General features: G+C 60.0%; 792 protein-coding genes, 6 tRNA genes and 33 pseudogenes (1 of these 831 cut by a window edge). 427 read left to right on the plus strand and 404 right to left on the minus strand.

The features are described from left to right. Together AB3G88_RS14040 and AB3G88_RS14045 are read left to right on the plus strand one after the other, a co-directional pair. On the plus strand, positions 1–279 hold the 3' portion of the coding sequence (locus AB3G88_RS14040; RefSeq protein ID WP_480450244.1) for a GNAT family N-acetyltransferase. The gene continues 258 nt to the left of window position 1, outside the view; only the last 279 of its 537 coding nucleotides appear in the window; its start codon lies off the left edge, out of view; it ends in the stop codon at positions 277–279. After that, on the plus strand, positions 280–540 hold the full coding sequence (locus AB3G88_RS14045) for a hypothetical protein (RefSeq protein ID WP_480450246.1): 261 nt from the start codon (positions 280–282) through the stop codon (positions 538–540). A gap of 378 nt (positions 541–918) precedes the next feature. On the opposite strand, the gene AB3G88_RS14050 is transcribed toward AB3G88_RS14045, so the two are convergent. Both AB3G88_RS14050 and AB3G88_RS14055 read right to left on the minus strand, forming a co-directional pair. Beyond that, positions 919–2,682 (minus strand): NACHT domain-containing protein, encoded by a 1,764-nt coding sequence (locus AB3G88_RS14050; RefSeq protein ID WP_480450248.1) that lies wholly within the window; start codon positions 2,680–2,682, stop codon positions 919–921. Between the two features lie 144 nt (positions 2,683–2,826). Further along, a pseudogene (locus AB3G88_RS14055) lies at positions 2,827–3,037 on the minus strand (DUF4113 domain-containing protein); the annotation flags it as partial. Between the two features lie 18 nt (positions 3,038–3,055). On the opposite strand from AB3G88_RS14055, the pseudogene AB3G88_RS14060 reads away from it, so the two are divergent. Continuing rightward, positions 3,056–3,609 (plus strand): annotated as a pseudogene (locus AB3G88_RS14060) (SOS response-associated peptidase family protein); the annotation flags it as partial. A gap of 5 nt (positions 3,610–3,614) precedes the next feature. On the opposite strand, the pseudogene AB3G88_RS14065 reads toward AB3G88_RS14060, so the two are convergent. Continuing rightward, positions 3,615–3,974 (minus strand): annotated as a pseudogene (locus tag AB3G88_RS14065) (DNA adenine methylase); the annotation flags it as partial. On the opposite strand from AB3G88_RS14065, the pseudogene AB3G88_RS14070 reads away from it, so the two are divergent. The 3 genes and pseudogenes from AB3G88_RS14070 to AB3G88_RS14080 form a co-directional block, all read left to right on the plus strand. Then, positions 3,964–4,107 (plus strand): annotated as a pseudogene (locus AB3G88_RS14070) (DUF4224 domain-containing protein); the annotation flags it as partial. The pseudogenes AB3G88_RS14065 and AB3G88_RS14070 sit on opposite strands and share 11 nt — an antisense overlap. Before the next feature lie 3 nt (positions 4,108–4,110). Further along, a pseudogene (locus tag AB3G88_RS14075) lies at positions 4,111–5,174 on the plus strand (tyrosine-type recombinase/integrase). A 360-nt stretch (positions 5,175–5,534) separates the two neighbouring features. Further along, the gene (locus AB3G88_RS14080) at positions 5,535–6,971 is read left to right on the plus strand and encodes an ATP-dependent nuclease (protein WP_480450250.1); all 1,437 of its coding nucleotides are present in this window, start codon (positions 5,535–5,537) and stop codon (positions 6,969–6,971) included. Positions 6,972–7,150: 179 nt separating this feature from the next. Here the strand turns inward: AB3G88_RS14080 and AB3G88_RS14085 are convergent. After that, a tRNA-Cys gene (locus AB3G88_RS14085) sits at positions 7,151–7,224 on the minus strand. A gap of 212 nt (positions 7,225–7,436) precedes the next feature. Then, positions 7,437–9,725 carry a bifunctional acylase PvdQ gene (gene pvdQ, locus AB3G88_RS14090; RefSeq protein WP_480450252.1) on the minus strand — a complete coding sequence of 763 codons (2,289 nt, stop codon included), beginning with the start codon at positions 9,723–9,725 and terminating at the stop codon, positions 7,437–7,439. Positions 9,726–9,962: 237 nt separating this feature from the next. On the opposite strand from pvdQ, the gene AB3G88_RS14095 reads away from it, so the two are divergent. Beyond that, positions 9,963–10,343 (plus strand): fe2+ zn2+ uptake regulation protein, encoded by a 381-nt coding sequence (locus AB3G88_RS14095; protein WP_099585281.1) that lies wholly within the window; start codon positions 9,963–9,965, stop codon positions 10,341–10,343. A gap of 30 nt (positions 10,344–10,373) precedes the next feature. Here the strand turns inward: AB3G88_RS14095 and AB3G88_RS14100 are convergent, their stop codons facing one another. Further along, positions 10,374–10,562: a hypothetical protein gene (locus AB3G88_RS14100; RefSeq protein WP_099585282.1), complete on the minus strand. Its 189-nt coding sequence runs from the start codon at positions 10,560–10,562 to the stop codon at positions 10,374–10,376. Positions 10,563–10,861: 299 nt separating this feature from the next. On the opposite strand from AB3G88_RS14100, the gene AB3G88_RS14105 reads away from it, so the two are divergent. Next, on the plus strand, positions 10,862–14,344 hold the full coding sequence (locus AB3G88_RS14105; protein WP_480450255.1) for a membrane-targeted effector domain-containing toxin: 3,483 nt from the start codon (positions 10,862–10,864) through the stop codon (positions 14,342–14,344). Here the strand turns inward: AB3G88_RS14105 and AB3G88_RS14110 are convergent. Next, on the minus strand, positions 14,341–15,282 hold the full coding sequence (locus AB3G88_RS14110; protein ID WP_158876224.1) for a LysR family transcriptional regulator: 942 nt from the start codon (positions 15,280–15,282) through the stop codon (positions 14,341–14,343). The genes AB3G88_RS14105 and AB3G88_RS14110 overlap by 4 nt on opposite strands. A gap of 117 nt (positions 15,283–15,399) precedes the next feature. On the opposite strand from AB3G88_RS14110, the gene AB3G88_RS14115 reads away from it, so the two are divergent. The 19 genes from AB3G88_RS14115 to AB3G88_RS14205 all read left to right on the plus strand — a co-directional run bounded on the left by AB3G88_RS14115 (position 15,400) and on the right by AB3G88_RS14205 (position 39,994). After that, on the plus strand, positions 15,400–16,395 hold the full coding sequence (locus tag AB3G88_RS14115; RefSeq protein WP_480450257.1) for an aldo/keto reductase: 996 nt from the start codon (positions 15,400–15,402) through the stop codon (positions 16,393–16,395). Between the two features lie 134 nt (positions 16,396–16,529). After that, complete coding sequence (locus AB3G88_RS14120; RefSeq protein ID WP_480450259.1) at positions 16,530–18,524, plus strand: methyl-accepting chemotaxis protein; 1,995 nt, start codon at positions 16,530–16,532, stop codon at positions 18,522–18,524. Positions 18,525–18,613: 89 nt separating this feature from the next. Then, positions 18,614–19,072: an SRPBCC family protein gene (locus tag AB3G88_RS14125; RefSeq protein WP_480450261.1), complete on the plus strand. Its 459-nt coding sequence runs from the start codon at positions 18,614–18,616 to the stop codon at positions 19,070–19,072. Positions 19,073–19,153: 81 nt separating this feature from the next. Beyond that, the gene (locus AB3G88_RS14130) at positions 19,154–19,600 is read left to right on the plus strand and encodes a DUF411 domain-containing protein (RefSeq protein WP_112195496.1); all 447 of its coding nucleotides are present in this window, start codon (positions 19,154–19,156) and stop codon (positions 19,598–19,600) included. 3 nt (positions 19,601–19,603) lie between these two features. Continuing rightward, positions 19,604–20,047 carry a YqaA family protein gene (locus tag AB3G88_RS14135; RefSeq protein ID WP_480450264.1) on the plus strand — a complete coding sequence of 148 codons (444 nt, stop codon included), beginning with the start codon at positions 19,604–19,606 and terminating at the stop codon, positions 20,045–20,047. A gap of 44 nt (positions 20,048–20,091) precedes the next feature. After that, positions 20,092–21,093, plus strand: a complete 1,002-nt coding sequence (locus AB3G88_RS14140) for an alpha/beta fold hydrolase (protein ID WP_480450266.1) — start codon at positions 20,092–20,094, stop codon at positions 21,091–21,093. Positions 21,094–21,119: 26 nt separating this feature from the next. Beyond that, positions 21,120–22,073 (plus strand): D-2-hydroxyacid dehydrogenase family protein, encoded by a 954-nt coding sequence (locus AB3G88_RS14145; RefSeq protein WP_480450268.1) that lies wholly within the window; start codon positions 21,120–21,122, stop codon positions 22,071–22,073. 462 nt (positions 22,074–22,535) lie between these two features. Continuing rightward, positions 22,536–24,092: a glycogen synthase GlgA gene (glgA, locus tag AB3G88_RS14150; protein WP_099585292.1), complete on the plus strand. Its 1,557-nt coding sequence runs from the start codon at positions 22,536–22,538 to the stop codon at positions 24,090–24,092. Positions 24,093–24,111: 19 nt separating this feature from the next. After that, complete coding sequence (treZ, locus tag AB3G88_RS14155; protein ID WP_480450271.1) at positions 24,112–25,857, plus strand: malto-oligosyltrehalose trehalohydrolase; 1,746 nt, start codon at positions 24,112–24,114, stop codon at positions 25,855–25,857. Then, the gene (gene malQ, locus AB3G88_RS14160) at positions 25,854–27,938 is read left to right on the plus strand and encodes a 4-alpha-glucanotransferase (protein ID WP_480450273.1); all 2,085 of its coding nucleotides are present in this window, start codon (positions 25,854–25,856) and stop codon (positions 27,936–27,938) included. The genes treZ and malQ overlap by 4 nt, the downstream gene beginning before the upstream one ends. Further along, positions 27,935–30,685: a malto-oligosyltrehalose synthase gene (locus AB3G88_RS14165; RefSeq protein ID WP_480450275.1), complete on the plus strand. Its 2,751-nt coding sequence runs from the start codon at positions 27,935–27,937 to the stop codon at positions 30,683–30,685. The genes malQ and AB3G88_RS14165 overlap by 4 nt, the downstream gene beginning before the upstream one ends. 24 nt (positions 30,686–30,709) lie before the next feature. After that, a complete protein-coding gene (locus tag AB3G88_RS14170; protein ID WP_250925180.1) occupies positions 30,710–30,979 on the plus strand; it encodes a DUF2934 domain-containing protein in 270 nt (89 codons plus the stop codon). 119 nt (positions 30,980–31,098) lie between these two features. Continuing rightward, entirely contained in the window at positions 31,099–33,258 is a 2,160-nt protein-coding gene (gene glgX, locus AB3G88_RS14175; RefSeq protein ID WP_480450277.1) for a glycogen debranching protein GlgX, read from the plus strand. Position 33,259: 1 nt separating this feature from the next. After that, positions 33,260–34,258 carry an acyl-CoA dehydrogenase family protein gene (locus tag AB3G88_RS14180; RefSeq protein ID WP_480450280.1) on the plus strand — a complete coding sequence of 333 codons (999 nt, stop codon included), beginning with the start codon at positions 33,260–33,262 and terminating at the stop codon, positions 34,256–34,258. Beyond that, positions 34,255–35,013, plus strand: a complete 759-nt coding sequence (locus AB3G88_RS14185) for a PIG-L deacetylase family protein (RefSeq protein WP_099585299.1) — start codon at positions 34,255–34,257, stop codon at positions 35,011–35,013. Before AB3G88_RS14180 ends, AB3G88_RS14185 begins: the two co-directional genes overlap by 4 nt. Then, on the plus strand, positions 35,010–35,609 hold the full coding sequence (locus AB3G88_RS14190; RefSeq protein ID WP_250925178.1) for an SAM-dependent methyltransferase: 600 nt from the start codon (positions 35,010–35,012) through the stop codon (positions 35,607–35,609). Before AB3G88_RS14185 ends, AB3G88_RS14190 begins: the two co-directional genes overlap by 4 nt. Continuing rightward, positions 35,606–36,265: a glycosyltransferase family 2 protein gene (locus AB3G88_RS14195; RefSeq protein ID WP_191959029.1), complete on the plus strand. Its 660-nt coding sequence runs from the start codon at positions 35,606–35,608 to the stop codon at positions 36,263–36,265. Before AB3G88_RS14190 ends, AB3G88_RS14195 begins: the two co-directional genes overlap by 4 nt. A 176-nt stretch (positions 36,266–36,441) precedes the next feature. Then, on the plus strand, positions 36,442–37,203 hold the full coding sequence (locus AB3G88_RS14200) for a PIG-L deacetylase family protein (protein WP_099585302.1): 762 nt from the start codon (positions 36,442–36,444) through the stop codon (positions 37,201–37,203). A gap of 250 nt (positions 37,204–37,453) precedes the next feature. Further along, a complete protein-coding gene (locus AB3G88_RS14205; RefSeq protein ID WP_480450284.1) occupies positions 37,454–39,994 on the plus strand; it encodes an autotransporter family protein in 2,541 nt (846 codons plus the stop codon). On the opposite strand, the gene AB3G88_RS14210 is transcribed toward AB3G88_RS14205, so the two are convergent. Both AB3G88_RS14210 and AB3G88_RS14215 read right to left on the minus strand, forming a co-directional pair. Next, a complete protein-coding gene (locus AB3G88_RS14210; protein WP_099585304.1) occupies positions 39,951–41,354 on the minus strand; it encodes an amino acid permease in 1,404 nt (467 codons plus the stop codon). The two genes, AB3G88_RS14205 and AB3G88_RS14210, sit on opposite strands and share 44 nt — an antisense overlap. A gap of 61 nt (positions 41,355–41,415) precedes the next feature. After that, complete coding sequence (locus tag AB3G88_RS14215; RefSeq protein WP_480450286.1) at positions 41,416–42,450, minus strand: histone deacetylase family protein; 1,035 nt, start codon at positions 42,448–42,450, stop codon at positions 41,416–41,418. A 121-nt stretch (positions 42,451–42,571) separates the two neighbouring features. Between AB3G88_RS14215 and AB3G88_RS14220 the strand changes: the two genes are divergently transcribed. The 4 genes from AB3G88_RS14220 to AB3G88_RS14235 all read left to right on the plus strand — a co-directional run bounded on the left by AB3G88_RS14220 (position 42,572) and on the right by AB3G88_RS14235 (position 49,920). Next, entirely contained in the window at positions 42,572–43,063 is a 492-nt protein-coding gene (locus AB3G88_RS14220) for an Lrp/AsnC family transcriptional regulator (protein ID WP_099585306.1), read from the plus strand. 187 nt (positions 43,064–43,250) lie between these two features. After that, positions 43,251–45,410: a TonB-dependent siderophore receptor gene (locus AB3G88_RS14225; protein ID WP_480450289.1), complete on the plus strand. Its 2,160-nt coding sequence runs from the start codon at positions 43,251–43,253 to the stop codon at positions 45,408–45,410. 994 nt (positions 45,411–46,404) lie between these two features. Then, on the plus strand, positions 46,405–47,097 hold the full coding sequence (locus AB3G88_RS14230) for a methyl-accepting chemotaxis protein (protein WP_256592843.1): 693 nt from the start codon (positions 46,405–46,407) through the stop codon (positions 47,095–47,097). A 459-nt stretch (positions 47,098–47,556) separates the two neighbouring features. Then, entirely contained in the window at positions 47,557–49,920 is a 2,364-nt protein-coding gene (locus AB3G88_RS14235) for an AAA family ATPase (RefSeq protein ID WP_480450291.1), read from the plus strand. A 300-nt stretch (positions 49,921–50,220) separates the two neighbouring features. Here AB3G88_RS14235 and AB3G88_RS14240 read toward each other — a convergent pair whose 3' ends face one another. The 6 genes from AB3G88_RS14240 to AB3G88_RS14265 form a co-directional block, all read right to left on the minus strand. Further along, positions 50,221–51,396, minus strand: coding sequence for a hypothetical protein (locus tag AB3G88_RS14240; RefSeq protein ID WP_480450293.1), 1,176 nt, complete (start codon positions 51,394–51,396; stop codon positions 50,221–50,223). Positions 51,397–52,335: 939 nt separating this feature from the next. Next, positions 52,336–53,766 (minus strand): IS1182 family transposase, encoded by a 1,431-nt coding sequence (locus AB3G88_RS14245; RefSeq protein ID WP_078827614.1) that lies wholly within the window; start codon positions 53,764–53,766, stop codon positions 52,336–52,338. 497 nt (positions 53,767–54,263) lie between these two features. Next, a complete protein-coding gene (locus tag AB3G88_RS14250; protein ID WP_158876244.1) occupies positions 54,264–54,938 on the minus strand; it encodes a hypothetical protein in 675 nt (224 codons plus the stop codon). A 564-nt stretch (positions 54,939–55,502) separates the two neighbouring features. After that, positions 55,503–55,802 carry a hypothetical protein gene (locus tag AB3G88_RS14255; RefSeq protein WP_099585310.1) on the minus strand — a complete coding sequence of 100 codons (300 nt, stop codon included), beginning with the start codon at positions 55,800–55,802 and terminating at the stop codon, positions 55,503–55,505. Between the two features lie 91 nt (positions 55,803–55,893). Then, the gene (locus tag AB3G88_RS14260; RefSeq protein ID WP_480450296.1) at positions 55,894–56,838 is read right to left on the minus strand and encodes a DMT family transporter; all 945 of its coding nucleotides are present in this window, start codon (positions 56,836–56,838) and stop codon (positions 55,894–55,896) included. Positions 56,839–56,917: 79 nt separating this feature from the next. Next, positions 56,918–57,652, minus strand: coding sequence for a helix-turn-helix domain-containing protein (locus AB3G88_RS14265; RefSeq protein ID WP_250925173.1), 735 nt, complete (start codon positions 57,650–57,652; stop codon positions 56,918–56,920). Positions 57,653–58,043: 391 nt separating this feature from the next. On the opposite strand from AB3G88_RS14265, the gene AB3G88_RS14270 reads away from it, so the two are divergent. Continuing rightward, positions 58,044–58,979, plus strand: a complete 936-nt coding sequence (locus tag AB3G88_RS14270) for an EamA family transporter (protein WP_099585313.1) — start codon at positions 58,044–58,046, stop codon at positions 58,977–58,979. Between the two features lie 123 nt (positions 58,980–59,102). After that, on the plus strand, positions 59,103–60,446 hold the full coding sequence (locus AB3G88_RS14275) for an MFS transporter (protein WP_099585314.1): 1,344 nt from the start codon (positions 59,103–59,105) through the stop codon (positions 60,444–60,446). A 65-nt stretch (positions 60,447–60,511) separates the two neighbouring features. On the opposite strand, the gene AB3G88_RS14280 is transcribed toward AB3G88_RS14275, so the two are convergent. The 3 genes and pseudogenes from AB3G88_RS14280 to AB3G88_RS14290 form a co-directional block, all read right to left on the minus strand. Continuing rightward, positions 60,512–61,255 (minus strand): class I SAM-dependent DNA methyltransferase, encoded by a 744-nt coding sequence (locus AB3G88_RS14280; RefSeq protein ID WP_191959021.1) that lies wholly within the window; start codon positions 61,253–61,255, stop codon positions 60,512–60,514. A gap of 465 nt (positions 61,256–61,720) precedes the next feature. After that, positions 61,721–62,440 (minus strand): glutamine amidotransferase-related protein, encoded by a 720-nt coding sequence (locus AB3G88_RS14285; RefSeq protein WP_480450300.1) that lies wholly within the window; start codon positions 62,438–62,440, stop codon positions 61,721–61,723. 165 nt (positions 62,441–62,605) lie between these two features. Then, a pseudogene (locus AB3G88_RS14290) lies at positions 62,606–62,704 on the minus strand (AraC family transcriptional regulator); the annotation flags it as partial. 114 nt (positions 62,705–62,818) lie between these two features. Here AB3G88_RS14290 and AB3G88_RS14295 point away from each other — a divergent pair. Next, positions 62,819–64,195, plus strand: coding sequence for a pyridoxal-phosphate dependent enzyme (locus AB3G88_RS14295; RefSeq protein ID WP_480450302.1), 1,377 nt, complete (start codon positions 62,819–62,821; stop codon positions 64,193–64,195). After that, positions 64,192–65,358 carry a cystathionine gamma-synthase gene (locus tag AB3G88_RS14300; protein ID WP_191946172.1) on the plus strand — a complete coding sequence of 389 codons (1,167 nt, stop codon included), beginning with the start codon at positions 64,192–64,194 and terminating at the stop codon, positions 65,356–65,358. Before AB3G88_RS14295 ends, AB3G88_RS14300 begins: the two co-directional genes overlap by 4 nt. A gap of 405 nt (positions 65,359–65,763) precedes the next feature. Here AB3G88_RS14300 and AB3G88_RS14305 read toward each other — a convergent pair whose 3' ends face one another. Beyond that, positions 65,764–67,962, minus strand: coding sequence for an OsmC domain/YcaO domain-containing protein (locus AB3G88_RS14305; protein ID WP_250925170.1), 2,199 nt, complete (start codon positions 67,960–67,962; stop codon positions 65,764–65,766). Positions 67,963–68,125: 163 nt separating this feature from the next. On the opposite strand from AB3G88_RS14305, the pseudogene AB3G88_RS14310 reads away from it, so the two are divergent. Together AB3G88_RS14310 and AB3G88_RS14315 are read left to right on the plus strand one after the other, a co-directional pair. After that, positions 68,126–68,398: pseudogene (locus tag AB3G88_RS14310) on the plus strand (PAS domain-containing protein); the annotation flags it as partial. 177 nt (positions 68,399–68,575) lie between these two features. Further along, positions 68,576–69,691, plus strand: a complete 1,116-nt coding sequence (locus AB3G88_RS14315) for a methyl-accepting chemotaxis protein (RefSeq protein ID WP_371926526.1) — start codon at positions 68,576–68,578, stop codon at positions 69,689–69,691. 84 nt (positions 69,692–69,775) lie between these two features. Here AB3G88_RS14315 and AB3G88_RS14320 read toward each other — a convergent pair whose 3' ends face one another. Beyond that, positions 69,776–71,176, minus strand: coding sequence for an XAC2610-related protein (locus AB3G88_RS14320; protein ID WP_480450305.1), 1,401 nt, complete (start codon positions 71,174–71,176; stop codon positions 69,776–69,778). Between the two features lie 119 nt (positions 71,177–71,295). On the opposite strand from AB3G88_RS14320, the gene AB3G88_RS14325 reads away from it, so the two are divergent. After that, a complete protein-coding gene (locus tag AB3G88_RS14325) occupies positions 71,296–71,856 on the plus strand; it encodes a cysteine hydrolase family protein (RefSeq protein ID WP_480450307.1) in 561 nt (186 codons plus the stop codon). Here AB3G88_RS14325 and AB3G88_RS14330 read toward each other — a convergent pair. From AB3G88_RS14330 to nirB, 4 genes and pseudogenes are all read right to left on the minus strand, one after another. Beyond that, on the minus strand, positions 71,853–72,302 hold the full coding sequence (locus AB3G88_RS14330; protein WP_480450309.1) for an NUDIX hydrolase: 450 nt from the start codon (positions 72,300–72,302) through the stop codon (positions 71,853–71,855). The genes AB3G88_RS14325 and AB3G88_RS14330 overlap by 4 nt on opposite strands. Further along, positions 72,295–72,666: pseudogene (locus AB3G88_RS14335) on the minus strand (HIT family protein); the annotation flags it as partial. The gene AB3G88_RS14330 and the pseudogene AB3G88_RS14335, both read right to left, overlap by 8 nt. A gap of 269 nt (positions 72,667–72,935) precedes the next feature. Next, on the minus strand, positions 72,936–73,277 hold the full coding sequence (gene nirD / locus AB3G88_RS14340) for a nitrite reductase small subunit NirD (RefSeq protein ID WP_480450311.1): 342 nt from the start codon (positions 73,275–73,277) through the stop codon (positions 72,936–72,938). Next, positions 73,277–75,820 (minus strand): nitrite reductase large subunit NirB, encoded by a 2,544-nt coding sequence (nirB, locus tag AB3G88_RS14345; protein WP_112195548.1) that lies wholly within the window; start codon positions 75,818–75,820, stop codon positions 73,277–73,279. The genes nirD and nirB overlap by 1 nt, the downstream gene beginning before the upstream one ends. A 587-nt stretch (positions 75,821–76,407) precedes the next feature. Here nirB and AB3G88_RS14350 point away from each other — a divergent pair. From AB3G88_RS14350 to AB3G88_RS14360, 3 genes and pseudogenes are all read left to right on the plus strand, one after another. Next, complete coding sequence (locus AB3G88_RS14350; protein ID WP_480450314.1) at positions 76,408–80,391, plus strand: bifunctional nitrate reductase/sulfite reductase flavoprotein subunit alpha; 3,984 nt, start codon at positions 76,408–76,410, stop codon at positions 80,389–80,391. 230 nt (positions 80,392–80,621) lie between these two features. Continuing rightward, positions 80,622–81,626: pseudogene (locus tag AB3G88_RS14355) on the plus strand (cache domain-containing protein); the annotation flags it as partial. An 87-nt stretch (positions 81,627–81,713) separates the two neighbouring features. After that, a complete protein-coding gene (locus AB3G88_RS14360; RefSeq protein WP_371926551.1) occupies positions 81,714–82,481 on the plus strand; it encodes a methyl-accepting chemotaxis protein in 768 nt (255 codons plus the stop codon). 86 nt (positions 82,482–82,567) lie between these two features. Here AB3G88_RS14360 and AB3G88_RS14365 read toward each other — a convergent pair whose 3' ends face one another. Both AB3G88_RS14365 and AB3G88_RS14370 read right to left on the minus strand, forming a co-directional pair. Next, on the minus strand, positions 82,568–83,362 hold the full coding sequence (locus AB3G88_RS14365; RefSeq protein ID WP_480450316.1) for a nucleotidyltransferase domain-containing protein: 795 nt from the start codon (positions 83,360–83,362) through the stop codon (positions 82,568–82,570). Beyond that, positions 83,359–84,384 (minus strand): apurinic/apyrimidinic endonuclease family protein, encoded by a 1,026-nt coding sequence (locus AB3G88_RS14370; RefSeq protein WP_099585330.1) that lies wholly within the window; start codon positions 84,382–84,384, stop codon positions 83,359–83,361. Before AB3G88_RS14370 ends, AB3G88_RS14365 begins: the two co-directional genes overlap by 4 nt. A gap of 221 nt (positions 84,385–84,605) precedes the next feature. On the opposite strand from AB3G88_RS14370, the gene AB3G88_RS14375 reads away from it, so the two are divergent. Together AB3G88_RS14375 and AB3G88_RS14380 are read left to right on the plus strand one after the other, a co-directional pair. Beyond that, a complete protein-coding gene (locus tag AB3G88_RS14375) occupies positions 84,606–85,019 on the plus strand; it encodes a DUF2231 domain-containing protein (protein WP_160385003.1) in 414 nt (137 codons plus the stop codon). Beyond that, positions 85,016–86,308: a PQQ-dependent sugar dehydrogenase gene (locus AB3G88_RS14380; RefSeq protein ID WP_099585332.1), complete on the plus strand. Its 1,293-nt coding sequence runs from the start codon at positions 85,016–85,018 to the stop codon at positions 86,306–86,308. Before AB3G88_RS14375 ends, AB3G88_RS14380 begins: the two co-directional genes overlap by 4 nt. A 51-nt stretch (positions 86,309–86,359) precedes the next feature. Here the strand turns inward: AB3G88_RS14380 and AB3G88_RS14385 are convergent, their stop codons facing one another. Beyond that, entirely contained in the window at positions 86,360–87,763 is a 1,404-nt protein-coding gene (locus AB3G88_RS14385) for an MFS transporter (protein WP_480450319.1), read from the minus strand. Between the two features lie 143 nt (positions 87,764–87,906). Further along, a pseudogene (locus tag AB3G88_RS14390) lies at positions 87,907–88,176 on the minus strand (GNAT family N-acetyltransferase); the annotation flags it as partial. A 413-nt stretch (positions 88,177–88,589) separates the two neighbouring features. On the opposite strand from AB3G88_RS14390, the gene proP reads away from it, so the two are divergent. Further along, positions 88,590–90,092, plus strand: coding sequence for a glycine betaine/L-proline transporter ProP (gene proP / locus AB3G88_RS14395; RefSeq protein WP_099585334.1), 1,503 nt, complete (start codon positions 88,590–88,592; stop codon positions 90,090–90,092). A 51-nt stretch (positions 90,093–90,143) separates the two neighbouring features. Beyond that, positions 90,144–90,650, plus strand: coding sequence for a GAF domain-containing protein (locus AB3G88_RS14400; protein WP_099585335.1), 507 nt, complete (start codon positions 90,144–90,146; stop codon positions 90,648–90,650). On the opposite strand, the gene AB3G88_RS14405 is transcribed toward AB3G88_RS14400, so the two are convergent. Then, complete coding sequence (locus AB3G88_RS14405; RefSeq protein WP_099585336.1) at positions 90,625–91,539, minus strand: AraC family transcriptional regulator; 915 nt, start codon at positions 91,537–91,539, stop codon at positions 90,625–90,627. The two genes, AB3G88_RS14400 and AB3G88_RS14405, sit on opposite strands and share 26 nt — an antisense overlap. A gap of 166 nt (positions 91,540–91,705) precedes the next feature. Between AB3G88_RS14405 and AB3G88_RS14410 the strand changes: the two genes are divergently transcribed. From AB3G88_RS14410 to AB3G88_RS14420, 3 genes are all read left to right on the plus strand, one after another. After that, positions 91,706–92,728, plus strand: coding sequence for an alpha/beta hydrolase (locus tag AB3G88_RS14410; protein ID WP_480450322.1), 1,023 nt, complete (start codon positions 91,706–91,708; stop codon positions 92,726–92,728). 44 nt (positions 92,729–92,772) lie between these two features. After that, on the plus strand, positions 92,773–93,912 hold the full coding sequence (locus AB3G88_RS14415; RefSeq protein WP_158877788.1) for an MFS transporter: 1,140 nt from the start codon (positions 92,773–92,775) through the stop codon (positions 93,910–93,912). Between the two features lie 74 nt (positions 93,913–93,986). Then, positions 93,987–96,545 carry a bifunctional diguanylate cyclase/phosphodiesterase gene (locus AB3G88_RS14420; protein ID WP_480450324.1) on the plus strand — a complete coding sequence of 853 codons (2,559 nt, stop codon included), beginning with the start codon at positions 93,987–93,989 and terminating at the stop codon, positions 96,543–96,545. Here AB3G88_RS14420 and AB3G88_RS14425 read toward each other — a convergent pair. Further along, a complete protein-coding gene (locus AB3G88_RS14425) occupies positions 96,520–97,359 on the minus strand; it encodes an AraC family transcriptional regulator (protein ID WP_480450326.1) in 840 nt (279 codons plus the stop codon). The genes AB3G88_RS14420 and AB3G88_RS14425 overlap by 26 nt on opposite strands. 96 nt (positions 97,360–97,455) lie before the next feature. On the opposite strand from AB3G88_RS14425, the gene AB3G88_RS14430 reads away from it, so the two are divergent. After that, positions 97,456–98,667: an MFS transporter gene (locus AB3G88_RS14430; RefSeq protein WP_099585340.1), complete on the plus strand. Its 1,212-nt coding sequence runs from the start codon at positions 97,456–97,458 to the stop codon at positions 98,665–98,667. A 108-nt stretch (positions 98,668–98,775) separates the two neighbouring features. Beyond that, positions 98,776–99,936 carry a GGDEF domain-containing protein gene (locus AB3G88_RS14435; protein ID WP_112195566.1) on the plus strand — a complete coding sequence of 387 codons (1,161 nt, stop codon included), beginning with the start codon at positions 98,776–98,778 and terminating at the stop codon, positions 99,934–99,936. Positions 99,937–99,938: 2 nt separating this feature from the next. Here the strand turns inward: AB3G88_RS14435 and iolG are convergent, their stop codons facing one another. Both iolG and AB3G88_RS14445 read right to left on the minus strand, forming a co-directional pair. Continuing rightward, the gene (gene iolG / locus AB3G88_RS14440) at positions 99,939–100,943 is read right to left on the minus strand and encodes an inositol 2-dehydrogenase (RefSeq protein ID WP_099585342.1); all 1,005 of its coding nucleotides are present in this window, start codon (positions 100,941–100,943) and stop codon (positions 99,939–99,941) included. Positions 100,944–100,978: 35 nt separating this feature from the next. After that, positions 100,979–102,004, minus strand: coding sequence for a LacI family DNA-binding transcriptional regulator (locus AB3G88_RS14445; protein WP_099585343.1), 1,026 nt, complete (start codon positions 102,002–102,004; stop codon positions 100,979–100,981). A 123-nt stretch (positions 102,005–102,127) separates the two neighbouring features. On the opposite strand from AB3G88_RS14445, the gene AB3G88_RS14450 reads away from it, so the two are divergent. The 3 genes from AB3G88_RS14450 to AB3G88_RS14460 are packed head-to-tail and all read left to right on the plus strand — an operon-like array spanning position 102,128 to position 105,058. Further along, positions 102,128–102,973 carry an SDR family oxidoreductase gene (locus tag AB3G88_RS14450; RefSeq protein WP_480450329.1) on the plus strand — a complete coding sequence of 282 codons (846 nt, stop codon included), beginning with the start codon at positions 102,128–102,130 and terminating at the stop codon, positions 102,971–102,973. Then, a complete protein-coding gene (locus tag AB3G88_RS14455) occupies positions 102,973–104,097 on the plus strand; it encodes a phytanoyl-CoA dioxygenase family protein (RefSeq protein WP_480450331.1) in 1,125 nt (374 codons plus the stop codon). Before AB3G88_RS14450 ends, AB3G88_RS14455 begins: the two co-directional genes overlap by 1 nt. A 37-nt stretch (positions 104,098–104,134) precedes the next feature. After that, positions 104,135–105,058: a sugar ABC transporter substrate-binding protein gene (locus tag AB3G88_RS14460; RefSeq protein WP_150761276.1), complete on the plus strand. Its 924-nt coding sequence runs from the start codon at positions 104,135–104,137 to the stop codon at positions 105,056–105,058. Positions 105,059–105,181: 123 nt separating this feature from the next. On the opposite strand, the gene AB3G88_RS14465 is transcribed toward AB3G88_RS14460, so the two are convergent. Further along, on the minus strand, positions 105,182–105,487 hold the full coding sequence (locus AB3G88_RS14465; RefSeq protein WP_480450334.1) for a DUF2834 domain-containing protein: 306 nt from the start codon (positions 105,485–105,487) through the stop codon (positions 105,182–105,184). An 85-nt stretch (positions 105,488–105,572) separates the two neighbouring features. Between AB3G88_RS14465 and AB3G88_RS14470 the strand changes: the two are divergent. Then, positions 105,573–105,725 (plus strand): annotated as a pseudogene (locus AB3G88_RS14470) (helix-turn-helix domain-containing protein); the annotation flags it as partial. 56 nt (positions 105,726–105,781) lie between these two features. Next, positions 105,782–107,488: an amidase gene (locus tag AB3G88_RS14475; protein ID WP_480450336.1), complete on the plus strand. Its 1,707-nt coding sequence runs from the start codon at positions 105,782–105,784 to the stop codon at positions 107,486–107,488. A gap of 163 nt (positions 107,489–107,651) precedes the next feature. Here the strand turns inward: AB3G88_RS14475 and AB3G88_RS14480 are convergent, their stop codons facing one another. Continuing rightward, positions 107,652–107,870 carry a DUF6434 domain-containing protein gene (locus AB3G88_RS14480; RefSeq protein WP_112195578.1) on the minus strand — a complete coding sequence of 73 codons (219 nt, stop codon included), beginning with the start codon at positions 107,868–107,870 and terminating at the stop codon, positions 107,652–107,654. Positions 107,871–108,117: 247 nt separating this feature from the next. On the opposite strand from AB3G88_RS14480, the gene AB3G88_RS14485 reads away from it, so the two are divergent. Next, entirely contained in the window at positions 108,118–108,543 is a 426-nt protein-coding gene (locus AB3G88_RS14485; RefSeq protein WP_099585350.1) for a nuclear transport factor 2 family protein, read from the plus strand. Positions 108,544–108,557: 14 nt separating this feature from the next. Here AB3G88_RS14485 and AB3G88_RS14490 read toward each other — a convergent pair whose 3' ends face one another. After that, entirely contained in the window at positions 108,558–109,883 is a 1,326-nt protein-coding gene (locus AB3G88_RS14490) for an aminotransferase-like domain-containing protein (RefSeq protein ID WP_480450339.1), read from the minus strand. 90 nt (positions 109,884–109,973) lie between these two features. Between AB3G88_RS14490 and AB3G88_RS14495 the strand changes: the two genes are divergently transcribed. Continuing rightward, positions 109,974–110,864 (plus strand): DMT family transporter, encoded by an 891-nt coding sequence (locus tag AB3G88_RS14495; protein WP_480450341.1) that lies wholly within the window; start codon positions 109,974–109,976, stop codon positions 110,862–110,864. Here AB3G88_RS14495 and AB3G88_RS14500 read toward each other — a convergent pair. Beyond that, positions 110,861–111,412, minus strand: a complete 552-nt coding sequence (locus tag AB3G88_RS14500) for a YceI family protein (protein WP_480450343.1) — start codon at positions 111,410–111,412, stop codon at positions 110,861–110,863. The two genes, AB3G88_RS14495 and AB3G88_RS14500, sit on opposite strands and share 4 nt — an antisense overlap. Before the next feature lie 129 nt (positions 111,413–111,541). Here AB3G88_RS14500 and yghX point away from each other — a divergent pair, with 129 nt between their 5' ends. Next, complete coding sequence (gene yghX, locus AB3G88_RS14505; protein ID WP_099585354.1) at positions 111,542–112,429, plus strand: YghX family hydrolase; 888 nt, start codon at positions 111,542–111,544, stop codon at positions 112,427–112,429. 143 nt (positions 112,430–112,572) lie between these two features. Here yghX and AB3G88_RS14510 read toward each other — a convergent pair whose 3' ends face one another. Beyond that, positions 112,573–113,757, minus strand: coding sequence for a DUF2252 family protein (locus tag AB3G88_RS14510; protein WP_112195585.1), 1,185 nt, complete (start codon positions 113,755–113,757; stop codon positions 112,573–112,575). 226 nt (positions 113,758–113,983) lie between these two features. Between AB3G88_RS14510 and ampC the strand changes: the two genes are divergently transcribed. Continuing rightward, the gene (ampC, locus tag AB3G88_RS14515; RefSeq protein WP_480454441.1) at positions 113,984–115,114 is read left to right on the plus strand and encodes a class C beta-lactamase; all 1,131 of its coding nucleotides are present in this window, start codon (positions 113,984–113,986) and stop codon (positions 115,112–115,114) included. A 33-nt stretch (positions 115,115–115,147) separates the two neighbouring features. On the opposite strand, the gene AB3G88_RS14520 is transcribed toward ampC, so the two are convergent. Beyond that, positions 115,148–116,425, minus strand: coding sequence for an ATP-binding protein (locus AB3G88_RS14520; protein ID WP_099585357.1), 1,278 nt, complete (start codon positions 116,423–116,425; stop codon positions 115,148–115,150). Further along, positions 116,426–117,133, minus strand: coding sequence for a winged helix-turn-helix domain-containing protein (locus AB3G88_RS14525; RefSeq protein ID WP_112195589.1), 708 nt, complete (start codon positions 117,131–117,133; stop codon positions 116,426–116,428). 157 nt (positions 117,134–117,290) lie between these two features. Here AB3G88_RS14525 and AB3G88_RS14530 point away from each other — a divergent pair, with 157 nt between their 5' ends. After that, a complete protein-coding gene (locus AB3G88_RS14530; protein WP_480450347.1) occupies positions 117,291–118,490 on the plus strand; it encodes an MFS transporter in 1,200 nt (399 codons plus the stop codon). On the opposite strand, the gene AB3G88_RS14535 is transcribed toward AB3G88_RS14530, so the two are convergent. Beyond that, positions 118,446–119,048, minus strand: a complete 603-nt coding sequence (locus AB3G88_RS14535) for a MiaE family protein (RefSeq protein WP_480450349.1) — start codon at positions 119,046–119,048, stop codon at positions 118,446–118,448. The two genes, AB3G88_RS14530 and AB3G88_RS14535, sit on opposite strands and share 45 nt — an antisense overlap. Positions 119,049–119,198: 150 nt before the next feature. On the opposite strand from AB3G88_RS14535, the gene AB3G88_RS14540 reads away from it, so the two are divergent. Beyond that, positions 119,199–120,068 carry a universal stress protein UspL gene (locus AB3G88_RS14540; RefSeq protein WP_480450351.1) on the plus strand — a complete coding sequence of 290 codons (870 nt, stop codon included), beginning with the start codon at positions 119,199–119,201 and terminating at the stop codon, positions 120,066–120,068. 33 nt (positions 120,069–120,101) lie between these two features. Here AB3G88_RS14540 and AB3G88_RS14545 read toward each other — a convergent pair whose 3' ends face one another. After that, positions 120,102–120,572: a DUF1289 domain-containing protein gene (locus tag AB3G88_RS14545; protein WP_099585363.1), complete on the minus strand. Its 471-nt coding sequence runs from the start codon at positions 120,570–120,572 to the stop codon at positions 120,102–120,104. Between the two features lie 396 nt (positions 120,573–120,968). Here AB3G88_RS14545 and acnB point away from each other — a divergent pair, with 396 nt between their 5' ends. Beyond that, positions 120,969–123,578, plus strand: a complete 2,610-nt coding sequence (gene acnB / locus AB3G88_RS14550; RefSeq protein ID WP_099585364.1) for a bifunctional aconitate hydratase 2/2-methylisocitrate dehydratase — start codon at positions 120,969–120,971, stop codon at positions 123,576–123,578. A 215-nt stretch (positions 123,579–123,793) separates the two neighbouring features. On the opposite strand, the gene AB3G88_RS14555 is transcribed toward acnB, so the two are convergent. Continuing rightward, positions 123,794–125,071: a serine/threonine transporter gene (locus AB3G88_RS14555; protein ID WP_158877735.1), complete on the minus strand. Its 1,278-nt coding sequence runs from the start codon at positions 125,069–125,071 to the stop codon at positions 123,794–123,796. Positions 125,072–125,294: 223 nt separating this feature from the next. On the opposite strand from AB3G88_RS14555, the gene AB3G88_RS14560 reads away from it, so the two are divergent. From AB3G88_RS14560 to AB3G88_RS14570, 3 genes are all read left to right on the plus strand, one after another. Then, on the plus strand, positions 125,295–126,248 hold the full coding sequence (locus tag AB3G88_RS14560; protein WP_099585366.1) for a 2-hydroxyacid dehydrogenase: 954 nt from the start codon (positions 125,295–125,297) through the stop codon (positions 126,246–126,248). 129 nt (positions 126,249–126,377) lie between these two features. Beyond that, positions 126,378–127,445: a phosphotransferase family protein gene (locus tag AB3G88_RS14565; RefSeq protein WP_480450354.1), complete on the plus strand. Its 1,068-nt coding sequence runs from the start codon at positions 126,378–126,380 to the stop codon at positions 127,443–127,445. A gap of 24 nt (positions 127,446–127,469) precedes the next feature. After that, on the plus strand, positions 127,470–128,237 hold the full coding sequence (locus AB3G88_RS14570) for an SDR family oxidoreductase (RefSeq protein ID WP_099585368.1): 768 nt from the start codon (positions 127,470–127,472) through the stop codon (positions 128,235–128,237). A gap of 52 nt (positions 128,238–128,289) precedes the next feature. Here the strand turns inward: AB3G88_RS14570 and AB3G88_RS14575 are convergent, their stop codons facing one another. Then, the gene (locus AB3G88_RS14575) at positions 128,290–130,134 is read right to left on the minus strand and encodes a hypothetical protein (protein WP_480450356.1); all 1,845 of its coding nucleotides are present in this window, start codon (positions 130,132–130,134) and stop codon (positions 128,290–128,292) included. Positions 130,135–130,201: 67 nt separating this feature from the next. Then, complete coding sequence (locus AB3G88_RS14580; protein ID WP_480450358.1) at positions 130,202–133,558, minus strand: hypothetical protein; 3,357 nt, start codon at positions 133,556–133,558, stop codon at positions 130,202–130,204. Between the two features lie 239 nt (positions 133,559–133,797). Here AB3G88_RS14580 and pdxR point away from each other — a divergent pair, with 239 nt between their 5' ends. Beyond that, positions 133,798–135,231: a MocR-like pyridoxine biosynthesis transcription factor PdxR gene (gene pdxR, locus AB3G88_RS14585; RefSeq protein WP_480450360.1), complete on the plus strand. Its 1,434-nt coding sequence runs from the start codon at positions 133,798–133,800 to the stop codon at positions 135,229–135,231. Positions 135,232–135,312: 81 nt separating this feature from the next. On the opposite strand, the gene AB3G88_RS14590 is transcribed toward pdxR, so the two are convergent. Then, positions 135,313–135,942 (minus strand): DNA-3-methyladenine glycosylase I, encoded by a 630-nt coding sequence (locus tag AB3G88_RS14590; RefSeq protein ID WP_480450362.1) that lies wholly within the window; start codon positions 135,940–135,942, stop codon positions 135,313–135,315. Positions 135,943–136,159: 217 nt separating this feature from the next. Here AB3G88_RS14590 and AB3G88_RS14595 point away from each other — a divergent pair, with 217 nt between their 5' ends. The 3 genes from AB3G88_RS14595 (at position 136,160) to AB3G88_RS14605 (ending at position 138,998) form a co-directional block, all read left to right on the plus strand. Beyond that, positions 136,160–137,485 carry a C4-dicarboxylate transporter DctA gene (locus AB3G88_RS14595; RefSeq protein ID WP_174244871.1) on the plus strand — a complete coding sequence of 442 codons (1,326 nt, stop codon included), beginning with the start codon at positions 136,160–136,162 and terminating at the stop codon, positions 137,483–137,485. Between the two features lie 108 nt (positions 137,486–137,593). Beyond that, positions 137,594–138,295: a FadR/GntR family transcriptional regulator gene (locus AB3G88_RS14600; RefSeq protein ID WP_099585375.1), complete on the plus strand. Its 702-nt coding sequence runs from the start codon at positions 137,594–137,596 to the stop codon at positions 138,293–138,295. 16 nt (positions 138,296–138,311) lie between these two features. After that, entirely contained in the window at positions 138,312–138,998 is a 687-nt protein-coding gene (locus AB3G88_RS14605; protein ID WP_099585376.1) for a GntR family transcriptional regulator, read from the plus strand. Positions 138,999–139,196: 198 nt separating this feature from the next. Here the strand turns inward: AB3G88_RS14605 and AB3G88_RS14610 are convergent, their stop codons facing one another. Then, complete coding sequence (locus tag AB3G88_RS14610; protein WP_191958985.1) at positions 139,197–144,065, minus strand: NAD-glutamate dehydrogenase; 4,869 nt, start codon at positions 144,063–144,065, stop codon at positions 139,197–139,199. A gap of 492 nt (positions 144,066–144,557) precedes the next feature. Between AB3G88_RS14610 and AB3G88_RS14615 the strand changes: the two genes are divergently transcribed. The 11 genes from AB3G88_RS14615 (at position 144,558) to AB3G88_RS14665 (ending at position 159,684) form a co-directional block, all read left to right on the plus strand. Continuing rightward, a complete protein-coding gene (locus AB3G88_RS14615; RefSeq protein ID WP_480450365.1) occupies positions 144,558–144,911 on the plus strand; it encodes a hypothetical protein in 354 nt (117 codons plus the stop codon). Positions 144,912–145,048: 137 nt separating this feature from the next. Continuing rightward, entirely contained in the window at positions 145,049–146,911 is a 1,863-nt protein-coding gene (locus tag AB3G88_RS14620) for a S8 family serine peptidase (protein WP_480450367.1), read from the plus strand. A gap of 249 nt (positions 146,912–147,160) precedes the next feature. After that, positions 147,161–148,120: an AAA family ATPase gene (locus AB3G88_RS14625; RefSeq protein WP_017739127.1), complete on the plus strand. Its 960-nt coding sequence runs from the start codon at positions 147,161–147,163 to the stop codon at positions 148,118–148,120. A 5-nt stretch (positions 148,121–148,125) separates the two neighbouring features. After that, positions 148,126–149,058 (plus strand): DUF58 domain-containing protein, encoded by a 933-nt coding sequence (locus tag AB3G88_RS14630; protein ID WP_099585379.1) that lies wholly within the window; start codon positions 148,126–148,128, stop codon positions 149,056–149,058. Further along, a complete protein-coding gene (locus AB3G88_RS14635) occupies positions 149,055–149,549 on the plus strand; it encodes a DUF4381 domain-containing protein (protein ID WP_099585380.1) in 495 nt (164 codons plus the stop codon). Before AB3G88_RS14630 ends, AB3G88_RS14635 begins: the two co-directional genes overlap by 4 nt. Next, a complete protein-coding gene (locus tag AB3G88_RS14640) occupies positions 149,542–150,630 on the plus strand; it encodes a vWA domain-containing protein (RefSeq protein WP_480450369.1) in 1,089 nt (362 codons plus the stop codon). The genes AB3G88_RS14635 and AB3G88_RS14640 overlap by 8 nt, the downstream gene beginning before the upstream one ends. Next, positions 150,627–152,366, plus strand: a complete 1,740-nt coding sequence (locus AB3G88_RS14645; protein ID WP_400526544.1) for a tetratricopeptide repeat protein — start codon at positions 150,627–150,629, stop codon at positions 152,364–152,366. The genes AB3G88_RS14640 and AB3G88_RS14645 overlap by 4 nt, the downstream gene beginning before the upstream one ends. Then, positions 152,363–154,003 (plus strand): BatD family protein, encoded by a 1,641-nt coding sequence (locus AB3G88_RS14650; protein ID WP_480450372.1) that lies wholly within the window; start codon positions 152,363–152,365, stop codon positions 154,001–154,003. Before AB3G88_RS14645 ends, AB3G88_RS14650 begins: the two co-directional genes overlap by 4 nt. Before the next feature lie 214 nt (positions 154,004–154,217). Beyond that, positions 154,218–155,459, plus strand: coding sequence for an exonuclease SbcCD subunit D C-terminal domain-containing protein (locus tag AB3G88_RS14655; RefSeq protein ID WP_480450374.1), 1,242 nt, complete (start codon positions 154,218–154,220; stop codon positions 155,457–155,459). Further along, complete coding sequence (locus AB3G88_RS14660; RefSeq protein ID WP_480450376.1) at positions 155,456–159,094, plus strand: AAA family ATPase; 3,639 nt, start codon at positions 155,456–155,458, stop codon at positions 159,092–159,094. The genes AB3G88_RS14655 and AB3G88_RS14660 overlap by 4 nt, the downstream gene beginning before the upstream one ends. Continuing rightward, on the plus strand, positions 159,091–159,684 hold the full coding sequence (locus tag AB3G88_RS14665) for a glutathione S-transferase (protein ID WP_480450378.1): 594 nt from the start codon (positions 159,091–159,093) through the stop codon (positions 159,682–159,684). Before AB3G88_RS14660 ends, AB3G88_RS14665 begins: the two co-directional genes overlap by 4 nt. Before the next feature lie 19 nt (positions 159,685–159,703). On the opposite strand, the gene AB3G88_RS14670 is transcribed toward AB3G88_RS14665, so the two are convergent. The 3 genes from AB3G88_RS14670 to AB3G88_RS14680 all read right to left on the minus strand — a co-directional run bounded on the left by AB3G88_RS14670 (position 159,704) and on the right by AB3G88_RS14680 (position 161,492). After that, entirely contained in the window at positions 159,704–159,883 is a 180-nt protein-coding gene (locus AB3G88_RS14670; RefSeq protein ID WP_099583244.1) for a hypothetical protein, read from the minus strand. Positions 159,884–160,039: 156 nt separating this feature from the next. Continuing rightward, positions 160,040–161,215, minus strand: a complete 1,176-nt coding sequence (locus AB3G88_RS14675) for a lactonase family protein (protein ID WP_480450380.1) — start codon at positions 161,213–161,215, stop codon at positions 160,040–160,042. Beyond that, positions 161,202–161,492 (minus strand): DUF5629 family protein, encoded by a 291-nt coding sequence (locus tag AB3G88_RS14680; protein ID WP_112196963.1) that lies wholly within the window; start codon positions 161,490–161,492, stop codon positions 161,202–161,204. Before AB3G88_RS14680 ends, AB3G88_RS14675 begins: the two co-directional genes overlap by 14 nt. 178 nt (positions 161,493–161,670) lie before the next feature. Here AB3G88_RS14680 and AB3G88_RS14685 point away from each other — a divergent pair, with 178 nt between their 5' ends. Together AB3G88_RS14685 and AB3G88_RS14690 are read left to right on the plus strand one after the other, a co-directional pair. Next, complete coding sequence (locus tag AB3G88_RS14685) at positions 161,671–166,344, plus strand: coiled-coil domain-containing protein (protein ID WP_480450383.1); 4,674 nt, start codon at positions 161,671–161,673, stop codon at positions 166,342–166,344. A 190-nt stretch (positions 166,345–166,534) separates the two neighbouring features. Beyond that, on the plus strand, positions 166,535–171,448 hold the full coding sequence (locus tag AB3G88_RS14690) for a coiled-coil domain-containing protein (RefSeq protein ID WP_480450385.1): 4,914 nt from the start codon (positions 166,535–166,537) through the stop codon (positions 171,446–171,448). Positions 171,449–171,500: 52 nt separating this feature from the next. Here the strand turns inward: AB3G88_RS14690 and AB3G88_RS14695 are convergent, their stop codons facing one another. From AB3G88_RS14695 to AB3G88_RS14705, 3 genes are all read right to left on the minus strand, one after another. Then, positions 171,501–173,876 (minus strand): efflux RND transporter permease subunit, encoded by a 2,376-nt coding sequence (locus tag AB3G88_RS14695; protein ID WP_112195637.1) that lies wholly within the window; start codon positions 173,874–173,876, stop codon positions 171,501–171,503. 15 nt (positions 173,877–173,891) lie between these two features. Further along, positions 173,892–174,932 carry a WD40/YVTN/BNR-like repeat-containing protein gene (locus AB3G88_RS14700; protein WP_480454444.1) on the minus strand — a complete coding sequence of 347 codons (1,041 nt, stop codon included), beginning with the start codon at positions 174,930–174,932 and terminating at the stop codon, positions 173,892–173,894. Between the two features lie 273 nt (positions 174,933–175,205). Further along, the gene (locus AB3G88_RS14705) at positions 175,206–175,448 is read right to left on the minus strand and encodes a DUF6124 family protein (protein ID WP_250925130.1); all 243 of its coding nucleotides are present in this window, start codon (positions 175,446–175,448) and stop codon (positions 175,206–175,208) included. A gap of 403 nt (positions 175,449–175,851) precedes the next feature. On the opposite strand from AB3G88_RS14705, the gene AB3G88_RS14710 reads away from it, so the two are divergent. The 3 genes from AB3G88_RS14710 to AB3G88_RS14720 all read left to right on the plus strand — a co-directional run bounded on the left by AB3G88_RS14710 (position 175,852) and on the right by AB3G88_RS14720 (position 179,216). Next, positions 175,852–177,297: an S-type pyocin domain-containing protein gene (locus AB3G88_RS14710; RefSeq protein ID WP_480450388.1), complete on the plus strand. Its 1,446-nt coding sequence runs from the start codon at positions 175,852–175,854 to the stop codon at positions 177,295–177,297. Next, positions 177,297–177,776 (plus strand): DUF6392 family protein, encoded by a 480-nt coding sequence (locus AB3G88_RS14715; protein WP_480450390.1) that lies wholly within the window; start codon positions 177,297–177,299, stop codon positions 177,774–177,776. The genes AB3G88_RS14710 and AB3G88_RS14715 overlap by 1 nt, the downstream gene beginning before the upstream one ends. Positions 177,777–178,100: 324 nt before the next feature. Continuing rightward, positions 178,101–179,216, plus strand: a complete 1,116-nt coding sequence (locus tag AB3G88_RS14720; protein WP_400526528.1) for a Gfo/Idh/MocA family protein — start codon at positions 178,101–178,103, stop codon at positions 179,214–179,216. A 111-nt stretch (positions 179,217–179,327) separates the two neighbouring features. Here the strand turns inward: AB3G88_RS14720 and AB3G88_RS14725 are convergent, their stop codons facing one another. The 10 genes from AB3G88_RS14725 to AB3G88_RS14770 form a co-directional block, all read right to left on the minus strand. Further along, entirely contained in the window at positions 179,328–181,031 is a 1,704-nt protein-coding gene (locus tag AB3G88_RS14725; RefSeq protein ID WP_400526526.1) for an AMP-binding protein, read from the minus strand. Positions 181,032–181,062: 31 nt separating this feature from the next. Then, on the minus strand, positions 181,063–182,361 hold the full coding sequence (locus AB3G88_RS14730) for an acetyl-CoA C-acetyltransferase (RefSeq protein ID WP_112195643.1): 1,299 nt from the start codon (positions 182,359–182,361) through the stop codon (positions 181,063–181,065). Beyond that, positions 182,358–183,248, minus strand: a complete 891-nt coding sequence (locus AB3G88_RS14735; RefSeq protein ID WP_480450393.1) for a MaoC/PaaZ C-terminal domain-containing protein — start codon at positions 183,246–183,248, stop codon at positions 182,358–182,360. The genes AB3G88_RS14730 and AB3G88_RS14735 overlap by 4 nt, the downstream gene beginning before the upstream one ends. A 3-nt stretch (positions 183,249–183,251) precedes the next feature. Beyond that, entirely contained in the window at positions 183,252–184,595 is a 1,344-nt protein-coding gene (locus tag AB3G88_RS14740) for a 3-oxoacyl-ACP reductase (protein WP_480450395.1), read from the minus strand. A 70-nt stretch (positions 184,596–184,665) separates the two neighbouring features. Then, positions 184,666–187,191 (minus strand): acyl-CoA dehydrogenase, encoded by a 2,526-nt coding sequence (locus AB3G88_RS14745; protein ID WP_250925124.1) that lies wholly within the window; start codon positions 187,189–187,191, stop codon positions 184,666–184,668. A 247-nt stretch (positions 187,192–187,438) separates the two neighbouring features. Then, the gene (locus AB3G88_RS14750) at positions 187,439–188,896 is read right to left on the minus strand and encodes an outer membrane protein transport protein (protein WP_099583229.1); all 1,458 of its coding nucleotides are present in this window, start codon (positions 188,894–188,896) and stop codon (positions 187,439–187,441) included. Between the two features lie 133 nt (positions 188,897–189,029). Next, complete coding sequence (gene praB, locus AB3G88_RS14755) at positions 189,030–189,524, minus strand: alkane oxidation protein activator PraB (protein WP_122308546.1); 495 nt, start codon at positions 189,522–189,524, stop codon at positions 189,030–189,032. A gap of 122 nt (positions 189,525–189,646) precedes the next feature. Next, complete coding sequence (gene praA / locus AB3G88_RS14760) at positions 189,647–190,141, minus strand: alkane oxidation protein activator PraA (protein WP_480450398.1); 495 nt, start codon at positions 190,139–190,141, stop codon at positions 189,647–189,649. Between the two features lie 113 nt (positions 190,142–190,254). Further along, positions 190,255–191,535 carry an alkane 1-monooxygenase gene (locus AB3G88_RS14765; RefSeq protein ID WP_480450400.1) on the minus strand — a complete coding sequence of 427 codons (1,281 nt, stop codon included), beginning with the start codon at positions 191,533–191,535 and terminating at the stop codon, positions 190,255–190,257. 294 nt (positions 191,536–191,829) lie between these two features. Next, positions 191,830–192,819 carry an alpha/beta fold hydrolase gene (locus AB3G88_RS14770; RefSeq protein ID WP_177411548.1) on the minus strand — a complete coding sequence of 330 codons (990 nt, stop codon included), beginning with the start codon at positions 192,817–192,819 and terminating at the stop codon, positions 191,830–191,832. A 276-nt stretch (positions 192,820–193,095) separates the two neighbouring features. Between AB3G88_RS14770 and AB3G88_RS14775 the strand changes: the two genes are divergently transcribed. The 3 genes from AB3G88_RS14775 to AB3G88_RS14785 are packed head-to-tail and all read left to right on the plus strand — an operon-like array spanning position 193,096 to position 196,370. Next, complete coding sequence (locus tag AB3G88_RS14775) at positions 193,096–194,634, plus strand: flavin-containing monooxygenase (protein WP_112195653.1); 1,539 nt, start codon at positions 193,096–193,098, stop codon at positions 194,632–194,634. Beyond that, positions 194,631–195,521, plus strand: coding sequence for an SDR family NAD(P)-dependent oxidoreductase (locus AB3G88_RS14780; RefSeq protein ID WP_480450403.1), 891 nt, complete (start codon positions 194,631–194,633; stop codon positions 195,519–195,521). Before AB3G88_RS14775 ends, AB3G88_RS14780 begins: the two co-directional genes overlap by 4 nt. 15 nt (positions 195,522–195,536) lie before the next feature. Then, on the plus strand, positions 195,537–196,370 hold the full coding sequence (locus tag AB3G88_RS14785) for a metal-dependent hydrolase (protein WP_112195657.1): 834 nt from the start codon (positions 195,537–195,539) through the stop codon (positions 196,368–196,370). On the opposite strand, the gene AB3G88_RS14790 is transcribed toward AB3G88_RS14785, so the two are convergent. Continuing rightward, a complete protein-coding gene (locus AB3G88_RS14790; protein WP_099583221.1) occupies positions 196,367–198,442 on the minus strand; it encodes a PTS sugar transporter subunit IIC/EAL domain-containing protein in 2,076 nt (691 codons plus the stop codon). The two genes, AB3G88_RS14785 and AB3G88_RS14790, sit on opposite strands and share 4 nt — an antisense overlap. Before the next feature lie 267 nt (positions 198,443–198,709). On the opposite strand from AB3G88_RS14790, the gene AB3G88_RS14795 reads away from it, so the two are divergent. Continuing rightward, complete coding sequence (locus AB3G88_RS14795; protein WP_099583254.1) at positions 198,710–199,039, plus strand: DUF6388 family protein; 330 nt, start codon at positions 198,710–198,712, stop codon at positions 199,037–199,039. Positions 199,040–199,047: 8 nt separating this feature from the next. Here AB3G88_RS14795 and AB3G88_RS14800 read toward each other — a convergent pair whose 3' ends face one another. Genes AB3G88_RS14800 through tssA form a run of 16 tightly spaced genes read right to left on the minus strand, consistent with a single transcriptional unit; the run spans position 199,048 to position 218,773 of the window. After that, on the minus strand, positions 199,048–199,890 hold the full coding sequence (locus AB3G88_RS14800; RefSeq protein ID WP_099583220.1) for a serine/threonine-protein kinase: 843 nt from the start codon (positions 199,888–199,890) through the stop codon (positions 199,048–199,050). After that, the gene (locus AB3G88_RS14805; RefSeq protein ID WP_112196964.1) at positions 199,887–200,600 is read right to left on the minus strand and encodes a PP2C family protein-serine/threonine phosphatase; all 714 of its coding nucleotides are present in this window, start codon (positions 200,598–200,600) and stop codon (positions 199,887–199,889) included. The genes AB3G88_RS14800 and AB3G88_RS14805 overlap by 4 nt, the downstream gene beginning before the upstream one ends. Positions 200,601–200,605: 5 nt before the next feature. Continuing rightward, positions 200,606–203,971, minus strand: coding sequence for a type VI secretion system membrane subunit TssM (tssM, locus tag AB3G88_RS14810; protein WP_480450406.1), 3,366 nt, complete (start codon positions 203,969–203,971; stop codon positions 200,606–200,608). Positions 203,972–203,986: 15 nt separating this feature from the next. Continuing rightward, positions 203,987–204,850 carry a type IVB secretion system protein IcmH/DotU gene (gene icmH, locus AB3G88_RS14815; RefSeq protein ID WP_480450408.1) on the minus strand — a complete coding sequence of 288 codons (864 nt, stop codon included), beginning with the start codon at positions 204,848–204,850 and terminating at the stop codon, positions 203,987–203,989. Between the two features lie 5 nt (positions 204,851–204,855). After that, the gene (gene tssK / locus AB3G88_RS14820) at positions 204,856–206,184 is read right to left on the minus strand and encodes a type VI secretion system baseplate subunit TssK (protein WP_480450410.1); all 1,329 of its coding nucleotides are present in this window, start codon (positions 206,182–206,184) and stop codon (positions 204,856–204,858) included. A gap of 1 nt (position 206,185) precedes the next feature. After that, on the minus strand, positions 206,186–206,656 hold the full coding sequence (gene tssJ / locus AB3G88_RS14825) for a type VI secretion system lipoprotein TssJ (RefSeq protein ID WP_099583217.1): 471 nt from the start codon (positions 206,654–206,656) through the stop codon (positions 206,186–206,188). A 5-nt stretch (positions 206,657–206,661) separates the two neighbouring features. Next, entirely contained in the window at positions 206,662–207,846 is a 1,185-nt protein-coding gene (tagH, locus tag AB3G88_RS14830) for a type VI secretion system-associated FHA domain protein TagH (protein ID WP_480450412.1), read from the minus strand. Positions 207,847–207,862: 16 nt separating this feature from the next. Continuing rightward, positions 207,863–207,994, minus strand: coding sequence for a type VI secretion protein (locus tag AB3G88_RS14835; protein WP_099583216.1), 132 nt, complete (start codon positions 207,992–207,994; stop codon positions 207,863–207,865). 59 nt (positions 207,995–208,053) lie between these two features. Continuing rightward, positions 208,054–209,580 carry a sigma-54 interaction domain-containing protein gene (locus tag AB3G88_RS14840; protein ID WP_480450415.1) on the minus strand — a complete coding sequence of 509 codons (1,527 nt, stop codon included), beginning with the start codon at positions 209,578–209,580 and terminating at the stop codon, positions 208,054–208,056. Then, positions 209,577–212,015 carry an AAA family ATPase gene (locus AB3G88_RS14845; RefSeq protein WP_480450417.1) on the minus strand — a complete coding sequence of 813 codons (2,439 nt, stop codon included), beginning with the start codon at positions 212,013–212,015 and terminating at the stop codon, positions 209,577–209,579. The genes AB3G88_RS14840 and AB3G88_RS14845 overlap by 4 nt, the downstream gene beginning before the upstream one ends. Positions 212,016–212,027: 12 nt before the next feature. Next, complete coding sequence (gene tssG, locus AB3G88_RS14850; protein ID WP_112195667.1) at positions 212,028–213,035, minus strand: type VI secretion system baseplate subunit TssG; 1,008 nt, start codon at positions 213,033–213,035, stop codon at positions 212,028–212,030. Next, complete coding sequence (gene tssF, locus AB3G88_RS14855; protein WP_480450419.1) at positions 212,999–214,786, minus strand: type VI secretion system baseplate subunit TssF; 1,788 nt, start codon at positions 214,784–214,786, stop codon at positions 212,999–213,001. Before tssF ends, tssG begins: the two co-directional genes overlap by 37 nt. Then, positions 214,776–215,177, minus strand: coding sequence for a type VI secretion system baseplate subunit TssE (gene tssE, locus AB3G88_RS14860; RefSeq protein WP_158877675.1), 402 nt, complete (start codon positions 215,175–215,177; stop codon positions 214,776–214,778). Before tssE ends, tssF begins: the two co-directional genes overlap by 11 nt. A gap of 14 nt (positions 215,178–215,191) precedes the next feature. Continuing rightward, a complete protein-coding gene (tssC, locus tag AB3G88_RS14865; RefSeq protein WP_099583210.1) occupies positions 215,192–216,667 on the minus strand; it encodes a type VI secretion system contractile sheath large subunit in 1,476 nt (491 codons plus the stop codon). A 28-nt stretch (positions 216,668–216,695) separates the two neighbouring features. Continuing rightward, positions 216,696–217,193 (minus strand): type VI secretion system contractile sheath small subunit, encoded by a 498-nt coding sequence (gene tssB, locus AB3G88_RS14870; protein ID WP_112195675.1) that lies wholly within the window; start codon positions 217,191–217,193, stop codon positions 216,696–216,698. 32 nt (positions 217,194–217,225) lie between these two features. Continuing rightward, a complete protein-coding gene (tssA, locus tag AB3G88_RS14875; protein WP_480450422.1) occupies positions 217,226–218,773 on the minus strand; it encodes a type VI secretion system protein TssA in 1,548 nt (515 codons plus the stop codon). A 474-nt stretch (positions 218,774–219,247) separates the two neighbouring features. On the opposite strand from tssA, the gene AB3G88_RS14880 reads away from it, so the two are divergent. Beyond that, a complete protein-coding gene (locus AB3G88_RS14880) occupies positions 219,248–219,763 on the plus strand; it encodes an Hcp family type VI secretion system effector (protein WP_099583207.1) in 516 nt (171 codons plus the stop codon). A 53-nt stretch (positions 219,764–219,816) separates the two neighbouring features. Here AB3G88_RS14880 and AB3G88_RS14885 read toward each other — a convergent pair whose 3' ends face one another. After that, entirely contained in the window at positions 219,817–220,638 is an 822-nt protein-coding gene (locus tag AB3G88_RS14885; RefSeq protein WP_480450424.1) for an aldo/keto reductase, read from the minus strand. A 106-nt stretch (positions 220,639–220,744) separates the two neighbouring features. On the opposite strand from AB3G88_RS14885, the gene AB3G88_RS14890 reads away from it, so the two are divergent. The 12 genes from AB3G88_RS14890 to AB3G88_RS14945 all read left to right on the plus strand — a co-directional run bounded on the left by AB3G88_RS14890 (position 220,745) and on the right by AB3G88_RS14945 (position 236,068). Further along, entirely contained in the window at positions 220,745–221,239 is a 495-nt protein-coding gene (locus AB3G88_RS14890) for a DUF1543 domain-containing protein (protein ID WP_099583205.1), read from the plus strand. Positions 221,240–221,328: 89 nt separating this feature from the next. After that, positions 221,329–221,610 carry a peptidylprolyl isomerase gene (locus tag AB3G88_RS14895; RefSeq protein WP_005788801.1) on the plus strand — a complete coding sequence of 94 codons (282 nt, stop codon included), beginning with the start codon at positions 221,329–221,331 and terminating at the stop codon, positions 221,608–221,610. Positions 221,611–221,740: 130 nt separating this feature from the next. Beyond that, positions 221,741–223,600, plus strand: coding sequence for an extracellular solute-binding protein (locus AB3G88_RS14900; protein ID WP_480450426.1), 1,860 nt, complete (start codon positions 221,741–221,743; stop codon positions 223,598–223,600). Then, a complete protein-coding gene (locus AB3G88_RS14905; RefSeq protein ID WP_480450428.1) occupies positions 223,600–224,661 on the plus strand; it encodes a microcin C ABC transporter permease YejB in 1,062 nt (353 codons plus the stop codon). Before AB3G88_RS14900 ends, AB3G88_RS14905 begins: the two co-directional genes overlap by 1 nt. Then, positions 224,661–225,683 (plus strand): ABC transporter permease, encoded by a 1,023-nt coding sequence (locus AB3G88_RS14910; protein ID WP_160385023.1) that lies wholly within the window; start codon positions 224,661–224,663, stop codon positions 225,681–225,683. Before AB3G88_RS14905 ends, AB3G88_RS14910 begins: the two co-directional genes overlap by 1 nt. An 11-nt stretch (positions 225,684–225,694) precedes the next feature. Continuing rightward, a complete protein-coding gene (locus AB3G88_RS14915; RefSeq protein ID WP_112195685.1) occupies positions 225,695–227,269 on the plus strand; it encodes an ABC transporter ATP-binding protein in 1,575 nt (524 codons plus the stop codon). Further along, complete coding sequence (locus AB3G88_RS14920) at positions 227,266–228,657, plus strand: sigma-54 interaction domain-containing protein (protein ID WP_099583200.1); 1,392 nt, start codon at positions 227,266–227,268, stop codon at positions 228,655–228,657. Before AB3G88_RS14915 ends, AB3G88_RS14920 begins: the two co-directional genes overlap by 4 nt. 294 nt (positions 228,658–228,951) lie before the next feature. Next, positions 228,952–230,343 carry a GntP family permease gene (locus AB3G88_RS14925; protein ID WP_099583199.1) on the plus strand — a complete coding sequence of 464 codons (1,392 nt, stop codon included), beginning with the start codon at positions 228,952–228,954 and terminating at the stop codon, positions 230,341–230,343. Positions 230,344–230,350: 7 nt separating this feature from the next. Further along, positions 230,351–231,124, plus strand: a complete 774-nt coding sequence (locus AB3G88_RS14930) for a 3-hydroxybutyrate dehydrogenase (RefSeq protein WP_480450431.1) — start codon at positions 230,351–230,353, stop codon at positions 231,122–231,124. Positions 231,125–231,160: 36 nt separating this feature from the next. Further along, positions 231,161–233,113, plus strand: a complete 1,953-nt coding sequence (locus AB3G88_RS14935) for an acetoacetate--CoA ligase (RefSeq protein WP_480450433.1) — start codon at positions 231,161–231,163, stop codon at positions 233,111–233,113. A 140-nt stretch (positions 233,114–233,253) separates the two neighbouring features. Further along, positions 233,254–235,749: a PAS domain-containing hybrid sensor histidine kinase/response regulator gene (locus tag AB3G88_RS14940; RefSeq protein WP_099583196.1), complete on the plus strand. Its 2,496-nt coding sequence runs from the start codon at positions 233,254–233,256 to the stop codon at positions 235,747–235,749. Between the two features lie 43 nt (positions 235,750–235,792). Then, positions 235,793–236,068: a peptidylprolyl isomerase gene (locus tag AB3G88_RS14945; protein ID WP_003174397.1), complete on the plus strand. Its 276-nt coding sequence runs from the start codon at positions 235,793–235,795 to the stop codon at positions 236,066–236,068. A gap of 77 nt (positions 236,069–236,145) precedes the next feature. On the opposite strand, the gene AB3G88_RS14950 is transcribed toward AB3G88_RS14945, so the two are convergent. From AB3G88_RS14950 to AB3G88_RS14985, 8 genes and pseudogenes are all read right to left on the minus strand, one after another. After that, a complete protein-coding gene (locus AB3G88_RS14950) occupies positions 236,146–237,054 on the minus strand; it encodes a sugar kinase (RefSeq protein ID WP_158877663.1) in 909 nt (302 codons plus the stop codon). Positions 237,055–237,101: 47 nt separating this feature from the next. Beyond that, positions 237,102–238,310: an amino acid deaminase gene (locus AB3G88_RS14955; RefSeq protein ID WP_480450436.1), complete on the minus strand. Its 1,209-nt coding sequence runs from the start codon at positions 238,308–238,310 to the stop codon at positions 237,102–237,104. A gap of 8 nt (positions 238,311–238,318) precedes the next feature. After that, positions 238,319–239,083, minus strand: a complete 765-nt coding sequence (locus AB3G88_RS14960; protein WP_032886547.1) for an IclR family transcriptional regulator — start codon at positions 239,081–239,083, stop codon at positions 238,319–238,321. A 168-nt stretch (positions 239,084–239,251) separates the two neighbouring features. Then, positions 239,252–239,641, minus strand: a complete 390-nt coding sequence (locus AB3G88_RS14965; protein ID WP_065952451.1) for a RidA family protein — start codon at positions 239,639–239,641, stop codon at positions 239,252–239,254. A gap of 14 nt (positions 239,642–239,655) precedes the next feature. After that, positions 239,656–240,437: pseudogene (locus tag AB3G88_RS14970) on the minus strand (amino acid ABC transporter ATP-binding protein). Then, positions 240,434–241,096 (minus strand): amino acid ABC transporter permease, encoded by a 663-nt coding sequence (locus tag AB3G88_RS14975; RefSeq protein ID WP_400526476.1) that lies wholly within the window; start codon positions 241,094–241,096, stop codon positions 240,434–240,436. Before AB3G88_RS14975 ends, AB3G88_RS14970 begins: the two are co-directional and overlap by 4 nt. A gap of 11 nt (positions 241,097–241,107) precedes the next feature. Further along, on the minus strand, positions 241,108–241,770 hold the full coding sequence (locus tag AB3G88_RS14980; protein WP_250925104.1) for an amino acid ABC transporter permease: 663 nt from the start codon (positions 241,768–241,770) through the stop codon (positions 241,108–241,110). Between the two features lie 52 nt (positions 241,771–241,822). Further along, positions 241,823–242,671 (minus strand): transporter substrate-binding protein, encoded by an 849-nt coding sequence (locus AB3G88_RS14985; protein ID WP_099583189.1) that lies wholly within the window; start codon positions 242,669–242,671, stop codon positions 241,823–241,825. Positions 242,672–242,992: 321 nt separating this feature from the next. Between AB3G88_RS14985 and AB3G88_RS14990 the strand changes: the two genes are divergently transcribed. Both AB3G88_RS14990 and AB3G88_RS14995 read left to right on the plus strand, forming a co-directional pair. Continuing rightward, entirely contained in the window at positions 242,993–243,241 is a 249-nt protein-coding gene (locus tag AB3G88_RS14990; protein WP_480450440.1) for a hypothetical protein, read from the plus strand. 85 nt (positions 243,242–243,326) lie between these two features. Continuing rightward, entirely contained in the window at positions 243,327–243,683 is a 357-nt protein-coding gene (locus tag AB3G88_RS14995) for a thioredoxin family protein (protein WP_158877657.1), read from the plus strand. Here the strand turns inward: AB3G88_RS14995 and AB3G88_RS15000 are convergent. Both AB3G88_RS15000 and sohB read right to left on the minus strand, forming a co-directional pair. Next, positions 243,650–245,212 carry a TerC family protein gene (locus tag AB3G88_RS15000; protein ID WP_191946247.1) on the minus strand — a complete coding sequence of 521 codons (1,563 nt, stop codon included), beginning with the start codon at positions 245,210–245,212 and terminating at the stop codon, positions 243,650–243,652. The two genes, AB3G88_RS14995 and AB3G88_RS15000, sit on opposite strands and share 34 nt — an antisense overlap. A gap of 374 nt (positions 245,213–245,586) precedes the next feature. Continuing rightward, a complete protein-coding gene (sohB, locus tag AB3G88_RS15005; RefSeq protein ID WP_480450443.1) occupies positions 245,587–246,612 on the minus strand; it encodes a protease SohB in 1,026 nt (341 codons plus the stop codon). 194 nt (positions 246,613–246,806) lie between these two features. Here sohB and AB3G88_RS15010 point away from each other — a divergent pair, with 194 nt between their 5' ends. Further along, a complete protein-coding gene (locus AB3G88_RS15010) occupies positions 246,807–247,517 on the plus strand; it encodes a histidine phosphatase family protein (RefSeq protein WP_480450445.1) in 711 nt (236 codons plus the stop codon). 56 nt (positions 247,518–247,573) lie between these two features. Beyond that, positions 247,574–247,888, plus strand: a complete 315-nt coding sequence (locus tag AB3G88_RS15015) for an SCP2 sterol-binding domain-containing protein (RefSeq protein WP_480450447.1) — start codon at positions 247,574–247,576, stop codon at positions 247,886–247,888. Positions 247,889–248,016: 128 nt separating this feature from the next. Here the strand turns inward: AB3G88_RS15015 and AB3G88_RS15020 are convergent, their stop codons facing one another. Then, the gene (locus AB3G88_RS15020) at positions 248,017–250,644 is read right to left on the minus strand and encodes an MGH1-like glycoside hydrolase domain-containing protein (RefSeq protein WP_480450449.1); all 2,628 of its coding nucleotides are present in this window, start codon (positions 250,642–250,644) and stop codon (positions 248,017–248,019) included. Between the two features lie 199 nt (positions 250,645–250,843). Here AB3G88_RS15020 and hglS point away from each other — a divergent pair, with 199 nt between their 5' ends. Next, a complete protein-coding gene (hglS, locus tag AB3G88_RS15025) occupies positions 250,844–252,220 on the plus strand; it encodes a 2-oxoadipate dioxygenase/decarboxylase HglS (RefSeq protein ID WP_480450451.1) in 1,377 nt (458 codons plus the stop codon). Between the two features lie 50 nt (positions 252,221–252,270). Here the strand turns inward: hglS and AB3G88_RS15030 are convergent, their stop codons facing one another. Then, complete coding sequence (locus AB3G88_RS15030; protein WP_480450453.1) at positions 252,271–252,495, minus strand: DUF465 domain-containing protein; 225 nt, start codon at positions 252,493–252,495, stop codon at positions 252,271–252,273. Between the two features lie 175 nt (positions 252,496–252,670). On the opposite strand from AB3G88_RS15030, the gene tkt reads away from it, so the two are divergent. Beyond that, positions 252,671–254,725 carry a transketolase gene (tkt, locus tag AB3G88_RS15035; protein WP_480450455.1) on the plus strand — a complete coding sequence of 685 codons (2,055 nt, stop codon included), beginning with the start codon at positions 252,671–252,673 and terminating at the stop codon, positions 254,723–254,725. A 166-nt stretch (positions 254,726–254,891) separates the two neighbouring features. Here tkt and AB3G88_RS15040 read toward each other — a convergent pair whose 3' ends face one another. The 9 genes from AB3G88_RS15040 to AB3G88_RS15080 all read right to left on the minus strand — a co-directional run bounded on the left by AB3G88_RS15040 (position 254,892) and on the right by AB3G88_RS15080 (position 268,581). Further along, complete coding sequence (locus tag AB3G88_RS15040) at positions 254,892–255,749, minus strand: IS3 family transposase (protein ID WP_218573960.1); 858 nt, start codon at positions 255,747–255,749, stop codon at positions 254,892–254,894. Then, positions 255,746–256,039: a transposase gene (locus tag AB3G88_RS15045; RefSeq protein WP_064452164.1), complete on the minus strand. Its 294-nt coding sequence runs from the start codon at positions 256,037–256,039 to the stop codon at positions 255,746–255,748. The genes AB3G88_RS15040 and AB3G88_RS15045 overlap by 4 nt, the downstream gene beginning before the upstream one ends. Before the next feature lie 720 nt (positions 256,040–256,759). Beyond that, positions 256,760–259,279 (minus strand): excinuclease ABC subunit UvrA, encoded by a 2,520-nt coding sequence (gene uvrA / locus AB3G88_RS15050; protein ID WP_480450457.1) that lies wholly within the window; start codon positions 259,277–259,279, stop codon positions 256,760–256,762. 8 nt (positions 259,280–259,287) lie between these two features. Continuing rightward, positions 259,288–260,988 (minus strand): ATP-binding protein, encoded by a 1,701-nt coding sequence (locus AB3G88_RS15055; RefSeq protein ID WP_191946255.1) that lies wholly within the window; start codon positions 260,986–260,988, stop codon positions 259,288–259,290. A 90-nt stretch (positions 260,989–261,078) separates the two neighbouring features. Next, a complete protein-coding gene (locus tag AB3G88_RS15060; protein ID WP_480450460.1) occupies positions 261,079–264,150 on the minus strand; it encodes an error-prone DNA polymerase in 3,072 nt (1,023 codons plus the stop codon). Then, positions 264,147–265,559 (minus strand): Y-family DNA polymerase, encoded by a 1,413-nt coding sequence (locus tag AB3G88_RS15065; RefSeq protein WP_099583176.1) that lies wholly within the window; start codon positions 265,557–265,559, stop codon positions 264,147–264,149. Before AB3G88_RS15065 ends, AB3G88_RS15060 begins: the two co-directional genes overlap by 4 nt. 7 nt (positions 265,560–265,566) lie before the next feature. Next, positions 265,567–266,181 (minus strand): translesion DNA synthesis-associated protein ImuA, encoded by a 615-nt coding sequence (imuA, locus tag AB3G88_RS15070; protein ID WP_099583175.1) that lies wholly within the window; start codon positions 266,179–266,181, stop codon positions 265,567–265,569. After that, a complete protein-coding gene (lexA, locus tag AB3G88_RS15075) occupies positions 266,181–266,798 on the minus strand; it encodes a transcriptional repressor LexA (protein ID WP_158878492.1) in 618 nt (205 codons plus the stop codon). Before lexA ends, imuA begins: the two co-directional genes overlap by 1 nt. An 871-nt stretch (positions 266,799–267,669) precedes the next feature. Then, positions 267,670–268,581, minus strand: a complete 912-nt coding sequence (locus AB3G88_RS15080) for a LysR family transcriptional regulator (RefSeq protein ID WP_191946257.1) — start codon at positions 268,579–268,581, stop codon at positions 267,670–267,672. Between the two features lie 204 nt (positions 268,582–268,785). Here AB3G88_RS15080 and AB3G88_RS15085 point away from each other — a divergent pair, with 204 nt between their 5' ends. After that, on the plus strand, positions 268,786–269,184 hold the full coding sequence (locus tag AB3G88_RS15085) for a helix-turn-helix domain-containing protein (protein ID WP_099586840.1): 399 nt from the start codon (positions 268,786–268,788) through the stop codon (positions 269,182–269,184). A gap of 58 nt (positions 269,185–269,242) precedes the next feature. After that, on the plus strand, positions 269,243–272,005 hold the full coding sequence (locus tag AB3G88_RS15090) for an ATP-binding protein (protein ID WP_480450464.1): 2,763 nt from the start codon (positions 269,243–269,245) through the stop codon (positions 272,003–272,005). Here the strand turns inward: AB3G88_RS15090 and AB3G88_RS15095 are convergent. Both AB3G88_RS15095 and AB3G88_RS15100 read right to left on the minus strand, forming a co-directional pair. Then, positions 271,952–273,421: an ATP-binding protein gene (locus AB3G88_RS15095; RefSeq protein ID WP_480450466.1), complete on the minus strand. Its 1,470-nt coding sequence runs from the start codon at positions 273,419–273,421 to the stop codon at positions 271,952–271,954. The genes AB3G88_RS15090 and AB3G88_RS15095 overlap by 54 nt on opposite strands. Before the next feature lie 150 nt (positions 273,422–273,571). Then, complete coding sequence (locus AB3G88_RS15100; protein ID WP_112195733.1) at positions 273,572–274,522, minus strand: GlxA family transcriptional regulator; 951 nt, start codon at positions 274,520–274,522, stop codon at positions 273,572–273,574. Positions 274,523–274,703: 181 nt separating this feature from the next. Between AB3G88_RS15100 and AB3G88_RS15105 the strand changes: the two genes are divergently transcribed. From AB3G88_RS15105 to AB3G88_RS15130, 6 genes are all read left to right on the plus strand, one after another. Next, positions 274,704–275,426, plus strand: a complete 723-nt coding sequence (locus AB3G88_RS15105; RefSeq protein WP_480450469.1) for a pirin family protein — start codon at positions 274,704–274,706, stop codon at positions 275,424–275,426. A gap of 146 nt (positions 275,427–275,572) precedes the next feature. Next, on the plus strand, positions 275,573–275,998 hold the full coding sequence (locus AB3G88_RS15110) for a phage infection protein (RefSeq protein WP_480450471.1): 426 nt from the start codon (positions 275,573–275,575) through the stop codon (positions 275,996–275,998). Positions 275,999–276,307: 309 nt separating this feature from the next. Further along, a complete protein-coding gene (locus AB3G88_RS15115; protein ID WP_480450472.1) occupies positions 276,308–277,024 on the plus strand; it encodes a winged helix-turn-helix domain-containing protein in 717 nt (238 codons plus the stop codon). 4 nt (positions 277,025–277,028) lie between these two features. Further along, the gene (locus AB3G88_RS15120) at positions 277,029–277,721 is read left to right on the plus strand and encodes a YuxH family protein (protein WP_250925797.1); all 693 of its coding nucleotides are present in this window, start codon (positions 277,029–277,031) and stop codon (positions 277,719–277,721) included. A gap of 32 nt (positions 277,722–277,753) precedes the next feature. Then, positions 277,754–278,311, plus strand: coding sequence for a winged helix-turn-helix domain-containing protein (locus tag AB3G88_RS15125; protein ID WP_480450475.1), 558 nt, complete (start codon positions 277,754–277,756; stop codon positions 278,309–278,311). 240 nt (positions 278,312–278,551) lie between these two features. Then, positions 278,552–279,943, plus strand: a complete 1,392-nt coding sequence (locus AB3G88_RS15130; RefSeq protein ID WP_099586849.1) for an undecaprenyl-phosphate glucose phosphotransferase — start codon at positions 278,552–278,554, stop codon at positions 279,941–279,943. Positions 279,944–280,000: 57 nt separating this feature from the next. Here the strand turns inward: AB3G88_RS15130 and AB3G88_RS15135 are convergent, their stop codons facing one another. The 18 genes from AB3G88_RS15135 to AB3G88_RS15220 form a co-directional block, all read right to left on the minus strand. Continuing rightward, positions 280,001–282,076 carry a YjbH domain-containing protein gene (locus AB3G88_RS15135; RefSeq protein WP_480450477.1) on the minus strand — a complete coding sequence of 692 codons (2,076 nt, stop codon included), beginning with the start codon at positions 282,074–282,076 and terminating at the stop codon, positions 280,001–280,003. Next, complete coding sequence (locus AB3G88_RS15140; protein WP_191946266.1) at positions 282,073–282,840, minus strand: capsule biosynthesis GfcC family protein; 768 nt, start codon at positions 282,838–282,840, stop codon at positions 282,073–282,075. The genes AB3G88_RS15135 and AB3G88_RS15140 overlap by 4 nt, the downstream gene beginning before the upstream one ends. Then, the gene (locus tag AB3G88_RS15145) at positions 282,837–283,490 is read right to left on the minus strand and encodes a YjbF family lipoprotein (protein WP_480450480.1); all 654 of its coding nucleotides are present in this window, start codon (positions 283,488–283,490) and stop codon (positions 282,837–282,839) included. The genes AB3G88_RS15140 and AB3G88_RS15145 overlap by 4 nt, the downstream gene beginning before the upstream one ends. A gap of 12 nt (positions 283,491–283,502) precedes the next feature. Continuing rightward, on the minus strand, positions 283,503–284,615 hold the full coding sequence (locus AB3G88_RS15150) for a polysaccharide biosynthesis/export family protein (protein WP_250925801.1): 1,113 nt from the start codon (positions 284,613–284,615) through the stop codon (positions 283,503–283,505). An 87-nt stretch (positions 284,616–284,702) separates the two neighbouring features. Beyond that, positions 284,703–284,942: a hypothetical protein gene (locus AB3G88_RS15155; RefSeq protein WP_224793926.1), complete on the minus strand. Its 240-nt coding sequence runs from the start codon at positions 284,940–284,942 to the stop codon at positions 284,703–284,705. Positions 284,943–285,122: 180 nt separating this feature from the next. Beyond that, on the minus strand, positions 285,123–286,532 hold the full coding sequence (locus tag AB3G88_RS15160; protein WP_480450483.1) for a mannose-1-phosphate guanylyltransferase/mannose-6-phosphate isomerase: 1,410 nt from the start codon (positions 286,530–286,532) through the stop codon (positions 285,123–285,125). Positions 286,533–286,557: 25 nt separating this feature from the next. Continuing rightward, positions 286,558–287,016 (minus strand): GDP-mannose mannosyl hydrolase, encoded by a 459-nt coding sequence (locus AB3G88_RS15165; protein WP_099587033.1) that lies wholly within the window; start codon positions 287,014–287,016, stop codon positions 286,558–286,560. A 5-nt stretch (positions 287,017–287,021) separates the two neighbouring features. After that, positions 287,022–288,230, minus strand: coding sequence for a glycosyltransferase WbuB (locus AB3G88_RS15170; protein ID WP_099586854.1), 1,209 nt, complete (start codon positions 288,228–288,230; stop codon positions 287,022–287,024). Further along, a complete protein-coding gene (gene fcl / locus AB3G88_RS15175; RefSeq protein WP_191946269.1) occupies positions 288,230–289,207 on the minus strand; it encodes a GDP-L-fucose synthase in 978 nt (325 codons plus the stop codon). The genes AB3G88_RS15170 and fcl overlap by 1 nt, the downstream gene beginning before the upstream one ends. 2 nt (positions 289,208–289,209) lie before the next feature. Further along, positions 289,210–290,331, minus strand: a complete 1,122-nt coding sequence (gene gmd, locus AB3G88_RS15180; RefSeq protein WP_099586856.1) for a GDP-mannose 4,6-dehydratase — start codon at positions 290,329–290,331, stop codon at positions 289,210–289,212. Between the two features lie 69 nt (positions 290,332–290,400). Continuing rightward, entirely contained in the window at positions 290,401–291,336 is a 936-nt protein-coding gene (locus AB3G88_RS15185) for a glycosyltransferase family 2 protein (RefSeq protein WP_099586857.1), read from the minus strand. A gap of 1 nt (position 291,337) precedes the next feature. Further along, positions 291,338–292,315, minus strand: coding sequence for a nitroreductase family protein (locus AB3G88_RS15190; protein WP_158235070.1), 978 nt, complete (start codon positions 292,313–292,315; stop codon positions 291,338–291,340). After that, complete coding sequence (locus tag AB3G88_RS15195) at positions 292,312–292,863, minus strand: LbetaH domain-containing protein (protein ID WP_099586859.1); 552 nt, start codon at positions 292,861–292,863, stop codon at positions 292,312–292,314. The genes AB3G88_RS15190 and AB3G88_RS15195 overlap by 4 nt, the downstream gene beginning before the upstream one ends. Next, entirely contained in the window at positions 292,860–294,023 is a 1,164-nt protein-coding gene (locus AB3G88_RS15200) for a polysaccharide pyruvyl transferase family protein (RefSeq protein ID WP_099586860.1), read from the minus strand. Before AB3G88_RS15200 ends, AB3G88_RS15195 begins: the two co-directional genes overlap by 4 nt. Continuing rightward, positions 294,020–295,210, minus strand: a complete 1,191-nt coding sequence (locus AB3G88_RS15205) for an O-antigen ligase family protein (RefSeq protein WP_191946272.1) — start codon at positions 295,208–295,210, stop codon at positions 294,020–294,022. The genes AB3G88_RS15200 and AB3G88_RS15205 overlap by 4 nt, the downstream gene beginning before the upstream one ends. Next, positions 295,207–296,502: a lipopolysaccharide biosynthesis protein gene (locus AB3G88_RS15210; RefSeq protein WP_480450488.1), complete on the minus strand. Its 1,296-nt coding sequence runs from the start codon at positions 296,500–296,502 to the stop codon at positions 295,207–295,209. The genes AB3G88_RS15205 and AB3G88_RS15210 overlap by 4 nt, the downstream gene beginning before the upstream one ends. A 23-nt stretch (positions 296,503–296,525) precedes the next feature. Beyond that, complete coding sequence (locus tag AB3G88_RS15215; RefSeq protein WP_480450490.1) at positions 296,526–298,745, minus strand: polysaccharide biosynthesis tyrosine autokinase; 2,220 nt, start codon at positions 298,743–298,745, stop codon at positions 296,526–296,528. Between the two features lie 42 nt (positions 298,746–298,787). After that, entirely contained in the window at positions 298,788–299,228 is a 441-nt protein-coding gene (locus AB3G88_RS15220; RefSeq protein ID WP_178075424.1) for a low molecular weight protein-tyrosine-phosphatase, read from the minus strand. Positions 299,229–299,459: 231 nt separating this feature from the next. Between AB3G88_RS15220 and AB3G88_RS15225 the strand changes: the two genes are divergently transcribed. Then, positions 299,460–299,768, plus strand: coding sequence for a phosphomannomutase (locus tag AB3G88_RS15225; protein WP_244643475.1), 309 nt, complete (start codon positions 299,460–299,462; stop codon positions 299,766–299,768). Next, positions 299,765–300,097, plus strand: coding sequence for a hypothetical protein (locus AB3G88_RS15230; RefSeq protein WP_099586866.1), 333 nt, complete (start codon positions 299,765–299,767; stop codon positions 300,095–300,097). The genes AB3G88_RS15225 and AB3G88_RS15230 overlap by 4 nt, the downstream gene beginning before the upstream one ends. Here AB3G88_RS15230 and AB3G88_RS15235 read toward each other — a convergent pair. After that, positions 300,049–300,672 carry a hypothetical protein gene (locus AB3G88_RS15235; RefSeq protein ID WP_099586867.1) on the minus strand — a complete coding sequence of 208 codons (624 nt, stop codon included), beginning with the start codon at positions 300,670–300,672 and terminating at the stop codon, positions 300,049–300,051. The genes AB3G88_RS15230 and AB3G88_RS15235 overlap by 49 nt on opposite strands. Before the next feature lie 255 nt (positions 300,673–300,927). Between AB3G88_RS15235 and AB3G88_RS15240 the strand changes: the two genes are divergently transcribed. Further along, a complete protein-coding gene (locus AB3G88_RS15240) occupies positions 300,928–302,010 on the plus strand; it encodes an LLM class flavin-dependent oxidoreductase (RefSeq protein ID WP_099586868.1) in 1,083 nt (360 codons plus the stop codon). 68 nt (positions 302,011–302,078) lie between these two features. Here the strand turns inward: AB3G88_RS15240 and AB3G88_RS15245 are convergent, their stop codons facing one another. Continuing rightward, a complete protein-coding gene (locus tag AB3G88_RS15245; RefSeq protein WP_250925810.1) occupies positions 302,079–302,873 on the minus strand; it encodes a class II aldolase/adducin family protein in 795 nt (264 codons plus the stop codon). Between the two features lie 107 nt (positions 302,874–302,980). Beyond that, positions 302,981–303,886, minus strand: coding sequence for a LysR family transcriptional regulator (locus tag AB3G88_RS15250; protein WP_099586870.1), 906 nt, complete (start codon positions 303,884–303,886; stop codon positions 302,981–302,983). 213 nt (positions 303,887–304,099) lie between these two features. Here AB3G88_RS15250 and AB3G88_RS15255 point away from each other — a divergent pair, with 213 nt between their 5' ends. From AB3G88_RS15255 to AB3G88_RS15280, 6 genes are all read left to right on the plus strand, one after another. After that, the gene (locus AB3G88_RS15255) at positions 304,100–304,711 is read left to right on the plus strand and encodes a cysteine dioxygenase family protein (RefSeq protein WP_099586871.1); all 612 of its coding nucleotides are present in this window, start codon (positions 304,100–304,102) and stop codon (positions 304,709–304,711) included. Continuing rightward, on the plus strand, positions 304,708–306,291 hold the full coding sequence (locus AB3G88_RS15260; RefSeq protein WP_480450495.1) for a rhodanese-related sulfurtransferase: 1,584 nt from the start codon (positions 304,708–304,710) through the stop codon (positions 306,289–306,291). The genes AB3G88_RS15255 and AB3G88_RS15260 overlap by 4 nt, the downstream gene beginning before the upstream one ends. Positions 306,292–306,634: 343 nt before the next feature. Beyond that, positions 306,635–307,609, plus strand: a complete 975-nt coding sequence (locus AB3G88_RS15265; protein WP_480450497.1) for an ABC transporter substrate-binding protein — start codon at positions 306,635–306,637, stop codon at positions 307,607–307,609. Positions 307,610–307,620: 11 nt separating this feature from the next. After that, positions 307,621–308,964: an LLM class flavin-dependent oxidoreductase gene (locus AB3G88_RS15270; RefSeq protein ID WP_480450499.1), complete on the plus strand. Its 1,344-nt coding sequence runs from the start codon at positions 307,621–307,623 to the stop codon at positions 308,962–308,964. Beyond that, the gene (locus tag AB3G88_RS15275) at positions 308,961–310,139 is read left to right on the plus strand and encodes an acyl-CoA dehydrogenase family protein (RefSeq protein WP_480450501.1); all 1,179 of its coding nucleotides are present in this window, start codon (positions 308,961–308,963) and stop codon (positions 310,137–310,139) included. Before AB3G88_RS15270 ends, AB3G88_RS15275 begins: the two co-directional genes overlap by 4 nt. Beyond that, the gene (locus AB3G88_RS15280) at positions 310,136–311,083 is read left to right on the plus strand and encodes a D-isomer specific 2-hydroxyacid dehydrogenase family protein (RefSeq protein ID WP_480450503.1); all 948 of its coding nucleotides are present in this window, start codon (positions 310,136–310,138) and stop codon (positions 311,081–311,083) included. The genes AB3G88_RS15275 and AB3G88_RS15280 overlap by 4 nt, the downstream gene beginning before the upstream one ends. Before the next feature lie 21 nt (positions 311,084–311,104). On the opposite strand, the gene AB3G88_RS15285 is transcribed toward AB3G88_RS15280, so the two are convergent. From AB3G88_RS15285 to AB3G88_RS15305, 5 genes are all read right to left on the minus strand, one after another. Beyond that, positions 311,105–311,872: a TonB family protein gene (locus AB3G88_RS15285; RefSeq protein WP_480450505.1), complete on the minus strand. Its 768-nt coding sequence runs from the start codon at positions 311,870–311,872 to the stop codon at positions 311,105–311,107. After that, complete coding sequence (gene tolR / locus AB3G88_RS15290) at positions 311,869–312,315, minus strand: protein TolR (protein ID WP_112195752.1); 447 nt, start codon at positions 312,313–312,315, stop codon at positions 311,869–311,871. Before tolR ends, AB3G88_RS15285 begins: the two co-directional genes overlap by 4 nt. Positions 312,316–312,329: 14 nt before the next feature. Continuing rightward, the gene (tolQ, locus tag AB3G88_RS15295; protein ID WP_099586881.1) at positions 312,330–313,022 is read right to left on the minus strand and encodes a protein TolQ; all 693 of its coding nucleotides are present in this window, start codon (positions 313,020–313,022) and stop codon (positions 312,330–312,332) included. A 46-nt stretch (positions 313,023–313,068) separates the two neighbouring features. Then, positions 313,069–314,934: a phytase gene (locus AB3G88_RS15300; RefSeq protein WP_480450509.1), complete on the minus strand. Its 1,866-nt coding sequence runs from the start codon at positions 314,932–314,934 to the stop codon at positions 313,069–313,071. A gap of 143 nt (positions 314,935–315,077) precedes the next feature. Next, positions 315,078–317,591, minus strand: a complete 2,514-nt coding sequence (locus tag AB3G88_RS15305; protein WP_480450511.1) for a TonB-dependent receptor — start codon at positions 317,589–317,591, stop codon at positions 315,078–315,080. Positions 317,592–318,007: 416 nt separating this feature from the next. Here AB3G88_RS15305 and AB3G88_RS15310 point away from each other — a divergent pair, with 416 nt between their 5' ends. Both AB3G88_RS15310 and AB3G88_RS15315 read left to right on the plus strand, forming a co-directional pair. Further along, entirely contained in the window at positions 318,008–318,922 is a 915-nt protein-coding gene (locus AB3G88_RS15310) for a GGDEF domain-containing protein (protein ID WP_112195758.1), read from the plus strand. A 1-nt stretch (position 318,923) separates the two neighbouring features. Beyond that, positions 318,924–319,961 (plus strand): AraC family transcriptional regulator, encoded by a 1,038-nt coding sequence (locus AB3G88_RS15315; protein WP_099586885.1) that lies wholly within the window; start codon positions 318,924–318,926, stop codon positions 319,959–319,961. Here AB3G88_RS15315 and AB3G88_RS15320 read toward each other — a convergent pair. From AB3G88_RS15320 to AB3G88_RS15340, 5 genes are all read right to left on the minus strand, one after another. Continuing rightward, on the minus strand, positions 319,948–320,829 hold the full coding sequence (locus AB3G88_RS15320; RefSeq protein WP_480450514.1) for a LysR family transcriptional regulator: 882 nt from the start codon (positions 320,827–320,829) through the stop codon (positions 319,948–319,950). The two genes, AB3G88_RS15315 and AB3G88_RS15320, sit on opposite strands and share 14 nt — an antisense overlap. Before the next feature lie 180 nt (positions 320,830–321,009). Further along, the gene (ycaC, locus tag AB3G88_RS15325) at positions 321,010–321,627 is read right to left on the minus strand and encodes an isochorismate family cysteine hydrolase YcaC (protein WP_095015792.1); all 618 of its coding nucleotides are present in this window, start codon (positions 321,625–321,627) and stop codon (positions 321,010–321,012) included. Positions 321,628–321,648: 21 nt separating this feature from the next. Next, positions 321,649–323,487, minus strand: coding sequence for an amidohydrolase (locus AB3G88_RS15330; protein WP_099586887.1), 1,839 nt, complete (start codon positions 323,485–323,487; stop codon positions 321,649–321,651). Further along, the gene (locus AB3G88_RS15335; protein ID WP_158878004.1) at positions 323,484–324,074 is read right to left on the minus strand and encodes an antibiotic biosynthesis monooxygenase; all 591 of its coding nucleotides are present in this window, start codon (positions 324,072–324,074) and stop codon (positions 323,484–323,486) included. The genes AB3G88_RS15330 and AB3G88_RS15335 overlap by 4 nt, the downstream gene beginning before the upstream one ends. Before the next feature lie 87 nt (positions 324,075–324,161). Continuing rightward, a complete protein-coding gene (locus AB3G88_RS15340; protein ID WP_099586889.1) occupies positions 324,162–324,749 on the minus strand; it encodes an NUDIX domain-containing protein in 588 nt (195 codons plus the stop codon). Between the two features lie 143 nt (positions 324,750–324,892). Between AB3G88_RS15340 and AB3G88_RS15345 the strand changes: the two genes are divergently transcribed. Then, positions 324,893–325,819 carry an alpha/beta hydrolase gene (locus tag AB3G88_RS15345; protein WP_480450518.1) on the plus strand — a complete coding sequence of 309 codons (927 nt, stop codon included), beginning with the start codon at positions 324,893–324,895 and terminating at the stop codon, positions 325,817–325,819. A gap of 376 nt (positions 325,820–326,195) precedes the next feature. After that, positions 326,196–326,981 carry a DeoR/GlpR family DNA-binding transcription regulator gene (locus AB3G88_RS15350; RefSeq protein ID WP_099586891.1) on the plus strand — a complete coding sequence of 262 codons (786 nt, stop codon included), beginning with the start codon at positions 326,196–326,198 and terminating at the stop codon, positions 326,979–326,981. On the opposite strand, the gene AB3G88_RS15355 is transcribed toward AB3G88_RS15350, so the two are convergent. Together AB3G88_RS15355 and AB3G88_RS15360 are read right to left on the minus strand one after the other, a co-directional pair. Further along, complete coding sequence (locus AB3G88_RS15355; protein WP_480450520.1) at positions 326,946–327,683, minus strand: DUF72 domain-containing protein; 738 nt, start codon at positions 327,681–327,683, stop codon at positions 326,946–326,948. The two genes, AB3G88_RS15350 and AB3G88_RS15355, sit on opposite strands and share 36 nt — an antisense overlap. Next, a complete protein-coding gene (locus AB3G88_RS15360) occupies positions 327,680–328,111 on the minus strand; it encodes a DNA methylase (RefSeq protein ID WP_099586892.1) in 432 nt (143 codons plus the stop codon). The genes AB3G88_RS15355 and AB3G88_RS15360 overlap by 4 nt, the downstream gene beginning before the upstream one ends. Before the next feature lie 316 nt (positions 328,112–328,427). On the opposite strand from AB3G88_RS15360, the gene AB3G88_RS15365 reads away from it, so the two are divergent. Then, positions 328,428–328,988: a type 1 glutamine amidotransferase domain-containing protein gene (locus AB3G88_RS15365; protein WP_480450522.1), complete on the plus strand. Its 561-nt coding sequence runs from the start codon at positions 328,428–328,430 to the stop codon at positions 328,986–328,988. Positions 328,989–329,051: 63 nt separating this feature from the next. Here AB3G88_RS15365 and AB3G88_RS15370 read toward each other — a convergent pair whose 3' ends face one another. Beyond that, positions 329,052–329,258 carry a PLD nuclease N-terminal domain-containing protein gene (locus tag AB3G88_RS15370; RefSeq protein WP_099586894.1) on the minus strand — a complete coding sequence of 69 codons (207 nt, stop codon included), beginning with the start codon at positions 329,256–329,258 and terminating at the stop codon, positions 329,052–329,054. A gap of 325 nt (positions 329,259–329,583) precedes the next feature. Here AB3G88_RS15370 and AB3G88_RS15375 point away from each other — a divergent pair, with 325 nt between their 5' ends. Together AB3G88_RS15375 and AB3G88_RS15380 are read left to right on the plus strand one after the other, a co-directional pair. Then, the gene (locus AB3G88_RS15375; protein ID WP_112195767.1) at positions 329,584–330,060 is read left to right on the plus strand and encodes a PA2171 family ribosome-binding persister protein; all 477 of its coding nucleotides are present in this window, start codon (positions 329,584–329,586) and stop codon (positions 330,058–330,060) included. Positions 330,061–330,121: 61 nt separating this feature from the next. After that, on the plus strand, positions 330,122–330,388 hold the full coding sequence (locus AB3G88_RS15380; protein ID WP_158878011.1) for a hypothetical protein: 267 nt from the start codon (positions 330,122–330,124) through the stop codon (positions 330,386–330,388). A 128-nt stretch (positions 330,389–330,516) separates the two neighbouring features. On the opposite strand, the gene AB3G88_RS15385 is transcribed toward AB3G88_RS15380, so the two are convergent. The 3 genes from AB3G88_RS15385 to AB3G88_RS15395 all read right to left on the minus strand — a co-directional run bounded on the left by AB3G88_RS15385 (position 330,517) and on the right by AB3G88_RS15395 (position 333,291). Beyond that, positions 330,517–332,136, minus strand: coding sequence for a methyl-accepting chemotaxis protein (locus tag AB3G88_RS15385; RefSeq protein ID WP_480450525.1), 1,620 nt, complete (start codon positions 332,134–332,136; stop codon positions 330,517–330,519). Between the two features lie 163 nt (positions 332,137–332,299). Then, complete coding sequence (locus AB3G88_RS15390; protein ID WP_191958919.1) at positions 332,300–332,845, minus strand: putative natural product biosynthesis protein; 546 nt, start codon at positions 332,843–332,845, stop codon at positions 332,300–332,302. Positions 332,846–332,907: 62 nt separating this feature from the next. Further along, the gene (locus AB3G88_RS15395) at positions 332,908–333,291 is read right to left on the minus strand and encodes a DUF2946 domain-containing protein (RefSeq protein WP_099586899.1); all 384 of its coding nucleotides are present in this window, start codon (positions 333,289–333,291) and stop codon (positions 332,908–332,910) included. Positions 333,292–333,471: 180 nt separating this feature from the next. On the opposite strand from AB3G88_RS15395, the gene AB3G88_RS15400 reads away from it, so the two are divergent. After that, positions 333,472–334,077: an SCO family protein gene (locus AB3G88_RS15400; RefSeq protein ID WP_032889449.1), complete on the plus strand. Its 606-nt coding sequence runs from the start codon at positions 333,472–333,474 to the stop codon at positions 334,075–334,077. Beyond that, the gene (locus AB3G88_RS15405) at positions 334,077–334,544 is read left to right on the plus strand and encodes a copper chaperone PCu(A)C (RefSeq protein ID WP_112195773.1); all 468 of its coding nucleotides are present in this window, start codon (positions 334,077–334,079) and stop codon (positions 334,542–334,544) included. The genes AB3G88_RS15400 and AB3G88_RS15405 overlap by 1 nt, the downstream gene beginning before the upstream one ends. Before the next feature lie 65 nt (positions 334,545–334,609). Here the strand turns inward: AB3G88_RS15405 and AB3G88_RS15410 are convergent, their stop codons facing one another. Beyond that, complete coding sequence (locus AB3G88_RS15410) at positions 334,610–334,939, minus strand: DHCW motif cupin fold protein (protein WP_480450528.1); 330 nt, start codon at positions 334,937–334,939, stop codon at positions 334,610–334,612. 140 nt (positions 334,940–335,079) lie between these two features. On the opposite strand from AB3G88_RS15410, the gene AB3G88_RS15415 reads away from it, so the two are divergent. Together AB3G88_RS15415 and AB3G88_RS15420 are read left to right on the plus strand one after the other, a co-directional pair. Then, on the plus strand, positions 335,080–335,568 hold the full coding sequence (locus AB3G88_RS15415) for an HIT family protein (RefSeq protein WP_480450530.1): 489 nt from the start codon (positions 335,080–335,082) through the stop codon (positions 335,566–335,568). A gap of 99 nt (positions 335,569–335,667) precedes the next feature. Next, positions 335,668–336,489, plus strand: coding sequence for a DUF8757 domain-containing protein (locus tag AB3G88_RS15420; protein ID WP_480450532.1), 822 nt, complete (start codon positions 335,668–335,670; stop codon positions 336,487–336,489). Here AB3G88_RS15420 and AB3G88_RS15425 read toward each other — a convergent pair. Together AB3G88_RS15425 and AB3G88_RS15430 are read right to left on the minus strand one after the other, a co-directional pair. Then, positions 336,446–336,922, minus strand: a complete 477-nt coding sequence (locus AB3G88_RS15425) for a DUF488 domain-containing protein (RefSeq protein WP_099586904.1) — start codon at positions 336,920–336,922, stop codon at positions 336,446–336,448. The two genes, AB3G88_RS15420 and AB3G88_RS15425, sit on opposite strands and share 44 nt — an antisense overlap. 68 nt (positions 336,923–336,990) lie before the next feature. Next, positions 336,991–337,491: a GNAT family N-acetyltransferase gene (locus AB3G88_RS15430; protein ID WP_480450535.1), complete on the minus strand. Its 501-nt coding sequence runs from the start codon at positions 337,489–337,491 to the stop codon at positions 336,991–336,993. Between the two features lie 188 nt (positions 337,492–337,679). Here AB3G88_RS15430 and AB3G88_RS15435 point away from each other — a divergent pair, with 188 nt between their 5' ends. From AB3G88_RS15435 to AB3G88_RS15445, 3 genes are all read left to right on the plus strand, one after another. After that, complete coding sequence (locus tag AB3G88_RS15435; RefSeq protein WP_480450537.1) at positions 337,680–338,171, plus strand: GNAT family N-acetyltransferase; 492 nt, start codon at positions 337,680–337,682, stop codon at positions 338,169–338,171. A 303-nt stretch (positions 338,172–338,474) separates the two neighbouring features. Further along, entirely contained in the window at positions 338,475–338,888 is a 414-nt protein-coding gene (locus AB3G88_RS15440) for a hypothetical protein (RefSeq protein WP_480450539.1), read from the plus strand. Between the two features lie 18 nt (positions 338,889–338,906). Next, positions 338,907–339,332 carry a GNAT family N-acetyltransferase gene (locus AB3G88_RS15445; protein ID WP_400525995.1) on the plus strand — a complete coding sequence of 142 codons (426 nt, stop codon included), beginning with the start codon at positions 338,907–338,909 and terminating at the stop codon, positions 339,330–339,332. A gap of 46 nt (positions 339,333–339,378) precedes the next feature. Here AB3G88_RS15445 and AB3G88_RS15450 read toward each other — a convergent pair whose 3' ends face one another. Continuing rightward, positions 339,379–340,578 (minus strand): TPM domain-containing protein, encoded by a 1,200-nt coding sequence (locus AB3G88_RS15450; RefSeq protein WP_480450542.1) that lies wholly within the window; start codon positions 340,576–340,578, stop codon positions 339,379–339,381. Positions 340,579–340,706: 128 nt separating this feature from the next. Here AB3G88_RS15450 and AB3G88_RS15455 point away from each other — a divergent pair, with 128 nt between their 5' ends. Both AB3G88_RS15455 and AB3G88_RS15460 read left to right on the plus strand, forming a co-directional pair. Next, the gene (locus tag AB3G88_RS15455; RefSeq protein ID WP_480450544.1) at positions 340,707–341,522 is read left to right on the plus strand and encodes an alpha/beta fold hydrolase; all 816 of its coding nucleotides are present in this window, start codon (positions 340,707–340,709) and stop codon (positions 341,520–341,522) included. Next, the gene (locus AB3G88_RS15460) at positions 341,512–342,654 is read left to right on the plus strand and encodes an ATP-binding protein (protein WP_191946298.1); all 1,143 of its coding nucleotides are present in this window, start codon (positions 341,512–341,514) and stop codon (positions 342,652–342,654) included. Before AB3G88_RS15455 ends, AB3G88_RS15460 begins: the two co-directional genes overlap by 11 nt. 4 nt (positions 342,655–342,658) lie before the next feature. Here AB3G88_RS15460 and dapF read toward each other — a convergent pair whose 3' ends face one another. Next, entirely contained in the window at positions 342,659–343,462 is an 804-nt protein-coding gene (dapF, locus tag AB3G88_RS15465) for a diaminopimelate epimerase (RefSeq protein ID WP_480450547.1), read from the minus strand. 79 nt (positions 343,463–343,541) lie between these two features. On the opposite strand from dapF, the gene AB3G88_RS15470 reads away from it, so the two are divergent. Together AB3G88_RS15470 and AB3G88_RS15475 are read left to right on the plus strand one after the other, a co-directional pair. Then, complete coding sequence (locus tag AB3G88_RS15470; RefSeq protein WP_480450549.1) at positions 343,542–344,081, plus strand: P-loop nucleotide/nucleoside kinase family protein; 540 nt, start codon at positions 343,542–343,544, stop codon at positions 344,079–344,081. Between the two features lie 96 nt (positions 344,082–344,177). Then, complete coding sequence (locus AB3G88_RS15475) at positions 344,178–344,939, plus strand: HNH endonuclease (RefSeq protein WP_400525985.1); 762 nt, start codon at positions 344,178–344,180, stop codon at positions 344,937–344,939. Positions 344,940–345,067: 128 nt separating this feature from the next. On the opposite strand, the gene AB3G88_RS15480 is transcribed toward AB3G88_RS15475, so the two are convergent. Beyond that, entirely contained in the window at positions 345,068–346,669 is a 1,602-nt protein-coding gene (locus tag AB3G88_RS15480; protein ID WP_480450552.1) for a L,D-transpeptidase family protein, read from the minus strand. A 40-nt stretch (positions 346,670–346,709) separates the two neighbouring features. Here AB3G88_RS15480 and AB3G88_RS15485 point away from each other — a divergent pair, with 40 nt between their 5' ends. Further along, positions 346,710–347,420, plus strand: a complete 711-nt coding sequence (locus AB3G88_RS15485; RefSeq protein ID WP_099586918.1) for a murein L,D-transpeptidase catalytic domain family protein — start codon at positions 346,710–346,712, stop codon at positions 347,418–347,420. Between the two features lie 30 nt (positions 347,421–347,450). Beyond that, a complete protein-coding gene (locus AB3G88_RS15490) occupies positions 347,451–348,197 on the plus strand; it encodes a creatininase family protein (RefSeq protein WP_099586919.1) in 747 nt (248 codons plus the stop codon). Positions 348,198–348,273: 76 nt separating this feature from the next. Here the strand turns inward: AB3G88_RS15490 and AB3G88_RS15495 are convergent, their stop codons facing one another. Both AB3G88_RS15495 and AB3G88_RS15500 read right to left on the minus strand, forming a co-directional pair. Further along, positions 348,274–348,606, minus strand: coding sequence for a hypothetical protein (locus tag AB3G88_RS15495; protein WP_099586920.1), 333 nt, complete (start codon positions 348,604–348,606; stop codon positions 348,274–348,276). Between the two features lie 34 nt (positions 348,607–348,640). Next, complete coding sequence (locus tag AB3G88_RS15500; RefSeq protein ID WP_480450555.1) at positions 348,641–349,285, minus strand: ATPase; 645 nt, start codon at positions 349,283–349,285, stop codon at positions 348,641–348,643. Between the two features lie 130 nt (positions 349,286–349,415). Between AB3G88_RS15500 and AB3G88_RS15505 the strand changes: the two genes are divergently transcribed. Continuing rightward, positions 349,416–349,688 (plus strand): hypothetical protein, encoded by a 273-nt coding sequence (locus AB3G88_RS15505; protein ID WP_480450557.1) that lies wholly within the window; start codon positions 349,416–349,418, stop codon positions 349,686–349,688. Here AB3G88_RS15505 and yfcF read toward each other — a convergent pair. Together yfcF and AB3G88_RS15515 are read right to left on the minus strand one after the other, a co-directional pair. Continuing rightward, complete coding sequence (yfcF, locus tag AB3G88_RS15510; RefSeq protein ID WP_480450559.1) at positions 349,663–350,295, minus strand: glutathione transferase; 633 nt, start codon at positions 350,293–350,295, stop codon at positions 349,663–349,665. The two genes, AB3G88_RS15505 and yfcF, sit on opposite strands and share 26 nt — an antisense overlap. 96 nt (positions 350,296–350,391) lie before the next feature. Continuing rightward, positions 350,392–350,928 (minus strand): DUF924 family protein, encoded by a 537-nt coding sequence (locus tag AB3G88_RS15515; protein ID WP_480450561.1) that lies wholly within the window; start codon positions 350,926–350,928, stop codon positions 350,392–350,394. A 133-nt stretch (positions 350,929–351,061) separates the two neighbouring features. On the opposite strand from AB3G88_RS15515, the gene AB3G88_RS15520 reads away from it, so the two are divergent. Continuing rightward, positions 351,062–352,216 (plus strand): acetyltransferase domain-containing protein, encoded by a 1,155-nt coding sequence (locus AB3G88_RS15520; protein ID WP_480450563.1) that lies wholly within the window; start codon positions 351,062–351,064, stop codon positions 352,214–352,216. Between the two features lie 55 nt (positions 352,217–352,271). Here the strand turns inward: AB3G88_RS15520 and metE are convergent, their stop codons facing one another. Further along, positions 352,272–354,560, minus strand: coding sequence for a 5-methyltetrahydropteroyltriglutamate--homocysteine S-methyltransferase (gene metE / locus AB3G88_RS15525; protein WP_480450565.1), 2,289 nt, complete (start codon positions 354,558–354,560; stop codon positions 352,272–352,274). 182 nt (positions 354,561–354,742) lie between these two features. Here metE and AB3G88_RS15530 point away from each other — a divergent pair, with 182 nt between their 5' ends. From AB3G88_RS15530 to AB3G88_RS15550, 5 genes are all read left to right on the plus strand, one after another. Continuing rightward, positions 354,743–356,386, plus strand: a complete 1,644-nt coding sequence (locus tag AB3G88_RS15530) for a sensor domain-containing diguanylate cyclase (RefSeq protein WP_191958907.1) — start codon at positions 354,743–354,745, stop codon at positions 356,384–356,386. A 189-nt stretch (positions 356,387–356,575) separates the two neighbouring features. After that, a complete protein-coding gene (locus AB3G88_RS15535; protein ID WP_480450568.1) occupies positions 356,576–357,673 on the plus strand; it encodes a carboxynorspermidine decarboxylase in 1,098 nt (365 codons plus the stop codon). Between the two features lie 28 nt (positions 357,674–357,701). Beyond that, entirely contained in the window at positions 357,702–358,946 is a 1,245-nt protein-coding gene (locus AB3G88_RS15540) for a saccharopine dehydrogenase family protein (protein WP_480450570.1), read from the plus strand. Between the two features lie 499 nt (positions 358,947–359,445). Beyond that, complete coding sequence (locus AB3G88_RS15545; protein WP_480450572.1) at positions 359,446–359,685, plus strand: DUF6124 family protein; 240 nt, start codon at positions 359,446–359,448, stop codon at positions 359,683–359,685. Positions 359,686–359,973: 288 nt separating this feature from the next. Continuing rightward, a complete protein-coding gene (locus AB3G88_RS15550; protein ID WP_480450574.1) occupies positions 359,974–360,516 on the plus strand; it encodes a hypothetical protein in 543 nt (180 codons plus the stop codon). A gap of 183 nt (positions 360,517–360,699) precedes the next feature. Here AB3G88_RS15550 and AB3G88_RS15555 read toward each other — a convergent pair whose 3' ends face one another. The 6 genes from AB3G88_RS15555 to AB3G88_RS15580 all read right to left on the minus strand — a co-directional run bounded on the left by AB3G88_RS15555 (position 360,700) and on the right by AB3G88_RS15580 (position 363,826). After that, entirely contained in the window at positions 360,700–360,990 is a 291-nt protein-coding gene (locus AB3G88_RS15555) for a hypothetical protein (RefSeq protein ID WP_480450576.1), read from the minus strand. A gap of 145 nt (positions 360,991–361,135) precedes the next feature. Then, entirely contained in the window at positions 361,136–362,044 is a 909-nt protein-coding gene (glsB, locus tag AB3G88_RS15560) for a glutaminase B (protein ID WP_122307923.1), read from the minus strand. Between the two features lie 80 nt (positions 362,045–362,124). Beyond that, complete coding sequence (locus AB3G88_RS15565; RefSeq protein ID WP_099586934.1) at positions 362,125–362,511, minus strand: hypothetical protein; 387 nt, start codon at positions 362,509–362,511, stop codon at positions 362,125–362,127. Then, positions 362,501–362,896 (minus strand): hypothetical protein, encoded by a 396-nt coding sequence (locus AB3G88_RS15570; RefSeq protein ID WP_099586935.1) that lies wholly within the window; start codon positions 362,894–362,896, stop codon positions 362,501–362,503. The genes AB3G88_RS15565 and AB3G88_RS15570 overlap by 11 nt, the downstream gene beginning before the upstream one ends. A gap of 60 nt (positions 362,897–362,956) precedes the next feature. Then, positions 362,957–363,301: a hypothetical protein gene (locus AB3G88_RS15575; protein WP_099586936.1), complete on the minus strand. Its 345-nt coding sequence runs from the start codon at positions 363,299–363,301 to the stop codon at positions 362,957–362,959. Positions 363,302–363,415: 114 nt separating this feature from the next. Further along, complete coding sequence (locus AB3G88_RS15580; protein ID WP_099586937.1) at positions 363,416–363,826, minus strand: hypothetical protein; 411 nt, start codon at positions 363,824–363,826, stop codon at positions 363,416–363,418. A 110-nt stretch (positions 363,827–363,936) separates the two neighbouring features. Here AB3G88_RS15580 and AB3G88_RS15585 point away from each other — a divergent pair, with 110 nt between their 5' ends. Together AB3G88_RS15585 and AB3G88_RS15590 are read left to right on the plus strand one after the other, a co-directional pair. Next, entirely contained in the window at positions 363,937–364,797 is an 861-nt protein-coding gene (locus AB3G88_RS15585; RefSeq protein WP_480450580.1) for an AraC family transcriptional regulator, read from the plus strand. Continuing rightward, positions 364,785–364,910: pseudogene (locus tag AB3G88_RS15590) on the plus strand (ABC transporter substrate-binding protein); the annotation flags it as partial. The gene AB3G88_RS15585 and the pseudogene AB3G88_RS15590, both read left to right, overlap by 13 nt. A gap of 96 nt (positions 364,911–365,006) precedes the next feature. Here the strand turns inward: AB3G88_RS15590 and AB3G88_RS15595 are convergent. From AB3G88_RS15595 to AB3G88_RS15605, 3 genes are read right to left on the minus strand one after another with little or no spacing between them, the layout of a single operon-like run. Further along, the gene (locus tag AB3G88_RS15595; RefSeq protein WP_480450582.1) at positions 365,007–366,482 is read right to left on the minus strand and encodes an FGGY family carbohydrate kinase; all 1,476 of its coding nucleotides are present in this window, start codon (positions 366,480–366,482) and stop codon (positions 365,007–365,009) included. Positions 366,483–366,486: 4 nt separating this feature from the next. Further along, complete coding sequence (locus AB3G88_RS15600; protein WP_480450584.1) at positions 366,487–367,419, minus strand: transketolase family protein; 933 nt, start codon at positions 367,417–367,419, stop codon at positions 366,487–366,489. Then, positions 367,409–368,245, minus strand: a complete 837-nt coding sequence (locus tag AB3G88_RS15605) for a transketolase (RefSeq protein WP_480450586.1) — start codon at positions 368,243–368,245, stop codon at positions 367,409–367,411. The genes AB3G88_RS15600 and AB3G88_RS15605 overlap by 11 nt, the downstream gene beginning before the upstream one ends. 361 nt (positions 368,246–368,606) lie before the next feature. Between AB3G88_RS15605 and AB3G88_RS15610 the strand changes: the two genes are divergently transcribed. The 9 genes from AB3G88_RS15610 to AB3G88_RS15650 all read left to right on the plus strand — a co-directional run bounded on the left by AB3G88_RS15610 (position 368,607) and on the right by AB3G88_RS15650 (position 378,239). Then, a complete protein-coding gene (locus tag AB3G88_RS15610; protein WP_099586942.1) occupies positions 368,607–369,614 on the plus strand; it encodes an ABC transporter permease in 1,008 nt (335 codons plus the stop codon). Positions 369,615–369,664: 50 nt separating this feature from the next. Beyond that, positions 369,665–370,597, plus strand: coding sequence for a sugar ABC transporter substrate-binding protein (locus AB3G88_RS15615; RefSeq protein ID WP_099586943.1), 933 nt, complete (start codon positions 369,665–369,667; stop codon positions 370,595–370,597). 15 nt (positions 370,598–370,612) lie between these two features. Next, positions 370,613–372,121, plus strand: a complete 1,509-nt coding sequence (locus AB3G88_RS15620) for a sugar ABC transporter ATP-binding protein (protein WP_480450589.1) — start codon at positions 370,613–370,615, stop codon at positions 372,119–372,121. Between the two features lie 282 nt (positions 372,122–372,403). After that, on the plus strand, positions 372,404–373,168 hold the full coding sequence (locus tag AB3G88_RS15625; RefSeq protein ID WP_099586945.1) for an SDR family oxidoreductase: 765 nt from the start codon (positions 372,404–372,406) through the stop codon (positions 373,166–373,168). A 9-nt stretch (positions 373,169–373,177) separates the two neighbouring features. Continuing rightward, positions 373,178–373,978 (plus strand): SDR family oxidoreductase, encoded by an 801-nt coding sequence (locus AB3G88_RS15630; RefSeq protein ID WP_099586946.1) that lies wholly within the window; start codon positions 373,178–373,180, stop codon positions 373,976–373,978. Between the two features lie 45 nt (positions 373,979–374,023). Further along, positions 374,024–374,977 (plus strand): sugar-binding transcriptional regulator, encoded by a 954-nt coding sequence (locus tag AB3G88_RS15635; protein ID WP_032889554.1) that lies wholly within the window; start codon positions 374,024–374,026, stop codon positions 374,975–374,977. 23 nt (positions 374,978–375,000) lie between these two features. Next, positions 375,001–375,924, plus strand: coding sequence for a transaldolase (gene tal / locus AB3G88_RS15640; protein WP_480450592.1), 924 nt, complete (start codon positions 375,001–375,003; stop codon positions 375,922–375,924). Next, entirely contained in the window at positions 375,921–376,916 is a 996-nt protein-coding gene (locus AB3G88_RS15645) for a GlxA family transcriptional regulator (RefSeq protein ID WP_099586948.1), read from the plus strand. The genes tal and AB3G88_RS15645 overlap by 4 nt, the downstream gene beginning before the upstream one ends. A gap of 123 nt (positions 376,917–377,039) precedes the next feature. Beyond that, positions 377,040–378,239 (plus strand): NAD(P)/FAD-dependent oxidoreductase, encoded by a 1,200-nt coding sequence (locus AB3G88_RS15650; RefSeq protein ID WP_480450595.1) that lies wholly within the window; start codon positions 377,040–377,042, stop codon positions 378,237–378,239. Positions 378,240–378,355: 116 nt separating this feature from the next. Here the strand turns inward: AB3G88_RS15650 and aqpZ are convergent, their stop codons facing one another. Beyond that, positions 378,356–379,042, minus strand: coding sequence for an aquaporin Z (gene aqpZ, locus AB3G88_RS15655; RefSeq protein ID WP_480450597.1), 687 nt, complete (start codon positions 379,040–379,042; stop codon positions 378,356–378,358). Between the two features lie 475 nt (positions 379,043–379,517). On the opposite strand from aqpZ, the gene AB3G88_RS15660 reads away from it, so the two are divergent. Beyond that, entirely contained in the window at positions 379,518–379,775 is a 258-nt protein-coding gene (locus tag AB3G88_RS15660) for a hypothetical protein (protein WP_480454445.1), read from the plus strand. Between the two features lie 130 nt (positions 379,776–379,905). Here AB3G88_RS15660 and AB3G88_RS15665 read toward each other — a convergent pair whose 3' ends face one another. The 3 genes from AB3G88_RS15665 to AB3G88_RS15675 all read right to left on the minus strand — a co-directional run bounded on the left by AB3G88_RS15665 (position 379,906) and on the right by AB3G88_RS15675 (position 383,686). After that, positions 379,906–381,090 (minus strand): hypothetical protein, encoded by a 1,185-nt coding sequence (locus tag AB3G88_RS15665; RefSeq protein ID WP_480450599.1) that lies wholly within the window; start codon positions 381,088–381,090, stop codon positions 379,906–379,908. Between the two features lie 79 nt (positions 381,091–381,169). Continuing rightward, positions 381,170–382,354 (minus strand): sugar transporter, encoded by a 1,185-nt coding sequence (locus tag AB3G88_RS15670; protein ID WP_099586954.1) that lies wholly within the window; start codon positions 382,352–382,354, stop codon positions 381,170–381,172. A 333-nt stretch (positions 382,355–382,687) separates the two neighbouring features. Then, positions 382,688–383,686 (minus strand): bile acid:sodium symporter family protein, encoded by a 999-nt coding sequence (locus tag AB3G88_RS15675; protein WP_400525949.1) that lies wholly within the window; start codon positions 383,684–383,686, stop codon positions 382,688–382,690. An 85-nt stretch (positions 383,687–383,771) separates the two neighbouring features. Here AB3G88_RS15675 and AB3G88_RS15680 point away from each other — a divergent pair, with 85 nt between their 5' ends. Continuing rightward, positions 383,772–384,560 carry an AraC family transcriptional regulator gene (locus AB3G88_RS15680; protein WP_191958898.1) on the plus strand — a complete coding sequence of 263 codons (789 nt, stop codon included), beginning with the start codon at positions 383,772–383,774 and terminating at the stop codon, positions 384,558–384,560. 124 nt (positions 384,561–384,684) lie between these two features. After that, positions 384,685–385,116, plus strand: a complete 432-nt coding sequence (locus AB3G88_RS15685; protein WP_480450602.1) for a hypothetical protein — start codon at positions 384,685–384,687, stop codon at positions 385,114–385,116. 8 nt (positions 385,117–385,124) lie between these two features. Here the strand turns inward: AB3G88_RS15685 and AB3G88_RS15690 are convergent, their stop codons facing one another. The 10 genes from AB3G88_RS15690 to AB3G88_RS15735 all read right to left on the minus strand — a co-directional run bounded on the left by AB3G88_RS15690 (position 385,125) and on the right by AB3G88_RS15735 (position 396,104). Beyond that, positions 385,125–386,369 carry a zinc-dependent alcohol dehydrogenase gene (locus tag AB3G88_RS15690; RefSeq protein WP_480450604.1) on the minus strand — a complete coding sequence of 415 codons (1,245 nt, stop codon included), beginning with the start codon at positions 386,367–386,369 and terminating at the stop codon, positions 385,125–385,127. 83 nt (positions 386,370–386,452) lie between these two features. Continuing rightward, complete coding sequence (locus AB3G88_RS15695; RefSeq protein ID WP_480454446.1) at positions 386,453–387,571, minus strand: carboxylate-amine ligase; 1,119 nt, start codon at positions 387,569–387,571, stop codon at positions 386,453–386,455. Positions 387,572–387,576: 5 nt separating this feature from the next. After that, positions 387,577–388,524 (minus strand): methyltransferase, encoded by a 948-nt coding sequence (locus tag AB3G88_RS15700; protein ID WP_400525943.1) that lies wholly within the window; start codon positions 388,522–388,524, stop codon positions 387,577–387,579. An 11-nt stretch (positions 388,525–388,535) separates the two neighbouring features. Further along, entirely contained in the window at positions 388,536–389,915 is a 1,380-nt protein-coding gene (locus AB3G88_RS15705) for an iron-containing redox enzyme family protein (protein WP_480450607.1), read from the minus strand. Positions 389,916–390,180: 265 nt separating this feature from the next. Beyond that, positions 390,181–391,923, minus strand: a complete 1,743-nt coding sequence (locus AB3G88_RS15710; protein WP_480450609.1) for an ABC transporter substrate-binding protein — start codon at positions 391,921–391,923, stop codon at positions 390,181–390,183. A 32-nt stretch (positions 391,924–391,955) separates the two neighbouring features. Beyond that, positions 391,956–392,228 carry a DUF2160 domain-containing protein gene (locus tag AB3G88_RS15715; protein WP_014718862.1) on the minus strand — a complete coding sequence of 91 codons (273 nt, stop codon included), beginning with the start codon at positions 392,226–392,228 and terminating at the stop codon, positions 391,956–391,958. Positions 392,229–392,238: 10 nt separating this feature from the next. Further along, positions 392,239–393,039 carry a carbohydrate ABC transporter permease gene (locus tag AB3G88_RS15720; RefSeq protein WP_003232361.1) on the minus strand — a complete coding sequence of 267 codons (801 nt, stop codon included), beginning with the start codon at positions 393,037–393,039 and terminating at the stop codon, positions 392,239–392,241. A gap of 10 nt (positions 393,040–393,049) precedes the next feature. Continuing rightward, on the minus strand, positions 393,050–393,916 hold the full coding sequence (locus AB3G88_RS15725; RefSeq protein ID WP_099586963.1) for a carbohydrate ABC transporter permease: 867 nt from the start codon (positions 393,914–393,916) through the stop codon (positions 393,050–393,052). After that, positions 393,913–395,010: an ABC transporter ATP-binding protein gene (locus tag AB3G88_RS15730; protein ID WP_480450612.1), complete on the minus strand. Its 1,098-nt coding sequence runs from the start codon at positions 395,008–395,010 to the stop codon at positions 393,913–393,915. Before AB3G88_RS15730 ends, AB3G88_RS15725 begins: the two co-directional genes overlap by 4 nt. After that, positions 395,010–396,104, minus strand: a complete 1,095-nt coding sequence (locus tag AB3G88_RS15735; RefSeq protein WP_099587036.1) for an ABC transporter ATP-binding protein — start codon at positions 396,102–396,104, stop codon at positions 395,010–395,012. Before AB3G88_RS15735 ends, AB3G88_RS15730 begins: the two co-directional genes overlap by 1 nt. 237 nt (positions 396,105–396,341) lie before the next feature. Here AB3G88_RS15735 and AB3G88_RS15740 point away from each other — a divergent pair, with 237 nt between their 5' ends. Further along, positions 396,342–398,168, plus strand: coding sequence for a sigma-54-dependent Fis family transcriptional regulator (locus AB3G88_RS15740; protein WP_112195843.1), 1,827 nt, complete (start codon positions 396,342–396,344; stop codon positions 398,166–398,168). Positions 398,169–398,212: 44 nt separating this feature from the next. Here the strand turns inward: AB3G88_RS15740 and AB3G88_RS15745 are convergent, their stop codons facing one another. The 8 genes from AB3G88_RS15745 to AB3G88_RS15780 all read right to left on the minus strand — a co-directional run bounded on the left by AB3G88_RS15745 (position 398,213) and on the right by AB3G88_RS15780 (position 405,754). After that, a complete protein-coding gene (locus AB3G88_RS15745; RefSeq protein ID WP_480450614.1) occupies positions 398,213–399,145 on the minus strand; it encodes a FecR family protein in 933 nt (310 codons plus the stop codon). Further along, a complete protein-coding gene (locus AB3G88_RS15750; RefSeq protein ID WP_112195847.1) occupies positions 399,142–399,684 on the minus strand; it encodes a sigma-70 family RNA polymerase sigma factor in 543 nt (180 codons plus the stop codon). Before AB3G88_RS15750 ends, AB3G88_RS15745 begins: the two co-directional genes overlap by 4 nt. 115 nt (positions 399,685–399,799) lie before the next feature. Further along, on the minus strand, positions 399,800–401,911 hold the full coding sequence (locus AB3G88_RS15755; RefSeq protein WP_480450616.1) for a TonB-dependent receptor family protein: 2,112 nt from the start codon (positions 401,909–401,911) through the stop codon (positions 399,800–399,802). 181 nt (positions 401,912–402,092) lie between these two features. After that, entirely contained in the window at positions 402,093–402,569 is a 477-nt protein-coding gene (locus tag AB3G88_RS15760; protein ID WP_250924956.1) for a GAF domain-containing protein, read from the minus strand. Positions 402,570–402,617: 48 nt separating this feature from the next. Next, positions 402,618–403,931 carry a methyl-accepting chemotaxis protein gene (locus tag AB3G88_RS15765; protein ID WP_099586970.1) on the minus strand — a complete coding sequence of 438 codons (1,314 nt, stop codon included), beginning with the start codon at positions 403,929–403,931 and terminating at the stop codon, positions 402,618–402,620. Between the two features lie 112 nt (positions 403,932–404,043). After that, a complete protein-coding gene (locus AB3G88_RS15770) occupies positions 404,044–404,313 on the minus strand; it encodes a hypothetical protein (RefSeq protein ID WP_112195851.1) in 270 nt (89 codons plus the stop codon). 123 nt (positions 404,314–404,436) lie between these two features. Continuing rightward, positions 404,437–405,186: a hypothetical protein gene (locus tag AB3G88_RS15775; protein ID WP_480450619.1), complete on the minus strand. Its 750-nt coding sequence runs from the start codon at positions 405,184–405,186 to the stop codon at positions 404,437–404,439. Positions 405,187–405,663: 477 nt separating this feature from the next. Further along, positions 405,664–405,754: transfer RNA gene (locus AB3G88_RS15780), tRNA-Ser, on the minus strand. A 152-nt stretch (positions 405,755–405,906) separates the two neighbouring features. Here AB3G88_RS15780 and AB3G88_RS15785 point away from each other — a divergent pair. Further along, positions 405,907–406,578, plus strand: a complete 672-nt coding sequence (locus AB3G88_RS15785; RefSeq protein ID WP_078048997.1) for a Bax inhibitor-1/YccA family protein — start codon at positions 405,907–405,909, stop codon at positions 406,576–406,578. A 62-nt stretch (positions 406,579–406,640) separates the two neighbouring features. Here the strand turns inward: AB3G88_RS15785 and murB are convergent, their stop codons facing one another. The 8 genes from murB to AB3G88_RS15825 are packed head-to-tail and all read right to left on the minus strand — an operon-like array spanning position 406,641 to position 413,471. Then, the gene (gene murB / locus AB3G88_RS15790) at positions 406,641–407,660 is read right to left on the minus strand and encodes a UDP-N-acetylmuramate dehydrogenase (RefSeq protein ID WP_480450622.1); all 1,020 of its coding nucleotides are present in this window, start codon (positions 407,658–407,660) and stop codon (positions 406,641–406,643) included. After that, on the minus strand, positions 407,657–408,121 hold the full coding sequence (locus AB3G88_RS15795) for a low molecular weight protein-tyrosine-phosphatase (RefSeq protein ID WP_099586974.1): 465 nt from the start codon (positions 408,119–408,121) through the stop codon (positions 407,657–407,659). Before AB3G88_RS15795 ends, murB begins: the two co-directional genes overlap by 4 nt. Next, entirely contained in the window at positions 408,121–408,885 is a 765-nt protein-coding gene (gene kdsB, locus AB3G88_RS15800) for a 3-deoxy-manno-octulosonate cytidylyltransferase (RefSeq protein ID WP_480450625.1), read from the minus strand. Before kdsB ends, AB3G88_RS15795 begins: the two co-directional genes overlap by 1 nt. Beyond that, positions 408,882–409,067 carry a Trm112 family protein gene (locus tag AB3G88_RS15805; protein WP_003174668.1) on the minus strand — a complete coding sequence of 62 codons (186 nt, stop codon included), beginning with the start codon at positions 409,065–409,067 and terminating at the stop codon, positions 408,882–408,884. The genes kdsB and AB3G88_RS15805 overlap by 4 nt, the downstream gene beginning before the upstream one ends. A 24-nt stretch (positions 409,068–409,091) precedes the next feature. After that, complete coding sequence (lpxK, locus tag AB3G88_RS15810) at positions 409,092–410,102, minus strand: tetraacyldisaccharide 4'-kinase (RefSeq protein WP_480450628.1); 1,011 nt, start codon at positions 410,100–410,102, stop codon at positions 409,092–409,094. Next, positions 410,102–410,530, minus strand: coding sequence for a flagellar polar localization protein PocB (locus AB3G88_RS15815; protein ID WP_099586977.1), 429 nt, complete (start codon positions 410,528–410,530; stop codon positions 410,102–410,104). Before AB3G88_RS15815 ends, lpxK begins: the two co-directional genes overlap by 1 nt. Further along, positions 410,527–411,162: a flagellar polar localization protein PocA gene (locus AB3G88_RS15820; protein ID WP_099586978.1), complete on the minus strand. Its 636-nt coding sequence runs from the start codon at positions 411,160–411,162 to the stop codon at positions 410,527–410,529. Before AB3G88_RS15820 ends, AB3G88_RS15815 begins: the two co-directional genes overlap by 4 nt. A 44-nt stretch (positions 411,163–411,206) precedes the next feature. Next, complete coding sequence (locus tag AB3G88_RS15825; protein ID WP_480450630.1) at positions 411,207–413,471, minus strand: DNA internalization-related competence protein ComEC/Rec2; 2,265 nt, start codon at positions 413,469–413,471, stop codon at positions 411,207–411,209. 135 nt (positions 413,472–413,606) lie between these two features. Between AB3G88_RS15825 and AB3G88_RS15830 the strand changes: the two genes are divergently transcribed. Next, complete coding sequence (locus AB3G88_RS15830; RefSeq protein WP_112195857.1) at positions 413,607–414,128, plus strand: DUF2062 domain-containing protein; 522 nt, start codon at positions 413,607–413,609, stop codon at positions 414,126–414,128. On the opposite strand, the gene AB3G88_RS15835 is transcribed toward AB3G88_RS15830, so the two are convergent. Then, the gene (locus AB3G88_RS15835; RefSeq protein ID WP_250924738.1) at positions 414,125–415,498 is read right to left on the minus strand and encodes a sensor histidine kinase; all 1,374 of its coding nucleotides are present in this window, start codon (positions 415,496–415,498) and stop codon (positions 414,125–414,127) included. The two genes, AB3G88_RS15830 and AB3G88_RS15835, sit on opposite strands and share 4 nt — an antisense overlap. Next, a complete protein-coding gene (locus AB3G88_RS15840) occupies positions 415,482–416,210 on the minus strand; it encodes a response regulator transcription factor (RefSeq protein WP_099586982.1) in 729 nt (242 codons plus the stop codon). Before AB3G88_RS15840 ends, AB3G88_RS15835 begins: the two co-directional genes overlap by 17 nt. Positions 416,211–416,415: 205 nt before the next feature. Between AB3G88_RS15840 and AB3G88_RS15845 the strand changes: the two genes are divergently transcribed. The 4 genes from AB3G88_RS15845 to AB3G88_RS15860 all read left to right on the plus strand — a co-directional run bounded on the left by AB3G88_RS15845 (position 416,416) and on the right by AB3G88_RS15860 (position 421,121). Continuing rightward, entirely contained in the window at positions 416,416–419,169 is a 2,754-nt protein-coding gene (locus AB3G88_RS15845; RefSeq protein WP_480450633.1) for a response regulator, read from the plus strand. A 49-nt stretch (positions 419,170–419,218) separates the two neighbouring features. Further along, positions 419,219–420,208, plus strand: coding sequence for a 2-hydroxyacid dehydrogenase (locus AB3G88_RS15850; RefSeq protein WP_480450635.1), 990 nt, complete (start codon positions 419,219–419,221; stop codon positions 420,206–420,208). Positions 420,209–420,279: 71 nt separating this feature from the next. Continuing rightward, on the plus strand, positions 420,280–420,720 hold the full coding sequence (locus AB3G88_RS15855; protein ID WP_099586985.1) for a hypothetical protein: 441 nt from the start codon (positions 420,280–420,282) through the stop codon (positions 420,718–420,720). Next, positions 420,717–421,121: an META domain-containing protein gene (locus tag AB3G88_RS15860; protein WP_099586986.1), complete on the plus strand. Its 405-nt coding sequence runs from the start codon at positions 420,717–420,719 to the stop codon at positions 421,119–421,121. Before AB3G88_RS15855 ends, AB3G88_RS15860 begins: the two co-directional genes overlap by 4 nt. Positions 421,122–421,186: 65 nt before the next feature. Here AB3G88_RS15860 and AB3G88_RS15865 read toward each other — a convergent pair whose 3' ends face one another. Then, positions 421,187–421,648, minus strand: a complete 462-nt coding sequence (locus tag AB3G88_RS15865; protein WP_099586987.1) for a TlpA disulfide reductase family protein — start codon at positions 421,646–421,648, stop codon at positions 421,187–421,189. A gap of 115 nt (positions 421,649–421,763) precedes the next feature. Here AB3G88_RS15865 and arsC point away from each other — a divergent pair, with 115 nt between their 5' ends. From arsC to AB3G88_RS15880, 3 genes are read left to right on the plus strand one after another with little or no spacing between them, the layout of a single operon-like run. Next, the gene (gene arsC / locus AB3G88_RS15870; protein WP_099586988.1) at positions 421,764–422,117 is read left to right on the plus strand and encodes an arsenate reductase (glutaredoxin); all 354 of its coding nucleotides are present in this window, start codon (positions 421,764–421,766) and stop codon (positions 422,115–422,117) included. Beyond that, positions 422,114–422,728 carry an NAD(P)H:quinone oxidoreductase gene (gene wrbA / locus AB3G88_RS15875; RefSeq protein WP_112195870.1) on the plus strand — a complete coding sequence of 205 codons (615 nt, stop codon included), beginning with the start codon at positions 422,114–422,116 and terminating at the stop codon, positions 422,726–422,728. The genes arsC and wrbA overlap by 4 nt, the downstream gene beginning before the upstream one ends. Beyond that, on the plus strand, positions 422,712–423,125 hold the full coding sequence (locus AB3G88_RS15880) for a DUF2069 domain-containing protein (RefSeq protein ID WP_099587037.1): 414 nt from the start codon (positions 422,712–422,714) through the stop codon (positions 423,123–423,125). The genes wrbA and AB3G88_RS15880 overlap by 17 nt, the downstream gene beginning before the upstream one ends. A 39-nt stretch (positions 423,126–423,164) precedes the next feature. On the opposite strand, the gene AB3G88_RS15885 is transcribed toward AB3G88_RS15880, so the two are convergent. Both AB3G88_RS15885 and ttcA read right to left on the minus strand, forming a co-directional pair. Beyond that, a complete protein-coding gene (locus AB3G88_RS15885; RefSeq protein ID WP_480450639.1) occupies positions 423,165–423,836 on the minus strand; it encodes a DNA-3-methyladenine glycosylase I in 672 nt (223 codons plus the stop codon). A 68-nt stretch (positions 423,837–423,904) separates the two neighbouring features. Continuing rightward, entirely contained in the window at positions 423,905–424,729 is an 825-nt protein-coding gene (ttcA, locus tag AB3G88_RS15890; RefSeq protein ID WP_099586991.1) for a tRNA 2-thiocytidine(32) synthetase TtcA, read from the minus strand. Between the two features lie 264 nt (positions 424,730–424,993). Between ttcA and AB3G88_RS15895 the strand changes: the two genes are divergently transcribed. Together AB3G88_RS15895 and AB3G88_RS15900 are read left to right on the plus strand one after the other, a co-directional pair. Beyond that, a complete protein-coding gene (locus AB3G88_RS15895) occupies positions 424,994–425,596 on the plus strand; it encodes a Yip1 family protein (protein ID WP_032889661.1) in 603 nt (200 codons plus the stop codon). A gap of 128 nt (positions 425,597–425,724) precedes the next feature. Further along, positions 425,725–426,219 (plus strand): SprT family zinc-dependent metalloprotease, encoded by a 495-nt coding sequence (locus AB3G88_RS15900; protein ID WP_032890037.1) that lies wholly within the window; start codon positions 425,725–425,727, stop codon positions 426,217–426,219. A 40-nt stretch (positions 426,220–426,259) separates the two neighbouring features. Here the strand turns inward: AB3G88_RS15900 and AB3G88_RS15905 are convergent, their stop codons facing one another. Then, positions 426,260–427,423: a CaiB/BaiF CoA transferase family protein gene (locus tag AB3G88_RS15905; RefSeq protein WP_480450641.1), complete on the minus strand. Its 1,164-nt coding sequence runs from the start codon at positions 427,421–427,423 to the stop codon at positions 426,260–426,262. A 159-nt stretch (positions 427,424–427,582) separates the two neighbouring features. Here AB3G88_RS15905 and tusD point away from each other — a divergent pair, with 159 nt between their 5' ends. The 6 genes from tusD (at position 427,583) to AB3G88_RS15935 (ending at position 431,019) form a co-directional block, all read left to right on the plus strand. Further along, the gene (tusD, locus tag AB3G88_RS15910) at positions 427,583–427,975 is read left to right on the plus strand and encodes a sulfurtransferase complex subunit TusD (protein ID WP_158878062.1); all 393 of its coding nucleotides are present in this window, start codon (positions 427,583–427,585) and stop codon (positions 427,973–427,975) included. A gap of 1 nt (position 427,976) precedes the next feature. Next, positions 427,977–428,327: a sulfurtransferase complex subunit TusC gene (gene tusC, locus AB3G88_RS15915; protein WP_099586993.1), complete on the plus strand. Its 351-nt coding sequence runs from the start codon at positions 427,977–427,979 to the stop codon at positions 428,325–428,327. Beyond that, positions 428,327–428,605, plus strand: coding sequence for a sulfurtransferase complex subunit TusB (gene tusB / locus AB3G88_RS15920; RefSeq protein ID WP_112195880.1), 279 nt, complete (start codon positions 428,327–428,329; stop codon positions 428,603–428,605). Before tusC ends, tusB begins: the two co-directional genes overlap by 1 nt. Further along, positions 428,602–428,937 (plus strand): TusE/DsrC/DsvC family sulfur relay protein, encoded by a 336-nt coding sequence (locus tag AB3G88_RS15925; RefSeq protein ID WP_099586995.1) that lies wholly within the window; start codon positions 428,602–428,604, stop codon positions 428,935–428,937. Before tusB ends, AB3G88_RS15925 begins: the two co-directional genes overlap by 4 nt. Continuing rightward, positions 428,934–429,935 carry a glycosyl transferase family protein gene (locus AB3G88_RS15930; protein WP_250924747.1) on the plus strand — a complete coding sequence of 334 codons (1,002 nt, stop codon included), beginning with the start codon at positions 428,934–428,936 and terminating at the stop codon, positions 429,933–429,935. Before AB3G88_RS15925 ends, AB3G88_RS15930 begins: the two co-directional genes overlap by 4 nt. A gap of 88 nt (positions 429,936–430,023) precedes the next feature. Further along, positions 430,024–431,019, plus strand: a complete 996-nt coding sequence (locus AB3G88_RS15935; protein WP_191958880.1) for a glutathione S-transferase family protein — start codon at positions 430,024–430,026, stop codon at positions 431,017–431,019. A gap of 105 nt (positions 431,020–431,124) precedes the next feature. Here AB3G88_RS15935 and cysG read toward each other — a convergent pair whose 3' ends face one another. The 6 genes from cysG to AB3G88_RS15965 are packed head-to-tail and all read right to left on the minus strand — an operon-like array spanning position 431,125 to position 438,623. Next, a complete protein-coding gene (gene cysG, locus AB3G88_RS15940) occupies positions 431,125–432,519 on the minus strand; it encodes a siroheme synthase CysG (protein WP_112195886.1) in 1,395 nt (464 codons plus the stop codon). Then, positions 432,520–433,800: a serine--tRNA ligase gene (gene serS, locus AB3G88_RS15945; RefSeq protein WP_099586999.1), complete on the minus strand. Its 1,281-nt coding sequence runs from the start codon at positions 433,798–433,800 to the stop codon at positions 432,520–432,522. 16 nt (positions 433,801–433,816) lie between these two features. Then, on the minus strand, positions 433,817–434,191 hold the full coding sequence (gene crcB / locus AB3G88_RS15950; RefSeq protein WP_099587000.1) for a fluoride efflux transporter CrcB: 375 nt from the start codon (positions 434,189–434,191) through the stop codon (positions 433,817–433,819). Further along, entirely contained in the window at positions 434,188–435,513 is a 1,326-nt protein-coding gene (locus tag AB3G88_RS15955) for a replication-associated recombination protein A (RefSeq protein ID WP_099587001.1), read from the minus strand. Before AB3G88_RS15955 ends, crcB begins: the two co-directional genes overlap by 4 nt. A 23-nt stretch (positions 435,514–435,536) precedes the next feature. Then, complete coding sequence (lolA, locus tag AB3G88_RS15960) at positions 435,537–436,160, minus strand: outer membrane lipoprotein periplasmic chaperone LolA (RefSeq protein ID WP_112195892.1); 624 nt, start codon at positions 436,158–436,160, stop codon at positions 435,537–435,539. A 54-nt stretch (positions 436,161–436,214) separates the two neighbouring features. Beyond that, entirely contained in the window at positions 436,215–438,623 is a 2,409-nt protein-coding gene (locus tag AB3G88_RS15965; RefSeq protein WP_099587003.1) for a DNA translocase FtsK, read from the minus strand. Between the two features lie 497 nt (positions 438,624–439,120). Here AB3G88_RS15965 and aat point away from each other — a divergent pair, with 497 nt between their 5' ends. The 3 genes from aat (at position 439,121) to infA (ending at position 440,884) form a co-directional block, all read left to right on the plus strand. Then, positions 439,121–439,801, plus strand: a complete 681-nt coding sequence (gene aat, locus AB3G88_RS15970) for a leucyl/phenylalanyl-tRNA--protein transferase (protein WP_158878066.1) — start codon at positions 439,121–439,123, stop codon at positions 439,799–439,801. A 56-nt stretch (positions 439,802–439,857) separates the two neighbouring features. Then, complete coding sequence (locus tag AB3G88_RS15975) at positions 439,858–440,565, plus strand: arginyltransferase (protein ID WP_099587005.1); 708 nt, start codon at positions 439,858–439,860, stop codon at positions 440,563–440,565. A 100-nt stretch (positions 440,566–440,665) separates the two neighbouring features. After that, a complete protein-coding gene (infA, locus tag AB3G88_RS15980) occupies positions 440,666–440,884 on the plus strand; it encodes a translation initiation factor IF-1 (protein ID WP_002553999.1) in 219 nt (72 codons plus the stop codon). Between the two features lie 181 nt (positions 440,885–441,065). Here the strand turns inward: infA and clpA are convergent, their stop codons facing one another. Both clpA and clpS read right to left on the minus strand, forming a co-directional pair. Then, positions 441,066–443,336, minus strand: coding sequence for an ATP-dependent Clp protease ATP-binding subunit ClpA (gene clpA / locus AB3G88_RS15985; protein ID WP_078743290.1), 2,271 nt, complete (start codon positions 443,334–443,336; stop codon positions 441,066–441,068). A gap of 29 nt (positions 443,337–443,365) precedes the next feature. After that, a complete protein-coding gene (gene clpS / locus AB3G88_RS15990) occupies positions 443,366–443,734 on the minus strand; it encodes an ATP-dependent Clp protease adapter ClpS (RefSeq protein WP_010567912.1) in 369 nt (122 codons plus the stop codon). Positions 443,735–443,959: 225 nt separating this feature from the next. Here clpS and cspD point away from each other — a divergent pair, with 225 nt between their 5' ends. Beyond that, positions 443,960–444,223: a cold shock domain-containing protein CspD gene (cspD, locus tag AB3G88_RS15995; RefSeq protein WP_250924750.1), complete on the plus strand. Its 264-nt coding sequence runs from the start codon at positions 443,960–443,962 to the stop codon at positions 444,221–444,223. A gap of 82 nt (positions 444,224–444,305) precedes the next feature. Here the strand turns inward: cspD and icd are convergent, their stop codons facing one another. After that, the gene (gene icd / locus AB3G88_RS16000) at positions 444,306–445,562 is read right to left on the minus strand and encodes an NADP-dependent isocitrate dehydrogenase (RefSeq protein ID WP_099587006.1); all 1,257 of its coding nucleotides are present in this window, start codon (positions 445,560–445,562) and stop codon (positions 444,306–444,308) included. Between the two features lie 494 nt (positions 445,563–446,056). On the opposite strand from icd, the gene AB3G88_RS16005 reads away from it, so the two are divergent. From AB3G88_RS16005 to AB3G88_RS16125, 25 genes are all read left to right on the plus strand, one after another. Continuing rightward, positions 446,057–448,282, plus strand: coding sequence for an NADP-dependent isocitrate dehydrogenase (locus AB3G88_RS16005; protein WP_191946336.1), 2,226 nt, complete (start codon positions 446,057–446,059; stop codon positions 448,280–448,282). Positions 448,283–448,462: 180 nt separating this feature from the next. After that, positions 448,463–448,870, plus strand: a complete 408-nt coding sequence (locus AB3G88_RS16010) for a carbohydrate-binding module family 20 domain-containing protein (RefSeq protein WP_112196969.1) — start codon at positions 448,463–448,465, stop codon at positions 448,868–448,870. Positions 448,871–448,937: 67 nt separating this feature from the next. Further along, positions 448,938–449,384 (plus strand): NUDIX hydrolase, encoded by a 447-nt coding sequence (locus tag AB3G88_RS16015; RefSeq protein ID WP_400530541.1) that lies wholly within the window; start codon positions 448,938–448,940, stop codon positions 449,382–449,384. 59 nt (positions 449,385–449,443) lie between these two features. Continuing rightward, entirely contained in the window at positions 449,444–450,568 is a 1,125-nt protein-coding gene (mnmA, locus tag AB3G88_RS16020) for a tRNA 2-thiouridine(34) synthase MnmA (RefSeq protein ID WP_480450650.1), read from the plus strand. Then, entirely contained in the window at positions 450,565–451,188 is a 624-nt protein-coding gene (hflD, locus tag AB3G88_RS16025; protein ID WP_099587011.1) for a high frequency lysogenization protein HflD, read from the plus strand. The genes mnmA and hflD overlap by 4 nt, the downstream gene beginning before the upstream one ends. 125 nt (positions 451,189–451,313) lie before the next feature. Next, complete coding sequence (gene purB, locus AB3G88_RS16030; RefSeq protein WP_099587012.1) at positions 451,314–452,684, plus strand: adenylosuccinate lyase; 1,371 nt, start codon at positions 451,314–451,316, stop codon at positions 452,682–452,684. Between the two features lie 83 nt (positions 452,685–452,767). Beyond that, positions 452,768–453,934, plus strand: a complete 1,167-nt coding sequence (locus tag AB3G88_RS16035) for a ribosomal protein uL16 3-hydroxylase (RefSeq protein WP_112195900.1) — start codon at positions 452,768–452,770, stop codon at positions 453,932–453,934. Further along, complete coding sequence (locus AB3G88_RS16040; RefSeq protein WP_480450654.1) at positions 453,927–454,349, plus strand: GNAT family N-acetyltransferase; 423 nt, start codon at positions 453,927–453,929, stop codon at positions 454,347–454,349. The genes AB3G88_RS16035 and AB3G88_RS16040 overlap by 8 nt, the downstream gene beginning before the upstream one ends. Positions 454,350–454,582: 233 nt before the next feature. Then, the gene (locus tag AB3G88_RS16045; protein ID WP_480450656.1) at positions 454,583–455,320 is read left to right on the plus strand and encodes a secretin N-terminal domain-containing protein; all 738 of its coding nucleotides are present in this window, start codon (positions 454,583–454,585) and stop codon (positions 455,318–455,320) included. A 486-nt stretch (positions 455,321–455,806) separates the two neighbouring features. Continuing rightward, entirely contained in the window at positions 455,807–457,132 is a 1,326-nt protein-coding gene (gene aceA, locus AB3G88_RS16050) for an isocitrate lyase (protein WP_480450658.1), read from the plus strand. A gap of 577 nt (positions 457,133–457,709) precedes the next feature. Further along, positions 457,710–458,123, plus strand: a complete 414-nt coding sequence (locus tag AB3G88_RS16055; protein ID WP_015372409.1) for an NADH-quinone oxidoreductase subunit A — start codon at positions 457,710–457,712, stop codon at positions 458,121–458,123. 10 nt (positions 458,124–458,133) lie between these two features. Next, on the plus strand, positions 458,134–458,808 hold the full coding sequence (locus tag AB3G88_RS16060; RefSeq protein ID WP_012724951.1) for a NuoB/complex I 20 kDa subunit family protein: 675 nt from the start codon (positions 458,134–458,136) through the stop codon (positions 458,806–458,808). A gap of 71 nt (positions 458,809–458,879) precedes the next feature. Further along, on the plus strand, positions 458,880–460,664 hold the full coding sequence (gene nuoC, locus AB3G88_RS16065; protein ID WP_480450661.1) for an NADH-quinone oxidoreductase subunit C/D: 1,785 nt from the start codon (positions 458,880–458,882) through the stop codon (positions 460,662–460,664). 2 nt (positions 460,665–460,666) lie between these two features. Then, on the plus strand, positions 460,667–461,164 hold the full coding sequence (nuoE, locus tag AB3G88_RS16070) for an NADH-quinone oxidoreductase subunit NuoE (RefSeq protein WP_099587017.1): 498 nt from the start codon (positions 460,667–460,669) through the stop codon (positions 461,162–461,164). Next, positions 461,161–462,516, plus strand: a complete 1,356-nt coding sequence (nuoF, locus tag AB3G88_RS16075) for an NADH-quinone oxidoreductase subunit NuoF (protein WP_003174722.1) — start codon at positions 461,161–461,163, stop codon at positions 462,514–462,516. The genes nuoE and nuoF overlap by 4 nt, the downstream gene beginning before the upstream one ends. Before the next feature lie 135 nt (positions 462,517–462,651). Then, the gene (gene nuoG, locus AB3G88_RS16080) at positions 462,652–465,366 is read left to right on the plus strand and encodes an NADH-quinone oxidoreductase subunit NuoG (RefSeq protein WP_480450662.1); all 2,715 of its coding nucleotides are present in this window, start codon (positions 462,652–462,654) and stop codon (positions 465,364–465,366) included. Further along, on the plus strand, positions 465,363–466,370 hold the full coding sequence (nuoH, locus tag AB3G88_RS16085) for an NADH-quinone oxidoreductase subunit NuoH (protein WP_017137518.1): 1,008 nt from the start codon (positions 465,363–465,365) through the stop codon (positions 466,368–466,370). The genes nuoG and nuoH overlap by 4 nt, the downstream gene beginning before the upstream one ends. An 11-nt stretch (positions 466,371–466,381) precedes the next feature. Further along, positions 466,382–466,930 (plus strand): NADH-quinone oxidoreductase subunit NuoI, encoded by a 549-nt coding sequence (gene nuoI / locus AB3G88_RS16090; RefSeq protein ID WP_003174725.1) that lies wholly within the window; start codon positions 466,382–466,384, stop codon positions 466,928–466,930. A 9-nt stretch (positions 466,931–466,939) separates the two neighbouring features. After that, positions 466,940–467,443, plus strand: coding sequence for an NADH-quinone oxidoreductase subunit J (gene nuoJ, locus AB3G88_RS16095; protein ID WP_003174726.1), 504 nt, complete (start codon positions 466,940–466,942; stop codon positions 467,441–467,443). A gap of 2 nt (positions 467,444–467,445) precedes the next feature. Further along, the gene (gene nuoK, locus AB3G88_RS16100; RefSeq protein ID WP_003174727.1) at positions 467,446–467,754 is read left to right on the plus strand and encodes an NADH-quinone oxidoreductase subunit NuoK; all 309 of its coding nucleotides are present in this window, start codon (positions 467,446–467,448) and stop codon (positions 467,752–467,754) included. Continuing rightward, complete coding sequence (gene nuoL, locus AB3G88_RS16105) at positions 467,751–469,604, plus strand: NADH-quinone oxidoreductase subunit L (RefSeq protein WP_099587020.1); 1,854 nt, start codon at positions 467,751–467,753, stop codon at positions 469,602–469,604. Before nuoK ends, nuoL begins: the two co-directional genes overlap by 4 nt. Positions 469,605–469,668: 64 nt before the next feature. After that, complete coding sequence (gene nuoM / locus AB3G88_RS16110; protein ID WP_003232072.1) at positions 469,669–471,201, plus strand: NADH-quinone oxidoreductase subunit M; 1,533 nt, start codon at positions 469,669–469,671, stop codon at positions 471,199–471,201. 7 nt (positions 471,202–471,208) lie between these two features. Further along, entirely contained in the window at positions 471,209–472,672 is a 1,464-nt protein-coding gene (nuoN, locus tag AB3G88_RS16115) for an NADH-quinone oxidoreductase subunit NuoN (protein ID WP_099587021.1), read from the plus strand. A gap of 238 nt (positions 472,673–472,910) precedes the next feature. Continuing rightward, positions 472,911–473,261, plus strand: coding sequence for a toxin (locus tag AB3G88_RS16120; protein ID WP_112196970.1), 351 nt, complete (start codon positions 472,911–472,913; stop codon positions 473,259–473,261). Then, entirely contained in the window at positions 473,251–473,565 is a 315-nt protein-coding gene (locus AB3G88_RS16125; protein WP_099587022.1) for a helix-turn-helix domain-containing protein, read from the plus strand. Before AB3G88_RS16120 ends, AB3G88_RS16125 begins: the two co-directional genes overlap by 11 nt. Before the next feature lie 63 nt (positions 473,566–473,628). Here the strand turns inward: AB3G88_RS16125 and AB3G88_RS16130 are convergent, their stop codons facing one another. Both AB3G88_RS16130 and AB3G88_RS16135 read right to left on the minus strand, forming a co-directional pair. Then, complete coding sequence (locus AB3G88_RS16130) at positions 473,629–474,381, minus strand: outer membrane beta-barrel protein (protein ID WP_158878075.1); 753 nt, start codon at positions 474,379–474,381, stop codon at positions 473,629–473,631. A 123-nt stretch (positions 474,382–474,504) separates the two neighbouring features. After that, entirely contained in the window at positions 474,505–475,344 is an 840-nt protein-coding gene (locus tag AB3G88_RS16135) for an arylamine N-acetyltransferase family protein (protein WP_480450666.1), read from the minus strand. 120 nt (positions 475,345–475,464) lie between these two features. Between AB3G88_RS16135 and AB3G88_RS16140 the strand changes: the two genes are divergently transcribed. Continuing rightward, positions 475,465–475,701 (plus strand): DUF6555 family protein, encoded by a 237-nt coding sequence (locus tag AB3G88_RS16140; RefSeq protein ID WP_099587025.1) that lies wholly within the window; start codon positions 475,465–475,467, stop codon positions 475,699–475,701. Positions 475,702–475,746: 45 nt separating this feature from the next. Here the strand turns inward: AB3G88_RS16140 and AB3G88_RS16145 are convergent, their stop codons facing one another. Next, positions 475,747–475,947, minus strand: coding sequence for a DUF6021 family protein (locus tag AB3G88_RS16145; RefSeq protein WP_099587026.1), 201 nt, complete (start codon positions 475,945–475,947; stop codon positions 475,747–475,749). A gap of 12 nt (positions 475,948–475,959) precedes the next feature. After that, positions 475,960–476,139 carry a hypothetical protein gene (locus AB3G88_RS16150; RefSeq protein WP_032889724.1) on the minus strand — a complete coding sequence of 60 codons (180 nt, stop codon included), beginning with the start codon at positions 476,137–476,139 and terminating at the stop codon, positions 475,960–475,962. 133 nt (positions 476,140–476,272) lie between these two features. On the opposite strand from AB3G88_RS16150, the gene AB3G88_RS16155 reads away from it, so the two are divergent. After that, the gene (locus AB3G88_RS16155; RefSeq protein WP_480450669.1) at positions 476,273–476,794 is read left to right on the plus strand and encodes a DUF3087 family protein; all 522 of its coding nucleotides are present in this window, start codon (positions 476,273–476,275) and stop codon (positions 476,792–476,794) included. A gap of 1 nt (position 476,795) precedes the next feature. On the opposite strand, the gene AB3G88_RS16160 is transcribed toward AB3G88_RS16155, so the two are convergent. The 3 genes from AB3G88_RS16160 to AB3G88_RS16170 form a co-directional block, all read right to left on the minus strand. Continuing rightward, positions 476,796–477,917 (minus strand): MFS transporter, encoded by a 1,122-nt coding sequence (locus AB3G88_RS16160; protein ID WP_480450671.1) that lies wholly within the window; start codon positions 477,915–477,917, stop codon positions 476,796–476,798. 70 nt (positions 477,918–477,987) lie between these two features. Next, entirely contained in the window at positions 477,988–479,352 is a 1,365-nt protein-coding gene (locus AB3G88_RS16165) for an MFS transporter (RefSeq protein ID WP_480450673.1), read from the minus strand. Positions 479,353–479,417: 65 nt separating this feature from the next. After that, positions 479,418–480,302 carry a Dyp-type peroxidase gene (locus AB3G88_RS16170; protein WP_480450675.1) on the minus strand — a complete coding sequence of 295 codons (885 nt, stop codon included), beginning with the start codon at positions 480,300–480,302 and terminating at the stop codon, positions 479,418–479,420. 138 nt (positions 480,303–480,440) lie between these two features. Here AB3G88_RS16170 and AB3G88_RS16175 point away from each other — a divergent pair, with 138 nt between their 5' ends. Both AB3G88_RS16175 and AB3G88_RS16180 read left to right on the plus strand, forming a co-directional pair. Beyond that, the gene (locus AB3G88_RS16175) at positions 480,441–482,057 is read left to right on the plus strand and encodes an NADP-dependent glyceraldehyde-3-phosphate dehydrogenase (RefSeq protein ID WP_480450677.1); all 1,617 of its coding nucleotides are present in this window, start codon (positions 480,441–480,443) and stop codon (positions 482,055–482,057) included. A gap of 151 nt (positions 482,058–482,208) precedes the next feature. After that, positions 482,209–483,270, plus strand: a complete 1,062-nt coding sequence (locus tag AB3G88_RS16180; protein ID WP_400529471.1) for an FUSC family protein — start codon at positions 482,209–482,211, stop codon at positions 483,268–483,270. Between the two features lie 176 nt (positions 483,271–483,446). Here AB3G88_RS16180 and AB3G88_RS16185 read toward each other — a convergent pair whose 3' ends face one another. Continuing rightward, positions 483,447–484,205 carry a TetR/AcrR family transcriptional regulator gene (locus AB3G88_RS16185; protein WP_099583281.1) on the minus strand — a complete coding sequence of 253 codons (759 nt, stop codon included), beginning with the start codon at positions 484,203–484,205 and terminating at the stop codon, positions 483,447–483,449. Between the two features lie 357 nt (positions 484,206–484,562). Between AB3G88_RS16185 and AB3G88_RS16190 the strand changes: the two genes are divergently transcribed. From AB3G88_RS16190 to AB3G88_RS16205, 4 genes are read left to right on the plus strand one after another with little or no spacing between them, the layout of a single operon-like run. After that, the gene (locus tag AB3G88_RS16190) at positions 484,563–485,270 is read left to right on the plus strand and encodes an ABC transporter ATP-binding protein (protein WP_480450680.1); all 708 of its coding nucleotides are present in this window, start codon (positions 484,563–484,565) and stop codon (positions 485,268–485,270) included. Then, positions 485,267–486,466 (plus strand): ABC transporter permease, encoded by a 1,200-nt coding sequence (locus AB3G88_RS16195; protein ID WP_158876753.1) that lies wholly within the window; start codon positions 485,267–485,269, stop codon positions 486,464–486,466. Before AB3G88_RS16190 ends, AB3G88_RS16195 begins: the two co-directional genes overlap by 4 nt. After that, on the plus strand, positions 486,459–487,922 hold the full coding sequence (locus AB3G88_RS16200; RefSeq protein ID WP_480450682.1) for a TolC family protein: 1,464 nt from the start codon (positions 486,459–486,461) through the stop codon (positions 487,920–487,922). Before AB3G88_RS16195 ends, AB3G88_RS16200 begins: the two co-directional genes overlap by 8 nt. Next, positions 487,912–489,153, plus strand: a complete 1,242-nt coding sequence (locus AB3G88_RS16205; RefSeq protein WP_480450684.1) for an efflux RND transporter periplasmic adaptor subunit — start codon at positions 487,912–487,914, stop codon at positions 489,151–489,153. The genes AB3G88_RS16200 and AB3G88_RS16205 overlap by 11 nt, the downstream gene beginning before the upstream one ends. A 41-nt stretch (positions 489,154–489,194) precedes the next feature. Here the strand turns inward: AB3G88_RS16205 and AB3G88_RS16210 are convergent, their stop codons facing one another. From AB3G88_RS16210 to AB3G88_RS16260, 11 genes are all read right to left on the minus strand, one after another. Beyond that, on the minus strand, positions 489,195–490,589 hold the full coding sequence (locus AB3G88_RS16210) for an FAD/NAD(P)-binding protein (RefSeq protein WP_480450686.1): 1,395 nt from the start codon (positions 490,587–490,589) through the stop codon (positions 489,195–489,197). 12 nt (positions 490,590–490,601) lie between these two features. Continuing rightward, positions 490,602–491,369: an ABC transporter ATP-binding protein gene (locus AB3G88_RS16215; RefSeq protein WP_480450688.1), complete on the minus strand. Its 768-nt coding sequence runs from the start codon at positions 491,367–491,369 to the stop codon at positions 490,602–490,604. A 3-nt stretch (positions 491,370–491,372) separates the two neighbouring features. Then, the gene (locus AB3G88_RS16220; protein ID WP_400529479.1) at positions 491,373–492,713 is read right to left on the minus strand and encodes an ABC transporter substrate-binding protein; all 1,341 of its coding nucleotides are present in this window, start codon (positions 492,711–492,713) and stop codon (positions 491,373–491,375) included. A 19-nt stretch (positions 492,714–492,732) separates the two neighbouring features. Continuing rightward, entirely contained in the window at positions 492,733–493,782 is a 1,050-nt protein-coding gene (locus AB3G88_RS16225; RefSeq protein ID WP_480450690.1) for a branched-chain amino acid ABC transporter permease, read from the minus strand. 4 nt (positions 493,783–493,786) lie between these two features. Next, positions 493,787–494,668 carry a branched-chain amino acid ABC transporter permease gene (locus AB3G88_RS16230; protein WP_158876741.1) on the minus strand — a complete coding sequence of 294 codons (882 nt, stop codon included), beginning with the start codon at positions 494,666–494,668 and terminating at the stop codon, positions 493,787–493,789. After that, positions 494,668–495,438, minus strand: coding sequence for an ABC transporter ATP-binding protein (locus AB3G88_RS16235; protein ID WP_099583271.1), 771 nt, complete (start codon positions 495,436–495,438; stop codon positions 494,668–494,670). Before AB3G88_RS16235 ends, AB3G88_RS16230 begins: the two co-directional genes overlap by 1 nt. Next, positions 495,435–496,283 (minus strand): AMP-binding protein, encoded by an 849-nt coding sequence (locus AB3G88_RS16240; RefSeq protein ID WP_480450693.1) that lies wholly within the window; start codon positions 496,281–496,283, stop codon positions 495,435–495,437. Before AB3G88_RS16240 ends, AB3G88_RS16235 begins: the two co-directional genes overlap by 4 nt. A gap of 112 nt (positions 496,284–496,395) precedes the next feature. Further along, complete coding sequence (locus AB3G88_RS16245) at positions 496,396–497,829, minus strand: LLM class flavin-dependent oxidoreductase (protein ID WP_480450695.1); 1,434 nt, start codon at positions 497,827–497,829, stop codon at positions 496,396–496,398. Next, positions 497,829–498,155, minus strand: a complete 327-nt coding sequence (locus AB3G88_RS16250) for an acyl-CoA dehydrogenase (protein WP_112195946.1) — start codon at positions 498,153–498,155, stop codon at positions 497,829–497,831. Before AB3G88_RS16250 ends, AB3G88_RS16245 begins: the two co-directional genes overlap by 1 nt. 12 nt (positions 498,156–498,167) lie before the next feature. Continuing rightward, positions 498,168–499,364: an SfnB family sulfur acquisition oxidoreductase gene (locus AB3G88_RS16255; protein ID WP_112195948.1), complete on the minus strand. Its 1,197-nt coding sequence runs from the start codon at positions 499,362–499,364 to the stop codon at positions 498,168–498,170. Positions 499,365–499,518: 154 nt separating this feature from the next. Beyond that, positions 499,519–500,082 carry a helix-turn-helix domain-containing protein gene (locus AB3G88_RS16260; protein ID WP_112195950.1) on the minus strand — a complete coding sequence of 188 codons (564 nt, stop codon included), beginning with the start codon at positions 500,080–500,082 and terminating at the stop codon, positions 499,519–499,521. A 93-nt stretch (positions 500,083–500,175) separates the two neighbouring features. Here AB3G88_RS16260 and AB3G88_RS16265 point away from each other — a divergent pair, with 93 nt between their 5' ends. From AB3G88_RS16265 to AB3G88_RS16295, 7 genes are all read left to right on the plus strand, one after another. Then, a complete protein-coding gene (locus AB3G88_RS16265) occupies positions 500,176–501,105 on the plus strand; it encodes a DMT family transporter (protein ID WP_099583265.1) in 930 nt (309 codons plus the stop codon). A gap of 205 nt (positions 501,106–501,310) precedes the next feature. Beyond that, positions 501,311–504,232, plus strand: coding sequence for a monovalent cation/H+ antiporter subunit A (locus AB3G88_RS16270; RefSeq protein ID WP_480450698.1), 2,922 nt, complete (start codon positions 501,311–501,313; stop codon positions 504,230–504,232). Beyond that, positions 504,232–504,576 (plus strand): Na+/H+ antiporter subunit C, encoded by a 345-nt coding sequence (locus AB3G88_RS16275; RefSeq protein WP_003192163.1) that lies wholly within the window; start codon positions 504,232–504,234, stop codon positions 504,574–504,576. Before AB3G88_RS16270 ends, AB3G88_RS16275 begins: the two co-directional genes overlap by 1 nt. Further along, on the plus strand, positions 504,573–506,255 hold the full coding sequence (locus AB3G88_RS16280; RefSeq protein WP_480450700.1) for a monovalent cation/H+ antiporter subunit D: 1,683 nt from the start codon (positions 504,573–504,575) through the stop codon (positions 506,253–506,255). Before AB3G88_RS16275 ends, AB3G88_RS16280 begins: the two co-directional genes overlap by 4 nt. Continuing rightward, complete coding sequence (locus AB3G88_RS16285) at positions 506,252–506,740, plus strand: Na+/H+ antiporter subunit E (protein WP_480450702.1); 489 nt, start codon at positions 506,252–506,254, stop codon at positions 506,738–506,740. The genes AB3G88_RS16280 and AB3G88_RS16285 overlap by 4 nt, the downstream gene beginning before the upstream one ends. Further along, positions 506,737–507,015 (plus strand): K+/H+ antiporter subunit F, encoded by a 279-nt coding sequence (locus tag AB3G88_RS16290; protein ID WP_005789171.1) that lies wholly within the window; start codon positions 506,737–506,739, stop codon positions 507,013–507,015. Before AB3G88_RS16285 ends, AB3G88_RS16290 begins: the two co-directional genes overlap by 4 nt. Continuing rightward, the gene (locus AB3G88_RS16295; RefSeq protein WP_112195958.1) at positions 507,012–507,350 is read left to right on the plus strand and encodes a Na+/H+ antiporter subunit G; all 339 of its coding nucleotides are present in this window, start codon (positions 507,012–507,014) and stop codon (positions 507,348–507,350) included. The genes AB3G88_RS16290 and AB3G88_RS16295 overlap by 4 nt, the downstream gene beginning before the upstream one ends. Positions 507,351–507,415: 65 nt before the next feature. Here the strand turns inward: AB3G88_RS16295 and AB3G88_RS16300 are convergent, their stop codons facing one another. Further along, a complete protein-coding gene (locus AB3G88_RS16300; RefSeq protein ID WP_112195960.1) occupies positions 507,416–507,874 on the minus strand; it encodes an HIT family protein in 459 nt (152 codons plus the stop codon). Positions 507,875–508,114: 240 nt separating this feature from the next. Here AB3G88_RS16300 and AB3G88_RS16305 point away from each other — a divergent pair. After that, a pseudogene (locus AB3G88_RS16305) lies at positions 508,115–508,579 on the plus strand (type IV secretion protein Rhs); the annotation flags it as partial. A gap of 619 nt (positions 508,580–509,198) precedes the next feature. Here AB3G88_RS16305 and cysS read toward each other — a convergent pair. After that, a complete protein-coding gene (gene cysS, locus AB3G88_RS16310; RefSeq protein WP_480450705.1) occupies positions 509,199–510,587 on the minus strand; it encodes a cysteine--tRNA ligase in 1,389 nt (462 codons plus the stop codon). 19 nt (positions 510,588–510,606) lie between these two features. Then, complete coding sequence (locus AB3G88_RS16315; protein ID WP_112195968.1) at positions 510,607–512,307, minus strand: glutamine--tRNA ligase/YqeY domain fusion protein; 1,701 nt, start codon at positions 512,305–512,307, stop codon at positions 510,607–510,609. Between the two features lie 247 nt (positions 512,308–512,554). On the opposite strand from AB3G88_RS16315, the gene AB3G88_RS16320 reads away from it, so the two are divergent. Then, positions 512,555–513,061, plus strand: a complete 507-nt coding sequence (locus AB3G88_RS16320) for a peptidylprolyl isomerase (protein ID WP_112195970.1) — start codon at positions 512,555–512,557, stop codon at positions 513,059–513,061. Beyond that, entirely contained in the window at positions 513,058–513,807 is a 750-nt protein-coding gene (gene lpxH / locus AB3G88_RS16325; protein ID WP_480450708.1) for a UDP-2,3-diacylglucosamine diphosphatase, read from the plus strand. Before AB3G88_RS16320 ends, lpxH begins: the two co-directional genes overlap by 4 nt. A 73-nt stretch (positions 513,808–513,880) precedes the next feature. Here lpxH and AB3G88_RS16330 read toward each other — a convergent pair whose 3' ends face one another. The 7 genes from AB3G88_RS16330 to AB3G88_RS16360 form a co-directional block, all read right to left on the minus strand. Then, on the minus strand, positions 513,881–515,410 hold the full coding sequence (locus AB3G88_RS16330; protein WP_099586693.1) for a DHA2 family efflux MFS transporter permease subunit: 1,530 nt from the start codon (positions 515,408–515,410) through the stop codon (positions 513,881–513,883). Next, on the minus strand, positions 515,410–516,606 hold the full coding sequence (locus tag AB3G88_RS16335; protein WP_099586692.1) for an HlyD family secretion protein: 1,197 nt from the start codon (positions 516,604–516,606) through the stop codon (positions 515,410–515,412). The genes AB3G88_RS16330 and AB3G88_RS16335 overlap by 1 nt, the downstream gene beginning before the upstream one ends. Before the next feature lie 15 nt (positions 516,607–516,621). Next, entirely contained in the window at positions 516,622–518,073 is a 1,452-nt protein-coding gene (locus tag AB3G88_RS16340; protein WP_480450710.1) for an efflux transporter outer membrane subunit, read from the minus strand. Then, the gene (locus AB3G88_RS16345; protein WP_099586690.1) at positions 518,070–518,543 is read right to left on the minus strand and encodes a MarR family winged helix-turn-helix transcriptional regulator; all 474 of its coding nucleotides are present in this window, start codon (positions 518,541–518,543) and stop codon (positions 518,070–518,072) included. The genes AB3G88_RS16340 and AB3G88_RS16345 overlap by 4 nt, the downstream gene beginning before the upstream one ends. Before the next feature lie 178 nt (positions 518,544–518,721). After that, complete coding sequence (locus tag AB3G88_RS16350; protein ID WP_480450713.1) at positions 518,722–522,393, minus strand: translocation/assembly module TamB domain-containing protein; 3,672 nt, start codon at positions 522,391–522,393, stop codon at positions 518,722–518,724. Beyond that, the gene (locus tag AB3G88_RS16355; protein ID WP_112195982.1) at positions 522,393–524,120 is read right to left on the minus strand and encodes an autotransporter assembly complex protein TamA; all 1,728 of its coding nucleotides are present in this window, start codon (positions 524,118–524,120) and stop codon (positions 522,393–522,395) included. The genes AB3G88_RS16350 and AB3G88_RS16355 overlap by 1 nt, the downstream gene beginning before the upstream one ends. 64 nt (positions 524,121–524,184) lie before the next feature. Continuing rightward, complete coding sequence (locus tag AB3G88_RS16360; protein ID WP_099586687.1) at positions 524,185–524,829, minus strand: GNAT family N-acetyltransferase; 645 nt, start codon at positions 524,827–524,829, stop codon at positions 524,185–524,187. Between the two features lie 169 nt (positions 524,830–524,998). Between AB3G88_RS16360 and xthA the strand changes: the two genes are divergently transcribed. Together xthA and AB3G88_RS16370 are read left to right on the plus strand one after the other, a co-directional pair. Then, positions 524,999–525,811, plus strand: a complete 813-nt coding sequence (xthA, locus tag AB3G88_RS16365) for an exodeoxyribonuclease III (protein ID WP_158878919.1) — start codon at positions 524,999–525,001, stop codon at positions 525,809–525,811. A 199-nt stretch (positions 525,812–526,010) separates the two neighbouring features. Then, the gene (locus tag AB3G88_RS16370; protein WP_400528216.1) at positions 526,011–527,345 is read left to right on the plus strand and encodes a substrate-binding domain-containing protein; all 1,335 of its coding nucleotides are present in this window, start codon (positions 526,011–526,013) and stop codon (positions 527,343–527,345) included. 133 nt (positions 527,346–527,478) lie between these two features. On the opposite strand, the gene AB3G88_RS16375 is transcribed toward AB3G88_RS16370, so the two are convergent. Next, entirely contained in the window at positions 527,479–528,708 is a 1,230-nt protein-coding gene (locus tag AB3G88_RS16375) for an acyl-CoA dehydrogenase (RefSeq protein ID WP_191946368.1), read from the minus strand. A gap of 151 nt (positions 528,709–528,859) precedes the next feature. Here AB3G88_RS16375 and AB3G88_RS16380 point away from each other — a divergent pair, with 151 nt between their 5' ends. The 7 genes from AB3G88_RS16380 to AB3G88_RS16410 all read left to right on the plus strand — a co-directional run bounded on the left by AB3G88_RS16380 (position 528,860) and on the right by AB3G88_RS16410 (position 537,412). Beyond that, positions 528,860–529,795, plus strand: a complete 936-nt coding sequence (locus AB3G88_RS16380) for a LysR family transcriptional regulator (RefSeq protein WP_480450716.1) — start codon at positions 528,860–528,862, stop codon at positions 529,793–529,795. A 75-nt stretch (positions 529,796–529,870) separates the two neighbouring features. Next, positions 529,871–530,263 (plus strand): MerR family transcriptional regulator, encoded by a 393-nt coding sequence (locus AB3G88_RS16385; protein ID WP_099586683.1) that lies wholly within the window; start codon positions 529,871–529,873, stop codon positions 530,261–530,263. Between the two features lie 16 nt (positions 530,264–530,279). Beyond that, entirely contained in the window at positions 530,280–531,179 is a 900-nt protein-coding gene (locus AB3G88_RS16390; protein ID WP_480450718.1) for a hydroxymethylglutaryl-CoA lyase, read from the plus strand. Positions 531,180–531,884: 705 nt separating this feature from the next. Next, entirely contained in the window at positions 531,885–533,048 is a 1,164-nt protein-coding gene (locus AB3G88_RS16395) for an isovaleryl-CoA dehydrogenase (protein WP_099586681.1), read from the plus strand. A gap of 12 nt (positions 533,049–533,060) precedes the next feature. Beyond that, positions 533,061–534,668, plus strand: coding sequence for a carboxyl transferase domain-containing protein (locus AB3G88_RS16400; RefSeq protein WP_158876769.1), 1,608 nt, complete (start codon positions 533,061–533,063; stop codon positions 534,666–534,668). A 15-nt stretch (positions 534,669–534,683) separates the two neighbouring features. After that, positions 534,684–535,490: a gamma-carboxygeranoyl-CoA hydratase gene (locus tag AB3G88_RS16405; RefSeq protein WP_480450721.1), complete on the plus strand. Its 807-nt coding sequence runs from the start codon at positions 534,684–534,686 to the stop codon at positions 535,488–535,490. Then, a complete protein-coding gene (locus AB3G88_RS16410; protein WP_480450723.1) occupies positions 535,487–537,412 on the plus strand; it encodes an acetyl/propionyl/methylcrotonyl-CoA carboxylase subunit alpha in 1,926 nt (641 codons plus the stop codon). The genes AB3G88_RS16405 and AB3G88_RS16410 overlap by 4 nt, the downstream gene beginning before the upstream one ends. Here the strand turns inward: AB3G88_RS16410 and AB3G88_RS16415 are convergent. Continuing rightward, on the minus strand, positions 537,409–538,044 hold the full coding sequence (locus tag AB3G88_RS16415; RefSeq protein ID WP_099586677.1) for a LexA family protein: 636 nt from the start codon (positions 538,042–538,044) through the stop codon (positions 537,409–537,411). The two genes, AB3G88_RS16410 and AB3G88_RS16415, sit on opposite strands and share 4 nt — an antisense overlap. 131 nt (positions 538,045–538,175) lie before the next feature. Here AB3G88_RS16415 and AB3G88_RS16420 point away from each other — a divergent pair, with 131 nt between their 5' ends. Next, complete coding sequence (locus AB3G88_RS16420) at positions 538,176–538,526, plus strand: DUF6124 family protein (RefSeq protein WP_480450725.1); 351 nt, start codon at positions 538,176–538,178, stop codon at positions 538,524–538,526. A gap of 466 nt (positions 538,527–538,992) precedes the next feature. Next, positions 538,993–540,144 (plus strand): M14 family metallopeptidase, encoded by a 1,152-nt coding sequence (locus tag AB3G88_RS16425; RefSeq protein WP_480450727.1) that lies wholly within the window; start codon positions 538,993–538,995, stop codon positions 540,142–540,144. Between the two features lie 19 nt (positions 540,145–540,163). Here the strand turns inward: AB3G88_RS16425 and AB3G88_RS16430 are convergent, their stop codons facing one another. After that, positions 540,164–540,703 carry a cytochrome b gene (locus AB3G88_RS16430; protein WP_099586673.1) on the minus strand — a complete coding sequence of 180 codons (540 nt, stop codon included), beginning with the start codon at positions 540,701–540,703 and terminating at the stop codon, positions 540,164–540,166. Next, complete coding sequence (locus AB3G88_RS16435; RefSeq protein ID WP_112195996.1) at positions 540,700–541,782, minus strand: catalase family peroxidase; 1,083 nt, start codon at positions 541,780–541,782, stop codon at positions 540,700–540,702. The genes AB3G88_RS16430 and AB3G88_RS16435 overlap by 4 nt, the downstream gene beginning before the upstream one ends. 170 nt (positions 541,783–541,952) lie before the next feature. Between AB3G88_RS16435 and AB3G88_RS16440 the strand changes: the two genes are divergently transcribed. Next, complete coding sequence (locus AB3G88_RS16440) at positions 541,953–542,459, plus strand: sigma-70 family RNA polymerase sigma factor (RefSeq protein WP_122306567.1); 507 nt, start codon at positions 541,953–541,955, stop codon at positions 542,457–542,459. Beyond that, complete coding sequence (locus AB3G88_RS16445; protein WP_480450730.1) at positions 542,456–543,193, plus strand: anti-sigma factor family protein; 738 nt, start codon at positions 542,456–542,458, stop codon at positions 543,191–543,193. The genes AB3G88_RS16440 and AB3G88_RS16445 overlap by 4 nt, the downstream gene beginning before the upstream one ends. On the opposite strand, the gene AB3G88_RS16450 is transcribed toward AB3G88_RS16445, so the two are convergent. The 7 genes from AB3G88_RS16450 to AB3G88_RS16480 form a co-directional block, all read right to left on the minus strand. Then, a complete protein-coding gene (locus AB3G88_RS16450; RefSeq protein WP_158876827.1) occupies positions 543,190–544,110 on the minus strand; it encodes a Csu type fimbrial protein in 921 nt (306 codons plus the stop codon). The two genes, AB3G88_RS16445 and AB3G88_RS16450, sit on opposite strands and share 4 nt — an antisense overlap. 47 nt (positions 544,111–544,157) lie before the next feature. Then, the gene (locus tag AB3G88_RS16455) at positions 544,158–546,503 is read right to left on the minus strand and encodes a fimbria/pilus outer membrane usher protein (RefSeq protein WP_480454448.1); all 2,346 of its coding nucleotides are present in this window, start codon (positions 546,501–546,503) and stop codon (positions 544,158–544,160) included. A 71-nt stretch (positions 546,504–546,574) separates the two neighbouring features. After that, entirely contained in the window at positions 546,575–547,363 is a 789-nt protein-coding gene (locus AB3G88_RS16460) for a fimbrial biogenesis chaperone (RefSeq protein ID WP_158876781.1), read from the minus strand. Between the two features lie 26 nt (positions 547,364–547,389). Further along, positions 547,390–547,881, minus strand: coding sequence for a Csu type fimbrial protein (locus tag AB3G88_RS16465; RefSeq protein WP_099586664.1), 492 nt, complete (start codon positions 547,879–547,881; stop codon positions 547,390–547,392). Then, complete coding sequence (locus tag AB3G88_RS16470) at positions 547,881–548,423, minus strand: Csu type fimbrial protein (RefSeq protein WP_099586663.1); 543 nt, start codon at positions 548,421–548,423, stop codon at positions 547,881–547,883. Before AB3G88_RS16470 ends, AB3G88_RS16465 begins: the two co-directional genes overlap by 1 nt. Before the next feature lie 18 nt (positions 548,424–548,441). After that, complete coding sequence (locus AB3G88_RS16475) at positions 548,442–548,984, minus strand: Csu type fimbrial protein (RefSeq protein ID WP_099586662.1); 543 nt, start codon at positions 548,982–548,984, stop codon at positions 548,442–548,444. Continuing rightward, complete coding sequence (locus AB3G88_RS16480; RefSeq protein ID WP_480450734.1) at positions 548,978–549,505, minus strand: Csu type fimbrial protein; 528 nt, start codon at positions 549,503–549,505, stop codon at positions 548,978–548,980. Before AB3G88_RS16480 ends, AB3G88_RS16475 begins: the two co-directional genes overlap by 7 nt. 187 nt (positions 549,506–549,692) lie before the next feature. Between AB3G88_RS16480 and zapE the strand changes: the two genes are divergently transcribed. Both zapE and AB3G88_RS16490 read left to right on the plus strand, forming a co-directional pair. After that, positions 549,693–550,787 carry a cell division protein ZapE gene (gene zapE, locus AB3G88_RS16485; RefSeq protein ID WP_480450736.1) on the plus strand — a complete coding sequence of 365 codons (1,095 nt, stop codon included), beginning with the start codon at positions 549,693–549,695 and terminating at the stop codon, positions 550,785–550,787. 39 nt (positions 550,788–550,826) lie between these two features. Continuing rightward, the gene (locus AB3G88_RS16490; protein WP_480450738.1) at positions 550,827–552,128 is read left to right on the plus strand and encodes a protein kinase; all 1,302 of its coding nucleotides are present in this window, start codon (positions 550,827–550,829) and stop codon (positions 552,126–552,128) included. Between the two features lie 54 nt (positions 552,129–552,182). On the opposite strand, the gene AB3G88_RS16495 is transcribed toward AB3G88_RS16490, so the two are convergent. Both AB3G88_RS16495 and AB3G88_RS16500 read right to left on the minus strand, forming a co-directional pair. Continuing rightward, positions 552,183–552,890, minus strand: coding sequence for a YebC/PmpR family DNA-binding transcriptional regulator (locus tag AB3G88_RS16495; protein WP_099586659.1), 708 nt, complete (start codon positions 552,888–552,890; stop codon positions 552,183–552,185). Between the two features lie 99 nt (positions 552,891–552,989). Then, positions 552,990–553,847 (minus strand): LysR substrate-binding domain-containing protein, encoded by an 858-nt coding sequence (locus AB3G88_RS16500; RefSeq protein WP_099586658.1) that lies wholly within the window; start codon positions 553,845–553,847, stop codon positions 552,990–552,992. Between the two features lie 112 nt (positions 553,848–553,959). On the opposite strand from AB3G88_RS16500, the gene AB3G88_RS16505 reads away from it, so the two are divergent. From AB3G88_RS16505 to AB3G88_RS16515, 3 genes are all read left to right on the plus strand, one after another. Further along, a complete protein-coding gene (locus AB3G88_RS16505) occupies positions 553,960–555,087 on the plus strand; it encodes a 2-aminoethylphosphonate--pyruvate transaminase (protein ID WP_112196003.1) in 1,128 nt (375 codons plus the stop codon). Beyond that, positions 555,084–555,911, plus strand: coding sequence for a phosphonoacetaldehyde hydrolase (phnX, locus tag AB3G88_RS16510; protein WP_099586656.1), 828 nt, complete (start codon positions 555,084–555,086; stop codon positions 555,909–555,911). Before AB3G88_RS16505 ends, phnX begins: the two co-directional genes overlap by 4 nt. A 114-nt stretch (positions 555,912–556,025) precedes the next feature. Next, positions 556,026–556,583, plus strand: coding sequence for a cytochrome b (locus tag AB3G88_RS16515; RefSeq protein WP_112196005.1), 558 nt, complete (start codon positions 556,026–556,028; stop codon positions 556,581–556,583). Here AB3G88_RS16515 and AB3G88_RS16520 read toward each other — a convergent pair. Further along, positions 556,573–557,463, minus strand: a complete 891-nt coding sequence (locus AB3G88_RS16520; protein WP_480450742.1) for a 1-aminocyclopropane-1-carboxylate deaminase/D-cysteine desulfhydrase — start codon at positions 557,461–557,463, stop codon at positions 556,573–556,575. The two genes, AB3G88_RS16515 and AB3G88_RS16520, sit on opposite strands and share 11 nt — an antisense overlap. A 57-nt stretch (positions 557,464–557,520) precedes the next feature. After that, the gene (locus tag AB3G88_RS16525) at positions 557,521–559,560 is read right to left on the minus strand and encodes an NADPH-dependent 2,4-dienoyl-CoA reductase (RefSeq protein ID WP_112196007.1); all 2,040 of its coding nucleotides are present in this window, start codon (positions 559,558–559,560) and stop codon (positions 557,521–557,523) included. Positions 559,561–559,772: 212 nt separating this feature from the next. Here AB3G88_RS16525 and AB3G88_RS16530 point away from each other — a divergent pair, with 212 nt between their 5' ends. Together AB3G88_RS16530 and AB3G88_RS16535 are read left to right on the plus strand one after the other, a co-directional pair. Further along, entirely contained in the window at positions 559,773–560,903 is a 1,131-nt protein-coding gene (locus AB3G88_RS16530; RefSeq protein WP_400528177.1) for a carbon-nitrogen hydrolase family protein, read from the plus strand. A 4-nt stretch (positions 560,904–560,907) separates the two neighbouring features. Continuing rightward, positions 560,908–561,942 (plus strand): AraC family transcriptional regulator, encoded by a 1,035-nt coding sequence (locus tag AB3G88_RS16535; RefSeq protein WP_112196009.1) that lies wholly within the window; start codon positions 560,908–560,910, stop codon positions 561,940–561,942. A 300-nt stretch (positions 561,943–562,242) separates the two neighbouring features. Here the strand turns inward: AB3G88_RS16535 and AB3G88_RS16540 are convergent, their stop codons facing one another. Then, the gene (locus AB3G88_RS16540) at positions 562,243–562,719 is read right to left on the minus strand and encodes a MarR family winged helix-turn-helix transcriptional regulator (RefSeq protein ID WP_099586650.1); all 477 of its coding nucleotides are present in this window, start codon (positions 562,717–562,719) and stop codon (positions 562,243–562,245) included. Positions 562,720–562,865: 146 nt separating this feature from the next. Here AB3G88_RS16540 and aceE point away from each other — a divergent pair, with 146 nt between their 5' ends. After that, positions 562,866–565,526, plus strand: coding sequence for a pyruvate dehydrogenase (acetyl-transferring), homodimeric type (gene aceE, locus AB3G88_RS16545; protein ID WP_480450746.1), 2,661 nt, complete (start codon positions 562,866–562,868; stop codon positions 565,524–565,526). A 1-nt stretch (position 565,527) separates the two neighbouring features. Here aceE and AB3G88_RS16550 read toward each other — a convergent pair whose 3' ends face one another. Further along, positions 565,528–566,313: a DUF2242 domain-containing protein gene (locus AB3G88_RS16550; RefSeq protein WP_480450748.1), complete on the minus strand. Its 786-nt coding sequence runs from the start codon at positions 566,311–566,313 to the stop codon at positions 565,528–565,530. A gap of 89 nt (positions 566,314–566,402) precedes the next feature. Next, a complete protein-coding gene (locus AB3G88_RS16555; RefSeq protein WP_480454450.1) occupies positions 566,403–567,302 on the minus strand; it encodes a LysR family transcriptional regulator in 900 nt (299 codons plus the stop codon). Positions 567,303–567,421: 119 nt separating this feature from the next. On the opposite strand from AB3G88_RS16555, the gene AB3G88_RS16560 reads away from it, so the two are divergent. Beyond that, the gene (locus tag AB3G88_RS16560) at positions 567,422–568,588 is read left to right on the plus strand and encodes an MFS transporter (RefSeq protein ID WP_112196013.1); all 1,167 of its coding nucleotides are present in this window, start codon (positions 567,422–567,424) and stop codon (positions 568,586–568,588) included. Between the two features lie 62 nt (positions 568,589–568,650). Here AB3G88_RS16560 and AB3G88_RS16565 read toward each other — a convergent pair whose 3' ends face one another. The 10 genes from AB3G88_RS16565 to AB3G88_RS16610 form a co-directional block, all read right to left on the minus strand. Beyond that, positions 568,651–570,525 carry a SurA N-terminal domain-containing protein gene (locus AB3G88_RS16565; protein WP_480450750.1) on the minus strand — a complete coding sequence of 625 codons (1,875 nt, stop codon included), beginning with the start codon at positions 570,523–570,525 and terminating at the stop codon, positions 568,651–568,653. 230 nt (positions 570,526–570,755) lie between these two features. Further along, entirely contained in the window at positions 570,756–571,028 is a 273-nt protein-coding gene (locus tag AB3G88_RS16570; protein ID WP_099586644.1) for an HU family DNA-binding protein, read from the minus strand. A gap of 149 nt (positions 571,029–571,177) precedes the next feature. Then, complete coding sequence (gene lon, locus AB3G88_RS16575) at positions 571,178–573,574, minus strand: endopeptidase La (RefSeq protein WP_122306535.1); 2,397 nt, start codon at positions 573,572–573,574, stop codon at positions 571,178–571,180. A gap of 174 nt (positions 573,575–573,748) precedes the next feature. Further along, a complete protein-coding gene (clpX, locus tag AB3G88_RS16580) occupies positions 573,749–575,032 on the minus strand; it encodes an ATP-dependent Clp protease ATP-binding subunit ClpX (RefSeq protein WP_003238279.1) in 1,284 nt (427 codons plus the stop codon). Positions 575,033–575,144: 112 nt separating this feature from the next. Next, on the minus strand, positions 575,145–575,780 hold the full coding sequence (clpP, locus tag AB3G88_RS16585) for an ATP-dependent Clp endopeptidase proteolytic subunit ClpP (protein ID WP_083357884.1): 636 nt from the start codon (positions 575,778–575,780) through the stop codon (positions 575,145–575,147). Positions 575,781–575,871: 91 nt separating this feature from the next. After that, the gene (tig, locus tag AB3G88_RS16590; protein WP_099586642.1) at positions 575,872–577,182 is read right to left on the minus strand and encodes a trigger factor; all 1,311 of its coding nucleotides are present in this window, start codon (positions 577,180–577,182) and stop codon (positions 575,872–575,874) included. Between the two features lie 613 nt (positions 577,183–577,795). Beyond that, positions 577,796–577,871 (minus strand) — tRNA-His (locus tag AB3G88_RS16595). Positions 577,872–577,948: 77 nt separating this feature from the next. Then, positions 577,949–578,033, minus strand: a tRNA-Leu gene (locus AB3G88_RS16600). A gap of 57 nt (positions 578,034–578,090) precedes the next feature. Next, positions 578,091–578,166 (minus strand) — tRNA-His (locus tag AB3G88_RS16605). Positions 578,167–578,198: 32 nt separating this feature from the next. Further along, positions 578,199–578,275: transfer RNA gene (locus AB3G88_RS16610), tRNA-Arg, on the minus strand. 275 nt (positions 578,276–578,550) lie between these two features. Here AB3G88_RS16610 and folD point away from each other — a divergent pair. Then, positions 578,551–579,405 carry a bifunctional methylenetetrahydrofolate dehydrogenase/methenyltetrahydrofolate cyclohydrolase FolD gene (gene folD, locus AB3G88_RS16615; protein WP_095184382.1) on the plus strand — a complete coding sequence of 285 codons (855 nt, stop codon included), beginning with the start codon at positions 578,551–578,553 and terminating at the stop codon, positions 579,403–579,405. A 205-nt stretch (positions 579,406–579,610) separates the two neighbouring features. Beyond that, positions 579,611–580,534, plus strand: coding sequence for a D-alanyl-D-alanine endopeptidase (gene pbpG, locus AB3G88_RS16620; protein ID WP_480450754.1), 924 nt, complete (start codon positions 579,611–579,613; stop codon positions 580,532–580,534). Positions 580,535–580,573: 39 nt separating this feature from the next. Here the strand turns inward: pbpG and AB3G88_RS16625 are convergent, their stop codons facing one another. Further along, positions 580,574–581,188 (minus strand): C39 family peptidase, encoded by a 615-nt coding sequence (locus AB3G88_RS16625; protein WP_480450756.1) that lies wholly within the window; start codon positions 581,186–581,188, stop codon positions 580,574–580,576. A gap of 259 nt (positions 581,189–581,447) precedes the next feature. Between AB3G88_RS16625 and AB3G88_RS16630 the strand changes: the two genes are divergently transcribed. Beyond that, entirely contained in the window at positions 581,448–581,600 is a 153-nt protein-coding gene (locus AB3G88_RS16630) for a hypothetical protein (protein WP_178075418.1), read from the plus strand. On the opposite strand, the gene AB3G88_RS16635 is transcribed toward AB3G88_RS16630, so the two are convergent. Then, a complete protein-coding gene (locus tag AB3G88_RS16635) occupies positions 581,597–582,007 on the minus strand; it encodes a PA0061/PA0062 family lipoprotein (RefSeq protein WP_099586639.1) in 411 nt (136 codons plus the stop codon). The genes AB3G88_RS16630 and AB3G88_RS16635 overlap by 4 nt on opposite strands. Positions 582,008–582,202: 195 nt before the next feature. Here AB3G88_RS16635 and AB3G88_RS16640 point away from each other — a divergent pair, with 195 nt between their 5' ends. From AB3G88_RS16640 to AB3G88_RS16655, 4 genes are all read left to right on the plus strand, one after another. After that, positions 582,203–585,424, plus strand: coding sequence for an efflux RND transporter permease subunit (locus tag AB3G88_RS16640; RefSeq protein WP_480450759.1), 3,222 nt, complete (start codon positions 582,203–582,205; stop codon positions 585,422–585,424). Continuing rightward, a complete protein-coding gene (locus AB3G88_RS16645) occupies positions 585,414–586,583 on the plus strand; it encodes an efflux RND transporter periplasmic adaptor subunit (protein ID WP_480450761.1) in 1,170 nt (389 codons plus the stop codon). Before AB3G88_RS16640 ends, AB3G88_RS16645 begins: the two co-directional genes overlap by 11 nt. Further along, positions 586,567–587,979, plus strand: a complete 1,413-nt coding sequence (locus AB3G88_RS16650) for an efflux transporter outer membrane subunit (RefSeq protein WP_480450763.1) — start codon at positions 586,567–586,569, stop codon at positions 587,977–587,979. The genes AB3G88_RS16645 and AB3G88_RS16650 overlap by 17 nt, the downstream gene beginning before the upstream one ends. Positions 587,980–588,205: 226 nt before the next feature. Further along, positions 588,206–588,664: an REP-associated tyrosine transposase gene (locus AB3G88_RS16655; protein WP_250924796.1), complete on the plus strand. Its 459-nt coding sequence runs from the start codon at positions 588,206–588,208 to the stop codon at positions 588,662–588,664. 64 nt (positions 588,665–588,728) lie between these two features. Here AB3G88_RS16655 and AB3G88_RS16660 read toward each other — a convergent pair whose 3' ends face one another. From AB3G88_RS16660 to AB3G88_RS16675, 4 genes are all read right to left on the minus strand, one after another. Then, positions 588,729–589,175 carry a hypothetical protein gene (locus tag AB3G88_RS16660; protein ID WP_099586634.1) on the minus strand — a complete coding sequence of 149 codons (447 nt, stop codon included), beginning with the start codon at positions 589,173–589,175 and terminating at the stop codon, positions 588,729–588,731. Next, complete coding sequence (locus AB3G88_RS16665; RefSeq protein WP_244653864.1) at positions 589,153–589,536, minus strand: polymorphic toxin type 44 domain-containing protein; 384 nt, start codon at positions 589,534–589,536, stop codon at positions 589,153–589,155. Before AB3G88_RS16665 ends, AB3G88_RS16660 begins: the two co-directional genes overlap by 23 nt. Positions 589,537–589,732: 196 nt before the next feature. Then, positions 589,733–591,016: a Zn-dependent hydrolase gene (locus AB3G88_RS16670; protein WP_480450766.1), complete on the minus strand. Its 1,284-nt coding sequence runs from the start codon at positions 591,014–591,016 to the stop codon at positions 589,733–589,735. Between the two features lie 25 nt (positions 591,017–591,041). Next, a complete protein-coding gene (locus tag AB3G88_RS16675) occupies positions 591,042–592,523 on the minus strand; it encodes an NCS1 family nucleobase:cation symporter-1 (protein WP_158876821.1) in 1,482 nt (493 codons plus the stop codon). 590 nt (positions 592,524–593,113) lie between these two features. Between AB3G88_RS16675 and hydA the strand changes: the two genes are divergently transcribed. The 3 genes from hydA to preA all read left to right on the plus strand — a co-directional run bounded on the left by hydA (position 593,114) and on the right by preA (position 597,368). Continuing rightward, positions 593,114–594,553 carry a dihydropyrimidinase gene (gene hydA, locus AB3G88_RS16680; protein WP_480450768.1) on the plus strand — a complete coding sequence of 480 codons (1,440 nt, stop codon included), beginning with the start codon at positions 593,114–593,116 and terminating at the stop codon, positions 594,551–594,553. 173 nt (positions 594,554–594,726) lie between these two features. After that, entirely contained in the window at positions 594,727–596,094 is a 1,368-nt protein-coding gene (locus tag AB3G88_RS16685) for an NAD(P)-dependent oxidoreductase (protein ID WP_480450770.1), read from the plus strand. Further along, complete coding sequence (gene preA / locus AB3G88_RS16690; protein ID WP_099586629.1) at positions 596,094–597,368, plus strand: NAD-dependent dihydropyrimidine dehydrogenase subunit PreA; 1,275 nt, start codon at positions 596,094–596,096, stop codon at positions 597,366–597,368. The genes AB3G88_RS16685 and preA overlap by 1 nt, the downstream gene beginning before the upstream one ends. A 349-nt stretch (positions 597,369–597,717) precedes the next feature. Here the strand turns inward: preA and AB3G88_RS16695 are convergent, their stop codons facing one another. Beyond that, the gene (locus tag AB3G88_RS16695; protein ID WP_099586628.1) at positions 597,718–598,338 is read right to left on the minus strand and encodes a TetR/AcrR family transcriptional regulator; all 621 of its coding nucleotides are present in this window, start codon (positions 598,336–598,338) and stop codon (positions 597,718–597,720) included. A 116-nt stretch (positions 598,339–598,454) separates the two neighbouring features. Between AB3G88_RS16695 and copC the strand changes: the two genes are divergently transcribed. The 9 genes from copC (at position 598,455) to AB3G88_RS16740 (ending at position 606,818) form a co-directional block, all read left to right on the plus strand. Further along, a complete protein-coding gene (gene copC, locus AB3G88_RS16700; protein ID WP_480450773.1) occupies positions 598,455–598,820 on the plus strand; it encodes a copper homeostasis periplasmic binding protein CopC in 366 nt (121 codons plus the stop codon). Between the two features lie 3 nt (positions 598,821–598,823). Beyond that, positions 598,824–599,681 carry a copper homeostasis membrane protein CopD gene (gene copD / locus AB3G88_RS16705; protein ID WP_480450775.1) on the plus strand — a complete coding sequence of 286 codons (858 nt, stop codon included), beginning with the start codon at positions 598,824–598,826 and terminating at the stop codon, positions 599,679–599,681. A gap of 156 nt (positions 599,682–599,837) precedes the next feature. Further along, complete coding sequence (locus tag AB3G88_RS16710) at positions 599,838–601,100, plus strand: OprD family porin (protein WP_099586625.1); 1,263 nt, start codon at positions 599,838–599,840, stop codon at positions 601,098–601,100. Between the two features lie 224 nt (positions 601,101–601,324). Beyond that, positions 601,325–602,143, plus strand: coding sequence for an NAD-dependent epimerase/dehydratase family protein (locus AB3G88_RS16715; protein ID WP_099586624.1), 819 nt, complete (start codon positions 601,325–601,327; stop codon positions 602,141–602,143). A 30-nt stretch (positions 602,144–602,173) separates the two neighbouring features. After that, the gene (locus AB3G88_RS16720) at positions 602,174–603,049 is read left to right on the plus strand and encodes an SMP-30/gluconolactonase/LRE family protein (protein ID WP_480450778.1); all 876 of its coding nucleotides are present in this window, start codon (positions 602,174–602,176) and stop codon (positions 603,047–603,049) included. 55 nt (positions 603,050–603,104) lie between these two features. Continuing rightward, positions 603,105–604,067, plus strand: a complete 963-nt coding sequence (locus tag AB3G88_RS16725; protein ID WP_480450781.1) for a TRAP transporter substrate-binding protein — start codon at positions 603,105–603,107, stop codon at positions 604,065–604,067. A gap of 63 nt (positions 604,068–604,130) precedes the next feature. Beyond that, positions 604,131–604,658, plus strand: coding sequence for a TRAP transporter small permease (locus tag AB3G88_RS16730; protein WP_099586621.1), 528 nt, complete (start codon positions 604,131–604,133; stop codon positions 604,656–604,658). 1 nt (position 604,659) lies between these two features. Then, positions 604,660–605,940 (plus strand): TRAP transporter large permease, encoded by a 1,281-nt coding sequence (locus AB3G88_RS16735; RefSeq protein ID WP_191946399.1) that lies wholly within the window; start codon positions 604,660–604,662, stop codon positions 605,938–605,940. Continuing rightward, the gene (locus tag AB3G88_RS16740; protein ID WP_480450783.1) at positions 605,940–606,818 is read left to right on the plus strand and encodes an aldose 1-epimerase; all 879 of its coding nucleotides are present in this window, start codon (positions 605,940–605,942) and stop codon (positions 606,816–606,818) included. The genes AB3G88_RS16735 and AB3G88_RS16740 overlap by 1 nt, the downstream gene beginning before the upstream one ends. A 42-nt stretch (positions 606,819–606,860) precedes the next feature. On the opposite strand, the gene AB3G88_RS16745 is transcribed toward AB3G88_RS16740, so the two are convergent. The 4 genes from AB3G88_RS16745 to AB3G88_RS16760 form a co-directional block, all read right to left on the minus strand. Beyond that, the gene (locus AB3G88_RS16745; RefSeq protein ID WP_099586618.1) at positions 606,861–608,006 is read right to left on the minus strand and encodes an HlyD family secretion protein; all 1,146 of its coding nucleotides are present in this window, start codon (positions 608,004–608,006) and stop codon (positions 606,861–606,863) included. Beyond that, positions 608,003–609,646, minus strand: a complete 1,644-nt coding sequence (locus tag AB3G88_RS16750) for an MFS transporter (RefSeq protein ID WP_480450785.1) — start codon at positions 609,644–609,646, stop codon at positions 608,003–608,005. Before AB3G88_RS16750 ends, AB3G88_RS16745 begins: the two co-directional genes overlap by 4 nt. A 199-nt stretch (positions 609,647–609,845) precedes the next feature. Beyond that, complete coding sequence (locus AB3G88_RS16755) at positions 609,846–610,652, minus strand: sulfite exporter TauE/SafE family protein (RefSeq protein ID WP_400527230.1); 807 nt, start codon at positions 610,650–610,652, stop codon at positions 609,846–609,848. Further along, positions 610,653–611,897: an NAD(P)/FAD-dependent oxidoreductase gene (locus tag AB3G88_RS16760; RefSeq protein ID WP_400527228.1), complete on the minus strand. Its 1,245-nt coding sequence runs from the start codon at positions 611,895–611,897 to the stop codon at positions 610,653–610,655. A 168-nt stretch (positions 611,898–612,065) separates the two neighbouring features. On the opposite strand from AB3G88_RS16760, the gene AB3G88_RS16765 reads away from it, so the two are divergent. After that, complete coding sequence (locus AB3G88_RS16765) at positions 612,066–612,929, plus strand: MBL fold metallo-hydrolase (protein WP_250924800.1); 864 nt, start codon at positions 612,066–612,068, stop codon at positions 612,927–612,929. Positions 612,930–613,035: 106 nt separating this feature from the next. On the opposite strand, the gene bkdR is transcribed toward AB3G88_RS16765, so the two are convergent. After that, a complete protein-coding gene (gene bkdR, locus AB3G88_RS16770) occupies positions 613,036–613,521 on the minus strand; it encodes a Bkd operon transcriptional regulator BkdR (RefSeq protein WP_159936237.1) in 486 nt (161 codons plus the stop codon). A gap of 194 nt (positions 613,522–613,715) precedes the next feature. Here bkdR and AB3G88_RS16775 point away from each other — a divergent pair, with 194 nt between their 5' ends. The 5 genes from AB3G88_RS16775 (at position 613,716) to AB3G88_RS16795 (ending at position 619,786) form a co-directional block, all read left to right on the plus strand. Further along, complete coding sequence (locus AB3G88_RS16775; protein ID WP_099586611.1) at positions 613,716–614,951, plus strand: 3-methyl-2-oxobutanoate dehydrogenase (2-methylpropanoyl-transferring) subunit alpha; 1,236 nt, start codon at positions 613,716–613,718, stop codon at positions 614,949–614,951. Position 614,952: 1 nt separating this feature from the next. Beyond that, positions 614,953–616,011, plus strand: a complete 1,059-nt coding sequence (locus tag AB3G88_RS16780) for an alpha-ketoacid dehydrogenase subunit beta (RefSeq protein WP_480450789.1) — start codon at positions 614,953–614,955, stop codon at positions 616,009–616,011. After that, the gene (locus AB3G88_RS16785) at positions 616,012–617,265 is read left to right on the plus strand and encodes a dihydrolipoamide acetyltransferase family protein (RefSeq protein ID WP_480450791.1); all 1,254 of its coding nucleotides are present in this window, start codon (positions 616,012–616,014) and stop codon (positions 617,263–617,265) included. 3 nt (positions 617,266–617,268) lie between these two features. Continuing rightward, positions 617,269–618,642: a dihydrolipoyl dehydrogenase gene (gene lpdA, locus AB3G88_RS16790; protein WP_480450793.1), complete on the plus strand. Its 1,374-nt coding sequence runs from the start codon at positions 617,269–617,271 to the stop codon at positions 618,640–618,642. A 124-nt stretch (positions 618,643–618,766) separates the two neighbouring features. After that, positions 618,767–619,786 (plus strand): branched-chain amino acid aminotransferase, encoded by a 1,020-nt coding sequence (locus AB3G88_RS16795; protein WP_099586607.1) that lies wholly within the window; start codon positions 618,767–618,769, stop codon positions 619,784–619,786. Positions 619,787–619,852: 66 nt separating this feature from the next. On the opposite strand, the gene AB3G88_RS16800 is transcribed toward AB3G88_RS16795, so the two are convergent. After that, positions 619,853–620,743 carry a GNAT family acetyltransferase gene (locus AB3G88_RS16800; RefSeq protein WP_480450795.1) on the minus strand — a complete coding sequence of 297 codons (891 nt, stop codon included), beginning with the start codon at positions 620,741–620,743 and terminating at the stop codon, positions 619,853–619,855. A gap of 300 nt (positions 620,744–621,043) precedes the next feature. Between AB3G88_RS16800 and ctlX the strand changes: the two genes are divergently transcribed. From ctlX to AB3G88_RS16835, 7 genes are all read left to right on the plus strand, one after another. Further along, positions 621,044–621,970, plus strand: a complete 927-nt coding sequence (gene ctlX / locus AB3G88_RS16805; protein ID WP_480450797.1) for a citrulline utilization hydrolase CtlX — start codon at positions 621,044–621,046, stop codon at positions 621,968–621,970. Between the two features lie 11 nt (positions 621,971–621,981). Then, positions 621,982–623,028 (plus strand): ornithine cyclodeaminase, encoded by a 1,047-nt coding sequence (locus tag AB3G88_RS16810; protein WP_099586604.1) that lies wholly within the window; start codon positions 621,982–621,984, stop codon positions 623,026–623,028. 258 nt (positions 623,029–623,286) lie between these two features. Beyond that, complete coding sequence (locus AB3G88_RS16815; RefSeq protein ID WP_099586603.1) at positions 623,287–624,066, plus strand: ABC transporter substrate-binding protein; 780 nt, start codon at positions 623,287–623,289, stop codon at positions 624,064–624,066. A 109-nt stretch (positions 624,067–624,175) separates the two neighbouring features. Beyond that, positions 624,176–624,877, plus strand: coding sequence for an ABC transporter permease (locus AB3G88_RS16820; protein WP_112196037.1), 702 nt, complete (start codon positions 624,176–624,178; stop codon positions 624,875–624,877). Further along, positions 624,874–625,587, plus strand: a complete 714-nt coding sequence (locus AB3G88_RS16825; protein ID WP_099586601.1) for an ABC transporter permease — start codon at positions 624,874–624,876, stop codon at positions 625,585–625,587. Before AB3G88_RS16820 ends, AB3G88_RS16825 begins: the two co-directional genes overlap by 4 nt. Before the next feature lie 3 nt (positions 625,588–625,590). Then, positions 625,591–626,421: an ABC transporter ATP-binding protein gene (locus AB3G88_RS16830; protein ID WP_244653863.1), complete on the plus strand. Its 831-nt coding sequence runs from the start codon at positions 625,591–625,593 to the stop codon at positions 626,419–626,421. A 5-nt stretch (positions 626,422–626,426) separates the two neighbouring features. Then, positions 626,427–626,924 (plus strand): Lrp/AsnC family transcriptional regulator, encoded by a 498-nt coding sequence (locus AB3G88_RS16835; protein WP_099586600.1) that lies wholly within the window; start codon positions 626,427–626,429, stop codon positions 626,922–626,924. A gap of 191 nt (positions 626,925–627,115) precedes the next feature. Here AB3G88_RS16835 and AB3G88_RS16840 read toward each other — a convergent pair whose 3' ends face one another. The 4 genes from AB3G88_RS16840 to AB3G88_RS16855 all read right to left on the minus strand — a co-directional run bounded on the left by AB3G88_RS16840 (position 627,116) and on the right by AB3G88_RS16855 (position 631,172). Next, entirely contained in the window at positions 627,116–627,949 is an 834-nt protein-coding gene (locus AB3G88_RS16840; protein ID WP_112196038.1) for a TIGR03915 family putative DNA repair protein, read from the minus strand. Continuing rightward, positions 627,946–629,166 (minus strand): putative DNA modification/repair radical SAM protein, encoded by a 1,221-nt coding sequence (locus AB3G88_RS16845; RefSeq protein ID WP_099586598.1) that lies wholly within the window; start codon positions 629,164–629,166, stop codon positions 627,946–627,948. Before AB3G88_RS16845 ends, AB3G88_RS16840 begins: the two co-directional genes overlap by 4 nt. 66 nt (positions 629,167–629,232) lie before the next feature. Next, positions 629,233–630,570: a lysine N(6)-hydroxylase/L-ornithine N(5)-oxygenase family protein gene (locus AB3G88_RS16850; protein WP_480450801.1), complete on the minus strand. Its 1,338-nt coding sequence runs from the start codon at positions 630,568–630,570 to the stop codon at positions 629,233–629,235. Between the two features lie 119 nt (positions 630,571–630,689). Next, a complete protein-coding gene (locus AB3G88_RS16855; RefSeq protein WP_099586596.1) occupies positions 630,690–631,172 on the minus strand; it encodes a sigma-70 family RNA polymerase sigma factor in 483 nt (160 codons plus the stop codon). 261 nt (positions 631,173–631,433) lie between these two features. On the opposite strand from AB3G88_RS16855, the gene AB3G88_RS16860 reads away from it, so the two are divergent. The 6 genes from AB3G88_RS16860 (at position 631,434) to AB3G88_RS16885 (ending at position 638,971) form a co-directional block, all read left to right on the plus strand. Next, positions 631,434–632,603: an efflux RND transporter periplasmic adaptor subunit gene (locus AB3G88_RS16860; protein WP_099586595.1), complete on the plus strand. Its 1,170-nt coding sequence runs from the start codon at positions 631,434–631,436 to the stop codon at positions 632,601–632,603. 1 nt (position 632,604) lies between these two features. Further along, complete coding sequence (locus tag AB3G88_RS16865; protein ID WP_480450804.1) at positions 632,605–634,575, plus strand: MacB family efflux pump subunit; 1,971 nt, start codon at positions 632,605–632,607, stop codon at positions 634,573–634,575. Beyond that, positions 634,568–635,983 carry an efflux transporter outer membrane subunit gene (locus tag AB3G88_RS16870; protein ID WP_191959689.1) on the plus strand — a complete coding sequence of 472 codons (1,416 nt, stop codon included), beginning with the start codon at positions 634,568–634,570 and terminating at the stop codon, positions 635,981–635,983. The genes AB3G88_RS16865 and AB3G88_RS16870 overlap by 8 nt, the downstream gene beginning before the upstream one ends. Positions 635,984–636,087: 104 nt before the next feature. Further along, entirely contained in the window at positions 636,088–636,834 is a 747-nt protein-coding gene (locus tag AB3G88_RS16875) for an alpha/beta fold hydrolase (RefSeq protein WP_191946413.1), read from the plus strand. Positions 636,835–636,914: 80 nt separating this feature from the next. Then, positions 636,915–637,778, plus strand: coding sequence for a LysR family transcriptional regulator (locus AB3G88_RS16880; RefSeq protein WP_099586592.1), 864 nt, complete (start codon positions 636,915–636,917; stop codon positions 637,776–637,778). Between the two features lie 92 nt (positions 637,779–637,870). Continuing rightward, positions 637,871–638,971 carry an SMP-30/gluconolactonase/LRE family protein gene (locus tag AB3G88_RS16885; RefSeq protein WP_480450807.1) on the plus strand — a complete coding sequence of 367 codons (1,101 nt, stop codon included), beginning with the start codon at positions 637,871–637,873 and terminating at the stop codon, positions 638,969–638,971. A 62-nt stretch (positions 638,972–639,033) separates the two neighbouring features. Here AB3G88_RS16885 and AB3G88_RS16890 read toward each other — a convergent pair whose 3' ends face one another. Genes AB3G88_RS16890 through AB3G88_RS16900 form a run of 3 tightly spaced genes read right to left on the minus strand, consistent with a single transcriptional unit; the run spans position 639,034 to position 643,217 of the window. Continuing rightward, entirely contained in the window at positions 639,034–640,095 is a 1,062-nt protein-coding gene (locus AB3G88_RS16890) for a lipocalin-like domain-containing protein (protein WP_480450809.1), read from the minus strand. Further along, entirely contained in the window at positions 640,085–642,547 is a 2,463-nt protein-coding gene (locus AB3G88_RS16895) for an ABC transporter permease (protein WP_480450811.1), read from the minus strand. The genes AB3G88_RS16890 and AB3G88_RS16895 overlap by 11 nt, the downstream gene beginning before the upstream one ends. 1 nt (position 642,548) lies before the next feature. Continuing rightward, positions 642,549–643,217: an ABC transporter ATP-binding protein gene (locus tag AB3G88_RS16900; RefSeq protein ID WP_099586589.1), complete on the minus strand. Its 669-nt coding sequence runs from the start codon at positions 643,215–643,217 to the stop codon at positions 642,549–642,551. Between the two features lie 269 nt (positions 643,218–643,486). Between AB3G88_RS16900 and pmrG the strand changes: the two genes are divergently transcribed. Then, positions 643,487–644,167 carry a lipopolysaccharide core heptose(II)-phosphate phosphatase PmrG gene (pmrG, locus tag AB3G88_RS16905; protein ID WP_158878906.1) on the plus strand — a complete coding sequence of 227 codons (681 nt, stop codon included), beginning with the start codon at positions 643,487–643,489 and terminating at the stop codon, positions 644,165–644,167. A 172-nt stretch (positions 644,168–644,339) separates the two neighbouring features. Next, positions 644,340–646,022: a lipid IV(A) 4-amino-4-deoxy-L-arabinosyltransferase gene (gene arnT, locus AB3G88_RS16910; protein ID WP_480450814.1), complete on the plus strand. Its 1,683-nt coding sequence runs from the start codon at positions 644,340–644,342 to the stop codon at positions 646,020–646,022. Here arnT and AB3G88_RS16915 read toward each other — a convergent pair. The 3 genes from AB3G88_RS16915 to AB3G88_RS16925 all read right to left on the minus strand — a co-directional run bounded on the left by AB3G88_RS16915 (position 645,994) and on the right by AB3G88_RS16925 (position 654,320). After that, positions 645,994–646,704, minus strand: coding sequence for an AAA family ATPase (locus tag AB3G88_RS16915; protein WP_480450816.1), 711 nt, complete (start codon positions 646,702–646,704; stop codon positions 645,994–645,996). The genes arnT and AB3G88_RS16915 overlap by 29 nt on opposite strands. After that, complete coding sequence (locus AB3G88_RS16920) at positions 646,704–647,447, minus strand: ABC transporter permease (protein WP_480450818.1); 744 nt, start codon at positions 647,445–647,447, stop codon at positions 646,704–646,706. The genes AB3G88_RS16915 and AB3G88_RS16920 overlap by 1 nt, the downstream gene beginning before the upstream one ends. A 609-nt stretch (positions 647,448–648,056) precedes the next feature. Beyond that, on the minus strand, positions 648,057–654,320 hold the full coding sequence (locus AB3G88_RS16925) for a non-ribosomal peptide synthetase (protein ID WP_480450820.1): 6,264 nt from the start codon (positions 654,318–654,320) through the stop codon (positions 648,057–648,059). 488 nt (positions 654,321–654,808) lie between these two features. Between AB3G88_RS16925 and AB3G88_RS16930 the strand changes: the two genes are divergently transcribed. Together AB3G88_RS16930 and AB3G88_RS16935 are read left to right on the plus strand one after the other, a co-directional pair. After that, positions 654,809–655,603, plus strand: a complete 795-nt coding sequence (locus AB3G88_RS16930; protein ID WP_099586583.1) for a helix-turn-helix transcriptional regulator — start codon at positions 654,809–654,811, stop codon at positions 655,601–655,603. Then, positions 655,603–657,021: an efflux transporter outer membrane subunit gene (locus AB3G88_RS16935; RefSeq protein ID WP_480450822.1), complete on the plus strand. Its 1,419-nt coding sequence runs from the start codon at positions 655,603–655,605 to the stop codon at positions 657,019–657,021. The genes AB3G88_RS16930 and AB3G88_RS16935 overlap by 1 nt, the downstream gene beginning before the upstream one ends. Before the next feature lie 243 nt (positions 657,022–657,264). Here AB3G88_RS16935 and AB3G88_RS16940 read toward each other — a convergent pair whose 3' ends face one another. The 6 genes from AB3G88_RS16940 to AB3G88_RS16965 form a co-directional block, all read right to left on the minus strand. Next, the gene (locus tag AB3G88_RS16940) at positions 657,265–658,197 is read right to left on the minus strand and encodes a pyridoxamine 5'-phosphate oxidase family protein (protein ID WP_250924811.1); all 933 of its coding nucleotides are present in this window, start codon (positions 658,195–658,197) and stop codon (positions 657,265–657,267) included. A gap of 79 nt (positions 658,198–658,276) precedes the next feature. Then, a complete protein-coding gene (locus AB3G88_RS16945) occupies positions 658,277–659,161 on the minus strand; it encodes a LysR substrate-binding domain-containing protein (protein WP_480450824.1) in 885 nt (294 codons plus the stop codon). Continuing rightward, positions 659,161–660,072 carry a LysR family transcriptional regulator gene (locus AB3G88_RS16950; protein WP_480450826.1) on the minus strand — a complete coding sequence of 304 codons (912 nt, stop codon included), beginning with the start codon at positions 660,070–660,072 and terminating at the stop codon, positions 659,161–659,163. The genes AB3G88_RS16945 and AB3G88_RS16950 overlap by 1 nt, the downstream gene beginning before the upstream one ends. A gap of 158 nt (positions 660,073–660,230) precedes the next feature. Beyond that, positions 660,231–660,863 carry a glutathione S-transferase family protein gene (locus tag AB3G88_RS16955; RefSeq protein WP_480450828.1) on the minus strand — a complete coding sequence of 211 codons (633 nt, stop codon included), beginning with the start codon at positions 660,861–660,863 and terminating at the stop codon, positions 660,231–660,233. A 105-nt stretch (positions 660,864–660,968) separates the two neighbouring features. Then, on the minus strand, positions 660,969–661,763 hold the full coding sequence (locus AB3G88_RS16960) for an ABC transporter permease (protein ID WP_099586577.1): 795 nt from the start codon (positions 661,761–661,763) through the stop codon (positions 660,969–660,971). Further along, complete coding sequence (locus AB3G88_RS16965; protein WP_480450830.1) at positions 661,760–662,443, minus strand: ABC transporter ATP-binding protein; 684 nt, start codon at positions 662,441–662,443, stop codon at positions 661,760–661,762. The genes AB3G88_RS16960 and AB3G88_RS16965 overlap by 4 nt, the downstream gene beginning before the upstream one ends. 175 nt (positions 662,444–662,618) lie before the next feature. Here AB3G88_RS16965 and AB3G88_RS16970 point away from each other — a divergent pair, with 175 nt between their 5' ends. Continuing rightward, a complete protein-coding gene (locus AB3G88_RS16970) occupies positions 662,619–663,830 on the plus strand; it encodes a DUF1835 domain-containing protein (protein ID WP_480450832.1) in 1,212 nt (403 codons plus the stop codon). 123 nt (positions 663,831–663,953) lie between these two features. Here the strand turns inward: AB3G88_RS16970 and AB3G88_RS16975 are convergent, their stop codons facing one another. Genes AB3G88_RS16975 through gabT form a run of 3 tightly spaced genes read right to left on the minus strand, consistent with a single transcriptional unit; the run spans position 663,954 to position 666,472 of the window. Continuing rightward, entirely contained in the window at positions 663,954–664,442 is a 489-nt protein-coding gene (locus tag AB3G88_RS16975; protein ID WP_010449292.1) for an Lrp/AsnC family transcriptional regulator, read from the minus strand. A gap of 44 nt (positions 664,443–664,486) precedes the next feature. Then, complete coding sequence (locus tag AB3G88_RS16980; protein ID WP_099586574.1) at positions 664,487–665,131, minus strand: HAD family hydrolase; 645 nt, start codon at positions 665,129–665,131, stop codon at positions 664,487–664,489. Between the two features lie 48 nt (positions 665,132–665,179). Next, on the minus strand, positions 665,180–666,472 hold the full coding sequence (gabT, locus tag AB3G88_RS16985) for a 4-aminobutyrate--2-oxoglutarate transaminase (RefSeq protein ID WP_112196055.1): 1,293 nt from the start codon (positions 666,470–666,472) through the stop codon (positions 665,180–665,182). A gap of 194 nt (positions 666,473–666,666) precedes the next feature. On the opposite strand from gabT, the gene AB3G88_RS16990 reads away from it, so the two are divergent. Beyond that, positions 666,667–667,593: a 2-hydroxyacid dehydrogenase gene (locus AB3G88_RS16990; protein WP_112196056.1), complete on the plus strand. Its 927-nt coding sequence runs from the start codon at positions 666,667–666,669 to the stop codon at positions 667,591–667,593. A gap of 192 nt (positions 667,594–667,785) precedes the next feature. On the opposite strand, the gene AB3G88_RS16995 is transcribed toward AB3G88_RS16990, so the two are convergent. The 12 genes from AB3G88_RS16995 to AB3G88_RS17050 form a co-directional block, all read right to left on the minus strand. Next, positions 667,786–668,871: a tartrate dehydrogenase gene (locus AB3G88_RS16995; protein WP_480450835.1), complete on the minus strand. Its 1,086-nt coding sequence runs from the start codon at positions 668,869–668,871 to the stop codon at positions 667,786–667,788. Positions 668,872–668,885: 14 nt separating this feature from the next. Next, on the minus strand, positions 668,886–670,346 hold the full coding sequence (locus tag AB3G88_RS17000) for an NAD-dependent succinate-semialdehyde dehydrogenase (RefSeq protein WP_480450837.1): 1,461 nt from the start codon (positions 670,344–670,346) through the stop codon (positions 668,886–668,888). Between the two features lie 118 nt (positions 670,347–670,464). After that, on the minus strand, positions 670,465–671,622 hold the full coding sequence (gene argE, locus AB3G88_RS17005; protein WP_480450839.1) for an acetylornithine deacetylase: 1,158 nt from the start codon (positions 671,620–671,622) through the stop codon (positions 670,465–670,467). Next, positions 671,619–672,773 (minus strand): NAD(P)/FAD-dependent oxidoreductase, encoded by a 1,155-nt coding sequence (locus AB3G88_RS17010; RefSeq protein WP_112196059.1) that lies wholly within the window; start codon positions 672,771–672,773, stop codon positions 671,619–671,621. Before AB3G88_RS17010 ends, argE begins: the two co-directional genes overlap by 4 nt. Continuing rightward, positions 672,770–674,149, minus strand: coding sequence for an FAD/NAD(P)-dependent oxidoreductase (locus AB3G88_RS17015; protein WP_480450842.1), 1,380 nt, complete (start codon positions 674,147–674,149; stop codon positions 672,770–672,772). Before AB3G88_RS17015 ends, AB3G88_RS17010 begins: the two co-directional genes overlap by 4 nt. After that, positions 674,131–674,439 (minus strand): (2Fe-2S)-binding protein, encoded by a 309-nt coding sequence (locus tag AB3G88_RS17020; protein WP_099586566.1) that lies wholly within the window; start codon positions 674,437–674,439, stop codon positions 674,131–674,133. Before AB3G88_RS17020 ends, AB3G88_RS17015 begins: the two co-directional genes overlap by 19 nt. Beyond that, a complete protein-coding gene (locus tag AB3G88_RS17025) occupies positions 674,436–676,277 on the minus strand; it encodes an ABC transporter ATP-binding protein (protein ID WP_480450844.1) in 1,842 nt (613 codons plus the stop codon). Before AB3G88_RS17025 ends, AB3G88_RS17020 begins: the two co-directional genes overlap by 4 nt. A gap of 1 nt (position 676,278) precedes the next feature. Then, positions 676,279–677,154, minus strand: a complete 876-nt coding sequence (locus AB3G88_RS17030) for an ABC transporter permease (RefSeq protein ID WP_480450846.1) — start codon at positions 677,152–677,154, stop codon at positions 676,279–676,281. Beyond that, positions 677,151–678,107 (minus strand): ABC transporter permease, encoded by a 957-nt coding sequence (locus tag AB3G88_RS17035; protein ID WP_099586563.1) that lies wholly within the window; start codon positions 678,105–678,107, stop codon positions 677,151–677,153. Before AB3G88_RS17035 ends, AB3G88_RS17030 begins: the two co-directional genes overlap by 4 nt. A 13-nt stretch (positions 678,108–678,120) precedes the next feature. Then, the gene (locus tag AB3G88_RS17040) at positions 678,121–679,758 is read right to left on the minus strand and encodes an ABC transporter substrate-binding protein (RefSeq protein ID WP_480450849.1); all 1,638 of its coding nucleotides are present in this window, start codon (positions 679,756–679,758) and stop codon (positions 678,121–678,123) included. Positions 679,759–679,853: 95 nt separating this feature from the next. Next, positions 679,854–681,128 (minus strand): NAD(P)/FAD-dependent oxidoreductase, encoded by a 1,275-nt coding sequence (locus AB3G88_RS17045; protein ID WP_099586561.1) that lies wholly within the window; start codon positions 681,126–681,128, stop codon positions 679,854–679,856. Between the two features lie 19 nt (positions 681,129–681,147). Further along, positions 681,148–681,816 (minus strand): haloacid dehalogenase type II, encoded by a 669-nt coding sequence (locus AB3G88_RS17050; RefSeq protein ID WP_099586560.1) that lies wholly within the window; start codon positions 681,814–681,816, stop codon positions 681,148–681,150. A 1,129-nt stretch (positions 681,817–682,945) separates the two neighbouring features. Here AB3G88_RS17050 and AB3G88_RS17055 point away from each other — a divergent pair. Then, positions 682,946–683,797 (plus strand): GNAT family N-acetyltransferase, encoded by an 852-nt coding sequence (locus AB3G88_RS17055; protein WP_480450852.1) that lies wholly within the window; start codon positions 682,946–682,948, stop codon positions 683,795–683,797. A 22-nt stretch (positions 683,798–683,819) separates the two neighbouring features. Further along, the gene (locus tag AB3G88_RS17060) at positions 683,820–684,533 is read left to right on the plus strand and encodes a cupin domain-containing protein (protein ID WP_480450854.1); all 714 of its coding nucleotides are present in this window, start codon (positions 683,820–683,822) and stop codon (positions 684,531–684,533) included. Between the two features lie 8 nt (positions 684,534–684,541). Here the strand turns inward: AB3G88_RS17060 and AB3G88_RS17065 are convergent. Further along, a pseudogene (locus AB3G88_RS17065) lies at positions 684,542–684,775 on the minus strand (LysR substrate-binding domain-containing protein); the annotation flags it as partial. On the opposite strand from AB3G88_RS17065, the pseudogene AB3G88_RS17070 reads away from it, so the two are divergent. The 4 genes and pseudogenes from AB3G88_RS17070 to AB3G88_RS17085 form a co-directional block, all read left to right on the plus strand. Next, positions 684,716–684,925: pseudogene (locus tag AB3G88_RS17070) on the plus strand (sarcosine oxidase subunit beta); the annotation flags it as partial. The pseudogenes AB3G88_RS17065 and AB3G88_RS17070 sit on opposite strands and share 60 nt — an antisense overlap. A gap of 188 nt (positions 684,926–685,113) precedes the next feature. After that, positions 685,114–686,577 carry an aldehyde dehydrogenase family protein gene (locus tag AB3G88_RS17075; protein ID WP_480450856.1) on the plus strand — a complete coding sequence of 488 codons (1,464 nt, stop codon included), beginning with the start codon at positions 685,114–685,116 and terminating at the stop codon, positions 686,575–686,577. A gap of 157 nt (positions 686,578–686,734) precedes the next feature. Beyond that, positions 686,735–687,649: an Ssp4 family T6SS effector gene (locus AB3G88_RS17080; RefSeq protein ID WP_480450858.1), complete on the plus strand. Its 915-nt coding sequence runs from the start codon at positions 686,735–686,737 to the stop codon at positions 687,647–687,649. After that, a complete protein-coding gene (locus AB3G88_RS17085) occupies positions 687,646–688,218 on the plus strand; it encodes a hypothetical protein (protein ID WP_480450861.1) in 573 nt (190 codons plus the stop codon). Before AB3G88_RS17080 ends, AB3G88_RS17085 begins: the two co-directional genes overlap by 4 nt. Positions 688,219–688,285: 67 nt before the next feature. Here AB3G88_RS17085 and AB3G88_RS17090 read toward each other — a convergent pair whose 3' ends face one another. Further along, on the minus strand, positions 688,286–688,774 hold the full coding sequence (locus AB3G88_RS17090; RefSeq protein WP_480450862.1) for an Hcp family type VI secretion system effector: 489 nt from the start codon (positions 688,772–688,774) through the stop codon (positions 688,286–688,288). A 183-nt stretch (positions 688,775–688,957) separates the two neighbouring features. On the opposite strand from AB3G88_RS17090, the gene AB3G88_RS17095 reads away from it, so the two are divergent. Both AB3G88_RS17095 and AB3G88_RS17100 read left to right on the plus strand, forming a co-directional pair. Then, positions 688,958–689,872: an Ssp4 family T6SS effector gene (locus AB3G88_RS17095; RefSeq protein ID WP_480450865.1), complete on the plus strand. Its 915-nt coding sequence runs from the start codon at positions 688,958–688,960 to the stop codon at positions 689,870–689,872. Next, positions 689,869–690,354, plus strand: a complete 486-nt coding sequence (locus AB3G88_RS17100; protein WP_256592885.1) for a hypothetical protein — start codon at positions 689,869–689,871, stop codon at positions 690,352–690,354. Before AB3G88_RS17095 ends, AB3G88_RS17100 begins: the two co-directional genes overlap by 4 nt. A gap of 128 nt (positions 690,355–690,482) precedes the next feature. Here the strand turns inward: AB3G88_RS17100 and AB3G88_RS17105 are convergent, their stop codons facing one another. Genes AB3G88_RS17105 through AB3G88_RS17130 form a run of 6 tightly spaced genes read right to left on the minus strand, consistent with a single transcriptional unit; the run spans position 690,483 to position 697,599 of the window. Continuing rightward, positions 690,483–690,908: a RidA family protein gene (locus AB3G88_RS17105; protein WP_480450868.1), complete on the minus strand. Its 426-nt coding sequence runs from the start codon at positions 690,906–690,908 to the stop codon at positions 690,483–690,485. Positions 690,909–690,919: 11 nt separating this feature from the next. Beyond that, positions 690,920–692,503, minus strand: coding sequence for a flavin monoamine oxidase family protein (locus AB3G88_RS17110; RefSeq protein WP_191946443.1), 1,584 nt, complete (start codon positions 692,501–692,503; stop codon positions 690,920–690,922). A gap of 12 nt (positions 692,504–692,515) precedes the next feature. Then, complete coding sequence (locus AB3G88_RS17115; RefSeq protein ID WP_099586549.1) at positions 692,516–693,439, minus strand: ABC transporter substrate-binding protein; 924 nt, start codon at positions 693,437–693,439, stop codon at positions 692,516–692,518. Positions 693,440–693,457: 18 nt separating this feature from the next. Next, entirely contained in the window at positions 693,458–694,231 is a 774-nt protein-coding gene (locus AB3G88_RS17120) for an amino acid ABC transporter ATP-binding protein (RefSeq protein WP_480450871.1), read from the minus strand. Next, entirely contained in the window at positions 694,224–695,189 is a 966-nt protein-coding gene (locus tag AB3G88_RS17125) for an amino acid ABC transporter permease (protein ID WP_480450873.1), read from the minus strand. Before AB3G88_RS17125 ends, AB3G88_RS17120 begins: the two co-directional genes overlap by 8 nt. A 16-nt stretch (positions 695,190–695,205) precedes the next feature. Further along, positions 695,206–697,599, minus strand: a complete 2,394-nt coding sequence (locus AB3G88_RS17130) for a TonB-dependent receptor plug domain-containing protein (RefSeq protein WP_480450875.1) — start codon at positions 697,597–697,599, stop codon at positions 695,206–695,208. A 582-nt stretch (positions 697,600–698,181) separates the two neighbouring features. On the opposite strand from AB3G88_RS17130, the gene AB3G88_RS17135 reads away from it, so the two are divergent. Both AB3G88_RS17135 and AB3G88_RS17140 read left to right on the plus strand, forming a co-directional pair. Next, complete coding sequence (locus AB3G88_RS17135; protein WP_099586545.1) at positions 698,182–698,466, plus strand: type II toxin-antitoxin system TacA family antitoxin; 285 nt, start codon at positions 698,182–698,184, stop codon at positions 698,464–698,466. After that, entirely contained in the window at positions 698,424–698,945 is a 522-nt protein-coding gene (locus tag AB3G88_RS17140) for a GNAT family N-acetyltransferase (protein ID WP_480450877.1), read from the plus strand. The genes AB3G88_RS17135 and AB3G88_RS17140 overlap by 43 nt, the downstream gene beginning before the upstream one ends. Before the next feature lie 279 nt (positions 698,946–699,224). Here AB3G88_RS17140 and gspD read toward each other — a convergent pair whose 3' ends face one another. The 12 genes from gspD to AB3G88_RS17200 form a co-directional block, all read right to left on the minus strand. After that, entirely contained in the window at positions 699,225–701,435 is a 2,211-nt protein-coding gene (gspD, locus tag AB3G88_RS17145) for a type II secretion system secretin GspD (protein WP_480450879.1), read from the minus strand. Continuing rightward, a complete protein-coding gene (locus AB3G88_RS17150; RefSeq protein ID WP_099586542.1) occupies positions 701,432–701,956 on the minus strand; it encodes a general secretion pathway protein GspN in 525 nt (174 codons plus the stop codon). Before AB3G88_RS17150 ends, gspD begins: the two co-directional genes overlap by 4 nt. Beyond that, positions 701,953–702,564, minus strand: coding sequence for a type II secretion system protein GspM (gene gspM / locus AB3G88_RS17155; RefSeq protein WP_112196079.1), 612 nt, complete (start codon positions 702,562–702,564; stop codon positions 701,953–701,955). The genes AB3G88_RS17150 and gspM overlap by 4 nt, the downstream gene beginning before the upstream one ends. Then, entirely contained in the window at positions 702,539–703,558 is a 1,020-nt protein-coding gene (locus tag AB3G88_RS17160; protein ID WP_480450882.1) for a PilN domain-containing protein, read from the minus strand. The genes gspM and AB3G88_RS17160 overlap by 26 nt, the downstream gene beginning before the upstream one ends. Continuing rightward, entirely contained in the window at positions 703,555–704,280 is a 726-nt protein-coding gene (locus AB3G88_RS17165; RefSeq protein ID WP_112196081.1) for a general secretion pathway protein GspK, read from the minus strand. Before AB3G88_RS17165 ends, AB3G88_RS17160 begins: the two co-directional genes overlap by 4 nt. Continuing rightward, entirely contained in the window at positions 704,277–704,906 is a 630-nt protein-coding gene (locus AB3G88_RS17170) for a prepilin-type N-terminal cleavage/methylation domain-containing protein (protein WP_480450885.1), read from the minus strand. Before AB3G88_RS17170 ends, AB3G88_RS17165 begins: the two co-directional genes overlap by 4 nt. Continuing rightward, the gene (locus AB3G88_RS17175; protein ID WP_099586538.1) at positions 704,903–705,265 is read right to left on the minus strand and encodes a prepilin-type N-terminal cleavage/methylation domain-containing protein; all 363 of its coding nucleotides are present in this window, start codon (positions 705,263–705,265) and stop codon (positions 704,903–704,905) included. The genes AB3G88_RS17170 and AB3G88_RS17175 overlap by 4 nt, the downstream gene beginning before the upstream one ends. Then, positions 705,262–705,693, minus strand: coding sequence for a type II secretion system protein (locus AB3G88_RS17180; protein ID WP_112196083.1), 432 nt, complete (start codon positions 705,691–705,693; stop codon positions 705,262–705,264). Before AB3G88_RS17180 ends, AB3G88_RS17175 begins: the two co-directional genes overlap by 4 nt. A 3-nt stretch (positions 705,694–705,696) precedes the next feature. Beyond that, positions 705,697–706,113, minus strand: coding sequence for a type II secretion system major pseudopilin GspG (gene gspG, locus AB3G88_RS17185; protein ID WP_095185610.1), 417 nt, complete (start codon positions 706,111–706,113; stop codon positions 705,697–705,699). 20 nt (positions 706,114–706,133) lie between these two features. Then, on the minus strand, positions 706,134–707,336 hold the full coding sequence (gene gspF, locus AB3G88_RS17190; protein ID WP_250924830.1) for a type II secretion system inner membrane protein GspF: 1,203 nt from the start codon (positions 707,334–707,336) through the stop codon (positions 706,134–706,136). Then, positions 707,333–709,063 carry a type II secretion system ATPase GspE gene (gspE, locus tag AB3G88_RS17195; protein ID WP_480450888.1) on the minus strand — a complete coding sequence of 577 codons (1,731 nt, stop codon included), beginning with the start codon at positions 709,061–709,063 and terminating at the stop codon, positions 707,333–707,335. The genes gspF and gspE overlap by 4 nt, the downstream gene beginning before the upstream one ends. A 156-nt stretch (positions 709,064–709,219) precedes the next feature. Continuing rightward, positions 709,220–709,444: a hypothetical protein gene (locus tag AB3G88_RS17200; protein WP_099586534.1), complete on the minus strand. Its 225-nt coding sequence runs from the start codon at positions 709,442–709,444 to the stop codon at positions 709,220–709,222. 487 nt (positions 709,445–709,931) lie between these two features. Here AB3G88_RS17200 and AB3G88_RS17205 point away from each other — a divergent pair, with 487 nt between their 5' ends. Then, positions 709,932–712,682, plus strand: coding sequence for a beta-glucosidase (locus tag AB3G88_RS17205; RefSeq protein WP_480450890.1), 2,751 nt, complete (start codon positions 709,932–709,934; stop codon positions 712,680–712,682). A gap of 66 nt (positions 712,683–712,748) precedes the next feature. Here AB3G88_RS17205 and AB3G88_RS17210 read toward each other — a convergent pair whose 3' ends face one another. After that, entirely contained in the window at positions 712,749–713,363 is a 615-nt protein-coding gene (locus AB3G88_RS17210) for a TetR/AcrR family transcriptional regulator (RefSeq protein WP_099586532.1), read from the minus strand. Between the two features lie 29 nt (positions 713,364–713,392). Further along, positions 713,393–714,415 carry a LacI family DNA-binding transcriptional regulator gene (locus AB3G88_RS17215; protein WP_480450893.1) on the minus strand — a complete coding sequence of 341 codons (1,023 nt, stop codon included), beginning with the start codon at positions 714,413–714,415 and terminating at the stop codon, positions 713,393–713,395. A 208-nt stretch (positions 714,416–714,623) separates the two neighbouring features. On the opposite strand from AB3G88_RS17215, the gene AB3G88_RS17220 reads away from it, so the two are divergent. The 3 genes from AB3G88_RS17220 to AB3G88_RS17230 are packed head-to-tail and all read left to right on the plus strand — an operon-like array spanning position 714,624 to position 719,066. Further along, complete coding sequence (locus AB3G88_RS17220; protein ID WP_480450895.1) at positions 714,624–716,807, plus strand: TonB-dependent receptor; 2,184 nt, start codon at positions 714,624–714,626, stop codon at positions 716,805–716,807. 1 nt (position 716,808) lies between these two features. Continuing rightward, a complete protein-coding gene (locus tag AB3G88_RS17225; protein WP_480450897.1) occupies positions 716,809–718,140 on the plus strand; it encodes an LLM class flavin-dependent oxidoreductase in 1,332 nt (443 codons plus the stop codon). After that, positions 718,137–719,066, plus strand: coding sequence for a sulfonate ABC transporter substrate-binding protein (locus AB3G88_RS17230; RefSeq protein WP_191960324.1), 930 nt, complete (start codon positions 718,137–718,139; stop codon positions 719,064–719,066). The genes AB3G88_RS17225 and AB3G88_RS17230 overlap by 4 nt, the downstream gene beginning before the upstream one ends. Positions 719,067–719,132: 66 nt before the next feature. Here AB3G88_RS17230 and fecE read toward each other — a convergent pair whose 3' ends face one another. The 5 genes from fecE to AB3G88_RS17255 form a co-directional block, all read right to left on the minus strand. Further along, entirely contained in the window at positions 719,133–719,924 is a 792-nt protein-coding gene (fecE, locus tag AB3G88_RS17235; RefSeq protein WP_480450900.1) for a Fe(3+) dicitrate ABC transporter ATP-binding protein FecE, read from the minus strand. 4 nt (positions 719,925–719,928) lie between these two features. Beyond that, positions 719,929–720,897 carry an iron chelate uptake ABC transporter family permease subunit gene (locus AB3G88_RS17240; protein ID WP_480450903.1) on the minus strand — a complete coding sequence of 323 codons (969 nt, stop codon included), beginning with the start codon at positions 720,895–720,897 and terminating at the stop codon, positions 719,929–719,931. After that, positions 720,894–721,883: an iron-dicitrate ABC transporter permease FecC gene (gene fecC, locus AB3G88_RS17245; RefSeq protein ID WP_112196093.1), complete on the minus strand. Its 990-nt coding sequence runs from the start codon at positions 721,881–721,883 to the stop codon at positions 720,894–720,896. Before fecC ends, AB3G88_RS17240 begins: the two co-directional genes overlap by 4 nt. A 2-nt stretch (positions 721,884–721,885) precedes the next feature. Continuing rightward, positions 721,886–722,800, minus strand: a complete 915-nt coding sequence (locus tag AB3G88_RS17250; RefSeq protein WP_099586705.1) for a Fe(3+) dicitrate ABC transporter substrate-binding protein FecB — start codon at positions 722,798–722,800, stop codon at positions 721,886–721,888. Between the two features lie 183 nt (positions 722,801–722,983). Continuing rightward, entirely contained in the window at positions 722,984–725,389 is a 2,406-nt protein-coding gene (locus AB3G88_RS17255; RefSeq protein ID WP_480450906.1) for a TonB-dependent siderophore receptor, read from the minus strand. A 457-nt stretch (positions 725,390–725,846) separates the two neighbouring features. Here AB3G88_RS17255 and AB3G88_RS17260 point away from each other — a divergent pair, with 457 nt between their 5' ends. From AB3G88_RS17260 to AB3G88_RS17295, 8 genes are all read left to right on the plus strand, one after another. After that, the gene (locus AB3G88_RS17260; RefSeq protein WP_480450908.1) at positions 725,847–728,459 is read left to right on the plus strand and encodes a winged helix-turn-helix domain-containing protein; all 2,613 of its coding nucleotides are present in this window, start codon (positions 725,847–725,849) and stop codon (positions 728,457–728,459) included. 175 nt (positions 728,460–728,634) lie between these two features. Then, complete coding sequence (locus tag AB3G88_RS17265; RefSeq protein WP_480450910.1) at positions 728,635–730,719, plus strand: hydantoinase/oxoprolinase family protein; 2,085 nt, start codon at positions 728,635–728,637, stop codon at positions 730,717–730,719. 13 nt (positions 730,720–730,732) lie between these two features. Beyond that, entirely contained in the window at positions 730,733–732,391 is a 1,659-nt protein-coding gene (locus AB3G88_RS17270; RefSeq protein WP_112196096.1) for a hydantoinase B/oxoprolinase family protein, read from the plus strand. A gap of 64 nt (positions 732,392–732,455) precedes the next feature. Next, positions 732,456–733,346: a hypothetical protein gene (locus AB3G88_RS17275; RefSeq protein WP_480450912.1), complete on the plus strand. Its 891-nt coding sequence runs from the start codon at positions 732,456–732,458 to the stop codon at positions 733,344–733,346. Between the two features lie 34 nt (positions 733,347–733,380). Continuing rightward, on the plus strand, positions 733,381–734,205 hold the full coding sequence (locus tag AB3G88_RS17280; RefSeq protein WP_480450914.1) for an aspartate/glutamate racemase family protein: 825 nt from the start codon (positions 733,381–733,383) through the stop codon (positions 734,203–734,205). Positions 734,206–734,260: 55 nt separating this feature from the next. Continuing rightward, positions 734,261–735,601: an MFS transporter gene (locus AB3G88_RS17285; RefSeq protein WP_099586519.1), complete on the plus strand. Its 1,341-nt coding sequence runs from the start codon at positions 734,261–734,263 to the stop codon at positions 735,599–735,601. A gap of 166 nt (positions 735,602–735,767) precedes the next feature. Next, positions 735,768–737,741 carry an avidin/streptavidin family protein gene (locus AB3G88_RS17290; protein ID WP_480450916.1) on the plus strand — a complete coding sequence of 658 codons (1,974 nt, stop codon included), beginning with the start codon at positions 735,768–735,770 and terminating at the stop codon, positions 737,739–737,741. A 188-nt stretch (positions 737,742–737,929) separates the two neighbouring features. Continuing rightward, positions 737,930–738,253, plus strand: a complete 324-nt coding sequence (locus AB3G88_RS17295; protein WP_099586517.1) for a DUF2388 domain-containing protein — start codon at positions 737,930–737,932, stop codon at positions 738,251–738,253. Positions 738,254–738,509: 256 nt separating this feature from the next. Here the strand turns inward: AB3G88_RS17295 and AB3G88_RS17300 are convergent, their stop codons facing one another. Beyond that, positions 738,510–739,142 carry a hypothetical protein gene (locus AB3G88_RS17300; protein ID WP_480450919.1) on the minus strand — a complete coding sequence of 211 codons (633 nt, stop codon included), beginning with the start codon at positions 739,140–739,142 and terminating at the stop codon, positions 738,510–738,512. Between the two features lie 183 nt (positions 739,143–739,325). Here AB3G88_RS17300 and AB3G88_RS17305 point away from each other — a divergent pair, with 183 nt between their 5' ends. After that, the gene (locus AB3G88_RS17305; RefSeq protein ID WP_244653914.1) at positions 739,326–739,556 is read left to right on the plus strand and encodes a hypothetical protein; all 231 of its coding nucleotides are present in this window, start codon (positions 739,326–739,328) and stop codon (positions 739,554–739,556) included. On the opposite strand, the gene AB3G88_RS17310 is transcribed toward AB3G88_RS17305, so the two are convergent. Continuing rightward, on the minus strand, positions 739,549–739,983 hold the full coding sequence (locus AB3G88_RS17310; protein WP_191960329.1) for a hypothetical protein: 435 nt from the start codon (positions 739,981–739,983) through the stop codon (positions 739,549–739,551). The genes AB3G88_RS17305 and AB3G88_RS17310 overlap by 8 nt on opposite strands. Before the next feature lie 73 nt (positions 739,984–740,056). On the opposite strand from AB3G88_RS17310, the gene yejK reads away from it, so the two are divergent. Then, entirely contained in the window at positions 740,057–741,109 is a 1,053-nt protein-coding gene (gene yejK / locus AB3G88_RS17315; RefSeq protein ID WP_191960336.1) for a nucleoid-associated protein YejK, read from the plus strand. A gap of 358 nt (positions 741,110–741,467) precedes the next feature. Here the strand turns inward: yejK and AB3G88_RS17320 are convergent, their stop codons facing one another. Continuing rightward, positions 741,468–742,586, minus strand: coding sequence for a PIN domain-containing protein (locus AB3G88_RS17320; RefSeq protein ID WP_191960330.1), 1,119 nt, complete (start codon positions 742,584–742,586; stop codon positions 741,468–741,470). Positions 742,587–742,685: 99 nt separating this feature from the next. Between AB3G88_RS17320 and AB3G88_RS17325 the strand changes: the two are divergent. From AB3G88_RS17325 to tnpC (AB3G88_RS17350), 6 genes and pseudogenes are all read left to right on the plus strand, one after another. Continuing rightward, positions 742,686–743,636: pseudogene (locus AB3G88_RS17325) on the plus strand (tyrosine-type recombinase/integrase); the annotation flags it as partial. 287 nt (positions 743,637–743,923) lie between these two features. Continuing rightward, complete coding sequence (locus tag AB3G88_RS17330; RefSeq protein ID WP_191960331.1) at positions 743,924–745,348, plus strand: tyrosine-type recombinase/integrase; 1,425 nt, start codon at positions 743,924–743,926, stop codon at positions 745,346–745,348. Positions 745,349–745,680: 332 nt separating this feature from the next. Further along, positions 745,681–746,076: a hypothetical protein gene (locus AB3G88_RS17335; RefSeq protein WP_191960332.1), complete on the plus strand. Its 396-nt coding sequence runs from the start codon at positions 745,681–745,683 to the stop codon at positions 746,074–746,076. A 2,097-nt stretch (positions 746,077–748,173) separates the two neighbouring features. Beyond that, positions 748,174–748,506, plus strand: coding sequence for an IS66-like element accessory protein TnpA (gene tnpA / locus AB3G88_RS17340; RefSeq protein ID WP_152034997.1), 333 nt, complete (start codon positions 748,174–748,176; stop codon positions 748,504–748,506). Next, positions 748,503–748,838: an IS66 family insertion sequence element accessory protein TnpB gene (gene tnpB / locus AB3G88_RS17345; RefSeq protein WP_152034996.1), complete on the plus strand. Its 336-nt coding sequence runs from the start codon at positions 748,503–748,505 to the stop codon at positions 748,836–748,838. Before tnpA ends, tnpB (AB3G88_RS17345) begins: the two co-directional genes overlap by 4 nt. Before the next feature lie 83 nt (positions 748,839–748,921). Next, on the plus strand, positions 748,922–750,448 hold the full coding sequence (tnpC, locus tag AB3G88_RS17350) for an IS66 family transposase (protein WP_191960525.1): 1,527 nt from the start codon (positions 748,922–748,924) through the stop codon (positions 750,446–750,448). A 42-nt stretch (positions 750,449–750,490) separates the two neighbouring features. On the opposite strand, the pseudogene AB3G88_RS17355 reads toward tnpC (AB3G88_RS17350), so the two are convergent. Continuing rightward, a pseudogene (locus AB3G88_RS17355) lies at positions 750,491–751,410 on the minus strand (AraC family transcriptional regulator). 124 nt (positions 751,411–751,534) lie between these two features. Here AB3G88_RS17355 and AB3G88_RS17360 point away from each other — a divergent pair. Further along, positions 751,535–752,497, plus strand: a complete 963-nt coding sequence (locus AB3G88_RS17360) for an SDR family NAD(P)-dependent oxidoreductase (protein ID WP_191960524.1) — start codon at positions 751,535–751,537, stop codon at positions 752,495–752,497. Positions 752,498–753,201: 704 nt separating this feature from the next. Here AB3G88_RS17360 and AB3G88_RS17365 read toward each other — a convergent pair. The 3 genes from AB3G88_RS17365 to AB3G88_RS17375 all read right to left on the minus strand — a co-directional run bounded on the left by AB3G88_RS17365 (position 753,202) and on the right by AB3G88_RS17375 (position 761,447). Then, entirely contained in the window at positions 753,202–753,591 is a 390-nt protein-coding gene (locus AB3G88_RS17365) for a hypothetical protein (RefSeq protein ID WP_191959861.1), read from the minus strand. Between the two features lie 29 nt (positions 753,592–753,620). Next, a complete protein-coding gene (locus tag AB3G88_RS17370; RefSeq protein ID WP_244653877.1) occupies positions 753,621–754,514 on the minus strand; it encodes a hypothetical protein in 894 nt (297 codons plus the stop codon). A 303-nt stretch (positions 754,515–754,817) separates the two neighbouring features. Then, a complete protein-coding gene (locus AB3G88_RS17375; protein ID WP_191959859.1) occupies positions 754,818–761,447 on the minus strand; it encodes an anti-phage protein ProA in 6,630 nt (2,209 codons plus the stop codon). A 531-nt stretch (positions 761,448–761,978) separates the two neighbouring features. Between AB3G88_RS17375 and AB3G88_RS17380 the strand changes: the two genes are divergently transcribed. Further along, the gene (locus AB3G88_RS17380; protein WP_480450926.1) at positions 761,979–763,433 is read left to right on the plus strand and encodes a tyrosine-type recombinase/integrase; all 1,455 of its coding nucleotides are present in this window, start codon (positions 761,979–761,981) and stop codon (positions 763,431–763,433) included. Between the two features lie 1,583 nt (positions 763,434–765,016). Here the strand turns inward: AB3G88_RS17380 and AB3G88_RS17385 are convergent. Continuing rightward, on the minus strand, positions 765,017–765,925 hold the full coding sequence (locus AB3G88_RS17385) for a carbohydrate kinase family protein (protein ID WP_112196114.1): 909 nt from the start codon (positions 765,923–765,925) through the stop codon (positions 765,017–765,019). A gap of 160 nt (positions 765,926–766,085) precedes the next feature. Then, complete coding sequence (locus tag AB3G88_RS17390; RefSeq protein ID WP_112196115.1) at positions 766,086–767,651, minus strand: carbohydrate porin; 1,566 nt, start codon at positions 767,649–767,651, stop codon at positions 766,086–766,088. A 167-nt stretch (positions 767,652–767,818) separates the two neighbouring features. On the opposite strand from AB3G88_RS17390, the gene AB3G88_RS17395 reads away from it, so the two are divergent. The 6 genes from AB3G88_RS17395 to AB3G88_RS17420 all read left to right on the plus strand — a co-directional run bounded on the left by AB3G88_RS17395 (position 767,819) and on the right by AB3G88_RS17420 (position 774,656). Beyond that, positions 767,819–769,093, plus strand: coding sequence for an ABC transporter substrate-binding protein (locus tag AB3G88_RS17395; RefSeq protein WP_112196116.1), 1,275 nt, complete (start codon positions 767,819–767,821; stop codon positions 769,091–769,093). 21 nt (positions 769,094–769,114) lie between these two features. Beyond that, a complete protein-coding gene (locus AB3G88_RS17400; RefSeq protein WP_153475808.1) occupies positions 769,115–770,077 on the plus strand; it encodes a carbohydrate ABC transporter permease in 963 nt (320 codons plus the stop codon). Further along, positions 770,074–770,916: a carbohydrate ABC transporter permease gene (locus AB3G88_RS17405; RefSeq protein ID WP_112196118.1), complete on the plus strand. Its 843-nt coding sequence runs from the start codon at positions 770,074–770,076 to the stop codon at positions 770,914–770,916. The genes AB3G88_RS17400 and AB3G88_RS17405 overlap by 4 nt, the downstream gene beginning before the upstream one ends. Positions 770,917–770,943: 27 nt before the next feature. Further along, entirely contained in the window at positions 770,944–772,089 is a 1,146-nt protein-coding gene (locus AB3G88_RS17410; RefSeq protein WP_112196119.1) for an ABC transporter ATP-binding protein, read from the plus strand. Further along, on the plus strand, positions 772,086–773,588 hold the full coding sequence (locus tag AB3G88_RS17415; protein WP_112196120.1) for a glycoside hydrolase family 32 protein: 1,503 nt from the start codon (positions 772,086–772,088) through the stop codon (positions 773,586–773,588). Before AB3G88_RS17410 ends, AB3G88_RS17415 begins: the two co-directional genes overlap by 4 nt. Before the next feature lie 75 nt (positions 773,589–773,663). Further along, a complete protein-coding gene (locus tag AB3G88_RS17420) occupies positions 773,664–774,656 on the plus strand; it encodes a LacI family DNA-binding transcriptional regulator (protein ID WP_480450931.1) in 993 nt (330 codons plus the stop codon). 284 nt (positions 774,657–774,940) lie between these two features. Here the strand turns inward: AB3G88_RS17420 and AB3G88_RS17425 are convergent. Further along, positions 774,941–776,347, minus strand: a pseudogene (locus AB3G88_RS17425) (aldehyde dehydrogenase family protein). Further along, positions 776,337–776,654 (minus strand): annotated as a pseudogene (locus tag AB3G88_RS17430) (homoserine dehydrogenase); the annotation flags it as partial. The pseudogenes AB3G88_RS17425 and AB3G88_RS17430, both read right to left, overlap by 11 nt. Here AB3G88_RS17430 and AB3G88_RS17435 point away from each other — a divergent pair. After that, positions 776,642–777,001: pseudogene (locus AB3G88_RS17435) on the plus strand (tyrosine-type recombinase/integrase); the annotation flags it as partial. The pseudogenes AB3G88_RS17430 and AB3G88_RS17435 overlap by 13 nt on opposite strands. Before the next feature lie 258 nt (positions 777,002–777,259). Continuing rightward, entirely contained in the window at positions 777,260–777,385 is a 126-nt protein-coding gene (locus tag AB3G88_RS17440) for an aldehyde dehydrogenase family protein (protein ID WP_480454451.1), read from the plus strand. 603 nt (positions 777,386–777,988) lie between these two features. Here the strand turns inward: AB3G88_RS17440 and AB3G88_RS17445 are convergent. Continuing rightward, positions 777,989–778,381, minus strand: a complete 393-nt coding sequence (locus AB3G88_RS17445) for a winged helix-turn-helix transcriptional regulator (protein WP_480450933.1) — start codon at positions 778,379–778,381, stop codon at positions 777,989–777,991. 91 nt (positions 778,382–778,472) lie between these two features. Between AB3G88_RS17445 and AB3G88_RS17450 the strand changes: the two genes are divergently transcribed. Further along, on the plus strand, positions 778,473–779,336 hold the full coding sequence (locus AB3G88_RS17450; RefSeq protein WP_480450935.1) for an SDR family oxidoreductase: 864 nt from the start codon (positions 778,473–778,475) through the stop codon (positions 779,334–779,336). 362 nt (positions 779,337–779,698) lie between these two features. Here the strand turns inward: AB3G88_RS17450 and AB3G88_RS17455 are convergent, their stop codons facing one another. Then, the gene (locus AB3G88_RS17455) at positions 779,699–780,574 is read right to left on the minus strand and encodes a DMT family transporter (protein WP_153475529.1); all 876 of its coding nucleotides are present in this window, start codon (positions 780,572–780,574) and stop codon (positions 779,699–779,701) included. A gap of 216 nt (positions 780,575–780,790) precedes the next feature. On the opposite strand from AB3G88_RS17455, the gene AB3G88_RS17460 reads away from it, so the two are divergent. The 4 genes from AB3G88_RS17460 (at position 780,791) to AB3G88_RS17475 (ending at position 783,738) form a co-directional block, all read left to right on the plus strand. Beyond that, complete coding sequence (locus tag AB3G88_RS17460) at positions 780,791–781,408, plus strand: TetR/AcrR family transcriptional regulator (RefSeq protein WP_112196124.1); 618 nt, start codon at positions 780,791–780,793, stop codon at positions 781,406–781,408. Positions 781,409–781,594: 186 nt separating this feature from the next. After that, positions 781,595–782,902 carry a sulfite dehydrogenase gene (gene soxC, locus AB3G88_RS17465; protein WP_480450938.1) on the plus strand — a complete coding sequence of 436 codons (1,308 nt, stop codon included), beginning with the start codon at positions 781,595–781,597 and terminating at the stop codon, positions 782,900–782,902. After that, a complete protein-coding gene (locus tag AB3G88_RS17470; RefSeq protein ID WP_029291029.1) occupies positions 782,889–783,464 on the plus strand; it encodes a c-type cytochrome in 576 nt (191 codons plus the stop codon). Before soxC ends, AB3G88_RS17470 begins: the two co-directional genes overlap by 14 nt. Before the next feature lie 124 nt (positions 783,465–783,588). Beyond that, the gene (locus AB3G88_RS17475) at positions 783,589–783,738 is read left to right on the plus strand and encodes a DUF6555 family protein (RefSeq protein WP_317617121.1); all 150 of its coding nucleotides are present in this window, start codon (positions 783,589–783,591) and stop codon (positions 783,736–783,738) included. A gap of 330 nt (positions 783,739–784,068) precedes the next feature. On the opposite strand, the pseudogene AB3G88_RS17480 reads toward AB3G88_RS17475, so the two are convergent. Continuing rightward, positions 784,069–784,285: pseudogene (locus AB3G88_RS17480) on the minus strand (aldehyde dehydrogenase (NADP(+))); the annotation flags it as partial. On the opposite strand from AB3G88_RS17480, the pseudogene AB3G88_RS17485 reads away from it, so the two are divergent. Then, a pseudogene (locus tag AB3G88_RS17485) lies at positions 784,272–784,998 on the plus strand (LysR substrate-binding domain-containing protein); the annotation flags it as partial. The pseudogenes AB3G88_RS17480 and AB3G88_RS17485 overlap by 14 nt on opposite strands. Positions 784,999–785,230: 232 nt before the next feature. Here AB3G88_RS17485 and AB3G88_RS17490 read toward each other — a convergent pair. After that, positions 785,231–785,749, minus strand: coding sequence for an SgcJ/EcaC family oxidoreductase (locus AB3G88_RS17490; RefSeq protein ID WP_112196125.1), 519 nt, complete (start codon positions 785,747–785,749; stop codon positions 785,231–785,233). A 169-nt stretch (positions 785,750–785,918) separates the two neighbouring features. On the opposite strand from AB3G88_RS17490, the gene AB3G88_RS17495 reads away from it, so the two are divergent. From AB3G88_RS17495 to AB3G88_RS17535, 9 genes and pseudogenes are all read left to right on the plus strand, one after another. Further along, entirely contained in the window at positions 785,919–787,103 is a 1,185-nt protein-coding gene (locus tag AB3G88_RS17495) for a sensor histidine kinase (protein ID WP_112196126.1), read from the plus strand. Continuing rightward, positions 787,100–787,753 carry a response regulator gene (locus tag AB3G88_RS17500; RefSeq protein WP_112196127.1) on the plus strand — a complete coding sequence of 218 codons (654 nt, stop codon included), beginning with the start codon at positions 787,100–787,102 and terminating at the stop codon, positions 787,751–787,753. The genes AB3G88_RS17495 and AB3G88_RS17500 overlap by 4 nt, the downstream gene beginning before the upstream one ends. Then, positions 787,750–790,077, plus strand: coding sequence for an ATP-binding protein (locus AB3G88_RS17505; protein ID WP_480450941.1), 2,328 nt, complete (start codon positions 787,750–787,752; stop codon positions 790,075–790,077). The genes AB3G88_RS17500 and AB3G88_RS17505 overlap by 4 nt, the downstream gene beginning before the upstream one ends. Then, on the plus strand, positions 790,074–790,529 hold the full coding sequence (locus AB3G88_RS17510) for a response regulator (RefSeq protein WP_112196129.1): 456 nt from the start codon (positions 790,074–790,076) through the stop codon (positions 790,527–790,529). The genes AB3G88_RS17505 and AB3G88_RS17510 overlap by 4 nt, the downstream gene beginning before the upstream one ends. Before the next feature lie 480 nt (positions 790,530–791,009). Further along, positions 791,010–791,150, plus strand: coding sequence for an IclR family transcriptional regulator domain-containing protein (locus AB3G88_RS17515; RefSeq protein ID WP_177411553.1), 141 nt, complete (start codon positions 791,010–791,012; stop codon positions 791,148–791,150). A 156-nt stretch (positions 791,151–791,306) separates the two neighbouring features. Further along, positions 791,307–791,558 (plus strand): annotated as a pseudogene (locus AB3G88_RS17520) (LysR family transcriptional regulator); the annotation flags it as partial. Continuing rightward, complete coding sequence (locus tag AB3G88_RS17525) at positions 791,524–791,907, plus strand: ABC transporter permease subunit (protein ID WP_057400998.1); 384 nt, start codon at positions 791,524–791,526, stop codon at positions 791,905–791,907. The pseudogene AB3G88_RS17520 and the gene AB3G88_RS17525, both read left to right, overlap by 35 nt. A 16-nt stretch (positions 791,908–791,923) precedes the next feature. After that, positions 791,924–792,704 (plus strand): annotated as a pseudogene (locus AB3G88_RS17530) (amino acid ABC transporter ATP-binding protein). A 38-nt stretch (positions 792,705–792,742) separates the two neighbouring features. After that, entirely contained in the window at positions 792,743–793,414 is a 672-nt protein-coding gene (locus tag AB3G88_RS17535) for an RraA family protein (protein ID WP_480450943.1), read from the plus strand. A gap of 204 nt (positions 793,415–793,618) precedes the next feature. Here the strand turns inward: AB3G88_RS17535 and AB3G88_RS17540 are convergent, their stop codons facing one another. The 3 genes from AB3G88_RS17540 to AB3G88_RS17550 form a co-directional block, all read right to left on the minus strand. After that, positions 793,619–795,565 (minus strand): methyl-accepting chemotaxis protein, encoded by a 1,947-nt coding sequence (locus AB3G88_RS17540; protein WP_029291012.1) that lies wholly within the window; start codon positions 795,563–795,565, stop codon positions 793,619–793,621. Between the two features lie 215 nt (positions 795,566–795,780). Beyond that, on the minus strand, positions 795,781–797,016 hold the full coding sequence (locus tag AB3G88_RS17545) for an NAD(P)/FAD-dependent oxidoreductase (RefSeq protein ID WP_191948682.1): 1,236 nt from the start codon (positions 797,014–797,016) through the stop codon (positions 795,781–795,783). A 12-nt stretch (positions 797,017–797,028) separates the two neighbouring features. After that, entirely contained in the window at positions 797,029–797,412 is a 384-nt protein-coding gene (locus AB3G88_RS17550; RefSeq protein WP_197864995.1) for a RidA family protein, read from the minus strand. A 698-nt stretch (positions 797,413–798,110) separates the two neighbouring features. On the opposite strand from AB3G88_RS17550, the gene hisC reads away from it, so the two are divergent. Together hisC and hutC are read left to right on the plus strand one after the other, a co-directional pair. Further along, positions 798,111–799,247: a histidinol-phosphate transaminase gene (gene hisC / locus AB3G88_RS17555; RefSeq protein ID WP_112196134.1), complete on the plus strand. Its 1,137-nt coding sequence runs from the start codon at positions 798,111–798,113 to the stop codon at positions 799,245–799,247. Next, entirely contained in the window at positions 799,247–799,984 is a 738-nt protein-coding gene (gene hutC, locus AB3G88_RS17560) for a histidine utilization transcriptional repressor HutC (RefSeq protein ID WP_068933315.1), read from the plus strand. Before hisC ends, hutC begins: the two co-directional genes overlap by 1 nt. Before the next feature lie 264 nt (positions 799,985–800,248). On the opposite strand, the gene hutH is transcribed toward hutC, so the two are convergent. The 6 genes from hutH to AB3G88_RS17590 all read right to left on the minus strand — a co-directional run bounded on the left by hutH (position 800,249) and on the right by AB3G88_RS17590 (position 806,708). Continuing rightward, positions 800,249–801,781 carry a histidine ammonia-lyase gene (hutH, locus tag AB3G88_RS17565; RefSeq protein ID WP_191948681.1) on the minus strand — a complete coding sequence of 511 codons (1,533 nt, stop codon included), beginning with the start codon at positions 801,779–801,781 and terminating at the stop codon, positions 800,249–800,251. After that, entirely contained in the window at positions 801,778–803,469 is a 1,692-nt protein-coding gene (gene hutU / locus AB3G88_RS17570) for a urocanate hydratase (protein ID WP_112196137.1), read from the minus strand. The genes hutH and hutU overlap by 4 nt, the downstream gene beginning before the upstream one ends. A 184-nt stretch (positions 803,470–803,653) precedes the next feature. Beyond that, complete coding sequence (locus AB3G88_RS17575) at positions 803,654–804,418, minus strand: ABC transporter ATP-binding protein (protein ID WP_029291000.1); 765 nt, start codon at positions 804,416–804,418, stop codon at positions 803,654–803,656. 16 nt (positions 804,419–804,434) lie between these two features. Further along, positions 804,435–805,145, minus strand: coding sequence for an ABC transporter permease (locus AB3G88_RS17580; RefSeq protein ID WP_112196138.1), 711 nt, complete (start codon positions 805,143–805,145; stop codon positions 804,435–804,437). Continuing rightward, positions 805,142–805,870, minus strand: coding sequence for an ABC transporter permease (locus AB3G88_RS17585; RefSeq protein ID WP_112196139.1), 729 nt, complete (start codon positions 805,868–805,870; stop codon positions 805,142–805,144). The genes AB3G88_RS17580 and AB3G88_RS17585 overlap by 4 nt, the downstream gene beginning before the upstream one ends. 55 nt (positions 805,871–805,925) lie before the next feature. Beyond that, on the minus strand, positions 805,926–806,708 hold the full coding sequence (locus AB3G88_RS17590; RefSeq protein WP_112196140.1) for a transporter substrate-binding domain-containing protein: 783 nt from the start codon (positions 806,706–806,708) through the stop codon (positions 805,926–805,928). Positions 806,709–807,069: 361 nt separating this feature from the next. Here AB3G88_RS17590 and AB3G88_RS17595 point away from each other — a divergent pair. Then, positions 807,070–808,061: pseudogene (locus AB3G88_RS17595) on the plus strand ((Fe-S)-binding protein); the annotation flags it as partial. 3 nt (positions 808,062–808,064) lie between these two features. Here the strand turns inward: AB3G88_RS17595 and AB3G88_RS17600 are convergent. The 3 genes from AB3G88_RS17600 to AB3G88_RS17610 all read right to left on the minus strand — a co-directional run bounded on the left by AB3G88_RS17600 (position 808,065) and on the right by AB3G88_RS17610 (position 810,693). Beyond that, entirely contained in the window at positions 808,065–808,352 is a 288-nt protein-coding gene (locus tag AB3G88_RS17600; protein ID WP_137204862.1) for an IclR family transcriptional regulator domain-containing protein, read from the minus strand. A 302-nt stretch (positions 808,353–808,654) separates the two neighbouring features. Further along, a complete protein-coding gene (locus AB3G88_RS17605) occupies positions 808,655–810,034 on the minus strand; it encodes a sensor histidine kinase (RefSeq protein ID WP_137204861.1) in 1,380 nt (459 codons plus the stop codon). Next, complete coding sequence (locus tag AB3G88_RS17610; protein WP_112196143.1) at positions 810,031–810,693, minus strand: response regulator; 663 nt, start codon at positions 810,691–810,693, stop codon at positions 810,031–810,033. The genes AB3G88_RS17605 and AB3G88_RS17610 overlap by 4 nt, the downstream gene beginning before the upstream one ends. A gap of 147 nt (positions 810,694–810,840) precedes the next feature. Between AB3G88_RS17610 and AB3G88_RS17615 the strand changes: the two genes are divergently transcribed. Genes AB3G88_RS17615 through AB3G88_RS17635 form a run of 5 tightly spaced genes read left to right on the plus strand, consistent with a single transcriptional unit; the run spans position 810,841 to position 815,548 of the window. After that, positions 810,841–811,107 carry a PepSY domain-containing protein gene (locus AB3G88_RS17615; protein WP_032885640.1) on the plus strand — a complete coding sequence of 89 codons (267 nt, stop codon included), beginning with the start codon at positions 810,841–810,843 and terminating at the stop codon, positions 811,105–811,107. Beyond that, on the plus strand, positions 811,107–811,652 hold the full coding sequence (locus AB3G88_RS17620) for a cytochrome b/b6 domain-containing protein (RefSeq protein WP_480450950.1): 546 nt from the start codon (positions 811,107–811,109) through the stop codon (positions 811,650–811,652). The genes AB3G88_RS17615 and AB3G88_RS17620 overlap by 1 nt, the downstream gene beginning before the upstream one ends. Before the next feature lie 22 nt (positions 811,653–811,674). Then, positions 811,675–812,943, plus strand: coding sequence for a sialidase family protein (locus AB3G88_RS17625; protein ID WP_191948678.1), 1,269 nt, complete (start codon positions 811,675–811,677; stop codon positions 812,941–812,943). Then, positions 812,943–813,527 (plus strand): hypothetical protein, encoded by a 585-nt coding sequence (locus tag AB3G88_RS17630; RefSeq protein WP_112196145.1) that lies wholly within the window; start codon positions 812,943–812,945, stop codon positions 813,525–813,527. Before AB3G88_RS17625 ends, AB3G88_RS17630 begins: the two co-directional genes overlap by 1 nt. After that, a complete protein-coding gene (locus AB3G88_RS17635; protein ID WP_112196146.1) occupies positions 813,527–815,548 on the plus strand; it encodes an LTA synthase family protein in 2,022 nt (673 codons plus the stop codon). The genes AB3G88_RS17630 and AB3G88_RS17635 overlap by 1 nt, the downstream gene beginning before the upstream one ends. 200 nt (positions 815,549–815,748) lie before the next feature. On the opposite strand, the gene AB3G88_RS17640 is transcribed toward AB3G88_RS17635, so the two are convergent. Both AB3G88_RS17640 and AB3G88_RS17645 read right to left on the minus strand, forming a co-directional pair. After that, entirely contained in the window at positions 815,749–816,972 is a 1,224-nt protein-coding gene (locus AB3G88_RS17640) for a tyrosine-type recombinase/integrase (RefSeq protein WP_137204858.1), read from the minus strand. Between the two features lie 151 nt (positions 816,973–817,123). Continuing rightward, positions 817,124–817,375, minus strand: coding sequence for a helix-turn-helix domain-containing protein (locus AB3G88_RS17645; RefSeq protein WP_112196148.1), 252 nt, complete (start codon positions 817,373–817,375; stop codon positions 817,124–817,126). A 62-nt stretch (positions 817,376–817,437) separates the two neighbouring features. On the opposite strand from AB3G88_RS17645, the pseudogene tnpB (AB3G88_RS17650) reads away from it, so the two are divergent. Together tnpB (AB3G88_RS17650) and tnpC (AB3G88_RS17655) are read left to right on the plus strand one after the other, a co-directional pair. Continuing rightward, positions 817,438–817,773 (plus strand): annotated as a pseudogene (gene tnpB / locus AB3G88_RS17650) (IS66 family insertion sequence element accessory protein TnpB). A gap of 61 nt (positions 817,774–817,834) precedes the next feature. Further along, positions 817,835–819,360: pseudogene (gene tnpC, locus AB3G88_RS17655) on the plus strand (IS66 family transposase). 38 nt (positions 819,361–819,398) lie between these two features. Here tnpC (AB3G88_RS17655) and AB3G88_RS17660 read toward each other — a convergent pair. Beyond that, positions 819,399–820,361 carry an arsenic resistance protein gene (locus tag AB3G88_RS17660; protein WP_480450954.1) on the minus strand — a complete coding sequence of 321 codons (963 nt, stop codon included), beginning with the start codon at positions 820,359–820,361 and terminating at the stop codon, positions 819,399–819,401. 93 nt (positions 820,362–820,454) lie between these two features. Here AB3G88_RS17660 and AB3G88_RS17665 point away from each other — a divergent pair, with 93 nt between their 5' ends. Together AB3G88_RS17665 and AB3G88_RS17670 are read left to right on the plus strand one after the other, a co-directional pair. After that, positions 820,455–820,889 carry a MerR family transcriptional regulator gene (locus AB3G88_RS17665; protein ID WP_112196151.1) on the plus strand — a complete coding sequence of 145 codons (435 nt, stop codon included), beginning with the start codon at positions 820,455–820,457 and terminating at the stop codon, positions 820,887–820,889. 357 nt (positions 820,890–821,246) lie between these two features. Beyond that, positions 821,247–821,846, plus strand: coding sequence for an FMN-dependent NADH-azoreductase (locus AB3G88_RS17670; RefSeq protein WP_112196152.1), 600 nt, complete (start codon positions 821,247–821,249; stop codon positions 821,844–821,846). A gap of 137 nt (positions 821,847–821,983) precedes the next feature. Here AB3G88_RS17670 and AB3G88_RS17675 read toward each other — a convergent pair whose 3' ends face one another. The 5 genes from AB3G88_RS17675 to AB3G88_RS17695 form a co-directional block, all read right to left on the minus strand. Further along, the gene (locus AB3G88_RS17675; RefSeq protein ID WP_232246105.1) at positions 821,984–822,433 is read right to left on the minus strand and encodes a DJ-1/PfpI family protein; all 450 of its coding nucleotides are present in this window, start codon (positions 822,431–822,433) and stop codon (positions 821,984–821,986) included. A 35-nt stretch (positions 822,434–822,468) separates the two neighbouring features. Next, positions 822,469–822,717 (minus strand): type 1 glutamine amidotransferase family protein, encoded by a 249-nt coding sequence (locus AB3G88_RS17680; protein ID WP_228391167.1) that lies wholly within the window; start codon positions 822,715–822,717, stop codon positions 822,469–822,471. Positions 822,718–822,822: 105 nt separating this feature from the next. Further along, the gene (locus AB3G88_RS17685; RefSeq protein WP_480450958.1) at positions 822,823–823,242 is read right to left on the minus strand and encodes a TonB-dependent receptor domain-containing protein; all 420 of its coding nucleotides are present in this window, start codon (positions 823,240–823,242) and stop codon (positions 822,823–822,825) included. A 41-nt stretch (positions 823,243–823,283) separates the two neighbouring features. Continuing rightward, positions 823,284–823,469 (minus strand): TonB-dependent receptor domain-containing protein, encoded by a 186-nt coding sequence (locus AB3G88_RS17690; RefSeq protein ID WP_256595336.1) that lies wholly within the window; start codon positions 823,467–823,469, stop codon positions 823,284–823,286. A gap of 38 nt (positions 823,470–823,507) precedes the next feature. After that, the gene (locus tag AB3G88_RS17695) at positions 823,508–824,749 is read right to left on the minus strand and encodes a TonB-dependent siderophore receptor (protein WP_480450961.1); all 1,242 of its coding nucleotides are present in this window, start codon (positions 824,747–824,749) and stop codon (positions 823,508–823,510) included. A 527-nt stretch (positions 824,750–825,276) separates the two neighbouring features. Between AB3G88_RS17695 and AB3G88_RS17700 the strand changes: the two genes are divergently transcribed. The 3 genes from AB3G88_RS17700 to AB3G88_RS17710 all read left to right on the plus strand — a co-directional run bounded on the left by AB3G88_RS17700 (position 825,277) and on the right by AB3G88_RS17710 (position 829,345). After that, entirely contained in the window at positions 825,277–825,564 is a 288-nt protein-coding gene (locus AB3G88_RS17700; RefSeq protein WP_480450963.1) for a c-type cytochrome, read from the plus strand. A gap of 222 nt (positions 825,565–825,786) precedes the next feature. After that, a complete protein-coding gene (locus AB3G88_RS17705) occupies positions 825,787–827,838 on the plus strand; it encodes a TonB-dependent receptor (RefSeq protein WP_228391168.1) in 2,052 nt (683 codons plus the stop codon). Between the two features lie 544 nt (positions 827,839–828,382). Beyond that, positions 828,383–829,345, plus strand: a complete 963-nt coding sequence (locus tag AB3G88_RS17710) for a GlxA family transcriptional regulator (RefSeq protein WP_112196154.1) — start codon at positions 828,383–828,385, stop codon at positions 829,343–829,345. A 12-nt stretch (positions 829,346–829,357) separates the two neighbouring features. Here the strand turns inward: AB3G88_RS17710 and AB3G88_RS17715 are convergent, their stop codons facing one another. Then, on the minus strand, positions 829,358–830,347 hold the full coding sequence (locus AB3G88_RS17715) for a GlxA family transcriptional regulator (protein ID WP_191948672.1): 990 nt from the start codon (positions 830,345–830,347) through the stop codon (positions 829,358–829,360). A gap of 236 nt (positions 830,348–830,583) precedes the next feature. Between AB3G88_RS17715 and AB3G88_RS17720 the strand changes: the two genes are divergently transcribed. The 4 genes and pseudogenes from AB3G88_RS17720 to AB3G88_RS17735 all read left to right on the plus strand — a co-directional run bounded on the left by AB3G88_RS17720 (position 830,584) and on the right by AB3G88_RS17735 (position 833,277). Continuing rightward, entirely contained in the window at positions 830,584–831,474 is an 891-nt protein-coding gene (locus tag AB3G88_RS17720; protein ID WP_480450966.1) for an MBL fold metallo-hydrolase, read from the plus strand. Positions 831,475–831,575: 101 nt separating this feature from the next. After that, positions 831,576–832,121 carry a cysteine hydrolase family protein gene (locus tag AB3G88_RS17725; protein WP_112196157.1) on the plus strand — a complete coding sequence of 182 codons (546 nt, stop codon included), beginning with the start codon at positions 831,576–831,578 and terminating at the stop codon, positions 832,119–832,121. A 300-nt stretch (positions 832,122–832,421) separates the two neighbouring features. Further along, positions 832,422–832,856: a YeeE/YedE family protein gene (locus AB3G88_RS17730; protein ID WP_191948669.1), complete on the plus strand. Its 435-nt coding sequence runs from the start codon at positions 832,422–832,424 to the stop codon at positions 832,854–832,856. A gap of 2 nt (positions 832,857–832,858) precedes the next feature. Next, a pseudogene (locus tag AB3G88_RS17735) lies at positions 832,859–833,277 on the plus strand (DUF6691 family protein). 163 nt (positions 833,278–833,440) lie between these two features. On the opposite strand, the gene AB3G88_RS17740 reads toward AB3G88_RS17735, so the two are convergent. From AB3G88_RS17740 to AB3G88_RS17775, 8 genes are all read right to left on the minus strand, one after another. Further along, positions 833,441–833,728: a cyd operon YbgE family protein gene (locus AB3G88_RS17740; protein WP_112196159.1), complete on the minus strand. Its 288-nt coding sequence runs from the start codon at positions 833,726–833,728 to the stop codon at positions 833,441–833,443. Then, the gene (cydX, locus tag AB3G88_RS17745) at positions 833,721–833,837 is read right to left on the minus strand and encodes a cytochrome bd-I oxidase subunit CydX (protein WP_112196160.1); all 117 of its coding nucleotides are present in this window, start codon (positions 833,835–833,837) and stop codon (positions 833,721–833,723) included. The genes AB3G88_RS17740 and cydX overlap by 8 nt, the downstream gene beginning before the upstream one ends. A 21-nt stretch (positions 833,838–833,858) precedes the next feature. Continuing rightward, positions 833,859–835,001, minus strand: coding sequence for a cytochrome d ubiquinol oxidase subunit II (cydB, locus tag AB3G88_RS17750; RefSeq protein ID WP_480450970.1), 1,143 nt, complete (start codon positions 834,999–835,001; stop codon positions 833,859–833,861). 10 nt (positions 835,002–835,011) lie between these two features. Then, positions 835,012–836,586: a cytochrome ubiquinol oxidase subunit I gene (locus AB3G88_RS17755; protein ID WP_112196162.1), complete on the minus strand. Its 1,575-nt coding sequence runs from the start codon at positions 836,584–836,586 to the stop codon at positions 835,012–835,014. Then, a complete protein-coding gene (gene cydP / locus AB3G88_RS17760) occupies positions 836,583–836,765 on the minus strand; it encodes a cytochrome oxidase putative small subunit CydP (RefSeq protein ID WP_162633390.1) in 183 nt (60 codons plus the stop codon). The genes AB3G88_RS17755 and cydP overlap by 4 nt, the downstream gene beginning before the upstream one ends. Before the next feature lie 386 nt (positions 836,766–837,151). Then, positions 837,152–837,733: a putative natural product biosynthesis protein gene (locus AB3G88_RS17765; RefSeq protein WP_029290948.1), complete on the minus strand. Its 582-nt coding sequence runs from the start codon at positions 837,731–837,733 to the stop codon at positions 837,152–837,154. A 213-nt stretch (positions 837,734–837,946) separates the two neighbouring features. Next, positions 837,947–838,330, minus strand: a complete 384-nt coding sequence (locus AB3G88_RS17770; protein ID WP_237234973.1) for a DUF2946 family protein — start codon at positions 838,328–838,330, stop codon at positions 837,947–837,949. A 209-nt stretch (positions 838,331–838,539) separates the two neighbouring features. Continuing rightward, positions 838,540–838,923, minus strand: a complete 384-nt coding sequence (locus AB3G88_RS17775) for a DUF2946 domain-containing protein (RefSeq protein WP_480450974.1) — start codon at positions 838,921–838,923, stop codon at positions 838,540–838,542. Between the two features lie 251 nt (positions 838,924–839,174). Between AB3G88_RS17775 and AB3G88_RS17780 the strand changes: the two genes are divergently transcribed. Genes AB3G88_RS17780 through AB3G88_RS17790 form a run of 3 tightly spaced genes read left to right on the plus strand, consistent with a single transcriptional unit; the run spans position 839,175 to position 841,757 of the window. Continuing rightward, positions 839,175–840,647: a di-heme oxidoreductase family protein gene (locus AB3G88_RS17780; RefSeq protein WP_159994904.1), complete on the plus strand. Its 1,473-nt coding sequence runs from the start codon at positions 839,175–839,177 to the stop codon at positions 840,645–840,647. Positions 840,648–840,660: 13 nt separating this feature from the next. Then, on the plus strand, positions 840,661–841,266 hold the full coding sequence (locus AB3G88_RS17785; RefSeq protein WP_159994902.1) for an SCO family protein: 606 nt from the start codon (positions 840,661–840,663) through the stop codon (positions 841,264–841,266). Beyond that, complete coding sequence (locus AB3G88_RS17790; RefSeq protein WP_480450976.1) at positions 841,263–841,757, plus strand: copper chaperone PCu(A)C; 495 nt, start codon at positions 841,263–841,265, stop codon at positions 841,755–841,757. The genes AB3G88_RS17785 and AB3G88_RS17790 overlap by 4 nt, the downstream gene beginning before the upstream one ends. A 214-nt stretch (positions 841,758–841,971) precedes the next feature. Here the strand turns inward: AB3G88_RS17790 and AB3G88_RS17795 are convergent, their stop codons facing one another. The 4 genes and pseudogenes from AB3G88_RS17795 to AB3G88_RS17810 all read right to left on the minus strand — a co-directional run bounded on the left by AB3G88_RS17795 (position 841,972) and on the right by AB3G88_RS17810 (position 845,981). After that, entirely contained in the window at positions 841,972–842,598 is a 627-nt protein-coding gene (locus tag AB3G88_RS17795; RefSeq protein ID WP_401126083.1) for an SCO family protein, read from the minus strand. Positions 842,599–842,761: 163 nt separating this feature from the next. Next, the gene (locus AB3G88_RS17800) at positions 842,762–843,253 is read right to left on the minus strand and encodes a copper chaperone PCu(A)C (RefSeq protein WP_032866294.1); all 492 of its coding nucleotides are present in this window, start codon (positions 843,251–843,253) and stop codon (positions 842,762–842,764) included. A gap of 99 nt (positions 843,254–843,352) precedes the next feature. Beyond that, positions 843,353–845,513: pseudogene (locus AB3G88_RS17805) on the minus strand (TonB-dependent receptor). An 18-nt stretch (positions 845,514–845,531) separates the two neighbouring features. Beyond that, positions 845,532–845,981, minus strand: coding sequence for a DUF2946 family protein (locus AB3G88_RS17810; protein WP_162633392.1), 450 nt, complete (start codon positions 845,979–845,981; stop codon positions 845,532–845,534). 577 nt (positions 845,982–846,558) lie between these two features. Here AB3G88_RS17810 and AB3G88_RS17815 point away from each other — a divergent pair. The 7 genes and pseudogenes from AB3G88_RS17815 (at position 846,559) to AB3G88_RS17845 (ending at position 851,842) form a co-directional block, all read left to right on the plus strand. Then, positions 846,559–846,870 (plus strand): hypothetical protein, encoded by a 312-nt coding sequence (locus tag AB3G88_RS17815; RefSeq protein ID WP_480450979.1) that lies wholly within the window; start codon positions 846,559–846,561, stop codon positions 846,868–846,870. Positions 846,871–846,955: 85 nt separating this feature from the next. Beyond that, positions 846,956–847,630 (plus strand): hypothetical protein, encoded by a 675-nt coding sequence (locus AB3G88_RS17820; RefSeq protein ID WP_162633393.1) that lies wholly within the window; start codon positions 846,956–846,958, stop codon positions 847,628–847,630. Positions 847,631–847,921: 291 nt separating this feature from the next. Further along, positions 847,922–848,354, plus strand: a pseudogene (locus AB3G88_RS17825) (helix-turn-helix domain-containing protein); the annotation flags it as partial. Positions 848,355–848,586: 232 nt separating this feature from the next. Beyond that, positions 848,587–848,729: pseudogene (locus AB3G88_RS17830) on the plus strand (FMN-dependent NADH-azoreductase); the annotation flags it as partial. 43 nt (positions 848,730–848,772) lie between these two features. Next, a complete protein-coding gene (locus tag AB3G88_RS17835; RefSeq protein WP_112196182.1) occupies positions 848,773–849,648 on the plus strand; it encodes a LysR family transcriptional regulator in 876 nt (291 codons plus the stop codon). A 104-nt stretch (positions 849,649–849,752) separates the two neighbouring features. Continuing rightward, the gene (locus AB3G88_RS17840) at positions 849,753–850,919 is read left to right on the plus strand and encodes a pyridoxal phosphate-dependent aminotransferase (protein ID WP_153474626.1); all 1,167 of its coding nucleotides are present in this window, start codon (positions 849,753–849,755) and stop codon (positions 850,917–850,919) included. Then, complete coding sequence (locus AB3G88_RS17845; RefSeq protein ID WP_112196184.1) at positions 850,916–851,842, plus strand: AEC family transporter; 927 nt, start codon at positions 850,916–850,918, stop codon at positions 851,840–851,842. Before AB3G88_RS17840 ends, AB3G88_RS17845 begins: the two co-directional genes overlap by 4 nt. A gap of 464 nt (positions 851,843–852,306) precedes the next feature. Here the strand turns inward: AB3G88_RS17845 and AB3G88_RS17850 are convergent, their stop codons facing one another. Beyond that, positions 852,307–853,692, minus strand: coding sequence for a PepSY-associated TM helix domain-containing protein (locus AB3G88_RS17850; protein ID WP_112196185.1), 1,386 nt, complete (start codon positions 853,690–853,692; stop codon positions 852,307–852,309). A gap of 486 nt (positions 853,693–854,178) precedes the next feature. Between AB3G88_RS17850 and AB3G88_RS17855 the strand changes: the two genes are divergently transcribed. Continuing rightward, positions 854,179–854,466 carry a c-type cytochrome gene (locus tag AB3G88_RS17855; protein WP_112196186.1) on the plus strand — a complete coding sequence of 96 codons (288 nt, stop codon included), beginning with the start codon at positions 854,179–854,181 and terminating at the stop codon, positions 854,464–854,466. A 123-nt stretch (positions 854,467–854,589) separates the two neighbouring features. On the opposite strand, the pseudogene AB3G88_RS17860 reads toward AB3G88_RS17855, so the two are convergent. From AB3G88_RS17860 to mexE, 4 genes and pseudogenes are all read right to left on the minus strand, one after another. Then, positions 854,590–855,795 (minus strand): annotated as a pseudogene (locus tag AB3G88_RS17860) (ISL3 family transposase). Positions 855,796–855,967: 172 nt separating this feature from the next. Beyond that, on the minus strand, positions 855,968–857,389 hold the full coding sequence (locus AB3G88_RS17865; RefSeq protein WP_112196187.1) for an efflux transporter outer membrane subunit: 1,422 nt from the start codon (positions 857,387–857,389) through the stop codon (positions 855,968–855,970). Beyond that, positions 857,386–860,565 (minus strand): efflux RND transporter permease subunit, encoded by a 3,180-nt coding sequence (locus AB3G88_RS17870; protein ID WP_480450982.1) that lies wholly within the window; start codon positions 860,563–860,565, stop codon positions 857,386–857,388. Before AB3G88_RS17870 ends, AB3G88_RS17865 begins: the two co-directional genes overlap by 4 nt. A gap of 15 nt (positions 860,566–860,580) precedes the next feature. Beyond that, on the minus strand, positions 860,581–861,837 hold the full coding sequence (gene mexE / locus AB3G88_RS17875) for a multidrug efflux RND transporter periplasmic adaptor subunit MexE (protein ID WP_112196189.1): 1,257 nt from the start codon (positions 861,835–861,837) through the stop codon (positions 860,581–860,583). 1,678 nt (positions 861,838–863,515) lie between these two features. Between mexE and AB3G88_RS17880 the strand changes: the two genes are divergently transcribed. From AB3G88_RS17880 to AB3G88_RS17930, 11 genes are all read left to right on the plus strand, one after another. Continuing rightward, on the plus strand, positions 863,516–864,265 hold the full coding sequence (locus tag AB3G88_RS17880) for a hypothetical protein (protein WP_159994876.1): 750 nt from the start codon (positions 863,516–863,518) through the stop codon (positions 864,263–864,265). A 112-nt stretch (positions 864,266–864,377) separates the two neighbouring features. Continuing rightward, positions 864,378–864,608 (plus strand): AlpA family transcriptional regulator, encoded by a 231-nt coding sequence (locus AB3G88_RS17885; protein ID WP_029290904.1) that lies wholly within the window; start codon positions 864,378–864,380, stop codon positions 864,606–864,608. Between the two features lie 4 nt (positions 864,609–864,612). After that, complete coding sequence (locus AB3G88_RS17890; protein WP_480454453.1) at positions 864,613–865,455, plus strand: ParA family protein; 843 nt, start codon at positions 864,613–864,615, stop codon at positions 865,453–865,455. Between the two features lie 85 nt (positions 865,456–865,540). After that, the gene (locus AB3G88_RS17895) at positions 865,541–865,750 is read left to right on the plus strand and encodes a hypothetical protein (protein ID WP_480450985.1); all 210 of its coding nucleotides are present in this window, start codon (positions 865,541–865,543) and stop codon (positions 865,748–865,750) included. Between the two features lie 14 nt (positions 865,751–865,764). After that, positions 865,765–867,351, plus strand: coding sequence for a ParB family protein (locus tag AB3G88_RS17900; RefSeq protein WP_480450987.1), 1,587 nt, complete (start codon positions 865,765–865,767; stop codon positions 867,349–867,351). Beyond that, positions 867,348–867,896: a DUF2857 domain-containing protein gene (locus AB3G88_RS17905; RefSeq protein WP_153474633.1), complete on the plus strand. Its 549-nt coding sequence runs from the start codon at positions 867,348–867,350 to the stop codon at positions 867,894–867,896. Before AB3G88_RS17900 ends, AB3G88_RS17905 begins: the two co-directional genes overlap by 4 nt. Further along, positions 867,893–869,080 carry an STY4528 family pathogenicity island replication protein gene (locus AB3G88_RS17910; RefSeq protein ID WP_480450989.1) on the plus strand — a complete coding sequence of 396 codons (1,188 nt, stop codon included), beginning with the start codon at positions 867,893–867,895 and terminating at the stop codon, positions 869,078–869,080. Before AB3G88_RS17905 ends, AB3G88_RS17910 begins: the two co-directional genes overlap by 4 nt. Before the next feature lie 221 nt (positions 869,081–869,301). Next, complete coding sequence (locus tag AB3G88_RS17915; RefSeq protein ID WP_480450991.1) at positions 869,302–870,057, plus strand: PFL_4669 family integrating conjugative element protein; 756 nt, start codon at positions 869,302–869,304, stop codon at positions 870,055–870,057. Continuing rightward, the gene (locus tag AB3G88_RS17920) at positions 870,054–870,572 is read left to right on the plus strand and encodes a DUF3158 family protein (protein WP_480450993.1); all 519 of its coding nucleotides are present in this window, start codon (positions 870,054–870,056) and stop codon (positions 870,570–870,572) included. Before AB3G88_RS17915 ends, AB3G88_RS17920 begins: the two co-directional genes overlap by 4 nt. Beyond that, a complete protein-coding gene (locus AB3G88_RS17925) occupies positions 870,569–871,024 on the plus strand; it encodes a single-stranded DNA-binding protein (protein WP_153474636.1) in 456 nt (151 codons plus the stop codon). The genes AB3G88_RS17920 and AB3G88_RS17925 overlap by 4 nt, the downstream gene beginning before the upstream one ends. A gap of 226 nt (positions 871,025–871,250) precedes the next feature. Beyond that, positions 871,251–873,230, plus strand: a complete 1,980-nt coding sequence (locus AB3G88_RS17930) for a DNA topoisomerase III (protein ID WP_480450995.1) — start codon at positions 871,251–871,253, stop codon at positions 873,228–873,230. 30 nt (positions 873,231–873,260) lie between these two features. Here AB3G88_RS17930 and AB3G88_RS17935 read toward each other — a convergent pair whose 3' ends face one another. Next, positions 873,261–873,518: a hypothetical protein gene (locus AB3G88_RS17935; protein WP_480450997.1), complete on the minus strand. Its 258-nt coding sequence runs from the start codon at positions 873,516–873,518 to the stop codon at positions 873,261–873,263. A gap of 208 nt (positions 873,519–873,726) precedes the next feature. Between AB3G88_RS17935 and AB3G88_RS17940 the strand changes: the two genes are divergently transcribed. From AB3G88_RS17940 to AB3G88_RS18000, 13 genes are all read left to right on the plus strand, one after another. After that, the gene (locus AB3G88_RS17940) at positions 873,727–874,068 is read left to right on the plus strand and encodes a helix-turn-helix domain-containing protein (protein WP_003235829.1); all 342 of its coding nucleotides are present in this window, start codon (positions 873,727–873,729) and stop codon (positions 874,066–874,068) included. A gap of 907 nt (positions 874,069–874,975) precedes the next feature. Further along, positions 874,976–875,557: an STY4534 family ICE replication protein gene (locus AB3G88_RS17945; RefSeq protein ID WP_153474638.1), complete on the plus strand. Its 582-nt coding sequence runs from the start codon at positions 874,976–874,978 to the stop codon at positions 875,555–875,557. Between the two features lie 71 nt (positions 875,558–875,628). Next, on the plus strand, positions 875,629–875,886 hold the full coding sequence (locus AB3G88_RS17950) for a hypothetical protein (protein WP_153474639.1): 258 nt from the start codon (positions 875,629–875,631) through the stop codon (positions 875,884–875,886). 99 nt (positions 875,887–875,985) lie between these two features. Further along, on the plus strand, positions 875,986–876,480 hold the full coding sequence (gene radC / locus AB3G88_RS17955; protein ID WP_153474640.1) for a RadC family protein: 495 nt from the start codon (positions 875,986–875,988) through the stop codon (positions 876,478–876,480). Positions 876,481–876,532: 52 nt separating this feature from the next. Then, complete coding sequence (locus tag AB3G88_RS17960; RefSeq protein WP_153474641.1) at positions 876,533–877,282, plus strand: DUF5983 family protein; 750 nt, start codon at positions 876,533–876,535, stop codon at positions 877,280–877,282. Between the two features lie 93 nt (positions 877,283–877,375). Beyond that, the gene (gene pilL2 / locus AB3G88_RS17965; protein ID WP_153474642.1) at positions 877,376–877,918 is read left to right on the plus strand and encodes a PFGI-1 class ICE element type IV pilus protein PilL2; all 543 of its coding nucleotides are present in this window, start codon (positions 877,376–877,378) and stop codon (positions 877,916–877,918) included. Next, entirely contained in the window at positions 877,915–878,586 is a 672-nt protein-coding gene (locus AB3G88_RS17970; RefSeq protein WP_153474643.1) for a chemotaxis protein, read from the plus strand. Before pilL2 ends, AB3G88_RS17970 begins: the two co-directional genes overlap by 4 nt. A 9-nt stretch (positions 878,587–878,595) precedes the next feature. Further along, positions 878,596–879,315, plus strand: coding sequence for a TIGR03759 family integrating conjugative element protein (locus AB3G88_RS17975; RefSeq protein ID WP_153474644.1), 720 nt, complete (start codon positions 878,596–878,598; stop codon positions 879,313–879,315). Continuing rightward, positions 879,297–879,845: a lysozyme family protein gene (locus AB3G88_RS17980; protein ID WP_153474645.1), complete on the plus strand. Its 549-nt coding sequence runs from the start codon at positions 879,297–879,299 to the stop codon at positions 879,843–879,845. The genes AB3G88_RS17975 and AB3G88_RS17980 overlap by 19 nt, the downstream gene beginning before the upstream one ends. After that, positions 879,842–880,357 (plus strand): integrating conjugative element protein, encoded by a 516-nt coding sequence (locus AB3G88_RS17985; protein ID WP_153474646.1) that lies wholly within the window; start codon positions 879,842–879,844, stop codon positions 880,355–880,357. Before AB3G88_RS17980 ends, AB3G88_RS17985 begins: the two co-directional genes overlap by 4 nt. A 9-nt stretch (positions 880,358–880,366) precedes the next feature. After that, complete coding sequence (gene traD, locus AB3G88_RS17990; RefSeq protein ID WP_480451003.1) at positions 880,367–882,472, plus strand: type IV conjugative transfer system coupling protein TraD; 2,106 nt, start codon at positions 880,367–880,369, stop codon at positions 882,470–882,472. Between the two features lie 89 nt (positions 882,473–882,561). Beyond that, positions 882,562–883,293 (plus strand): TIGR03747 family integrating conjugative element membrane protein, encoded by a 732-nt coding sequence (locus AB3G88_RS17995; protein ID WP_153474648.1) that lies wholly within the window; start codon positions 882,562–882,564, stop codon positions 883,291–883,293. A gap of 138 nt (positions 883,294–883,431) precedes the next feature. Further along, entirely contained in the window at positions 883,432–884,412 is a 981-nt protein-coding gene (locus tag AB3G88_RS18000) for an integrase domain-containing protein (RefSeq protein ID WP_153474649.1), read from the plus strand. Positions 884,413–885,083: 671 nt separating this feature from the next. On the opposite strand, the gene AB3G88_RS18005 is transcribed toward AB3G88_RS18000, so the two are convergent. From AB3G88_RS18005 to AB3G88_RS18020, 4 genes are all read right to left on the minus strand, one after another. Further along, positions 885,084–885,383, minus strand: coding sequence for a hypothetical protein (locus AB3G88_RS18005; protein WP_480451005.1), 300 nt, complete (start codon positions 885,381–885,383; stop codon positions 885,084–885,086). A gap of 111 nt (positions 885,384–885,494) precedes the next feature. Continuing rightward, a complete protein-coding gene (locus tag AB3G88_RS18010; RefSeq protein ID WP_153474651.1) occupies positions 885,495–885,869 on the minus strand; it encodes a hypothetical protein in 375 nt (124 codons plus the stop codon). A gap of 51 nt (positions 885,870–885,920) precedes the next feature. Continuing rightward, entirely contained in the window at positions 885,921–886,121 is a 201-nt protein-coding gene (locus AB3G88_RS18015; RefSeq protein ID WP_153474652.1) for a hypothetical protein, read from the minus strand. Between the two features lie 56 nt (positions 886,122–886,177). After that, positions 886,178–886,852 (minus strand): tyrosine-type recombinase/integrase, encoded by a 675-nt coding sequence (locus AB3G88_RS18020; protein ID WP_480451008.1) that lies wholly within the window; start codon positions 886,850–886,852, stop codon positions 886,178–886,180. Positions 886,853–887,183: 331 nt separating this feature from the next. Between AB3G88_RS18020 and AB3G88_RS18025 the strand changes: the two genes are divergently transcribed. From AB3G88_RS18025 to AB3G88_RS18065, 9 genes are read left to right on the plus strand one after another with little or no spacing between them, the layout of a single operon-like run. Then, complete coding sequence (locus AB3G88_RS18025) at positions 887,184–887,519, plus strand: integrative conjugative element protein, RAQPRD family (RefSeq protein ID WP_153474654.1); 336 nt, start codon at positions 887,184–887,186, stop codon at positions 887,517–887,519. Then, positions 887,516–887,755: a TIGR03758 family integrating conjugative element protein gene (locus AB3G88_RS18030; RefSeq protein ID WP_153474655.1), complete on the plus strand. Its 240-nt coding sequence runs from the start codon at positions 887,516–887,518 to the stop codon at positions 887,753–887,755. The genes AB3G88_RS18025 and AB3G88_RS18030 overlap by 4 nt, the downstream gene beginning before the upstream one ends. A gap of 17 nt (positions 887,756–887,772) precedes the next feature. Further along, positions 887,773–888,144, plus strand: a complete 372-nt coding sequence (locus tag AB3G88_RS18035) for a TIGR03745 family integrating conjugative element membrane protein (RefSeq protein WP_153474656.1) — start codon at positions 887,773–887,775, stop codon at positions 888,142–888,144. Between the two features lie 7 nt (positions 888,145–888,151). Next, positions 888,152–888,565 carry a TIGR03750 family conjugal transfer protein gene (locus AB3G88_RS18040; protein ID WP_153474657.1) on the plus strand — a complete coding sequence of 138 codons (414 nt, stop codon included), beginning with the start codon at positions 888,152–888,154 and terminating at the stop codon, positions 888,563–888,565. Next, positions 888,562–889,203 (plus strand): PFL_4703 family integrating conjugative element protein, encoded by a 642-nt coding sequence (locus AB3G88_RS18045; protein WP_090454310.1) that lies wholly within the window; start codon positions 888,562–888,564, stop codon positions 889,201–889,203. Before AB3G88_RS18040 ends, AB3G88_RS18045 begins: the two co-directional genes overlap by 4 nt. Then, the gene (locus AB3G88_RS18050; RefSeq protein WP_153474658.1) at positions 889,200–890,012 is read left to right on the plus strand and encodes a TIGR03749 family integrating conjugative element protein; all 813 of its coding nucleotides are present in this window, start codon (positions 889,200–889,202) and stop codon (positions 890,010–890,012) included. Before AB3G88_RS18045 ends, AB3G88_RS18050 begins: the two co-directional genes overlap by 4 nt. After that, positions 890,002–891,519 carry a TIGR03752 family integrating conjugative element protein gene (locus AB3G88_RS18055; RefSeq protein ID WP_153474659.1) on the plus strand — a complete coding sequence of 506 codons (1,518 nt, stop codon included), beginning with the start codon at positions 890,002–890,004 and terminating at the stop codon, positions 891,517–891,519. The genes AB3G88_RS18050 and AB3G88_RS18055 overlap by 11 nt, the downstream gene beginning before the upstream one ends. Then, positions 891,482–891,898, plus strand: coding sequence for a TIGR03751 family conjugal transfer lipoprotein (locus AB3G88_RS18060; protein ID WP_153474660.1), 417 nt, complete (start codon positions 891,482–891,484; stop codon positions 891,896–891,898). Before AB3G88_RS18055 ends, AB3G88_RS18060 begins: the two co-directional genes overlap by 38 nt. Beyond that, positions 891,898–894,651, plus strand: a complete 2,754-nt coding sequence (locus AB3G88_RS18065; RefSeq protein WP_323372774.1) for a conjugative transfer ATPase — start codon at positions 891,898–891,900, stop codon at positions 894,649–894,651. The genes AB3G88_RS18060 and AB3G88_RS18065 overlap by 1 nt, the downstream gene beginning before the upstream one ends. A gap of 41 nt (positions 894,652–894,692) precedes the next feature. Here the strand turns inward: AB3G88_RS18065 and AB3G88_RS18070 are convergent, their stop codons facing one another. Beyond that, positions 894,693–894,950, minus strand: coding sequence for a LasR-specific antiactivator QslA (locus AB3G88_RS18070; protein ID WP_153474661.1), 258 nt, complete (start codon positions 894,948–894,950; stop codon positions 894,693–894,695). 169 nt (positions 894,951–895,119) lie between these two features. On the opposite strand from AB3G88_RS18070, the gene AB3G88_RS18075 reads away from it, so the two are divergent. The 5 genes from AB3G88_RS18075 to AB3G88_RS18095 all read left to right on the plus strand — a co-directional run bounded on the left by AB3G88_RS18075 (position 895,120) and on the right by AB3G88_RS18095 (position 899,688). Next, a complete protein-coding gene (locus AB3G88_RS18075) occupies positions 895,120–895,374 on the plus strand; it encodes a helix-turn-helix domain-containing protein (RefSeq protein WP_122426628.1) in 255 nt (84 codons plus the stop codon). A gap of 117 nt (positions 895,375–895,491) precedes the next feature. Continuing rightward, the gene (locus AB3G88_RS18080) at positions 895,492–896,448 is read left to right on the plus strand and encodes a TIGR03756 family integrating conjugative element protein (RefSeq protein ID WP_153474662.1); all 957 of its coding nucleotides are present in this window, start codon (positions 895,492–895,494) and stop codon (positions 896,446–896,448) included. Beyond that, positions 896,445–897,827: an integrating conjugative element protein gene (locus AB3G88_RS18085; protein ID WP_480451014.1), complete on the plus strand. Its 1,383-nt coding sequence runs from the start codon at positions 896,445–896,447 to the stop codon at positions 897,825–897,827. Before AB3G88_RS18080 ends, AB3G88_RS18085 begins: the two co-directional genes overlap by 4 nt. Positions 897,828–897,830: 3 nt before the next feature. After that, entirely contained in the window at positions 897,831–898,139 is a 309-nt protein-coding gene (locus AB3G88_RS18090; protein ID WP_480451016.1) for a hypothetical protein, read from the plus strand. 10 nt (positions 898,140–898,149) lie between these two features. Then, entirely contained in the window at positions 898,150–899,688 is a 1,539-nt protein-coding gene (locus AB3G88_RS18095; protein ID WP_480451018.1) for a conjugal transfer protein TraG N-terminal domain-containing protein, read from the plus strand. Here AB3G88_RS18095 and AB3G88_RS18100 read toward each other — a convergent pair. Then, complete coding sequence (locus AB3G88_RS18100; protein WP_480451019.1) at positions 899,681–900,088, minus strand: DUF3742 family protein; 408 nt, start codon at positions 900,086–900,088, stop codon at positions 899,681–899,683. The genes AB3G88_RS18095 and AB3G88_RS18100 overlap by 8 nt on opposite strands. 457 nt (positions 900,089–900,545) lie before the next feature. Here AB3G88_RS18100 and AB3G88_RS18105 point away from each other — a divergent pair, with 457 nt between their 5' ends. Together AB3G88_RS18105 and AB3G88_RS18110 are read left to right on the plus strand one after the other, a co-directional pair. Further along, positions 900,546–900,875 carry a hypothetical protein gene (locus AB3G88_RS18105; RefSeq protein ID WP_480451021.1) on the plus strand — a complete coding sequence of 110 codons (330 nt, stop codon included), beginning with the start codon at positions 900,546–900,548 and terminating at the stop codon, positions 900,873–900,875. A gap of 130 nt (positions 900,876–901,005) precedes the next feature. Beyond that, positions 901,006–901,965 (plus strand): ArdC family protein, encoded by a 960-nt coding sequence (locus tag AB3G88_RS18110; protein WP_480451023.1) that lies wholly within the window; start codon positions 901,006–901,008, stop codon positions 901,963–901,965. A gap of 137 nt (positions 901,966–902,102) precedes the next feature. On the opposite strand, the gene AB3G88_RS18115 is transcribed toward AB3G88_RS18110, so the two are convergent. Next, positions 902,103–902,297, minus strand: a complete 195-nt coding sequence (locus AB3G88_RS18115; RefSeq protein WP_133076168.1) for a DUF7740 domain-containing protein — start codon at positions 902,295–902,297, stop codon at positions 902,103–902,105. Positions 902,298–902,518: 221 nt separating this feature from the next. Between AB3G88_RS18115 and mobH the strand changes: the two genes are divergently transcribed. Continuing rightward, on the plus strand, positions 902,519–904,243 hold the full coding sequence (gene mobH, locus AB3G88_RS18120) for a MobH family relaxase (RefSeq protein WP_480451025.1): 1,725 nt from the start codon (positions 902,519–902,521) through the stop codon (positions 904,241–904,243). Positions 904,244–904,499: 256 nt separating this feature from the next. Here the strand turns inward: mobH and AB3G88_RS18125 are convergent, their stop codons facing one another. From AB3G88_RS18125 to AB3G88_RS18150, 6 genes are all read right to left on the minus strand, one after another. Then, positions 904,500–905,096 carry a Cap15 family cyclic dinucleotide receptor domain-containing protein gene (locus tag AB3G88_RS18125; protein WP_480451027.1) on the minus strand — a complete coding sequence of 199 codons (597 nt, stop codon included), beginning with the start codon at positions 905,094–905,096 and terminating at the stop codon, positions 904,500–904,502. Continuing rightward, entirely contained in the window at positions 905,097–905,528 is a 432-nt protein-coding gene (locus AB3G88_RS18130) for a hypothetical protein (RefSeq protein ID WP_480451029.1), read from the minus strand. Then, on the minus strand, positions 905,513–906,073 hold the full coding sequence (locus tag AB3G88_RS18135; RefSeq protein WP_480451031.1) for a Mov34/MPN/PAD-1 family protein: 561 nt from the start codon (positions 906,071–906,073) through the stop codon (positions 905,513–905,515). The genes AB3G88_RS18130 and AB3G88_RS18135 overlap by 16 nt, the downstream gene beginning before the upstream one ends. Positions 906,074–906,455: 382 nt before the next feature. Beyond that, complete coding sequence (locus AB3G88_RS18140) at positions 906,456–909,674, minus strand: hypothetical protein (RefSeq protein ID WP_480451033.1); 3,219 nt, start codon at positions 909,672–909,674, stop codon at positions 906,456–906,458. 1,054 nt (positions 909,675–910,728) lie between these two features. After that, complete coding sequence (locus AB3G88_RS18145) at positions 910,729–911,586, minus strand: ImmA/IrrE family metallo-endopeptidase (protein WP_480451035.1); 858 nt, start codon at positions 911,584–911,586, stop codon at positions 910,729–910,731. After that, positions 911,586–911,909 carry a helix-turn-helix domain-containing protein gene (locus tag AB3G88_RS18150; RefSeq protein WP_063341190.1) on the minus strand — a complete coding sequence of 108 codons (324 nt, stop codon included), beginning with the start codon at positions 911,907–911,909 and terminating at the stop codon, positions 911,586–911,588. The genes AB3G88_RS18145 and AB3G88_RS18150 overlap by 1 nt, the downstream gene beginning before the upstream one ends. 195 nt (positions 911,910–912,104) lie before the next feature. Between AB3G88_RS18150 and AB3G88_RS18155 the strand changes: the two genes are divergently transcribed. From AB3G88_RS18155 to AB3G88_RS18170, 4 genes are read left to right on the plus strand one after another with little or no spacing between them, the layout of a single operon-like run. Next, positions 912,105–913,070 carry a CBASS oligonucleotide cyclase gene (locus tag AB3G88_RS18155; protein ID WP_461993427.1) on the plus strand — a complete coding sequence of 322 codons (966 nt, stop codon included), beginning with the start codon at positions 912,105–912,107 and terminating at the stop codon, positions 913,068–913,070. Positions 913,071–913,079: 9 nt separating this feature from the next. After that, positions 913,080–913,595, plus strand: a complete 516-nt coding sequence (locus AB3G88_RS18160; RefSeq protein WP_480451038.1) for an HORMA-1 domain-containing protein — start codon at positions 913,080–913,082, stop codon at positions 913,593–913,595. Continuing rightward, positions 913,595–914,533: an AAA family ATPase gene (locus AB3G88_RS18165; protein WP_480451041.1), complete on the plus strand. Its 939-nt coding sequence runs from the start codon at positions 913,595–913,597 to the stop codon at positions 914,531–914,533. The genes AB3G88_RS18160 and AB3G88_RS18165 overlap by 1 nt, the downstream gene beginning before the upstream one ends. Positions 914,534–914,579: 46 nt before the next feature. After that, positions 914,580–915,320, plus strand: a complete 741-nt coding sequence (locus tag AB3G88_RS18170) for a DUF6602 domain-containing protein (protein ID WP_480451043.1) — start codon at positions 914,580–914,582, stop codon at positions 915,318–915,320. 4 nt (positions 915,321–915,324) lie between these two features. On the opposite strand, the gene AB3G88_RS18175 is transcribed toward AB3G88_RS18170, so the two are convergent. From AB3G88_RS18175 to AB3G88_RS18190, 4 genes are all read right to left on the minus strand, one after another. After that, positions 915,325–916,629: an RES family NAD+ phosphorylase gene (locus AB3G88_RS18175; RefSeq protein ID WP_480451045.1), complete on the minus strand. Its 1,305-nt coding sequence runs from the start codon at positions 916,627–916,629 to the stop codon at positions 915,325–915,327. 34 nt (positions 916,630–916,663) lie between these two features. Then, a complete protein-coding gene (locus tag AB3G88_RS18180) occupies positions 916,664–918,433 on the minus strand; it encodes an alkaline phosphatase D family protein (RefSeq protein ID WP_480451047.1) in 1,770 nt (589 codons plus the stop codon). Between the two features lie 5 nt (positions 918,434–918,438). Continuing rightward, entirely contained in the window at positions 918,439–919,563 is a 1,125-nt protein-coding gene (locus AB3G88_RS18185; protein ID WP_057006133.1) for a DUF4062 domain-containing protein, read from the minus strand. Between the two features lie 118 nt (positions 919,564–919,681). After that, entirely contained in the window at positions 919,682–922,621 is a 2,940-nt protein-coding gene (locus tag AB3G88_RS18190; RefSeq protein WP_153474671.1) for a DEAD/DEAH box helicase, read from the minus strand. Between the last annotated feature and the right edge of the window lie 125 nt (positions 922,622–922,746).

Consider the following 922,746-nt stretch of genomic DNA (forward strand, 5'->3'; position numbering starts at 1 on the left):
GGTGAGTTGGGCGCAGAATTGCAAAAAATCTATTTCCTGAAATCCGCTGCCGGACGTGGCTACGGCAAGCAACTTTTGCAGCTCATTTGCGATCAGGCAGCAAAGCGTGGAGAACTCTTACTGTGGCTGGATGTGCTCAAGAGCAATTCAAATGCCCGACGGTTCTACGAAACATTTGGGTTCCTGCAAATCGGTGAAATTCCATTCAACACGGATCTGGCAGAGGTCGGAATGGTTGTGATGGGCCTCAAGCTGAATCAGCATCAAACGGAGAGGTAGATGGAAGAGTTGATCCAGGGCCTCGACGGGCCCAGAACCGCCCAGCAGGAATTGTTCTATGACCTTGAAGATGCAGCGGCTGTTATTGGGTGGTCAGTGGTGGAGTTGAACGCTCTCGCGGCGAATGGCAGTACGCCCAGCGCCGCAGCCGGTCTGATGAAGATTTGTGCGCTGCTGGCCAATCAACAAGAAAAACTAGCGGTGTATGCGCGTGAAGTTAAGGGGCTGCGCATCAACAGGTCCGAGCCGAGCGGCAACTGAGTCAGCGTGTCGGATCAAACGGCTCCAACTTTTCACCCGCCCATAAAAAATCCCCGTAGACGTTAATCTACGGGGTTTTCAAGAGTGGAGGCCGAGGTCGGAATCGAACCGGCGTAGGTGGATCTGCAATCCACACAAGTATCGTTATTTATCAGTCAGTTACATGCAATACAATTCCGCATCATCAATATTTAAACGGCGCTGAAGCCCTGTTAAATCGGGGTATTCCGTTTCGGTTGCGGAATGGATTTCCTACGCTTTTTAGCCTGTAGTGAGGCTAAGCTCGCGCTGGAAGCGACGTTAATGGAACGATCCCTCCAAAGCTTGAACCTGGTCGAATGCTTTCAGCTTTCATTTCTCGCACGGTTCTGAAATTCACTAGTCAAATATTTCATGTTTTATGCTTTCAGATTCAATTATTCGCCTCGCTTCCCCGACTCGTTCTATCAGTTCCCGCTCCAAGCTCCGAAGTTCTATCCATACATCCGAAATATCAAGGTTTCTCGCCAACGATTCAAAACTTATAGATACCTGCCCAACATGTTGCGCGGGAGTTTGTCGGATGGCTTTTTGCAGGTTTTTTGCACTAGAATTAACAATTGAAATACTTACTACCTCCATAAGCAAGCTAAATAAATTTTGATATAGAGGCAGATCAAAACCATCGTTTTGTGTTGAAAAAGACACAGGAGACGAATTACTCATTAAAACTTCATAGTTAGGAATTCTAGCTGAGACGTACTCAATTAGCGACTCAATACTCTTACCATATAGGAGATGAGTAAGCACCTCCAACTCAGGAACATAATACTTCAAAATAAAATACTTGCTAAATCTATATGAATCTATATAACTTAAAAAAACAAAAACCTCTATCCAATTATGAATACTATAAGGTGCCTTTTCATAAAACTTTTCACAAATTTCGTCCGGCGATTTCTTAACAAATACTGCTGCATGATACTCAAGAATGCTCTTATGCAAAAAGACCAACTCATCAAAACCGTCTTCCAACATCAAGCATGCAACGTTAACTATGTCTTTCCTGAAGCCGTCAACATCGCAAACTACGCCAGGGGCAAACTTACTTGCTCGAAGAAAAACACTCTCAAATTGAGAGTTTGACAAGCTCCGCCTGTGCCCAGCTTGCAAGGTCATAAAGCAGAATGAATCAAATAAATTTCTTATTTTTGATTCCGACAAGCCACTGAAAAGCTGTCTATGAAACCCTACTTTAAATTTATCATGCCTTGTAAATACGGCATTAAAAAGACGCTCGAAAAAGTCCGGAAGGGATGACGGAATTTCACTTTCATTTTCATAAACCAAACATAGCAATGTCAACATTAGAGGTGTTGTTATAACCCCTTTAATGCTTTGGGGCGCTTCACTAATAGCGATATTTAAACTCGCCTTAAACACAACATCTTTCACCAGCTTATTTAAAAAAGGCTCATAATCCTCCTGCAAAAGCGGCACTATTGAAAACATCTCAAACCCTGTCAAATGCGCTATCGCATTATTGGGCCGTGCAGAAACAACCTGGATTAGCTTTTGATATTTTTTCCTAAACTGTTCTATTTGATAGACTGTTGAGGTGACCATATCAGAATGAATCTCATCAAAACCATCAAGCACCAATACAAGCTTCCCACTATTTGCCAGATGTTGGAAAACTCCTAAACCCCCTTTAATACTGCAAGCATCAAGGTAGTCCAATATCAAATCAGTTAGGCTTCTTTCTTTACTAAGCATTCTCAATTCGAGAAAAACCGGGATACATCCAATCTCAACAACGGAATTACAAAGCTTCCGCATTAACATAGATTTTCCCTGACCTACAATACCTTCAACAATAGAATTTTGTTTTAAAAGATCGGACGCAATGACATTCCGACCAGACTCCCTACCAAATAACGTTGGCTCGTAGTAAAACTCATCAAGCAATAATCCCTTATCCTTTGACCAGATAGTTTTTACTGTATTAATATTTATAACCAGATTCGCAATCATGGAAGATGAGCGTGTAACCTCAAGCTTATGCGCACCTTCTTTCACTGCGCCAACTAAATCCCTCGCTATAACAGTTACTATAGGTGTCAGGACCTTCGTGAGCGATGGGATGGTGAATTCAAATACCATTATTAGCCTCCTGCATGAGCATCACTATATTTAATCCAATCTCCACTATACTAAAATTTCATTTTTTTATGCTTTTTATATTTTTTCCTGATTCTATGGTGCGTAGCCCTTTCCAAATGACCCGCCAAATGCTGTACTCAAAAGCTATTTGCATCTGATCGTCCATAGCTGATCAAACCTAGTTGTATAGCTCTGACTCATCATCTCGCGACGCATATCCAGTCAGGTTTCGCTAGCACCCTCGCCGCTTAAAGTGTGCCCTTCCCCCACCGGCTGTTGATCTGGTCCAAAACCGTCTTAACCCGGGTTGCTTCAGCTGGGCTGGCTGGAATATCGCGAATAGATCATCGGTATACAAGTTCTGTACGGGCAGCAGGATGGATTGCACGTCGACGCTGTGCACTGGGGATGGGCAGCGTTTTGGACCAAGGGCAAGCGCCCCGCCGCGATTAACGCCGGTGTAGCGACGGTCACCACAGGGAAGTTCTTTAAGCAACTTTGGCCGAATGGCCGAGCACTAGTGCCTAGTGAGGGGTGGTATGAGTGGGTCAAAGATACTGACGGTCCGAAGAGATAGCAGCCCTACTTCATTCGTCTGAAGAGTCAGAAACCCATATTCTTTGGCGCGCTCGCGCTAGTTCATCGCGACCTGGATCAGCACGACGGCGATGGATTCGTGATCATCACCGCCTCCAGTGATCAGGGCATGGTAGACATCCACGACCGCAAGCCGTTGGTGCTGACACCTGAGCACGCCAGGGAATGGATTGACCCCAACCTTAATCCCCAGCGCGGGCCGAGGAAATAACACAGGACTGTTGCCAGCCTGTGGAGGACTTTGAGTGGTATGCCATTGGCAAAGCAGTGGGAAATGTGAAAAACCAGGGAGCTGATTTACTGCTGCCGGTGCCATCCAAGGATGTTTAATGCTATCAGAACAGTCCACAAAATGCGGCTGGCTCCCAGTTCATAATCACCAGCTCTCCGCTGATCTTAGCCTTGCCTTGCCTTTGGTTTGTGGTGCTGAAGCGAATGTCGACTGTTTCAAAATAGAACCCGTCGAAGGCTCGGCGAATGTCTGGGTGATCGTTAACGCTGACCATTACCTTGCCCTTGCATCGGCGCATGAAGTCGGCCATTCGCTCGTAATTCTCAAAAGGAAAATCCACGCCATAACCTGCCGTCTGCCAGTAAGGCGGATCCATGTAGTGAAAGGTGTGAGCACGGTCGTAACGCTCGGCGCAGTCCAACCAGGGCAGGTTCTCAACGTAGGTGCCCGACAACCATTGGAAGTTTGTTCTGACTGGTGCGCGGCGCCCTATCGTGGGCAAAGTGTATGCCCGTATGAAACTGGCAGGGGTAACACCCTCTGCCGTCAACCCAGCGGCTGAAACTTGGACGCTAGACCTGGCGAACGTGAGCTGATCAATGCGTCGGAAAAATGCAGCCAACTTGGATCTACCGCCACGGATGATCCACCGAAGCCATACGCGCAAGAGCGGAAAAGTCTGGATCGGGTATTATTACAATGGCAGGGACGCCGAGGGCAAACGCAAGGAGATCCCGCTGGGCAGTGATCTTGACGACGCGAAGGTCGAATGGGCACGCCTTGAACGCAAAGCGATACCCTCTCCCGCGCGCTTAATGGACCGACTGTTTGAGGAATATGAATCTAAGGTCATACCCACGCTGACGAAGGGCACCCAGGACGACTATCAGAAAGGCCTGCGGCAGCTTAAAAAGGCTTTCACAGGCGCCCCACTTGCTGCCATGACTCCGCAGGTCATTGCTCAATATCGGAATGCAAGGAAGGCTAAAGTTCGCGCCAACCGAGAGATTGCGCTGCTCTCGACCATGTTCACTTTCGCCCGAGAATGGGTCTGACGGACAAGGCAAACCCGTGCTTCGGTCTGCGAAGAAACAAAGAAACCCCGCGTGACTTCTACGTAGGAGAAATTGTTTGGAACGCAGTCTACGAGCAAGCACCGCAGGAACTGAAGGACGCGATGGACCTGGCCTACCTAACAGGTCAGCGACCAGCCGACGTGCTCAGAGTGGCCGCCACTGATTTGAACGCCGGATTCTTGATGGTGAAACAGGGGAAAACTTCGAAGAAGCTGCGTCTACGCCTTGAAGACGAAGGTGTAGTTTCATCTCTCAGCGCCTTTATCACTGACCTTCAGGAACGCCGCAACATCAGCGGCATCAAAACTTCGACGCTCATTACCAATTCATCGGGCTTGCGGATGAGCCAGCAGATGCTTCGTAACCGATGGGACGAAGCCAGGGAGAATGCCGCAATCAAAGCCGGAGCCGATGGCGACTCCGCTTTGGCCACGCTAATCCGCCAACTCCAGTTCAAAGACATCCGCCCGAAAGCTGCCAGCGAAATCGAGCTGGAGCACGCGAGCCGGTTACTTGGACACTCGACCGAAGAAATGACAAAGAGAGTCTATCGACGTGTTGGTGAAATAGTGAACCCAACTAAATAGGAGACTACAGAACACCAATTAAAAACCCTTTGAGCCGCCCTCTAGCCCCGAACCAACCCTAAACTTTAATAAATGGAGAATAACGGGTACGCTATAGCTAAACTTCAAACCACACACAAACGGCCAGGGCGGCAAAGCATGACAATAAACACAGGATTCCATCTCAGAACGTATAAAAGCTTCGGCTCGACAGGCGCAGGCCTTAACAAAATCAAATCAATAAACGTTATTGTGGGACGCAACAACATAGGAAAGTCAGCATTATTGCACGCCCTGGACTACCTGTGCGCAAACTATGCAAACAAATCAAACATTAATGACTGTATAGAAATCTCGGAAAATCTTGACGAGCGAAGTCTAATGAGCCTGTTCCCCGCCAACACGAGCGGAGGAGTACTAGGAGGCAATTATTGGCACGATCACGGAAAAAAATTCGTAGATGCCACATTAACCTGGAAAGAAATATCAACAAATAAAATGGAGATTGTCAGAGTTAGTGTTCCGGCGTCTGCCGAAGAAATCAAGCAGTTAACATCTACCCATCCAAGCTCAGCACTACGTTTACACACACATATAAGATTGGATGCTGACCGCGATGTAATACCAGAAGCCATTACATCTACAATGCAAATATCGAGCAATGGCACTGGCGCAACAGAAACAATCCACAAATACCTCCAGCACGTTGAATTTGATAGATCCTTTATCCAAGGAAAACTACTGAGCGCACTTAACAAAATATTTTCACCAGATATAGAGTTCAATGAAATAACTACTCGCTATCATTCCGACAATGAAAAGTGGGAAGTATTTCTCGGGGAGAAAAGCAAGGGCCCAATCGCCTTATCAGCTTCTGGAAGCGGGCTTAAAACCGTAATATTAACGCTTCTAAATCTACTGGTTCGTCCTGACTTTGAAAAAAAACCAGTTCAAAAGTATATATTTTCACTGGAAGAACTAGAGAACAACCTTCACCCTGCGCTACAAAGAAACTTATTCATGTACCTGGAGGAATTCGCGATCACCAATGAGTGCCATATATTCCTAACCACACATTCAAATGTTGCCATTGATATATTTGGTGACTCTGAGCATTCGCAAATCTTGCACGTATTGCGTGGCGATGATGGTGTTACAGGTACTATTTATGATGGAGATATGGGTGGGTATGGAGTTCTTGATGATCTTGGCGTGCGGGCCAGTGACCTATTGCAATCTAACGGATTGATATGGGTAGAAGGCCCCTCGGATAGAGTATTTATAAAGAAATGGATCGAATTATGGAGTAATGGCGAACTAAACGAGGGCCGCCACTTTCAATTTGTATTCTACGGCGGAAGTGTCCTAGCAAACATTAATGCCAGCCCCTCTGACACTGAAATAAGAGAAGCAATCAGCGCCTTCAAGATTAACCGTAATTTCGCCTTCGTATGTGATAGTGATCGTAGAGCCCCTAATGGCACGCTGAAGCCAAGAGTGTCTCAGTTGATCAATGAAGTCGCGGGAACTCGTGCAATGGTATGGGTAACTCGGTGTAAAGAAATTGAAAATTACATCCCAAAGGAATCATTTGAGGCGGTCCATGAACGCACTGGGTTACCACAGATCGGGGAATATGATTCCATTCAGGATTATCTCCTCTCAAATGGTATATCTCGCGCAAAAGACTACACCAACAAGCACAGTAAAGCCTTCGCATATGCAGAACACTTAACAAAAGGCAATCTCACTTTTCGTCCCGAACTGGAAAAAGAGATCACAGAATTAGTAGCCAAAATCCGCACCTGGAACCGCTGATTGAGCTTCAGCATTAACCCTTTTGTACGAAGGTCAGTGCTACGGGTAACCCCCACGACGCTGGCCGTAATGAGAAAATAGCTCGGTGTTGCGGAACACATCCCAAAAGTTGCGGAACACTTCTTAAATCGCAGGCAATAAAAAACCCCGTAGATCATTGATCTACGGGGCTTTAAGAGTGGAGGCCGAGGTCGGAATCGAACCGGCGTAGGTGGATTTGCAATCCACTGCATAACCATTTTGCTACTCGGCCTCAAACGATCAATGCCCTGGTTGCTGACATTCACCGCATAAAAACTTGAGTGGGCTATAAAGCCATGCCTCTACTCTAACTCATTGAATACATTGAAGTTTTTAATGCTTCGTTGCTTTCTATGGGCGCCATTATGTACTCATTTGCCAATGCCTGCAACCCCTTGATTTCAAAAATATTTCGCATTGGCATCAAGGAGTTGCGTGCCTGCCCTACTCCTTGATGCGCTGCGTCTGGTACTGCGGGTCGGCCTTGATCTGGGCGTCGGTGAACGGCAGTGGGCGCAGTTTTTTCTCGGAGAAGGCTTGGGTCTGGTCCTTGGCGTATTTCGATGCGGGGTTGCTGGACAGGGAGAACGTCAGTACGCCTTGGGCCTGTGGTCCATGGTCGTCGAAGGTGACGATTTGCAGGTAGCTGCTGCCGCTGACGACTTCACGCTTGCCATCGGCACGGGGCACGGTTTGCATGGCGTTGTAGATCCCCAGTTCCTGGGGGCCGCCGTGGATCGGGGTCTGGCCGCTGACTTGGACATCACCCCATTTGCTACCCGGCTTGAGGCCCAGCTTGGCGACGTCGGCGGTGGAGGCCAGCATGGCTTCGCGCAACGCCTTGGCGACGGGCGCTCGGTCGATGGCCAGGCCACGCGGTGTGGTCAGGGGTTGGGCCGGGTCGAACGCCACGCGCCAGGCATCAGGGATTTGCTCCAGTTGGTCCACCAGGTTGATGAAGTGCACCAGGCCCAGGCCGCTGTCGAGGTTGGCGTGCCGGTCCCAATCGTTGAGGCTGGTGCACAGTGGTTTGAGCACAGCCGCGTCGGTGCCCAGGTGCTTGGCGCAGAACGCCAGCAAATCCGGCATGACTTGGCCGGCCAGGTATACCTCGTTGTCCATCACCATGTTTTGCAGATCGGCAACGCTGATCGGTTGTTTTTCCAGGGAGTGCAGGCGTTGCAGGGCAAATCGGGCGCGCGGGCCCAGGCCGATATTGTCCTGGCTGATCACGGGTGAAAAGCCCGTCAGCGGCGCCTTGGGGTTGACCATCCAGGCTGAGTCGTTGGAGTGCTGCACGTAGTCGGTGCGCTCCAGTTGCGGCAGTTGGTCGGCCGGGAAGATACCGGCCTGGGCTGCGTGCGGGTCGACGTCCCAGGCGCAGGCGCTGTGGGCGCCGTCGAGCATGATCATTTGCAGGCCGGCACGCGGGTCGCTGCATTGGGCGAGCTTGGCCGCGCTGACGTTGGGCACCACCGACAGGTTCATGTACAGGCTCTGGCCCTGGTCATCGGCAGCCAGGGTGTTGACCCACGGAATGCCTTGCAGGGTGTGCACTGACGTTTGCAGCGCTTTAAGGCTGCCGGCGCGGTTCATCGCGTACCACTGTTGCAGGACGCGGTCGTTGCCGAGGTTGGCGTCGCGCAGGCTGAAAGCGTAGTGGCTGTCCCAGTCCAGTTTGCCGGGCCATTGCACGACGGGGCCGAACTGCGAGCTGTACACCGGATGAACCACGGGTTTGAGGCTGCCGTCCGCTTGTTTGACCTGCACCGTCACCGAGGTTTTTTCCAGGGGGATGGATTTGCCATCGAGCATATAGCGCGTCGAATCCTTCGGATCCAGCGTGAGGCGGTACACGGTGAAGTGCTTGGAGGTGTCGACCGTATGGGTCCACGCCACGTGCTGGTTAAAGCCGATATTGACCACCGGCAGGCCCGGCAGCGCGGGGCCCATCACATCCAGTTGGCCTGGAATGGTCAGGTGCATCTCATAGAAGCGCATGCCACCGACCCATGGAAAATGCGGGTTGGCCAGCAACATGCCGCGCCCATTGAACGAACGATCACGGCCCACCGCCACGGCGTTACTGCCGCGATCCAGGGTGAAGCGCTGCTGGTTGGCGGCCGCCAGTTCAAACGCCTTGGCGGTAGGCTGCACGCTGGCCGTGGTTTGAGGCGGCGCTGCGCCCACCAGCGCTTCGGCGAATTGGCCGACACCGCCCTCCACCAGCAGCCTGCGGGTCAACTTCACCAGATCTTCAGCCTCCAGCGGCCTTACCCACGCAGCCTGACACTGGGCAGGGGCGCCCTGCTCTTTCAGATAGCGGTTATAGCCGGCGACGTACCCTTGAATACGGTCTTTTATTTCAGGGGTCTGGGCTTTCCAGAAGGCCGCCACCGTCTCTGGCGTATTCAGCCAGGTAAAGAACACATCGCTGGCCAAATTGTTGCGTTCTTCCAGGGTCGACTGATCGGGGCCGAAAAACTTTGCCCGCTCGCCATTCACCGTGACCACCTCATTGGCCAGCAGGCACAGATTGTCCTGGGCATAGGCGTAACCGATGCCGAAGCCCAGGCCACGCTCATCGCTGGCGAGGATATGCGGCACCCCATAACTGGTACGGCGAATATCTGCCGACGCCTGCATCACCTGCTCGCGCGCCGATGCGGCCAGGCTCAACCCCAGCAGCAACCCTGCGATACCTACCCTGGACAACCCGTTGGAAATAATCACGCAGACTCCACAGTCAAATTGAACACCCTCACCGGGGGCAGTTACCCCACCGTAAGAACGCATAAAACCGGGAGAAATTTAGCCGCGTGGCAGCTTTATCTGAAGGACGTGGGTTGTGACAAAACCGACACTGACGAAATTTCTACATCCAACACTTCATGATTTTGCTCGCTCGTTCGTCTTATTAAATAAGAGCGCCATCATTTTCCTGATCAGGCTCTGATAAGGAGTTTTTGCATGTACAACCCGCAAGTGCCCACGGACGGACATTCATCGGTTGCCGACGTCAATTTTGGCGGCGGCACGCAAGCGTTCGGCAAAACGCCCGAACAGCAAGGCAACCAGCGTATTCGCCATTTGCTCAAGTGTTTCGGTTTGCGCACCAGCCTGATTCGGCTGAAGGTGATCGACGCCCTGCTCACCGCTGCCGACAACCAGCGCACCCTTGGGGTACGCGGCGTGCACAGCCATTTGCTGGAGCTGGGCATCCCGTTGTCGTTTCTCAGCGTGCGCGAAGTGCTCAAGCGCCTGTGCAGCGAAGGCGTGATCACCCTCAATGCCGATAAGAGCTACAGCCTCCATGAAGAGGCTGCCAAGGTGCTCGAAGGGCGGGCCTGAAGTCAGCGCTTCACGCCCCGACCTACATGTTCAGAGCTTGACCTTGCGGCGCATGATGCCGTTGATCACCACCACGATCACCGCGACGGCAATGGCGATGGTCTGGAACGTTTTCTCACTGATGACCCCGGTGTTCTGCAAGTAGGACAGACCAAACATCGTCCCCAGTACAGCCAGGGCAATCAGAAGCGAATATTTCAAACGTTGCTTTTGCGTCATGACGGGTTCCTGAACCTGAAAAATTTAATCCCTGCATGGCCCCGCGTCGGGAATCCACTGAGGTCGGCATGGCCTTATGTTACAGGTGATGAAAAGCTTTGGCTTGTCCGGTATTGAGGTTCAGCTCGCCCCTGCCCTGACAAAAGGAAAAGTAACACCTCATCGTTTCGTTCACTTACATACGTAAGGACCACCCCGGGAACTGCAACGCCTGAAACGCGCACAGACTAATGCGCTCAGGCCACCAGTGATTTGGCTTTCGTAGCGCCGACATTTGCGCGCCATAAAGGTCAATCACGATGAATTTTCTCAGCACTTCACCTCGTATTTTCCCGCAGCCCCTCCCCTTTCTCCTTGAGCTCGCCCCGACACAAAGCTCCTCGTTGCACCTCACAGCGCAAACTGAACAGGTACAACCGGACGGGCGCCAAGCCCTGAAAGACCGGTTGGGCGACAGGCGTAACGTGCACGCCTTGGCCCAGGCGCTGCACACCGCGGTGGAAAAACTCGGGGAAGACGCGACGCCCGAGGCACTGGCCGCTTATTTGCGCAGCACACACCTGCCGCTTGATCCGGATACAGCCGGCGCAAGTGCACACACTGCCAATCTTGAGTCACTCATCCGCGCCACGTGCGCCTACATGCCGAAAACCTGGGAAGAACTCAAAAACACCGCCCTGGCACTGTCCGATCACACCCTGCAACATCCATTGGGCAACTTCGGGGGCGCCCTGTCCTGGGCGCTGCCGTTGAGCGTGGAGCATCAACGCACGGTGTACGACGTCGTTGCATGTAACAGTGCAAACCTGCCCGGCCTGCCGCTGACCAGCGCCCGCGCCGGCGCGCTGGATTACCTGACCGATGCCGTCACACTCTCCCCGACCGCGCTGCAAGACCCCGCCGCCGCACTGGAACAGCTTCTCGACACCCCCCGTGCTGCGGCGCTGGGCGCAGCTATTCAAGCCAGCGTTGGCGGCATCGCCACAGACAGCAGCGTCAATGATTATGTGTTGGCCGCCATCCATCTGGGCCTTGACTCCGAAGCGCTTGAGCAACCCGAGCGGAATAAGGTGGCAGGCTTTGACCTGGCAGCCGAGCGTCACTGGGGCCATTCGCCCGCCGCCGTCGTCGACGCCTTGGCGAACCACCTGAGCAGCAGCGGTCGAACAGCGTCAGCCACCGCCCCCTTGGCAGCCCGATTGCTGTTGACGCGCGTTGCTCCGCAGTTCCTGGTCAAAGACATCCCTGCGACAGTGGTCTACGGCAGTCAGGCGTGGGCCCATTTGTGTCTTGCAGTCGCCGGTATCGAAGCCGACACGCCGGGTAAGTCGGTCCACATGAGCTTCAGCGAAGTCATGCTCGCAGCCGGCCAGACAAGCGAGACGAGCGAGGCAACTAAAAAAGCCGTGCTGATTGACTGGAGTGTGGCCAACCAAGTGCTCCCGCGCGCAGATGAGGCGCTCTATTCCACAGAAGATATTGAGGAAGCTCGCAGTGTCTTCAACACACAACATGAAGCCTTGAAAGAGGCATCCGGTTTGCTCGACGCGCCCCTGCCGAACCGCAAAGAAATGGCGCTCGCATTACTCAAAAAAACCTTTGGGGATAAACCGTGGTTTGAAGAAAAAAACCTCTGCTTCATGCCAAATTTCTTGCTCGTAGGACGAACCGCTACCTACTACTCGTTGGTGGATATCGTCATGCAGGGGCTCAAAATCAATGCTCACGACTGGAGGTTCGTTCCAGCGCGTGACGATATCAACCTGCAAGCTGTCGTCCGCTTCACTAACAGCGCGTCATTCAACGTACCCAGTGAGTTCGATAAAAAGTTCACCGCGGTGACGAGCCAGTACAAAAAAATCAAGCATTACGCCTTGATGAATGCCATCACCCTTCTGCCTTTGGCAGACCGAGATATTCTTAACAAGGCAAAACTGGGTTTCTACAAAGAGAACTCCTACCGAATCTCCGCGCTTCCGTTCGTCAAAGACACCTTGTTCCACACCAGCCCCAAAATATTGATGCAAGCAGATTACAACGGGGAAAAGCATGTTTACGAATTCGACACCACAACGTCGACGATCAAGAAAGTTGCCAGAAGCCGAATAGGCCCTGACCAGCCTGGGCCGAGTGAGGTCACCAAGATCGAAGCGTTCCCCGTCGGCGCAGCATTAAGTGAACTGGAAACAGCACAAACACGCGGCAATGCCAAGGCCAACACCTTTACCAATTCGCGCATCAGACAAATCGCCCAGGCAGTGGTCAACGCCGAGGGCATAGACAGTGACGCCGTTAAGCGTCAAGCCGCGGGCAGAACATCTGCCGAACAAAACCGTGACACGCTGGACGCTGTCGGGGAGTTCTTGCTGGACCTTGTCCCCTTGAGATCCGCCATCGTCAATTTTCGTGCAGGTCACTACAAGGACGCCGCTGGGGACCTCGCGTTCGACATCTTTGGCTTTATTACCGCAGGCATTGCTACGGTGGCAAAAGTGGCAAAAGGTGCAAGCACGGTTGCCTCAACCCTCGCCAAAGTGGCGCGAGGCACCAGAATAATCGGGGTGAATGCCTTAAGCGCCTTTAACCCCTTGAGCGGTGTGGGCGACGTCGCTGTGGGTGCAGGCAAACTGGCCTTGGTTAGCGCGAGCACTGCCGGCGAGGGTATTCACCGACTCAAAGGCATGCTCAGAGGCAGCGACTTGATAGAGGCCAGTCGCGGGTTTGACGACGCGGCAATCGGCGTCTTCACGCAGGGGGGAAGACGCCTGGAAGGCAGTGCAGTGTTGCACGACGGCAAATGGTACGCGGCGGATACCCACTCACGGCAGCCATATGGGCCGCCGCTTGACACGTTCAACCCCAGCGACACCCTCGCACCGACCCATGCCACCCCCCCTAAAAGCACCGACGGCGTTCGGCACAACCCGTTGGATCGAAGCGCTCGCCGCCGCCCCCTCAAACAAGTGCCGCTCCCCGTAGGCAGCTATGTGGAAAGCATGAAAGGGAGGCTGGAGCCGGGGCACTTTCTGCGCGGCAACGGGAAGGATGAAACCTTCAAAAAATTTCTCGGGGAAATGGACCAGACGTATAACGCGTTAAAGCACGGAGGCCTACCACCACGTCCGAGCATTCCAGCGATTCCCAAGCCCGTGCCCGCCAAGGACTTGATCACAGAAGCGCTGAAGGTCTCCGATGGCATCGTGTTTGGAGAATCTCATCGCGAGATGGCCAGCTTCAAAACGCTGTTCGACAACGTTGATACGTTCAAACAACAAGGGGTTAAAAAAGTCTATTTCGAGGGTGTCATCGAGCTACCCGGCAAGGGAGTCGTGGACGATGGTATTGGCAATCTCGGGGCGGCCAGCACGCCGCGTACAGGCCCGACGTTCAAGGAGCTCAAAGCCAAACTGGAGTTGAACGGCATCGAGGTACTGCCCCTGGATCACTACTATCTGACACGGCACAAAGACGCAAGACTTGGCCTCACCCAAGCCGGGTCGGGATCGGCGCGCAGGCTTGAGGAATTCAACTACTATGCCTCTGAAGTGATCCAGGCCAACTCAGGCACGGAAAAGTGGGTCGCCTTGGTCGGCCACTCCCATATGAAGACCTCCGAAGGTGTACCTGGGCTGGCCGAGATGACGGGAAGTATTGGCATCGGTGTGTTCCAGAACAAGCCTCCCCATGTGTCCGTAGGACTCAGGGATACCGTTAACGTCCCCAACCCTCAAAACCCCCTCAGTGGAACCGACCGCCCTGGCGACCTGCATATCTACGCCTAGCCTCCACATGGGTGATTACCGCAGGCCTGGCGCTGCAAGCCGGTGCCGGGCTGCGCACAGAGCTCAACCAACCAATCTACAAACACCCTTACCCGCTGTGACAGCTGACGGTGCGGCGGATACAGGGCAGTCAGCGCCATTTTCGGCACCGGGATACCGGGCAACACATGCACCAGTATGCCTTCGGCCAATTGGCGCATGGCGTGATAATGCGGCGCCTGGATCAAACCGAACCCAGCCTCGCACGCCGCGAAGTAAGCGTCGGAACTGTTGACGGCGACGCGCTTGGCCAGGTTGACCAGACGCAGTTCGGCGCCAAGCTCGAACTCCAGGCCGAAGCGCTTGCCACTGGCGCTGGAGACGTACTCGACCATCTGATGCCGAGCCAGGTCTTCCAGGGTTTCGGGCACCCCCATGCGTTCAAGGTACGCAGGGCTGGCCAGGGTGATTTGATCCATCATTGCCAACGGCCGCGCCACCAGGGATTCGTCCAGTGCCAGCCCGCCACGCAGCACGCAGTCCACACCTTCGCGAATCAGGTCCACCGGACGATCGTTCAGGCCGATTTCCAAGTCGATCTGCGGATACCGGGCGGTAAATGTCGGCAAGGCCGGGATCACCAGGTAGCGGCCGATACCCGCCGGCATATCAATGCTCAAGGTGCCGCGCGGGTTTTGGCGCTGGGTGGAGAACACCGCTTCGGTTTCCTCCAGGTCCGTGAGCAACTGCACACACCGCTGGTAATACGCGGCGCCGTCCAGGGTCGGGCTGACCTGGCGCGTGGTGCGCTGCAACAATTGCACGCCCAGGTGCGCCTCCAGTTGCTTGATCAGCACGGTCACCGAGGCGCGAGGCAGTTGCAGGCTGTCGGCGGCCTTGGCGAAGCCGCCCAGCTCGACGATCCGGGTGAATACGCGCATGGCGTTGAAACGGTCCAAAGGGCACGTCCTGTGTGGATTGTTTAGATATTACGAACAGTGATAGTGGTTTTAGCCTGTTTATCCCGATTTTGTCGAGAGTAACAATGAACGCCTTCATCAACAGGAGCTCAACCCATGCACACTCGTCAACTCGGTAAAAACGGCCCTCGCGTCTCCGCCATCGGCCTCGGCTGCATGGGCATGACTGACTTTTACGCACCCGACAGCGACACCACCGAAGCCACCGCCACCCTGCACCGCGCCCTGGAACTGGGGGTCAACTTCCTCGACACCGCCGACATGTACGGCCCGCACACCAACGAGCAACTGATCGGCAAGGCCATCGCCGGCAAGCGCGACCAGGTGTTCCTGGCCAGCAAATTCGGGATCGTCCGCGATCCGGCGAACCCAGCCCTGCGCGGCGTCAACGGCCGCCCGCAATACATCCGCGATTCGATCAACGGCACCCTGCAACGCCTTGGCGTAGATACTCTGGACCTGTACTACCAGCACCGCATCGACCCGCAGGTCGCCATCGAAGAAACCGTTGGCGCCATGGCTGATCTGGTCAAGGAAGGCAAGGTACGTTATCTGGGCCTGAGCGAAGCCTCGGCCGCTACCTTGGAACGGGCGCACAAGGTTCACCCCATCAGCGCACTGCAAAGTGAATACTCGCTGTGGAGCCGCGACCAGGAGCACAACGGCTGCCTCGCCGCCTGCCAACGCCTGGGCATTGCGTTTGTGCCCTACAGCCCGCTGGGGCGTGGTTTTCTCACCGGCGCGCTGAAACGCCCTGAAGACTTCGCTGCCGATGACTATCGCCGCACCAATCCGCGCTTTCAGGGCGAGAACTTCGCGAAAAATCTGGAACTGGTAAAGCAGGTCCAGAACCTTGCGGCTGAAAAAGGCGTGACCGCCGGCCAACTGGCGCTGGCCTGGGTATTGGCGCAAGGCGAATACATCGTGCCGATCCCCGGAACCAAGCAGCGCAAATACCTGGAAGAGAATGTGGCGGCGGTCTCAATCGCCCTCACCGCGCAGGAGTTGGCGGCGCTGGAGACGATCTTTCCGGCCGATGCAACTGCCGGCCTGCGCTACCCCGCAGAGGTCATGGCGATGCTGGATATCTGACGAGGGGGGCGCCGTCTGGCGGCGCCTCTATTTTCTTGCACGGACGTACCTAAAGCTGCGCATTGTCAGGCCGATAGCCCTACGAAGCTCCAAAAAAGCCGCGTCGATAATAAACGCTTCGTAAGGACGGCCCCATGCCCCCACTGCGCTCTATCCAAGCCCGCTATACCCTGTTTCTGGTGCTGTTCGTCCTGGTGTTGTTCGTGTTGACCGTCGTGGGTATCGGCCAGTTGGTCGCGCCCAAGCTGCGACAGACCGAAGAACAGGTGGTGCTCAATCGCATCAGTGAGGTGGCCGAACAGATTCAGGGCGAACTGAACAAGGTTCAGGCCCAGCAACGCACCATCACCCAAACCATCCCGTTGCTCGACAGCGATGCCATCGACAAGGTGCTGCCGGGGCTGGTCGACCAATATGGCGAGCTGAAAGTATTCGGCGGCGGCATCTGGCCGCTGCCCAACCAGCGCACGCCGGGGCGCAACAAACACAGCACGTTCTGGCACCGCGATGCGTCGGGCAAGCTGGCAGTGAACACCTTCTGGAACAGCGACCCCGCGCCCAACTATTACGATCAGAGCTGGTACAAGGGCGGCCTCGCGTCGCCACGCGGGCAATGCGCCTGGGCCGCGGCCTACAAGGACGACGCCAGCCAGGAGCCGCGCACCAACTGCGCCATGGCGATCCAGCGTGACGGCGCCGCGTATGGCGTGGCCACTATCGACGTGACCCTGGGTTTCTTCAATGACCTGGTCGCCAGCAAGGAAAAAGACATCGGCGGGCAAATGCTGATCGTCGAAGGCGACGGCAAGATCATCAGCAACAGCTCGCGCCTGAGCAGCCCGGTGGTGTTGAAGAACATCAGCGAACTGACCGCGACCTCGGCATTTGCCACCCAGGTCAGCAAAGCCCTGGCTCATCGCGACCAGGCGCTGCAACGCGGCGAGTTCGACAACGGCGGCGTCGCCAGCACGTTCTATATGCGCCCCATCGAAGGCACGCCGTGGTTCCTCGCCACCGCCCTGCCCACTTCGCTGATTACCGCCCAGCGCGACGACGTGCTCGGCAGCCTGGCGCTGGTGCAGATCCCGATGGTGTTGTTGCTGGTGTTGCTGGCCGCGTATGCGATCCGCCAGCTGGTGCAGCGCATGAAGACCCTGAAAGCCAACATCGACGCGCTGTCCGCCGGCGATGCCGACCTCACGCGGCGCATCACCATCCGCGCCGAAGACGAGTTGGGTGCCATCGGTCATTCGGTGAACCGCTTTATCGTCTACCTGCAAAACATGATCGGCGAGGTCACCCAGGCCACCGGCGCGATGTCGTCGGGCCTTGAGCAACTGCAACAGACCTCGGCCCACACCAACCAGATCCTGGTGCGCCACGCCTCGGAAACCGACCAGACCGTCACCGCCATCACCGAGATGAGTTCCACCGCCGACAACGTGGCGCAAAACGCCGCCGAAACCGCCTCGTTCACCCAGCGCGCCAATGAACATGCCGACCGCTCCCGCGTGGTGGTTGGGGAAGCGTCCACCAGCGTCAGCGCCTTGATCGGCGAAGTCGCCAGCGCCACCCACACCGTGGAAAACATGCGCCAGGACGCCGCACGCATCACCGAAACCCTCGGCGTGATCGGCGCCATTGCCGGCCAGACCAACCTGCTGGCTCTCAACGCCGCGATTGAAGCGGCCCGGGCCGGCGAGCAAGGCCGTGGCTTTGCCGTGGTAGCCGACGAAGTCCGCGCCCTGGCCGCGCGCACCCAGGCCAGCACCTCGCAGATCAACGAGATGCTGGCACGCCTGACGGCCGGGGTGAGTTCGTCGGTCGCGGCCATGGAAAACACCCAGGCCAGTTGCCAATCGGCGGCGGATGCCACGGCGCGGGTAAACACCGGGCTGGATGAAATGGCCGGTTCCGTCAGCCATATCAACAACCTCAGCACCCAGATCGCCACGGCCGCCGAGCAGCAAAGCGCGGTGACCGAAGAGATCAACCGCAGCATGGTGCAGATCCGACATATGGTCGAAGAGCTGGTACAAAGTGGCCATGCCACTGAAACCAATACCCAGAGCCTGCTGGACGCCAATGGCCGGGTGATAGCCTTGATGAGCCGCTTTAAAGTGCGCTGATCAATTCTCTGAATGCTCCCGTGCAAAGCGCGGGAGTCGGACTATTCTGACAGCTCCAAGTGTCAGCCCCGCCACACAGGAGGTGTGCCATGCGCGTTGTCGAGCAGTCGGTCCGCTTGGAGCGGATCAGTCAGGAACGCTTTATCCAGGCCCCCATCGATGCCGTCTACGGCTATGTGACCCAACCGGATCGCTGGCACGAATGGCACCCCACCTCCCTCAGTGCCGATACCGGTACCACCGGCTCACTCCCCGCCGGTGCACGCTTTAACGAAATGATCGACCTGCTCGGTGTACGCGTACCCATGAGCTACCGCGTGCAGATCGCCCAGCGTCCAAGCGAGTTCAAGGCCGTGTTCACTTCGCTGGCCGTCGATGGCTCCCTCCACTACTTCCTCCAGCCGTTTCGCGACGGCACGCTGTTCAAGCGCATCCTGACCTATGAGACCGAATTGCAGTTGGCCAGCCTGCATGAGCGCATGATCGAGCTTTCGGCCAAGGCGCTGGACCGGCTCAAGCAGCGGCTGGAAAACCCCGACTCTGTATAACTTTGAAACATTACCACGGCGTCCCCGCGAAAAAAGCGCGGAGAATGCCCGGCTTACTGCCTGGTATCGGACGGAAACCTGATGAAAACCTCATTGCGATTGGCCCTGCTTTCAGCCCTGTTCACCACGACCCTGGCCCAGGCCGCTGACTTGATCCCCATCGATGTACACCGTGACGCCAACTGCGGTTGCTGCAAAAAGTGGATCAGCCATCTGCAAAGCAACGGCTTCAAGGTCAACGACCATGTCGAAGCGGACATGAGCGCGGTCAAGCAACGGCTGGGCGTGGCGCCGCGCCTTGGTTCCTGCCACACCGCCGTGATCGACGGCAAATTTGTCGAGGGCCATGTGCCCGCCGAGCAAGTGCTGGCCTTGCGCAAGCGCGACGACCTGCTGGGCATCGCCGCACCGGGCATGCCGATGGGTTCGCCCGGCATGGAAATGGACGGGCGCGGCGAGGCCTATCAAGTCATCGGCCTGACCCGGGACGGCAAGGATGTGGTGGTGGCTGACTACCCGGCGCACTGATCGGTGCTGATGGGTTACTTCGGGCTGTTCGTCGCAGCCTTTGGTGCGGCGACCCTGCTGCCCTTGCAATCGGAAGCGGTGCTGGTGGGCCTGTTGCTCAGCGGGCATTACAGCCTCGGGTGGCTGCTGGGCATCGCCACCCTGGGCAATGTGCTCGGCTCGCTGGTCAACTGGTGGTTGGGACGCTGGGTCGAACACTTCAAAGGGCGACGCTGGTTTCCGGTCAGCGATCGGCAGCTGGAAAAAGCCCGCCGCCATTACCAGCGCTGGGGGCACTGGACGCTTCTGCTCAGTTGGCTGCCGATCATCGGCGACCCGCTGACGTTGGTGGCCGGGGTGATGCGTGAGCCGCTGTGGCGGTTTGTGCTGCTGGTGACGCTCGCCAAAGGCCTGCGCTATGCAGTGTTGGCCGCCGTGACCTTGCACTGGGTGTTAATCCCCACTTAATCCCTCGCCAAGAGCATCCAGGCAACCTTTGTGGAGCCCCGCCCATGCCTCTATTCCGTGCTTTTTGCGTCGCCGGCCTGCTGACGGCCAGCACCACCGCTGCGCTCGCGGCCACCTACGGCCCCGAGCTGCAAGGCTTCCAGTACCCCTATCCGCTGGAACATTTTCACTTCCAATCCCAAGGCGAATCCCTGCAAATGGGCTATATGGACGTGCCGGCAAAAGGCACTGCCAATGGTCGCGCCGTGGTGTTGATGCACGGCAAAAACTTTTGCGGTGCCACCTGGGAAGGCTCGATCAAGGCCTTGAGCGACGCCGGCTACCGCGTGATCGCCCCGGACCAGATCGGTTTTTGCAGCTCCAGCAAACCCGAGCACTACCAGTACAGCTTCCAGCAGTTGGCCCTCAACACCCATCAACTGCTGGAAAAACTCGGTATTCAAAAGGCCACCCTCCTCGGCCACTCCACCGGCGGCATGCTCGCCACGCGGTACGCGCTGATGTACCCCGAGCAGACCGAGCAACTGGCGCTGGTCAACCCCATCGGCCTGGAAGACTGGAAAGCCCTGGGCGTGCCCGCGCTGAGCGTCGACCAGTGGTATGCCCGTGAACTGAAAGTCAGCGCCGAGGGGATTCGCAAGTATCAGCTCAACACTTACTACGTCGGCCGCTGGAAGCCGGAGTACGAGCGCTGGGTGGACATGTACGCCGGTCTGAGCAACGGCCCTGGGCATACGCGGGTCGCATGGAACTCGGCGTTGATTTACGACATGATCTTCACCCAGCCGGTGTACTACGAGTTCAAGAACCTGCAGATGCCCACCCTGTTGCTGATCGGCACGGCCGACAACACCGCCATCGGCAAGGATGTCGCGCCGCCAGCGGTCAAGGCCACGCTGGGCAACTACGCGGTGCTGGGCAAAAACGTGGCCAAGCTGATCCCCCACGCAACCCTGGTGGAGTTTCCCGGCCTGGGCCACGCGCCGCAGATGGAAGAAGCGGCGAAGTTTCACCAGGCGCTGTTGAAGGGCTTGAACGCCCTTTAATCCAACTTTTTTCGAGGCACGCGTGAATGTCGGTACAGATCGCAGTGATTGATGATTGGCAGCACGTGGCCAGTGGCGTGGTGGATTGGTCGGTACTGGAGTCGGTGGGCCAAGTGCATTTCCTGCACGATTACCCGGCGGATACCGCCGTGATGATCGAGCGCCTGCAAGCCTTCGAAGTGATTTGCGTGATGCGTGAACGCACCACCTTCGACCAGGCGCTGTTACAGGGCTTGCCCAGGCTCAAGTTGCTGGTCACCGGCGGCATGCGCAACGCCGCGATCGACATTCCTGCGGCCAAGGCCCTGGGCATTCAGGTCTGCGGCACCGACAGCTATAAACAGGCCGCGCCGGAATTGACCTGGGCGTTGATCATGGCCTCCACCCGCAACCTGCTGGCCGAGGCCAACTCCTTGCGTGCTGGCGACTGGCAGGTCGGGTTGGGCGGTGACCTGTACGGCAAGACGCTGGGCATTCTCGGGCTGGGCAGCATCGGCCAGAAGGTCGCGCAATTCGCCCAGGTGTTCGGCATGCGCGTGATTGCCTGGAGCGAAAACCTCACGCCGGAACGTGCGGCCGCAGCTGGCGCCACCTGGGTCAGCAAGCAGGCGCTGTTCGAGCAGGCCGACATCCTTACCATCCACCTGGTACTCAGCGACCGCAGCCGTGGGCTGGTGGATGCCCAAGCGCTGGGCTGGATGAAACCCACGGCGCGACTGGTGAACACCGCGCGCGGGCCGATTGTGGATGAGCAGGCGCTGGTCGAGGCGTTAAGCGGTGGCCGCCTGGCCGGGGCGGCACTGGATGTGTACGCCGAGGAGCCATTGCCGCTGGATCATCCGTTTCGCCACTTGCCGAATGTGCTGGCCACGCCCCATGTGGGCTATGTGAGCGCGCAGAATTACCGGCAGTTCTACGAGCAGATGATTGAGGATATCCAGGCGTGGGCCAAAACGGCGCCCATGCGCGTACTCGGCTGACGCACCAACACGGGGCGCCTCACTGCACCATGCATAGGGGCGGCCGCCCCAATGGGGCCGCTTCACAGCCCAGCGCAGGGCAAGCCTGCTCACCACACAGCTGCACCCAATCGGTTAATAACAGTTGAATGTCTGGTTACAAGTATTTTGTCCTACAAAATCTGCCTAGAAACCCTACAGGCTCTGGGATCTGTCCTAGACTCATGACCGATGGGTCCGTTCCAAAACAAAAACCCCGCAAAAAATCGAAACTTTCAGACTCTGCCATTGGTCCAGTTTTAAGGTAAGGCGAGCGCGTTGGCTTCACGGCAAATGCCCGTCCATCCAATCTTTTTTCACAACCCGTGCAACTGGCATACGCCTTGCCAGTTTGTACAGTGCTTGTGCGCCTGGCCGCAGGATGCGGTCAATCGGAGCTAATGGCAGCGGGCCATTAGCCGACCAACAAAATGGGAGTGCATTATGATCAGTGCCGCAGTAGATACTCAGGGAGAGCGTTTCAGTCAGCCCGCAGGGGGGCCTACATCATTGGCCGACCTGCCCAACACTGTGCGGCCAGTCGTGAGTCAAAACCCGAATCGAAAGAAAGTCCTGTTTGTCACCTCCGAGTTTGCCGACCTGGTGAAAACCGGCGGTCTGGGCGACGTGTCCGCTGCCCTGCCCCGCGCCATGGCCCACCTGCATGATGTGCGCGTGTTGATCCCCGGTTACCCGCAGGTGATGGAAAGCGACAACCCGATCCATATCATCGGTGAGCTGGGCGGTCACGCCGCGCTGCCGCCGTGCAAGATCGGGCGCATGGATCTCAAGGACGGCCTGGTCATCTACGTATTGATCTGCCCCGAACTCTACGAGCGTGAAGGCACGCCCTACGGCGCCAACAACGGCCGCGACTGGCCGGACAACCATATCCGCTTCGCCCGCCTGGGCCTTGCCGCCGCCGACATCGCCGCCAACCTCGCACAGATCCACTGGTGCCCGGACCTGGTGCACGCCCACGACTGGCCCGCTGGCCTGGCCCCGGCGTATATGCACTGGCGTGGGTCACGCACGCCGACCCTGTTCACCATCCATAACCTGGCTTACCAGGGTGTGGTCAGCCTCGCCTCCACACCGGAGCTGGGTATCCCGCCCCACGCCCTGCAACAGGAAGGCATGGAGTTCTACGGCAAGATGTCGTTCCTCAAGGCCGGCATGGCGTATTCCAGTCATATCACCACGGTGAGCGCGACCTACGCCCAGGAAATCACCACCCCGGAATTTGGCTGCGGCCTCGACGGTTTTCTCGCCGCCAAGACCCAGCAAGGCCTGCTCAGTGGTATCCCCAACGGTATCGATGAAAGTTGGGAAACCTCCACCGACGAACACCTGACCCACAACTTCAATATCGGCGACTGGGAAGGCAAGGCCATCAACGCCGCCCATGTGCGCGAACTGTTCGGCCTGCACGACTCCACTGGCCCGCTGTTCGCCGTGGTCTCGCGCCTGGTCTATCAAAAAGGCCTGGACCTGACCGAAGCAGTCGCCAGTTTCATTGTCGAGAACGGCGGCCAGATCGCGATCATCGGACGCGGCGAGCCGGAAGAAGAACAGGCCATGCGTGAACTGGCCCTGCGTTTTCCGGGCCAGGTCGGCGTACGCATCGGCTTCAACGAAACCGACGCCCGCCGCATGTTCGCCGGCAGTGATTTCCTGCTGATGCCCTCGCGCTATGAGCCCTGCGGCCTGAGCCAGATGTACGCCCAGCGCTTCGGCTCATTGCCGGTGGCACGCAATACCGGCGGCCTGGCGGACACCATCGAGAACGGCGTCACTGGGTTCCTGTTCAATGAATCCACCGTGGAAAGCTATGAAGAAGCGCTGAGCCGTGCGTTCAAGGTCTTCGCCTTCCCGGGACTGCTCAACGCCATGCGTTGCCGGGCCATGACCCAACCATTCAACTGGTGCCAGGCGGTCGAACCCTACGCAGAACTCTACGAACAACTTGTGGCCAAGGCCCTGGGGAAATCAGTCAAGTAATCAAGGGAGGTCTCTATAGATGCCATTACGGACTCTGGAAACCTGGCCCCACGGCGCAATCATGCTGGACGCGCAACACACGCGTTTTGCCTTGTGGGCGCCAGACGCGTTTTATGTCAGCGTTGAATTGGAAGACGGTAAATCAGTCGCCATGCTGCCGCAGGCAGCGGGCTGGTTCGAAGTAGAAATAAAATGCGCGGCGGGCACGCGATACCGCTACAACATCGACGGGGAAAAGGACGTGCCTGACCCCGCCTCCCGAGCCCAGCTTGCAGATGTGCATGGTTGGAGCCTGGTGGTCGACCCCCTCGCCTACGAATGGCGGCACAGCCAATGGGCCGGTCGCCCGTGGCATGAGGCGGTCATCTACGAACTGCACGTCGGCGCGCTGGGGGGCTACGCCGGCGTCGAAAAGCACCTGCCGCGCCTGGCCGAGCTGGGCGTGACCGCGATTGAATTGATGCCGTTGGCGCAGTTCCCCGGCGAACGCAACTGGGGCTACGATGGCGTTCTCCCCTACGCCCCCCACTCCTCGTACGGCACGCCTGAACAGCTCAAGCACCTGATCGACAGCGCCCACGAACACGGCCTGGCCGTGATCCTCGACGTGGTCTACAACCACTTCGGCCCTGACGGCAACTACTTGGGCCAATACGCCCGAGGCTTCTTTCGCGACGACGTGCACACGCCCTGGGGTGCCGGGATCGATTTCGAGCGCCGCGAGGTGCGCGACTTCTTCCTCGACAACGCCCTGATGTGGCTGATGGAGTACCGCTTCGACGGCCTGCGCCTGGACGCCGTGCACGCCATCGACAATCCCGGTTTCCTGCAACAACTGGCGCAACGGGTGCGCCAACAGGTCGACACCGGCCGCCACGTATGGCTGGTGCTGGAAAACGAATTCAACCAGGCCAGCCTGCTGGAGCATGATTTCGATGCACAGTGGAACGACGACGGCCATAACGCGCTGCATGTGCTGCTCACCGGGGAAACCGACGCCTACTACAGCGACTTCGCCCAGGACACCACCGCCAAACTGGCCCGCTGCCTGAGCGAAGGGTTCATCTACCAAGGTGACACCACCCGCCATGGCCATCGCCGTGGCGAGCCCAGCGCGCACCTTCCACCGAGTGCCTTTGTGCTGTTCTTGCAGAACCATGACCAGATCGGCAACCGCGCCATGGGCGAGCGCCTGCACCAACTCTGCACGCCCCAGGCACTCAGGGCCGCGACCACGTTGCTGTTGATGTCGCCGATGATCCCGCTGATGTTCATGGGCGATGAAGTCAACGCCCAGCAACCCTTTCTGTTTTTCACCGACCACCACGGCGAATTGGCCGAAGCGGTGCGTGAAGGCCGGCGCAGCGAGTTTGCCGACTTCGCCGCGTTCCAGGATCCCGAACGACGCGCACGTATACCCGATCCCAACGCCCTGCCGACCTTCGAGCAATCGGCCCCGGTGTTTGCCGACAGCGAACACGCGCAGCTCTACCGCCAACTGCTGAGCCTGCGCCGTCGCCACCTCGTGCCGCACCTGCCCGGCAGCGTGGCGCTGGGCGCCCAGGTACTGGCAGACGGCGCCGTCACCGCGCGCTGGCGCCTGGGCGACGGCAGCCTGTTGCAGATCGACCTCAACCTCAGTGCCACGCCCGTGAATCACCCGGCGCCGCAGCACGTTATTTTCGCCACGCCCGCTGAGCAAGGCGCGCAACTGCCGCCGTACAGCGCGCGCGTCAGCCTTTCCCCTGTTGGAGAACACCCTTGAGCGAAGCGAACCTGGAAATCCTCGCCAGCCGCGCGGGCCTTGCCGTCGATTGGATCGACGCCAATGGCCGTCCGCAACGCGTGACACCCGATGCCCTGCGCGCCGTGCTCAAAGGTCTGGGCCACCCTGCCGACACCGATGCAGAGATCGACGCCAGCCTGTTGGAACTGGAACAACAGCAGCAAGACAAACACCTGCCGCCGCTGCTGACCATCGACAGCGGCCACGGCCTTGATCTGGCGCGCTACTTCGAACCCGACACGCCGTGCCGCGTCAGCCTGGAAAACGGCGAAACCCTGGAGCTGCGCCTTGATGGCGACGCGGTGCTGCCCGGCGTGATCGCCCTCGGCTATCACCGCGTGTACATCAACGACCAGACCTTCACCCTCGCCGTCGCCCCCACCCACTGCTACAGCGTCGCCGAAGCCGTCGACAGCCAACCCGCCCGCGCCTGGGGCCTGAGTGCCCAGTTGTACTCGCTGCGCCGCCTGGGCGATGGTGGCTTCGGCGACACCCTGGCCCTGGAGCACCTGGCCCGTTCGGCCGCCGAACGCGGTGCGGATGCCCTGGCGATCAGCCCGATGCACGCGATGTTCAGCGCCGATACCGGACGCTACAGCCCGTATTCGCCGTCGAGCCGGTTGTTCCTTAACAGCTTGTATGCCTCGCCCGGCTGCATCCTCGGCGAACGTGAAGTGCGCATCGCCATCGAGGCGCTCGGCCTGGAGGAGGAGCTGCACGCGCTGGAGCAACACGCCCTGATCGACTGGCCCGCCGCCGCCAAGGCCAAGCAACGCCTGCTGCGCGCCTTGTATGAAGACTTCCGCCACGGCCAGCATCCGCAACATGCGGACTTCCTGAGTTTCCGCCAGGCCGGCGGCGAAGCCCTGGAAAACCACTGTCGCTTCGAAGCCGTGCAAGCCGCCCGCGCAGCTGCCGGCGAAGAGCTCGACTGGCGCCACTGGCCGCAAGAGTGGCGCACGCCGCAAAGCCCGGCGCTGGCGCAGTTCGCCGAGGACAACCGTGAAGAGATCGGCTACTTCGCCTTTACCCAATGGCTGATCGCCCGGTGCCTGGAGCGTGCCCAACAAGCCGCCAAGGGCAGTGGCATGGGCATCGGTCTGATCGCCGATCTGGCCGTGGGCGCCGACGGCGGTGGCAGCCAGGCGTGGAGTCGCCAGGACGAGTTGCTGGCCGACCTGACCGTGGGCGCGCCGCCAGACATCCTTAACCGCGCCGGCCAGGGCTGGGGCATTTCCGCGTTCTCCCCCGAAGGCCTCAAGCGCAACGGTTTCCGTGCCTTTATCGAGATGTTGCGCGCCAACTTCGCCCATGCCGGCGGCTTGCGCATCGACCATGTGATGGGCCTGCAGCGCCTGTGGGTGATCCCCATGGACGCATCGCCACGGGAAGGGGCTTACCTGTATTACCCGGTGGACGACCTGTTACGCCTGTTGGCGCTGGAATCGCACCGCCACCAGGCCATCGTCCTCGGTGAAGACCTCGGCACCGTGCCCGAAGGCCTGCGCGAAAAACTCAGCGGCCGCTCCATCCTGGGCATGCGCGTGTTGCTGTTCGAGCAAGGCCATGACGGCCAGTTCAAGCCGATCCTCGACTGGCCGGACAACGCCCTGGCGACCACCAGCACCCACGATTTGCCCACGCTCAACGGCTGGTGGCACAGCCGCGATATCGACTGGAACATCCAGCTCGGCCTGATCGATGCGCCCACCGTGGATCAATGGAGCGAACACCGTCTGCGCGAACGCCAGGCGCTGCGCCAGGCCTTGAGCCAGGACCCGCAGAACTTCGTCGAAGAGATTCGCAACGAAACCGATCACATGATCGACGCCAGCGTGCGCTACCTCGGCCACACCCGTGCGCCGCTGGTGCTGTTGCCATTGGAGGACGCCCTGGGCGTCGAAGAACAAGCCAACCTGCCCGGCACCACCGACACCCATCCCAATTGGCGCCGACGCTTGGCGGGTGAAGCTTCAAGTTTGCTGGACAACGCCGGTGCTGCACGACGCCTCGAATTGCTGGCCATCGCGCGCAACCAGGCCCATGAGCGTGACCGATGAAGACCCTACCCCTGCGCGCTACCCAGCGCCTGCAATTTCATAAAGGCTTTACCCTGGACGACGCGGTGCCTTTGGTGCCGTATTTCGCCCAGCTAGGCATCAGCCATCTGTACGCCTCGCCGCTGCTCAGCGCCCGCGCCGGCTCCATGCACGGCTACGACGTGGTCGACCCGACCCGCGTCAACCCGGAACTCGGCGGCGAGCCGGCCTTGCGCCGCCTGGTGGCGGCGCTGCGTGAACACGACATGGGATTGATCCTGGATATCGTCTCCAACCATATGGCCGTCGGCGGTGCCGATAACCCGTGGTGGCTGGACCTGCTGGAGTGGGGTCGCCTGAGTCCGTACAGCGAATTCTTCGATATTCAGTGGCACTCGCCCGACCCGCTGCTCAAGGGCCAGCTGTTGATGCCGTTTCTGGGAAGCGACTACGGCGAGGCCTTGCAGACCGGCACCCTGACGTTGCATTTCGACGCCGAGCACGGCGCGTTTCATGTCGAGCATTACGAGCATCGTTTCCCGATCTGCCCACGGGATTACGCACTGATCCTGGGCAACGACGCAACGCTCAAACCTATGGCTGACCGTTTCGCCGCCCTCGCCTATCAGGACGACGCCTACGCCGAAGCCGCGTGGCTCAAGCAGGCATTCGCCGAGCGCGCCACCGAAGTCATGCCGGCCATTGAAGAGCGCTTGAGCCAGTTCGACGGGCGCCAACCGGAAGGCTTCAACCGCCTGCATCAGTTGCTGGAGCAACAGGCCTACCGCCTGGCGAGCTGGCGCACGGCGGCGGACGATATCAACTGGCGGCGCTTCTTCGACGTCAATGAGCTGGGCGGCCTGCGCGTCGAACGCACAGCAGTGTTCGAAGCCACCCACGGCAAGATCTTCGAGTTGATCAGCCAAGGCTTGGTGGATGGGTTGCGCATCGACCATATCGACGGTCTGGCCGACCCCCGTGGATATTGCCGCAAGCTGCGTCGCCGGGTGGATGCTCTTGTGCCAGGTCGGCATTTGCCGATCTTTGTCGAGAAAATCCTCGGCGAAGGCGAGACCCTGCGTGAAGACTGGCGCGTGGACGGCACCACCGGCTACGAATTCATGGACCAACTGTCGTTGCTGCAACACCAGCCGGACGGTTTTGCACCGCTGGCCGAACTGTGGACGCGCCATACCGAGCGGCCCTCGGCGTTTATCGAAGAAGCCCGCCTGGCCCGCCAACAAATCCTCAACGGCTCGTTGGGCGGGGATTTTGAAAGCGTCGCCCAAGCGCTGCTGCAAGTGGCCCGCGACGATGTGATGACCCGCGACCTGACCCTGGGCGCGATTCGCCGCGCCTTGCAGGAACTGATCGTGCACTTCCCGGTGTACCGCACCTACATCAGCGTCCTCGGCCGCAGCGCCGCCGACGACGCGGTGTTCCAGCAGGCCATGGACGGTGCACGCACCACCTTGAGCGAGGGCGACTGGCCGGTGCTCGATCACCTCGAAAAATGGCTCGGCGGCCAGCCCTGGCGCCAACGCCCGGTGGGCCGGGAGCGCAAGATCCTCAAGCACGCCTGTGTACGCTTCCAGCAACTGACCTCGCCCGCCGCCGCCAAGGCCGTGGAAGACACCGCGTTCTATCGCTCGGCGGTGCTGCTGTCGCGCAATGATGTGGGTTTCAGCACCGAGCAGTTCAGCGCACCTTTGGCTGAGTTTCATCAGATCAACCAACAGCGTTTGCAGGCCTTCCCGGATAACCTGCTGACCACCGCCACCCACGACCACAAACGCGGCGAAGACACCCGTGCACGGCTCGCAGTGCTCAGCGAGTGCGCCACCTGGTACGTTGAGCAGGTTGAGCAATGGCGCAGCCTGGCCGCGCCATTGCGCACTGATGCCGCCACGCCATCGGCCGGTGACGAGCTGATCCTCTACCAAGTGCTGCTGGGCAGCTGGCCGCTGGACCAGGGGGATGACTTCGACGGCTATCAACAACGCCTGTGGCAGTGGCAACAGAAAGCCCTGCGCGAAGCCAAGTTGAACAGCAGTTGGAGCGCGCCCAACGACGCCTACGAACAAGGCGTCGAAGCGTTTCTGTCGCGCCTGCTGCTCAGTGACGAAGGCCGCCCGCTGCGCACCGCGATTGCGACGGCCGCCCAGGCGATTGCCCCGGCGGGTGCGCTCAATGGGCTGGCGCAATCCTTGCTTCGCATCACGGTGCCGGGTGTGCCGGACCTGTACCAGGGCGCTGAGTTCTGGGACTTCAGCCTGGTGGATCCGGACAACCGTCGCCCGGTGGATTTCAGTGCACGGCAACAGGCCCTGGATACGCCGCCGGACATCGGCGAACTGCTGTTCAACTGGCGGGACGGGCGCATCAAGCAGGCCTTGATTGCCCAGGTGCTGGCCTTGCGCAAGGCTCAACCTGAGCTGTTTCGCAGCGGCACTTACACGCCGCTGGAAGTGGTCGGCCAACACGCCGGGCGGGTGGTCGCATTCTGCCGCGAACACCAGGGCAAACGCCTGCTGGTGGTGGTGCCACGCTGGCCTCATCACCTGCTGGATAACGGTGTGCATCCCCAGATCAATGCGCAGGTTTGGGGCGATACCCGACTGAAATTACCGTTCGCCGCACCAACTCAATACTGGAAGGGACTTTTTCATACAGGCGCAGTCACACCAGACAAGGAGCTGTTGATCAGCGCTGCCCTGGGGGATTTCCCGGTCAATGTCTTTATCAATCCTGATGATCAAGAAAGCTGAAAATTTTCTGTGAGGAGCATTGTGATGAGTACTGAAGACAAACGCATACGCGAGCTGGCGCATCAGATCTGGGAGTCTGAAGGTAAACCCCATGGCGAAGACGCACGCCACTGGGAGATGGCGCGCAAGCTGGCCGAATCTGAAGCGCTGACGCCGAGCAAACCCAAGGCGGGCGCCAAGCCCAAGGCCGCCCCCAAGCCGCCGGCCAAAGCCAAGCCGCCAGCACCCGCTGCCGGCAAGCCGACGCCACCAACGGCGAAAAAACCACCGGCGCCGAAAAAGCCCAAGCCTTAATTCCATCAACCTCCCGTCGACGTGTCGGCGGGAGGTCATTTCATCACACAGATTGTCAGCTGTATGTTCGTCAGCACGGCGACGTTCGGCCCGAAAAAGACCCTGCAGGAGCAACTTCAATGAGCAAACCCGACAAAAGCCAAGCGACGCCGGAACATGAGCCGTCGCGGATTCGTGAAGGTTTGCCCTTCCCACTCGGCGCGACCTGGGATGGCCTGGGTGTCAACTTTGCGCTGTTTTCGGCCAATGCCACCAAGGTCGAACTCTGCCTGTTCGATGATTCGGGCGAAGTGGAACTGGAGCGCATCGAGCTGCCGGAATACACCGACGAAATTTTCCACGGTTACTTGCCCGACGCCCATCCAGGGCTGATTTACGGCTATCGCGTCTACGGCGCATACGACCCGGCCAACGGCCATCGCTTCAACCACAATAAATTGCTGATCGACCCCTATGCCAAACAACTGGTGGGCGAGCTCAAATGGTCCGAAGCGCTGTTTGGCTACACCATCGGCCACCCTGACGACGACCTCAGTTTCGACGAGCGCGACAGCGCGCCGTTCGTGCCCAAGTGCAAGGTCATCGACCCCGCGCACACCTGGGGCAACGACCAACCGGTGCGGGTGCCGTGGGACCGCACGATCATCTATGAAACCCACTTGCGCGGCATCAGCATGCGTCACCCTTCGGTGGGCGAATCCGTGCGCGGCACCTGCGCCGGGCTGATGGAAGACGACGTGCTCAAGCACATTCGCCAGTTGGGGATCTCGTCGGTAGAGCTGCTGCCGGTGCACGCCTTCGTCAACGACCAGCACCTGCTGGAAAAAGGCATGACCAACTATTGGGGCTACAACAGCATCGCGTTCTTCGCCCCCGACCCGCGCTACCTGGCCAGCGGCAAGATCGCCGAGTTCAAGGAGATGGTCGCGCACCTGCACGAGCAGAAGCTGGAAGTGATCCTCGACGTGGTCTACAACCACACCGCCGAAGGCAACGAGCGCGGCCCGACCCTGTCCATGCGCGGCATCGACAACGCCTCGTACTACCGGCTGATGCCTGACGACAAGCGCTTCTATATCAATGATTCCGGCACCGGCAATACCCTGGACCTGAGCCATCCGTGCGTGCTGCAAATGGTCACCGACTCGTTGCGTTATTGGGCCAACGAGATGCACGTCGACGGCTTCCGCTTTGACCTTGCGACGATTCTTGGCCGTTACCGCGACGGTTTCGACGAGCGCCACAGCTTCCTCGTGGCCTGCCGCCAGGACCCGGTACTACGTCAGCTCAAACTGATCGCCGAGCCGTGGGACTGCGGCCCCGGCGGCTATCAGGTGGGCAATTTCCCACCGGGCTGGGTGGAATGGAACGACCGTTTCCGCGACACCGTGCGTGCGTTCTGGAAAGGCGACGACGGCCAGCTCGCGGACTTCGCCGGGCGCATGACAGCCTCCGGTGAGATGTTCAACCATCGTGGCCGTCGCCCCTACAGCTCGGTGAACTTCATCACCGCCCATGACGGCTTCACCTTGCACGACCTGGTGTCGTACAACGACAAGCACAACGAAGACAACGACGAGAACAACCAGGACGGCAGCAACAACAACCTGTCCTGGAACCACGGCGTCGAAGGCCCCACCGACGACCCGGAAATCAACGCGCTGCGCCTGCGCCAGATGCGCAACTTCTTCGCCACCCTGCTGCTGGCCCAAGGCACGCCGATGATCGTGGCCGGTGATGAGTTCGCCCGCACGCAACATGGCAATAACAACGCGTATTGCCAGGACAGCGAGATCGGCTGGGTCAACTGGGACTTGGACGATGACGGCAAATCGCTGCTCAAGTTCGTCAAGCGCCTGATCAAACTACGCCTGGCGTACCCGATCCTGCGGCGTGGGCGCTTCCTGGTGGGCGACTACAACGAAGACATCGGCGTGAAAGACGTGACCTGGCTCGCCCCCGATGGCAATGAAATGACCACCGAACAGTGGGAGGACAGCCATGGCCGCTGCCTGGGCATGTTGATGGATGGCCGCGCCCAGGAAACCGGGATTCGCCGCGCCGGTGCCGATGCGACCTTGTTGCTGGTGGTCAACGCGCACCACGACCTGGTCAATTTCCGCCTGCCGCCGGTGCCCGAGGGTGAGTTCTGGACCTGCATGCTCGACACCAATGACATTGCCGTGCGCGGTCAGGAGCGTTTTGATTTCGAACACGAATACGCCGTGACCGGCCGCTCGCTGTTGTTGTTCGAGTTGCAGCGCGAAGACGAGGTATGACATGGCTTTGCAAGGATTCCTTCAAGGCTACCGGGGCTATGCGGACACGCAGGCCCTGGGCGAGGCCCTGAAGGCGCTTCAGGAGGAAGGCCTGGACCAACTGCCGTTGCCCGGCAGCGGCCAGACGTTGGCACGCTTCAGCCGCCTGGCCCAGGTGGCCGGGCATGACCTGCGCCTGTGCAAGTTATTCGAAGGCCACACCGACGCCTTGGCGATCATCGCCGAGCTGGACAGCCCCCTGCCGCCCCTGGGCAGCACGTGGGGCATGTGGGCCGCCGAACCGCCGAGTGCAAAAGTGCACGTGCGGCGCGACGGCCATCGTCTGATCGTCGACGGTCGCAAAGCCTGGTGTTCCGGCGCGGCGGTGGTCAGCCATGGGTTGCTGACGGCGTGGGACGAGGAGGACCGCCAGCAGTTGGTGGCGGTGCAGATGCGCACGCCGGGGGTCACGGTGACCGATGAAGGCTGGCATGCGGTCGGCATGGCCGCTACGGGCAGTGTCGAAGTGCTGTTCACGGAGGCCGCCGCCATTGCGGTCGGCCATCCGGGTGACTACCTCAGCCGCCCGGGTTTCTGGCAAGGCGGGATAGGGATTGCCGCGTGCTGGTATGGCGCCGCCCAACGCCTGGCAGAAGTGTTGCGTGAACAATGCGCCAAGCGCCCGGAGCCCCATGCCCTCGCCCACTTGGGCGCCGTCGACAGTGCGTTGAACGCGGCCGCCTGCGTACTGCGCGCCAGCGCCGAGCACATCGACCGGGAGCCCAAGGCCGATGCCCACGCGCTGGCCCAGCGGACGCGGTCCTGCATCGAGGACACGGTCACACAAGTGATGCACCACGTGGGCCGTGCGGTCGGTGCCGGGCCTTATTGCAAGGACCCGCACTTTGCACAGCTGATGACGGATTTGCCGGTGTACCTGCGCCAGAGTCACGCCGAACGTGACTTGGCCGGGCTCGGTGAGCTGGTCGCCGGCGAACCTACGGGCAGGTGGCAATTATGAAACCCAACCCGATTGTCGGCCAAGGCACGCCGCTGCATCGCTGGCAGACGTCGCCACGGATGGCCGAGTTACCAGAGATCAGCGTCGAACAACTGGTGCCTGAGGGCCATCGCGCAGTGATCATCGCGCCCCATCCGGATGATGAAGTGTTGGGTTGCGGCGGGTTGCTGCAAGGTCTGGCCGCGCTCAGCCGGCCCATACAGCTGATCTCGGTGACCGACGGCAGCGCCAGCCACCCCGGCTCCCGGCGCTGGCCGGTGGAGCGTCTGAGTGTGGTGCGGCCACAGGAATCGGCGCAGGCCCTGCATCGGCTGGGGTTGCCGTTGCACAGCCTGAAGTGGTTGCGCGCTGGCTTCAGCGACAGCCAGGTGGCAGCGCGGGAAGATGAATTGAGCGCGTTTATCCAGCGCTACCTCAAGCCCACGGATGTGGTGTTCACCACTTGGCGCGAAGACGGCCACTGCGACCACGAAGCCGTCGGCCGTGCCAGTGCCAAGGCAGCCCAGGCAGCGGGCGCCACGCTGTATGAGTTGCCGGTGTGGACCTGGCACTGGGCAACCCCCGAAGACCGCCAAGTGCCGTGGCATCGCGCGCGCAAAATCCCCCTGAGCTGCGAGACCGTGGCCCGCAAGCGTCACGCCATCCATGCCTTTGCCAGCCAATTGGAAGGTGACCCGCAGATCGGCCTGGCCCCCGTGCTGGCTCCCTATGTGCTGGAGCGTCTGCTGCAGCCCTTTGAAGTGGTATTTGTATGAGTGTGGCCACGCCGTATTTCGACCAACTGTTCGCCGAAAACGACGACCCCTGGGCGTTTCGTCAACGCTGGTACGAGCGACGCAAACGTGCGCTGACCCTGGCCGTACTGACGCGGCCGCGCTACGCCGCCATCTTTGAGCCGGGCTGCGCCAATGGCGAATTGAGTTTCGAATTGGCCCCGCGCTGTGATCGCCTGCTGTGCTGTGACACCGCCGCAGCCGCAGTCAGTCTGGCGCGCAGCCGTTTATTGGGGTTCCCCCATGCCGAGGTGCAGCAACGCCGCCTGCCGGAACAATGGCCGACGGAACGGTTCGAGCTGATCGTGCTCAGCGAGCTGTGTTACTACCTCGACGCCGACGATCTGGGCCGCGTGATCGACCACGCGCTCGCCAGCCTGACCGACGACGGTCAACTGCTGGCGTGCCACTGGCGCATGCCAATCGAAGGCTGCCCGCAGACGGCCGAGCAGGTACATGCCCTGCTCCACGAACGACTGGCCATGCCGCGCCTCGCCAGCTACCACGAACAGGATTTTCTCCTCGACCTGTGGTGCCGCGATGGCACCTCGGTCGCTCGCCATGAGGGCTTGCGATGATCGGCGTTCTGATCCCGGTACATAACGAAGAAACCCTGTTGGCCGAGTGCCTGGACGCTGCATTGATCGCGGCCTGCCACCCCGGCCTGCAGGGTGAAGCGGTGCAGATCCTGTTGGTGCTCGACAGCTGCAGCGATGGTAGCGCCGCCATCGCGAGGGCCTACCCGGTGCAGCACCTGGAAGTACGGGCGCGCAATGTGGGGCATGTGCGCGGCGTCGGTGCGCGGCACTTGCTCAATCAGGGCGCCCGCTGGATCTCCTGTACCGACGCCGACAGCCGCGTCGCGCCGGACTGGCTGGTGGCGCAGCTGGCGCTGAACGCCGATGCGGTATGCGGCACGGTGACGGTAGATGCCTGGAGCGAAGACTTCGACCCGGCCGCACAGATCCGCTATCTCCAGGGCTACGAGGCGCGGGACGGGCATCGGCATATCCACGGCGCCAACCTCGGGGTCAGCGCAGGTGCTTACATTCGCGCCGGTGGTTTCGAACCCTTGGCCTGCGATGAAGATGTGCAACTGGTGCGCAGCCTGGAACGCTGCGGTGCCTCGATTGCCTGGAGCCACTCGCCCCAAGTGATCACCAGTGCGCGCCTGGACGCCCGCGCCCAGGGTGGGTTTGGCGATTATTTGAAGAGCCTGGTGCACGCGCCGTGAAAAATTCCACATTGCGAAATGTAAAAGCGGCGAATCCTTGTCTATGCTGAAAACGCCTTGCTGGTCATTCAGGGTTGAATGACCACGCACCACCACGGCGGAGTCTGTGGTGAATAAATAGAGTCGTCCCGTCAACGGGGCACGACCCAGCACCAATCGACAAGGATGTAATTCTCATGAAGCCTGCCTCCCTCAGTGAAGGCCGTCGCGGCCCCGCGCAAATCTGGAACAGCGCACCGCAGCTGGCGCAAATCGCCCCTATCTCGGCAACCTCGTTGGTCCCCGCCGGCGCGCGCGTGGTGGTCATCGCCCCCCATCCCGGCGATGAAGTGCTGGCCTGCGGCGGTATGCTCCAACTGCTCAGCACCCTTGAATACCCGCTGCAACTGATCTCCATCACCGACGGCAGCGCCAGCCACCCCGGCTCGCATGTGTGGCCGGCCAGCCGCTTGAGCGTGGTGCGGCCCCAGGAAAGTGCCGAAGCGCTGCGTCGCCTGGGTATGCCCATGCACAGCCTGAAGTGGATTCGCGGCGGTTTCTGCGACAACGCCCTGGCGGCCCGTGAACCGCAACTGAGCCAATTCATTGCCCGTTACCTGCAAGCCGGGGATGTGGTGTTCACCACCTGGCGCAACGACGGCAACCCCGACCATGACGCGGTCGGTCGCGCCAGTGCCAAGGCGTGCAATCTGGTCGGTGCGCAGCTGTATGAGCTGCCGATCCGGGCCTGGCACTGGCCCGCGCGTGACAGCGCGATCATCCCCTGGCAACGGGCGCGCAAGGTGCGCCTGGATACCTGGAGCGTGGCGCGCAAACTCCACGCGACCCATGCCTATGCGAGCCAGCTAGTGGGTGACCCGCTGATCGGGCTGGCGCCGACGCTGGCGCAGGTGCTGTTGGAACGCATGCGCGAGCCTTACGAGATCGTGTTCGCGTGAGCCGCTCACTCGTCTGTACCTGTTATTTCTCACAGTAGCGCCACCAGAGATGTCCGTCTAAGGTGCAAAAAGCGCTGCACAGGTTCAGGTGCAGTCGAGAAAGCCATGCCAACCCTTTGCATTGGGCGGTGTTTTCAGATTCAGGTAAGCCGTTGTCCCTGTTCCGTATCGCGCGTGACGTTGTCATGGTCTGACCAGCGCCTGGTTTTGCAGGTGCCTGGGAAATATTCCCCTCTATCGAGGACGGATCATGCGTATACGGACATATTCCTGGTTGTATCTGCTCGCATTGGCGGTGTCGCCGCTCGCTTCCTACGGGGCGTGCACCATCAACAATACGGCTGGCGACGACACCTCAGACTGTGACAGCGCCACGGCGCCGGGCTTTACCGACACGGCAGGCAACAACACGCTTAATATCACCGCGACAGGCCGGATCACCGGTAACGTGACCTTTGGTGGCGGCAACGACCTGGTGGACGTGACCGGGCCGAGCGCCGGGATAGATGGCTCACTCAACCAGGGTGACGGCGCGAATATCTTCCGGATCAACATGGGCAGTATCACGGGAAGTGTGACCCAAGGCGCGGGGAGTGACATTGCACAGATTACCGGAGGGCAAGTCGGCGCCGTCTTCCAGGGCGCAGGTGTCGACAGCTACGCCCAGAGCGGCGGGGTCGTCGAGTCCCTGGCTCAGGGAGATGGGCTGGATGATTTTTTCATGAGCGGCGGCACTATCAGCGACGCTTTCGAGGATGGCGACCGCGCCAAGATGAGCGGCGGGACCATCGGCCGGGTCAATATGAGGCTCGATAACAACGTGTTTGATATGTCTGGCGGCAGGATCATCCGCAACCTGGTGACCGGTTTCGGCAATGACACCATCCTGATCTCGGGTACGGCCTTCGTAGGCGGCAATATCAGTGTCAGTGGCGGCAACGATGTCGTGAACATCTCGGGTGGCGAAGTCAACGGGCAGATACTGCTCAGTCTTGGCAACGACCAGTTTGGCTGGTCGGGTGGGAAGCTGCATTCCTTCGTGCAGATGGACGAGGGTGACGATATCGCGTTGCTGCAAAACCTGGACAATCGCCAACTGGCCGCTGCGCAGCTGATAGACGGCGGCCTGGGTGTCGACACGCTGACCCTGGACAACACCAAGGCGGGTGACCCGGGGCTGTTTCCCAACTGGGAAACCATCCAACTGGATAACGCCTCGCAGTTGACCTTGGGCGGAACGCTGAAACTGGGTGACAGCGCGACAGCCACCGGCACCCTGAGCATTGATGGTACCAGCGAACTGCTGGTGAGCACGGGGGTGATCGATTCGTTTACCTCTGGCGAGTTGGTCAACGTCAATAACAGCGGGGTCATCAATATGACCACCGGCAGTTCCACCGCGACCGATACCCTGACGATCAATGGCAACTACAGCGGCAACGGCGGCCAACTCGCGTTGCAAAGTGTGCTGGGCGGCGACGGCTCGCCCAGCGACAAACTGGTGATCAGCCAGGGCACTATCCAGGGCAGTACGAACATCCACGTGACCAACCTCGGCGGCGCCGGTGCAGCGACGCTGCAAGACGGTATCCTGGTGGTACAGGCAGTCAACGGTGCCGCCGGCAGCGGCACCGCCTTTACCCTCGTCGCACCGGTGTCTGCCGGTGCGTTCAATTACTACCTGTTCAAGGGCGACGTCACCGACGACACCGGAGGCAACTACTACCTGCGCTCGACCATCCCGGTAACGCCGACGGACCCGGTGATTATCGCCCCATTGCCGGTGCCCGTGCCCGGTGAGCCACCGCTGCCCACCAACCCCGGAGTGACCCCAATTCCGATCTACCGTCCGGAAGTGCCAATCTACGCCGCATTGTTTCCCGCCGCACAGCAACTGGTGCAAGGCATGCTCGGCACGTTTCATCAGCGTATGGGTGACCAGAGCCAGCAACAGCAAACCGGCGCATTGGCCGCGGGCTGGGGCCGGGTGTATGGCAGCAGCAGTCGCCAGAGTTTCGCCGGCACCGTCAGCCCGACGCTGGACAGCTCGGTGACAGGCTTCCAGGTGGGCACCGATGTGTACGCCAGCCCGCTGGGCAACGGCCAGCAGCGCGCCGGGTTCTTCGTCGGCCACAGCCGCCTCAAGGGCAACGTCAAAGGTTTCAATGGTGGCTGGGAGGACAAGGCCGCGGGCAAGACCACCTTGCGCGGCGATAGCCTGGGAATCTACTGGACGCTGATTGGCGCGAACCAGGCCTACCTGGACCTGGTATTGATGGGTACGCGCTTCAATGGCAACAACGAGTCTGACCGGGGCGTGAAAATGAAAACCCGTGGGCGCAACGTTACGGCCTCAGCCGAAGTCGGCTGGCCGATCCCGATCACGACCAACTGGGTCGCGGAACCCCAGGCTCAGGTGATCGCCAGCAAGACCAAACTCGATAGCCAGCACGACGGGATTTCCGATGTGTCCTACGACGCCGACACCAACCTCACCACGCGCCTGGGGGTCCGCCTGCGGGGCGACTATCAAGTGCGTGGCATGCCGCTGCAGCCTTATGTCAGGGCCAACGTCTGGCACAACAGCGCCGGGCAAAACACCGTGACCTTTGCCGATGTCACCGACATCGACACCGAGCAGAAGTCCACCACCCTGGACGTGAATGTCGGGGCCACGCTGAAGGTGGCCACGGGCATTAGTGTTTACGGCGAGATGGGCTACAACCGCAACCTGGACAGCAACACCTTCAACGGCCGCCAAGGGACGGTTGGCCTGAGAATGGAGTTCTGACCTGGTAGACAATCGCCAGCCAGACAAACCAGGCCGGCATCACGCACAGCGCCAGGCGTGTATCCGGCCGCAACGCCAGCAGGCACAGCACGAATGCCAGAAACCCGAGGCTGAACCACGCCATCGGCACGCCGCCGGGCATTTTGTAGGTGGAGGCGGCATGCAGGTCAGGGCGTTTTTTGCGATAGGCAATATAGGACGCAAGGATGGTCGACCAGGTAAAAATCACCAGGATCGCCGAGACCGTCGACACGATGGTGAAGGCGGTCATCACCTCCGGCACGACAAACAGCAGGACCAGGCCGAGCAACATCAACAGCGTGGTAAAGGCCAGACTCATAAATGGCACGCTGCTGCTCGACAATCGCCGGAAGATACCCGGTGCGTCGCCTAGATCAGACAAGCCGAACAGCATCCGGCTGGCGGAAAACACCCCACTGTTGGCCGAGGACGCCGCCGAGGTCAGCACCACGAAATTGACGATCCCCGCCGCTGCCGGAAACCCCGCCACCAGGAACAACTCAACGAACGGGCTTTTGCTCGGCGACACCTGGTGCCACGACGTCACCGCAATGATGCACGCCAATGCCAGCACGTAAAACAGGATGATCCGCAGCGGAATCGAGTTGATCGCCTTGGGCAAGGTCTTCTCCGGTGCGCGGGTTTCGGCGGCTGCGGTGCCGATCAGCTCGGTACCGGCAAAGGAAAAGATCGCCATCTGGAACCCGGCAAAAAAACCGAACAGGCCATTGGGGAATGCCGCCTGTTTATCCAGCAAGTGACTCAACGACGCGGTAACCCCGGTGGGCGAAACAAACGAACTGGCGATCAGCACCGCGCTCACGCCAATCAGGGTGACCACGGCGATAATCTTGATGATCGCAAACCAGAATTCCACTTCGCCGAACAGCCTGACCGTCAGCACATTCAACGCAAACAGCGTCAACAGCATGCCCACGGCCGGTATCCACGCCGGCACGTCCGGGAACCAGTACTGGAAAAAGCCGCCGACCACCACCGCGTCCCCCACCACCGCCACGCTCCAGCTCAGCCAGTACGACCAGCCGAGAAAGAACGCCGCGCGCGGCCCCAGGTACGCGCCGGCAAAGTCGGCAAAACTCTTGAAGTTGAGGTTGGACAGCAGCAGTTCACCCATGGCGCGCATCACGAAATACACGAACAGCCCGATGATCATGTAGATCAGGATGATCGAGGTGCCGGACAGCGCGATGATCTTGCCGGAGCCCATGAACAGGCCGGTGCCGATCGCTCCGCCCATGGCCATCAGCTGGATATGGCGGTTGCTCAGGGTGCGTTGCAACGCAGGCTTTTCACACAGTCCGGGCGTGGTTGTTTTCATCACAAAACCTCTTGTTATGTTTTTGAGTTTTGGCAGAAGAAAAATGCAGCGATCGTGGTTATCAGGCGGTCTGGCTTTCGAAACCGTGCAACACGTTGACGGCATTGATGCCGATCTCATCGACCATGTAGCCGCCTTCCATCACGAACAGCGTCGGCACGCCCACGCTGGCGATGATCTCGCCCATGCCGAGGAAGTCGTCGCTGTCGAGCAGGAAGTGGCTGATGGGGTCGTCCTTGAACGTGTCGACGCCGAGGGAAATCACCAGCACGTCAGGGGCGAAGTGTTTTAGCCGCTGGCACGCATCGATCAGCGCGGTTTTGTAGCGATCCCAGGTGGTGTTTTTCGGCAGCGGATAATTCAGGTTGAAGCCCTCCCCGGCACCGACGCCGCGCTCGCTGTCAGCGCCGGAAAAGTACGGATAGGACACCGCCGGTTCACCGTGCAGGGAGATGAACAACACGTCCGGGCGGTCGTAGAAAATATTCTGCGTGCCGTTGCCGTGATGGAAATCCACATCCAGTACCGCGACGCGCTTGGCGCCCTGGGTGATGGCCTGTTGCGCGGCAATCGCGGCGTTGTTGAGGTAGCAATAACCGCCCATGTATTCGCGGGCCGCGTGGTGACCGGGTGGGCGGCACAGGGCGAAGGCGCTGTGGTGGCCTTCGTCGATCAGCGCCAGGCCGGTGAGCGCGATGTCTGCGCTGGTCTTGACCGCGTTCCAGGTGGTGGCGGTGATCGGCGAACCGGCGTCCATGGCAAAGAAGCCCAGCTTGCCGTCGATGAAGTCCGGCACCTGCTGGTTAGCCAGGTCACGCACCGGCCACACCAGCGGTAATGCGTCATGGCTGCGGCCGATGGCCGTCCATTCGGCCCAGGCGCTTTCGAGAAACGCCACGTAGCGCTCGCTGTGGGCATTGACGTAACAGGCACGGTCGAAGGTACGCGGCACGATGATATCGCCTAGCCCGACGAACTGGACGCGGTCACGTACGGTGTCGGCGCGGCTCGGTTGCTCGAACGATGGCTTGAGTACACCATCCTTCAATTCGGTGCCGTGGTGCAAACGGTGGGCATCGCTGAAAACAGTCAACATGTGTAGATATCCGCCAGTGAAAGTCAGGCTCTATTTTGTTCTGGCAGTTCGGGACTTTCTTTGCTTTTACTTCTGGCACTGGTAGCTTTATCGGGCGTTTTTACCCCAAGCCCGAGCAGATATGAAAAATAAAACCAAGCAGGTCGTTCTTGATGACACCGATCTCGCCATCCTTGCCTTGCTGCAGGAAGACGCGAGCATTTCCAATGCCCAACTCAGCGAGCGCCTCTCACTGAGCCTTACGCCCTGCTGGCGTCGCCGCAAGCGCCTGGAAGAAGAAGGCGTGATCAAGGACTATCAGGCCAACCTGGATCGCAAGCTGCTCGGCCTGGACATCCTGGCGTTTGTGCATGTGCGCTTTGCCATCCACACCGACCACGCGCCGGACGCCTTTGAAGCGGTGATCAAAGAGCTGCCCGAGGTGCTGTCGTGTCACAAGATCACGGGGGATGCCGATTACCTGTTGCAGGTGTTGGCGCAAGATCTGGACAGCTACAGCGAGTTTGTCGAAAGCGTGTTGAGACGGCAGTTGGGGATTGCGTCGATCCAGTCGAGCCTGGCGCTGCGCGAGGTAAAAGCGACGAGCCGGGTGGCGATTGGGACGCGCGATTGAGCCCGGTACAAAAGCGTTCAACAGCGGCCGGTGATGGCTAATCGCCTGCTGCGTACATGTGAAAAATTCGTTAACTAATTCTTCCCAAAGGCTTTTTCCTACAGAATCAATCTGGCAAACTGATGCGAATAATTATCAACACTTTTATTATTCGCCAGGGACGGCACTCTAGGGGAGAGTCCGTTCCATGTCTGTGCACCCATCCGGCGGTAAAGGTTTTACACCCAGTTTGATTGCGTTGGCGGTCTGCCTGGCTACCTCGCACGCGGCCCTCGCCGCCGAAGCCGCGGCAACCACGCTGGAACTGGGCGCCACCCAAATCTCCGGCGAACAGCAGTTGGGCGAAACCACCGAGGGCACGCAGTCCTACACCACCGGCGCAATGAAAACCGCGACCAAACTGCCGCTCACCTTGCGTGAAACGCCACAAGCCGTCACCGTGATTACGCGCCAGCGCATGGATGACCAAGCGATGACCAGCATCAACGACGTGGTCAACGCCACGCCAGGGCTGTTCCTGAACTACTCCAACGGGCCAGGTCGGCAGTCCTACACCTCACGCGGTTTCGACATCGACAACCTGATGTACGACGGCATTCCGAGCGGCTATAACGGCGCTTCAGTGGGGGCGCAGCCAAACCTGGCGATGTTCGACCGCGTTGAAGTGGTACGCGGCGCCACCGGCCTGGTGACCGGCGCGGGCAACCCATCGGCTGCCATCAACCTGATCCGCAAACGCCCACTGGATGAACAGAAAGTCACCCTCACCGGCGCCGCTGGCAGCTGGGACGACTATCGTGGCGAACTCGACGCCTCCAGCCCACTCAACGACAGCGGCACCTGGCGCGGTCGCGTCGTCACCTCCTACCGCGACGCCAACAGCTTCATCGACAACGCCGAGGAATATCACGGCCTGTTCTATGCCGTCACCGAAGCCGACCTGGGCGAAAACACCACCCTGACCCTCGGTTATTCGAACCAGAAGGACAAGACCAACTATTTCTGGGGCTCCTCGATGATCGGCCAGGACGGCCATCACCTCGACCTGCCCCGCTCCTACAACCCCGGCACCGACTGGGAAAACAAGGACCAGGAGATCAACACGGTCTTCGCCGAACTGCGCCAGAACCTGGCCAACGACTGGAAGCTGCAAGTCAACGCCAACTACGCCGAGCAGAAAGCCTTGTTCTCGGGCTCCTACCAATCGCGTTGGGCGGCGGACAAGTCGTTGGGACGAACCGTCTACCAAGCCGCCTACGACGAGAACCAGGCCGGCGTCGACGCGTTCGTCAGCGGCCCGTTCCAGGCATTCGAGCGCAGCCATGAGCTGGTGGTGGGCGCCAGCCGCCGCATTTACGACATGACCAGCCACGACTACAGCCCGTACGACACCAATTGGCCGATCAACGCCGGCAAACCGGACTTCGTGCACACCTCCGACACCCGCGAAATCACCACCCAGGACGGTGTCTACGTCACCACCCGCCTGAGCCTGGCGGACCCGCTGAAGCTGATCCTCGGCGGGCGCCTGGACTGGTACGACTACGATGCCCACGGCAGCAACAGCGGCGACTACAAAGTCACCCGCAACCTGACGCGCTACGCGGGCTTGATCTACGAGCTGGACGACCATCACTCGGTCTACGTCAGCTACAGCGACATCTTCACGCCGCAGAGCGCCAAGGACATTTCCGGCACGCCGGTCAAGCCAATCGTCGGCAAGAACTACGAGGTCGGCGTCAAGGGCGAATACCTGGGCGGCGCGCTGAATGCGAGCGTCGCACTGTTCCGTGTCGACCAGGAAAACCGTGCCAGCCAAGTGACCGTGCAGAACTGCCCGCAGACGGAGTGCTATGAAGCCTCCGGCGAGATCCGCAGCCAGGGTATCGACTTCGAACTGCAAGGCGCCCTGACCGACAACTGGCAGGTCGGCGGTGGCTACACCTACGCACGGACCCACACCATCAAGGATGAAGCCAGCCCGGAGAAGGTCAACAAGCAGTACGACACCGACACCCCGGAGCATCTGTTCAAACTGACCACCCGCTACAACCTCCAGGGTCCGCTGGAAAAATTCCGCGTGGGCGGCAACATCTCCTGGCAGAGCCGCATGTACAACGACATCAAACTGGCTGACGGCAGCACCTACCGCCTGCAACAAGGCGCCTACGCCGTCACCGACCTGATGGCCGGCTACAGGGTCAACGACCATCTGGACCTGCAGCTCAACGCCAACAACATCTTCGACCGCAGCTACTATTCGTCGATTGCCAACTCCGTGAGTTACGGCGGCGACTCGTACGGCAACCCGCGCAACATGATGCTGACGGCCAAGTACAGCTTCTGACCCTCATCAAGGCTGCCCGCTCGGGCAGCCTTTCCTCTTGTTGCGGCACTTAAAGTCCCCACCACAAATGCCGATAAGCCTTTTGGCACCCCGATCCTGAAAAAAACCTGATACCTGCTTTGCTCTGTACCCGCGCGCCATCGTGGCACGCCGCATGCTTTGTTCCTGGCCAGACCACATGGAGTAAGAGTGAATGCCTGTCCACGCGCGCTTCCTAGAGCACTACCGCAAGGCCGACCGCATCATGCTGGCGCTGATCTGGCTGATGACACTGTTCTCCGTAGGCCTGGCGTTCTGGCACGACACCCTGATCCAGGCAATCGTCGTCGGTGGCGGCACCAGTGTGGTGCTGACCGCGCTCTACCGCGCCATCGGCGGCACCCGGGCAATGCGCTGCGCACTCGGCGCGGGCCTGATGATCATGGCCGCGCTGCACATCAACCAGGCCCAGGGCGTGATCGAATCCCACTTCGGGATTTTCGCCCTGCTGGCGGTGCTGACGTTCTACCGCGACTGGCTGCCGATCCTGGTGGCCGCACTCACCATCGCCGTGCACCACGTAGTCTTCCATGCCTTGCAGCATCAAGGTTTCCCGGTGTTCGTGATGGAACACCATGGCGGCTGGACCATGGTGTTTGTGCACGCCTTCTACGTGGTGATGGAAACCGTCGCCCTGCTCTACCTCGCCGTGCACAGCCACGCCGAAGCCGTCGAGAGCCAGGAAATGCTCGAAAAGATGCTCGCCGTCACCACCCAATTCACCGTCGAAACCGCCCAGGGCGAAGGCAAGGTGCACGTCTCCCTGGCCAAGCGCTTCGACCACTTCCTGCACCAGATCACCGGCCTCATCGACGGGGTCGCCCGCGACTCCCACGGCCTCGGCCAACTCGGCCAGGAACTGGCCCACGCCAGCGGCACCCTGGAAAAAGGCGCGCGCCACCAACTCGCCGAAATTGCGCAAATGACCGACTCCATGGAGCGCATGGAACACGCCATGGGCAACATTACGGTGCACGTCGAGGAAGCCGTAGAACACGCCGGCGTCGCCAGCCAGCAAATCCTGCGCGGCCAGGAAAGCGTCGGCCGCGCCCAACACGAAATCACCCAACTGGCCACGCGCCTCAGCGGCACCCACCAGACCGTCCAAGGCCTGGCCGTGCAGGCCGAACAGATCGGCTCGGTGCTCGAAGTCATCAGCAGCATCGCCAACCAGACCAACCTCCTCGCCCTCAACGCCGCCATCGAAGCCGCCCGCGCCGGCGAACAAGGCCGCGGCTTCGCCGTCGTCGCCGACGAAGTACGCAGCCTGGCGCAACGCACAGCCGTCTCCACCCAGGAAATCAAAACCATCATCGACAGCTTGCAGCAAGGCAGCCGCGAAGCCGTCGAAGCCATGCACGACAGCCGCCAAGGCGTAGAGCGCTGCGTGGAAGACAGCCAGGTCGCGGTGGACATGCTAAGGGCCGTGGGCAATGACATCAGCCAGATCGATGCGCTGAACGGACGAATCGTCACCACCTCGCGGGAACAGAGCTCAGCAAACCTGGAAATTGTCGGGCGGTTGCAGTCGGTGCAGGGCATTGCCCAAAGCACCGCAGACGATGTGGAGATGCTAGCCCGGAGCAGCGAACAACTGCCGCCGATTGCAGTGCGGCTGGATGCGTTGGGGCGGCGGTTTCATCAGTGAGGTAGCGTTTCTGCCTCTGCTGAGCGACAGCTATGGGTCGGTTTTTGCCGGTCGCGATGGGCAGGAATCGGCCAAGAGCAGACGCTGACATGGGTACTTATGTCCCACCCAGTCGTTCAATACTCGCCACCGCCCTGACCACACCTCGGGGCCACAGTCCCCCTTGTCAGTTGTCCATATTCACCTTGCAGGACGCGCCTATCCAGGTGCGACCATGCCTCTCGCTATTATTCTCAGCCGTACCCAAATTAGTGTTGCATCACTAGGCGTTACCGTAGAAGCCCACATAGCCAACGGCTTGTCCCCGTTGACCGTCATGTGTGTAGTGCGCGATTTATTAGCGGTTTAACAAACAAAAAAACACAACATCACTGACACCTTCTAAAACAATGCGTTCTGTGTAAGATTGTGCAGGCTGGCGGCAAAATGCCATCCACAAAAAAGCACAAGGAGTGAGCAGTGTTTACAAAAATTAATAAAATCAAGAATTTCGCTGTATATAAAGACTTTGACTGGGATATTTCAGTACGTGATGACGGAAATAACGTAGGTAAATTCCAGAAACTGAATATAATTTATGGAAGGAACTACTCCGGCAAAACTAGCCTATCCAGAATAGTTCGAAGCCTTGAACTCAAAAAGGCGCACGAAAAATATCAAGGCGCGGAATACACTTTCTCTCACGAAGGTACGGAAACACTTAATCAGAAAACTCTAGAAACCTGCCCGTATAACGTAAGGGTTTATAATAAAGATTTTGTAGATGACAATCTCAAATGGTTATCTAATCCTGATGGAAGTATTAAACCATTCGCTGTACTGGGTGATGAAAATATCACGATAGAGAAAGAAATCGAAGAAAAGGAGAAGAAATTAGGGTCTGAGACAACGATAGGTAGCTTGCGTAACAGGGCCAAATTAGAGCAAGAGCAGTTTGATAAGATATCCAAAAGTTCTACTACGGCACAGTTCACCTTAGATGGGAAGCTCCGTGACAAAGCTAATGGCTCAATTAAAACCAACCCAAATTACCTTTCAGTCACATATACAATAACTAACATAAAGCAAGATATCGCAAGCCTAGAAAAAAAACCTCCGACAAGCCTTTTACCGGATGACCAAGTAGAGCTAATAACTCTACTTGGCGAGCAGGCAAAACCAGAACTAACCTTTAATAGTGCATTTAACAGCAAGAGAAATACATTATATAATGACGCGCGAATACTCCTTGAAAAACAAGTCAAACCTACAGAAATCATTCAAGATCTTATAAATGATGCTTTATTGCAAAACTGGGTTCGCGACGGGATATCGAACCATAAGAATAAAAGATCAAACTGCGCATTTTGCGGTGGAGTTTTACCTGCTGAGTTATGGGGCAAATTAGACGCGCATTTTAGTTTAGAGTCTGACACCCTAAGAGACGATATTAAGTCTCTAATTAGCAGGGTTAAGTCCGAGCGAGCAAACTTACCCAGAGAACTTCCATTAAAACAGTCAGACCTTTATGTAGTGCATCACTCCAAATTTATATTTTTGAACGAGAATTTTTTAAAAGCACTAAAACAATATGATGATGACCTGGGATTGATTGAGGACAAACTAAAGCTTCGACTTAGCGATATTTTTAATAGCTATACAGCTCCACTTCTTCCTCCAGAAAAATTAAGCATAAGCGACATTTATTCTGATATTTACGATCTGATAAAAAATCACAACAATAAAACAGAGACGCTAGATAGAGATAAAACAGCTGCAAGGACGGCCTTACGTCTTGATGAAGTATCAAAATTCATTACTAACATTTCTTACGCTAAAGAATTGAAGGCTATCAGTGAGTTAAACATTGACGCAATTAAAAAGCAGGAAATCGTCAACGCAACGAAAAATGAGATAGTCAACCTCGAAAAGGAAATCCAGTCGCTCAAAAACAAACTTAAGGACGAGCGCAGAGGGGCTGAGCGAGTAAATCACTACCTTGAAAATCACTTTGGGCATACTGGCCTGCGACTTTCTGCATTGGATAATGAAGCGGCAACGGAAATAAATTTTAAAATATTCAGAGGTGCGGAATCTGCGGAAAACCTTAGCGAAGGGGAATGCAGTCTTGTGGCGTTTTGCTATTTCATAGCAAAATTAGAGGAAGTTGAAACACAAGGCAAAGAGTTAATTGTCTGGATTGACGACCCAATCTCTAGCCTTGATAACAACCATATTTTCTTTGTGTACAGCCTAATAGAGCATGTTCTAGCCAGCCCGATAAAAGTCGCCGGACAACAAAACGCACATAAATATAGCCAATTGTTTATATCAACTCACAACCTTGATTTCCTAAAATATTTAAAACGGCTTTCAAAGCCAAAAAATAGCTGCGAATACTTTATACTAGAAAGAAGTAACGACGACAGCAAAATAAAATTAATGCCCAAATACTTAAAAAACTATGTCACTGAATTTAACTACCTATTTAGCCAAGTACATGCCTGTGCCAACTCCACTGCTCATGAAATTGGGCATGACTCTTTCTATAACTTCGGCAACAATCTACGAAAATTCCTTGAAGCATACCTCTTCTATCGCTTCCCAAACAACTTAACAAACGATGAGAAGTTAAAGCTGTTTTTTGGTGGGAACCAGATTGCTACCAGTCTGGCCAATCGGGTTAATAATGAGCTTTCGCACCTTGAAGAAATATTCGACAGGAGCATGAGACCGCTCGATGTGCCTGAAGTCACAAAGCTAGCTAATTTTGTTTTAGACACCATGAACAATAAAGACCCGGAGCAATATAAGGCGCTCCTTGAAAGTATGAATTTAAGTTAAAAACTCTCTTATGCAGCAGGAGGTATCCCTGCTGCATAAGAGGCTAACTGGTAATCCCACCCACCCTAATGCTCGCCAAAAATAAAGATCCGGCTACTAGGGCGAATTTGTATATAAGAGAGATTCCTCTGAGGGCATATTTGGGCGCTCGTGATTGTATGCCTAGGTCCAGTTCGTGCCGAAGCTCTGAGCTTTAGTTTTCGCCCCAAAAACAGTGCGTCCCTTCTGCCGATATTCACAGGCAGCTTTGGGTCCGACTTCAGCCAGTAGCGACAGGCAGAAATCGGCCAGAAGCAGACACTACCAGTCCATATTTGCCGCTTGATCAGCCACGTTGGAAAGATACTCAACCAAGCTTTCCATCTCCGCTAGTGAGGCCATAGCACGGGAGTAGGTCCCATCCGCGCAAAATGTCAAAATTGCTGGCAAGCTGCTGCCTTGAATGTATAACTGTGCCGGAGCTCTTCTTCCTGACCAAAGTAGCAAAATGAATATATCGACCACACCAAACGCCAACTCATAATCGAAACTTAGGTTACTGCCGAGGGAGAATTTTTTACTTCCAATTTTTTCTGGTAACAAAACCGGAACGGCACCCGCGGAAGAATGGAATGAGAAAGCTTCGCCACCTTTTCCAAAAGCGCCATGAGCTATATGGTTTCTGAGCTCCTGCCGTAAAGAAAGCGCACTATCAAATAAAGATTTCTCTTCTATCCCAGCTATATCAAAAACAGCTTTAAACTTTCGCGACCAATCCGCTGCGGCCAAATCCGCCACTTCACGTGCTGTTGTGATACTTCCAGTTAATATCGCTACATGTATAAGCACATGCTCGGTCCAGCTAAAAAATGACTCAATAGCAGAAATTCCTAACCAGTTCGCCTCTTGTTTTAGATTTGAATTCGCCCCTCCAAAGGCCCAAATACCCAATGGCAAATTTTTCTGCTTAATCTTCAAGGCGTGCAGCACGCTCTCAGCAACCGAATCAGAATACTTAGATATGTAGGCCTCCCTCATAAATTCAAATCGGCAAAAAAGCGGAATACTATTATTAATTACGTTCACTTTAGAAAGCTCTATCGCCTGACGAGCAAGATGGTCAAAAAATGGAGTCGCTGCCTTTGTAGCTTTCTGAACGCGATTCGCAATTTCCTCTGCCGCAAGCCCTTCGCTTTCAGGATCATGAGCATAAAGACCAAACCCAAACTTTCCATGCTCAAGCAAAAATGCTTTACCATTAAAATCAATGGGAATGGACCAGTCTATTTTTTCAAAGCGGCCAAGATTTTTAAATCCCAGTAAATCCACTAACAAGAAATAAACCAGATAGTATGGAGGTAACTTTCGTTTCGTAAGCACTTGTTTACGATTGAACAAAAAGTGCTTATCAGCTATCGTATTGCCATCGGCAGGCTTAATTACTCCAAGCGCTCGCTGCGCCGACTGCCGAATCATCTCAATATTTTCAGGCGCCATGTCTAACCCCAACTGCAGTTTTCGAGAAGGGGACAGATTTATCTTTTACATAGAAATAAATCTGTCCACCTTTTTGTTATGGATATCCGGAAAACAAGAGTTTCTATAAGGTCAAATGTACGAACAATATCTTCCTTAGAGAGCAGTACTACGAAAAATCTATAATTCCACGCACGTCAAGACAGGAAAAGCTTCCAGCCAAAAGATTTGAAAGTCTTTCGTTTAACTGCCTTCTCACATCAGCGAAAACTTATTCAAATATGCATAATACTAGATATGGCGTAAAGCAGGTGCTGCTAACTGAATAAAAACACCAGCTAGCAGCCTACACAAACCCCAGTGGCTTTAATTACTCGGTATTATCAGGGGTGCGATAGATTTGAATCCAGTGCCGGCCTGCCTGGCTAGTTGGAGGTGCTTGCTCATTGTCTCGAATAGTACAATAACGACCATAACGCAACGTCACGGTATGGTTATTTGTATTCATAACACACTCTTGGAATGAACCACCGTCCCGCCCAATTCTAGAACCTGGTCCTACATATATAGCCATAATTCCTCCTAAAAAGTTTTTCCTTACCAAGAATGGCCATTTCCCACCCAAAATACATCCTACACATTCTGCGTTTCTTGTATAGGCTCTGGGCGCAAAATCCAAACGCTAGCTAACTTCCACGTGACCCTATGCACATGAATGCTACGCGAACATCTGCATAAAAGCGGGGGCCACGATAGCGAAGAGGGGGACAGATTTATTTTTCTATCACTGTCCGCTTTTGGCCCAGAGTGTGTAAAAACGCTTTGACCTCATCGTTTTGGATCATCGACCTTCGTTGGCTGAGCGATCGCACGGTCAATGCTACGGGTCGCATCGGTCGCGACCTGGAACACGTCAACGCTGTTTTTACAACCTCTGGGATGGGCCAAAATCAGCCTTTTTCAGGCCGTCAGCGCTTTTATCAAACCGTTGGCACCGATGATTTTCATAACCCGTTTCAAGTTGTAGGCGAGCACATTCAAGCTCATCTCCGCGCTCACCCCAGCTAGCTTTCGCGTCAGGAAGTGCGTTGCACCCATCCATTGTTTGAGCGTCCCGAAGGGATGCTCAACCGTCCGTTTTCTGACTCGCATCATCTCTGGTGCTTTGCTCAGCCGACGCTGCATTTCCTCCAATACGGCTTCATGCTCCCAGCGTCGAACTCGTCGCTCCGTGCTTGGTGTGCACTGTGCTTTTAACGCGCAGCCCTGGCATTTCGAACTCCAGTAGCGATGCAACTTCAAGCCTTTTTCAACGTTGGAATAGCGCCAGATCAGCGCCTCTCCGGCCGGGCAAATGTATTGGTTTTTTGCCGCGTCATAGATGAACGCATCGTTATTGAAACGCCCGTCAGCCTTGGCTCCAGAGGTCATCGGCTTGGGCACGTAGGCGGTGATGCCAGCATCGTGACAAGCCAGGATTTGTTCGCTTTTGAAGTAACCTCGGTCAGCCACTACCGACAACGTTTCTGACGCTATGGTCTCGCGGGCCTGCTTGGCCATTGAGCTGAGTTGATCGCGGTCGGAACCGACGTTGGAAACCTCATGTGCAACGATCAAATGGTGCTGCGTATCGACCGCTGTCTGCACGTTGTAGCCGACGATTCCCGTGCCGCGCGTCATCATGGAGCGGGCGTCTGGATCGGTCAGTGAGACCTGTTTATCCGGCGATTCATTGAGCTGGATTTCGATCGCCTGAAGCTCCTTCATTTGAGTTTTGAGCTTGGCGATTTTCTCTTCCAGCCGCATGGCACTGGGCTCTGAAGCTGTGGGTTCTTGCCGATCGGCAGCATCGAGTGCCGCCAGGTAACGGTTGATGCTCGATTCAATTTCTTCCATGCGCCGTTTCAGTTTGGCGCTGGTGAAATTGCGGTCGCGATTGTTGACTGCTTTGAATTTACTGCCGTCGATGGCGACCAGATTTTCTCCAAACAGTCCCAACTGCTGACACAGCACAACGAACTGGCGACAGACGCCTCGGATGGCCTTGCTGTTGTCTTTTCGGAAGCTGGCGATGGTCTTGAAATCCGGCATCAAACGTCCGGTCAACCACATCAGTTCGACGTTGCGTTGAGCTTCTCGCTCCAAACGGCGGCTTGACTGGATGCGGTTGAGATAGCCGTAGATGTAGATCTTCAGCAGGATCGCGGGGTGGTAAGCCGGCCGGCCAGTATCGGCGGGAATGGCACCTTCAAAACCCAGATTGACCAGGTCAAGTTCGTCGACAAAGACGTCGACTACGCGCACCGGATTGGTATCGCTGACGTAGTCGTCGAGGCTCTCGGGAAGTAAGGTGCCTTGGCCTCGATGTTCACCTTGGATAAAGCGCTTCATGGGCGATCCCTGCGATGACATCCTAAGAAATCATAGCAAGGGTTCGCGAAGGCGTTTTTACACACTCTGGGCCGACAGCTGCCGTTCGCGACCAGCGGCTTTTGGCCAAAAGCAGACGTTCATGATCAACCGCTTTCGACCCATAGCGGACAGCCTGGACCGCAATCGGGGGAGCACAGAGTGTGATAGCACGACAGGCCATTTCGCTATTACACACGCTGCTGCCCTGCCTTCGTAAGCAGTGTGTGCAGTTTTTGCCTGACCGATTCGGCAAGCATGCGAAGGGTAGCGTTGAAACTCTTGCTCAGCGGCTTGCGGAGTTTGGGTGAAGCCACGACGCATTGGTTGCGGCATTCGTGCTTCAGTCATCTGACCCAAGCCACGGGCAATCTGGTGATGGTGCGCTCTTTAGCTGGGCATGCCCGCCTATCCCCCCAGCCGTAGGCTTCGATTCAGAGGCTTTTCCTACAGAGCTTTTGGTACCTTTTGCACCCTATTCAACCTTTCAGCGCTGGCAAAGACAGCACGTCATCGTAATTTGGCCAATCTTCTCTGGCACGGTTGAGTACACCTTGCACCAACTCGTCCAACTCAGGCACTGGCTGTTCGGACGGCAATTGATCAAAGGGCGCGGCCCACAGCGGATGATCAATCTTCTGCGGATTGGCTAAACCTTCCCACTGGCGCAGGCGCAGAATATAGAGAATTTCCACCGGCACGCGCTCCAAGTGCCAGTCCTGATTGAAGTCGTAAGAATTCTTCTGGCTTTCTTTGCCTGTTTGCCAAGTGTGGCGGTCACACGCGGCCAACAGACAGGGCATCAGGTCGTCGGGGCTGGGAGTGCGCCACTTGGCCAACAAGGCTTCGTAGATGGGTTCGTCGTAAGCATAAGCAGGCCATTGATGCGAGACATCTCCCACCCAATCGGCAAACACACGCAGCATAAAGGCTTGGGCACGGCGGTGTTGCTCTTCGTACTCAATCACTAATTGATGCCCACGGTTGAGAGCCGCATGGGTGAGATAGCCCTGATGGATGACGGCATCCTTCCAGCCTAGGATAGCCATGGCGACCATCATATTGGTGGCGGTTTGGATGCTGTAGTTTTGGCGGCGTCGTTTGTTGCCTGCCGCTTTGGCAATAATGTCGAACTGGCCCGCCCAGAAGAACAACTGCCAAATTCCTACTTGGTAATAGCGCAGCCAATGGGCCAATTCCAGAAGCCATTGCGGGTTATCTGGTGCGGTTGCCAATACCTTGTGGGCTCGTGTGACGGCCATCCATTCGGAGCTGCTACGCGTAACGTTGTCACTATTCGGCACAGGCATTGATGGCTTCGCAAATGCATCGCCGCGCTCAACATATTCACGGATGCCATTCAACTCGTATTCATCTGAGACGTCTGGCCCCTTAGCTATGCGCCCCAGCACACTTTTGTAAGAAGGCCATTTCGGGTTTACGCCCGCGCGCTCGCACTGAATTATTTCTTGGACCATGGTTCCACCTTAAATTCTGCTATACCTGACCAATTCCAGTCGGATGCCGAGGGGCTGCAATGGGTCGGAAGCGGTCAGTCGCGACAGGCCTCTATCGACCCATTGCAGCCCTTCGCGATCAGCGACACTTGGCCAGAACCAGCTGTTGACTGACTTTACGACCCGCCATCACGAGTCGAACGGTGAGGCTGAATAACGCTATTTCTTTTTTCAACCGGCCGCGTTGCCCGCTTGAAGTAATCAGAGCTCTGGGCCGCTGAATTTTCCTGATGCAATACACTCTAGAAAAATTCTTTGTTCTGGTTTAAGAAGTTTGCGTGGCGTATAGCCGTGCTCATCAGGCTCCCTCAGCCACCTCGTCAAAGCTCGGCTTGCAGACTCCTTGAGAGCTTGACGCTCTGCGTCAGTGAAATTATGTTCCATCTCATGAGACATAGACTCAATTTCTTTTACTACCCAATCTTCGTCAAACCCTAAATCATCGCTTGAAAAATTCAGCGTCCAAAGATAGTTCAAAGCTATGTCCGCGAGATTATTCATAAACGTTCCTTATTATCTATTCAGAGGTATGCGTCCGGCTAAGTCATCTAGGTGCAGTCAGCATTCATGTCGTTCAGCAGCTCTGTAAGAGCTAAACAGCCGGAGAGTGACGGGGAGTACGATGACAATTCAGACACCACATGACACCGGTGACCAGAAGTGCAATCGCCGCAATTTCATATGAGTCGGGCAGCCGATGCTCCCATAGAAAGCCTAAAAACAGCGCCGCTAACGTCTCAATCACGAGCACTTGTCCGCTTAGTGCCAGTGGCAGAAGTCGGCTCGCCTGATTCCAGCACGCATTACCCACAACCGAAGATAAAAACGCTACGCCACCGGCTACCATGACAAAGTGTAGCCATTCGGAGCTGCCATGCGTTCCGACCTGCCAACCCAGGACAGGTACCGCCAAAAGCAGTGATTGAGCGCCAGTCATGACCCCTGTCAGCAGTGCCCAGTCATGGGCGGAAACGCTGGCTACCTGAGCCAGCCGCCGAGCGTTGCTCACTGCGAACCAGCTCCATGTCATTAACGCGCCCGCCGCGCATAGAATACCGGCAATGTTTGTCAGTGTATCGGGCCTGTCGCCGTTGATCAGTGCGTGCCAGCTGATAAGTGTGACCCCGCCCACTGCGCAGCACAGCGAGGGAGTGAGCTTGCGCAAAGAAACGGCGTTGATGTCATGACGCCCTGCCAATGTGACGAACACCGGAATGAGTCCGACGATCAGAGACGTTGTGGCAATGCCAACCAACTGCACACCGGTGCCCACCAGCGTGTAGTAGATGAGGTTCCCAATCAGGCTAAGCCAGAAGAGTGACTTCCAGTCGGCCATAGTGAGATTGGCGCAAACGCGCCTCCAGCGAGGCATAAGCAAGGCCACCGAAATCGCGCCGTAGCAGAGAAATCTCAGAACGGCGAATTGCAGGCCGCTCAGGCCCGGGGTGAGCTGGGGGCCGAGGAAAATCACTCCCCAACACAGGCCCGTGCAAACTCCGTAGACAATGCCCTTTAACAGTGACCGATCAGCAAACATTTCATCCGCGCTCCAAAGCGTAATGGATGAAGTCTGGAGCAACTGATTCAGGGAGTATTGTCGGTAACTGCGGAATTTTTTACCCAGACTGTTTTTGCGTTTTACGATAAACCGCCGGGGTCGTGGCCCTCACGCGCTGCATGGCACGGGTCAGCGATGCCTGATCGCAAAAGCCAGCACGCAAGGCAATCTCGGATATGGTTAATGAGGTTCCACGCAACCATCGTTGAGCTTCTTGCAGGCGTAGATCGGTCAACCAGGCTTGCGGACTCATCTCGAACGATAGCCGGAATCGCTGGTGCAGCTGACTCATGCTCATTCTTGCTACTTGAGCCATAGCCTCATTGCTCCAGTTGGCTCCAGGATCCGCCCGAAGACGAGCGATCAACTGCTCCATGGGGTCTGGAAAGCAAGAGATGTCGGGATTTAGGGACGACAAAAGCAAAGGCCCCAATTGGGAAGCAGCGATGGACAGTTGTGCGTTGCCGATTAGCTCAGCGAACTCTATAAGCCGACGAGTTGCGGGCGAAATGGGCACATATATTTTCTGAGCAAGACGCTCTATCTGGAGCGTTTCCAGGGTCATCGGCGCACAGTCCAAAACTAGAAACCGGCTATCGAGGTTAGTCTGCTGCGAGTGGATCGAGCCAGGTGTCACAAGCGCTGCCAATGACTGATCAATGCAGCCGCCGCGACCGTTTACGTCGATTTCCATTTCGCCACGAATCGGCAGTACCAATTGAGCATACTCGTGGTGGTGGTGAGGGTGAGGGTTTTCCCTCTCATAGCTGCGAACTTCAAGGCTTAGAAACATTACTGCACCTTCCGGCCCATCTGGTTATCCAAGGTTGTCCCATAACGCCAGTTTGCACCCAGGTTAGGTCAGGCTTGCAACTGATTCTAACATTTACGGATCAGACCGTTGATCGGCAGACCCCATTTAAAAAAATGGCGGCGCCCCCAACTTCTGCCTAAAACATCATACAACTACCGCCAAACCTGCCAGAAATTGAATACGCCCGCCCCGCCGCGAAATCACCCAAACATCCTGCGCCCCCCTACAAGCCACATATCCTGAGGCATTCCGTAAATCGTCGCTTGCCCCCTCGCTTGAAACACGCTACAAACCTACAACACGGTTGTACGATGACCATAAAAATAAATCGCCATTCCCGAAGATGGCACCCCTTGTCCGAGCCCTTACCATGACACCCCCTGCCCCCGCCCTTTTCCCCCGCCACGTCGCCGTAATGATCCTGCTCTGCATGGGCTGTGCCTTCGCCGGCAACCACATCGCCGCTCGCGTCGCCTTCGACGATGGCGCCGGTGTGCTCCTGGCCATTTTGCTGCGCTCTGGCGGCACGTTGTTGGTGCTCGGCGCGCTGGTGCTCTGGCAACGCCAGAGTGTGCGCCTGCCTTCGGGAGCATGGCGTTGGCAGTTGCTGTTGGGGCTACTCATTACCGCCCAAAGCCTCTGCCTTTACTCGGCCGTGGCCCGTGTGCCAGTCGCGCTGGCGTTGCTGGTGGCTAACGTTTTCCCGATTTTGCTGGCGCTGCTGACTTGGGCATTAGGCGGTCCACGCCCGACGGCGCGCACCGCGTTGCTGATGGGTTTGATTTTGGTGGGGTTGGTGTTTGTGCTGGACGTGCCGACTCGGCTCTCGGCCGACGCCGACATCGGCCCGCAATGGCTGCTGGGCGTTACCCTCGCCCTCTGCGCCGCCTTCGTGTTCGCTTGCGCGCTGTGGATCACCGATCACAAGTTGTCCCAGGTACGGGGTTCGGTGCGCAGCCTGCTGACGATCTTCATTGTGTTCAGCAGCGTGAACCTTGCTGGCTGGAGTGGCGCGCTTGCCAACGGCCTTAACCCGCCAGCGTCGCCGACCGGCTGGCTGGCGCTGGCGACATTGGTGGTGCTGTATGGCACCGGTTTTATCGTGCTGTTCATGTCGGTGCCGCGCCTGGATATGCCGCGCAATGCACCGGTCATGAACATTGAGCCGCTGGCGACGCTGCTGATGGGCTGGCTCGTGCTCGATCAAATGCTCAGCGCCGGGCAGGTGGCCGGCGGCGTCATTGTGGTGACGGGGATTGTGCTGCTGACGTATCGCAAGTCCGCCCAGCGTTCCGCCAAGGCCTGACGCGGGCCGGTCCCGGCGCGAAGAAGTCGCTGCTGACTACGCGCAGGCCTCTTTTGAACCCCGCCGCCCGCCCATCACCTCGGATAATCAGGCATCCCCCTGCGCACTCCGAGGCCTTCACCCATGACGAGCTCATCCACCGAACAGGTCAGCCCCCAAACCCTGAGAAAAGTCATCATCGCCGCCGGCATCGGTAACTTCGTCGAGTGGTTTGATTTCGCCGTCTACGGTTTCCTCGCCACGACCATCGCCCAACAATTTTTCCCCAGTGGGGACGCCAGCGCGGCGCTGCTCAAGACGTTTGCCGTGTTTGCCGTGGCCTTTGCCTTTCGGCCGTTGGGCGGGATTTTCTTCGGCATGCTGGGCGACCGCATCGGCCGCAAGCGTACCCTGGCGATGACGATTTTGCTGATGGCCGGCGCGACCACCTTGATTGGCCTGTTGCCCACTTATGCCGCCATCGGCGTCGCAGCGCCGATTCTGTTGTCGTTGATCCGCTGCGCCCAGGGTTTCTCTGCCGGGGGCGAATACGCCGGGGCCTGCGCCTATCTGATGGAGCATGCGCCGAGCGACAAACGCGCCTGGTATGGCAGTTTCGTGCCGGTGTCGACGTTCTCCGCGTTCGCCGCCGCCGCGGTGGTGGCGTACGCCCTGGAAGCGTCGTTGTCCGCCGAGGCGATGGGCAGCTGGGGCTGGCGCTTGCCGTTCCTGATCGCCGCGCCACTGGGTTTGGTGGGGCTGTATCTGCGTTGGAAACTGGATGAGACGCCGGCCTTCCAGGCCGTGAAGCAGGAACACGCGGTTGCCCACTCTCCACTCAAGGAAACCTTGCGCAACCACGGTGCGGCGATCTGCTGCCTGGGCGCGTTTGTGTCGCTGACGGCGTTGTCGTTTTATATGTTCACCACCTACTTTGCGACGTACCTGCAAGTGGCAGGCGGACTGAGTCGGGCGGTGGCGTTGCTGGTGTCGCTGATCGCGCTGATTTTCGCCGCGGCTATCTGCCCGCTGGCGGGGCTGTATTCGGACCGGGTCGGGCGTCGGGTCACTGTGATGACGGCCTGCGTGTTGCTGATGGTGGTGGTGTATCCATCGTTCCTGATGGCCAGTTCCGGGTCGTTCGCAGCATCGATTGTGGGGGTGATGCTGCTTGCGGTGGGTGCGGTGTTGTGTGGAGTGGTCACGGCGGCGTTGCTCTCGGAAACCTTTCCGACTCGGACGCGATATACCGCCTCGGCGATCACCTACAACATGGCCTATACAATTTTCGGCGGCACCGCGCCGCTGATGGCGACGTGGTTGATCAGCACCACGGGCAGCAACCTGTCACCGGCGTTTTATCTGATTGCGGTGGCCGTGTTGGCACTGGCAGGCGGGTTGGCGTTACCGGAGACGTCGAGGATCTCGCTGCATGATGTGGGTTCGGAAGAAAAACGCGCGGCGACGGTGCTTTCGCGTCAGGCCTAAAAAACGCTACAGGCTTGCCCGCGACGGCGGCGGGCAAGCCATAACAACAGAGCGCAGGCGCATCCTCAGCGCTTCACACACACAAACAACGCGTTCCCGGTCGTGCCAGCCCAAGGCGTAATCCGCTCATAGTCATGCTCAAAAACCTGCACTTCAAAATGCACCTGCAGCAATTGCTGCAACTCGACGAAACTCAGCGCGACCATAGCGTGCTCGTCCTGCCAAGCCTGCGTCACGCCCGCCGTGGTCTTCTCGATACTCAGGCGCAACGCCTGCTGCTCACCTGCCCCGCTGTAGTGCCAGCCGGAACCGAAAGTGAAGTGGCTGCCTTCCCACTCAACGCTATGGCGCACCAGCAAACGGTTGTCGATGTGCAGCTTGTCCACCGCGTTGAAGCAAAACACGCCGTTTTCAGCGAGCGCAGCGTGCACGCTGGCAAGGCAAGTGCGCAGTTGGGCCAGGCTGGCGTTGTAATGGGTCGAGTAGAGAAAGCAGGTGATCAGATCTTGCGCGTCGTCCACCTGAAAACCCGCCATGTCCTGGCAGCTGAACAGTGCCTCGGGGCAGCGCCGTTGGGCGAGGTCGAGCATCGGCTGGCTGATGTCCAGGCCGGCGCTGCGGTAGCCGAAGTCGAGGAAATGGCGCACGTGAGGGCCGGTACCGCAGGCCAGGTCCAGGTGCCGGCGTCCGCCATTGCCGAACAGTTGGTGCAGGCGGTGCACGCTGTGGCTTTGTGCGCGGTAGTCGATGTCGGCACACATCAGGTCGTAATAGATGGACAGGTCGGTGTACAGCGCATTGGAGGACATAGGTGGCCAGAGCGGTCGGCGGGAATTTCGCGGCGGCATGGTAACTCAGTCCAGCGCGAGAACCGCTACACTCGCACCTCAATCATCCGCCAAGGAGCATAGGTATCCACACAACTTCCGGTGAAGGCGGAATCTATGTCAAACGCGCTGTTGTGGTGAGCGGGCTTGCCCCGCGCTGGGCTGCGAAGCGGCCCCAAAACCGGCCAATGGGTTATGACTGAGAAAACGCGGCGCCTGAATTGGGGCCGCTTCGCAGCCCAGCGCGGGGCAAGCCCACTCACCACAGGGTTCTGTGTCAACCTTTAAGAGTTGTGTAGATACCTATGCCAAGGAGGCAACCATGGGCACGCGTGGGCAAGACCGACAGATCGACAATATCGAGTTCAACGAATTGGCGGTGTGGAGACGTCAACAATAAGCTGACGCTCAACCAAACAGAGGCAGGCCTGTGGCCTGCCTCTCTCTTTATCGTGCGTGGTAATCGGCCATCAACTTGTCCAAAAACAAAAACAGTTTCTGGTTCATTTCATCATATTCATTGGCCCGCAACACGGCGGGTTGCTGAACAAATCGCTGATCAACCAGCGTTCGCAATTGCACTTCAGATGCCTGGATCAACTGCTCCACGACATCTTGTGTGAGTTCCATATGGCATTGGAAGCCATAGACCAAAGGGGTGTATTCGACGATCTGACGCGGACAACCCTCACTTCGCGCGATGATTTTTGCATCCGGCGTGAGCCCTGGCATGTCGTTGTGCCAATGGCCGACGTCCAAGGTATCCCCAAAATGCGCGAACTTCGGATTCGCCAAGCCGTCCTGGCTCAGGTAAATCGGGAACTTGCCAATTTCCTTTTCGGGACTGTGGCTGAACGTCGCGCCCAGGGCTTCACCGATCAATTGCGCCCCCAGGCACACTCCAACCACAGCACGTCGGGCCGAAATGGCTTCATTAATGAGCGCACACTCGGCAACGGCATTGAAATGCGCACACTGCGCCTGCGTCGTTGCCGGATCTTGTGGGCCACCCAACACCACCAACAGGTCGAACGATGCTGCGCTGGCTGGCAGCGCATCCTGCAGGTACACGCGGGAATAAGTGGCTTGATAGCTGCGAGCTTTTACCCAGTCCTCAAATGCACCGGGGGCTTCGTAGGATTCATGCACCAAAAAATGGACTTTCAATTCTTCACCCTCAGATTCAACGAACGTCGCATGACCATCAGAACCAAGCCCTTACGGACCACCGACAAGGACACAAATGAATACCAATGACACTTTGTGTCACTGGCAAGATTCATCTGCATCAGCTCTCATGAATCCTTGCCGCCTTCACATCCAGCGCTACTGCTACGGCACATAAATATCGGTTTGCCATTGATCCTGCGGCGTCTCGGGGTAAATGCTCAGGTAGTCGAAAAACAGTGGCTGGTCGCGAAGCTCCTCGCCACAGGTACAGCGTCGCCCATGCGCCGAAAAAAGACAGCAAGCCGACCGCGCGGTTGCGACTCAACCAATACCGACCTACTGTTTCATGTCTGCCTTGCGTACCCAGGTGACGACATGCCCACACCTTCACGCCCCGCCGTACTCGAACTGATCGGCAACACGCCACTGGTTCGCGTCAGTCGCTTCGATACCGGCCCCTGCACGCTGTTCCTCAAGCTGGAGTCCCAGAACCCCGGCGGTTCCATCAAGGACCGCATTGGCCTGGCCATGATCGACGCCGCCGAACGCGACGGCCGCCTGGGCCCCGGCGGCACCATCATTGAGGCTACGGCCGGCAACACCGGCCTGGGCCTGGCGCTGGTGGGCCGGGCCAAGGGTTACCGCGTGGTACTGGTGGTGCCGGACAAGATGTCCACCGAAAAGGTGCTGCACCTCAAGGCCATGGGCGCCGAGGTGCATATCACCCGCTCCGATGTAGGCAAGGGCCATCCCGATTACTACCAGGACATCGCCGCACGCCTGGCCCAGGACATTCCCGGTTCATTCTTCGCCGACCAATTCAACAACCCGGCCAATCCCCAGGCCCACGAAAGCAGCACCGCGCCGGAGATCTGGGCGCAAACCCAGCACGACGTGGATGCAATCGTGGTCGGCGTCGGCTCGGCAGGCACGCTCACCGGCCTGACCCGTTTCTTCCAGCGCGTGCAACCGGAACTGGAGATGGTACTGGCCGATCCGGTGGGCTCGGTGATGGCCGAATACAGCCGCAGCGGGCAGTTGATCACCCCTGGGTCGTGGGCCGTGGAAGGTATCGGCGAGGACTTCATCCCGTCGATTGCCGACCTGTCCAGCGTGCGCCACGCCTATTCCATCAGTGATGAAGACAGCTTCGAACACGCCCGCCAACTGCTCAAGGCCGAGGGTATTCTCGGCGGTTCTTCCACCGGCACCCTGCTCGCCGCCGCGCTGCGCTATTGCCGTGAACAAACCACGCCCAAGCGCGTGGTCAGCTTTGTGTGCGACACCGGCACACGGTACCTGTCGAAGGTCTACAACGACCAATGGATGACCGACGCAGGCCTGCTGCACTACACCCACTACGGCGACCTGCGCGACCTGATCGCCCGCCGTTTCGAAGACGGCCGCGTGATCAGCGTGAGCCCCGACGACACCTTGCTCACCGCCTTCCAGCGCATGCGCCTGGCCGATGTGTCGCAACTGCCGGTGCTGGTCAACGGCCGTGAACTGGTGGGGGTGATCGACGAGTCCGACATCCTGCTGGGCCTGCACCACGACGCCGCGCACTTCACGATGATCGTCGCCAGCGCCATGACCGACCACCTGCAAACCCTGGCCCCCAGCGCCAGCCTGATCGAACTGCAAGCCGAACTGGATCGCGGCCTGGTCGCCATCATTGCCGACGCAGACGGCTTTTACGGCCTGATCACCCGCGTCGACCTGCTCAACCACCTGCGGAGATCCCTTGCATGAGCCAGCCCGATAAAAGCGCGTTTGCCACCCGTGTGATCCACGCCGGGCAATCCCCCGACCCCACCACCGGCGCACTGATGCCGCCGATCTACGCCAATTCGACCTACCTGCAAGACAGCCCCGGCGTGCACAAAGGCTTCGACTACGGCCGCTCCCACAACCCCACGCGATTCGCCCTGGAGCGTTGCGTGGCGGACCTTGAGGGCGGCAGCCAGGCGTTTGCCTTTGCATCTGGGCTGGCGGCGATTTCCACGGTGCTGGAACTGTTGGACGCGGGCGCGCATATCGTCTCCGGCAATGACCTGTATGGCGGCACCTTTCGGCTGTTCGACAAGGTGCGCCAACGCAGCGCCGGGCACCGTTTCAGCTTTGTGGATTTGAGTGATGTACCGGCGTTTGAAGCGTCGCTGCAAGACGATACGCGCATGGTCTGGGTCGAAACGCCGAGCAACCCGCTGTTGAGCCTCACTGACCTGGCCGCCATCGCACGCATCTGCCGGGCCCGCGGGATCATCTGCGTGGCCGACAACACCTTCGCCAGCCCATGGATCCAGCGCCCGCTGGAGTTGGGCGTTGATGTGGTGGTGCACTCCAGCACCAAATACCTCAATGGCCACTCCGATGTGATCGGCGGCATTGCCGTTGTCGGCGACAACCCCGAACTGGCTGAACGCCTGGGTTTTCTACAGAACTCAGTGGGCGCCATCGCCGGCCCCTTCGACGCCTTCCTGACCCTGCGCGGCGTGAAAACCCTGGCCCTGCGCATGGAGCGTCATTGCAGCAACGCCCTGGACCTGGCCACCTGGCTGGAACAGCAGCCGCAGGTGTCGCGGGTCTACTACCCCGGTCTTGCTTCTCACCCACAGCACGCCTTGGCCCGCCAGCAGATGCGCGGGTTCGGCGGGATGATTTCAGTGGACCTGAACAGCGACCTGGCTGGCGCCACACGCTTTCTGGAAAACGTGCAGATCTTCGCCCTGGCCGAAAGCCTGGGCGGCGTGGAAAGCCTGATCGAACATCCGGCGATCATGACCCATGCCAGCATCCCGGCGGCAACGCGGGCGCAGTTGGGCATTGGTGACGGGCTGGTGCGGCTGTCGGTGGGGGTTGAGGATGTGGAAGATCTGCGGGCGGATTTGGCGCAGGCGTTGGCCCGCATCTAACTGCGCCACCGGGTTTGTTTGGTGAGCGGGCTTCTTGTGGTGAGCAGGGTTCTTATGGCTGGCAGGGTTCCTTGGTGAGTGAGGTTCTGTGGTGAGCGGGCTTCTGTGGTGAGCGGGCTTGCCCCGCGCTGGGTGGCGAAGCCGCCCTAAAACCAGGCGACCGGGCCCTTGCTGATGCTACGCGGTGTTTGTTATTGGGGCTGCTTCGCAGCCCAGCGCGGGGCAAGCCCGCTCACCACAGAAGCCCACTTAGCACAGAAGCCTGCCCACCCTAAGGAGCCCACTTAGCACAGAAGCCTGCCCACCCTAAGGAGCCCACTTAGCACAGAAGCCTGCTCACCCTAAGGAGCCCACTTAGCACAGAAGCCTGCTCACCCCAAGAAGCCAGTGCGCCTGTGCACGCGATCAGTTCGACTTGATGTTCGCCCGTGCGCTGTGCAGCTTCTTGTAGCTCTCGATCAAGCGCAGATGCCGGTCCAGCCCTTCCAGCTTGATGCTGGTCGGCGTCAACCCATGGAACCGCACACTGCCATCGACCGAGCCGATCACTGCGTCCATCCGCTCATTGCCAAACATGCGGCGGAAGTTGGCTTCGTAGTCCGCCAGGTCCAGGTCGTCGTCCAGTTCCATCTCCAGCACCCCGTTCAGCGCCTGGTAGAACAGGCCACGGTCGGCGGTGTTGTCGTTGTACTGCAGGAACATCTCCACGCATTCCTTCGCCTCCTCGTACTGCTGCAAGGCCAGGAAGATCAGCAACTTCAACTCCAGGATGGTCAGTTGGCCCCACACAGTGTTGTCGTCAAACTCAATGCCGATCAGCGTGGTGATGTCGGTGTAGTCGTCCAGTTCGCTTTCGATCAGGCGCTCGACCAGCGCCTGCAATTCTTCTGTGTCCAGGCGATGCAGGTTGAGGATGTCCTCGCGGAAAAACAGCGCCTTGTTGGTGTTGTCCCAGATCAGGTCGTCCACCGGGTAGATTTCCGAGTAGTCCGGCACCAGGATGCGGCATGCGGTGGCGCCGAGGTGCTCGTACACCGCCATGTAGGCTTCTTTGCCCATGCCTTCCAGGATGCCGAACAAAGTCGCAGCCTCTTGGACGTTGGAGTCTTCGCCTTCGCCACTGAAGTCCCACTCGACAAATTCGTAGTCCGACTGTGCGCTGAAGAAGCGCCACGACACCACGCCACTGGAGTCGATGAAGTGCTCGACGAAGTTGTTCGGCTCCGTCACTGCCTGGCCTTCGAAGGTCGGTTGCGGCAAGTCGTTCAAGCCTTCGAAGCTGCGGCCTTGCAGCAGTTCGGTAAGGCTGCGCTCCAGCGCCACTTCCAGGCTCGGGTGGGCGCCGAACGAGGCGAACACACCGCCGGTACGCGGGTTCATCAAGGTCACGCACATCACCGGGAACTCGCCGCCCAAGGACGCATCCTTGACCAGCACCGGGAAGCCCTGGGCTTCCAGGCCTTCAATGCCCGCCACAATGCTCGGGTACTTGGCGAGCACGTCAGCTGGCACGTCCGGCAAAGCAAATTCGCCTTCGATGATTTCACGCTTGACCGCACGTTCGAAAATCTCCGACAGGCACTGCACCTGGGCTTCAGCCAGGGTATTGCCCGCGCTCATCCCGTTGCTGAGGTAGAGGTTTTCGATCAGGTTGGACGGGAAGTACACCACCTCGCCATCGGACTGGCGTACGAACGGCAGCGAAACAATGCCACGCGCTTCGTTGCCGGAGTTGGTGTCGAACAGGTGCGAACCGCGCAACTCGCCTTCGCGGTCGTAGACCTTGCGGCAGTAAGCGTCGAGGATCTCGGTTGGCAACTCGTCATTCGGGCCTGGCTGGAACCAGCGCTCATCCGGGTAATGCACGAACGGCGCGTTGGCCAGCTCCTCTCCCCAGAACTGATCGTTGTAGAAGAAGTTGCAGTTGAGCCGCTCGATGAATTCGCCCAATGCCGACGCCAGCGCGCCCTCCTTGGTCGCGCCCTTGCCGTTGGTGAAACACATCGGCGAATGCGCATCGCGGATATGCAGCGACCAGACGTTGGGCACGATATTGCGCCACGACGCAATCTCGATCTTCATGCCCAAGCCGGCAAGGATGCCGGACATGTTGGCGATGGTCTGCTCCAGCGGCAGGTCCTTGCCCGCGATGTAGGTGCCCTGCTCCGACAGACTGCTGGGCATCAACAAGGCCTGGGCGTCGGCGTCGAGGTTTTCCACCTCTTCGATCACAAACTCGGGCCCGGCCTGTACCACTTTTTTCACGGTGCAACGGTCGATGGAACGCAGGATGCCCTGGCGGTCCTTATCGGAGATATCCGCCGGCAATTCGACCTGGATCTTGAAGATCTGGTTATAGCGGTTTTCCGGGTCGACGATGTTGTTCTGGGACAGGCGAATATTGTCCGTGGGGATATTGCGGGTCTGGCAGTACAGCTTCACGAAGTACGCGGCGCACAGCGCCGACGATGCGAGGAAGTAATCGAATGGCCCCGGTGCCGAACCGTCGCCTTTATAGCGAATCGGTTGGTCGGCAATCACCGTGAAGTCATCGAACTTGGCTTCAAGCCGGAGGTTGTCGAGAAAGTTGACCTTGATTTCCATGGGGGCACACCAGAATAACGGGCTAAACAAAAATGGCCGCCATTATGGGGTTTTTCGTCGATTAATTTCAGGCTTTTGACCAATGGCTGGCGAAATAGCCAATGTGGATTAATCTTCTGCACGTTGGCGCCGATGGACTGTGTGCAACCAGGGAGTAGTCGGAATGCGCAACAACCAGCCCGTAACACAACGCGAGATTTCACTCGCGCCTTCACAAAAACTGATCTCTGCCACCGATACTCAGGGTGGCATCACTTATTGCAACGACGCCTTTGTCGAAATCAGCGGCTTTGAACGCGCCGATCTGATCGGCGCGCCGCAGAACATTGTGCGTCACCCCGATGTGCCGCCGGCGGTCTTTGCACACATGTGGGCTGCGCTCAAGCAAGGCCTGCCGTGGATGGGCATCGTCAAGAACCGCTCGAAAAACGGCGACCATTATTGGGTCAACGCCTACGTCACGCCGATCTTCGAAGGCAGCCGGGTGGTGGGTTTCGAGTCCGTGCGGGTCAAACCCACGGCCGATGAAATCCGCCGCGCCGAGGCGTTGTATCGACGTCTGGGCCAAGGCAAGACGGGTATTTCATCCATGAATGCCTGGGTGCCGGCACTGATGAGCTGCATCCCCTACGCAGCCACCGGTATCGCCGGCAGTCTGGCCGGGCTGTTCCTCAGCGCCCCGGTCGCCATTGCGGTGGCCGTTGCCGTCGCCGTGCCGGTGGGCGTGCTCTGCTCCCGCGTACGCCAAGGCAGCACATTGCGCCTGCTGGCGGGTGTCGAACCCTCGACATCGGATGCCTTGATCGCCCAGATGTACAGCGACGCGAGCGGCCCCCAGGCGCGCTTGGAAACCGCGTTCCTCAGCCAGAACGCCCGCCTGAAAACCTGCCTCACCCGCTTGCAGGACAGTGCCGAACAGCTCAGCGCCCTGGCCGGGCAATCGGATCAGCTGGCCACCGCCAGCTCCAAAGGCCTGGATCGCCAGCGCGTCGAGACCGAACAAGTCTCCGCCGCCGTTAACCAGATGGCGGCGACCACCCAGGAAGTCGCCAGCCATGTGCAGCGCACGGCCGACGCCACCCAACAAGCCAATGTGCTGACCGGCCGTGGCCGTGAAGTGGCGCGTGATACCCGCCTGGCCATTGAGCGGTTGTCTGCCGTGGTGGGCGAAACCGGCACCACCGTGGCGCAATTGGCCAAGGACAGTGACGAAATCGGCAGTGTGGTGGACGTGATCAAAGGCATCGCCGATCAAACCAACCTGCTGGCGCTCAACGCCGCGATTGAAGCTGCCCGCGCTGGCGAGCAGGGCCGTGGCTTTGCCGTGGTAGCCGATGAAGTGCGTCAACTGGCCCAGCGCACCTCCCAATCCACCACCCAGATCCACGCCCTGATCACTCAGTTGCAGGCATCGTCCAACAACGCCGTGCAAAGCATGGAAAACGGTCAACGCCAGGCCCAGGAAGGCGTGGCGTGGGTACTGGAAGCGGACCAGGCATTGGTCGGTATCAGCGAAGCAGTGTCCCACATCACCGACATGACCACCCAGATCGCCGCCGCCACCGAGGAGCAAAGCGCGGTCGCCGAGGAGATCAGCCGCAACATCACCACCATCGCCGAACTGGCCGACCAGACGTCGATGCAAGCCCATCAATCCACAGGTCTGAGCAAGGAGCTGACCAATACGGCGGCCACTCAATATGCGTTGGTAGAACGCTTTAATCGCTGAGTGAAGGCAAGCGGGCACCCTGTCACAAGGTGCCTACGGCCTGCGTAGCAGCTTGCGCTTGCCCGGTGAGGGTGAAGACGCAATCTACGGATTCCCCTGAGGCTGCTTGCGATACATCCCCGTGAAGTAATCCGCAAAGTCCGGCGCCGAGTTGTGGTTGATCACCGCGAAATTCTTCACCAGTTGAATGTGATACGGGCCGGCGCGACGAGTCGCCAAGGGCTCGCGCACGATGATCAGGTTTTCGGTTTCCATCGCCACCGAGTGGTGCGCGCTGACGATCACCTTGTCGGTGCCGGTTTCCTTGAGCGTCAAGGTGAACTCTGCCACTTCCCGGCCCTGGGCATCGCGGTCGGGGAGGATTTTCAGGTCCAGGTCGCCGTCGCGGTCGAGGAAGTCATTGCGCATCTGGTAGTGACCGTCGCGCTGATCGCGGGCGACTTCGTCGAACTTTTCGTACTCGGGCTCACGGTATTCGTCGTGCAACTGGATCGCTAGCTCTCGCTGGTCGCCCTTGGCGCTGCTGACCCAGGTACCGGTGTAATCCGATTTGATGCGCCAAATGCCGGTCTGATGGCCGTCATCGGTGTATTCATGCAGGTAAAGGAAGGACTCGTCAGCATACTCGCCGCGATCCCCCACCAACTTGATCGGCTTCCCGCTGCCGCTTTGGGTGTAGCGCAGCTCGCCAATCATCACCGCGCCCTGTTGCTGGTACCAGATTTCTACCGGGATTTTGCCATCCAGGGTGCCCACCAGCCGCTGTGCATCTTCATTGACCGGCCCTTCCAGCCTGGCGGTTTCCAGCCATTGGCCGTCCTTCCATTCGCCGGTGGTGCGCAGCATGTAGCCGCTGGGCATGCTGGTGTTGGCGTCATCGTCTGTCGCAGGCACTTCTTGCTGGGTATATGAGCTGAGTCGCACCAGTTCGCCGTTGCGCATTTGCCAGCGGCTCGCACGTGTCCAGCAGCAGCCACGGTCGGTCTGCGAATGGATAATGCCGTCCTTGGGGTTGACCGAGAACATGCCGCCGGAGGTTTCGTTGGCCAGCTCGGTCAAGGGGCCGTTCAGCACCCACTGCGTCTTTTGCGGGTCTTGCAGGTACACGTCGTAACTGGACTGGAAATCTTTATCCGCGCCGGTGCCGTTGCGGATCGCCAAGTCCTGGCGGCCGTCCTGATTGAAGTCGGCGAAGTACACCACGCCGTTCTCCCCCATCAAACGCCAGTCGACGGTTTTACCGTTCTGGTCCATCGGCACCTGGGCGTCCGGGGTCTGCAATTGCTGGAGGATTTCGAGGGTGGCTGCGTCGCGGAGGGTGACCAGTGCCCGCGCCAGGTACTGCAAGTCCTGCGGCACCTCGGGGAACAGCACTTCAACCAGGTACTTGCCGCTGGGGTCATTGACCGAGAACGAGCGGGGTTCGGCCATGACCGGAGCCGCCACGGCCATGGAGAGGAGCACAGCGCTGACAAGCGAACGCATGCAAAGCATCCTTGCTGAAATTCGGGGGCGGCAGTGTAGCGGTTGTCCGCGCATAAATCGCTGTTTGGATGTGCCCGTAGGCTGCTATGTTGCGGGCCTCACGCGCGAAGGGAGGTGCCATGGATTCGTTAAGCAACAACGCCGCATTGGTGATCATCGACATGCAGCAAGGCATCAACCAACCCGCGCTCGGGCGACGTAACAATCCGCATGCGGAGTTGCACATGCACCGTCTGCTCAGCGCCTGGCGGCAAGCCGGTAGACCCATCGTGCATGTGCGGCATATCTCCCGCTCACCGGGCTCCGTGTTCTGGCCGGGGCAACCGGGTTGTGAATTCCAGCCCGCACTGCAGCCCCAGGCGCATGAGCATGTGCTGGAGAAAAACGTACCGGATGCGTTCACAAACACCGGCCTGGAACGCTGGCTGCACACGCGAGCGATCAGGCAGTTGGTGATCGTCGGGGTCATCACCAACAACTCCGTCGAGGCCACGGCGCGCTCAGGCGGCAACCTGGGCTTTGATGTCATCGTGGCCGCCGACGCCTGCTACACGTTTGACCAAAGCGACTTGTCGGGGCGCCTGTGGCCAGCGGAGGATGTGCATGCGCTGTCACTGAGCAACCTGGCGATGGATTACGCCAAGGTGGTCGGGAGCGATGAGATACTGGCGTCGGCTTAGAACAATGCCGCGCTCACCAGCATGTCCAACAGAGACTCGGGGAATACCGTTTCTTGCGTCGATCGCAGTTCGTGCGCCGACCACCAATGGTGGTCGGCCATGACCTGTGTTTCCTCCACGGTCCAATCAGCGCTGGAAAGCGCTTCGCTTTGTGCGTGAACCACAAAATACTGTTCGACGGCGAGCACGGTTTCGCCAGTGGGGAGCATCATCGGGACACGGCGCTCGCCCACTAAGCCCGCCACGCTGCTGACCGTTATTCCAGTCTCCTCGCGCAGCTCACGGATGGCCGCGGCCTCAAAGGTTTCCCCCTGCTCAACCCCTCCGCCCGGGGTAGCCCAGTAGTTTTTCCCGGCCAGCGCGCCATCCTTATGCACGAACCTGAACAACAGCACGGTTTGGGAGGGGCTGATCACCAACAGTCGCGATGCCTGTCGTTCACGCATGGGATGTGCTCGCGTCCTGAAGCAAGCGCGCAATGGCCTGGCGCAACTCCCCGTGAAGCTCTTCTGCATAGGGAACCGCGCTCTTCCAGTCATAAAACCACGCGGGCATCCTGCGCTTGTCGTCGGGCTCCGAGGCGTAGCGCGGGAAGATATGGCAATGCAACTCGGGCTCGGAATTGCCGAGGATCTCGTAGTTCATGCGCAAGGCGTCAGTGGCCTGCAGCACGGCATCGCCGAGTCGCGCCATGTCCAGCAGGTAGGCGGCGCGGGCTTCGGTATCCAGGTCGTTCAAGCTCGCCACCACCGGATCAGGCAACAGCAGGCAGTAGCCCGGCAGAAACTGCACATCCCCCATCACAGCATAGCTATCTACACAACTCTCAAAGGCTTATACATAACTCTGTGGTGAGCGGGCTTGTCCCGCGCTGGGCTGCGCAGCAGCCCCAAAACCAGGCAACTTGGTTTTTCTGAAAAAACGCGGTGGCTTTGATGGGGCTGCTTCGCAGCCCAGCGCGGGACAAGCCCGCTCACCACAACAGCCCATTTGCCATAGATTCAGCATCCACTGGAAGTTGTGTAGATACCTATGGCTATCGGGGGCAAGCCCCCTTCCCACATTTAGACCCAGGTGTGTCAGCCCACGCCTACTTCCACCACTCCAGCATTCAACCGCACCGGCCACACCCGCAGGCGCTGATCCGGCGCCTCCAGGCACTGGCCGTCGTGCAAGCGGTAATGCTGCTTATAGATCGGCGCAGCCACCACCAGATCGCCCTTGATACTGCCGACCAAGCCGCGACCAATCACATTCGCTCCCGACTCCGGGTCATGGTTGTCGATGGCGAACAGCGTCTGTTCCTGCGCGCCCGGCAGGTAGAACAGCGCCACTTGCGCGCCGTCCAGCCACACCACCACGCCGGAATGGCACACCAGGTCAGTCTCGTTGCACACGCGTTTCCAGGTGGACTGGCTCATCAGGCAAGCTCCTCGATGACAGGAATCAGGTTGAGTTCAGCGGCCATGATCGGCCGGCGCTGGCCGCGTTCCTGGACAAAGTGGATGTCCGGATCCGGGCGTTTGTCGTTGACGAAGGTGCGGAAGCGCTTGAGTTTTTCCGGGTCTTTAAGGGCGTTGGCCCATTCGCATTCGTAGCGATCGACCACCAGTTGCATTTGCGCTTCCAGCTCGGCGCCCAGGCCCAGGCTGTCGTGCAGGATCACGTCCTTGAGGAAATCCAGGCCGCCTTCCAGGCTTTCGCGCCACACCGAGGTGCGCTGCAGTTTGTCGGCGGTGCGGATGTAGAACATCAGGAAACGGTCGATGTACTGGATCAGCGTGGCGTCATCGAGGTCGGTGGCAAACAGTTCGGCATGGCGCGGACGCATGCCGCCGTTACCGGCAATGTAGAGGTTCCAGCCCTTTTCGGTGGCAATCACGCCCACGTCTTTGCTCTGGGCTTCAGCGCATTCACGGGTGCAGCCGGACACCGCGAACTTGAGCTTGTGCGGCGAACGCAGGCCCTTGTAGCGGTCCTCGATCAGCAGCGCCATTTTCACGCTGTCCTGCACGCCGTAGCGGCACCAGGTGCTGCCCACGCAGGACTTGACCGTGCGCGTGGATTTGCCATACGCGTGCCCGGTCTCGAAGCCGGCCGCGATCAGCTCGGCCCAGATATCCGGCAGCTCATGCAGTTGCGCGCCAAACAGGTCGATGCGCTGGCCGCCGGTGATCTTGGTGTAGAGGTCGTATTTCTTCGCCACCTCGCCAATCACGATCAGCTTGTCGGCGGTAATCTCGCCGCCCGGAATCCGTGGCACCACCGAGTAGGTGCCGTTCTTCTGCATGTTGGCCATGAACGTGTCGTTGGTGTCCTGCAATGGCACCAGCGAGGCATCCATGATCGGCTGGTTCCAGCACGAAGCCAGGATCGAACCCACCGCCGGTTTGCACACGTCGCACCCGGTGTGGCCACGGCCGTGCTTGGCCAGCAGTTCTTCGAAGGTGATCACCCCTTCCACCCGCACCAGGGCATACAGTTCCTGGCGGGTATAGGCGAAGTGTTCGCACAGGCTCTTGTCGACGCTGACACCACGGGCGATCAGTTCGTGTTCAAACACCTGCTTGAGCAAGCCCGCGCAACCGCCGCAACCGGTGCAAGCCTTGGTCTGGGATTTGAGCAGGCCCAGGTCGCTGCAACCGCCGTCGATGGCCGAGCAGATCGCACCTTTGGTGACGTTGTGGCAGGAGCACACGGTGGCCGATTCGGGCAACGCGCCGGGGCCGAGGGTCGGTGCGCCGGCGGAGGACGGCAGGATCAGGCTGGCCGGTTCCGCCGGCAGCGCAATCGCGTTCTGCATGTATTGCAGCAAGGTGTCGTAGTAGCTGTTGTCACCCACCAGCACCGCACCGATCACATGCTTGCCCGATGCGTCCACCACCAGGCGCCGGTAGCTGGCGCTGGCCTCGTCGATAAACTGGTAGCTGCGCGCACCCGGCGTGTGGGCGTGGGCGTCGCCGATGGAGCCGACGTCCACGCCGAGCAGTTTGAGCTTGGTGGACATGTCGGCGCCGACAAACGGCTCGGCAGCCTGCGCGCACAACAGCGCGGCAACCCCACGGGCCATCTGGTAGCCCGGCGCGACCAGGCCGAACAGGCTGCCATTCCACGAGGCACACTCGCCAATCGCGTAGATGTGCGGGTCGCAGCTTTTGCATTCATCGTTGATCACCACGCCGCCGCGCGGGCCGATCTCCAGGCCAGCCTGGCGCGCCAGTGCATCCTGGGCGCGGATACCGGCTGAGAATACGATAAGGTCGGTTTCCAGAAATTCGTCGTTGGCAAAGTTCATGCGATAGCGGTACTGCTCGCCCGCGCTGATCGACTGCGTGGCACGGGACAGGTGCACACCGACGCCCAGCCGTTCGATCTGGGCCTTGAGCGCCAGGCCGCCAAAATCATCCAACTGCACTGGCATCAAGCGCGGCGCGAACTCCACCACATGGGCTTCCAGGCCGAGGCTTTTCAGGGCGTTCGCCGCTTCCAGGCCCAGCAAGCCACCGCCGACCACCACCCCGCGCCGGGCATTGGCTGCCGCAGCACGAATGGCATCAAGGTCTTGCAAGGTGCGATACACCAACCGCGAATCGCCTTCGGCGCCTTCAATCGGTGGCACAAACGGGTAGGAACCGGTCGCCAGGACCAAGCTGTCGTAGCCCACGCAGCCTTGCGCCGTGATCACCTCCCGGCGGGCGCGGTCGATTTCCAGCACCGGCACGCCCAGGTGCAAGGTCACACCCGGCGTCTGGTACAGCGACGCTTCGCAGAGGGCCAATGACTCGGCATCGCGGCCGGTGAAATACTCGGAGAGGTGCACACGGTCATAGGCGCGCATCGGCTCCTCACTGAACACATGCAGGTGGAAGTGCTCCAGCGCACCGCGCTCGATCAGTTGCTCCACGCAATGGTGACCGACCATGCCATTGCCAACGACGATCAGGGTTTTCATCGGTTTGTTCATATCAGCACCTGACAACATTCATCACGGTTTAAAAAGCAAAAAAAAACGCCTGAAACCTTGCGGTTCCAGGCGTCTTTGCCTGTTCTTATGCGGGATCGGTTCGGACGACTTCGCCGGATCCATCGCTTTATGCCCATGACCTTGAAGGGCCTGTCGATCGTCGTTGACCGAGTGGGGTTGAGGGGGAGCTTGCAGGCGGCGTGCCAATTGGCCGCAACCCAGCAGTCGCGGCTACGCCAGCCCTTCAACCCAGCAATACGCCCACGATTGCGCCTCCAACTGGTGCGCCCCGCATCATATAAGTGCGCATACCCGCCTCTGTGGCGAGGGAGCTTGCTCCCGCTGGAGTGCGCAGCGCTCCCAGGATTTTGGGGGCGCTTCGCAGCCCAGCGGGAGCAAGTTCCCTCGCCACAGTGGGTAAGCCACTTGAAATGCAAAGCTGGCGCGTGACTTGCTAGGAACACCTGCATCAAGCAGTCAACGCTGATTGCCCATTCACGACAAAGGCGCCGTGCACCCCCCGTTTCCAAACGGTGGGTTGCAGGGCGCTTTTTTGTTGGCGGGTAAAAAAGTTTCGAGGGTGACGGATGGCAAACCAAAGCGTACGCAGCGTGTGTCCTTATTGTGGCGTCGGCTGCGGCATCGTGATGCAAGTGGAAAACAATAAAGTGGTCAAGGTGATCGGCGACAAGGCCCACCCCACCAACTTCGGTCGCCTGTGCACCAAAGGCACTACGTGCGGCCAAGCCATCGCCGAGTCAGGCCGCATGGAGAATGCCTACTTGCGCGAAGAGCGCGATCACGACCCGGTGCGCATCGCCATGGACACCGCCATCAGCGAAACCGCCGGCCGTCTGCGCCATATCCTCGACCGCGATGGCCCCGATGCGCTGGCGTTCTACGTGTCCGGGCAAATGTCCCTGGAGGCGCAGTACCTCGTCAACAAGTTGGCCAAGGGCTTTGTGCGCACGCCGAACATCGAATCCAACTCGCGCCTGTGCATGGCCAGCGCGGGCAGCGGCTACAAGCTGTCCCTGGGCTCGGATGGGCCTCCGGGGTCCTACGAAGACTTTGACCGCGCCGACCTGTTCTTCGTGATCGGCGCCAACATGGCCGACTGTCACCCGATTCTGTTCCTGCGCATGATGGACCGGGTCAAGGCCGGGGCGAAGCTGATCGTGGTCGACCCCCGACGCAGCGCCACCGCCGACAAGGCCGACCTGTACCTGCCGATCAAGCCCGGCACCGACCTCGCCCTGCTCAATGGCCTGCTGTACCTGCTGGTTAAAAACGGCCACACCGACCCAGCCTTCATCGCCGCATTCACCGAAGGCTGGGAGGCCATGCCTGGCTTTCTTGAGGACTATTCGCCCGACCGCGTCGCCGTCCTCACCGGCCTGGCCGAAGCGGATATCCGCCAAGCCGCCGACTGGATCGGCCGGGCCGCCGAGTGGATGAGTTGCTGGACCATGGGCCTCAACCAAAGCACCCACGGCACCTGGAACACCAACGCCCTGTGCAACCTGCACCTGGCCACCGGCGCGATTTGCCGCCCCGGCAGCGGGCCGTTTTCCCTCACCGGCCAACCCAACGCCATGGGGGGCCGCGAAATGGGCTACATGGGCCCAGGTCTGCCGGGGCAACGCTCGGTGCTGGTCGAAGCCGACCGCGCATTTATCGAAGACCTCTGGCAAATCCCGCCTGACCACCTGCCGCGCCAGGCCGGCAACGGCACCGTGGCGATGTTCGAGCAGATGGCTGCCGGGCAGATCAAGGCGTGTTGGATCATCTGCACCAACCCGGTGGCCAGCGTGCCCAATCGCCAGATCGCCATCGATGGTTTGCGCACCGCCGAACTGGTGATCACCCAGGACGCCTACCTCGACACCGAGACCAACCGCTACGCCGATATCCTGCTGCCCGGCGCGCTGTGGGCCGAGGCTGAAGGGGTGATGATCAACTCCGAACGCAACCTGACCCTGATGCAAAAAGCTGTCGAGGCGCCCGGCGACACGTTGCCCGACTGGCAAATCATCGCTCGGGTTGCCTGTGAAATGGGCTTTGCCGACGCCTTCACCTATGCCAGCGCCGCCGAGGTATTCGAAGAAATCAAACGCGCCTGGAACCCCAAGACCGGCTACGACCTGCGCGGCGCCAGCCACGCACGCCTGCGTGAACAACCGCTGCAATGGCCCTGCGCTTCGGCGGATGGCGCGGACCGCAACCCGATCCGCTACCGCACCGCCGGCACGCTCACATTCGCCACTGACAGCGGCAAAGGCCAGTTCTTCCCGCGCCCCCATATGCCGCCTGCGGAAATGCCCGACGAGCGCTTCCCGTTCGTGCTCAACACCGGCCGCCTGCAGCACCAGTGGCACACCCTGACCAAGACCGGCAAGGTCGCCACCCTGAACAAACTCAACCCCGGCCCGTTCGTGGAAGTCCACCCCGACGATGCCAGGCGCCTGGGCCTCAAGGCCAAGGATCCGGTGGAGGTGCGCTCCCTGCGCGGGCGTGCCGTGCTGCCAGCGCTGATCACTGACCGCGTGCGTCCCGGCAACTGCTTTGCGCCCTTCCACTGGAACGATGTGTTTGGCGAGCACCTGGCGATCAACGCGGTGACCAACGATGCCGTCGACCCGATTTCCCTGCAGCCCGAGTTCAAGTGCTGCGCTGTCGCGCTGGCCCGAGTCGAGCTGATCGACCATCAGTTCCTTGATCAACCCGCTCCCCAAGATCTCCGAGAGGACTTCAGCATGTCGCGCCTCGACGCCTTCGCCGAACTCGCCGGTATCCGTAACGTACCGGCGCCGTTACTGAGCGACAGTGAACGCACCTACCTCGCCGGGTTCCTCAGCGGCCTGCACGCCAGTGCGGCGCGCCAGGACGCTGGCGTACCGGTAATGCCGGCGAGCGCGCCGCTGGCCAAGGATGCCCGCCTATGGCTGGACGGCTTGCTCGGCGGTTTGTTCAGCCGCGCAGACTCTGCGCCAGCAGCCGCCCCGGACGTCACGCTGTTGTGGGCGTCGCAGACCGGCAATGCCGAAGCCCTCGCCGAGCGCTTTGCCAAACGCCTGCGCGAAGCGGGCATCAGCGTAGAACTGAGCGCCATGGCGGACTTCCCCGCAAGCAAACTGGCCAGCATCCAGACCCTGGCCCTGATCAGCAGCACCTTTGGCGACGGCGATCCACCGGACAATGGCGAAGGGTTCTGGCACAGCCTCAGCACCGTCGAGACGCGCCTTGAGTCTCTGCGGTTTGCGGTGCTCGCCTTGGGCGATCCGAATTACGACCAGTTCTGCAAGCACGGCAAAAGGCTTGACCAGCGCCTGCTGGAACTGGGCGCCACTCGCCTGCTGGAACGTGTCGACTGCGACACCGAATTCGAAGAACCCGCCGATGCCTGGCTGACCCGATTCCAGCAAACCCTCAACCCGGCCAAGCCCGTCGCAGCGGCGGCCACCCCGGCCGGCAAAACCAAACTGCACCCGTCACGCCTGCTGCTCAACCGGCACCTGAACCCCCACAGCGCCCACAAGGAAACCCGCCAGTTCGCCCTGGACCTGACGGGCTCCGGCCTGACCTACGAAGCCGGTGATGCCCTCGGCGTGCGGCCGCGCAACTGCCCGGACCTGGTGAGCGAACTGCTTGAGCTGACCCAACTGAGCGCAGGCGCTTCGGTGAACATCGAGACGTTCGGTGACGTGTCGCTGCAACAAGCCCTGACCCAGCACTTCGAAATCGCCCGCCCCGGCAACGAGACCCTGGCCTTTATTGCCGAACGCAGCGCCAATCCAGGCCTGGAGCAACTGCTGCGACCCGAGCACAAGGCCGAACTCAAAGACTGGCTATGGGGCCGACAGCTCACGGATGTGCTGCAGGAATACCCCATCGACTGCTCGGCGGACGAACTGCTCGGTACCCTCAAGCGCCTGCAACCGCGGCTGTATTCGATTGCCTCCAGCGCCAAGGCCCATCCCCAGGAAGTCCACCTCACCGTGGCGGCGGTGCGATACGGCAAACGCAAAGGTGTGTCCTCGACCTTCCTCGCCGACCGTGTCGGCGACGGCGAAGTGCCGGTGTTTGTGCAGCCGTCCAAACACTTCCGCACGCCCAGGGACGGCGACGTGCCAATGATCATGATCGGTCCCGGCACTGGGGTGGCGCCGTTTCGCGCGTTCTTGCAGGAGCGTCGGGCCATGGGGCATCAGGGCCGTAACTGGCTGTTTTTTGGCGAGCAGTACGCCGCCAGCGACTTCTACTACCAGGACGAACTGCAAGGCATGCAGCGCGATGGCCTGCTCACTCACCTGAGCCTGGCGTTTTCCCGTGACCAGGCGCAGAAGATCTACGTGCAGGACCGCATTCGCGAACAGGGCGCCGAGCTGTGGCGCTGGTTGCAGGACGGCGCCAGGCTGTACATCTGCGGCGACGCCAGCCATATGGCCAAGGATGTGGACCAGGCGTTGCGCCAAGTGGCGCACACCCACGGTGGGCTGGGCGTGGAGGACGCCGTGGAGTACTGGCGCCAACTGAGCGAGCAGAAGCGTTACTTGCGTGATGTCTACTGATTGGATACAGAACAATCGTCAATTGTATTGTGTACAAAAAACCCTAAAGATTTGCTGAGTACGGGCCGAAACAGCATTGATAGCAAATCGCCGCACTGTTATTACAGCGTGCGGCGGTTTGACCACCCTCTGCGCTGATGGTCGTCTCGATGAAAATAAAAAATAAGCTTGTCCTGGCATTTGTCTCTGTCGCGTTTATCCCCGTCAGCCTGGTGGCCGTGATCTCTGTCATGAACACGCGAACCCAGGCGGTTGAACAGTTCATTGATGGCAGCACCCGGGAAATCCGCCAGATCGATGGCAATATCCGCCAGTTCTTCGACGGCACGCTGCAGAACGTCGATCAAATGGCTACGGATCCTGTATACACCTCCATCAACACCTTGAAGAATTACCAACCCGCGGATGCGCCCAGCCAACCGATGCCTGCGGCCGCGCAAACCGTGATCGACCGTTTCGCCCGCTTTGGCGCCACCCACCCGGCGGCGGCCATCCTGTCCATCGGCCTGGAAGACGGCACCTACGTCAAATGGCCGGATGACCCGCAACTGGCCAAATACGACCCGCGCACGCGCCCTTGGTACAAAGCGGCGATGGCCAGCCCCGGCAAGACCGTGCGCACCCCGGCTTACTATTACGACAAAGACGACGTGGCCCTGGTGGGCACTGCGCGGGCATTGCTCGACAACGCGGGCAAAGCCAAAGGCGTGTTCGTGGTCAGCGTGTCGCTGAAGAACCTCACCGAGTTGGTCAAGAGCATCAAGCTCGGCGAAAGCGGCTACGTGATGCTGATCGAGGACGGTGTGGTGCTGGTGGACCCGCGTGACGCCGGCCACAGCTTCAAGCCGCTCAAGGATTTGGGCGACGCCTATGCCCACCTTGCCCAAACGCCTCAAGGCTCCACCGAAGTAGAGATCGGCGGTGTGCGCTACATGGCCAACGTGTGGACCTCCCCCGGCCTGGGCTGGCGCTACATCGGGCTGATCGAACACAACGAAGTGATGGCCGAAGCCACACGCATGACCTACCTCACCGCCGCCATCGTCGGCGTGCTGGTGCTGGTCTTCGGCTTGCTCGCGGCAGCGTTTTCCAAGGTGATCGTCAAGCCCATCGGCCAGGTCAGCAGCGGCTTGCAATCCATCGCCGAGGGCGAAGGCGACCTGCGCCACGCGCTGCAGGTGCAGGGCAAGGACGAAACCGCCGAGTTGGCGGGCTGGTTCAACAAGTTTCTGGCGGCCATCCGCCAACTGATCCAGCACATCGGCGCAGCCTCGGCCAATTTGCAGAACGCCTCCAAGGTCAACAGCGAAGTGGCGCACAACATGAACGAAGCCGCCGGGCGTCAGCGTGAGGCGGTGGAGTTGGTGTCCACCGCGTTCAACGAAATGGTCGCCACCGCCAACGAAGTGGCGCGCTCGTGCAGCGGGGCGGCGGAGTCCGCCGAGAACGGCCACCGCCGCGTGGCCGAGGGCAAGCAGCAGATTGAAGTGACCACCGACAACGTCAACCGCCTGGGCCGCCGCCTGACCGAATCGTCCCAGGCCATGGTCGAACTGGAAGCCGGCAGCCGCAGCATCAACCAGATTCTCGGCACCATCCGCGCCATTGCCGAACAGACCAACCTGCTGGCGCTCAACGCCGCCATCGAAGCGGCCCGCGCCGGTGATCAGGGCCGCGGTTTTGCGGTGGTGGCCGATGAAGTGCGCGCACTGGCCAAGCGCACCTCGGACTCCACCGGCGAAATCGAACACCTGCTCGGCACCCTGGAAAACAAGACCCAGGAAGTCACGCAAAAAATGGGCAGTTGCCTGGACCTGTCACGGGCCAGTGTGTCGTCCATCGAGAGCGCGCGGGACAGCTTTGAAGGCATCCAGTTGTCGGTCAACGAGATCCGCGACCAGAACCTGCAAATCTCCGCCGCCGCCGAGGAACAACACAGCGTCGCCGAAGAGATCAACCGGCATATCCAGCAGATCTACGACGAAGCGCGGCTGGTGGAAAGCCTGGCCAACTCGGCGCAGGACGACTCGGGGCGGTTGTCGGAGTTGTCGAGCGAGCTCAATGGGTTGGTGGGGCGCTTCAAGTCCTGACTTTCGGCAAGCGCAGCTGTAGGCGCTGGCGTGTGATGAGCGGGCTTGTCCCGCTCACTACAACGTTATGTGTCAGCTTTCAGGAGCTATGTGGATACCTGTGCTGCGATTGCGGCGGTACGTTGCAAGGCCATCCACGCCATAAAGGTTTGCAACCGGGTGGTGAAGTTATCGCCTTGCGCTTCGGGATTTCGCGCTTCAAACAGAAAGAATGCCACCTGTGTGATCATCGTCGGATAACACCGCACGAACAGCGCGACATGTTCTTCAAGCGTCTGCGGCCACGTCGTCGCCTCTTCCGAGCGCAGCACATGCGTGGCCCGCACCGCCTTGCGCGACGCTTCACGCTGCAAGCGCAGGCGTTGCGGCTCGGCATCGGCCTGCGCGATACGCGTGAGATAGCCCGCCAACACCTGTTCAAAGTCAGCATTCAGCGCCACGGCGATCTCGCGTGACGGACGAAACCGCTCGAACTGCTGCGACAGGTCATTGCCCCACAGGCACCGGCAATGGTGCTTGAGCCAGAAGCCCCAGCTGTGCGTGTTTTCAGGCGCCAGGACCTGCGCACGACTGCCAATATCGAAATCGACCTTGATAACCTCCGGGTGGCGCTGCTCCAGCGCCTGGCGGATCGCCTCCAGGCGTTCCAATAGCGGCGCAGTCGGCGGTTCGCGCAGCACCAGCGTGAGGTCAAGGTCAGAGACCCCGGGCGTGGCGTCTGCCCTGGCGACACTGCCGTACAGATAGATCCCATCGAGCCCCAGATCATCCTGCGACAGCGACGCGCAGACATCCTCAAGCAGTGGTTGAAACTCAGGCTGCACGGGGCTATCGGTGACGCTGAGGATGTAACCGTTGAGGTCGATGTTCGACAGGCTCATGACTGTTTCTTCCAGTGTTCATAAAACGCCAGCGCCGCCACGTTCTTGTCCTTGGCTTCCAGCATGATGTCGAAGCGCTCCAGAAACTGCAGCGCGTAGTCGTTGGTCCAGCGGTTCCACATTTGCGCACTGTGGCCGTACAGGTCGCGCTTGGACACCACCTGCAACAGCGCGTCCATTTCCAGCTTGTGCTCGGCGTCGAAACCCAGCTCCTGCAGGCTTTCCTGGGGTTGGGAGTAATGCATCGTCGGGCGTACGCCGCGCCAGCTGTCGATCACGCGAGCGACACGTTCGCTGTTGGGGTCGATGTACTCGTTTTCGTTGATCCAGCAGTGGTGAATGTCGAGCACCACCGGCGCGAGGTCGGCGACTTGCAGGCAGTGGTCGAGGCCATAAGTCTTTTCATCGTTTTCAAAGGTGATGCAGTTGCGCGCCACCTCGGACAAACGCAACCACACGGCGCGGGTGCCTTCCACGCCGAGGCGCCCGGCGATGTGCACGTTGCACTTGAGGTCCTGGAAGCGCCGGCCGTAGCCCATCATGCGGATCATGTCGGCGTGGTATTCGAATTCGGCGAGGCTGTTTTCCACCACGCCGGGGTTTTCCGAACCCAGCACGCAGTATTGGCCGGGGTGGAACGACAGCCGAATATCCGAGGCGCGCGCCAGCTCGCCGATGGCGGCGAAACCTTCGATCAATTGGCGTTCGATGGCAGGGTCTTTATAAACGTCGGCGACTTTAGGATGGCTGTAGAACGGCAGCAGGTCGCTGCTCAGGCGCAGCATGCGCAAGGTCGGCGGCAGGTCGGCGACATAGGCCAGCAAGCGTAACTGTGCCGCCAGGTTATGGGTGACCACTTCGACCAGCTTGTCGCGGGCGACCTGCGGCGTGACTCCGTCCATCCAGCGCAAGGTGGTGGTGCGCGGGTTGAAGGGGCCTTCGATCAGCTTGAGGGCGCTGGCCGACAATAGGCGTTCAGGATGCTTGTACTGGCAGGCAAAGCCAATGCGAGGGTGTGTCATGGAGGCGCCCGACGAAAGGAAAGGACAGGATGATACGGCGTTAGGCGTGGGCTCAGGCAGCGGGTTCATAATATTTAGACACTGATCACCCTGAACTTTCTGACAAGCGCCGCGCTCACTTCCTATGCGCTGCCGCGCCCAGATGCGTTGGATAGCTACGTTGAAACAACGCGACGTTGAAAAAAAAGCTACGTTGAAACAGACAAGGAGCCGCCATCACCATGACTACCCTCTCCACTTATCGCCGCACGCCAGGTCCGCTGCATGCGACCTTGCTCGCGGGCACCGTGCCGCTGTTTCTCGGCGCCCTGCTCAGTGACATTGCCTACACCCAGACCTACCAGATTCAATGGGCCAACTTCGCCTCCTGGCTGATTGCCGGTGCCTTGGTATTCGGTGGTTTTGCGCTGCTGTTTGCACTGGTCAACCTGCTGCGCGCCGAGCGCAAGGCCGGGCAGCCCACGCTGTATGTCCTGCTGCTGTTGGTCACCTGGGTCCTGGGCTTGGTCAATGCCTTCCAACACGCCAAGGATGCCTACGCCGCCATGCCGACCGGCCTGGTGTTGTCGGCAATCGTGATGCTGCTGACGCTGGCAGCCACGTGGACTGGCCTGCGTTCGGGAGGTGCCAAATGAAAACGTCCAATACATTGACCCTGTTGAGTGCCGCCCTGCTGCTGAGCGCTTGTGGTGGCGAAGGCGATAAAACCCAGGCCCGTGGCCCCGATCCCAAGTTGCCCGAGCAGCAAAGCAGTCTGCTGCCGAGCATGAAGATCGCCGAGCCCGCGCCGTGGGGCGAGCAGAAACCCAAAGTGCCCGAGGGTTACAGCGTGACCGCAATCGCCACTGACCTGGCGATTCCGCGCCAGACCCTGGTGCTGCCCAACGGTGACATCCTCGTCGCCGAAGGCCGTGGCGGCAGTGCGGCCAAGCTCAAGCCCAAGGATGTGATCGCCAGCCTGATCAAGGCCGAGGGCAACACCAAGGTCAAGGGCGGCAACCGCCTGACCCTGCTGCGCGACGCCGACGGTGACGGCACCTACGAGCTGAAAACCGTGTTCGCCGACAACCTCAACGCGCCCTACGGCCTGGCATTTGCCGACGGCAAGCTCTACGTGGCCAACCAGGATGCGCTGGTGCGGTTCGACTACACCGACGGCCAGACCAAGGCCAGTGGCGCGCCGGTCAAAGTCACCGACCTGCCGGCACAGATCAACCACCACTGGACCAAGTCCCTGGCCGTGAGTGCAGACGGGCGCCAGCTCTACGTGGGCATCGGCTCCAACAGCAACGTGACCGAACGGGGCATGGAAGTGGAAATCGACCGCGCCATGGTCTGGCAGATCGACGCCGCCACCGGCGCGCACAAGCCCTATGCCACCGGGCTGCGCAACCCCACGGCGCTGACCATCCAACCGGACTCCGGGCAATTGTGGACAGTAGTCAACGAACGCGACGAACTCGGCCCCGACCTGGTGCCGGATTACCTGACGTCGGTGCGTGAAGGCGCGTTCTACGGCTGGCCCTACAGCTACTGGGGCCAGAACGTCGACCCGCGTGCGCAACCGCAGAACCCGGCCAAAGTCGCGGCCGCGATCAAGCCCGATTACAGCCTGGGCTCCCATGTGGCGGCGCTCGGTGTGGACTTCTCCATCCCGGCCATGGGCGAGAAATTCGCCGATGGGGTGTTCGTCGGCGAGCATGGCAGTTGGAACCGTGAGAATCCGGTGGGCTACAAGGTGATCTTTGTGCCGTTCAGCAATGGCAAACCGGCGGGCGAGCCGATTGATTTCGCCACCGGCTTCCGTGGCGACGACGGCAAGACCCGTGGCCGCCCGGTGGGTGTGACGGTGGACCCCAAGGGTGCACTGATCATTGCCGATGACTTGGCCAATACGGTGTGGCGAGTGACGCGTAACCAATAGCAGCAGATGCGGGGTTTTCTGCTACAGAAAACCCCGTACAGGGAGTTCGCGTTACAGGTCAGTGATTTCCTTGTGACGCGGTACCAAAGCTTTCATCACGCTCCAGGCCACCAGGTAAGCCAGCGCGCAGATGGCGAACATGATCATGTAGCCAGTGTGGATGTCGTTGATCGACTTGTAGTAGTCGAACACCCAACCGCCGATCTTGGTCATCACCACGCCGCCGATCCCACCGGCCATGCCGCCAATGCCGACCACCGAGGCCACGGTTTTCTGCGGGAACATGTCCGACACGGTGGTGAAGATGTTGCACGACCACGCCTGGTGCGCAGACGCACCCACGCCGATCAGCAATACCGGGACCCAGAAGCTGATATAGCCCAGGGGCTGCGCCAGCAGTACCACCAGCGGGAACAGCGCGATCACCAGCATGGCTTTCATGCGGCCGTCGTACGGAGCATCGCCGCGGGCCATGAAGTAGCTGGGGAACCAGCCGCCGCCGATACTGCCGACCATGGTCATGCTGTACAGCACCGCCAGCGGCATGACGATATCGGCGCCTTTCATGCCGTATTGCGCCGACAGGTAAGTCGGTAGCCAGAACAGGAAGAACCACCACACGCCGTCGGTCATGAACTTGCCGAAGGCAAAGGCCCAGGTCTGGCGGTAGGTCAGCAGCTTGAACCACGAAACTTTCTTCTCGGACGTGCCAGCCGGGGCTTTGGTGTGTGGCTGTACGGTCTGGTCACTGCGGATATAGGCCAGTTCTTCGACCGACAGGCGTTTTTGCTGCTCGGGCTTTTCATACACCGCCGCCCACACCGCCACCCACAGGAAGCCGAGCATGCCGATCACCATGAAGGCGGCCTCCCAGCCCCACATACCGGCAATCAGCGGCACGCAGATCGGCGCCAGGATTGCGCCGACATTGGCACCGGAGTTGAAGATACCGGTCGCGAAGGACCGCTCCTTCTTGGGGAAATATTCGGCGGTGGCCTTGATCGCAATCGGGAAATTACCCGCCTCGCCAATCGCCAGCACTGCACGGGAGAGCATGAAGCCGGCAATCGATACCGGAATCACCGCCAACCCAATCGCGCCGCTGACGGCGGCGATGCCCTCACCCATCTGCACCGAGAACGCATGCATGATGGCGCCGGTGGACCAGATGGCAATCGCGACCACATAGGCGGCCTTGGTGCCGATCTTGTCGACAAACCGCCCGGCAAACAGCATGGAAATCGCATACACGAACTGGAACACCGCCGCGATGTTGGCGTAATCCGTGTTGCTCCAGCCAAATTGCGTGGACAACTGCGGTGCCAACAGGCTGAGCACCTGACGGTCGAGGTAGTTGACGGTGGTGGCGAAAAACAACATCGCACAGATGGTCCAGCGATAGTTGCCTACCGCCTGACCCACGCGGTGGGCGCTGATGGGCTCGTTCAGATTCATGGCATCACTTTTTATTTTTGTTAGTCAGGACATATGTAACGTCATATGTCGTCGTACAACTGCGACTTTTATAGCGAGACGCCTGAGCGGTGTCAATCTCAAAGATTAACGTTTGTCTAGGTACCAAGTGGTTACGAGAAGTTTCACGGAGACTCAGTTGTAGGATGACAAATACGCAAGACCAGGCTGGGCGCCTGGCCAGGCACATCGTCAAGAAGGCCGAAGTGCTGCATGCCAACCTTTTCCAACACGCGGATCGAGGCGGCGTGATCGGGTCGCACCAGCCCGAACACTTGGGGCACGTTCAGGTTTTCAAAGGCCAACGCCAGCGCATCGCGGGCAAGTTCGGTGGCATAGCCCTGCCCCCACGCCTCCACGGCAAAACGGTAGCCGAGGTTGATGCGGCGCTCGGTGGCCATTGGGTTGATCCTCTCTCAAGATGCCGCTCTTTTTTGTGGTGAGCGGGCTTGTTGTGGTGAGCGGGCTTGCCCCGCGCTGGGCTGCGCAGCGGCCCCATCAGAACCACCCCCGTTTTTCCAGACAAACCGAGCTGTATGGTTTTGGGGCTGCTTCGCAGCCCAGCGCGGGGCAAGCCCGCTCAGCACAACAAGCCCGCTCACCACAGAAGCCCGCCCATCACAAAAGCCAGCTCACTGTCAGGGAGCTCGTGGAGCTGGAAAATTGCGCTTCCCACAGGTGGTTCTGCACCTGGTTGAGAAAAAATACACCTGCGGGTGAATTATTTCGTGTCCGCTTGTATCTGAACTGACAGAGCGGTGCTATCGCGGTGATAGCACCACCCCTGTTCGGTTTTAGAGTGGTTCGCATGAAATTACGTAAAAAAAGCGTTAAACCCATCGGGTTGAAGGACATCACCATCGTCGACGATGCCAAGGTGCGCAAGGCGATAACCGCCGCCGCCCTGGGCAATGCCATGGAATGGTTCGACTTCGGTGTCTATGGGTTTGTCGCCTATGTGCTCGGTAAAGTGTTCTTTCCGGACGCCTCCCCTAGCGTACAAATGATCGCCGCACTGGGTACGTTCTCCGTGCCATTCCTGATTCGCCCGCTGGGTGGCCTGTTCTTCGGCGCGCTCGGCGATAAGTACGGGCGACAGAAAGTCCTCGCCGCCACCATCGTGATCATGTCCCTGAGCACCTTCGCCATCGGCTTGATTCCCGGCTACGCCTCCATCGGCATCTGGGCGCCGATCCTGTTGCTGCTGTGCAAAATGGCCCAGGGTTTCTCGGTGGGGGGTGAATACACCGGCGCGTCGATTTTCGTCGCCGAATACGCCCCGGACCGCAAGCGCGGTTTCCTCGGCAGCTGGCTGGACTTCGGCTCGATTGCCGGTTTTGTGCTGGGTGCCGGTGTGGTGGTGCTGATCTCCAGCGTGCTCGGCGAAGCCGAATTTGAAGCGTGGGGCTGGCGCCTGCCGTTCTTCCTCGCCCTGCCCCTGGGCATCATCGGCCTGTACCTGCGCCATGCGCTGGAAGAAACCCCAGCGTTCCAGCAGCACATGGACAAGCTCGAACAAGGCGACCGCGAAGGCCTGACCCATGGTCCCAAGGTCTCGTTCAAGGAAGTCGCCACCAAGCATTGGCGCAGCCTGCTGACCTGCATCGGCATCGTCGCGGCGACCAACGTGACGTACTACATGCTGCTCACGTACATGCCGAGCTACCTGTCCCACAACCTGCATTACAAAGAAAACAGCGGCGTGCTGATCATCATCGCGATCATGGTCGGCATGCTGTTTGTGCAGCCGTTCATCGGTTTTGTCAGCGACAAGATCGGCCGCAAGCCCTTCATCATCGCCGGTAGCGTTGGCTTGTTGTTCCTGTCGATCCCGGCATTCATGCTGATCACCAGCGGCAAGATCGGCCTGATCTTCGCCGGTCTCCTGATCCTGGCGGTGATCCTCAACTTCTTCATCGGTGTGATGGCCTCGACGTTGCCGGCGATGTTCCCCACCCACTTGCGCTACAGTGCGTTGGCCAGTGCGTTCAACGTTTCAGTGCTGATCGCCGGTGTGACCCCGACCGCTGTGGCCTGGCTGGTGGAAAGCACCAATGACCTGTTCATGCCCGCCTATTACCTGATGGTGTTTGCCGTGGTCGGCCTGATCACCGGCCTGACCATGAAGGAAACCGCCAACAAGCCCTTGCGTGGCGCGGCACCGGCGGCGTCGGACATGGAAGAAGCCAAGGAGTTGCTGCAGGAACACCACGACAATATCGAGCAGAAGATCGAAGACATCGACGCCGAAATTGCTGCATTGGAAGCCAAGCGCCAGAATCTGGTACAACAGCATCCGCGAATCAATTAAGCCCTGACCGTGCGTGGTGGCCCAGGCCACCACGCCTTTGGAGTGTTCAGCATGCTTCCCAGCGTCACCTCAGCACAATCGTTACTCAGCGCAGACGAACGCGCCGCCATCGCCGAAATAGAAGCCACCACCAGCATCCTGCAATTGGTCACCCGTCTGACCGGCATGCGCTTTGCCGGCATCGCCAAGTTCACCGATCTGGAATGGGTGGTCTGCTCGGTCCACGACCCCATGGCAATGGGGATCCATGTGGACGACGTGCTCGACCTCGAAACCACCCTGTGCAGCGAGTTCTGCATCAACCCCCAGACCTTGTTCATCCCGCAAGTCAGTGCAAACGGCCGCTTCGCCGCCCGCCCGGTGGTCAAGCAGTTCGCCATCGAAAGCTACGCCGGTGCGCCGATCTTCCTGCCCGACGGCCGACTGTTCGGCGCGCTGTGTGCCTTGGATTCACAGGCAATGCTGTTTGACGACCCCAACCTGCCAGAAACCCTGAGCCTGTTTGCGCGGCTGATCGGCTGCATTTTTTTCGCTAACCTGACGCAGAGCGATCGCTGAATCCAGGCTTGCCGCGCAACCCGGCGATATCGCGCTTGGGCGGCACTCCAAACAGCCGGCTGTATTCGCGGCTGAACTGCGACGGGCTTTCATAGCCCACTTTGAACGCCGCGCTGGACACATCCTGATGCTCGTTGAGCATCAACCGGCGCGCCTCGTTCAAGCGCAGCCACTTCTGATACTGCAATGGGCTCATTGCCGTGAGTTGGCGAAAGTGATGATGGAAAGTCGCCGCGCTCATCTGCACCCGCGCCGCCAGGTCTTCAACGCGCAGTGCCGCGTCGTAATTGAGCTTGAGCCAGTCAATCGCCTTGGCGATGCGATACCCCTGCCCGTCCACCGAACAGATCTGGCGCAGTCGATCCGACTGGTCACTCTGCAATAGCCGGTAGTGAATTTCGCGCTGGATCAACGGCGCGAGGACCGGGATCGCTTCGGGCTCATCGAGCAACGCCACCAGCCGCGCAAATGACGCCAGCATGCCCTCGGTGACCACACCGATGCCGACCCCCTTCAGCGCAGAGCGCTCGCGCTTGGGCGGCAACTCACTCTGGGCTATAAGCTCGGCCAATATGCGCAGGTCCAGCTTGAAGGTCAGCCCCAGGCACGGCCGCGCAGGGCTCGCTTGCAGCACTTCGGAATTGGCCGGTATATCCAGCGACGTCACCAGAAAGCGCGACGTGTCATACGGATACCCTTCGCCGCCTACCCATAACTGCTTCTGACCTTGGGCGACCAGCACGATGCTCGGTTCGACCATGCACACCACCGGCGTGCACGGCTGCTCGCGCCGATAAAACCCCAGGCCTGGGATTGGCATGGGGCTGTCCCCAGGTGCGCCGATGCGCGAAGCAATGGCGTGAATCAGCGCGTCCAGATTGTTCTTCATAACCCGCCCTTTTTCGTTGGTTCACGAACTGTACCCCGCACAGCCCATGGCGTCCCCGGCAAACCCACAGACTCAGAGCATCAGGCAAGTAATCCAGCGCAACGCACTACAGAACCTACGGACACACCGGGAAAATGTACGGACCAACCCCTTCAAGGATCCACCCATGAAACGCCTCTTGCTTGCCCTGGGTTTGCTGGTGACGTCGTTAACTGCTCTGGGAGCCGATATGTCCAACGGTGCTGACAACTTCTACACAAGCGACAAGGTGACAGTCGAAAAGGTCACCTTCAACAACCAATACGGCCTGCAGGTTGCCGGCAACCTGTTCGTGCCGAAAAACCTCGCCGCTGGCGCAAAAAACCCTGCAATCATCGTCGGCCACCCCATGGGCGCCGTCAAAGAACAGAGCGCCAACCTGTATGCCGCCAAAATGGCCGAACAGGGCTTCGTCACACTGTCCCTGGACCTGTCGTTCTGGGGCGAAAGCGCCGGTGCACCGCGCAATGCGGTGCTGCCCGACCTCTACGTCGAAGACTTCAGCGCCGCCGTGGACTTCCTCGGCACCCGGCCGATGGTCGACCGTGAGCGCATCGGCGTGATCGGTATCTGCGGCAGCGGCAGCTTTGCCATTGCTGCCGCAAAAATCGACCCACGCCTCAAGGCCATCGCCACCGTCAGTATGTACGACATGGGCGCGGCCAACCGCAACGGGCTCAAGCACGGCGTCACGCTGGAACAGCGCCGGCACATCCTGCTGCAGGCGGCGAACCAGCGCTACGTGGAATTCCAGGGCGGCGAAACCCTCTACACCAGCGGCTCGCCGCTCATGCTGACGGGCGACCCGGTGGGTGACGAGTTCTTCGATTTCTACCGCACCCCACGCGGCCAAGTCACGCCTGCCGGTGCATCGCCACAGACCACCACCATGCCGACGCTGACCAGCAACGTGAAGTTCATGAACTTCTACCCGTTCAACGACATCGAGACGATTTCCCCGCGCCCACTGCTGTTGATTACGGGTGCCAACGCCCACTCCCGCGAGTTCAGCGAGGACGCCTACCAGCGTGCGGCCGAACCGAAAGAACTGCTCATCATCCCCAATGCGGGCCATGTGGATCTGTACGACCGGGTCAACCTGATTCCATTCGCCCAGCTCACCGCCTTCTTCAAGAACAACCTCAAGTGAAGCCCGGTCACTCGACTGCACCGCGCTGGGGCGCGGTGCTCGCCATGTCCCTGGCGGCCTTTACATTGGTCGCCTCGGAGTTTATGCCGGTGAGCCTGCTGACACCGCTGGCGGCTGACCTCGACATCACTCAGGGACAGGCCGGTCAAGGCATCTCTGTGTCGGGGCTGTTTGCCTTGCTCACCAGCCTGGTGATTGCCGCCGTGGCGGCCCGGGTGGATCGCAAGCGCCTGCTGGTGGCACTGACCCTGCTGATGATCGTGTCCGGGACGGTGGTAGCACTTGCGCCGAATTACCTGATCTTCATGCTGGGGCGTGCGCTGATCGGCGTGGCCATTGGCGGGTTTTGGTCCCTGTCGGCTGCCACCGCCATGCGCCTGGTGCCCGAAGCCCAAGTGCCGCGTGCCTTGGCCATGGTCAACGGCGGCAACGCCCTTGCAACGGTGATTGCCGCGCCGCTCGGCAGCTTTCTCGGCGGGATGATCGGCTGGCGTGGCGCGTTTTTCTGCGTGGTGCCGGTAGCAGTGATTGCCGTGGTGTGGCTGCTGATCAGCCTGCCGTCGATCAAAACCCACGGCGACGCAAAGACCACCAATGTGCTGCGCCTGATGAAACACCCGCCGGTGGCCATCGGCATGCTCGCCGTGAGTGTGTTTTTCATGGGCCAGTTCATGTTGTTCACCTACCTGCGACCGTTTCTGGAAACCGTCACCCAAGTCAGCGTATCCCTGTTATCGCTGATGCTGCTGGTACTCGGCCTGGCCGGTCTGGCGGGCACGTTCCTGATCGAACGGTTTTTGAAGCGCAGCCTGTACCCCACGCTGATTGCTATCCCATTGCTGATGGCGTTGATCGCCCTGGCCTTGGTCGCTTTCGGCAGCTCGACCTTGATGACTACGCTGCTGCTGGGACTCTGGGGCCTGGTCGCCACCGCCGCCCCCGTGGGCTGGTGGACCTGGCTGGCAAACACCCTGCCCGACAATGCCGAGGCTGGAGGCGGCTTGATGGTCGCGATCATCCAGTTGGCGATTGCTTCAGGTGCCACAGTGGGAGGCGTGGTGTTTGATATCAGTGGTTATCAGGCGACGTTTGAGTTGAGTGCGACGCTGCTGTGCGTGGCCGCGTTGCTGGCGTGGGCGGCACGCCGGGTCAGTTATCGCGCCGGGCGCTTGAGCACCGCCTGACGCGCTCAACCTTTTTCCAGGGCCGCCGATAAGCTGTCATACCCCTGACATGCAGCGAGGCCCTGCGCGAAATAATGCCCAACTCTCTCGCTCCGATCGTTCGTTCGCTGTCCACCCGTACCAGCCTGTCGCTGACGCGCACGTCACTATTCAACTTCATGGTCCTGTTGGCCGTTGTCTTTGCGGCAGCGGCTTACTCGCTGCTTTACATTGCCCATGAGCTGGACCACACCGAGCAGGCCGAAAGCGCGTTCCATACCCGCAAAGCCATGCAGTCCATGGAAAAAGCCATGCGGGTGACGGTCAAGGATTACGCATTCTGGAGCGATGCCTACAGGCACCTGCATATCGAGGTCGACAAGGAGTGGGCCTACGCCCGTGGCAATATCGGCTCGACACTGTTCCATGATTTCGGCTTTCAAGGCCTGTTTGTGGTCAACGACGCCAACCGCACCGTCTACGCGGTGGTCGAGGGCGAACTGCAAGCCTTTGAAATCAGCGAATGGCTCGACCAGCCCCTGACCCAGCTTCTCGAACAGGCCCGCGCCGGTGCCGACGACGAAACCCCCGTGAGCACGTTCATCAACGTACGCGGCAGCCCGGCGCTGGTGGCCGCCGCCGCGATCACTCCTGGCACCGACCCCACTGTGGTTACGGATGGCCGGCCAGCCTCGGTGCTGATCTTCGTCGACATTCTCGACAGCGCCAAACTGGGCCGGATCGGCAATGACTTTGGCGTGGACAACCTGCACATCGCCAGCCCTGACGACATCGCCAAGGGCGTGTTTCTGCCCCTCGGCGACCACGGCAGCGCCGGCAGCCTGTACTGGCAGCCGGAACAGCCCGGACGGCGCTTGATTGGTGTCGGCCTGCCCTTGCTGGGCCTGGCCGCGTTGCTGGTGTGCCTGATGACGTGGATGATTTTGCGCCGCAGCACCGCCGCTGCCCTGGCCCTGGATGCCAGTCATAGTTCATTGCAAACCAGCCAGAATGCCTTGGCCACCAGCGAAGCGCGCTTTCGCGATGTAGTGGAAGCCAGCTCCGACTGGGTCTGGGAGATCAATGCCGCCTGGCGTTTCACCTACCTGTCGGAGCGTTTCGAAAGCGTGACCGGATTGGCCCGCGACGCATGGATCGGCGCAGCCATGAATGACCTGCTGGGCACCGAAGACGGGCTGTTGTCACAGTGGTTGTGCACGCCCGGCAGGCGCCCGGACCTTAGCGTGCTATGCCTGTATGTGGATGCCAAAGGATTGGAGCGCACCACCCGACTGTCCGCGCGGGAAATGCCGTGCGGCGGGTTTCGCGGCACGGCCACCGACGTGACCGAAGAGGTCGAGGCGCGCAGACGCATCGAGTTCCTGTCCCAGCACGACGCCCTGACCGGGCTGCCCAATCGCACGCGCCTGCAAGCCTTCCTCGACGCCAAGCTCAAGGCACTGCCGACCCTTGAGCAACCCGTGGTGATGCTCAGCCTGGACCTGGACCGCTTCAAGCCGGTCAATGATTTGCTCGGACATGCCGCCGGCGACCGTGTGCTCAACGAAGTGTCGAGCCGCCTGACCGATTGCGTGCGCCACGGCGACCTCGTGGCGCGGGTTGGCGGCGATGAGTTTGTGCTGATCCTCAGCGAGGCCGGCACCCTGAACGAAGTCGAAAACCTGTGCCGCCGCTTGATCGCTTCCATCGAGCGGGCCATCCGCATCGACGAGCAGGAAGTGTTTATCAGCGCCAGCATCGGCATTGCCCTGGCGCCCAATGACGCCAGCGCCGTCACCGAACTGCTGCGCTACGCCGACATCGCGCTGTACGAGGCCAAGTCCGCTGGGCGCAATACCTGGCGCTTTTACTCCGGCGAGATGAATGCGCGGATCATCGAGCGTCGTCGCCTGGAGAGTGATCTGCGCTACGGCATCACGCATGGGGAATTGCGCCTGCACTTCCAGCCGCGTTATCGCATTGCCGATGGCCAGATGGTCGGCGCCGAGGCGCTGGTGCGTTGGCAACACCCGGACCGCGGCCTGATCGCGCCAGACACCTTTATCCCGATTGCCGAAGAGTCAGGTTTGATCCTGTCGCTGAGCGATTGGGTGCTGGAAACCGCGTGCGCCTGTGCCGCGCAGTGGCCGGATGGGTTGTTCGTGTCGGTGAACCTGTCGCCCACCGAGTTCAAGCGCGGCAACCTGATGGAACGCGTGCGCCACGCCTTGCAGGTCTCGGGGATCGACCCGGCGCGGATGGAGCTGGAAATCACCGAAAGCGTCATGCTCGAAGACGCGGGCGGTGCGCTGGACGTGATGCGCGCCCTCAAGCAACTGGGCATCCGCATTGCCATGGACGATTTCGGCACCGGGTATTCGTCGCTGAGCTACCTGCGTGCGTTCCCGTTCGATGGTTTGAAGATCGACCGCAGCTTCCTGACCCGGCTGGAAGACAGCGAAGACGACCAAGCCATCATCCACGCCATCGTCGGACTGGGCCGCGCCCTGGCGCTGACGGTCACCGCCGAAGGCATCGAAACCGCCGAACACCTGGCGATGCTCAAGGCCGTGGCCTGTGACGAGGGCCAGGGTTACTTCCTCAGCCGCCCCCTGGATATCGACGCGTTCAACCGCTTGCTGGGCCCTGCTTGAAGAACAGGCTCGGCGTCTTGCCGAACTGTTTCTTGAACATGCTGGTGAAGGCGCTCGGGCTGTCGTAGCCCAGCTCCAGCGCCACGTCGATGATCTTCTCCCCGATCGCCATGCGTTCCAGGGCCAGAAGCAGCCGCGCCTGCTGACGCCATTGGCCAAAGGTCATGGCGGTTTCCTTGCGGAACAGACGCTGAATGGTCTTCTGATCCAGGCCCAGGCGCTCGCTCCAGTCCGCTACCGTCGAGGCATCGCCCGGATCCTGTTGCAGCGCCAGGCAAATCCGCTGGATCCGCGGGTCGGCCGGTTGCGGCAGGGATAACGGCAACGCGGGCAGGTCAGCCAGTTCGTCGAGGATCAGGTGCATGATCCGCGCATCCCGCGAATCTTCGGCATACGGCGGCTTGAGACTGACCGAGGCTTTGATCAGCTCGCTCAGCAGCGGCGAGATGCTCACCGCCTTGGTTTCGGTGGGCAGATTGGGGAAGCTGTCGGGGCGCACAAACACGCTGCGCATTTTCAGCGGGCCCACACAGCGCAGGGAATGCACGTGCCCGCAGGGCATCCAGAAGCCGCGATTGGGCGGCACGGTCCAATGGTTCTGCGCCGAATGCACTACCATGACCCCTTCGGTCGCGTAGAGCAGTTGATGCTTCTCGTGGCTGTGATCGGGGATCACCCAGTTTTCCGGATAGTCGGTGGCCGAACTGATCACGGCCCACTCGCCTTCGTCGATCTCCTGCAGGAATTTATCCAGTGATTTGATCATTTGGCCCTTTTTGCGACAGTTACCGCCCGAATTTCGTGAGACAGACATTTTTACTGAATCTAGCATAAACCCCGAAACAATTTGAAATGGACCGCCGACCACGTATCGGCGGCCCCTGTTCACCGCCTTGTATGGAATGCCTGCATGTCGACACTCACCGCGTCACCCGCCACTGCCACCCCTGCGCCCCAAGCAAGCCCCCTGGTCATGCGCATCCTCGGCGCCTGTGCGCTGGCGCACTTGATCAATGACCTGATCCAGGCCGTGCTGCCGTCGATCTACCCGATGCTCAAGGCCAACTACGGGCTGACGTTTGCCCAGGTGGGGCTGATCACCCTGACCTTCCAACTGACCGCCTCGCTGCTGCAACCGTGGATCGGCTACCACACTGACCGTCATCCCAAGCCCTGGCTGCTGCCGGCCGGCATGGTGTGCACCTTGATCGGTATTCTGATGCTGGCATTTGTCGGCAGCTTCCCGGCGATCCTGCTGGCGGCAGGGCTGGTGGGCGTGGGCTCGTCGACCTTCCACCCGGAAACCTCCCGCGTGGCGCGCCTGGCCTCCGGCGGGCGCTACGGCCTGGCGCAGTCGACCTTCCAGGTCGGCGGCAACACTGGCAGTGCCTTGGGCCCGTTGCTGGCAGCGGCGATCATCATTCCCTACGGCCAGGGCAATATCGCCTGGTTCGGGCTGTTTGCCGTGTTCGCGATCCTGGTGCTGTACGGCTTGAGCCGCTGGTACCGCAGCCACCTCAACCTGTTCAAGCTCAAGCAAGGCGGCAAAGCCACCCACGGTTTGTCCAAAGGCCGCGTGACGTTTGCCCTGGTGGTGCTGGCAGTGCTGGTGTTCTCCAAGTACTTCTACATGACCAGCCTGACCAGTTACTTCACGTTTTACCTGATTGAAAAATTCCACCTGTCGGTATCGAGTTCCCAGATGTACCTGTTCCTGTTCCTCGGTGCGGTGGCCGTGGGCACCTTCGCGGGTGGACCTATCGGCGACAGGATCGGGCGCAAGAAAGTCATCTGGTTCTCCATCCTCGGCGCCGCGCCGTTCACCCTGGCCCTGCCCTATGTCGACCTGTTCTGGACGGCCGTGCTCAGCGTGGTAATCGGTTTTATCCTGGCCTCGGCGTTCTCGGCCATCGTGGTGTTTGCCCAGGAGTTGGTGCCTGGCAACGTCGGCATGATCGCCGGGATATTTTTCGGCCTGATGTTCGGCTTCAGCGGGATTGGCGCGGCGTTGCTCGGTTTGCTCGCCGATACCCACGGCATCGAGTACGTCTACAAACTGTGCTCGTTCCTGCCGCTGGTGGGCATCCTGACGGTCCTGTTGCCATCGACCAAAGGGATCTGACTGGCCGATCATCGGCTGGCTGTGTGCCATTACCCAGAAAGCTCTGAAAAACCTGCGTGTGCGCTTACAATCCCGGTTTGAACGCACACCAGGCAGACCCGGCAAGACATGACGCTCGACCCTCCTACGATTCTGGCACTCACCGTTGCCCTGGCAGCCGCTGCCGCCCTTTACCTGCTGGTTGAATGGCGCAGCGTGCGCGAGCCCTCGCTGCTGTTGTGGAGCAGCGGTTTCGCCACCATCACCATTGGCTCCACCTTGGCCCTGCTGCGCATCAATGGCTTTTTAGTCATCGGTATCTGGTTCGCCAACGGTCTGCTGGTGACCGCACACTTCCTGTTTCTGCTCGGCGTAGCGCGGTTTACTCAAGTGCGGGTGTCGCGTGCCTGGGTCCTGATGCCCGTGATCTGGTTCGCCATGCTCGCCTTGCCAGCCGACCCGTCCTGGTCCAAGGCCATGCTGGCGGTGCAATCGCTGTTGGTCGCCCTGCCCACCCTGCGCGCCAGTTTCCTGCTGCGGCCCCATGGCCGGTCCCTGAGCGTCGGCGCGGTGCAGCTGCGTTTCGTGCTGCTGCTCCACGGAATCTTTTACGTGGCCAAGGCACTGTCGGTGGTGATCCCCGGCACTTTGATCGACCTCGCCGCCTTCAAGGGCGAAATCATCCAGGTCTCCCTGGTCGAAGGCGCCATGGCAATCATGCTGATTGCCCTGTCCATGACCGGCTCCGAACGCTACCGCCGCGAACAACACATCGCCCGCCTCGCGGCCCGCGACCCACTCACCGCCCTCTACAACCGCCGCGCCCTTGACCTGCGCGCCCCGCGCCTGCTGGCCCAGGTCTCCCCAACCCAACCCGGCGCCCTGCTGCTGATCGACATTGACAACTTCAAAGGCGTCAACGACCTCCACGGGCACACGGCTGGCGACCGCCTGCTGATTGCCCTGAGCGAAATGATCCGTGCCGTCGTGCCCCAAGGCGCATTGGCGGCGCGGCTGGGCGGCGATGAGTTTGTGATCCTGCTGAACCCGGCGTCGACCGAGCAGATCGTCGAACTGGGCAGCAGCCTGCGCGGGCAGTTCCAACAACTGGCCGCGCAGAGCTTCAGCACCCCGCAGCCCGTGACCCTGAGCATCGGCGCCAACCTGTTCGATCAGCCGCCGGAAAGCCTGGCGGCGTTGATCGAGCAAGGTGATTCGACGTTGTATGAGTCCAAGCGGGGTGGGCGGGACAGTATTCGGTTGGTGGATCGGACCGGCGTCAGTACCTAGCGCTAGAGATCGTAACTAACCCCAACACTCCGCCCCGTCCTCACCGACTCCAACGCACACTCCGCCAAATGCAACGCATACAACCCATCCCGCACGCTGGTGGGCAGTTCGCGACCGTCGTTGAGCGCGTCGATGAACTGGGTCAGCTCATTGCGATAGGCATCCGCATACCGCTCCAGGAAAAAGTGCTGCAACGGTTCCAGCGCTTCAGTGTGCTCCGCCCCCCAGTGGCGCAAGGTGCTGGGTCGGTGGTTGTCGGTGAGCAGGACGCCGGTGGCGCCGGAGACTTCGACGCGTTGGTCGTAGCCGTACACCGCCTGACGGCAGCAGTTGATGTGGCATTGCTTGCCGGAGGCCGTGCGCAGCAGGACCATGACGCTGTCGTAGTCGTCGATCTGTTCCAGGGTGGGGTCGACCAGGCGGCTGGCGATGGCGCTGACTTCCACGGGTTCTTCGCCGAGCAGGTGGCGGGCGGTGTCGAAGTCGTGGATGGTCATGTCGCGCAGGATGCCGCCGGAGTGCGCCAGGTAGTCACGCGGGGCCAGGCCGGGGTCGCGGCTGGTGATGATGACTTGGCGCACGGCGCCGATCTGGCCGGCGTCGAGGGCTTGGCGCAGGCGCAGCATGTCGGGGTCGAAGCGACGGTTGAAGCCAAGCATGACATTGCCACCCTGGCGCTCCACGGCCTGGGCGGCACTGCGGGCCTTGGCGATGTCGAGGTCGATGGGTTTTTCGCAGAGTACCGCTTTGCCTTCGGCCACCGCCGCCAGCATCAGGTCGATATGGGTGTCGGTCGGGGTGCCGATCACGACGGCGTCGATGTCTTTGCGGGTGAGCACGGCGGCGCAGTCGTAGGCCGCTTCGCAACCCAGTTGCGTGCTGAGCGCATCGACCCCTTCGCGCCAGGGGTCGGCCACCAGCACCAGCGTGGCGTTGGGGTGGGCGGCGACGTTGGCGGCGTGGATCCTGGCGATGCGCCCGGCACCTAGAACAGCGATACGTAACATGGTTGAACTCCTGATGTTGTTTTTAAAGGGAGTACTCAGTCCGGCAGGTTGAACGGTGTGACGATCTGCACCTGTGACGGCGCAATCGGCCCGGCCTTCCATAGCCGATGGTGTTGCAGGATGTGCAGGAACACATGGCGCGCATCGATCTGCAGGTTGTGGTCGATGATCGCGGCAACTTTTTCTTCGCGCAGCAACTGGCGGTTTTCTTCGTCGAGGTCGTGGCCGATAAACACCTCCAGCGGGCGCTCCAGGGCGGCGAAGGCATCGACGATTGCGCGGTTGCCGCCGCCGACGCTGTACACCGCCTTGAGTTCTGGATGTTGTTTTAGCGCCTGGCTCACGCGGTCGAACGTGCGGTCGTAAACGCCGTAGCCGCCGCTGATGTCCAGCACCCGCAAATGCGCCGCCCGGCCACGCAACCAGGCGCGAAAGCCCATCTCGCGCTCTTCTTCGCCACGGAACAGTTCGCTGCCGATCACCACGGCCACGTCCTGGGGCTGCGCCGGCAGCCAGCGGGACATCAGGTAGGCGGCCGTCTGGCCGGCGGTGCGGTTGTCCATGCCCACGTAGCCGATGCGCTCGCTTTGCGGCAGGTCCGTCACCAAGGTCACCACGGGAATGCCCGCCGCGATCAGTTGCTTGACCGCCTGGTTCACCGCTGGCTCATCGGCGGCCTTGAGCACCACGCCCTGGCTGCCGGTGTCGAGGCAACGCAGCAACTGGTCGTGCATGGCCTGAGGCTCGATTTCTTCGAACAGGTGAAAGCGCGGTGCAATACGAAACGGCGCCAGGCTGCCCAGTTGCGCGACGATCGCCGCCTGCACCGCCGCGCTGAAGCGCTGGGGCGTGTGCATGATTACGTCGACATGGAAGGTGCGCCCCACCGCCAGGCCGTTTTTTTCCTGGGACTCCAACTCATCCAGCGCCTGCTCGATGCGCCGCGAGGTCTGCGCATGCACGCTGCCGCGCTGGTGCAGCACGCGGTCGACCGTGGCTTTGCTCACACCGGCCTGCGTCGCGAGTTGCTTGATGGAGAAATGTTTTGCACGTTCGAGCATGGGTTTCGCCTGAGGTGTTTTTGAGGTCTTATTTGGGCGTTACTGAGGTTTTGCAATGCTAGTCTCCGTTTTGCCCGCCGTCGAGCCGGGCGATGAAAACAACAACAAATCCAGGAGAACTTCATGCCCAACACCGATCTCGCCACCTCGTTCAGCGGCCAGTACTTTGTCGTCACCGGCAGCACCCAAGGCCTGGGCGCGGCGGTGGCCCACACCCTGGCACGACGCGGCGCCGCCGGGCTGATCATCTGTGGCCGTCGTCGTGCCCAGGGTGAAGAGCAAGTGCGGCAACTGGCGCAACTGGATTGCCAGGCAATTTTTGTCGAGGCGGACCTGGAGAAAGTCGAGGATTGCCGGGCGATCATCGACGCGGCACGCACTCACTTCGGCACCTTGCATGGGCTGGTGAACTGCGCGGGGATGTCGGACCGCGGCACCATCCTCGACACCTCGCCGGAGCTGTTCGAGCGGCTGTTTGCGGTGAATGTGCGGGCACCGTTTTTCCTGATGCAGGAAGCGCTCAAACTGATGATCAGCAATGGCGTGGAAGGCGCCGTGGTGAATATCCAGAGCGTCACCGGGCATGGCGGGCAGTCGTTTTTGAGTGCCTACGCGGCGTCCAAGGGGGCCCTGGCGATCCTCACCAAGAACGTGGCGTTCAGCGCCCTGCGCAACCGCATCCGGGTGAACGGTTTGAATATCGGCTGGATGGATACGCCCCACGAGGATGATATCCAGCGCCAGTACCACGGTGCCCAGGACGGTTGGCTGGCCAAGGCCGAAAGTGCGCAACCGTTCGGACGCTTGCTCAAGCCCGGGGAAGTGGCGCAGAGCGTGGCGTTTTTACTGTCCCGCGAGTCCGGCATGATGACCGGTTCGGTGATCGATCTGGAGCAAGGCGTGGTCGGTTGTACCGACGGCTGCAGCCCGCAACCGCATCAGGCCCTGAGCCTGTCGGGAGGTGTGTGATGTCGGCATTCGTCAGCGCCGAAGCGGTGCGCCTGGAAGACTTCCAGCGGCTGTGCTCGCAACAGGCCCATGCCAAGGATTATCCGCTGTGCGCCGAGGTAGTCGGCAATGTGCCGATCTATCGGGCCCACACCCTGCGCAACAGCGACCGCCGCGCGGTAATGGATGAACTGCACCGCCTGTTCCGCGATGGACCGGGGGTGATGGTGGTGCGCCAGGCCTATGAGGACCTGGACGTGGTGGACCGCCATAGCCAGTTGTTCGAGGCGATCTTCGCCACTGAGGCGGCGCAAGGCGTGGCCGCCGATCATTTTGCCAAGGCCGGTAGCAACGGGCGTATCTGGAACTCGCTGCAAAAAGCGGCGTTAGCGTCGCCGCAATCTTTTGTCGAGTATTACGCCAACCCGCTGCTGGGGCTGATTGCCGAAGCGTGGCTGGGGCCGAGTTACCAAGTCACGGCCCAAGTGAATGTGGTGCATCCCGGCGGGCAGGCGCAACAGCCGCACCGGGATTACCACCTGGGCTTCCAGACCAACGACGTGGTGGAGCGCTTTCCTCTGCCGCTGCACGTGCTGTCGCAATACCTGACGTTGCAAGGCGCGGTGGCCCACACCGACATGCCGCTGGAAAGCGGACCAACCCAGTTGCTGCCGTTTTCCCAGCAGTACGCCTTGGGCTATTTGGCGTGGCGTCGCGCAGATTTTATCGACTACTTCCAGCAGCACGCCGTGCAACTGCCCCTGAACAAGGGCGACCTGCTGTTCTTCAACCCGGCGCTGTTCCATGCCGCCGGCACCAACCGCACGACGGACCGCCATCGCATGGCCAACCTGCTGCAAATCTCCTCGGCATTCGGCAAACCGATGGAAGCCCTCGACCGCGACCGCATGATGCTGGCGGTCTATCCGGCATTGCTGGCCAACCCAACGTTGGATGCCCAGGCCGTGATTGCCTGCACGGCCGATGGCTATTCCTTCCCTACCAACCTCGACACCGACCCACCGTTGCAGGGCCTGGCCCCGCAAACCGGGCAACAGTTGATGCAACAAGCGCTCAACGAACGCTGGCCCTATTCGGACTTCGCCGCAGCCGTGGCGCAGATGCGGGCCAAGCGTCAGGCATGAATCGCTTTAACAACAACAAAAACAGCGGAGCACCATCATGAAGAAGCAACTCCTTGCCGCACTGTTTACCCTGGCTGTCAGCCCTTGGGCCCTGGCCGATATACGGATCGGCGTGAGCATCGCCCAGGTCGACGATGTGTTCCTCGCGCAAATGCGTGACTACATGGCGGCCCACGCCAAGGAACTGCCCGGTGTAACCCTTCAGTTCGAAGACGCCCAGGGCGATGTGGTGCGCCAGCTCAACCAGGTGCAGAACTTCACCGCACAAGGCATGGACGCGATCATCGTCAACGCGGTGGACACCGCCGCCACCCAGAAAATGACGGTGAATGCCCAGCAGGCGAAGATCCCGCTGGTGTACGTCAACCGTCGTCCGGAGTTCAAGGATGTTCCGCCGGGCGTGGGGTACGTAGGCTCGGATGAGATCAAGGCCGGCGAAATCCAGATGCGTTATCTGGCGCAGAAAATGGGCGGCAAGGGCAACCTGGCGATCATGCTGGGGCTGCTGTCGAACAACGCCACGCACAACCGGACGCTGGGCGTGAAGAACGTGCTCAAGGACTACCCCGATATCAAGATCGTCGAGGAGCAGAGCGCCGAATGGCAGCGCAGCAAGGCGATTGACCTGATGAACAACTGGATTGTCTCGGGCCGCAAAATCGATGCGGTGGCGGCGAATGCCGATGAAATGGCGATAGGCGCGGCCATGGCGATCAGCCAGGCGGGCATGCAACCGGGCAAGGACATATTGGTCGCCGGCAGCGATGGCGGCGCGGCCGGGCTGGATGCGGTCAAAAAAGGCCAGTTGCTGGTGACGGCGTATCAGGACAACAAGGGGCAAGCGGTGGGTTCGATTGACCTGGCGGTGAAGATGGTGAAAAAACAGCCCTACGAGGCTGAGCTGACCATTCCTTACCAGCAGATCACCAAGGACAACTACCAGGCGTTCCTCAACCCTTGATAGATTTGGGTCAGTAAGGGGCTTTTGTGGTGAGCGGGCTTGCCGCGCGAGGCAAGCTCGCTCACCACAGAAGTCAGAGAAACGCCGCAGAGTGTTCATACCAGCCTGGAATTTTTTGGACGGTCATTGCTCCCTCCTCCCCCGCAGCACGATGTAAAGCAACGGGCCCACCGACACAAACACCGCCGTCAGCAAAAAATACGGCACCACCGACAACACCGAGCGCCCTCGCCCACGCGCATCCCGATACATCCATACGCACGCCAATATCGCCATCAGGTACAGGTCGATCACCACTTGCGCGGTGTCGGGCCGCGAGAGCAATTGCTGCCCAAAAGCCAATAACGATTGCTCGGCAGTCAACAGAGTGAACAGGGTGTAGAGGGAAAACCCGAGCAAAGCGGCCAGGGCAATCGAGGGTCTTGGCATGATGTCTTCCTTGAAGTGATCGAGCCCCACCTTAGCGATAAGGTTTGGCCCTCGCAATGACCTTGGAGGTCATTGCGAGGGCCATGAAAAATCCTTTTTGTCGACCTTCACCGCGTTCGGCATGCCCCAGGACATCACCCTCACCTCGCTGCGCATCGAGCATCTGATTCCCGCTGACGAGGCGACCTGGCGGGTGATGCGCGCCGCCTTCGCGGACTATTCGGCGCTGGTTTTGTGAAATATCTGTACGTAGACTGCGGCCATACCTCAACTTAAGGCGGCGAAGAAAACGTCATGCAAGTTACCGAAGTCTCCATTGCCCAATTGCGCGCTGCGCTTGAATCCGGCCAGACCACTGCCGTTGAACTGGTCCAGGCTTACCTTGCACGGATCGAGGCCTACGACGGCCCGCAGACCGCTACCGCGTTGAACGCCGTGGTGGTGCGCAACCCCGAAGCGCTTAAAGAAGCCGAGGCGTCCGATGCACGCCGGGCCAGGGGCGAAACGTTGGGGCCACTGGATGGCATTCCCTATACCGCCAAGGACAGCTACCTGGTCAAGGGCCTGACGGCGGCCTCGGGCAGCCCGGCCTTTGCCAAACTCGTCGCTCATCGCGATGCGTTCACCATCGAACGCCTGCGCGCCGGTGGCGCTATCTGCCTGGGCAAGACCAATATGCCGCCGATGGCCAATGGCGGCATGCAGCGTGGCGTGTATGGCCGTGCCGAAAGCCCGTATAACGCTGAGTACCTCACCGCGCCGTTCGCCTCCGGTTCGTCCAACGGCGCGGGCACTGCCACCGCCGCCAGTTTCGCGGCATTCGGCCTGGCGGAAGAAACCTGGTCCAGCGGGCGTGGCCCGGCGTCCAACAATGGCCTGTGCGCCTACACCCCGTCCCGTGGGGTGATTTCGGTGCGCGGCAACTGGCCGCTGACGCCAACCATGGATGTGGTGGTGCCCTATGCGCGCACCATGGCCGACCTGCTGGAAGTGCTCGATGTGGTGGTCGCCGAAGACCCCGACACCCGTGGCGACCTGTGGCGCCTGCAACCCTGGGTGCCGATCCCCCGCGTCGCCGAAGTGCGCCCGGCGTCTTACGCTGAACTGGCCGCGACGGCAGAGTCCCTCGCGGGCAAACGCCTGGGCGTACCGCGTATGTACATTAATGCCGACCCCGACGCCGGCACCAGCGAAAAGCCCGGCATCGGCGGCCCGACCGGGCAACGGATCAACACCCGTGACAGCGTGATCGATCTGTGGAAAGACGCCCGCACGGCGCTGGAAGCAGCGGGTGCCGAAGTGATCGAGGTGGATTTCCCGCTGGTGTCCAACTGCGAAGGCGATCGCCCCGGCGCGCCGACGGTGTTCACCCGTGGGCTGGTGTCCAAGGAATTCCTGCACGACGAGTTGTGGGAACTGTCCGCCTGGGCGTTCGATGACTTCCTGCGCGCCAACGACGACCCAACGCTCAACCGCCTGGCGGATGTGGACGGCCCAAAAATCTTCCCACACGACCCCGGCACCCTGCCCAACCGTGAAGACGACCTCGCCGCCGGCATGGACGAATACGTGCGCATGGCCCAGCGCGGCATCACACCCTGGAATGAAATCAGCACCGTGCCCGACGGCCTGCGCGGCCTGGAGCAAACCCGGCGCATCGACCTGGAAGACTGGATGGACAAGCTCGGCCTCGACGCGGTGCTGTTCCCCACCGTCGCCGACGTCGGCCCGGCCGATGCCGATGTGAATGAAGCCAGCGCGGACATCGCCTGGAGCAATGGCATCTGGGTGGCCAACGGCAACCTCGCCATCCGCCACCTGGGCGTACCTACCGTCACCGTGCCGATGGGCGTGATGGCGGACATCGGCATGCCGGTGGGGCTGACGTTTGCCGGGCGCGCCTATGATGACTCGGCGTTGTTGCACCTTGCGGCCGCGTATGAGGCAACGGGCAGCAAGCGCCTGATTCCGCCGCGTACCCCGCCGCTGGCAGACAACTAACGGCTCACCCCGTGGGAGGGGGCTTGCCCCCGATAGCGGAGTGTCAGTCAAAGCTGCTCCAACTGAACCACTGCCATCGGGGGCAAGCCCCCTCCCACATTTTGATCTTCGGCGTGTCAGTTGCTTGGCTTTGTCTTAAAAGGTCGGCAGCACATTGCCGTGCTTATGGATGCTTGTCAGTGTTCCGGCGCTGCCACTCATCCACCACGTCACCCAGGGTCTTGGGGGTCTCGTTGCGAATCCACGCCATGAAGGGTCGGTCGAATTTGAAGCTCGGCCCGCAGTGCTCACACATGAAGCGGCGCACGTTCTGGGTGTTTTTGTAGTGCGCGGTCACGGGAGTGGCGCGGGTGATGGGGTCGCTGTGCCAGTCAAAATCCATTTTTTCGCTCGGGCAGGTGAGGTGTCGGCGTTAGCATAGCGATGCGCCTGTTTCCGAGGAAGCACCAAAACCAGGCAACTCAAAGAACTCAATGTGTTGGGACATCGTATAAGCGCATTCAATCTTAGATGCCCAATAATTTCAGGATATTTCGAAATTTCACTTTCCCTCGTCACAGGAAATATTGCATGGTTGTACGACGACTACAGCTGTCGTCTACATCCCCAACAACAATAAGGAAACATCCATGCAAAACGTCAAACTACTGATCGGTTTTCTTTGCCTGTTCAGCGGCTACGTGGCCGCATCCCCTGCCGACAAAGACGTCGCCCAAGCGGTCGATCACCTGACCCAAGCCATGCTGCATAAAGACATCAAGCAGCTTCAGGCCCTGACCGCCGAGCAACTCACCTACGGCCACTCCAGCGGCAAGATCCAGAACAAACAGGAGTTCATCGCCGATATCGAGACCGGTCGCAGCGGCTTCAAGACCCTGGAAATGCAAAAACAGACCATCACGCTGCAAGGCGACACGGCGCTGGTGCGCAACCACTTTCACGCCCAGGCGGTGAACAGTGGCGTGGAGGTACCCACCGACATCGAAAACTTCCAAGTCTGGCAGAAACAGAAAGGCCACTGGCTATTGATCGGTCGCCAGGCGTTTAAATTCTGAAGGCAAGCGTAGGCTCACCACGCCACTACGCTGCGCACCTTGTGCAACGCCTCGCGCAGCGCCGGCATGTCCACCGAACCCAATGCCAGACGCAACGCATGGGGCACGTGGGCTGAAACGGCAAACGGCTCGGCGGTGGAGACGGAGACGCCCTCGCGCTGCAAGGTCATGGCGACTTGGTCAGCGCGGGCGTCTTCCGCCAAAGGCAGCCACAGAAAATACGATGACGGGTGGCTGGTGTAGGCCAGCCCCCTCAGCACCTGCGCCGCCAAGACTTGCCGAGCCTGGGCATCCTGGCGCTTTTGTGCTTCCAGTTGGGCGACGGTGCCGTCCTCGATCCAGGCCACAGCGATCGCACTCATCACGCCGGGCACGTTCCAGGTGGTGGCCATGATGGTGCGTTCCAGCGCCTTCATCCACGCAGCGGGCGCGGCGACAAACCCCACCCGCAGCCCGGTGGCGACACTCTTCGACAACCCGCCCACATACACCGTGCGTTCCGGCGCCAGGCTGGCCAAGGGCGGCGGTGCGTCCTCGGCCAGAAACGCGTAGGCCGCATCTTCGATGATCATCAGGTTGTGCTGGCGGGCGATGGCTACCAGTTGCTCGCGCTGCTCAATGCCCATCACCCAGCCCAGCGGATTGTGCAGGGTCGGTATGCTGTACACCGCACGCACCGGGCGCTTGCCACACAGGTTGCGCAGAGCTGCCAGGTCCGGGCCGCTGGCGGTGACGGGAATCGGGACGATTTCAAGGTGCAGGGTCTCTGCCAGCACCTTGAACCCCGAATAGGTCAATGCGTCCACCGCGATCACATCCCCTGGCTTGAGCAACGCCATCATCGCCACCGCCAACCCATGCTGGGCACCACTGACCACCAGCACCTGCTCGGCCGCCACCGTCAGCCCTCGGCTCAGCAAGTGACGGGCAATGGTGGCTCGCTCATGCAGGCGACCGGCGTGGGGTTGATAACGCAGCAGCGCTTCAAGGTCGCCGGACAGCGCCAACTGGCGCAGCGCGGTGCGCAGCAAGTCGGCCTGACCGGGCAGCGAGGGGTAATTGAAATTGAGGTCGAGCATGCCCGTCGCGATGGCCATCTGCCCACTGCCCTGCCCTGGCGGTAACGCGATCTCCCGCACGAAGGTGCCGCGCCCGGTTTCCCCACTGACCAGGCCCATGGCTTCCAGCTCGGTGTACACGCGGCTCGCCGTGACCAGCGCCAGGCCGTGGTCGGCGGCCAATTGGCGATGGGTGGGCAAACGCATGCCGGGGGGCATTTTCCCGCTGCGGATGTCTTCGGCAAACCTGTCGACCAGTGACTTGTAGCGGGCGCGGGGCATTGGCGGTGTATCCATGACAATTTTTTGATTGTCTTAATCTTCGATCCTAGGATGGGCGCCACGCAACTTTTCTTTTTCCGGACAGCCCTCATGGAACGTACGTCTCCCCTCAGCGCCCTGGACAGCAGCACTCAGGGTTGGATCAATGGCTTTATCGGCGTGGTGATTTTCAGCGGTTCACTGCCCGCCACGCGCTTGGCGGTCATGGAATTCGATCCGGTGTTTCTGACGATGATCCGCGCCGCCATCGCCGCCGCATTGGGGCTGCTTCTGTTGTGGCAGCTCAAGGCGAAACGCCCCGCACGCGGTCAATGGGTGCCTCTGGTGATCGTCTCACTGGGCGTGGTGATCGGCTTCCCCCTGCTCACCGCGCTGGCCCTGCAATACGTGACCTCTGCGCACTCAATCGTGTTTATCGGCCTGCTGCCCCTGGCCACGGCGGTATTTGGTGTACTGCGCGGCGGCGAGCGACCGCGGCCGGTGTTCTGGGTGTTTTCGGTCCTGGGGAGTGCGTTGGTGATGGGTTATGCCTTGGCCCAAGGCTTGAGCGCGTCACCAGCGGGCGATGTGCTGATGCTGCTGGCGGTGCTGGTATGCGGATTGGGATACGCCGAAGGCGCGAAGCTGTCGCGCAGCCTGGGCGGTTGGCAGGTGATCTGCTGGGCGCTGGTGGTGTCGCTGCCGGTGGTGCTGCCGCTGAGCCTGATCCTTGCCCCGCCGCGTTTCACCGGCATCAGCCTCCCGGCCTGGCTGAGCCTGGGCTATGTGGCGCTGTTCAGCATGCTGATCGGGTTTGTGTTCTGGTATCGCGGCCTGGCTCAGGGCGGGATCGCGGCCGTCGGCCAGTTGCAGTTGCTGCAACCGTTCTTTGGCCTGGCACTGGCGGCGGGCCTGCTGCATGAGCAGGTGAGCCTGGGCATGGTACTGGTGACAGTGGCGGTCATCGGCTGCGTGGCCGGCGCGAAAAAGGTCGCCCGCTAGCGCTGCGGCGCGACCATTTTGAATTTGATATGGATGTCGTTGGACACCACGCTGTTGCCGGCCCATTCACCTTCGCCGATCTTGAAATTGCCGCGATCAAGGATGAATTCGCCGTCGAACACGCCAATGCCATCCAGCTCCTTGAGCAGCACCTGCACATCAACCGGGCGCGTGATGCCCTTGATAGTCAGGTTGCCGCTGATCTGGAAGCGGTTATCCCCCAGCGCCTTGACCCCGGTGGACTCATACACGCCCACCGGGTAGGTCGCGGTATCAAACCAGGACGCGCGTTGCAGGGTGTCATTGGTATCGCCGCTGCCGGCGTCGATGCTGGCGAGCTGGATCTTGAGCAACGCATGCCCCGCCCCCGGCGCCTGCGTATCGAAGGTCAAGGTGCCTTCGAACTCCTTGAACGTGCCATACATCCGCTGCCCCAGTTGCTCGTAGGTAAAACTGATCTGGCTGGCGGTGTGGTTGACGTCCTTGTACTCAACGGCCTGGGCGCTGGCGATAAAACCAAGGGCTACGGCTAACATTCGACGCTTCATTCAATTCTCCGCAAAAAAAATGGACGTACCCCCACAGACGCATGTTCTGCTGGACAGCGTAGCTGCCCGTGGCCGTGAAGGCTGAACCTGGTCTACATTGATTGCCACCGCCAATCGAGGATTGCACCGATGACTCGTCTCACCGCGAAAGACTTTGCCCCCGAACTGCTGGAACTCTACGACGGCTACGCCCACGGCAAGATCAACCGCCGTGAATTTCTCGACCGTGCGGCGTTGTTCACCTTCGCGGGCATGAGCGCTGGCGCACTGCTCGCCGCCCTGAGCCCCAATTACGCCCTGGCCGAGCAAGTGAAATTCACCGACCCGGACATCGTCGCCGACTACATCACCTACCCCTCGCCCAAGGGCAACGGCACGGTACGCGGCTACCTGGTGCGCCCGGCCAAGGCAGCGGGCAAGTTGCCGGCGGTGGTGGTGGTGCACGAAAACCGTGGCCTGAACCCCTATATCGAAGACGTCGCCCGACGCCTGGCCAAAGCCGGCTTTATTGCCCTGGCCCCGGATGGCCTGACCTCCGTTGGCGGCTACCCCGGCAATGATGAAAAAGGCGTCGCACTGCAACAGACCGTCGATCCGACCAAACTGATGAACGACTTCTTCGCCGCCATCGAATGGCTGATGCACCACGACAGCAGCACCGGCAAAGTCGGCATCACCGGCTTCTGCTACGGCGGCGGAGTGACCAACGCGGCAGCGGTGGCCTACCCCGAACTGGGCGCAGCGGTCTCCTTCTACGGCCGCCAACCTGAAGCCAAGGACGTACCGCGCATCAAGGCGCCGATCATGCTGCACTTCGGCGAACTGGATACACGCATCAACGAAGGCTGGCCGCCGTACGAGAAAGCCTTGAAAGCGGCCGGCACAACCTATGAAGCGTTCATCTACAAGGGTGCCAATCACGGCTTCCACAACGACTCGACGCCGCGTTATGACGAAGCAGCGGCGAACCTGGCGTGGGAAAGAACGCTGGGCTGGTTTCGCAAATACCTCGCATGACCGGCGTTGCGGTGCGCCGGCCATGAGCATCTCCACCTAGTTGCCCCGCCGCCGTAGATACCGTCTTGACGCTCACCGGGCAAGCGCAAGGGAGAAATGTGTGCGGTATCTACGGGGTATCTTGTTCACCCTGGCGCCCTGGGTCAGTGCTCCAAAGCATACCGCCGACAATGGTTCAAATACCCCTGTTCATGACTCCCCACCAACTGCACCACACTGGTCCACAACCATGAGGGCGCATCCAATTCCCTCGACCGGTTCTCCTGCAACGTCGCCATCCACCCCTTGCGGGTCGCTCGGTCCATCTGCCGCGCATGAGCAACGCCAACCACCCGCGCCAGATAACCCGCGGCGTGCATAGCGTCAGTCTCGCTCAACTCATCGAGTTCCAACTTCATGTCCTGTGGCAGCAGTTCCCGAATAAAAAACCCGTGATCCAGAAACCGCGCCGCGACCATGCGTCCGCCCAGGCCCGGTGACAGCTGCCGCGCAGCTTCAACCACCCGGCGGCCATTATCCCTGGGCATCTTCGCCCGTGCGGCTCGGGGCGCAGCCGCGCCGACCGCCTCCTTGATGTCGATCAGGCAATATTCCTGATCATCCTTGTCGCCCACGCCGAGCAAGGCCGCGTAACGCAACAGACCCAGGGAGCTGCAGCCCTTGACCCAGTAAGCACAATCCAGGAGTTCGACCTTGGCGTCCTTGGGCCGACCTTTGAGCGAGGTGACCAATTGGTGGATCTCATCCGACGCACAGACGCCTTCCAGCGCGCTTTTTTCAGCCCGCGACAACGCCCAGAAATGCTTGCCCAGCGGGATGGTCGGCCGGGCGCTTTCGATGCGTTCGCGCGCCAGGTGCTTCCAGGTGCGCGCCACCGCGCTGCGCATGCCGGCCTTGACCTGGGACGGGCGTGGCGGTGCTTCGTCGGGTTTATCTTTGAAGGCCTGTTCGTAGCCCAGCATCATTTCTTCAAGCATGCGTGCGGTGGTCACACCAGGAAGGTCCGAGCCTCGCGCGGCGGTCGCCAGGGACAAGGCCAGGCGCACCAGGTCGTGGGCCGGGTTGCCGATCACAGCCTGGTCCAGGTCGCGGATATGCATATCGATGCGGCCTTCGTTGTCGCCGGTGGGGCCCAGGTTTCCGGCATGGCAATCGCCGCAGATCCAGATCGCGGGCCCGTTGGGTAAACGACGCCCCGGCAAACTGTGCAGCCAGTCGTAGAACTGCACGGTACTGCCGCGTACATAGGCGTGGGCCGAGCGCGCCATCTTCAGGTTTCGCAGTTGGGTAAGGTGAGGCATACGAGCGGAGGGGCGCGGTGTTTTCATGGAATAACTCTGTACAGGTGTAGCGGTAGAGCGGCGCGCATCGGCGAATGTTTCATTATGTTTCTAAAATAGTCGTTACGCTGGCCTTTTCCGCTACAGCCAGGCAAGCGACGTCATCGTTTGCCCAGCGCTGGCGAACTGCCTATATTTGGCTCGCCCGCGCAGGGTCTTTTTTTTCGATCACTTTCATGGAAACCCTCTCATGCCCCTCTCTATGCTCTCCGGCATGCGCACTGTCACGGCGATAGCCGCCCTTCTCGCTGCCAGCAACTGCCTGGCCGCCACTGACCTGCAAGCGGTGGTGGACGCCAGTGTCAAGCCGCTGATGCAGCAACAGGCCATTGCCGGCCTTGTCGTCGGCGTGGTTCAGGACGGCAACGTGCAGTATTTCAACTATGGCGTCGCATCCCGGGAGACGCGGCAGCCCGTCAACGAAAACACCCTGTTCGAAATCGGTTCGGTCAGCAAAACCTTCACCGCCACCCTCGCCGGTTATGCAGCAGCCACCGGCAAACTCAAGCTGTCGGCCCCGGCCAGCGACTACCTGCCTGCACTGGGCGGCGGCAAGTTCGACCACATCAGCGTGCTTAATCTGGGCACCTACACCGCCGGTGGCCTGCCCCTGCAATTTCCGCCGGAGGCCGACAACAACCAGCACATGATCAGCTACTTCCAGCAGTGGAAACCCGACTTCGCCCCTGGCACCCAGCGGTTGTATTCCAACCCGAGCCTGGGCCTGTTCGGTTACCTGGCGGCGCAGAGCCTCAAGCAGCCGTTCGACCAGGCGATGGAAAAGACCCTGCTGCCCAAACTCGGGCTCAAGCACACCTTCGTCAAAGTGCCGACAAGCCAGATGGACCTGTACGCCCAAGGCTACGGCAAGGATGGCAAGCCGGTGCGCGTCGGCCCCGGCGCCATGGACAGCGAGGCGTACGGCATCAAGACCAGCGTCTCGGACCTGCTGCGTTATGTGCAAGCCAACATGCGCCCCGCGAAGCTGGAAACCGCCGTGCAACAGGCAATCGCCATCACTCATACCGGCTACTACACCGTCGACGGCATGACCCAGGGCCTGGGCTGGGAAATGTACCCCTACCCCATCACGCTCGATGCGTTGATTGACGGCAACTCCACACCCATGGCCATGGAACCGCACAAGGTCAACTGGCTAACGCCGGCGCAGGCGCCCCATGCCAACACCCTGGTGAACAAGACCGGCTCGACCAACGGGTTTGGTGCCTATGTGGCCTACGTGCCGAGCAAGGGATTGGGGGTGGTGATCCTGGCGAACAAGAACTACCCGAATGCGGAGCGGGTGAAAGTGGCCCATGCGATCTTGAGTACGCTGGATCACTAAAGCCTGGCACAAAAAGAACGGGGGGCGACGACGTTACTCGGCATACGCCCAGGTCATCCGAAACGACGCCCCACCCCATTGCGAATCCACCACGTGCACCTGCCCGCCGTGCCACTGGGATACTCGCTGCACCAGCGCCAGGCCCAGGCCGAAGCCGCCGGTGCGGCGGTCGCGGCTGGCGTCCAGGCGCATAAACGGCTGGAAGATTTTCGCTCGGCCGTCCTCGGGCACACCGGGGCCGTCGTCGCACACCCGCACCTCATAACCGTTGCCGAATTTGATCAGCGACACGTCCACGCGGTGCTCGGCGTAACGGATGGCGTTGCGCAGCAGGTTGATCACCGCCCGCGCCATGAAGCGCGGTTCGATCTGGATCACATCCACCTCACAGGCACGCAGCGACAACTGGATGCCCGCCGCTTCAGCTTCCAGCGCGACGCTGCCGATCACGCTGTCGAGCCAGCTGTGGGCTTCGATGGGCTCGCGGGTGACCTGGGTCGCACCGCGCTCCAGGCTGGCGTAGGTCAGCAGTTCGGAGACCATTTCTTCCAGTTCGCCCAGGTCGGCGTACATATCGGCGATCAACTCGCCGCGTTGACGCGGATCGGCCTGCTGCTTGAGCTGGTCGAGTTCGAACGACAAGCGCGCAATGGGCGTGCGCAGCTCATGGGACACCGCGTTGGTCAGTTCGCGCTGGTTGGCGATCAGGCTCTCGATGCGCTCGGCCATTTGATTGAAGTGCCCGGCCAGTTCGCGCACGGTGGAACGGCGCGGCAGCAGGATGCGCGAGCCGAGGTCGTTGTCGCCAAAACGTTGCGCGGCCAGGCGGATGTGCTCCAGATCACGCCAGTGCGGGCGCACCCAGAAATACAGCACCACCGCAAGGCACAGGCCCAGCAGGCTGTAGGCCCACAGGTACAGCCATTTAGGCTCTTCGGGGAGTTTGATTTCGAGCAGTTGCGGGCTGCTGTCGATACGGGCAATGAACTCCATGAAGTCACCGCGCACCACCAGGCGCCCGTCTGCCAGCAATTGTTGTTCACGGGGGCTCAGGGCCAACTCATCACGATGAACCAGCTTGAGCAGCAAGCCGTAATGGGGCTGCAGCTCGGCCAGCCGCGCCGGGCGAGCATCGGTCGGCAGCAGGCGCAGTTGTTCCACCAGGCCATACGCCGGGCCGCGCATGGCTTCGCGGTTATAGGTTTCGTTGGCTTCGGGCAGCAGCTCATCGAAGGTGTAGTTGACCAGCCAGATCGCCCCCGCCAAACCGAGCGCCAGGATGATGTACAGGCGCATGTACAAGCGCAGCATCTAGACCTCCCACGCGAACGGATTGAACAGATAACCCTTGCCCCAGATGGTCTTGATGCACACCGGTTCGCGGGGATTGTCGTTGAGCTTGCCGCGCAGTTTGCTGATGTACACGTCGACGCTGCGGTTAAGGCCGTCGAATGCAATGCCGCGCATGCGGTTGAGAATGTCATCGCGAGAAAGGATGGTGCCGGCGTTGCTGGCCAGCAACCACAGCAGTTCGAATTCCATGGTGGTGAGGTCGATCTTGTCGTCACCCAGACTGACCATCCGGCAACTGCGGTCGATGGCCAATCGACCGAATGCCAGCGCCCCGCGCACGGTCGGCTCCGGCAGCTGGCGACGTTGCAGCGCGCGCAGGCGCGCCAGCAGCACCGGCGGCTTGATCGGTTTGATCACGTAGTCATCGGCGCCGGATTCCAGGCCGAGGATATGGTCCAGGTCATCCTCCTTGGCAGTGAGGATGACGATGGGGGTGTCGGAAACGCTACGAATTTCGCGGCACACCTGCAGGCCGCTCTGGCCCGGCAGCATCAGGTCGAGTACGACGATTTTCGGCTTGAACGCCAGGAACGCCGCCAGGGCTTCATCGCCTCGGTGCACCACACGGGGCTCGAAGCCATGCTGTGATAGAAAATGCGCGATCAGCCCCGCCAGCTTTTCGTCGTCCTCAATGAGCAGAACCTTACCCTGACCCAGGTTTTCCATACGTTCTCTGTGTGCGCACGCGGATTGAAGAGCGCGCATTATAGGTGGCAAGCTGGGCAACTGAAGCATTCAGCCGGACGCTGCCACGCAAGCTTCATGTTATTAAGAGTTTTTTACAAATAGCCCGCACTCTTTAACGCCATTCACAAGGAGTTGTATGCGCAAGGATTACCTGGCGTTCTTTGTTTCGCTGTTCCTGTCGCGCCTGGCGGACCAGACCCTGCTGTTTATCGTGCCGCTGATCGTATTCCAGACGACCCGAAGCGTGTCGTGGGCAGGCCTGGCATTTTTTATCGAATCGCTGCCTCGCTTCCTGGCCTTCCCGGTGTCCGGCGCCCTGTGCGACAAGTATTCGCCGGTACGCATCCTGCACATCAGCCAGGCCTACCGGGCGTTGGCGTGTGTGCTGGCGGTGGCACTGTACGGGATATTCGACGGTATCTACTGGCTGGTGCTGCTGTCTGCATTGTGCGGCGTGCTGACCACCCAAGGCATCATGGCCCGTGAGGTGCTGATGCCGCATATCTTCAAGCACTACACCTACACCAAGACCTTGTCCTATTCACAAATCGCCGACCAGAGCGGCCTGGTGCTGGGCCCGCTTGTGGCAGCGCTGATGCTCGAAATATGGCCTTGGCATTGGGTGGTGCTGGGTGTCGGCGGGCTGTTTGTACTGGCAGACCTGGCCATGCTGATCTGGCAACGCACTACCACGGTGAGCCTGCAAAGCCATGCACAGCACCGTGACATCTGGTTGCAGCCGCTGCGCATTGCCTTCGGGCATATCCGCAGCCTGGCGGAACTGAAGCGGGTCATTACCCTCGCTGTCGGCGTGAACCTGTTGATTGGCGTGACACTGGCCACATCGGCGGCAATGGTTACGGGCCAATATGCAGCCAGCAAGGATACCTACGCCCTGCTGCAAGCTGCCGGCGCGGTCGCCACCATCGTCATCCTGTTTTACCTGGCACGCTCGTCATTGGCGCTGAAGGTCATGGGCGGGCTGTCGTATTCAACGATTGCCGCAGGGGCGTTGATCATGGCGGTCAGCCCGACCTTGTGGGGCTACACCTTGGGTTTCCTGCTGGTCACCGGTTTCGACAAGATGTTCAACGTGTACCTGCGCAGCACCCGTCAGCGGGTGATTCCGGCGCAGGACTTCGGTAAGACGGTGGGCGTGATCACCTTGCTCAATAACCTGCCGCAACCCTTGGCAGGGCTGATGATTGCCGTACTCGCAGCGCCACTTGGCACGCAAACAGTGATCCTGCTACTGACGGCGATCACCAGCTTGCTCGGCGTGGCCGTGGCGTCAGGCTGGCACGCCACTGTGAAAGCGGAACTCGACGTCAGGTGACTCGATCAATTCCTGCTCGGCCGCCCTGACCCGCTCGATCACCTGGGCAATATCCTTGGCGTCGCCGTACTGATAAGCCAGTTTCAAGTAACCCTGGAAATGCCGCGCCTCGCTTTTCAGCAGGCCGAAGTAGAACTTGCTGAGTTCTTCGTCCAAATGCGGCACCAGCGCTTCGAATCGCTCGCAACTGCGCGCTTCGATAAAAGCGCCGACCACCAGAGTGTCCACCAGCTTAACTGGCTCATGACTGCGCACAACCTTGCGCAAACCCGAGGCATAGCGGCTGGCGTGCAACTGGCGCAGTTCGATCTTGCGCTTTTTCATCAGGCGCATGACCTGCTCGTGGTGCACCAGCTCTTCGCGGGCCAGGCGCGACATCATGTTGATCAGGTCGACATGGCCGTGGTACTTGGCGATCAGGCTCAGGGCGGTGCTCGCAGCTTTGAATTCGCAGTTCTTGTGGTCGATCAGCAGGGTTTCCTGCTCGGCCAATGCGGCCTGGACCCAGGCGTCAGGGGTGCGGCAACCGAGGAATTCGTGGATTTCTGGCAGGTTCATCGGGCTCACGGGCAAAAGGATCACAAAAGGCCGGCGATTATACCGACCACGCCGCAGACCACCAGCCACTGGCCTTGATGTGCATCAACATGACGGCTGCCGGGCAGCAACTATAGTTACCCCACGCCCACTCTTTTGGAGTTCCCCACCATGCAAGCCATCCGCAGCATCCTGGTGGTCATCGAGCCCGAGCATTCGGAGAGCCTGGCCCTCAAGCGCGCCAAGCTGATCGCCGGGGTCACCGGCGCGCACCTGCACCTGCACTTGCTGGTCTGCGACAAGAAACATGAGCATTCGGCGCTGCTGAGTCTGCTCAAGGCGGGCTTGGAGGAGGATGGCTACAGCGTAACCACCGAACAGGCCTGGAATAACAGCCTGCATGAAACCATTATCGACGTGCAGCAGGCCGAGGGCTGCGGCCTGGTGGTCAAGCAACACTTTCCCGACAGCCCGCTGAAAAAGGCGCTGCTGACGCCGGGGGACTGGAAGCTGCTGCGGTACTGCCCGACGCCGGTGCTGCTGGTGAAGACCGCTGCACCGTGGGCCGGCAAGGTGATTCTGGCGGCCATCGATGTGGGAAATAACGATGGTGAGCATCGCTCGTTGCACAACGCGATCATCGACCATGGCTTTGATATCGCCAGCCTGGCCAAGGCGCAACTGCATGTGATCAGCGCCCATCCGTCACCGATGCTGTCGGCAGCCGACCCGACCTTCCAGCTCAAGGAAACCATCGAGGCGCGCTACCGCGAGCAGTGCCGGGCATTTCAGGCCGAGTTCGATGTCGATGACAAACACCTGCATATCGAGGAAGGCCCGGCCGACGTATTGATTCCACATTTTGCCCACACACTGCAGGCGGCCGTGACCATCATCGGCACCGTGGCGCGCACCGGCATTTCCGGTGCACTGATCGGCAATACGGCAGAGGTAGTGCTGGATAAGGTCGAGGGGGATGTACTGGTACTCAAGCCCCAGACGTTGATGGATCATCTGGAAGAACTCGCCACCAAACCCTGAGACGCTGAAGCTCCCACATTTTGATCCGCGTTATCAGTCTGGTAGCGCGTCTCTGAGGAAACCCGGCGCGATGTAGCGCTGGTAATGCGCCTCGGAAAGGATAAAGAATTCACGGTCAATCGCATCGCGCAGGTCCGGCAAGGCCCAATCACGAAACTCCGGCAACAGCACCATGCCGTACGCCTCCAGGTTATTGATGACCCGCGCGCCACGGGCAATCAACTGATAAGCCCAGCAGTACTCGGACTGGTGCGGCACGAAGCGGATCTTGCGCTGTTCCAACTGACCGCGCAGGGTCTTGGGGTCGAAAATCTCCAGTTTGCCGGCCATCACCTGCACCAGCAGTTGCTCAAGACGCAGCCAAACCGCACGTTTTTGCTCTTCGTTGTAGCCATTCCACAGGATCACTTCGTGGTGGAAGCGCTTGCAGCCACGGCACACCAGGTCGCCGTAAACCGTGGAGCACAGGCCGACGCAGGGGGTCTTGATGGTTTGGTTGGGCATGGGCAACAACACACAAATCAGCGAAACAGTGCGCCATGTTAGCCCTTTGTCTAAGGTTGATCACCCAGCAAACTTGCCATGGCAACTTACCTTTAGAAATTTTTTGCCGTAGAATCATCCGGCCTTGTAAGGCGCCAATAATCCGCTGGAAGCTGTTTTCAAAGCGTCACGAGCACAGTCGTTCCTTCAGAACGGTGTTGGCGCGGGTTTGACCCCGGTAGGTCAAAAACCGCGCCAACCCTCATCAGCTCCGTTCTGCAGGCGTAAAACTTTGAAAGCAGCTTCTGTGAGGAATGCCGGCAGCGCTGGCTTTGCGGCCCAAAAAGCCCCCGAGCGCATGCGTGCCGTTCATTTCTGGATGAGCGTCCCGTGGGACCACTGATGAGGGTAATAACTGTGCTTGAAGCCTACCGCAAACATATCGAAGAGCGTGCAGCCCTGGGTATTGTTCCCCAGCCGCTTAACGCCGAACAAACCGCAGGCCTGGTCGAGCTGCTGAAAAATCCTCCGGCTGGCGAAGAAGAATTCCTCGTTGACCTGATCACCAACCGCATTCCACCAGGTGTTGACGAAGCTGCCTACGTCAAGGCCGGTTTCCTGTCTGCCCTGGCCAAGGGCGAAGCCACTTCCCCCCTGATCGACAAGAAACGCGCTGTTGAACTGCTTGGCACCATGCAAGGCGGCTACAACATCGTGACGTTGGTCGAGCTGCTGGACGACGCCACGCTTGCGCCTGTCGCTGCCGCCCAACTCAAGCACACCCTGCTGATGTTCGATGCGTTCCACGACGTGGCCGAAAAAGCCAAGAACGGCAACGAGCACGCCAAAGGCGTGATCCAGTCCTGGGCTGACGGCGAATGGTTCCGCAACCGCCCTACCCTGGCCGACAAGATCAGCCTGCGCGTGTTCAAGGTCACCGGCGAAACCAACACCGACGACCTGTCCCCTGCGCCTGATGCCTGGTCCCGTCCAGATATCCCGCTGCACGCCCTGGCCATGCTGAAAATGGCTCGCGAAGGCATCGTGCCGGACGAGCAAGGCAAGACTGGCCCGATGAAGCAGATCGAAGAGATGCGTGGCCAAGGCTTCCCGATCGCCTACGTCGGTGACGTGGTCGGTACCGGTTCGTCGCGTAAATCGGCGACCAACTCGGTATTGTGGTTCTTCGGCGACGACGTTCCTTACGTGCCGAACAAGCGCGCCGGCGGCTTCTGCTTCGGCAGCAAGATCGCTCCGATCTTCTACAACACCATGGAAGATGCCGGCGCACTGCCGATCGAATTCGACGTTACCAACATGAACATGGGCGACGTGATCGACCTGTACCCCCATGCTGGCAAAGTCTGCAAACACGGCACCGACGAAGTCCTGACCACCTTCGAAATGAAGACCCCGGTATTGTTGGACGAAGTCCGCGCCGGCGGCCGTATCCCGCTGATCATCGGCCGTGGCCTGACCGACAAGGCTCGCGCCGAACTCGGCCTGGGCCCTACCGACCTGTTCAAGCTGCCTGAAGCGCCTGTCGACACCGGCAAGGGTTTCACCCTGGCGCAGAAAATGGTCGGCAAGGCCTGCGGCCTGCCGGAAGGCAAAGGCGTTCGTCCAGGTACGTACTGCGAACCGAAGATGACCACCGTGGGTTCCCAGGACACCACCGGTCCGATGACCCGTGACGAACTGAAAGACCTGGCGTGCCTGGGCTTCTCGACCGACCTGGTGATGCAGTCCTTCTGCCACACCGCGGCCTATCCAAAGCCGATCGACGTGACCACCCACCACACCCTGCCTGACTTCATCATGACCCGTGGCGGTGTATCGCTGCGCCCAGGCGACGGCATCATCCACAGCTGGCTGAACCGCATGCTGCTGCCGGATACCGTCGGTACCGGTGGTGACTCCCACACCCGTTTCCCGATGGGCATCTCGTTCCCGGCCGGTTCCGGTCTGGTCGCCTTCGCCGCAGCCACTGGCGTAATGCCACTGGACATGCCGGAATCGATCCTGGTGCGCTTCAAAGGCAAAATGAAACCTGGCATCACCCTGCGTGACCTGGTTCATGCCATTCCTTACTACGCGATCCAGTCCGGTCTGCTGACCGTCGAGAAGAAAGGCAAGAAAAACGCCTTCTCGGGCCGCATCCTGGAAATCGAAGGCCTGAACGACCTGACGCTGGAACAGGCTTTCGAGCTGTCCGACGCCTCGGCCGAACGTTCGGCTGCCGGTTGCACCATCAAGCTGTCGAAAGAGTCCGTCACCGAGTACCTGAACTCCAACATCACCCTGCTGCGCTGGATGATCGGCGAAGGCTACGGTGATCCACGTACCCTGGAACGTCGTGCCCAAGCGATGGAAGCCTGGGTTGCCAACCCAGAGCTGATGGAAGCCGATGCCGACGCGGAATACGCCGAAATCATCGAGATCGACCTGGCCGAAATCAACGAGCCGATCCTCTGCGCACCGAACGACCCGGACGACGCCCGTCTGTTGTCCAGCGTTGCCGGCGAGAAGATCGACGAAGTGTTCATCGGTTCATGCATGACCAACATCGGTCACTTCCGCGCTGCCGGCAAGTTGCTGGAACAGGTCAAGGGGCAGCTGCCAACCCGTCTGTGGCTGTCGCCGCCGACCAAGATGGACGCTCACCAACTGACCGAAGAAGGCTACTACGGTATCTACGGCAAGGCCGGTGCGCGCATGGAAATGCCGGGCTGCTCGCTGTGCATGGGTAACCAGGCACGTGTAGAACCGAACTCGACCGTTGTGTCGACCTCGACCCGTAACTTCCCGAACCGTCTGGGTGATGGCGCGAACGTCTACCTGGCCTCGGCTGAGCTGGCGGCAGTGGCCTCTACCCTGGGTCGCCTGCCGACCGTCGAAGAGTACATGGGCTACGCGGCGAAACTGGACACCATGGCCAGTGACGTCTACCGCTACCTGAACTTCGACCAGATCGCTGAGTTCCGCAAGATCGCAGCAAGCGCCAACATACCGGTGATTCAAGCCTAAGGTGTTGATGTGAAAAAACGCCGCGTATCGCAAGGTACGCGGCGTTTTTTTATGCCTGGAATACGATCTTCATAACACTGAAAGGCAAATGTGGGAGGGGGCTTGCCCCCGATGGCAGTGGGTCAGCCAACTCATGGGGGGCTGATACACCGCTATCGGGGGCAAGCCCCCTCCCACATTTAGACCTGTGCTGCCCTTGAAAGCAGCGTCAGACCTCAAGCAATAAACGAATACACCAACGCCGTAATCGCCACCAGGCCAACCGCCGTCACGAATACGTTGGACGCCTGCCCACGGTACTTGGCCATGGCCGGCACCTTGCGGATTGCGTACATCGGCATCAGGAACAGGATCGACGCAATGATCGGCCCGCCGAGGGTCTCGATCATGCCGAGGATGCTTGGGTTCAGCGTGGCAACGATCCAGCACACCACCAGCATAAAGGCAGCAGTCATGCGGTCCAGAGTCTTGGCCGCCGGACGACGACCACTCTTGAGCACCAAGCCCTTGAGGCCTTCACTGGCACCGATGTAGTGGCCCAGGAACGACTTGGCAATCGCCACGAATGCGATCAATGGCGCGGCAAACGCGATGGTCGGGTTGTTGAAGTGGTTGGCCAGGTACGACAGGATCGACAGGTTCTGCGCCTTCGCCTCAGCCAGTTGCGCCGGCGACAGGGTCAGCACGCAGCTGAAGACGAAGAACAGCACCATTACCACCATCAACAGGTGCGCGCGGGACAGGATCTGCGAGCTGCGCTCATCGGCGTGGGCGCCGTACTGGCGTTTCTGGTCAACCGCGAAGGCCGAGATGATCGGCGAATGGTTGAAGGAGAACACCATCACCGGAATCGCCAGCCACAGGGTATTGAGCAGCGCAGACGGCGCCGGGACCACACTGGCGGTGCTGAGGATGCCGCCGTTCCAGTGTGGGATCAGGTACACCGCGAGGAACAGCAAGGCGACGATAAACGGGTACACCATCAGGCTCATGGCCTTGACGATCACCTGCTCACCGCAACGCACCACGGCCAGCAGGCCAAGGATCAACACAAACGACAGGATCGCCCGTGGCGGCGGCAGGATGTGCAGTTGGTGTTCCATGAAGCTGCTGACCGTGTTGGTCAGCGCCACGCTGTAGATCAACAGGATCGGAAAGATGGCGAAAAAGTACAGCAAGGTGATCAGTGCACCCGCCTTGATACCGAAATGTTCTTCCACCACGTCAGTGATGTCCGAACCTTCACGCCCGGAGAGTACGAAACGGGTCAGGCCACGGTGGGCAAAGAACGTCATCGGAAACGCCAGCACCGCCAGGATCAGCAGCGGCCAGAAGCCACCCAGGCCGGCGTTGATGGGCAGAAACAAAGTACCGGCGCCGATGGCCGTGCCGAACAGACCGAGCATCCAGGTGGTGTCCTGGCGGCTCCAGCTTGTGAGGGTTGCAGGTGTCGTTGCATAGCGTTCGTCGACGCTATTGGCCTGATCATTCATCCGGTCGGATCTCCGCATTTACACGGCCGGGACGAGTCAGAAAAACCTGACAGGCAGCGCCCCGACCATAGAAGGGGCCGGATTGTCCGGGATTCTTGTGAATAAGCAAAGACTTAGCTGAGGAATGGTAGTCCCGTGCCGCTGCGGCAGTCCTTGCATCAACCCCCTATAAAATGTCGCATACTCTCTCTTCCATACCGCCTCCCCAAGGAAGAGCCGTCCGATGACCACCACTGTCCTGGTCCTGGTTGAAACCATCAACGACTACCTGCCCATTATCGAGAGCAACGACTTTCATGTGATCCTGGCGCCGACGCCCGCCGAGCGCGCCCAGGCCATCAAGGTTCACGGCGGCCAGATCCAGGCCGTGCTGACCCGTGGCCCGCTGGGTTTGTACGCCGAGGAAATCGCTGCCCTGCCGTTGCTGGAAATTATCTGCGTGATCGGCGCCGGCTATGAACATGTGGACCTGCAGGCGGCCAGCAACCGCGGGATCGTGGTCACCAACGGCGCCGGGGTGAACGCCCCGTCGGTGGCGGACCACGCCATGGCGCTGTTGCTGTCCCTGGTGCGCGGCATCCCGCAGACCGATGCCGCCGTGCGACGTGGGGAATGGCCCAAAGTGATGCGCCCTTCCCTCGGCGGCAAGCAGTTGGGCATTCTCGGGCTGGGCGCCGTGGGCCTGGAGATCGCCAGGCGCGCCGCCCTCGGATTTGGCATGGAGGTGAGCTATCACAACCGCCAGCCCCGTGACGATGTGGACTACACCTACTGCGCCACGGCCGTGGAACTGGCGCGCACCTCGGACTTCCTGATCCTGGCCACGCCTGGAGGCCCGAGCACCCGTCACCTGATCGATCGTCTCGCCCTGGATGCTTTGGGGCCCAATGGCTACCTGGTGAATATCGGCCGTGGCAGCGTGATCGTCACCGCCGACCTGATCACTGCCCTTGAACAACGTCGCATTGGTGGTGCCGCGCTGGATGTGTTCGACGACGAACCCAATGTCCCCGACGCTCTCAAGCACCTGAGCAATGCCGTGCTCACCTCCCATGTGGCGGGCCTGTCGCCGGAAGCCGCCCACGACACCGTGCAACGGGTGGCCGACAATCTGGTGGAGTACTTCGCCGGCCGAGCGGTGCTCACCCCCGTAGCCTTGCCCGCGCCCGTAAAATGACCGATCAGGCACGCTGATCGCCCGCCAACACGCTAACCTATTAAGCCGCCCCGACCTTGTCGCTGGGCGGTTGTGCGCATTAGATTAGGAAATAGTCCAAGGCCTTTAGAATAAGCAGAAGGGATAAGCATGGCGCTGAATGACCAATCGACCCAGATTCGCCCAGGCGAAGAACTTGATGCCAGCCTGATCGATCCCTACCTCAAGGCCCATATCCCTGGCCTGAGCGGCACGCCCGCGATCAGCCAATTTCCCGGCGGCGCGTCAAACCTGACTTACCTGCTGGAATACCCCGACCAGGAGTTCGTCCTGCGCCGCCCGCCGTTTGGTCACAAGGCCAAGTCCGCCCACGACATGGGCCGCGAATACCGCATTCTCAACCAGCTCAAAGACGGCTTCCCTTATTGCCCCAAGGCCTACGTGCATTGCACCGATGAATCGGTGATCGGCGCCGAGTTCTACGTGATGGAGCGCGTCAACGGCATCATCCTGCGCTCCGACCTGCCACCCGAACTGGGCCTGGACGCGACCAGGACCGAAGCCCTGTGCAAGAGCTTCATCGACAAGTTCGTCGAGCTGCATCAGGTGGACTACAACGCCTGCGGCCTGGCCGACCTGGGCAAACCTGAAGGTTATGTGGCGCGCCAGATCCGTGGCTGGAGCGACCGCTACGAAAAAGCCCTGACCCCCGACGCGCCAAAATGGGAGGCGGTACGCGCCTGGCTCAATGACAAGATGCCAGCCGACCACGCCACATCCAGCATCGTGCACAACGACTACCGCTTCGATAATGTGATCCTGGACCCGCACAACCCGATGCAGATCATCGGCGTGCTGGACTGGGAACTGACCACCCTCGGCGATCCGTTGATGGACCTGGGCAACACCCTCGCCTATTGGATCGAAGCGGCGGACCCGGCCCCGGTGCAACTGATGCGCCGCCAGCCGAGCAATGCGCCCGGCATGCTGACCCGCCGTGAGTTCGTGGATTACTACGCCGAACGCTCAGGCATCCAGATCGACAATTTCGACTTCTACTACACCTACGGCCTGTTCCGCCTGGCCGGCATCGTGCAGCAGATCTACTACCGCTACTTCCATGGCCAGACCCAGGACAAACGCTTTGCGCAGTTCATTCACATGAACAAGCTGCTGGAGCAGATGAGCCTGAGCGTCATCGCTAAATCAGCCCTCTGATCGCACAAAAAACAAGGAACCCCCATGTCCAAGACTCATCTGTTCGACCTCGACGGCAAGATCGCGTTTGTCTCCGGCGCCAGCCGTGGCATCGGTGAGGCCATCGCCAGGTTGCTGGCCCAGCAAGGTGCGCATGTAATCGTCTCCAGCCGCAAGCTTGAAGGCTGCCAGCACGTGGCCGACGCGATCATCGCAGACGGCGGCAAGGCCACGGCGGTTGCCTGCCACATCGGTGAAATGGAGCAGATCACCCAGGTGTTCGCCGGCATTCGCGAGCAGTTCGGCCGCCTGGATATCCTGGTCAACAATGCCGCCACCAACCCGCAGTTCTGCAACGTGCTGGACACCGACCTGGGCGCATTCCAGAAGACCGTTGACGTGAACATTCGCGGCTACTTCTTCATGTCGGTGGAAGCCGGCAAGCTGATGCGCGAAAACGGCGGCGGCAGCATCATCAACGTGGCTTCGATCAACGGCATCTCGCCGGGTGTATTCCAGGGCATCTACTCGGTGACCAAGGCCGCCGTGATCAACATGACCAAGGTGTTCGCCAAGGAATGCGCCGAGTTCGGCATCCGCTGCAATGCCCTGCTGCCCGGCCTGACCGACACCAAGTTCGCCTCGGCACTGGTGAAGAACGACGCGATCCTGAAAATGGCCCTGGCGCAGATCCCGCTCAAGCGCGTGGCCGACCCAAGCGAGATGGCCGGTGCAGTGCTGTTTTTGGCCAGTGATGCGTCCAGCTATACCACCGGCGTGTCGCTGAATGTGGATGGTGGTTTCCTGTCCTGACGCCAGCAAACAAGGGAGCGAACGTGCTCGCTCCCGATACCAGCCGATACGCTTAGAAATCGACGGGGCTCATGTCTATTTTGAAAATGCACAGCTTGCCTTCGGGAGTAGTGACGCCTAGTAACTTGAATAATTGCCCATTACTCATGGCCTCGAAAACACGTTGTGCTGCAGGCAAATTGGGATCGGATGACTTCAATACGTTGTGCACCCACGTGTTGGTCATTTGCCGTGAGCGTACTGTCGATCCGAGACTGACGCTGCCAAGCTTGCCGGCAGAGTTAGAGCTGACATGCTTGGCTTCCAGAAGATAGATACTTCCAGTCGGCCCTTCAAACACGCAATCGAAGCCATTCTGCCCTTCGCCGTAGGTTCCGCCGCGCAGCAACGTATACCCATCCTCGGTCAATCGGGCCGCATACATCTCTTCATTCAATTTACCCTTGCCCTTGTCGTCGCGGGCATCACGTACTGCTTTCCACTTTTCCAGCAGCGCATTTTCGGACGGCGATCGCTCTCTCTCAGGATAGTACAGTTGCATTTGCCCGACGATGCGCTGCATGTTGAAGTTACCGTTATTTGAGCATTTGATTGTTGCCAAACCTTGAAGCGCGTCAAATTTCGGCATTCCCGGCGGCAGCGCACTGTGAATTGACGCCAGACAGTCATAAGGGTAACCCTGCCGCCATATATAAGCGTCTATCAACGCGCCTTTTTCCGCTACCGGTGCACGGCGGATGTTCGGTTCACAAAACCCTATTATTTGCCGTAAATAACTGCGTACATAACTGTATGCCCGCTGGTCAATACTGCTATTAACCCAATCGAACGCTCCCGTGCGCCCCGGATACCCGCAGATCGCTCGGGATGACTGAATAAGATTCGGTATTTTATCGATGGCGAGTACCGGCACCCACGAGTCGGGGGCGCCGCCCATTTCAATGAAGATATCTGGTACGCCTTGAGTGCCTGCCCCGACCATTTTAGAGCGCAACTGCGCGCTATCGAACAAGACTTTGCAAAACCCGGAATTCATCGATAAATACTGCACGTTATTGATTGTATAAATACCCTCCCCCCCGATCCATCCAACCTTTTTCAGTACACCTGTCTTACCCACTGCAAACAGATCGGGAACTGCAACAGGAACATTGCCTGACAAGTTCCCATAGTTGACATCCATAAAATACAGTTCGGCCCCGATCATGAAGGGTTTTTTTCCCTGAAATACAGGCACGTTCGTAAGCGGGACATTTACCGGCAATGTATAAAGATCAATATTCCAGACTGGGTCAATACGTGCGACGCTCGATAAACTAATAGTGTTCGCTGCAGCGGCCAGCGAGGCCGATGAAGTACTGTGACTCAATGAGGAAGAGGATGAACTGGCGCTTATGCTTGGGGAAGAAGAGGATGAGTCGATTGAAGTACCGGCACGCCAAGTGTTCGGCGCTTGCACCCAGTGAAGTGCCGGGCCGCGTACCTGGCGCGAACTGAGCGGCCGTTCTCGCCATTCGCCGGTGCTGGGATCGAGCTCGACAACAATCGTTGTTATCTCGTTCAGGTTGGGGCCGGTTTTAAGGTTTAAGTAAGTACGCTCTCCAAACTCCCGCAGCCCGGTGACGGGATCAGGTGCCGGTATGGGGTCGCCAGGGGGAACGAACACAGCGCCTGAAGTGGCGTCGGAGGATGACGGCAAATCAATAATGCGCCGATAAGTCGCGCCAGATACGTCAGGAGAGAGATCGCCTTGAACGGGTATGGCGACAGGCGGTCTGGACCCGGCGGCGAAGTCAAAGACAGGCGAAGAAACCCGGGCCTCGGGAGCGGCACCGCTGGGGCGGTTGGTCGCGCGCCCTGGAGCCGACTGTAACGGGGGGGAAGTAAATTGCTTCATAGAATATCCTTAGACTATGTAATGACCGACTGAAAGAGCCGCATTAAATTAACGTGAGCACGTCAACTCAAATTGAAATAACGAGTTGATCGGCCGAAACAGGCCGCATGCCGTCGACCTTCAACTTCCAGTCATCAGCCGCAACATCATAATAAATACCTCCCAGCGTCCCATCGGCCATGTTGATACCCACTATCGGAATGAGAGGTACAAACACAGTGCTTCTTTGTCGGCTCTGACGTAATAACTTGAGCAGCCCGGCAACCGAGCTGCCAAGCGTGGCGGTCACCTGTGAGAGGTAGGCTTTTTTGATATCCAACCTGATGTCATAACGCGCCCCTTCCCTTGAGTGAATTCTTATATTTTCCAGCGGCACATCCGGATCGTCATACACGGGCACCTGTACCGAGACACTGCCGATTTTCAGGTGGCCGGCACTGACAACAATACTGTCGATATCAACGCTCTCGACCAGCCCGGTACAGTAAACATCCCATGTCGACGCATCAGACGTTTTACGCAAAGCGCCTGGGGTTGACAGTTCGATATTTGCCCAAGACGTTAGATAAACCTCATACACCCCACCTCGTCCTGACAACAGATAACTTGACGTGTGTGGTGCCTCACATAATTCCACCCGTTGTGGTCGGGCAGTCAAGTTTATGTTTTTGGCCCGTCGCGGCCTGAAGAATGGATAATGGCCGTACCTCAACACCAGCGAGCGCATACCATCGTCTACCGTATAACCTGGGCTGGCATGATCGCGAATATAAGACTGTGTGGGCGGCAACAGCCGATATGAAACGCCGTTGCGCATAACTACTATAAACTCAGCGCGCAACTTGAATGCCGATGCCTGCAATGCCCCGCCGACACTTGTCCAGGTGGCGACCCGTTGCGCTGCATAGTCGTTAAAGCTAAGGATTCGACCGTCGTCGAATTTAAATGCGATCTGCGCATTTTCATAATACAAATATTCAAAATTACCGCATCGTCGCGACGACACGTCATAGCTCGTATACACCCCGGCGAGTTCACTACTGTCATAGTCCACATACAGGCAGCAGCGGGAGCGTTCATCAATAACACCCGTCTCAACGGTTGTCATGGCATGACCGCGGACGACAAAGTAATTACAACTGCCTGGCGCCAGAGTCACCGACTGACCAGGCCCCAGAATAACGGGGAATACCGTTGGGCCGGAGGGTACGACGACCTCCATGCTCACCTGCGGCGCCCCTGCCGCCTCCAATTCCTCAAGCAGCAACGGCACGATTCGATAGCCGTCCTGCGTCAGAAAGCTGAACAGTTTATTGACCAGACAACGCTTGCCGTCGCGTGCCACGTAGACGTTCTCGATAGTGACGCTGGGGCCTGGCCATTCGCCGTCCTGCCCCTTGGTGGACGTCACCTTCAGATCATTACCCGCTATCCACCAACGCTGAATACGGTTGAATGCCCAGTTAAGCAGAATGAGGCTCTGCTGCTGGCCATCCTCTTCAATAACGACATCCCTCGCACTCTCAGAGATTTCGTAGTAGTCGGCGCCTGGCCCACCGTTCACCCTGGCAGCCACGCCATTGATCAGTAACTGATCATCCCCTGCTTTAGCATCGGCGTTATCTTGGCGCCCCTTCAACACGATACGATTGGCTTCACCGGTACCGGTAACAACGCTGGAGGCACCCGCCAGGGTCGAAACATTTTCGATGCCCCACAACCGCATAATCTGTTCACCGTTGCGCGCATTGTCGGTGACCAGATGCACAGTCCCCGCATCAAGGTTCACATTGAACCCGACAGCATCCGCCCGCCCTGCCACGCCGGCAAAGTTCAAGGTGTCGATGCCTGCGTTACCGACCAGATTCGAGATGGGCACAGGCGTCTCTACGGCAGCAAAGGTGCCCGGCGGCACGTTGAACATGAATTCATCGTTCTGGCTACCGCCAACCAGGTGCTTTTTGCCCTCGTCATAGTGGAAGTGGTTCGGGCCGTCACGCATGCCCGCCACAAAGTCGTTGCCCCCGCCGAGCAACCAGACCACACCTTTTTCAGGCCCCTTGGTGCCCCAGGTTGCATCGGGCAGTTGATCAATGGCCCCCGCTTTACCCGCGTCGATGTAGTCATCCGCATCCTGAATGACCGGCTCACGAACTTTCGTGTAGGGGCTCTCCCCCGCCTCCTCATCCCATTGATACTTCCAATGCTGCACCGTCTGCAGGCGCACCTCGAACTTGCCATTGACAACGGCCTGCACACTGTCTTTCAGCTCGCCGTCAAGCAATGTCCTGGCCTGGGTCTTCAGGCTTGCTGAATAGACGCTGTGCGTGCGACTGATCTTGTAGCGATCAAGTACGCTTTCATCGAGTTCAATACCTGCAAACGAAAACCAGCCGCTGCGCAGACGCTCGTGGGTGCTCAGCTCGATGTAGTCATCTATCTCGTCCACCACTCGACCCGCCGCGTAGGCGCGCGCGCCGATGATCAGCAGCGCCGAGGCGAGCACACCCACCGGTCCGGCTGCACTGAACCCTGCCAACGCAGCCACCCCAAGCCCAATACTCAGCGTTGCGCTGGCGAGACTCAAACCAGCTTCGACGTACAAGTCCTGAGCTTCCTTGCCTTTTGACTTCAGCGCATTTGAAAGAGCGATGCCCGCCTGGGCAAGATCAAAAGGCACGGTCAATATCGAAGCAATCAACCCAGCACCGCGCCGCAACAACAAACCGGCGCGCGATGCGCCAAAACCGCTGTAGGCCGCATGGGCGGCACCCATCATTTTTTTGCCGATACGCTCCAACGCCAGCTCAAGCCCCACGGACAACCCTTCCGCAGTCAACGCACCCGCCTCAAACAATAGCGTAGCGGTGTCGCCCGTTCTGATCGCTTCGCCTATACCTTGTATTGCACTGTAGAAACCGTAGAGCTGAAGGCCGGAACCCAGGGTTTGAACGCTGCCGCTTCTGACTTTGTCGGCCCAGGCCGGCAGAGAGTCTGCGGCATTCATGTCGTTAAGATTGACGTTTTGTACCGACTTCAAAAGTCGCTCCAACTTGGTGACCTGCGTAGCTGAAGCATGCGTGTCACTCAATAAGGCAGGCGCCACTTGCGAACGCAGTGATGCCAGTTCAAACAACGTCGCAGTGGCCTGGTTACCCGTGTCATCGCAACAGGCCGCCAGATACGTCTCAAGATGTGAAGCAGAAAATGTCACTTGGTCAATCAAGCCCTGATCCGCTTCACTGACCGTAAACCGCCGTTCGGAAAGCGGCGCTCCTGCCACACGCGCGCCCATTTTATCCAGGGCCACCCGGCTGGCCGATATTTCGCCAATACTCATCAGTCCCAGTTTTTTATCCAGATCCGTCAAAGCCTTTTGACGTTGCTGTGAGGCCGATGCAGCCTCTTGTTGCAACTCGTCCATAGAATGGAACTCCAGTCATCGACGATAAAAAATCGCCTGATCAATGCGAAGACCGCTTGCGCACTGGATCAATACTGAAGGGTTGCGTCGCGAACCTGAGGTGCATACATAAAGCGCAAACGCGGGGCTGATCACGCATTCGGGGGTTGCTGGCAACGCGACGGTTTACGCAGAGACCGTTTTGAGTGCACGCCCACCTGCGAGTAATCTTGGCGCAGATTCACGCCTTGGGATGAAACATGGAACTGCACATCGTCATCAAGGGCCGCAAGGACTTGGCGGCCCAGTTATATCAGCAACTGCGCGAAGCCATTGCCGCCGGGCGTCTCGCGGCAGGTGCGCAACTGCCACCCAGCCGCCTGCTGGCCGAGCAGTTGGGCGTCTCGCGCAAGACCGTCTCCGACACCTACGCCACGCTGACCTACGAAGGTCTGCTGGTGGGCAGGATCGGCCGAGGCACCTTCGTCAACGCGTGGGCGCCGCCTGCGGATCGCCTGCAAACCGCCACCGACCTGGCCTGTGCCGCCAACCTGGCGAAATGGCAAGCGCTGCCCTCACCCATGCGCCACCCCACCCGCGACAACACCCTGCGCTACGAGTTTCTCGGCGGCGCCACCAGCCGCAACCAGTTCCCCCAGGATGAATGGCGACGCTGCACCCAGGACGCCCTGCGCCGTATCGCGCAGAACAGCGGTTTTTACAGCCAACCCGAAGGCTTGCCGGCACTGCGCAGTGCGATTGCCGGGCATATCGCGTTTTCCCGGGGCGTCAACTGCCGCGACGATGACATTGTCGTCACCAACGGCGCGCAGCAGGCGCTGGACCTGCTGGCCCGGGTGGTGCTGGAACCGGGCGGCATCGTCGCCATGGAAGATCCCGGTTACAGCCCCGCACGCCAGTTGTTCCAAGCGATGGGCGCCAGCGTCGCCAGTGTGCCGGTGGATGACCAAGGCATTCAGGTGGATCAGATCCCCGATGGCACGCGGCTGATCTACGTCACGCCCTCCCACCAGTTCCCCCTGGGCATGCCCATGAGCCTGCCACGTCGGGAAGCCCTCTTGGCCCGCGCTTTCGCGCTGGGCGCAATCATCATCGAAGACGACTACGACAGCGAGTTCCGCTACGAAGGCCGCCCTACCGACTCCCTGCAAAGCATGGACACCCGTGGCGTGGTCACTTACGTCGGCACCTTCTCCAAAACCCTGCTTCCCGAGCTGCGCCTGGGGTATCTGGTGTTGCCGCCGGCGATTTACGGCGCGGTGGTCAAGGCCAAGCAATTGACCGACCAGCACAGTTCCACATTGCCGCAGTGGGCGCTGGCCAAGTTCATCAGCGAGGGCTATTTGCTCAAGCATATCCGCCGCTGCCACACCGTATACGCCGGGCGCCGCGAGCGCATCCTGCAACGCCTGGCCGGGGACTTGTCGCCGTGGTTCGAAGCCGTACCCACCGTGGCGGGGTTTCATATGGCGGCGCTGTGCAAGGTGCCGGTGAATATTGCGTTGCTGATGACCTTGGCGCGTCAGGTCGACGTGGGTGTGTATCCGCTGGACGTGTTCTTTCACGACGCACCGGTGCGACCTGGGTTGATTATTGGATTCGGGGCCATCGAAACCCTGGACATCGACCCGGCCCTGGACAAAGTACGCGACATTCTCCGGCAGATTGGCTAGGGGGTTTTCCGGTGCATTGGTCATTGGTCGGCAAAGCGCTGCGGCGTAGGGTGGACAGGTCTCGAATCACTTCCACATTTATCAGGGGCGTTTGAACTGGCGTCGAAGGTCTTCAATCTGCTGGCGGCACACGCACCCTTCAAGGTGATCATTGACCATCCCCATCGCCTGCATCAGCGCATACATCGTAGTGGGCCCCACGAACGTCCAGCCGCGTTTCTTCAAGGCCTTGGACAGTCGCACCGAAGCCGATGAGGTCGGATTAGCCGCCCAATAAGCCAGGTCCACCACGGCGGGGCGCTCTTCAGGACCGGGCTCGAACGCCCACAACCACCGCGCCAGCGACCCGGTTTCATCCACCAGCTCACACGCCCGGCGCGCATTGTTGATGGTCAACACGATCTTCGCCCGATTACGCACAATGCCCGGGTCCTGCATCAAGCGTTCGATATCGGCCTCGCCATACTGCGCCACCCGACGAAAATCAAAGCCGTCGAACGCCTGCCGGAAGCTGTCGCGCTTGCGCAAAATGGTGATCCACGCCATTCCCGCCTGAAAGCCTTCCAGGCAAATCTTTTCGTACAGCTGGACATCATCCGCCACCGGCACGCCCCACTCGTGGTCGTGGTAACGCGGGTATTCCGGCGCCGAGGTGCGCCAGCTGCAATGGCTGTGGCCCGCTGCGTCAGTGGTCAATCCTGGAGTATCCATGCCTTACCTCATAAACCGAGCGGCGGATGATAGACGAAATTTTTTCCGGCCCGCCAACCGCTCAAGCACCACCCTCAGCGACCAACTGGTCAGACCGGGACTTGTCAATCACCCAATAATGACTTGTGGTTTCGAAAAAACCCGGCGTAGACTGGCCTCGCACTGGACTTACCGGTATGACCACAACAATTAAGCCCTGGAACCACCAGGGCACCGAATAGAGATCCCTCCCATGCTCAGATGGTGCTCGCGTTCGATTTTCCTGCAAGTCGTGATTGGCCTGATGTTAGGCATCATCTGCGGCCTGGCCCTTCCCGAATTCTCTTCGCAACTCAAACCCCTCGGCGACGGCTTTATCAAGCTGATCAAAATGCTGATTGGCCTGATCGTGTTCTGCGTGGTGGTCAGCGGCATTTCCGGCGCCGGCGACTTGAAGAAAGTCGGCCGCATCGGCCTCAAGTCGGTGATCTACTTTGAAATCCTCACCACCATTGCTCTGGTGATCGGCCTGATCATGGCCTTCAGCACCGGTATCGGCCAAGGCGCCAATATCCACCTGGAACAGCTCTCCTCTGCGGGCCTCAATGAACTGGCCGACAAGGGCCAGCACATCAAAGGCACCAGCCAGTTCCTGATGGACTTGATCCCCAACTCGGTGATCGGCGCATTTGCCGACAACAACGTGCTGCAAGTACTGCTGTTCTCGGTGCTGTTCGGCAGCGCGCTGAACCTGGTGGGCGAAGCGGCCTCGGGCATCACTCGGCTGATCAACGAACTGAGCCACGTGATCTTCCGCATCATGGGCATGATCGTGCGCCTGGCGCCGATCGGCGTGTTCGGCGCAATCGCCTTCACCACCAGCACCTACGGCCTGGATTCGCTGCAACACCTGGGCAGTCTGGTTGGCCTGTTCTACCTGACCTGCTTTGCCTTCGTCGCGCTGATCCTCGGCCTGGTGATGCGCCTGTCGGGCCTGCGCATGCTGCCGCTGCTCAAGTACCTGCGCGAGGAACTGCTGATCGTGATGGGGACCGCGTCCTCGGACGCCGTGCTGCCCCAGGTCATGCGCAAACTCGAACACCTCGGAATCGGCAGCTCCACCGTCGGCCTGGTGATTCCAACGGGTTACTCGTTCAACCTCGACGGTTTCTCGATCTACCTGACCCTTGCCATCGTGTTTATCGCCAACGCCACCGGCACACCGCTGTCGATGACCGATTTACTGACCATCCTGCTGGTGTCGTTGATCACCTCCAAAGGCGCCCACGGGATTCCCGGCTCGGCGCTGGTGATTCTGGCGGCAACGCTGACAGCAATCCCGGCGATTCCGGTGGTGGGCCTGGTGCTGGTACTGGCGGTGGACTGGTTCATGGGCATTGGTCGCGCATTGACTAACCTGATCGGCAACTGCGTCGCCACCGTGGCCATTGCCCGCTGGGAAAAAGACATCGATATCCAACGCGCCAACAAGGTGTTGGACGGCCAGCAAGGGTATGCCTTCCAGGCCAAGAAGCCGGTGTTACCGGCGCATCAAGAGTTCTGATCCGCTTTCAAGCACGACACAAATCAATGTGGGAGAGGGCTTGCCCCCTCCCACATTGGTTCATCACAAGATTTACTGCTGTATTAGCAAAATTAAGGAAGTATCGACGTGATCAGCACCTCAACCGTCGTCAATTCAGTCGTAGAGAAACTGCGCGCCGCCTTGGCGCGGGGCCAGTGGCGTCGTGGCGAAATGCTGCCCGGCCAACGTGAACTGGCTGAACAGATGGGCATCAGCCGCCCCAGCCTGCGCGAGGCGGTGATCGTACTGGAAACCCTCGGCCTCGTGCGCTCGATGCCCGGCAAAGGTGTAGTGGTGCTGGAAACCAGCGTCAGCGAGCCCCAATCCAGCGACGCCGTGGCCGACGCCAGCCTCGAAGACATCCTGCAACTGCGCTACACCCTCGAACCCTTCATCGTCGGTCTCGTCGCCCAATCCATCAGCAGCAAGGAAGTCGGCCAGTTGCGCCTGACGCTGATGGACATGCGCGAAGCCCTCGACGCCGGAGACGCCGAAGCGGGGATGAACGCCTACATCGCCTTCCACGAAGAGCTGTTCGCCCTCACCTCCAACCCGATCTTCCAGAACGTGGTGCAACAGACCAGCAACGCCCTCAAGCAAAGCGCCCAGGTGCTGCGCAATTCGCCGGAACACCTGGCCGAGCGCCTGCAGGAAAACGACGCCGTGGTACGCGCCATCCGCAATAAAAACAGCGCCCTGGCCAGCGCCGAAATGCGCAAGCACATCCTCCAGGAAGGCTTGCGCATGGGTATCCGCTTGAACATCCCGGACGACCATCTGGGCAGCTGACTTTTTGGAGACGACCATGACCGCCCACGCCCTGCACCGCGAGCCCTTCCTCCCTGCCCTGCGCCTGGTTGCCGGTAAAAAGCCCTCGGTGGACGACATCTACCCACGGCTGTTCGACGCGATCCTCGAACAACGCATCGCCCCGGCCAGCCGGTTTACCGAAGAAAGCCTGGGTGAAACCTTTGGCGTAAGCCGCAGTGTGATTCGCCGGGTGTTGGCCAAGCTGTCCCATCAGCAAGTGATCATCCTGCGCCCCAACCAGCGCGCCCAAGTGGCGGCACCGGATGCGCAGCAGACCCGGCAGATCCTCGAAGCACGGCGCATGACCGAAATGACCGTGGTGCAACTGGCCTGTGCCCAGGCGACATCCTCGCAAATACGCCAACTGCGCGAGCTGATCGCCCGTGAACGTGAGTGCATAGAACGCGACCAGCGTGGGCCGGCGATTCGCTTGTCGGGGGAGTTTCACCTGCACTTGGCGGCCATTGCGGCGAATGGGCCACTGGCGCAGTTTTTGAACAGCCTGGTGCCGTTGACGTCGTTGGTCATTGCGCAATTTGAAGCGAAAGCCTGCACGTATTGCGCGTGGCAGGAACATGTGGCGATTGTGGATGCGGTGGAACAGCGGGATTCGGCAACAGCAATGACATTGATGACCCAACACCTCGATCACCTGGAAGCCAAGTTGCTGAAACACCACTGACCTCCAGCCAAATCGAGGTGTAAATGTGGGAGGGGGCTTGCCCCCGATAGCGGTGTATCAGTCAACTTATTCATGACTGACACACCGCTATCGGGGGCAAGCCCCCTCCCACATTGGCCCTCTATTGTTTGATAAATCTGGATCCAACAAAAAAGCCCCTGCATCTCACGATGCAGGGGCTTTTGCATTACCGCGTGATCAAGCCGGTTGCAGCACCGACTGACCGCTCAACGCCAAGTCCAGCAACTCACGGTTGGCCACCGCGTACATGGCGTAGTCCGTGCCGACCGCAGCACGAATTTCCACCATCATGGCGACCCAGCGATCGGCCATGTCCTTGTGCTGCTCAAGCCACAGGGCCACACGGGCTTCCATGTCTTGTGGCGCGTCGGCCATTTGCAGGACAGAAATGGTGATCGCCCGTTGCTGCCAGTCCACGTCGTCGCGGAAGGCTTCGCGGGCCTGGGCCTGCCAATTGTTGGCAACCGGCAGATCACTGATCTGCTGCAGGTACCATGGCAAGTCCAGGGCGCTGCCAACGGCAAAGTAGGCCTTGGCCACTTCAGCGGCGTCATGCCCGGTCACGTCAGCGGCTTCGATGATTGGCAGCAAGGTGTACAGGTGAGTCGTACCTGCAACCATGCGCGCCAACAACTCCGGCACACCCGCTTCGGTGTAAGCCTGATAACGGTTCTGCCATCCTTCGCGGGTCGGGCCTTCCAGCAGTTCGTCGAGCTTGAGGCCCAACGCTGCCAGGTGCGGACCGAAGTGCGCGGTATCACGCCCGGCGTCCTGTTCGTTGCGACGGCTGCGCAGGAACCAACGCGTGGCGCGACGGCCCAGGCGCATCAGCTCGTCCATCAACTGCAATTGCACGTCAGCGCTAACCTGGTGGTCCAGGGCTTCGATCTGACGGAACCAGTGCGGGAGGTGGAAAATGTCACGCACGATCACGTAGGCGCCGGCCACGTTCGCCGGGCTCATGCCGGTCGACTCTTTGAGTCGTTGAACGAAAGTGATGCCCATGTGGTTGACCAGGTCGTTGGCGATCTGGGTGCTGACAATCTCACGCTTGAGACGATGGCGACGCATGGCTTCGCCGAACTTGGCCACCAGGCTCGGAGGGAACGCGGTCTCCATGTCACGGGTCAGGTACTCGTCATCCGGCACCTGGGACTTGAGCAACGCTTCCTTGAGGTCGATCTTGCTGTACGAGATCAGTACCGACAGTTCCGGACGGGTCAGGCCCTTGCCGTTGGCGGCGCGCTCGATGAGCTGCTCCTCGGTCGGCAGGTACTCGATGGCGCGGTCCAGCTTGCCACGGCCTTCCAGGTCGCTCATCAGGCGCTTGTACTCGGCTGCTCGCTCATAAGCCTTGCGGGCGGCCAGGGACAGAGCCTGCGTCTGCTTGTAGTTGTTGCCCAACACCAGGCTGCCGACTTCGTCGGTCATGCTCGCCAGCAACTGATTGCGTTGCTTGTCGGTCATGTCACCGGCCTGCACCACTTCGTTGAGCAGGATCTTGATGTTCACTTCGTGGTCGGAGCAGTCCACGCCACCGGCGTTGTCGATGAAGTCGGTGTTGGAACCGCCGCCATTGAGGCCGAATTCCACACGACCCAGTTGGGTCATGCCGAGGTTACCGCCCTCGCCCACCACCTTGCAGCGCAGTTCGTTGCCGTTGACACGCAGCGCGTCGTTGGCCTTGTCGCCCACATCGGCGTGGCTTTCGGTGCTGGCCTTGACGTACGTACCGATACCACCGTTCCACAACAGGTCCACCGGCGCCTTGAGCAAGGCGTTCAGCAGTTCGGTCGGGGTCAGCTTGTCGGCCGAGATGTCGAAGCGTTCTTTCATCTGTGGCGAGATGGCAATGCTCTTCGCGCTGCGCGAGAAGATGCCGCCGCCTTCGGACATGATGCTGGTGTCGTAGTCGGTCCAGGCCGAACGCGGCAGCTCGAACATGCGCTGACGCTCGACGAAGCTGGTCGCCGGGTTCGGGTTTGGATCGATGAAGATGTGCAGGTGGTTGAAGGCGGCGACCAGTTGCAGCTTGTCGGACATCAACAGGCCGTTACCGAACACGTCACCGGCCATATCGCCGACGCCAACCACAGTGATGCTGTCTTCCTGCACATTGATGCCGCGCTCACGGAAGTGACGCTGCACGCCGACCCACGCGCCCTTGGCAGTGATGCCCATTTTCTTGTGGTCGTAACCGGCGGAACCACCGGAAGCGAACGCATCGCCCAGCCAGAAGCCGTAGTCGATGGCAATGCCGTTGGCGATGTCGGAGAAGGTCGCAGTGCCCTTGTCCGCTGCCACCACCAGATACGGGTCATCGTCGTCATGACGTACCACATTCAACGGCGGCACCAGCGCGCCGTCCTTGAGGTTGTCGGTGATGTCCAACAGGCCCGAAATGAAGATGCGGTAGCAGGCGATGCCCTCGGCCGCGATCTCGTCACGGCTGCCGCCCAGTGGCAGGCGACGCGGCAGGAAGCCGCCTTTGGCGCCCACCGGCACGATCACCGAGTTCTTCACCTGCTGGGCTTTTACCAGGCCGAGCACTTCGGTACGGAAGTCTTCTTCACGGTCGGACCAGCGCAGGCCGCCACGCGCAACGTTGCCAAAGCGCAGGTGCACGCCTTCAACCCGTGGCGAGTAGACGAAGATTTCAAACTTCGGCACCGGCTTGGGCAGCTCAGGGATCGCACGCGGGTCGAACTTGAAGCTGAAGTACGACTTGTTCTGGCCGTTGGCGTCGGTCTGGTAGAAGTTGGTACGCAGGGTGGCCTTGATCAGGTCCAGGTAGCGACGCAGGATGCGGTCTTCGTTGAGCACCTGAACATCGTCCAGGGCGCTGAGGATCGCTTGTTCCAGGCGCAGCTGCTTGTCTTCCAGGTCGTCGGCGGTGAGCTTGCGTGCCAGGTAGAAGCGCGTCTTGAACAACCGGGTCAACTCGCGGGCGATGTCGGTGTGGTTGTTCAGGGTGCTGGCGATGTAACCCAGGTCAAAGCCCAGGCGGATCTGCTTCAAGTAACGGGCATAGGCACGCAGCAGCGCGACGTCGCGCCATGGCAGGCCGGCGGTCAGGACCAGGCGGTTGAACGCATCGTTTTCTGCATCGCCGTGGACGATGTGCACGAACGCGTCCTGCAGGGTGTCGTTGAGCTGCTGGATATCCAGGTTCACGCCTTCGGCGGCGATGAACGCGAAGTCATGGATCCAGAACTCACGGCCATTGGCGTGACGCAGGCGGTACGGGAACTCACCCAGTACGCGCAGGCCGAGGTTTTCCAGGATCGGCAGCACGTCGGACAGCGCCAGCGGGGTGTCGGCGTGGTAGAGCTTGCAATGCAGCTCGCGTTGGCCGGAGACCTGGCCCAGCGGCTGATAGAAGCTCATCACCAGCGGGTTGGCTTCGGTCAGGCTGAGCAGGTGCTGCATGTCGACCACGGCCGAATGCGCCGCGAAACGCTCGCGATAGCCGGCCGGGAAGCCTTTCGGGAAGTCTGCCAGCACGTTGGTGCCGTGGGCTTCGCCGAAGCTTTCCACCACCAGGCTGGAGTAGTCGTCCTGCCAGCTGCGGCAGGCCTGCACCACTTCTTTTTCCAGTTGCAGCGGGTCGATGTCGAGGCGGTTCTTTGGATCTACCCGCAGAATCAGCTGCACGCGCGCCAGCACGGATTCGGAGAAGAAAGTCCAGAACTCGCAATCCGAGGCTTTCAGGCGATCCATCAGCACTTGCTGGATCTTCTGGCGCACTTCGGTGGAATAGATGTCACGCGGCACGTAGGCCAGGCAGTAGCAGAAACGACCGTACGGGTCTTTGCGCAGGAAGACGCGGATCTTATTGCGTTCCTGGATCTGCACGATGGACATCACGGTGCTGAAGAGTTCGTCGACCGGGGTCTGGAACAGGTCGTCACGGGGCAGTACTTCAACGACCTGGGCCAGTTCCTTGCCCAGGTGCGCCTTGGCCTGGAAGCCCGAGCGGCGTTCGATCTCGGCCACTTTGCGACGGATGTACGGGATGACGCGCACGCTTTCGCCATACACCGAAGAGGTGTACAGGCCCATGAAGCGGTGTTCCTTGATCACCTTGCCGTCGGCATCGATCTCGCGGATCGACACGTAGTCCGGGTAAGCCGGTCGGTGTACGCGGCTCGGGTGCGCGGCCTTGGCGAACGACAGCACGGTCGGTTCACGCAGGTAGGACACGGCGTAGTCTTCGATGCGCAGGTCGTCGGCGGTGAGGCCGGCGCGCAGCAGCTTGGTCAGACCGAGGAACGAGCTGGCGTCATATTCGATATGCCCGCCATCCGCCTCGTCACGTACCACGAATTCTTCGTAGCCCAGGAAGGTGAAGTGGTTGCCCACCAGCCATTCCAGGAAGTTCTTGATCTCGGCTTTTTCTTCGCCGTCGATGCTGAACTGGCTGGCGTCGATGCCGGCCAGCAGGTCCTGGACCTTGGCTTTCATCGGTTCGAAATCGGCTACGGCCACCCGCACTTCGCCCAGCACCTGCTCAAGCTCTTTGCTCAACACGCTCAGTTCGGCGGCGTTGGCGCAGCGGTCGATTTCCAGGTACATCAGCGATTCTTGCTCGATGCCTTCGCCCTGGGTGCCTTTTGGCAGTATTTCCAGCAACTCGCCTTTGTTCCCACGGCGCACGCTGAGCACGGTCGTTTGCAGGGTGTGGATGCTGTAGCCGCGACGGTTCAGCTCGGTACGCACCGAGTCCACCAGGAACGGCAGGTCATGGTGCAGCACTTCGACCGCGGTGTGGGTCGACTGCCAGCCATGACGTTCGTAATCGGGGTTATAGACCCGCACTTGCGGTTGGGTGTGATCAAAGCGCTCAAGCAGGCGCCAGGCAGACAGGGTGCAACCGGCCAGGTCGGAAAGGCGACGCTGGGTCAGTTCGTCCAGGGAAATGATGCCGAAGAATTGTTCAGCGAACAGCGCCACTTGTGGCAGTGCCTGTTCACTGATGTGCTGCGCCAGTGCCGCTTGCAGTTGATGCTGGAAGTCGGCCTTGCTGGCTGCGGTGAAGAACGCCATCTGTGGTACTCCGCTTGGGCTTGTTATTGATGGAAGCGTCGCGTGTTATCCCCTTGCGGGGAGACCGTCACCTGGATTCGCAGGTCATTACTCAAACACCATAACGAATTCAGAGTGACAGGTGGGTGAAGCTGGACAAGACAGTCAGGTCACATACAACTTCCATAAGATGCACACCTTGCCGGGTGACGGTACGACGGGCAGGTCAGGCGCCTGGAACATGCGCATCCGTTGCGCAGCTTAACGAGTGTAGGAGGACTGCTCTTGCAATGCTGCGACATATTCGGTCATCAGTAAGCAGGGTTCGGGTTGCGACGAGTGCAACCCCACATTCCCACCCGTTAAAAAACGCAACTTTCAAAGCTGCGAGTGCCGAAAATGACTGGTTTTGCCCGTCAGGTCATAACGCATGTGTGACACAGGATGCAGCAGAAAATTCGCCGCAATGGCACAATCGCCCCTTGCAACGCCCTCTCCCAGACAGGATTCCCCATGCTGCAGCTGAAAACCGACGCCCTGGTGGCCACTCCCTGCGACGACGAAGAAGACAACATGGCCATGCTCTGCTGCCACGGCACGACCGGCGAAATGTTCATGTTGACCCGCTATCCGGATGAAGACGAAGTCGAGCTGACCTGGGATTATGAGCCGTCGACCCTGGACGGGCTGAAGGTCACGTTGGGCGACACGACCCTGTTGGTAGAGCTGGCGGCAGGCGATGCCGATGCGCTGGGCGGCAAGGACCAACTACAGATCACCCACGCCACCGCCGCGTCGGAGATGGCCGAGCTGGAACAAACCCTGCAGAACATCCTCAAGGGCACCGGCACCTACATCCGCGCCTGAAACGGCGCCCTGCAACCTCTTGCGCAGTCACGACCGAGGCCGTTGACCGTTTGTCGACACTGTTATTTTTAACAGTATTCAGCCCTCGGTTTTGCGTCTTAGCTGATCGAAATCACGCTGACTGCCAGGGTGTCACGATGAAATCCATCAGCAAGCTTCTCGCCATCGGCCTTGTGGGCGCGGCATGCACAACGTTGTCGGCGGCGCCGGCCAACGTTGACTATTCACACCTAGTCCTGCTGCTCAAGGACGACGGCTCGACGTTGCGCAACTTCCACGGCACCTACGACCCGTCCAGCACCTTCCAGACCCATGTCCCCAACATCAAGCCGCTGGTGCCGCCCTCCAAGGCGCGCACGCTGGAGGGGTTTCAGGCCCTGCAGCGGCATCGACTGGACCGCTATTACATTATCGAAACCGATCATCTGCCAGCGGACCAGGCCCGCGCCCTGGCGGCGCAGCTCAAGCAGGACCCGGCCATTGAAGAGGTTGACTTCGAGCCACTGGCCGAAGGCATGTACGAGGACAAGGCCGAGCCCGTCGAGGACAGCCCGCGCAACGCGATCCCCGACCACACCAGCCGCCAGAACTACCTGTTTGACCAACACGCCATGACGCCCTACAAGATCGGCGGCGTGAATGCCGTGCAGGCCTGGACGGTACCCGGAGGCAAAGGCGAGAACATTCGGGTGGTGTCGTCGGAAATCGACCATTGGTCCTACAACCATTCAGACTTGCCCAAACCTTTTATGGAAGTCGACGACGGCGCCACTACCGGGTTCCACGACACAGCCAGCGTCGGCACAATTGCCTCCGGGGAAAACGCCTTCGGTACCACCGGCATCGCCCCGAAGGTGCAACTTGGGTACGCGCAGTATGGCGACACCCGACTGCTGCGGGCGGCCGAGCAATTAAGCGCAGGCGATGTCGTGCAAATCGGTGTCCATTCCAATTACACGCCTTTTGCAGCAGTAGGCTGCACCAGCAACTGCTATATGCCCGTTGAGTACAACAGGACAATACGCGACATCATCACGTACATGACCGAGGAAAAAGGCCTGCATGTGGTGATCGCCGCAGCGAACGGCAATATCAACCTGGATCACCCCCACTTCGCCGGCTACTTCGACCGCAACACGTTTGACACCGGCAGCACCTATGCCGGTGCCGTCGAGCCCAAGACCGGCATAAGAGCGTATTTCTCCCAATATGGCAGCCGCGTCGACCTGTTCAGTTGGGGCGGTTCAGTCACCACGACCACCTGGAGCGCGGCCAACCCAACCACTGGCTACACCCATACCTACAGTGGCACTTCATCGGCCAACCCAATCATCGCCGGGGTGGTGGCGTCGCTGCAGGGAGTCGCCCGGGCCAATCGACTGGGGGACATCCCGCCCAAGGAACTGCGCCGGATCCTCGTCGAAACCGGCTACCCGCAAGCCAACGGCAACCACACCGAGATCGGCGTGCAGCCCGACCTGGACGCAGCAATCAAGAAGCTTCTGGCCGAAGGCAGCGGTCAGCCGCCCACCGGCCGCCTGGCCCTGCCCGAAGAAGTGAAATCAGGCGCGGCATTCACCGGGCACGTCTACGCAGAGTCACCCACCAACAAACCGCTGACGTACCGCTGGACTGCCACGGGCTTCACTCCGGCGACCGGTGAGGAGCCGACCATTGCATTGGTGGCGCCGAACTTGCCCGTCGACACCCGCATGTCGATATCAGTGCTGGTGTCCGATGGCACCCGCAGCATCACGCTGGTCGAAAACCTCATGGTCAAAGCCAGCGAAACGCCACCGGTCGGCGACTGCGTCGTCGCGTGGGTCGCCACCAAGGCGTATTCCACTATCAGCGAAAAGGTCTCCTACAGCGGTTACAACTACCAGGTCGCACACTGGTCCCAAGGCGCGCGCCCGGACCTGAACTTTGTTGAATTCGGCGCAGCCAAACCCTGGCTCCGCCTGGGCACCTGCAGTGGAGAGCCCACGTTGTCGCGATGATCACCGCTCCATCGAAGGTTGAAGCCGGCAAGGAATGGCACCTCGGCGTGCCTTTCCCCTGAGCACACGGGGGAGCGGATCAGTCCGCTCCCCCGCGCTTTTGTGTGTTCTACACAAAATTCCTGCAGGTTTTCCTGAAAATACCCCGCACGCCGTTAGTCGCCAGCCCCTGCCATGCATTAAAGTAGGCGCCCCAGGCTGTCGTTTGTTACATGACGTACAGGCCCCTCTCTCCAGGAACCGTCATCGATGGAACATCGTGAAGCGCTGCTTGCGCTGCGAACCTTTCTTTCTACGCAGATTCTCGGCCAGGAAAAACTCATCGATCGCCTGCTGATCGCCCTGCTCGCCGACGGCCATATGCTGGTGGAAGGCGCACCGGGACTGGCCAAGACCAAGGCCATCAAAGAGTTGGCCGAAGGGATCGAGGCGCAGTTCCATCGCATCCAGTTCACCCCCGACCTGTTGCCCGCCGACATCACCGGCACCGAGATCTATCGCCCGGAAACCGGCAGCTTCGTGTTCCAGCAAGGGCCGATCTTCCACAACCTGGTGCTGGCGGACGAAATCAACCGTGCCCCGGCCAAGGTCCAGTCGGCGCTGCTTGAGGCCATGGCCGAGCGCCAGGTCAGCGTCGGGCGCAGCACCTACGAGCTGTCGCCGCTGTTTTTGGTGATGGCCACGCAAAACCCCATCGAACAGGAAGGCACCTACCCGCTGCCCGAAGCCCAGCTCGACCGGTTCCTGATGCACGTCAAGATCGGCTTTCCCGATGCGGCCGTCGAGCGCCGTATCCTGCAACAGGCCCGTGGTGAAGCCCTCAACGGCGAAACCAAGCCCGAGCGCCGCGTCAGCCAGCAGGCAATCTTCGCCGCGCGCAAGGAAATCCTCGGCCTGTACATGGCCGATGCGGTGGAGGAATACCTGGTGCAACTGGTCATGGCCACGCGCACCCCGGCCAAGTTCGACCCGGAGATGGCCGAGTGGATCGCCTACGGCGCCAGCCCACGTGGCTCCATCGCCCTCGACCGCTGCGCCCGTGCCCACGCCTGGCTGGCCGGACGCGACTTTGTGAGCCCAGAGGATATTCAGGCCGTGCTGTTCGACGTGCTGCGCCACCGCATCATTCTGTCGTTCGAGGCCGAAGCGGCCGGGATTGACCAGGACCGCGTGGTGCAACGCATTCTTGACGTCGTTGCCGTCGCTTGAAGTCGATGAATGCCAGCGATGGGATCCGCGTCACGCTCAGCGAATTGATTGAGATGCGCCACCGCGTGCGCGAAGTGCAGCTGTTTTCCACGCCGAGCCAGCGCAGCCCGCTGATCGGCCTGCACCACTCCAAGCTGCGCGGGCGCGGCGTCGACTTCGACCAGGTGCGTGTGTACCAGGCCGGAGACGACGTGCGCACCATCGACTGGCGCGTCACCGCACGCACCCAGGAGCCGCACACCAAACTGTTCCACGAAGAGCGCGAACGGCCGATCTTCATCATGGTCGAGCAAAGCTGCCGGCTGTTTTTCGGCTCGGGGCAGATGTTCAAGTCGGTGCTGGCGGCGCAGGCGGCGAGCCTGATCGGCTGGGCGGCCCTGGGGCACAACGATCGCGTCGGCGGGCTGGTGTTCGGCGACAACGAGCACTACGAAATCAAACCCCGGCGCAGCAAGCAAAGCCTGCTGCAACTGCTTAACCGCCTGGTGCGCGTCAACCAGAGCCTGGACACCGAAAGCCGTCCCGAAGCCGACGCCCTGGGCATGGCCCTGCGCCGTGGCCGCGAAGTGCTGCGCCCTGGCAGCCTGGTGATTGTGATTTGCGATGAACGTGCCCTCACCGACGGCGCCGAGCAACAACTGAGCCTGCTGTCACGCCATTGTGATCTGCTGCTGTTGCCGATCTCCGATCCGCTGGACCACGCCCTGCCCGCCGCCGGGCTGCTGCGTTTCGCGCAGCGAGGCGCGCAACTGGAACTCGACACGCTGAACTACGACTTGCGCCAGGCCTACAAGGCCCAGGCCGAAGCACGCATCGCCCGCTGGGAACGTCTCGCGCAAAAACTGCGGGTCCTGCTGATGCCCTTGAGCACCCAGAGCGAAATGGTCGAGCAACTGCGCGAATACCTCAACCCGCAACGCCCGGCCAAAAAACAATGAGCAGCCTCGACCAACTGCAACCGCTGATCGCCCCGCCGAGTATCGGCTTCTGGCCGCCTGCGCCGGGCTGGTGGCTGGTGCTGCTGGTGATCCCGTTGCTGGGGTGGGGGCTTTGGTCCCTGCGCCGCTTCCTGCCTGCGCGCCGCCCGGTCGCACGCGCCGAACAACCCTTGGACCCGTTGCGCATCGCCGCCCTGGCCGAATTGGCGCTGATGCCCAAACCCTACGACGGCGCGCCCGCCGGTGCCTGGTTGCAACAACTCAATGGCTTGCTCAAGCGCCTGTGCCGCAACGACTACCCTTACAGCCAGAGCCACACCCTCAACGGGCGCAAATGGCTGGCATTCCTCGACAACCGCTGCCCGGCTGCCGGCCTCACCCGCTGGATGGTGCTGGTGGAAGGCGCCTACAAACCCGAATGCAAACTCGACGACAAAGCCATCGCCGGCCTGACTCAAGCCGTCGACACCTGGATTCGCAAACATGTTTGAGTTCGCCTGGCCGTGGATCTTCGTCCTGTTGCCGCTGCCCTGGTTGATGCGGCTGATCCTGCCAGCGGCCGACAGCGGCGAACCCGCGCTTAAAGTCAGCTACCTCGGTGACCTCGAAGGCCTGGCCAGGCGCCGCGCCCGCGTCAACTTGCCGGGCTGGCGCCAGCAGGCCCCCTTCGTGGTGCTGTGGCTGCTGCTGCTGACCGCCGCCGCACGCCCGGAATGGCTCGGTGAACCGCTGCCGATTGCCGCCAGCGGCCGCGATCTACTGGTGGCAGTCGACGTGTCCGGCTCCATGGATTTCCCCGATATGCAGTGGCAGGACGAGGACGTGAGTCGCCTGTCCCTGGTCAAAAACCTATTGGGTGATTTCCTTGAACACCGCGAAGGTGACCGCGTAGGCCTGATCCTGTTCGGCAGCCAGGCGTACCTGCAAGCGCCGCTGACCTTCGACCGCCGCACCGTGCGCACCTGGCTGGATGAAGCACGCATCGGCATCGCCGGCAAAAACACTGCCATCGGCGATGCCATCGGCCTGGCCCTAAAACGCCTGCGCCAGCGCCCGGCGCAAAGCCGCGTACTGATCCTGGTCACCGACGGCGCCAACAACGCCGGGCAGATCGACCCGCTGACCGCCGCACGCCTGGCCGCCGAAGAAGGTGTGAAAATCTACCCGATCGGCATCGGCGCCGACCCCGAGCAAACCGGTTCCCTGGGCATCCTCGGCGTCAACCCGAGCCTGGACCTCTATGAACCGGCTCTCAGGGCCATTGCCGAAGCAACCGGCGGGCAATACTTCCGCGCCCGCGATGGCGAAGAGCTGCAAACCATCAAGGCAACCCTCGACCGACTCGAACCCGTCGAGCAACAACCGACCCAGGCCCGCCCGGCTCAGGCGTTGTACAGCGGCCCCCTGGCCCTGGCGCTGATCCTGAGCCTGTTGCTGGTGATCCAGGAACGCTGGCCGAACAACGCCCTGCAACGCTGGTTCAGCAAAGTGTCGAGCAAGGGGATCTTCCTGCAACAAAGTCCTGAGTGGCGCCAACGCCTTAAACGCCTGCGTTTGCGGAGGCGCCGATGATCGACCTCTGGCCGCACTGGTTCCGCCCCTGGTGGCTGTTGCTGTTGCCGCTGCTCGGCTGGTTGCTATGGCAGTTGTGGCACCGGCAAAAACGCGCCGGGCGCTGGCAGATGATCCTGCCGCCGGCCTTTCATGCCGTGCTGCTCAGCGGTGGCAGCGGCCGCGAAAGCAAATCACCGTGGGTGGTGCTCGGTATCGCCTGGCTATTGGCCGTGCTGGCCTTGCTCGGCCCCAGTTGGCAACGGGTCGAACAAACCAGCCAGAAGCCCTCCGACCCGCTGGTGGTGCTGCTTGAGCTGACCCCGGAAATGCTCGCCACCGACAGCCCGCCCAATCGTCTGGAGCAAGCCCGCCGCAAGCTGTATGACTTGTTGCAGGCGCGCACCGATGCGCAAACCGCCATCGTGGTGTATGCCGGCAGCGCCCACACGCTGGTGCCACTGTCGGACGACCTGGGCACCAGCCGCAACCTGCTCGAAGCGCTGCGTCCCTCGATCATGCCCGAGACCGGCCACCGCGCTGACCTGGCGGTGCACAAAGCCCTGGACCTGCTCAAGCACAGCGGCCTCGGCCAAGGACGCCTGCTGCTGATTGGCTCATCGCTGTCCAAGCAGGAGCGCCAGGGCATTCGCCTGTTGCTGCAAAGCAACCAGTCGCCGCCCCTGTCGATCCTCGGCATCGGCAGCCGCGAAGGCACGCCCGTCACCCAGGAAAGCGGTGAATTTCTCAAGGACGAACAAGGCGCGATTCTGGTGCCACGCCTCGACAGCCCCACGCTCAAAGCCTTCGCCAACGAGATGGGCGGGCGTTACCGTGCCGCGCGCCTGGACGATAAAGACCTGCGCCAGCTCGGCGTACTCGACCCGCCGCAAGCCCTGCGTAACGACGGCCAGTTGCTGCACCTCGACACCTGGGCCGACCAGGGTTACTGGCTGCTCTTGCCGCTGTTGCTGCTCGCCGCCTGCGCCGGGCGCCGTGGCTGGTTGTTTTGCCTGCCCTTGCTGCTGATGGCCGCCCCCCAGCCCAGCTACGCCTTCGAACTCCAGGATTTGTGGCTGCGCCCAGACCAGCAAGGCCAATACCTGCTCAAGAAAAAACGCCCCGCCGAAGCCGCCGAACACTTCCAGGATGTGCAATGGCAAGGCGTTGCCTTGTACGAAGCCGGCAACTATGCCGAAGCCATCAAGCGCTTTGCCGAAGGCAATGACGCCTACGCTCACTACAATCGCGGTAATGCCTTGGCCAGATCCGGCGCACTCGAAGCGGCTGTCGACGCCTACGAGCAAGCCCTGGAAGCCCAGCCCGACCTGCAACCAGCCCTGAAAAACAAGGCCCTGGTGGAAGCCCTGATGCAGGAGCAGGCAGCGCCCGAGCCCGAACAGCCGGCAAAAAACGAGGATGACGAAACCACCCAACCCGGCCAAACTGCGCAACCGGGCGCCAGTGGGCAAACTGCCACGGGCGGCGAGCAGTCGTCCCAAGGCCAGGGCGAAGCGGGCAGCGGTGACACCCAGACCGGCGCCACACCCCAAGCCGGCGGCAACGAAGTACCGGGCAGCGAACTGGGCGACGAGCAAACCACTACCCCGCCGCTGCGCCCCGCCGACGCCAGCCTCGACGATGAACACCGCCAAGCCCTGGAACAATGGCTGCGGGAGATCCCGGACAACCCCGGCGAACTGCTGCGACGCAAATTCTGGTACGAACAGCAACAACATCAGGACAAGACTCGATGAGCCGCCGCACCCCCCTTCTGCTTCTGCTGGCGTTGACGGCAGGCCACGCCCAGGCGGCGAACCTGGTGGCCAGTGTCGACCGCAGCCGCCTCAATTCCGGGGAAACGGTGGAGCTGACGGTGGAGTCCAGCGACGTCACCCAGTTCGGCAAACCCGACCTGTCGCCACTGGATGCACAGTTCGAAGTCAGCGGCACCCGCCAGCTCAACCAGCTCACCACCCTGGGCGGCGACAACCACGCCACCACGCGCTGGATCATCACCCTGCTGCCCAAGGAAAACGGCACCGTAGTGATCCCGCCGTTGCAAGTGGGCGAGTACTCGACCCAGCCGATCAGCCTGCAAGTGCTGGAAACCGCCAGCCAGAACAGCAACGCCGAGCTGGCGCCGGTGTTTGTCGAAGCCAGCCTCGATCAATCCAGCGTGTACGTGCAGGCACAGGCCCTGTTGACGGTGCGCGTGTACCACTCGGTGTCGCTGTATGACGACAGCAGCCTCACCCCGTTGCAGATCCCGGATGCTCGCGTGGAGCAATTGGGCGAGTCGCGCACCTATGAAAAGGTCATCAACAGCATCCGCCACGGAGTAATCGAAACCCGCTACGCGATCTACCCGCAACACAGCGGCGCCCTGGAACTGCCAACGCAGACCTTCAGCGCCACGTTGGTGGAATCGCGCCCGCCCCAGGACAATACCCTGCAAGGCACCAAGCCGGGCAAGCTGATCCACGTGAGTTCGGCGCCGTTGGCGTTGCAGGTCAAACCCAAGCCCGAGTTGTATCCCGCCGATACGCCCTGGTTGCCGGCGCGCAGCCTGACCCTGACGGAATCCTGGAATCCAGAGCCTGAACATGTGCAAGTCGGCGACTCCCTGACCCGCAGCCTCACGGTCAAGGCCGAGGGCCTGTCCAGTGCCCAACTGCCGGCCGTCCCCAGCACAGAAATCAATGGCTTGCGCCGCTACCCGGACCAACCGGTACTTGGCAACCAGACCAGCGACCGTGGCCTGGTCGGCAGCCGCGAAGACCGCGAAGCCCTGGTCCCCAATCGGGTCGGCCCGCTGGAACTGCCACCTGTTGAAGTGGTGTGGTGGAACACCCATGAGGATCACCTTGAACGTACCAGCGTGCCCGCCCGCACCCTGCAAGTGGCGGCCAACCCGAGTCTGATGGTGGACACGCCTGCCACGCCAACCATCATCACCGCACCGGACGACAGCCGTCTGTGGCTATGGCAACTGAGCACCCTGGTCCTGGCCTGCACCACCCTGCTGGGCTTCGGCCTGTGGTGGCGTGCGCGCTGGCAACCGGCGGTGCTGCGCGCCGCACAAACCGGCCCGAGCCCGCGCACCCTGCTCGATGACCTCAAACGCGCCACCCAGGCCAACGACCCCCAGGCCACCCGCCAGGCGCTGGATGCCTGGGCGCGGCAGCAGCCGGAAACCCTGGCGGACATGGCGGCGCGCTTCGTGCCGCTGTCGGATGCGCTGGATGGGTTGAACGGTGCGCTGTACAGCGAGAGCGGCCAGTACTGGCTGGGCGAAGACCTGTGGCGCGCGATAAAAGCCATCCCCATGACCGAGCGCGTGCAAGACTCGGCGACGGACACCACCAGCTTGCCGCCGCTGTATCCCAAGTAACCCCCTTGTGGCGAGCGCTGGGCAGCCTGCACACCGCATAACCCTTGTGGGAGGGCGCTTGCCCCCGATGGCGGTGGGTCCGTCAAAAAAGAGCAGGCTGACCCACCGCCATCGGAGGCAAGCCTCCTCCCACATTGGATCGGCGTCGTCTGGAGCAGCGTGTTCGCAATACAGGTAAACTCCCCTCCTTTTCCTCTTCCTCACGGAGTTCGCCTTGCGTCTGTTTCATACCTCCGACTGGCACTTGGGCCAAAACCTGCACGGCCAGGAACGCGACTTCGAACACGCCTGTTTCCTTGAATGGCTGCTGGGCCAACTGAAACTGCACGGCCCCGATTCGCTGCTGATCGCCGGCGATATCTTCGACACGGTCAACCCGCCGCTCAAGGCCCAGGAGCGGCTGTATGACTTCATCATCAGCGCCCATGAACAAAACCCCAACCTGACCATCGTGATGATCGCCGGCAACCACGATTCCGGCTCGCGCATCGAGTTGCCCGCGCCTCTGATGCGCCGCCTGCGCACCCATGCCCTGGGCCGCGTGCTGTGGCTGGATGACGGGCAGTTGGATGCCGAGCGCCTGCTGATCCCGCTGCCGGATGCCAAAGGCAAGATCGCCGCCTGGTGCCTGGCCCTGCCCTTCCTGCGGCCAGCGGAAGTCACCGGCGCCCAGCTGGGTGACGATTACCTGCGTGGAATCGGCCAGGTACATGAATGGCTGATCGCCGCCGCCAACGCCAAACGCAAAAAAGGCCAGGCACTGATTGCCATTAGCCATGCACACATGGCCGGTGGTTCGGTGTCGGAAGACTCCGAGCGCAGCCTGATCATCGGCAATGCCGAGGCACTGCCCGCCAAACTGTTCGACAAAAGTGTCGCCTACGTTGCCCTCGGTCATTTGCACAAGCCGCAAAAGGTCAACGGCGAAGAGCGCATTCGCTACAGCGGCTCACCGATTCCGCTGTCGTTTTCCGAGATCGGCTACAAGCACCAGATTCTCGATGTGACCTTCCAGGGCCAATGCCTGGTGAGTGTCGAACCGCTGCTGATTCCCCGCTCGGTCGACCTGCAACGCCTCGAAGCCGCGCCGCTGGCGGATATCCTCAAGCAGTTGGCAGAGCTGCCCGATATCGACCTGCTCGCCGAAACCCAGCGCCACCCTTGGCTGGAAGTGCGTGTACGCCTCGACGAACCGCAACCGGACCTGCGCCAGCAAATCGAAACCGCCCTGCAAGGCAAGGCCGTGCGCCTGGTGCGCATCGCCGCCGAGTACGCCGGCAAACGCGGCAGCGATGCCACTGACGAAGAGCGCTTGATCGAACTCGACCAACTCACGCCCCAAGAGCTGTTCAGCCGCGCCTGGCAGGACAGCTACGGCAGCGAAGTGGATGAACAGACCTTGAAGGACTTCGCCGTGCTGCTCCAGGAAGTGCAACAGCAGGAGGAACAGCCATGAAGATCCTCGCCATCCGCCTGAAAAACCTCGCCTCCCTGGCCGGCCCGTTCGAAATCGACTTTACCGCCGAGCCCCTGGCCAGTGCGGGTCTGTTCGCCATCACCGGGCCGACCGGCGCCGGTAAAAGCACGTTGCTCGATGCACTGTGCCTGGCGCTGTTTGGCGCCGTGCCGCGCCTGGGCGATACCGGCCAGGCCAAGATGCCCGATGCCGACACCGATATTTCCATCGGCGATCCACGCACCCTGATCCGTCGTGGCACCGGCGGCGGCTATGCCGAGGTGGATTTTGTCGGCGTCAGTGGCCGCCGCTACCGTGCGCGCTGGGAAGCCAATCGCGCCCGCGACAAAGCCAGCGGCAAGCTGCAGAACAGCCGGCAAAGCCTGATGGACCTGGACAGCGACCAACTGCTGGCCAGCCAGAAGACCGAATACAAGACCCAGTTGGAACTGGCCCTGGGTCTGAACTTCGAGCAATTCACCCGCGCCGTACTGCTGGCCCAGAGTGAGTTCAGCGCCTTCCTCAAGGCCAACGACAACGAGCGCAGCGAACTGCTGGAAAAGCTCACCGATACCGCGCTCTATACCCAACTGGGGCGCCGCGCATTCGACAAGGCCAAGGACGCCAAGGACACGCACAAGCAGCTGCAGGATCAGGCCACTGGCGTGGTCCCCCTGGCCGCCGAAGCCCGCGCCGAGCTGGATCAGCAACTGGCCGACGCCCAGCAGCACTTCAAGTCTCAGCAGGCCCAGCTAAAGCAGTTGGAATTGCAGCACACCTGGCTCAAGGAACTGCACGAATGGCAGGAACGCCAACTCAGTGCCACCGAACAGTTGCATCGCGCCCAACGCGACTGGGATAGCCAGGGCCCGCAACGCCAGGACCTGAGCCGGCTGGAACAATTGGCGCCGCAACGCCATCACTTTGCACGACAGGCTGAACTCGGCACGTTGCTGACCCCGCTGGCAGCGCAGATTCAGCAGCACATCGAGCAGCAAAACGCCCTGCACGCCCGTCAGCAACACGCGCAGCTGCAACAAGCGACGGCACAAAGTGCCTTGGCTCAAGCGCTGAGCAACCAAGCAGACGCGGCGCCGCTATTGCGCCAGGCCTTCGAAGCGCAAAGCACCCTCGCCCACTTGACCCGTGACTTGGCCAAGCGCACGGAGGAAAAACAGCAGCAGGAAACCGCCTGCACCGAGGGCCACGCCCTGCTCAAGGGCCTGCAAGACAAACACACCCAGGTTGCCGAGCGCCTGCAACGTTTGTCTGCCGAGCTTGAGCGCAGTGCCAGCCTCGCCCCCCTGAGCGAAGCCTGGAACGCCTACCGCGACCGCCTGCAACAGCTGATGCTGATCGGCAACCGCCTGAACAAAGGCCAGGCCGAACTGCCTCAACTGCAAGAACGCGCCACCACCTCGGCCGACACGTTTGCCCAGCAACGCGAAGCCCTCGACCTGCTCTATCAAGAAGCCGGCGCCGAACCCCACGCCGTGGCCGAACAGGTGCAACTGCTGGCCAGCCTGCTGCAAGACAATCGCAAGCAACAGCGCGCCTTCGAAGACCTGACGCGCCTGTGGGACAGCCAACAGCAGCTGGACCAGCACGCCGCTGCCCTCACGCAAAAGCTCGCCGACGCCGCGCAGCAACGGGACCAACTGAACCAGGCCGGCCTGCACACCAAGGCCGAACTGGCGGTCGCCGAGCAGACGTTGACGGTCACCCGGCAATTGCTGGAACGCCAGCGCCTGGCGCGCAGTGCCAGCGTCGAAGAGCTGCGCGAACAGTTGCAAGATGATCAGCCCTGCCCAGTCTGCGGCAGCCATGAGCACCCCTATCACCAACCCGAAGCGTTGCTGCACAGCCTCGGCCGCCACGATGAAAACGAGGAGGCCACGGCGCAGAAAGCCGTCGACGCGCTCAAGGAAAAACTCACCGAATTGCGCGCTGAAGTGGGCGGCTTGATTGCCCAGCAAAAGGAATTCCTGCAACAGCAAGAGCAGTTGGCAATCCAGCAACAGGGCCTTGCGCCGAGCCTTGAAGCTCACCCGTTGTCCGCCTCGCTGCTCAACCAGGACGCGGCCAAACGCAGCGACTGGTTGACCCAGCAACTAAGCCAACTGACGCAGAGCATTGCCCAGGACGAACAACGCCAGGGCGCCCTGCTCAACCTGCAACAGAACGCCGGGCGCCTGCAGCAGCAACTGCAACTGGCCCAGGAGGCGAGCCAGCAGGCCCGCCAATTGATGCTGGACCAGCAGCGCGAGCTGTCCAACGACCGCGAGCGTCTTGATGAAGAACTCCAGGCCTTCGCCAGCCTGCTGCCGGCCGACACCCTCGAAGGCTTGCGCAACGAACCGGCCGCGACCTTTATGTTGCTCGACCAGCAGGTGAGCCAGCGCCTTGAGCAACTGGGTCATCAGCACGATGAACTGGCCGAGCAACAGGAGCGCCAGCAGGCCATCGAGAAAGAACACACCCACCAGCAGCATCGCCAGCAGCAACTCGATGCGCTGAACCAGCAATTCACCGAGCTGGCGGCCCGGCAACAGGTGGCCCAGGACACACTCCGTACACTGCTGGGCGAGCACGCGAGCGCTGAACAGTGGCAGCAACAACTGGAGCAGGCCGTGGTGCAGTCGCGCCAGAGCGAAACCGACGCCAACCAACAGTTGCAGGTCATCCACAACGAGCTGATCCAACTCGCCGCTGACCTCAAATCCCGCCAGGAACGTCAGCACACCCTGGACGCTGAACGGCAGGAACTCGAAACACGCCTCACACAGTGGCGCGCCCTGCACCCTGAGTTGGATGACACTGGCCTGACCCGGCTTCTGGCGTTCGACGACGCCCAGGTCAGCGCACTGCGCCAACAGCTGCAGGCCAGCGAAAAGGCCGTCGAACAAGTCAAGGTCCTGCTGCAAGAGCGCGAGCAACGCCTCGCCGAACATCAGGCTTCGCACAATGGCAACCTGGATGCCGAGCAATTGGACAGCGCCCTGGTCAGCCTCAATCAACAATTGGCTGAAGGCGAAAAACAGGTGGCTGAACTGCGTGCGCGTCAGTCCGAGGACCAACGCCGCCAGGATGCCAACGATGCGCTGGCCGAGCGCATCACCCAGGCCTATGAAGAGTGGCAACGCTGGGCGCGCTTGAATGCGTTGATCGGCTCGGCCACTGGCGATACGTTTCGCAAGATCGCCCAGGCCTACAACCTTGACCTGCTGGTGCATCACGCCAACGTGCAACTGCGCCAACTGGTGCGCCGCTACCGCCTCAAGCGCGGTGGCAGCATGCTCGGGTTACTGGTGATGGACACGGAAATGGGTGATGAGCTGCGCTCGGTGCATTCCTTGTCCGGCGGCGAGACGTTCCTGGTGTCGCTGGCGCTGGCCTTGGGCCTGGCGTCGATGGCGTCCAGCACGCTGAAGATCGAGTCGCTGTTTATCGACGAAGGCTTCGGCAGCCTCGACCCGGAGTCCCTGCAATTGGCGATGGATGCCCTGGACGGCTTGCAGGCCCAGGGCCGCAAAGTCGCGGTGATTTCCCACGTGCAGGAAATGCATGAGCGCATCCCCGTGCAGATCCAGGTCAAGCGCCAGGGCAATGGCCTGAGCACCCTGGAGGTCAAGTGAGTGAGGCGCTGCTGTATTCGTTTCGCCGGTGCCCGTACGCCATGCGCGCACGCCTGGCCTTGGGGTATTCGGGCGTGCCGGTGCAGATCATCGAGGTGAGCCTGAAAGCCAAGCCGGCAGAGATGCTGGCGCTGTCGCCCAAGGGCACGGTGCCGGTGTTGAGTGTGGACGGTCAGGTCATCGACGAGAGCCTGGCGGTCATGCAGTGGGCGCTGGCGCAGAACGACCCTGACGATTGGTTGCTGCAGGGCGATGCCAGGGTGTTGGAGTTGATTGCCGAGAACGATTCAGCGTTCAAACATCATTTGAATCGATACAAATATGCCGAACGCTACCCCGAGCAGCCAATGGAGCATTATCGGGCCGAGGGCGCCGTATTTTTGCAGAAGCTTGAGGACTTGCTGGCGGAGACCGACTACTTGCTGGCCGACCATTTGAGCCTGGCCGATGTGGCACTGGCGCCGTTTGTGCGCCAGTTTGCCCATGTGGATCGGGAGTGGTTTGCAGGGGCACCGTATCAGCGGCTAGCGGTTTGGCTACAACGTTTTCTGGACTCGCCGCTGTTTCTCACGGTGATGGCAAAAGCTTAAGCCCCGCACACCCTGGCGTTCAGTGCTGAGTCTTGTGATCCAGGGCCGCATAGAAGTTGGCGCTTTGTTGCAGGTATTTCTGGGTGTAGGCGCTGGTGCTCGATTGTTTGCCACTGACGTCCACGCTGGCGGACGCGGGCAAGGCCACGGTGGCGGAAACAGCAGAGGCGGCGATGATCGAGAAGAGATTGAAGTTCATGTCGGTAACCCTTGTGTGCGTTTGGTTGGGTGGCCGGTGAAGGCCTTGGAACCCAACTTACGCCCGAGGGTTGAACCTTAGAAATGCTTTGAAACACTAGCCGCTATCAACACAATTAATAGAAAGGCTCAGGCCCCGCAGTGCGGGGCCTGTGGCTTATTGACGCACCAGGAACTTGAGGTCGCTAGGGGCATCAATCGGTAATTTCTGCACGGTTTTACCCAGCAGGCCGGTCTTGGGGTCACGTTCGACCACCACGATTTCATTGCTCTTCTGGTTGGCGATCAGCAGGAACTTGCCGCTCGGGTCCAGGCTGAACTCACGCGGGTGGTCACCTTCCACGGAGCGGCGCTGGACTTCCTTGAGGTGCGCGGTCGCCGGGTCGATGCTGAACACCAGCAGCTGGTTGGCGGTGCCACGGTTGCTCACATACAGGAATTTGCCATCACCGGAGGCGTGCAGCGCGGCGCCCGCCTTGTCGGAGACCGGTTGCCCGGCAGCGAACTCCACCAATTGTGTCTGCGTGAGCTTACCGTCGTGATAATCGAACACCGCGACCTGCGCGCTCATCTCGGTGGTCAGCCAGGCGTGTTTGCCATCGGCGCTGAACAGCAAGTGACGCGGACCGCTGCCGGGCGGTAATTGCACCGAGGACGGATTGGCCGGGGTCAGTGGCAATTCGTGATTGGCCTTGGGATCGTAGCGGTAGGCAAACAGCTTGTCCGCCCCCAGGTCCTGCACGAACACATACTTGCCATCTGGCGACGACACCACCGAGTGCACATGGTTGGACGCCTGGCGCTCGGGGTTTACCCGACTGGCCGGGTGCCCGCTCAACTGCACCGGTGCCGACAGTTTGCCGGTGGCGTCCACCGGCAGGATCGCCAGGCTGCCGCCCGGATCTTCCAGCACGGAATAGTTGGCGACAAACAGGTAACGTCCGTCCCCGGCGACGCTGGAGTGCGTCGGCTCGTTACCCAGGCTCTGCACCTGGTTGATCAGGGTGAGCTGATGACTCTTCGGATCAATGCTGTAGCTGCTGACCCGACCTACCGCGTCCGTCTGGCCAGGGCCGTTTTCGTTGACCACAAACAGGTGCTTCTGGTCTTTGGAGACCGTCAGCCATGACGGGTTGGCTGCCTTGGCCGCCAGCACCGGCGGGCCCTGGAGCTGGCCGGTACGGCTGTCGAATTGCAGGCGGTAGATACCCTCACTGCTGCCGGCGGTGTAGCTGCCGACCAACAGTTCATAGGTGTCGGCCGGGGCGGCTTGCACCGACATCGCACCGACACTGCCGGCCATCAACAGGGGCCAGAATTTACGCATCATCATCGGCTTCATCCTCGTCGTTATTGTTGCCGGTGAAGCCGCTCATGCAGATCAGGCGGTGCTCGCCCGAATCACCGGTAAGGAGCCAGCTTTGCAAGGTGGTGTCGAAAGTAGCCGCCTGCACCTGAGCCGTGCTGAACTCCCAGCGTTTTTCCGCACGGCCGTCCATGGCGGTGATCAGCAGTTTCTGGGCATCGAGGTGAAACTCAAAGGCATGCAGGCCATCGATTTCAAGCATGGCGCTGGTGGCAAGTTCAGCCAGCAAGGTCTTAGCAGTCATCAGGGTCATTCATCAGCAAGAAAGACACTGATGATAGGCCAATCCTTCACGCCTTTCTTCCTTCGCGTTGCCCGGCCATAGCCGGCTACCGCCTGCGGCCCGCCCACAGACACCATGCTTGGCTGAAATGACCTCGCCTGATCCAGGCGGCGCGCCCTAGAAAAGGACTTTTACGCCCATGCCCTCTCCTGCCCTCCCTGAAGACCTGACGGCCCAGGTGGTGAGCCAGCAATTTGCTGGCCTCGCAGCCCTGGAAACAATCATCCGCCCTCTGCTCCTGGGTGCCATCAATGAACGCTACCCCTCATTGGCGATCGACCTGTCCCTTACCCGACTGGCCATTCCACAGCCCTCCGGTGGCTGGAAACTCCAACCCTTGATAGACGTCGTCTACCAGTACCTGGGCAGCAATGGCCCACTGGACTTCAGTGACGTCAATGACACCGCCTATTACCTGTCCGACGCTCCGCCCAAGCCCCTGAAGCTGCCGGGTACCACTACAGAAAAGCTGGACATGAAGGTCATCGAAGACGTGATCCGGGAATTGCCCGCCACCCTGCCGATTGCCCTGCAGGACGTGTTGATCCGCTTCTGGAATGAGGACGCGGACAACGGTGTCAGCCGCTGGCGCTGGCTCAGCGATATGCTCAGGAGCACCTTGCAGGCCGCCGCTCTCGGCCAGCCGACGCTGGATGAGACAGCCCGCCAAACCCTCGACCAGCTCACCACCACCCCAGACCGCGCCCAACGCATGGCACGCTACGGTGAGCATGCCGTGATGGCCTACGGTATCGAGACCACACTTCATAACAAGGGCCGCAGTGCTCGCCTGCTTCCCGAGCACCTGCTGCTGACCCGCGTCATCAACGGCCAAGCGCCGGTGTTGTTGTGTACACCCAGTGGCCGGGTTGAACACTTTACGTCCCTGGATGACTTCACCACCGCCTGGGAACAGCGCATCAGCGCGCAGTATCAAGCCCAGACAATCACCTGCAATCGCTACGAACCCGAAGGCTCGATCTTCGACCACCAGGCAGCGATCATCCTCAACCAGCAACTGGAAAACCTTGCCGACCTGAACCTGCCACTGGATCAAAGCCCGGCGACACTGCAAGCGTTGTACCGCGAATTCACCGACCCAGGGCGATACTTTATCGATGCCCCGCCAGACCGCCTGCCGCACCTCAGGACCGTGCGGGCGCTCATGCCCGACCCATTGCGCGATGCGCTCCCCGCCGATCGTTCCCGTTACCGGCAATACAGCCTGGCCCTGGCCAGCGCAAAGCAGCGGGCGCAAGGACGCACCTTCCTCAGTGACATTGACGACATCCACACCTACACGGTCCGCGCCCTGCAGCAAGCGTTGCAGCGCGAGGCCGCCAGGGCCGCAGCCCCCGCGCCCCAGGCTGCATTGCACCCCGATGATGTGATGTTGACGTTCGTGGTGGCCGCCGGTTACCCCGGCGGCGCCGGTATCGTCGAACACGTGAACATGAGCCTCACCGAACTGGCCATCAATAACCTGTCCGCCCGTCCCAGCGGCCAACTGTCGATTGCCCATCGCCACGGCACCCCACTGCCGGACTGGTTGACGGCGGAGTACCTCACGGGCAGTGATGGCTTGATCGAACAAGTCGACATCGGCAAACACTACCCCCTGCAGCTTAAACAAGCCCTGCTGAGCGACACACCTGACGCACAGCGACGCGAAGTCCTGTTTACCGATCAACAGCGAGTGCAGTTGCCGTTGCTGGCCTTGGAACTGAGCCTCCAGGGCGCGGCCGGCGTGACGCCCCAAGGCGTCAACATGGTCGACGCGTTGATGCAGCCCGAGAGTGCAGACCAGCACGTCAACAACCATCCCGTGGCGATTCGTCACCTGGCATTCTCGCGTGCCCCAGGCGCCCCAGCGGATACGGTCAGCGCCATGTACCTCATTGAGTACCAGAATCTTGAGAGTGGCCCGCACCTCCTGTATCGACCGCTGTATGCCGAACCGCTGCGCGAGTTCGCCAACCGTGCTGCGCTGTTCGAGGCCATCGCCGAGCCCGGAGCGTTACAAACCAGCGTGCTGACCTGGCTGCCCGACAACGTGCGGCCGATCTACGACCAGGGCGGCTTTCGCCAACCCCATTACGTGCGCTTTGGCCAAGGCGACGAATTCGCGCCACTGCACACGCCGCCGCCGGCGACCCTCGCCGGCAATGGCCTCAACGATGAACTGCAACAATGCCTCGTGACCGGGCAATTGATGCGCTACCTGTTCAGCGACCACGCCCGGGCCCTGGTGGATCAGGCCGAACGCGCGTCGGTGTCCAACAACGAAAGCCGCTGGCAAGTGTTGATGGAAGGCGCAAGCTTGCTGTTCGGCAGCCTGCTGTTGCCGGTACTGCGTGGCCCGGCGATGCTTACCGGATGGTTACTGACCCTGTTCGCCAGCGTTACCCGGGATATCCAGGCCCTCAGCAGCCAGCCCCCCCTCGACCGCGAACAGGGCGCCATCGACTTGTTGCTCAACGTCGCGATGGCGTTGCTGGACTTCCCATCGGTGCAGACACGACCACCACCGTTGGCCCCGGCCATCCGGCAACGGGCTTTGCACGCACCCGTACCTCGCCGTGATGCCTCGCGCTGGCCGCCCCTGCCTTCCCCGCAGCGGCGCCAAGGCACCGTGGCCCTGGCCGGAAAACTGCCGCGCGACAACCGTACGGCCCTGGATTTCAGTTTCGCCCAGGCAAGCCAGCGCCTCACACCAAGCCAGCGTATGCGCCTTGCGGCATTTAAAGTCGCCACGCCACCCACCTTGCCCCAGCCCGTGTTGAACGGCCCACGCAGAGGCTTGTACCTGATCGAAAACCACTGGCACGCCCAGGTTGAGGGGGACCTGTTCCGGGTCGTTCTGGACGACGATGGCAGCGTGGTGATCGTCGACCATGCCGACAGCAAGCGGCGCGGCCCCTACCTGCGTACCAACGCACAGGGTGTCTGGTCCGTCGATACCCGGTTGCGGCTACACGGGGGCATGCCGCCAAAACGGATTGCCGCCGAACGCCAGCGCAAGGCACTGCGTATCAGTGAGTTGCAAGGTGAGTATGAGCAGATGCTGGCAAACCAACAGGAACGGCAACGCACAGTGGACGCGGCCCAGGCCGCGATGGAAAACGCCGAACAGAATGCCCGATTCAGCGAGGTGCAGCGGGCCAACGCGCGCAAGCACTTCGACGACGCCCTCAGAACCCAGACCCGCGATTACCTGAAGATCCTCAACAGCGCCCAGGAACGCAACGATCTGAACATTCCACTGCCGCTCAAGAGCACCCTGGCGCTTTTGGAGAACACCATCAATAACGCCCGCAAACATGTGGTGGTCGCAGAAACAGACAGGCAAGCACTCTACCGCGCCCATCCTTCGTTCACCCGTGATAGCGCCGCCCTGTACCGGGCGGTGCTCAGCGAACCGATGGTTTATCGGCAGTTCCTCCATCAAATGCTGGACATCAATGAACGCAGTATGCGCGGGCTTGAGTCCGAGGATCGTCATCTGGAGCAGTTATTCAATCTCGGCTCCTCCGGTGCCGACGCGTTCAAACGCTTGACTCCGGACCGACCGAACGAGAACAGCGCCCTGGCCATCAAGGATCTGCAAATCCGCTGCCTGAAACTGCTGGTCGTCAAAGACATCCAGCATCCGCTTTTCATTGCGTTTGACACCATTGTCGAGCCGCTGCAACAGCATTTGCGCACCCACAGTGAACTCAACAGGCTGGAACTGTCGGCCAGTGATCGCCTGAGTGTGCTGGAGAGCCTGGTAGAGCATTATGGTCGCGCCCTGGATTCGTTGCAGGGCTTGGGCATCGTTGACGCCGGCGTGCTGGACCCGACCTACAACAGCAAACTGTTCACCTTGCTCGATGAGCTCTACCAGGACGTCACGCGACGCTTGGCCAGCGAAGTCAAACCTCCTGCCCAAACCAGCCGCCGGCCACCCCGGCGCCCTGCCGCGGTCACGGGAAGACCCGCAAAAAAGGTCATTCGGACCCGAAAAAAGGCCACGCTTATCGGCGAGGTAAAACCCGTTGGTAACGTGGAAATCGTCGAGGTGCGAGACGAAGCCAACGACCAACTGCTGGGAATGTACTCGCAGGACGGTGACGACTGGGTCGAGTTCGTCGAAGCAACGCCTGCCCAGCCGCCCGCTGCCCCGCGCGAGTTCGGCCTGGTCAAAGGCAATGCGCGCAAGCTGCTGGCGATGGTTGAAGAGCACCTGCGTCGGGGCGACGACTACACGAAAATCTGCAAGCATCCGCAAGAGGTCGAGGAGATCCTGCAGTACGAAGCGGTCCGCTACGACAAGCTGGCCACCGAGCTGGACCGGCTGATTCAGGCCCAGGCCGAAAGCGCCCGCACCGTCGCGGACCAGACGCTGGTGGCCGACCTGCGTGAAGCCGGACGACGCCTGAGCGCTCGCGGCAAGGCCCTGCGTATTCAATTGAGCCTGGAACTGCCGCCGACTCACGGCAACCTTGAATACCTGATCGGCGAAAAACAGGTCAGCGTGTCCAGGTGGAATGTACGGTTTCAGTTAAAAGGCGAGCGTCGGGACTTCATCCAGGAATACGCGGTGAATGACCAGCAAGGCAAACCGCTGTGGTTCGCGCACTTTCACTACCCGGCCGCCAATACACCCAAGGCCGGCTACACCGCCGCCCACTTGAAAACCGCTGCGCAACGAACGCAGAGCTACTACTCGTTACTGGCCCAGGCTCAGAGCCCGCAGACGGTGGTGGATGTACACCGTGGGCTGATCGGCAAGGCGTTGGCCGAGCGCTGGTTTTTGTCGCTCGAACCCTGAGGCCAGAACATCCCACTAACAGCACGCGCGCATAAGCACTGGCGTGTCTGGTCGTTACTACGCGCGCGGGGTTGATCAGCCTCGCGCGCGTTGCCGTAAAGCCTTCCGATCATATCGGGCTACCACATCGGGCGTGCGGTTGATCTTACTTTACGAAGGCATTCACTTATCCACGTAAAGGAAGATGTCCATGCCTGTCATCCCGCCAAGTCCGGCCGAAAACCTGCTGAAAAAAGTCGTAGCCGCGCAATTTTCCACGCGGCCCTCACTGCGCTCAGTCGTCGCTCAAATGCTGGCCAGCACCCTGGAAGAAAAATATCCGCCGCTGTTATCCATTCCCCTCTCAGGTCTTTGCCTGGCGCTACCCCGCGAAGGTGGCGGCCGAGGCCTGCGTCCGCTACTGGACGTGGCGCTCCAACATCTTGCCGACGGCAGTTTTCCCGATCTGTCGTTTCGCTACGGACTGGACGCTTACGTGAGCGACAAAACCGGTACCCGGCTCACCTTCCAAGCCAATGGCGAGCGCAGCTATGACCGGCATGTCTTTGAAGACGCGATACGCGAGCTGCCCCTGATTCTGTTTGTCGGCGCGCAAGAGGCGCTGGCCACCTACTGGGAGCAGAACAGCGATGCTGGCGGCAGCCGCTGGCAATGGTTGGCAAGTGTGCTGCGAGGCCGGCTGAGCACCTCGGCCGTGCGCCAATCCGCTGATGATGCCCAGCAACTGCAAATACTCAGCACCCTGGCCGACTGTCCCAGCCGAGAAGCCAGGTCCGAACGGTTGTGGCCCGATAACGCGATTCACGCGTACACCCTGGAAACCCAGCTGGTGCGCGGGAACACCACGCTGACACTGCAGGCCAGCGATATCCTGGTGGTCAGTGGCAGCCGCGTGTTCTGGTGTGCCTTGTCAGGCCAGATCCTGTCCTATGCCAGCCTGGATGCTTTCGGTGAAGCCTGGGGTAAGCACATGCAAGCGCAATGGATCGCCGATACGATCACCTGGCGTCAGTACGAACCCGACGGCGATATTTTCGAGGTGCAAGCCGCCCTCATCTTGAATCAACAACTGGACGCGCTGGCTCGCATACACCTGCCCGCCGACAGCACCGTCCATAGGCTGGAGACGCAGTTTGACGCCCTGACTGATCCGGCCGAGCTGTTCAGCCACGCGCCGCGTATGCCCGGCCAAACACTGCTGCCGATCCAGGCCGCCCTTCCTGACTGGCTACGCGACGCCTCGCCTGCCGACCGCTTTGCCTTTCATCAACGCCTGCTCGAACAAGCCAACCTCAAACGCCTGACACACGGCAAAGGCTACCTCGACGGGCTGGACGATATCCGCACCTACGCCACCCGGCACCTGAACCATCAACTGTGCCTGGATCGAAATACCGCCCTGCATGGCGAGCGCACCTGCACGGACATTGCCCACTCGCCTTACACGGCCGACACCCTGCACCTGACCTTCCATGTGCCCGTGGGCACGCTGCAAAGTGGCTATATCGAGAACGTCCCGATGAGCCTGGTCGACCTGGCCCTGAAGAACCTCAGCGGTACACCCGCCGGGCGCATGACAGTGCAGCACACGGCAGGGCTGCCAATCGAACCCTGGCTGACCCCGCAATACCTGCTCCAACTGGTGCAGCGCGTTGATGTCGGCCGCAATTACCCGGCTTACATCCAACAGGGCCTGCTCAGTGATGAAGCAGAGGCGCAACAACGCAAGCGCCTGTTCTGCCAGCAACGCCCCATCGACCTGAAAAGCCTGGCCCTGGAGCACAAGATAAAGGGTGAAGCCGGGCTGACGCCGGGCGGTTTGCGCTATGTCAACGCAGTGCTTGGCACCCACAGTTCGGAGCGTTGGGCGGGTGCAGATGAAATCGTGATGCGCGTGCTGGCGTTTCAGCGCAAGCCCGGCGCCAGGGCGGATACGGTACAGAACATGTTCATCATCGAGCCGCGCAACGGGCAGCCGGGACCGCGTCTGCTGTATCGCCCCGCGTACCGCGAGTCGCTGCTGGAGTTCGTCGACCGGGAGAGCCTGCTGGCGGCCATCATCGAACCTGGCGCGGTCCAGGACAGCGTACTGGCCTGGTTGAAAGATGACGCCCGGTCTATCTACAGCAACGGTGGGTTCAAGGAGCCCCATTACGTGCGTGTCAGCGGGATCGGTTCAGAGTTCGATCCCTTGCCCAGGATTCCACCTCCCGCCACCCTTGCCCTGCCTGGAGATGAAAGCAACGATCGGATTCTGCAAGCGCTCAATGGCAACCAACTGATGGAGTACCTGTTTGAGTGCGAAGCGCGTCAGTTGCTGGACCAGGCCGACCGCGATTCAACCTCCAACGCTGAAAGCCGTTGGGCGTTGATCCTCGAAGGCATGCAACTGGGCTTCAATACGCTGTTGATGCTGGTACGCGGACCGTTGGCGGCCGTGGGCTGGTTCATGCAACTGGCACAAAGCCTCAAGCAAGACGTGCCGGCACTGGAGAGCGACGACCCGACTGCCAGGGAACTTGCCTGGGTCGACCTGCTGCTCAATACCAGCATGGTGTTGATCCACTTCGGCTTGCCCATCCAGGCGGCAAAAAAGCCCGCCGCCGTCGCTGAACCGGCTCCACCGGCCCTTGAACAATGGCCATTGAGCCGCCCATCCACTCAAGCGCCCCCGGCCTCTGCCGTGGTTAAGCGGGGCATCGTCGGCTTGCCCTCCGAGCCCCCCGGTGGTGGCCGCACGCTGTTGGACATTGACCGCTCACTGGCCGGCGACAGTGCTTCGGCGCGCCTGCTGAAAAAACTGTTGGGGTTCAATATTCCCTGGCCTGAACCGGCCCCGGAACCCATCGCGCTCGGCCCTCTACGCGGGCTGTTCAAGTTCGACAAACGCTGGCATGCGTCGGTGGGTGGCCTGCTGTTTCGCGTCAGCATCGTCCCGGGCTTTAACGAGGTGTTCATTATTGACCCCGATAAACCCGACCACCCTGGGATAAAGCTGCGAACCGATGGTTCCGGTCACTGGAGCCTAGACCGCGGGCTGAAACTGACCGGCGGTGGCCCCAAGCGCGTGGCGGCTTTACGTGAAGCCAATCGGCTCCAAAGGGAGCAACTGCTGGGCCGCATTCAAGAGCTCAGTGTGGAGCTCACCCACTCGATGCCCGCGTACAGGGCATTGCTCGATGGGATGAAAAGCGAGCGCAAAACCCTGCTTCAACACATCAGCACGTTGCAACTGGTGTGGAACCTTCTGGATAAAGCCACCGACACGCAAAAACCGGCCCTTGAAGCTCGACACGAGCAAGAGATATCAAGCTATTCAAAGGTACGCACGCGCTATGAAATTGCTCTGGAAAAGGTGGAACAACAGTACGCACTGTTACTACCCAAGCGTATTGAACTGTTCAAGGCGGGACAGGATCTGGAAAAGTACTCAGGCGCTCGTGGCCACGTGCAGGACCGCGCAGCGACCCTGAAAACACTGTGGGAGGAGCAACTGCGCCTGCATATCCATCTGCAAAAATGGGCAGAAACCTTTCTATTCACCGATCGTGGCGAGCCCATGAGCCAAATGAGTCAACGGATGTTGCCTGAGATGCAGAGTGGGCGTCCTTGGACGTACAACGAATACGTGACCCGAGCGATTGAACTGGCAGACGTCATCCAGCGTATGGCCGCTCGCTCCCGCGAAATGGAAACCACCCTTGAGTTATTGGAACAGGACTCTGTGGCAGGGCGTGCGATACGTGAAGAGTTGCTTTCAGAAATTGGCTCACTCCAAAACTTTTTTTCAGAGAACCTGGAGCTCCACGCGCTGGGCCCGCTGTCGTGGGCAGTGGTCAAATTATCAGCAGTTGAGCCGCTGCCACTGGAGGCCCTGTACATCAAACATCTTGCCGATTCGAACCTGAGCCAAGCCTTGCTTTCGCACACAGAACTACGCAGCAGCACCGGCTACCCTCTCGATCAACAACGCATGCTATATGACACGCTCCTCGGTACATACCGCAGCTACGAGCGCGCCATTGAGGCCCTCACGTTTATCAATCCGGAACGCCTCCACCCTGTCGCCGAACGCCTCATGAATGGGCTCAGGCAGGCCCGGAGGCTGGCCGAAAACGAGCTGGAGAGCGTGGCGCGCAGCCAGGAGGCACTGGAGGTCGAAGCGTTGTCGTCAAGCTTGCGCAGGCCGAAAGCGCCGACAAAACGCATCTTCAAAACCCGTAAAAGAAACTACCTGGTCGGTGACCTGAAGCCTGCTGACAGCCAACACCCTCAGGAACGTCTCATCATCACCAACACCTTTACCGGTGAAACCGTGGCCTCGTTCGAGCCCTATGATGCTGACAGCTGGGTAGAAACCGTCCAGGAACCCTTGGCCACACCAGCGCCCGCAGCAAGTGTGCGCCCCCTGGCAACGCTCAAGAGTCAGGGCGAGAAACTGATCCGGCAACGCACAGAGATCGAACGGGTAATCACCGCACAACAACAGAAGCTGGAATCTGCCATCACCCGGCAAGACGTCAACCCCGGGGACTGGGACGAGTTACTCACCGGGCAAGCGAAAAAGCTCACGGACCTCGCCGATGAAGTCGCGCACGCTCACCGCAACCAACCTTCAGCGCAGGACCTGATCGACACCTATCGGGCACACGCCAGGGATATAGAGCGCATGGCGCAGCGGGTGTGCAGTGAGGCCTATAAACGCCAGTGGCCAAGCCTGGAAAGCCTCGAATACCTATGGCGGCAAAAACAAATCGATATCAACCTCACCAGCCGGGCAGATCCGCAGCGGCCCACCCTGGGCGGCGATTTCTTCACCGAATACGCCGTGTATGACAAAGCACAAAGGCCGCCGACGGTGCTCTGGTACGCGCACTTTCACTACGCCACCGCCGATGCACCGCCAGCCCGCTACACCCGGGCCCATCTGAAACTCGCCAGCCAGCGTAAATACACGCAAAAGGACCTGCTCAAAGAGCATGTTCAGGCACGGTTACGCAGCCAACAATCGCCTGGGGCCGAACCTATCGAGAAAATCCTGTATGTGTTGATCATGCCGCCTCAGGATCAACTGTTTTTAGCCATCGCGCCCTCAGCCACCTGATCATCAACGCCCGATAATGCTGACATCGGGCGTCTGTGCGCAGCTGACGGAATCAGTGCGCAAACAACGAATTGCCTTTCTGCCCCGCCAGTTTCTCGGGTTTGATCAGAAAACGCGCCAGTGCTGGCAGCAGCCACAGTGCACCGAACATGTTCCACAAGAGCATGAAGGTCAGCATCAAGCCCATGTCGGCCTGGAACTTGATGGCCGAGAAGATCCAGGTGCACACGCCGATCGCCAGGCACAGGCCCGTGAACAGCACGGCTTTACCGGTGGACTTGAGTGTCTGGTAATAGGCTTCCTGCAACGGCAAACCGGCACGCAGGAAGCTTTCCAGGCGGCTGTAAATGTAGATGCCGTAGTCCACGCCGATCCCCACGCCCAGAGCCACCACCGGCAAGGTCGCGACCTTGACGCCGATGCCCATGAACGCCATCAGCGCGTTGCCCAGCACCGAAGTCAGCACCAGCGGCAGCACGATGCACAGGGTCGCCGCCCACGAGCGGAAGGTGATCATGCACATGGTCGCCACGCACAGGTACACCAGGATCAGGATGGTCAGTTCCGACTCTTTGATCACCTCGTTGGTGGCTGCTTCGATCCCGGCGTTACCGGCGGCGAGGATGAATTCCAGGCCATCCTTGTTGTTGTCCTTGGCGAAGTCCTGCACCGCATGCACGGCGCGGTCGAGGGTTTCGGCCTTGTGGTCGTTGAGGAACACCAGCACCGGCGCCAGCGAGCAATTGTTGTTGTACAGGCCATCGGCGCGGGCGATGGAGTTGTTCAGCACATCGGGGTTGCGCGACAGGGTTTCCCATTTCAGGTTGCCCTCGTTCATGCCCTTGATCATCTGTTTGGACACGGTCACCAGCGAGATCGCCGACTGCACGCCCTCGGTGTTCTGCATCTTCCACATCAACTGGTCGATAGGCGCCATGGCCTCATAGCGCGAGCAGCCTTCGGCCTTGGTCTTGACCATCACCACCAGCACGTCGGAACTGGTGGAGTAGTTGCTGATGATGAAATTGTTGTCCTTGTTGTAGCGCGAGTCCGGGCGCAATTCCGGTGCACCTTGGTCCAGGTCGCCGATCTTGAGGTTCTGGCTGTACCAGAGGCCGCCACCGAAGGCCACCAACGCCAGCAACACCGAGACCGGCGCGACTTTGGCACTGGCGAATTTGGACAGCAGGCGCCAGAACGGATGTTCGCGGTTTGCGTCCTTTTTGCTCTTGGCGATGGCGCGCTTGCTGATGCCGACATAGGAAATCGCCACCGGCAGCAGGATCAGGTTGGTGAACACGATCACCGCCACGCCGATGGATGCGCCGATGGCCAGTTCGCGGATCACGCCGATGTCGATGATCAGCAACGTGATAAAGCCCACGGCGTCAGCGAGAATCGCGATCATCCCCGGCAGGAACAGTTGCCGGAAAGTCCGCCGCGCGGCGGTCAGCGCGTTGTCTGCCTCGCTGGATTGCAGGGCGATACCGTTGATCTTCTGCACGCCATGGGAAATCCCGATGGCAAAGATCAGGAACGGCACCAGCATCGAATACGGGTCCAGTCCGAAGCCGAAGAAGTGCATCAGGCCGAGTTGCCAGACCACTGCCACCAGCGTGGTGCTCAACACCGCAATGGTGCTGCGCAGGCAGTTGGTGAACCACAGCAATAGAACCAGGGTGATGACGAACGCAACGCCGAAGAACAGCACCACCATCACCAGCCCGTCGATCAGGTCGCCGACCTTCTTGGCAAAGCCGACGATGTGGATCTTGACGTTGGGGTTCTGCGCTTCGAACTTGTCGCGGATCTTGTCTTCGAGTTCATGGGAGAACTTGCGGTAATCCAGGGCCAGCAACTTGCCCTGGTCCTGCGGGTCCGGGTAGGACTCCAGCAGCGGGATGTCGACGATGCTCGACTTGAAGTCGTTGGCCACCAGGCGCCCGACCTGGCCGGACTTGAGCACGTTGTTGCGCAGTTGATCGAGGCTTTGCGCCGAGCCGTTGTAGCTTTGCGGGATCACCTCACCGCCGGCAAAGCCTTCTTCGGTGACTTCGGTCCAGCGTACGCTGGGGCTCCACAGCGACTTGAGGCCAGAACGGTCAACGCCGGAGATGTAGAACACCTCGTCGTTGATCTGCCTCAGGGTCTCCATGTACTCCTTCGTGAAGATGTCACCGTCCTTGGCCTCCACCGAGATGCGCACCGTGTTGCCCAGGTTGGCCAGGTCGTTGCGGTGTTCCATCATCTTTTCGATGAAGGGATGCTTGAGGGGGATCATCTTTTCAAAGCTGGTGGACGGGCGAATCAGGGTCGCCTGCCAGAACAGGAACACGCTTACCAACAGGCAGATGACGATCACTGCCGGGCGGTTGTTGAAGATCAGGCGCTCAAGAAAGGTCGCTTTATCGTTGTGATGACTGCTCATTCTGTCCCCGCCTTTTTATTGTTTTACGAGCTCAGCGCCAGTCGGCGTCGATACACGAACGCCACCCTGCCCGGCCAGAATCAAGTTGCCATTGCCTGCCGCCGTGACGGCCGACAACGAAATGCGGTCAGGGCGGTTGAACACGCTGAACGTCTGGCCATCGTCGTGGCTGACCACCACGCTGCCGCCGTTGCCGACCACCACGATTGAACCGTCCTCCAGCAAGGTCGCGCCCGACAAACCGAACTCCAGGGCGCCACGGGTGGCGTTCAACTCAACCTGCTCCCAGGTACTGCCGAAGTCGGTGGAACGGTAGAGATTGCCGCGCAGGCCGTACGCCAAGAGGGTTTTCGGTTGGGCGGTGCTGATCACGCCAAACAGCGAGCCCTCGTAGGGGCCTTCGAGTTTTTCCCAGGTCTGGCCGTCGTCGCTGGAGCGGAACATGCTGCCCTGCTCGCCGACGATAAACAGGCCGGCGTCCTTGATGTGGGCGATGGCGTTGAGGTGGTATTGGTCTTCGTTGTCGAGGCGGACGCTGACGTCGCTCCAGGTCTTGCCGCCGTCAATGGTTTCGATCAGCGCACCGTAGGCGCCAACGGCCAGGCCGTGGCTGGCGTCGTTGAACCACACGTCGAGCAGCGGCGCTTCGCGTTTGAGGTCCTGGTATTGCTGGGTCCAGGTGGCGCCACCGTCGGAACTGGCGAGGATTTGCGCATCATGGCCGACTGCCCAGCCTTGTTTGTCGTCGACGAAAAACACCGCCGTGAGCAATTGCCGGGTGGGGACCTTGCCTTGCGTCCAGGTGCTGCCCTGGTCATCGGAATAGAGGATGTGCCCGCGATCACCGACCGCCACCAGGCGCTTGCCGGCATGGACGACGTCGATCATCAGGCCTTTGGCGGCCTTGGGGGACTCAATCGCAAACGCAGGCGCTGCGGGGGTATCGCCGGCTGCCAGCACCGGTGTCGTCAACGCGACACCGGCCAGCAACGAGAGCGCTGTGGCCAGCAACGCAACCCTGCGTGCGGCGCGTGGGCGGCAAACAACCCAACCCATGACAGGCTCACTCATAGACCTTTCTCCCATTTATTATTGTTAGGTCTTGCCTTCCCGGGCTCTGAAACCTGCAATCTAGAGCGCCTGAAGGAAGCAGGGGCCATCCTATCGGGCTTTGGAATCGTCTGACAATCGGCGCTACGTTATCTTTTGTTAACTGGCGGCTTTTGGCCACGTGGTGAATATAGCTGCATTCGCCGGGGTGATTGTCAGCGGGCAAATTTGATCGTTCCCACCCTCCGCGTTCACTTTGCGTGGGAACGGGCCGTCAGCTCACGGGCTTACCTGTCCTGACACCGTGAGTACTCGATCAGCCAATAACTGTGCCAGTTCGATTAACTGCGCAACGCCGAGCAACTCCTCACGTTTCGAACCTTCCATGTCAAAGGCCAAATCGCAACTCAGTGCATTGGCCGAGGCGAGTGTTTCGCTGAGGTTGACCAGCAGGTCTTCGGTACTGAATCCGTCGGCTACGGTGAACAGACGGATGGGGGGATTGGGGCTTGGTTTAATCATTGTGAAGCTCCTAAAAGTGGAGCCGCCACTGATCGCCGCGACGCGATGGAAGGTGGCAGCTGTGCGCAGGTTCGCGGACCGGTCTAGGAGCAACCCGGCATACCCGAAGGTATCCCGCGCACAGCCGCCATAGCGCCGCACAGTAGACGATAAAAAAACGCTTACTGAAAGGGGAGATGGTGCTTTTGCTCCGTAGTAAACCGGGCCGCGACGCCCGACCGCTGCGTTTGCAGCGGTGTAGGGAGACTAGAGATTGAGTGTCCTAGGGACAACCTCAAAACCTTGTCGGAGGTTTCTGTTTTTACCAATACCTAACCGAACGGTCAGTTGCTTGGTTTTCCATCATTACGCAGCATCTGCCTGGCGCCTTTGCGGCGCCCCCCCCTTTGCACGACTCAACATCATGACGGGCGCGAAGACAACCGTAGGCGGCGAAGTGATCAGCGGCATGGAGCGAACCAGCTTCAACGGCCAAATGATCGCCAGGGAGGGTGACCGGGTTGCTTGCCCGGCATGCGGCACCGAAGGCTTCATTGCACTCGCTGGCCCTCATCTGCACGAAGAGTGGGGCGGCAAACAAGCTGCGCTTGAGGGTGATTTGTGTATATGCAAATGCGATCCGCCACCGGAGCTCATCGCCTGCCAGCGCTTCAAGTCTCAAGTGTTCAAAACACAACCTCAACGTGACACCTTCACTTGGACAGGGCAAAACACACCTAACCCGCCCGCTACCAACTTCTCCGCACCCGGCGCGGCGAATCGTGCCGCTGACGCGTGTGTGTTCGCCAAGTCATGCGTTTCGGTGCCGGTCGGTTCCACGGCTGTGGGAACAAGCCCTGAACACGCTAAAAACTTTGGTACCACGGCCGTCATGGCTTCGACCGGTACAACGGGCACTGTCGGCAGGGTCGCTGGAACACTTGGCAGCGACCTTGGTGCCTGGGCCGTACGCGGGCTTGCCGGAGCCAGTTCAGCACTCAATGTCGTGTTGCTGGCTTTTTGGCCACGGGATATGGGTGATTCAACGCTGTATACCCCGGAGCAGTTGGCGAATTTGCGCTTGGCCAGTACGCGAGTGCGTTTTCAGTTTCGCCAGGATGAGTCAGGTGAACTGCGTGTTTATGGCATACATACCAAGCCTGAGAGTGGCGCTGATCGTGTGCCCGTTGCGCACGCCCGGTGGAATGCGGACAACAGTGCGATGGTGGCGGTGCTCGATGGCATCAGCATCATGTGGACGCCGAACCATGGGCCGGTGGTCAGTGCGCCGAGCCCGTATCCGGGTACACCGGAACGCCTGGATAATTTATTCGTTCATCCGGTTGCAGTGGGGCAAGATTCGGTAATCAGTCACTACCCAGGTCGGGAAGCTGAGGACGTTACCTGGCAGGATACGATTATTTCGTTTCCTGCGGACTCGGGTTTGCCGCCGTTGTATTTGGTATTTGCCAAGCCGGCTGTGAAGCCGTTAGAAGTAGACGTCTATGGTGCATTCAGTGGCAGACCGCGCAACGGATTGCATGTTGACCATATGCCTTCGCAGGCAGCTATCAGACGATATCTAGAGGACGCCTCTATAGTGCTTATGGATTACGAAATCAGTGAACTGCTAATGCAAGTTGCCAGCGTTGCTATTCCTGCCCATATCCATAAAAAATACAGCGAGACGTACGGCGGGCGCAACAATAAAGTTAAGCAATTCTTGGATGCCGACAATCTTCGAGCGGCTGTAGACCGCAATTTTGATGTAATTAGACCTTATATGATTAAGGACGGCTTCACTGAAAGCAGCCTGGAAGAGGCCCGAGTCAAAATGCATAAAATTAATCAAGAACAAGGATGGTATTAATGGATGTCGTGACTATCAACCGCTTGATGGCGGGGCTTGGCTCTACTCATGCCAAACTTTTCGCTGAGGGTGCGATTACGAACACACCTTTAACACCCTCAATAGAAAGTCGTGACAATGAGTATCTGATACAGAAACCAGAGCAGGGTGTTGAGTTATGGTTTCAAACAGAAACTGAAGTGCTCGCAAAAATTCTTTTTTCTCTGATTAGCATGTTTGATGGCGCCGCCCTTTACACCGGCGAGTTACCTTCTCCGCTCACAACTAGTATGAGCCGAATCGGTGTCCGAGCAATGTTTGGGACTCCTTTCGAGTCGAAGGAGCCAATTAAAATTCTACGCTCCCGGGGATACGGTGGCAGCGATACTTATCGTATGGGCAATTTCGGCTACCCAAATATTCTTCTCGGGTTTCAATATCGTAACGACGATAGGGTCTGCAGTATGGGCTTCTCTCTGATCAATACAAGTCATGGCTAAGCCAGCGCCGGAAGAAACGTCGAAAAGAAGAAGCGCAGTTATCAACTAATAAATGAGTGCGTCCCCTTACTCACCGTTTTCAGTTTCGCCAGTGGGCATGCGTTTGAACAGCGGGACGCGGGGCGTCCCTGGCGGCGTTGCCATGCAGAGCGTCACTAGTGTCCGGGGAAAATCGAAGGAGGATTCGCGTCCTCCTTCCTGCACGGGCAGTTACGGGGAACGATCATCGCCAAAAATGAATTATTTTTTCCACGACTTGAGTTTTACGAATTTTTTTTCCATTAATAGCCCTCCTGAAAAACAATAATCCAAAGGACCACGACGATGCGTGAACTCGGAATCGGCTTGATCGGCACAGGCTTCATGGGCCGCGCCCACGCCTTGGCGTTCAACAATGCCCGGGCGGTATTCGAACTGCCAGTCACCCTGAAGCTGGCCGCCCTGGCCGATGCCGACACCGAACGCGCCCAGCGCTGTGCCACCGCCTGGGGATTTGCACAGGCCCATGGCGACTGGCAAGCGCTGATCAACGACCCCAAGGTCGATGTCGTCGCCATCACCACGCCCAACCATTTGCACTACCCCATGGCGATGGCCGCGATGGCTGCCGGCAAAGCGGTGTACTGCGAAAAACCCCTGGCGGTCAGCCTGGAACAGGCCGACGCCATGCGCCGCGCCGCGAGTGCCGCCGGGGTGGTCACGCGGGTGGGCTACAACTACCAGCACAACCCGATGATCACCCTGGCGCGGCAACTGATTGCCAGCGGCGAGTTGGGTGAACTCATCAGTTTCCAGGGCGAGTTCAGCGAAGACTTCATGGCTGATCCAGCATCGCCATGGTCCTGGCGCTGCGAAGTGGAACATGCCGGCGGCGCCCTCGCCGACTTGGGCAGCCACTTGCTGTCGATGGCGCGCTACCTGGTCGGCGATGTGCTCAGCGTGTGCGCCGACACCCAGACCGTCCACGCGCAACGCCCGGCGGTCAAAGGCAGCAACGCACTCAAACCTATCGCCGTGGATGACCAGGTACACGCCCTGCTGCGTTTCGCCAATGGCGCGCGCGGGACGGTGAGCAGCAGTTGGCTCAAGCATGGCTACAAGAACCACTTGAGTTTCGAGATCAGCGGGACCCAAGGCACCTTGGCGTTCGACCAGGAACGTTTGAATGAACTGCGCCTGTGCCGCGTCGGCCAGGACGGCTTCCAGCGTCTGCTGGCCGGCCCGGCCCTGCCCGGTTATGCAGCGTTCAGCCCGGCGGCGGGACACCAGTTGGGGTACAACGAATTGAAGACCCTGGAAGTGCAGGAGTTGGTCATGGCTGTGGCTGGCGAGGGTGCGGATGGCACTGACTTTGAAGCGGCATGGGAGGTTGAGCGGCTGGCGACGGCGATTCGTGTGGCGGCCCTCGAAGAACGCTGGGTAACAGTGAACGCACTCTAAACCACACCACCGAACCCTGTGGGAGCTGGCTTGCCTGCGATGGCGATGTGACTGATACACCGCTATCGCAGGCAAGCCAGCGCCCACACTTGGATCACCTAAATCCTCAACTCAGCGCAGGGCCCTTCGAAGCACTTTGCCCACCGTGGTCTTGGGTAATTCAGTGGTGCGAAACTCCACATACTTGGGCACCTTGTACCCCGTCAGGTACTCCCGGCAGTGGGCGAGAATCTGTTCCTGAGTCAAATCCGGATCTTTGCGCACCACGATGATCTTCACCTTCTCGCCCGTCACCCCATCCTCCACCCCAATCGCCGCGACTTCGCCCACGCCAGGGTGCATCGCGACCACGTCTTCGATTTCATTGGGATAAACGTTGAAACCCGAGACCAGGATCATGTCCTTCTTGCGGTCCACCAGGCGGATATACCCACGCGGGTCCATCACGCCGATGTCGCCGGTGGACAACCAGCCCTGCGCATCCAGCACTTCAGCAGTCGCCTCCGGGCGTTTCCAGTAGCCCTGCATCACCTGCGGGCCGCGCACCTGCAGTTCGCCCTGTTCGCCGATGTCGGCCAGCTCGCCGTCTTCACGCACGAAACGCACCCAGGTCGACGGCAACGGCACGCCGATGCTGCCGGTGAATTCCATTTCGCGCATGCGGGCAATATCGATGGGGCTGATGCTCACCACCGGCGAACATTCGGTCAGGCCATACCCCTCGATGATCGGCAGCCCGGTGACTTCCTTCCAGCGCTTGGCCACTGCGGTATGGGTGGCCATGCCGCCAGCGATCACCATGCGCAGGTCAGAAAAATCCCGCGCGCAGAATTCCTTGTTTTCCAACAAACCGTTAAACAGCGTGTTGACCCCGGCAATGCCGTTGAAGCGTTCCTTGCGCAGGATCATCTGCACCCGCTTCACGTCCCGCGGGTTGGCGATAAGGATGTTGCGCCCGCCCAGGCACATGAACATCAGGCAATTCACCGTCAGGGAAAAGATGTGGTACAGCGGCAGCAACGTGACGTTGGTTTCCTGCTTGTCCTGGTCCAGTTGATCACCGACCCACGCCTTGGCCTGCAACAGGTTGGCGATGATATTGCGGTGGCTGAGCATCACGCCCTTGGCGTCGCCCGTGGTGCCGCCGGTGTATTGCAGGAAGGCCAGGTCATCCAGGACCATGCTCACCGGGAAGTGGTTGAGCGCCCGCCCCTGTTTCAACACTTGATTGAAGCGCACCGCACCCGGCAACGTGAACGCCGGCACCTGCTTTTGCACACGGCGCAGGATGAAGTTCATCGCCGCGCCCTTGAAGGTGCCGAGCAGATCGCCGATAGCCGCGATCACCACACGCTTGACGCTGCTGCCGGCCACCACTTTCTCCAGGGTGTGGGCGAAATTCTCGAAGATCACCACGGTCTCGGCGCCGCTGTCCTTGAGCAGGTGCTTGAGCTCATGGGCGGTGTACAGCGGGTTGACGTTGACCACCACCGCACCGGCCAGGAGGGTGCCCAGCAGGCAGATCGGGTACTGCAAGCAATTGGGCATCATCAGCGCCACACGGTCCCCCGGCTGCACGCCCTGGTCCTGGAGCCAGGCGGCGAATGCAACGCCTTGGACCTTCCAGTCGGCGTACGTCATTTCGGTACCGATGCTGACGTAGGCTACACGCTCACGGAATTTTTCCAGGTGCTCCAGGAAGACTTCCCGCAGCGACGGGTAATCCTCAATGGCGGCATCGATGTCTGCCGGGACGCCGGGCAGGTAGGCGTTCAACCACACCCGTTCGGTGTGTTCCTGGCTGATAGCGTTCATGGCAGTCTCCTTGTTGTTATTTTGGGTAGCGCTACTTTTCCACAATGGCGGTAATGCCCAGCCCGCCCGCCGCACAGATCGAGATCAACCCACGCCCGCCGCCGCGCTCATGGATGGCCTTGGCCAGCGCCGCCAATTGCCGGCCACCAGTGGCAGCAAACGGATGGCCGCAGCCGAGTGAGCCGCCGTTGACGTTCATTTTCGCGCGGTCGATGGGGCCCAACGGCGCGTCCAGCCCCAGCCGTTCCCGGCAATAGTCCGCGTCTTCCCAGGCCTTGAGGGTGCACAGCACCTGGGCAGCGAAGGCTTCGTGGATTTCGAAGAAATCGAAGTCGGCAAAGCTCAAGCCTTCGCGCTTGAGCATGCGCGGCACCGCATAGGCCGGGGCCATCAGCAGGCCTTCGGTGCCATCGACAAAATTCACCGCGGCCGTTTCGCCGGTGCGCAAGTAGGCCAGCACCGGCCAGCCGTTGGCAGCCGCCCATTCCTCGCTGGCCAGCAGCACCACCGAGGCGCCATCGGTCAGGGGCGTGGAATTGCCCGCGGTGAGGGTGCCATTCTGGCGGTCATAGGCGGGGGCCAGACCGGCGAGTTTTTCCAGGCTGGCGTCGGCCCGCAGGTTGTTGTCCCGGGCCAGGCCGCGATGGGGGCTGATCAGGTCGTCGAAGAAACCACGTATGTAGGCCGCGTCCAGGCGCTGGTGGCTGGTGAGGGTCAGTTCATCCTGGGCCAGGCGCTTGATCTGCCAACGCTTGGCCATTTCTTCGCAGTGCTCGCCCATGGACAAACCGGTACGCGGCTCGCCGTTGCGGGGCAGCAGCGGTTTGAAGAACATCGACGGTCGCACTTTCAACAGTGTCTTGAGCTTGTCGCCCAGGCCCTTGGCGCGGTTGGCCGCGAGCAAGGTGTGGCGCAGGGATTCGTTGATGCCGATGGGCGCGTCGGAGGTGGTATCGGCGCCACCGGCAATGCCTACTTCGATCTGGCCCAGGGCGATTTTATTCGCCACCAGCAAGGCCGCTTCCAGGCCGGTGCCACAGGCTTGTTGCACATCGTAGGCCGGCGTGTCTGGAGACAAAGTGGTGGACAGCAGCGATTCACGCGCCAGGTTGAAATCCCGCGAATGCTTGATCACGGCCCCGGCAGCAAACTCGCCCAGGCGCTGGCCGTGCAGGTTGTAACGGTCGATCAGGCCTTGCAGCGCCGCGACCAGCAGATCCTGGTTGCTGTCGTGGGCGTACACCGTGTTGGAACGGGCAAACGGGATGCGGTTGCCGCCGATGATCGCCACACGGCGGGTCGGGGCCGGATTGAAACTGTAGTCACTCATGTAGGGCTCTCATTCCAGACAAATAGCCCGCGCATATGGGGTTTGTCGCCGGCGAAATCACGCACTTCGAACTCACGGCGCGGGCCGCTTGCGGGGTGGTTCCACAGGGCGACCTGGCCGGGCAGGAAAATCGGCAATTTGAAGTCGCAATGGGCTTCGGCCTGAACCAGGCCACCAGGCGGTTGCTGGGCGGCCAGGGCGCGACCCAAGGTCCACATGCCGTGGGCAATGGCGCGGCGAAAGCCGAAGAGCTTCGCGCCGATCACCGAGGTGTGAATCGGGTTGAAGTCCCCCGAGACCTTGGCGAAGCGCCGGCCCAGGTCGGCGGGCAACACCCAGCGTTGGGTGCGCAACAGGCCGTGCTCCTGCAACGGCAACGCGTCGGCCCACGGCTCGCCGACCGGGTCCTTGACGTCGCGGCGCAGGTACAGGCTGTCGCTTTCCCAGGCCAGGGTGCCGGCGCTGTAGGCGCGGGTGGCGATGCTCAGCGCCTGGCCCTTGGGGTGGGCGACCCAACGCTCGGCATACACCTCCAGGCGCAAAGCCTGGCCTTCGTGCAGGCGTTGGTGCTGACGGATGCGATTGGCCAGGTGCACCATGCCGCTGGCCGGGTACGGGAAGCTTGGTCGGGTCAGCAGCATCAGGTGCAAGGGGAACGCCAGCACGTGGGGATAGGACAGCGGCACGCCCTGCTCGCGACGAAAACCGCAGGCGCGGCCATAGGCGGCGATGCCAACGGCGGACAACTCCACCGCCGAACGCACCAGGCGCTCCTTGGGCAGTAGCGGTTCGCCGTCGAGCTTGGGCTTGCGCAGGGCACGCACGCCGTCCAACAGCAGCTGCGTGCGCGAGGGCGGCGGGTGGACAATCTGGGTCAGGTAGTCCATGGCTCAGGCTCCCAGCAGACTTTGGCCGCACACGCGTACGACTTGGCCGTTGACGCCGCCCGAAGCCGGGTGCGCCAGCCAGGCGATGGTTTCGGCCACATCGATGGGCTGCCCGCCCTGGCTCATGGAATTCATGCGCCGCCCTGCTTCGCGAATCATCAACGGGATCTTTGCGGTCATCTGGGTCTCGATAAACCCCGGCGCCACCGCATTCACCGTCACCTGCTGCTTGGCCGCGCGTGGCGCGAGGCCTTGCACCAGGCCGATCACGCCGGCCTTGGAGGTTGCGTAGTTGCTTTGGCCGAGGTTGCCGGCAATGCCGGAAATCGATGACACGCACACGATGCGACCACCGGGGTTAAGGCCCTGGTTGTCCAGCAAGGCGTTGCTCAGGTGCACCGGCGCGTCGAGGTTGACCGCCAGCACGCTGCGCCACGCCGCTTCGGGCATCTTGGCGATGGTCTTGTCACGAGTAATGCCTGCGTTGTGCACCACCACATCGAACGCGCCGTACTGGCTGACGTGGGCCAGCAAAGACGAGGCGGCCTCAGGCGCAGTGATGTCCAACGGCAACGCAGAACCACCGACGCTGGCGGCGGCCTGTTCCAACGACTGCTGAGCCTGGGGCACGTCCACGCACACCACATGGGCGCCCTCACGGGCCAACACCTGGGCGATGGCCAGACCTATGCCACGGGACGCGCCGGTGACCAGGGCACGTCGGCCGGCGAAGGGCTTCTCCCAATTGACGCCAGGATTGCCGTCCACCGGTTTGTCCAGCCGTACCACTTGCCCCGACACATAGGCCGAACGGCGCGACAGGAAGAAACCCAGGCTGCTGTCCAGCGCGTCTTCGGCGCCCGGCGCCACATACAGCAGTTGCACGGTGATCGCCCGGCGCAGCTCCTTGGCCAGCGAACGCACCAGGCCTTCGAGGGCACGCTGGGCGATGGCCTGGGGCAAGTCCTGGCAATGTTCCGGCGCGGTGCCGAGCAACACCACGCGGCCGTGTTGGCCGAGGCGTTTGGCATTGGCGTGGAAAAATTCGTAAAGCTCATCCAGCTGTTTCAGGTCGACCACAGCGCTGGCATCAAACACCGCGCCCTGCACCTTGCCCGTCGAGGGCGCCTTGAGCGTCGCCGGGGTGGCGGCGACGGTATCGGTCCTGCTGAAGAAGCGTTGCACCTGAGCCGTCAGGCGCCCTGCCCCGGCGATAATCACCGGGTTGGCCAAGCCTGGTTGACCGCTGCGATGGCGCTGAAGCGGCAGCGGTTGCGGCAAGCCGACCGCCTGGGCCAGGCGCCGGCCCCAAGGGGAATTGACGAACGATAGGTAGCTGTCACTCATAGATAGATCCACTCACAACACGGACCGCGGTGGGAGGGAGCTTGCCCCGCCCACGCAGACCGCGATTTTTCTAGTTGACCGAGGCGTTTTCGCCTTGGCTGGTGCGACGTTTGGGGGCCGGCTCCAGCGCCTGCTTGCGCTGCTGCAACGCCTCCAGCAAACCGAAGTCCTGAGGGAAGTCATCCACCTGGATACCGTGGTCGGCGTATTCCACATAACGGCCGAGCAAGGCGTCTTCGTCGTCGCTGATCAAGTCCAGCGCCCTGGCCTTGACGCGCCAGGAGGTGAAGGCTGTGGCAGAGATCGGCATCGGTTCGAGTACGCCCTGCTTGATCGCAGGCTTGAGTCGGGCCTCGATCAGCTCCACTTGTGGCAGCAGACGGAAGCCCAACTCGCCGTACGCCAGCTTGTCGATTTCCGGCCGTGGAATGTAGGAATTGGCCAGCAACCGGTCGCGGGTTTCACCCGGTGTCTGCACCACATCGGCCACCTGGGCCAGCAGGCGATCCGAAGGCTTGCGCAGCGGGATGCCGAACGGGAATGTCAGGCCACGCACCACTGCAGCGGCGGCTTTCGAAGGGTAGTTAGCCAGCACTTCAGCGAGGGCTTCATGGGCACGCAACAGCGCGTCCTGGGCCGACCAATGCACCAGCGGCAGGTCTGCCTGGGGTCGGCCATCATCCTCGAAGCGCTTGAGCACGCAGGACAAGATGTACAGCTGCGACAGAATATCCCCCAGACGCCCGGTGATACTTTCCTTGCGCTTGAGGGCGCCCCCCAGCACGCCCATGGAAATGTCCGAGATCAACGCCAACACCACCGACAGACGATTGGCCTGGCGGTAGTAGGTCGCCAGCGCGGGCTCGGTCTTGGCCGGTGCGGAAATCAGTCGCCCGCCAGTCAGCGAATGCACCACCGCACGTACGGTGTTGGCCAGCACGAAACTCACGTGGCCGAACATCGCCGTGTCGAAGTCTTCCAGCGCCTTGCGCCGGTCCGGGTTGCGTGCTGCTTCCATTTCGCGGAACACATAGGGATGGCAACGGATCAGGCCCTGGCCAAAGATGATCAGGCAGCGGGTCATGATGTTCGCGCCTTCCACCGTAATGGCGATGGGGCTTTGCTGATAGGCGCGGGCCAGGAAGTTGTTGGGCCCCATGCAGATGCCCTTGCCGGCGACGATGTCCATGCCGTCATTGACGATGATGCGTGCGCGCTCGGTGACGTGGTATTTGGCGATGGCCGAAATCACCGACGGTTTCTCGCCGGCATCCAGGGAGGCCACCGACACCTTGCGCACCGCATCGCAGGCATACAAATGCCCAGCCATGCGCGCCAGCGGTGCCTGCACCCCTTCGAACTTGCCGATGGGCAGGCCGAACTGCTTGCGCATCGCGGCATACGCCGTGGTACCGCGCACCGCAACCTTGCCCAGGCCGACGTTGGCCGACGGCAACGAAATGGCGCGGCCAGCGGCCAGACATTCCATCAGCATGCGCCAGCCATTGCCGACTTGCTCGCGGCCGCCGATCACCCATTCCAGTGGGATGAATACGTCCTTGCCGGTGGTCGGGCCGTTCTGGAACACGGCGTTAAGCGGCCAGTGACGACGACCGCTGTTCACGCCGGGATGGGACGTCGGGATCAGCGCGCAGGTGATGCCCAGCGAACCTTTCGCGCCCAGCAAGCCGTCCGGATCTTCGGCACGAAACGCCAGGCCCAGCACCGTGGCAATCGGACCGAGAGTGATGTAGCGCTTGTCCCAGGTCACTTTGAAGCCCAGCACTTCCTCGCCCTCATGCACGCCTTTGCAGACGATGCCCAAATCGGGAATGGCCCCGGCATCCGAGCCGGCATACGGGCTGGTGAGCGCAAAACACGGGATGTCTTCGCCACGGGCCAGGCGCGGCAGGTAGTAATTGCGCTGGGCATCGGTGCCGTAATGCAGCAGGAGTTCGGCTGGGCCAAGGGAGTTGGGCACCATCACCGAAATCGCCGCCGCGGAGCAGCGCGTCGACAGCTTCATCACCACTTGCGAATGCGCATAGTGGGAGAAGCCTTTGCCGCCGTACTGCTTGGGAATGATCATGCCGAGGAAACCGGCGTCCTTGGTGTACTGCCAGCCTTCGGGGGACATGTCCTGCCAGACCTGGGTGGTTTCCCAGTCGTTGGCGATGTCACAAAGGGTTTCCACTTCGTTGTCGAGGAAGGCTTGCTCCTCGGCGCTCAGGCTCGCCGGCGCGGCTTGCAGCAGGCGCTGCCAGTCGGGTTTGCCGCTGAACAGCTCGGCGTCCCACCACACGGTGCCGGACTCGATAGCCGCACGCTCGGTGTCGGACATGGCCGGCATGATCGTGCGAAACAGGCCTAGGGCTTTGCTGGTGAGCAGGGTACGGCGCAGGGGTTTGATCGTCATCAACAGCGCAGGTGCTATCACCAGCAGCGCCGCGACGGTAAGGCCGAACGCAGCCACCACATTGAGCAGATAACCCAGTGCCAGCCAGACCAGGCCTACACCCAGCCACAACGCGGCGGCAGCTTGTCGATACGCCAGGGCAATCGCTGCTGCGACACCCACCAATAACCAGATAACCATGGGGATACCTCTACTCGATTCAGGGTACGGCTACGACGCGCCAGCTCGTGAATGGGCTGACACGTAAAGCCACACTACAAACTTGGAAAAGCAAATTCAAATTTTGTTTTGAAATTTTTATTTAATGCTTGGACGAAAAAATAGCGGCTGAACGGGTCAGCCTGATCAATCAACAACTGAGGACGAACGACTGGGTGAAGGCAATAAGATGCGCTTGGTGCCCTCTTCCATCGCCCTTCGTGAAACGTCAGAAAGCGTAGGTCGCCGATAGGCTCACCACATCACCTGACGACTCGGCTTTACCATTGAGGCTTGCGCCCCCAAGGCGATCGACGTTCTGGGTCTTCAGCTTGACCTCCTCTACGAACTGGTGGGAATACGCAGCGTCAAGACTCAGGCCCTTGATAGCTTTCACCTCGTAACCGGCGCCCAACGACAGGAAGGTCCGATCACCGTCTGGAATCCGCGGGTCACGGGTCGAGTTACGGGTAGGTGTCTGGTCCAGGGCTACACCGGCGCGCAACGTCAACTCGTCGGTCACGCGGTAATCACCGCCAATGGAAAGCATCCAGACGTCACGATATTTATAGGGAATAGAGACAATCTCCGAGCCCCGCGACTCAAGCGTCAGGTTTTTAAACGACGACCACTTGGTCTGGACCGCACTCACGCCCATGGTGAACCGGTCATTGAACTGGTGCACCCAGTCCAGGCCGATAGTGGCGGGAATGTCCAGTTGGACGCTGGCATGAGCGCCGTCGGGAAACAGTTCCAGCCCTGGATAGGCGGAGCCAACCAGTGTTCCGCTGCCAGTGAACGGATTCGTGCCCGTCATCAAGTTATTCGAGAATGCGTCTGCACGAATGGTGTATTTGCCCGTCAGCTTGTTCTTGATCTTGGCGTGATAGTTGATGCCTAACGTGTCTTTATCGGTAGGCTTCCACGTCAGGCCGGTAAACCAGCCGGTGGAAATATTGTCGACCTTGACCCGTATCAATGCATCACCGACGCCTGACGGCAAGTCGAGGTTGCCGAGGATCGGATCCTGGGAAACCGCCGCTGCCGCCAACAGATCGATGTTCTGGCTGACGAAACCCTTGGTGTGCTGAACGATCACGCCGCCACCGACAGAGAACTGATCATTCACCTTGAAGGACAGCGACCCGGTCAACCCCACGGTTTCAATCTTGGTATCGACGGCGAAATCGCGAAATTTGGAGTCCTGGTCCCACGTCGAACGCATGCCTTGAGGCACCACTTGACTCAAGCCGAACGCAAACCGATCCCCAAGCGGCATCACCATGAAGCCCGTCGGTAACCAGGCAGTGAACCCCCCTTGGCCGCCATCATTGTTATTCACCGTGGTTGCAGAGAGGTCCGGGAAACCATCAGCCCCAATCGGCGTATTGGAGGTAGGGTTACCCAGGTAATCGTTGGCCTCGCCTTTGTATTTGATTTTGATGCGTGCGTAGTCGACCGTGAATTGCGCCACGTTGTGCTCGACAAACGCCATGGCCGCAGGGTTGTTGAAGGCCGAACTGGGGTCGTTCTTGAACAGCGAACCCCCCGCAAATGCACGCCCCCATCCTGGTGCGCCGAAGGTGGGTGTTGAAAAGCCGCCAGCCTGGACAGGCACGGTCACCATCACCCCGCCTATCAATGCCAGCCCCAGCAAAACCTGCACGTGTTGTTTCTTATTATTCATGCGGCACTCCTTATTATTCTCTCTGCGAGCCGGCATGACCGGTTCGTCTTGCAGCCTGGCAATTCATGAACGGGCGCCCGGTTCAGGCGCCCGTTTTTCAGCGGGTGATCAGCCCTTCGTTCTCAGCCTCGGATCAAGGCACGATGGTCAGCGCAGGGCTCGGAGTAACGCTCAGGCTGACGACGGTGCAGCTGCCACTCAAGGTCTGGTTGGTGGCGGTCAATACGCCACCCGAGTACCCCACGGCAATGGTGGACGGCCCGCAATTGGAGGCTGGATACAGGAAGGTGCTGGCGATGGTGTAACCCACATTCGTGACGTTGCCAGCCGCTGCCGCCGTGGCGGTCAGGGTCCAAGGCAAGCCGGTGATCTTAGGCAGCGCGCACAGGCCGCCACCGGTGATCGACACGCCAGTGATTTTCGCAACGCCAGTGGCATCGACGTTCCCGGTAAAGGTCGCGCCGCAGTTAACCGCCGCCTGGAAGGAGGATGGCGACTTCACCGAGATCGTGCCAGGCGCGGTGAAGCTGGTGCTCACAGGAGAGATGCTGAAAGCGTTCGCCATGGAAGCAGCACCCATGCAAGCAGCCAGGGCAGTCAACGACACGAGAGTTTTAAAGCTTTTCATTGTTTTTCCTCACATGTAATGGCGAGTCATTCGCCAGGGGGTAATGGCCATGAACGAGAGGTCACGGTGAAACTGCAGAACTTCCCTTTCCAGCCAAATCTCAATTCAATTACCGCTGCACGTTATTCAACAACTTTGAAGTTCGGCGGCATCTTGATCAACACCGTCTTGATCTTGCAGTCTTCGCCAATCGGTACATTGGCGGCTTCCAACTTGCCGGTGGCGTTGTCCCAGGTGCCATCCGCCGTAGAAGGCCCGCACTTGCCACCGAGGCCGAAGGCGTGAACATCAACGCTGATATTCGACATGGAACCGCTGCGAGTGTCCTTGGCGATCAATACCCACGGCAAGTTGATGGCTTCGACCCGGCTGCACTTGAGGCCACCGTCGAATTCAACTTTATCGACATTCACCGAAGTACCATCCGCCGCGACCTTGCCGGCCACCTTGATGGTGCAATCGGCGCTGATCAGCGCACCCTTGGAGAAGCTGATCGGGCCTTGGGCCGTGAAGGCACTGCCAGCCGGTTCGATACGGGCGGCCTGGGCCTGGTGGTAGGCGATCAGGCCCAGCGCAGCCAATAGAATATGGGTAGTGAACTTGGCAGGTGTTTGCATGGTGTACGTCCTTCCCTTTAATTATTGTTGTTCGGGTCAAACCACTTCCTCGGGGCGATAACGTCCTGCGCGGCATGTAAGGCCCCGAGTACACAACTTACAGTTACTGCATGTCAGAACGGCGTGGCGCTGTTGCTGTACTTCTCCAGATACTTCAAGCGTTGTGACGGCTGAAGATTGGTCAGGGTGATATCCCCGGCATAATGATTGAGCACCCGATGATCCATGCGCCGGCGCCATAAGTAAGGCACGTACGCCCAGACAATCATGCTCGCGTAACCATAAGGCAGTTGCGGCGACTCATCAAAATGACGCAATGACTGATAACTGCGCGTGGGGTTGGCATGGTGATCGGAATGCCGTTGCAACTGAAACAAAAAGATATTGGTGACAATCCGATTGCTGTTCCAGGAGTGACGCGGCGAACAGCGTTCATATCGACCATTGGGCAACTTCTGGCGTTTAAGGCCGTAGTGTTCGACATAGTTCACCACTTCCAGCAGCGAGAACCCGTAGATGCCCTGGACAATCAGGAACGGAATCACCGCCACTCCCAGCCAGGCAATCATCGCGCCCCACAACACCACGCTGTACATCCAGGCGCTGAGTACGCCGTTCTTCCAGTGCCAGGCCGGCAGGCCGAGTTTGCGCAGGCGCTCGCGCTCCAGGTTCCACGCCGACTGCGCACTGAACCACACCGAGCGCGGCAGAAAGGCCCAGAAGCTCTCGCCCAGGCGCGAGCTGGCCGGATCCTCCGGCGTGGCGACGCGCACGTGATGGCCACGGTTGTGTTCGGTGTAAAAGTGCCCGTAGAAGGTCGGCGCCAACGTGACCTTGGCCAGGAACACTTCCAGGGCGTTGGGCTTGTGCCCCAGTTCATGGGCGGTATTGATGGCGATGCCAGTAGCGGCGCCAGTCGACATGGCCATGCCCAGGTAGGTAAACCCACTCGGTGCGCCGTGCAGTTGCGTGCGGTCGGTGATGTAACTGGCGGCGTGGACCAGCCAGTTGGAGGGGTCGAGGTTGGCGGTGGCGTGCAGCAGGCCACCCTGGATGATCCACTCGATACCGCCGGCGGCCAGCCAGCCGGTAATGATCACCGACGAGATGACGAACAGCACGCCGGTGTAGACGATCCAGCGGTAGTAGCGTTGGGTTTCCAGATGACTGACGGCGGACTCGGGCGGGTTGCTCACGTCTTCGCCGAGCAGGCCGTCGATCAGCGGGATCAGGCCGAAGATCACCAGGACACCGACCCACCACAATTGCTGGACACCGGTAAGAATGGCGAGAGAGCCGGACAACAGCGGCGTGGCCAACGGCATGATGCCCAACCACCAGAGGTGGCGCTTGCCATCGGTCCACACACTTGGCGCTGCCAGAGTCTGGTTCATGGCAGCCTCCTTGGCAGGGAGGTGGAAAACAGGTTCAGGGAGCGCTGAAGGCTCCGGGAAATCAACCATGCGATAAAAGACGTTTTTTTCATTTTTATTCGCTCTTAGGCATTTCAAAAATCATTTCAAAACAATCATTGAAATATTTTTTTAAATAAATAACGCGGAATCGTTAGGTCGTCAACTACTTTTTCGAAGCCTTTTTGACGTGACCGGACAGTCTCTTTTTCCGCTGTTTGGTCAGGTCTCTAGGGCAGGCATTTGCGACATCCAGACCCGCAATCAGGGCCACGATTATTTGTTCGCCAGGGCAAAGGGCGGATGCAGGACCGTGGCCGTTTGCGCCGGACGCGCCCGCTTGGCCACCTGCAACACCGCCTCAACCACCCGCGCCGTGGCGGTGATCGGCAGCATATGGCCGCATCCTTCCACCAGTTGCAGCTTGAGGCCTGGCACTTTGTCGGCAAGGGCCTGGCCGTGCTTGCGAAAGTCCAGCACCTTGTCCCGCGCACCGTAGATCAGGCCGATGGGCAGGGTCAGTTGCGGGTAGCGCTTGAGCATGTCCGGCAGGCAGTCGTTGACCAGCGCAATTTCACTGGAGGCGGCGTAGAAGTTGTCCGGACGCATGCCCAGCAGCCCGCCGCCCTGGGTGGCGAAATCTTCGGGGGCGGTGTCCGGCGCGAACACACCCTTGACTACCGAACGTCGGGTCAACAGGCCCATGGGCACGGTGAGTGTGTGAGCGACCCAGCGTCGCAGCCACGCCGGTCGCACCGCCAGCGACCAGAACACCAGCGGCAAAGTGGGTTGGGGATGGGTCAGCGGCGCCACCAGCACCAGGCCCGAGACTGCAGAGGGATGATCCAGGGCCAGGGCCAAGGAGATCGCCCCGCCCAAGGAATGCCCCAATACCAAAGGTTTATCCAGACCCAGCACATTGATAAACGCTGCGATTTGCCGCGCCTGGGCCGGCAGGTCTGCTGCCGTGCCTTTATGACGGGTGGAATAACCCGACCCCGGACGGTCCAGGGTGATCACCCGAAAATGCTCACGCAACTGGCCGGACAAGGCATAGGTCAGGTTGCGACTGCTGCCCATCAAGCCGTGAATCATCACCAGCGGTGGGCCCTTGCCCTCTTCTACATAATGAAAGCGCTCGCCATCGACCTCCACAAAGCGCCCGTTGATGGGGACAGCGGCTTCGATGCGCCGTGTCATCCAGGCGCTGAAGCCCCATAACACCGCACTTGCGCCCGCCGCAGCGGCAACCCACTCCACAGCCATAGCTCGGTCCTCTGCATCCCTGCTGCTGGCGACCCGACCGGAATTGGTCAAGGCCTCAGCCACCGTCCACACCCTGGACCTGAACCTCATGCATGCCGTGCTCGTCCGTCGGACAAGGGGTGCATACCAAACATGGTCCTAGCGTAGGCGATATTTTCAGGTAGATTATTTAAAATCTTTTTTAAAATAATTAATTCAATTTTCCTTTGCAATGGTGTTTTATCTAAAAGACAAAACAAAAACAGGAGCACATCCGATGCCCATCAAGGACAGCCTATGAATGCCCACAGTGAATCCATCGACATCGCCATCATTGGCTCGGGCTTCGCCGGCCTGTGTATGGCGATCAAACTCAAGGAAGCCGGGTTCACCGACTTCTTTATCGCCGAGCAGGCCGACACCCTCGGCGGCACTTGGCGGGACAACCACTACCCAGGCTGCGCCTGTGACGTGCAGTCCCATGTGTACTCGTTTTCCTTTGCGCCCAACCCGGACTGGACGCGGCAGTTCGCGCCGCAGGCGGAAATCCGCGCCTACCTGGAGCAATGCGCCAAGCGCTTCGAATTGGCGCCTTACCTGCGTTTCAACAACGGCCTTGAGCGCGCAGTGTTCGATGAACAGCAGCAACGCTGGCAATTGAGCTTCAGCAATGGCCGGCACGTGAGTGCACGGGTGCTGGTATCGGGCATGGGCGGCCTGTCGCGCCCGGCGTTACCGCAGATTCCAGGCCTGGACAGCTTCAAGGGCAAGAGCTTTCACTCGCAGCAGTGGGACCACGACTATTCCTTGAAGGGCAAGCGCGTGGCAGTGATCGGCACCGGCGCCAGTGCCATCCAGTTCGTGCCGCAGATCGCGCCGCAGGTGGCCCACCTGGACCTGTTCCAACGCACGCCGCCGTGGATCATGCCCAAGCCTGACCGGACGATATCGCCCTTCGAGCGCTGGTTGTTCAGGCACCTTCCTTTCACCCAGCGCCTGGTGCGCAGCGCCTTTTACTGGGCGCTGGAAGGTCGTGTGGTGGGCTTTGCCCTGCACCCACGGCTGATGAAAATGGTGCAGAAAATCGCCCTGCGCCATCTGCACAAACAAGTCGCCCGTCCTTCCCTGCGCAAGACCCTGACGCCGGACTACACCATCGGCTGCAAGCGCGTGCTGATCTCCAACGATTATTACCCGGCGCTGTCGCGCAGCAATGTCGAGGTGGTCACCGAGCCCGTGCTGCGCGTCGAAGCCGACGGCGTGATCACCGCTGATGGCATCAAGCACCCGGCCGATTGCCTGATCTTCGGCACCGGCTTCCAGGCCACCGATCCCCTGCCTCGGGACTGCATCATCGGGCGCGACGGGCTGGACCTGATGGACACCTGGCACGACGGCGCCCACGCCTACAAGGGCACTACGGTGCCGGGTTATCCCAACCTGTTTTTGATCGTCGGGCCCAACACCGGCCTGGGGCACAACTCGATGATCCTGATGATCGAGGCGCAGGTGACCTACATCCTCGACGCCCTCAGGCAGATGCAGCGCCAGCGCATCGCCACGGTGGACGTCAAGCCGGCGGTGGAACAGGCCTACAACCGTCAACTGCAAGACCAGCTCAAGCGCACCATCTGGAATACCGGCGGTTGCCAGAGCTGGTACCTCGACCCGCGTACCGGCAAGAACACCACCCTGTGGCCCGGCTCGACATGGCGCTTCAAGCAAGTCACACGACAGTTTGCGCTCAAGGACTATGTAGTCGATCGGTTACCGCTCCATACGCCCGCCCATCCGGCAACGGCGCCCCATTCCACCGCAGAAGGCAGCCTGTCATGAAGTCATTCAACGGTCGCGTGGCGGCCATCACCGGCGCGGCATCCGGCATGGGCCGTTCATTGGCCCTGGCGCTGGCACGGGAAGGTTGCCACCTGGCACTGGCGGACAAAAACGCCTCGGGCCTGGAGCAAACCCTGACGCTGATCAAGACCTCCACCCTGTCCCCGATCACGATCACGACCCAGGTGCTGGACGTGTCCGATCGCCAGGCCATGGAACAATGGGCGGCTGGCTGCGTGGCGGAGCACGGCCGGGTCAACCTGGTGTTCAACAATGCCGGAGTGGCGCTCTCCAGCACAGTGGAAGGTGTGGACTATGCCGACCTGGAGTGGATTGTCGGCATCAACTTCTGGGGTGTGATCCACGGCACCAAGGCATTCCTGCCTTACCTGAAGGCCAGCGGCGATGGCCATGTGATCAACACCTCCAGCGTGTTCGGCCTGTTCGCCCAACCGGGGATGAGCGGCTACAACGCCACTAAATTCGCCGTGCGTGGTTTCACCGAAGCGCTGCGCCAGGAGCTGGACCTGCAACGCTGCGGCGTGTCCGCCACCTGCGTGCACCCCGGCGGCATTCGCACCGACATCTGCCGCAGCAGCCGCATCGACGCGAACATGACCGGCTTCCTGATCCACAGCGAGCAGCAAGCCCGCGCCGATTTCGAAAAACTCTTCATCACCGATGCCGACCAGGCCGCCAAAGTCATCCTGCAAGGCGTGCGCAAAAACAAACGCCGCGTGCTGATCGGCCGCGACGCGTACTTCCTCGACCTGCTCGCCCGTTGCCTGCCCGCGGCCTATCAAGCGTTGGTGGTGTTCGCCAGCAAGCGCATGGCGCCCAAGCAACCCCGACCGGTCTTTGAAACCAACGACGAACCCCGTCTCTGAACAGGAGCACGCACTATGTTGCCTATCCGCCGCGACGTCCGTTTTGCCCTGCCCGCCGAGCGCATCACCAACTGGCACGAACAGGGCCCGTTCATCACGCATTTTTTCAATGCCCTGTCGCTGCTGTTTCCCCAGGGCGAGCTGTTTTTCATGGACAGCGTGCGCCACTACCGCCAGCGCGTAGAGGACCCGGCGCTGAAAAAAGAGATCCAGGGGTTTATCGGCCAGGAGGCCATGCACAGCCGCGAACACGTGGCCTACAACGACCTGATGCAAGCGGCAGGGCTGCCGGCGCACACCCTGGACGGTCGCCTCAAATTCATCCTCGACCTGCAGAAAAAACACTTCCCGCCGGCGTTCAATCTGGCGATTACCATAGCTCTTGAGCACTACACAGCGATGCTGGCGGAAATCCTGCTCAGCGACCCGTCACGCTTCGGCGATTCACTCAAGGGTTACCAGCAGATGTGGTACTGGCACGCCCTGGAAGAAACCGAACACAAGGCCGTGGCGTTTGACGTGTGGAATACCGTGATCAAGCCAGGGCCCAAGCGCTATCTGCTGCGCACCGGCGCCATGCTGACCACCACGGTGTTCTTCTGGCTGGTGGTGCTGGATTTCCACGTGCGCCTGTTGATCGCCGACCGCAAGGCCGGTGGGCACCTCAAAGGCTTCTGGCGCATGCTGAAATTTCTGTATGGCCCCAAAGGCGTTTTCCCACGCATGCTGCGGCCGTGGTTGCACTACTTCAAACCCGGCTTTCACCCATGGGACCACGATAACCGCGCGCGCCTGGCGGGTATCGACGAGTTGATCGAGGACATCGAACAGACCCAGCGGGGTTACTAGACCTGCGCCAAGGTTTCACGCTCGCGCACAAAGCCTTCCAACTGATCGCCCGGCAGCGCCTTGCTGAAATACCAGCCCTGGATAATCAACTCGGGGCCGGTGTTCAGGAAGGCCAACTGCTCGGCGGTCTCCACGCCCTCCACTACCACGCCCAGGTTCAGCGCTTCACAGAAACGCAGCATGCCGGTCAGTACCTGGGCGCCTTTGGGGTCGTGCTGGGCCACCACAAAGCTGCGGTCGATCTTGATGAAGTCCACCGGAAACTGGTGCAGGTAACTCAAGGCTGAAAACCCGGTGCCAAAGTCGTCGATATAAACCTTGGCGCCGATGGCCTGCAATTTACGGATGTTCTGGCGCGTGGCCGGGATATCGCTGATCAGCGCATCTTCGGTGATCTCCACCGATACCTGCCCGTGAGCCTGGGCGAGGATTTCCACCAGGCGCTCGCCATAGGCGGCATCGGTCAGGGTGGCGCTGGAGATATTGATGGTCATCGGCAGGGCAAAGCCGACTTTTTGCCACTTCTGGTACTGACGAACCGCCTGGGACGCCACCCACACATCCACGTCCGGCATCAAGCGCGCCTGGGCCAACCATTGCAGGAACTCCCACGGCGAATGCACCGTGCCCTGGGCGTCGCGGGCGCGCATCAGCGCTTCGCATCCGGTACACAGGCCGGTGCGGGTCGAGACCTGTGGCTGGAATTCGAGGTAGAACTCGTAGTCGCTGATCTGCTGGATATGGCTCAGCTCATTGGCCTGGCGCGCAAAGGTCTTGTGGGACACCAGCACCGGGTCCAATTCACGTAGCCGGCCTTTTTCTTCAAGGCCACGGAAGGTCATGTCCAGGGATTTCAGGTAAACCGTGCCCCCTTCGGCGGCCTGACGATGGATTGCACGTACGTAAGGCGCGTACACCAGGGTGCCCAGGGCCAGTAGCGCGACTTGCAGCACCACTGCCGCCAGATCACCGTGGGTACTCAGGTAGGCGTTGAGCAATATCGGAGAGGTGAACGGCACGCTGGCTACCGCCGGGGATACCCACCCCCACCCCACCACGGTCAGCGCTACCATTGCGTTCAACGCGGGCACCACCAGAAATGGAATGAACAAACGTGGATTGAGGATGATCGGCAGGCCAAACAGCAGGACTTCACTGACGTTGAACAGTGAGAGCGGCAGACTCGCCACAGCCAGCAGGCGCATGGACTGGCTCTTGGAAAACAGCAGGATGGCCACCAGCAAACACAACGCGCCGCCCGAGCCGCCGATAAACGCAAAACTGCCCAACAGGCCGCTGTTGAGCACATATTTAATCGGTTCACCGGCGGCCAGCGCGGTGCCGTTGAGCACCACGGCCTGGTCCAGGACGTCGAACAGCGGCTGCATGGCGTACACACCGTGAATCCCGAAAAACCACAACAGCGAGTTCATCAGGGTGACAAACAAACCGCTGCCGTAGGGCGACGCCAAGGCTTCAATCACCTGCGGCCCCTGCAACTGCGCCACATAGGGAATCTGCAGCAATAGGGAGAGCAGCGCGACCAGCGCCAGCGCGGTGATCGCTCCCGGCACGACCATATTGATCGTACCCCGCAGGTTGTGCCCTACCAGGTCTTCATTGATCAGGCGGGTCCAGCGATAGCGGCACAGCCAGGCCATGGCCGGCACATTCAGCAGCGGTGAGGCAATGGCGATAAAGAGAACGAACGTGGCGCAAGCGCGGGGGTATTCACGCAGGATAAAAGTCGCAATCACCACTTGGGCCAGGCACAGGAACGCCACCGGTAGCTGTGGCAGGCGGTATTGGATCGCGAGCATGTAACCGATGGAGGCCGCTACCAGCAGCGGAATCACGGAACTGATCTGATTGTGCAGCCCTGCGAAGAAGGCCACCACCTGCGGATCGAACCCCAGCACCCGCGCACATTCGGACAGGATCAGAAAACTCGCCGACACCAGCAGGCACGGCAGGATCCACAGCAGCCCTTCGCGGATTGCGCGCAACGACTCGGTGCTGGCCAAAGCGGCCAGGCGCTGGGTAAAGAAAAGTTTGAACAGCGTTTGCGCCATGACCCGTCCCTCAGCCCATCGCCGTCTGCCCCTGGAGGGCAGGACCCGAAATACCGGGGCTAACGCTACACGTCCTGGCACCGGGAGCGAAAGCCTTTTGCCATGTCTCGGCGTGAAATTTCAGCACTGTTTTCAATTGTTGGATTTTCCGGCCTGGGCCACGCCCGGAATCTGCTTCAATACCCGTTATCTCTGTGCTCAATTCGCACAAAACTCGCATCGGGCCAGAAAAACGAAGCCTGATCCCAACTGATTTGGAGCATGCCCTTGTCAACACCTGGCGATAATCACCAGCTCGCGCTGGACCGTTTCTTGAACGAGCACCCCGACATAGCCGCAGAACTGAACACGTTGAACCCGCTGGCAGCCCAGGCCAAAGGCGAAACCCAAGCCCAGTACCGCGCCGAACGGCTGCATGAAGCCTTCGAAGCGGAAGCGGAGCGCCAGGGTTTGTTTGCCTGGGAGTTGACGCTCAAACTCACCGCAGACACCCCGCAAGCCTTTGAGGCCCAGCGCCTGGAAGTGCACAAGGAAGTGGCGCAGATGGCCGGCCTGAGCTGGGTCGAATACTGCCAACTGCATGACTTGGCTGGCTGATACGCCCACTAAAGAAACCACGAGCGCCGCCGCCCATTGATGGCTTCGCACAGTTCGTCGACCGAAATCGTTCGCTGCTCAGGGTCCGCCGCCAGCGCAGAACGCAACGCCGGCCAGCAATGCCTGGGCAAGTGTCGGGGCCTGGGCACAGGCTTTTTCAACTGCCCCCCATCGGGACGGCTTCCCTGGGCCAACTCATAGATCACGCAGGCAGCGCCATACAGGTCGGCCCTGGCGGAGAGGTTTCCACCCGCCACCAATTCCGGCGCCGCATAGGCGGGTGTCCAGGCGTTCAAACGGCTGCGGCTCAAGGCCGGCAGCCCCGCAGCCTGCTGCACCTGCGCATGACCCAAACCAAAATCGAACAAGCGCACGCCCTGCTCGCCCACCATGATATTGGCGGGTTTCACATCGCCATGCAGCACGCCCTGCTGGTGGGTATACGCCAGTGCTTCCAGTAGTTGCATCGCGATGGGTTGCAACTCAGGCCACGGCAATCCATCCGGATACGCCTGGAGCCGTCGATCCAACGTCATACCGTGCAGCAATTCCATGGTGAAGAACGCAACCTGACGCAGGCTGTCGACCTCGAAGGCAAAGGTCCTGACCACGTGATCGTGGCGCAGGCTTCGAGTCAGGGCGAACTCGCTGTACAGCAAGACATGACCATCGCAAGATCCGGCAAGCGTATCGCTCAACAGCTTCAATGCCACCCAGGCGCTGGGTTCGCCAAACGCCTCGTGCAGCAGGTCGCGGGCACGGTAGACAACCCCCATGCCGCCGGAGCCCAATACCCGTTCAAGGTGATAACGCCCGGCAAGCAGGTTCGGCGGGCCGAAGGTCGCGCTCATGGCTGGACCACCACGGCGGTCAGGTCATCCCGCGCCGCGCCGCGCAACACTTGGGCAAACAACCGATCCACCGCCTGTCGGGGCGTCCCCAGACTCAGGGCGTTGCCCAATTCGCCATGACTGAGCCCCTGATACAAACCATCGCTGCACAACAAAAATACGTCCCCCGGCTGGGTGCCGAGTTCCAGCACTTCCAGGCTCAAGGGCTGCCGGCCGCCAATGGCACGGGTCAAGGCCCGGGCGTGCGGATGAGCCTGAGCCTGTTCCAGGCTCAGTTGCTGCGTGTCCATCAACTGCTGCAACCGGGAATGGTCCCGCGACAACTGGTACAAGCGTTGACCGCGCCACAGGTAGCAACGGCTATCCCCCACCCAAATACAGGCGGCGCGATTCCCATCGAGCAACAGCGCAACCACGGTGCTGCCCATGATGCCCTCGGCGGTTTGTTGCAACGCCCGTCCCATCTGAGTATCGAGCCATCGCAGGCAACGCCGCACGGCCTCGACACGTTCATCAAGACAGCCCTGGCCGGGTAATGAAGCCAGGCTGTTGATGACCCACTGGCTCGCCCTATCCCCGGCCCGATGGCCACCCATCCCGTCGGCTACCGCCCAGCAACCGTGCTGGGGGCAGTCGAGGAACGCATCCTCATTGCGCGAACGCGCGTTACCCCGCAGCGTTCGTCCGGCGCTGTCCCTCTGGATATGCAGCTGCCTCACAATTGCTCCGGCAGACGGAACGTGCGCCACGTCGCCAACTGAAACGGGCCTGGGTGGCGTTGGCTGGTGAGCAGGAAGTTGGCGCGCAGGCCAGCCAGATCGGCCTTGAGCAGGTGTGCATCCCGGCCGCTTGCAGGCTCGCTTTGCATCAGGTCGAAAAACCGGAATAACGACCAGGGGCCGGTGTTTTTTTCAATGCCCAGCGGCCGCTCCGCGCCCCGCTCCAGCACCAGGCTGCTGCGGCCATTGTCTGCGTCATTTGGCCAATGAAACGCCATCGGCACGATCGGGCCATGACGGTATTCAAGGTGTTGGTCACCAATGCTCAGAATCGCGCGGCTGACGGCCTGATCCAGACTGTAGGGCGCCAGCGTGAAGCGGACCGCCCAGTCCCCCTGTTCTTCAGTAAAAAAACCATGTCGAATCATCTGGGCCTTTGTCAGTTGCTCCAACAGCGAGCGCGACAACGGCAGGCTCCGGCCATCCAGGTTGCGCAGGCGATAGCGGCCACCCTCGGCACCGACAAAGGGCCGCAGGTAGCTGTCGTAAAAGCGCGCCATGCCTCCACGAGGTTTGAAAAACTCCTGGAAATCGCCCAAGGCAACGTCGCTGCCGGCGTGGGCACTGAACGGGTAGCGGCGCTGAATCGCCTTGGCGTAAAACCCGTACACCTCAGTTTGATAGCGTTGATTGACATGCACATAGGCGTCATCAAGCAGCAGTCGCCAGCTCTCATCGGCAATGTCGCCAAACCAGCCCTTGAAAGGTTGCGGCAGGCGCACTGCAGCATCACGCACACGGCCCAGCAGCGGCTGCTGCCCTTCCATGCGTTGCTTGACCAGCTTGAACGCTGCCTGCTCCGGCGCGCCCTCGCGGTTCAGTGCCGCCAATTGCAGCTGCCATTCATCCAGCAGTCGCAACGCCTGCATCAGTTCAGCGCCTGGGTTCTGCTCGGCATCCAGCAACTGATGCAAAGGTTCGAATCGCCGCTGCAAAGCACGTCGCGCAGAATCAGAAGCCGCCGGTACCGACAGCTGGCTGGTCAGCACACTGGATGCCGCCTCTTGAACTGCCTCCCCCATTGCCTGAAGACGATCGCTGGCCGCCGACAAGCGGGTGTTCTCTCGCACCTGCTGCAACAGTTGCACCAGCGGTGATTGCACTGACGCCAATCCGGCAAGCCCATCGGCATGCTGCCGGAGGCTGTCGCTGCGCTGCAGGCTGATCCGCCCCAGGGCCTGGCTCCAGGCATCCGCGTACTCGCTGAAATAGCGTTGTTCCAACTCCAGCATCAACTGGCGCAAATCCATGGCGCTCAGATCGCCGGCCTCCCCAAGCACCCAGTTATCCTGGGCGATTGCGTTGACCAGACGGGGACCGTGTTTTTCAAAATAGTGCACGTACCGTTTGGTGTAGAAACCCGGTATCGGCTGGTCGACAGCGGTGAGGCCCAGCCCTTCTGGTAGACGATGGGGCTCCAGGTTCCTGGCCTGGTCTCGCAGCACCCGATAGACCACATCCGCCAGAGACTCACCTCGTAACGCCTGCCGGGCCTGAGCCACCAGCTCGGTGTTCAGGGGCGCCTGGAAGGGTTGTTCAAGCATCCGCGAGAGGTGTTCGTTCAAGCGGCTCCGCGTCGAAGCCTCCCCGGCATACCGGGTGGACCAGTGACCGGCCATGTGCTGTGCCAACCAAGTGGTATCGCGCCGCTCCCGCAGGTTAAGCATCAGGTAGGCCCGCAGCATGTCCAGCAGCCTCTCGCGATCATCAAGACTGGTCCGCACCTGTTCTTCGAGCAACGAGGTCACCTGCGGTAGAAACTGCTGGTGCAGCGCCTCTTCATAGGCACTGATCAACGGTGCACGGCTCACCTCGCCTTGATACAAGCCGGCCCTCTCCGTCCAGCGAGCCTCTCCCACCGACGGAAATACACGGGTCGCGGCCAACAGACCGTCCAGCAAGGGCAGCAACGTCAGGGTTTGGTCTGCGGCGGACGGACCCGGTGGCGGCGACTTGATCAGTTCCGCCAGCTGCATCAAACGCTGGTGGTTGACCCCATAACTGTGTGCCCACAGGCCTCCTGCCCCGGTGATGACCAGTACGGCGGTCAACGCCAGCAACCCTTGGCGTTGACGGATGCGTCGGCGCTCCGGTGTCTGCAATCCCGCGAGATTGGCCTCGGCAAAAATCACGCGGTTGAACAGGCCCTGGACGAAGTGGGAGCGCCTGTCGTCAGTCTGCGCGCACGTCAGGTAAAACCCGCGCAATCCGTTGATACGCTGAAAGCGGTGCGCGGAGAACGCAGACTCCACAAACAGACACAAACGCTCACCGATCTGCGCAGCCTGCCGAGGAAAATCGAGCATCTGGCCACGACGCCCGGCATCGCGTTCCTGGTGCAAACGCGGGATCAGCTCCGCTGCAAGGCGTTGCAACAGCGCCTCGAACGCTTCGCGCACCTGGGTCATTTCGGTACCGGCGGCGCTGGTAGTCAGCCGCTCCCCCAGCAAGGTGTCGACGCTGTCGCCGTGGGATGCATCGAAGAACTCGGCGAAACCCGGCAATCGGTCTGCCTGGGTCAGCACCAGATAAACCGGCACGTCCACATGCAGCGTCTGCTGAATATCCTGCAAGCGGCTGTGTACGTGGCGCGCATGCAGGTCCAGGTCGCGCTCGTGGCTGCCTAGCAGTGTCTCTACCGCCAGCGTCACCACCACGCCGTTGAGCGGGCGCGCCCGGCACCGCCCTTTGAGCAAGCCCAGGAACGTCGACCAGCCGGCCCCATCGACTGCGCTATCAGGCTGGGCCAGGTAGCGCCCGGCACTTTCGACGAGTACGGCTGCGTCAGCCAGATACCAGTCAAAATACTGAGTTGCGCCCGGCGCCATCGCCCCGTCCCGATCCAGCGGGAACGGTGAGCCGCAGGCCGCCAGCAATTGGGACTTGCCACTGCCCTGTTGGCCGATCAACAGGTACCAGGGTAAATCGTTGCGCCAACGTTCACTGCGCTCATCATAACGGTGGGAGATTTTCAGCGCGTGCAACGCCTCCTTGAAACGGCCACGTACATGCCTGCGCTCATCGTCAATCAACCCCTGGCGTTGATCGCGTGCCTGCTGTTCAGGTTGGTTGATCCGTGCGGTACGACGTGCGCCCACCACGACCATCGCCAATCCCCACAGCAGCAACAGGCCACAGATGCTCAGCAGGCGCGACGTAGCACCTTGCCAGAACCGGTGGTCGTCCAGCGCCAGCAACGGCCCGAAAAACCACACCAGCAGCGCACTGGCCAACACGATAAGCAGGCTCCAGACCCAACTCTTGCGCAGCACTGTGCCCACGCCCTTGAAGAATGCGTTCATTCATTGCTCCCAGCGTTACAAGGACGACCGTGTCTTATCCGGCGCCAAAGGTTGAAAGGATTGCAGCACCGTCATGCGTTCAGTGCCCAGGACCCAGGCAAAACCTGAGTACATCGCCAGCAAACAGACCCATGTGAAGATCACGACCCGGGTAACGGAAATAATGCGCAAGCGTGCACCTGCCGCTGGGACAGTCGCCGTTGGCGCCGTCATCGATGGGCGATCACCACGCACGTGCCTGATCTGTCGGTACAAACCATCGCGCACGGTTTCCAGCTGCGACCCTCCACGTTCCAGGACCCGGTATTTACCTTCAAAACCCAATGACAGGCACAGGTACATCAGCTCCAGCATGGCCAGGTGCTTGACCGGATCACGGGACAGGCGCTCCAGCAGTTGGAAGAATTTCTCCCCGCCGAACGTTTCATTGTGAAAGCGGCTCAGCAGGCTGGTCTTCGACCAGTCACTGCGATTGCCCCAAGCGGTCGTCACCACGGCTTCGTCAATCACGCTGCAGAGCACATAACGCGCCGACATGACCTGACTGTTTTCTGCGCCCTGGTACAAGGCACGTGTTTCAAACGCGGTAATTCCCGAGGACAGCCGGTCGTTGAGGCTCTGCAGGCTTTCCCGTCCGGCGTCGCCTTTGAGCTGAACCACCTGTGACAGCAGTTCCCAGGCGGCGGCCACCAGAGTGTTGGGCCCTATATTGAAGCTTTGTACCCCTTGCTGGCCGGCGGTATAGATCATCCGGTCTTCCAGGTGTTCGAAGCGCGGGGGCGTGGGGAAATCCGTCAACGCCACGTGCGCCGGGGCGCGGCCATCGCGGTCAAGCAGCACGGTTTTTTCGTCCTGCGGGTATTCACTGTCCATAGTCATGGCGTTCAGTTCCTGATGGCCCAGAAGTTGAGTTCAAGTTCGGCAAACTCGCCGCTGGCATGAAAGGCAAAACCACCGGATTGCTCCAACTGCGTGATGTCACGGGCGCCGAGTTCGAGCATGAAATAGGTCTTGCCGGCGTGAAATGGGATCTGTCGCGGCGCTACCGGCAATGGCTTGACCTTGATACCGGCCAAGTGCAGGTTGACCAGCTCGCGGATCCGCTCCACCGGTCCGATCTTGAGGTGCGCAGGCAGGCGGTGGCGCAATTCATCCGAATCACACTGAGCGGTCGCCGCCAGAATGAACGTGGCCGTGCCCAGCAATTTGAGGTCACTCACCGGGCACACCAGCACACCGTACTGACGCTGTTGCAACACCAGCTCAATGGCATGTTGCTCCAGCACCGACGACAGCACCCCGCGCACGCCCGCCATCAGGCCGCGAAAGCTCGCGGCCTGGTCACAATGCCGGTAATACCCTTCCAACTGTGCACGCTTGCTGTCGGTGGCAAACGTGGACAACTCGCCGAGAACTGACAGCAACTCTCGATACAAGGCTTCCGGACGTACCTGCGTCTGACCCAGGTAGTGCCGCAATACCAGCTCCGTGCGATTGATCAATTGCAGCATCAGAAAATCGCCGACTTGAGCGCCCGATGCTCCACCATTGCCCTGGATGCGTTCGGCAATCGCATCCCCTCGGGTCGCGAGCAGGCTGAGTACTTCCTTGATGCATGACGATACGTAACCTGACTGCTGCAGATAGATGAATGTCGGTACAAAATCCGTGTCCAGCCGCACGCCGCCCTCAGGGGTCGAGTCCAGCACCTGGGCAACCTGAAGCTTCACATGGAGCGGGTCACTGGATTGCTCTCCCAAGAGCAATCGCAGGTCCGGCCGTGCGCAGTTGATCCGACAACGGGACTCGACTCCGGCGTTGGAGTCACCGATCTCCGACTCACAACTGACGTAACGTGCCAGCACTTCGCTTTGCTCTTGCCTGCGCACTTCTATCTGATTACCGATGACCAACGGCAACGCCAGGAACACCGGTTGCCCGGCTGTGTTGGCGGGCACCTGCAATACCAGCGGCGCCATCGCTGCGGTCAGCTCGAACAGGCTGCCGTCAGGGAAGACACCACTGGCTTGATTCACGACCACCTTGCCCATGTTGAGGTACTGCACGTCGACCTCCAGACTCAGGAATCCCCAGCCATCGCTGCCGAGCAAGCGGGTACGGTTGAGCTGCTGATGGTAATAGCGGTCGTTGTGCTGCAAATGCTGGGGGCGCAGCAGCATGCCTTCCTGCCAGATGACTTTATGAATTTCCATTTCAATCTTCCCTTCTGCTGGTTCGGATACCCGACTCGTCAAGAATCAGGTCGGCCCGTGTCAGCCGTTGCCGGGTCACGGGAAGCACAAACCGCCACTGCACGTGGGGCAGATTTCGATAGGCAGCCAAAACGCCGATATAACGACTGTGTGGTTCGACACTGAGCTTGAGCGCCAGCTGTTCACCAGGGCGCAGCTCCAGCTCTTCGCCATTGACCCAGTCCTTGGGTAATGACTGCTCGGCGCGACTATAGAGACTGAAGAAATCAGCATTTTCGAACGCCACCGGATGCCGTAGCTCAATCAGGTGCACAACCACTGGCGACGGACGACCGTGCAGGTCCGGGTTGACGGATTCGCTGGCTGCCAACGTCAGATCCAGCTTGGTCAAGGTGGAAATGGGTGAGACGCCGGCGCAACCGGCCAACAGCCCCAGAACGACAAGCATTGATACAAAAGGGATTCGATACATGACCATCATCCTGAGCAAGTCGTAAGCAACGTGGAGACAAGGCGCACCTGTTCTTTGTAGGCGTTGGAAAAATCGTTGCGCAACAGATGTTCGCCCGAGGCGGCCTCATCGTTCAGCCGCCGATGATGAAGTTGGTAAGCCCGCCAATGTGCACCGTCGGTAGAGAACCTGCGCGGCTTACCTTGGCGTTCGAAGCACAGCAGCAGATGGTCGGGTGCAAACGCTGCCAGCGCGCCCCGCATGGCGGCGCGGCAGGCCACAACCAAGGCGAGTTGATGGATTTGGATCTCCCGGCATACCTCGGCAACCGCCAATTCGGCCGAACGCTGGCCTACCTCGGCGCTGCTCAAAAGCGACGCCAAGGTGGCCTGTATATCGGGGCAATCCTTCAGGGGATTGGGGCCTTTGAGCGGCGACGTGGCCCAGTCCAGATTCAATTCACTGTTGAGTTCATCGCGGGTTCGCAGGCTCTGCTGCAAGCCTTCGATAGATTGCCTGCACAGCCCCGCCACTTTGATGGCGATGGCCTCGCGACCCGCCGTGTCGAGCGCACCCATATCCATGCCCAACGCTTCACCGAATTGCGCCCAGAAGATTTCCGTTGCTGGCGCAGCCACCGCAGCGGGTTGAGTACAGGCCTCGCGTGTGCCGGGCTCGGCCCATCTCGGCACGATCATATGATCGCGCTCTACCGCGCCGTGAGAAAACGTGCCGCCCGGCGCCTGCGCCGCAGATCGCCAGGTGTCTGGTTCGTCGGACGACGTGCTGTCCGAGGGTTCGTGCTCCAACACCTGCAACGGGTCCAGCCCGAGGAAGGCATCGTCAGGAATCGGGTCAGTGCTGGCAAACGCTCGCCGGTCCCGCGTCGAGCCCTGCCCCGTCAAGCGTGCGCGAATATCCATCGAGCCGACTTGATAGACATCACCTTCGCTGATCAGGCGAGCCTGGCCCTTCAGCAAACGCTCGGTACTTCCCGACACACCAATCCCGTTGCTACTGATATCGGTGAGAAAGTACTGGCCGCCTCGGTAACTGACCAAACCATGTTGACTGGAGAGCAAACGGCTGGGGTCGGGGATGACCCAGTCACAACCCGAGCCACGGCCGATCACGCCACCGACGCCGTCAAAAACCTTGCCGGCAGGCGGTTCACCGTCCGTGGTATTGCACACCTCTAACACTAACTGCATGGCAGGGTTCCCCAGTTCAATGGCCGCGACGGAGCGCATGGGGATCACCCAGCGGACGGTAGTCGGCATCATCAAAAACGTAATTGGCGTTACAGCCGCCCAGTAAACACAGTGCAAGCGCCAGGGCTTGCCATGGACGAACAGGCATCAGGTATCTCCACGAAAAGTAAGGCCGGCGACGGCGCAAAAAACCCACATATTCTGCATTCAGCACTCTCCTTGGGCGGCGCCACAGGGGATGTTCAGGCGTGCAAGGCGATAGAGCAGCGTGCGACGTGCAACCCCCAGTTCGTGGGCGGTACGGGTTCGATTGCCACGGTTTTTGCGCAGGCAATCGATCAGGAACACCCGTTCAACTCGCTCCAGCCGCTGGCGCAACGTTGCATCCGCCGCCGTAGCCTCAGGCACTGGCGCGAGAGATAGATGTACCGGCAAGATCACGCTGTCGTCACAGAGCAATACCGCGCGCTCCACCAGGCATTTAAGTTCGCGGACATTGCCTGGGAAGGCGTGACTCGACAGTTGGTCCAGGGCTGCGCTGGACCACTCCACCGCAGTACGGCCCAGCGCGGTACAGGCGATTTGCGCGAAATGTCGCGCCAACAGCAACACGTCGCCCTCCCGTTCACGCAAGGCCGGAAGCTCGATAGGGAATTGCGCCAACCGGTAATACAGGTCCTGGCGAAAACTGCCTTCGGCCACCATCGCCGCAAGGTCACGGTGGGTCGCCGCGATAATGCGCACATCGACCTTATGCGCAGCGCTGGCGCCCAACGGACGGATTTCTCCTTCCTGCAAAACCCGCAGCAGCTTGGCCTGCAGCGACAGCGGCATGTCGCCGATTTCATCAAGGAGCAACGTGCCTCCGTCCGCCGTATCGAATAGCCCGGCGTGGTTGCGCTCAGCGCCAGTGAAGGCGCCTTTGCGGTAGCCGAACAACTCACTTTCCAGCAGGCCTTCGGGAAAGGCGGCACAGTTTTGCACCACAAAGGCTTTGTTTTTGCGCGGCCCGGCCCCATGGATGGCCCGCGCCACCACCTCCTTGCCGGTGCCCGTCTCGCCGCGCAGGAGCACGGTATAGGGTGTGTTCAGTACCTTGCCGATCAAGCGGCAGGTTTCATCCATGGCCGCGCTCTTGCCGATCAGCCCATACACCGTACGCGGTATCGGCATGCAAACCTGGGCGCCGCCGGGCGCGGGGCGCATACGCCGCAACAAGGCAAGCTGGCTCAAGGCGAAGCTGCCCAACTGGCCCAACGAAGAGGCATATTCCTGCAAGGACACCGGATGCTGGCTGGCGCACAGCAACACGCCGGCAACGGTTTTGCGCCGACCGAACAACGGTACGCAGCACAACGACCGCCAGGGCATTGCCACTGCCGGCAAAAACCCGCTTTGGTACACGCTACCAGGCAGATCTTCCAGGCTCAGTGGACGGCACTGGCTGAGGACATAGTCCAACAACTGCTCTTTCTGGAAGTCAGGTCCGCAAGCCTGATTACACGGGGATAGTGCTCCAGGCAAATGCTGGGCAATCAGGTCGAGTCGACCCGTCGCCTCATCGCGCCAATACAACTGGCTGAGTTCACATTGACTCAGTTGCGCAGCCGCCGCGACGCACAGGTCCGGCAACGTACTCTCATCACTGTCGATCCCCATCCGGGTGATCCAGGCCAGCAACGCATCGGCATAGGCCAGTGGCTGGGGTAATTGGGCGAATGCACTGTTCATCATCGGCTGAACTCGCATATCGGCTGCCCGTCACCATCCAGACGTGCATGAACCCTCGACAGAGACTCACCGATGGTCATCGCCTCCAGCAGCCGATCGACCATCTGTGGCAACAGGTGGATCTCGATCCATTGGTCGATATACCGCGCCCCGCTGTCGCTATGGGAGCAACGCTCGGCCATATGAGCAAGCAGTTCAGTTGCGTAGCTGAACACCAGCTTGCGCGACTGCAATCTTCGCCCCAACTGGTCGAGCTTGAACCTTGCCAGGTCATGCAATACATCACCCGCGACCGGGTAATAAGGCACGACACGCATCCGGGCGAGCAGTGCTGGCTTGAAATAGTCGCGCAGCACGGGGCGGATTGCGTCTTGCAGCACTTGAGCGTCAGGCCGTTGGCCGCCTGCGCATAAGTCGACGATGCACTCGCTGGCCAGGTTGGAGGTCATCAGGATCAGCGTGTTGCGAAAATCGATTTCCCGTCCTTCACCATCATTGGCCAGCCCCTTGTCGAAGATCTGATAGAACAGATTCAACACCTCCGGGTCGGCCTTTTCGACTTCGTCGAGGAGCACCACCGAATAAGGTCGCTGGCGCACAGCCTCGGTCAACACCCCGCCCTCGCCGTACCCGATATAGCCGGGTGGTGCGCCAATCAGCCGTGACAAGGCGTGCTTTTCCTGAAACTCCGACATATTTAGCGTGGTAACAAAACGCTCGCCGCCATACAGCAGATCCCCCAGAGCCAAGGCGGTTTCGGTCTTGCCCACACCACTCGGGCCCACCAGCAGAAACACGCCGACCGGAGCATCGGCCTTGTTCAGCCCTGCCGCCACCGCGCGCAGGTTGCGATCCAGCGCCTGTACAGCAGGTTCCTGGCCGAGAATGCGTGAACGCAGCGCATCGGCAAAACCGAGGACCGCTGCACTGTGTTCAAGGGACAGCTGTTCAAGCGGTATACCCGTCCAGGCGCTGATGACCTGCGCCACCATCCGCGGGCACACACGCACCGGTTCCGCCTGAGTTCGCTGTTCATGCCAGCGCTGTTCCAACGGCTGACGCTCGCTCTCGATAGCCGCCAGTCGAAGGCTCAATGCGTGCATGGCCTGCTCATCCACGGGGAGCCCGGCGTCCCTGTCTCGACTCAGCGCCTCGCGCTGGCGCGAGCCTTCAGCCTGTTGGGTACTCAGGCGCTCCAATGCCTCGGGCGCTGTTACCTGGCTGATTCGTGCACGTGCGCAGGCGGTATCCAGCACATCCACGGCCTTGTCGGGCAGTTGCCGACCGGCGAGGTAGCGGGCGCTCATCTGCGCGGCTGCGACGACAGCATCGTCACGGATGTACACGCCGTGACTGGTCTCATACGCCGGAACCAGCCCGCGCAGGATCGAGATCGCCTGCTCAACACTGGGCTCGCCAACCAGCACCGGTTGGAAACGTCGGGCCAACGCCGGGTCCTTCTCGAAATACTTCTTGTATTCCGACCACGTGGTGGCCGCGATCGTCCGCAACTCGCCCCGCGCCAGCGCCGGTTTGAGCAGGTTGGCCGCATCGCCGGCACCCGCCTGCGCACCGGCACCCACCAGGGTATGTGCCTCGTCGATAAACAGAATCACCGGCTTCGCAGAGGCGTTGACCTCATCGATCACGCCCTTGAGGCGCCGTTCGAATTCACCTTTGATACTGGCACCTGCTTGCAACAGGCCCATGTCCAGGGTCAGCACCCGCACATCCTTGAGCGGGTCAGGCACCTGTGAGTTGGCAATGCGCAAGGCGAGGCCTTCGACCACGGCGGTCTTGCCCACCCCTGCCTCACCGACAAGGATCGGATTGTTCTTGCGCCGGCGCATAAGGATGTCGATCAACTGGCGAATCTCAGCATCGCGACACAACACCGGATCGATGCGCCCTTCACCTGCCTGGCGCGTCAGGTCATGGGTAAAACGTTCCAGCAATGACTCGCCGCTGGTCACCGGCCTGATCTCGGGTACCTGGCTCAACGCAAAATCGCGGACGCGCTGTGCGTCCAAACGGCTCAACAACGCCTGATAGCCACTGCCCGCATGCTGCAGAGGGTGGCGCAACAGCGCCAGTAACAGGGCGCCATGGTCCACTTCGGTCTGACGCAGTTCCAAATGCGCAACCAGCAACGCCTGTTGCAGCCATTGCACAAGCGCCAGGGCAAACACCGGATTACGCGACGCGCTCGTCTCGCATTTGGGTTGCAGGGCGGCTTCCAGCTCGCCGACTTCAACCCCGGCATCGGCCAATGCCCGCTCCAGAAGCCCACCGCTATGCTCCAGCAGGGCCAGCAGCAAGTCTTCTACCAGTACCTCCCGTCCGCCCCGGGTAACGCAACGCTCGGCCGAGCGTTCCAGGTCTCGACGAACCCCGGGGCTCAGCGTCCGGATAAGTTGTTGCAGGTCTACATTCATCATAATCATCAGTCCCTATTGAGCATTGCTGGCCACAATGACCACACCGTCAGCGCACTCATGTGCCAGCCAACTGGTCCAACCCAGCCGACAGACGTTGTGTTCGCCGAGGTGCAGTGGCCTGATCTCGTCCCTGGCCAACACCAGGCGCAGGTCATATTCCAGTGGGTCTCGTGCGGTCAATCGCACCAACGAGCACAGTTGGGGATACTCCGGACCATTGGGCAAAAACCCATGAAAACGCCGCCAGTCCAGGCCCTTTACATGCACCCTGAACTTGCTGCTGCGGTCGGCGACCCGGCACCCCAATACCTGGTCCAACCCCAGCAAACTGTTGGCACCACCCAGCCGGTTTTGCTGCTCTAGAGCAATGCCAACCGTGCGCTCAACCCACTGCTCGATGTACACGCTGCTGTGCTTGAAGTAGTAACGCAGGACTGTCTCGATCAGGGCCGCCGAATGAGCCCGCAGGCTCAGCAGCCCCAGGTAAGGCAGCAACCGTTTGCAGTCCAACTGCGTCGCATCACGGATGTGCCTGCTCCCCAACCCCACCAGGGCAAACATCTGCTCGGAAAAGGCGTCGCTGGCTCCCGTCTGAAACCGCGCTCGATAGCGGTATTTACGCCAGATCGGCAGCATCAGTCGTTGCAGGCGGTGATGAAAAAGGTCCAGGAAATCTCGCGTAGTCGTACCGCCCACCCCTTCGGCAAATGCCTGCTCGCCATAGAACGCGGGCAATGGAGAGCCCGCACCGCATAACCCCAGCACGTTCAGGCGAAGACGCGCGTGCAACTGATCGCGCTCGACAAAAAACTCCAGCCGATCAATATCGTGACCGGGGAAACCAAGACCTGGGTTGGCCTGAAACTCCAACCGGTCATACAGCGCGTTGTCATCCAGCAACGGATGGGCATCACGCAGACGTTTGATCACCTGCAAAATCGCCTGATACAGCGAATACTCGCGAATGACACGGGACAGTTCGGTCAAAGCAGGGGCTGCTGGCCCATCCTGGGTGGCCATAGGTACACATCTCCTTGTGTGCTGATGACGCGTAGTTCATGGAAGGCATTGAGGCTGGCGTAAAGCGCGAAGAACTCGTTGAGCACCGACGCGAACACAAACACTTCGCCCGGCCCCAGGAAACCGTGTGGATCAACGGTCAGGTCGATCCGCAATCCCCGATAGGGCATTCCACGGTGCAAGCGGTCGACGGCGGTATGGCTGATGGACTGCAACGCACCTAACCTGATCTGGCTGACCTTGCGTGCCTGTCGATCGTGATAACGCGGCAGGTCATAGGTTTCGAGGATCACCTTCAGCGCCTTGATATCGCTCAGTGACAGATAGTTGAGTGACATGTTGCTGATAAGGCGCCAGAGAAAGTCCTGGTCCAGGGGTGGCGCATAACTCGCGGTCGGCACGCTGATATTGCGAAATGACAACCCCTCCGGTGTCTGCTCGCAGGGCTGGTTGATCTCACCGGCCAGCAGTTGCCGAGGCAGGTTGTGATTGGTACAGGTCAGCTCGATCGACAGTGTTTCCTGTGCATGCCCGTGGCCGTTGCCCAGGCCCAGCCAGGTATCGAGTCCCGCGTGCTGTGTCGACTCGCGTTGGCGAATGCTGTAGCTGTTGGGCGCTGCCGATGCGTCCGTATCACCGTCATGCTCGAAGGATTCAAACGGTACGTAAGCCGCATACCCCAAGCCGCCAGGGCGCCAGCCCGTCACCTTGTCTACGGAAAACACGCTGGCGTTAGCGCGCGCATACTCGCCGGGAATCAGCAGGTATTCGTCCTGCTTGCCCTCAAGGCGAATCGGCACCGCATCATGCTGGAACAGGTTGACGATGGGCGTGCAGTACAGCTTCACGTTGTCCAGCGTAGGGCACTGCGTAGCCTGGCTCTGGGTATGTAACCCGAAGCACAGCTTCACTCCGCGGATTTGCTTGAGTACGTCCTGGGGCAACTGCTGCAGCACATCCAGCCCTTGCACATCGACGAACAGGTATTTTTCCGGGAAAGCGAAATATTCCTGCAGGTGACGGTATCCGCGAAAGGTGTTCTGCGGGTAGGGAATCAGCGCCTGCAGCTCGCAGAACCCCACCGGCTTCACCTGATCGGCGCGAACTCGCAGGCACAAAGCCTGGCCATCCGCCCCCTTGATTGCCAGGCCATCGCAGCCGAATGGCTGCAACTCGATCCCGTCAACGTGGCGCAACAGACTCAGGTACAACCCCTGACTGACATAACGGTCTCCCGCCAGATGCAGGCGCACATGATCGAACGACCACTCACTGAAATTGCCCTCGGCACTCATCTCCAGACGCAGGCTCAACAGTGCCCGCTCGCCTTGGGGGCTGTAATCCAGTGCACTCAGTTGCAGTGGCAGGACCCGGGTGGCGTAGCAGGTTCGAAAACGGCAGCGCTCGCCGTTGATCGCCAAGCTTTCCACGGGGGTGTCCCGTGGGACCATCACACCCGGCCCAACCTGCTTCAACGGGTCAAACTGCAAGATGCTGAACGCCGGTGTCGGCCGCATGTAGTTGGGCCACAGCAGGTGCATCAAAGAGTGAGTCAGTTCAGGTAACTCGTCATCCAGCTTCTGGCGCAGGCGACCCGTGAGAAAGGCAAAGCCTTCCAGCAGGCGCTCCACATCGGGGTCCTGACCAGCCTCGCCAAGGAACGGGGCAAGCGCAGGATTACGTTCAGAGAAGCGCCGGCCCAGCTGACGCAACGCACTGAGTTCACTTTGGTAATACTGGTTAAAGGACATCAGGCAACACCTCTACCTGCCCGGCGTCACGCAGGTGCGCGGTGAACGCCACAGGCTGCGTCTCACCGGCTATGCATAACGTGGCGTCGATGGCGAATGCCAAGGCCAGAGGATCATGACCACGCGGCAGTGCCCTCACGCGTACCTGCTTCAAGCGTGGCTCGTAGGCCCGGATAAATCGCTCGATCAACACGCGCGACTGGCTCAACGACTCATGCAGGCTGCGGTGCATATCATTGAGGTCCGGCATGCCGTAATCCGGCAGTGTCTGTACGCTGCCGGCACGGATGCTGAGCATTTTCCCCAAGTGAGCCGCAACGGATGTCACACCGTTTGCCGGGTCAGCCGCAGGCTGTTCAAGCCGCTCGAAAAGGCTTCTGTTGCGGGTCATCCCTTGGCCCCTGCTCATTCTTTATCGAGCTTGCCAACCAGGGACAGCGTGAAGTCAGCCCCCATGTATTTGAAATGCGGTCGCACACTCAGGTTGACGCGGTACCAACCCGGCTCGCCCTCGACGTCACTGACCACGATGCGCGCGGCGCGTAATGGCCGTCGCCCACGCACTTCTGCGCTGGGGTTTTCCTGGTCGGCAACGTATTGGCGAATCCACTTGTTGAGCTCCAGTTCCAGATCGGTACGCTCCTTCCACGAACCCAACTGCTCCCGTTGCAGGACCTTGAGGTAATGGGCCAGACGGTTGACCACCATCATGTAGGGCAGCTGCGTGCCCAGGCGGTAATTCAGTTCGGCTTCCTTGCCCTCGGCGCTGATGCCGAAACTCTTGGGCATCTGCACGGAGCTGGCGGAGAAGAACGCGGCATTGTCGCTGCCCTTGCGCATCGTCAGGGCAATGAAGCCTTCCTGCGCCAGTTCGTATTCACGACGGTCGGACACCAGTACTTCGGTGGGGATCTTGGTTTCGATCTCGCCCATGCTGTGAAAGTGATGCAAGGGCAAGTCTTCCACTGCACCACCGCTTTGCGGGCCGATGATGTTCGGGCACCAGCGGAACCGCGCGAAGCTGTCGGTCAGGCGCGTGGCAAAGGCGTAGGCGGTATTGCCCCATAGGTAGTGCTCGTGACTGTTCACCACGTTTTCCCGATACGCAAACGTCTTGACCGGGCACTCCAGGGGATCGTACGGCGTGCGCAGCAGGAAACGCGGCACGGTCAGCCCGAGATAGCGCGCATCTTCGCTCTGGCGCAAGCTCTGCCATTTGGCAAACTGCGGGCCTTCGAAGTGGTCCTTGAGATCCTTCAGGTCAGGCAGGCCGGTGAAGCTTTCCAAGCCGAAGAAGCCTGGCCCGGCGGACGCGATAAAAGGCGCATGGGCCATGCATGCCACGCTGGAGGCGTATTGCATCAGCTTCACATCGGGGGCGCTGGGAGACAGAAAATAGTTGGCAATGATTGCGCCCACAGGCTGGCCGCCGAACTGACCGTACTCAGCGCTGTAGATATGTTTGTAGAGCCCGGACTGGGTCACCTCAGGCGAGTCTTCGAAGTCATCCAGCAGGTCCTGGCGCGAAACGTTGAGCAGTTCGATCTTGATGTTTTCCCGGAAGTTGGTGCGGTCGACCAACAACTGAAGGCCCTTCCAGGATGACTCCAGGGCCTGGAACTGCGGATGGTGAAGAATTTCATCCATTTGCTGGCTGAGTTTCTCGTCAATTTCAGCAATCATCCGGTCGACCAGGCGCTTCTTGACCGGTTCTGCGCTGTTCTGCGGCTTGATCAGCTCTTCGATAAATGCCGAGACGCCACGTTTGGCAATGGCGTAAGCCTCGTCGTCAGCACTCAGCAACGTTTGAGCAATGATGTGATCGAGAATGCTGGACTCGTCAGCGGTGTGTACAGGCAACGTTTTTTGCTGTGTGGTCATGGTGTCAGTGTCCTTTTACTGAAAATGCTCAGACGGTGTGGTCGCTCAACCCCAGCTCAGCCAGTACCCGCGCGCGGGCCCCGTCATCGGCCAGCGCCTGCTCGATGGCCTTGCGAAAGCTCGGTGTGTTGCCCAGCGGCCCTTTGAGTGCCATCAACGCCTCACGCAGCGCCATGAGCTTGTGCAGCTCGGGGATCTGTTCCACCAGGCTCGCGGGGTTGAAATCCTTCATCGAATTGATGCGTACCTGAATCGCCAACTCTTCGACGTCGGGGTCGGCCTGGAGGCGATTGGGCACATTCAGGGTCAGGCTCAGCGCCTGCTTGGCCAGCACCTCGTCAAGGGTGTTCTTGTCGATGGCGATGGGCTTGCGATCTTCAAGCTTTCGCACGTCCTCACGCTGGGTGAAGTCCCCCAGCACCAACAGTTTCAATGGAAGTTCGACCTCTTCCTGCGCACCACCGATAGCGGGTTTGAAGGTGATATTGATGCGTTCCTTGGGTGCTACCGAACCTTCTTTGGCCACGGTATTTCTCCTTTTATGGATGGCTCGAAAGCCTATTCAAGTACCGCTTCGAGATCGAAGAGGCACAGCCTGCGATGGGTGTCTTCCTTGCGCTCGCGCACGGCGTGGTCTTGGGGCATCAGGTCGCAACAGCGGTACAAAAGTTGGGTCACCTGAAGGGCCAGCTCCGGCTCCCAGCGCTCCAGGCCCGTGCGCTGGAGTTCGAGATCCAGGTGTTCCAGCTGAATCTTCGCCAGCTCATGTTTGCCCGCCTGTATGCACACCCGGGCCTGAGCCAGACGCCAATGAAATCGGGCGCGGTCTCCGCGGGCGGCATGCAAGCCCTGCTTGAGTTCCTGTACCGCAGCCTTGAGCCCATCCTTGCGCAACCGGGGCACCACGTTCTGCAAGGCGAGCTCCCATGGCTCACCGTCAACCACCACGCCGGAGGCCTCCGGGGATTGCAGGTGAGGAGAAACGTGCAGGGCGATCCAGTCGCGGGTCATGGCGTCGGCAAAGGGCGCGCCATCGAAAAAGCGAAACTCCGGCAGATCGGGCAAGCGTTGCAGCAACAGGGCGAAGCTCACTTCCAGCTCGGTCATGGCCAGGCCAGCCTGCTGGGCTTCAAGGCATTGCCAGAGCATGCGCACGCCGTCGAACCAGAACATCGCGCTTGAGAAACTGGCCTCAAGTTCAAGGATCAAGTCGGCATGATGGCCTTGGGCAAAGCGCTCGTGATAACGCTTGAGTTTGTCGGGCGCAGGGCCACGCAGCGCAGTGAGCCGCTCACTGTCGGCGTCCGGATAGCTGACGAGAGCCAGCCATGCCAGTGTCCGGTTCAAGCGCAAGGCACGCAGGTCGGTGGCGCTCTGGCGTAACCACCAGGTACACAATGGACGGGCCTGTTCCTGTAACGCGCGCAGACATTTATGCGCGTCTTTTTCGTTGTTTACCGTCGGTTCGGCTTTAAGCCGTTCAGTCGCAGCCTGTTTGACTTGGGCAATCACACTGCCCAACCCTACGGCAGGCGTTTGGCCTTGCGCGGCGCGAGCCAACAGCTGGTCCCATTGCCGGCGAATCGGCAGCAGCAACGGCGCGTCATCCGTCAGATGCTCAGCCCACAGCTCATCGAGGCGCGCCAACTGCTCAATTAAAGCTCGGAATACAGGTTGCTGGTCCTGAAGCGAGAGGTTTTGCGCCGCCAGTGTTTCTAGGCGCAAGACCAACCAGCCGAACGCAGCGCCACGGGTACGCAGTTTTTTCGGATACACCGCCGACCAGTGATGCTCACACAGCTGGCGCAGCAAACCGAGGCCTGCCAGGAGCCCGGTAAAGGATTCGCGCTGGTGCAACGCCCAGGTCAGCCAGACGGCCACCCGCAGATCCTTGGAGTGCTCGCGCAACAGGTACTCGCTGGTCTCCTGGATCGTCTGCCAATCCGGTTGGCCGGCGCCATGTAAGGACTGCCCCTTTCCCAGTTCGGCTTCCAGCGCTTCGTATTCAGCCGAAAAGCGCATATCGCTGCCCGCAAAACTTGTTGGAGAACAGGGTAACTGGGCAAGTTCACGGTAATAAGCGCAACGCTTTTCTGAATAGTCCATTTGAAACCGTATGCGACTGATCGATACATTATCGACAGACCAAGCGAACTAAGCAGTCGCATCAGAATGCCATCCAAACTTTGTAAACCTGCTACAAAGTTCAAAAACATTAGCCATGCAAAGCCCATTCATCAAGCATCGGAACCAAACTTAAGAAACATCCTACAACCCAATTAAAACAGGGCATGCGCAGGTTTTTGCGCAGTAAAAACAGGATAAACTGCCCAGCCTACTCAAGAGACTCAATATCCAGCGCATTGAGACATGAGCAAACAAATGCGCACTTATGCGCAACTAAATTCTTATAAAACCACTAAAATCTGCCCACAACTCCCAACATCCAGCAAACTGCGATCACAGCCCTTTGTTTTTATTAGCTTGCGCATTTTCCGGCACAGTTCTTGTTATAGGCATTTGACCAGTCGGCGCAGTTGCCGATTGGAATTACTTTTTAATCAGGCAAGGAAACCAGTCATGCCAACACCCGCGTATCTCTCTATCACCGGTGTAAAACAAGGTTTGATCACGGCAGGCACATTTACCCAGGACTCGGTAGGGAATATTTTTCAGGAAGGCCATGAGGACCAGATTCTGGTGCAGGCGTTTTCCCATCAGGTAATCATTCCCCGCGACCCACAGTCGGGTCAGCCAACGGGCCAGCGGGTGCACAAGCCGCTGATGGTCAGCAAGGTGTTCGATAAGTCCTCACCACTGCTGTTCAGCGCATTGACCAGCGGTGAAGAGGTCAAGTGCCGGCTGGAATGGTTTCGCACGTCCTCGGCCGGCACCCAGGAACACTACTTCACCATTGAGCTGGAGGGCGCCACCCTTGTAGACATCCAGTCGCGCATGCCCAACTGCCAAGACCCGGACAATGCCCACTTCACACATCTGGAGGACGTGTACTTCACCTATCGCAAGATCGTGTGGACACACGAAGTGTCCGGCACGTCTGGGTCGGATGACTGGCGCAGCCCGGTAGCCGGTTAACTCGGGCTCGCGCAGAAACGGCCGCCACGGACGGCGCCGTTTCTGCGCGTAGGCTAAACCATCGCCAACGAGTGCTTGCGCTTGGGCGCGCCGAACACACGGTCGATGGCGTCGAGGTCATGCTCGTCGAGCAGCAGGTTGGCGGCGGCTGCGTTCAGTCGCACGTGCTCCGGCGAAACAGCCTTGGGAATAGCGATCACACCCTCTTGGCGCAACACCCAGGCCAGTGCGACCTGGGCCGGTGTGACCTCATGGCGACGGGCGATCTGCTTGAGGGTCGTACTGGACAACAACTCACCGCCCTGCGCTATTGGGCAGTACGCCATCAACGGCAGGTGATGTTGCCGCCACCAGGGTAGGAGATCGAATTCGATGCCGCGCTCTTCGATGTTATAGAGCACCTGGTTGGTTGCGCAGGCAGGGGACGCAAGCTCCTGCAGGTCTGCCACGTCGAAATTGGAGACGCCCCAACGGCCGATCTTGCCGGCTTCGCGCAGACGCTCAAACGCTTCAACGGTTTCTTCAAGCGGGTGTTGGCCACGCCAGTGCAGCAGGTAAAGATCAATGTAGTCCGTACCCAGCCGCTGGAGGCTGGCCTCGCAGGCACGCGGCACACCCTTGTGGCTGGCATTGTGCGGGTACACCTTGCTCACGAGGAACACCTGGTCACGTTTGCCGCGAATGGCTTCGCCGACCACCGCCTCGGCGCCGCCATCGCCATACATTTCAGCAGTGTCGATCAGGGTCATGCCCTCGTCGATTCCCAGTTGCAACGCCGCGACTTCGGCGCGGTGCTGGTGCGGGTTTTCGCCCATGCGCCAGGTGCCCTGGCCGATGACAGGGACGGGAACACCCGCCAGATCAATGGTACGCATGACAACCTCCTGATGAGTTCGCGGATTAACAGTGTGGCATTGGTCGGACAAAAGCGTTCAATCGCAGTATGGTTGGCCTTTGCCAAGTCGCGAGGAAAGACCCGCAATGCTGTTTGTCGTGATGCTCGGGGGCAAGCACCCCAGGGCGAAAATTGAAGTGCACGATGTGGTGTTCGCCGCTGCGGACACGCTGGAGGCCACTTATCCGCAGTTGCGCGACGGTTGGTTTGGCAGCCCCAAGGGCGTGCATATCGACTCGTGGATGGCCGTGGATGGCGTCGACGGCTGGAAGGTCGAACTCAGCCATCTGGCACCCCAGGCGGACGCGCATCACCTGTACTTCATCAACCTGGGCGGTTATGAAGCGAACACCTTTGGCGAAGCCCATCATTACCTGCTGGTGGTCGCCCGCAACAAACAGCAAGCCATGGGCATGGGCAAGCAGCAGATGCGCGGCCATTGGTCCCAGGCCCATACCGATGGTGTGCTGGATATCGACGACTGCCTGCCCATCGACCTGGTGGATGGGCGCTACCTGCACCTCGTCCAGGCGCCGCACCGGGCAATCCTGCAGCGCAACGACTATATCGTGCTGCCCTGAACCCAACCGATCAAATACCGGGAACTTTGCCAGGAAATAACCGCCTGAATCCGGTAGGCTCACCCTTTTTACTCAAGGAGTTACTCCCCATGGCCAAAGCCACCGCCCGTCACATCCTCGTTTCCACTGAAGACAAGTGCAACGAACTCAAGGCCCAAATTGAAGGCGGCGCCGATTTCGCAGAAATCGCCAAAGCCAACTCCAGCTGCCCGTCCAGCCGCCAAGGCGGCGACCTGGGTTCGTTCGGTCCAGGCCAAATGGTTAAAGAATTCGACACCGTGGTATTCAGCGCCCCGGTCAACACCGTGCAAGGCCCGGTGAAAACCCAGTTCGGCTACCACCTGCTGGAAGTCACCAGCCGCCAGGACTGATCCAGTCCGCGCTGATGCAATAAACAACGGCCCGCCTTTTGGTGGGCCGTTGTGCATGTGATGACTGGCGACGCTGATGCCGTTAGCGTACAAATCCCTATTCCTGTTCTTCCGGCGCTCAAGACTGATAATGCGATTGGCCTTTTCGACTCTATTTCGTTCCACCCTCGCCCTGCTGCTGGCCAGCACCGCCGTGATCGCGGCGCCGCAACCGTCGCTGACGGTGTACGGCGAACCGGCCAAGTACCCTGCCGGCTTTACCCATTTCGACTACGCCAACCCCAACGCGCCCAAGGGTGGCAGCCTGCGGCGCTCGGCCATTGAAATCGGACGCTTCGACCACGTGTTGCCGTATATCGACAAAGGCATCGGCGTGTCACAGGTTGACGGCTGGCTCTACGCGCCCCTCGCCCTGCGTTCCCTGGACGAGCCCTATACGGTCTACGGACTGGTCGCCGAAAAGATGGAGCGCGCCGAAGACGGCCTGTCCCTGCGCTTCTACCTCAATCCCAAGGCGCGCTTTGCCGATGGCAAACCCATCACCGCCGAAGACGTACGCTATAGCTTCGATTTATTGATGACCCAGGGCAGCCTGCGCTTTCGCACGCTGTTCGCCGACGTCAAGCACGTCGAAGTGGAAGGCGAGCGTCAGGTACGCTTCGACTTTTCCAGCAATGAAAACCGCACCTTGCCCCTGGATATCGCCACCCTGCCGGTGTTCCCCGAGCATTGGTGGAAGACTCGCGACTTCGCCAACGGCGGTGGCTACGAAGCCCCGCTGGGCAGCGGCCCGTACAAGGTCAGCAAAATCGACTCCGGCAATACCATCACCTTTACCCGCGACCCGAATTGGTGGGGCAAGGATTTGCCCGTCAGCCGTGGCCTGTACAACTTCGATCACTTGAGCCTGGAATACTTCGGCGACACCGAAGTGGCCCGCCAAGTGCTGCGTGGCGGCGCGTATGACTTCAATCGCGAATTTTCCGCGACCGGCTACTCCATCGGCTACAACGGTCCCGCGCTGGATGACGGCCGTCTGCAACGCGCCCACCTGGCCAAGGACATGCCGCAACCGGCCCAAGGCTATGTCTTCAACGTGCAGAAGCCGATCTTCAAGGACCGCCGTGTGCGCAAGGCCCTGGCAATGCTGTGGGATTTCGAATGGGCCAACCGGCAGATGATGCGCAACCTGTACATCCGTCAGCAGAGCTTCTTCTCCAACAGCCCGTTGGCGGCGACCCAACTGCCGACCCAGGAAGAACTGGCGATTCTCGAACCCCTGCGCGGGCAGATCCCTGATGAGGTGTTTACCCAGGTGTTCAAGGCTCCGGTCACCGATGGCAGCGGCATGATCCGCGACAAGCAGCTGCAAGCCCTGGCCCTGCTTGAGGAAGCCGGCTGGAAACCCGCCGGCGACAAGCTGGTAAACGCCGAAGGCGACCCGCTGGAGTTCACCTTCCTCAATGCCCAAGCCGGTCTGGAGCGTCTGTTGCTGCCGTATAAGCGCAACCTGGCGCAGATTGGTATTACCCTGAATATCCGTCGCATCGACTCATCGCAATACGTGAACCGGCTGATGTCGCGCGATTACGACATGATCGTCACCGGGTTCCCCGTCACTACCTCCCCGGGCATGGAGCTGTACAACTACTTTGGTTCCAGCGCCGCTTTCGATTCGGGCGCGAACAACTACATGGTGCTCAAGGACCCTGCAGTCGACGCCTTGATCAAGGGCCTGGTCAAGGCCGACACCCAGGCGCAGATGCTCACCTACGCCCATGCCCTGGACCGAGTGCTGCAATGGAATTACCTGTGGATTCCCAATTACTACCCGCCCGGCACGTCCGCGGCGTGGTGGAACCGTTTCGGTCGCCCGACCATCGAGGCCAAGAACGACGAGGCCCTGGAAACCTGGTGGGAAATCAGCCCCACGCCACTGACCACTGAACAGATGAACGCCGAACTGAAAAAACGCGGAGGAGCGCGCTGATGTTTGCCTATATCGTGCGGCGCCTGCTGCTGATTATCCCGACGCTGGTGATCATCCTGCTGGTGAATTTCGTGATCGTGCAGGCCGCGCCCGGCGGCCCGGTTGAGCAGGCCATCGCCCATTTGCAGGGGATTGGCGGCGGTGGCGTCGGCGGTTCAGCCGGCGAAGGCATCAGCAGCGGCTCGCGGTCCAGCCGGGGTCTGGACCCGAAGCTGATCGAGGACATCAAAAAACAGTACGGCTTCGACAAGTCCGCACCGGAGCGCCTGTGGCTGATGCTCAAGAGCTATGCCCAGCTGGACTTCGGCAATAGCTTCTTTCGCGGCTCGACGGTGATTGACCTGATTCTGGAAAAGATGCCGGTGACGATCTCGCTGGGTCTGTGGGCAACGCTGATCACCTACCTGGTGTCGATCCCCCTGGGGATTCGCAAGGCCGTGCGCCATGGCAGCAGCTTTGATGTGTGGAGCAGCACCGCCATCGTGATCGGCTATGCGATGCCGGCGTTTCTGTTTGCGATGTTCCTCATCGTGGTGTTCGCCGGCGGCACCTCACTGAACTGGTTCCCGGTGCGCGGACTGGTCTCGGAAAACTTCGAAGAACTGAGCACTGTGGGCAAGATTGCCGACTACTTCTGGCACCTGGTGTTGCCGGTGACGTCTTTGGTGATCGGCGGCTTTGCCACCCTGACCATTCTCACCAAAAATTCGTTCCTTAATGAAATCACCCGCCAATACGTGGTGACTGCACGGGCCAAAGGCTTGAGCGAACGACGCGTGCTGTACGGCCATGTGTTCCGCAATGCCATGTTGCTGGTGATCTCGGGGATTCCCCAGGCGTTTATCAGCGTGTTTTTCGCCGGCTCGTTGCTGATCGAGGTGATTTTCTCCCTGGATGGTCTCGGTCGCATGAGCTATGAAGCGGCCGTTTCACGGGATTACCCGGTGGTGTTCGGCTCGCTGTTTATCTTCACCCTGTTCGGCCTGCTGATAAAACTCATCGGTGACCTCTGCTACACCTGGGTGGACCCGCGTATCGACTTCGCCGCGAGGAACGCCTGATGCTTAATCTGTCCCCCGTGGCGCGCCGACGCTTCGAGCGTTTCAAGAAAAACCGCCGTGGCTGGTGGTCGCTGTGGCTGTTTATCGGCCTGTTTATCCTGACCCTCGGCGGTGAGCTGATCGCCAACGACAAGCCCCTGGCGCTCAGCTACAAGAACGAGCTGTATTTCCCGGTGTTCAAGCGTTACACCGAACAGCAGTTCGGCGGCCAGTTGCCGTTCCAGGCCGACTACCGCAGTGACTACGTGCAAAAGCTGATCAAGCAGGACGGCGGCTGGATGCTGTTCCCGCCGATTCCGTTCAGCGATGACACGCCCAACTACGAATTGACCCGCCCTGCCCCCAGCCCGCCGTCGGCGGTGAACTGGCTGGGCACCGACGACCAGTCCCGCGATGTGCTGGCGCGGGTGATCTTCGGTGCGCGGGTGTCGATCCTGTTTGCCTTGGCGCTCACGGCCATCAGCGCGGCCATCGGCATTGCCGCCGGGGCCTTGCAGGGTTACTACGGCGGCTGGGTGGATTTGATCGGCCAGCGCGTGCTTGAGGTGTGGTCCGGTTTGCCGGTGCTGTACCTGCTGATCATCCTGTCGGGCTTTGTCGAACCGAATTTCTGGTGGCTGCTGGGGATCATGGCGCTGTTTTCCTGGCTGGCCCTGGTGGATGTGGTGCGCGCCGAGTTCCTGCGCGGACGTAACCTGGAGTACGTCAAGGCCGCACGGGCGCTGGGCCTGGGCGATGGCAAGATCATCAGCCGGCATATCCTGCCCAATGCGATGACCGCCACTTTGAGCTACCTGCCGTTTATTTTGACCGGGGCGATTTCCACCTTGAGCGCCCTGGACTTCCTCGGCTTCGGCATGCCGGCGGGCAGCGCGTCGCTGGGCGAACTGATCGCCCAGGGCAAGCAGAACCTGCAAGCGCCGTGGCTGGGCCTGACGGCGTTTTTCACCTTGGCGCTGATCCTGTCGCTGCTGGTCTTTATCGGCGAGGCGTTGCGTGACGCCTTCGACCCACGTTCATGAGTAAGCCCCTAATGAACCTGATCGAAATCCGCGACCTCAGCGTCGCCTTCAGCGGCCAGACGGTCGTCAGCAAGCTCTGCCTGGACGTGCGCCCCGGCGAATGCCTGGCGCTGGTGGGCGAGTCGGGCTCGGGCAAGTCGGTCACGGCCCATTCGATCCTGCAGCTGCTCCCCGAGGCCGGCACTGAGACCACAGGCTCCATTCAGTATCGCGGCCAGGAACTGATCGGCGCGTCGGCGGCAACCTTGCAGAAGCTGCGCGGCAACCGCATCGCAATGATCTTCCAGGAGCCGATGACCTCCCTCAACCCGCTGCACAGCATCGAAAAGCAGATCGGCGAAACCCTGCTGCTGCACAAGGGCCTGGGCGGCAAGGCGGCGCAGGCGCGCATCCTCGAACTGCTCGAACTGGTGGGCATCCAGAAACCCGAGGAGCGCCTCAAGGCGTATCCGCACCAACTGTCCGGCGGCCAGCGTCAACGGGTGATGATCGCCATGGCCCTGGCCTGCGAGCCGGAGTTGCTGATTGCCGACGAACCCACCACCGCCCTGGACGTGACCGTACAACGCAAGATCCTGCTGCTGCTCAAGTCCTTGCAACAGCGCCTGGGCATGTCGCTGCTGCTGATCAGCCACGACCTCAACCTGGTGCGCAGCATTGCCCAGCGGGTCTGTGTGATGCGCGCCGGGGAGATTGTCGAGCAGGCTGACTGCGAGACCTTGTTCACCGCGCCGCAACATCCTTACAGCCGCCTGCTGCTGGACGCCGAGCCGTCCGGCGATGTGCTGTGCAGCGATCCACGCGAGACGGTGCTGGAAGTCGACGACCTGAGCGTACAGTTCCCCCTGAGCGGTGGGCTGTTTCGGCGCAAAACCTACCTGCGCGCCGTGGACGGCATCAGCCTCAGCGTACAGCGCGGCAAGACCCTGGGGATCGTCGGCGAGTCCGGCTCGGGCAAATCCACCCTGGGCCAGGCGATCCTGCGCCTGCTGGATTCCAGCGGCAGCATCCGATTCCAGGGTGAAGCCCTCGACCCGCTGAGCCACCAGCAAATGCGTCCATGGCGCAAACAGATGCAGGTGGTGTTCCAGGACCCTTACGGCAGCCTCAGCCCGCGCATGTCGGTGCAGCAGATCATCAGCGAGGGCCTGGAAGTCCATGCACCGTGCAGCCTCGCCGACCGCGACGCGCAGGTGATCCAGGTGCTCAAGGACGTGGGCCTCGACCCCGCCAGCCGCCATCGTTACCCCCATGAGTTTTCCGGTGGCCAGCGCCAACGCATCGCCATCGCCCGCGCCCTGGTGCTCAAGCCGGCCCTGATGCTGCTGGACGAACCCACCTCGGCGCTGGACCGCACGGTGCAGAAGCAAGTGGTGGCGCTGCTGCGCGAACTGCAGGACAAATACGGCCTGACCTACCTGTTTATCAGCCACGACCTGGCCGTGGTGCGCGCCATGGCCCACGACATGATCGTGATCAAGGACGGCAAGGTGGTGGAGCACGGCGCCAGCCATGATGTGTTCGAATCGCCGCAACATCCGTACACCAGGGAGTTGCTGGCGGCGGCGTGCGGACTGTCGACATGAGCACCAGCCTCAAGGACTACCAACAGGTTCGCGGCCTGGCGATCCAGTCGCTGTTCGAGATCATCGAGCAGTCCAGCGAAGGCACGGTGATTGTCGACCGCGACGCCAACATCGTGTGGATGAACGAGCGCTACGCCAAGCGCTTCGGCCTCAAAAGCGCTGACGAAGCCATCGGCCAGCCTTGCGAGCAGGTGATTTCCAACAGCCTGTTGCGTCAGGTGGTGCGCAATGACCAGCCGATCCTGCTGGACATCCAGGACACGCCCAAAGGCCCGCTGGTGGTGATGCGCCTGCCGATCCACAACGACGCCGGCGCGGTGATCGGCGCGATTGGCTTTGCGCTGTTTGATGAGCTGCGCAACCTCTCGCCGCTGATCGAACGCTACCTGAGCATGCAGCAGGAATTGGCCTCCACCCGCTCGCTGCTGCGCTCACGCCAGAGCAAGTACAACTTCGCGCACTTTATCGGCACCAGCGCCGCCAGCCTTGAAGTCAAGCGGCGTGCCCGGCGCAGTGCGAGCGCCGAGTCGCCGGTGTTGCTGCTCGGCGAAACCGGCACCGGCAAGGAGTTGCTGGCCCAGGCCATCCACGGTGCCTCGCCACGGGCGCACAAGGCGTTTGTGAGCATCAACAGTGCGGCGATTCCCCATGACTTGCTGGAGGCCGAATTCTTCGGCACCGCGCCGGGTGCCTTTACCGGTGCCGATCGCAAGGGCCGTCCCGGCAAATTCCAGATTGCCCAGGGCGGCACGCTGTTCCTCGATGAAATCGGCGATATGCCGCTGCCGCTGCAAAGCAAATTGCTGAGGGTGTTGCAGGAAAAGGAATTCGAACCGGTCGGCTCCAATGAGATGCTGCACAGCGATGTGCGGGTGATTGCCGCCACGTCCATGGACCTGGAAGCGGCCATAAAGCGCGGCGAGTTTCGCGCCGATTTGTATTACCGGCTGAATGTGCTGCCGATCCAGGTACCGCCCCTGCGTGATCGGCTGGAGGATATTCCGGCGTTGAGCGAGGCGATCCTTGAAGAGCTGCGCAGCCAGCATGAACTGGACCGCGACGCCTTGGCGCTGCTGGCACAGCACGCGTGGCCGGGGAATATCCGTGAGCTGCGCAATGTGCTGGAACGGGCGGCCTTGTTGAGTGATGACCTGGTGCTGAATGCCGAGGAGATTCGAGCGGCGATTGGCACGTTCAGCCCTGTGGAGCGCGGCGCTGTTGCGGCGGTTGAGGGTGAGACGTTCGCGGCGGCGCGGGAGCGGTTCGATCGGCAGGTAATAGGGGCAGCGCTCAAGGCCTGTGACGGGAATGTGGTCGAGGCGGCAAGGCGCTTGGGGCTGGGCAGGTCGACGCTGTACAAGAAAATGGTCGCCCTGGGCATCGCCTGATCTCAAAAAAGAGACAACATTCTCCCTATCAAGACAATCTCCTGTGGGAGGGGCTTGCCCCCGATGGCATTGGACCAGTTGGCAGATGCAGTGGCTGACACACTGTCATCGGGGGCAAGCCCCCTCCCACATTTGATCTCTACAAGTCTCCATATTGAGAATTGATCCGCAAGCCCTCCTATAGAATCGAAAAATATCCTTAACATTCAATAGCTTGAATGTTTGGCACGCATCTCGCTATAGCCCTTTCCAAAGCACCACCCCACAACAATAACAATCCGATGGAGACACACCATGAGTGTGATCATTGCCCTGGCAGCGCTCGCGTTGCTGATGCTGGCTGCCTACCGTGGCTATAGCGTTATCCTGTTTGCCCCCATAGCCGCCCTCGGCGCTGTCTTGCTCACCGACCCATCCGCCGTCGCCCCTGCGTTTACCGGGGTGTTCATGGAGAAAATGGTCGGTTTTATCAAACTGTATTTCCCGGTGTTCCTGTTGGGTGCGGTGTTCGGCAAGCTGATTGAGCTGTCGGGCTTCTCGCGCTCTATCGTGGCGGCTGCGATCCGTCTGCTCGGCACGCGCCAGGCGATGCTGGTGATCGTGCTGGTCTGCGCCCTGCTCACCTACGGCGGCGTGTCGCTGTTTGTGGTGGTATTTGCGGTGTACCCGTTCGCGGCGGAGATGTTCCGCCAGAGCAATATCCCCAAGCGCCTGATCCCGGCGACCATAGCCCTCGGCGCGTTTTCGTTCACCATGGACGCCCTGCCGGGCACGCCGCAGATCCAGAACATCATCCCCAGCACCTTCTTCAACACCACCGCCTGGGCCGCGCCGTGGCTGGGTTTGATTGGCACCATCTTCGTGTTCTGCGCCGGCATGCTGTACCTGGCGCGCCAACGCAACAAGGCCCAGCGCGCCGGTGAAGGCTACGGCACCGAGTTGCGCAACGAGCCGGAAACCGCCGAGAACCTGACCCTGCCCAACCCGTGGATCGCGCTGTCGCCGCTGATCCTGGTGGGCGTGATGAACCTGCTGTTCACCCACTGGATCCCACAGTGGTACGGCAAGACCCACAGCCTCAGCCTGCCAGGGATGAGCGCACCGGTGACCACTGAAATCGCCAAGCTCACCGCGATCTGGGCGGTGCAGGCGGCGTTGCTGGTCGGGATCATCATGGTGCTGGTGTTTGGCTGGGCGGCAATCAAAAGCAAGCTGGCCGAGGGCAGTAAAAGTGCGGTCAGCGGCGCATTGCTGGCGGCGATGAACACCGCGTCGGAATATGGTTTTGGTGCGGTGATTGCCTCGCTGCCAGGCTTCCTGGTACTGGCGGACTGGCTCAAGGGCATCCCCAACCCGCTGGTCAACGAAGCGATTACCGTGACCCTGCTGGCCGGTATCACCGGTTCCGCGTCGGGCGGTATGAGCATCGCCCTGGCGGCCATGTCCGAAAGCTTCATTTCGGCGGCCCATGCGGCCAATATCCCCCTTGAAGTGCTGCACCGGGTCGCAGCCATGGCCAGCGGCGGGATGGACACCCTGCCCCACAACGGCGCGGTGATCACGCTGCTGGCGGTCACCGGGCTGACCCACCGCGAAGCCTACAAGGACATTTTCGGCATTACGATCATCAAGACCCTCGCGGTGTTCGTGGTGATCGGTACTTTCTACGCCACCGGCATTGTGTGAGGTTTTCATGACGACTTTGAATGGCAAGACCGCCCTGGTCACCGGCTCTACCAGCGGCATCGGCCTGGGGATCGCATTGAGCCTGGCCAAGGCGGGCGCCAACCTGATTCTCAACGGCTTCGGCGACGCCAGTGCGGTGGTCGCCCAGGTCCAGTCATTTGGCGGCAAGGTCGGCCATCACCCGGCGGACGTGAGCGACCCGGCGCAGATCGCCGACATGCTCGCCTACGCCGAACGTGAATTCGGCGGCGTGGACATCCTGGTCAACAACGCCGGTATCCAGCACGTGGCAGCCGTGGAAGACTTCCCGGCTGACCGCTGGGACTCGATCATTGCCATCAACCTGTCCTCGGTGTTCCACAGCACGCGCCTGAGCCTGCCGGGCATGAAGGCCAAGGGCTGGGGACGCATCGTCAATATCGCCTCGGTGCATGGCCAGGTCGGGTCGGTGGGCAAGGCGGCCTATGTGGCAGCCAAGCACGGCGTGATCGGTTTGACCAAAGTGGTGGGCCTGGAGACGGCCACCAGCAACGTGACCTGCAATGCGATTTGCCCAGGTTGGGTGCTGACGCCGTTGGTGCAAAAGCAGATTGATGATCGCGTGGCCAAAGGCGTGGACCCGCAACAGGCGCAGCATGATCTGCTCGCCGAGAAGCAACCCTCGCTGGAATTCGTGACGCCGCCGCAGTTGGGTGAGTTGGTACTGTTCCTGTGCAGCGAAGCGGGCGCGCAGGTGCGTGGTGCCGCCTGGAACATCGATGGCGGCTGGCTGGCCCAATAACCCCAGACACATTTATAAGAACAAGAGACCTTGCTGATGTCCGAGATCCTCTGGCAACCCTCCCCCGAACGCATCCGCCATACGCGGATGGACGGGTTCCGCCGTTTCATTAACGACCGCCACGCCTTGCAACTGGCCGACTACCCCGCGCTGCACCAATGGAGCATCGACCAGCGCCCGGACTTCTGGCAGGCCATCGTCGCCTTCTTCGACGTGCAGTTTCGCAGGCCGCCCAGCACCACGCTGATCGAAAACACCGAGATGCCCAGCGCTCAGTGGTTCCCCGGCGCGACGCTGAACTTTGCCGAGCACTTGCTGCGCCGTCGCGACGCTCATCCAGCGGTCGTCGCCATCAGCGAAGACGGCCAGCGCGAACAACTCACCTATGCCGAACTGGCCGCACACGTCGCCGGCCTGCAAAAAAGCCTGCGCGCTGCCGGTATCCGCCAGGGTGACCGCGTTGCCGCGTGCATGCCCAACACCTGGCAAACCCTGGTGGGCATGCTCGCCACCACCAGCCTGGGCGCGATCTGGTCGTGCTCCTCACCGGACTTCGGCACCCAAGGCGTGATCGATCGCTTTGGGCAGATCGAGCCCAAGGTGCTGATCACCTGCGCCGGTTACCAGTACGCCGGCAAGACCATCGACCAGAGCGCCAAGCTCAATGAAATCCTCGAACGGCTGCCGTCCCTGGAGCAGTTGATTGTGGTGCCGTATGCGCGGCCCGAGGCGCAGGTCGAGGACTACCGCACCCCGGCAAACGTTGCGCTGTGGAATGACTTCTACCAACCCGGCGGCGAGCCCGAATTTGTCGCGGTGCCGTTCGACCATCCGCTGTACATCCTCTATTCCAGCGGCACCACCGGCGTGCCCAAATGCATCATCCACAGCACCGGCGGCGTGTTGCTCACGCACCTCAAGGAACACGGCCTGCATGCCGACCTGTGCCGCGAGGACTGCCTGTTCTACTACACCACCTGCGGCTGGATGATGTGGAACTGGCTGGTCTCGGTGCTGGCCATCGGCGCGACGGCGGTGCTGTACGACGGCTCGCCCTTTCATCCGGGGCCCGAGCGCTTGATCGACCTGATTGATGCCGAAAAAATCAGCGTATTCGGTACCAGCCCCAAGTTCCTCGCCACCCTCGAAAAGGCCGGCCTGCAACCGCGCCTGAGCCATGACCTGGGCAGCCTCAAGGGGTTGATCTCGACCGGTTCGCCGCTGTCGCCCCAGAGCTACGACTACGTTTACCGCGAGATCAAGGGCGAGTTGTGCCTGTCGTCGATGTCCGGCGGCACTGATATCGTGTCCTGCTTTGTGATCGGCAACCCGGTGCTGCCGGTGCGCCGTGGCGAAATGCAGTGCAAGAGCCTGGCGATGGCCATCGAGGTGTGGGACGACCAGGGCCAGCCGTTGATCGGCGAAAAAGGCGAGTTGGTGTGCACCCGGCACTTCCCGGCCATGCCCATCGGTTTGTGGAACGACCCGGACCAGAAGAAGCTGCGCGCGTCGTATTTCAGCCAGTTCCCCGGCGTGTGGGCCCAAGGCGACTACGCCGAGCAACGCCCGAATGGCAGCCTGCTGATCCATGGCCGCTCCGACGCCGTGCTCAACCCCGGCGGCGTGCGCATCGGCACAGCGGAAATTTATCGCCAAGTTGAAAAAATCCCGCAGGTGCTGGAGAGCCTCGCCATCGGCCAACGCTGGCAGGACGACGTGCGCGTGGTGCTGTTTGTGCGCCTTGATGAGGGCGTCGAGTTGGATGAGGCTCTGCAGCAGCAGATCCGCCAGGTGATCCGCGCCAACACTACCCCGCGCCATGTGCCGGCCAAAATCCTGGCTGTTACCGATATCCCTCGCACCATCAGCGGCAAGATCGTTGAATTGGCGGTGCGCAACGTGGTGCATGGCGAGCCGGTAAAGAACACCGACGCCCTGGCCAACCCGCAGGCACTGGAGGAGTTTCGCGACCGCCCGGAACTGGCGTAAAGATGAAAGGTTTCAGCCCTGAGGCACTCATTTGAAGACAAACCCCGAATGCGTGCTATTTTTCGGGAGTAGTCACCCATTCCCGACTCACGGGATAATGGGTGTTGTCATTTTTCAAAGCGTTACGCTCAGGGCTTTATATGAAAGGAACATCCACCGGTAGCGAAGCCGCTGCATTGATTGCGCGGCTGGACTGGGCACGAAGCCCGCTCGGTGAGGCCAATGACTGGCCGCAAAGCCTGCGCACAGCGGTCGATATCGTCGTCCATTCGCCGATGCCGATGCTCCTGCTGTGGGGCAGCCAGCTCACCCAACTCTACAACGACGGCTTCGCGGCGCTGGCCGGCAATAAACACCCCGAGGCCATGGGCCAACCGGCGCACCAGACATGGCCAGAGCTGGAAGGCTTTACCGGCCCGGTCTACGACGCCGTGCTCAGTGGCCAGGTGCGCACTTTCAGCGAGCAGCGCTTCGTCCTGCAACGCAACAATCGCGACACGGAAATCTGGCTGGACCTGACCTACAGCCCGATCCGCGATGAAAGCGCCAATGTGGCCGGTATCCTCGTCACTGCCATCGAAACCAATGAGCGCCGCAAAGCCCAGCACAACACCGAGCAACGCCTGCAGCTTGCACTGGCTGCGACCGACGCCGTAGGCACCTGGGATTGGGACATCGGCGAGGACCACTTTATCGCCGACGCCCACTTCGCCTACCTGCACGGTGTCGACCCCAGCGACGCTGGCCTGCTGCCCATCAGCGAATACCTGCATGGCGTGCATCCGGAAGACCGTGGCACGGTGGCGCGCAGCATCAAGCACTGCATCACCCACGGCACCGAATACGCCGAGGAATACCGCCTGCAACAAGCCGACGGCCAGGTGCGCTGGGTATTTGCCCGAGGCCGGTGTTACAAGGATCACAATGGCCGCCCGGCGCGTTTCCTCGGCGCCGCACTGGACCTGACCGAGCGCAAGCACACCGAGCAGGCCCTGCGCCAAAGCCAGACCGAGTTGCAGCTGATCATCAACGCGATGCCGGTGCTGATCGGCTACGTCGACCACGAGCAGCGCTTTCGCCTGAACAACAGCGCCTACCTTGAGTGGTACGGCATGACGCCCCAGGAGCTGTACGGCAAGACCATCCGCGAAGTGCTCGGCGACGAGGTGTACGCAGGACGCGAAGACAAGATCGCCGCCGCGCTCAAGGGCAAGGCCTGCAGCTTCATGACCATCACGCCCCACCGCGACGGGCGCCCGCGTCATGCACTGATGAAGTACTTGCCGCGTTTCAGCAATGACGGCTCGGTGAACGGTTTCTACATCTTTGTGATCGACGAAACCGAACGCAAACTCACCGAAGAAGCCCTGCGCCACCTCAACGACAACCTCGAAGAGCGCGTGGCCCAGCGCACCCAGGCCCTGGCCGAGGCCAACCAGCGCCTGCAAAACGAGATGTTCGAACGTGAGCGCGCCGAAGATGCGCTGCGCCACGCGCAGAAAATGGAAGCGGTGGGCCAACTGACTGGCGGCATTGCCCATGACTTCAACAACATGCTCACCGGGATCATCGGCAGTCTGGACCTGATGCAGCGTTACATCGCCGCCGGGCGCAGCGAGGAGATCGGGCGCTTTACCGATGCCGCCGTGTCATCGGCCCATCGCGCTGCCGCCCTCACCCACCGCTTGTTGGCGTTTTCGCGACGCCAGTCACTGGACCGCCGCCCCACCGACCCCAACCAATTGGTGGCGTCCCTGGAGGACTTGTTCCAGCGCACCAAGGGCGCGCATATCGCGCTCAAGGTGCAACTGGGCCACGACATCTGGCCGGTCAACACCGACGCCAGCCAACTGGAAAACGCCCTGCTCAACCTGGTGATCAACGCCCGCGACGCCATGCCCGATGGCGGCGAATTGCTGATCGAAACCGCCAACAGCTACCTGGACGGCACCGACATCACCACCCTCGAACCGGTCAAGGCCGGCGACTACGTGATGCTCGGCGTGTGCGACAACGGCACTGGCATGGCGCCGAAAATCCTCGCCAAGGCGTTCGACCCGTTCTTCACCACCAAACCCATCGGCCAGGGCACCGGCCTGGGGTTGTCGATGATCTACGGGTTTGCCCAGCAGTCCGGCGGCCACGTCACGATCCAGAGCGAACCCGGCCAGGGCACCTGTGTGCGCCTGTACCTGCCGCGCCTGCACGGCACTGCGCTGGAAAGCAACCTGCCCACCAGCCTCGGCGAAGCGCCGGTGGCCCTGGCCGGTGAAGCCGTGGTGGTGGTCGAGGACGACCCGGCGGTGCGCATGCTGGTGGTGAATGTGCTGGATGAATTGGGCTATACCGCGCATCAGGCGGCGGATTCACGCACCGCGTTGCCACTGCTGGAATCGGACCTGCGCGTGGACCTGCTGGTGACCGACGTCGGCCTGCCGGGCATGAATGGTCGGCAACTGGCGGAAATCGCGCGCCAGCACCGTCCAGGGTTGCGGGTGCTATTCATGACCGGTTACGCCGAAAAAGCCGCCGAGCGCCAGGGCTTCCTGGAGGACGGCATGGACATGGTGGCCAAGCCGTTTTCCATCGACCTGCTGGCGACTAAAATCCGCAGCATGATCAGCGTGGTCGAATGAGTTCAGGCATAATCGCGCGCCGTCGCACACCTGGTAGAGATCAATGAAAGCCCAAGCCCGTCATATCCTGGTGAAAACCAGCGAAGAAGCCGAACAACTCAAGCAGCGCATCGCCAAGGGCGAAGCCTTTGATGTGCTGGCCAAGAAGTACTCCACTTGCCCATCGGGCAAGCGCGGCGGTGACCTGGGTGAAGTGCGGCCGGGGCAGATGGTCGGGGCGATCGATGCGGTGATTTTCAAGAAACCGGTGAAGGTGGTTCACGGGCCGATCAAGAGCAAGTTTGGGTATCACTTGGTGCAGGTGTTTTATCGGGATTGAGTGGTTGGCTTCAGATCGCTATCGGGGGCTCCTGTGGGAGGGGGCTTGCCCCCGATCCGCCAAAGGCGGCCATCCACTCACTCTCTTGAAATCAGCGCCCCCGGCACCTGAATCACCCGGCTCGCCAACCGATGCCCAGCCAACGCAGCCTCTTCCGGCGCCCCACCCCTGAGCCGGCTGGCCAGGTACGCCGCACTGAACGAATCCCCCGCCGCCGTCGTATCCACCACTTTCTCGACTTTCAACGCCGGCACGACAAAGCGCTCGCCATAGCAGCGGATCAAACACGCATCCGCCCCTCGCTTGAGCACCACTTCCGCAATCGCCGGGTACGCCGCAAACACCTGCTCGCTGTCGGCATAACCAAATAACGCGCGCTCGTCATCTTCGGTGAGCAAGGCGATATCCACCTCGGCCAACACTTTTCGATACGCCGCACGCGCCGCCTCGATACTGGCCCACAAGCGCGGCCGGTAGTTGTTGTCGAACACCACCTTGGCGCCACGGCGGCGGGCTTCGACCAGCGCTTGCAGCAAACGCTCACGCCCGACCTCGCCCAGTACCGCCAGGGTAATGCCGCTGAAATACACCACGTCATAGCTGGGCAAAGCCGCCAGGACCGGCTCGGCTGCCGGCGTGGTGAAACAGTCGCGCACGGCGGCTTCGTTGCGCCAGTAGAGGAATTTACGCTCGCCGTGGGCGTCGGTCTGGATGCAATACAAGCCCGGCAATCGCCCCGGCAGACGCTGGACCAAGCCCAGCCCCAGGCCTTCGTCGGTCCATTGTTGGCACATGGCGTCGCTGAAGCTGTCGTCGCCCAAGGCAGTGACATAGTCCACCGCGCCGATATCGCCCAGCTCGCGGCGCAGGTACACCGCCGTGTTCAGGGTGTCGCCGCCGAAGCTTTGTTGCAGGCTGCCGTCGGCGCGGTGTTGCAGTTCAATCATGCACTCGCCGATCAGGGCGATGCGGGGTTGGGTGGTCATGGCTACTTTCTCGGTGGGGCTGAGGGCCCCGATAGGAACGACGCTGTCTAGAAGCAAGTGTGCAGGGACTCGATCACCTGCAACTGCTCATCCACCAGGCAACCCACCTGCCATTTGTCGAAGGTCAGGCATGGGTGGGACGTACCAAAGGAAATGATGTCGCCAATGCGCAGTTCAACCCCGGGCGCCACGACCATGAAGGCATGCTGGTCCATCACTGCCGTAACCTTGCAGGTGCTCACATCATCGCCTTGCGCCGGTACGATGCCGGCCTTGTAGCGCTTGAGCGGTACCGGCAACCCAGCGTCGTAGGCCACGTCACGCTTACCCAGGGCCATGACTGCAAAACCCGGCTCAGGCAACGACTGCACATGGGCCCAGACTTCCAGCGCCGGACGCAGGCCTTCATTGAGGTCGCTACGACGGTCGAGCACGCAGCACTGCGCCTCTTTGTAGATGCCATGGTCGTGGGCTACATAGCTGCCAGGGCGCAGCACGCTGAGGAAGCGGCCGGCGGCGTTTTGGGTTTCGAAGGACTCGGCGATCAGGTCGTACCAGGCCGACCCCGACGCCGTGACAATAGGCTTGGGCAGGTCGAAGGCCCCGCTGTCTTGCAGGTCCACGGCCAGGCGCACCAGGCTCGCAGCGAAGTCGCGGATGCCACTGATGGCGTGCTCGCCGTGGATAACACCTTCGTAGCCTTCGATACCGGTGAGGGCCAGGGCTGGTTGGGCCTTGATCGCCTTGGCCAGGTCGCGCACTTCCTGCTCGCTGCGGCAACCGCAGCGGCCACCGACCACGCCGTATTCGATCATCACATTCAAGCGCAGGCCACGGGCGGCGAAGAACAGGCCCAGGTCGGCGACGTTGTCCGGGTGGTCGACCATGCAGTGGAAGTCAAAGTCCTTGTCGGCCAGCAGGTCGGCGATCAACGCCATGTTCGGCGCGCCCACCAATTGGTTGGCCATCAACACGCGGCGCACGCCGCCGGCATACGCGGCGCGGGTCTGTACGGCGTTGGCCAGGGTAATGCCCCAGGCGCCTTGGGCGATCTGACGCTGAAACAGCGCCGGCATCATGCTGGTCTTGCCATGGGGCGCGAGTTCGGCGCCGCTCTTTCTGACAAAGTCCTGCATCCAACGGATGTTGTGTTCCAGGGCGTCGCGGTGCAGGACCAGGGCCGGCAAACTGACGTCACGGACCAGGTGGGCACCGACGGCGGCGGCGCCTTTTTCAACGGCGTTGATGGCAGACATGAAAACTCCTATTCGTTGATGCGACGGGCCAGGTGGTTGGCGCTGTCGATCAACACCCGGCGATAGTCGTTGTAGTTTTTTTGCGCATCGGCCCGTGGGGCGACGATGCACAGCGTCGCAATGCTGATGCCCTGCGCGTCCCGCACCGGGGCGGCAAAGCAATGGGTAAAGGTGTCGGCCACACTGTCGAAGGAAAAGAACCCATCAAGGGTGGCCTGGCGGATCTGCGCAAGGAACGTTTCCAGCGGCAGGCGCTGACCGTCCGGCAGGATGAAATCGTCATGGTCGATCAGGTCGACGATCTGCTGGTCGCTCAGGTGCCCCAGCAACAGGCGCCCGGAGGCGGTCCAGGGGATTGGCGCGTTTTCGCCGATGTCCGAAGAAATCCGGAAATGCCGCTCGCCTTCGCGCATCAGCGCTACCGTGTACTTGCGCCCATTGAGCAGGCACATCTGTGCAGTTTCGTGGGTCTGGCTGACGATCTCCTGCAAGGCGTGATCGGCCTCGCGGGTCAGGTCGAAGTGGCGCAGGTGCGCCTGGCCGAGGAAGTACAACTGGCGACCGAGGTAGACGTGACCGTCCTTGCCCACAGTTTCAAGAATGCGCCGTTCCAGCAGGGACGCGACCAATTCGTAGACGGTGGACTTGGGGCTGCCGATACCGCTGGCGATATCATTCGGGCGCAGGGGCTGGCCGACTTCCTTGAGGAAATCGAGGATATCGAATGCACGGTCCAGGCCTTTGGCGCGGCGTTTGATGGTGTCTTCGGTCATGGCGGTGGTAGGTCCCGTCAAAATGCTAGGGTCTGGCAGAGATCCCTGTGGGAGGGGGCTTGCCCCCGATAGCGGTGTGTCAGCAACAGATGTGTTGACTGGCACTCCGCCATCAGGGGCAAGCCCCCTCCCACAGGGGATTTGCTGTGGGTTCAAGAACGGGGCAATTTAGCCCTTTTTCTTGTAGGCCACGCAATCAATCTCGACCTTGCAATCCACCATCATATTGGCCTGCACACAGGCCCGCGCCGGGGCGTGTTCCGCGGTGAAGTATTCGCCGAAGACCTTGTTGAAACTCCAGAAATCCCGCGGGTCTTCCAGCCACACGCCGACCCGCACCACGTCCTTGAGTTCGTAGCCGGCTTCTTCGAGGATCGCCACCACGTTGCGCATGGTCTGCCGGGTCTGCTCGATGATGCCGCCGGTGATGATTTCACCGTCCACCGCCGGCACCTGGCCCGAGACGTAGAGCCAGCCGTCCGCTTCTACGGCGCGTGCAAAAGGACGGGGTTGGCCGCCACCGGCGGTGCTGCCGGCGCCGTAACGAGTAATGCTCATACCTGTGCTCCTGATTAAAAACGAATGTTCTTCAAAAATTCCGCCAGGCGCGGTGACTGCGGGCGCTCGAAAAATCTTTGGCCGAGCCCTGCTCCTCGATCCGCCCCTGGTTCATAAATACGATCTTGTCCGAGACTTCATAGGCAAAGCGCATTTCATGGGTGACCAGCAACATGGTCATGCCCTCTTCCGCCAGGCCCTTGATCACGCTGAGCACTTCGCCCACCAGCTCCGGGTCGAGGGCCGAGGTGACTTCGTCGAACAACATCAGGCTGGGGTTCATCGCAATCGCACGGGCAATCGCCACACGCTGTTGCTGGCCGCCGGACAGCTGGCCGGGGAAGTGATTGCGGCGCTCCAGAAGTCCTACGCGGTCGAGCCATTTTTCCGCGAGTGCAACGGCCTCGTCCTTAGGCATTTTCTTAACTTTCAACAAACCCAGGGTCACGTTCTGCAACGCGCTCAAATGGGGAAACAAGTTGAACTGCTGGAAGGCCATGCCGGTCATCGCCCGGTGCTGGGCGATCACCCGTTCGGGGTGGCGCACACGCTTGCCGCCGACGTCGCTGTAGCCGATGGACTCGCCGTCCAGGGTGATCTGGCCGCCCTGGAACTCTTCCAGCAGGTTGACGCAGCGCAACAGCGTGGTCTTGCCTGAGCCGCTGGAGCCGATCAAGGTCACGACGTTGCCGCGCTGCATGGACAGGTCGACGCCCTTGAGCACTTCCACCTCGCCGTATTGCTTGCGCAGGCCGCGGATGTTCAGCAGTGGCTCGGTTGTTTGAGGTTGGTTCATGGCAACGCCACCCGCTTTTCAATGTAGCGCCCGAATAACTCGATGGCGTAGTTGATGACAAAGAACATAAACCCGGCGAACAGGTAGAACTCCAGGGTCAGGAAGGTGCGTGCGATGACTTGCTGGGTACTGAGCAGCAACTCGGCCACGCCGATCACCGACAGCAAGGTCGAGGCCTTGACGATTTCCGTGGAGGAATTGACCCAGGTCGGCAGGATCTGCCGCAGTGCCTGGGGCAGCAGCACGTAGGCCAGGGACTGATAAAACGTCAGGCCAATCGCCTTGCCTGCTTCCAACTGTCCACGGGGAATGGCTTGCAGGGCACCACGCACGATTTCCGACACATGGGAGCCGCAGAACAAGGTGAGCCCGACGGCACCGGCCTGGAACGCGCTGATCTGCCAACCGAGCGCCGGCAGCATGTAGAAACACGCGAGCACCAACACAAACACTGGCGTGCCGCGGATCAGATCCACATACAGGCGAAACGGCGCCCGCATCCAGAATTTGCCGTAGGTCAGCACCAGCCCGGCGAAAATGCCGATCAGGGTGCCGAAGATAATCGCCAGCGCCGAGCAATAGATACTGGTCTGGAACCCGGCCCACAGGGTGTCCCGGGCGATCCACAATTCATGCAGCCAACTGGGGGATTCGTACATGGAAACCCTCCTTAACGACGGATCGCCAGACGCTGTTCCAGGTAGCGGAGCAGCATGGCAATGAGGTAACAGGCAGCCACGTAGAGCGCGGTCGTGACCATCCAGGTTTCAATCACCCGGTAGCTTTCGACGTTGATCTTGCGGGCGTAATAGGTCAGCTCGGGTACTGCAATCGCAGCGGCCAGCGAGGTGTCCTTGAACAGTGAGATGAAGTTGTTCGAGAGCGCCGGCAGCACGTTGCGCAACATCACCGGCACGGTGATATACGCACGGATACGCCACTCGCCGAGGCCGATGGCAAGCCCGGCTTCACGCAGCCCCTTGGGAATATTCAACAGCCCGGCGCGGAACACTTCGGTCAGGTAGGCACCGGCGTACAACGACAACGTGATGATGAACGAGGGAACCTTGTCCAGCCGGATGCCCAGGCTCGGCAAGGCGAAGTAGATCAACAGGATCAGCACCAGGATTGGCGTGTTGCGGATCACCGTCACGTACACCGAGGCGAAGATGCGCAACGCACGGTGTTTGGACAGCATGGCAAACGCCATCAGCAGGCCGATCACGCAGCCAATGGCGATCGACAGCAATGCCAGTTGCAGGCCCAGGCCGAGCCCCGCCAGCAAGGTGTCGAAGTCGCGCCACACGGCGGCAAAGTTCAACTGATAGTTCATGGTCAACAGTACCTGGTTGGGGCGCCTTGACAGGCACCCCGGTTATTCCGGATCACTTGAATTCAACAGGGAAACCAATTGCCGGCTCAGGCAGGTCCACGCCGAACCACTGCTTGAACGAGGCCTTGTAGGTCGGGAATTCCACACCCGTCATGGCTTCATGCAGGGCGGTGTTGACGAAGTTCAGCCAGTCCTGGTCGCCACGCTTGACCGCGCACGCATAGGTTTGTGGGCTCCAGGCGTAGGCCGGGCTGCGGTAGCGGCCGGGGTTCTGCACCATCAGGTACTTGACCGAGGACTGGTCGGTGGCGGCAGCATCGGCGCGCCCGGAGTTCACGGCCTGGTACATCAGGTCGACACTGTCGTACTGGTCGACCTTGGCCTTGGGCAGCGCCTGGTGCACCAGTTCTTCGGCGTAGACGTTTTGCAGCACGGCCACGGTGACGCCATCACCCGCCGCCTGCAGGTCTTCAATCTCTTTGTACTTGCTGTTGTTCGGCAGCAGCAGGCCCACGCCTTCGCGGTAATACGGCAAGGTGAACGCCACCTGCTGCGCACGGCTGGCGGTGACGGTGATGAACTGGCAGCTCATGTCGACCTTGTCGGTCAGCAGATTGGGAATCCGCGCATCGGAAGACTGCACCACGAACTCGACCTTGGTCGGATCATTGAACAGCCCCTTGGCCACGATGCGGCCAATGTCGATATCAAACCCCTGCAACTTGCCATCCGCTCCCTGGAAGTGCCACGGCGCATTGGTACTGCCTGTACCCACGATCAAATGCCCACGTTTGAGCACGTTATCGAGCTTGCTGTCCGCCGCTTGCACAATGCCTGCGAGGGAAGCCGATGCGGCGAAGAGAAAAACACACGCGTTGAACACGGAAGGTCGGTGATGCATGACAAGCACTCCAGGAGTTGTGTATTCCGCTATACCGGAACTTAGTATGTAACAACGGAATAGACAGCAGAAAGTGTGCCATACGTGTTCGGCGAAAACTACGGACTCGATAAAGTCCTTGTTAATCAGCTACATAAATAGGCGCGTGAGCGGCGGCGTCTGCCCAGCCCCTGAAATCAGATTGCTACTCAAGGACTCACACAGCAGTGACAGCGCCATCGGGGTGCGTCACCGCTCCGTTACCGCGCACACCCGCACCGTGGAAAAACGCCTGAGCTGGGCTAGCCTTTGGCACAGACCCGAAAATAAGGACTGGTTCCAATGAAGCTTCGTCTCCCCCTGGTTTTGCTCGCTCTACTGGCAGCAGGCAGTGCCGCGGCAAGTAACGACCGCCGCGAATGTAAAGAGGAACTGCAAAAGCTCAAGGAGGCCTTCAATACCAACTACAGCAGCCAGAATCACCACGGCTACCGGCAGGCGAAGGCTTCCAGGGACAATGAGGAATACAGAAAATGTGCAAGCCAGGCCCGTAAGGCCCGGGAACGCGCAGAGCGTGCCAACGACGCGTAAGCCACTGCTACCTGTGAAAGTTGACAGTAGACCGGCGCAAACGTCTGCCTTAGCGTAAGCCCAAGGTACTGAAGGGGGTTGCCCGATGAACTATGTCAACGCTGTGATCGAGGACAAGGCGGCGTTTGAGCGCGCGCTGGATACGCCGCTGCCGGTTTTCGTCGTATTTATTTCACATGCTTGCCCGGCTTGCACTGACGCAATGCCGCGCTTCACGCGTATGAGCGAGAGGTATAAGGGCGGGATTAAAATCCTGATCCTTGACTGTACCGAAACCCCTCGCCATCCCGAGGTCGATCGCATTCCCATGCTACTGATCTATCACAATAAAGCTCTGCTCGACACCGTTCCCGGCCTGGGTGAGCAGGCGCTAAAAAAGGCTTTCGAGCAGTACACCAGAAAAGAAGGTTACGGCGCAGGCACCGGCACCAGGCAAACTTGAGTCACACGCCGCTCCTCTACCGCCGCGACCGTCAACCGCCAGCCCTCATACTCCAGGCTGTCACCCACCACCGGCAGACGGTCGAGCAGACTCATCACCAGGCCGGCCAGGGTCTGGTAATCCTCGGTAGCGCTTGCCTTGAAGCCAGTGCGCCGACGAACCTGGGTGAGGTTCAAGGCGCCATTGGCGCGAAAGCCGTCAGCCTCCTCGACAATGTCCGGCCCTTCGATCTCACTGGCATCCGGCAATTCACCGGCGATGGATTCGAGGATGTCGGTCATGCTCAACACCCCCATAAAATCACCGAATTCGTTGATCACGAACGCAATATGGGTCGACTCCTGGCGCATCTGCTCCAGGGCATTGAGGATCGAAAAACTCTCCAGCAGGTTGATTGCCCGACGCGCCAGGTGCTCCAGGTTCGGCTCGTTACCGGCCAGGTATTCCTTGAGCAGTTCCTTCTTGTGCACGAAGCCCAAGGGTTCATCCACCGCGCCATTACGGATCAAAGGCAGGCGTGAGTAGGACGAATGCATCAGCTTCAGGCGAATCGTCTCGGCATCGTCCGCCAGGTCGATAAAGTCGACCTTGGCTCGTGGCGTCATCAGGCTGCGGATCGGCCGCTCGGCCAATTGCAGCACGCCGCTGATCATTACCCGTTCGCGGCGGTCGAACAGCGGGCCTTGGGCGGTATCCGGCTCACCCAGCAAGTCGGCCACCTCTTCGCCCACTTCTTCCACTGCCAGGCTGCGACCGCCGAGCAAGCGCATTACCGCGTGGGCGGTACGCTCACGCACCGGCAACACGCCCTGCGCCGATTTCTTGCGACGAGCACGGGCGATCTGGTTGAACACCTCGATCAGGATCGAAAAACCAATCGCCGCGTACAGGTAACCCTTCGGAATATGGAAGCCCAGGCCTTCGGCGGTCAGGGCAAAACCGATCATCATCAAAAAGCCCAGGCACAGCATGATCACGGTCGGATGGGCGTTGACGAAGCGCGTCAGCGGCTTGCTCGCCACGATCATCAGGCCGATGGAAATGATCACCGCGATCATCATCACCGCCAGCTCATCGACCATGCCCACGGCGGTAATCACCGCATCCAGGGAGAACACCGCGTCGAGCACCACGATCTGCGCCACGATTGGCCAGAACATCGCATAAGCCACATTGCCCGTACGCTGGGCCACGTGCCCTTCAAGGCGCTCATGCAATTCCATGGTGGCCTTGAACAGCAGGAACACACCACCAAACAGCATGATCAAGTCACGGCCGGAGAAGCTCTTGTCGAACACTTCGAACAGCGGCTGCGTGAGGGTTACCAACCACGAAATACTGGCCAGCAGGCCCAGGCGCATCAGCAACGCCAGGGACAAACCGATCAACCGCGCGCGGTCACGCTGCTCCGGCGGCAGTTTGTCTGCCAGGATCGCGATAAACACCAGGTTGTCGATACCCAGCACCAGTTCCAGCACAATCAAGGTCAACAGGCCGAGCCAGGCCGTTGGATCCGCTAACCATTCCATTAATATCAGTCTCTATCTAGGTTTCAGAATGCCGGACACGGCAAGACGCGGTCAGGAGACCGGGACAAGGTTAGCAGTCGGAATACGGGATGTTTCAGCGGGAACGGCAGCAGTAGGTGTCTTGGGGAAAGACGACTGGGGGGCTCCGAGAGGGTGTTCATGCAAATCCTACGATGACAAAAGGACTTGAATCGTACAGCCGAAAGGTAATTTTCCTACAACGCAAAACTATTACAAGATCTGTATTCCCTCAGTCTCCGCTGGACCAATGTGGGCGCGGGCTTGCTTGCGAAAGTGGAGTGCCAGTCGGTCCATGCTTGACTGATACACCGCCTTCGCGAGCAAGCCCGCTCCTACAGGGGATTACCTGCCTCTTACCAGAACCGCTGCTGGGTCAAGCGGCTCCACCACGTCAGCAACACACGGTCCACCGAACCGCTGGCCGCCAGGCCCACGCGCTCTTGCAGGCTTTTGCGCTCGGCATAATGCAGGTGGAACACCTCGGCGGTCGCAGCCTTGGTAGCGAGGTATTCGTCGCTGGTTTGCAGTTCGTCGACCAGTTGTTTGTCCAGAGCTGCAACGCCGAGCCACACTTCCCCGGTGGCCACGTCATCAATCGCCAACTGCGGGCGATAACGCGATACGAAGTTCTTGAACAGTTGATGGGTGATATCCAGGTCTTCCTGGAACTTCTCGCGACCCTTCTCGGTGTTTTCGCCAAACACTGTGAGGGTGCGTTTGTATTCGCCGGCGGTCAGCACTTCAAAGTCGATGTCGTGTTTTTTGAGCAGGCGGTTGACGTTGGGCAACTGCGCCACCACGCCGATGGAGCCCAGGATGGCAAACGGCGCGCTGATGATCTTCTCGCCGATGCACGCCATCATGTAGCCGCCGCTGGCCGCGACCTTGTCGATGCACACGGTCAACGGCACACCCGCCTGGCGGATACGCGCCAATTGCGACGAGGCCAGGCCGTAGCTGTGCACCATGCCGCCGCCGCTTTCCAGGCGCAGCACCACTTCGTCCTTGGGCGTGGCCAGGCTCAGCAGCGCGGTAATTTCATGGCGCAGGCTCTCGGTGGCCGAGGCCTTGATGTCACCGTCAAAGTCCAGCACGAATACCCGTGGCTTGGCCTCGGTTTTTTTCTTGCTGTTCTTCTTTTCGGTTTTGCTTTCGGACTTGCGCAGGGCTTTGAGCTGGTCCTTGTCGAGCAGGCTCGACTCCAGGCGCTCACGCAGGCCTTTGTAGAAATCGTTGAGCTTGCTGACCTGCAGTTGGCCGGCGGATTTGCGACGACCTTTGCTGCGCAGTGCGGCGAAGCTGATCAGTACCACCAGAATAGCGACCACCAGGGTGACAGTCTTCGCCAGGAAGCTGGCATATTCGGCCAAAAAATCCATGTTGCTCCTTACAAGTGCAGTGCGCGCGGCGCGGATTGCCCCAGCATACCGGCGGCACCGCCTCCGGGCCAGTGATCAAACCGCCAGCAAGCACAGCCTCCAATGCGCTTTTAAAACAAGCGTATGTTTTTTCATTGACAGCTCCCTGGCATCCTCATAACCTCGCCAGACTTCAACGTACCGGGAAAACGGACGTGGGCAGCATCTATCTGATTCGACATGGCCAGGCCTCCTTCGGTGCAGACGACTATGACGTCCTGTCGCCCGTCGGCGTGGAGCAGGCGCAAGTGCTCGGTCGCCACCTGGCGGACATGGGCCTGATGTTCGACCGCTGCGTGGCGGGCGACCTGCGCCGCCAGCAGCACACTGCCACGGCTGCCTTCGATCAATACCGTGCCCTTGGCCTGCCGGTTCCGGTCCTGGAAACCGACAGCGCCTTTAACGAATTCGATGCCGACGCAATCATCCGCGCCCTGCTCCCCGACCTGCTCACCACCGAACCCGACGCCCTGGACATCCTGCGCAACGCCGCGCAGAACCGCAGCGAATTCCAGCGCATCTTCGCCCTGATCATCGAGCGCTGGCTGGCCGGCACTTATGACACGCCGGGGCTCGAAAGCTGGTTGGGGTTTGTCGAACGCGTCCAGGGGGGCTTGCAACGCATTCTTGAAGCCGCGGATAACACACAGAAAATCGCCGTATTCACCTCCGGCGGCACCATCACCGCCCTGCTCCACCTGATTACCCGAATGCCTGCCGCCCAGGCGTTCGAACTGAACTGGCAAATTGTTAACACCTCGCTCAACCAGCTGAAATTCCGCGGTCGCGAGGTGGCACTGGCTTCCTTCAACGGGCATACCCACTTGCAACTGTTGAAGGCGCCGCAACTCATCACCTTTCGATGAAGTGCGGCCAACCGTGACCCCAAGGTCACTGGACTCCACCCTAAAGGATCGAAACCATGACTGACGTAGCCAAAGCTGTAGAAGCAATGAAAGCCAAATTCAACCCAGGCGCTGCCGAAGGTCTGGACCTGGTGTTCGGTTTCCGTATCGACGACACCAAGAACTTTTCCCTGATCGTCAAAGACAAGACCTGCGAACTGCAGGAAGGCGAAAACCCAGACGCACAAGTGACCCTGGTCATGGACAGCGAAACCCTGGAAGGCATCGTCGACGGCTCGACTGACGGCATGCAGGCCTTTATGGGCGGCAAGCTGCGCGCCGAAGGCGACATGATGCTGGCCATGAAGCTGAGCGAACTGTTTCCTTCCTGATTCACGGGCAACCTTGAATCACTGTGAGAGGGGGCTTGCTCCCGATAGCGGTTTTCAGTCGATTCTGAGTTGACTGATCCACCGCTATCGGGGGCAAGCCCCCTCCTACATTGGGCCGGCGGTGGTATTCAGTTTTTGGGCTGCAGCAACAACGCCACCAACGCACTCCAGCCGGTCTGGTGTGATGCGCCCAACCCGCGCCCGGTCTCGCCATGGAAATACTCATGGAACAGCACCAGGTCCCGGCTCAGGGGATCCGCTTCCAACTGCGAATACCCCGCCATCGACGGTCGACAGCCATTTTCATCCCGTAGAAACAATCCGGTCAGCCGCTGACTGAGACTGTCAGCCACTTCCTCCAGGGATGACAGATAACCGCTCCCAGACGGGTACTCCACCGAGAAGTTATCCGCGTAGTAGCGATGAAACTCACGCAGCGATTCAATCAGCATGTAGTTGACCGGCATCCACACGGGCCCCCGCCAATTCGAGTTGCCGCCATACAAGCGTGAATCTGATTCGCCAGGCTGGTAGCGGGCACACAGGGTGTCGCCATTCATCTTCAGCGCCAGCGGCTGCTCGGCGAACGCCTTGGACAGGGAGCGCACGCCAAAGGCCGAGAGGAACTCCTTGTCATCAAGCATGCGCCGCAGCAAGTCCTTGGTACGTTCACCGCGCAACAACGCCAGCAGCAGGCGATTGCCCTGCCCCGGCTCATTCCAGCGTGAGACCAACCTGGCCAGATCCGGTCGATGTTTCATAAAACCCAGCAATCGCTCGCGCAACCCCTCCAGCGCTTCATGTTCGCGCTGCTCCAGCACCAACACGGCGAACAACGGCATCAGGCCGACGATGGAGCGCAAGCGCACCGGTTCGCTCTGCCCGTCGGGGCGGTGCAGCACGTCGTAGAAGAACAGGTCCTGCTCATCCCACAGGCCTTCGGCGCTGTCGTCGACCCGGTTGATGGCGCCGGCGATATACAGGAAATGTTCGAAAAACTTCACCGCAATATCCACGTACACGGCATTGCGCTTGGCCAGTTCCAGGCCGATGCGCATCAAGTCCAGCGCATACGCGGCCACCCACGCCGTGCCGTCGGCCTGGTCCAACTGATACCCCGCCGGCAATGCCGCCGAGCGGTCGAACAGCGCAATGTTATCCAGCCCCAGGAAACCGCCCTGGAACAGGTTGCGGCCCTCGGCGTCCTTGCGGTTGACCCACCAGGAAAAATTCAACAGCAGCTTATGGAAAATCCGCTCCAGAAAATCCATATCGCCTACACCGGTCAACGCCTTGTCCTGCAGGTACACCCGCCAACTGGCCCAGGCATGCACCGGCGGATTGGCGTCGTCGAAGCGCCATTCATAGGCTGGCAATTGGCCGTTGGGGTGCATGAAGCGGTCCTTCACCAGCAACAATAGCTGTTGCTTGGCGTATCCCGGATCGATCAGCGCCATCGCCACCGCCTGGAAGCCTTGGTCCCACGAGGCGTACCACGGGTACTCCCAGGTGTCGGGCATGGAGAGGATGTCGAAGTTGGACAGGTGCCGCCAATGGGTATTGCGGATATGCAGGCGCTCAGGCGGCGGCGCGGGTTGCGCCGGGTCGCCGTCGAGCCATTGGTTCACGTCGAAATAATAGAGTTGCTTGGACCACAGCAAACCGGCCAGGGCCTGACGCTGCACGTTGCGCGCATCAGCATCGGCGATGCCGTGTTGCAGGGCCGCGTAGAAGTCATCGGCTTCCTGGCGACGCTGTTCAAACAACTTGCGCGCATTGACCGCAGGCGCATCAACCGGGGCAAAACGCAGGTACAGGGTTTTGCTTTCGTCCCCCGCCAGCTCAAGGATGAAGCGCGCCGCGACCTTGGTGCCGGTGTCCCGGCGAATCGTGGATTGAGTGCCACTCACCACGTAGTCATTGATGCCATCCTTGAACGGCCCCGACGCCACTTGCCCGTCCAGTTTGACGACGTTGCTTTCGTTTTCGCAGAACAACCACTCCACGCCATCCTGGCCCCAGGCAGTCAGATGACGATCCGGCAATTCATGATGACGGGCCAACACTCGCTCGCCGTCGATCGACAACTGCGGCTTGGGCGCATCAAAGGTCCAGCTCCAGTCGTTACGCGCCCACGCCTGAGGCAATACCTGCAAGCGTGTCGGCTGCTCCGAGCGGTTATGCACGGTGACACGCATGAAAATATCGTCAGGCTGCTGCTTGGCGTACTCGACGCTGACATCGCAATAGCGGTTGTCCTCAAACACGCCGGTATCGAGGATTTCATACTCGGCATCATCCAGCCCGCGACGGGCGTTTTCGGTAATCAGGTCGGTGTAGGGAAAGGCGCCATGGGGGTATTTGTAGAGCATGCGCATGTAGGCATGACTCGGTACGCCATCAACGAAAAAGTACAGTTCCTTGACGTCCTCCCCATGGTTGCCCTCGGCGTTATTGAGGCCGAACAGCCGCTCCTTGAGGATCGCGTCGCGCTCGTTCCACAGCGCCAGGCCCAGGCACCAGCGTTGGGCCTTGTCGCTGAAACCGGCCAGGCCGTCCTCGCCCCAACGGTAGGCGCGGCTGCGCGCGTGTTCATGGGGAAAGTAGGTCCAGGCATCGCCGTCGGCACTGTAGTCTTCACGCACCGTGCCCCATTGGCGTTCACTCAGGTACGGGCCCCATTCGCGCCAGCGCTCGGCGTCTTCGGTGGCCAAGCGTTGGCCTTCAATCGTTTGGGTAACGGGCGTGGCCGTCATGGGGTCCTCCAGCGCCTACAAGGTGAGGAGCAGTGTAGAACCCATCGGCGCCCGGATGCACATGAAGACTTGGCAGAGCCTGCCATTCATTCATTTGCAGAATGAAGTCCAGAGGATTCTTCGTTTGCAAGCGCTCATGGAGCCCAACAAAATCCAGTAAAAGGCCATCGCCCTCTTCATCGTCATCAGGAAATTTTCTATGCCCAGTGCCGCACATGTCAGCCCCGACGAGATCCGCAAGGGCTTTTCCAAGGCCATGTCCGATATGTACCGGGACGAAGTCCCCTTGTATGGGGCGCTGATGGAACTGGTGGCCGAGACCAACGGCCGCGTGCTCGACAGCCAGCCAGGCCTGGCGCAACAGCTGCAACGCACCGGCGAAATCCAGCGCCTGGACATGGAGCGCCACGGCGCCATCCGCCTGGGCACGGCGGCCGAACTGGCCACGATCAGCCGCCTGTTTGCGGTGATGGGCATGCAGCCGGTGGGCTACTACGACCTCACGCCAGCCGGCGTGCCGGTGCACTCCACGGCGTTTCGCGCGGTGCACGAACACGCGCTGCAAGCCAGCCCGTTTCGCGTGTTCACTTCACTGCTGCGCCTGGAGCTGATTGAGAACCCCGAGCTACGCGCCTTCGCCGAAAGCGCACTGGCCAAACGTTCGATCTTCACCACCGGCGTCTTGGCGTTGATCGAACAGGCGCAAACACAAGGCGGCCTCAACGCCGCCCAAGCCGACGAATTTATCCGCCAGGCCCTGGAAACCTTCCGCTGGCACCACACCGCTACCGTCACCGCCGCGCAATACCAGCAACTCAGCGACCAGCACCGCCTGATCGCCGACGTGGTGGCTTTCAAGGGCCCGCACATCAACCACCTCACCCCACGCACCCTGGACATCGACCAGGTGCAGGCCGCCATGCCCGGCAAGGGCATCACCCCCAAGGCCGTGATCGAAGGCCCACCGCGCCGCCAGTGCCCGATCCTGCTGCGCCAGACCAGCTTCAAGGCCCTCGACGAAGCCATCGCCTTTACCGACGCCCAAGGCAGTCACAGCGCGCGCTTCGGTGAAATCGAACAACGCGGCGTTGCCCTCACGCCCAAGGGCCGTGCCCTCTACGACCAGTTGCTGAACGCCGCCCGCGACGAGTTGGGCGCGTTCCCCAACGAATCCAACGCCGCTCACTACATGCAATTGATGGAACAGCACTTCCAGGCCTTCCCGGACAACCACGACCAGATGCGCGAACAAGGCCTGGCGTACTTCCGCTACTTCGCCACGCCAAAAGGCCTGGCAGCACGCGGCCACGCCGATCAACCACGCACACTGCAAGCGCTGATCGCCGCCGGTCATGTGGATGTGGAGCCGTTGGTGTATGAGGATTTTCTGCCGGTGAGTGCGGCGGGGATATTTCAATCGAACCTGGGGGATGCCGCGCAGAGCCACTACGCAGCCCAATCAAACCAGGCGCAATTCGAGGAGGCCTTGGGGCGCAGGACTATTGATGAATTGCAGTTGTACGGCGAGACGCAGCAGCGGTCGATGGATGCATGCACCCAGGCATTGCTGGCGTAAACCACGGTGGGAGCGAGCTTGCTCGCTCCCCCACGACGCTCGGTCTGGGCTTAACCCAATCGCTGCACAATCTCGTCTTTGATCAACAGACGTTTCTTCTTCAGCAGCTCCACCTCCCTGTCGTCGGCCTTGCTCGACTCCGCCTCCAGCACATGCTCGTCGGCAGCTGCATATTGCGTGAGCAGCGAGTCCAGACGTTTATCACTCGCCCTGCGTTCGTGAACGACTTCCTTGCTCAAACCCAGATCCTGATACAGGTCGTGTTTCACTGGCATGACGTACCTCCGCAAGTTGATCAATGGCCTACATACCAGACGCTAGCCCATTCCGGCAGGTCTTGTCATGTTTGCGCTCAATACATCCCCGTTCGTCGCGGCAACGGCAATGGGATCAAACCTTCGCCACGCACTGCCCTCCACTGTAGATCGTCACTTGAGGGAGACCGGTTTCATGACTCATGCCGCAACCACTGTCGACACCCTATGCATCAACACCCTGCGCACCCTGGCGATGGACGCCGTGCAGAAGGCCAACTCCGGCCACCCAGGCACGCCCATGGGCCTGGCGCCGGTGGGATACACCCTGTGGAGCCGGTTTTTACGCTATCACCCCGAGCATCCCGACTGGCCCAACCGCGACCGGTTTGTGTTGTCGGTGGGGCATGCGTCGATGCTGTTGTATTCGCTGCTGCACCTGGCCGGTGTGGTGGAGATTGATGCCCATGGCCAGCGCACCGGGCAGCCGGCAATCAGCCTGGACGATATCAAGCAGTTCCGTCAGGCCGACTCCAAGACCCCAGGCCATCCGGAATACCGCATGACCACCGGCGTGGAAACCACCACCGGCCCCCTCGGCCAGGGGTGCGCCAACAGTGTGGGCATGGCCATGGCCGAACGCTGGCTGGCTGAGCGTTTCAACCGCGACGATCAGGTGGTGTTCGACTACAACGTCTACACCCTGTGCGGCGACGGCGACATGATGGAGGGCATCAGCAGCGAAGCGGCGTCGATGGCCGGGCATTTGAAGCTGGATAACCTTTGCTGGATCTACGACAACAACACCATCAGCATTGAAGGCCACACCGAACTGGCGTTCAGCGAAGACGTGATCAAGCGCTTCCAGGCCTATGGCTGGCACACCTTGCACGTCACCGACGCCAATGACTTGCAGGCACTGAGCGCGGCCCTGGAGACCTTCCAGGCGAACACTGGCGCGCCGACCCTGATCGTGGTCGACAGCGTGATCGGCTACGGCTCGCCCCACAAGCACAACACCGCCGCCGCCCATGGCGAGCCGTTGGGTGACGAGGAAATCCGCCTGACCAAGGCCGCGTATGGCTGGCCGCAGGATTCCAGTTTCCTGGTGCCGGATGAGGCGCGCACGCTGTTGCGGGATGCGCTGCACGCCCGCGCCGAACCGTTGTTCCAGCAGTGGAACCAGACCCTGTCGCGTCTCGACCCGCAACTGGCCGATGAACTGCAGCGGATGCGCGCCGGGGAGATGCCCGAGCACTGGCAGGCTGACCTGCCGGGTTTTTCCGCCGATGCCAAGGGCGTCGCCAGCCGGGCGGCGGGCGGCGAAGTGCTGAATGCCTTCGCCCAGCAAATCCCCTGGCTGCTCGGTGGCTCGGCGGACTTGTCACCGTCGACCAAGACCAACCTGACCTTCGACGGCGCCGGGCGTTTCAGCGCCGATGACTACAGCGGGCGCAACCTGCATTTCGGTATTCGCGAACACGCCATGGGCGCCATCGCCAATGGCATGGCATTGTCGTACCTGCGCCCGTACACCTCGACCTTCCTGGTGTTCAGCGACTACATGAAACCGCCGATCCGCCTGGCGGCAATCATGGAACTGCCGGTGGTGTTTGTGTTTACCCACGACTCCATCGGCGTGGGTGAGGATGGGCCGACGCACCAGCCCATCGAACACCTGACGCAGTTGCGGGCCACGCCGGGGTTGCTGACCCTGCGACCGGGCGATGCCAATGAAACCCTGGAGCTATGGAAAGTTGCCCTGGCGCAAACCCACCGGCCAAGCTGTGTGGTGCTGTCGCGCCAGCCGCTGCCGACGCTGGATCGCACGCACTATGCCTCGGCCTGCGGAGCCGCCAAAGGCGCTTATGTGCTGGCGGGGGCGGATGAACCCCAGGTGATCCTGATCGGCACGGGCAGTGAAGTCAGCCTTGCAGTAGCCGCTTATGAGCAACTCAAGAAGGACGGGATTGCCGCGCAGGTGGTCTCGATGCCGAGCTGGGAGTTGTTCGAAGAACAGGACCAGGCCTATCGCGACAGCGTGTTGCCGCCAGCGCTGAAAGCGCGGGTAGTGGTGGAACAGGCCGGGCCTTTGGGGTGGGACCGTTATGTCGGCCAGACCGGCGCCAAGGTGGTGATGAACAGCTTCGGGGCGTCGGCGCCGTTGGCCAAGTTGCAGGAGAAGTTTGGGTTTACGGTTGAGCATGTGGTGAACCAGGCCAAGCAACAAATCGACCTGGCCGGCCACTGATCACCCTGTGGGAGGGGGCTTGCCCCCGATGGCGATGGGTCTGAGTACATATCCGTTGTTTAGGTAACGACCACCTACGGTTCCGCTCTTACAGCGGCTCACTTTTGGAAGAGCCCAAAAGTAAGCATGGACTTGCTCCCTCAAAACGTACGCCATAAAGCGAGCGTTAAGCAGTTTGCTTCAGTTGCTTTGCGTAGTCATTAGGTGAGCTGTATCCCAGCGCCGAGTGCAGCCGTGTCGGGTTGTAAAAACCATGGATGTAGCTCGCGATAGATGCGTGAGCCTGTGCTTTGCTGGGATACACACCGGTAGCTTCTTCCTTCTTGAGTGTGGCAAAAAAGCTCTCTGCTACAGCGTTATCCCAGCAGTTGCCCTTACGGCTCATGCTTTGCACAAACCCCCTGTCCAAGATCATGCTGCGAAAACCGCTGCCCGTGTATTGCCGACCTCTATCAGAGTGAAAAATTACACCCTGATCAACTGGTGTATTCGTCCAGGCGTTCAAAAAAGCCTGCTGCACCAGACCCTCAGGCATCCGTTCCGACAGGCTGTAACCGAGTACCTGGCGTGTTTGGATGCTCAGCACCACGGCCAAATATAGCCACCCCTGACGCGTCGAAATATAGGTGATATCGCCCACCCACGCGGGAGTTGGGCTTGTCACAGAAAAACGTCGTTTCAACACGTTGTCGGAAATTGGCTGGATATACCGATTATCCATCGAGTGTTTGAACCGAGCCTTGATTTTCCCTCGCAACATTTCTTCTCGCATCAACCGGGCCACTCGCTTATGCCCAACTGAAAAAGATCGGTTATGAAGTGCCTTGACCATCCGCGGGCGCCCATAAGTGCCGCGACTGGCATGATGAATCGCACGAATTTCCAGGCGAATTTCAGCGTCTGGATCAGGACGTTCCCGGCGTTTCAAATAGCCGTGAAAGCCCGACACCGAGACTTCCATCACTCGACATAACAACCTGACTGGAAAGCGAGTCCGTTCACGGGCGACGAAGGCGTATCTCAGTTGGACTCTCTGGCAAAGAACGCCGTCGCTTTTTTTAGGATTTCTCGTTCCATTTTAAGCGTGGCATTTTCAGCTCGAAGCCGGGCCAGCTCGCTTTCCAGGTCAGAGACCGGATGCCGGGCAGGAGAACTGAGAGGACGCCCGTTGCGTGCGGCGTCCAGCCAATTACCTAAGGTTTTGACCGAGATATCTAACTGTCGAGCTGCTTCTCCTCGACCAATGCTTTCAGCGAGTGTCACTGCCTGAGCTTTGAAGTCGTCGGTGTAACTGCGGCGGGTTTGCTGTGACATAGGTGCCTCCAAGGTTGCGATTAAAATATCGCTTCTTGGCGTCCGCTGCGAGGGAACAAGTCCAGCAAAAGGCTCTCGCCCCACCACTCGGTGCCTCGCCTAGGCTCGGCATGCCCGAACGCAGGCTTTGGAGCGTGGTTAACGGGGCGACCCGAGATCAAAAGCAAGAACGCGGCGGCCTTAGAGCCGACCGGTATTTCATGCCAGTGACCATTCAAAATGTGGGGGGGGCACTACCTCTTCGACGTAGCGCTGTCGCGCAACAAACTGGGGGGCGCCTACAAAATCTCAGTTTTAGAGGTGATTTTTAACTCTTTAAAATCAGTAAGTTATTTTATTTTTGATAAGAGCTTGCTCCCGTTGGACTGCGCAGCAGTCCCATTCTTGGGGCCGCTTCACGCCCAGCGGGAGCAAGCTCCCTCGCCACAGGTACGGTGTTCGTCCTTAACTGACTGGCATTGGGGCTTGCCCCCGATGGCCATAGCTATCTACACAACTCTCAAAGGCTTATACATAACTCTGTGGTGAGCGGGCTTGTCCCGCGCTGGACTGCGCAGCAGCCCCAAAACCAGGCAACTTGGTTTTTCTGAAAAAACGCGGTGGCTTTGATGGGGCTGCTTCGCAGCCCAGCGCGGGACAAGCCCGCTCACCACAACAGCCCATTTGCCATAGATTCAGCATCCACGGGAAGTTGTGTAGGTACCTATGCCCCGATAGCGGTTAGGTCAACTCGCGGGCGAGGAACGGCGCGGTCCGGCTCTTCTTGCTCTTGGCAACTTTTTGCGGCGTGCCGCTGGCAACGACTTGCCCGCCCAAATCCCCTGCCCCAGGCCCGATATCGATTACCCAGTCACTCTGGGCCACCACGCGCATTTCATGCTCGACCACCACCACGGTGTGCCCTGCATCCACCAAATGATTGAGCTGGCTGAGCAGGCGATCCACATCCCGTGGATGCAGCCCGGTCGTTGGCTCATCCAACACATACAAGGTCGCGCCACGGGCATTGCGTTGCAGCTCGGTGGCCAATTTGATGCGCTGCGCCTCACCACCGGACAGTTCGGTGGCCGGTTGGCCCAGCCTCAGGTAACCCAGTCCGATATCCCGCAGCACCTGCAACGAGCGCAACACCCCTGGCTGCTCGGCAAAGACCTCGACGGCCTGCTCGACGGTCAAACCCAGTACCTGAGCGATGCTCAGGCCTTGCCATTTGATCGCCAAGGTCTCGGGGTTGTAGCGTGCGCCGTGGCAGGTCGGGCACGGTGCGTACACGCTGGGCATAAACAGCAACTCGACGCTGACAAAACCTTCGCCCTCGCAGTTCGGGCAACGGCCTTTGGCAACATTGAAGGAGAACTGACCCGCATCGTACTGGCGCTTCTTGGCTGCCGGCGTGGCGGCGAACAGTTTGCGCACGTTGTCGAACAGCCCGGTGTAGGTCGCGAGATTCGAGCGCGGCGTACGGCCAATGGGTTTCTGATCCACCTGCACCAGGCGGCGGATCTGCTCCAGCCCGGCGCTGATCTGCCCGCCACTGGTGTGCGGCGTGTCATCTTCCAGGCTCGGTTCTTCGTCGTTTTCCACCACGCGCCCGAGGCCACTGCCTACCAATTCCAAGAGCGCCTGGCTGACCAGGCTGGACTTGCCCGATCCGGAAATACCGGTCACCGAGGTGAAGCAACCCAAGGGAAAATCCACGCTCAGGTCGTTGAGGTTATTGCGCGTCACGCCTTCCAATTTCAACCAGCCGTTGGGTTCGCGGCGAGCTGGATCTACCGCGCGCCGCTCGACAAACAAATACTCACGGGTCTGGGACGCCTGCACATCCGCCAACCCCGCAGGCGGCCCGCTGTACAGCACATGCCCGCCATGCTCACCGGCAGCCGGGCCGACGTCGATCAGCCAGTCGGCGCGGCGCATGGTTTCCAGGTCATGTTCCACCACAAACAGTGAATTGCCTGCGGCCTTCAGGCGCTCAAGCGCGCTGAACAACGCCTCGCCATCCGCCGGATGCAAGCCCGCCGAGGGCTCATCCAGCACATAGATCACCCCAAACAACTGCGAGCCCAATTGGGTGGCCAGGCGCAGACGCTGCAACTCCCCGGACGACAAGGTCGGCGTGCTGCGCTCCAGGGACAGATAACCCAAGCCCAGTTCGATCAAGGTGCTGACCCGCTCCAGCAGGTCCTGGGCGATACGCTGGGCGGCCAGGCGTTTCTCCACCGACAGCTTCATCGTGTCCTGCCCCGCCGCCACCGGCCGCAGCAGGTCGGCCAACTGCGCCAACGACAACTGGGATAACTCGCCAATATCCACCCCGGCAAACTTCACTGACAGCGCCGCCTGGGTCAGCCGTTTGCCTTCACACAAAGGGCAGGCGCTGCCCTGCATGAACTGCGACACGCGCTTTTTCATCAGTGCGCTTTGGGTGTGGCTGAAGGTGTGCAGGATGTAGCGCCGTGCGCCACTGAACGTGCCCTGGTAACTGGGCTCCAGCTTGCGTTTAAGCGCCTCGCGGGTTTGCTCCGGGGTGAACCCGGCATACACCGGCACAGTGGGGGTTTCTTCAGTGAAGAGGATCCAGTCGCGCTGTTTTTTCGGCAGGTCGCGCCATGGGATATCCACGTCATAGCCCAGGGTCACCAGGATGTCGCGCAGGTTCTGGCCCTGCCACGCCAGCGGCCAGGACGCCACCGCACGCTGGCGGATGGTCAACGCAGGATCGGGCACCATCAGCGCCTCGGTCACTTCGTAGACACGGCCCAGGCCATGGCATTGCGGGCACGCGCCCTGGGGCAGGTTCGGCGAAAAATCCTCGGCATACAGCATCGCTTGCCCCGCCGGGTAGCTGCCGGCGCGGGAGTAAAGCATGCGGATCAGGCTCGACAAGGTGGTGACGCTGCCCACCGAAGACCGCGCACTCGGCGTGCCGCGCTGCTGTTGCAGGGCCACGGCGGGTGGCAGGCCTTCGATGCTGTCTACGTCGGGCACGCCGACCTGGTCGATCAGGCGCCGCGCATAGGGCGCCACCGACTCAAAGTAGCGCCGCTGGGCCTCGGCATACACCGTGGAAAATGCCAGGGACGACTTGCCCGAACCGGACACGCCGGTAAACACCACCAGGGCATCCCGGGGAATGTCCACGTCGACGTTTTGCAGGTTGTGCTCGCGGGCGCCGCGCACCCTGACAAAGCCTGGGCGCTGGGCAGTGATCGCAGGGATGTTGCGCTGTGAAGTCATGGTCAACCTTATCGTGCGGTGAGCACGCTGCGCACCCGTAGCGTCAGGGCTTCGGGGCTGTAGGGCTTGCTCAGCAGATGAATGTCGGGGCTCAGCAGATGGTTGCTGGAGAGGATGTCGCGGGTGTGGCCGGAGGTGAACAGCACCGGCACTGGAGGGGTTTGTGCGCGGGCCCACGCGGCCAGGTCGGTGCTTTTAACGCGACCGGGCATGACCACGTCGGTAAAAATCAGCTCGGGTTGCAGGCCGGTTTTAAGCTTCAACATGGCCTGGTCGCCATCCTCGGCGGTGATGACCGTATAGCCCGATTGTTCGAGCACATCCACCACGGTCAGGCGCACGCCTTCGTTGTCTTCGACCACCAGGATGGTTTCCTGGCCGCCGACCGATTCGACCGGCTCGACTGACGCCTCAAGGCATTCCTCGCCCAGGCAGCGCGGGAAGTACAACTGCACCACGGTGCCCTGGCCTTCTTCGCTGCGGACGTCGACATGTCCACCGCTTTGGCGCACAAAGCCGAACACCATGCTCAAGCCCAGGCCGGTGCCGTGGCCGTCGCGCTTGGTGGTGAAGAACGGCTCGAACACCTTGGCCTGGATCGCCGGCGGCATGCCCACGCCGGTATCGGTGACCGCCAGGCGCACATATTCGCCGGGGCTGATGCTTTTACCGATGCAATCGCCAGGGTTAAGGATGATGTTTTCGCCACTGATGCGGATCACGCCCTCGCCTTTCATGGCATCGCGGGCATTGATCGCCAGGTTGAGCAGCGCATTTTCCAACTGGTTGCGGTCGACGTTGATGTGCCAGGAATCCTGGGGCAATTGCACATCGATATGAATGGTTTCACCCAGCGCACGCTGCAACAGTTCGCCAAGGCCAGCATAGATGCGTTGCGGGTTGTACACCGCCGGCGACAACGGCTGGCGCCGGGCAAAGGCCAGCAACTGCGCCGACAATTTGGCCCCGCGCTCCACCGCCGCAATGGCCGCGCTGACGCGGCGCTGCACCTGGGCGTTGTCCGGCTCATGGCGGGCCAGCAAGTGCAGGTTGCCGGCGATCACTTGCAGCAGGTTATTGAAGTCGTGGGCCACGCCGCCGGTGAGGCCGCCGATGGCTTCGAGCTTTTGCGATTGGCGCAACTGGTCCTCGGCAGCGGAGCGGGCCTGCACTTCAGCGGCCACCCGTTGTTCGAGGTTATGGGTAAGTTCCTGGCGCACCTGTTCAGACTTCACCAGTTCGGTGGTCTCGACCACAATCGCCAGCACCCCGGCCGGCTGCTGGTTATCGCCGGCGACGGGGCTGTAATACAAATCCAGCCACACCGTTTCCGGCTGGCCATTGCGCAGCAGCACCAGGTCTTTGTTATTGAACGACAGAGTGCCGCCGGCCAGGCAGGTGTCCACCACGTGGCGGTTGAAGTCGGCCACTTCCGGCCAGCCCAGCTCCACTGGCGTGCCCAGCAGGTAAGGGTGCCGGCCACCGGCAAACGCCGAATAGCTGTCGTTGTAGATCATGTAACCGGCCCGCCCCCACAACATCACCATGGGTACCGGCGACGCGAGCATCATCTGCACGGTGCAGGCCAGGCTGGTGGACCACTGGTCAATGGGGCCAAGGTCGGTGGTCGACCAATCGAACGTACGAATACGCTGGGCCATTTCACCGGCCCAACCGTCACAGCCATGGGGGTTGGATAGAAATTGCATGGTTCGGCTCAGTGCAGAAGAGAGGACAGTCGCCATTTTTGGAGCTTACACGGCGCAGATGGTTTCATCTGGTATAAATTTGGGAGCACCTCAGTGAAAATCCCGGCTGCGCACGTGCATGCCGTCCAGCAATGACGTGAGGTCGGTGAGACGCCCGGCAATCAGGTGCCGCACTTCGCCGACCGCTTCCCAGCGCCCGTCCACCTTGAGCAGCCGTGACCCCACCAGCGCCTGGCGCTGACGTTCGGCCAGGTCGCGCCAGACCACCACATTGAGGTTGCCGAACTCGTCCTCCAGGGTCACAAAGGTCACACCGCTGGCGGTACCTGGGCGCTGCCGCCCCGTGACCAACCCCGCGACACTCACATTGCGCCCATGCTCCACCGCCATCAGCTCGCGGGAACTGCGACAACGCCGCTGGCGCAATTCCTCGCGCAACAACGCCAGCGGATGTGGGCCGAGGGTGGTACCGACGGTGGCGTAATCGGCCTGCACGTCTTCGCCGACCGTCGGCGCGGGCAACGCGACCACGGCTTCGTCGGGGCTGGGCAGCCCGGCGAACAGCCCCAACTGTTTGTGCACCCCCGCCACGTCCCAGCGCGCCTGGTGCCGGTTGCCGGCCAGGGCGCGCAAGGCGCCGGCGTCGGCCAGCAAGGCCTGGGCGCGGGCATCCAACCCGGCGCGCTCGTCCAGGTCGGCAATATCGCTGAACTGTTGGCGTTGGCGCGCAGCCTCGATGCGTCGCCCATCCTCCTCACGAAACCCCGCGATCATGCGCAAGCCCATGCGGATCGCCGGTTGCTGGCCGTCGATGGGTTCCAGGCTGCAATCCCAGTCGCTGGCCTGCACATCCACCGGGCGAATCTGCAAGCGATGGCGCCGTGCGTCCTGCAGGATCTGGTCCGGGCTGTAGAACCCCATGGGCCAACTGTTGATCAGCGCACAGGCAAATGCCGCGGGCTCGTGGCATTTGAGCCAGCAACTGGCGTAGGTCAGCAAGGCGAAACTGGCCGCGTGGGACTCGGGAAAGCCATAGCTGCCAAAACCCTTGATCTGCTCGAAAATCTGCGCGGCAAACTCTTCGGTGTAGCCGTTTTTCAGCATGCCGGTGCGCAGGCGCGCCTGATGCGGCTCCAGGCCGCCGTGACGTTTCCACGCGGCCATGGAACGGCGCAGTTGATCGGCCTCGCCAGGACCGTAGTCGGCGGCGACCATGGCGATCTGCATCACTTGCTCCTGGAACAATGGAATGCCCAAGGTGCGCTCCAGCACCGTTTTCAATTCCGGCGATGGATAAGTGGTGGGCTCTTCCTTGTTACGCCGTCGTAGATACGGATGCACCATGCCGCCCTGGATCGGCCCAGGCCGGACGATAGCGACCTCGATCACCAGATCATAAAAAGTCTGCGGCTTGAGCCGGGGCAACATCGACATCTGCGCCCGCGACTCGATCTGGAACACGCCGATGGTGTCGGCCTTGCTGATCATCGCGTAGGTGGCCGGGTCTTCCTTGGGGATCGTTGCCAGCGCCAGGTCGAGGTTGCGATGGCGGCGCAGCAGATCGAAGCAGCGGCGGAGCGCACTGAGCATGCCCAAGGCGAGGATATCCACCTTGAGCAGGCCCACGGCATCCAGATCGTCCTTGTCCCATTGAATGATGGTGCGCTCGGCCATGGCCGCGTTTTCCACCGGCACCAGGGTGTCCAGCGGGTATTCGGAAATCACGAAACCGCCAGGGTGCTGGGACAGGTGCCGGGGAAAGCCGATCAGTTGCCGGGTGAGCGTGAGCACCCGGCGCAGGATCGGGCTGTCCGGGTCGAAGCCGCCTTCACGCAGGCGCTCCAGCGGCGGCGCATCGTCACTCCAGCGCCCGCAGCAGTCGGCCAGCGCGTTGATCTGGTCCGGCGGCAACCCGAGGGCCTTGGCCACATCGCGCACTGCGCCGGCGGCGTGGTAGCTGCTGACCACCGCCGTCAGCGCCGCACGGGTGCGGCCATAGCGCTGGAACACGTACTGCAGCACTTCTTCGCGGCGTTCGTGTTCGAAGTCCACGTCGATATCCGGCGGCTCGTTGCGTTCGCGGGACAGGAAGCGCTCGAACAACATATTCGTCAGGCTCGGGTTGATCTCGGTGATGCCCAAGGCAAAACACACCGCCGAGTTGGCCGCCGAGCCACGGCCCTGGCACAGGATCGAGCGGCTGCGGGCGAAACGCACAATGTCATGCACGGTGAGGAAGTAGCTTTCGTAGCCCAGCTCGCTGATCAGTTCCAGTTCGTTGTTGATCTGCTGCAAGGTCTTGGCGTCGATACCGTGAGGCCAGCGCAGGGCGATGCCTTCTTCGGTAACGGCGCGCAGCCAGGATTTGGCGTCATGCCCTGCGGGCACCAGCTCTCGCGGGTAGTGATAACGCAACTGGCCGAGGTCGAAGGTGCAGCGGCGGGCGATGGCCAGGGTTTCATCAAGCAAGGCTTGGGGGTACAGCGCACTCAGGGCCTCAAGACTGCGCAGATGCCGCTCGCCATTGGGGTGCAGGCGCGTGCCGGCTTCGGCCACCGGGACGTGATGGCGGATGGCGGTCATGGTGTCTTGCAGGGCACGGCGGCCGCGCGCATGCATATGCACATCGCCGCAGGCCACTGCCGGGATATCCAGGCTGGCGGCCAGGCGCAGGCGCTGCTCCAGATAGCGCGCATCGTCCTGGCCGCAATGCAGGTGCACCGCCAGCCACAGGCGCTCGGCGAAGGTGCGGCGCAGCCATTGGATCGAGGCCTGGGTGTCGCTGTCGTCGGCGACCCAGAGCGCCAGCAGGCCATTGAGGGGTTGATCGAAGTCCTCGTGCAGCAGGCGATAGTGGCCTTTTTCGGCACGCCGTCGCGCCAGGGTGATCAAGCGGCATAGTTGCTGGTAGCCGCTGAGGTTTTCCACCAGCAGCACCAGTTTCGGGCCGTTTTCGATGCGCACTTCGCTGCCGATAATCAGCGGTAACTCCACCGCCTTCGCCGCCTGCCAGGCCCGCACGATGCCCGACAAGGTGCATTCATCGGTGATCGCCAACGCGCTGTAGCCCTGGCGTTTGGCCCGCTCGAACAACTCCAGCGCACTGGACGCGCCGCGCTGAAAACTGAAGTTGGACAGGCAATGCAGCTCGGCGTAGCTCATGCAAACCAGCCTTGCAGCCACAAGCCATCGCCCTGCCCCACGCTGCGATAGGCCCAGCCACGCTGGCCGGCGCGGGTCTGGATCAGGTAATAGTCGCGGCGGATATCGGCGCCGTCCCACCAGCCGGACTCGATACGTTCCGGGCCCATCAGGATCTGCACGCCCTGCTCGGCCAGCAAGGTGGGTGCGCTGAGCAGCCAGCCGGGGCGTTGCGCCTTGTTCAAGGTCGGGCATGGGCGACTGTCAGCGGTGGCTTGCCAGGCGCACTCGGGGCGGTGGTCGGCATGAAAACGCAGGCCTTGCACGGCCTCATCCCCCAAGCGTGCGCGCAGGCGTTCGCGCAGTTGCTCCCAGGGCAGGGTCTGTTGCGGGCGGTCGTCAAAAAGGTCCTGGCGCTGCGGCACAAACACCGGCAGGTCCTGGGCCACCAGGCGAAAGCCGCGCACCGGTGCGCTGACTTGCACCTGCTCCAGGCGCCCACGGGCCAGTTCGAACAGCATCGCCGGTTCGCGCTCGGCGCTGAGCAGGCCGACCTTGATCACGCTGTCGGGGATCTGGGCGTGTTCCAGGTGCAGGTCGAAACGCTGCACACCACTGTCGCGTCCGCAGAGGAAGGCGGATAGATCACCGGTCAAGCGTCGCAGCGGGAACAGCAGCGCCTGGTGGGACTGCACGTCGAAATTCAATTCGATGCGCGCATCGAACTGGTCCGGCGGCTGGTAAAACCCCAGGGCCAGCGGGCGTTGCCCCGTCAACGCATCCAGGTGTTTGAGCAGGCCGGCATCAAACCGTCGCGCCAGGGTGTGCCGGGGCAAGGCTTGCACTTGGGCCAGGGTACGCAGGCCCATGCGTGACAAGGCGATAGCGGCCTGAGGTTCAAGGCCGGCGCGGTCGATGGGCAGCGGTGCCAGGGCCTGCATCAACGCCTCATCGTCGATGGCCATGCCATCGTAGATATTGGCCAGCACCCGCGCCGCCGCCGGGTTGGGCGCGGCGACGATGCGGTGACGAAAGCCCAGTTCGGTCAACTCCTTGCGCAAGCGCGCTTCAAACTGCGGCCAGGGCCCGAACAGGCCCAGGCTCGATTCGATCTCGAACAGCAACGCACGCGGGTAATGCACACTGACCTGGGAGCTGAAGCGATAGGCCCAGGCTGCCAGGAACTGCTGCCAGCGTTCGATTTCCACGGGGTCGTATTCGGCGCTGGCAAAGGTCTTGGCCAGGGCATGGGCCGCCGTCAGGGAAAGGCCCGGACGCAGGCCCAAGGCGCGGGCAGCCTCGTTGACGGTTTGCAGCACGCGCCGCTGCGGCGTACCGGCCAGCAGTGCGAGGGGTTGGTCGGGCTCGGGGTGCACACGCTGCACCCCGTCCAGCGCCAATTGCGGGAAGACAATACACACCCAGCGCATGGCAACCTCAATGCCCGGCCAGCGCAATCGGCGCCGGATGGGCCAAGCCGCCACGGCACTTGATCACCCGCACTTGCGCGGGTTTTGCCTCGACCGCCAGACGCAGGGCCGCAGGTGATGCGTTGATCGCCTCACTCAAGGCGCGCCAGGCAAACGCCAGGGTCTGGCCGGTTTCCGCCGCCACCTGCAAGCGCCGCAACGCCCGGTCATCGGCCTTGCGCGGCCAGCACAGCACCGCGCCGCAACTGCCGGAGCGCAGGCACTGCTCCACGGCCCACAGCGCATCGCGCTCCTCGGCCTGGATCACCGAGAGCTGACGCACATCCACGCCGGCGTTCTGCCACGCGTGGGGATACGGCGTGTAGGGCGGCGCCACCAGCACAATCCGCTCCCCCGCTTTTGACAAGCGTGCCAGGGTCGGCAGCACCAGTTGCAGTTCGCCGATGCCCTCCTTGGCCATAAGGATTTCACTCAAGGCCGATTCCGGCCAGCCGCCGCTGGGCAGCACCGCATCCAGCGCAGCCAGCCCGGTGGGATGAACACTGGCCGCAGGCGCGACCGGCCGGCCCTTCCAGACGCGACCGCCATTGAACAGCGCATCCAGGGCAACGACGGCACCCATCAGCCTTGCCTCACCAGGCCGCAGAACACCCCTTCGATGGCCAGGTCCTGGTCAGGGCCCACCACGATGGGTTGATACGCGGGGTTGCGCGGCAGCAGGCGCACGCGGTCGCCACTGCGTTCGAAACGCTTGATGGTGACTTCGCCATCCAGGCGCGCCACCACGATCTGCCCGTTCAACGCCTCGGCACTGCGGCGTACGCCGACCAGGTCGCCGTCGAGGATACCGTCTTCGATCATCGAATCGCCCTGCACGCGCAGCAGGTAATCGGGGGTTTTCGCGAAGGTGCCGGGGTCGAGTTGCAGGCGGCTGTGCACTTCTGCATCGGCGCCGATGGGCAGGCCGGCGGCGACTCGGCCGAGCACGGGCACGTCCAGCCATTCTGGGCGCGCGGGTTGGTTGAGCAGGCGGATACCGCGCGCCTGGTTGGGGTTGACCTCGATGAAGCCGGCTTCGGTCAGGGCCACGACGTGTTTACGCGCGACGCTGCGGGAGGCGAAGCCGAACGCCTCGGCGATCTCGGCGAGGCTGGGGGGCTGGCCTTGTTGCGCGATGCGGTCGCGGATGAAGGTCAGGATGGCGGTGCGGCGGGGGGTCAGGGTTGTCATGGAGTACATTTGTACTCTTGTGGGAAATTTCTTACAAGAGCCGGTAGTCGGGTTGGGTTGGGTTGGGTTGGGGACATATCCGTTATTTGGGTAATGGCTGATATTGGTTCCGCCCTTACGGCGGGTCACTTTGGAAAAGAGCCCCAAAGTAACCAAAGGGCTCTTGCCCCAACACTCGGCACCTCGCCTAGGCTCGGTGTGCCCTCACTCCGGCTTGAATCCGTGGGCCGCCGCGATGGGCCATCCTTGGCCCAGCGCGGCTAACCCGGCGTCCTGCCGGGTTACCCACGGACTCAAGCCTGCGTTCGGCCAGCGTGTTTGACGGGGCGCCTGAGATCAAGATCAAAAGCGCAGATCAAAAGACCGCTGACTTCGTCAGCGAAAAGGATGTAAGAGCCAGATCAAAAGCAGATCCAAAGCAGGCTGAGATCTATCTGATATATGGAGATCGAAATGTGGGAGGGGGCTTGCCCCCGATGAGGGAGTGTCAGCTGGTGCAGCTGTGACTGATCCACAGCTATCGAGGGCAAGCCCTCTCCCACATTTTTAACCCAGTACATCTGACACAACACCGGTCGGCTCTAAGGCCGCCGCGCTCTTGCTTTTGATCGGGAATCGCCCCGTCAACCACGATGGCCGGAATCCGATATTGATTTGGGGGGTAAACCGGCAGGGATGCCGGTTTAGCCGCCCTGCGCCATGGATGGCGCGTGGCGGCGGCCCCCCAAATCAATGTCGGATTACGGGCATGCCGAGCCTAGGCGAGGCACCGAGTGGTGGGGCGAAGGCCTTTTGGTTACTTTTGGGCCTTTCCAAAAGTGACCCGCCGTAAGGGCGGAACCATAGGCAGCCGTTACCTAACCAACGGATATGTACTCAGTCAACCAACCACCCCCGCCATATGCTCCGCAATCCTCATCCTCAACCACCGCTCCGCCGGATCATTGTCATGCACCCCACTCCACACCATCGACAATTCCGCCGCATCAATCGCAAACGGCGGATCCTCCGCCCGTAACGTGGTGCCCTCGGTCAACGCACACGCCGCATAATCCGGCACGGTCGCAATGATCTGCGTCCCCGCCAACAACGCGCGCAACCCGCTGAATTGCGGTACCGCCAGCACCACCCGCCGTGCGCGGCCGATGCGGGCCAGGTCCAGGTCGATGTTGCCGCTCAGGTCCCCGGAGAACGACACCATCGCATGGGGCCGCTCGCAGTAATCATCCAGTGTCAGCGGTGCCACCCCATCATCCCCACGCAATACCTTGCACGGAATATCCCGCAGTTTCTTGCGCTTGGCATTCGCCGGCAGTTCGGTGGTGTAGCTCACTCCCACGGAAATCTCGCCGCTGGCCAGCAACGCAGACATCAGCAGGTAATTGGCACGGCGTACCACCACGATGATGCCGGGGGCTTCTTCGCGGAGCTGGCTGAGCAACGGCGGAAACAGGCCAAATTCGGCGTCGTCGGACAAACCGATGCGGAACACCGCACAGCTGGTGGAAGGGTCGAAATCCTTGGCGCGGCTGACCGCGCCGGAGATGGTGTCCATAGCCGGTTGCAGCTCCTTGAGGATCGCCAGGGCGCGTGGCGTGGGTTCCATGCCTCGTCCGTTGCGCAGCAGCAAGGGGTCGTCGAACAGGTCGCGCAACCGGCCCAACGCCGCACTCACCGCCGGTTGGCCCATGAAGAGTTTTTCGGCGACCCGGGTCAGGTTCTTCTCGAACATCAGCGCCTCGAAAATCACCAGCAGGTTCATGTCGACGCGGCGCAGGTCGTTGCGGTTCATGGCGATATCCAAACGGTTGGCAGGCTGCCAGCTAAGCACGCAAAACACTGGCTTGATTGCATGCCTGTGCTGTCTTTTCCGTGACTGCACCTGACGAAATTAACAACGATTAACTCGTCAGCCAGACGGTCCGGCAACAAGATTGACGCCATCTACACTGCACCCATTCACCGGGAACGCTCCCATCGACTGCGGATATTCGTCATGGCCCGAACCGAGCACTGCGCTCCTCGCTTATCCGCTACCGGCGGCCTATGCCCCCGGCGCGAGCGTATCGCCAAGCAATTGATCCTCGCCAACCTCGGCGAAAGCCTGGCGATTGCCGACCTGGCCCAGGCCTGCGCGTTGTCGCGCAGCCATTTTTCCCGTGCATTCAAGTGCACCACCGGGCTGTCGCCCCAGGAATGGATACGCCTGCAACGCATCCAGCGGGCCAAGGAATTAATCACGCAATCGTCCCTGAGCCTGACCCAGATCAGCCTGGAATGCGGGTTCTGCGACCAGGCGCATTTCTGCCACATGTTCACTCGCAGCGTAGGCGTCAACCCGATGACCTGGCGAAACCACCAACTGCGTCACAAGCCTCAAGAGATCGCTGCCTAGTGGTCTGCACGCACCTGGAATATGCTGGCCGCTTACTTTCTCCAGAGCATGGCCACCCATGAGTGACCCACGCGATCAGGCCGTGCACTTCGGGCCCTACCGTATCAACCCGCGCCAGCGCCTGGTGCTGGAGGCCGGTCGCCCGTTGCGCCTGGGACGGCGGGCCGTGGATATCCTGCTGATCCTGTTGGAGCAGGCCGGCAATGTGGTGAGCAAACAGGAACTGATTGCCCGGGTCTGGCCCAAAAGCGTGGTGGAAGACGGCAACCTGCGGGTGCATATGGCGGCGTTGCGCAAGGCGCTGGGTGATGGCCAGGCCGGGCAGCGCTATATCGTCACGGTGGCCCAGCGAGGCTACAGTTTTGTCGCGCCACTGAGCATCGAGCCAATGAGCCTACCCACCGAAGGCGCGCCCCAACGCCCCTGCCACAACCTGCCGCTGCGCCGCACCCGCATGCTCGGCCGCCAGGCGCTGATCGACACGTTGGTGCAGCATTTGCCCGAGCAACGCTTTATCACCCTGACCGGCGCTGGCGGCATCGGCAAGACCACCGTGGCGTTGCGCGTGGCGGAATTGTTGATCGGGCATTACCGCGACGGTATCCGGCTGCTGGACCTGGCGCCCCTCAGCGCGCCGTCGATGATCCTGCCCAACCTCGCCGCCCTGCTCGACGTGACCCATACCGAGCACGAACCGTTGGCCACCTTCGCGCGCCGCCTGCAAGAGCACCAAGTGCTGCTGGTGATCGACAACTGCGAGCACCTGCTGGACGACATCGCGCTGATCAGCGAAACCCTGCTGCGCCACGCGCCCAAACTGCACATCCTGGCCACCAGCCGCGAAGCCTTGCGCGCCGAAGGCGAGTCGGTGCAACGCCTGCAACCCCTGGCCTGCCCGCCCGCCACTGGCAACCGCGCCCAGGCATTGGGCTATCCGGCCCTGCAATTGCTGATCGAGCGCGCCATGTCCCATCAGGACAGCTTCGCACTCAGCGAAGCCGAACTGCCTCTGGCGATTGATATCTGCCAGCGCCTGGACGGCATTCCCCTGGCGATTGAATTAGTGGCAGCGCAGATCGAGCGCTTCGGCCTGCCGGGGTTGCTGGTGCAGATGGAGGACAATTTTCGCCTGCTCACCCGTGGCCGGCGCAGCGCCCTGCCCCGGCATCAAACCTTGCGCGCGACCCTGGATTGGAGCTTCGACCTGCTCACGGCGTGCGAGCAAATCTGCCTGCGCCGTCTCGCGGTGTTCCGGGGCGGTTTCAGCCTGGCCAGCGCGGCGGCGGTGATTGCCGGGGAGCAGATCGCACCGGCCGAAGTGCTCGGTTCGATCACTCAACTGGTCGCCAAATCCTTGCTCAATGTAGAGCCCGGCGATGAAGAGATGGTCTACCGTCTGCTGGATATCACCCGCACCTACGCCCTGGAAAAACTCAGTGTCGCCAACGAGCTCGACGCCACCCGTGAACGCCACGCCAACCGCTGCCTGGCGTTGATGGACCTGGCGCAGGACGATTGGGAGCTGATCGCGACCCAGTCGTGGATCGACCGCTATGCCCCGCTGCGCGAAGACATCCGGGCCGCCCTCGATTGGGGCCTGGGTGACCAGGGCGTGCACTTGCTGGGCATTCGTCTCACGGTCAGCGCCATGCCGTTGTGGCAGGAGCTGTCGCTGCTGCGCGAGCATGGCCTTTACGTGGGCAAAGCCCTGGCGCGGCTGGCGCAATCGAGTGCGCCGAGCCAGCGCTTGCACATGGCGTTGCAGCTGGCTTTCGGCAGTTTTTCCTATCATGCCCAAGGGGGGACGTCGCAGACGATCGAAGCCTTTGCCTGTGCACGGCGCCTGGCTGAAGCGGACAAAAACCTGACTGGCCAATTGCGTGCGGTGTCAGGGCAAATGGCGGTCAGCCTGTGCGGCGGCAATTACCGCGAGGCCTTGAAGCAAAGCCTGCATTTCGATCAATTGGGGCCACACGCCGCACCGCTGCTGGACCTCAGCGCCCAGCGCCTGAGAGTGCTGGCGCAGCACTTCGCCGGCCACCAGGCACTGGCGCAGCACAATGCCGAGCAGGTGATCCAGCGCATGGCCCAGAGCGGCCATCTCAATCGGTTTACCCATGGTTTTGGCGTGCAGTACGACCAGAGCGTGGCGTCGCTGACCATCCTCGCGCGTATCCTGTGGCTGCGTGGTTTTCCCGAACAGGCATGGCGCACCGCAAGCCAGGCACTGGCGCTGGCGTTGCAGATCAACCACGGCACGTCGATCTGCTACACCCTGGCCCTGGCCGGCGTGGTGATCGCCCAGTACAACGGCGACACCGTTGTGGCCCGCGATCAGCTGGACCTGCTGTTGCAGCAGGCGCAAAAACACTCGGTGCCGTTGTTCCACGCCTGGGCGCAGTGCTACGAGGGCACGATGCAGATTGCCGAAGTGCAGGGGCTGGGGTTGGTCGAGGACATCCTGGTGACCTTCAATGCCATCGCGGTGAATGACACCCTGTTCGAGCGCGCCAGAAGCGGTGCGGCCGGCTGGTGCACCCCGGAGATTCTGCGCGTGCGCGCCCAACACATGGCCGATGCACAGGCAGCCGAAACCTTGCTGCTTGAAGCCCTGGGCCTGGCGCACCAGCAAGGCGCGCTGGCTTGGGAATTGCGGTGCGCGGACAGCCTGGCGCGGCTGTGGCGCACCCAAGGCCGTGTGCAGGCCGCCCGCGACCTGCTGGGTGGCGTCTATGCGCGGTTTACCGAAGGCTTCGCTACCCAGGATCTAATCCGCGTACGCCGCCTGCTCGACGAGTTGCAAGACAAACGGCCGGCCTGAAAACGGCCCCAGGTAATGCCCATAACCCTGTTGCAAACGCGCCACCTGCTGCGGGTCGCGCAGGAGTGCCAAGGCATAACTGCGCACACTGTTGAGCAGGCGATAGCGCGGGTATCCGGGGCCGGGTTCAAGGTTCAGCAGCGAGGTGTCGACCAGCCGCGTCAGCAAGTAAGTCAGGTCGGCATGCTCCAGTTCTGTGCCGGCCACCAGCTCACTCAAGGTGGGCAAGGTCACCGCCATCTTGAACAGGCTCATTTGCAGAAACAGCCAGCGTTCCGGCAGGCAGAGGCGCTGGTAGGTCCAATCCAGCGCGGCGCTCAGGGATTGGTGGCGCTCCACCGCCGTACGACGGCCCCGCGTGAGGACCTGCAAGCCCCGGCACACTTGCATCTGCACACCGCGCACACCTAGGGCATGCACTTGGGCAGCGGCCAGTTCTAGGGCCAGGGGAATACCGTCGAGGCGCCGGCAGATATCCCGCAACGGAGCCAGGTCAGGGTCTCGCAATACAAAGCCCTGTTGACCGGCGCACGCCCGCGCGACGAACAGTTGCACAGCGGGAAACGCCATTGCCTGCTCGACACTGCCCAGTGCCGACGGGGCCGGCACACCCAGTTGGGGCACACTCTGCACCCATTCGCCGGGGGCCTTCAAGACTTCACGACTGCTGACCAGCACGCTGATCTGGGGCGCGTTTTCGTGCAGCACACGCAGCAGATGTCGACAGGCGCCAAGCAGCAGGTCGGCGCCATCGAGTACCAGCAGCAATTGCCGGGAAACCAGTTGGCGGCACAGCTCAGTGGCGCTGCCGCTGGGTTCCAGGTGCAATGCCGTGGCCAGGTGGCGCAGCATCATCAACGGCGACTCGACGGTGGCCAGGTCGACCCACCACACCCCGTCGCGGTAGCGCGGCAATACACGCTCGGCCAGGGCCAGGGCCAAGGTACTTTTGCCCACGCCGGCGCACCCGGTGAGGGTCATCAGGCGCTGTCCGGACAAACGCCGCACCAGCACGCCCAGCAGTTCATCCCGCCCCATCACCGGGCTGAGCCGCGCAGCCAGGTTATGCCGGGGCAGCACCGCCGCAGCCACACCCTGCACGGGCGCGGCAAAGCAATAGCCGCGCTGGGGGTCATTGAGGATGAAGCGTTGCCCGTCGAGGGCACGGCGCAGCGCGGCGATGTGTACCCGCAGATTGTTCTCTTCCACCACGCTGTGCGGCCAGACCCGCTCGATCAGAATGGCCTTGCTGACAAACTGCCCAGGCGCCTCCAGCAGCACCGCGAGGATATCCAGCGCACGCCCGCCCAACGGCACCGGCCAACCCGCCTTGCTCACCAGCCGCTGCTGCCGGTGAAAGGCATAGGCACCGAAGCGCACCGTGCTATCCGCGTCCATCGCCTGAGGGTCGTTCATGTCTGCAATCGCGCTGAAACACCCGGTCTTGGGCGTTCGCGCATCCTTTTCCGTGGGCTCGACGCTATTCTTGCCAGCTACCCATGACAGGACAATGCTGGCACAGGGAGCGATACGGACAATCGGGTGTGCGAGACGGACATCCTGTCGTTAACTGAACTGCTGTCGGTATTGGGTAGGGTTGAGGCCGAGTTTTTCACTGAATAAAAAGCGCATGTGCCGCACGCTGCCGAAGCCTGCGTGAAACGCCACAGTCTTGAGCGGCAGGTCGGTGGTTTCCAGCAATTGCCGGGCACGGTCGATGCGCGCCCCTTGCAGGAAGGCCATGGGCGTCATCTGCACGTCCTTGGCAAACAGCCGGGCAAAGTGGCGCGCACTCATGCCGGCCAACGCGGCCATGGACTCGATGGTGAATGGCTGCTCCAAGTGTGCAAGCACGTGGTTCTGCACGCGGGTGATCGCAGTTTCCTGAGGCGCCACGGCGGCCGTCATCGGGCTGAACTGCGCCTGGCCGCCCTGGCGTTTCATCACCACCAGCAGCACCTTGGCCACCTCCACGGCCACCTGCTTGCCATGGTCCTGGGCAACGATGGACAGCGCCAGGTCGATACCGGCCGTGACCCCGCCCGAGGTAATCAACCGCCCGTCCTGCAGGTAGATGCGGTCGGTCTCGACGATGGCCTTGGGGAACGCTTTGATCAGTCGCTCGGTGTAGTGCCAGTGGGTGGTCACGCGGTGCTCGTCCAGCAACCCGGCGTGGCCCAGCACAAAGGCGCCAGTGCAGATCGAGCCGAAGCGCCGTGCCCGGGGCGCCGCCGCCTTGAGCCAGGGCAGCAGCGCCGGATGGCATTCGTTATAGGCACCGGGGCCGCCGGGCACCAGCAAGAGGTCATAGGCGCCGTTTGCGTGTTCCAGCAACAGGTCGGTCTGCACCACCACGCCATTGGATGCACGCAACGGGCCGGGTTCGGTGCCAATGGTAAGGATCTGATAATGCGCCGCCGCCGGCAGGTAGCGGTTGGCGATGGAAAACACTTCGAGCGGCCCGGCCATGTCGAGCAGGAGGAAGTCCGGGAACAGCGCCATGGCCACGGTTTTCATACAAGAAGGATCCATCGAGGGGAAGAAAGCGGGAGGCATTATGGCATGCCTTTGACTGTCAATCTAAGAGAGACAGTTATTCAGATTTCAGCTTCTTAATGAATATTTCAGTAACCAGTAACCTTCTTCTCAACGCAAGCGCCCTGCATCTCGCAGCCAGCGCCCACTTGAGGACATCACCATGCTGACCCTACGCAAAGCTTCCGAACGCGGCGCCGCCAATCACGGTTGGTTGAAGTCGTTCCACACCTTCTCGTTCGCCAACTACTGGAACCCCAACGAGCAGGGTTTTTCCGACCTGTTGGTGATCAACGATGACCGCGTCGCCGCAGGCAAAGGTTTCGGCCAGCACCCACACCGCGACATGGAAATTTTCTCTTATGTGCTCGAAGGCGCCCTGGAACACAAGGACACCCTGGGCACCGGCTCGGTGATCCGCCCTGGCGACGTGCAACTGATGAGTGCCGGCAGCGGCGTGGCCCACAGCGAGTTCAACCACAGCCAAAGCCGTGGTGTGCACTTCCTGCAAATCTGGATCGTGCCCGCCGTGGCCGGCGCCGAACCGCGCTATCAACAAGAGCACTTCAGCGAGGCACAGAAACGCGGGCGCCTGCAGTTGATCATCTCGCCGGACGGCAGCGACGGTTCGCTGACCGTGCGCCAAGACGCGAGGGTTTACGCAGGTCTGTTCAACGGTACCGAAGCCGCAACCCTCGACCTGCCGCCGGATCGCTACGTGTACATCCACGTGGCCCGGGGCAGCGTGGAGATCAACGGCCAGCGCTTGCAGGAAGGCGACGGTGCCCGAGTGCGTGACGAGCAGCATATTCACGTCAGCCAAGGCCAGGATGCCGAAGTGCTGGTATTCGACTTGCGCCCCCAGGAACTGCCGCAGATGCCTTGACGGGCCTGGCGATGGCCCTTCGAAACGGACCATCGCTGGCATCGATAGTCACCATCAGCGCAATGAAGTTCTCTAAAAAAATGCAACGCGTAACATCAAACCCATACCAGGCAACACCCAAACTTAAACACTCGGAGCACACCCTCATGAAACGCCAAATCTTGCTTAGCCTCGCTTTCTCGGTACTCGCTGCAAACGCATTTGCCCACCCTGTTGTTGCTGAAGGCGGTTCGGATCGCTTGATGGAAAACCGTGTGGCTGAAGGCGGTTCGGACCGTCTGTTGGAACGCCGTGTTGCCGAAGGCGGTTCGGACCGTCTGTTGGAACGCCGTGTTGCCGAAGGCGGTTCGGATCGCCTGATGGAAAACCGTGTGGCTGAAGGTGGTTCGGACCGCCTGATGGAAAACCGTGTGGCTGAAGGTGGTTCGGATCGCCTGATGGAAAACCGTGTGGCCGAAGGCGGTTCGGATCGCCTGATGGAAAACCGTGTGGCCGAAGGCGGTTCGGATCGCCTGATGGAAAACCGTGTGGCCGAAGGCGGTTCGGATCGCCTGATGGAAAACCACGTATAACCCTCTCTGTTCGAGGGGCACCCCAAACCGGCCTGATCAGCCGGTTTTTTTTCGCCTGCACTTTCAACCCCGCCCAGCGAAAAACCGTTGGAGCTAAAATACTTACCGAGCTTTAAGAATATGCACTAGCCTATGTGTAAGTTCGCGTAAAGCCCCTTGCAAAAGTCCCTAACTTCCCCGCCCCGACCTCAAAAATAACGTGACGAATGTTAAAATTTGTCACGCTTGGCCGTAATCAATTCGATTAGTATCTAGATGCTAGCAGCGATTGAACTGACGGCCTTGCATGCCGCAAAAGGGAGTAGGGTAATGCATTTTTCCAATGTCCTCGCTATTGCGCGGACTCCATCGAAGTCGGAGGACTTTCGGGAACTGATAGTTCGCACTGTACCGAATGATTTAAAAGTCGATACACGCAGCTACGGGCAACTAACCGACAATCAGGAAATTCACGCGCACTACCGTGCCATCATTATAGAAATTGATACACCCTCCGCCAGCAATCAAATTCTGGACATCATCAGAAAAACCAGAACCGAAAACCCAGGCTGCACCATATTTGTGGTGGTGACCTTTGCGTCCACCCTCAGCAAAACAAAATACTATCTGGCCGGTGCAGACTACTGCATCAAGGTGGTAGAAACTTCCCCGGAAAAAAAGTTGAGCCTGTTCGATGCATTTCTCAGCGAGAGCGCTCGGCTGAACCAGTGCGGGCTGGTACTCGACCAAGACCGCATGTGTATCTACGGTGACGGGAAAAAACTGGAAATATCCTTTGTCGAAATGAAAGTACTGGAAGCCCTTATTCACAGCCGACTCCTTAGTCACAATGAGATCGCTGGCGTCATGGGGCTTAATACCAAGTATTACGACTCCAGGGCCTTGGAAAAATCCATCAGTCGCCTGCGCGGTAAAATCAAAGCGCACTACGGTGAAAACATTATTCAAAACATTCGCGGCTACGGCTACAAACTCAGCCGCGGCCTTATTTGCGCCAGCCATTTCCAACCCACCAAGGAGAGGTAGCGCCGTGAACAGCGAGAAACGACCAGCGGCAGAAGCGGCGACTGTGCAGTTGGCCAGGCAGGCAATTGTCTCGCGCAGCCATGCATTGTGGGGCAGTGAAGTCAGTGTGCTGTGCCCCGGCAATCGGGAACCACGTGAAGTCGCCTACCGCGCGGCCCTACAGCACATCACCCCACGTCACCCTCCGCTGCAGGCCGCCGGCCACCTATTCCTGCGCCTGGATCAATCGGCCTTGATGAATGAAGACATCTTCACGCAGTTGACTCAGGTCGCCCTGGCCTTGGAAAAACACACGCAATACCTCACGCTCAGTATTGACAACCCACTGGACACATTGCCCGGCCCCGTAGAGCGCCGCGCAATGGTCCGCCAACTGTATAGACTCAAAGACCAACGCAGTATCAAGCTGGCCTACAACAACTACACACTGGATACAAAACATGCCGACCTGCTGATCGACCTGAAACTCTACGACTATATAAAGATGCCGTTTCCGGACGCCGCCCTCCGGCTGAGTTTAAACACGCGCTCCGACCTGTTCGATCGGCTCTACGACCGCATGCTAGAGCTGATAAACGCCACCAAAGCCTGCTTCATTGCCGACCATGTCGAGTTTGCCGACAGCGCAATGATGGCAAAGAACTTGCCGTTCGAATATTTTCAGGGCGGTTATTACTCCCCTGCTGACCGCTTATAAAATCCTGCATCTTCCTGATCTCGGTGGACACTATGAACTCTTTAAATAAATACGCGTTCAGCCCAACGCTTCCGGCCATCGCGCTGCAAGACTTCACACCCAATGCAGAGGCGTTCCGCTATGACTTAAACGCTGTACCCACGCAGACCCTTACCCTGCCTTCGCAACCCTTCAACGCGGCGCGGCCAGAATCAAGAACACTCGCTGCCAAAGCCCCCGACAACGCGCCGCATCAACAGAGTGGCGCCGACCGAACCCAGGTGTACCCCCAGGACTTCTGGCTGCTCACCCAACACGACCGGATACTGGTCAAAGGCGGCCTGCGCATCGCGCTGACCACCATTGAGTCAGCCCTGATCAAAAAGATGCTGCACCATGAAGAGCGCGTGGTCAGCAAAGAAGAGTTGATCCGCAATATCGGGCGCGAGCCGGAACAGTACCGTGGCCTGGAGATGTGCCTCAGCCGCTTGCAGGAAAAGTTCAAGCGGGCCAACGACGGTGAACGTCTGTTTCGCGCGGTCAGAAACCGTGGTTATTGCCTTACACAAAAAATAAAAAAGCCGCTTGAACAGCACCCTTCGCGTCGATAAAAAATAATAACGTCAGACGTTATGCATCACCCTGCCTATTACCACACTCTTCTACCTGCCCTTTTATAACACCCACTTTAATACCCCCACCTGACCTTGTTATAAGTCGTCAGCCAATGCCCTCTGCCGTTTATTACTATCGACCGGTACGTGCTCGCGCGTGCCCGTTAATTTAGTGCGGTGAGTGCGCAACTTGATTAAACCCTGCCACCACCTGTTGTTACCCCCGGGAGCAGAACCATGCTGAATAACACTAGAATGCATCGCAACCTGGCCCCCAAGGGTTTGACGTTTTGGGGCCAGTGGACGCTGGCGTCGGGTCTGGTCGTTACGCTGTTATTTATGTTGGTGTTTTTCAAGACTGGACAACTTGAGTACAACTATCGAGTGTTGGCCGCTTTTACCATACTTGCCTCTCTTCCCGCGTATAGCGTGTGCGATGTCTACAGCAAAAAGGATGCGTATGGCGTAGGCCTGGGAAGACTGTTCATGGGCTGGCTGCTGACCGTGGGCATACTGTTGGTTGTCGGTGTGGCTTGTAACGCCAGTGCGATGTTCCCCCTGGAAACGCTGTTGCTGTGGGCGGCGGTCAGTTATCCGTTATTGGCACTGTGTTATATCCCGTTGCACAGCCTGTCCCGGTATTACCATCGCCAACTTCACGAACGGCATAAGTCATTGATTGTGGGCACAGGCAAACTGGCCGTCGACCTGGCCAGGACCCTCTCTCGGCAAAAGCGCTCGCCGCTGGTGGGGTTGGTTGGCAGCCGCGCCGAGGCGAGCGAGGATGCACAACTGCAGATCCTCGGCGAACTGCCGCTCCTGCCCCAACTGATCCGCCAGCACGGCATTCGCCGGCTCTACATCACCCATTCACTGCAGGAGGCCACCCACATCGAGGCGCTGTACCTCAATCTGCTCGACATCAGCGTGGATGTGATCTGGGTGCCGGACCTCAACAACATGCTGCTGCTCAACCACTGTGTGGCCGAAGTGGATGGGTTGCCGGCGATCTTCCTCAATGAAAGCCCTTTGACCAGCCGCCCCACCGCTGCCCTGAGCAAATCGTTGCTGGACAAGAGCCTGGCCCTGCTGGCGATCATCCTCCTGAGCCCGTTGCTGTTGCTGTTCGCCCTGCTGATCAAGCTCACCTCCCCAGGCCCGGTGATCTTCAAGCAGGACCGCCACGGCTGGAATGGCGAGGTGATCAAGGTCTGGAAATTCCGTTCGATGCGCGTGCATGACGATCACGAGGTGCGCCAGGCCAGCCGCAACGATTCGCGTATCACGCCAGTGGGTCGGTTTATCCGGCGCACCTCCATCGATGAACTGCCGCAGTTGTTCAATGTGCTGCAAGGGCATATGGCACTGGTCGGCCCCCGCCCCCACGCCATCGCGCACAACGACTACTACACGGGGAAAATCCGCGCCTACATGGCCCGCCATCGGATCAAGCCTGGTATCACGGGGCTGGCGCAGGTCAACGGCTGCCGGGGCGAAACCGAAACCCTGGAGAAGATGCAACAACGCGTCGACATCGATCTGCGTTACATCAACACCTGGTCGCTGTGGCTGGACATCAAAATCCTGCTGAAGACGCCGTTTACCTTGCTGTCCAAGGATATTTACTGATAACACGGTTCAACTGTGGAAGGGGCCCAAGCCCCCTCCACATTGTTGATCCACGGCCTATTCGGTGATCTTGTCGATGTTCTTGTAGAGCAGATCACTGTCGCGCCCATCGGTCATCGAATGCAGCGAATAGGCACGATTCAAGCGCGCCCCACCGTCACGGGTCAGCGGCGCCCACACCAGATTGGCGCGACGCAGGGTCGACAGGCTCATCAACTCATCGAACGGAATGGACAGGTACAGGCCTTTGTCGAAACTGCCTTCGCCGTACTGTTCGGTGGATGCGGTGGTGCGGGTGATCCACGCGCCAATGCGCACGCCGTTGTTGAATTCCCGCGACAGGTCCAGGGTCGCGCCCCAGTCCCTGGCCAGGTAACGGCCGACGCTCAAGGCGCCCTGCACGTTGAATGGCAATGCGGTATAGCCGGTGACATGCCCGGTGACGGTCCGGTAATCGCGCAAGCTGAAGTCCTGCTCGAAACCGCGTTGGCGCACGTAATTCAGGTCGGCACCCAACGCCCAGCGTTGGCCCATCGGGCGATACAGGACTTCGCTGCCGACACCGGCATACATCGACTCAAGCAACCCCCCATAGACCATGCCGTACAGGTCCTGGTCCAGTTGCACCGCATGATTGAGCTGGAAGGTCGGCAGGGTCACATCCGACGCAGTCATGTACTGGCGCAGGTCAGTACGCACGCGCGGTAAGCCGCTGGGTGCGTCGTAGGTAAACCCGTCGTAGTTGTTCAGCAGGTTGACGCTGAGCAGGCCGCTCCACCAGGTGTTGCGGGTGAAACGGTACTCGGCGTCGAGGTCGGCGGAAACCTGATAGAGCAAACCGTCCGGCCCACCGACGTTCTGCTTGTAGCCAAGGCCCACGCCATAGGTCAAGGGCGTGGGCGGCTGGGTATAGAGCACCGTCTGTGTGCGGTGACTGGCACGATTGACCTCCACTTGGCGATGCAGGTCCTGCACGTCCGCACGGTGGTTAACCACCTCGCGAAACGTCTCGCGTGGCACGCTGGTCTCTTCAATCGGCAGTGCGTAGCGCTCGCTGACCAGGGTGAACCAATCGATCTGGTCATTCACACTGTTATCCAGGATCCGACTGGCACGGCCCACCGCCTTGGCGCTGTAGAAGTAGCGCTGCTGTTCGCCGTACACCAACAGTTCCGGCCCGCGCTGGGCAATACGTTGCACGGTGTAGCCGGCGTTATCGTGCAGGCGCCTGGAGACCTCGGCCCAGTCCACCTGGTCCATCGGCGTGGTCGGGGCCTGCGCTGGCAGCTTGGGCGCCGGCGGATCGTAGGTTTTCGCCGGCGCTTTGCGGCTGACGAAATTGGTGTGCAGGGTAATGCCGAACATGGCGGTGTTGCCGCGCTCCCAGGCTGCACTCAGATCGACCGAGTCGGCCAGTTTGTAGACCAGGCCCAGGTTGATCGGCGAGTCCTGGCGCAGCGGGTTGTCACGGGGCTCGCTCTGGTAGTCATTGCCGTCATACTCCAGCTTGAGGCTCAACGGCGCCCAGGGTGTCTGGTAGGCGATGCCGCCGAACAGCGCGGGACGCCCACGAAAGTAGCCGTTGGAAAAACTGCCGGAGCCTTCGGCGGCAGGCCGTTCGTTGAAGCGATCATCCAGCACGCCCAGCGGGTTGCCGAAGTCGCCACGACTGCCCAGGTAACCCCAGGCGATGCCGGCACTGAAATCCATATCACCATAGCGTTTGTTGGCCACCAGATACTCGCTGGAAAACAGCCCGGTACCGCCCAGGTCCATGAAGCCCAGCGCCACCTCAGGCAGCCAGTGACTTTCCTGATGCAGGCGCATTTTGGCGTCGACGGCCTTGTCCTTGTAGCTCTGGCCACCGCTGAACGACTCGGCGCCATAGGGCCGATTGGTGATCGCGGTGTAGCGAAAGGTGCCCTCCAGCCAGTCCAGCGGCTGCGCCGAAAAACTGTAGCGGCTGTAGGGTTCGGTGCGGTTGGCGTTGACGCTTAGCTCGCCGGTGGGCGCCATGCGGGCGGTGGGTGTCTGCAGCAGCCCGACACCGCCGAAATCGCTTTGGGTGTAACGAGGATCGCCATGCACGACGCCACACGGCACCAGCAGCACGGCCGCAATACATAATTTCAAGGCGTGACCTCAGCCAGGGGTTGGGTGGCAAGAAACTCAGCCAATTGCTGATTGAGTTCAGGGGTGGGCGGGTCCAGGTCGTCACTGCGGATCGGCACCAGCAGCGTGCTGCCGGGTGCGGGTGGGGCGCCCTCCTCTCGGTTCCAGGGGGCGATGCCCAAGCGCGTGACGTGGCCATCGGGCTGGATCAGCCACAGGTAGTCGGCGTCGGCCTGCGCCGATGGCGGGCAACCGTGGAGGTAATCGCGTGCCGGCTGCATCGGCTGGAACACCAGGCGGCATGCCGTCGCGACGGCGCCGAGCACACGCACGTCATCGGGCCTGGGCGGGTAGATCAGGCGGTCGCCATCGCTGGCCAACGGGTTGGGCGCAAAACCCACCTCCACCGCCACCGGGTCGAGCATCGCCACCTGCCGGCCGGTTACCGGTAACGCCTGCACCTGTTGATAAAGCTGAGCCGCGGCACGTGCCCGCCCTTCGCGCCCGGCGGCCAGTGCGGCCCGATGCAGGGTGTCCAGGTCAAACAACACCCCGGCCTTGAGCCGTGTCTGTTGCTCCAGCAAAGGGTGGCGCAACCAGGCTGCGCCCAGCCAGTAACCCTGGGCATCCGGTTGCGACGCGGTGATCACATCCAGCAAGCGAGCCTCGGGCGTGAACGGGATTGGCCCCGGATTGCGGACCTCGCCACTGACCTTGATCGCCGCCTGGCAGACACTCGCGCAGCAGCACAACAGCATCAGCGCGCTGAGTCGTCGAACAGTCATGGGGCATCCTTGCGGGTAGGTTGCAACTGGGTGATGGTCAGGGTCAGGCTGGGTGTGAGGTGCTGTTCGCTGTGCACGATAAAACCGTCTTCAGGATCGACCCAATAGCGGTTGCGCGCATGAAAATCGGCCGCCTCGATGTCTTCGTCCACCCGCAGCAAGGCATAGGGTTTATCGAGAATATCGAGTGTCTCCATGCCCTTGCGCGTCATGCGGCTGTGGACCGTGACGCCGAGACGATAGCCGTCCACCACGTCGGTCTGCCGCGTACTGCGATAGCCATCCGGTACACGGTGCAGCCCCTGCTGGAACGGCGACCGGCCCTGCCAGCGCGTGCCATCCAGGTCAGCCCCCAGACCCACTGTGCGCACCACCAGCCCGTCGCGCAGCAGCAGCACCTGCTTGCCGGAAGCGACCCAGAATTGCAGGTCGCCACGCTGGCGAATCAGCGCCATCACCCCTTCGCCGGACACCGTGCCGACCTTGATCTGGGGGAACGGCACCGCGTCCACCTGGGCCTGGGTCAGCACCAGCGGCGCCGGCCCGACCACAGCCGCCTTGAAGGTATCGAGGGAGGCATTCATCAATGGATTACAGCCAGCCAACATCCATGCCACGCCCACACAGGAAGCGATTTTCAGACTGTTCACGCAGGTTCCACCCTATCGGCTGCTGGCTTCGCTCAGGTTGTTCTGGGTGGACGCACCAATGCCGATGATTGAAGCGGACGGCACCAGTTGGCTGATAAAACGGTTCCAGCGCGTGATATTCGCGGGGCCGACAAACACCACATCCTGCGGCTGCACGTCAAAACGCGTGGCCAGGGCCATGGCCGCAGGCGATGCGGCTTCCAGCTGGAACACCTGGGCCGGCGCCACATCGATGTGCTGTGCGCCGCGAATCACGTAGATGGCGTCTGCATTGGAGGTGTTCTGGTTGACCCCGCCTACCGAACCCAGCACGTCGGAGAGGTTCATGCTGCGGGTCTTGAAACTCAGCGCACGGGGTTGCATGACTTCGCCCATCACGTAGATGCGCTTGCGGTCGTTGTAGGCCAGGTACAACTGGTCACCGTCCTTGAGGTAAACCTCGCTCAAGCGCGACGCGTCGAGGTTAAGCGTGTCCAGGTCCAGGCTGTAGCGCTTGCCGCCACGGGTAAGCGTGAGGTTCGACAGGTCGGCATTGATCGGATCGATACCGGCCAGGCCCAGGGCTTCGCTGACATTCATGGCGATGGTAGTGATCGGCACCGGGCCGGCCTTGACCACCGCACCGCTGATCACCACTTTCTGGCTGGCAAAACGCAATACGCTGACATCCACCTGAGGGCTGTCAATGTACTGACGCAGCTTGTCGGTGATCTCGCCGCGCAGCGCTTCAATGCTGCGGCCCTTGGCAACCACCTCACCCACATAGGGATAGAACAGGTTGCCCTCTGGGCTGACCAGCCGGCCGTTGGCATCGATCTGCTGTTGCGGGCCGGACGGCGCGGTGAGCTCCGGGTGATCCCACACCGTGATATACAGCGCATCGTTGGCGCCGATCAAATACGGGCCGGGTTTATAACTCAGGAGTTCTGCCGGGATGGAGTAAGGCACTTGAGTGGCGGCGTCCATCGCCAACAACTTCGGGGTAATTGGAATTAACTCCACGCGACTGTTTCCAGCCCCTCCCTCTTCAGTCAGGGCGGCGGTGTCCATATATTGACCCGGTGCAAACATGCAGCCTTGCAACACGGCGGCGGCCACGACAGCCATAGAAAAAATACGCATCATAGTGTTGGAACACTCGCGATAAACGACAAGAAAAAAAGACCACTTGGGCGGGGAATCCAAGCGGTCTTAAAAGCGGAAGGTGTGTAACTAGTTGCTGGTACCCGTAGTGCCAGTGGTGCCGGTGGTACCTGTGGTGGTGCCACCATTGGAGCTGCCGCCGCTGTTTGAAGCGGCCGCAACTCCCGCCACGAGGGCAGCGCCAACCAACAGCGTTTGCCCCACCGTCACGCTCCCGACCACTGCGGTATCCAGCCCCAACGGCGTCTCGGCGGCCATCGCCGAAGTACTCAAGACACTGAGCGCTATAATAGCCAGTGATATTCTCATCTCAGACTCCTTATCATCAGTGAGCAGGCAAACCGATAGTGCCATCCAACTAAACAGCACGCCAGACTGATAACTTTTAACCCGCTTAGTTGAAAATAACGTTTTCCCGACGAAGCCCCCGGCGCTCAATGCATTGAGCCCCGTGAAGTTATTTAAAACGTTATTAATTGTCAGAAAACTTCACACCCTGCCGTACTTGTCTTCAATCCGCACAATATCGTCCTCGCCCAAGTAAGAACCCGACTGCACCTCGATCAGCTCCAACGGGATCACCCCCGGATTTTCCAACGCGTGCACTTGGCCGATGGGGATATAGGTCGACTGGTTTTCCGCCACCAGGTAGGTCTGTTCGCCATTGGTCACCTTGGCCGTGCCACTGACCACGATCCAGTGTTCGGCGCGGTGGTGATGCATCTGCACCGACAGCTTGGCCCCCGGCTTCACGGTGATGCGCTTGACCTGATAACGCGGGCCATTGTCCACCGAGTCGTACATGCCCCACGGCCGATATACTTCGCGGTGGTTGAGATGCTCCTGACGCCCGGCCTGCTTGAGCTGGTCGACAATGGCCTTGACCTGCTGCACCTGGTCCTTGTGCGCCACCAGCACCGCGTCCTTGGTTTCGACGATGATCAGGTCTCGCACGCCCACCGTAGCCACCAGCCGACTGTCGGCGTGTACGTAGGTGTCGCGGGTGTCCAGGGCCAGCCCATCGCCGCGTATCACGTTGCCGCTGGGGTCCTTGTCACTGGCCTCCCACAGCGCCGACCAGGAGCCGATATCACTCCAACCGGCCTTCAGCGGCACCATCACCGCGTCGTCGGTTTTTTCCATCACGGCGTAGTCAATGGAGTCATCCGGGCACGCGGCAAATGTTGCGGCGTGCACGCGGGTAAACGGCTGATCCTGGCTGCCGCCTTCCAGCGCCACGCGGCAGGCTTCGAGAATCGCCGGCTGGAAACGCTCCAGCTCTTGCAGGTAACGGCTGGCGCGGAACATGAACATACCGCTGTTCCAGTAATGCGCACCGCTGGCCACATACGCCGCAGCGGTGGCGGCGTCCGGCTTCTCGACGAAGCGCTTGACCCGGTAACCTCCCTCACCCGCCGCCGCGCCCTGCTCGATGTAGCCGTAGCCGGTGTGTGCGCTGGTGGGGGTGATGCCGAACGTCACCAGCTTGCCGTCCCGGGCGAACGCCAGCGCCACTTCCAGGCTGGCGTGAAAGGCCGGGATGTCGTCGATCAGGTGGTCCGCCGCCAACACCAGCAGGATCGGGTCCTGCTGTTCGGCAAGCGCCTTGCATGCCGCCAACGCAATGGCCGGCGCGGTGTTGCGCCCCACCGGTTCCAACAGGATGCTGGCTTGCTCCATGCCTAGATGACGCAATTGCTCGGCCACCAGGAAACGGTGCTGTTCATTGCAGATCAGCTGCGGCAACGCCACGTTTGCCCCGCTCAGGCGGGTGATGGTCTGCTGCAGCATCGACAGGTGCGCATCGGTCAGGCGCAGGAACTGCTTGGGGTTCAACTGGCGAGAAAGCGGCCACAGGCGCGAACCCGAACCGCCTGCCATGATCACGGGTAATAACATCAGGACATCCTCGGGAAACACAGAGTCAGAAGTAGGCGCGGGTGTGTTCATGCACCCGCGGGCTGATGCGCAGTTCGTCCTGGGACCACCATCGGTACTGCTGGTGTTGCGCCGTCGGCGGCTGCAGGACTTGGCCCTCGGCCAGCTCCAGGCAGTAGCTGAGCACCACATAATGGGTGTCCGGCCCCGATCCGGCGTTGGCAAACACACTGTCATCGTAGAAGTGCTCGAACACCCCCAGCAGCCGCGCTTCGGCACGCTCGAATGTGCACCCCAGTTCATCGCGGGTGATGCGGCGGAATGCACTGTCGAAGTTTTCGTTTTTCTGGATCCGCCCGCCAGGCACAAACCAGTAACCGTAGGCCGGCCGATTGACACGCAAGCCCAGCAAGGCCTCGCCACGGCCGTTTCTCACCACCAGGTCGATGGCCACCAGCGGCGTCGACGCGACGACCGTATGGAAGGTCGGTAAATCAAGCCACATACCCATCAAACCTGTGCCAGAAAACGTTGCAGAATGCGTTCCTTATCGAGGAACTCCTTAGCATAGTTCAACGCCACCTCATTGCGTGCCGGCAATGCCAGCGCCCGTTCAATGCCTGCGTTCAGGGCCGCGACGGACTCGGGTTCGATCAACACGGCAATACCAGGATGTTCCTCGCACAAACGGCCGAGGGTGGTGCCAGGGTCGGCGGTGATGATGGCGTGGCCGCCCACCGCCAGGATGTTGGTCAACTTGGAGGGCAACACCGAGTCCGCCACCCCGCGCTTCTGGACTACCAGATGCGCGTCGGCCGAGGCCAGCAGCGCCGGCAAGTCCTCGTAAGCCTGCAACGGCGCAAACACCACATTGTGCAGGCCGTCGCGCTGCACACGCTCCAACAGGCGCGCCTTGCCGGTGCCCTGGCCGACGATCAGAAACACCAGCTCCGGGCGATGAGCATGGGCCTGGGCGGCGTCGAGGATCAATTCCACGCCTTGCTTCTCGCCAATGTTGCCCGAGTACAGCAACACCCGCGTGCCGGGCGGCACACCGAGGCGCTCCAGCAGCACACGGTTGCGGGGCACTTGGCGAAAGCGCGTGGTTTCCGACCAGTTGGGGAAGAACAACAGCCGCTGGCTGCGTACACCTTTGCCACGGGCCTTGTCGAGCATGCCGCTGGAGATCGTCGAGACCCGGTCAAAGCGGCGCAACAGCCAGCGCTCAAGCGCAAACGCCATCCGCCGCAACAGCGTGCCGCCGCCGATGCCCAGACCGAACATCGCGTCCACTTCATAGTCCTGGATATGCAGCACCGAACGCGCGCCACTGAGCTTGGCCAACAGCAGCGCCTGGGGTGCACAGAACAGCGTGGGCACCACCAGGATCACCAGATCCGGCCGCCAGCGCAGTTGCCCCAGCACCGCGAAAAACGAGCTGGCGGAGAAGCTCATCAGGTGCAGCAAGCGCGTCAATGCCGTGGGCTGGCGCGGCACATACAGCGGGCAGCGAATCACGGTCACACCGGCATCCTGCTCGGTACAGAAGCGCCACGGCGAATAACCCTCGCCCACTGCCCAATGCGGGTAATACGGCGGCGCCGTGACGACCCGCACGTCATGCCCCTGACTCGCCAACCAGCGCGCCTGCTCGCCGCTGTACTTGCCGATGCCCGTCAGCTCCGGGCTGTAATTGATGCCATACAGAAGGATCTTCATCACTGGCCCCGCGGCTGTTCGAGCGCTGCAAGGTAGGCGTTATAGGTATCGCGCAGGCCCTCCTCCAGCGGCACGTAGGCCTCCCAGCCCAGGGCGTTGATACGGCTCACATCGAGCAATTTGCGTGGCGCGCCATCGGGCTTGCTGGCGTCGAAGCGCAAGCGCCCCCTGAAGCCTGTGACCCGCACCAACGCCTGGGCCAGCTCGGCGATGGTGCAATCCATGCCGGTGCCGACGTTCAAATGCGAACACATCGGCTGGGTGTGCTCGCGGTAGCGTGCCTGGCCCAGCTCCATCACATGCACACTGGCCGCCGCCATGTCATCCACGTGCAGGAACTCACGTCGAGGTTGGCCACTGCCCCAGATCAGCACCTCGTCATCCCCGCGCTGCGTCGCCTCGTGGAAGCGCCGCAGCAAGCCCGCGATGACATGGCTGTTGTGCGGGTGGTAGTTATCGCCCGGGCCGTACAGGTTGGTCGGCATTACGCTGCGGTAGTCACGGCCGTGTTGGCGGTTGTAGCTTTCGCACAGTTTGATGCCGGCGATCTTGGCCACGGCGTATGGCTCGTTGGTGGGTTCCAGGGCGCCGTCGAGCAACACCGCTTCGATCATCGGTTGCGGCGCATGCACCGGGTAAATACACGACGAGCCGAGGAACAACAACTTCTCCACGTCATGGCTGTGGGCGGCGTGGATCACGTTGGCCTGGATCATCAGGTTCTGGTAAATGAAGTCCGCCGGGTACGTGGCATTGGCGTGAATCCCGCCGACCTTGGCGGCGGCCAGGTACACCTGATCCATGCGGTGCTTGGCGAAATACGCGTGCACCGCCGCTGAGTCGAGCAGGTCCAACTCATCGCGGCCCGCCGTGAGGATCCGGGTGTACCCCAAGGCCCACAAACGCCGCACGATGGCCGAACCGACCATGCCGCGATGGCCGGCGACAAAGATCCGCGCATCAAGATCACGAGCCATGCTCAGTTCTCCACGGCAATCGGTGCGTCGTGGCCATGCAGGCGCAACAGTGCATGGCGCTGGGCGATCTTCAAGTCCTCGCGCACCATCTCTGCACACATCTCCTGGGCGCTGATTTCCGGCACCCAACCGAGTAAGCGCTTGGCTTTGGCGGGGTCGCCCAACAGCGTCTCGACCTCCGCCGGGCGAAAGTAGCGCGGGTCCACCCGTACAATCACATCCCCTACCAGAATGCCCGGGGCCAGGTCGCCATTGACCTGCTCCACCACTGCCACCTCCTCCACACCTTTGCCGACAAAACTCAAATGCAGGCCCAGTTCCGCCGCCGACCAGCGAATGAAGTCGCGCACCGAATACTGCACACCGGTGGCGATCACAAAGTCCTCGGGCGTGTCCTGCTGCAGCATCATCCACTGCATGCGCACGTAGTCCTTGGCGTGGCCCCAGTCGCGCAGCGCGTCCATGTTGCCCATGTACAGGCATTGCTCCAGGCCCATGGCGATGTTGCTGAGGGCGCGGGTGATCTTGCGGGTCACAAAGGTTTCACCGCGACGCGGCGACTCGTGGTTGAACAGGATGCCGTTGCACGCATACAGCCCATAGGCTTCGCGAAAGTTCACGGTGATCCAGTAGGCGTACAGCTTGGCCACCGCGTAGGGCGAACGCGGGTAGAACGGCGTGGTTTCCTTCTGCGGGGTTTCCTGCACCAGGCCGTACAGCTCGGAGGTGGAGGCCTGGTAGAACCGGGTCTTCTTTTCCAGGCCCAGCAGACGGATGGCTTCGAGGATGCGCAAGGTGCCCAGGGCATCCACGTCGGCGGTGTACTCCGGTGAGTCAAAGCTCACGGCCACATGGGATTGGGCGCCGAGGTTGTAGATTTCGTCGGGCTGGATCTGTTGGATGATACGCGTCAGGTTCGACGAGTCCGCCAGGTCGCCATAGTGCAGCACCAGGTTTTTGTGCAGGGCCTGGGGGTCCTGATACAGGTGATCGATACGCTGGGTATTGAACGACGACGAACGCCGCTTGAGGCCATGCACGGTATAGCCTTTTTCCAGCAGCAGCTCCGCCAGGTACGACCCATCCTGACCGGTAATCCCGGTGATAAGCGCAACTTTGTTCATGTCTGTCTCCCAATTTATAGGCGAGCGAGGGCCGACACCCAGACTTGGGTGTTTGTTGAAAACGCTCGGTTACTTCGGTGTGGGCAGGTTCAAGTTATGGCCGGTCAACTTCGAGAGTTCCCGGACAATGGCTTCCTTATCGTTTAAATGGGCAATCGCGGTTTCCAGCTCCAACACTTTGGCGCCCACCAGAAAGCGGTACCAATAGCCCTGGAGCAGGTGATAGACCAGGCCGCTGCGGCCATCGAGAAACCCCAGCTGGATGATGTAGCGCCACAGGAAATACGCGGTGGAACTCACAGTAAACGGCACCCGGTTGTACAGGCGGTGCTTGACCAACCGCTTGGTCTTGGCCTGCAACGAACTCTGCCCTGCGTGCAGGTCGTCGCGGATCACAAACAAGCCCAGCCGGGCGTTCAGCACTTCAATCGCTTCGCGTGTGGCGTACTGGTTGTGCTTGTGGGTGAAGAAGGTCAGGTCATGCAGATTGTGGTCGGCAAACCCGCCTTCCAGGGTGATGGTGCGGCCTTCGGCCACCGAGATGTGCTCGTCCATCCAGCGGTCTTCGATACGACCCTTCCCGGTGCGCCACAGCCGCAGCATCTTCAGCGGGTAGCGGCCGCCATGGCGCACCCAGCGCCCCATGAAGATATGCTTGCGCTTGAAGTTGATGCCGGTGACATCGTTTGCCAACAAAGGCAGTCGCGTATTGATCGCGGCGGCCAGGTCAGCCTCGATGATTTCATCGGCGTCCAGGCGCATCGTCCAGTTGCCGGTGATCGGTAGGTGGTCCAGCGCCCACTGGAACTGTCTGGCCTGGTTGACGAACGGGTGCTGCACCACCAGCGCGCCGTGGCGCCGGGCGATGTCACAGGTGTCGTCGCTGGAGAACGAATCGACCACCAGCACTTCGTCGCTGAAGGCACGCACCGACTCGATGGCCCGGGCGATGTGCAGGCTTTCGTTGTAGGTAAGGATGATCACACTGACGGTTTCTCGCTTCATCTCAACCACCGTGCAGTTGCAGGACTTCGGTGGTGAGCCGGCGCGGTGAACGCGCGGCCCGGAAATGGCTTTCCAGAGGCAAGCCCACGGCGATCATCATGATCAGCCGCTCGCTGGCCGCTATAGCGCCGATACTGCGGATTTTCCGTTCCACCGAGTTGAGGATCGCCAGGTTCAGCGGGCACGCCCCCAGGCCGTTGGCATGGCAGGCCAGCAACAGCCCCATGGAGAACAACGCGCCGTCGACGTAAAGCTGGTTGCGCTGGCCGGCGCCGCCCCAGGCGGTGACTTCCGAAGTGACCACAAACAGGTTGTCCACCGACTGTGCAAAGCCGCGCGAACCGCCTTGCAACTCAAGCAGCTGCGCGATCACGGCGCGGTCCTGGTACACATGCACCCGCGACGACTGGCGGTTGCATTGCGAAGGCGACGACTGCGCCAGCTCCACCAGCGAGGTGAGCAAGCCACTGTCAATCTTGCCGGCCTTGAACATCCGGCAACTGGAGCGCGATTGCAGGAACGCCTTGGCGTCCAGCCCGCCATTGCCCAGCCATGGCGCGGCGCGCTTGATACCGCCGGTGCCGGCGGTGCCGTCGCGCTTGAGGTGCTCGACATAGGCGTCCAGGTAAAACACAAAATCGTCGCTGATGCCGAGCGTACGATGCAGGTCCAGATAGCCCTGGAACGCGCCGAGGGCCATCTCCAGCGGCAACGCCGAATAAGTGCGGTCATATTCGTTGAGCATGTGGATGATGCCGTTGATCTTGTCCTTGCCGAACAGCGGCTTGGGCTCCTTGAGGGACAGGCCTTTCTCCACGGTGTGGGTTTCGATAAGGATCTTGTAGAACAGCTTCTTGTTGCGACTCTCCAGCGGCGAATAGCCGTTGTGGCGCATAAACGTGAGCATGTCGCGAAAAAACTCGCTGACGAACAACATCAACTTCCATGCCTTGGCCATCATGCGTTTCACCTGTTTCATAGTGCGATGTCTCTCGGTTTGAGGGCGCGGCATGGCGCACCGACGCAAATCATCCAGGCCGGCAGGTCGGCGGTGACCACCGACCGCGCGCCCACCACGCAGCCCTCTTCCAGCACACAGCCGGGATGGATAAACGCTTCGGCAGCGACCCACACGTGGTCCTTGATCACGATCTCCCGGGTCACCAACGGCCGCAGCAGGCTGCGGGTGTCATGGGTGCCGGTGCAGAGGAAACTGCGCTGGCTGATGGTGACCTTGGAACCCAGGGTGATCCGCGCCATGGCGTACACATCCACCCCGTCGGCGATGGCGGTGTAGTCGCCGATCTCCAGGTTCCACGGGGCCCAGATGCTGCAGGTGGGCGCAATCCGGCACCCCTCGCCGATCCTGGCGCCAAAGCAGCGCAGCAGCCCGCGCCGCCAGCCATGCAACATCCAGCGCGGCGTGGGGCGAAACAGCAGTTGATACACGATGCCCCACAACAGGCGTCGGGCCTTGTCACTGTGGGGCAAGGTGTCCACGTACTTGAGTTGGGCGAAGTCGCTCATGACTGGAGCGCCGCCAGCTGTTCCAGCAAGTAGCGTTCGCCCACCTGCTGCAATGCCTGGCGCCGGGCGCTGACGGCGACCCAGTCGATGGGCGCGGCAATCAAGCGTTGCACCTGGCCTGCGTCGTCCGCCGGCAAAAACCGCTGGGACAGTTCAAGCTTCTCCAACAGATTGCGCACCCGCGCGTTGAGCGAGGCCTTGGTGCCCGGCAGGCCCACGGCGATAAACGGCTTCTCGAAAATGATCGCGAACACCGTGGCATGGAACGAGTTGGTCACCACGTAGGCGCTGTCCTTGAGCAGCTTGAGCCAGTCCTGGGGGCCGACCTGCACAGTCTCGCCGATCTGGCGCCAGCGCCGGTGCGCGTTGTACGGCGAGACGATCGGTCCGGCCACATGGCGGGACAACGCCTGGGCCACCTCACGCACGCCCACGCCGGTGCGCAGCGCATAGCAGAACACGTGGCCAGTGCGGGTCTGGCTGGCGGTGGCGAGCAGCGCTGAATAATCGCGGTGCAGCAGCGTCGGATCGGGCACGCAATGGGCGGCCAACCCGGCGACCTGCTGCACGATAGCCACCCCGCTCTCTTCGCGCACACTGATCGCCGACAGCTGCTTGAGCAGGCCTTCGGCTTCGGCGTGGTACTCGGGTTCCAGGTATTCCTTGCCGAAACTGGCGGCGTAGGAAATGCGTCGAGTCGCCTTGTCGCAGTCGAACGCCAGGAAGTACGCAGGGTCCAGGCCGGTCTGGCCCGAGGGGTTCCAGATCTGGTCACTGCCCGCCACCAGCAACTGCTGGCCGGCAACCGCCTGCTTGAGCTGCGCGGCGGTGGCGTAGCGCGGCGCCTGGATATTCAGGAAACGCGCCTTGAACGCCTGGAATTGGCGCGACTGGACATTGGGCCCCAGCACCTGGGTTTTCAACGCCAGGGCCTTGAGGTACAGCGCCTTGAGGTTGGCCTTGAGCTGGCGTGGGCTGAACAGTTGACGCAACTCGCTGCCGTCCTCCACATAGGCCGGGTGGTAGTTGATCAGGCTGACCTGCAAGCCCTGCTGCTGCAGCCAGCGCTGCAACGCATAGGCTTGCAGCACGGCGCCGAAGTTCTCGCTGAAATGGTAGGTCAGTATCCCGGCCTTCACGGGGCGTACAGATGCGTTCATGAACCAGCCTGTCTGAGTGAGGAATGGATTGGGCGCGCGGGCGGGCGAACGGCCTGGCGGGCAGGCGCGGCCGTGTTGAGCAGGCCGATAAGCATCGACCACACCAGCAAATAACTGCCATCGAAGGTGGTGAAGAACTGGTAGCTGGTCTTGAACGAAAAAATCAGCAGAATCGCCACCACCGCCAGCGACACCGGGGTGCGTGGCAGGCCGCTGAACAGCAGGCAGAACAGCGTCACACCGACGACGCCCAGCTTGGCGGTCACCCCCCAGTAGCCGTTCTCGATATCGAACTTGGAATTTTCGAACCAGCGCTCGTCATTGGTCGGCACGCCGGGGGTCAATTGCTTGGCCAGGCCATTGCCAAGGAACACCGTGGCCGGGTTGTCGAGGAACGACTCCTTGGCGTGGGCGATCTCGAACGCGCGGGTGACGTCTTCGCCCTTTTCCTCGAACAAGTACGTGGCAAAGCGCGACACTGCCAAGGGGCTGGCATAGAACGTCAACGTACCCAGGGCACCGATGGCCACCACCAATACCGCCAGGGACTTGACCTTGCGCTGCGTGATTGCCGACAGCAGGATCATCACGGCCATGGCCGCGAGGATGGTCTTGGAGCCGGCCGCCAGCAGTGTGACGGCGATGATCAGCATCAGGCCGATCTTGCGTTGGCAGCAGGCGTAGAAGAACAGCAGCACGGCCGAGCTGGTGGGGAACAACATGATCCGCCCCACTTCGTCGCTGGATTTGGAGGCAGCATTGGTCAGGTCGATGCCCACGCCGTACAGGCTGACCTGCAACAACTGGCCGAGGGCGAAGAAGTAAATGATCCGCTCGATAATCCGTCGATAGCCAGGGCTGTGGGCGCGGGCGATGTTCTCCACATTGGCCTGCACATAGCGGTACCCCGCCAACAGCAGCACAAAATAGAAAAACGGAATGCCCGAGCGCATGAACTGATACAGGGAAATCTTCGCCCCGCTGCTCACCAGCACCTGCAACACGCTGGCGGCAATCACCAGTGCCAGCAACGGCAGCGCCCGGCTGAAACCGCGCAACCCATACACCACGAACGGCAGCAACAGCAGCAACGCCAACGGCTGCGACAGGTTATTGCTCAACGCCAGCGGCAACGCAAAAAACGTCAGCGGCAAGTACAGGGTCAGGCGCGCCTGGGACAGCATCATGGGCCCACCTCCCCGACGCGAATCACCCGCAGGTAAACCAGCACCACCAACTCCGGCATTGCCAGCAACAGAGACGCGCCGAGCAGTGGATCAATGTGTGCCCTGCCCGCCAGCCACAGCAACAACGCGGCCAGGCTGCTCAAGGCGTAGATCACCGAGGTGCGCGTATGGCGGTTGGTGGAAATCAGCATCGCCGCGAGGATGAACCACGCCACGTTGAGAATCGTATGGGCGCCGATCAGCGCCAATGACACGCGGTCCACCTGCACCAGGCCATGGCTCCACAGCGTAATGATCTGCGGCCCGGCCCAGATGCCTGCGCCGTACACCAGCACGCAGAGGCCCAGGACCATTGAACTGGCGCGCTGGGTAAAGCGTCGCGCCTGGTCGAATTGCCCGCGCCCGGCCAGGCGTGATATCTCCGGAGTGAGCGCATTGCTGCAGGTGATGCCCAACTGGATGATCAGCCGCATCAGGGTGCGCGCCATGGTGTAGCCCACCACCACTGCCGGGCCGGCGATCTGGTTGAGCACTTGCAGGCCGCCTTGCAGGGTAATGGCTTGCGCCAGCGGAATAGCTGCACTGCCCACTGCGGGTTTCCAGATACCGCGAAACTCGGCCCACGACGCCGAGCCCAGCCCCAGCAACGGCCAGGGTGAAATACGCCGTACAAACAGGGTCACCAGCAGCAGGAACAGCACCTGGCTGAAAAACATGCCCTGGGCCAATTGCAGCTCCGAGCCGCCGAGCAACAGCACACCGATCGACAACATAATGTCCAGGGTCCTGCGGTTGGCCATGATAAAGACGCCACCGACAGTCCTGTCGATGGTACGGAACCACGCGTCAATCGGCCCTCCGAGCAGCCGCGTGCACAGGTAGCCGGACATGAACACCACCACCAGGCTCGCTTGCTCGGGCGCCAGGGTCTTGAGCCTGAGCAGCGTCACCCAGTCGAGCCACTGGCCAAGGGTCAGGGCGAACACCAGCACCAGCCCCACCACCGCCAGGGTAAATGCCAACGCGGTCTGTACACTGCGCCGCGCACCGGGCACATCGCCCTGGCTGGCGCGCAACGTGGCACTGGTGGCGGACGCCTGGGCGACACCGAAATCGAGCAGGCTGAGCATCGACGGGATACCCGTGAGCACGAGCCAGTCGGCATAACGCCCGGTACCCCAGGCGTGCAGGAAGAACGGCACCAGCACCAGTTGTGCCGCCAGCGTCACCAGTTGGGTGTAGCCATAACTGAGCACGTTTAGGCGAAAGCGGCGCGACAGCGAACGGGGCATTTCAAGCGCCTTGTTCATCGGCATCAGGCCTTGTCGGACTGGTAGGCGTAGCTGTAGTAGCCGTAGTCGCCATAGCCGTAGCTGGCGGAACGACGCTTTTCCACGCCGTTGAAAATAGCGCCCTTGAGCTCGACGCCGTTTTGATAGAAACGGCGCAGGGTCAGCTCGATTTCCTTCGCCGAGTTCACCCCGAACCGCGTCACCAACAGACTGGTCCCGGCCTGGCGCCCGATAATTGCGGCGTCGGTCACCGCCAGCAGCGGCGGCGTGTCGATGATCACCAGGTCGTAGCGCTCGCTGACGTCGGCCAACAGCGCGGCAAAATTGGGGTGCATCAGCAACTCGGACGGGTTCGGCGGGATTTGCCCACGGCCGATGAAGTCGAAACGCTCCACGGCAGTGGGCTGGATCGCATCCTGAAGCTCGCAACGCTTGACCAGCAGGTCGGACAATCCTGCTTCCACCATCTGGCCGAGCACCTTGTGCAAGTAGCCCTTGCGCATATCGGCATCGATCAACAGCACCCGCTGGCCCGACTGCGCCACGATGGCCGCCAGGTTCGCCGAGACAAAGGTCTTGCCCACTTCGGGGCTGGGGCCGGTGATCATCAGGCGGTTGTTCTTCGCTTCAAGCATGGCGAAGTGCAGGCTGGTGCGCAGGCTGCGCATCGCCTCCATCACCAGATCATGGGGATGGTTGACCGCCAGCAACGACGGCGCGTCTGAATGGCGCTTGGCCGCATTGGCTTCCTCTGCCTTTTGCAGCAGGCTGAAGGGAATCGACGCGTACACCGGCAAGCCGAGTTTCTCGATGTCATCCGGGCTTTCGAGCCCCCGGTTGAGCAGGCTGCGCACCAGCACCAGGCCTATGGAAAGCATGCCGCCGAGCAGCATCGCCAGCAGCACCACGATCACTTTGCGCGGTTCCACCGGCTTGCTGATATTGGCATCGGCACTGTCAATCAAGCGCACGTTGCCCACGGTGCCGGCGCGCATCACGTCCAGTTCCTGGGAGCGATTGAGCAACTGCGTGTAGATCTCGGTACCGACCTGCACGTCGCGGGTCAGGCTGAGCAATTCCTGCTGGGTGCTGGGCAGGCCTTCGACCCGCTTGGTCATCTGCGCCTGCTTGGCGTTGAGTTCAGCCAACTTGGCGATCAAGGCTCGATAGGCCGGGTGCTGCGGCGTGAACTTGCGGTCCATCTCGGCCTGTTGCAGCTTGAGTTCGGAGATGCCGGTGTCCAGGGCCACCACTTGGTCGAGCACGGCCTTGGCTTCCAGGCTGATGTCGATGGACTTGCTGCGAGTCTGGAAGCGGTTCAGCGCGTTTTCGGCCTTCTCCAGATCACGGCGTACCTGGGGCAACTGATCGTTGAGGAACGACAGGCTCTGCGCCGCCTCGGCCGAGGTACGGTCGACGTTCTGCTTCACATAGAGGTTGGAAATTTCAGTGAGGGTGCGAATCGCCAGGGCCGGGCGCGTGCTCTCCAGGGACAGGCTGATGATGCCCGACTCCTTGCCGCGTTCGATCACGGTGAGCAAGTCCTGATAGTCGGCCACCGCATCCAGGCGCGGTTTGCGCACAATCTTGAAATGCGCACCGGGGTTGGCCCGCAGTTCCTTGATCAGGACCTCCACGCCGCCGCCGGAAAACGCCTCGCCGACGCGGCCCGATGCGATCTCCCGGTCATCCTCATCAAACAGGCTGTAGCGCTGGGCCTCACCGGCCACCAGCAGCAGAGAAGTGCCGAGCAATGCGGCCGGCAGATTAAGCGTGGTCAGCGCCAGTTGCTCGCCCCCCACCGACCAGCGACTGAAGCCGAACAGCGGCGGCGCAATATCACCCTTGTGTTCCGGCGCATACCGTCGCGCAAGGAAACCGCCGATCAGCGGGAAACGCTGGGGTGTGACGGTGATGTCCAGCGCCAGGGTGTCGACAGTCTTGCCGATGATGGTGCGCGACTTGATCAGTTCGATCTCGGTCACCGCCGGCGATTCCTTGCCCAGCAGGCTGCTGACGTCGGAGAAACCGAGCATGTCGTTCTTCTTTGGCTCCACCTGGATCAACGCATTCGCCTGGTACACCGGCGCCGCCAGAATCGCGTAGGTCGCGCCGATCACCATGCAAGTGCCGGTGATCCCGGCGATCAGCCATTTGTGATCAAGCAGGGTGCCGAGCATGCCGAGTACATCGATCTCGTCACGTTGGGGGCTGTCAGCGGAAGCGTTCTGGGGTGAATACATAAATCGCGTCTTCGTCCTTGCAATCGTTTTAAAGAGGGAGCGTCAGCGCGCCAGGCGCCGGGCCCAGGCCTGCACGGCCTGTTCGATCAATGCATAGGCCTGAACAAAGGCAGGCTTGCCCTGGCGATAGGGGTCGGTGATCTCAAGGTTCTGCTGCCACTTGCCCAGCAGGAACACTTTGCCCCGCGCCTCGGGAGCGAGATTGAGCACCCCGTCGATGTGCCGCTGTTCCATAACCAGGATCAGGTCGGCCTCGCTGACGGCCTCGACGTTGAGTTGCCGCGCCTTGTGCGCTTGGGGAATATGCCCGTGCTCCAGCAGCACTTGCCCGGCGGTAGGCTCCAGCGGATGGTCACGCAACGCAGCCAGGCCGGCCGAACGCACCTGAATTCCGCAGGGGCTCAGCGCGGCGCCCAGCAAGTGTTCTGCCGTCGGGCTGCGGCAGATGTTGCCGATACACACAATCAATATATTTTTGAACAAGGCAACCTCCCACGCACCGCACATTTGTTTATCGGCAAAAGGGACGACCTTATTTAAATAACAAACAACTAACGACCGGCCAATTATGACCACAGGCTGCAACTAGAGACCATCTATCGCGCAGGACAAAAAATAACAACACACGCACTATCGGACTAAAAATAACATTCCAGTACTTTTTCACCCTTGCATAATAAAGTGCGGTTTTAATGCACCAACCAAGGGGCGGCCATGAACACGTCAAAGTTATTGGTAGAGCGTATTGGCCTATTTCCTTCTTCGGGGAATATTCACGTCGAGGTGAATAACTCGACCCGTGTCGTCGAGCGCATGCAGGTGTTGTATGCCAGCCATTCCCTGGCCAGCGATGAGTCGGGCGCGGGCTTGTCGATGGTCTTCGCCGACTGGCGCTTCAAGTTGCAGGTCAGCAATGCGCTATCGGTGTGCCTGTGCGTGGAAAGCCGTGGCGACAGCCAGTTCATGCAGGTCAAGACCGCCGAGCTGCTGGCGAATATCTCCGGCACCGAGGAGCGGTCATGAGCCTGTTGGGCGGGCTGCGCCGTGGATATGCCCTGAGAAAACTGACCGGCATGTTCCAGGGGTTTGTGGAGCCGCCAGCCGGCGCACAGTACCAGCAGAACACCCGGGCGATTGGCCACTGGCTGGACCAGCTGCAAGGCAGCTCTCCCCTGCAAATTACTCACACGCTGTTCAAGCAAATGCAGGGCGCGAAGCGTCGGGGCGATGCACAGTGTTTCAACGCGCAGACCGTATTGCTGGAACTGATGGTAGACAGCAACCTGGCCCTGGACCTGGCGAGCTACTCGGCCTTGGTGTGCGCCGCTCCCAGGCGCCAGGCCGGTTCCTGATGGGCTTGCTCAGCACCTGACAGGCTCACGGCGACGCGGTTGAGCAGCAACTCGGCGTTGTACTTGGGCACCAGCGCGCACGCCAATAAAAACATCAGGCCACCGCCCATAAGCCCTGGGGAAAGCTTGATGTTCGCCGCGTCAATGCGCCAAAGAAACGCAAGGGCGGCTGTTGAACCCAGCATGGCGCCGGCAAGGGCCTCATTCAGAGGATGTATGTAAGGCGCTACACAATAAGCACTAAAGCCCAGACTCAGGGTTAACCCCACTAACGCCGCCGGCCAACGCCATCCAACATTTAATTGGCGCACCCATAAACTCGTGGCCACTGTCACCATCAGGCACGTGTTCATCGCATGGCCACTTATAACGGCAATGTCCAAAGGCTGCGCGGACAATCCCCAGCCTTTAAACAGCAACTTGCTGGCCGCGACTATGGAGTAAGTAACACCCACCGTTATTATCCAGGCCCGCAATGCCCAAGGGGTGGAATACCTCAGCCAGACAGCAATCACCACTGCGGCCGGAATCATGACGGTAATGCCGCCAAATTGCGCCAGTTCTGCCCGCATCATTGCCTAACCCTGGAGGAGCCATTTTCGGCGCCCATCAGACCTCAGCCCCACGCAAAACACAACGTTATCTACCGTCAGCATCAAGCATAAAATGCAATTTACTGATCAAATAACAACCCTATGATTCTGAATTTTAATAATTAGGATAGAACTAAACGGCATTTTACAGCGGCTGTCGCGCCCCCTACCTTGGACGAGCATGACCGACCCCCTGCCCGGCGGAGGTACACACTCCCTACTCGACAAGGACAGACCATGAGCATCGAATTCATCGGCTATATCGGCGGCCACCATGCATCCGAAATCCACCCACGCAGCGGTCCGACACTGCAACCGGACTACGTGGAAACCGTGGCCCGCGCCCACGAAGAGGCCGGTTTCGACCGCGCTCTGGTGGCCTTCCATTCCAACAGCCCGGACAGCACGCTGATCGCCTCCCATGCGGCCAGCGTCACTGAAAAGCTGCAATTCCTGATCGCCCACCGCCCCGGTTTCGCCCAGCCCACCCTCGCAGCGCGCCAGTTCGCCACCCTGGATGTGTTCAACGGCGGGCGCACCGCCGTGCATATCATCACCGGTGGCGACGACCGCGAACTGCGCGCCGATGGCAGCCACATTGGCAAGGACGAACGCTACGCACGCACCGACGAGTACCTGAGCGTGGTGCGCCAGGAATGGACCCGCGAACAGCCCTTCGATTTCGCCGGCACCTACTATCAGGTCGAAGGCGCGCACTCCAGCGTGAAGTCGCCACAGCAGCCGCATATTCCGCTGTACTTTGGGGGTTCTTCCAAGGCCGCGATTGAAGTGGCCGGCAAGCATGCCGACGTGTACGCACTGTGGGGCGAAACCTACGAGCAAGTGCGCGAGACCGTGACCCAGGTTCGGGCCGAAGCGGCCAAGCATGGGCGCACGATTCGCTTCAGCCTGTCGCTGCGACCGATCCTCGCCGAGACCGAAGAACTGGCGTGGGCGCGTGCTGACAGTATCTTGCAGCAAGCCACGGCACTGGCCGAACAGAACGGTTTTGTACGCCGCGAACCGCCGAATGAAGGCTCGCGCCGGTTGCTCGCGGCAGCGGCGCAAGGCTCAAGGTTGGATAAGCGTTTGTGGACAGGCATTGCGGGGTTGCTGGGCGCGCAGGGTAACTCCACGTCGTTGGTGGGCACCGCCGAACAGGTGGCAGAAGCGTTAGTGGATTATTACGACCTGGGTATCACCACGTTCCTGATCCGTGGGTTTGATCCGCTCAATGATGCGATTGAGTACGGCAAGCAATTGATCCCCCTCACCCGCCAACTGATTGCTGAACGCGAACAGGCCAAACAGGTCGCGTAAGCAGGAACACTACAAAACCAATGTGGGAGGAGGCTTGCCCCCTCCCACATTCTTCATTTGGCTCGGGATCAGTTCTTGTAGTCGGTATCCGTACGCTCCAACTGCCGAATCAATGCATTCCAATGCCGCGCCACGCCCGGCCCTTCACCGCTGCTATGCGCCTTGGCCTGCTCTTCCACCTTCGCCACCACCTCCTGTGGCGGCAAGACCAACTCCGCATTCCCCGCCGCCTGCGCCGCAATCTGGATATTGCACGCGCGCTCCAACCCTTGCAGTTGCTGGAAGGCATGTTCGACGCTGATGCCCGCCGTCAACAGCCCATGGTTACGCAGGATCATCACACTCTTGTCGCCCAAATCCGCCACCAGCCGCTCGCGCTCGTCCAGGTCGAGGGCGATGCCTTCGTAGCCGTGGTACGCCACACGCCCGGAAAAGGCGATGGAGTGCTGGGAAATCGGCAACAAGCCGTCCTTCTGCGCCGACACCGCAATACCGTCGCGGGTATGAGTGTGCAGCACCGCTTGCAGATCATGGCGTGCGCCGTGGATGGCGCTGTGGATCACGTAACCGGCGTAGTTGATACCGAGGCCGGTGGGATCGTCGACGATGGTGCCGTCGAGGTCGACCTTGACCAGGTTGGAAGCGTTGATTTCATCGAACAACAGGCCAAAGGCATTGATCAGGAAATGCTCCTCCGGGCCCGGTACACGGGCGGAGAAGTGGGTGTAGATATGGTCAGTCCACTTGTACAAGGCCGCCAGGCGGTAGGCGGCGGCCAGTTTGACACGCACTTCCCACTCTTCTGGCGTGACGCGTTGACGAACGTTGTTGGAAACGCTGGAAATCGAGGTGACGCTGCTCATGGCAAAACTTCCTGGATGGCCTTAAAGACTTCCAGGCAAGCCTAGGGGATGCTCAAAAATAATAAAAAGCACATTTTAATCTAAGCTAATTATTATTTTTTTTCATATCAAGCGGCGTCTCGAATCTTGTGCAACGACGCAGCCACCCACTTGCCAAACGCATCCACCGGCCCCTGCAGGTTGCCCAGGAAGTGCGGATAGATCAGCCACAAATCCATCACCGGCTTGAAGTCCTTGAGCGGCATCACCGCCAGTTGCTCACGGTGCGCACTGCGTTCCAGCAGCGGGCGCGGCACCAGGCCCAAGCCCAACCCATCGGCGACCAATCCCAATTGCAACTCGGTGCCGAACGTCTCCAGGTTGACCCGCAGCGCCAAGCCCTGGTCAGACAAGGTGCGCTGCAGGCCAGCGCGGAACCCGCAGCCGTCCGGATTGAGGATCCAACCATTCTGGTACACATCCGCCAGCTTGCACGGCTTCTTCGGCAACTGCGCCTTGGCGCACACCACCACCAGTTCCATCTTGCCGATGGACTCGCCAACGATGTTGTCCGGGAATATCTTGCCCGCCGGGAACAACGCCGCCGCCGCATCCAGCTCGCCGCGTTCGATCTTGCCAACCAACTGGCTGCCCCAGCCGGTCGCGACCTGGGCGCGCAGCTCGGGGTACTCGCTGCGCAGCAGCTTCAGCGCGTCCAGCAGCACTACATCGCCGATGGTCTGCGGTACGCCCAGGCGCAGTACGCCAGTGGGGGGAGCGTCGGTGGCGACCAGTTCACGCAACGCATCCATCTCGCGCAGGATCAACCGGCATTGTTCATACACGCGGGTGCCGATCAGCGTCGGCTTGAGGGGTTTGGTGTTGCGGTCGAACAGCTCCACCCCCAGCGCCTGCTCGAAGTTCTGCACGCGGCGGGTAATGGCCGGCTGGGTCAGTTGCAACGACTCGGCGGCATGGCTGATGGACTGGCAACGAATCACTTCGACAAAGGCATCGATATCGTCAATTTTCATTTGGGCCGCACATAGAGAACAGTCATTAAGATGTGTGCGAAGCATAGTTGCAGGAACGTTATCTGAATAGCCCAGGCTGTGATCGATAACGTCTAACGCTATTCAGACCGGTTCTAAATTACCTTCAGCTATAAGCTAATCATTAAAAAATAGCATATTAACTATAAACATTATGCTTAGATAAACCCATCAACACCGACTGATGGAATTGTCATGACCCAGGCCCGACACCCCGAGAGACTCAGAGCCTTTATTGGCGCCCTGGCGGAACTGATCGACGGCAATCCCCGTGAAGGTGACCTGCTGCACCGTGGCGGCAAGCTGCTCGCGCAACTGGTCAGCCATGATGACTGGCTCCCCGATGAATTCGCCCAACCCAACCCGGAGCGCTACCAGCAGTTCCTGCTGCATGCCGATTCGCGCCAGCGCTTCAGCATTGTCAGTTTTGTATGGGGACCGGGGCAAACCACGCCGATTCATGACCACCGGGTATGGGGGCTGATCGGCATGTTGCGCGGCGCGGAATTTTCCCAAGGTTTTGAACGCGCCCCCGACGGTAGCCTGGTCGCCGAAGGCAAGCCCATTGAGCTGGTGCCAGGCCAGGTCGAGGCGGTGTCGCCCAAGGTCGGCGATATCCATCAGGTGAGCAACGCCCACAGTGACCAAGTGTCCATCAGCATTCACGTGTACGGCGCCAATATCGGCGCGGTACGCCGCGCGGTGTACCAGCCTGACGGCAGCGAGAAACTGTTTATCTCCGGTTATTCCAACGCCTACCTCCCGAACATCTGGGATTTGTCCAAAGAAAAGAGCCCTGCCCTATGAGCACCGTACCGACCCGCAGTTTCGCGCAGATTCGCCAGGCCCTGTTGGACCATGCAGAAGTCGCCCTGATCGACGTGCGCGAAGAAGCGCCGTTTGCTGAATCCCACCCGTTGTTCGCCGCGAATATCCCGCTGTCCAAACTGGAACTGGAGGTGTTTGCGCGCATCCCACGGCGCGATACCCAGGTCACCGTCTACGACAACGGTGAAGGGCTGGCTGTGCGCGCCGCCGAGCGCCTGGCTGCATTGGGCTACACCCAGGTCAGCCTGCTCGACGGCGGCCTCGACGGTTGGCGCAGCGCCGGCGGCGAGTTGTTTATCGACGTGAACGTGCCGAGCAAGGCCTTTGGCGAGTTGGTAGAGAGTGAGCGGCACACGCCGTCCCTGGCCGCCGAAGAAGTGCAGGCCCTGCTCGACAGCCAGGCCGACGTGGTGGTGCTCGACGCCCGCCGTTTCGACGAATACCAGACCATGAGCATCCCCACCAGCATCAGCGTGCCCGGTGCCGAACTGGTGCTGCGCGCCCGTGAACTGGCGCCGGACCCGGCCACGCGCATCATCGTCAACTGCGCCGGGCGCACCCGCAGCATCATCGGCACCCAGTCGCTGATCAACGCGGGCGTGGCCAACCCGGTGTCGGCGCTGCGCAACGGCACCATCGGCTGGACCCTGGCCGGTCAGAAGCTCGCCCATGACCAGTCGCGCCGCTTTGCGCCGACGTCGGAAGAACACCGCCACATCGCTGCCCAGGACGCCCGCCGCGTCGCCGACAAGGCCCGCGTCGGCCGCGCCACCCTCGGCGACCTGCAACGCTGGCAGCAGGAGCCGAGCCGCACCACCTACCTGTTCGATGTGCGCACCCCGGAAGAATTCGACGCCGGCCACCTGCCCGGCGCCCGCTCCACGCCGGGCGGCCAATTGGTCCAGGAAACCGATCACGTGGCCAGTGTGCGTGGCGCACGGCTGGTGCTGGCCGATGACGACGGCGTGCGCGCCAATATGTCCGCGTCCTGGCTTGCCCAACTGGGCTGGGAGGTGCACGTACTGGACGACCTGCAGACGGCGCACTTCAGCGAAAAAGGCGCCTGGGTCGCCCCGGTGCCCACGCCGCCCCAGGCCGAACTGATCAGCCCCCACACCCTCGCCGACTGGCTGGCCCACGGCGACACCCTGGTGCTGGACTTCACCGCCAGCGCCAACTACGTCAAACACCACATCCCCGGCGCCTGGTGGGCCCTGCGTGCACAACTGCCCGACGCCCTCGCAAAAGTACCGACCGCCGAGCGCTATGTGCTGACCTGCGGCAGCAGCCAACTGGCGCGCCTGGCGGTGGCCGAAGTCGAAGCCATTACCGGCAGGCAAGTGTTCCTGCTGCAAGACGGCACCGCGGGCTGGATCAACGCGCAACTGCCCCTGGAAGAAGGCGAAACCCACCTGGCCTCCCCGCGCATCGACCGCTACCGCCGCCCCTATGAAGGCACCGACAACCCCAAGGAAGCCATGCAGGCGTATCTGGATTGGGAGTTTGGGCTGGTGGACCAACTGGCCCGCGACGGTACGCATGGGTTCTATGTGATCTGATCACTTTTCCAAGTCCAGCACAGGTCTCTGTGGGAGGGGGCTTGCCCCCGATTGCGGCGTGTCAGTCAGTCCATCTGATATTGACACACCGTTATCGGGGGCAAGCCCCCTCCCACATGGACCGTATCTACCTTGAGCAATCTGCGGCGTATTCCGGGAGGCCGAAATCAAATGCAATTAGAGAATAATCAATCAATACATAATCAATTATTTTAATAATTAACATATAACCAAAAAGACTTTCACAGCAGGTTCTTATGGGAATAACGTGAAGTCCTCACCGACCCCTTCTCCAGGCGGAGGTAACCGAACCCTTTCACGATCTGCCTGGAGCCAGCATCCCATGGTCTTTACCAACCCTTTCAAACACCTGCTCCTGAGCACCGCCCTGGCCCTTGGCCTCGCCGCCACCGCCCACGCCGCCGACCTGCAACCACTGCGGGTGGCCAATCAAAAATCGACGATCAAGGCCCTGCTCGAAGCCTCCGGCGAAACCAAAGACGTGCCCTACACCATCCAGTGGTCGGAGTTCCCGTCCGCCTCGCCCCTCGGCGAAGCCCTGAATGCCGGCGCGGTGGATATCGGGGCCTTGGGCGACGCGCCCTATGTGTTCGCGCTGGGTGCCGGGGCGTCGCTCAAAGTGGTCAGCATCATCCACGCCGAAGGGCGCAATACCACCGCACTGCTGGTGCCCAAGGATTCGCCGATCAAGACGGCAGCCGACCTCAAGGGCAAGAAAATCGTCACCGGCCGCGGTTCCATCGGGCATTACCTGGCGATCAAGGCATTGGCGACTGCCGGCCTGACCAGCCAGGATGTGCAGTTCATCTTCCTGCTGCCTGCCGAATCGCGCCTGGTGCTGGACAACGGCACCGCTGACGCCTGGGCGACCTGGGACCCCTACACCACGGTGGTCACCTCCCAAAGCCAGGCGCGAATCATCGCCAGCGGCAACACGCTGCTGAGCAACCACCTGTATCTCGCGGCGACCAGCCAGGCCATCGCCGACAAACGCACACAACTCGACGACTTTGTCGCCCGTGTCGACCGCGCCTACGCCTGGGCCAATACGCACCCCGACGAATACGCCGCCGCCCAGACCAAAATCACCGGCCTGCCACTGGCGGTGCATGTGGCCGTGGCCAAGGAAACCCGCCTGAGCCCGGTGTTGATCGATGACAGCGTGATCAGTGGCCTGCAAGCCACCGCCGACACCTATCAAAAAGAAGGCCTGCTGACCAAACACATCGACGTGTCCCAGGGCTTCGACAAGAGCTTTAACGCCAAGCGTGCCCCCAACAACCAAGCCTCGCGCTGAAGGAGCAGAACATGAGCAAGCCACGTCATTTGAAATTGGGAGCAATGGTCCACGGTGTCGGTCACGGCTGGGGCGAATGGCGCCACCCGCAGGCCCTACCGAATGCCAGTACCGATTTCGGCTTCTACAAGCAGCAGACTGAACTGGCCGAAGCCGCCAGATTCGACTTCGTGTTCATCGCCGACAGCCTGCATATCCACGCCAAATCCAGCCCCCATTACCTCAACCGTTTCGAGCCGCTGACGATCCTTTCAGCCCTCGCGGCCCTGACCACCCATATCGGCCTGGTCGCCACGGTGACCGTCAGCTACACCGAGCCCTACCAAGTGGCGCGTCAGTTTGCGTCCCTGGACCATATCAGCGGCGGTCGCGCCGGCTGGAACGTGGTCACCTCGTGGCTCAGCGGCACCGCCGACAACTTCGGCAAGGCCGAGCATCCGCCGCATGCCGTGCGCTACCGCATCGCCAAGGAACACCTGAACGTGGTCAAGGGCCTGTGGGACTCCTGGGAGGACGATGCCTTTGCCTACAACAAGCAAAGCGGCGAGTTTTTCAGCCCGGACAAGCTGCATGCGCTGAACCACAAGGGCGAGTTTTTCTCGGTCAAGGGGCCGCTCAACATTGCGCGTTCACGCCAGGGCCAGCCGGCGATTTTCCAGGCCGGCACCTCGGAAGACGGGCGTAACTTCGCCGCCGAACATGCCGATGCGATCTTTGTGCATGTGGAAAGCATGGAAGAAGGTCTGGCCTACTCCCAGGACCTCAAGCGCCGGGCCAAAGGCTTTGGCCGCGATGCCGACAGCCTCTCGATCCTGCCGGGCATCCGCCCGATTGTCGGGCGCGATGCCGCCGAAGTGGAAAGCCGCTACCAGCAAGCCGTGGACCTGGTCACCGTGGAAGACGCCATCGTCGCCCTCGGTCGTCCGTTCAACGACCACGATTTCAGTCAATACCCGCTCGACGAGCCCTTCCCGGAACTCGGCGACCTGGGGTCCAACAGCCAGAAAGGCGGCTCCGACCGCATCAAGCAACTGGCCCGCGACGAGGGCTTGACCCTGCGCGAAGTGGCCCTGCGCTTCTCGCGGCCCAAGCGGGATTTTGTCGGCACCCCGGAGCAGGTCGCCGATGCGATCCAGACCTGGTTCGAGACCGGCGCCAGCGATGGCTTCATCGTCAACTCGGTGCTGCCGGATGGCTTGCAGTTCTTCACCGAGCTGGTGGTACCGGTGCTGCAACAGCGCGGGCTGTTCCGCACCGAGTACAGCGGCCACACCCTGCGCGACAACCTGAGCCTGGACGTGCCGGCCAACCGTTACAGCGTCGAGGTGGAAGAACCGCAAGAGGCGCTGGCATGAGCGAATCCCTCAACGGTCGCCTACGCTCCGTGGAAGTCGCCAACTTCGAAGCCCTGCTCGAACGCCTCACCACCGAGCTGGCCAGTACTGCGCCGCAGTACGACGACAGCGGCGCCTTCCCCCACGCCAACTTCCAACGATTGCAGGAACACGGCCTGGTCGCCCTCACCGTGCCCAAGGCCCTGGGCGGCGGCGGTGCCAGCCTGGCCCAGGCGCGCAAGGCGATTAGTGCGATTGCCAAGGGCGAGCCGTCCACTGCGCTGATCCTGGTGATGCAATACCTGCAACACACACGCCTGCAAGACAGCAAAACCTGGCCCCCGCATCTGCGTGTGAAAGTCGCCGAAGACGCGGTGCGCAACGGCGCGCTGATCAACGCCCTGCGCGTCGAGCCCGACCTCGGTACCCCGGCCCGTGGCGGCCTGCCGGCGACCACCGCCGTGCGCACCGCCGAAGGCTGGCGCATCAGCGGGCGCAAGCTCTACTCCACCGGCAGCCACGGCCTGAGCTGGTTCAGCGTGTGGGCGCGCAGTGATGACGCCGACCCGCTGGTGGGCGCGTGGCTGGTGCCCAAGGCCAGCCCCGGCGTGACCATTATCGACACCTGGGATCACCTGGGCATGCGTGCCACCTGCAGCCACGAAGTGGTACTCGACAACGTGCTGGTGCCGCTGGACCACGCCGTCAGTGTCAGCCCCTGGAGCGCACCGCAGCCGGAGCTGGACGCCGACGGATTCCTGTGGATGGCGGTGTTGCTGTCCTCGGTGTACGACGCCGTGGCCCAGGCCGCGCGGGACTGGCTGGTGAATTGGCTGCAAGCGCGCCAGCCCTCCAACCTCGGCGCGGCGTTGTCGACCTTGCCGCGCTTCCAGGAAACCGTCGGGCATATCGACACCCTGCTGTTTGCCAACCGCAGCCTGCTCGACGCCGCCGCCGACGGCAACACCCCGGCGGCCAATGCCGCACAGTTGAAGTACCTGGTCACCAACAACGCCATCCGTGCGGTAGAGCTGGCCATCGAAGCCTCGGGCAACCCCGGCCTGTCACGCAACAGCCCCCTGCAACGGCACTACCGCGACGTGCTGTGCAGCCGCGTCCACACCCCGCAGAACGACGCCGTGCTGCAAGGTGTCGGCAAGGCCGTGTTCGCCCAACGCCAGAAGGAACGCACATGACTCAGGTGATTATCGCCAGCCAACTGGGCGAAGATTTCAATCAAGTGATCCGTGAACGCCTGGCGCCGCTGCACCCCGAGGCCCAGGTGATCGACGTCCCCATCGGCGTCCCCAGCGACCTGCCGCCCCACGCGAACATTCTGCTGCTGCGCCCGATCAATGTGCGCGGCTACACCGCCCCGGACACCCCGCCCCCAGGCTGGCCGTACGCCGCGAAATGGGTGCACCTGGTGTCGTCGGGGATCGATTTCTACCCGCAGTGGCTGTTCAATGGCCCGCCGGTGACGACCTCCCGTGGCAGCGCCGCCGACAACCTCGCCGAGTTCGCCCTGGCGGCGATCTTTGCCGCGTCCAAGCACTTGCCGGACATCTGGGTGAAAGACTCACAGTGGAATTTCACCGCGCTGCGTCCACTCAAGGGCACCACTTTGGGCATCCTCGGCTTTGGTGCGATTGGTGAAGGCCTGGCGCAGAAGGCCCACGCATTGGGGATCAACGTGGTGGCGCTGCGCCAGAGCCCGACGCCGTTCGGGATCGACGGGATTGAAGCGGCAAGGGACATCCACGACCTGTTCGCCCGCGCCGACCACCTGGTGCTGGCGGCGCCGCTGACCGATGCGACGCGCAACATCGTCGACCGCGACGTGTTGGGCAGCGCCAAGCCGGGGCTGCATTTAATCAACATTGCGCGGGGTGGCCTGCTTGATCAGGCGGCGCTGCTGGAAGCACTGGACAACGGGCAGATCGGCCTGGCATCGCTGGACGTGACCGAGCCGGAACCGTTGCCGGATGGTCACCCGTTGTACAGCCATCCAAGGGTGAGGTTGTCGCCGCATACGTCGGCGATTTCGACCAACAGCCGCAATGAAATTGCCGATATGTTTTTGGCGAATCTGGAGCGCTACATTTCGGGTACCGAACTGGCAAATCTCGTTAACGCCTGACGCAGTTTAAAAATGTTGGTGTTATTTGATGCGGTAGTGGAATGTGTTGCGCACCGCCGGTACCGCAACAGCCTTGCCATCAACGATCCTTGGCTGATAGCGGAAGGTGTTCGCCGCCGTCAGTGACGGCCGCATGAACAACGGATGGCAGCCGTCCAGTACCCTGGGATTTTCCACGCGGCCCTGGGTGTTGACGCTGTACTCCAGGGTGCAATCGCCTTCGATGTTCTTGTCCAGGGCGCGCTCGGGGTAGTCCGGTGCTTCCTTGCTCAGGGGCTGGTATTGGCGGCTGTCAAAAGCCGGTGCCGCTGCTGGGGTGGGTGTTGCGACGCGGGCTTTTTCGGCGGCCTGGCGCTCCTGGGCCACGCGTTGCTGTTCCAGCTCGCGGTTGCGTTGCTCGGTCGCCAGGCGTTCCTGTTGTTGCTCGACCTTCTTTTCTTCGACACGTTTACGCGCCAAGGCGGCTTTCTCCAGCTTTTTTGCCTGGATTTGTGGGTCCACCGCAGGCTTGACCGGCGCCGGGACCACTACCGGCTCCGGCGGCGCGGGTGCAACGGCCACCGGTTCTGGCACCGGCGCAAGCGCAGGCGGCAGCATGACCAACTGGGTGTGCATCACCCGAGGCGCCTCCACCAGCGGCTTTTGCGTCGACCAACCCACCATCAACGCCGCCAGCACGCCCGCGTGCAGCGCCACCGCCAGGCTGGCGGCGAAGCTGTTGCGCCACACGCCGGACGTATCCCTGGGTTCCATCGCAAGCTGTGGACTGTGCATGATCATCGCCGTCATTGCGGGGCCTCGGTCACCAACCCCAGGTTGCTCACACCGCCTTTTTGCAACACCGCCATGGCAGCGACCACACTGCCGTAGCCGGCATTGTCGTCGGCGCGGATATACACCTGGGTGTCACTGCGCGCCGCTACCACCTGCATGACCTTGGCGCCCATTTCGTCCAGGCTCACGGCGCTGTCGGTCTGGTGGCGGGTGTCGAGCTCGCCGCCGAGGTTCCAGTAGTAGCCGCCGTCGGCTTTTACCGACAGCGTCAGGATCTGCTGGCGGGTATCGGTGGCCAGCGCCTCGGCGGCGACCTTGGGCAGGTCGATCTTCACGCCCTGGGTCAGCATCGGCGCGGTCACCATGAAGATCACCAGCAGCACCAGCATCACGTCGATGTACGGCACCACGTTCATTTCGGCCTTGGGCCCGTGTTTGCGTTGCGGCCTGACTAACATGGGGATGCTCCTGTTCAGGCCGCTACGGCCAGGTTGATCGGGGCGCCGCGCAGGGTACGGTGCAGGCGCACTTGCAGCTCGTTGCCGAAGGCGTAGTAGCGGGTGAGCAAGGTCTGGCCGCGTGCGGCGAAGCGGTTGTAGGCGATCACCGCCGGGATGGCTGCAAACAGGCCGATGGCCGTGGCGATCAGCGCTTCGGCAATACCCGGCGCCACCGTCGACAGCGTGGCCTGTTGCACCTGGGACAAGCCGATAAAGGAATTCATGATCCCCCACACGGTGCCAAACAAACCGATATACGGGCTGACCGAACCCACGGTCGCGAGAAACTGCAGGCCCTTTTCCAACTCGATTTCCTGCTCGGTGATCGCCACCTGCAAGGCACGCTCAACCCCTTCGAGCACCGCCGGGTCATGGCTGTGCAGGTGCTGGTATTCCTGGACGCCGGCGATAAAGATCGGCGCAATCCCGCCCTCGCCTGCCTGCACGGTTTCGCGGTACAGCGGTTGTAAGTCGGGGGCCGCGCGAAAGCGCTGCACAAAGCCGTTCAACTGGCGCTCCAGGCGGCGCAGGACGCTGCCGCGCTGGATGATCAGGTACCAACTGAGCAGCGACGCCAGCAGTAAAGTGATCATGACCGCCTTGACCAACAGGCTGGCGTCACTGATAAGGCCCCAGATCGTCATATGTTCCATCGTCGCGTGCATGGTGATGTCCTATTCGATTAAAAAGTGATGACCGGGTGATGACGGTTCACGGCAACTTCAGCGCGCGGGTCACGTCGGCCCACGGCACGAATTTGAAGTTCTGGGTTTGCTCGGGCATGCGCTTGCGCCCGTCCTGCACCACCAGCATGCCTTGGCTCCACGGCCCGCCAAGGTTGGTCGCGGTGACTTCAAGGCCATCGGTTTCCGAGGCGCCGTCAATACCGGCGGCGGCATTCAGACCGACACGAAACCCGCCGTGAATGGCGAATGGCGGCTCGGCATCCACCACCAGGTAGCTGTCGTTGCCTTGGCTGGAGATCACCAGGTAGTCGCGTTTATCGCTCTGGTACAGCGCCAGGCCTTCGACATCCGCATGCAGTTGCGGGCCGACCTTGATCACGCTGGTGAGCGTGGCCGGTTGATCAGCGCGGGCGTCCACCGCCCAGACGCCCACGTCCTCCTCACCAATAAACAGGCGCTGGCGCTGATCGTCGGCCACACAGCCTTCGGGTTGGCTGTCGACCTTGAACTGGCGCACCAACTCACCCTGCACGCGGCCGTCCGGGGCGCTGAGAAGGTATTGCAGGAAGGTGCCGTCCTTGCCGTTGGCGATGGCATAGATCTCGCCGCTGGCGGGCTGGTACAGGCAGATGCCGTAGATGTCCTTGAGCGGCGTGGGCACTTCACCGGCCTCGCGCAACTCGCCGCTCTGGCGGTCGATGCTGAACAGGCTGAGGCTGTTGTGATCACGATTGCTGGCGACGGCGAGGTCGACGGTCTGCGCGCCCAGCTTGAAGTTGGGGCGCACATCGACGTTGTTCAGGCGCCCGACTGCCAGTTCCTGCAACAGCTTGCCGTCGAGGTCGTAAGCCAGCAGGCCCTGTTTTTTGTTGGTGCCGAGCACGCGGCTTTTCGACGGTTGCTCGGGGTGAATCCAGATCGCCGGGTCATCCGCCGCATCGCCCTGGCGGCCGACCGGGTCGGTTTGACGCACGGCGGCGACTTGCGGCAGCGCCGGCTCGGCTGCTACCGGTTTGGCCTGCCAGTTGAGTTTGCCCTGGTAGAGCTTGCCGCTGTCGTCGTCGCGTACCAGCAGTTGCTGGCCGTTGACGCTCAATTGCTCCGGTTCTTTCAAACCTGGCAGGCGCAGGCTCGATTGCTCGACCCAACGTTCGCCGGTCTGTTGGAACAGATGCAGCTGTGCGGTTTTCGGGTCCAACGCAACCAGGCCGCCCGGCACCAGTGCGATGGCGCCGGCTTCACGCTTCGGATCGTCGAACACGGCCACCGGCGTGCGTTTCACGTCTGCTTCCGGGTGCGCGGGGTAGGCCCACCAGCCGACATTTTCTTCATTCACCACCAACTGATTGGAAGCGTCATCGACCTGGCAGAACTGCGCCGACGGCGGCAACGGGATCCCGCGCACGCGCTGGGGTTCGGTCAGCAGTGTCGAGCCATTGCCCACCAGCCATTGCTCGCCCTTGCCCTCTTCGCCGACCAGAAACACAAACAGGTTGGCCGCCGAATCGCGGTACAGGCACAGGCCGTTCACCGGGTAATCGCGGGGCGGCAGGTACAGCGGCTTGCCCCAGGTCTTGCTGGCGGGATCGAGGTTGATCAACAGCGCTTGTTGCCGATCATTGTCGAGACTGGCGACCAGGATTTGGGCACCGCCAGCGCGGGTATCGAGGCTGCTGAAGTTGCCTGTGAAGCGGGTCAGTTCAGCGCCTTTGGCGTCGAGCAGTTGCAGACCGTCGCGGGTGCTGGCGGCCAGGCGTTCGGCGCCAGTGGGCAGGAAGGCCACGGCTTCGGCGTTCAAGGACGGCGCCCAGGAGCTCAGGGCCAGATCGGTGGCGAATGCAGTGCCGCTGGTGATCAGGGCGATCAGCAAGTACAGCTTGGAAATTCTCATGAACAAGCAAATCCTTCGAAAACAGTGGAGATCCAATGTGGGAGGGGGCTTGCCCCCGATGAGGGTGTGTCAGTTGATCAATCTTTCACTGATCCACCGCTATCGGGGGCAAGCCCCCTCCCACATTTGGAAAGTGGTTGAATTCAAAAGTGGGTAAAGGTCAGGCCCACTTTGTAGGTCGGGCCGTACTCTTCGTACTGGCCGTTGTAGCTGCGGTGGCCGGTGTAGACGAAGTACGACTCGTCCGTGAGGTTCTGGGCCTCGAAGCTGACTTGCAGGTTCTTGGTCAGCGAGTAACGCGCACTGAAATCGACGAAGGTCTGCGCATCCACATGCAGGTCGTGGGCTTTGTCGTTGATCGAGGCCAACTCATAGAGGTAGGCCGACTTGTAGTTGGCCGACAGGCGCAGGCTGAGTTTGTCGTCTTCCCAGCCGAGCATCAGGTTGCCGACGGTGTCCGACTGATTGGGCAGGCTGATGTTGCGTTTGCGATTCGTGCCGCTGGCGGCGTCGAAGCCTTCGATATCCGCACTGGAACGGCTGAAGGTGCTGTTGGCACCGATCAGCAGACCGTTCCACGGCGCGGGCAGCCAGTCGAATTTCTGCGAATAGGCCAGTTCCAGGCCGTAGAGCTTGGCGCTGTCGCCGTTGGCATAGGTGTGGGCCTCGGAGAAGTTGGCCCAGGCGCCGGTGCCGGCCACGTCGGTGTTGTAGACGAAGTTCTTGATGTCTTTGTAGAACACGAACGCCGACACGGTGCCGGCGCGGCCCATGAAGTGCTCGATGCCCAGGTCCAGGTTGCTCGACTCCAGGGGCTTGAGGTCCGGGTTGCCGAAGGTGGCTTCGTCATCGTCGATCACAAAGCCCGGCGCCAGTTGGCCGAAGGTCGGGCGCACCACGGATTTGGTCCACGCCGCACGCACCTGGGTGTTCTTGTCGATCTGGTAGCGCGCATGTAGGCCCGGCAACCAGTGGTGGTATTGGCGCTTGGTCTCGGTGGCAGTGAACACGCCATCGGTGGCGCCGGTGCCCTTGGCTTCGAACTCGGTGCCCTCGTAGCGCAGCCCGGCGATAAAGCGCCAGTCGTCGATATCGATGGTGTTCATCAGGTAGCCGGCGTTGATGTCTTCACGAATGGTGAAGTCGTTGACCCTGGATTCGGTCTCGTCATAGAAGTCCGCCGCGTTGAGGCTGCCGATCAACTGCTTGATGCTGCTGGCGCTGATGCCGGGGCCGTAGTTACCGAGGCGATAGTCGACGCTGCCCTTCTGGAACTGGGTCAGGTTGAGCTGGTCGGCGGTGTAGCCGAGGGTGTCGAAGTCCTTGTAGACCCAGGCCTCCAGATCGTTGTCCTTGTTACGGCGGCTGACCTTGCCGCCGAATTTGACCTGGGAGGCGTAGCCGCTCAGGTCGTAGTCGCGGGCCAGGTCCAGGCGCAGGTTTTTCTCGGTGTCCTTGGTGTTCTGTTTTTCCCAGTCGACCTTGTCGAGAGTGAAGTTGCTGGGGTCATAGAAGCCGGCACCGATGATCGGGCGTGGCTTGTCCTTGTCGTAGAACCCGCTGTTGGCAAAGTCGCCGCCGTCGAACGTGGCCCCGGCGATATGCGCCGGGCTGTCTTCGCTGGACTGGCTGTAGCCGGCCTGGCCGCTGAGGGTCCATAGGCCAAGCATGCGCTCGCCACCAAACACGTAGGACTGGATTTCCTGGGTTTCCTCCCGGTTCTTGAGCTTGCGCTTGGCTTCGGCATCGCCCAGTTCACCGGCGGCCTGGGGGTCGGCAAATTCGAGGCTGGTGGAGTTGCGGGTCTCGGTGTCCTTGTAGCGGCTGTAGAGGGTGCGCAGGTAGTAGCTACTCAGATCATCGGGCTTGTAGTCGAAGTTCAGGCCACCGCCGGCGCGTTCGCGGCTGATGTCGTAGTCGCGCTGTTCAAACTCGTTGAGTTTGGCGCCGTCGGTGAAGTCCCAGGCGCCGCCGGTTTCGACGTTGTCCGAGCCGAAGTCGCGCTTCTGCCAGCTCAGGGCCGCAGCGACGCCGAAGTTGTCGATGCCGTCGCCGAGGCTGAAGCGATTGCTCGCGGCACCGGAAAATTTGGGGCTGGTCTGGCTCGTATTCTTGTCGTAGCTGGCTTCGGTGCTGCCGGTGTAGAACAGGCCTTTATGGTCGAAGGCCGACAGGCTTTGCACATCGACGGTGCCGCCGAGGGAGTTGGCGTCCATGTCCGGGGTGAGGGTCTTGATCACCGACAGCGATTGCACCAGTTCCGACGGCAATACATCGAGGGCCACGGCGCGGCGTGCGCTTTCCGGGGCGGGCACGAGGGTGCCGTTGATGGTTACGCTGTTGAGGTCCGGGCCAAGGCCACGCACGCTGACAAAACGGCCTTCGCCCTGGTCGCGCTCGACGCTGATACCAGGCAAACGCTGTACCGCTTCGGCGACGTTTTCATCCGGCAACTGGGCCACGCCATCGGCATGCACCACGCTCTTGATGCTGTCAGAGCTGCGCTGCTCTTTGAGCGCCTGATCAATGGCGGCGGCCTGGCCGACCACTTCAACGTGCTCGGTGGTGGTGGCCTCGGCGGCACTCAACCGTTCGCTGGCAATCGCCAGGGCCAAGGCGGTGAGCGTGAAGCTGACGAGCCCGGTGCGCTTGTACATGAAATCCTCCCCAAGAATCCGTTGGCGCCAGGCAAGTGGCCCGGCAACTGGGAGGGCAAGCTAGGGGTGGGGGATGACGGTTCTGTGACAGGGGTTGGCTGCGGGGCCCGTAAACCGGGGGTTTCACCGGGCTCTCGACTTGGAATGAGCTGAAATGACCTGTGGAGTTCAAATGTGGGAGGGGGCTTGCTGTGGTGAGCGGGCTTGCCCCGCGCTGGTCTGCGAAGCAGACCCAGAGGATCCTCAGTGAACCCGTCGGGGGGCAAGCCCCCTCACCACAGCAAGCCCCCTCCCACATTTTTCAATTTGCGGCGCAGGTGAGATGAGCTGATTCGACCCTCCTCCACCGTCACGCAACCGTCACATCCATCTGCTGTGCTGGCGCCCATCGCTTATTTCCCCAAGGACTCGCGGCCATGTTTTCCGTGCTCAAACCCCACCGCTGGAAACTCGCCTTGCTGCTGATCGCCGCCAACCTCGGGCTGATCCTGCACCTGGCCTGTGGCGAATTGAAAAGCGTCAGCGAGTGGGTTTGGCTGGACATCATCGGCGAAGGCGGTTCCGCCCTGCTCGCCCTGGTGTGGCTGGGCCTGGTGCTCAAAAGCCGGCCCGCCGGGCGCGTCACCAATTACCTGGCGTTGGGGCTGTCGTGCATCTTTTTCTCGTGGTGGATCGACAGCCTTGACGAGTTCATCCGCCTGCCCGACAGCATCACCTGGGACCACTGGCTCGAATCCGGGCCGATGCCGGTGGGCATGATCCTGCTGACCATCGGCATCTACCATTGGCACCGCGAACAACTGGCAATCAGCGCGCAGATGGAAAAACGCGAACGGCTGTTCCGCGAACATCGCCTGTTCGACAAGCTCACGCCCCTGGCCGGCGCCGATTACCTCAAGCGCCAACTCGCCGACAGCCTGCAGGACAGCCGCGAACAGCAGCAACCGCTGTCGTTGCTGGCGTTGGACCTGGATCACTTCGCCGCCATCAACCAGGCCTATGGGCATGCCGAGGGCGACGCGGTGCTCCAGGCCCTCAGCCATCTGTTGTTGCTCAACCTGCGTCGTCAGGATTTGCTGTGTCGACTGGCCGGCGACCGCTTTGTGGTGCTGCTGCCCAATACCGGCGAACGCCAGGCCAAGGAACTTGCCCTGGAGTTGCAGCACGCCGTGCGTGGCCTCGCCCACAAGACCCGGCAACAGGGCGAACGCCTGCAATTGTGCGCGACGACGGCGGTGGTGATGGCCCTCGACGAGCCGCCCCAGGACCTGCTCAAGCGCCTGAACCTGGCGCTGGCCAGGGCCAAGCAGCCTCTCGCGAAAAGCGCCTGAGATGGCGGTAAAAACCAACTGGTATGAGGCCGACAGCCGCTTCATCCCAGGACACAACCAACCCGCCACGCTGATCGACCTGGCCCTGTCCCGTGACATCGACAGCCACCGATTGCTGCGCGGCACCGGTCTGTTCCACGAGGATATCCTCGCCGGCACGGCGCGCTTGAGCCCGCAACAATTCCTGGCACTGATCGGTAACAGTCGCAAGCTACTGGATGCCGATGACAGCAGCTTTCTGTTCGGCCAACGCTTGCTGCCCGGCTATTACGGTGCGGCCAGCCATGCCTTGGGCCATGCCCAGAATCTGCATCAGGCGCTGGAGATCCTGATCCAGCAACAGGTGCTGCTCAGCCCCTTGGTCACCCTGCAACTGGAGCTGGATGAGCACCACGCCTACCTGTATTGGCTGGACAGTTGCGGGGCCGGCGAGCAGTGGCGGTTTTTGCTGGAGGCGAGCATGACGTCGCTGGTTGCCATGAGCCAATGGCTCAGCGGCGAGCGCTTGCCGTGGGTGTGCAGTTTCAGCCATGCCGAACCGCGGTATGTCGAACAGTATTGGGTGCACCTGGGCGAAGACACGCGCTTCGAGCGCCCACTGGACATGATGTGCATCCCCCGCGAGCACCTCACACGCGCCTGGCCGGGGGCTTCGGCCACCGCCGGCCAGGTTGCGCGCCGACAGGCCCGGGAACAGATCGAACAACTGGGATTTGCCGGCAGTTTTCTCGATTGCCTCTACGACTACCTGCGCGAGCAGGTGCGTCAGCCGCCGAGCCTGGAACAGGCGGCCCAGGCCTTTGCCATGAGCCCGGCGACGCTCAAGCGCAAGCTGCACAAACACGACACTGGCTTTCAGCAGCAAGTGGACCGGGTGCGCAAGCAGGTGGCGCTGCACCTGTACCAGGTCAAGGGCTACAGCAATGATGAAGTGGCGGCGTACCTGAACTTCAATGATGCGGCGAACTTTCGGCGCTCATTCAAGCGCTGGACCGGCAGTACGCCGAGCCTGATCCGCCAATTGTTCAACAGCCGCTAGCCAGGCGCTCGCGCAGGAACTCCACCAGCGCCTGCACCGGCCGTGAGCTTTGCCGATGCTGGGGATACACCGCCGACAGGGTCAGGGCTTCGGGGGCGAAGTCGTCGAGAATCGTGACCAGGCTACCGTCCTTCAAGGCGGCGCCGACGATAAAAGTCGGCAAGTAGGTGATGCCCAGGCCGGCAATGGCCGTGTCGCGTAACAGTTCACCGTTGTTGACCCGCATGCGGCCGCTGACGTTCAGCGCCTGCACTTTGCCCTTGAAACGCCATTGCACCTGGCGGCCGTGGCCGTAAGGCAGGCAGTCGTGTTGAGCCAGGTCGTCGGGTTGCACGGGAGTGCCGCGCAGGGCCAGGTAGTCGGGGCTGGCGCAATACACCCGCTGGATGCTGGCGATACGGCGGGCGATCAGAGTGGAATCTTCCAGGGTGCCGATCCGCAGCACCAGGTCGTAGCCTTCACCGATCAGGTCCACGGGGCGGTCGCTGAGGTCGACTTCCACCGACACTTGGGGATGGCGTTGCAAGAACAACGGCAACAGGCAACCCAGGTGAGCCATGGCAAATGACAACGGCGCGCTGAGGCGAATGGTGCCCCGCGGCTCGCTGTTCTGGCCGGCGATGCCCTGCTCCACTTGCTCGACTTCACCGAGCAGGCGCAAAGCGGATTCGTAGTAGCTCTGGCCGAGCGGCGTGACATCCAGCCGGCGCGTGGAGCGGTTGAGCAGACGCACGCCGAGGCGATCTTCCAGCTGGATGAGGCGGCGGCTGACGAACTGCTTGGACAGGCCCAGCTGTTCGGCGGCGGCGGTGAAGCTGCCGGATTCCATGACCTGACAGAACAGGCGCATGTCTTCGAAGGGGTTCATTGTCGCTTCTCGGTGGACGATGGGCTGATTTATAACTGGATGGTCGCAACACCACAAATCAAATGTGGGAGGGGGCTTGCCCCCGATAGCAGTGGATCAGTCAAAAATATTCAGACTGACACACCGCAATCGGGGGCAAGCCCCCTCCCACAAGGGATTACCTACAGGCTTGAGAGCAGGTTACTTGGTAGTGAATGCCGAGTAGCTGTTCATCAGGTTGCGATAGTTGGGGATACGCGGCGACAGCAGGTTGGCCAGGCCTTCCATGTCGTTGCGCCAGTCCACTTGCAGCTCGCAGGCCACGGAGAACCAGTTCACCAGCTGCGCACCGGCGGCAGTCATGCGTGCCCAGGCGGCCTGTTGCACGGTTTCGTTGAAGGTGCCGGAAGCATCGGTGACCACGAATACCTCGAAGCCTTCATCAAGGGCGCACAAGGTCGGGAAAGCTACGCACACGTCCGTCACCACACCGGCAATGATGATCTGCTTGCGGCCGGTGGCCTTGACGGCTTTGACGAAGTCTTCGTTGTCCCAGGCGTTGATCTGGCCTGGACGCGGGATGTACGGCGCGTCCGGGAACAGTTCTTTCAACTCAGGCACCAGCGGACCGTTGGGACCGCTTTCAAAGCTGGTGGTGAGGATGGTCGGCAGGTTGAAGAACTTGGCCACGTCGGCCAGGGCCAGCACGTTGTTCTTGAATTCGTTGGGGGAGAAATCCTGGACCAGGGAGATCAGGCCCGTCTGGTGATCGACCAACAGGACAACGGCATCATCTTTGTTCAAGCGTTTGTAAGTCATGGGTTAACTCCTTCGGGGGTTTTAAAAGGCAAAACACGAGCAGCCAAACGCACCCCAGAAACCCTGGAAGTCGCTGACCGGCACACTGGAAAGACGGGCTTTTTCATGGCTGTGGGAATGCACGCCGCAAGGGCCGCTGCATTGGTGAACCTGGGCCTGGAGCGGTGAAGTCGGACGCCAGTGACCCGGCACCTTGACCACCGGCGACCAGTCCGGCAGCACCGGCACACGCGGCGGGGCGAAATCTTCGAAGTCGCCGGCGCCGTACACCACCTTGCCGCCGACTACGGTGAGCACCGACTCGATCCACTTGATGGCTTCTTCATCGACACTGAAAAAATCCGCCGACAGCGCGGCGACGTCCGCCAATTGGCCGACCTTGATCTGGCCTTTCTTGCCCTGCTCGGACGAGAACCAGGCGCTGCCGTGGGTGAACAGTTCCAGGGCAGTGAGACGCGGCAGGCCTTCGGCGTGCAGCTCCAGACCACCGACGGTGCGGCCGCTGACCATCCAGTACAGCGAAGTCCACGGGTTATAGCTGGACACCCGCGTGGCGTCAGTGCCCGCGCCTACCGGCACGCCTTCGGCAAGCATGCGCTTGATCGGTGGCGTGGCTTCGGCGGCCTTGGCGCCGTAGCGCTCGACAAAATACTCACCCTGGAACGCCATGCGGTCCTGGATCGCAATGCCGCCGCCCAGGGCGCGCACACGCTCGATGTTTTTCGGGGTGATGGTTTCGGCGTGGTCGAAGAACCACGGCAGGCCATTGAATGGGATGTCGCGGTTGACCTTTTCGAACACGTCGAGCATGCGCGAGATGGACTCGTCGTAGGTGGCATGCAGGCGGAACGGCCAGCGCTGCTCCACCAAGTGGCGCACCACCGGCTCAAGCTCCTGCTCCATGGTCAGCGGCAGGTCCGGACGCGGCTCCAGGAAGTCTTCGAAATCCGCCGCCGAGAACACCAGCATCTCGCCCGCGCCGTTGTGGCGCAGGTAGTCGTCGCCCTGGTGCAGGGTGACGCTGCCGGTCCAATGCTTGAAGTCGCTGAGTTCTTCCTTGGGCTTTTGGGTGAACAGGTTGTAGGCGATGCGCACCGTCAGCTGTTCATCCTTGGCCAGTTGCTCGATCACCGCGTAGTCATCGGGATAGTTCTGGAAGCCACCGCCAGCGTCGATCGCGCTGGTGAGACCGAGGCGATTGAGTTCACGCATGAACTGGCGCGTGGAGTTGACCTGGTATTCCAACGGCAGTTTCGGGCCTTTGGCCAGGGTCGAATACAGAATCATCGCGTTGGGCCGCGCCACCAGCATGCCGGTGGGGTTGCCGTGGCTGTCGCGTACGATCTCGCCGCCCGGCGGGTTCGGCGTGTCCTTGGTGTAGCCGGCCACGCGCAGGGCGGCGCGGTTAAGCAAGGCGCGGTCGTACAGGTGCAGTACAAACACCGGGGTGTCCGGCGCAGCCTGGTTGAGCTCTTCCAGGGTTGGCATGCGTTTTTCGGCGAACTGGAATTCGTTCCAGCCACCCACCACGCGCACCCATTGCGGCGTCGGCGTGCGGTCGGCCTGGTCCTTGAGCATGCGCAGGGCATCGGCCAGGGACGGCACGCCTTCCCAGCGCAGTTCGAGGTTGTAGTTCAGCCCGCCACGGATCAGGTGCAGGTGCGAGTCGTTAAGGCCGGGAATCACGGTGCGGCCCTTGAGGTCAATGACCTGGGTACCGCTGCCACGCAGGGCCATGGCTTCACCGTCGGTGCCGACGGCGACGAAACGGCCCTGATGGATGGCGACGGCGGTTGCGCGTGGGTTTTCCCGGTCCACAGTGTGGAACTGGCCATTGAACAGAATCAGATCGGCGTTCATAGGGTTTCCTTTACAGAGGCTTCAAGCCAGGGGGCGAACAGGCGGGTGGCCGCCGGCATCAGCAGGTACACCACCAGCAGCACGATGGTCAGCGTGACCAGGAACGTGGCGACCACATAGTTGGAGAGGAACGGGTGCAGGCGCAGGATCGGCCCCCACACGATGGGTACCAGCAGGGTCAGCGGCAGAATCACAAACAGGGTGACCACTGCCTGTTTCCAGCGCGGCGGCTTGGCGGCGCTGTCGGCCAGGGGCGCGAACCAGAATTCGTTGACCGCACCGATCTCGGTCTTGTCGCCGTCGGCCAGCATCGGCGCGGCTTCGGCGATCAGGGCCTTGCGCTCGGGGGAGTCGAGCCAGGTTTCCAGATCATCGGTGGAGCGGTAGCGCAACACGCAGGTGAACAGCGCCAGGTTGTTCTGTTTGCTGCGTACCACGTCGACACCCAAGTGCCCCGGGCGCTCGCCGGCGATGCGCACGATGCGGCGCAACCAGGCTTCGTAATCGGCTTCCTGGCCTTGCTTGATCAGGTGTTTGACGACCAGGGTGACGACTTCGTCGGGCCCCGTCTGTGGTGCTGGGTCCATGGTGTGCCCCTCTGCCTTGAAATGTCAGCGATGAGGGGAGTGTGCCGGGGACAGGGGACGGAAAATTGGATGTACGTGCTGTTTAGGTCACCAGCCTTCTTTCAACATGCGCAACTCCAGGTGCTGCAACAGCATGATGGTCTTGCCGTCGGCTATCTCGCCGCTCTGCACCATTGCCAGGGCCCGTTCGAAGCCCAGTTCCAGCACCTCGATGTCCTCGCCCTCCTCTTCCAGGCCACCGCCGCCACTCACACGATCTCCTGGCTGGTATTCGCCGATGAAAAAATGAATCCGCTCGGTGACCGAGCCAGGGCTCATGAACGCCGCATAGACCTTCTCCACCTGCCCGACGCGATAGCCGGTCTCTTCCTCGGCTTCCAGGCGAATGCGCTCTTCGGGGCTGGCATTGTCCAGCAGCCCCGCCGCCGCTTCGATCAGGTAACCGTGGTAGTCATTGACGAAGGTGGGCATGCGGAATTGGCGAATCAGCAACACGCTACGTTGCACGCGGTTGTACAGCAGGATGGTCGCGCCATTGCCACGGTCGTAGACCTCGCGGGTCTGGGCTTGCCAACTGCCGTCCCGGCGGCGCAGGTCGAAGCTGTATTTTTTCAGCAGGTACCAGTTGTCCGAGAGAGTCTCTTCGGCGGTGATGCGCACGGGGCTGTTGTCCATGGTCGGTCCTTGGCTCAAAGAAGGAAGCCATTGTCAGCGCTGCAACACTTTGCAAGCAATCGTTATGCGCGGCCGTCGAATTAATGCCTGCTTGTGCAGGCCATCTGTTAAAAACGCTGCTTCACCTTTGCACTGGAACCTTCATGCCCTCTCGTTTTATGTCGCGCCTGAGCCTGCGCTGGTTGCCCATGCTGTGCATGGCGCTGTTGATCATTGGCCTGCCGGTGGGCTGCAGCGTGCTGCAACACAAGGAGCGCGAGCTGGTGTTTCGCATCGAGCCGGGTACCGCCAGCTGGTACAGCGGCTTGCCCAAGGCGGTGCAGGAATTCGAACTCAAGCCTGCCAGCTTCAAGTCCGGGCAAAACATTCATGGCTGGTGGTACCCGGCGGACAAGCAGGACGCGCCCGCGATCCTCTACCTGCACGGCGTGCGCTGGAACCTCACCGGGCAGTTGTTTCGCATCGAGCAATTACATGCACTCGGTTATTCAGTGCTGGCCATCGACTATCGCGGCTTTGGCCAAAGCCACGGCGAGCTGCCGTCGGAAACCACGGTGTACGAAGATGCGCGCATCGCCTGGGAGCGCTTCCAGCTGCTGCAACCTGACCCGAGCAAGCGCCTGATCTACGGGCATTCCCTCGGGGGCGCGGTCGCCATCGACCTGGCCGCCGAGCTGGGCAAGCAAACGCCGCTGCCGGTGCGCGGCCTGGTGATCGAGTCCACCTTCACTTCCCTCGCGGACGTCGCCACGGCGGTGGCCAACACGTCATTGCCGGTGCGCTGGTTGCTGTCGCAGAAATTTGATTCCATCGACAAGATCGCCGACATCCATATGCCATTGCTGGTGGTGCATGGCCTGGACGACCGCTACGTGCCGCCGCGCTTCAGCCAGCAACTGTTTGAAGCCGCCCAGGAGCCCAAGCGTTTGTTGTTGGTACCGGGCGCCAGCCATAACAACAGCATGAGCCTGGCCGGTCGCAGCTATCGCCAGGCACTCGACAACCTGATGCAGGCCAGGATGCCACCCCAGGTTGTCACGCACTCCACAGGGCGCGACGGCGACTCATAAAAGCGCTTTTCGGCACTGGGTTGGCGCTTGGCTGTCAAGCGCCAACCCTGCCCATACTGGGCCTCGCTGAAAGTTGATCAAATATTGACCGTGGGCCAAATCGCCATACCCGCTGGGGTCTTGCAAAGTTATCCACAGAGATACCCACGGTTTTCGTGGACAACTCTTTTCGTATTTTTACGATTTATTTGCTCAGGCAATGAGTTCTGGAAAGGTCCCCGGCAGCAAAATCCCACGGTTCACATCGCGTATATCGTTATAGCCACACAGCGCCGTCGACACGTCCAATTCACGGGCAATGAGTCAAGTGCCTTGGTATTGCGTTTATAGGGGCGGGCGATTAATCTCGCAAAAACCCGCAGAAAAGCGCACAAACATGCACGACGCCCATCACCCTATCGACTTGCCTTCCCTGCGCAAGCAGAAAATCCTGTTGCTGCTGGAACGTGACGGCAAAGTCACCGCCTCGGAACTGGTGGAGCACTTTGCCGTGTCCCAGGACACCATCCGCCGCGACCTCGGCGAACTGGCCGCCGCCGGCCTGCTGCAGCGCGTGCACGGCGGCGCCCTGCCCCGGCCCAAAGACACAGGCAAAGATTTTTTCACGCGGGTCGGCGAGACCAATGATGCCAAGCGCCAACTCGCGCAATGGGCGGCTGGCCGAGTGGAAGACGGCCAGATTGTGCTGTTCGACTCCGGCTCGACCACGCTACAGATCGCCCAGTCATTGCCGCGGGCGATCCACCTGACGGTGGTCACGGCGTCGCCGATGATCGCCATCGCCTTGGCCGATCATCCCCATGTAAAAGTGATTCTGGCCGGCGGCCAACTCAACCCGGCCACGCTGTCCACCGGTGGGCACGAGGCCGTGCGCTTGATCCAGAGCATCAAGGCCGACCTGTTGTTCACCGGCGTATGCGCGTTGCATCCACAGGTGGGCATCAGTTCGGTGCATTTTGATGAAGTGGTGGTCAAGCAAGCCTTGCTCGACAGCGCTTCCCAGGTTGTCGCCGTGACCATGGCGGACAAACTCGGTGCGGTGGAGCCGTTCGTAGTGGCGCCCTGCAGTCGGATTCACACGCTGATTACCGAATGGCACGTGCCAAATATGGAGGCGTATGAGCAGTTAGGGCTGGAGGTGTTGCGGGTTGAGGTCGAGTAGGTACAGGGCGTCAGCGACGGCATGACCGCTGGCGGTGTTGTCGAAAATGCACCAGGTTGGAATGCCGTCCGCGACCGACCGGTCAAGGTGTCGCGCGAACTCGCGTAAACGCTGCGGGCCATAGGCACTGTGATAAATGCGCGGTGATCCATGCAGTCGCCAATAGCGCACACCTTGCCAGCCCGCGCAGGTCGGCGTGGCGTCGATCACAGGTGGGTCGACGGCCACTCGCCCAATGTGCAAATCCTGCAACATCGCCTCGGCCGCCAGCCAACTGGCGTGGCGCGGTTCAAGCACCACATTGCCGGCAAAACATCGGCGAACAGCCATGAAAAAGGCGCTGGCACTGGAGGGCTCATAGCTCAATGAGGGAGGCAGTTGCACCAGCAGGCAGCCGAGGCGCTCCCCCAATGGCGCGCATTGTTCGAGAAATTCCTCAAGCGCCGTTTCACACTGGCGCAGGCGCAACTCGTGGGTAATGCGCTTGGGCATCTTCAGCGAAAAACGAAACCCAGGCGGCACGGACTCGCCCCAACGTGCATAGGTTTTCGGCAGGTGCGGGCGATAGAACGAGCTGTTGATCTCCACCGCGTCAAAGCGTGAGGCGTAACGCTGCAGATGCGTGCCCTCATCACTGAACGCCGGCCAGTGCTCACGCGGCAAGCTCCAACCGGCACAACCGAGGTACAACGATGCCGTCAAAACAGCACCGCCGCCGCGTCGCGCATGAAAATCTCGATAGTCTTGGGGCCTACGCCATCGAACTCGGCCAAGCGTTTTTCAAACGCCTGACGGTCGGCGCTGGCGCGGCGGATGTGGGTGATCTTGCCGGCATACTCGGCGTTCAGTTTCGCGCTGAGGTCCAGCAGGCGCTGCGCAGTGGATTCGTCGTAGCGAACGTAATGGGCACGCCCCAGCATTGCCACCAACTCCCGCGACGTACAGTGCTGCAACTTGCGCGCGGTGTCGCGCCCCTGCTCTTCCACAATCTCCCTGTAGGCCTGTGCCGCGATGGGAGCCTGGATGCGCTTGCCCATCAGGAAACTGGCGATAAACCACTTGAACAAGCCGCTGTCGTCGTCAGGCTTGAGTTCGATCCCCAATTCAGAGGCGGTAATGGCGCGTGCCATGATTATTGACCCGGTTTGCGCTCAGCCTTGACGGCTGGGTCTGCGCATGTGCGGACATCTTGCGAACTGAGACGGTCGAGAGTTTTACGAGCGGCCACGGTATCTCTCCAGGCAATGGATGGAGTACGAAAAGTCGCCTCCTTTGTGAAGCAGAGCCCTGGGTGTTTTGATAGTTCAAGGAAATTGCCGCGCAGAAATCGACGCAAAAAAATTTAAACCTTTCGCCCAGGCGCGCCCTCAACAGTCAAGTATCTGCAACGTTGAAAGGGCCAGGAATCCACCGGCCACAACCCTTCTACCCAGGAGACAATCGACCATGAGCGCGCAACTCAACGGCAAGAAAATCCTCATCATCACCTCCAACACCGGCATCGAGCGCGACGAGTTGCTCAAGCCGCTGGATGCGCTGCGCGGTTTTGGCGCGACGGTGACCCATGTATCCAGCAAAGGTGGAACCACCCAGACGTTTGTCGGCGATACCGAAAAGGACATGAGCGTGGAATCCGACGTGCAACTGTCGGATGTCCAGAGCAGTGATTTTGATGCGCTGGTGATCCCTGGCGGCACCGTCAACGCCGACACCCTGCGCCAGGACGCAGCGGCGCTGCGCTTGATCAAGAGCTTCGCCGACGCCGGCAAGACCATTGCGGCCATCTGTCACGGGCCCTGGACGCTGATCGACGCGGGCGTGATCACAGGCAAGACCCTGACCTCCTATAAAAGCGTACGCATCGACCTGGAAAACGCCGGCGCCGCCGGTTGGGTCGACGCCGAGGTCAAGCAATGCAACGCCAATGGCTGGACCTTGATCACCTCCCGGACCCCGGACGATCTGCCGGCGTTCAATGAAGCAATTGCCACGGCGCTGGCCGGCTGATAATCGCCGTCTGAACGTAAACAGGCGCCCCGCGGGGCGCCTGTTTGCTGATCGCTCAAAGCATCAGCTCTTGCGGTGTTCCGGCATCTCGCGCTTGGGTCCGAACATCGCCCACGCAATCAGGCCCAACAACGGCACAAAGATCAGAATGACCAGCCACAACCCCTTGGTCTCCCAGCCACTGGTGCTGCGTAATACGACATTGATCGCCCACAGTTCCAAGAGCAGCAGAATCACCGCCAAACCGATCCAGACATAATGCATTTCCATGATTCACCTCCTGAGGTCTATGGGTTAGGTCAAGCATTCGCGCCAAGGGTTCCATCGGAATTACGCCAGTGTGCTCTCGCCCAGTAATTGCGGCACATGCCGAGTCGCCAGCATCTGTCCGTCGCGCGCGATGGAGGCGGGTTTAATGCAATCCGATTAGCGGCCGACCATGCAAGCTGCACGACAGAGGCTTTTCAAAGTCGATCTCAACCTATTGATTCAAATCACTTTCGACCTATCGTCGAGGATGGTCTGAGTTATGCAATTTCCTACCAGACGAAGCGCGCACTTCGACGCGCCCGAACCCTGTCTGTGAGGTTTCATCATGAATGCCATCGACCTGCTTAAAGCCGACCATGAACGTGTCAAAGCGCTGTTGACCCAACTGAGTGAGTCCACCGAGCGCGGGGTTAAAAAACGTACCGAGCTGTTGGCTAAACTCGAAATGGAAATCAGCCTGCACACCCGGCTTGAGGAAGAGATTCTGTACCCGGCCTTCCGTAAAGCCGGCGGCAAGGAGCAGGACATCATGTACCACGAAGCCAAGGAAGAGCATCGCACCGTCGACTCCCTGGTGCTGCCTGACTTGAAGCAGACGGAGCCGTCCACCACCGAGTTTTCCGGTCGGGTGAAGGTGGTCAAGGAACTGCTGGAACATCACATCGAAGAAGAGGAAACCGAGATGTTTCCTCAGGCGAAAAAACTGCTGGGCAAGGCTCTGCTGGAAGAACTGGGTGCACAAATGCAAGCCATGAAGGCCGCGCACAAGAAGGCGACGGCAGGCAAGCCAATGGCTGCGTAATGCACCGGTCGGCCCGTGGACACGTCCACGGCTGTGTTCGATGAATCAAGAGGATTGAATCATGACGAATAGACAAGGGATCGTGCTTGCACTCTGCCTGGCAGCCCTGTCAGGCCAGCCCGTAACGGCCGCATTCGGCGACAACCCGACACCGGCCGCCACGGCTGTTGCAAACGACGGCGCTGCGGGGTCTGCACTGCCGCCCGGCACTTACCCGAGCAGCCCGGCCGACAGTGGCAAAGCCGTCAAGCAACCGGACAAGACCCCCAAGCCTGATGAGGAAGATAAAGACAAAGGTCGCCAGGAAAAACCACGTACCGGCAGTTGATAGCTCATCAGTAATCGGCAGCGCGGCGAGCGTGCGCTGTTTCAGCCCGCGCCCGTCACGATGACGCCCCTGGATGGTGCGGCTTCTGCCTGGATTTCAGGCAGGGCCGGCACCCTGGCCCTCAGCCTCTAGACCTTGAAGCGTGCGACTGTCTGGTGCAACGCCCCCGCCATCCCCGCGAGATCGTGACCCGCCGTCTCGGTATGCAACGCGCCCTGCAACACCTGCTGAGACAAGGTGCGAATCCCCACCAGATTGCGATCCACCTCACGCGCGACCAATGCCTGTTCTTCGGTGGCACTGGCGATCATCATGTTGCGTTCATTGATCTGCGAGATAGACCGCGTGATTTCTTCCAGCGCCTGCCCCGAGCGCTGCGCCACGCCCAAGGTTGCCTGGACCCGCTCGCTACTGTTGTGCATGGCCGCGACGGCGTGCTCGGTGTCCTGGCGAACGTTGCCGATCATCTGCTCGATCTCTTGGGTCGAGACTTGCGTACGATGGGCCAGCGCGCGCACCTCATCGGCGACCACGGCAAACCCGCGTCCGGCATCACCGGCCCGGGCCGCTTCGATTGCCGCGTTCAACGCCAGCAAGTTGGTCTGGTCGGCGATGCTGCGGATCACCTCCAGCACACTGCTGATGTCCTGCACACGCCCGGCCAGTTGCTGAATACGCTCCGAGGTTTCAACCACGCCCGTGGCCAGGGTGTTGATCGACGCCACGGTTTCCTGCACCTGGGCCTGGCCGCGCTGAGCGGTCTGTTCCGACAGGCGCGAGGCCTCGCTGGTACTCACCGCATTGCGCGCCACTTCGTCCACGGCAGCGGTCATTTGATTCACGGCGGTTGCCGCCTGCTCAATCTCCTGGCCCTGCAGTTGCAGGCTGCTGCTGGTCTGGCTGCTGACCGCGCTCAACTCCTCCGAAGAGCTGGCCACCCCGTCCACCGACGCTGCGATGTGCCGCACCATCTGGTTCAGGTTTTGCTGCATCTGGTGCAGGTTGCGCATCACGCTGCCTTCAGCGCTGTTGCCAACGGGCACCACGATGGTCAGGTCGCCTTGGGCGATATGACTCAGCACTCGTGCGGCCTCATCCGGTTCGCCGCCCAGGGGGCGGATCACGCTGCGGGTCACCATCACTGCGGCGGCCACGACCAACGCCAGGCACAGCAGGAGCAGCCCGATCATGGTGCGTCGGGCGTCGTCGTACAGGGTTTGCGCCGCGTGCTGGCGGTCGGCAAATACGCGGCCCTGCATGGCCATCAAGGCATCCAGGCTCTTGTACACGTTAAGTTCAGCCGGCATGACCTGTTGCTTGAGCTGCGCCAGGCCCTCGTCGCGGGCGCCTTGCCTGATCAGCGCCTGCACCTGGGTAAAGGCGGCCACATAGGCTTCTCGATGGGTTTTCAACGCGGCATATGCCGCTCTGCCTTCAGACGTATCGAGCAGCGGTTCAAGAGTGGCGAACGCCTCGGTGATGCGTTGCCGGGTGCTGCCAATGGCGTCCTGGGCCTGCTGATTATCCTGGTCGATCAGCAGGTCGCGGGTGTTGCGTCCGTTATCCCGCACGCCGGTGGCGATCACCATGATCGGCGCGATTTTCGGCCAATCCTCCTGCACGATCTGTTCGGATTGCTGCTTGAGCGTTGCCAGATCATGCAGGGCGTAAAACACCAAGCCGACCAGGGCCAGCGGCGCAATCGCGAACCCGATGACAATGCGTTGTGCCGTGGTTAATTGCTTCATTCTGAGAGTCCCTGATGAACACCTGCCCACCATGGGCAGCATCTGAAAAATCCTGTGGCGGACGCTGGCCACCCACGGCGCAGCGTCTCACTGCGCTGGCTTGCAAACGTTGGGCCAGCGACGGATTAGATGCCAGCGCGATGAGACCGCGCCTTGATGCCGATCAAGGCACGGGCAACCAAGCGCTGAAGCCTGCTTCGGTGGTCATTGGGCACCAGGCGAAATCCCACGGCGCGGGTGGCAAGGCTGGCTGTACAGCTTCGAAGGGCACCGCGCGCTTGCAATCGAACACCGTCATGGCGTGCCAGGCCACTACCACGCCCTGGGCCTGGCTGGTGTCAGTGTTGACCCAACACGCTGCGGCCGCTGCCATGAACGCTTCGATGGGCTCATCGTCGATTTGCGTGCGATACGGCGAGCCCAGCAGCCAGCGACACACATTCAGGTGGTAGGTCCAATCCTGCGCGGGCTGGTTGCGATAGGCCCAGGTCATGAAGCTGCGGAACAGGTTCAGACCCTCGGGCGGGTCAAGTTTGAGCAGCGCCGGGCAGATATCGAACAGGGTGTGCCAGTAGGGCAACAGACGTGCATCCAGGTGCACGAAACAGCGCGAGTTACTCGGGTATTCAGCCCGCGCCGGTTCCGCGCGCAGGCGACGGGACGCCTTGCTGACCAGGCGACTGGCGCCTGCAGGCAATTGATGGTTCATGAAACGCACTCACAGTCGTGACGATCGAACGCCTCCTGGTCACAGGAAGCCCAAGGCACACGTCAGAATGCGGGGGAAGCGCGGGGGTTGGCCGAGGGCCAGGCATGGCGCGGCGGCGCCTTGTTGCGCCGTTCGTGGGCCGGGCGCGGCGGTTGCCCGAGCCCCAGCAGCCAGGCCAGACCGATCAGGAACACCAGGGCGACGGTCAACGCGGCGCACACTGGGCAGGCAAAGTAGTTCGAGATGTTGCTGGAAGCCGGGCTGTCCAACCCTTTGTCGGAAAGTGGCGCCTGCTTGCCGTCCAACGAACAGAACGCGCCGCCGATCCCGTTGAGCTGTTGGCCCATCATCTGGCCATGGCCCAAACCGCACGCGAACAGGTTCATCAGCACGCAGAAGTACAGGGTCCAGACGATCAGCGAACGGTCGGAGTGGCTCGATTTCATGGCGGCGACTCTAACACCGAAGGCGCAAAGGGATGAAATACCGCGGCCCCTGTGGCAGAACGTCGCAGATTACGTGCCATCGCCAGGGTTGGTAGACTTGGCGCCCTCCTCGTTTACTCCTTTTCAAAGCCTGATGTGTAGATCCAGAGCAATGCAGGCGTTTCACAGGATGCACAGTTGATGAGTACGTTATTCACCCGCCGCAAGGTCCTGACCGGCATGGGCCTGTTGGGTCTGGGCCTGCTGACCGGTTGTGACAACAGCCCCAGGTTGAACTTCAAGTACGGCAAGGACTTGAGCGACAAGATCATGGGCCGCACCTTCAAGCTCAAGAACACCGAGGGCGACACTGTCACCCTCAGTTCCTACCGTGGCCTGATGCCAGTGGTGTTCTTTGGCTTTACCCAATGCCCGGCCGTGTGCCCGACCACCCTCGCCCGTGCCGCCCAGGCCAAGAAGCTGATGGGCCGCGACGGCGAGATCATGCAGGTGATCTTTATCACCCTCGACCCGGAACGCGACACGCCAGAGATTCTCGACAAGTACGTCAAGGCCTTCGACCCGAGCTTCGAAGCGCTGTACGGCACCCCGGAAGAAATCGCCGTGGCCGCCAAGGAATTCGGGATCTTTTATGAAAAGATCCCCGCCGGCGACACCTACACCCTGTCCCACACGGCCACCAGTTTTGTCTTCGACACGCGCGGCAACCTGCGCCTGGGCCTGCAGGCATCCCTTACCGCAAAAGAGTGCGCAGAAGACCTGCTCACCGTCATGGAGGTCTGCTAATGACTGCCGTTCAACACCTCAAGCGCTTCACCTTCGGCCTCGCCCTGCTGGGTTTCGCCGCCCACGCCAGCGCCCAGGTGCAAGTAACCGACGCCTGGGTGCGCGCCTCGGTGCCGGGCCAGCCGTCCAGCGGCGCGTTCATGACCATCACCGCCGACACCGACAGCAAGTTGCTGCGCGTCGCATCGCCGGTGGCCAAGGACGTACAGATCCATGAAATGAGCATGAAAGACGACGTCATGCGCATGGGCCCGGTGGACGCCGTAGCCTTGCCCGCAGGCGTGGCCGTCAAGCTCGATCCGAACGGTTACCACGTGATGCTGATGGGCCTGACCGGGCAGATAAAGGAAGGCGACCAGGTGCCGCTGACCCTGACGGTGCAGGACGCCAAGGGCGAGAAGCGCACCGTTGAGGTCGAGGCCAAGGCCCGTGGGCTGGATGGCATGGACCATAGCAAGATGCATTGATGCACTGAATTTGTGCGATTGTTCCTGTGCCTGTGGCGAGGGAGCTTGCCACAAAGGTCACCCGTTCAATCCACAATAAACAGCTTCGCCCCGACGCTCGTCGATGAGCGATGCGCTTCCATGTCATTGCCCACCTGGTAACTCATCCCGGCCGTCAGCGTGAACTGACGGCCGTCTTCCAACTCCGTATGCAACTCGCCGTCCAAACACAACAGCACGTGCCCGCGCTTGCACCAGTGATCGGCGAGGTAGCCGGGGGTGTATTGCACCATGCGCACGCGGGTGGTGCCGAAATGGCAGGTGCGCCACAGCGCATTGCCGGTAACGCCGGGATAGACGACGGGTTCGAGCGTGGCCCAGTCGGTGGTGCCAAAGGGGACAGCAGTAAGGTGCATGGGAAGCCCGTTCGTGAGTGGTCGTGGTGCGAGGCTATCGGCCAACAGAGGTGGGCGATAGACACAGATCCCATGGTTTTGTGAGATACAGCTGACGGCGCTTGTTATCCTGCCAGCCTTGTCTTCATGGATGCGCGCTGATGCAGATCGACCCTGCTTACCTCCTGCTTGAAACCGAGCACTGGCGGCTCAACCATCACCTGGCTTCCAAACTGCCGGGGTACCTGATGCTGGGCGCCAAAGCGCCTATCCATTCCCTGGCGGACATGTCGCACGCCGCACTGGCCGAACTCGGCGGGCTGCTCGCCATGACCCAGCGAGTCATGGAAGCGCAACTCAAACCCAAGTGGCTGTACATCAGCCGTTATGGGCATATGCCAGGGTTCCCGATGCACTTTCATTTCATCCCGGTGTATGACTGGGTGGAAGAGGCGTTCTGGCGGGACGAGCGGTACCGCGTGCTGCAAGACTTCGCCGCGCCAGGCATTGCGCAGGCGCAGACTGACGGCGCCGAGCTGACGCTGTTTGTGTGGCGCGAATTTGGAGAGAGCCAGAGGCCTCCGGCGGTTCAGGGGGATTCGGTAGAACGGGTTATCAAGCTGTTGCGCACTAAGTTCGCCGCTCGATAACGACACTTGGCTTGATGCATCAATGCGTGGTTACAAGTCTTTCTGGCAGCTCTCCGATGTCTGCATACAGTTCAGAAAAGACCTTTGGATGTGGCCCGTATGAAACGCAAGGTTCGAATCCTGATTCTGTGTAAGACCTACCCTTCTCCCAGTGCCAAATACGCCGAGACTTCCTGTGTTGCCGGTATTGACGAGGCAGGCAATCTGATACGGCTTTACCCCGTCCCGTTCCGTTTGGTCAACGGGGACCAGCAATTCGCAAAGTGGCAATGGATTGATGCCCTGATTGAGAAAAACCCAGGCGATCACAGGCCAGAAAGCCACAAAATTGCGGTAGACAGCATCTGCGCGGGAAACGTATTGCCCTCTGGTGACTGGCTCGAACGGCGCGTATGGCTGGATAAATTGCCGGTCTATGGAAGCTTTGAAGCACTGGAAAGAGCCAGAATTGATAGCAACGTGACGCTTGGTCTGATCAAGCCCCTACGCATCCGCACATTACGCATTCAAAAGTCAGCATCGGAAACATGGACGCCTGAAGAAATCGAAAAACTGGAAGCCATGCAGCGCCAACCCAGCCTGTTTGAAGACCAAGAGCGCGCCAGCATCAAGCGGCTGGAAAAGGTGCCTTTTGACTTTCATTACATCTACGAATGCCTGGTGGACGGCGAAGTTAAGTCCTACACCCATAAAATCGTGGACTGGGAGGCCAGCCAGCTCTATCGAAATGTACGCCGCAAGCACGGCGCGTTCGGATGGGAATACCCGTTCAGGCACAAATTGGAGACCGAACTACCCACGAAGGATTTGATGCTCTTGATGGGAACCCTCCACCGATTCCCAGGGCAATGGCTGATTGTCAGCCTGATTTATCCGCCTAAGCGACAGAAAGAAGACGGTCAACAAATCGCTCTGTTTTGATCGGCAAATGCTGGGTTTGCAGCGAGCTGTGCAGCGCTTGGGCCGATTCCGCGATCAGGCTGCGATGGCAAAAATTGGCGTCTGCTTCATAACAGACCATGCAGATGCGCTGTTCAACCGCGCTGGACACCAGCTCGTTCAGCACGTTGTCCTGTGTGCGGATGTAAGCTCGGAAGCCGCGAGCGTACGCAACCCAATCTCCGTCTTCCTTGTACTGCTTGCGTATGGGTTTCGGGCAGCCCAAAGGCCGACTGTGTTCATAGGCGATGCCTTCAGCAGCGAGGCACTGGGCAAAGGCTTTTTTGGAGAAGCCCTTTTTACGCGAGAGTGGATACTCACGCACATCGAGTACCTTGTCGATACCGGCCTGCTTCAGGCGGGCGATAAACGCATCAATGGTGAGGCCCTCATAGCCTGCGGTATAGAGGTTCATGCGAATTCTCCTGGAGCCTCCCGGCGCGATCAAAACGTAAAAAAGCGCCGGGACTATACCATCGGCAACTATTGCTCAGGCCCCGAGGGTGACGGGCGGAGCGGGCAGATCCGCTTCTTCATCGGGATACACGCCAACTCCAGCCCCGACGGCGAATGGTAGATTGCCTGCTGCTCGCCCTCATACCCGCACGCCCGATAGAAACTCGCTGCATTCAACGTTGCATCCAGCACTACTTCGCCTAACGCCAGTTCCCGCGCCAGCGCCTCAAGATGATCCAGCAATGCCTTGCCGTACCCGCGCCCAGTGAACTGAGGCAGTACAAACAGTGCGCCCACTTCATTGTTGTCGAGGTCGAGCATGCCGGTGGCGACCGGTTTATCGTTTACCCAGCCAAGGTAAAACGGTTTGTCCATTAACCTGTTGTAACCATCGTCGGCACTGCCGCGGGTCCAGAGTGCCATTTGTTCTGCGGTGTAGGCGCCGATGCATTGGCTGCGGATGGCTTCGCGGCGGATGTCAAAAGCGGCGTTGGCGTCTTCGCGGGTGGCGCGTTTTATTTCCAGCATTGGGTCCTTCCTTTATGCGGGCGGGTTACCTCGCGGCCTGGTCGGCGCCTTGGGGCAGCGCGTGGGAGTTTATATTAACGCGATCCGGAGGCTGGATGCTGGGGCACGCCCACTCGCCACAAGAGCCCGTGTCACTCGGGGAGTTTGTATCTATCATGTGGCCCTTCACCCAATACCCAGGAACCCGCATGCCCGCCCTCACCTTCCGCAACGCCCTGCCCGCCGACGCCGCACGTTGCTATGAAATCGAAATCACTGCCTACGAAGGCGACGAAGCCGCGACCCTGGAGAAGATCGCCACCCGCATTGCACAGTACCCGCAAGGCTTTTTGATCCTTGAAGCCGATGACCACGTGGTGGGGTTTATCAACTGTGGCTGCGCCCATGACGTGGTGATGTCGGACGAGGCATTCAAGGAGTTGGTGGGGCATGCGCCCGGGGCGCCGAATGTGGTGATCATGTCCGTCGTGGTCGATCCGGCGCATCAAGGCAACGGCTATTCCACGGTATTGATGAACGAGTTTGTGCGGCGCATGAAGGCGCTGGGCAAGCAGACGATTCACCTGATGTGCAAGGAGCAGCATGTAGCGTTGTACGAGCGCATGGGCTACACCTACGTTCGACCTTCGCCCTCGGATCATGGCGGGATGGCGTGGCATGAAATGGTGATGGCGCTCTAAGACACAACTATATCGAGATATATACCGATAAAAATTTGCACCCGCGCAAAAGGCACGGCCACAGACAGAATCTTTATTCGCACCGTCGCTATTTAAAGAAAAACCGAGATTGCGCACCAACGCCAGGACGGAACCTACAGCCACAGCGCTTATTTTTCGAACGGCGTCCAAAGCGGTTTTAAGCGGTTACACACCTGAAAATAAGCTCTCTTGAACGGCCTGGCAGGGCTCGATAGTCTCTGGAACGACCCGTCAGACCTGAGTCCGAAGGGCCCTTTTTTTTACCGTCAGAGAGGTTCAGTCATGTCTTCAATCAATGGTTTCAGTACATTCTCTTCGATGTTCCAGGCATCGGGTACGGGCAGGATCGATAACGACACGCCTCGGCCCAACCCGCTGGACAAGCCCGACAAAAATGACGTTGAACACTTCACTCCGCGACCGCAAGGCAAGCCACTCGACACTTCGCGTTTCTACTCGCTCTCGCAAATACTGCTAGGCAATATGGCGAGCAGAATCGACAACGATAAGCCCATGCACAACTCGCTGGATAAAACGGCCGGGGATGACGCAGAGATGTTCGATCCCACTACCCAAAGCTGGCAGCCCACCCAGGCAGCCGGGAATGGCCAATACGCCCCTCTCGGCGATCCTTATCGCGAGGCAATAGATTTCGAGATCAAGTCCGATAACATAGGCGGATGGGTGCGAGCCTAAAAACCGCGAGAAGCCATGATGACTACCCCCCTCATTGAAATCAGCGATCTACCCCAGCCCGATGTCGAACGCCTGCTCGGCGCCGGCCTTGCTGCATTCAACAAGGACATCACGGGCTTCAACGACCGGCGGCCTCTGACGGCACTCGTCAGAGACCCACACACCGAGGAAATTCTGGGAGGCATTACCGGCAGAACGTCCTTTGGCATGGCCTTCCTCGACCTGTTCCACTTACCCGACGCGCTACGCAGCACAGGCCTGGGCAGCCAGCTACTGCGAGCCTTCGAAGACGAAGCCCGGCGCCGGGGTTGCCTGAATGCCGTGCTGTACACCATCAGCTTTCAGGCGCCAGGCTTTTACGAGAAAAATGGGTGGGTGCGGTTTGGGGAAATACCCTGCGCGCCGGAAGGCAGCAGCCGCGTATTTCTGACTAAGCAGCTGTAACTTTCACGAATAGAAAGTCCCCCGCCAGTGGCAAGAACATTCGCCCTTACCAGCTCCCCGACGCCCCGCCGCCGCCACTGGACCCACCGCCGCCCGACGAACTACGGCTGGAACTGGAGCTGGAGCTGCTGGAGCTTGAACCTGAACCACCACCCGAACCGCCCCCCGAGACACTTTGCACAAACAGCAGAAACGCTGCGAAAGAAGCCACCGGGATCGCGATGATCCAGCCCTGATAACCGTGCCCCAGCAGCACGCCCGCCGCCACGTAGATCGCCGCCGCCGCCAGCGCCCGCACGAAGAAGAAACGCGGACGGGTTTTCCACGATTCCCTGATGACAAAAAACAACCCCACGTAGAGCCCGAGGATCAACGTCCCGCCGAACGGCCACAGCAGCCAGTGGACAAAGCTGACCGCTACAAACCGGTCCGCCACCACGACCCCGACCACATAAACCAGCACGGCCATCACGCAGTAGAACGCCGTGCGCGCCAGCCACAACGCACCGAAGGTGGCGCCGCCGATCAATATCGTCAGCGGCAATACGAACAGGAACATCGGCCATTCGCGGCCACCGCTGAAAGTCGTCAGCAGTACGGTGACCGCCAGCGCAGCGATCAATGCTCGGCGCCAACCCAGTTGGCGGGAGGCGACCAGCACACCGCCAATCGCACCGAAGATAAACGCCAGCAGCACCGCCATCGCCTGGGGGTTGACGCCAGGCCCTGCCACGGCGGGCAGCTCGCCGCCGTCCACCAGCACGACCAGATCATTCACCCCCTGGCTGATACCCGCCGTGTAATCGCCCTGACGAAACGCAGGCGTGATGTGCTCCTCGATGATGCGGTGGGCCAACAGGTCGGTGACGGTGCCTTCCAGGCCATAGCCCACTTCGATGCGCACCTTGCGATCATCCTTGGCCACCAGCAACAGGATGCCGTCGTCGACGTCCTTGCGCCCCAGTTTCCAGGCGCGGAACAGTTGGTTGGCGTAATCCTCGATGCTTGCCGCGCCAATGGAGGGCACCAGCAACACGGCCACCTGGGCGCCCTTGCGCTGTTCGAGGGCGGCAAGCTGCTCTTTCAGACGAGTGGTGGTGCTGGCGTCGAGGGTGTTGGTGAGGTCGATGACCCGCTGATCAAGGGCGACGCCAATCGGCGAAGTGTCAGCCTGGGCGATGATTGACAGGCTGGCGAGCATCAGTACCAGCAGAACCGAGAGAGAGTGCCGCAACCACCGCATCATGTTTGTTACCTGAAGTTTCTTCCTGAAGGCGCCGACTTTACCTTATCAGCGCTATAACACGTGACCTCACAGCGGTGACTATTTAAACTGCCGCACACATAGCAATACGCCATAACTTTGAGACCCTCATGGACCTACGCCACCGCAACAACCTCACTGTGATGGGCTGCGGGACTTCGACCCTGGTGTTTTCCCATGGGTTCGGCTGCAACCAGGCCATGTGGAACTACCTCGCGCCGCAATTCAAAGAGCGCTTTCGTGTGGTGATGTATGACTTGGTAGGCGCCGGGCTCTCCGACCTGGACGCCTTCGACAAGACCAAATACAACACGCTGGAAGGCTACGCCCACGATCTCAATGAAATCATCGACGCCTACGCCGAAGGGCCGGTGATTCTGGTGGGGCATTCGGTCAGCGCCATGATCGGCACCCTCGCCGATCGCCTGGTGCCGGGACGGATCGCCGCCCATGTGATGATCGGCCCCTCACCGCGCTATATCGATACCGATGGCTACGTCGGCGGTTTCAAGCGCAGTGATATCGACGACCTGCTCGATACCCTCGACAGCAACTACCTCGGCTGGTCCAGCGCCATGGCCCCGGTGATCATGGGAACGCCAGAGCAACCTGCGCTGAGTGAGGAGCTGGCCGAGAGTTTCTGCCGCACCGAGCCGGACATCGCCAAGCAATTTGCGCGGGTGACTTTCACGTCCGACAACCGCCAGGACGTGACTGGCCTGACCACCCCGGTGTTGATCCTGCAATCGAGCGACGACCTGATCGCCCCGGTGGCCGTGGGCGAATACCTGCACAGCGTGTTGCCCAACAGCACCTATTGCCTGGTGGACAACGTCGGCCACTGCCCGCACATGAGCGCGCCGCAAGCCTGCGCCGCGGCCATGGACACGTTCCTCACGCCGTGGGCGGTGGCCCGTGCCCACTGAGCTGTTCGACAGCGCCGCCTGCGCCCTGGCCGTCACCACGCAAGACGGCACGATCCTGCAAGCCAACGCGCGCTTCAGTGATTGGCTGGGGTTCAGCAACGCCGAGCTGTGCGGCCAACGCTTCCAGGACCTGCTGACCATCGGCGGGCGGATCTTCCACCAGACCCACCTGGCGCCGATGCTGCGCATGCACGGCAGCGTCACCGAAGTGAAGCTGGACATGCTGCACCACGACGGCCACAAGGTGACCGTGCTGCTCAACGCCAACAAACGCGAACAGGCCGGCGCGGTAGTGCACGACCTGGCGCTGTTCGGCACCACCGACCGTGACAAGTACGAACGCGAGCTGCTCAACGCACGCAACCTGGCCGAAGCGCTGTTGCAGGAAAAGAGCGCCACCGAACTGGCGCTGCAACGGGCCCAGGCTGAATTGAGCGAGGCCTACGCGATTGCCCAGCGCCGTGCGCTATTTGCCGAGCAGATGGTCGCGATTGTCAGCCATGACCTGAAAAACCCGCTCACGGCGATCCGCATGGCGTCGGACTTTCTCCGCCGTGGCGAGCGCACCGCCAAGGAACGCCAGCTGCTCGGGCATATCGGCCAATCATCCGAACGTGCCCAGCGCATGATCGCCGACCTGTTGGACTTCACCCAGGCCCGGGTCGGCCAAGGCATCACCATCAAGGCGGCGCCACTGGACCTGCATGAGGTGATTCATCGCACGGTGGACGAGCTGCGTGTGGCGTTCCCCAAGGCGACGTTGGAACATATCGCCAAAGGCACTGGCGACGCCTGCCTGGACGCCGACCGCGTGCAGCAGATCATCGGCAACCTGGTGGCCAACAGCGTGGCCTATGGCGACCTGCAACGACCGATCACCATCACCTCGCAATTGGATAACGGCGCATGCGAAGTGGCCGTGCATAACCACGGCGCGGTCATTCCCGAGGCCTTGCTGGCGGTGTTGTTCGAGCCTATGACCCGTGGCACCGACCAGGGCAGCGAAGTGCGCAGCGTGGGTCTGGGCCTGTATATCGTGCGCGAGTTGGCCAAGGTACATGGCGGCGATGTGGCGGTGAGTTCCTGCGCCACGGGCGGTACCACGTTTACGGTGAAGTTTCAGAACCGGTAGCCCTTCAAGACAGATAGACACTGCCCTGCATCACCGGCTCCACGCTGCCGGTCAACACCAGGCCGCCCTCGCCCGTCCAGTACACGGTGACCGTGCCGCCATCGCACTGCACCTGCACCGTGGCATCCAGCAAGCCACGCCGGATGCCATTGACCACCGCCCCGCAACAGCACGAACCAGACCCCAGCGGCACGCCACCGCCACGCTCCCAGATGCGCAGGCGGATATGCCCACGGTCGAGCACCTGCACAAAATGCACATTGGTCCCGGCCGGGAACAGCGGATGAATTTCCAGCGCAGGGCCCACTGCGGCCACTTCAACGGCGTTGATGTCGTCGATAAAAAACGTGCAATGGGGATTGCCCATGCTGCACGCCGCCGGGCTCCCCTCGATCGGCAAGGTGCAGGTGTCCATGGCCTCGGCCAGCGGTACAGAGGCCCAGTCCAGCGACGGCTCGCCCAAGTTCACCGACACCCGCCGCCCCGCCTCGCGCACGCAGGTCAGCAGCCCACGGTCCGTGCGCAGCACCACCGAATCGCTGCCGGTTTCATGCATCAAACGGTCGGCCACGCCGCGGGTGGCGCTGCCGCAGGTTTGCAGCGGCGTGCCGTTGGGGTTCCAGAACTTGATACGCGCCACGGCGTCTTCGCAATCCAGCACCACGGCCAGTTGATTGAAGCCAATGCCGGTGTGGCGATTGCCCAGGCGCCGGGCGACCTGCGCGGTAATCGGGTCATCCAGGCCACGGCGGTCGACGATGATGAAGTCGTCGCCATGGGCGTGCATTTTTACGAACTGCAAGGGCATGGAGTGTCCTGGGGTCGACCTGTGGGGGAACTGGAGGATACCCTGAACCCGCCCTACTGACCTATCGAAGGACCGAACCATGCTTATCGTCTTCAGCGGCTTGCCCGGCACCGGCAAAACCACGATTGCCCGTGAACTGGCAGGCCGGATCGCTGCGGTTTACCTGCGCATCGATGTGATCGAGCAAACCCTTCGCGATGCGGGCGTGGCGCCGGGCGCCAGCGGCTACGGCGTGGCGAATGCCCTGGCGCTGAGTAACTTGCAGTTGGGCCATAGGGTCGTTGCCGACTGCGTGAACCCGGTGCAGGAAAGCCGCGTAGCGTGGCAAGAAACCGCCGCAACGGCAGGCGTGGCTTTGGCCAATATCCAGGTAGTTTGCTCTGATGCGCGGGAACACCAACGCCGGGTCGAAACCCGTGAGGGGGATATTTCAGGACTGACTCCACCCTCTTGGCCGTCGGTGCTGAAACACGACTATGAAGCGTGGAGCAGTAAGCCATTCAGTATCGATACGTCATTAATGTCTGCAACTGCTGCGGTGCTGGCGATCACCGACTTTCTCTCGTCAACCTACTCTTTTCCAGTGGCCCGTGACTCAGTTTGCTTATCCCTCGACTAAATAATGGCGGATAGCCATCAATCAAAAAGTATTTGCCGTATCGTTAATCGACGTCGAGGCAATTCACTTAGATAACGTCCCATACCGAGAACGCCCGTGACAGAGAATGAAATCAAGCTGCTGAGTTATCTGATATCGCATTTCAGAGCAGGAAAAATCAACGCAAACGATCCGCGAACGCACCTTCCCTACTCGCAGGTTCACGCTGAACTGGGTCTACCGCATGACGGACGCACGCTCGGGGACAGCTTGAACGTTCATGCTATGGGGGGATTGGCAAAATGGCTATTTGACAACCGGCTACCGGCGATAACGGGGGTCATCATTAACAAACTCGACTCCCCCGAGCCGGAACGCCGAGGAATGCCATCGCCGCCCTACTTCACGTTTCACGACCGCGAGGACCTCGATTACATCTGGCAACGAGACCAGATCAGGCGCGCATGTGAAATAAACTGGGGGGCCGAACTTGAACGGTGCGGCATAACCCTCGCAGATATCTTCCCACTGCCTGAAGAAATTCCGGATACGGTGATCGAAGGCGCAAGAAAGAGCATCACGGTCAATGCTTATGAGCGCAGCTCAGCAGCGCGTGATGCTTGTATCAAGGCGCACGGCGTAAAGTGCTCGGTGTGCAACTTTGACTTTGAACGCGTTTATGGGGGGCGTGGCAAAAGCTTCATCCACGTGCACCACCTCATACCCCTGAGTGAAATCGGCGGCGAATACGAACTGAACCCCGTAACCGATTTACGCCCGGTATGTCCCAACTGTCACGCCATGCTGCATCGAGGCGGAAATATCAGCATCGACGAATTGAAAAGCGAAATAGACTTTGTAAATGCCTTGCGTCGCTAACCAGCAAAACCCGCACGACAGGTAAATCCACCATGCTCAAAAATATCCCAATGGAGCCGTATGAACATAATTGAAAATGGCCATACCAATACGCTCTGCGAGTGATCGGTACTCCCCGCCAGTGATGCTCACAGCACACTCCCCATCGCCTTCATCAACACCAGGTCCCGTGCATAAATGTCCGGCGCGTACACCAGCCCACCCTGGCGGTCGACCTCGACCGTCCAGTAGCCGAGCAGCACCGGCACCGGCGTGGCCAGCCTGAATTCATGGGTCACGCCGGTGGCCAGCAGTTCATCGGTACGCGCGCGCTCGGCCGGGCTCACCAGCAGGTCGCGCAGCAGCAACGGTTGCTCTACCCGCACGCAACCCGAGCTGAACGCACGCGGGCCTTTGGTGAACAGCGGCTGGCTCGGGGTGTCGTGCAGGTACACCGAATACGGGTTGGGGAAGCGCATTACGATCTTGCCCAGCGGGTTGCGCGGCCCGGCTTCCTGGCGCAGCAGGATATTGCCGGGGCGCGCCCAATCGATCTGCTCGGGCGCCAGCGGATGGCCTTCGGCGTCGAGCACTTGCAGGTTTTGCTGGCGCAGGTATTCGGGGTTGAGGCGGATGGCCGGGAGTTTGTCCTCGCGCATGATGGTCGGCGGGATGGTCCAGGTGGGGTTGAGCGTCAGCCGGGTGATGCGTGACTTGAGCAGCGGCGTCTGGCGCTCGGCGCGGCCTACTTGCAGGCGGGTTTGCCACACGGGAATGCCGCTCTGGTACACGCTCAATTGCGCGGCGGCGACGTTGACCAGCACGCCCTCGGGCTCCAGGTCCTGGGCCAGCCAGCGGAAGCGTTCGAGGTTGATGCGCAGTTGCTCGCGGCGCATGGCCGGGCTGATATTGAGTTCCGCCACGGTGCCAGCGCCGATCACACCGTCCGATTGCAGGGAGTGGCTGACCTGGAAGGCTTTGACCGCCGCGACCAGTTCGGGGCGGTATTGCTTGCTGGCACCCGTGGGTTCGATCGGCAGGTAGCCTCCGCTGTGCAGCCGACGCGCGAGTTCCGGAACACGTGGATCGTCCATGCCAGGACGCAACAGCGGGCCGCTGCCAACCGCATCCCATTGGGGCAACGGCTGCTGGCGCACGGTGGAATAGGCGTTGCGCAGGCTGCGGTACAAATCCGCGCTGGGACGGGCCTGGTCGAACGCTTGCGCCATGTCGTGCAAGCCGGTGGCGGCAAAGGCCAACACCTCGGTGTCGGGGTCGCGGGCAGGTGGCTGGGAATGCCACAGCGGTTCGAAACGCGATTGCTGCAAGCGGCCGAAGTGCAGATCCTGCAGGGCTTGCAGGTAGTGCTGGCTGCTGTCGATATCGCTGCACAGCACGTTCTGCGTGGCGTGTGGCGCGGGCAGACTATAGTGAGTGGGGTCCAGGCCATCGTCGGCGAGCATCAGCAGCTGGGTCTGGAGCGCCTGGCGGCGCGTCTCGTCCGACCATAACGGGGCATCGCCTTGTTGCTGATAAAAGGCTTGCAGGCGCGCCAGGGCGGGCGCGTCGATCTGCGTCGCCAGGCCGGGGCAGACGCTGGGCAGTTGCGCCAGGGCTTGTTGCACCGGGGCCAGGTCCACCGGCGCGGGAGTCGTGACCGGCAACGGCTCCACCGGCAGCGCGTCGGCCGTGGCGACCAATGGTGCAACGAGCAAGCAAATGCTCAAGTAACATGCGTGTTTTTTGAACAATGACTTGGCTCCAATCCACAGTGGGGGAGATGTACTGTAGATGCTGACTTTTATGTACCGCCTGGGGATCGCCGTCAGTCTGGCTGTATTGAGCAATGCTGCGCTCGCCGCCAACGGCAACCCTCCTACCTTGTATAGCAGCCTGGCGCGCTCGGCTCCAGAACTCAACCCCACTGTACTGAAAAGCGCCTTGAGCGCGATGCAATGCGCGGTCAGCAATGGCGAGGAACGCTCCGAGCGCCTGGCCGTGATTGACTATTCCCAACCGTCGACCGCCCGTCGCTTGTGGATTTTCGACCTGCGCAAGAAAACCCTGGTGCTGCGCGACCTGGTGGCCCACGGCGCCAAGTCCGGGGAAAACTTCGCCACCCAGTTTTCCAATACCGAAGGCAGCCATCAATCCAGCCTGGGCCTGTTCCGCACCCAGGAAAGTTACCTGGGCACCCACGGTTATTCACTGCGCATGGACGGCCTGGAGCCGGGGTTCAATGACCAGGCCCGTGATCGCGCCATCGTGATTCACGCCGCCGACTATGTGAGCCCGCTGTGGAGCAAACGCGAAGGCCGTATCGGCCGCAGCCAGGGTTGCCCGGCCGTACGCCCGCAGGTGGCGCGCCAAGTGGTGGACAAGCTCAAGGATGGGCAGTTCATGTTTTCGTGGTACCCGGACCAGCGCTGGTTGAAGTCCTCGACGTACCTCAATTGCAAACCCCAACAGGTGGCGAGTAGTCGTACAATCCGTGGCGGTTAGCCTGTCCCCACAGATAAAAGAGAGCTTCGCATGCTTCTACATCAATCGACCTGGATCGAGATCGGGCAGTTTCTGGAGCGCAGTCGTACGGTGGTGATCCCCATCGGCTCCAACGAGCAACACGGCCCGACCGGCCTGTTGGGCACCGACTGGATGTGCCCGGAAATCATCGCCGTCGAGGCACAAAAGAACGCCGACATCCTGATCGGCCCGACCTTCAATATCGGCATGGCCCAGCATCACCTGGGTTTTCCCGGCACCATTTCGCTGCGCCCTTCCACCTTTATCGCCGCGATTGGCGACTGGGTGCGCTCGCTGGCCGGGCATGGTTTCGACAAGATCCTGTTCCTCAATGGCCATGGCGGCAATATCGCGACCATTGAAGCGGCGTTTTCCGAGTTGTACGCCGAAGCCAGTTTCGCCCGCCGCCCAGCCGGCTTCGCCTTGAAGCTGGTGAACTGGTGGGACCTGGAAGGCGTCAGCGACCTGGCCCACCGCCAATTCCCCGTAGGCCACGGCAGCCATGCCACGCCGTCGGAGATTGCGGTGACGCAATGGGCGTACCCGGGCTCGATCAAGTCAGCAGACTATGCGCCACAGATCGCCAACACCGGCCCGATCCGTGAAGCCCTGGACTTTCGTGCGCGCTTCCCGGATGGACGCATGGGCTCAGACCCGGCGCTGGCGACGGTGGAGAAAGGCGGTGAGTTGGTGGCGTTGGCGGCTCAAGGGTTGGTCAAGACCGTCAACAGCTTCAGCAACGAAGCCAAAGCCTAGGCCGAGTACACATCAACCGGTAGGAAGGGCTGCTTCGCAGCCCAGCGCAAGCCTGCTCACTACAGGTTGCCTGAAGTTATTGGCATTCCTTGGCAGCCAATTCCAGCCGCGACGGCGTTAGTGCCGACGCCAGCGGCTTGCGCTCATACAAGAACACCTTGCCGCCCTCTCCTGCCTTGTAGGCTTCAAGCACATCGTCGGCGGCGATCTTGCTGGTCAACACGGCGCGGGCGTGGCGCGAGTTCTGGGTCACGGTCGAGGTGATCCCGTGTTTTTCCAGCTTGGGCAGGACGCATTGCAGATAGGCTTCGGGGCCTTTGCTGGTTTGCAGGGTCAAGGTCGGCGTGTTGGGGGCGGATACACAGCCGGCCAGCAACAAGGCTGCGACCGGTAAGAGAAAAGAGCGCATTAAGAATCCTGACGGTAAAAAGTAAAAGTTCACGTTAACTGGCGCGCACCAGCGCCTTGAGCGACGCATCAAACTGCTTCAAGGCATCGAGCTGTACATCGCGCTGCTGTTCGATCTGCGCGGCAATTTCCGGCGCGGCCTTGTTGCGGACCCACACCGACGGCACCTGCCTGTGCACCGCGCCTTCAGCCTTGGCGATGTATTGCAGGTCGGCGTCATAGAACCGCGCAATAAAACGCGCCTCGACCTGATCGTTACGCTGGGTCAGCAGTTGGTTATGGGTGTCGAGCATCACCACCACATCGGGGTGAGCCTGCACCAGGGCATCCAGGTTGTCGTAGACGGTGACCGACAAAAAAGTGCCTTGCAGCGAACTCATCAACCAGTCAATGGCCAGTTCCGGGTCGGAACTATTGACGAACGCCTGGCGGATACGCCCGTCGAGGGCATCCTTGGCGCCATTCAAGGCCATGTCGTGGTAGCGTTCGAGGTAGCTGAGGTTGTCGCGGGTGTTGTCGCTCAACAACACACCCGCTGACTGCGCGTGCTGCAGGGAGTTTACGCTACCGACGATGGGTAGCAAATGGCCTGTACGCAGTTCACCGGCAATGGCCGCGTTGTTCGCTGCCACCGTGGCCAGCATCAGAATCATTAAACCCAGCTGAATCATCGTCCTCATCGCGCATTTCCTTGAACAGCGTCTCGATGAAGGGATTTTGCGCTTTCCCGGTAAAAACAGAACTTGCGATGCGTGATGGTGACTATTATCTGAAGCGATAGTGTCACGATAAAACCGATAAGGAGCCGCCATGAAGCCCCACCAGAAAACCTTCGACCGTATCCGTGAAGCCGTCCTGCCGGAGTTTCGCGAGCGGATTGCCGATTACCTGGTCGACTATGAAACCGTGCTGCAGGACATCAACGCCGACGCCGACCAAGCCTGCGCCAGCGCCCAACAATTGCGCGGCTACCTGCGCGGCTTGAACACCACGCGGGTGCTGGGCATGGCGGATTGGGAAGACCTGGACCGGCGCGTGCAACAAATGACGGCCAACGCTACAGCACAGGACGTGACTGATTGACCCATCCCTGCACCGACGGCCGTTGCCACTGGCGCTGGGCATAAGCCACCAGCTCGGCCGGCACGCTGTCACCGTTGAGGATCAGGCGGTTGAGCATGATCGCCAGGTCCACATCGGCAATCGACCAATCACCGAACAGGTGCGTCGGATTACCCGCCAACAACGCCTGCGCCCCAGTGATCAACCGGCTGGCGGCCGCTTTGGCCACGGGTGATAACGGTGGCATCTGCTGTCCGTAGAACACCACCAGCGTGGAGCGCTCCTGACGGATCGGCAGCAAATCACTGCGCAACCACGCCTGCACCTGACGCGCCCTCGCCCGGAGCTTGAAATCTGCCGGGTACACCGCTGTGTCAGGGTAGGCGTCTTCCAGGTACTCGGTGATCGCCGAAGATTCGGACAGCGCAAAGTCTCCTTCTACCAAGGTCGGTACACGCTGGGTCACAGATAAGCGGGCAAAATCGGCGGTCTGGTTTTGCGCCGCATCCAGATCCAGGGTAACCAGATCGAAGGGCAGGCCTTTTTCCCGCAGGGTAACGAACACCGACATCGCGTACGGGCTGGTGAACAGCGAATCAACGTAAAGGCGCAACGGGCTCTGGCTCATGGGCAATCTCCTTGAATGAGCCTTCACGCTACGAGATGTGCGCGGATAAAGACAATGCAGGGTTTTTATGGGGGCATTCCTGGGAGGAATACCGGGTTAGCCGGCAAACCCGCCCTTGTCCAGAAAAACGCGCTCTTCATCGGTGGTGACCCTGGCCAGCACCGCATTACGATGCGGGAAACGCCCGAAGCGCTGAATGATCTCGGCGTGCTCCTTGGCCCAGCGGTAGGTGTTGGCATCCAACTGCTGGTTGAGGGTCAGGGAGCGTTGCTGGTCCTTTGGGTCTTCCGAGTGCTCGAACGGCAAATAACAGAACGCACGCAATGCCGGCTCAACCTGCTGGTCGAGCCCGGCGTCCACCATGCGCTGGGCGTACAGGCGCGCGAGCGGGTCGGTGGCGAACATGTGCGCGCTGCCGCGAAAGGCATTGCGCGGGTATTGGTCCAGGAGGATCATCAGGGCCAATGCGCCTTCGGCTGAGTCCAACCAGTGTTCCAGCTCGCGCCGGGCGGCTTGCAGGTGGGTGGTGAAGAAGGTGTCGCGAAACAGTGCGTCGAAGGCGTCGTCCTTGGCGAACCAGCGTTTGGGGCCGGCGTGTTGCCAGAAGTCGATGACGGATTGTGGGGTGATCATGGCGAGGGGCTCCGATAGCGCTTTCAATGACGGTATCAGAACCGTCAGCCCGATCAGAGAGCAATTGAGGGCAACGGGCACGTTAATGTTATAGGATAACGTCCAATTTCCACCCTGCCCTGCGATCCCGCCCATGACTGATGCTGCTCCCCTACGTCAACGCCTGCTCTCCATCGACGCCCTGCGCGGCCTGGTGATCCTGTTCATGCTGCTCGACCACGTGCGGGAAACCTTCCTGCTGCACCGCCAGGTCGGCGACCCGATGAGCATCGACAGCACTGAACCCGCGCTGTTTATCAGCCGCACCCTCGCCCACCTGTGTGCTCCGGTGTTTGTGTTGCTCACCGGGCTGTCCGCGTTTTTGTACGGCCAGAAATACCAGGGCCGCCGCGATGTGTCGGCGTTCCTGTTCAAGCGCGGGTTGTTCCTGGTGGTGCTGGAGTTCACCCTGGTCAACTTCGCCTGGACCTTTCAACTGCCGCCCAGCGTGATCTACATGCAAGTGATCTGGGCGATCGGCCTCAGCATGATCGCCCTCGCCGCCTTGGTGTGGTTGCCGCGACCGCTGCTGATCGCGCTCGCGCTGGTGATCATCGGCGGGCACAACCTGCTCGATGGCGTGCACTTCACTCCAGGTTCGGCGCTGCAAAACGTGTGGGCCATCCTGCATGAACGCAGCTGGATCGAGGTCTCCGCAGACCTGCGCCTGCGCACCACGTATCCGGTACTGCCGTGGATCGGCGTGATTGCCCTGGGCTACGGCATCGGTCCGTGGTTTGCCAATGCCACCTTGCCTGCGGTGCGCCAGCGCTATCTGTTGCTGGCCGGTATGGGATCGTTGGTAGGGTTTGTAGCGCTGCGTGCAATCAACGGCTATGGCGAGAAGCCTTGGCAGGCCTATGAGAGTGGCGTACAGACGTTGATGAGCTTTTTCAACGTAACCAAGTACCCACCTTCGTTGTTGTTCCTGGCGTTGACGCTGGGGATTGGGCTGTTGCTGCTGTTGGCGTTTGAACGCGCGGGGCGCAAGCGTTGGATCGGGGTATTGGCCGTGTTTGGTGCCGCGCCGATGTTTTTTTACCTGTTGCACCTGTACGTGTTGAAAGTGCTGTATGTGGCGTGTGTGGCGCTGTTCGGGCTTAACCAGGGCAACTACTTCGGGTTCGACAGCATCGGCGCAGTCTGGATGGCGGCGCTGTTGCTACCGCTGGCGCTGTACCTGCCAGTGCGCTGGTTTGCCGCGCTGAAGGCGCGTCGACGGGATCTGGCGTGGCTCAAATACCTCTGAGCTGACTTAGATTCAATTGTGGGAGGGTGCAAGCCCCCCACACTTTTTGACCGTGCTATGCCAATTCAGCTCGAAGCTGGCGAGCCGCAGTCACCATATGAATCAACGCCGCCTCAGTCTCCGGCCAGCCCCGCGTCTTCAACCCGCAATCCGGGTTCACCCACAGCCGCTCGGCCGGAATCCGCTTGGCCGCCTTGCGCAGCAGGTTGGCCATTTCCGACGCCTCCGGCACCCGTGGCGAGTGGATATCGTAGACGCCCGGACCGATGTCATTCGGGTACGCGAAGGCTTCAAACGCGTCCAGCAACTCCATGTCCGAGCGTGACGTTTCGATGGTGATCACATCGGCATCCATCGCCGCGATGGACTCGATTACGTCATTGAATTCGCTGTAGCACATGTGCGTATGGATCTGGGTGTCGTCCCGTACGCCGGAGGCGCACAGGCGGAACACTTCGGTGGCCCAGTCCAGGTAGGGCTGCCACTGCGCCTGGCGCAATGGCAGGCCTTCGCGGAAGGCGGCTTCGTCGATCTGCACGATCTTGATGCCGGCCGCTTCCAGGTCCAGCACTTCATCACGAATGGCCAGGGCCAATTGGCGGGCCTGTACTTCGCGGCTCACGTCTTCGCGGGGGAACGACCACATCAGCATCGTCACCGGGCCGGTCAGCATGCCTTTCATGACCTTGTGGGTCAGGCCTTGGGCATAGCGGATCCACTCCACCGTCATGGCCTTCGGGCGGCTCAGGTCGCCGAAGATCACCGCCGGTTTCACGCAGCGCGAACCATAGCTCTGCACCCAGCCAAAGCGCGTGAACACGTAGCCGTCCAATTGCTCGGCGAAGTATTCGACCATGTCGTTACGCTCGGCTTCGCCATGCACCAGCACATCCAGGCCGAGGTTTTCCTGCACTTCGACGGCGTGCTTGATCTCGCTGTGCATTGCTTCGACGTATTCGGCTTCGCTCAACTTGCCGGCCTTGTACGACTGGCGCGCCAGGCGGATCGAGGCGGTTTGCGGGAACGAACCGATGGTGGTGGTCGGGAACAGCGGCAGGTTGAGGCCTGCACGCTGCTGCGCGATACGCTGGGCAAACAGCGAGCGGCGCTGACTGTCCTTGGCGGTAATGGCGGCAACGCGTGCCTGGACCGCCGGTTTGTGGATACGCGGCGAAGCAGCACGGGCGGCCTGCACGGCGCGGCTGTGCGTCAGGGCCGCGAGCACATTGGGCGCTTCAGGCTGGTTGACTGCCTGGGCCAGCACCGCCACCTCGGCGCACTTCTGCACGGCAAAGGCCAGCCAGCTTTTCAACTCGGCATCAAGCTGGTCTTCACGGCCCAGGTCCACCGGGCTGTGCAGCAATGAGCAGGACGGCGCCACCCACAGGCGATCACCGAGTTTTTCATGGGCATGCTGCAAGGTCGCCAGGGCGTTTTCCAGGTCGCAGCGCCAGACGTTGCGGCCGTTGACCACTCCCAGGGACAGCACCTTATACGCCGGCAGGCGATCGAGGATGGTCGGGTACTGTTCCGGTGCGCGTACCAGGTCGATGTGCAGGCCGTCGACCGGCAGGTTGGCGGCCAGGCCCAGGTTTTCCTCCAAACCGCCAAAGTAAGTGGCGACCAGTTTTTTCAGCGGGTCACGCTGGATCAGGTTGTAGGCGCGTTCAAACGCGTTCTTCCATTCCTGCGGCAGGTCGAGCACCAGGATCGGCTCGTCGATCTGCACCCATTCCACGCCCAGTTCCGCCAGGCGCTGGAAGATCTGGCCATACAACGGCAGCAGGCGGTCCAGCAGGTCGAGTTTGTCGAAGTCACCGCCCTTGGCCTTGCCCAGCCACAGGTAGGTGAGTGGACCGATCACGACAGGCTTGACGTTGTGGCCCAGCTCGCGGGCTTCCTGGACTTCTTCGAACAGTTGGTCCCAGCCCAGGTGGAACTGCTGGTCGGCGCTGAATTCCGGCACCAGGTAGTGGTAGTTCGTATCGAACCACTTGGTCATTTCCTGGGCGTGAGCACCGCCGCAGCAACTGTCGCTGACACCACGCGCCATGCCGAACAGGGTGTGCAGCGTGGCCTTGCCATCCGCCGGGCGAAAGCGCTCGGGAATCACGCCGAACATCAGCGAATGGGTCAGCACCTGGTCGTACCAGGCGAAATCCCCAGCGGGCAGCAAATCGATGCCGGCCTGTTTTTGCAAATCCCAGTGGGTCTTGCGCAAGTCACGGCCAACGGCGCGCAGGCCGGCTTCGTCGAGCTCACCCTTCCAGAACGCTTCCTGCGCTTTTTTCAGTTCACGATCGCGTCCAATGCGCGGAAATCCAAGGGAATGAGCGACTGCCATGACTTACAACTCCAATGTCGTTATGTATGGCAGTCATTGTCGGGATTAGATCATAGTGAGACAAACTCATTATATTTTAGACCATCACAAGTTTTACTCATGTTAAGACCTACCTTTAGCAGACACGGCACCCATTCATTGCGGGTACTATGCTCGCGAACAACACATCCAAATGAGCACCCATGATCAAAGCCAGCCTGCGCACTCACTTGACCCTATGGTTTGCTGCTTTGTCCTTGCTCACGTTACTGAGCGTGGGTTTTTATGTGGGGCACATCGCCACGGGGCAAATGAAGCAGGCCAGCGGCAATGCCTTGTTGAGCACGGCACGATCCACGGCTGCGCTGCTGGCTGTGCAACTGCACGAGCGCCAGCTGGAGGTTTCCCTGCTCAGCAAAGCGCCGCTGTTTCGCAAAGGTGACTTGAACGAGCCGGACATCCTCACGCTGATGGAACTGCGCACCCAGTCTCGCGCCGAATACGCTTGGATGGGCGTCGCCGATGTCGATGGCCGTGTGCGCCAGGCGGTGAATGGCCTGCTGGTGAATCAATCCGTCAGCCAGCGCCCTTGGTTCCAGGCGGGCCTGCACGGCGAGTACACCGGCGATCCCCATGAAGCGGTGCTGCTGGCCAAGTTGCTGCCGGGCGCGGCGAATGGCGAGCCGTTGCGGTTTATCGATTTCGCCGCGCCGATCCGTAACGCCAAAGGCGAGACCATCGGCGTACTCGGAGCCCATGCGCACTGGCGTTGGGTCACGCAAATCGTCGATTCGGCGGTGATGCAGAAGGACGCGATCCCTGACATCGAGGCACTGATTGTCGACTTCGATGGCAAGGTGCTTTATCCCGAAGTGTTGGCCGGTGAGCAGATGCCCAAAGACAGGCTGGTCACGTCTTCCGGCTGGAGCACAGCCAACGGTTTTGTGACCGCTTCGGTCGCCGTGCCAAGCCCCGCCAACGCGAAAATGAACTGGTACATCATGGTGCGCCAGCCCTTGGAGGTGGCCCTGCAACCGGCACGCACGCTGCTCTACAAACTCCTGATACTCGGCGTACTCGCCGCCGTGGCGTTTGTGGTCGCGGCGTATTGCCTGGCCTCCTCCCTCAGCCGGCCTATCGAACGGCTGGCCAAGTCCGCCAAGCAAGTCCAGGAGCATCAGCCCGGCGCGGTGTTTCCCCAGGCGCACTCAGTGCTGGAAATCGCCCAGCTGGGCCGCTCGCTGACCGGCATGACCCAATCCCTGCTGGCCAAGGAGCGCCAGTTGCAGGACGCCAACGCCTCCCTGGAAGCCACCGTCGCCCAACGCACCGCCGACCTCACCCAGGCCAATACCGAGCTGCTCAACCTTGCGACCCACGACGCACTGACCGGCGTCTACAACCGTCGCCGCTTCGACGAAAAACTCGCGGAAAACAGCCTGCTGTTCCAACGCACCGGCCGCACTTTTGCCCTGCTGCTGATCGACGCCGACTACTTCAAACGCATCAATGACACCCACGGCCACGCTGTCGGCGATGACGTGCTGCGCCAACTTGCCCAACTGATCCAAAGCACCACCCGCGTCACCGACTTTGTCGCCCGCTACGGCGGCGAAGAGTTTGCCGTGCTGCTACCAGAGGTCGAAGCACCGGACAGCCCGGATGTGGTGGCCGAGAAGATCCGTGCCGCGATTGCCGGCGCGCAGTTTGAACAGGTGGGGCCTGTCACGGTGAGTATCGGCGTGGGCATTGCCGCACCGTCGGACCGCGACACACGGGCGCTGCTGAATCGGGCGGATCAGCAGTTGTATGAGGCCAAGGCTGGCGGGCGTAATCGGGTGGCGTGAGGCCCGGGAGCTAGCTTTGTGGAGAGCGGGCCTGTTGTGGTGAAAGGCTGATCACAAGGCAGGGTTGTCATCTTGGCAGGGCAGAATAATCGCGGCGCAGCTAAATCCGCTCACTAACCTTTCGATCCTGACCAAGTGCGGGCACAATGCGTGTCCTTTTTTGGCAGGCACCGCCGCAGGCTCTCAAAAATGATCAAAACGCCGTACTACCTCATCGATAAACAGAAGCTTCTGGTCAACATGCAGAAGATTGCTTACGTGCGCGAGCAGTCCGGCGCCAAGGCCCTGCTGGCGCTCAAGTGCTTTGCCACCTGGTCGGTGTTCGACCTGATGCAGGAATACATGGACGGCACCACCTCGTCGTCGCTGTATGAGTTGAAGCTCGGTCGCCAGAAGTTCGAAGGCGAGGCGCACGCCTACAGCGTGGCCTGGGCCGACGATGAAATCGAAGAGATGCTGGATAACTGCGACAAGATCATCTTCAACTCGATCAGCCAGTTGCAGCGCTTTGCCGAGCGTTCCGAGGGCAAGACCCGTGGCCTGCGTGTCAACCCGCAGGTAAGCAGCTCCGACTACCTGCTGGCCGACCCGGCACGCCCATTCAGCCGCCTGGGTGAATGGGACCCGGTGGAAATCGAAGGCGTGATCGAGCAGATCTCCGGCTTCATGTTCCACAACAACTGCGAGAACGGCGATTTCAGCCTGTTCGACAAGATGCTCGGCACCATCGAAGAACGCTTCGGCGCGCTGCTGCACAAGGTCAACTGGGTCAGCCTCGGCGGCGGCATCCATTTCACCGGTGAAGGCTATGCCATCGACGCCTTCTGCCAGCGTCTCAAGGCGTTCTCGCAGAAGTACGACGTGCAGGTCTACCTGGAACCCGGCGAAGCGGCGATCACCAACAGCGCCTCCCTGGAAGTCACCGTGCTCGACACCCTGTACAACGGCAAAAACCTCGCCGTCGTCGACAGCTCCATCGAAGCTCACCTGCTGGACCTGCTGATCTACCGCCTCAACGCCAAGCTGGCGCCAAGCGACGGTGAACATACCTACATGGTGTGCGGCAAATCCTGCCTGGCCGGGGACATCTTCGGCGAGTATCAATTTGATCGTCCGCTGGCCATCGGCGATCGGCTGTCGTTCATCGACACTGCTGGCTACACCATGGTCAAGAAAAATTGGTTCAACGGCCTGAAAATGCCGTCCATCGTAGTGAAACAACTCGACGGTACAGTCGAAGTGGTTCGTGAATTTGGTTACGACGACTACCTGTCCAGCCTTTCGTAAGCTGGCGGATATAGGAGAAAGAAAGCAATTGAAAAAGAACGTTCTTATCATTGGTGCAGGAGGTGTCGCCAAGGTGGTGGCCCACAAGTGCGCGCAGCACAACGACGAACTCGGTCGTATTGCTATCGCGTCGCGCAACATCTCCAAATGCCAGGCCATCATCGATAGCGTCAAGGCCAAGGGTAGCCTCAAGGTTCCCGCCGATATCCAAGCCTTCGCGCTGAACGCCATGGACGTGGAAGCGACCAAGGCCCTGATCCGCGAGACTGAATCGCAGATCGTCATCAACGTCGGTTCGTCGTTCCTGAACATGTCGGTCCTGCGTGCCTGCATCGACACGGGCGTTGCGTACCTCGACACCGCTATCCACGAAGAGCCGGGCAAGGTCTGCGAGACCCCGCCGTGGTACGGCAACTACGAGTGGAACCACCTGCAAGAGTGCAAAGACAAGAACATCACCGCCATTCTTGGCGTGGGCTTCGACCCAGGCGTCGTCAACGCGTATGCCGCGCTGGCGCAGCAACAGCATTTCGACCGCATTGATTCGATCGACATTCTCGACGTCAATGCCGGCAGCCATGGCAAATACTTTGCCACCAACTTCGACCCGGAAATCAACTTCCGCGAGTTCACCGGACAGGTGTGGAGCTGGCAGAACAGCCAGTGGACCAGCAACACCATGTTCGAAGTCAAACGCACCGACGACCTGCCGGTCGTGGGTTCGCAGAACCTCTACCTCACCGGCCACGATGAAGTGCACTCGCTGTCGAAAAACCTCGACGTGCCCAACGTGCGGTTCTGGATGAGCTTTGGCGAACACTACATCAACGTGTTCACCGTACTGAAAAACCTCGGCCTGCTCTCCGAGAAGCCGGTCAAGACTGCCGAAGGCCTGGAAGTGGTGCCGTTGAAAGTGGTCAAGGCCGTACTGCCCGACCCGTCTTCGCTCGCCCCTGGCTACACCGGCAAGACCTGCATCGGCGACCTGGTCAAAGGCACCAAGGACGGCCAGCCGCGTGAGCTGTTCATCTACAACGTGGCCTGCCACGAAGAATCCTTTGCCGAAACCGACAGCCAGGGCATCTCGTACACCGCAGGCGTCCCACCGGTAGCCGCCGCGCTGCTGGTCGCCCGTGGCGAGTGGGATGTGAAACACATGGCCAACGTCGAGGAACTGCCGGCTGAGCCGTTCCTCAAGGCGCTGGACGTGATGGGCTTGCCGACTCGGATCAAGGACGAGAAAGGTGATCGGGCCTGGGATGCGATTGCCTGATAGGCATAGCTGACCGAACAAAAAAATGCGCCCTCAGGGGCGCATTTTTTGTTTGGGGTGGGTAGCGATTCAAAGACCGATGAAGATCCAAATGTGGGAGGGGGCTTGCCCCCGATGAGGCCGTTTCAGTTGATGCATCTTTGGCTGACACACTGCCATCGGGGGCAAGCCCCCTCCCACAGGGATAGCACTTCGCCCCAGACTCTCAGAGTTTTCCCACGACTGTTTCAGGTTGTCGCTCGGAACGCGGCTGACTAACCTCTGCGCCGTCGCTGCCAATTCAGCGACCGGATTTGACCGTCCGTTTCCCAACTGCATCTGTGCCACATCGAATCAGGCGTTTTCTTGACGCCTGCTGTATCGTGTCGCGGCAGCTGTACGCGGGATACCTTCGGGTATGCCGGGCTCCTTGGGACCGGTCGGTCAACCCGCGTATAGCAGCCACCCTAATTCGTTTGACCGCGAACCCTGGCAGCTCCATTCCCCTTGGAGTTCCACCATGATCAAAGACACCCCAAATCCCCCAGAAAAACTCTTCACCGTACGCCCCAACCTGGGCACGGAAACCCTGCTAATCAACGCCTCCCAGGATCTATCCTCAATCACCGACATCGCCACCCACCTCGCCTTTGAAATCGACGGCACCCAACGCAATGTGGCATTGGGAATCTGCCGAATGCTGGAAGGCGTGCAATTGCTGGTAGACAAGGTGCTGGACACGTCTCACCCCGCTGCTTGAGATAAAGATCGTTCCACGCTGCGTGGGAATGAATCACGTGACGCACTGCGTCACCGTTGCGCAGGAGGGACGCAGAGCTTCCCAGGCGGCATTCCCACGCAGAGCGAGGGAGCGATCACATCAAAAATTCGTATTGCCGGTGATTGTTTATATTTCGATTTAATCTTGTCAACTGTCATTTCTGACAGTTACGGGCAGGCTGCTTAATACCTAAAGTCAGAGGGTGTTAACAGTGCCAAAAAACTCATAAGCGTTCTTAAGAGTCACCTTATTTCTTGGAGATGAATCATGCCAAACGTAGAAAACACCAAAGGTTCCACGGAAGATACCGTTAGCGACACCACGGTAGAGGCGATGTTTAAGAAAGTTGGGATTGGCAACAAATGCAAGGTCACTCACGTTTCCGCCGATGACAACATGAAGGAGTTATATACTGAGGGAACATTAAAGCACTACGACATGACTCACAGAACATGCATCGTCACTGGCTCTGACTCCGAACAGGTCATTGACATGAATCTCATTTCAGAGTTTTCTAGCTTGACCCTCGAAGATCTGAACATGAGAAAGAATAATGAACGAATAAAAAGACTCTTCAAACTGATGAATCTTCAAAGCGTAATTCACATTGCACTTTCGAACAATGACGATACCGCCTTGAATTCCGATGATCTAAAAGAGTTCAACATGCTGACTTTAGAAGATTTGAAAAAATTTAATTCAACCAGCCCTTACAAAATAGTTTTTGAACTTAACTCTCCTGAGCTTTTAAAAGCAGACAATAAAGATCGTTTTGAAAGTTATAAACGCCTGGCAGATGGCACAACATAAAGTCCGGCTTGAGTTTAGCCTCACCTAAGGCTTTTCCAGTACCCGACACAGTGTGCCGGGTGCTTTTGCAAGAGTTCAAATTCTTCATCGAGAGCGCAGCGCACAGCGGTCCAGGCAGCGTCTTGAACGTGCTCTTCCCACTCCCGTTCAGTCCGGCGAACATGCGAACTCGAGGCGTCGTGCTCAAGCCTGAATCTGCGCTTGGGCAGACCGACGATCCAAAAGAGACTTTTTGGTTTTCAAACGGGTACCGGCCTTAATAGTTCCGTATGTTTCAACTGGGCGGATGACCAGCGTCTCTGTATTTGAAACTTTCATCAGTTGGCCAGCATGGACCACGAGCACAGACTCACCTTTGGAAATCGCAACTTCATAAGCACCCCTGAATGCCTTGGCAGCAATAGAAGGGATACTCGATTCTTGAGCAAGAATCTGCGCTTCAGTGATTTGCGGTTTAATTTTCTTACGTGACATGCTGGTCTCCGGCTTAGGACAAGGGAGGATCAATGACAATTAGCATAGATCACATCAGGCGTCGATCGCAGGGGCGACTTACCTCAATATGTCCCCATGTCCTCTCAGCCAGCGTTTACAGCGCCCTAGCCCCAGCTGAATCACATCAAAACACCGACCACCCAATCCGCTCACTCAACAATTCCAACGCCTTGATCCCCGCCAGCGAGTTACCCGCCGCGTTCAACTCCGGCGACCACACGCACACCGTAAACTGCCCCGGCACCACCGCAACAATCCCCCCACCTACCCCGCTCTTACCGGGCAACCCCACGCGATAGGCAAAATTGCCCGCCTCGTCATACAGCCCGCTGGTGGCCATGATCGAGTTGACTTGCTTGGTCTGGCGCGCCGTGAGGATCTGCTCGCCGCTGTGGGCGCTGGTGCCTTCGTTGGCGAGGAAGCTGAAGGCCTTGGCCAGGTCCAGGCAGCTCATCTGCAAGGCGCAGTAGTTGAAGTAGCTGTGCAGCACCGCGTCCACGTCGTTATGGAAGTTGCCGAAGGACTTCATCAGGTAGGCCATGGCCGCGTTGCGTGCGCCGTGCTGGGCTTCGGAGTCGGCGACAACTTTGTTGACCAGGATCTGCGGGTTACCCGACAGGCGCCGCACAAAGTCACGCATCGACAGAATCGGCACGGCGAAGCGTGACTGGTTGATGTCGCAGATCACCAATGCGCCGGCGTTGATGAAGGGATTGCGTGGCCGGCCGCGCTCGAACTCCAGTTGTACCAGGGAGTTGAACGGTTGCCCCGAAGGCTCATGGCCCAGGCGCTCCCAGATGCTTTCGCCGCCGTGGTCGATGGCCTGCACCAGGCTGAACACCTTGGAAATGCTCTGCACCGAGAACAGCGTATCGGCATCACCGGCGCGGTAGGCCGAGCCGTCGTTGCCGTATACGGCGATGCCCAGTTGGTTGGCCGGTACATCGGCCAGCGCGGGAATGTAGTCGGCGACTTTGCCGAGGCCGATCAGTGGGCGCACTTCGTCGAGGATCGACTCCAGCAGCGCCTGCATGTCTTGTCCTGTCATCGTGGTTTGAATCAGTGATAAGCGGGGCGCGGAGGATACCTGAAACACGCAGGTCAGGTGAGCTACTACAGAACGTGAAACCCCGCCTCGTCCCGGTAATACATGAGGGACTCGTACTGAAACGACATCAAGAAACAGGCGTCACACCTCGTAGCCAGTTGCTGCGCCAGTTCCCTGACGTCAGCCAATGGATCAGCGCCCTCCGGCGCAGGCCCTTTGATGCGCAGATAACAACGAATGGCCACCGTAAATGCCAGATCATTCGTGTCTTGCGCCCGAATATCAGGATCATCCACTTCATAGCAGCCGCTCAGAAAAAGACCTGAATAAAAATGCGCCTCCACCGACTGTTCATGCTGTTCCAGTTCAGCACCACCCACCGCGTTCACAGCGTCAGCCAGATGTGCCAGGGACATTCGCTTATCAGCCTCAAGATGAATATCAAGCCCCATGGAGCGCAGCCTCCAACTGTGTGTACAGGCGTAACCCCTCAGTCTCGTCAGCGTTTGCATCGAGAAACACCAGATCCTCGCAAAGCCCGGACGGCAACGAAATACCCACCACAAAATCTCGTCCTGCTGCGCCCGCCAAGGATTTTGCAAACAGGACCAATTGGTCAATTTGAGATTGGCTAACGGGAGGCAAAGGAAGGTTGAGCCCGATAAACCAATCATTCAGGTCATCAGGCGCCATGTCGGGTGTACGCTCGTGCTGGTGATTCACAAACACGGCGCAATATTGCGCCCAATCGCTGACAAACGCGCGAAAGGCGTCGACCAATACCGATTCGACTGCTTGGTTGTCAGAACCATCGACGTAACAATAAAGCGTGGGCATGGTGCGCATCCTGGGTCCGCGTGCGGCGATTCTAGCGTGAACGCGTTAATACCTCGATTTTCAAGGCGCGCGGAAGCCCCACACAATCTCTACCACCCGCTCGGCCACCACCAGATAAACCAGGACCAGCAACAGCTGCAAGGCCAGGTGATAACGCAGCTTGGCCAGCCTGCGAATGCCATCGCTGACGTTCAGGAACATCAACACCGTGGACAGGATGATCAACCCCCAGCCCGCCACGTTTGACGCAAACACGCCGATAAAAAGGGCCTGCTGACCGAGAAGCGCGTTGGTGCCCGCCGCAAACAACAGTGCGCAGACCAGCAGGTTTTTCACATTGTCGAAAATCTGCGTACTCAGGTCGTTGTCCAACAGGGCCATATATCTTTTCAACAACGTGCGCATGGATCAGTACCGGGTAGGGATCGCTCGTCAGTCAAAGTAGTTCAATTGACCCTGCACCGCTCGCCGACCGGCGAGAAAGCCTGCCTCCTCGCCACAGATAGGTGTTGCGCGCCTTCAAAAATGCGCCACATCCGACACTCGCTCATCCAGCACATCCCGCGCCAGCGCCCAGGCCTGGTCCTTGGACTCCACCACCAGCAAAGGATAGCCCCAGGCCTTGCCGAACATCAGCGCAAACGGTTTGAGCGCCAGGCGTTTGGCGGCGCTGGGTTCTACCTGGATCATGCCTTTGACGAACGTGTGCAGCGCCTGTCGGTGTTTCTTCATCCAGATCGAGGCTTGCTTGCGCTGTTCATGGGAGTGTTCGTAGTCGTTTTCGTCCACGGCTTTTTCGTGCAGCAGCAGGAAGGATTGCTGCCGTGCCAACAGGTCTTCAAAGACCCGGAAGGCGTCCTCCGGCCCGCCTTGGTTCGGGGCATCGAAGACGATTTTGACTACAGGGAACGTTGTACTGTCGAGTCGCATGGCAAAGCTCCTTAATGAGAGTTGATCTCACTATAAGAAAGCCCGCGCTGGACGGCATTGCACAGAATAGCCAGACTATTTCGCAATTCGGCCAACTTTCGAGACCTGCCATGAAACACCTGCGCCTTGATCTGCACGACCCGCTGCTGGCCAAGGATGCCGATGTGGTTCAGCGCGCCGTGGTGGCCGTGGGCGCCAGCAGCGCGTCGGACACCTGGGAGCACACCCCGCACACCCATCGCAAGGGCCAGTTGATGTACACCCTGCGCGGGGTGATCCACTGTGAAATCGAGGCCGGGATCTGGATCGTGCCGCCGCAATGCGCGCTATGGATTCCCGGTGGCGTGTCGCATTCGGCGCGGGGCAATGGCGAAGCCCAAGTGTATTGCCTGCTGATCGACCCCGATGCCGCAGGCGCCCTGCCCACGCAATGCTGCACGTTGGGCGTGTCGGGTCTGTTGCATGAGTTGATCAGCAAGGCGATCAGCTTCCCACAGCTTTACGAGGTCGACGGCGCCCAGGGACGGTTGATCAACACGCTGTTGGATGAACTCGCCCAAGCCCCACTGGAAGCTCTGCACCTGCCGATGCCCCAGGACTCACGCTTACGCCGCCTGGCCAATAGCCTGCTGGCCGACCCGGCCGACAAAGCCACCCTCGGCCAATGGGCCATGCGTATCGGCATGAGTGAACGCAGCATGACGCGCCTGTTGCTGGAGGAATTGGGCCTGAGTTTCGGCCGCTGGCGTCGGCAGTTGCATGTGATCCTGTCGTTGCAACGTCTGGCCACGGGCGACAGTGTGCAGCGGGTGGCTCTGGACCTGGGTTATGAAAACGCCAGCGGCTTTATCACCATGTTCCGCAAGACCGTAGGCCAGCCGCCGGCTCGCTATCTGGCGGATCGGGCCGCGATGAGCTGGCACGAATTCCCCAGCGGCCTGCCGCTGCTCGAAGCGCCGGACAATGGGTGAAAAACCATCCGCAGGACGCGGCGAAAGTGCTGGGACCGCTGTGGGGTAACCTGGATGTGGCCACGGTTGAAGCGGCAAACGCGCGCCGCAGCTATCAGGTGCAACCGGTGACGGTGGGTGACAGTTACCGATGAGCTGACTGATAAACCGCTATCGGGGGCAAGTCGAATCGTCGCACCGCCCCTCCAACAGTTGATCTCCACGGGTCTTTAGAGAAGGGTGCGGGCCAAGGCCTTTTTCCAGTCTGCGTAACGGGCTGCCATCGCCGGATCATCCTGCGGCTCGAACCGCTCGCGCTGGCGCTCCAACTGCCCCAACGCTTGATCACTCGCCCAAATCCCCAACGCCCTGCCCGCCAGATGCGCTGCGCCCAACGCCGACACTTCCGGCGACAGGCTGCGCACCACCGGGCGTTGCAGCAGGTTGGCCAGGAACTGCATCAGCCAACGGTTGCGCGTCGCGCCGCCGTCCACCCACAGTTCCTTCAAGGGGCTGCCGATGTCCTGCTGCATCGCTTCAAACACATCACGAATCTGATAACCGATGGACTCCAGCGACGCCCGCAGGATATGCGCGCCCGAGGTGGCTTCCGTCAGCCCGCAGATCAATCCACGTGCATCGGCTTTCCAATGCGGTGCGCCCAGACCCGACAGGGCCGGCACGAAGTACACGCCGCCATTGTCAGGCAGTTGCGCCGCTTGTTCGGTCAGGGCATCCAGGGATTCGCCGGCCACCAGCCGCGAGGCCCACTGCACGGCGGCGCCGGTGTGGACGATATTGCCTTCCATGCCGAAGGTCGGCCTGCCGCCGTCATGCCAGGCCAGGGTGGTCGACAGTCCATGGTTGGACGCAATCGGGCCGCTCATGGGCGTCATCAAGGATGAGCCGGTGCCGAGGGTGGCCTTGACCAGCCCCGGTGCAAAACCGCCCTGCCCGTACAGCGCGGCGTGGGAGTCGCCGATCATCGACATCACCGGGATGCCCGCAGGCAAGCCGCCCAACGCGACGGTTTCGGCGAAGAAACCGGCGCTGGGCTGGATCGGTGCCAGCGCCGCCAACGGAATGGCAAACAGGTCCAGCAACTCGGGATCCCAGGCGCAGGTGTGCAGGTTGAACAGCTGCGTGCGCGCCGCGTTGGAATAGTCGGTGGCAAACACCCGGCCGCCACTGAGTTTCCACAGCAGCCAACTGTCGACGGTGCCCAGGCAAATCTCACCCGCTGCGGCGCGGGCGTGGCCGTTGTCCAGATTGTCGAGAATCCAGCGGAATTTGCCCGCCGAAAACATCGGGTCGAGGGCCAAGCCGGTTTTTTCGAGGATGAGCGCCTCATGCCCCTGCTCATGTAATTGGGTACACAACGCCATGGAGCGGCGGCATTGCCAACTGATGCACGGTGACAACGGCTCGCCGGTTTGCCGGTCCCAGGCCACCACGGATTCACGCTGGTTGCTGATCGCCAAGGCCGTGATGGGCCGATCCACCTGGGCCAGGCATTCTTCCATCGCGGCCAGGGTGCTGTGCCAGATAAACAGCGGGTCCTGTTCGGAGAACCCGGCCTGGGGATGGCTGACGCTCAGTGGCCGCGAACCGCGAGCAATCACCTGCCCCAGTTCATTGACCAGCACCGCCTTGGCGTTGCTGGTGCCTTCGTCTATCGCCAGGATCAGCGGAGTGTTGTTAGTCATGGGTTCACCGCAACCGAGTGGCAGCCGCCACAATCCCAGCCGCGTCGATGTTATGCAAGGCGCGGGTCGGTTCACGGGCGCCGGCAGCGGCGTATTCGCCATCGCCGATGCCCAGGCGGATCAGGGCAATGCCCAGCCCGGCTTCGGCCAGCACTTCGGCGACCAGGCTGCCGACGCCACCGTTGATATTGTGTTCTTCCACGCTGATCACCGCGCGGGTGGCGCTCAAGGCGCTGAGCAGTACATCACGCTGCAACGGCCGGATCGATGACAGGTTGATCACCTGCGCCTGGATGCCCTGCTCCGCCAGCAAGGCGGCGGCGTCCACGGCTTCATGCACCACCGAGCCCAACGCGACGATGCTCACATCCGCGCCCTGGCGCAGGATATCCACCTGACCGGGTTGGAAGTGGTAGTCGCCAGCGTGTACGTCCGGCAAGGCTTTACCGTCAAGACGGATATACACCGGGCCGTGGTAACGCAGCGCGTAATCGACAATCTGCCGACACTCGATGGCATCGGCCGGCGCGAAGATCTGCACATTGCCAAAGCCGCGCATCACCGAAATATCGTCGAGGCTGTGGTGGGTGCTGGCCAACGGGCCGTAGCTGGTACCGGCGTTCAGGCCGAACATTTTCACATTGGCCTGGTTGTAGCAGACGTCCACCTTGATCTGCTCATTGGCGCGGGAAATCAAAAACGGTGCCGCGTTGCAGGTGGCCGCAATCTTGCCACCCAGGGCCAACCCCGCCGCGACGCTGACCAAGGACTGCTCGGCAATCCCGACGTTGATCAAGCGCTCCGGGAAGCGCTGCACAAACGGGCCGATCTTGGCCGTGGACGTGGAGTCGCTGACCACTGGCACCACATCCAGCCCGGCGTCGACTGCGTCAATAAAGGCCTGCACCATGACGCTCGCCAAATGTTCACTCGCCATGGTTCAACTCCTCCAGTGCCGCATTGATTTCATCGCCCTTGGGCACGCGGTGGTGCCATTCAGGGCGGGCTTCGATAAAGGACACGCCCTTGCCTTTGATGGTGTGGGCGATCAGCACCTGGGGCGCGCCGGTTTGGGTCTGCATGCGTTCCAGGGTGTCGATCAACTGGCCCACGTCATTGCCATCGCACTCGCTGACGGTGAAGCCGAAGGCGGCCCATTTCACATCCAGCGGGTCGAGCGGCATGATCTCGACGGTCAGGCCGGCCAGTTGCAGTTTGTTCTTGTCGACGATCACAAACAGGTTATCCAGCCCGTACTTGGCGGCGGCCATGGCGGCTTCCCAATTGGAGCCTTCGGCGAGTTCGCCATCGCCGGTCAGGACATAGATGCGCTTTTTACTGCCGGACATCTTCGCCGCCAACGCCAGCCCCACCGCCACCGGCAAGCCGTGGCCGAGGGCGCCGGTGTTGAGTTCGATACCGGGGGTTTTCTGGCGCACCGGATGGCCCGGCAAGTGGGAGTTGAAGTGCTGGTAGGTGGGCAACCATTCGGTGGGGATATAGCCCGCCTGCGCCAGGCAGCAGTACAAACCGCCCACACCATGGCCCTTGCTCTGGATATAGATATCGCGCTCAGGGTCTTCGGTGCGTTCCGGGCCGGTATTGAGGATGCGGAAGTACAGGGTGGCGAGGATGTCGGTTTCCGAAAGGTCCGCCCCAGTGTGGCCGCCGGCCGGTGAGTCGGCGTTGAGGCGGATCACATGACGGCGGATCAGGCGGGCCTGTTCCTTGATCTGGTGGGCGTCGTACTGGAAGGCATTCATGCAGCGGCTCCTGTGGGGCTGACCACGTGAGGTAAAAGCGTCCAAAGCTGTTTTGAATATTTATTCAGCAGTGACAATATATTTCTATTTAGACGCTGATCGTCCGCGCGGTCAAGTGAGCGATCCACGGAAAAATCAAATAAATCGAAGAAACATCCCTCGGACAAACGGGCAAAATCCCACACCGGCGGGTCTATCCCGTGGCTTTGGCCGGGATAAAAGCACCGGATTAGAGGCATATCCGAAAAATTAAGCGCTTGACTTTGATACGGTGTCATTGGAATCTGAATTAACAGTCAGGCACGCATAAATATTCACGGCGCCTGAAAGCACTCCAAAAAAAATAAATCAGGAGAACACTGTGGACGCCAAAGCTATTGTCCAGCACCCGGCCGAACTCAAGCCGCCACCCCGCCCACGCTTGGTGAAACTGCTCCCCAGCAATATCGGCGGCCCGCTGATCGGCCTTGTGCTGCTGGTGCTGGTCTTCTCCTTCAGTTCCGAATTCTTCTTCTCGTTGCGCAATGGCCTGAACATCCTTGATCAGGTCACGGTGCTGGGCATCCTGGCGATTGGCATGACGGCGGTGATCGTCATCGGCGGCATCGACCTGTCGGTAGGCTCGGTACTGGCCTTCTCGATGATGATGCTCGGCTGGCTTTATCAGGATCAGGCCGTGCCGCTGGGCTTTGCGATTCCGATCTCGATCGCCACCGGCATGCTCGCCGGGCTGGTGTCCGGGGGCTTGATTACCTACGCCAAGTTGCCGCCGTTTATCGCCACGCTGACCATGATGTCGGTGGCGCGTGGCCTGGCGAATATCCTCACCGAAGGCCGGCAGATCGTCGGTTACCCGGAGTGGTTCACCAGCCTGGCCACGGTGCGGCATTTCGGTTTTCTCTCGGCCACCGTCGGGTTGTTCCTGGTGATGCTGCTGGTGGCCTGGGTGTTCCTGCGCTTTCGTGCCGGTGGCCGCAACCTCTATGCCATGGGCGGCAGCCCGGAAGTGGCGCGGCTGTCCGGCATCAAGGTACGGGCGATTACCTTGTGGGTGTACGCCATCAGCGGCGCCCTCGCCGGGATCGCCGCCGTGACCCTGGCGGCGCGCCTGGACTCCTCGCAACCCAGTGCCGGCCTGAGCCTGGAACTGGACGCCATCGCCGCCGTGGTGATTGGTGGCGCCAGCCTCAGCGGCGGCGTCGGTAGCATCGGCGGCACCCTGGTGGGTGTGCTGATCATTGGCGTGTTGCGCAATGGCCTCAACCTGCTCGGCGTTTCCCCGTTTATCCAGCAAGTGGTGATCGGCGTGGTCATCGCCCTCGCCGTGACCATCGACACCCTGCGACGCCGTTCCAGCACTGCCCGTTAACCCTGTTCGACAGTTGACACCCTCCAACAATAAAACCAGGAGTCACCGACATGTTCAGCCCCAAGAAACTGCTTATCGCCACTGCTCTGGCGGCCGCGACCCTCACCGCCACCGGCACCACCTGGGCCAAGGACCTGACCATCGGCCTGGCCGTGGCCAACCTTCAGGCCGACTTCTTCAACCAGATCAAGCAATCGGTGGAGGCCGAGGGCAAGGCCAAGGGGATCAAGGTGATCACCGTGGACGCCCAGGGCAACTCCTCCACCCAGGTCAGCCAGATTGAAGACCTGATCACCCGCCAGATCGATGTGCTGATCTACATCCCGGCCGGTGCCACCGCGGCGGGTGTGCCGGTCAAAGCCGCCAAGAACGCCGGCATTCCGGTGATCGCCGTGGACCGCAACGCCCCCGACGCACCCGGCGATACCTTCATCGCCAGCGACAGCGTGGCCGGCGCCAAGACCCTGGCCGAATACGTGGGCAAGATCACCGACGGCAAGGGCCGCATCGCGATCCTGCAGGGCCAGCTCGGCACCACCCCGGAGAATGATCGCGCCAAGGGTTTCGAAGAAGGCCTCAAAGCCTTCCCGGACCTCAAGGTCGTGGCCCAGCAACCGGCCGAATGGGCCCAGGACAAAGGCTTCGCCGTGGCCCAGGACCTGCTCCAGCGTGACCCGAATATCACCGTATTCTTCGGCCGCGCCGATGCCATGGCCCTGGGTGCTGCCCAGGCGGTGAAGGTCGGCAACCTCGATCACAAGGTCGTAGTGGTCGGTTTTGACGGCGACGTGGCCGGGCTCAAGGCGGTCGAAAGCGGCGTGCTCAACGCCACCATGACCCAGCAGACCCAGAAAATGGGGCGCCTGGCCGTGGCCTCGGCAATTGACCTGAAGGCCGGCAAAGCCGTACCCAAGGAACAACTGCTGCCCACCGTGCTGACCACCAAAGAAAACGTCGCGCCGTTCCTGCAACAGCACCCGTAAGCCTTGGAGGTCGTCATGCAAGCAGCCGCTCTGGAGAGCAGCACCGATGCGGTGCTGTGCCTGCGCAATATCAGCAAGGCCTACGGCCCGGTGCAGGTGTTGTCCCAGGTCAATGTGGATATTCGTCCCGGTGAAGTGCTGGCCCTGCTCGGCGAGAACGGTGCCGGCAAGTCGACCTTGTCGTCGATCATCGCGGGCCTCGTGCAACCCGAAGCCGGGGGCAGCATGACCTGGCTCGGCGCGCCGTATGCACCCGCCTCGCCGGGCGCGGCACTGGGCGCGGGTATCGGCCTGATCCACCAGGAAATCCGTCTGCTGCCGCAATTGTCGATCGCCGAGAACATCTTTGTCGGTCGCCTGCCCATGCGTCATGGGCGGGTCGACCGCGATTACATCGAGGCCCAGGCGCAGATCCAATTGGAACGCCTGGGGCTCAACGTGCCAGCGTCACGCAAGGTCGAAGGCCTGAGCGTGGCGGCCCAGCAATTGGTGGAAATCGCCAAGGCGCTGACGTTGAAGGCCAGCCTGCTGATTCTCGATGAACCGACCGCCGCGCTGGGCGCCGAAGAGACCGAGCTGCTGTTCAAGCAGGTCGAACGGCTGAAAGCCGAAGGCGTGTCGTTTATCTATATCAGCCATCGCCTGGAAGAAATCGCGCGTATCGCCGACCGCGTGCTGGTGCTGCGCGACGGTCGCCAGATCGCCCTGCACGCCACCGCGCAAGTGCCGGTGCGCGAGCTGGTGGAACAGATGGTCGGGCGCAGCCTGGAGCGGATTTTCCCCGCCTTGCAGGCGCCGCAGGAGCAGGTGATGTTGCAGGTCAAAGACCTGACCTGCCGCGAATTCGCCCTGCACGGCATCGACTTCAGTGTGCGGGCAGGCGAAGTGTTCGGCATTGCCGGGGTGGTCGGCGCCGGGCGTACAGAACTGGTGCGCACCATTGCCGGTGCGGCCCTGGATATCCACGGCCACATGGTGCTGGACGGCGAAGTCCGGCAGCTGCGCAGCCCGTTTGAAGCGATTCAGGCCGGCGTGGTGCTGGTGCCTGAAGACCGCAAGCAGCAAGGTGTGGTGGTGGAACATCGCATCCAAGACAACCTGGTCTACGGCAACACCGACCTGCTGGACAAACGCGGCTGGGTGCTCCCTGCCCCGCTGCGTGAATTTGCCCGCACCGCGGTGGCGCGGCTCGGCGTGAAAGGCGCACCGCAGTCGCGGATTTCCAGCTTGTCCGGCGGTAACCAGCAGAAAGTGATCATTGCCAAGTGGCTGGCGCGCAATCCCAAGGTGTTCATTCTGGATGAGCCGACACGGGGCATCGACGTGGGTGCGCGGGCGGCGATCTATGAAGTGATTGCGGATCTGGCGGCCAAGGGCATGGCGGTGATTGTGGTGAGTTCCGACCTGGATGAAGTGCTGGGGCTTTCACATCGGGTGATGGTGATGAGCCGAGGCCGGCAGATGGGAATCCTGGAGCGCGGCGAGGCCACACCGGTTTCAGTCATGGAAATGGCCACCGCGTAACTAAAGTCCTACAGAGATTCAAATGTGGGAGGGGCTTGCCCCCGATGGCAGTGGTTCAGTTACAGATGCATCAACTGACACTCCCTCATCGGGGCATAGGTATCTACACAACTCTCAAAGGCTTACACATAGCACTGTGGTGAGCGGGCTTGTCCCGCTCACCACAACAGCCCATTTGCCATAGATTCAGCATCCACTGGAAGTTGTGTAGATACCTATGCTCATCGGGGGCAAGCCCCCTCCCACAGGGGTTCCACTGTGATTTCAAGATTGGAGTAATTCATGCAGCTTTTTAGTCTTCAGGGCCAAGTGGCCTTTGTCACCGGTGCCGGCAGCGGCATCGGCCAAGCGATTGCCGTTGGTCTAGCCGAAGCCGGTGCCGACGTGGCGTGTTTTGACCTGCCCGGCAGCCCCGGCATCGCCAGCACCGTCGAGCGCATCCAGGCCCTGGGCCGTCGCGCCCTGGCCCTGAGCGGCACCGTCACCGAGCGCGCCGCGCTGGATGCAGCGGTCGCGCGAACCGAGCAAGAACTCGGCGAACTCAGCGTGGCCGTCAACTGCGCCGGCATCGCCAACGCCCAGGCCGCCGAGGACCTGGAGCTGCAACGCTGGCAGACCACCCTGGACATCAACCTCACGGGCATCTTCCTCAGCTGCCAGGCCCAGGCCGCCGTGATGTTGCCGCGCGGCAAAGGCGCCATCGTCAATATCGCGTCCATGTCCGGCAGTATCGTCAACCGTGGCCTGCTGCAGGCGCACTACAACACCTCCAAGGCCGGGGTGATTCACCTGAGCAAAAGCCTGGCGATGGAATGGGCCGACAAGGGCCTGCGCGTGAATTGCATCAGCCCCGGCTACACCGCCACGCCGATGAACTCGCGCCCGGAAGTGGCCGACCAGGTGAAGATCTTTGAACAGACCACGCCCATGGGCCGCATGGCCAGCGTGGACGAAATGGTCGGCCCGGCGATCTTTCTGGTCAGCCAGGCCTCGTCTTTCTGCACCGGCGTCGACCTGTTGGTCGATGGCGGTTTTGTGTGCTGGTAGGAGTTGATCATGTCGCAACGATTCAGCGGTAAAACTGTAGTGATCACCGGCGCCTGCCGTGGCATCGGCGCCGGGATTGCCGAGCGTTTCGCCCAGGAAGGCGCCAACCTGGTGCTGGCCTCCAACGACCTGGAGCGCGTGACCTTCACCGCCGAGCAACTGGCCGGGGAATACGGCGTGAACGCCCTCGCCCTCGGCATCGATGTCACCGACGAAAGCGATATCGAAAAGCTCTACCGCGAAGGCCACGCCCGCTTCGGCAGCATTGACGTGTCGGTGCAGAACGCCGGCATCATCACCATCGACCACTACGACAAAATGCCCCGCGCCGACTTCGACAAGGTGCTGCAAGTCAACACCACCGGCGTGTGGCTGGGTTGCCGGGAAGCGGCCAAGTACATGGTCAAGCAAGGCAGCGGTCGGTTGATCAATACCTCGTCCGGCCAGGGTCGCCAGGGTTTTATCTACACGCCGCACTACGCCGCCAGCAAGATGGGCGTGATCGGCATCACCCAGAGCCTTTCGCTGGAGCTGGCGCCGCATAACATCACGGTCAATGCGTTTTGCCCCGGCATCATCGAAAGCGAGATGTGGGACTACAACGACCGCGTGTGGGGCGAGATCCTCAGCACCGACGAAAAGCGCTACGGCAAGGGCGAGTTGATGGCCGAATGGGTCAAGAACATCCCCCTGCGCCGTGCCGGCAAGCCCTCGGATGTAGCGGGCCTGGTCGCCTTCCTGGCCTCGGATGACGCGGCGTACCTGACCGGTCAGGCGATCAATATCGACGGCGGCCTGATCATGTCTTAAGGGTTTGGTATCCTCACCGACATTGTTTCACTCACTGAGGCCTTCATGAGCCAGATCGAAGAACAGCGCCTGATCACCAAGATCGCGAGCCTCTATTACGAAGAAGGGCTCAAGCAGTCCGAAATCTCCACGCAACTGGACCTGTCCCAGTCCTTTATCAGCCGCGCCCTGCGCCGGGCGCTGCAGGAAGGCGTCGTGAAGATCAGCGTGATGCGCCTGCAAGGCCTGCACCTGGAGCTGGAAACCCAACTGCAACGCCGCTACGGCGTGCGCCGGGTGATCGTGGTGGAAGCCACCGAGCCCGGCAATGACGAAAGCATCAAGCAAGCCATCGGCTCGGCCGCCGCCCACTACCTGGAAACCAGCCTGTCGCCCCAGGACCATATCGGTATTTCCTCGTGGAGCAGCACCATCCGCGCCATGGTCGGCCACCTGCACGCGCAGTCGGGCAAGCAAGGCGCCGAGGAAGTGGTGCAACTGCTGGGCGGCGTCGGCAACAAAGGCGCGTTCGAAGCCACGCTGCTGACCCAACGCCTGGCCACCCTGCTCAACTGCCCGGCGTATTTGCTGCCGTCCCAAAGCATCGAACAGTCGGTGCAGAGCAAGCAGCGCATTGTGCAGATGGAAGAGGTCAAGGAAGTGCTGCAACGCTTTGACAGCATCACCCTGGCGATTGTCGGCATCGGCGACCTGGAGCCCTCGCAATTGCTGCGCAACAGCGGCAACTACTACACCGAAGACATGCTGCGCCTGCTGGCCGAGCGCGGCGCGGTGGGTGATATCTGCCTGCGTTACTTCGATGCCCAGGGCAAACCGGTGCTGGAAGAAGATGAAGAATTCGTGGTGTCGGTGGCGCTGCCCAAGCTGCGCAGCATCCACCGCGTGCTCGGCCTGGCCGGCGGGCTGAACAAGGTCCAGGCGATTCGCGGCGCGCTCAAGGGCGGCTACCTGGACATCCTGATCACCGACCTGGATACCGCACAGGCCCTCAACCAATAACCTTTTTTTGGAGACAGCCGCTCATGACGTCCAAGCTCGAACAACTCAAGCAATTCACCACCGTGGTCTGCGACACCGGCGACCTGGAAGCCATCAGCCGCCTGCGCCCGGTGGACGCCACCACCAACCCGTCGCTGCTGCTCAAGGCCGCCGCCATCCCGGAATACGCCGAGTTGCTGCGTAACGCGGTGAGCGTGTCCAAAGGCGATGTCGACCTGGCCTGTGACCGTTTCGCGGTGTCGGTGGGTTGCGGCATTCTCAAGGTGATTCCGGGGCGTATCTCCACCGAAGTCGACGCACGCCTGTCCTTCGACCAAGACGCGCTGTGGGCCAAGGCCAACCAATTGATTGCCCTGTACGACCAGGCCGGTGTCGGCCGCGACCGTGTGCTGATCAAACTGGCGTCCACCTGGGAAGGTATCCGCACCGCCGAGCGCCTGGAAAAAGCCGGCATCCAGACCAACCTCACCCTGCTGTTCTCCTTCGCCCAGGCCCAGGCCTGCGCCGACGCCGGGGTGTTTTTGATCTCGCCGTTCGTGGGCCGCATCTACGACTGGTACCGCAAGAGCACCGGCCTGGACTACACCGGCGCCGAAGACCCGGGCGTGCAGTCAGTGACGCGCATCTACAACTACTACAAAGCCAACGCCATCCCGACGGTGGTGATGGGCGCCAGCTTCCGCACCCTCAGCCAGATCGAACAACTGGCCGGCTGCGACCGCCTGACCATCAGCCCGGACCTGCTGCAAAAGCTCGCCGAAGATAACGCCCCGCTGGAGCGCAAACTGCAACCGGGCGCGGCGGGCGAAGCGCGTCAGCCGTTGAACGAAGCGCAGTTCCGTTGGGCGTCGAATGAAGATGCGATGGCCACCGAGAAGCTGGCGGAAGGCATTCGACAGTTTGCGCGGGATCAGGAGAAGTTGGAGAAGGTGTTGGCGGCGTTATGAGCCCCAACCAGCCGGCAAGCCAACCGCGCACCTTGGTGTTCCTGGCTTACCCGCAAATGGGCCTGCTCGACCTGACTGGCGCCCAGACCGTGTTCTGGGCAGCCACCAAGGCCATGGCCGAACGGGGCTTGCCAGGCTATTTAGTGCATACCGCGAGCCTGGCGGGTGGATTGATACCAACAGCCGAAGGGTTGAGCGTCGATACCGTGCCCTTGGCGACATTTGATCCTGGCACCCTCGACACCTTAATCGTGCCCGGCGCGCCTGCCATTCAAGAGGCGATGGCCGCCAACACTGACCTGGTCGACTGGCTGCGTCACGCCTCCACCCGGGCGCGCCGCACGGCCTCGGTATGCAGCGGCACCTTCCTGCTCGCCCAGGCCGGCTTGCTCCAGGGCCGACGCGCCGCCACGCACTGGGCGATGTGCGACATGCTCAAGCGCGGTTTTCCGGGCATTGAGGTGGACATGGACGCGATCTTTATCCAGCAGGGCAACGTGTGGACGTCGGCGGGTGTAAGCGCCGGCATCGACCTGGCGCTGGCGTTGGTAGAGGCCGATTGCGGACGGCACGTCGCCCTGCAAGTGGCGCGGGAACTGGTGGTGTTTCTCAAGCGGCCCGGTGGTCAGGCACAGTTCAGTCAATTGCTGCAGGCGCAGACCGACGACACGGCCGGTTTCGACGCCCTGCACCTGTGGATCGCTGACAACCTGAGCGACAGCGACCTGACGGTCGAGCGCCTGGCCGAACAAAGCCGCATGAGCCCACGCAACTTCGCTCGGGTCTACAAGCAAAAAACCGGGCGCACACCGGCCAAGGCTATCGAACTGTTTCGCATGGAAGCGGCACGACGCCTGCTGGAAGACTCTCAACGCAACATCGACCAAGTCGCGCGACTGTGTGGTTTTGGCGACGAAGAACGGATGCGCTACACCTTCCATCGCCACCTTTCGATTTCCCCCCGTGACTACCGCGAGCGCTTTTCGCGGTAAACGCCGCATATGGCAGTAATTCAGGGTTAAGTGTCCTACCAGACAAACAGCGGTGCTTTTACAGTGATCCGGTAACGCCTCACGGCGTGAGCAACCATCTCGACTGGGTCTCTGGAGCAACTCATGAAACAGCACATCCTTATCATCGGCGCCGGGTTCGGTGGTGTCTGGAGCGCGTTGGGCGCCGCGCGCCTGCTGGATAAAAATGATCGCCACGACGTGCAAATCAGCGTGCTGGCGCCTCACCCGGAGCTGCGTATTCGTCCACGGTTCTATGAGGCACAGGTGCATACCATGCAGGCGCCCCTGAGCCCCTTGTTTGCGGCGGTTGGCGTGAACTTCATCGAGGGCACGGCCGACAGCATCGATGAAAATGCCAGGCAGGTGACCTATCGCGACCTGACAGGTATCCCCACTACCGTCCAGTATGATCGCCTGGTGCTGGCCGCTGGCAGCCGCTTGAATCGTCCGCCCATGGAAGGCATCGAGCATGTGTTCGATGTGGACCAGATCGAAGACGCCACGCGCCTCGAAGCGCATATCCATACCCTCAAACATCTGCCCGACAGCCCCGCGCGCAATACCGTGGTGGTGGCCGGTGGCGGTTTTACCGGCATAGAGACCGCCACCGAAATGCCGGCGCGCCTGCGTGAAGCACTGGGCGATAACGCCGATATCCGTGTGGTAGTGGTGGACCGTAGCCCGCAGATCGCCGCTTCCATGGGCGATGGCATTCGCCCTTCGATCATCGAAGCCAGCAAAGAATTGGGGCTGGAGTGGGTACTCAATAACTCCGTGGCCTCGGTGGATACCCGTGGCGTGACCCTGGCGGATGGCCAACGGATCGAATCCAGCACGGTGATCTGGACCATAGGCTTTCGCGCCAACCCCATGACCGAACAGGTCAGCGGCACTCGCGACCCGCAGGGCCGGTTGCATGTGGACGGCACGCTGAAGGTCAAAGGCCAGGCCGACATATTCGCCGCCGGTGACGTGGCCTACGCCGCCACCGACGACCTGGGCAACGTCGCCGCGATGTCCTGCCAGCACGCCATCGCCCTCGGCCGCTACGCCGGAAACAACGTCGCCGCCGACCTGATCGGCGTGGCGCCGATGACCTATAGCCAGCCCAAATACGTGACGTGCCTGGACCTCGGCGCCTGGGGCGCGGTGTACACCGAAGGCTGGGACCGCCAAGTGAAGCTCGTGGGCCAGGAAGCCAAGGACCTCAAGCACCAGATCAACAGCGTGTGGATCTACCCACCGGCGGCCGAGCGGGCAGCGGCCCTGGAGGCGGCTGACCCATTGATTCCCGTGGCCTGATTCACGCATCGCCTATACCAGCCGGCTCGCTCCTTGCTGCGCCGGCCCCCCCGAGCGCCCGCCGATGATGATCAGGCGGGCGTTTTTTTGCTTGGCACGTTCATCGAGCACACCGGTCAGTCGCGCTCATCCAAGCCCCGCGCTGCAAACGCTCCCAGCACGCCGCCGACAATCGGCGCGAGCCAGAACAGCCAGAGCTGCGACAGGTAATCCCACCCGGCAAACAACGCCGGCCCGGTACTGCGCGCCGGGTTGACCGAGGTATTGGTCACGGGGATCAGGACCAGGTGAATCAGGGTCAGCGCCAGGCCGATGGCAATCGGTGCAAACCCGGCGACCGCACCCGGTGCAGTCACGCGCATGATGATCAGCACAAAGAAGAAGGTGGCGATCACCTCAGCCAGCAATGCGGCTTTCATGTCGAACAGGCCAGGACTCAGTTCGCCATAGCCGTTGGCGGCGAAACCACCCACTTCGAAAGCGGGCTGCCCGTCAGCGATCACGTACAGCGACGCAGCCGCCGCAATCGCCCCCACCACCTGCGCCACGATATACGGCAGCACATATGCACCGCACACACGGCGCCCGGCCCACAGGCCGATAGTCACCGCCGGGTTGAAGTGCCCGCCGGAGATACCGCCTACTGCGTAGGCCATGGTCAGGACAGTGAGGCCGAATGCCAGGGACACCCCGGCAAAACCAATGCCCAACTCGGGAAATGCTGCCGCCAGAATGGCGCTGCCACAGCCGCCCAACGTCAGCCAGAAAGTACCCAGAAACTCTGCGGTCAAACGCTTTTGCACACGTGACTCCGTTGCTGTTCAAGTGCCGTCACCACAGGGGCGTGGGCGGTCCCAGGCGACGGTAGCAATGGGTATCAAAGGGGGGTGTAAGACTTGTCTGGTTTTGGTTGAGGGCTTCACTAGCGCCCTCGCGGCAGCGGATAAAACATCCAAATTCCTGATCGGTCCTATTTGCCAGTTGCGACCAGACACCCCGCGCGCTAACCTTCTGGCTCGCAGCAAATGCTGCGATTGGACTTGGCGGTCCGAACAGATATAGGCGCAACAGCGCCCCCAACACGATTGCAGGCGCTTTTTTTTGCGTCCGTGATTTCGTGCAATGGTGGGTTGCGCAGGGACTTCTTCGGAAGTGCCGGGTCCTATATCCCCGGTCCGCCAACCTTGCGTAATCCGCCACCCTAATTCTGCTTGGCGGCAGAAGGTGACGGCTCACTTAGATATGGGAGCAAGATCCATGACCGCACTAGATCGGTATATGCCCATCACGGGCCCCGATTGCACCATCCCTACCCTGCTCATCGACACCGAAGCGCCGCTGGATGCCCTGCATGACGCGGCGGTTTATCGCATTCGGGCTGTCACTCAAGTGCTTGAAAATCTAGCCCTGCGTGATGGGATCAGCAGTGATGCTGTTGTACTGCAGGATTTCGCATTGTTGCTGAATATTCCGTTGCGTGACGGCTGCGATTTGCTGGATGTGATTGGGCGTAGATTGCAGGAGACTGCCGGGTAAATGAAAACGGGCGACCCAGCGGTCGCCCTCTATCCTAAATAAAATAGTTACTTGCGACCCGGACGTCCGAGCAGGTTGAGCCAAATGGTCGGCTCATCCATTGATCAAGTAACAGAGCATTCAACGCGACCTATTTTTTTTGTTGGTGAGCTTTGTAGGCAACGTGCCAGGCGGCGTTTAAAAGTGAAAAAAGTTCTCTCACCGAAATCAACTTATCCTCCTGCCCCTCATATTCCGAAAAAATTTTCTCTTGCTCGACCCTGAGTTCTTCTACCACTTTATTAAACAAACTATCGTCTTTCAGCTTTTTGACTTCCTGCTTTGACTGCAACCGCGCATCCAAAATAGCATGCAACTTACGGCCGTAACCGCTACCACATATAACTTCCGACTCCAACACTTCAAGATAATATCGTTCCAACTCAACAAGCCCTGCAATGGACTTCCGAACCGCTAAGTGATCGCCTGATAATCGTGAATCCAAAGAATCCACAACAAATTTTCGCCGCAAAAACGTCTCCTTCAATGCCCCCTGCGCGCTGCCGAACTCCGCATTTCCGGAGTAAAAAAGCAAAGAATTAATGGTCAACGTAATGACTTCAAGACACTCCTGCGGCGAGTAAATATTGACTCCCAGATGTTGCCCATTGGATTGTAGATCACCGTCCATGATTTCTAGCTGATAGGAAATTTTCAGCTCCTGCATCAGGTGCTGCATTTTCGTAATCAACAGATAACCTTGCAGATGCACCACAGGTCTCAAGTGTAGATAATGCAAAAGCTCCAAATAGTTGCTGCGCAACTTTACTAAACCAGATACAGCGCCTTCGTTCTGTTCAAGGTCAACGACATAGCTGCACCTCGTAGGAGAATTCTGCGGAAACACCCATTGATATAAAGCATCTTTATTGGCAAATCGAACTGCATGAGCAAAAGTTGCTTCGAGGCTATGCAAGCGATCAAAAAAAACTTCGCGATGCTTCAAGTACTGTTCGAAAGTCTGCGCTTTGAGCTGCTGTGCGATCACATCATCATGTTTAGCCTGAGCATGCTGTCGTTCACGCTCTTGCTCGCGCTGATACGCTTGATTATTACGCTGTTGAACCAACAAAAACACCAGTGTACCCAACGTAGCAGCAGCTCCCAGCAGTGTGAAAGCCCCCGACAGTATTGAACCAAATGCACCCCAGTCTTCTGTCTTACCCGAGATCGGTCCCAGCTTCACTCCATACGCGACCAATACTCCAACCGTAACCAACAACCCTAATGCCAAGGCGATCGCCGTTAAATAAGAGATCCATCTGTAGTATTTCAACTAAAACTTCCTGCAATTGAACGGCGATAGATAAAACAGATAGTAAAACTTATTAGCGAACTGTGATTTGAATGCGACGCTAGTTGTTCCCCACACCCGTCCCAAACCTGCGAATCGCCAGGCAATACCCCGCCAACGCCACCGCCGCCAGCAACCCGCCCGCCACGCCGATCCAGGCGAAGCCGAAGTGGCTGCCGACCCAACTGCCCATCAGGGCGCCGCCGCCGATGCCGATGTTGTAGATGCCGGAGAACATCGCCATGGCCACATCCGTGGCGTCCGGCGCCAGTACCAGCACTTTGGATTGCATGGCCAGGCCGAAGCCCATGATCGCCATGCCCCAGAAGATGCTCAGGATCACCAGGTACGACTCGGCGCCGCTCAGGGGCAGCATCAGCGTCAGGCACGCGGCGAGGATAAACACTGCGCCGACCACAAACAGGTGCGGGTTGAAGCGGTGCACCAGGCTGAACAGCAACGAGCCGATGATGCCCGCGCCGCCGAAGACCAGCAGGATCAGGGTCACGGCGCCGCCATCCATGCCGGCCACGCCTTCGACGAAGGGTTCGATATAGCTGTAGGCGGTGAATTGCGCAGTCACCGTGAGCGCGGTCAGCACGTACAGCGCCACCAGCGCCGGGCGCTTGAACAGCAGCGGCAGGCTGCGCAGGGAGCCGGAGTTCTGGCTCGGCAGCGGCGGCAAGGTGCGCGCCAGCCAGAACACCAGCCCGGCCGCGAAAACACCGATGACCAGGAAGGTGGTGCGCCAGCCCATGGCTTCGCCGAGCAGGCGACCCAGGGGAATCCCCAACACCATCGCCAATGACGTACCGGTCGCCAGTAACCCCAGGGCCTGCACCTGCTTGCCTTCCGGCGCCAGGCGCACCGCCAGGGACGCGGTGATCGACCAGAACAACGCATGGGACAAGGCAATGCCGACGCGGCTGACCATCAGCAAGCCAAAACTGTTGGCGACGCTGGAGAGGATATGGCTGACGATAAACATGCCGAACAGCACGATCAGCAATTTGCGCCGCTCAACGTTGCGCGTCAGCAGCATCACCGGCAGCGAGGTCAGGGACACGATCCAGGCGTAGATGGTGAGCATCAGGCCGACGCTGGACACGGGCATGTCGAAGCTCGCACCGATGGCGCTGAGCAGGCCGACCGGCACGAATTCGGTGGTATTGAACACAAACGCGGCCAGCGCGAGGGCGATGACCGGTTGCCAGTTGGCTTGGGGGGTTGCGGCTGAAATGCTCATTGAAGGGCGAGGTACTCTGGCGATGATCGAGCGGCCACCCAGGACAAGCGCCGCCGCCCGACATTCTATAGGTTTCTCGGCCGGCTGTTGACGCTCATCCCCCTCAAAATACCTTCAGTTTTGTCACGGTGCGGTCACGGTGACCACATAGCTCCCGGACTGAACGGGCTTACCGGTGCTGTCTACCACCCGATACCGCTGGTCGTAATATCGCCCGCTGCCGCTGTCGGCCACCAGGCTCACGTTGCCCGAGGCGTTGACCGTGGTGACCGGCCGTACGTCGAACTGACTGCCTTGCCGCTTTAAGGAATGACTGATAGACAGGCCCGACCATTAAGGCTCCACCCGTCCCATCAACTCGGGAATGCTCTCCGGCCGGTTTGCGTACCGCTGCGCCAACGCCGCACAGACCATCAATTGAATCTGGTGAAACAGCATCAATGGCAGGATCAGCACGCCCATGTTCGCCCCGGCAAACAGCACCTGGGCCATGGGTACGCCGGTCGCGAGACTCTTCTTCGAGCCGCAGAACAAAATGGTGATGCGGTCCTCCTGACTGAAGCCGAACGCCTTGCCCAGCACGCTGGAAGCCACCAGCACCAAGGCCAGCAGCACACAGCAGGCGACCACCAGACCACCCAGTTCCCACAGCGGGATCTGGTGCCAGATGCCTTCATTGACTGCCTCGCTGAACGCGCCGTAGACCACCAGCAGGATCGAGCCCTGATCGACAAATTTCAGCCAGGCTTTGTTGCGGCCGACCCATTCGCCGATCCAGCGGCGCGCGATTTGCCCTGCGATAAATGGCAGCAGCAACTGCACGCTGATTTTCAGGATTGCGTCGACGGTGGAGCTGCCTTCACCGTGCACATTGAGCAACAACGTCACCAGCAACGGCGTCAGGAAGATACCGAACAGGCTCGACGCCGCCGCGCTGCAAATCGCCGCGGGGATATTGCCTCGCGCCAATGAGGTGAAGGCAATTGCCGATTGCACGGTGGCCGGCAAGGCACAGAGGTAAAGCATGCCCATGTACAGGTCTTTGCCGATCAGCGGCGACAGCACCGGCTTGAGCGCCAGGCCCAATAAGGGGAACAGCACGAAGGTCAGGCTGAACACCAGCAGGTGCAGGCGCCAATGGCCGGCACCGGCGACGATGGCCTGGCGCGATAGCTTGGCGCCGTGCAGGAAGAACAGCAGCGCGATGGCCAGGTTGGTAACCCAGCCGAAAGCCACGGCGGTCTGGCCGCTGGCGGGCAGCAAGGACGCGAGGATCACCGTGGCGATCAGGGTCAGGGTGAAGTTGTCGGGCAGAAAACGGGGGCGTGTCATAAGCAGATCTTCCAGGGGTTGCCAAGAGCGTCACCGCGACTCTAACGTAACGGCCTGTTACCGACTAACGCCAATGAGCCAGTAAATGCCGCCTAAAGGACATGACAAGACCGTGCGCCGCAGTATCCCCGGGCTGTCCAGCCTGCCACGGCCGGTGTATGGGCGAACTGAATCCTTGCCCAACCGCGCATTGACCCGGCGTCACAGTCACCCGTGGGTGCAATTGTCTTACGCGATTTCCGGGGTGCTGGAGATCCAGACCAGCGCCGGCCGTTTTGTCGCGCCGCCGCAACGGGCGGTGTGGATCCCGGCGGGCATGCCGCACCGGGTGTACAGCTCGCCCCACACTGAAATGCGCAGCTTGTATCTGGATTGCAGCGTGACCGCCTGGGCCTCGCAGCTTTGCCATGTGCTGGAGGTGAGCAGCCTGTTGCGCGAATTGATCCGCAGCTTCAGTGAAGTGCCGGTGGAGTATGCCGAGGACGGTCCAGATGGGCGCCTGGCCCAAGTAGTCCTGGACCAACTCGCCGCCGCGCCCCACGTGGACTTGATGCTGCCCCTGCCCCTCGACCCGCGTTTGCGCCAGATCTACCGCAGCCTGAACCTGCGCCCGGAGCAACAGACCACCTTGGGGCATTGGAGCGAAAAACTGGGGGTCAGCGAAAAGACCCTCAGCCGCTTGTTCTTGAAGGACACGGGCCTGACCTTCCGCGCTTGGCGCCAGCGCTTGCGACTGTTGAGCGCCCTGCCCGCCCTGGAGCAAGGCGAGCGGGTGACGGATGTGGCGCTGGGGTGCGGGTATGAGTCGACGTCGGCGTTTATCAATGCGTTTCGGCAGCAGTTTGATGCCACACCGGGTGAGTTCTTTCGGTGAGCCCTCACACCCTGAATACCCCCGACACCCGCCCGCGCTGCGTGGAAATGCTGTTCCACACTTCGCCCGGCTGCTATTGTGCCGCGCTTTGAAAAATGGCCACCGACCTGCGAGGAAATGCACGTTGAACACTGACGAAAAAATGACCGGGGACCTGTTCGAGGTCGATAAGCGCCTGTCACTCAAACCCGTGGTGGACTTCAACACCTACCTGCGCAGCGCCTTTGGCGACGGCCCGTGCACCTGCATCCGCTGCACCGCCAGTGGCGGCGACGAAAGCGGCTATGCGTTCCAGCACACGTTCACCTTCGACGGCAAACCCACCCACCGTCGCTTCGCCTCCACGGCGGGCAGTGATGTGTTGATGGCGTTGAAGAGGGCCTGGTTGTCTTACACCAAGGCCGAGTTGCCGCTGAGCGGCGTGCTGACGCTGGAAACGGTGAAAGAGTTTGTCGAACCGCAGTTGCACAAACGCCTGGCACCGCTGTTTCTGGCCAGCGGGTTGGTCAAGGCGGTGGACGCTGAGCTGCACCTGCAACCACAAGCCGCCGCCTGACAGGCCAGCTAGGCCGGGCGGGCAGCGCCCACGTTGAACCCTGGGGTCAGCGTGTCCAGCGGCTCAGCCACTGGCCGCTCGTCGATCCCCGGCAGCAGGATGACCTTGCGGCAATCCTCTTCGCCCTTGTCGAACAGCTCATAACCTCGCGCCGCCTGCTCCAGTGACAGGCGGTGCGTGACGATCGCCTCGGGGTTCAGGTGCCCCAACTCAATATGCTCCAGTAACTCCGGCAGAAAACGCTGCACGTGGGTCTGGCCCATCTTGAACGTCAGGCCCTTGTCGAACGCGTCGCCAAACATGAACCCGTGGATAAACCCGGCGTACACCCCCGCCACGCTGACCACCCCGCCGCGGCGCACGGCGGCGATGCACTGGCGCAAGGCCTTGCCGCTGCTGCCTTCGATCTTGAGCGTGGTCAGGATGGTTTCGGTGGTGCTGCCCTTGGCCTCGAAGCCGACCGCGTCGACCACCCCATCGACGCCGCGCATGCCGGCGGTCTGGCAGATGATGGTGTCGGCGGGGTCATCGTCCTGCTCGAAGTTGATCGGGATCACGCCATACATTTTCTGCGCGTAGGCCAGGCGGTACGGGTGGTCGTCGACCATGAAAATCTGCGCGGCGCCCAGCATCTGTGCGCACGCGGCGCTGAGCAGACCCACCGGCCCCGCGCCATAAATCGCCACGCTTGAGCCCTGCCCGATCTCGGCGTTGGTCACCGCCTGCCAGGCCGTGGGCAGGATGTCGGAGAGGAACAGCACCTTTTCATCCGCCAGCAAGCCAGGCACTTTGAACGGCCCGGTATTGGCCTTGGGCACTCGCACCAGTTCGGCCTGGCCGCCGGGAATGCCGCCGTAGAGACGACTGTAGCCAAACAGTGCCGCGCCCGGTGGGATCGCCTTTTTATTCAGGATCGCACCGCGCCCATCGTTGGTGGTTTCGCAGGCGGCAAACTGCTGGAGTTGGCAGAAGAAACAATCGCCACATGCGATCACAAACGGGATCACCACCCGGTCGCCACGCTGCACCGCCGTCACCGCCGGGCCGGTCTCTTCAACAATGCCCATGAATTCATGACCGAAAATATCACCGTGTTCGACCGTGGGGATCTTGCCCCGGTACAGGTGCAGGTCCGAGCCACAGATCGCCGTGGCCGTGACCCGCAGAATAATGTCGTCGGCTTGCTCAATGATCGGATCGGGCACCGTGTCCACCTGCACCTTGTGGGCGCCCTGGAAAGTCATCGCTCGCATGCTCTGCGCTCCTGCTCTTGAGGGATTTATTATTAAGGGCCACACAGATGGCGAGTGTTCACTTGGCCTGGGCCAGCACCCGATCAATGGTCAGCGCGGCTCTGGGCCAGCAGGCGGTCGACCACCTGTTGCAGGCACGCAAACGCTTCGGCGCCCGAAGCCTGGGCGGCGGCGTGGCAGTGCAGTTGCTCGACAGCGCTGTTACCGCCGTCCAGCAACCTGTGCAAGGTGTCAAACAGCTGCGGCTCCCCCAGGGCGTCAGCGGTGGCCGCGAAGGTGCGTTCAGCCTGTTGCAACCACTGCTCGGCAGTGCCCGTTGCGCCGTGATCGTCCAGCGCAAAGGTGCCGGCAGCGCCGTAGCGCTTGGCCTGCCATCGGTTTTCCTGGAGCAGCCAGCGGCTTTCGGCGGTGAAGGCCACACCGGGCGATGGCAGGCCACAGGCATGGGTGACCATCACGCGGTAAAACGTGGCTAGGGCTAGGGCGTCGGCCATCCTGGGGCAAGCATCGGTCATGCGCAGTTCCAGGGTCGGGTAGCGCGCCGCCGGGCGAATGCCCCACCAGCCGTTGCCATCGGCCTTAATCGCGCCGATGCGTTGCAGCAGTGCCAGGTACCGCTGATACGCGGCCCAATCGGCAAAGTGTTCCGGCACGCCCATGCGCGGCCATTCATCACAAACGGCCTGGCGGTAGCTCATGAACCCTGTGGGCGCACCGTCCCAGAACGGCGACGAGCAACTGAGCAGCAACAACAATGGCAACCAGGACGAAACCTGATTCATTACCGCAATACGGTCCACATCCGTCGGCACCGCGACATGCACATGCAAGCCGCACAGCACGCTGCGCCGCGCGACGTGCTGGATAGCGTCGAACAATTGCCGGAAATGCGCGCGCTCCGTGGGCGCCTGCTCCCGCCAGTCAGCCAACGGATGGCTGCCAGCACACACCACACCCAGGCCGAACTCGCCGAGAGATCGGGCCAGGTCATGCCGCACCGTCGCCAGGTACTCCGCCGCCTCACGGCTGGTGTGGAACACCGGCGACGCCACCTCGATCTGCCCTTGGAACATTTCATCCGCAAAGCCTGCGCCAATAGCCTTCCGGCAGGCGGCCAAGACCGCCGCCGAAGGCTCGGCCAGCATGCGCCGGGTGTGCAGGTCGGTGATGAAATACTCCTCCTCGATGCCGAAGGTGAGCATCGACGTCAACGCAGGCGCGTAACGGTGAGCGCGACCACGGCAATCCGCTCGACACGCTCGTAGCCCGGCTTGTCCAGCTCTTCGCCAAACACATCGGGGTCAAGCTCGCGGTAGGTCCAGCCATAGGCATGGCTGCCGAGCAATGGTTTGACGGCCGCCAGGAACGGGTCCTCGCCACCAGCAACGATCGCCACGCCGGTGTACAACACCAGGCTACCGCCCAGCGCCAGGCGCCCCATGGATTCGCCGACAATGCGCACCGACAATTGCTCGCCCAGTGCGCCGCCGCCATGCCGATATGCACGCTGGCGGTCGTCATTCATATAGGGCGGGTTGGCGACGATAAGGTCGAACTCGCCTTCGACGCTGCCCAATACATCGCTGTGGTACGCGACCACATTGGCCAGCCCTGCCAACTCGGCATTCACTGCGGTCAGGCGCAACGCGCGCGGGTTGATGTCCACCGCCAACACCTCGGCGTCGTGCCGTGCCCGAGCCACCACCAGTGCGCCCACGCCCGCGCCGCAACCGATGTCCACCGCGCGCGTGATCGGCTCGAAACGCTGTTGCAGATGCGCTTCAATCAGGCGCGCGAAGCGGTAACTGTCGGGCCCGAAAAACACCGCATCCGATTGGGTCGTGGGGTACGCCGAGTGAACGAACAACAGGTCATCCAGGCTCGACCAGCGCACGGCGCTGCGCCACAGCGAATCGTGCTTTTCGATCACGTCGGCCTGCTGCAATTCTTCGCAGAACGCCTCGGGCAACAGCGCGCCGTCAAACGGCATCGACCAACCGAACACGTCGCGCAGGTCCATTGCCAGCGGCGTCGCCAGGCGCTGGAAGACCCGTTCATGGGTCATGGGCGTCGGCGTGATAAAGCGGTAGCCGCTCTCCTTCAAGCCCCGGCCCAGGTTGAGCAGTGCGCGATCAGCGAGTTGTTGTGCAGACATGGGCGAATTCCTTAGCGCAGGCGCGCGCGCAATTGGATAAACCGGCGAGTGGCGTACAACCCGGCGGGCGTGCAATGGCGACGCGCCGACAGCCACGGAATCAGCGCGTTGAGCTGCTGTTCGTCGGGCAGTTTCCACAGCGAGTCCACGAGCGCCTGGGTGTCAGGGTCGGCCGGGCGGTGCTGTTCCTGGGAAAACCGGCTGGAGCGCCCACGCCTCACCGGCGCCACGCGCTGGTCGCTGATCCACTCGCCAGCAATCCAGTCATGTAACACCTGTTTTTCATAGCCGCTGAACACGCCGAACATCGCCGCGCCCGCGCCCTCGATGAGTTGCCAGAAGCGACTCTCGGCCGGGTCCTGGTTGCGCTTGATCCACCCCTTGTCCTGCAACGCCTGGAGGAACGCGCCGACCTGCCCCGGCTGCGCCAGCCACTGGTTGACGGTCTTGCCTTCGAAGCGGCAATAGTCCGAATGCATGTGCTGGCCGAAGGTGCGTTTGCGTTCGAGCATCGCCACCACTTCAGCGTGCAGGTCGAACTGCTCGATAACGGCCGTGGTGCCCGGGCCAAGGTCATTAAGGCGATAACCCTCGGCCACGCGGCGGTAGAAGTCCGCCCTGCCCTCGCCCAGCGGCAGCAGGTTCAACACCGACTGCGCCGCCTTGCACGCGTGGCCGCTGCTGGCGTTGTCGATGGTGACGTGCAGGGTGAAGTAATACGGGTCGATGCCCAGCTCGCTCAGCTCATACGAAGTGATCAACAAGTGCAGCGGCAACTGCTCGTAACCCAGGTTGTAGCCGATGACCTGCGGCAGGAATTCCTCGGCACACAGGCCCAGGGCCAGTTGCAGCGCGCCCTGCAGGTAGTGTTCGTCTTCGACGCCCGCGTCGCTGTCGGCGTCGTGATCACTGAGCAACTTGCGGTAGATCACCACATGGTTCTGCGCGGCTTCGCCGTCCCCCAACTCTTCAAGATAGGTGCTGAGCAGGCCGTCAAAACGCTGGTCTTGCCAGTAATGCAGCAGTCCATACAACCACGCCCCGTCGACCTGTTTGGTCGGCGCCACACGTTGCAATACGTACAGTGCATGGGCTTTGTTCTGGAAGTAACGACGCGGCCGGCCTTGCTGGCGCTGCTCAAGGTAATCGGCGTAGTCCTGAGCGACCGCAGCACAACGCTGCTCAACCCAGGCCAAGAGCTGTTCCGGCTCAGCGGGCAGCTCGTTGGTGGCACCCTGTACCCGGGCCAATTGGGTTTGCAGGAACTCGCGCGCCACGCTCTCGGCGTTCGGCGCTTCGCCATACAGGTGTTGATAAACCCGCTGATACTCTCCGTAGCCCGAGTGATGCATAGAGGCCAGTTGGCCCGACAGCGCCGTTAATAGCGTCATAATGGCAGTTCCCGCAAAGTCCGAGACAACGCCCCTTCAACAAGAGGCCCCGCAAGAGCGCTCAAAATCACGCGCTTCTGAAGGAAAGAGCATCGGGCCTGGCGGAAAATTCAATCGGGATTCGAACATGCCTGATCAGTGGCGCCCGTTCGCCGTACGCCTCATGTGCCGCCATGAACACGCCCTCGGCAGTCCACGCCGCGGATTGCGGAGTAGCAGAAAAACAAAACGGCACCTGAGTGCCGTTCTGCCCAACCCTACATTTTTACTTGCGCGCCGCCTCCCACGACTTGAGCAGGTCGTTGTAGCTAACGGTCTCGCCTTTCGGCTTCTCGTTCGCCAGTTTCGGTTTTGGCGCGCCCGGTTGGTCGAACCAGTATTGCGCGTCACGCTCGGGGTTCATTTTCGGGCCGCACACCGGTTGCACTTTGGAGCGTTCCAGGCGCGTCATGATCGCGTCCTGTTCCTTGGCCAGGTTGTCCAGCGCCTGTTGCGGGGTTTTCTCGCCGCTGGCGGCCGAGGCGATGTTGCTCCACCACAGCTGCGCCAGGCGCGGATAGTCCGGCACGTTGGTACCGGTTGGTGACCACTCGGTGCGCGCCGGGCTGCGGTAGAACTCCACCAGGCCGCCGAGTTTGGGGGCCATGTCGGTCATGGCTTGTGAGTTGATGTCGGACTCACGAATCGGCGTCAAACCGACGATGGTTTTCTTCAGCGAGACGGTTTTGGACGTCACGAACTGAGCGTAGAGCCAGGCCGCGAGTTTCTGCTTCTCGGGCGTGGACTTGAGGAAGGTCCAGGAGCCTACGTCCTGATAGCCCTTCTTCATGCCCTTTTCCCAGTAAGGTCCGACAGGCGACGGCGCCATGCGCCATTTCGGCGTGCCGTCGGCATTCACCACCGGCAGGCCAGGCTTGACCATGTCGGCGGTAAACGCGGTGTACCAGAAGATCTGCTGGGCGATGTTGCCTTGGGAAGGTACTGGGCCGGATTCGGAGAAAGTCATGCCCGCCGCTTCCGGTGGCGCGTAGGCCTTCATCCAGTCCACGTATTTCTGCGTGGCGAACACAGCGGCCGGGGCGTTGGTGTCGCCGCCACGGGTCACGCTGGAGCCCACCGGATGGCAGTCCTCCACGCGAATGCCCCACTCGTCCACCGGCAAGCCGTTGGGCAGGCCTTTGTCGCCGCCACCGGCCATGGAGAACCAGGCATCGGTGAAGCGCCAGCCCAGGGACGGGTCTTTCTTGCCGTAGTCCATGTGCCCATAAATGCGCTTGCCGTCGATTTCCTTGACGTCTTCGCTGAAGAACTTGGCGATGTCTTCATAGGCCGACCAGTTCACCGGTACGCCGAGGTCGTAGCCGTATTTTTCCTTGAACTTGGCTTTCAGTTCCGGACGCTCGAACCAGTCGGCGCGGAACCAATAAAGGTTGGCGAATTGCTGGTCGGGCAGTTGATAGATCTTGCCGTCCGGCGCGGTGGTGAAGGACAGGCCGATAAAGTCCTTGAGGTCGAGGGTCGGCGAGGTGAAGTCCTTGCCTTCGTTGGCCATCAGGTCGGTGATCGATTCGGTCTTGCCATAGCGAAAGTGCGTACCGATCAAGTCGGAATCGTTGACCCAGCCGTCATAGATGTTCTTGTCAGACTGCATCTGGGTTTGCAGCTTCTCCACCACGTCGCCTTCCTGCAGCAGGTCGTGGGTCAGCTTGATGCCGGTGATTTCACTGAAGGCCTTGGCCAGCACCTTGGACTCGTATTCATGGGTGGTGAGGGTTTCCGACACCACGTTGATCTTCATCCCACGGAACGGTTCCGACGCCTTGATAAACCATTTCAACTCTTCGAGCTGCTGGGCTTCGGTGAGGGTGGACGGTTTGAACTCGCTGCCGATCCATTTCTTCGCGGCATCTTCGTACGCATCGGCCCAGGCCGAAGCGCTCAAACCGCTCAGGGCCAGTACGGCGGCCAATGAAATGCTATGTCGCAGCTTATTGTTCTTATTCAACATAGAGACCTCCTGGTTGTTTATTCATAAGGGCACTAGCCCCAACGCATCACACTCAACAGCCATACCAGGGAGAGCGCGGACGCCACCCAGATGCTCCAGTCGGTAACGCCGATCACCAGCAAATGCAGGTAGGCGCTGCCGAGAAGACCGATAAACAAGCGATCACCACGGGTGGTGCTGATCGGTAACAAACCCCGCCGGGGGATGCTCGGCGAGCGCAGTTCCCAGGTGGTCATGCCCGCCAGGATCAGGGCGATGCCGCCGAAGAACAGTGCAGTGGGGGTGGTCCAGGCCATCCATTCCATCATCGACTCCTCAGACCCGGCCCAGGGCAAAGCCCTTGGCCACGTGGTTGCGAACAAACCAGATCACCAGCATGCCCGGCAGGATGGTCAACACCCCCGCCGCTGCCAGCACGCCCCAATCGATGCCAGACGCCGACACCGTGCGCGTCATCACCGCCGCGATGGGCTTGGCGTTGACCGAGGTCAGGGTGCGCGCCAGCAGCAGCTCGACCCAGGAAAACATGAAGCAGAAAAACGCGGTGACACCGATGCCGGAGCCGATCAATGGGATGAAAATTTTCACGAAAAACTTCGGAAACGAGTAGCCATCAATGTAGGCAGTTTCGTCGATCTCCTTGGGCACGCCGGACATGAAGCCCTCTAGGATCCACACCGCCAACGGCACGTTGAACAGGCAGTGGGCCAGGGCTACAGCGATATGCGTGTCGAACAGGCCGATGGACGAATACAGCTGGAAAAACGGCAGCAAAAACACCGCTGGCGGCGCCATGCGGTTGGTCAGCAGCCAGAAGAACAGGTGCTTGTCGCCCAGGAAACGATAGCGCGAGAAAGCATAGGCTGCCGGCAGCGCCACGCTCAGGGAAATCACCGTGTTCAGGCTCACGTAGTACAGCGAGTTGAGATAGCCGGTGTACCAACTCGGGTCGGTGAAGATCACCTTGTAGTTGGCCAGGGTGAAATCCTGAGGAAACAACGTCAGCCCGCCGAGGATTTCGGTGTTGCTCTTGAAGGACATGTTCAGCAGCCAGTAGATCGGCACCAGCAGGAACAGGATGTAGATCAGCAACGGGATTAGCTTGCGTTTGCTCATGTTGGCGACCTCAGCGGTTGGCGTCGGAGTGGGTCATGGCGGTGTAGAACAGCCAGGACACCAACAGGATGATCAGGAAGTACACCAGCGAAAACGCTGCCGCCGGGCCCAGGTCGAATTGGCCTACTGCCATCTGGGTCAAGGTCTGACTGAGGAAAGTGGTGGCGTTACCCGGTCCGCCGCCCGTCAGGACGAAGGGCTCGGTGTAGATCATGAAGCTGTCCATAAACCGCAGCATGACCGCGATCAGCAGCACGCTCTTCATCTTGGGCAGTTGGATATGTCGGAAAACTGCCCAGGCCGATGCACGATCAATCCGAGCGGCCTGGTAGTACACGTCCGGAATCGCCCGCAACCCCGAATAGCACAGCAACGCCACCAGTGAAGTCCAGTGCCACACGTCCATCACCAGCACAGTGACCCAGGCATCCGCCGTGTTGGCCGCGTAGTTGTAGCTGATGCCTACCGCGTTGAGGCTGTACCCCAGCAGGCCGATATCGGCGCGGCCAAAGATCTGCCAGATCGTGCCCACCACGTTCCACGGAATCAGCAACGGAATCGCCAGCACGATCAACACCAGCGACGACCAGCGACCCTTGGTCGGCATGGTCAGGGCGATGGCGATGCCCAGGGGAATTTCGATCAACAGCACGCAGGCTGAATAGATGAACTGGCGCAGCAGCGAGTCGTGCAGGCGCGGGTCGAGCAATACCTGCTTGTACCAGTCGGCGCCGACAAAGTAGCGGCTGGACTGGTCGAAGATGTCCTGCACCGAGTAATTGACCACGGTCATCATCGGGATCACCGCACTGAACGCCACCAGCAGGAACACCGGCAGCACCAGCCACCAGGCCTTGTTGTTCTGCACCTTGTTCATGGCTGCACCTCCAGCAGGTAATCGTCGGCGTAGAGCATCAGCCATTGCGCGGGAAAGCTGATGGACGCCGTGCCTTCAGGCACCGGTTTGTCTTCGGCCAAACGCACTTTCAAGGTGGCGCCATCGAGGTTGAGGGTCATGATCTTGTAGGTGCCAAGGTCTTCCAGATGTGTGACGCCGGCCTGCAGGGCGTCGGGGTTGTACTCGTCCCACACATGGATAAATTCCGGGCGGATACCCACCTGCAACTTCTTGTAGTCGGTGCTCGCAATGCGTTGTTGCAACGCATCGGGCAATGGCAAGTGGGTGCCGGCAAACCGCACCCCGCCCGCCTCGGCCTGCACTTCGATCAGATTCATCCCAGGGCTGCCGATGAAGTAGCCGACAAACGTGTGGCTCGGCCGCTCGAACAGCTCCCGTGGCGTGCCGAACTGCACGATCTGCCCGCCGTACATCACCGCGATTTTGTCGGCGAAGGTAGAAGCCTCCAACTGGTCGTGGGTGACGTAGACCATGGTGATGTTGAACTGCTCGTGGATCTGCTTGAGCTTGCGCCGCAGTTTCCATTTGAGGTGCGGGTCGATCACTGTCAGCGGCTCGTCGAAGAGGATCGCCGAGACGTCGTCGCGCACCAGGCCACGGCCCATGGAGACTTTCTGCTTTTCGTCGGCGGTGAGGTTGCGCGCTTTCTTGCCCAGCAGGGTTTGCAGGTCGAGGACTTCGGCAATTTCCTGCACCTTGCTGTGAATTTTCGCCTCGGCCATGCCCTGATTTCGTAGCGGGAACGCCAGGTTGTCGAACACCGTCATGGTGTCGTACACCACCGGGAACTGGAACACCTGGGCGATGTTGCGTTTTTCTGGCGTGAGGTCGTTGACCACTTTGGTGTCGAACAGCACCTGGCCTTCAGACGGGCTGAGCAAACCGGAGATGATATTGAGCAGGGTCGACTTGCCGCAGCCTGACGGACCAAGCAAGGCGTAGGCACCGCCCTGCTCCCACACGTGGTTCATTTCCCGGATCGCGTAGTCTTCCGGTCCGGTCGGCGTAGGGTTATAGCTGTGCGCCAGGTTCTGCAAATGGATCTCGGCCATCACGCAACCCTCGCGACACGGCGTCCGGGAGCCTGGACCAAACGGCCCTGACCATCGAACACAAACAGTTTATGGGTGGGGATATACACGCGGATCGGCGCGTCAACGTCGTACTCATGCACCCCCGGCAAATGCAGCACCAGCAGGAAGTGTTCGCTGCGCACGTGCAGGAAGGTTTCCGAGCCACTGATTTCGGCGACCTCTACGGTCACCGCCAGCTCAAGGTCGTCATCGTTGCTCGGCACCAGGCTGATATGGCTGGGGCGCACACCGAAGCGAAAATCGCCTTCGCCGATGGGACGCAGGTCAACATTGAGTGGGAAATGTACGAAATTGGCGAAGCTCACTTCATTGCCACTGATACGCCCCGGCATCAGGTTGATCGGTGGCTCGGAAAACAGCTCGGCCGCGAGCACGGTGTGTGGCTGGTGGTAAACCTCGGCAGCCTTGCCACTCTGGATCACCCGGCCTTCGTGAAGGATGGTGGTAGTGCCGCCGAGGGCCAGGGCTTCGTTGGGTTCGGTAGTGGCGTAGATCGCAATGGTGTGGCGGGCCTGGAACAGCTCGCGCATTTCCTGACGCAGCTCTTCGCGCAGTTTGTAGTCCAGGTTCACCAGCGGCTCGTCGAACAGGATCAGTTCGGCATCCTTGACCAGGGCGCGGGCCATGGCCGTGCGCTGCTGCTGGCCACCGGACAGCTCCAGCGGGTGACGCTTCAGGAACTTCTCGATGCGCAGCATCCGAGCGGTTTCCAGCACCTTGCTCTGGATCACCTCGTTGGACACACCGGCCTGACGCAACGGCGAGGCGATGTTCTCGAACACGGTCATGGTCGGATAGTTGATGAACTGCTGATACACCATCGACACGTTGCGCAGGCGCACCGGCTTGTGGGTGACGTCGACGCCATTCATCAGGATGCGACCGCTGTCGGGCTTGTCCAGGCCGGCCATCAGGCGCATCAGGCTGGTCTTGCCGGACAGGGTGCGACCGAGCAGCACGTTGAAGGAACCGGGCTCGAAACGCAGGGTGGCATCGTCGATCCAGGTTTGGCCTTCGACGACGCGGGAGACATGTTCCAGGGTCAATGACATGACACGACCTTTTTTATTATTGGAATGAATCTGGCCAGTCGTCAGAGCGAATTTCGTGCCAAAACCGGCAGGTGCTTGATCCACAAGGAAATGGGACATATGGGATGTTCGGGAGTGAACAATCGGGCTGAACAACTGAACACTTCGAGGGTTGACAATGAACAGTTCTGAACAACACTAATGGGGCCCCCGCGCCTGCGGGGCCCCATAAAAACAATAAAAACAGAAGGTCGCCCGATGGCCGAACCCTTGGCTCACGACACCATCATCCAGGACTCCTGGCGCCGTTGCCGCGCCTTTGGCCTGGACCACCAGAGCACGCCCAGCTTCGATCAACTGCCTGCCGAGGGCATCAGCCAACTGCTGGAAAGCCAGCATTCCCTGGTGCAGACCACCCACCAGGAAGTCCTGCCCTACTACGAGAACATCCTCAGTAATTCCAATTGCCTGATCATGCTGGCCGACAACCAGGGCCAGGTGCTGACCTCGTGGGGTACCCAGCGGTTTATCGAGCCCAAGCTGGCCCGTGGGTTCAGCGCCGGTGCCAGTTGGAAGGAACGCTCCAGCGGTACCAATGCCATCGGCACCGCGCTGGCTTGTGCCCAGGCGGTGCATATCGAACACGATGAACACTTCCTCAAGGCCAACCGTTTCATGACGGGTTCGGCAGCGCCGATCTTCGATGCCCAGCGCGAAATCATCGCGGTGCTGGATGTGTCCAGCGACAGCTACCTGCCGCCCTCTCACACCTTGGGCATGGTCAAGATGATGAGTCAGACCGTGGAGAACCGGCTGATCCTCAACCTGTTTCGCGGCGAGCATTTCCAACTGACCTTCAACACCGGCCTGAGCAACCTGGACAGCCAGTGGGCGGGCCTGCTGATCTTTGATGACAGCGGCCAGGTGCTGTCGGCCAACCGTCGCGCCGACAACCTGCTGGGCATCAGCCTGTCGCGGGTGATGATCGACAGTTTGTTCAAAGTGTCGCTGCTGGAACTGCTCAACCAGCCGGAGGGCTTGCCGTTTTCGTTGCAGGCGGCCGGGCGCAATCGGTTTCAGTGCCTGTTGAAACGCCCCAAGCAGATGCCGGTGCAGGCGCGTGTGTTCAGCGAGCCGGTTATGTCGAAGCCGGCAGCCATTGGCCTCAAGACCCTGCATTTTGGCGATATGCGCGTGGAGAAAGCCGTGCGCCAGGCCGAGCGGTTGCTGGAAAAAGACATCCCGCTGCTGATTCATGGTGAAACCGGCGTGGGCAAAGAGGTGTTCGTCAAAGCCCTGCACCAGGCCAGTTCCCGCAGCCAGAAGGCATTTATCGCGGTGAACTGTGCGGCGATTCCCGCTGAGCTGGTGGAATCGGAGCTGTTCGGTTACGAGAAAGGCGCGTTCACCGGCGCCAATCAGAAAGGCAGCATCGGCCTGATCCGCAAGGCCGACAAGGGCACGCTGTTTCTCGATGAGATCGGCGATATGCCGCTACCGACCCAGGCGCGCCTGCTGCGTGTGTTGCAGGAGCGTTGTGTGCAACCGGTGGGCAGCAGCGAGTTGTTCCCGGTGGATTTGCGCATTATCTCGGCGACCAACCGCGCACTGCGCGAACAGGTGCAGGCCGGGCGTTTTCGTGAGGATTTGTACTACCGCATCGGCGGCCTGACCCTGGAATTGCCGCCCTTGCGCGAGCGGACCGACAAGCAGGCGCTGTTCCAGCAACTGTGGCAACAACACCGCGAGCCCACCCAATGGGCCGGTTTGAGCGCCGAGGTGCTGGCGCTGTTCGAGCAGCACCCGTGGCCGGGGAATTTGCGCCAGGTGAGCAGCGTGTTGCAGGTGGCGCTGGCGATGGCCGAGGAGCAGCCGATAAGGCCGGAGCATCTGCCGGATGATTTTTTTGTGGACTTGAACGTGCCTGCGCCGCTGCCGACCAGTGAGTACCTGGACGACAGCATTGACCTGACCCAGCGCTTGAAGGCGGTAGGCGGCAATATCTCCCACTTGGCACGGGAGTTGGGGGTAAGCCGCAACACTTTGTACAAACGCCTGCGCCAAGGCAATGAATGCCCCCCGTAGAGGCCCACAGATCGCAGGGTGTCAGTACGTCAGCTACGGCAGGCTCAGCGCGGCTTGACCACTACCAGCAAGTCGGTGAAGTACTCCACCTGGATCGGCAGGTTGTCCGCCAGGGTCGACAAGGCCGCCGCCGTGTCGTCCAGCTTGAATACGCCGGACACACGCAGGCCGCGCAGGGCCTGTGGGTCGAAGCGGACCATGCCGTGGCGGTAGCTGGCCAGGGTTTGCAGCACTTCACTCAGGGGCTGGTCGTTGACGGTGAGCAGGCCACGCGTCCAGGCGTCCGGATCGGCATTGCCGACGGTTTGCGCGGGCGTTGCGCGCCCATGGTCGAGGACGGAACGCTGGCCGGCGCTGACCTTGACGCCCTCCTCTGCCTTACCTTTGACCGCCACGCTGGACTCGATCACCGTTACCACTGTCGTGCCGTCCGGCGCACGCTTGACCAGGTATCGGGTACCCAGTGCGGTCGCCGTGCCTTGGTCGGTGCGCACCACGAACGGCCGCTGCGCATCTTTGGCCACGTCTACCCACAGTTCGCCTTGCAGCAGTTCGATCACCCGTTGGTGGCCGTCGAATTTCACGTCCACCGCCGAGTTGCTGTTGAGCTGCAACTGGCTGCCGTCTTCGAGAGCGATCTGGCGACGTTCACCGACGCCAGTACGCTGGTCGGCCATCCACACTGGCAGGTGCTCCAGGCTCAGCCAACCGCACAGCGCGATACCGAGCACACCCAGCACCTGTGCGCTGCGCGCCCGTTGCGGGGTAAATGCGCGATTCAGGGCGCGGCGCGCCGGTTGTGCGGGCACGCTGTCGAGGCTGCCCCATAACGCACGCATGCGCTCGATGGCGACGGCGTGGCGCGGGTCGGCCTTGCACCAGGTGTTGAAGGCCTGACGGTCGGCGTCTGTGACGTCCTCGTCGTGCAGGCGTGTCAGCCAATTCGCTGCTTGCTGGATGATCTGTTCGGAGTTCATGACAGTGGGTCGGCCGCGTGCAGGCTGTGATAGCAGTGCACCAGAGCGCTGGAGATGTAGTTTTTGACGGTGCTGGGGGACACTTCCAGACGCACGGCGATTTCGCTGTAGGTCAGGCCGTCGAGGCGACTCAACAAGAACGCCTCGCGGGCCTTGGGCGGTAAGCCGGCGAGCATTTCAGCAATGCGTTCCAGCGCTTGCAAGGCAACGTGGATCGCCGCCGGGTCGGGCATGCCGGCGTCTTCGCACTGGATGACCAGCGCCTGCATGTAGGCTTTTTCGATACGGCGACGACGGGCACCGTCGATGAGCAAGCGTCCCGCCGTGGTGGCCAGGAAGGCACGGGGTTCCTTGATCGCTTGCGGTTCGGCCAGCATCAATACACGGATGAAGGCGTCGTGGGCCAGGTCGGCGGCGTGCTGGGAGCAACCGAGTTTCCTGCGCAGCCAGCCATGCAACCATCCGTGGTGCTCGCGGTACATCGCCGTAAGGATCTGCTGACGCGCTGAGTTGCCCAGCGCGGCCGGAATGTCATGCATGCGCAAAAAATTCTCAAATGGGAAATGTTACCAATTGCGCAAACAATGCCAGTAAAACGATGTCGGGGCAAGGGGCTCACATCCTGTAAAAGCGCCCTCCCATCGGTGTGTCCTCTTAGCGCCAGCTCCATGAAACGCCGGTGTAGATACCACGCCCATCTGCCGGTGTAGAGCGCGCAACATCCAGGCCTTTGTCGTCGTAACCCGGCGTGACAGTGTTGGCGTAACGGCGGTTGGCGAGGTTGCGCAGATCGACCCAGGCTTGCCAGTCCTGCTTGGGCGCGTCGTAGCCGAACGTTGCGCCAACAATCGTATAGGCCGCGGCGTAGTAGGAGTTGGCGTAGTCCACCGCCACTTTTGATGAGTGCTCGGTGTTAAAGCTGGTGTAGAAACCGGTCGGGTGGCTGTAGCGCAGTTGCGCCTGGTAGTAGTGTTTGGGGATGCCCGGCAAGGTGTTGCCACCGAAACGGTCGTCGTCGCGGTAGTGGAAGTCGCTGAAGGTGTAGGCCTGGCGCAGGTCGAGTTTGCCGTTGCGGCCGCCGTCCCACAATGGGTTGAGCAGGCCCAGTTCCACGCCTTGGTGCACGGTGGGGCTGGCGTTGGATTCGGCGACGATGGCATCGCTGGTTGCGGTCTGGGCCTGGGTTTCCACGGTGAGCAATTCGTGGCGCACTTCGGAGCGGTACAGCGCCAGGTCCCACTGGCCGAGCCAGGCCTCACCGCGACCGCCGACTTCCAGGGTGGTGGCGGTCTGGTTTTTCAGGCTGACGCCTTCACGCGCCATGCCTTTGGCAGGACCGCTCGTAAAATACTTGTTGGAACCCCAGATCATCGACCACGCATGCGGCGGCTCGACGGAGCGACTGAGGTTGCCGTACACCTGCAATTGCGGGTTGAAGTCATAACGCAGGCCGATGCGCGGCGCGTAGTCCCAATCGTGCTGGCTAAGCGGTGCCTGGCCTTCGGGATAGGTGACCTCGGTTTCGCGGCGGGTGTAGATGGCGGCCAGGCCGGTGGTCAGCCACAGGTCCGGCACCAGTTCCAGGTCGTTGCCGATGTGCAGCACGGTGTCGGAGCCCAGGTAGCTGTAATCGCGGGTCTTGGTGCCGGGGACATAAATGGCCGTGTTACCGGCGGGAATGCGCACGTATTCGGCGCCGCCATTATTGGGCATCGCCTGGGTGGTGCGCAGGCCGAGGGTGGTTTTGCTGTCGTGGCCGAACACCGTGTCCTGGCGGATGTAGTTGAGGGTGCCGCTGACGTCGGTGTAGGCGACTTTCAGACGGATAGTGCCCTCGCGCAGGTCCATTGGGTAATCGTGGTACGCCAGGCCCACTTCAAGGCGGGAATTGTCGTCCAGTTGCAGGGTGGTTTTGTTGGCGATCCAGGTGGAGCCAGGTTGCAGGCGCTTGGAGTCGCGCGCAGCGTTGAGGCTGTTGGCGGCGCGTGGGTCGTGGCTTATCTGGCTGCGAGTGAGTTTGCCGGGGGTGTCGTTGGTGGTTTCGCGATAACGGAAATAGAAGCGGGTTTCCAGGTTGGGGTTGAAGCGGTAGCCGAAGTTGGCGGCCACGCCCTTGCCTGTGGCCGCGCTCTGGCGCTGGTAGCCGTCGGATTGCGAGTCGGTGAGGCTGATGTAGTAGTCGGCGTCGCCCAGCACCTGGCCCGAACTGATCTCGCGCTGGGCATAGCCACGGCTGCCCGCCTCATAGCGCACTTGCAGCTTGGGAGCGTCGTAGCCCGTTCGCGTGACGTAGTTGACCGCACCACCGAGGGCCAACGCGCCCTGATCAAAACCGTTGGCGCCGCGCAACACCTCGACCCGGCTTTGCCACAGCGGGTCCTTGAGCTCATAAGGGGTGCCGCCGGGGCCGGTCAGCGGCAGGCCATCGAACATCTCGTAAAGCCCCGACGCATGGGAGCCAGGGCTGCGGTTGAGGCCCGACCCGCGAATCGACAGTTTCACCCCTTCGTTGTTCGCCGCCTTGGCGTACACCCCCGGCTGGTACTTGAACACATCTTCGTTGGTGCTCACCCGCCCCTGCTGCACGCTGCCCATGTCGATGTAATTGGTGGCGCCGGGCACGCTCTTGAGCTGCGCCTGAGCCACTTCGCCCGCACTCGCTTCAGCCGTGGTGACTTCGACCGGTGCCAATTGCAGGTCTTCGGCGTGCACCAGCGAGCTTAAGGTCAAGGCAGCAAACAGGAATGGAGGTTGGCGCAGCAGCATGGGTGGGTCCTTGGAATTCGGGGGCGTGAACGGCAGGGCCATCACGCGAACAGTGATGGGAAGCCAACGATGCCCGGCAAGTCACGCCTTATTAACGGACCAGCCCCTTCCCACAACAGTGTCGGACCGATTTTACTTACAAGGAAATAAACGATCTAACGCTGACTCAGATAGCCCGAAGTCAGGCCCTGCTGTACTGCAATTCCAGAGTGGTGCTGATCAGCCGGGTGAAAATCGTGAGTATCTCGACCATTTGCGGGTTCTCGAGCTTTTTCGGCAACACGTCCAAGGCGCACAAGGTGCCGAAGACGCTGCCGTCGGAGAAGACAATCGGCAGGGAGATGTAGCTTTCGAAGCCATGTTTACTGGGCAAAGGATTTTGCCAGAACACCGGATCCTTGCTGGCGTGTTCGATAATGATGGGCTTGGGATTGGCCCGCAGACCGTTGCACAGCGTGGCTTCAAGCTGTAATTCATGCCCGACCTCCACGCCAAAATGCAGCTCGTCGTACACCGCGCAGGCCACCCAGTGGGTGTCGGTCATCTTCGAGATCGCCGAGAAGCGCATATCCGTCAAGCGCGTGGTCAGGCGCAGGATATTGGACGCTGTTTCTATCTCGGCGATGACCGCCAGTTCTTCAGGGGTTAAAGGTTTGATAGCACTCTCCTGATTCTCAAATCAAAACCAAGCAGCCCTATGCCTGGGCTATTGCAGTTCGTTCGCAAAACGCCCCACTGCGTTCACCACCTGCTTGGCGCCACCCTGAATCTCCGTGATGACGGCGCCAGCCTGGTTGGCCAGTGTCAAGCCTTGCTCAGCCTGCTCGCGACTGCTGAACATCTCGGTAATGGCTTCGTCGGCGAGGCGCTGGTTCTGTTGGACCACGCTGACGATCTCTTCGGTTGCCGTGCTGGTACGGCTGGCCAATTGCCTTACTTCATCCGCTACCACCGCGAATCCACGGCCCTGTTCACCTGCACGAGCAGCCTCAATGGCGGCATTGAGTGCAAGCAGATTGGTTTGCGCGGCGATGCCGCCGATGGTCTGCACAATCGCGCTGATCAGCAGCGACTGTTTGCCCAGCGCCTCAATGCTGCCGGTGGCGGATTGCATTTGCAGAGCAATGTTTTGCATGGTCTGCACGGTGTCTTGCACAACCGCCGCGCCGCGTTCGGCCGTGACGTCGGTTTGTAAAGAAACCTCGTAGGCCACGCCGGCGGCGGCCTTGACCTCGGACTCGCGCAAGACCTGGTCGGTGACCACACTGGCAAACTTGACCACTTTGCACAGCTTGCCCTCGGCGTCGTGCACCGGGTTGTAGGTGGCTTCGAGCCAGACCTCGTTGCCGCGACTGTCCACACGCTTGAAGCGGCTGGCAACAAATTCGCCGCGATTGAGGGTTTGCCAGAACGCAGCGTATCCGCTCGAAGCGGCCTCCTGCGCGGTGCAAAACAGACTGTGCTTTTTGCCGACGATCTGATCGAGCGTATAGCCCATGGCGTCGAGAAACTGGGTATTGGCGGTGACCACCGTCCCATCCAATCTGAACTGAATGACGGCCGTCGAGCGGATCAACGCGTTGATAAACGCTTCGTTTTCCTTGGCTTGCTCAATGGCGCGACTGACCTCGATGCCGTAGCCCTGGATCTGCGACAGCTGGCCGTCGCGCGCGTTGATCGGGCACCAGGTGAGGTTGATCCAGGCCAGGCTGCCGTCACTGCGCAGGAAGCGGTAATCGTCGCTCACCGGCTCGGAGCGGGCGACTGCTGCATTGAAATCACGGAAACAAGGTAAATCCCTGACGTAAGGCGGAACAATTTCACTCAAGAGACGGCCCTGCAATTGCTCGCAGGAGTAGCCCAGGGTCCGGGCAAAATCCTCGTTGACGGCAATGAGCCGCATGTCGGCATCCAGGCATATTGAGAGCATGCCGCGGTCATACTGCGTAACGAGCTGTCGCAATTGGAAAAGCTCGTCGTCCCGGTCCTGCAGATCCTTCTTCAAGCGGCGATTGAACATGGCGGCGTCCCTGAGGTAGTTATCACTGCATCGGCCATGCGGCCTGCGGCTTGAGCATAGGCCGATGAACAGTTAGTTGCTCACTCAGTTGTCTCGCGCAACAGAAATAGATCTAACCGGCAGGCCTATCCAGTGTCTGCATCAAATCGTCCGCCTCGGAGCCCACCGCAAACCTGAAGCCGTGCATCTGGTCGGCCGCCAGTATTGCCCTGAGGGCCTCGACAAACTGCGCCTCGGTGGGTGAATCACGCAGCAATTTGTGCGCCGGTAATAACAACTCGGCAGGAACCCCCTCGACACTTGCGGCGTCGATAACGGCAAAGAGGATAAAGCGCAGGCGTATCTCGCGGTCCGTCGGCCACACCGTTTTTCGCTTACCCAAGGTAGGGCCTCACTTTTTCGGAAAAGTCCGAGGCTATTGCCGACGTCGGGGCGTTTCAAGCATGGGGGCGCAACATAGGCCACTTCCTACATTGAAAAGAGAAAATCCGTACTCGCCATCCGTTCACTGCACCGGCAGGAAATTCATCAGCAACAAACTTTGCGCATAGTTGAGACCGATACGCCGATACCGCTCATCCAGCATCTGAGTCAGCAGGTCAAGCCGCGCCACAATCTTGCCGAACTCCACGGCAAAACTGAGGTTGCTGCCCTCCTCCGAGATCTCATTGGAAAACAGCAGCAACACGCCATTCGCATCCTGACGCTTGCTCAGCAGCCAAGTAGCCTTCTCGATATTGCGGGCGGCATTGCTGACGAACTGCGGGTTGATCGAATCGGTCATGTAGAACTCAATGCGCCCGCCGTGGGCGGTCACCAACATACTGCCGATCGCGTATATAAAGGCGCCCACCCGGTCGCCCTGAAACTCCGGACTCAAGGAGTAACTCAACGCGACCAGGTCGCGACGCTCACCCAGGGCTGGCAGCGGTCGACGCTGCTCGATTGCCTGGCGAATTTCCCGCTCGGCACTCACCGCATCCGGATAACCCGATTGCCGCCACTGGCTGGGGTTACGCAGGTATAGCTTGCTCATCAGCAGATACAGGCTTTGCAGATTGTCGCGCATGCCCAGGGTGGCCATGCGATCGACACTGGTCTGAAAGAACTCATCGGGCTTGCCATTGGTGAACTGCTTGGCAATGTCCTGCCCCTGTTGCTGGGTGCAACCTGTCGCGCCGAATATGAAGATCGCAGCCAACAGCAGCAGCCGGCGTATGCGACGAATGTTTGAAAGAGGAAACGTGCGATCCATCGGCACCCGATCTTGTTCTTCTGCCCTCGCGGGGAATCGGCGGGGCTGGGACAAAGATAGAGCAGAGAAATCAAAAAAAGTGCGACAGGCATCGGCAAATTGTCATGAGACCCGCATGCCAGCGCGTTTCGTGACGAATTCGTTTTAGGGTCTATACTTTCTGGAGCAGTTGCGTGTGTTGTTGGCGAGCCAGGGTGGCATTTCAACCTTCGAGCGGCCTGGCGCGTGTATGCACATCGCCTACGGCACTACCACCGGCAACTGCAAACGAGGTGACGGCGATGAAACATCCAATTCGAGCACAAATGTTTGCCCAAGTGATCTGCCTGCTTTCGGTGGCTCAGCTTTTTTGCTGATTGAGATGAGAAACGGCCTTGAAGATTGGCTGCGGGAGTGGCACGGCGAAGTATTGCCCGTCGGACTGCCAAACCGCAGAAACACAAAAGCCCCGCATTCGCGGGGCTTTCGTTTGAATCTTGGCGGGAAACCAGGGATTCGAACCCTGGGAACGCTATTAACGTTCGCCGGTTTTCAAGACCGGTGCATTCAACCACTCTGCCAATTTCCCTTGTGCATCACAGGATTATAGTAGGCCATCCTGTCTCAGCGGGCGCCATAATACCCGAATGAAACACACTGTCAAACTCTCGCCATCGCTTGTTACAGAGCGTCTGTTATGATCTTTGCGACTGAACGTTTCAAAACCGAAGGAGTGTCGCCATGCGCGAACAGAATTACGCAGTGAATGGTAACGCGCAGGCTGAGCAGCTTGAAGTCAGCCGCGTGTTGCGCAACACCTATGGCCTGCTCGCCCTTACCCTCGCATTCAGCGGCGTGATGGCGTTCGTGGCGCAGCAAATGCGCGTCGGCTATCCGAATATCTTTGTTGTACTGATCGGCTTCTATGGCCTGTTTTTCCTGACCAACAAGCTGCGTGACTCGGCCTGGGGCCTGGTGTCGGCGTTTGCCTTGACCGGTTTCATGGGCTTTATCCTCGGCCCGATCCTCAACCGTTACCTCGGCATGGCCGGTGGTGCGGAAGTGGTCAGCTCGGCGTTTGCCATGACGGCCCTGGTGTTTGGTGGCCTGTCGGCCTACGTGCTGATCACCCGCAAGGACATGAGCTTCCTGGGTGGCTTCATCACCGCAGGTTTCTTTGTGTTGCTGGCGGCAGTGGTTGCAGGCATGTTCTTCCAGATCAGCGGGCTGCAACTGGCGATCAGCGCGGGTTTTGTGCTGTTCTCCTCGGTATGCATCCTGTTCCAGACCAGCGCCATCATTCACGGCGGTGAGCGCAACTACATCATGGCTACCGTCAGCCTGTATGTGTCGATCTACAACCTGTTTGTCAGCCTGTTGCAAATCTTCGGCATCATGAGCCGCGATGACTGATTGTTAGCGGCATAAAAAATGCCCCGCATCGAAAGATGCGGGGCATTGTTGTTTTCAGGGCATCAATACTGGTTGGGTTCCATTTCCAGCTGGACCTTGAAACGCTCGGCGATATCCGTTTGGATACGCTGGGCCAACTTCGCGATGTCGTGCCCTGTGGCACTGCCATAGTTGACCAGCACCAGCGCCTGCAGTTTGTGCACGCCCGCATCCCCTTCACGGAAGCCCTTCCAGCCGGCCTTGTCGATCAGCCAACCGGCGGCAAGCTTCATGTGCCCATCCGCCTGGGGGTAGGCCACCAGGTCCGGATACAGCGCTTGTAGCTCTTCGGCCAAGGCCTTGGTCACCAGCGGGTTCTTGAAGAAGCTGCCGGCATTGCCCAGGACTGCCGGGTCCGGCAGTTTTTCGCTGCGGATGCTGCAAATTGCGCGGCTGACGTCGCTAGGCGTCGCGTCGGTGATGCCCTGCCCGGCCAAGCGCTGTTGCACCGGGCCGTAATCGAGCTTGAGGTGACTGGCGCGGCTCAGGGCAAAGCGGACCCGCAGGATCAACCAGCGACCGGTTTCGTGCTTGAACAGGCTGTCACGGTAGGCAAAGTTGCATTCTTGCAGGCTGAAGTCCCGCAGTTCGCCGGTGCGGCGATCCAGCGCTGTGAGGCCGGCGAATACATCCTTGATCTCCACGCCGTAGGCGCCAATGTTCTGCATCGGGGCAGCGCCGACGGTGCCCGGGATCAGGCTGAGGTTTTCCAGGCCGCAAAAACCCTGTGCCAATGTCCAGAGCACAAACGGGTGCCAGGCCTCGCCCGCTTCGGCTTCGACCACTACGTGCACGCCGTCATCGTGCAGCACGCGAATGCCCTGGCTGGCCATGCGCAGTACCAACGCAGCGATATCCTGGGTTAGCAGCAGATTGCTACCACCGCCAATCACCAGCAACGGCAACGCTTGCGCCGAAGCATAAGCCAGAGCCTCTCGCACATCGGCATCGCTTCGGACTTCGGCATACAGCTGGGCGCGCACGTCGATGCCAAAGCTGTTGAATGGCTTGAGGGAAACCTGCGCCAGCACTTCCAAGGTCATAACCGCCCCTTCAATTCGATCACCAATAAATCACAGGCCCGTTCGATCAGGTCCAGCACCCGCTCGAAGCCTTGCTCGCCTTCGTAATACGGGTCTGGCACGTCGTCCACTTGCGAGTCGTAGCGGCGCAGGAACAAATCCAGTTCGGCCTTACCCTGCCCCGACTGCAGCGCCTTGAGGTTGCGCAGGTTGCTGCCATCCATCGCGAGGATCAGGTCATAACGCGCAAAGTCGGCGCGGGAGACCTGCTGGGCGCGCTGAGCCGACAAATCGTAACCGCGCACCATCGCCGCACGTTGGCTGCGCTGGTCCGGCGGGTTGCCGACGTGCCAGTCGCCAGTGCCGGCAGATGCCACCTCGACCTGCCCGGCCAGCCCGGCCTCGCGCAATTTATGGCGCAGAACACCTTCAGCGGTGGGCGAGCGACAGATATTGCCCAGGCAGACAAACAGAACCTCCATCAGGCCCCCAGCAGGCGACGGACGCGCTCAAGGTCTTCCTGGGTATCGACACCGGCAGGCGGCGCTTCAAGGGCATCGCCCACATGGATACGCACGCCGTGCCACAGGGCCCGCAGTTGCTCCAGGGATTCGGTATTTTCCAGCCAGCACGGCCCCCAACTGACAAAGTCGTGCAGGAAACCGGCGCGGTAGGCATAGATGCCGATATGGCGGCGGTACGGCACGCCCTCTGGCAACACATCGGGATTGCTGGCGAAGGCGTCACGCGCCCAGGGCAAGGTCGAACGGCTGAAGGTCAGTGCCAGGCCATTCACATCGCTGACGACCTTCACCACGTTCGGATTGAACAAAGTGTCGATGTCCTCAATCGGCTCGGCCAGGGTGGCCATCCGCGCCTCACCATGGGCAGCCAGGTTGGCGGCCACCTGGTCGATCACACTCGGCGGGATCAAAGGCTCGTCCCCTTGCACATTGACCACGATGGCGTCAGGCGCCAGGCCAAGCTGCGTGGCCACCTCGGCCAGACGGTCGGTGCCGGAATTATGGTCTTCGCGGGTCAGAACCGCTTCGGCACCGAACCCTTTGCAGGCTTCGATAATGCGCGGGTCGTCGGTGGCCACGACCACCCGATCGGCGCTGCTTTTGCAGGCCTGTTCCCAGACCAGTTGGATCATCGGCTTGTTGCCGATCAGTTGCAGCGGCTTGCCTGGCAGGCGGGTCGATGCGTAACGCGAGGGAATAACGACGGTAAAGGCGGCGGTCATTTATCCAGGCGCTCATCGGTGGTCAGGGTGCGGGCTTCGCTTTCCAGCATCACCGGGATGCCATCACGGATCGGGTACGCCAGGCCGGCGCCTTTGCTGATCAGCTCGGTTTTATCGGCGCTGAGCTTGAGCGGGCCTTTGCAGATCGGGCAAGCGAGGATGTCGAGCAGTTTGGTGTCCATGAGTGTTTCCTGGAAAGAAGCGTTTTAAGGCAAGAGACGGGCGGGCAACAAGCGCATCAGCTGCGTGTCGAACCAGACGACGAACGCCGGCGACGGCACGGCATCCACTGCAAGGTACCACCAGTCGGGCTGGGCAAAGGCGCGGCACTTCACCGCGTCCTTCTCGGTCATGACCAGCGGCAATGACGGTGTAAAATTCAAGACCTCGGCGCTGTAGGGCGCGTGGTCGGCAAACGCATGGGGAGTCGGCTGCCAGTGTAGCGTTTCAAGGGTGTTGAAGAAACGTTGCGGGTTACCGATACCGGCGACCGCGTGCACCGACTGACCTGCTTGAAAGTACTCCACCGACTGGCGCTCGCCGGTATGCAGGTTGACCAGTGCCGTAGGCTGCAGACGGAAGGCAAAGCCGTCGTCGCGATCTGATTCAGCCCCGTTGTAGAGCAGTGCATCAACACTCTGCAGGCGCTCGACCGGCTCACGCAGCGGCCCGGCAGGCAGGCAACGGCGGTTGCCGAGGCCGCGGGCGGCGTCGATCAACACCAGCTCCAGGTCACGGGCCAGGCGATAGTGTTGCAGGCCGTCGTCGGAAAGGATCAGGTCGAGAGTCTCGCTGGCCAACAGTGCCTTTACCGCACGGCTGCGATCAGGGTCGATTACCAAGGGCACGCCGCAGCGCTGCACGATCAGCAAAGGTTCGTCACCCGCCACCGCGGCACTGTGGCTGGCCTCGACGCGCCAGGGCAGTTGAGGAGGCTTGGCGCCGTAACCCCGACTGACCACGCCGACACGCAAGCCACTGCGTCGACAATGTTCGATCAGCCACAGGATCAACGGCGTTTTGCCGGTGCCGCCCACGGTGATGTTCCCGACCACCACCACGGGTACGGGCGACTGATAGATCTCTCCCTCGCCCGCCACAAACCGAGCGCGTTTGCGCTGCACCACACGGCGATACAAAGACTCCAGCGGCCGCAATAACGCGAGCGCCGGATGGCCCTCGTACCAGGCCTTGAGCAGACGATCGGACATGGCCATCAGGGTTGACTCGCCGCCTCGACGGTGCTCATGCGCAGATGGCTGAACCCGAGCTTGCCGGCCGCGTCCATCGCGGTGATCACGGCCTGGTGCTGGGTTTTACCATCGGCACTGATGGACAGCGGCAACTGGGTATCGCCGCCGGATTCTTTCTCCAGGGCGACCATCAGGCTGGCGAGATCGTTTTTCTCCAGCAACTGGTTATTCACCGAAAACACCCCGTCGGCGCTGATGGCGATGTCCAGTTGCTTGACTTGCTGGTCCTCGGCCGGCGACCCACTCACCGCTTCCGGCAAGTCGACACGCAGCTCGGTTTGCCGGGTGAAGGTGGTGGTGACGACAAAGAACAGCAGCAGGATAAACACCACGTCGATCAGCGACGCGAGGTTGATATCGACATTTTCCCGTTGCTTGCGGCGAAATTTCACGCTTTGCCCCCAACCAGGTCCACATCACGATCGCCTTGCACCACTTCCACCAGCTTGATGGCTTCCTGCTCCATACCGACCACCAGCTCATCGATACGCCGCTGCAGGAAACGGTGGAAGAACACCGCAGGAATACCCACCATCAGGCCCGCTGCCGTAGTGATCAACGCCTTGGAAATACCCCCGGCGAGCACGGCCGCATTGGTGGTCATGCCCGAGCCCATGAACGAGCTGAAAATGTCGATCATGCCCAGCACCGTTCCCAGCAAACCGAGCAGCGGCGCCATGGCAGCGATGGTGCCAAGGGCATTGATATAGCGCTCCAGCTCATGGATAACCCGAGCGGCGGCCTCTTCGATGCATTCTTTCATGATCTCGCGGCCATGCTTGGAGTTGGCCAGGCCCGCGGCGAGGATTTCACCCAGGGGCGAGTCAGCGCGCAGTGCCTTGAGTTTTTCCTTGTCCAGCTGTTTGTTCTTGATCCAGCCCCAGACCTGCCCCAGTAGATGCTCGGGGGTAACGCGACTGGCACGCAGGGTCCACAGGCGTTCGGCAACGATGCCGAGTGCGGCGATGGAGCTCATGATAATCGGCAACATCATCCAGCCGCCGGATTTGACCAATTCCCACACAGTGAATGTCCCCTCGAAAAAGTGCGCCACTTTACCATATAGGTTCAGCGGCGGGGTTTGTCGGCAATGCTGCCGACGCCGGACCAGGGTAACCGTTCACGCCAGAAACGCCGTTGACTGCGCGCAACAACGGGTGGCATGAAGGCGCCCAGTTGCAGGCGCACGGCACCCTGTTCCGCGCTGTCGTACACCCGGCTGCCCAACGCCTGGTACCGCGCCATGACCTGCGGATGGGGATGACCGAACGCATTGCCGCGCCCTCGGGAAATCAGCACCGATGTGGGCGCCAGGCGCTTTAGAAACGGCCCGGACGACGAACTGCGGCTGCCGTGGTGAGGGGCTTGCAGCCAATCGGTGCGTACGGCCAGGGGTGAGGCAAGAAATGCCCGCTCGGCGGCCCGATCAATATCCCCGGTGAGCAGCAGCCGCTCGCCGTTGGCCTGGACCTGCAGAACGCAGGACTTCGGGTTGCCCTCTGAAGCGTCAGGCCACTGCCACAGCTCGAATAACACACCATCCCATTCCCACTGCTCACCGCTGACACACGGCTGGGTGCCGAGAACCGTGGGCAACCCCTCGGTTTCACCGCCTACGACCCGCCTGATGGGCAACCCACGGGCAACAGCCGCCGCCCCACCGGCATGATCGGCGTCGGCATGGCTGAGCAACATCAGATCCAGCGACCCGACGCCGAGCTTTTTCAACGCAGGCAGCACCACGCGAGCCCCCAGGTCAACCGCCCCCGAACGCGGGCCGGCATCGTATAGCAACGTGTGATGGCGCGTGCGCAGCACCAGGGACTGCCCCTGCCCCACATCCAACTGCACCACCTCCACCCGGCCATGGGGCACCGGCTCGCGCGGTGGAAAGACTGCCAACAGCAGCATGGGCCAGCCCAGCAGCCGAAACGGCACGCCTTTGGGCAGCAATAGCAGCACCGCGCCCATCAGGCTGACCAGCCAGTACCCCACCGGCACCTCGGCAGGTACCCACGCAGGCACGTGGCCCGCAAGCCACGCCAGGCCCCGGAACAACCCATCCAGCGCCCCACCCGCCAGCCACAGCAAGCCCTCCCCCAGATAAGTCAGCGGCAGCATCAGGGTCCCCAGCAACGCCAGTGGCAACACCACGAGACTGATCCACGGTACGGCCACCAGATTGGCCAGCGGCGCGCTGACGCTGATGGGCAATCCAAGCACCAACAACACGGGAAACAGACCAATGGCAATCAACCATTGAGGGCGCGTCCAGGCCTGCCAGGCACTCCACGGCCCCAAGCGCCCACCGAATGCCAGGATCAATACGGCAACAGCCGCAAAAGACAGCCAAAACCCCGGTTGCAGGCTGGCCAATGGCTCAAGAATCAGTACGCCATTAAGCGCCAGCAGCAATGGCCACCAGAACCCCAAATGACGGAAGCGTAAACGCCACAGCAGTACCAGGCCTACCATCACACAGGCCCGCTGAACCGGCACACCGAACCCCGCCAACAAGCCGTATGCCAGCGCGGCAGCGAACGCCAGGCCACACGCCCACGGCAGCCACGGCCAGGTGCGGGGCCAGAAACCGTAGCGTGCCAATAACGCGACCAACCCGTAGATCAAGCCCGCCAGCAAGCCGATATGCTGGCCGGAAATCACCAGCAGATGCACCGTGCCCGTGTCCTGCAAGACCTGCCAATCCTCGGCTGACAGCCCGGAACCATCTCCCAGTACCAAGGCGGCCAGGCCCGCCTCGCGACCTTGAGCGTCAACGGCGATCAACCGTTGGCGCACCGTGTCGCGCCAGGCATGCCGGGCCGGCGACAGGCGCTCACCGTCCTTCACTGAGCCAGTCGCGCCAATCCGCTGGGCCAGCAGCCAGGCCTCCTGATCAAAACCGTGAAAATTGAGCAGCCCGGAAGGCCGTTTAAGCGTGACAGCCAGGCGCCAACGCTCCCCGCTGCGCACCTCGGGCCCACCGTGCCAGGACACGCGGATACGCTTGGGCAAGCGGGCGTTGCGCGACCGACTGTCGGCCAGTTCAAAACGCACTCCGGTGCCGGTCTGCTGCGGCAGCCCAACGACGCGGCCCTCCAGCCATCGCGTCTGGCCATCGAGCGCCGGTCGCAGACGATCATCCAGCGCCCCCTGCGCGCTGATGCACGCCCAGCTCAAACCCAGCAGGAAAAACGCCAGGGGCGACGTGCGAAATGGCAGCAGCATCAATGCCAGCACCAGCATGGCTATCAGCCAACCAGTCGTCGGCAATGCCGGTAGAAAACGCAGGGCAAGCAACCCCAGCGCGAGTGCGAACATCCCTGTCTTCATGAATCATCCTTTTCAAGTGATCCACTCAGTCTTAGCTGGGTGTCGGGACCGGCCTATGATGTTTTGTCACAAAGTCTGAATTTTCTGTTTATAGAATGCGCGCATACTTGCCCCTCGAACTGACCTGGACCCCTTATGCCACGGCGCTTATTCAAACGGTACATGCCCGACCCCACCAGTATCAGGGAACACAAGTCATTACAGTTTCTTGGCACGCTGCTGCATGACCCGAACCTTTGGCACCTGAATCGGCACTCAGTGGCCCGTGCGATGGCGGTGGGCCTGTTCGCGGCATTTATCCCGATTCCGTTGCAGATGCTGTTGGCTGCAGTGCTGGCAATTACCGTGCGCGGCAATATGCCCATCGCCATCAGCCTGGTTTGGCTGACCAACCCGATTACCATGCCAGTGGTATTTATCTGCACCTACATGACCGGTGCCTGGTTGATGAACGTACCACCGCGCAGCCTGCCCGATGACTTGACCTGGGAATGGATCAGCGGTCAGTTGAGTACGCTGTGGCAACCCTTCTTGCTGGGCTCGGTAGTATTGGGCATGGTGCTCGGCGCATTGGCCTATTGCCTGACCATGGGCTACTGGCGCTGGTGGGTTGCGCATCAATGGAAGAAACGCAAGCAGCGCCGGGCAAACGCCTAACGCGCCAGCAAACGCAGGTGCACACGTAAGCCCTGGCCGGTGTTTTCTGCCCACAGGCTGCCGTCCTGGCGTTGCACGGCATTGCGCGCGATGCTCAGGCCCAGGCCGAAGCCACCATCGCCGGGCCGTGAGCCGTCCAGGCGTGTAAACGGCGCGAAGATCCGCTCCAGATCCCCCTCGTCAATCCCCCCGCCCTGATCCTCCAGCCACAGGTGCCAGTACTCGCCATCGCGCCGCCCGTCCAGGCACACAACTCCATCCACCGGCGAATGACGTATGGCGTTGCGCAGGATATTTTCCAGGGCCTGGGCCAGGGCGTTCAGGTTGCCGCGCACCCAACAGTCAGCCGCCAGCAGGCAAGGCAATCGCGATACGGGCCAATCGCTTTCAAAGCATGCATTCTCCCGCAGCATGTCCCACAGTGCCTGCACCTGAAGATCTTCCTTGGGCAGCGGCGCCCGCTCCGTGTCCAGCCAGGCCAATTGCAGGCTGTCTTCCACCAGGCGCTGCATGGCATCGATCTCTCGGCCTAACCGCTCGCGCAACTGCGCTAGGTCTTGCTCACTGTCACAGGCCACGCGCAAGCGGCTCAACGGTGTACGCAGTTCATGGGACATGTCCCGCAGCAGTTGCTGCTGCAACACCACCGTGCCCTGCAACCGCTCGGACATATGATCAAACGCACGCCCCAACTCGCCCAGTTCATCCTGGCGACTGGTGGCGTCGTGGGACATCCGCGTATTCAACTGATCAGCTCGCCAGGCATTGGCCTGCTCGCGCAGTTGATTGAGGGGCATGATCAACAGCCGATACAGGCCAACGCACAGCAACAAGGTAAACAAACCGGGGATCACCCCGTTGGTCACCACCCGCCAGAACACTTGATAGCGCCCCGGCATAAAACGCTGCGGCAGTTCGATGACCAGCGAACCGGCGCCCGGATCAACCGCAAACGGGATCTTGAGCCACGGCAAGCCCTTGACGTGGCGACTCACCGGCCAATCCAGGCCGCGCAGGAAGGTCAGGCGCTGGCTCTCTGTATCGGTCAGCGGGTAGCTGCTCAACGACTGCAAGTCATTGCCGATCACACCGATCCAGGTACGTTCCTGCTTGCCCATGGCCTGCAGCCATGCATCAACACCCGCATGACCGCCTCGGTTCCAGGCCTGCTCGGCGCTGACCGCATAACCACTCAACGTAACCCTCGCCTCGTCGGACAGGTACGCGTTCTTTTGCTCCATGTAGCGGCCCCAGGACCAACTGAGCCAGATCATCAGCAGGCAGAAGGCAATCAACAGGCAGGCGAGCTTCCAGAATAACGAATGCTTGCCCGGCAGCCGTTTCAGCGCACCGTCAAAGCCCATCGTCATGACCACTCAACACATAGCCCTTGCCCCACACCGTGCGCACTTCGCGCTCGTTGTAGCCGATGGCCTTGAGCTTGCGACGGATCTGGCTGATGTGCATGTCGAGGCTGCGGTCATGGGGCGCATAGCCACGTTGCAATACATGCTGGTAGAGGAACGCTTTGCTGAGGACTTCTTCGGTATTGCGGTGCAGGGTTTCCAGCAGGCGATATTCGCTGCGGGTCAGGCCAGCCGAGTGTTCCAGATGAAACACATCGCACAGCTCGTCGTCGAACCGCAGCGTGCGGGCGTCCCCACGCTCCGGCGCAAGTGTCGCCAGCGGGCGCCGATCCAGGGCCACCCTGCGCAGGATGGCTTCGATCCGCACGCGCAACTCGACCATGCTGAAGGGTTTAGGCAAATAGTCATCGGCCCCCAGGCGAAAACCGCTGACGCGATCGGCCTCGGCGCCCAATGCCGACATCAGGATCACCGGGATCGAATGGCTCTGGCGCAGATGGGTCAGAATCGACAAGCCGTCCAGCCCCGGCAGCAGGATATCCATCAACACCACGTCGAACGCCTGTTCGCGGGCCATCTCCAACCCTTGCTGGCCGTTCTGGCACCACGTGACCTGGAAGCCACAGCGCCCCAGATGCTCGTGGACATAGGCGCCCAGCACGGGGTCATCTTCAATGGTCAGGATACTGGGTAGGCCAACTGCTGCGGGATTCATTAGCGTCTGCAAGTCATTCTCAATCACTGATTATTCAAGATAACCCCGGCGCAGGCAATCGCCACACGACGCCAAACAGGCCGAAGATTGCGCCCTGTCATTAATTTGCAAGATTCCAGGCCGCGCAAATGGCTACACTGCGCAGGTGGCGCGGGCCGGACGCCGGCGCGGAAGATTGATATCAGTGTGGTAGCAGGAGAGTGGCGTGCTTAGAAGAATGGGGATAAAAGGCCGCGTACTGTTGCTGAGCTTATTACCGACCAGCCTGATGGCCTTGTTGTTGGGCGGCTACTTTACCTGGATGCAGCTCTCGGAATTGCAGGCCCAATTGCTGCAACGCGGCGAAATGATCACCGAGCAACTGGCCCCGCTGGTGGCTCCTGCGTTAAGCAGCAAGAACACCGACCTGCTGGAACGCATTGCCACTCAGTCCCTGGAGCAACTGGACGTGCGCACCGTGGCGTTCCTCGCACCGGACCGCACGCCCCTCGCCCACGCCGGCCCGACCATGCTCAACCAGCCGCCGGTCGGCAACAGTTCGCACCTGCTGCAACGCACCGAGAACGACGCCACGCGCTACCTGCTGCCGGTGTTTGGCCGCCATCGCAACCTGGCGGGCGACCTGATCCCCGATGAAGCCGACCGCCTGCTGGGGTGGGTCGAGGTAGAACTGTCCCACAACGGTATGTTGCTGCGCGGCTATCGCAGCCTGTTCGCCAGCCTGCTGTTGATTGCCATCGGCCTGATCTGCACCGCAGCCCTGGCGCTGCGCATCAGCCGTACGATCAACGGACCGATTGGTCTGATCAAGCAAGCCGTGGCCCAACTCAAGGACGGCAACCTGGAAACCCGCTTGCCGCCTTTGGGCAGCCAGGAACTCGATCAGCTCGCCTCAGGCGTCAACCGCATGGCCGAAACCCTGCAAAACGCCCAGGAAGAATTGCAGCACAGCATCGACCAAGCCACCGAAGACGTGCGCCAGAACCTGGAAACCATCGAAATCCAAAACATCGAGCTGGACCTGGCGCGCAAAGAGGCGCTGGAGGCCAGCCGTATCAAGTCCGAGTTCCTGGCCAATATGAGCCATGAAATCCGCACGCCGCTCAACGGCATCCTCGGCTTTACCCACCTGCTGCAAAAAAGCGAGCTCACGCCGCGCCAGTTGGACTACCTGGGCACTATCGAAAAATCCGCCGACAACCTGCTGGGCATCATCAATGAGATCCTCGACTTCTCGAAGATCGAGGCCGGCAAACTGGTACTCGACAGCATCCCGTTCAACCTGCGGGACTTGCTGCAAGACACCCTGACCATCCTCGCTCCCGCCGCCCATGCCAAGCAGTTGGAACTGGTCAGCCTGGTCTACCGCGACACGCCGCTGGCGCTGGTGGGCGACCCGCTGCGGCTCAAGCAGATCCTCACCAACCTGATCAGCAACGCGATCAAGTTCACCCGCGAGGGCACTATCGTGGCCCGAGCGATGATTGAAGAAGAACAGGAAGACAGCGTGCAACTTCGCATCAGCGTGCAGGACACCGGCATTGGCCTGTCCAGCCAGGACGTGCGCGCGCTGTTCCAGGCGTTCAGCCAGGCCGATAACTCGCTGTCACGCCAGCCGGGCGGCACCGGGCTGGGCCTGGTGATTTCCAAGCGCCTGATCGAGCAGATGGGCGGTGAAATCGGAGTAGACAGCACGCCGGGTGAAGGCTCGGAGTTCTGGATCAGCCTGAACCTTCCCAAAACCCGCGGCGACATTGAAGACCTGCCCTGCGCGCCACTGCTGGGCCACCGCGTGGCGGTACTGGAAAACCACGAACTGGCGCGCCAGGCCCTGCAACATCAACTGGAAGACTGCGGCCTGGAAGTCACGCCGTTCAATAGCCTGGAAAGCCTGACCAACGGCATCACCAGCGCCCATCAGACCGAGCAGGCCATTGACTTGGCCGTGCTCGGCGTAACCGCCAACGACATTCCGCCCGAGCGTCTCAACCAGCACCTTTGGGATCTCGAACGCCTGGGCTGCAAAGTGCTGGTGCTGTGCCCTACCACCGAACAGATGCTGTTCAACCAGTCCGTGCCCAACCCCAACAGCCAGTTGCAGGCCAAGCCGGCGTGCACCCGCAAGCTGCGCCGCGCCCTGTCCGACCTGATCAGCCCGCGCCCGTCGCGCAGCGAGCCGGGCGAGCCGCTGTCCAGCCGTGCGCCCCGTGTGCTGTGTGTCGACGACAACCCGGCGAACCTGCTGTTGGTGCAAACCTTGCTGGAAGACATGGGCGCCCAAGTGCGTGCGGTAGAAAGCGGTTATGCCGCAGTCGATGCGGTAAAACAGGACACCTTCGATCTGGTGCTGATGGACGTGCAAATGCCCGGCATGGATGGGCGCCAGAGTACCGAGGCGATACGCCAATGGGAAAGCGAGGGCCATGGCACGCCCTTGCCGGTGGTCGCCCTCACCGCCCACGCCATGGCCAACGAAAAACGCGCCTTGCTGCAAAGCGGCATGGACGATTACCTGACCAAACCCATCAGCGAACGGCAATTGGCCCAGGTGGTGTTGAAATGGACCGGCCTCGCCTTGCGTAACCAAGTGCCGGAGCGCGTCACCGAAGGTCTGGGCCCAGGCGTGCAGCTTCCGGTGCTCGACCATGAGGAAGGCCTGCGCCTGGCTGCGGGTAAAACCGATCTGGCCGCCGACATGCTCGCCATGCTGCTGGCCTCGCTGGAGGCAGACCGCCAGGCCATTCACGTTGCCCGCGATGCCAAGGACAATCTGGCGCTGATCGAGCGCGTCCACCGCCTGCACGGCGCCACCCGCTACTGTGGCGTGCCGCAACTGCGCGCTGCCTGCCAACGTGCCGAAACCCTGCTCAAGCAGGACGACGCCAAGGCCATGACGGCCCTGGACGAACTGGACATGGCCATCGCCCGGCTGGCCAGTGAAGCGCGGGTCAGCGTCTGACCCTATTTCAAGGCGCTGATCAACTGATAAATAGCAGGGAGCATTTTCAATGCGCGTGATTCTTTTCAGCAGCCAGACCTACGACCGCGACAGCTTCCTCGGCGAGCCGCTGCCACCGGGCCTGGCGCTGCAATTCCAGCCTGCCCGGCTCACTCTCGACACCGTGGCCCTGGCCGAACACCACGAGGTGGTCTGCGCCTTTATCAACGACGACCTCAGCGCCCCGGTGCTGGAACACTTGGCCAAAGGCGGTACCCGGCTGATTGCCCTGCGTTCGGCGGGTTACAACCATGTCGACCTCGCCGTCGCCAGGCGCCTGGGCCTGAGCATCGTGCGCGTGCCAGCGTACTCGCCCCATGCGGTCGCGGAGCACGCGGTCGCGCTGATCCTCGCCCTCAACCGCCGCTTGCATCGGGCCTACAACCGCACCCGCGATGGTGACTTCAGCTTGCACGGCCTCACCGGTTTCGACCTGGCGGGCAAGACGGTCGGTGTGGTTGGTACCGGGCAGATCGGCGCGACATTTGCCAGAATCATGGCCGGGTTCGGATGTACGCTGCTCGCCTACGACCCCTTCCCCAATCCGCAGGTCCAGGCCTTGGGCGCGCAGTACGTGAGCCTGCCCGAGTTGCTCGCGCAAGCGCAGATCATCAGCCTGCACTGCCCGCTGACCACCGACAGTAAACACTTGATCAACGCCCGTGCCCTGGCACAGATGCAGCCCGGCGCGATGCTGATCAATACCGGTCGCGGCGGTCTGGTGGATACGCCGGCATTGATCGAAGCGCTCAAGGACGGCCAACTCGGTTATCTGGGGCTGGATGTCTACGAAGAAGAAGCCCAGCTGTTTTTCGAGGACCGTTCGGATATGCCTCTGCAAGACGACGTGCTCGCGCGCCTGCTGACCTTCCCCAACGTGATCATCACCGCGCACCAGGCGTTCCTCACCCGCGAAGCCCTGGCGGCCATTGCCGGCACCACCCTGACCAACATTGCTGCATGGGCTGATGGCCGGGCGCAGAACCTTGTCGAAGGTTGATCAGCGGTCACATACCAGGCTCATGATGAGCAGGCACCCGTGATAGGATGCCGCGCCTATTTGGAGGATCCATGGCCGAACACGATTTCCGCTTCAGCTTGCTGAGCCCGCAACACACCCTGATCGAATGCCGCGCCCTGGTGCCGGGCCGTTACCAGGTCACCGGCAACGGTGGTTCGATCAAGCACGGGGACGTGCTGATCGTCACCCTGCGCGGCAGTAAAACCCTGTCGATGCGCCTGACCGTCGAAGGCGATGCGCGCTACTCCATCCGCCCGGCGGGCCAATGGGTCGCCATGGCCCAAGGGCCTAAATTCGGCGAGCTGGAGATTCACACCTGGAAGGTCAACTGCGACAGCTGCGACACCGTGCTGGAGTTTGAATTCGCGGTGGAAACCAAGCTGAGCAAGGAGCCGCTGCAGCCTGCCGCCAACGCGCGCATCAAGGAACTGGGCTGGGCCAGCGAAGGCGACAAGCACCGCTGCCCGAAATGCCAGAAGGCTGCGCAATGAAAGGCCTGCTTCTGCTCGCCGCCGTCGGCGCGGCACTGAGCGGCTGTGCCGGTGACGCGGTCAAGCTCAAGCAGGATCACAGTTACGTGGTGGAGTGGATTGGTGAGCGGCCGTTGATGGACTACGCACACCTGACCGTCACCCTCGGCGCCGATGGTCGCGCCTACGGCAATGGCGGTTGCAACCACTGGTTTGCGCCATACACCGTCGAGGGCGACAAGCTCAGCTTCGGCAAGCTCGGCAGCACCCGCAAGCTCTGCGCCGAGGCCCTGATGGAGCAGGAACACCGCTTCTTCCAGGCTCTGCAAGGCGTACAGCGCTGGGATATCTCGCCGATCGAGCAGACGCGCTTCTGGCCGGCCGAGGGCAAGCCGATTCGCCTGTGGCCCGAAGAGGGCTGATCCCGACTCTGTGACTAAATGTGGGAGGGGCAAGCCCGATCCCACATTTGTTTGGAGTTGCTGCTTTAACCGCGCAGGGCCTTGAGTTTGGCCAGTACGCCTTCCGCGGTCTGCTCGCCCATCAACTGCTCACGCACCTTGCCCTTGTCATCGATGATGTAAGTCACCGGCAGGGCCTCGCTGCGCGGAATGTCGAAGATCCCGTCCGGATTCTGTGCCAGCACGGTGAACTTGATGCCCAGCTTGTCGCTGGCGGCTTTCAGTTCCTCACCCTGCACGTTATCGAAATTGACCCCGAACACCCCGACGTTCTGTGCTTTGAGCTGCTCGGCCAAGGCATTGAGCTCAGGGATTTCCGTGCGGCACGGGCCACACCATTCTGCCCAGTAGTTGACCACCAGCCATTGCTTGTCGAGGCGCTCGGCCGCGACTTTCTGGCCATACTGGTCAACGCCATAGTCATTGCCGCAGCCGCTGAGCAGCAAGGTTGTAATGATCGCCAATGCACCGATCAGTCGACGTGTCATGGGGTAATCCTTCGCAAAAATGAACGTTGGCTGCGACCTATCGCCTCTTACGGTTTAAGGACGGGGCGCAGCGCGGGTAGAATACCCGCCACCTTACGCAAGATGCGACCCGCACATGACCGATCTGACGCTTTATCACAACCCGCGCTGCTCGAAATCCCGCGGTGCGCTCGAACTGCTTGAAGCCCGCGGCCTTGCCCCAACCGTGGTGCGCTACCTGGAAACCCCGCTGGACGCGGCGCAAATCAAGGCCTTGCTGGCCAAACTGGGCCTCAGCGCCCGTCAGTTGCTGCGCACCGGCGAAGACGAATACAAAAGTCTCAACCTGGCCGACGCCACCCTCAGCGAAACCCAACTGATCGCGGCCATCGCCGAACACCCCAAGCTGATGGAACGCCCGATCCTGGAAACCGCCGACAAAGCCATCATTGGCCGCCCACCAGAAAACGTACTGGAGATTCTGCCGTGACCACACCGTATGTGCTGGTGCTGTATTACAGCCGCAACGGCTCGGTCAGCGAAATGGCCCGGCATATTGCCCGGGGGATCGAGCAAGGCGGTATGGAAGCGCGTTTGCGCACCGTGCCGGCGATCTCCACCGAATGCGAAGCCGTGGCGCCGAGCATTCCGGACGAAGGCGCGTTGTACGCCAGCCTCGATGATTTGAAAAACTGCTCAGGCCTGGCCCTGGGCAGCCCGACGCGCTTCGGCAACATGGCCGCGCCGCTCAAGTATTTTATTGATGGCACCAGCAACCTGTGGCTCACCGGCGCTCTGGTCGGCAAGCCTGCTGGCGTGTTCACCTCCACCGCCAGCCTGCACGGCGGCCAGGAAACCACGCTGATGTCGATGCTGCTGCCGCTGTTGCACCACGGCATGTTGATCACCGGCCTGCCCTACAGCGAACAGGCATTGCTTGACACCCAGGGCGGCGGCACGCCGTATGGCGCCAGCCACCATGCCGGGCCGGACGGCAAGCGCATGCTCGATCAACACGAAATCGCCCTGTGCCGGGCATTGGGCTTGCGCCTGGCTACCACCGCCACGCTGCTGGAGAATGGCCGTGGCCAAAAAGCCTAAAGTCCTGCCGCCCCAGGCGTGGCTGGAGCCGCGTGTAAAGGTGACACGCGCATTGAGCCTGCTGGCATTTTTTGCCCTGGTGGGCTTGCTGTGCGGGTATTACCTGTTCGTCGCCGACCTGCACGGCGCACGCCCGTGGGTGATCCTGCTGATCGAGCTGGCGCCGCTGCTGTTGCTGGCGCCGGGCATGATCAGCGGCAGTGCGCGGGGGCATTCGTGGATGTGCTTTGCGGTGAACCTGTATTTCATCAAGGGCGCGCTGGCGGCGTACGACCCGAACCGCCAGTGGTTCGGGGTGCTGGAGATGCTGACGAGTCTGGCGGTGTTTTGCACGGCGCTGTTGTATGTGCGGTGGCGGCATCAGTTGGATCGGCGGTTGGCAGCCAATCACCCGTAGCTGTCGAGCGCTACGGGGGGTGTTACTTATGGCGGCGGCTCAGTGGTTGACGGTGTAGGCCAGCATCATCGACAACTGGCACATAGGTCGCCCGCTCTCGGCATGCCACTGGTTGAACGCGCCCTGCACCGTCGCCAGATCGCGCAGGCTGGTCGGCGCCTTGTCGACGATTTTCTGCGCATTCAATGCTGCCACCACGTCATCACTCGGCACAAACGTATCCTTACCCACCATCCGCAAGAAGCGCGGCGCCGACAGCCCGCCCAACTGGTGGCCGTGCTTGCTCAGGTACTTCCAGAGCCCGACGATATCGGTGACCGGCCAGTCGGCGACAAACGCGCCGAAGCTGCCTTTTTCTAGCTCGATGTCCAGCATCATCTGCGCGTTGCGCGGCACGCTCTTGAGCTTGCCCAGGTGACGGATGATCCGCGTGTCCTGCATCAGGCGTTCCAGGTGCTCGGCGCCCATCAGCACGACTTTTTCCGGGTCGAAGCCGAAGAACACCTGTTCGAACGCCGGCCATTTGGCGTCCACCACGCTGTGCTTTAAACCGGCGCGAAACACTCGCAGCGCCAGGGTCGACAGATAACGGTCATCACTGATCTTGCGCAATTGCGCCGGTGTCTTGGGCACCGGCAGGTGGGCTTCCAGTTGAGCCGCTGAACCAAAGCGGTTCAGACAATATTCGTGCAGCCACTTGTAATCGCGCATGCCCTCTCCTGGGGATTGAAAATGAAAACGGCGCCCGTAAGCGCCGTCTTTCAGAGCGTTGAGTTGCGTCAGAGGTTCACTACGTTGACGAAGCGCGAGGCGGCCGTCTCGTCGATTTTCAGGCTGGTGAAGTCAAACAGGTTGCGGTCGGCCAATTGTGATGGCTGTACGTTCTGCAAGCTGCGGAAAATACTTTCGGTGCGCCCCGGCGTCTTGCGTTCCCACTCCACCAGCATCTCCTTGACTACCTGGCGCTGCAGGTTTTCCTGGGAGCCGCACAGGTTGCACGGGATGATCGGGAATTGCTTGAAGTCGGAGTAGGCCTGGATGTCCTTCTCGTTGCAATACGCCAGCGGGCGGATGACTACGTTGCGCCCGTCATCGGCGCGCAGCTTGGGCGGCATGGCCTTGAGGGAGCCATTGAAAAACATGTTGAGAAAGAAGGTTTCGACGATGTCGTCGCGGTGGTGCCCCAGGGCCATCTTGGTCGCACCGATTTCATCGGCAAAGGTGTAGAGCGTGCCACGGCGCAGGCGCGAGCACAGCGAGCAGGTGGTCTTGCCTTCCGGAATCAACTCCTTGACCACCGAGTAGGTGTCTTTTTCGACGATGTGGTACTCGACGCCCAGGGCTTTCAGGTAGGCCGGCAGCACGTGCTCCGGGAAGCCTGGTTGTTTCTGGTCCATGTTGACGGCGACGATCTCGAACTTGATTGGCGCGACCTTTTGCAGGTGCAGCAGCACGTCAAGCAGGGTGTAACTGTCTTTGCCGCCGGAGAGACAGACCATGACCTTGTCGCCGTCCTCGATCATGTTGAAATCGGCGACCGCTTCACCGGCCAGGCGACGCAGGCGTTTTTGCAGTTTGTTCTGGTTGACCGTAAGAGTGCCCATGGCGCTTGAATCCGCTGCTGGTGTGACGAAAAGCCGGGTATCTTACCGATGTCGAGTCCCCACATTCAATGTGGGCCAGCATTCCAATCTGCGATTAGGCCCACTGTTTACAGTGCGATTTGCTCTAAAGCCCCTACAGTTATTCAGGTCATCCCTTCCTATACTGCGACGTGAGGTCGCACATCTATATCCAGACCTTTCAGGCCAATTGGCCCGTGGGCGCTCCGATGGGGGGCGATGGCAATAACGACAGGAGTGACTGGCATGATCCATCACGTCGTGGGGCTTTTTACCCATCCCGACCAGGAATGGCGGGAAATCCGTGGCGATAAAGAAGAAAGCATCGGCCACATGTACCTCACTCACACGCTGATTCTCGCGGCGATCCCTGCGATATCAGCGTTTATCGGCACCACCCAGGTGGGCTGGGTCATCGGTAACCGGGCGCCGGTGATGCTGACCCAGGAAAGTGCGTTGTGGATGACCATCATGTCCTATGCCGCCATGCTCGGCGGCGTGGCGGTGATGGGCGCGTTCATTCACTGGATGGCCCGTACGTACGACGCCAACCCCAGCATGGCGCGCTGCGTGGCCTTTGCGACCTACACTGCCACACCCCTGTTTATCGGCGGGCTGGCGGCACTTTACCCACATATGTGGCTGGGCATGGTCGTGGGCACGGCGGCAATCTGCTACACGGTGTACTTGCTGTATGTAGGCCTGCCGACGTTCATGAACATCGACCCGGACGAGGGTTTCCTGTTTTCCAGCTCGGTACTGGCTGTAGGCCTGGTGGTCCTGGTGGCGATCATGGCGTTTACCGTTATCGTCTGGGGCCTGGGTGTTGGCCCGATCTACACCAACTGACCTCACAACCCCTCAGGCAAGGCCACCGCAAGGTGGCTTTGTGCGTTATGCATGACCATTCGGCACCTGACAGATTCGGAAACACCCGGCTTTGCGGCATACTGGGCCTCTCTGGAGATAGGTACAGCATGCCCGAGCAACTCAATACCCGCGTCGAAGATTGTTTCCTGCAAGCCGAATCCTTTTTCAAACGAAGCTTCAAGCGCCCCCAGGTCAGCCTCAAGCTGCGGGGCCAGAAAGCCGGTGTCGCGCATCTGCACGAGAACCTGCTGCGCTTCAACCCACAGTTGTACCGAGAAAACAGTCAACATTTCCTCAAGCAGACCGTGGCCCATGAAGTGGCGCACCTGATCGCCCATCAATTGTTCGGTGAGCGCATCCAGCCCCATGGCGAGGAATGGCAGTTAATCATGCGCGGGGTCTACGAACTGCCGCCAGACCGCTGCCACACCTATGCCGTGCAGCGTCGCCAGGTGACCCGCTATATCTACCGCTGCCCGTGTGCCGATAGCGACTTCCCGTTTTCGTCGCAGCGTCATGGCATGGTGGCTCAGGGACGGCGGTATTTGTGTCGGCGGTGTCGGCAGACCCTGGTGTTTACCGGGGAAACCCGGGTGGAGTGAGGGCCAAATCGGGGGGCCGCCCCCGATAGCGCCGGGTCAGTCACCCAACCACCTTGGCCCGCCGCAGTTCCGCTATTCGCTGAGCGCTGAGGCCCAACTCCGCCAACACCTCATCACTGTGCACCCCCACCGCCACACCAATATGTCTCGGCGCCGGCAACCCCTCGGAAAACTTCAGCGGGCAAGCCAGCTGCGCCTGGGTCGAACCATCGCCCCTCGGCACCTGGCTGACCAACGCCCGCGCCTTCAACTGCGGGTGTTCAACGGCCTCGCTCAGGCTCAACACTGGCTCTACACACGCATCCACACCGGCAAATAACTCGCACAGCTCATCAAAGCTGCGCTTTTCGAATTCGACTTGCAGCGCCCGCTTGAGCGCAGGATCGAGGCCCAGTGCCGCCAGCTCCGGCCGCCCGAACGCCGCGCACAGTTGCTGCATAAACGCCGGCTCCAGGCTGCCCACCGACATCCAGCGCCCATCACGCGAGCGGTAATAGTCATAGAAACTGCCGCCATTGAGCACATGGGTTTCCCTTTCCGGCTGCACGCCGCAGGCCAGGTAACCGGCGCCAGCCATCGCGTTCAGGCTGAATGAGCAGTCGGTCATGCTCACATCCAGATATTGACCGACACCCGTCTGCTGGCGAGCAATGACCGCTGCGAGCAAACCCACCACGGCATGCAACGAGCCGCCGCCCACATCCGCCAACTGCACGCCCAACGTCAGCGGCCCGCTGTCCTGGCGCCCGGTGTAGCTGGCCACGCCCGCCAGCGCCAGGTAGTTGATATCGTGGCCGGCGCGATCCTTATACGGGCCGGTCTGGCCATACCCGGTGATCGACACATAAATCAGCCGGGGGTTGAGCGCTTTCAAGGCCTCATACCCCAGGCCCAGGCGCTCCATCACGCCGGGGCGAAACTGTTCGAGCACGATGTCGTAGTTCTTGACCAGCGCCCTTACGATGTCCAGGGCCTCGGCCTGCTTGAGGTCCAGCGCCAGGCTGCGTTTATTGCGATTGAGGTAGGCGTGGCTCGCCGAGGTGCCTTGGTCATGGGGTGGCAGCACGCGCAGCAGGTCCATGCGCGTGGGCGATTCGATACGCAGCACCTCGGCCCCCATGTCCGCCAGCATCAACGAAGCAAACGGGCCAGGTAGCAAGGTGGAAAAATCCAGCACTTTGAGGGACGCCAAGGGACCTGACATTTGGGGGCTCCACTTTCGCTTCGAATGCCCACAGACTAGGCAGCCTTACGCCTACCGGCAATCGTCAGAACGATCACCGACGGTGACCGTTTTGATCACGGCGGGCTTTTTCGCGGCGGCGGCTTTATCATTGGCCCACGTTTGCCTGCCGAGTGTTCCATGAAGTTCGCGATTGCCCTGTATTCCGCCGCCCACGCGCCCTCCTCGCGCCGCGCCCTGCTGTTCGCACAGGCCGCGCTGGCCGGCGGGCATGAGATTGTGCGGTTGTTTTTTTATCAGGATGGCGTGTACAGCGCGTCCAATAACGTTGTCGCGCCCCAGGATGAGCAAGACATCGCCCGCCAATGGCGTGAGTTTGTCAGCACTCATCAACTGGACGGTGTGGTGTGCATCGCCGCTGCCCTGCGCCGTGGCGTGCTCAACAGCGAAGAAGCCACGCGCTATCAACGCAGCGCGGTCAACCTGGATGCACCGTGGGCGCTGTCAGGCCTTGGGCAATTGCATGATGCGATCCAGGGTGCTGACCGCCTGATCTGTTTTGGAGGGCCGTGAGATGTCCAAATCCCTATTGGTGATCAGCCGCCAGGCGCCGTGGTCCGGGCCGAGCGCGCGGGAAGCGCTGGATATCGTGCTGGCCGGCGGCGCGTTTGATCTGCCCATCGGCTTGCTGTTCATGGATGACGGTGTGTTCCAACTGGCGCCGTGCCAAGCCGCCAAAGCCGTGCAACAGAAAGACCTGAGTGCCAATCTGCAGGCCCTGGGCCTGTTCGGCATTGATGACGTGTTCGCCTGCGACCACAGCCTGTCCGCACGCGGGCTGCCGCCACCCGCCAACGCGCAGTCGCTGGACAGCCAAGCCATTTCCCAACTGATTGACCGTTACGACCAGGTGATTACCCTCTGATGTCGACTCTACATGTGGTGTCTCATTCCCCGTTTACCGACAGCCGCCTCGACAGCTGCCTGCGCATCTGTGGCGCCGGGGACGCAATCCTGCTGTGTGGTGACGGCGCCTACGGCCTGCACACGCCCGCCCTGCAAACCAAAGGCGTGAAGGTGTTTGTGCTGGCCGAAGACATGCAGGCGCGCAATCTGCCACTACCGGACTGGGCTGACAGCATGGACTATCCCGGTTTCGTGCAACTGTCGATCGACTACGACAAGGTCAACACCTGGCTATGAACACCCTGACCGTAGGCGAGCGCCGCCTCGAACTGGACAAGGACGGCTACCTGGTCGATCTGGACGACTGGTCCACCGAAGTCGCCAATGCCCTGGCCGCCGCCGACAACCTGGAGCTTACGCCGGCCCACTGGGAAATCCTCGAACTGTTGCGCGGGTTTTATGCCGAATTCCAGCTGTCCCCGGCCACGCGCCCGCTGATCAAATACACCGCCCTGAAACTTGGCCCGGAGAAGGGCAACAGCCTGCACCTCAACCAACTGTTCAACGGCACTCCCGCCAAACTCGCCGCCAAGCTGGCGGGCCTGCCCAGGCCGACGAATTGCTTATGACCGACTTTGCCCCACTGACCCTGCAAACCCCTGCCGAGCACCCGTTTGCGCCATTCGTGCGCATCCTGGGCAAAGGCAAGCGCGGCGCGCGTAACCTCACCCGCGAAGAAGCCCGTGAAGCCATGGGCATGCTGCTCGACGAAAAAGTCGAAGACACCCAACTGGGCGCCTTCCTGATGCTGCTGCGGCACAAGGAAGAAAGCGCGGAAGAACTTGCTGGCTTCACCGAAGCCGTGCGCGAACGCCTGGATGCCCCGGCACTGAACGTGGATATCGACTGGCCCACCTACGCCGGCAAGAAACGTCACCTGCCGTGGTTTCTGCTGGCAGCCAAATGCCTGGCCCAGAACGGCGTGCGCATCCTGATGCACGGTGGCGGCGCCCATACGGCGGGCCGGTTGTACACCGAACAATTGCTGCAAACCCTGCAAATTCCCCTGTGCCGCAACTGGCAGCAGGTCGGCGCGGCGTTTGACCAGGGCAACCTGGCGTTCATCCCGCTGGGCGACTGGGCACCGCAGCTGCAACGCATGATCGATTTGCGCAACACCCTGGGCCTGCGCTCGCCGATCCATTCCCTGGCGCGGCTGCTCAACCCGTTGAACGCCCGTTGCGGCCTGCAAAGCATTTTCCATCCGGGCTATCAGGGCGTACACCGCGACGCCAGCGGCCTGCTTGGCGATAACGTGATTGTGGTGAAAGGCGACGGCGGCGAGATCGAGATCAACCCCGACACGATCAGCCACCTGTACGGCACTACCGGCGGCGAGAGCTGGGATGAAGAATGGCCCGCCCTCTCCGCCCAGCGCCATGTCAAACCGGCAACGCTGGAGACAGAGCATTTGAAAGCGCTGTGGCGCGGTGATGTGGAGGACAGCTACCCACAACTGGCGCTGATCGCCACCATGGCCCTGGCCTTGCGCGGCCTGGGCCACCCACGGGAGCAGGCGTTCGAATTGGCCCGGCAGTACTGGGCTGCGCGGGATAAATCGATTTAATCGATCATTCACCCGCAGTCTTTGCGCTTTTAGTTCGAACTCATCCCTTTAGACTGGGCTCCAACGCTTATTAGCCAAGGAGCCAGTCATGGGTTTGCTGATCGAAGGACACTGGAAAGACCAGTGGTACGAAAGTAGCGCAGACGGCGCTTTCCAACGCGAACAGGCGCAGCGCCGCCACTGGGTGACGGCCGACGGCCAGCCTGGCCCGAGCGGCGATGGCGGCTTCAGGGCCGAGGCCGGTCGGTATCACCTCTATGTGTCCCTGGCCTGCCCATGGGCTCACCGCACCCTTATCCTGCGCAAGCTCAAAGGCCTCGAAAGCCTCATCGATGTGTCCGTGGTCAGCTGGCTGATGCTGGAAAACGGCTGGACCTTCGATAAGGCCCACGGCTCCACGGGCGACGCGCTGGATAATTTTGAATTCATGCACCAGCGCTACACCGCCGATACGGCCGACTACACCGGCCGCGTCACCGTGCCGGTGTTGTGGGACAAGCAGCTCCAACGCATCGTCAGCAATGAGTCGGCGGAGATCATCCGCATGTTCAACAGCGCGTTCAACGGGTTGACGGGCAACACCCTGGACTTCTATCCCGAGTCACTGCGCACAACCATCGACGCGCTGAACGAACGCATTTACCCGGCCGTGAACAACGGCGTGTATCGCGCAGGCTTTGCCACGTCGCAGCAGGCGTATGCAAGCGCGTTTGATGATGTGTTTGCCGAACTGGATTATTTGGAGCAGCACCTCAGCGACCATCGCTACCTGGCCGGCGAATACCTGACCGAAGCTGACGTGCGGCTGTTTACCACGCTGATTCGTTTTGATGCGGTGTACTACAGCCACTTCAAATGCAATCTGCGGCGGATTGCGGATTATCCGAACCTGTCGAATTGGCTGCGGGAGTTGTATCAGTGGCCGGGGGTGGCCGAGACGGTGGATTTCGAGCACATCAAGGGGCATTACTATGCGAGCCATCGGACGATCAATCCGACGGGGATTGTGCCGAAAGGGCCGTTGCAGAGGTTTGATGCCGAGCATGATCGTCGGCGCTTGAATGGCTCAGGGGTTTTGAGCTGATCCACGAGATGGTTGTGTCTGAGGGACTCATCGGGGGCAAGCCCCCTCCCACATTTGGAATGCATTTTAATGTGGAAGGGGACTTGCCCCCGATGCTTTCAAGGCTCACACCTGAGACTGGGCGCCTTCAAACCACTTGAGCTTCTCGCGCAACACCACCACCTCACCCACGATCACCAATGTCGGCGCATGCACTTCATGCTCCGCCACCATGCGTGGCAAGTCGGCCAGGGTACCGGTGAACACACGCTGGTTCGAGGTGGTGCCCTGCTGGATCAACGCTGCCGGTGTATCAGCGGCGCGACCGTGCTTGATCAGTTGCTCGCAGATGATCGGCAAGCCAATCAGGCCCATGTAGAACACGAGCGTCTGCGACGGCCCCACCAGATCCTGCCAGGGCAGATCCGACGTACCGTTTTTCAGGTGCCCGGTGATAAAGCGCACCGATTGCGCGTAATCGCGATGGGTCAGCGGAATCCCGGCATACGCCGCGCAGCCACTGGCCGCCGTGATGCCCGGCACCACCTGGAACGGGATGCCATGGGCCGCCAATTCCTCGATTTCTTCGCCACCACGCCCAAAGATGAACGGATCGCCACCCTTGAGGCGCAGCACGCGCTTGCCTTGCTTGGCCAGATCCACCAATTGCTGGTTGATCTGGTCCTGCGGCACGGCATGGTCGGCGCGACGCTTACCGACATAGACCCGCTCGGCATCACGACGGCACAGCTCAAGAATCGCCGGGGCGACCAGGCGGTCGTACAGCACCACATCGGCTTGCTGCATCAGACGCAGCGCACGGAAGGTCAACAGGTCAGGATCGCCTGGACCTGCGCCCACCAGGTAAACCTCACCCGGCGCATACGGCGGTGCACCGTTGACCTTTTCAATCAATAAACGCTCAGCCTCATCGCCCTGCCCGGCCAACTGACGGTCGGCAATCGGGCCCTGGAACACTTCTTCCCAGAACGCCCGACGTTGCTGCACATCCGGGTACAAACCTTTGACCTGGGCACGAAAACGCGCCGCCAACCCGGCCAATTGACCATAAGTCGATGGAATCCAGGTTTCCAGCTTGGCGCGGATCAAGCGTGCCAGCACCGGCGCATCGCCGCCGCTGGACACCGCAATCACCAACGGCGAGCGGTCGACAATCGCCGGGAAGATCACGCTGCACAAGGCCGGCGCGTCCACCACGTTGACCGGTACACAGCGACGCTTGGCATCACTGGATACTTGCGCATTGAGTGGCTCGTCGTCCGTCGCGGCGATGATCAGGGTGCAACCATCAAGGTCGGGCTCCTGATAACCACGCACGTTCAGTTCCCCGCCACTGCCCAGCACCAATTCACGCAACTGGTCTTCGATCTGAGGAGCAACCACCCGCAGCACTGCGCCGGCGTCGGCCAGCAGCCGGGACTTGCGCAAGGCAATTTCCCCGCCACCAACGACCAATACACGGCTGCCGCGCAGGTTATGAAACAGCGGCAGAAATTCCATTTAGCCGATGACCTCAACGCCGGCCATGTAAGGCTTGAGCACTTCAGGTACACGGATCGAACCGTCAGCCTGCTGGTAGTTTTCCAACACCGCCACCAGGGTACGGCCTACGGCCAGGCCCGAACCATTGAGGGTGTGCACCAGTTCCGGCTTGCCGGTTTCCGGGTTACGGAAACGCGCCTGCATGCGACGGGCCTGGAAATCACCGCAGTTGGAGCACGACGAAATCTCGCGGTACTTGTCCTGGCTCGGCACCCACACTTCCAGATCGTAGGTCTTCACGGCGCTGAACCCCATGTCGCCCGTGCACAGAGCCAGCACGCGGTACGGCAGCTCCAGCAGTTGCAGCACGCGCTCGGCGTTGGCGGTCAGGCCTTCCAGGGCTTCCATGGAGGTCGACGGCTCGACCACTTGCACCATCTCGACCTTGTCGAACTGGTGCTGGCGGATCATGCCACGGGTGTCACGCCCCGATGCGCCGGCTTCACTGCGAAAGCACGGGCTGTGGGCCACGAACTTGAGTGGCAGTTGCTTGGCGTCGAGGATCTCGCCAGCGACGATATTGGTCAGCGACACTTCGGCGGTCGGGATCAGGTACAGGTCGGCTTCGCCGTCGCGGCTGATCTTGAACAGATCTTCTTCGAACTTCGGCAACTGGCTGGTACCCATCAGCGCCGGACCTTGCACCAGATAAGGGGTGTAGGCCTCTTCGTAGCCGTGCTCGCCGGTGTGCAGGTTGATCATGAACTGCGCCAGGGCACGGTGCATGCGCGCGATCGGTCCGCGCAGCAACGCAAAGCGCGCGCCGGACATCTTGGCGGCGGTTTCGAAATCCAGGCCACCGGTCAATTCGCCCAGGGCAACGTGGTCCTTGATCTCGAAGTCAAAGGCTTTGGGCGTGCCCCAGCGGCGGACTTCGACGTTGCCGTCTTCGTCTTCACCCACTGGCACAGATTCATGCGGAATGTTGGGGATGCCCAGCAGGATCGAATCCAGCTCGGACTGAATGCCCTCCAGCTCGACCTTGCCGTCGGACAGCTCGGTGCCCATGCGCTCGACGTCCGCCATCAGCGGCGCGATGTCTTCGCCGCGCTGCTTGGCCTGACCGATGGATTTGGAACGCGCATTACGCTCAGCCTGCAGTGCTTCGGTGCGGGTCTGGACGGTCTTGCGCTGTTCTTCCAGCGCTTCGATGCGCGCAACATCCAAGGCAAAGCCACGGGATGCCAGGCGGTCCGCTACGTCCTGAAGGTTGCTACGTAACAGTTTGGAATCGAGCATGTCGGTCTCTCGTTTATCAAAGTTTGGTCAAGGACAGGCCAGCCCAGGTCGCGAGCAGCCCGCCGAATACACTGATGGCAGCGTAGCCAATCGCCAGCGGCATTTGCCCGCTTTCCAGCAGGCGTACGGTATCCAATGAAAAGGATGAAAAGGTCGTCAGGCCGCCAAGAAAGCCAACCATCAGCCCGGCGCGCACCTCAATCGGTACTTCGGGACGCACCAGGAACAGGCCATATAAAACGCCGATCAACAGGCAGCCCACGATATTAACGGCCAGCGTCGCGGTATAGAAGTGCTTGGGCCAATTCGCGCTGATCCAATTACCCGTCGCAAAGCGCAGCAGTGTACCCGCGATACCACCCGCCGAGACGGCGACCACCAAGGGAATCATGATTTTCTCCGCTGTCTGGGACTTAAACGATCGAGTGCGGCCAGATGATTGAGCTTCTCGCCGATCTTCAGCTCAAGGCCACGGGGCACCGGCTGGTAGAGCGGCAACGGCTCAAGCTCATCGGGGAAGTAGTCTTCACCGGCGGCATAGGCATCCGGCTCATCGTGGGCATAGCGATATTCGTCGCCGTAGCCGAGCTGTTTCATCAATTTGGTCGGCGCATTGCGCAAGTGCAACGGCACTTCGAGGGAGCCGTATTCGGCCGCGGCACGCAGCGCCGACTTGAAGCCCATGTACACCGCGTTGCTTTTCGGCGCGCAGGCCAGGTAGGTGATGGCCTGGGCCACCGCCAACTCGCCTTCCGGGCTGCCGAGGCGCTCCTGCACGTCCCATGCGGCCAGACACAGGCTCAGGGCGCGGGGATCGGCGTTGCCGATGTCCTCGCTGGCCATGCGTACCACGCGGCGCGCCAGGTACAACGGATCGCAACCGCCGTCGATCATGCGCGCAAACCAGTACAACGCGCCGTCCGGGTTGGAGCCGCGCACGGATTTGTGCAGCGCCGAGATCTGGTCGTAGAAAGCTTCGCCGCCCTTGTCGAAGCGCCGGCGCGTGTCGCCGAGCAGGCTTTGCAGCAGGTCGACGCCAATCTCGCTGCCGTCTTCGGCAAGGTCGGATGCGTTCTCCAGCAGGTTGAGAAAACGCCGACCGTCGCCATCGGCAGCGGTGAGCAGAATCTTGAAGCCTTCTTCGCTGACACTCAGCTGGCGCTTGCCCAGGCCCTTGTCTTCACTCAAGGCGCGGTGCAGCAGCTTTTGCATCGCCGCCTCGTCGAGGCTCTTGAGCACATACACGCGAGCCCGCGACAGCAACGCGTTGTTCAGTTCGAACGAGGGGTTTTCGGTGGTGGCGCCAATAAAGATCAGCGTGCCGTCTTCAACGTAGGGCAGGAAGGCATCCTGCTGCGACTTGTTGAAGCGATGCACTTCGTCGACAAACAGGATGGTGCGCTTGCCATATTGCCCGGCCTGCTGCTTGGCGACGTCCACCGCCTGGCGGATTTCCTTGACCCCGGCCAGCACCGCAGACACCGTTTCGAAGTGTGCATCCGAGACTTTCGCCAGCAGCCGCGCCAGGGTGGTTTTACCCACGCCCGGTGGCCCCCAGAAAATCATCGAGTGCAGTGCGCCCTGCTCCAGGGCTTCGCGCAATGGCTTGCCGCGAGCGAGCAGGTGTTCCTGACCGACGTACTCATCCAGGTTGGTCGAACGCAAGCGTGCGGCCAAGGGTTGGGCAATCGGGTCACTTCGAAACAGGTCCATGGGCAGCGTTTGAAACCTCTGGTTTATTCCTGGATTACGTCGGCACCCTTGGGGATGTCGAACTTGAACTTGGAAGCCGGCACCGGCTGGTTGGCCTTGACCCCGGAGAACAGGATATCGGTGCGCTGGCCGACGCTGTCGATCAGGCGCATGTTGTTGATCACGCCATTGCCGAACGACAGGGACAGCGTGTCAAACAGCGTGTCCTTGGATTTGGGCTTGAGGGTGAATTCGATCACGTTGCTGGTTTGCTTGGAGGTGATATCGAAGCTGTCGTTGATCTTCGACACGTCGCCCGACAGCAACAGCGCCGGCGTCTGGTTCAGGCGTGGGTCGAGCTTCTTGATGGTCGCCTGCTCCAGGTCCGGGTCCCACAGCGTAACTTTCTGGCCGTCCGAGACGATGGTCTGCTCGGCCTTGCCTTCGGTGTGCCAGTAGAACAGCCCTGGGCGCTGCACGGCCATTTCCCCTGCCGTTTCCTGCAAGCGAGTACCGCCGGCATCCAGGGTCAGCTGGGAAAAGCGTGCGGTCAGGGTCTGGGATTTGTCCAACAGGTTCTTCAGGCTGGCGACGGAGGCCGGGTCAGCGTGAGCCGAAACAGCGGTCAGGGCCAGTGCCGGCAACAACAGCATGCGGATAAAGCGCATGGGAGTCCTCATTGAGTAGTCAGGGCGCGCCGCGTGCTGCCACGCGGCACGGAGTCAGTCGCGCATCTGCCCAGGGGCAATGATTTCACGCGAGCCGTTGGTGTTCATTGCGGTGACGACGCCGGCGTTTTCCATGGCTTCGATCATGCGGGCGGCGCGGTTGTAGCCGATCTTCAGCTTGCGCTGTACCGCAGAAATCGAGGCCCGACGGCTTTCCAGCACAAATGCCACGGCTTCGTCGTACAGCGCGTCGGTCTCGGCATCATCGTCGCCACCGCTGCTGCCACCGTCGAAACCGCTGCCAGCTTCTTCAACGCCGGCAAGGATGTCATCGTTGTATTCAGGCGCGCCGCGCAGCTTCCAGGCTTCCACCACGCGGTGCACTTCATCGTCGGACACGAAAGCGCCGTGCACACGGATCGGCAGGCTGGTGCCCGGCGGCATGTAGAGCATGTCACCGTGGCCCAACAGTTGTTCGGCGCCGCCCTGGTCGATGATGGTCCGCGAGTCGATCTTGCTCGACACCTGGAACGCCATGCGCGTCGGGATGTTGGCCTTGATCAGGCCGGTGATCACGTCAACCGACGGCCGCTGGGTAGCAAGGATCAAGTGGATACCGGCCGCTCGCGCTTTCTGGGCGATACGGGCGATCAGCTCTTCAACCTTCTTGCCGACGATCATCATCATGTCGGCAAATTCGTCGACCACCACCACGATGGTCGGCAGCTTGCTCAGCAGCGGTGCTTCGTCGTGGATGCTTTCGCGCTTGTACAGCGGATCGGTCAGCGGCGTGCCGGCGTCCTGGGCTTCCTTGACCTTCGCGTTGAAGCCCGACAGGTTACGCACGCCCATCTTCGCCATTAGCTTGTAGCGGCGCTCCATCTCGGCAACGCTCCAGCGCAGGGCGTTGGCGGCGTCCTTCATGTCGGTGACCACCGGGCACAGCAGGTGCGGAATGCCTTCGTAGATCGACAGTTCGAGCATCTTCGGGTCGATCATGATCAGCTTGGCGTCTTCCGGGCCGGACTTGAACAGGATCGACAGGATCATCGCGTTCACCCCCACCGACTTACCGGAACCGGTGGTACCAGCAACCAGCAGGTGAGGCATTTTCGCCAGGTCAGTGATGACCGGCTTGCCGCCGATGTCATGGCCCAGGGCCAGGGTGACCGGCGATTTGAAGTTGTCGTATTCCGGCGTCGACAGCACTTCGGAGAAACGCACGATCTGGCGGTCTTCGTTGGGAATCTCGATACCCACGGTGGTCTTGCCGGGGATCACCTCCACCACGCGCACGCTGGTCACGGCCAGGGAGCGGGCCAAGTCCTTGGCCAGGTTGGAAATGCGGCTGACTTTTACACCGGCGGCCGGCTGGATTTCGTAACGGGTAATTACCGGGCCAGGGTGGATCGAGTCCACCGAGACTTCGACGCCGAATTCCTTGAGCTTGATTTCCAGCAGGTGGCCGACGGCCGCCAGGGATTCCGGTGAATAGTTGAGTTGTTTCTTTTCGGCCGGGTCGAGAATCGAGATCGGCGGCAAGGTGCCTTCCACGGCGCTGTCGATGAACAACGGCGCCTGTTTCTCTTTCTGCACGCGATGGCTTGGCTCGGGAGCCTTGGGCGGCGCCGGCGCAATCACCGGTGGCACCTGCTTCTCGCGGTCGGACATGTGCTTGCTCAGGGCCTGTTCGCGCTCGATAAGGCGCTCCTTGACCTTGGCCTGTTCGCGGCGGTCCGGTGTGCTCGGGGCCACGACCTCATTGATGCGGGTATCCACCTCGCGCAACTGGGCCACCATGCGCTTGCGATCGACACGGGCGGACCACCAACGGTTGGCGGCGCCTTGGAACAATTCGAGCAGGTCGAGGGTGATCTTGCCCGTCACATCCATCACCTTGAACCACGAGAGGTCGGTGAATACCGTGAGGCCGAACAGGAACAGCGCAATGAACATCAGGGTGCTGCCCTGGATATTCAGGGTCTTGCGTGCCAGGTCGCCAAGGCTTTCGCCCAGCGCCCCGCCCGCGCCCGCCGGCAAACCGGTAGGCGCGTGGAAATGAATATGGGCCAGCGCCGCGCCGGAGAGCACCAGGAACACCAGGCCGATCAGGCGCCAGGAGAACAGCCAGCCGCTCCACTGCCACGGCTCGTGACGCTGGCGGAAGATCTGCCAGGTCTTGATCGCCAGCAGCAACGGGAAGATGTAAGCGAAGTAACCGAGCACCATGAACAGGATATCGGCGCTGTAGGAACCTACCGGACCACCGAAGTTCTGCACGTCGTCGATCTTGCTGTTGTGGCTCCAGCCCGGATCGTCCTTGCCATAGGTGAGCAAGGCCATCATCAGGAACAGGCACAGCGCGCCGATCGCGATCAGCGCACCTTCCTTGAGTCGATAATGCAGGTGCTGGCGCCAAGCCGGCACGACTGCTGCTTTAGGTGTTGCGGCGGATTTCTTCAAAACGGGTCTTTTCCTGCGCCTTTAGCGCGTCCATCTGTTGAATGACTGCCAATACTGCCCAATCCGAGCAGCTGAAAAATAAACGAACGTCGTTGAATCTACGTTTAAGGTCGGGCGATTGCGCAATGAAATGACGATAACGCCACAATGGCCGCATTGTACGGGTTTGTGTGCCTGATGCCACGCCACTTGGCTTTCTTCAGCCAGCATAGCCAATTGTGTGTCACAACATGTGCAATTTGAGCATGCATTGTCTTTGCTGACAAAGGCTTATGAGCTGTTTTTACCAATCCAGGCAAGCTTGGCAATTGGCCTGCATGGGCCGGCCCCGAATACGACCACACCCTCGGCATAGAGTTGCAGAAACACCCGCTCACGCTAATACGCTGCAATGGCGGATTCAAGCTGGCCCGATGGCGCTGCGTCGACAATAATCAGCACTGCCGAGGCGGGTGTCATACCTGCCACTCCCTTCCCCTTCCATAAGCCTGGATGCCATGCTGACCTGGTTGCAACGCGACACCCTGACCTTTCCACCGCTGGCCAAAGCCATGCGCGAACCCAATGGCCTGCTTGCCGCCGGCGGCGATCTATCGGCGGAGCGACTGGTCAAGGCCTACCGCCACGGCTGCTTCCCTTGGTTTTCGGAAGGTCAACCGATCCTTTGGTGGTCGCCAGACCCGCGCACGGTGATATTCCCTGATGAACTCCACGTATCCCGCAGCCTGGGCAAGCTGTTACGCCAGCAGCGCTACACCGTGACATTCGACCAGGACTTCGCCGCCGTCATCCGGGCCTGCGCTGCGCCGCGCGCCTACGCCGATGGCACCTGGATCACCGAAGGCATCCAGAACGCCTACCTGGAGTTGCACAAGCGCGGCCATGCGCACTCGGTAGAGGTATGGGATGCAGGCGTGCTGGTGGGCGGCCTGTATGGCCTGGCGATGGGCCAGCTGTTTTTTGGCGAATCCATGTTCAGCCGCGCCGACAATGCCTCTAAATTTGGCTTCGCTACACTGACGCGACAATTACAGGCCTGGGGCTTTGTGCTGATCGACTGCCAGATGCCCAACGATCACCTGCACAGCCTGGGTGCCCGCGCCATTCCTCGCAGTGAGTTCGCCGGTTTTCTACGCGACCACCTGGACCAACCCAACACCGGGCCGTGGGTTTCTTAGGCGACATCCGCGCACCTGGCTTACACTTATTTCAAAGCTTATCCCGAGGGTTGATCATGACCGAGTTGGCGCGTTTGAAGTTTTATGCCACTCAAGCCCACTCTTGCAGCTATCTGCCAGACGAGCAGGCCACCACACTGTTCCTCGACCCCAGCCAACCGATGGACGTGCATGTGTATGCGGATCTTTCGGAAATGGGCTTTCGGCGTAGCGGCGACCATCTGTACCGACCCCATTGCCAGAACTGCAATGCCTGCGTGCCGGCGCGCCTCCCTGTGGCGCAGTTTCTGCCGGACCGCAACCAAAAGCGCATCCTCAAGCGCAATGTCGACTTGGTGGTGACATCGAGCAAGCCTCGGTTTACCGAAGAATACTTCGACCTTTACCAGCGCTATATCGAGCAACGCCACGCCGATGGCGATATGTTCCCACCAAGCCGCGACCAGTTCTCCACGTTTCTGGTGCGCGACCTGCCTTTTTCACGCTTCTATGAATTTCGTGCGGACGGTCGCCTGCTGGCCGTCGCCGTGACGGATTTGCTGCCTAACGGCCTGTCGGCGGTCTACACCTTCTACGAGCCGACCGAAGAGCGCCGCAGCCTGGGGCGCTTTGCGATCCTCTGGCAAATCGGCGAAGCCCTGCGCCTGGAACTGGAGGCGGTTTACCTCGGATACTGGATCAAGAACTGCAAAAAGATGAGCTACAAGACCCAATATCGGCCCATAGAACTGCTGATTAATCAAAGATGGGTCACGCTTAACTAGAACCCCTTGGCTTAAACACCCTTTTTCGGGCACAATGCACGCCGCTTTTGCCTGGCGCAGTTGCACCGGGCCATTCACTGGATACCGAGGGCTTTACTGCATGTCGAAAGAAGACAGCTTCGAAATGGAAGGCACTGTCGTCGACACCCTGCCCAACACCATGTTTCGTGTGGAGTTGGAAAATGGGCACGTCGTAACCGCGCATATCTCCGGCAAGATGCGCAAGAACTACATTCGTATTCTTACCGGTGACAAAGTGCGCGTCGAGCTGACGCCCTATGACTTGAGCAAAGGGCGCATCACTTACCGCGCTCGCTAAGCAAGTCAATACAAAACGCCCGGTTATGCCGGGCGTTTTTGTGTGCCTGCTATTTGGTGGGCGCCAAAAAAATGTGGGAGGGGGCTTGCCCCCGATAGCAGTGCTTCAGTCGCTACACGAGTGACTGGTACACCGCCATCGGGGGCAAGCCCCCTCCCACATTGGCGCCCGCGGTTATCGATCAGGCCATTTCTGCCGTGGTTTCAAACTCGAAGGTCAGCTCGCCGTCCTTCAGGTCAATATGCACCACGCCACCATGGTCCGAGAGTTCGCCAAACAGGATCTCTTCAGCCAGCGGCCGCTTGATCTTGTCCTGGATCAGACGCGCCATTGGGCGAGCGCCCATTGCTGCGTCGTAGCCACCCTCGGCGATCCAGCTGCGCGCCGCTTCCGTGACATCCAGCTGCACGCGCTTGTCTTCCAACTGCGCCTGCAGCTCGGTGAGGAACTTGTCCACCACACTCTTGATAACCTCATGACTGAGGCGACCAAACTGGATAATGGTGTCCAGGCGGTTGCGGAACTCCGGCGTGAAGCTTTTCTTGATCACTTCCATCGCGTCAGAAGAGTGATCCTGATGCGTGAAGCCGATCGAAGCCCGCGCGGCCGTTTCAGCACCGGCGTTGGTAGTCATGATCACGATCACGTTGCGGAAGTCCGCCTTGCGCCCGTTGTTGTCGGTCAGGGTCCCGTGATCCATCACCTGCAACAGCAGGTTGAAGACTTCCGGGTGGGCCTTCTCGATTTCATCGAGCAGCAATACGCAATGTGGCTGCTTGGTGATTGCTTCGGTCAACAGACCGCCCTGATCGAAGCCAACATAACCTGGAGGCGCGCCGATCAGGCGCGACACGGTGTGACGCTCCATGTACTCGGACATGTCGAACCGCACCAGCTCGATACCCATGGCCTTGGCCAACTGCCGCGCCGCTTCGGTCTTGCCGACACCGGTAGGCCCGGCAAACAGGAACGAGCCGACTGGTTTGTCCGGCGACTTGAGGCCCGCACGCGACAGCTTGATCGCGGTGGACAGCGCGTCGATGGCTGCATCCTGGCCGAACACCGTGAGCTTGAGGTCGCGTTCCAGATTACGCAGCAGCTCCTTGTCGGAGCTGTTGACGTGTTTTGGCGGAATCCGCGCAATCTTCGCCACGATGTCCTCGACCTGAGGCACGTCGATGCGCTTCACACGTTTCTCGACCGGTTGCAGGCGCTGGTAGGCCCCCGCCTCGTCGATCACGTCGATGGCTTTGTCCGGCATGTGCCGATCATTGATGTAGCGCGATGCCAGCTCCGCAGCTGCGCGCAGCGCCTCATCGGTGTACTCGATACCATGGTGCGCTTCAAAACGCCCCTTGAGCCCGCGCAGGATGCTGATGGTGTCTTCAACCGACGGCTCGGAGACGTCGACCTTCTGGAAGCGACGGGCCAGGGCGCGGTCCTTCTCGAAGATGCCACGAAATTCCTGGAAAGTGGTGGAACCGATGCAGCGGATGTCACCCGACGACAGTAACGGCTTGAGCAGGTTGGACGCATCCATCACCCCACCGGAAGCCGCACCCGCACCAATGATGGTGTGGATCTCGTCGATGAACAGGATCGCCTGCGGGCGTTTTTTCAGCTCGCCGAGCAGCGCCTTGAAGCGCTTCTCGAAATCGCCACGGTACTTGGTACCTGCGAGCAACGCGCCCAGATCAAGGGAGTAGACGACACTGTTGGCCAACAGGTCCGGCACCTGGTTGTCCACGATGCGCTTGGCCAGGCCTTCGGCAATCGCGGTCTTGCCCACGCCCGCCTCGCCCACCAGCAGCGGGTTGTTCTTGCGACGACGTGCGAGGATCTGCGCTACACGCTCAACCTCAAGCTCACGCCCCACCAGCGGATCGATCCGCCCCTGGCGCGCCAACTCGTTGAGGTTGCTGGCATAGGCATCCAGCGGGTTGCTTGAAGAAGAAGACTCACCGCCCTCGTCGTCCTGCATGTCCTGCTCACCCTCGGAATGATCGCCGTGCCCAGGCACCTTGGAGATACCGTGGGCGATGTAGTTGACGACATCAATACGGGCAACGCTCTGCTGCTTGAGCAGGAACACTGCCTGGCTTTCCTGTTCGCTGAAGATCGCCACAAGCACATTGGCGCCTGTGACTTCACGCTTACCGGAGCTCTGCACGTGGAAAACAGCACGCTGCAATACCCGCTGGAAGCCCAGGGTTGGCTGGGTTTCGCGGTCCTCGTCATGCACGGGGATCAGTGGCGTGGTGGAGTCGATAAACTCCTGCAGGTCATGCTTGAGTTTGTCGAGGTTGGCGCCGCACGCACGCAAAACGGTGGCGGCAGCTTCGTTATCCAAAAGTGCCAGCAAAAGGTGTTCGACAGTCATGAATTCATGACGCTTCGAACGAGCCTCCTTGAAGGCAAGATTGAGGGTGACTTCGAGCTCGCGGTTTAACATAGCTTCACCTCATACCCAAGTGGTCGGCGTTAACCGTCCTTCTCGATTTCACAGAGTAGCGGATGCTGGCTTTCCCTGGCGTACTGGTTGACCTGCATGGCCTTTGTCTCGGCGATGTCACGGGTAAACACTCCACATACTGCCCGTCCTTCTGTGTGAACGGCCAGCATTACCTTGGTCGCCAACTCGCGGTTCAGGTTAAAAAACACCTCGAGTACTTCGACCACGAAATCCATCGGTGTGTAGTCATCATTGAACAAAACCACCTTGTACATCGGCGGCGCCTGTAAAGCAGGCTTGGCCTCCTGAACAGCAATGCCTGCAGAACCGTCGTCATCGTGTTCGTGATCCGGTCGATCCTGATTGAATGTTAGTCGAATCTGGCTGATTGCATGCATGGAAAGAAAGGTTCGTCAGTGGTTCAAATACAGTGGTGGGGGCGAGCTGTCAGAATTTCAACTCTGACCGACTGGTCGCCTTGACTATCGGCAAATCGGTGTTACAACCAATAGAACCCACAGTGGGTAAAAAAGGTCCGCGCAGTCAACCTTAATTTATTCGGGTTAGGACGGATAAACTGGATGATACTCCAGTGATGGAGTCTGGTGCAGAGGGAAATGGGTATGTCTGGCGTCAAGATCAGTGGCAAGGTCAAGTGGTTCAACAATGCCAAAGGATATGGCTTTGTGAATGAGGAAGGGAAAACCGACGACCTTTTTGCGCATTATTCAGCGGTCACGATGGACGGGTACAAAACGCTGAAGGCGGGCCAACCAGTAACCTTTGAAATCATTCAAGGACCGAAAGGATTGCATGCTATCAATATAACTGTAACACCGGAAAAAACCGCACCAGCGCATGCTCACGAGAAGAAACAACTGGCCTGATATCCGCCAACAAAATGTGCAGCTTGCGATAAAAAACGGCCACCCCAATCACGCTGGGGTGGCCGTTTTTATTCACCTGCTTTTACATATGCGAAATCAACGCATCACCAAAGCCCGACGACGAAACCAGCTTCGCCCCCTCCATCAAACGTTCGAAATCATAGGTCACGGTCTTGGCCGCAATCGCGCCGTTGGTGCCCTTGATGATCAGGTCAGCCGCCTCGGTCCAACCCATATGGCGCAGCATCATTTCTGCCGACAGAATCAACGAGCCAGGGTTGACCTGATCCTTGCCTGCATACTTGGGCGCCGTACCATGGGTCGCCTCGAACATGGCAACGGTGTCAGACAGGTTAGCCCCCGGCGCAATGCCGATACCGCCCACTTCCGCCGCCAGGGCGTCGGACAGGTAGTCACCGTTCAGGTTAAGAGTGGCGATCACGTCGTACTCGGCGGGACGCAGCAGGATCTGTTGCAGCATGGCGTCGGCAATGGCGTCCTTGACCACCACATTCCTGCCGGTCTTCGGGTTCTTGAATTGCATCCAAGGCCCACCGTCGAGCAGCGTCGCACCGAACTCTTCGGCCGCCACTTCGTAGGCCCACTCCTTGAAGGCCCCTTCGGTGAACTTCATGATGTTGCCTTTGTGCACGATGGTCAGCGATTCGCGGTCGTTATCCACTACATACTGCAAGGCCTTGCGTGCCAGGCGCTTGGTGCCTTCCTTGGACACCGGCTTGACGCCGATCCCGCAATCCTGGTCGAAACGGATCTTGGTGACGCCCATTTCCTCCTTGAGGAACTTGATCACCTTGATGGCTTCCGGCGAACCGGCTTTCCACTCGATGCCAGCGTAAATGTCTTCGGAGTTTTCACGGAAGATCGTCATGTCCACGTCGCCAGGCTTCTTGACCGGGCTCGGCACACCTTCGAACCAGCGCACCGGGCGCAGGCAGACATAAAGGTCGAGTTGCTGACGCAGGGCCACGTTCAGCGAACGGATGCCACCCCCGACCGGCGTGGTCAGCGGCCCCTTGATGGACACCACATAATCCTTGACCGCATCCAGGGTTTCCTGGGGCAGCCAGGTGTCCTGGTCGTAGACTTGAGTCGCCTTTTCGCCGGCGTACACCTCCATCCACGAGATCTTGCGCTTGCCGCCGTAGGCCTTTTCAACAGCTGCGTCGACTACCTTGATCATCACCGGGCTGATGTCGACGCCAATACCGTCACCTTCGATGTAAGGGATGATCGGTTGGTCAGGAACATTGAGAGAATGGTCTGCATTGACGGTGATTTTGTCGCCGACTGCCGGAACCTGAATCTTCTTGTATCCCATGCTGAACTCCATCTATGGATTGAACATCTGGCTGCGTTCGAGCCTACTCCAGATAAATGGCGACTGAAACCTCGCGCCATGCTCATTTGCATCGAAAACAGCATAAATTGTCGCCTACAAGCCTGAAAGCAAAGGGAAAAGCGCCAATCTTGAGCACATCGTGCGACTTTAGGCGCACCCCGGTACCTGCGACCTTTAGACCAATGGACGACTCACCTTTTGTATGAAGGCTCGGCGTAAGCATAGCGACCTATGTATAATGCCGCCGCTGACCCAAGAGTCACGACGGCTGACCGCTCTAGAATAGGTGCCTTCAGCTACAAAGCCGGACTATTACAATAGTCCACCCGCTTGACGCTCGACTGATGCAACCCAACATCACCGCGAAGAAACCTCGACATTTCGCTCATGGATGACTTTGAACGAACGCGCTCCACCCGGCGCATCTCGAGTTTCTGCGCACGCTTTCAGCAAAGAAGAGAGTTAATCCGAATATGCCCACCCGCTCGAAGATCATCTACACCTTCACCGACGAAGCCCCTGCCCTCGCCACCTATTCACTGCTGCCTATCGTAGAGGCCTTCACCGCTTCCGCTGATATTGCCGTGGAAACCCGCGACATCTCCCTCGCCGCGCGCATCCTGGCAAGCTTCCCCGAGCAACTGGGCACCAAGGCCGTACCGGACCACCTCGCCGAACTGGGCGACCTGGCCGTGACCCCTGAAGCCAACATCATCAAGCTGCCCAACATCAGCGCCTCGACCCCGCAGCTGCAAGCGGCGATCAAGGAACTGCAGGCCCAGGGCTACGCCCTGCCGGACTACCCGGAAACCGTAACCACCGACGCGGAAAAAGAAACCCGTGCACGTTACGACAAGGTCAAGGGCAGCGCCGTGAACCCGGTACTGCGCGAAGGCAACTCCGACCGCCGCGCACCGCTGTCGGTCAAGAACTATGCACGCAAGCACCCGCACAAAATGGGCGCCTGGGCTGCGGACTCGAAATCGCACATCGCCCACATGAGCAACGGCGACTTCTACGGCAGCGAAAAAGCCGTACAGATCGAAGCCGCTGATGCTGTCAAAATTGAGCTGGTCGGCAAGGACGGCACCACCACCGTCCTGAAAGAAAAGACCACCGCACAGGCTGGCGAGATCCTCGACAGCGCCGTGCTGAGCAAGAACGCATTGCGCACGTTCATCGCCGCCGAAATCGAAGACGCCAAAAAACAAGGCGTACTGCTGTCGGTTCACCTCAAAGCCACCATGATGAAGGTCTCCGACCCGATCATGTTCGGCCAGATCGTTGCCGAGTTCTATAAAGATGCCCTGGCCAAGCACGCCACCGTGCTGGAGCAGATCGGCTTCAACCTGAACAACGGCATCGGCGACCTGTACGCCCGCATCAAGGCCCTGCCGGCTGACCAGCAGGCACAGATCGAAGCTGATATCCAGGCGGTCTATGCCGCTCGCCCTTCCCTGGCGATGGTCAACTCCGACAAAGGCATTACCAACCTGCACGTGCCAAGCGACGTCATCGTCGACGCCTCGATGCCGGCCATGATCCGTGACTCCGGCAAGATGTGGGGCACCGACGGCCAGCTGCACGACACCAAGGCTGTGATCCCGGATCGCTGCTACGCCACCATCTACCAAGCCGTCATCGAAGACTGCAAGGCCAATGGCGCTTTCGATCCGACCACCATGGGCAGCGTGCCAAACGTTGGCCTGATGGCCAAGAAAGCCGAAGAGTACGGCTCCCACGACAAGACCTTCCAGATCAAGGCTGATGGCGTAGTCCGCATCACCGACAGCAAGGGCAACCTGCTGATGGAACAGACCGTCGAAGCCGGCGACATCTTCCGCATGTGCCAGACCAAAGACGCGCCGATCCAGGACTGGGTCAAGCTGGCCGTCAACCGTGCCCGCGCCAGCGACACCCCGGCCATTTTCTGGCTGGACCCCAAGCGTGCGCATGACGGCGTCGTGGTCGAGAAAGTTCAGGCTTACCTGAAAGACCACAACACCGAAGGCCTGGACATCCGCATCATGGCGCCGGTCGACGCGATGAAGTTCACCCTGGAGCGTACCCGCAAGGGCCTGGACACCATCTCGGTAACCGGTAACGTACTGCGCGACTACCTGACCGACCTGTTCCCGATCATGGAACTGGGCACCAGCGCCAAGATGCTGTCGATCGTGCCGCTGATGAACGGCGGTGGCCTGTTCGAAACCGGCGCCGGCGGTTCGGCGCCAAAGCACGTGCAGCAACTGGTTGAAGAGAACTTCCTGCGCTGGGATTCCCTGGGCGAGTTCCTGGCCCTGGCCGCGTCCCTTGAGCATTTGGGTGTCACCTACAACAACCCGAAAGCCCTGGTACTGTCCAAGACCCTGGACCAGGCCACCGGCCAGTTCCTCGACAACAACAAGTCGCCATCGCGCAAAGTCGGCAACATCGACAACCGCGGCAGCCACTTCTACCTGGCGCTGTACTGGGCTCAAGCCCTGGCCGCCCAGACCGAAGACACTGCACTGCAAGCGCAGTTCGGCGAACTGGCAAAAACCCTGGCTGACAACGAAGCAACCATCGTTGCCGAGCTCAACGCAGTACAGGGCAAGCCAGTGGACATCGGCGGCTACTACGCGCCGAACCCAGAACTGACCAGCAAGGCCATGCGCCCAAGCAACACCCTCAATGCGGCGATTGCCAAGCTGAAGTAAGGTTGTAAGGTGACATCACAAACCCCGGCCATGTGCCGGGGTTTGTGTTTTCGAGCCTTCACGCAAGTGGAGCAATTGCGAAAGAATCTAATGAACTGTCAACTCTAACAGGTGACTCTCCCTCCCTCTGAACACCATTATTCTCCCGTGGCTACTGAGCCAAACATGGGAGGACTTCAAATGTTCCGCACCTACTGCCTATTGCCGCTGGGCGCCTTCGTCCTTACGTTGCTACCCTTCGCGAACGCCGGCCAAAACGTTCAGATCACGTATTTCCTCAGCGCGAGCTTTACATGCCTGAACGGCAACACGAAGCCTGGTTATAGCGTCTATGTAGTCGGTTCACACCGGGATATCGGGGAATGGAAAACGGAAAAGGCTGTGTTGCTCGCCACTACGCCCACTGACTATCCGAAATGGACCGGGCAAGTCCGGTTTTCGGGCGTCCAACTCGATGAGAAGGTGGAATGGAAGTGCATCATTCGCAACGAAAATTCCCCGTATGATGTAAAGGAATGGCAGCCCGACCCGAACAGCGAGGTGATACTGAAATTTTCACCACAAGCGCAGGCCAGCGCTTCGTTCTGAGCAACACAGGAATGTCGGGCGTATCATGCAGGCTACCTGAACAACGACCTGCATTCGAGACCCACATATGACCTGGCAACCCCACATCACCGTCGCCACCATCGTCGAAGACAACGGCCGCTTCCTGATGGTCGAAGAACTCAAGGGCGGCCGCGCGGTGCTCAACCAGCCCGCCGGGCACCTCGATCCGGACGAGACCCTGACCGAGGCCGCCGTGCGCGAAACCCTCGAAGAAACCGGCTGGGACGTGGAAGCCACGGGCATCGTCGGCATCTACCTGTACACCGCCCCCAGCAATGGCGTGACCTATCAAAGAGTCTGCTTTATCGCCAAAGCCCTGAAACACCACCCGGACTATCAACTCGACGAAGGCATCCTCCGCGCCCGCTGGCTGACACGAGAGGAGCTGATGGCCGTGTGCGAGGACTGGCGCAGCGAGCTGATCATCCGTTGTATCGATGATTATCTGGCCGGTCAGCGCCACAGCCTGGAATTGATCCGCCCTTCTCTTTAGCCTTGCGGGCCCAGGCCTGCTAGAATCGCGTCCTTTTTCAAGACACCCGTTGAAACCCTATGCGTGATCCAGCCCCTTCTGACACACAAAAGAAGCGCGTCATCGTCGGCATGTCCGGCGGCGTGGATTCTTCCGTTTCCGCCGTTCTGCTCATGGAGCAGGGTTATGAGGTGGAAGGCCTGTTCATGAAGAACTGGGAAGAAGACGATGGAACGGAGTATTGCACCGCCATGGACGACCTGGCGGACGCCCAGGCCGTGTGCGACAAGATCGGTATCAAGCTGCACACCGCCAACTTCGCCGCCGAGTACTGGGACAACGTGTTCGAGCACTTCCTGGCCGAATACAAGGCTGGGCGCACGCCGAACCCGGACATCCTGTGCAACCGCGAAATCAAGTTCAAGGCGTTCCTTGATTACGCCATGATCCTCGGCGCAGACCTCATTGCAACCGGCCACTACGTGCGTCGTCGCGATATCGACGGGCGCACCGAACTGCTCAAGGGCCTGGACCCAAACAAGGACCAGAGCTACTTCCTGCACGCTGTCGGCGGCGAACAGATCGCCAAGACCCTGTTCCCGGTCGGCGAGCTGGAAAAACCCGAAGTGCGCAAGATCGCCGAAAAACACGGCCTGGCAACCGCCAAGAAGAAAGATTCCACCGGGATCTGCTTTATCGGCGAACGCCGTTTCAGCGACTTCCTCAAGCAATACCTGCCGGCACAACCAGGCGAAATCAAAACCACCGAAGGCGAAGTGATCGGTCGCCACCACGGCCTGATGTACCACACCATCGGCCAACGCCAGGGCCTGGGCATCGGTGGTTTGAAAGACGCCGGTGAAGAGCCGTGGTACGTGCTGGTCAAGGACCTGGAAAACAACGTGCTGATCGTCGGCCAGGGCAACGAACACCCGCTGCTGTTCTCTGGCGCGCTGCTGGCTTCTGAGATCTATTGGGTCAACCCGATCGACCTGAGCACGCCGCGCCGCCTGACCGCCAAAGTGCGTTACCGCCAGAGCGACCAACCGTGCACCCTGCAAAAAACCACTACCGGTTACCGTGCGACCTTTGATGACCCGCAACGTGCGGTCACCCCTGGCCAGTCCGTGGTGTTCTATGACGGCGAAGTCTGCCTGGGCGGTGGCGTGATTGAAGTCGCGCAAGCCTGGAGCAAGCCGGCATGAGCCCGACCCAGGAGCAATTGACGGCACTCGGCGGGGTATTTCTCTCCGCCGTGCTGGTGGACAAGATCGCCAAGACCGGCCAGGTCACCGAAGCGGGCCTGACCTGCATGCTCGGCAGCCTGCTGATCCGCGACCCCAAGGACACCCTGGAAGTCTACGGCGGCGACGACCTGGCGCTGCGCGAAGGTTACCGCGCGCTGATCGGCGCCTTGGAGCGCGACCCGAGCACCTTGCAGCGCGAACCGCTGCGCTACGCCCTGTCGATGCTCGGCCTGGAGCGTCAACTGGCCAAGCGCGACGACATGCTGGAAATCATCGGCAAGCGGCTGCCACAGATCCAGTCTCAGGTAGAACACTTCGGCCCAGCCCACGAAAACGTGATCGCCGCCTGCGGCGCTTTGTACCAGGACACCTTGAGCACCTTGCGCCAGCGGATCCAGGTCCATGGCGACATGCGCAACCTGCAGCAACCGAACAACGCCTCGAAAATCCGCGCCCTGCTCCTGGCCGGTATTCGTTCGGCGCGGTTGTGGCGCCAGTTGGGCGGTCATCGCTGGCAGCTGGTGATCAGCCGACGCAAATTGCTCAAAGAGCTTTACCCGTTGATGCGCAACGAATAAGTCGCAGCAACAGGCTATTTTCAAGCCGTTACGCGTAATACGCCGGTCAGTTGGCGACGGACCGGCGGATTTTTTCATGTATGATACGCGCCCCATTTCGTTGCCCGACTGTCCGAGAACACCCCATGCAGCTCTCTTCGCTCACTGCGGTTTCCCCTGTTGACGGCCGCTACGCCGGCAAAACCCAGGCCCTGCGCCCTATTTTCAGCGAATACGGCCTGATCCGTGCTCGTGTACTGGTTGAAGTGCGCTGGCTCCAGCGCCTGGCCGCTCACCCCGCCATCAGCGAAGTGCCGGCGTTTTCCGCCGAGGCCAACGCTGTACTCAACACCCTGGCGGAAAACTTCTCCCTGGAGCACGCCGAGCGTGTGAAAGAGATCGAGCGCACCACCAACCACGACGTAAAAGCCATCGAATACCTGCTCAAAGAGCAGGCGGCGAAGCTGCCGGAACTGGCCCAGGTCAGCGAGTTCATCCACTTTGCCTGCACCAGCGAGGACATCAACAACCTGTCCCACGCTCTGATGCTGCGTGAAGGCCGCGATGACGTGATGCTGCCGCTGATGCGCCAGACTGCCGAAGCCATCCGCGAACTGGCCATCCGTTTCGCCGACGTGCCGATGCTGTCGCGCACCCACGGTCAACCGGCATCGCCGACCACCTTGGGCAAAGAACTGGCCAACGTGGTGTATCGCCTGGAGCGCCAGATCGCTCAAGTCGCCGCCGTACCGCTGCTGGGCAAGATCAACGGCGCCGTGGGCAACTACAACGCCCACCTGTCGGCCTACCCTGAGATCGACTGGGAAGCCAACGCCCGCGCCTTCATCGAAGACGAGCTGGGCCTGGGCTTCAACCCGTACACCACGCAGATCGAACCGCACGACTACATCGCCGAGCTGTTCGACGCGATTGCGCGCTTCAACACCATCCTGATCGACTTCGATCGCGATATCTGGGGCTACATTTCCCTGGGCTACTTCAAGCAGCGCACCATCGCCGGTGAAATCGGTTCGTCGACCATGCCGCACAAGGTCAACCCGATCGACTTCGAAAACTCCGAAGGCAACCTCGGCATCGCCAACGCCCTGTTCCAGCACCTGGCCAGCAAGTTGCCGATCTCCCGCTGGCAGCGCGACCTGACCGACTCCACCGTACTGCGCAACCTCGGCGTGGGCTTTGCTCACAGCGTGATCGCATACGAAGCCAGCCTCAAAGGCATCAGCAAGCTGGAGCTCAACGCGCAGAAAATCGCCGCTGACCTGGACGCCTGCTGGGAAGTCCTGGCCGAGCCAATCCAGACCGTGATGCGTCGTTACAACATCGAAAACCCGTACGAGAAGCTGAAAGAGTTGACCCGCGGCAAGGGCATCACCTCCGACGCACTGCAAACTTTCATCGACGGCCTGGACATGCCAGCCGCCGCCAAGGCCGAGCTGAAACTGCTCACCCCGGCCAACTACATCGGCAACGCTGTAGAGCAAGCCAAGCGCATCTGATCATCGCAAGACCCTTGAGACGCCCGGCCGCGCCGGGCGTTTTTATTCCCGTCTTAAAAGTGCTTTTTTTCAATAGGTTACACATGAATCCTGACATCCCTCTTCAACTTCTGGGCGGCATCACGGCACGGGAATTCCTGCGCGATTACTGGCAGAAAAAACCGCTGCTGATCCGCCAGGCCATCCCTGATTTCGAAAGCCCGATCGACGCCGACGAACTCGCCGGCCTGGCCCTGGAAGAAGAAGTCGAATCGCGCCTAGTGATCGAACACGGCGAGCGTCCATGGGAACTGCGTCGCGGCCCGTTCGCCGAAGACGCCTTCGCCAGCCTGCCTGAGCGCGAGTGGACCCTGCTGGTGCAGGCGGTCGACCAGTTCGTGCCTGAAGTGGCCGAGCTGCTGGAGCAGTTCCGCTTCCTGCCGAGCTGGCGCATCGACGACGTGATGATCAGCTTCGCCGCACCGGGCGGCAGCGTTGGTCCGCACTTCGACAACTACGACGTGTTCCTGCTGCAAGCCCAGGGCAAGCGCAACTGGAAGATCGGCCAGATGTGCAGCTCCGAAAGCCCGCTGCTGCAACACGCCGACCTGCGTATCCTCGCTGAATTCGAAGAAACCGCCGAATGGGTGCTGGAACCGGGCGACATGCTCTACCTGCCGCCTCGCCTGGCGCACTTCGGCATCGCCGAAGATGACTGCATGACTTACTCGGTCGGCTTCCGCGCTCCGAGCGCCGCTGAAGTGCTGACCCACTTCACCGACTTCCTCGCCCAGTACCTGACCGACGAAGAGCGCTACACCGACGCAGACGCCCAGCCGGTCAGCGACCCGCATCAGATCCAGAGCGACGCCCTCGACCGCCTCAAGAGCCTGCTGGCCGAGCACATGAGTGACGAGCGCATGCTGCTGACCTGGTTCGGCCAGTTCATGACCGAACCGCGCTACCCGGAACTGGTTGCCGGCGAAGAGCTGGGTGAAGACGACTTCATCAGCACCCTGCAAGACGGCGCCATCCTGGTACGCAACCCAAGCGCACGCATGGCGTGGTCCGAAGTGGACGATGACGTGCTGCTATTCGCCAGCGGCCAGAGCCGTTACCTGCCCGGCAAACTGCGCGAGCTGCTGAAACTGGTGTGCTCCGCCGATGCGCTGCACAGCGAAAACCTGGGCGAGTGGCTCGCCGACGAAGACGGTCGCGACCTGCTGTGCGAACTGGTCAAGCAGGGCAGCCTGGGATTTGCCGATGAATAAGATTCACGTAAGTGTCGCGGACTGGCGAAAGGATATCGACGAGATTCGGCGCATTCGTGAAGCGGTATTTATCGCTGAACAATCGGTTCCGCCCGAGCTGGAGTGGGACGCGGACGACGCTGATGCGGTGCATTTCCTGGTGTTTGAAGGCGACTTTCCGATTGGCACCGCTCGCCTGCTGCCCAGTGGCGAAATTGGGCGTGTGTCGGTGCTCAAGGATTGGCGCGGGCTGAAGGTCGGCGACAAGCTGATGGAAGCGGTGATTGGCGTGGCCGAGGAACGCGGGCAGACCAAGCAATTCCTGAGCGCCCAGGTGTACGCAGCGCCGTTCTATGAGCGGCTTGGCTTCAAGATCGTCAGTGAGGAATTCCTCGAAGTCGGGATTCCGCATGTCGATATGGTGCGCGGGGGCTGACTCAAGACCGCGTCGCTGCCATCGGGGGCAAGCCCCCTCCCACATTTTGACCGAGTACATCCCCTGGAATGCGGTCAAGTGTGGGAGGGGGCTTGCCCCCGATGACTATCTCAGCAACACCCCAAGATGCCCTGCCATGCCAGGGCATTTTGCCGTCTACGATTCAACTTGCGCCCCGCCAGGCCGACAGACTGGCACTATCCAAGCCTAAACGCCTCGCAGAGATAACGGACATGTCCCTACGCACCCTGCTCACCGCCCTCCTCCTGACCGCCAGCGTCTCAGCCATGGCCGACACCGAAGTCGTCAACCTGAGCAACCGCACCAGCGCCGACCTGCTGCCGGTGGCGCAGAACTTCATCGGCAAGGACGGCACTGTCAGCGCCTACGGCAACCAGCTTATTGTTAACGCCGCCCCCGGCAAGATCGAAGCTCTGCGCGCCCTGCTCGCCCAGCTCGACACGCCTGCCAAACGCCTGCTGATTACTGTGGACACCAACGAAAGCAACCAGCAAAACACCGCTAGCAACCAGACCCGCATCATCAGCTATGGCACCGCCAGCCGTGATGGTGGCATCCAGCAGATCCAGGCCAGCGAAGGCGTGCCCGCTCTGATTCAGGTTGGCCAAAGCGTGCCACTGACTACCACACAACCTGATGCTTATGGCCGCCCGCAAAACCAGACCCAATACCGCAACGTGACCCAGGGCTTCTATGTGACCGCCGCCGTCACCGGCGAGACCGTTCACCTGGCAATCAGTACCAACCGTGACCGCATGAGCCAGGAACGTCCCGATGTAGTGAACGTGCAAAGCACCGACACAACCATCAGTGGCCGGCTGGGTGAGTGGATTCCCCTGGCGGGCATCAACCGCCAGACCCAGGCAGACAATTCCTCTACAACCCGCAGCTACTCTACTCAGGGCCGCGATGACCTGACTTTGCGGGTCAAGGTCGACACCCTGAACTGAAGCACCAAAAACTGACTGATGAGTCGTATAAGACTAAAGATGTAGTGCTCTGAAAAAAGCACTACAAAACATTTGACGATCCAAAAAAGCATGGGCATGATGGCCTCGCTCCCGCTAATCAGGGGCCCTGGCAAGGGCCTTCGGATCGTCGCTCCAAGTTACCCACCTGAGCCGATTCGTGTCTGTACCGCCCACAAGGCGTGTTTGACGAGGTTGCGACTGGAACGAAGTTGTCCCGAGGGACGGAAGCTAACCAGGTAACCCGGCAACACGCTGCAGAATACCCAAGGGCCCACGACGCCCGAAGACTGTTCTCGGCCAGCCTTTACCTGCCCCCCTCTCGATCATCGTTCATCCCGTCGCCTGCCCCGTCAGACCTGACTTGACCGCCTATGCTTCTGGTCAGCGAGCAGCCATACCCCGCAACGATTGCGCGGCTGGCAAATGGATCTTTCCACCTAGACCTATGCGACGAGGTTTTTCCCCATGGCACTGACACGCGAACAGCAAATTGCAGCCCTTGAAAAAGATTGGGCTGAAAACCCACGCTGGAAAGGCGTGACCCGCGCTTATTCCGCTGCTGACGTCGTCCGCCTGCGTGGCTCGGTTCAACCTGAGCACACCTTTGCAAAACTCGGCGCCGAGAAGCTGTGGAACCTGCTCACCCAAGGTGCCAAGCCTTCCTTCCGTCCCGACAAAGATTTCGTCAACTGCATGGGCGCCCTTACTGGCGGCCAGGCAGTCCAACAGGTAAAAGCCGGCATCCAGGCGATCTACCTGTCCGGCTGGCAAGTGGCAGCGGACAACAACTCCGCTGAATCCATGTACCCCGACCAATCGCTGTATCCAGTTGACTCCGTACCGACCGTGGTCAAGCGCATCAACAACTCGTTCCGTCGTGCCGACCAGATCCAGTGGAAAGCCGGCAAAGGTCCGGGCGACGAAGGCTACATCGACTACTTTGCGCCAATCGTGGCTGACGCCGAAGCCGGTTTCGGCGGCGTACTGAACGCTTACGAGCTGATGAAGAGCATGATCGAAGCCGGCGCCGCTGGTGTTCACTTCGAAGACCAACTGGCCTCTGTGAAGAAATGTGGCCACATGGGCGGCAAGGTACTGGTTCCGACCCAGGAAGCCGTACAGAAGCTGACCGCTGCCCGTTTGGCCGCTGACGTTGCCGGCACGCCGACCATCATCCTGGCCCGTACCGACGCCAACGCCGCTGACTTGCTGACCTCGGACTGCGACCCGTACGACCAGCCGTTCGTGACCGGCGAGCGCACCCAGGAAGGCTTCTATAAAGTACGCGCCGGCCTCGACCAAGCCATCGCCCGCGGCCTGGCCTATGCGCCGTATGCCGACCTGATCTGGTGCGAAACCGCCAAGCCGGACCTGGACGAAGCCCGTCGCTTTGCCGAAGCGATCAAAAAGGAATACCCGGACCAACTGCTGTCCTACAACTGCTCGCCTTCCTTCAACTGGAAGAAGAACCTGGACGACGCGACCATCGCCAAGTTCCAGCGCGAACTGTCCGCCATGGGCTACAAGCACCAGTTCATCACCCTGGCTGGCATTCACAACATGTGGCACAGCATGTTCAACCTGGCGCACGACTACGCCCGCAACGACATGACCGCCTACGTGAAACTGCAGGAGCAGGAATTTGCTGACGCCTCCAAGGGCTATACCTTTGTGGCGCACCAGCAGGAAGTCGGCACCGGCTACTTCGACGACATGACCACCGTGATCCAGGGCGGCACCTCGTCCGTGACCGCGCTGACCGGCTCGACCGAAGAAGAGCAGTTCCACTAAGCACCGCGTACACGGCCACGGCGACCCCAAGGAAGACCTAACCGCAGTGCCGCACAGCAATCACGCCCCGACTGGTTCGGGGCTTTTTTTGCCTACGGAAAAACCGTCTGACACGACAAAACTCAAAATGTGGGAGGGGGGGCAATGTGCTCTGCCTGAAGATTTTGCGCAAAACATTGATCCAGAGCGGTATGCAAATCCGCAAAAGCGGTTAAAAGATGCACACCCACAACTAAGCAGCAATCAAGCAAGTAACACCAACTTCCCCCGCCACACGAGAAACATTCGCTTAAACCTCACGCAAACAATATTCATTATCATTTGGCCGATAAAAACTTCGTTACCCAACAAACAAAACTTAATTGTACAAATGCCCGCTAATGCCCGCCCCGCAAGGGCTACAGCCCCACAAAGGTGCACTATGTCCTTATTCCATCGAATAATTTCGCCATAGGAATTTTACTTGCCCGGTGTTTAGCCATAAAATCACCGCGATTGACTGCGCTGCGACATATCGTCACTGCATCATTACTTTTTCGAGCTCAGAGACCTTTGCTCTCTGTTAAGGATTTCCAGCATGACCGAAGCGACAGGACTCATAGCCCACAACTGGGGCTTTGCCATTTTCCTCCTCGGTGTTGTAGGCCTTTGCGCCTTCATGCTCGGCGTCTCCAGCCTCCTCGGGTCAAAAGCCTGGGGCCGCAGCAAAAACGAACCGTTCGAGTCGGGCATGCTACCTACAGGTGGCGCCCGCCTGCGGCTCTCAGCCAAATTCTATCTGGTCGCGATGCTGTTCGTGATCTTCGATATCGAAGCCCTTTTTCTCTTTGCCTGGTCTGTGTCCGTCCGCGAAAGCGGCTGGACCGGATTCGTCGAAGCTCTCGTTTTCATAGCAATTCTGTTGGCAGGCCTTGTCTACCTATTTCGAGTGGGCGCCCTTGATTGGGCTCCGGAAGCTCGTCGTAAGCGGCAAGCGAAGCTGAAACAATGAGGCTTTGGCGATGCAATACAATCTCACCAGGATCGACCCGGATGCTCCTAACGATCAATACCCCATCGGCGAACGGGAAACCGTCTCCGATCCGTTAGAAGACCAAGTCCACAAAAACATCTACATGGGCAAGCTGGAAGACGTGCTGAGTGGCGCGGTCAACTGGGGACGTAAAAATTCCCTGTGGCCGTACAACTTCGGCCTTTCGTGCTGCTACGTGGAAATGACCACCGCCTTCACGGCGCCCCACGACATCGCACGCTTTGGCGCCGAAGTTATCCGGGCATCACCGCGCCAGGCGGATTTCATGGTTATTGCCGGAACCTGCTTCATCAAGATGGCGCCGATCATTCAGCGTCTCTACGAGCAAATGCTCGAACCTAAGTGGGTTATCTCCATGGGTTCGTGCGCCAACTCCGGTGGCATGTACGACATCTACTCCGTGGTTCAGGGGGTGGACAAGTTCCTGCCCGTGGACGTCTACGTGCCTGGCTGCCCGCCTCGCCCTGAAGCATTCCTGCAAGGCTTGATGCTGTTGCAGGAATCGATTGGCAAGGAGCGTCGCCCGCTTTCCTGGGTCGTCGGCGATCAAGGCGTATACCGCGCCGAGATGCCTTCGCAAAAGGAACAGCGCCGCGAACAGCGAATCGCAGTCACCAACCTGCGCAGCCCCGACGAAGTCTGACCCAGCCCGCTTCTTTTATAGAACGAAAACCTGGCCTCATTCTTTACGTTGACCGAAAGCGATAAAAAACCATGACTACAGGCAGTGCTCTGTATATCCCGCCTTATAAGGCAGACGACCAGGATGTGGTCGTCGAACTCAATAACCGTTTTGGCCCTGACGCCTTCACCGCCCAGGCCACACGCACCGGTATGCCGGTGCTGTGGGTGGCGCGCGCCAAGCTCGTCGAAGTCCTGACCTTCCTGCGTAACCTGCCCAAGCCGTACGTCATGCTCTATGACCTGCATGGCGTGGACGAGCGTCTGCGCACCAAGCGTCAAGGGCTGCCGAGCGGTGCCGATTTCACCGTGTTCTACCACCTGATGTCGCTGGAACGTAACAGCGACGTGATGATCAAGGTTGCCCTCTCCGAGAGCGACCTGAGCGTCCCGACCGTGACCGGCATCTGGCCGAACGCCAGCTGGTACGAGCGTGAAGTCTGGGACATGTTCGGTATCGACTTCCCGGGTCACCCGCACCTGACGCGCATCATGATGCCGCCGACCTGGGAAGGTCACCCGCTGCGCAAGGACTTCCCTGCCCGCGCCACCGAATTCGACCCGTTCAGCCTCAACCTCGCCAAGCAACAGCTTGAAGAAGAAGCGGCGCGCTTCCGTCCGGAAGACTGGGGCATGAAGCGCTCCGGCACCAACGAGGACTACATGTTCCTCAACCTGGGCCCGAACCACCCTTCGGCTCACGGTGCCTTCCGTATCATCCTGCAACTGGACGGCGAAGAGATCGTCGACTGTGTACCGGACATCGGCTACCACCACCGTGGTGCCGAGAAGATGGCCGAGCGCCAGTCGTGGCACAGTTTCATCCCGTACACCGACCGTATCGACTACCTCGGCGGCGTGATGAACAACCTGCCGTACGTGCTCTCGGTCGAGAAGCTCGCCGGCATCAAAGTGCCAGACCGCGTCGACACCATCCGCATCATGATGGCCGAGTTCTTCCGGATCACCAGCCACCTGCTGTTCCTGGGTACCTATATCCAGGACGTCGGCGCCATGACCCCGGTGTTCTTCACCTTCACCGACCGTCAGCGCGCCTACAAGGTCATCGAAGCCATCACCGGTTTCCGCCTGCACCCGGCCTGGTACCGCATCGGCGGTGTTGCGCATGACCTGCCGAACGGCTGGGAGCGCCTGGTCAAGGAGTTCATCGACTGGATGCCCAAGCGTCTGGACGAGTACCAGAAAGCCGCGCTCGACAACAGCATCCTCAAGGGCCGTACCATCGGCGTCGCCGCCTACAACACCAAAGAGGCCCTGGAATGGGGCGTCACCGGTGCGGGCCTGCGCTCGACCGGCTGCGATTTCGACCTGCGTAAAGCCCGCCCGTACTCGGGCTACGAGAACTTCGAGTTCGAAGTCCCGCTGGCGGCCAATGGCGATGCCTACGACCGTTGCATCGTGCGCGTCGAAGAAATGCGCCAGAGCCTGAAGATCATCGAGCAGTGCATGCGCAACATGCCGGCCGGCCCGTACAAGGCGGATCACCCGCTGACCACGCCGCCGCCGAAAGAGCGCACGCTGCAACACATCGAAACCCTGATCACGCACTTCCTGCAGGTTTCGTGGGGCCCGGTGATGCAGGCCAACGAATCCTTCCAGATGATCGAAGCGACCAAGGGTATCAACAGTTATTACCTGACGAGCGATGGCGGCACCATGAGCTACCGCACCCGGATTCGTACGCCAAGCTTCCCGCACTTGCAGCAGATCCCTTCGGTGATCAAAGGCGAGATGGTCGCGGACTTGATTGCGTACCTGGGTAGTATCGATTTCGTTATGGCCGACGTGGACCGCTAAGCATGAATAGCACGCTTATCCAGACAGACCGTTTCACCTTGAGTGAAACCGAGCGCTCGGCCATCGAGCACGAGCTGCATCACTACGAAGACCCGCGCGCGGCGTCGATCGAAGCCTTGAAGATCGTCCAGAAGGAACGTGGCTGGGTGCCGGACGGCGCCCTCTACGCCATCGGCGAGATCCTCGGCATCCCCGCCAGCGACGTTGAAGGGGTGGCAACGTTCTACAGCCAGATCTTCCGTCAGCCGGTGGGCCGCCACATCATTCGCGTATGCGACAGCATGGTGTGCTACATCGGCGGCCACGAATCGGTGGTCGACGCGATCCAGGGCAAGCTGGGCATCGGCCTCGGCCAGACCACCGCCGACGGCCGCTTCACGCTGCTGCCGGTGTGCTGCCTGGGCAACTGCGACAAGGCGCCGGCGTTGATGATCGACGACGACACATTCGGTGACGTGCAAGCATCCGGCGTGACCCAATTGCTGGAGGGCTACCCATGACCCTTACATCTTTCGGCCCGGCCAACCTGATCAAGCGTTCGCCCGAGACCCATCCGCTGACCTGGCGCCTGCGTGACGACGCCGAGCCGGTCTGGCTCGACGAGTACCAGGCCAAGAACGGTTACGCCGCCGCGCGCAAAGCCTTCGCCGACATGGCCCAGGACGACATCGTCCAGACCGTGAAAGACGCCGGCCTCAAGGGCCGCGGCGGTGCAGGCTTCCCCACGGGCGTGAAGTGGGGCCTGATGCCCAAGGACGAATCCATCAACATCCGCTACCTGCTGTGCAACGCGGATGAAATGGAGCCGAACACCTGGAAAGACCGCATGCTGATGGAGCAACTACCCCATCTGCTGATCGAAGGCATGCTGATCAGCGCCCGTGCACTCAAGACTTACCGGGGCTATATCTTCCTGCGTGGCGAATACACCACCGCCGCCAAGCACCTCAACCGTGCCGTGGAAGAAGCCAAGGCTGCCGGCCTGTTGGGCAAGAACATCCTCGGTTCCGGTTTTGACTTCGAACTGTTCGTGCACACCGGCGCCGGACGTTATATCTGCGGTGAAGAAACCGCGCTGATCAACTCCCTCGAAGGCCGCCGCGCCAACCCGCGCTCCAAGCCGCCCTTCCCTGCCGCCGTGGGCGTGTGGGGCAAGCCGACCTGCGTGAACAACGTCGAGACTCTGTGCAACGTGCCGGCGATCATCGCCGACGGTGTGGACTGGTACAAATCGTTGGCCCGTGAAGGCAGCGAAGACATGGGCACCAAGCTCATGGGCTTCTCCGGCAAGGTCAAGAACCCTGGCCTGTGGGAGCTGCCGTTCGGCGTGACCGCACGCGAGCTGTTCGAGGACTACGCCGGCGGCATGCGCGACGGCTATACCCTGAAAGCCTGGCAGCCAGGCGGCGCCGGTACCGGTTTCCTGCTCCCTGAGCACCTCGACGCACAGATGTATGCCGGCGGCATCGGCAAGGTCGGCACCCGGATGGGTACTGGCCTGGCGATGGCGGTGGACAACACCGTGAACATGGTCTCGCTGCTGCGCAACATGGAGCAGTTCTTTGCCCGTGAATCCTGCGGCTTCTGCACCCCGTGCCGCGACGGTCTGCCGTGGAGCGTGAAATTGCTGATGGCGTTGGAAAATGGCGAAGGCCGCGAGGGTGACATCGAAACCCTGCTGGGCCTGGTCGGTTTCCTCGGCCCAGGCAAGACCTTCTGTGCTCACGCACCGGGCGCCGTGGAGCCATTGGGCAGCGCAATCAAATACTTCCGCTCGGAGTTCGAAGCCGGCATCGCGCCTACCAGCGCCGCCGTCCCACCTCTGGCGAGGCCGATCGTAGTCGGCGCGTAACGCTTTAAAAGGCGAAGGGTCCGTGCCCTTCGCCTTCTCATGTGCTGACGCCTTGAAGGCTGTGTAGATGCACATGAATAACAAGATTCCATTAGCCACGCCCGCTGACAACGGGCCAACGAAGAACTTTGAACCATGGCCACTATCCACGTAGACGGCAAAGCGCTCGAAGTCGATGGGGCAGACAACCTGTTACAGGCATGTCTCTCACTAGGCCTCGACATCCCGTATTTCTGCTGGCACCCCGCGCTCGGTAGCGTCGGTGCCTGTCGCCAGTGTGCGGTCAAGCAATACACCGACGAGAACGACACCCGTGGTCGCATCGTCATGTCCTGCATGACCCCAGCCACCGACAACACCTGGATCTCCATCGAAGATGAAGAATCCAAGGCGTTCCGCGCCAGTGTCGTCGAATGGCTGATGACCAACCACCCCCACGACTGCCCAGTCTGTGAGGAAGGCGGTCACTGCCACCTGCAAGACATGACGGTGATGACCGGCCACAACGAGCGCCGTTATCGCTTCACCAAGCGTACCCACCAGAACCAGGACCTCGGCCCGTTCATTTCCCACGAAATGAACCGCTGCATCGCCTGCTACCGCTGCGTGCGTTTCTATAAAGACTACGCAGGCGGCACCGACCTGGGCGTCTTCGGCGCCCACGACAACGTGTACTTCGGTCGCGTTGAAGACGGCGTGCTCGAAAGCGAGTTCTCCGGCAACCTCACCGAGGTCTGCCCGACCGGTGTGTTCACCGACAAGACCCACTCCGAGCGCTACAACCGCAAGTGGGACATGCAATTCGCGCCGAGCATCTGCCATGGCTGCTCCAGCGGTTGCAACATTTCCCCGGGCGAACGCTACGGTGAACTGCGTCGCATCGAAAACCGCTTCAACGGTTCGGTCAACCAGTACTTCCTGTGCGACCGTGGCCGTTTCGGCTACGGCTACGTCAACCGCAAGGATCGCCCGCGCCAACCGCTGCTGGCCGATGGCGCCAAGCTGAGCCTGGACGAGGCGCTGGATAAAGCCGCCGACCTGCTGCGCGGCCGCAATATCGTCGGTATCGGTTCGCCCCGCGCCAGCCTCGAAAGCAACTACGCGTTGCGCGAGCTGGTGGGTGCCGAACACTTCTACAGCGGCATCGAAGCCGGTGAGCTGGAACGCATCCGCCTGGTCCTGCAAGTGCTGAACGACAGCCCGCTGCCTGTGCCAAACATGCGTGACATCGAAGACCACGATGCGATCTTCGTGCTCGGTGAAGACCTGACCCAGACCGCCGCCCGCGTGGCCCTGTCCCTGCGTCAGTCGGTCAAGGGCAAGGCTGAAGAGATGGCCGACGCCATGCGCGTACAGCCGTGGCTCGACGCCGCAGTGAAAAACATCGGCCAGCACGCACTGAACCCGCTGTTTATCGCCAGCATCGCTGAAACCAAGCTCGACGACATCGCCGAAGAATGCGTCCACGCAGCGCCCGACGACCTGGCCCGCATCGGCTTCGCCGTCGCCCACGCCCTCGACGCCAGCGCGCCTGCCGTCGAAGGCCTGGACGCTGAAGCCGTTGAACTGGCCCAGCGCATCGCCGACGCCCTGCTCGCCGCCAAGCGCCCGTTGATCATTGCCGGCACCTCGTTGGGTTCCAAAGCGCTGATCGAAGCCGCTGCCAACATCGCCAAGGCCTTGAAGCTGCGCGACAAGAACGGTTCCATCAGCCTGGTGGTGCCGGAAGCCAACAGCCTCGGCCTGGCCATGCTCGGTGGTGAGTCCCTGGACGCCGGCCTGCAAGCCGTGATCGACGGCACTGCCGATGCGATCGTGGTGCTGGAAAACGACCTGTATACCCGCACCGATGCCGCCAAGGTTGACGCTGCGCTGAACGCCGCCAAAGTGCTGATCGTGGCCGACCACCAGAAGACCGCCACCAGCGACCGCGCTCAGTTGGTACTGCCAGCGGCGAGCTTCGCCGAAGGTGACGGCACCCTGGTCAGCCAGGAAGGCCGTGCCCAGCGCTTCTTCCAGGTGTTCGATCCGAAATACATGGACGCCAGCATCCTGGTTCACGAAGGCTGGCGCTGGCTGCATGCCCTGCGCGCGACCCTGCTGAACCAGCCGATCGACTGGACCCAGCTCGACCACGTGACCGCCGCCGTCGCTTCCAGCGCACCGCAGTTGGCACGGATTGTCGACGCTGCGCCGTCCGCCGCGTTCCGCATCAAGGGCATGAAACTCGCTCGTGAACCGCTGCGTTATTCCGGTCGTACCGCCATGCGCGCCGACATCAGCGTGCACGAACCGCGTACGCCGCAAGACAACGACACCGCGTTCGCCTTCTCCATGGAAGGTTACTCGGGTTCGGTCGAGCCCCGTCAACAGGTGCCGTTCGCCTGGTCGCCGGGCTGGAACTCGCCGCAAGCCTGGAACAAGTTCCAGGACGAAGTCGGTGGTCACATCCGCGCTGGCGACCCGGGCACCCGCCTGATCGAAAGCACCGGTGATTCGCTGAATTGGTTCGCTGGCGTACCGCGTCCGTTCAACCCGTCCCAGGGCACCTGGCAGGTTGTGCCGTTCTTCCACCTGTTCGGCAGCGAAGAGAACTCTTCCAAGGCCGCGCCGGTGCAAAGCCGCATCCCGCAAGCCTACGTCTCGGTGGCCAAGTCCGAAGCCGACCGCCTCGGCGTCAACGACGGCGCCCTGCTCAGCGTGACCGTGGCCGGCCAGACCCTGCGTCTGCCGCTGCGCATCAATGAAGAGTTGGGTGCTGGCCTGGTTGCACTGCCTAAAGGCCTCGCCGGCATTCCGCCTGCGATCTTCGGCAAAACCGTTGACGGTCTGCAGGAGGCAGCGCAATGACTTGGTTCACGCCGGAAGTAATTGACGTGATCATTTCGGTGGTCAAGGCCATCGTGATCCTGTTGGCCGTGGTCGTGGCGGGCGCCCTGCTCAGCTTCGTCGAACGTCGCCTGCTGGGCTGGTGGCAGGACCGTTACGGTCCGAACCGCGTTGGCCCATTCGGCATGTTCCAGATTGCCGCCGACATGCTGAAAATGTTCTTCAAGGAAGACTGGACCCCGCCGTTTGCCGACAAGGTGATCTTCACCCTGGCACCGGTCGTGGCCATGAGCGCCTTGCTGATCGCCTTCGCGATCATCCCGATCACCCCGACCTGGGGCGTGGCGGACCTGAACATCGGCTTGCTGTTCTTCTTCGCCATGGCCGGCCTGTCGGTCTACGCGGTACTGTTCGCCGGTTGGTCGAGCAACAACAAGTTCGCCCTGCTGGGCAGCTTGCGTGCTTCGGCGCAAACCGTATCCTATGAAGTGTTCATGGGGTTGGCACTGATGGGCATCGTGGTGCAGGTTGGCTCGTTCAACATGCGCGACATCGTCGAGTACCAGGCGCAGAACCTGTGGTTCATCATTCCGCAGTTCTTCGGCTTCTGCACCTTCTTCATCGCTGGCGTGGCCGTGACTCACCGTCACCCGTTCGACCAGCCGGAAGCGGAACAGGAACTGGCCGACGGTTACCACATTGAATATGCCGGTATGAAATGGGGCATGTTCTTCGTTGGTGAGTACATCGGCATCATCTTGATCTCGGCCCTGCTGGTCACGCTGTTCTTCGGCGGCTGGCACGGTCCGTTTGGCATCCTACCGCAGTTGGCCTTCTTCTGGTTCTTCCTGAAGACCGCGTTCTTCATCATGCTGTTCATCCTGCTGCGCGCCTCGATTCCGCGCCCGCGTTATGACCAGGTGATGGATTTCAGCTGGAGATTCTGCCTGCCGCTGACCCTGATCAATTTGCTGGTGACGGCTGCCGTCGTGTTGTTGAACACGCCCGCCGGCGCGGTTCAGTGAGGATTTGACCCATGTTCAAATATATTGGCGACATCGTTAAGGGTACCGGTACCCAGTTGCGAAGCCTGGTGATGGTGTTCGGTCACGGCTTTCGCAAACGCGACACCCTGCAATACCCCGAAGAAGCGGTGTACCTGCCGCCGCGCTATCGCGGCCGCATCGTACTGACCCGCGACCCCGACGGCGAAGAGCGTTGCGTAGCCTGCAACCTGTGCGCCGTAGCGTGCCCGGTGGGTTGCATCTCCCTGCAGAAAGCTGAAACCGAAGACGGTCGCTGGTACCCGGACTTCTTCCGCATCAACTTCTCGCGCTGCATTTTCTGCGGCCTCTGCGAGGAAGCTTGCCCGACCACCGCGATCCAGCTGACCCCGGATTTCGAGATGGCCGAGTTCAAACGTCAGGACCTGGTGTACGAGAAAGAAGATCTGCTGATCTCTGGTCCCGGTAAAAACCCTGATTACAACTTCTATCGTGTTGCAGGTATGGCCGTTGCCGGGAAGCCGAAAGGCGCCGCACAAAACGAAGCCGAGCCGATCAACGTGAAGAGCTTGCTGCCTTAAGGAAGAAAGATGGAATTCGCTTTCTATTTCGCGTCGGGTATTGCAGTGGTGTCCACGCTTCGCGTGATCACCAACACCAACCCCGTGCACGCCCTGCTCTACCTGATCATTTCGCTGATCGCCGTGGCCATGACCTTCTTCAGCCTCGGCGCACCGTTCGCCGGTGTCCTGGAAGTGATCGCCTACGCCGGCGCCATCATGGTGCTGTTCGTGTTTGTGGTGATGATGCTCAACCTGGGTCCGGCTTCGGTCGCCCAGGAACGTGTCTGGCTCAAGCCCGGCATCTGGCTCGGCCCGGTTGTCCTCGCAGCCCTGCTGCTGGGTGAACTGCTGTATGTGCTGTTCGCGCACCAGAGCGGCCAGGCCATCGGCCACACCACCGTAGACGCGAAAGCCGTGGGCATCAGCCTGTTCGGCCCGTACCTGCTGGTGGTCGAACTGGCTTCGATGCTGCTGCTCGCGGCAGCCATCACCGCCTTCCACTTGGGCCGCAACGAAGCCAAGGAGCAATGACGATGCCTGCTATCCCTTTGGAGCATGGTCTGGCGGTCGCCGGCATCCTGTTCTGCCTTGGCCTGGTCGGCCTGATGGTTCGCCGTAACATTCTGTTCGTGTTGATGAGCCTGGAAATCATGATGAACGCCGCTGCACTGGCATTTATCGTGGCGGGCGCACGTTGGGGCCAGCCGGATGGACAAGTCATGTTCATCCTGGTGATCAGCCTGGCAGCCGCCGAAGCCAGTATTGGCCTGGCGATCCTGCTGCAACTGTATCGTCGCTTCCACACGCTTGATATCGACGCTGCCAGTGAGATGCGCGGATGAACATGATCTTTCTGACTTTCGTATTTCCCCTGATCGGTTTCCTGCTGCTGTCGTTCTCCCGTGGACGCTGGTCGGAAAACCTCTCGGCCTTGATCGGCGTGGGTTCCATTGGCCTGTCGGCCATCGTGACCGCCTACGTGATCTGGCAATTCAACGTCGCGCCACCGGAAGGCGGCCATTACACCCTGGTGCTTTGGCAGTGGATGTCGGTTGAGGGCTTCAAGCCCAACTTCGCCCTCTACGTCGACGGCCTGTCGATCACCATGCTCGGCGTGGTGGTGGGTGTCGGCTTCCTGATCCACCTGTTCGCGTCCTGGTACATGCGCGGTGAAGCGGGCTACTCGCGCTTCTTCTCGTACACCAACCTGTTTATCGCCAGCATGCTGTTCCTGGTGCTCGGCGATAACCTGTTGTTCCTGTACTTCGGCTGGGAAGGCGTGGGCCTGTGCTCGTACCTGCTGATCGGTTTCTACTACAGCAACCGCAACAACGGTAACGCGGCACTCAAGGCATTCATCGTTACCCGGATCGGCGACGTGTTCATGGCCATCGGCCTGTTCATCCTGTTCCAACAGGTGGGCACGCTGAACATCCAGGAACTGCTGGTGCTGGCGCCGCAGAAATTCCAGGTCGGCGACTTCTGGATCACCCTGGCGACCCTGATGCTGCTGGGCGGCGCTGTCGGTAAATCCGCGCAACTGCCACTGCAAACCTGGCTGGCGGATGCGATGGCCGGTCCTACCCCTGTTTCCGCACTGATCCACGCGGCAACCATGGTAACCGCCGGTGTCTACCTGATCGCCCGTACCCATGGCCTGTTCACCCTGGCGCCGGACATCCTGCACCTGGTGGGCGTGGTCGGCGGCGTGACCCTGGTACTGGCCGGCTTTGCCGCACTGGTGCAGACCGACATCAAGCGTATCCTCGCCTACTCGACCATGAGCCAGATCGGCTACATGTTCCTGGCCCTGGGCGTCGGCGCCTGGGACGCGGCGATCTTCCACCTGATGACCCACGCCTTCTTCAAGGCCCTGCTGTTCCTGGCCTCCGGTGCGGTCATCGTGGCCTGCCACCACGAGCAGAACATCTTCAAGATGGGCGGCCTGTGGAAGAAACTGCCGTTGGCCTACGCCAGCTTCATCGTCGGTGGTGCCGCCCTGGCCGCCCTGCCGCTGGTGACCGCCGGTTTCTATTCGAAGGACGAAATCCTCTGGGAAGCCTTTGCCAGCGGTAACCAGAACCTGCTGTACGCAGGCCTGGTGGGTGCGTTCATGACCTCGCTGTACACCTTCCGCCTGATCTTCATCACGTTCCACGGTGAAGCCAAGACCGAAGCGCACGCAGGCCACGGCATCTCCCACTGGTTGCCTCTGTCGGTACTGATCGTGCTGTCGACCTTCATCGGCGCCCTGATCACCCCACCATTGGCCGGTGTACTGCCGGAAAGCGCCGGCCATGCCGGTGGCGCCGCCAAGCACAGCCTGGAAATCGCCTCGGGGGCCATCGCTATCGCGGGTATCCTGCTGGCCGCCCTGTTGTTCCTCGGCAAGCGTCGCTTCGTGACCGCCGTGGCCAACAGCGGCATCGGCCGCTTCCTGTCGGCCTGGTGGTTCGCTGCCTGGGGCTTCGACTGGATCTACGACAAACTGTTCGTCAAGCCTTACCTGGCCATCAGCCATGTACTGCGCAAAGACCCGCTCGACCAGACTATCGGTCTGATCCCGCGCGCCGCCAAGGCCGGTCACACCGCCCTGAGCCGCAGCGAGACCGGCCAACTGCGCTGGTACGCCGCGTCCATGGCGGTCGGTGCCGTGCTGGTGATCGGCGCCATCGTTGTCGTGGCGGTCTGACTATGTCCATGCACATTGCGTACATTGCGAACTTTGCAAACCTGCGAAAGGAAACGAGCCTGTCATGATTCTGCCCTGGCTAATCCTGATCCCCTTTATCGGCGGCCTGCTCTGCTGGATGGGTGAACGCTTCGGCGCCACCCTCCCCCGCTGGATCGCGTTGCTGACCATGTCCCTGGAACTCGCGCTCGGCCTCTGGCTGTGGGCCCACGGTGACTATTCATTTGCTCCGGCACCGGGTGTCGATCCAACTTTCGCGCTTGAATTCAAGCACGTGTGGATCCAGCGCTTCGGCATCAACGTGCACCTGGCCCTCGACGGCCTGTCGCTGTTGATGATCCTGCTGACCGGCCTGCTGGGTATCCTCTCGGTACTCTGCTCCTGGAAAGAGATCCAACGTCACGTGGGCTTCTTCCACCTGAACCTGATGTGGATCCTGGGCGGCGTTGTCGGCGTGTTCCTGGCGCTGGACCTGTTCATGTTCTTCTTCTTCTGGGAAATGATGCTGGTGCCGATGTACTTCCTCATCGCGCTCTGGGGTCACAGTTCTTCGGACGGCAAGAAAACCCGGATCTACGCGGCGACCAAGTTCTTCATCTTCACCCAGGCTTCCGGCCTGATCATGTTGGTGGCGATCCTGGGTCTGGTACTGGTCAACTTCAACAGCACGGGCGTGATTACCTTCAACTACGCCGACCTGTTGAAAACCAAGATGTCCCTGACCACCGAGTACATCCTGATGCTGGGCTTCTTCATCGCGTTCGCGGTGAAGCTGCCGGTGGTGCCGTTCCACTCCTGGCTGCCTGACGCTCACGCCCAGGCGCCGACTGCCGGCTCCGTGGACCTGGCCGGTATCCTGCTGAAAACTGCTGCCTACGGCCTGCTGCGTTTCGCCCTGCCGCTGTTCCCGAATGCCTCGGCCGAATTCGCGCCGATTGCCATGACCCTGGGTCTGATCGGGATCTTCTACGGTGCGTTCCTGGCCTTCGCGCAAACCGACATCAAGCGTCTGATTGCCTTCTCGTCCGTTTCCCACATGGGTTTCGTACTGATCGGCATCTACTCCGGCAGCCAACTGGCGCTGCAAGGCGCGGTGATCCAGATGCTGGCCCACGGTGTTTCGGCCGCTGCACTCTTTATCCTGAGTGGTCAGCTGTACGAGCGCCTGCACACCCGTGACATGCGTGAAATGGGTGGCGTGTGGTCGCGCATTGCGTACCTGCCAGCGATCAGCCTGTTCTTCGCCGCCGCGTCCCTGGGCTTGCCGGGTACCGGTAACTTCATCGGCGAGTTCCTGATCCTGATGGGTGCCTTCGTGCAAACGCCGTGGATCAGTGCGATTGCCACCTCCGGCCTGGTATTCGGTTCGGTCTACTCGCTGATCATGATCCACCGCGCCTACTTCGGCCCGGCCAAGTCCGACACTGTCCTGCAAGGGATGGATGCGCGCGAACTGATCATGGTGCTCGGCCTGGCGGTACTGCTGATCTACATCGGCGTGTACCCGCAACCGTTCCTGGACACTTCTGCCGCAACGATGCATGGCGTGCAGCAGTGGTTCGGCACCGCCTTCTCTCAACTCGCTTCGGCCCGGTAAGAGCGCTATGGAATTCACGATCCAACACTTTATCGCGCTTGCGCCGCTGCTGATTACCAGCCTCACCGTTGTGGCGGTGATGCTGGCAATCGCCTGGCGCCGCAATCATTCGCAAACGTTCCTGCTGTCCTGCGCCGGGTTGAACCTGGCCCTGCTGTCGATCATCCCGGCCCTCAAGGTCGCGCCACTGGCGGTCACGCCATTGATGATGGTCGATGACTTCGCACTGCTGTACATCGCGCTGATCCTGGTCGCGACCCTGGCCTGCGTCACCCTCGCCCACGCCTATCTCGGCGAAGGCGGCACCGGCTACCCTGGCAACCGCGAAGAGCTGTACCTGCTGATCCTGCTGGCCGCGGCCGGCGGTATCGTGCTGGTCAGCGCACAGCACCTGGCGGGCCTGTTCATCGGCCTGGAACTGCTGTCGATCCCGACCTACGGTCTGGTGGCCTATGCCTTCTTCAACAAGCGTTCCCTGGAAGCCGGCATCAAGTACATGGTGCTGTCGGCCGCCGGTTCCGCGTTCCTGTTGTTCGGTATGGCGTTGCTCTACGCCGAAGCCGGCAGCCTGAGCTTCACCGGGATCGGCCACGCCCTGGCCGCCACCAACAGCCCTGCGCCGATTGCCCAATTGGGCCTGGCGATGATGCTGATCGGCCTGGCGTTCAAGCTGTCCCTGGTGCCGTTCCACCTGTGGACCCCGGACGTGTACGAAGGCGCCCCGGCGCCGGTGGCTGCGTTCCTGGCCACGGCGTCCAAGGTCGCTGTGTTTGCGGTGATGGTGCGTCTGTTCCAGATCTCGCCTGCCGCCAACACCGGCGTGCTGAGCAACGTGCTGACCGTGATCGCCATTGCGTCGATCCTGTTCGGTAACCTGCTGGCCCTGACCCAGAACAACCTCAAGCGTCTGCTGGGTTACTCGTCCATCGCCCACTTCGGCTACCTGCTGATCGCCCTGGTGGCGAGCAAAGGCCTGGCCGTGGAAGCCATCGGCGTGTACCTGGTCACCTACGTGATCACCAGCCTCGGCGCATTCGGTGTAATCACCCTGATGTCGTCGCCGTACAAAGGCCGGGACGCGGACGCCCTGTACGAATACCGCGGCCTGTTCTGGCGCCGTCCGTACCTGACCGCCGTACTGACCGTGATGATGCTGTCCCTGGCCGGGATCCCGCTGACTGCGGGCTTTATCGGCAAGTTCTACATCGTCGCCACCGGTGTTGAAGCCCACGAGTGGTGGTTGGTTGCATCCCTGGTCCTGGGTAGCGCCATCGGCGTGTTCTACTACCTGCGCGTGATGGTCACTCTCTACCTGATCGAGCCCAACCTGCGTCGTGTGGATGCCGAGCTGCATTGGGAACAGAAGGCAGGCGGCGTGATGCTGCTGGCCATCGCCCTGCTCGCGTTCTTCCTGGGCGTGTACCCACAACCGCTGCTCACCCTGGTGCAGCACGCGGTACTGGGTGTTTGATCGAATAGCTGATGCAGTAAACAAAACGGCGCCTTCGGGCGCCGTTTTTGCATTCCGGGAAACGCGCTCTTCACCCTCCTCCACTCACAGAAATTTCCTTCCTTATCCAGTTCCTCGTCTGGCATCCCTCCATAAAAAGCAATCGTATGGTGGTCGCGTTTTAGGAAAACTCCCACAACAGGGTCACTTGACCCATAGCGAGTGGGCCACCAAACTATACGCAGGCTACGTACAGAACATGGATGCTCTATTTATCGAACTGCCAGCCTTCGAGCGTCATCGCAAGGACTATCTAAGCGACGAGCTTTTCCACGGTTTTCAACAGGAGTTAATGAAGAATCCACAAGCGGGCGACGTGATTGAAGGGACAGGTGGGCTGCGAAAGGTCCGCTTCGTTGATGAGCGGCGAAACAAAGGCAGGCGCGGTGGCCTGCGGGTCATCTACTACTGGTGGTCGGGAGGTACGCAGTTCTGGTTATTCACGCTGTACGGCAAACACGAACAGGACGACCTGACACCACAACACAAGAAAGCCCTAAAACAGATGCTGGACAGGGAAATCAAAGCGAGAACACATCATGAAACGTGAAATCTTTTCCGAACTGGTCGAAGGCTTCGACGCGCTTGCGGACGAACGCCAGGGCAAAGTCACCCTGCGTACCCACAAGGTCCATCTCAACAAACTGGCGCCGCTGACCGCCGAAGAAGTTATCGCCGTGCGCCAGCAACTGAACCTTTCACGGTCGGTGTTCGCCCTGTACCTGCGCACCAATACCCGTACGCTGGAAAACTGGGAACAAGGGCGGGCCAAGCCCAATGCCCAGGCCACCACCTTGATCCGCCTGGTAGCGCGCTTCCCGGAAACCGTAGCGCAACTGGCGGCCTTGAGCTGATACCGCCCAGGCAAAAAAAACGCCCCGAATCACATCGGGGCGTTTTTTTTCAAACGCACTACCTTAGAACGCAATACCTACCTTGACCCCATACTCATCACGCTTGAGCCGGGTGTTATCGGCCACTTCCGAGTCGGCATCCAGCTTGTACTCGGTGCGCGTGTAATACAGCCCGGCCATCACTGGCAGATCGCCCTTCTGGTTCATCAGCAGGCTGACTTCGGCATACGGGTTGGTGCGGTCCTTGAGGTCCACAGTGTCGCTGCCAAAGCCGTCGACCTTGATCCGGGTGCGGCCATCGAGGGTCCGGCGGGCACCGGCTTCGACGCGCAGGGTCATGTCGTCGAACTGATGGTTGTAACCCAGGGCGGCCTTGGCGAATGGCGATTTGTTGGTGAGCTCCAGGTCGTTGTCGTTGGAGTCCAGCTCGTAACGGGTCCAGCTGTAGCCGCCGCCCACGATCACGTCGACAAAGTTGCGTGCATCCAGCGCGGCACGCCAGCCGAGGTCGAGGTCAGCCTGGCCTTCCTTGAGTTTGTTGTCGCTCTTCTTGCCGTACTTGGCTTCGATACCGGCCTGGTAAATAAAGCCCGATTCGGCCGTGAGCTTGTTGCCGAAGTTGTAGAACAGGCCCGCTTCCGGCATGTGGTCTTTATCACTTTGGCTACCGCCCTCAAGCTTGAAGTCGTTGTAGCTACCCAGGAGCCCGAAGGTGGAAATCGGGTCAGTGGACGGTGCGGCGAACGCCACGGCTGGAGCGGCGACCAGCGCCAGCAGTGAGGAATTTTTGAGGAAGTTTCCGAATAGTTTGGACATCGTTTACATCTCCTTGTCTGGTGGGCAAATTATTCAGGCAGCGCTTTGAGCCCGAATTGGCAGAAAAGGTTCGAAAAAATTTGCCCCCACCTGGAGGTAAAACGGTTCAGCGATGGCTCTAGGTCAAGACTCCTGGCGTGCAGCCGTTACCAAGCCATCAAGGGTTGAATCAAGCTGAGGGTGAACCGGCACGCGAATCCCGAAGGCAGTGCCAAGCACGTCCAGGAGCTCCTCGCTGCTGCGGATCACGCGCTTGGCACTCGGTCGATCCAGGTAGTGAATCGCATAGTGGGCGTTGTTCAAGGTGTGGCGTTCGCCCGCTGCCAGCCGTGCGACTTTCAATTGGCCCAGGAACGGCGAACCCGGATGGGTCGAGACGTACCAGTTGCCGATTTCGTAATCGATGACCGCCTGCACTTGCAGGTCGAACACATACAAGCCACGCCACTCCCCTGCAACCTGGGCCCATAAGGTGTAGCTGCCCTCCTGCTCATTGAGTGTCAGGCGATACGGCTCATGGGCCGTGGCCTGCACGGCTTGCGTGTCCAACAGCAACGGGCTGCTGGGCACCATGCCGCCAAAGCCGACGTCGGTGATGTAGCGCACGCCGTCCAGGGTGACCAGGCTCAGGCGGTGGGTGCGTGCGGTGCGCGCCTGCGGCGGCCCGCCCATGACCACCCGCCCGGTAATGCCGCGCGCGTCAAAGCCCAGTTCCTGCAACAGCGCCAGGAACATCTGGTTCAGTTCATAGCAATACCCGCCGCGCCCATCGAACAGGACTTTGTGCTCGACACTCGGCAAGTCTATCGGCACCGGCAAGTGCAGCAGGGTCGACAGGCTTTCAAACGCGAAGGTGCACACATGGCGCAGTTGCAGATCGTGCAGGGTTTGCAGGGTGGGCGGCGGCGGCGAATCGTAACCCAGGCGTTGCAGGTACAGATGGCTATGGTTCAGGCGGAGCATGGCACAGTCCTTGGGCACACGAAGAGTGCGCCACTATGCCGCGCCGGTGTGCAGGTTGTCATTTTGAATGAACCTTTCTGAACGCTTCAGCCTCCATTTATAACAAGACAGGGAGGCAACATGAGTACCGCAAAAATCTACACCATCCACTACCAACTGCACGGTCAAGCGAAGTCCTTTGTCGTACGCGCCGGGGTGATGAACAACGCCGAAGCCTGGCACTGGGCTGCGGTCGATGCTGACATTGCCCATGTCAGCCGTATCGGCCGCGTTGGCCACGAGCAGGTGAAAAAAACCACCCGGCCCTGGGCTGAAAAGTACGGCATCACTGATGTCAGCTGGACACCACCCAAATAAACGAAGGCCCCGCTCGATGGCGGGGCCTGATTACCGATAACGCTGTTATTTCTTCAAGTCGCCCAACGGATCGTAGGGCGGCTTTTTTTTCGCTTCGTCCTTGTCCTTTTTATCCAGCGGGGCGATGGCCGGACCTACCGGATCGACCTGCGGGTCAGCCACATCCGGCGAGTCTGGATCAAATCCCAGCTCATCCTTGCCGCTGGCGTGTTCGTTGGAGGGGGGCCCATCCGAGTGCTTGTTCATCATGGTCTCCTGTTATAGCGGGCGAGCTTTGTCGTGGAGGTTTTCCAGGTCTTCTTCGACGCGCTCCACATCATCATGATCGTCACGCTCTTTCGGATCATTGGGGCGCAAGGCATCGTTGTCGCGCTCTTCTTCACCGGGTGTGCGGTCAGGGTCGGGTGTACCGGGCGGTGGTTGCTTGTATTCGGGCATGGTCGTTCACCTCAGAGGGACTTCACCGATTTAGAGAAACTGCCACAGATCATGGTTCAACTTGATTGCCCCACCGCTGACCGCTGACCATGAGAAGATGCCCCACCCTTCCCGCCCTGGAGACCTGACCCGGATGTTCGAGCTCAAACCCTGCGACCCCGCTGTCTACCGCCAACAGACCCGCCGCAGCACGCTGATTGTGGCCGTGGTGTTCCTGACCCTGGCCATGGTGCTGTCGAGCCTGGCAGTGATGCTGTTCGGCGAGGCCGGCGGCGATAACTTTCGCTTCAATGTCGGCGGTGTGTTCGCTGGCGTGCTGATCACCGTCGCCCTGGTGCGTGGCCCGTTCTGGACCCAATCCTGGTTGGCTGCGGCGGTGTATGGCTGGCAGCTCAAGCGCAATCTGATGCGCGTGACCAATGTGATGCACAAGGTCACCGAACACGTGCAGGCCAATGATCCGACGGCCATGAAAGTGCTGCGTTTCTACCACCTGGGGCTGACGCAGATGCATGCCCTGGACGCCAACTCCAGCGCCCAGGCGCAACTGGTCGGCGAAATGGATGCACATCAAGCCAAGATGCGGGCGCTGGGAATCGACACCGAACAGACCCGTTTCGACCCGGCGTGGCTGGACGGTTTCAAAAACACTTGAGTCATCTGCCCCGCCAGCAGAACAGCGCACTCACCGCAATCGCCGCCCCGGCCACGCCAAATACCAGCGGCGCCGAGGCCACCGGCAAAAGCAAACCCGCCAGCAGCGGCCCCAGGCCCGCACCGATGTCGCGCCAGACCGCATTCGACGCCAGCGCCGAGACCCGCATCGAACCGGGGTTGCGCTCGGCGACCAAGGTGGTCACCAAGGGCAGTTGCAACGCACGCAGCACCAGCACCGCCGCCGCACCGATAATCACCCAGTAACTGCCGAAAGCGCTCAAGGCCAAGGCACTCAGAAACGAAAACAGCAGCAACATCGAGGTGGCGCCGAACCGCTGCGCCGCACGACCGCCCAGGGGGCTCAGAAGCATCTCCGAGACATAGCGCAGGGCCATCAAGCCGCCAGCAATCAATACCGCGTCACCGCCGAGGATTTTCTGGGTCTGGATCGACAGGCCAAAGATAAACAGCCCATCCAGCGCCACGCCCTCGATAAACGACCACAGTGCCACGCTGTCCGGCCACTTGAAGCGCCGCCCCGGTGTGCTGTGCAAATCATGCCCGGCGCTGGGCAAACCACGCGCCATCCACAGGCCTGCCAGGCAGCAACCGGCGAGTATCACAAAGATCGGACGCGGCCCGGCCCACAGCGTCAGCCACCCACCGAGCGGCAACGCCAGCATTGGCCCCCAGGCGATCAAGGCCCTCGAACGCCCGGCGCGACGTGCGGCGCCCTCCGGCTCAGCGGTGGCCAATACTTGGGTCGACAGGTTCAACGCGGCAAAACACAAGCCCCACACCAACCGCAGTCCGAGCAACGCAGCGAAGCCGGACAGCACCGAGTTGCCCAAGGCACACAGCGTAGCGGCACCGGCGGCGATCATGCAGGTCAGGCGATCACCGTTGCGCGCATAGAAATTCAGCACATACCGGTAGCCGAAAATCCGCACCAGACGGTTGGCCGCCAGCAACACGCCGGCTTGGGCCAGGGTGATGCCGAAGGCCTGGGATTCCATGGGCAGCAACAGGTAGAGCAACACGTCGCTGGGCAGGCACAACGCCAGGGTCAACGCGGCGCGGCGGGAGGTGGTGTCGGCGGTGCGTTGAGCCTGGCTGGACATAAACCTGAAACATCCCGAAATATTCAGCTCGCCAAGGTAGCCTCTGTGAACCGCGTTTTACAACGCCCCGTTACGTCTTTTTCCCATAAGGCAGCAAACGCAAACCACTGGCCACGCTGCCTACCAGCGCAAAGGCACAGCCCAGCCACAACGCCGCGTGCGGACCGCCGGCCTGTGACAGATGGAAACACAACGCCACCAGCGACGCGCCCAGCGTCTGCCCCAGCAAGCGTGAAATCGCCACGATGCCGCTGGCCCCGCCACTGCGCGCCAGCGGTGCACTGGTCATCAAGGCCTTGAGATTAGGCGATTGGAAAAAGCCAAACCCGGCACCGCATAACGCCATGCGCCAACCGATATCGAAGGCCGACGCGCCGCTGCCCAAGGTCGCCAACGCGGCCATCCCCAAGCTCAACATCAACAGGCCGATGCCGCACAGCAGGCCCAGGGACACACGGTCGGCCAGGCGCCCGGCAACCAGCGCCATCACCGCCACCACGGCCGGCCACGGCGTCATCAGGAAACCGGTTTCCACCTGGCTATGGCCGAGTACTGCCTGCAGCAGAAACGGCAGCGACACAAAGGCCAGGCCCTGGGCACTGAAGGCGCAGATCGCGGTGACAGAAGACAAGGCAAACACCGGCCGCCTGAACAGATCCAGGGCCAGCATCGGCGCCGGATGACCGGCCTGGCGACGCAGCAATAACCCGCCGCACAACAGCGCCACGGCAATCAAGCCCAAGGTCAGTGCGGCTTGAGCACCGTGAACCGCCGTGCCCAGGCCCAACACCAACAAAGCGAACAAACCTGCACATAACACGGCCGCCAGTCGGTCGAACGCGTGCCCGGTCATGGGCAGCGTCGGCAATGAACGCACGCCAAGTGCCAGGGCCAACAACCCCAGCGGCACATTGATCAGGTACAGCCAATGCCACGTCGCCACCGACAGGATCGCCGACGCGGCAGTCGGCCCCAAGGTAAACGCCAACCCCACCACCAACGAGTTGTAACCGAGGCCGCGCCCGAGCATTTTCGACGGGTAGATATGCCGCAGCAACGCCGTGTTCACGCTCATGATCGCCGCTGCCCCCAACCCTTGCACCACCCGCGCCGCGGTGAGGGTTTCCAACGAACCGGCCAACCCGCAAAACAGCGACGAGACGATAAACAGCAGCAAGCCGCCCAGGTAAACGCGGCGATGCCCAAGCACGTCGCTCAGCGACGCAAACGGCAGCACCGTCGCAATAATCGCCAGCTGGTAGGCATTGACCACCCAGATCACCGAGGCCGAATCGGTGCCGATCCCCTCGGCCAGGGTAGGCAATGCCGTGTTGACGATGGCCGTGTCCAGGGTCGCCATGCCGATCCCCAGGGAGATCGCGATTACGGCCGGCAGGCGTTTATTGAGGGGCAGGCCATCGGCGGCAGAAGACATGGGCGATCCACGCGGTTAGTAAGGCTTCCAGACTAAGGGCAGCGCTGGTTTATTTCAGCCGTGGATCAGTTGCCTGACGACAATTTCATGTTCGCCAGCGCGCTCAGGTCCAGTCGCCCCCCAATAACCGGCGGGCACCAGTAGTAACCACCGGTCAACGGCGTACTGATGCGGTACAACCCGTCGACAATCCCGTCTTCCAACCCGCTCATGCGGCGCAATTGTGCTTCGAATGCATCGAACGAATGGCCGAACGCGAGGAACATCAACCCGGCCTGGCCGTTCTCGGCCCATGGCATCGAGCGGCGCACCACGAAGGCTTCCGGGGTGAAGCTTTCCTGGGCAGTGCGTTTGGTGTGGGCGGACTCGGGGGCGTCTTCCAGCTCTTCGTTGTCGCCATGGCGGCGGCCGATGATGTGGTCGCGCTCCTGGGCAGGCAAGGCGGCGAAGCCGTCGAGGTCGTGCTGCCATTGCTGGATCGCGGCGAAGCTGGCGCCGCTGTCGGTCAAGGCGGCTTCAACGGCGGCGTCGTCGTGAGGGTTTTCGGTGCCGTCTTCGTAGTCGGTGAGGTCGAAGCCGGTCTTGTAGCGAAAGCCTTCGGTTGATTGCGCCAGGCTAAACGCCGGGGCCAGGGCCTTCTCAAAAGCGCGACTGCGCAACAGCAGTTCACCGCGATCCACGCCGTGCAGCCATACCCACAGTGCCTGCTGGGTGGACGGATTGTGCGCGCCCGGCGCGCTCACGGTTGGAAAGCTGCGCAAGCCGTCAACCGTCGCACCCAGTGCATTTACCAGCGGCTCGCCAAACCCGACCACTGCCGCCGAATCGGTCAACTGCACCAACGCGTCCAGCGCAGCAGGCACGGCTGCCAGCGTATCCACGGCAAAAAACAGATGGCGTGCCTGCAAAGGCACCGGTGCGGCAAGAATGCCCGGCTGGTAGTGACTCATGTGAACTCCTTCAAGAAAGGCGCGCAGTTTACCCGGCGCAAGGCGCGGTGCGTACTGCAAAGCGCACAAGCCTTGCCATAGAGCCCTCTGTTGGGTGACTCTCTAGTCATGTTTTGCAACTATTCCAGGGGTAGCGACATGACCACCAGCAACCTGCTCGCCCAACTTTTCCCCACGTCCGTGGCCGACATTCCCGAGCAATTCCGGCTCGAAGCGCCCATTGAACAGCGTGATTACCTGGTCGATGGCCAGTTGCAGGTATGGAGCGGCCCGCTGGCCCAAGTGCAGAGCCCGGTACAGTTGGGCGAGCGCCGCGTGGTGATCGGCAGCACGCCGCTGCTGGACGCCGAGACCGCCCTCACCGCCCTCGATGCCGCCGTACGCGCCTACGACCGGGGCCAGGGCGAATGGCCAACCATGCGCGTGGCGGACCGTATCCAGCATGTCGAAGCGTTTTTGCGCCGCATGCGTGAACAGCGCGATGCCGTGGTTACGCTGTTGATGTGGGAAATCGGCAAGAACCTCAAGGACTCGCAGAAAGAATTCGACCGTACCTGCGACTACATCACCGACACCATCAATGCCCTCAAGGAGCTGGACCGTCGCAGCAGCCGCTTCGAGCTGGAACAGGACACCCTCGGGCAAATCCGCCGTGTGCCGCTGGGCGTGGCGCTGTGCATGGGCCCCTACAACTACCCGCTCAACGAGACCTTCACCACGCTGATCCCGGCGCTGATCATGGGCAACACCGTGGTGTTCAAGCCGGCCAAGCTCGGCGTGCTGCTGATCCGCCCACTGCTGGAGGCGTTTCGCGACAGCTTCCCGGCCGGGGTGATCAACGTGATCTACGGCAGTGGCCGCGAGACCGTCAGCGCGCTGATGGCCAGTGGCAAGATCGATATCTTTGCGTTCATCGGCACCAACAAAGCCGCCAGCGACCTTAAAAAACTGCACCCCAAGCCGCACCGCTTGCGCGCCGCCCTGGGCCTGGACGCGAAAAACCCCGGCATCGTGCTGCCCGAGGTGGACCTGGACAATGCCGTCAGCGAGGCGCTCACCGGCTCGTTGTCTTTCAACGGCCAGCGCTGCACCGCGTTGAAAATCCTGTTTGTGCATGAGGATGTCGTCGAGCGCTTTATCGAGAAATTCAACGCCAAACTGTCGACCCTCAAACCCGGCATGCCGTGGGAAGACGGCGTGTCGCTGACGCCGCTGCCGGAAGTGGGCAAGGTGGATTACCTCAACGAACTGGTGGCCGATGCGCAACAGCATGGCGCCCAGGTGGTGAATGCCAACGGTGGCACCAGCCGTGGGTCCTTCTTCTACCCGGCGGTGCTGTACCCGGTGAACCCGCAGATGCGCGTGTACCACGAAGAACAGTTCGGCCCGGTGGTGCCAATCGTGCCCTACCGCGACCTGGAGACGGTGATCGAGTACGTGCTCGACTCGGACTTCGGCCAGCAATTGAGTATTTTCGGCACCAACGCCGTGGCCGTCGGGCGCCTGGTGGACACCTTTGCCAACCAGGTTGGCCGGATCAATATCAACGCCCAATGCCAGCGCGGGCCGGACACCTTCCCCTTCAACGGGCGCAAGAACTCGGCCGAAGGCACGTTGTCAGTGCATGACGCCTTGCGCGTGTTCTCGATCCGCACCTTGGTGGCCACCAAGTTCCAGGAGAGCAACAAGGCGCTGGTCAGCGACATTCTGCGCAACCGTGATTCGAGTTTCCTGACCACCGATTACATCTTCTAACATCTGCACGACTCACTGTGTGGGAGGGGGCTTGCTCCCGATAGCGGTGGGCCAGCCAACACATGCGGTACTGATCCACCGCCATCGGGGGCAAGCCCCCTCCCACATTTGGATTGTGTACATCTCCTGAACCGAGGCCCCTTTAATACTGATGAATCTGCCACTCTTCGCTCGGCGCCTGTTGCGCCCGCTGCTCGACCCGTACCGGCGCTATCGCCACGCCAAGCTGATCCACGCCGTGCGTGTGTCCATCGGCCTGCTGGCGACGATCCTGCTGACCACCGGCATCAACCTGCCCCATGGCGAATGGGCCTCGGTGACCATGCTGATCGTGATCGGTGGCTTGCAGCACCACGGCAATATCGGCAAGAAAGCCGTGGAGCGCGCCTACGGCACCTTGATCGGCGCCAGCGTCGGCCTGCTGCTGGTGGTGCAACAGGCCTACTTCGGCCAGCCACTGCTGACCTATTTGTTGATGTCGGTGGTGTGCGGATTCTTCTCATATCACGCCATCGGCAAGGGCGGCTACATCGCGCTGCTGTCGGCGATCACGGTATTTATCGTCGCCGGCCACGGAGACAATCCGCTGTCCGACGGGTTGTGGCGCACCGTGGATATCCTGATCGGCATCGTGCTGGCCCTGGCGTTTTCCTTCGCCCTGCCGCTGTACGCCGTGTACTCGTGGCGCTACAACCTGGCCAGCGCCTTGCGTGATTGTGCGGCGATTTACAGCCGGATCATCAATGGCCAATCGGTCACCGATGATGAACACCTCAAACTGCTTAACCGCCTGAATGCGGCGATGGTGCAACTGCGTTCGCTGATGCCGTCGGTGTCCAAGGAAGTGCGAGTGTCCATGACCGAACTCGACGCAATCCAGCGCCACCTGCGCATGTGCATCAGCACCCTGGAGATTCTCGGCAACACCCGGCCGGATCCGCGTGATGAACACGCGACGGCGCGGATGCAGGTGATGTTGAAAGCCGAGCACCGGCAGATACGGGTGCAGTTGGTGGGAATGGCTCGGGCCTTGAAATCCGGAGTGACGGAGCGGCTGGAGCGGCCGAGCCATGCCGGCCTGAACGAGCCTGCGCTGGATGCGCCGGTCTACAGCGCGCTGAATGGCTACCGGTTGTTGACGCTACAGTTGGCGGCGAATGTTGATGCCATGCGTCAGCGGCTGGCCAAGAGTGCCGGGCGTTGGAAGATCTAAGAAATGGCTATTTGACGCATTTGACGCATTTGTCCACGTCAACACTTTCACACTTTCTCTTACATTTTTTTCACGTTTTATTCACATCCCAGGCCGTACTGTGAAGCCTCATCCGTTACAAATGTTGCATATCAAGCCCGCCGCCCCAGCGGGCTTTTTTTTGCCTGGGATTTGATCTAGCGCGCGACTTTGCCGACAGGTGCAGAGGCTTGCTCGCGAATCGCCCGTTGGGTGTCCAGCACCCTGGCCAACGCGGTTTCTGCCTCGGGGCTTTGCTGCGGGACACGAATCGCTGCCGAGACCAGGGTGATCAGCTTGGCCATCACCTCGGCATCCGTGGCCGGGCGGCCCAGGCTCATGGAGTTCATCAACAGGCGCAGCTCGGTACCGGCCATCACCCCGGAAATCGCCTTGAGGGCAAATTGCAGGCGCACACCCAGTTCGTTGCGCGGCAAATCCGGCAACGCCAGGGCGAAGGCTTCGAAAAAGCGTTGGAACACCGGCTGGTAATGCACCTTGAGGTATTCCTGGATAAACGGTGAGGTGTCGCTGTACACACGGCCCAGGAAACGAATGAACGAACGCCCTTCCCCACTGGCACTGGCCGGGTCGCTGCGCTCCAGGCCCATGGCCGGAGCGAAGAGCACACCGAGCAAGGTGTCGCAATCGAGGGGGCCATCGGCTTCGGCTTCACAACGTGCCAATAGCTCCAGGCGCTGCTCGTTGAGCGGCTCCAGGCGTTGCATCAGCAGGGTCTTCATCAGGGAGTCCTTGTCCCCGAAGTGGTAGTTCACGGCAGCCAGGTTCACCTGGGCACGCTCGGTAATCTGCCGTAACAACACCGCGTCATAACCGTACTTAATAAAGAGCGCCTCTGTCGCATCCAGCAATCGAGTCTTGGTAATGTTTGGAGCGCTGAGTTTCTTCGCGACCATAAAGGGTTCCACGGCGGAAATATTGTTTTAAAAAATAATTTGATTTTTTATACCGGGGCGGCCGTTCGAAAGCAAGTAGTGACACACCGCCATATCATCCAAAGCCTTTGCCAGCGGGCATTTTGCGGCCAGCCTGGGGTATTTGGGCAGCTCCTCACACTGACGGGTTAAATCGTTTCAAAGGGTAAAACCGCTCTACATCCATGGCTGGCGAAGCACTGGGAACACGGTTAGTATTCAAACAATATTTTAAAAACAAGAAATAAAACCAGTCCGTGACGCATACCAGGCAGCTCCCGAACTTGTTACAAGGATTTACAGGGGCATGCCGGCGGCGTCGAGACTGCAGGCGTAGTCATGATGACACAGACCCCCGCGCACCCAGGCTTGATCTCCCTGCAACGCATCGGCAAACGTTATCAGTTGGCCGGGCAAAAGCTGTCCATTCTCAATGACGTGTGCCTGTCCATCGCCCGCGGTGACAGCTGCGGCATCCTCGGCGCCTCCGGTTCCGGCAAGAGCACCCTGCTCAATATCCTTGGCCTGCTGGACCTGCCCAACAGCGGCCAGTACCACTTTGCCGGCCACGATATTTTGAGCGCCACCCCGGACGAACTGGCGGCGATCCGCAACCAGCAGATCGGTTTTGTCTTCCAGAGCTTCAACCTGCTGCCGCGCCTCAGCGCCCTGGACAACGTCGCCCTGCCCCTGAGCTATCGCGGTGTGTCGCGCCATGAATCGGTGGAACAGGCCCAGCGCATGCTCGAACAGGTAGGCCTGGCCGACCGCGCCCACCATCGCCCCGCCGACCTCTCCGGCGGCCAGCGCCAACGCGTGGCCATCGCCCGAGCCTTGGTGGGCAAACCCTCGGTGATCCTGGCCGACGAACCCACCGGCAACCTCGACAGCAGCACCGCCCAGGACATCATGGACCTGCTGCTGGCGCTGAATCGCGAGCAGCAGGTCACGCTGATCATCGTCACCCACGACGCGCAGATCGCCGAACGCCTGGAGCGCAAGATCCTGGTGCGCAACGGCGTGGTGCACGAGGTCGGTCGCCCATGAGCCTGCGGGTCGAACAGAGCCTCAGCCAACTGCTGCATGAAGCCTTCATCAGCCTGCGCACCCTGGGCAAGCGCTCGGTTCTGGCGCTGCTGGGCATTGTTATCGGCAGTTCATCGGTGGTGGCGCTGATCAATATCGGCCACAACGCGGCGGTGGATGCCGCGCTGATTTTCAAGGACATGGGCACTGACACCCTGGTGGTGCAGTTCCCGCCCAAAGGCAGCAGCAATGTGCCGATGCGCGCCCAACTCGACCTGCAAGCAGTGCGAGCGGCTGTGCCGGGCATCGCGCATATCGGCGCACTCAGCCTGTTCAGCGGGCCTATCGTGTTCCATGGCCGCAGCGTCAACGCCAACTTTGTCGGCAGCACGCCGGACATTCCCCAGACGATGCGCCTGCAACTGCAGCAGGGGCGTTTCCTGTCGGGCTTCGATGCCAACGAAACCTATGGCGTGATCGGCAACCAGGTCGCTCAGGCCCTGGGGGCGCCGGGCGACCCGCTGCAACTGGGCGACCGCGTGCGCATCAACGACTACCTGTTCCTGATCGTCGGCATCCTGCACAACCAGCCCAGGGCGATGCTGATGCCAGTGCAGGCCAACGAGTCGTTGTTCATCCCCGCCGAAGGCATGCGCCGCATCTACGCCATGCCGCAGATCGGCAACGTGATCATCCGCGCCGCGCCCGGCCAGGACATGGAGCGCATCGCCAAGGAGGCCGCCAGTGCCTTGCAAACCCAACTTACCGAGCATTCTGTCGACATCCAGGTACCCCAGCAGATGATCGATGGCATGACCCGGCAAAGCCGCACCTTCGCCTACCTGCTGCTGGCGCTCGGTGCGATTTCCCTGGTGGGCGGTGGCGTGGGGGTGATGAACGTGATGCTGATGAACGTCTCGGAGCGGCGCCGCGAGATCGGCATTCGCATGGCCCTGGGCGCTCGCCAGCGGGATATCCGCAACCTGTTCCTGCTCGAAGCCGTGACCCTTACCGCCGTCGGCGCGCTGTGCGGCGCAGTGCTGGGCATGAGCGCCGCCTGGCTCTACGCCTGGCTGTCGGGCTGGGAATTCGCACTGGCGGCTGCCGCCCTGCCCCTCGGCGTGGGCAGCACGTTGCTGGTGGGTTTGTTCTTTGGCATCTATCCGGCGGTCTCGGCCTCGCGCTTGCAACCGGTGGAGGCCCTGCGTGATGAGTAAATGGCTCTGCCTGCTGGCGCTGATCAGCCTGCCCGGCGTGGCGGCCGACGTGGTCATCCGCCCCTCGGCCCCCAGCAGCAGCCGCAGCGTGTCGCTGAACGCCCAGGTCACCACCCTGACCCTGGGCGACGCGGTGTACCTGGGCCTGCGCAAGAACCCGGCAATCCGCAGTGCCTACCTGCAACGCGTCGCGCAGAAGTTCGATCTGCGGGTGGCCGAAGACGTGTTCAACCCCAAGCTCACCCTCAACAGCTATTACCGCGGCACCCGTGGCTCCCAGGACAGTGCACGCAACGCCAACCTCGCACCGTCCAGCAGCCTGCTCGGCGAGTACGGTACGCGCCTGAGCATGGCCTGGACTCAACAGCTGAACAACGCCGACCGCGCCGGCCGCTACCGCAGCGACGGCCTGGACCTGGCGATCATCCAGCCGCTGATGCGCGGCGCCGGCTGGGACGCCACGACCGCGCCGCTGCGCCTGTCGCGGCTGTCGGAACAGGCCAACCGCCTCAACCTCAAGGCCACCGTGGCACAGACCATCAGCCAGATCATCGCCACCTACCGCGAATTACTGCGCGCCCAGGAGCAACTGCTGATCGTGCAGGAAGCCCTCAAGCGCTCCGATACGTTGCTCGAAGTGAACAAGGCCTTGATCAGTGCCGGACGCATGGCCGAGTTCGAGATCGTGCAGACCGAGGCCGACATCGCCACCCAGCAACTGGGCGTGGAAGAAGCGCAAAACCAACTGGACAGCAATCGCCTGGCGCTCCTGCGCCTGCTGGCCCTGGACCTGTCCACGCCGATTCGCGCCACCGAAGCCCTGGAGGCCAAGCCCATGCTGATCGACAAGCGCCAGGCCTTCACCCTGGCGCAAACCCAGCAACCGGAATACCTCGCCGCACTGCTCGGCAGCCAGCAAGCCGACCTCAACCTGGTGATCGCCAAGGACTCCGGGCGCTGGCAGGTGGATCTGGTGGCCGGCGCGAATCAGATCCGCGACAACTACAATAACGACGCCGGCAGCAGCAACAACCGCACGTGGGATAGCTACGCCGGGGTGCAGGTGCAAATCCCCATCGGCGACATCAGCACGCGCCAGGCCGAAGTGCGTGCACGGGTGAACGTGGAGGATCAGGCCATCCGTATCACCGACGCCCGCCAGGAGCTGGAACGCAGCGTCAACGACGTGGTGCGCGACCTCGGCACCCGCTGGCGTCAGTATGAAATCTCCCAACGCGCGGTGGAGCTGTCACGGCGCAAGATCGAGATCGAACGGGAAAAACTCAGCGCCGGGCGCTCCACCAACTTCCAGGTGCTGAGTTTCGAGACCGACCTGCGCAACGCCGAAAACGCGCAGCTCAACGCATTGATCGCTTATTTGAACGCCCAGACACAGCTCGACCTGACCCTGGGCATGACGCTGGAAAGTTGGGAAATCGCCCTCAATGACTACTAATCGAAAACGCCTGCTGGGCGCTGTGGTGATCTTGTTGCTGGTCGGTGCCGGGCTGGCCCTGCGCAGCCCTGCGTCCGATCCCGCCAGCACCGCCGAGCAATGGCTGGCCGTGAAACCCGACCCGCTGGTGCACCAGATCGGCCTGGTGGGCAAGATCGAGCCTGACACCACCCTCACCCTCACCGCGCCGTTCGACGGTAACGTGCAGGCCAACCTGGTGGAGCCAGGCCAACGGGTCGAGGCGGGTCAAGTGCTGCTGCGCATGGACCCGGCCACCCTCGAAGTGCAATTACGCGACGCACTCTCCGCCCAGCTCAAGGCCCGACGCACCGTGCAAGAGATGCAGGACTGGGACAGCAGCCCCGCCGTCAGCCGCGCCCGCCGCAGCCTGCGCACCACCGAGATGACCGCCGGCAACACCCAGCGCAAACTCACCGAAAGCGACAACCTGTTCAAGCGCGGCATCATCCCGCGCAACGAGCTGGACGACCTCAAGCAACAGGCCCAACAGCAACAACTGGACCTCGCCTCCGCCCGCAGCGAACTGCAACAGGCCCTCGACCAGGGCAAGGGTGAATACCGCCAGATCGCCGATATGGAACTGACCAACGCTACGGTGAAATACGAGGCCCTGCGCACGTTGCTCGACGGCCGGGAGGTCAAGGCGCCGTTCTCCGGCATCGTGGTGCCCGCGCCCGGCAACAACACGCCCCAAGGCGGCATCAACACCAACGCCCCAATCCAGGCCGGGAGCAAAGTCAGCCAGGGCCAGGTGCTGTTTGGCCTGGCGAATATCGAACGGCTGAAGATTGTCGCCAAGGTCTCGGAGTTGGACATCAACCAATTGCATCAGGGCCAGGCGGTGGAAGTCATGGGCGACGGGTTTGATGGCGAGCGGCTGACCGGCTCGGTCAGCGTGGTCAGCGGCTTGGCGATGGCCAGTGACAGCCAGGGCAGTGCGCAGTTTCCAGTGACCTTGTCGATCCCCAAGCTGACCCCACAACAGTTGCAGCGGGTGCGTCTGGGCATGAGTGCGCGGTTGACCATCGTCACCTACAACAACGAGCAGGCGATTGTGGTGCCCGCGCAGGCGGTCGTTGGCGGTGAAGTGGAGTATCGGGAGGCGATGGACAAACCGGTGGAGCGAGTCAAGGTCACGACCGGGCAAGCGACGGCGCAAGGGGTTGAGGTGTTCGGCCTGAAGCCCGGTCTTGTGAAGCTCTCACAATAATTGATGGTTCAAATCTGGGAGGGGCAATCCCCTTCCCAGATTTAGATATTGGTCAATTTTTCGGCCAGGGCTTTAGCCTGAAGCGCCACATCCGTTACCGCCGTGCTCTCCCACCACATCCCGCGCAACGGTGGGCCCATGGCAAACAATCGCTGACTGACCTGCCCCTGGGCATCCAGCACGGCGCCGGACTTGTCCGCCGCAATCCCGAGCGCCAACGGCCCAGGCTGGATCAACCCGCGCTTGAGCAACTGTTGCGGCAACGGCCGGGCCACGCGGCGCCAGTCGTATTCGATGCCGCTGGAGTTGATCAACGCAGCACCCGAGACCTGGGTCAGCACCTGTTCGCCACGATGACGCAAACGAATCGTCACGCCCTCGTGCGCAGGTGCCAAGCCCTTGAACGACGCGGCCCTGATCCGCAACCGCCCTTCCTCATGCAACCGCGCCACCAACTGCGCACTCAACGGCGGCGAGCGGTGGTGATGGCTCTCCCACCATGGCCGTACATGCCGCACAAACTGACGTTTCTCGCGCTCGCTGGCCTGGCTCCACAACCGGCCGATATGGGCACGCACGGTGTCCAGCGGCGCTTGCCAATCGATGCCCTGCGCCTGCGCGATCCGACATTGCCGCCGCACCTCATGCAGCAACTGCCGAGGGCTGCGCAGGCCGTGATCAGCGGCCAGGAAATCCTCCCAAACCGGCGGTTGCCGGCGCGCATGGGGTAGCAGGCCGTGGCGTGAAAAAATCTCGATGGGCCCGCGATGCCCGGCCTGTTCCAGGGACACCACCGCATCGACCATGGTCAGGCCGGAGCCGATGATCAGCACCGTCGACAGCGGGTCGAGCTGGGTCATGGCCTGCACATCCCAGGGGTCTACCGCCGCCGCGTTCACGCCGCTGGATTCGGTTTGGGGCGTGCGCGCCGCCGGGAACATACCGGTGGCCAACACGGCAAACGCGCCGCGCAGTTGGCGGCCGTTATCGAGGGTCAACAGGGTTGAACCCGCGTCCACTTGCAGGTCGACCACTTCAGCGCGCACATGCTCCACCGTGGACGCGGACAGCGCCTTGGCCTCGGCCAACCGCTGCTGCGCATACACGCCGAAAATCCCCCGTGGCGGAAACAGTTCGCTGATGGGCACGTGCTGCTGGTCCGACTCCGGCCAGCCGCCAGCGCCGATATAGTCGGTGAGCCATTGCGTCAGGTCATCGGCATTGTCCGGGTCGACACTCATGCGCGCCGCGTTGCCGTTGAGGGTGTGGCCCAGCTCCACAGCACTGTAGGCCTCGCCACGCCCCAGTTCGGCGCGCGGCTCGATTACCAGGATGCGGCGCCGGCCACCTAGACGCAGCAGTTGCACCGCCAGCATCGTCCCACTCAGGCCGCCGCCGATGATCAGTACATCAGCGTTGCGGATGGATTCACTCATGCAGGTTCGCCCTTACTGTTTACCCAGATAAATATCATGCAAGTCGCCCCGCGCCAGCAGTTCGGCGGCGCTGCCGCTCAAGGCCACGCGGCCAGTATCCAGCACGTAGCCGTGGGACGCATAGGTCAGCGCGACATTGATGTTCTGCTCGGCGATCAGGAAGCTCACCTGCTGCTCGCGGTTGAGCTGCGCGATGATCGCGAAAATCTCCTGCACGATCATAGGCGCCAAACCCATGGAGGGCTCGTCGAGCAGTACCAAAGTAGGACGGGTCATCAACGCCCGGCCGATGGCGACCATCTGCTGCTCGCCGCCCGAGGTGAGGCCGGCGCGGGTGTGGCGCTTGGTCTTGAGCCGGGGGAACCAGGCGTAGATGCGCTCCAGGTCGTGCTCCATGTCCTTGCGGCTCAGGCGCCGCACAAAGCCGCCGCTGCGCAGATTGTCCTCCACGGTCAGTTGGCCGAACACATGGAGCCCTTCCAGCACATGCACCATGCCCTGGCGCACGCGCTGGCTGGGGTCGACACCTGCCAGGTCCTGGCCGGCGTACGCGATCACGCCTCGGCTGACCTCGGCGCGCTCGGCCCGCACCAGACCCGAGATGGCCTTGAGGGTGGTGCTCTTGCCGGCACCATTGGCGCCGAGCAAGGCCACAATCGCGCCCTTCGGCACGTTCAGCGAGACCCCGGCCACCGCCAGGATCGCGCCGTCGTAGATCACTTCAATATCATCGACCGTCAGCAGTGACGGGCTGGCGGATTCAGCAGCGGGCTGGCTCATGGCTTATTCGTCCCCGGTGCAGGTGCGTGGCGTCAGGCCTTTTTCCTTGGCGAACGCGGCGGATTTTTCATCGATGAGCGGGCGCAACAGCACACGGTCAGCGGCGATCCAGTCGCTGACCAGCGTCCAGTTGGCGCCGTCCCATTGCTGCACCCGCGCCGAACCGCCGCCTTCGTGGTCGCTGCACGACAGCTTGACGTTCTGCATCAGGCCCAGGTAGCCCATGGCCTTGAGGCGGGCGTCGTCGATATTCAGATGCTCCAGCCCCCAACGGCCTTCTTCACCGTTGAGTGGACGCTTGCCGAACCTGGCCTGGGCGGTGCGGATCGCTTCTACCGCCACGGCGGCGTTCACCAGGCCCGAGTTGTAGTAGACGCTGCCGAAGTTCTTCAGGTCCTTGAGGTCGCTGTTGCCCTTGTCGAGGATCGATTGCTTGAGGCGCTTGTGGATCTCGAAATCGGCACCCGCCGGGTAAGGCGTCAGCGCCAGGTAGCCTTTGGCGGCCGCACCGGCCGGCAAGACGTCTTCGCTGGAACTGGCCCAGATGTCGCCGATGATGTGGTCCACCGGGAAGCCGAAGCGCGCGGCGGTCTTGACCGCCACCGGCGTCGACACGCCCCAGGTGCGCAGGAACACCCAGTCCGGGTTGGCCTGGCGCACCTGGCGCCATTGCGCCGATTGTTCGTTGCCCGGATCGGCCACCGGGATCTGGATATTTTCAAAGCCGTATTTCTCGGCCAATAACTTCAGCGGGCCGAGGGTTTCACGACCGTAGGCCGAGTCGTGGTAGACCGTGGCAATCTTCTTGCCCTTGAGTTTGTCGAAGCCGCCTTCGCGCTGGGCGATGTAGTTCACCAGCGTCGACGCCTCGCTGTAGAAGGTCAGCATCACCGGGAAGTTGTAGGGGAATACCGTGCCGTCAGTGGCTTCGGTGCGACCGTAACCGAGGGTGATCAACGGGATTTTGTCCACCTCGGCCCTTTCGCTGAGCGCATAGGCGGCCGGCGCGCCGTTGGGCTGGTACACCGCGACCGGCGCGCCGTCCAGGCCATTCTTGAAGCGCTCGTAGCACTCGATGCCCTTCTCGGCCGTCCACTCGGTCTCGCATTCCTGCCACACCAGTTTCACGCCATTGATGCCGCCTTCGACCTCGTTGATATAGCGCAGGTAGTCGATCATCCCGGCCCACACTTGCACGCCGCTGGACGCATAGGCGCCCACGCGGTAAGTCGCCAGGGGGAAGAATTGCTGATCGGCCGAGGCCATCGCCTGGGGGGCGGCAGCGGACAACGCCGCCAACGCAAAGGCCGCACTGACCAGGGATCGTTTCAAGGATGCACGCATGGAGATTCTCTTCTATAGGTCAGAAACGTAGCGGCCATTGGCGCAGCCGGTCGCGAAGGTTGTGCAACAGGCGAATCAAGCCCTCGGGTTCCTTGATCAGGAACACGATGATCAATACGCCAAAGATGATTTTCTGCAGGTTCTGCAACTGCCCCGCGTCCACCGAACCGCCGAATAACGCCTGCCCGGCATGGCTGAGAAAGATCGGCAGCAAACTGATGAACGCCGCGCCGACGAAGTTGCCGGCGATGCTGCCCATGCCGCCAATAATGATGATGAACAGGATCTGGAATGAACGGTTGATATCGAAGCTGCTGGCGCTGGCCGTGCCCAGGTAGGCGAACGCCCACAACGCACCGGCAATCCCCAGGTAAAACGAGCTGACCGCAAACGCCAGGCGCTTGTAACGCACCACCGGGATGCCGACCACGGCGGCGGCGGTGTCCATGTCGCGGATCGCCATCCAGTTGCGCCCCACCTGGCTGCGCACCAGGTTCACCGCGGCCCAGGTCAACAGCAGCACCGTGACCAGCGTCAGCCAGTAACGACCGAGCGGCGTGTTGAGGTCATGGCCCAACAGCGCAAGCCTGGGCGCCGAGATGGTCCCGGACGAGCCGTAGTTGTAGAACCAGGAAAACTTGACGAACAGCCACTCCAGGAAAAACTGCGCGGCCAATGTGGTGACCATCAGGTAGAAGCCTTTGATCCGCGAGCTGGGCAACCCGAACACCAGGCCGACCAAGGCGCTGATAATCCCACCGCCGAGCAACGCCACCGGCAACCCCAGCTCCGGCAGGCGCAGCAGGAAGCCGTAGGTCGCAAAGGCGCCGACCGCCATGAACCCCGCAGCACCCACCGAGGTTTGCCCGGTGTAGCCGGTCAGCAGGTTCAAGCCCAACCCGGCCAGCGACAGCACCAGAAACGGGATCAGGATCGCATTGAGCCAATAGTCATTGCCCCACAGCGGCACCCCCACAAAGGCCAACCCCAGCAGACCGAAAAGGCCCCAAGGCACTCGTCGCGGGACCAGCAATAACGGCGCGGTTTGTTGAGCAACAGGGATCGACATGGTTTCAGACTCGCTCAATGGCGCGCTCGCCGAACAGGCCGGCGGGACGGATATACAGGAAGGCCAGGGCCAGGACATAGGCGAACCACGGCGTGATGCCGCCGCCGATCAGCGGGCCGATATACACCTCGGCAAGGTTCTCCGCCGCGCCGACGATCAGCCCGCCGACAATCGCGCCGCCAATCGAGGTAAAGCCGCCGATGATCAACACGGGCAAAGCCTTGAGCACCACCAGCGACAGCGAAAACTGCACCCCCTGGCGTGCGCCCCACAACAAACCGGCCACCAGCCCGACAATGCCAGCCACCGCCCAGACGATCTGCCAGATGCGGTTGAGGTTGATGCCGATGGACAGCGCCGCCGTGGTGTCATCCGCCACGGCGCGCAGGGACACGCCGATGCGGGTTTTGTTGAACAGCAGCGCGAGCACCGTCACCAGCACCACGGCAGCCGCGGCGGCGATCAGGTCGAACTGACTGAGCATCAGCGGGCCAACAAACAGCGGCACGTCGTCGATGCCCAGGTCCAGGGCACGCACTTGCGCGCCCATCAAGCCTTGGGCCAGGCCTTCGATAATGAACGACAGGCCCAAAGTGGCCATGAACAGGGTGATCTGCGAACGGTTCACCAGTGGCCGCAATACCAGGCGCTCGATAAGCAACGCGCCGACGATCATCACGATCACCGTCAGCAGCAGCGCCAGGGCAAACGGCACGCCCTGGTCGTGCAGGCTGACGAAGGTCAACGCGGCAAACAGCAGCATCGCACCCTGGGCAAAGTTGAACACGCCGCTGGCTTTGTAGATCAGCACAAAGCCGATGGCGACCAGGGAATACAGGGTGCCGGCGAGCAGGCCGCCGAGCAGGGTTTCGAAGAAGAAGGTCATCAGTGCACGGCCCCCAGGTAGGCGGCGATCACCTCGGGATTGGCCTGCACCTGTGCCGGCGTGCCGTCGCCGACTTTGCGCCCGTAGTCGAGCACCACCACATGGTCGGACAGGCCCATCACCACGCCCATGTCGTGTTCGATCAACACCACGGTAGTGCCGAGGTCGCGGTTCACGTCAGCGACGAAGCGCGCCATGTCCTGTTTCTCTTCGGCGTTCATGCCAGCCATGGGTTCGTCGAGCAGCAACAGGCTCGGCCCGGCAATCAATGCGCGGCCCAGCTCCACACGCTTTTGCAGGCCGTAGGACAAGTTGCCCACCAGCACATCGCGGTGGGCTTGCAGCTCCAGAAACTCAAGGATGGCTTGGCCACGCAGGCGAAAGGCCTCGGCTTCACGTCGCGCACGGGGCAAGCCGAGGGCCTGCTCGATAACACTGCTGCGCATATGCCGCGACAGGCCGGTGAGGAGGTTGTCGAGCACGCTCATTTTCTTGAACAGCGCGTTGTTCTGGAACGTCCGGCCAATGCCACGGCGTGCGGCCCCCAAGGGGTCGATGCGGTGGAAGTGTTGCGCCTCGAAAACGATCTCGCCCGCGTCAAAGCGATACACGCCATTGAGCACGTTGAGCAACGAACTTTTACCGGCGCCGTTAGGGCCGATCAACGCGCAGATCTCGCCGCGCCGCACCTCGAAAGACAAGGCGTTGATGGCCTTGACCCCTTTGAATGACAGCGAGATATCGCGCACCTGGAGAATAGCGTCACTCATGCGATATCCCGTTTGAATTCGGCCAGCCACACCGGCTCGGCCGTGGATTTGAGGGGCTGCCAGATAAAGGCCAGGCGCTGGAAGCCCAGCAGTTTGCTCACGCGGTTTTTCAGCAGCCGGCGCAGGCCGCTTTGGGGGTGAGCGATGGCCCAGTCGCACAGGCGTCGACGCCAGGTGCCGTGGGGGGCCAGGCGGCTTTCGATCTCGTCGGCCAAGTGCTGTAACCGCTCGGGCGACAGCAGCAGGCCGGTAGGCGCGACTTCGCCGCGATCACGCTGCGCCGAGGCCAGGCTTTCCGGAAATGCCAGGCCGTGGCCGCTGCTCAGCCATTGCTCCAGCAGGACGTCCAGGCCGCCCTGCCAGTGGGTACCCTCCTCGCTCCACAACGCGGTTTCGCCGGTGGGTTGCCACCAGCGCTGCAGGTGTTGCGCCGGGTCCACGGGGCCGAGTAACTGGGCGAAATCCAAGCGCTGGGTGAACGCCCAATCGCACTGGCGACCTTGAACGTAGGCGTGACTGGGATGGATGCGCCACAGGTGTTGTTCCAGTGCCTGCGGCTCAAGGTTATCGGCCAGCGTCAGCACGTGTGCGCCGACGGACTGGGCCGCCAACGCCAGCAGCAACAGGTTCGGCTCAAAGGCGCCGCTGAGCACCAGGCGTGACTGGACGCTGAAACCTTGCTGGCGCAAACCATCGGCCAGCCGCTCGACGTCGCGCAAGGTGTCGATCCAGCGCCAGGCATACCACTGCCCCTGGCGCTTGTGGCGCAGGGCGATGTGCAACGGCGTGAGTTGCGACCAGTGGCGCAGTTGCTCCAGAGAGGCCGTTGGTTCGTGCACGCTCATAGGGGATTGCTCCTATTGGGGGGTGGGCGTGCGGTGGTCCGCTGGCTGGAATAGATCAAGCAATTAAGATCAACATGTGGGAGGGGGCTTGCCCCCGATAGCAGTGTGTCAGTCACGAGTGTTCTAACTGACCCACCGCTATCGGGGGCAAGCCCCCTCCCACATTGGAATTTTGTGCACCAGATAGATCGCGGTAGCTGGCGCCTGGATGGTTGGCGCCCAGTCGCGCGCCGTCGCCAAACAACTTCTCACGCAACGTGCCCTGGGCGTATTCGGTCTTGTACACGCCACGCTTCTGCAACTCCGGAACAAGCCATTCCACGGCGTCGACAAAGGCTTCATGGGTCAGCGCATAGGCCAGGTTGAAGCCGTCCACATCGGTCTCTTCGACCCACTCCTGCAACAGGTCCGCCACGGTCTCCGGGCCGCCGACGAACAGTGGGCCAAAGCCGCCGATACCGACCCAATCGGCCAGCTCGTTGGGCGTCCAGACCTTGTTCGGGTCCGCCGTGGAAAAGGCTTCCACCGCCGATTGAATTGCATTGGTGTGCACGTGCTTGAGCGGTTCGTCCGGTTTGAACTGGCTGAAGTCGATGCCGGTCCAGCCGGAGATCAGCGCCATGGCGCCTTCGTAGCTGACGTAGGATTTGTACTCGTCAAACTTGGCTTTAGCCTTGGCGTCGGTTTCGTCGACGATCACCGTCTGCAAGTTGAAGATAAGGATTTTCTTCGGATCACGCCCAGCCTCGGCGGCACGACGGCGGATGTCGGCCACGGTCTTTTTCAGCAGCACCTTGGACGGCGCAGCGACGAACACACATTCGGCCTGCTCGGCGGCGAACTGCTTGCCACGGCTGGACGCGCCAGCCTGGTACAGCACCGGCGTGCGCTGCGGCGACGGCTCGCACAGGTGAATGCCGGGCACCTGGAAGTGTTTGCCGACGTGGCGGATCTCGTGGATTTTGCTCGGGTCGCTGAAAACCCGTCGTTCGCGGTCACGCAGGACCGCGCCCTCTTCCCAACTGCCTTCCCAGAGTTTGTAGCAAACCTGCAGGTATTCCTCGGCGTAGTCGTAGCGCGCGTCGTGTTCGGTCTGGGCTTTCTGGCCGAGGTTCTTGGCGCCGCTTTCCAGGTACGAGGTGACGATGTTCCAGCCGATGCGGCCCTTGGTCAGGTGGTCGAGCGTCGACAGACGACGGGCGAACGGATACGGATGCTCGAAGGACAACGAAGCGGTCAGACCAAACCCCAGGTGCTCGGTGACCAACGCCATTGGTGCGATCAGCGACAACGGGTCGTTGACCGGCACTTGGGTGGCCTGGCGAATCGCCGCGTCGCCGTTGCCGTTGTACACGTCGTAGATGCCCAGCACGTCGGCGATAAACAGACCGTCGAACTTGCCGCGTTCGAGGATTTTCGCCAGGTCGGTCCAGTATTCCAGGTCCTTGTACTGCCACGAACGGTCACGCGGGTGCGCCCACAGGCCGGGAGATTGGTGGCCGACACAGTTCATGTCGAAGGCGTTCAAACGAATTTCACGGGCCATCACAGCACTCCGTTGAGGTGGTAGTTGCCGACGACTTGGTATTTCCAGCGCAGCGGGTCATCGACGGTCGACGGCAGTGCAGTACGTTGACCGGTCAGTTCGAATTCGGCGTTGCTGGCGGCAATCAGTGCTTCGGCGGCGGCGATCTGCGCCTCGGTGGCGGCGACCGGGCTGGGGTGGGTGTCGGCGCGTTCAAGCAAGGCAGCGGCCACGTCGACGCGGATCTGCAAGTCGCCGAAGCGGCTGATCACATAGGGGTCGTCGCTTTTTTCGACATGGCGGCGAGTGCTGTCCAGCAGTTGGCGTGCGAGATTCAAGGCAGTCATGGGTCAGGTTCCTCAGTTCCAGGCGTGGCGCGCAGGCTTCACGCCGTTGAGCACGAAGTTGCCGATCAGGTGGTATTTCCAGCGGGCCGGGTCGTGCAAGGTGTGGGTGCGTGCGTTGCGCCAGAAGCGGTCGAGGTTGTGCTTGGCGGTGACCGAGCGGGTGCCGGCCAGTTCAAAGAGTTTGCTGCTGGCGAGCAACGCCGTTTCGGCGGACAGCACCTTGGCCTGGGCGACGATCAGCGAGGCGTTGGCGACGGTGTCTTCATTCGGTTCAGCGAGGGCTTGGTCCACGGCAATACCGGCCTTGGCGAGGATCGCTTCGGTGCCGTGCACGCGCCATTCCAGATCGCCAATGGCGGCGATGGTGAACGGGTCCTGCCAGCCGTGATCCTGCTGGCTGTCGATCCACGGTCGCGATTGACGGGCATAGATCTTGGCCTGTTCGAGGGCGCCGAGGGCAATGCCGGTGTCGACCGCCGCCTGGATGATCTGCGAAATCGGGCCGTCGGCCGTGGGCTGGTCGAACGCCAGGTGGGCGGGGATCACCGCGCTCAGGGGCACGGTCACGCCGTCGAGGGTCACGCCGCCGCTGGCGGTGGTGCGTTGGCCGAAGCCGTCCCAGTTGTCGATCACGGTAAGGCCTGGCGCGTCGCGTTCGACGAGACCAATAAACGCCTGGCCTTTTTCGTTATTACCGACGGTGGGCACGATATGGGCGAACAACGCGCCGGTGCAGTAGAACTTCTCGCCGTTGATTTGCGCGGTGTCGCCATGAAAGCGGATCTGGGTGTCGAAGGTGCCGGCGTTTTTGCTCTTGGCCTCGGAAAAGGCATTGCCGAAGCGATAACCCGCCAGCACCTTGCCGAAGTAATGAAGCTTTTGTTCCTCGGTGGCGGTTTGCAGCAGGATGTCCACCACACCCAGGTGGTTCTGCGGGATCTGCCCCAATGACGGGTCGGCGGCGGAGATCAACTTGATCACTTCAGCCACTGTCACATAGGACACACCAGCGCCGCCGTAGGCCTTGGGAACGGTGATGCCCCACAAGCCGCTGGCCGAGAATTCGTCGAGTTCGGCTACCGGTAAGCGGCGGTCGCGGTCACGCACGCTGGCGTCGACCGCAAAACGCTCGGCCAGGCGCGTGGCGACCTCGATGGCCTCCGCGTCCGAGCGGATGATATGGGCAGGTTGTTGAGGGTGGGCTGACATGGGCCGACTCCAGGCTCCGAGGGAATATCGGAGTGATTGCAGGAGTCGTGCCTGAATTTAATCGTCAGTAAAATCAGTAGTTTGCCGCGAAAAGCAGGGGTTGAGCGCGGTTGCAAACCAGCAAAATGTGCATCCACTGTTGCCAGGCAGACAGTTAGATCACCACGTTGCGCACAAAGCGCACGGCCACGTCACCGTCATTGCGATAAACGTGGTGCTGGTGACTGGCGAACATGAAGAACTCGCCGGCGCCGATGGTGTTTTCCTGGTCGCCGATCACCAGCGTCAGGTTGCCCTCGAACACAAACAGTTGCTCGCTCCAGCCTTCCAGGTCGGGGTCCGGGCAATAGCGGTCGCCGGGTTCAAGGCGCCACTCCCACAGCTCAACCTCGCGGCGTGCAGTGGCCTTGGCGAGCAACACCGCTTTGCTCCCGGCAATTTCACCGGCCCAGGCCAGTTCGTTGATGCGGCTGTGATCGCGTACGTCCGGCGCCTGGATCAGGTCGCTGAACGCCACGTCCAACGCTTCGGCCACACGGTCGAGGGTCGACAGGCTGACGTTCTTCTCCCCGGCCTCGATGGCCACCAGCATGCGCCGGCTGACCCCGGACTTTTCCGAGAGCGCGGTCTGGCTCAGGTCGGCGGCGTGGCGCAGGCGACGAACGTTCTGGCTGACGTGCTGCAGGACCGAAGCCCGTTGTGGATTTTCTTTGTGCACTATATTGCTCAATGGGTGGGTGTGCGCAGTATACTGCCCAGCGTGCGGCGCATTGTGCGGTCCGTGCCTTTCCCTGTGCAAGACCGAGCTGCCATGACCACCGCCAAAACCCCTTCGCGTTTCAACCGTTTCAGCAAAGCCGAATGCATCCTGGTGTTTATCACCATGATCTGGGGCGGCACCTTTTTGCTGGTACAGCACGCCATGACGGTGAGCGGCCCGATGTTTTTCGTGGGCCTGCGCTTTGCGGCGGCGGCCATTGTGGTGGGCTTCTTCTCGCTGCGCACCTTGCGCGACCTGACCCTGTTTGAATTGAAGGCCGGGGTGTTTATCGGTGTGGCGATCATGTTTGGCTACGGCTTGCAGACCATCGGCCTGCAAACGATCCTGAGCAGCCAGTCGGCGTTTATCACCGCGCTGTATGTGCCGTTCGTGCCGTTGTTGCAATGGTTGGTCCTGGGCCGTCGTCCTGGGTTGATGCCGAGCATTGGCATCATGCTCGCATTTGCCGGGTTGATGTTGTTGACCGGGCCAGCGGGGGCTTCGTTGAATTTCAGCCCCGGTGAAATCGCTACGTTGATTGGTGCCATTGCGATTGCAGCAGAAATCATCCTGATCAGCGCATTTGCAGGTCAAGTGGATGTACGCCGGGTGACGGTGGTGCAACTGGCCACGGCGTCACTGCTGTCGTTCCTGATGGTGGTGCCGATGGGTGAGGCGCTGCCGGGGTTCTCGTGGTTGCTGCTGTTCAGTGCGGTGGGCCTGGGCTTGACCAGCGCGGTGATCCAGGTCGCGATGAACTGGGCGCAACAGAGCGTTTCACCGACGCGGGCCACGTTGATCTATGCCGGTGAGCCGGTGTGGGCTGGGGTGGTCGGGCGGATTGCCGGCGAGCGCTTCCCGCCGATTGCGATGCTGGGGGCGGCGTTGATTGTGGTGGCGGTGATTGTGAGTGAGATGAAGACCAAGGGGCAGAAGGCGGTTGACTTGGCCGATGCGTTGGAACAAAAGCGTCAGGGATAGCCTCCAGATACTGTGGTGCCTGTAATATTGCCATCGCGGGCAAGCCCGGCTCCCACAGGGGTCGGCATTCCAATTCTGCGAATTTTGAAACAGTGCCAAATAGGAGTTTTCATCCTACCTTGTAGGATCCTGCCACATCTTGCCGTTTGGTGATCAACAAAGCGGCACGTATGATGCATCCCAAACTCCCGCAGATTAGAAGCCTATGTCCCTGATAGTTCTACTGCTTCTGCCATTCATTGGCAGCTGTCTGGCGGCCTTGCTGCCGCACAATGCACGTAACACCGAATCCCTGTTGGCCGGCCTTGTGGCCCTGGTCGGCACTCTTCAAGTCGCCCTGCTCTACCCCCAGATCGCCCACGGTGGCGTGATCCGCGAAGAATTCATGTGGTTGCCCAGCCTCGGCCTGAATTTCGTCTTGCGTATGGATGGGTTTGCCTGGCTGTTCTCGATGCTGGTGCTCGGCATCGGCTCGCTGGTGGCGTTGTATGCGCGCTACTACATGTCGCCAGATGACCCGGTGCCGCGCTTCTTCGCGTTTTTCCTGGCCTTTATGGGCGCCATGCTCGGGCTGGTGATCTCCGGCAACCTGGTCCAGATCGTGTTCTTCTGGGAACTGACCAGCCTGTTCTCGTTCCTGTTGATCGGCTATTGGCACCACCGCGCCGATGCCCGACGCGGCGCCTACATGGCGCTGATGGTCACCGGCGCGGGCGGCTTGTGCCTGCTGGCCGGGGTGATGCTGCTGGGGCATATCGTCGGCAGCTATGACCTGGACCGGGTACTGGCGGCGGGCGATCAGATCCGCGCACATGCGCTGTACCCGGTGATGCTGGCCCTGGTGCTGATCGGCGCACTGAGCAAAAGCGCGCAGTTCCCGTTCCACTTCTGGCTGCCCCACGCCATGGCCGCACCGACGCCGGTATCGGCCTATCTGCATTCGGCGACGATGGTGAAGGCCGGCGTGTTCCTGCTGGCCCGCCTGTGGCCGGCGCTGTCGGGCAGCGAAGAATGGTTCTGGATCGTCGGCGGCGCCGGCGCCCTCACCCTCCTCCTCGGCGCTTACTGCGCCATGTTCCAAAACGATCTCAAGGGCCTGCTGGCCTACTCCACGATCAGTCACCTCGGGCTGATCACCTTGCTGCTGGGGCTCAACAGCCCGCTGGCCGCCGTCGCCGCAGTGTTCCATATCCTCAACCACGCCACCTTCAAGGCCTCGCTGTTCATGGCGGCGGGCATCATCGACCACGAAAGCGGCACCCGCGATATCCGCAAGCTCAGCGGCCTGGTGCGCCTGATCCCGTTCACCGCGACCCTGGCGATGGTGGCCAGTGCCTCCATGGCCGGCGTGCCGTTGCTCAATGGCTTCCTGTCCAAAGAGATGTTCTTCGCCGAAACGGTGTTTATCTCGGCGACAAAATGGGTGGAAATAGCGCTGCCGGTGATCGCGACCATCGCCGGCACTTTCAGCGTGGCCTATGCGCTGCGCTTTACCGTCGATGTGTTCTTCGGCCCGCCCGCCACCGACCTGCCGCACACGCCCCACGAACCGCCACGCTGGATGCGTGCCCCGGTCGAGTTGCTGGTGTTCACCTGCCTGCTGGTGGGGATTTTCCCGGCCCAGGTGGTCGGCTCGATCCTTGCGGCTGCCGCACTGCCGGTGGTCGGCGGTGTGCTGCCCGAGTACAGCCTGACCATCTGGCACGGCTGGAACGCGCCGATGATCATGAGCCTGGTGGCCATGACCGGCGGCGTGCTGCTCTACCTGATGTTGCGCAAACAACTTAAACGCGGGCGCTTCAAGTACCCGCCGCTGGTGGGCTACTTCAATGGCAAGCGCGGCTTCGAGCGCTGCCTGGTGGTGATGATGCGCGGCGTGCGCAAAATCGAAAAACGCATCAGCACCAAGCGCCTGCAAACCCAGTTGTTCCTGTTGGTGATCGTCGCGGTGATCGGCGCCATGATCCCGATGCTCAACAGTGGCCTCAGCTGGGGCGACCGCCCGAAGATCCCCGGCTCCATCGTCTTCGTCACCCTGTGGCTGCTGGCGATTGCCTGTGCCCTCGGCGCCGCCTGGCAAGCCAAGTACCACAGGCTGGCGGCCCTGACCATGGTCAGCGTGTGCGGCATGGTCACTTGCGTGACGTTTGTATGGTTCTCGGCACCGGACCTGGCGCTGACGCAACTGGTGGTCGAGGTCGTGACGACGGTGCTGATCCTGCTTGGCCTGCGCTGGCTGCCACGGCGGATCGAGGAAGTCTCGCCACTGCCAAGCTCGCTGCGCAAGGCGCGCATTCGCCGCCTGCGTGACTTCCTGCTGTCCACCGCAGTGGGTGGCGGCATGGCGCTGCTGTCCTATGCGATGCTGACCCGCCAGACGCCCAACGATATTTCCTCCTTCTACCTGAGCCGCGCCCTGCCCGAAGGCGGCGGCAGCAATGTGGTGAACGTCATGTTGGTGGACTTCCGTGGCTTCGATACCCTTGGCGAAATCACCGTGCTCGGCGCCGTGGCGCTGACGGTGTACGCCCTGCTGCGCCGCTTCCGCCCGTCCAAGGAAAGCATGCAACTGCCTGCCCAACAGCGCCAACTGGCGCCGGACGTGGCCACCGACCTGGTCAACCCGCGCCAGGCCAGCGACACCGCCCTGGGCTTCATGATGGTGCCGGCGGTGCTGGTGCGCCTGCTGCTGCCGATTGCGCTGGTGGTGTCGTTCTACCTGTTCATGCGCGGCCACAACCAACCGGGCGGCGGGTTTGTCGCCGGGCTGGTGATGTCGGTGGCTTTTATCCTGCAATACATGGTCGCCGGTACACAGTGGGTCGAGGCGCAGATGAGCCTGCGGCCGATGCGCTGGATGGGTTTTGGCCTGCTGTCCGCCACGCTCACCGGGCTCGGCGCGCTGTTTGTCGGCTACCCGTTCCTCACCACTCACACCTGGCATTTCAGCCTGCCGCTGCTGGGCGATATCCATGTCGCCAGTGCGTTGTTCTTTGACGTCGGCGTGTACGCCATGGTCGTCGGCTCGACCTTGCTGATGCTCACCGCCCTCGGTCACCAGTCGGTGCGCGCGCACAAACCGAGCAACCAGGCCAAAGCCGTTGCCGCCACAGAAGGAGCCGCCTGATGGAAGAAGTCATCGCAATTGCCATTGGGGTCCTGGCGGCCTCCGGCGTCTGGTTGATCCTGCGGCCACGGACGTTCCAGGTGGTGATGGGCCTGTGCCTGTTGTCGTACGGGGTCAATCTGTTCATTTTCAGCATGGGCAGCCTGTTTATCGGCAAGGAGCCGATCATCAAGGACGGCGTGCCGCAAGACCTGCTCAACTACACCGACCCGCTGCCACAGGCCTTGGTGCTGACGGCCATCGTGATCAGCTTTGCCATGACCGCCTTGTTCCTGGTGGTGCTGCTGGCCTCCCGTGGCCTGACCGGCACGGACCATGTGGACGGCCGGGAGCCCAAGGAATGAATTGGGTCAATCAACTGATCGTCGCGCCGATCCTGCTGCCGCTGCTGACCGCCGGGCTGATGCTGATGCTCGGCGAGAAGCGCCGCCCGCTCAAAGCCAGGATCAACCTGTTCTCCAGCGTGATCGGCCTGGGCGTCGCCGTGTTGCTGCTGTACTGGACGCAAAAAGGCGGCCCCGGTTCGATTGGCGTGTACCTGCCGGGCAATTGGCAGGTGCCATTCGGCATTGTGCTGGTGGTGGACCAACTGTCGGCGCTGATGCTGGTGCTCACCGGGATTATCGGCGTGAGCGCGCTGCTGTTCGCCATGGCCCGCTGGGACCGTGCGGGCACCAGTTTCCATGCGTTGTTCCAGGTGCAGATGATGGGGTTGTACGGCGCGTTCCTGACCGCCGACCTGTTCAACCTGTTCGTGTTCTTCGAGGTGCTGCTGGCGGCGTCCTACGGTTTGATGCTGCACGGTTCCGGCCGTGCGCGGGTGTCGGCGGGGCTGCATTACATCGCAATCAACCTGCTGGCGTCGTCGCTGTTCCTGATTGGCGCGGCGATGATCTACGGGGTGACCGGCACGCTGAACTTCGCTGACCTGGCGCTGAAAATCCCGCTGGTACCGGAGGCCGATCGCGGCCTGCTGCATGCCGGTGCGGCAATCCTGGCGACAGCGTTTTTGGCCAAGGCCGGCATGTGGCCGCTCAACTTCTGGCTGGCGCCCGCCTATTCCTCGGCCAGCGCGCCGGTGGCGGCGATGTTTGCGATCATGACCAAGGTTGGCGTGTACACCGTGCTGCGCCTGTGGACGCTGCTGTTCTCCGGCCAGGCCGGCGCTTCGGCGCTATTTGGTGGCGACTGGCTGGTGTACGGCGGCATGGCGACTATCGTCTGCGCGGCGCTGGCGATGGTGGCGGCGCAACGCCTGGAACGTATGGCCAGCCTGAGTATCCTGGTGTCAGCCGGGATCCTGCTGTCGGCGGTCGGGTTTGCCCAGCCGAGCCTGACCGCAGGCGCGCTGTTTTATCTGGTCAGCTCCACACTGGCCTTGAGTGCGCTGTTCCTGCTGGCCGAATTGATCGAGCGTTCGCGTTCGGCCAATGACCTGCCGCTGGATGAAGAAATCGATGCGTTGCCCAAAGCCATGGAATCCCTGCATCCGCGTCCCGGTGTGAACCTCGATGACGAGCAAAAGGCCGTGGTCGGCCAAGTGATTCCGTGGACCATGGCGTTCCTGGGCTTGAGCTTTGTCGCCTGCGCCCTGCTGATCATCGGCATGCCGCCGCTGTCCGGGTTTATCGGCAAGCTCAGCTTGTTGAGTGCGCTGGTCAATCCACTGGGCCTGGGCAGCGGCCTGGAAGGCCCGATCCGACCTGCAGCGTGGGGCCTGATGGCCTTGCTGATCCTGTCCGGCCTGGCCTCGCTGATCGCGTTCGCCCGCCTGGGTATCCAGCGTTTCTGGACACCGGAAGAACGCCCATCGCCCTTGCTGCGTCGCTATGAGTGCGTGCCGATCTTCTTCCTGCTGGGCCTGAGCATCCTGCTGACCTTCAAGGCCGAGCCGCTGATGCGCTACACCCAGGCCACCGCTGTCAGCCTGAACAACCCGGAAGCCTACGTGATGGCGGTCATGGCCACGCGCCCAGTGCCCAGCCCTGAAGCCAAAGCGGCCGCCCTGGAGGTGCAACCATGAAGCGCCTGTTTCCTGCCCCGTGGTTGTCCCTGGCATTGTGGGTGCTGTGGCTCGTGCTGAACCTGTCCGTCAGCCCTGGTCATCTGCTGCTGGGTGCTGCGCTGGGGGTGCTTGCCCCGCTGCTGATGGCGCCGTTGCGTCCGCTGCCGATCCGCGTCCGCCGCCCCGGTGTGATCATCCGCCTGTTCTTCCTGGTGGGCCGCGATGTGATCGTCTCCAACCTGCAAGTGGCCTGGGGCGTGCTGACGTGCGGCTCGCGCCCACCGCGTTCGCGTTTCATCAAGATCCCCCTCGACCTGCGTGACGCCAACGGCCTTGCCGCCCTGTCGATGATCACCACCGTGGTGCCCGGCACCATCTGGTCGGAACTGGCCCTGGACCGCAGCATCCTGCTGCTGCACGTCTTCGACCTGGATGACGAAGCGGCCTTCATCGAACATTTCAAAAGCGCCTACGAACGGCCATTGATGGAGATCTTCGAATGAGCGCCCTGCTCTCCAATGCGATCCTGTTCAGCCTGTTCCTGTTCTCCCTGGCCATGGTGCTGACCCTGATCCGCCTGTTCAAAGGCCCATCGGCCCAGGACCGGGTCCTGGCGCTGGACTACCTGTACATCCTGGCGATGCTGATGATGCTGGTGCTGGGCATTCGGTATGCCAGTGACACCTACTTTGAAGCGGCGCTGCTGATCGCACTGTTCGGCTTCGTCGGCTCGTTTGCCCTGGCCAAATTCCTGCTGCGTGGGGAGGTGATTGAATGATGCCGTTATGGATGGAAATCGTCGTGGCTGTGCTGCTGGTATTAAGCAGTGTGTTTGCGCTGATTGGCGCCGTTGGGCTGCTGCGCATGAAGGACTTTTTCCAGCGCATGCACCCGCCAGCACTGGCCTCCACATTGGGCGCATGGTGCGTGGCACTGGCGTCGATTATCTACTTTTCGGCACTCAAGTCCGCGCCGGTGTTGCACGGCTGGCTGATCCCGATCTTGTTGGCGATCACCGTGCCGGTGACTACATTGCTGCTGGCGCGTACCGCGCTGTTTCGCAAGCGTATGGCTGGGGATGATGTCCCGGCCGAGGTCAGCAGCCGCCGCTGATTCCTGTAGAAAACATGGTCAAAACTGTGGGAGGGGGCAAGCCCCCTCCCACATTTGGAACTGCACTAGGCGAAAGATCGGATTCGCTCGGCCAGTTCTGCCAGTTCAGCATCATCCGCCCGCACGTGATCGTGGGACGAGATGTAGCCTTCATAAGCCTCAAAAAACTTATCCACTTTCGAGCTCAACGGCTTGAACGCACTGTCCTGCCCAGTCCCATGCATGGGAAACAACTTCGCATGCAGATGATCGACCCCATACCCTTCCAGCATCATCCCCGTACGCGCCACATCGGGAAACGCCCGGTCGATCAGCAAGGCGGTTTTCTTGGTGGCCACGATCAGATCAGCCAGCACCTCATCCGACTGCGCAAAGGCATAACTGCCGTAATGCTGCTTGGGGATGACCACGCTGAAGCCTGGGGTATTGGGGAAAATCGACAGGAACGCCATGTGATGTTCGTCCTCCCACAGGATATGGGCTGGGGAGGTTTTGCGGACAATGCTGCAGAAAATACAATCCATTTGAGTCGCTGCCGTTTTTGTCGTGGGTTTGGTCGTGGCGAACATCTAAAAACAGGATCGGGCGGGAGTCAAATCCTAGTTTTTAGCGGTCTCACGATTTACCGAAACCTCCCACATAAGCGCCGGATAAGCTCTACAGCTTCCCCCTGAAAACCTCTGCAAAGTCCTTCGCCTGATCACACAGTGCGAGGGATTGCAGATGGTTTTTTTCGTTAAGGCCCTGCCTGCCGGGGCTGCCTCTTGATTCCCGTCATTGCCAGCCTTGTCCTGGCCCCCATGGATCCCAACGCGCCGGATAGTGAGCGCGTCTTCGGCGACTTCCGTAATTGCCTGAACACCTTTGATGCCTGGGCCGAAAGCTTCTGGAGCGGTTCGGCGCTGAAGGTCGAGCAGGTCTTCAAGGTGGCAGACGAGGTAGAGCTGGTCGCGCCGGTTTCGTCCAAGGCACCCAGTAAAACGGTCGCCATGTGCAGTGCCCAAGGCTCGCTGACCCTGGTGCATATGTTCGAAAGCACCCGCTTCGTGCCGATCGGCAATACGCCAGTGATGCTCCAAGCCATTGCGGCGGATGGCAGCCCGATGGGCGCGCCGCTGCATCGGACCATCGGCCCCGGCGGCATCCTCGAAATCACCGAGTGTGATCGAAATCAGCCGTACCAAATCACCTTCTACCCCACTGTTTCCCAGGATCACGTCAAGGCGCTGCCATCCTATTTCGGAGCAAGAATTCAGGAGATTAACAAAATGATCTCGTTAGGCTTCATACAAGGCAACATTACCTATGATGAGCTTTCTTTGCTGGAGGATTCTGCGATTGAGGATCAAGTACATAACTTGAAGGAGGATATGCTTCAGGTTGAGTATCCGGACGGTTTCTTACTTGACGTAGGTTGGTTTCCTTCATTCGATGCAAAAGGCCACTTCCAAATAAAGGTCGTCAAAGACTATGACTGGGACTCACCTACTCTAACTCTCACCACGCAATCAATTGATACGCTAGGCAAGCTACTTCTCCGTGCACAATCTCAATTAATACAGCACTAAAAAACACGATGGATAAAAATATCGTTGTCATCGGCGGCGGCGCATGACCCGCATCGACGAACGTATCGTCGATTCATCCGGCAAGGCCCCTCCCACATTTGGATCGCAGAAATTTCCCGAGCAATTAACCACTATCTGAATATTTCCGAAAAACCAGTGCCGTTTGTTGGAGGGCATTTAATTGTTGGTGCACAGGACCGTTGTTCAAAGTCACATGCCTGAGTACAGACAAAAAAACGCCCCGAACCAGTCGGGGCGTTTTTCATTCAGCAATCAACGATCAAATCTGATCAGCCAACCGCCAAGTAGTCCCACCCTTCCCATCTTCCAACACCACACCCATCGCGGTCAGTTGGTCGCGGATACGGTCGGATTCCGCCCAGTCTTTACCTGCACGAGCAGCCAGACGCGCCTGGATCAGCGCCTCCACTTGCGCCGCATCCACACGCCCTTCGGCGCCGGCTTGCAGGAAGTCATCGGCTTCCATCTGCAGCACGCCCAGTAAGCTGGCCAGCTCTTTCAAGCGTGCCGCCAGGCCCGCCGCTGCGTCGAGATCACTCTCGCGCAGGCGGTTGATCTCGCGCACCATTTCGAACAACACAGCGCAGGCTTCGGGGGTGCCGAAGTCGTCGTTCATGACTTCAGTGAAGCGTGCCACGAAGGCTTCGCCACCGGCAGGCGCAACCACTGGCAGGCCTTTCAACGCGTGGTAGAACCGCTCCAGGGCGCCCTTGGCGTCCTTGAGGTTGTCTTCCGAGTAGTTGATGGCGCTGCGGTAGTGGCTGGACACCAGCAGGTAACGCACCACTTCCGGATGGTACTTTTCCAGCACGTCGCGGATGGTGAAGAAGTTGTTCAAGGACTTGGACATCTTCTCGCCATTGATGCGGATCATGCCGCAGTGCATCCAGGCGTTGGCGTAGGTCTTGCCGGTCGCGGCTTCGCTTTGGGCGATTTCGTTTTCGTGGTGCGGGAACTCAAGGTCGCTGCCGCCGCCATGAATGTCGAAGGTGTCGCCCAGGCAGCAGGTGGACATCACCGAGCATTCGATGTGCCAGCCCGGACGCCCGGCGCCCCATGGCGATTCCCAGCTCGGCTCGCCGGGCTTGGTGGCTTTCCACAGCACGAAGTCGAGGGGATCCTGCTTGGCTTCGTCGACTTCGATGCGCGCGCCGATGCGCAGGTCTTCGATCTTCTTACGCGACAGCTTGCCGTAGCCCATGAACTTGGCGACGCGGTAGTACACGTCACCGTTGCCTGGGGCGTAGGCGTAACCCTTGTCGATCAGGGTCTGGATCATCGCGTGCATGCCAGGGATGTGGTCCGTGGCACGTGGCTCCATGTCCGGCTTGAGGATGTTGAGGCGCGCCTCATCCTCGTGCATCGCGGCGATCATGCGCTCGGTCAGCGCGTCGAACGACTCGCCGTTTTCGTTGGCGCGGTTGATGATCTTGTCGTCGATGTCGGTGATATTGCGCACATACGTCAAGTCATAGCCGCTGAAACGCAACCAGCGGGTCACCAGGTCGAAGGCAACCATGCTGCGGCCATGGCCGATGTGGCAGTAGTCGTACACGGTCATGCCGCACACGTACATGCGCACCTTGTTGCCATCGAGCGGCTTGAAGACTTCTTTGGTCTTGCTGAGTGTGTTGTAGATCGTTAGCACGACAGTTCCTTAAACAGAATCACTGGCCCCACGAATCACGCAAGGTCACGGTACGGTTGAATACCGGATGACCTGGTTTCGAGTCCTTGATATCCGCGCAGAAGTAACCTTCGCGCTCGAACTGGAAACGGTCTTCCGGCTGTGCGTCGCCAAGCGATGGCTCGGCACGACAACCAGTGAGTACTTGCAGGGAGTCAGGGTTGATGTTGTCGAGGAAACTCGCGCTGTCTTCGGCCTTCTCAGGGTTGGCCGAGCGGAACAGACGATCGTACAGGCGCACTTCGCACTCGATGCTGGCCGCGGCCGGCACCCAGTGAACCACGCCCTTGACCTTGCGGCCTTCAGGGTTCTTGCCCAGGGTGTCCGGATCGTAGGAGCAGCGCAATTCGACGATGTTGCCGTCGGCGTCCTTGATCGCTTCGTCGGCACGGATCACATAGCTGCCGCGCAGGCGCACTTCGCCATTCGGCTCCAGGCGCTTGTAGCCTTTTGGCGGCTCTTCCATGAAGTCATCGCGGTCGATGTAGATTTCACGGGCGAACGGCAGCTTGCGCACGCCAAGTTCTTCTTTTTGCGGATGACGCGGCAGTTCGAGGTTCTCGACCTGGCCTTCCGGGTAGTTGGTGATCACGACTTTCAACGGACGCAGTACGCACATGGCGCGCGGGGCGTTCGCGTCCAGATCCTGGCGGATGCTGAATTCGAGCATGCCGAAGTCGACCACGCCGTCGGAACGGTTGGTGCCGACCATGTCGCAGAAATTGCGGATCGACGCCGGGGTGTAACCGCGACGGCGGAAGCCCGACAGTGTCGACATGCGCGGGTCATCCCAACCAAACACGTGCTTCTCATCGACCAGTTGTTTGAGCTTGCGCTTGCTGGTGATGGTGTAGTTCAGGTTCAGGCGGCTGAATTCGTACTGACGCGGGTGCGCCGGTACCGGCAGGCTGTCGAGGAACCACTCGTACAGCGGACGATGGCTTTCGAACTCCAGGGTGCAGATGGAGTGGGTGATGCCTTCGATGGCATCCGACTGGCCGTGGGTGAAGTCGTAGTTCGGGTAGATGCACCACTTGTCACCGGTCTGGTGGTGGTGGGCATGGCGGATGCGGTACATGATCGGGTCGCGCAGGTTCATGTTCGGCGAGGCCATGTCGATCTTGGCGCGCAGCACGCGGGCGCCGTCGGCGAACTCACCGGCGCGCATGCGGTTGAACCAGTCGAGGTTCTCTTCCACCGAACGGTCGCGGAACGGGCTGTTCTTGCCCGGCTCGGTCAGGGTGCCACGGTATTCCTTGGCCTGCTCCGGGCTCAGGTCGTCGACGTAGGCCTTGCCGGCCTTGATCAGCTCGACGGCCCAGTCGAACAACTGGTCGAAATACTTGGAGGCGTAGCGCACTTCACCGGACCATTCGAAGCCCAGCCACTTGATGTCGCTTTCGATGGCGTCGATGTATTCCTGGTCTTCCTTGGCCGGGTTGGTGTCGTCGAAACGCAGGTGCGTGACGCCACCGAACTCCTGGGCCAGGCCGAAGTTCACACAGATCGACTTGGCGTGACCGATGTGCAGGTAGCCGTTGGGCTCTGGCGGGAACCGGGTGACGATCTGCGTGTGCTTGCCCGAATCCAGGTCCGCCTGGATGATCGGGCGCAGGAAATTGACCGGGACGGCAGGTCCAGCCTTGGAATTCGAGGTAGGGTCGACAGTGGGCTTGCTCATAGGATCCTTGAACAGACAGGTTCGTGGCCGGTTGGGGCCAGATAAAACAAAGGCCGTATCATAGCTGATGCTGTCAAGCTGCTGACAGAGTGCGCTCAAAAACTGCTGGATTTATTGCACAGGCGGTAAAAAACCACCTCGAAATTCCCGCCGGGCACGCTAAACTGCGCGCCTTGGCCGCAGTTTCGCCAAACCGGTAAGGCGCCCCGGCGCTCAAACCCACGAATTTCCTGAAAGAGTAGTGAACATGACTCAAGTCAAACTGACCACCAACCACGGCGAGATCGTCATCGAGCTGAACGCCGAAAAAGCGCCGATCACCGTCGCCAACTTCATCGAATACGTGAAGGCCGGCCACTACGACAACACCGTTTTCCACCGTGTCATCGGCAACTTCATGGTCCAGGGCGGCGGTTTCGAGCCTGGCATGAAAGAAAAGAAAGACAAGCGCCCAAGCATCCAGAACGAAGCGGACAACGGCCTTTCCAACGACAAGTACACCGTCGCCATGGCCCGTACCATGGAGCCGCATTCGGCCTCCGCGCAGTTCTTCATCAACGTGGCCGACAACGCCTTCCTGAACCACAGCGGCAAGAACGTGCAGGGTTGGGGCTACGCCGTGTTCGGTAAAGTCACCGCAGGCACCGACGTTGTCGACAAGATCAAAGGCGTATCGACCACCTCCAAAGCCGGTCACCAAGACGTTCCAGCCGAAGACGTGATCGTCGAGAAAGCCGAGATCATCGAAGCGTGATATTGCTGATTTCAGACTTGCATCTGGAAGAGGAACGCCCGGACATCACCCGGGCGTTTCTGGATCTGCTCCACGGCCGCGCCCGTGGCGCCCAGGCGTTGTACATTCTGGGGGACTTCTTCGAAGCCTGGATTGGCGACGATGGCATGACCCCCTTCCAGCGTTCCATCTGCGAGGCTCTACGCGAGCTGAGCGACAGCGGCACCCCGATTTTCATCATGCATGGCAACCGTGATTTCCTGATCGGCAAGGCGTTCTGCAGAGCGGCAGGCGCAACCTTGCTCAAGGACCCGAGTGTCGTGCAGTTTTATGGCGAACCCGTGCTGTTGATGCACGGCGACAGCCTCTGTACCCGCGACCTTGGCTATATGAAGCTGCGGCGCATCCTGCGTAACCCGATTGTGCTGTTTATCCTGCGCCACTTGCCCCTGCGTACCCGCCACAAGCTGGCGCGCAAGCTGCGCAGTGAAAGCCGTGCGCAAACACGCATGAAGGCCAACGACATTGTCGATGTCACCCCCGAGGAAGTGCCGCAAGTAATGCAGCAGTTCGGCGTGCGTACCCTGGTCCACGGCCACACCCACCGCCCGGCGATCCACAAGCTGCAGATTGGCGAACAGGCGGCCAAGCGCATTGTGCTGGGGGATTGGGACAAGCAGGGCTGGGCGTTGCAGGTGGATGAGCAAGGGTTTGCGTTGGCGGCGTTTGACTTCGTCAATCCGCAGCTGGCGTTGCCTGGCGCTTAATACCTGACAACACAAATCAACTGTGGGAGGGGCAAGCCCCCTCCCACATTTGGATCTCCGTACATTCTCAGGATCAGTGACCCGAAGCGGCCGGCCCCGCCTTCGCCGTAAACGGCGGCTTCGCCAGCCACACCAGCAACATCAGCGCCATGAACATCCACCCCAGCAACGTGAAGTAATCCACGGTGGACATCATGTACGCCTGGCTGGTGAGAATCTGGTCCAACTGCGCATAGGCCTTGTGCCCTGCCCCACCCAACGCATCCAGCGCATTGCGCGTGGCCGCATCATAGGTGGTCATGTTCTCGCTCATGTACGCATGGTGCTGGTCCGCCCGGCGGATCCAGATCCAGGTGGTCAGCGACGCCGCGAAGCTGCCGCCCAACGTGCGCAAGAAGGTCGCCAGGCCCGCGCCGTCGGCGATCTGGTGCGGTGGCAGGTCGGACATCAAAATGCTCAAGGTCGGCATGAAGAACAGCGCCACACCAATGCCCATGAACAACTGCACCAGGGCGATGTGGGTGAAGTCCACTTCATTGGTGAAGCCGGCGCGCATGAAGCAGCTCAAGCCAATCGCCAGGAACGCCAGGCCCGCCAGCAGGCGCAGGTCGAACTTGTGCGCGTACTTGCCCACGAACGGCGACATCAGCACCGGCAGGATCCCGATCGGCGCCACCGCCAGGCCCGCCCAGGTGGCGGTGTAGCCCATCTGGGTTTGCAGCCATTGCGGCAGGATCAGGTTGATGCCGAAGAAGCCCGCATAACCGAGGATCAACACGATGGTGCCGATGCGAAAGTTGCGGTAGGCAAACAGCCGCAGGTTGACCACCGGGTGCTTGTCGGTCATTTCCCAGATGATGAACACCGCCAGGGCAATCACCGAAATCGCCGCACCGATGATGATGAAGTTGGACTCGAACCAATCCAGGTCATTGCCCTTGTCGAGGATGATCTGCAAGGCGCCGACCCCCACGATCAAGCTCAACAACCCGACGTAATCCATCGGTTGATGACTGGTGACCACAGGGCGTTTCTTCAACTGCGCACGCACCACCATCACCGCAAAGATGCCGATGGGAACGTTGATAAAGAAGATCCACGGCCAGCTGTAGCTGTCGGTGATCCAGCCGCCCAGGATCGGCCCGGCAATCGGTGCGACCACCGTGACCATCGCCAATAACGCCAGGGCCATGCCGCGCCTCGCCGGGGGGTAGACCGCAATCAACAGGGTCTGGGTCATCGGATACAACGGCCCTGCCACCAGGCCTTGCAGCACCCGAAAGCCGATCAGCTCGGGCATCGACGTGGAAATCCCGCACAGGAACGAAGCCAGCACAAACAGGATGGTCGCCCACAGAAACAGCTTCACCTCGCCAAACCGACGGCTCAACCAACCGGTGAGCGGCAAGGCGATGGCGTTGCTCACCGCAAACGAGGTGATCACCCAGGTGCCCTGCTCCGAACTCACGCCCAGGTTGCCGGAAATGGTCGGCAACGCCACGTTGGCGATGGTGGTGTCGAGCACCTGCATAAAGGTCGCCAGCGACAGGCCAATAGTGGCCATCAACAGGCTGGGCGGCGTGAAGGAGGCGTTATTGCTCATCAGCGTTGCACAGCCTTGGGCGCGGCGAGGCTGTTGTCATGGATCAGTTGGGTGATCATGGCATCGGCTTCGGCCAATTGGCGGTCGTACACGTTGGTGGTAAACGAGGCCTTTTGCGGCGGCTGTTGCGCCAGCACCGGGCCGCTCTGGTCGTGCAGGTCCACATTCACCACGGTGCTCAAGCCCACACGCAGTGGGTGCTTGGCCAACTCTTCGGCATTGATATGGATGCGCACCGGAACCCGCTGCACGATCTTGATCCAGTTGCCGGTGGCGTTCTGCGCCGGCAACAGGGCGAACGCGCTGCCGGTGCCGGCGCCAAGGCTGTCGATGGTGCCGCTGTATTTCACGTCGCTGCCGTAGATATCCGACTCGATGTCCACCGGCTGGCCAATGCGCATGTCGCGCAGTTGGGTTTCCTTGAAGTTGGCGTCGATCCACAGTTCGTTCAGCGGGATCACTGCCATTAACGCAGTACCCGGCTGCACACGCTGGCCCAGTTGCACGGAGCGCTTGGCCACATAGCCGGTGACCGGCGCGATCAGGGTGCTGCGCGCATTGGTCAGGTAGGCCTGGCGCAGTTGCGCGGCGGCGGCTTGCACGTCCGGATGGGACGAGATCACCGTGTCATCCACCAAGGCGTTGGTGGTTTTGAGTTGCTGCTCAAGGTTGGTCAGGGCGTTCTTGGCGGCGGTCAGGCTGTCACGGGCGTGGGACAGTTCCTCAAGGGAAATCGCCCCGCCCTGGGCCAGGGTTTTACGCCGGTTGTAGTTGTCCTGGGCGGTCTGCACGTCGGCTTTCTGCGCATTGACCTGGGCTTTCATGCCATCGACGTTGCTGTACAAGCCACGCACCTGGCGCACGGTACGCGCCAGGTTGGCCTGGGCACTTTGCAGGCCGACCGCGGCGTCATTCGGGTCGAAGTTGACCAGCACCTGGCCTTCGTGGACCAGGTCGCCATCGTCGGCGCCGATGCTCACCACAGTGCCGGTGACCAGCGGGGTGATTTCCACCACATTGCCGTTCACATAGGCGTCGTCGGTGCTCTCGTTGAAGCGCCCGTAGAATTCGTGCCAGGCCCATACGCCGATGACGCTGAGGATGACGATCAGCGCAAGGCCGACCAACATGACTTTGCGTTTGCGCGGGTTGCTGTCGTTTGTGTCTGTTGCGGTGTTGCTGTCGGCAGTGGCCATGACAAATACCTCAAATTATTCCGTGCGAGTGGCTGGGGTGGTCGATGCCACGTTGTCGGCGCTGTAGCCGCCGCCCAGGGCCTGCATCAATTGGATCGACAAAGCGATTTGCCCGGCATTCAGGGTCGCCAGCTGACGCTGGGCCTGCAGCAACTGCTGCTCGATGCTGAGCACGTCCAGGTAGTTACCGATCCCGGAGCCGTAACGCTGGACCACGGTGTCGTAGGACTGCTGGGCAATGTCCGTGGCGTGTTGCTGGGCCTGGATCTGCCGGCTGGTTTCGCGCAGTTGCGACAGGGTGTTGCCAATATCGCCCAGGGCTTGCACCAGGGTTTTGTTGTACTGCGCCACGGCCAAGTCGTAGTCGGCATCGCGGGCATCGAGGTCGGCGCGCAGGCGGCCGCCATCGAAGATCGGCAACGAGATCGTGGGGGCGATATTGAAGAAGCGGCTTGGTGAGCCAAACATCGCATCCCCCAGTAATGACTCGGCCCCGGCGCTCGCGCTCAGGTTGAGGTTGGGGTAGAAGCGCGTCTTGCTGGCGACGATGTCCTTGCTCGCGGCCTCGACCCGCCAACGTGCGGCGATCAGGTCCGGGCGCCGGCCCAGCAGTTCGGCAGGCAGCACTGACGGCACGGCGACGGCGGCCGGCTTCAACACCGTGGGGCGCGCCAGTTCATTGCCGCGATCCGGGCCTTTGCCGAGCAATACCGCCAGGGCGATCTTGGCGCTCTGCAGTTGTTTTTCCGCGTCGATCAGTTGCGACTGGGCGCTGGCTTCCAGGCTTTCGGTCTGCTGGTACTGATAGTGGCTGTCGATGCCCGAGTCCAGGCGGCGCTTGCTCAGGTCGAGCATTTGCCGGGTGCGCTTGAGGTCGTCGGTGGCCAGGTCACGCACGATATGCGCCTGGCCCAAATCGCTGTAGGCCTTGGCCACGTCGGCGGCCAGGGTCAGGCGTGCGGCCTGCTGGTCGACTTGCGCGGCGCGGGCCTGGCCCAGCGCGGCTTCCCAGGCGGCGCGCTGGCCGCCCCAGAGGTCGAAGGTGTAATTAAAGCTGGCGCCGATGTTGCGCACGGTGGAATAGGCATCGCCCTGCCCCAGCGGGTCTTGATCCCTGGCCAGGCGCGAACGGGTCACACCGGCGCTGGCGTCCAGGGTCGGCATGCGCGCGGCGTTCGCGGCATAGGCGGCCGCTTCGGCCTGGTGGGCGCGGGCGCTGGCGACTTGCATGTCAGGGCTGTTTTGCAGGGCTTCACGGATCAGGCCGTCGAGCTGTGGGTCGCCGAGGCTTTTCCACCAATCGGCGCGCGGCCAGGCCGCGTTCGACAAGGGCACGCCGCTCAGGGAGCGACCGGTCTGCAGCGTGTTGGCGTCGAGGCGCTGGCCCTGGGTGTCTAGGCCGCTGTAGTTGGCGCAACCGGCCATGCTCATGGCCACGAGCACCAGGCATAAGGCACGTGTATTCATTTATTACCTACCCGCAGGATAGTGATGGGATCACCCGCCGCTATCAGAATTTTCTTGAGGATCTTTTCCAGGGTTTCCAACTCGCCCGGCTCCAGTGCGCCCGCCAGTTGGTTCAGCGCCTGGGCGCCGATGTGCGGCAGCATGTCCGCCAGTCGCTGGCCGTCCTGCGTGAGCATCAACTGCACTTGGCGGCGGTCGAGGTCCGAGCGCTTGCGGCTGAGCAGGTCTTTTTGCTCCAGCCGGTCGAGCATGCGAGTCATCGAGCCGCTGTCCAGCGACAGGTGGCGGCACAGCTCCGCCGGGGTGTCGACGCCGAACTGGGCCATGATGATCAACACCTTGAACTGCGCGGCGGTGATGCCGTGGGGTTCCATATGGGTGTCGATGATGCGGTCCTTGAGGATCGCGGCGCGGCCGAGCAACAGGCCGAGGTGGCAGTTATGGAAGTTGTCCGGGGTGAAGTGAGGCATTGGAAGTCACCTTATTACTGCCTAGGCAGTGAATGTGTGACGAGATGTTACTGCTTAGGCAGCAAATGTCAAATGGAATAATTAGCTTGCTTGGTATTTGTTCAGGAAGGCGGGTAGAAATGCAGTCCAATGTGGGAGTGGGGCAACCCCCCCTCCCACATTTTTTACCGAGTACGGCTCAGAAATCGCGTTTGTAGAAGATATCCAACGAGCTGGCCACACCACTGGCCACTTCCAGGTAGACCTTCTTGCTCAACAGGTATCGCAAGGCAATGGTACTGGCCGGTTCGAACACCCCCACGCCATAACGCAGGCTGAGTTTCTCGGTGATCTTGCCGCTGGCTACCACGGCGGTGTTATTGCCGCTGCCCTGGGTATCGAGGTCGAAGTCCCGGATGCCCAACTTGGTGGCGATGTCCGAGGTCACCCCCGCACTGCCCATCAAACCCAGGCCCAGCGCCGCTTGGGCAAGCATGTTGTTGTCTTCACCGGTGGTACTCAGCGGGCGCCCCAGCACCAGGTAGGACAGCGCCTGTTCCTGGCTCATGGCCGGTTCCGAGAAGATTTGCGTGGTGGGTTGTTCGGCGCTGCCACTGAGACGGATACCGGCCACCACATCGTCGGTCTTGCGGATCGCTTCGATGTCCAGGTACGGCTGGTCCAGCGGGCCGGCGAACAGCAACCGCGCCCGGCGTACATCGAGCCTCTGGCCGTAGGCGCGGTAGCGGCCATCGTTGAGCCACAGCTCGCCACGGGTGTCCATGTTGTCGCCGATATGCACATGGCCCTGCACCTTGGCGGTGAGGCCGAAACCCGAGAAGTTGAGCTGGTCTTCGCCCACTGCCACGTCGATATCCATGGCCATGGCCATCGCCGGTTTGCCCTCCTCGGTCTGGCTGCCGACGATGACGGTGTCGTCCGAGACCTTGACCGTCGACGGCGGCAATTCGCGCACGGTGATGTCACCACGCGGGATCTGCACCTTGCCGGCGATCGCCAGCTTGTCGTCCTTCAGGGTGATCTTCAGGTCCGGCGCCACTTCCAGGGCGGCGTAGGGCTCGACCGTGACCGGCAATTGCGAGCCTTGCAGGCTGAGGTCCACGGCCAGGGCCTGACCCCAGTCTATCTGCCCCTTGAGGCTGCCCTGCCCGGCCTTGCCACTGCGCCAGCCGCCGTTGAGCTGCACGCTTTCACCGGCGATCAGCGCCTGCACATTCAGGCCTTCGAGGCTGATGGGCAGTTCCGGACCGGAGACTTCACCGCCGATCAGGTTCACATTGCCGTTGATCTGCGGTGCCAGCAGGCCACCGGAGATGCGCCCGTTGCCGTTGAGCTTGCCGTTGAGGGTTTCCACCATCGGCACAAACGGCCGCGCCACCGCGAGGTCCAGCCCGGTGAGGCTGAAATTGCCGGTGATCGGCTTGTTCTTCGGCAGCGGGTTGATCTGCGCCTGCAACAGCAATTCACCGAGCTTGCCGCCACGGAAGTTCAGCTGGGTGTCGATGCGCTTGGGATTGAGCGTGGTTTCCAGCTTGAGGGTGTCGTAAGGGAAATCCAGCCACTGGTCCTTGTCCTTGACGCGCAAGGTGCCGCCGCTGGCATCCACCGACACCACGCCTTTGGGGCCGCTGTTGGGCAGGTCGAGTTGCACATCGGCATTGAGCTTGCCCTGCCAGGCGAAGTCCTTGGGCAAAAACGCCGCGAGGCTGTCGAGGGGGAATTGCTTGAGGTGGTAACGCAGCTTGGGCTCGGGCATCAGGCGCTGGTCTTCACCACACAGGCTGGCAGCACCGGAGACCCAACAGTGCGCGGCGAAGGTCAGCCTGCCGTCGGCCAGGTAGTCGATTTTCGCCGGGGCTTGCAGCTTCCAGTCCTGGCCACCCGCCTGGACATCACCGCTGGCCAGACGCCCGCGCCAGTTGCCTTTGTCGAGATTACCGTCCAGGGCCAGGGCCAGCTTGAGCAAGGGACCGGTCAGGTCCATCTGGACTTTTTGCTGCTTGATATCACCTTGGGCACTGGCGGTCAGGCTACCCACCTGGGTGTCGCCGCTTTGAATGCCGCTGCCCTTGAGGTCGATGCTGGCGCGTTGGGCGTTATCGAGGGTGGCCGCGAGGCTGAGGTTTTGCAGGCGGTTGTCGGCAAACGCCAATTGCTGGCCCTTGAGGTCCAGCTTGCCCTGGGGCGCGTTCAGGCTACCGGCCACGTCAAGACGGCCATTGATCTGCCCGCGCAATTGCGGCCACAGCTGGGCCAGGCGCGCCAGCTTGATGTCGATCTGCCCGGCCAGGCGTTGTTGCAGGCTGCCGCTGCCGTTGATGCGATTGTCACCCAGGCGGATATCCAGGTTGGCCAGGGTCCATTGTTCCCCTGCACCTTCGGCCTTGGCCGCCAGCACGGCGGTTTGGCCACGCAGGCGGCCCTTGAGGTCAAGGTCGGCAGTAAGCTTGAGTTGCTCGTTCTTGAACTCGCCCTTGCTGCGCAGCGGCCCGGCCAACGTGCCCGGCAGTTCACCGACCCAGTACGCCGGATTGAGCGCCGACAGGTCCAGCGCGGTATCCCAGGCAATGCCATCGGCAAACTGCAGGTTGAGGTGGCCTTCGGCCTTGCCTTGGCCGGCGGTCAGTTTCAGCTCGGGCAGGAAGACTTGCTTGAGGTCGCCACTGAACGGCGTGACCACGTTGAACTTGCCCGCCGGACCGTCGAGGTCGGCCTTGAGGTTGCCCAGGTAGTTGCCGTCTTTATAGGAAATCTCGCCGTTGAACGTACGCACCGTCACCTGGGGTTCGTCGATCACGGGGTAGAGGCGATGCCAGGGAAAGTCGAGCCAGTCGATCTTGGCATCGGCGCTGAAGCCTTGTTGCCAGTCCAGGTTGGCACTGAGCTTGAGGCTTTGCTTGTCACCGGCATTCAGGTCCAGGCCGGCGATCTGCGCGCCCTTGGCGTCGACCCTGCCTTGCAGCAGCAAGTCCACCGGGCCTTTTTCCGCCGGCAGCACGGCCTTGCCCTGCAGTTGGTAGCCGCTTTTCAGATCACCGTTGGCGGTGAGGTCCAGTTGATTGAGTTGCAGGGTGTCGGGCAAATCGGCGCTAGGCTTGAAGCCGTCAGCGGTGATGTGCAACCGGGCTGGAAGGTTTTCCGCCAGGGGTTGCAACTCGCCCTTGAGCTTGGCCGGCAGGTAGCCGCTGCTATCGGCGTCGAGCTTGAGGGTCTTGAGCAGGTCGCCTTCGACCTTGAGGGCAACGCTCCAGGGCGCGCCGCCGGGCGCATAAGGCAGGCTGAGGTTACCGCTGGCGGTCAACGGCCAGTCACCGGTGGGTTGCAGCAGGCCGGACAGGTCCAGCACCAGGTCGTCGCGTTGCAGGTGCACGGAGTCGATCTGCATGCCTGCGGCGGTCCAGTGCGCCGCCAGTTGCAGGCCTTTGAGTTCTTCGCTGCCGTTGAACACCAGGCTGCCGATGCGAACGTCGCCCAACTGCAGGGCAACCGGCAACGTCAGATCAGGCAGTGCAACCGGGCCGCTGCTGTCTTCGGTGCTGGGTGGAAATTGCAGGCTGATTTGATCCACATCCAACTGGTCAATGCATAAGGTCATGCGCAGCAGGCAGGCGGGGGACCAATCAAACGTGGCTGCCTTGAGTTCCACGCGGCTGCTGTCTTGCTGCCAGAGCAGATGATCGGCGCTCCATTGGCCGCCCAGGCGACCCTGGAAATTCTCCGCGCTCAAACCCGGCACCAGGCCCAAGGCCCAGCGGCTGCCCGCTTGGCTGCCCAGTACCGCCCAGAGTGCCAGCAACAGCACGGCAAGGACTGCCACCACGGCCAGCCCCGCTATTTTCAAACCACGCATCACAGCTCAGGCCCCATGGAAAAGTGCAAACGAACGCCGCCCGGATCTTCCAGGGCATGGGCCAGGTCGAGGCGGATCGGACCGACCGGCGATACCCAGCGGATGCCGACGCCGACGCCGGTTTTCAGGCTCGGCAGTTCCAGGGAGTTGAACGAGTTGCCCTGGTCGATGAAAGTCGCGATCCGCCATTTTTCGGCGATGGAATATTGATACTCGGCGCTCAACGCGACCATGTAGCGGCCACCGATGCGATCACCCTGGTCATTCTCCGGCGACAGGGTCTGGTACTCGTAACCACGCACGCTCTGATCGCCACCGGCAAAGAAGCGCAGCGAAGGCGGCACCGACTTGTAGCCATTGGTGGCACTGCCGCCCACTTGCGCCCGCGCCAGGAAACGGTGGTTGTCCCACAGGGTGGTCAGGCCTTTGACCATGGCCGTGCCGTAGAGCAAGTTGGTGTCGGAGCCCAGGCCTTCTTTGGCGACCTTGGTGTCGAATTGCAGGCGATAGCCGTTGTGGGGGTCGATGCGGTTGTCGCTGCGCAGGTAGGAATAACTGATGCCCGGCATCAGCAGGTTACTGAGACCGGAGTCGTCGCCCAGGCGATATTCTTCGCGCTGGTATTTGAGGGATATCACCCGGGTCCAGCCGCTGGGCAACTTGCTGTGCCATTCCGGGCCGACGGTGAGCAATTTACTCAGGGTGTCGGTGTTGGCCAGTTCTTCATTCTGGTAGCCACCGGCGAAGCGCAGTTTGTCGGTGAGCGGTGGGTCCAGCGGAATGTCGTACCACAGGCCGACGTTCTGGCGCGGGGCCGACAGTTCGGCCTCCCAACCATAACTATGGCCCTGAGGGTTGACCCAGTGACGGGTCCAATTGGCCTTGCCGCGCGGGCCGACGTCGGTGGAGTAGCCCAGGCCCAGGCCCATGGTGCGCGGTTTTCGGGTGTCCAGATTGACGGCCACCGGGATCACGTCATTGGTCGAGGCGGTGGGGCTGGCATCCACGCGCACGCCTTCGAAAAAGCCGCTGGCTTGCAGGTTCTGGTTGAGTTCGGCGATCAGTTCGGAATCGTAGGGGTCACCGCTTTTAAACGGCACCATGCGTTGCAGCAGTTCGTCATCAAACGGCGTGTCGCCGGCAAAGCTGACCTTGCCCATGCTGTAGCGCGGGCCGCTGTCATAGATGAGTTCGATATCGGCGACGCCGGCTTGGGGGTCCACCGCGAGTTTCTGGCTGATAAAGCGCCCACTGAAGAAGCCGTAGCGCGAGGCCTGGTTCTGGATCAGACGCTTGGCGTCTTCGTAGTGGCCGTGATTGAGCACGGCGCCTGAGATGAGGTCGTCGCTGGCTGGCACGCGAAACGACTTGAGGTTCGCCGCCTCGCCGTCGACCCGAATGGTCACGTTGCGCAAATGCACCGGTTCGCCGGGGTCGATGCTGAGGATCAGGCGCGGGTTCTTGCCGCCCTTCACTTCGCTGTCGATCTGTGGCTGATAGAAGCCTAGGGCCTGCGCCGCTTTGCGCGCCTGCTCCTCGGCGCCACGGCTGAACCGCAGCAAGGCCTCTTCGTCACGATCGCCCACCCCGCCGATGTAGCCTTCGATGTTGGCTTTCAACGCGTCGTTTGAGGGTTTGACCCGCACATCCAATTCGCTTTGCGCCAAGGCGCTGCAACTGGTGAGCAGCAGGATCAAACCACGGGTAAATCTTCCTGGAAACTTCATAGGCGCGGATGCTACACGAGCTGGGGAGCATCTTATAACCCGGATAATTCTGAAAAATTCTTGCCTAAGCCGTTGCAGCATGTAACGCCTGAGGATTGGGGTGAAAAAACACATGCTCCAGGATCGGGCCTACAGCGACCTCGCCGATTTCCTCGTAGCCCTGACGTTTATAGAAATCCAGGTAGCGCGAGTTGCCTGTATCCAGCACCACACCGGACGAATGCGGGTCTTCGGCGCACCAGTTGTGCACCGCTTCCAGTAACTGTTCGCCGTAGTGTTTGCCCTGGAATTGCGGGTGAATACCCAACAGCGGCAGCACATGCACCGACTCGCTCGGCAGGCACGCCAGCACCGCGTGATGGTAATCCAGGTAACGCCGCGTACCGCGCACGCCGGTGCTCAGCCACATGCGCAGTTGCCAGGCCCAGCTCTCGGTGATGCCCAGGCGCCGTTGCGGCGGTGCAATCAGGGAGATGCCGATCAGCCGATCATTCACAAACAAACCAATCGCCGGAAGCTTCTGGAAAAAATGCTGCTTGACCAGCTCACGTACAGTGGCGCGCACACGCTGCTCATACCCTGGGCGTTCAGCTTCGAAGATGTAGGCAAACGTCGGCTCATGCCGATAGGCCTGGTACAGCAGGGAGCGGGCTTCGCGCGAATAGCCGCTGTTGAGCAGGCGAATTTCGCCAATGGCAGTGTCAGTCATACAGTCAATCTCCCTGGGCGCCATTCAATAGATGGCGTTCTTATGGGTACGAACCTACGCAGCACCAGTCGTTCCCAGACATTAGCAGTGCATCTGCCCTACCGCCACGCTGGCCCCCGTCCGACTTGTCGGCTAGCATCGCCCTTTTGCCAAGACTGGACTGCCGACCATGAAAATCGTCTCCTTCAATATCAACGGGCTGCGCGCCCGCCCCCATCAGCTGGCGGCGCTGATTGAAAAACACCAACCCGATGTGATCGGCCTGCAGGAAACCAAAGTCCACGACGACCAGTTTCCCCTGGCCGACGTACAGGCTCTTGGCTATCACGTGTATTACCACGGGCAGAAAGGTCACTACGGTGTGGCCCTGCTCTCGCGTCAGCCGGCGTTGAGCCTTCACAAAGGTTTTGCCAGCGACGAGGAAGACGCCCAGCGCCGTTTTATCTGGGGTACCTTCGCCGATGAAAATGGCAACCCGGTGACCATCATGAACGGCTATTTCCCACAGGGCGAAAGCCGCGACCACCCGACCAAGTTCCCCGCCAAGCAACGCTTCTACGAAGACCTGCAACAGCTGCTGGAAAGCCAGTTCAGCAACGACCAGGCGCTGGTGGTGATGGGCGACGTGAATATTTCCCCACAAGATTGCGACATCGGCATCGGCGCCGACAACGCCAAACGCTGGCTGAAAACCGGCAAGTGCAGCTTCCTGCCCGAAGAACGCGAGTGGATGGCCCGCCTGAAAAACTGGGGCCTGGTGGACAGCTTCCGTCACCTCAACCCGGACGTGACCGACCGCTTCAGCTGGTTCGACTACCGCAGCCGTGGCTTTGAAGATGAGCCCAAGCGCGGCCTGCGCATTGACGTGATCATGGCCTCCAACGGCTTGCTGCCACGGGTCAAGGATGCGGGCGTGGACTACGATCTGCGCGGGCTGGAAAAGCCGTCGGACCATGCGCCGATCTGGTTGGAACTGAGCTGATCCTAAGGCGAATAAAAATCCAAATGTGGGAGGGGGCTTGCTCCCGATAGCGGTGTATCAGTGACAGATAAGCTGTCTGGCACACCGCCATCGGGGGCAAGCCCCCTCCCACATTTTGCTCCGCGGCGCGTCAGTCATATTTATGCAACCTGCCTGTCTTAATCTCGCGGCACTCCCTTTGGCTTGAGAAGGTGCCGGCATGACGCTGCGCGTTCTGTTCCTGTTGTGTTGCGTGCTTTCCCTCCCTGCTGTGGCTGCTCCCCTCCCCGTGCCCGACCAAGGGCCTGCCTTGCGCATCCAGGGTTCCAACACCATTGGTGCGGCGCTGGCACCGGCGCTGGCCAAGGGTTTGATGGAATATCAAGGGTTGCAGGGCGTGCACATCGAACCCGGCGAAGGCGCCAACGAACAACGTGTGATCGGCAAGACGCGCCAGGGCAAGACCGTGACCATCGACGTCGCGGCCCACGGCTCCAGCACCGGTTTTGCCGCATTGAAGAAAACCAGCGCCGACCTGGCCGCTTCCTCCCGCCCCATCAAGGACAGCGAACTGGTGGACCTTGAGCCTCTCGGCGACCTGAAAAGCGCCGAAGCCGAACAGGTGATCGCCATCGACGGCCTCGCCATCATCCTCAACCCGCAAAACCCGCTGAACACGTTGAACACCACACAACTGGCGCAGATTTTCAACGGTGAAATCAGCACCTGGGAGGCGCTGGGTGGCATCGGCGGCGCGATTCACATCTACGCCCGCGATGACCAGTCCGGCACCTACGACACGTTCAAGGAATTGGTCCTGCGCCTGCGCGGCAAGCCCCTCGCCTCTTCGGCCCAGCGTTTCGAGTCCAGCGAGCAGTTGTCCGACGCGGTGAGCCAGGATCCCCAAGGCATTGGCTTTATTGGCCTGCCCTACGTGCGTCAGTCCAAGGCGGTGGCAATTGTGGATGGCGACTCGCAACCGATGTTGCCGCTCAACAGCCTGATCGCCACTGAGGACTACCCGCTGTCGCGCCGCTTGTTCTTTTACCTGCCGCCCTCGGGCCATCACCCGTGGGCCAAGGCGTTGGTGGACTTCGCCCAGAGCAGCAAAGGCCAGGCGATTGTGGCCGCCAGCGGGTTTATCGCGCAGCAGGTACAGGCCATGGCCGTGGAACCGCGCCCGACCATGCCCGATGACTATCAAGCCATCGCCCGGGATGCCCAGCGTTTGACGGTCAATTTTCGTTTCGAAGAAGGCAGCGCCAGCCTGGATAACAAGGCGCGCCAGGATGTGCAGCGGGTGGTGGCGTATCTCAAGGGCCACGACAAGCTGGACAAGCAGGTGACACTGGTGGGGTTTGGCGACGCCAAGAATGACCCGCAGCGGGCGGCGCTACTGTCGAAACTGCGGGCGATGGCGGTGCGACGAGAGTTGGTCAGGAACGGCGTGGTGTTGCGCGATATCCGTGGGTTTGGCGCGCAGATGCCGGTGGCGGCGAATACGGCCGATGAGGGGCGGATCAAGAATCGGCGGGTGGAGGTGTGGGTGTACTGAGGGCTGCTGAATCTTCAGGGCCTGATCCGGCCTCATCGGGGGCAAGCCCCCTCCCACATTTGACCGCATTTCTATTGGAGATACGCGGTCACCTGTGGGAGGGGGCTTGCCCCCGATTGCAGGCGACGCGGTATTACTGTCCGCTGCGCATCATTTCCCGAGGCACATACTTGCCGATCTCAAACTTGCCGATCGCCGCGCGGTGTACTTCATCCGGGCCGTCGGCCAGGCGCAGGGTGCGTTGCATGGCATACATGTACGCCAGTGGGAAGTCATTGGACACCCCAGCACCACCATGGATCTGGATCGCGCGGTCGATCACCTTCAACGCCACGTTTGGCGCCACTACCTTGATTTGGGCGATCTCGCTTTTCGCCACTTTGTTGCCCGCAGTGTCCATCATGTACGCCGCTTTCAGGGTCAGCAGGCGCGCCATGTCGATCTCCATGCGTGAGTCGGCGATCTTGTCGATATTGCCGCCCAAACGGGCCAGCGGCTTGCCGAACGCGGTACGACTGACCGCGCGTTTGCACATCAATTCCAGCGCACGCTCGGCCATGCCGATGGAGCGCATGCAGTGGTGGATGCGACCTGGGCCAAGGCGACCCTGGGCGATTTCAAAGCCACGCCCTTCACCCAGCAATACGTTTTCATACGGCACACGTACGTTGTCGAACAGCACTTCGGCATGGCCGTGTGGCGCGTCGTCGTAGCCGAACACCGGCAGCGGACGCACGATTTTCACGCCGGGGGTGTCCACCGGTACCAGGATCATCGAGTGCTGCTGGTGACGCGGCGCGTCGGGGTTGCTCAGGCCCATGAAGATCAGGATCTTGCAGCGCGGGTCGCAGGCGCCGGAGGTCCACCACTTCTTGCCGTTGATCACCCACTCGTCGCCCTGGCGTTCGGCGCGGGCGGCCATGTTGGTGGCGTCCGAGGAGGCGACATCCGGTTCGGTCATGGCGAAGGCCGAGCGGATCTCGCCGCGCAGCAGCGGTTCAAGCCAGCGTTGCTTCTGCTCTTCGTTGGCGTAGCGCACCAGCACTTCCATATTGCCGGTGTCCGGCGCCGAGCAATTGAACGGCTCCGGGCCCAGCAGCGAGCGGCCCATGATTTCGGCGAGCGGCGCGTATTCGAGGTTGGTCAGGCCGGCGCCCAGTTCGGATTCGGGCAGGAACAGGTTCCACAAGCCTTCGGCCTTAGCCTTGGCTTTCAGCTCTTCCATGATGGCGGTGGGCTGCCAGCGGTCACCTTCGCTGACTTGGCGTTCGAACACCGGCTCAGCCGGGTAAACGTAAGCGTCCATAAACGCGGTGACGCGTTCACGCAGTTCCTGAACCTTGGGCGAATAGGCGAAATCCATGAGCAGCTCCCTTCTTTGAGAGGTTGTTTAGGTCATGCAATCGATGCTAGAACAGCGTTGATAATTTACCTAGCCTATTCTCGGCGTGTATTAACATTCATCACCGATATATGATCGGCGTATGAACACCTAACAATAAGAGCGCAACGAAATGAATCTGAGCAAGGTCGACCTCAACCTCTTTATTGTCTTCGACGCGATCTACACCGAAGCCAACCTGACCCGCGCCGGGCAGATCGTGGGCATTACCCAGCCGGCCGTGTCCAACGCCCTGGCCCGACTGCGCGAGACCTTCAACGACCCGCTGTTTGTGCGCACCGCCCAGGGCATGGTACCCACGCCGATGGCCCAGAACATCATTGGCCCGGTGCGTAATGCGCTGTCGTTGCTGCGGGTGTCGGTGCAGGAAAGCCGGATTTTCAACCCGCAGCAGGCCGCCAAGACTTACCGCATCAGCATGACCGACCTCACCGAGGCGGTGATTCTGCCGCTGCTGTTCCAGCGCCTGCGGCGCCTTGCGCCCACCGTCGTCATCGAGAGTTTCTTGTCCAAACGCCGCGAGACCACCAAGGAACTGGCCGCCGGGCGCCTGGACTTTGCCGTGGACGCGCCGCTCAACACCGACCCGCAAGTGCGCCACGTGAAGCTGATGGAAGATCGCTACGTGTGCGCCATGCGCAAGGGCCATCCGATGGCGGGCAAGGACAAGCTGAGCCTCGATGATTACCTGGGGCTGACCCATATCCACATCTCCAGCCGACGCAACGGCCTGGGCCATGTCAACCTGGCCTTGGGCAAGATGGGCCTGCAACGCAAGATCGCGCTGCGCTCCCAGCATTACCTGATGGCCTCCCAAGTGCTGCAACAGACCGACATGGTGATGACCGTGCCCGAGCGCTTCGCCAGGCGCCATGAGTTGCACTGGGTCAACCTGCCAGTCAATGACGTACCGCCGGTGGAAACCCACCTGTATTGGCACGAAAGCACCGATCAGGATCCCGCCAACCGCTGGATGCGTGAGCAGATGATCGAGTTGTGCCAACAGGTGACGGCTCATGAGAAGAAGTTGGATGGCAAGCAAGCTTGAAGGTGGGTGGCGATTTGCTTGACGCTTACGTCAACCTGACAGTAGCTTAGCGCCAAGACTTTATTGAGCGCCGCCATGAGCACCACCTACAGCATCTCCGACCTCGCCCGCGAGCTGGACATCACCACCCGCGCCATTCGGTTCTACGAAGAACAAGGCCTGCTGGCCCCGGAACGCCGGGGCCAGGAGCGCATTTACTCGGCGCGGGACAAGGTCAGCCTCAAGCTGATCCTGCGTGGCAAACGCATCGGTTTTTCCCTGGCCGAATGCCGCGAACTGATCGAACTCTACGACCCCACCAGCGGCAATCACATCCAGCTCAACAGCATGCTGTCCAAAATCGCCGAGCGCCGTGAGCAGCTTGAGCAACAGTTGCTGGATATCGAACAGATGAAACTCGAACTGGACACCGCCGAAGAGCGCTGCACACAGGCCCTGGCAGACACCATGAGCCAGGTTGGCCATTGATCAGGAGTTAACTGTCATGTCTCTCCCTTCACACGTGCGCCTGGTCGAAGTCGGCCCGCGCGACGGTTTGCAGAACGAAGCCCAGCCCATCAGCGTGGCCGACAAGGTGCAGTTGGTCGACGCGCTCGGCGCCGCTGGCTTGAGTTATATCGAGGTCGGCAGTTTTGTTTCGCCCAAGTGGGTGCCGCAGATGGCCGGCTCTGCCGAGGTCTTCGCCCAGATCCAGCGCAAACCCGGTGTGACGTACGGCGCGCTGACCCCCAACCTGCGCGGCTTTGAAGACGCGCTGGCGGCTGGCGTGAAGGAAGTCGCGGTGTTTGCGGCGGCGTCCGAGGCGTTTTCCCAGCGCAACATCAACTGCTCCATCAGTGAAAGCCTGGAGCGGTTTGCCCCAATCATGACGGCGGCCAAGCTGCATGGCGTGAGTGTGCGTGGTTATGTGTCCTGCGTGCTGGGCTGCCCGTACGAAGGCACGGTCGCCCCGGAACAGGTGGCGGCGGTGGCGCGGGAGTTGTACGAGATGGGCTGCTATGAAGTGTCCTTGGGCGACACCATCGGCACCGGCACTGCAGGCGCCACGCGACGGTTGTTCGAGGTGGTGGGTGCCAAGGTGCCAAGGGACAGGTTGGCGGGCCACTTCCACGACACCTACGGCCAGGCAGTTGCGAACCTCTACGCCAGCCTGCTGGAAGGGATCAGCGTGTTCGACAGCTCTATCGCGGGCCTCGGCGGGTGCCCTTACGCCAAGGGCGCCAGCGGTAACGTCGCCACCGAGGATGTGGTGTACCTGCTCGACGGGCTGGGGATCACCACCGGTATCGACCTGGAGGCCTTGATTCGTGCGGGGCTGCAAATCAGCAAAGTAGTAGGTCGCCCAACCGGTTCACGGGTGGCCAAGGCGCGGTTAGCCGGTTGAGTAGCGTAGCCGTGACAATGTGTTACCGCACGCCTACACATCGAGTAACACGGGAACATATTTTGTAGTGTTCACCGCCAGACATTTCCCATGAAAAAATCAAAGCATTGATTTTAAAGGGATTTTTAAAGTTGGCACGGCTCCTGCTATCTCTATGGCATAACAAGAATAAAAAGCGCCAAACCTAATAAAAATAAGACGAAACGACTCTGACATAACAAAAACAACACGGCAGAGACGCAGCTAACAGATTTTTTTGGAGAAGATGTGCTTTGCAGGGTACGGCGTGCCGAAACCCGCAACCGGTTAGAGAAAAATAAAACTACCTCAGGTAGCTACCCACTGGTTGGATCGCGTGCGAAGAAGCAGATCAGCGCTCAAAAAAATACGTTTGCTCTTGACCCTGAATGGGGGTCGCAAAAAAACAGCGGTAAAGGGTAACGGTTGCCAAAAACAACAATAGACCGCCCCTCAATAATAAAAAAAGAGCACGTAACGACAAATTAAAGGGAACCTTCGGGTTCCCTTTGTGCTTTCTGCAGTTTCTTATCTGGCTGACTCACCCCTGTTGTTTTTTTTAGGTTGACGTATACGTAAACGACGATTGACAGCACCTCAACGCGAGCTTACGTTAACGTAAAGGTGAGCGCCCTTCCCTGGCGCGCCATCTACACAACAACAAAGCTCACATTAAGGTGCCTGTCCATGAGTTACCCGTCCCTGAACTTCGCCCTCGGTGAAACCATCGACATGCTGCGCGACCAGGTGCAGTCCTTCGTGGCCAAGGAGATCGCGCCCCGCGCGGCTCAGATCGACAGTGACAACCTGTTCCCCGCCGACCTGTGGCGCAAGTTCGGTGACATGGGCCTGCTGGGCATCACCGTCGCGGAAGAATACGGCGGTGCTGGCCTGGGTTACCTGGCCCACGTGGTGACCATGGAAGAGATCAGCCGTGGCTCGGCATCGGTGGCGTTGTCCTACGGCGCCCACTCCAACCTGTGTGTGAACCAGATCAACCGCAACGGCAATCACGCACAGAAACTCAAGTACCTGCCGCAACTGATCAGCGGCGAACATGTCGGCGCCCTGGCCATGAGCGAACCGAACGCCGGCTCCGATGTAGTCTCGATGAAACTGCGTGCCGACAAACACGGTGACCACTACGTGCTCAACGGCAGCAAGACCTGGATCACCAACGGTCCCGACGCCAGCACCTACGTGATCTATGCCAAGACCGACCTGGAAAAAGGTCCCCACGGCATCACCGCGTTTATCGTCGAGCGGGACTGGAAAGGCTTCAGCCGCAGCAGCAAGTTCGACAAGCTGGGCATGCGCGGCTCTAACACCTGCGAGCTGTTTTTCGATGACGTCGAAGTGCCCGAAGAAAATATCCTCGGCGTGCTCAACGGCGGCGTAAAAGTACTGATGAGCGGCCTCGACTACGAGCGTGTGGTGCTGTCCGGCGGCCCTACCGGGATCATGCAGGCCTGCATGGACCTGATCGTGCCCTACATCCACGACCGCAAACAGTTCGGCCAGAGCATCGGCGAATTCCAGCTGATCCAGGGCAAGGTCGCCGACATGTACACCCAACTCAACGCCAGCCGCGCCTACCTCTACGCGGTGGCCCAGGCCTGCGAGCGTGGCGAGACCACGCGCAAGGATGCCGCCGGGGTGATCCTCTACAGCGCCGAACGCGCCACGCAAATGGCCCTGGACGCGATCCAGATTCTCGGCGGCAATGGCTACATCAATGAATTCCCTGCCGGGCGTCTGCTGCGTGACGCCAAGCTGTACGAAATCGGCGCCGGCACCAGTGAGATTCGACGGATGCTGATCGGTCGCGAACTCTTCAACGAAACCCGCTGAAGGAGCGCGCCCATGGCCACCCTGCATACCCTACTCAACCCCCGCTCGGCGGAATTTGCCGCCAACAGCGCGGCGATGCGCCAACAGGTCGACGCCCTGCACACCCTGCTCGCCCATGTGCAACAAGGTGGCGGCGCCAAGGCACAGGAGCGGCACACCTCACGCGGCAAACTGCTGCCCCGCGAGCGCATCAATCGCCTGCTCGATCCAGGTTCGCCGTTCCTTGAACTCAGCCAATTGGCCGCTCATCAGGTGTATGGCGAAGACGTGCCGGCGGCCGGGGTGATTGCCGGGATCGGCCGCGTGGAAGGTGTCGAATGCATGATCGTCGCCAACGATGCCACGGTGAAAGGCGGTTCCTATTATCCGCTGACGGTAAAAAAACACCTGCGCGCCCAGACCATCGCCGAGCAGAATCGCCTGCCGTGCATCTACCTGGTGGACTCGGGCGGCGCCAACCTGCCGCGTCAGGACGAAGTGTTTCCCGACCGCGAGCACTTCGGGCGGATCTTCTTCAACCAGGCCAACATGAGTGCCCAAGGCATCCCGCAGATCGCCGTGGTGATGGGCTCGTGCACCGCCGGTGGCGCCTACGTACCGGCCATGGCCGATGAGGCGATCATGGTGCGTCAGCAGGCCACCATCTTCCTCGCCGGCCCGCCGCTGGTGAAGGCGGCCACGGGTGAAGTGGTCAGCGCCGAAGACCTGGGCGGTGCCGATGTGCACTGCAAAATCTCCGGCGTGGCCGACCACTACGCCGACAGCGACGAACACGCCCTGGCCCTGGCCCGCCGCAGTGTGGCCAACCTCAATTGGCGCAAGCAGGGCCAGTTGGTGCAGCGCGCACCGGTAGCCCCGTTGTACAGCGCCGATGAGCTGTACGGCGTGATCCCGGCCGATGCCAAGCAGCCGTTCGATGTGCGCGAAGTGATTGCGCGGCTGGTGGACGGTTCGGTGTTCGATGAATTCAAGGCGCTGTTCGGCACCACGCTGGTCTGCGGTTTTGCGCACTTGCACGGCTACCCGATTGCCATTCTGGCGAACAACGGGATTTTGTTCGCCGAAGCCGCGCAAAAAGGCGCGCACTTTATCGAACTGGCTTGCCAGCGCGGGATTCCACTGCTGTTTTTGCAGAACATCACCGGGTTTATGGTTGGCCAGAAATACGAAGCCGGCGGTATCGCCAAGCACGGCGCCAAGCTGGTCACTGCCGTGGCCTGTGCCAAGGTGCCGAAGTTCACCGTGATCATCGGTGGCAGCTTCGGCGCCGGTAACTACGGCATGTGCGGCCGCGCTTATGACCCGCGCTTTTTGTGGATGTGGCCGAATGCGCGCATCGGCGTGATGGGCGCCGAACAGGCTGCGGGCGTGCTGGTGCAGGTCAAGCGCGAGCAGGCCGAGCGTGCGGGCAATGCGTTCAGCGCTGAGGAAGAGGCCGCGATCAAGCAGCCGATCCTCGATCAATACGAAACCCAGGGCCATCCCTACTACTCCAGCGCCCGCCTGTGGGACGACGGGGTCATCGACCCGCAGCAGACCCGCGAGGTACTGGCCCTTGCGCTGTCCGCCTCCTTGAACGCCCCTATCGAGCCGAGCCGCTTCGGCGTGTTCCGCATGTAATTGGAGCTGTACCCCATGAGCGATTTCAATACCCTCGAACTGATCACCGACAGCCGTGGTTTTGCCACGCTGTGGCTCAGTCGTGAAGCCAAGAACAATGCGTTCAACGCCGAAATGATCCGCGAACTGATCATTGCCCTCGACCACGTGCAAAGCGACCCAGCCCTGCGCTTTCTGGTGCTGCGCGGACGCGGCAAGCACTTCAGCGCCGGTGCGGATCTGGCCTGGATGCAGCAGTCGGCCGAGCTGGATTACCACACCAACCTGGACGACGCCCGCGAACTCGCCGAGCTGATGTACAACCTGGCCAAGCTGAAAATCCCGACCCTGGCGGTGGTGCAAGGCGCGGCCTACGGGGGGGCGCTGGGCTTGATCAGTTGCTGCGACATGGCGATAGGCGCCGACGATGCGCAGTTCTGCCTGTCGGAAGTGCGCATTGGCCTGGCACCGGCGGTGATCAGCCCGTTTGTAGTGCAGGCCATTGGCGAACGTGCGGCGCGGCGCTATGCCCTGACGGCCGAGCGCTTTGCTGGCCAACGTGCGCGGGAGATCGGCCTGCTGGCGGAAAGCTACCCTGCCGGTGAACTGGATACCCAGGTGGAGCAGTGGATCGCCAACCTGTTGCAAAACAGCCCGGCGGCGATGCGCGCCAGCAAAGACCTGCTGCGTGAAGTGGGCAACGGCGCCCTCACCCCGGCGCTGCGCCGCTACTGCGAAAATGCCATCGCACGGATTCGCGTCAGCGCCGAGGGCCAGGAAGGGTTGAGGGCGTTCCTGCAAAAAAGATCACCGAACTGGCAATCCCAGGAGCCGCGCCCATGAGCACTCTGACGACGCTGCTGGTGGCCAACCGGGGCGAAATCGCCTGCCGGGTGATGCGCACCGCCAAAGCCATGGGCCTGACCACGGTGGCCGTGCACAGCGCCATCGACCGCGATGCACGGCACAGTCGCGAGGCGGATATCCGCGTCGACCTGGGCGGCAGCAAGGCCACGGAAAGTTACCTGCAAACCGACAAGATCATCGCCGCCGCCCTCGCCAGCGGCGCCCAGGCGATTCATCCGGGTTATGGCTTTTTGTCGGAAAACGCCGGTTTCGCCCGAGCGATCGAAGCCGCCGGCCTGATCTTCCTCGGCCCGCCCGCCTCGGCCATCGACGCCATGGGTAGCAAATCCGCCGCCAAGGCACTGATGGAAACCGCGGGTGTGCCATTGGTGCCGGGTTATCACGGCGAAGCCCAGGACCTGGAGACCTTCCGCGCCGCCTGTGAACGTATTGGCTACCCGGTTCTGCTCAAAGCCACGGCGGGCGGTGGTGGCAAGGGCATGAAGGTGGTTGAGCACGTTGACCAACTCGCCGAAGCCCTGGCGTCGGCCCAGCGTGAAGCGCTGTCGTCGTTTGGCAACGGCCAGATGCTGGTGGAGAAATACCTGCTCAAGCCGCGCCATGTGGAGATCCAGGTATTTGCCGATCAGCAAGGGCATTGCCTGTACCTCAATGAGCGAGATTGCTCGATCCAGCGTCGGCACCAAAAAGTCGTCGAGGAAGCGCCAGCGCCGGGGCTGAGCGCTGAACAGCGCAGGGCCATGGGCGAAGCTGCCGTGCGTGCGGCACAGGCCATTGGCTACGCGGGCGCCGGTACCGTGGAGTTTTTGCTGGATGCGCGCGGCGAGTTCTTCTTTATGGAGATGAACACGCGGCTGCAGGTGGAACACCCGGTAACCGAGGCCATTACCGGCCTGGACCTGGTGGCCTGGCAGATTCGTGTGGCTCAGGGCGAGGCGCTGCCGATCACTCAGGAACAGGTGCCGCTGATCGGCCATGCAATTGAAGTGCGCTTGTATGCCGAAGACCCGGCCAATGATTTTCTGCCTGCCACCGGGCACCTGGCGCTCTACCGCGAATCTGCGTCAGGCCCGGGACGCCGGGTGGACAGCGGCGTCGAGCAAGGGGACCGTGTGTCGCCATTCTATGACCCGATGCTCGGCAAGCTGATTGCCTGGGGCGAGGACCGTGAGCAGGCACGTCTGCGCTTGCTGAGCATGCTTGATGAATTTGCCGTGGGTGGGCTGAAGACTAACCTGGCTTTCCTGCGGCGCATCATTGGCCATCCGGCATTTGCCGCAGCCGAGCTGGATACCGGGTTTATTCCGCGTTATCAGGATCAATTGCTGCCGGTGCCTGGTGAGTTGAGCGACGAATTCTGGCAGGCGGCGGGTGCGGCCTTCATTCAGAGCTTGCCGACGGGTGAAGGGCCTTGGGCTGACAGCCGTGGATTTCGTGCAGGCCTGTCCGCCGAAATTTCGCTGCATTTGCGCTGCAACGAGCAGGATCGCCGGGTGATATTGGGTGAAGAGGCTCCGCAACTGCGTGGAGAACACCTGCTGATCGAACATCAAGGCGTGCGTCGCTCGCACCTGGCAGTACGCCGCGAGGGCAGCGTGTTCTTGCGTTGGGATGGCGAGATGCATGGCGTGAGCCTGTTCGACCCGATTGCCGCTGTCGAGGCGAACCCGTCTCACCAGGGCGGCCTCACGGCGCCGATGAACGGCAGCATCGTGCGGGTGCTGGTAGACGTTGGCCAGGCGGTTGAGGCCGGCACACAACTGGTGGTGCTCGAAGCGATGAAAATGGAACACAGCATCCGCGCCCCCCAGGCGGGAGTGGTCAAGGCGCTGTTCTGCCTGGAAGGCGAAATGGTTGCCGAAGGTTGCGTGCTGGTGGAGCTCGACGCCGCCGATTAGAACTTCGCCGTGGCCTGTACGACCACACCCAGGATGTGGCAATCGTCGGTGAACAGCCGTTTCGGATAGGTCGGGTTGAGCGGCACCAGATAGCGTTCGCCGCTTTCTTCCATCAACTGGCGAAAAGTTGCCTGTGGGCTGTCGGCCCATTGGGCAACCACCAGTTTGCCGGGTTCGGCAGCGATGGCTGGGTCCACCAGGATCAGCATGCCGGCGGCGATGCTCAGGCCACTGAGCGCTGTCATGGCGTCCCCCGTCACAGGGAGCCAGAAGGCGTTGCCGTGGGCGTGGTAGTCGGTCAATTCGAAGCGCACGGCGCCATAAGCGGGGCGCTCTTCGCGAACTTCGCACAGGCCCCTCCACTCGCCGACCGGGTAACGAAAATACGGGTTGTACTGTTTAGCCGGGATCAGTGCGTCGTCGGTTTTTTCACGCACCTCCTGCACCACTTCCAAGTCGCCCAGCCCCAGTTCTTCCAGGACCCGGTTCATATCCGCCAGGCTCGGCACCCGGCGCTTGCTGAGCCAATGGCCCACACCGCCCTGGGACATGCCCAAGCGTTCAGCCAGCTCACTCTGTGTGACCTTGCGGTCTTTCATGTTGGCCTTGACCAACGCGATCCAATTATCCATGGCGCCAGACAATACGGCAGGTATTTTCCAGGGCAATAAACAGTTTGTAGTAATCCATAAAACGACATGAATACGATAAGTACTATCATCAGGCATAAGGTTTTCGCCCCCCACACAGAGTATCGCCCCTTATGACGACGAGCCCGTATCTACTGCCCGAAACACCTGAAAATGATGACGTGTACAACCTGCGCAGCAGCGGTGCAGCCCAGCGTGCGCTGGACTTTTACTTGAAAGAAAATATGTCGGCACCAGCCCCGCAAGAGCGTTTTTTCGACATCAAGCCAGGCATCAGCCACGAAGAAGCCCTGGTGCACGCCTCAGACCTGTTGCGCAGCGCTGCTGCCACCGCCTATGAAGCGGCGAGCAACCACCAGGGCAATCAGCGCGAACTGGCGTTTTCAGTGGTGTATTTGATTGATATGGCGAAGGCGATGGTGGAGCGATCGTTGCAAAGGCCAGAAGCCCGGGCGAACGGATAACAGGCGCGTAAGAAAAATATTTCTATCCCATGGATAAAAACATTTGACTTGCAAATGATAATGATTATTATTGGACCCAGCTGATCGCGAGATCAGTCGATAGACCAAGGGACCTTAGGTCGGACTCTTGGAATATCTCCTCATCAGGCTAATCACGGTTTTTGACCCGGCTCTTTGGCCGGGTCTTTTTTTTGCCAGTTTCCCTGGCATGGCTTCAGGCTAATGAAGACTGTGTGTTGCTTGATGGCGCGCATGGTAGCAAAAGACCATCGCCGAAAGAAAGTCAGTCGGGCGCTCTGGTTCACATCTCTGCGAAATAGCGCTTGAGAATCAATCTCATAGATTCTAACCTGCGGCTGCGTCATGGACGACGCCCCCCTCCTCCCTGCAACAATTTTGCATCCAGGGTTTACCAGACTCCTGTGTAATATAGCTGCCACAACACTCATATTCAGGCAGCCAGACTATGACCGTGGCCTTGACCTCCATCAAGATCAGCACCGACTTCGACAGTGGCAATATCCAGGTGCTCGACGCCAGCGATGCCTATCAGTTACTGCTGGCAATCAAACCCGACACGCAGAGCCATCATTTCCAATGGTTCCACTTCAAGGCCGAAGGCATGCACGTGGGGCATACCCACACTTTTCGCCTGAGCAACGCGGGCCGCTCTTCGTATAAGCATGCATGGAGCGGTTACAACGCTGTAGCGTCCTATGACCACACCAACTGGTTCCGAGTCCCCACGCGCTTTGACGGCGAGATCCTGCACATCAGCCTCGAAACCCGCGAGAAACACGCCTGGATTGCCTACTTCGAACCCTACAGCCGCGCACGCCATGATTGGCTGATCGATCAGGCGCTGAAATACGCAGGCACTCAACTGCTGGCCACCGGTAAAAGCGTCGAAGGCCGCGATATTCAGCTGCTGCGGCGCGGCAAAGGTGGCAAAGACCGTAGCAACGTCTGGATCATCGCCCAGCAGCACCCCGGCGAACACATGGCCGAATGGTTCATGGAAGGCATCATCGAGCGCCTGCAACAGGACGGCGATGCCGAGATGAAAAAACTCCTGGCCGCTGCCGACCTGTACCTGGTGCCGAACATGAACCCCGACGGCGCCTTCCACGGGCACTTGCGCACCAACGCCATGGGCCAGGACCTCAACCGTGCCTGGCAAAGCGCCAGCCAAGACAGAAGCCCGGAAGTGCTGTTTGTGCAGCAACAGATGGAACACTACGGTGTCGACCTGTTCCTCGATATCCACGGCGACGAAGAAATCCCCTACGTGTTCACCGCCGCCTGCGAAGGCAACCCCGGCTATACGCCGCGCATCGAAGCGCTGGAAAATCGCTTCCGCGAGCACTTGAGTGCACTGACCCGCGACTTCCAGACCGTCCACGGCTACACCCGAGACTTGCCGGGCGAAGCCAATATGACCCTGGCCTGTAATGCCGTCGGCGAGAAGTACGACTGCCTGTCCCTGACCCTGGAAATGCCCTTCAAGGACAACGACGACAGCCCCAACCCGAAAACCGGTTGGTCGGGTGAGCGCTCCAGGCAACTGGGCAAGGATGTGCTGAGTACGGTGGCCGATATGGTCACGGCCCTGCGCTGACCATCCTGCCCCGCCGGTATCAGTCCTTGGTGCCGGTCATGCTCTGCAACACGCCGTCCCGTCGAATCAGCCCGTGGAACAACGCCGCCGCCAGGTGCACCAGCACCGTCAAAAACAGCAGGTAGGCCAGGAACCCATGAGCCTTGCGCAGCAGCGCAAACAGCGGCGCATTGGCCCCGACCAGCGCCGGCAGTTGCACCGAACTGCTGAGCATCACCGGGTCGCCCGCCGCCGAGATCATCGCCCAGCCGAGCAGCGGCAACACCAGCATCAATGCGTACAACACCAGATGCGATGCCTTGGCCGCCAGCACTTGCCACAGCGGCAAGTCAGACGGCAATGGCGGCTGACGGGTGGAAAAGCGCACCGCCAGACGCACGATCACCAACGCCAGGATCGCAATCCCCAGCGGCTTGTGCAGGTGGATCAACCACTCATGCCGCTCTGACACCGACGCCGCCAGGCCTGCGCCGATAAACAACATGGCGATGACCAGCAGCGCCATCAACCAGTGCAGCAGGCGTGCCAAGGGCGCAAAAAACCGAGGCTGGGCATTCATGGTTTCGACTCCTGAGGGGCACTGTGCAACGGGCTGACTTCACCGGCACGGCGCAGGTATGAACTGGCATACGCCGCCGAACGGGCGGCCAGCAGTGGGTCATTGGAGGCTTCGATGCCACTGGGCAGAATCAACGGGTCGAAGTTGATGTCGCGGCAGTCACCGTCGGCCTGTGGTTGGCTGCTTTGCAGCACCAGGGTGCCGGCGTTCAACACCTTGTGCTCGCCGGTCCAGGTCTTGCTCGCGTCGTCGAGCGGGTCGCCGGGGTTGGCCAGGGTCATGTTCAACTGCCAACGCAACGGCCCTGACGCCAGGCGCTGCACCAGGTCTTTCTCAAGAAAGTCAGCAGCGGCCGGCGCTGCATCCCCCGCTGCGTCCTGGCTCTGCGGCACCACGCCCCAGCGCACGGCCTGGCGCGTGCCATCGGCGCTCACCAGGTAAAACGCGTTGATGCCGTTGTAGGTTTCGGTGGCATAGCTGGCCGATGGTTTCGCGGTCTTGACCCACGCCAAAAACGCCGCCGTTTCGGGATGAGAGGCAAAAAATGCCGGCATGTTCGCCGGGTTCGGCTTGCCGGTGGCCGGGTCAGGCGCGCCGGCCTTGAGCATCTGGTAGAACGCCTCGGGCGTGCCCACCGGGAACACCGGCATGCTGTTCATGCCGGTGCGCCATTGCTGGCCATTGGCCTGGCTGAATTGCACAGCGAAGCTGCGGATCGGCACACTGCTGTCCGGCGCATAAGGATTGCCACTCGGCAAGGCAAACCGCCCGACCAGCGGCGTCTTGGCCTCGCTGAACACTTGGGCACTGGAGTACGCACGCGCCTCGGGAGTGCTCTCGAAATAACCGGCCACGCATACGCCCTTGGCATGGTTACGGCGAAAACCAGGGTGTACGCCGTTATTGGTCTCCAAGGCATTGACCAAGGTTTTCGGCCGCAGCCGCTGTGGGTCGAGCGTGCCGTTGACGTAGGCAAAGGCCCCGGCAACGACCGCGACCACGGCACCAATGCCGGCGAGGCGCGCAATCAGGCTCGCCGTACTCAGCGCGGGACGAGGCGGTGATGAGTGATCTACCATGAACAGACTCCAGGGCCAGAGGCCTTAGGGGGTTGAAACATAAGGTCGGAGCATTGAGACGAATGCCAACCGGCTCTATTCCCAGGCCGTGGATTTATTTTTCGCCGCCTGGAATAACCCTTACCGCCGGACGTCTCTCTAGTCCCAGCGTAGTGACCAGCCAGATACCCATGCATGAACTCGACGAACCGTTACGTGAACTCATCCCCAGGCTGCGGCGCTTTGCCGTGTCCCTGACCCGTAACGCCAGCAGCGCCGACGACCTGGTGCAGGCCACCCTGGAGCGGGCAATCAACCGTTGGGCCGACAAGCGCATCGAGGGCGACCTGCGCGCGTGGCTGTTCTCGATCCTCTACCGGCAGTTCCTCGACGCCCACCGCCGCACCCGCCGCTATGCACGCATGCTGGAATTTTTTACCGGCCGCGACGATGCACAGCCATCGGTGGAGCGCACGGTGATCGCCCAGTCGACCCTGCAAGCCTTCGATCAGCTCAACACCGAACAGCGCGCCCTGCTGTTATGGGTGTCGGTAGAAGGCTTGAGCTACAAGGAAGTCGCCGACATCCTCGACGTGCCCATAGGCACCGTAATGTCGCGCTTGTCCCGGGCACGCCAAGCCTTGCGCCAACTCAGCGACGGCGAAATTGCCAGCCCTTCCCTGCGGATACTCAAATGATCAGCCTGCCCCCCAGCGAACGCGAACTGCATGCCTACGTCGATCACCAACTCCTGGAGAGCGATCGCCGTGTACTCGACACCTATCTGGCCGCTCACCCCGAGGTCGCGGCCCAGGTACAGGCCTGGCAGCACGACGCGCAATTGCTGCGCGCGTCACTCAGCGGCGCCTTGCAACAGCCGGCCAACCCGGCGCTGGACCCGGCGCTGATCCGCCAGCGCATCAAGCAGCAATCGCGCCGTCACTTCGCCACGGCGGCGGTGTTGCTGATTGCCGTGAGCCTCGGCGGCCTCGGCGGCTGGCACGCCCGCGAAGCCACGCAAACGTCGATGTTGCCGATGGCCGACGCGATGCAAGCGTTCCGTCTGTTTGCCCAGGAAGGCATCATGCCCGCCGACTACAACGGCCAGGACAGTGGCACCATGCAGGCCTGGCTCGACCGCTACTTCAACCAGGCCCATCGCCTGCCGGACTTGAGCCAGTCAGGTTTCAAGCCGGTCAGCGGCCGGTTGCTCACCACCGAGCAAGGCGCCGCCGCCATGGTGCTGTACGAAGACCCGCACGGTCGGCGCATCAGTTTCTACATTCGCCCACCGGGCCCGAACAACGGTTTCCTGCCCCGTGGCCAGCGCTCGGCGGATGGGTTGCAGGCGCAATACTGGTCTGGCGGCGGCTACAACTATGCGGTGGTCAGCCCCACGGATCAGCCGCCGCCGTCCATGCAGCCGTTCTAGAACCCCACGTCCAGCACCACGTTGTCGAGGTAGGTACCGGCGGGTGGCGTGGTCTGGTCGGTGTAGATTTTTGCGTTGTAGTTGAATACCTGGCTGCCGGTGCCCAAGCCATTACCGGGGTTGACCTCGGCCGTGGAGCTGGCCCGCCGCGCCGCGCCGACACTGCCCCAACGCGTGGTGCCCGCGCTTTTGAAAATGTCGTAGGCCAGGTAGTTGCTGCCCGAGATCATGCGGCGCCGCCCGCCCACACTCAGCGGGTTCTGGCCATCGCTCAGGCCCACGGTGTAGGCGCTGCCTTTGGTGCAGGCGATATTGATAGTCTGCCCCGTTACGGCCGTGAACCCACTGACCACCGGGGCGCTGCCAAAGCTGATATTGGGCGCGGTGATCTGGCAGTCGTTGGTGACGGTCATGCTGACTGTCAGGGTCGCGACGGCATTGCCGATATCACGCCCCAGGCAGATCCCGCCAACGCCGATGCCCGAGCAATAGTTCCAGTTCCAGGCAATGTTCAACGTCTCGGTATACAGGCCCGCCGCCACGTTGCTGCCGGTGATGCTGCTCAGGTACAGCGGCACGGTTTTCGCCCCGGGCCCCGCGATCAACCCCAACACCTGGGCAATCCCCCCGGCGCCACCAAAATCGAACTGCGTGCCCCGGGTAATCGGATAGCTGCTGCTGTTGTTGCCGTAGATTGTGTAGCCGATCACGTCACCGGTCGGCCCGACCATGCCGCTCTGGGTCGAGGTGATGGTGGCGTAGAAGTGGTCCGACGGCACCAGCAGCGAAATCAGCGCCGATGTGCAGCGCAACCCGGCGTTGGTGGTCGAACTGGTTTGCGCGGCCGTGCGCACCGTCATCGAACTGATCGAGCCGAAACTGGCCGGCGCGCTGGTGACCACCGAGCACGCCGCCATCGCCGGGCCTGACAGCAGCAGCCCGAGCAGCAGGCATGCCTTGCCCCTCACTGGCACACCAACGGCCCGATCAGCGGCACGCCTTGTTGTTGCTCATCCACATCGAAAGTCGCCTGGCAGGTACGTCCTGGCCCCAGCGTCACCTGCAAGGTGTTATGGGCCGACAGGTTTTCCAGGTACACCAAACCATCCCAGCCCACCACCGCCTGCTGGCCGCTTTGCTCATGCACCACCAGGCTGCCCAGGGGCAATTCCTGGTGCTGGCTGTCCACCAGCGTGACGCTCGCCGCCAGCACGCGGCGCAGCGGGAACTCCAGCAGATAACCCGCGCCACGGCGCACCGAGACCCGTTGTTCCACGTTGGGGCTCTGCACATTGAGCGGCAGGTTCAGTGGGTCGATTTCATACTTGCCCCGGTAATACGCACTGCTCCAGGGCACCAGCAAATGCCCGTTGCGGTCGGTCTCGCCCACCAGTTGGTTCTCGTAACGCACCGGAATCCCGGCAAAGCCCTGCGTACTCACCACCACAAACGCATCATTGATGCGGTTGGCGGCAAAGGTGTCGCCGCCCATCCACACCAACGAACCGCTGGCATCCGCCCACCGTGTCTCGGCATCGCTGCTGCCATACACGCCGGCCTGCAGTTGCACCGACTGCAAGCGCCAGGTCAAGTCAGCCTGTCGATAGCTGGGTGCGTCGCCCTGGGCATAGCCCAGGTTATAGCCGAACCCACCTTGGCTGGGCACGGCGCTGCTGTAGTTGACCCGCTGGCGGCCAGTGCCGTCCTTACCACGCTCGGTGCTCAGCGCAAGGCTGCCGTTGAGGTCGAACGGGATGACCAGTTGCGCCTGCATGGCCCAGTTGCTGTCGCCGATCTCGCGGTTGGCCGACAGGTAGAAGCTGGTGTTGCGCCACAACGGTTTGCTCCAGCTCAGGTTGAGCAGCCGCGTGCGCGAGTCGTCTGCGGCCTGCACGTCGAAATAGCCCAGGCCCAGGCTGCCGAAACGCTCAAGATTAAGGCTCAATGTCACCTGTTCACTGCGCTTGCTCAAACTCGCGTAGGGCGTGTCGACCAGCGTCAGGTCGGCGTAGTCGGCGCGCCGTTCGACCCGTTGATAGGACAGGCTGTAATGGCTGCTGTTGTACTGATAACCCAGGCTCAGTTGCTGGCCGTTGCGGCCTTCGAACTGGCTCTGGCTGAGGGCCGTGTTGAGCACGCCGAAGTGGCCCAGTCGCACGTTGCCACCCAGCCCGCCGAGGGTCAGATCACTGGACGCTTCGGCGTGGCTTTCCAGGGTCAGGTTGTCGGAATAGCCGTAACGCAACGTCGCGCTGGTCACTCCTGGCCCATAGGAGAAATCCCGCACGGTGTAGTCGCGGCGCAACGTCCCGGCCGCCACCGAAAAATCCGTCAAGCCTTGTTGCAGCAACGTGCTGGTGACGTAGAACGGCACCGTGGTCGACACCTGACGACCCAAGGCATCGGTGGTCACCACCACCGCTTCACCCGCACCGTTGATAAACGGGACGTTGGTCAGGGTGTAAGGGCCAGGTTGCAGCAGCGCGCTTTCGGATTTGTAGCCGTTGATGAACAAATCCACCGACGACGGCACCGCCGCCTCACCGGCAAATTGCGGCAAGGGATAAGTGACCAGGTCGGGGCGCACCGCAAAGTCGCGCGAAAACTGCACCCCGCCCAAACGCACCGAGCTGCTCCAGGGCAGCGAACCGCTGATTACATCGCCCGCTTCATAGGTGAGCATCCGTTCATCATCAGAGAAGCGCCAGGTGGTGTCGTAACGCCGGTAACCATTGTTGAGGGTACTGTCGTTGATACCGTCGGCCAGGGTCTGGCGGACCTGCCCGGTGTTGGACAACGTGCCCCGGTTGTCGAACAGCCGCACTTCGTTCCAGGCCGCGAGGTAGCTGCCGCCTTCATCGGTGTCGTTGAAATACAGATCGTAGTTGAGCAAGGCGCCAAAGCTGCTCATGGCCTGGGTGCGCGGATAGGTGTTGCGGTTGCCGATGAACTGCTCCTGCAGCCACGACGGCGGCACGTCGATCAGCAGGCGCTGGCCGTTGCTGTCGTAATCGCTGTGCAGGCCGGGGATTGCGTCCAGCGCCACGCTGCCGCTGAGTTCACCGGGCAGCTTCATGCCCACGTCCTGCAGCGCGCCCGCCGGCACATATAGCTGCCCGGCGCGCTGGTCGACGGCAATGACGCGGCCGGTGTCCATCTGGTTGACCACCAACTCCAGAAACAGCTGTGCATCGGCGACAGCCTCCATACTGCTCGGCGGCGGCGGCAGGTCGCCCGCCACTGCCGCGCCCCACAGCCCGCTGACCACCACCGACAGCCATAGATGACGAGCCCGACCACGACTCACCATGGCGTTGTGTCCTTCAATGGACATCTCCATCCGCTTAACACCCGGAGCTTCCCAGCCCCGCTACACCACCCTCAACGCTTCGGCGCAAGGGTCTCCAACTGCGCTGCACCGTTGACGCGAACCTGCAACGGCTGATCAGCCGACACCGCATCCGGAACCGGCCAGCGCATGGTCGCGCCGGGCAGCACATACCCCAATAAACCCTCCACCAGCGGCCGGGGCTGCCCGCTCTGTTTGAACGACGCATCGGTCAGCCGCGCATGCACGGCGCCCTGGTTTCGCACCTCGATGTAGTTGCGCCCCGCCACCGTGACCTTGTGCCAACTCAGGTCCGGCTTGCCCGCGCCTGCCGGATCGCGCTGACGCGTGGCGTCCTCTTTGCTCCACAGCCCCGCGCCGTAGGCGAACAACGGCACCGAGTAGCGCATCTGGAAGCGAATGGCGGCGGCCGTGTTCTTGCCTTCCGGCGGCGTGGGCACCTGCAACGGCGAGGGGATTTCATCAATGATGATGCGATAGGCCAGCTCCTGGCCCGGCGGTACTTCACGCGTGCGGGTCAGGCGCACCAGTTGCTTCTGCCCCGGCTCGATCCTGGCCACCGGCGGGCTGCCGATCACATCGCGCTGGTTCTGGTACTGCTCGTCGAAGCCGCTCTGGCTCCAGGCAAATACGCGAATCTGCAGGCTCGCGGTTTCCGTGCCGCGGTTCTCCAGCCACAGCGCGCTGGCCTGTTGATCCGCTTCCAGCACCGGGTCGATGGGCCAGATCAGCACCGAGCTGGCGGCCTGCGCCAACCCCGCCGTGCACAACGCCCCCAGGGCCATGCCCGCGGCCCACAGCCGCCGGGAAGGTGAACGCATAAAACCACTCCTTATACCGATAAGCCCTACCACGTCAGTTGCACCTGCAACGTGTCGCTGTACGTCCCCCCAGGCTGATTGCCCGGTAATACCACCCGCCCATAGATCGGCAGGCTGATGGTGTTTGCATCGCTGTACGTCACGCTGACGCTTTGACTGACCCCCAGGCTCTGGCTGAACGCCGCGTCCCGAAACAGCTGGTACGCCACCCGCGCACTGCCGCTGTTGAGCTGCAAGTTGCGCCCGCTGCTGTTATGCAGGCCGCCGTCGACGCTCATGCTCAACGCCACCCCCGGCGTGCATTGCAGGGTCACACCGCCGGTCAGCGCGGCAGTCACGGTGCTGGTGGCCAGAGCCGAGTAACTGCCGTAATTCAGTGCGCCGTAATTGGCGCTGCCGCCAACGATCAAACAGCCCGGCGTAATCGTCGCGCTCACCTGAAAGCTCTGGCTGGTCACCGCCGACAACGGCAGCGGCACCGCCAGCCCACAGGCCAGCAAGGCGCAAAGCCAGCGCATCAGAACGTCAGTTCAACAGCCACGGTGTCCGAGTACGTGCCCGCCGGCAGCCCGGCCTTGCCCACCGCCCGCCCATAGAGGTTCACGGTTTGCGCCACGCCGGTGCTGGTGGCGAGGGTGATCACGCCGTCAATCGCCAGCAGCGCCGAGTGGCCGCTGTCGGTGTAGAAGTCGTACGGCACGAAGTTGCCCGCACCGTCGGCCAGCGCACGGGTGCCCCCGTCAGACGCACCATCATTCGCACCGGCACGCACCTTCACCGCTGGCGTGGTGCCGCTGGAACACAGGATCGACAGCGCGCCCCCGGTGCCGGTGCCGCCGAGCAATTGGGCGTCGGCATTGGTGAAAAGGCTGTTGGTGGTACCGAAGTTCAGGCTACCGAAGTTGAGGCCGGTGGCCGCTCCGGAACCGTTGACCTGGCAACTGGCAATCAGTGTCAGGCTGGAGGTGATCTGGCCGGTCACCGTGGTGGCCGCATTCAGGCTGGAGGCCATCGCCAGACCCAGTGCGCAAACGCCGAGTCGAGATACACGTGCATGCATGATCGTCATCCTTTTGATTTACCAGTCCAATGTCACCGTCAAAGTGTCGGTATAGGTTCCTGCCGGGAGGGCCGTGGTATTGGCCACCACGGCGCCCCACACCGGGATGGTCATTTGCGTGCCGTTGGTGGCTACAAAACTGCGTTGCTGGCCGATGGTGTAAGGGATACGCCCCAGCGGGTCGGCCATCAGTTGATAAGGGATGGTCTGGCGGCCGTTGCTCAGGCGCCGGGTGGTGCCGACGGCATTGGTGCCGCCGTCGATGGTCACGGTGAAACTGGCGACCGTCGGGTTGCACGAGACGGTCAGCGGCGCATTACTGCCGTCCGAAACACCCGCCGCCAAGGGATTGCTCCACGTCGGCCCCTGGCTGCCGAAGTCCAGCATGGCCGTGCCGCCCGTCGGGCTGACCGGGGCGATTTCGTTACCCTTGCTCACTTCGCAACTGGCGGTGATCACCATGCGCGCCTGGATAAACCCGCTGGCCACCGCCGCGCGGGCATCTTCGGCCAGCAGCAACAAGCCACCCATGGCCACCAGGGTCCAGCCCCGGCTCACCATGTGACCGTGACCTTGAGCAGGTCGGTGTAACGACCGACCGCGGGGATGTCTTTTAGCGGTTCGATCCGGCCATACAGCGGCAGGTCGACGGAACCGGAGTCCGGCACACGGCCGCTCAGCGGCACATTCACCGGCAAGGGGATGCGCCGCGCGGCGTCGGCATAAATGCGATAAGGAATGGGTCTGCCGGATGGGATGCCCGTGCTCAGGTAACGCACTTCGCCGGTGCCGCCGTTCAGGCCGCCATCGACGCGCATCTGGTACGGGGTGTCGGGGTTGCATTCCAGGCGCGGCTGGCGCTGGCTGATCAGCGCCGCACTCAAAGGCCCGGCCGGGTCATCCAGACGCGGGCCGCTGCCGAAGTCCAATACGCCCAGTTGCTCGATGCCAGCGCTGCGGGTGATGCCCACCAACTGGCAGCCGCGCTGCACGTCGATGCGCACCATCACTTGCAGTTGCGCTGCGTAAACCGTGCTGCAGAGCATTGCGCCCATCACTGTCAATACTGCTCGTCCCTTCACTGCCCCAAATCCTTATACAGGGGTGACTGCTGTGTAGAAGGGTAGTCACTGAGGAAGAATCTGCCAGTCTGGACAGGATTTCCTGCATTCCATGCCTTTTCGAGATGGCTGGCCGCGCCCTTGTGCATTGGTCAAATCGCGGCGAGCGCCCTAAAGTAAGCGACTTCGACACACAGAGTGACTTCCATTGGCCGTGCTTGCCTTGATCCGTCGTTTGCTCGGTAAACCCACCGATGGCCACGACGACTCGCCCATCCAGACGTTCTTTGACACCAAAGCCCGGCAACAGGGCTACACCCTCAGCGCCGGCCAGGCCCAGGCAATCGCCGCCATGGCCCGCGCAACCCGGCACCTGCTCGCCGGCCAACCCACCCGCAGCCTGTACCTGCACGGTCCGGTAGGTCGCGGCAAAAGCTGGCTGCTGGACGGTTTCTTCCAGGCGCTGCCCATAACCGAGAAGCAGCGCGTGCACTTTCATGAATTCTTCGCCCGGTTGCACCGAGGCATGTTCACCCACCAGCAAGCCGACGATGCGCTGGGCGTGACCCTGGATGAACTGCTCGATGGCTGTCGCGTGCTGTGTTTCGACGAGTTCCATGTGCACGATATCGGCGATGCGATGCTCATCACGCGGCTGTTCAAGGCGCTGTTCCAAAGGGGCGTGCTGGTGCTGGTCACCTCCAACTATGCGCCAGGAGAGCTGTTGCCCAACCCGCTGTACCACGAACGGTTCAAGCCGGTGATCGACTTGATCGCCACGCGCATGGAAGTGCTGGAAGTCAGCTCGCCCCAGGATTTTCGCAGCCTGCCCCAGGCCCATGCCGTGCAGCGTTTTACCACCGGTCGGTACGTGTGGCCGGGCACATCGGCCCAGCGGATTGCGCTCGGCCTGCCTGCCACCGATGGCCCGGCGCAGCACCTTACAGTGGGCAACCGACAACTCATCTGCCGCCAGCATCACGCCCGCACCATCACCTTCACCTTCAGCGACCTCTGTGAACAACTGACCGCCGTGATGGACTACCTGCTGCTGTGCGAGGATTTCGATCACTGGATCATCGACGGCCTGCCGCACCTGGCCGAGTGCCCGATCGCCGTGCAGCAACGGTTTATCAACCTGGTGGACGTGCTCTATGACAAGGACAAGCACCTGATCCTGATCGGCGAACACACGCTGGAGCAGGCGATGAGCGGCCAGGCCATCGACCTGGCGCGCACCGCCAGCCGCCTGAACCAACTGCAACAAGCCAGCCCGCAACCCATCCACGACCCGGTATCATGAGCGCCATTCACGCCCCTTTACCGAGTGACCGCGCCGTTTATGAATACCCTCGCCCAACTCAAGGCCGGCCAGTTGGCCGGCATTACGCGCCTGGACCTGTCCTGCGGGCTCACCGAATTCCCTGAAGAAATCTTCGGGCTGGCCGACTCCCTGGAAGTTCTCAACCTCAGCGGTAACGCCCTGAGCTGCCTACCCGACGACCTCCACCGCCTGCCACACCTACGTGTGCTGTTCTGCTCGGACAACGCCTTTACCGAACTGCCGGAATGCCTGGGCCAATGCGCAAAGTTGAGCATGATCGGCTTCAAGGCCAACCAGATCAGCCACGTGCCTGCCGCCGCTCTGCCGCCGTTGCTGCGCTGGCTGATCCTCACCGACAACCGCATCAGCCAATTGCCTGACGCATTGGGCGAGCGTCCACTGCTGCAAAAACTGATGCTGGCCGGCAACCAGCTCGCGGCCCTGCCGGAAAGCCTGGCCAATTGTCACAACCTCGAATTGCTTCGCATCGCGTCCAACTGCCTGACCCGCCTGCCGCAATGGTTGTTAGCCCTGCCAAGCCTGACCTGGCTGGCCTATGCCGGTAACCCCGTGGAAATGGCCGTGGAGGTGACGGCAGACGTCGCAACACCGGCTATTGCGTGGACAGACCTGGAATTGGGCGAAGTGCTGGGCGAAGGCGCCTCGGGGGTGATCCGCAAGGCCCGGTGGAAAGCACAAGCCAAGCCGGTTGCCGTCAAACTCTACAAAGGCACCATCACCAGCGACGGCTCGCCGCTGCACGAAATGCAGGCCTGCATTGCCGCCGGCCTGCACCCCAACCTGATCAAGATCGAGGGCCGCGTGGTCGACCACCCGGACGACCAGGCCGCCCTGGTGATGGACCTGATCGAGCCCAGCTACCGCAACCTCGCCGCCCTGCCGAGCCTGGCGTCGTGCACTCGCGACATCTACGCACCAACCGCTCGTTTCAGTGCCGATGTGGCCTTGCGCATGGCACGGGGCATCGCCTCGGTGGCGGCACATTTACACCGGCACGGCATCACCCATGGCGACTTGTACGGCCACAATATTCTGTGGAATGACGCAGGGGATTGTCTGCTCGGGGATTTTGGCGCGGCGTCGTTCCATGCCACGGCCGATACCTTGGAGACACGGGCGTTGCAGCGAATTGAAGTGCGGGCGTTCGGGGTGTTGCTGGGGGAGTTGTTGGAGCGGGTTGAGGGTGGGGCAAGCGGTGAACTGTTGGAACTGCAAAGAATATGCTGTCAGCCGGATGTGTTGGCGCGACCGAACTTCGAAGAAATCGAGGCCTTGCTGACAGCCAGCCAGCACCCCTGAACATTGCGGGAGGGCGCTTGCCCCCCTCCCACAGTTGTCCAGCGATAAGTCCAATCAGCCAGCCAGGCCGACGAACATATCCTGCACGTCATCATGGTTGTCCAGGCCTTCCAGGAACGCCTCGACCTCAGCCATCTGCTCATCGCTCAACCCGCTCACCGGGTTTTTCGCGATGTAGCCCAGCTTGGCCGACAGCACGGTGAAACCCTGCTCCGGCAACGCTTTCTGTACCGCGTCCAGGTCGGTGGTTTCGGTGATGAACAGGGTGGTGCCCTCTTCTTCGCCGTCTTCAAAGTCCTGGGCACCGGCTTCAATCGCGGCCATTTCCGGATCGGCGTCCGGGGTATCCGGGGAAGCTTCGATCAGGCCGACATGGTTGAAGTCCCAGGCGACCGAGCCCGAAGCGCCCAGTTGGCCCTTGCGGAACGCCACGCGGATTTCCGCCACGGTGCGGTTGATGTTGTCGGTCACGCACTCGACGATCAACGGCACCTGGTGCGGGGCAAACCCTTCGTAGGTCACGCGGTGGTATTGCACGGTTTCACCGAGCAGACCGGCGCCCTTCTTGATCGCGCGGTCCAGGGTTTCCTTGGGCATCGAGGCCTTCTTGGCCTGCTCCACCACCAGACGCAAGTGAGCGTTGGTCGCGGTGTCGGCGCCGTTGCGGGCGGCGATGGTAATTTCTTTCACCAGCTTGCCGAAGATCTTGCCCTTGGCATTGGATGCCGCTTCTTTATGTTTGACTTTCCACTGTGCGCCCATGACTCACTCTCTGATATCCATAGCGCCGAGACGTCTACTGGCCGGCGCTTTGGGGGCAGAGTTTATAGCGCGAGAACGCATCGTTCCACCAAAAAACCCTCAGGGCGCCAACTCGAAAAACGCCTGAATCAAACGCAACGACCGGCGTCGCTCCATGCAGCCGAGCATGTGCCGATTCAGCAGCCCGTCGCCCTGGATCGGCACCGCGCGCACCCGCGGGTCCTGGCTGACCTCCATCGACGACACCACGCCCACACCCAACTCGGCGGCGACGGCCTCGGTTACCGCCTCGCGGCTGTCCAGTTCCAGCAACACCTTGGGCTGAACCTCGGCAGCCAGGCACGCATCGTCGAAGGTACGACGGGTGATGGAGTTGGGCTCACGCAGCACCATGATCACTTCGTGCAATTGCTTGAGCGCAATGCCCTCGGCCTGCGTCGCCCACGGATGCCCGGCCGGCACCAGCGCGCAAATGCGTGACTCGCTCAAAGGTTGCAAATGCAGGCCATTGCGCGGTTCCACTTCAGTCAGCACCGCCACATCCGCATGCTCGGACAGCAAGGCCGCGAGGGTTTCCTGGGCATTGCCCAGGCGCAGGTTGACCGTGATGCCGGGGTAGCGCGCACGCAGGCTGGCGATCATCGGCATGACCAGGTGCGGACCGTCCGCCGCCACTTCCAGGCGGCCGGTGAGCAGTTGCCGATTGGCCTCCAACAGCGCCTGCGCTTCGTCCACCAGGCCGAAGATCGCCCGAGTGATCGCCGCCAGGCGTGCGCCCTCCTCGGTCAATTCCACCCGCCGTGCCGTACGGCGCAACAGGGGAATCTGGTAGTACTCCTCCAGCGCCTTGATATGCCCGGTCACCGCCGGCTGGCTGATAAACAGCCGCGCCGCAGCTCGGGTAAAGCTGCCTTCGCGGGCTACCGCATCGAATGCGCGCAATTGAAACAGGTTCATGGTTATCGGCCTCACTGATAGCTCGCATAACAACAAACAATTTGATTGATAACAAGCCAAACTGCAATTTAGGCCCCGTAGCTTCACCCCCGATGCCTTGCGAGAACTTGCGATGAACACTGCCGCGCCGATCCTGCTGACCCCTGGCCCCCTCACCACATCCAGCCGCACCCGTCAGGCAATGCTGGTGGACTGGGGTTCATGGGATGACCGTTTCAACCAACTCACCGCCAGCGTCTGCACGCGACTGCTGGCAATCCTCAACGGCGCGGACAGCCATCACTGCGTGCCTTTGCAAGGCAGCGGAACCTTTGCCGTCGAAGCGGCCATCGGCACCCTGGTTCCACGCAACGGCAAGGTACTGGTGCTGATCAACGGCGCCTACGGCAAGCGCCTGGCGAAGATCTGCGAAGTGCTGGGCCGCGATTTCAGCACCTTTGAAACCGCTGAAAATGAACCCACCACTGCCGCCGATGTGGACCGTTTGCTCCAAGCCGACAAGGGCATCACCCACGTCGCCTTGATCCACTGCGAAACCAGCACGGGCATTCTCAATCCGTTACCGGAGATCGCCCAGGTCGTCAAAAACCACGGCAAACGCCTGATCATCGACGCCATGAGCTCCTTCGGCGCATTGCCCATTGATGCTCGCGACGTGCCGTTCGAAGCCTTGATCGCCGCCTCGGGCAAATGCCTGGAAGGCGTGCCCGGCATGGGTTTTGTCTTCGCCGAGAAGCAGGCACTGGCCGCCGCCCAAGGCAACTGCCATTCCCTGGCGATGGACCTGTTCGACCAGCACAGCTACAGGGTCAAGACCGGCCAATGGCGCTTCACCCCGCCGACCCACGTGGTCGCCGCCCTGCACGAGGCGCTGCTGCAGTATCAGGAAGAAGGCGGCCTGCCTGCTCGAAACCAACGCTACACCGACAACTGCCAGGCGCTGCTGGACGGCATGGCCAAGCTCGGTCTGCGCAGCTTCCTGCCGGCCGCCATCCAGGCGCCGATCATCGTCACCTTCCACGCCCCGCAAGACCCGCACTACCAGTTCAAGGACTTCTATGAACGGGTCAAGGCCAAGGGCTTCATCTTGTACCCCGGCAAATTGACCCAGGTGGAGACCTTCCGCGTCGGCTGCATCGGTCACGTCGACGCCGCCGACATGGGCGCCGCCGTCAGTGCAATCGCTGAGGCTTTGCAGGCCATGGGCATCACCCTTACATCCATTGGAGCGCCCGCATGAACTATCAAAACCCCAACACCCTCCAGGCCGTGATCCTCGATTGGGCCGGCACCGTGGTCGACTTCGGCTCCTTCGCGCCAACCCAGATTTTTGTCGAGGCCTTTGCCGAGTTCGACGTGCAAGTCTCTATCGAAGAGGCCCGCGGCCCGATGGGCATGGGCAAGTGGGACCACATCCGCACCCTCTGCGACCAGCCGCAAGTTGCCGAGCGTTACCGCAAGGCGTTCGGCCGTACGCCCACTGACGACGACGTCACCGCCATCTACCAACGCTTCATGCCGTTGCAGATCGAGAAGATCGCCGAACACTCGGCGCTGATTCCTGGCGCCCTCGACACCCTTGCGCAACTGCGCAAGCAAGGCATCAGGATCGGCTCCTGCTCCGGCTATCCCAAGCAGGTAATGGACAAGGTCGTCGCCCTGGCTGCCACCAATGGCTACGTCGCCGACCATGTCGTCGCCACCGACGAAGTGCCCAACGGCCGCCCTTGGCCAGCCCAGGCCCTGGCCAACGTGATTGCACTGGGGATTGACGATGTAGCAGCGTGCGTGAAGGTCGACGACACCGTGCCCGGCATCCTTGAAGGGCGTCGCGCCGGGATGTGGACCGTCGCGCTGACCTGCTCCGGCAACGCCCTGGGCCTGACCCATGAACAGTTCCAAGCCCTGGATGCCACCACCCTGGCCAGCGAACGCACGCGCATCGAAGCGATGTTCGAAGGCTCGCGCCCGCATTACCTGATCGACACCATCACCGACCTGCCGGCAGTGATCGCCGATATCAACCAGCGCCTGGCACGCGGTGAAATGCCGCAAAGCCACTGATAGAGGTCAACACAACGGCATTCGCGTAGGGCAAATCGTTCAAAACAGGCATAGAGTAAAAGGACTCCGTCGCCAAAGAACGGAGGCTTGCCCTGATGAACGAGGAACCCAGCGATGCCGTGGAAAAATTCCGATACGCGCTACAGCACTATGTCGATTGCGCTGCACTGGTTGATGGTGGTGCTGCTGGCGGTGGTCTACGCCTGCATAGAGTTACGCGGCCAGTTCCCCAAAGGCAGCGGCGCCCGCACGCTGATCGTCGAGATGCACTTTATGTTCGGTCTCACGGTGTTTGTGCTGGTGTGGCTGCGCCTGTTTGCGCGCAGCCTGGGGGTAGCGCCGAAGATCCTACCGGCACCGCCGCAATGGCAACGCCTGCTGGCCACCCTGATGCACGCCGCGCTGTACGCCCTGATGATCGGCATGCCGATTGCGGGCTGGCTGATTGTCAGCGCCGAGGGGCATTCGGTGATGTTCTATGGCATGGAATTGCCGCCGCTGATTGGCGAGAACAAGGCCCTGGCCAAAGAGATTGAAAGCTGGCACGTGCTGTTCGGCAAGATCGGCTACTGGCTGATCGGGCTGCATGCCGTGGCGGGGATCTTTCATCATTATGTGATGCGCGATAACACGGCGCTGCGGATGATGCCGGGTAAGCGCGCTAGTCTGTAAACCCTCGCCGGCCTTGCAGGCCGCCGGTGTGCACGAAGATCAGGCGAGTGCCGGGCGCGATGTGGCCGGCCTCGATCTGCTGTTTCAAGGCCAGTAATGCCTTGCCGGTGTAGAGCGGTTCCAGCGGCACGCCGCAGGCTTGTTGCGTGGCCTCGATAAAGTCGAGCAACAACGGGTCGACCTTGGCGAAGCCGCCCCGGCTGGCGTCCAGCAAGTGATAGCCGCCCGCCACCAGGGCACTCACGTTTTGCGCCACACCATGACCATCCGGCACGGCCAGTGCGCCGTACACCGGATGGGCGCCCGCCTCTGCCAGCACCAGACCCGCCAGCGTGGTGCCGGTGCCCGCTGCCAGCCACCACCCGTCGTAATCGGCCCAGCCCAGCTTGCTCAATTGCGCACGGGCCTGCTCAACCAGCACCCCGCAGCCCATTGCGCCGGCCAAACCGCCGCCGCCCTCCGGAACAGGATACAGATGGGGATATTGCTCACGCCAAGGCAACCAGAACCCCGGTTCATTGCGCGCGCGATAACCACCGTAACCGAGCCAATGCAGCTGCATACCGAACGCCTGCAAATCCTGGACGGTAGGCGTGTCTTGCGGATGGCCGCGCAGCAGGCCGACGGTGGCAAAGCCAAAACGCTTGCCCACCGCCGCCAGTGCGTGCAGATGGTTGGAGTAGGCACCGCCGAGGCTGATAACGCCGCTGGCCACGGCCCGTTGCGCCTGGGCCAGGTGTTCGGTGAGCTTGAACCACTTGTTGCCGCTGATCAGCGGGTCGATGCGGTCCAGGCGCAGCACGGCCAACTCGACGCCGTTCAGCCAATCCAGCGCCAAAGGTTCAAGGGGTGCATAGGGAAGCCAATCGAAGGGGCCCATCGGACGGGAACTGTATGAAAAACGGGGCGGTAGTCTAACACCGCCCCGCTCGGGGTTTTACAGCTCGGCGGCGAGGCGCGAGCCCTGGTTGATGGCACGCTTGGCGTCCAGCTCGGCCGCCACGTCAGCACCGCCGATCAGGTGCACGTTCTGGCCGGCAGCGACGAGGCCGTCGTGCAATTCGCGCAACGGGTCCTGGCCGGCGCAGATGACGATGTTGTCCACCGCTAACAGCTTTGGCTCACCTTCGGCGCCGATGCGGATATGCAGACCGTCATCGTCGATCTTCAGGTACTCGACACTGTTGAGCATCTGTACCTGCTTGTTCTTCAAGCCGGTGCGGTGAATCCAACCGGTGGTTTTGCCCAGGCCGTCGCCGACCTTGGAGGCCTTGCGTTGCAGCAGGAATACCTCACGCGCCGGCGCATGGCGCTCGGGTTTGATCCCGGCCACGCCGCCACGGGCTTGCAGTTGAGTGTCGATGCCCCACTCCTTCCAGAACGCTTCGCGATCCAGGCTGGTGGACACGCCCTGGTGGACGAGGAATTCGGATACGTCAAAACCAATACCGCCGGCGCCGATCACCGCGACGCGCTTACCCACTGGCTTGCGTTCGAGGATCACGTCCAGGTAGCTCAGCACCTTGGCATTGTCTACGCCGGGAATCGCCGGGGTACGCGGTGCGATGCCGGTGGCGAGGATGATCTCGTCGTAGCCGCCAGCCGCCAGTTGCGCCACATCCACACGGGTGTTGAGGCACAGCTCAACGTGGGTAGTCTGCAGCTTGCGCTTGAAGTAGCGCAGGGTTTCGAAGAACTCTTCCTTGCCCGGCACACGCTTGGCGATGTTGAACTGGCCGCCGATCTCGCTGGCCGAATCGAACAGCGTCACCTGGTGACCGCGCTCAGCCGCCACCGTGGCCGCAGCCAGACCCGCCGGGCCGGCGCCGACCACCGCAATCTTCTTGATCTGCTTGACCGGCAGGTAATTGAGCTCCGTCTCATAGCACGCGCGGGGGTTGACCAGGCAGGTGGTCAGCTTGCCGCCGAAGGTGTGGTCCAGGCAGGCCTGGTTGCAGCCGATGCAGGTGTTGATTTCATCGGCGCGGCCGGCGGCGGCTTTGTTGACGAACTCCGGGTCGGCAAGGAACGGCCGTGCCATCGAGACCATGTCCGCATCGCCTTCGGCGAGGATCTGCTCGGCGATTTCCGGGGTGTTGATGCGGTTGGTGGTGATCAACGGGATCTGCACCGCACCGCGCAACTTGGCCGTGACTTTGCTGAACGCGCCGCGTGGCACTTTGGTGGCGATGGTCGGGATACGCGCTTCATGCCAGCCGATCCCGGTATTGATAAGGGTCGCACCGGCCTGCTCGATGGCCTTGGCCAACTGCACGATTTCTTCCCAGGTGCTGCCGCCTTCCACCAGGTCGAGCATCGATAAACGGAAGATGATGATGAACTTCGGGCCGACCGCTTCGCGAACACGGCGCACGATTTCCACGGCGAGGCGCATGCGGTTTTCGTAGCTGCCACCCCAACGATCGGTGCGGTGGTTGGTGTGGGCGGCGAGGAACTGGTTAATGAAATAACCTTCGGAGCCCATGATTTCCACGCCGTCGTACTCGGCGACCTGAGCCAGCAGCGAGCAGGTGACAAAATCCTGGATCTGCTTTTCGATGCCCTCTTCGTCCAATTCCTTGGGCTTGAACGGGTTGATCGGCGCCTGGATGGCACTGGGCGCGACCTGCTTGGGGCTGTAGGCATAACGCCCGGCGTGGAGGATCTGCATGCAGATCTTGCCGCCCGCCTCGTGCACCGCGTGGGTGACGATCTTGTGCTTTTGTGCTTCTTCGTCGGTGGTCAGCTTGGCCGCACCAGCGTACACGCCGCCTTCATCATTCGGGCCAATCCCGCCGGTGACCATCAGGCCCACGCCGCCACGGGCGCGCTCGGCAAAATAAGCGGCCATACGTTCGAAACCACCGGGTTTTTCTTCCAGGCCGGTGTGCATCGAGCCCATCAGGGTACGGTTGCGCAGCGTGGTAAAACCCAGGTCCAACGGGGCCAGCAGGTGCGGGTAGGCAGCAGCGGTCATGGTACAGCTCCACAACGGATCATCACGGGACGTGGAAGGCTCGAATGGCCTGCCATCGGTTTATGTCCCACAGACTAAGAGGCCATCCCCTACCGCTCAATGACCGAAACTCACAACTTATTGATCCAAATGCACACCGCCCCTTGGCAAGCCTCTGCAGGGGCCCTACCCTAGTCAGCGAACCCTGCACCCGGTCTGTTGTCTGTTCCCCCATGCGTAAACTTCTAGCTTTTACCGTCACCCTGGCCCTGGTTGCCGCCATCGCCGCCTATCTGGTCTGGACCCAGGAGCGCCCCGTGGCGCATTACCTGTCGGACCTGCGCAGCACCGTCGCCGTCAACGAAGGCCAGCCTGCCGATCGCGGCAACCTGCTGGGCATCCAGCCGGAGCTGTTCCCCGCCGACTACCAGAGCCTGGAACGCCTGCACCTGAAGCTCGCGGCCTACCTGCAAAACGCCCGTGACCAAGGCCTGATCAACGACAAGACCATCGTGGTGTTACCTGAACACATCGGCACCTGGCTGATGCTCACTGGCGAGAAAAACGAGGTGTACCAGGCGCTGCATGTGAAGGACGCGATGCATTGGCTGTCGATCAGCAATCCGCTGCAGTTCCTGCGAGCCTGGATCAGCGCCACCGGCGATGACCGCACCAACGACGCCTACCTGCGCATGAAAGCCCCGGCCATGGCGCGTGACTACCAGGTGCTGTTCGGCGGCCTGGCCAAGGAGTTCGGGGTCACGGTGGTGGCCGGCTCCATCGCCCTGCCCAACCCGAGTGTGAGCCAGGGGCAACTCCAGGTCGGCCATGGTGCGCTGTACAACGCCAGCGTGGTGTTTGCAGCGGATGGCTTGCCCGTCGGCGATCTGCAACGCCAGCTCTACCCGATCTACGACGAGCGCGGCTTTATCGAGCCCGGTGATGAAAATGTCATCAGCGTGGTCGACACCCCGGCCGGGCGCCTCGGCGTGCTGGTGGGCAGTGACAGCTGGTACCCGGACAACTACCGCAAGCTTAACGAACAAGGCGCGCAGCTGATCGCGGTGCCAGCCTTTGTGCTCGGCCGCGACACCTGGGAACGTCCATGGCGTGGTTTTAAAAGTGTCTCCACACCCCAGGAAATCAGTCTCAAGCCCGAGGAACTCAGCGAAGGCGAAGCGTGGCGCCGCCTGACCTTGATCAGCCAGCAACCGATCAGCCAGGCCAGCGCCGGCATAAGCGTGTTCCTGCGCGGGCAGTTCTGGGACCTGGGCACTGCCGGGCAAAGCTTCCTCAGCCACAACGGGCAGATCAGCGCCGACGGCGACGCCCGTGGCGCGCGCTTGCTGAATATCTGGCTGTAACGCGGTGAAGCCGGTGCGCCTGGGGGATCTGTCGGTAGGCTTCGTACATACCCTGGCCGATGCGATCCACAGCCACGGCCTGGATCCGCAGCCGCTATTGCTGCAATACGGCCTCGACCCGGCGCGCCTCGCCGAAGCCGGCGCGCGCTTGTCGATCCCACGTTATATGCGCCTGGGCCATGCGGCCATCCAACTGACCGGCAACCCCGGATTGGGTTTGCGCATGGGTCAACTCAGCCGCATGAGCCAGGCGGGCCTGGCCGGCGTCACCGCCGCCCAGGCGCCCAACGTCCGCGAAGCCGCCCGCACACTCACACGCTTTGAGCCGCTGTATGGCGCCAACTATCGCGGGCAATCGAGTTTTCACGAGGATGCCGAAGGCGCCTGGCTGCGTTTTTATTCCATCAGCCCCTACAACGCCTACAACCGCTTTGTGGTGGACTCGATCATTTCCAGCTGGCTGCATCAGCTCGCCAGCCTGGCTCAACAACCGCTGCAGGCGCAACGCATCGAGATCGAGTTTGACGCCCCCGACTACAGCGAGCAGTACAGCCAATTGGGCGCGAGCCCGGTGCACTTCGGCGCCGAAGCCAACCAGGTGCGCCTGAGTCAATCGACCCTGAGCCTGCGCAACCCCCAGCATTGCCCGAGTACCTGGCAGCTGCTGCTGCAACTGTGTGAAAGGGAATTGGAGCAGTTGACCCGCACCCGCAGCCTGCGCGAGCGCATTACGCGGTTGCTCGGGCCGATGCTCAATGGCGGTCGGGAACCCGACCTGGAAGAAGTGGCGGCACGCTTGAAGCTGCCAACCTGGACACTGCGCCGAAAACTGGCCGAAGAAGGCACTCAGTTCCGGGCGATTCTCAACGATACCCGCCGCGACCTGGCCATGACCTACATTCGCGATACGGAACTGGCGTTCGGCGAGATCGCCTACTTGCTCGGTTTTGCCTCAGCCCAAGCGTTCCAGCGGGCCTTCAGGCGGTGGAACAACCAGACCCCAGGGGAATTTCGCCGCAGTCAGCGGCATTCCGCCTGACGTCGGTCTTACAGCTCTGTTGCGTCGTCTGCAGGTTCCAGCGGGTCCAGCTCAATCGCGTGGTACTCAAGCAGTTCTTCCTGGTAATCGTCCATAGTGGGCTCCTTGTCTTGAATTAAAAGCGGCTGCCAGTAAATGACCTGCACAGCCAGCCTAAAGTGCCGTCATGACGAAAAAATGTCGACGTCATGACGTTCCTGCACTCCAGGATTAAACGTAGCAGCGTTATTCGGATTTAGCACTGAGGTGTTGAGGCGCGATTGCCGTCGGGGGCAAGCCCCCTCCCACACTGGATCTGCATTACGTTTCGGACTTACCTCGGCCACGGGTTTGAACACCCGCCTCCATCGCCATCCCGGCGGCGCGCTCCAATGCATCTGCAAACCCCTGGCGCTGCTCCGGTTCGATCTGCGACAGGAACAATTCGTCCACCGTACTTTCGTAGATCTTCCACATTTTTTTGCGCAACGCTCGGCCGGCATCGGTGATCGACGCAAATGCCGCGCGGCCATCGCCGTCGGAGCGCGAACGCACCACCAGGCCGTCCTTTTCCAGGCGGTCTACCAGGCGCGTGAGGTTATAGCGCTCAATGGCCAGCACATCGGCCAGTTCGTGCATGCGGCGGGTGCCATCGGGGCCGCTTTCCAGGCCCCACAAGGCGTCATACCAGGCATACGGCGGCAGGTCCGCTGCGGCCAGCCGGCGCTCGATTTCACGGATGACCGTCCTGTGGGCCCTGACAAAACGGAACCATACATCAGGCTCTTTCGACGACATGCAACACCATCCGGTGGATTTCAAGAAGGTTGCAATAGTAGCTCATGCCGCGCTAAATTCGCCCATGTAGTTGCAATTGCAACCACTTTTGACGGCGCTCCCACAAGGAGCCCGCCACTTGAAATCCGCCTATCCTGGAGCCTCACATGACCCCGAATAACGCAGTCGGACGCGACGCAGATCCACAGGAAACCCGCGAGTGGCTGGAGTCCATCGAGTCGGTGCTGTCCGCCGAAGGCCGCCCGCGTGCCCATTACCTGATCGATCAGTTGCTGGATTTCGACGTAGCGCGGCATGGCGACTTCTACGGGCGGGTGACCACGCCTTACGTCAATACCATCGCGGTGGATCGCCAGTTGCCCTACCCCGGCAACCTGGCCATCGAACGCCGCACCAATGCGTTTATCCGTTGGAACGCCATGGCCATGGTGCTGCGCGCAGGCAAACACTCCGGGGTAGGTGGGCATATTGCTACTTATGCGTCAGCCGCTGTGCTGTATGACGTCGGTTTCGACCACTTCTTCCGTGGCCGCACCGACAGCTTCGACGGCGACCTGGTGTACATTCAGGGACACTCGTCGCCGGGCATCTACGGCCGCGCCTACCTCGAAGGCCGCATCAGCGAAGCACAGTTGGACAACTTCCGCCGCGAAGCCGGTGGCGAAGGTATTTCGTCCTACCCCCACCCACGCCTGATGCCGGACTTCTGGCAATTTCCCACTGTGTCCATGGGGCTCGGGCCAATCACGGCGGCCTATCAGGCGCGCTTTATGCGCTACCTGGAGTTTCGTGACCTCAAGCAACACCAGGGCCGCAAGGTGTGGGCATTTCTCGGTGATGGCGAAATGGACCAGCCAGAATCCCTGGCCGCTATCTCCCTGGCCGGACGCGAGAAGCTCGACAATCTGATCTTCGTGGTCAACTGCAACCTGCAACGCCTGGATGGCCCGGTACGCGGCAATGCCAAGGTAATCCAGGAGTTCGAAAGCCTGTACCGCGCCGCCGGCTGGAATGTGATCAAAGTGATCTGGGGCGGCGGCTGGGATGCATTGCTGGAAAAGGACACAAGCGGTCTGTTGCGCCAACGCATGATGGAATGCGTGGACGGTGACTATCAGAACTACAAATCCCAGAACGGCGCCTACGTACGCGAACACTTTTTCGGCAAATACCCGGAGTTGCTGGCACTGGTTGCGGACCTGTCCGATGACGATATCTGGAAACTCTCACGGGGCGGCCATGATCCGGACAAGGTCTACAACGCCTATGCCGCCGCCGTGCGTCACAGTGGCCAACCCACGGTGATCCTGGCAAAAACGGTAAAGGGCTTTGGCATGGGCGAAGCCGGCGAAGGCCAGAACATCAACCATCAGTTGAAGAAGATGGGCGCCGATGCCGTCAAAGCCTTCCGCGACCGCTTCGGCCTGGAAGTGCCGGACGAGCAACTTGCTGATATCCCGTACCTCAAGCCCCCAGCCGACAGCGAAGAAGCCCGCTACTTCGCCGCACGGCGTCAGGCCTTGGGTGGGTATGTGCCCGCACGCCACACTGCGGTCGAATCGTTGCAGATCCCCGAACTGAGCGCCTTCGCCACTCAACTCAAGGACACTGGTGAGCGCGCGATTTCCACCACCATGGCCTTCGTGCGCATCCTCGGCACCCTGCTCAAGGACCCGCACCTGGGCAAGCTGATCGTGCCTATCGTGCCGGACGAGTCGCGCACCTTCGGCATGGAAAGCCTGTTCCGTCAGATCGGCATCCACTCCGCCGTCGGCCAGCTCTACACCCCGCAGGACTCCGGCCAGTTGAGCTATTACAAGGAGAGCAAGGACGGACAGATCATGCAGGAAGGTCTGAATGAGTCCGGCGCGATTTCCTCGTGGATTGCGGCCAGCACGTCCTACAGCAACCACGGCTTGATGACCGTGCCGTTCTATATCTTCTATTCGATGTTCGGTTTCCAGCGCGTCGGCGACCTGGCCTGGGCAGCAGGCGATGCACGGGCACGCGGTTTCCTGCTGGGCGCCACCGCCGGACGCACCACGCTGATGGGCGAAGGCTTGCAGCATGACGACGGACATAGCCATATCCTCTCGTCGGTGATTCCGTGCTGCATCTCCTATGACCCGACCTTTGCCTACGAACTGGCGGTAATTATTCGCGAGGGCATGCGGCGCATGTACGTCGAGCAGGAAGACATTTACTACTACATCACCCTGCTCAACGAAAACTACCCGCACCCGGCGATGCCAGAGGGCGTGGAAAGCGGCATTCTCAAGGGCATGTACCTGCTCAGCGCCAGCCCTCAGGCACAGGTACAACTGATGGGCAGTGGTTCGATCCTGCGAGAAGTGATCGCCGCCGCTGAACTGCTGGCCAACGACTTCGGCGTGCACAGCGATGTGTGGAGTGTGACCAGCCTCACCGAGTTGCGCCGTGACGGGCATGCGGCCGAACGCTGGAACCTACTGCACCCGGAAAGTGAGCCGCGCGTAAGTTATGCAGAGCAATGCCTGGCCGGGCAAACGGGGCCAGTGGTGGTGGCGACGGACTACATGAAACTGTTCGCCGATCAGATTCGTCCGTTCGTGCCGGGACGGCGCTTTATCGCGTTGGGCACCGATGGTTTCGGGCAATCGGACACCCGGGAAACACTACGGGAGTTTTTTGAGGTGGACCGGTATTTCGTCGCGCTGGCAGCCTTGAAGGCACTGGCCGATGACAACGTGATCGGTCGCGACAAAGTCAGCGAGGCGATCAAGCGCTACGGGATCAACGTCGACAAGGCCGACCCCGTAGCAGTCTGATCTACTGCGCAGGCGTCGGCAGGGGCGGAATGGCTTCGGTCGGTGCCGGCAGGTCCGGATGGGCCGGTGCTGGCGTTGGCGTCGGTGCCGGCTCTTCCTGCGGCGCAATGGGCGCAGGCTCTGCCGGTGGTGCCACCGGTTCCGACGCAGCAGGCTCTTCCTTTGGCGCCTCGACCTTCTCGACCAGCGGTGCCGCCTTGGGCTCCGGCACACCCAGGTCAGCCTTGGGCTGCTCGGGAATATGCTCGGCCTTCTTCACTTCCTGGGGCAGGAACACGTCCACCAGCGCGAAGTAACGCTCGTAGAACTTCGGCGCGGACACCGTCTCACTGGCCACCTTGACCATCGAGTCATCGGTGGAGCCGATCGGCATCGACACCGATCCCAGTACGCCCACACCCAGGCTCGCGGAGTTGTTGACCTTCTTCAGCGCGTAACGGTCCTGCAGGGCGTTGGCGAACATCGTCGAATGGTTGGTGCCTTTGCCATCATCGGCACACACCACGTTGAAGCTGATCTGCAGATGGGTTTCGCCGGTCTGCTGGAAGCTTTTGTTACCGACGACGACCTTGGGATCGCTGCTGGTGATGATGTAGCCCTGGCTCAGCAAGGCACGCCGGGCCGCTTCGCACGCCGCGGCATCACTGACCGGGTAATCCCTGGAAAACGTGCCGGAGTCGTCGAAACTCTCATGTTCATAAATAGCGGGTTTGGGTGACGAGCAGCCCGCGGCGCCCGCCAACACCAGCGCCAGCCCGAGGCTACGCAAGTGAAATGATGTCGACATCGATAATCCTGAAGAAAACAGTCCGGGCGGTATTGTGCAACAGAACGAGGCCTTGGCGCGCACATTCCTGTCGGTAAAACGTCACAGGGCTACAGCATGGCGACTGTGGGAAAAAGCCCTGCGCACATATGATCTATAAACACGCGCAACTTGGTCGAAGCATGGCGACTTGATGGCCACAACATCCAGAAACTGCCACGGTGCTCCAGATAATCATCCAGCACCCGTTGCAGTCGTCCCTCGCGCACCGCCTGGTTGACCATGTAGTCGGGCAGGCAAGCAATCCCCAGCCCTTCGTGGACCACATGGTTGAGCGACTCAATAGTGGTGCTGGTCAGCGAAGTGCGCAACGTCAGTTCGCCAGCACCGGGCTCCAGGCGCAACGGCCAGGGTTCCAGCTTACCGGTGGCGCAGAACTTGTGACGCAGGCAGGCGTGTCCATTTAAATGCTCGGGTTGTTGCGGCGTGCCGTGCTGCACGAAGTACGCCGGCGTGCCCACCAGCACCAGTTGGTAATGCCCCAGATGACGGGCCATCAAGCGCGAATCTTCCGGCTTGCCGGTACGAATTACCGCATCGAACCCTTCCTCGATCACGTCCACCATGCGGTCGGAAAAATCCACATCCAGCTCGATATCCGGGTACGCACGCATGAAGTCACTGAGCACCGGCATCAGCAGGCCGCGCACTTGTGGCACGCTGATGCGCAACTTGCCCCGAGGCGTCGCACTGGCTTCGGTCAACTCGCGCTCCGCCGCTTCGACTTCGGCCAGAATCCGCCGTGAACGCTCAAGGAACAGCGCGCCCTCTCCCGTCAGGGTAATGCTGCGTGTACTGCGATGAAACAGCCGTACACCCAGACGCTCTTCCATCCGCGCAATGCTTTTGCCCACGGCCGAAGACGACACACCCAATACCCGTCCGGCGACGGTAAAGCTGCGGGTCTCCGCCACCTGCACAAATACCGACAGGCTGCCCAAACTGTCCATCATCCTGCCTCAGCTGATTACGGACATCCACGTCCGATAAGTTCGGAACCTTAGCCTGTTTTTCCATCGGTCACAGCCCCCTACTCTGCTGGCTTGCCCTTTCGCATGGAAACAGCGCTATGAGCTCTAACGCTTCACTGGCTGATGCCGCCGCCACAGCCCGACACGAATCCCTGCCTTTGGGCGGCCTGCTGGCCCTGGCCTCGGCGGGATTCATCACCATCCTCACCGAAGCCATGCCCGCCGGGCTGCTACCGCAGATGGGCGAAGGCCTCGGCGTGTCGCCAGCACTGGTTGGCCAACTGGTCACCCTCTACGCCCTTGGATCGTTATTGGCAGCCATCCCACTCACGCTGCTGACCCGAGGTTGGCGCAGACGTCCGCTGCTGCTGATCGCCATCGGCGGCTTTGCCTTGGTCAACAGCGTAACGGCCTTCTCCAGCCACTATGGGCTGACGCTGGTGGCGCGTTTTTTTGCCGGGGTGTTTGCCGGACTGCTTTGGGCGCTACTGGCGGGTTACGCCAGCAGAATGGTCGCGCCACATTTGCAAGGCCGGGCAATCGCCGTGGCAATGCTCGGCGCACCACTGGCCTTGTCCCTGGGCGTGCCAGCGGGAACCTGGCTCGGTGCGGCCGTTGGCTGGCGACTGAGCTTTGCGATCATGACCGGCCTCACGCTGGTGCTGCTGATATGGGCTCGCTGGCAACTGCCCGACTTCGCGGGTCAACCGACGGGCAAGCGCCTGGGATTACGCCAAGTACTTGCATTGCCCGGCATCCGCCCTGTGTTGTGGGTGACCTTTACCTACGTCTTGGCCCACAACATTCTCTATACCTACATCGCTCCATTGCTGGTGCCCGCCGCACTTGCCACCGACATCGACCGGGTGCTGCTGGTGTTTGGCCTCGCCGCGCTGCTGAGCATCTGGCTGACCGGGGTATTGATTGACCGGTGGCTGCGCACACTGCTGCTGATCAGTTGCGCATTGTTTGGCCTGATCGGCTTGGCGCTGGTGTTTTGGATCGACGTGCCGGTGGCGGTGTACATCGCTGTCGCGTTATGGGGCCTCGCGTTCGGCGGTCTGCCGGCTTTGCTGCAAACAGCGCTGGCCAAATCAGCAGGGGAATCGGCGGATGCCGCGCAGTCGATGCTGGTGACCGTGTGGAACCTGGGAATTGCTGGCGGCGGCCTGATAGGCGGCCTCCTGCTGCAGCGCTGGGGCGTCAGTGCGTTCCCGTGGGCGGTGGTGGGATTGATGCTCCTGGCCGTGGCCAAGCACCGATAAAACAGTGGACATAAAAAAACCCCCGGTCTTTTCAGGCCGGGGGTTTTTTATTCAAACCGCCATCAGAACTTCTTGATGTCAGCCTGGGTTTCCAACTGCTTGCGGTACGCCGCGAAGTCTTGCTGGCCGACACGGGAAGCGAGGTATTGGCGGTATTGCGCCTTTTCTTCGTCCGATGGGGCTGCAGCTTCATTCACACCGTTCAAGCGCACGATCGCCAGGCTACCGTCAGCCAGGGTCACGGTGGTGAAGGTCGGCTTGTCCTTGGCCGCAGGCTTAGGCATGCGGAACAGGGCTTGCAGCACGGCAGGATCGATCGCTTCCGCACTGCGGCTAGCCGCTTCAGTGACTTTCCACGCCTGGCCGTCAACCGGTTGGTTCAGCGGCGTCTTGCCATCACGCAGGCTGGCGATCAGCTCGTCAGCGTGAGTCTTGGCAGCCGCGCTGGCGCGCTCCTTGGCCATCTGGGTGCGGATTGCCGCGGCAACGCTTTCCAGCGGCAGTTGCGCCGGTTTGCGGTGCTCTTTGGCACGCAGCACGATGATGGTTTCCGGGTCCAGCTCAATGGCGGTGCTGTTGGCACCTTCATCCAGCACTTCCGGGCTGAACGCTGCGGTGACCACGGCACGGTTGGCCGCAACACCTTCGCCACCTTCACGGCCAAACGGCGCGGAGGTGTGCACGGTCAGCTTCAGGTCGGAGGCAGGTTGAGCCAGGTCCGACGCTTCGAATGCCGCATCTTCCAATTGCTTGGTCGCTTCGACAAAACGCTGTTCAACCTGCTGTGCCTTGAGCTCGCGGGTCAGCTTGTCTTTCAGGCTGGCGAACGATGGCACTTCAGGCGCCTCAACGCCCAGCAACTTGATCAGATGCAAACCGAAGGTAGTGCGCACTGGCGCCGACACCTGGTCTTGCTTCAATCCGTACAGCGCGGTTTCGAAGTCCGGGTCATAAACGCCAGGGCCGGCAAAGCCGAGGTCACCGCCATTGTTGGCCGAACCTGGGTCCTGGGAGAACTCCTTGGCCAGGGCTTCGAACTTCTCACCCTTGGCCAGGCGCGCCTGGATGTCTTCGATCTTGGCCTTGGCTTGCGCCTCGGTGACCTTGTCATTGACTTCAATCAGGATGTGCGCGGCACGACGCTGTTCAGCGAGGTTGGCGGTTTCCTTCTCGTAGGCAGCCTGCAGCTCATCGTCCTTGACGTTGACCTGGTCGAAGAAGGAAGACTTCTTCAATTCCAGATAGTCGATGACCACCTGGTCCGGGGTCATGAACTCTTTGGCGTGCTGGTCGTAGTAAGCCTTGACCTCGTCGTCGGCGAGTTTCACCGCCGCAGGGTTGGCCTTGATGTTGACGGTGGCGAAATCGCGGGTCTGTTTTTCCAGACGGGCGAATGCGAGCACTTCGGCATCGGTGACGAAACCGCTGCCGGCAATGCCTGCGCGAACCTGGCCGATCAGCATTTCCTGGGTCATCATCTGACGGAACTGCAGACGGCTGTAGCCCAACTGACGGATCACCTGGTCAAAGCGTTCGGCGCTGAACTTGCCGTCGACCTGGAATTCCGGCGTTTGCAGGATCACTTGGTCCAATGCAGCTTCAGAGAAACCGAATTTGGAATCGGCGGCGCCTTGCAGCAGCAGCTTGCGATCGATCAGGCCTTTGAGGGCCGCTTCGCGCAGCAGTTTTTCGTCCAGCAGCGAAGCATCGAAATCCTTGCCCAACTGTTGCATCAGCTGGCGACGTTGCATGTCGACGGCCTGGCTCAGCTCGGTCTGGGTGATTTCTTCACCGTTGACCTTGGCCACGTCCTGCTTGTTATTACCCGAAGCCTGGAAAATGGCCTCGATACCGGTGAACGCCATCAATGCGACGATGATCCCGATAATGGTCTTGGCAATCCAGCCTTGTGAATTGTCCCTGATATTTTGCAGCATGCGTCCCCCAGAAACGGTTGAACTTCAAAAATTGGCAACCGTGGAGCGTGGGTAGAGTCCGGATAGAAGAAAGGCGCATCCGAGGATGCGCCTTCTCGTAACTGGCGGAGCGGACGGGGGGTTGAACCTGCACCCCCGGCGTGGCGACCCAATGGATAGGTGGGTCAGCTGCCGCTCCGCTGCCAGGCCAGACCTGCGTCCGACCCGGGTAGCAAAGGCTTGATCGAAGCTTAGTTGACGGCTTCTTTCAGGGCTTTACCGGCTTTGAAACCTGGTTTCTTGGCAGCAGCGATTTCCAGTGCTTTGCCAGTCTGTGGGTTGCGGCCAGTGCGAGCTGGGCGGTCAGTCACAGAGAAAGTACCGAAGCCTACCAGTACCACGGAGTCGCCGGCCTTCAGAGCGCCAGTGACGGATTCGATTACTGCATCCAGCGCACGGCCAGCAGCAGCTTTCGGGATATCAGCGGATGCAGCGATAGCATCAATCAGTTCCGACTTGTTCACTCTAAGTCCCCTTATATATCTATTGAGTATGATTCTAAGTTTTTTGGTAAACAGCAAAAATCAGTGCTGAATGGCCTACAGACACTTAAGAGCCGCTTTATAACAAGGGCTCTAAAAAGCTGTCAAGGAAGCCACCAAGCTTATTCACATTAATGCGTGCTAATTCTTTCCTTGGAATCAGACTCTCGTTTTTCGTCCTTGGCAACTATCTCCGGGGCCACATCCGGCAAGGGCTCCGGCGCGTATTGCAGCGCAATTTGCAGGACCTCGTCAATCCATTTAACCGGTTTAATCTGAAGATCCTGCTTGATGTTGTCAGGAATTTCCTTCAAGTCGCGAACATTCTCTTCAGGAATGATCACAGTCTTGATACCACCCCGATGTGCGGCAAGCAATTTCTCTTTCAGACCACCGATCGCCAATACTTGACCACGCAGGGTGATTTCCCCAGTCATAGCCACATCGGCACGCACCGGAATGCCGGTCAATGCCGACACCAGCGCCGTGCACATGCCTACGCCAGCGCTAGGGCCGTCTTTAGGCGTCGCCCCTTCCGGCATGTGGATGTGGGTGTCGTGCTTCTCGTGGAAGTCCAGGGGAATCCCCAGGCTCCTGGCGCGGCTGCGCACCACGGTCTGCGCGGCGGTGATGGATTCGACCATCACGTCACCCAGGGAACCGGTCTTGATCAATTGGCCTTTACCCGGAATCACCGCGGCTTCGATGGTCAGCAACTCGCCGCCCACCTGGGTCCACGCCAGGCCAGTCACCTGCCCTACCTGATCCTGCTGCTCGGCCAGGCCGTAGCGGAATTTCTTCACGCCCAGGAAGTGCTCCAGGGAGTCGGCCACGACCTTCACCGAGAAGCGTTTTTCCAGCGCGTGCTCTTTGACCGCCTTGCGGCAAATCTTCGCGATCTGGCGCTCAAGGCCCCGTACACCGGCCTCGCGGGTGTAGTAACGCACGATGTCGCGGATCGCTTCGATGTCAAATTCGATCTCGCCCTTCTTCAGGCCGTTGGCCGAAATCTGCTTGGGCGCGAGGTATTTGACCGCGATATTGATCTTCTCGTCTTCGGTGTAGCCCGGCAGACGAATCACCTCCATCCGGTCCAGCAAGGCCGGTGGAATGTTCATGGAATTGGAGGTGCACAGGAACATTACGTCGGACAAGTCGTAGTCGACTTCCAGGTAATGGTCGTTGAAGTTGTGATTTTGTTCAGGGTCGAGCACTTCCAGCAACGCCGATGCCGGATCGCCACGCATGTCGCTGCCCATTTTGTCGATTTCATCGAGCAGGAACAGCGGGTTGCGCACTCCCACTTTTGTCATCTTTTGAATCAATCTTCCTGGCATCGAACCGATGTAAGTCCGGCGATGACCACGGATTTCCGCCTCATCACGCACACCGCCGAGGGCCATGCGTACGAATTTGCGGTTGGTGGCACTGGCAATCGACTCGGCCAGGGAGGTTTTACCGACCCCCGGAGGACCAACCAGGCACAACACCGGACCACGAATTTTCTTCACACGCTTTTGCACGGCGAGGTATTCGAGGATCCGTTCTTTGACTTCTTCAAGGCCATAGTGATCGGCGTCGAGAATTTCTTCGGCACGGGTCAGGTCCAGACGCACCTTGGTCTGAGCCTTCCACGGCACCTGCACCAGCCAGTCAATGTACGAACGCACCACAGTGGCTTCAGCGGACATCGGCGACATCTGCTTGAGCTTGTTCAGCTCGGCATTGGCCTTGGTCAGGGCGTCTTTCGGCAGGCCGGCGGCATCGATGCGCTTTTTCAGCTCTTCGATTTCGTTGTGGCCATCCTCGCTGTCGCCGAGCTCTTTCTGAATGGCCTTCATCTGCTCATTCAGGTAGTACTCGCGCTGGCTGCGCTCCATTTGCTTCTTCACACGACCACGGATGCGCTTTTCAACCTGCAACAGGTCGATCTCCGCATCCAGCAACGCCAGCACGTGTTCAACACGGGCCGACAGGTCGATGATTTCGAGGATGTCTTGCTTCTGCTCGATCTTCAGCGCCATGTGCGCGGCCATGGTGTCGACCAGGCGGCTTGGCTCATCAATGCTGTTGAGGGAAGACAGGACTTCAGCCGGGACTTTTTTGCCCAACTGCACATACTGCTCGAACTGCGAGAGCAGGCTGCGTACAAAAACCTCGGATTCGCGCTCAGGGGCTTCGACTTCGTCGATCAGCGCCACTTCGGCGCGCAGGTGACCATCCACCTCCATGAAACGCTCTACCGCCCCACGTTGCTCGCCTTCCACCAGCACCTTGACGGTGCCATCAGGCAGTTTCAGCAGTTGCAGAACGGTGGCAATGGTACCGACGCGATACAGGGCGTCTTCGCCTGGATCATCATCAGCAGGATTTCTCTGGGCCAACAGCAGGATCTGCTTGTCGCCCGTCATCGCTGCCTCAAGGGCTTCGATAGACTTCTCGCGCCCCACGAACAGCGGGATAACCATGTGCGGATAGACGACGACATCACGCAACGGCAGGAGAGGCAATTCAATGGTTGTCTTCATGATTTCGCCTCTATGACAGTTCAAAAATAAGCTTGAAACCAAGATGGGGGCTGCATGCAAAAAAAACAAGCTTATTGCCAGCAGTTAAACGCAGTAAACGCGTCAGGATAAAAACTCGCGCAAAAAACAAAGGGGCCCTAGGGGCCCCTTGTTTGTACCTAAACTGCGAAACGCTTACGCGTCTGGCGCAGCCTTGGCAGTCGGCTCACTGTTTTCGTAGATATACAGTGGCTTGGACTTACCTTCTATAACGCTTTCGTCGATCACCACTTTACTCACCTCGGACTGCGAGGGGATTTCATACATGGTGTCGAGCAACACGCCTTCAAGGATAGAACGCAGACCACGTGCACCGGTCTTGCGCTCCAGCGCTCGCTTGGCTACCGACTTGAGTGCGTCAGTACGGAACTCAAGGTCCACACCTTCCATCTCAAACAGCTTGGCATATTGCTTGGTCAGGGCGTTTTTCGGCTCGGTGAGGATCTGAATCAGAGCAGCCTCATCCAACTCGTCCAACGTGGCCAGGACCGGCAAACGGCCAACGAATTCGGGGATCAGACCGAACTTGACCAGATCGTCAGGCTCGACTTCACGCAGGGACTCGCCCACCTTCTTGCCTTCTTCCTTGCTGCGCACTTCTGCACTGAAACCGATACCGCCCCGGGTAGAACGTTGCTGGATAACTTTTTCCAGCCCGGAGAATGCACCGCCACAGATAAACAGGATGTTGCGCGTATCTACCTGAAGGAATTCCTGCTGCGGGTGCTTGCGGCCGCCTTGTGGCGGTACGGAAGCTACCGTGCCTTCGATCAGTTTCAACAGGGCCTGCTGCACGCCTTCACCGGAAACATCCCGAGTGATCGACGGGTTGTCAGACTTGCGCGAGATCTTGTCGATTTCGTCGATGTAGACAATACCCATCTGGGCTTTCTCTACGTCGTAGTCGCACTTCTGCAGCAGTTTCTGAATGATGTTCTCAACGTCCTCACCCACGTAGCCAGCCTCGGTGAGGGTGGTGGCGTCGGCGATGGTGAACGGAACATTCAACAGACGAGCGAGGGTTTCTGCAAGCAGGGTTTTACCCGAGCCTGTAGGACCGATCAGCAAGATGTTGCTCTTGCCGAGTTCGACTTCGTCGCCTTTCTTGTCACGCTGGTTCAGACGTTTGTAGTGGTTGTACACCGCTACGGCCAGAACCTTCTTTGCACGCTCTTGACCAATCACGTATTGATCAAGGATGCCGCTGATTTCTTTAGGCGAAGGCAATTTATGCGCGCTGCTTTCGGCCTGGGCTTCCTGCACCTCCTCACGGATGATGTCATTGCACAGGTCGACGCACTCGTCGCAGATAAAGACCGAGGGGCCGGCAATCAACTTGCGTACTTCATGCTGGCTTTTGCCACAGAAGGAGCAATAGAGCAGCTTGCCGTTGTCCTCGCCGTTGCGGGTGTCAGTCATTCGTTCGATCCAAATCCGATAGGCTTGCAACACAAGATGAAGGCTTATGCGGGCTTTTTCAAGCCCGCCGATGATCGGACACGCCGACCAGCCCTATTTTGAGCGGCTTATATTAAGCGGGGCGCTTTTCGATCACTGCGTCGATCAACCCGTATGCACGTGCGGCTTCGGCGCTCATGAAGTTGTCGCGGTTGGTGTCGCGCTCGATTTCTTCGAGGGTATGCCCGCTGTGCTTGGCCATCAGCGTGTTGAGACGCTCGCGGATGAAGAGGATTTCCTTGGCATGGATTTCGATGTCCGACGCCTGGCCCTGGAAGCCGCCCAGTGGCTGGTGAATCATCACACGCGAGTTCGGCAGGCAGTAACGCTTGCCCTCGGCACCCGCCGTCAGCAGGAACGCACCCATGCTGCAGGCCTGGCCAATGCAGGTCGTCGAGACATTCGGCTTGATGAACTGCATGGTGTCGTAGATCGACATGCCTGCTGTTACCGAACCGCCCGGCGAGTTGATGTAGAGATGGATGTCCTTGTCCGGGTTTTCCGCTTCAAGGAACAGCAGCTGCGCACAGATCAGGTTGGCCATGTAGTCCTCTACCGGGCCCACCAGAAAGATCACTCGCTCCTTGAGCAGGCGCGAGTAGATGTCGTAGGCGCGTTCGCCACGAGCGGACTGCTCGACAACCATCGGGACCAGGCCGCCTGCGGCCTGGATATCAGAGTTCTGCTGAATATAGGAATTACGGAACATGCTCTGCAGTTACTCCCAAATAGTCATGTCTTGAAAACGCATAAGCCAGCGCGAGGCTGGCTTATGGTTGAATTTCCAACGAGTTGGACAATCAGTCGGCTTGTGCTGCTTCCGCCGGCTTGACTGCTTCTTCGTAAGAGACCGCTTTATCGGTCACCTTAGCCTTCTGCAGAACAGTATCCACAACTTGTTCTTCCAGCACAACCGAACGTACTTCGTTCAGTTGCTGGTCGTTCTTGTAGTACCAAGCCACAACCTGCTCAGGCTCCTGGTAGGCCGAAGCCATTTCCTGGATCATTTCGCGAACGCGGTCTTCGTCAGGCTTGAGGTCGAACTGCTTGACCACTTCGGCCACGACCAGACCCAGCACAACGCGACGCTTGGCTTGTTCTTCGAACAGCTCGGCCGGCAGTTGGTCAGGCTTGATGTTGCCACCAAACTGCTGAACCGCTTGAACGCGCAGGCGATCCACTTCGTTGGACAGCAGAGCCTTAGGCACTTCGATCGGGTTGGCGGCCAGCAGACCGTCCATGACCTGGTTCTTGACCTTGGACTTGATCGCCTGACGCAGCTCGCGCTCCATGTTCTTGCGAACTTCGGTGCGGAAACCTTCGAGAGTGGCTTCCTTGATACCGAACTGAGCAAAGAACTCTTCGTTCAGCTCGGGCAGCTTAGGCTCGGAAACGCTGTTGACAGTCACGGTGAACTCGACAGCTTTGCCAGCCAGGTCCAGGTTCTGGTAGTCAGCAGGGAAAGCCAGGCTCAGAACACGCTCTTCGCCGGCTTTGGCGCCAACCAGGCCGTCCTCGAAACCAGGAATCATGCGGTTGGAACCCAGCACCAGCTGAGTGCCCTTGGCGGAGCCGCCAGCGAATACTTCGCCGTCAACCTTGCCAACAAAATCGATGTTCAGTTGGTCTTCGTTCTGGGCGGCACGATCGGCCACTTCGAAACGGGTGTTCTGCTTGCGCAGGATTTCCAGCATGTTGTCCAGGTCGGAATCAGCAACTTCGGCGCTCAGGCGCTCGATTTCGATACCGTCAAAACCGGCCACTTCGAACTCTGGGAACACTTCGAATACGGCAACGTATTCCAGGTCCTTGCCAGCTTCCAGGGACTTAGGCTCGATCGAAGGTGAACCAGCCGGGTTCAGCTTGTGCTCAACAACGGCTTCGTAGAAGGAAGCCTGGATCACGTCACCTACCGCTTCCTGACGCGCATCGGCACCAAAACGGCGCTTGATTTCGCTCATTGGCACTTTGCCCGGACGGAAACCAGCGATTTTGGCCTTTTGGGCAGTCTGCTGCAGACGCTTGTTGACCGCAGTTTCGATACGCTCTGCCGGCACGGTGATGCTCAGGCGGCGCTCAATAGCAGTAGTATTTTCAACAGAAACTTGCATGAATATTCCTCGTTGCACAGACGTTAGCCGGCCGTTTCCGACCCCAGAATCAAGGGCATGCATTCTAGAGGGTCAAACTCAAGAAGTCACCCTACTGGAAACGGGTAAAAAAACAGCAGGCCATTTGTAGGTTCAAGTGCACGCATGCACCTGCGCCCATTAGCAAATACAGCTCATCAAGCCAGGGCTCTGCGCCAGCCCTTCTATATATAGAATATAGAAGGGTGCGCAAACAAACCCTGACCGCCGACCTTGCAAGCAAGACCGACAGGCCGGCCGCAGCATCGCGAAACACAAATACGACGAAGCGCCCTGCCCTGGAAACTCGAAACGCTCAAACAAAAACGGCACAGCCCTTTTTCAGGTACTGCGCCGTTATCGCTATTTAATAGCGGTGCTGACCTCTATATAGCCGAGCATCAGTTCTACACGTTCAAAACCGGCAACGATTCTAACGCCAAGGCATTGAGAATGCTTGTTTTTTTCTTGACACCCGGAATCCGCGAATCCTCACGCGACTCGATGCCCGCAAATGCCCGCAGAAACGAGCCCCTGCTTTTTCGGATGCAAAAAAAAAAAACGCCAGATGATTAATCTGGCGCTTTTTCAAATATGGGGTGGACGAAGGGGATCGAACCCTCGACAACGGGAGTCACAATCCCGTGCTCTACCAACTGAGCTACGCCCACCATATTGCATTAACAAAGAACTCGAACATCTTCTTTGTTGAACCCTACCTCGCCTGACGGCCTGGCAAAGCTTTAATTGGTGCGGATGAAGAGACTCGAACTCTTACGCCTCGCGGCGCTGGAACCTAAATCCAGTGTGTCTACCAATTCCACCACATCCGCGCTTGAAGCTCTTAAAGCAAAGGCGCCAGACGATTAATCTGGCGCCTTTTCAAAATATGGGGTGGACGAAGGGGATCGAACCCTCGACAACGGGAGTCACAATCCCGTGCTCTACCAACTGAGCTACGCCCACCATATAACGCTACTTGTGCCAAAGCTGCCTAATGGCGCACCCGGCAGGACTCGAACCTGCGACCATCCGCTTAGAAGGCGGATGCTCTATCCAGCTGAGCTACGGGCGCCTTATTAATCTGTACTCTTGGAGGATTACAAACTAAGTGCTTCCAGCCTCGCAGTACAACAATTCTGCTCGACCTTCTTAACCAGTGCTAGGCTGTGCCCGACAAGTGCGACGAATAGTATAGAGGGCCTGGAAACCCGTCAAATCTTTTTTGAAAAAAATTCATTTTATTTAAGGGGTTAGGCCAATTTGCAGACCAAGCGCCTTTGCCCTCGCGCCGTGGCGTGCGAGAATGCGCGCACTTTTCCTCCCCCTCTCGATGGTTAATCACGCGTAATGACTGCACAACTTATCGACGGCAAATCAATCGCCGCCAGCCTGCGCCAGCAGATCGCCAAACGAGTCACCGAGCGCAGCCAGCAAGGCCTGCGCACACCGGGCCTCGCGGTGATCCTGGTCGGCAGCGATCCTGCCTCTCAGGTTTATGTCTCGCACAAGCGTAAAGACTGCGAAGAGGTCGGCTTTATATCCAAGGCCTACGACCTGCCTGCCGCCACCACCCAAGAGGCGCTCACCGACCTGATCGATGGCCTCAACGACAACCCGGCGATCGACGGCATCCTCCTGCAACTGCCACTGCCCGAGCACCTGGACGCGTCCAAGTTGCTGGAGCGCATCCGCCCGGACAAAGACGTCGACGGTTTCCACCCTTATAACGTCGGCCGCCTGGCCCAGCGCATCCCGCTGCTGCGCCCGTGCACACCAAAAGGCATCATGACCCTGCTGGAAAGCACCGGTGTCGACCTCTATGGCCTGGACGCCGTGGTCGTGGGCGCCTCCAACATCGTCGGCCGCCCAATGGCCATGGAATTGCTGCTGGCCGGCTGCACCGTGACCGTGACCCACCGCTTCACCAAGGATCTGGCCGGCCACGTCGGTCGCGCTGACCTGGTCGTCGTGGCCGCCGGCAAGCCGGGCCTGGTCAAGGGTGAGTGGATCAAGGAAGGCGCGATTGTTATCGACGTGGGCATCAACCGCCAGGAAGACGGCAAGCTGGTAGGCGACGTGGTGTATGAAACTGCCCTGCCCCGCGCCGGCTGGATCACCCCGGTGCCCGGCGGCGTTGGCCCGATGACCCGTGCCTGCCTGCTGGAAAATACCCTGTACGCCGCAGAAACCCTGCACGGTTAATAACCAGGCGTACTGAAAAAGCCCTGCCTTATCGCAGGGCTTTTTATTGCCCGAAAAAAACCTGTTTTTCTTAGTTTTTAAGCACTTTCGTCTGGTTTTAGAAGAACATTCGACAGTCCATCGTCCATACTCCTAAAATGTAACGGCATTTATCAAAAAAACCGTTACTCAACGGTATTTCCTACTTTTTAGCGAGTTCATCCGCGTGAAAATTCGTCTTTCTATCGTCAGCCTATTTTTCGCTTTCACAGGCACCTTTGCGCACGCCGCCGAATCCACCCAGGCACCGCGCGATCCGTCCAAACTGCAGATCGCGTCCGGCAGCGCCATGCTGGTCGACCTGCAAACCAATAAAGTCATCTATGCCAGCAACCCCGATGTAGTGGTGCCGATTGCGTCGGTAAGCAAGTTGATGACCGGCCTGATCGTGCTTGAAGCCAAGCAGAACATGGACGAGTACATCGACATCAACATCAAGGACACGCCAGAAATGAAAGGCGTGTTCTCCCGCGTGAAAATCGGCAGCGAAATGCCCCGCAAGGAAATGCTGCTGATCGCCCTGATGTCCTCGGAAAACCGCGCCGCCGCCAGCCTGGCCCACCATTATCCGGGCGGCTACCCGGCGTTTATCGCGGCGATGAACGCCAAGGCCAAGGCGCTGGGCATGACCAGTACTCACTATGTTGAGCCCACCGGCCTGTCGATCCACAACGTGTCCACCGCCCGCGACCTCAGCAAGCTGCTGGCTGCCGCACGCCACTACCCGCTGCTCAGCCAGTTGAGCACCACCAAGGAAAAGACCGTTGCGTTCCGCAAGCCCAACTACATCTTGGGTTTCTCCAACACTGACCACCTGATCAACCGCGCCAACTGGGACATCAAGCTGACCAAGACCGGCTTCACCAACCAGGCTGGCCATTGCCTGGTGCTGGTGACCACCATGGGCAATCGCCCGGTGTCGCTGGTGATCCTGGATGCGTTCGGCAAATTCACCCACTTCGCCGATGCCAGCCGTATTCGCAGCTGGGTCGAGACCGGCAAAGGCGGCTCGGTGCCGGACGTGGCGTTGCGCTACAAGGCCGACAAGAATCTGAAGAATCGCCCGAACGCCGCAGAAGTGCGTCGATAACCCGCGCATAAAAAAACGGCGCATCGAGCGCCGTTTTTTTTACTTTCTTTCTGACAACACTTTAAGCGCCTGCGCCGCCGCCCGTTCCTGCCCGGCCTGGGCCGTGGCATTCGCCGCGTCGCGCCAGCGCTGGGTATCCACATTCGCCGGCAACTGGCTCGGACGCTGGGTGAGGATCGCCCAGTGCCCCGCGCTTGCCCACTTCGATTCAAAGTCGCTGAAGCTCATCAACAAGCGCCGGTCCATGCCCGAGCGCAGCAGCACCGTGCTTTTCTGCTGATTGAAGCCCACCACGACCACATAGTGCGCATCCGACCACAGCCCGCCGCCGACGCGCGCCATCACCGGATAACCCGCCGCCACCTGCGCCAGTACGGCCGTCAGCCTGGCATCCAGCGGATACACCATCAGCCCGTACTCACGGGCCAGCACCTGCATGTTGCGCTCCAGGTCCGCTTCGCCGCCCGGTAACCGCAGTGGTTTATCCAGCAAGCCCGGTGTCATGACAATGCCTTGTTGCGACAGCATGCTGGCTAATGCCGTAGGTCCGCTCTGATAAGCCTCGCTGCGAAAGGTCGGCACACCATTGAGTTCGACGCGCTCCGGCAAGCCCGGCAGTTTCGACGGATGCCCGGAACAGGCCGTAAGGCCCATGGCGCAGGCCAGCAACAGGGATGATTTAACGTTCGACCGTAACCGCAATTTTGTACTCTCTTGATCAACTGCCGGTAAGGGTCCTGATCATAGGGCGCCACGCCACGCGGGTATAGCCCAAAACCGGGGTCTGGCGCCTGGGATAGAGCAAACAAGTTGGACGAACACGACCATTGGTCAATAGCAGGCAACCGCCGGGTAGCTAGACTGTCCATTGAGAAGACTGTGTGTGCCCCCTGCGGGGTAAAAGGAGGCCTGAATGAGCCTTGCAACAACGATTGTGATGTTGATCTGCGGTTGGCTGGCGGTAGCCGGCGCCATGTTGTGGGGGGTGTTACGCATTACCCGTCGGCACCATCATCCCCACGTCAAACCGGCCAAGCCGCTGAAGGCTGCGATACACCACGCCTAGCCAGGCATGCAATTGAAGTCCTGAGTCGCCGCGACTTCCTTGCCGTGACCATCCTTCAAGGATGCGCGCACGGTCGTGCCCAGGCTCGACTCTACCAGCGTGTAGTGTTCACCCGCCTTGAAGCCCTGGTACTCGACCCGGCCCTGGCAGTCCCGCTGGTTGTCGTCGCCCGGCTCCTCTTCGTAAAGTGTCACGTCCAGACGATGATCCCCCGGCGTCACTTCGAAATAGCGCCCGTCATCCACGCGCTTGCCGTCCACGCGCTCGGCCAGCAAATCATTCGGCGCCTCCTCCCTCAGACCAATCCAGGCCTCGCTCGGGTCCGCCTTGGGGATCGGGCCGGCGCACGCCGACAACAGCAATACGGCACCTAGAGCAGGGATCAACAACAGTGGTTTAAGTGACATGGCAGGGCTCCAAAAAAGACGATGTGTCCGATGGGTGACAAGCTTGGCCAGCAGCCCTGTGTAGAACAAATGAATCCATATGAAACGATCTTCAGCCCGTACCTAAATGTTCCTTCACCTGGCTGAAAGGTGCGTGTTAGGTGGGTCGGGCAAGACTGCCGGGGTTTGCAATCCTGCTCCCTCGGAGGTTCACGCATGCTCGGGCTGGTAAAGACCGCACTGCACAAGCCCTACACGTTTATCGTGTTGGCCATATTCATCTGCATCATCGGGCCGATGGCGGCCCTGCGTACCCCCACGGACGTGTTCCCCGATATCGGTATCCCTGTGGTCGCCGTGGTCTGGCAGTACAACGGCCTGTCGCCGGACGCCATGGCCGGCCGGGTGATCTACACCTACGAACGCTCCCTGAGCACCACCGTCAACGACATCGAACATATCGAATCGCAATCCCTGCCAGGCATGGGCATCGTGAAAATATTCTTCCAACCCGGCGTCGATATTCGCACCGCCAATGCCCAAGTGACCGCCGTGTCACAAACCGTACTCAAGCAGATGCCGCCGGGTATCACGCCGCCGCTGATCCTCAACTACAGCGCATCCACGGTGCCGATCCTGCAAATGGCCTTTTCCAGCCCGAGCCTGTCGGAAGCCAGGATCCGCGACCTGGTGCAGAACAACATTCGCCTGCCGTTAAGCGCCCTGCCCGGCCTGGCGATGCCCACGCCGATGGGTGGCAAGCAGCGGCAGATTACCCTGGACCTTGACCCGCAGGCGCTGGCGGCCAAAGGCCTGTCGGCGCAGGACGTGGGCGATGCCCTGGCCCTGCAGAACCAGATCATCCCGGTGGGCACCGCCAAGCTCGGCCCCAACGAATACACGATCCTGCTCAACAACAGCCCCAAGGCCATCGATGAACTCAACGACCTGCCGATCAAGACCGTCGACGGCGCGTTGATCACCATCGGCCAGGTCGCCCACGTGCGCGACGGTTCGCCCCCGCAGACCAACATCGTGCGTGTCGACGGCCATCGCGCCGTGCTGATGCCGGCGCTGAAGAACGGCAGCATCTCCACCCTGTCGATCATCGACGGTATCCGTGGAATGCTGCCGCGCATCAATGAGACGCTGCCACCGTCGCTCAAGACGTCCCTGTTGGGCGACGCCTCGGTATTCGTCAAACAATCGGTGGGCAGCGTGGCCCAGGAAGGCATCATCGCCGCACTGCTGACCAGTGCAATGATCCTGCTGTTCCTCGGCAGCTGGCGCTCGACCCTGATCATTGCCGCCTCGATTCCCCTGGCAGTGCTCTCGGCAATCGCGCTGCTGGCTGTCAGCGGGCAAACCCTCAACGTCATGACCCTCGGCGGTCTCGCGCTGGCGGTGGGGATTCTGGTGGATGACGCCACGGTGACCATCGAGAACATCAACTGGCACCTGGAACAAGGCAAGGCGGTGAAGACCGCGATCCTCGACGGCGCCGCGCAAATTGTCGGCCCGGCGTTTGTGTCGCTGCTGTGCATCTGCATCGTGTTCGTGCCGATGTTCATGCTGCAGGGCATCGCCGGTTACCTGTTCCGGCCGATGGCCCTGGCGGTGATTTTTGCCATGGCCAGTTCCTTCGTCCTCTCGCGCACCTTGGTGCCGACGCTGGCGATGTTCCTGCTCAAGCCACACACGCCGGAGCAAGGTGCCGGGCATCATCCGGAAGATGACTTCATCAATCACCATGAGGGCGAGCAGCACACCCAACCACGACATCGCGCGCTGCAAGCAGTGCTGAATTTCCAGCAGGGTTTCGAGCGCCATTTCTCGAATACCCGCGACACTTACCACGGCTTGCTGACGCTCGCACTGGGTCATCGCAAGCGCTTTATCATCGGCTTCCTGGCCTGCGTGCTGGCGTCGTTCCTGCTGCTGCCAAGCTTGGGCCAGGACTTCTTCCCGGCCACCGACGCCGGCGCTCTCGCCCTTCACGTGCGCCTGCCGCTGGGCACGCGCATCGAGGAAAGTGCCGCCGCCTTCGACCGCATAGAAGCGCGGATCCGCGAAGTAATCCCGGCCGCAGAACTGGATACCATCGTCGACAACATCGGCATCCCGCTCAGCGGCATCGACATGGCCTACAGCAGCAGCGGCACCATCGGCCCCCAGGATGGCGACATCCAGGTCAGCCTTAAACAACACCACGCGCCCACCGCCGACTACGTGAAAAAACTGCGTGAAGCGCTGCCGCAAAGCTTCCCCGGCAGCCACTTCGCCTTCCTGCCCGCCGACATCAGCAGCCAGATCCTCAACTTCGGCGCACCCGCCCCGCTGGACGTGAAAATCTCCGGGCGCAACGATGCCGAAAACCGTGCGTATGCCATAGAGCTTGAGCGCCGCCTGCAACATGTGCCGGGCATTGCCGACCTGCGTATCCAGCAATCCACCGGCTACCCGTCGCTGCAAGTGAATGTCGACCGCCTGCGCGCCAACGGCCTGGGCATTACCGAGCGCGACGTGACCAACAGCATGGTCGCGTCGCTGGCCGGCAGCTCGCAAACCGCGCCGACCTTCTGGCTCAACCCGGCCAACGGCGTGTCGTACTCCATCGTCGCCGCCACCCCGCAATATCGCCTCGACAGCCTGCCGTCGCTGGAAGCCTTGCCAGTGACCGGCGCCGACGGCCAATCACAAATCCTTGGCGGCGTGGCTACCATTTCTCGCGTGCAAAGCTCGGCGGTGGTGACCCACTACAACATCGAACCGACCCTGGACCTGTACGCCAACGTGCAAGGCCGCGACCTCGGTGGCGTGGCCCGCGACGTGCAAAAGGTGCTGGATGACACCGCGGCCCTGCGCCCCAAGGGCGCGTCGATCAGCCTGCATGGGCAAATCGACGCGCTGCATGAAGCCTTCAGCGGCCTGAGCTTCGGCCTGCTCGGTGCGGTGGTGCTGATCTATCTGCTGATCGTGGTCAATTTCCAATCCTGGGCCGACCCGTTCGTGATCATCACCGCGTTGCCGGCAGCATTGGCGGGGATTGTGTGGATGCTGTTCCTCAGTGGCACCTCGCTGTCGGTGCCCGCCTTGACCGGCGCGATCCTGTGCATGGGCGTGGCCACCGCCAACTCGATCCTGGTGGTGAGTTTCTGCCGTGAGCGCCTGGCCGAACATGGCGATGCGTTGAAAGCCGCACTGGAGGCCGGCTACACACGCTTTCGCCCGGTGTGCATGACGGCCCTGGCGATGATCATCGGCATGTTGCCCCTGGCGCTGTCCGAGGAGCAAAACGCGCCGCTGGGCCGAGCGGTGATCGGTGGCTTGATCTTCGCCACAGTCGCCACCCTGTTGTTTGTTCCCGTGGTCTTCAGCCTTGTCCACGGGCGTCACCCTACTCGCGAAGTTGCAGGAGAAACCCCACATGTCGCCTGATCACAAACCCTCGCGCAAGCGCCTGATGCTCATGGGTGTCGGCGGCCTGACCCTGGCCGCCCTGTTGGTCGCCAACGGCCTGCATGCCCGCACGCTACACGAGCAATCGGTGACGGCCTGGACCGAGACCGCCGCCATTCCCCAAGTGATGGTATTCCAACCCCAACAGAACGTGGCCGGTGGCACCTTGCGCCTGCCTGCGCACCTGGAGGCGTGGAGCAAAGCGCCGATTCATGCGCGGGTCAGCGGTTACCTCAAGGACTGGAAGGCGGACATCGGCAGCCAAGTCAAAGCCGGACAAATTCTCGGCGAAATCGACAGCCCGGACCTCGATCAACAGCTGGCGCAAACCCACGCACGCCTGGTGCAGGAACAGGCCAACGCACGCCTCGCGGCGACCACCGCGACGCGCTGGCAAAACCTGCTGGCGAGCCACTCCGTGTCGCGCCAGGAAGCCGATGAAAAAACCTCCAACGCCGCGGCCGCCAACGCCAACGCCCAAGCCGCTGCTGCCGACTACGCACGCCTGTCGGCGCTGGAAAGCTACAAGACCATTCGCGCGCCGTTCGCCGGCACCATCACTGCGCGCAACACCGATATCGGCCAGTTGATCAAGGCCGACAGCGACAGTGATCCGGAGTTATTCAACATCGCCGATACGCACCAGTTGCGCCTTTACGTCCCCGTGCCGCAAAACTACGCGGCAGTGATCCACCCCGGCCTGGAAGCCCGGCTCACCGTGCCCGAACACCCTGGCGAGCACTTCAAGGCGCGGCTGATTGGCGACTCCACCGCCATCAATCGCCGCTCCGGCACCCTGCTCGCGCAGTTCGTGGTGGACAACCCCGACGACCAGCTGCTGCCCGGTGATTACGCCGAAGCCACGCTGCCGATTCCGGCCGACACCCATGGCGTCAGTATCCCGGCCAGCGCGCTGATCTTCCGCGCCCAAGGCACCCAAGTCGCGCTACTGGATGGACAGAACCATGTGCACCTGCAAACCATCCACATTGGCCTCGACCTGGGCGAACGCCTGGTGATCGACCAGGGCCTGAAACCTGCCGACCGCGTGGTCGACAATCCGCCAGACGCCCTGCGCGAAGGCGACGCCGTGCAATTGGCCGAAGCGGCTGGAGGTACCCATGCGCCCAAGGCTTAAACCGCTGGCGGCACTGGTGCTAGTGGCGTTGCAAGGCTGCTCGATGGCGCCCACCTACAAAGTGCCGTCAATCGACCTGCCCGCAGGGTATCGCGAGCAGACCCGCGATGGCCCATGGCACAGCGCGCAACCGGCCGATCAACGGGTGCCACAAGGGTGGGCGCTCTACCACGACGCGCAACTGGATAACCTGCAACAGCAACTGCTCACGGCCAACCCGGACCTCGCGGCGGCCTTGGCGCACTTCGATGCAGCCCAGGCCTATGCCAGCCAACTGCACGCCGGACTGTTCCCGCAGATCACCGCCAGTGCGCAGCCGCTGCGCCAACGCCAATCGGACTCGCGACCGCTGCGGGGCACGACGCAGCCTTCGGTGTACAACAGCAACAGCGCTGGGTTTGCCCTGAACTACGACCTGGACCTGTGGGGCAAAATCCGCAATCAGGTCGCGGCGGGCGATGCCCAGGTGCAAGCGTCCGGCGATGATCTGGCCGTGGCGCAGCTGAGCCTGCAACATCAACTGGCGACCCTGTATGTGCAGCTCAATGGGCTGGATGCACAGGACCGGATTCTCAACAACTCGCTGGAGGATTACAGCCAAGCGCTGCAACTGACGCGCAGTCGTTACGCAGGCCAGATCGCATCGGAACTGGACCTGACCCGTGCGCAGAACCAACTGGCCGAGGCCAAGGCGCAGCGGGATGAAGTGCAGGGGCAACGTAACCTTACCGAGCACGCCATCGCAGAACTGGTGGGCGTGCCGGCGAGTGATTTTTCACTGCCGCCCAGCCGGCAGTTGATCGCGCTACCGCAGATTCCATCACAACTGCCGAGCCAGTTGTTGCAACGGCGCCCGGATATTGCAGCGGCAGAGCGTCGAGTATTTGCCGCCAACGCCAACATCGGCGTGGCCAAGGCCGCCTGGTACCCGGACTTCAGTTTGACCGGCTTGATTGGCGGGCAGACTCAAGGCGTTGGCAACCTGCTGTCCGCTGGCAATCGCTATTGGGCGTTGGGGCCGCTGATGAACGTGCCGATCTTCGACGGCGGACGCTTGAGCGCCAATGAACGCCAGGCCAAAGCCGAGTTTGAAGAGGCGTCGGCGCAATACCGCAGCCAGGTGTTGAAGGCCATACGCGAGGTGGAAGACAACCTGGCACAACTGCGGGATTTGCAGCAGGAGGCCCAGGATGAGCAAGCGGTAGCGGATGCGGCGCAGCACACCCAGGCGCTGGCAATGAACAGCTATCAGGCCGGCGCGGTGAGTTACCTGGATGTGGTGACGGCGCAGACAGCGGCGTTGCAGGCGCAGAGGACGTTACAGGCGGTGCAGACGCGGCAGTTGCAGGCAAGTGTGGGGCTTTTGACCGCACTCGGCGGCGGTTGGCAAATGTGACGGAGAGCTGGCCCCGACGGCGGTGGGTCAAATACCGCCTTCGGGGGCAAGCCCCCTCCCACACTGTCCTGCGCCAGACACACATTGTATGAACACCGCAGATCCAATGTGGGAGGGGGCTTGCCCCCGATTGCGGCCTTCCAGACACATCCTGCCAAAAGCCTGCCGACCAATCCCTTGTCCTCCAACCTAGCCTCTTGAAACACCCCAAAAGAGAGGCCAAGGAATGCCTGACCTACCCGCTTCACACCGCCTGCGCATCGGTCGCTTCAGCGAACCAGACCGCATCTACCTCATCACCACCAACACCCACGAACGCATCCCGATATTCAACGACTTCCACCTCGGTCGCCTGGTGGTCTGGCAGTTCCGCCTCGCGCAGTACCAAGGGCTGGCGAAGTCCCTTGCATGGGTGATCATGCCGGACCACTTTCATTGGCTCATCGAACTACGCAAAGGCTCGCTGGCGGATCTGATGCGGCAGGTGAAATCCAAAAGCACGCGGTCCGTCAACGGCGCAAGCGGCCGCAAGGGCCGGCTTTGGCAAGGCAGCTTTCACGACCGAGCACTGCGCAAGGAAGATGATTTGGTGAAGATGGCCCGGTATGTGGTAGCCAATCCATTGCGGGCGGGATTGGTAGAGAAGATTGGCGACTATCCATTGTGGGATGCGATCTGGGTATAGGTTCCAGATCGAGTCGCCCTATCGCTAGCAAGCCCTTTCGGACTGACCGCCAAGATTATCAAGTTTATGGCCGACTATTGAGGAAAACGCTGACTGGAGTGAAGTCACGGCCATCGGCATGTCGATACAAGGTACTGCTGTGGTAGTCAGATACCTCCCCCGTGACCGAGACAATAATCTCGCTGCCCTGAGTGACAACCTTGGCCGATGCGTCACGAGTAATTAGAAACGGAGTCGCCTCTTTGAGCGCGGACAACACTTCACGGTCGCTGGCTAAAGTTCGGTAAACGTAGTATCGATAACTGAACGGAACCGTTGCGCCACCACGGTCATCCTTGACGCCGTAGATCGATGCATCAGCGTTCAGAGGCGCTCTGAGCACCACTTCAGTCAGTTGCGGGCGGCCCGCCGAAAGAAGCCAGCTGCCGCCGATGTAAACCAGGCAAAGCAGCAGCAGGATTGTCGTAACAACTGAATACAGCGATCTTTTAGTAGTTCCTGAACCGGGCATACCTGATTCCTTCCTTGATCCAATATTGGTCGATTGGATCGTCACCGAATGGAGCGTCTGCCCACCATTTACCAAACTCAGGCTTGCCCGAGCCTGCCCTATTCTGGGCAAGGCCCGCGGCTCGCAAAAGCACTTCTTCGCTGAAACCGGCAGCTATCCCAACAGCGCCATAATGAAAGTTCCCAAACGCTTCATATTCTCTGGAAATCTGTTTGTAATCCCAAGGGCCACGATTTCGGACTTGAGTATAAAACCAAGAGTACATAAATGCTGACCCAGCCTTCAGCACATTCTTTTTATGAAAGGCCGTGGCCATATTTTCATTGAGCGATACACCGGGTGGCGGCATTGGATTTGGCATTACATGCTTCCTTTGCAGTAAATTTTCCCGGCGGAAACTAACACTGGAAGAGCAAGCTGTAGAGCACACAACGCAGCAACAGAAACTTCGTACAACAGAGTAGGACGCGCCTTGCACGTGATCACCAGAGCCATTTTTTTCCTACAATCTAGGCTTACTTTGTCGCCCCGCACGCTCCCACATTTTTTCCCGCATTTCAGGCCGCTAGCTTGCCGCTGGCGATTGCAGCAGAAGCGGCCACCATCGCACGCAACAACACCGCACACCCCGCCGCCAAATCATCCGGTGCGGCATTCTCGATTTCGTTATGGCTGATACCCCCCTCGCACGGCACAAAAATCATCCCCGCCGGGCCCAGTTCTGCGACGAAGATCGCGTCGTGCCCTGCCCCGCTGACGATGTCCATGTTAGACAAACCCAGCCCGTTCGCCGCATCGCGCACGGCGTCAACGCAGCCTTTGTCGAAATACAGCGGTGGGAAATCTGCGGTGGGCTCCATTTCAAAGCTCAAGCCATGCTTGGCGCAGGTGTCATCAATCACCTTGCGCACCTCGGCAATCATCGAATCCAACCGCGCCGGTTCCAGGTGACGGAAGTCCAGGGTCATGCGCACTTCGCCAGGAATCACGTTGCGCGATCCCGGGTACGCTTGCAGGCAACCCACGGTCCCGCACGCATGGGGCTGATGCCCCAGCGCCGCCGCATTCACCGCCGCCACCACCGCTGCTGCGCCCACCAGCGCATCCTTGCGCAGGTGCATCGGCGTCGGCCCGGCATGCGCCTCAACGCCGCGCAGTTTCAGGTCAAACCATTTTTGCCCGAGGGCGCCAAGGACCACGCCGATGGTTTTCTTCTCATCCTCCAGAATCGGCCCTTGTTCGATATGCGCCTCGAAATACGCACCGACCTTGTGCCCACTTTCGGGCCGGGTGCCCGCATAGCCAATCGCATTCAGCGCATCACCCACGCTGACGCCCTGTGCATCGACCTTGGCCAGGGTTTCGGCGAGGGTAAATTTCTCGGCAAACACGCCGGAGCCCATCATGCACGGCGGGAAGCGCGAGCCTTCCTCGTTGGTCCACACCACCACTTCCAGCGGTGCTTCGGTTTCCACTTTCAGGTCATTGAGGGTGCGCAGCACTTCCACGCCGGCCAACACGCCAAAGCAACCGTCGAATTTGCCGCCCGTGGGCTGGGTGTCGATATGGCTGCCGGTCATCACCGGCGGCAGGTCGGGATTACGGCCAGGGCGGCGCGCGAAGATATTGCCGATGCCGTCGACGGTCACCGTGCAACCGGCGCCTTCGCACCATTGCACAAACAGATCGCGGGCCTTGCGGTCGAGGTCGGTAAGGGCCAGGCGACACACGCCGCCCTTGGGGGTGGCGCCGAGCTTGGCCAGGTCCATCAGCGACTGCCACAAGCGGTCGCGGTTGATATGCAGGTGGGTCGATTGCAGAACGTCGAGGGCAGCGTTCATGGGGATCTCCTCAGGCTTGTGTTTCTTATGAATTGACAACGACCGGGTTGGCTCCACGCCGGGCATTGAGGCCGTAATACAACACCCCGCCCAACGCCGAACCGGTAAACCAGCCATAGCTGTAGAACCAGCTGAACGCGTCACTGCCCAACGACAGCAAGGTCAGCACCACCGGCACGCCAAAGGCGACAAAGCCGCTCCAGTTCCATGCCGGGTACACGTCGTCGCGGTACAGCCCCGCCAGGTCAAGCTGCTGTTTGCGGGTGATGAAGTAGTCCACCACCATGATCCCGGCGATGGGGCCAAGCAGGCTGGAATAGCCCAGCAACCAGTTGGAATAGACCGTTTCCAGGCTCACATCGGAGACGATCAGCCCAAGCTTTTTCAGGAGTTCATGGGCCATCAGCAGCAGCCCCACGAACCCGGTGAGGATCACCGCCGTGGTGCGGTTGATCAGCTTGGGCGCGATGTTCTGGAAGTCATTGGTCGGCGAGACGATGTTCGCCGCCGTGTTGGTGGACAAGGTCGCGATGATGATCAGCGCCATGGCGATAGCGACCCAGACCGGGCTCTGGATATGCCCGATCAGGGTCACCGGGTCGGACACGCTGACGCCCACCAGTTTCACCGACGCGGCGGTCATGATCACGCCGAGGGCGGCGAACAGGAACATGGTCAGCGGCAGGCCGAAAATCTGCCCGAGGATCTGGTCCTTCTGGCTTTTGGCGTAGCGGCTGAAATCGGGAATGTTCAGCGACAAGGTGGCCCAGAAGCCGACCATCGCGGTAAGGCCCGCCATGAAATAACCGGTGAGGCTCGCCCCTTCCGGGCGCTTGGGCGGGATCGCCATCAGTTCGCTGATCGACACATTCGGCATCGCCCATACCAGCAGGCCAACCCCCACCGCCACCAGCAGCGGTGCGGACAAGGTCTCCAGGCGCTTGATGGACTCGGCGCCGCGCAACACCACCCACAAGTTCAGGCACCAGAAGATCATGAAGCCAATCACTTCACCGGTACCGCCGAGGGACTTCCACCCCTCGAAAATCGAGCCCAGGAACAGGTGAATCGCCAGCCCGCCAAACATCGTCTGGATACCAAACCAACCACAGGCCACCAGCGCTCGAATCAAGCACGGCACGTTGGAGCCGAGGATGCCAAAGGACGAGCGCAACAATACCGGGAACGGAATGCCGTACTTGGTGCCGGGGAAGGCGTTAAGGGTCAGCGGGATCAGCACCACGATATTGGCCAGCAGAATCGCGACCAGCGCCTCGCCCACTGATAATCCAAAGTAAGCAGTCAGCACGCCGCCCAATGTATACGTGGGCACGCAGATCGACATGCCGACCCACAGCGCGGTGATGTGCCACTTGTTCCAAGTGCGTTCGTGCACCTTGGTGGGTGCCATGTCGTGGTTGTAGCGAGGGCTGTCGAGGACGTCGGGGCCGGCGTCGAGTTCGTACAGGCCGTTGCGCTCAATAACTTGCGATCTGTTCTGTTGCATGGCCGCTCCACGGTTTTTTCGAATTATTGTTGCTCACCTGCAGGGTTGATGCAGGTGGCCGGAGTACCTCGTAAACAACATGACATCACGGGCCCGGCCAGCCGTTCCTGCACTCAATAACCGTGCCGAAAACCGCCGCCATACCCTTACCGCTTATATAACTGACTGATGCTAATCAGCTTTCCGATTGAACCTAGGGTAATTGCCACGTGACTCAGGCTGGATAACGTGGAAGTTGCCCGAACTGTCAGGACTCAATCTGGTGCAACACAATTATTTTTATTTCCCTGGCCCGTCAAGGGGCATATCTCAAGCGTCTGATTTGCAATAAGAAATGTTGCTCATATTGAGAACCTGTCAAGTGCGTCAAAATGGTGAGAGCCCGCGACATTTTGGTGATATTGATTTTTTATCCTTATAAATCAATTACATATAAAATGAATAAGCTTATAAAAAATATTCTTGCCCTATCGAAAAACTCGGGCTAGTTTCTATTCCTGTCACCGATGACAAGAATTAACCACCGCTCGGCGACAGCATTACAACACTTAGAACTGGCACAAGCCGGTCAAGCCTTTGAGGAACTCGACATGTCGCTGTTGATCCGTGGCGCCACCGTTATTACCCATGATGAAAGTTACCGCGCCGACGTGTTGTGCGCAGGCGGTCTGATTCGCGCCGTTGGCACGGATCTGGAGATTCCCGCCGGCACCGAGATACTTGATGGCAGCGGCCAATACTTGGTGCCCGGCGGCATCGACCCCCATACCCACATGCAATTGCCCTTCATGGGCACCGTGGCCAGTGAAGACTTCTTCAGTGGCACGGCAGCGGGTCTGGCCGGCGGCACCACGTCCATCATTGATTTTGTGATTCCCAACCCGCAGCAGTCCTTGATGGAAGCGTTTCACCAGTGGCGCGGCTGGGCCGAAAAATCGGCGTCCGACTACGGTTTTCACGTGGCGATCACCTGGTGGAGCGAACAGGTGCGTGAGGAAATGGCCGAGCTGGTCAGCCATCACGGCATCAACAGCTTCAAGCATTTCATGGCGTACAAGAACGCGATCATGGCGGCCGACGATACCTTGGTCGCCAGCTTCGAACGCTGCCTTGAGCTAGGCGCAGTGCCCACCGTGCATGCGGAAAACGGCGAGTTGGTGTATCACCTGCAACGCAAGTTGATGGCCCAGGGCATCACCGGGCCGGAAGCGCACCCACTGTCGCGCCCCTCCCAGGTGGAAGGCGAAGCGGCCAGCCGCGCGATCCGCATCGCCGAGACCATTGGCACGCCACTGTATCTGGTGCACGTCTCCACCCAGGAAGCGCTGGATGAAATCACCTATGCCCGTGGCAAAGGCCAGGCGGTGTACGGCGAAGTGCTGGCCGGCCACCTGTTGCTGGACGACAGTGTCTACCAGCACCCCGACTGGCAAACCGCCGCCGGCTATGTGATGAGCCCGCCGTTCCGCCCACGCGGGCATCAGGAAGCGCTGTGGCATGGCCTGCAATCCGGCAACCTGCACACCACCGCCACCGACCACTGCTGCTTCTGCGCCGAGCAGAAAGCTGCGGGCCGAGACGATTTCAGCAAGATTCCCAATGGCACCGCCGGTATCGAAGACCGCATGGCGCTGCTATGGCACGAAGGCGTCAATACCGGGCGCCTGTCGATGCAGGAATTCGTTGCGCTGACCTCCACCAACACCGCGAAGATCTTCAACCTGTACCCGCGCAAAGGCGCCATCCGTGTGGGTGCCGATGCCGATCTGGTGCTGTGGGATCCCGAGGGTACGCGGACCATTTCCGCCAAGACCCACCACCAGAACGTCGACTTCAACATCTTCGAAGGCAAGACCGTGCGCGGCGTGCCGAGCCATACCATCAGCCAGGGCAAACTGGTCTGGGCCGATGGCGACCTGCGCGCCGAGCGCGGTGCCGGGCGCTATGTGGAACGGCCGGCGTATCCGTCGGTGTTCGAGCAGTTGAGCAAGCGGGCTGAGCATGCCAGGCCGGTTGCTGTGAAGCGCTGAGACCGCTATCGGGGGCAAGTCGAGTCGTCGCACCGCCCCTCCCACATTCGACCGCGTTTATCCTGTTGGAATGAGGTCATTGTGGGAGGGGGCTTGCCCCCGATGAGGCCATTACAGGCAACAAAAAAATGCCCACTTAGAGGCAACCCCAAAAAAACCGTGAGGCCACCACCGTGATCCAGACCCTGACCCACCTCCCCCACCCTCATGAGGATGGCGCAACCCTCGCCAGCCACTTCACCGACCTGGCGCCGCCCCTGAACGCCCGCCAGGCCCAACTGGAAGCCTCGCGCTGCCTGTACTGCTATGACGCGCCCTGCGTGAACGCGTGCCCCAGCGACATCGATATCCCGTCGTTCATCCGCAACATCCACACCGAAAACGTCCAAGGCGCGGCGCAGAAAATCCTCTCGGCCAACATCCTCGGTGGCAGCTGCGCACGGGTCTGCCCGACGGAAATCCTGTGCCAGCAAGCCTGCGTGCGCAACAACAGCGAAGAATGCGCCCCCGTGCTGATCGGCCTGCTGCAACGCTACGCCATCGACAATGCGCACTTCAGCGAACACCCCTTCCAGCGCGCCGCGACGACCGGCAAGCGCATCGCCGTGGTGGGCGCCGGCCCGGCCGGCCTGGCCTGCGCCCATCGCGCCGCTTTGCATGGCCATGACGTGGTGATTTTCGAAGCCCGCGAAAAAGCCGGCGGCCTGAATGAATACGGGATCGCCAAATACAAACTGGTGGATGACTTTGCCCAGAAGGAACTGGATTTCCTCCTGCAGATCGGCGGCATCGAGATCCGCCACGGCCAGCGTCTGGGCGATAACCTCACCTTGAGCGAACTGCACCAGCAATTCGACTCGGTATTCCTCGGCCTGGGTCTCGCCGCCAGCAAACAGTTGGGGCTACCCCACGAAGACGCCCCCGGCCTGCTCGCCGCCACCGACTACATCCGCGAACTGCGCCAGGCCGATGACCTGACCCAACTGCCACTGGCCGACCGCTGCATCGTGCTCGGCGCTGGCAATACTGCGATCGACATGGCCGTGCAAATGGCCCGCCTCGGCGCCCGCGATGTCAACCTCGTCTACCGTCGCGGCCTGGCGGACATGGGCGCCACGCACCATGAACAGGACATCGCCAAAGCCAATCAGGTGCGCCTGTTGACCTGGGCCCAGCCTGAAGAAGTGCTGCTCGATGACGAGGGCCACGTACGCGGTATGCGCTTCCAGCGCACACACATGGAAAACGGCCGCCTGCACCCCACCGGCGAGAGCTTCGAACTGGCTGCCGATGCGATCTTCAAGGCCATCGGGCAAGGGTTTGACGGCGCAGCGTTACACGACCCACTGGCCCAGCAACTGCATCGCGTGGGCGAGCGAATCTTTGTCGACGAACAGCTGCGCACCAGCATTCCCGGCGTGTATGCGGGAGGAGATTGCGTGAGCCTCGGCCAGGACCTCACCGTACAAGCGGTGCAACACGGCAAGCTGGCCGCCGAAGCCATGCACGCCCAACTCATGCTGACTGTGGAGGCCGCGTAATGGCCGATCTCTCGATTGTCTTCGCCGGTATCAAAGCCCCCAACCCGTTCTGGCTGGCCTCCGCGCCGCCCACCGACAAGGCCTACAACGTGGTCCGCGCCTTCGAGGCAGGCTGGGGCGGCGTGGTGTGGAAAACCCTGGGTGAAGACCCGGCGGCGGTCAACGTGTCGTCACGTTACTCGGCGCACTACGGTGCCAACCGTGAAGTGCTGGGCATCAACAATATCGAGCTGATCACCGACCGCTCCCTGGAGATCAACCTGCGGGAAATCACCCAGGTGAAAAAGGACTGGCCCGACCGCGCGTTGATCGTGTCGCTGATGGTGCCGTGTGTCGAAGAGTCCTGGAAAAACATCCTGCCGCTGGTGGAAGCCACTGGCTGTGACGGTATCGAACTGAACTTCGGTTGCCCCCACGGCATGCCCGAGCGCGGCATGGGCGCAGCAGTAGGCCAGGTGCCGGAATATGTGGAACAGGTGACACGCTGGTGCAAGACCTACTGCTCACTGCCGGTGATCGTCAAGCTCACGCCAAACATCACCGACATCCGGGTGGCGGCGCGGGCGGCGTATCGCGGTGGGGCGGATGCGGTGTCGCTGATCAACACCATCAATTCCATCACCAGCGTGGACCTGGAGCGCATGGTCGCCCTGCCCGTCGTCGGTACGCAAAGTACCCACGGCGGCTACTGCGGCTCGGCGGTCAAGCCGATTGCCCTGAACATGGTTGCGGAAATCGCCCGCGACCCGCAGACGCAAGGCCTGCCGATCTGCGGCATTGGCGGCATTGGTAACTGGCGCGACGCGGCAGAATTCGTCGCCCTCGGTTGCGGCGCGGTGCAAGTGTGTACGGCGGCGATGCTGCACGGGTTTCGTATCGTTGAAGAGATGAAGGACGGGCTGTCGCGGTGGATGGACAGCCAGGGCTACACCAGCTTGCAGGACTTTTCCGGGCGGGCTGTGGGCAATACCACGGACTGGAAGTACCTGGACATCAACTACCAGGTGATCGCCAAGATCGACCAGGCCGCGTGTATTGGGTGCGGGCGTTGCCATATTGCCTGTGAGGATACGTCACACCAGGCCATCGCCAGCTTGAAGCAGGCGGATGGTACGCATGCATACGAGGTGATCGATGATGAGTGCGTGGGCTGCAACCTGTGCCAGATCACCTGCCCGGTGGCGGACTGCATTGAGATGGTGCCTATCGACACGGGCAAGCCGTTTTTGAATTGGACCCAGGATCCGAGGAATCCCTACAGGGAGGCTGTGTAGTCCTTTAGATCGCTATGGGGGGGCAAGCCCCCTCCCACACAATTGGCTAAATGCGGTCACATGTGGGAGGGGGCTTGCCCCCGATAGGCATAGGGATCTACACAACTCTCAAAGGCTTATACATAACTCTGTGGTGAGCGGGCTTGTCCCACGCTGGGCTGCGCAGCAGCCCCAAAACCAGGCAACTTGGTTTTTCTGAAAAAACGCGGTGGGTTTGAAGGGGCTGCTTCGCAGCCCAGCGCGGGACAAGCCCGCTCACCACAACAGCCCGTTTGCCATAGATTCAGCATCCACGGAAAGTTGTGTAGATACCTATGCCCCGATAGGGCCATCAGCCTCACCACAAGACTCAAGGCTCCAACCCAATCCCGCGCAAAATCACACCCGTCACGGTCTGGATCGCTTTCTCAAACTGCAGGTCCGACAACGGCTGGTGATCATTCAGAATCTTCACCTGATGGTCAAAGTCGGCATAGTGCTGGGTCGAAGCCCAGATCATGTACAGCAGGCTCGACGGCTCCACCGGCAGGATGCGTTTGTCTTCCACCCATTGACGAATTTTCGCTTCCTTCATCTTGGCCCAGTCGTACAGGCTTTCGTCCAGCGCCTCACCGAGTGTCGGCGCGCCGTGGATGATTTCGTTGGCCCAGACCTTGGAGCCATACGGCCGTGTGCGTGAGCGCTGCATCTTGGCGCGGATGTAGCTGCTGAGCACCACCCGTGGGTCATCGAAGGTTTCGAAGCTCAGGGCATCCTGTTTCCACACGTCCAGCAGGTCGAACAGCACGGCGCTGTACAGCTCGCTTTTGGTGGTGAAGTAGTAATGCAGGTTCGAGCGCGGCAGTTGGGCTTCTTCGGCGATGTCGGCCATGGCGGTGCTGCCGTAGCCTTTCTCGGCGAAGACTTTCTCCGCCGCCAGCAGGATTTTTTCGACGTTGGCCCTACGAATTCCGATCTTGTGATTGCCCATAAGGGCTCCCTGACAAAGACATACGCCAAAGACTACCACCCGCTCTAGATCGGGGCGACAGGCCAAGCCGAAACTTCGTACACTGCCCACTCCTACCCATTGATTGGTATTGAACAATGTTGATCAAGAAAACCCTCACCATCGTCGCCCTGCTCGCATCCCTGCTGGGCGCCTCGGCGGCGTTCGCCCATGCTCACCTCAAAAGCTCCACGCCGGCGGCAGACAGCACGGTGAGAGCCCCCGGCGATCTGCGCCTGACCTTCAGCGAAGGCATCGAGGCGACCTTCACCAAGGTGTCCCTGAGCAAGGACGGCACCGAAATCGCGATCAAAGGCCTGGACACCGAAGGCACCGACAAGAAAGTCCTGGTGGTCACCCCGGCCGCACCACTCGCGGCCGGTAACTACAAAGTGGTGTGGAATGCCGTGTCGGTCGACACCCACAAGAGCAACGGCGAATACAGCTTCAAGGTTGGCCAGTAATCCATGGCGACCCTGCTGGTGCTGTGCCGCTTTGTGCATTTCATCGTCGTGTTGCTGATGTTCGGGGCCTGCGCGTTCAGGCCCTGGCTCCTCGGCGCTGAACCGCAGCCGGTGCTGGACCGGCAATTGCTGCGCATAACCCGTGGGCTGGCATGGACGGCCCTCGCGTCGGGGGCGATCTGGTTACTGTTGATTACTGTCAGCATGGCGGGCTCATGGTCGGCGGCGCTGCAACCGTCGACGGTGCAGTTGGTGCTGGGCAAGACCTTTTTTGGCCAGGTGTGGACCTGGCATCTGATCGTGAACGGCTTACTGATCATCAGCCTGATGACCCCGTGGAGGGCCCCTCGCCTGCCGCTGATCACGCTGTTGCTGATAACCCTGGCACCGGTCGGCCATGGCGCCATGCTCGATGGGCTGAGCGGGCAGTTGTTGATCCTCAACCAGGTGGTCCATCTGATGTGTGTGGGCGCGTGGTTGGGCGGGCTGTTGCTGCTGGTCTTGATCCTCCGGCAATCACAGCGTTTTGAGTTGGCGCCCGTCCTGCGTCGTTTCAGTGGCGTGGGTTACGGCCTGGTCGCGGGCTTGCTGGTGACCGGCCTGATCAATGTGCGCGTCCTGACCGGGCAGTTGTGGCCCACGCCGTTATTCAGTGGTTTTGCCCTGATTCTGTTGATCAAGGTGATGCTGGTGCTGGGGATGTTGGCGCTGGCGTTGCTGAACCGCTTACGCCTTGATAGCTGCGAACAACGGCTGGGCAGCTTGAGGGCCAGCGTGATGCTGGAATGGCTGCTGGGTGTTTGCGCAGTGGCCGCCGTTTCACTCCTGGGCACCTTGCCGCCGATGCTGCTGGCTGGCTGAAACGACATTGACTCTGCCCGCTTTAGGTCGGCACCCTCGTTGTCATCGTATAACTTCCCCTTGACACCTCGGGAAATCCCCGCAAATATCCGCTCCAATGTTGTACGACGACGTATAACAAATAATAAAAACAACAAACAGAAAGGGAGCATCACTGTGAGTCAATTCGCCCGCAATTCGTCTGCGCGTCTCGGTCTTATCGGACTCGGCAGCCTGGCCTTCACCCTCCCACTCACTGTCCAGGCCGAAGGGTTTGTCGACGACGCCAAGGCCACGCTCAACCTGCGCAACGCCTATTTCAACCGTAACTTCACCAACCCGGCGAACGCTCAGGGCAAGGCCGAAGAGTGGACGCAGAGTTTCATTCTCGATGCCAAGTCGGGCTTTACCCAAGGCACCGTGGGCTTCGGTCTTGATGTGTTGGGCCTCTATTCCCAGAAGCTCGACGGCGGTAAAGGCACCGGTGGCACGCAGTTGTTGCCGATCCATGATGACGGTCGCCCTGCGGATAATTTCGGGCGCCTGGGTGTGGCGTTGAAAACCCGGCTGTCGAAGACCGAGTTGAAGGTCGGCGAATGGATGCCAGTGCTGCCGATCCTGCGTTCCGACGATGGGCGCTCCCTGCCCCAGACCTTTCGCGGCGGCCAGGTGACGTCCAACGAGATCGCCGGCCTGACCCTTTACGGCGGCCAGTTCCGTGGCAACAGCCCGCGCAACGACGCGAGCATGGAAGACATGTTCATGAACGGCAAAGCGGCGTTCACCTCCGACCGCTTCAACTTCGGCGGCGGCGAATACAGCTTCAATGACAAGCGCACCCAGGTCGGCCTGTGGTACGCCGAACTGAGCGATATCTACCAGCAACGCTACGTCAACCTCACGCACAGCCAGCCGGTAGGCGACTGGACCCTGGGCGCCAACCTCGGCTTTTTCAGCGGCAAGGAAGACGGCAGCGCCCTGGCCGGCGACCTCGACAACAAGACCACCTTCGCCCTGCTTTCGGCCAAATACGGCGGCAACACCTTCTATGTGGGCCTGCAAAAACTCACCGGCGACAGCGTGTGGATGCGCGTCAACGGCACCAGCGGCGGCACCCTGGCCAACGACAGTTACAACGCCAGCTATGACAACGCCAAGGAGAAATCCTGGCAGGTGCGCCATGACTTCAACTTCGTGGCGCTCGGCGTGCCGGGGCTGACCCTGATGAACCGCTATATCAGCGGCAGCAACGTACACACCGGCGCGATCACCGACGGCAAGGAGTGGGGACGCGAGTCGGAGCTGGCCTACACCGTGCAGAGCGGCGCGCTGAAGAACCTCAACGTGAAGTGGCGCAACTCGACCATGCGTCGGGATTTCAGCACCAACGAGTTTGATGAGAACCGGATCTTTATCAGCTATCCAATCTCGCTGTTGTAGAACTCAGCCTCCCAGCCCCAGGAAATCCCCGGTGGGAGGGGGTTTGCTCCTGATGGCGGTGGGTCACTAACAGATGCACTCACTGGCATGCCCTCATCGAGGGCAAGCCCTCTCCCACATTTTACTCCGCGCTCTGTCCGCAAGAACGTTGACAACCTGGGGACTCCCTAACAATACTTCGGCATAGTCATACGACAACCTACAACAAAAAATCTGGAATCCCCATGACCACGACCACCCACGCTCCTTTCAACCGCCTGCTCCTCACCGGCGCCGCCGGCGGCCTCGGCAAAGTCCTGCGCGAGCGCCTGCGCCCCTACGCACATGTCCTGCGCCTGTCCGATATCGCGGCCATGGCCCCGGCTGCCGATGCTTCGGAAGAAGTCCAGCCCTGCGACCTCGCCGACAAACAAGCCGTGCATCACTTGGTGGAAGGCGTCGACGCCATCCTGCACTTCGGCGGTGTCTCGGTAGAGCGTCCTTTTGAAGAAATCCTCGGTGCCAACATCAGTGGCACCTTTCATATCTACGAAGCCGCCCGTCGCCATGGCGTCAAACGTGTGATCTTTGCCAGCTCCAACCACGTGATCGGCTTCTACAAACAGACCGAAACCATCGACGCCCACTCGCCACGCCGCCCGGACAGCTACTACGGCCTGTCCAAGTCCTACGGCGAAGACATGGCCAGTTTCTACTTCGACCGCTATGGCATCGAGACCGTGAGCATCCGCATCGGCTCGTCGTTCCCGGAGCCGCAGAACCGTCGGATGATGCACACCTGGCTGAGCTTCGACGACCTCACCCAACTGCTCGAACGCGCGCTGTACACGCCGAACGTCGGCCACACCGTGGTCTACGGCATGTCGGATAACCAGGGCACCTGGTGGGACAACCGCCACGCCGCGCACCTGGGGTTTGCGCCCAAGGACACGTCCGAAGTGTTCCGCGCCCAGGTCGAAGCCCAGCCGCCCGTGGCTGCCGATGACCCGGCCAAGGTCTATCAGGGCGGCGCGTTCTGCGCGGCCGGGCCGTTCGGTGACTGAGTTCACATCAACCCAAGGGAATGAGTTGTCATGACTGCTGAATTGATCGTCGACGCCCGCAATGCCGTGGGCGAATGCCCGGTGTGGGTGCCTGAAGAAAACGCGCTGTACTGGGTGGACATTCCCAACGGCGGCCTGCAGCGCTGGAGCGCCAGCAGCGGCCATGTCGCGGCGTGGAAAGCCCCGCAGATGCTCGCCTGTATCGCCCGCACCACGGCGGGCAATTGGGTCGCGGGCATGGAAACCGGCTTTTTCCAACTTACCGCACACAATGACGGCAGCCTCGACACCACGTCTCTGGCCAGTGTCGAACACCCGCGCCCGGACATGCGCCTCAACGACGGCCGCTGTGACCGCCAGGGCCGCTTCTGGGCCGGCAGCATGGTGTTGAACATGGGCCTGAATGCGGCCGAGGGCATCCTCTACCGCTACGCGTCAGGCTCAGCGCCTCATGCTCAATTGGATGGGTTTATCACCCTCAACGGCCTGGCCTTCAGCCCCGACGGCCGCACGATGTACGCCTCGGACTCGCACCCGCTGGTGCAACAGATCTGGGCCTTCGACTACGACATCGACACCGGCACGCCGTCCAATCGCCGCGTGTTTGTGGACATGCACAACCACCTCGGCCGCCCGGACGGCGCAGCGGTGGACGCAGATGGCTGCTACTGGATCTGCGCCAACGACGCCGGCTTGATCCACCGCTTCACCCCGGACGGTCGCCTGGATCGCTCCCTGAGCGTTCCGGTGAAAAAACCCACCATGTGCGCCTTCGGCGGCAGTCGCCTGGACACGTTGTTCGTCACCTCGATCCGTGATGATCAAAGTGAACAGTCGATGGCCGGCGGTGTGTTCGCCCTCAACCCCGGCGTCACCGGTTTGCCGGAGCCCACCTTCACCCTCTAGCTGCATCGCTGTGCCTTGAATACAACAATAAAATAACAAGACAGGAGTGACCCCCATGGACTTCAAACGCACCTTGCTCGCCGCCGCAGTGTTCACCCTCAGCAGCGCCGCCCACGCGCTGGAAATCAAATTCGCCGACATCCACCCCGCCGGCTACCCCACCGTGGTCGCCGAAGAGAACATGGGCAAGGCCCTGACCAAGGAAAGCAACGGCGAACTGACCTTCAAATATTTCCCCGGCGGCGTGCTGGGCTCCGAGAAAGAAGTGGTCGAACAGGCCCAGGTCGGCGCCGTGCAGATGACCCGCGTCAGCCTCGGCATCGTCGGGCCGGTGGTGCCGGACGTGAACGTGTTCAACCTGCCGTTCGTGTTCCGTGACCAGGCGCATATGCGCAAGGTCATCGACGGCGAGATCGGCGATGAGATCCTCGCGAAGATCACCGACTCCGAGTTCGGCCTGGTGGCCCTGGCCTGGATGGACGGCGGCACGCGTAACCTCTACACCAAGAAACCGGTGCGCAAGATCGAAGACCTCAAGGGCATGAAAATCCGCGTGCAGGGCAACCCGTTATTCATCGACGCGTTCAACGCCATGGGCGCCAACGGCATTGCCATGGACACCGGCGAGATCTTCAGCGCCTTGCAGACCGGGGTCATCGACGGCGCGGAGAACAACCCGCCGACCATGCTTGAGCACAACCACTACCAGAACGCCAAGTACTACACCCTCACCGAACACCTGATCCTGCCCGAGCCCATCGTGATGTCGAAAATCACCTGGAACAAACTCACCCCCGCCCAGCAGGACATGGTGAAAAAAGCCGCCAAGGCCGCCCAGGCCGATGAGCGCGTGCTGTGGGACGTCAAGTCCGCCAGCAGTGAGGAAAAACTCAAGAAGGCCGGTGTCGAGTTCATCAGCGTCGATAAAAAACCCTTCTACGACGCCACCGCAGCGGTGCGGGCCAAGTATGGCGCGCCTTACGCCGACCTGATCAAGCGTATCGACGCCGTTCAGTAACGCCCTCCTCCCTGACAAGGCCTGGCGCGGTCGGCATCGACGCGCCCGGTTACGGTGAACGCCATGAAGAATCTGCTGCTGCGCATCAACGACCGCATCTACATGACCTGCATCTGGGTCGCCGGCCTCGCGGTCCTCGGGGTCGCACTGATCATCCCTTGGGGCATCTTCGCCCGCTACATCCTTGGCACCGGCTCAAGCTGGCCGGAGCCCACCGCCATCCTGTTGATGCTGGTGTTCACTTTTATCGGCGCGGCCGCCAGTTACCGTGCCGGTGCGCACATGTCGGTGGCGATGGTCACTGACCGCCTGCCGCCCACCCAACGCCGAATCGTCGGCATTTTTTCGCAACTGCTGATGGCGACCATCTGCCTGTTCATGACCATTTGGGGCACCAAGCTGTGCCTGTCCACCTGGAACCAGTTCATGAGCGCCATCCCCACCCTGCGCGTGGGCATCACCTATATGCCGATCCCCATCGGTGGCGTGCTGACCCTGGTTTTTGTGCTGGAAAAACTCCTGCTCGGTGACCAGAGCAACCGGCGCGTGGTGCGTTTTGACCTGGTTGAAGAAAGCGAAGGGGCTGCCTGATATGGACGCATTGATTCTGCTGGGCAGCTTTATCGCCTTGATCCTGATCGGTATGCCGGTGGCCTACGCCCTGGGCTTGTCGGCGCTGATCGGCGCGTGGTGGATCGACATCCCGTTCCAGGCCCTGATGATTCAGGTGGCCGGCGGCGTGAACAAATTTTCGCTGATGGCCATTCCGTTCTTCGTGCTGGCGGGGGCGATCATGGCCGAGGGCGGCATGTCGCGCCGGCTGGTGGCGTTTGCCGGGGTGCTGGTGGGCTTTGTGCGCGGCGGCCTGTCCTTGGTCAACATCATGGCCTCAACATTTTTCGGCGCGATCTCCGGCTCGTCGGTGGCGGACACCGCCTCGGTGGGCTCGGTGCTGATTCCGGAAATGGAACGCCGTGGCTACCCACGGGAATTTGCCACGGCGGTGACCGTCAGCGGCTCGGTGCAGGCCTTGCTCACCCCGCCCAGCCACAACTCGGTGCTCTACTCCCTGGCGGCAGGCGGCACCGTGTCCATCGCCTCGCTGTTCATGGCCGGCGTGGTGCCGGGGCTGCTGATGAGCGCGTGCCTGATGGTGCTGTGCCTGATTTTCGCGAAGAAACGCAACTACCCCAAAGGCGAAGTCATCCCGTTGAAGCAAGCGCTGAAGATCGCCGGCGAAGCGCTCTGGGGCATGATGGCCATGGTGATCATCCTCGGCGGCATCCTGTCGGGCATCTTCACGGCCACCGAGTCCGCCGCGATTGCGGTGTTGTGGGCATTCTTCGTGACCATGTTCATCTACCGCGACTACAAGTGGAATGAACTGCCCAAGCTGATGCACCGCACGGTGCGCACGATTTCCATCGTGATGATCCTGATCGCCTTCGCCGCCAGCTTCGGCTACATCATGACCCTGATGCAGATCCCGGCGAAAATCACCACGCTGTTCCTGACCCTGTCGGACAACCGCTATGTGATCCTGATGTGCATCAACGCCATGCTGCTGTTGCTCGGCACGGTGATGGACATGGCGCCACTGATCCTGATCCTCACGCCGATCCTGTTGCCGGTGGTGCTCAATATCGGCGTCGACCCTGTGCACTTCGGCATGATCATGCTGGTGAACCTGGGCATCGGCCTGATCACCCCGCCGGTGGGCGCGGTGCTGTTTGTCGGCGCGGCAGTGGGCAAGACCACGATCGAGAAAACCGTGAAGGCGCTGCTGCCGTTTTATGCGGTGCTGTTCCTGGTGCTGATCGCCGTCACTTACATCCCGGCGTTGTCGCTGTGGCTGCCGAGCGTGGTGCTGTAATGATTGAGCTTAAAGATGACCTGACCCACCTCAGCCTTAACCCGGCCGTGGGCGGCAGCCTCGTCAACTGGACCGTGCGCGCCAGCGGGCATCCGCTGTTGCGGCCTAACGACCCGCGCAGCGAGCTGCCTGGAAAGCTGGGGTGTTACCCATTGGTGCCCTGGTCCAACCGCATTGCCAATGGGGGAGTCGAGACCCCCGACGGCTGGCTGGCCCTGACGCCCAACAGCCCGAGCGATCCCTTTCCGATTCACGGCTCGGCCTGGCAGCAGCCGTGGCACGTCGTCAGTCAAACGGCGCAGGAAGTGGTGTTGGAGCTGCGGTGTGAAACGCCGTTCGCCTACCGCGCCGAGCAGCGGATCCGGTTGAGCAACGGCGAACTGAGCATCGCATTGCGCGTGACCCATCTGGCCGAAAAAGCGGCGTGGCATGGGCTTGGGCTGCACCCCTACTTCCCGCGCCGGCCTGGCACACGGTTGCAGGCCTCGGCGGCGCAGGTGTGGTTGAGTGACGGCACAAAGTTGCCGACAGGCTTGGCGGCGGTGCCGCCCGAGTGGGATTTTCGGGTATTGAGCGAGTTGCCTGAAAGCCTCGTGGACAACGGCTTTTGCCAGTGGGACGGGCACTGCCGAATTGAACAGCCAGAGCTGGGCTATACGCTGGAATGCCAGGCCACCGGCGCCGATTACTTCCTGCTGTATTGCCCGCCGGGGTTGGGGTTCTTTTGCATTGAACCGGTGAGTCACCCGGTGAATGCTCATCATCTGCCGGGGCGACCGGGCCTGAAACTGCTGGAACACAATCAGTCGGTCCAACTCAATTTCAACCTGAAATACATTCAAAATGTGGGAGGGGGCTTGCCCCCGATGGCGGCCTGACAGCCCCCTCCCACAGTTTTGATTGGTGTTGTGTCAGTGATGTCAGGGTGGAGAGTTTTTCAGACGCCCAGCCGTATCGATACTCACGACAACCGACAACCCAGGCCGCAGCCGCTCACTCTCGGCCTGATCCGGGTCCACGGTAATCCTCACCGGCACCCGCTGGGCAATCTTCACAAAGTTGCCCGTCGCGTTGTCCGCCTGCAACAGGCTGAACTCCGACCCCGTCGCCGGGGAAATATGCTGCACCGTGCCGTGAAACCTGCGGTGGTTCAGCGCATCCACGGTGAAGGTCACCGGTTGGCCGACCTGCACGTTGTCCATCTGGGTTTCTTTCATATTGGCGATTACCCACAGCTGTTTCGGCACCAGGGCCATCAGTTGCGCGCCGGAGTTGACGTAGGCCCCCAGACGCACGCCAATCTGGCCCAACTGGCCGTCGCGGGGCGCCGTAATGCGTGTGTTGGACAAGTCGATGCGCGCCAGCTCGACCGCCGCATCGGCACTCGCCACCGCCGCCTCCAAAGAACCGCGATTGACGATCACCGTCTGCAAATCCTGGCGCGCGATTTCCAGGCTGGCCTGGGCTTGGGCGACGGCGGCAACCGTCTGTGCATTGGCCGCACGGGTCACGTCCAGCTCGCGCCGGGACACCGAACCGTCGCTGATCAGCTCCTCGTTGCGTCGCAGATCCGCCGTGCTTTTACGCGCCTGGGCCTGGCTATCCACCAGCGCAGCCTGGCGCAACTTGATGGTCGCTTCGGCACTGTTGCGCTGCTGCACCACATTGGCCAGCGCGGCTTTCTGCACCGCCAGTTGCGCCAGGGCCTGGTCCAGGCGCTGTTTGTAGATACGATCATCCAGGCGCACCAACAGGTCGCCAGCCTTGACGTACTGGAAGTCCTGCACCGGCACTTCGAACACATAGCCGCTGAGTTGCGGGCCGATGATCGTCACCTGGCCGCGTACCAGGGCGTTTTCAGTGGTTTCCACCGCGCTGCTGAACGGCGGCAATTGCCAGGCGTAGAGCACGATCAACACGCCGACGATGGCAATCGCGGCAAACCCCAGGGACGACAGGATGCGCACCCGCAGTGGCCGCAGCTCGGTGGGTACGGCGCCGGGCGGCGTGCTGCCTTCCGGGGTGGAGGCGATGGCGGTGGTGGTGGTCGTTGATGGTTCGGTCATGAAGGTGCGCCGCTGGGTTGAACGGGAGGGGCTGCTTGAGTGGTACTCATCAGCCACAGACTGCGGATAAAGATCCAGAGCATGGTCAGGATCGCGATGATCGCGATCAGCATGAAGACATCGTTGTAGGCCATGACATTCGCTTCGCGCGTCGCCGCCGTGGCCAGGCTGCGAATGCCCATGAGGTTGCGCAGTTCCGGGTCGGCGACAATGCCGCCGTAGGCCGAACCACCGCTCTGCACCCGCGCGGCCACACGCGGGTCAAGCATGGTCAGGTGTTCGACAATCATGCTGGAGTGGAACTTCTCGCGCACGATCTGGAACGTGCCCAGCAGCGCCGCGCCAATCAGGCCGCCGAGGTTCTGGCAAATACCGAACATCACCGAAAAACTCACCAGGTTGCGTGGGTTGGTCAGTACGTTCTTGGTGCCCAGCACCATGGTCGGCCCCAGGAAAAACGTGCCGCCAAAGCCCAGCAGGAACTGGCTGACATACAGGTTCTGGGGCCGGGTCAGGTTGCTGGAGAAACTGTCCATCACCGAGCCCACGGCCATCAGCGCCAGGGAAATCACCAGCGGCATCAGCAGGTGCGCCGGGTTGATGGTCAACGCGCTGACCACCAGCCCGCTGATCGCGCCGGCCAGCATCACCACATACAGGGTGTGCATCTGCTGGTAACTCATATTGAGCATCTGCATAAAGCCCACCGCACCGGTGGATTGCTCGGACAGCACCATGCGAATCAGGATCACCGCCAAGGCCAGCCGGATCATGGTGCCGCTGCCCAGCCAGCGGGTCATCAGCATCGGGTTGGCGCGGTTATGCTCGATGGCCAGCCCGGCCATGATCAACACCAGGGAACAGGCCGAGGCGACGCCGATCCACGGCGCTTCCAGCCACCAGTCGATACGCCCCAGCGACAGCACCGCACAGAGCAAGGCCACGCCGGTGGCGAGGATGCCGAAGGTCAGGAAGTCGAGTTTTTCGAAAGTTTTGAAACGGTCGCCGGGCGGCAACTTGAGCAGGAATACACAGCCCAGGCAGATCAGCGCCATGCCCAATTCAAACAGGTACAAGCCGCGCCATTCGGCGATTTGCAGCAAGTCTTCGGAGAACAACCGCGCCAGCGGCAACGCCAACTGCGCCGTACCCAGGCCCAGCACCAAGGCTTTGAGCCGCCACTTGGCCGGGAACGCCTGGATCATGTAGTACAAACCCAACGAACTCAGCGCCGCGCCCACCATCCCGTGGGCTGCGCGTACCGCGATGGCCGAGCTGAGGTCATTGACGAACAAATGGCCAAAGGTCACCAGCGCGTACAACACCAGGAACACTTCGGTGAACACCCGCAGGCCGAACTGCTGGCGGAACTTCACCAGCAGCAGGTTCATGCACACGTTGGTCATCACATAGGCGGCGGGCAGCCAGGCCATTTCCGCCGTGGTCGCACCGAGCGCGCCTTGCAGGTATTGCAGGTTGGCGATGACCAGGGCGTTACCCAGGCCACCGGTGATGGCGACCAGCACACCGACCAGCGCATACAGCCAGCGCTTGTGCGTGGGGTGCCACGGCGTCGACGGCGAACCGGGCAGGCTCGGGCGCTCGTGGGGTTCCCAGGTGTGGGGGGTGTATTTGTCCATTCGATGACCTAGATGAGCCGACGGGTGAAGTCGGTAAAACCATTACTCAGAGTAGTAAACCTGAGTGGGGTTCATCTTGCCATGTTGGGGGGGTGGTTGGGGGCTTCGGTGGTGGTGGTCAAGGATGTAAGAGCCAGATCAAAAGCGGGGTAAACCTATCTGCTATGTGCAGATCTGAATGTGGGATTGCATTTCAAGTTCAGCGTAAAGCGTTGAAAAGCATTCCCGCTGCAACCACCACACACAGGCTGGCAAACCCCACCTGCAAGGTGCGCGCAGGAATCACCGAACACAGGCGCCGGCCGACCAGCATGCCGACGATGCTGGCACCGATAAACACCCAGCCCACCGGCTCGATGCGCACCCCGGCATGCAACGCGCCGGCCACGCCAATCAGCGAGATCAGGCTGATCACCATCAACGACGTGGCGACGATGCCGCGCATCTGCACGTCGGTGAGTTGCTTGAACGCCGGCACGATCAGAAAGCCGCCGCCCACGCCGAGCAAACCGGACACCGCGCCGGTCACGGCACCCAGCACGGCCAGGGTGGCGCTGCATTTGGCGGTCCAGGCCAGGCGCCCGGTCTGTTGATCGAGCATGCAGTTCTTCTGGCCCCAGGACGCGGCGCCATGGTCACTCGGCCCGGCCTCGACCTTTTCACGCTGCAACATGCGCCAGGCCACCAGCACCATCAACGCACTGAACAGCGCCATCAGCACCGGCTCCGTCATCTGGTGCGCGAGAAACACCCCCAAGGGTGAAAACAGCGCGCCGAGCAAGGCGATCAGCAGCGCGGCGCGGTAACGCACCAGGCCGTGGCGCAAACCATCAATCGCACCGACGGCCGCCGCCGCGCCCACCGCAAGCAACGACACCGGCGCGGCCTGAGTCATGGTCAAACCCAAGCCCAGCACCAGCGCCGGCACCCCGAGGATGCCACCACCCGCGCCGGTCAGGCCCATGACCAGGCCCATCAACACACCCAACACACTGGCCAGCAGCATTCAGTCCACCTTGCTCAGACGGGTCAGCCATTCACGGCCCTTGAGCATGCCGTTCCAGTAGAACCACGGCAGCAGCGTGGCCTTGAGGAACCACATCGACCGACGCGCCTTGGTCGGGTCGAGGCCGAAGGTCGGCAGCAACGTGCCGCCGTAGCCGAACTCGGCGAGCACTACCTTGCCCTTCTCCACCGTCAGCGGGCACGAGCCGTAGCCATCGTACTTGAGCGGCATCGGCGCCTGTTTGCGCAGGGCCAGCAGGTTTTCGGCAACCACCACGATCTGCTTGCGCACGGCAGCGGCGGTCTTGGCGTTGGGGGTGCCGCATACATCGCCCAGGCCGAAGATGTGCGGGTAGTGCAGGTGTTGCAGAGTGTTGGGGTGCACTTCACACCAGCCGGCGGCATCGGCCAGCGGGCTTTGGCGGATGAAGTCCGGCGCGACTTGCGGCGGCACGACGTGCAGCAGGTCGAAGGATTTCTCTTCAACCGTCGTATTGCCCTCAGTGTCCTTCACGGCAAACCAGGCCTTGCGCGCCGGGCCATCGACCTTCACCAGATTGGAATTGAACGCCAGGCGGGCGTTGTATTTCTCTACGTATTTCATCAACGGCGGTACAAAAGTTGCCACCCCGAACAACGCCGCGCCGGCCAGGTTGAATTCCACCTCGATGTGCTTGAGATGGCCCTGCCTGAGCCAGTGATCGCACGACAAGTACATGGCCTTCTGCGGCGCGCCGGCGCATTTGATCGGCATGGCCGGCTGGGTGAAGATCGCCTTGCCGCCCTTGAGTTGCTGCACCAACTGCCAGGTATAGGCGGCGTGTTCGTAGCTGTAGTTGGACGTGACACCGTGCTGGCCGAGGGTGTCCTGCAGGCCCTCGATGCTCTCCCAGGCCAGGCGCAGGCCGGGACAGACGACGAGATTCTGCCAACTCACACGCTGGCCGCTGTCGAGCACCAACGTCTGCTCGTCCGGCAGGACTTCGCTGACCGCGGCCTGTATCCAGGTGACGCCATTGGGCAGCACGTCGGCCAGCGGGCGACGGGTCTTCTCCAGGTCATAGGCGCCTCCGCCCACCAGGGTCCAGGCCGGCTGGTAGCAATGGTGGTCGCTGGGTTCGATAAGGGTGATGTTCAGGTCGGGGTCGCGCTTGAGCAGGCTGGCCAGCAGGCCAATGCCTGCCGAGCCGCCGCCGATGACAACGATATCGCCACTGATGGTTGGGCCCCAGTGTTGTTCGGTCATGGTCTGTTGCCTTTTTTTGTCAATGCACACAAGGGTCGTTGCCGTATGGCGTCACGCCCAATGATGGGTCGAAGCTTTGCCTCTGACCGTTTTTTTCCCTTAAGCTCGCAAGCCTATGTGGAAAACATCTTGAATGTAAGCCGCAATCCACCCTCAAGGACCGTCGCCATGTCAGCGTTGATTCAATCCTTTCTGGACGAGGCGTCGTCGACCTACACCTACGTCGTCTATGCAGCGGACGGCGGCCCCTGTGCCATCGTCGACTCGGTGCTCAACTACGACCCGGCCTCCGGGCGCACGGACACACGCCAGGCCGACAAAGTCATCGCCTTCGTCGGCGAACACCGCCTGCAAGTGCAGTGGCTGCTGGAAACCCACGCCCACGCCGACCACCTGTCGGCTGCGCCGTACCTGCGCCGCACGCTGGGCGGCAAGATCGCCATCGGCCAGTCGATCAGCAAGGTGCAGGACGTGTTCAAGAATCTGTTCAACCTGGAACCGGAATTTCGCGTCGACGGCTCGCAGTTCGATCACCTGTTTGCGCCGGATGAGGTTTTCCATATCGGCGGCGTGAAGGCCCAGGCCCTGCACGTGCCCGGTCACACTCCGGCGGATATGGCTTACCTGATCGAGGATCAATTGATCCTGGTAGGCGACACGCTGTTCATGCCCGATGTGGGCACCGCCCGCTGCGACTTCCCCGGCGGCGATGCGCGGCAGTTGTATGCGTCGATGCGCAAATTGCTGGCCTTCCCGCCGCACACCCAGCTGTACGTATGCCATGACTACCCGCCTGAAGGACGCGAGGCCAAATGCCTGACCACCGTGGCCGAGCAGCGCGCGGGAAATATCCATGTGCATGACGGGGTGGATGAGGCGGCGTTTGTGGCAATGCGCACCCAGCGCGATGCCGGGTTGGGCATGCCGACGTTACTGCTGCCGGCGATCCAGGTGAATGTACGGGCGGGGAATATGCCGCCGGCCGAAGCGAACGGTGTGACCTACCTGAAGATCCCACTCAACCAGCTATGAAATACGGTTAAACATGTGGGAGGGGGCTTGCCCCCGATAGCGGTGAATCAGTAACAGAGGAGCCGACTGACACACTGCAATCGGGGGCAAGCCCCCTCCCACATTTTCAACCGAGGCTGATGCCATTGGCGGGCAAGGGCAGCGCGGTTTTGTAGCGCACCTGCTTCAACGCAAAACTCGACCGGATATTCGCCACCCCCGGCACTTTGGTCAAAAAGTCCATCATGAAGCGCTCCAGCGACTGAATCGTCGGCACCAGCACCCGGATCAGATAGTCCGGGTCGCCGGCCATCAGGTAGCACTCCATCACTTCGGGGCGGTCCGAGATCGCGCCTTCGAACTGCTGCAACGCCAGTTCATTCTGCTTTTCCAGGCTGACGTGGATAAACACATTGACGTGCAGCCCCAGCAGGTCGGCGTCGAGCAGCGTGACCTGCTCACGAATCAACCCCAACTCTTCCATCGCTTTGACCCGGTTGAAACACGGCGTGGGCGACAGGTTGACCGAGCGGGCCAGGTCGGCGTTGGTGATGCGGGCATTCTCCTGCAGGGCATTGAGAATGCCGATGTCGGTACGGTCCAGTTTGCGCATGAGACAAAATCACCTGTTTATTATGTTTATGCAGTTTTTTTATCCGCAAATGATCCTGAGCGCAACGAAACACAGATAAATATTCTTCTACGCCCCGCCTATGATTGTTGTAGGACAAGATTTCTTCTACCCGAAGACTGACTGTCAGCTAGCGCGCCCACTACAAGAAATTCACAAGATCGAGCGTAGAAGCCATGACCCAGCAGTATGAACCACTGCGCCTGCACGTCCCTGAACCCTCGGGCCGACCAGGCTGCAAGACCGACTTCACCTACCTGCGCCTGACCGACGCAGGCCTGGTGCGCAAACCCGCCATCGACGTAGAACCCGCCGACACCGCCGACCTGGCCAAGGGCCTGATCCGCGTGCTCGACGACCAGGGCCAGGCCCTGGGGCCATGGGCCGAAGGTGTCAGTGTGGAAATCATGCGCAAAGGCATGCGCGCCATGCTCAAGACGCGCATCTTCGACAACCGCATGGTGGTCGCCCAGCGTCAGAAAAAAATGTCGTTCTACATGCAGAGCCTTGGCGAAGAAGCCATCGGCAGTGCCCAGGCCCTGGCCTTGAACATCGACGACATGTGCTTCCCTACCTACCGCCAGCAAAGCATCCTGATGGCCCGCGAAGTGCCACTGGTGGACCTGATCTGCCAGTTGCTGTCCAACGAGCGCGATCCGCTCAAGGGCCGCCAGTTGCCGATCATGTATTCGGTCAAGGATGCGGGCTTCTTCACCATTTCCGGCAACCTTGCCACCCAGTTCGTACAGGGTGTGGGCTGGGGCATGGCCTCGGCGATCAAGGGCGATACCAAGATCGCGTCCGCCTGGATCGGCGATGGCGCCACCGCTGAATCGGACTTCCATACCGCCCTCACCTTCGCCCACGTGTACCGTGCGCCGGTCATCCTTAACGTCGTAAACAACCAATGGGCCATCTCCACCTTCCAGGCCATTGCCGGCGGTGAAGCCACCACCTTCGCCGGACGCGGCGTAGGCTGCGGCATCGCCTCCCTGCGCGTGGACGGCAACGACTTTATCGCGGTGTACGCCGCCTCGGCCTGGGCCGCCGAACGTGCGCGGCGCAACCTGGGGCCGAGCCTGATCGAGTGGGTCACCTACCGCGCCGGTCCGCACTCCACCTCGGATGATCCGTCCAAATACCGCCCAGCCGACGATTGGAGCCACTTTCCGTTGGGCGATCCGATTGCCCGTCTCAAGCAGCACCTGATCAAGATTGGCCAGTGGTCCGAAGAAGAGCACGCGGCGGTCAGTGCCGAGCTTGAGGCCGAAGTGGTCAAGGCGCAGAAAGAAGCCGAACAGTACGGCACCCTTGCCGGCGGCCAGATTCCGAGCGCCGCGACCATGTTCGAAGACGTCTATAAAGAGATGCCGGAGCACTTGAAGCGCCAGCGTCAAGAGTTGGGGATCTGACATGAACGATCACAACAACAGCATCGAATTGGAAACCGCCATGAGCACGACCACCATGACCATGATCCAGGCCCTGCGCTCGGCCATGGATGTGATGCTTGAGCGTGACGACAACGTGGTGGTGTTCGGCCAGGACGTCGGTTACTTCGGCGGCGTGTTCCGTTGCACCGAAGGGTTGCAGGGTAAGTACGGAAGCTCGCGGGTATTCGACGCGCCGATCTCGGAAAGCGGCATTATCGGCGTGGCCGTGGGCATGGGTGCCTATGGTCTGCGCCCGGTCGCTGAAATCCAGTTTGCCGACTATGTGTACCCCGCCACCGACCAGATCATCTCCGAAGCCGCGCGCCTGCGGTATCGCTCGGCGGGCCAGTTCACCGCCCCCCTGACCATGCGCATGCCCTGCGGGGGTGGCATCTACGGCGGCCAGACCCACAGCCAGAGTATCGAAGCGGTGTTCACGCAAGTTTGCGGCCTGCGCACGGTGATGCCGTCCAACCCCTACGACGCCAAAGGCCTGCTGATTGCCTCCATCGAGAACGATGACCCGGTGATCTTCCTGGAGCCCAAGCGCCTGTACAACGGCCCGTTCGATGGCCATCACGACCGTCCTGTCACGCCGTGGTCGAAGCACCCGCAAGCACAGGTTCCCGACGGTTACTACACCGTGCCGCTGGACGTGGCAGCCATCGTGCGTCCGGGCTCGGCCGTTACCGTGCTGACCTATGGCACCACGGTGTATGTGTCGCAGGTTGCCGCTGAAGAAACCGGCATCGACGCCGAAGTCATCGACCTGCGCAGCCTGTGGCCGCTGGACCTGGAAACCATCGTCAAGTCGTTGAAAAAAACCGGCCGTTGCGTGGTGGTGCACGAAGCCACTCGCACCTGCGGTTTTGGCGCCGAGTTGGTAGCGCTGGTGCAAGAGCATTGCTTCCACCACCTGGAAGCGCCGATTGAACGCGTCACCGGTTGGGACACTCCCTACCCGCACGCGCAGGAATGGGCGTATTTCCCAGGGCCGACCCGAGTGGGCGCGGCGTTGAAACGGGTCATGGAGGTCTGAATGGGCACGCACGTTATCAAGATGCCGGACATTGGCGAAGGCATCGCAGAAGTTGAATTGTCGGTATGGCATGTGAAGGTCGGCGACATGGTCGTCGAAGACCAGGTGCTGGCGGATGTCATGACCGACAAGGCGATGGTGGACATTCCCTCGCCGGTGCACGGCAAAGTGCTTTCCCTCGGCGGCGAGCCGGGTGAAGTCATGGCCGTGGGCAGTATTCTGATCAGCATCGAAGTCGAAGGCGCCGGTAACGCCAAGGACGCGCCGGTCGCGGCTGAGCCGGTGAAGGCTGCGCCTGTGGTCGAAGCCCGGCCCGCGCCGGTGGTTGAGGCCAAACCCGCGACCCAACCCGCAGCGGCGCCGGTGGCCCGCGAAACCCATGAACGCCCGCTGGCCTCCCCTGCCGTGCGCAAGCATGCGTTGGATGCCGGTATCCAGTTGCGTCTGGTGCAAGGTTCCGGGCCCGCTGGCCGGGTCTTGCATGAGGACCTCGACGCTTACCTTCAGCAAGGCGCGACACCGTCCTCGACAGCCGCCAACCCCTACGCCGAACGCACTAGCGAAGAGCAGATCCCGGTGATCGGCATGCGCCGCAAGATCGCCCAGCGCATGCAGGACGCCACCCGCCGCGCCGCGCATTTCAGCTACGTCGAAGAGATCGACGTCACCGCACTGGACGAGTTGCGTGTGCACCTCAATGAGAAACACGGCGCCACACGCGGCAAGCTGACCCTGCTGCCGTTTATCGTGCGGGCCATGGTCGTGGCGTTGCGCGATTTCCCGCAGATCAATGCGCGTTATGACGACGAAGCCCAGATCATCACCCGCCTTGGTGCGGTGCACGTGGGCGTCGCCACCCAAAGCGACGTGGGCTTGATGGTGCCAGTGGTGCGTCACGCCGAAGCCCGCAGCCTGTGGGGCAACGCGGAGGAAATCGCGCGCCTGGCCACGGCCGCACGCAATGGCAAGGCCAGTCGCGATGAGCTGTCGGGTTCGACCATCACCTTGACCAGCCTGGGTGCCCTCGGCGGCATCGTCAGCACGCCGGTGCTGAATTTGCCGGAAGTGGCCATCGTTGGGGTCAACCGCATCGTCGAACGGCCCATGGTGATCAAGGGCCAGATCGTGGTGCGCAAGATGATGAACCTCTCCAGCTCGTTCGATCACCGCGTGGTCGACGGCATGGACGCGGCGCAATTCATCCAGGCCATTCGCGGCCTGCTCGAACAACCCGCCAGCCTGTTCCTGGAGTAAGTCATGACCTTGAATACCACTTTGCTGATCATCGGCGGCGGGCCTGGCGGGTATGTGGCGGCGATTCGCGCCGGCCAGTTGGGCATCCCGACCATCCTGGTGGAAGGCCAGGCGCTGGGCGGCACCTGCCTGAATATCGGCTGCATTCCGTCCAAGGCCTTGATCCACGTGGCCGAGCAGTTCCAGCAAACCGTGCATCACAGCCAGGGCTCGCTCCTGGGCATCGATGTGGACGTACCGACCCTCAACATCCGCAAAAGCGTGGAATGGAAAGACGGCATCGTCGACCGCCTGACCACCGGCGTCGCGACACTGCTGAAAAAACACAAAGTGCAGGTGATCCACGGCTGGGCCAAGGTGGTGGACGGCAAGACCGTCGACGTCGGCGACCAGCGCATCCACTGCGAACACCTGCTGCTGGCCACCGGTTCGACCAGCGTCAACTTGCCGATGCTGCCGATCGGCGGCCCGATCATTTCGTCCACCGAAGCCCTGGCGCCAACCCGTGTGCCCAAGCGCCTGATTGTGGTGGGCGGCGGGTACATCGGCCTGGAGCTGGGGATTGCCTATCGCAAGCTGGGCGCCGAGGTCAGTGTGGTCGAGGCCCAGGATCGCATCCTGCCGGCCTACGACGCCGAACTGACGCAGCCGGTCAGCGAATCCCTCAAGCAACTGGGGGTCAAGCTGTACCTCAAGCACAGCGTCACCGGGTTCGCCGACAACTGCCTGCAGGTGCGTGACCCGAACGGCGATACATTGACCCTGGAGACCGATCAGGTCCTGGTAGCGGTGGGGCGCAAACCCAACACCCAGGGCTGGAACCTTGAAGCGCTGAACCTGGCGATGAACGGCGCGGCGATCCAGATCGACAGCCGTTGCCAGACCAGCATGCGCAATGTGTACGCCATCGGCGACCTGAGCGGCGAGCCGATGCTGGCCCACCGCGCCATGGCCCAGGGCGAAATGGTTGCCGAACTGATCAGCGGTCAACCCCGTGAATTCAACCCGGCAGCGATCCCGGCGGTGTGCTTTACCGACCCGGAACTGGTGGTGGTCGGCAAGACCCCGGACGACGCCAAGGCGGCGGGCCTGGACTGCATCGTGTCGAGTTTCCCGTTTGCGGCCAATGGCCGGGCCATGACCCTGGAGTCGAAAACCGGCTTCGTGCGGGTGGTGGCGCGGCGTGACAATCATCTGATCGTCGGCTGGCAAGCCGTGGGCGTGGGTGTATCGGAACTGTCCACCGCGTTTGGCCTGAGCCTTGAAATGGGTTCACGCCTGGAGGATGTGGCGGGCACCATCCATGCCCATCCGACCTTGGGCGAAGCGGTGCAGGAAGCTGCATTGAGGGCATTGGGCCACGCGCTGCATCTGTAAAACCGTGGCGAGGCCATCGGGGGCAAGTCGAATCGTCGCACCGCCCGCTCCCACACCGGCCAAGAATGAAGTATTGTTGCGCCCATTCAGAAAAAAACCGACTTGACCAAAGATAGAGGGTGTCATGGGTAACGAAAGCATCAATTGGGACAAGCTGGGTTTTGACTACATCAAGACCGACAAACGCTACCTCCAGACCTTCAAGGATGGCGAGTGGCAAGCCGGCACCCTGACCGACGACAACGTGCTGCACATCAGCGAGGGCTCCACCGCCCTGCACTATGGCCAGCAGTGCTTTGAAGGCCTCAAGGCCTACCGCTGCAAGGACGGCTCGATCAACCTGTTCCGCCCGGACCAGAACGCCGCACGCATGCAGCGCAGTTGCGCCCGTCTGCTGATGCCGCATGTGCCGACCGACGTGTTCATCGATGCCTGCAAACAAGTGGTCAAGGCCAACGAGCGGTTCATCCCGCCGTACGGCAGCGGCGGCGCGCTGTACCTGCGCCCGTTCGTGATCGGCACCGGTGACAACATCGGCGTGCGGACCGCGCCGGAGTTCATCTTCTCGGTGTTCTGCATCCCGGTCGGCGCCTACTTCAAGGGCGGCCTGGTGCCACACAACTTCCAGATCTCCACGTTCGACCGCGCCGCCCCACAGGGCACCGGTGCTGCGAAAGTCGGCGGCAACTACGCAGCCAGCCTGATGCCGGGCTCGGAAGCGAAAAAATCCGGCTTCGCTGACGCGATCTACCTGGACCCGATGACCCACTCGAAGATCGAAGAAGTCGGCTCGGCCAACTTTTTCGGGATCACCCACGACAACAAGTTCATCACGCCGAAGTCGCCTTCGGTGCTGCCAGGCATCACCCGCCTGTCGCTGATCGAACTGGCCCAGACCCGCCTGGGCCTGGAAGTGGTTGAAGGCGAAGTGTTCATCGACAAACTGGCCGACTTCAAGGAAGCCGGCGCCTGCGGTACTGCGGCGGTGATCTCGCCGATCGGCGGCATCCAGTACAACGGCAACCTGCATGTGTTCCACAGCGAAACCGAAGTCGGCCCGATCACCCAGAAGCTCTACAAAGAGCTGACCGGCGTGCAGACCGGCGACGTTGAAGCGCCAGCGGGTTGGATCGTCAAGGTCTGACCCAGCAACACCGCAAAAAAGTGTGGGAGGGGCACGCCCCCTCCCACATTTTGATCTCCAGTATTTTCAAGATTGAGGGATATTCCCAGCAATCTTCTTCCCCATGCTGATCCTCGGCTCCACCCCATACCCCAGTGCCTCGTAAAACCCCGCCACCGCCTCGTTGCCACTGGTGATCTGCAGGTTGATCTTCATGCAGCCCAGCACCGTCAACGCCTGCTCCGCATGCCGCACCAGCGACGCGCCCAGGCCATGACGCCGATAGTCCGCGTGCACCGCAACCGAATACAGCCAGCCGCGATGGCCGTCGTAACCGGCAAGGATGGTCCCGATCACCGCTTTTTTATCCGTCGCCACAAAGAACAACCCGTCATTGACGGCCAGCTTTTTATCGATCGCCAGGCTCGGCAGATTATGCGCGGTGTCATAGCCAAACGCCTCCTGCCATAACTCAATCACTTGCGCACGGTGCGCGCGGTCGCGATACGGCCCGATGGGATAGCGTGATGACAGCGTCTTTTCCATCACCAGCGTGCGCTCGTTGCCATGGTAAACGTCGCGCACTGTGTGAAACCCCAGCTTGGTGTAGAACGGCTCGGCGGTCAGCGAAGACGGCACACTCAACACCGTCACCCCGGTTTCACGGGCGCGCAGCTCGATTTCCATCATCAGCAACCGGCCGATGCCCTGCCCCTGCAAGCTCGGGTTGACGAACACTGACCGCACCACATTGGCGTCAAGCGCCGCCGTGGCGACCACGCTCTGATCCTGGATCGCCACCAGCACGATACGGCGCTTGAGCAACGCCAGCACTGCGTCCGGCGTGAAGTTGCTCGCCACACGGGCAATCACATCCGCGGGGTAATCCTGCGCATTGCTGCTGCGCAGGGCCGCCAGGATGACTTGGCTGATGCCTTCGGCATCGGTGGCTTGGGCGAGACGAACGACGGTGGACATGATTCCTCCTGGCTGACGACGCTGGAACAGACACCACAATACCAATGTGGGAGGGGCGGTGCGACGATTCGACTTGCCCCCGAAAGCAATCCTTCAGATATGGATTTTCTGGCTGAGCCACCGCCATCGGGGGCAAGCCCCCTCCCACACTTCAAGCGCATTTCACCCCTACAGCCGGTTCGGCTGCCATACCCCACTTTTCAGCTTTCCCGGCTGAGGCGCTCCTTGGTTTCAGCCGGGATTCCTCTGCCACAGCGCACAAAATAGCCCCACTGCCCAACCCCATGGATTCGTGCACCCATGCAAACCACCAACACCGTCCTGATGATTCGCCCGGCGCGCTTTGCCTTCAACCCGGACACCGCGATCAACAACCGCTTCCAACGCCAGCCCCTGGACCCACTCAGTGCACAGCAGAAAGCGCTGGAAGAGTTCGACGGCTATGTCGATACCCTGCGCCAGCACGGCGTGGAAGTACTGGTGGTGCAGGACACCCCGGCGCCCCATACCCCCGATTCGATCTTTCCCAACAACTGGTGGAGCAGCCATGCCGACGGCAGTCTGGTGCTGTACCCGATGGAAGGCCAGAACCGTCGATTGGAGCGCAACAAGGGCGTGCTGCAAGTACTGGAACAACGTTTTGCGGTCAAGAACACCATCGACCTCAGCCCCCTCGAACAACACAACATCTTCCTTGAAGGCACCGGCAGCATGGTGCTCGACCGCCAGCACCGCATCAGTTACGCCTGCCATTCCGGGCGTACCCACCACGATGCGCTGCGCGAATTCGCCGCGCGCCTCGACTACCAGCTCTGCGTATTCCATGCGGTGGACCGCCACCACGCGCCGATCTACCACAGCAACGTGATGATGAGCGTAGGCCGCGACCTCTCGGTGGTGTGCCTGCAAGCCCTGCCCGACGAAGGCGAACGCCTGACCCTGGAGCGCTCCCTGCACGACACCGGCAAGGACATCCTTGCCCTTGATTTTGACCAGCTGGAAGCCTTCGCCGGCAACATGCTCGAAGTCCACGACCGCGATGGCCAGCCGCTGCTGGTGATGTCCGCCAGTGCCTGGGGCGCGTTGCAACCGGCCCAGCGCCAGCATGTGGAACGCCATACCCGACCGGTGGTGGTGAACATCGACAACATCGAACGCATCGGCGGCGGCAGCGCCCGCTGCATGCTGGCGGAAGTGCACCTGCCTGCCCGCCCCTCATTTCAATAAGGAGTCTTGCCATGACCCGCTATATCGACGTCAACGACCTCAGCTACCTGGTCTCGCAAAAAGGCCTGCAAACCTGCATCACCGAGATGGCCGAATACATCCGCGCCGACTACCTGCGCTGGCAGGATTTCGAAAAATGCGCACGCCTGGCCAACCACTCGCCGGACGGTGTGATCGAGCTGATGCCGGTGTCCGACGCGTCGCTGTACGCCTTCAAATACGTCAACGGCCACCCGAAGAACACCCTGGCGGGGATGCTCACCGTCATGGCGTTCGGAGCGTTGGGCGATGTGGACACCGGCAAGCCGGTGCTGCTGGCAGAAATGACCCTGACCACCGCCATCCGCACTGCCGCCACCTCGGCGCTGGTCGCACGCTACCTGGCGCGCGACAACAGCCGCAGCATGGCGCTGATCGGCAACGGCTCGCAAAGTGAATTCCAGGCCCTGGCCTTTCACGCCATGCTCGGCATCAACGAAATCCGTCTGTTCGATATCGACGCCAAGGCCACTGCCAAGCTGGCAGCCAACCTCAAGGCCTTCCCGGCGATCAAGGTGATTCTGGCCGGTAGCGTGGCCGAAGCGGTCAAAGGTGCGGACATCGTCACCACCGTGACCGCCGACAAGGCCTACGCGACGATCCTCACGGACGAGATGATCGAGCCGGGCATGCACCTCAATGCCGTGGGCGGCGACTGCCCAGGCAAGACCGAACTGGACCGCCGTATCGTCGAGCGCGCCCGGGTGATCGTCGAGTACGAGCCGCAAAGCCGTATCGAAGGTGAGATCCAGCACATGCCGGAAGATTCGCCGGTGACCGAACTCTGGCAGGTGATCAACGGCCAGCAACCGGGCCGCGAGAACGCGCGCCAGATCACGCTGTTCGACTCGGTGGGCTTTGCCATCGAAGACTACTCGGCCCTGCGCTATGTGCTGGACGTGGCCAAGGCGCTGGATGTAGGCAGCGAGTTGGAATTGGTGCCGGACCTCGCCGACCCGAAAGACCTGTTTGCGCGCCTGGCCCAACAGCCACGCGCACAGCACAAAAAGCGCGCCTGAGACCGCTCTGGCCTGCCGCTTTGCGCCTAGGGCAGGCCCTATTTACAGCGTTGAAAAGCCGATTCAGCGGGTCCGACAGCCGATTCCGCTGCATTGCGCTTTTTTACAGCGCAATTTGCGCTTTGCGCACCAGGTAAACGACACAAAAAACGCACCACCATGAAGCATTCTGAGCCCGACCAGAGAGTCACCGAATGAATGCAGCTGCGCCTCTTTTTTACTGCCCTGACATCAATTACAAAATATAGGGACTACACCATGACTCCATTGCGATCACTGTTCGCTGCGTTGCTGTTGCCACTGTGCGCCACCGCCGCCCACGCCCAGGATTGGAAAGAAATCCGCTTCGGCGTGTTCCCCGAATACCCGCCCTTCGAATCCGTGGCCGCTGACGGCAGCCTGCAAGGTTTTGATATCGAATTGGGCAACGCCATCTGCGCCAAGCTCGACGTGAAATGCACGTGGGTGCACAACGAATTCGACGGCATGATCCCGGCCCTGCGCGCACGCAAGTTCGACGCCATCATGTCGTCCATGGCCGTGACCCCGGCCCGTGAGAAAGTCATCGATTTCAGCGACCGCCTGTTCCTCAGCCCCACGTCGGTGATCACCCGTAAAAGCGCCGACTTCGGCGACACGCCCGAATCGTTGAAAGGCAAGCAGGTCGGCGTGTTGCAAGGCTCGTTGCAGGAAGCCTATGCCCGTGCGCACCTGGCCAAGCTCGGGGCACAGGTCAAGGCGTACCAGTCCCAGGAACAGAACTACGCCGACCTGCAAAACGGTCGCCTCGACGCCACCCTGACCGACAAACTCGAAGCCCAGCTCAACTTCCTGTCCAAGCCCGAAGGCGCCGACTTCAAGACCGGCCCGGCCTTCAAGGACCCGACCTTGCCGCTGGACATTGCCATGGGCCTGCGCAAGAACGACCAGGAATTGCGCGCGCTGATCAACAAGGGCATCGCCGCCGTCCAGGCCGATGGCACCTACGCGCAAATCCAGAAAAAATACTTCGGCGATCAAGACATCTACCACGAGTGAGCCAACGCCGAGCCCCCTGTGGTAGAGGACTCATGTGGGAGGGGGCTTGCCCCCTCCCCCACAAGCCGGGCCCGCAGGGGAATATCTGCGCCTTTAGAGATTTCTCCCCATGAACGACCTCCTCAACCTGCAAGGCTACGGCCCCATGCTGGCCCAGGGTGCCTGGATGACGCTCAAACTGGCGTTCCTCGCGCTGGCCCTGAGCCTCACCCTCGGTCTGCTCGCCGCCGGTGCCAAGCTGTCCCGCGCCAACTGGCTGCGGGTGCCGGCCACGCTGTACACCACGCTGATCCGCAGCGTGCCGGACCTGGTGCTGATCCTGCTGATTTTCTACAGCCTGCAACTGTGGCTCAACGACCTGACCGAAAGCTTTGGCTGGGCCTATTTTGAAATCGACCCGTTTACCGCCGGGGTGATTACCCTTGGGTTTATCTACGGCGCGTATTTCACCGAAAACTTCCGTGGCGCGATCCTCAGTGTGCCGGTCGGCCAACTGGAAGCCGCTACTGCCTATGGCCTGAGCCGCTGGCAGCGGTTTCACCTGGTGCTCTTCCCGCAGTTGATGCGCTTCGCCCTGCCGGGCCTGGGCAATAACTGGCTGGTGCTGCTCAAGTCCACGGCGCTGGTGTCGATCATCGGCCTGTCGGACCTGGTCAAGGCCGCGCAAAACGCTGGCAAGACCACCAACGAGCCGCTGTACTTCCTGATCCTCGCCGGCCTGGTCTACCTGGTGATCACCACCCTCTCCAACCGCATCTTCAAGCGCCTCGAACGGCGCTACAACCTCGGCATCAAGGGGATGGCGCGATGATCGAACTGTTCCAGCAATACGGCCTGGCCTACTTGTTCAGTGATGGCGCGGGCTTGTCCGGCGTGGCCATGACGCTTTGGCTGTTCATCATTTCGGTGGTGGTGGGTTTCGTTCTGTCGATTCCCCTGGCTTTGGCTCGGGTCTCGGAGCACTTCTGGCTGCGCTGGCCGGTGGAGGTCTACACCTACCTGTTTCGCGGCACGCCGCTGTATATCCAACTGCTGATTTGCTACACCGGGCTGTACAGCCTGGACGTGGTACAGGACAACGCACTGCTCAATCAGTTTTTCCGCAACGCGCTGAACTGCACCTTGCTGGCCTTCGTGCTGAACACCTGCGCCTACACCGTGGAAATTTTCGCCGGAGCCATCCGCAATATCCCCCACGGCGAGATCGAAGCCGCCCGCGCCTATGGCCTGCACGGCTGGCGCTTGAACCTGTTTGTGGTGGTGCCTGCCGCGTTGCGCCGTGCGTTGCCGGCCTACAGCAATGAAATGATCCTGATGCTGCACGCCACGTCGCTGGCTTTCACCGCCACCGTCGCCGATATCCTCAAAGTGGCCCGCGACGCCAATGCCGAGACGTTCCTGACGTTCCAGGCCTTCGGCATCGCCGCCCTGCTGTACATGTTGCTGTCCTTTGCACTGGTGGGCCTGTTTCGACTGGCCGAACGTCGCTGGATGCGTTTTCTTGTTCCTACCCGAGGCTAACCCATGAATCAGTCCGCGCAGGCCCTGGCCACTTATCCTGTTGACGAACCCACTGCCAACACCGCAACCGCTGCGATCAAGCTGCAAGTTGAAGGCATTCATAAACGCTACGGCGAGCACGAAGTGCTCAAAGGGGTTTCGCTCAACGCCCGCCAAGGCGATGTAATCAGCCTGATTGGCGCCAGTGGTTCCGGCAAAAGTACGATGCTGCGTTGCATCAACTTTCTGGAACAGCCCGACGCAGGGGTGATTACCCTGGACGGCATCAGCATCGAAATGCAGCAAGGCCGCGCCGGCACCCGTGCGCCGCATCAAGCGCAATTGCAAAACCTGCGCACGCGCCTGGCCATGGTGTTCCAGCACTTCAACCTGTGGAGCCACATGACCGTGCTGGAAAACATCACCATGGCGCCCCGCCGGGTGTTGGGCGTCAGTGCGGCTGAAGCAGAAAAGCGCGCACGGATGTACCTGGACAAGGTCGGTCTGCCCGGCCGCGTCGCGGATCAATACCCGGCGTTCCTGTCCGGTGGCCAGCAACAGCGCGTGGCGATTGCGCGGGCGTTGGCGATGGAGCCGGAAATCATTCTGTTCGATGAGCCAACGTCCGCACTCGACCCTGAGCTTGTAGGAGAAGTCCTCAAAGTCATACAGACGTTGGCCGAGGAAGGTCGTACCATGCTGATGGTCACCCACGAGATGGGCTTTGCCCGCCAGGTGTCCAGCCAAGTGCTGTTCCTGCACCAGGGCCGGGTCGAGGAACACGGCGGCGCCGAGATCCTCGATCACCCCAAGAGCGAGCGCTTGCAGCAATTTCTTTCCAATCGTTTGAAGTGAAACCCATGGATACCAAGGCCAACGGACCCCATACCTCCCCCGCGCTGGACCGCATCGATGAAGCAATCATCGAAGTGCTGCGCCATCAGGGGCGCATCACCTACGAAAAGCTCTCGTCACTGGTGCACCTCACCCCCAGACCCTGCCTGGAGCGAGTGCGCAAGCTGGAGCGCCGCGGGGTGATCCGTGGGTATGGGGCGATCATCGATGTGCAGATGGTTTCGCCAGGGCTGTCGTTGCTGGTGCTGGTGGCCTTGTCCAACCAAAGCGGGCGCTCGGCGCAAAAGGCCTTCGAAGCCTGCGTCAAGGCCTGTCCCCAGGTGTTCGAATGCCAATTGATCAGCGGGCCGTTTGACTACAGCCTGCGCATGCGTTGCCGGGACATGGAGCATTACCGGGTGCTGACGGAGACCTGGTTGAACAATGATGAGTTGCACATCGATAAGTTGGTGGCGCACCCGGAGTTGGCGGTGGTTAAAAACACCGCGACCGAACTGACCTGACCCCACTCCCCCAAATACCCGAGGTCCCATGTGGGAGGGGGGCTTCCCCCCGATGGCCATGGGTATCTACACAACTCTTGAAGGCTGATACATAACTCTGTGGTGAGCGGGCGTGTGCCGCTCACCACAACAGCCCATTTGCCATAGACTCAACATCCACTGGAAATTGTGTAGATACCCATTCCCCACTTTCAACCGTGCCTGCTCGAAATCCGTTTTCCCGGCTTAGTGCCAACCAACTTCGCCTGCCCATCCTTCTGTTTGCCCGTACGCGCCTCGCTGATCAACCCCGGTATCAACTTGCCCTCGGGCAAGTTCTTCCAGAACCGACTCGGCAAGTGCCCTTCCATCACCTTGGGGTTCAACCGCGCCGGATTGAAAATGTGGCTGTAGTAGGTCAGCCACATAGCGCTGTGCGGGTCTTCGACATTCTGCGCCAACTGCTGCCATGCCTCGGGGCACTCGCGCTGATGAATCAGCTGTTCACCGTCGTAATACACCCCATCCAGCGGGGTGGCGATCATCCACCGATGTCGCCCCATACGCCCGACAAAGTGCTGGCTGGCCGATTTCAAAATGTCGTGGGCCGGCTCATGCCAGGCCACATATTCCGGCAACTCGGGGCCCGCCTCTGCAGGCAACGCAATGAACCGCACAAACGCATGCAGGTGGTGGGCTTCACGGCTGACCTGCTTGATACGCCGCTGCAATTCGCTGCCCAGCTTGTCCCCCGCCAGCATCGCCGTGCGGTCGCCATGGCTGACGCGCCATAGCACTTCATACAGCAGGCTCCAGCGCTGGTCTCCGTGATAGCAGGCCGCCGACTCCAGCAGCTCGATCAGCGCCTTGGGAATGCGCGCCTGGTAAGGGCCGAGACCTTCAGGGATCGCCTCGTCAGTGGCGAACAGGTCCGCCACTTCGGCCTCGCCCCAGCTCACCTGGCTGGGGTCGACCTGATGGCTGAGCAGCCAGCGGGCTTGCTCGCGCCAGGTGCTGAACAGGTTGTCGCATTCCAGGCTGATCATCCCCACAACCCCATCTGCTGCGGTTGCGGGCGGTCACGCAGTTGTTCGCGCAGCAGCACGCTGGTGCTGTCGGCTTGCTGCGGGTGGTAGTCGCTGGTGATGAAAAACGGCTTGGCCTTGGCCAGCACACAGCGCATGCGCGCCAGGTCTTCGAAGCGGATCTTGCGTTCACGGCGCAGGTCCACCAGGCGTTGCGTGGTGCGCAGGCCGATGCCGGGGATGCGTGCGATCAGGGTCGGTTCGGCGCGATTGAGGTCGAGGGGAAACACCTCGCGATGCTCCAGGGCCCAGGCCAGCTTGGGGTCGATATCCAGCGCCAGATGGCCGGGGCCTTCAAATAATTCATTGGCACTGAAGCCGTAGCTGCGCAGCAGGAAATCCGCCTGGTACAAACGGTGCTCGCGCATCAAGGGCGGCGCGGCGAGGGGCACGCTTTTCGGGCTGTTGGGGATGGGGCTGAACGCCGAGTAATACACACGGCGCAGCTTGAAGTTGCCATACAGCGCCTCGGCGCCGTGAAGGATGGTGCTGTCATCGGTGTCGTCGGCGCCGACGATCATCTGCGTGCTCTGCCCGGCCGGGGCGAAACGCGGGGCGCGGGGTTCGTTGAGCACCGTCTGCTCGCCGGTGTAGATGGTCTGCATGGCCTGCTTGATCGTGACGATCTGTTTTTCCGGCGCCAGGGTGTTCAGGCTGGCCTCGGTGGGCAGTTCGATGTTCACGCTCAGCCGGTCGGCATAGCGCCCGGCCTCGGCGATAAGCGCCGGGTCGGCGTCGGGGATAGTCTTGAGGTGGATATAGCCACGAAAGTCATGCTCTTCACGCAGCAGTTTCGCCACCCGCACCAGTTGCTCCATGGTGTAGTCGGACGAACGGATGATGCCGGAGCTGAGGAACAGCCCGCTGACGCAATTGCGCTTGTAGAAGTCCAGGGTCAGGGTGACCACCTCCTCCGGGCTGAAACGCGCGCGGGGCACGTCGCTGGAGCGGCGATTGACGCAGTATTGGCAGTCGTAGAGACAGAAGTTGGTGAGCAGCACCTTGAGCAGCGACACGCAGCGGCCGTCGGGCGTATAGCTGTGGCAGATGCCCATGCCATCAGTGGAGCCCAGCCCCGCCTTGCCCTCCGAACTGCGCTTGGGCGCGCCACTGCTGGCGCACGAAGCGTCGTACTTGGCGGCGTCGGCGAGGATGCTGAGTTTTTCGATCAACTGCATGGAGGGCTACCGATACTGGTTTTTTGTACAGTATCAGGCGACCCTCCGGGTCACAAGTGCAGCCTGTCAGCTGGCAGCGGCCAGCAGCAGGTCCTTCACCGAACGCCCCTTGCCTCGGCTGCGGTCGTTTTCGTACAACGATGCGGCAATTTCATCGGCACGAATCGGCAGAATCGACAGCAAGGTGTCGCTCAAACCATGGCTGGCCTGGCTGAAGCCCTGGATATAGATACCAGCCTTGCAGCGCTCGTCGGTGACGATGCGGTAGTCGCGGGCCACTTCGAAATCGCCCATATACGCTTCCAGAGGTGCCAGCAGTTCGCGGTGCATCTGGCGCTCGTAGCCGGTTGCCAGCACCACGGCGTCGTAATGATTGACGGTGATGTCACCGGTGGCAGAGTTGCGCAGGGTCAATTCGATACCCATCGGACCGGCCAGCGCTTTTTCCACCACGGTCATGGTGCGGAAGGCGTGACGCGCGATGCCGGAGACTTTCTGGCGGTAGAGAATTCCGTAGATACGCTCGATCAGGTCCAGGTCCACCACCGAGTAATTGGTGTTCTGGTACTCGGCGACAAGACGCTCGCGCTCGGCCCCCACTTGTTGGAACACCAGGTCGGTAAAGGCCGGCGAGAACACCTCGTTGACGAACGGGCTGTCATCGGCGGGCTTGAGCGCCGAACCGCGCAGGATCATGTCGACCTGCACCGACGGGTAGCTGTCATTGAGGTCGATGAAGGCTTCGGCCGCGCTCTGGCCACCGCCGATGATCGCGATGCGCATCGCCTTGCTGTCCACACAGGGCTGTTGAGCCATGCGCGCCAGGTACTGGGAGTGATGGAATACGCGATGGTCGTCCCTGAGCCCCTTGAACGCCTCCGGCACCCGTGGCGTACCACCGGCGCTGACCACGACCGAGCGCGTGGTGCGCACATGCTGCTCGCCGTGGGCGTCGCGGGAAATCACGCGCAGTGCTTCAACCTGCTGCTGATGCAGGATCGGTTCGATCGCGAGCACTTCCTCGCCATAACGGCCCTGGCTCTGGAACTGCGCCGCGACCCAGCGCAGGTAGTCGTTGTACTCCATGCGGCACGGGTAAAAGGTGCCCAGGTTGATGAAGTCGACCAGGCGGTCGTGGGCCTTCAGGTAATTGACGAAGGAGTAAGGGCTGGTGGGGTTGCGCAGGGTCACCAGGTCCTTGAGGAACGAAATCTGCAGTTCGCTCTGGGTTACCAGGGTATTGCCGTGCCAGCGGTAGTCGGCCTGCTTGTCGAGAAACAGCGCGTCCAGTTTGCCCTGGGTTTTCTCTCGTTCCTGCAGGGCGATGGCCAGCGCCAGGTTCGATGGGCCAAAACCGATACCGATAAGGTCGTGAACCGCGGGCGAAGCAATTGCCTGTGTCATTCCAGTGTCCTCTGGATAAGCCCCTTGGCGATGGGGCAGGAATACCTTCAAGACCTGTACAACAGGTCATGTGTTGATAGGAAACGAGGACAGTGAAATAAAATTTAACTGATCAGCGATCAGTGTGCTTCCCACTCGCGCATCCGCACCCGGCAGTGCTTCATGGCGTTGACGATATGTTTTTCCACAAGGGCGCGGGAAATACCGAGGCGCTCGGCAATCTGCAGGTGGGTCATGCCGTCGAGCTTGCGCAGCAGGAAGCTGTCGCGACAGGCTTTCGGCAACTCGGCCAGGGCACGCTCAAGCAGCTCCAGGCGCTGGTCCTGGTCGTGGCTGGCGTGGGGGGAACCGGGGGAAAAGCGTTCTTCGCTGTCGAGTATTTCCAGCGGTTCGTACTGGCGCAGCACATTGCGCCGATGGCCGTCGATCACCAGGTTCAGCGCGGTGCGGTACAAAAACGCGCGGGGCTGGTCGATGGGGACGGCGCTAGATCGTTCCAGTACCCGAACGTAAGCGTCATGCACCACATCTTCGGCCACCTGACGGTTGCCCAGCTTGGCGTTGAGGAAACACACCAGCTCGCGATAGTAGTTTTCCAACATGACTCCCGACCGCCGCAGAAGGGCGATATCCGTTCCTTGAGTACCTGAAAAATGACAACCCACTGCGTAATGGCAGTTTGGGTGCGTGCAATTTATAGTAATTCTCATCTACTTTTAAACAAGTCTTGCGCCATCGGTCGTTTTTTTTACCCGGCAGACGTGTTTCACGGTGTGTAACAGCCTAAATCCCCACGTGTTTCTCTCGTTTAACTGTCAGCTCTGCGCAACTGCGCTCCGAACTTTCCTGGCTGGAACCTAAGCATGAAACGCCCTCGACCTGCCCGACGCGCCCTGCTAGTTGTGGCGTGCCTGATTCCCGTCATCGCCGTCGCCGCCTGGCAGGTCCTGCCGCCCGGCCGTGACACCCTGACCACCGTCACCGTGACCCGCGGCAATATCGAAAACAGCGTGACGGCCCTGGGCACCTTGCAGCCGCGTCGTTACGTGGACGTGGGCGCCCAGGCGTCCGGGCAAATCCGCAAGATCCACGTTGAAGCCGGCGATCAGGTGCAGGAAGGCCAATTGCTGGTAGAGATCGATCCCTCGACGCAAAAAGCCAAGCTCGATGCCAGCCGCTACGCCATCGAAAACCTCAAGGCGCAGCTGCAGGAACAGAAGGCCCTGCACGAACTGGCGCGCCAGAAGTACCAGCGCCAGCAGCGCCTGGTCGCGGGCAACGCCACCCGCGAGGAAGATGTGCAAACCGCCAAGGCCGAACTGAGCGCCACCCAGGCCCGTGTCGATATGTTCCAGGCGCAGATCCTCCAGGCCCAGGCCAGCCTGCGCAGTGACGAAGCGGAGCTGGGCTATACACGCATCTACGCGCCGATGACCGGCACCGTGGTCGCCGTCGACGCACGGGTCGGCCAGACCCTCAATGCCCAGCAGCAGACGCCATTGATCCTGCGCATCGCCAAGTTGTCGCCGATGACCGTGTGGGCCGAAGTCTCGGAGGCCGACATCGGCCACGTCAAACCCGGCATGACGGCCTACTTCACCACACTGAGCGGCGGCAACCGCCGCTGGGCCAGCACCGTGCGGCAGATCCTGCCGATCCCGCCCAAACCGCTCAATGAAACCCAGGGCAGCGGCAGTCCCAACAGCTCCAGCAAAAGCGGCACCGGCCGCGTGGTGCTGTACACCGTACTGCTGGATGTGGACAACGGCGACAACGCATTGATGGCCGAAATGACCACCCAGGTGTTTTTTGTCGCAGGACAGGTCAAGGACGCCCTCACCGCGCCGGTTGCCGCCCTGCTGGGCACCAGCAACGCCGATAAGCAGATCGCCCGCGTGGTGATGGAGAACGGCCGCATCGAGGAACGCGAGGTGCAACTGGGCATCAGTGATCGTCTGCGGGTCCAGGTGCTCGGCGGCCTGAGCGAAGGCGACCACCTGTTGATCGGCCCGGCTGCTGGCAGTGGGGGTTGAGGTGACCACGCCCCTGATCGAACTCAAGAACATCCGCAAGTCCTACGGCGGTGGCGACAGCCCGCAGGTGGACGTGTTGCGCGGCATCGACCTGTCGATCCATGCCGGGGAATTCGTCGCCATCGTCGGCGCTTCCGGCTCCGGCAAGTCCACGCTGATGAACATCCTCGGCTGCCTCGATCGCCCCACGGTGGGGGACTACCTGTTCGCCGGGGAAAACGTCGCTCACCTGGACAGTGACGAACTGGCCTGGCTGCGCCGCGAAGCCTTTGGTTTTGTGTTTCAGGGCTATCACCTGATCCCCTCGGGTTCGGCCCAGGAGAACGTCGAGATGCCGGCGATCTACGCCGGTATCAGCGCCGCCGAGCGCCACGCCCGAGCCAACGCGCTGCTGACCCGCCTGGGCCTGGCCGAGCGTACCGGCAACCGTCCCCATCAACTGTCCGGCGGCCAGCAGCAGCGGGTGTCCATCGCCCGCGCGCTGATGAACGGCGGCCACATCATTCTCGCCGACGAACCCACTGGCGCCCTCGACAGCCATAGCGGCGCCGAGGTGATGACCCTGCTGGACGAGCTGGCCAGCCAGGGCCACGTGGTGATCCTGATCACCCACGACCGCGAAGTCGCAGCACGGGCCAACCGCATCATCGAGATCCGGGATGGCCTGATCATCAGCGACTCGGCCGACGACAATGCTACCGCCCCGCCCGCCGCCAACGGCGCCCTGCAAGCCGTGGACCTGCGTCAACGCCTGATCGACGGCGCCGAGCATAACGGCGCGTGGAGAGCCGAAGTGCTGGACGCTGTGCAAGCCGCCTGGCGCGTGATGTGGATAAACCGTTTCCGCACCGCACTGACCTTGCTGGGGATCATCATCGGCGTGGCATCCGTGGTGGTGATGCTCGCCGTCGGCGAAGGCAGCAAGCGCCAGGTCATGGCGCAGATGGGCGCGTTCGGTTCCAACATTCTCTATCTGAGCGGCGCGTCGCCCAACCCACGCGCGCCACTGGGCGTGGTCACCCTCAATGACGTCCAGGCACTGGCCGCGCTGCCGCAGGTCAAGCGCATCATGCCGGTCAATGGCAGCAAGGCGGGTGTGCGCTATGGCAACGTCGATTACATGGCGTATGTGGGCGGCAACGACACCAATTTTCCGGACATTTTCAACTGGCCGGTGGTCGAGGGCAGTTACTTCACCACCGCCGACGAGCGCAGCGGGGCCACGGTCGCCGTGATCGGCCACCGTATCCGCGAAAAGCTGTTCAAGGGCCGGGTCAATCCGATCGGGCAATACATCTTGATCGAGAACGTACCGTTCCAGGTGATCGGCGTGCTGGCGGAAAAAGGCGCCGCCTCCGGCGACAAGGACAGTGACGACCGCATCGCCATCCCCTACACCGCCGCCAGCGTGCGTTTGTTTGGCAGCTACGACCCCGAATACGTGGTGATCGCCGCCGCCGACGCGGGCAGGGTCCACGACGCCGAAGTGGCCATCGACCAACTGATGCAGAAGCTGCACAACGGCACACACGACTACGAGTTGACCAACAACGCCGCAATGATCCAGGCCGAGGCCCGGACCCAGAACACCCTGTCGCTGATGCTTGGCTCGATTGCGGCGATTTCCTTGCTGGTGGGCGGCATCGGCGTGATGAACATCATGCTGATGACCGTGCGCGAGCGCACCCGTGAAATCGGCATCCGCATGGCCACCGGTGCACGCCAACGCGACATCCTGCGCCAGTTCCTGACCGAGGCGGTGATGCTTTCGGTGGTCGGCGGCCTGTGCGGCATTGCCCTGGCGCTGCTGGTGGGCGGCGTATTGGTGCTGGCCAAGGTGGCGGTGCAATTTTCCCTGGTGGCGGTGCTGGGCGCATTTGGTTGCGCGCTGGTCACCGGCGTCGTATTCGGCTTTATGCCGGCCCGTAAAGCTGCCCGGCTCGATCCGGTTAAGGCATTGACCAGTGAATAAACGATCCATCCCCTCGCAGCTGTCCCTGCTCAGCCTGTGCCTGCTGCTCAATGCCTGCGCCGGCGATCCGCCCTCGGTGGACAGCGGCATTGCGCCACCGGCCGCCTGGCAATTCGCCGAGCGCGACGCGGCCCAGGCCACCAACCAGCGCTGGTGGACGCAATTCGGCAGCCCGCAGTTGAACCGGCTGGTCGAGCAGGCCCGGCGTGACAGCGTCGACGTGGCCGCCGCCATGGCCCGCGTGCGCCAGGCCCAGGCCAGCGCGGTGATCGCCGGGGCGCCGCTGTTGCCCGAGGTGAAGTTCGACCTCACCACCAGCCATCAGAAATTGCTGCACGGCCAGGGCGGGCCGGACCTGGACGCTTCGCCGAGCGATGACGCGGTGGACAATTTCGGCGCCAGCCTGGCGGCCAGTTACGAAGTGGATTTCTGGGGTGGACGTGCTGCCGCCCGCGACAGCGCGCTGCAAGGGCTGCGGGCCAGCGAATTCGACCAGGCCACCGTGGAACTGACCTTGCTCAGCAACGTGGCCGACCGCTACGCGCAAACCCTAGCCGCGCGCCAGCGCCAGCAGATCGCCGAACTGAACCTGGCCAATGCCCGCAACGTGCTCGACCTGGTGCAGACCCGCTACGACGCCGGCTCCGCCACGGCGCTGGAACTGGCCCAACAGAAAAGCCTGGTCGCCAGCCAGCGGCGCCAATTGCCCTTGATTCAGCAACTGGCCGAAGACGCCCAGATCACCCTCGCGGCGCTTCTCGGCCAGCCGGTGCAAAACCTGGACCTGGGTGCAGAGCCCTTCCAGGCCATGACGTGGCCAACCATCGGCGCCGGCATGCCCAGCCAGTTGCTCAGCCGCCGACCCGATATTGCCAAGGCCGAGGCCGAGCTGGCAGCCGCGCAGGCGAATGTCACCGTGGCCCGAGCGGCCATGCTGCCAGCCCTGACCCTCGGCGCCACACTGGGCTCCGACGCCTACAAGGCCGTGGACATCCTGCGCAGCCCCTACTACACGCTGACGGCCGGCCTGGTGGGGCCGATCTTCAACAACGGCCGTTTAAGCGCCGAGCGCGACAAGGCCCGAGCACGCCAGGATGAGCTGCTGTACGCCTACCGCGGTGCGATCATCAACGGTTTTGCCGATGTGGAAAAAACCCTCAGCAGCATCACGCGGCTGGACCAGCAGCGTCATTGGCAAACGGATGAATTGCAGCAGGCCCAGGCTGCCTTCCAGATCGCCGAAAGCCGCTACCAGGCCGGCGCCGAGGACTTGCTCACGGTGCTCGAAACCCAACGCACGCTGTACGCTGCCCAGGACCTGAACGTGCAACTGCGCCTGGCGCGCCTGCAGGCCAGCATTGCGTTGTACAAGGCACTGGGTGGCGGTTGGAAAACCGATATCCGATAAACAAAACTCCAGTTTCCTACGCAACCCACGTTCTTCCCCTACATTCCTCGAACCAAGGTCCTTGGTAAAAAAGCCGTTATCACACGGCTGCCCAGGACCTCTTGATGACGATTGCAAAACACCTCGCGTGTGGCTGTCTGTGCTTGATGGTAAACATTGGCCATACCGCATCACTGATCCAACCCACCGCCATCGATTGGCTGCTGGACTGCCCCCTCCCCACCCTCGAACGGCTGGACCCCAACGTGGTGTCACGCACCCAGTGCGGCGTCGTGACCGTACCGCGCAACTACGCCGCGCCTCGGCAAGGCACCCTGCGCCTGCACCTGACCCGCGTCGGCGCCCGCGAGCCGTTGAGCCGCGAGGGAGTGGTGTTCACCCAGGCCGGCGATACCGCGCCCAACAACCAGGGCACCTTCGTGATTCACCTGGCCACCCGCTGGGAATCCTATGCCACACAAGCGTATCGCAAGCTGGTCAACCGTTATGACGTCATCGAGCTCAGCCCTCGTGACCTCAGCCAACAGAACGGCGTAGAACACGCCGCACGGGACATGGAGTTCGTACGTGCCCAACTGGGGGACGCACAACTGCTCTATCTGGGTAACGCCGATGGCACGCGGTTGGGCAGCCGTTACAGTGCGCTGTATCCAGAGCGTGTCGCACGCATGGTGCTGCTCAACGCTGAACACAGCACGACAGCTGCATCCCAGGTCGAACAACTGCGCCTCAAGGATCCCGCAAGACCGGACGCCGGCGGCTGCATCAACCGCTGGGTGGGCGACTTCCTGGCGTATGGCAGACAGCCGCCACGCTCAACTCGCTGTCTTGACCCAGACGGTTGGGAGTAGCGCGCCGATGGAGTCACGTGCCAATCCCCGCTTCTGCGTGATCAGTTCTACAATGCCCCCATTCATCCCCAGGGGTCTTCATGGACATCGAACTGGCACGCACCTTTCTCGAAATCACCCGTTGCGGCAGCCTGGCGGCGGCCGCTGAGAAACTTCACGTCACCCAGACCGCCATCACCGCACGGGTCAAAAGCCTGGAAAGCCAACTGGGCAGTACGCTGTTTATCCGCAACCGCGCCGGCGCACGCCTGACCGCCGACGGCGAGGCCTTCGTGGTGTATGCCAACCAGTTGCTGCAAACCTGGGAAGCCGCGCGGCGTGACCTGCCGTTGCCCGATGGCTATCGCAATGTGCTGCACATCGGCGGTGAGGTCAGCCTGTGCAACCCGTTGATGCTCGGGTGGGCCAAGGCGCTGCGCGAACACATTCCGGGCCACGCGCTGCGCACCGAAGTGCGTGAAGGCGACTACCTGTTGCGCCAGCTGGAACTGGGCGTGCTCGACGCGGCGCTGGTGTTCCAGCCGCAATACTGGCCGGGGTTGCAGGTGGAACAGGTACTGGAAGAAAAACTGATCCTGGTGCAATTGGTCAGCAAGCCGGCGCCGTACGTCTACATCGACTGGGGGCCGGGCTTTCGCCAGCAACACGACGCCGCCCTGCCCGACAAGGCCCGGGCTGCGGTGAGCTTCAACCTGGGGCCGTTGGCCTTGCAGTACATCCTCGAAAATGGCGGCGCTGGCTATTTCCGCACGCGGGTAGTGCAAAGCTACTTGGACAGCGGTGTGATGCAGCGTGTGTCCAAGGCGCCGGAGTTCAGCTTCCCGACCTTCCTGGTGTATTCAAGGGCGCGGGATTCTGCGGTGTTGCAGCAGGCATTGGCGTTACTGCGCGATGTGGTCAAGGCCGAAGGTGACTGGTCACAACGCTGGGATCCACTGATGTGAAACGGGCAGTGAACTAGCGCGATCCTGAAGCCGGGCTAAGCTCAGTCACCACCCAAAACCGCTATGAGCCCCAACGACAATCAGGAATCGTCATGAGTACCCGTCCAAAAAAACTGCGCCATTTGCTGTTTGTGTTGCTGCTGGCGGTGGTCGCCTTTTTGCTGCTGATGCCGACCAAGGTACAACCGGTGAACTGGGCGCCGCCCAACGCGCCATCGATGAAAGAAGGCCCTTTCGCCGAGAACCAACGCCTCAAGGGCGTGCAGAAAATCGGCGCCCAGGACATCGCCGGGCCGGAGGCGTTGCTGTTGGATGCCCAGGGTTTTCTCATCAGCGGCCTGCAGGATGGGCGCATCATCCGCACCTCCCCCGACAGCCGCAGCCTTGAGGTACTCGCCAATACGGGCGGTCGCCCGCTGGGGCTGGCGCTGCACCCGGATGGGCGCTTGATCATTGCCGATGGCGTGAAAGGTCTGCTCGCACTGGATGCCAACCGCCAACTCACCTCCCTGAGCACCGGCGCCGATGGCGTGCCCTTCGGTTTTACCGATGACGTCATCGTGGACGCCAGTGGCCGCTATGCCTATTTCAGCGACGCATCGAGCCGCTGGGGGTATGGCCAGGATGGCGAAGCCGTGATCGAGCATGGCGGTGATGGTCGGCTGCTGCGTTACGACTTCAGCAATGGCCGCACCGAGGTGTTGCTCGACCAACTGCAATTTGCCAACGGCGTCGCCCTGGGCCCGGACGAGCGCTACGTACTGGTGAATGAAACCGGCGCCTATCGCATCAGCCGCTACTGGCTCAAAGGCGAACGCGCCGGCAGCCACGACCTGTTTATCGACAACCTGCCAGGCCTGCCGGACAACCTGAGTTTCAACGGCCAGGACCGCTTCTGGGTGGCGCTCTATTCACCGCGCAATCCATTGCTGGACAGCTTTGCCGGCTACCCGCTGCTGCGCAAAGTGATGGTGCGTGCACTGATGGTCGTGCCCAAGCCCATCGAGCGCAAAGCCTTTGTGCTGGGGTTGGATACCAACGGCAAGGTCATCGCCAATTTGCAGGATGGCAGCGCAGGCAACTACTCACCGATTACCACCGCGCGGGAGTATGGCGACTGGTTGTACCTGGGCTCGTTGAAGAGCACGAGCATGGCGCGCTTGCCGTTGCAACTGGCGTTGGCGCCGGAGTGAAGGACGGGCAGCCTGAGCTCTATCTGAAGCATGGAGATCCAATGTGGGACCTCGAATCCGCCTTAATACCCCGTCATCTCCAGATACCCCACCCCGCCCTCAAACCGCACCGGCCCTTCCCAATACGGAATCCCCAGGTTCATCCAGGCATTCGGGTTGACGGCTTCGGTGGTGATATCCAGCTGTTTGCGAGGAATTTTCAGCGACCAGCGCGTAGGAATATTGCGCCCAACAATGGCCGTGCTTTCCAGCGGGGCGAGTTGGATATCGGCGTTGTGCAACGTCTCGGTACGTCCCTGGGCGTCGATCCAGGTGCCGGTGAGATAACCGCCGCCGTCCTTCTGGCGTACGCGAAACAGCATCAGTTGCGCGCCCCGATCCAGGTGCAGGGAGAACCAGTCCCAACCGGTCTGGTTGGCGCTCAGGGGTTGGCTGCTCCATTCGCGGTCGAGCCAGGCCGGGCCGGTGACTTGATAGGTGTTACCGTCAATGCGCACACTGCCTTCGGCAGTGAAGAACGGCTGACTGTAGTAATACGACGCCTGGCCCTGGTCGGATTTGCGGCTGTAGCCGTTGTCGCCTTGCAACACCAGCGGCCGACTGGCGGTGAGGCGCAGGTCGTAGGCGAAGTGCGCATCGCTGGCCTTGAGTTGCATATCCGCCAATGCACCGACTGCGCCAGGACGGCTGGCAAAGTTCCAATCGTCGATCCACGCAGTAAACGGCGCGGCCTGGGCACCGGCCTGGCCAACGCCGCCACGGGCTAGACGTTCGGCGGCGTAATGGCGGTTGGCAGAGGTGACGGCGGCATGGCCGAGCCACACCGTCGAATCCTGCCAGCCGGCCTGGGTCGGCCCGGCTTTCAACGCGTTGCGAAACAGCGTCCATTGCACGCCGAACACATTGCCCTCGGCATCCTTGAGGTTGGCGGTAACGTACCACCACTCGATGCGAAAGCCGTCATGGGGGCCGTGGTCCTCGGGAAAGCTGAACGCCTTGCCGGGCACCACTTGGGCAAAGTCCGCTGCATCGCTGCCCAGGCCTGCGAAGCTCTCCTGGGATGCGGGGACTTTGTCACAGGCCGCCAGCAGCCATAACGCGCAGATCAACGCCTTAATCTTCATGGGCAAAGGTCCGAAGCAAATCCGCCGGGCGGCTGCGGTACAACTGCCACAGCGGCCAGGCCGATGCTAACAATGTGGCCAGCATCGCCAGCCCGAGTAATTGTGCGAGCTGCCACGGGAACACCTGCAACGGTAGCCGCCAGCCAAATGCCTGCACGTTGATCACCGCGTCCAGGCACCACGCCAGCAGCACCCCCAGCGGCAACGCCAGCATTAGGGTGAGCACCGCCAGCAGCCAGGTCTGGCCCAGGTTCAGCAGCATCAATTGTCGCCGTGTCACGCCCAGCGCCCACAGCGGAGCGAGTTGGCCGAGGCGGCTCTGGCTCTGGGTCAGCAGGCTGATGAACAGCGCCACGCCGGCCACGCCCAGGGTCAGGCTGTTGAGGGCGGCGGTCGCGGCGAAGGTGCGTTCGAACACCTGGCTTGACCAGCCCTTGAGTTGCTGTTGATCGACGATACGGCTGTCGTCCAGGGCAAATTCGCGCTGCACTTCGCGCACCAGTGGCGCCACATCGGGCGGCGCGACGCGCAGGTTGAAACGCGCCGGCGAGAGGGTCGGCCAGTGCGCCAGCAGGTGCGCGGAATTGACCAGGATATGCCCCTTGGGATTACCGTAATCGGCGTAGATCCCCACCACCTTGGGCGACCAGGCACCTTGCGGCGTGGGGATATTGAGCGAATCCCCGAGCCTGACTGACAACCTGCGCGCCAACTGCTCGCTGAGCATCAAAGTGTCGTCACCCAGCAGTTGGTCCCAGGGCTCAGCGACAGCCTCCAACAACGGCCAATGCTGACGATAGGTCGGATCATCGACCACCCCGAACACATCCGCCGGCCAACCCTGCACTTGCACCGCGACCTGCCAGGTCGGCAACACCCTCTGTACCAGCGATTGGTGCGCCAGCCAGGTGCTGAGCTGATCCGCCTGGGCCGGGGTTTGTGGGTTGAGGTACAGCTCGGCCGTCAGGCGTTGCTCCAGCCAATGATTGAAGGTGTGGCGAAAGCCTGACGTCATGGAGCCCGCGCCGATGTTCGCGGCCAGGGCCAGCAGCAACGCCATCAACGCCAGGCTCAAGGCCGGCAATTGTTGGCGACAATCGGCGAGAAACCATTGGCCCAGTACCGAACGGCTGCGCCCCAGCACGGCCTTGAGCAGCCCGTTGAGCAGCACCGGCAAGCCCAGGGCAGCGCCGAGCAGTAACGCCGCCATCAATATAAAACCAGACGCCAGGCTGTCGCCCAGCCAAAGCGCCAACAGCGCGATTAGCAATGCGGTTGCTGCGACCCAGCCCTGGCGCCGTAACCAACGGCCATGGGCTTCGTGCCAGGCCTGGGCGTTGGCCAGCGCCAGCAACGGCAGGCGCGCCGCCCGCCACACGCTGCTGGCGCCGGCAAGCAAGGCGCCCAACAGGCTCAAGCCGAGCCCCGCCAACCACCACCACGGGCTCAGGCTTAACTGTCCCGGTACTTCAGCGCCATATAACCCCCTCAGGCTGGCAGCCACATCCGGCAGCAGCAGGCTGGCCAGCAGGTAGCCGCTGGCAACGCCCAGCACACCGCCCAGCAGCGACAACGCGCCCAACTCCACCCCAAGCCCGAGGATCAACAAACGCGCACTGACCCCGCAGGCACGCAAGGTGCGCAGCAGTGCGCGTCGTTGCTCCAGGGCCAGGCCGATGGCCGCGTGCACGATAAACAGCCCCACCACAAAGGACAGGAAGCCCAGCGCATCCAGGTTCAAGTGAAAGCTTTCGGTAAGGCGCGCCAGGTTGTTGTCCTCGCCCTGCCTGAGTTGCAGCCCGGCGGGTGGCGTGGGATGCCCGGCGGCGAAGGCCTTGTCCAACAGCAGTCGCGAGAGTTGCCCAGGCATTTCCAGCAGGGGTTGAGCAAAGCCGATATCGGTGAGTAACAGGCCGGGCGCCATGTCCGGCTGCGCTTGCAGGGGCGGCAGGCGTTGCCCGTTCTGCGCCAGGGGTTGCTGCCCTTCGAGCAGCCCCAGGGCCTGCAAGGTTTGCGGCGCGATCCAGGTCCGCCCCGGCGGTTCAAAGAAGGCAAGCATCTGCGCCTGGCTCAAGCGCTGCCCCGCTACCGCACCGCTGCCGGGCAACGACAGCGGATCAATGCCCATCAATTGCAGGCGCACGTCCTCATGCCCCTTGAGCTGCAAACGCCCCTGCACCACCGGCGACACCGGCCAACCGGCGCGGCGCAATTGGGCGAACAGCGCTTGCGGAAAACTGGCCGCGTCCGGCGCACTGAGGCTGGCCTGGGGTTCGCCGCCGATCAACTCGCTGGCGCGGGCATAACTGTCGCGCGCCTGAGTATTGAGGGCCTGCACGCCGGTCAGGAGTGCGGTGGCCAGCCACAAGCCGGTAAGCACGCTGAAGAACTGCACCGGATGGAGCCGCCAATGGCTGAGCAACGCGCGCAGTGTCCAATAAAACACCGCCATGTCAGCGCGCATCCGCCGGCAGGACGCGGCCGTGATGCAACACCACCTGCTGGTCAAGCCGCGCTGCGATGCGTGGGCTGTGCGTGACCATCAACAGGCTGGTGGGGCTGTCACGCAACAGGTCCAGCAGCAGTTGCAGCACCTCGTCGCTGGTGGCTTCGTCGAGGTTGCCGGTGGGTTCGTCAGCCAACAGCAAACCCGGCCGTGACGCCAAGGCCCGACCTACCGCGACCCGCTGTTGCTGGCCGCCCGAGAGCTGTTCCGGATAGCGCTTGAGCAAGTCGCCCAGGCCCAGGCGTTCGACCAACTGCGCCTGCCAGCGCGGATCAAAGCGCCCCGCCAGGCGGGCCTGGAACGCCAGGTTGTCGTCAACGCGCAAACTGCCGATGAGGTTGAACTGCTGGAACACCAGGCCGATTTCAGTGCGCCGCCAGTGGGCCAGTTGCGGCTCGCTCATCTGGTCGAGACGCTGCTCACCCACCTGGATACTGCCGCGATCCAGCCGATCAAGCCCCGCCACCAGATGCAACAAGGTGCTCTTGCCGCTGCCCGACTCGCCCATCAACGCCAGGCTGCTGCGTGGGGCCAGGTGCAAATCCACACCGGCCAGCACCGCCAATGGGCCTTGAGGGGTCGTGTAGCTTTTGAAGACACCTTGCACCTGCAGCATGGGAGCACTCGATTGATGGGCGGCCATCGAGAATAACGGCTGCGCCATTGGGCCACGCAAATTTTTCACATGGATTTCACCGGTTGCCCACTCGCAGCCCTCTAAATTGCCGGTTATGCGTCACGCGTCGGCCACTTGATCAGTGGCCACGCCTGACAGTTTTTAACCGCCGCATGTTCAGCGAAAAGACAGCAGCCCTGTGACAGCCTCCTGCTTCACTGCGGCTATTCGCCAACAAGTTGCGCCTAATTAATACAACATTGCCAACAGTGTCCAAGGTGAATGAAGTGGTAGACATTACCCTGACCAAACCGCGCTCGCCCCGGGCTTTTTTCAAGCGCCTGCAACGTCTGTGGCTTGGCATTGCCGTGATCACTGCGCTGCTCGCTTGCAGCCTGCTCTGGCCGGCTTCGCCACGGGATCTCGGCGTGGGCAACCGCCTGCTGACCTCCCAGGTCATGCCGCTGTGGCGCGACGGCGACGTGATCGTGCTGGTGCGTCATGAAGAGCGCTGCGACCGCTCGACCAACCCGTGCCTGGGGCCGGTCGAAGGCCTGACAATCAACGGCAGCCAACAGGCAGAAAAACTCGGCAGCGCCTTTAAATGGTTGGGCATGGACGGCAGTGACGTGCTCGCCAGCCCGGCCATTCGTACCGCCCAGACCTTGCGCTTCATGTTCGGTAAAAACGAGCTGACCTCCGGACAGCAAGCCGTCTGCGGCGCAGCCATGGGTGAGGAATTGCTCAGCCACAAGCAGCCGGGGCGCAACCTGGTATTCGTGACGCACAGCGGCTGCATCGCCGACTTCGAAAAATCCCAGGGTTTCCCCCGTGCGGCATTTCCCGAGTACGGCAGCGCCCTGTTCGTGCAAGTGTTGCCGAACGGTAAATTCAAGACCCTGGGCCTCATGAACAATCCGGACTGGCCGGCTGCGCTCAACCATCTCTGATGTGATTGCCTGTGTTCAGCAACAAGACAGCCCTGTTCTGGCATGTTTAGTTGCGCCTTTGAATTAAGCCCCCCATGACTCTCTCCTGTTACTTAGTGACCGCTTTGACTGTTTGCACCATGACCTCATTACTTAAAACCCCTGGCTTTAAACGTCAAGGAGCGACGTTTTCATGACCCGTTCAAATCCCCTGTATCTGCTGTTGCTTGCCTTCGCCGCGTTCTATCTGTTGCCCTTGGGCCTGCACGGCCTGTGGACCCCGGATGAAACCCGCTACGCCCAGATCAGCCAGGAAATGCTGCAGTCCGGTAACTGGGTGGCGCCGCACTTCATGGGCGTGCGCTATTTCGAAAAACCCGCCGCCGGGTATTGGCTGATTGCCCTTGGTCAAGCGGTGTTCGGCCAGAACCTGTTCGGCGTACGCATCGCCTCAGCCCTGGCCAGCGGCTTGAGCGTGATGCTGGCCTACCTGATCGCTCGCCGCTTGTGGAACGACCCGCGCAAAAGCGTCGCCTGTGCCCTGCTTTATCTGAGTTTTGGCCTGGTGGCGGGGCAAGCGGGATACTCCAATCTGGATCCGCAATTCACCCTCTGGGTCAACCTGAGCCTGGTTGCGCTGTGGTTTGCCCTCGACAGCAGCAACCTGCGTGGACGCCTGACGGCCTGGGCTTTGTTGGGATTTGCCTGTGCCATGGGCTTCATGACCAAGGGTTTCCTGGCGTGGGCGCTGCCCGTACTGATTGCCGTGCCCTATATGCTCTGGCAACGGCGCCTTGGCGAGCTGCTGCGTTATGGCCCGCTGGCGGTGGGCGTGGCGGTGCTGGTGTGCCTACCCTGGGTCCTGGCAGTCCATAGCCAGGAACCGGACTTCTGGCGCTTCTTTTTCTGGAATGAACACATTCGCCGCTTCAGCGCCGACAACGCGCAACACGTGCGGCCCTGGTGGTTCTTCCTGCCGATCATCGCCGTGTCGTGCCTGCCCTGGGCCGGGCTGCTTCCCAGCACCCTGCGCCAGGCCTGGCAGCAAATACGCCAGCCGGCTATCGGTTTCCTGGCCTTGTGGCTGCTGCTGCCCCTGGGCCTTTTCAGCCTGAGCAACGGCAAGCTGCCGACCTACATCATCCCGTGCCTGTTGCCCCTGGCATTGCTGATGGGACACACCTTGAGCGACCTGCTGCGCAACGGCCACCCACGCCCGCTCAGGCTCAATGGTCTGCTCAACCTGTTGATCGGCATGGCGGCCATGCTCGGCCTGCTCTACCTGCAAATCGCCCGGCCGCTGTACGGCAACAGCCTCGCCGAGATGTTCAGCCTGTCCCTGGCCTTCATCGTGTTACTGGTGTGGATCCTCACCAACCTGCTGCAAGCCGTGCGCCCGCTCACGCTATGGGCGCTGCCGGCCGTGGGCATCGGCGTGCTGGTGATCCTGCTGCCAGCGAGCATGCCGGCGCAGATCGCCGATAACGAAATGCCCGACCAGTTCGTGCTGGAACACCTGGACGCGTTGCAACACACCCACGCCCTGCTGAGCAACGAACTGGGCAGCGCCAGCGCCCTGGCCTGGCGCCTGCAACGCACCGACGTGGCGCTGTATGGCACCGAAGGCGAACTGCGCTACGGCTTGCAGTTCGCCGATGCAGGCCAACGTAAAGTCGATCTGGATCAAGTACAGGCCTGGCTCGCCGAGGCGCGCCAGCACGGCTCGGTGGGCGTGCTGATGCGGGTCGACAGCACCAGCGAAATGCGCGAGGCCGGGCAGTTGCCGCTTGGGGGTAAGCGTTATTCCAAGGGGTATTTGCAGCTGATTCTGTATCCGCAGTTGCCTGCTACAGACGTAGACTCGCTGCATAAATAAAAGCCTCGTCCAGACTATTAGCGCCGTACGCCCGCATAAAACCTTGGGCATCAGTGAAACGATTGAACCGCCGCTGACTGACCATGTAGAAATCATCGCAGTGAGCAACGATCTCATCGACATTATGCGACGAGACCAGTACGGCGACTCCTTCCTCGGCGGCGCCCTCCAGACACTTCCAAATATGATGACGAAACTCAGGATCAACACCCGCGGTAGGCTCATCCAAGATAACCAGATCAGCGTTGGCGCTAAGAAGAGACAACGTAAAAAACCAGCGTTTTTCCCCATAACTGCACAGAGATGATTTTTTTGTCCATATTTCGCAATACCGATCTGCTATCCCAGGACTCCACTTCTCAATTTTGTCCAGCGCATGTTGTTTATCAAGCTTACTGTCAGAGCAAAAAAGCATTGTCATCCTGAAAACATCAAACATACGAAACACAGGTGGCGTACTAATCACTTGTGACAAGTAAAGCAACTTCGAAAAAGACCGAACGACTTCACCCGCTTCGATTTTTTTCAAGCCACACACCACATCAAAGAACGTTGTCTTACCAGACCCGTTAGCACCTAACAACCCGCATATTGACCCAGCCTCAACGGTCAGCGTGGCATCTTCAAACAAAGTTTTCCGTGCACACCTGACCTCAAGCGAATTCACAACAAGCCGCTTCATCAATAACGACTCCATACAGGGTTAATAGTTAAAAACCGAAACACAATCCAAAGCGTAACAAAAAACGAAACACCAATAACCAACGCTATGAACCAGCACTCAGCGACACCTACCAACATAATATGGTTAGCCCACCACATAGGATTAATAAAGCTTACTCTTTCGAGAACAGGGCTGGACGTCCCAATGCTGACGATCCCAAGCGCTAACATTGTAAGCGACGCAATGGAAAAAACAGTGCTTGAATTTTGAAAACCCAAGGGGACAAGAGTCAATAAGAGAGCCGGTATCGAAAACAATAAAAAACAAATATAGAACCGCCCAAGGATGCCAAGAAGCGCTTCTACCTCGACCGCACCATTATAGCTGCGGGTCAGCAAATAAAAAACACAACAATATACGAGCGATATTATAGAATAGGCTAAATAATGCCCAAAAAGAAAAATAACTTTATTATCATCCGTATAGACAAAAGACCTCAAAAACCCACTTTCCCTGCGACCAACGATATAAAACGCCAATCCAAACAAGGCAACACTTGAAGCGACGAAGGAATAGAACCACGAGGCACTGGACAAATAGTCATTGGGCGCGTAGTTATTCGCCCCTCTCGAATAAGTTATTAAATAGTAAGTAACCACCGGAGACAACACCGACCAAAACAGCGCAACGGGCTCTTTTAATTGTTCTTTAACGAATAGTGACGCCAGCAACACAGGCTTAACGAATGAGTAGCGATTCATTACACACCTCAGGGAAACGGGACCATTCTATCCTTCCGGGAAACCAGCATCGACAATCACACATATACCAATGCGACGTAGACTCCTCAAAAATTTTGCCATCACTTCATCTCTCCTTTCACACAAGTTGTTCTCAGCCACTTCCCGAAAAGTGACAAAAACAATCTAGTACACGCTTGGAGAAAAGCCCAAAAGATAAAAAATTCCGCGTAGGAAAATTAACTACCGCATTTAGGAAGTTTCACTCACTAATTTCAGAAGTTAAATACTTGCGAGCAACGTCGCCCTCCAACCAACCAAGGATGGGAAGATGTGAACACTTATAGAATTAACAACTTACGAACCACAGATTCGCACTAAAAATCTTTCCTACCCCCGAAGGGGGTTTAAAGATTCAGAGCTTTACCGAGGAAACCAACAAAAATATCCGACAAACGGCCTATATATTCTTATCAGTCGTCCATACCAGTCCCTAACGCCTGGCTCGCTCGTGCTTTATCGTCGAAAAAGGTACTAGAAGGATGATTTACAACCCCGTAGCGAATAAATCAGGAGTGGATGAGAAGCGGGCGATCATTGCGGGAGTTGGCAAGCCCACATTGATTGCTTTCATATCCGCCGCCGCCGATCAAGCTGCGGAATCGCCGTCTGCGCCACCTCCACCCGCTGCACCTGCGCCACGGTCCTGGCGGCCAGTTGCGCCAGCGTCGGCTGACTGAACAGGCTGCGCGCATCCACCTCCAGCCCGGCCTTGCGCAGGCGCGCGACCAGGTTCACCGCCAGCAGCGAGTGCCCGCCCAGTTCGAAGAAGTGGTCGTGGCGCCCTACCCGTTCCAGCTTGAGCACCTGCGCCCAGATGCCGGCCATCAGGGTTTCCACTTCGCCCTGGGGCGCTTCATAGGCGCGGCTGAGCACCGCTTCCAAACCCGGTTCTGGCAACGCCTTGCGGTCGAGTTTGCCGGCGGGGTTGAGGGGGAGTTCTTCAAGCGCCACGAAGGCCGCCGGCACCATGTATTCCGGTAACTGCTGCAGTACATGAACGCGCAAGTCTTCCAGACTCGGCGCCGGTCCGCGCAGGGTGAAGTAAGCGACCAGTCGCTCATCGCGAATCAGCACCGCCACCTCACGCAACGCTGGATGCGCCAGCAGGCACGATTCGATTTCGCCCAGTTCCAGACGCACGCCGCGCAGCTTGACCTGAAAGTCGTTACGCCCAAGGAATTCCAGGTTGCCGTCCGGCTGGTAGCGCACCAGGTCGCCGGTGCGGTACAGCCGATCCCCCGGCACAAACGGGCTGTCGATAAAGCGTTCGGCCGTCATCTGCTCCAACCCCAGATACCCACGGGCCACGCCGACGCCGCCGATATGCAACTGGCCGCTGACGCCCATGGGCACCGGCGCGTCGTGTTCGTCCAGCACATACAGGCGCGTATTGTTGATCGCCCGGCCGATGGGCAATTGCAGCGCCGGGACCGGTGCGCCGGGTTCCAGGGTCCAGGCGCTGCTGTCCACCGTGGCTTCGGTGGGACCGTAGACGTTATGCAGGCGCACCTTGGGCAAACGCGCCTGCACGCCACGGGCCAGGGCTTCGGTGAGTTCGCCGCCGCCGCACAGCACATCGGTGAGGCTGGTGCACAGCGCGGACTCTTCCAGTTCAAGGAACTGCTGCAACATTGCCGGTACGAATTTGATCACGGTGATCTGTTGCTCGCGAATCACCTGCGCCAGGTAAGCCGGCTCGCGATGACCATCGGGCCGCGCCAGAACCAGGCGCATGCCATTGGCCAGCGGCCAGAACAACTCCCAGACCGAGCCGTCAAAGCTGAACGGCGCCCGTTGCAACAGCGCGCCGCCCTCGGCATTGGGGCACAACTGCGAGCCCCAGTGCATCAGGTTGCCCAGGCCACGATGTTCGATCATCACGCCCTTGGGCGTGCCGGTGGAGCCGGAGGTGTACATCACGTAGGCCAGGTTCGCGACGCTCAGCCCTGGCACCGAGGGGTTGCCGTCCGGCGCGTGGCTCCAGGCGCAGTGGTCAAAATCGATCACCGGGATGGCGACTTCACCGGGCAAGTCGCGGGTGGCCCCGTGCACCAGCAGCGCCACCGGTTGGCTGTCCTGAAGCATGTAGGCCAGGCGTTCGCGGGGGTAGCCGGGGTCCAGCGGCACATAGGCGCCGCCAGCCTTGAGGATCGCGAGCAACCCCACTACCAGGTCCAGGCCGCGCTCGACGCACAGCGCCACGCGCGAATCTGGCTGCACGCCACGCTCGCGCAGGTGGAAGGCCAGGCGGTTGGCGCGCTCGTTGAGTTCGCGATAAGTCAGTTGCAGCTCACCGGCCTGCACCGCCACCGCGTGGGGAATGTGCCGCGCGTGGGCTTCGAACAGCGCCTGGACGGTGAGGGTTTCAGGGTAGTCGGTGGCGGTGGCGTTGAAGTCCAGCAGCAGTGTCTGCACTTCGCGGGCGGGCAGCACCTGCACGTCACGTAAAGGCGCTTGCGGCGTGCGCTCCAGTGCCTCGGCCAGGTTGATCAGCGTGGTTTCCAGGTAGTCCAGGGTACGTTCGGCGCCCACCGTGCGCGGGGCCTTGGCCTTGAGGTTAAAACCGCCGGCGGTATCGTCCACGCTGAGCATCAGCGGGTAGCTGAGAATGTCTTCGGCACTGACCAGAGCAATGCCCGGCACCAGCACGAGGTCGCGCTCGGTATCGGTATGGCGGTAATTGAGCAGGCTGTTGAACAGCGGCGCCGCGCCGCTGCAACGCTGGGCCAAGGCCAGCGACGCTTGCTCATGGGCGAGCAAGGCGCTGAGTTGGTGATGGGTGTCACGCAACGCATCCGCGACGTTTTGCCCGGCCAGGTGCAGGCGTAACGGCAAGGTATTGATGAACATACCCAAGGCGCGATCGGCGCCCTCGCCCGCCTGCAAACGGCCGAGCAACACGGTGCCGAACACCCCGTCATCACGGCCCGCCACGCGGCTGAGCACCTGGGCCCAGGCCAAGTGGAACAGGCTGGCGGCGCTGACGCCCACACCACGGGCCTGGGCACGCAAGCGCCGGTTGAGGTCGTCACTCAGTGCACGCTGCGCTTCTTCGGTATCCGCCCGATTGGCCTGGCGCTCCTGCACGCCGAAGGCAAACGTGGGCTCATCCACATCGCCCAGTTGCGCACGAAAAAACGCCTCATGGGCCGCCTGGCGCGCCGGTGAGCGGGACTGCGCCACCACATTGCGATACGGCACCGGTGCCGGCAATTGCGCCTGTTGGCCGAGCAGGTGGGCGCGGATTTCCTGCATCAGAATCGTGGTGGACGTCGCATCGTTGACCAGGTGATGAAAGCGCAGCCGGGCCACCCAACCCGTGGGCGCTTCGGCATAGTCCAGCGCCATCAGCGGTGCCTGGCGCAAATCCAACGGGCTGTCACCGTCACGCCAAGGTTCCACGCGCAGGCGGGCCGCACGCCACACCACTTGCATCGGCTGCTCCAGGGCATCCCAGGCCAGGCTGGTACGCAGGATGTCGTGGCGGTCGATTACCTGTTGCAGGGCCAGGGCAAAGGCGTCCAGTTGGTCGCGCCGCGCAAAGCTGAACTGTGCCTGTTGCTGGTACGGGTCATGCTCGTCGGTGAGGTGGTGGTAGAGCAAACCTTCCTGTAACGGCGCCAGGGGGTAGATTTCCTGGACGTTGGCCGCACCGCCGGGAATACCGGCATTGATACGATCAATGCTGGCTTGATCGAGCTCGGCCAGCGCCAGCAACTCCGGGGTGATATGGCGACAGTCAGCGGGGACGCGATTGGCCGGCACCTCCACGTCGCTGCCTTCACTCACCGCCGCCAGCGCCGCCAACGTCGGCTGGCCGAACAGCACCTGCACATCGGCGCGCAACCCGGCCTGGCGCATGCGCTGCACTAATTGCACGGCAAGCAACGAGTGCCCGCCCAGTTCAAAGAAATGGTCGTGACGGCCCACTTGCTGCACCTGCAACAGCTCGGCCCAGAGTTGGGCGAGGACGGTTTCCACACCGGCTCGCGGCGCTTCGAACCGGCGAGTGACGAACGCCACCTGGGTCGGCGCCGGCAATACCTTGCGGTCGAGTTTGCCGTTGGCGGTCAGGGGCCACGCCTCCAGCGGCATGTAGGCCGCCGGCAGCATGTAGTCCGGCAATGAGGCGTGCAGGTGGGCGCGCAGGGTTTCGATGTCCACGGGCTGGCGTGGGATAAACCAGGCGAGCAGTTGCCCGGCGCGAGATTGCACCACGGCTTCCTGAACATCCGCATGGGTGGCCAGGGCCGATTCGATTTCCCCCAGCTCGATGCGCATGCCACGGATTTTCACCTGGTCGTCATTGCGGCCCAGGTATTCAAGGTTGCCGTCAGGCAACCAGCGCGCGAGGTCGCCGGTGCGGTACATCCGGCCCGGCGCAAACGGGTTGTCGAGAAAACGTTCGGCGCTCAGTTCCGGGCGATTCAGGTAGCCGCGCGCCACGCCTTTACCGCCGACGTACACCTCCCCCGCCACGCCGATGGGAACAGCGCGCTGCCGCTCATCCAGCAGGTAGATCGCCGCGTTGGCGACGGGCGCGCCGATATGCAACGGCTGGCCTGCCTCGACGCGACCGAAGGTGGCAACCACGGTGGCCTCGGTGGGACCGTAGTTGTTGATCACATCGAAAGTCTGCGCACGCGAGAAGCTGCGCAGACGGTCACCGCCGATCAGCAAGGTGCGCAAGGTCGGGTGCTCCAGCCGCTGGCTGAAGGCGTATTCAGCCACCGGTGTCGGCAGGAAGCACACATCCAGCGGCTGCGCACGCCACCAACCGAGCAGCGCGTCGATGTCCTCCGCGCCGTCATGGGCCGGTGGCAGGTGCAAGGTGGCGCCCACGCACAACGCCGGCCAGACTTCCCAGGCCATCGCGTCAAAACCAAAGCCTGCAACGCTGGCGGTGTGGCTGCCCGCGTGCAGGTTGAAGGCCCGGCAGTGCCAGTCCACCAGGTTGCAGACGCTGTGGTGTTCGACCATTACGCCTTTGGGCAAACCGGTGGAGCCCGAGGTGTAGATCACATAGGCGAGGTTCGACGGCTTGACCGCCACGTGCGGGTTGGCACCGAACTGGCACGTGAGTCGGTCCAGCTCGATCACCGGCGCCGCCTGGGCAGGCAGGCTCTGCAGTAAATCATGCTGGGTCAGCACCACCACCGGCGCGCTGTCTTGCAGCAGATAGCTCAAGCGTTCGGCGGGATGGGCCGGGTCGACCGGCACGTAGCAGGCGCCAGCTTTGAGAATCCCCAGCAGGCCCACCAGTGTGTCCAGACCGCGGCGCGCCAGGACGGCCACACGGTCATCGGGTTGCACACCCAGCTCGATCAGTTGATGAGCCAAGCCATTGGCTTTTTGATTGAGTTGGGCGTAGGTCAACGGGTGGCCCTGGTAAATCGCGGCCACAGCGTCCGGCGTGCGCACGGCCTGGGCTTCGATGCGGGCGTGCAGGGTGTGTGGCTGCGCGTGCGCTTGTTCAGTGGCGTTCCACTGCTGCAGTCGGGCCTGTTCGGCGGGCGTGACCATGCAGAACGCGCCGACTGGCAACTCGGTGTTATCCAGCCCCTGCTCCAGCAACCAGGTAATGCGCTGGGTCAAGGCGAACACCTCGTCGTGCTGGAAGTACGCTTCGTTGTAGACGCAATGCAGACTTGCGGTGTCCTGGTGGCGGTTGCTGCGCAGGTGGAAGGCGATCGGCAGCGCTTCATGGTGGTTGGACACCTTGATCGCCCGAGCCTGGGTGGCGCCGTAGCGCAGTTCATGGGCGTCCTGCTCGAAGGACACCGACAGGTCGAACAGTTGGGCGCGATCGGCACGGTGCAGGCCCAGCTCGCGGTTCATCTCGCTCAACGGGAAACGCTGGTGACGGAAATCCTGCTTGAGCTGGTCGCGCACGCCGCGCACCAAGGCACCGAACGGCAGGTGTTCATCGAACTGCAAACGCACTGCGCTGACCTGGGCAAACAAGCCCACGGTGGCGCGAAAACGCGCGTTGGAACGGTTCAGGATCGGCAGCCCTACTACCCAATCGGGGCGCTGGGCGGTGCGGGTGATATACACATACATCGCCGCCAGCAGCACATGGAACGCCGAGGCCTGGTAACGGCTGGCCAGCTGTTCCATGCGCTTGAGCAGGGCGATGGGAAAGGGTTGCGCCAGGGTGTTGCTGGGCGTGTTGGCGACGTACTTCGACGGGAACAAAGGCTCCGGCAGTACCTGGTATTTATCCAGCCAGTAGGCGCGATCGCGGGCGAAGCGTGTTGAGTCGCGGTAGCGCTGGTCGGCGTCGATAAAGTCGATATAGGACGGCGCCGGTGGCTCGGGTGGGTAGCCTTGTTCAAGAGCGGTATACAGGTGCGCCAACGATTGCAGCATCTGTCCAAAACCCCAGCCGTCGAGGATCACATGATGGGCCTGGGTGCCGAGCCGGTAGTGGTTGTCGGCGAGTTTGACCAGGAAAAAATGGAACAGTGGCGCGCCCTCCCGTGGATACGGCCGTGCCATGTGCGCCTGCATCAAGGCCTGGCTCGCTGCATGCGGGTCGGGCAGTGCGCAGAAATCGTGCTGTGCCACTTCGGTCACCAACGCAGGGGCGAAGGTTTGTCGAGGCAGGCCGTGGTCATCACTGTGCAGTTGAGTGCGTAGCGCGTCGTGCCGGGCCACCAACTGCTCGACGGCGCGCTGGATCAATTCAGGCGCTACCGCACCTTCGAAGTCGACATAACCGCCGATGTTGTAGAGCGGTGAGTCGCCCATCCGCAGTTGATCGAGCCAGATGTCCTGTTGGGCCGAGGTGAGGGGGAAGCTGGCCGGCAGGTTGGGAAATTGCTGCATAAGATCCTTCTCATGGGTGTCAGGCGCTGGCCGCGCAGGGAGCCCCATGACGGCGAAATTGCCGGATTTGAGCATGGGGGTCGGGGGCTGTCTGTCACCCGAAACCCGGACATTCAAATGGATGGATCCGGGTTGGCTGAAGGTTCACTGCTGAAACGATTAAAGAGTTGTAGGACATCGACTACATCTGGTCGCTGCTGGTTTTTTAAAACGGCCCTTTAAAATAACTATTTTCTATATAAATCATAAAGTTAAGCGATTATCAGATTTACGCTGCGTTTTTCTTGATCGGAAACAGCTCTCAGAAACGTCGAATTAATGACGTGGTTTTTATGGCAGCTTGTGTCCCTCGTTTCCGCTACATACGTAGGACAAATCCCCTGGCTAAATAAAATCTCGAGTGCCGACTCTCGTTCATGAGGAACGGATCGCCCCCCAGAGGCCCAGGGAGTTCGTTGACGGTTTTCGACATCAAGGATGAGATGGCTATGAGTTTGAAGCGCAGCATGGGTAACACACAGAGCCCGAATTTCTACGCTGAAATGGGTGAATTGATTGCACACAGCGGCCATGAGGCGTTTGCCGACCATATGCTGCATCTGGTCAGCAAATGGATACCGATCCACTTGGTGGACCTCAGTGAATGGACCCTCGACGAGCTGCGCGACCGCGTGCTCGATATCAAGCTCCTTGGCAGCGCTGGCCAGAAGCAGGACTTGCCTGCGCCTCTGGCCGTACGCCCGTTGGACGACCACCCGCTCCTGCAGCAAATGCTCAGCATGCAGGACCCATTGCTGATCCAGATGAGCGCCAAACCCAACAGTGCCCACCCTCGCGGCACCTCGCACCAGTGCAACCTGGTGTCGCGCCAGGGCAACCGGCGCTGTGTGATTTCGTTCTACCGGCCGCCGAGCGAGCGCGGGTTTTCCTTGGCCCAGTTGTCGTTTCTCAAGTGCCTGTCCGACACCCTGCTGCCACTGATCGAACGCCACGCCAACGTGCTGCGCCAGGCGCCGCAGGCCCAGGCGGAGCCGAGCTATACGCTGCTTGAGCAATCGCAATTGCAACGCGAGTTCTACAAGCGCCTGTCCCTTGGAGACATCACCCTGTCGGCCCGTGAGCAGGAAGTGTGCCTCGGCCTGTTGACCGGCGGCACCGTGCCGCAGATGGCGGAAAAGCTCAGCGTGAAAAACAGCTCCATCGAGACCTACCTCAAGCGCGCCGCCGCCAAGCTGGGTGTGAGTGGCCGACATGGGTTGGCGAAGTGGATGGTGGGCGCTTGATGAAAACACTCTCTCTCGCCGGCATGGCCTTCTTGCTCGCTGGCTGCTCGCTGATCCCTGAGTACCAGCGGCCCGTGGCGCCGACGCCTGAACAGTATCCGCAGACGGGCGTGTATGCGCTGGCGCAGGCCGGCGCGCTGGCGCCCGTCTCGGACTGGCAGCAACTGTTCCATGACCCGGCGCTGCAACAGCTGATCCGCGAAGCGTTGGTCAACAACCGTGATCTGCGGGTGGCCGCGTTGAACGTCGAGGCCTTCCAGGCGCAGTACCGTATCCAGCGTGCCGACCTGTTCCCGGCGGTGTCCGCCACCGGTGCCGGCACCCGCCAGCGTGTGCCTGGGGAGGTGAATGGCACCGGTAAGTCGGCGATCACCTCCACCTATTCCGCCACCCTTGGCATCAGCGCCTATGAGCTGGATTTTTTCGGCCGCGTGCGCAGCCTCAGCGAGCAGGCAATGCTCACGTACCTGGGCACCGAAGAGGCGCGGCGCAGCGCGCAATTGAGCCTGGTGGCCAACGTCGCCAATGCCTACCTGACCTGGCGCGCCGACCAGGAACTGCTGGCCCTGGCCCGGCAAACCCTGACGGCCAACGACCACAGCCTGCACCTGACCAGCCGGAGTAAAACCGCGGGTAAAGCGTCAGCCCTGGACGTGGTGCAAGCGCGCACCAGCGTCGAAAGCACCCGCGCCAGCGTGGCCCGGTATGAGCGCCAGGTGGCGCAAGACCTCAACAACCTGGCGCTGCTGGTGGGTGGCCCGGTGGATCAAACGTTGCCATCCCGTCCACTGGCGGATGACCTGGTGGCCAGCGTGCCCGCCGGGTTGCCCTCGGATCTGCTGCAGCGCCGCCCGGACATCCTCCAGGCCGAGTACCAACTGCGCGCCGCCAATGCCAATATCGGCGCCGCCCGCGCCGCGTTCTTCCCGTCGGTGAGCCTTACCGCCAACGCCGGCAGCACCAGCACCGAACTGTCGGGGCTGTTCAAGGGCGGCTCTGGCAGCTGGACGTTCCAGCCGCAAATCAACCTGCCGATCTTCAACGCCGGCAGCCTGCGCGCCAGCCTCGACTACGCCAAACTGCAAAAGGACATCACGGTGGCGCAGTACGAAAAATCCATCCAGACCGCCTTCCAGGAAGTCGCCGACGGCCTGGCGGCCCGGCAGACCTATACCGACCAGCTCAATGCACAACGGGATTTCGTCGCCGCCAACCAGGCGTATTACGATTTGGCCCAACACCGCTATCGCAGCGGCGTGGACAGCAACCTGACCTTCCTCGACGCCCAGCGCTCGCTGTTCAGCGCGCAACAGGCACTGATCGTGGATCGGCTGGCACAGTTGGTGGCGCAGGTGAACCTGTACACCGCGCTGGGTGGGGCGTGGGGGGATGGGGCAGTGCTGACGACGCAGCGCTAGAGCAATGCCCGTGGGCAGCATCCTTGTAGTGAGCAGGCTTGCCCTGCGCCGGGCTGCGCAGCGGCCCCATTACTCAACAACCCCGCTCACCCGAGACTTTGTGGCGAATGGTGTTGGGGCTGCTGCGCAGCCCAGCGCGGGGCAAGCCCGCTCACCACATAGAGCAAGCTCGCTATGCGCAGAGCAAGATCATTGAAATGACCAACCAGCTGTTCCCTGAAGTGGCCTACAGCACCACCCGGCCTACTCTTTCCCCACAGCCAGACTGAATGGCGAAAATCCGGCAAATTCCCAACGCAACGCCAATGCTGCCGGCCGCCGTACCACGTGCTCCACGGTCACCGTCCACAACCGCTGCGCACCTTCAAACGCCGCCACTTCGGGGCCATCGAGTATCAGCGTGGTATGCCCGGCAACCTGCAGTACATCACCCGACTCAAAGTCGATGAACAGCAGCCCTGCCACCGGGTTGGCTGCCAGATTGCCCAGGGTGTTGAAGAACAGGTTGCCGGCAAAGTCCGGGATGGTCAGGACATTGCCATCGACGTGCACAAAGCCGGTGTTGCCGCCGCGATGGGACACGTCCACCGAGCGTTCGCCATCCGCGTCCACATAGCTGGCGACGAAGAAGGTGTCGGCTTGGCGAATCATCGTTTGTGCGTCAAGGTCCAGGATGGCAGTGCGTTCGGCCACGGTACCGGGTTTGCGTGCGACGCCCTCCACGGGCCGCAATTGGATGTACTTGGGGCAGTTGCCGAAGGTGTGCACCACGTCTACCGAAAACCCCGCGTGATCCAGAGCGCCGATGCGGCCGTTCATGCGGTTGCGGCGGCGGGTGTTGAGGTCGATGCCCAGCACACCCACCGCAGCGCCGAGGCGCAAGGCCGTGCGGGCGGGATCACTGGCAGACGGCAGGCTGTCAATCTGCAAGTTGTGCGGGTCGGGCGAGTGGGCGAACCCCGGCGCGCCTTCCACCAGCGTCGCCCAAGGAAGGCCCTGCTCATCCACTACGCCGAGCAGCAGGTACGGCAACCAGGGATAAAAGTCGCGATGCTGCTCCGGCAAATGATCGCGAATCACTTTGGGGCCAACCACGGCCATGCGTTCGGCCACGCCGGCGCTTTCCTGCATCTGCCGTTCACCGGCATGCCAGGGGGACTGTTCGATAGGGTTCATGGCGAGCACCTCCAATGGGATGTGTCGATGCTGCGCGCTGCACGGCGGCGAGAGAATACCCACGCCAGGCAATCCACTGTTACGCCAGCTGAAATGCCGGATGACCGCGCAACGCCGCCACACAATGGTCGACAAAACTGCGCACGCGCATCGGCGCATTGCGGCCCTCGCGATACACCACGTTGACCGGCAGCGGCGGCCCTTCAAAGGCCGGCAGGATCCGGCGCAATTGCCCGCTGTGCAGCGGCTCGTGCAGCGGATAGCTCAGGCAACGCACCACACCGGCACCCTGCACGGCTGCGTTGATCGCGCCTTGCACCGTGGAGCAACCCAACCGCGCACGGGCCTTGAGCAAATAGCCGGGAAACTCCCAACGCACCTGATCGGCACTGGCGATCAACTGATGCTGCTTGAGCTCGCTCGGGTGCCGGGGTTCGCCGTGGGCGGTGAGGTAATCGGGGCTGGCGCAGAGGATTTGCCGCACGTGCCCGAGCGGCCGCGCAATCAGCGCAGAACTGGGCAGCGCGCCCACCAGGATCGCCACGTCCAGGCCATCTTCGTGCAGGTTGGGGTCGTAGTCGTGATAACGCGCCACTATGCGCACGTTGGGGTAACGCTCCAGGTAGTCGGCCAATACCGGTGCCATCAGGTAACGGCTGAACAATAACGGCAAAAACACCCGCAGAGTGCCCTGGGCCTGCGCGTGCGACCCCTTGGCCGAGGCTTCGGCGGCGTCCACACTGGCCAGCAGGCGCTGGCAGTCGGCCAGGTAGGCGCTGCCGGCGTCGGTCAGGCTCACGCCTTGGGTGCTGCGTTGCAGCAACGTCACGTGCAGTCGCGTTTCCAAGCGGGCGATTGCGCGCACCAGGGTCGGGCCGGACACACACGCACGGCGCGCCGCCGAGGCCAGGCTCGGTTGACCGGCCAAGGCCGCGAACAGCTGCATATCGCGATAACGCTCCATCAGCCGCGCCGCTGGAGCGCCGCGTCCTGGCCCAGGCGCTGGCTGAGAAAATCCACAAAGGTGCTGACCTTGGCCGGGACACGGCCGCTGTTCTGGAACACCAACTGGATCGGCAGCGGTGCCGGTTCATAGGCCTCCAGCACAATCTCCAATTCACCGGCCGCCACTGCCGCCGCGACTTGGTACGACAGCACACGGGTCATGCCCCAACCCAGGCGCGCCAGGCTGATCGCCGCGTTGTTCGCCGAGACGACGAGGCGCGGTTCGATGGGCACCGTCAGCGTCTGGTCGCCCTGGACAAACGCCCACTCGCTTACCGATTGGCCGCCAGAGGATAAGGAAATGATCCTGGCCCCACGCAATTGGTCGGGGTGTTCGGGCCGACCGTACTCGTCGAGATAGCCGGGCGACGCGCACACCACACGGCGCACCTCGCCCACCCGGATCGCCTGCTGCGCCGGCTCATGCAGATGGCCGATGCGCACGGCCACGTCGACGCCCTCGTCCGTCATGTTCACCACGCGGTCCACCAACAAGGCATTGATGTTCACGTGGGGAAAGCGGTCGAGATAGTCACCCAGCGCCGGCGCCACATACAGCTCGCCTAACAGCACCGGTGCGGTCACTGTCAGCTGACCGCAGGGGATGGAATAACTGCCCGCCGCCGCTTCCTCGGCTTCGTCCAGCTCGGCGAGGATGCGCCGACAGTCTTCCAGGTAGCGCTGGCCGGCTTCGGTCAGGTGCAGGCTGCGCGTGGTGCGCGCCAGCAGTTGGGTGCCGATGCGTTGCTCCATGGCCGCGATCGCGCGGGTTACGCTGGGTGGCGAGGTATTGAGGCGGCGAGCGGCGGCGGCGAAGCCCTCCTCCTCGGCCACGGCCAGGAACACCTGCATTTCGTGAAATCGGTCCATCGGGGGCTCCTGTAGTTTTTTGTGGCGGGGGAGCTTGCTCCCGTTGGGTTGCGCAGTGGAACTGAAAAGCCGGGAGCGCTGCGCACTCCAGCGCGAGCAAGCTCGCTCACCACAGTAGCTCGCTCACCACAGAAGCTCGCTCACCACGGGGGTTCATATCATGCCGCTTGCAACCCCACCGCCGTACGCGGCATGCCGACAAAACCCGCAAGTGCCTCAATGCGCGCGAGCCAGCCACGCACTTCAGGGTAGTCGACCAGGGACACATCACCTTCCGGCGCGTGGGCGACGTAGGTATAGAACGCAATATCGGCAATGCTCGGTTGCTCGCCGGCCAGGAAGCGCGTTTCGCTCAGTTGCTGTTCCAGCAATACCAGCAAGGCATGGGCACGGCTGATGGCCGCCGCCGCGTCCACATCAGCGCCAAACACCGTGGCCAACCGCGCTGTCGCGGGCCCGGCATGCAGTTGCCCGGCAGCTGCCGACAGCCAACGCTGGACCCGCGCCTGCCCCACCGGATCACTCGGCAGCCATTGGCCGTTGCCGTATTTCGTGGCGAGGTAGACCAAAATTGCATTGGAATCGGCGAGCACGGTGCCGTTGTCGTCAATCGCCGGCACCTGGCCGAAGCGGTTGATCGTCGTAGTGAACTCGGCGGATTTGTGCGCGCCTTGCTTGAGGTCAACCAGGATAAATTCCGTAGGCAGGCCCAACAGGGAGAGCATCAGCTCAGCCCGGTGGGAGTGGCCGGACAGCGGGAAACCATAGAGTTTGATCGCGGACGGGGACATGAACGGCTCCAAAAAGTGGGGTATCGACGACCAGCATCGTCCGCCGCTGCGCTGATCGTTGGAATCACCAGGAACTACAATCCAGTATTTCACCTGGCGAAACAATCACGCACGCTCTTCAAGCCGATCGCGCAAAAACCGATGACTCACCGAAAACAACCGCCGGTAGGTGAGCAGCACCGCCCCTACCGTGCCCAACGCCGACGATGCGGCGATCAAAAACATGATCACGATCTGATACCGCACCGCGTCCACCGGACTTTCCCCCGCCAGTACCTGGCCGGTCATCATGCCGGGCAGGCTGACGATGCCGACCACGGTCATCTGGTTCAGCGTCGGGATCATGCCGGCGCGCACAGCTTGGCGGATGGCTTCCTGGGCGGCTTCCCAGCGTGAGCCGCCGAGGGCCAGAATCATTTCGATGGTGTTGCGGCCCGAAGTGAGTTCCTGGGTCATGCGTTCGATGCCCAGGGACACGCCTGTCAGGGTGTTGCCGAGGATCATGCCCAGGATCGGGATCGCGTATTGCGGCTCGTACCAGGGGTGAATGCGGATCACCGCAAACAGGCCCACCGCCGTCACCAGCCACGAACTGCCCCACACCGACAGGATGCTGTCGACCTTTTGCCCACGGTAAGTCCTGCGCCCACGCCCCGCCGCCGACAACCCCGCGATCAAGGTCATCGCACACATCAGGGGCAGCACCACGTACCAATAGGCGAACTCGAACACCCAGCCCAGCAGATAACCGATGGCCAGCAATTGCACCACGGTGCGCACGGCCGCCCACAACAGTTGGCGCCCCAGGCCCAGGCGCAGCAGCAACGACAACGCGCCGTTGATCAGGATCAGCGACGCGGCGATGCCCATGTCCAGCGCGGTAAGGTTTTGATAGTTCATGGCTGGGCCGCTCCGCTGAGGACACCGGCACTCATGTGCAGGTGGATGTCGCTCATGCGCCGGGCCTGTTCCAGATCGTGGGACACCCAGATATAGGCACGGGCCTTGTCGCCGGCGAACCAGGCATCGATCAACGCTTCCACATCGCGCGATGACGCAGGGTCGAGGGCGGCGGTGGGTTCGTCGAGCAACAGCACTTCAGGATTGAGTTGCAGGGTGCGGATCAGCGAGACCACTTGGGACTCACCGCCCGACAGGTCCAACGCGTTCTTGCTCAAAAAATCCGCCGCCTTGCCGGCATGCCCCAGCAAGGTCGTCACCGCATTCCGGTCGAACTGGCGTTGGCGCAGGGTCTTAAGGTTGAACGGGAAACGCAGGTTGTCCTCCACCGTGCCTTCAAGCAGCGCAGGGCGCTGGGACAGATAGCTGATATGGCTGCGGTAATGGGGGATCTGCGCGTTGGCGATCGGCTGGTTGTTCCACAGCACTTGCCCGGAACTCGGCGTGTCGAGCAAGGCCAGCGCACGCAGGAACACGCTTTTTCCAGAACCGGATGAACCGGTGATAGACACGCGGTCGGCGCGCTTGAGGGTGAAATCCGTGGGCTGCAGCAACGCCACCTGGCGGCGCTCGTCCATGCGCGTCAGGGCGCGGGTCTGTATCAAAGGGGTGTCAGTCATGCACTCTTTACTCGGTTGAACGGCTTGCAATCCACTGCCTCGCTGCCTATATTCCGTGCCTGGCGCTATCTACGCCACCTTCCGCGGAAAGGGCTGCGCCCAGGATCCTTGACTGAATATCACACTTCTACGACTCCCAACCTGAAAGCGGAAAAGGTTTGTGCAAGGAGATCGTATGTCGCAACGCCCCTTATCTTCCAACACCGATGGCCGTCTCAACCTTGAGCAGCAGCGCAAGCGCGCCAAGGAGCTGTTGGCGCGCCTCAAAGCCCAGGACCCGACTGCGACTTTGTCCAAGGCTCAATGGCAGATCGCCAAACAGCTCGGCTTCAGCAGTTGGCCCAAGCTCAAGGCCCATATCGACGCCCTCGACTTCGCCGCCCGCCATCCTGGTTTCGACGCCAGCGATGAAGCCCGCACCACCCACTGGCGCTGCGGCAATGACATCGCCCATAGCTTGCAAGTGGCGGGGTTCAAGGGCCGGTTCCAGATGCTCAGCGACCCGCTGTGCATGGGCCCGGTGCGTGACCTGCCGAGCCACGCATTCCGTGCCATGCGCAGTACGTTTATCAGCCAGTCGTTCAGCATCGACCCCGCCGATGCAGCGCGCCGCGTCGACGATGAGTACAACCACCTCGACACCCTGGCCAGCGCCGAACACAGCGTGTTGTGGTGCGAGGCGGATGCGTATGACCAACTGTTCCTGATCCGCGCACTGGCCGGCCTTGAGCGGGCGCCGCGCAAGCTGGAGTTGATCGAGGTGGACCGCATCCCCGGCGTCGAGCGCTTTATCGGCATCGGCCAGCTGGCGCCTGATGTGCTCGCCTGGCTTTGGCCACAGCGCAAGCCAATCGCAGACGATGCAGTGCACTTGGCCAAACAGGCCTGGTCGGCCTATTGCGACAGTTCGCCAATAGCATGGGCCGAGTTGGCCCACGGCAAGCACACCGCCCTGCCCTTGCTGGCCCCGGCGCTGTTGCGCCAGCTGCAGGAATTGCCGGGAACACACGATGGTCTGTCACTGACCGAGCGCCTGGCCCTCACCTACCTCGCCGAAGCCGGACCCATGCCGTTTGGCCGGGTGTTCGCCGAGTTGATGGCCAAGCGCGAGCCGCTGCCGTTCCTGGGGGACATGATGTTTCACGCGTTGATGCGGCCGCTGATTGATACAGAGCACCCGTTGCTGACCGAGACCGACCCACAAAAACCCTGGCCGCAGCGCCTGTTGGCGCTGACCGCATTGGGCCAGGACGTGCTCCATGGCCAAGCGTATTGGCCCGACCACGCCACGCAGGAGCGCTGGGTCGGCGGCGTGCGTATCACCCCCGGCCAGCCGCACTGGATGATTGATGAACATGCGCATCCGCACTGGCGCAGCGCTACCTGATTCCTGCTGCACCCAACCCAACCCAACCCAACCCAACCCAACCTACGGGATGATGAACAGTTGCCCTTCGAACGCAAACGCCAGCTCAAGCAACAGGCGTTGGATTTGCAGGAGTAACCGGACTCAGTGCCGCAGCAACTTGCGCAGCGGCACGCCATCCTTGAGCACAGGCGACTTGATCACGATGTAGCTGAAGTACTTGGAGATGCCGATGTTCTTGTCCAACAGGCTTTCCACCACTTCCTGATAGTGCTGGATGCTGCGGGTCATAAAGCGCACCAGGTAATCGTAGCCGCCGCTGATCAAATGGCATTCGAGCACTTCGTCCACCAGGCGGATATTGGATTCGAACTTGGCGAAGTCTTCGCGTTTGTGGTCGCTGAGGGTGATCTCGGTGAACACCGTGACCGAGTCGGTGATTTTGGCCAGGTTCAAGTGCGCCTTGTAGCTGGAAATATACCCCGCCGACTCCAGCCGCTTGACCCGTTGCAGGCACGGGCTGGCCGACAGGCCCACGGCGTCGGCGAGGCTGACGTTGGTCATCCGGCCGTCCTTTTGCAGTTCGACCAGAATACTGATGTCGATACGGTCCAGCTTGACTTGCCCTTCCATTGCCTACCTCTTGACTGCCGTTTGTAAGCAATCTTCTAGCAAAATCAGCGCCGTAAAGACAGCTGATGCTGCGCCACCAGATCCGCCATGCTGTTGATGCAATACTCTGCCGCGCACGGCGAAGGTTGCCGGGCCCGCTGGCGGCCGATCAAACAGCGGTCCAGCGCACCCTCTGCGCCGACCGACGGGCCCGTCACATGCAGCACCGGTTGCATCTCTGCTGCCTGTTCGTTGAGCCATTGCGGGTCATCGGCCAGGGAAATGAAATCTTCCGGTGCAATGCCCAGCCGCTCGCACAACACGCCACGATCCTCGGCATCGCGGTCGCCACGCACCCGCAAGCGGTAGAACTTGCGCAAGTAGAGCATAGCCCCTGGCGCGTCCTCGAACAGTGACCAATTGCCCGCCGAACGGGCGAAGGTCATGCCCTCCTCCCAACTGGCGTGCACACCCCAGCGTTCGGCGAGTTGACGATGGGCAAAACACAGCACGCCACTGAAGCCCAACTCCGCGAAGCGCGGGTACAAGGCTGCGACCACCGCGCCATACTCGGTCAACACCTGCTCCCTGGATGACTGCCCGCCACGGCTGTCGAGCAGCGGTTGCAACGCCGCCCACACCCCCGAATCGCGGTCCACCAGCACTTCATCGCAATCGATCAGCAACGCTCGATAATCTGTCAGTCCCATGTGGGGTCAAGCCTCCAATGATGCAGTTCACCCTGAACAGGCACAGGCTCAGTTCAAGACCCGTGCCAACGCGCCGTCGAGGATTTCCAGGGCTTCGTCGACCTGGGCCTCGGTGGCCACCAACGGCGCGAGGAAGCGCAGTACGTTGCGGTACACACCGCATTTGATCACCAGTAAACCACCGGCGCGGGCTTCATCGATCACGCGCTGGTTGAGGTCGGCATCCGGGGTGCGCGCCGGGTCATCCTTGATCAACTCCATTGCCAGCATAAAACCGGTGCCGCGTACGTCGCCGATGCGCGGGTAGCGCGCCTGCAAACCAAGCAGGCCCTGGCGCAGGCGTTCACCCAACACTTGGCTACGGGCCAGCAATTGCTCATGCTCGAAGGCATCGATCACTGCCAATGCCGCCGCACAGGCCAGGGCGTTGCCGCCGTAAGTGCCGCCCAGCCCGCCGGGCAGCGGTGCGTCCATGATCTGCGCCTTGCCGACCACGCCGGACAACGGCAAGCCACCGGCCAGGCTCTTGGCCACGGTGACCAGGTCCGGCTGGATACCGGCGTGCTGGAAACCGAACCAACTGCCGGTGCGGCCGAAACCGGTCTGGATCTCATCCAGGATCAGCACAATGCCGTGCTTGTCGGCCAGTGCGCGCAAGGCCTGGAGAAACTCGGGCGGCGCGGTGAGGAAGCCGCCATCGCCCTGCACCGGTTCGATAATGATCGCCGCGACGCGCTCCGGCGCCACCTGGGTCGCGAGCAACTCGTGGAGGGCGTTGAGCGCCAGCTCGCTGGTCACGCCGCGATAGGCATTCGGGTACGGCGTGTGGAACACCTCCGGCGCGAACGGCCCGAAGTTCTGCTTGTAAGGTTGGCTCATGCCGGTGAGCGTAGTGCCCAGCAACGTGCGGCCGTGGAAACCGCCACGAAAGGCAATCACCGCCGAGCGGTTGGTGTGGGCGCGAGCGATCTTCACCGCGTTTTCCACCGCTTCGGCGCCGGAGGTGAAAAACGCCGCCTTATAGGCCTCCTGCCCACCGATCATTTCGCACAGGCGCTGGGCCAGGTCGAGATAAGGCTTGTACGCCACCACCTGAAAACACGCGTGGGAGACTTTCTGCAACTGCGCCTGCACCGCCTCCACCACCTTGGGGTGGTTATGCCCGATGTTGAGCACACCGATGCCACCGACGAAATCCAGATAGCGCTTTCCATCCACGTCCCACAACTCGGCGCCCTGGGCGCGGTCGATCACCAGCGGGTGCGCGGTAACCAGCCCACGGGGCACGAACTGCTCGCGCTGACGGAGCAAATGAGGGGTTTCGTCGACTTTGCTGTTCATGGCTGTTCCCATCGTGAGTGCGGCAACCGGAAGGTGATTGCGATGCTGTTCAGAGTACGGCGTGCGGGCAACCAACTACGCCGAACTTGGCCCGTGAGAAATGCGGATCCACTGTTTTGCCCTGGCCTTTCAACAGATCCTGCGCCGGGCTTTGGGCGATCATGAGCGTCTCCTTTATCCAGCAGGAACTCCCCATGGCCTTGCTCTACAAAGCCGATCCGGTGCGCGGCAAACACTGGCAGGCACTGTTCGCCGAACACGCCCCCGACATCGAGTGGCGCGCCTGGCCCGACATCGGCAACCCCGCAGACATCGAATACCTCGCCGCCTGGCAAGCGCCGGACGATGTGGCGCAATTGCTGCCCAACCTGAAGGTGTTGTTTGCGTTGTCGGCCGGGGTCGATCAACTCGACCTGTCCCGCCTGCCGCCGGAACTCCCGGTGGTGCGCCTGCTGGATCCGGGCATTACCCGTGGCATGTGCGAATACGCCAGCTGGGCGGTGCTCAGTGTGCACCGGGACATGCTGCGTTACCGTCAGCAGCAGGTTGCGCGTTGCTGGCAGGGGCACCTGTTGCAACCGGCGGCGAACCGGCGCGTGGGGGTGATGGGGCTGGGGGCGCAGGCGCAGCAGATTCTGGCGACGTTGGCGCCACTGGGGTTTGCGCTGTCGGGGTGGGCGCGCAGCGTTCATCAACTGGCGGGTGTGGAATGTTACGCGGGCGAGGCGCAGTTGCCGGCGTTTCTGGGCCAGTGCGATATTTTGTTGTGTGTGCTGCCGTTGACGGAGCAGACCCGAGGGATTCTGGATCGCCGCCTGTTTGAGCAACTCCCCCGAGGTGCGGCGCTGATCAACATGGGCCGTGGAGGGCATCTGGTCGAAGCGGATTTGCTGGAGGCGCTGGGGAGTGGGCAATTGAGTGGCGCGGTGCTGGATGTGCTGCAAGAGGAACCGGCGCCGGCCGAGCATCCGTTCTGGGATCATCCGCAGATTGTGCTGACGCCGCATATTGCGGCAATGACCCAGCCGGCGAGTGCGTTTTGGGGGTTGCTGGAGGATATTCGGCGTCATCAACGGGGGCAGGATATGCTGGGTGAGGTGGATCGGGTACGGGGGTATTGATCCGTTATTTAGCTAGCGGCCAGCGTGTTTTTTGACGGGGCGCCTGAGGTCAGAATCAAAAGCAGATCACAAGCCAGAGCCGAATCACATCTTCCTGAAAATGGAGATTCAAATGTGGGAGGGGGCTTGCCCCCTCCCACATTTTTAACCGAGGACGCCGGGTTGGCCGTTACCCAAACAACGGATATGTATTCATTCAACCAGCCCCCCGGCAATCGCAACCCCAACCTCCCGAGTCGAGCCAACGCCCCCCAGATCCGGCGTAACCACCCCGGAAGCAATCACCTCTTCGATCGCCCGCAAAATCCCATCATGCGCCGCCCGATACCGCGCATCGCCATTCCCCAGAAAATCCAGCATCAACGCCCCCGACCAGATCATCGCAATCGGATTCGCAATGCCCTGCCCATAAATATCCGGCGCCGAACCATGCACCGGCTCGAACAACGACGGAAACCGGCGCTCCGGATCCAGGTTCGCCGACGGCGCGATGCCAATCGTCCCCGCACACGCGGGGCCCAAATCGGACAGGATGTCGCCAAACAGATTCGACGCCACCACCACATCAAACCGGTCCGGCTGCAGCACAAACCGCGCACACAGAATATCGATGTGCTGCTTGTCCCAGCTCACCTCGGGATAGTTCGCCGCCATCAACGCCGTGCGTTCGTCCCAATACGGCATGCTGATGGAAATCCCGTTGGACTTGGTCGCCGCCGTCAGTTTTTTACGCGGGCGGGTCTGGGCCAGGTCGAAGGCGAACTTGAGGATGCGGTCCACACCGCGCCGGGTGAACACCGATTCCTGCAGTACGAATTCATGGTCGGTGCCTTCAAACATCTTGCCGCCCACCGACGAATACTCGCCCTCGGTGTTCTCACGGATCACCACGAAGTCGATGTCCCCCGGTTCACGCCCGGCCAGCGGGCACGGCACGCCGGGGAACAGCCGCACCGGGCGGATGTTGACGTACTGGTCGAAGTCGCGGCGGAACTTGAGCAGCGAGCCCCATAGCGAGATGTGGTCCGGGACTTTATCCGGCCAGCCCACCGCGCCGAAGTAGATCGCGTCGAAGCCCTTGAGCTGTTCGAACCAGTCATCGGGCATCATCTGCCCGTGTTCCAGGTAGTAATCACAGTGGGCCCAGTCGAGCACGTCGATGCTCAGGTTCAAGTCCCAGATTCTGGCCGCTTGTTCCAATACCCGCAGCCCTTCGGGCAACACTTCCTTGCCAATCCCGTCGCCGGCAATCGCGGCGATTCTGAATGCTCTAGTCATGCTGCATACCCCTTTCAGTTCAACCCGCCAATGTGGAAAGCCTTGACCTCAAGGTACTCATCCAGCCCGTATTTGCTGCCTTCACGCCCCAGCCCCGACTGTTTGATGCCGCCGAACGGCGCAACTTCCATGGAAATGATCCCGGTGTTGAGCCCGACCATGCCGAACTCCAGTGCCTCACCGAACCGCCACGAACGCTGCATATCCTGGGTGAAATAGTAGGCGCCGAGGCCATAGGGCGTGGCATTCGCCAGGGCTAGCGCCTCGGCCTCGTCAGTAAAGCGCATCAGCGGCGCCACCGGGCCGAAGGTTTCTTCATTGGCCAGCAGCATCTCGGCGTGGCAGTTGCCGAGTACCGTGGGTTGCACGAACTGGCTGTCGCCCGTGGGGATAGCGCCGCACAGCAGGGTCGCGCCCTGGCTCAGGGCATCGTCGATGTGCCGCGCCACTTTGTTCACCGCCGCCGGGTTGATCAACGGGCCGATGGTCACGCCGTCTCCCAGCCCATTGCCGACTTTGAGCTTGCTTACCTCTTCCACCAGACGCGCGGCGAAACGCGCGTAGATACCGTTCTGCACCAGGATGCGGTTGGCGCACACGCAGGTTTGCCCGGCGTTGCGGAATTTGCTGATCATCACCCCGGCAACCGCCTGTTCCAGGTCGGCGTCATCGAACACCACAAAGGGGGCGTTGCCGCCCAGTTCCAGGCTCAGGCGCTTGATGTGCTCGGCGCTCTGGCGCATCAGCAAGCGGCCGACAGCGGTGGAGCCGGTGAAGGAAATCTTGCGCACCACCGGGCTGCCGGTCAGGGCCTCGCCGATGCCGGCGGGCAGCCCAGTGATCACATTGAAGACGCCAGCGGGGATGCCCACGCGCTCGGCCAGTACCGCCAGGGCCAGCGCCGAAAGCGGTGTGAGGTCCGAGGGTTTGACGATGATCGGGCACCCGGCGGCCAACGCCGGGGCGCACTTGCGGGTGATCATCGCGTTGGGGAAATTCCATGGGGTGATGGCGGCGCACACGCCCACCGGTTGCTTCAACGTCAGCAGACGGCGATCGCCGCCGGGCGCCGGCATGGTTTCACCGTAGACCCGGCGCGCTTCCTCGGCGAACCATTTGACGAACCCGGCGCCGTAGCGCACTTCGCCCTTGGCTTCGTTAAGCGGCTTGCCCTGTTCCCAGGTCATGATCAGCGCAAGGTCGTCGAGGTTGTCGAGCATCGCCTGGTACCAGCGCTCCAGCAGCGCCGCCCGTTCGGCGGCCGGGCGTGCGCGCCAGGCGGGCCAGGCCCGTTCGGCGGCGGCGATGGCGCGGTGGGTGTCCACCGCGTCCATGGCGGGCACCCGTGCCAGCAGGTGGCCGGTGGCGGGGTCGTGGATGTCCAGGGTGGCACCGCTGTCGGCGGCGATCCACTGGCCGTCCACATAGGCGAGTTCAGCCAACAGGCTGGGGTCTTGCAAGCGGGTGGTGAGCATGGTCGAGATCCTGATCCGAGACACGCTCCAGTCTAGGGAGGTGCCACGGGCGAGGATGCCGAAAGCGCGGATACAGCAGCGTGCCGTGCTGAAATTACGCCCAGGACGGCAGGCTCTGCTAGGCCTTCAACGAGCCGAGCAATCCTTGCAAAAAGCGCTCGCCGGCGTCCATCTGGCTGATCTCGATAAACTCGTCGGGCTTGTGCGCCTGCTCGATGGAGCCCGGCCCGCAGACCACCACCGGCACGTCCAGGCGCTGCTTGAACAGGCCACCCTCGGTGCCGAACGAGACCTTGGACGTGCCGGTGTCCGGCGCGGCGAATTGCTTGAGAAAACGCACCGCTTCGACACTCGGATGGGTATCCAGGCCTGGGTAGACGTTGACGGTTTCAATCTCGATGGCCGCCACGCTGGACAGCTTCTGCGCCTCCCGCACGATGACTTCGGCGCGCTCGCGCATCTGCTCCAGAAACTGATCCAGGTCATCGGCGGGCAAGTTGCGCACTTCGAAATCCAGGGTGCACAGGTTAGGCACGATATTCAGCGCTTTACCGCCGACGATCTGTCCCACGTGCACGGTGCTGTAGGGCACGTCGTAGTCGGTATCCTGGGCGCCATGGCGTTGCAGTTGCTGCTGGCTGTCGCGCAGGGCGGCGATAAAGTCGCAGGCCACATGGATGGCATTGACCGAACGCGGCGCCAGCGACGAATGCGCCTCCAGGCCACGGCAGTAGGTGCGGTAGGAACCCTTGCCCTTGTGCCCGAGCACGAACTGCATATTGGTCGGCTCGCCGATCACACACAGAAACGGTCGCACCGGCGCCAGATGCAGCACATCGAGCAAGCGCCGCACGCCGACGCAGCCGATCTCCTCGTCATGGGACAAGGCCAGTTGCAGCGGGCGGTTCAAGGGATGCTCGGCAGCATCGAGCATGGCGTCGATGGCCAGCGCGATAAAACCCTTCATGTCACAACTGCCGCGCCCGTAGATGCGCCCGTCCTTCACGGTGGCCGCGAACGCGGGAAAGGTCCACGCCTGCCCCGCCGCCGGCACCACGTCGGTGTGCCCGGAGAGCAACACGCCAGGCTGGTTCTTGGGCCCGGTGCTGGCAAACAGGTTGGCCTTCTTGCCGCTCTCGTCCTTGACGATCAGCGACTCGATGCCTTTGGTCAGCAGCAGGTCGCGCACATACTCGATGAGGGCCATGTTCGACTCGGACGACACCGTGTCGAAGGCCATGAGTGTTTTCAGGATGTCCAGTACGCGGGGTTTCATGAGGCCTGGCTCCGTTGTTCGGCAGGTAAGGCAAAACGGCTGATGGAAAACGGCGCAATCGGCGTGCTGGTACTGCCGGTGGCGAGCAGTTCGGCCATCACATCACCGACGCCGGGGCCGAGCTGGAAGCCATGGCCGCAAAAGCCAAAGGCATAGAACAGCCCGTCGACGGTGCCGCTGGGGCCCATCACCGGCAGCGAGTCCGGCAGGTAGCCTTCGATGCCGCTCCACACGCGGATGATATTCAGGTTGCCAACCCCCGGCAGCAAGCGGCGCATCTGGCTGATCTGGTTGAGGATACTGCGCGGCTCCACATAGGCGCGGCGGTTTTGCATGTCCGGTTTGCTGCGATAACCACCGCCGATGACGATATTGCCGCGTGGGATCTGGCGGAAGTAGATCACTTCCTCGGGGATCTTGGTGTACACGCCGATCACTGTGGGCAAGGCGTAGGGCACCGGTTCGGTCACCGCCATCTGCGGGCCGTGGGTGTCCAGAGGCACCGGTTCGCCGAACTGCGCCGAGAGTTTCTGGCCCCAGGCGCCGGCCGTGATCAGCAGTTGCGCGGCCTGGAACTGGCGGCCGTCGGTGGTGGTGATATGGAAATCTGCGCCGAGTTTTTGCACCTCGGCGACTTCGGTGCGCTCTTCAATCCGGGCGCCCAGGCGAATGGCGGCGCGGGCAAAGGCCGGTGCCGCCAGGCGCGGGTTGGCATGGCCGTCGTGGGGCGCGTAGGAGCCGCCCTTCACGTCCGGGCCCAGGAAACCGAAGCGCTGACGCAACTCGGCGCCGCGATAGATCTTCAGGTCCAGCTGTTCAGCTTCCGGCGCGGCGGCATAGGCTTGCAGCTCGGCGATTTCGTCTTCGCGATAACACACGCGCATATGCCCGCTGGGGATGAATTCCAGGTCATCGTCGATCAGTTCCGGCAGGCGTTTCCACAGCGCCCAGGAGCGGTTGGCCAAGGCCAGTTGCCCGAGGAAACGCCCTTGGCGGCGCACGTTGCCGAAGTTGACGCCGCTGGCGTACTGGCCGATCTGGTCGCGCTCCAGCAGGATCACCGACTGCCCGCGACGGCGCAGGAAAAACGCGGTCGCCGAGCCCATCAGGCCGCCGCCGACAATCACCACATCGGCTTTTTGCACACTCATAGCGACACCTCCTCGGTGTTCAGCATCGACAGCGGTTTGACCGGCGCCTGGCCGCGCTGGCGGCCGACGTCCTGTACCTGCACGCCTGCCGCAGCCGCGATCACTTCGGCGCCCGCCTGGGAGCAATAACGGCCCTGGCAGCGGCCCATGCCGACCCGGCTGAATGCCTTGGCACGGTTGACTTCGCAGGCGCCCTTTTCGTTCACGGTACGACGCAGTTCGCCGGCGCTGATCATTTCGCAGCGGCACACAATGGCGCTGTCCGGCAGTGCCTTGGCCTGTTCGCTGGGCCACGGGAACGCCTGGGCCAGGCCGAGACGGAATTGGTCCATCACCGCCAGGGCCTGCTGTTGTTGCTCACGCAGCACCTTATCCACCGGTTGCTGTAAATCCTCCAACAGCGCCAACGCCACCAGGCGTCCGGCGTGCTCGGCGGCGTCGGCGCCACGGATTTTCGAGCCGTCACCGGCCGCATACACGCCTTTCACCGAGGTGCGCCCGGCGTCGTCGGTGGCCAGCCACCACTGGCTCGACGCCTGATCAAAAGCCATGGCGCAGCCGGCCAGGTCGCCCAACTGGGTTTCCGGGCGCAGGTGATACCCCAGCGCCACGGCATCGGCCTGCACGGTTTCGGTCCGCCCGTTGCCGGTGCTGAAGCGCACGCCCATCACGCCATTGGCGGCATCGCCCAGCACCTGCAGCGGCTTGATTCCCACGTGCACCGCGACCTTGGCCCGATACAGTTGCGCCAACAATTTGATCCCGGTGAACAGCAATCCCGGCCGCGCCAGCAGCTTGGGCAAGGCCTTGATCCGCAGGCTTATCGGCGCGGTATCCAGCACCGCCGCCACCGTGGCACCGGCTTTCACATACTGGCTTGCCACCAGATACAGCAGCGGCCCGCTGCCCATGAACACCACGCGGTGACCGATGGACACGGCCTGGTTTTTCAGCGCGATCTGCGCGCCGCCGAGGCTGTAGGTGCCCGCCAGTTGCCAGCCATCGATGGGCATCAAGCGGTCGGTGGCGCCGGTGCAGAGGATCAGCGCGTCGTAGTCCACGGTGCTGTGGCGGCCCTGGCTGACGCAGCACAATTGCCCCGGCGTGAGGTTCCACACCAGGGTGTCGGGGCGGTAGTCGATGGCGTCGCGCAGGCGGTCGAAACTCTGGTGCAGGTCCTGCGCCTTGGCCGCTTCGCTGCCGTACAAGGTGGCGTAGTCGCGGGTGAAGCCCTGGGGCTGGCGACGGTAGATCTGCCCGCCGTCGCGGCGGTTTTCATCAATGACAATCGGGCGGATACCGGCGGCCAGCAGGGTTTCGGCGCAACGCACGCCGGCAGGTCCGGCACCCACAATGACTACCCGTGCAGTGGCCATGTCGCCTCCGGTTGTGTGGTGACAATGTCCAGCCCGTCACGGACTTCATTGGAACAGGCACGCAGGCGTTCGCCCGAGCGGGTCCACACCCAGCAGTCCTGGCAGGCGCCCATCAGGCAGAAACCGGCGCGGCGGCCGCTGTCGAATTCGGACTGGCGCAAGGCCGTGCCCCGGGTCAGCAGCGCGACCATCAGGGTATCGCCCTGCAAAGCTTCGATGGGTGCACCATCCACGGTCAGGCTGACCGTCGGCCGGCCCTGTTCGGCCAGCCTCACAAAACGCCCGTTCATGCATAAGCTCCCAAGATCATGGTAGAGGCGCCCTGCTGGATGTTCAGCAATTGAGCGCTGTCGTGATGGCAGAGGATTTCACTGCCGTTGTCCAGGTGGCGACGGTTCGGCGCGGTGCGGTTGCACAGGCCGTCGATCCGCACCGGGCAGCGGTTGAGGAAGGTACACAGTTCCGGCACATTGGCCCGCGCGCCGATCGGCGGCAGCTCGCTGCACGTTGTGCCACAGTTTTCCAGCCAACCCTGGCGCAACTCGGGCACCGAGTGGATCAACAGGTCGGTGTAGGGATGGAACGGTGCCTCGGCAAACGACTGGCGGCTGCCGGCCTGCACCTTGTGGCCGCTGTACATCACCACAATGTCGTCGCACAGCGCCCGCACGGTGGAGATGTCGTGGCTGATAAACAGGTAGGACACGCCCAGTTGCTGGCGCAGGTCGCGCAGCAGTTCGAGGATCGCCGCGCCGACCACGGTGTCGAGGGCCGAGGTGACTTCATCGCACAGGATCAGATCCGGTTTGGCCGCCAGCGCCCGGGCCAGGTTGACCCGCTGTTTTTGCCCGCCGGACAGTTCGTTGGGGCGTCGTTCGGCCAGGTCACGCGGCAGGCGCACCAGGTCGAGCAGTTCGCCGATGCGCGCCTGCAACGCGGCGCCTTTGAGGCCGAAGTACATCTTCAGCGGTCGGCTGAGGATGGTTGCCACACTGTGCATCGGGTTGAGCGCGGTGTCGGCGTTCTGGAACACCATCTGGATCCGCCGAAATTGCTCCGGGGTGCGTGCGGACAGGCTGGCGCCCAAGGGTTGTCCGTCAAAGGTCAGACCGCCGAGGGCCGGGGTCAACAGCCCGGCGACCACCCGCGCCAGGGTCGACTTGCCCGAGCCCGACTCGCCGATCACACCGATGGCCTGGCCACGGCGCACGGTGAGGTCGATGTCTTCGAGCACGCGGATCGCCGGCATGCCGTGCAGGTTCTTGTTGCCGTAGCCAGCGGTGAGGCCGCTGATGGTCAGCAAAGGCGCGTCTTCAGCCACCCCGCAAGGCGGACGAATCGTCGTGTCGGGCCGCGCCGCCGCCAGCAGGCTGCGGGTATAGGCGTGGGCCGGGGCCTGGAGCAGCGGCGCGGTGGCGCTCTGTTCGAGGATCTGGCCGCCGTTGAGCACCACGATCTGGTCGGCCATCTGCGCCACCACCGCCAGGTCGTGGGACACATACACCGCCGTGGCGCCGCGCTCGCGCACCACGCGCTTGAAGGCGCGCAGCACGTCGATCTGGGTGGTCACGTCCAGCGCCGTGGTCGGCTCGTCGAGCACCACCAGCAGCGGATCGCTGATCAGCGCCATTGCGGCCATCACCCGTTGCAGTTGCCCGCCGGAGACCTGGTGCGGGTAGCGCTGGCCGATGTGTTCGGGATCCGGCAGCGCAAGGTCGTGGAACAGGCCGATGGCCTTGGCCTGCAAGTCGGCGCGGGTGCCGAGGCCGTGGATCAGGGCGCCCTCCACCACTTGGTCGATGAGCTTTTTCGCTGGGTTAAAGGCCGCTGCCGCGCTTTGCGCGATATAGGACACGCGATTGCCGCGCAGGCCTTGCAGCTGTTTTTCGCTGAGGGCGAGCATGTCGTGTTCACCGACCTGCACCACTCCGCCGGACAACCGGCAGCCACGCCGCGCATACCCCAGCAACGCCAGGGCGATGGTGGTCTTGCCCGAGCCGGACTCGCCAATCAGCGCCAGCACTTCACCTTTTTGCAGGGCAAAGCTCACGCCCTTGACGATTTCCACCTCGCCGCGCTCGCCACAGGCGACCACGCGCAGGTCTTCGACGCGAATCAATTCGGTCATTTCAATGGCCTCCCGAGCGTCGACTATGTCGGGACGACAGATAGTCGATCAGCAGATTCACGCCGATGGTCAGCGTGCCGATGGCCAGCGCCGGAATGATGATGGCCAGCGCGCCCTGGCTGAGGCCGCCGATGTTTTCCCGCACCAGGGAGCCGAGGTCGGCATCGGGCGGTTGCACGCCCAGGCCGAGGAAACTCATGCCGCTGAGCAACAGCACGATGTAGCCGAAACGCAGGCCCAGGTCAGTCAATACCGGGTTGAGCATATTCGGCAGGATCTCCATGCACGCCACATACAGCCGGCTCTCGCCACGGGTACGCGCGACCTGCACATACTCCAGGGCCTCGATGTTGACCGCCATGCTGCGGGCGACGCGGAACGAGCCGGGGATATAACTGATCACGGCCGTACAGATCAGCAGCGTTACCGATGAACCAAAGGCCGAGACCATGATCAACGCCAGCATTTTGCTGGGGATCGAGATAAAGGCGTCCATGATGCGGCTGATGATTTCGTCCAGCCACTTGGGCGAGACCACTGACAACAGCGCACACCCGGTGCCCAAGGTGCTGGCCAGCAATGCCGCCACCAGTGCCAGCCCGACGGTGAACCGCGCGCCCACCATCACCCGGCTGAGCATGTCGCGGCCCAGGTAATCGGTGCCGAACGGGTGCGCCAGGCTGAAGCCTTCAAAGATGTTATCGGACACCACCTCACCCACCGGATGGGGGGCAAGCCACGGACCCAGCAGTGCCACCAGCAGCCAGGTGACGCACACCACGCCGCCCACCAGCCCCAGCCACGACGGGCCACTGGAGACCTTGGCGAGCGCCAGGGCAGAGGAAACGGGCTTGGACTTCGCAATGAGCGTATTCATTGGTTTCTCAGCCTCGGATTGGACAGGATCGCGCACAGGTCGGCGAGCAGCACCAGGCCCAGGTAGGCCGCGCAAAACAACATGGTGCACGCCTGCACCAGCGCCATGTCGCGGTTGGTTACAGCATCGACCATCAAGCTGGCGATGCCGGGGTAGTTAAAGATGGTTTCGACGATCACCACACCGCCCAACAGGTAAGACAGGCTCAGGGCGATGGCATTGGCAATCGGCCCGATGGCATTGGGCAAGGCATGGCGCAGCACGATACGTATCGGACTGACGCCTTTGAGGCGGGCCATTTCCACGTAGGGGCTGTCGAGTTGGTCGATCACCGCGGCGCGGGTCATGCGCGCCATTTGCGCGATGATCACGCAGCACAGCGTCATCACCGGCAAGGCATAGGTGCGCATGAATTGCAGCGGTGAGCTGATGTCACTGGCATACGAGAGTGCCGACAGCCAACCGAGGTTGACCGCGAAAATCAGGACCGCCAGGGTTGCCACCAGAAATTCAGGCACCGCGACCATCGCCAGGGTGACGAAGCTCAGGCAACTGTCGATGCGCCCGCCCCGGCCCATCGCCGAACCGATGCCGAGTATCAGTGCCACCGGCACCGAGACCAGCGCCGTGGCGCCCGCCAGCATCAAGGTGTTGGGCACCCGGCCCGCCATCAGCTCACCCACCGGCATGGCGTTGGAGACCGACACGCCCATGTCGCCGGTGAGCAGGCTCATCAACCAGTGCAGGTAACGCAACACACCGGGCTGGTCCAACCCCAGTTGCAGGCGCAGCGCCGCCACCTGTTCCGGGGTGGCGAACTGGCCCAGGGCTTGTTGCGCCGCGTCCCCTGGCAGTACCGCCGTGATCGCGAACACGACCATGGACACGATCAACAAGGTCACGACCCCGGCGCCCAGGCGCCGGCCGATCAACCACAGTGTATTGCTGTTCATCGCACCGCCCTCCTCAAGCGTCCAACCACACCTGCTCGGCGAACATGTAGCCCATGAAGCCGCCCAGCGGATTGCTGTCGTAGCCCTTGATGCGCTGGTCCACGCCATCGATGTTGCTGATGAACACCGGGATGCCGATACCCGCGTGGTCATGCACCAGGGTCTGCATGTCGGCGTACATCCTGGCGCGCTTGGCGTCGTCGGTTTCGCCGCGTGCCAGCATCAGCAATTGGTCGAACTGATCGTTCTGCCAGCCGGACTCGTTCCACGGCGCCTTGGACTGGAAGAACTGCGAGAACATCACGTCGGCGTTGGGCCGTGGGTTGATGTTGCCGAAGCTCAACGGGTGCTTCATCCAGTGGTTGGACCAGTAGCCATCGCTGGGCAGGCGGTTCACGTCGAGCTTGAGCCCGGCCTGTTTCGCCGATTGCTGCAACAACACGGCGATGTCCACCGAACCGGTCGCGGCGGGCGACGCCATCAGCGGCATGGTGATGCTTTCCATACCGGCTTTTTTCAGCAGGAACTTGGCTTTTTCCGGGTCGTAGACCGTCTGCGGCAGGTCGGTGTTGAAGTAACGCGAACCCGGCGCAATCGGCTGGTCATTACCCACCACCGCAAAGCCACGGAACACTGCGGACTTGACCTGTTCACGGTCCAGCAGCAGTTTCATGGCCTGGGTGAATTCCGGGCTTTTGCCGGGCATCTGGTCCTGGCGGATGATCAAGTCAGTGTAGTTGCCCGACGGCGCATCGACGACGCGGTGTTTGGCACTGGCCTTGATGCGCGTGGTGGAGCGCGGGTTGACCTCGTTGATCATGTGCACGTCGCCGGACAGCAGCGCGTTGACCCGCGACGGCTCGTCGCCGATGGCGATGAATTCGATCTCGTCGAGGTACGGCAGGCCCGGTTTCCAGTAGTTCTTGTTGCGCACCGCAATCGAACGCACGCCCGGCTTGAACTCGCCGACCGTGAACGGCCCGGTGCCGATGCCTTTGTTGAAGTCGGTGGTGCCTTCGGGAACGATCAGCAGGTGCGACACGGCGAGGATCGACGGCAACTCGGCGTTGGGTGCACTGAGGCGGATCTGCACTTCGCTGGGCCCGCTGGCCTTGATCTCGGTGAACTGCTCCAACAGGGCCATGACCTTGGAACCGGTGATCGGGTCTTTCTGGCGGCTCAGGGAGAACACCACGTCGGCGGCGGTGAGTGGCTTGCCGTTGTGGAAGGTCACGTCCTTGCGCAGGGTGATGGTCCACTGGGTGGCGTCGACATTGTCGATGCGTTCGGCCAGCTCCAGTTGCGGCACCAGGTGCTTATCGAAGCGGGTCAGGCCGTTGTAGAACATGAAATGGCGCACGTAGTCGGTGGACAGCGCGCCCTTGGCCGGGTCGAGGGTGTCGGCGGTGGAACTGGACATACCCGCCACGCGGATCTTGCCGCCCGGCTTGCCCTTGCCGTCCACCGCGCCTTCATCGGCAAACAGCTTGCCGGCGGCACCGAACAGGCTGCCCGCCCCGGCGGCGGCCACACCGGCCACGCCGAGCATCTGCAGGGCGTTGCGGCGCGACATGCCACGATTGAGACCTTCGAAAATCCGCAGGCTGTCCTGGCCGGAAATGAGGTCGGGGGTGTTTTTGTTGTCAGTCATAGCAAGGCTACCTGTCGATAATCGGAAGAATCGAGTGCTCACGGATGTCCGGAGCGTCCTGGAAACGCAAACGACGGTGACGCAACAACGGCAACTCAGTGCAAATAGTCCTGGAAGCGGTAGTAGGCGCCCACAAAGGGCAAAAACCAGGGCTTGCCGAAATGCCCGGGAATCGCCGGCCATTCCAGTTCGCGCCACGGGTTGGCGGCGGCATTGCCGGCCATGACCTCGGCCATCACCTGGCCCATGTGCACCGACATCTGCACGCCATGGCCGCTGTAGCCCATGGAATGGAACACGCCGCCATGCTGGCCGGCACGGGGCAGGCGGTCGGACGTCATGTCCACCAGGCCACCCCAGCAGTAGTCGATCTTCACGTGCGCCAACTGCGGGAACATGTTCAACATCGCCGCTTGCAGCACCTTGCCGCTCTTGGCGTCGGAGACGCTGTCGGACATCGCAAACCGCGCACGCCCGCCAAACAGCAGGCGGTTGTCCGGGGTCAGGCGAAAGTAGTTGCCGATCATGCGGCTGGTCACATACGCCCGGTGTTGCGGCAGCAACTGGTCGATGAGCGTCTGGGGCAAGACTTCGGTAGCGATGACAAAACTGCCTACCGGCACGATGCGCCGGCGGTACCAACCCAGGTCGCCGTGCTGGCAGGCGCCGGTCGCCAGCAGGACTTGCCCGGCGTGCAGCGAGCCCTTGGCGGTGTTGACCTGATAACCGCCGGCCTGGGCTTTCCAGTCCCTGACTTCGGTGTGCTCGTGGATCATCGCCCCACGCCGCGCCGCCGCTTCGGCCAAGCCGACACCGAAGCGACCGACATGCATCTGCACGCCGTTGCGTTGCAGCAAGCCGCCATGGAACTGCATCGACCTGACTTCAGCACGGGTCTGTTCGGCATTGAGCAACTCGACCTCGGCATCCACCTCGCGGCGGATCAGCTCACAGGTGCGGGCCAGGCCTTCGTAATGCATAGGCTTGGCCGCCAGCTTGAGCTTGCCGTTGCGCACCAGGTCGCAGGCGATTCCTTCCTGCTCGACCAGCGATACCACGCTCTGCACCGCACTTTCGTAGGCCTGGTAATAGGCTCGCGCCTTGGCCGCACCGAGGCTGGCGTGCAGCCCGGCATAATCCTGGGCCACGCCGGTGTTGCACTGCCCACCGTTGCGCCCCGAGGCCTCGCCGATCACCCGTCCGGCGTCCAGCACCACCACGCTGGCGCCCTTGAGCGCCAACGCCCGCGCCGCCGCAAGGCCGGTGAAACCGCCGCCGACCACAGCCACATCGACCTGCTTGGGTAAGTCACCCAACTGGGCGCCGGTAAACGCCGGTGCGGTGTCGAGCCAATAGGATTCGCTGCCCATGTCTTGCCCCTTGTGTGCGTTACAGGCCGACCAGCGCCGGCAGCCCACCGATATCGGTGATCTGCTGATAGCCGTAGAACGCGTTGCCCGGCACTTCATGGCCCCGGGCAACAAACGCTTTGTTCTTGATCTTCATGTCATGGGCCGGCATCAGGTCATAACGGAAGCTCGAAGACACATGCAAGATGTCTTCCGGACCGCAGTTGAGGTTATCGAGCATGAACTCGAAAGCCGCCAGGCGTGGCTTGTAGGCCTGAGCCTGTTCGGCGGTGAACACCTTGTGAAACGGCGCGCCGAGCTTGTCGACGTTGGACATGATCTGACTGTCGCTGGCATTGGAGAAAATCACCAGGGGGATCTTGTCGGCAATCTTCGACAGACCGGCCGGCACATCGGCGTGAGGGCCCCAGGTGGGTACGGCGTCGTAATAGAGCTGGCCTTCTTCGCGGTAGTCGATGCCCCAACGCTTGCAGGTACGGGCCAGGGCGGTCTTGAGGATTTCGTCATAGGGGCGCCAGTCGCCCATGACCTGGTCGAGGCGGTAGGCGGAGAAGTCCTTGACGAATTGGTCCATCTGCTCGGGTTTGATGCGGTCGGCGAACAGCTCGCGGGTCATGGTGCCCATATGGAAGTTGGTCAGCGTGCCGTAGCAGTCGAACGTAATGAATTTGGGACGAAGAAAGCTCATGGAGTGCGGTCCTGAAGTTCGTTGAGTGTGACAAGGGTTCACTGCCCTGGCGGCGCGTCGGCCTCGTTGCAGCACAGGTTCATTACACCACTGTGAAATCAGCATATGCCGTCTAAAACAGGCTGTGCTCAATACAAACCACCGTTTTGGGGGTTGGGCTCAGCAGAGTTTGCGGTGTGTGCCAGGCTTGGGCGGGGCCTGTGTTTGTGCGCTTTTAGGGGGCTTTGCGGGGTGCGGGGCTTTGGGATGGGGGTTGGGGGCGGCAGAAAGTGTGGTCCACGAATTCAAGCCTGCGTGCGGCCAGCGTGTTTAACGGGCGCCTGAGATCAAGATCACAATCAAAAGCGCAGATCAAAGCAGGCTATGAACTATCTGCCTGATGTATGGAGATCAAAATGTGGGAGGGGGCTTGCCCCCGATGGCGGCCTGACAGCCGACCAGGATGTTGGATCTGACCGAGTACATATCCGTTTCTGCGGTAACGGCTACTTAGGGTTACGCCCTTACGGCGTGTCACTTTTGTAAAGGCACAAAAGTAACCAAAAGGCCACGCCCAACACTCGGCACCTCGCTTAGGCTCGGTGTGCCCGAACACAGGCTTGAATCCGTGGGCCGCCGCCATGCGCCATCCCTGGCGCAGGGCGGCTAACCCGGCGTCCTGCCGGGTTACCCACGGATTCAAGCCTGCGTTCGGCCAGCGTGTTTGACGGGGCGCCTGAGATCAAGATCAAAAGCCAGAGCAACAGCAACAGCAACAGCGTAAAAGCAAGCAGTTGTGTAGATACCTATGCCCCGATGAGGGAGTGTCAGTTGATGCATCTGTAACTGAACCACTGCTATCGGGGGCAAGCCCCCTCCCACATTTGGACCGAGTTCGACTTAAAAACCCGGTCGGCTCTAAAGCTGCCGCGCTCTTGCTTTTGATCTCGAATCGCCCCGTCAACCACGATGACCGGAACCCCATGGCATTTACTACCGCCACCCCACAAGAATTAAGTACGACCTGTGGCCCAACCCCCTCCCCGCCCAAGGAATCTACCGAATATCTCCAGCCCCCTTGCCAGCCTCCAACCCAGGTGGGATACAAGCAACCTGACACCGCACACACACTGCTCTATGGAGGCTCGCCATGTCCGCCCTGCCACACCCCGCTTATGTCTACCGCCCGATGACCGTGGCCGACCTGCCAGCCGCCCACGCCCTGTCGGTGCAACTCAAATGGCCCCACCGCCTGGAAGACTGGGCGATGTTGCAACGGGTCAGCGATGGCTTCGTGGTAATCGACGGCGAGCGGTTGATTGGCAGCGCGTTCACCTGCCCCCAGGGCGATTACGCCACCATTGGCCTGGTGATCGTCAGCAATGACTACCAGGGCCAGGGCATCGGTCGCCGGTTGATGGAACAGGCCATTGCCGCTTGCGGGGCACGCACGCCGGTGCTCAATGCGACCCTCGCGGGTGCGCCGCTGTATGCCAGCCAAGGCTTTGTCGAGTTCGGTCACGTGCAACAACACCAGGGCCAGGTGCAAGTGCCCGAGCGGCCAACCCTGGCCGAGGGCGAAAGCTGTCGTGCACTGAATGCTGATGACCACACTGCCCTGCTTGCGCTCGCCAAGGCCGCCAGCGGGCTGGACCGGCGTGGCGTGCTGCGCGACCTGCAGGTAGAAGACGCCGTGGGTATCGAGCGCGACGGTCAGTTGCGCGGCTTCGCCCTGCTGCGACCGTTTGGGCGCGGACGCTGCATCGGCCCGGTGGTCGCCGAAACCATCGATCAGGCCAAGCACCTGATCGCCACCCTGCTCGTTCAGGTACCGGACGCCTTTGTACGCATCGACATTCCCGTCGTCTGCGGCCTCAGCGACTGGCTCGAACAGGCCGGTCTGAAGAACATCGACACCGTCGCGCAGATGGCCAAAGGCACGCCGCCCCAGGCCAGCCAGGGCGTATACCCCTTTGCCCTGATCACCCAGGCCATCGGCTGACTTTTCTACCGGAGCACTCCTCATGTCATCTCCCCAGATCCTGCTGTTGGCGCGCGCCGACGGTAGCCGCGTTGCCACGTCCTTCAACACGGGCGCCCTGAGCGCGCCGGACCCGTTCGGCGACCTCCGCCAGCTCGCCTGGCGAGGCGACGACGGCGTGTCCGCAGGCCTGGTGCCATTTAGCGGCGAAGCCGTGATTGAAGACTTCCCCCACAGCGAAACCCTGGTGGTGCACGCCGGGCATGTGGTGCTCAGCAGCGCTGACCAGACACTGGAACTGGACGTCGGCACCAGCGCGGTGATCGGCCGTGGCACACGCTTGACCGTGCGGGCGAGCGCCGGCAGCGTCTGGGCGTTCTGCGCGGTCGACCGGGCCGATTCCCCCACGTGTCCGGGCCTGACCCTGCTCGACCGGTACACCCTGCTCAACCCTTCTGCGGCACCGGAACCGCAGATCCTGATCGGCCCTACCCCACAGTGCCGTGCCCTCAATCTGTTCGACGATGCCGTGACCGAGTTGCGCATCGGCATCTGGGACTCGACCCCCTACGCCCGCCATGGCCGCCCGCACAAACTGCATGAATTGATGCACCTGCTCGAAGGCAGCGTCACCCTGCAGGACAACAACGGTGGCGAAGTCACGGTCAATACCGGCGATACCGTATTCGTGGCCAAGGGCGCGCCGTGCGCCTGGACCAGCACGGTGTATGTGCGCAAGGTCTACGCCGTCCAATAAGGCCCGGATCAGGCCTTCAGCGCGTCCTCAAGAAACGCCACCAATGCCTGTACGCGCGGGCTGCGAAGCTTGCGCGACGGCACCAGCAGAAGGATCGGTGCGCTGTCAAAGCTCCAGTCCGCCAACACGCGCACCAGGCTGCCGCTGGCCACGGCATCACCGACGTCCCACTGCGAACGCAGCACCAACCCCAAGCCCTGCTCGGCCCAGCGCCGGGCGACGCTGCCATCGTTGCTCAACAAGCCCAGCACCTCGGGGCGCGAATCGAGGAAAAAACCGAAGTCGCCGACGGGCAATTGTTTGTCGCAGAGCAACTGTTGATTACCGCCGGCGCCTGGGCCGCCCGCTTATCCGAACGCTTCGGCGAGCCGGTGCCGCTGGAGCCCAACGGCGGCATCAGCCAATTTGCACGGGTCACGCAAGCAATCGGTCAGGTCGCACAGCCAGCCCGCGAGATTCAGCAGATTATCCCTTGCAGCGTTGAATAACGGCATCTTAGGGCAGGTGCCTTTTGTTAGCTTATCCAGACACAGGGCCGTGCTGTTCGCAGTGCCTATTACCGCTCCAGGGAGCCAGTTGGATGACCACACACCCTTCGAACAGCTACAGCATTGACCCGCACACGTCCCGGCAGTTTTACATCGACGGGCGCTGGCTTCCCCCTGCCATTGCGGCCAGCCTGCCGGTGGTCAACCCGGCCACCGAGGAAGTGGTTGGCCACGTCGCGCGCGGGTCGGCCGAGGATGTCGACCGCGCCGTCGCCGCTGCACGCGCTGCGTTTGCCGGTTGGTCCACGACCCTGCCTGAAACAAGAGCGCAGGTGCTGGGGAACATCCACGCGCTGATCCTTGAGCGCCAAGAGCAACTGGCCCAGGCGCTGTCCCTGGAAATGGGCGCTGCCATTGGTTTTGCCCGGGCGATGCAAGTGCCGCTGGCGGCCGAGCACGTGCGGGTCGCCCGTGACCTGCTGTCCAGCTATCGCTTCCAGACGGTTGAAGGCGGCACCGCCATCGAGCGCGAACCCATCGGCGTGTGCGGCCTGATCACACCGTGGAACTGGCCGCTGTATCAGATCACCGCAAAAGTCGCCCCCGCCCTCGCCGCCGGCTGCACCGTGGTGCTGAAACCCAGCGAACTGTCGCCGTTGAGCGCCCTGCTGTTTGCCCAACTGGTGCACGACGCGGGCCTGCCGCCGGGCGTGTTCAACCTGGTCAACGGCAGCGGTGCCGAGGTGGGCGCTGCCATGGCGGCCCATGCGGATATCGACATGATTTCAATCACCGGTTCCAACCGCGCCGGCGCGCTGGTGGCCCAGGCGGCGGCGCCTACGGTCAAGCGCGTGACCCAGGAGCTGGGCGGCAAGTCTCCGAACGTGCTGCTACCCGACGCCGACTTCGCCAAGGCCGTGCCGCTGGGGGTGCTGTCGGCGTTTCGCAACGTCGGCCAATCGTGCAGCGCGCCGACGCGCATGATCGTGCCAAGAAACCGCCTGGCCGAAGTCGAAGCCCTGGCGGCGGCCACCGCCAATGCACTGATCGTGGGCGACCCGAATTCGCAAGATACGCAACTGGGCCCGATTGCCAACGAAGCCCAATTCAATCGCGTCCAGACCCTGATCCACGCCGGCCTCGACGAGGGCGCCAAACTGGTGTGCGGCGGGCCTGGACGGGTGGCGGGGTTCGACAAGGGTTTCTACACCCGGCCGACGGTTTTCTCCGAAGTGGACAGCGCCATGCGCATCGCCCAGGAAGAAATATTCGGCCCAGTGCTGTGCATCATCGCCTATGAAACGCTGGATGAAGCCGTCGCCATCGCCAACGACACGGTCTACGGACTGGGCGCTCACGTCCAGGCCCAGGACCTGACACAGGCACGTGCCGTGGCATCGCGCATTCGCGCCGGGCAAGTGCACCTGAACTACCCCGCGTGGAACCCGATGGCGCCGTTTGGTGGCTACAAGCGCTCGGGCAATGGTCGGGAATACGGCGTCCATGGGTTTGAGGAATACCTGGAAACCAAGGCCATTGTCGGGTTTGGTGAGTAAACCACCGAGGGAGCGTCGCAACGGCGCTCCCTTTACTTGGCGGTAAGCCGTCAGACCGGTTCGAGAAGTGGCCGTCTCGAAAAGGCGAAACGTCCGACATTAATTTTCTCCACGACATCATTACCCTCTCGACTCCCGCACACTCCGGAGTTAAGGAATGACCGCCGCCCTGTTCAAGGATGGATTCCCATCAGCCCACCGCACCACACGCCAACACATTGAAAACAGCCTCGACCTGCGGCGATTGTTCTTCGCCATAGACGCCGACCCGGCGTTGATCGGTGCGGGGGTGGTGTATATCGATGGGGATTTCAACGTGGTGGTATTGCGTGAGTTCCAGGCGATTTGCAGGGTGCAGCCGATCAAGCTGGTGCTGCGGGAAGCGCCGAGGTATGTGGGGCCGGTGGAGTTCAAGCGGATGTTGGAGCATGAGCCTCGGGAGTCGAGGTTGGTGAGTGAAGCGTTGAATACGGCGGTGACGTGTGCGGGGGCGATACTGAGTTGGCTAGTGGTCTGGAGCGGAGTTGCGTTTATGCCATTCACTACGGGGGCAAGTGTGGTGATTTCCTTCGTCGGCAAAGCAGCTGCTGTGGCCAGCTCTGCGCAATGTCTTATCGGATTAGGCAGAACCAGTGTTGAAGCATTCAGCCCGCAGACTATTGATCGTCTCAACAGCGAGGATTGGTATCAAGCCGCAGTCGCTGTACTGGACGGCATCGCATTGCTGGGAGTCGCTACATCTGCCTTAACGACAGTAAAAACTATCAATCTAAGTACGAAAGTAACGGGAAAACCCATTCAGCAAGTGTTGAGAGGACTTACCCGGCAAGAAAGAGTAAAGCTGAATGATGCACTGCTCAGAATCCAGGACCCGCGACTGACAACGAAACTGCTTAAACTAAAACAAGCCGCAGGAACCACCAGCAAACGCATCAGTGCGGCACAAATAAAACAAGCCACCATCAATCACATAAGAGATTCATTGGCTGCGACCTCAGGGTTCATGAGCAGCGCGATGTCAGGCAATGTTCGTACGCTCACTGTCGGTCTCTACGAGGAGTTCGATCAATGAAAAAGCAAAGAGCGCTAAAGGCTCTGGAGAAGTTGGGCCATGACACCAGCGTTAGCTTGCCTGACTGGAAAACGATGAGTGGAAAGGATCTTTTCTACTCTATTTTTTATATAGAAGATCCACGACCGTGGCGCAAACGTTACATGCCAGTCATCGGAGGGTGGATGCTTGCCGGGTGTTTTAGCATTGCCCTGACTGGCGTCCTGATAATGGTTACCTATCTTTCAGGAGCCCCAGAAGCTTCTACGTTGCGTAATTGGTTTTTTGGTGGAGTAGCGATAAGCGCGGTGTTTTCCATTGCGCAAATTGAAGTGCTCTACGGCCGTATCCACTGGGTCTGGATAAACGTCGCGATCTACATCCTCTGCCTGCTGGTCTCCCTGCCTGCCATCTTCTGGCGCCCCAACACCTATCTGTACGCACTGGCCCTGCTCTGCCCACTTGTCGGCCTGCTCATTCTCAACAGCAAACGCTGCCGCGAACTACGACACAAATCTCTCGAACTGCGCCACAAACGCCAAACCATCATCGCAACTATGAAACAACAGGGTCGCTGGAAATGGTGGTGATCTTTCTACCGCACCCATTGAAACAGCGCTGTCGACAACAACAGCGCTCTCCCTGAGGCTCACCTACTCAAGCTTTGACGTTCTGCCGAATATTCCAGCCAAACTTCACAGCCCCGCCGTCCTTGGTGCCGTCCGCCTTCTGCGGCTGATAGCTAACGTCGACGGTGGCGAAGTTCAACGCGATGCTGTCGTACAACACATCATCGGCCGTTTCAGCACGGGTGCTGTAGGACACCACCATGACTTCCTTCAAGGTGATCACCAGGTACTCCACAGGGCTGGCTCCACCGGCCTTGCGCACCACCAACTTGGCTTCGGGGTAATGCTTGCCGGTGGCGAAGGCCATCATCAGGTTGGGGCTGGATTTATCCAGGGGTTTGGTCAGGTTCAGGTTGGCAAAGTCGGCCTTGCCCGAGCCGCCTCCCGTACCGGAATGCATCGAGCCGGTTTGCGACAAACCCCAGCCCCAGTTGGTGATGTCGATCTCGTCACGATGAGCTTGGTCCCGCGATTCGCCCTTGATATCGCCCAGTTTCAAAAACATATCGACTGCCATGTTGGCTCCTTGTCCTGTGGTACGTCGCAAGTGACGTGGGGCGCACTTTTCCTCAATCGGGAGCGGGCTTACAAGACGTCAAAACCGCTTCAGGAAGTGCCCGACTGCAAATGGCGAAGCTTCCGACATTCATCTCAGTTGCAGCGTCTTTACTCTCTCAGCTCCCAAAAAAGGAGTTAAGGAATGACCGTCGCCCTGTTCAAGGATGGATTCCCGTCAGCCCACCGCACCACACACCAACACATTGAAAACAGCCTCGACCTGCGGCGATTGTTCTTCGCCATAGACGCCGACCCGGCGTTGATCGGTGCGGGGGTGGTGTATATCGATGGGGATTTCAACGTGGTGGTATTGCGTGAGTTCCAGGCGATTTGCCGGGTGCAGCCGATCAAGCTGGTGCTGCGGGAAGCGCCGAGGTATATGGGGCCGGTGGAGTTCAAGCGGATGTTGGAGCATGAGCCTCGGGAGTCGGAATGGGCAGCGGAGGCCTTGAGGACGGCGGTGACGTGTACCGGGGCGCTGTTGAGTTGGCATGTTATTTACAGCGGAATCGCCTTGATGCCTTTTACGGGTGGCGCAAGTGTTGTTATCTCATTCATTGGCACTGCAGCAGCAGTAGCGGGGTTGTTCCAGTGCGCCGCCGGAGTCTATCGAACGGTAAACGAAGTTTGGGATCCGCAGATGAATGACGACCTGGACAGTACTGCTTGGTACGAAGGAATGATGGCAGCTTTGGATGCTGTGTCTTTACTTGGTGTCGCCTCTTCTGCCGTAACGACGGTGAAAGTAATCAACCTGTCCAAGCGCGTCACAGGTAAACCACTACGAGAAGTATTGCGCGGGCTGAGTCGACAGGAACGAGCAAAATTAACGAATGAACTCCTGCGAATCCAAGACCCGCGCCTGACACCCAAGCTCCTCAAGCTCAAGCAAGCCGCACGTAACGCGCCAAAACGCATTCCAGCAACACAGATAAAACCAATCATCGCGACCCATCGCAAAGATTCCATTGCAGCAGCACTGGGCCTCGCCAGCAGCGGTATGTCCGGAAACACCAAGACGCTGGCCATCGGTATCTACGAAGAGTTCAGCGAATGAAGAACCGCCAGGAGCCCCTTTACCTTATAGATCCTCGTCCTCTTTGGGCTCGTCACAGACTGGCGTTGTTTGGCGGTTTAATAGCCTTGTGCGTTTCGATTGCCAGCACCGCCACGCTGATGAATCTCACCTACTTCGCCCACGCATCCGATGAACTGACCCGTGATGCGTTCTTCATCACAGGCGGGATTGCGTGTGTGCTATTCGGCGTCGCGCAGAGCTTGGTCCTTCACGGTTATCCACGATGGGTGTGGCTTCAGGTTGGTGTGTTCATCATCGACTTGCTGCTCGTAATGCCAACAATTCTATACAGCCCCGATCACCTCCTTTTTACCCTTGCCTTACTAAGTCCGTTGATCGGGCTTCTATGCCTGAACAGCAAACGCCAGCGACAAATGCGCCGAGAGATGTTGGAAATCAGGCATAAACGCAAGGGCGTTATCGCGACTCTGAAACAACAGGGCCGCTGGAAATGGTGGTAATCCTCAAGCCGCCACACTTCGTGCCGCCGTATGCCGCTTCACCGGCACCGGCAGCCCCAGGTGCCCGCTCACCACAGAGTGATGATTCAGCCTTTGATGTTTGTGTAGATATCCATGTCCCACAGTTTTTAATCGGCTGTACGGGCCGCGATGGCTTCGACTTCCACCAGCGCACCAGGCAAGGGCAACGCGACGACTTGCAACGCCGTACGCGCCGGTTTGTTCGGCTGCTCCGGCGTACCGAAGAACTGCGTATACCCGCGCTGCAACCCGGCGAAATCCAGCTTGCCGTCGGTCTCTTCGGCGCCGACCAGAAACACCCGCAACTGCACGATGTCGCCCAGGTCCAGGTCTTGCTGGCGCAGGATCTGGCGCAGCTTGTTGAACACCGAAACCGTCTGCGCTTCGGTGTTGCCAAACACCCCTGGAACCGTTGGATCAGCCAGGTCCGGCAAGGTCCCGCTGACGAAAACCAGGCTGGCGGACGCCGGTACGGTGACGGTCTGCGAGATCGGGAAATCGCCGACGCTGGTGCGTTGAATACTGTCGTTCATGGTGTGTCTCCTTAAGAGGCGGCGAGTGCCGCGACCTGTCGTTGTTGGGTAACGCGTTCGGCCAGTTGCGCGATCACATGCCGCGCCGAGTTGGCCGCCGATTCCTGCCAGATGCCAACCCCGCTTTGCACCAGGCCATCACCGGCGAAATACACGCGGCCGTGGCCGGCTTCGAGCAGGCTGCTGGCGTCGGCCGGGAAGTGTTCGCGTTGCAGCCATGGGCCCTCGCTGAAGGGGATCTGTTCCCAGGTCACCGCCAGGGGGTGGCGCAGGTGTTTGGAGTAGCCGGGGTGCAGCAGCTCCACGGCTTCCTTGGACGCGGCGTACTGCTCGGCGAAGGGTTTGGCACCAAATACATCGGCGCCCTCGCCCGTCACGTAGCCCGCCACCAGCAGGCCCTCGCGGGTGTTGAGGTCGTTACTCGGGTACCACAGCAGGCGCGCCGGATGCTCGATCCACGACAGGCCGCCGTAGGTGCGGTAGTCGGTTTCCCAGAAGCGCGGGGATTGCCACGCCACTTTGGTTGCCTGGTCGCTGCGGGTGCTGCGCAGCGCGGCTTTGATCGGGTCGCTGAAGTCAGTGTCGAGTTTGGCCAGCAGCGGCAACGGCAGGGTCGAGATCAGATAATCGGCACGCACCACCTGTTCGCGGCCGCTGTGCCGGTCGTGATAGGTCACCGCTACGCCGTCTTCCAATTGACGGATCTGGCGGACCACGGCACCTGGCTGCACATGGTCACGCACGCGCTGGTAGAAGGCGTCGGTGATGCGGTCCATGCCGCCGACCGGTTGGAACATGGTCGCCGAAAACTCCGGAAACTCGGTGTGCAGCAACGCGCCCCACAGCTCCGGGTGCAGCAGTTGATCCAGCGACAACGGGCTGCGACTGGCGGGCAAGGCGCCCGGGTGTGCGGGAGACTCAAGGTGCCCCGAACGGATCGTGCCCTCGAAGGCCAATTCCTGGGACAAGTCGCCATACACCCGCAAAAACGCCAGCAACCGCGTGCGCTCCTCAACACTCAGCACATCATCGAGGGCATCACGCTGCACCGCTTTGGCCAGCAAACCGGACAAGTGCCCGCGCGCATCGTTGATCGCCTGGCCGACGCTGAACGCCGGCTGTTGCACATCGGGCCGCACTTGCGCGCCATGGCTGCTGTTGACCAGCACTTCCAGGGGTACGCCCAGTTCGCTGCAATAGTCGAGGATCGTACGGTGCTGGCTGGGGATTCGTGCAGGACCTGCGTTGAAGTAATGCCCCTGGTCGAACGCCGCCGTTTGCGTACGACCATCCTTGTAGTCCACGCGGTCGCCATGGCGCAGGGTCCAGGTGCGCCCGCCGACCCGCTCGCGGGCCTCCAGTACCTGCACGTCAAACCCGGCGCGGATCAGCTCCAGGGCACTGACCAGCCCGGCGATCCCGGCGCCCAGCACCAGCACACGGGTGCCCTGCCCCAGGCCTTCCTTCAACTTCAACGGTTGCGGGCGGCGGTGCGATGACGGCCCCAGTCCCAATACCGCCAGTGCATCCTTGACGGCTGTTTCGCCGCCTACCGCCGCAATGCTCGACAGCGCTTCACGTCGTGTCAGTCCCATGTCGATTGCTCCTTAATCCGGCAGGCCCGGTGGGTTGATCAGCGACTTGTCGACGCGCTCCACGTCCAGGCCCCAGCGTTGCAGCACCTGCTCGTATTGGCCGCCGGCAATCGCGCCTTCCAGGGCGGTGTGGATCGGTTTGACCAGGCCGTTGTCCTTGCGCGTGGTCACGGCAATATCGGCCTGCAACGGCCAGCCACCGTTGACCGTGCCGACACGCTTGATGCCACCGGTGATTGCCGCCGAATAGGCGTAGACCGAGTTAGGCCCGAACAGCGCGTCGCTGCGTCCGGACTGCACCGCCAATTGCGCGGCAGCCTGGTCGTCGAAGTACTGCAACAGCGCGGGCTTGAGGCCGGCCTTTTCGTTTGCTTCGTTCCAGGCCAGCAGGACTTTTTCCTGATTGGTGCCGGAGCCGACGATGATCTTCAGCCCGGCGATGTCCTCGGCCTGTTTGATCTCGGTGATCTTGCTGGTGGCCTTTACGTAAAACCCCAGCACATCCTGGCGATAAGTGGCGAAGTCGAAACGCTTCTTGCGCGCCTCGGTCACGGTGACGTTACTGATCACCGCGTCGTACTTGCCCGAGCTGACGCCCAGGGGCCAATCCTCCCAACTGGTCTGCACCACGTTGAGTTGCAGGCCGAGGCTGTCAGCCACCAGTTGCGCGGTGTCGGCTTCGCTGCCGATGGTGGTCTTGTCATCGCTGGCCAGCAGCGCCAGGGGCGGCCCGGCCACGCCGGACACGGCCACGGTGAACTTGCCCGGCTGGGCGAACTTGAAGCCCGGCGGGATCTGCGCGATAGCCGCCTCGTTGCGCGGCACATGGATGCGCACGCGGTCGGGGCTGAGGTCGACCTGTTGCACGGCAAACGCGCTTTGCGCGGTACTGACGGCAAGCGCCAATAAGGCCACGCGAGCAGTGGTGATAAACATGGGCAGTCACTCCTTGAACTAAAGCACCTTGCCGAGAAAGGCCTGGGTGCGGGGATGTCGGGGTTGGCGGAAGATCTGTTCGGGCGGGCCCTCTTCGATCAATTGGCCGTCGCAGAGAAACACCACGTGGTCGGCCACTTCGCGGGCGAAGCCGATCTCGTGGGTGACGATCACCAGGGTCACGCCCAGTTGGGTCAGGCCCTTGATCACGTCGAGGACTTCACCCACCAGCTCGGGGTCGAGGGCCGACGTGGGCTCGTCGAACAGCAGCACCTTCGGGTCCAGCGCCAGGGCGCGGGCGATGGCGACGCGCTGTTGCTGGCCGCCGGAGAGCTGGCGCGGATAGGCATCGGCCTTGTCCCCCAGGCCGACCTTGGCCAATAGCTCAGCCGCCTTGGCCGGCGCCTCGGCCTTGCTCCAGCGTTTGTGGGCCAAAGGCGCTTCGGCAACGTTTTCCCAGGCGGTGAGGTGCGGGAACAGGTTGAAGTTCTGGAACACGAAACCCACGTCGATGCGACGCTTGAGAATCTCGCGTTCCTTGAGCTCGTACAGCAGGTCGCCCTTGCGCCGATAGCCGACGTATTCACCGTCGATGGTGATGTGGCCGCTGTCGATTTTCTCCAGGTGGTTGATGGTGCGCAGCAAGGTGGACTTGCCGGAGCCGGACGGCCCGAGAATCACCGTGACCTTGCCCGGGTCGATGGTCAGGTCGATGCCCTTGAGCACCTGCTGGCTGCCAAAGCGCTTGCCCACGCCCTGGATCTGGATACGTCCTGCGCGCGCTTCACTCATGGGATTTCTCCTTGAGCCAGCCGCGCAGGCGCTGCAACGGCGTGGGCGGCAACACCCGTGCCGTGCCCCGTGCGAAATGCCGCTCGACGTAATACTGGGCGCTGGTGAGCACGGTGGTGATGATCAGGTACCACACGGTAGCCACGATCAGCAGCGGGATCACCGCCTGGGTGCGGTTGTAGATGACCTGCACGGTGTAGAACAGCTCCGGCAAGGCCAGCACGTAGACGATGGACGTGCCCTTGACCAGGCCGATGATTTCGTTGAACCCCGACGGCAGGATCGAACGCAGCGCCTGGGGCAGGATGACCCGGAAGATGCGTCGTGATACGGGCAAGCCCAGGGCTGCCGCCGCTTCATGCTGGCCGGCGTCGACACCGATCAGGCCGCCGCGAATGATCTCCGCCGCGTAGGCTGCCTGCATCAGGCTCAAACCGAGGACCGCCGTGGTGAACTGGCTGAGCACGTCCACCGTCGACCACTCGGCAAACACCACGCCCGTGAACGGCACGCCGAGCACGATGTGGTCATACAGGTAGGCAAAGTTGTACAGGATGATCAGCACCAGCAACGCCGGCATCGAACGGAAAAACCAGATGTAGCCCCAGGCCAGTGCCGCCAGCAGCGGCGAGCCCGACAGCCGCGCCAGGGCCAGCGCCGTGCCGAGGATCACGCTGAACACCGTGCTCAGCAGCGTCAGCAACAACGTCTGCCCCAGCCCGCGCAGCACCGACGGCGAGAAGAACCACTGGCCGAACACGCCCCACTCCCAACGCGGGTTGGTGGCCAGGGAATGCGCAATGGCGAGCAGCACCAGCGCAGCAAAGATCGACCCGGCCCAACGCCACGGATGGCGGGCGGGCACCACTTGCAGGGCTTTGATCGGTGTGGCGACACGGGCCTGGCGAACCACGCGGGGTGGGTCAATCAGGTCATAGGGTTTGGCGACGATAGGCATGGTGTATTCCTCGGCCTCAGAAGGCATAGGTCAAGCGGGTGTAGTAGTACCCGCCGGTGAATCCGTAGGGCGAATAAGTGCCGTAGCTGCTGACCATGGTGCTGCTGGGCACGCCTTGTTTCTTGGGGTAGACGTCGAACAGGTTCTTGGCGCCGATGGCCACGTTGAGGTCTTTGGTGAGGTTGTAGCCAAGGTCGAGATCGGTGATCCACTTGGCCGCGTAGACCCGGTCGAGGCTGCGGTCGGCAGAGACGTTGACCTCTTTGTAGGCGCCGTAGCGGGTCAAGGCCAGGTTGAGGTTGAAGCGGCCGAAGCTCCAGTCACCGCCCAGGATCAGCTTGGTGCTGGGCTGCACGCCGGTGATCAGGTTGCGTGCCTGGCGATCCATCAGGTCGTAGGACGTGCCCAGGATCGTGGTGGATTCCTTGTAGTTGAGGATTTTGGTCTGGTTCCAGTTGAACGCTGCGGTCCACTTCAGCGCGCCGTATTGGCCCAGGTCCTGGCTGTAGTTACCGACCAGATCGAGGCCTTTGGTGCGGGTGTCGGCGCCGTTGATAAAGTACTGGCCGCCGGAGGTGGAGGTGATGCCGTTGCCTTGCAGCACCTGGGTAATTTCCGGGCCGAGCAAGGTGCCGGTCAGGGTGATGCGGTCACGCAGGTTGATCACGTAGGCGTCGGCGGTGAAGCTCAGGCGGTCGGTGGGCGTGAGGGTGAAACCGAGGCTGAAGTTGGTCGAGCGCTCGGGCTTCAGATCCTGGGCGCCCAGGGCCTGGGCCGCCGCCGAACCGGTGGGCAGCACGCCGTAGTTGATTGACTGATACACCCCGTCCACCACGCCATAGGTGGTGGAACGCGCACTGAACAGGCTGTTGGCCAGGGACGGCGCACGGAAGCCATTGCTTACCGTGGCACGCACCGCGAATTGCGGTGTGAAATCGTAGCGGGTGGTCAACTTGCCGCTGCGGGTGGCGCCGACGCCCTGGTTGTAATGCTCGTAGCGAAACGCGGTGCCCACGTACCAGTCCGGCACCGGGTTGAAACCCACGTCGACGTAGCTGGCCAGGCTGTTGCGCGAGGCACTGCTTTCTTCATCCGGTGAAATGCCGTTGGTGACCTGCGCCCCGCTTGAGGCGCAATTGCCCGGCGCCACGCAGTAGCCACCGTTGGCGTAGGACTCGTAGTCACCGGCCTGCACTTCATAGGTATCGCGCCGATGCTCGAAGCCATAGCTCACATCCAGCGGCTTTTGCAGGCCGATATCGAAGCCGCGCTTGAAGTCGAGGTTGGTGGTCAGCTCGGTGCTGATCCAGGTACCGGAGGTAAAGCTGTTCGGCGTGGCCTCGCCCAACGACGGGTTCTGGTTATGGGTGGTGCCCTGCTCCGCTTCGTTGCGCCCGTAAGTGGTGGACAAATCCCAGTCCCACTCGCCGACGGTGCCTTTGCCGCCGAACGCGGCCTGGAAGTCGTCTTCGTCGATGTACCAGGTCGGCGTGTAGCCGCCGGGGTAGCCATTGGGCCCGGTGGTGATGGTGTTGGTGATGGTCGGCAGGCGGAAATTCTGCCCCTGCTCGGCCTTGCGCCGCGAATAGGTGGTGAACGAATACAGGCTCAAATCGTCGTCGATCGGCAGCTCGGCGTTGTAGCCCAGGGTCAGCAGGTTGGTCTTCGGCGTGCCGTACCCGCCATAGGTGGAACGCCCCGCCTGCTCATAGGCTTGGGCATAGGTGTAGCCGTTGGCGCTGGCCTTGTTGTCATCGTTCTGGCTGCGCGCATCCAGTGCCAGTTGCACGATGCCGCCGTTGCCGATTTCAAAACCCTTGTTGAGGCTTTGTTGCACGGTCTGCTTTTTGCCGTCGTAGCCAAGGCCCGCGTTGGTCACCGACGTGCCGCTGGTATCGGCCTTGAGGATCACGTTGATCACCCCGGCAATGGCGTCGGAGCCGTACTGCGCGGCGGCGCCGTCGCGCAGCACTTCCACATGGTCGATGGCGCTGATGGGGATCAGGTCCAGGTCGGCCGGCGCGGCGCCAGTGTTGATGCCGTTGATGTTCAACGTGGCCGCGGAGTGGCGACGTTTGCCATTGACCAGCACCAGCACTTCGGCGGCACTCATGCCCCGCAGGTTGGGAGCGCGGGCAATGCCGCTGGCGTCCCAACCGGTTTTTTCCGGCAGGGTGAGCGATGGGATCACCGCGCTCAACGCCTCCATCAAACCGGGCTTGCCGGTGCTTTGCAGTTGCTTGGCGCTGACCACATCAATCGGCACCGGGCTGCTGGTGACCGTGCGCTGCTCGGCGCCACGGTTGCCGGTGACCACCACGGTGGACAGGGTGCTGTCGTCCTGGGCGTGGGCGGCGTTGGCCAGGACGGCCAGTGTCAGGAGGGTGGTGGGTTTCAGCGTTTGTTTCATGGGCGTGCCTGTCTTTCCAAATCGCGAAGTCGGGCACTCACGCGGCGGGGCGCGGTGCTCGGTTTTTTTGGGCGTGTTGCGGCGATTTGGGGTTAGGGCGAGTGCGGGGGTTGAATTGGCAACATACGTTGAACTCCCTTCCAACGATTCTGCTGCGGGGGATGATCACCCGGTTATGGCGCGCAGAATCTTGATTACGCTGGGTACCATCCGAGGTCAGGGGTAGGCTGTTGCGATCAAACATAACGGAATGGGTTGGGGAAATATAATGCTGTTTTGGTATAAGCTAATATTCTCTAATTTTATTATTTTTTATATTTTTCATTCATTTAAATAATGTTTTTTTGGGATCCAGCATGATCAACAACGCATTGAAGGGAGAATTCCATCAGGAAAAGGCAATGAGTTTATGGAGAATTGCTGCGTTTTCGGCGGATTGAAAGCGCAGTTGAACGTCTATTTGACACGCAGAAACGTATATCCAACAGATATACGCGTATAGACATAAGATACACAGGCACCTTACTATCCACCCGAGGAGGCTAAGACCTGAAAACAACCCTTCCAAGGTGGGAACCCAGCATGGCTGCAATTATTGAAAAACCCAAACCCGTTCCGATCAACATGAGAGCGGACGAAAGAAAGCGCAACCTGATCGATCTGGCGGCGGCCCTGTCCGGTCGGGATCGGACCAGCTTCATTCTGGAGGCTGCTTGCCAAAAAGCAGAAGAAGTCATCCTGGATAAGCGTCTGTTCCTTCTTGACGACGTCGCATTTGACGCATTCGAACAGGCCATGGATGCCAACCCGATACGAGGTAACGAATGCCTGCATCAACTTCTCGAAAGACCCAAAAGGTGGAGCTGAGGGCCCCCGAAAAGCTGAACGGCGAACACATCCTGGATCAATTCGATTCAGGTGAACGGTCGATCGACGATTACCTGCACAGGCAGGCGCGTAAGGCTCAGGCAGCCAAACAAGCTGTGGTTTACGTCGTCTGCCGCAAGGACACCTCGATTGTCATGGGGTATTACACGCTCTCGAGTGGTTCCATCGCCCGCGCGAATATCGCCCCGAAGAACCATCAACGCAATTCGCCAAGCGTTCATCCTGTAACCCTGCTGGGGCGCATGGGTATTACTCAAGCGGCTCAAGGCCAGGGCTATGCCATCGACCTGCTGCAGGACGCCATTGAGCGCGCCATCAGCGCCTCGAATGCCATCGGGTCCAGCGCACTGATTGTTCATCCACTGAACGAGCGCCTTTCGAGCTTTTATACCAAGTACGCAGGGTTCATACCGTGCCCAGGGCTATCGCCGATTACGTTGATGTTGCCGCTTCGCTAGCCAATGACATTGCCATCGCAACATAGGTCTCTAAGCAACTTCATCAGGATAATCCGTAGATAGCCGTTACCGCAGCAACGGATATGTACTCGGTCAGATCCAACATTCTGGTCGGCTGTCAGGCCGCCATCGGGGGCAAGCCCCCTCCCACATTTAGCTCGCGGGGTGCCAGTTAGATAGTCGCCAGCGCCCTCGCCACCGGTTACTTCTCGCCCGCTCTATCTCTTGCATGACTGGCATCAGGGCAAGCCCCCCTCCCATCGTCTCAATTGCATTCCTTCAGTTTTTCGCCGGCTTCAACAGCTGCATCTGCTGCCGATAATCATCCGTCACCTGCCTGGCCTGGCTGCTGCTGGTAATCACTCTAGGTGTAATCAAAACGATCAGTTCGGTCCGATCCTTGGACTTGCTGGTATTCCCAAACAACCACCGCAACCCAGGAATCTTGCCCAGATACGGCACCGCACTCACCGACTCCGCGTTGTCCTGCTTGATCAACCCCCCCAACAACACCGTCTGCCCACTCTGCACCGCCACCTGGGTCGACACCGAGCGCGTGGAGATACGCGGGTTCGTCGGCGTATCGCTGCCAGTGGACGCCTGGTCCTGTGCATCACTGACCTGTTGTTGAATATCCATGTACACCAACCCACCCGGATTGATCCTCGGCACTACATCCAGGATCACCCCGGTCTGCACATATTCAACACTGCTCAACGTGGTGTCTGAAGTACCGGTATTCACAGTGGTCTGGCTGATGGGAATGTTGTCCCCCACCTGAATCTGCGCCGGCTGGTTGTTCATCACCACCAGCGACGGCGCCGACAGCACCTGGGTGCGGCCATTGGTTTCCAGGGCATGCAGCGCCACTTGCAGGTTGGAGCTGACGAAGGAATAGAACAACGAATCCGCCGCCCCCAACCCGGCCCCGCCACCGCCCAGTGCACCTTGGCTGCCGGAGGCGTTGGCCACGGTGGTGCTGGTGGAATTGCCCGCCAGGCGTCCCAGGTACCACTGCACGCCGAGGTCCAGTTCACCGCTGAGTTTGACCTCAAGAATGCGCGTCTCGATCTGCACTTGCAGCGGCGGATTGTCGAGGCGTTTGATCGCCGATTCGATCTCTTTCCACTGCACCGGACGGGTGCGCACCAGCAGTTGGTTACTGCTTTTCTGCGCGGTAATGCGCGTGCCGGCGTCGAGGCTTTTGGCCGGGGCGCCTTCGGTGGTTTGCGGTTCGGCGCTGTCTTCGGCTTCGGGCTCCTGCGCTTCGTCATCGACCACCGGCTGGGTGGTATTCAGCCCACCCGGGGCGCTGCCGGACGTGCTATTGGTGCCCGGCGACGACAAGGTCGCGGTGCGCAAACCGGGGGCGACCTTGGCCGGGGTGTCGTCCTTGATCGCGCCGCTGCCGTAGATCTGCCGCAAGTACTTGGCGAGGTCGCTGGCCTTCATATTGCGCACGTCGTACACGTACATCTGCGGCTCGTTGCCGCCGCCTTCGTCGATGGTGTGAATCCAGTCGCCGACTTCACTCAAGTATTGCGGTTGCGAAGAAATCGCTACCACCGAGTTGGTGCGCTCGATCGGCAGGAATCGCACCATGCCCGCCAACGGCATGCCGCTGTCGGGGCCGAACATCTTTTGCAGTTCGGGCATCAACTCGGCCACCGAGGCCCGTTGCAGGCCGAACACGCCGACGGACATGCCTTTGAGCCAATCCACGTCAAAGGTGTCGATGGTGTCCTGGTAGTTGGCCAGTTCCTCGGGGGTACCGGCCAGGCTCAGCACATTGCGCGCCGGGTCCACCAGCAAGAATGCATTTTCCCGGGCGAACGGCTTGAGCAGTTTCTGCATTTCAGTGGCAGAGATGTAGCGCAGTGGAAACAGCCGCGCCGACAGGCCGCTGGACGGTTGCGACACACGCATTTCCGGCACTAGCTTGCCCGCCACCGCCTGGTTGGCCGGCAGGATCACATAACGACTGCCCTGCTTGATCATCGCGTTGTCGGTCCAGGACAGCAGGGTTTCCAGAATCGACAATGCCTGCTGTTTGTTCACCGGTTTGGAGGTGGAGAAGCTGACGTTGCCCTTCACGCCCTGGGCGATGCTGTAGTTCTCGTGCAGCAGATCGCCCATCACGCTGTTGATCACCGCTTCAATCGGCTGGTCGGCAAAGTTGAACACGATGTCGCCACCGCCCTCCTCCTTCGCAGACGCCGCCGCAACCGGTTGGCGCACGAACTGCTGGTTGCCGCGAATCAGTTGGCGCTGAGGCGGCGTTTTTGCCTGGGACTGGCCGTTGTCGACCGGGGTTTGTTCACTGGCCGGGTCCACGGGCGGACGTTGTGAGCCGGTGCCCTGCATCGCTTCGTGCAGCAGGGCCTCGTCCGGGTCGAGGTGCTCGGGGAATGTCCCGCAGCCACCGAGGGCGACGGCGGTGGCCAGGCAAAATGCGGTGGTGCGCAAGGCGCCAGGGAAAGTATCGATCAAGGGGTGGACTCGTGAGGAAGGGTAATCGGCGGTGTGCTGGACGGCGGCGGCAAACGCAGGGCCCGCAGGCTCAAGGTCTGGCTGCGGCCGTCAAGTACGAAACGGGCGTCGCGGGGGGTCAGGTGTTCCAGGCGCCAGCCGTTGGGCAGGGTCTGGTCCTGGTGGACTTTCAAGGGTGGGCCGTCGGCGCGCTTGAGCAACGCCACGCGCAGGTCTCCGTCGAGGACGATACCAGTCAGCGTGAGGCTCGACAGGCTGGAGACAGCGCCTTGGCCCACCGCGCGGTCGGGGCTGCGGTCGGGGCTGAACAACGGCGCCTGCCACGTACCGGCCAGGCTGTCCAGGGTCGCGCTCGGGGCCACCAGCACCTTGGCCGAGGCATTGGCGCGGCTATCGGGCGCGGGCGGCGGTAACCACTGCGGCGCGTCGCCGAGGCTGCTGAGGATGCCGGCCATGAGCACACCCAACAGCCCGGCCACGCCGATCAAACCCCATTCCAGGGGACGCAAGGTGCTGATCATCGGCGCACCTGCGCGGCGGCGGCCGGTTGCAGGTAGCCGCGCACCAACAGGTGCACCACCAGCTTGCCGGCGCCGCCACTGGCGGGGGCGTTCGGGGCGCGGCGGATGCTCATTTCATCGACAAACAGAAACGGCCGCTGGTACTCCAGCTCATGCAGGATCGCGGTCAAGGGCTCGATGGCGCAGTTGAGGGTCAGGCTGACTTTGACTTGGCGATAGGGCTCGGCATCGTCTTGCTCAGGGGTGATGGGCATGCGCTGGGTCAGGCTGCAGCCGCCACCGAGGCCGGCGCGGCTGTTGATCAGGTCGGCGATGCGCTGCATCAAGTCGGCGGCCACGGCGCTGGGGTCATCGCCGGGCAACAGGCTGGTGCTGCTGGCCGGGTCCTGGCGCGCTTCTTCGAGTTGCTGGCGCAGGCTGTCGCCCTGGCGCAACACGCCGGCGTAGCGCTGTTGCTGTTCGCGCAGTTGCTCGGCCTGTTCGCCCAAGGTGCGCAACGGGCCGGCAAACCAGCTGTCGATCAACAGCCAATAGGCGGCGCCGAGCACCAGCGCGAGGGCGATCAACGCGGCGCCACGGCGTTCACGGGGTGTCAGTGGTCGGCGCATCGGCGGCCTCCTGGTGCAGGTGGGCGCGCAAGGAAAACTGATCCTTGCCGGTCTGCGCATCGGGTTGGATCACCCCTTCGAACTGGGCGTTTTCCAGGCTGCGGCAGTTCTTGATGCGGGTGATCAACGCGCTGGCCTTGGCGCTTTGCCCGGAGAAGGACACGTCGGCGCCGTCGTTGACTTCCAACTGGTCGATCCAGGTGTCGGGCGGCAGGCAGGCGGTCAGCTCGCTGAGCAGCGCGGCCAGGGGCGGCTGCGCGGCCTTGCGGCGGATCAAGTACTGCGCGGCGCCGCGGGTATTGAGCAGTTGCTGGCGCAGGGCCTGGACTTCGGCGACCTGGGCGCGCTGGGACTGCACGCTGTGTTGCATGGCGTCGAGTACGCGCTGGCGATCGTTGAGCCACAGCAGCATGGCGGCAATCAGCAAGGCGCCGCACAGCCACGGCAGGCTGCGTTGCAGGCCCTTGCCCGCCGGGCGCTGGCGCGGACGCAACGGCGCCGGCAGCAGATCGATGCCCATGGGCACGCCCGCGCTGTCGCAGACATCCACGGCGTGGGGTTGCAAGCCAAGGGCCGCGCAGTCGTCGAGGATCTGGTCCAGGCGCTCGCGCAGGATTGCCACCAGCGTCACCTGCAGATGGGTGGCTGTGCGGCGTTCCTGACGGGCGACAAAGTACAGCTGGGCGGCGTCGAACGGGGTGAAGCGGTCCAGTTCATAGCCGACCACCGTCGACAGGTTGCGCGCGGCGGCCACCGGCAATTGCAGGCTCTGCACCAGCACCGCGTCTGGTGCCAGCAACAACACCTGGCGTGCCTCGCCAGGGAGCTTTTGCACAGGCGCAGTGACCGGCCATGGGTAGACGCGCTCGGGCATGTCATGGGGCAATAACCAGCCAGGCAGGCAGCCACGCAGCTCCTTGAGCCACAGGTCCCAGCCCTGTTGCAACAGGCTGCCTTGCCAACGCTGCACGGCGGGCTCCAGGTATTTATTCATTCTTGCCAACGTAGGACTCGATAAGGTTGTGCGCTGCCTTGCGCGGGGCTCAATAACACCGTGGCTTGCAGCTCGGCGTGGTAACCGCCGGGGCGTTGGGCGCGGCTGCTGACCACCAGCACATCACCGGGGTCGGCACCCACCGCGCTGGCGTGTGGCAGGTTGAGGGCGTGGCGCATCAACGGGCTGGCGAAGGCCGGGTCGGGCCGGTCCAGGCCACTCCACAGGCTGATTTCCGGCACCAGCGCGCTGTACAGCGCCTGGGTCATGCCCGGCAACTGCCGGACTTCTTCCACCACCCGAAACGGCGCCAGGCCTTGGTTGCGGCGCATCTCCAAGTCCCTGGCCAATTGCTTGGCCTGGGCCTGGGTGGCACCGCAGGCCAGGGCCAGGCGAGCAAAATCGCCCACCTCGGCGCTGTTGAGGTACAACTTGCCGCGCTCGCTGCGCAGACTTACGTGCAACTGCGCGTCGTCAAACACCAGCGGGATTTCACGCCCGTCGGCAATCCATTGCTTGCGCTGCGACGGGTCGGCCACGGCTTGCATCGCCAGCGCCACGCCCGCCTCTGCCGCCAGCACCGCCTGGGTATGCTGGCGATGCCACGCGGCCTGGCGGGTTTCCAACTGCACCCAGCCGGCCAATCCGCCGAGCAACAGGCTGAGCAAGGCCAGCACCCACAGCACCAGCAACAGCGCCACACCGCGTTGATGCCTGATCATTCGGGCGCCCCGCCGGACAGGTTCAAGCGCAAGGCCACCACCTGGGTCACCCACGGCACCGGACCGTTGACCCGGGCGGCAATCCGCACCGCGTAGGGCAGGCGCTTGGGCCACGGCCACGCGCTGATCCAGCCGGTGGCCTGCCCCTTGGGCGACAGGCCGCGATAGCTCAATTGCAGGTCTTCGACGCCCCTGAGCAACACCTGTGGCTCGCTGCGCGAGGCCGGTACGCTGACTTGCGCCAGGGACTCAAACCGGGCGAACGCCACCTGCAAATCACGCAGCGCCTCGGGCCCGGTCAGTTGCAGGGTGAAACGCTGAATGCCGCCGCCGAGCACACCGGGCAGGGTCGCGACAAACTGCATGCGCTGCGGCTCGCCTGTGAAAAAACCATCGACCTGGCTGTCGTCCTCGGTCACATCCAGCGGTAACGCCTCGCTGATGGCGGTGCGCAAAAACTGCTGGGCGGCACGCATTTCGTCCAGGCTGACCGTGTAACGCTGGGCCTTGAGCACCGCGCGATTGGCACCGAGCAACGCGCCGCCAACCAACGTCAGCAACACCCCCAGCAGGCTGAGCACAATCATGACTTCGAGCAGGGTAAAACCCTGCTGGCGAGGCTTCACAAACCGGCCCCGGCAGCACGCAGTTTCAAGGTGCTGAACTGCGCCTGGCGCGGGCCTTCGCTGACGCTCAGGTCCAGGCGAAACAGGTGCGCCTGGCCGATGCGGCTCGGCTGTTGGGCAATGCGCAGTTGCCAGGCGACGCCGTCCATTTCGCCCTGGCGCGTGCCGCTCGCCAGCGGGCCCGTGCCCTCCTGATCCATCACGCTCAAGGCCGCATGGGTGAGGCGGTCGCTATGGGCCACCTGCAATAGCGAGCGTGCACTTTGGCCAAAGGCGACCAGCAGCACCGTGCTACAGATCGCCATCAGCGTCAGCGCGGCGAGCATTTCCAGCAGGGTGAAACCGCGCTGGTGCTTCATGGCAGGGCCCTGGACTGGACGCTGCCGGTCAGCCAGCCAATATCGATGCGCCAACGCCGGCTGCCGTTGGCCAGCAGCAGGTTGCCGCCGGTGGAGCTGCCATCGGGATAGAAATCCACTGCCGAGCCCGCTTGCTCGGCGGTGTGCAGGGTCACTTGCAAACCGGCCGGCCAGTGCTGTTTCGGGCGACCGGGCGCCTGGACGCTCAAGTTGCGCAAATCGAAAACGGTACTTTCCGTGGTGCCACTGACAATCGCCCGCGCCCGCGTGCTGCGCAGCGCCTCGACGATCTGCCCCACCGCCTGGCGCTCTTTCGCTGCGCGCAGACCTTGTTGCAGGCCAAACCCGACCAACCCGGCCGCGATGCTGATCAAGACGATCACCACCAGCATCTCCAGCAGGGTAAAGCCGCGTTGGGCGCTGGCCATGGGTTATTCCCAGTTGCCCAGGTCGGCGCTGTAGCCTTCGCCGCCGGGTTGGCCGTCCTGGCCGTAGAAGATCAGGTCGAACGCGCCGTGCTCGCCGGGGAAGCGATAGCCGAAGGCATGGCCGAACGGGTCCTTGAGGTCCGACGGCTTGGCGTATGGCCCGGCCCAACCGGCGCTGTTGCCGGGTTTTTCGACCAGCTGCTGCAGGGTCTTGGGCGGTGAGCCGACATCCAGCCCGTAGCTTTCGATTTTCATCGACAGGCTGGCCAGTTGCGCTTTGCCCGCGCCGTATTTGCCCTTGTCGACGTTACCGCCGACCTGGCGCACCACAATGGTCGCGACGATGCCCAGCAGCACGATGACGGCAAGCATTTCCAACAGGGTGAAACCGCTTTGGCGGCGTGCAGGTTTTGAGCGCATGGGGGTGGGTCCTCGGGGGTTCATATATTGCTGGTCAGGCTCATCAGCGGCAGCATGATCGCCAGCATGATCACCGCCACCAGCACCGCCATGACCACGGTCAGGGACGGCACCAGCGCGGCGAGCAGGCGGTCGATGCCGCGTTTGGCTTCGACGTCGAACACGTCGGCGACCTTGAGCAGCATGCTGTCCAGTTCGCCGGCCTGTTCGCCGACTTCAATCATTTGCAGGGCCAGGTCCGGCAGCAGTGGCTGCGTGCCAAAGGCACTGGCCAGGGTGCCGCCACCCTTGACCGACTCGGCGGCCTGGGCGACCTGCGCTTGCAGGGCACGGTTGGTGCAGACCTGGCGGGCAATGACCAGGGCTTGCAGCAGGGCCACGCCGTTACTGAGCAAGGTGCCGAGGGTGCGCGCCAGGCGGGCGGCTTCGACCCGTTGCAGCAGCGGGCCGATGAGGCGAATGCCCAGCACACGGCGGTCGTAGCGTTCACGCCGTTGGGGATCACGCAGGCGAGCGAGCAACCCCCAGATGCCGGCGATCAGCCCGGCCAACACCGCCAGGCCATAGGCGCCGAGGAACTGGCCCAGGCCCAGGATCACTTCGGTGATCAACGGGATCGGAACGCCCAGATCCTTGAAGATCGGCACGAACTGCGGCACGACATACGCCAGCAACAGCGCCAGGGAGCCGAGCACGCCGACCACCAGGAACGCCGGATAGATCAGCGCGTTGATCACCTCGCCCCTCAGCAGTTGGCTGCGTTCCAGGTAATCACTGAGCTGGCGCAACGTGTTTTCCAACGCGCCACCCGCTTCCCCCGCACGCACCATGCTCAGGTACAGCGGCGAGAACTGGCTGCCCTCCTCTTCCAGGGCTTTGGACAAGGGCTGACCGGCCTTGACGTGTTCACGAATGCGCTCGATCAACGCACGGGTCTGGGGCTGGCCGGGCTGCTTGAGCAAGATGCCCAGGGAGCGCTCCAACGGCTGCCCGGCGCCCAGCAGCGTGGCCAGTTGCTGGGTAAAACTGACCAACGCCGCGCCGTTCAACTGCCCGCGCCCAAACGCGTTGCGCAGCCCTTGGGCGCCGGCCACATCGATGTGCAATAACAACAAGCCGCGCTTGTGCAGCGCGGCGACGGCGGCGTCCTGGTCCTTGGCTTCCAGGGTGCCATTGTGCGGGGTGCCCTGGCTGTCGAGGGCGCGGTATTTGAACAGGCTCACGTGCCCTCCCCGCGTGTCACGCGCAGCACTTCTTCCAGGGACGTGACCCCGGCCACGGCCTGACGCAGGCCTTCTTCATGCAAGGTGCGCAGGCCACCACGACGGGCGGCCTGCTCCAGCGTGGCGGCGTCTGCCTGGCGCATCAGTAGGCTGCGCAGTTCCTCGTTCATCACCAGTAATTCGGTGATTGCACTGCGCCCGTGGTAGCCACCGCCCGGTGCGTCGGCGCGAGGGCGATAGAGCAGGATCGGACGCTGCTCGGTAAAGCGCTCCAGGCCGTGTTCGGCAATCAATTCCGCCGGCGCTTCGAAGGCTTCGCGGGTGGCCGGGTCGAGGCGGCGCACCAGGCGCTGGGCGAGGATGCCGTTGACGGTCGAGGCGATCAGGTAGCTCTCCACGCCCATGTCCAGCAGACGCGTGATACTCGCCGCCGCGCTGTTGGTGTGCAGGGTGGACAGCACCAGGTGGCCGGTGAGGGAGGACTGGATGGCGATGCGGCAGGTTTCCAGATCGCGGATCTCGCCGATCATGATCACGTCCGGATCCTGGCGCACGATCGAGCGCAGCGCGCCGGCGAAATCGAGTCCGATGGCGGGCTTGACCTGAATCTGGTTGATGCCTTCGAGCTGGTACTCCACCGGGTCTTCTACGGTGATGATCTTGCGCTCGGCGGTATTGAGCCGCGACAGCGCGGTGTACAGCGTAGTGGTCTTGCCCGAGCCGGTCGGGCCGGTGACCAGCAGGATGCCGTGGGGGCGTTCGAGTACTTCGAGGAAGGTTTCCAGGCGCTGCCCGTCGAAGCCCAGGCTCTGGAAATCGAACTGCACCGTCTGGCGATCCAGCAAACGCATCACCACCGATTCACCAAAACTGGTGGGCACCGTGGACACGCGCAAATCCAGTTCCTTGCCCTGGATGCGCAGCATGATCCGCCCGTCCTGGGGCAGGCGGCGTTCGGCGATGTCCAGCCGCGCCATGATCTTGACCCGCGAAATCACCGCCGCCGACGAGCTGGACGGCGGCGCCTCGGCCTCGTGCAGCACGCCGTCGATGCGGTAGCGCACCTTGAGCTGGTTTTCGAAAGGTTCGATATGAATGTCCGAGGCGCGATGTTCCACCGCGCGCTGCAGGATCAGGTTGACCAGGCGAATCACCGGCGCTTCGGAGGCCATGTCCTTGAGGTGTTCGATGTCTTCCAGCGCACCGCCCTGCTCGTCGAGGTTTTCGATCAGGGTGCCCATGGCCGAGCGGCCCTGGCCGTAGTAACGCTCGATCAGGCTGTCGACTTCGTTGCGCGGCCCCACCGCCAGCCACACCGGCACGCCGCAGGCATAGGCCATGGCCTGGAACGGATAGGCCAGCGCCGGGTTGGCCGCCAGCACCCGCAAGCCGCCCTGGCTCCAGCCCACGGGCACCACCTGATAATGGCGCATGAAGCGCTCGGTCAAGGCAGGCAACGGGTCGAGCAACGGTGGCGCGGCGTCCGCCAGTAACAGCGGTGCGCCAAGCAGGTCGGCCCAGGCGCGGGCCAGTTCCACTTCAGAGACCAGCCCAAGCCGCGTGAGCAGGCCGAGCAATTCGGCGTCGTCCGACTCCTGGGACAGGCGCCGAGCGCGTTCCAGGTCAACGGTTTTCAAGCCGGCGTGCTGCATCAGCCATGCGCAGACCTGTTCGGTGTGCGGGATGTGCATGTCGCAGGCGTTGATGGGCGTTGAGGGGCTTGGCATGGGTGACTATCTGAGGGGCTATGTTCTGAAGGACTCTGGGAACCCCTGTGGGAGGGGGCTTGCCCCCGATAGCGGTGGACCAGCTGCCGCATACTCCGGCTGATACACCGCTATCGGGGGCAAGTCCCCTCCCACAAGGGGATGGCGTTTTTCCCGTTAGTTCGAGGTCTTCGGCGCGCTCTGGGTGCCATTCAACGGCCGCCCGCCTTTGGTGGTTTCGGCCTTCTGTTTTTTCGCGGCCTTGGCGTCATGGGTCTGGGTCAGCACGGTGGAATCGGCGGTGCCGGACTTGGCATCCGCGTCCGTGGCTTCAGCCGCAACGGCCGCGCCGCTCAATGCAACGCCCAGCACAAAACCGGCACCCAGCAGGGACTTCTTCATAAACACTCTCCAGATAAAAAAACGCGAACCGCTCAAGTGGCGCCTTGAATTGGTTCAAGACCCTACACCAAAGCGTTGTGTATGACAGCGTGTATAAAACATGGCCTTTTAGAACTACCGAGCAAAGCCACTAGTTCGCCATGCCAGCAACTATTTTCTTAAACCAATCGACTGGTAGGTTTAGCCTTAGTTCAAAATCGTAATGAAATATTTCTTATTTCACGCAAAAATTAGCTTTTGTTTGACTTATAACCGCAAGAATTGCCTTAATTATGCGGTTTTCGCGGTTCAAAATGCCATCTCGTGATATCGCCAAGACATCATCTATAACAATAACTAATACAATTATTAAACTTACAGAATCTGCAAAATCCGCCAAGTAATTGCAATTAGCCATCGGTTAAACATTGCGATCAAGGCGAACTATTGCCCACGAAAAAGTGACGAGCGTCGTCCTATTTTTACTGAACAGTTGTCGGAGAAACCCATGAATAAACGCAAAATGATCGGTGCACAGTCGGCATTTGCCCTGCTGGCGCTGGCCGTGTCCCAGGTGCATGCAGCCACCAGCCCTGCCCTGGACGAAGGCCGGGTGAACCGTGCGGAAAAGGCTGCGGACAAAACCCTGGCGAAGATGACCATGGAAGAAAAACTCGCCTACATCGGCGGCACCGGTGGCTGGGACGTCAAGCCGCTGAGCCAATACGGCATCCCGCAGATCCACGGTGCCGACGGCGGCGTCGGTGTGCGCTACACCAGTGAAGGCAACGCCCAGGGCGTGGTCTACCCTTCCGGCCCGAACCTGGCCGCCAGCTGGAACCCGCGCCGCGCCATCGACCTGGGCCGCGCCCTGGGCTACGACACCGCCAGCGGCGGTTATCAGTTCGTCACCGGCCCCGGCGTGAACCTGTACCGCATGCCCTACAGCGGCCGTGCGTTCGAGTACCTGTCCGGTGAAGACCCGTTCCTCGGCGCCAGCCTCGGGCCGGCGGTGATCAACGGCATCCAGTCCCGTGGTGTGTGGGCCAACGCCAAGCATTTCGCGGCCAACGACCAGGAAAGCAACCGCTTCCACCTCGACGAGATCATCAGCGAGCGAGTGCTGCGCGAGATGACCCTGCCGCCCTTCGAGTCCGCCTCGAAGAACAGCAAGGTGGCGATGATGATGTGCGCGTTCCAGAAGGTGAACGGCGAGTTCGCCTGCCAGAACAAACACTTGATGCGCGACATCCTGAAGACCGAATGGGGCTACCCAGGCTTCGTGCAGAGTGATTACAACGCCGTGGTCGACGGCTTGCCGGCGGCACAGGCCGGCACCGACCTGGACATGATGGGCTACCAGATGAACAGCACGGTGCTCAAGCCGTTCCTGGACAGCGGCGAGCTGAGCAGCGCGACCATCGATGACAAGGTGCGGCGCATCCTCAAGCAGATCTACCTGTACAAGTTCGACAGCAAAGCGCCGCTGACCAGCCACAACATGAACAGCGCCACCAGCAACCGCGTGGCCTTGAACGCCGCGCGCGAAGGCATCGTGCTGCTGAAAAACCAGAACAACCTGCTGCCCCTGGATGCCAAGAAGGTCAAGACCATCGCGGTGGTCGGCAACCTGGCCAAGTACGCACCGCCTACCGGTTTCGGCAGCGCGAATGTGATGGCGGCCAACTACATCAGCGAGCTGAGCGGCCTGCAGCAATTGGCGCCGGGCGCCAAGGTCGAGTTTATCGACGGCTTGTCCCTGGACCCGACGGCGTCCAACTGGACCCACACAGACAGCGACGGCAGCAGCGTCAAGGGCGTGAAAACCGAGTTCTTCAGCAACACCAACTGGTCCGGCGACCCGGCGGCCAGCCGCACCGACCGCCATGTCGACCTGGACTGGTCCACCGACAGCCTGCCGGTCAACGGCGATACGGCGGCCACTTCGATCCGCTACAGCGGTCAGATCACCCCGACGGTCAGTGGCGAGCAAGTGTTCAAGGTCCGCGCCGACGGTGCCGTGCGCCTCTACGTCAACGGCAAGAAAGTGCTGGATAACGGTGACGGCAAGCCGCTGCCCAACAACAGCATCCCGCCGACCATTCCGGTATTCGCCAAGGTTAATCTGGAAGCCGGCAAAGCCGTCGACATCAAGCTCGAATACTCGCGCCGCAACGGCTACCTCTCGACCATGGGCGGTCTGGTGGGCGTGCAGATGAGCTGGGCGTCGCTGGTCGCACCTCAGGACCTGGCCAAGTACGACGCCGTGCTGGTGGCGGCGGGTAACAGCAATGAATACGAAGGTGAAGGCTTCGACCACAGCTTCGACCTGCCGGAGTTCCAAGGGCAACTGATCCAGAGCATCGCCAAGGTCAACCCGAACACCGTGGTCACCCTGCACGGCGGCACCGGGCTGAAGATGAGCGACTGGATCGATCAGGTACCGGCCGCCTTGCATGCGTTCTACCCTGGGCAGAACGGCGGCCAGGCGCTGGCGGAGATCCTGCTGGGCAAGGTCAACCCGTCGGCCAAGCTGCCGATCAGCATCGAGCGCAACATCGAAGACAACCCGATCTACGCGACTTTCCCCAAGTTCGACAACCAGGAAACCCTGGCCGAGATGAGCTACAAGGACGACCTGTTCCTGGGCTATCGCGGCTACGAGAAAAAAGGCATCAAGCCGCTCTACCCGTTCGGCTATGGCTTGTCGTACACCACCTTCGGCTACAGCAACATCAGCGTGACGCCGGGGGTGGCGGTTGCAGGGGCGCCGATCAAGGTGTCGTTCGACCTGGCCAACACCGGCAAGGTGGCAGGCGCCGAAGTCGCCGAGCTGTACGTGGGCCAGAACAACCCGAAAGTCGAGCGTGCGCTCAAGGAACTCAAGGGCTACAAGAAGGTGTTCCTGAAGCCGGGCGAGAGCAAGCGTGTGACCATCGAGCTTAACGACCGCTCGCTGGCCTACTACGACGTCAAGAGCAAGCAATGGGTGGTGGACGCTGACAGCTTCAACCTGTCGGTGGGCGCGTCGTCCCAGGACATCCGCCTGAACGCCAAGCTGGTCAACCCGTTCCGCCAGGAACTGTCGACCACCACCAGCAACCCGCTGCCGCGTTCGGCGCTTAATTCGACGCTGCGTGAATCGACGGTTAAAACCGGCGGGGTGCTGCATCAGAATGAAGGGGATGGCGGCACCAGCGATGGTGATGGCTATGACATGAGCGATGACACTACCCAGGGCAGCGCTGCCGGTAACTGACGGGTAACAGAAGGTGCTTTTTGTGGGAGGGGGCTTGCTCCTCCCACATTTGGACCAGGTTTGGCCTCAGGTTCGGATGGCCGCTTCGACCCGCGCAATGTAGGTATCGAAGCGCGCCACCAAGTCCACTTGCTCGGGAAACCGCAGCCATTGGATCTGCAGGCCATCCATCATGGCCAGGATCTCCTCCACCAGCCCGGCGATGTCCACATCACCGCGCACCTCCCCCGCCGCCACCAGGTCGGCAAACTGCCCTTGCATGCGTTGGTGAATCGCTGCGTAGCGCGCCTGGAACCACGCCCACGCCGGTTGGGTGTCCAGCAGGCTTTCGGCATTCAGGATGGTAAACGCGCGCACCACGCCAGGCGCCGTGGCATTCGAGCGATTGATCGCCCGCAGGCTGCCGAGCAAACCATTCAGGGATTTCTCCGCACGCACTTCATCGGCAATGCGCTGGTTGACCTCATCGCGCCGCTGCAACACGCCCATCAACAGCGAGATCTTGCTGGGAAAATGATGCAGCAACCCGGCCACCGAGATCCCCACAATGCCCGCCACCTGGGCCATCGACGCACCGCTGTAGCCTTCCAGGGAAAACACTTGCAAGGCAGCGTCCAGCAGCTCTTCGCGGCGTTTTTCACCTTTGGGCGCACGGCGGGTCTTGGGGGCAGGTTCGGTCATGGGCAAATCCTTGTGGGCGGCAGAAAAGCTCAGGCGCTTTCCCGTTCGATCAAGTGGCAGTCCAACAGGTTCAAACGCTGTACGGCCTGCGGCAACACGCCCAGGCTTTGCAGCACGCGGGTTGCCGCGAGGACGCCGATCTCCAGGGCCGGCGGTTTGATCGTGCTCAGGCTCGGCAGCAGCATCTCGGCAAACGGGTAGTCACCGAACCCCAGCACCGCACACTTTAACCCGCAACGCTGCCCGGCCAGCAGACCACCGGCGGCCAGGTTGTCGTTGGCGAAGAAAATCGCGTCCGGCGGTGTGGCGCGGCCCATCAAGGTTTCCATGGCCTGCCTGCCCGCGTCGAACGCTGCGCGGTCGGCGTCCGGGACAAACGCCTCGGGCTGCACGCCCAGCTCGATCAGGGTCGCGGCAAAGCCTTCGCCACGCTCCTGGGCGCTGAAGTCACCCGCCACGCTGTTGTGCACAAAGGCCATGCGCCGATAGCCCTTGTCATGCAGGTAGCGTGCGGCGGTGACGCCGACCTGGTAGTGGGAAAAACCGATCTGCACCGGCGCGCGCTCGGGCACGTAGTCCCAGGTTTCCACCACTGGGATATCCGCGTCGGCGATCATCTTTTCAGTGGCCACGCTGTGGAAGCGGCTGGTCAGCACCAACGCTGCCGGCGACCAGCCGAGAAACGCCCGCACCGCGCTTTCTTCCTGCTCGGCGCTGAAGTAACTCGACGCCAGCAACAGTTGATAGCCGTGCTGGCTGAGGGTGTCACTGAAGCCCTGGATCGTGTTGGCAAAAATCGGCCCGGAGATGTTCGGGATCACCATCGCCACGATCCGCCCACGCGCCGACGCCAAACCGCCAGCCACCAGGTTGGGCACATAACCCAGCTCGGCAACCACCTGGGCAATGCGTTCACGCCGTTCAGGCGACACCTGCTCGGGCTGGTTGAAGTAACGCGACACGGTGATCGCCGATACCCCGGCCTGGCGCGCCACCGTATTCAAGGTGACACGCCCGGCGCCACGGCGTTTGCGCGGTTTGTCTTCGTTCACGGGTAAACCCTGTTAACAACCAAAAAGAATATAGGACTAATTTTTAAGTATTTGACGCTCTAAAGCAGAGCTCACAATAATGCCGATGTTAGCGCTAACAAAGCGCGCTGTCTGCTACTCGCTCAAGCGAATGCCCACGACAGTTTCACAGGCGCTGACGGTCGCAGAACCGCAGCGGACCAGGGCATTTCTTTTGAGCGGGCACAGCATGCACAAACACTCTCACTTATTGTTTCTTGCCGGTCTGACCGCGCTTCCAGTGGCCGGCACCGCTGCCGCCGACGAGCCGCAAGCCACCCTCAAAACGGTGACCGTCACCACCACCCGGCGCGAAGAATCCCTGCAGAAAGTCCCGGTGGCGGTCTCGGTACTGGACGGCGAGCAACTGGAGCGCGACAACCGCAACGGCGTGGCAAGCATTGCGCAACAAGTGCCGTCGCTGAATTTCCGCACGGGAGCATCGAACAAGGACACCTCGCTGTTTGTGCGTGGCGTCGGCACCATTTCCACCTCCCCTGGCGTGGAGCCGACCGTGGCCACGGTGATCGACGGCGTGGTCTACGCGCGCCCCGGCCAGGCCACCCTCGACCTGCTCGACCTGGAGCGCATCGAAGTGCTGCGCGGTCCCCAAGGCACGCTGTTCGGCAAGAATGCCTCGGCCGGTGTGCTGAATATCACCAGCAAGGCGCCGACCGCCGAGACCCACGGCTATATCGACCAGTCCTACTACAGCGGCAATGAAAGCCGCACCCGCTTCGGCATCGGCGGCAGCCTGGTGCCGGACGTGCTCAAGGGCTCGGTCAGCACGCTGTTCGGCAGCTACGACGGCAACGTCGACAACCAGCACAACGGCCAGGAGGTCAACGGCTACAACCACAAGGGCATTCGCGGCAAGCTGGAATTCACCCCCAATGACGACATGACGCTGACCCTGATCGCCGACTACATGCAGTCCCACGACGACGCGCCGAACGGTGTCGTCAGCGAGTCGCTGAGCCCGGCCTTCGGCAACGCCTTGAACCCGGTGCGCGCGTCCAGCGACAACCGCGACATCAACACCGACACCCGCAGCCATGTGCAGGACACCAACAAAGGTTTATCCGCCCAGTTGGACTGGAACCTCGGCGACTACACCCTGACTTCGATCACCGCCTGGCGCGGCTGGGACAATACCCAGTACCAGGACGGCGACCGCCTCGGCAGTGTGGCCGCCGCGTTCCCCGGCACCGCCGACAAGGGTCAGCTGGACTTCGACCAATACTCCCAAGAGCTGCGCCTGGCCTCGCCCAAGGGAGAGTTCCTGGAATACGTCGGCGGCCTGTTCTACATGCATGGCAAGGACGAAGAGACCTACCAGCGCACACTCACCACCACCACGCGCACCGAGCGTGGCGTCGCCGACTACAGCACCACCAGCTACAGCTACGCGGTATTCGGCGAGACCACGCTGAACTTCACCTCGCGCTTTCGCGGCATCGCCGGCCTGCGCTACACCCATGACGATCTGAAATACGATCACCGCCGTGTGTCCACCTCGGCCACCACCGTCAGCGGGATTCAACCGGCCACCTCCAGCTCCGGCTCGGTGGACGAAGACGGCTGGTCCGGCCGCCTCGGCGTGCAGTACGACATCAGCGATAACATCACCAGTTACCTGACCTATTCACGCGGCTACAAGGGCCCGGCCTACAACGTGTTCTTCAACATGCAGCCGCGCGACACCGATGCGCTCAAGCCGGAAACCTCCAATACCTGGGAAGCCGGGATCAAGGCCACCGCCTGGAACAACCGCCTGACCACCAACCTGGCGGTATTCCACAGCGACTACGACAACTACCAGGCCAACTTTTTCGACACGGTCGCCGGCCAAGTGGTGACCCGTTTGATCAACGCCGGCAGCGTCAGCACCGAAGGCGTCGAGCTGGATTACGCCTTGCAGGCCACCCAGCAACTCAAGCTCTCCGGCGCCCTGGCCTACACCCGTGCACGCATCGATGAATTCGCCTGCCCGGCGGGCGCGGCGGCCACCTGCAACGTCAATGGCAAACCGCTGCCCTACAGCCCGGACTGGAAAAGCTACGTACGCGCCGACTACACCATCCCGCTGGATAACGGCCTGGATATCGAACTGGGCACCGACTACAGCTGGCAAAGCGAAGTGCAGTACGACATCAGCCAGAACCTCGACACCAAGCAAGGCGCCTACGGCATCTGGAACGCCAGCGTGGCCCTGGCCGACTACAGCAACGGCTGGCGCGTGGCGCTGCTGGCGAAAAACCTCGCCGACAAATCCTACTCGCCGCTGCTGGCCAGCGGCGGCAACTACATCTACCGCGCCGTACCCCGTGACGATGAACGTTACTTCGGCGTGCAACTGCGCAAGGATTTCTGACATGAGCCGTCAACTCAAACTCGGCGCCTTTCTCATGGCCACCGGGCACCATGTGGCCGCCTGGCGCCATCCGGACGTGCCGGCCAATGCCGGGCTGGATTTCGCCCAGTACAAACACCTGGCGCGGGTGGCCGAAGCGGCCCGGTTCGATGCGCTGTTCGTGGCCGACAGCATTGCCGCGCCCACCGGCGAGATCGCCAGCCATATGGCGCGCTCGGATCATTTCGAGCCGCTGACCCTGCTCTCGGCGTTGAGTGCGGTGACCGAACATATCGGCCTGATCGCCACCGCAACCACCACCTATAACGAGCCCTACCAGGTGGCGCGCAAATTCGCTTCGCTGGATCACCTGTCGGGAGGGCGCGCGGGTTGGAACCTGGTGACCTCGGACGCCGCTGCCGAGGCGCAGAATTTCGGCCGTGATGAACACGTGGGCCATGCCGAGCGCTACCGCCGCGCCCGTGAGTTTTATCAGGTGGTGACGGGCCTGTGGGACAGCTGGGAAGACGACGCCTTTGTGCGCGACAAAGCCAGCGGCCGCTATTACGACCCGGTGAAGTTGCACGTGCTCGACCATGCAGGCGAACACTTCCGGGTCAAAGGCCCGTTGAACGTGGCGCGCTCGCCCCAGGGCCAGCCGGTGATCGTGCAGGCAGGTTCGTCGGAAACTGGCCGCGACCTGGCGGCGCAAACCGCCGAGGTGGTGTTTACCGCGCAGACGTCGCTGGGCAATGCCCAGGCGTTTTATGCCGACCTCAAGGGGCGCCTGCCTCAATACGGACGTGCGCCGGACTCGCTGAAAATCATGCCCGGCGTGTTTGTGGTGATCGGGCACACCGAGGCCGAGGCCCAGGCAAAATTCGCGGCCTTCCAGGACTTGGTCGAACCCGAGGTCGGCGTGGCATTGCTCGGGCGCATGCTGGGCAATTTCGACCTGTCCGGCTACCCGCTGGACGGGCCGCTGCCGGAACTGCCATTGACCGACAGCGGGCAACGCAGCCGCCAGCAATTGCTCAGTGAACTGGCCCACCGCGAACAACTGACACTGGCGCAGTTGGGCCGGCGCATTGCCGGTGGGCGCGGGCATTACAGCCTGATCGGCACGCCGGTGCAGATCGCCGATGAACTGCAAAACTGGTTCGAAAACGGCGCGGCGGACGGCTTCAATATCCTGGTGCCCCATCTGCCCGGTGGGCTTGAAGATTTCGCCCAGTGGGTAGTGCCTGAACTACAACGACGCGGACTGTTTCGCACCGAATACAGCGGCACGACCTTGCGCGAAAACCTCGGTCTGGCCCGCCCGGAAAATCGCTTCAAGGAGGCTCAAGCATGAAAGTCCCAGCACTGTTATTGGCCCTGCTGCTGAGTCAGACCGCGTGGGCGGCCGAGCCCGCCGCCCTGCGCATCGGCTACCAGAAAGGCTCCATCGCCCTGGTCCTCGCCAAGGAACATGGCCTGTTGGAAAAACGCTTCCCGCAGACGGACGTGAAGTGGATCGAATTCCCCGCCGGCCCGCAGATGCTTGAAGCGCTGAACGTGGGGGCACTGGATGTGGGCTCCACCGGCGACATCCCGCCGCTGTTCGCCCAGGCCGCTGGCGCCGACCTGGTGTACATCGGTGCCGAACCACCCAAGCCCAGCGCCGAAACCATTCTGGTGCGCAATGACAGCCCACTGCATTCGGTGGCGGATCTGAAAGGCAAGAAGGTCGCCTTCCAGAAAGGCTCCAGCTCCCACAACCTGATCCTGCGCGCGCTGAATAAAGCAGGCCTGAGCTACAAGGACATCCAGCCGGTGTACCTACCACCTGCCGATGCCCGCGCCGCGTTTGAGCAAGGTAGCGTGGATGCCTGGGCGATCTGGGAGCCCTACTCGTCCCTAGCGTTGAGCCAAAGCCCGAGCCATGTGCTGGCCAATGGTGAAGGGCTGGGGTTGTCGGGGCCGGTGTACACCGCACGGCGTGAGTACGCGCGGGACAATGCTGGGTTCGTGCATGACCTGCTGGGTGAGTTGACCGCCGCCGAAGCATTGACCCGCAGCCAGCGCGAGGACAGCCTTAACGTGCTGACCCACTTCATGGGCCTGCCCGCCGACGTGGTTGCGCGCTATATGGACAACCGCCCGCCTTCGCCGATTTTGCCGATTGACGAGGGGATCATTCAGGCGCAGCAGGCAACGGCGGATTTGTTTTTCCAGAACCGGTTGCTGCCCAAGGCGATCGAGGTGAAGCAGGCAGTCTGGAATCCCGAAGCCCACTGAGATCCAATGGCAAATGGGCTGTTGTGGTGAGCGGGGGCAAACGCCCTCCCACATTTTTTGACCGCGTCAGCCGTGAGTGCGGGTGCTTTTTTCCACGACGCACATCGGCGTACCGGAAACCGGCTCATTGATGATCTGCACCTGCACCTCAAACACCTCACGCATCAACTGCGCATTGATCACCGCCGCCGGCGTGCCAGCGGCCACCAGCCTGCCGCCCTGCATCACCGCCACATGCTCGGCATAACGACAGGCCTGATTGATGTCGTGAAGCACGGTGATCACGGTCTTGCCTTCAGCGGCCAATTCGCACATCAGGTCCATGAGTTCGACCTGATGGCTGATGTCCAGGTAGGTCGTCGGTTCATCCAGCAATACCACCGGCGCGTTCTGCGCCAGCACCATGGCCAGCCATGCGCGTTGGCGCTGGCCGCCGGACAGGTCCGCCAGGGCGCGGTCGGCCAGGTTGTCCAGTTCCAGGCGCTGCATGGCCTGGGTGACCTGGGTTTGATCGCTGCCACTGAGGCGTCCCCACAGCGAGTTGTGCGGACTGCGGCCATAGGCAACCAACTGGCGCACGCTGACGCCTTCCGGCACGGGCAACACCTGCGGCAGAAACGCGATCTGCCGCGCCAACTGGCGGGCGGACAAGGCGCTGTACGCCTGGCCGTCGAGGGTCAGTTCACCCTGCGTGGGTTTGAGAATGCGCGCAAAGGCCTTGAGCAAGGTGGACTTGCCGCAGCCGTTGGGCCCGATCAGCGCGGTAACTTTGCCCGTCGGTGGCGCAAACGAAAGGCCCTGCACGATACGTGTGCCGCCGTAGCCGATATCGAGCTGGCTGGCCTGGAGAATACTCATGTCATCAACCCTTGAACCGTGCCAGCAACCAAAGAAAATACGGTGCGCCAATCACCGCTGTAAGTACCCCGGCGGGGATTTCGCTGGGCGCGATCAACGTGCGCCCGAGCGTATCGGCCAGCACCAGTAAAAGCGCACCGATCAGCATCGCCGCCGGCAGCAGGTACTGGTGATGCCCACCCACCAGCCGTCGCGCCATGTGCGGTGCGACCAGCCCGATAAAGCCAATCGGCCCGATCACCCCCACGCCCAGGCTGGTGAGCAGTACCGCGCAGGCCATCGCCAGCCAGCGCGTGCGGCTCAGCGCTGTGCCGAGGCTGTGGGCGGCTTCATCGCCGAGGGCGATCAGGTTCAGCGGTTTGGCCAGCCACAGCCCCAGCGGAATCAGCAGCACAAACGGCAGCACCAGCGCCACATGGTGCCAGTTGCGGCTCCACAGGCTGCCGGTAAGGGCGAGCAGCGCGGTGTTGATGTCCAGCGGGTGGGACAGGATCAGAAACTCGGTGACGCTGGACAAGGTCACCGCAATCGCCACCCCGGACAGCGCAAAACGCACCCCGGAAAAACTCACGCCAGTGTTGTACAGCGCCAGCAGCAAAGCGCCGCCGGCACCGCCCAGGCAGGCCACCAGCGGCAGCCAGGCAACCGGCAAGTGCGGCCAACTGATGATCGCCACGGTCAGCGCCAGCCCGGCGCCTTGGGTCACGCCGAGGATTTCCGGCGAGGCCAGCGGGTTGCGGATCACGCCCTGCACAATCGCCCCGGCCAAGCCAAAGGCGGCGCCGGCGAGGATCGCGATCAGGCTGCGCGGCAGGCGGTGGTTCCACACTTCGAAGTCGAGGGCGTCGTGGGCCAGCAGGCGGTCGAGGACGGTCACAGGCTTGAGCCACAGCGTGCCGGCGCTGAGGCTGACGAAGGTCGCCAGCAGCAACAGGCCGAGCAGCAACCACAGGCGAAAACGGGGGCGAATCATAGGGCGCGCCTGGCAAGGAATAGAAAGAACGGTGCGCCGATCAACGCGGTGACCACACCGGCCGGAGTTTCCACCGGAAAGGCCACGGCGCGGCTGAGCAGGTCGGCACCGAGCACGATCACCGCGCCCAGCGCCGCACTCAGCGGGATCAGCCAGCGGTAGTCGTTACCGAGAAACTGACGCAGAATGTTCGGCGCAATCAACCCGACAAAACCAATCGGCCCCACCGCGCAGACACTGGCGCCCACCAGCAACAGGCTGGCGACAAACACCTGCAAACGCAGGCTGGCGATGCCCACGCCCAACGAGCGGGCGGCGTCTTCGCCGAGGTTGATCAGGTTCAGGCGTGGCGCGCACCACAGTGCCCACAGGCCGCCGATCAAGGTGCACGGCCACAGCAGTTGCACCTGGGCCGCGCCCACATTGGCGAGGGAGCCGGCCAGCCAGTTCAATACGCTTTGCGCTTGGGCCTCGACCAGAATCACCGTGAGCCGGGTCAACGCAGCGCACAACGCGGCCACCGCAACACCGGCCAAGACCAGGCGGCCTTGGGCCGTGGTCGGCGACCAGGCGCCACCGAGACTGAACACCGTGACCCAGGCCAGCGCACCGCCCAGGCAGGTCATCAGCAAGGCGCCACCGGCAAACGGCGGCGCGACCAAACCTGTCGAGAACAACGCCAACCCCAACGCCGCGCCCGCCGTCACGCCGAATAACGACGGCGAGGCCAGGCGGTTGCGGGTGATGCCTTGCATCAATGCCCCGGCGAGTCCCAGACAGGCACCGACCAGCGCCGCGCACACCGCCCTGGGCACACGCAGTTGGGCGACGATATAGGCCATATTGCCGCCGACAGCACCTTGATGAACCAAGCCATTCCAGGCATCCGTCGCGGTCAGGGTGAACGGCGACCAGCTGTACAACGACAACCAGAACAGCACCGCGCCGAGCAGCACAATGCCCGCCGCCGCGAGACTACGCGCCATGCTTATTGGCTCAGTACGGCGTTGCCGCCCTTGAGAATCGCCAGGGCGTCTTCGGCGATCTGCTCCGAGGCCAGCACCCCACGGTTGCGCGCCCAGCTGTCGCCATCCACTTCGGCCACGTGTTGATTACGTACGGCGCCGAGCACTTGCCACAGCGGTTGTTTGCTCCAGCTGTCGACGATGCTCGGGCGACGGTAATGGCCGACCAGCAGCCAACCCGGGTCCAGCGCCAGCAGTTGCTCCAGGCTGACGAATTCGGTAGGGGCGGCATTGGCGCGCACCGACGGCACTTTCAGGCCAATGGCCTGGAGCACGCTGCCGGCGTAGGAGTCCGGGCCGTGCACGGAAAAGCTGTCTTCGCGGGCGACGCCGAACAGCACACTGGCACCGGCGGGGATCTGCTGGGCAATCTTGTTCAGGTTCGTGCGGTTCTGGGCGATGCGCGCTTGCATCTGCGGGCTCTTGCCCAGCGCCTTGCCGATCAGCTCGGCGGACTTGAGGCTGCCCTCGTAGTCTTCTCCACGGGACGGCAACAGCAGGGTCGGCGCGATGCTGGCCAAGTCGCTGTACAGCGCTTGATGGCGATTGAGGTCGGCGACGATCAGGTCCGGCTTGAGCCGGGCGATTTCCTCGATGCTCGGCTGCGAGCGCAGGCCCACGGATTTCCACTGGCCGATGGCCTGGCGCACGCGGGGCAGCACGCGGTTGGCGTCGCCATCATCGGCGGCGCCGACCGGCGTGACGTCAACGGCGGCGAGGCTATCGAGAAAGGAGAACTCCAGCACCACCACGCGCTTGGGCGCATCGGGCAGATGCACTGCGTGCTGGCCGTCGTTGAGGTCGATGGGGGCAGCGTTCAATACGCTGGAGGAGAACGCCAGGACGCAGGCGGCAAGGATCGGGATGGAGCGCAGCATTGGCATGACAGTTACCTCGGCGTTAAAACACCCCAGCTGGACAGGCTGGGGAAAACGGCGGGTACTATTCCATATCAGGGCAGCGTGATCAAAAAACATTCTCATTAACTGATGGGTTTCCACCTGTGGCAAGCGGGCTTGCTACAGGTGGAAAGGCATCAACCCACACAGGATGCACAGGTATCAGAAGTCGACAGTGGCCGACAGCAGGTAAGTGCGCGGGGTCGACAAGGTCAGGCCCGGCTCGCTGTCATCCGATGCGCCCGCCGAACTCCAGTAGCGCTTGTCGGCGACGTTCTCCACATTGGCCCGCAGGGTGATGTGTTTGTCGTCGACCTTGAACCCGTAGCGTGCACCCACGTCGATGCGATTCCAGGCATCGATTTCCTTGACGTTGGACTGGTCCAGGTACTGCGAGCTGGAATGGATGCCACGGCTGGTCAGGGTCAGGCCTTCAAGCATCGGCACGTCCCATTCGGCGCCCACGTTGACGTTGTACTTGGGCGTGGCCGGAGCGCGGTTGCCGTCCCAGGTGCCGTTGGTGGTGTCCTTGAGTTTGCTGTCGATGTACATCACACCGCCGAGCAGGCGCACACCCTTGAGCGGTTCGCCGAATACACTCAGCTCGGCGCCGGTGTTCTCGCGCTTGCCGTTAGGCCCGAACAACCGCGTGGTCGCGTTGGTCTCGTAGGCCGGTTGCTTGATGCGGAACACGGCGGCCGTCACGGCGAAGGCACCGGCGTCGTACTTGGCGCCCACTTCCACCTGGCGACTGACAAACGGCGGGAAGATCTCGTCTTCGTTGCGCGAGGTGGACGGCGCGATCTTGCCCTGGCTCAGGCCTTCCATGTAGTTGGCGTACAGCGACAGTTTGTCGGTGGCCTTGAACAGCAAGCCGCCGGAGGGCGAGAGCTTTTCTTCGTCGTAGTTGGTTTTGCCTTTGACGCCATCGCTCCAGTCGTCAACTTTTACCCGCTGCCAGCGCGCACCGAGGGTCAGCAACAGGCGGTCTTCGAAGAAGCCCAAGGTGTCGGAGAGGGCCACGCCGCTGAAGCGGTTTTCGGTGTAGACCTTCGCATCCTGACGCGTGGCCACGGACGGCGTCGCGGTTTGCACCGGGTTGTAGAGATTGCTCGATGCGTTGGCATAACGCGCGCCACCGTTGGTGAAGTCCATATAGAAGTCGCTGAGTGCCAGGTTGACCTCATGGCTTACCGGCCCGGTATGGAACCAGTTGCGCACGCCGGCCGTGGCGGTGCGCACGTTTTCATCGCGGGTGAAATCCCGCGGCGATACCGTGAACGCGCCGGCCGCATTGCTCACCGACACTGCATGGCGCAGGAATTCGTGATTACTTTTACGCGCGCCCACACCGCCGTAAAGCATCACCGAGTCACTCAGGTCATATTCGGCATTCACCGTGCCGAAGGTGTCCTTGGTGCGGGCCTTGCTCCAGGATTGCGCGTAGTTGCGGCGCACATCGTTGGCGCTTGGCACCGGCGCGGCGGCGGCGACCTGCACACGCTCTTGCGGTGCATCGGTGTCACGCTCGGTGCGGCCGATGTCGGTGGACAGGCGCAGGCGCTCGCCACGGAAATCCAGGCCCAGCACGGCCATCTCGCGGTCGACGCTCTGGTGATCCCATTCAGTATCGCCGGACTGCTTCACGCCGTTGAAGCGCAGGCCGAACTTGTTGTCCTCGCCAAAACGCCGGCCCACGTCCACCGCGCCGCCAGCCTGGCTATCCGAGGCCCAACTGCCGGTGAACGAGGTGATGTCCTTGTCGGTGGCGCGCTTGGGCACCACGTTGATCCCGCCGCCCACACTGCCACGCGGCGAGATGCCGTTGATCAACTGGGTCGGGCCTTTGAAGATGTCGACGCGGTCGGCCATTTCCATGTCGATGGTGTAGGTCGGCAGCACGCCGTAGAGGCCGTTGTACGACACATCACTGTTGAACAGGCTGAACCCGCGAATGGTGAACTGCTCGTAACGCCCACCGGCCGGGTTGGTAGCGCGTACCGACGGGTCGCTGTTGATCAGGTCACCGAGGGTGCGCGCCTGCTGGTTCTTCACCGCATCGGCGGTGTAGGTGGTCATGCTGAACGGCGTTTCCATGAAGTCCCGCGTGCCCAGCAACCCTTGGGAACCACGACGCGCCACTTGGCCACCAGCGTAGGTGTCGCCGTCGTACAGGCCGGTGGTGCCCAGGATGGAGGTCGGCGCCAGTTCCAGGGTGCTGCCCTCCGGCGCCGGCATCAGCATATAGGCCTGTTCGCCCATGGGTTGCAATTGCAGGCCGGAGCCTTGCAGCAAGCGTGCGAAGCCCTCTTCCACGCCGTACTCGCCGGACAAACCGCTGCTGCTGCGCCCGCTGACCAGCGCCGGGTCCACCGACAGGTTGACGCCCGACAATCCGGCAAAACGGGTCAGCGCCGCGCTCAGGCTGCCGGCCGGCACTTGGTAGCTGCGGCGGGCAACGCTGTCTTCGGCAAAGCTGGTGGGGACGAACAGCGGGCTGGCACTGAGGCTCAGCATCAGGCTCAGTTTGAGCAACGGGCGCAAGCGCAAGGGTAGGACTGCGGACATGGGAGGAAGCTCTCGATTTTGTTCACTTACCTGCAATGACAGGCGAGGTGAGAAAAAGGGACAGGCTTCGACATTTATTTTTCAGCCTATGGGTATATCCAGCCCCACTTTGACCCGGTCCAGCGTGGAAGAAGCGGGTTTGGCCATTCGGGGCGTGCTCGACAGGGTGAGGAAATTTATCGAAAACAGCCTCGATCATCTTCAGGGCAGGCCAGAGAATTGGGGCGGCCAACGAAGTGTCCGTTCTCGCACAGGACACCGATAAGCTCAGCATGCTGACACTCGCCCTCCATGAACGCCTACGACAAAAAATGGCGCCCACTGAATGCAAAGGCTGTAACACAGTTAACCAACGCCTCCCCAGGATTGCTGCTACAAAAGCGCCAAAGCCTCTTCACCAGTGACGCTTACCATGACTCAAAAGCCCCCCTCCCATTCATCAAGCGCAGGGTACTGGATGGGCAAGCTGACGCCGCCGCAGGTGCTGCCGACGTCTGTTGCACGAGAAGCGCTCCTGGCTTCCATGAAGGAGAACGCGCTTGTCCCCCTGACGCTGTTGACGGCTCCAGCCGGCTACGGCAAAACCACCCTGCTGATGCAATGGCATGCAGCACTGCGGCAACAAGCACCCGATACCGTATCGGCTTGGCTGTCGTTGGATGACGCTGATGTCGAACCCAACCGCTTTCTTGCCTACCTGATCCTGGCCTTGGACCAGGCTGGCGTTGAACTGGCGCACTTGCCCCACCTTGCGGCCTCGCAGGCATTGGACGTGCAGCCCCGACGTACACTCAATGCTTTATTGCAGGCACTTGCCCGGGAAAACCGTGTAATCACCCTGTTTCTGGATGACTACCATCTCGCTGCCAGTCCCGAGGTAAGCGCCCTCTTGAGCCATTTGCTGGAGCACGCGGCGCCTTGGCTGCACTGGGTGGTGGCCAGCCGCACACCTCCAGACTGGCCATTGTCACGCTGGAAAGCCAAGGGCTGGGTACACGAAGTCTGTGCGCAGGCGTTGACCCTGTCCCTTGAGGAAGCCCGCGACATTCTCGGCGCTGATCTGGACGCCACTGCCTTGTGCCAGATACACAAGGCCACCGAAGGCTGGGCCGTAGCGGTGCAACTGGCTCGTTTATGGCGCACGAGTAATGACGGCTCGACTTACGGTTTGAGCGCCTTCTCCGGTGGTGTGGCTGATGTTGCCAACTACCTCACCACGCACATCTTCACCCGCCTGTCCGAAGACTGCCAATCACTGCTGCTGCAGACGTGCCTGCTGCAACGCTTCAATGCCGACCTGGCAGACGCGGTGCGTGGTCGTCATGACAGTGCCGAACAGCTGCGCCAGCTTGCGCACCTGGACACCCTGCTGATTCCGCTCGATCCGGAGCGCCAATGGTTCCGCTACCACACCCTTCTGCGTGACTTTCTGCGTCTGCGTGTCAACAGCCGGCAGCGCCAGTCTATTCATCGTGCGGCGGCACACTGGCTCGCGGGCCAGAGGGATTGGAGCCAGGCCGTTCACCATGCGCTCAAGGCTGACGACATCCCCTTGGCAGTGAACCTGGTGGTCAGCGCGGGTGGGTGGGAGCTTGTGCTGCACCATGGCATCCGCTACGCCCAAAGTTTGCTGCAACAGTTCGATGCCGCCACATGTAGCGACCATCCCGATCTCCTGCTGCTCCAGGCCTATCTGCACGCCAAGCTGGGTGATCACGCGCTGTCGACGCAATTGTTGCAACGCGCCAGCGGCAAGGTCGTCGGGAACGCGCGATTAGCCCGCGACCTTCACGTCATCCAGACCCTCGCCGCAGCCTATCAGGATCGTCTGGACACTCTTGATGCCAAAACCCTGACCGTCCACGCCCACTCATCCCCACTCGACCAGACACTCGCACAAGCGACCCTGGAGTGCGTGCTTGCCCTGGCCGCCCTGACGCGCGGAGAACTGGACGCGAGCCTGCGCAGCATCAGAGACGCGCACGTCAAAATGCGCGTCATTGCCAGCCCACGCGGCGAAAACTATTGCCGCATTCACGAAGCGCAAGCCCTGGCACTCGCTGGACGTGTCGACGCCGCCGGTGTGTTGCTGGAGCAGGCCCTGACCTTTGCCACCCAGCAATTCGGCCAGGAAAGTTCGTTGCGGGCGCTGGTGGGCTGTTTCAAGGCCAGGCATCTGTATTGGCAAGGTGAATGGGCGCAGACCCCGCCTTGGCTTGAGGACGGCTGGGCCGCGCTGGAGCATGCCGACGGCTGGCTGGATATTGTCGCCGTAACGGCTGAAGTCACCTGGCGCACACGCTTGCGTAGCCATGGCCTGCACGCGGCGCTATTGGAACTGAACCATGTGGAACAGTTGGCCAATGCCCGCCAATGGCCACGTCTATCAGGGTTGGTGCAGGCCTGGCGTATCGATGCGTGGGTGCAAGGCGGACAATTGCCGACAGCGCGCCAAGCGCTCTTGCAGATGGATCTGGAGCGCACCGCCAACTGTGCCCAAGACTGGCGTAGCCAAGAAGCCGCCACGCTGGTGTTGGCTCGCATGCAGTTGCAGAGCGGTTTTTCGGCTGCGGCGCTGACCCGCTTGCGACGTGCCGCGACAGAGCTAGAGACAAAAGGGCTACTGCTGCCGGCCTGGCGCCTGAGGTTGATGGCCTTGGCCGCCAGCAGCAAGGTGCGAACACTTGATGCCAAGGACACCGCACAGGCCCTGGCCCCGATCATCCAATATGGACTGCCAGGGTTGCTTCTGGAAGTGGGGCCTTGCCTGCTGCCGGCGTTGTTGGAGTATCCGGCGCCGCCGCCCATGCTCACCTCGGTGATCAAGCGGTTGCGTGGCTGGCGGGCGCATCCCATGCCCGCCCACAGCGTGTTGAGTGCAAAAGAACGCCAGGTACTGAGCCTGCTCTCCCACGGTCAATCCAACAAAGCCATCGCGCTCGCATTGGACATCTCGGAAAACACCGTGAAGTTTCACCTCAAGCACCTGTTCGCCAAGCTGGAGGTGGACAACCGCACAGCCGCAATCAGTGCGGCACTGCGCCAAGGCTATCTCGACGCCTCGCTCTAAGCCGCCAGCCTACCCAACCGGGTAGGTGCAACGGGCAATCGCTCGTCCCCTACCTGCCCCACCCGTGGTAACTCGCCCCCTGCACTGCCTAGCATCGTGACCATCCGCAGAGGATGGTCGCGACGGCGGTCATCTCCTGTGCCTGACAAGAACAACAAACTTCAGGAGATGCACTGTGCAATCAAACCGCAAGACTGTGCGCGTCGCGACCGATGTGGGGGGCACCTTCACCGACTTGGTGTATTTCGAGAACGACCCCGTCACCGGTCAGCAGACGATCCGTACCGCCAAGGTGGATACCACCCCGCCGAATTTTGCCCAGGGCATTCTGAACGTGATCCGAAAGGCTCGGGTGACCCTGTCGGAGGTCGACTTTCTCGCCCACGGCACCACGGTGGTCATCAACGCCTTGACCGAACGCCGTGGGGTCAAAACCGCCCTGATTACCACCCGGGGGTTTCGCGACATCCTGGAAATCGCACGCGCTAACCGGCCCGACTATTTCAACTTGAAGTGGGTCAAGCCTGCACCGTTTGTTCCGCGCTACCTGCGCCTGGAGATTGCCGGACGCCTGTGCACCGATGGGCGCGAACGCGAGCCGTTGGCGCTGGATGAACTGCCGGCCATGATTGAGGGCTTGCGCGCCAATGGTGTTCAAGCCATTGCCATCTGCCTGCTGCATGCCTATGCCAATCCCAGCCACGAACAAGCGGTGCTGAACGAGGTAAAACGCTTATGGCCCGAGGTCTCGGTGGTTGCCTCGCACCAGATCACCCGAGAATGGCGCGAATACGAACGCTCCAGCACCACGGCCCTCTCGGCCTATGTGCAACCGATCGCCGCGCGCTACCTGGATGAGCTGGAAGCCGGCCTGCGCAGCGAGGGCTATCAGGCGCCTCTGTACATCATGCAGTCCAATTGCGGTGTCGACAGCGTGGCCCATGCGCGCGATATCCCCATCACCATGGTCGAATCGGGGCCGGCCAGTGGTTTCTGGGCGGCGGCCGAACTGGGCCGGTTGATCGACGAGCCCAACCTGCTAGGGCTGGACATCGGCGGCACCACGGCCAAATGCGCGCTGATCCGTAACGGCCAGGTCGCGATCAAGACGGACTATTGGATCGAACGCGACCGAATCAACGCCGGCTACCCGATCATGGTTCCGGTGGTGGACCTGGTGGAAATCGGCAATGGCGGCGGTTCCATCGCCTGGGTCGACGCCTTCGACAAACTGCATGTCGGCCCACAGTCCGCCGGCGCCGTGCCCGGCCCGGCCGCCTATGGCCATGGCGGCAGCGACATCACCACCACCGACGCCAATCTGGCGCTGGGCCGTATCAATGCGCAGTACTTCTGCGGCGGCGAAGTAAGCGCCGACCTCACGGCCGTCGCCCACGGCTTCAACGCGCTGAGCGAACGCCTGCAACTGCCTGCCGATGAGATCGCACGCGGCGTGATACGCCTGGCCAACAACAATATGGTCAACGCCTTGAAGCTGGTGTCATTGAGCCGTGGCCACGACCCACGCGAGCTGACCCTGATGGCCTTTGGCGGCGGCGGTGCGCTGCATGCAGTGGCCCTGGCCCAGGAACTGGGCGTTAAAAAGGTCATCGTTCCCCGTGGGGCCTCGGTGTTCTCGGCATGGGGCATGACGCTTTCGGATCTGCGTCGTGATTTGTTCATCAATCGCTTTGTTGACGCCACACAGTCACAGGCCCTTGTGCACACCCAAGCGTTCCTGGAGGAGCTGATGGCCAGCGCCCGCGAGCAGTTCACGGCCGAGGCGGTGCCCCCGGAGCGGGTCGAACTTCAGGTGCATTGCAAGCTGCGTTACCAGAACCAGGAGCATTCGGTGGAAGTACCGCTGGGCCTCGATGAATGCCTGGACAGTGACTGGCTGCATATCGCACAGCGCTTCCACACGCTTTATGAACAGCACTACACCTATCGCCTCGAAGCGCCGCTGGAGATTGTCGGTTTCCATCTGGTCGCTGTCGCCCAAATCGACAAGCTGATCCCCCAGGCTCTGCCCATCACCGGGCGCACCATTGATGCCGCCCGCAAGGGCCGACGCCTCGTCGACTATGCCACGGAGGGCATCCACGAAGCGGCCATTTATGACTACGCCCTGCTGGAGCCGCAGATGTGCTTTGACGGCCCCGCCGTGATTGAGGACGCCGGCACCACCGTCGTGGTTCACCCGCACAACCACGTGCTCGTGGACCGCCTCGGCAACCTGCACATCACGCTCAACGGCTGAGGGGATTATCACCATGCATACACTCGACATCTTCACCCGCGACATTATCCAGAACTCGCTGCAAGCCATTGCCGACGAGATGTTCGCCGCCATGCGCAAAGCGGCAATGAGCCCGGTGATCTATGAGGTGCTGGACATGGGCACCGGCATCACTGACGCCAACGGTGAGATCGCCAGTTCCGGGGCCGGCATCCCGGCCTTTGTCGGCGTGCTGGACAAGGCGGTCAAACAGATACTGCTCCAACATAGCGGCCCCGACGATATCCAGGACGGCGATGTCTTCATCTGCAACGACCCTCACAGCGGCGCGGTGACCCACCTCAATGATGTGGTGCTGGCCATGCCGGTGTTCGCCGAGGGACGCCGTGTGGCCTGGACCGCCAACATTGCGCACTGGAACGATGTCGGCGGCATGGTGCCTGGGTCACTGTCGACCCAGGCCACCGATATCTTCCAGGAAGGTCTACGCCTGTGCTCGGTCAAGCTGATCAGCCGCGGCCAACCGATCCGCTCCGTATTGCAGATCCTGCGTGCGAATACACGCATGCCGGACTTCATGGAGGGCGACCTGTGGGCGGGTGTGGCCGCAGTACGAGGCGGCGCCCTGCGCCTACGTGAGCTGACCGCCAAATACGGCACGGACCTGTTCCTGCTGGCCATGCAGGACTTCATGGACTTGGGCGAAAAGGTGTCGCGCAAGGCCCTGATAGAGCTGCCCAATGCCTGCCTGTTTCTGGAGGAACCGCAGGACGATGGCAGCCTCTTCAAGGTTACCGTGCAGATCCATGACCACACGCTGACCATCGACCTGCGCGACAACCCCGACCAGTGCGCAGGGCCGACCAACCTGAGCCGGGACGGAACCGTAGTGGCGGCGCAGATGGCCTTCAAGGCGCTGACGGCACCGCAGGGCATCACCAACGGCGGCACCTTTCGTCCGCTCACCGTGCTGACGCGTCCCGGTTCGCTGTTCGATGCCCAGTCGCCGGCGGCTGAAGGCTTCTATTTCGAGAACCTGATACGCGTGCATGACCTGATCCTGCGCTGCCTGGCGCAGCAGTTCCCCAACCGCCTGCCCGCCGGCAACTTCGCCTCGGTCTGCGCCACCATTATCGGCGGTCGGCATCCGGACACCGGCCGCGTCTTTACCCTGGTGGAGCCAGAGATCGGTGGCTGGGGCGCAGAGCCCGGGCGCGATGGCAACAACGCGGTTTATTCCGGGCTGCACGGCGAAACCTACAACTGCCCGGTTGAGGTCTGCGAGGCCCGCTATGGCCTGTACGTGGAGCGCATGGCGCTGAACGACGAACCGGGCGGACATGGGCAGTTCCGGGGCGGTCGCGGTATTTGCATCGACTACCGCGTGCGGGCCGACGGCAGCTTCCTGACCTGCGGTTACACCCGCTCGGTTGTGCCGCCGTGGGGCCTGCAAGAGGGTCTGGACGGCACGCCCAACTACGTCGAAGTCCTGCGTGGTGACCACCCGCCGGAACGCTACGCCATGGCCAGCGGTGTGCCTCTGAATGCGGGCGACCTGGTGCGCGTACGCACCGGTGCCGGCGGGGGCTACGGGCCACCGGCCGCACGTGACCCCGCAGCCGTGCGCGACGACCTGAAGAATGGCTACCTCGACGAGCCAACCGCCTACGCCGTGTACGGCGTCATGCCCTGATCAAACCGGCCGCCAAGCGGCGGCCTTCCCATGCGTTCACCTACAACAATAAGAGGGAACCGTCATGTTGCAACATCCGTTATCGCGCTGCGGCGCTGTGGTTTCGCTGGCCCTGGCGTTGGGCAACAGCCCTTCGGCCCACGCCGAACAGTTCATTGGCTTTGGCCAGCCAGGGTTACCTGGGCGCTGGGCCTTGGAAACCTTTCCCGTGTTCAACCGCAACGTCGACGGCACTGTACGTGCCGGAGGCAATACGGTGCTGGCGTACTTTTCCGAAACCGGCTTTACCGACACTACCCGCGATCAATTGCAGTTCTGGGTCGGCGCCGTACCGGGTTACGCCAGTACCCAAAGTGCGAAGAACACCAGCCCATGGGGAATTGCCTCCCCCAATCTCGGTTTCGCCTACTACTACAACGTGCTTGAACCCACCAGTGCCTACGGCGCGGCGGACTACACGACGTTCTGGATCAACCCGACGCTGATGGTCGAGTTCCCCAACGGCAACGACAATGTCGCCGGCCACGGTGCCTTTGCCAACCGTTACGCGGTCAGTTTCAGCGTGGCCAACTATTGGCGGCAGGGCAACTTCGCCGCCACCTTCACTCCCGTCGGCGTGCATTACGCCGCGCGCAATCGCAACGCCACCGACCTGGGTGACGGCGATCCGCGCCAATTACGTGGTGGCATCAGCTACTGGTTCGCCGACATCGCCGCAGGCTACCTGGTACGCGACGATCTGTGGCTGGGCCTGCACCACGTCTACCACGTCAACAACCGTGCGGCCTCCAGCTTTGCACCATCGCGGGTGGGAAAGATTGGTCCCTCCATGACCTACACCGGGTTTGCCCAACAAGAGCTCTACCTGTCCGCCAACATGAATGTCGATTACTACCACAGCGCCAACTTGCCGCGCTCCACTGAGCTGACCATGGCGCTGGTGAAGTTCTTCTAGCCCTGGCAACCCATTTAAATTGAGGACATCCCGCATGGATACTGCAACAACCCTTCCCCTCCAGCCCCACGATGTACCGGTTTCGGTACGCTGGCTCAATCCGATTGGCTGCCCCACCTTTGATGCGCCGATCGCCGACTTACTGCACGGCATCAAACAACCCTCGACCCACGTTGAGGTGGTGTCGTTTGATATGACGTCCAGTCCGACACACCTGGAATACCGGGCCTACGAGGCTCTGACCTATGAGCGCACCGTCCGCATCGCCCGCGATTGCGCCCAGCAAAACATTGATGCCTTGGTGATCGGCTGCTTCTACGACCCGGCGCTGGAAGACGCACGGGAAATTTCCGGCAACTGCCTGGTCGTCGCTCCCTGCCAGGCGAGCCTGCAGGTGGCCGCACAACTGGCCAACCGCTACTCGATTATTGTCGGGCGTGACAAATGGATGGAGCAGATGCGCGAGCGAGTACGTGGCTACGGCGCAGGGGATCGGCTCGCGTCGATGCGCGCGTTGGGAATGGGGGTCGATGAGTTTCAAAAAGATCCCGCCCTTACCCGGCGACGCATCATTGAACAAGCCTCCCTGGCCGTCGAAGAAGACGGCGCCGAAGCCATTATTCTGGGCTGCACCATTGAGTTCGGCTTCTTTGAGCAAGTGCAGCGTGAGGTGGGCGTGCCGGTCATCGACCCCGTGGTGGCCGCATTCAAGATGGCCGAAGCCATGGCCGGCATGAAGCAACGTTTCGGCTGGTCGCCCAGTCGCGTTGGCAGCTGCGAGCCGCCGCCTGAAAGCGAAATCAAAACCTTTGGCCTGTTCCAGGGCCCTGTGCCCATCGGCAATCGCGTGGACGCCTAGCCCCTCAACCTTGAGATGGCCGAGTGGCCATCTCCCTCACAGGGACCTCCCCCTTATGAGCGAAGCTATTGCAATGCCCGAGCACCAAGCACGTTCCACCCGGCAAGTGGGCGATGTTTTCCACGATGTGCCCTTGACCCGCGAGCACCTCAAGTGCTGCCTCGCGTTGTTCTTCGTCTTCGCCATCGAGGCGTGGGAGATGATGATCATTGTCTACACCGCGCCGCTGATCGCCCAGGACTTTGCGCTGGATGCTTTAGCCCTGGGCCACCTGATTGGTGCCATGTTCATCGGCATGCTGCTGGGCTCGTTGATCTGGGGCAAGCTGGCCGAGCGCATCGGCCGCAAAGGAGCGGTGATCTGGAGCCTGGCCAGTTACGGCGTGATCTCGCTGGCCAGCGCCTTCGCGCCAGACTACACCACCCTGTACGTGTTGCGACTGCTGTCCGGCGTGGCGGCTGTGGGCATGATGGTGGTCACCTTCGCCCACTACCAGGAGTTGTTGCCTGTGCGCCAGCGGGGCGCCTTGACGGTGTACCTGGCGTCGGGTTGGCCCATCGGCATGCTCCTGGCGCTGGGAGCTACGGTGTGGCTGATGCCCTATGGCTGGCGCACGGTCATTGCGGTGAGTTCCCTCGGCGGCCTGTGGGCGCTGGTGGTGGCGCGCTGGGTGCCGGAGTCGCCGTACTGGCTGGCCAGTGTCGGGCGCCAGCCGCAAGCCCGCGCAGTGCTCGCCCGCCTGAGCCGAGGTGCCGTGCAGGTACCACAGGACTGCCAATTGCAGGTGGACCCCGTCAGCCGTGGCCGGCAACGGGAGCTGTTCGCCCCGGCGCTGTTGAAAATCAGCACCTTGCAAATCCTGGTCAACTTCACGTTTTCCTGGGGCTATTGGGGCCTGCAAACCTGGCTGCCGACGTTGCTGCAACAACGCGGCCTGACCCTGCCGCAGAGCTATGGGTTCATCGCGCTGTCAGCCCTGTGCATGATCCCCGGTTACATGGCCGCGTCATGGTTGACCCATCGCTATGGCCGCAAGAAGATCATCGTCGGTTTTATCAGCGCCTCGGTGATCGCCGGCTATGGTTTTGCCAATTCACAAACGCTGGAGATGCTGTACCTGAGCAACTTTGCGCTGGCCTTCTTCAGCCTGGGTGCCTGGGGTGTCTGGGGCACCTGGATCGCCGAGCTGTATCCCACCCAGCTACGCACCATCGGTTACGCCTGGGCGATTCTGGCCCAGCGCATCGCCAACATCCTGGCACCCTCCTTGATCGGTGCGCTGGTGGCCTATGGCGCATCGTTCAACATCACCACCACCTTCATCAACGCCTTCATGCTGGCCACCGTGGTGCTGACGCTGTTCATTCCCGAAACCGAAGGCAAGACGCTGGACTGACGTGCAACGCATCGCGCTTTCACACAAGCCCCTCGGCGGTCACCGACATCCGCCCGCCAGTAACTGCGCTTGAATAGCGGTATGCCCATGGCTGCGACCCTCACCGGTCGCTTCCATCGCCCTTCTACACCCGCGTCAAACACCATTATCAGAAACGGAATTCACCATGAACAATGAACATCAGGTCGGGGGCATTACCCTCGCCATGGATCGTGGCCCCTACCAGAACAACGGTGCCGCACCCTGGTACTCATCCCTGTACGTCGGCACCCCGCAGCAACCCTTGAAACTCTCCCTGGACACGGGCACCAACATCACTTGGGTCACTTCCAGCCTCTGCGCAGCGGATCGGTGCCAACACTACAGCGCAGGCCGGTTTGACTATCAGGCGTCCAGCAGTTTCACCTTCACGGACTGTCTGCAACGGCCCTACAGCTTTGGCCCATGGGGAACCATGCAGGTCGAGTCGGGCGCGGACGTATTGCACATTAACCAAACGACGCTGCCCACCCAGCTGTTACTGGCGGCGGACTACGACGGTGCACAGTTTCACCAGTTGGATTGGGACGGCGGCATTGGCTTGCCCAGCAGCAGCGCCTATGTCGACGGCCGTAGCTCGTTCGTGTTTCAGGCGTTAATGAACAGCGGCAAGGTGGATCCCACACACCCCTTCATCGCCTTCGATTGGGATGCCGCATCACGGCGCGGCAGCTGTCAGTTGGGTGGCATTGATGTCAGCAAGACCCGAGGCCCGCACCTATTTCTGCCTTGGTCGCTCTACAGCAAGGTCGCTGGAGTGGAGTACATCTGGTCCACGCAGCTCACCTCCTACGCCGTCGGCGGCGAAGTGCTGGCCAACGACCTGAGCTTTGCCCTGGACTCCGGTTCGTCTCGGTTCAAGGGAGACGACCGGCTGATGCGCCAAACCCTGGCGCGCATCGCCCAAGGTGGCTCCCCCGACGTGGTCCTCGGCTTTGCCGATGGCGAGATCACGCTCGGGGCCAATCTCTACAACGTATTGATTGAGGAAGGCCCCAGCAAAGGCAAAACCCTGCCGCAATTTGAGCCACTCGGGCTGGCGGACCTGGTACTGGTGGGTTCATTGGTGATGGAGCACTGCTACACCGTCTATGAGTACCGCGTGGTCCAATGTCGCCCGGGAACCTACTCATTGGCACCCGCTGGCGTGTGGCTCTTCAATCGCCCCGGCAGCCCGCAGATCATCACGCGTTCGTCCTCGCAACCGTTCGACACGGCACCGAGACCACTCAGCCACGCAAAGCTCATCTTCAGCGCCACGGCCAAAGCCGAAGCGCCTTCGCGGCCGATGTCGGCCGCCGGCACCTGGCAGAATGACTATGGTTCGGTCATGACACTGACGGTTGAAGGGAACCGGATCTGCGGCACCTACCAATCCTCGACGGGTTCGACAGGCAAATATGCCGTGGTCGGCTATCAAGCACCCGCCACCATCCACGCAGAACAAGGCCTTCCTGTAGCACTGGCCATCGAATGGCATTCCTTGGGTGATGAATCCTCTGATCCCAGCTGGAACTGGTCTTCTGGGCTTAGCGGACAAATTCTGCGCGTGAAGGACGAAGACAGGCTGACGCTATCGCATTTGCTGGTAGCCACCAGCGACTTCCCAGGGCTTGCTGACCAAGGCACCTATGTCGACAAGTTGCTGTACCACAGAGTGGCCTCCGAGCCGGAACATCCACCGGTTACCGCTCCCTCGTCAAAGCCAGACATTCAAGACGCCCTAAGCGGCACCTGGGCTGCCGCTGATGGAAGCCGCTTGAACCTGCGTGTGCATGCAAGCCAGCGCCATGCATTTGGCTATGTCAGCGGCACACTGTCAGCCGACACCGGCGAAGCGGAAGTGTCCGGCTTCACCGACATCAATGCCCAAGCCAGTGGGCTACCGCTGCAATCGGTTAGCCTGACGGCAACAGGAGTCGAAGGCGCTACGACACTGTGCCTATCCGGCTCAGTCGACTTGAAGGATCACAGTTTGAATGTCCTGGTCATGGCCAGCTCGCCAAACACCGTTGCGCGCAGCTATGTACAGACGCGGGTGAAGTCACTGAAGTTTTATCGGCAAGATGCGCGAACGCTGCATCAATTGGGTCAGTTCTGAATAATCGGAAACGTACTTGAGGGATGAAAAAAGACATGCGGTGAGTCTAAAACGTTATTGGTTAAACGCCTGGCAAGGACGGGCGTATATCGCTCTTCTGTCAGCCTGCCAGCGACCTTGGCTTTTTGTGCTGGCGCCCTACCCTCTGCTATCTTGGCGCACTCTGATCGCAATGGAAGCATCGCAGCATGGACTCATGGAAGATTGTAGCCGCAGCCCTCATGGTATCGATCAACGCTCATGCCTCCGAGGAGTCCGATGACTCCTATAACAACTCGGTGCTGTCTGTACTGATGGCTCCAAGCTACACCGTTGCAGGAACTACCGGGCTCACTATGCTGGCCGCCAATAACTTCAAGCCTGCAAAGGCTGACGCCCTTGCGTTCATTGGCTCGGAAGGCCAGATTCGCGGCGCCCAATTTGAACAGGCAGTGCGCTATTACCGCACGACATACGGCCCTCCCCTGATGACGGACCAGCAACTCGCCCAGGCAATCGTTACCTCTTACTGAGCGCGACCTTTCACGACCTTTTCACAGACGAGCGCTTATGGTTACCCCAGCTCCTAGCGATCATCCCTTTCAGCCCGCCCTCCCCATCGCGGGCTTTTCTTTGCCTGCAATTTGCCGAGCCCGCCCGCTTTTGGGTGGGGTAGGCTCATCGCACCATCGAATGGGAGCACGCGCGAGGATCTTCGAAGCCGTCGGCATATGGCGCCAGGTGAAGGTCGATTCACGCACCGCATAGCGCGTATCACGATGTAATAGTTCATTTGTCCAGATTCAGTAGTTCCTGCATCCGTGAGCCAATTATTCCTCGCAACCACGCAGCATGAAACTCCATTTCTTCCAGAGAAGTACCCTCAGCCAATCGATATACGAACTCCTTGTCCCTCGGCCCCTGACACACGACGCTAAAATGGCCATCGCGGTCGTAACTGGCGAGCACATAAGGGCAGATACAAATGATGTCGCTAAATGGCACCTGAACTTCGGTGGGCTTACGACCGCGACGGGTGACCGTGAGTGTTAGCAGTTGCTGGTTTTCGTCGAACGTGAAGGCCAGCACTCTAGCCGCCGAGGAGATCCATGCGAAGACCAGCCCCATGAGCCCAACAGAACCACACAGGAACTGGATGAGCAACGACGTTGTGAGGCTAGACCCATCGCTGCCAGGTTCACCTGGCATCGCTTCGAACCCGAGAAGGAGCAGTATCGCCAGCACTAAGCCCGGCAACAACGCAATCACCACAAAGCAGAAACCAAAAATGGCCGCACCCGTGCTGCCAACGGTCAGTAAGTCCGGCCCGCGATGCCAAATAGGGGGGTGGGCGGCGGGGCTTTCAGTGCTTGAAGCGACTAGAGGCGTTGCGATGCGGTGAGGTGGACTTTGACGACTCATCTAGCAGGCTCCAGGGGTGCTGCGTAGACAGTACCACTACTGCCAGACCGTCTGACCAAGAGGCATCGGGCTTTTTCACGCCTTCCCGGTATCCGCCAGCAAACACCAGGCAATCAGCGCGCTAAACCTGTAACCCCTCCCCCTCCCCCTTCAAAGTTAGCGGCTATAGCGGCAAGGATACCTATGCGCCTGGCCGACCTGATGGAGTGGTCAGGCATTACTGAGCAGGGCGAGGCGATGACGCTGATGATTCATCACCTGCATGCGATGGGTTCCACAAAGTGCCAGCCGCTGCTGAATCCGCCGCGCCACGTTTTCGAACCTACGGAAAGTGTGGCGCGGGAATTCCGAAATAAAAGCCTGCTCGCCATTAAGAAAGACCCCGGCGACGAGGTTATCGGGCCAACTATTTAAGCGATGCAGGAGATGTTGCATTGACAACAGGATCTGCGACATCAGCTGGCTGCCCAGTCTCAACGTCACGAATTTCATACCTCCACCATGTCAACGATGATATTCCGTAAAGTCCATAGGTACGGCCGCCCACCAGATCAACAGTCATTTCAATCGGAGCAGTTTGCTGTTGCGCGGTAATAAACTTACGAACTTGAATCTTATGCCTTCCTGCACCCAGTCGGTACTCGCTCTGGCGGCTCAACCAATAAAGGGTTTGATCGTCGTCGATCTTAAATATTGTTAATGATTTGTCGAACTGTTGGATCGTAGCGATTTGGGCGCTTGATTTTCCTTCCGCACTTTTGTGCTCGTAATGAATACATCCGGTCAGCGTGAAGCTGAACATAATCATCGCTATAAAACGCCAAAAAATAAGGTGTCGCATCAGTGTCCCTCCTAGGCTCAAATCCAAGGTGCGGATTGATACCTTATCCTTTTCCAAAATTCCACCCTACTCGCTGCATCCGGTAACCGGAGGGCGGCGCTTACCTGAGGTAAACGAAAGGCCTGTACGCCATAGCGTCATCCACAAGATCGACAAGAAGCCCGACGGCAGCCCGGCCGTTCTGTTCCTGGGCGCATCCGAGCAGGTTGAAAGCCAGGCACGCGACGACCTGATGAGCCAGCTCAACGAAAGCTATAATGCCGCTGCCGGCAAGGGCTGGGGGTTCTTCCACCAAGAGTCAGGCGCTTTCCCTTTCAGCGGCTGGCTCCGCAAGTACCTGGCCGGCGTCACCGACTTCCTGGCGTTCAGCACAACAGCTGTCGAACACCTGACCAAGCTGATGGAAGAGTCGAACCTCACCACCGGTGGTCACGCCCTCTTCTGCCACTACCAGCAAGGCCTGACCGAATACCTGGTCATCGCCCTGGTGCAGGAAACCGAAGCGGTGACCATGACCGAGGATCTGGCCCTGATGACGGTGAAGCGCCTGGATCTGGATCACATCCGCCTGGCTGCGCGCATCAACATCAGCGAATGGCAGACCAACCGGCAATCGAAGCAGTACATCTCCTACCTTAAGGGCAAGCAGGGCCGGCGCCTCAACGAATACTTCCGCGACTTTATCGGCTGCCAGGAAGGGATCGACGGCCCGAGCGAAACCCGGACTTTGCTCAAGGCGTTCAGCGACTTTGTCGAAAGCGAGGATCTGCCAGAAGAGTCAGCCCGCGAGAAGACGCACACGCTGGTCAGCTACTCCATGGCCCAGGCCAAGCTGGGCGAGCCGATCACCCTCGACGAGCTGTCCAGTCTGATCGATGAAGACCGGCCGAAGAACTTCTACGAATTCATCAAGGCGAAGGACTACGGGCTTTCCGAGGCTCTGCCGCAGGAAAAGAAGACCCTCAATAAATTCCGGCGTTTCACCGGCAGGGCCGAGGGGATGTCGATCAGCTTCGAGGCGCACCTGCTCGGCGACAAGATCGAGTTCGACGAAGCCGGCGGCACTCTGACGCTACGAGGGCTGCCAACGCAGCTCATTGAACAGCTCAAGCGCGCCTCTTCCTGAGACGTTACTTACCGCTGGGATTTCACCAGCTTGTCAATAAGGCTCCAGGCTTGCTCTCGTGCGTGCTGCCTGGCCTTATCCAAAGAGGCGAACAGTTGGTCGCCAGGTCGGATTGGTGGCAGACCTGGAATGCTGAGCTGATAGGTAAAGCCGTTAGTGTGGTGCCGAACCTCGGTGTCGAACTGGTGGCCTTGGCTTACATCAATGAATGTCTCAACGCTTGGCATATCCGCTCCTTGATCCGGCTCCATGCCGGTCACCCGTAATACCCCATATCAACGAATCACGCCAGCAGGCACGGCGGCTGATAGCCCCGCAAGGTCGCGCCACCGAACCAGACCAGCGATCAATTGAAACCTCATTCGCCGTTTATATCGAGATATTTAACCTCTTCATTATAAGGGGCTGACAATTTCAGTGTTACTGGTGGCTCGTAATCACATAGCTCAACAGTATCAAGTAATTTATCTTGATAAGAGATTTTAATTTGAAGATTGGCTTCACCGTCAAACGTTCTTTCAAATACATTCTCAAGCACAAATGGATAATTACCATCTTCGTGATCGAACGGACTTCTATCGTAGTCCTTCTCAACTTCAATGGTATCAGCTGTAAATGTGAACTCTAAATCATAGGTGCACTCTTCATCGCCGACCGAAATCAAGTTAGCCTTAACCAGCTCGATATCGTATACATCAACATCTTCTAACTCCGAGTCCCAGCCGCCTATTTTGAAATCAGTATCAATCGCTTGTATGCACTCGTGGATTACGTTCATGAAATCTCCACGAACAACCTCCAGCGCCTTGGCAGCGAACTCGGATGGTTCTATGGAAACACTCTTAATGACGGCATCGATGAATTCGTCAACCGAGTCACTGCAAATCAAACGCGGATGTTCTTCCGCATACCTATGCATGTCCTTGTCACTAGATATAACATGGACTGAGTGTCCTCGACCTGCTGAAAGGTCGTCTAAAGCCTTCAACACAAAAGCATCTGCAAATTCTTTTTCTTTCTCGCCCAAAGCAAATGGTGCGAGTGAAGAAAAATACCTCTCGAACACATAACTTGGTTTTACATCATCAATTGAAACATATTCAACGTTTTGGGAGTCGAGGAACGTTTCAAAATCCAGGGAAATCAACCGTGATATTTCATCCGCCGAAACCTTGGAAAATATTCCATGCGCCGGAATGCCTGGAACATTCCTCAAAATCATCGCATTCTTCTTGATTGCCTTGAGCTCGGAAACAGCAGCTAAAGACTTCTTCTTTATATGCGATAAAACCTCACCCTTTGTTACATCTGTAATTAACAAGCGGACTTCGCCATCGTCTATCAGATCTTTCAACCCGCCAAGACTATGGGTCAGAAACTGGAAGTTTTTGCCTTCATATATATTGGTATCTAAAAAAACCAAGCGTGACCTGAGCTCCATAAGCACCTCTCCCTTTTCTCTGATCATACGGAGCATTACTCGGAACGCCTACAGAAAGCTAAAGTCCGGCAATCAGCCTGGCCCCGACTTCACGCCCAGCCACCTGCGCCAGGCCACGGTCAACATAGGTTCGCTCAGGCGTCCATCCACATTTCGGCGACCTACATGGAGCAGTTGGACCCGTTCATTGGCGATATGCCGCTGCCCCACATCGATGACGATGCGCTCGCGCCCTACGTGCGGTCGAAGCTGAGCCCGGCGACAGGAAAGCCGGTAACGAACAGGACGGTGAATATCGCGCTGCAGCGGGTTATCCGGGTTTTGAACCTCTGTGCGCGAAAGTGGCGGGACGAAGAGCGCCGGCCATTGCTTGACGTGGTGCCGATGATTTCCCTGTTGGATGAGAAGACGAATAGCCGAAAGCCCTACCCACTTTCCTGGGAGGAGCAATCGATCCTGTTCGCCGAGCTACCGGCACACCTTCAGACCAGGGCCATGTTCAAGGTCAACACAGGTTGCCGGGAGCAGGAAGTTTGCAAGCTTCAGTGGAATTGGGAGATTGCGGTACCGGAACTTGGAACGAGTGTGTTCCTGATCCCGGCTGGATTTGGGGGGAGGAGTGCCAGGTCTGGCGTGAAGAACCGGGACGAGCGCTTGGTGGTGATGAATGACGTTGCCAAGTCAGTGATCGAGAAGCAGCGCGGCAAACATCCGCTCTACGTTTTCCCATTTGGCAAGCCAGATGGTGAAGGGAATGAAACGACGGTTCACCGCATGAACGACTCGGCCTGGAAGAAGGCGCGGGGTCGGGCGGCAAAGAAGTGGCAGGAGAAGTTCTTGCGGCCGGCACACGACGGCTTTGACAGAATCCGCATTCACGACTTGAAGCACACCTTTGGGAGAAGGTTGCGTGCTGCTGGCGTGGCTGAGGAGGATCGCAAAGCGCTGCTCGGCCACAAGAACGGAAGCATCACCAGTCACTACTCGGCGGCAGAACTGGATCAGCTGATTGCGGCGGCAAACAAGGTATCAGCAACCGACTCACGCGCACCAGCGTTGACGATTCTGAAAAGGAGGGAAGCATGATGAAAAGCGCCAGGGTCACTCGGAAAGTCACTATGGCAAAAACAACAAAGCCGCTCGAAAGCGGCTAAGTCATTGAAAAATATGGTCGGGACGGAGTGATTCGAACACTCGACCCCTAGCACCCCATCTCCTTTTTCATACTTCTTGAAAGCTTCCAAAATTTTACACTGGATTTTTATAAGCTAGTATTTACTTGGGCTCCAGCGGTGTTCTGCTCTACGAGAGTCCAGCAACGTCCATCAAGAGCCGACGTTTTTGTGGGGGTAAAAGTAGGGGGAGTCCGTTTCATGGCCAAAATCACCATCAAAGAACTCGAGTCGCTGACCGCCAACGATGCCGGCCGAATCCTCAGGGAGGATGGCAATCTGGCCGGTCGAATCTCAGTCCGTAAGGACGGTGTGTCGGTCAGCTTTTTCTATCGCTATCGCTGGGGCGAGCAGAACAAAGAGTACTCCTGCGGGTCATGGCCGCGCAAATCCCTCACGGACATCCGTAAAGCACGCAACCAGGCCCGGGCGCTCATCGATGAGCAAATCAATCCCAACGAGCAAAAGAAAACCGCCAAGGCACAGGCATACGCCGCTGCTAACGTAGAGGCTGACCAAGTAAAAGCGACGAAGGTGAAAACGCTGACCGTCCAGGATTTGGCCAAGGCGTGGCTGTTGGATGGCGTGGCGCGCAAAGATGGCAATGCTGAATTGCAGCGCCGTTTTAACAAAGACCTTTTTCCGGCACTCGGCAAGACCGCGGTGAGCAGCGTCTCCGAACACGATGTTCGGGCGCTGATCCGCACCGTGGTCAACCGCGGCGCTTACCGGCAAGCCATCAGCTTCTTCGCCGACCTCACTCAGATGTTCGGTTGGGCCAGAAAGCGCCAACCTTGGCGGGCCTTATTGATCGAGGGTGATCCAACTGAGCTGGTCGACATCTCCCCATTGATCCCGGCCAACTACGAAGCAGAAAGAAGCCGCATCCTTTCCCCCGCCGAGCTGTTGGAACTGCACAACCGCTTCCAGCAAATGACTGCCGATTACAACGCCCTCCCCGCGGGCCAAAAATACGACGGCATTCGTCCACTAAAGAAGGAAACGCAACTCGCACTTTGGATCAGCCTGGGCACTTTGTGCCGGATTGGTGAATTGCTACAGGCAGAATGGAAAAATGTCGACCTGGACCAGCAGGCGTGGTTCCTCTCCAGCGAAAACGTCAAAGGCGCTCGGGGCAAGAAACAAGACCACCATGTTTTCCTCTCCCCCTTCGCCTTGCATTTCTTTCAGGAGCTCAAGACCCTGACGGGAGACTCCCAGTGGTGCTTTCCGAACAAGCAGGATGACGGACATGTGGACGTGAAAGTGGTGAGCAAACAGGTCGGCGATCGCCAGGCCCGGTTCAAAAAACGCAAGGCCCTCTCCAGACGGCGTCACGACGATACCCTAGTCCTTGCCGACGGCCAGTACGGTGAATGGACGCCGCATGACCTGCGCCGCACGGGCGCGACCATGATGCAGGCTTTGGGTGTCAGCCTGGACGTCATCGACCGCTACCAAAACCATGTACTGGCCGGCTCTCGGGTGAGACGTCATTACTTGCATCACGACTATGCCGATGAGAAGAAAAATGCGTGGAGTCTGTTGGGCGATCGTCTAAGTGCAGTATTGTCCTCAACCTATGAACACACGCCGACCGAGTCGATGATTTCTTTCCCTGCCTAGACCGCGACTGGATTGCTACCGACTTCATAAGTCGGCATCTTTATTACTGAGTACTCATAGTTTCGTATGACATCGCCGAGCGCGCCATTTGGCTTGATTTCTGCCCATCATTACCGGCATGAATCGGCCAAAGCCGGACCGTCCAGACTCAATCGTTTCGAGGTCATACCGAAGGGGACGTACATTGTTCCCACTCGTGTTGTCCAGGAAAGCGCGGCGCACCGCAGTGAGCGATGTAAGCATCTGGCGAATACATCTTCATCATTAGCCATTGCTGTCGACATTGGTTGATCCCGCTATCATAGGATCAGTTCATCAGAGCAAATCAAGCTATGCCAGCGTTGTCATTCGCCATTCGAGTTTTGTTCGCGTGTTGCCTTTTGATCGCGACCGCCAATCACATCCGAGCAGATTTCCAGCATGGGTTGTTGTGGGACTACGGCTATGGGGAAAGCGCCTACTGGGCTAGCCGTGTTTTCTGGGGGGCACTGACTTTTTTTGACCCGCTGGCGGTGCTGCTCCTTTTCACAAAACCTAGGATGGGAATAATCCTCACTGCAGTAATTATTTTGGCTGACGTGGCCCATAACACCTATTACGTCGCACTGAAAAGGCAGTGGCTGGAGCCGTTCTATCTGTCGCAAGTAGCGTTTCTTATTGCTGTGGCTCTACTCTCACCTATTGTCTTGAGGCGTACCATTAGCCGTAAATCGCCCCTGATTTCGTAGACACCGCCATGCATTTGCTCGAAGGGCTGCTTTTGGCCGGTAACTGCCATTTTCGGCAAGTTATTTCGGTCGTTATCCTAGACACGCGATCGCGAACATTACAGCAGAACTTGTTTCCCCCCGAACTCCAGGGTAATCAAAATACTGAAGAAATATTATCTCAGGCACAGGCCGAACGAGGGCACATTGCCACAACTGCACCTGGGAATATCGACACTCAAGGGAATGAGTATATTGCCGTGCGTATTACACCTAGTCGCGCAAAGGCATAGGAGCCGGTCATTCGTATCGTGAATTTCCCAGCCTTGATTTGTAGCCTCGGTTTCTGCCCAGTGTGACGGAACGCTCGGATAGCAGCCAGGGTAGGTGGAGCGGACCATTCGGCTGTATGGCGGCGCCGCAGGTGTGGAATGTCTAGTGATCGCTCCTCCATGATGAGGAGCAGAGATGCCAGTTAGTCCCCTAAGGTAGTTAGCGGGGATCGAGGGGTAATCTGAATCCCCGGTCAACAATACTTTTTCAGGGTGCTGGTCCAGTTTCGCCGCTAGCGCTAACGACTCATTGTTCCTAAGGTACCCGAAGTCCGTTCTCCCACCATGGGTAGGGCTGCATCGGATAACTGTATAGTTGGTGAAAGATAGCCTCGATCGCTTTGCAGGCCAAAATGTGAGCGCACGCGTTCCATCAGGGAGGAAAGTATTGCTTAGCGTCAAAAGGAAATGGATTTGGCTCGGACCAAGCTTGTGTCGGTGAAATCTAGGCCGGCGCATTAGCCATGGCCGCCGCAAGGCGTCCTCCTTATATTTGGGGACTGTACGCCAGCGGCCGTTCCGTGAGTCGAACTGAGCCATACCGGACTGGATTGCAAACCCCCAGTGATCCCAGTCAAGATGAGACAAAACTACCGGCTGAGGGCCGTCTCTTTGCAATGACTCATGGAGTGGGGAAAACAGACCGGGCAACCGAAATGACCTTTTGTTGTAAGGCAGCGGCCAACCTAAATCAAAGAACATTAAGGGATGTTCATGTTGATCTACCAAAGCGCAAAAGCTAGCTTGGCCCACGTCGTAAACGGCAACGCCTGCCGCTTTGTCCGCGCAGTCGAAAGGGGTCAGAGTCGCGTCTGTCGCATCCAATACTGTGCGAAATTCCGCTATTGCCGCCAGCGCGCTTAGGTTTCTTTTGGCAACAGACGTAGATCGCACCCGCACCCAAAATATTGCCCCAGCTTGTTCCTCATCACCTTCGAACGTGATTGATGAGGCTTGGAAACTATCCTCTTCGCCATTCGAGTCAGTGCTAATCGATAACTCGATCCAACCCGTATTATCCACAAGGTTGTTTGCTCGCTTCATCTCTAGCTTCGCAGTCAGCATGAACACCGGAAAATATTTATCCAGATCCTCAAGGACTCTGTTCGCATCGAGTTTCCTGAGGGCGATAGCCGAAGACTTTGGGATAGCATCGATCACAACGGTGGCGAAATCGTTCTGGGTATCACCATCATTGACGACTGTTTCGAACGATGCGTAGTAATCAACCCAACTGGGTTCGAGTGGTTCTTTGCCTTCCATGCTGGTAGCTGATCCCTGAGTAATAAGAGGTGCGGCTCGGTGGTTTCTTGGTACGTGGGAGCAATGGTAACGTGCCACAGAGGCAATATGCCACTATTGTGCGCAGTCTTGCTTTTTCCTTTGCGCAGCTGCTATCAGCGAGTTCACACGGCTCGTAATTGTCCGCTTGTGCCAGGCCGCACGTATCCTCACCAGTAACCACTTCTTCGATGTGGATCACCGCATTACGTCTCGCAGAAAGTTGACAGTGACGGGGGGCTGTAGGTCAGTCGGTTCTCTTTCACGGTGCTGCGGGTGATGTCGTTTTCACGCAACGAAGGGACCCAAGATCGCTCCATCGCCCAGTTAGAAGGCAGCGCAGTGGGAGGTAGTAATTGGCCCAAAGCGGTCATCAGGTTTCTACGAGATCAGGGCCGATTCGTAACCGTCCGGGCAACACACCTTCCTGACACCGTCGCTTGAGGCGATGGTGTCCACCTAAATTTAAGTGGACACCATTTTTAGCCTTTTTAAGCGGACGCCTATGCCACAAGAACGCCGTTCCTATTCCAAGTCCTTCAAGGCCCAGGTCATCGCCGAATGCGCTCAGCCTGACACCTCAATCGCCAATGTCGCGTTGACCCACAACCTCAACGCCAACCTCGTCCATAAATGGATACGCGTGCATGCGCAGAAAAACCTGACACTTCAAACCGCCTTTATCCCGGTCAAGACATCGTCGCCGGTGCCGATACATCAGGCCCTTCCTGCCACGATCCGAATCGAAGTGCCGCATTCAAAAGGCGTAGTCGTGGTGAGTTGGCCGGCAGAAAATGCAGCGGCGTGTTCTGCTTTCCTGCGAGACCTGCTGCGATGATCCGCATCGACTCCATCTGGCTCGCCACCGAGCCCATGGACATGCGCGCCGGCACTGAAACTGCGCTGGCGCGAGTTGTTGCGGTGTTCGGTGCGGCGAAGCCGCACTGCGCTTATCTGTTCGCCAACCGCCGCGCCAATCGTATGAAAGTGTTGGTGCATGACGGCGTGGGGATTTGGCTTGCAGCCCGGCGCTTGAATCAAGGACGTTTCTTTTGGCCGGGCGTGCGGCACGGCTCTGAGGTTGAGTTGGATGCCGAGCAACTTCAAGCCTTGGTGCTCGGCTTACCTTGGCAACGCGTCGGTTCCGCAGGAGCCATCACAGTGCTCTAACTCGCCTGCCATGGCGCGCTTGCCAGCGCAATTGGCCCTTCCGTCTATCGCCGCCACTGGCCCTCTCTGGCAAAATCGGCGGCATGACTTCGCATCCGAATCTCGATCAATTAAACCCTGAAGAACTGCGTGCCCTGGCGGCGCAGTTGATCCAGCGCGTCGAGACGATGGACAAGCAAATCACTCATCACAAGTCGGTCAACGAGAAACTGGCCCACGAGATCGCGCTGCTCAAACGCTTCAAGTTTGCCAAGCGCAGCGAGCAGTTGAGCCCGGATCAAGCCAGCCTGCTCGACGACTTGATCGATACGGATATCGCCGCTATCGAAGCCGAACTTGAGGCGCTGCAACTGGCACCTGTCGAAGCCAAAGTGCGCCAGCAACCCAAGCGCGCACCGCTGCCACCGCAGTTTCCTCGCACACTGATCCATCACGAACCGGACAACAGCCACTGCCAGTGCGGCTGTGCCCTCAAGCGCATCGGTGAGGATGTCAGCGAGAAGCTCGACTACACGCCGGGCGTGTTCACCGTGGAGCGTCACATCCGTGGCAAGTGGGTCTGCGATCAGTGCGAAACCCTGATCCAGGCACCGGTTCCGGCGCAGGTTATCGACAAGGGCATCCCGACCGCCGGCCTGCTGGCCCACATCATGGTGGCCAAGTTCGCCGACCATCTGCCGCTGTATCGCCAAGAGAAAATCTTCGGCCGCGCCGGGCTGCCCATCGCCCGTTCGACCTTGGCGCAATGGGTGGGCAACTGCGGCGTGCAATTACAGCCGCTGGTTGATGCGCTGCGCGAAGCCGTGCTGACGCACGGCGTCGTTCACGCCGACGAGACGCCGGTACAAATGCTGACGCCTGGCGCGAAAAAAACTCATCGCGCTTACGTCTGGGCTTATGCCACCAGCCAGTTCTCCGATCTGGCGGCGGTCGTTTACGACTTCAGCCCGAGCCGCGCTGGCGAACATGCTCGAGTCTTCCTGGGCAGTTGGAACGGCAAGCTGGTCTGCGACGACTTCGCTGGCTACAAGGCAGGCTTTGAACTGGGCGTTACGGAGATCGGCTGCATGGCCCATGCACGCCGCAAGTTCTTCGACTTGCACGCGACCAACAAGAGCCAGATCGCCGAAAAAGCGCTGCACTACATCGCGGCCTTGTATGACGTTGAACGAGAAGTCCGCGAGCTGGAACCGGGTGATCGACAGCGAATACGGCAGGAAAAAGCAGCGCCAATCGCCGACGCACTTCATACCTGGATGATCGCCCAAAGACCGCTTGTGCCTGAGGGTTCGGCCATCGCCAAGGCGCTGGATTACAGCCTCAAACGCTGGATAGCGCTGACGCGCTATCTCGATGACGGTGCGGTGCCCATCGATAATAACTGGTGCGAGAATCAAATCCGGCCGTGGGCTCTTGGGCGCAAGAATTGGCTCTTTGCAGGGGCGTCACGCAGCGGAAAACGGGCGGCTGCAATTATGAGTTTGATCCAGTCTGCGCGGCTCAACGGGCATGATCCCTATGCTTATTTGAAGGACGTTCTTACACGCCTGCCGACGCAGCGGGCAAGTGAAATCGGCAAGTTGTTGCCACATCGATGGATACCTGCCTGACTTATCAAAGTATGTACCTCGTCAGCCTACTGAAGATCAGCCCTACTGCTGGAATTTGGGGGCCACTCTCTCTCTGTATTCACGAGGCGAACACGTCATAATGCGCTTGAAAGCGTGGCTAAAAGCACTGTCGGAGTCATAGCCCAGCTTTTGTGCTATGGACGAAATGGTAGTGTGGTTTGTTTTCAACAATCTCGTAGCTAATTGCATGCGCCAGCGCAAGACGTACTCTAAAGGGGCGACACCAGATTTTTGCTTGAATCGCAAAGCGAAGGTTGAGCGAGAAACACCCGCGATTTTGGCAAGGTTCTCTACTGACCAAGAACGCGCCGGATCCGCATGAATGGCTTGAATGGTTGCCCCGATACGTGGATCAGATATAGCAAGCAACCAGCTCGGTGCGGTATTTCCTTCTTGGATCAAATAAATTCGTAGAACCTGCACTAGCATGATGTGGCCGAGATGCTGAACCACAATCGAGTTACCAAGAGCCGGATTGGTAAGTTCATGAGCAATACGCTGCAAGGCCCAATTCAGCACGGAAGCTTGATCCGAACCACTTTTGATGACAGCGACGGGAGGCAATCCGTCAAATAGAAGGCGAGCCTCCTCACCGAAGTCAAAACGTCCCCCGATCAGGAAAAACCATCGGCTGTCCCACAACTAGCGATGCCATTGACGGCATGGCGATAAATCGCATCCGAGTGGATGGCCGGAAATGACAAGTCGCTGCGGAGTGAAAACGCCCGCTTGCGTGGCAAAAGAAAGCAGTCTCCGGCCGTCAATCGGATAGGTTGCTCCACGCCTTCCGCCATAAGCCAACAAGTCCCTTCAACGATTGCATTGAACTTGATGCCGTCGGGTGGTGGAAAATCGATGGCCCAATCTCCACCAGCCTTCAGACCTGCAAAAAAGGAGTTATGAGTATTTAGAAGAGAGAGGGTTTCGGAAAGGGGATCCATAAGGTGCGTAGGACGATCTCGACAGATAATTGGACTTTGCTGCATTCACAGTCCCAAGTCTAGTCTAGACAATAGTGGCCATGGGTTTTGCCCCTATTCCATGTCAGATTCACAAGGACACGCCATGACCAGCAAACAGTCTCCCATCCACTCGGGTTACGGAGCGGTAAACACCGCCGCAGAGGTACTTGAAGGGTGCGATCTATCCAACACCACCGCCATTGTCACCGGAGGGCATTCCGGCCTGGGCCTGGAGACGACAAGAGCACTGACGAAGGCGGGCGCGCGTGTCGTTGTCGCAGCGCGTGATGTAGACGCTGCTCGCGCAAAGACTAGCGGAATCTCCAATGTAGAAATCGAGCGACTTGATCTTTCCGATCTGACCAGCGTACGCGACTTCGCTCAGCGTTTCTTGGCAAGCGACCGACACGTCGACATCCTGATCGGCAGCGCGGGAATCATGGCTTGCCCGGAAACCCGAGTAGGAGCGGGTTGGGAGTCACAGTTCGCCATCAATCATCTGGGGCACTACGCCCTAGTGAATTTGCTATGGCCTGCGCTCAAGGGTCGAGCAAGGGTGGTAGTAGTGTCATCGGCGGGGCATCACCAATCGGGTATCCGCTGGAACGATGTGCAATTTACGCAGGGCTACGACAAGTGGTTGGCATATGGGCAGTCGAAGACGGCCAATGCATTGTTTGCTGTCCACCTTGATCGGCTTGGTCAACACGAGGGTGTACGGGCTTTCTCCCTTCACCCCGGCAAGATTCTCACTCCGCTCCAGCGTCATCTGGCGCAGGATGAAATGATTGCCGCCGGCTGGCTAGACGTCAACGGCCACCTTGTCGATCCGACGTTCAAGACGACGCAGCAAGGTGCGGCAACCCAAGTTTGGGCCGCAACAGCTCCACAGTTGAATGGCATGGGAGGCTTATATTGTGAGGACTGTGAGATCGCTTCGCTGGATGCAAGCGAACCACCATCCTTTGTCGGCGTTCGGCCTTATGCCGCCGACCCTGATCAAGCTGAACGCCTTTGGGCACTATCCGCTCAACTTACAGGGATTGACGCTTTTGAAAGGAAATGAGTGATCGGTACAGAATGTCCATACCTATGTTGCTATCTGTCCGAGGCTGAAGAACTTCTTTGGCTGCGCAGCGGAGAAACTGCCCATCGAGTCGCCGCCGCTGTCGCGCACGACGGAAGAGCTGGGCAAAGACCCTGGGCGAACAGTTGGGATAGGGAAGGCGACTTCGCTGGACGGTTACGCCGATTCAGCTTGAACCGCCTCTGGATTCGTAGACACCTTCGAGCCAAAGCTGAATTGACCCAACTACCGAAATTTCACTGACCCAAGCTTCTGCTTCGTAAAGCATTATCGGTGCTGACTATCAGCTGATTGCTGCTGGGTCAGCGTTGCGCCGGCAGCAGGGTCAATTCCGCATCAGCGACAACAACCAGTCATTGCCAACGTGAAAAAACGCGCTATATTGTGCTTACGATAAACACAAACCACCACATGATGTGTTTTAGTGTAAGTCGGCTTAGGAGATTAGGTGTAAAAACCCCACACTCGTAGGAGATTTACGATGACAGATCGACGCCCTATCAACAAAGATGTGACCGTTCCGAAACCCGGCGGTGGCCAACAGCCTCGCTCGCGAAATCAAGATGGTCAAATTCGAGACAAGCGGAGTGACGCCGGTAAGCCTCGGAGCAAATAGATCAATGCTGAACTGCGTCGCCTGGTATCCATGACGTTACCTGGCGATGCAATACCATGGAACCGCGTCAATGTGACTTGGATTCAACCTTGCCGTTTACCAAGGTCACCACCATATATACGTACACCTCCGTCCCCCACGTATAGATCTGCACGTTGCTGCCACTGGCGGCCTCTTTACCAGGAATCTTGACGATATCCAGCACCTGTTCATATGTCATGCCGGGCTTAATTGCAGCGTATTGTTGATCACTAATATTGGGACGCTGGGCTCTTATCGTTTCAAGATCGGGAAAACCGGATTGGTAGCTGACGTTATTGCCATTGCCAGAAATGACCGGACTGTTGTTACCGCCGGAGCTGTGCGAAACCGCCGGGGTCGGTAGGACGAGCGCAGCCACTGATGCCAACGCTCCCAATATGCCAGCGTACAAGCCGATTTGTTTCATGTTTGCCATGCCATTCTCTGGGTTCTCAGATGATTCAGTTATACGGTCACGGCGAAACGCTGAGCATCAAGGGCGGCAACGGCCGAGAATCCAGCGCCCTTCTTGAAGCTCATGTTATGGACGAAATTCTTCATCGCATCAGACGGGTCGATGGTTTCGAGGTTAAGTCCGTCAACAGTTGGCCTAGAGAACGCAGCACTCAGAATTGGCTGCTCCTCCATATGACCTGTCGAGCTGTTGAGCACATTGTCAAGAGCGGTGACGATGACCAGGTCATCCGGCAGGATTGCCAACAACTCTCGACCTACTCGCAGCGCGCAGCTGCACACGTAGTCCTGATGGAGTTCGTTGAACCGACCAGTTGGCATAGCTTTGGTCGACAACTTGCCGCTTTTGAGTAGAGATTTGATTTCGGTAGGAATCACGTCGGAGCCATGGATAGCGACTTTGGCTTCTAGGACACCACCTTCATGAACAATCATCTGAATAGCTGAGCCGAGGTGTGATATTTCTGCAAACGACTCAAAAGCTTCGATGGCATCTAGCTTGGCCTGACGGTCACCATCAAGGATACGGATCGCAATGTCCCTCTCCTCTGCCCACTCGGTATGGGCAGTTTTCCATTCATCAAGCTGAGCCTGATATCGCCTTTCGTCTTCCGCCTGCGCGGCGCCAATCTTGCTTTTCAGGGCTGCACGCTGACGAGCCTCTAGCTTGAAGAGCCGAGCCCAGAAATTGGGGTGATATGTAGCGGCCGCGTGCGTAGCTTCTTGTTCAAGAGTACCGCTCTTGAGTGGCTGCCTAGGTTCAGGATTGGAGAGAAGTCGCTTCCATTTCACAGCCTCGGCACACTCCTTGTGCATTGAAAGGATGATATCTACGTGATTTTCGTACACCTCAACTTCATACGCTGCTTGTTCCAGCGCTTCCATCTTTGCGTACTCTTTCTGTCGCTTTTCAAGTTCACGCTGACGGCGATGAGCGTTACGCTCTGATCGCCGCGCAGACGCTTGCAGCGAACGTACAGTCCCTTTCCAACCCATCACGACTCTCCATAACGCCCATATGATGGCACATTAACATAACTCTTAGCGTTGCCTGAATCACCTGCGCATTTCGTAACCGAAACATCAGCTAGCGCATAAAGAATGCATTTGTACTCCACGCTTCTCAGAGCAAGGGCACGTTCAGTTTCCCAGAAGTAAGAGGACCTTCACGGCCCCCTTGTTTCTTGCTTACTCCGCCATTTGACGTACGGCCCTCTCAATCCGCTGGCGTCCCGCATGAGCAAGCTTGCTTACACCAGCTTCCTTCGCGACCGCATATATTAGGGCCTCCCCTTCGTGCCCCCGCTGCACCATCTCGTCAACCAAAGCACGTAGTTCTGGCAGGCAGATTTCAGATAGCCCTCTCGTGGTGTCTTCATCGCCGGGCTTACGAAAGACGACACTGGCATCCGACTCGATATGAGTCGGCCAGAAAAAGACTCCTGTCTGCTCCTCTTCATGTGAGCGGAATCGCGCCCGGGCAATTTGGTCAACGCGATCACGTATCCGTGAGCCGGTTCGTACCCAGCCATGAGCACGGGCAATGCGCCTTGCAAGCGCCGTGTCCAGAACCGGTCCCTCTTCCGCCACGACATGAGCAATCATCTGCTCCAACGTTTCCGTGTAACTCGCCTCAAAGAACTGATCTGGATCGACCAACCCTACCGCCTGACGAGGGTCGGATTCTTTATAAATCAAATATTCAAGGGGACGAGCAAAAGCCTGGACATCCTCATCTGGTTTGATAGATGCAGCCTTAGCGTACTTCAAATCAGGGAATGCACCTGAGGGGTCATTGGATGACCCCACACTATCCACTGTGGCGACCACAGTAACCTGACTTACTACCTCAATGACCTCAGCCATAGCTGCGTCGATTTTTAGTCGCTCCGCCTCTTGAGCGGCATCGATGACAGCCTGCTTGGCTCGGGACTCAGCAAGGAGTTCGGTCAGACGTTGATGTACCTTTTCGGCAGTTCCAATTGCATCAACCCACCAGTCCGTCGACCATATCCTAACGATCTCCCAGCCAAGTCCACGCAGTACAAACTCACGGAGCTTGTCACGATCACGAGCGGTCGCACTGCGGTGATAGGTAGCACCGTCGCATTCAATCCCGGCAAGGTACCGTCCAGGTGCGTCAGGGTGAACAACCCCAAGGTCTATTCGAAAGGAGGAAACGCCAATCTGGGTAAATATCTGCCATCCCTTTTTAGCCAAGGCCGCTGCAACCGCCTCTTCGAATGGGCTGTCGAAACTACCCACGCTACCAAAGTCGGCCTCTGCGAGAGCCCGTGGGCCACGCTCTGCAAACTCCAAGAAGTGCTTAAGATCTCGAACCCCGATCGCTTGCGTACGAGCTAGATCAATATGCTCTGGGCGCAAGGTCGAAAACACCACTAGCTCCTGGCGAGCACGGGTTATTGCCACGTTTAGTCGACGCTCACCACCAGGGCGGTTCATCGGACCGAAGTTCATGGACAGCACACCGGCAGCGTCTTTTCCGTAGGTGGTCGAGAAATAGATGATGTCTCGCTCATCGCCTTGAACGCTCTCAAGGTTCTTGACGAACACAGGCTCCAGCTCGGACTCAGCGAAATACGAATCGAGTGATGGGTCTTTCCGGCAAGCCTCATCCAGCATGTCCATGATGAGCTTCTGTTGCTCGCCGTTAAAGGTTACGACCCCCACGGTCCGCCCGCTTTCGCGGAAGGCAGGAGACTGTAGGCGAGCAACCAAATCAGCAACTAAATATCTTGCTTCAATTAAGTTTGTTCGCGACCCGCCCTTGTCATATACACCCGGGACTGGGCATAACCGTACTGCTTTGTCCGCCGTAAACGGTGATGGGAAGGTCACCAGCTTCGACTGGTAGTATCGCTGGTTCGAGAAAGCGATCAGACTTTCGTGGCGGCTACGGTAGTGCCAGTTAAGATTACGCATTGGCAGATTGGCGCTGATGCACTCGTCCAGAATACTCTCGAGATCAGCCTCTACATCCTCATCTTCAGCGGTCGACTCAGCGCGGTTAAAGAACGAAGTTGGAGGGAGCTGTTTGGGGTCGCCCACCATCACCACTTGCTTCCCTCGGGCCATGGCGCCGATGGCATCCCAGACAGGTATTTGAGATGCCTCATCGAAGATAACGAGATCGAATGGCGTTGAGGCAGGAGGCAGATACTGAGCAATGGATAGAGGACTCATGAGCAAGCATGGAGTCAGCTTGGTTAGCGCTTCTGGCGCACGACTCATCAGCTCCCGCAATGGAATGTGCTTGGTCTTCTTGCCCATCTCATGTCGCAGGACTCCCCACTCTGAAGAGCGACTTACACTGTCTTGGCTTGGTAGGTCGGAACACAGCCGAGCTCGGAGCCAGTCTTTGGTCAACTCGGTGAACTTGTCGTCCAAAGCGCGGAAATCGCGAATGCGTTGCTCATGCTCCACGCTGACGAACGTCCGGATCACCTCTTCGTTGTCGACCGTCGTATTCAGCCACCAGCGGGCATAATTTACTTCCAATACACGCCGGACTTTTCCAGAGCTGATAGCTCCTGCTTCCAACGCTTGAACAATCGGCGCCAGGCCGACAGCGTAGGCTTCATCGCGAACCTTCCGCCAAGCGCACCATGCCTTAAGGCGCGATTCAGACGAGACGACAGTTTCGCAGTTTTTCTTGATATCACTTAGCGCCAGGTGAGCAGTTTCGATGACGCCCATTTCAGTGAAATGACCGACAGCCGTCAGGTGCGCCGCTCGCGCCTGTAGCAACTCAAGCTTTTCTCGAAGAGCAACACCGGCATTGGCTATAGCAGCCTCCGGTTCAAGTAGTGCGTTACCATCCCCCAACAGAGTTTGAAGCGGTGTTTTGTAGGCCGCGACCTGCTCAGGATTGAGTGCCAGCTTCGCCACCGCGGTAGCCATCTCCCCCTGAAACGCTGCCGCACTACGCACGACATCAACTTTCGTTTTCAAGTCATTCCAGACAGGAACGATTTCTCGCAGATCGGCCAGATCCACCAACTCTCGCTCAACTGCTGCTCTGTTCTTGAGCAACTCAAAATCAGCTTTTAACGACGAGCCACAACGCCCCTCCTCTACATGAGGATGGTCGTCGATAAGCCGACCGCGTTCTTCTATGCCACGTCGTTCAGCCTGGAAGCGCAGAGCTGCAGTCAGCACGTCAATATCCGTGGTCAAACCGCTCCAGAGAGAGCTAGTTGCTGAGCTGAGATCAACCAGCTCATCTAACCCAGCATCGAGACGAGTCAGCGCACGCAGCCGGCGGAGTTCCTCCTTCAGGCCATCACCTAGCTGGCCCTGCTCAACCAACTGCAAGCCGTCATCGATCCAGGCAGAATTACTTTTCTGAAGCCGCATAGCCTCTTGCAGCTTGATCGCTGTCGCGAGATGCGTTGCTTCGGATTTGGCACCTTGCCAAACAGCAACACACTCATGACCTGGCTCCAGCTCATCGATTGCTCGACGCACCGACCGAATCTCTACCCAAGTAGCGAGATCCTTGCCATTGTCGACTTCACCTGTTGACGTCTGCGTCGGAGCCAATAGCCCAGCGATGCGGCGTTTTCCGAACCAAGACTTAGGCCAGAAAGACTCCTCCGCGTCTTTCCACTCGCGCAGCAGGAGTTCGGTATCAAGTACTTCAATCGCATCAACATAGGACGCCGTTAGCTGGTGCTTGAGGTCGTCTATCTGACACAGCAATGTGACAGCTTGCCCGAGAACGTCAGTGACATTTTCTGGCCAGGCCGAGCCTAGATCAACGAACGTAGCGCGGCGTTGCTGCAGCAAATCAATGCCTTGTTTAGCTTCAGCAATAATACGAGAGGACCAGAGGGATGAGAGTCTGGAGTTAATGTCACGGTGTTCGTCGACCCAAGTGCAGCCGTCACTCAGACGTTTAGAAATCGAGCGAGCATCGGGGCGCAGTGCGAAACGCCAATCATGCCCAGCGGCAGCAGGAAGTGCTCGAGAAAGGATCGATAGCCCCTCAAGCGCTGTTGGGGTGTACTCCGTAACAGGAAGCCCAGACAGCTCAACAAAGCGATCGGCAGCTCTCTGGACTTCAAGCACAGCGGGAAGCACGTCACGAGCCGCCTGCACGAATTGTTGCTGCCAATGAGGCGACCACTCTGCTTGGCCTACCCCGGACAAAGCGTTGCCTGCCAGCTGACTGTAACCCACAGCCTGTGCGTTCACTTCAAGGCGGTCGCCCAGCTCTCGAAGTTCAAGCATGGCCTTCTGATCATGCGTTTCCGGAGATGGCCAACCAAGTGGAGCTACTGCCTCATCAACACCCGATGTCACCGTCCCGATGGCATCGTAGATGGTGTAGCCGTTGCGGTGCCGGCGATGCAGACGCTCGACATAAATATTGAGGCTGTCACGCAGGGACGCGAGCCGCTGCGCTTCCACCTCCCATGCGGCAGCATCTACCTGCCCTTTCGCTTCCCAAGCCGACTGTAACTGAGCAAGGACATCCGTTTTCCGAGCTTTGCTGGAGTGAAGTTCAAGGCAGAACTCACCCAGACCGATTTCACGCAAGCGCCGGTACACGACATCCAGGGCAGCAATTTTCTCAGACACGAACAGCACCCGGCGCCCTTGAGCGATCGACTGGGCGATCATGTTGGAAATCGTTTGGCTTTTACCCGTGCCAGGTGGGCCGATGAGAACGAAGTCTTTACCCTTGGCTGCGGCCATCACAGCCGCAAGCTGAGATGAATCAGATGGCAGTGGGCAGAACACATCAGTCGGGCCGTAATCACGGTCCAGAGACTCAGCCTCCGGAAACGGGGTATCGGAGATGAACGAATCGCGTGGCGTATCCAGAAGATGCTGGACTACTGGACTCTGTCGAAGGTGCTCTGCATTCTCGGCAAGATCCTTCCACATGAGATACTTGGCAAATGAGAACATCGAGAGCACAACGTCCTCGTTCAGCTCCCAGCCAGCGATGTCCTTAATCGCATGACCAACTTTGTTCCAAATGCCTACGATATCCAGACCGGAGTCGTCCCGAGGCAGCTCCTGCTCCAGCGAACCTAAGCCCAGCTCAAAGTCTTGACGCAGCATCTCGATCAGAGTCGGGTTAAAACGAGGCTCATCATCGTGCAGCACCATGGTGAATCCGGAGCGTGCGCTCTTACGCTCCAAAGTGACAGGAACCAAGACCAGTGGCGCTTTGTACTTCTGCCCAGCTCTATCCTCACGCGTCCAACTAAGGAAACCGATGGCCAGGAAAAGCGTGTTGGAGCCACCCTCCTGCAAAGCAGTACGAGCGCTTCGATATAACTCAGTTAACCGGACATCCATTTCGGCGGACGTCAGCGCAACGAATACTTCCCTACGCTTGAGAGCATCTTCAGCATGACGACGGCGAACATCTTCTCGCTCACGCTGTTCATAGAGTGTGCGCTCACGCGGATCTGCGCCATCCATCAGGTCAGGCCTGGTAAGCAGCTTCAGAGACTGTCCACTTGCAAGAATGTCCTCGAGAGCACCGGGATCAGGAGATTCAAGCTTCAGCGCTCGCTTACCCATTTTGAAATTGAGCAAGTTATTTCGAAGCGACAGATCCAGAAGCTTTCGCTGCCACCGGCCGAGGCGATCTGCTGGGTCGAGCTTAGACAGATCCTCAACCTGCACCTTAATATTGTCATCGGCGATGCCAATCCCTTCCTCCACAAGAAGCGATGGGGCTTCATCAGACTCAGCAACGGCGACACGTGCAATCTGAGCCTCTGAGCTGGCGAGCGGTTTGATACGTTGCAAACGGGCGCGACGGATATCTAGCAGCATCTCGAAAACACTTTCAGCGTCTTCGGCTACCTGTTTCGTGCCCATCTCTACCGCATAAGAGAATGGCGGTATCGAGGCGTGGGTAATAAGAGTGGTCTCAAACAGCACGAGCTCCTGAAGCTTCACCCGCTTACGTACTGCAGTGACATCATCCACCACGGCAGTCGTAAACTCTTCTGGCTTAAGCCACAAACCAGCAAAAGCATGACCATGGGTGAATACGATCACGGGGTTAAGACCAATCTGCTCCAATGCTGCGCAGAAAAGCAGAGTCAGGTCGAGACAAGTAGCCAACCCGGAGTCAGCAAGCTGACTAGGGCTACGAATCTTCTGTCCTGATTGTTCAAAGCTGGCCGGCGGCAACGCATAGTCGAGCTTCATGCGCGCCACCGCGCCCCACACTGCCGACGCCAACTGCCAAGCTCTTTTGGGGCCACCCTCATATCCGTCAAGTGCGGACGGCTTATCGCTAAGACGAAGCAACTCGGCTGCCTGTTTGAGCAACCGCTCAACCGCTGCATCATTCGGCTGAACAAAAGCCGCAGTCATATCTGGTAAATGCCGCAATCCGCCCCACTGGTTTCTGGGCAAAAGGTCTACGACCTGTTCAAGCCGAGCAACTTCCTTGCGACCGCTCTCCGCCTCCTTGTCATCGGCTTCGAGGACAAACGTAAAGGTCGACATTTCTGACTCTGTCAGGCGACTCAACAACGGGCCGTCCAAGACAAGATCAAGCCCAGGTATGACCCGGAAGCTATCTGCAGCGATCTCGTCGATCCGCCAGATCTTAGACTTAAATACCTCGGGGGCCGAGCTAAGCGTAAGAGTGGCATTGACGAAACGATTACTCGTTTCGTTCGAGATACGAAGCTCGCGAATCACAGGGATAGCGTTCTGGAAATCTGCAAGATTTAGCTTTGCTACCAAGGTGGCAAGGACCTTTACTTCCTTAGGCGGGGCTTCTTCTTGGGGTGTGAGGGGCTGAACGATATCGTCCATGCGCAACAATCCTTGTCGTTATGCTCAAGGGAGTGCCGAAACTGAACGGCCAGGGAGCCCCTATTGAGCTGATGGCGGGATGATATCTCTTATAGCGACAGCCGTAATGTGCCTTTGGTCGTCACTGGTTCCTCTGCCCATCATCGAACGTCACATATTACGACCGACACAGCTCAATATCGAAAAAGGATCGAAGTCCACTGGGCAAACTCCGATAGTGGTATCACATCGAAATGTCCATCAAGAGCCGGACGTTTTGTGGGGGTAAAAACACCTGAAAACAAAAAAGGGTCGCGAGATAAAATCTCGCAACCCTTTGAATTATATGGTCGGGACGGAGTGATTCGAACACTCGACCCCTAGCACCCCATCTCCTTTTTCATACTTCTTGAAAGCTTCCAAAATTTTACACTGGATTTTTATAAGCTAGTATTTACTTGGGCTCCAGCGGTGTTCTGCTCTACGAGAGTCCAGCAACGTCCATCAAGAGCCGACGTTTTTGTGGGGGTAAAAGTAGGGGGAGTCCGTTTCATGGCCAAAATCACCATCAAAGAACTCGAGTCGCTGACCGCCAACGATGCCGGCCGAATCCTCAGGGAGGATGGCAATCTGGCCGGTCGAATCTCAGTCCGTAAGGACGGTGTGTCGGTCAGCTTTTTCTATCGCTATCGCTGGGGCGAGCAGAACAAAGAGTACTCCTGCGGGTCATGGCCGCGCAAATCCCTCACGGACATCCGTAAAGCACGCAACCAGGCCCGGGCGCTCATCGATGAGCAAATCAATCCTAACGAGCAAAAGAAAACCGCCAAGGCACAGGCATACGCCGCTGCTAACGTAGAGGCTGACCAAGTAAAAGCGACGAAGGTGAAAACGCTGACCGTCCAGGATTTGGCCAAGGCGTGGCTGTTGGATGGCGTGGCGCGCAAAGATGGCAATGCTGAATTGCAGCGCCGTTTTAACAAAGACCTTTTTCCGGCACTCGGCAAGACCGCGGTGAGCAGCGTCTCCGAACACGATGTTCGGGCGCTGATCCGCACCGTGGTCAACCGCGGCGCTCACCGGCAAGCCATCAGTTTCTTCGCCGACCTCACTCAGATGTTCAACTGGGCCAGAAAGCGCCAGCCCTGGCGGGCCTTACTGGTCGAGGGCGATCCAACGGAGCTAGTCGACATCTCCCCTCTGATCCCTGCCGACTACGAGGCAGAAAGAAGCCGCATTCTTTCGCCCGCTGAGTTGCTGGAACTGCATAACCGCTTCCTACAAATGACCCAAGATTACAACGCCCTACCCGCTGGGCAAAAATACGACGGCATACGGCCGTTAAAGAAGGAAACCCAACTCGCGCTCTGGATCAGCTTGGGCACCTTGTGCCGGATTGGCGAGTTGCTGCAGGCCGAATGGAAAAATGTCGATCTAGACCAGCAGACCTGGTTCCTCCCCAGCGAAAATGTCAAAGGCACCCGTGGCAAAAAACAGGATCACCATGTCTTCCTCTCCCCCTTCGCCCTGCATTTCTTTCAAGAACTCAAAATCCTGACGGGCGACTCGCAATGGTGCTTTCCGAACAAGCTGGATGATGCGCATGTGGGTGTGAAAGTGGTGAGCAAACAGGTCGGCGATCGCCAGGCCCGGTTCAAAAACCGCAAGGCCCTCTCAAGACGGTGCCATGACGATACCCTGGTGCTGGCCGATGGCCAAAACGGCGACTGGACACCGCATGACTTGCGCCGTACGGGGGCAACCATGATGCAGGCTTTGGGGGTCAGCCTGGACGTCATTGATCGTTGCCAAAACCATGTGCTGGCCGGTTCTAGGGTGAGACGCCACTACCTGCATCACGACTATGCAGAAGAGAAGAAACGTGCCTGGAATCTGCTGGGCGATCGACTCAGTGCTGTGTTGTCCTCCGCCTACGAGCCCCCCCCGGCCGAGTCGATGATTTCTTTCCCAGCCTATACCGAGAATGGATTGCTACCGACTTCATAAGTCGGCATCTTCAGTACTGAGTAATCATAGTTTCGTATGACCTCGCCGAGCGTGCTATTTGGCTCGATTTCTGCCCATCATGACCGGCAAAAGTCGGCCAGCAGTTGCCAGTCGCACGTCTAAAAAATTAGCGGCGATTCAGCCGCTGGCAACGAGCCAAAAGCAGGCACTCAACGCGTCTACTAAACCGGGGACGATTCAGACGTCAGGATCCAGACACGTCACCATCCGTGCGCTTGCCAAGTGAAATAGCATTCGCACCACGCCGAGGGCGCTAACCAGCGAAAAGGCTAATTGCCCCGCCTGTAGGTCGCACTGAAAGTTCTGGATGTCCCACTCAACCAATCTCGAATATTGAACGCGCTGTTGGGCGGCAGCCCGAAAGCGGACTTTCGGGTTGTTTTTGAATCCGCTTTTAGGCCAGTTCGCCGCTATGACTGTTCACGCCGACGCTGAATTGACCCACGTGCCGAGGCAAGACTGCCCCATCTCCAAACCTTCAAAATTCAGCAAAGACAAGGATTCGCGAGGAGTCAGACTGGGTCAGTGAAATCTCAGCAACTGGGGCTATTCGGCGTAGGCGCCAACAGTTCTTGGGGCTCATTGTGCTGGGGCGACCATAGATTTTATGGCTCCCCCTCACGGTATCAGCTAAACCCACTCAGCAGCTCATACCCTACGTAGGCCATCATCGATCCGAAAAACACGGCCATATACGGTGGATCTATGGGAGTCACACCTGTTTATCGCTACTTACGTTGCAGCCGCATTAATGGCAGTGGTCTCGGCGGCGGTGCTGCTAGGTGTCGATTTGCCACGCCATGAGGCGGCTGTTAGTACTCCAGGTCGCCCGCTTGCGGTGATTGTTCGGCAGCCTCGACTCATCAACGTCATGCTCTGTGGCGTCATAACTTACACCTTGATAAATGCCCTGATGACTTCGACCCCACTAGCAATGAAGCATGAGGATCTTACACTGGAATCATCGAACCTGGCATTGCAGCGGCACGTCATTGCAATGTACACACCCAGTTTTTTCACTGGAAATCTGATCCGCCGTTTTGGAGCAAACCGCGTTGTGTCGGTGGGGTTGATGTTAACCGGCGCGTCTATTTCTGTCGGGCTGCCGGTGTGCAGTCCTACCACTTTTATCTATGTTTGGTGCTTCTAGGGATTGGTTGGAATTTCGGTTCTGTCGGCGCCTCTGCACTCGTCCTTCAGAGCCATAAAACAAGCGAAAGAAACAGTGTCCAGGCGCTCAATGATTTCATTGTCTTTGGCGCCGTAGTGCTCGGCTCGTTTGCATCGGGAGGTATTTTGAATCGATACGGTTGGACCGTTATCTGTGCGCTTGCCTTTATACCTGTGTTGGTGGCTATAGCGACGTTGATGTTGAGCGAGCATCGCGCCTGGCGTTCAATCCAAGAACGCACAAGCTAGTTCCGCGGAACAGGCTTAGCCTCCAGACCATGACCTGAACTTGCCTGGTTTTTTTGGAGAGCTTGCGATCTCAGCAACGCTTGTGGCCAGGGTCGGCGCAACGTCTTTTTACTTAGACAACTCCTCAGCGTCGGCAACCATGGTCAAGTATGTTTTAGCAGCTGCAGCAAACCTTCCACATCAGCTAGCGCTGGAGCATGGGCTCCGGCATGGCGGCAAGATATGGATGCGCAAGCCGCTGAAAATTGCAGGCGCTCTCTCAAGTCCACGATCCCCAGCAACTGCGCAGCCAGCCAACCAGCCATACAAGCGTCTCCTGCTCCAACCGTGTCTTCCACCTTCACGGCAATCGCCGGCTGATCGAGTTGGCTATCCGGAGTGTGGAGAATCATCCCTTGTTCTCCTCGGGTAAAAAGGATCTGCGCCTGAGGATTAAGAGCGCGAAGCTCATCCATTGCCTGGTGTTCTGTCAGCCCTGGATAAATTTGCCGAAGGTCTTCATCGGAAAGCTTAATCATGTCAGCAAGGGTGGTCATCGTAGGGAAGGTCTGCTCCCGATAATGGCTATCCATTAAATTGCGCCAGTTCGGATCATAGCTAATCCGTTTACCGGCTTTTTTGGCCTGCTGAGTAATTTTAACCAGCTTGTCTGCAAGTGGCTGTCGAGCCAAACTGATACAGCTGAAATGACACAGCTCTGCTTCGTTGATCCATCCTTCGGGCATCAGATCTGGATCAAAAAACAGATCGGCATCTCCAGCAAAAAAGTATCTTGGGGGACGGCTCGATGGAACGATGGCGACCAAGGGATCTCGGTCTACCCGTTGGATAAACCTCATATCCATTGCAGCTGCTTCCGACTGCGAAACTATCTCGTCACCCAGTGAATCCATGCTCACCGACCCGGCAAAAGCACTGCTAACACCCAAGCGACTCAGCGCTCGTGCAACGTTCCAGGGAGCACCACCTGGGTAGCCCTTCCACTGTCCAGGAGTGCCTTGGACAAGATCGGTCAGGGCTTCGCCAAACACTACTGCGCGAGGCAATACCATCGTCACTTCCTCAATTTTTTGTCGTAGGGAACTGCTGGCTGATAAAAATCGACCGGTAATCACTTACTCAATGCACTTTGATGAAAGGCAAGGTTTGTTGAAGTTAGAGAAGTTTTCATAGCCAACTTCAAAGCAGATGTTGGCCGGACACATTCAAGTATTAAAACCAGGTTTCCATTTGTATACCGTATTGCCATACACCTCCGGCTTTGAAGTCCGTCATGCCAAAGGAATCTGTGGTACTGAATCTGTCCAGATCCGAAGACCAGTTCATGAAGCTTGCGAACACTCGCAATTCGGGACGTGTAAGAAAATCTCCAACCTCAGGTTTGAATGTCGGGGCGACAGTGAATTTCCAAAAGTTACCGTCGACCGCATTACGTTGTAGATAGTCCTTCGGGTCGAGCTTCATGTTTTGCCAGCTTATTTCGTAGGCCATCTCGAAATTGCTGTTGATTTTGTTAGCCAATCGCACGCTCAGGGTCAGCCAGCGGTAATCGTCACCCTTGACGTATCTATCTTTGCTCTGTTCGGCCAGCAAGCTGGGCCCGATGCGCCAGTCAGGCGCAAGGGGTGTCTCACCGTAAAGTGCCAGACGCAGAGCGCGGGCATCGTCGATGAGTTCGCCATCCGAGCCGATGTTCTTGACCTCAGCTCCCAGACCTTGCCCATAGAGCAGCGCCGTTTTGAAGAAGCCTTCCCTGCCGAAAAAGTTTTTCTGGTGATTGGCCAGCATGCTGTGCAAACCGGAATCCGCAGGCGTCAAACCCGCTGCATTGGTGCGGGTACCAAAATCGTTTTTCTTTGCGCCGATGGCATTGAACATCCACTGCCACTGACCATCCTCGAAGAACTGGTTGGAGGTCAGGATGTAGCTTTCCACATCGGCACTAAGACCGCCTTGACTGAAATCCCCGTAGTTGCGCCCGATCAAAGAGTAGTTCGAACGCCAATTCTTGTTCATCTGCATATCGTAGATTCCACCCCCGGTGCCGGCCAGATAGACAACGTCCGAGTCCAGCCAGTGGATATCGAAATTATCTCTATCGAATCGCTTGCCTGCCCACAGGGTGGCGTTCTCGAACACTGAATTGCCCTTGAACGCAGCGAGATGGTCAAGCGCTGTGAATACCTGGCGCACGTTCAGTTTGCTTTCGTCAGCCGTCCAGTCATTAGAACTTTCCACACCGTCAGCGATCGAGACCGTGAATTTGGAACGGGTGCCGTTTTGCGCATAGATTTCTTTCGACAGGTCTATACGCATGTAGGTGTCGTCTTCGTTACCGAGTCGCCCGACTGCACCACCGACTGAACCGGCAGGAGTTTCATAAGGGCCGCCACGACCACCACCCAGCCCATCGTTGATCAGCAATCCGGAGCGGGCGTAGCCGTTGAAGCTGAACCCACCAGTGAGGTGTCCGGTACTGCCCTCTTTCTCCAGGCTTTGCTGACGGGCTTCAAGTTTTGCCAGTCGGGTATCCAAAGCGGGCACCGAAATTACTGCCGCTGCAGACGCTGCGGGCTGCAAGGGAGCAGTGGCGAGTTTGATCTGCTGCAATTCCCTGGCAAGTGCCTGGGTTTGCTGCTCGGCTGCGGCTGCACGCTTTTCCGCGGCGCTGGCACGGGCTTCAAACGCGGCCATGCGTTCTTCCAGAGTAGCGGCCTGAGAGGTCGTCACCGAAGTGCTGAGCACGCCTGCGAGTAGCCAGCTTGATGCTTTCTGCATGTGGATTTCCTGTTTTGTTTTTATTGTTTTGTTCCCGCGACCGGCCATTTTTCATGAGGTGCGAATTGTCGCAATCGACGAAAAAAAGGATGCCTCATCGCAAAGACGCTGCTACATTTGGCGCTGTTAACGTTAACTTTTCTAAAAACAAAAATAAAGAGGGCTTTATGAAACAGCTAAAAACTCTCCTTCCAGCCGCACTACTCACTCTCTGTGCCGGATTTCCATGCCTCTCGAGCGCTGCCGATTTAACGATCTCGTGTGGCGCGGTGGGTGCGGAGTTGCAGCTCTGCAAGGAGGCTGTCGAGGCGTGGTCGAAACAGACCGGCAACAACGTCGAGGTGGTTTCCACGCCTAACTCGGCGACCGAGAGGTTGTCGTTCTATCAACAGATCCTCAGTGCGCAATCCAGCGACATCGACATCATTCAAATCGATATGGTGTGGCCAGGAATGCTGGCCAAACACTTGATGGATCTGCGCGAGGTGCTTCCTGCCAACCCGACCCAAGGCTATTTCCAGGCACAGGTGGATAACGCCACGGTGAACGGACGGCTGGTGACGATGCCGTGGTTCACCGACTCGGGCCTGCTGTATTACCGCAAGGACTTGCTCGAGAAGTACAACCAGCAGGTTCCGCAGACCTGGGAGGATATGACCGCTACCGCCAGGAACATTCAACAGGCTGAGCGCAATGCCGGGAACCCCAATGCGTGGGGTTACATCTTCCAGGGGCGCGCCTACGAGGGCCTGACGTGTAATGCGTTGGAATGGATCAGCAGCCATCCGGAAGGCGGGCTGGTCAATCCACGAGGTGACATCGTGGTCAAAAGCCAGGCTTCAAGAACGGCTTTGACCCTGGCGAAAAGTTGGGTAGGAGACATCTCCCCGCGGGGCGTACTCAATTACACCGAGGAAGAAGGCCGGGGTGTATTCCAATCGGGAAATGCGCTGTTCATGCGTAACTGGCCTTATGTCTGGGCTCTGGTGCAAAGCCAGGACAGTGCCGTAAAAGACAAGGTCGGGGTCGCTCCCCTGCCCCGCGGTGGCGAGACCGGCAGCCATGCCTCAACACTCGGTGGCTGGGGCCTGGCGGTATCGCGTTACAGCGCCCATCCAAAACTTGCCGCAGAACTGGTGAGCTACCTGACCAGTGCCCAAGAGCAAAAACATCGTGCCCTGATAGGCGCCTACAACCCGGTTATCGAGTCGCTGTATCAAGACCCCGAACTGCTCGCGGCAATGCCTTATTACGCTCAGTTGCACAGCATTCTCAATGATGGGGTGATGCGTCCCGCCTCCATTACTGCCGATCGCTATCCACGGGTCTCCAATGCGTTCTTCGATCGAGTGCATGGCGTGCTGGCGGGCGAGTTGCCTGTCGATCAGGCGCTGGCTGAACTGGAAAGCGAACTCACGCGCATCAAACGCCGGAACTGGTAAGCCACAAGGAAGGAAATCACCATGTCTGTCTCTACTACCCATGCCCACTGTGACGAGCTCCTGCTCGCCCGGGAAACGCCTGTGCAGCGTCGCCGAGTACGCGCCGCCTGGCTGTTTCTGACGCCGATGTTGCTGTGCCTGGCCCTGGTGGCAGCGTGGCCGTTACTGCGCACATTCTGGTTCAGCCTGACCGACGCCAACCTGGCGGACACCGGTGGCGGATCCTTCGTTGGCCTGAGCAATTATCTATTCCACAACGGCTCCAGCTGGTCGGGCATCCTGGTCGATCCGCAGTGGTGGAACGCGGTGCGCAACACCTTGCATTTCACCGTGGTGTCAGTGGGACTGGAAGTCGTATTGGGGCTGCTGGTGGCGTTGCTGCTGAACATCAAGTTCACCGGCCGCTCTCTGGTGCGTGCGTTGATTCTGATTCCCTGGGCGATTCCCACCATTGTCTCGGCGAAGATCTGGTCATGGATGCTTAACGACCAGTTCGGCATCATCAATCACCTGATGCTGAGCCTAGGCCTGATTGACGCGCCCCTGGCCTGGACGGCGGATGCGGACCTGTCGATGTGGGCGGTGATCATCGTCGACGTCTGGAAGACCGTCCCTTTTGTCACGCTGCTGATGTTGGCGGCCTTGCAGATGCTGCCGAGCGATTGCTACGAGGCCGCCAGGGTCGATGGCATTCATCCGCTGAAGGTGTTCTGGCGTGTCACGCTTCCCCTGCTGATGCCCGCATTGCTGGTGGCGGCGATATTCCGCATCCTCGACTCGTTGCGGGTATTTGACGTGATATACGTGCTGACCTCGAACTCGTCGAGCACCATGAGTATGTCGGTGTATGCCCGTCAGCACCTGGTGGAGTTCCAGGACGTCGGTTACGGCAGCGCAGCCTCGACGCTGTTGTTTCTGGTGGTTGCGGTCATCGCCATGCTTTACCTCTACCTCGGACGCCGTCAACTGGAGGTCCGCTCATGAGCCCGCGCCAGCTGAAAAAAGCGCTGTTGCGCCTCGGGTTCTGGTGTCTGATCGGGGTGTTGCTGCTGTATGCGGTTTTCCCTTTCTACTACGCCATCGTGACGTCGCTGAAGCCATCCAGCGCCTTGTTCGAGGTGAGCTACTGGATCGATAACCCCGACTTCTCCAATTACGCGGCGGTACTCCATCAAGCCTCATTCCTGCGGGCTATCGGTAATTCGCTGGTGGTTGCGCTGTGTGTGGTGACACTGGCGCTGTTCCTCAGCCTGACCGCCGCCTATGCCTTGGGCCGGGTGAAGTTCCGTGGGCGTGGCACGGTCTTGATGATGGTCCTTGGGGTGTCGATGTTTCCCCAGGTCGCGGTGCTGTCGGGGCTGTTCGAAGTGATCCGCGCCCTGGGTCTGTACAACACCTCCTGGGCGTTGATCCTCAGCTACACAATTTTTACCCTGCCCTTCACCGTCTGGGTGTTGACCACGTTCATGGGGCAACTGCCCCATGAACTGGAAGAAGCGGCAATCATGGATGGCGCTTCACCCTGGGTCACGCTGACCCGAGTGCTGTTGCCACTGCTCTGGCCCGCACTGGTCACCACTGGCTTATTGGCCTTCATCGCCGCGTGGAACGAGTTCCTATTTGCCCTGACCTTCACCCTCACCGACACGCAACGCACGGTGCCGGTCGCCATCGCCTTGATTTCCGGCGGCAGCCCCCATGAGTTGCCTTGGGGGTTGTTGATGGCTGCATCGGTGCTGGTCACCGTCCCACTGGTAATTCTGGTGCTGATCTTCCAGCGCCGAATAGTTTCCGGTCTCACTGCCGGCGCGTTAAAGGGTTGATGCCCAACAAAGACAAGGAACAGCATCGTGATCAAATTGAAACTGAACAACGTGAACAAACAATTGGGCGGCGCGCGGATTCTTCGCGACATCAGCCTGGAAATCGCGGCGGGTGAATTCGTGGTGTTCGTCGGCCCTTCGGGCTGCGGCAAGTCGACCCTGCTGCGCCTGATCGCCGGACTGGATTCGATCTGCGGCGGCGACCTGCTGATCGACGGGCGTCGGGTCAACGACCTGGAGCCGCGCGAGCGTGGCGTCGGCATGGTATTTCAATCCTATGCGCTGTACCCACACATGAGCGTCTACGACAACATCAGCTTTGGTCTCAAACTGGCCAAGACTGAAAAGAGCAGCCTGCGTGAGCGCGTGCTGAAAACAGCGCAAATCCTTCAATTGGACAAACTGCTGCAACGCAAGCCAAAAGAACTGTCTGGAGGGCAGCGCCAGCGTGTGGCAATGGGCAGAGCCATGGCGCGTGAGCCGGACATTTTGCTGTTCGATGAGCCGCTCTCCAATCTGGATGCATCCTTGAGGGTGCAGATGCGCAACGAAATCGCCCGGCTGCATGATCGACTGGGCTCGACCATGATCTACGTCACTCACGATCAAGTGGAAGCGATGACCCTGGCCGACAAAATTGTTGTGCTCAATGGCGGTCGCGTAGAGCAGGTCGGCTCACCGCGCGATCTCTATGAGCGCCCGGCGAGCCGCTTTGTAGCCGGTTTTCTCGGTTCGCCCAGAATGAACTTTCTGGCGGCACGCCTGCATGCCCCGGGTGAAACCAGCCTGGTCGATACTCCCGTCCTGGGTATGACCTCCCTGCCCTTCGACAGCTCGAATCTGGCGGCGGACGCCCCACTGATTCTGGGGATTCGCCCGGAACACGTGTCGCTCAAGGCGGCGCAAGGAACTACCGGCGTCGTCGTGACCGGGGTCGAATACCTGGGCAGTGAAACCTATGTGCACCTCGATACAGGTCAGGACGAGCCACTGATCTGTCGTTGTGAGGTCAACGCCGGGTGGCAGGTGGGCAATCAGGTCGAGCTGCAGCTGGAGTTCGGCAATCTGCACCTGTTCGACGCCGACGGCAATGCCTTGAGTCGCCACCCACAAGCCATTGTAACCCTGCCGGATGACGTTTCTCTAAGCTCAGTCCGAGCACGCGCCCTATGACCTTGTCTTTGAATACCCCGAGCGATCCAATGCCTTGCACCCTTGACCTTGCGCAGCGTGCGCTGAGTGACGGTCTGTCTCGCGTCATCCAGGATTATCGACCTGGTTATCATCTTGCCCCCCCAGTGGGCTGGATGAACGATCCTAACGGGGTCGTGTACTTTCGTGGCGAATATCACGTTTTCTATCAGCATTATCCCTTCGACGCGAAATGGGGCCCGATGTATTGGGGTCACGCCAAGAGTGCCGATCTTGTTCATTGGCAGCACCTGCCCATTGCGCTGGCACCCGGCGATGACTTCGACCGTGATGGATGTTTTTCCGGTAGCGCAGTGGTGTGTGGAGATACCTTGGCACTGATCTACACCGGACACACATGGCTAGGGGACGTGGGTGACGAACACTTGATCCGTCAAGTCCAGTGCCTGGCCACCAGCATCGACGGCATCCGGTTCGTCAAACATGGCGCCGTCATCGAGAACGCGCCGAAAGACACGATCATGCACTTTCGTGACCCCAAGGTATGGCAGGAGGATGACTATTGGTACCTGATTGCCGGCGCGCGCCTGGGTGATAAACCGCTACTGCCGCTATACCGTTCCACGGATCTGCACGCCTGGGAGTTCCTTGATTATGTGTCCAGCGGCAGCGAGAGCGATGGCTATATGTGGGAGTGCCCGGATCTGTTCCGACTGAACGGGCGCGATGTGCTGCTGTACTCCCCCCAGGGCATGCAATCCGAGGGTTACGAACGGCTCAACAAGTACCAGACCGGTTATCGAGTGGGCCGACTCGACAGCGAATGGCACTTCACCGGCGGGCCTTTTATCGAGTTGGATAACGGCCATGATTTCTACGCCGCACAAACGCTACTGGCCGCCGACGGTCGGCGCCTTGTGTGGGCGTGGCTCGACATGTGGGAAAGCCCGATGCCGAGCCAGGCCCATCATTGGTGCGGCATGCTCGGTTTGCCGCGCGAACTTGAACTGTGCGCAGATCGCCTTTGCGTGTATCCGGCACGTGAGCTCACCGCTCTGCGCAAAGCGCCATTGCCAGGCACGTCCTGGTGGGATGAATCAGGAACCCGGTGGGTGCCGGAAGTGAATGGCGATATGCTCGAAATCCACGTGCACCTGGATTTACTCGGCTGCACCGATGGCCACCTGGGAATCGCGTTGCGCTGCAGCGACGATGGCCATGAACAAACCCTGCTCTACTACGATGCGGCGTTGCGGCGTCTGGTGCTTGACCGCACCCACTCTGGTGCGCAAGTCACAGGCCAGCGCAGCGTGTCGATAGACCCGACACAAGAGCGACTGGAACTGCGTGTGTTCCTCGATCGCTCGTCCATCGAGGTGTTCGACGAAAACGCGCGCTTCAGCCTCAGCAGTCGCCTCTATCCGCGGCCCGACAGCCTGGGCGTGAAGCTTCTGTCAAGCGGGAGTGGCGGGCGTGTCTCGATTCCCAAGGCATGGCCTCTCGGCTCTGGATGGCTGTGAGCAACGTCATTCGAGTCGCGAGAAGCCCGGGCCCTGTGTCATGATTCTGCGTCAACCTTACCGGGCTCGCCTCGCATGACTTCAGTGAAAGACGTTGCACAGCTGGCCGGCGTGTCCCTGATGACGGTTTCTCGAGCGCTCAATAATCCGGAAAAACTGAGCCCTGAAACCCTTCTGCGGGTGCGTCGCGCCATTGATAAACTGCAATTCGTACCGAGCCTGTCGGCGCGCAAGATGCGCGGCGACAACCTCCAGTCGCGAACCATCGGTGTGTTCGCGCTGGACACCGCGACCACACCGTTCGCAGTCGAGTTGCTGCTGTCCATCGAACAGACTGCGCAGCAATCCGGCTGGAATGTGTTCATCCTTAACCTGTTGAGCAACCCTCCCACCGACCAGAACATCGACCTGATGTTGTCGCACCGCCCCGAGGGGTTGATCTTCAGCGCCATGGGGTTTCGCCAGGTATGCATTCCCGAACGATTGAAGAGCAAACCCCTGGTACTCGCCAATTGCCTGGCCGATGACAGTCGCCTGGTGAGTTATGTGCCAGACGACGAAGCGGGGCAGTATCGAGCCGTACATCACGCGTTGAGCCAGGGCTATCGGCGCCCTCTGTGTATCAATCTGCCAAAACAGAGTCTGGCCTGGAACCTGCGACAAAAAGGTCTGCAACGTGCCTGTCAGGCATTCGGGCTGTCGCCTGACGCACTCCTGCAATACGACCTTTCCGATCATGACGCCTATGGTGAAACCGCAGCCATCCTCGACCGGAACATCATTGAGGGTCGTCCCCAATTCGACATTCTGATCTGTGGCAACGACCGCATTGCCTTTTGTGCCTATCAACTATTGTTGGGCCGTGGCCTGAAAATTCCCGACGATGTCGCCGTGCTCGGCTACGACAACATGATCGGTATTGCTGAGCTGTTCATCCCGCCGCTGACCACGGTGCAACTGCCGTATTACGAGATCGGTCGCAAGGCTGCCCGGCACCTGATCGAGACCCTCAACGTATCGGGAGCCCAGCCAGTTGATTGTCCATTGGTGGTCAGGGCATCACTATAAGATTTAGTTAATTCGGTGATAGCGCGCCCGCTTGCTTTCGATTTGCCACTGGCCTGTCACCGACCGCTTAAGCCCAAAGGGTCAGTCACGACATGCACAAAACGGCCAGAAGTCGTCATTCTTCAAATCTCACCGCCCCTCAGATCGAAAAAGACGCTTTCTTGGCGATTATCAGCTCAGTGGAAATATTCAACTTCTCCTTTCTCCCCCCCTCAGCAAAACGCATTGGGCCGGAGACCAAACCGACCCAATACCATACGAGCTGATCCATTACCGCGAATCGACTAACCCAACGTGTTAAGGCACACCACCTTGGGTTGGGTCATTTCCTCGTAGGCAAAATGCACACCTTCCCGGCCCAGGCTACCGTACTTGGAACCGCCAAACGGCATCGCATCGAAGCGGTAGTCGGAAGAGTCGTTGATCATCACTCCCCCGGCTTCGATCCTCCGTGCGGCGCTCATGGCGGTTGCCAGATCATTGGTGAAGATCCCGGCATGCAGGCTGTATTCGGGCTCATTGATCAACGCGATGGCTTCATCGAAGGTTTCGAAAAGCTGCAATACCACCACCGGAGCAAAGACTTCATTGCGCCAGAGTCGACTGGCGTGATCGACATTTTCCAGCACGGTGGCGGCGTAGCACGATCTTGCACGCCGATGGCCGCATAGCAACGTGGCGCCTTCTTGCAAGGCCTCGTTGACCACTTGCTCGGCATTCTGCGCGGCTTGCGCAGTAATCATGGGGCCTATATCGGTATCGGCCAGCAATGGATCGCCGACCACAAGCGCACGCGCCTGGCTGACGAATTGCTCTCGGAACGCTTCATAAACAGACGCCTGAATCAGCAAGCGCTGAGTGCCTACGCAGTTCTGCCCCGCTGCCCAAAAGGCTCCGGACACGCAACTCTCGACAGCGGCCTTAAGGTCTCAGTCGCCCATGACGATTACCGGCGCACTGCCGCCCAGGCGCATGGCCAGTTTCTTCAACCCGGCCGTGCGGGCGATCTGTTCTGCGGTGACGAAACCGCCGGTGAAGGAAATCATCCGCACCTCACGGGCGGCGACCAACGCTTTGCCCAGTTCCGCGCCGCCGGGGGCGACTGTAACCACTGATTCAGGCAAGCCTGCCGCGACCAGATAGGAGACCAGTTTAGTGGCCGACAATGGCGCGAGCTCGGAAGGTTTGAGAATCACCGCGTTACCGCCCGCAATGGCCGGACTGAGTTTGTGTGCCACCATGTTCAACGGATCGTTGTACGGCGTGATCGCCACGATCATGCCCAAGGGCTCGCGAGAAAACCAGCCCTGACGCGATTCGGAGTCTTCATAAGCGTCAAACGGCACCAACTCCCCGGCATTGCGCCTGGCCTCCTCGGCCGACAGCTTGAGGGTGTTGACGCAACGCTTGACTTCCTTTTCCGCCTGTTTGAGGGTCTTCCCGGCCTCGTCGACGATCAGCCTGGCAAACACACGGGCATCATGTTCGATGTTGATTGCGGCTTGCTCAAGAATGCGAGCCCGACGATGACGCGCTAACGCGGCGCACGCTCGTGCACCACTGCGTCCTGTCTCCAACAACTGCGGAACTTGCGACGCACAGACATTCGTTACGCTACCTATGAGGTAACCGTCATAGGCGTTAAAGACCTCAATGGGCGGCTCCACGATATCCAGGACCTGCGCCGCCAACACTGGCCAGCGGATAGTCGTTGTTCAACAGCCGCGGTACGACACTGGCACTGATCGAGCCATCGGCATGACGCATCGCCGACCCGATCAGCTTCCAGCGAGCGCCGTCCTGCCGGTTTTTTTCGATGTCGCCAAGGCTGAGGGAGGAAATGCCACTGCACGTGACGTTGCTGACCGTCAGCTTCGCGTCCAGCAGTTCATTCGCCAGGATCACCACTTTGAGGCGTACGTCATGGCCCTCGACATCCGCCGTCGGGTCGGCTTCGGCGTAACCCAGCTCCTGAGCCTTGCTGACGGCCTCGGCAAAAAACCCGCGTGGTGGATGAAGAAGGCAAAGGCTGGGTTTTCGTCTCACCGGTCTATCGGGGACGCCCCATAAACCCGACCTCCATGCTCAAGCCCTTTCAGCGCATCTGGCCGGAGTACAACATCACCGCCCACGGCTGTCGCGCCACCTACCGGACCATTGCCCACGAGCACTTAGGTATCGATCCAATCGTGCTCGAACTGTCCTTATCCCACCGGATGCCAGGTGCGTTGGGGGCTGTGTATACCCGCGTGCAATTACTAGTGCAACGCCGGGAGGCGGCTCAACAATGGGCGAACTGCTTAGACCAGTTGCGGCAAAATGCTGCGCACGTGACCTCAGATTGAGGATACAGCGCGAGGAATTAGGAGATGGAATGGGAAACGAGGCATGCATCAATTCCTAACGTCTGACTAAGGAGTCTTCAATTTGCAGGAATCAAATGCTTTGCCGATTGTAATAGTGGATGTAGTGACCATGAAACCTTGGATAAAACACCCTAGTCACCACACACCGCGGCAACTTAACAAGAAGTACCGGGGGGCTATCCGCAGTTTAGAATGTAGCTTCGCATCGAAGCTATAGCGCAAGCGTGCTACAGCCAAATCGCCCCGTTCGGAGGTTTCAAGGATAGCGGTCATGATAAGGAAAATGGTCGTTACTCAATTCACGACATGACCGAGCTTAAGTGGGTGACTTTACAACTGGGTGAGCGTGCCCTCCCTATCTGATGAGCAATAATAATGGCCCCACACCTGCGGTGGTGGGCCATTGTATCAATCCGTACCATGACTGGAGGCGAATCCAACTGAAATTCAGAAGACGCAAACAGTGAGCATTAGGAAAAACTACGATTTCCGAAATACTTTACACTTAAAAACTCGTTTAACTGGAATGGAATGACCTCACCGAATCGGTCAGCCGAGGAAACAGCTAGCTTGAAGCAGCGTTAAGGTCATGGTCACACTGGCCTGCATTGAAAGATGTTTGTGGGCAGGCTCTTCAAACAAGCCCTAGACTTTTGCCTTGACGTATTGCTAAGGCTGTCCGGCCCCCACCTCCACAAGACAGATATAAGGATCTGCGGGAGAACGCCACCTGAGCTCGTCCAAAAAGGGATTCTGGGATGTAGATATTGACAAATGCCCTGTGCGCAAGGACCTAGCCATAGTGGCACTTACACCGCCTCATATTTTGAATAATGAGTGAATCCGGCCAACCGGATTATACATGAATAACGGTAGCGTTTGGGCCGAGCCCTGTTCGCGAACAGTTTAAGGGGCAGAGCAAACGCTGAGATCCAAAGAAGTCACGACGGCCACCATATTTGCTTATCACCTCTTCAGCGACCGCCTTGGTATCGCAGTCTCAGTATCAGCAGGCGCGTGCTCAGGATCATTTTCGAGAGAAACTTCATCCGGAACCAAGTCCCCCCACTTGCACATTGCCTCTAACACATCACGTAACTCTTGCCCCAGAGGAGTGAGCTCATACATGACCCGAGGAGGCGTTTCTGCGTATGCAGTACGTGTTACTAATTTGTGGCGTTCGAAGCCTTTTAAACGGTGCGTCAATGTATGAGCACTAATACCCGGCAAAGCTTTTTTTAGTTGGGTAAAACGCAATGGTCCGCCCAGTAACTCTCTCACGATCAAGGTGGCCCATGGCCCCTCAAGCAGGGCAAGAAAACGAGCGACACCACAGCAAGGACTATTTTTTTGCTTCATGCTAAAGAATCTTCCAATAGTGCATTTGACGTAACCAACCGTGGTAATAGACCTTGGTTTCTCGCTATCAAATCGCAACGAGGTAAGTAAAATGAGTCGCTATATTGTCCATGGCGCCAACGGAGCACAAGGTGCCCCGCTTCTAAAACGCCTGATTCATTCCGGCCATAATGCGATAGCTACTGCTCGCAACACGGGCTCTGTCAACGGTATGCCTAGCGTTAAGGTTGACAACGCATCAGTAGCCTCCCTGATTGCGGCTTACAAAGATGCCACGGGTGTTTTCATTCATCTGCCTGTAGCGGCCGAGGCAGAACGTCTCATTCATGCGCAAAACATTGTAGAAGCCATCAAACAAACTAAGCCTGGCAGAGTAGTCATCTCAACCAGTGGCTGGGTGGTGGATGATCCTGACTCTCCACTGCAAAACCCACCGGGCAGTGCTATCGCGGAACTGATTCGAGGTGTCCAAGAATCAGGTGTGTCATTTGCAGTGATTGCGCCACGTTTATTTCTTGAAAACCTACTCAACCCTCTCGTCTTGGGTGCTGTGAAATCAGAAGGTGTTCTTCGCTACCCCATCCGAGCGGAGTACCCGGTGTCCTGGTGTTCACACCTGGATGTTGCTGAGGTCGCGGAAAGGCTGTTCACGGACACAACGGTTACAGGCTTGGTCGGTGTAGGTCAGTCGCCAGCGATCACTGGAGAGCAACTGGCTCAAGGCTTCGAACGGTACCTGAAACGTACGGTAGCGTTCAGCAGCGTGACGCCGCAGGCCTTCGGCGAAATGATTGCGCCCCTGTTCGGAACAGACGCTGCGGCTGGAGTTGTTGCCGCCTATGAAGCTCAAGCAAATGCTGCCGCGAATGCGATCACAGCAGGCACCAGCGCTCAAGTCCAATTGGCCTTAACGCCTCGCACCGTGGATCAGTGGCTAGCCGAAATCTCTGCTTGACCGCCCACTCTTTTGAAGCGCTAGGGCGGTAATACGCCCTGGTTAAGCGATTGGCTAGTCCCGCAGTACTGCCTTGGTACCAAAATACTGAGCGGCGTTGGGGTTTTCTGTCTGCTGAGAAGCCTTAGCGCTTTCCGATCCGGCCCCCAATAATCATATCGCTTGCTACCGCCCCATTTAAATCTAAAGAATTTCTTTTCTTACCAAAGCAGGAAAAGGCTTAATTCTGGACTTGTCTTTGAAGGGCATCAAGGGCCAAGAGAATGATCCAACCTCATGAGCTCGGCCCATAGCCAATCGAACAACTACTCATTAGGTTAAAAGCAGCAGTGATTTTCCTCAGCATCGTCATCCGGTGACAACTAGCCGTGCTGTTTGCCGCTCAGCACCAACGCAATCCCCCCCAGCACAGCGACGGATGCCAACACCATCCTTACGCTTAGGCTTTCTCCCAGAAAAATGATACCAGCCAGCGAAGCCAGGATGGGCACGCTCAATTGCACCGTCGCGGCTTGAAACGCTGCAAGATTACGCACCGCGACATACCAGACCGCGTAGCCCACGCCCGACGCCAGCGCGCCGGAAAGAACCGCATAAAGTATCCCCAGTAGATCCCAACGCAGTTCTGAAAGAAACGGCAAACTTGCGATCAAAACCAGGGGAATCGAGCGCAGGAAATTGCCGGCTGTGGTTGCCAGCGGATCGGCGACAATTTTGCCAAGCATTGAATAGATCCCCCATGCCACCCCCGATAACAGCATCGTGAATGCGCTAACGGAGTCAGGGGCAGCCGCACCTGGAAGCAGAAGACTGACTAGGCCAACAATTGCCAACACAAAACCAACGATTGCCTGCCTGTGCATCCGCTCGCCTTTGAACATGCCGTACAGAACCATGCTCAGTTGAACCGCCCCAAACAGCAGCAACGCCCCCGTCCCGGTCTCCAAATGACGGTATGCGAAGGAAAAAGCGAAGACGTAAACGAACAAAACTGCGGCCCCCTTCCAACTTCCTTTGATCGTGGTTGAGGACCGTCTCAAGGCACACATGAGCCATAACACCACGGCTCCGCTGGCCAGTCGGACAATACTGAAACTCGCGGCGTCGACGTTGGTGTGTTTAAACGCCAGGCGGCACAGCAGCGAGTTCGCGGCAAAAGCGAACATGGCGAAACAGGTCATCGCTATCAATCTCGCCGATGCTGACGATTTGAACGTCCGAGTGAAGTGTTTGCTCATTGTCATGATCGATCCCAATGCCTGGGTAGACTCTCAGAACGCTCGACGCCATCGCGTCCTATGAAACACGTTCAACTACGGTGGGCTTATAAACGCCTCTGTACCGATCGGTCAATACAGTTATCTTCCTGCAACCAAGGGATGAGCTTCTCCCATCTGTATCATTCATCGCGCACGCATGGGTATGATTGGCGCTCAACCGGTTGGAATTGACTCATGGGAAGAAAGAACGCCGTCGTCGCTGCCGAACCTGCTGAAACCAGCACCAAGGAGCGAATCCTGAAAATTGCTGCGCAGTTGTTTTCGACGCGCGGTTTTCATGCGACCGGCATGGCTGAGTTGGAAAAAGCCACCGGCCTTGCTCGAGGTGCGCTGTATTACCACATCGGCAGCAAGGAAGAGTTACTGTTCGAAATCACCAGCCGATATTTACGGGTGCTCATCGCAGAAGGTACGCCCCTGTGCGAGAGCGATCTGCCTGCGGAAGATAAATTTCGCCAGTTCTCGGCCATCGTGATGCGCACGATTGTTACCCACCTGGCGGAAATGACGGTGTGTTTTCGAGAAGTGTATTCGGTCATTGGCGAGCGCCAGACCGAGTTGCTCGACCTGCACCGGCAGTATGAAAAGCTCTGGTCGCAAATCCTCAAGGCCGGCGTGAGCGAGAAAACCTTCCGTACGTCCGAATCGTTGGCCGTGAAGGCTATTCTTGGCATCCACCACTACAGCTATCTGTGGATCAAGCCCGGTGGCCCGCGCTCTCCGGAATCCATAGCTACGTTCTTTTGCGACACCCTCCTGCCCGGACTGAAGGTTGAGCCACACCTGGCTTAACTGTCATCAGCGGCGCTTCAAATGCGCCGCATCCTTCGACCTCCTCCTCATTCACGGCCAATCACCGATGGTTGTCCTTGTGACTGGACCACGCGCGTTTTTCGTTCTAGGCTAGCTACAGACCGACCGATCAATCTACTGACTTGCCGTTGGGTCCAGCCCGACAAAGAACCAGAGGGAACAACAATGACAAAAAAATCCATGGTCCCCACCAAGCAAGACGCGCCTCGGACATCTTTGGCTCGCAGGGATTTCCTGATAAAAAGCGGGGCCGTTATCGGCACTGCCGCCTTTGCTCTGGGTGATAGCGCCATCATCAACGCCGAGACGACCAATAACGTCCCTCTTGATTCGAACCTGCCCCTTAAAGTCCCGCAATGGACCCGCAGTCTTGGCGCTCCCACGGCGAGCCCTTACGGCAAACCTTCAACGTTCGAAACCAAAGCCGTCAGGAATCTATATCCCGGCCTGAAGGACACGATGTCCGCCTACAGCACCTCCCCACTTCAAGAACTGGACGGCATCATTACGCCGAACGGCCTGTTCTATGAGCGCCACCACGCGGGCGTCCCGCAAATCGATCCGGCGGAACACCGGTTGGTGATCCATGGCATCACCGAAACAGCCTTGATCTTTACCGTGGATGAGATACGCCAGTTCCCCGCCGTGTCACGGGTGCACTTCATGGAGTGTTCGGGAAATCCATCGTTTTTACCTCCCTGGGGTAAAACCGCAGCCGAAGTGAGCGGCCTGGTGAGTTGCGCTGAGTGGACGGGTGTTACTCTGAAAACTTTGCTGGATGAAGCCGGGCTGAAGCCCCAAGCCAAGTGGATCATCGCCGAAGGGGCGGACGGCGCGGCAATGACTCGCAGCATTCCCATCGAAAAATGCCTAGACGATGTGATGGTCGTCTACAGCCAGAACGGCGAGCGCCTAAGGCCGGAACAGGGCTACCCGCTGCGCCTGTTTGTACCCGGCTACGAGGGCAATACTCACATCAAATGGCTGCGCCGACTTCACGTCACCGACGCGCCCGCCTACAGCCGGGAAGAAACCGCCAAATACACCGACTTGATGGCCGATGGCAAAGCCCGGAAGTTTTCCTTTGTTATGGAATGCAAATCGCTGGTCACCTACCCCTCAGGCACCCAGAAACTGACGCGCAAGGGTCTGCATGAGATGCGTGGCATCGCCTGGAGCGGACACGGCAAAATTACCCGCGTTGACGTTTCCATCGATGGCGGCGACAACTGGACGCAAGCCAGGTTACAGGAGCCTATTCTGACCAAGGCACTGACCGCCTTCAGGGCCCCTTTCGAATGGAAAGGCCAAGAGTTGATGATCATGAGCCGCGCCATCGACGAGACCGGGTATGTGCAACCGATGCTGGAACAGTTGATCGATGAACGCGGCAAGGTCTCTTTCTATCACAACAACTCGGTGCAACCGTGGCGCGTGTCCAGCAGTGGGGAGGTGACCAATGGACGGGCTTAAAAAGGGTTCGTTCCTGCTGGGATTGTTTTGCGCCTGCACATTAACCTGTGTCGCCGCCCAACCCAAGTACGGGTTAGGCACAAGCGCTACGGACGCACAGATCGCCAGTTGGAACATCGACGTGGCACCCGACGGGAAAGCGTTGCCCCCGGGAAGCGCCACGGTAGCGGACGGTGAAAAGGTTTATATGAATAACTGCCTCGCCTGTCATGGTCTAAAACTCGAAGGCGGCATTGGCCCGGCATTGGCAGGAGGTAATGGGTCCCTCACCACTGACAAACCACTTAAGACGGTAGGCAGTTATTGGCCTTATGCGACGACCCTCTTTGACTACATCCGTAGGGCAATGCCTTTCCAGTCTCCCCAGTCGCTAACCAATGACCAAGTGTACGCGGTAACCGGTTACGTCTTGCACGTCAACAAGCTGCTTGACGCTAATGCGACTGTCGATGCAGCAACCTTGGCCGCCATAAAAATGCCAAATCGAGATGGCTTTTTCATCGATGACAGGCCTGACAGCAAAGCGATCGACTGTATGTCCAACTGTTTGAAAGTCCATTAGCAGGTGTGCCGGCCTCACACGCAATCGATGACCTCAACGTGATCTATCGCCAGCGCCTGGACACTATCGTTCAGGCGCATTAAGCAAGCGATAGGTTTGAGGTAACGTGTCAACTGGCGGCAATGTGCGACAAGCGCGGCACAGGACCGACTGCAATGTAGGCATTGCCCCCAATCCGCAGCCAGACCGTTCACCAATGAAGATGGTTTCAAAGCCTCATGCTGAAAAGAACGGCGTCACTGATGTCGCATGGCGAGTGAACGGAACTCAGTAGCTTCAGGCTTAAATCCTGAATTCTATCTGAAATATCAGTCTTTTTGCCGAGCAGTGAAGTCTCCTTGACAGGCGTGGGTCCGGGGTCACGGCGTAGCGACTGGGAATATTGAATTTCGGCCCAAGCACCATCCAGTGCCGAGATAGACTCGTCAAGCAGCAACAACGCGGGAACGGAGTTCCAGTTCGCGAATACTGGCGAAGCGTGGGCGCTTCCCTCCAGAAAACGAGTAGTTGGAAGCTCTCCAGCAAACAGCAAACGGCACCTTGTCATTCAAGACATAAACGACTTTTAAGCCTCCGTAACCCAAACCCGTCTTTATGAGCAGGCTTAGTCACTCATCTCTCCATCCGCTAACCGTCGAATCCCAAGCGGATTAGTGTTCTGCAATGCCTGAGGCAACAACGCATCCGGAATAATTCTGAAAACACACCGACGCCAGAAAGCGATCAACGGCCAGCGAACCCACCGACGTCCCCCGCGAATCGGACGTCGCTGGATACGGTCCGCCGTGTGCCATCGCCTCGCACACCTCCACCCGGTTCGGAGAAACCGTCATTTACTCCGCGTGCGTGGTCTTCACTGAACTCAGCGGTATGCGCGAAGAACTGGTGGCGCTCGAATCCGGCAACATCGGCCGGGTGGCAGTCGGCACTATCCCGGCGCTGGCTTCGGGCCTGCTGACCCGCACCATCGCTACGTTGAAACAAAGCCACCCACGGTTGTCCATGAGCATTCAGGTCGACACCAGCGACGTGCTCGTGCAGGCGCTGTTGCAGGATCAGTTGGACATCGTGCTGGGACAATTCCAGCCGGTGCCCGCGCCGAAGAATTGCTCTTCGACAACCTCGGCGAAGAGGCTTTGTGCGTGATTTCGGGGGCACAGCATCCTTTGGCGAAAGCGACGCACCTGAGTTGGGCCGAATTGCAGAGCATTTCCTGGGTGTTGCAACAACATCCGAGCCCGATGCACGCAATCACAATCAGGTGTTCCACTACGCCCGGGTCGACATCCCCAGCAGCATCGTCGAAACCACATCAATCATGACCTTGCTTTCATTGATCCAAAAAACCGACATGCTCGGTGTGACGCCGGTTTCGGTGGTTGAGGATTATCCCGGTCGGGACTTGTTAGCTGTTTTGCCGATCAAGTTCGAAGCTCGCTTGCCACCGTACGGTTTGATCACTCGTCGGCATCGAATCCAGTCGTCGGCCACGCAGGCGTTCATGAGCTCGGTACGGGCAGACCACGCACGTTGAACTAGAACCAAAGCCGTTCGCTGTTCTGCTAGACGTGATCTACCAACAGAACGTGTTTGCCCCGGCCGTCAAACCGCGCGACGGTGTTGTCGAAAATGCCGAACTCCATACCCTATTCTTCGGCGCAATAGCGTTGCGCATTGCGGTCGCGGCGGAACGGTTGCCGCAAGTGTTCGAACTCTTGTGAATCAATGTCCACCCCCGCGAGGGTAGTGGACACTTTTATAAAGCTTTAATGCTTGGCGTGTTTCACCCGTACTTCCGGCATGGCCGAAGAGTGATGGTTGAGAATCTTCCACTGCCCCCCGACCTGCTCGTAGACGAAAGTGTAGCGTGCCTGCACGTGACGGATCTTACCGTCCGCCTCGGTCAGGGTGAACGTGTACACACCACTGTCCATGGCCACGTTGCTGCCCAACTGGCGGATCTCGCGGTAGTTGATCTGCCCAACAGGCTTGAGCGCCATGAAATGTTCAAAGTAGTCTTTGATCTGCGCTGGCGTAGTGCGTACCTGGTTGGACACGGTTGGCTGCAACACGGCGCCCGGCGCATACAAGTCGACCACTTTTTGTACGTTACCGGTCTGCAATGTGCTGTTCCAACGGTCAAACAAACCGGCAATCTCTCGGTCTTTCACATTCGCAGGCGCTTGCGCAGTATCACGGTAGACATAGGGTGCCGTCTCGGCAGCCTGAACAAACGGTCCGCTCAAGGCGAAAATCAGGGCGATCGATGCGGTTTTAAATTTCATTGCGATACTCCAGTGGTGTTCGTTGAGCCCACTTTGCCAACTTGCCTGCCACCCGACATCGGCCAACCGGCGTTATTTGCCTATGCCATTTGACAGATGGCGCTCGACATGCCCGGCAAGGTTTAATAAGCCCCCTACGCCCGCGGGCCTGTAACACCGGAGCTGAAGCATGCAAAACCCACCCCACGATCCCGGTAGTGCCTTGGCCATCCGCGCTCACTATCGCCAATCGGAGAGCCGTTCAGCGCGTCTGCGGCTTTTGGTTGATACCGGCCAAGAGTTAACCCAACTAACCCCGGATGCGATGCGCGAACGCGTGCTGGTGCGGGCATGCGCCTTCCTTGCGATGGACAATGGGGTGCTGCTGGAATGGGACAACGAGGGAGGCATCAGTACCACCGCCCGGCATGGCCATCCTGCCCGGCTGCTCAACCTGGCCGCTGTCGTCAACCGCAGCTTGAAAGCGCCGTGCTGGCAAGAGCTTGCAGCGGATGGCCTGCCCAGTATGTTGCAGGTACCGTTGCGCGGCAGCGACGGCGCTGCCTTTGGCGCTCTGCTCCTGGCCAACAGCGTGTCCCTGCGCGCGCCGGCTGATGATGACAGCGAATCACTGCAGTTGCTCGCCACGCTGCTGGCCGCGCACCTTGAGAATGATCGGCTATTGAAGACGCTCATGGCGAGAGATCGCACGCTGTCGGACTTGGTCAATCGGTTGTTTCGCGCACAGGAAGACGAACGCAAACGCGTAGCCTACGACCTTCATGATGGCCTGGCTCAAAACCTGGCCGGATTGCATCAGCGCCTGCAGGGTTTTGCCGGACGCTGCCCGACGCTGTCTGACACACTGGCAACGGACTTGCAGGCGATTCTGACCTTGGCCCAGCACTCTGTGCGTGAAGGTCGACAGCTGATCGCAGGCCTACGCCCAACGGTGCTGGATGATTTCGGTTTATCCAAGGCGCTCGACAAAGAAGCCGATCGCCTGCGCGAAGCTGGAGTCAGCGTACAGTGGAGCAGGCGCAGCGAAGCGCGGATGCCCAGCCAGGTAGAAATCGCCTTGTTCAGGATTGGCCAGGAGGCGATCAACAACATTCTCAAGCATGCACAGGCCAGCCACGTCGGACTGACGCTGGAACTGCACAACGGCTTGGCCTCACTGCAAGTAGAGGACAATGGTAAAGGCTTCTGTGCAGGCCAAATGCGCGATGGCCATGATGCTCAGCATTTGGGCCTTGCCACCATGCACGAACGCGCCAGCCTGCTCGGCGGCCGCCTCACCTGCGTCAGCGCGATCGACGGCGGTACACAACTGCACGCCCGCGTGCCTGCGGACCTTGATGGAGCCTCTCAATGAGCCATATCTTGCGTCTGGTGCTGGCGGACGATCATGAAGTCACGCGCACCGGTTTCGTCGCCTTGCTGGCCGGCCAACCGCAATTCGACGTGGTCGGCCAGGCCCGCGATGGCCAGCAAGCGGTTGAATTGTGCGAGCAGTTACTGCCGGATATCGTCATTCTCGATATTCGAATGCCGATTCTCAATGGCCTGGAAGCGGCACGCCTGCTGCAACAGCGTCTGCCAGCACTCAAAGTAGTGGTTTTCACCATGGACGACAGCCCCGATCATCTGGAAGCGGCCATGAATGCCGGCGCGGTGGGTTACCTGCTCAAAGATGCCAGCCGTGACGAGGTGATCGACGCGTTGCAACGGATAGCTGCCGGTGAAGAGGTCCTCAATAGTGCAGTCAGCGCCCGACTGTTACGACGCATGACCGAGCGCAACGCCAGCGGCGCTGTTCCAACTGAAAACCTCACCCCACGGGAGCGCCAAGTGCTCACACTGGTGGCGAACGGCATGAGCAACCGCAAAATCGGAGAAAACCTGGGGATCACCACCGGTACGGCCAAGGCCCACGTTGAACGGGTCATCGGCAAGCTCGGTGCGGCCGATCGAACCCAAGCCGCCGTCCGTGGCATCGCATTAGGCCTGGTGACACAATCGTGAACGTGTTCTACGCCAGGCGTTGGACTGACCTACCCTTGCGCGGCAAGGCGCTGGTGGTGATTTCCCTACCCCTGGTGGTGCTGCTTTTGTCCCTGGTGCTCATCTACAACACCGAACGACAGACCGCTCGCGCGGAAGAAGACGTACGCAGGGTACTGCGGGTACAAGGTGACATACAGGCCGTGCACACCCTGCTCGCCGAAGCCGCCGCCAGTGTGCGCGGTTACCTGTTGACACGCAGTGAGGATTTCCTACCTGGATACTTGAACGCCAAGCCCCAGATTGAATCAGCCCTGCGCCGGCTCGACCGCAACGTGCGCGATCAGCGAGTGCGTGAGCAACTGACGGCAATCAGGCCGCTGATCACCAACAAAATCGATGGGCTGGAGGACATGCTTGGCGACCCGGCGACGAGCCCTGAGTCGATTACCAACATCTTGGTCAGCAACAAACACATCCTTGATGAGTTGCGTCGACACATCAGCGCCATGCTCACGCTCGAGGACTCGTTGCTGGCCGAGCGTACGGCCGCGGCATCAGAGACTCGCCAACGGTTGTTACTGTCCACCTGGTTGGCCGCCATCTGCGGACTATTTGGTGCAATCGTCGCGGTGCTGTTTCTGTCCAAGGGCATTGTTGCGCGGGTGCAGAACGTCCAAGGCAATGCGCAGCGTCTGGCCCTCGGCCAACCCCTGCGGCGGCAGCCGCCGGAAAAAGACGAGATTGGTCAACTGGGCACGCGCCTGGTAGAAGCCGGGGCCCTGCTGGCCGAGCGCGAACGCGCGTTGCGCGAAAACGAGGAGCGACTGAGGCTGATTATCGATGGGGTGAAGGACTACGGGATTTTCGCCCTAGATACAGCGGGTCACGTCACCAGTTGGAACGCCGGTGCCGAACGGATCAAGGGCTACACCGAACAGGAAATCATCGGCCAGCACTTCTCGGTGTTCTACCTGCCGCATGAGTGCCCACAACACCCTGATATGGCACTGAGCGAGGCCACCCGCAATGGCCATTATATGGAGGAAGGCTGGCGCTGCCGCCAGGACGGCACGCGCTTCTGGGCCAGTGTTGTGATTACCGCGCAGTACGATGGCGCCGGCGCCTTGCGAGGCTTTTCGAAAATCACACGCGACATTACCGACCGCCGTGCGGCCGAAATTGCCTTGAGCACAGCCCGCGAGGAAGCCGAACGCGCCAGCCGTGCCAAAAGCGAGTTCCTGTCGCGCATGAGCCACGAACTGCGTACCCCACTCAATTCTATTCTGGGCTTTGCACAACTGCTGGACATGGACTTGCCTGCTGGGCAAACGGCGCAGGTCGGGCACATCCTACGCGCAGGCCAACACCTGCTGACGCTGATCAACGAGGTTCTGGACATTGCCAAGATCGAAGCGGGACGATTGCCGTTGAATATCGAGCCAATCGCATTGGCCATCGCACTGCAAGAAGCACTGTCGCTGGTGTCCCCCATGGCCACCGATGCCGGCATCCAATTGACGCCGCTGCCAACGCTGGCCGCCGACATCGGGATCGTCGCTGATCGACAGCGCCTGACCCAAGTGCTGCTGAACCTGCTGTCAAATGCCATAAAGTACAACCGCCCTCAAGGACACGTGAGTATTGAGATCAACGTGACGCAGCAGCGAATCACTGTGGCAGTCTGCGATACCGGCAACGGCATTGCGGCGGATCACTTGGGTCAACTGTTCAAGCCATTTGAGCGACTGAACGCCGATCCGAGCGTGGAAGGTAGTGGGCTTGGCCTGGCGCTAAGTAAAAGCCTGCTGGAAATGATGAAGGGCAGTTTGACGGCGCAGAGCCAATACGGCTCAGGCTCCCGATTCACGATAGAGCTGCCATTCGTGCGCTTGCTGGAACCTCCCAGCGCCGCCGCAGCAGTCGCCCACACCCTATCGCTAGCTCCTGACATCGTCGCCCCCGACATTCAGGGCAACGTGTTGTGCATTGAAGACAATCTATCCAGCCTGGCGCTGATCGAGACGTTGCTGCAGCGCAGGCCGGGGATAAAATTGCTTTCGAGCATGCAAGGCCAATTGGGGCTGGACCTGGCCGCACAGCATGCACCACAGCTGATTCTGCTGGATGTTTCACTGCCGGACCTCGACGGGCTGAAGGTGCTGCAGCGCCTGCGCCGGTCTGCGATCACTCAAAATACACCGGTATTGATGATTACCGCCGACGCCAGCGACCTCACCCGTCAGACCTTGCAAGAAGCCGGAGCGACGGCCGTATTGACCAAACCAATCAACGTACCCGTGTTTCTCGCCCACCTCAACAAATGCTTTCCGGAGCCCATGTGAACATTGATCTGCGCATTTTGATCATCGACGATCAACGTCCGAATCTGGACCTGGTGGAGCAGTTGCTTGCGCGCGAAGGCTTGACGAACGTCTTGAGCAGTACACAGCCCTTGCGCACTCTGGATCTATTCAACAGCTTCGAGCCTGATCTGGTCATTCTCGATTTGCACATGCCGGAGTTCGACGGGTTTGCAGTATTGGAGCAACTCAACCGGCGCATCCCCAGCGGTGAATACCTGCCGATCCTCGTGCTCACCGCCGACGCCACGCGCGACACGCGCTTGCGCGCCCTGGCGCTGGGAGCCAAGGATTTCATCAGCAAACCTCTGGATGCACTGGAAACCATGTTGCGAGTGTGGAACCTGCTGGAAACACGAGCGCTTTACAATACCTTACGTACGCTAGTATCTGCAGATCAGATCGATCTTCTGCGAAGGCAGCATGGTGGATAACCTTGCTAATCAGATCTCAGCACAACTGCCTTTCCTCCTAATGTGAAAAGCGCTCTTGATTTTAGAGGCCAGCGACCCACGTTTTGCTCTGCCCAAAAAGCAGCTGCTCCCACTGCCGCGGCTGGAGCTGACGCACCCGCAAATCAGCTATCGAGGCTGATGTCAAAGCTGCGGCGTGAGAGTGCCTCCTGCAGATGCGTCAATCACGCACATACTGGCTGCCGACGCCCTCGTCGCACCGCAACTAATGCATGGCGTCGCTGAAGCTATCAGCGCCGATGGCGATGACATAATCCACGACAATCTGATGGGTGGATTCAATCGGGACAGACCTCGGCATTGAGTGGGTCGCCGCCAAAGGTCCGGCTGAAGCTTGAGATCGTGCCCGCGGCTATATGGTGCAGGATGCCAAGGTCGTTGGCTCGGCTGGGCAGACCAGCCCTGCCCGACGTGGACGTCCTCCGCGAGGCGAAAACCGGCATGCGGCGCATCAACGAATTGACTGGCGAGATTGTGCATTTGGGCATTCTCGACGAAGGCCGCATCGTCTATTTTCACAAGATCGACTCCCAATACAACCTGCGCATGTACCCGCGCATCGACCGACGTCCGCCGCTGTAATGCATCGGTATCGGTATCGGCAAGGTCTTGCGTTACTCCGAAGACAACGAAAACTCGGGGTCGAATTGGCTCAATCATCAAGCGAGTTGAACAATCTCATATGCCTGTGCCGAATCGGCAATGCTAAATTGAGATAGAACATTTTGAGTGATTATGATGAGCTCTAAAAAAATCCTTCAAGAACCCGCCGCCCGTTATTTTCTAGAAGTCGTCAGATCCGGTTCCATCAGCGAAGCGGCCTCACGGCTAAATGTAGCGTCGTCAGCCATTAGTCGGCAGATCGCAAAACTGGAAGCCAGCCTGGACACTCTGCTGTTTGAGCGTACGGCGCGCGGCATGCAGCCTAGCGCTGCAGGAGAGTTACTTGCCGCTTATGCCCTTAGGGTGCAGATGGATAGCGATCGCCTATTTCGCTGAAATTTTCCGCGGTGGTTTCAGCGCGGTTCCCAAAGGTCAGATCGAGGCCGCCCACAGCCTGGCTATGACGTCATTCGCAATTTTACGTCGGGTAACCCTACCCGGCGCCCTCAACGCAGCTTCGCCTGCCTTGATAAACATGATCATTAATGTTTGCAAGAAAACCGCGCTGTTGTCGATCATCACTGTGGCCGACCTGACATTCGAGGTCCAGAAAATGGCGATAGAGACTTTTGCCTCGTTCGAGTCGATCCTGACCCTGGCGCTAGGGTACTGGGTACTGATCGAAATTTTTTCCCGCTTGGGTCAACGTGCAAACGCCATATCAATCAGCACCTGAATATGAAGAGAAGCGCATGAGTGAGTTTTTGGTAAGCATCGTCAATGTTCACAAAAGCTACGGTGATTTTGAAGTGCTGAAGAACGTCAACTTGGACGTCCAGCGCTCCGAGTTCATTTGCCTGATCGGCCCGAGTGGTTCGGGAAACAGCACGCTCTTGCGCTGTATCAATGTTCTTGAAACTTATGACAAAGGCTCCATCACGATTGTCGGAAAACTGATCGGCTATCAAGAGGCTGGCGGTAAACGCAAACTCATGGCTGCCCGCGAACTGAGGGAAATGCGCCGCAGCATTGGCATGGTGTTCCAGCAGTTCCAACCTCTGGCCGTACATGACTGCGTTGGAAAATGTCGCAGAACCGTTGCTGCGCGTTCAGAAAATGAATGCAACCGACGCGAAGGCCAAGGCACTGCGAATGCTTGAGAGAGTAGGCTTGGCACAAAAAGCCGAGAACTATCCAACGGCTTTGTCTGGCGGTCAGCAACAGCGTGTCGCCATCGCGCGAGCGTTGTCCATGGATCCGAACCTGATGCTATTTGACGAACCTACCTCGGCACTCGATCCGGAGCTGGTGGGTGAAGTATTCCAAGTGATGCGCGACCTCGCCAGCGAAGGCATGACTATGGTGGTGGTTACACACGAGATGGGCTTCGCCGCCAAAGCCGCCGACAAAGTCGCGTTCTTGGACGGAGGGTGCATCGTTCAGTTCGGTACGCCGCAGCAGGTACTCAAGGAAAGCGAAGAGCCGCGTTTGCAGCAATTTCTGCGGAGTTACCACGCTCGCAACGATTTTTGAAGAGTCCCCCTGTGTCAGCCATTTTGGCGGAGCGAGTCATGATCAGTTTCAGAATTAAAGCAAGCGGCGAAAAAGTCGCGCCACAATGGGTGGAGGCGTTCCGCAACCTGCCCGTCCCAAACATCAGCGATTGCATGGCGCGCATGACTGCAGGTGGCGCCAACCTACGGGCATTTTATAAAGGGCCACGCATGGTCGGCTCGGCTCTAACCGTCAAGACACGGCCGGGGGACAATCTGGTGGTAAACAAGGCACTGGACATCGCGGATCCAGGCGACATCTTGATAGTGGACGCCGGTGGAGACCTGACCAACGCTTTGGTCGGTGAGTTGATGATCGCCCATGCAAGACACCGCAAACTCGGTGGGCTTGTCATATCAGGTGCTATTCGTGACAGCGAAGAAAAATTGCTGGCTGGTAGTTTTCCAGTCTTCGCCTTGGGCGTGACCCATAGAGGGCCGTTCGGGGATGGGCCTGGAGAAGTCAATGTACCCATCGCCCAACACGGAATGGTTATTCTCCCTGGTGATTTGGTTTGTGGTGATGCCGACGGTGTGGTCAGCGTGGCGCGTCACGAGGTCGAGGAAGTCCATGCGCTGGCGCTGAAAAAACACAATGATGAAGTGAAGTTGATGGCGCAGATCAAAGCCGGCACGTCAGACTGGACGTGGGTAGACGAATTACTGACTCGCAACGGTTGTTCGATTTAGTAGCTAACTCGTTTACATTCAGGGGTGCTTAGATCGAGGTTTAGATTGAGTCGCACCGGATTTCTATACACCCTAAATCTTCGTTGCGAAGCGCTGTTCGAACTCTAACCATTCCAAGCCCTGACCAATCATGCAGCGGAAAATCGTCGCCTGAGTATTTCCGCTTGCATTGCTTATCGTGGTTGCGTCATAAATCAACACGAGCTAGAACTTGAAACGCCCCACCAGCCCTTTCAGTTGAACAGAAATGTCCGTCAGGCGAACTGATCCGGTGTACGCCGAGTGCGCAACACTCTCCACCACCTGGGCATCGGCGTGGATTTGTGCGATGTGTTGGTTAATATCTTCAGCCACCTGATGCTGTTCCTCTGCAGCCGTGGAGATTTGAGCATTCTGGTCGCGAATCGAATCCACTGAATCGCGGATCTTGTCGAAACTGTCGCTCGCCTGCTGGATACATTCAACGCTGGTTTGCGACGCCTCCAAGCTGCGTTGCATCTGCTGGGTGACCTCCTTGGTTCGCCGCCTGAAGTTGCCGAGCAGGCTGTCGATCTCGCCAGTTGAATCGGCAGTACGTCGCGCCAAGGCGCGAACTTCGTCGGCCACGACCGCGAATCCACGCCCCTGGTCGCCGGCGCGCGCCGCTTCGATGGCGGCATTGAGTGCCAACAGATTGGTCTGCTCAGCGATCGAACGAATAGTATCGAGGATCGTGTTGATGTTCTTACTGTCCTGCTCGAGCATCTGCATGGTACATGCCGACTGCTGCAGGTCTTCACTCAATTTAAGAACGCTGCCCGTGGCCTCACCAATGTGCCGTTGCCCGTCGTGCACCTCTCGATAACCAACGTCCGCGCTGGAAGCCGCGCGACTACATGAGCGAGCCACTTCGTTAGAGGTAGCGACCATCTCGTTGAAAGCCGTGCTTACTAATTCAACTGCTTCGCGCTGCCGCACTGCGGCGTTGTTCATGTTGCTGGCCACTTGACTTGTATCCGCAGCGACCTCTTGCAAATCGGAGGAAGCGCTGCGGATGCGCCTCATCAGTTGCGCGATCATCCCAAGGAACTGGTTGAACCAACCAGCCAAAGTGGCGGTTTCGTCCTTGCCCCGCACTTCGAGTTCGCGTGTCAGGTCACCTTCCCCTTCGGCAATTTCCTGCAAGCCATTGGCAACGCTGCGAATTGGTCTAACGATTACGCCGGCGAAGCTCGCGCCTACGATGGCGAATACAATCGCCAACACGGCGGCAATCATCGCAATAAGCCATGTGAGACTGGTGGCCTGAGCCATGACTTCGTCACGCTTAATTAGACCGATGAAGCGCCAGCCTAGGCTTTCGGAACTCACCACATTGACCATATAGGGCACGCCATCGATTTCGATCCTGGTGACGCCATCGCCAGTCTTTGCCAGATCGGAGTAGCCAGGGCCCAAATCGGCCAAGGGTTTGAAGCTGTTTTGGGGATTGGCGGGATCGACTAAAACGTTGCCGTTGGCTTCGACCATCATCAGGTATCCGCTGTCGCCCAGCTTGATGGTTTTAACCAGTTCCGTTAGTTGCTTTAGCGAGACGTCTACACCGACGACGCCTACCGGGTTGCCGCTTGCGTCGGCGAAAGCGCGAACCGTGCTGACCAGCACCATGTCATCCGGCGCCCAGTAGTAGGCGCCCGTGCGCACGGTTAAGCCTGATGCGGCGGCCATGGCGGTTTTGTACCAGGGACGCACCCGGGGGTCGTAGCTGGCCATTTTGGGATCGTCGGGCCAGCCGGCAAATCCGCCGTCGTTGAGCCCCAGTGAAATGGACGCGGTGGTCGGGTGGGTCTCGGCAAATCGATCGAAAATAATCTGGAGCCGCTGATCGGCTTCGCTGACAGGCGTTTGCTCAGCATTGGCAGCGGTATAGTTTTTCAATCCCTTGACGCTGGCGATCCGAGGATCCTTGGCAAGGTATTCGACGTTTTGGCGGATGCTTTCAAAGAACTGCTTCATGCCGTTATCAATCTGGCGAATTTCACGACCGCTGCTATCCAGGAAATTGGCTTGCGCCGCGCTCCGCAAGTTCAATACGACGAGCACCGCGACCATAACCACTGGAAGACAGGCGATGGCAGCAAATACCCATGTCAGCTTCTGTTTGATATTCATGACCTCTCCAACGGGTACTTATAATTATTTAGGGCGGGCCGATGGAACGGATACACCCATTGGAATCAAAACAGCGCCCACGACGACTGACGCGAAATCTGCAGGGACAGCGTCCGTAGATAAATATCAGTGTTAATTTTCCTGACAGGCCAGGTTCTCGCCCGCTACTCCAACGGAGACGGGCGGAAGGTTCATGTACTGCAGCTCAGCTCAGCTCAAAAACGGCCTGGAGCAAAGGGTGCTGGATCGACTATAGGCGTCTCGCCCATCATCAATTCTGCGAGCAGTCGACCGCTGACCGGGCCCAGCGTAAACCCCTGATGGGCATGGCCGAAGTTGAACCAGAGCCCTTTATGCAAGGGCGCTGCGCCGATTACCGGTTTCATGTCTACCGTACAGGGTCGGGCGCCCTTCCATGGCATGCGCTCAACTTGGGGGCCTAACGCCAATAGTTGCCGTGCAGCACTCTCGGCCTTGCCTAACTGCACCGGTGTCGGAGGTGCACTTAGACTGGCGAACTCTGCCCCTGTCGATAGGCGGATACCGCGTTTCATCGGCGCCAGCATGTAGCCTTGTTCGGTATCCAGCACCGGGCGGGTCAACATTGCTCCATCGGCAAAGTGAGCGTGGTAACCCCGTTTGACGAACAACGGTATGCGGTAGCCCAACTCAAACAGCAGCTCATGAGCCCAAGGCCCCAGCGCCACTACCACCTCGGATGCGCCGACCGATCCGGAATCGGTATCGACGCTCCAGCCGGCTCCCAACTGACGCAACGATCGCGCATCGCCGCGCAAAATTTGCCCACCTTCACTCACGAACAGATCGGCATAACGCTGCACTAGCTCTCCAGGCTCAATACAAGTCCAGGGTTGCAGCCAATGAATGCCCCCCACCAATGCCTCGCTCAGGGCGGGTTCCGCCAGTCTTAGCGCGACACCGTCCAAATGCTCGGACAATACGCCGTGTGCACTCACGCGTACCGCACGCTCCACCGCCTCATCGAATTGCTGTGGGCTACGGAACGCCTGAATCCAGCCTTTGCGCACGATAAGGTTCTGCGAACCGCTTTGCTCAATCAGCTCCGAGTGCTCACTAATCGAATGCTCAATCAACGTGCGAAAGGCATCCGCAATGGCCTGGTAATGCTTCGGCGCGGAGTTGGCCCAATACCTGACCAAGGCAGGCACGTATTCAGGCATCGCGCGTATATGGTAATTAACGCCGATGTCACGCTTGGTTGCCACGTTTATCAAACTGGCAAGATCCCTTGGAAACGCGTAAGGCTCAATGGCCTCGCGCTGAATAATACCTGCGTTACCGAACGATGTTTCGCGCCCTGGCAACCCTTTGTCTACCAGCGTCACTGCGCAGCCACGGCGCTGCAAATGCAACGCCGTGCAGACGCCGACAATACCGGCTCCCAATACCACCACTTGTTTTTCGCTCACGCCGCCTCCGAATCAAGCACGCTGTTGCGCGATGACACTGATCTCTATCAATGCATCGACCACAAGGCCGGCGCAGACGGTCGCGCGCACTGGCAGGTTGGTCGTGAAGAATGATGCATAAGCGCGATTGAATTCGGCGAAATCACTCCGGTCGGTCAGGTATACGGTGACGCTGACAACATCGTCCAGCGACAGCGATTCGGCTTCCAGCGTCTGGGCAATACGCGTCAGGGTCAAACGCGTTTGCGCTTCGATACCTTCAGGAAAGCTGCCGTCCTCACTAAACGGCAATTCGCCAGACAAAAAAACCAGGCCTTGGCTGTGGCGGACTTTGGAAAAGGGCAGATTTTTTACGGTCATGGCAGTTCTCTCTTGGGTATTCAAAGATTCGCTCATCAGCGAGCACCGATTGTGAATCATCGCTTGCAGTCCATCTGTGCTCACGGCTAGGCAACAAGTCGTAAATGCGCTTGAGCATCTGCCCCCTTACGGGCGCTGGCCATGCTTACAGAGCGAACAGCATTCCGAAATCATGTTGACTCACTGGTCAGTCGTGACAGCAAGGGCTGAACTAGGTTTTAGCTTAAAAAGCTCGGCGTGTATATACAGGTTCAAGCATTTTCAATGCCGCTCGCAAAAAAACACGCCAGATGCCTAAGGAAAAGCCAGTAGCTGTCCATTTATGGTTAGCTCATTAAATGCGTACGGCAATCAATGTTTCGTTTAAACACGCCACGGAGTGAAAGTCCCACCCCACCGCGGAACCTTGGCTTACAGACTGAAAATCCTGCATGAGCGAGCATCTGATCCACTTTTCTGAAAACAGGCCAAAACCGCGGCTCTATTACCGAACAAAGGTTTTGGCTTGCACTCCTACCTTGTGGTATATACAGGATCATACAGATCATTCGCCACGTTACGCTGTTCGCTAAGGACGTCACATCATGAATCCAATGGCACCGCTCAGATCCATCCAGCTATCCCCCATCCGAGATCAGACATAACGCCAAAAGTAGTAGCGTCTGCAGCAACTCCAGCACAACCGACTGAACCGAGATGCCTTCCCGCAAGACACTAATTGAGGTTAGCCCTGTATGAATGCGAATGACTTGAACCTGCTTGCCCGCGCAGAAGTGCGCGAGTTGGCCAGCTATAACGCTGGCCTGGCTTCGGATGCCGTGCGCAAACGATTCGGCCTTACACGCGTAGCCAAACTTGGGAGCAACGAAAACCCAATGGGCACAGCACCCGCCGTTAGCGCCGCAACGGCTCAAGCTTGCAGCGAAATTGCGCTGTATCCCGATGCCGGCTGCCAAGCATTGCGTACTGCGCTTTCTGAAAAGCTGGGTGTGCCGGAAAACCAGTTGGTGTTCGGCAACGGCTCGGAGGATTTACTGAGCGTCATCAGTCGAGTGTTTTTGGATCACAACGACGAAGTGGTGACCGTAGTGCCTTCGTTCGGTCTGCACTTCATCTATCCACTGGCAGCCGGCGCCAAAGTGACTGGTGTGCCAATGACCCAGCAAGGCACATTCGATGTGCCAGCGATGGTCGCAGCACTCACTCCCCACACACATGTGCTGATGTTTTCCTGCCCATCCAACCCGGTTGGCTGCGCCCTGAGCGCCGACGAGCTACAACAACTGCTCGACGCATTACCACCGCAATGTTTGTTGGTGTTCGACGAGGCCTACTACGAATATGCACAATGGGAAGCCGAATACCCGGACTGTCTTGCTCTGATTCAAGGCAGCGGCAGACCGTTCATCCTGCTGAGGACGTTCTCCAAGGCTTATTCCCTGGCGGGTTTGCGCATAGGCTACGGGGTGGTGAGCGATCCGATGTTGGCCGATCTTATTAATCGTCTGCGTACTCCCTTCAACGTCAACCACGTAGCCCAGGCCGCAGCGATTGCCGCACTGGCTGACGATGAGCATCTGAACGCCTGCCTGTCCCATGTCGCTAGCGAACGCCGGCGAATGGAGGCGACACTGCACGAGCAAGGCATCACGACCGCGCCCTCCCTTGCCAACTTCTTGTTTTTCAGCACGCCTTTTCCGGCCGAAGTCATCAATCAAGCTCTACTGCGAGAAGGGGTAATCATCAAACCGTGGCGCGAAGTTGGTTACACTGAGTACTTGCGCGTCTCTGTCGGAAGCTGTGAGGATAACGACCTTTTCCTCACAGCACTGGCAAGCGTCCTTGCCACACTCGAGACACGGACTGACTAATGATCAAAAATGCACCACAAGCGCTCTACCGGCGTGCAAAGGATTATGTGCAAGACCAACTTCGGGCGGGCGTTTGGAAACCTGGTGACCTGATTTCTTCAGAAAACCAGCTGGTGCAAGAACTGGGCATTTCGCGCATGACCGTCAATCGGGCTTTGCGCGAACTGACTGAAGAGGGCCACCTGGTCAGGATTTCAGGCGTCGGCACGTTCGTAGCCGAAAGCAAACCGCAATCAAACTTGCTGCGCATCACCAACATTGCCGACGAGATCCTGGCCCGAGGCCACAGCTACACCTGCCGCGTCCTACACCTGGGTCGTGAATCGGCCTCAATGTCGGTGGCGTCCGCTTTGGGCCTGACCACTGGCTCTTCAGTTTTTCATCTGGTCTGCGTTCACAGCGAAGAAGGCGTGCCGGTACAACTTGAGGATCGTTACGTCAATCCCGAGCTGGTGCCAGAATTTCTGCAGCAAGATTTCGGGGAGCACTTGCAACCCGCCAAATACCTGTTGCGCGTCGTCAAACCCGATGAAATGGAGCATATCGTCGAAGCCTGTCACCCAAGCATTGACGAAAGCAAACATATGCAGATCGACGCCAACGAACCTTGCTTAGCGCTCATCCGCCGCACCTGGAGCCAAAGCAAAATTGTGACTTACGTGCGCTTGGTTCACCCCTCCTCACGCTATCGACTCGGCAGTCGCCTGCCGGTAAACGGGGCGCATAGAGACAGTTGATGCCTGAAGGCATCCGATGAACTGATCCATCATAAACCGGGATCGAAATTCCATTGCTGCTTCTACTTTCCGGCCAACCTCTTGCGCAGAATCTCACCAGTGAGTTTCTTGTACTACAAAAGTAAAAAAGCTCCACAGCTACGACAACTGCCTGTCGCCGATAGCTGTAGAGCCAAAAAACTGCATAAACACTGTAGCTCTCGTGCGGGATGACTCGAGCAATTCAGCTTGCTCACACGGGAGCCAAACGCCCCTTCACCCCGATTACAAGCTAGGCAGCAACTTTGGCAACACCAGTTCGTTCAAGCACCGGGAAGCCAACAGCTCGCTTGCTGCGTTGATATCCGGCGCAAAGAAGCGATCTTTGTCGTAGTAAGCCACTTTGCTGCGCAGGCTGGTGCGGGCAAGCTCCAGCTTCGTCGAGGTCTTCAACCCTTCGCGCAAGTCAAGGCCCTGACACGCAGCGAGCCACTCAACAGCGAGGACGCCGCGAGTGTTTTCAGCCATTTCCCATAGACGCTTGCCCGCTGCAGGAGCCATCGACACGTGGTCTTCCTGGTTCGCGGATGTGGGCAGGCTGTCTACGGAATGGGGGTGAGCCAGCGCCTTGTTTTCACTGGCCAGCGCTGCTGCGGTAACTTGGGAAATCATGAAGCCGGAATTCACACCGCCGTTGGCCACCAGGAATGGCGGCAATTGCGACATGTGCTTGTCCATCATCAGGGAAATACGTCGCTCGCTTAGCGAGCCGATTTCCGCTATCGCTAATGCCATGTTGTCAGCAGCCATGGCCACAGGCTCGGCGTGGAAGTTGCCACCGGAGATCACATCGCCTTCGACAGCGAAGACCAATGGGTTATCGGAGACGGCATTAGCTTCGACGACCAATACCTCCGCGGCTTGACGGAACTGGGTCAGGCACGCGCCCATGACTTGCGGCTGGCAACGCAGGGAGTACGGATCCTGAACCTTGCCGCAGTTCTGGTGGGAGTCGGAGACTTCACTGCGCTCCCCGAGCAAGTCTCGGTAGGCGGTAGCACTGTCGATCTGGCCTTTCTGGCCACGCGCGGCGTGGATGCGTGCGTCGAACGGCGAGCGCGAGCCCAAAACCGCTTCAACAGTCAGAGCACCGATCGCCAGTGCGCCAGCGAACAGATCTTCGCCCTCGAACAAACCACGCAGTGCATAAGCGGTGGATACCTGCGTGCCGTTGAGCAACGCCAGCCCTTCCTTGGCAGCCAGTGTCAGTGGCGTCAGGCCGGCGACTTTCAGCGCCTCGGTTGCTTCCAGCCATTCGCCCTTGTAACGAGCCTTGCCTTCACCCAACAGCACCAGCGACATGTGGGCCAAGGGTGCGAGGTCGCCGGATGCACCGACCGAACCTTTCAACGGAATGTGCGGATAAACCTCGGCGTTGATCAAAGCGATCAGTGCTTCGATGACGGTGCGGCGGATGCCGGAGAAACCACGGCTCAAGCTATTGACCTTGAGCACCATGACCAGCCTGACCAGCGCGTCACTGATCGGTTCGCCAACACCGGCAGCGTGAGACAGAACCAGTGAGCGCTGGAGGTTCTCCAGGTCTTCGGTAGCGATGCGGGTCGAGGCCAGCAGGCCGAAACCGGTATTGATCCCATAGGCGGTGCGGTTCTCGGCGAGAATTTGTTCCACGCAAGCAACGCTGGCTTCAATCTGGGCCGAAGCACTGTCATCGAGGGAGATGTTGACCGGATGCTGGTAGACGTCGCGCAGTTGGGCAATGCTCAGTTGGCCAGGAATGATGTTGAGTGTGTTCATGCTTTTGCTCCTTTAACAGAGGTGATCATTGGCAGGTTCAAGCCTTGTTCTTTGGCACAATCTATTGCGATCTGGTAACCCGCGTCGGCGTGACGCATCACGCCGGTCGCCGGGTCGTTGTGCAGCACGCGTGCAATGCGCTCAGCCGCTTCGTCGGTACCGTCGCAGACGATCACCATGCCCGAGTGCTGAGAGAAGCCCATGCCGACGCCGCCGCCGTGGTGCAGGGAAACCCAGGTCGCGCCGCTCGCGGTGTTCAGCAGTGCGTTGAGCAGTGGCCAGTCGGACACGGCGTCGGAACCGTCCTGCATTGATTCCGTTTCGCGGTTTGGGCTGGCCACGGAACCGGAGTCCAAATGGTCGCGACCGATGACAATCGGCGCCGACAATTCGCCGCTACGCACCATTTCGTTGAATGCCAGGCCCAGCTTGGCGCGCAGACCCAGCCCTACCCAGCAGATTCGGGCCGGCAAGCCCTGGAAGCTGATGCGCTCGCGCGCCATGTCCAGCCAGTTATGCAGGTGCGCGTCTTCCGGAATCAGCTCTTTGACCTTGGCATCAGTTTTGTAGATGTCTTCAGCGTTACCCGACAGCGCAGCCCAGCGGAACGGGCCGATGCCACGGCAGAACAGCGGACGGATGTAGGCCGGTACGAAGCCCGGGAAGTCGAATGCGTTTTCCACGCCTTCTTCATGAGCCATCTGACGGATGTTGTTGCCGTAGTCGAACGTTGGAATGCCCATTTTCTGGAATTCAAGCATCGCTTTGACGTGTACGGCCATCGATTGCTTGGCGGCTTTCACTACAGAGGCAGGCTCGGTCTTGGCGCGTGCGCGATACTCTTCCCAAGTCCAGCCGGCCGGGAGGTAACCGTTTAGCGGGTCGTGAGCGCTGGTCTGGTCAGTGACCATGTCCGGGCGTACGCCGCGCTTGACCAGTTCAGGCAGGATTTCCGCCGCGTTACCCAGCAGGGCGATGGAGATAGCCTTGCCTTCTTTGGTGTATTGGGCGATGCGGGCAAGTGCATCATCGAGGTCTGTGGCTTGCTCGTCGACGTAACGGCTGTTCAGGCGGAAGTCGATACTGACTTGCTGGCATTCGATATTCAGCGAGCAGGCGCCGGCCAGGGTTGCCGCCAGTGGCTGGGCGCCCCCCATACCGCCGAGGCCTGCGGTCAGTACCCAACGACCCTTCAGATTATCGTTGTAATGCTGGCGACCTGCTTCTACGAAGGTTTCGTAGGTGCCCTGGACGATGCCCTGACTGCCGATGTAGATCCAGCTGCCGGCGGTCATCTGGCCATACATGGCCAGGCCTTTGGCGTCGAGTTCGTTGAAGTGCTCCCAAGTGGCCCAGTGCGGCACCAGGTTGGAGCTGGCAATCAGCACGCGCGGGGCGCTGCTGTGGGTCTTGAACACGCCGACCGGCTTGCCGGATTGCACCAGCAGGGTCTCGTCGTCGTTTAGATTGGTGAGGCTTTCGACGATCTTGTCGTAGCATCCCCAATTACGCGCCGCACGACCGATGCCACCATACACCACCAGTTCTTTTGGGTTCTCGGCCACTTCCGGGTCGAGGTTGTTCATTAACATGCGCAGTGGCGCTTCGGTCAGCCAGCTTTTGGCGGTCAGCGTGTTACCACGCGCGGCGCGGATTTCGACATTACGGAAATGGGATGGTTTGTTCACCGGTAATCCTCTCGAAATGACTTTCTCAGCCTATCTATTGGTTTAACGCTACAGATCAAGCATAAATACAATCATGTATATACAACCATAATCAAGCGAATTTTTACTCGAGTATGGTCACTGACGAAGGGCAAGGTAATTTGGAGCTAATGAGCGACCAAAGAGTCGCTCGAAGGCATAGCGGTTACTTGAGGTTGCCGCTAAGAAACTGCTGCAGGCGCTCGCTCTTGGGGTTGCCCAAGACATCTTCAGGTAAGCCCTGTTCTTCCACGAGTCCTTGGTGGAGGAACAACACCTGACTCGACACCTTGCGCGCAAAGCTCATCTCATGAGTCACCATGATCATAGTTCGACCTTCTTCGGCCAGACCCTGGATAACCTTGAGCACCTCGCCCACCAATTCTGGATCAAGCGCCGAAGTCGGCTCGTCGAACAGCATGATCTCAGGCTCCATGGCCAAAGCCCGAGCGATAGCGACCCGCTGCTGCTGCCCGCCAGAGAGAAAAGCCGGATACTGGTCGGCAACGCGAGACGGTAAACCTACCTTGTCCAGATACCGCCGAGCACGCTCCTCAGCATCTTTCTTGCTGATACCCAGGACGCGGCGTGGAGCCATCGTGATGTTGTCCAGCACGGTCATGTGGCTCCAAAGGTTGAAGTGCTGGAACACCATCGCAAGCCGTGTGCGCAGCCGCTGCAGTTCAGAAGCGTCGGCCACATGCATGCCGTGGCGGTCATGCATCATGCGAATCGGCTGGTTATCCAGGCCCATGGCGCCATCGTTGGGCGTTTCCAAAAAGTTGATACAACGCAAGAAGGTGCTCTTGCCCGACCCGCTGGCGCCAATCAGACTAATTACATCGCCGGTCTTGGCGTTTAGGGAAACGCCTTTGAGTACTTCGTGGCTGCCATAGCTTTTATGCAGGTTTTCAACGGTCAATTTGTACATGTTCAAACACCCTGAATTAATGAGCCGGGCCGAGGAAAGACAGCCAGCGGCGTTCAGCCAGACGGAACAGGCCAACCAGAGAGAAAGTGACTGCGAGGTAAATCGCGGCGGCGATACCGAACGACTGGAATGTCAGGAACGTTGCCGAATTGGCATCCCGGGCGACCTTGAGAATGTCCGGCACAGTCGCAGTGAACGCGACTGTGGTCGAGTGCAGCATCAGTATGACTTCGTTGCTGTAGTTCGGCAGCGATCGGCGCAGCGCAGACGGCATGATGATGTAGGCATACAACTTCCAGCCGCGCAGTCCGAATGCCTTAGCCGCTTCGACCTCGCCGTGATTCATGTTACGGATCGCCCCGGCGAAAATTTCCGTGGTGTAGGCGCAAGTGCTCAAAGCGAAGGCAAGAATGGTGCAGTTGATTGCATCCCGGAAGAATGCATCGAGCATGGGTTGCGAACGCACCGCTGCAAGGCTGTAGATACCTGTGTAGCAGATCAGTAGCTGTATATACAGCGGCGTACCGCGAAACAGATAAGTGTAGAACTGCACTGGCCAGCGCACCCATATATTGCTGGAGACCCTGGCAATCGACAGCGGGAGCGCCATCAAAAAGCCCAGGAAAAGCGAAGCACTTAACAGCCATAGGGTCATCGCCAACCCGGTGATGTGATAGCCATCGCTGTAGAGGAAAGGCTTCCAGTATTCCTGCAGAAGTTCCATCATCGCACGGCCTCCCGTGTGCCTGCGGCATAGAGGATTTCCAACCGGCGCAAGACGTAGTTCGATGCAGTGGTGATGACCAGATAGATCAAGGCTGCCAGCACTAGGAAAAAGAACAGTTGATAGGTGGTCTTGCCGGCGTCTTGAGCCACTTTCACTAGGTCGGCCAGCCCAATAATCGAGACCAACGCGGTAGCCTTGAGGATGACCATCCAGTTATTGCCGATACCCGGTAAGGCAAAACGCATCATCTGCGGGAACAGTACGAGGCGGAAACGCTGCGCGCGGGTAAGGCCGTAAGCAGTGGCCGCTTCCATCTGGCCACGCGGCACGGCGAGGATGGCGCCTCTGAAAGTCTCAGTGAAATACGCACCATAGATAAAGCCCAAGGTGATCACGCCGGCACTGAATGGATTGATCTCGATGTAATCCCACCCTAAGGCTGAGGTCAGCTGGGTGAGCCAGGTCTGCAAGCTGTAGAAGATCAGCAGCATCAGAACCAGATCCGGCACTCCACGAATCAGCGTGGTGTACGCCTGTGCGGGGACGCGCAACAGCGCCGACCTTGAAAGCTTGGCACTGGCGCCGACCAGGCCCAAGACCACGCTTAGCAGCAAGCAAAGGAAAGATAACTTGATCGTCATCCAGGTCCCTTGCAGCAACAGTGGGCCAAAGCCCTTGAGACTGAAGCCCGACAGCCCCAGCATCTGCAATAGGTTTTCTAACATGGGGAAGCCCTTCGTCAATCAGGAAAACGCCCATCCGTGAATGGGCGCAGCGTCGTTATTTACCGCTGTAAATATTCTGATCACCGAAGTGTTTCTTTTGGATGTCCACGTAAGTGCCATCGTCGTGAAGCGCCTGTATACCTTTGTTCACTAGGGCTTTAAGTTCGGCATTGCCTTTGAGCAGACCGATCGCCGTTTTTGCTGGCAGCAGTTCGTGATGGACTGGCTCGCTCACTTCAAAGTCAGCGCCTTGCGGGGACTTCAGGAAACCCATTTCAGCTTGCAGCATGTTCTGAATCGAGGCATCTAGGCGACCTGTGACCAGGTCAGCGTAAACTTGATCCTGATTGGCGTAGGCCTGGGTTTTTACCCCGGCCTTGTTCAGTACCGCCTTGGCATAGGCTTCCTCGGTGGTGCCTTGTTCATAGCCCACGGTTTTTCCAGCCAGCGTCGTGATGTCTTCGCTCAGGCCAGAACCCTTCTTAAAGACGAAGGAAGTAGGCACGGAAAACAATTCGTTCGAGAAATCGATGACTTTTTCCCGCGAAGACGTCACGGTCATTGCAGAAATCACGCCGTCGAATTTGTTGGCCCTGAGGCCGGGAATCATGCCGTCGAAATCGCTTTCAACCCATCTGCACTTGACCTTCAGTTCAGCGCAAATCGCGTTACCCAGATCAATATCAAAGCCCACAAGGCTGCCGTCGGCCGCCTTTGATTCGAAGGGTGCATAAGATGGGTCGACTCCAAAACGCAACTCCTTGTACTCCTTGGCCACGACAGAGCCAGCAGCCGCACACAGAGCCAATACTGAAAGGGTCAAAATAGATTTTTTCATTGTTTTTATTCCTAATAACCAACAGAAGCGCTTGGAGCGCACGAGTACAGTTATGGAGCGCGCGTGGCGTTACGCAGAGCACACACAGACCCCAATTTGCGGATAACCGTGTTGAGACGCCTGGTCGACTTTAACTCGTTAATACATACTTGTACAGACAGGCATAGTCAATTGATCGTCCGTTGATCCGTTCGATTGCTTCTCGAGTTTTTAAAATGTGCTTGAGGTGCCAACAATAGGAACATTGGAAGATTTTTCTCTGAAGTAGACGAAGACTGTCAACCTCATTAATTGCGCCGATCGTCGCGTGCCGCTTTTGGAGAGATGGCCGGCGCCAGTTGTACGAGGTCATTCAGTATCCTTCCACCTTCGATATGATGATAAAGAGGCCTTAATCGGCGCTAATTACTGCGATATCGAGATAGGTGAGCGGCTCCCATCTGCATCAGCGAGACAACGATTCATGCTTGAATATGTTGGCGGAATGCTCGACAGCCCATTGCTCAGCACCACGGACTTCGACGCCATATGCCGTCGTTGGAAAGTTCAGATCGCCACGCCTGAGCTTCTGTCGACAGTGGATACGCAGTAGCGTGCTAGAGGCGTAATCAACATCCAGGATGCCTTTACCCGTTACTTCGCCCCCCCCGTGCTTTCGGACTGGATCGAACTAATTTCAAGGCTTGGCTACCAGGTCTACATCGCCCCGCTCGGGCCCAACGGGAAACCGCTTCAGGTGCAAGGCTTCATCAAAGCCTTTGAAAAAGCCGCGCATTTCAACGGTGAAGCGTTGCGCCACCTTCAGAAATACGGGATACCGTTGGTGGGGCTTGATTCCGCGATGACACTGGTGCATAGACAGGGATATGCGAAGACGCTGGGCAGCGACAAGGCCCCCTCCGTTCTGCTGCCTCAGGAGTGGCTTGCAGGTGTACTTCCACAGGCTCAACGCGTCGAAGATGCTGCTCCGTACTACTTCCTTCCCCACTGCACTGAAAAAACAAACGAGCCGAGCAACATTGGGCTTTGGCAAAAAGTCTTTGAGCGAATGGGGCTTAAACTGAGCGTTCAAGCCAGCGGATGCTGCGGCATGTCCGGCACCTATCGACATGAGACAAAAAAACCAGCATCTCTGTGGTGATCTACAGACAGTCCTGGGCACCGCTCGTGGCAAAATTCAATACTTCTGGCCGGTTATTGGCCGACGGATATTCTCGCCGTAATTAGGTGAAACGACAGGACGGAGTGACCGTTTTACATCCGCTGCAAGCACTGCTCGCTACCGTTAGGCAACGTACCAAGCTTCCATCGCGTCAGAGTCAACAAAGCGAACTCTCAGAACTACTGGCTTGAGCGTTAGCCGTCTATACCGATTTCTTTGAGCAGTCCGGCCTTGCAAACCAATAGCTCCTCAATGTACGCATCGCGATTCTTTTCGAAACGCAATGTAGGAATGGGCATTGAGATCGCGAAACGGCCTAACACCGTATCCAGAGCGGCGGCCGTTGTAGTGATGCCCTCGATGAGTTCACCATGATCGCTTGAAACCCCGGCTTTGCGAATATCGTCGAGCTGATTCAACAGAGCCAGGGATACCGTCGTGTTCTCCTTGGTAGCGCTTTCAGCCGCAAACAACGCCCTCACATCCTCATCTTGGTCTTAAGCCAGAATAGCCCGTCCAGCAGATGTGCCAGAGAGCGGCGTGTCCAGTTGGCCAAGACGTGGCATCACCTGCAACTCACGACCAGCAACAAAACGATCCTCAACGATCAGTTGGATGCCGGCAGGTCTAGAAAACAGACATTTGAACTGGTAGAACAAGCTATTCTATTTATTGAGTATTTTTGGCTGATTTTTTGTTTGGCATACAGGTGGGCATACAGATTCTGACGTTCGGACCTTAGGTTTTCGTTATGACAGATGTGTTGCTCGGATTTGTGAGGGAGTTATAGGGTGCTACTGGTCTGGTTTAAACTGAGTTCTGCACATACGCCACCGCTTGCTAGATTATGGATGTGCAAGGTACCGCCAATTTTACGAGTTACCATCTGTACGATGGCTAGCCCTAAGCCCGCGCCATTGGCATTGCCTCGGCTATAAAATCGCTCAAACAATCTTGCCATTTCCCCTTCCTCTATTCCCGGTCCAGCGTCTTCAACCCTCAAGCAGGCCATGCCCCTCTCGCCCTTAAGTACCTTTACAGTTACCTCTTTCCCTGAGGAAGAAAAATTGAGGGCATTGGTCACCAAGTTCTGCAGTGCAATAGCTAACGCTACCGGCTCGGTTTCTACCCAGCACTCTTCGTCCCCTTCCAACACCAGTTCCACCCCTTTTTCCATCGCCAGTGGCGTCAATTCGGCCAATTCTTCCCGTACCAATTCGGTAAGTTGCACGCGGCTGCGCACAGAGTTATTAAGTTGCGGTTCGATACGCGCCATGGTCAGCAACTGGCTGCCGATGCGGGTGGCGCGGTCGACACCGCTTACCAGAAACTCCAACGCCTCGCGTCGTTGCTCCACTGTCTCCGCGCTTTGGGCGTTTTGCGCATGGATACGCAGGATCGCCAGGGGTGTGCGCAGTTCGTGGGCGGCGTCGGCGATGAACCGGCGTTCGCGTTCCAACAACTCATCCACCTGCACCAACAGCCGGTTGAGCGCGGTTTGCATGGGTTCCAGGTCGGAGGGCAGCGGTTTGAGGTGCAGCGGTTGCAAGGTGTCGGAATTGCGTCCACGAATCGACAGTGCCATGGCGCGCAGAGGTTTGAGACCCCAACCGATTAGCAGCCAGATCAACACCGTCAGCAGCGGCACGCCGATGAGGGTCGGCCAGAGGGTGTGACGCATGATGCGTTGGATCACGTCTTGGCGGATGTCGTCGCGCTCGCCCACCCAAATCAACAGGCCCTGTTGCGGGTCGGCGAGGAGGAAGGCACACCAGTCGTTGCCGTTGTCCATGATGTCGTGGGAACCAAGGATCGCGGGCGGTGCTGCCAGCACCGGCGCTTCGGCTGAGCGTACAAGTAGCTGGCCGTCGCTGCGCCACACCTGGAAGGTCAGGCGAGTTTCATAGGGATGAGCCACGCCCTCTTCGCCCACGCGGCTCATGGCCTGATCAAACGCTTGGTACAAGCGGTCCCAATCCGCTTCGCCGGGGTCGCGCTGGCGCAGTACGCCTTGCAGCAGGCGCGCGCTTTGGGCGAGTTGGGCGTCGTAGACTTCTTCGATTTCGTGGTGACTGTCGCGCAGCACCAGCCAACTGATCAGGGCATCGCCGAGCAGGATCAACACCAGCACCGGCACGAGGATGCGCGCACGCACGGAGGTCATGGCTTGAGTACCAGCACATAGCCAACGCCGCGCACGGTGCGTATGAGCTCGGTGGATAACTTTTTACGCAGGTTGTGGATCAACACTTCCAAGGTGTTGCTTTCGACGCGGTCCTGCCAGCCGTACAACGCGCGCGACAAGCGCTCGCGGGTCACCACTTTGCCGGGGCGCACCATCAGTTGGTGCAGCAGTTGGTATTCCATGGGGGTGACGATGATGTCCTCATCCAGGTAACGCACCTGCTGGGTAGCGGGGTCGAGGTTGACGCCAGCGTGTTCGAGCATCGGTTGCGCGCGGCCCTGGCTGCGGCGCAACAGCGCGCGCACGCGTGCCTTGAGCTCTTCGACGTCGAAGGGTTTGACCAAGTAGTCGTCGGCGCCAGCGTCCAATCCGGCGATGCGTTCGGCGGTGCCGTCGCGGGCGGTGAGGATCAGCACCGGAAGATCATGTTGCTCGGCGCGCAGTTGCTGCAACAGGTCGAGGCCGTGGAGGCGGGGCAGGCCGAGGTCCAGCAGCAGTAGATCGAAGCTCTCCGTGCGCAACGCATGCAGCGCTGCAACGCCATCCTGCAGCCAATCCAGGGTGTAGCCCTCGGCGCCCAAGGCCACACGAATCCCTTGGCCGAGGGCACGGTCATCTTCGACAAGGAGTAGGCGCATAGCAAAATCTCTGTAGGAATCGGCGGCATCATGCCGGGTTATGGCCGGGGCTATTTCAGCAAAGATGTTACGGCTCGTTGCCAACTAAGGTTGCCCTAAGGTTGGTTTTGCACTGTGAAATCTCCCACATTTGCTGAGAGCTTTTCCATGCGCAAAATTCTCCTGCTGTCCCTGATCCTCGCCAGCCCACTGGCCTTCGCCGGCCCGCAATGCACCACCGCCGAGCGCTCGCAATGGCAAGACGAAAAAGCCTTCCAGGACAAGCTCAAGGCCGAGGGCTACACCATCAGCAAGTTCAAGGTCACTGATGGCAACTGCTATGAGATCTACGGGTTCGACAAGGACAAGCGCAAAGTTGAGATCTACCACGACCCGGTCACCGGCAAGGCCGTGAAGACTGAGATCAAAGGCTGATGCCAGGCGAATCCCTACGCCTGTGGGACCCGCTGGTGAGGCTGTTCCATGCCTCCATCGCCGGGGTCTTTGTCGCCAATTACTTCTTCAACGAAGCCGGCGACGACTGGCATGTCTGGCTGGGTTATTACGCCATGGCCTGGCTGCTGGTGCGAACGGTGTGGGGATTTGTCGGACCGCGCAGCGCACGGTGGGCAGACTTTTGGCCTACGCCAAAAAGGCTGAATGACCACGCGCGCTCGTTGCTCAAGGGTAAGCCGCAACACCGCTTGGGGCATTCGCCGATTGGCGCGCTGGTGATGCTGTTGATGTTGCTGGCGTTACTCACCGTCGGCGTGAGTGGCTTTTTGATGCAGGAAGTCGATGCCCTCTGGGGCGCCGATTGGCCGCTGCAAGTCCACGAGACCGCCGCCAATGCGCTGCTTGGCTTGGTTTGCCTGCATGTGCTGGCTGCCGTGTTTGAAAGTATCCAGGTGCGGGACAACCTGCCGTTATCCATGCTCACCGGTCGCAGGAAGCGCCTGCCGGATGAACGTGCGCAGTAATCCTTTTACCCACAGGTTCCCTATGCGCTCCGCCTTATTGATATGCAGCCTGCTGGCAGTGTTTTTCGCTGCCTGGCAAAGCCATCCGCCCCATGTGCTGGCGCCGTTTGCCCAGACCAGCCCGAACACCGCAAAAGTGGCGGCGCCGGCGCAGTACAGCAGCCGGTTCGTATCCACCCAGCTCACCGACTTTGTGCACTCCTCATCCGTGACCGCCCTGCCCGGCGGCGACTTGATGGCGGTGTGGTTCGCCGGCTCACGCGAAGGCGCCGCTGATGTGCAGGTGCGCACCGCGCGCTTTGATGCACGTACCGGCGAATGGGGCGCCGAACAGGTGCTGGCCACGCGGGAAAGCACCCGCGACGGAATCCAGCGTTATATCCGCAAGCTCGGCAACCCGGTGATTGCCCTGGCGCCGGATAAACGCCTGTGGATGTTTTATGTGTCGGTGTCAGTCGGCGGCTGGGCCACCAGTGCGATCAACGTGATGGTGTCGGATGACCTGGGGGCCAGTTGGACGGCGCCTCGGCAACTGGTGACCTCGCCGTTCTTCAATATCAGCACCCTGGTCCGCGCCGCGCCGGTGTTCCACGCCGACGGCTCCATCGGCCTGCCGGTGTACCACGAGTTCATGGGCAAGTTTGCCGAGTACCTGTACCTGAGCGCAGACGGAGCAGTGATCGACAAATTCCGTATCAGCCGCGGCAAGAATTCCCTGCAACCGACCATCGTACCCCTGGACGGCCAACGCGCCGTGGCGATGTTGCGCTATGCCGGCGACACCCATCACCGCGTGCTGGCCAGCCGCACTGAAGACGCCGGGCAAACCTGGAGCCAGCCGTACCCGCTGGAACCGGCCAACCCTAACTCGTCGCTGGCGGCGGTGGGCACGGTGGACGATGGGTTGCTGGTGGCGCTCAATGACCTGCAGGACGGCCGCTTCAAGCTCAGCCTCTATGGCACCGACGCCCAGCTCAGCCAGTGGCGCACTGTGGTGCAACTGGACGAATCACCGGACCCGCTCGGCCAACCGTTCGCCCCCGAAGCTTATAAAGAGATCATCGGCGAAGGCTTTCGCGCCTCCAGCGGCGCGCAGCGTTTACCGCTGGAGCAACGTTTTCTCAGCAGCCTCGACTACCGCGTGTGCAAACCCCGTGGCTGCGATTTCGAGTACGAGTACCCGTACTTCAGCCGCAGCCCGGACGGTATGTACCACCTGGTGTACTCATGGAATAACACGTTTATCAAACATGTCAGCTTCAACGAAGCCTGGCTCGCGGAGCGTCTGTGATGGTGTTGCTATGGCAGGCGCATTTGAGTTTTGTTCTGTTGGGGTTTGTGCTGTTAAGCACGTTTCGATTTACCGCCCGATGGCGACCGTGGTTGCTACCAGTCCTGGTGGTGGTGAGCGTTATCCCGATCAATGAGTTGCCATTGGCGGCCTATGTCCGCAGTTTTACCGATGATTTGGCGATCAGCACGCTGGTGTTGTTGGGGTGGGTTGCGCTGAGCCGTCTGGGCGTGGTGCAGCCGCTGGTTCGACCACATCAGGTGCAGATGTTGCTGCTGTTTGGCCTGCTGAGCCTGGTGCTATACCCGGCCACGTTAGGCCTGACCTATTTCGACCCGTACCGCTTGGGCTTCAACCCTCGACCGTTGATTGTGCTGGTCGCGGTGGTGGCGCTGTTGATGCTGTGGCTGCGCAATGCGCTGGCGGTGTGGATGTTGGTGATCGGCACGCTGGCGTTCGCATTGCGGCTCAAGGCCTCAGAGAACTATTGGGATTATCTGGTTGATCCGCTCTTGGCAAGCTACTGCGTCGTCGCTGGATTAATTCAACTCAAACTGTACTGCTTTAAAGAATGGAAAATTTGATGAGTGCGTTGCAATCACGTCGCCTGCGCTACGGCATGGGCGCGATCGGGTTGGTGTTTGTGCTGCTGGCTGCGTTGCGACTGGTGTTTGTGCTGGGTTTTTCCGGCCTTGATGTGACAACCCCGGCGCTGCTGGAAACCCTCGGCATCGGCCTGCGTTTCGACCTGCGCCTGGCGGTGTTGCTGCTGCTGCCGCTGGCCGTGCTGGCATGGCTGCCGCGCTGGAACCTCACCACGCTGCCAGTCCTGCGCTGGCTGGCACGTGCCTACCTGGTGGTCGCACTGGCGATGATCGGCCTGGTGTACATCATCGACTTCGGCCATTACGCCTACCTCGGCGTACGCATCAATGCGACGGTGCTGCGCTACCTGCAAGACGCACAGATTTCACAACAGATGGTGTGGGAAACGTATCCAGTGCTTTGGATAACCGCCTGCTGGCTGGCGGCAGTAGGGTTGTGGGTATGGGCGTTGATCTGCCTGGAGCGCATGACCCTGGACCGTGCGCCAACCCCCATTAATCGATGGGCGGTGACGTCAGTCTCAGTGGTTGGCGTGGTCGCCGTGCTGCTCGCCCTGCTGGGGCGCGTGGCCAACCTCAACCTGGAAAACCCGGTGCCGCTACGCTGGAGCGATGCGTTCTTTTCCGGAAACAGCCAGGTGGCCGCCGTGGGCCTGAACCCGGTGCTGTTTTTGTACGACACCCTCAAGGTCGGCCAATCGCAGTTCGATGTAGCCCAGGTGCGTAAGCATTACCCGCAAGTCGCCCAGTACTTGGGGGTGGATCAACCGGACGCCCAGCAACTGAATTTCACCCGCCACCAGGGTGTGCAGCCCTATCGCCTGGCAGGCGAGCGCCCGCTGAACGTGATCTTCGTGATGCTCGAATCCCTTGGCACGAGCGCCGTCGGGGCCTACGGCAACCCGCTCAATCCCACGCCGAACCTGGATAAACTGGCCAGCCAAAGCTGGTTCTTCAAGCACTTCTACGTACCGGTCACCGGCACCGCCAAGACTGTCTGGGCCAGCATCACCGGCGTGCCCGACGTCACCCGCCAGGAGACTGCCACGCGCAATCCGCTGATCACCCGGCAACACACGCTGATCAACGCATTCGAAGGCTATCAGAAGTTCTACATGATCGGCGGCAACGCCGGCTGGGCGAACATCAACGCGCTGATCCGCCAGAGCATCGACGACGTGCAGCTGTTTGAAGAAAGCGACTGGCAATCGCCACGGGTGGATGTGTGGGGCATTTCAGACTTGGACCTGTTCAAGGAAGGTGACGAACTGTTGAGCAGGATGCCCAAGGACCAGCCGTTCTTCGCCTACCTGCAAACCTCCGGCAACCATCGACCCTTCACGATTCCCAAAGACAACGACGGTTTCCAGGTGGCGAACGTGACCCTGGAGCAAGTCCAGGCAGCCGGTTCGCGCAGTGTCGAGCAATACAACGCAGTGCGCCTGCTCGACTACAACATCGGTCGTTTGATGGAAATCGCCAAGGCCGGTGGTTACTACGACAACAGCATTTTTGTGTTCTTCGGCGACCACAACACGCGCATCAGCCAGATCCCGCACATGGCGCCTGCCTTTGAACAGCTGGGGCTGGAAAGCAACAACGTGCCGTTGTTGATCCACGCGCCGGGCCTGGCACCTAGGGTGATCGAACAGGCAGTGGGCCTGGCGGATCTGTTGCCGACCGTTGCGGGTATGGCAGGTGTGCCGTTCACGAATGGCGCCATGGGCCGGGATATCCAGCAGCCTGCTCCGGAAGGCGAACGCGTAGTGCCTCTGGTCTTGCGTGAGGGGACGTTCCCGATCATCGGTGGCGTAACCCAACACTTCCTGTTGCAGATGCAACACGACGGCAGCTCACCGACTCTGCATGACCTGGTCTCAAAGACGCCGCGAGAGGATGTGGCCGCGCAACATCCTGAGGTGTTTCGTCGCTTGAGTGGGTTGACCCAGGGGCTACATGAAACTGCTCGACTGATGCTCTATCGCAATGTTCAACAATGATCCGGTTCTCACGCTAAATGAATGTTTACACCTGTAGGCGAAATTTGCTCTTGAATGTTGACGACGTTCGCTTATCAACGTTCGGTTAAGTGCTCAACAAGCTGTGGCATCCCGCAACCTAAATGGCGGACTTCAAGCTAAACCTATCAGGACGCGCTGCGGACGCTCTTCATTGGGCAAGAAGCTAAGAGACCGTAGATTTATACGGCTCTAATATTTCCTGTTTCAAGTCCGTCGAGATGATCGGCGTACCACTGCATCATCGTCGTACGTTGCTCCAGATACTGAGCCTTGTTATAGATCCCTCGGACACCTGGCGGCTTGTGACTGAGCTGGGCTTCAATGTGGTCCGCTGGGAAACCGTGCTCGTTGAGTACGGTGCTTGCAATATGACGGAAGCCATGCCCGGTCTGTCGTCCTTCGTAACCAAGGCGCCTTAGCGCCATCAGAAAAACGGTATCGCTGCGAGGCTTGGTTCGATCGCTTCGACCAGGGAATAGCAATGGGTACGCTCCCGTGATTTTCCGTAGTTCAGTAAGAGCGCTTAGTGCCTGCTTGCAGAGTGGTACAAGGTGTTCACGCCCTTTTTTACGGCCTTTGCGTTCAATGGGGACAGTCCAAAGTCGTTTGTCAAAGTCGAACTCAGCCCAGTATGCCTCTCGAAGCTCGCTGGGGCGGACAGCCATGAGAGTAAGCAGTTGGAGGCCAAGCTGAACATCTTTGGCGTGAGGGTATGATCGTATTGCTCTGAGCAGTGCGGGAAGTTCCTCCAGAGAAACATGCGCGTAGTTCTCGGCCTTTCCCGATGATAGAAACTTATGAACACCCTCTAAGGGATTGTTCATCGCCCTGCCGGTTATGCGAGCCAGGTCGTAGATGTCTTTGCAGTAAGCCCTTACGCGACTCATCTGCTCCAGGATTCCCTGACGTTCGAGCCCTCTCAAAAGCTCCATCCATTCCATCGACATGATGGAGGCATACGGACGTTTTCCGACAATGGGGAACACGTGGCGTTCCAAGGCTCCAAGGACTCTCTTAGCTGTGCCGAAATCCCAGCCACCCAAGCAAGACGTATGCCATTCACGAGCCAACGCTTCAAAGGTTTCGTTTGTTGCTGCTACTTCTGCAGCTTTTCTAGCTTTCTTGGCGGCTATTGGATTTTTGCCTTCTGCTGCATCCGATCTCAATTCGGCAGCCTTTTCCCGGGCAAGGGCGCCGCTGACTTGTGGGTACCCCCCAAGCCCAAGCCACGACCATTTGCCGTCGGGCTTCTTATAGCGCAACTCCCACGACTTCTGCCCGTTAGGCTTTACTCTGAAATACAACCCCGAGCTGTCTAGCTCGCGATAGGCCCCCGCTTCAGGAGCAAGATTGACTAGTGCGGTATCGGAGAGAGGACGGCGTTTAATATCGCTGCGCCTCATTCGTGTATGCCTCCAGTTCAATTTTTTATTGAAGCATACATGGAGGCATACAGGATGTGAAAGATGTAGGTGGATCAGCTTGGAAGTCCAGATACAAAAAAGCCCGCACGAGGCGGGCTTCTTGAGGTGATTCATAGACTGCTGTAGACATCTATGGATCGGTACTTGGTGGTACACAGACAACCGTCTCTTGAACCTTCTCGCTCAGCTTATGCAGCCAAGGGCGGACGACGGTCATGCGGTCGACATGGGCGTTCGCAACAAGCCTCAACAAACCCACGCCAAGGCTGATTCCTCCAGCGCCTTCAGTACGAATCATTCCCTGCTCTTCGAGCGCGCCTACGATGCGTTGCACCGTTGAGCGAGGCAAATCTACAGCCTGGGCTATTTCGCCCAAACTCATACCGCCAGCGCTTCTTCCCAAAATCCCGACGCCTGCGCGACTTTTCTTCGAGATATTCTGCGATGATTCACATCGACTCCATCTGGCTGGCCACCGAACCGATGGACATGCGCGCAGGCACCGAAACGGCGCTAGCCAAGGTGATCGCGGTGTTCGGTGCGGCGCAGCCGCACTGCGCTTATCTGTTCGCCAACCGCCGCGCCAATCGCATGAAAGTGCTGGTGCATGACGGCTTCTGAATATGGCTGGCGGCGCGCCGGTTAAACCAAGGCAAGTTCCACTGGCCTAGCATCCGCCATGGTTCTGAGATGGAACTGGATGCCGCGCAACTTCAAGCGTTGGTGCTGGGGCTGCCATGGCAACGCGCAGATTCTGAAGGCTCGATCACACTGCTTTAACGGCTGCCATTAGCCTATCGGTCTATCGTCGCGAAACGCCTGCTCTGGCAAAGCCCGACGCATGACTTCTTCGCCCAATCTCGACCAACTGTCGCCCAATCAACTGCGCGTCCTCGCAGCGCAGTTGCTCTCGCAAGTCGACACTATGGGCAAGAAAATCAATCGTGATCAAACAGTCATTAAGAAACTGACCCATGAGATCGTCCAGCTCAAGCATTTGAAGTTTGCCAAGCGCAGCGAGCAGATGATTCCTGAACAGGCCAGCCTGCTAGATGACCTGATCGATACTGATATCGCGGCGATTGAGGCCGAGCTTCAGGCGTTGCAAATAGCACCAGATGCGACCGAGGAAAAGCAAAAGCCCAAGCGCACGGCATTGCCGGCAGAATTTCCGCGAACGTTGATCCATTACGAACCGGGCAACACTCACTGCCATGCGGTTGCGCCCTCAAGCGCATCGGTGAGGACGTCAGCGAGAAGCTGGACTACACGCCCGGCGTGTTCACCGTCGAACGCCATGTGCGTGGCAAGTGGGTCTGCGATAACTGCGAAACGCTGACCCAGGCACCGGTTCCGGCGCAGGTCATTGATAAGGGCATCCCGACTTCGGGCCTGCTCGCACACGTCATGATCGCCAAGTTTACTGACCATCTGCCGCTTTACCGTCAGGAATCGATCTTCGGTCGAGCGGGCCTGGCGATTCCACGTTTAACCTTGGCTCAATGGGTCGGCGTGACCGGAGTTCAGTTGCAGCCGCTGGTCGATGCGCTGCACGAAGTAGTGCTTGGGCAACAAATCATCCACGCAGATGAAACACCGGTGCAGATGCTCATGCCGGGAACAAAGAAAACCCACCGCTCCTAAGTGTGGGCCTACGCTACCAGCCAGTTCTCGGATGTGGCAGCGGTGGTTTATGACCTCAGCCCCAGTCGCGCCGGAGAGCATGCTCGCAACTTCCTTCAGGACTGGAATGGCAAGTTGGTCTGCGACGATTTTGGCGGCTACAAGGCCAGCTTTGAACTCGGCGTGACCGAGATCGGCTGCATGGCCCATGCACGGCGTAAGTTCTTTGAACTGCACGCTACGAATAAAAGCACGCTCGCCGAGCAAGCCCTGCGCTATATCCAGTTGTTGTACGAAATCGAAAGAGAAGTCAGAGACCCGGAGCCGGATTTACGGCGCCGAATACGGCAAGAAAAAGCCGTACCGGTGATGGATAGGCTGCACGCCTGGATGAACGCGCAGCGTGATCTTGTGCCCGAAGGTTCGGCCATCAGCAGAGCACTCGATTACAGCCTTAAACGCTGGGCAGCGCTGTCGCGCTACCTCGATGACGGGGCGGTTCCCATTGCTAATAATTGGGCGGAGAACCAGATCCGGCCATGGGCTCTTGGGCGCAAGAACTGGCTCTTCGCCGGGTCGCTACGCAGCGGAAAACGGGCTGCGGCAATCATGAGCTTGATCCAGTCAGCGCGGCTGAATGGCCATGATCCGTACGCCTATCTAAAGGATGTTCTCACGCGCCTGCCGACGCAGCGTGCGAGTGAGGTTAACAAGCTGCTGCCGCACAGGTGGGCAGCTGCTTAATCGCGCAGGGTGTTTTGTGCTTATATCTTCCCTGGCATCTACATTTTGCGCCACACCAAAGCAGGAATTGCTCGGATGTAAATTAGTTCGCAGACCAACTCAATCAGCGTTTGAGTAATGACTGCTGCCGCAGCCAGCCCTCTGATTTCCTCGGGCAAGGCCAATGCCAATGGTAGAACTACCAATGAGTTTCGTGTCGAGCTGCTGAAAGCGACTGATCTTGCCGTGCTAGCCGGTAACTTAAACGCCCGAGCCACCAGCGCACCCACCACGGGTGCCAAGAGCATGAAACCAATGTAGACGGGAATAACAGGCAGCAGTTTGTCCATGTCTCTGACCACCGTTGAAATCTGAGAGCCGATCACTACGACCAATACAGCCGCCATAGCTGGCACAGGCATCCAAGCCCATACATTGTTCCAGCCCTCAACGACGCGTGACCCCTTTGCCCCGGCAGCTGTTGCTACTGCCAAGACCAAGGGTAAAGCGATCAGCACTACGAAGGCCTCAACAAATGGGCCGACCGATATAACCACCGCCGAGTCATCACTCACCATGAAGGCTAGATAGAAGGGTAGTAGCACAAGCTGAAGCACGAGTAGTAATGGTGTTGCCGCCAGAGTCAGTTTGGAGTCGCCCTTACCGATATGGGTAAACACAACAACATAATCGATACAAGGCGTCAGCAAGACCAATAGTGCGCCCACCAATATCGCCGGGTGGTCGGCTAGGCCCATCGTCAACGCCCAAACCAACAGGGGGATGGCGACGAAATTGGCGGTCAGCAGCGCGGTCATGAAACGCTTGTTTGCAAGCCCTTTGCGAAGATCCAGGAATGGGATCTGTAGAAACATGGCGTACATCAGCACAGCGATGGCTGGTGTCACCAACGCACCTAACGCTTGAGAGGCATCAGGTGCGAGCAGGCCTCCGATAGCCGCGACAATGACCGCGACGAAGTAAACGGGAATCTGGTTCCTCTCTAGCTGTTCTCTGTCCACGGAATGCCCTTAAAACGCGTGAAATCATTTTTCGATTGAGCAGGTTAATATCTGTAGCTACTACAGGTTCAAGAAAATGCTTGGGGAGTTTGCATGTGGGGTATCGGAGCGCTGTCGAAATCAACGGGTTGCCACATTGAAACGATTCGCTACTACGAGAAAATAGGCCTTCTCCCTCCGGCCTTACGGTCGACAGGGCGGCATCGAATCTATACCGAAAAGCATCGGTCACGACTCATCTTCATCAGGCAGAATCGTGAACTGGGCTTTCCACTCGACGATATCCGCGAACTCATTGCGCTCGCGGCAGATGCTGATCGTCCGTGTGCTGATGCGTTGTCGGTGGTCAAGAAGCACTTGGCAGAAGTGGAATCTAAGGTAGCTAAGCTCCAGCAGATCCGGATAGAGCTGCTCTCAATGGCAGGCACGTGTGAGTCAACATGCCTAGGCTCGAACACTCCAGACTGTACGATTATTGAGTCACTGTTCGAACCCGCTGCTGGGGCTCGCTCTGGTTGCTGCTCCTAGACTAGTCAAGAGCATAGGGGAGCAAGCTGCCATTGAAACCGAATAGCGCGATAGTCTCGACAGGGTGTTTCGAGCGTCCGTCTACACCAAACGGGCTGGTGCAAGATGTGTTCGGCAGACGCTTACGCACCTATTGATAATATCCGGGGTCGTACTGGGTGGTGTCGCGCTAGCATTCTTGCCTAGCTCTTGGGCAACAGGTCGTTAATCGCCAGGTGAATGGCTCTTGGATCCGCTCAGCCTGGACAACTGTCAAACGAATTTCTAGATAATTAACAGCCGTTTTTTGCGCTTTTATAGGATGTGGAAACGACTAATCTCGACCATATCGACTCAAGCCGATAGAGAACAAAAATCATGTCCTGTGTTCTAATCATCGAAAGCAGCGCCCGCCAACAGGGGTCGATTTCTCGCCAACTGACCCAACAATTTATTAACCAGTGGCAAACTGCCCATCCAACGGATCAGATCATTATTCGTGACGTGGCCCTTAATTCTATACCCCATATGGACGCAAACTTGATCGGTGGCTGGATGAAGCCTGCCGAACAGCGCAGCGAAAAAGAGCAGATCTGCTTGGAACGATCCAACGAACTGACCAACGAACTCATGGCCGCCGACGTGTTAGTTATAGCCTCACCGATGTATAACTTCACTATCCCCAGCACGCTTAAAGCTTGGCTAGACCATGTGATCCGTGCTGGCGTGACGTTCAAATACACTCCCGCACGCCCTCAAGGTTTATTAATCGGCAAGCGCGCCTTCGTCCTAACTGCCCGAGGCGGAATTCATGCTGATGACAGTTCGGATCACCAAGAGCCGTACCTACGTCAGATCCTGTTGTTTATTGGGATACATGACATCACCTTTATCCATGCCGAAGGGCTCAACCTCGGCAGTATTTTCCGTGAAAAAGGTATCAGGCACGCCACGACATTGCTGGCACGAATTGTTTGAGCCTTTACGTCCGGAATCCAACTCCAGTTGGTCTGCGCGTGGAAGCTTACTGAAGTACCGACTCGTCGCGAAACACATGCTGTGAAATGAACGCCGACGGCGCACCCATGCGATGGAGCGCTTTGAGTCTGTGGACTTCAGCCCTTCGTGAGGCCCGCGAGTACACCCGCTTTTTTCGTGAAATCTGCAACCAGGTCAACCATGGCAGTCTTTACATACGCTGGAGCAGTTTTCATAGAACCCGCGTTGAACGGAGGATCTAGGTCATATTCGCTCATCAGTTGAGCACACTCGGCATAGGTCTGATCGCGCAGCTCAGCAACCATGCTCAGACCAAAATCCAGCTCTGCCGTCACCCCAGCGCCCGTAATCCTGTTACGGTCGCGTACAACACGCGCTTCGGTTGGAATTGCACCAAACCCGGCCAGAGCATCCCGGCACGACCAGTGCGAAGTTGCCTTAAAGCCCTTTAGTAGCCCCGGAGCACCAAGGATCAACGAACCAGAGCAGACACTGGTCACGTATTTCGCACGTGAACCACGATCAGCCATGAAGACCAGTGTTTCAGCATCAGAAGCCGCTGCCAAGGTGCCATCCGTGCCGCCTGGAGTGAACAACACAGTCAGGTAGCGAGGACATGTGTCGAAGTGTCTGTCGGTATAACCGTTAATCCTGCATCACTGGTTACTGGATCCAGAGATTTAGCGACAATGTAGATCTTGGCCCCCATGAGCGAACCAAGCATGCAGTGCGGCCCGACAAGATCCATCTCCGTCATGCCTAAATAAACCAGCATTGCGATTTGCTCTTCTTCCATCCATGGCACATTAGCCATGTCGGGGCCCATATCAGGCATCTTGTCGGCATGCATGGGCTTTTCGGCAGCCGACGCTCTGGGGTGATGCTTGCGGCCAGGGGTGCAAGGAGCGCACCGATGACTAGGTTGCGACGTTGATTATCGATCATGATGAATTCCTTAAAAACTGGCGGTCAGCGTCAAATAAGCTGAGCGTGGTTGGGTCGGCAATACCACTGGGGATCCAAGGTATTGATAAGTCTCAAAGACCTTTCGACCCGTCAGATTGACTGCCGAGATGGAGAGCGTGTAACGGTCGAAATAGTAGGAAGCCTGTGCATCAAACAGCGCGTACTCCGGGACAGAGACTGTATTCGCCAGAATTAGCTTCCGTGCGCTGAGCGCAGTGACGCCGGCACCAAATCCCAGCCCCTTTGCGGCGCCATCAAGTATCCGATAGCGCGCTGCGAGCCGACCGCTGTGTCGAGAAACGCGCGGCAATCCGTCACCGACCAGAATCGAATTGTCGTCTGTCACTTCAGCCTGGGTGTAGGCGTAGTTGGCCAGCAGTGAAAGAGCCGGAATCGGCTCCCAGACCATGTCTGCTTCTATTCCGCGAGCGCGTTGCTCACCGCTCTGTACTACCCCAAGATCGTGTTTGTAGGATCGGGATAAGGGGTGGAAACGTTGCGGCGTCTCTGCTCGAACGCTGCGAGAGTGCCGGTTAGGCCAAGATCTTTGAAGGCCAGTTTGACGCCAGCCTCATAATTGCGAGAAAGCTCAGGCTTAGGTGTCTCCCGGCCGTTGAAGTTGAACGCCCCCCTCAAACCGGTGGAATATGCGGCATAGCGTGCAAGGCTTTGGGTCAGGTCATAGGTGATTCCAGCCGTGGTGTCACACGGTGATAGGAGGTATCAACGCCCTGCTCTTGTTGCTTAAGGTTGAGTTGGGTGAGACGCAATGACCCTAACAGGTGGAAGCGGCCATAGGTCGCCTGATCCTTAAGATAGAGGGCTTTCGTCTCGTAGCGGTTGGTCTGGGTCACAATCGCTTCTGGCGTCGCGCCGTAAGAAAGCCCATAAATGGGACTGGCCAGGTCAAGCTCGCCGATTAGCTCGGCATTGGAAACACCTGAGGTGAAGTCGGTACGGTCATAGCTGGCGCCCACCAACAGTTCGTGGGTGCCACCCAACGCTTCGAATCTGGAGCCCAGGTTGGTATCCAGCACGCTCTCCCGGATTTTTGTTGGCAGGTAAAGCTTGAATATTGGGTACACCGTGGGTGTCGCAGGATTCGCCCCAAGAAGCTCAGGAAATATGAAGGCACCGTTGTCGCGCATTTTGCCTTCGTTATACTGGGCGGTGACGGTCATTCGCCTGTCGTCGCTAGGCTCATGCTTGAGTTCGGCGGTGGTGGTTCGATTCTCGATGGTAGTGTGAGGCAGCCCTCTGGTCGAGCGTGGGAACGCGTTGCGATCAATCTGACCACTCAATGCCTGGGCGGCTGGCAGTCCGGAAAATTCGAGCTGGCTGCGATCCTCGTACTGGCCACGCAGTAACAGTTCAGTCTCTGGCGTGAGTTGGAACGCGATGCTGGGTTGTACCGACCACTGATGGGCATTGACGTGATCAATCCAGCTGTCGTTTCCCTGATAGTCGGCTGCTATCCGCGCTGCGACCTTGTCGCCAATAGGTGTGTTGAGATCCAGCGAAGGGTTTACCGTGCCGAAGCTGCCGGTGCGCATCGAAACAAACGCACTTGGCGCGGCCTCGGGACGTTTCGAAATCACGTTGATCAAGCTTCCCAACGTCGCGCCGATGCCACCAACATAAAAAGCTGATGTTGGGCCTTTGAGCACCTCGATACGCTCGGTGCCGATGAGGCTGGTTGGATCGATGCTCGCCGCCGTGCCGCCGAAAGCCGGCAGCCCATTCATGTAAATCTCCGCCGGAAAACCGCGCACGATTGGCTGCGTGAAAAGTGCTTCTTGAGGCTTGGTTGCTCTTACATCCGAAACGTCTACCAGTGCGTCGGCAAGCGAATGACTGCCCTGCTCCATGAGCATCGCACGAGTAACGACTTGCACCGATTGCGGAACTTCGATCAAGGAAGTTTCGGTCCGCGTGGCCGAAGCAGAACTTGGCGTGGTATAGCTTTCCTCATTACCGGAAACGTTGATCGACTCAAAGGTCCAGCTCCGCGACCGAAGCGAAGGATCACATACTGCGTCAGGTTGCGCGTAGGCGCTGTTATGCAAGCAAAAACCTACGGCAAGGCAGGCGGCATGTGTCGCAGAGGGTGACGGCGAATGAAACCTAACGGGCTGGTCATGAGAGGCGTCTTTTCGGTCATTGGGGCGTCCAGAGGCAGACGACCAGACTCTATAGCCTGAGTTCCAACGCCGAAACTGCGACATTTTGACACGCACATACGCTTGCCCGGATAAGCGCAGCCTACCGCCCTCACACTTGCAGCTTTTATTTGAAGATGGTCGCCCGCCTCTATCCACAAGCTGCGTCAAACTGTCGCACTTGGTGCCTAGCTGCCAGCTCATTATGCTACTCGGGAAATGGTGTCATGAATAAATTTTGCTAGTTCCGCCAACACCTAAACATACAAAATAATAGGTGAATCATGAAAAAAAATATCGCTGCTGCCTGTTTTTTCGTACTTGGTTCTTTAGAAGCCGCTCAGGAGCCCGAAGCCGTATTCAAGCGTAGTTGTATGATGTGCCACAGTGGCCAATTAGCCATGGCTCCGAAAAAAGGCGATCAGACTGCCTGGAAACCACGCTTGGATAAAGGCATGGACACACTTGTGAAACACGTAACAGAAGGCTTTGGTGCTATGCCGCCTCGTGGCCTTTGCATGGATTGCAGCGCGGAAGATTATCAAGCCGTGATTAACTGGATGTCAAAATAGTTATCCACTTGGCAGACTTTTTTGAACTATATTTAACTTAGTCTTGAACACAATAATTCTTAATACCTAAAAGCATTCTAATAAGCGAGTTGCCTTGTACGTGAGCTAACGAAAATCTCACGTAACTGGGGTGGCTGGTTAAACGTCCTTAAAGTGTTTCGGTTTCAGGAAATGTATGTCATGCCTTCTCCCCTAATTTTGCCTAGCGCAAAGCGTAAACCCATGTCCCGCTCTATCTCTATATGGCCCCTACTGTCAGTTAGTCTTTTCGCCCTCAATCCATTGCCCTCAGCATTGGCTGAAGCCAAAAAATCAGAAGACTCGATACTGACCCTGGGCACCGTGACAGTGCAGGGCAACAGCGCGGGCAGTGGTCCGCTGAGCACCAGCAGTGTGCTCAGCTCAGTGGATATTCTTGGCGCGGACATGCTGGAAAAAATGCCGGTCAACTACAGCTGGGAACTGTTCAGTCGGGCTCCCGGGGTGATGCTCACCGAATTCAATCAAGGCACCACCTCAGGCAAAATTTCCTTTCGCGGTTTTAATGGTGAAGGCGAAGTTAACGCGGTCAAGTTGTTGATCGATGGCATTCCCAGCAACAGCAATGACGGCAATATGCCGTTTATGGACATGATTTTTCCGATGGAGCTGGACAGTATCGAGGTGGTACGCGGTACCAGCGATGCCCGCTATGGCCTTAACAATATCGCCGGCAATGTCAATATGCTCACACGTACAGGGGGTGATTACCGCAAGGCGCGAATTCGCTATGGCAGCTACAACACGCGGGAAACTCAGCTCGCCGCCGGCATCGAAAGCAGCAACTGGACACAGAACTACTTCTTCGCCTACCAAAAATCCGGCGGTTACCGCGATCACTCCGAGGCTGACAAATTTTCGATGTCCGGAAAATGGTTCTATACCCCGGACGACAACAGCTATCGCATCGGCCTGATCGCGCGTCACTATGAAACCGAGGCGCAGGAGCCTGGTTATCTCAGTGAAGAGGATGCTCGCCACCACCCATCCATGACCAACAGCTATAACGCCACCGACAAAGGCACTCGGCGGATGAACCAGGTCAGCGTGCACTTCGATACCGAAGTGTCCGAGACACTCGCTTGGTCTGCAAAAACCTACCTCAACACCTTTGATGACCGGCGCTGGACGCAATACTGGCGCACCAGTTCTCAACAGGAGCGTGACGCTTACGAAACCCAATATGGCGCTCTCACCTCCCTGACTTGGCGCCCCGAAGTGAGCTGGCTGTACAACTTCGCTTTGGAAGGTGGCGCAGACATCCAACGCCAACAAAACCAAAGCGAACGTTACCGAACCAAGGACCGCGCACGCCAAGCTCAAACCCGTGACCAGCAATTTGATTTCGACACCTACGGTGCTTACGTCCAGGCAGAGATCAAACCGTTTGAATCGCTCAAAATCATCCCGGCGTATCGCGTCGACAAGATCCAGGGCGATTTCACAAATGAAATGACTGGCCTAGACTACGACATCAATGACTATGGGTTAATCAAACAACCCAAGCTCAGCGTGGTGTATTCCCCGTGGGACGTGGCCAGCATCTACGCAAACTGGGGGCGCACGTTCCAGGTGGGTACCGGTGCTGCGGCCTATAAGATTCCACCGAGGGATACGGACCTTGCACCGTCCATCAACGAAGGTTGGGAAACGGGAATTAAGTTCACACCGGCGGACTGGGTCGACGGCCGTGTAGCCTACTGGCAACAAGAAGCGAGCGGTGAAGTCAGTCGGCGCCTAAACGACCCCAGTGGCGAGTCGGATAACGTCGGCGAAACCCGGCGCTGGGGTTATGACCTGCAGTTGAACCTACGCCCAGATGAGCGCACAGATATCTGGCTGGCCTACTCCTGGCAGTATTCGAAAATACTCCAGCCAAGCTCGTCTCTGCCCAACAGTAAAGGCCAGGAAATCGACCATATCCCACATCATCTATACAGCGCAGGTGTGAGCCACAAGGTTACCCCGGCGCTGCAGTTGACGGCATGGATGAACGGCCAGACCAGCTATTACCTGGAACGTGAGAACACCAAGGGTACTTACGGCGGCTATGTTCTGATGAACCTCGGCGCTACGTACCAAGTGACTGAGGCCGTTAGCGTTGACCTGCAATTGAAAAACCTCACCAACCGTTACTACGAATATGCCTGGTACGACCCGGACGGAGCTCGAGCCTCTCTCCACTCACCAGGTGATGGGCGTGCGGTATATACAGGCGTTAGCGTGGATTTTTGATTAAACCACCTGCCGGGGCTTGATAGGCCCCGGCAACAGCGCCAACCATGACTGAAATCTAATGCTGCGCGATCTGCACGCTATAACCCATATCAAGTCTTGCGATGGCGCCGATTGAAAATGAGTGCGCATTGATTCTTCATCCGACCAATTGCACTCAACCATCCAGCCATTGAATCCCTCAGCCTTTCTCAACTAACATCTTGCACAACCACGAGATTGGTACTCTATCAAGCTGAGCAATACCGATATTTCAGCCTTAAGAAAAAGGTCCATTCTGGTTTCGAATTCCATCACGTTTCTTATAAGACCTGACATAACGTCAACTCCATACATGAGAGCAGAAAAGACGACAAGGCCCACAAAAAATTCTACTGAGGCAGCACTTGCACCTAAGCCAATACTGAACATTCTGACTTGCGCTACTCGCTATGAGTTTAAGAAAGTAAGATAACCGAAATGCCAAATACGAAACGACAAAACATTGACGATTTCAGCCAAAATGATCAGAATCTCAGCCAATGGTCTTTAGGGATAATCGAATATGCTTGCTAAATCCATACAATTTATTACGTACCCTCAGGTAAGCCTATTGGATTTGGCTGGCCCATTGGATGTGTTTATCGCAGCTAATCATCTTTCGCCCCCTGATCAGAAGCCGTATTCGATCTCTATTCATGCGTTAAACCCGACTAATGAAATTCTTTCAAGCTTTTCAGTTAGCGCCGAAACGTTACAACCGGAAACGCTATCAGCGCATACCTTGATCGTGCCCGGCGGGCCCGGCATTCATAAGTTTTGCAAGGATCCGAAGTTTTTTTCACATTTTGTAAACCATGCTGACAAAGCTACCCGCTTGGTTTCAGTTTGTACGGGGGTGTTCGCACTAGCGGCTGCCGGAAAGCTAGATGATCGAGAAGCCACTACACATTGGTCTTCATATGATGAGCTTGAGCATAACTTCCCCTTAATTAAGATCAGGCGCGGCCCTATATTTATTAATGATGGAAACATATGGACGTCGGCCGGTGTCACTTCTGGAATTGACTTGGCGCTGTCAATAGTTGAAGAAGACCTCGGACACTCTGCTGCACTGGAAATCGCACGTCATCTGATAGTATTTTTAAAGCGTCCTGGAGATCAAAATCAATTCAGTTCATCCTTGACGTTGCAATCAAAAAGTAGCCAGTTTTCAGATCTTCACGCTTGGATAAACAACAACCTTAATGCTGACCTGTCAATTCCTGCGCTAGCGAATTTCATGAACATGAGCGAGAGAACATTCACACGCAAATACAGTGAAAACACTGGGAAAACTCCCAGCAAGACGGTTGAACTGCTCCGCCTGGAAGCCGCACGGCATTTACTCGCCACATCCAACAGCCCGCTCAAAAAAGTAGCCCAAAGCTGCGGACTGGGCAATGAGTCGACTTTCATAAGGAGTTTCATAAAAAAATTCGCTGTTACCCCCAAGGAATATCGTGCACGGTTTAACTCACAACGATAAGCAGTCGATACCTCATTTACTCGTGTTCACCTCCCGACCCGGATTCATTTCGCGAAAAAACGTTCGTCGATACTCAGAAGGTGACGTACCGAGATGAATGCCGAACTGCTGCCTTAGCGATAAGGGCGTTCCAAAACCTGCCTCATCGGCAACACATTCGATAGGTAAGTCCGTCGTTTCCAGCAGTTCTTGTGCTCTGACAACGCGCTCTGCGTTCAACCATTTTGAGACGGTACTGCCAGTTGCTTCCCTGAAGCGCCGAGTAAACGTGCGTCTACTCATTTTCGCCATGTCCGCCAGCACGTCGAGCGACAGGTCATTGCTCAGGTTCATTCGAGCCCACGCCAGTACTTCAGATAAATGAGTCTCGCTGGACAGCTGCGGCACAGGACGCTCAACGTACTGCGCCTGGCCTCCCTGCCTATGTGGAGGGGTCACCAGCACCTTCGCGGTGCGATTCGCCACATCCGCACCGAGTCGTTGGCGGATCAGATGCAGGCAACAATCGATTGCCGCCACGGTTCCTGCAGAGGTCATAATATTGTCGGCACTGACATAGAGCACCTCGGGCCTGAAGCGAACCTCAGGAAAACGTCGCGCGAACTCATCACGAGCCGACCAGTGAGTGGTTGCTTCTTTCCCATCAAGTAGCCCGGCATCTCCGAGCACAAATGCGCCTAAACATAAGCCAACGATGAGCTTGCCTTGGGCATTGGCGACTTGCAAAGCGCTCACGAGTCCTGCAGATGCAGCGACCGATTGATCGCCCCACGCGGGAATGATGATTACGTCAGACACCTCCATCAGCTCCAGACCTTGAGTTACCGCAAGCCCGATGCCTTGGTCGCTATTCACCATTCCCGGTACTTCTGCGCAGTAACTGACCTCGTATTGAGGTTCACTTGGTGCGGATTGAACCGCACCCAGCACCAAACCCGGCACAGAAAGGTGGAACAGGCTTACGCCGTTAAAAGCTAGAACAGCAACGCGTATGGATGGCATCAGGCAACCTCGGATTAGCCCTGTTTTGGCTCATATCTATCGCCTACTGGGATTATGGTCGATCGCTCAGGCGTACGAACTCTCATCGAAGAAAGGCATACATCACCCTCCTCCACATCCCTTAAAACCCCTGGCCGCTTGGCCCAATTATATCGAAATATGTCATTCAGGCCACTGTCAGGCCCCAGAGCATTCGGCAAGAATAGAGTCCTCGATCTATCAGATGGATTAATCCGATGAAATTTAGAACTCTTCCTTTTGCCCTTAGCATTGCTTGCACTATGGCAGCCACATCAGCATGTGCTGGTTCAAACACCCCCAACGCAGCGGACGCCTCCCATAAAGTAGACTTGCAGCAAGTTCGTAACGCAACTGTGAAAATCTCCTACGGCGGCACGACCTTCCTGATCGACCCGATGCTGGCCGAAAAGGGAACCTACCCAGGGTTTGAAAATACTTACCGTAGCAACCTGCGTAATCCCCTGGTCGATCTAACTGAGTCGCCCACTAAAGTGATCGCAGGGGTCGACGCAGTCATCGTCACTCACACCCATCTTGACCATTGGGACGATGCCGCACAAAAAGCGCTACCTAAAGACATCCCTTTGTTCACTCAGCACGAAAAGGATGCGCAGCTGATTCGCTCCCAAGGTTTTAAAAATGTGCACGTGCTGACGGATGAAGCTGAATTCGGTGGCGTCAAAATCACCAAAGCCGGTGGTCAGCATGGCACAGACGAAATGTATGCTGCGCCCCCGCTCGCAAAGCTTCTGGGCGAAGCCATGGGCGTTGTGTTTCAGGCTCCAGGCTACAAGACCCTCTACCTTGCGGGTGACACTATTTGGCGTAAAGAAGTAGACCAGACCATTGAGAAATATCACCCTGAAGTCATCGTGCTCAACGCTGGGAAAGCAAAAGTGAACGGGTTCGAGGGTGCAATCATCATGGGTGAGGAAGACGTTCTACGCGCTTCACAGGCCGCGAAAAACGCGAAAATCGTCGCGGTACACATGGACGCAGTCAATCACATGTCCCTGACACGTGAAGAGTTGCGCACCTATGTCAAGAAGCAAGGTATAGAGACTCGCGTCGATATTCCAGAAGACGGCGCCTCACTGGAATTCTGATTCAACCCCCCCTGCGCCATGGCAGAAGACAGCTTGCTGACCCAAAAGCCGTTTCAGCCTTCAGGACAGCATCACTTTGATAAGTTAATTGGAGATCGATCATGAAACAAGGTCTTGTAGTAGTTGATCTGCAAAACGAATACCTGCCCACTGGCAAATTGCCTTTGACCGGCATCGAAGCGGCTGTGGCGAATGCTAGCCGGGTGATCAGTCACGCGCGAAATGAAGGTATTCCAGTTTTTCACATACGGCATGAATCCGATGATGAGGGGGCTCCATTCTTCGCCAAGGGAACTACCGGAGCAGAAACTCAGGCAGCTGTCGCCTCTGATGCTCAAGAACCCGTGATTGTAAAAAAACACATCAACGCATTCAGAGATACTGATCTCAAACAGCAGTTGGATACTTTGAATGTCCAAGAAATCGTCGTCATAGGTGCAATGAGCCACATGTGCATCGACGCGGTGGTACGCGCTGCAGCAGACATGGGCTATCCAGTAACCGTACTGCATGACGCTTGCGCCACCCTGGATCTTACCTTTGGCGGCGTGACCGTGCCCGCAGCTTATGCGCATGCGACGATGATGGCAGCATTTGAGTTCGGCTACGCCACCGTTAAAGCGGTAGACGAGTACCTCTCGGCATAAGCTCATGAGACTCAGTTTGTGCTTCATCTGAATGTTCAGGCGATTAGACACATCGCCAAGGGCCTTAGGCAGAAGGTGTGATAACGCACCGAGAGTGAGCCGAACAAGCGCCCCTACTGCTTCGGGGCGCTTGTTTATTATACCACCAGCCGATTCTTGAAAGGTCTTCACCAATCCGGATCGTTTGATCGTCCTGTACCAGTTTTGTCTGCGCGAGTGGGAGCATACCTCGCATCAGCAACGCTGCTGCCCTAATAAGGCTCCAAAACCCGCATCAACAGTCTTGCGCGGAACAACCTAGTGACAATTGACTGGGTTCACTTCACACCTTGGTCATCCCTTGCCGGCGGCGCTTTGATTGGCCTGGCAGCCGGCCTGTGGGCGGTCGCCAATGGGCGGATCGCAGGCATCAGCGGTCTGATTGGCAGCCTTCTGCAACGTCATAGCGAAGGAAAGAGTGAGAAGGCATTGTTTCTTTTTGGCCTGCTCGCCGCGCCACTGCTATGGGGCCTGTTTGTCACGTTGCCACTAATCGAGTTCCAAGGTGGAGGGTTCGAACTCACCGTCGCCGGCGTATTGGTCGGGATGGGAACACGGTATGGTTCGGGATGTACGAGTGGACATGGAGTCTGCGTTATATCGCGCCTTTCGCCGCGCTCAATGGTTGCCACTGCGTGTTTCATGCTCAGCGGCTTCATGACGGTGTACGTCCTGCGTCATGTGCTGGAGGGATGAACATGATCAAAGTATCTTCCTTCATCGCTGGCCTGCTGTTCGGCGTTGGCCTGCTTTTGGCTGGCATGGTCAACCCAGGAAAAGTACTGGCATTCCTGGATTTGTCTGGCGCCTGGGACCCCTCACTGGGGCTAGTCATGATAGGTGCGATTGCCGTCGCCATAGGCCCGTTTACCTGGGCACGCCAACAATCTCGTTCGTTGCTGGGAAGAACAATACAGTTACCAACCGAACGTAAGTTGGACCCGCGCTTGATTGCCGGCAACCTGCTGTTTGGCACGGGCGGGGATTGGCAGGCATTTGCCCTGGCCCTGCGATGGTCATACTTCTGGCAGGCCGCTGGCAAGCAATCGTGTTCATGTTGGCGATGCTGGCCGGAATTTTGTTGTTTACCGCTCTGGAGGCCAAGCCTATCCATTGATCGAGATATCTGCATGAAAACCACTCTCGGAGCAACTGACTGAATCGACCCAGATTTGGGGCCATTAACGCCACCTACCCTACTCACCTGAAGACCTGCCCTACGGTTGCAGATCAACCCCGAGCAGGCGTGTGAGGCGGTTTAGGCAGGAAGCTGCGGTCAGCTATTGCACCTGCAGCAGCATCAGGTAGCCCCCGACCAACAAGAACCAACTTAGTAGCGGATAGGTCAGCCAGCGCGCCCAATGCGACGTGACGCTGAAACCTACGCCGTGCACAAACCCCGTGCAAATCCCCAGCATCAGCAGCATAAGCACGCCATGGCTGTAACGCCCATCGGGCCCGACCATAGAGCCCGGATGAATCAGCAGTAACAGCCCCATCGGCGCCGCCAGCGCCAAGGACACAACCCGGCAGGCGCCATGCTGTGTCCATCCGTTCAGGTCAGGCATCGGCCTCGGGCTCCGCGTCCAAGTCCATGTAGTTTTCCAACCACAATGCGCTGATGATTCCCGCGCTGCAGGCCAGCAATACACCGAGAATCCAAGCGAAATACCACATAACAGTCGTCTCCTCTGCGGCTCAGTAAAGGCCATGGTCATTGGCTTTGATGTCATCAGCGTTGAGGGTGCCCCACATTTTGAAGTAACCCCACAGCGTGTAGCAGAGGATCAAGGGCACAAAAATGCTCGCGGCCACCAACATGATGCCCAGTGTTTTTTGACTCGACACCGCATCCCATACCGTCAGGCTCGAAGTTAGATCCAGGCTGGACGGCAGGATAAACGGGAACAGGGCAAAACCGGCGGTGCACAGGGTGCCGACCACTACCAGGGCGGAGCCGAGAAAGGCAAGCCCGGAACGACGCGCCGCCGCGGCAACAAAGGCCAACGCAGCGCCCAGCAAAGAAATAACAGGCGCCAGTTGAGTCAACGGATACCGCGAATAATTGACCAACCAACCATGATTGCTCTGTTCAACGGTTTTCCCCAGGGGATTGAGAACCGCTCCCGGATCAAGCGCTGAGCGAATGGCAAACCCCTCAATATTGCCAACAGCTAGCCAGATGCCGGCCGCGATAAAGCTCGCCACATAAACCAGCAACACCCATTGCACGGCCCGTCGGGCCCGCTGCGCCAAAGCCTCCTCGGTACGCATCATCAACCAAGTACCGCCATGCAGGCACAACATGCTCAGGCTGACCACTCCGCAGAGCAACGCAAAGGGGCTGAGTAAATGCCAGAAATTGCCTTGGAACGTTAACCGCAAGTCGCCATCGAAGTGAAACGGCACCCCCAGAAACAGGTTGCCAAACGCCACGCCGAACACCAGCGAAGGCACGATCGCCCCTGTACACAGGGCCCAATCCCAACAGGCGCGCCAGCGGGGGTTTTGTAGCTTGCTGCGGTAATCGAACCCCACGGGCCGTACGAAAAGAGCGAACAACACCAACAGCAACGCCCAGTAAAAACCAGAAAATGCGGTGGCGTACACCATGGGCCAAGCGGCGAACAACGCCCCGCCTGCCGTGACGAACCACACCTGGTTGCCATCCCAATGCGGTGCAATGGTATTGATAATTACGCGCCGCTCGTCGTCGCTCCTGCCCACATAGGGCATGAGTGCGGCAGCGCCCAGATCAAAACCGTCGGTGAGGGCAAAGCCGATCAGCAGCACGCCTATCAGTACCCACCAGATCAGCTTCAGTGTTTCGTAATCAAACATGCTTATTTCCTCAAGCGTGGGCAGGCTGTGGGATCAGCGTCTGTTCAAAGTGGTAGCGCCCCGTGTGCAAACTACTTGGGCCAAGCCGGGCAAACTTGATCATCAGATACATTTCGATAACCAGCAGCACGCTGTAGAACGCCACCAGCGCCAGCAGCGAGCCCCAGACATCCGAACTGGGCACGCTGGAGGCGGACAAATGGGTCGGCAGCACTTCGGCAATCGACCAGGGTTGCCGACCGTGCTCAGCCACAAACCAGCCGGTCTGAGTCGCTACCCATGGCAGCGGCAGACTCCACAGGGCCCACTTCAGCAACCAGGGTTTGCGCTCTTCGTTTTTGCGCGCCGAAGCCCAGAACGCGCAGACAAACAGGCCCAGCATCAGCACGCCAGAGAGAACCATCAGGCGAAAACTCCAGAACAGGCTGAACACATTAGGGATGGTGTCCTGCGCTGCCTGCCGAATCTGTTCAGCATTGGCATCCACCACACGGGTGGTGTATTTCTTCAGCAGCAGGCCGTAACCCAGGTCCTGCTTGACCGCGTCAAACGCAGCCAAGGTGGTTGCTGACTTGTCGCCACCACGAACTTGTTCCAACAATCGGTAAGCGATCATGCCGTTACGAATCCGCACCTCGTGCTGCACCAACAAATCGCTGATACCGGTGACCTGTTTATCCAGCGAGCGGGTAGCAATGAGCCCCAACAGATACGGTACTTTTACCGCGTAGTCTGTTTGCATGGTTTCGCGGTTGGGTAGCCCGAACAAGGTGAACGCTGCCGGTGCAGGTTCGGTGTGCCATTCGGCTTCAATGGCCGCCAGCTTGGTTTTTTGCACATCACCGATCTCGTAACCAGACTCATCGCCGAGCACTATCACCGATGCAATAGCCGCTAGGCCAAACGCCGATGCAATGGCAAATGAACGCCGGGCAAAACCCTGATCGCGCTTTTTCAGCAAATAAAAGCTAGAGATGGCCAACACGAACACAGCGCCCGTGACATAACCCGAAGCCACGGTGTGTACAAACTTGACCTGGGCCACAGGGTTGAACAGCAGTGCGCTGAAACTCACTAACTCCATGCGCATGGTTTCAATGTTGAATTCGGCCCCCACTGGGTTTTGCATCCAACCGTTGGCAATCAGAATCCACAACGCCGATAGATTTGAGCCCAGTGCCACCAACCAAGTTACCGCCAGGTGTTGACGTCGCGACAGCCGATCCCAGCCGAAGAAAAACAAGCCGATAAACGTCGACTCGAGAAAGAACGCCATCAAGCCCTCAATAGCGAGTGGCGCTCCGAAAATATCCCCGACGTAATGTGAGTAATACGCCCAGTTAGTGCCGAACTGAAACTCCATAGTCAGGCCAGTGGTCACGCCGAGGGCAAAGTTGATACCAAACAACTTGCCCCAGAACTTAACCATGTCTTTGTAGACTTCTTTTCCGGTCATTACGTAGACCGACTCCATAATTGCCAGGATCACTGATAACCCCAGCGTCAGCGGCACAAATAGAAAGTGATAGAGCGCGGTCATTGCAAATTGCAAGCGCGATAGATCAACAACGCTTTCCGAGATCATCTCGGCTCTCCTTCAGATGGTTTTTCACCAGAGCCCAACACACGGTCAACGATGGGTTGGGTATCGAGGGCTGGAAGTGTGGGGTGCGCAAACCAGATGAACTTGATGAGTAAAATTATGAACAGCTTGATCACCAAGATGACGGTGATTTCCTTGCTCAGTGAATCCTTGAACATCATGTATCCCCTGTCTGCTGGACCCAATCACCTGCCCTTGTGATGCGCACAAGGCAAGCCGGTCATTTCATAAGAGCCAGGGTTAACCCTGGAGTGATGACCTGGTTTTTCAGAAAAAAAAAAGCCCCCTGGGCAGAGGGCGGAGCAACCAGAACGTGCACTGGTCAAATTGCGAAGCCTCAAGCTACCGTGGAAGTGTCTGCCTCCGCTCAAAGCCCGCACACTTTATGTGGGCAGCCTGCAGGCAACAACTGCGACAAACGGACGCACAAACCTCTCTTTTCGGTCCGATCCACGCGCCTGGCGGCGCTTGTATAAAGGCCTGATCAGACGTGGTGTTTTGTCGCAGATCACCAGTCTCGGCGGACGGATTCCCAGGGTACGTTCCATCACGGAATCGGCAACCACCGGCGAAACCCGACACCGCCTTTTCCGGTTAAAGGGCACCAGGCAAAGTCCCAAGGTACTGGCGGAAGCTCCTCCAGATCAGATTCATACCCGGCCACAAGACGCGGCGCCAACTTCCAATCGAACACCCTCTCAGGCGAGTCTTGCCAGGCCAGTACCAACCCTCGTGCCTGGCTGTCATCGCTGTTGACCCAGCGTGCCGCGGCAGCACTCATAAAGGCCTCGATATGCTCCTCATTAATCCGTGCCTGATACTTGGAGCCCAGCAGCCAGCGACACACGCTCAAGTAATAGGTCCAGTTCAGCGGTGGGTGATTGCGATAGGCCCAGGTCATGAAACCGCGAAATATATTCAGGCCGTCGGGCGGATCGAGCTTGAGTAAGCCCGGGCACACATCGAACAAGGTATGCCAGTAAGGCAGCAGCCTGGTATCGAGGTGCACAAAGCTGCGCGCGTTGCCGGGGTAATCCGGAAAGGGCAGTAAAAGCTCGCCCTGAGTGCGTAGCCGCGAAGATTTGCTAAGCAATCGAGACACACCGGATGGAACGGCTAGCACGCGCATAGTGACCTCCAGCTAATCGGTTTCGCTGTTCGTGTCGAATTGCGTTTTAAGTCATCAGGCGCTGCAAAACCTGGCATTAACAGGCGATTCAGACTTTCACATACATGAGCCATTTTTGTGCTTCTCCAATGTCACCTTTAACCGTGGAGCCCCCCGGAATGCATCGACGATGCCTGCGTTACCACCGGCAAGAGAGGGCTTAGATAAACGCGGTCATACATAAGGTGCTGGAGAGGCTCTAGGGTTGATCGATGGCCAGCGGCTTCGGGGCGAGAGCCAGCGCAAGGGTTCGGTCGGCCGCAACACGAACGCGGCGATAAATTCTGGCACCGCGAGCGCTTGCGCCGGAATCGGTACTGCACCGACGGACTGGGAACAACAGCAATGGGCTTGATCCGCCTTGGCGGAGAGCGATGGCTCTTTTTTTTCCAGCGTGAGCGAGACTTGCTGCACGCCACCCGACGAGCAAAAGCTGCCCGTCAGCAACTGCTCCAGGCTCAGAGTGCCAAAGGCGCTGGCCATCGGCAGCGCCATGAGTTTGAGTACAATCGCCAAGAACGCTGCGACCCAGGCATTCTGATGGCTGGCGCGACTCATTCCACCCCAGCGCATCAGGCCAGCCAGCTCAGATAACACATTGCGCCAAGGCGCACTGTCAGCAGGCAACACAAGAAAGGCATACGGCAACGCTCTGAATAATCACTATTGAATAGCGACTGCCCGCTCACACCTGCATAGCAAGAGTAAAAAACGGGCGGCAGCAAACAAGCGGTGTTTAGCTAATTACAGCTAACCGTTTACATAGGTCAGATCAGAGGGGATGCACGAGGGTTGGCAGAGGGCCAGGAATAACGAGGGGGGGCTTTGCAGCGTTGTTCGCGGTCAGGCCGGCGTACTTGGCCAATGCGCAGTAACCAGCCAAGACAAAACAGCAAGGCAATGCTTAAGGTCACGGCCGAGCAGATCGGACAGGAAAAACTACCTGACCAACCACTGACGGTCAGATCGGTGAGATCCGTTTTCGATGCCGGTGCAGGGCTGCCTAGGGACGAGCAGAACTGCCCGCCTACACCATTGAGCTCCAGGCCCATCATCTGCCCATGAGCCAACCCGCAGGCGAACACATTGAACAGGACGCAAAAATATAACGTCCATGCAATGAGCGAGCGGTCTGAGCGGGTCAGTTTCATGGCGGCGACTCTAACACCGAACAGCACGTGGATTGAAGCGCGATTAGGGTCGCGTAAACTGCTACACAAAGCATCGGCCATCAGGGGCGGCGCCCTATCAGGGCAACCCATCCTGCGACAACCTGCCACACCCCGACAACAGAGCCAACGCTCGCGAGCGGCACATCACAGGTGTGCCAGAATGTCGCAGGTTATTAAGAATAAATAGCGTCGTTAGACTTACGGCCCTTCCTGCGGCCCGGTCTTAAGCAATGCTCAAAAGGCACCTTTGGCATACTTTCCCAACAGCCTCGCCAACCACTCAAAAACCCTGGCGTGCCTCCAGCGGTGGCCTGCTGGCGTGTGCATTGTGGATCGCCCTAAGCGGCTGCCAGCCGTCAGAGGAGTTCGCTACCCCGGAGCCTGGTGAAAAGCTCTCTGGCGGTTCGACCAGTGTTGACAAAACAGACAGTAATGGGTTTTCCATGCCCTCTGCCAACCTGTCGCCCCTTAGGCGAATGGATTTTTTTGTCGGTAACGGCTTTTTCCGCAATCCCTGGAAGGTTGCGTCCACGCAACAGAACGCACGTGACGGCCTGGGCCCGCTGTTCAATACCGACACCTGTCAGAGCTGCCACATCAAGGATGGACGCGGCCACCCACCGACCGGTGCCAACGGCCCCGCGGTATCGATGTTGGTCCGGCTCTCGATCAAGCCCAGCGCCACGGACGCCTACCAGTTACAGCGTGGTGGCGTGGTGCCAGAGCCCACCTACGGCGGGCAACTGCAGGATGCCGCGATAGCAGGCTACTTGCCTGAAGGTAGCGTGCGGGTCGAATACACCGAGATCCCCATGGTTTTTTCCGACCGCAGCCCAATTAGCCTGCGTAAACCAGACATGCACATCGACTCGCTCGGCTATGGCCCGATGCATCCAGAGACCCAACTCTCAGCCCGCATCGCCCCACCGATGATCGGTCTGGGCTTGCTGGAGGCTATTAGCGACAACGACATCCGCGCCAATGCAGTGCAGCAAGCCGAAAGCTCACGACGCGTCAGCGGCAAGGTCAACCTGGTGTGGGATGACGTCCAGGGTAAAACCGTCATCGGGCGCTTTGGCTGGAAGGCCGGCCAACCCAATCTCAACCAGCAGAATGCCCATGCCTTTGCCGGCGACATGGGGCTGACCAGCCGTGTTTTGAACCAGGACGACTGCACGAAGTATCAGGTCGCCTGCCAGCAAGCCCTGAACGGTGGCACCCCTGAGGTCAGCGATAGCATCTTGGCCAGCATCCTGTTCTATACACGTAACCTCGCGGTGCCGATGCGCCGAGACGTGGATACGCCGCAAATACTGAGGGGCAAAGCCCTGTTTCACCAAGCCGGATGCGCGACCTGCCACGTGCCCTCCTATGTCACTGCAGAGGCGGCAGAACCCGAGTTGAGCCAACAGAAAATCTACCCTTACACCGACCTGTTATTGCACGACATGGGCGATGAGTTGGGCGACGGACGTGGCGAATACCTGGCTGACGGCAATGAGTGGCGTACGCCGCCTTTATGGGGCATCGGTCTGACGCAACAAGTCAGCGGGCATACCTTGTACCTGCATGACGGGCGCGCGCGAAATCTGATGGAAGCCATCATCTGGCACGGCGGGGAAGCAAGAGGCTCGCGTAACGCTGTACTGCAGTTTGACCAGGCGCAACGCGAAGCACTGATCAGTTTCTTGAACTCTTTGTAGAAAGGATGCCCCCATGAAATCGGTATTTTCACGGCGCGCAGTACTTGGCAGCCTGAGCGTGCTTGGACTGGGCCTGTTGACGGGATGTGACAGCAACAAGCCGTCCTTCAAATACGCAAAGGATCTGAGCAACACGATCATGGGCCGCTCTTTCAAGCTCAAGGATCCACAAGGTGAAACACGGATGCTCACCAACTATAGAGGCGTGGTGGTGATGATCTTCTTCGGCTTCACCCAGTGCCCGGCGGTCTGCCCTACCGCCTTGGCCAGGGCGGTAAAAATCAAGAAACTGATGGGCCGTGACGGTGACCGGCTGCAAGTGATCTTCATCACCCTGGATCCCGAACGGGATACGCCCAAGGTCTTGGATGCATACGTCAAAGCCTTCGACCCCAGCTTCCAGGCGCTCTATGGGACCTTGGAGCAAACTGCGGCCACGGCTAAAGAGTTCGGTGTGTTTTATGAAAAAATCCCAAGTGGAGACACCTACACCCTGTCTCATACTGCCACCAGTTATGTCTATGACTCCCTGGGCAGACTGCGCTTGAGTTTGTCCGCTTCACTGACCGCACAGGAATGTGCGGAAGATTTACTCACTGTCATGGAGGTTCGTTCATGAACCCTAATCATGCAAAAAAAATCAACAACCAACGCCTGAAACAGCTGTTCTTGAGCGTGTCCCTGCTGACGCTAGCAGGACAGGCCGCGGCGCAATCCCAGGTCAATATCAGCGAGCCCTGGGTTCGGGCAACGGTAGCCGGTCAGCAAGCGACCGGGGCGTTCATGACGCTCACCGCCACTAGCGACAGCAAGCTGATCAGCGCGACCTCGCCAGTGGCCAAGATCGTACAAATTCATGAGTCGAGCATGAAAAACGATGTGATGAGTATGCAACAAGTGGAGTCGGTGGAGCTGCCGGCAGGCAAAGCGGTCAGCCTGAGCCCTCACGGTTACCATGTGATGCTGATCGATTTGGTGGCTCAGGTTAAGGAAGGCGACAAGGTACCGCTGACCCTGACCGTCGAAGACGCCAAGGGTGAAAAGCAGTCGATCCAGGTCGAGGCCCCGGCCCGAGCCTTGGGCGCCCCGGAACATAGCAAGATGCATTGACGAGTTGCTATTGAAGTAGTCCACACTCACCGCTCGCTGAGCGCCTGGGTGCTCTACGCCTGCATCCTGTTCAGTCCATTTGCAGTATTGGAAGATGACCGACCGAGCCTCAACGGCGTGGGCGGTCAGTTCTGCTCCGCGTCCAATGACGGAGTAGCCGCCCTCTCCGCGCGCCCTTTTAAATCACTCCCACTCCTGACGCTTACATTAGGCATCACTCCGAAACGCTATGAGCAAAAAGCCCAGGCAGAATCCGAATCAGCTCCTTCACCCTGAGCGGCGCTCTGACAAAACCGACCTGCCTGCCTGTTGGATCTATCAGCGCAAGGTTTCCGGTGTGTACGACTGTGTAGTCAGGCTGATCAATGTCCCCTGGCACAAATGGCAGACCAATGTCTTTGGAGGCTTGCTGCACCGCTGCAAGATTGCCGGTCATGCCAGTGAAGCTTGGGTCGAAAAAACTCACGTACTGCTGGGTACGCTCGGGCGTATCTCGGTGCGGATCCACGCTGACCATTGTTACCCCCATGAGCTTGCGCGCATCAGGCGGCAGAGCAAGATACACCTGCCGCAATTCACTGAGGGCAGTAGGGCAAATGTCTGGGCAAAAGGTATAGCCGAAAAGTACCAATGTCCACTTTCCGGCGAAGAATTTTGAGTCGAAAGCCTGGCCATCTACCGTTGCCAATCGCACATCTGGTAGCACATGCGGGCTGGGCAGCAGCACAATACCGGCGCTCGCCAGCGCCGACTCATCCAACAGTTCTGTCTTCATAACCCAATAGAAAAGTCCTGCGCCCACTGCACATACAGTGGTCACCAACATCAGCAAACGACGCATTTCCATCTCCAGAAATTGCAATCAGAACTCGATGCGAGCTCGCTAGTGAGAATGCTATAAAACATGCGTTCAGGGCATGTCTCCACGCGACGCACATATTCTTGCGCGTTACAACGAGGGGGCTGCGCGGCACACCAAAAGCCCCCCCCTGCCACCCTGAGTGTCAGTGTTGGTGGCCTTCGCCATGGCTATGCTCAGGTTGGTGTTCCGTAGGGGCGTCCTTCTGTACGACGACGTCGACTTCTAGCGCGCCGGCCTTTTCGAATATCAATGTAAGAGGAAAGTGCTCACCGGCTTTGGCTTGCTGTTTCAAATTGAGCAGCATCACGTGATAGCCCATGGGTTCGAATTTCACCTCACCGCCAGCAGGAATCTCTACGCTCATTACCTGCTGCATCTTCATCGCACCACCCGCATGTACATGCTCGTGCAACTCTGCTCTGCCAGCGACACTAGTAGTTGCAGAAAGCAGGCGATCAGCTTCGCTACCCTGATTTTTGAGAACGAAATACGCAGCAGCTGTTGGTGCCACCGCAGGGAGTTCACGTGACCACGGATGAACTATTGTAATGTCGCCTGCCTGAAACTCGTGTGCATGAGCAATGTGCCCCAGAGACAGGAGCGAGAACGCCAGCAAGAATTTTTTCAGGAACATGGGGTTACCTATTCAGTTAGGCAGGCGGTATCGGAAATAGACGCCTACCGGGTTGGCTAAGTGGGGTAGCGTTAACGCTCACCCAGCGTTGTTACAGCATCAGTAACGCCACTGCACAGCCACTTCCAGGCTGCGTGGCTCACCCAGGTAATACTGGGTGTTGGTCTGATGAATGAAGCGCGCGTAGGTCTCATCGGTGAGGTTGCGCAGGCGCGCGCTCAGCTCGGTATGAGCGTCAAGGTCGTGCTTGATGGACAGTCCGTAAACGGTGTAAGACGGCACCCACATGGTGTTGGCCGTGTTGGCGTAGACCGAAGAGACGTAGCGCGCATCAGCCCCGACTTGCCACGCCGGAGTCAAATCGTAGGTCAGCCAGAAGTTCGCGACACGGTCCGGAATGTTCACCGGGTTCTTGCCCTTGCGTGAATGCACCACCCCGCCAACGGTTTCATTGAACTCGTCGTATTCGGCACGCACCCAGGCGAAGTTGCCGGCAGCCAGTAACTGCGGCGTTACCTTGAACGATGCCGCCAACTCGATACCGGTGGAGGTCTGTTGACCGGCCTGCTCCGTGGTGTTCTGCAGGGTGGAAGATGGCACGGAGATGTTCTTGCGCACGATCCGATAGGCCGCTGCCGTGGCCGATCCACGCCCCTCGAGAAAGTCGAGTTTGCTACCCACCTCGACCTGTCGGCCTGTGCTCAAGTCAAAGTTACCGACTTGGCCGATGCTGGCGCTGGTCAGTGTTCCGCCTGGCGGTTCGGCGGACGTGCTGTATTGGGTGTAGACGCTGGCGGTATCGCTCACGTCATAGACTAATCCGGCCCGACCGGTGAAGGCGTCCCACCGGCGATTCAGCGTATTTCGAGCCGTATGATCAATCACTTCGAAATCGATATGGTCGTAGCGCAACGCAGTAACCAGCGCCAGGCGATCGGTCAGCCGCGTGCGGTTTTCCACAAATGTCGACGAAGTGTCCGTCCAGGTACTACGGCTCTTGGTACGGGGGGTATCCATGCCTGGAATGTCGAGAAAGTTACCTGGATCGAAGCCATTCGGATCTACCGCCGCCCCGAACTGGCTATTGATAGACAGCGGATAGATGAACTGTCTTATTGCGGCTGTATTCCAAGCCGAAGGCCCAGTCACTGGCCTGGCCGAACAACTCACCTGTATGCGTCAATTCCAGGCGATTACCGTTTACCTCTTGGTCATGTCGCTGGCGGTAGGCGCCAGAACGAGACACGGCAGTGTTGTCGCTATTGTAGCGATACGCCTCCAGGTTTCGATAATCGCGCTGGCCATCGTAGTGATAGTAGGTATTGCGCAGTTGGGTGGCATCATCCAGACGGTAGTTGGTGATTGAGCGCAGCCAGCGAGTACGTTGTTCGTAACGCCCATCATCAACGTTGTAATTGTTGAAGCGGTTGTGTTTATCGATATGCAGCTTGCCAGTCAGCGGTTGCAACACCGGCGCCCCCCAATACGGACTGTCTTCCTGCTCTTCCAGATACTCAATGGCGAGTGTGTGGGATAGCTGGTCGTTGACGTCGCTCAACAGCGAAAACGCGAGATTACTGGCTCCGTTCTCCTGACGATCGATGTAGCCATTGGTGTGAGTGCGGCTGTAGTCAAGGCGCGCATAGTGCCGAGGCCCATCTCCCTGATTGAGGGCTTGATTAACGCCAATCGCAGTTTCCCAGGTGTCATAACGCGAATAGCTCATCCGCCCCTCGACACTATCCTTATCCCGGCTGGCCAGCCTTGTAATGAAGTTCAGGCTGCCGCCCACTGCCCCGCTACCATTGAGAAAGGACGAGGGCCCGCCTAGCAGCTCTACTCGATCATAGATCCAAGCGCCGACAGGACGGACCGCGCCGCCAGATTGCAGATTGATACCGTTAAATAGCTGGCCGATCTGCCCACCATTAAAACCACGATAGGCGACATAACCTCCCCAGCCGGGTGGTGCAGAAGCATTCACCCCAGGCAACGCATTGGCCGCGTCCTGAAAGTTGCGCGCCCCAATGCGCTCCATTGTCTGACGGCCGGCCACGCTAACTGATGCGGGGTTCTCGCGTGCACTCAGGTTGAGGCGCGAACCGCTGTCGATGGTCTTGTCCAGACTAAGAGCGGTTGCCTCTTTGGACTCGGCAGCAACAGCGGATATGTTGACGGCAGGCAGTTTCAGGGCGTCATCTTGCGCCCACGCAAGGGTGCTGCTACCGACGAGCAGCGTAAGAGTAGTCATGCGAAACATAGAGAACTTCCAGATTTTTTATCCGATAAATCCGCACGCTGCTTGGCATAACAGCCAAACTGGACGGGTAATTTCAGAGCGAGGGAAGTCCCAAGGGGATGCGCGAGGATTTGCCGCAGGCCAGCAATACCGATTTAGTCGCGAGAGTTGCACGTTGGGAAGAGGCCGTGTCTGGTTGGTAACAAGTAAGTCCCATAGACAAAAAAACGCGGCGAGAATAATGGCACTGAACAGGCTAACCAGCACACAAATGGAGTCCGTGGCGATGATCGGCGTGACTAGGCCGGAATCATCAAACTGAGCATCCGCGTCGAAGTTGCCACCCATGGAACAAGACGGGCCATCAAGGCCAGCGAGTTGCAACCCGGCCATCTGACCATGACTGATGGCGCAGGTGAACGCGCTGAACAGGACGCATCCATAGAGAATCCATGCGACGAGAGAGCGTTCATTGCGCGCGATTTTCATAAGGCAAGACGTCACCACAGTAAGGTAAGACGCACAGTTCAGGTGGTATTAGTCTGCGCACCTAGCCCAAATCATGAACTTCGAACATGAGAACAAGCGCCAAGGCTTTTTCAAGCCTTGGCGCCTGATGACACCGATTTAACCCTGCCAAGAGAAATCGCCTGTCATGCACAAAGGTAGCACTCACCTATCGACGTGCTGCACTGCGACAACTTGCCACACCAAAAAGCATTCACCCGTATGACAGGGTGCAACAACGCCTAACTCGATGACTGAGGCGGATTGTCGCAGGCTCTGAGGTCAAAACCTTGAAGGCCGACTGATCAGTAGTAGCGAAACCGTTACGCATAGCAAAGAATAGGCCAAACATAAATCGTCAAAAATGGCGGAAATGATCAACGTTTTGGCATTCCTAAGAACCCAGATTATTTTATAGTTATTTTACAGCCTGAAAAATGCACACCCAACGAGTGAAGCCTTCATACAACTCGCAAAAGATTCCGAGTTGATCTCATGTCATATCATTAATCTGGTTAGACACTCATTCTGCGCGAGTAATTCCTCAGAGAACTTCACCATGGCAAAATTAGTACGCAGCATCATTGAGCTTGAAACTCAAATGGATGAGAGCCTACATCTTGAAATACTATTGCTCTTGAATAACATTAAAAAGAATTCTCCTCGTTGTGCTGGCGGCACATTTAAAAAGAACCCAAGCTCCGGCGAGTGGTTGATAGAGTTAGTTTGGTATGATGCAGCCTCCATGCTAGCTCATTTCTCCTCCAAGTCATTGCAGGTTCTTCTCAAACTCCTAGCATCCAGGTGTTCCAGCCTATCTTTCGGAGAGGTTTCAAATACCGCAACATTAAGCTGCGCTGCCTCAGCGTAACCGTAAAAAATAGCCTCCGGGCAGCGACTTGCAAATAGATGCATCCTTCAGCCATTTCACCCCATATCAATATTTGAGTACTGCCATGTGTATCTCATATAACTATCTGCGCGCTCCACGCTCAAAGAAGCCACTCAACCTACTGAAGCCGATGTTGTCGGCAATCTTATTTTTTGTTATTTCAGGCTGTGCAAAAACACAACATTACGAAGAAGCTGACCATAAATCTTCGCCCCCAACAAAATTACCGCACGGCCCTATCGCCCTTATCATCTCTGATTCAGCAACTGAAACGATCCGACAATTGAGCACCTACAACAACCATTATAAAAATAGCTGGACCGCTCGTTTTTACATGGATTCCATACGCCAAGCATATGTAGAGACCTCAGATCCTGCTTTGAGTTTAAACGGCGTCACCCGGGCACTTAAAAAACGCTTCGGCGAAGTGCATAACTATCAATCAATTGAACAAGCTTCACGCAGCGACTCGCCACTCATCGCAAAATTGGATATAAAAACGCGGCTTATCAATAACCGCGCGTCAGAGCCGGAGTCGTTTCTATCACTGGAATTCTACACACCAGGCGGGCATTACTTGGGAACGGTTGACTCCAACATTAAACGCTCACTAACACCCTTGTGGACAAAAAATAAGCGTGAGCAGGAAATCGTCGCCGAAATACGACAACAGAGAGAAATCCAACAACAAGCCCTTGAAGTACTCGACCAGCGCTTGAGCAAAATACCCACAGAGTAGATGTGGTGCATCGTAAAAAAACCAATAGCGCCCTAAGTCACTTTGCGTGGCAGCGACTTTGCTTACACAAAAATAAAATCACCTAGATGGAGTCTTACTTTAAATACTGCCGTGCTCTGAATACATTGCATCGATGCGACCGATGACGCCGAGCGAAAGATAGTCGTCCACTGTGCCAGCGTCAATGTCGCACATACCCATGTGCTAAAACTCTAGTGTCCTGAGCGGTTAATTTATTTTCCTACAAGCGACGATATCCTAAGCGCCGAATGTCATGGATTGGTTATACATATGCCTCGGCCAGATTCTCCCTTCGCTTTAACGCCTTCCGATCTCATTACCCTGCAAGATTGGATGAGGATGAGTACCCTGGGAACGGCCCTTGTTGAGCAGACTCGCATCCTACTTCTGTTGGGTGATGGAATGACACCCAAGGCCGTCATCGAGCAGGTGCAGGTCACACGGCCGACGGTATTTAAGTGGCGAAAGCGCTATCTGGAAGCCGGAATTGAGGGACTGGAGAATCTGCCGCGCAGCGGTCAACCACTCAAGCTTGTGGCCGGAAAAAATCAACGAAACTCTCAGGCTAACGACCAAGCGCGTCCCTAAAGAGGCCACACATTGGAGCGTTCGCTTGATGGCCAAATATGCTGGGGTCAGCACGTGGCAGGTTCGACAGCTTTGGGCGGCTTCCGACCTCAAACCCCATCGTCTGAAGATCTTCACTGCGCTGTGGTACCGCATCGTCAGACATATTAGTTCCCAGCAAGCCGCCACTCTTCAGTTAAGCGTTCCAATCATTGTGTTGTTGGCAGGCGTACGAATTTTGAACGAGCCGATATCGCAGTACCTATTGATGATATCAGCCGTCGTACTTGGCGGTGTCACGCTGGCCTTGTTGCCGTGCTATGCGACAACAGGTCGCTGATCAAGGAGAATGACTGCTAGCAGATTAGATCATCATTCGTGACGTGGCCCTCAATCCCATACCTCACATGGACGCAAACTTGCTGGGTGGCTGGATGATACCTGCTGGACAATGTAGCAAAACGAACAGCCATGCTTGGAACGCTCCAATAAGCTTACCAACGAGCTCCTGCTGCTGAGGTGTGCTTGCCGGCCGCAACACATGAGAGATCACTATGTCATTACGCGCGCTTCGTACCTTAATTGCTATCGCTCAGCACGGTTCATTTGCGCGAGCCGCAGACACAGTTCATCTCACACAATCAGCAGTGAGCCTGCACATAAAGTCACTTGAAGAGGAGTTCAACGCTTCGTTGTTTGACCGCTCGCGTCGATTGCCCGTATTAACCGACGCAGGCCACTTAGCGGTGGAGCGGGCGCGCGAGATCGTTGCACTTTACGACAGCATTGCTTCGGACATTGGAGGTGATCACGAGCTGCGGGGTCGACTGAAAATTGGTGCCATCCAGACTGCACTGGCCAGTGCGTTGCCTTTGGCCCTGGCCGCGCTAGCTGCCGAGCACCCACATCTACGCATAAACGTAGCCTCAGGCATGTCTGCCGAATTGGCCACGCGCGTAGAGGCTGGTGAGTTGGATGTCGCACTCACCACAGAACCTGTGAAACCGCACCCTTACGGTTTGGTTAGTACAACACTCTACGAAGAAGGCTTTTGGATCATTGCTCCGGGCTCATGCGCAGGTTTAGATTTTAGACAGCTACTTCAGCAACTACCGTTTATCCGCTTTGACCGCAGGGCATGGGCCGGGCGTACCATTGACCGGGAGCTTCGTCGGCTGCGCCTTCGCGTGCAAACCAGTATGGAGTTAGACAGTCAGGATGCGATCATCCAGATGGTTGCCAGTGGTCTGGGGGTGTCAGTGGTTCCACTTTCCAGCCAGAACCTCGAACAACTCAAACACCTGGAAGTCCAGCCATTCGGATCACCGCAAAAAACGCGTTGTGTTGTGCTTTTGGAGCAAGAAGAAAGGCCATTAGGTCGGCTGGCAGCGGCCCTGGCGGAGGCTGTCAAAAAGCACGCCCCCATGTAACGACTAATGAGTAAAACTTGTCGAAACATGAATTTTATATCGTTTTTACTTTAGGTATCGATTCCTTATTGTAGTGCCCATCCAATCGTATTTCGAAGGGCATCATGCACGGCAACGAAACTCCAACCAGTGCTTTCCAGTCACCCATTCTACTCATGGCCAAACGCGCTACCACCATGCGCGCTGAGGGGCGGGATGTTATTGACTTAACGCTTGGCGAACCTGATTTCAATGCGCCTGAGCACGTGCTGGATGCAGCGCACCTAGCGCTAGGCGCCCGTCTAACCTACTCCCCATCAAACGGTATTGAGCCGCTTCGCAAGGCTATCCGTATGCGGGCACGTGAAGACCGAGGATTAGATTTCGGTGATGATCAAATCGCGGTTGGGTGTGGCGCAAAACAGATCATCTTTAACGCCTTCCAAGCGACCCTTAAGCCCGGTAATGACGTTATTGTCCCCGCCCCTTACTGGGCCAGCTATCCCGCCATGATCAAGATGTGCGGTGCGCAACCGATCATTCTTCCGACTACCGCTTCGGAAGGATTCAGATTGACAGCGGAGCACTTGGCAGCAGGTCTGCGCCTGGCTAAATTGCCAAAGTGGGTAGTTCTCAATGCACCTGGTAATCCTTCCGGCTCTTTGTACTCTGAGACCGAGTTGCAAGCGATGGCTGAAGTTCTGCGCCATTACCCAGATGTGATGGTGCTGTCAGACGATATCTACGCGGAAATTCGATTCACCCAAGACCCTTATCTGACATTGGCATCGGTAGCGCCAGACCTGGCAGAACGTATCCTCATCGTCGATGGCGTATCTAAAGCCTATGCTATGACAGGTTGGCGTGTAGGTTGGGGGTGCGGCTCGAGGTCGCTGATTTCGGCGATCACTACCGTACAATCTCAAAACTGCACGCAGACCAGCACCTTGAGCCAACTCGCTGCGGTCGCAGCACTTGAAGGGCCACGAAACTTTCTTGCTGAGCGCAATGCGATCTATCGTCAGCGCCGAGATGCTGCACTTCATGTCCTCCGGTCGAGCGATAAACTGGAGGTATCGTGCCCAGAGGGTGCATTTTATTTACTTCCTCAGATCAAAACGGGTGTAGACGATCAAACTCTCGCGCTTGATCTGCTCGAAGTCGGCGTCGCAACGGTTCCCGGAAGTGCTTTTGGGCTGCCTGGCCACCTTCGGCTTTCTTTTGCTACTGACGAAGCTACGCTAGTTGAAGGGTGTAAACGGTTGGTTCGTGCGCTCGAGGCGTACTCGTGACTGCCGAACTTTTGATTGCCCTCGCGCCTATTGTCCTGCTGATTGCCATGGGCGCCTGGCTCAAGCGCAGTCGGTTTCTAGAAGACAGTTTCTGGGCACAGGCAGAGCGCCTAGGCTACTACGTTCTCCTACCCGCGCTATTTTTGCATGGTCTGGCGACCGCCAAATTGGACAACGTGCCAGTCCAAGGGATGATCATGGCGCTTGTACTCTCGACGATCATGGTCGCACTGCTGATGGTCGGCGCCCGTGGGATCATTAAGGGTAACGACGCAGCGTTCACTTCCGTCTTCCAGGGAGGGGTGCGTTTTAATAACTACGTGGGCGTCTCAGTGGTGGCCGGCTTGTTCGGTGCTCAGGGCATCGCTCTGGCTGCCGTAGCCAATGCGGCCATAGTGCCGACCGTGAACATTCTGTGCGTACTGGTGTTCGCGCGTTACGGCACAGGTGGCAGGATGTCTGCGGGCAATGTTGCCAAGCAGTTGGCACTGAACCCACTGGTACTCGCCTGTTTCGCAGGGATACTGCTTCAGGCACTAGGATTGGGCCTGCCTGCCGGCATTGAGCCGATGATTAAGGCTTTAGGGCAGGCATCCTTACCACTGGGCTTACTGTGTGTAGGGGCAGCACTTGAGCTGGGCTCTGTGCGCAGCTGGATTCGGCCCGTCGCATATTCATCGGTGGTCAAGTTCATGATCATGCCACTAACCACGCTGTGCGCATGTCATGTGTTTGGATTAGACGGCAAAGCAGCAATAGCGGCATTGCTCTTCCAGGCACTGCCTACAGCCTCGTCGTCCTACATCATGGCGAGACAGCTAGGTGGAGACGCACCTCTCATGGCGGGGATAATTGCCAGTCAAACTTTGCTTGCAGCACTAGCACTTCCCATTGCAGTGATCGTTTTGATTCCTTGGGTCTGATGTTCATGGTCTTCAGCCTGGAAAGCTGGAGTTGATGCGAAGACTGACCTAAAAATTTAACGCATCCGGTAAATTTGTAACGCTTGAGTCAGAGTAGTCGCGGTGAAGAGATAGCCATTCGATGGTGGCATCGGCACCCTAACATTGAACGGAGTAATGCCTACTCAACACAGACCGGCACCATACTCTCGAATGCCAGAAAGCAAACGTGTGTTCACTGGACGCTGACTCATAACATTCGCCGTGAATGAATGCTCACGGCGCGCCCCTGAAATGGAACGCGCAGTAAGTCTTGGAGATTCAACCTTTCGTCATACCAGCAAGTGTTTCTGCACTCCTCGTGAAATCTACAGCCATCTGGATCATTACCTTCTTCAGCGAACCGATATAGATCTCAACATGGCGAACAGACTCAGCCATGCTCCAATCCGGCGGCGGTTTCCCATCAGGCGATCACGGTGCGGTCAGACCTTGTCTTCAGCAAGCGCGACCGGGCTGCGCATGACGGTCAGCCATGCATCCCAAGCGACCAGCACCAACAGGCTGGAACCCAATACAGGCAGTGCGACACCCAGCAACAGCGCGACGCTGACTACCGCGACTTGCGCGCCGCGGCTCAACGTACGCCAAGCGCTGAGCAGCGTGGCAGCCCTCCCCCCGCTCAGTGCTCGTGTAGGCCGACGGCGCCACCACATCAGGTAACCCATGACGACCAGCACCACCAGCCCAGTGGCGAACACAATCAACACCAACTGATTCGCCAGCCCGAACAACACGCCCATGTGGGCATCGATGCCCCAGCGGGTCAGCTTGGCTGCCAGTGGGTACTGGGCAAACACAACCTTGTCGACGACGGCCAGGGTGGCGGCGTCAATCGCCACGGCGTCGACCTGGGTTGGCCAACGGCGGTCAATCTCGGTGACGGTCCAGGCTTTGTCCGGTGCCGAGGACGGGCGTATTTCGACTCGGGCGGCATCAATCCCCTCAGCGTGCGCCTTGGCCAGCACCGTATCAAACAGAGAGAGGTCCAGGGTCGATGTGAGCATCGTCACGCCGGCCATGTGGTGTCCTGCATGTTCATCCGACGGCCTGTTCGTCGCGTGAGTCTGCCCCAGCGTGGTAGACACGCTGGGAGTGGACCAACCCCAGTAGGCTCTCAGTATGCCGATGTTGTCGCCCGCCCACTGGGACCAGGTCAACCCGGTCGCCGAGAAGAACAGCAGCCCCAGCAGCAGGCAAAGTCCAAGCGTTGCATGAAGCTGACGCAGGCCTTTTTTCGCTGGCCTCGTTGCAGGCATCTTTTTGCGGTGTTGTGCGAACCACAGCAGCAAACCGCCTAGTGCGGCGACCCACAACCAGGAGGCTGCCAGTTCGCTATAAATGCGGCCGATATCACCCAGCATCAGCCCACGATGGAACTGATCGATCCAGGTCCGCAGTGGCAGCACGCCACTGGTGCCATACACCTTCATGTCGCCACGCACCTGCCCACTGACGGGATCAACGAATATCGCACGGTATTCGGAAGGCCCCAGCTCAGGCATCGCAACTAACACGCGCGCAGTATCGCCCTGAGCAGGGGCAGGGCGCACCGCTGTCACCGCCACTGAAGGCCCCACCACTACCTGAGCTGACTGGACTATTTGCGCGAGGCTCAAGGACGGCCCTTGGGACTCGGTATGAAGAGCATGGTCGTAAAGGCGGCTTTCGATTTGCGGTGTGAGGGCATACAGCACGCCGCTGACCGCCGCCACCAGCAAAAACGGACCGACTAAAAAACCAATATAAAAATGCAGTCTTCTGATTAAAGCTTGCAGCGCACCTGGCGCTGGGTTTCCCGGTTTGGACATCAGGACTCACCACGTAGACATGCTTGCACAGCGCAATCAATGAGTCGCGCACGCACTTCAGAATTCTGGGCTGTGGAACTACTCGCAGAGGCGAGCGCCAACAGCCCAGTCAAGGCGCGATGCGCCATGCCTGGCGCACCACAAAAAAACGCCTATCCCTTTTCAGGGCACAGGCGTTTGATAACAAGACTCTAACCCTGCCAAGAGAAATCATCGCGTCATCCTAAAATTTAGCACGCAGCCGATGACGGGCGAGGCTGCGACAATCTGCCACATATAAAAGCATCGCCGCCCAAACTCAATGGTATTCAAGCCCCATCCACACGCTGCGGCATAACGTCGCACTTTGGCTGTTCAAAGCCTCTCAATAGACTTGGATCGCGGCTGCCGTGAGAGCAAGCGGCAGCACGTTTCATACGCCACGGAGGGCATGCGCCACTTCGAGTGCGGGCTTTCTTATTATAAAAATACTCGTTGAGGTCAACCGTGAAAAAAATATTGGCTGCGGCCTTGGTATTCGCATTTTCTACTACCCATGCTGCACAGGATCCTGAGGCGGTCTTCAATCGCTCCTGCACGATGTGTCACAGCGGCCAACTGCCTATGGCGCCGAAAAAAGGCGATAAGGTGGCCTGGAAAAAGCGCCTGGAGCAAGGCAATGATGTACTGGTCAAGCATGTGACCGAAGGGTTCAACGCCATGCCGGCGCGTGGCCTGTGCATGAACTGCACTGCTGAGGATTACAAGGCAGTGATCGACTGGATGTCGAAGTAAGTGTGGCGCTTGAAGCCGCCTCTGAACTGCCCAGTTTGGTGGCCAAGCAGTACATCCGCTCAAGCCTGCGCGTGCGCTGCAAAAAGTAGTCGTGATGTGGCCTCCACCCTAATATCAGGTTCTTCAAGGATTACCGGGAAAGACGCTCTTAATCTTCATGAAAAAGAATTCGCTATCCCGGTAACCGTACGCCATCTGCTTGATGACCTTTATTCGATTGTTTATTCCTTCCAACTGAACGGTGTGCATCGGCCAACAAACCCGGCTCACCAGTCCCCGCCAGTAACCCTTTAGCCATTTGGCGAACTGGACCAGAGCTGGTATTTCGCTTTCGTGCGCATGGCGCAGCCATTGCTTCAAGGCCGATCGCCAACCGCATGCAGTACTCGGCATCCAGAGTGTTTTGAGTTCAGCCTTCATCAAATAGACCGTCATCAACGCTTGGTTAGCCGCCAGCAGATCCTCCAGTCGGACCTGTTGTTTCGGCGTTTTCCAGTTCTGCGGATTGCGCAGCAACAGCCACCGCGCCTCCTTGATGACCTTGCGGACAGGCTTGTCGTGACGCAACCGGTTAGCCTCGTCGACGCGAACCCGATCAATCACCTCTCGGCCATATTTTTGGCCACCACATGGAACAGATCGTAGGCCACTCGCGCGTTAGGACATTGCTGACGAACCTCCAGGTCAAAAGCGGTGTTCATGTCCATCGCCACCGCTTCTATTCGAGCGCAACCCTCTTGCCCCAGTTGCTCGAAGAAAGGCCTGACCACTGCTCGGCTGCGGCCTTCACCGCCCCACAGCACGCGTCGTGTATCCGCATCCAGGACCACGCTGGCGTAACGATGACCTTTGAACAGGGCGAATTCGTCCATCACCAGACGTCGCGGTCGCCTTTGGCAAAACGCTCAACGCCGCTTGCAAGGCTCGACGCTACAGCAACCGAACGGTGCCCCAGTGCAGCCGAAACAGTTGAGCCACGTGCAGTGTGGGAAGGCGCTCGCAGGCTTGAATGACCGCCTCGGCCAAACGCCGCGTCATGCGGGCATAGCGGTCCAGCCAACTGACGGCCTCCATACGTTTACCGCAGTCACGACAGCCAACACGCCTGAGTAACAGGCTGAGGCGCAGCGTCCGCCCGAGAATTGGTAAATCCGGGACAGTTCGCTCGCAATACTCAGGCGTGGTTGAACAGCGTTTTTGGCCGCCGCTACAGGAAGGGAAACGGGTGGCGTGGGGAATCAGGTCGTTCTGAATCGCGTCGCCATCAGGCTTGATCGTGACAACAGAAAAGCCCTCCCGAAAAGGAACGAACGTATTAATATCGTGCATAAGAACGCCGGTTTTTTAGATGTGTTTGCTCGCACGAACATCATCAATCAAATCGGCGTTCTTGTTTCTGTGTTTCTCGGGATTCCGTGAAGAACCAAAAAAAGCCCCGCTACCGAATAGGGCACGGGGCAAAACATTGGTTGGATGCGGCCAACCAAAGGAGCTCTGTTGGTTACTTGCTGGCGACTGTTTCCGGTGACCATCCGCCACCCAGCGCCTTGTAGATCGCGACAATGCCGCGGTACAGATCGACTTCGGCCTGGGCCTGGGAGTCTTCAGCCGCCAGGCGTTCGCGCTGGGCGTCGAGCAGCACCAGGAAATCCACCCTGCCTTCGCGGTAGCGAATGTCGGCCAGGTCGGCGGCGGCGCGGCTTGATTCACTTTGGCGAATCAACGAGATCAGCCGTTGCTGGCGTTTGCCGTAGTCGCTGAAGGCGTTTTCTGACTCTTCCAGGGCCAGCAGCACTTGCTGTTCGTAGGTCGCCAGGGCGCCATCCGCCTCAGCATCGGCGCCGCGCAAGCGGGCCCGCACGCTGCCCAGGTCAAACGCGGCCCAAGTGATGCTTGGCCCCAGCGCCCAGGCGTTGGCAGCCGAGGAACCGATCTGCGAACCGCGCCCGGCGGTAAAGCCGAGGAAGCCGCTGAGACTGACCCGAGGGAACAGGTCGGCCTTGGCCACGCCGATGCGCGCAGTGGCGGCGGCCAGTTTGCGTTCGGCGCTCAAAATGTCCGGGCGCCGTTGCAGCAGTTCGCCCGGGTCACCAATCGGTAAGGCCTTGGCAATTGCAGGCAATTGCGCCGGGCTCAGGTCCACCGTGAGTGTGTCCGGGCGTTCGCCGAGCAGGGTAGCAATGCGGTTGCGCTGACGTGCCTGTTCGGCTTGCAGTTGCGGCACACTGGCTTCAACCGAGGCCAGGCGCGCATCGGCGCGCACCACGTCGAGTTGATCGCCGACCCCGGCATCACGCAGGCTTTCGGTGATCTTGCGTGACTCCTGCTGGTTGTTCAGGTTGGCCAGGGCGATTTTTTCCCGCAGTTGGGCGCCGCGCAGTTGGCCGTAGGCGTCCACCAGTTCGGCAATCAGGCTGACTTGCAGTTGGTAGAGGTCGGCATCGGCAGCCTGCTGGTCGGCATCGCTGGCTTCTAGGTTGCGCTGGATACGCCCAAACAGGTCCAGCTCCCAGGCCATGTCCAGGCCCAGGTCGTAACGTTCACTTTTCACGCGCTGGGTGCTTTGCCCTGGGATCTGGCCCTTGGCCTGGTCACTGCTGGCGCGGCTGGTGATGGTGGGCATGGCGTCATTGCTGGCGTCATCGTGAATTGCCCGGGCCGCCCGCAGCCGGGCAAAGGCGACCCGCAGTTCGCGGTTGCCCTGCAACGACTGGGTCACCAGTTGGTTGAGGATCGGGTCCTCAAATTGCTGCCACCAGATGCCTTCAAAGCGTGCCTGGTCAAAATTCTTTTGCCCGGCGGCGCCATCGGTGGCGGCCGTGATATGGACCGCCTCCAGGTTCTGGGGCTTGTAGTCCGGGCCCACGGCGCAGGCGCTAAGCGCCACGGCCAACAGACTCGGGAGGAAGACTTTCAGGCTCATTGTTGCGCCTCCAACTTCGGGGCGCGAGCGGCTTTGCGAGCCTCACCGCGTTGCACATAGTTGCGGATCAGGACGTAGAACACCGGGGTCAGCAGCAGGCCGAAGAAGGTCACCCCGAGCATCCCGGAGAACACCGCGACACCCATGGCGTGTCGCATTTCAGCACCGGCACCGCTGGAGAACACCAGGGGCACCACACCCATGATGAAGGCAAACGAGGTCATCAGGATCGGCCGCAGACGCAGGCGGCAGGCTTCCAGCACCGCAGCCAGCGGGTCGAGGCCTTCCTCTTGTTTGTCCTTGGCAAACTCGACGATCAGAATCGCGTTCTTACACGCCAGGCCCACCAGTACGATCAAGCCGATCTGGGTGAAGATGTTGTTGTCACCCCCCGACAGGATCACCCCGGTAATGGCCGAGAGCAGGGTCATCGGCACGATCAGGATCACCGCCAGTGGCAGGCTCCAGCTTTCGTACTGGGCGGCGAGTACCAGGAACGCCAGCAATACGCAGAGCGGGAACACGAACAGCGCGGTATTGCCCGAGAGAATCTGCTGGTAGGTCAGGTCGGTCCACTCGTAGGTCATGCCGTTGGGCAGTTCCTCCTTGAGCAGTTTCTCAATGGCTTTTTCGGCCTGGCCAGAGCTGTAGCCGGGCGCGGCGGCGCCGTTGATTTCAGCTGTGATAAAGCCGTTGTAGTGCATCACGCGGTCCGGGCCCGAGGTGTCGCTGACCTTGATAAAGGTCGCCAGGGGGATCATCTCGCCTTTGTTGTTGCGCACTTTCAACTGGCCGATCTGTTCGGCTTCGAGGCGGAACTGTTGCTCGGCCTGGACGTTGACCTGGTAAGTGCGACCGAAGCGGTTGAAGTCGTTGGCATACAGCGAACCTAGGTAGATCTGCAGGGTGTCGAAGATGTCGCTGACGGCCACGCCGTGGGTCTTGGCTTTTTCGCGGTCGATGGCGGCATCGACCTGAGGCACGTTCACCGTGTAGCTGGTGAACAGCCCAGCCAGTTCCGGCACGCCGTGGCTTTTGTTGATGATGTTCATGGTTTCTTTGTACAGCTCGTCGTAGCCCAGGTTGCCCCGGTCTTCGATCTGCAGGCGGAACCCGCCAATGGTGCCCAGGCCCTGTACCGGCGGCGGCGGGAAGATCGCCATGTAGGCTTCCTGGATTTCGCCGAATTTTCCGTTCAACGCACCGGCAATCGCGCCGGCGGACATGCTTGGGTCTTTACGCTCGTCGAACGGCTTCAAGGTGACAAATATCACACCGTTGTTCGTGCTGTTGGTGAAGCCGTTGATCGACAAGCCTGGGAGCGCCGCGGTGCTTTCCACTCCCGGCTGTTTCAAGGCAATGTCGGACATGCGCTTGATCACGTCTTCGGTGCGATCAAGGCTCGCCGCATCCGGCAGTTGAGCGAAGGCCACGAGGTATTGCTTGTCCTGGCCAGGTACGAAACCGGTCGGGGTGTTGGAAAAACCAAAGAAGGTTAGGACCATCAGCCCCGCGTACAGCACCAAGGCAATACCGCTGCTGCGGATTACACGCGCCACGGCGCCGACGTAGCCATGGCTGGCTTTCTCGAAAAAGCGATTGAACGGACGGAATAACCAGCCACCAAACAGTTTGTCGAGCGCTTTTGAGACACGATCCTTCGGCGTGTTATGGCTACGCAGCAACACGGCGGCCAGAGCAGGGGACAAGGTCAGCGAGTTGAACGCCGAAATCACCGTGGAAATCGCAATGGTCAGGGCGAACTGTTTGTAAAACTGCCCGGTCAAGCCGCTTATAAAGGCCGCTGGAATGAACACCGCACACAGCACCAGTGCCGTGGCAATGATCGGACCAGTGACTTCGCTCATGGCCTTTTGAGTGGCCGGGAGGGGCTCCAGGCCCAGCTCAATGTTGCGCTCAACGTTCTCCACCACCACGATGGCGTCGTCCACCACGATACCGATAGCGAGTACCAAACCGAACAATGACAGCGCGTTAAGCGAGAAACCGAACATGTGCATGACCGCAAAGGTACCAATCAGCGACACCGGCACGGCCACCAACGGAATGATCGAGGCGCGCCAGGTTTGCAGAAAAAGGATCACCACCAGCACCACTAGAATCAAGGCTTCAAACAGAGTGTGGACCACCGCCTCGATAGAGCCACGCACGAAGACGGTTGGATCGTAGGCGATGGCGAAATCCATACCTTGCGGAAAGTTTTTCTTCAACTCAGCCATTTTTTCACGAACGTCGTTTGATATCTGGATCGCATTGGAGCCAGGACGCTGGAAGATCGGCAATCCCACCGCCGGCTGGTTGTTAAGCAAGGAGCGCAACGCGTATTGGCTGGAGCCCAGCTCGACCCGCGCAATGTCCTTCAGCCGAGTGATTTCACCGTTATCGCCGGAACGAATGATGACATTCTCGAACTCTTCTTCAGTGACCAGACGGCCCTGGGTATTGACCGACAACTGGAAGGCGGTCGCGTTCGGGGCTGGTTGGGCGCCCAAGGCACCAGCGGCCACTTGACGGTTCTGCTCGCGAATGGCGGTCACCACATCGGTAGCGGTCAGGTTACGCGACGCGATCTTGTTCGGGTCCAACCAGACGCGCAGGGAGTAGTCGCCCATGCCGAACAACTGCACATCACCCACACCGCTAAGGCGGGCCAACTCATCCTTGATGTTGAGAATCGCGTAGTTGGACAGGTAGAGCATATCGTAGCGTTTGTCCGGCGAGATCAAGTGCACCACCATGGTCAGGTTCGGGGAGGCCTTGTCCACAGTGATACCGATGCGACTCACTTCCTCAGGCAGTTTCGGCTGGGTCCGTGTTACACGGTTTTGTACCTGCACCTGAGCGTTGTCCAGGTCGGTGCCCAGGGCGAAGGTGATGGTCAGGGTCAGCTTGCCGTCGGCGGTCGACTGTGAGGACATGTACAGCATGTTCTCAACGCCGGTGATGGCCTGCTCCAGCGGAGCCGCCACGGTTTCACCAATGACTTTGGGGTTGGCCCCAGGGAAGTTGGCGCGTACCACTACGGTGGGCGGAACCACTTCCGGGTATTCGCTGATCGGCAGTTGGAACAGCGAAATTGCGCCGGCGATCAAAATCAGCAGCGAAAGCACCGCGGCGAAAATCGGCCGTGAAATGAAGAATTGGGAGAAATTCATCGGAGTTGTAGTCTCTTAGCCGCGTGGAGTCGCAGTGTTGGTCAGTATCGCTGCTGTACCAGGCGCACTTTTGGCGGATTTGACCTGAGGCAAGTTGTTGGCTTCCAGTGCTTGTCGTTGTAGTGCCAGAGCGGCAAGGGCTTCTTTGCTGGCCATGGGGATGACTTCAGGGGTGACCGGCGAACCTGGACGCACCCGCTGCAAGCCTTTGACGATAATGGTGTCGCCCTTGTTAAGGCCGCTGCGCACGATGCGCAAACCTTCGATCTTCGGCCCCAGTTCGACGGAGCGGTACACGGAGTTGTTGTCGGCATCCATCACTAGCACGAACTTCTTGCCCAGATCGGTACCCACGGCTTCGTCGTTGATCAGCACGGCGGAGTAGGTGCCGCTGCCTACTAGCTTCAGGCGAGCATAGAGACCTGGGGTGTAGGTGCCGTCGCTGTTGTCGAACACCGCACGGCCGCGAATGGTGCCGGTTTTCGGGTTGACCTGGTTGTCGACAAAGTTCATCTGGCCCAAGTGCGGGTTGCCGTCTTCATTGGACAGGCCGAGGTACACCGGGGTGGTGGCACCGCGTTGGCCTTGGCGCGCGAGCTGGGTGTATTTGAGGAAGACACGCTCGTCGGCATCGAAGTAGGCGTAGACCTTGTCGGTGGAAACCACGCTGGTCAGGGCCGTGGTATCGGCGGTGACCAAGTTGCCGGCGGTGATTTCCGCACGGCTGACGCGGCCACTGATCGGCGAGGTGACGCGGGTGAAGCTCAGGTTGAGTTTGGCCAGGTCCAGTTGCGCCTGGACTGCGCCAACGGCGGCGCGGGCTTCCTGGGACGCACTGGTGCGCGAGTCAGCCAGTTCGGCGGAGATCGCGTTGCTGGTGCGCAGACGCTCACCGCGCTGAGCTTCGTTTTCACTGCGGGTGGCGTTGGCTCGGCCTTGGGCGACTAGGGCTTCAAGGCGGCGCACTTCAGCCTGGAATGGACGTGGGTCGATCTGGAACAACAAATCGCCCTTTTTCACCAGGGCGCCTTCGGTGAAGGCCACTTGATCGATCTGACCGGAAACCCGTGGTCGGATTTCAACGGTTTCCGGGGCTTCGAGGCGCCCGGTGAATTCGTCCCATTCATTCACCGGTTGTTCCAGCACCTTGGCCACGCTGACTTTGGCGGCCTGCATGCTGGCGGCGGTTTCCGGGGCTTTACCGCAAGCGCTCATCACCAGCACGGCAAAGGCCGCGAGTGGATACCGCAAGAGTTTGAGTGACTGGTCCATGGTTCGTAAGCCCCTGTAATTGTATTAGTTGAACATGATCATCCTTGAACTTTTTATCAATCCAGCAACACTCAATCAGCCAACCATTTGTAACTCCTGCCCCCTCAACCCCCACCTTGCAGAGCTCTGGTGGTGATATTCCAGGAGATCAAGAAAACCTATAACTGCAGAATTAAAAGTGCCATCCATTTCCTCCTCAAACTCCATGACACTTTTTATGGCGCCCGACATATAGTCAACTCCGAACCCGTCAAAAAAATAAAGACGACACCCTATAACCAAAACCTTTTTAGACATTCCCCACAGCCAACAAACTAATGCGTCAAGCAGCGCATCTACTTACGAAATACTGTAACTGAACGCTCAAATTAAAAAGAGACAAAACGTTGACGATTTCAGCCAAACTGATCAGCCCCTCCTCCAACTGTCAACAAGAAAAAGCCGAACACGCAGCGAAAACACCGAACACACTCTAAGCACGACGAATGAATCTAAATTATTAGGAGTCTAATAATAAATTCTTTCTTACGCTTATAAAATATCGTATTTTTCTTTAAAGCAAGCTGAAACAAACCTAATGCTGGCGAATTCTTGAATCCAAACAAAGAAACTTGATTCTTCTAATACCCGAAGAAGAAAGACGCTCTATCTTTCCAGTAGCCTCACGCACCAGTGTCGATAGGTCTCGCTCACTGTTACGGTACTTAGAAGTTCTCACTGAGATTAAACCACGAATTTTTCCGTCTACGAAAAAGAGAACTGCCAAGCCAAAGCCTCCCAATACGTGCCCCTATCAACAGGAGCCCAACCTCTTCCATTCCAGATTTTCTTTTGCAACTACGAAGAAGTAAATGCTGTATCAATTATCCTTTCAAGATTTAGAGACGCGACCACGCGTAGAACGCAGAAGGCTAATACAGTTTTGCCCGCAGCACCGGCCTACAGGGAACATTTACGTTCATCTGAAGTTTGTACTGAATAGGCCTCCAGACTTTTATCACGCCCAGCAATTCGGCCTTTCTTATTACTCTCGCCGTATGAAAGTAGCGAACCAGTGAGAGTCAAGTTTTCTCGTCCCAAATGTAAAAATATTCAGTCTCCAATCCCGCCGCCTTTGATCTGATCCGCCGTCAGTCATGCAAGAAATATTAGCCGTTGGATGACTCCTTAAAAGGTTTCCTCACTATTAGGTTTCTCGATCGGCGTAGTATACGCCGATAACATTTCCCTAATACCCGCCAAATACTTTGGCACCTGCAGCCTCGCCAAACGAGGAAAAGGTTTGTATATCAAACTCTTCCGGCGTCAGGCTGTTATTAGCGGCTGAGCGAAAACGGACGCAGTAAGACCGTTATGACGATTGATAACTGCTCTAGGTGTTCAACTGCTTCAACTCACTTTCAGAGCATGAAAATATAGGTTGATCGCTTGACAACAGAGAAATTATCAACTACGTAAGAGCCTCCAAAGGTCAATCAGCAAAAAAATTGGCGGAAATCATCAACTTTTTGTCATTTTTTTTCAGCCGATCTGAATTAAGCTCGCGCAGCAGTTAAAGCCGTTGGTTCCATCAAAGCTCGTTTGGATGCCCCCTAAATTTAGTAAGCCTAAATTTTTCAAGAAAACACTCAAAAATAAACTCTTCAGGAGCAACGGATTTCAAGGAGGAGAAACTGTTATGTACGCAACTCGAAGCTGCCATCCCAACGCGAAGATTTTTTATCGGCCCATTGATGCGGCCTTACGTTGGTGTAACTTAATGGCCTTCGAGAGGGAAATTCTTGAGGCAGGGCGGCATTGCACCACCATGCTCAAAATCGCCTTCCCACAGTGGCCATGTTTGCATGCAAATACCGAAAAAATTTTGGATGGGATTCAACATGGAGAACTCGCCTACGGTTGCTTCGGCGTGCCAGTCGCAACTGGAACACCCATTGACTGCAACCAAATAACCGTGCGCCATACTGATCTTAGGTTCTGGATGTCGCGATACTATCCTGACCAGCGACCGGCGTTTCTTTTTGAAGGCTCACTCAAGCAGCAGAATACTATAAGTATAGGTGCATATTTAACCTTACAATGTGATCGGGACGCCTTGCAACTACAGTTAAAAAATATAGAAACAGCCTATCAGCAACTGTTAAATGAACTTGAAAGTATCGGATTGGAAAAGGAGAACATACATCACCTGCTCAAGACCAATAGTAAGGTTAGCGACCGGAGCGAAACCGCGTACCTCCACATCATCGGTGCAATGGTCAGCCTTTTCCTAGATCACTCCCCCTCGGGAAAACCTCATTCAGTTTTCAGATCCCAAGCTGCCATTGTCGACGCGCTGACCGCTCACCATAAAAACCTGTCTGGCATTTCTAAGCGCACCTTGGATGAAAAATTCGCTGCTGCCAAACGAAGTCTCTCGAAGCGCTGAGTCCCATTGCACCGCAATCATCCCAATTGCAGTGCAATGACTCTCTACCGTTTCTGCTATTCAATTCAGGTCACTTCCCACTACGCGCCAATCGACGCCAGGAGTGACCATCATGTCCAATCAGCTTTCACCTATTGCAGACTTGCTCCAACCGCCGCTCGAACGTCACATCATGCGGCGTGAGGAGGTGGAGCGTAAAACCGGCTTCAAGCGCGCGCACATCTACAACTTGATGAAGGAAGGTAAATTCCCTCAAGCCAAACGCATTGGGCTGCGCGCAGTTGGCTGGGACTCGCTGGAGATCGAGCAATGGATCAATGAACGTTTGGCGCAGCAGGCCTGATGCCATGCGCGTGGTATCAGTGGTGTCCACCAAAGGTGGCGTAGGCAAAACCACAGTAGCCGCCAATCTCGGCGGTCTGCTGGCGGATGCTGGTCTACGTGTTCTACTGCTCGATCTGGATAGCCAACCCACCCTCTCCAGCTATTACGCCTTGAGCCAGAAAGCTGTTGCTGGCGCTCACGAGCTCATTGCACTCAAGTTAACAACGCCTGCACAGATTATTTCCAGGACCGTGATTGCAGGGCTCGACCTCATCATCTCCAACGACGCTCAGGGCCAGTTGAGTACATTACTGCTGCACGCCCCTGACGGGAGATTACGGCTGCGCAATTTGCTCGACGATTTTCGCCCCCGTTATGACCTGCTTTTGATCGACACCCAAGGCGCACGTAGCGTGCTAGTAGAGATGGCCATCCTCGCCTGCGATATCGCCCTCTCCCCCATCTCACCGGAAATGCTAGCCGCCCGCGAACTACGCCGCGGCACTTTGAGGCTGTTCAGTGATCTCGAATCATTTCGTCACCTGGGTATTACGCCGCCACCGTTGCGACTGCTGCTGAACCAGGTAAATAGCATCCGAGTAGACACGCGAATGATCATCCGAAGCCTGCGCGAGACCTTCGCTGGGGCTACCAACATCTCGGTTCTAGAAACCATAGTTCCAGACCGAGTGGCGTATCTCAATGCCGCCTCCCTCGGCCTACCAGTCCACCGAATCGAGACGCGCCGGTCACGCGAACGACGCTCGCCACCAGCATTGGAAACTATGCAAGCGCTGGCCATTGAGTTGTTTCCGGAATGGCGCGAGGCGATATCTACGGTGAACAGATGCGCGGATGTTCAATGAGACAAATCACCCAACTGGCATTTCTCACCCCGTCATTGAGTTTGATCGACCTTGAGACCAACCATGTTTGGCTAGGAGTCTTCTGATGTTGGATCAACTGCCCATCATCGTTCCACCCTCCATTCAACCCCACCACCGACCTTGTGAGGAGTACTGCACTGTGGTCTTTCGCCTGCAGGGTGGGCGTTCGGCCATGAACTGGTTCCTCGCAGAACTTTCCCGACACTTCGAAGGTTCAGGGACTGCCGAGATCGTCAAGTTCGAGGTCGGTGATCATTTGCACAACCGCTGTTAACTGAGGTTATTCAGATGAAAAAGCTCAGTCAGGAGGAAGTCACCGACAAGCTGCATCAGGACCATTTTCCTCGAGCTTCAGAACTGGAGCGGCTGTCCGATCCACTTGCTGACACGCCTATGTTGGTGACGCTGGAGCAGTTGCGGCCGTACGAACACAACCCGCGCTTCATCCGTAATCCTCTATACGACGATATCAAAGCTTCGATCCGTGAACGCGGGCTGGATCAGCCGCCACCGATTACCCGCCGCCCAGGTGAAACCTCTTTCATCATCCGCAACGGCGGTAATACGCGTTTGGCGATTCTCGGCGAGCTGTGGCAGGAAACTCGCGACGAGCGTTTCTTTCGGATTCACTGCCTGTTCCGACCTTGGAGCAATGAAACCAACGCCCTACTCGGCCATCTGGCGGAGAGCGACCTGCACGGCCAACTCACGTTCATCGAAAGGGCATTGGCAGTAGCCAAACTCAAAACCATGCTTGAGTCGGATGGCACACAGCTCTCACAACGGGAGCTGGCTCGACGTCTTGCCGCTGGAGGCTATCCGGTTTCGCAGTCGCATATCAGCCGGATGCTGGACACCCTCGAACACTTACTACCCGCCATTCCACAAACTCTGTATGCCGGCTTGGGTAAGCCTCAGATAGAGCGCCTGATCGGCCTACGGAGTCAGGCTGAGCGAACCTGGAACCGTTATCCAACCGCCACAGTCGCGTTTGCAGAGTTCTGGCTGGAGACCATAGGCTACTTCGATGGCGATCCTGAATCCTTTGATCTTGAGCAGATCCAGGACGAATTGCTCGAACGCATGAGCCACTTGCTCGGACAGTCCTCCCGTATGCTGGCCCTGGAGCTGAGCGATACCCAACGGGTCGTCTCCACGCCTGGGGCTGTCACAAGCACGCCCTCAGAGAACGTCTATCCGCCAAGCGTACATGAAGCCGCGGCAGAACCGCCCTCCTCCGACGCTGGAACCAAATCAACCGAGGCCGAGAGCAGGATAGAGCCCGTTTCAGAAGAACTGCTCGCAGAACCTGAAACAAATGCTTTACCAGTGGTCAGTCCTCGATCACGCGTTCAACAGATTCGTGAGCAAATCGATCGCGAGATAGCCACCGAAACGACGTCCCCAGTCGAAACCTGTCCTATCGACGATCTTTGGATCATCACACCACCGCTGGATACCCCCGAACAACTGCGTTTAGCCATTGCCGGACTGGCTCGTGAAATGGCGGCCTATGCCGGAGATGCCGAGGGCATTATTGATCAAAAGCTTGGCTTGGGCTTCACCCTGGACATTGAGCGACTTGATCTTTCAGCGCCTCGCTCGACCGGCGTTCACCTAATGCTCCTTGCCCTGTTACGCGCTCAAGACGAGGTGAACTGGGAGGATCGCAAGCAAATACCCTCCGCACTGTTCGGGCAGCTGTTGTTGGGGGTCTATCAACTTCCTCTACCAGATCAACCGGTCACGGACGTCGGGCTGGAGCGTCTGCCTGACAGCCTGCTAATCAAACTGTTTCGCCTGATCCGCCTGGCCCGGCGACTAATCGACTTAACGCTCACCTCTGAAGACGACTCACCGAAGGAGCTGAGATGAACCTATCCTTCAATATGCTTAATCAAGCCATGCTGACCCAGGTACTACACGAGCTGCGCCTGGGCAACCTGCAACGCTGCAAGGCACTTGGACTGAGTGAAGATGACATCTTCTTGCTGCAATCCTTACCGCCTACCACACTATCGCGCCTGGCCCATGCCACTGTCCCTTGGCTTGAGGTCAAGATTGACTCGCCGGTGCTGCATCGATTGATCGAACAGGCTGACCGCGATGAACAGAACGAACGGTTGATCAACCGAGCGCTCAAGCTCGGCGCCAGCAGCACCATCATGTACCAGTGCTTTGGCTTGGCGCATTCGGAAACCGCCATGCGCCGGCGACTGCTCAAGTTAGAAACCCGCAAAGGCCGCCCTCAGCACTTGAGCGAGGCGCAGGAACATGCGTTATGGCAGCGTTGGTGCCAACTACGAACAGAAGACGGGACCGAGGACAAACTCGACGCCATGATGATGCTTGCCGAAGAGCAGCAGATCAGCTTGACCATCGTATGGCAGCAGATCGACCAGCACAGCAACAAAACATGAATGCTGTTGCTTCCAGTCGCTGGCAACGTGTCCTGCAGCAATGCACACAGAAACTGCATGAGCGCTGGCCCGCACGCCCTACCACTGAACAGCCCTCCAACCAGGCTCTACAGGCTGGCTTTCTGTTTAGTGGCCAATCACACGAAGTCGTGCCACGTCGGCTGCTGTTGGATAATCGGCTGACGCCATTGGAGCGAAATGCTTGGCAGGTATTTCGACTCATGCTGCAAGGTCAGGGCGTGGTCACGCCGCGCTATGAGGATTTGCAGCCTTACCTCTCAAGCGTGCCCTACGGTGCGTCAGCCTCGCGTGAAACCATTGCTCGCGTGTTGACGATGCTCAGGCTCACTCGTTGGCTCAGTTTGGTTAGCCGAGGGCGCGATCAAATCAGCGGGCGGCTACAAGGTTCTTTGTACGTTCTGCACGATGAGCCGTTAACGCCCGCCGAAGCCATGGAGCTCGATCAAGATTACCTAGAACTGGTCGGACATGCCCTCAGCCATGCGACAAAGGCCGTGCGTATTGTCGCTCAGCACATTGTGGAGGAAGTCCGACAAGACACGAATATCGATCGGAGTCGGTTACCGACGCGGCTTGACAGTTGGGGCGAACAGTGGGCGCAGCAAGGCTTGGATCAGCCACCCGGTGATGCATTTCACGATTCCGAACGTGGGGAAAATCACCGCGTTCGGAATCGTGCAGGCCCTCGTTCGGATTCCGAATCAGGCTTGAACCTTAACGTTTCCAGCACCGTTCGGAATCCGAACGCCGCCTGTACTGTATTAAAAGAAAGTAAATGTACAGTACCGCGCGCGACCTCTACTGTGGATAACCTGCACTGGCCCACTTCGCTGCACCTGAGCCCAAGCGAACATCAGGCCGTCGCCGTGGCGCTGAACAAGCTCAACCCAGCGGATCAGCAGGCGGTGCTTAACGAAGCGGGGGCACGCTGTGCGGCCGGTGGTATACGCAAGCCAGCTGCCTATCTGATGGGCTTGGCCCAACGTGCGCTGAAGGGCGACTTTCGTCCTTGGGCAAGTCAGGCCGAACCATCACCCATCGCAGAACCGCCCCCAACCGCCCCCTCGCGGCCATCTCGAAAAAAGGGCGAGACTGCATCAGCCCTCGCCCAAGCGTGCCTAAATGAGCTGCGCCAACTGCGTGGAGGCAGTGGACGTCAGTAGATTTGATGCCAGTGGCATCAAATCCATAGCGTTCCAATCTACGAAAATATCGGACAGAACCATGGAGCGTTTAGGGAAACGCCTGGGCGTAGTGCCAATAAACGTAGACGTCAGGCATTTGCCCTCTCTCACCAAACCGAATAGACCGCATTCAGCTTTTTGGCTGTCCTTGACCCTCATCTGTCGCAACGTCCCGTCCAAGCCAATGCGAGGACAACACCATGGCCGATCACTATCAACTCAATCTGGGTTCATTGCGCAGCAGCATCACCCTGACCCTGCATACCCACCATGCAGCCCGTATCTGGCAAGGTCGAGCCGCACGCGAAGGCGTCCACTCGATCATGGGCATGGCCGGCTACATCAGTGTCACCAACCTGATCAAACAAGCCGCGGCCCAGGACGATCCCTATGCCGATTGGGCCATAGTGCAGCTCGAAGAAAAACTGATGCAGGCAAAGGCTGGGATGGGAGAACTGACCCAACAGCTGGACAGGATCAGACAGGACCTGCCAACACAAATCGACATGGGGGACAACCTCAACATCCACCCCGTTACTTTGCCGTTGTATATCGGCAGCCAACTGGGTTTTCTGGCGGTTTACCTACTGACCGACTACGACACGCTAGTCCGCCATACCCTCTTAGCCCATCACACGGCTTTGATCGGCCGAAGAGACATGGAAGCCTGGATCGACGACGGTGCCCACCTGTTACGCAGCCTGTTCGGTCAGGCGCAACGTTATCGACATGCCGGCGTTACACGCGATGATATGGCCGCAAATAATGCCCGTGCCCTGGCGGCCGTGGAGAAGTATGGATTGCCCCCGATGGACATCCTTGAGGGTCATCGCCGCTCTCAGTTTGCGCCGCCGATCATTCGCCGTGGTGCTGTAGCAGTGGATGACTCCGACGCGTTGGCAGAGGACGTGGATGGTCCGTCTGCGAGCGTGGATGAGCCGGAGGCTGACGCATGAATCCCATGATCCCTATTCAACCAATACCCTTCGAAGCGTTGACACCGGATGCCTATCGGCAGCTCGAACACGCTGCCTCCCTAAAAGGCCTTTTAAAACCTTTTAAGGGTAAGGGGGAGTTGGAGCACCTGGCGCAGGTGGCGAGGGAAATCGAGGCGCAGTTATGTCGCCTGATGGAGGCTGTCGTGCAGCAGGCCGGGCAGCCGCCGTACTCGCTATTGAAGATACGATTGGTGCTGCAGAAGACCAGCGCGGGCAGCACCTTTTTGCGTTGGCGCACCCGTGATTTTTCTCGCATGGGTGTGGTGGTTTGGGAACGTCAGATCTCCAACAAAGCATTGCCGCAGATCGTACGAAAGGAATTGCACCGTTTCGAATGCGCGCGTATCGCACTAAACCTTCAGATGAGTGTGGTGCATTCGCTCTACCGCCAGGCTACGACCTGCGCGATCAAAATGGCCAGTGCCGAACAGTTGCTGCGCCAGTTCACACCCGCAGTGGAGAAAACACGATGAGTACTTTTTTCGTCGGCGAAGGCAATATCGGCAGTGCGCCAGAGTTCCAGGAGTTCGCCTCAGGCAATGACGAGCCACGGCGTTTGCTACGGCTGAATGTGTACTTCGACAACCCCATCCCACGCGAGGGCAGCTATGAGGATCGGGGCGGCTATTGGGCGCCGGTTGAGCTCTGGCACCGTGAGGCTGAACACTGGAGCACGCTGTACCAGAAAGGCATGCGCGTACTGGTCGAAGGTCGTACGGTGCGCGATGAGTGGGAGGACAGCGAAGACAATGCGCGGGTGACCTTCAAGATCGAGGCCCGTCGAGTCGGCATCCTGCCTCACCGGGTGCACAGCGTGGTGATGCGGGAACGCTCCAGTGAACCGACGGCCGCTCAAAATACTGAGCAGGCCAACTCGCCGACGTCGAAACCCAAGAAACACAGAGGGCAATCACCTAAGGCCTGAACGACTTCAGGCATAAAAATTGCGCCTCTGCGCGAAGTTCCAGGCCTGTCATTGCTCGCTGCTCATGAAGTCCCCCACCCATTTACAAACGCTCCAAAGGTAGCAGCTTCAGCCAACTCAAAGCCGCCCTCACCGACTAATATGAGGAACCTGCCATTCGGGTTTCTCATATCTCGCCCCTGCTACTTCGAACAACGCTGCTCCGAACTCAATCCGGAGTAGTTATATGCGCCTCTTTCTCTGCGAAAAACCTTCCCAGGGTCGTGACATCGCCAAGGTTCTCGGAGCCACTCGGCGTGGCGATGGTTGCCTGATCGGCCCCGAGACAACTGTCACATGGTGTATCGGCCACCTACTGGAGACGGCCCCGCCTGAAGCCTACGGCACTCAGTACAAGAACTGGTCGTTGGATCATCTACCGATCATTCCGGCGCAGTGGCAAGTGGAGGTCAAACCCAAGACTGCCGCGCAGTTCAAAATCATCAAACGCCTGCTCAGCGAAGCCACCTCCGTTGTCATCGCAACCGACGCCGACCGCGAAGGTGAGATGATTGCCCGCGAATTATTGGAGCTCTGCCAGTACCAAGGCACTGTTCAGCGCCTCTGGCTGTCCGCACTCAACGAAGCATCGATTCGCAGGGCACTGACCTCGCTGAAGTCTGGTCAGGAGACCTTCCCGCTCTATCACTCGGCCCTCGCCCGCAGCCGTGCCGACTGGCTGATCGGCATGAACCTCAGTCGTTTGTTTACCCTTCTTGGTCGGCGGGCAGGCTACGACGGCGTTTTGTCAGTGGGGCGCGTCCAGACACCCACCTTACGTCTGGTGGTCGATCGGGATCGTGCGATTGCCGGCTTCCTCCCGGTGCCTTACTGGAACATTGAGGTACACCTATCGTCGATGGGCCAGCGATTCATCGCGTCGTGGTTACCGCCATGCTCAGGACGGGACGAGTCGGGGCGTTGCCTACAACAACTGCTTGCCCATCACGCGGTCCAAACAATCACCGACGAGAAGTCCGCCACGGTACTCTCGTTACATACTGAGCATTTCCGAGAACCGCCGCCCCTGCCCTACGACCTAAGCACGTTGCAGGAAGTCTGCTCGCGTAAGCTGGGGCTCGGCGTCCAGGAAACCCTGAACATCGCCCAAGCCCTGTATGAAACCCACAAAGCCACCACCTACCCGCGCAGCGATTGCCGCTATTTGCCAGAGAATATGTTCAACGAGGCTCCCGCGGTACTCGACGCCCTGCTCAAAACGGATCCGGCACTCAGACCTGCATTCGAGGACCTCGATCAATCATTGCGCTCCCGCGCATGGAACAATGCCAAGGTCACTGCGCACCACGGCATCATCCCCACCACCGAACCGGCATACCTGGTGCGGATGTCCGAACAAGAACGCCATGTCTACGAACTGATCCGTAGCCACTACCTAGCGCAGTTTCTTCCGCATCATGAGTTTGATCGGACCCAGGTCGAACTGGCGTGTGGCGAAGAACGATTGACCGCTGTGGGCAAACTGATCTTGGTCCAGGGCTGGAAAAGCTCGCTCTCCGAAAACACCGAGGAGGATGAGCCCAGTCACAAATCCCAAGTCTTACCCATCTTGCAACAGGGCACGCAATGCGCAGTGGACAATGTCGAACTCAAATCCATGCGAACTGCCGCTCCTAAACCTCTCACCGAGGGTGATCTGATCAAGGCGATGAAAAACGTCGCCAAGCTTGTCAATGACCCACGCTTGAAACAGAAACTTCGGGACACCACCGGTATCGGTACTGAAGCCACGCGAGCCGGCATTATCAAAGGGTTGATTGATCGCGGTTATTTACTGAAGAAAAAACGCGCGTTAATAGCTACGGCGGCGGCCCATACCCTGATCGAGGCGGTACCCGCTGCAGTTGCGGATCCTGGCATGACCGCGATCTGGGAGCAGGCGCTTGACGAAATCGAAGCGGGACGCCTGACCTTGGAGGCGTTCGTCGCAAAGCAGGCGAACTGGATTGCTAAGTTGGTCGAACACTATGGAGAGCTCAACTTGTCGATACCGGTCGAAGCCGGCCCGGCCTGCCCCATTTGCAATGCCTCAATGATCAAGCGGAAGGGCAAATCTGGGCCGTTCTGGTCATGCTCGCAGTATCCGAACTGCAAGGGCACTACGCAGTTCAGAAAAGAGACGCGCCGCGCTAGACAGTTCGATTGAGATCAACATGAAGTTAGGGTGGTGCACAGCTCAGTGCATCATCAGCGGCGCCTGATCCCGCTCCAAGTCGATCAAAGGTTGTCCGACTTCACGGGCCAAAGCGATGCCTGTCGAAATCCATATCTGCCCCAGTTCGTTGAAGGCTTTTAGGTGGGCAGGATCTTCGTTGAGCCAATGAACAAGGCGTTCGAAGTATTCGGGGTTATCCGGGCAGTCATGAATCTTGATGAACAGCTCCAGTGTTTGACCCCAAATCAGATCCATGTCGTCCTTGCTCTCATCTTCCATGCTCAACCATCCCTCAACATGGTCCTTTCAGACCGTCGCTCTTACTAACCAATCTGGACTCTGCTCCCTGAAGGGACAGAAACCACGTCGCGATACTCAGTTGTTTCAGTCACTATAACAACCTATTGAGTTGATACTCAACCTTTAAGGATGTTCATGTCAACGGGTCTTTGCTCAACCATTCGGGTTGAACTGGAGAACTCATCACTTGGCACATAAACATCCAACCCAAGCCCAAATCGGGCGCATGATCGCGAAGCACCGCAGCGAGCGTAATCTGACCCAGGAAGAGGTGGCTGAACGTTTAGGGATCGGTAGCGAAGCCATCTCGCGCCTGGAGCGGGGTGTAGTGGAGCTTTCAGTGGTCAAGCTGATGCAACTGGCTGATATTTTCGATTGCCGGATGGACGAACTCCTGACGGCATCGAGTAATCGCCCCAATGACCAGGGTCAGATGATCGCGGGTCTGCTGAGTGGACTGAAAGAAAGCGACCGTGCCTTTATCTTGGCAACCGTCGAACAATTGGCCGCACATCTCGGCAGCAAGTAACCTCTTTCATCGTGTTCAACGTAGCGTCTTATGAAGGGGGCCTGAAGGCTTGACGTCGTATTGACGTATTTGCTGTAGTAGCTTCGGATAACCGCCAACGGCGACCCAAGACCGATTAGCTCCGGGCAGTTCGGTCAAACTCTTCGAGTTCGGAGCCTCCTCTTCTGCGGAATTTAATTCCCGTTTTTTTGCTCGACCTGATTTTGGTGGCGGATGACCACTGTTGCCTCTACCCGGCAATAGCGGTCATCCGCTTCGGCGATCGTATTCAGTCCCGGAGCCCACCGGGGAAACACAGGGCACCCTTTGTGCGCGGATGCGTGCCAGCATATTCCGACCCAGGCCACGACAAGGGTCGGTTGGCGAATCATTGCGCAGTTCAACCAAGTTTTGCGAGGAGCTTGTCGACTGTGTAAGACCGTCAAAGGTGGTTTTTCTCTTCCTCGCCTGGCACACCACCAGGCCCACTTTTCTTTTTTTCATTTTCTTAATTCCAGTAACTACCACCGTATTCCGGCCTAAAAAAATCGGGTTGTAGCGTCTTGACGCTCCCCTGTGACAGGCTTATACAGAGGGCGTGGTTTGCTGTCGTTGACAGCCCAGGTAGCCAAAACCTTCAAGGCTACGCCACGTTCGTGGTGGTTTACCCAAGTGCGATCAGCGTTCGGAAGCTCGCGCGGTTGCCGCTTAAGCGGTGATGAATGCCGACTACTCCATGCCTGCGGGTTACCACTGCAGACGCTCCTCTGCTGCACAGCTACTCACCCAGAAGCTTCATTCTGATGGTCATCGGCTTGCCGGTGGCGAGTCGTTCATCGCTCGACTTCACCTTACCCACCCTGACGGGGGCTCACCTTCCCGTCAGGGGCTGTGCGTCGCCGTTTTCCCTTGAAACAGGAGAATCACCATGGCCTACGCCAACCAATCCCAAGAAGCGACCTCTTACTTCAACCTGCACACCGCCGGTATCGGCTACCTCAACCGTGTTCGTGAAGTACAGGTCCGCCGCGGTCAGCCATTCATGGCCTGCGATATAGCAGCCTTGCATGGCGCCTCCGATGCAGTGGAGTACACCCGCTTTGATTGCAAAGTCGCTGGTGGCGAAGCTGACCGCTTGATTCGTCTCTATATGGACGCCGTCAGAGCCGAGAAAAAGGTCTTGCTGTCGTTCCGTATTGGTGACCTGTGGATCGATCCATTTCTCTATGAGAAAGGCGATAAACAAGGCCAACCTGGCGCCAGCCTGAAAGGTCGTTTGCTGTTCATCGACTGGATCAAGGTCAATGGCAAGTTCGAATACAAAGCGCCCGCCAGGCAGGAAGCAACAGCACCTGCTGAGCCAGCGCCGATCAATGAACCCTCTCCAACGTCGGCTGATGCCGAAGTTGAGGACACCGACACCCCTACAGAGTCCAGGATTGAACCTGAATCTCCAACCACTCCCCGCACGGTCCGCCGTGTCGCCACACGTGCTGTTCAGCCCGCCTGAACAATCCATGATGTTTTACATCAAGGCGCTCAATCGAGCGCCTTTTCTTCAACCAGCACAGGAGACCCAATATGGAATCCTTCTGGCTTTGCGACGACTGCCTGTTCGGTGCGGCTTACGAGGACTACAGCACGTTATCGCTGTATTACTCGCCGGATGAAATCGAACAACGTATCGCCGCGATACACCGTAGGCTGGTTCGCTTATTGCCCATCAGTGCCGACTTCGATCCCGAAACCGGCTGGGGAATAAGATCCTTTTCTCCATTGCCTTGCGACGGTTGTGGTTCACCTCTACACGGTCAACGCCACCGATACACTCGGCTGTAAACCCTACATCAACTGCAAACGCCTGCAAATCTACACCCACCCTGGGGATACCACTCCCTCGGGCGTGTACCCCTGATTATTCCCTTCGGAGGTAGCGCCATGAGCACCCCACTCACACTGATTGAGACCTCGGATTTCGAGTCTGATCGTATCGCCCTGGAAAACCAGTTGATCGACGAAGCGCTGCACATTCTGGATCGTCGGCTCTTCACCCGAGGCCCGAACCTGACGTCACCTGAAACCGTAGCGGCTTACTTAAAACTGCGTCTTGCGCACCAAGACCATGAAGTCTTTGGTGTGATTTTTTTTGACGCCCAGCACCGGGTGCTGGCGTTCGAGATTCTCTTTTACGGCAGCATTGGTGGCGCCAGCGTTTACCCCCGCCAAGTCGTTAAGCGTTCCCTTGCGCATAACGCTGCGGCCGCCATTTTCGTTCACAACCACCCCTCAGGGTGTACCGAACCCAGCCAGGCGGATCGCGTCTTGACCGCTCGGTTGAAGGAGGCCTTGGCCTTGATCGAAGTGCGCGTACTGGATCACTTCATCGTGGGTGAAGGTCGCCCGCTCTCCCTTGCCGAATACGGCTGGCTTTAAACCTCACAGGCGCCTACGGGCGCCTTGTTTATTTCAATTCTGGAGAACCCTTATGAACCAAACCCTAGCCCTACTCCCAGCTTCAAACCCATTCGCTCGCGGTTATGACAACTTGCATATCGAACGGCTGCTACTGATCACCTACGAAAATAACTACCCTCCCTGCTTTCGCCCCCTGCACGATTCACAGGTCCATCTGCCCGACGATGAACTGCTGCTGTTCCCCTGCATCTTCAATGAAGATTTCGCCTTGATCAACGAAGGTCAACCCGTTCCGGATGAGTTGAATGAATGCTGTCAGTCCACCGGACTGGTGCGCCAAGTGATCTATGCCGTGATGGGCGAAATGCTCAACGAGCGGCATCATGTCGGCGATCTGTACTCCCTGGAAGATGCACAAGCCGTGATCCGTCGCTTGAGCTTCGAGACGGGACACTACAGTCGAACCTGGGAGATCAGCACCGCACACCTCACTGAAGAAGCATTGCGCTACTTGGAACACCGGGCGGGCTATTTCGACTCTAGCCCAACCGGGCTGCTGTTCGAACCCTTTGTCCTGAAGGGCTGCAATGGCATCGGATGTAAGCTGATCGGCACGCCCTGGACAGACGATAACCTGGTAAAAATCGAGGGCTGTTCTTACTCATCGCTGAGGCAAGAGCAACTCGATGCTGGTACGCCGGCAGCCTTGGTCAACGTACTGTATATGGCGGCATTGGCGGACGTGCGATTGTTGATCTTCGACCCCGACGCTGCCGTCTTGGATGGACTAGCTATCTATGATGCAGAGCAAAGTATTTAGCGTTAACACGACCTGCCATAAATCGGATTTCTCACTGAATCGCTCCTTCACCTCATGTCAGGTTCTGTACTGAATCTGACATGAGGTTTTTTCATGGAGCGTTTTTTTACGCCTGTCTGCCTGCTGGTTTTTTTGAGTGCCTGCAGCGCGCAAATTCCCACCCCATTGCCGACTAATCCAAAGATCGACAGTGGCTCCAATCGGACCCAATTATCAAGGAGCCCGGCCGAAGCAAACCATCCGGCGGAGATCCGTTATGGTCGCTATACCCTGGTGAGTACAGAGCCCACTACGGAGCAACGTGATCTTCTCGCTCAAATAATTGATCTGAGCATACCGTCCAACCTTAATCCCTCGGTACAGGAGGCGATGCACTACGTGTTGCAGCGCTCGGGTTATTCACTCTGCCCTACCACCGAACCAGTAAAGACACTTTTCACTCGGCCTCTGCCCGCTGCCCATTACCGGCTCGGCCCGATTGCGTTACGCAGCGCACTACAGGTACTGGCGGGCTCCGCCTGGCAACTCACGACCGATGAGGTCAGCCGTTCGGTCTGCTTCGAACAGCAGAAAGCTGATGTCGGCATCGCGCGGGCTACACCAGACTCGTCCCATCAGGCGGAGGCACGTCCATGAAAGCCTCAACGTTTCAAACCATAATTGTTGGCTTACTTTGCCTGGCAGTCGCCGGGCTGAGCGGCGGTTTGTATAACCAATATCAGCGCATGGCCGAGCTACAGAGTACGAACACACAGGGCCTACAAACTTTGGACACCTTGCAACGTGATTTAAGCGCGCTCAAGGACGCACAGGAGAAACTACAGTACTCGCTGAAAGACCTGAAACAAATGGTCGATACCGGTGAGCAACAGGCCAATACCCTCGATCCGATGTTGGATCAATGGGCACAAGAAATACAGGAGATGCGCGACGGTCTGGCAGACCGCGCCACCGTGGAAGATCTGACAGCTCTACGCGGACGCTTTGAGCACGTCGAACAGCAGCTCCTTGAGCTCAAGACTCAGCCATCCCTCCTACAGCCAACCCCTTCCGCGAACAAGCCGAAAAAGACGGCGCCCCCAAAACCCGTCCCGCTATCGCCACCGTTCTCGGTGCTGGGTGTCGAGTCCCGCGGGGGTGAGCGCTTTTTGGCAGTCGCACCTCATGACAGTAGCTCTCTCATGGATGTTCGGCTGCTGCATGCCGACGAACAGTTTGGAGCCTGGCACCTGAAAGTGCTTGAGCCGCACTCAGCCATCTTCTCGGTGGCCGCTCAGCCAGACCAGACCGTGCAACTCCCTTGAGAAGCGATCATGAACAGAGCGCAACTACTCCCCTTCGTTTGTCTCGCGTCGCTACTGGCCATAGGCGCTGCGATGGGCACCCCTGCCACGACAAGGTCACGGATCCAGGACACACAATCTACTCCGCTGGGACGCTCGCACTCTGAACAGGCTGCAAGCTGGGGTCTGACGGAGCAGGAGTGGACGCGCTTCGAACAGATCCAAGCCGGCCCACGTGGTTTCTGGAGCCCGAACCTCGATCCCTTGACCGCCCTAGGGGTTGAGGCCCAGACCGACCAAGAGCGCCAGCGCTATGCTGAATTACAGGTAGCGCTGGAAGCCAAACGCGCCGAGCGTGAATTGGCCTACCAAAACGCTTACACCGCGGCCTGGACCAAGCTGTTTCCTGGGCAGCTACCGATCCAGGGCATGGCATCTTCTTCCCCTACCAGCTCATCAGTCGCCCCGCGCACAGCCCTGTTTGTAGAGGACCACTGCACTGCATGCACCACTGAAGCACAACGTTTGCAGAACAGTGACACGGCGTTCGATATCTACCTGGTGGGCAGCCAAGGCGAGGATGAACGCGTCCGCAGTTGGGCTCGGCAAGCGGACATTGATCCGGCCAAGGTTCAACGCCGGCAGATCACCCTGAACCATGACCGTGGTCGATGGTTCAGCCTGGGGGCTCCGGGGCCATTGCCCGCCACATTTCAACAGGTGAATGGACAATGGCAACGTCTCGATTGATTGCTATTGCGCTCCTGCTGACGGTGCACACGGTTCGGGCTAACGAACTTCCGCCTCCGGCTTATCAACTGGCGGCGCATGACGCCAACATCCCTTCTACGGTGTTGTTCGCGATTGCCTTACAGGAGAGCGGTATTCGCGTCCGTGGTCGACTGCTGCCGTGGCCTTGGACCCTGAATATCGCCGGAACACCCTACCGTTTCGCCACTCGCCAGGCCGCATGTCACGCCTTGCTCCAGGCGCTCACACAATATGACGCTAAACGGGTCGACGCCGGACTTGGGCAAACCAACCTGGGTTATCACGGACAACGTTTTTCCAGTCCCTGCGAAGCTCTCGAACCCTACCTCAATCTAGCTGTGACTGCCGCCCTGCTGCAAGAGCATCACGCCGTCACCGGTGACTGGGTTTCAGCCGCAGGGCGTTATCACCGCCCTGCGGGAGGTTTACCCGCCGCGCGCTACCGCGATGGATTCTCCCGTCACCTCGCACGGCTACAGGCTTCCGCTGAACAAGGCACACCACCATGAAACGAATTCCTATTGCCTATTACTTCTTCCTGCTCTTGGCTGCTTTCGCCCAGTCGAAGCAATCCGTTGCAGAGGACCAGTTTGGCGGCTTCACCCATCCCCATCTTCAAGTTACCAGGCCGCCCATAAACAACAATATCCAACCTGGTCGCGCCATGCATGCGGACTTGTCCACGTTTGCCGATGAAACCTGGATATTACCCGTTCACAGCTCCCACTTGAGCCCCGGCCAAATCAAGTCTCGCGCCTTAAACATGCCGGGATTACGGCCATTTTTCCTGGTGGGTGAGGATACCCACTCACTGGCTTGGTTGCGTCAACGCGCGACTGAATTGCAGGAAATGGGCGCGGCTGGTCTAGCGGTTGAAGTAACCGATGCCGAAGCTTTGATCCGGATTCGAGCAGCCGCCCCAGGCATCACCATCCTGCCGGTCAACGGTAACGACATCGCCACCCGCTTGAAGATCGAGCACTACCCCGTCTTGATCACCGCCACCTCATTGGAACAATGAGTCCAGGTCATGGCCGAACATGCGATGGAGTCCAAGCTCCGGCCGGCGGTGGAGTTGTACACAGTAGCGATCTGCATCGCCGCCGCGGTGTTGTGCGTGTACTCGCCCTGGGCTGTGGCCCTGTCACCCGAAATCGGGCTGGTTGCGGCGCTGGCCTATACCCTATTCGGCCTGATACGCCTGCGACAAGCCTGGGAGGTGTTGCGCTATCGGCGCAATATCCGTCGGCTATCCTGCTACGAGCTGACCAGTCGGCAGATTCCGGTCAGTTGTAAGCGTCTGTTTATGGGGCGCGGGTTTCGCTGGACCCGCCTGCATACCCAGCGCTTGGTCGAGGCTCAGGACCCAGCGGTCGCCCATTATGTCGACCAACCGACACGCTATCGCATGGCCCGTGGTCTCGAACGGTCCCTTGAGCATGCACCGTTTCCGCTCTCGATATTGGCCCGTGTCACTGCCTGGGACAGTGCCTTCAATCCGTTGCGCCCTTTACCACCGGTAGGAGGCTCGCCACTGCTGCATGGGGTCGAGCCCGATGAAACGGAAGTCAGTCTGCCTCCGGGCGAACGGGTCGGTCACACCCTAGTGCTGGGCACGACCCGCGTCGGCAAGACTCGACTCGCCGAGGTGTACATCACCCAGGACATTCACCGCATTGAACATGAGGTAGTGATTGTCTTCGACCCGAAGGGCGATGCCGACTTGCTCAAGCGCATGTACGTCGAAGCCAAACGCGCCGGTCGGGAGAAAGTGTTTTATGTCTTTCATCTGGGCTGGCCAGAAATCTCCGCCCGCTACAACGCGGTGGGACGTTTCGGACGTATTTCTGAGGTGGCATCTCGCATTGCTGGGCAGCTCAGTGGAGAAGGTAACTCCGCGGCCTTCCGTGAGTTCGCATGGCGTTTCGTCAACATCATTGCCCGGGCTTTGATCGAATTGGGCCGGCGTCCGGACTACCTGCAGATCCAGCGGCATGTGGTCAACATCGATGCGCTGTTCATCGAATACGCCCAGCATTTTTTCGCCAAGACCGACCCGAAGGCGTGGGAAGTGATCGTCCAGCTCGAAGGCAAGCTCACCGAGAAGAACATTCCCCGGCATATGATAGGACGCGAAAAGCGGGTGGTGGCCATCGAGCAATACCTGGCGGTGAAGCGTGTATTTGATCCGGTAATGGACGGACTGCGTTCAGCGGTGCGCTACGACCGCACTTACTTCGACAAAATCGTGGCCTCGCTACTGCCGCTGCTGGAGAAACTCACCACCGGCAAGACCGCTCAGTTACTGGCTCCTAACTACACCGATCTGGATGACCCGCGGCCGATCTTCGACTGGATGCAGATCATCCGAAAACGCGGCATCGTCTACGTTGGCCTGGATGCGCTGACTGATGCCGAAGTGGCCGCCGCCGTGGGCAATTCAATGTTCGCCGACTTGGTCTCGGTCGCGGGACATATCTACAAACATGGCATTGACCATGGCCTGCCGCAATCGAGCAGCAGTAATGACAAGCTACCGATCAACCTACACGCTGACGAGTTCAACGAGTTGATGGGTGATGAGTTCATTCCGCTGATCAACAAGGGTGGCGGTGCCGGTATCCAGGTAACCGCCTACACCCAGACCCTCAGCGATATCGAAGCGCGCATTGGTAATCGCGCGAAGGCCGGCCAGGTCATTGGTAATTTCAATACCTTGCAGATGCTCCGTGTACGCGAGACCGCCACCGCTGAGCTGCTCACCCAACAGTTACCCAAGGTCAACGTGTTGACCAAGACCCTGGTGTCGGGTGCCACCGACACCTCCGATCCTGAGGCCAATACCGACTTCACCTCGTCCTCACAGGACCGTGTCAGCAGCACCAGCGTGCCGTTAATCGAGCCTGCTCACATCGTCAGTTTGCCCAAGGGACAAATGTTTTCCTTCCAGGCCGGTGGCCAGCTCTGGAAAGTCCGCATGCCGTTACCAAAACCCTCAAATGACGACGCCATGCCCAAGGACCTGCAGGAACTCACCCAGCGAATGCGGGCTACCTACAACGCGCAGGCGGGCCAATGGTGGACTGCCAGTGGGGGCGGCCCAACAACAAACTTCGACCTGGATCAGGTGGGGTAGCCCGGCCCGCCACAGGTTTCGATTCAAAAAGCACGTATTCGGCAGACGCCGCGGCGGCATCAATTCAACAGTGCGCAATGGAGTAAACCATGGCGACTTCCTTACAGAACACGCCACCACAACCGATCCAGCGCCCGGGATTAATCGCCTCGGTGATTGGCTTAGTTTTACGCATTATCGGTTTGCTGATCGCCTCGTGGCTGTTCTCGATCCTGATCGAGTTCGCCGGTCTACTGCTGTTCTGGGGCGATCACGGTTGGCGACACAGCCAGGCAATGTTGAATAGCGAATTGGGATGGCTCAGCGAGCACTTCAAAATTTCACTCATCCTCCAAAAACCTGGGCAAACGATTGGCCGGTGGCTGGATTTCCTCAATCAGTGGCTGCTGGTCAAGACAGGTTTTGCGGATTTTGCACAGCAGGCGCGGGTGTCGAGCCAGGGCAAGGGTTTCTGGGGCTGGATTAATCAACTGTATGTGAGTATTGAGGACTTTGTGCTGGCGGCGGTGTATGTCAGTTTCACCTTTGTGGTGCGCTTGACCATTTTGGCCTTGGCGACTCCTCTGTTTCTGCTGGCCATGCTCACCGGTTTTATCGATGGCCTGATGCGCCGCGACCTACGAAAATTTGGAGCCGGGCGCGAAAGCAGTTTTGTCTATCATCGGGCCAAGCGAGCGGTCATCCCACTACTGATCGTGCCCTGGATCCTTTACCTGTCTCTACCCTTTTCGCTCAATCCCATGGTTATTTTTTTTCCTTTCGCCGTGATGCTCGGGGTGACCATGGGCATCACAGCGGCGACATTCAAAAAATATCTCTGAGTACGACACGAATTCTTATCTGTGGAAGTGTTCAGGAGGTCAGCTAATGAGGTTCTCAAGGTCCCGATCGTAAGGTACCGCCAGTCCCGCGTTAGTGGACAACCTTCATAGGTGTTTGGCTTCGAGAGGAGTTTGATCATGGCATTGGTTGGTAGACGAGATGGGCGCAATTTTGGCTATGGCCGACAACTGAGTTATGCCGGACCGCAAGCCTTGCGCGATCTTTTTGGTGGTGGGCGTTATGCCACGGTCAAGGCGCACAGTGACCGCTGGCAGGCGTTTGTCCGCTGGTGTCGTTCGGAGGATGGGCCGGGGTTTAACGATGCGAGACAGATAGATCGGCAAACCTTGCTGGACTACGCAGGGCATCTACGCCAACTAGTTGAACAAGGCGCTATCGGCATCGCCACCGCGCAAAACCGGTTGTCCAGCGTGAACCGGTCTATGGCGGCGCTTCGCGGCGATCAGTCTGTGGCCGTGCCGAGCCCGAGTAAGGCCTTGGGAATGCGGCGCACCAGTGTTCGTCGCTCGGTGCCGCAAGGCCAAGACCATGAGCACGTGAAGCGAATCGTCGACGTGCTCTGCGAACACCAAATGCCGCGCGCGGCAGCCATCGTTCAGTTGGCCCGAGCCACCGGCATGCGCTTGCGCGAGGCCATTTTGGCCGACCTACCGCGCCTAAAACATGAGACCGAACACTATGGCAAAATCAACATCCGAGATGGCATCCAAGGTGGCCACTCACGTGCATCGGCGCTTCGTTGGATTACGGTAAATGATCCTATTCGTGACGCGCTGAAATTTGCCGAACAGGTTTCGCCCAACGGTAGCCGCAATCTGCTTGCGCCGAACGAAAGCTATGTCGATTTACAACGGCAAATCGTCCGCCCCGCACGAGAGATCCTCCATTCGCACAACCTCAAAGGCTTCCACGAGCTTCGGGCCGCCTATGCGTGCGAACGCTATGAGCAGATCACTCATCATCTCGCGCCCATCAGCGGTGGCCGTTGCTACCAACTCGACCGATGCCTAGATCAGGATGCCCGAATGCAAATCAGCTACGAGTTGGGACTCGGCCGTATCGACCTGTTATCGACTTACATTGGTGGTCAAACATGAGTAAGCCATTCGATACGGAGCCGTTGCTACTGGTCGCAAACGTAATTCCGACATGATCGGATCAGCCGTGACGTGTGAATTGTGCTGGTGGATCCTTGGGAATGGCATGGTCTTTTCCTATCACTCCACGCCGGTAGGGATTGCTTTCCTCGAAAGTATGGATGGGGCCAGCTAGCTCGACTGACTGACTCCACCTCGAGCCCTCATCTGGAGGAGCGCGTCGTTGCTTGGAACGATCACTTATCTGCCCGATGAGTGTTACTCATGCCAAGGAAGCGTCTTAGATGGACCGTAAATATGCCCATTGTCAATCCAAAACCTACCGCTGTGCTGTGGACCGTATATGTAATCACCATCAATCCAGTATTTCCCACTATTTTTTGGACCGTATATGTAACCGCCGTCGATCCAATATTTTCCTGACTCTACGGGACCATAAACATAACCGCCGTCAATCCAATATCCTGTATACATTTACAGACTCCGTTTCCGTGAATTCGTAAGTCGTTGAAAAATCTTGTGACCTTGCTCATTCCCGCTGCGATTGACAGAGGTGTTTCCTATCAAGTACCGCTTATGGTTTCCAGCTTCCCGCCCACTTCAATGACAATGCCGCGCCCTTGGATCGTTCAAAATAGGCGTCTCGGCCATGCCCAGGAGCATGATCACGCTTAAGCACAATCACTCAACTCTTTTACCTTGCTTACAAACGCAGCGACCGTTCGCTCTAGGGCCCCTTCTTTCAACGCAGCAGTTTTGAAGTTTTCGAACACACCGTCTTCAGCCCATTTGTCCTGAATAACTTGGTGGTCGAGCCCCGGCTGCTTGAACACATAGTTATTGAGCACCATGAGAGGCACCTTCGCCATGACGAATTTCGTTACCGCAGGGTTTTTCAGCTGCCTAAGTATCCCATTCAGAATTTCGGTGATTTCATCAAACCGGCCTTCTGTTGTCAGGGCATCGACCATCTTCAAAATTGGCTAAGAGGGTTTCTGCCCATCCCAACCGGCTAGTGATTCAGCTATCACGTCCAAAAACGATTTCATCGCACAGCTCCAATCCAAAAATGAGAAATGGCTTCAGTTCCAATGCTCAACGTTGACCACCTTCAGCTCAATTTTGACAATCGAAGGGTCGTACTTCAGATGTTGATCCAGGGAGAATGAGTAGCTGCCCGGTGGAATATTTCGAATGCTTGCAGGCCAGAATTCGTCCACTGTAACAGCGGCTCCATCCTGGTCTAAGCCAATAATCTGCATCTGAACCCCTACCGCTTCCGAACATTTATTTTCAATCATGGCTGCGCCTTGCAGGACAATACAATCCTCGGCACTGCATCTGGACACGAACTTTGTCTTTACCGACGTTAGCGTGATATCAGACAAAGAACAGGCAGCATTTGAAAAGCTCGAAATGCCCATCAGGGCAAGCGCAGCGATCAATTTTTTACTCATGAATATCCTTATTTGCAGGTCGGGCTCATCGGGCGCCAGGTTTTTTCCCTACTAGCTAGTCGTCGCGGTGTGGGCCGCTTCGGAGGCCGCGACCGCCTCGTTCAGAAGCATCAGCAGCATCGCGCGCTCGCGTCCATGATCGTCTTTCAAATGCTTTGCCTTAACCGCATCGTCCTCCTGCAAAAAGGCCATGTGCAGAGCGTTTACCCGCTCCAGGGTCGACAACAGCATCGGTGGTAATTCGACCAACATATAATGAGGCTCCTTCAACCATGACACTCAAACGTGCAAAAGAGTCGTCGATATCACTATGCCAGCGCAAGCTCAAATGCACGCCGGACTTCCTGCATATCCACAGTTAGGTATGGCTTGCTGTGATCCAAGCAGGCGTGCTCAAGAATGGTCTGTACTATCTCGACGTCGCCAGTGGCGGCCAAAACTTTTGTAGCAAGCGAGCGCCTGCCGCTATGCGAGGAGCCCTGTTTGATACCCGCTTGTCGGTATAACCTGCTGAAAGTTTGCTGCAGTGAATCACAGGCTCGGTAAACCTCCGGCCCACTGTCTAACTGGCAATGTTTGAATGCCAGTTCAATGGCTTGCCCTTTGTGTGTCATGACAAGCTTTGAACCTGGCCGGAATCCTCGATACTCATCTATGCCTGAAAGCCCCCAGCGGCGCCGAGAGCGCACGTCAAACCACGCATCAAGCGCGGCAAGGCATCGAGCATGAGTCAGATAGACATTTCGCGGCCGACAGCCTTTGGTGATGTCTGCGCTCAAGTAGACCTCAGGCTTGATGACACCGCTGGAATACAGCACGTCGCCAATCTCCAGCAGGGCCAACTCAGTGACACGAATGCCGGTGGTGTGCGTGAGCCACAACAACTTCACATCACGCTCCGGCATGCGGCCAGTGACAGAGGCTACGCGGATCAGGTGTTTGAATTGTCCAGGACGAAGGGATGCAGCACGGCGAGGATTCATAAGGGTGGGCTCTCTGTCAGGATTAGACGCGAATATGGATCGATCCAAAGAGAGTTGGCAGCAGGCCTCCAGCAAAGCCTACCACCAGTGATTTCGCAATGTTCACGGAAAATGGGTTGTGACGATATCGTCATCAACGAAGCTCATCGAGAATGGAGTTTCCCTGGAGCCTCAACCACTCTCTCCACCAAAGATCGAAGGACCACATTAGCGGTAATGTAAACATCCCCAGTCCTTCCCCAGAAAAAGCGATTCCTCAGACCTCAGGTTTCTTACGGAATAATTCAACCTCTAACTTGATTCTGGCTACATCTCCACATGGGCCAGCATCATGTCGACTACCGCCTTTCACTGCTTTTTACTCCTCTCATTAACCATCGTTCAAGGCAGCAGCTATGCCGCATCTGCTCATGAGCAGGAACAGCTCAGCCTAGTCCAGCAACAACTCGACACTATCGAACGCCTGGCGACACGAGCTGCGACAGCCAGCGCGGCTGAATCAGTCGAGCGCTATCGCTTCGACTATCCCCGGCTGACTCAAGACCTCCAACGCATTCGCCAAGGCGTTCAGGGCTACCTGTCTCCCTCCCGTGCTCAACCCCGCGATCCCGCTGAGCTGGTCGGTGATTACCGTCTCGACACACTGCCTGTGGAGTCGTCGCAATGAGCATGACAGACGCTCAGAGATCAGCTTTCCAAAACGCTTCCGGCTTCTCGACTCAGAGCAGTTCGACGCTGTGGATCTCCCTAGCACTGGTCCTGGCTTTGCTTTGGTCTGCCTGGGTGATGTGGACGGCTTACCGGGGTTGGGCCGCTGGCAGTGTGCGCTTTGGAGCCTTCGGCGGCAGCGCCGCGCGCGTACTGCTCACTTTGCTGGTTTTGATGTTCTTCACCCTGTCTTAACACCGGAGATCACCGTCATGCTCAAGTGCCTTGTCCCCCTGAAAAACAACCTGCGTGATCGTGCAAGCCAGCGCTTGATCGGTCTGCTGTTGGTACTCGGTCCAAGCCTGGCTTTTGCCGAACTACCGACCATGGAAGCTCCTTCACGTGGTGAAGGTTCCGGGTTAATCGAGACGATCAAAAACTACGCCTACGACGGCAGCATCCTGCTCGGCTTGCTGATCGCCCTGCTCGCTTTTCTCGGTGTGGCCTGGCACTCACTGACCGTATACGCCGACGTCCAGAACCAGCGCAAGACCTGGAAAGACCTCGGCGCGGTGGTTGGCATCGGCGCCCTGCTGGTAGTGATCATCATCTGGTTCCTGACCAAGGCTGCCGCAATTCTGTGAGGTCGCCATGAACGACACTATCGAACGCCTTGCCGACGGCACCTTGGTCTTTCTGCCGGAGCGGCTCAACCGCGATCCTGCCGTATTACGCGGTTTGACCAACGATGAGATGTGGGTAGCACTCGGCACCGGTGCGGTCATTGGCCTGCTGCTGGGCGTTCCTCTAGCGATTGCCACCGCTTCCATTGCCATAGCGCCGACCGGCATGATCGCCGGCATGGCGCTGATGTTATTGGCCGGTGGCACGCTACTGCGCCGGGCCAAACGGGCTCGCCCCGAGACCTGGTTGTACCGCAAACTCGAATGGATGCTCGCCAGCCGTTGGCGCTTGGGTCGCGGCAGTCTGATCCTCCACTCCGGTGCCTGGACGGTCCGCCGTTCACGTCGGCTGCGTCCTGCCCTGTCACGGTGGCAGCCATGAGCCGATTTCGGAACAAGGTAGATGCCCAACAGGCCCACATCTTCAGCCTGCGTCTGGCGGTAGTGATTCTGGCCCTGGTCTGTGCCGGACTTTGGTATGGCTGGCGCTCGGCACCGACCGATCTGACGGTGCATGTCCCCCCGGATCTGCGCTCGGGCAGCACTCGTAAGTGGTGGGATGTCCCCCCAGAGAATGTCTATGCCTTTGCCCTGTACATCTTTGGCCAACTCAACCGCTGGCCTTCGGATGGCGAGCAGGATTATCGCCGCGCCATCTATGGCTTGCAGTCCTACCTGACACCCGCCTGCAAGGCCTTCCTCGACGGTGATTATGAGTACCGTAAGGCCGCCGGCGAGCTGCGCCAGCGGGTGCGTGGCGTCTACGAAATTCTGGGCCGAGGCTACAGCGAAGATCCGGAACTCAGGGTCAAGCAACTCGACCGCGACAGCTGGCTGGTCAAGCTCGATCTCAATGCCGATGAATATTACGCCGCCGAACCGGTGAAACGGGTGGTGGTGCGGTATCCATTGCGCGTGGTGCGTTTTGATCTGGACCCCGAACGCAATAAGTGGGGGCTGGCACTGGATTGTTATCAGGGCACTCCGCAAAAAATCTCCCTGCCTGGAGTTGCACCATGAAGCGGATTTCTACCCTGGGACTCACCGTCGCACTTATGCTATGGGGAGCTGCAGCGCAGGCCGTCGAGCTGATGCACTGGGAACGCCTCCCCCTCGCGGTCCCGCTGGTGATCAATCAGGAACGAGTGGTCTTTATCAATGAGGATGTTCGAGTCGGCGTGCCCTCAACCCTGACAGGCAAACTGCGTGTGCAATCAACTGGCGGCACGCTGTACCTGCGCGCGTCAGAAGCCATTGCACCGACCCGACTGCAACTGCAATCGATCACGACGGGAGAGATTATCCTCCTGGATATCGCGGCCACTCCCGGCGATCAACCGCTGGAGCCCGTACATATTCTCAAGAATGCTCAGGGGCAAGCTACCGAGGCTGAATCTAGCGCCGTCCCTGTTCCAGAACGCACGCCGATCCCGGTGGCGCTCACGCGCTACGCCGCACAGAGCCTGTACGCGCCGCTGCGCACCGTGGAGTCCCTGCCTGGTGTACGCCGCGTCCCGCTCAAGCTGCGCACCGAACTGCCAACCCTACTGCCGACCGAAAACGTGTCCAGCACACCCATCGCTGTCTGGCGATTCGGTGATTACTGGGTGACGGCGGTGAAATTGCGCAATCGTAGTTCAGAGACGGTGCAACTCGATCCACGTCGGCTTCAGGCCACGCTGTTCGCCGCGACCTTCCAGCATACTTTCCTCGGACCTGTCGGCAGTGCCGAAGACACCACGATCGCTTACCTCGTCACTCGAGGTGCCGGCCTCGAACACGCTGTGCTGCTCCCGCCCGTTGCGCGAGGTGCAGATGATGAAAGCTAACGCCTTGCTCAAATGGCTGGTACCGGCTGCGCTGCTGGGCGTGGTGCTGATCATCCTGAAAACCTGGGTCCCGAGTGGCAGCACACCTTCTCCACAGCACCCAGTTGATCAGGGCAATATTCAATTATCCGCCGAGCAAGCCAAGTCGCTCGGCATTGCGGGCGATACCCCACGCGACACGGTCGCCACCCTGGTCGGCCAGGTGAAGGCCATGCGCAGCGACATGCTCGGTTTGAAGAAACACAATGACTCACTGCAGACGGAAAACAACCGCCTACGCGAGCGGGAAAACAGTATCGATTCGCGTATCCAGACCGCGCTTGGCAGTGTGACCCAGCAGGTCGACGAAGGCCGCCGCCAAGCCAACGAGGCCCGACTCAAAGCGGAACAAGACAGTCGTCAGGCTCGCGGCCTGCTGACGCAATTGCAGGAACAGTTGTCGGGGCTGGCTGGCAAAAGCAAGGACATGCCGATCGGATTGGGGCTTGAGCCCGGCGACGGCGCTCAGTTCGAAGGGCGACACTCTACCAAGGATGCGCTGCAGTGGATTGAACCCTCGGATGCTCCGTCCACCGACGCCAGAGGCAAAACCACGACTTCCTCCGCACTGAGCCTGCCTACCGCTTTCAACTCTCTGGAAGGCTTGAAAGACAACGCGATTGATCGCAGCCAGAAACAGCTACGTGCAGTTACCAAGGGTGAGCGCGACTTGACGCGATACGTTGATCGTACCGAAGGCGCGAAGCCGGTCTACACGATCCCCGAAAACGCCACGCTGATGGGCTCGGTCGCCATGACCGCGCTGATCGGCCGAGTCCCGGTGGACGGCACCGTGAATGACCCCTATCCCTTCAAGGTGCTGGTCGGTCCGGAGAACCTGACCGCCAACGGCATCGACCTGCCGGACGTCGCGGGGGCCGTGATGAGCGGCACGGCGTCCGGTGACTGGACCCTGTCTTGCGTACGCGGACAGGTCGAGTCAATCACCTTTGTGTTTACCGATGGCACCATCCGTACAGTGCCTCAGCCGAAGGCAGTAGCTACCCGCAATGCCTCCACCGCCCAGAGCTCGAGCACCGACAAGATCCGTGGTGGACTCGGTTACCTGTCCGATCCGTATGGCATTCCTTGCATTGCCGGCGAGCGTCGCTCGAACGCCCAGCAGTACCTCGGCAGCCAGAGTCTGATCACTGCAGCCGGCGCGGGTGTCGCCGCCTTGCTCGGGGATGAGCAGAACAACAGCAGCGTGATCAGTTCGGGCGGCAGTACGCTCGGGGTCACCAGCAGCAGTGGCAATAGCGCACTGAATTCAATTCTCAGTGGTGGGGTCAGCGACATCCGTGAGTGGGTCAACAAACTGTATGGCGAAGCCTTTGCTGCCGTGTACGTGCCACCTGCCGCACAGGTCGCCCTGCACCTCGACCATGAGATCACCATCGACTATGAGCCCAAGGGCCGGAGCGTTCGCAATGAAAAAGACCATGCTTCTCTGTCTGAATTGGATTAGCTTGCTCTGCCTGGTCTTGGCGGGGTGCTCCACCGACAAAGAGACGCTGCTGCCCCATGGTAAGCAAACCATGCTGGACATCTGGAACGGCGCCGGCTCGCAAGGCACTCAGCAGCAATTGCTGGATGCTCGGCAGCAGTTACGCCGCCCGCTGGCTCAGGCAGACTTCTCCGCTTCTCTCCAGGAACCGTACACGCGCACAGCGACGAACGAGAACCACAATTTGTTCCCTCGCCTGCCCAATCCCGATCTGGTGCTGTACGTGTATCCGCATTTGAGTGGCACCGAGCAGGCACCGATCCCGGGGTACTCGACCGTCTTTCCGTTTTACCAACGGGTGCAGTACGCATTGCCTGGTGAACGTCAGGAAGACTTGTAGTGCGTACCAGCGATGCGGGCAACCGCACTGCCACGTGGAAAGCCTGGCGCAACCCATTGCGCCCGCGCGCGACCTTGGCCGATGAAGCTGCACTCTACGCGCACAACCCCAGCTTCACCGATCACCTGCCGTGGGTCGAGTACCTCGACAGCGAGCAGTGTTTTCTGCTCGATGACAATCGCTCGGTGGGTGCGGTGTTCGAGCTACTGCCCATCGGCACCGAAGGGCGTGAACCCGATTGGTTGATGGCCGCCCGCGATGCCCTCGAGGATGCCCTGCAGGACAGCTTTGACGAGCTGGATCAAGCGCCTTGGGTGGCGCAGTTTTTCTGCCAAGACGACAACGACTTCACCCCCTACCTGACCCGGTTCACCGATTATGTGCACGACCGCGCACGAGGCACGATCTTCACCAGAGCGTACCTGGAACTCACTCGTCGTCATCTGCAGGCCATCGCCAAGCCCGGTGGTCTGTTTGAGGATAAGGTGGTGACGCGCCTGCCCTGGCGTGGCAACAACCGCCGGGTGCGCCTGGTGGTTTACCGCTGGCTCGGGTCTGGCGATGAGGAGACGGGACTCAGCCCGGTGCAATCCCTGCAACAGGCTTGCGAACGTATCGGTGCTTCGTTGCAGGCGTGCGGGGTGCAATCAACGCGAGTCGATGGCCGCAGTCTGTATGCCTGGCTGCTGCCCTGGTTCAATCCGGCCCCCAAACTTAGCGATGAAAAGCCTGAGGACTTCTACCGCCGCGTGGCCTATCCGGAATCGGGTGATGGTGAGTCGCTGGAACTGCCCTTCGATCATGACTTCGCCGAGCGGCTATTTTTCAATGAGCCGCGTTCGGATGTGCATCGCGGACTCTGGTATTTCGATGAGCAGCCCCACCGCGTGATGGTAGTGGACAAACTGCGGCGGGCACCCTTGATTGGCCAATTCACTGGCGAAACCCGCAAGGGTGACGCGGTGAATGCCCTGTTCGACCAGTTACCCGAAGGTACGGTGATGAGCCTGACCCTGGTGGTCAAACCGCAGGATGTGCTCGAAGAGCAGTTGAACCGACTGGCGCGCAAAGCCATCGGTGAAAACCTGGCCTCGACCCAGACCCGCCAGGATGTCGAAGAGGCTCGCGCAATCATCGGCCGCCAGCACAAGCTGTACCGTGGCACCCTGGCGTTCTACGTGCGCGGTCACGATGAACAGCAGTTGCACCAGCGCTCGGTCAGCCTGGCCAGCGCGCTGCTGGGTGCGGGGCTGCAACCAGTACGTGAAGGCGACGAGGTCGCCGCCTGCAACAGCTACCTGCGCTGGTTGCCAATGGCGTACAACCCGGCCTGCGACACGCGCAACTGGTACACCCGCCTGATGTTCGCCCAGCACCTGGCGAATCTGGTTCCGGTGTGGGGCCGCAGTACCGGCACCGGCCACCCGGGCATCACCCTGTTCAATCGTGGTGGCTCGCCGTTGAGTTTTGATCCGTTGTCACGTCTAGACCGGGCCATGAACGGCCATCTGCTGTTGTTCGGCCCCACCGGCGCCGGTAAGTCGGCCACCCTGGTCACCCTGCTGATGCAGGTCATGGCGGTGTACCGCCCTCGCCTGTTTATCGTCGAGGCCGGCAACTCATTCGGCTTGCAGGGAGACTACTTCGCGACACAGAGCCTGTCGGTCAACAAGATCCAATTGAAACCTGGCGCCTCGGTCAGTCTCGCCCCGTTCGCCGATGCTTGGCGCCTGGTCGAGCAGCCGGATCGGGTGGCGAGTCTGTCGATCGACGAGCTGGACGATGAGGCGGTAAGCAGTCGCGAAGACCAGCGCGATGTTCTCGGCGAATTGGAAATCACCGCCCGGCTGATGATCACCGGGGGCGAGGCCAAGGAAGAGGCGCGCCTGAGTCGAGCCGATCGCAGCTTGATCCGCGAGTGCATTCTCGATGCGGCGCAGACCTGTGTCGCGGCGGGTCGTCAGGTGCTGACCCGTGACGTGCGCGACGCCTTGCTGCGCGTCGCCGCCGACCCGCACTTGCCGGAGAAGCGTCGTGAGCGTGCCCAGGAAATGGGCGAGTCCATCGACCTGTTTTGCCAGGGTTTCGAGGGTGAACTGTTCGATCGTGAGGGCACGCCTTGGCCCGAGAGCGATGTGACCATTGTCGACCTGGCCACCTATGCTCGTGAAGGTTACGAAGCCCAGATGTCCATCAGCTACATCAGCCTGACGAACACCGTGAACAACCTCGCCGAGCGCGATCAGTATTTGGGCCGGCCGATCATCATGGTCACCGACGAGGGCCATATCATCACCAAAAACCCGCTGCTGGCGCCATTCGTGGTCAAGGGCACGAAGATGTGGCGCAAACTCGGTGCCTGGTTCTGGTTGGCGACGCAGAACCTTGCCGATTTCCCCACGGCCGCGCAGACCATGCTCAACATGATCGAATGGTGGATTTGTTTGAACATGCCGCCCGCGGAGATTGAGGAAATCGCACGATTCAAGAAGCTCACGCCGGCACAGAAAGCCTTGTTGCTCTCCGCCAGCAAGGAGCCGGGGAAATACACCGAAGGAGTGGTGCTGTCGAAAAAGCTCGAAACGCTGTTCCGGGCCGTGCCGCCCAGTCTTTACCTCGCCCTGGCGATGACAGAGCCCGAGGAAAAAGCCGAGCGCTGGACACTGATGCAGGAGAATGGCTGCTCAGAGTTGGAAGCGGCTTACCGGGTAGCCGAACGGATCGATAGAGCGCGAGGCATAGAACCCACATAGGGGAATCTATTCAGGTAACGCGCTCTAGAGCGAGGGATAGGTTATTGCGATGCGCCTCGAAGCCGCTGCTGAATCCGCAACAGGAATCCGGCTTCGAAGGCATCCTGGCAGTCACCGACAGGAAAGGTCTTGCGTGTTTGCGCCAGCTCCCACCACAGTGGAATCTCACCGGGCGTATCAAGCCAAACCTGGGCGCATTGCACGCCACGTTCGATCATCGGAGCAAATTCGTTGCACCAAGGTGTCAGAAGACTTGGGCAACCATCCGCCGCGGGAATTGAAATGTAGTTTTCGTCCATACACACCCTAGATGTCTGATTTTATTGTTAGACGCTGGACCCAGCCTCGAAATCATAACGTAACCAAATGAACGCTCGATAACAGACATGAGCATCAAATGGCCTAGATCAATACCAATGTAGACTATATCCCGTGGATTGAGAGTCCCTCAAGGCGCAATTTGCGCGCATGACTCAAGACTACGAACAGCTGCGTCTGCAACTGGCGGAAAACATCCGCTGGATGCGACGTATAAAGAACCTTACCCAAGAGCAGTTGGCGCTCATGGCCGAGGTCGATCGTACCTACGTCAGTCAAATCGAACGATGCACGGGCAACCCGTCGCTGATGGTCCTGTGCAAGCTCGCCAATATCCTTGAGGTTACGACGGATCAGCTACTCACCGAGCCAGACGCCCTTCGCCGTGTGCTGGACATCGAATAGCCACCTCGTCGCCCTGAAAATCCTTGTAAACCGACAACGTCAGCTTCAGCTTTATCACTGACGGTGTAGGTTCAATCATTGAACGTGTCCAGGCCATTAGCCCAAAGAGCCTGGATCATGCCTGTCGTATGCCCATCAATTGCGCCCCAGAAGCTACTACCTTTGGCGCTGAGCCTCCTGCTGGCGTGCGGGCCAAGCGTGGCGCTGGACACCGGCAGCATCACGTCCTCGGTGTTGTCGCCAAATTGCCTCGCCTACAGGGTCGTCGGCATTTGTTTCTGGCTGCTCTGCACGCCCTTCGGCTGCAAAGTCAAAACCTCGACCAAGGTGCGTCATTTTATTCCTGAGCTGGTGGTCTCGAGCTACGCCACTACGGGCAATAATCCATGGTCCGAGATGGCCACCCTCTCCTCTCCCATTGGCGGTGCGGAAGGTGGCGGCAACCTGATCACGCCGAATAGCCACCGCGACAACCTGCCTCGCTTCAAAAACGTTGATGGCATCGGTCATCCAGGTGGCTGGGCCGCCACTCAACTGGCCTCGCATTCCGGCTACTCCTGCGCCAGCGGCGCTACTGCGTTCATGCCCTACTACCTGAGCACCCTGGACTCGCTGGCCTGGCGCCATGGCATACCGGAAAGTCTTTACCCCGAGTCGCTCATGCCGGGGATTCGTGAAATCGGTCGGCAGGCCTTGGGAAACATGTGGGGCAACGTCTATCCCCGGCAGGGTTTTCTGGTACAGCCCGACGATTTCAAGGCGGCCGCGGTGATGGCGCAACGGGCCGGCGATGTCATCACCCGTAACGGGCAACCACATGTGTACTTGCCGCCCACACCCGCACCAAGCGACGGCTACTGGCCGCCGGGTCCGATCGTTGAAAACGATGCTTCAACCCACAAATGGCAATTGCTCTACCCCCAGGTTCAGCCCACGTGCACCATCTTCCCCAGCGATCCGGTACAGAGCTCGGATGGCGGCTATGCCTGGTCGCTGTGGCGTCCCTATAGCTGCTGCAAACGTGAGGGACAGACCTTTCTGTTCAGTATCGACTTCGAAGGCGGTGCATCATGAGCCGATTGCGTGCGCGACCATGGCGTGCCGTGAAGAGCCTACTGCTCTGCGGACTGCTGACCATTGCCCTCCATGTCCACGCCACCGAGGACAATTACCGTCTGGGCACTCAAGGCGAAGTGCTCGACGACCGAGTGATGTACAGCATCGGTGGCGGCTCGGCAGTCGGCTCACCGAGCTCGCTCTACCGACCCAGTGGTCTCGGTGTCGGCGGGTCCTGGCGAGCGAACATGATGTGCGGAAACATGAGCCTCACCAATACCCTGCAAAACCAGCTGAACGGTGCCACCGAGGGTTTCCAGCAGATCATGGGCAGCGTTGTGCAGAACGCGACCCAAGCGGTGATGTCGCTGCCAGCGTTGATCATCCAGCGCGCCAACCCCGGCCTTTATGAATTGTTGAGCAACGGGGTGATGCAGGGGCGTATCGACTTCGATCGCTCCAAACTGACCTGCCAAGCCATGGCCGAGAAAATGGCGGACAAGGTCGGCCAAGCCGGCTGGGGTGCGCTGGCCAAGAACCAGGAGATGCAGGGCAATCTGGAGCAAACCGGCGGTGATGCGGTGGCCGCGGTGAAAAACACCGAGGCCCATAACGGCAACAACGGGGTGTCCTGGGTCGGCGGCCAGAAGGCTGGAGGTAGCGGGCAGACACCCATCCGGGTGACCTCCGACGTAGTGCGAGCAGGCTACAACCTGCTGCATAAACGGACGGTGGATGACAGTGCCTCGATCAGTAGCAGCGATTGCCTGGGTGGGGCCATTTGCCAGACCTGGAGCTCGCCCCAGGAGGAATCCGAATGGGCCGTTCGCGTATTGGGCGAGAACGAAGTCGCGACCTGCGACACCTGCGAAACCCTGCGGGCGACCGCTGGCAGCGGATTGACGCCGCTGATCCAGGAGGCTTACAGCGAACGCCTCAAGGCTCTGCAAGGGTTGCTGTCGGGTTCACTGCCGCCTACCCCTGACAATCTGGCTAAAGCCTCGAGCCCAATACTGCCAGTGACCCGTGGCGTGATCGAAGCCTTGCGCGACGATCCCGAACAGGATCTGTTGGCACGGCGCCTGGCCAGTGAGACGGCCTTGTCCAGTGTGCTCGACAAAGCGTTGCTGCTACTGCGCACCCTGCTGGCGGGCAGTCACGAACCGAACATCGCCTCCGCCGAGCCGGCCCAAACTGCCTTGACGAAAAACATCGACGCTCTGGAGCGCGAAATACGCCTGTTGCAGACCGAACTGCAGGTCCGGCAGATGCTGGCCACCAATACCGCCAGCCTGGTGCTCGATCGGCATGTCGGTGGTGCCGATGCTTCACGCACCGTCGAGCAAGGCGACCCCGAGCCCGGTCGACTCAATGATGCTGACGCCAGGCGCAAGTGAGCCATGAAACGCTCACCGCTATTCACTTTGTTTTCGGGTCTGGGGATTGCCGCGGTGATGATCCTGACCGCCGCACTGGTTGCCTGGATCGGCCGCACTGCGCTGGGTAGTTTCGAGGTCTGGCAGCAGGCATTCGAATCCGCACGACCTTATCTGCGGTGGTGGCGCGCCCTGCTCTACGCCGCTCTGTTTGCGCTCTGGAGGGATCTGCTTCGGCGCTGCCGCCATCGACCACAGGATCGACTCCGCGTACAACGCATCGGAGCATTAACGCTCGTGCTCTTTATCTGCGTCGAACTCACCCGACTGTGAGGTCACCACCATGCTCATGAGCACCAACAGCTACCTGGAGTTTTACCTCTCGCTGCTGGCCTGGATCATCAACAACGGCCTCTGGAGTGTCCTGTCCGACACCGGGCTATTCGCCGCGCCCTTTGGTGCAATCATCTTGCAGGAATGGTTGTCTGCCCGTCAGCAAGGTTCGGATGAAGGCAACAAGGGACTATTGTCGGTACCGCGGATCGAGAACCGATTGTGGCTGGCCTACATCGTCATATTGTTCGGCTGCGCGCCGGTCTTTCCGTTAAGCCTCACGTCAATGGCGTTCGATGATGCGGCCAGCCAGCGCTGTGGCGTCAGTGTGACCAAGCCGGCGGAAACCGCCTGGGGGACGACCTTCAATACCATCGGCGAACAATCCGCCAACGTACCGATCTGGTGGTTTCTGGTGCATGCCTTGAGCAAAGGCGTGACCGCGGCGGCCACCGCCTCCATCCCCTGTGCGCCGGATATCAGGCAGATGCGTATGGAGATCGACAGCTCGCGCATCGACAGCCAGGTACTGCTGCAGGAAGTCGCCGACTTCACCCGCGACTGCTATGGCTATTCTCGCTCCCGGCTGTTTACCAACCGTCCCCAGTTGGACAAGGCTCAAAGTCATGATGCGTCCTGGATCGGCTCAAGCTATTTTCTTGATACGCCTGGCTACTACGATACGGATCGCTCACACACACCGCGCGTCAGCTGGCCGTATGACGAAAGCCGCGATGTCTCCTTGCCTCAGCTAGAGAACGGCGCGGGCTACCCCACCTGCAAGCAGTGGTGGAGTGATAGCGGTGTTGGGTTGCGCGATCGCTTGATCCAGCAGGTCGATCCCTCGCTGCTGACTCAACTGAAAGGTTGGTTGACTGGCCGTTCGAGCAACGAGATCGAGGATGCCACCCTGCGTGAGTTGGTCAGCCCGCGCCAGCAATCGATGTCCATGTCGCCCGGACAGGTGTACCAGGACTATGGCTCCAGTGCCCGAGGCGGCTCGATCAATCAGGGGCTCAATAACCTGGCCACCAATACCGGGTTGGCCCTCGGCTCCTTCAGCAACTTCCCGGCGATGAATGCGCTACGCGCTGCCCTGCCCATGGTGCAGGCCTTCCTGATCATGGGCGTCATCATCAGCTTGCCGCTGATTCTGTTGGTCAGTACCTATCAGCTGAAGACCGTCATGACCGTGACGTTCGCGCTGTTTACCTTACACATGCTGAGCTTCTGGTGGGAACTGGCTCGTTGGGTCGACTACAGCATGCTCGATACCTTGTACAACCAAGTCTCGGCGTCCAATCAAGTGCTGTTATCGCTGCCCACATCCGGGTTTATGGATGGGACTGTCACCGCGCAGGTGATCGAGTATGTGATGGGGGCGATGTTCTTGGTGCTGCCTGGACTGTTTTTGGTCGCCATGAACTGGGCTGGCTACTCAATCGGCAACAGCCTTGAGGGGATGCTAGGTGGTGCAAGCAAAGCCGCGCATGGTGCAGCGGGCAAAGGAACGGATCAGTTGATGGGTGCTACGAAGAAGCTTACCTGACGTTATCAGATGATTTGAAATGACCTATGTAATGGCCATTGTCATCGTAGTTGCCAAGATAGGAGTTAGCCCCAAGGTAGTCAGGACCTGGATTGCCCTCTTCAAAATCCGTGTCGATGACAGCCTTGGACTGCAGAAGGGCAATCACAGCGATCACCACCACAACAGAAGCGACCAGCCAGAAACAGATAAAGAGCAGCCCTCCGATCATTGCCAGTTTGGCAATCAGAAAGCTCCCGCGAACAAGTAATTTACCCGCGGGCAATCCTGCCGTCACCGCACGCTCAGCCACACGGGACTCAAATATTTTCAACTTACGGTAACCACGCTTTACCGACATGCCACATGCGTAGGCCCAGCGGTGGGCACGTGAATTCTGAACAGGTTGCTGAGTCGGCATGGTCTCGCCCTCTTCTGAGCGTTTTCATGGTTGATACAGGAGTAACAGCCTACTACTGAAAACTGTCCGTGCCTGACCGTTTATCAGTTTGCCCAGCCGAAAAAATCATCACTGGAAGACAGAAGACAAGCCCCGTGAAACAGCGTCTCTACAGTGATTGACCCATATCAGTCGTCCGGCTAAATACAAGGTACGGATCGCTGTTATCGACAGCACCTGCCCAGGTAGCCAGAGCCTTCAAGACTACGTCACTTCGGTGATGGTTCTCCCCAAGTGCGATTAGCGTTCGGTAGCTCGCACGGTCACCGTTTCTACGGTGATGAACGCCTACTGCTCTCCTGAGCGCCTTTCGAGTTCTGCTCGCCAGGCAAATCCTCTTGTTTTTCTTCAACCCACCGCGGGGAAATCCTTTCCCCCAACGGGACAGGTTTCTTCGCGTCTTCAACGGAGGCACACCATGTCCGACTCACTTACACCGGAAGTACTGAACACCTTTCGGTTGCCCATCGTGTTCACCCCTGGCGCGTGGCAACGCGCAGTACTGCTCGAGCACTCCGATCACGCTGAGAAGCTGCAGGTCGATCGGTTGAGCCACGTATTGCGTGCAGCCTTCGAAGCCCACCTGGCCTATTCACACAAGCCTTACGTGCTGTTCGAGGTAATCCACATTGAACCAACCGATTACTTAGACCACGGCCCGTTGCTGCAATTGAGCCTGAGCCTGCTCCAAGAACCGGGTCAGCCTGGCGCCTTGCTGATAGCGCTTGCAGGAGAACACCAGCGCTAAGCGCAATTGGCGGCGCCTACCTCCACATTCGGACGGCATGCAAGACCTGCATCAATCCAGCACATCACCCAACCGGGGAACCCTCCCCGACGGGCACGGCGTTCCTCCGTTTTCTCTCGAGGAAATTGCCATGCGCGATATCTACCAAGACATAACTGACAAGATCGTTACCGCGTTAGACCAAGGCGTTGCTCCCTGGATCAAACCCTGGTCCTCAAGTGGCTCAGCTTACATCGGTCATCAACCCTACCCCATCAACGCCATCACGCGACGTCCGTATTCGGGCATCAATTTACCGCTGCTCTGGGCCGAGGCCAGGTTGCAGGGGTTCACTCAAGATCGTTGGCTGACCTTCAACCAAGCTAAAAAGGCCGGTGGGCACGTCCGTAAGGGTGAGCACAGCACTCTGGCTGTGCTCTACAAGCCGATGGAGCGCGAGGAACAGACTGAGTCAGGCCAACCCGTACTCGATGAAAACGGTCAGCCCAAGGTCGCTCACTTCGGCATTCTCAGGACGCATTTTCTGTTCAACATCGAGCAAACGGAGGGGCTCGAGATGTTCAATCAAACCCTGCTCGAAACGGAACCGACCGAGCCCTTCCAGGCCAATAGCGTTGCGGAAAATCTGCTGTTAAGTTCAGGTGCACGCATCGTTCATCGGCCTGCCGACGAAGCCTTTTACCACGCGATCAGGGATCTCATCCAACTGCCGACAAAAGCACAATTTCACGATGAAGGCGGGTACTACGCCACCGCACTGCACGAGCTGACGCACTGGACCGGGCATCACGCTCGGTTGCAGCGCGAAGGGGTGACGTCAGCCTGTCCGTTCGGCTCGCCAGGCTATGCCTTTGAGGAGTTGATCGCCGAGATGGGCGCTGCGTTTTTATGTGCTTACGTCGGCATTCAGGGAGAGCTGAGGCACGAGGGCTATATCGATTCCTGGCTCAGCCTGCTCAAGGCTGACAAACGCGCGATCTTTCGTGCCAGTGGCCAGGCCCGAAACGCCTCGGAGTATGTACTCAACCTGGAGCAGCAACTGAAGCAAGCAGTCTTGGATGACTCACTATGCATGAACGATGGAGCTTGATCGTTACCTCACCGCTGCAAACGCTTCACAGGGCCCAACGCGAGTTGAGCCCTTTTTTCCGTTTCCAAACAGACGGAATCATACGGCGGGCCCCTCACCCAAAGAACAAGAGAGGGGCGCACACCCGCAGCATGCCGTTATGTATCCAGGTTCTGCGCCAGAAAATCCACCAGCTCGAGCGGACTCCGGCTATCGATCACCTTGTAGATCAGATCGCGTTTACTGCGCGGCAACTTCTTGACCAGGCTCTTCGCCGAAGCCCTGACGGCTTCGTCGGTCCCATGGATCCGTGCCGCGAGCAGCAGCACGAGCGTGGCGTCAGTGAGGTTCATGGCAAGACCCAAAAAATAGGCACCGCAGTGTACCGACTCTTTTCTTTTCCGTACTAGCCCCAAAAAAATGATGCCTAGCAGTATCCATATTCCGATTGCCGCACAAAGGGACACGAGCCAAAAGGACGGGTAAGGGTTGGAAGGGAATGGGCACTCAAGGGTAAGAGCGCTATCCGAAAAGGCTAAAAGGCCACTGACCCAGCCACTTCCCGGAGGTCACGATGCTCAGTCTGTTTCGCCACAAAAGGCAGAAGCCCCGTCCGCCACCGACCGTCAACGTCGCCGAAGGTTACTTGTCCATCGAGTCAGCCCATACCCTCTTAGCAGTGGAGCACCGCCGTCAGTTACTCGATCGCATCTGGCAATACACCGCCCTCTCCCACGTCCAATTCACCCAGCTCTATTTAAATCCGATCCATCGCTACGCCGAACAGGTCCAGCAACTCCCGGCCAGCGAGACGCACCACCATGCTTATCTCGGCGGCATGCTCGACCATGGACTGGAACTGGTCGCCTGCAGTTTGAAACTGCGTCAGTCGTATCTGCTTCCCACCGGCGCTGCGCCTGAAGACCAGGCCGCCCAGACTGACGCCTGGTCCGCTGGCATCGCCTATGGCGCCCTGTTGCATGACATCGGCAAGATCGCCGTGGACCTGCTGATCGAACGCCAGGATGGCAGCCCTTGGCACCCTTGGCAGGGTCCGCTGGATCAACCCTACCGTTTTCGTTACCTCAAGGGTCGGGATTACCATTTGCATGGCGCCGCCGCAGGCTTGCTCCACACCCAGATTCTCGACAGGCCGATATTGGATTGGCTCAGTGGATTTCCGTCACTGTGGGCCAGCCTGCTGTATGTCCTGGCCGGCCAGTACGAACGTGCCGGCGTGCTGGGCGAGTTGGTGATTCAAGCCGACCGTGTCTCCACCGCGCAGAATATCGGAGGTAACCCAAGCAAGGCGCTGCAAGCACCGATTCATTCGTTGCAACACCACTTGATCAGCGGACTGCGTCATCTGGTTCAGCACGAACTGAAACTCAACCAGCCAGGCGCCGCCGGCTGGCTGACTCAAAACGCACTCTGGCTGGTGAGCAAGACGGTTACGGACAAGCTGCGAGCCTACCTGCTGTCGCAATCGATTGAGGGCATTCCCTCCTCCAACATCGAGGTGTTCGACGAACTGCAATCGCATGGGCTGGTCGAGTCCACAATAGAAGGCAAAGCCATCTGGACCGCCCTTGTCGCGCAGGGAAACTGGCAGCAGAGCTTTACCTTTCTGCGCCTTCAACCGGCGTTGATCTGGGGGAACGAAGATCGGCCTGAGGCTTTCAGCGGAACGGTGAGCGTTGCGGCCGATGATCACCTGACTGATACTCCGGCATCACCAGCGGCGTCCGAGACTGTCAATACAGGATCGCGTCAAAGCCCATCGCAACCCGATCCCATGGCGATGGAGGATGCCGACTACCTCGACACGTTGTTGGATATGTTCGAGCTGAAAGAGTCTGAGGTCAGCAACGCATCGTCAGCTGGCACCCTCGAAATCTCAAATCCTTCATCGGACAACCCTGGTCAGGCATTCCTGAATTGGGTCAAGGAGGGCATCCTCAGCCATAAGCTGATCATCAATGACAGCAAGGCCAAAATCCACACGGTGTGTGGCAGCGCATTTCTAGTCACACCTGGCCTCTTCCAACGCTACGCGCAGGAGTTTCCTGGTATCTCACAGGGGACCGATCAAGAAATTGAAGAATGGCGCTGGGTGCAGAAGCACTTTGAAAAACTGAAGGTTCACAAAAAGCGTGAGAATGGTCTAAACATATGGACCTGCCAGATCCAAGGCCCCCGCAAGAGGGCAAAACTCAAAGGTTATCTATTAGGAAAAACAGAGCTGCTTTTCGGAACAGTCCCTCCCGATAATCCTTTTCTCATGCTTGACCCAGAATGAACATCCAGATATCGCAAAGCCTGCCGATTGTAGCTAGAAAAGGACATTGAGACCGCATTTCTGCTATAGCAAAACCTAGGTGTTCAGTTAGCGATCAATCCTTTGCATCTCGCATACTTTCGTACCGATGGAGCTGAGTGGACCACTCAGACCGAGAGTTGCGCCAATATCAACGCGCCATGCAGGCAAGGAGCATTCGAAAACTTAATTAACACCAACTCCTCCGAGCTTATTGCGCGAACCGGATACAGAAATTTTAACTTAACCGCGTAAGCTCAAAATGACCGTTGCTATTTTGACTGGTAAAATAGTTACCTCTAAGAACACCACCCTCATGACCATACAGTTTCAATATAGAAGCACCTTCATAGGGGCCTACCGAATCGGCACCAGTATTCTTTGGTATTACCCTATAAAAATAATAAAGCATCGGCCTAGAGGAGTTAATATCCTTAATAGTTTTTACAACAAGAGTTTCCGAGTCCGAGCCTTCGGAATGGACCTCCATGCTAACGCCAAACAAGCTCTGCTTAATGCTAGCTTCAGCCTCAACAGCTCCATCCTCCCCATTTCGTGTCCATTTTATTTCCATTTTCCACTGGCCATTCAGATCAGGAAATAGCCATTCATTCAGTACTGGATATCGGGCCCAAATTTTTTTCCAAAAAAAATTCGCAGTCAAAAACAAAAGTCCTTCCAACAGCAAAGCACCACCAAACACAACCCTAAACGCAGCCTGCAGGGAAGCTTCTACACCACATACAAACATGATAAAGACTATCAGTGTTACGAAAGCAGCATAAAGTTTTCCAACGAGCACCATAGCTTTAAGCGGGGATAACGTAGAAAACATTTACAGCTCCTCAAAATGGATTTCGCGACCGTTTTCAAAAATTGCTATACCCAATGTAGGCGTAGCGATCCCAATCATTTTCACTCCTGGTAATACAGAGCCAAACAGCGCAGCAAGATACCTTCCTCCAAAACGGCGCTCACGTTTCAATTCGACCCCCTCAACGATTGGGGGAGAAAAGTACTGCGCAACGCCTGAAAGCAATAGATCGGTAGTTAACAAATGAAAACCGTCGTGTAGATCATTGTGTGAATGGGAAATTTCGGCCAAAACCTCTGCTGTGTCAGCCTGATCTGGAATTATCGGATCGACGCGCAGTGGAAACACAGGAAGATTGGCGTCATTTTCCTGAACTATGACACCAAGACCTGAGAAATCTTGCCCGGAGAACGCCACTACCCTTTTAAGCAAGTCAACTAATTGCTCCAACATAAGACACTACTCATATGGAAAATATTAATACAGCTTAAACACTGTCCTGCCTCACCGGGTGGCACTATGAGGCAGCCCCCCCCGCAGGAGCGGTTGTCGCCTCCCAGTTGCATGCATCTATTCAAAATGCAAATCATACGCCCCACTATTAGTGCCAGTAACGGTCTACAATCACAGCGCAGGAGTTGCCATTCGTGCAGGTCGATCGAGGATGGACTGGACTGATCCTGCGGATGGGTGTGCCATTCGCCAATATATCTGATAAGACCATTGCTTTCGCTCCATCGTCGACGAGCTATACCTTGGTGTCGATATGGCATGCGCTCGAAGAAATACCGAAATCGTCGATCCCAGAAGCTGGGTTCCGTCGCCAGGATTTCCAAATGAGTCCCACGTACGTGCCCAAGTAAAATGCCACCTGCCTCACTGGACTTCTCACGTTCCTGAACATACCTCGAAAACACTTCGAGCGGCTGTGCAGAGAGAGCAACCAGTTGCTGAGTCGCAGGGTCGACCCATGTGTTTACAAACTGCATGCAGGACATCCTAATCGAGCCAGTGGGGTACAGTCGTGCGTCGCTCCCGTGTGCACCGGGCTGAGCACGCGAGTGGACAGTGCAGGCTAAGGATTCTGCTTCCCCATGCAAGAGCCGTATCCAGGCCGAGGCTGGCCGCCCGAATCGAGACGGAAGCAGAAAGCGGAACGTAAAGCCCCTCACAGCCTTGGCCGGAGAAAAATAGGTTCTACCCCCCTTCGATGGAGATGAAGTGCTGCTCGCGATTGTAGTCGCTGAGGCAGCGATAACAGCGCTCTCCTTGATGCTGCGTGAGCAATGAACGCATCGCTAAACCTGCGCCCTCGATCCACACCTGGAACAGGGCTGTGCTCTTTTCTCAGTGGGCAGCGTGCCCACACACGATATTCATTCAGTGGTCCACGGGGTGCCCGCAGGGAAGGAGGTATGCCTGCGATTCGCATGAATCTACCGGCGTCACTCCTGTGGCATTTTGAGATGTGACTGTAGCCGACCGGAATCTCATGTTCAGCAGAATGTGATAAAAGACCACTTCTCGCGGGCCCCGCCACCGTCGCTCCATGCCCAGCCATAAGTTGTCCGAGGCGTGCAGTACTTCCACTCCAACACCATTGCTTGGATGGTTCTTGGTGTATCCGCTGTGGTCTCGGGCAGCAACGAGTTCAGCGTACCCCCGGATCAGCGACCTAAAATCAATGACGTCACAGTAGGCTGCGATGAATACTGGACTGAGCGACTCGGGATCATAGCCCTCAATTTTATCCAGGTGCGTGGTGATGACCGTTACATCTGTGGAAAACAGCCGGAATGCCTCGAAGATGGCTATGCGCCTGTTTTTCGAATCCCTGATAGATCCGTCAATCTCTCCCGGGCTCTTACCAGAAGGAGATTCACCACCACGCGCCTGGTCGTTGATACCAACACGTACCTCTGCCATCCGCTTGTTGAATAGCGAGGTAAACCAGTCGTTAATCAGGTCTTCCTTGGTGATTCGGAAGCTGGCAGTTTCGTTCGATTCTACGGAGTGGAGTTGCAGGTTCTTTTTGCGAAACACCAGCTCCTGTGCTACCTCCAACATGGCCCTCTGCAGGAACTCGTGCGGAAGTAACCCTTGGCCGACGATAGCCACGTAATCCTTGAAATCCTTAGAGACGATCTGTGTGTAGTGCTTGGTCAGTTGAAGGTCAGTGCGCTGCGAGTCTTCGTTCACAATTTGGATTAGCTGCGAAAGGGAGCGATCGGCCGGTGATGCTTCAACGAGTTGATTAATCAGGTCGTATAGCCCCAAGCCTTCCGGAATCTGTGGATTCAGTTCGCAGTAGCGGTTGAAGATCTGCTGGGCGATCAGCGGCTCGTTCCGCTCAATAAGCGCCATGCAATAGGGCCCTAGAATTTCCGCCTGTACCTGCTGCTCAGTACTGAGCTTTGACCAGAAAACATCGATGTCCTGAGCTTGTCGGAGCTGACGATAACCTTCCAAGATCGTCGCGACCCAAGGTGCCGGCATGAGGTCGGGCTCGGTGTCCCCGAGACTTGCCATGAATTGCGCTAACGCGTATCGAATCTGGGAGGTGTCGGACGCCCCATAATGGACAGCCAGACGGCTCTTAAACAGCAGAAAGCTGTGAATATCATGCTTCGTCTCCTTATAGAGCGCCTCCATGATACTTACGCACCTTTGCGGCTTGGTATCGCAGAAAGCCGCAGCTGTGATGTAACGCTTGAACACCTCACATTCATGGCGCTGAGCGCGCTCCTCTTGTTCATCGAGGCTGGAATGTTGCTCAAAAGGTACAGGGTGGTGACGCGCGGCCTCGGCGAACTGCTCAGGTTCGTCTTTTAAGGTCTCCAGCAGTTCTAATAGCTCGAATTTGTATTCGTAGGTCAACCAGACTCTACGGGCCCGCAGAATGTGAGGGTTGCGAGTGCTGACGAAGCGCTCTTGCGCCAAGAATGCCTTAGCAGACGTAATCAGCTTGAGGGCCATTGCGGTATTGCCATAATTACAGGCTGAGGTAAAAGCCTGCTCGATTCCTTGAAGTCCCAGGTCTTCCGCTTCTTGCGGTTCATGAGCAGCAATAATGCTTTGCACATGCTCCGCACGAGCGATCGCCGAACAGTGCTCGAGGAGAACGAACAACTGGTCAACCGGTATGAGCGGCCCACAGCGATCAAGCAGATCCTCGAACAGGGAGTCTGGGAAAGAGTTGGCATAGGAACAGAAGTGTCGCCACAGATCGTACTCATCCCTGTAAAACGCACTGTCAAACAGATATGTAGCCTCCTCACGGGGGCCAAATCCCAGGGTGCGTACGATCTCAGCGACCCGCTCCCTGACACGCTCCCAACCGTCGACTTTCTGAGCGCGCCCCACCTGCAGCAGTACTTGTAGATACTGTCGGATGGCAGCTCCGACGGCAAAATTGTACTTATGCGAGTAAGAGAGCCGCTCCGACCACCTGTTGCAGGTACCGGAAAGCGCGAGCAGCGGACGCACACCCTCGCTGCCAATTAGCTTGTGCCAGGGCAGAGCAGCGAAGAATTCGCTAGGCTGCAGCGTTCGCTGCTGGCCAGCCAAGTTTGCAGAGAATTCCGCTCTATAATAGCTCAGTAATGCGATTTGGATGGTTTCTAGTAAGTTATCTGAAGCATCAATGCTGGCTGTGGGGACATGCTCGAGCAACCAGAAACCCAGTAGATACTGATGGTGGCCTGGTTGCTGAAGCTCGTCTGCGCTTCGGTGAGCCGTAAGTTGGCGGACGTAGGCCTGACCGAGTTGACGGATCTGCTGTGGCTGGAGGCGTTCTAGCAGCCCTAGAAGGAATTGATACTCCAAGGTTTGTGAGAGTTTACTCGTGTGCAGGTAACAACGATCACCCAAAAAATCTATCGCGTTGAGCAAGCGCTCGCCTACGTCAGGAGTTTTTGCCAACGCACGAAGGTATTCATCACAGACCAAGTGCTGGAAAACCTTATCGAGGTACCCGCCCAGCGCTGGGCTGTCTTGGTTTCCCTGGCTGAAGCGCTTCTGTGAGAGATGGAACAGAGCAATGTCGCATGTGTCCGCCCTTGACAGTAGGAACGCTAGGTAGCCAGCAATGTCGTACTCGGGCACTGCATTGAAAAGCAAGTATTTCAAGAATGGGCGCGTCGTAGCGAGATCCAGTAGGGATTCGGCAGTTCCCCACGAAAAGAGTTGTTGGCCGTCGATACCCACGCTGACTTCGATGGAGCTCGCGATTAACCAACTATAAAAGCCATCAACAGTTCGCCAATGTTTGAATCGCTGTCCCAGGCATACGAACTGCAGGGCATCCGAGTGATCTTCGGGGGACACAGGATAGGCAGTATTCAACGTTGCCAAGGTCAGTCGCTCACATGGAGTCACTTCATGTTGTTTCTCCTTGGCACTTTCCTCGGAACCAATGCTGACGTGCATCGTGATCTGTACTGGCGTGATGAGACTGGAAAAACTGTGCTCGTTCCAAGCTTGCTTGAGCAAAGTTGTCATTGATCCATGTAGTGAGACGTCGTCGGCTAGATGCGCCACCAATTGATCAGCAAACTCACGCTGTTCCGCGTTGCCCAATTGCTCCCAGATGACCGGCATAGCCCATCTGCAGTGCGTCCGCAAGCACCACAACCAGCGCTCGAATGCCTGCCTTGGCGCTAGCACTTCTCGTAGCACTTGCCATAAGTAGGTGCAGACCAATGCGTCGAAGTTTTGATTGCCTGGTGTCGAAACAAAGTTCCCGTCTTGAACCCGTAATTGCGGAAGCAGCTCGGCGATGGGGGAGATTCCGGCGAGTGGCAGCAACCGCGCTTCGAGCTCTCCAACCGGCAAAGTGAAGTGGGGTGGATAGTAGCCGTCGCTGCCATCCCGAATGGCTTTTAGAAATTCTACGGCCTGTATAAGCGGCCTCAGGCTGGGATCTACGACCTCAACGTTCCGTACACTCTGGCAGTGAACCACGCACCAGCCTGCGATGAAGGACACTAGGCCGTGCTCTTCAAGCAAAGCTAGCGGGAATTGGATTGCTGGCTGCGGCGGCTCACTATCCGCACGAGGCCAAGTCATTCGTCCATCTAGTAAAGCTTCGACTGTAGTTCGATCAAGTGGGGGCGTGGCCAGCTTGGCATGCGCAAAGAAGATGGCCAGTGCCTTGGACTGCACGTGGTCCGTGTACTCATAGCACTCAGGTCGACGTCTGTGCGTAGCATACCCGTCCAGCATGGATGAAAGGTGCCGCCAGTTCGACGAAAAGTTATGCATGCCGAGTCAGGATCCGATGCGATTGGGGTCAGTCCGGTAGCTAAGCCGGCATTATGGTGGTGCGCAACGTCCGCGAACAAGCACGATTGGGAGACGTCCTCAAACCGAACGGCAGCCCCAACCACCTCCGCTCCTAAAGATAACTTCCAATCAACTTGCCAAGATCGGTCGATGCTTGCTAACGAGTGGCTGGTGACCATACCGGGGCAGACCAATTTCTAAGTAGGACCGTAGCGCTTAACGCCGAGGGCGTCGCCAGGGTCACACCAGGTAAATACCCGCAAGCGGTAACCGATTTGCTGCCCACAGACATGGGGAACGCCAATGGTGAAATTGGCCCACGACATTGGAGAGATCTGAGCTACGAATGATCGTTGGAAGACTCGGTCTTTCAATCCTCAAAAGGTCGCCATACCGAAGCTGATCGCGGCAAATAGAGTAGAGATAGGACGTAATCATACTGGTCTGAAGACACCTTCATCTCCCGAACCGCAGTTCCTACATCAGCGTGAGGAAACCAAATTTTTGCAGGCAGTTCGATGCCTCGACGTTCATGCTTCACTCCAGGGGCGACGGCAAGGGAGCCGGCAGGCACGGGGACAGCTTGCTTTCGCGTCCGAAAAAAAGCACCTGCACGAGCTGCTTGGCGGCTCGAAAACGCCCACTGCATGTAGCCGTCGCGCGACAAGACAAGGACCGCATTTTCTTCGGTGTATTGAATCCATTTCAACACTGCTGCGGTCAGCGAAACGCCATATCGATCTGCACAGTGCCCGAGCAATTCAAGATCGACAACAGTCTTGACTTGCGCTCGGAAATCGTCCAAAGGCATAAGTAGGTAAGAGGAAAACAGATCAGCTTGCGCCTCGATCGTTTTCTCTTCCCAGTCAAGCATGTCGTCATTACTGCACTGGAATCCCTCGCGGGTCTGACGGTGCAGAATGTAGTGACCCAGCTCATGAGCTTGTGTGAACCGGATCCGGCCTGGTGATGCCATTGCACTATTGAACAGAAGCATCCATTTCTTACGCTCATCGTCCGGAAACAGTGCACCGTCGAAGCTCTTAATATCGACAGGCGTGACCTCGGTGATGGGGTCGGACCAGCCGAAAATGTTGGCAGCCTCCAGCGCGAGCATCGGCACATCGACGGGGAATCTGTGCCCACCGTGCTTATCACAAAAAAAATCTACGATTTTGGATAGGCGATTCGCCGCCTTCTGAGGTGTCCATACCTGCTCGTCGCTCATCAAGATCCCTTTTTGAAGGTTTCCAATATCTTTCGAAGCTGCTCTTTTGCGTCCGGTTCGAGGTTTTTGTAGCCTCGAAAGAACGCATCGTCTAGATGCCGTTCCTGCGGAGCACGAACATCCTCTTCAAAAAAATACGGTGTCGCCACGCCTAGAACGTCAGCGAGAGCCGTTAACTTTTCCGCAGATGGCCGCTGAGATTCACGGTTTTCGAGTTCCCAAAGATAGCTTTTGCTCAGACCTGCCATGTCCGCCAGCTTCTCCAGGGTCAGCCCACGCTGCTTGCGCAGGTCGCGAAGCTTTTCGCCGAGACGAGTTGTCACGATCGCGCCTCCCTTTTGATGGTGATTGGTAAAAATAGTACCACGGTTCCGAACAAAGCGTTTGACAACAGCGATAGAAGGAGTAGGTTTACAAAAAGTTCGCTGTACCGAACTTTTTATCAGGCTAGCCGATAACCCGCAGTTTAGGTGTAGTCGTCCTGCCTTCAGTTGATGCACTTCTTATAGGGGGCAGTTATGTCCAGAGAGCACGTCGACCACCGAGACATCGTACGATTCGCCGAAGAAAAGGTGAATCTTCCCAAGGACAAGGCTAGCGCATATCGAGAGCAGGCAGGACGCTTGCAGGACAAGCTGGAAGGTTATCTTTCCGATCACCCCGACTTCTCGTTGAAGCGGATGATGGTTTCCGGGAGCCTGGCAAAAGGCACCGCTTTGCGTTCCCTGAATGATATTGATGTCGCGGTCTATGTCAGCGGCTCGGACGCGCCACATGACACCAAGGCGCTGCTCGATTACTTGGCTGACAAACTGCGTAAGGCTTTTCCGAACTTCAGTGCGGACCAGGTCGTTCCACAAACCTATTCCGTAACCGTTTCCTTTCGTGGAACGGGTCTGGACGTCGATATTGTTCCTGTCTTGTACTCGGGCCTTCCCGATTGGCGTGGCAACCTGATCAGCCAAGACGACGGCTCCTTTCTGGAAACCAGCATTCCACTGCATCTGGCCTTCGCAAAAGCACGTAAACAGGCTCAGCCCACTCATTACGCGCAAATCGTGAGGCTTGTGAAATTCTGGGCCCGCCTGATGAAACAGGAGCGCGACGGCTTCCGCTTTAAGTCGTTCATGATCGAAATGATCTTGGCGAAACTCAGCGACCAAGGTGTCGACTTTTCTGATTACCCCGAAGCCCTCCAGGCCTTCTTCACGTACATCGCGCGCTCGGAGCTTCGGGAAAAAATCTTCTTCGAAGATAACTACCCGGCGTCAAAGGTCGGCGTGTTTACGAATCCCGTGCAGATCATTGATCCCGTAAACCCCGGGAACAACGTCGCCCGCCTTTACACGCAGCAAAATGTCGACGCGATCATCGATGCAGCTCTGGACGCTGGTGACGCAATCGATGCAGCCCTTTATGCGCCAAACAAGCAGCTAACCGTCGGTTACTGGCAAAAGGTTTTCGGGTCTTCCTTCCAAGTGTGAGGTAGCAATATGTCGTCTTACAGCTATACGGTCGCGGAGACCCAAACATTTACCCTAACTCATGCCAAGCATATGGCAGCGAAGGTCGCTGCGGATCTCATGCGACTCCAGCGCCTTTATGGGGCGCCGAGCAGTCAGCATATTCTTGAGTACGAACAGGAAGTGGCTCTGCTGTTGAAGTCGGGCTTTCTTGGCACAGTAACCTTCGGATTCAAGCGTGGAGAGAATTGGATCGAACCCACTCTCAACTACTCAGCATCCGAGCTTTCGGGTACAGGAACCGATGATTCCCCTGGCCGCATTCGCCCAGGGGCGGATGTTTCAGGTGCTAGTTTCTACAGTTACCTGACTTATAGCGCTGCTTGGAATCTCGCATCACAAAGCGAAAGGGACGCCCTGGAAAGTGAGCGACCATTCTCTCGCGGCACGGCATCTGCACCTGGTGTTAGCGGCTATCTCGTTGACGACCGCTCCTACTCATCAGGTGGCCGTTCCCTCAATCGCTCGACAGTAAGGAGCTTCTAATGAGTACCAAACCTACCTTGGATGAACTGTTCGAGTACCGAGTGAACTATCCAGATTTTGAGCCGCAGGGGCGACTGGCAAGGCTCGTGGGTCTGGATGAGCAGAAGCAGCGCCTGGCTAAAATCCTTGGCCTCCTAGTCAACTCGTCGGGCCTCACCGATTGGGCGAAGAAATTCCACCCTGGCTCTGAGGCCCTGCTAGATACCGTACTGCGCCGCCCTCCCCTCGTCGTCCTAGCCGGTGACGTTGGTTCTGGGAAGACCGAGCTTGCGGAAACTATTGGTGATGCGGTTGCTCGGCAAGAAAACATTGGGATCACCCTGTTTCCGTTGAGCCTTTCTACCCGGGGGCAAGGACGAGTCGGTGAAATGACCCAACTCCTTTCAGCGGCCTTTGACTACACCATCGAAGAGGCAAAAAAGCTCAAGTCATCAAACGGCCGTTCACGCGGAGCGGTCATTTTGCTTGTGGACGAAGCAGATGCGCTGGCTCAATCCCGTGAGAGCGCTCAGATGCACCATGAGGATCGCGCTGGCGTGAATGCCTTCATTCGGGGTATCGACCGGATCGCAAACGCCCAGCTTCCAGCGGCGGTAATCATGTGCACCAACCGCCTGAATGCCTTAGATCCGGCAGTACGGCGGCGCGCCGCCGAGGTGTTGTCTTTTGGTCGTCCAAATGACGAGCAACGTCGGCACATCATGACAAGCCGACTCAATTCACTGGGAATATCAGGAACAGCCATTGAAGCGTTGGTCATCGCGACAGGACCTCAAGAAGGCAATGTCCCTGGTTTCACATTCTCTGATCTGACTCAACGCCTGATACCGTCCATAGTCTTGGAAGCTTATCCAACCCAGGCCGTTGATGCGAAGCGGGCAATATTGGTGGCGCAGCGGATGATCCCAACACCAGCATTTCAGGATCACATCATCTAATCGCCACAAGACAACTTTCGAGAAGTGCATCGCAAGTGAGGGAAATATGGCAACCAAAAAAGACCGCATCGCCGACACAGCGTGGATGAAAGATTCCTTCGTGGACGTTCAGGCGGAATTAGCGCTAAAGCTGAAGCGTGCAGCTCAATCCATTTCACACGCCGGAACCCACGGTACGGTGGTCGAAGATCATTGGATCGATGTCTTCCGGGCGTACCTACCTAATCGTTACGAAGTGGCAACAGGCTTGGTGATAGATAGCCTGGGCAACCGAAGTGATCAGATCGATATCGTCATCTTCGACCGTCACTTCACCCCTACCCTGCTTGACCAGCAAAATCACCGGTATATCCCAGTTGAAGCTGTATATGCCGTCTTTGAATCGAAGCCACATTTCGATAAAAGCTACTTTGAGTACGCAGGAAACAAGGCCGCTTCAGTACGTAAGCTGCATCGCACCTCTGTCCCCATCGCGCATGCAGGGGGAACCTATGAGCCAAAACCGCTATTTCCAATCATAGCCGGCATCGTCGCCCCCAAGTCGAGCTGGACGGATGGATTAGGAGAACACTTCCTAAAACATCTTCCTACAGAGGAAATGGAGCGGTTGGACTGTGGGTGTGCCTTGGAGAATGGAGCGTTCGACAGTTTCGGCGACTGCTTGAAAGTCGTAGGGTCCGAGGGTGCACTCATCTACTTCTTATTCCGCCTGCTCTCTCGACTCCAATCACTGGGCACGGTCCCAGCAATTGACTGGGCTGCCTATGCATCGGTGATAAACAAATAGCTGTTCAATAGTCCCATTCACCATAGGGGTCTTGCTCGTAACGCCAATCTCTGATGACGGTATCGCCGTTGATAACTAGCGGCTCGACCTCAAAGGTAACACAGCCGATTTTGTGAGCCTCCAGTGTATCGGGAATGTACACAAGCCCAGACGGGAAAGGCCCATTGCCGATGATGGGGTCGTCCTCGATTCTCTCCTGATAAGGAATGCTGGCGAGCACACGTGAAAACAGAGCAATGTTGATTCCATCCTGGTGCTGAACAGAGGCAAACATCACCCCATCAATAGGCGGATCAACCTGCGTGGAAAGGTACTCTGCAATCACTTGGGTCAGTAGATATTCCTGCTCTTGATCAGGCGTGACTGGCGAACTGATTTTGCTGTGCAAGGTGCGTAGAAACTGCCTTCGTTCCATACTCGCTCGATAAGCCGGATCAAAACAACTCATAGGCTGAGAATCGAATATGTTCTCCAACACACCAAAATCGAGCACCCGGGCATCCCGTAACAACTGAAACGCCCCCGTTAGCACCATACCGCCCACCGAGGGGCGCAGCTCGGCGATGCACGTGTCGCGATCAAATGCGCCATAAAACACAGGCACACCAACAGGATTCATTCGTCCTGCGCGCGCTTTTTCCTTGGGAGGGGCCGCTAGTTCAGTTTCCGGGGAGACAAGAATGTTTTTAGGATCCGATGTCGGTGGGCAGTAGCGCCCTCGATATAGTTCCCAACCATCTTCTACTTCAAACAATCGCACCACCTCCTGGCTGTTTTCGTCTTTGAGGTGATGAATACCTTTAAACAACCAATCGAGGAACGCTTTACCGTGATCGTTAAAGAAACGGCTGCGGTGCATCACACCACTTTTGAATTCTTGCCATTTTTCCTCGACTTCTGTCGGTCGGATACTGCGCCGCATGTACAGCGCATCGGCCTCAAAACGTGGTTCACCGCCTCGTTTCAAGTAATAGTCAGAGCAAACAGTGAGCAACTCGACAATGGCAGCAGTGACGGAGCCTTCATTATCGTCGCACTCAAGCATTTCCGCGACGATGAGCGCCAAGGGATTGCCGGCGCGAATGTAGCGTCCCAGATCCCCAGCACCGCAAGTTCTGATGACCGGATCAGTCCCGTAGAAATTGTAAAGAATCTCTGCAATATCATCCGCTAAAATCTCAATGGCTATGCAGGGCCGCACACGCTCACAGACCGAACACTTGGCCATATCGCATTGATCACGAATACGTTGCCGAAGAAAGATATCCCCCACACAGCCATCACATACAATTTCTACGCTGCCTTCCAAATCATACCCCTTGAAAGCACCTATCCTAGAACCACTATTTCTGAGCCGGATGCACCGCTTGCAGATGGTTGGAAAAACCTGCCTCAGTTTCACAACGCCAAGTCGCCCACAGCTTGCATCCCGTCTCGCCCCCCATGTCCAACTCAAACGCCAACCAGTTCCGAGCCGGCATCACATACCGATTAAAACCGGGGAACAACATCATCTCGACACAGTGCTGCACATCGATGGATTGGACCTTGCTGGCGGTATGGTTCAGCAATTGAAGAAAAAGCCGTTCGGCCACTCCAATCAACGACGGATGCACCACACCTGACGAAGTAAATTGCTGAATCTGCGCCCAGTTCGACGTTGGCGGAATATCCCTTCGGTAGCAACTGCCCCAGGCCGCGACATGCACGTCCCCAGAAGCAATCGATACCCGCAGCATTCTCTGCTCAGCAATACGAGTCAGCGACTCCAGGAGTCGCTTACGCTCCCCCTCGTGATCCCCGTGCGACCAATGATCCTTAAGGTCATCAGCATTACTGTCGAGCACATGATCCTGCCCAAACGTATCGAGCAACCCTTCAGCCAGCGACAATTTGGGGTGCGCGACCGGAACCGAGGACATGAAGATTAAGTGCTGACATTTGCTTCCCGGATGAGCAGGCTTACCGTCACGGAGCGTGTTGAGCCAAGCCTGCATAGCAGTCCAGGTATCGGCCCCCAGTACTTGGGTACGTGAACGCTCAGTGCGCAGATCAGCAACAAACAACGATACCGGCCCCAAGTGATAGCCGAAACTAAAGCCCGGCTGACCATCCAAGAGCGGCAAGGCCAATCGATCTCCATTTAATCGAGCACTCCATTGCACCGGCTCATACTGTGGGTCCTGCTGGGAAACGTTTGCACGTTGGAGCAATTGCAATGGCGGCAAATCATCAAGGGCATGCTGCAACTGAAACACCCAGAAAGCCTTGCGCGCATGACGCATCAGCACCTGGAACAACTCGCAGTGCTGCATAGCCGGACTGTAGGACCCCCAACCGTCGAAGATGTCATGGTCGTCCCACATCATCACTGTAGGGATTCTCGCCATCGCATCAGCTGCATCAAGATTCGGCTTGGGGTGCCCCCAGTCACGCCGCGTATCCGGCAGCCAACGATTGGCATAGAGCCCGAAATAGTAGGACTCGATCTCTTTCTCCAACGCCGCGCTTACCTTGAACGCCAATTGCTCCTTGCGCGACAGTCCGACCCATTTCTTGAGGGACTTCACATCCTCCCAAATCGAGTCAAAGTAAATTTGGTCGCCCCCCATCAGCAGCAATTGGAACCGCTTCAAGCCCTTGTCATGAATTCGTCCTTCGTGCCAAAGCTGTTCCTTGTCCAGCACGTAACCTGCAGCACGCAAGTCACTGTCATGATTGCTGATCAGGTCAGCCCATACGGCGTTTTCAGGGCGCACCAATTTGCGCATCCCACTAGGGTCCGAAAAGCCATTGCAAGAGACGTAGGCCATTCTTGGGGCATAGTCTCGACCGGGAATGGAGAACTGCCATTGCGGCCCTTCCTGCCCTACACCAAACTTTACTGTTCGCTCCTGCGCCTGCTGATCACAGCTCAGGTCGTAACGAAGGATGGTTTCTTTCGGACGCTCCAGCAAAACCTTCGGCGTCGGACAAGCCTGGCCGTCAACAGAAAGAACAGGAAATGCGGCGCCAGCTACAACTCCGACTAACGCGGTCACCTGCCACTGCCCGGTTTTGCTGACGCCTCGGAAGGACAACACGGGCCCCACAGTAAAAAGTGCTTTTGACATCCCTGTTATCTCCCTTCAAGTTCGGCGGCAATAACTTTGACAATCTTGGCGCGTGAAGCGGCTCTCTTGGCCAGAATTTGCGCTTCACCTGTTTGATCCAACCATTCCCTAAAACGCTGGAGCGCATGGCGCGTTTGCGACGCATCGCGACAGTTGGCCAGGAAGGCAAACTGTACTTTCTGTACATCATCAGCGACAAAAATACCGAAGGAACCGCTGACAACCGTAGCATCAGGAAATCCTAACAACGCAGTGGCCTGAGTCTCTGTCGCTCCACGGTGACAGGCGATTAAATGCAACGGTCCTTCCGCACCTTTCAACAGATCAGCATGCTCATGGTCACGCAGAAAAGGCTTACCCACCAGCTCACGCGCAGCAGCAACCGTGAACGCAGCCGGGATTGCATGGACAAACACAACGACATTCACTCCAGCAATTGGAACAATGGCGAACGCTTCGCTAGCAGGGACTTTGCCACCATTGAGCGCCTGCAGTAACACCGCTTCCATCGCTCGTTTGCGCTGACGGAAGTCCATCCGTGTCCAATCCAGCGCCTGGCCCATATCGAAACGGCTCGAAGCCGCAGCGGTTACACCACGCTGGGTCAGAACGACCAACGCATCGAGAAGCGCTTCCTGGACGCGGCTACGCAATTGCTCAACAGTTGAAACCATTCCACCCCTGAAGGGTGTCTGTTGTGCAATAAAGGCCTGGAAGCGCTGATTACGTGCTGTCTCAGCTACCTGGCCATCGCCTGCTGGGATATTTGGCATAGCGATGAAGCGCACCTTCCCCCGAGTAGTGGCTAGTCCCTCCATGTACTCCGCATGGCAAATACCAATGTCGCCGTCACCACTGGCCCAGCCGGCATTGCCGTTGGACAGCACCAGTAGCACATCGCAATCCCTCACGGCTTGCAAACAGGCATCCCAGCTGTCCTGCATTCCGTCCGCAGGAGGTGCATCTTCGTTAATCCAAACTTCAAATACCTGTTTGCCAAATAGCTTCGTGCCCTCTATCTCACGTTTGAGTTGCTCTCGGATATTGCTGAGCGTTTGATCGCTGTCCGTGGGAAAGCGATCGTTACAACGACTGGACAGCATTACTTTGATTCTCTTTGACTGGGCCATCCTTGCTCCTGCCCCACTTCCGAGGCCTCAAAATTCTTTGATCAATGAATACCTTCCCGCCCTATCTCCAGATTCACCTGGCCAAGAAGCCGGAGGCAATACGGTGCCCCCCTTTCTGTTATGCACTGGTTACGACCCGGACATCTGAACCAGATACGTTCTTAATGTAGGAGTAACTGGTGCCGAGGACAGCAAGCTGATCAGCGGAGATTTTCGCCGCTGAAATGGCAGGCTGTACGATCACGAATCTGAAAATCATCTCGTGGTCGTGGCACTTGTTGCGAAGCAGCTCCAAATCTATTGGGTCACCCTTGAGGATTCTGTCGAACCCTTTCGGCAGCGATTGCTGGTACCGACCCATCAATCGATTGAAGAATTTTTCCTCGGTGTGCAGCCACTTCACCGATCGTGATGCCTGGCCGCAGACCTCGTAGACATCGCTCACACGAGCGCCAGGTCGAGCCTCGCCATCTTTTTGGGGGCAATACTTGCAGTGGTAAAGGTCGACAAAGATTGCGTCCTTGCTCTCTTTGATTGCCACCAAATCCGCAATCTCACCTGCGCCATCATCGTTGAAAATGAATGCATAGTCGTCCTCGATTCGGCTGTAGGTGAACCCTTGGACGGTGTCCATGTTACGAGTTGCCCTCATGGACTCGCTGTGGATCTGGGTGGTCTCCCAGTCCCAAGCCTCAATCAGCGCTATCGGAAGCTTCAAGCCCAAGCTATTGGGTGTGTAAAACCGATAATTGCCCTCGACCATCGAACCGTCCACGGCTAGCAGCACCAAAGGATTCGCATCCAGGTACTGTTCGAACGAGCTCTCTTCGGCAAAAATGATCTTGACCTCAAGGCAGGAGAATTTGTAGCTATCCTTCAGCAACCGTACTGTGATGTCAGGCAGCTGACGCTCCGTGCCATCTGCTGCTATGGCGATGACGGGCACTTCTAGTGTCAGATCGTCAGTCCGCTGAGGTTTCCCAAGCTCGACATCAAGCAGGTTGAAAATCTCACCATTGAACGCCAGCGAAATTTTCTGCTCGTTTTCGATCGCAATGGACTCAGGCCAATCAGAATAGAAGAGTCCCGTTGGCCAGGCCCCCTCGATCTTCTCCGAGCGAATCACATCCTTGAGCACTTCAGAGGGGTTGATCGTGGCGTCATTGAGTTTCTGCGAGGCGCGCTTGCACCACTCAATCCAGTAAATGATGCTGGAAGAGTTCATCTCCCAGATCTTCCCCTTGTGAGAACAGCCAACGGTAGTGCGCTGTCCATCTTCATAGCCCGTTGCGAAGATGTTGGACTTTTTCGCCGTGCCGTTCTCGATTTCACTGATGACGGTATTGATGTCCCGCCCGACGTGCATCGTGAATCTCAGATCCTTGCGTGTCCTGGACAACCCCACGTTCTGTAGCTTCATGAGCTTGATGTCGTGCAGGGTTCGGAAGGTAGGCTCACCGTTGATTCGCCTGGCATCCTTTGCAATCAAACTCAAAAAACGCGTCGCTTGCGACTCATCACCAGAGGAGTGAATGAAGAGCGTCTTGTCGGGCGAATGGTAGTAAGCCAGGTACAAAATCCAGTTGGTGTCCACGATCGTCGAGGTCTGAGCCCATCCGACCGGAGTATCTCGTCGCGTGACCATGATAATGGTGTCTGAAGCGTCGTTGATGGAAAGGAACTGCAGTGGTTCTTTCTTCTGGGAGAAGTGATTGGCCTTCTCTGGCCGCCACTGGTCGCGCTCCACATGGTAGGCGACCGCACTGATCTTGGGGTTGGGGTTCAACCCGAAGATGTCCTCGGAGTCGGCATCATCCGGGAACTGTTCGGTGAACGTCTCCTTTTCGATTTCGCGGGCGATCTTGTCTTGGCTCACGTCTCGAATCACAGCGCTCCAGTCGGCACTTTCCTTGTAAAGCACTGCCATCTGGTAATCGACTTTCTGGTTGGCAATGTTTGAGACGAATTTGGCGTCGCCTAGCGTGTCATCAACCCGGGTTAGCCGACCGATGAACTGTAGCGTGACTGCCGGGCTGCGATGCTGATCGTGAATAGCCGCGATTTTCAGCTCTGGCAGGTCGAAGCCTTCGCCCAGCATGTCCACGCAGACGATGATCTTGTATTTCTTCTCGACAATTTCACCCAGCAGCTTGACCCGATTCGGCACCTTGCTGTGGATGAGAATGGGTGAGAGGTCTTCATGCTTTTTGTAGAGTTCAAACAGGGCTTCAGCACGTTTTTGCGATCGTGCACGTACCATCAGTAGGTGGTTAAAGCCTTGCTCTCGATCGCCTCGCAACAACTCTACCGCCTTATCAGCAACCACTTGGTCAGCCAACTCGAGGTTGTATTCGCGCACTGGGTGAAATTCGATCGACTTGAAGTAGCCATCGATCTGCGCATCCTTCAACGGGTAGTTGTAGATAATTTTGCCTTCAAGAGGCTGGTTGTCCTCCCTGAAAGGCGTAGCAGTGAACTGCAGGCAGGGCTTTTCTTTGAACGCGGTCTTCACCCTGCCCCACGTCATGGCGGCCACATGATGCGTTTCATCGATGATCAGGTGGCTGCAGAGCTCAGCCAAGGCTTGGAGGGCCTCTGTGTCGAATCGCTGCAACGCTTGCGGGGTAGCGACAATTACATTCGCCTCGGCAAGTTGTTGTACATCTTCAGCCGACATTCCTGAGCCGATCGCTCTCACCACAGGGTTAAGTGCAGTGGCAGAAACAGCACCGATCTCCCGAAGTTTTTTCAGCCCGAGGCATTTTTCGACAAGTTGGGAGCGCAAGGCATCTGACGGGACTAGCACCAATGTCCTTGCCAACCGCCCTGCGATAAGCAAACCCAACATGGTATCAGTCTTGCCGGTACCCGTTGGCATCACGATCGTTGCGGTCGTAGCCGGAGACATCACTAAGTGGCCCAGTGAAGCGTAGAGGGCGGCAAGCTGAGGCTTACGCAAGCCTGGCGTATTGGTTTCCCGGACTGCCAAGTTGAAATTGAAGAGGTGTTGCTGCCAGCTTTGATAGACGTCTAAGTACTTCCCTGTAGCATCGGCCATTGCATTCACCAAATTGAATGTGAAAATCAGCGCTGATTAGTCAGTGGCCACATGCTATCAGTGAACATCATCTTAGGTGTACCCTGAAAAGCAGCGTTCAAACCCGCCACCCTCTCTGCCTTCAT

This window comes from Pseudomonas arvensis (assembly GCF_056688935.1).

What these genes read in the sequence shown, in the direction of transcription:
- AB3G88_RS14045 (WP_480450246.1), top strand. Translation starts at nt 280, where the DNA reads ATGGAAGAGTTGATCCAGGGCCTCGACGGGCCCAGAACCGCCCAGCAG.
- AB3G88_RS14050 (WP_480450248.1), bottom strand. Translation starts at nt 2,682, where the DNA reads ATGGTATTTGAATTCACCATCCCATCGCTCACGAAGGTCCTGACACCT.
- AB3G88_RS14080 (WP_480450250.1), top strand. Translation starts at nt 5,535, where the DNA reads ATGAGCCTGTTCCCCGCCAACACGAGCGGAGGAGTACTAGGAGGCAAT.
- AB3G88_RS14095 (WP_099585281.1), top strand. Translation starts at nt 9,963, where the DNA reads ATGTACAACCCGCAAGTGCCCACGGACGGACATTCATCGGTTGCCGAC.
- AB3G88_RS14100 (WP_099585282.1), bottom strand. Translation starts at nt 10,562, where the DNA reads ATGACGCAAAAGCAACGTTTGAAATATTCGCTTCTGATTGCCCTGGCT.
- AB3G88_RS14105 (WP_480450255.1), top strand. Translation starts at nt 10,862, where the DNA reads ATGAATTTTCTCAGCACTTCACCTCGTATTTTCCCGCAGCCCCTCCCC.
- AB3G88_RS14115 (WP_480450257.1), top strand. Translation starts at nt 15,400, where the DNA reads ATGCACACTCGTCAACTCGGTAAAAACGGCCCTCGCGTCTCCGCCATC.
- AB3G88_RS14120 (WP_480450259.1), top strand. Translation starts at nt 16,530, where the DNA reads ATGCCCCCACTGCGCTCTATCCAAGCCCGCTATACCCTGTTTCTGGTG.
- AB3G88_RS14125 (WP_480450261.1), top strand. Translation starts at nt 18,614, where the DNA reads ATGCGCGTTGTCGAGCAGTCGGTCCGCTTGGAGCGGATCAGTCAGGAA.
- AB3G88_RS14130 (WP_112195496.1), top strand. Translation starts at nt 19,154, where the DNA reads ATGAAAACCTCATTGCGATTGGCCCTGCTTTCAGCCCTGTTCACCACG.
- AB3G88_RS14140 (WP_480450266.1), top strand. Translation starts at nt 20,092, where the DNA reads ATGCCTCTATTCCGTGCTTTTTGCGTCGCCGGCCTGCTGACGGCCAGC.
- AB3G88_RS14145 (WP_480450268.1), top strand. Translation starts at nt 21,120, where the DNA reads ATGTCGGTACAGATCGCAGTGATTGATGATTGGCAGCACGTGGCCAGT.
- glgA (WP_099585292.1), top strand. Translation starts at nt 22,536, where the DNA reads ATGATCAGTGCCGCAGTAGATACTCAGGGAGAGCGTTTCAGTCAGCCC.
- treZ (WP_480450271.1), top strand. Translation starts at nt 24,112, where the DNA reads ATGCCATTACGGACTCTGGAAACCTGGCCCCACGGCGCAATCATGCTG.
- AB3G88_RS14165 (WP_480450275.1), top strand. Translation starts at nt 27,935, where the DNA reads ATGAAGACCCTACCCCTGCGCGCTACCCAGCGCCTGCAATTTCATAAA.
- AB3G88_RS14170 (WP_250925180.1), top strand. Translation starts at nt 30,710, where the DNA reads ATGAGTACTGAAGACAAACGCATACGCGAGCTGGCGCATCAGATCTGG.
- glgX (WP_480450277.1), top strand. Translation starts at nt 31,099, where the DNA reads ATGAGCAAACCCGACAAAAGCCAAGCGACGCCGGAACATGAGCCGTCG.
- AB3G88_RS14180 (WP_480450280.1), top strand. Translation starts at nt 33,260, where the DNA reads ATGGCTTTGCAAGGATTCCTTCAAGGCTACCGGGGCTATGCGGACACG.
- AB3G88_RS14185 (WP_099585299.1), top strand. Translation starts at nt 34,255, where the DNA reads ATGAAACCCAACCCGATTGTCGGCCAAGGCACGCCGCTGCATCGCTGG.
- AB3G88_RS14190 (WP_250925178.1), top strand. Translation starts at nt 35,010, where the DNA reads ATGAGTGTGGCCACGCCGTATTTCGACCAACTGTTCGCCGAAAACGAC.
- AB3G88_RS14195 (WP_191959029.1), top strand. Translation starts at nt 35,606, where the DNA reads ATGATCGGCGTTCTGATCCCGGTACATAACGAAGAAACCCTGTTGGCC.
- AB3G88_RS14200 (WP_099585302.1), top strand. Translation starts at nt 36,442, where the DNA reads ATGAAGCCTGCCTCCCTCAGTGAAGGCCGTCGCGGCCCCGCGCAAATC.
- AB3G88_RS14205 (WP_480450284.1), top strand. Translation starts at nt 37,454, where the DNA reads ATGCGTATACGGACATATTCCTGGTTGTATCTGCTCGCATTGGCGGTG.
- AB3G88_RS14210 (WP_099585304.1), bottom strand. Translation starts at nt 41,354, where the DNA reads ATGAAAACAACCACGCCCGGACTGTGTGAAAAGCCTGCGTTGCAACGC.
- AB3G88_RS14215 (WP_480450286.1), bottom strand. Translation starts at nt 42,450, where the DNA reads ATGTTGACTGTTTTCAGCGATGCCCACCGTTTGCACCACGGCACCGAA.
- AB3G88_RS14220 (WP_099585306.1), top strand. Translation starts at nt 42,572, where the DNA reads ATGAAAAATAAAACCAAGCAGGTCGTTCTTGATGACACCGATCTCGCC.
- AB3G88_RS14225 (WP_480450289.1), top strand. Translation starts at nt 43,251, where the DNA reads ATGTCTGTGCACCCATCCGGCGGTAAAGGTTTTACACCCAGTTTGATT.
- AB3G88_RS14230 (WP_256592843.1), top strand. Translation starts at nt 46,405, where the DNA reads ATGGGCAACATTACGGTGCACGTCGAGGAAGCCGTAGAACACGCCGGC.
- AB3G88_RS14240 (WP_480450293.1), bottom strand. Translation starts at nt 51,396, where the DNA reads ATGGCGCCTGAAAATATTGAGATGATTCGGCAGTCGGCGCAGCGAGCG.
- AB3G88_RS14245 (WP_078827614.1), bottom strand. Translation starts at nt 53,766, where the DNA reads ATGAAGCGCTTTATCCAAGGTGAACATCGAGGCCAAGGCACCTTACTT.
- AB3G88_RS14255 (WP_099585310.1), bottom strand. Translation starts at nt 55,802, where the DNA reads ATGAATAATCTCGCGGACATAGCTTTGAACTATCTTTGGACGCTGAAT.
- AB3G88_RS14260 (WP_480450296.1), bottom strand. Translation starts at nt 56,838, where the DNA reads ATGTTTGCTGATCGGTCACTGTTAAAGGGCATTGTCTACGGAGTTTGC.
- AB3G88_RS14265 (WP_250925173.1), bottom strand. Translation starts at nt 57,652, where the DNA reads ATGTTTCTAAGCCTTGAAGTTCGCAGCTATGAGAGGGAAAACCCTCAC.
- AB3G88_RS14270 (WP_099585313.1), top strand. Translation starts at nt 58,044, where the DNA reads ATGACACCCCCTGCCCCCGCCCTTTTCCCCCGCCACGTCGCCGTAATG.
- AB3G88_RS14275 (WP_099585314.1), top strand. Translation starts at nt 59,103, where the DNA reads ATGACGAGCTCATCCACCGAACAGGTCAGCCCCCAAACCCTGAGAAAA.
- AB3G88_RS14280 (WP_191959021.1), bottom strand. Translation starts at nt 61,255, where the DNA reads ATGTCCTCCAATGCGCTGTACACCGACCTGTCCATCTATTACGACCTG.
- AB3G88_RS14295 (WP_480450302.1), top strand. Translation starts at nt 62,819, where the DNA reads ATGCCCACACCTTCACGCCCCGCCGTACTCGAACTGATCGGCAACACG.
- AB3G88_RS14300 (WP_191946172.1), top strand. Translation starts at nt 64,192, where the DNA reads ATGAGCCAGCCCGATAAAAGCGCGTTTGCCACCCGTGTGATCCACGCC.
- AB3G88_RS14305 (WP_250925170.1), bottom strand. Translation starts at nt 67,962, where the DNA reads ATGGAAATCAAGGTCAACTTTCTCGACAACCTCCGGCTTGAAGCCAAG.
- AB3G88_RS14315 (WP_371926526.1), top strand. Translation starts at nt 68,576, where the DNA reads ATGAGCTGCATCCCCTACGCAGCCACCGGTATCGCCGGCAGTCTGGCC.
- AB3G88_RS14320 (WP_480450305.1), bottom strand. Translation starts at nt 71,176, where the DNA reads ATGCGTTCGCTTGTCAGCGCTGTGCTCCTCTCCATGGCCGTGGCGGCT.
- AB3G88_RS14325 (WP_480450307.1), top strand. Translation starts at nt 71,296, where the DNA reads ATGGATTCGTTAAGCAACAACGCCGCATTGGTGATCATCGACATGCAG.
- AB3G88_RS14330 (WP_480450309.1), bottom strand. Translation starts at nt 72,302, where the DNA reads ATGCGTGAACGACAGGCATCGCGACTGTTGGTGATCAGCCCCTCCCAA.
- nirD (WP_480450311.1), bottom strand. Translation starts at nt 73,277, where the DNA reads ATGAGCCAGTCCACCTGGAAACGCGTGTGCAACGAGACTGACCTGGTG.
- nirB (WP_112195548.1), bottom strand. Translation starts at nt 75,820, where the DNA reads ATGAACAAACCGATGAAAACCCTGATCGTCGTTGGCAATGGCATGGTC.
- AB3G88_RS14350 (WP_480450314.1), top strand. Translation starts at nt 76,408, where the DNA reads ATGGCAAACCAAAGCGTACGCAGCGTGTGTCCTTATTGTGGCGTCGGC.
- AB3G88_RS14360 (WP_371926551.1), top strand. Translation starts at nt 81,714, where the DNA reads ATGAACGAAGCCGCCGGGCGTCAGCGTGAGGCGGTGGAGTTGGTGTCC.
- AB3G88_RS14365 (WP_480450316.1), bottom strand. Translation starts at nt 83,362, where the DNA reads ATGAGCCTGTCGAACATCGACCTCAACGGTTACATCCTCAGCGTCACC.
- AB3G88_RS14370 (WP_099585330.1), bottom strand. Translation starts at nt 84,384, where the DNA reads ATGACACACCCTCGCATTGGCTTTGCCTGCCAGTACAAGCATCCTGAA.
- AB3G88_RS14375 (WP_160385003.1), top strand. Translation starts at nt 84,606, where the DNA reads ATGACTACCCTCTCCACTTATCGCCGCACGCCAGGTCCGCTGCATGCG.
- AB3G88_RS14380 (WP_099585332.1), top strand. Translation starts at nt 85,016, where the DNA reads ATGAAAACGTCCAATACATTGACCCTGTTGAGTGCCGCCCTGCTGCTG.
- AB3G88_RS14385 (WP_480450319.1), bottom strand. Translation starts at nt 87,763, where the DNA reads ATGAATCTGAACGAGCCCATCAGCGCCCACCGCGTGGGTCAGGCGGTA.
- proP (WP_099585334.1), top strand. Translation starts at nt 88,590, where the DNA reads ATGAAATTACGTAAAAAAAGCGTTAAACCCATCGGGTTGAAGGACATC.
- AB3G88_RS14400 (WP_099585335.1), top strand. Translation starts at nt 90,144, where the DNA reads ATGCTTCCCAGCGTCACCTCAGCACAATCGTTACTCAGCGCAGACGAA.
- AB3G88_RS14405 (WP_099585336.1), bottom strand. Translation starts at nt 91,539, where the DNA reads ATGAAGAACAATCTGGACGCGCTGATTCACGCCATTGCTTCGCGCATC.
- AB3G88_RS14410 (WP_480450322.1), top strand. Translation starts at nt 91,706, where the DNA reads ATGAAACGCCTCTTGCTTGCCCTGGGTTTGCTGGTGACGTCGTTAACT.
- AB3G88_RS14415 (WP_158877788.1), top strand. Translation starts at nt 92,773, where the DNA reads ATGTCCCTGGCGGCCTTTACATTGGTCGCCTCGGAGTTTATGCCGGTG.
- AB3G88_RS14420 (WP_480450324.1), top strand. Translation starts at nt 93,987, where the DNA reads ATGCCCAACTCTCTCGCTCCGATCGTTCGTTCGCTGTCCACCCGTACC.
- AB3G88_RS14425 (WP_480450326.1), bottom strand. Translation starts at nt 97,359, where the DNA reads ATGTCTGTCTCACGAAATTCGGGCGGTAACTGTCGCAAAAAGGGCCAA.
- AB3G88_RS14430 (WP_099585340.1), top strand. Translation starts at nt 97,456, where the DNA reads ATGTCGACACTCACCGCGTCACCCGCCACTGCCACCCCTGCGCCCCAA.
- AB3G88_RS14435 (WP_112195566.1), top strand. Translation starts at nt 98,776, where the DNA reads ATGACGCTCGACCCTCCTACGATTCTGGCACTCACCGTTGCCCTGGCA.
- iolG (WP_099585342.1), bottom strand. Translation starts at nt 100,943, where the DNA reads ATGTTACGTATCGCTGTTCTAGGTGCCGGGCGCATCGCCAGGATCCAC.
- AB3G88_RS14445 (WP_099585343.1), bottom strand. Translation starts at nt 102,004, where the DNA reads ATGCTCGAACGTGCAAAACATTTCTCCATCAAGCAACTCGCGACGCAG.
- AB3G88_RS14450 (WP_480450329.1), top strand. Translation starts at nt 102,128, where the DNA reads ATGCCCAACACCGATCTCGCCACCTCGTTCAGCGGCCAGTACTTTGTC.
- AB3G88_RS14455 (WP_480450331.1), top strand. Translation starts at nt 102,973, where the DNA reads ATGTCGGCATTCGTCAGCGCCGAAGCGGTGCGCCTGGAAGACTTCCAG.
- AB3G88_RS14460 (WP_150761276.1), top strand. Translation starts at nt 104,135, where the DNA reads ATGAAGAAGCAACTCCTTGCCGCACTGTTTACCCTGGCTGTCAGCCCT.
- AB3G88_RS14465 (WP_480450334.1), bottom strand. Translation starts at nt 105,487, where the DNA reads ATGCCAAGACCCTCGATTGCCCTGGCCGCTTTGCTCGGGTTTTCCCTC.
- AB3G88_RS14475 (WP_480450336.1), top strand. Translation starts at nt 105,782, where the DNA reads ATGCAAGTTACCGAAGTCTCCATTGCCCAATTGCGCGCTGCGCTTGAA.
- AB3G88_RS14480 (WP_112195578.1), bottom strand. Translation starts at nt 107,870, where the DNA reads ATGGATTTTGACTGGCACAGCGACCCCATCACCCGCGCCACTCCCGTG.
- AB3G88_RS14485 (WP_099585350.1), top strand. Translation starts at nt 108,118, where the DNA reads ATGCAAAACGTCAAACTACTGATCGGTTTTCTTTGCCTGTTCAGCGGC.
- AB3G88_RS14490 (WP_480450339.1), bottom strand. Translation starts at nt 109,883, where the DNA reads ATGCCCCGCGCCCGCTACAAGTCACTGGTCGACAGGTTTGCCGAAGAC.
- AB3G88_RS14495 (WP_480450341.1), top strand. Translation starts at nt 109,974, where the DNA reads ATGGAACGTACGTCTCCCCTCAGCGCCCTGGACAGCAGCACTCAGGGT.
- AB3G88_RS14500 (WP_480450343.1), bottom strand. Translation starts at nt 111,412, where the DNA reads ATGAAGCGTCGAATGTTAGCCGTAGCCCTTGGTTTTATCGCCAGCGCC.
- yghX (WP_099585354.1), top strand. Translation starts at nt 111,542, where the DNA reads ATGACTCGTCTCACCGCGAAAGACTTTGCCCCCGAACTGCTGGAACTC.
- AB3G88_RS14510 (WP_112195585.1), bottom strand. Translation starts at nt 113,757, where the DNA reads ATGAAAACACCGCGCCCCTCCGCTCGTATGCCTCACCTTACCCAACTG.
- ampC (WP_480454441.1), top strand. Translation starts at nt 113,984, where the DNA reads ATGCGCACTGTCACGGCGATAGCCGCCCTTCTCGCTGCCAGCAACTGC.
- AB3G88_RS14520 (WP_099585357.1), bottom strand. Translation starts at nt 116,425, where the DNA reads ATGCTGCGCTTGTACATGCGCCTGTACATCATCCTGGCGCTCGGTTTG.
- AB3G88_RS14525 (WP_112195589.1), bottom strand. Translation starts at nt 117,133, where the DNA reads ATGGAAAACCTGGGTCAGGGTAAGGTTCTGCTCATTGAGGACGACGAA.
- AB3G88_RS14530 (WP_480450347.1), top strand. Translation starts at nt 117,291, where the DNA reads ATGCGCAAGGATTACCTGGCGTTCTTTGTTTCGCTGTTCCTGTCGCGC.
- AB3G88_RS14535 (WP_480450349.1), bottom strand. Translation starts at nt 119,048, where the DNA reads ATGAACCTGCCAGAAATCCACGAATTCCTCGGTTGCCGCACCCCTGAC.
- AB3G88_RS14540 (WP_480450351.1), top strand. Translation starts at nt 119,199, where the DNA reads ATGCAAGCCATCCGCAGCATCCTGGTGGTCATCGAGCCCGAGCATTCG.
- AB3G88_RS14545 (WP_099585363.1), bottom strand. Translation starts at nt 120,572, where the DNA reads ATGCCCAACCAAACCATCAAGACCCCCTGCGTCGGCCTGTGCTCCACG.
- AB3G88_RS14555 (WP_158877735.1), bottom strand. Translation starts at nt 125,071, where the DNA reads ATGAATGATCAGGCCAATAGCGTCGACGAACGCTATGCAACGACACCT.
- AB3G88_RS14560 (WP_099585366.1), top strand. Translation starts at nt 125,295, where the DNA reads ATGACCACCACTGTCCTGGTCCTGGTTGAAACCATCAACGACTACCTG.
- AB3G88_RS14565 (WP_480450354.1), top strand. Translation starts at nt 126,378, where the DNA reads ATGGCGCTGAATGACCAATCGACCCAGATTCGCCCAGGCGAAGAACTT.
- AB3G88_RS14570 (WP_099585368.1), top strand. Translation starts at nt 127,470, where the DNA reads ATGTCCAAGACTCATCTGTTCGACCTCGACGGCAAGATCGCGTTTGTC.
- AB3G88_RS14575 (WP_480450356.1), bottom strand. Translation starts at nt 130,134, where the DNA reads ATGAAGCAATTTACTTCCCCCCCGTTACAGTCGGCTCCAGGGCGCGCG.
- AB3G88_RS14580 (WP_480450358.1), bottom strand. Translation starts at nt 133,558, where the DNA reads ATGGACGAGTTGCAACAAGAGGCTGCATCGGCCTCACAGCAACGTCAA.
- pdxR (WP_480450360.1), top strand. Translation starts at nt 133,798, where the DNA reads ATGGAACTGCACATCGTCATCAAGGGCCGCAAGGACTTGGCGGCCCAG.
- AB3G88_RS14590 (WP_480450362.1), bottom strand. Translation starts at nt 135,942, where the DNA reads ATGGATACTCCAGGATTGACCACTGACGCAGCGGGCCACAGCCATTGC.
- AB3G88_RS14605 (WP_099585376.1), top strand. Translation starts at nt 138,312, where the DNA reads ATGACCGCCCACGCCCTGCACCGCGAGCCCTTCCTCCCTGCCCTGCGC.
- AB3G88_RS14610 (WP_191958985.1), bottom strand. Translation starts at nt 144,065, where the DNA reads ATGGCGTTCTTCACCGCAGCCAGCAAGGCCGACTTCCAGCATCAACTG.
- AB3G88_RS14615 (WP_480450365.1), top strand. Translation starts at nt 144,558, where the DNA reads ATGCTGCAGCTGAAAACCGACGCCCTGGTGGCCACTCCCTGCGACGAC.
- AB3G88_RS14620 (WP_480450367.1), top strand. Translation starts at nt 145,049, where the DNA reads ATGAAATCCATCAGCAAGCTTCTCGCCATCGGCCTTGTGGGCGCGGCA.
- AB3G88_RS14625 (WP_017739127.1), top strand. Translation starts at nt 147,161, where the DNA reads ATGGAACATCGTGAAGCGCTGCTTGCGCTGCGAACCTTTCTTTCTACG.
- AB3G88_RS14630 (WP_099585379.1), top strand. Translation starts at nt 148,126, where the DNA reads ATGAATGCCAGCGATGGGATCCGCGTCACGCTCAGCGAATTGATTGAG.
- AB3G88_RS14635 (WP_099585380.1), top strand. Translation starts at nt 149,055, where the DNA reads ATGAGCAGCCTCGACCAACTGCAACCGCTGATCGCCCCGCCGAGTATC.
- AB3G88_RS14640 (WP_480450369.1), top strand. Translation starts at nt 149,542, where the DNA reads ATGTTTGAGTTCGCCTGGCCGTGGATCTTCGTCCTGTTGCCGCTGCCC.
- AB3G88_RS14645 (WP_400526544.1), top strand. Translation starts at nt 150,627, where the DNA reads ATGATCGACCTCTGGCCGCACTGGTTCCGCCCCTGGTGGCTGTTGCTG.
- AB3G88_RS14650 (WP_480450372.1), top strand. Translation starts at nt 152,363, where the DNA reads ATGAGCCGCCGCACCCCCCTTCTGCTTCTGCTGGCGTTGACGGCAGGC.
- AB3G88_RS14660 (WP_480450376.1), top strand. Translation starts at nt 155,456, where the DNA reads ATGAAGATCCTCGCCATCCGCCTGAAAAACCTCGCCTCCCTGGCCGGC.
- AB3G88_RS14670 (WP_099583244.1), bottom strand. Translation starts at nt 159,883, where the DNA reads ATGAACTTCAATCTCTTCTCGATCATCGCCGCCTCTGCTGTTTCCGCC.
- AB3G88_RS14675 (WP_480450380.1), bottom strand. Translation starts at nt 161,215, where the DNA reads ATGATGATGCGTAAATTCTGGCCCCTGTTGATGGCCGGCAGTGTCGGT.
- AB3G88_RS14680 (WP_112196963.1), bottom strand. Translation starts at nt 161,492, where the DNA reads ATGACTGCTAAGACCTTGCTGGCTGAACTTGCCACCAGCGCCATGCTT.
- AB3G88_RS14685 (WP_480450383.1), top strand. Translation starts at nt 161,671, where the DNA reads ATGCCCTCTCCTGCCCTCCCTGAAGACCTGACGGCCCAGGTGGTGAGC.
- AB3G88_RS14690 (WP_480450385.1), top strand. Translation starts at nt 166,535, where the DNA reads ATGCCTGTCATCCCGCCAAGTCCGGCCGAAAACCTGCTGAAAAAAGTC.
- AB3G88_RS14695 (WP_112195637.1), bottom strand. Translation starts at nt 173,876, where the DNA reads ATGAGCAGTCATCACAACGATAAAGCGACCTTTCTTGAGCGCCTGATC.
- AB3G88_RS14700 (WP_480454444.1), bottom strand. Translation starts at nt 174,932, where the DNA reads ATGGGTTGGGTTGTTTGCCGCCCACGCGCCGCACGCAGGGTTGCGTTG.
- AB3G88_RS14705 (WP_250925130.1), bottom strand. Translation starts at nt 175,448, where the DNA reads ATGATTAAACCAAGCCCCAATCCCCCCATCCGTCTGTTCACCGTAGCC.
- AB3G88_RS14710 (WP_480450388.1), top strand. Translation starts at nt 175,852, where the DNA reads ATGACGGGCGCGAAGACAACCGTAGGCGGCGAAGTGATCAGCGGCATG.
- AB3G88_RS14715 (WP_480450390.1), top strand. Translation starts at nt 177,297, where the DNA reads ATGGATGTCGTGACTATCAACCGCTTGATGGCGGGGCTTGGCTCTACT.
- AB3G88_RS14720 (WP_400526528.1), top strand. Translation starts at nt 178,101, where the DNA reads ATGCGTGAACTCGGAATCGGCTTGATCGGCACAGGCTTCATGGGCCGC.
- AB3G88_RS14725 (WP_400526526.1), bottom strand. Translation starts at nt 181,031, where the DNA reads ATGAACGCTATCAGCCAGGAACACACCGAACGGGTGTGGTTGAACGCC.
- AB3G88_RS14730 (WP_112195643.1), bottom strand. Translation starts at nt 182,361, where the DNA reads ATGAGTGACTACAGTTTCAATCCGGCCCCGACCCGCCGTGTGGCGATC.
- AB3G88_RS14735 (WP_480450393.1), bottom strand. Translation starts at nt 183,248, where the DNA reads ATGGACTACCTGACCCAGATTGTCCACCCGCCGCCCTCGCGCACGCAG.
- AB3G88_RS14740 (WP_480450395.1), bottom strand. Translation starts at nt 184,595, where the DNA reads ATGAGTGACAGCTACCTATCGTTCGTCAATTCCCCTTGGGGCCGGCGC.
- AB3G88_RS14745 (WP_250925124.1), bottom strand. Translation starts at nt 187,191, where the DNA reads ATGGTTATCTGGTTATTGGTGGGTGTCGCAGCAGCGATTGCCCTGGCG.
- AB3G88_RS14750 (WP_099583229.1), bottom strand. Translation starts at nt 188,896, where the DNA reads ATGAATAATAAGAAACAACACGTGCAGGTTTTGCTGGGGCTGGCATTG.
- praB (WP_122308546.1), bottom strand. Translation starts at nt 189,524, where the DNA reads ATGAAAAGCTTTAAAACTCTCGTGTCGTTGACTGCCCTGGCTGCTTGC.
- praA (WP_480450398.1), bottom strand. Translation starts at nt 190,141, where the DNA reads ATGCAAACACCTGCCAAGTTCACTACCCATATTCTATTGGCTGCGCTG.
- AB3G88_RS14765 (WP_480450400.1), bottom strand. Translation starts at nt 191,535, where the DNA reads ATGAACCAGACTCTGGCAGCGCCAAGTGTGTGGACCGATGGCAAGCGC.
- AB3G88_RS14770 (WP_177411548.1), bottom strand. Translation starts at nt 192,819, where the DNA reads ATGGCTGTGGAGTGGGTTGCCGCTGCGGCGGGCGCAAGTGCGGTGTTA.
- AB3G88_RS14775 (WP_112195653.1), top strand. Translation starts at nt 193,096, where the DNA reads ATGAATGCCCACAGTGAATCCATCGACATCGCCATCATTGGCTCGGGC.
- AB3G88_RS14780 (WP_480450403.1), top strand. Translation starts at nt 194,631, where the DNA reads ATGAAGTCATTCAACGGTCGCGTGGCGGCCATCACCGGCGCGGCATCC.
- AB3G88_RS14785 (WP_112195657.1), top strand. Translation starts at nt 195,537, where the DNA reads ATGTTGCCTATCCGCCGCGACGTCCGTTTTGCCCTGCCCGCCGAGCGC.
- AB3G88_RS14790 (WP_099583221.1), bottom strand. Translation starts at nt 198,442, where the DNA reads ATGGCGCAAACGCTGTTCAAACTTTTCTTTACCCAGCGCCTGGCCGCT.
- AB3G88_RS14800 (WP_099583220.1), bottom strand. Translation starts at nt 199,890, where the DNA reads ATGAGCGCGACCTTCGGCCCGCCGAACCTGCTTGCCGGGCGTTATCAC.
- tssM (WP_480450406.1), bottom strand. Translation starts at nt 203,971, where the DNA reads ATGAACGCATTCTTCAAGGGCGTGGGCACAGTGCTGCGCAAGAGTTGG.
- icmH (WP_480450408.1), bottom strand. Translation starts at nt 204,850, where the DNA reads ATGACTATGGACAGTGAATACCCGCAGGACGAAAAAACCGTGCTGCTT.
- tssK (WP_480450410.1), bottom strand. Translation starts at nt 206,184, where the DNA reads ATGGAAATTCATAAAGTCATCTGGCAGGAAGGCATGCTGCTGCGCCCC.
- tssJ (WP_099583217.1), bottom strand. Translation starts at nt 206,656, where the DNA reads ATGTATCGAATCCCTTTTGTATCAATGCTTGTCGTTCTGGGGCTGTTG.
- tagH (WP_480450412.1), bottom strand. Translation starts at nt 207,846, where the DNA reads ATGCAGTTAGTGTTAGAGGTGTGCAATACCACGGACGGTGAACCGCCT.
- AB3G88_RS14835 (WP_099583216.1), bottom strand. Translation starts at nt 207,994, where the DNA reads ATGCCTGTTCGTCCATGGCAAGCCCTGGCGCTTGCACTGTGTTTACTG.
- AB3G88_RS14840 (WP_480450415.1), bottom strand. Translation starts at nt 209,580, where the DNA reads ATGATGAACAGTGCATTCGCCCAATTACCCCAGCCACTGGCCTATGCC.
- AB3G88_RS14845 (WP_480450417.1), bottom strand. Translation starts at nt 212,015, where the DNA reads ATGATGAATGTAGACCTGCAACAACTTATCCGGACGCTGAGCCCCGGG.
- tssG (WP_112195667.1), bottom strand. Translation starts at nt 213,035, where the DNA reads ATGGCCACCCAGGATGGGCCAGCAGCCCCTGCTTTGACCGAACTGTCC.
- tssF (WP_480450419.1), bottom strand. Translation starts at nt 214,786, where the DNA reads ATGTCCTTTAACCAGTATTACCAAAGTGAACTCAGTGCGTTGCGTCAG.
- tssE (WP_158877675.1), bottom strand. Translation starts at nt 215,177, where the DNA reads ATGACCCGCAACAGAAGCCTTTTCGAGCGGCTTGAACAGCCTGCGGCT.
- tssC (WP_099583210.1), bottom strand. Translation starts at nt 216,667, where the DNA reads ATGACCACACAGCAAAAAACGTTGCCTGTACACACCGCTGACGAGTCC.
- tssA (WP_480450422.1), bottom strand. Translation starts at nt 218,773, where the DNA reads ATGGACTATTCAGAAAAGCGTTGCGCTTATTACCGTGAACTTGCCCAG.
- AB3G88_RS14880 (WP_099583207.1), top strand. Translation starts at nt 219,248, where the DNA reads ATGCCAACACCCGCGTATCTCTCTATCACCGGTGTAAAACAAGGTTTG.
- AB3G88_RS14885 (WP_480450424.1), bottom strand. Translation starts at nt 220,638, where the DNA reads ATGCGTACCATTGATCTGGCGGGTGTTCCCGTCCCTGTCATCGGCCAG.
- AB3G88_RS14890 (WP_099583205.1), top strand. Translation starts at nt 220,745, where the DNA reads ATGCTGTTTGTCGTGATGCTCGGGGGCAAGCACCCCAGGGCGAAAATT.
- AB3G88_RS14895 (WP_005788801.1), top strand. Translation starts at nt 221,329, where the DNA reads ATGGCCAAAGCCACCGCCCGTCACATCCTCGTTTCCACTGAAGACAAG.
- AB3G88_RS14900 (WP_480450426.1), top strand. Translation starts at nt 221,741, where the DNA reads ATGCGATTGGCCTTTTCGACTCTATTTCGTTCCACCCTCGCCCTGCTG.
- AB3G88_RS14905 (WP_480450428.1), top strand. Translation starts at nt 223,600, where the DNA reads ATGTTTGCCTATATCGTGCGGCGCCTGCTGCTGATTATCCCGACGCTG.
- AB3G88_RS14910 (WP_160385023.1), top strand. Translation starts at nt 224,661, where the DNA reads ATGCTTAATCTGTCCCCCGTGGCGCGCCGACGCTTCGAGCGTTTCAAG.
- AB3G88_RS14915 (WP_112195685.1), top strand. Translation starts at nt 225,695, where the DNA reads ATGAACCTGATCGAAATCCGCGACCTCAGCGTCGCCTTCAGCGGCCAG.
- AB3G88_RS14920 (WP_099583200.1), top strand. Translation starts at nt 227,266, where the DNA reads ATGAGCACCAGCCTCAAGGACTACCAACAGGTTCGCGGCCTGGCGATC.
- AB3G88_RS14925 (WP_099583199.1), top strand. Translation starts at nt 228,952, where the DNA reads ATGAGTGTGATCATTGCCCTGGCAGCGCTCGCGTTGCTGATGCTGGCT.
- AB3G88_RS14930 (WP_480450431.1), top strand. Translation starts at nt 230,351, where the DNA reads ATGACGACTTTGAATGGCAAGACCGCCCTGGTCACCGGCTCTACCAGC.
- AB3G88_RS14935 (WP_480450433.1), top strand. Translation starts at nt 231,161, where the DNA reads ATGTCCGAGATCCTCTGGCAACCCTCCCCCGAACGCATCCGCCATACG.
- AB3G88_RS14940 (WP_099583196.1), top strand. Translation starts at nt 233,254, where the DNA reads ATGAAAGGAACATCCACCGGTAGCGAAGCCGCTGCATTGATTGCGCGG.
- AB3G88_RS14945 (WP_003174397.1), top strand. Translation starts at nt 235,793, where the DNA reads ATGAAAGCCCAAGCCCGTCATATCCTGGTGAAAACCAGCGAAGAAGCC.
- AB3G88_RS14950 (WP_158877663.1), bottom strand. Translation starts at nt 237,054, where the DNA reads ATGACCACCCAACCCCGCATCGCCCTGATCGGCGAGTGCATGATTGAA.
- AB3G88_RS14955 (WP_480450436.1), bottom strand. Translation starts at nt 238,310, where the DNA reads ATGTCTGCCATCAACGCCGTTGAAAAAGGCGCCGCCGCCGTCGGTGCC.
- AB3G88_RS14960 (WP_032886547.1), bottom strand. Translation starts at nt 239,083, where the DNA reads ATGACCGAAGACACCATCAAACGCCGCGCCAAAGGCCTGGACCGTGCA.
- AB3G88_RS14965 (WP_065952451.1), bottom strand. Translation starts at nt 239,641, where the DNA reads ATGAGCATTACTCGTTACGGCGCCGGCAGCACCGCCGGTGGCGGCCAA.
- AB3G88_RS14975 (WP_400526476.1), bottom strand. Translation starts at nt 241,096, where the DNA reads ATGTACGAATCCCCCAGTTGGCTGCATGAATTGTGGATCGCCCGGGAC.
- AB3G88_RS14980 (WP_250925104.1), bottom strand. Translation starts at nt 241,770, where the DNA reads ATGAACTATCAGTTGAACTTTGCCGCCGTGTGGCGCGACTTCGACACC.
- AB3G88_RS14985 (WP_099583189.1), bottom strand. Translation starts at nt 242,671, where the DNA reads ATGCATCACCGACCTTCCGTGTTCAACGCGTGTGTTTTTCTCTTCGCC.
- AB3G88_RS14990 (WP_480450440.1), top strand. Translation starts at nt 242,993, where the DNA reads ATGAAGCTTCGTCTCCCCCTGGTTTTGCTCGCTCTACTGGCAGCAGGC.
- AB3G88_RS14995 (WP_158877657.1), top strand. Translation starts at nt 243,327, where the DNA reads ATGAACTATGTCAACGCTGTGATCGAGGACAAGGCGGCGTTTGAGCGC.
- AB3G88_RS15000 (WP_191946247.1), bottom strand. Translation starts at nt 245,212, where the DNA reads ATGGAATGGTTAGCGGATCCAACGGCCTGGCTCGGCCTGTTGACCTTG.
- sohB (WP_480450443.1), bottom strand. Translation starts at nt 246,612, where the DNA reads ATGGATTTTTTGGCCGAATATGCCAGCTTCCTGGCGAAGACTGTCACC.
- AB3G88_RS15015 (WP_480450447.1), top strand. Translation starts at nt 247,574, where the DNA reads ATGACTGACGTAGCCAAAGCTGTAGAAGCAATGAAAGCCAAATTCAAC.
- AB3G88_RS15020 (WP_480450449.1), bottom strand. Translation starts at nt 250,644, where the DNA reads ATGACGGCCACGCCCGTTACCCAAACGATTGAAGGCCAACGCTTGGCC.
- hglS (WP_480450451.1), top strand. Translation starts at nt 250,844, where the DNA reads ATGCCCAGTGCCGCACATGTCAGCCCCGACGAGATCCGCAAGGGCTTT.
- AB3G88_RS15030 (WP_480450453.1), bottom strand. Translation starts at nt 252,495, where the DNA reads ATGCCAGTGAAACACGACCTGTATCAGGATCTGGGTTTGAGCAAGGAA.
- tkt (WP_480450455.1), top strand. Translation starts at nt 252,671, where the DNA reads ATGACTCATGCCGCAACCACTGTCGACACCCTATGCATCAACACCCTG.
- AB3G88_RS15045 (WP_064452164.1), bottom strand. Translation starts at nt 256,039, where the DNA reads ATGTCACAGCAAACCCGCCGCAGTTACACCGACGACTTCAAAGCTCAG.
- uvrA (WP_480450457.1), bottom strand. Translation starts at nt 259,279, where the DNA reads ATGACTTCACAGCGCAACATCCCTGCGATCACTGCCCAGCGCCCAGGC.
- AB3G88_RS15055 (WP_191946255.1), bottom strand. Translation starts at nt 260,988, where the DNA reads ATGCAATTTCTATCCAACCCCCATGGCTGTGACGGTTGGGCCGGTGAA.
- AB3G88_RS15060 (WP_480450460.1), bottom strand. Translation starts at nt 264,150, where the DNA reads ATGAGCTACGCCGAGCTGCATTGCCTGTCCAACTTCAGTTTTCAGCGC.
- AB3G88_RS15065 (WP_099583176.1), bottom strand. Translation starts at nt 265,559, where the DNA reads ATGCGCTGGGTGTGTATTGTCTTCCCGCAATTGGCGCTGGACGGGGTG.
- imuA (WP_099583175.1), bottom strand. Translation starts at nt 266,181, where the DNA reads ATGGGTGCCGTCGTTGCCCTGGATGCGCTGTTCAATGGCGGTCGCGTC.
- lexA (WP_158878492.1), bottom strand. Translation starts at nt 266,798, where the DNA reads ATGTACTCCATGACAACCCTGACCCCCCGCCGCACCGCCATCCTGACC.
- AB3G88_RS15080 (WP_191946257.1), bottom strand. Translation starts at nt 268,581, where the DNA reads ATGAACCGCAACGACCTGCGCCGCGTCGACATGAACCTGCTGGTGATT.
- AB3G88_RS15085 (WP_099586840.1), top strand. Translation starts at nt 268,786, where the DNA reads ATGGCCCGAACCGAGCACTGCGCTCCTCGCTTATCCGCTACCGGCGGC.
- AB3G88_RS15090 (WP_480450464.1), top strand. Translation starts at nt 269,243, where the DNA reads ATGAGTGACCCACGCGATCAGGCCGTGCACTTCGGGCCCTACCGTATC.
- AB3G88_RS15095 (WP_480450466.1), bottom strand. Translation starts at nt 273,421, where the DNA reads ATGAACGACCCTCAGGCGATGGACGCGGATAGCACGGTGCGCTTCGGT.
- AB3G88_RS15100 (WP_112195733.1), bottom strand. Translation starts at nt 274,522, where the DNA reads ATGAAAACCGTGGCCATGGCGCTGTTCCCGGACTTCCTCCTGCTCGAC.
- AB3G88_RS15105 (WP_480450469.1), top strand. Translation starts at nt 274,704, where the DNA reads ATGCTGACCCTACGCAAAGCTTCCGAACGCGGCGCCGCCAATCACGGT.
- AB3G88_RS15110 (WP_480450471.1), top strand. Translation starts at nt 275,573, where the DNA reads ATGAAACGCCAAATCTTGCTTAGCCTCGCTTTCTCGGTACTCGCTGCA.
- AB3G88_RS15115 (WP_480450472.1), top strand. Translation starts at nt 276,308, where the DNA reads ATGCATTTTTCCAATGTCCTCGCTATTGCGCGGACTCCATCGAAGTCG.
- AB3G88_RS15125 (WP_480450475.1), top strand. Translation starts at nt 277,754, where the DNA reads ATGAACTCTTTAAATAAATACGCGTTCAGCCCAACGCTTCCGGCCATC.
- AB3G88_RS15130 (WP_099586849.1), top strand. Translation starts at nt 278,552, where the DNA reads ATGCTGAATAACACTAGAATGCATCGCAACCTGGCCCCCAAGGGTTTG.
- AB3G88_RS15140 (WP_191946266.1), bottom strand. Translation starts at nt 282,840, where the DNA reads ATGACTGTTCGACGACTCAGCGCGCTGATGCTGTTGTGCTGCTGCGCG.
- AB3G88_RS15150 (WP_250925801.1), bottom strand. Translation starts at nt 284,615, where the DNA reads ATGATGCGTATTTTTTCTATGGCTGTCGTGGCCGCCGCCGTGTTGCAA.
- AB3G88_RS15155 (WP_224793926.1), bottom strand. Translation starts at nt 284,942, where the DNA reads ATGAGAATATCACTGGCTATTATAGCGCTCAGTGTCTTGAGTACTTCG.
- AB3G88_RS15160 (WP_480450483.1), bottom strand. Translation starts at nt 286,532, where the DNA reads ATGTTATTACCCGTGATCATGGCAGGCGGTTCGGGTTCGCGCCTGTGG.
- AB3G88_RS15165 (WP_099587033.1), bottom strand. Translation starts at nt 287,016, where the DNA reads ATGTGGCTTGATTTACCGACCTTCCATACGGTCGTCGCGTCGACGCCG.
- AB3G88_RS15170 (WP_099586854.1), bottom strand. Translation starts at nt 288,230, where the DNA reads ATGAAGATCCTTCTGTATGGCATCAATTACAGCCCGGAGCTGACGGGC.
- fcl (WP_191946269.1), bottom strand. Translation starts at nt 289,207, where the DNA reads ATGGCTCGTGATCTTGATGCGCGGATCTTTGTCGCCGGCCATCGCGGC.
- gmd (WP_099586856.1), bottom strand. Translation starts at nt 290,331, where the DNA reads ATGAACAAAGTTGCGCTTATCACCGGGATTACCGGTCAGGATGGGTCG.
- AB3G88_RS15185 (WP_099586857.1), bottom strand. Translation starts at nt 291,336, where the DNA reads ATGAAGCGAGAAACCGTCAGTGTGATCATCCTTACCTACAACGAAAGC.
- AB3G88_RS15190 (WP_158235070.1), bottom strand. Translation starts at nt 292,315, where the DNA reads ATGAAACAGGTGAAACGCATGATGGCCAAGGCATGGAAGTTGATGTTG.
- AB3G88_RS15195 (WP_099586859.1), bottom strand. Translation starts at nt 292,863, where the DNA reads ATGAGCGACTTCGCCCAACTCAAGTACGTGGACACCTTGCCCCACAGT.
- AB3G88_RS15200 (WP_099586860.1), bottom strand. Translation starts at nt 294,023, where the DNA reads ATGAACGCATCTGTACGCCCCGTGAAGGCCGGGATACTGACCTACCAT.
- AB3G88_RS15205 (WP_191946272.1), bottom strand. Translation starts at nt 295,210, where the DNA reads ATGATGCTGTCCCAGGCGCGCCTGACCCTGTACTTGCCGCTGACGTTT.
- AB3G88_RS15210 (WP_480450488.1), bottom strand. Translation starts at nt 296,502, where the DNA reads ATGCCCCGTTCGCTGTCGCGCCGCTTTCGCCTAAACGTGCTCAGTTAT.
- AB3G88_RS15215 (WP_480450490.1), bottom strand. Translation starts at nt 298,745, where the DNA reads ATGTATTCACCCCAGAACGCTTCCGCTGACAGCCCCCAACGTGACGAG.
- AB3G88_RS15225 (WP_244643475.1), top strand. Translation starts at nt 299,460, where the DNA reads ATGAACACGTCAAAGTTATTGGTAGAGCGTATTGGCCTATTTCCTTCT.
- AB3G88_RS15230 (WP_099586866.1), top strand. Translation starts at nt 299,765, where the DNA reads ATGAGCCTGTTGGGCGGGCTGCGCCGTGGATATGCCCTGAGAAAACTG.
- AB3G88_RS15235 (WP_099586867.1), bottom strand. Translation starts at nt 300,672, where the DNA reads ATGATGCGGGCAGAACTGGCGCAATTTGGCGGCATTACCGTCATGATT.
- AB3G88_RS15240 (WP_099586868.1), top strand. Translation starts at nt 300,928, where the DNA reads ATGAGCATCGAATTCATCGGCTATATCGGCGGCCACCATGCATCCGAA.
- AB3G88_RS15245 (WP_250925810.1), bottom strand. Translation starts at nt 302,873, where the DNA reads ATGAGCAGCGTCACCTCGATTTCCAGCGTTTCCAACAACGTTCGTCAA.
- AB3G88_RS15250 (WP_099586870.1), bottom strand. Translation starts at nt 303,886, where the DNA reads ATGAAAATTGACGATATCGATGCCTTTGTCGAAGTGATTCGTTGCCAG.
- AB3G88_RS15255 (WP_099586871.1), top strand. Translation starts at nt 304,100, where the DNA reads ATGACCCAGGCCCGACACCCCGAGAGACTCAGAGCCTTTATTGGCGCC.
- AB3G88_RS15260 (WP_480450495.1), top strand. Translation starts at nt 304,708, where the DNA reads ATGAGCACCGTACCGACCCGCAGTTTCGCGCAGATTCGCCAGGCCCTG.
- AB3G88_RS15265 (WP_480450497.1), top strand. Translation starts at nt 306,635, where the DNA reads ATGGTCTTTACCAACCCTTTCAAACACCTGCTCCTGAGCACCGCCCTG.
- AB3G88_RS15270 (WP_480450499.1), top strand. Translation starts at nt 307,621, where the DNA reads ATGAGCAAGCCACGTCATTTGAAATTGGGAGCAATGGTCCACGGTGTC.
- AB3G88_RS15275 (WP_480450501.1), top strand. Translation starts at nt 308,961, where the DNA reads ATGAGCGAATCCCTCAACGGTCGCCTACGCTCCGTGGAAGTCGCCAAC.
- AB3G88_RS15280 (WP_480450503.1), top strand. Translation starts at nt 310,136, where the DNA reads ATGACTCAGGTGATTATCGCCAGCCAACTGGGCGAAGATTTCAATCAA.
- AB3G88_RS15285 (WP_480450505.1), bottom strand. Translation starts at nt 311,872, where the DNA reads ATGACGGCGATGATCATGCACAGTCCACAGCTTGCGATGGAACCCAGG.
- tolR (WP_112195752.1), bottom strand. Translation starts at nt 312,315, where the DNA reads ATGTTAGTCAGGCCGCAACGCAAACACGGGCCCAAGGCCGAAATGAAC.
- tolQ (WP_099586881.1), bottom strand. Translation starts at nt 313,022, where the DNA reads ATGCACGCGACGATGGAACATATGACGATCTGGGGCCTTATCAGTGAC.
- AB3G88_RS15300 (WP_480450509.1), bottom strand. Translation starts at nt 314,934, where the DNA reads ATGAGAATTTCCAAGCTGTACTTGCTGATCGCCCTGATCACCAGCGGC.
- AB3G88_RS15305 (WP_480450511.1), bottom strand. Translation starts at nt 317,591, where the DNA reads ATGTACAAGCGCACCGGGCTCGTCAGCTTCACGCTCACCGCCTTGGCC.
- AB3G88_RS15310 (WP_112195758.1), top strand. Translation starts at nt 318,008, where the DNA reads ATGTTTTCCGTGCTCAAACCCCACCGCTGGAAACTCGCCTTGCTGCTG.
- AB3G88_RS15315 (WP_099586885.1), top strand. Translation starts at nt 318,924, where the DNA reads ATGGCGGTAAAAACCAACTGGTATGAGGCCGACAGCCGCTTCATCCCA.
- AB3G88_RS15320 (WP_480450514.1), bottom strand. Translation starts at nt 320,829, where the DNA reads ATGAACCCCTTCGAAGACATGCGCCTGTTCTGTCAGGTCATGGAATCC.
- ycaC (WP_095015792.1), bottom strand. Translation starts at nt 321,627, where the DNA reads ATGACTTACAAACGCTTGAACAAAGATGATGCCGTTGTCCTGTTGGTC.
- AB3G88_RS15330 (WP_099586887.1), bottom strand. Translation starts at nt 323,487, where the DNA reads ATGAACGCCGATCTGATTCTGTTCAATGGCCAGTTCCACACTGTGGAC.
- AB3G88_RS15335 (WP_158878004.1), bottom strand. Translation starts at nt 324,074, where the DNA reads ATGGACCCAGCACCACAGACGGGGCCCGACGAAGTCGTCACCCTGGTC.
- AB3G88_RS15340 (WP_099586889.1), bottom strand. Translation starts at nt 324,749, where the DNA reads ATGGACAACAGCCCCGTGCGCATCACCGCCGAAGAGACTCTCTCGGAC.
- AB3G88_RS15345 (WP_480450518.1), top strand. Translation starts at nt 324,893, where the DNA reads ATGCCCTCTCGTTTTATGTCGCGCCTGAGCCTGCGCTGGTTGCCCATG.
- AB3G88_RS15350 (WP_099586891.1), top strand. Translation starts at nt 326,196, where the DNA reads ATGCACGACGCCCATCACCCTATCGACTTGCCTTCCCTGCGCAAGCAG.
- AB3G88_RS15360 (WP_099586892.1), bottom strand. Translation starts at nt 328,111, where the DNA reads ATGGCACGCGCCATTACCGCCTCTGAATTGGGGATCGAACTCAAGCCT.
- AB3G88_RS15365 (WP_480450522.1), top strand. Translation starts at nt 328,428, where the DNA reads ATGAGCGCGCAACTCAACGGCAAGAAAATCCTCATCATCACCTCCAAC.
- AB3G88_RS15370 (WP_099586894.1), bottom strand. Translation starts at nt 329,258, where the DNA reads ATGGAAATGCATTATGTCTGGATCGGTTTGGCGGTGATTCTGCTGCTC.
- AB3G88_RS15375 (WP_112195767.1), top strand. Translation starts at nt 329,584, where the DNA reads ATGAATGCCATCGACCTGCTTAAAGCCGACCATGAACGTGTCAAAGCG.
- AB3G88_RS15380 (WP_158878011.1), top strand. Translation starts at nt 330,122, where the DNA reads ATGACGAATAGACAAGGGATCGTGCTTGCACTCTGCCTGGCAGCCCTG.
- AB3G88_RS15385 (WP_480450525.1), bottom strand. Translation starts at nt 332,136, where the DNA reads ATGAAGCAATTAACCACGGCACAACGCATTGTCATCGGGTTCGCGATT.
- AB3G88_RS15390 (WP_191958919.1), bottom strand. Translation starts at nt 332,845, where the DNA reads ATGAACCATCAATTGCCTGCAGGCGCCAGTCGCCTGGTCAGCAAGGCG.
- AB3G88_RS15395 (WP_099586899.1), bottom strand. Translation starts at nt 333,291, where the DNA reads ATGAAATCGAGCCACTCCGACCGTTCGCTGATCGTCTGGACCCTGTAC.
- AB3G88_RS15400 (WP_032889449.1), top strand. Translation starts at nt 333,472, where the DNA reads ATGAGTACGTTATTCACCCGCCGCAAGGTCCTGACCGGCATGGGCCTG.
- AB3G88_RS15405 (WP_112195773.1), top strand. Translation starts at nt 334,077, where the DNA reads ATGACTGCCGTTCAACACCTCAAGCGCTTCACCTTCGGCCTCGCCCTG.
- AB3G88_RS15410 (WP_480450528.1), bottom strand. Translation starts at nt 334,939, where the DNA reads ATGCACCTTACTGCTGTCCCCTTTGGCACCACCGACTGGGCCACGCTC.
- AB3G88_RS15415 (WP_480450530.1), top strand. Translation starts at nt 335,080, where the DNA reads ATGCAGATCGACCCTGCTTACCTCCTGCTTGAAACCGAGCACTGGCGG.
- AB3G88_RS15420 (WP_480450532.1), top strand. Translation starts at nt 335,668, where the DNA reads ATGAAACGCAAGGTTCGAATCCTGATTCTGTGTAAGACCTACCCTTCT.
- AB3G88_RS15425 (WP_099586904.1), bottom strand. Translation starts at nt 336,922, where the DNA reads ATGAACCTCTATACCGCAGGCTATGAGGGCCTCACCATTGATGCGTTT.
- AB3G88_RS15430 (WP_480450535.1), bottom strand. Translation starts at nt 337,491, where the DNA reads ATGCTGGAAATAAAACGCGCCACCCGCGAAGACGCCAACGCCGCTTTT.
- AB3G88_RS15435 (WP_480450537.1), top strand. Translation starts at nt 337,680, where the DNA reads ATGCCCGCCCTCACCTTCCGCAACGCCCTGCCCGCCGACGCCGCACGT.
- AB3G88_RS15440 (WP_480450539.1), top strand. Translation starts at nt 338,475, where the DNA reads ATGTCTTCAATCAATGGTTTCAGTACATTCTCTTCGATGTTCCAGGCA.
- AB3G88_RS15445 (WP_400525995.1), top strand. Translation starts at nt 338,907, where the DNA reads ATGACTACCCCCCTCATTGAAATCAGCGATCTACCCCAGCCCGATGTC.
- AB3G88_RS15450 (WP_480450542.1), bottom strand. Translation starts at nt 340,578, where the DNA reads ATGATGCGGTGGTTGCGGCACTCTCTCTCGGTTCTGCTGGTACTGATG.
- AB3G88_RS15455 (WP_480450544.1), top strand. Translation starts at nt 340,707, where the DNA reads ATGGACCTACGCCACCGCAACAACCTCACTGTGATGGGCTGCGGGACT.
- dapF (WP_480450547.1), bottom strand. Translation starts at nt 343,462, where the DNA reads ATGCCCTTGCAGTTCGTAAAAATGCACGCCCATGGCGACGACTTCATC.
- AB3G88_RS15470 (WP_480450549.1), top strand. Translation starts at nt 343,542, where the DNA reads ATGCTTATCGTCTTCAGCGGCTTGCCCGGCACCGGCAAAACCACGATT.
- AB3G88_RS15485 (WP_099586918.1), top strand. Translation starts at nt 346,710, where the DNA reads ATGCTGACTTTTATGTACCGCCTGGGGATCGCCGTCAGTCTGGCTGTA.
- AB3G88_RS15490 (WP_099586919.1), top strand. Translation starts at nt 347,451, where the DNA reads ATGCTTCTACATCAATCGACCTGGATCGAGATCGGGCAGTTTCTGGAG.
- AB3G88_RS15495 (WP_099586920.1), bottom strand. Translation starts at nt 348,606, where the DNA reads ATGCGCTCTTTTCTCTTACCGGTCGCAGCCTTGTTGCTGGCCGGCTGT.
- AB3G88_RS15500 (WP_480450555.1), bottom strand. Translation starts at nt 349,285, where the DNA reads ATGAGGACGATGATTCAGCTGGGTTTAATGATTCTGATGCTGGCCACG.
- AB3G88_RS15505 (WP_480450557.1), top strand. Translation starts at nt 349,416, where the DNA reads ATGAAGCCCCACCAGAAAACCTTCGACCGTATCCGTGAAGCCGTCCTG.
- yfcF (WP_480450559.1), bottom strand. Translation starts at nt 350,295, where the DNA reads ATGAGCCAGAGCCCGTTGCGCCTTTACGTTGATTCGCTGTTCACCAGC.
- AB3G88_RS15515 (WP_480450561.1), bottom strand. Translation starts at nt 350,928, where the DNA reads ATGATCACCCCACAATCCGTCATCGACTTCTGGCAACACGCCGGCCCC.
- AB3G88_RS15520 (WP_480450563.1), top strand. Translation starts at nt 351,062, where the DNA reads ATGACTGATGCTGCTCCCCTACGTCAACGCCTGCTCTCCATCGACGCC.
- metE (WP_480450565.1), bottom strand. Translation starts at nt 354,560, where the DNA reads ATGGCAGTCGCTCATTCCCTTGGATTTCCGCGCATTGGACGCGATCGT.
- AB3G88_RS15530 (WP_191958907.1), top strand. Translation starts at nt 354,743, where the DNA reads ATGATCAAAGCCAGCCTGCGCACTCACTTGACCCTATGGTTTGCTGCT.
- AB3G88_RS15535 (WP_480450568.1), top strand. Translation starts at nt 356,576, where the DNA reads ATGATCAAAACGCCGTACTACCTCATCGATAAACAGAAGCTTCTGGTC.
- AB3G88_RS15545 (WP_480450572.1), top strand. Translation starts at nt 359,446, where the DNA reads ATGATCAAAGACACCCCAAATCCCCCAGAAAAACTCTTCACCGTACGC.
- AB3G88_RS15550 (WP_480450574.1), top strand. Translation starts at nt 359,974, where the DNA reads ATGCCAAACGTAGAAAACACCAAAGGTTCCACGGAAGATACCGTTAGC.
- AB3G88_RS15555 (WP_480450576.1), bottom strand. Translation starts at nt 360,990, where the DNA reads ATGTCACGTAAGAAAATTAAACCGCAAATCACTGAAGCGCAGATTCTT.
- glsB (WP_122307923.1), bottom strand. Translation starts at nt 362,044, where the DNA reads ATGCAGGCGCTGCTGGAGTCGATCCTCGACGAAGTGCGCCCACTGATC.
- AB3G88_RS15565 (WP_099586934.1), bottom strand. Translation starts at nt 362,511, where the DNA reads ATGGGGCTTGATATTCATCTTGAGGCTGATAAGCGAATGTCCCTGGCA.
- AB3G88_RS15570 (WP_099586935.1), bottom strand. Translation starts at nt 362,896, where the DNA reads ATGCCCACGCTTTATTGTTACGTCGATGGTTCTGACAACCAAGCAGTC.
- AB3G88_RS15575 (WP_099586936.1), bottom strand. Translation starts at nt 363,301, where the DNA reads ATGCGCACGTTGTTGAAAAGATATATGGCCCTGTTGGACAACGACCTG.
- AB3G88_RS15580 (WP_099586937.1), bottom strand. Translation starts at nt 363,826, where the DNA reads ATGCGACTCGACAGTACAACGTTCCCTGTAGTCAAAATCGTCTTCGAT.
- AB3G88_RS15585 (WP_480450580.1), top strand. Translation starts at nt 363,937, where the DNA reads ATGAAACACCTGCGCCTTGATCTGCACGACCCGCTGCTGGCCAAGGAT.
- AB3G88_RS15595 (WP_480450582.1), bottom strand. Translation starts at nt 366,482, where the DNA reads ATGACTAACAACACTCCGCTGATCCTGGCGATAGACGAAGGCACCAGC.
- AB3G88_RS15600 (WP_480450584.1), bottom strand. Translation starts at nt 367,419, where the DNA reads ATGGCGAGTGAACATTTGGCGAGCGTCATGGTGCAGGCCTTTATTGAC.
- AB3G88_RS15605 (WP_480450586.1), bottom strand. Translation starts at nt 368,245, where the DNA reads ATGAATGCCTTCCAGTACGACGCCCACCAGATCAAGGAACAGGCCCGC.
- AB3G88_RS15615 (WP_099586943.1), top strand. Translation starts at nt 369,665, where the DNA reads ATGTTCAGCCCCAAGAAACTGCTTATCGCCACTGCTCTGGCGGCCGCG.
- AB3G88_RS15620 (WP_480450589.1), top strand. Translation starts at nt 370,613, where the DNA reads ATGCAAGCAGCCGCTCTGGAGAGCAGCACCGATGCGGTGCTGTGCCTG.
- AB3G88_RS15625 (WP_099586945.1), top strand. Translation starts at nt 372,404, where the DNA reads ATGCAGCTTTTTAGTCTTCAGGGCCAAGTGGCCTTTGTCACCGGTGCC.
- AB3G88_RS15630 (WP_099586946.1), top strand. Translation starts at nt 373,178, where the DNA reads ATGTCGCAACGATTCAGCGGTAAAACTGTAGTGATCACCGGCGCCTGC.
- AB3G88_RS15635 (WP_032889554.1), top strand. Translation starts at nt 374,024, where the DNA reads ATGAGCCAGATCGAAGAACAGCGCCTGATCACCAAGATCGCGAGCCTC.
- tal (WP_480450592.1), top strand. Translation starts at nt 375,001, where the DNA reads ATGACGTCCAAGCTCGAACAACTCAAGCAATTCACCACCGTGGTCTGC.
- AB3G88_RS15645 (WP_099586948.1), top strand. Translation starts at nt 375,921, where the DNA reads ATGAGCCCCAACCAGCCGGCAAGCCAACCGCGCACCTTGGTGTTCCTG.
- AB3G88_RS15650 (WP_480450595.1), top strand. Translation starts at nt 377,040, where the DNA reads ATGAAACAGCACATCCTTATCATCGGCGCCGGGTTCGGTGGTGTCTGG.
- AB3G88_RS15660 (WP_480454445.1), top strand. Translation starts at nt 379,518, where the DNA reads ATGCCCATCACGGGCCCCGATTGCACCATCCCTACCCTGCTCATCGAC.
- AB3G88_RS15670 (WP_099586954.1), bottom strand. Translation starts at nt 382,354, where the DNA reads ATGAGCATTTCAGCCGCAACCCCCCAAGCCAACTGGCAACCGGTCATC.
- AB3G88_RS15675 (WP_400525949.1), bottom strand. Translation starts at nt 383,686, where the DNA reads ATGACACGCCCCCGTTTTCTGCCCGACAACTTCACCCTGACCCTGATC.
- AB3G88_RS15680 (WP_191958898.1), top strand. Translation starts at nt 383,772, where the DNA reads ATGCCGCCTAAAGGACATGACAAGACCGTGCGCCGCAGTATCCCCGGG.
- AB3G88_RS15690 (WP_480450604.1), bottom strand. Translation starts at nt 386,369, where the DNA reads ATGCGAGCGATGACTTTCCAGGGCGCCCACAAGGTGCAGGTGGACACG.
- AB3G88_RS15695 (WP_480454446.1), bottom strand. Translation starts at nt 387,571, where the DNA reads ATGCTCACCTTCGGCATCGAGGAGGAGTATTTCATCACCGACCTGCAC.
- AB3G88_RS15700 (WP_400525943.1), bottom strand. Translation starts at nt 388,524, where the DNA reads ATGTCTGCACAACAACTCGCTGATCGCGCACTGCTCAACCTGGGCCGG.
- AB3G88_RS15705 (WP_480450607.1), bottom strand. Translation starts at nt 389,915, where the DNA reads ATGACGCTATTAACGGCGCTGTCGGGCCAACTGGCCTCTATGCATCAC.
- AB3G88_RS15710 (WP_480450609.1), bottom strand. Translation starts at nt 391,923, where the DNA reads ATGTTGAATAAGAACAATAAGCTGCGACATAGCATTTCATTGGCCGCC.
- AB3G88_RS15715 (WP_014718862.1), bottom strand. Translation starts at nt 392,228, where the DNA reads ATGGAATGGATGGCCTGGACCACCCCCACTGCACTGTTCTTCGGCGGC.
- AB3G88_RS15720 (WP_003232361.1), bottom strand. Translation starts at nt 393,039, where the DNA reads ATGAGCAAACGCAAGCTAATCCCGTTGCTGATCTACATCCTGTTCCTG.
- AB3G88_RS15725 (WP_099586963.1), bottom strand. Translation starts at nt 393,916, where the DNA reads ATGAACAAGGTGCAGAACAACAAGGCCTGGTGGCTGGTGCTGCCGGTG.
- AB3G88_RS15730 (WP_480450612.1), bottom strand. Translation starts at nt 395,010, where the DNA reads ATGGCCGAGATCCATTTGCAGAACCTGGCGCACAGCTATAACCCTACG.
- AB3G88_RS15735 (WP_099587036.1), bottom strand. Translation starts at nt 396,104, where the DNA reads ATGTCATTGACCCTGGAACATGTCTCCCGCGTCGTCGAAGGCCAAACC.
- AB3G88_RS15740 (WP_112195843.1), top strand. Translation starts at nt 396,342, where the DNA reads ATGGCCGAACCCTTGGCTCACGACACCATCATCCAGGACTCCTGGCGC.
- AB3G88_RS15745 (WP_480450614.1), bottom strand. Translation starts at nt 399,145, where the DNA reads ATGAACTCCGAACAGATCATCCAGCAAGCAGCGAATTGGCTGACACGC.
- AB3G88_RS15750 (WP_112195847.1), bottom strand. Translation starts at nt 399,684, where the DNA reads ATGCATGACATTCCGGCCGCGCTGGGCAACTCAGCGCGTCAGCAGATC.
- AB3G88_RS15755 (WP_480450616.1), bottom strand. Translation starts at nt 401,911, where the DNA reads ATGCTGCTGCGCCAACCTCCATTCCTGTTTGCTGCCTTGACCTTAAGC.
- AB3G88_RS15765 (WP_099586970.1), bottom strand. Translation starts at nt 403,931, where the DNA reads ATGTTCAATCGCCGCTTGAAGAAGGATCTGCAGGACCGGGACGACGAG.
- AB3G88_RS15775 (WP_480450619.1), bottom strand. Translation starts at nt 405,186, where the DNA reads ATGGATCGCACGTTTCCTCTTTCAAACATTCGTCGCATACGCCGGCTG.
- AB3G88_RS15785 (WP_078048997.1), top strand. Translation starts at nt 405,907, where the DNA reads ATGCGCGAACAGAATTACGCAGTGAATGGTAACGCGCAGGCTGAGCAG.
- murB (WP_480450622.1), bottom strand. Translation starts at nt 407,660, where the DNA reads ATGACCTTGGAAGTGCTGGCGCAGGTTTCCCTCAAGCCATTCAACAGC.
- AB3G88_RS15795 (WP_099586974.1), bottom strand. Translation starts at nt 408,121, where the DNA reads ATGGAGGTTCTGTTTGTCTGCCTGGGCAATATCTGTCGCTCGCCCACC.
- kdsB (WP_480450625.1), bottom strand. Translation starts at nt 408,885, where the DNA reads ATGACCGCCGCCTTTACCGTCGTTATTCCCTCGCGTTACGCATCGACC.
- AB3G88_RS15805 (WP_003174668.1), bottom strand. Translation starts at nt 409,067, where the DNA reads ATGGACACCAAACTGCTCGACATCCTCGCTTGCCCGATCTGCAAAGGC.
- lpxK (WP_480450628.1), bottom strand. Translation starts at nt 410,102, where the DNA reads ATGGCCATGTCCGATCGTCTGCTCAAGGCCTGGTACGAGGGCCATCCG.
- AB3G88_RS15825 (WP_480450630.1), bottom strand. Translation starts at nt 413,471, where the DNA reads ATGAAGACAGGGATGTTCGCACTCGCGCTGGGGTTGCTTGCCCTGCGT.
- AB3G88_RS15830 (WP_112195857.1), top strand. Translation starts at nt 413,607, where the DNA reads ATGCCACGGCGCTTATTCAAACGGTACATGCCCGACCCCACCAGTATC.
- AB3G88_RS15835 (WP_250924738.1), bottom strand. Translation starts at nt 415,498, where the DNA reads ATGACGATGGGCTTTGACGGTGCGCTGAAACGGCTGCCGGGCAAGCAT.
- AB3G88_RS15840 (WP_099586982.1), bottom strand. Translation starts at nt 416,210, where the DNA reads ATGAATCCCGCAGCAGTTGGCCTACCCAGTATCCTGACCATTGAAGAT.
- AB3G88_RS15850 (WP_480450635.1), top strand. Translation starts at nt 419,219, where the DNA reads ATGCGCGTGATTCTTTTCAGCAGCCAGACCTACGACCGCGACAGCTTC.
- AB3G88_RS15855 (WP_099586985.1), top strand. Translation starts at nt 420,280, where the DNA reads ATGGCCGAACACGATTTCCGCTTCAGCTTGCTGAGCCCGCAACACACC.
- AB3G88_RS15860 (WP_099586986.1), top strand. Translation starts at nt 420,717, where the DNA reads ATGAAAGGCCTGCTTCTGCTCGCCGCCGTCGGCGCGGCACTGAGCGGC.
- AB3G88_RS15865 (WP_099586987.1), bottom strand. Translation starts at nt 421,648, where the DNA reads ATGACACGTCGACTGATCGGTGCATTGGCGATCATTACAACCTTGCTG.
- arsC (WP_099586988.1), top strand. Translation starts at nt 421,764, where the DNA reads ATGACCGATCTGACGCTTTATCACAACCCGCGCTGCTCGAAATCCCGC.
- AB3G88_RS15885 (WP_480450639.1), bottom strand. Translation starts at nt 423,836, where the DNA reads ATGCGCGATTACAAGTGGCTGCACGAATATTGTCTGAACCGCTTTGGT.
- ttcA (WP_099586991.1), bottom strand. Translation starts at nt 424,729, where the DNA reads ATGGGCACTCTTACGGTCAACCAGAACAAACTGCAAAAACGCCTGCGT.
- AB3G88_RS15895 (WP_032889661.1), top strand. Translation starts at nt 424,994, where the DNA reads ATGATCCATCACGTCGTGGGGCTTTTTACCCATCCCGACCAGGAATGG.
- AB3G88_RS15900 (WP_032890037.1), top strand. Translation starts at nt 425,725, where the DNA reads ATGCCCGAGCAACTCAATACCCGCGTCGAAGATTGTTTCCTGCAAGCC.
- AB3G88_RS15905 (WP_480450641.1), bottom strand. Translation starts at nt 427,423, where the DNA reads ATGTCAGGTCCCTTGGCGTCCCTCAAAGTGCTGGATTTTTCCACCTTG.
- tusD (WP_158878062.1), top strand. Translation starts at nt 427,583, where the DNA reads ATGAAGTTCGCGATTGCCCTGTATTCCGCCGCCCACGCGCCCTCCTCG.
- tusC (WP_099586993.1), top strand. Translation starts at nt 427,977, where the DNA reads ATGTCCAAATCCCTATTGGTGATCAGCCGCCAGGCGCCGTGGTCCGGG.
- tusB (WP_112195880.1), top strand. Translation starts at nt 428,327, where the DNA reads ATGTCGACTCTACATGTGGTGTCTCATTCCCCGTTTACCGACAGCCGC.
- AB3G88_RS15925 (WP_099586995.1), top strand. Translation starts at nt 428,602, where the DNA reads ATGAACACCCTGACCGTAGGCGAGCGCCGCCTCGAACTGGACAAGGAC.
- AB3G88_RS15930 (WP_250924747.1), top strand. Translation starts at nt 428,934, where the DNA reads ATGACCGACTTTGCCCCACTGACCCTGCAAACCCCTGCCGAGCACCCG.
- AB3G88_RS15935 (WP_191958880.1), top strand. Translation starts at nt 430,024, where the DNA reads ATGGGTTTGCTGATCGAAGGACACTGGAAAGACCAGTGGTACGAAAGT.
- cysG (WP_112195886.1), bottom strand. Translation starts at nt 432,519, where the DNA reads ATGGAATTTCTGCCGCTGTTTCATAACCTGCGCGGCAGCCGTGTATTG.
- serS (WP_099586999.1), bottom strand. Translation starts at nt 433,800, where the DNA reads ATGCTCGATTCCAAACTGTTACGTAGCAACCTTCAGGACGTAGCGGAC.
- crcB (WP_099587000.1), bottom strand. Translation starts at nt 434,191, where the DNA reads ATGATTCCCTTGGTGGTCGCCGTCTCGGCGGGTGGTATCGCGGGTACA.
- AB3G88_RS15955 (WP_099587001.1), bottom strand. Translation starts at nt 435,513, where the DNA reads ATGGACCTGTTTCGAAGTGACCCGATTGCCCAACCCTTGGCCGCACGC.
- lolA (WP_112195892.1), bottom strand. Translation starts at nt 436,160, where the DNA reads ATGCGCTTTATCCGCATGCTGTTGTTGCCGGCACTGGCCCTGACCGCT.
- aat (WP_158878066.1), top strand. Translation starts at nt 439,121, where the DNA reads ATGCTGACCTGGTTGCAACGCGACACCCTGACCTTTCCACCGCTGGCC.
- AB3G88_RS15975 (WP_099587005.1), top strand. Translation starts at nt 439,858, where the DNA reads ATGACCGAGTTGGCGCGTTTGAAGTTTTATGCCACTCAAGCCCACTCT.
- infA (WP_002553999.1), top strand. Translation starts at nt 440,666, where the DNA reads ATGTCGAAAGAAGACAGCTTCGAAATGGAAGGCACTGTCGTCGACACC.
- clpA (WP_078743290.1), bottom strand. Translation starts at nt 443,336, where the DNA reads ATGTTAAACCGCGAGCTCGAAGTCACCCTCAATCTTGCCTTCAAGGAG.
- clpS (WP_010567912.1), bottom strand. Translation starts at nt 443,734, where the DNA reads ATGCATGCAATCAGCCAGATTCGACTAACATTCAATCAGGATCGACCG.
- cspD (WP_250924750.1), top strand. Translation starts at nt 443,960, where the DNA reads ATGTCTGGCGTCAAGATCAGTGGCAAGGTCAAGTGGTTCAACAATGCC.
- icd (WP_099587006.1), bottom strand. Translation starts at nt 445,562, where the DNA reads ATGGGATACAAGAAGATTCAGGTTCCGGCAGTCGGCGACAAAATCACC.
- AB3G88_RS16005 (WP_191946336.1), top strand. Translation starts at nt 446,057, where the DNA reads ATGCCCACCCGCTCGAAGATCATCTACACCTTCACCGACGAAGCCCCT.
- AB3G88_RS16010 (WP_112196969.1), top strand. Translation starts at nt 448,463, where the DNA reads ATGTTCCGCACCTACTGCCTATTGCCGCTGGGCGCCTTCGTCCTTACG.
- AB3G88_RS16015 (WP_400530541.1), top strand. Translation starts at nt 448,938, where the DNA reads ATGACCTGGCAACCCCACATCACCGTCGCCACCATCGTCGAAGACAAC.
- mnmA (WP_480450650.1), top strand. Translation starts at nt 449,444, where the DNA reads ATGCGTGATCCAGCCCCTTCTGACACACAAAAGAAGCGCGTCATCGTC.
- hflD (WP_099587011.1), top strand. Translation starts at nt 450,565, where the DNA reads ATGAGCCCGACCCAGGAGCAATTGACGGCACTCGGCGGGGTATTTCTC.
- purB (WP_099587012.1), top strand. Translation starts at nt 451,314, where the DNA reads ATGCAGCTCTCTTCGCTCACTGCGGTTTCCCCTGTTGACGGCCGCTAC.
- AB3G88_RS16035 (WP_112195900.1), top strand. Translation starts at nt 452,768, where the DNA reads ATGAATCCTGACATCCCTCTTCAACTTCTGGGCGGCATCACGGCACGG.
- AB3G88_RS16040 (WP_480450654.1), top strand. Translation starts at nt 453,927, where the DNA reads ATGAATAAGATTCACGTAAGTGTCGCGGACTGGCGAAAGGATATCGAC.
- AB3G88_RS16045 (WP_480450656.1), top strand. Translation starts at nt 454,583, where the DNA reads ATGTCCCTACGCACCCTGCTCACCGCCCTCCTCCTGACCGCCAGCGTC.
- aceA (WP_480450658.1), top strand. Translation starts at nt 455,807, where the DNA reads ATGGCACTGACACGCGAACAGCAAATTGCAGCCCTTGAAAAAGATTGG.
- AB3G88_RS16055 (WP_015372409.1), top strand. Translation starts at nt 457,710, where the DNA reads ATGACCGAAGCGACAGGACTCATAGCCCACAACTGGGGCTTTGCCATT.
- AB3G88_RS16060 (WP_012724951.1), top strand. Translation starts at nt 458,134, where the DNA reads ATGCAATACAATCTCACCAGGATCGACCCGGATGCTCCTAACGATCAA.
- nuoC (WP_480450661.1), top strand. Translation starts at nt 458,880, where the DNA reads ATGACTACAGGCAGTGCTCTGTATATCCCGCCTTATAAGGCAGACGAC.
- nuoE (WP_099587017.1), top strand. Translation starts at nt 460,667, where the DNA reads ATGAATAGCACGCTTATCCAGACAGACCGTTTCACCTTGAGTGAAACC.
- nuoF (WP_003174722.1), top strand. Translation starts at nt 461,161, where the DNA reads ATGACCCTTACATCTTTCGGCCCGGCCAACCTGATCAAGCGTTCGCCC.
- nuoG (WP_480450662.1), top strand. Translation starts at nt 462,652, where the DNA reads ATGGCCACTATCCACGTAGACGGCAAAGCGCTCGAAGTCGATGGGGCA.
- nuoH (WP_017137518.1), top strand. Translation starts at nt 465,363, where the DNA reads ATGACTTGGTTCACGCCGGAAGTAATTGACGTGATCATTTCGGTGGTC.
- nuoI (WP_003174725.1), top strand. Translation starts at nt 466,382, where the DNA reads ATGTTCAAATATATTGGCGACATCGTTAAGGGTACCGGTACCCAGTTG.
- nuoJ (WP_003174726.1), top strand. Translation starts at nt 466,940, where the DNA reads ATGGAATTCGCTTTCTATTTCGCGTCGGGTATTGCAGTGGTGTCCACG.
- nuoK (WP_003174727.1), top strand. Translation starts at nt 467,446, where the DNA reads ATGCCTGCTATCCCTTTGGAGCATGGTCTGGCGGTCGCCGGCATCCTG.
- nuoL (WP_099587020.1), top strand. Translation starts at nt 467,751, where the DNA reads ATGAACATGATCTTTCTGACTTTCGTATTTCCCCTGATCGGTTTCCTG.
- nuoM (WP_003232072.1), top strand. Translation starts at nt 469,669, where the DNA reads ATGATTCTGCCCTGGCTAATCCTGATCCCCTTTATCGGCGGCCTGCTC.
- nuoN (WP_099587021.1), top strand. Translation starts at nt 471,209, where the DNA reads ATGGAATTCACGATCCAACACTTTATCGCGCTTGCGCCGCTGCTGATT.
- AB3G88_RS16120 (WP_112196970.1), top strand. Translation starts at nt 472,911, where the DNA reads ATGGATGCTCTATTTATCGAACTGCCAGCCTTCGAGCGTCATCGCAAG.
- AB3G88_RS16125 (WP_099587022.1), top strand. Translation starts at nt 473,251, where the DNA reads ATGAAACGTGAAATCTTTTCCGAACTGGTCGAAGGCTTCGACGCGCTT.
- AB3G88_RS16130 (WP_158878075.1), bottom strand. Translation starts at nt 474,381, where the DNA reads ATGTCCAAACTATTCGGAAACTTCCTCAAAAATTCCTCACTGCTGGCG.
- AB3G88_RS16135 (WP_480450666.1), bottom strand. Translation starts at nt 475,344, where the DNA reads ATGCTCCGCCTGAACCATAGCCATCTGTACCTGCAACGCCTGGGTTAC.
- AB3G88_RS16140 (WP_099587025.1), top strand. Translation starts at nt 475,465, where the DNA reads ATGAGTACCGCAAAAATCTACACCATCCACTACCAACTGCACGGTCAA.
- AB3G88_RS16145 (WP_099587026.1), bottom strand. Translation starts at nt 475,947, where the DNA reads ATGAACAAGCACTCGGATGGGCCCCCCTCCAACGAACACGCCAGCGGC.
- AB3G88_RS16150 (WP_032889724.1), bottom strand. Translation starts at nt 476,139, where the DNA reads ATGCCCGAATACAAGCAACCACCGCCCGGTACACCCGACCCTGACCGC.
- AB3G88_RS16155 (WP_480450669.1), top strand. Translation starts at nt 476,273, where the DNA reads ATGTTCGAGCTCAAACCCTGCGACCCCGCTGTCTACCGCCAACAGACC.
- AB3G88_RS16160 (WP_480450671.1), bottom strand. Translation starts at nt 477,917, where the DNA reads ATGTCCAGCCAGGCTCAACGCACCGCCGACACCACCTCCCGCCGCGCC.
- AB3G88_RS16165 (WP_480450673.1), bottom strand. Translation starts at nt 479,352, where the DNA reads ATGTCTTCTGCCGCCGATGGCCTGCCCCTCAATAAACGCCTGCCGGCC.
- AB3G88_RS16170 (WP_480450675.1), bottom strand. Translation starts at nt 480,302, where the DNA reads ATGAGTCACTACCAGCCGGGCATTCTTGCCGCACCGGTGCCTTTGCAG.
- AB3G88_RS16175 (WP_480450677.1), top strand. Translation starts at nt 480,441, where the DNA reads ATGACCACCAGCAACCTGCTCGCCCAACTTTTCCCCACGTCCGTGGCC.
- AB3G88_RS16180 (WP_400529471.1), top strand. Translation starts at nt 482,209, where the DNA reads ATGAATCTGCCACTCTTCGCTCGGCGCCTGTTGCGCCCGCTGCTCGAC.
- AB3G88_RS16185 (WP_099583281.1), bottom strand. Translation starts at nt 484,205, where the DNA reads ATGGTCGCGAAGAAACTCAGCGCTCCAAACATTACCAAGACTCGATTG.
- AB3G88_RS16190 (WP_480450680.1), top strand. Translation starts at nt 484,563, where the DNA reads ATGATGACACAGACCCCCGCGCACCCAGGCTTGATCTCCCTGCAACGC.
- AB3G88_RS16195 (WP_158876753.1), top strand. Translation starts at nt 485,267, where the DNA reads ATGAGCCTGCGGGTCGAACAGAGCCTCAGCCAACTGCTGCATGAAGCC.
- AB3G88_RS16200 (WP_480450682.1), top strand. Translation starts at nt 486,459, where the DNA reads ATGAGTAAATGGCTCTGCCTGCTGGCGCTGATCAGCCTGCCCGGCGTG.
- AB3G88_RS16205 (WP_480450684.1), top strand. Translation starts at nt 487,912, where the DNA reads ATGACTACTAATCGAAAACGCCTGCTGGGCGCTGTGGTGATCTTGTTG.
- AB3G88_RS16210 (WP_480450686.1), bottom strand. Translation starts at nt 490,589, where the DNA reads ATGAGTGAATCCATCCGCAACGCTGATGTACTGATCATCGGCGGCGGC.
- AB3G88_RS16215 (WP_480450688.1), bottom strand. Translation starts at nt 491,369, where the DNA reads ATGAGCCAGCCCGCTGCTGAATCCGCCAGCCCGTCACTGCTGACGGTC.
- AB3G88_RS16220 (WP_400529479.1), bottom strand. Translation starts at nt 492,713, where the DNA reads ATGCGTGCATCCTTGAAACGATCCCTGGTCAGTGCGGCCTTTGCGTTG.
- AB3G88_RS16225 (WP_480450690.1), bottom strand. Translation starts at nt 493,782, where the DNA reads ATGTCGATCCCTGTTGCTCAACAAACCGCGCCGTTATTGCTGGTCCCG.
- AB3G88_RS16230 (WP_158876741.1), bottom strand. Translation starts at nt 494,668, where the DNA reads ATGACCTTCTTCTTCGAAACCCTGCTCGGCGGCCTGCTCGCCGGCACC.
- AB3G88_RS16235 (WP_099583271.1), bottom strand. Translation starts at nt 495,438, where the DNA reads ATGAGTGACGCTATTCTCCAGGTGCGCGATATCTCGCTGTCATTCAAA.
- AB3G88_RS16240 (WP_480450693.1), bottom strand. Translation starts at nt 496,283, where the DNA reads ATGAGCGTGCACGAACCAACGGCCTCTCTGGAGCAACTGCGCCACTGG.
- AB3G88_RS16245 (WP_480450695.1), bottom strand. Translation starts at nt 497,829, where the DNA reads ATGGCCCGTGAAATTCGTTTGAACGCCTTCGACATGAACTGTGTCGGC.
- AB3G88_RS16250 (WP_112195946.1), bottom strand. Translation starts at nt 498,155, where the DNA reads ATGACTGCCTTGAATCTCGCACGCCAACTGCTGGACAGCACTCGCCGC.
- AB3G88_RS16255 (WP_112195948.1), bottom strand. Translation starts at nt 499,364, where the DNA reads ATGTCAGCCCACCCTCAACAACCTGCCCATATCATCCGCTCGGACGCG.
- AB3G88_RS16265 (WP_099583265.1), top strand. Translation starts at nt 500,176, where the DNA reads ATGACCACCGCCAAAACCCCTTCGCGTTTCAACCGTTTCAGCAAAGCC.
- AB3G88_RS16270 (WP_480450698.1), top strand. Translation starts at nt 501,311, where the DNA reads ATGTCCCTGATAGTTCTACTGCTTCTGCCATTCATTGGCAGCTGTCTG.
- AB3G88_RS16275 (WP_003192163.1), top strand. Translation starts at nt 504,232, where the DNA reads ATGGAAGAAGTCATCGCAATTGCCATTGGGGTCCTGGCGGCCTCCGGC.
- AB3G88_RS16280 (WP_480450700.1), top strand. Translation starts at nt 504,573, where the DNA reads ATGAATTGGGTCAATCAACTGATCGTCGCGCCGATCCTGCTGCCGCTG.
- AB3G88_RS16285 (WP_480450702.1), top strand. Translation starts at nt 506,252, where the DNA reads ATGAAGCGCCTGTTTCCTGCCCCGTGGTTGTCCCTGGCATTGTGGGTG.
- AB3G88_RS16290 (WP_005789171.1), top strand. Translation starts at nt 506,737, where the DNA reads ATGAGCGCCCTGCTCTCCAATGCGATCCTGTTCAGCCTGTTCCTGTTC.
- AB3G88_RS16295 (WP_112195958.1), top strand. Translation starts at nt 507,012, where the DNA reads ATGATGCCGTTATGGATGGAAATCGTCGTGGCTGTGCTGCTGGTATTA.
- AB3G88_RS16300 (WP_112195960.1), bottom strand. Translation starts at nt 507,874, where the DNA reads ATGGATTGTATTTTCTGCAGCATTGTCCGCAAAACCTCCCCAGCCCAT.
- AB3G88_RS16315 (WP_112195968.1), bottom strand. Translation starts at nt 512,307, where the DNA reads ATGAGCAAGCCCACTGTCGACCCTACCTCGAATTCCAAGGCTGGACCT.
- AB3G88_RS16320 (WP_112195970.1), top strand. Translation starts at nt 512,555, where the DNA reads ATGACTCAAGTCAAACTGACCACCAACCACGGCGAGATCGTCATCGAG.
- AB3G88_RS16330 (WP_099586693.1), bottom strand. Translation starts at nt 515,410, where the DNA reads ATGAGCAATAACGCCTCCTTCACGCCGCCCAGCCTGTTGATGGCCACT.
- AB3G88_RS16335 (WP_099586692.1), bottom strand. Translation starts at nt 516,606, where the DNA reads ATGGCCACTGCCGACAGCAACACCGCAACAGACACAAACGACAGCAAC.
- AB3G88_RS16340 (WP_480450710.1), bottom strand. Translation starts at nt 518,073, where the DNA reads ATGAATACACGTGCCTTATGCCTGGTGCTCGTGGCCATGAGCATGGCC.
- AB3G88_RS16345 (WP_099586690.1), bottom strand. Translation starts at nt 518,543, where the DNA reads ATGCCTCACTTCACCCCGGACAACTTCCATAACTGCCACCTCGGCCTG.
- AB3G88_RS16350 (WP_480450713.1), bottom strand. Translation starts at nt 522,393, where the DNA reads ATGCGTGGTTTGAAAATAGCGGGGCTGGCCGTGGTGGCAGTCCTTGCC.
- AB3G88_RS16355 (WP_112195982.1), bottom strand. Translation starts at nt 524,120, where the DNA reads ATGAAGTTTCCAGGAAGATTTACCCGTGGTTTGATCCTGCTGCTCACC.
- AB3G88_RS16360 (WP_099586687.1), bottom strand. Translation starts at nt 524,829, where the DNA reads ATGACTGACACTGCCATTGGCGAAATTCGCCTGCTCAACAGCGGCTAT.
- xthA (WP_158878919.1), top strand. Translation starts at nt 524,999, where the DNA reads ATGAAAATCGTCTCCTTCAATATCAACGGGCTGCGCGCCCGCCCCCAT.
- AB3G88_RS16370 (WP_400528216.1), top strand. Translation starts at nt 526,011, where the DNA reads ATGACGCTGCGCGTTCTGTTCCTGTTGTGTTGCGTGCTTTCCCTCCCT.
- AB3G88_RS16375 (WP_191946368.1), bottom strand. Translation starts at nt 528,708, where the DNA reads ATGGATTTCGCCTATTCGCCCAAGGTTCAGGAACTGCGTGAACGCGTC.
- AB3G88_RS16380 (WP_480450716.1), top strand. Translation starts at nt 528,860, where the DNA reads ATGAATCTGAGCAAGGTCGACCTCAACCTCTTTATTGTCTTCGACGCG.
- AB3G88_RS16385 (WP_099586683.1), top strand. Translation starts at nt 529,871, where the DNA reads ATGAGCACCACCTACAGCATCTCCGACCTCGCCCGCGAGCTGGACATC.
- AB3G88_RS16390 (WP_480450718.1), top strand. Translation starts at nt 530,280, where the DNA reads ATGTCTCTCCCTTCACACGTGCGCCTGGTCGAAGTCGGCCCGCGCGAC.
- AB3G88_RS16395 (WP_099586681.1), top strand. Translation starts at nt 531,885, where the DNA reads ATGAGTTACCCGTCCCTGAACTTCGCCCTCGGTGAAACCATCGACATG.
- AB3G88_RS16400 (WP_158876769.1), top strand. Translation starts at nt 533,061, where the DNA reads ATGGCCACCCTGCATACCCTACTCAACCCCCGCTCGGCGGAATTTGCC.
- AB3G88_RS16405 (WP_480450721.1), top strand. Translation starts at nt 534,684, where the DNA reads ATGAGCGATTTCAATACCCTCGAACTGATCACCGACAGCCGTGGTTTT.
- AB3G88_RS16410 (WP_480450723.1), top strand. Translation starts at nt 535,487, where the DNA reads ATGAGCACTCTGACGACGCTGCTGGTGGCCAACCGGGGCGAAATCGCC.
- AB3G88_RS16415 (WP_099586677.1), bottom strand. Translation starts at nt 538,044, where the DNA reads ATGGATAATTGGATCGCGTTGGTCAAGGCCAACATGAAAGACCGCAAG.
- AB3G88_RS16420 (WP_480450725.1), top strand. Translation starts at nt 538,176, where the DNA reads ATGACGACGAGCCCGTATCTACTGCCCGAAACACCTGAAAATGATGAC.
- AB3G88_RS16425 (WP_480450727.1), top strand. Translation starts at nt 538,993, where the DNA reads ATGACCGTGGCCTTGACCTCCATCAAGATCAGCACCGACTTCGACAGT.
- AB3G88_RS16430 (WP_099586673.1), bottom strand. Translation starts at nt 540,703, where the DNA reads ATGAATGCCCAGCCTCGGTTTTTTGCGCCCTTGGCACGCCTGCTGCAC.
- AB3G88_RS16435 (WP_112195996.1), bottom strand. Translation starts at nt 541,782, where the DNA reads ATGGTAGATCACTCATCACCGCCTCGTCCCGCGCTGAGTACGGCGAGC.
- AB3G88_RS16440 (WP_122306567.1), top strand. Translation starts at nt 541,953, where the DNA reads ATGCATGAACTCGACGAACCGTTACGTGAACTCATCCCCAGGCTGCGG.
- AB3G88_RS16445 (WP_480450730.1), top strand. Translation starts at nt 542,456, where the DNA reads ATGATCAGCCTGCCCCCCAGCGAACGCGAACTGCATGCCTACGTCGAT.
- AB3G88_RS16450 (WP_158876827.1), bottom strand. Translation starts at nt 544,110, where the DNA reads ATGGCGGCGTGCTCGGTGGTCACCAGCGCGCCGGCCAGTTTCGGCTCG.
- AB3G88_RS16455 (WP_480454448.1), bottom strand. Translation starts at nt 546,503, where the DNA reads ATGGTGAGTCGTGGTCGGGCTCGTCATCTATGGCTGTCGGTGGTGGTC.
- AB3G88_RS16460 (WP_158876781.1), bottom strand. Translation starts at nt 547,363, where the DNA reads ATGCGTTCACCTTCCCGGCGGCTGTGGGCCGCGGGCATGGCCCTGGGG.
- AB3G88_RS16465 (WP_099586664.1), bottom strand. Translation starts at nt 547,881, where the DNA reads ATGCGCTGGCTTTGCGCCTTGCTGGCCTGTGGGCTGGCGGTGCCGCTG.
- AB3G88_RS16470 (WP_099586663.1), bottom strand. Translation starts at nt 548,423, where the DNA reads ATGCATGCACGTGTATCTCGACTCGGCGTTTGCGCACTGGGTCTGGCG.
- AB3G88_RS16475 (WP_099586662.1), bottom strand. Translation starts at nt 548,984, where the DNA reads ATGGTGAGCCGGGGCTGGACCCTGGTGGCCATGGGTGGCTTGTTGCTG.
- AB3G88_RS16490 (WP_480450738.1), top strand. Translation starts at nt 550,827, where the DNA reads ATGAATACCCTCGCCCAACTCAAGGCCGGCCAGTTGGCCGGCATTACG.
- AB3G88_RS16495 (WP_099586659.1), bottom strand. Translation starts at nt 552,890, where the DNA reads ATGGGCGCACAGTGGAAAGTCAAACATAAAGAAGCGGCATCCAATGCC.
- AB3G88_RS16500 (WP_099586658.1), bottom strand. Translation starts at nt 553,847, where the DNA reads ATGAACCTGTTTCAATTGCGCGCATTCGATGCGGTAGCCCGCGAAGGC.
- AB3G88_RS16505 (WP_112196003.1), top strand. Translation starts at nt 553,960, where the DNA reads ATGAACACTGCCGCGCCGATCCTGCTGACCCCTGGCCCCCTCACCACA.
- phnX (WP_099586656.1), top strand. Translation starts at nt 555,084, where the DNA reads ATGAACTATCAAAACCCCAACACCCTCCAGGCCGTGATCCTCGATTGG.
- AB3G88_RS16515 (WP_112196005.1), top strand. Translation starts at nt 556,026, where the DNA reads ATGCCGTGGAAAAATTCCGATACGCGCTACAGCACTATGTCGATTGCG.
- AB3G88_RS16520 (WP_480450742.1), bottom strand. Translation starts at nt 557,463, where the DNA reads ATGGGCCCCTTCGATTGGCTTCCCTATGCACCCCTTGAACCTTTGGCG.
- AB3G88_RS16525 (WP_112196007.1), bottom strand. Translation starts at nt 559,560, where the DNA reads ATGACCGCTGCTGCCTACCCGCACCTGCTGGCCCCGTTGGACCTGGGT.
- AB3G88_RS16530 (WP_400528177.1), top strand. Translation starts at nt 559,773, where the DNA reads ATGCGTAAACTTCTAGCTTTTACCGTCACCCTGGCCCTGGTTGCCGCC.
- AB3G88_RS16540 (WP_099586650.1), bottom strand. Translation starts at nt 562,719, where the DNA reads ATGTCGTCGAAAGAGCCTGATGTATGGTTCCGTTTTGTCAGGGCCCAC.
- aceE (WP_480450746.1), top strand. Translation starts at nt 562,866, where the DNA reads ATGACCCCGAATAACGCAGTCGGACGCGACGCAGATCCACAGGAAACC.
- AB3G88_RS16550 (WP_480450748.1), bottom strand. Translation starts at nt 566,313, where the DNA reads ATGTCGACATCATTTCACTTGCGTAGCCTCGGGCTGGCGCTGGTGTTG.
- AB3G88_RS16555 (WP_480454450.1), bottom strand. Translation starts at nt 567,302, where the DNA reads ATGGACAGTTTGGGCAGCCTGTCGGTATTTGTGCAGGTGGCGGAGACC.
- AB3G88_RS16560 (WP_112196013.1), top strand. Translation starts at nt 567,422, where the DNA reads ATGAGCTCTAACGCTTCACTGGCTGATGCCGCCGCCACAGCCCGACAC.
- AB3G88_RS16565 (WP_480450750.1), bottom strand. Translation starts at nt 570,525, where the DNA reads ATGCTGCAAAATATCAGGGACAATTCACAAGGCTGGATTGCCAAGACC.
- lon (WP_122306535.1), bottom strand. Translation starts at nt 573,574, where the DNA reads ATGAAGACAACCATTGAATTGCCTCTCCTGCCGTTGCGTGATGTCGTC.
- clpX (WP_003238279.1), bottom strand. Translation starts at nt 575,032, where the DNA reads ATGACTGACACCCGCAACGGCGAGGACAACGGCAAGCTGCTCTATTGC.
- clpP (WP_083357884.1), bottom strand. Translation starts at nt 575,780, where the DNA reads ATGTTCCGTAATTCCTATATTCAGCAGAACTCTGATATCCAGGCCGCA.
- tig (WP_099586642.1), bottom strand. Translation starts at nt 577,182, where the DNA reads ATGCAAGTTTCTGTTGAAAATACTACTGCTATTGAGCGCCGCCTGAGC.
- folD (WP_095184382.1), top strand. Translation starts at nt 578,551, where the DNA reads ATGACTGCACAACTTATCGACGGCAAATCAATCGCCGCCAGCCTGCGC.
- AB3G88_RS16625 (WP_480450756.1), bottom strand. Translation starts at nt 581,188, where the DNA reads ATGGGCCTTACGGCCTGTTCCGGGCATCCGTCGAAACTGCCGGGCTTG.
- AB3G88_RS16630 (WP_178075418.1), top strand. Translation starts at nt 581,448, where the DNA reads ATGAGCCTTGCAACAACGATTGTGATGTTGATCTGCGGTTGGCTGGCG.
- AB3G88_RS16635 (WP_099586639.1), bottom strand. Translation starts at nt 582,007, where the DNA reads ATGTCACTTAAACCACTGTTGTTGATCCCTGCTCTAGGTGCCGTATTG.
- AB3G88_RS16640 (WP_480450759.1), top strand. Translation starts at nt 582,203, where the DNA reads ATGCTCGGGCTGGTAAAGACCGCACTGCACAAGCCCTACACGTTTATC.
- AB3G88_RS16645 (WP_480450761.1), top strand. Translation starts at nt 585,414, where the DNA reads ATGTCGCCTGATCACAAACCCTCGCGCAAGCGCCTGATGCTCATGGGT.
- AB3G88_RS16650 (WP_480450763.1), top strand. Translation starts at nt 586,567, where the DNA reads ATGCGCCCAAGGCTTAAACCGCTGGCGGCACTGGTGCTAGTGGCGTTG.
- AB3G88_RS16655 (WP_250924796.1), top strand. Translation starts at nt 588,206, where the DNA reads ATGCCTGACCTACCCGCTTCACACCGCCTGCGCATCGGTCGCTTCAGC.
- AB3G88_RS16660 (WP_099586634.1), bottom strand. Translation starts at nt 589,175, where the DNA reads ATGCCCGGTTCAGGAACTACTAAAAGATCGCTGTATTCAGTTGTTACG.
- AB3G88_RS16665 (WP_244653864.1), bottom strand. Translation starts at nt 589,536, where the DNA reads ATGCCAAATCCAATGCCGCCACCCGGTGTATCGCTCAATGAAAATATG.
- AB3G88_RS16670 (WP_480450766.1), bottom strand. Translation starts at nt 591,016, where the DNA reads ATGAACGCTGCCCTCGACGTTCTGCAATCGACCCACCTGCATATCAAC.
- AB3G88_RS16675 (WP_158876821.1), bottom strand. Translation starts at nt 592,523, where the DNA reads ATGCAACAGAACAGATCGCAAGTTATTGAGCGCAACGGCCTGTACGAA.
- hydA (WP_480450768.1), top strand. Translation starts at nt 593,114, where the DNA reads ATGTCGCTGTTGATCCGTGGCGCCACCGTTATTACCCATGATGAAAGT.
- preA (WP_099586629.1), top strand. Translation starts at nt 596,094, where the DNA reads ATGGCCGATCTCTCGATTGTCTTCGCCGGTATCAAAGCCCCCAACCCG.
- AB3G88_RS16695 (WP_099586628.1), bottom strand. Translation starts at nt 598,338, where the DNA reads ATGGGCAATCACAAGATCGGAATTCGTAGGGCCAACGTCGAAAAAATC.
- copC (WP_480450773.1), top strand. Translation starts at nt 598,455, where the DNA reads ATGTTGATCAAGAAAACCCTCACCATCGTCGCCCTGCTCGCATCCCTG.
- copD (WP_480450775.1), top strand. Translation starts at nt 598,824, where the DNA reads ATGGCGACCCTGCTGGTGCTGTGCCGCTTTGTGCATTTCATCGTCGTG.
- AB3G88_RS16715 (WP_099586624.1), top strand. Translation starts at nt 601,325, where the DNA reads ATGACCACGACCACCCACGCTCCTTTCAACCGCCTGCTCCTCACCGGC.
- AB3G88_RS16720 (WP_480450778.1), top strand. Translation starts at nt 602,174, where the DNA reads ATGACTGCTGAATTGATCGTCGACGCCCGCAATGCCGTGGGCGAATGC.
- AB3G88_RS16725 (WP_480450781.1), top strand. Translation starts at nt 603,105, where the DNA reads ATGGACTTCAAACGCACCTTGCTCGCCGCCGCAGTGTTCACCCTCAGC.
- AB3G88_RS16730 (WP_099586621.1), top strand. Translation starts at nt 604,131, where the DNA reads ATGAAGAATCTGCTGCTGCGCATCAACGACCGCATCTACATGACCTGC.
- AB3G88_RS16735 (WP_191946399.1), top strand. Translation starts at nt 604,660, where the DNA reads ATGGACGCATTGATTCTGCTGGGCAGCTTTATCGCCTTGATCCTGATC.
- AB3G88_RS16740 (WP_480450783.1), top strand. Translation starts at nt 605,940, where the DNA reads ATGATTGAGCTTAAAGATGACCTGACCCACCTCAGCCTTAACCCGGCC.
- AB3G88_RS16745 (WP_099586618.1), bottom strand. Translation starts at nt 608,006, where the DNA reads ATGACCGAACCATCAACGACCACCACCACCGCCATCGCCTCCACCCCG.
- AB3G88_RS16750 (WP_480450785.1), bottom strand. Translation starts at nt 609,646, where the DNA reads ATGGACAAATACACCCCCCACACCTGGGAACCCCACGAGCGCCCGAGC.
- AB3G88_RS16755 (WP_400527230.1), bottom strand. Translation starts at nt 610,652, where the DNA reads ATGCTGCTGGCCAGTGTGTTGGGTGTGTTGATGGGCCTGGTCATGGGC.
- AB3G88_RS16760 (WP_400527228.1), bottom strand. Translation starts at nt 611,897, where the DNA reads ATGACCGAACAACACTGGGGCCCAACCATCAGTGGCGATATCGTTGTC.
- AB3G88_RS16765 (WP_250924800.1), top strand. Translation starts at nt 612,066, where the DNA reads ATGTCAGCGTTGATTCAATCCTTTCTGGACGAGGCGTCGTCGACCTAC.
- bkdR (WP_159936237.1), bottom strand. Translation starts at nt 613,521, where the DNA reads ATGCGCAAACTGGACCGTACCGACATCGGCATTCTCAATGCCCTGCAG.
- AB3G88_RS16775 (WP_099586611.1), top strand. Translation starts at nt 613,716, where the DNA reads ATGACCCAGCAGTATGAACCACTGCGCCTGCACGTCCCTGAACCCTCG.
- AB3G88_RS16780 (WP_480450789.1), top strand. Translation starts at nt 614,953, where the DNA reads ATGAACGATCACAACAACAGCATCGAATTGGAAACCGCCATGAGCACG.
- AB3G88_RS16785 (WP_480450791.1), top strand. Translation starts at nt 616,012, where the DNA reads ATGGGCACGCACGTTATCAAGATGCCGGACATTGGCGAAGGCATCGCA.
- lpdA (WP_480450793.1), top strand. Translation starts at nt 617,269, where the DNA reads ATGACCTTGAATACCACTTTGCTGATCATCGGCGGCGGGCCTGGCGGG.
- AB3G88_RS16795 (WP_099586607.1), top strand. Translation starts at nt 618,767, where the DNA reads ATGGGTAACGAAAGCATCAATTGGGACAAGCTGGGTTTTGACTACATC.
- AB3G88_RS16800 (WP_480450795.1), bottom strand. Translation starts at nt 620,743, where the DNA reads ATGTCCACCGTCGTTCGTCTCGCCCAAGCCACCGATGCCGAAGGCATC.
- ctlX (WP_480450797.1), top strand. Translation starts at nt 621,044, where the DNA reads ATGCAAACCACCAACACCGTCCTGATGATTCGCCCGGCGCGCTTTGCC.
- AB3G88_RS16810 (WP_099586604.1), top strand. Translation starts at nt 621,982, where the DNA reads ATGACCCGCTATATCGACGTCAACGACCTCAGCTACCTGGTCTCGCAA.
- AB3G88_RS16815 (WP_099586603.1), top strand. Translation starts at nt 623,287, where the DNA reads ATGACTCCATTGCGATCACTGTTCGCTGCGTTGCTGTTGCCACTGTGC.
- AB3G88_RS16820 (WP_112196037.1), top strand. Translation starts at nt 624,176, where the DNA reads ATGAACGACCTCCTCAACCTGCAAGGCTACGGCCCCATGCTGGCCCAG.
- AB3G88_RS16825 (WP_099586601.1), top strand. Translation starts at nt 624,874, where the DNA reads ATGATCGAACTGTTCCAGCAATACGGCCTGGCCTACTTGTTCAGTGAT.
- AB3G88_RS16830 (WP_244653863.1), top strand. Translation starts at nt 625,591, where the DNA reads ATGAATCAGTCCGCGCAGGCCCTGGCCACTTATCCTGTTGACGAACCC.
- AB3G88_RS16835 (WP_099586600.1), top strand. Translation starts at nt 626,427, where the DNA reads ATGGATACCAAGGCCAACGGACCCCATACCTCCCCCGCGCTGGACCGC.
- AB3G88_RS16840 (WP_112196038.1), bottom strand. Translation starts at nt 627,949, where the DNA reads ATGATCAGCCTGGAATGCGACAACCTGTTCAGCACCTGGCGCGAGCAA.
- AB3G88_RS16845 (WP_099586598.1), bottom strand. Translation starts at nt 629,166, where the DNA reads ATGCAGTTGATCGAAAAACTCAGCATCCTCGCCGACGCCGCCAAGTAC.
- AB3G88_RS16850 (WP_480450801.1), bottom strand. Translation starts at nt 630,570, where the DNA reads ATGACACAGGCAATTGCTTCGCCCGCGGTTCACGACCTTATCGGTATC.
- AB3G88_RS16855 (WP_099586596.1), bottom strand. Translation starts at nt 631,172, where the DNA reads ATGTTGGAAAACTACTATCGCGAGCTGGTGTGTTTCCTCAACGCCAAG.
- AB3G88_RS16860 (WP_099586595.1), top strand. Translation starts at nt 631,434, where the DNA reads ATGAAACGCCCTCGACCTGCCCGACGCGCCCTGCTAGTTGTGGCGTGC.
- AB3G88_RS16875 (WP_191946413.1), top strand. Translation starts at nt 636,088, where the DNA reads ATGACGATTGCAAAACACCTCGCGTGTGGCTGTCTGTGCTTGATGGTA.
- AB3G88_RS16880 (WP_099586592.1), top strand. Translation starts at nt 636,915, where the DNA reads ATGGACATCGAACTGGCACGCACCTTTCTCGAAATCACCCGTTGCGGC.
- AB3G88_RS16885 (WP_480450807.1), top strand. Translation starts at nt 637,871, where the DNA reads ATGAGTACCCGTCCAAAAAAACTGCGCCATTTGCTGTTTGTGTTGCTG.
- AB3G88_RS16890 (WP_480450809.1), bottom strand. Translation starts at nt 640,095, where the DNA reads ATGAAGATTAAGGCGTTGATCTGCGCGTTATGGCTGCTGGCGGCCTGT.
- AB3G88_RS16895 (WP_480450811.1), bottom strand. Translation starts at nt 642,547, where the DNA reads ATGGCGGTGTTTTATTGGACACTGCGCGCGTTGCTCAGCCATTGGCGG.
- AB3G88_RS16900 (WP_099586589.1), bottom strand. Translation starts at nt 643,217, where the DNA reads ATGCTGCAGGTGCAAGGTGTCTTCAAAAGCTACACGACCCCTCAAGGC.
- arnT (WP_480450814.1), top strand. Translation starts at nt 644,340, where the DNA reads ATGACCCGTTCAAATCCCCTGTATCTGCTGTTGCTTGCCTTCGCCGCG.
- AB3G88_RS16915 (WP_480450816.1), bottom strand. Translation starts at nt 646,704, where the DNA reads ATGAAGCGGCTTGTTGTGAATTCGCTTGAGGTCAGGTGTGCACGGAAA.
- AB3G88_RS16920 (WP_480450818.1), bottom strand. Translation starts at nt 647,447, where the DNA reads ATGAATCGCTACTCATTCGTTAAGCCTGTGTTGCTGGCGTCACTATTC.
- AB3G88_RS16925 (WP_480450820.1), bottom strand. Translation starts at nt 654,320, where the DNA reads ATGCAGCAATTTCCCAACCTGCCGGCCAGCTTCCCCCTCACCTCGGCC.
- AB3G88_RS16930 (WP_099586583.1), top strand. Translation starts at nt 654,809, where the DNA reads ATGAGTTTGAAGCGCAGCATGGGTAACACACAGAGCCCGAATTTCTAC.
- AB3G88_RS16935 (WP_480450822.1), top strand. Translation starts at nt 655,603, where the DNA reads ATGAAAACACTCTCTCTCGCCGGCATGGCCTTCTTGCTCGCTGGCTGC.
- AB3G88_RS16940 (WP_250924811.1), bottom strand. Translation starts at nt 658,197, where the DNA reads ATGAACCCTATCGAACAGTCCCCCTGGCATGCCGGTGAACGGCAGATG.
- AB3G88_RS16945 (WP_480450824.1), bottom strand. Translation starts at nt 659,161, where the DNA reads ATGGAGCGTTATCGCGATATGCAGCTGTTCGCGGCCTTGGCCGGTCAA.
- AB3G88_RS16950 (WP_480450826.1), bottom strand. Translation starts at nt 660,072, where the DNA reads ATGGACCGATTTCACGAAATGCAGGTGTTCCTGGCCGTGGCCGAGGAG.
- AB3G88_RS16955 (WP_480450828.1), bottom strand. Translation starts at nt 660,863, where the DNA reads ATGTCCCCGTCCGCGATCAAACTCTATGGTTTCCCGCTGTCCGGCCAC.
- AB3G88_RS16960 (WP_099586577.1), bottom strand. Translation starts at nt 661,763, where the DNA reads ATGAACTATCAAAACCTTACCGCGCTGGACATGGGCATCGCCGCGTCG.
- AB3G88_RS16965 (WP_480450830.1), bottom strand. Translation starts at nt 662,443, where the DNA reads ATGACTGACACCCCTTTGATACAGACCCGCGCCCTGACGCGCATGGAC.
- AB3G88_RS16970 (WP_480450832.1), top strand. Translation starts at nt 662,619, where the DNA reads ATGTCGCAACGCCCCTTATCTTCCAACACCGATGGCCGTCTCAACCTT.
- AB3G88_RS16975 (WP_010449292.1), bottom strand. Translation starts at nt 664,442, where the DNA reads ATGGAAGGGCAAGTCAAGCTGGACCGTATCGACATCAGTATTCTGGTC.
- AB3G88_RS16980 (WP_099586574.1), bottom strand. Translation starts at nt 665,131, where the DNA reads ATGGGACTGACAGATTATCGAGCGTTGCTGATCGATTGCGATGAAGTG.
- gabT (WP_112196055.1), bottom strand. Translation starts at nt 666,472, where the DNA reads ATGAACAGCAAAGTCGACGAAACCCCTCATTTGCTCCGTCAGCGCGAG.
- AB3G88_RS16990 (WP_112196056.1), top strand. Translation starts at nt 666,667, where the DNA reads ATGGCCTTGCTCTACAAAGCCGATCCGGTGCGCGGCAAACACTGGCAG.
- AB3G88_RS16995 (WP_480450835.1), bottom strand. Translation starts at nt 668,871, where the DNA reads ATGACTAGAGCATTCAGAATCGCCGCGATTGCCGGCGACGGGATTGGC.
- AB3G88_RS17000 (WP_480450837.1), bottom strand. Translation starts at nt 670,346, where the DNA reads ATGCTCACCACCCGCTTGCAAGACCCCAGCCTGTTGGCTGAACTCGCC.
- argE (WP_480450839.1), bottom strand. Translation starts at nt 671,622, where the DNA reads ATGAAACCCCGCGTACTGGACATCCTGAAAACACTCATGGCCTTCGAC.
- AB3G88_RS17010 (WP_112196059.1), bottom strand. Translation starts at nt 672,773, where the DNA reads ATGAGTGTGCAAAAAGCCGATGTGGTGATTGTCGGCGGCGGCCTGATG.
- AB3G88_RS17015 (WP_480450842.1), bottom strand. Translation starts at nt 674,149, where the DNA reads ATGGCCACTGCACGGGTAGTCATTGTGGGTGCCGGACCTGCCGGCGTG.
- AB3G88_RS17020 (WP_099586566.1), bottom strand. Translation starts at nt 674,439, where the DNA reads ATGAACGGGCGTTTTGTGAGGCTGGCCGAACAGGGCCGGCCGACGGTC.
- AB3G88_RS17025 (WP_480450844.1), bottom strand. Translation starts at nt 676,277, where the DNA reads ATGACCGAATTGATTCGCGTCGAAGACCTGCGCGTGGTCGCCTGTGGC.
- AB3G88_RS17030 (WP_480450846.1), bottom strand. Translation starts at nt 677,154, where the DNA reads ATGAATACGCTCATTGCGAAGTCCAAGCCCGTTTCCTCTGCCCTGGCG.
- AB3G88_RS17035 (WP_099586563.1), bottom strand. Translation starts at nt 678,107, where the DNA reads ATGAACAGCAATACACTGTGGTTGATCGGCCGGCGCCTGGGCGCCGGG.
- AB3G88_RS17040 (WP_480450849.1), bottom strand. Translation starts at nt 679,758, where the DNA reads ATGACTGACAACAAAAACACCCCCGACCTCATTTCCGGCCAGGACAGC.
- AB3G88_RS17045 (WP_099586561.1), bottom strand. Translation starts at nt 681,128, where the DNA reads ATGGGCAGCGAATCCTATTGGCTCGACACCGCACCGGCGTTTACCGGC.
- AB3G88_RS17050 (WP_099586560.1), bottom strand. Translation starts at nt 681,816, where the DNA reads ATGAGCTTTCTTCGTCCCAAATTCATTACGTTCGACTGCTACGGCACG.
- AB3G88_RS17055 (WP_480450852.1), top strand. Translation starts at nt 682,946, where the DNA reads ATGTCCGCCCTGCCACACCCCGCTTATGTCTACCGCCCGATGACCGTG.
- AB3G88_RS17060 (WP_480450854.1), top strand. Translation starts at nt 683,820, where the DNA reads ATGTCATCTCCCCAGATCCTGCTGTTGGCGCGCGCCGACGGTAGCCGC.
- AB3G88_RS17075 (WP_480450856.1), top strand. Translation starts at nt 685,114, where the DNA reads ATGACCACACACCCTTCGAACAGCTACAGCATTGACCCGCACACGTCC.
- AB3G88_RS17080 (WP_480450858.1), top strand. Translation starts at nt 686,735, where the DNA reads ATGACCGCCGCCCTGTTCAAGGATGGATTCCCATCAGCCCACCGCACC.
- AB3G88_RS17085 (WP_480450861.1), top strand. Translation starts at nt 687,646, where the DNA reads ATGAAAAAGCAAAGAGCGCTAAAGGCTCTGGAGAAGTTGGGCCATGAC.
- AB3G88_RS17090 (WP_480450862.1), bottom strand. Translation starts at nt 688,774, where the DNA reads ATGGCAGTCGATATGTTTTTGAAACTGGGCGATATCAAGGGCGAATCG.
- AB3G88_RS17095 (WP_480450865.1), top strand. Translation starts at nt 688,958, where the DNA reads ATGACCGTCGCCCTGTTCAAGGATGGATTCCCGTCAGCCCACCGCACC.
- AB3G88_RS17100 (WP_256592885.1), top strand. Translation starts at nt 689,869, where the DNA reads ATGAAGAACCGCCAGGAGCCCCTTTACCTTATAGATCCTCGTCCTCTT.
- AB3G88_RS17105 (WP_480450868.1), bottom strand. Translation starts at nt 690,908, where the DNA reads ATGAACGACAGTATTCAACGCACCAGCGTCGGCGATTTCCCGATCTCG.
- AB3G88_RS17110 (WP_191946443.1), bottom strand. Translation starts at nt 692,503, where the DNA reads ATGGGACTGACACGACGTGAAGCGCTGTCGAGCATTGCGGCGGTAGGC.
- AB3G88_RS17115 (WP_099586549.1), bottom strand. Translation starts at nt 693,439, where the DNA reads ATGTTTATCACCACTGCTCGCGTGGCCTTATTGGCGCTTGCCGTCAGT.
- AB3G88_RS17120 (WP_480450871.1), bottom strand. Translation starts at nt 694,231, where the DNA reads ATGAGTGAAGCGCGCGCAGGACGTATCCAGATCCAGGGCGTGGGCAAG.
- AB3G88_RS17125 (WP_480450873.1), bottom strand. Translation starts at nt 695,189, where the DNA reads ATGCCTATCGTCGCCAAACCCTATGACCTGATTGACCCACCCCGCGTG.
- AB3G88_RS17130 (WP_480450875.1), bottom strand. Translation starts at nt 697,599, where the DNA reads ATGAAACAAACGCTGAAACCCACCACCCTCCTGACACTGGCCGTCCTG.
- AB3G88_RS17135 (WP_099586545.1), top strand. Translation starts at nt 698,182, where the DNA reads ATGGCTGCAATTATTGAAAAACCCAAACCCGTTCCGATCAACATGAGA.
- AB3G88_RS17140 (WP_480450877.1), top strand. Translation starts at nt 698,424, where the DNA reads ATGCCTGCATCAACTTCTCGAAAGACCCAAAAGGTGGAGCTGAGGGCC.
- AB3G88_RS17150 (WP_099586542.1), bottom strand. Translation starts at nt 701,956, where the DNA reads ATGATCAGCACCTTGCGTCCCCTGGAATGGGGTTTGATCGGCGTGGCC.
- gspM (WP_112196079.1), bottom strand. Translation starts at nt 702,564, where the DNA reads ATGCGCCGACCACTGACACCCCGTGAACGCCGTGGCGCCGCGTTGATC.
- AB3G88_RS17160 (WP_480450882.1), bottom strand. Translation starts at nt 703,558, where the DNA reads ATGAATAAATACCTGGAGCCCGCCGTGCAGCGTTGGCAAGGCAGCCTG.
- AB3G88_RS17165 (WP_112196081.1), bottom strand. Translation starts at nt 704,280, where the DNA reads ATGATCAGGCATCAACGCGGTGTGGCGCTGTTGCTGGTGCTGTGGGTG.
- AB3G88_RS17175 (WP_099586538.1), bottom strand. Translation starts at nt 705,265, where the DNA reads ATGAAGCACCAGCGCGGTTTCACCCTGCTGGAAATGCTCGCCGCGCTG.
- AB3G88_RS17180 (WP_112196083.1), bottom strand. Translation starts at nt 705,693, where the DNA reads ATGGCCAGCGCCCAACGCGGCTTTACCCTGCTGGAGATGCTGGTGGTG.
- gspG (WP_095185610.1), bottom strand. Translation starts at nt 706,113, where the DNA reads ATGCGCTCAAAACCTGCACGCCGCCAAAGCGGTTTCACCCTGTTGGAA.
- gspE (WP_480450888.1), bottom strand. Translation starts at nt 709,063, where the DNA reads ATGCCAAGCCCCTCAACGCCCATCAACGCCTGCGACATGCACATCCCG.
- AB3G88_RS17200 (WP_099586534.1), bottom strand. Translation starts at nt 709,444, where the DNA reads ATGAAGAAGTCCCTGCTGGGTGCCGGTTTTGTGCTGGGCGTTGCATTG.
- AB3G88_RS17205 (WP_480450890.1), top strand. Translation starts at nt 709,932, where the DNA reads ATGAATAAACGCAAAATGATCGGTGCACAGTCGGCATTTGCCCTGCTG.
- AB3G88_RS17210 (WP_099586532.1), bottom strand. Translation starts at nt 713,363, where the DNA reads ATGACCGAACCTGCCCCCAAGACCCGCCGTGCGCCCAAAGGTGAAAAA.
- AB3G88_RS17220 (WP_480450895.1), top strand. Translation starts at nt 714,624, where the DNA reads ATGCACAAACACTCTCACTTATTGTTTCTTGCCGGTCTGACCGCGCTT.
- AB3G88_RS17225 (WP_480450897.1), top strand. Translation starts at nt 716,809, where the DNA reads ATGAGCCGTCAACTCAAACTCGGCGCCTTTCTCATGGCCACCGGGCAC.
- AB3G88_RS17230 (WP_191960324.1), top strand. Translation starts at nt 718,137, where the DNA reads ATGAAAGTCCCAGCACTGTTATTGGCCCTGCTGCTGAGTCAGACCGCG.
- fecE (WP_480450900.1), bottom strand. Translation starts at nt 719,924, where the DNA reads ATGAGTATTCTCCAGGCCAGCCAGCTCGATATCGGCTACGGCGGCACA.
- AB3G88_RS17240 (WP_480450903.1), bottom strand. Translation starts at nt 720,897, where the DNA reads ATGATTCGCCCCCGTTTTCGCCTGTGGTTGCTGCTCGGCCTGTTGCTG.
- fecC (WP_112196093.1), bottom strand. Translation starts at nt 721,883, where the DNA reads ATGGCGCGTAGTCTCGCGGCGGCGGGCATTGTGCTGCTCGGCGCGGTG.
- AB3G88_RS17250 (WP_099586705.1), bottom strand. Translation starts at nt 722,800, where the DNA reads ATGCTGCGCTCCATCCCGATCCTTGCCGCCTGCGTCCTGGCGTTCTCC.
- AB3G88_RS17255 (WP_480450906.1), bottom strand. Translation starts at nt 725,389, where the DNA reads ATGTCCGCAGTCCTACCCTTGCGCTTGCGCCCGTTGCTCAAACTGAGC.
- AB3G88_RS17260 (WP_480450908.1), top strand. Translation starts at nt 725,847, where the DNA reads ATGGGCAAGCTGACGCCGCCGCAGGTGCTGCCGACGTCTGTTGCACGA.
- AB3G88_RS17270 (WP_112196096.1), top strand. Translation starts at nt 730,733, where the DNA reads ATGCATACACTCGACATCTTCACCCGCGACATTATCCAGAACTCGCTG.
- AB3G88_RS17275 (WP_480450912.1), top strand. Translation starts at nt 732,456, where the DNA reads ATGTTGCAACATCCGTTATCGCGCTGCGGCGCTGTGGTTTCGCTGGCC.
- AB3G88_RS17280 (WP_480450914.1), top strand. Translation starts at nt 733,381, where the DNA reads ATGGATACTGCAACAACCCTTCCCCTCCAGCCCCACGATGTACCGGTT.
- AB3G88_RS17285 (WP_099586519.1), top strand. Translation starts at nt 734,261, where the DNA reads ATGAGCGAAGCTATTGCAATGCCCGAGCACCAAGCACGTTCCACCCGG.
- AB3G88_RS17290 (WP_480450916.1), top strand. Translation starts at nt 735,768, where the DNA reads ATGAACAATGAACATCAGGTCGGGGGCATTACCCTCGCCATGGATCGT.
- AB3G88_RS17295 (WP_099586517.1), top strand. Translation starts at nt 737,930, where the DNA reads ATGGACTCATGGAAGATTGTAGCCGCAGCCCTCATGGTATCGATCAAC.
- AB3G88_RS17300 (WP_480450919.1), bottom strand. Translation starts at nt 739,142, where the DNA reads ATGAGTCGTCAAAGTCCACCTCACCGCATCGCAACGCCTCTAGTCGCT.
- AB3G88_RS17305 (WP_244653914.1), top strand. Translation starts at nt 739,326, where the DNA reads ATGCGCCTGGCCGACCTGATGGAGTGGTCAGGCATTACTGAGCAGGGC.
- AB3G88_RS17310 (WP_191960329.1), bottom strand. Translation starts at nt 739,983, where the DNA reads ATGCGACACCTTATTTTTTGGCGTTTTATAGCGATGATTATGTTCAGC.
- AB3G88_RS17320 (WP_191960330.1), bottom strand. Translation starts at nt 742,586, where the DNA reads ATGCTCCGTATGATCAGAGAAAAGGGAGAGGTGCTTATGGAGCTCAGG.
- AB3G88_RS17330 (WP_191960331.1), top strand. Translation starts at nt 743,924, where the DNA reads ATGGCCAAAATCACCATCAAAGAACTCGAGTCGCTGACCGCCAACGAT.
- AB3G88_RS17335 (WP_191960332.1), top strand. Translation starts at nt 745,681, where the DNA reads ATGCCAGCGTTGTCATTCGCCATTCGAGTTTTGTTCGCGTGTTGCCTT.
- tnpA (WP_152034997.1), top strand. Translation starts at nt 748,174, where the DNA reads ATGCCACAAGAACGCCGTTCCTATTCCAAGTCCTTCAAGGCCCAGGTC.
- tnpB (WP_152034996.1), top strand. Translation starts at nt 748,503, where the DNA reads ATGATCCGCATCGACTCCATCTGGCTCGCCACCGAGCCCATGGACATG.
- tnpC (WP_191960525.1), top strand. Translation starts at nt 748,922, where the DNA reads ATGACTTCGCATCCGAATCTCGATCAATTAAACCCTGAAGAACTGCGT.
- AB3G88_RS17360 (WP_191960524.1), top strand. Translation starts at nt 751,535, where the DNA reads ATGACCAGCAAACAGTCTCCCATCCACTCGGGTTACGGAGCGGTAAAC.
- AB3G88_RS17365 (WP_191959861.1), bottom strand. Translation starts at nt 753,591, where the DNA reads ATGGCAAACATGAAACAAATCGGCTTGTACGCTGGCATATTGGGAGCG.
- AB3G88_RS17370 (WP_244653877.1), bottom strand. Translation starts at nt 754,514, where the DNA reads ATGGAAGCGCTGGAACAAGCAGCGTATGAAGTTGAGGTGTACGAAAAT.
- AB3G88_RS17375 (WP_191959859.1), bottom strand. Translation starts at nt 761,447, where the DNA reads ATGGACGATATCGTTCAGCCCCTCACACCCCAAGAAGAAGCCCCGCCT.
- AB3G88_RS17380 (WP_480450926.1), top strand. Translation starts at nt 761,979, where the DNA reads ATGGCCAAAATCACCATCAAAGAACTCGAGTCGCTGACCGCCAACGAT.
- AB3G88_RS17385 (WP_112196114.1), bottom strand. Translation starts at nt 765,925, where the DNA reads ATGGTATTGCCTCGCGCAGTAGTGTTTGGCGAAGCCCTGACCGATCTT.
- AB3G88_RS17390 (WP_112196115.1), bottom strand. Translation starts at nt 767,651, where the DNA reads ATGCAGAAAGCATCAAGCTGGCTACTCGCAGGCGTGCTCAGCACTTCG.
- AB3G88_RS17395 (WP_112196116.1), top strand. Translation starts at nt 767,819, where the DNA reads ATGAAACAGCTAAAAACTCTCCTTCCAGCCGCACTACTCACTCTCTGT.
- AB3G88_RS17400 (WP_153475808.1), top strand. Translation starts at nt 769,115, where the DNA reads ATGTCTGTCTCTACTACCCATGCCCACTGTGACGAGCTCCTGCTCGCC.
- AB3G88_RS17405 (WP_112196118.1), top strand. Translation starts at nt 770,074, where the DNA reads ATGAGCCCGCGCCAGCTGAAAAAAGCGCTGTTGCGCCTCGGGTTCTGG.
- AB3G88_RS17415 (WP_112196120.1), top strand. Translation starts at nt 772,086, where the DNA reads ATGACCTTGTCTTTGAATACCCCGAGCGATCCAATGCCTTGCACCCTT.
- AB3G88_RS17420 (WP_480450931.1), top strand. Translation starts at nt 773,664, where the DNA reads ATGACTTCAGTGAAAGACGTTGCACAGCTGGCCGGCGTGTCCCTGATG.
- AB3G88_RS17445 (WP_480450933.1), bottom strand. Translation starts at nt 778,381, where the DNA reads ATGAAGCAAAAAAATAGTCCTTGCTGTGGTGTCGCTCGTTTTCTTGCC.
- AB3G88_RS17450 (WP_480450935.1), top strand. Translation starts at nt 778,473, where the DNA reads ATGAGTCGCTATATTGTCCATGGCGCCAACGGAGCACAAGGTGCCCCG.
- AB3G88_RS17455 (WP_153475529.1), bottom strand. Translation starts at nt 780,574, where the DNA reads ATGAGCAAACACTTCACTCGGACGTTCAAATCGTCAGCATCGGCGAGA.
- AB3G88_RS17460 (WP_112196124.1), top strand. Translation starts at nt 780,791, where the DNA reads ATGGGAAGAAAGAACGCCGTCGTCGCTGCCGAACCTGCTGAAACCAGC.
- soxC (WP_480450938.1), top strand. Translation starts at nt 781,595, where the DNA reads ATGACAAAAAAATCCATGGTCCCCACCAAGCAAGACGCGCCTCGGACA.
- AB3G88_RS17470 (WP_029291029.1), top strand. Translation starts at nt 782,889, where the DNA reads ATGGACGGGCTTAAAAAGGGTTCGTTCCTGCTGGGATTGTTTTGCGCC.
- AB3G88_RS17490 (WP_112196125.1), bottom strand. Translation starts at nt 785,749, where the DNA reads ATGAAATTTAAAACCGCATCGATCGCCCTGATTTTCGCCTTGAGCGGA.
- AB3G88_RS17495 (WP_112196126.1), top strand. Translation starts at nt 785,919, where the DNA reads ATGCAAAACCCACCCCACGATCCCGGTAGTGCCTTGGCCATCCGCGCT.
- AB3G88_RS17500 (WP_112196127.1), top strand. Translation starts at nt 787,100, where the DNA reads ATGAGCCATATCTTGCGTCTGGTGCTGGCGGACGATCATGAAGTCACG.
- AB3G88_RS17515 (WP_177411553.1), top strand. Translation starts at nt 791,010, where the DNA reads ATGCGGCGCATCAACGAATTGACTGGCGAGATTGTGCATTTGGGCATT.
- AB3G88_RS17525 (WP_057400998.1), top strand. Translation starts at nt 791,524, where the DNA reads ATGCCCTTAGGGTGCAGATGGATAGCGATCGCCTATTTCGCTGAAATT.
- AB3G88_RS17535 (WP_480450943.1), top strand. Translation starts at nt 792,743, where the DNA reads ATGATCAGTTTCAGAATTAAAGCAAGCGGCGAAAAAGTCGCGCCACAA.
- AB3G88_RS17540 (WP_029291012.1), bottom strand. Translation starts at nt 795,565, where the DNA reads ATGAATATCAAACAGAAGCTGACATGGGTATTTGCTGCCATCGCCTGT.
- AB3G88_RS17550 (WP_197864995.1), bottom strand. Translation starts at nt 797,412, where the DNA reads ATGAGCGAATCTTTGAATACCCAAGAGAGAACTGCCATGACCGTAAAA.
- hisC (WP_112196134.1), top strand. Translation starts at nt 798,111, where the DNA reads ATGAATGCGAATGACTTGAACCTGCTTGCCCGCGCAGAAGTGCGCGAG.
- hutC (WP_068933315.1), top strand. Translation starts at nt 799,247, where the DNA reads ATGATCAAAAATGCACCACAAGCGCTCTACCGGCGTGCAAAGGATTAT.
- hutH (WP_191948681.1), bottom strand. Translation starts at nt 801,781, where the DNA reads ATGAACACACTCAACATCATTCCTGGCCAACTGAGCATTGCCCAACTG.
- AB3G88_RS17575 (WP_029291000.1), bottom strand. Translation starts at nt 804,418, where the DNA reads ATGTACAAATTGACCGTTGAAAACCTGCATAAAAGCTATGGCAGCCAC.
- AB3G88_RS17580 (WP_112196138.1), bottom strand. Translation starts at nt 805,145, where the DNA reads ATGATGGAACTTCTGCAGGAATACTGGAAGCCTTTCCTCTACAGCGAT.
- AB3G88_RS17585 (WP_112196139.1), bottom strand. Translation starts at nt 805,870, where the DNA reads ATGTTAGAAAACCTATTGCAGATGCTGGGGCTGTCGGGCTTCAGTCTC.
- AB3G88_RS17590 (WP_112196140.1), bottom strand. Translation starts at nt 806,708, where the DNA reads ATGAAAAAATCTATTTTGACCCTTTCAGTATTGGCTCTGTGTGCGGCT.
- AB3G88_RS17605 (WP_137204861.1), bottom strand. Translation starts at nt 810,034, where the DNA reads ATGACCTCCGTGCGTGCGCGCATCCTCGTGCCGGTGCTGGTGTTGATC.
- AB3G88_RS17610 (WP_112196143.1), bottom strand. Translation starts at nt 810,693, where the DNA reads ATGCGCCTACTCCTTGTCGAAGATGACCGTGCCCTCGGCCAAGGGATT.
- AB3G88_RS17615 (WP_032885640.1), top strand. Translation starts at nt 810,841, where the DNA reads ATGCGCAAAATTCTCCTGCTGTCCCTGATCCTCGCCAGCCCACTGGCC.
- AB3G88_RS17620 (WP_480450950.1), top strand. Translation starts at nt 811,107, where the DNA reads ATGCCAGGCGAATCCCTACGCCTGTGGGACCCGCTGGTGAGGCTGTTC.
- AB3G88_RS17625 (WP_191948678.1), top strand. Translation starts at nt 811,675, where the DNA reads ATGCGCTCCGCCTTATTGATATGCAGCCTGCTGGCAGTGTTTTTCGCT.
- AB3G88_RS17630 (WP_112196145.1), top strand. Translation starts at nt 812,943, where the DNA reads ATGGTGTTGCTATGGCAGGCGCATTTGAGTTTTGTTCTGTTGGGGTTT.
- AB3G88_RS17635 (WP_112196146.1), top strand. Translation starts at nt 813,527, where the DNA reads ATGAGTGCGTTGCAATCACGTCGCCTGCGCTACGGCATGGGCGCGATC.
- AB3G88_RS17640 (WP_137204858.1), bottom strand. Translation starts at nt 816,972, where the DNA reads ATGAGGCGCAGCGATATTAAACGCCGTCCTCTCTCCGATACCGCACTA.
- AB3G88_RS17645 (WP_112196148.1), bottom strand. Translation starts at nt 817,375, where the DNA reads ATGAGTTTGGGCGAAATAGCCCAGGCTGTAGATTTGCCTCGCTCAACG.
- AB3G88_RS17665 (WP_112196151.1), top strand. Translation starts at nt 820,455, where the DNA reads ATGTGGGGTATCGGAGCGCTGTCGAAATCAACGGGTTGCCACATTGAA.
- AB3G88_RS17670 (WP_112196152.1), top strand. Translation starts at nt 821,247, where the DNA reads ATGTCCTGTGTTCTAATCATCGAAAGCAGCGCCCGCCAACAGGGGTCG.
- AB3G88_RS17680 (WP_228391167.1), bottom strand. Translation starts at nt 822,717, where the DNA reads ATGCATGCCGACAAGATGCCTGATATGGGCCCCGACATGGCTAATGTG.
- AB3G88_RS17685 (WP_480450958.1), bottom strand. Translation starts at nt 823,242, where the DNA reads ATGGTCTGGGAGCCGATTCCGGCTCTTTCACTGCTGGCCAACTACGCC.
- AB3G88_RS17700 (WP_480450963.1), top strand. Translation starts at nt 825,277, where the DNA reads ATGAAAAAAAATATCGCTGCTGCCTGTTTTTTCGTACTTGGTTCTTTA.
- AB3G88_RS17705 (WP_228391168.1), top strand. Translation starts at nt 825,787, where the DNA reads ATGTCCCGCTCTATCTCTATATGGCCCCTACTGTCAGTTAGTCTTTTC.
- AB3G88_RS17710 (WP_112196154.1), top strand. Translation starts at nt 828,383, where the DNA reads ATGCTTGCTAAATCCATACAATTTATTACGTACCCTCAGGTAAGCCTA.
- AB3G88_RS17715 (WP_191948672.1), bottom strand. Translation starts at nt 830,347, where the DNA reads ATGCCATCCATACGCGTTGCTGTTCTAGCTTTTAACGGCGTAAGCCTG.
- AB3G88_RS17720 (WP_480450966.1), top strand. Translation starts at nt 830,584, where the DNA reads ATGAAATTTAGAACTCTTCCTTTTGCCCTTAGCATTGCTTGCACTATG.
- AB3G88_RS17725 (WP_112196157.1), top strand. Translation starts at nt 831,576, where the DNA reads ATGAAACAAGGTCTTGTAGTAGTTGATCTGCAAAACGAATACCTGCCC.
- AB3G88_RS17740 (WP_112196159.1), bottom strand. Translation starts at nt 833,728, where the DNA reads ATGCCTGACCTGAACGGATGGACACAGCATGGCGCCTGCCGGGTTGTG.
- cydX (WP_112196160.1), bottom strand. Translation starts at nt 833,837, where the DNA reads ATGTGGTATTTCGCTTGGATTCTCGGTGTATTGCTGGCCTGCAGCGCG.
- cydB (WP_480450970.1), bottom strand. Translation starts at nt 835,001, where the DNA reads ATGTTTGATTACGAAACACTGAAGCTGATCTGGTGGGTACTGATAGGC.
- AB3G88_RS17755 (WP_112196162.1), bottom strand. Translation starts at nt 836,586, where the DNA reads ATGATCTCGGAAAGCGTTGTTGATCTATCGCGCTTGCAATTTGCAATG.
- cydP (WP_162633390.1), bottom strand. Translation starts at nt 836,765, where the DNA reads ATGATGTTCAAGGATTCACTGAGCAAGGAAATCACCGTCATCTTGGTG.
- AB3G88_RS17765 (WP_029290948.1), bottom strand. Translation starts at nt 837,733, where the DNA reads ATGCGCGTGCTAGCCGTTCCATCCGGTGTGTCTCGATTGCTTAGCAAA.
- AB3G88_RS17770 (WP_237234973.1), bottom strand. Translation starts at nt 838,330, where the DNA reads ATGAGTCGCGCCAGCCATCAGAATGCCTGGGTCGCAGCGTTCTTGGCG.
- AB3G88_RS17775 (WP_480450974.1), bottom strand. Translation starts at nt 838,923, where the DNA reads ATGAAACTGACCCGCTCAGACCGCTCGCTCATTGCATGGACGTTATAT.
- AB3G88_RS17780 (WP_159994904.1), top strand. Translation starts at nt 839,175, where the DNA reads ATGCTCAAAAGGCACCTTTGGCATACTTTCCCAACAGCCTCGCCAACC.
- AB3G88_RS17785 (WP_159994902.1), top strand. Translation starts at nt 840,661, where the DNA reads ATGAAATCGGTATTTTCACGGCGCGCAGTACTTGGCAGCCTGAGCGTG.
- AB3G88_RS17790 (WP_480450976.1), top strand. Translation starts at nt 841,263, where the DNA reads ATGAACCCTAATCATGCAAAAAAAATCAACAACCAACGCCTGAAACAG.
- AB3G88_RS17795 (WP_401126083.1), bottom strand. Translation starts at nt 842,598, where the DNA reads ATGCGTCGTTTGCTGATGTTGGTGACCACTGTATGTGCAGTGGGCGCA.
- AB3G88_RS17800 (WP_032866294.1), bottom strand. Translation starts at nt 843,253, where the DNA reads ATGTTCCTGAAAAAATTCTTGCTGGCGTTCTCGCTCCTGTCTCTGGGG.
- AB3G88_RS17810 (WP_162633392.1), bottom strand. Translation starts at nt 845,981, where the DNA reads ATGAAAATCGCGCGCAATGAACGCTCTCTCGTCGCATGGATTCTCTAT.
- AB3G88_RS17815 (WP_480450979.1), top strand. Translation starts at nt 846,559, where the DNA reads ATGGCAAAATTAGTACGCAGCATCATTGAGCTTGAAACTCAAATGGAT.
- AB3G88_RS17820 (WP_162633393.1), top strand. Translation starts at nt 846,956, where the DNA reads ATGTGTATCTCATATAACTATCTGCGCGCTCCACGCTCAAAGAAGCCA.
- AB3G88_RS17835 (WP_112196182.1), top strand. Translation starts at nt 848,773, where the DNA reads ATGTCATTACGCGCGCTTCGTACCTTAATTGCTATCGCTCAGCACGGT.
- AB3G88_RS17840 (WP_153474626.1), top strand. Translation starts at nt 849,753, where the DNA reads ATGCACGGCAACGAAACTCCAACCAGTGCTTTCCAGTCACCCATTCTA.
- AB3G88_RS17850 (WP_112196185.1), bottom strand. Translation starts at nt 853,692, where the DNA reads ATGTCCAAACCGGGAAACCCAGCGCCAGGTGCGCTGCAAGCTTTAATC.
- AB3G88_RS17865 (WP_112196187.1), bottom strand. Translation starts at nt 857,389, where the DNA reads ATGAGCCTGAAAGTCTTCCTCCCGAGTCTGTTGGCCGTGGCGCTTAGC.
- AB3G88_RS17870 (WP_480450982.1), bottom strand. Translation starts at nt 860,565, where the DNA reads ATGAATTTCTCCCAATTCTTCATTTCACGGCCGATTTTCGCCGCGGTG.
- mexE (WP_112196189.1), bottom strand. Translation starts at nt 861,837, where the DNA reads ATGGACCAGTCACTCAAACTCTTGCGGTATCCACTCGCGGCCTTTGCC.
- AB3G88_RS17880 (WP_159994876.1), top strand. Translation starts at nt 863,516, where the DNA reads ATGTACGCAACTCGAAGCTGCCATCCCAACGCGAAGATTTTTTATCGG.
- AB3G88_RS17885 (WP_029290904.1), top strand. Translation starts at nt 864,378, where the DNA reads ATGTCCAATCAGCTTTCACCTATTGCAGACTTGCTCCAACCGCCGCTC.
- AB3G88_RS17890 (WP_480454453.1), top strand. Translation starts at nt 864,613, where the DNA reads ATGCGCGTGGTATCAGTGGTGTCCACCAAAGGTGGCGTAGGCAAAACC.
- AB3G88_RS17895 (WP_480450985.1), top strand. Translation starts at nt 865,541, where the DNA reads ATGTTGGATCAACTGCCCATCATCGTTCCACCCTCCATTCAACCCCAC.
- AB3G88_RS17900 (WP_480450987.1), top strand. Translation starts at nt 865,765, where the DNA reads ATGAAAAAGCTCAGTCAGGAGGAAGTCACCGACAAGCTGCATCAGGAC.
- AB3G88_RS17905 (WP_153474633.1), top strand. Translation starts at nt 867,348, where the DNA reads ATGAACCTATCCTTCAATATGCTTAATCAAGCCATGCTGACCCAGGTA.
- AB3G88_RS17910 (WP_480450989.1), top strand. Translation starts at nt 867,893, where the DNA reads ATGAATGCTGTTGCTTCCAGTCGCTGGCAACGTGTCCTGCAGCAATGC.
- AB3G88_RS17915 (WP_480450991.1), top strand. Translation starts at nt 869,302, where the DNA reads ATGGCCGATCACTATCAACTCAATCTGGGTTCATTGCGCAGCAGCATC.
- AB3G88_RS17920 (WP_480450993.1), top strand. Translation starts at nt 870,054, where the DNA reads ATGAATCCCATGATCCCTATTCAACCAATACCCTTCGAAGCGTTGACA.
- AB3G88_RS17925 (WP_153474636.1), top strand. Translation starts at nt 870,569, where the DNA reads ATGAGTACTTTTTTCGTCGGCGAAGGCAATATCGGCAGTGCGCCAGAG.
- AB3G88_RS17930 (WP_480450995.1), top strand. Translation starts at nt 871,251, where the DNA reads ATGCGCCTCTTTCTCTGCGAAAAACCTTCCCAGGGTCGTGACATCGCC.
- AB3G88_RS17935 (WP_480450997.1), bottom strand. Translation starts at nt 873,518, where the DNA reads ATGGAAGATGAGAGCAAGGACGACATGGATCTGATTTGGGGTCAAACA.
- AB3G88_RS17945 (WP_153474638.1), top strand. Translation starts at nt 874,976, where the DNA reads ATGGCCTACGCCAACCAATCCCAAGAAGCGACCTCTTACTTCAACCTG.
- AB3G88_RS17950 (WP_153474639.1), top strand. Translation starts at nt 875,629, where the DNA reads ATGGAATCCTTCTGGCTTTGCGACGACTGCCTGTTCGGTGCGGCTTAC.
- radC (WP_153474640.1), top strand. Translation starts at nt 875,986, where the DNA reads ATGAGCACCCCACTCACACTGATTGAGACCTCGGATTTCGAGTCTGAT.
- AB3G88_RS17960 (WP_153474641.1), top strand. Translation starts at nt 876,533, where the DNA reads ATGAACCAAACCCTAGCCCTACTCCCAGCTTCAAACCCATTCGCTCGC.
- pilL2 (WP_153474642.1), top strand. Translation starts at nt 877,376, where the DNA reads ATGGAGCGTTTTTTTACGCCTGTCTGCCTGCTGGTTTTTTTGAGTGCC.
- AB3G88_RS17970 (WP_153474643.1), top strand. Translation starts at nt 877,915, where the DNA reads ATGAAAGCCTCAACGTTTCAAACCATAATTGTTGGCTTACTTTGCCTG.
- AB3G88_RS17975 (WP_153474644.1), top strand. Translation starts at nt 878,596, where the DNA reads ATGAACAGAGCGCAACTACTCCCCTTCGTTTGTCTCGCGTCGCTACTG.
- AB3G88_RS17980 (WP_153474645.1), top strand. Translation starts at nt 879,297, where the DNA reads ATGGCAACGTCTCGATTGATTGCTATTGCGCTCCTGCTGACGGTGCAC.
- AB3G88_RS17985 (WP_153474646.1), top strand. Translation starts at nt 879,842, where the DNA reads ATGAAACGAATTCCTATTGCCTATTACTTCTTCCTGCTCTTGGCTGCT.
- traD (WP_480451003.1), top strand. Translation starts at nt 880,367, where the DNA reads ATGGCCGAACATGCGATGGAGTCCAAGCTCCGGCCGGCGGTGGAGTTG.
- AB3G88_RS17995 (WP_153474648.1), top strand. Translation starts at nt 882,562, where the DNA reads ATGGCGACTTCCTTACAGAACACGCCACCACAACCGATCCAGCGCCCG.
- AB3G88_RS18000 (WP_153474649.1), top strand. Translation starts at nt 883,432, where the DNA reads ATGGCATTGGTTGGTAGACGAGATGGGCGCAATTTTGGCTATGGCCGA.
- AB3G88_RS18005 (WP_480451005.1), bottom strand. Translation starts at nt 885,383, where the DNA reads ATGGTCGATGCCCTGACAACAGAAGGCCGGTTTGATGAAATCACCGAA.
- AB3G88_RS18010 (WP_153474651.1), bottom strand. Translation starts at nt 885,869, where the DNA reads ATGAGTAAAAAATTGATCGCTGCGCTTGCCCTGATGGGCATTTCGAGC.
- AB3G88_RS18015 (WP_153474652.1), bottom strand. Translation starts at nt 886,121, where the DNA reads ATGTTGGTCGAATTACCACCGATGCTGTTGTCGACCCTGGAGCGGGTA.
- AB3G88_RS18020 (WP_480451008.1), bottom strand. Translation starts at nt 886,852, where the DNA reads ATGAATCCTCGCCGTGCTGCATCCCTTCGTCCTGGACAATTCAAACAC.
- AB3G88_RS18025 (WP_153474654.1), top strand. Translation starts at nt 887,184, where the DNA reads ATGTCGACTACCGCCTTTCACTGCTTTTTACTCCTCTCATTAACCATC.
- AB3G88_RS18030 (WP_153474655.1), top strand. Translation starts at nt 887,516, where the DNA reads ATGAGCATGACAGACGCTCAGAGATCAGCTTTCCAAAACGCTTCCGGC.
- AB3G88_RS18035 (WP_153474656.1), top strand. Translation starts at nt 887,773, where the DNA reads ATGCTCAAGTGCCTTGTCCCCCTGAAAAACAACCTGCGTGATCGTGCA.
- AB3G88_RS18040 (WP_153474657.1), top strand. Translation starts at nt 888,152, where the DNA reads ATGAACGACACTATCGAACGCCTTGCCGACGGCACCTTGGTCTTTCTG.
- AB3G88_RS18045 (WP_090454310.1), top strand. Translation starts at nt 888,562, where the DNA reads ATGAGCCGATTTCGGAACAAGGTAGATGCCCAACAGGCCCACATCTTC.
- AB3G88_RS18050 (WP_153474658.1), top strand. Translation starts at nt 889,200, where the DNA reads ATGAAGCGGATTTCTACCCTGGGACTCACCGTCGCACTTATGCTATGG.
- AB3G88_RS18055 (WP_153474659.1), top strand. Translation starts at nt 890,002, where the DNA reads ATGAAAGCTAACGCCTTGCTCAAATGGCTGGTACCGGCTGCGCTGCTG.
- AB3G88_RS18060 (WP_153474660.1), top strand. Translation starts at nt 891,482, where the DNA reads ATGAAAAAGACCATGCTTCTCTGTCTGAATTGGATTAGCTTGCTCTGC.
- AB3G88_RS18070 (WP_153474661.1), bottom strand. Translation starts at nt 894,950, where the DNA reads ATGGACGAAAACTACATTTCAATTCCCGCGGCGGATGGTTGCCCAAGT.
- AB3G88_RS18075 (WP_122426628.1), top strand. Translation starts at nt 895,120, where the DNA reads ATGACTCAAGACTACGAACAGCTGCGTCTGCAACTGGCGGAAAACATC.
- AB3G88_RS18080 (WP_153474662.1), top strand. Translation starts at nt 895,492, where the DNA reads ATGCCTGTCGTATGCCCATCAATTGCGCCCCAGAAGCTACTACCTTTG.
- AB3G88_RS18085 (WP_480451014.1), top strand. Translation starts at nt 896,445, where the DNA reads ATGAGCCGATTGCGTGCGCGACCATGGCGTGCCGTGAAGAGCCTACTG.
- AB3G88_RS18090 (WP_480451016.1), top strand. Translation starts at nt 897,831, where the DNA reads ATGAAACGCTCACCGCTATTCACTTTGTTTTCGGGTCTGGGGATTGCC.
- AB3G88_RS18095 (WP_480451018.1), top strand. Translation starts at nt 898,150, where the DNA reads ATGCTCATGAGCACCAACAGCTACCTGGAGTTTTACCTCTCGCTGCTG.
- AB3G88_RS18100 (WP_480451019.1), bottom strand. Translation starts at nt 900,088, where the DNA reads ATGCCGACTCAGCAACCTGTTCAGAATTCACGTGCCCACCGCTGGGCC.
- AB3G88_RS18105 (WP_480451021.1), top strand. Translation starts at nt 900,546, where the DNA reads ATGTCCGACTCACTTACACCGGAAGTACTGAACACCTTTCGGTTGCCC.
- AB3G88_RS18110 (WP_480451023.1), top strand. Translation starts at nt 901,006, where the DNA reads ATGCGCGATATCTACCAAGACATAACTGACAAGATCGTTACCGCGTTA.
- AB3G88_RS18115 (WP_133076168.1), bottom strand. Translation starts at nt 902,297, where the DNA reads ATGAACCTCACTGACGCCACGCTCGTGCTGCTGCTCGCGGCACGGATC.
- mobH (WP_480451025.1), top strand. Translation starts at nt 902,519, where the DNA reads ATGCTCAGTCTGTTTCGCCACAAAAGGCAGAAGCCCCGTCCGCCACCG.
- AB3G88_RS18125 (WP_480451027.1), bottom strand. Translation starts at nt 905,096, where the DNA reads ATGTTTTCTACGTTATCCCCGCTTAAAGCTATGGTGCTCGTTGGAAAA.
- AB3G88_RS18130 (WP_480451029.1), bottom strand. Translation starts at nt 905,528, where the DNA reads ATGTTGGAGCAATTAGTTGACTTGCTTAAAAGGGTAGTGGCGTTCTCC.
- AB3G88_RS18135 (WP_480451031.1), bottom strand. Translation starts at nt 906,073, where the DNA reads ATGTCCTGCATGCAGTTTGTAAACACATGGGTCGACCCTGCGACTCAG.
- AB3G88_RS18140 (WP_480451033.1), bottom strand. Translation starts at nt 909,674, where the DNA reads ATGCCGGTCATCTGGGAGCAATTGGGCAACGCGGAACAGCGTGAGTTT.
- AB3G88_RS18145 (WP_480451035.1), bottom strand. Translation starts at nt 911,586, where the DNA reads ATGAGCGACGAGCAGGTATGGACACCTCAGAAGGCGGCGAATCGCCTA.
- AB3G88_RS18155 (WP_461993427.1), top strand. Translation starts at nt 912,105, where the DNA reads ATGTCCAGAGAGCACGTCGACCACCGAGACATCGTACGATTCGCCGAA.
- AB3G88_RS18160 (WP_480451038.1), top strand. Translation starts at nt 913,080, where the DNA reads ATGTCGTCTTACAGCTATACGGTCGCGGAGACCCAAACATTTACCCTA.
- AB3G88_RS18165 (WP_480451041.1), top strand. Translation starts at nt 913,595, where the DNA reads ATGAGTACCAAACCTACCTTGGATGAACTGTTCGAGTACCGAGTGAAC.
- AB3G88_RS18170 (WP_480451043.1), top strand. Translation starts at nt 914,580, where the DNA reads ATGGCAACCAAAAAAGACCGCATCGCCGACACAGCGTGGATGAAAGAT.
- AB3G88_RS18180 (WP_480451047.1), bottom strand. Translation starts at nt 918,433, where the DNA reads ATGTCAAAAGCACTTTTTACTGTGGGGCCCGTGTTGTCCTTCCGAGGC.
- AB3G88_RS18185 (WP_057006133.1), bottom strand. Translation starts at nt 919,563, where the DNA reads ATGGCCCAGTCAAAGAGAATCAAAGTAATGCTGTCCAGTCGTTGTAAC.
- AB3G88_RS18190 (WP_153474671.1), bottom strand. Translation starts at nt 922,621, where the DNA reads ATGGCCGATGCTACAGGGAAGTACTTAGACGTCTATCAAAGCTGGCAG.